Genomic DNA, 922,746 nt, shown 5'->3' on the forward strand with positions numbered 1-922,746 from the left:
TCCGTGCGTCCCGGCCAGCGGTCGACATCGTTGCCGAAGTTGTCGGCAATGCGGATTTTGAACGCCCGGAAGCCGTGCGTATCCTGCAGCCGCTTAAGCCGCTCGCCTTCTTCCTCCGGCTTGATGTTCCGGCTCATGCTCGAACCGTACACCGCCAGCTTGCGCGGCTTGCCGCCCAGCAGCTCGCAGACGCTCTTGCCTTCCCGCTTGCCGCGGAGATCCCACAGCGCCGTATCCACGCCTCCTACGGCGCGGCATATGTACGAGCCGGGGAATTTGTGCTCGCCGGTCACGATCCGCTCGGCCAGGCCGGCGATATCGTCCGAATCGGCGCCCAGCGCGTAAGGCGCGATCTGCCGGTGCAGCACTTGGGCCGACAGGTCCGAATGGTAGGACGCGACCTGCCCGTAGCCCTCCAAGCCGTCTTCCGTACGCACCCGAACGATGCCGACGGATGGTGTAGCAAAGGTTTCAATGCTGGTAATTTTAGCCAATGGATTGTTCCTCCTCGTGAATACCCCATTATTTTCCTTTATTTGCTGCGAAATCTTTCTCCGATTTAGCGAATTCCTGGAACGCTTTTTTCATTTCAGGCAAGTTTCGCAGCTCCTCCTGATAAGCCCGGAAATCGTTCATCGAAATTTTGCCGATGATGGCCTGCACCGTTTTCGTATCGTATTCGTCCTGATATTTCGGCCAAATATCGCTGAACGTATCGGAGAGAAGATAGCTGAACGGATTCAGCTTGCCTTTCTCCGTCCAATCCTTTACCATCGCTTCCGTTTCTTTGTTGAATTCAGGCGGAGCGTTAACATTTCGGATTTTGAAACCGCTGTCATAGGTCAGCACCCACGGATCATAGCTGGAAATAACCATTTCTTTGCTTCCCAGCTCGGTCATTTTCGGATAGCCGTCCACCATGTTGTAATGGACTCCTTCAATCCCGTATTCCCCGAATTTCAAAAATTCAGCCGTTGCGGTGGACTCGTAGAAATCGAGAATCCGTCTCACCTTTTCCTCCGGAACCTTGCTCGAAATAAACATCCCGGACGCAAAGTTGGAGCGCAGATTGATCGCGTAGCCCTTCGGTCCCTTCAATACGGCGGATCTGACTAAAGCGTTCGGATCCAGCTTGCGGTTCGTCTCGGTATACTGCCAATCCGCCCGGACGACGTACCCGATCGAAGCCGCTTTGCCCGAGCTGATCAAGTCAAGAGACTGCGGCTCCTTCATCGTGGAGAACTCCTTGGGCATCAGTCCATCCGCATACAGCCCGCGGAACCATTCGATCATGTCGGCATACTGCGGCGTGAGCACATCGCGGATCAGCCCGCCGTCTTTATCATGTGTCAGGTCATACACGCCGAAGGCGGGCATAAAGACGTCCTTGACGCCATTCAGCACGCTATGTGTAGTCAGCCCGATCGGATTCTGGCCGGTCGGATTGGCCTTGACGACCGCCTGCAAAGCCGATTTGTACTCGTCCAGCGTCGTCGGCATCGGGATCCCCAGCTTATCGAGCCAATCCTTACGCATCAAGAGGCTGGAATGCACCTGCGACCGCATCCGCGGCAGCGTGTAGATTTTTCCATTGACCCGATTGTAGTCGAAAACTCCGGTTTCCTTATTTTTTTTCAAATTCGGATACTTGCTGAAATCGCCCAGGAACGGGGTCAGATCCCAGAACATACCGTTCTCAATCGCTTTGTAAAAGGTAGGGACGTTATAGCCCACGCCCATGACAATTTCCGGGATATCGCCCGTCGCCAGCATCAGCTCCAGCTTCTGCTGATAATTCGCATTCGGGATCCATTGAATATCCAGATCCACATTCATTTTTTTCTTGAGTTCCGTCCAGAAGGTGTTGTTCATATCCGGCAGCTCATTGTACAGCGCCCAAGCCATCGTAAGCTTCAGCGGCTCATCTTTACCGGAAGACTGACTGCCGCCCGTGGCTGCCGGGGCCGTTCCCCCATCGGAACACGCTGCCAGCAGAGAAATGGACAAGCCTAGGGATACCAGAGCCGTCATACGCTTTTTCCATGTCACTCGCATCTTCTACTCCCTTCAATAATCAAGTTTGGCGGCACGCCCAATTTAACCGCTTACATTTGATGATAAAGTGGCTGCTCGCGGATAGAAACAGACATTTATTGTCCTGCCGGGCGGCAGTTAAAAAAAGTCCCTCGCTCCGGTCTGCTTGCCTGTTGGGAAAGCGGCCTGCATACGCCTTGCCCCAGACCTTCCATTTGACGGCGGAGTGCAAAAAATGTCCCTGCGGTAGCGAGTTATCGAGCCGATGGAAAAGAATATGTATATAGAATAAATACTTTCTTGCAAATTTTCCAGTTAAATCCATCCATTTCACAGCAGGCAGCAGGCGATACCCTCTCGGTGTTTCGGCAAATAACGGGAACGGACGAAAAAAGGAGCCCGGCATCCGAAAGGGATCGCAAACCGAATTTGCTCACGATCAGCTCGTAAGCTTCGTCCCAGCTGGCTTCGCGGAAGCCCTCCTTCGTCCCTTTGAGCGAGGCGTCGTCACGAATGAGCGGCCGCAGCAGGCGATCGTCATGGATCGTTTGCTGATAGGCGGTCACGCCTTTCGGGCACATTTTGCCCAGCGTGACAGGCCAATCGTAGCGCGGCTCGACACCGATAATTTTGTTGGTCGATTTATCTACCCGAAGGTTCATGCCGCACTGCATGCCGCAGTAGGAGCAATGGGTCGGCACGAGCTCTTCGTTCGGGTGCTGTTTATTGGCAATCACTTTGAAAAACTTATCCTTTGGTATTCTGGTTAGCCTCCTTCACGCGAATCTGGTGCGTCGCTATCCCGGTAAACCGGGACATTCTATATTTCCGCCGGCAAGGGAGGCATAGCTCCGCCAAATGATAGCCTTCTTCCGTTTTGAACTCGATTTCGTTCAGTTGAAGCACGTGAATGACATCGTTGGACTGCTCCACCGAGACGAAGCCGCTGCCGCATACCTTGCAGCATTTGGTCGCTTGCTCGGCGTAATGCTCCCGGTAATTTCGGGCGAACACGCTCATCGGCCGGAAAGGAATATGGGCCAGCTTGCCGAAAGGGATGTAAATCAAAGTAACGATGACGGACCATTGATGGATCAAGGTGATGACCGAATGACCGTATCCGTGAAGAACAATATTGCAGAACGTGAGCAGCAGGCCCGTTATGCTTACAAACAGAAGCATATACAACGGGAGAAAATCGTAGATTTGCGTTTGCTCCGCACGCGCCTGCATATTTTTCAATCTGCCGTACAGTGCCATGCATACGCCGCCGATTACCATAAAGGCCGTAATATTCAGCGCGTTGTAGAACAGAAATCCCAGCATGCCGTCCGCTTGAATCCGCATAATTCGATGCCGAAGCCGACGACGGTGTAATATCCGTTCTCTCCCATCGTGAAGTACATCCAGCCGAATACGAGCGGAAATGTAACGAAAGCCGATAGAATACAGCCCCAGCCGAGAAGGACGTGCTGCGTCCAGCGGTACCAGCCGCGGTTCCAAATAAACCGGTACGTGACCAGATGCTCCGCGGTCGTCTGCGGGGTACTTTTGCGAAACAGCAGCTTGATGCCTTTCTTCAGAATGATTTTGGTCGGCGGGCGCTCCCCCCAGGAGATGAAGCGGTAAAATAAGCCGCACACGAAGACGACCGTGCCTACTATGTATCCGTACAGAGCCATGTCAATGTGTGTAAAAAGCCTTGATCCGACTCCCATAAGAATGACCAACCCGCAAACCGTCAGAAAAACACATTTGGCAAATTTTGATGCGAACGCTCGATCCATATTTATCATTGCCCCTTCACATTTCAATCACTGTTGTTTAAACCATGAGCCGGCCCCTGTACTCTGTGAGGAATGTCACTATGTACTCATTTATTCGAAATCCGCTTCATAGCCCAAGAGCAGGCCCTGGATAATACATCAGCACTTACCATCTAAAGGTTAAACAACGACCCCCGTCCCTCACCTGCAAGGGAGGCTCATCTATCTATGACGGCGCTGCCGCCTAAAATTTCATCCACTACCGGGAATACGGTCTCTTCTTCCGCAGCCAGCTGATCGGTCAAGACGGAGCAAGCCACGCAGAGCAAGGATAACGCTTTGTTCAGCTTGGGTATGCCCGCCGCTTCGCAGCCGTCCGCATACGCGAGGAAAGAGCGGACGAAACGTTCCGTTTGCTTATGCTCCTCTTCCAGCACCCAGGCTGAGGTCCAGAAAGTAGGCTCCGCCCCCTGGCAAGCATAGCCGGCGAGAATCGGGAAAATCTCCGTTTCCTCCCGCTGCTCGTGTCTGTCAAGCTTCTCCATCAGCTGCTCCATCTGTCTTTTAATATCTTGAAGCCATTGTTTGGATTGCTCCGAACCCAGCATGGCCGCCATATGACTTGTCTGCTCCTGAATCAGGTCAAGCTCCCTTTTCAAAATGCCATGTTCGTCCTTCAGACGCTCTAATTGCTCCTGAAACCGAATCGTATGAGCCTCGCTAAACGAATCCTTAAGATCGCTTCTCATATGTGTTCCTCCTTCATCCTGCGGTTACCCTTATTGTATGACTTCCCTTGCCGCTCCCACTGTGAAAAGAATCACAATAAATGTTGCGGTTTGGTGACTTTCCTCACGCTTGCAGTATGCGGCAAATTGTGGTTACGATGCCTGCATGCAAAAAGCGGCCTTCCATGACCAATATCTTCGATTTTACCCAGGCAGGACTTGTTCATGAGAAAAAATATTCCAGATCGGTGAGCACTTTTTCCGTTAAAGGCAATATAAGCTGCTCTTCCATCGCGAAATGGTCATTCAAAATCAAGCAGGCCTGCAAGAGAGCGGAAGCCGCTTCAGTTAACTGCTTTTTAACGCCCAAAGGCGCCGTGTCGATCATCGTTTCGTGGAACGATTGAATAAAAGAGACGCCCAGCTGGTGGTCTTTTTCCAATACCCAGAAGGAGGGTCTTATGGTTGGAGCCTGCTGAATGTGAAAGTAGTTCAGCAGAAAAGGGAACAGCCGCTGTTCTTCCCATTCGGAATGCCGCTCCAGCTCCAGCTCGAATTGAGCCGTCTCATTCCTTAGCTTCTGGATCATCTGCAAGCTCTTTGCCACGTCATTTAATAACATGACTTCTTTGGCACTCGTTTCGAGAACCCGTAACCGATTCCGCAGCTGTTCATGCTCTTCCTTTAAACGGTCCGTCGCATAAGCAAGTTCAGCCATGTTTGAAGAAGCGAGGTCTATATGGCGGCCTGAGGCACTTACCTCCATCCGAATCCCCCCGATTTCATATCGTTATCTTGATGGTTCCAGTATAGTCCTGCTTTGGCATCGCTGCTGTGCGTTAAATCACATTAACCGCAATATGAGACATTTCTACTTTCCGCCGCTTCGGCGCCGTTTGGGCGCACCGCATTTCCGAATAACGATCCTCGCGCCTTCCCCAAGCCTCGGCAATGCAGGCTCTGACTTCGTCATCCCCGGCGCCTGCCCGCATGATACGAAGCAGATCGGTCTGCTCGGAGGCGAACAAACAGGTGTACAGCTGGCCTTCAGCGGAAAGGCGGGCCCGCGTACAGCTTCCGCAGAACGCTTGCGTGACGGACGAAATAAACCCGATCTCCTCGTCCGTCCCACGGTACCGGTAACGTGCCGCCACCTCGCCGTAATAATTCGCCTCGACCGGTTCCAGCGGCATCTCTTGATGAATGAGTTCTCTAATCCGCTTGCTTTCCATGACATGCTTTCTATTCCATCCGTTGCTATTGCCGGCATCCATAAACTCGATAAATCTTAAAATATGCCCCCGTTCCCGGAAGTACCTGGCCATCGGGAGGATATCCTGATCGTTAACGCCCTTCTGGACAACCATGTTCACCTTGACGGACAGCCCTTCCGCGGCGGCGGCATCGATGCCTTCCAATATTCGTTTTACCGGAAAGCCCCTGCCGTTCATCGCCCCGAATCGCCCCTCGTCCAGACTATCCAGGCTGACCGTGACGCGCTCCAGTCCTGCCGCCCTTAGCAAGCCGGCCTTCTGCTTCAAGAACGATCCATTGGTCGTTATGGCAATATCCTTCACGCCCTCTATACGACGGATCCGCCTAATAACTTCGCCGATGTCTTTGCGCATCAGCGGCTCTCCGCCCGTAATGCGCACTTTCTCCACGCCAAGCGAGACGAAGATCCGCGTCAACCGCTCCAGCTCGGAAAGAGTGAGCAGCTTCTGTTGAGGAAGAAAGCGAAAATCGGAGCCGAATATTTCTTCAGGCATGCAGTACCGGCATCTGAAATTGCAGCGGTCGGTAACGGATAGGCGCAAATCGCGAAGCGGCCGCTCAAGCCGGTCCGTCATGTGCGGAGCTTGCTCGCTGCGTTTCATCGTACATCTCCCTCTTCTCCGTATGTGGCCGTTTCATACTTGACGGCTCTTCGAGCAAATCTCCCGCTTCTGTTGATCATCGAACCGTATCCTTTCCTTTGTCGCTTCCTAGTTGAATCATAAAGGTTTATGCCGCGGACAGATGTGATATCGATCACTTACGGTAACGGATGGTTCGAATCTCTCGTCGAATGAGCATAAGGTGAATGTCGCCTAAACAAAAAGAAACCTCCTCTTGAATGACGGCGGCACCGCCAGTCATTTACCAAGAGAAGGTTTCTTTTTATCGATTTCAGCTTATACTATTTATCCAGCCGCCGCTTCACTTGAACAGCCGCTGTGATCTGCATGGAGCTATTCACAACGACAGCTCCGGACGGAGCATCGGCATACTCTGTCTCCCTTGTTCGATGATCGTACGAGCTCTGGCCACCGCGCCGGCGTTCGGCTCCTGACATGTATCCAATGGGTATTCCTTTCCCATCTGCTGCCATTTGTAGACGCCCATCCGGTGATAAGGCAGCAGCTCGATTTTGTCCACGTTAGCCAGCGTTCCTATAAATCTTCCGAGCTCCAATAAATCACTGGCCTCGTCCGTCCTGCCCGGTACAAGTACATGGCGGATCCAGGCCGGCTTTCGGAGGTCGCTCAAGTAACGCGCAAACCGTTTTATACGATCGTTCGGCTGCGACGTAAGCGCAATGTGCTTCTCGGTATGGATCTGCTTCAAATCGAGCAGCACCAGATCCGTCACCTCCAGAAGCTCCCGCGCATGGTCCGGCTCGCAGAAGCCGTTCGTATCCAGCACCGTGTGCAGTCCCCAGCGCCGCTTGCACTCGGCAAACAGCCGGGCCAGGAAGGCAGCATGTAAGGTCGGCTCCCCGCCCGTCACCGTAATCCCTCCACCCGAACGGCGGTAATACTCTAAATATGGCTCAATTTCAGCTAAAATTTCTTCTATATCCATTTGCCTGCCGGCGTTCATGTCCCATGAATCCGGATTATGGCAGTATTGACACTGAAGCGCGCAGCCCTGCATGAAAAGGACAAAGCGGATGCCCGGACCGTCTACGGTGCCGAAGGTATCGAAGGAATGTATGCGTCCTTTCATCAGTCTTCGCTCCCTTACCCAGTTTCTACATCGTGCCGTGGAAGGTACGATGGATGACATCAAGCTGCTGCTCGCGCGTCAGCTTGATAAAGTTGACCGCATAGCCCGATACGCGAATGGTCAGCTGCGGATACAGCTCCGGATGCTCCATCGCGTCCAGCAGCTGCGCACGGTCGAACACATTGATGTTCAGATGATGCCCGTTATTGGCCATGTAGCCGTCGAGCAGCGAGACCAGGTTCGCGATGCGGGTGTCTTCCTCGCGGCCAAGCGCTTTCGGCACGATAGAGAACGTGTTGGATATTCCGTCCAGGCAATGCTCATAAGGAAGCTTGGATACGGAAGCGAGCGAAGCCAGGGCTCCTTTCCGGTCGCGTCCGTGCATCGGGTTCGCGCCGGGCGCAAACGGTTCTCCTGCTTTGCGGCCGTCCGGCGTGCTGCCCGTTTTTTTGCCGTACACCACATTCGATGTAATCGTCAATACGGACATCGTCGGCACGGAGCCTCGGTAAGTCTTATGCTTGCGGATCTTGTTCATGAACGATTCCGTCAATTGGACGGCGATTTGGTCTACGCGTTCGTCGTTGTTGCCGTATTGCGGGTAATCGCCTTCGATTTCAAAATCAACGGCGATGCCTTTGTCATTGCGGATCGGGCGCACCTTCGCATATTTGATTGCGCTGAGCGAATCGGCGACGACGGATAGCCCTGCGATTCCGGTTGCCATCGTACGCACAATTTCGCGGTCGTGCAGCGCCATTTCCAGCCGCTCGTAGCAGTATTTATCGTGCATATAATGAATGACGTTCAGCGTGTTGACGTAGAGCTTCGCGAGCCATTCCAGCACGGTATCGAACTTCTCCATGACTTCCTCGTAGTCCAGCGCTTCGGCGGTCAATGGCGCAAGCTCCGGTTCCGACTTGGATGCCCAGCTTCTCATCCATACCGCCGTTGATCGCGTAGAGCAGCGCTTTCGCCAAATTGGCGCGTGCGCCGAAGAACTGCATCTGCTTGCCGATCCGCATGGCGGATACGCAGCATGCGATGCCGTAATCGTCCCCATAGTATGGACGCATGAGATCGTCATTTTCGTATTGGATCGAGCTCGTCTCTGCCGAGACTTTGGCGCAATAGGCTTTGAAGCCGCTAGGCAGCTGCGTGAACCATAAAACCGTCAGGTTCGGCTCGGGCGCCGGGCCCAGATTATATAAGGTATGAAGGAAGCGGAACGAATTTTTGGTTACGCGCGCCCGGCCATCCAGCCCCATGCCGCCGATCGATTCCGTCACCCACGTAGGGTCGCCGCTGAACAGCTCGTTATAATCGGGCGTACGCAGAAATTTGACAATACGCAGCTTCATCACAAAATGATCGATTAACTCCTGCGCCGCTTCTTCCGTTAATTTGCCCTCATGCAAATCCCGCTCGATATAAATATCGAGAAAGGTCGATACCCGGCCAAGGCTCATCGCCGCTCCATTCTGCTCCTTGATGGCAGCCAGGTAAGCAAAGTATACCCACTGCACGGCTTCCGCGGCATTCGCAGCGGGCTCCGAAATGTCGTAGCCATAAGCTTGAGCCATCTGTTTCAGCTCATGCAGGCTGCGTATCTGTTCGGAGATTTCTTCGCGCAGCCGGATCACATCCTCGGTAATCGAATCGACCTCCAGTTGATTCAGATCGTCCCGCTTCTCAGCGATCAGACGATCGACGCCATAGAGAGCGACACGGCGGTAGTCGCCGATAATGCGCCCGCGTCCGTACGCATCCGGCAGCCCTGTAATGATCGCGGCTTTCCGCGCGGTTCGCATCTCCAAGGTGTAGGCGTCGAATACGCCTTGGTTATGCGTTTTGCGAATATCTGTAAACAGCCGTATCATTTCCTCCGGGAGCTGGAATCCGTAGGCCTCGCAGGCATCCATCACCATGCGAATGCCCCCGAAAGGCTGAACGGAGCGCTTCAGCGGCGCATCGGTCTGCAGGCCCACAATTTTTTCCTTCTCCTTGGCAATATACCCCGGCGCATGAGAAGTAATCGTAGAGATGGTATGGACATCGATATCGAGCACACCGCCGTTTTCTCTCTCCTTGGCGGCAAGAATTCTGAGCATCTGCCACAATTGTATCGTCGCTTCCGTCGGTCCGTGCCAGAAAAGCGTCATCGCCTTCATAGACCGTCATATTATTATCAATAAAATCTTTTACATCGATGCTCTTATTCCACTTGCCTTGAAGAAATCCTCTCCAGCTGCCTCTTAGCACATCCGCTTCTTGTATCGCCATGACGGTACCTCCCCAGTTAGCTTTTTTTCAAAGCCGATCATAAAAATCCTTTCGGTAAACCTGCTGCTTTGGTGCAATGGATCTGTTTTTAGATTAAGCTTAATCAAGCACCCTAACTATGATAAATCTCACAGCATGGGACGATTTCCCTTGAACTATTTGTGAACAAATTCACAATATTATTTAGGGATGCTTCCCGATACATAACGAACGGACTTTTCGCATCGGATCGCGTCCGATAATCCAGCATTGGGCTGGTTTAGCCGGAGAAAGAGCTCTTGTGAGCTTTATCATATCGGCCCGCAGATAACATAGGTATACTAAAATAAACCAAATCAAGCATTTGAAGCATGGGGTGACTGCAGAATGAATCCAACGCCTGATACCATCGAAAACCGCGTCCGGAATACCGAGTGTTTCTCCGGCGAAAATTTATTTAGGCTCCAGCAGATGATGTATGACCTCCCCTTGGAGAGCGGCTCCCATTTATTTTGGGAAGGCGAGCTCGCCGATAAGTTGTATTACGTAAAAAGCGGACGTATTCAACTGACGAAATCGTCCGAAGCAGGCAGACAATTTATATTGTACATGCATCAAGAAGGCGATATGTTCGGCCAGATCGACCCTTTTCACCAATCGCGCCACAGCTTCGACGCCGAGGTCATTGAGGATAGTGTGATCGGGGTTCTTCTTCAAAGCGATTTGGAAGGATTGCTCTGGCAAAACGGCGGCTTAGCCGTTGAGTTCATGAGATGGATGGGGCTTGTTCACCGGATGACCCAGACGAAGTTCCGTGACTTGATGATGTTCGGCAAGCACGGGGCGTTATGTTCATTGCTCATCCGCCTGGCCAATACGTATGGCGTTAAACAAGAGGAGCAGGTATGGATCTCCAAACTGCATACGAATACCGAGCTCGCCGATATGATCGGCGCAACCAGAGAGAGTGTAAACCGCATGCTCAGCGAGTTTCGTAAAGCGAACGCCATTCGTATCGAACAAGGGCACATTCTTATCCAAGACCTCTCCTACCTTCAGGACATCTGCCATTGCGAGGGCTGTCCGAAAGACGTTTGCCGGATGTAAAAAACCGGCATCTGCCGAATTCGTCGTATCGGCCCTAAGCGAAATGTAATCGGCTTCCTGCAGCGCCAGCGCAGGCGCATCGCAGTGCTGAGTTGCGGTGCTGCGCGGCGGTCAGCCGCCGCTTACGCAATCATGCTTTTCAGCCGTAACGATCGGCCCGCATGTAGTCGGATCCAAAAAAAGAACGCCCCCATGTAAATAAGAGGCCACTGAAAAACTAGCGGAGAGTACGGATCGTTCTGTAGAAGCGAAAGCGTTCGCCTTTGTCCCTGGATTTCAACCGCTACAAGCGGAAGATAATTAAAGAAATCCAGGGACAACAGCGATCGGAAGAATGTTCCGTACTCGTAGCGATGACTTTTTCAGTGGCCTCTGCAAATAACGGGGCGTTCTTGTCGTACTTATATCAAAGGGCGCCAACGACCGGATGGGGAACATACGGCTCTTCCAGGAAAGCCACCTCTTCGGGCGATAACGTAACGGAAAGAGCGGCCGCTGCATCCTCGAGATGCGCTAGCTTCGTAGCGCCGATAATCGGCGCGGATACCGGCTCCTTCTGCAGCAGCCAGGCAAGTGCGATTTGGGAGCGGAGGACGCCGTGCTTCTCTGCGAGTGCGGCAACGCGCTCTACAATCAGCCGATCTGTAGGCGCAGTCGCATCGTATTTCGATTTCTGGGTTTGATCGGTTTCGGAACGATGCGTCGTTTCCGCCACATCGCGCGTCAATCTCCCAGAAGCGAGCGGGCTGTAGGGAATGACGCCGATTTTTTCAGCCTTGCAAAGCGGCAGCATCTCCCTCTCCTCTTCGCGATAGATGAGATTTAAATGATTCTGCATCGATACAAACCGGGTCCATCCATTCGTCTCAGCCACATGCAATGCCTTTAAAAACTGCCATGCGTACATGGCTGAAGCACCGATGTACCGTGCCTTCCCCGCCTTCACCACATCATGCAGAGCCTCCATCGTTTCTTCAATAGGCGTATTGTAATCCCAGCGGTGGATTTGATAAAGGTCTACGTAATCCGTTCCCAATCGTTTAAGACTTTTATCGATCTCGCTCATGATGGCCTTCCGGGAAAGACCGGCTCCGTTGGGACCTTGATGCATGCGAAAATGAACCTTGGTCGCGAGCACAATTTCGTCACGGTTAGCATAATCCTTTAAAGCTCTCCCCACAATTTCCTCGCTTGTTCCGTCTGAATACACATTCGCGGTGTCAAAAAAATTGATGCCAAGCTCGAGCGCCTTCTTAATAATCGAACGGCTGCGTTCTTCGTCAATTACCCACGGATGAATCCAGCGCTCCGCCACTCCAAACCCCATGCAGCCAAGACAAAGCCGCGAAACATCCAGGCCGGTATTTCCAAGCTTCACATAGTCCATTGAATTGTTCCTCGCTTTCGGTTATCCATTTTTGCTTCACCATTTCGGCTTAAACAGCCCATGCCTTGTTCACATTCACATCCTTATTATGCACCCATTGGAAAAGAGGGCGTTATCCCATTTGTGCTAAATGATTGCCTGATCCTCTCACTCATGCCCGCTTATCGATCTGAGGTGAGGAATGGTTCGCTTTATGCGGCGGTTACGTATTGTTTTTGCCTGCTGCCTTTCGGCTGCCGATAATCGTGAATATCCCAGCAGCTGTCAGCAAGCATCCCAGTATAAACGACGGAATAAAATAAGCCAGCGCCTCCGTGTCCTCCCAGTGCAACGTAAAACCGCCGCTGCACCCGTTCGGGTCATGCCGCAGGCAAAAAGCATTGAGCCAAATCCACAGGCCCGCCGTGATAATATCAGCACACCGATCCATGTGAGAATGAATCCAAAAATTCTCAATGAAAGCTCCCCCTTCATAAATAATGATATAAAATAAGCTGTAAACGAGATCGAGAATGCCGTGGCCGTCATGTTCAGCCCGCCCGCCTAGCCGCCGCCGCGCAGCGCTTCGCAGGCGAAAATTGTCCCCATTTACTATGCTCTTGCCGCCTCCCCTAAGCTTATGTCACTCAAAACCCTAATATCAGCCCCATCGGTATCGCAATGGAGCACCGGGCGGCCGCTGTTGCAGTCCAGGAGCCGTAACTCAGCAGCCGCGGTTTCGTAACACGCCGTAGGCTTGGGGCATTGCATCCGGTTCATCATCCAGGCCTGCATACAAAAAAAGCAAGCCGGCTCCACACAAGAGCCGGCTTGCTGCATCGATCCGGAGCTAGCGGGTTACTCCCGCTCCGGCGTCGCTTCTTTATGGTGTTGGCTCGCCGCCATTGGCGTTCAGTGTCTCGCCGACGACGTAGCTCGACTCGGGGCTCGCGAGGAAGACGTACGCAGGCGCCATCTCCGCAGGCTGGCCGGGACGGCCGATCGGCGTCTGCATGCCGAACTCCTTCAGCTTCGACTGCGGCTGGCCTCCGCTGATTTGCAGCGGCGTCCATACCGGGCCGGGAGCGACGGCATTCACGCGAATCCCTTTAGGCGCGACCTGCTGCGCGAGCGCCTTGGTGAACGCGTTAATCGAGCTTTTGGTTGTCGCGTAGTCGAGCAGAATCGGGGATGGACTATACGCCTGGATAGAGCTCGTATTGATGATGGAGCTGCCTGGAGGCATATGCTTGATCGCCGCCTTGCAGAGCCAGAATAACGAGTATACATTCGTCTTGAAGGTGGCGTCGAACTGCTCTGTCGTCAGGTCGGCGATATTCTCCACGAACTGCTGCATCCCCGCGACGTTGGCCAGAATATCCAGTCCTCCCAGCTGATCCACGGCGGTTTGGATAAGCGCTTCGCAATACTGCTCGTCCTTCACGTCGCCGGGAAAAGCCACCGCCTTGCGCCCGGCCGCTCCGATCTGCTCGACAACCTCCTTGGCGTCCGGCTCCTCTTCCGGCAGATAGGAGAGGGCCGACATCCGCTCCCTCCCTGGCAAAGGCAATAGCCACAGCGCGGCCGATGCCGCTGTCGGCTCCGGTAACGATCGCTTTCCGGCCGTTCAGACGGCCGGTTCCGCGGTAGCTTTGCTCCCCGGCATCAGGCTTCGGCGTCATTTCCTTCTGCAGTCCCGGCGGGTCCTGCTTCTGCTGAAATTCCGGTCCGGCTTTCGTGTACATCTTCGTCGGATCCTGCATCGTGTATTGGTCGCTCATCTTGTGTCCTCCTTCGGTATAATCCAGGATGATTGGCTTGCATAGGTCAGTAACCATGAAGCTCCATAATAAATTACCCAAATTTCCGCATTTTACCTAGGAAGCTTCTTCTTTTTTCCTGCCAAATCAAAAAGCCCCGTTCGGTAACTTCCGAAACGAGGCTGCTGCAAAGATATCTATCAGCACAATGGATAGCTTGCCGTCGTTATTCCAAAGCTCATGCTGCTTGATGGAAAATGCATAAACGTAAGGTGAGTGAGTTCGAATGCTCAGGCCCGCTGTCCTAAGTCTCCATCGGATGAACGGATGATTTCCACCTTAGGCGGATGGATGTAGTCCTGATATTTATTCGCAACTCCGCCGGCCTGAGTATCTCCTTCATGAAAGTATACTCGGTATTGATACCTTACCGTCTCCTTCGGCTTGATTAATTTGCCGCCGCTAAAATAAAAATTGTTCGCGGCCAGCAAGCCGTAGTTACGGATATGCCAATAGCTCGGAAACTGTTCATTGTCCGGGTGATCAAACGCCGCGATTCCGAGTGTATGTCCTCCCACTTCACCGAAGTAATCGCACCATTCCGCGCGTTTGCCCCAGCACTCGGCTTCGCTGACGGAGCCGTACGAATTCACCATCGTTCCGCCGTTGTCCACTTTCATCGATTCCGCAACACGGATCCCCAGCGGCCCGGCTTCTTTGGTTGCGCCGAATTCGACCTGACCGTAGTTGGCCGTAAACATAACGTCCAGATCGATCATGCGTCCGCCTGCCGGCGTATTGTATAAAGTGATGGTGCGGACCTCGTCAATCTGCGGCTTCTTATTAAAGCTCGTCCATACATTGTGCGAGGTAATGACACCGCATACCGGACCGTCGGCCACTTCGGTAAATCGCTGATGAAGCTGTCTGCCGTACCGTTCGGCAGGCTCGTTCCACATATCAATCCCATTCACATCGCCGATCGCCAGCCACAGCGAACGGTGGTGCGGATGCTCTTTTGTTTCGAAATCGAGCCGGGTGTAGCTGTCGCCATAGGGCCCGATCATAGGCCCGAGGTACGGCTTGGCTATCGTGGAATCATAGACGTAGGAGGTAAAATAGCTCCCTCCGACCCGCACATCGATTTTCTTCGATTCCTCGTGAATAAATTGCACGCCAGCAGCGGCCGGCGCAGGCTCGCTTGCTCCGGCTTCAAGCCTGTAGGTGCGGCTTTCACCCTTTGCCAGCTGCTTCACTATGAAATGAAGATAATAAACATCCCCGTCTTTCCTTGCCTGTACCGCGACAGCACCGCCCTGATCGTCCGTCATGACGAAGGAGTCTGAAGAAATATTGTGCAGCAAAGCATCGTTGGAATCCAGCTGAACGGCAGCAGGACAATACTGACGGTCATGGTTGCCCGCGTGGACCTTCAATTGAAAGGATATCGGCATGCTGATCTTCACCTTCTTTTACAGAATAGACGCCCTTAAGGCTCTTACATAATCCAACGATTGCTTGCTGTTGGCGGAAAAGTTATCAAACCGGCATTCTGCCGAAACCCTTCCCTCATATCCCGACGTATGAAGCGCTTGAAAAAATGCGCGGAAATCCATTCCGTTCTCTGCTGGCAGCCCGGGAAAAACTCTGTCTCGGTCCGCAATGTGAACATGCGCCAGCAGCCCGGATGCCGTCGTGTCCGATAGCACACTTAAGCCTTCCTGCTCCTCAAGCATATGATAGGAATCGGCTAACACGGTAATATAGGGCAGGTCCAGCTCCTTCGCAAGCTCCAGAGCTTCCCTGACCGAGTTAATCATGTTGCTTTCCTTCCGGTTTAACGGCTCGATGGCCACCGTTATTTCATACTGCGCCGCATACTTGCTGCAGATGTGCAAAAAATCCGAGATTTGCTTCATGGCTTCATCCTTAGCAAATCCTTCAGGGAACGAACGGGCGCCGCCGCTCCCGAAGATGATCGTCTCTCCGCCGATCGCTTTCACCCTGGTGAAGGCCAGCTGCAAGTAATCTTCAATCCCGGCCCTATTGACCTCCTGGACCGGTCAGCTTGACCGCCGGAGGAATAAAGCTGTTCAATACAGGAACCTCGGTACCGGATGCCCGGATCATTTCCACCCAGCGGGGAAAGTCATTCTCCGACACACCCGTTAAAGTTCCAACCGTCAGCTCTGCGAAATCGTAGCCATGCTCGGAAATAAGCTTCAAGTTCTCCTTCAACTGGAGGAACGGGTCGCCTTTGACGGCGTTATTATCACTTGCCTGAGGTACGAAGGAAGCCCCCGGCAAGCAGCATCCGAATTTCACCATCTCTGCTAGCCCCTTTTCTGTGCTGCCGTTTTTACCAGCGGAAGAAACACTTCCTGGCCCAGCCGCGCAGATTCGTAAATGGCAAGAATAATTTCAACGGCGGCATAGCCTTCTTTTCCCTGGATCATAGGCGGGCGATTCTGTTGTACGGCAAAAATCATATCCTGTATTTGTCCGGCATGACCGATTGTCGAAATGGCCGCAGGATCCGCTCCGCCGCTGCTCTTCTCCTGCTTGCCGAATTCGCTCAGCACCTGCGCTTCTTCCGTTCTGTCCGGGTCATCCGCAAGCTTGAACGCTTCGATATTGGAATTATTGGCGTATACGGTTCCGTCAGTGCCATGTACCTGCAAAAGAATCTCCAGGCCCGGGTAGGCGCAGGTTGTGCCTATGAAGGTGCCGATGGCCCCGCTCTCGAATTGAATGACGGCTACAGCCGTATCTTCCGTCTCAATGTCGTGATTATAGGCTCCCGCTTTCGCAAATACACTCTTCACAGGTCCCATCATCCACTGCATCAAATCGATGGTATGCACCGATTGGTTCATGACGGCCCCTCCGCCATCCATTGCCCACGTGCCTCTCCAGCCTCCGTTTCTTGCATAATATTCGTCGGTGCGGTACCATTTCACATGAAAATTGGCCGTAATCAAGCTCCCCAATCGGCCGCTATCGATCGTTTCCTTAATTTTTTTGTTGCCGGGGCTCAACCGGTTCTGGAACACGCAGCCTATATATTTACCCGCCTTATCGGCTGCAGCCAGAATGTCATCGATTTTGTCCAATTGAATTTCAAGAGGCTTTTCCACCAGCACATGCTTGCCCGCTTCCAACGCCTTAATGGCATCGTCACGATGCCTGCCGCTTGGCGTGCATACACTGACCACATCGATATCCGGCCGCATTAATAGCAGCTCATAGCTTGTATACCGGTTCTCCGGCGCAATGTTAAACTCATCGCCTACACGATTGAGAACGCTTTCGTCTACATCGCAAATAGCAACGAGCCCGCAGCCTTTCGCATTCAATGCGCCCCTTACATGAGACTTGCCAACACCCAAACCGACAACCGCATAGCCCACTTCTTGATTTGACATTTGCTTCGCCATCCTCTCGATTCATGGTTTTATATTGGAAAGATTGGAACTACATAAGGGAGATGCATTTACAGCAATTCACGGTATTTACCGGGAGTCGTCCCTTCGAGCTTTTTGAATACCCGAATAAACCCGATATCATTGGCATAACCGATTTTATTGGCAATTTGCGCGAAGGTCAGCTTCTTATCCTCCATCAGCTTCTTGGCCTCATCAATACGCACTCTTGTCAAATAATCGGTTAAGTTCATGCCCATCTGCTTCTTGAACAGCGTGGACAAATACTGAGGCGTCAATTGAAAATGCTCGGCAATCGTAGTCAAGCTAAGCATGTCGTCGGCGTAATGCTGCTCGATATAATGCGCGATCCGTTCGGACAGCTGCCGGCTGTGGCTGCTGCGGCTGGCGCTCAAATATTGGCACAGAGCGAGAAACCAATCGCGGGTTGTGACCTTCATCTCCTCCACGGTCGTGCAGACGGACAGCTCCTTCAGCGGGTCGAAGCCGTCGCCGAATACTTCCCGATACGAGGGATCCATAGGGGTAATGATCTTCCATAAAGTGCTGACCATATTCGTAAACAGCGTTCTTCCCAATTCGGGCGAGATCCGCTGCTGACTGAAATGCGTATGAAACAGGTGGCCGATCAGCTTATCGACATTGTCCACATCGCCGCTTTTCGTGAAGTTCATCAGCTGGATTTCCGTTTCAATCGGAAAGTAGTAATGATAATCCGCATCTGCGATATCCCTGTAATGTATGACGGCATCGTGGCCTCTATACATTTTGTAATCCAGCGCACCGAGCGCTTCCAAATAAGATTCGCCGATCCGGTCCATCCCTTCATGCACGTTCCCGATGGCAAGCGTCATATAAATTTTGAACCGTTCTTCGATCACTTGCTTGAGGCGCCGCGCGATACCGTCCAGCTCCTCTTCTGAATCTGCCTGCCGTTCCTTGGAGAAATTGACCAGCAGCGCCACATAGCTCTGATTCAGCTCTACGGAGTACCCCCAAGCCCGCTCACGAATCAGCTCCGTACCGATATTGGAAATAATAAATCGGATCAAGGTTCACTGCCGCTCGGATTGGTCCGTGCTAAACCGGCTGACATCGGCTATGTCGATCAAAATCACCGCAAAATAATCGGAGATGAGGCGGATATCCATGAATTGCAGCGATTCTTCGGTCAATCGGGAGCTGTCCACATGCCCGCGTATGAATCGTGCCAGGAAGCTCGCCTGGATGACCGGGGTCTGGCGGGACAACAGCGTCCGAAGCTCCCTTTCTTCGCGCATGGTCATTCGGATCGTTTCCCGAATAAATTCGTACTCATTGGCCGGCTGCCCCGATTTCACCGGCTTTTCCATCTGAAGCGCACGTACGACGTTGCGCAGCGGCGTATAATTGCGGTGCACCCAAAAGCTGATTGCAGCTGCGCCGCAGGCGAGGCAGATCAGAAGCAGAATGAACATCCAATTTCTCACGGCATGAACCCGCTCCATATAGACATGCTCGGGCATGACAAGCATATACTTCCAGCCATTTTGATCCGAGGCGGTGGTAGTGAGCATCATTTCCGTGCCGTGATCCTCGTACTCGTAAGGAACGCCGCTCGTCAGCGCCTTATCCCGGATTTGATCCCAAGGGACCGGCTGGTTTTCTTTTCCGGCGATGAGACGGTCTTGGCGGTCCAGGATAAAGATAGAGCTTTGATAAGTGGATTCGATCTTGGACAGCATGCTGCGAATTTGATTCATATCGAGCAAAATAACCAGCGCTCCGCGGATGTCGGTCAATTCTCCGAGCGGAAGCGTCTGGACGTAGGTGATAGTATCCTGCGTACCTGTGGGCGTCTCATAAGTAACCTCACTATAATCCTTATAGCGGGGACCGCCTAACAGTCCGCTCCGCCATGAATCGAAGCTGATCCCTACCGGGCGGTATAAACTGTGATACAGCATATCCGAGGTTGTCTTGGCCTTTGGCATTAAGACGGTATCATTGCTGTTAAAAAGCACGTAGTAATTTTCTATGATACCGCTTTCATTTTGATATCGCGATAATTGCTCCGACACAAATTCCACGAATTTGTAAGCATTGCCGCTATCCGTGGTCTCGGCGTTGTTCATCAGCCATTGCAGCTGCGGATTTAAACCGACCTGCTGAGAGATCTGCTCGACCTCCTTCAGCTTGCCATCCATTAACTGGCGGAGCTGGTCCAGCATCGCAAGGTTTGCCCTGTTCGCGTTATCCCTCATAATCGTGTCGGTTTTCGTGTACAGGATCGAAGCTAGTACAAGAGGAAGCAGGAAAACGGCCAGATAGGATAATAAGAGAGTGATAAAAGCACTTCCACGCGATATGCCTTTCATCCGCACTATATTCCATCCTCCCATTTCACGCTTTTAGATATATATTCCTTAAATCCCGCCATTTTCCTGCTTCCTGCATTTATTCTTTCAACGCTCCGATCATGACCCCTTTGACGAAATATTTTTGCAGGAAAGGATACAGTATCAGGATAAGGACCGTTGCAACCATAATCGTTGCATATTTAATCGCTTCGCCGATAGGCATTTTATCCACACCGGCGGCAGCCGTCGTCATATTATCCGTGCTGTTCGTAATGAGAATTTCCCGCAAAATGAGCTGCAGCGGATATAACTCGCGGTCGCGCAGGTAGATCATGGCATTGAACCACGCATTCCAATGGGCTACAGAGTAGAAAAGAACCATAACGGCCATGACGGGGATCGATAAAGGAAGAATGATCCGCCATAGAATGGTTCGATTCGCTTGCGCCGTCTATTTTGGCCGACTCCTCAAGGCTTGCGGGTATCGCTTGAAACGAGGTCCGCATAATAATCAGATTCCACGTATTGATGGCTCCGGGAATAATCATGGCCCATGGCGTATCGACAAGGCCCAGGTTGCTCACCAGCAGATAAGTAGGGATAAGCCCTCCCTGGAAAAACATCGTAACGACGATCATAAACATAATTGCGTTCTTAAAAAACACGTTTCTCCGTGAAAGAAAATACGCGCCAAGCGAAGTCATAATCAGGTTAAAGGTCGTACCGACAATCACATAAAATATCGTATTGCCATAACCGCTCAGAATGCTGGGATTGTCAAATACCGCCTTGTAAGCATCCAGGCTAAAGCCGTACGGCTTCCACAACAAACCGCGGTGCTGCGCCAGCAAGCCCGGGTCGCTCAAGGACGAGAAGGCAACGAATAGAAACGGATAAACGGTGACTAGGCATAGCACGGTCATCATGACCACATTCAATAGATCAAACGCTCTTTCGCTGAGAGCCGGCTTGTTCATCATGCTGTTCCCTCCCCTGCTACCATAGTTTGGTTTCGCTTACCCGTTTGCTTATGCTGTTCGAGAGGATCAGCAGGGCGAAAGCAATGACGGCGTTAAATAATCCTACCGCTGCCGTGTAGCTGAAATCGGCTTCGAGAATCCCTTTGCGGTATACGAAAGTAGAGATGACATCCGCCGTATCGTAGGTCAGCGGGTTGTACATCAGGAGGATTTTCTCGCTGCCGACGGATAACATCGAGCCCATTTTCAAAATCAGCAATATAATAATGGTGGGCATAATCCCCGGTACGGTAATGTGAATCATTTGTTTCCATCGGCCTGCGCCGTCAACCTTCGCTGCTTCATACAACGTGGGATCGATATTCGACAGCGCCGCCAAATAAATGATGGAACCCCAGCCGACCTGCTGCCAAATGCCGGAGGAAACATAAATAAATCGAAACCATTCCGGCTCGGACAAGTAAGACTTGGACGCAACGCCTATCGACGACAGCAATTGATTCGCAAGCCCGTCTCTCGCCAAAAAATCGACCATCATCCCGACAACGACAACGATCGAAATAAAATGCGGCAAATAAGTAATGGTCTGAACGACCCTCTTGAACATCTGCCGTCGCAGTTCATTCAATAATAACGCAAGAACAATCGGCGCAGGGAAGCCGAAAATAAGCTCGTAGCCGTTGAGAAGCAGCGTGTTGCGGATCAATCTCCAGAAATAATAGCTGCTGAAAAAATCCGTAAAATGGCGGAAGCCGACCCATGGGCTGTTCAAGATGCCGTCGCCCGGACTATAATCTTTGAACGCGATTTGCAGCCCGTACATCGGCCCGTAATCGAATATCAGATAATATGCTATGACCGGAAAAACCATCAAATATAACAGTTTGTTGCGCCTCAAGTCGCTGCCTATCGTTGCCCGCAGGCTCTGCGTCGAACGGCTTGACTTCGCTGCTCTTCCTGCGGCGGTTTTGATCGTATCCATACGGTGCCCTCCTTCGCTCTGAACAAGAAAGGGAGATGAACGGCTCATCTCCCTGACAAGCGGAGCTCCCTAATCTCCTGATTATCGTTTATTGTATCTTTCCAAAGCAGCCTGCTGAATTTTGACCGCTTCCTGGATTCCCATGCCCTCTATCGTTTTCACGTATTTGTCGTAGTTGTCCAAAGGCTCCGCCCCCATAATGAACTTGTTGAACATCTCATCCTTGTACGTGTTTACATCGTTCATGATCGAGGCGAACTTGCTGCTCTCTTCCGAAGTCGGCGTGACGAGCGGCATCTTCCTTTCACTGGTCGGCTCACCCCAGATTTTGATCGAATCCTTCTGTTCGGGAAGGGAGGCATACTGCTCCATATACCGCTTGTCTTGCACGAAAGGACCGTTATTGTTGGAGCGGACATGACGTCCCATCTCCTGGGCCATGGAGGAGTTCTTCGGATTCGCGATCTCTTCCGTAAAGGTCGGATAGCCGTTGACCATATTGTAGGAAACGCCCTCCACCCCGAAATTAGCCAGCATTTGGCCCTCCGCGCTGTAAGCGTAATCGAGCCATTTCGCCGTACCGATCGGGTCGGCATTCGAGGTCGATATCGCAGCGGCCACTCCTCCGGAGTTGGTGAAGGTCTTTGCGCTCCAGAGCTTTTTATCTCCCTTGTTTACGACGGGGAACGGAGCGGCCGCAAGCTTAAAGCCGGGAATTTTGTCTTTAACGAGCGCCGTATAATTGCCGATCCCCGAGCCCGTGCTCATCGTGGCGGCGAACAGCTGATTCCCCGTTACCTTCGCGTCCTTCAGCTTGTTGTCGGTAACGGCGAAATCGGGATCCAGCAGCCCTTCCTTGTACCATTGGTTCATCAGAGTCAGGAACGCTTTGTACTCCGGCTGAATCGGCCCGTAGCTCACCTTGCCGTCAATCTGGTAAAAGTCATAGTTGACGCCGAACGAGCCCAGGAACGGGACCGCTCCGCCCATGTCGTCCTTCTTAATCATCAGCGGAATTTCATCCGCTTTGCCGTTGCCGTTAAGGTCGCTTTTCTTAATGGCCGAAAGGGTGTCATGCCATTCGTCGAGCGTTTCCGGCATTTTCAAATTCAGCTTATCCAGCCAGTCTTTACGCAGCGCAATCCCGTTGCTGATCAGCAAATAATCGTCGCCGCGCAGAAACGGAAAGCCGTAAATGCTGCCTTCATCCGTCATCACTTGCTTTTTCCAATCCGGATGTTCATCAAAAACCTTCTTCAAATTCGGAGCGTACTTATCAATAATGTCGTTCAGCTTTATAATTTTTTTATCCTTGATCGCTTTCTCCGGGCCGCCGGGATAGCTTGCCCAGCCATATTCGATAACATCGGGGAGTTTTTTCCCGGTCAGCATGAGGTTGAACTGATCCTTCTCCTGTCCGATCGGAGGATGCTGGAATTGTACCGTGACTCCGGTTCGTTTCTCCATTTCCTTATAAAACGTCATTTCTCCGTAGCTCTTTAAGTTGGCAGCCACGTTGCTGGCCAAGGCCACCCAATACGTAAGCGTTTGCAATTTGGGCTGCTCCCCGGCGGTCTGATTTTCTGCCGATGGACTCCCTGTTGTTGAACCGCTGCACCCTGCAGCAAGCGAGAGGGATACCAGCGAGGCGGTTGCTGTGACCGCCCATTTCTTTCGGCTGACATTGTTCATATGTCTGTAACCTCCTTCATTTTAATAGAAGTGACGAATTGGAAATAACCGGCTCCGGGCCGTGATGCAGAGTGGAGCGCCGGCGATGTAAGCTCTTTCTTTATTCTTGCAAAAACCTCGCGCTGTGGAAACCATCAAATTCAACAAGGATAGCTCAGGTTTAATATTCGGGATAATCCGTTTTTAAGATGGATTATCCGATATTAAGTTAGCCTATGAATAGCGATCATTTCTAGGAAAAAGGGAAAACGGCAGGCAGGAAATGATGAGGTATACCACGTATACTTTATTCATGAGGGAGGGATGACCGCAACATCTATTTGTATTTCTAATTTGAAAGAAGGACGGTGGAACATAATGCTGCACCCCGATGCTTATTTGGAAGCGCTTTACGATGAACTTCAACAAACACGCACCCCCGTTAACGAAACCCGGGAGCAGCAGCGGGAGCGGCTCTTGGCCCGGCTTAAGCAGGTGCTGGGTCCGTTTCGGCTGCCGCAAGGAGACGAAGCGCGGTTGGATCCGGTCGTGCTGGAGAGAGTCGAGCTGGAGGAAGCTTACCGCGAACGGGTCGTATTTACTACGCTGGATGGGCTGAGAATGCCCGCTTACGCTATGATCCCCAAGTCGCTCGCTCCGGGCGAGAAGCGGCCAGCCGCACTGCTGTGGCACGGACACAGCCCGAGCGGAAGCAAGGCGATGGTCGGCTTGAACATGGACGGCAGCCCGAAGCACGGTACCGGCAAGCTGTCGGATAATCTGGCTTTGGAATTGGCGCGCCGCGGACTGGTCGTCCTTGCCCCGGACGAGGCGGGCATTGCGGACCGCATGCTGGAGAGAGACGTGCAGCTGCAGGATCCGGACCTCAAAAACTCCTGCTATAACCTGTCGGTATCCCTCTTGATGGCAGGCAAGACTACGGCCGGTCTGCGTGCCTATGAGGCCATCCGAGCGGCCGATTACCTGGCATCCCGGGAAGAAGTGGATGCAGCGCGGATCGGCAATATCGGGTACTCGGGGGGCGGCACCGTGGCTTCCTTATCCGCCGCGTTAGACGACAGGATTCAAGCGTCTGTGGTCGGCTGTTATCCGAACACTTACCGAGGAAGCATCCTTCATGTCCGCCACTGCCTGTGCAACTATATGCCGGGCATTCTGCAGCATGCGGAGATGCCGGACCTGCTCGGCCTCATCGCTCCCCGTCCTCTCTTTATCGAGACGGGAGAGAACGATATGATTTTTCCGATCGCTACGGCCAAGGACGCGATACGGCAGCTAAGCGGACTTTACGAGGAGATCGGTCACGCCGATCGCTTCGGTGTCCATATTCATGCAGGGAAGCATGAGACCAGCGGCGAGAAGTCGCTCGACTGGCTGGCGGAAACCCTTCACGCGCTGCCGGCCGGGAGCTGACCGATCAACCCTGCCGTCCCCATGCAGCGGATGAAACAGAGCAAGGCTGGCTGTAAGCTGACACGGTAACCAAATCAAACAGCGGCGGACCGTGACTTGAATAATAAAGTCATAGTCCGCCGCTTATCTCAATTATGCACCAGCGCCGCCCGTAATGTCGTAATACCATGCTCCAGGTGCGTTGTATTCTTCATAGCGCAGCTCAATCGTCCTGCCCGCTTCCTATCGTTCCGAGCTCGAAGAGAACGAGAAGCTGCCGATTTGTGCAGGATCAACAAATGCCTCGAATACTTCATTAGCAGGAACCCCCCTAATTTCACTCGGAATAAAGGAGTTTGTCTGTGTATTTTACCATTTTTATGGAAGCTTATTTCCGGCTGCTCTGTAGATTTCATACCATTCCATCCGGCTAAGCGATACCTCGCTTGCCTTGGCCATTTCAGCTACCCGCTGGGCGTTCGTGCTTCCAAGCACGGGCTGCATCCCAGCCGGATGTCTTAGCACCCAGGCAATGGCAATGGCCGCATTGGTGACCGATTTTTCTTCTGCCATTCGGTTTAACACCGCATTGAGCTCAGGGTACAGCTCTTTATTCAGGAAGGTGCCGGCAAAAAATCCGTATTGCAGCGACGACCAGGTTTGAATGGTAATCTCCTTTAATCTGCAGTATTCCAAAATGCTGCCGTCGCGGTTAATGGAAGCCTCGTTTGCCATATTCACATTCAGACCGAAATCGATCATTCCGGTCGCAGCCGGACCGAATTGCAGCTGATTTACAGCCAATTTCTGATTCAATGTCTGACTCAGCAGCTCGATTTGCATAGGGTTCTGGTTGCTTACCCCGAAATGCCTCACTTTCCCTGAGCCTTGCAGCGTATCAAAAGCGGAGGCGACCTCCTCCGGCTCCACCAATGTGTCGGGACGGTGCAGCAGCAGCAAATCCAAATAGTCGGTATTTAATCGCGATAAGATGCCGTCGACCGAAGATAGAATATGCTCCTTGGAAAAGTCGAAGAAGCCTTTGCGAATTCCGCACTTGGATTGAATAAACATGTGCTCCCGTACGGAGGGACGCATATCTACGGCTTTTGCGAAAACTTCCTCCGATTTCCCGCCGCCATAAATATCGGCATGATCAAACAGGTTAATCCCTGCATCCATCGCCGTTCCTATTAAATGGGATACTTCCTTCTCCTCCATCTCGGCAATGCGCATGCATCCAAGCGAAATGACGGATGTTTTCAAACTGCTTGTTCCAAGCTCCATTTGTCTCATTATGATTGGCTCCTCGTTTGTTTATATATATGAAATATATTGTCAAAGAAAAACTGGCTTCGTAAGCTTGGATACCCCACCTGCGTTTATGCTCATTCTTCACTCCAACCGGGTTTTCCAACAGCCTGACAATATCACACACTCTGCGTGGTATGCCTGCTCCGATACTGCTGCGGGGTTTCGCCGGTATACTTTTTAAAAGAATAACTAAAATATTGCGAATTCTCGTAGCCCAGCTGCTCTGCAATTTCAAGCACCTTCATTTTTGTGCTTGTCAGCATTTTTTTGGCCAAATTCATCTTTTTCTCAATGATATACTCATTGATCGTCATCTCGGTCTCCCGCTTGAATACAGCACAGATATAGCTTGGCGACATGTATACTTCATTCGCGATATCCGCGAGCGAGATATTCTCCATATAGCTCTCGTTCACATAATTTTTAATTCGTTCGATTAAATTAGAATGCTTTTTGTTATACTTGGCGCCGTAGTATTCAGCGATACCTAACAGTACACCGCTGGAATGCGTCTTTATTTCTCTAATAGTCTCTACGCTCATAACCGACTGCATCGAAGCCGTATAGCTGGCAACCACCTCCGTGACTTCCCCCTCGGTTTCGCAAAATTCGCGGTACGACTCGATGATCAATTCCAGGAAAAGTCCGCGTATATAGTGCTGGGACAGCTGTTTGGCCTGAATCAGCAGTGCGCAGTATTCCTCCAGCTTCTGATGGACACGACTCCTGTTCCCCAGCTTGATTTCAGCAAGCAATGACTTTTTCAGATGATGGAGCTTCGCATTTCCTCTCATATCGCCGGTCTTATCCATCGAATTGGAGCTGACAATATCGTTGATATGAATAATCGAGTTATTGCCTGTATAAAACTTATAGCTCCTGGCGCTGCACGCGCTGCTGTAAGAAAGATGGGCGGATTTCAGACTTGCGCAATGACCGACGCCCATAGAAAGCGTAATGCTGTCAAAATCGTGCAGCAGCTGCTCGATACTCTCGAAGAGCTGCGTCATTTTGTCTTCTTTGCAGTACTCCCCGCAAAATATTATCACAAACTCGTTATCCCTTGTCGTAAAACAGATCCCCGCTTGATAATTGTTCAATAGTTGCTCAATTAAATTTTTAATGGAGAAATTATAAAATTGGATGCGGTCGATCCCCTGGCTCTTCACCCGGCTTTCATAATCGTCGATTTCCGCCACGACGACGATAATATCTTGAACCGCCTTCAGGGGCAGCTTGAAATAATCCAGTTTCTCTTGAAGCTCATTGTCATGAAGCGCCCCCTCGGAGACGAGATGATTCAGAAATTTATCCCGTACCAGAGACATATTGTCTGCCAGCTGCTGCTCAAGCCGCTTCACCACTTGTTCCCGCTGGAACTCCATTTCGATGGCGTCTCTTACCTTTTTCAGCACGGCGATAACCTCTTTGAGCTGAATCGGCTTCAGAATATAGCCTGCAGCTTGCACATTTAGAGCGATTCGGGCGTAATTAAAATCCTGCACCCCGCTAATCAGGATCGTTTTCGTTGGGATCTGATGCTCCATCAGCTGAATAGCAACCTCAAGCCCGTTATAAAAAGGCATTTTAATGTCCGTCACCAAAATATCCGGCTTGACATTCACACATAGATCAAGAGCTTCCTTGCCGTTCTCTGCAAGCCCGATTACCTCCATGCCGAGCTCATGCCAAGGAATGTTCTGATACAAAATCTCTTTGACCAGGTAATCATCGTCGGCTAAGACTACTGTTAACATGATTCCCCTCCATAGTTTGCAGGAATTGTAATTCGTACCGTCATCCCATCGGACTCATTACGAAGGTAGTGAAGTCCATATTCTTCACCGAATGTGCTTTGAAGCCGCCGGTGAACGTTCCTAATGGCAAATGACTTTTCTTCATTATCGTTTAATAGCAGCAATCGGTTCAACTCATATACATCCGCGCCGGTACCGTTATCTGTAATGGACAAAACGAGACGGTCCGCCTCCTGCGTTGCCGTTATCCGTATTTCCAGTTCTCCCTCCTTGTGGGCAAACCCGTGAATAATTGAGTTTTCTACAAGAGGCTGAATGACCAGCTTGACAATTCTTGTTTTTCGCAGCTCACGCACAATAGCGATGGAGTACCGCAATCTTGGTCCGAACCGTATGGATTGAATGTCCAAATAGCTTTGGGTATGCGTAATCTCCTCTTCCAGAGAAATCATATTGCGCCCCTTGCTAAGCGAATACCGGTAAAAATTAGCCAGTGAATTAATCATCTCGCTGATCTCCGGCGTATTATGCTTGATCGCGAACAAGTTGATGGAATCCAATGTGTTGTATAAAAAATGCGGATTAATTTGGGCTTGCAGCGTCCGAAGCTGCGCATCCTTGGCAAGCAATTCCGCCTTTTGTTTATTTAAATCGCTTACATAAAGCTTATCGATCAAATCCTTAATCTGACGGATCATCCGCTTGTACTGCTGGATCAAATAGCCGAACTCGTCTTTTTTGTTATAACGGATATCGATATCGAAGTTATTGCCTCTGACGGTCCGCATGGAAGCAACCAGCTTCGTAATCGGACTCGAGATATTGCGCGAAAGCAAGAAAGCGGCCAAAAGAGCCGTTGACATGCAGCTTAGAAGAACAAAACCGACGATCCGAGTCAAACGGTTCTGGTCCGAATTGATCTCATTCAAGTGCGTCATATTTACGATTTTCCAATCGATATTATCCAAATTTTCATAGGACATAATGACGGGTTCTCCATTCAGGCTGACTTGTTGAAATTTATCTGCATGGGGTGTCAGCGATCGGATCAGCTCTTCTTCCTCGCCAGTCATGGCATCGCTGCTCATAATCACCTGATTGTTATGATCCAGAATGCAGATGCGGCTTCCTTCCGATGGCTTGAACGTCGACAGCATGCTGTTAATACCTGACTTCTCCAGCTCAACAGTGAGCAGTGCAACATAGTCGTACTTGTCCGCCTTCCTCAAGCTGAACAGACGTTTAGCGATGATCACCGGGCCATTGCCGGACGGAGCGTCGATAATCATATTTTTATCGCCCATCGTCTGGTACCACGGCTCGTTCTCAATCGCCGAAACCTCCTGCACCTTATTGGAAATGTCATATTTCTTATACTCGGGCCTGTCAATTAAATAAATGGTCGGTACGATGGATGAATTGGGAGATGCGTAATAATTGGATAAATAATAGCTGTCGAGCGCACGGTCGAGCTTAATGATTTGCGTCACGTTGTCCGCCATGTTATTCGTAGGACTCTCGCTTAACACTTCCTGCACCATGGGGTTTAATGAAATCAAGGTCATTAATTCATCAATAAATTCAAGCCTTTCCTGCACAATCAGACGGGCTGAGTTCAAATTTTTCTCAACTAGCTCATTCATCTTCTTATTAATGATTTCGGTGGAGCCGATATATACGGCTGCAGTAATAAGAACAGATGGAATCAGTATGGAAGCGAGGAAATAGATGACAAGCCGGGTTCGTATGCTCATATGCATCATTCCTATCATTATGGAGCTCCTTTCTTTAAGGATTTCCAGCAGCTTCAGTATATCAACGGAAAATGACCGGTGACAAGGCCATTCGTCAACTGCATAAAATATCGTACTTTTTTCCGCATTTTTTTGTATTTTCGCAGGAAATATTAATTGCTATGATGTTGTAAGCGCTTCTACAACAAAAAGGGAGGAATCGTTTTGAAAAGTATGCATCGCCAAACCATGATTCGGGTCGGTTCAGCTTGCCTTGGTTTAACACTTGTGATGGGGATCTTGTCAGGTTGTACAGGTAGTTCGGAAGGTAACTCGGCAAAGGAATCGGGTAACGGTTCGAATGGGTCCAACACCAAAATGGAAACAATCCGCGTATGGACGAACGACGGCGCATATAAGCCGATCATGGATCCTATTATTGAGGAGTATAACAAAGGCGAAGGGTTAAAGGATGGCATCCGCATCGAATACAAAGTATTTGGAAGCGACTACAACGATGTGTTAAAGGTGGCCTTAGCGGCCGGCCAGGCTCCGGAGCTTTATAAATTTGTAGGTACGGTGAAGGAGCCTTTCATCAGCTCCGGCTGGATGCTTCCTATCGACGATCTGCCGGGCGGACCTGATTTTCTGAAAACGTACAAGGATATTCTGATCAATGGCTATACGACATTCGGCGGAAAATCGTACAGCGTTCCTTACAAGGTATTGTCTACCAAGTTTATGTACAACAAGGATCTGCTGAAAAAATCCGGATTCAATACACCGCCGGCAACCTGGGACGAGGTTGTGTCCTACGCGAAGAAAATTACAAATGACAACAAAGGAAGCGCTTATGGCTATGGCGTCCACTTAAAGGATTCGGCCTCTTCCGGCAAATGGTATTTTGCCTCGCAGTTCGCGAGCTCAGTCGGCCATATGGGCTACGATTTCACCAAAGGCAAATTCGCATTCTCTGATTTCACGCCGAATATCCAAAAAATTCTCCAAATGAAGGCGGACGGCAGCATCTTCCCCGGCGGAGAAGGCATGGACAATGACGCTCTGATGGCGCAGTTCGCTGCGGGCAGAATCGCAATGCTTCCCGGGGTCAATTGGGATGTTTCCGCCCTCGATAAGTTCTGGAAAGAGATTGGGACCCACTTCGAGCTTGGCGTCGTAGATACCCCCGTCATTGATCCAGCCAAGAAGTATAAAAACTACGCGCAAATTGCCGACGCGCTGTGCATAGGGCCAAGCGCTAAGAACATGCCGGAAAAAGCGATGAAAGTGTATGAGCTGTTCCATAGCGATAAAGTGCTGAAAGACATTCAAAATAATGAAGTCGATTTCATCGCACGGCAAGATATTCAAGCGCAGGCTCCTGCCAGCTTCAAGAAGGCGGGAACCGCCGAATTCGGAGATACGTCCAATTCCTACCTTGCGCTCACGCCGCCGGATGGAGGCATTACCGTAGAAGGACAGCCTTATCAGAATACGATCGTCAACTTGATTGCGGGACCTGCCAATGCGGATGTCGCTGCCGTTCTTGCCGATCTGGATAAGCGTTATAACAGCGCATTGGATAAAGCCGTTAACGGCGGCATGGATATGAGTCTGTATGTGAACAAAAACTGGGATACGCGGTCTAAATAACATCTAGGTGCGGAGGATCCTCCATCCTCCCCCTCCCATAACGTTTTATACAGAAAGGAGGCACACGCCAGCATGCGCAGTTCACCCGAAAACACCGTTAAACAATCCAGCATTTACCGGCAAGATACCGTACAATCCTATCTCATGCTAGCCCCAATGCTGATTGGCTTCGCCTTGTTCACCATCTACCCTATGGTTTGGCTCATCCGATGGTCCTGGTTTAATTATGATGGCATTTCGCCTCCGAGCTTTGCCGGCTTCGACAACTACGTCCGGGCCTTTACAAGAGACAGCCATTACTGGGATTCCTTAGTCAATACCTTTATCATCGTTATTGCTAAATTTGTTCTTGAAATCCCGCTTGCGCTTTTTTTAGCGGTTGTCTTGAACAGCGGAAAGAAAATCAATTCCTTCTTTCGTACCGTTTTCTTCTCTCCAACCATTGTCAGTACTGCGATTGTAGGGATTGTCTTCTTCTTAATGTTTGAACCTTTCCTGGGCTCGGTCAACCAGCTGCTCAAAGCTTTTCATCTTACAGAAACCAATATCAATTGGTTCGGGAACAAATGGCTGGCGGATCTTGTCATTGTCATCGCGAGTGTATGGAAAGGCTTTGGCGTAAACATGATCTTTTTCATAATGGGGCTGCAAAATATACCGCAGGAAATATATGAGTGCGCTGATATCGACGGCGTGAACAAATGGACGCGGTTTACGAAAATTACGCTCCCTTTGCTGGCTCCGACAGGGAAAGTCATTATGATGCTCTTTATTGTGAACAGCATCAAGATGTCCGACCTGGTGCTGGTTCTGACGAACGGTCAGCCCGGCGGTTCAACCGAGGTCGTCATGTCCTATACGTTCAAATATTTCTTCTCCTACGGGGCTGCCGATTCGATTAGCCAATACGGATATTCGTCCGCCCTCGCCGTGATCACAGCTATTATTTTAACGGTTGTCGTAGGTCTGTATATGAGACTGACCCGCAATGTGGGCAATTATTATTAAGGGACGGAGGAGCGAAACGAATGAAAAATAAACCATGGCTGACATCCGTTCCTTTATACCTTGTGCTCGTGCTGATCGCCGTCCTGGTGATTTTCCCGATATTTTATGTGGTGGTCAGCTCTTTAAAAAACACGGCAAGTATTTTAACGTCTACTTCGTTCTTCCCGCAGCAGGCTACATTGAAAAATTATGAAAAGGCCTGGAACCTGTCGAACTTCAAGGTTTATACATGGAACAGTATTTACATGTGCACGGTCATTGTTATCGGAACCATCGTCACTTCAATCACATCGGGCTATGTATTTTCTCGAGGGAGATTTAAAGGGAGAAAGCCGCTGCTTGCCCTGATTACGTTCTCCATGTTCATCTCTGCGGGCAGCTTGTATTTATATCCTCAGCTGAATATGGCCAAAGCCCTTCATCTCAACCAATCGTTATGGGGCGTTATTATCATCTATATTTTTGGGATCAATGTCACCAACTTATATTTAGCCAAAGGCTTTATCGATGGCATTCCCCGAGAAATCGACGAAGCGGCCCGAGTCGACGGCTGCAGCTTTTTCCGAATCTTTTATAACATCATCTTTCCGCTGACGAAGCCTCTGATTGCCACCGTCGGGCTGCTTGCCTTCATGAATTCATGGAACGATTATTTGCTTCCTATGGTCTTTACATTAGGCAATCCGGATAAGCAGCCCCTCGTTGTAGGTATCGTCTCGATGAAAAGCTCCGGAGAATCCGTAACCTCCTGGGATCTGATGATGGCCGGTACGGTTATGGCCGTTATTCCGATGCTTGTGGTGTTCATTACCTTGAACAAATATTTTGTCGCCGGTCTTACCAGCGGAGCCGTCAAAGGATAACTTCAATTGTTATGTGAAAACATTACAATAATCATTCAAAAAAAGATGGGAGAGAGTTACAATGCAGGAAAAATTGTTGACAGGCGTACTGCCTGCACTCGTTACACCTATGGATCAAAAGGGAAATATTAAAACGGAATTGGCCCAGCCCTTGGTTGACATGTATGTTAAGCAGCAAGCGGATGGCTTGTATATGCTCGGCTGTAACCGGAGAAGGCGCGCATTTAAATGTGGCCAAAAGAAAGCAATGGGCGGAAGCCGTCTTAGCTGCCGCCAAAGGAAAGCTGCCGATTTTCGTCCATGTGGGCTACAATGAGAACCTGGATGATTCGGTTGAGCTGGCTGCCCATGCAGCGGAGCATGGCGCGTATGCGGTAGCCTCCGTCGGTATTTCCGAGCAGGCTTCCTTGGAAGAAAACGTCGCTTACTTTAAGCGCATTTCCGCTGCCGCACCGAACATCCCGTTCTATATTTATTGGGTGGCCATGGGCAAAACGTTAACCGGGGGGAAATCCGTTGATCCGGCTGCGCTGCTCGAAGCCATGAAAAAAGTGCCTACCTTCCGGGGCATCAAGTTCACCGACAATAACTTTTACATCCTGGAAAGATTCAAGAAAATCCGTCCTGACCTGAATATTCTCACAGGCGCAGATGAATTGGCGATCTGCTCGCAGCTGATGGGCGCGGATGGAAATATCGGAGCTCTGCAGGCCATCACCTGCTATCACCATAAAGTGATGATGGAGAAAATGAACGAGGGCAAGTACGACGAGGCGCGCGACCTTCAGCGTCGTGCGAACGACGTAACGGAAGCTTACACTCCCGCTGCCATCGGAAACCTTCCTGGCATTAAGCTGATTCTGGAGCAAGTCTTTAACATCCCGGTAGGTTACTGCTCTCCGGACGGCCCTTTTGCCGGCGTCTACCATACGGCGAGTACAGCGTCTGAGCTTGTAGAAGTCTTTAATAGAAATATATTGGTCAAATAAGGTCAAATCGGGCTGAGCGCACGATAATCGTCGCAAGGCTAGAGCAGGTACAGGTTTGAGACTCATAAGCAAGAAGAGCACCGGCACCGGTGCTCTTCTTGTTTGTTGCGTGAAGCATCTTATGTTCATCGCTTACGAAGGTCTTCCCTATTCCTCCTTTATTTTCGGCATAGAGCCGTCCCAGACAATTTCCACTTGCGACAAATACCATGTTTTCCCATTGTCATTATTGCCTTGATAAAACAAATACATGCGGTCGTCCTCGTCTGTAAACAGGTAAGGATGTCCCGACTCGCTTGAATTCCAGCTTCCCGCAGTGACCGTTCGGCAGGAACGGCTCGGTGAACAGCCGCTGCCAGCGCATTCCGTCGTCGCTCACCGCGCAGCCGATTTGCTGCGGCCAGTTGTTGTAGGCGCCGGCGTAGAACATATACAGCCTGCCGTCACGCTTGCAGGTGGCAGCCGCCTCGATGCACTGCCCCTCCCAGGGCAGCTCCGGCTGCAGAATCGTGCCGCCGCCCGCTTGCGTCCAGGCGTCCCGGCCGAAGCCGGAGCCGAGCGGCGCCGTGGCGACGCCCTGCATCTGGATTTCGCCCTGCGGATCGCGAGTGGCGAAGTAAAGAAACAGCTTGCCGTCATGAACGATGACGTCCGCATCAATCGCCCGCCCGTTGTTCCAGTCTCCGGCCGGAGAGAAAACCGGATTGCTGGCGTTGCGGCGAAACTCGGTGCCGTCAGCGGAAACGGCATGGCAGATCGCATCCTTCTGAACCGTTGCCGTACGTTTGATAGAAGAGATGGATGTGCCCGTCCAATACGATGGCGCCGGGCGCGCATAAGCCGTTGGACTCGTAGTCCGCCTGCGGCGTCAGCTCTCCCATGCGCGTCCACTCCGTCAAATCCGAGCTGACGGCAATACCGATCGCCCAGCCGTCTTTCTCACGTCCATCCCCGTAAGGAGGGATGGAATAGTACATCCAATACCGGCCATCGAATTTGACGACGGCCGGGTCTTTCGCATACGGCCTTCCTCGGCTCGTATCTGCAAAATACATCATGGGCCTAGCCTCCGGTTTCTCTCGTTATTTTTTGGCAAATTTCATCATATCGGCCGCCAGGAACGCTTTATCCTTCTGCTCGGCATACCATTTGCCGTAAAAGTCCTCCAGCTGCTTGCCGCCTTGATCGTCCCACATTTTGCGGGCGTCCTTCATCGCCTGATCGACCGTATATTTGTCGCCGGAAACGATCGCCTTGTTATAAATATCGGAAATCTGAGCGGTATTGGTTGCGATCGTTTGAAGATTCGCCGGCAGCGACGGGAAATGCTCGGTGTGCGTAATGCGGCCGTATTTCACATCGGAAGCAAGATTGGCCTCGTTGTTCTGCTTGATAATTTCGATGAAATCCTTCTCCAGAGGAACATCCGGATTGAGCTGAGCTTCGACCTGCGCACAATCGCCCATTTCAATTTGCTGCAGCAGCAGCTGGAAGTCGACGTTCCAGGCGATCTCCGTTTTATATTTCTCCGGATCCTTCTGAACCGGGCAGCCTTGAGGGCCGACGGTGTAATGCACATTCTCGAACCCGTAGCGAAATGATTTGGCGGCCTCGTCGGACGACATAAAGTCCACGTATTTCATAGCTGCGGCCGGTTCTTTCGCCGATGCATTGATGACCGTAGTCATCTGCACCGGGTTGTTAACGCCGGCGGCAAAGCGTCCGTACGGGCTTTCCGGCAGCTTGATCGCGATGACCTCGGCGCCGGGAACATTTTTCTTGAGCGGCTCATAATACGTTTTAAAGTTGACGGTGTCGACCGTCCTGCCGACGAAGATGCCGGTTTTGCCGCTCACCCAGTCCTGGATCGACTTCTGGCCGTTCTTATCGGCGAGGAAATCTTTATCCGTCAGCCCGCTGTCATAAATTTGCTTTTTGAAGGCGAGAGCCGCTTGAGCACGGTCCCAATCTTTGATCATTTTGCCGCCCTCTTCGATCCAGCCGAAATTTTGGAACATCGTGTCGACCGTAGCTCCGGTTTCGGAGCTCAAGGCGATCCCGTAGGTATCCTTCTTCCCGTTGCCGTCCGGGTCCTGCTCGGCGAACGCCTTGGCGACCTGCAGCAGCTCTTCGGTCGTTTGCGGTACCTTCAAATTCAGCTTTTTCAGCCAATCGTTGCGGATAAACAGCGCTTGGAAGCCGACGAGCCGCTGCACCCGGCCGAACTCATACATTTTGCCGTCCGGCTTGGTCGCCGCTTTTTTCAGCTCCGGATATTTTTGCAGCAGCTTCTTGTATACGGTGCTGTACTTCTCGATCAAATCGTCGACAGGCATAATTTGCTTGCTGGCATACAGCTGGTTGCGGAAAGGCGAATCAAACTCATGAATGACGTCCGGCGCCGAGCCGGAGGCGAACAGCACATTGAGCTTCTGTATGGATTCGCCCCGGGGAATCGGCACGAATTTCACGTCGACCGAACCTTTCTCGTTTACATATTGCGTCCAGTTGTTTTTCTCTACGGTGCCGACCTGCTGAGGGACGGTCCCCGGTCGTATAAGGACACTGAAATTTGTCCGCGCTTTGCGCCGCCTTCCCCCGAGCTTGCCCCTGGAGCCGGATCGGCGCTTTCCTTTGTGCAGGCGGCCAGCAGTGCAGACAATGCCGCTATACAAACCATACTGCCGTATACCATCCGTTTGTTAATTCGTTTTCTCATGGATACAACCCTCCTGAATTCATCTAATGATTTCTCTTTCCATAGTGAATAATCCTTGTCGACCCGTACCGTGCTTATGCCGCTCGCTGCGGGCTTCACCTCCTTCGAGGGCCGGCCTTCTTCCTTCACGTTCAAGCCCAGCCTCAGCCTTTAATCGCGCCCAGCATGATCCCCTTAACAAAATGCTTTTGCACGAACGGGTAAACAACGAGCATGGGCAGCACCATCGTGATGATGCCGGACGCTTTAATTGCCTCGGGTGTCAGCACAATCTGGTCGGAGGAGCTGCTTTGGTTCAATTCGGCGAGCAGCGATTGACTCTGCACCATTTGCTGGATAAGCACGGCCATGTTGTATTTGCTCGTGTCGTTGATGTAGATGAGCACATTGAAGAACGAGTTCCAGTAGCCCACTCCATAAAACAAGCTGAGCGCTGCGATGACCGGAACGGACAACGGCAGGACGATGGTCGCCAAATACCGCCATTCGCCGCAGCCGTCCATCTGCGCCGCTTCGTCCAGCTCGGCCGGAATATGCTTAAAGAACGTCATCATGACCAGCATGTTGTAAGCGCTGACCAGCCCGGTAAACCAGACGGCGCCGTATGTATTGATGAGCCCCAGCGCTTTCACGACCAAATAAGTCGGAATGAGACCGCCTCCGAACATCATGGTGAAGACGATCAGCAGCGTGAAGAAACGGGCTCCGATAAAATAGTTCCGCGACAACGGATAAGCCGCCGCGATCGTGAAAAGCATGCTGAGCGCCGTTCCGACCCCGGTCAGCACGATGCTGTTCCAGAACGCCTCCTTGATATTGGTGCCGACGAATAAAGCTCTGTAAGAATCGAGCGACCAGCCGACCGGCCATAAGGATACGATGCCGGAAGCTACGGCTTGCGAATCGCTGAGCGAGATGGAGATCAAATAGATCAGGGGCAGCAAGCAGCTGAGCGCCGCTGCAGTTAATAGTACGTAATTGAAGGCGTAAAACAGTTTTTCGCCCCAGGTGTCCTTCATGCCGAAATCCCTCCTACCATAAACCTTTATCAAATTTGCCCGCGATCCCGTTGACGCTTACGACCAGGATGAGCCCGACAAGCGACTCGAATAATCCCAGAGCCGTCGACAGGCTGAACTGCGCCCCCATAAGCCCCACCTTGTACATGTAGGTGCTGATAACCTCGGACACCCGGGTGACGGTAGAGTTTTGCAGCATGTAAACCTGATCGAAGCCGACCTCCATCACCCGTCCCATCGATAAAATAAACAGGATGACGATGGTAGAGCTGATACCCGGCAGGGTAATATGGCGAATTTGCTGCCATTTGCCCGCCCCGTCCAGCTTTGCGGCTTCGTACAAGGAAGGATCGATGCCCGTTAAGGCCGCCAAATAAATGATCGCGCTAAAGCCGACCTCCTTCCAAATGCCTGCGCCGACGAAGACGGTCATCCAGGAACCCTCTACATATAAGAAAGGGAAGGTGTCTCCGCTTACTTTCTGCAGCACATGATTGACGATTCCGGACTCTTGCGAGAATACGGTCAGAACAATGCCCCCGACGATAACCCACGAGAAAAAATGGGGTAAATAAACAAGCGTTTGCACCGTCTTTCTAAACCACATGCGCCTGGCTTCGTTTAGCAGAAGGGCAAGGGCAATCGGAAACGGGAAGCCGACGAATACATTGAGCAAGCTAAGCGTCAACGTATTCTTAATAATGAGAAGCGTCTGCGGATTGCCGAAAATCGCTCGGAAATGCTTCAGTCCTACCCACGGACTGCGCGCAATCCCATCCATAAAATTGTAATCCTTAAATGCGATGACGAGTCCGAGCATGGGGGCGTATTTGAATAGGAGGAAAAACGCCAGCACCGGAAGGAACATTGTATATAACGGAATGTTCCGCTTCCATATCTTCTTGGTCAGCATCATCAGGCTCACCTCACTGTTGTTCAAATTTGGGCATAGCTGAACTATAAAATGCCGGGTGAGCTTCCGGCAATATACATGTTTCCGGTATAAACGGAAAGTACACGCAGCGTCAAAATCCCCCCACCAAGCAGGATTTTGCCTCGAAATCTACTCAGATATGCAGCGGGAGCTTCGCACATCAATCCTACAGGGTAAAATAACCCCACAAAGTGGGGCTTGTGCTTCGAAGCGGACTCAGGTACTTAGCGGGGACCCCGAAAACATATAAATTCCTTCATGTAAAAAAAGCCCGCCCCTGCGGCCGGGCTTGGACAAACCAAGCTCCGGCACGGAGGGGCGGGCTTATAGGAGAGGCATAAACGATTTTCGCCGATAGACGATTTCGGCACAGGAAGGGGAAACGGCCTAGCAGGGCAGCGTTTCAGCTCAGGAACTCCGGTCAGACCGGCAGGTTATCCCGAGTCCGAGTTCAAGTTCGGAACCGAGTCCGAGCCCTGGTTCGAATCTTTCCGGAATTCGCCGGGCGTCTGGCCCACGATTCTTTTGAACGTACGGATGAAGGAAATGGCGTTGCCGTAGCCGACTTGCTCCGCGATATCCTGGACCGAACCGGTCGAACGGGTCAGCAGCAGCTTCGCTTGATTGATGCGCACATCGGTCAAGTAATCGACGAATTTCTCTCCGAACGTTTCCTTAAACAGCTTGCTCACATAACGCGGGCTGAGCCCGAACTCGTCGCTCAGATGCTGCAGGCTCAGCTCCTGATTGGCATGATGGACGGTAATGTATTCCTTGATCTTCACGATCAGCGCATAATTCGACTGCTCGTCGCGATTTCTCGCTATGGCCGCGTCCAGCCGCTCGAACAGCGAGGTCATCGTGCGCTCGATTTCAGCTATCGTATCCATCTGTTCGACGCAGGCGTCCATCTCGCTTACGGTATCGTCCAGATCGAGTCCGGGCGATGCTTCCCTCAGCCTCTGCAGTTCCTTGCGGAAATGGAACAAATGGTAGCCGAGAATGTTCTGGACCTGTTCCCTGGAGATCGGGTTTTCCTTGAACCTGGCAAACATCTCGGCAAGCGGAGAACGCCAGTCCTGGCCCAGCTTAAACTGCTGCGTCATCGTCTTGGTCAGCTGCATAAACGGGTAAATGTCCTCCCTCGGAACCTTTTGAATGTCCCAATAACCGATGATGCGGTTGGAGCCAAGCGAGCTTTTATAATTAAGCGCTTCCTGCGCCTTATCGAAAGAAGCGGTCAGCTCCGACGGGCGATCCACCTCGGGGCCGATCCCGGCCGATAACGTGAAGTGCAAATGCTCCTCCACCCATACCCTCAACGTCTCGAAGAGACCGTACAGCGTATCCTTGGACGAAAGCTCGGGCTCCTTCATCAGGCAGATGGAGATAAGCTGGTTCGCCTCTCTCCATTCACTCCATACGTAGACCGGCGCCTCCGCCGATATTTCGCCGATGACGTTGTTCAAGGCGTACTTGAACAGCTGCTGGTCGCGGTGCGAGTACCGCTTCGTAAATTCCGCGTATTTATCCAATTCGACGACGATGACGGTCAGGCTTATATAATCGGAAGGCAGCTCCAGTTTAGCCGTCTCGGCTCTCCAGTAGTCCTCCGGAACCTCCCGCCCGCCTTCCAGAAGCTCCCGGAAAAACAGCTTGCGCCGGTATATCAAATCTTCCTTATGCTGCTTCTCATAATCGTTGGACTGCTCGATCAGCTTGTCCAGCGCGGACATGATGAACGTATATTCCCCGGGGCCTTTACGGCCGGCCGTTTTTTTGGAGAGGGGAAGCGCGAAGGCGTCGATCTTCTCAATAATCGATTGCACCGGCTTGTAGTTGCGGTGCGTGACGTAGGTCAGCCAGCCGATGCCGACAACAATCGTCAGCAGACCGATAATCGTCCATATATCGGAGAAAACGGACAGAATCTGCAGCGAGGCGGTATCCTTAAGTCCGGTAACCGTCACCCACCCGGTATAAGCCGATTGCTCCTTATGTACGGTCCCGGCCGACAACTCGGCGGCCGTCTGGCTTCCAAACGGTCGGTTATCCGCATCCAGCAGCTGTACGCCGCTTAATTGGGTATTCGTCGCCTCTTCGATCATGCTCAGAATGTTGCTGGTGCGCACATTCGCTACCACGATGCCTTGATCTTTCAGGCTGAGCGGCACTTGCTGGGCAATGGTGACCACACTCGTCGCATTCATATCCTGAAATTCCTTATAAGCTCTCGGCGCCGTCCAGCGGTAAGGAGAAGGCTGGCTCATCACCTGGTCAATAAACGGGCGGTCCAGAAACTGGTTCTTTTGCATGACCGTATTCTTCGTAATGACTTCGCCGGTAGTCCGGTTGTATACGTATACATCGTTTAAAAAAGGAAACATATTCGACATATCGCCCAGCTGCTTCGAAATTTGATAGGCGAGGAACGGCTCGATTTCGTGCTTGGCTTCATAAAACAGCTTAATCTTCTCATCGGTCAGCAGCTGGTTCAAGATGACGTATTCGGTCAGCTGCAGCGAGGAGTCGATATTCCGGCTGACATGCTCCGCAAGCGTCACGTTGGCTCGGTCGATCTGCTCCCGGGACTCGCTGCTGATCTTCACATAGAAGATGACAATGAGAATGGAGATGATGACGAAAAAAATCGGGGTATAAGATAATAAGGTACGGTAAAACAACGTGTTCTTCATGCGTTTGCCTCCAAAGGGAGAGGGGAACGATTATCCATTCATAACAGACTCCTTGTGATGAGTTCATTTTACTCAGGTATGTGCAGCTTTTATCAATTTTACCACAAACCGCTTATTAAGGAGTCTGATTGTTTCTTAAACCGCGCATCCTTTTTTGATAGCTGACCCATACACCGGATCCAGCCGTTAACCCCGTTTGTCAAACGAACAACGATCAGGCCCTTCCCCTTACCGCGAAAAATTAGCCGATGGACTACGGAGCAGCCCGCTTCGGCAGGAAGCGACAGGTAGAAACGTTGTCGTAATGGCAAAAGCAAAGACGACCCGAACCGGGCCGTCTTTTTCCAGTATAGCTTATCGTTGTTACGGTTTATTTCGTGAGAAAAGCCTCCCTGAATTATGCCGAGTGACGGGACGGGCTGGCGGAGGTTTTGGTGTATGTACCCGTCTCTGCCGCCCGCCTCAGGATTAGGCCAGCAGCTTGATAAATACCCCGCCGACCACGGAGCGGTTAATAAAGCCGGTAAGCCGCCCGTCAATCGTATAATACCAGTCCGTAAACGGAACGCGACTGCGAGTTTCGTGCAGAAACCGCCATAGCGGCTCGATCAGCGCTTCGAAATCCTCCGGCCGCTCGGAGAGTGTCGCCGCCCAAACAAGCCAATCCGCTTTGGTATACGTCTGGCGGTTGTCTAGCGGCACGCCGTACTTGTTCTGTATGTTCAGGTAATGCCGGATCTCGCGGGCCCGGATCGCCGGGTCGAACAGATTCAAGCCGAGCAGCGTATCCCATACCAGGTTGTACTTCAAGCTCCATGAATCCGGGGTATCGAACGCCAGGCGGTAATATTCGCCGTTGTTTGCCGTCCGTTCCCAGCGGTCCGCCATTTGCTTAGCCCCAGCCAGGCAGCGCTCGGCGGCCGCCTCATCCCCTCTCATTCGGGCAAGCAGGCCGTAGCAGCCGATGCCGATAATCGCCTTGATGGACAGGTTCGCGTTATGCGCCAGATGCCCGCCGAAATCGTCGGTACACAGCTGGTTGCCGGGATCCATGCCGTAGTCCGTCAAATAGGCAGACCATTTGGTTAAGAGCTCCCAATGATCGTCAGCGAACCCGGCATGGCCGTCCGCCTTGCATACGGCAGCGGTCATGATCAGCATGTTGCCGCATTCCTCGATCGGCATCTGCCGCTCCATGTCCATTCCGTAAGCCTGACCGTTAGCGAGCGGATAGCGTCCGACATCGTGCGGTGCGAAATCATACGGCCATGCGTCCGATGCGGCGTACCGGAACACCGGGCGCAGCATCCCTTTGACCAGCTCGGGGTTGTATTTCAGAAACAGCGGGATGGACGGATAGCTGACGTCGACCGTTCCCATGCAGCCGTTGCTGAAATTCTCCTTCGAGAAAAAAAGCACTTGTCCCTGTTCGTCCGCGACAAGCTTATGTGCGGCGATCGCCTGCCGGTAGGCAAGCGCGCAAATATCGGCGTACTTCTCGCCGCCGGCCGCTGCCGCCTCGCGGATCATCTGCGAGTCAAACCGATCGCAGCGGGCCAGAAGGTCGTCCGCCTCGGCGATCGCAGCCGTCAGCATAGCCTCAAATGTGAGTCCATTCCGCTTCCAATAACCGGGGAGCGGCTTATGGAAATACTCTACGGAAAGAATATCGTCGTAAGCGATAATGACCCTGCGCTCTACGGCCGAGCCGGCCACTGCACCAAAACGGATGCGCGACGCAAGCACCGGCTTGCGGTGGACTAAATCGGTTGGCAGGCTATCATCATCGCTCTCCGGGAAGCTTCCGTCAGCTGCATAGCGTTCGCGTGCCGTATGATCGGCTATCGCCGCGTCCTGTTGGTCCCCGCCAGGCAAAACAAGGCAGGCGTAGCCCCAATCAATGCGGAGGTCATCGCCCGAGCGGTTCAGCAGCTTCTGCGTCGTCGTCCCGATGCGCAGAAGAGGACTGCCGTCAGATAGCTGTGACCTATAGGCGGCCACCTCTTGAATCGGCGAATCGACAGCCAGCTCCCCGCCGATATCGTAGTACAACTCTAACTGATGGGCTGCGCCGTCCATGGCTTCCGCCCGGAAATGAACGTACGAAGCCGGACGGCTCAGCACGTCAAGGTCGTCCAGAAGCAGCGGCGTCGTAAACCGGATCGTTAGGCGCACGCCTCCGGCCTCGAACGTATAGATCGTGGAGAGCGGAGTCACATTCAGGCTTGTTTGCGTCATTGCTGCCGCCTGTACTCGATTGGCGTCACTGTAACGCGTTTTGCCGCCCATAAACCGGTAGGCCTCCCCGTCAATGCGGGCAATGCCGATCATGCTGTGAAGCTTGCCGGTCCAATGCACCGTTTCCGCATCGGTCAGCCGGTCGGCGGCGGACCAAATGTTAAAGTAAGGGTCAACGGTAATCAGCGGTACCGAAGGCGGTCTGAGAGCTTGTGAACTCATTGGGACTCATCTCATTTCCTCATAAATTTGTCAATCGATCATAACAACCGGGCATCGCTGGAGCTTCTCCATTTATACGCCTGCAGCCAGCAGCCTTTCCTGGAGGCGTGCCTCCGCGTCGACAGCCAGCAGTTGCTTCGTATGGTACTCCAAACGCCTTGCAACCGGCCCCCGCCATGGCGATGGTGCTTCAAATGCCAAACGTCCGTAGTTTCCGCCCGCCATAGCAGCAGAGCATGCAGCAGCTCGTCGCGGATTTGGGAGCAGCCCTCTTCGTTAAACAAATCGTGCTGCTCCAGCGGATCGGCGGCTCTGTCAAACAAGCGGCCGCTGCCTTCATCGAAATAATATTCCAGCTTCCAGCGGTCGGTAGCAACAGCCGCCGAGCGGTACAGCGTACCGACGGCGCAGCGCCTCGGGGACGGCTTCCCTTCCGCAAGCGGCGTATAGAGGTCGAAGCCTTGTACTGCGTCGCAGGCGGTGCCGGCCGCACCCAGAATCGTCGCCGTAATGTCGGTTCACACGGCGTAATCGCGCCGCTCGTTCTCAGGAAGCGTTCCCGGCTGGCGCAGGATCAGCGGTACCCGCCACGAAGCGTCATGGTAGTTGTGCTTGTTATTGAAGCCATGATCGAAATATTCCTGGCCATGATCCGAGCTGAAAATGACCAATGTGTTCTCACGCAAGCCTGCGCGGTCGATATAATCAAGCAGTCTTCCGATCTGATGGTCGCAGTAAGCGGCAAGTCCGTAGTAACGCCGTCTCAGCTTTTCAATGTCCTGTTCCCCGTACCGGGCCACCCCGCAATGAGAGTCGAAGTAGCGCGCTTGACCGGGTCCCAAATGTGCCCGCTCCCGGTCATCCAGCGGACCGATAAGCCTGCGCATAGGCTCCGGATACGTCTCCTCTTCGCCGGCAGAGTAGTTTAATGGCGGCAGTTCGACCTCGTCATACAATGACGCCCACGCCCCGGGAGGATCGATGGGATCATGAGGGCTGACTAAAGAGCAATAGGCGAAAAAAGGCCGATCCTCCGCAGCCGCAGCTTTTCCGATTTCCTCGATCGCCGTATTCACAAGAAAACCGTCGAGGAAATGCTCCTCGGGAATAACCGGATCGGTCCGGGCAATTCCGAACTGCTCCAAATAAACGGCGTAGCTGTCCTGCGCGTCCGCTCCCTTTTCCACCGCCGTATAGACGACGTCGAACGATTCGGGCACAGGCCCGAAATGGGTTTTGCCCACCATGATGTTAAAGTACCCTTGCTCCTTCAGGAAGTCGGGAAAGACAGGCAGACCCGGGCCCCGGTCGATGCCGTTTTCGATGCACCCGTGGATGTGCGTGTGCATGCCTGTAAGCAGAGAGGTCCGTGCCGGCGAGCAGACCGGAGAAGCCGTATGCGCCTGCGTAAACAAGACCCCCTCCCGGGCAAGCCGGTCCAGATTGGGAGACAAGGCAAATTCGCTGCCCATGCAGCGGAGCGTATCGCAGCGTTGGGTATCGGTCGTAATTAAGACGATATTCGGTTTTCGATTCATGCTTCATCCCCCCGTCACATTCAGGAAAATGGCCATGGCGATCAGACGGAAGGAGAAGGATCGGGTATCCGCCCGTCTGATATGCAATGGATTCACGGCCATTTCGCTTCCGTCAAGCCAGCACCTTAGGCATGAAATGCTTGATGGCCTGCCCCCTCAGCCGGGCCAGCTCGGCCGCAAGCTCAGGACGTTCCAGGGCATTATCGTATTCGTCCGGATCGACGCTCAAATCGAACATCTCGGCATATTCCTGCCCCGCCTTGTTCGTATACACATACTTGTAGGTACCATCGCTCACAGCGATGAACCCCTCGCCTTCGGCGAACGTATACGTAAAACCGCCATCCTCCATGCACGAGCGAAAATCGCGCCCATCCGTCTGCTGCTCGGGCAGCCCCGCAGCGGCGAGGCACGTCGCCATCACGCCGGTCAGCATGACGCGGGCATCGGTGGCTTGCGGCGCCGGATGATCCGGGAATTGAACGAGCAGCGGCACGTTCAGCACGTCCTGGTAAGCGCAGTCATGCTTGCCCCACACGCCGTGATTGCCGAGCATCTCGCCATGGTCGGCCGTGAAGATGACGAGCAGATTATCGCCCAGCTTGCTCCGCGCCGCCTCGATTACCCGGCCGACATAGTCGTCGATTTGCGAAATATTCGCATAATAGCTGCGGCGCAGCTGCTGCCAATATTCCTCTGTGTAATTTTTGCTGGCCCTGCCGGGCGCTGAATTAGAGCCATCGATATTGCCCGGCCCATGCCAGCTGCGGTGATGAATGCGCGAAGGATCGTCGAACTCGCCTGCCTTCATCTTTCTTGGCTTGTCTTTCGTCATATCGACCCGGCTCAAATATGCCTCCGGCGAGTCGAACGGATAATGGGTCCGCTGAACGATACCCATGCAAATAAAGGCGCATCGTCTTCGTACTGCTCGATATATTGCTCGGCTTTGCGGCCTACCCAGCTGTCCGGATGCCATTCGGCCGGCCCCGGAAAATCGAACACCTTCCGTTTGCCGGCAACATCCCACGTATCTCTCCGGTAAGCTTCCAAATAACCGGCCTGATCGAGCTCCTTGGCGTAATCGTCATAGAACCAGACGGACACCTGCTTGTCATCCTGCAGATCGAGATGATCCATGCCGAGCGTCATATAGTACGCTTTGAATTCATCATAAGGAAGCGTCCGGTCCGCACGGGTTTCGCTATAAGGAACCGGAGCGAAGTGGCACTTGCCGAACATCGCCGATTTGTAACCGTGTTTGCCGAGCACGCTGAACAGGTTCGGAATTTCCGCATTCAGCTCGCATTTGCGGAAGTTGCTGTAGGCTCCGCTGCGATGCGGGTATTTTCCGGTCAGGATTGCGCAGCGGGACGGTAAGCACCATGGACTCGCCGTGTAGGCTTGGTCAAAACGAACCCCCTGCTCCGCAAGCTTATCGATATTGGGCGTAGCTACCGCTTGGTTGCCGTAGCAGGACAAAGCATCCTTGCGCAGTTCATCGGTTGTGATAAAAAGTATATGCGGCTTCTTGCTCAAAATTGTATCCCTCCAGATCCGAGTAAGTTGCACGTACTAATCTAACATGGGGGCTGCCCGCTGGCGATTGGTCATTTCGATTTCGATATGTCAATTCGCTTACCGCCGACAAGAGCTTGCAGCCGCGGCTCCACGGGTACGGAAAAGGGCAGGCGCTCCTCCCATGGTCAAGTCTAAGTCCGTCATGCTGCCCAGTGATTGATTGCCGAAGCCCGATCAGCGCAAGCCCCTGGCTAAAGCAGCTCTCTACTCGCCGAGCGGACAACGATCCGGTCGACGACCCAACGCCCGTTGTACCAGGTGCACGGATGAAACTCGTCTTGCAGCTCGGCCATTTTCGCGTTTAACATGCCGCGGTATTTCTCGAGCCGTTCGCCGTAGGCCGGATCGGCCGCTGCATTGTTCAGCTGGTACGGGTCGCTGCGATGGTCGAATAAAAATTCCTTGCCGTCAATCATCCGGGCATAAGTAAACTGTTTATCCCTCAGCGCGCGCCATTCATCCCCATCCTCCCACTGATATGTATGGCCCATGCCCTGCAGGAAGGCCGCTTCAGGCTCCAGCCCGGATTCGCCAAGAATGCTCGGCTTGACCGACTGTCCCTCCACCGACGCCGGGATCGGCAGCTGCAGCAAATCGAGCAGTGTCGGCATAATATCAGGCGTGTTCAGGCAGACATCCGTTTGCGACGCTTCAGCGATCCGCGACGGCCATCTCATAAGAAACGGAACCCGGGCCGCTTCGTCGTAAAATATCTTTTTGGCGATGCGCCCCTGGGCTCCCCACATTTCCCCGTGATCCGAGGTGAAGACGACGATTGTGTCCTCCGATAACCCGAGCCGGTTCAGCGCCGTCATCAGCCTGCCGAAGTTGGCGTCGAGATTGGCTACCATGGAATAATACACCTGCTTGAAAGCATTCCGGTTTGGAATCCAGTTGTCCTTGACCCACTCCTTGCTGAATCGCGCATTCCAGAATAGATCCGCCGATGCTTCCCCGGTAAAGTTCGGGGGATCGTCGAACTGGACGTCACGGAACATGTCCGCAAATTCATCCGGCGCATTATCCCATGTCCATGGATCGTGCGGGGTACCGTAAGACAAGAACATGGCAAACGGCTTCTCCCGGTCCACGTTTTCCAAATAGTGAACCGCCATGTCGGTTTGCGCATCCGGCTCGTAGCCCTGGATGTCGTGACGGACGAAGTCATCCTGGAAGTAGAACCCTTTTTTATACAGATGATTGAATCCGTACGTCGACCAAAAACCGTCGAATCCCAGCCGATAAGGGCCGGGCGGTACGTAATGATTGGTCATATCGCTGTGGTCTGTGCTGTGATTATACAGATGCCATTTGCCGATGTAGCCGGTTTGATATCCGCCGCCGGTAAGAACGTGGCCGATCGCATCCGGGTCCGGCATATTGCGGATTTCGTTAATGACCATCCCCGTGCTGGACGGATATTTCCCGCTGAACAGACTGGCCCGGTATGGGGCGCATACCGGATATACCGATACCGCGTTCTTGAAATCCATCGATTGCGAGGCGAAACGGTCGATGTTGGGCGTATGCGCTTTAGCATCTCCTGCATACCCGAGCACGTCGGCCCTTAGCTGATCGGCAAAAACATACACTAGATTCGGCTGCTTCATAGTTCATCACGCTCCTGAATGAATGATCCCCCGGCTCCATGAGCGGGACCGGGGGGCGGCGATTAATTACTCTTCGACTTGTCGAACTCGGCTTGATACATGGTTTCGAGCTCGTTCAGCCCGATTTTCTCCAGCTGCTTCGTATATTCATCCCATTTGTCGAAGGACATGGTACCCAGTATGAACTTCGCTTTCGTCTCTTTGACGTAAGTCTCCAGATCGCTGATGATCTGGTTCGCGCCGGTCCTGCTTCTCGAGCGGCAGCATGGGCGCGAGATTAGCCGTTTTCGGCAGAAACGCCTTCACTTTATCCACATAAGACGCCATCGGCGTCCCTTCCATCGTCGGCCTGAGCTGCTTCTCCGCGAAGTAGCCGGCCGGCTGATCGCCTGGGAAATACGTCCATTTGGAGCCCAATTCACGTTCCAGGCCGTTAGGCGCGTTCAAGAGCTCCTGCTTGTAGGAGAAGCTGCCGTCCGGTTTCTGCTCATACGTTTCCCCAAGCTTACCGAGGTATACGAGGGTTGCGCCCTCGTCGCCGTACAGATAATCCGCCCAGCGAACGCTGGCTTCGATGTTTTTATTCGCCTTCGTTATGATAAACGCAGGCGCTGTCGCGCGCGGGTTCAAGAACGACCACAGCTGATCGCCGTTAGGCCCCTTGATCGGCTCGATCGCATCGAATTGTCCGGCGTATTTACCGGCATTCCGCGGCTGATACAGCGGGGTAAAGCCGATTCGATTGTCCGCCAGCTTACCGAAATACACTTGATCGGTCTGCGTAAATATTTCCGGGTCGATCAGCTTCTGATCGTTCAGCGTCTTCAGAAATTGCAGCGTTTGCTTGTAACGCGGGTCGTCCAGCCAGATGTTGACTTTGCCGTTGTCAAAATTGGCGCCAAACAGCTGTCCCTGAGCGTACTGGTAATCGAGACCGAACATGGTCCCTACCGCATGTGTGAGGAAATCTAGATTATGCGCGCTGAACGGTATTTCATCGGCTTTGCCGTTGCCGTTCGGGTCTTTGTCACGGAATGCAGTAAGCACCTGGAGCAGCTCGTCAGACGTCTTGGGTGCGGGCATGCCGACCTTTTTCAGCCATTCCGTATTCATCAGCGGGTACCGGCCGACGTTGGAAGGCAGGTAATCCTTAATGTTGGGCAGGTAATAAATATGTCCGTCCGGCGCGGTAACCCTTTGGCGGATATCCGGGTACTTCTCCATCAGTGCCTTAAAGTTCGGCGCGTACTTGTCGATATACGGGTCCAGCGCGACGATCAGCCCCTGGCTGGCGTACTTCTGTATATTGGCCGTGCCCAAATCGTTCTTAAGAAGAATATCCGGCAGATCGCTGGTGGAGAACATCAGATTGATCCGTTCTTTTGCCGCATTATTGGCCGAGCTGGGCGTATCGAACTCCAGGTGGATGTTCGTTTTGTTTTCCATTTCTTTAAAAAGGTACATATCGGCATAGTTGCCGAGCTGGGCATCCTGCCGGGAGAACGCTTTCAAGGTAATCTTGTCTTTGACGATCGGATATCCGGTCGGCGCCACATTGCTGTTCTCCGGTGCCGCGGCATCCGGTGCGCTCTCCTGATTGCTGCAGCCGGCGGCCTGCAGCATCAATGTCGCCGATAGTGCCAGCACTGCCGGTTTTGTCCAATTTTTCATGTTGAACCCCTCCATAAATATGTTTATAAGAAAAGCGGCTGATCAGAACTTTTCAGCTAAGATCGGGCGATCCGAAGGACCGCCGGTATCCGCCTAGCCTTTGACGGCGCCGATCATCACTCCCTTGACGAAAAAACGCTGGATGAACGGATACATGATAAGCATGGGCAGGCTGGCGAGGATGATGCTCGCATATTTGATCGATTCCGCCTGCAGCATGCGCTCCGTGGCGTTCGGATCGGTGCCGGTCATATCCTGTGCGGAGGATTGAATGATGATTTCGCGAAGGATCAGCGGCAGCGTTTGAAGCTTTTTGTCCGATAAGTAAATCATAGCGTTAAAGTAAGAGTTCCAATGCTCGACACTATAAAACAGAAACATAACCGCGAGGATCGGCTTGGACAGCGGCAGTACGACGCTGAGGAGGATACGGGTATTCGAAGCCCCGTCCATATACGACGCCTCGTATAACTCTGTAGGAATGCTGTTTTGAAAAAAAGTCCGCATAACGATCAGGTTGTATGTGTTGATCGCTGTCGGCAGGACCAATGCCCAAACCGAGTTATCCAGATGAAGCGATTTCACGACAAGATACTGCGGTATAAGGCCGCCGGAGAAAAACATCGTAAACAAGGCGACCATCATCATTGCATTGCGTCCCTTCAGATCGGTCCGTGACAGCGGGTACGCCGCCAAGACTGTCATTACGAGATTGATCGATACGCCAACCACTGTATAGAACAGAGAATTCCGGTAGCCGGTCCATATCCGCTCATTTTCCAATACACTGGAATATCCTTCCCAGTTAAAGCCTTGCGGCCAAAGATGGATTTCGCCGTTCATCACCTTGATCGGGTCACTGAAAGATGCGATGATGCTGTACCAAAGCGGGTACGCGACTATAACGGTAACAAGGCAGAGCGCGCAAACGATAAATAAGTTAAACACTTTATCCGAACGGGTTTCAAACCGGTTTAGAGCCGACATGCCGTTCACCTCCTACCATAAGCTCGACGAACTGACGCGACGCGCCAAATAGTTCGCTAAGAGCAGGATGATAAAATTGCAGACCGAGTTGAACAAGCCGACGGCTGCGGCGAAGCTGAAGGAGCTTTCCATCAGGCCGACCCGGTACACATAAGTCGAAATGACGTCCGAGGCCGCCATATTCGCACTGTTCTGCATGAGCAAAATTTTCTCGAAGCCGACATTGAGCAGCTGCCCTGCCCGTAAGATCAACAGAACGATAATAGTTGGCATGATACCGGGAAGCGACACGTTTAGCAGCCGTTTGAAACGGGAGGCTCCGTCCATTGCGGCCGCCTCATACAGATCCGGGCTGATGCCTGCGAGCGCCGCCATATAAATGATAGCGTTCCAGCCCATATGCTCCCACACGTTGCTCAGCACAAACAATGTTTTGAAATACCCCGGCTCAATCATGAAATTGATCGGATCGTGTCCGAACAAGCCGATAATGCTGTTGATAACGCCTCCTCGCACGGAAGTGAATGTAATCATGATGCCGACCACGACCACAACGGACAGAAAATGCGGCAAATACGTCGCGTTCTGGACAAGCCGCTTGAACGCGGCATTTTTGACCTCGTGCAGCATAAGCGCCAATACGATCGGAGCGAAAAAGCCGACAGCCAGCGTATACAGGCTGATTCCCAGCGTATTGCCGATGACGCGCCAGAAGTTATAGTAATGGAAGAAACGTTCGAAGTGATCGAAGCCGAGCCATGGGCTGCCGCTGATGCCCTTCACGGGAAGGAAGGTTTTGAAAGCGATCTGCACCCCGTACATAGGTACGTAATGAAAAATAATATAGTACGCCAGCGGGAGCAGAAACATCAGATACAATTCGTAGTTCTTGGTGTAGGTGATCCATTTCTTACGGTTATGACGGGCTGGTCGCGCTGCGGCCTGTATGCCCGCAGCATTCGGTTCGGATAGCATTTTTTCGGGTAGCATGTTTGCAATCGCCCTCGCTTTGTTGGGATAGTAGGTTAGGTGAGATCATCCTATCATGAAGCGGGGCGGCGCAAAATATGTAGCTTCGGTTCCGCTTTGTCATGCGGGTCCGATGCCTGACCGTCAAGCAAACTGCATAGCCGGCAAAGGATCCGCCGGACGATATGTGCAAACGCTTTACAATTGTCATTGTAAAAGTAACGGCCTGCAGCCCCAGGCTGCAGACCGTTTATCAAGCTTCTCCGGTCGGGCGGGCCGGCAGCTTTCCGTACAATTTGCGGTACTGCCCCGGCGTGATGCCTTCGATGGATTTGAACTTGCGGACAAAGTTCGGCAGGTCGATATAGCCGCAGCGCTGTACGATATCTTTGATCGCCTCCTCGGTTTCGATAAGCCGCCTTTTAATCTCTTTCATCCGCAGATCAGTCACGTAATCGCCGAACGTCGTGCCGACATGCTCGCGGAACAGCTTACCGATATGGGAGACCGATACGCCGCATCCATCCGCCACCATGTCCAGATTAAGCGAAGGATTGTCGAAGGACTCGTTCACCAGACCGATCATCCGCCCGATGAGCGCATCGTGTCTTGTCTCCTTCATCCGTTCAACCATGCCGCACACAGCATCAATTAAGGCAGTCAGCTTGCTTTCCAGCTCGCCCAGCGTCTGAAAAGCCATTAAATCCTCCAGCTCCCGGGAGTAGCGGTCTTTGTCCAGCGCCTTCACCGCCTTAATGAACGAATTGACGACGTCAAAGCAAACATACCGCAGCATGAGCAGAGACGAGCCTCTGCTTGAGAGTGCCTTCATGATCAAATGCAGATTTTCCATCGCGACCGTGCGGTCGCCCTGCCGGATACTTTGAACGAGCCGAAGCTGCTCATCGATCGGGTACCAGTACTCATGATTGGCCTCCCTCTTCAGTTCGGCGAACAGCCTGTACCCTTCCTCCCCGGTGATAATGGATTGCTCCAGGCAGGCCGAGGCCTCCACATAGGAACGATTGATCTGCAGCGGGTCGGCAACCGGAGAACCGATCGCAACAATGGGAGCCATACCCAGATGCTCGTGCAAAATCTCCGTCAAAAACGAGCCCCGGGAACGCAGCACCGTTTCCGCCGTCTCCTCTTCGTTCGTATTGACGATCACAGCCAGCCATTGCTCCTCTGCCGGCTCGACGCAGTACATCCAGTAGTTATCCAGGGTGTCCTGGCTGAGCAGCTCCAACACCTCGCTTTTTAAATGGGCATTGAAGCCCCCGGGGTCGCGCAGCGTGATAACGGCTACATAAAAGGCCGGGAAAGCAAAGCGCTGCTCCACGCTTTCAAGCCAATAAGAGAGCTCGTCGGGCGTCGACAGCTTGCCGCCGAGCAGCTTTTGCATGAGCTGCTCCGTCATCACTTCGCGCTGCTGCAGCACCCGCTCCTGCAAGCGCTTACTAGATTCGATAGCGTATTGAGCGACATGTCCGATCATCTCCAGACCCGTTTGCCGCCTTGGATCAGGTGCCTCTCCTTCCGCATCCGCCGCCGTAATCGGCAGATCACGCTGCAAATGCTCGGCGAGCCGCCGAATCGGCCGATAATTGTAGGCTGCCAGCAAAAAACCGCTGCCGGCGGCGATAACGACAACGACCGTCAGAACCAGATAAAGCAGGTTGCGGAGCTTAAACACCCGGGAGAAGAATTGGGTGCTGGGGCCCGCCTCGACATAGCTCCACCCCGACGTGTCCGAACGAATAAGCACGATGGAATACGTCGTGCCGCTGCTCTCCGCGGAGTAGACGCCGGTTTTTTTGAAGCTGCGAATCATCCCCTGCAGATCGTTTATAGCTGCCGCTTCTGTGGTGAACCCGGCAACCTGCTCGCCCTTTTCGTTGAGAACAAGGGTTTCGCCCTTCAGATTGGTCGAAGTTTCCTGCAGCATGGCCGACAGCACCGATTCCTTCACGACGAACAATACGGTGCCCTTGGACGTATTGCCGCTCGTCAGAATCGGATACAAGAAGCCGAGCATCTCAGGCCCCGTCGAGCCGTCCTTGAGCCCTACGCTAAATTTGAGAACCTGCTCGCGGTCCGTTTCATCCAACGCTTTGCGCAGCCTTGCTGCGTCTTCGGGAGGCAGGGCGTAGAAATACTGTTCGAAGCTGTTGAAGGAATACATGCCGGCTGAGGAGTAGATGTAGTTATGGTCGCGGTAAGCCAAAAACACCTCGTCTACAAGCGAGTTGTTCGCCTTGTACTTCGAGAGCTGCCTCACGGCGTCAATCCGCGCATACCCCTCCGTCGCCAAGTTCGTCGGCGAAATGCTGGAATCGTCGGCAATGCGGGCCGCCATCTGCTGCATTTCCTTAAGGCGCTGATCGATCATTGTCTTGATCAGGTTCAGCTTGCCGAGATTCGCCTGCTCGACTTCCTCCTGCAGGCTGACCGCCGCACTGCCGTACATCTGCCAGCTAAGCAGCAGGATAGGTACCGCGCAAAGCAATAAAAACGAAATCCAATACCTGTAAAACAGCTTATCCCGACTCCAGCGAACAGAAAAAGCTTTCATGCGAGATCCCCCTGTCGTCCCGATGGTAAGTGCCAAGAAAGCCCACCGTTGTCACGATGGGCACCTGCTTTCAATTCTATATGTTTACAGCAGGTTGTACAATTATTTCTTGGCCAGCCGATCCTCTACCAGCTTCGTCATGAACAAGCTGCTGTCCCTCAATTCTTGCACCAGCTTACGCCGCATATCGGCCAGCGGCCCGGCGTAAGCCGGATCTTCCGCCACATTGGTCATTTCATGCGGATCGGCAGCTTTATCGTACAGCTCATCCGGGCCATGGTAGTGAAATGTGTAGCGAAACGTCTTGCTGCGGAGCGATAAATGGACGTCCCCGTCCTCCTTACGGAACTGCTCCGGGGGCATATCATCGCCCGATCCGTTCATGCCGCCGCGAAGCCGGAACGTTTCCGAGAGCACCGCCTCACGTTCCGAGGAGGCGTCGCAAGGCTGGCGCAGCAGACCTGCGAACGACTTGGCGTCCTGCGGCATGGGCATCGGCGTGTCTGTGCATTCGGCCAGCGTCGGCAGCAGGTCGTGCAGCATGACGAAGCCGTCGCTGCGCTCCCCGCTCGTTCCCGCATGCGCCATGATCAGAGGTACGCGCAGCGCCTCGTCATAATGCAAGTACAGCCCCTTCTCGATGAGCCGGTGTGCGCCCATCATATCGCCATGATCCGAAGTAAATACAACTATCGTATCCTCATACTCGCCCTGCTCCTTCAAATATTGCACGATCCGGCCCAGCTGATCGTCGATCAAGGAGCAGAAGCCGAGATAATGCGCAATGAAACGCCGCCATTCCGCCTCCGGCAGCCCTTCCATCTGCTTGTAATAATGCAGGTTGCGAAGCTCCTCCGGCTTTCCGTCCAATGTGCCGTGGAAATTCGGCGGCAGCTCCACCGAATCGGGGTCCACCAGCTTATCGTACGGCTCGGGCACGATCAAAGGAAAATGGGGCGCATTGTAGGAAACGACCGCAAAAAACGGCTGATCGTCCGGCCTTCGCTCCAACGCTTCAAGAAACTTCCCGGTTTGCCACGTTTCCAGATAATGCTCGAGACGAATCTCCGAGGTACCGCATGGCGCTTTCCCCCGCACTTTCATTTGGGCCATATCCCGCTCCGTCAAGTTCTCCATCATGCCCTCTACGAGCGGATAGCCTTGAGCGATGGCATATTCCCGGTACTCGGTAATATACCGGCCGCGGTCTTGACCCTTGACGACGGCGGGAATGGCCACGGCATCGTTCACCCCATATCGTTCCGGCGTCGTACCCGGCACGTGCCATTTGCCGCAATATACGGTATGATATCCGGCATCGCGGAAAGGCCGGATGAGTCCCTGATCGCGCAGCTCCTCGCGGATATGCCGCCAATTTCCGGTAACGTGATGGTTATGCGGAAGCAGCCCGGTCCATAGAGTCGATCGCGCCGGGCAGCAGAGAGGATAAGCAGTGTAGCAATGGTCGAAGGCGACGCCGTCCTGTGCCAGCAGGTCGGCATGAGACGTGCGCAAGGTTTTGTTGCCGTAGAGACTCAGCGTGTTCCAGGTTTGCTCGTCGCTCATGACGATCACGATATTTTTTCGTTTCATTAGATCTTATCCCCTTTCCGTTAGTTAAGCAGGCTGCGCATGAACGTTTCTGCAAGCGCCCGCTGCAGCACAAACCGCTTCGCAGCCAGCTCCGGGTTATGAAGGACATTGCCGAATTCCTCCGGATCTTCCGCCAAATCGATCAGCTCCGTGAAGGTTTCGTCCGGCTTGTCTACCTGGATATACTTGACGACGCCGTCGCTGATCGCTGCGAAGCCTTCTCCCTCGCAGAAAACATACGGGCGCCCGCCGTTACGGTGCAACTCCAGTAAATCGGAGCTGTCCGCAGCCGGGATCGGAAGCCCGGCGGCCTGCAGGCAAGTTGCCATAATATCTGTCAGCATGACCTTGGCCTCCGACCGGCCCGGTGCGGCTTCGCCCGGGGATTTGACCAACAGCGGCACGTTCCAGACATCTTCGTAGGCGCAGTTGTTTTTGCCCCAGATGCCATGGTGGCCAAGCATTTCCCCGTGATCTGCGGTAAACAGGATCAGCGTATTGTCTCCAAACCGCGCTCGAACCGCTTCCAGAATGCGGCCGATTTGCTCGTCAATCAGCACGATGTTAGCGTAATAGCTGACGGTCAGCCGCTCCCAGTACTCGTCCGTATAGTTTTTGCACGCCCTATCCGGGGCTGCACCGGCTCCGTCAATGCGTCCCGGCCCATGGTAGCTGCTATGGTGAATCCGGCTCGGATCGTCCAGCTCCCCTGGCTTCAGCCGGCGCGAAGGAAGCTTCGTCTTATCTACCGCAGCGTTGTAATCGGCCGGCGCATCGAACGGATAGTGCGGACCGCTGAACGAAATCCATGTAAACAGCGGTTCTTCCCGGTCGTACGCGGCGATATATTGTTCCGCCTTCCGTCCGACCCAGCAGTCCGGATGCCATTCCTTCGGCAGTGGATAAGGATATACCTTCATCTTCGATTTATCCCAGGCTGCGGCCCGGTAAGCTTCGAGCATGCCCTGCGCGTCCAGCTCCTTGCTGAAATCGTCATAATACCAGGCCGATACGAGCTTGCCGTCCTGCAGCGTAAGATCGTCAATGCCAAGACTGCGATAATATTGCTTATGCTCCTCGTAGGGGAGCGTACAATCCGGCCGGGTTTCGCCATACTTGACCGGGATAAAATGACATTTCCCGAACACCGAGGTCCGATAACCGCCTTCCTTCAACTCGCCGAACAAATTCGGCACCTTGCCGGTCCAAGCGGCACTCTCGGAAATTGCTGTAAGCCCCGTTATTGTGCGGCAGCTTGCCGGTTACGATGGCGCATCGCGAAGGAAGACACCACGGGCTCGCCGTATAAGCGCATTCAAATTTCATCGACTCCGCAGCAAGGCGGTCGAGATTCGGTGTGGAGATGGCCTCATTGCCGTAACAGCTAAGCGCATCCTTGCGCAATTCATCTGCGGTGATAAGCACGATATGAGGTCTCTCGGATGGAAGAGTCATTTTCAGTCACCCTTTCTTTTGACGAAAACGTACCATGCACCGAAAGCTTTGCCTATATGTCATACCTCTAATGGTTTGTGATTCGGGCGGGACCCAATGTGTAAAATCGCTTCGGAATTGTCATACCCTCATTTTTTGCTGTATGACGCCTGAACCCGATCTCATTCATGAGAATATCGGCTTCCTTGAGATCGTATACAAGCGGTTTCTCAACCAGCAGCGGGAACCCTGCCCGAATGATCTGCAGCGTCGGCTCAAAATGCTCTTGGTTCGGCAGACACAAGCTGACCAGTTCCGGCTGCTCCCGGTCCAGCATCCGAGCGATATCGGTGTAAGCGTTGGCGCCGAATTCGGCGGCCCGTTTCTTCGTTTTCTCCACGCTGCGTCCCACGATAGCGCATAAGTCGACATCCTCGCGGGATTGGAAAACTCTCGCATGCTGCCTTCCCCAGCCCCCCGCCCCGATCAGGGCCACCTTCAGCCGTTTGTGATTGTTCATGGTTCGAATCTCTCCTTTCATGCAGTTCGTCAAAGTAGATGGATCGCATTGCTACCAATCCGCGAGACGCTCCGGAAGAGGATCTGCCGTGAAGGCCATCCGGTCCGAGAGCAGCTCGAGCAGAGCCGCTTTCACCTCTATGCAGTTCGCTTGATCGTACAGATTGTGATGCTCCTGCGGGTCCGCCTGCAGGTCGTAGAGCTCTCCTTCCTTCGTCGAATGCACCCGAACCAGCTTATATCTGCCGTCAAAAACCATGGTCGCTTGAGGAGGCTGGTCGGGATGCCATGGCTGGGCGTTGTAATACTCGCAGTAAACGCTTTCGCGATGCGCATTCGGAGAACGCTCGCCGGAAAGCAGCGGCCATAGCGATTTACCTTGAATCCCCGGATACAGCGGGAGACCTGCCGCTTCAAGCAACGTGGGAGCGAGGTCGACAAGCTCGACAAGCGCCTCGCTTCGTATCCCCGAAGCGATCATCCCCGACCAGGCGACGATCAGGGGAACCTTGACCAGCTCCTGATAAAAGTACGGACCCTTCCAATAAATCCCGTGGTCTCCAAGCATTTCGCCATGATCGGACATAAAGATAATAAGTGTATTATGGATTTCGCCCGACGCTTCCAGCTCCTCCAGCAGCCGCCCGACCTGGATATCCAAATGCTCGAGCATCGCCCACTGCGACGCCCGGGCGGCCCGATGCTCAAGCTCCGTCATCTCGGAAAAATTAAACGCTCCGTTGAAATTGTATGCCTTCCGGCTGTCCATCTGCTGATAAAGCGGCTTGCCGGCAAGCTCGCCTTCCGCATAGTTCGGCAAAGGAATTTCGTCACCGAGCTTCATGTACTTATCCATCAAGTCCCTCGGAGGATCGAACGGATGATGCGGGTCAAAAAAGTTGACGGACATAAACCACGAATTTCCAAACTTCCGGTTGGAACGGATAAACTGCAGCGCTTTGTCTGTGCACCATGTCCCTTGCCTATCCTCCGAATCGTTGCCGTAGAATGTCTGCCTAATCTCGTCCATCGGCTCGCGTTTCAACGAGACTCCTCGGCCGTCCAGCCATTGTAAGTACTCGTCCAGCGCCCAGGAATGCCCGCCGGTAGCATGCGACCAATAAAAAGCGTGATAGCCGTCGTCGATCCGCTCCTCCACTCCCTTGCATACGTCCGGGTGGCAGGGCGCCAGATGCAGCTTCCCCGCCAGCCCGCAAAGATAACCGTGCTCCGCAAATAGTTTGCTGATCAGTTTTTCGTCGGCAGGCATTTTCTGCCCGTTCTGCCGGCAGCGGGTTGTTCTGGCATACCTTCCCGTCATGAAGCTGGCTCGGCTCGGCGTGCAAACCGGGCTCTGACAATAGGCCTGTTCGAATAACACACCCCAAGCCGCAAGCTTGTCGATGTTCGGCGTACTCACCATGGAGTTGCCGTAGCAGCCCAGCGTATCGGTGCGCTGCTGGTCCGTGCATATCCATAATACATTAGGTTTTTTTTCGGACATTCGGACTCATCCCTCCTCAACGAATGCTTGAGCCTCTCTCGGCTTCAGCCGGAGCACATTCCAGGACACGGGCGCAAGCGTTGCGGTGAATTGATTATTCTTCACTTCATAGGTGTTTTGAATCCGCGGGACGATGTTGTCCGAATGCCCCGGCGAATTGCAGGCATGGGCCTCCCCGTGCGACAGCGCCACATGCTCGCAAAACTCCAATGATACAAATCCTCTAAGCTCGTAGCTGAGCTCCAATTCAAGGGACGCGCTTCGGTTCACAGTGAAGATCGTAACCTCCCCCGTATCCGTATCGTGAACGGCTACTGCATCGGCTAACGGCGCACCGGCGAAATCCTTGGTCGAAATTTCCGGAACGTGCAGCTGCACGGGTACCGCCGTTCCCCTCCCATACATCGAAGCGTGCAAATAAGGATAATACACCGTCTGCTTCCAGGCTTCCGCGCCCGGTATTGTCATAATCGGACCAAATACGTTGACGAGCTGAGCCAAACAGCCAATCTTGATCCGATCGCTCCGCTTTATCAAGGAGATTAGCATATTGCCGAATACAACCGCATCGGCCATCGAATATTCGCCTTCGCAGAGTGCAGGACCGATGATCCATGGCTCCGCATTGTTCGTCTTCCAGGTTGAGGGAACCACATTCCATTCGTCAAAGGACAGCATTATCGTCTTCCCGGAGCGTTTCTTCGCCCGGATAAAATCGCACGCCGCTACAATCGAATCGATGTACCGGTTCATGCTGATGCCCTTGACCAGGAAATTATCCAGGTCGTTCTCCGCATTGTCGATATACATATGCACCGATAAATAATCGACTTCGTCGTAGCATAGATCAAGTACGGTCGCATCCCATTCCGGAAAGGTAGGGAGCTTCAGGCTGGAGCTGCCGCAGGCTACCAGCTGCACCGAGGGATCAATCCGCTTCAACACCTTGGCGGTTTCTCGCGCGAGCGTGCCGTATTCTTCAGCGGACTTGTTGCAAATCTGCCACGGGCCGTCCATCTCATTCCCCAGGCACCAAACCTTATACGCATACGGCTCCTGCCGGCCGTGGCTTCTTCTCAGCTCGCTGAGTGCCGTTCCGCCTGCCACGTTACAATATTCCATTAGCTGGGCCGCAGCTTCCACTCCCCGGGTTCCGAGGTTGACGGCCATCATCACCTCGCTGCCTATACGGTCCGCCCAATCGGTGAACTCGTGCAGACCGACCTCGTTCGTCTCGATGCTCTTCCATGCGGCGTCCATGCGGACAGGCCGCTCCGCCTTAGGGCCTACGCTGTCCTCCCAGCGGAAGCCCGATACGAAATTCCCTCCAGGGTACCGGATGACCGGTACGTTCAAATCCTTCACAAGCGCTGCTACGTCCGTGCGGAAGCCGTTTTCATCGGCCTGCGCATGCTGAGGATCGTAAATCCCGCCGTAGACACACCGGCCCATATGCTCGATAAAGCCTCCATAAAGGCGCGGGTCGATCTCAGATATCGCATAGTCCCGGTCAATAATCGCTTTTCCTTTTTTAGCTGTCATGAAAGCCTCCGGTTATTTTTTTATCAGTGTGTTCAGGGCTTCCTGATACATGCCCTCCAGCTTCTCGATCCCCATCTTCTTCAGCGTATCCGTATATTTTCCCCAGTCGCTTATCGGCACGTCACCCAAAATAAACTTGGCCTGCATTTCCTTAATGTAAGTGTCCATATCGGTGCGGATTGCAGTGATTTGCTCATGCTTTTCTTTCGCCAGCAAAGGCATAGGGTGATAGTTTTTAGGCAAATAATTTTTGACCGTTTCAAAATCTTCAGGTCTGGAGGTTCCTTCCATCATAGGCCGTACATGCTTCTCCGTGTAGTATCCCAGCTCGAAGCCGCCGGGCCAGATGGTTCGTGCACCGAGTTCAACGACCAGCCCCTTGGAGCTGTTCATGATCTCCGGCTTATATTTAAACTTGCCGTCCGCGGATTGGGAATAGGTATCGCCCTCTTGGCCTCCCATGTACATTAACATGGCGCCTTCGTCGCTGTAGAAGTAATCGAACATTCGCATCGTAGCTTCCGGATGCTTGTTGGCTTTGGTAATCACCGCTTTGGCCCCTCCGAAGTTAACGTCCTGCCTCATATTCCACAGCTGATCGCCGTCAGGGCCCTTGAGCGGTACGATGCCTTTATAATCATTGGCAAATTTCCCCGCATTCTGGGACGATAGCAGCGGCGTGAAGCCGACGCGATTGCTTGCAAGCTTGCCTAAATACAGCTGATCCGTTTGCGTGAAAATCTCTTTATCGATCAATCCGTCCGCATAAAGCTTGTGTGCGTATTCCAGCAGCTGCTTGTATTTGTCATCCGTCACCCAGAGGTGCACTTTATTGCTCTCATCTACGTTGGCGTAATAATCCAGATTCCGGTTCAGCCCGAACATCCCTTCCAAGCCGCGCATGGCCCAATCCATATTGTGCGCAGTATACGGAATTTCGTCCGGTTTGCCGTTGCCGTTTAAATCTTTCTCTTTAAACGCTTCCAGCACCTGGTACAGCTCGTCACTCGTTTGCGGCACCTTCATCCCCGCCTTGTTCAGCCATGCCATGTTCAGCATGGGGAAGCGCGGCACTCCGAATACCCCGTCGTCAATAATGCGCGGAAGCGTATAAATATGGCCGTCCGGCGAAGTAATCGCCGACTTGACTTCCGGCCTTTTACCGAGAACTGCCTTTAAATTGGGCGCATAGTTATCGATTAATTGTTCCAATGGAATGAGAATGCCTTGTGAGCCGTATTTGGTCAAATCCTGGGGAGAAATGACTCCTTTGATGAAGAAATCGGGCAAATCTCCGCTTGCGATGGCAAGGTTGACCTTTTCCGTAGCATCCTGGGGAGCCGGTGTCACCCAGTCTACGTGGATGTTCGTTTTTTCCTCCAGCTGCTTCCACAGAGCCATCTGTGCGTAGTCTCCGAGCTGCGCATCCTTGCGGGCGAAGCCCTTTAAAGTAATTTTATCTTTCACTACCGGGAACCCCGCCGGGTTCACTCCATCTTTTTGCGCCTGCTCAGGTCCCTGGTTCGGCTGGCTTTGGCATCCGAGAATTGCAATGGGCAGCACCGCCGTAACCGCAGCCGTCGCGGCAAGCTTTCGTAATCGTTTCATTCAACAGACCTCCTCAAATTCTCTCTTTTGACAGACTGGATTTATCCTTTAACAGAACCGGCCAAGGCTCCTGTAACAAAATATTTTTGCAAAAAAGGGTAGAAAATGAGCATCGGCAGGCTCGCCACCACAATGATGGCGTATTTGATTCCTTCCGCTTGAAACAACCGATCCGCATAGCCTTCATCCAGCGTGGCGAAATCGTCGACTTTGGAAGAGATGAGAATATCCCTCAGTACGAGCTGCAGCGGATACAGCTGTTTGTCGTTTAAATAAATGAGCGCTTGAAAAAAATCGTTCCAATGATACACCGAATAATAAAGCGCAATGACGGCCATAATCGGCTTGCACACCGGAATGACGACGCTCCATAAATATCTCGTGTTGCTGCATCCGTCCATGAAGGCCGCTTCCTGCAGCTCTTTGGGCAGCGTGCTGATGAAATAGGTTCGCATAACGATCAAATTAAACGTATTGACGGCATGCGGAAGCACCATAGCCCAAACCGTATTGACCAAGCCCAGGTTCTTCACAATGAGATACGTAGGAATTAACCCGCCTTGAAAATACATCAGAAAGATCAGCAAGCCGAGAATAAGCCTGCCCCCCTTCAGGTCACTGCGAGATAACGGGTACGCGGCCAGCGTCGTCAGGATCATATTGATCGCCGTGCCAAGGACTGTGTATAGGAGCGTATTCCCGTACCCGCGCCATACATCCTTGTTTTCCAGCACCTTGCTGTAGGATTGCAGTGTCCATTCCTGCGGCCAAAACAAAATTTTTCCCTGCGCCACGAGGGTCGGACTGCTAAACGAGCTGCTGAGTACATTCAAGAGAGGGAGCAGCACGCATACCACCACACAAGCAATGACGAAATATAAGGCCGCCCGAAACCAGAAATCTTCATCCGTTAGTTTGCTTCTCACCACCAGGCCCACTTCCTCCTACCATAAGCTGTTGTTCGTCAATCGTTTAATGATTTGGTTCGCCGTTACGAGCAGGGTGACATTAATCAGAGTATTAAAGAGTCCTACGGCGGTAGACAGACTGTAGTTGCCCTGCAAAATCCCCGTGCGATACACGTAAGTCGAGATGACGTCGCTGGACTCCATATTCAGCGAATTTTGCAGCAGCAAAATTTTCTGAAATCCGACGTCGAGCAGGCTGCCGATCTGCAGCACAAACAAGATCAGGATCGTCGTCAAAATACCCGGGATCGACACATGCAGCATTTGCTTCAGCTTGCTCGCGCCATCCATAGTTGCCGCTTCATACAGCTCGGGATTAATGCCGGCAAGTGCGGCAATATAGATAATTGCGGTCCAGCCGGTATGCTGCCATACGTGCGAAATGACGTAAATCGATTTGAAATAGGCCGATTCCGTCAATAAATTGGCCGGTTCCAATCCGAACCATCCTCTCACAGCATTGATAAAGCCGTCCGGCGAGGTGAAGATCGTGATCATCCCCGCCACAACGATGACGGACACAAAGTGAGGGAAATACGTAATATTTTGCACGAACTTTTTGAGCTTCAGCCATTTGACCTCGTTAAGCTGCAGTGCCAACAGGATGGGCATGGGAAAACCAACCGCCAAGGCGTACAGGCTGATCCCTATCGTATTGGACAATAGCCTTTCAAAATAGTACGAAGAGAAAAACCGCTGAAATTGATCGAATCCAACCCATGGGCTGTCCCAGAAGCCGAGCGATGCCGAAAAATCCTTGAACGCAATTTGTAAACCGTATAACGGCTGTACGTGAAAAACAAAATAGTAGGCCAGAACGGGAACGAGCATGAGATAAAGATCTGCATTTCCCCAATTCCATTTGCGCGGTCTATGGCGCTGCCTTACCGATTGCTGTTCCATGGTTTCATTCATTAACCATTCACCTCCTCTGTGCGTGTGGTCAGGTCTCCAAAATGGAAATCTGATTTTCACTATGCAGCACATGGCGGCAAACGTAAATATGCGAGTATATCCCGGAATGCAAGCGCTTACTATGCAAGCTAAGCTGCACATGGCATGCTTGTCATAAACATTGGGGCAGATATGCCCTTGCTCTCCCGCCTCCTGCAAAAGGATAAGTCAAAACGGAGCCCTTCCCGCGGGCTCCGTTCTGACTTACATGCTCATTAAATTATTTTCAGTGTCGTATTAGCTCCAAGCTTCCTCTTCCGAGACTTTGCGCTGGCCTGCCGGACGTACGGGAGCCGGATCAATTACCGGCACCGCTTCCCCGGCTTCCGCCATCCTTCGCTGCAGCCTTTGCTGCATAATATCGGCTACCGCATGATGCGATTCCAAGCCGATTAAATTGTTCAGCTCGTAAGGATCCGACTGCAGATCGTATAAGTGGGTCTCTACATAACGCATCGAACCGGCGGATGTGAAGGCATCCTGCTCCGGTGCCGACACGACATACTTCCATCGTTTCGTCCGGACCGCACGTCCCACCTCAGACTCGCTGATCTGCACAAATACTTCCTCCGGCCATTCCACCGACCGGCCTGTAAGCAGAGGCATCAGCGATCTGCCTTGCATCGTCGGCGGCACTTGAATCCCCGCTGCATCAAGCAGCGTCGGCGGTATATCGATCAAGCTGACTTGCTCCTGAAGCTGGCGTCCTCCCATAAATCCCGGGCCGGTGAAAGCCGTAGGCACTCGAATGGAAGCATCGTGTCCCGAGCGCTTATATTCCCCGTTCCGGGTTTTGAAATGGCAGCCGTGATCTGAAGTAAACAGCACGATTGTGTTGTCATCGAGCTCAAGCGATTTCAATGCGTCCAGCATGCGCCCCAGAGCCTCGTCCAGCCGCTTCACCATTCCGTAGTAACCGGCAATATGCTGATAGGTAGAGCCTCCGAGTGCCGCTAAATCCGGCGGAATCCAGGCGCCGGTGTACTTTTCCCGATAGCCGTCAGGGGCCGGATAGTCGTCCAGATGGTTCTGATGATGCGGCTCCAGGAAGGAAACGAACAAATAGAACGGATCCTCCTGATGATTGTCAATGAAGCGTATCGCGGCATCCGTCATGGCATCCACCCGGTATCCCGGAAGCTTCACGGCTTGGTTATCGTTGTCATACAGCACCGTGCGATACGAGTCGGAGCTGAATTCCAATACATCGGCGGCGAGCCAGTAATCGTAGCCCCCGCGCTTAGGCTCGGATACAGGCTCCTCCTCGGCCAAATGCCACTTGCCGATATAGCCTGTCCGGTATCCCTCGCTTTTGAAGTAATGCGCCAGTGTCTGCGTCCCTTCCGGCAGCGGGATTCCGTTGACGAAGCATCCGGTCGTCGTCGCGTACATCCCGGTTTGCAGGCAGGAACGGGCAGGCCCGCAGACGGGCTGGCACGTAAAGGAATGCGTCACGTGCGTCCCCTTTAACGCCATTCGGTCGAAATTGGACATCAGGCCGAGCGGGTTGCCGTGCAGTCCCGAGGTATCCCAGCGCTGCTGATCGGTAAAAAACACAATTACGTTGGGACGACGCTGTTTTGCTGGTTTTGCCATCATACTCTAACCTCCAAATGATTATTCTTTCACGCCGCCTGCCGTCAATCCCTCTACCATATACCGCTGAAGGAACATGAACGCGATCAAGAGCGGAAGCGTGGCCGCAGCAGCGGCCGCCGTAGCTCCCGACCAATTGGCTGCATATTCGCCCAGGTAGGTGAGGGACAAGCCGGGACTCAGCGTTCTTTTCCCGATATCGCTTACAAGCGTGAGGCCGAACAGGAAATCATCCCATGCGATCAGGAACGTGTAGATGCCGATCGCCATAATGCCCGGCTTCGATAAAGGCACGATAATCATGAACAATGTTTTGAATCGGGAGGCTCCATCGATCTCGGCCGCCTCCTCCAGCTCCTTGGAGATGCCGTTAAAGAATGTGCGCATCAGCATAATACTGAAAGGAAGCGACGTGGAGGTCGAAGCCAAAATAAGCACGTACAGCGTATTCAACAGATGGAGCGCTTGATATTGGGAATACAGCCCAATGACCAGCGTCACCGTCGGAAACATCTGTGCCGATAGAAAAAGCAGCGTGAGCAGGTTGCTGCCCTTAAACTGGAACCGGGATAAGGCGTATCCTGCAAAAATGGAAACGATAATGCACAGGATCGTCGCCCCCGACGCCACCAGCAGCGTATTTTTATAAAACGTCAAGAACACCGCTGACTTTAAAATTTCAGTGTAGCTCGCAAGCGTAGCATGCAGCGGAAACCATTTCGGCGGCAGCTGCATGAGCTCGCTGTTGTTATGCAAAGAAGTGACCAGAATCCAGTACACCGGAAACAGCAGAAAGAGTAGCACGACCCCCAAAATGACATACAGAAAGCCGTTGTTCTGCCTGTACGCTTTCTTATTTTCGGCACGCATCGTTTTTATGAGCCGCACCCTATTCACAGCACTCACCTCAAGTCCCCCCCTAGTTGTCTTCCCGGTTCATCACACGGGTGAAGATGACGGAAAAGCCGAACAGCAGTACGAGCCAAATCACACCGATCGCCGAGCCCTTGCCCATCTCATATTTTGAAAATGCCGTAACATAGGTCAATATCGCCAATGAGGTTGTGGACCCCGCAGGCCCGCCGTTCGTTAGCGTATAAAACAGAGTAAACATCTGGAAATTGTTAACGATCATAATGAGTGTGACGCTCGCGATGACCGGCTTTACCAAAGGAAGAGTCACCCCGGTGAACAGCCTCCAGCCGCTCGCCCCGTCGATTTTGGCGGCCTCGTACAAGCTTACCGAAATATTTTGCAAGCCGGCCAAAATCATAACCGCAACCAGGGGGCATTGCCGGAAAACGGCAACAACTATAATCGAGGGCATCGCAAATCCGATGCTTTGCAGCCAGTTGATATTACTGGATATAATCCCCATGTGAAGCAGCGTATAGTTCAGCACGCCGTAATCGGTCTGGTAAATCCATAGAAAGATAAGCGCAGTCACAATCGTCGGAATTGCCCAGGGAATCATCACAATACTGCGAAAAAACGCACGGAACCGGATATTCTGGTTGAGCACCAATGCCAATACCATCCCGATGACCAGGTCGATGCCTACGGTAAACACTACGTAAACAAGCGTGACCTTGAGAGAGTGGTAAAACTCCTGTGATGCCAGCAAAGAGGTATAATTCGCAAAGTTATTCCAGCTACGGTCCGGAGACAGCAGCGAGTAGTTCGTAAAGCTCATTAAAATCGATTTCACGAGCGGGCTCAATATCGTCAAGCCCAGCAGCAATATCGCCGGAAGCAGTAAAACCGAAGCAAACAGCGCGTTTTTGCGTTGTCGAGACAATCTCAGCTGCATGTTCTCACCTCATTCATCTAAGCCTGATAGCCTACCGGACGGGACCGATTGCTTCGTATCCCGCCCCCGGTACGGACTTATTTTTTATAGAGCTCCTTGATTTTAGGCATAACCATGGAAATCGCTTCATCCGCGCTTTTGCCGCCTTCGGTCACAAGCACGATCATATCCGTCGACACCTGCATCGCGTTATCGAATTTCGGATTCGCCGCCGGCAGCGGCGACGCGGTTTTCATTTGCTCGTTGAATACCTTGGCGTACTCGTCCTCGTTCATTTCCGGCAGTGTGGAAACCGACTTGCGCGAAGACATAACGCCATTCAGCTTATGGTAGATCGCCATCGCGTCTTTCGAAACCAAATACTTGATGAACTCCGCCGCTTCCGCTTTATGCTTTCCTGCCGACGTCAGTACGAGCTGGTGTTCAGTAAATACCGTTTCGCTTTTCCCGGATTTGCCTGTCGGAACCGTGGTCACGCCCCACTCTTTATCGAACGCTTCCCCTTTACCGCTCATGGTCCTGAAATTCGTTCGGCCGAAGTCACCGTCCACGACCATACCGAGCGCATTGTTTGCGAACATCGGGCGCAAATCCTTCATCATCGCCCCTTTGGGCGATACTTTATTGTTGATCATATCTTTGACATAGTTCAGCGAATCTTTAAGCGCCGTCCCCTGGTCGTAAACGATAGTCCCGCTGTCATCCACAAACTTGCCGCCGTAGGAGTAATTGATGCGAAGCAGCATATTTCCGGTATAGGACTCGGAAGCGCCGTTCTCGCCGATACCATAGATCGGATTGCCCTTGTCGTCCTTACCGAGCGCAGCGATTTTCTTGGCCATATCGATCATCTCGTCCCACGTCTTCGGAGGCTTCTCGGGATCGAGGCCCGCTTTCTTGAACAGCGTTTTGTTCCAGAACAGGGCGCTCGGATGCGGCGCCCAAGGCATCGCCATCACTTTCCCGTTAAAAGTAACGCCTTTCTTGCTGCCGTCCACGATATCTCCGATTACATCCGTCCCAAGTGCGGTTTCCAGCGGATCCGCGATATTCGCGCCGACAAACGCCGGCGTAAAGTTCTGGTTCGACATGGCCACATCAGGCGGATTGCCGCCTGCCGAGCTGACCAGCACCTGATCTTTAAACTGTGCGAACGGAATGCCAATCGACTTGATTTTGATGTTCGGATGACTTTTCTCAAAATCGGCGATCAGTTGATTGTACGCTTCCTTCGTACCGTCTTCCACAGATATCCAGTTGGCAAAAGTGATCTCCACCGGCTTGGCTGCGCTGCCTCCGGCGCCGGACGTCTTGCCCGCATCCGTTCCCGCTCCGCAGGCTGCCGTTGTGAGAGCAAGACTGATGCATGCGGCTCCCATTCCGATCGATTTCCAATGATTCATAACTGTTCCCCACCTTTTTTCTTTTAGGCTGCGGTATGCTGCGATACCGTTATGTTTATTATAAAAAGGCTAGAGCATCCGTTTTGGTCAAATGTTCGGGTCATTTGGTCTTATTTTCGTATGTTCGGGCCAATTGCTGCTTATATTCCATCGGCGTCATGCCGGTCGTTTTCTTGAAAACCTTCGTAAAGTAACTGCCGTCCGGATACCCGACCTTCTCGGCGAGCATCCCCATCCTCGTTTCACCCGCCAGAATCAGCTCCTGCGCCTCGCGGATACGGACTTTCGTCAAATACTCGTTAAAGCTGACCCTCATTTCCTTCTTGAACAGCTCGCTTAAGTACGTTTTATTCAAATGAACGAAGTCCGCCGCATGCTGCAAAGAGATGTCCTCGGCATACGATGTCTCGACAAACTCACATACTTTGCGGATGGGATCGCTGTACGGACGGCTAAGCTGCTCCGCCTCTTCCAGATCGCGGGTCATCCTTGCAATCAGCCATTCCTTTACCTGCCAAAAGGTCGAATGCTCGGTAATTTCCTCATGAGGCACATTCCTCTCCTGGGGTGCCGCCGCTTCATGAGACGGCTTGAAGGAACGAAGCAGCCGCTGAACCTGGTACACGGTCTCCAGGCAAAACGATTTCAGCTCCGCCTCCGGCATTTTGCCCTGGCCCATCTGCTCGAGGAACTGCTCCAGACGCTCCAGCGCCTGGCGATATTGGCGCCGGTTGAGCAGCTTGGACATCGCCTCCAGCTCCGTCTGCGCCTCATGGGAGGAATGGCTATGGACAAGCGTCCTGCCGTCCTGAGCCCATGCAATCGTTCGCGTGCTGTAAAATCGCTTATGACTCAAGGCCTCGGCCGCCTCCTCGTACATCCGCCCCAGCAAAGTGATGCCGGCGCCGGGCAGACTGATGCCTATGGACACCGGCAGTCCCAAGTAGTCCTGCAGATGGACCGCAATCCGGTGCGCATATAAATGCACGGACTCCCTGAACGACCTGTCTCCCGATAGCGGCGTATTGCACACCGCCGTGTACCATCCATGCTCGCTGACAAAGCAGCAGCCGTTGCCCGTCTCGGTCAGCAGCGTTTCGTCCACGATATTCACCACGGCGGAATCGAGCAGCTCGCGGTCGTGAATTTTTACCGGCTGCTCCTCCGCAGGGTCATCATCCGGCCGGATAATCATGAGCACGACAGACTTGTTTTGCAGCGGGATGTGAAATGTGCTCATCTTGACGTCGAACTCTTGTACAGCCATCGGCTTCCCCCGGATCAGCTCATTGAAATACATCGAGCGAAGCGCATATTGGTTGACCGTCAAGGTGGTTTTCAGCATATACACCTCTTCCGCCCGGTTCCGCTCCTGCTCAAGCTCCGTCATTACCTTGCCAATGACCTCGCGCAGCGCTTCTACCGTAACCTCGGCCTTTAAAATATAATCCCGCGCCCCGGCCTTGATCGCCTCCGACGCGTAATGAAACTCGCTGTAGGAGCTCAAAATAAGGGTGCGCACCGCCGGGTGCTCTTCCTTCAGCCGGCGGATCAGCTCGATGCCGTCCATGACGGGCATCTTGATGTCGGTGATAACGAGATCGACCCGCTTCTCGCCGCATACCTGCAGCGCCTCTTGTCCGTTCCCGCAGGAACCGGCAATATGAAGGGGCAGCCCCGTTTGACGAATCAAAATATCGAACCAGCGGCGAATTTGCGCTTCATCGTCCACAATCAGTACATTCATTTCCGTTTCAGCTCCTCTATTCGGATAAACACAGGCCATGTGAGATCGATCGCCGTTCCTCCCTCAAGCAAGCTATGGACCTCAATTCCGTAGCTGTCGCCGAAATGCAGCCGCATACGGTGCTGTACATTGCGGAGCCCCATGCCGCCTGCGGAGGAAAGCATCTGCTCGGTAAGCGTCTTTGCTCCGTCCGGTCCTTCGGCCAGTGCGATGCCGACCCCATCGTCACGGATGCGGAAACGCACATTATCGCCCTCCATCCAGCCTTTGACGATAATGCGTCCGGGGCCATTCTTGGGCTCGATGCCGTGGAAAATCGCATTTTCAACAATCGGCTGCAGCAGCAGCTTTAGCGTACCGTACGGTTCGATCCGTTCTTCAATGTCAAACTCGACAAACAGCTCTCCGTACTGCCGTGCCATTTGGATATGCACATAATTGCGCAAGTTATCCAATTCCTCGGCAATAGGGATGTATTCGCTTTCAGCCGATAACGTTTTCCGCAGCAGCTTAACCAAGGCAACAATGACCGAGTCTACCTTTGCAGGCGTATCTGTCAGAAGCAGCGAACGAATGGACGCGAGTGTGTTATACAGGAAGTGAGTATTGATTTGCGACTGCAAATTTTGCAGCTCGGTTCTGCGCTTAAGCTGCTGCTCTTCAATGACCTTGTCGCGGAGCTCTTCAATCCTGGCAACCATACGGTTGAATTTTTGCGCGAGCTCGCCGACCTCGTCGCTTCCCCGAATCGTGGACCGTTCGCTTAGATCGCCCATTTCCACCTTTTTCATACTTACATACAGTCTGCGAATCGGAATGGAAAACCGGCTTGCGATAACATAGGATACGATGATGGACAATCCGAGTACAAAAGAGAAAACGATCAACGTATACCATTCCGCCTGATCAATGTTCTGCAGCAGCGAATCCAAGGGTGTGTAACAGACAATGGTTCAGCCGGTGCTCTCCACCTTGTGATACGTAACCAGCATGGGCCGTCCGTCGATCTGTTCTTTAAAATGCCCCGTATTATCGGTAAATTGGTGATAATACGGCTCTTGGCCGAGCTTCTGACCGAGCGTGCCTTTATCGCGCGCGGAGATGATGACCCCGTCCTTGTCGAACAGCAGCATGCGCTCTTCCTTCTGTGCGGCCTCCGCATATTGGTTATACAGAAAGCTTTCCCCGACGTTAATCATAAGCAGTCCGACCGCCTTATCCGCCTCGAAATCCTTGAGCAGCCGAACGACCGATACGTAATGATCCTCATTAATCGTCGGGATGAGCCGCTTCGATGGGTTGGAAACCCATAAGGTTCCCCCGTTCAGCTGCGCCGCTTGCGGGTACCACGGCTCCGCCTTGATGGAATCGATGCCGATTTTATTGCCGCCGTAAAACGTATGCAGCTCGGTGCCGTTGAAGCCGAAAATCGAGGTATAATATTCCAGCCATGTGTAGGCATAGCGGTAAGTTACGATCAGCTTGGTCAAAAACTGGCTCTTAGCCCGCTCCTGATAGGCTTGATTTTCCGGCGGCGCGAGCAGCAATGACCGCAGGTCGTCATTGGAAAAGTAAATATTGGAAATCGCTGTCAAATCTGATGCCATAATTTCCAGTTTCTGCGAAATCAGTCCGAGCGATTTCAGCTTGGCGGCACCGGCCTGCTCCTCAATCGTCCGCTTGGTGATCGCAAGGGACGTATACCCGAACACGCCCAACGGAAATACAATCAGGCACAGGAAGGCAAGGAGCATTTTTTGCTGAACGCTGCTTTTTTTAATAAATAGCTTGCTTACTATCGACATGTGTTGTCCCCCTCTCCCTCTATCTTATCAGAAACGATTCGAAAAGCATGCAGAAAACCATGCAGCCCTTCACAAGAAAAACAGCCGATTTCGTCGTACCGAAAACGGCTGGTCTTCCTATTTCTTATGAAGCTTACGGTATTCACCCGGAGTCATTCCTTCCAGTTGCTTGAATGCTCTGGTAAAGCTGGATACATCCCAATAGCCGACCTCGCCGACCAATTCCTTAATGCTTCGTTCCGTTGCCACCAGCGCCTTCTTAAATGCCGCAAACCGCAGCGCCTTTAAGAAATCTGAGAACGATTCCCCTGTTTCCTGCTTAAACAGCTTGCTTAAGTAGGAGGGGGTCATCCCAAAGTGCCGTGCGGCATAATCCAAGGACATATCGGGAGACGGATACCGCTCTTGGATCCATTCAACAATAGGGGCGAATAAGGTTTCGTCCTTCTTATTCTTCTCCTCTAACGCAGATTCGCACAGCTTTCGTGCAAGATGCAGAAGATGAGTCTCCAGCTGTTCGGCTGAGTGAAACTTAAGCAGCGCTCTGATTTCTTCCTGGAAACTGTCCGGCCGAAGCTTATTGACGATTTTGATGACCATATTGATGATATCGTAGTAGATATAGCGAACCATTTCCAGAGAATGATCCCTCGAGGCGATCTTGGTGAACATAAGGCGAATCGATTCCTCGGCCAGCATGATATCCCCCTGCAGCAAGGATTGGGACAGCCGCACCTGCTCCTCAAGCGGATACCAGAACCGTTCCTGCGCTTGGGTAAAATATTCATCGAAGAAAATGGCTCGGGTTTCCCCCTGATGCGGAAAATATTGAAGAACGCCCTTGGCTTCAATGTATGAACGATGAAGATCTTGCAGTCTTAAGCATACGCCACCGATCCCTGTTACCGGTTCCACTTGAAGCTGCGCTCTCGCCCTTTCGTTCATCATTTCCAATTGCACGGCCAGCTTCCGTCTACTGTCCGCCTCATTCCGCAGATTCACAATGAAGGCTATTGCGTCCTCATGATGCAGCTCCACGCCATAGCCGCTGCCCCCTTCAAATTGCAGCGAGCGGTACATGACTGCTAAGGCCGATCTGGCTTCCGCCTTTAGCTCCGTGCCGCTGCGGAATTGAATATAAGCTGCCATAAACCTTCCGCCGCTGCCAAGGAAGCCCTCCACTTCGTTCAGCTCAGGCTGATCCAGGGATTTCCCCTCAAGCAGATGCGATAGCCACACCTCTCGAATGACCTCACCCTGCTCGTGAATCTTGCTGTTAAGCAGCTGATTATTTTCCAGCGTTCTTTCCATCGTGCTCTGCAGCTTGCGTACCGGCGCATAATTCCGGGCTGTCAAATAAACACCGATAAGTACGGCGCCGGCGGCAAAAGCAAAGAGGAGCCACAGCATGAACCGCTGCATATTACGGACATTCTGAAACAGCCGATTGTTCGGCAAGATAGTAATGAGGCTCCAATTCGTCTTTTCGGATTTGGCAAGCAAGTACGAATAAGAGGTACCCTCGTAATCAAACGCATGAATACCCGGTTCTTTATTGGCATGAATTAATTCTATCAACCGCTGCTCCGAGATATGGATGCTGCGATTATCTACCGCAAGAAACTTACCCGCCTGATCCAAAATAAACGTGCCGCTGTCCGACATGCCGCTCACGCTCTGAACGATATCCGTTAAGGCGGAGGCGCGGATCGCAAAAGCCAGAACTCCCGCGGGCGCGGAGGAATAAAGCGGAATCGGGATGAACATGCCGACCGTATTGCCGCCAGCCAAAGCACCTGCCTCATCGCCTGAAGCTATACTTTCAATAGTCAAAAAGTACAGCTTGTTCCAGCCATACTCAGTATACATATACTGCTTGAATGAATCGCTGGAGAAGCTGCCTGAAGAAGTATACAGCATGTCGATATTTCGGTAAAACAAAAATATTTCGCTGATGAGCGGATTCACATCCTTGTATTTCTTAAGGAGCGCTGCCGTTTCTACCGGCCTGTAGCCTTTATCAATCGAGTAGGGAGCCAGCTTGGTATCACTGGAAATTTGCTGGGCCGTCTGCAAGAGGGCCGATACGCTCGTATCCAGGTTCATCTTGGCTTGATCCAGCTTATTCAAATGAAATCCGGTGATTTCGGCCTGCAGATTTGTAACCGCATTCAAATATAGAATGACGCCAAGGATGACGACAGGAATCGGACCCGGCCAATACATATGAAAATAAATATTTATAAAATAACCTTTTGTTCGGCATAAGCCCCTCCGCTAGTCATAGATAACTAAAAAGCATCAAGCGTACCCGCGTCTTCACTGCGATCAACTTATTTCCACGGAAGCATTCCAGCTCTATTGGGACTACGCGGGGCGCTTACCCTACAGTTCAAGTTATAATACCATTGCAGATAGGATGATGACCATATGTTATTAACGTACAGACTATGTTATTTACTCCAGTGAATTAAAGCAACATCATGAATCATGCCGTTTTTTCGCCGCGTTGGAAAAGTTACGTACGTATGCACAATATTTAACTCATGCAAAAGCCCGGATAATACCTCCGCTCGTTCCCTTTCCGTTACCTGCCCGTTCTCTTTGACTCGTAGCGGTCCTGCGAACGGCCTGCCGACAGACTGTATTAGGAACACGTGACGCCGTGCGGTTTCGTTCATTTTCAGCAAGCTTGCTTTCATATCGCGGATACGATAAAAAGCGTTGGCTCCAAATACGATATCCGCCTTGAGTTCGGGAGCTTCCTCCCACTTCGTAATGATCGCTTCAGGAAGCGGTCTGTCTCCGACAGGCCAGCTGCCGCATAGCTCCTTATACATCGCCTGCGACGGTTCAATAAGGGTAATCTCATGGACATAGGGGGCAAGCAATTGCGTGAAGCCGCCTGTTCCGGGCCCTATTTCCAGCAGATGATCCCCCGGTGAGAGCATCCCGTAGACGGTATTCATTAAAGCTTGGGTGTACGGGGCTAACGGATTCCGCTCATCATAAGCAGGCGCGTTCAGGACCCAGAACTTCTCTTCCTCTGCATCCAGGCCTACGCGGACATCTTCCGCAGCCGCTTGCTCCCAGGCTTGAATCCAATATTCAGAAGGCGTAAGTGCAGAGGTCGCTGCTTTGATTTGACATTCGTTTTCTCTCCTTATATTCATGGTTTCATGATGGATGAAAAGGCTTTAAAAGCCTGCGTCAACTGTTGTGTATAGGGATGCTCCGGCTGCTCCCATACAGCCTCGCTATTCCCCTGTTCTACCAAGCAGCCCTTGTGCATAACCGCTATTCGATGAGAAGTATGGCGTACGAGGTCCAAATCATGGGAGATGAATAAGTAAGCCATCCGATATTGTTTCTGAATGTGCTGGAGCAGTTCAATGACTTGCGCTTGTACGGAAACATCCAGCATGGAAGTGGGCTCATCAAGAATGAGCAGCTTGGGCTCTAAAGTCAGAGATCTGGCAATAACGACCCGCTGAATCTGTCCCCCGCTGATCTGATGGGGATACCTGTACAGAAGGTCGCGGTGAAGCCCGACAAGCTCCAAAAGCTCCAATATTTTGGCTTCGCCGGCTCCTCTGTCCATCAAACGGTGCAATGTTATCGGCTCCATCAGGCTTCGAAGAATGGTTTGCCGTGGATTGAATGCGGAGTCCGGATGCTGAAATAAAATTTGCATTTGCCTGCGGAGCGGCTGCATCTGTTTCATCGTAAAATTGGAAATATCGTGGCCGTTAAACACAATATGGCCCCCTGGATCTGCCGGAAGAAGCTTCAGCAGGAGGCGGGATAAGGTCGATTTGCCGCAGCCGCTCTCCCCTATTAAGCCTAATGTCTCCCCTGGCGCTATCTCCAATGAAATATTGTGAACCGCCCGAAGGCTTCGTTTATGCAGCCAGCCGCTGCTAAAGGTTTTGCTCAGGCCGGCGACCCGGATCATAAAGAAAACACCTCACTTTGCTGCCTTCCGCCGCTTTCGGACTGCTGCAGTTGCTCTGTATGGATGCCGAAGGCATAGCTGCAGCATACAGCTCCGGCATCCTTAAGCCGCATTCGGGCCGGCTGTGTCTGCACCGGCTGTAAAATGAGCAGCCGCTGCCCGGTTCCGTCCAGCTCGCGCTTGAACCCGGGATGGGCACCATCCCCCGGGCAGGCATCGATGCAAGAAGCCCTTGGGTATACGGGTGTCTGGGGTTTCGAAAAATGTCTGCGGCATGCCCCTGCTCCACGATCTGGCCTGCATACATGACACCGACCACATCGCACAGCGATTCCGCTACATGCAGATCGTGCGTGATGACCAGCATCCCCGCGCCTGTCTGGTACGCGACCCTGCGCATCATTTCTACCGTCTGGTACCTGACCATCGCGTCCAAGCCTTTGGTGGGTTCATCGGCAATAATTAGCGACGGATGGCCGCACATGCCAATGGCGGCAAGAACCCGCTGCTTCATCCCGCCGCTAAGCTGAAAAGGATAGCTTCCCAGCTTGTGCTCCGGTTCAGGCATATGCAATTGGCTAAGCAGCCGCTGGGCCTCTTTATTCCATTGCTTGCCGCTGCTCGTTCTGCGGTGTCGCGCGATAGCCTCTTTCAACTGATACCCTATTGTCAGCACAGGATTAAGAGAGGCTGCCGGATTTTGCGGGATCAGAGCAATTTCGCTTCCTCTCCATTTACGTATGCTTTTCCGGTCGAGCTTTAACAAATCTTGTCCTTTGAACACGATAGATCCGGTGACTTCGGCCGTATCGGGAAGAAGACCGGGAATCGAAAGGCCAAGAACCGATTTACCGCTGCCCGTTTCACCGATCAGACCCCAGATTTCTCCTTGATGCAGATCAAGAGAAACCCCATTTACTGCATGAACCATCCCTTCTCGGATACGAAAAGAAGCCTTCACCTGACGTATTTGAAGAAGCGGAGCCACATACTCACTTCCTTCCCGTATTAAAGCAGCGATTTCTCTTGAGTCGATTTAGTATCCAGCCTGTCTCTCAGGTAATCGCCTATCCAGTTAATACACAATGAAACGATGGCAATACAAAGCCCGGGAGCCAGCATAAGATGGGCATAGCTTCGGAAGTACGGCCTGGCATCATTCACCATCACTCCCCAATCGGCCTCCGGCGGTTGAAGCCCAAGTCCCAGAAAGCTCAGCGAAGCGATGGATAAAATAACTCGTCCGATCCGGATCGTAAATAATACGATTAATGGTCCTATCATATTAGGAAGGATGTGACGGAGAATCATATAACAAGGCCCGGCTCCAAGGGCGCGGATGCCTTCAACATAAGGTTCTTCGCGGAGCTTCATTACTTCACCGCGAACGACACGCGAGAATTCCGGCCATGAAGTGACGATAAGGGCGATGAACAAGCTCTTCATCCCGGGCCCCAGCGTACCGGCAATGGCAAGCATGAACGCCAAGCCCGGCAAGCCTTGAAAAATGCTGACGATCCCTTGGATGAGATCATCGATCCAGCCTCCCCAATAGCCTCCTATTGTCCCGATAATCAGACCGAGCCCCATCGTAACGGCCGTTACCGCAATGGCGAGAACGATGGAGACTCTTCCGCCATAAAGAAGCCGGCTGAACACATCTCTTCCCAGCGTATCCGTCCCCAGAATATGGGCTGGCGAGAGCGGAGCGAGACGCTCCGACATCTGAACCTGATTGAGGTCATACGGCGCGATCCAAGGTGCCAGGAAGCTGCATAATAATACGAACAGAAGCACGAGACATGCGAACCCGGCAGCCCCCTTCATCAGCGTTTCATTGGCGGGGCCCCCATTCAAGCCGCGTTTCAGCTTCAGCTTCATTGAAGCTTCCCTCCCAGCCTCAATTGCGGGTGTATCACAAGATAGGAGAAATCAACCAATACATTGAAGGCGACATAGACAAGTCCCGTAAATACGACATAGCCCTGTATCACAGGGTAATCTCTGCGAAAGATCCCATCCATAGCGAATCTTCCTATTCCCGGTATGGCAAAAATCACTTCCACAATGACCGAACCGCCCAGAATGGCTCCAAAGTATGAACCAATGACGGTAATGAGCGGAATCATCGCGTTACGCAATGCATGAATGAGTAATATGCGTATGTCGCGCAGTCCTTTGGCTTTGGCGGTTACTATATAAGCCTGATTCCATACCTCAAGCAGAGCCGCGCGTGTTAAGCGCATCAGCACCGCACTCGTTCCTGCTGCCAATACGATGGCGGGCATGATGAGGTGCTTTATCGTTCCATAACCGCTGGTCGGCAGCCAGTGAAGCTTTTCGGAGAATACCGTGATCATCAGAATAGCCAGCCAGAACCCGGGGATGGAAACCAACGATAATGCTGCAATTCTAGCTGTATGATCCACGGCCGTATTTTTCATTAGAGCCATCAGCATGCCCAGTGGAATCCCTGTCCCAACGGCAATGATTAGAGCCATGCCCGACACGCTTAACGTGACGGGCAGCCGGCGAAGGAGTTCTCCGCTCACGGATTCTTTCGTCATGTAGGATGTTCCCAGATCCCCGTGACAGGCTCTCCACAGCCAATGAATATATTGGACCGCCATCGGATCGTTCAGTCCAAGCTCCGCTCGCTTGGCATCGATCTCGGACTGCGTCGGCTCGTTGACCCCATTCAAGGTTAAAGCTTCGACCGCAGGATCTCCGGGCGAAGCTGCACTTAAAGCAAAAGCTATTAAAGAAATACCCATCATGACCGGAATGGCTGCCGCTATCCGTCTCAAGAAGTACATCATCTTAAGAGGCCCACTTGAGCTCGGGAAGCGTCGTTCCGTAAATCGTCGCTTTATAGCCTGTAATTTTCTTGTTGTAAGCAATCAAGCTGGCATCGTTAAAGAGGGGAATCGTCGGTAGATCGGATGCGGCAATCGTCTGAAGCTCGTTATAGATGTTTTTCCGCTCGTCCATACTCAAGGTGGTTTTCACTTGATTGAGCAGCTGGTCCACTCTGTCATTCTTGTATCCAAGGCTGTAGCTCTTATTGCTGGAGCCCGTGCTGGATAAATAGTTGGTGAACAGCGTATACGGATCTCCGTTCGGCAATCCTTGTGTGGCGAGAGCCAAGTCATAATCCCCTTTGGACTGCGCTTCCTTGAATGCCGCCCCGTCCAGAATCCGGATATTGACGTCCAGCTGCAAATCCTTCAATACGGACTGGAACAGCTCCGCTTGCGCTTTATAAGGATAGCGGTCCAAGCCATAGGTCGGAACGATCAGATCGATGCTTTTTCTTTGACTGCCAAGGACTTCAACAGCTAATTTCTTCGCTTCCTCCGGGCGGTAGTCCGGCTTCATATCTTTATAGAAAGGCGAGGTGTTATTCAAGAAATTCACCGTGGCCGTTGGATAACCCAGGTAAAGCTCCTTCACTAACTGCTGACGGTCGATCATCATGCTAACGGCTTGACGCATATTGGGGTTATCGAAAGGCGCTTTTTTCCCATTAGGGTGCAGGTAGTGAGAGATCGTCGATTTGGTCGCCGATATTTCGAATTGCGAATCCTTCAGCAGCTCCTTCGCTAAGGTCGGCGGGATCGCGCCCAAGTCCATCACCCCCATAATTTCGCCGGACTTCAGCGCAGCAAGCCTGGTATCGGGATCTGGAATCACGCGAACGCGAATCCGCTTGGCAGCCGCTTTCTCCCCGTAATATCCGTCAAAGGCTTCCAGCAGGGCATATTGATCCTTCTGATGCTCGACCAGCTTGAAAGGGCCCGTCCCTTGCGGGAGTCCGTTGAAATCTCCCTTTTCATTGAAATTTTTGGGACTATAGATCGGGCTGGAGAAATTCACCATCGAATACAGCAAGGTCGGCTGCGGATTTTCAAAGACGAGCTTGAAGGACATGTCGTCGATTTTGACGACGTCTTTTAATCCTGGATAGGAGCTTTTGATATCTAACGTATAGAACGGTGAACTCTTGGGGCTGACCTGCTTGTACCGGTTAAAGTTAGCGATCACCGCATCGGCATTCAGCTTCTCGCCATCATGAAATTTGACATTCTCCCGCAGCTGAAAGGTTCACTCTTTGCCATCCTGCGACATGGTCCAAGACTTGGCCAGCTTGGGAGCAGGCTGTCCGTCCTCGGACGCTGTAATTAAAGGCTCCCACACATAAAGAATGGTGCTCGTATAATAAGCATCCTGAGGTCCTGGAGCCAGGTCGCGCGGAGCGGCCAGAACCACTTCTTCCGGGTGCGCGCTGCCGGATGCAGGTGATGAATTAGCTTGTGGCTGCGCAGCCGGACTGCATCCCACTATCGCAAGGAGTAAACACAGGGCAAGCAAGACAAGCTGAAGCGTGATTTTGTTGCGTGTAAATGAATGAAGCATGACTAAGATTCCTTCTCTCTTTCTGAAGTAAAATGCAAAAAAGACATCTTTACCCAGAAGTGAAGAAAGGTAAAGATGCCCCGATTGTTGAGAAACAAACGACAAGCCGTCCTTAACACTTCCCTATCTTCCGTAGGTAAAAGCAGTGCTGACAGAACAGGCAGGTCTCCTGGCTCTGGATTCTTCATCTTCAGCAGCCTTCCCGGTTCGATCCTAAGACCAGTGGCATCGTTGCTGAGACTCTTCCATTACAGTGGCGGGACCACGTCGGCATTGCACCGAACTTCCCTTTTAAGCTTTAGCTGCCGCTAAAGCACCTTGTTCCCACAATATGCAATTATGAATTTCGGTTGAAATCTATCTGATCATATATTAAAATTCCGTTTTGGGCAAGCGCTGGCGCTGGCGCCAGCGTCAATCGCCGAACAGAAAATCATCATCCGTCAACGTTTCCACATTCACCGTCCGAATATAGCCGTTGCCTTTCTTGGAGAAGAAATCGTGCTGCTTCGTGCGGGTATTGATCCCGTTGAGGACAATCGGATTAATCTCTTCGTCCGGGAATAACGGCTCCAGCCCCAGATTCATCATTGCCTTATTCGCGTTGTAACGCAAGAAGGCCTTCACTTCGTCCGTCAAGCCCACAGCGGAATACAATGCCTCGGTGTACTGCTCCTCATTGCTATGCAAATAACGCAGAAGGCCTTGCAGCGTCTCATAAGCGGCCTGCTGCTCGTCCTCATCCATCTGGGCATAAAGCTCCTGAGCCAGCATGCCTACGTACAAGCCGTGAATGCTTTCATCGCGGAGAATCAGATTGATAATCTCTCCGCTGCTCGTCATTTTGCCTTGCCCGGCCAAGTAGAGCGGATAAAAGAAGCCGCTGTAGAACAAGTAGCTTTCCAGCAGCACGGAAGCGGCCATCGCCAGATACAAATCTTTGCGCGAAGTGATGCCGTTATAATATTGGGAGATCGTCTCCGCCTTCGTCTGCAGGAAACGGTTGTTCTCAATCCATTGGAAGATGGCGTCGATCTCTTCTGTCGAAGCTAAGGTCGTAAAAATACTGCTGTACGATTTGGCATGGATTTGCTCCATCATCCCCATAAAACCGAGAACGGCTTTGCGCTGCAGCCCGTCAACCAATTCAAGAATTTTCGGCATGCCGACGCCGCCCTGCACGGTATCCAGCAAAGTCAGCCCGCCGAGCACCTTCATGTACAGCTCCCGCTCCGCTTCGGTTAAGGTCAGCCAGGACATTTTGTCGTCGGACAGCGGGATTTCCTCATCCGTCCAAAACTGCATAATATTTTGCTTCCAGAATGTATCTGTAAACTCGTCATCGGGACGGTTCCAGTTCACTGCTTTCCAGACACTCATTGCTGTCACTCCTCTCCAGCTTTCTTATACGGAACAACTGATGCACTCTTCGACGGAAAGATGGTTCGTCCGGGTGTAATAAAGAGACTTCAGTCCTTTCTTGGCTGCGTAAATATAATATCTTGCGAGCTGTCTCGTCGTCACATCGCTATTAACGTGCAGGACTGTGGATATGCCTTGGTTCACATGCACTTGAATGGCTGCGATCAAATCCAGCACCTTGAATTGATCCATCTGATAAGCCGATTTATAGTAAAAATAGTTATCCTTGCTCAAATACGGCATCGGATAATAGGTGGTCGAGTTGGCGTAAGTCCGCGTTTCGATCTGCTCCACGATCGGCATGACGCTGGAGGTGGCATTCTGGATATAGGAAATGCTCTGCGTCGGCGCTATGGCGAGCCGGTAGGCATGATATAATCCGTGCTTCTGCACGGCAAGCTTCAATTGCGCCCAATCTTCCGGCGAAGGAACCGCCATCTCCTTGAACAGCTGCTGTACTTTACTTGTCACCGGTCTATAATCCGTTGCTAAATAGCGGTCGAAATAAGCTCCGCTGGCATATTCGGAATGCTCGAAGCCGGCAAACGTCACGCCGCGTTCTTTGGCGATTTCCATGCTTTTCTCCAGGGAGTAGAAGTTCATCATCATGAAAAAGGCACCGGCGAAATCTCTGGCTTCTTCGCTTTCGTACGCGATTTTGTTTTTGGCCAAATAGCCGTGAAGGTTCATGGCGCCAAGTCCGACCGAATGCATCTCCCGGTTCGCTTTGGCGACGCCGGGGGCGTTGGAGATGTGCGTCATATCGCTGACCGCGGTCAGCGCGACAATTCCTTCTTGAACGGATTCCTTCAATTTGCTGCGCTCCATCACATTGACGATATTTAAGGAGGCAAGATTGCAGCTAATGTCGCGCCGGATCGAATCCGGCTGGCCATAATCCGCTATTTCCGAAGTTTCCTGCAGCTGGAATATTTCCGTGCACAGATTGGACATTTTGATCGTACCGAGCTGTTTGAGCGGATGCGCACGATTGGCATTGCTTTTATTCATAATGTACGGATAGCCGGATTCCAGCTGGATCATGGATATTTTAATCATCATATCCCGCGCGCTCATCACGGCTTTCTTACGCACACGATCGTCCTCCAGCAGCGTGTCATACATCTCATCGAGATTCATATCGTCCAAATGCATGCCATAGGCCTTATACACGGAATAAGGGGCAAATACATGCAGCGGTTTATTCTGTTCCGCCAGCTGGTAAAACTTATCGGGAATGATCAAGCCGATCGATAAAGTTTTGAGCCGCGTTTTCTCGTCGGCATTGATTTTCTTGCTGTCCAGCAGCTCCAGGATATCCCAGCCGAAAATATTATAATACGCCGCGCCCGACCCTCTGCGCTGGCCCATCTGATCGGCATAGGAGAACGCATCCTCCATCAATTTGAGCACCGGCATAATGCCTTTCGCCGCACCTTCCACATTCTTGATGGATTCGCCGCGACCGCGTAATTTGGACAAATTCACCGCTACGCCTCCGCCGATTTTGGAAAGCTGCATGCAAGTAGCGAGAACATAGTTAATGGAGTTGAGCGAATCGTCCATTTCGAGCAGAAAGCACGAAACCATCTCACCGCGCCGGCTCTTACCCGCATTCAGGAAGGTCGGCGTCGCCGGCTGTACGCGCTGCTCCATCATAGCCGCAGTCAGCATCCTTGCAGTTTGGATATCTCCGGCAGCGAGGTGCAGGGCAACAATCGCGACCCTGTCCGCATAATGCTCCAAATATAACGCACGGTCATTGCTCTTCATCGCGTAGTCCGTATAAAACTTGGATGCGGCCATATACGATGGAAATTCAAAGCCATAACCATGAGCAATCGTATAAATTTCTTCAACCTCATCTTGCGAATAATGCCGGTATACATCCTCGTAATAATCATGATCGATCATATAGCGTACTTTCGCAGTCGTGTCCGCAAAATGGACGCTCTTGCTATGTACTTCTTTCATAAACGCCTGTACGGCTTCCTTGTCTTTATCCAATTGAAAGAAACCTTCCGGATCTCTCTGCAGCAGCAAATTATTCAATTCAATATGCAGCAACTCCGCACACCTCCTGTTTAAACCTCTCCACATCCTGCTTCGTACCTGAAAGCTCGAACTTGCTGAGTACCGGAACCTTGTATAATTTCGCAATCAGATCGGCGCTGCGGGCAAAGCCCTCGCCCCAATTGCGGTTGCCGCTGGCCGAAACGCCTATTAAATTTCGGTGATTCTTCTGAAGAAAGGATAGGACTTTTGCCGGCACCTGCCCGAAGCCCGTTGTATACGTAATTAAGACGAACGGCTCATCCACCGTCATCTTGTCCTCAATTTGAATCATTCGCATATTCAGCTTCTCCACAAAACGGCGTACATTTCCCGTCTTGGAATCATAAGCGATCAACATGCAGCCTCTTCCCCTTCCTTAGCCTCCGAAGCTGATTCCGATTACTTTCCGGGAAGCTCCGGTTATACGCAGCAATGGGCTGCGCACCGTTTCCTCCAATAATAGAAAAGCGCGTTCGGCGATAGAAGGGCCGAATGCGCTAAAATGAGCATGGAACATACACACACATTAAAAGTCATCACGGACACCTTCCTGTTCTCCGCAGGCCGTGTCAATGAACAGGCAGGTCTCCTGGCTTGAGAATCATCATGATCGATCCGCCTTCCCAGCTTGTTCGACTCACCAAGCCAGTGGCATATTAGATCGGTCTTCCTCTCTGACAGTGGCGGAACCGCGCCGGCTTCTCACCGGTCTTCCCTATTAAGCTCCTTCATTCTTCACAATGAAAAAGCACCCGTTCAAACAATATATAGTTGATATTAAATAACTTATATCAATATATGGTGTTTGTCAATGGACAGTTCGATCTTATTTTACTGGGACCTGCCTGGGGAGGATATCTTTTTCATAGGGGGAATGAGGCTAAGAGAGGGTGTTTCTTGATCCAATCCGACGCAATCAAATAGACGTTGTCTTTCATTAATGGGCTAAATGCAGGGTCATTAATAAATTCAATCTGCTCTGGAATCGTATCCAGCAGCATAACCTCGCTGGTTTCATACCCGCCGGGCAGGTCTCTAAGAACACTTACCTTTGAGATATAAATGTTTTTGACAAATACAAGCTGCTCCTGTTCAAAAATTAAATATTGTCCAATCCATTCAATCGAATCGAGTTCACCGCCGGTCTCTTCATACATCTCCCTGATCACGGTTTGGATAACAGCTTCGCCTTCCTTCCTGCTGCCTCCAGGCAATTCCCAGCCGCGGCACTGATGCTTAACAAGAACCAGCTTCCCTTGGTAGAAGGCAAAAATCAGCACACAATTCGCCTCTTCAATCAGACAATTCTTCGTCAGTATTATATTTTGATTGGGCAAGGCGCCGGGAAACTCATAAATCATACATATCACCAACTTGCTTTTGGGTTATAAACAAAGACCCGGCGTCATGCGTTATGCACCGGGTCTTTGTTAATTAATATTGCAGGCTCGGGTAAAGCGGGAATTGCGCAGATAAATCTTTAACCATGCCTCGTACCTTTTCATGAACGGCTTCATTCGACGGGTTCTTGAGTGTCCATGCAATCATTTGGGCAATGGATTTCATGGCCCCCTCATCCATGCCCCTGGAGGTCACAGCAGCAGTCCCGACTCGAATACCGCTCGTTACCATTGGTTTGGCAGGATCGAAAGGAATCGCGTTCTTATTGGCCGTAATACCGACCTCGTCCAACAAATGCTCCGCTTCTTTACCGCTAATATGGAGGCTGCGAAGATCGATTAGCATCAAGTGGTTGTCCGTTCCGCCAGAGACAAGATCGATTCCTTCTGCCAGGAGCGATTCCGACAAAGCTGCCGCATTTTTCACAACCTGCTGAGCATATTTTTTGAAATCAGGCTGGAGCGCTTCGCCAAATGAAACGGCTTTTGCTGCAATCACATGCATTAGCGGCCCCCCCTGTGTTCCAGGGAACACCGCTTTATCGACGGCCGCAGCCCATGGCTTACGGCACAGAATCATGCCGCCGCGAGGGCCGCGCAGCGTTTTATGTGTCGTTGTGGTAACAAAATGCGCATGCGGCACCGGGCTTGGATGCTGGCCTGCCGCTACAAGTCCGGCAATATGCGCCATATCAACAAAGAACAGCGCTCCCACATCGTTGGCAATAGACGCCAAGGATTCAAAATCGATAGTGCGCGGATAGGCACTCGCACCGGCAACGATCATACGAGGTTTGTGCTTGAAAGCTAACTTGCGAACCTCATCGTAATCAAGCCGCGCGTCATTCTCCCTAACGCCGTAAGAAACAAAGTTATATAAAATTCCGGAAGCATTCACGGGACTCCCGTGAGTCAAGTGACCGCCATGTGCAAGACTCATGCCAAGCACGGTATCCCCCGCCTTCAACGCGGCCAAATATACAGCCATGTTGGCTTGCGCGCCGGAATGGGGTTGAACGTTCACATGCTCGGCGCCAAACAGTAATTTAGCGCGGTCACGGGCAATATCTTCCACGATATCGACGTATTCGCAGCCCCCGTAGTATCTTTTCCCCGGGTAGCCTTCTGCGTACTTATTCGTCAACACGGTCCCCGTCGCTTGCAGCACAGCTTCACTTACAAAGTTTTCCGAGGCAATCAATTCAATCTTGCCACGCTGGCGGCTTAATTCCAGATTCATAGCCTCAACGATTCCAGGGTCTTGTTTACGTAACTGCTCCATTGTCCCATCCTCCATTATGCCGGCCGATGCCCTGCTTCTTATTTGGATAGCAAATGCTCATATTTGACACGAGCCGCCTTGGTCGCCTCAACCATATTGCGCAGGGCAGCAACCGTTTCTTCGAGACCACGGGTTTTCAGCCCGCAATCCGGATTAATCCAGAACAGCTTAGGATCCAACACCCGCAAAGCGCGTTCTATCATTCCCGTCATTTCCTCTACGCTCGGAATTCGCGGACTATGAATATCGTAAACACCTAACCCGATTCCCAGCTTGTAGGTATTCAGCTCAAAGCTATGGATTAATTCACCGTGGCTGCGCGATGTCTCAATGGAAATGACGTCCGCATCCATCGCTTCTATGGAATCTATCATGTCATGGAATTCGCAGTAGCACATATGCGTATGGATCTGCGTTGTTTTTTGAACGGTGCAAGTGGCGATGCGGAAAGCTTTGACTGCCCATGCAAGGTAACCCGCCTGCTCCTCTTCCTTGAGCGGCAATCCTTCGCGAACCGCCGGTTCATCCACCTGAATCATACCAATACCCGCCTTTTCCAAGGCTTCAACTTCCTGTCGTAGGGCGTAGGCCAATTGATAAGCAATCTGCTCGCGCGGGATATCTTCACGGACAAACGACCAGTTCATGATCGTTATCGGTCCGGTCAGCATGCCTTTCACGGGACGGTTCGTGCGGGATTGGGCATACTTCGTTTCTTCTACCGTCATTTCACCTATAAACGCTACATCGCCATAAATCACCGGCGGCTTAACGCAGCGGGAACCGTAAGACTGCACCCAGCCGTTTTGTGTAAACGCAAACCCTGCAAGCTTCTCGCCAAAAAACTCCACCATGTCGGTTCTTTCAAATTCCCCATGTACAAGGACGTCTATGCCGATTTCCTCTTGAATCTGAATCCAGGTATCGATTTGCTCACGAATAAAATCAGCATACTGCTTGTCGTTCCATTCCCCTTTACGCCACAATTGACGTGCTTTACGCACTTCTGCGGACTGCGGAAAGCTGCCGATGGTGGTCGTCGGAAATAGCGGCAATTGCCATTTTTCCTGTTGAGCTGCATAGCGTTCAGCAAATGGAGCCGAACGCGCCGGATTGTGAGCGCCAATCGCACTTACGGCATCCTGAATCTCTCGGCGGTTGCGCTCTGCCGATTGCTGCAGCGCAGCGATAGCCTGATCATAGGTTCCCAGTTCGTCATGGATTGCCGCGTCCGTTGAAGCAAACGCTCTGGACAAAAGCGCAAGCTCGCTTAACTTCTCATCTGCAAAAGCAAGTGCGCCCTTCAATTCGGAGGAGAGCTTCGTTTCACGTTCTGTAGTTACCGGAACATGAAGTAAGCTGCAGGACGTCTGTACAATCAGACGATCAGCCGGCACTGCCTCAGCCAGCTCTTGTAACAACTCCAGCTTTCCGGCTAACGATGCTTTCCAAATACCGCGGCCGTCAATAACTCCGGCTCCCAAAACCTTGTCCTGCGGGAAACCTAAGGCTTGAATCGACTGCAGGTTGCCGGTATAGCCGTGAACGAAATCAAGTCCTATTCCTTTGACAGGCAGCTTAACAATTTCACTATAGTTCTCTACCGATTCAAAATAGGTTTGCAGCATGAGATTCAGGCCCGGTACCGCAGCGGCAAATGTCTCATAAATCCGATGCAGCCGCTCCAAGTCAGGCTGAGATAGCTTGGTTACGAGAATCGGTTCATCCACCTGTACCCATTGAACCCCTTCTTCAGCAAGCTCCTGAAGAATTTGCACATAAAGCGGCAGCAGCTTTTCCAGCCAAGCATCCGTTTCCGATGCAGCGTATCCTTTGGACAGTTTCAAGAAGGTCAGCGGCCCAACGATAACCGGCTTTCCTTCAATACCCAGCTTCTCTTTGGCTTCACGATAAGCTTCGAGAGGCTTATTCTCCGTAAGTACCGGCGAGGCCTCGGATAGTTCCGGAACGATATAATGATAGTTCGTATTGAACCATTTGGTCATTTCGCTAGCCGCGGCATTCTTAGTTCCGCGAGCTACTCCGTAATAGACGGATAAAGGAACGGCTCCGCCCGTATACGAGAAACGGTCTGGGATAATACCAAACATAGCTGCTGTATCCAGTATGTGATCGTAATAGCTGAAGTCATTGACTGGAATGAGATCAATGCCTTTCTCCTGCTGCTTACGCAAATGATTCAAACGAATGTCCTGCAGCTGGCTGCGAAAATCGCGCTCCTCCAGCTTACCTGCCCAGAAGGCTTCAAGAGCTTTCTTCCACTCCCTGTCAGCCCCAATACGCGGATATCCCAATACACTGCTCTTTACCATGATCAAAACCCCTCTGCCATTTGTTATACAGAAATGTATCACAGGTTGGTTGGTATAGAGTAATTGGATTAAATTATATCTACTTATAGCCGCAGGCTATACCCCTTGAGTATGAAGCAATTACTTGTTTTATAGCCTCGATACAAGCGGCGTCTAGCTTGAATCAGCACGCGAGATGCTATGGGCTCCCGATGCTTGCTTACTGGGTGTGCTGGCTTTGGATAATGCAGGACAGTTTAGCAAAAAAGGGTGCCCCCAGCCATATTCATGGCTTATGGAGCACCCGCTTTTCATTTATTCAATCACATCCGTTGCAGGCAATGCAATATAGACGCCATCCATTTGATTTTTCAAAAGCCCTTTAAACAAAGGTTTCCATTTACTTCATAGCTAAAGCTAATTTCAACAGCTCGTCTATGGTAAGTACAAAGCTGTCCATACTTATGAAAGTGTCCTCTTCAATCCACCACAGACTTTTTCTCCTGATTGCTCGAGATTACTACCACAATTAGTCGAAAAGGGGATCAGATATATCTTTTTAGCTTTGAAGCATCAATGTAATATATTATTCTTTATCGCCATCCTGGCGGTAATGCCAGCCTTTGTGAATTTCAATCCTCTTAGCTACAGCAGTAGACGTACGGCCAAAATATTCTGCTTTCTCCATAGCTATGCGTTCTAATTCCGCACGTGTTTTGATCGGACCGGCGATTTCGGCGATCTCCGCTTTATGGCCCAAGGTCCACTTTTTACCGTGATTTATAGGTCTTTTTCCCATTTTCAGTTCCCCCATTAGTTTATTCTATTCATCTATGTCGTTGTAGCTCATGGTAACACAACCTCATTTTCGAGCAATCGCTGCTTTTTTAAAGAGCCTCTTTAACTAAATGCCAATTTTCAGCAAAATGTGTGAAGTTGTAGTTTAGGTTATCGCGATCATCAATCCATTGGCCCTTAATGAGGTTTAAGTAAAAATGTACTTTTCCACTGCTATCAACATTCTTCTTTGCAGCCCATTGCTTAATCTGCTCTCTTGGGACAATTATTGTGTGAAATTCACCCTCAAAATCCTCGATCACAAAGAATGTCAGTGGGTTTTGCGAAAGAGTTTCTTTATCCACATTTATCCAACCTGACGGATAGCCGTCCTGTATTCTATGGGATTTGGATGTCCTGATTAGTGTGCCTATTGTGTTGGTACCATCAGAAATAGTGAGCTTTGTTCCGGCAGCTCTGCTTCCGTTGGTAAAGACAAGATTAGGGAACTCCATACTAATTTTATTTTTGATATATTCCCTAGCTACAGTTACAGAAAGCTTTTCACCTTCAGATCCTGCTTGTTGTTGGTTTTCAATTTGACTTTTCAATTGATCGACCTCCGCTTTTAGTGCATCGATTTTAGCATCGAATTCAGCTGACAACTTACCAATCCACTTTACTACCTTTAACTCAAGATCATCAGACATGGAAAGTTTCTCCTTTCGCGTGATTCTAAGGTCATATTACACCAGAACATCCATTTTGTCAATTTATCTATAAAAATCTAAAAAATATTTTTTAATTTTCTAAAACCGAAATGATAAATATTATTACCTATATTACATATGTCTACTCTGTTTTCATTTCGATAATATGTACTAATCCTCCACTTTTTCGGTTACATCTTCACAAAATAAAGGTTTATATAGGATGTTTGCGGAAATATTTTTTTCAAAAATATTTTTTGGTTTTTTTCTTGAAATATATAGCAGCAACAATAAGTAATGTTAAGTTAACGAAAAAGAAACGGTTTTGGTTCGAATGTCCAAAATCCGAGTTCGCACATCGTTTTTGGAAACAAAAATAGCTTCTCCAGTGTTATCAAAGCAGTAAGCGATGGGAATGGATGTATCACTGCCCCTGAATGAACCATCGGCATGACTTGTACCTATAATCATCGTTTTATACGAAACGGCAATCTTGCGGGCCTCATTCAACCATTCGTCAAACTGCTCCTCACTGAACATTCCTACACCGATTGGATGGACAATGAAGTCAATTGCATTAGTATCTTCATTCTTCACCCCTTGTTTGACCAATTCGTCACATAGTATGTGACCTACCTTTAACCCCTCGATGGACTTAAAAGTCGTCTTGCTGTACTTAACCCTGTCCAAAACAATTTCACCGTTTCGGTTAATGATGATGGCTCTATCCTTTGGACGGTCGTTCAGTCTTCTATGTCCGCCAATTAATATTTGGTTATAATCCCTTGCTAATTGACAGGCATATTCCACATTTTCATTTAGATAACCTTCTGGAAAAACGACTCCATCCGCATACGGATGATTTCTCATTTCCCTCTCAAGTTGAGCGAGCTTCCTCTCAAGCTTTGGTTGGATAATTAGAAGCTTCATAGAATCCCCCAATCGTTCATTCGAACCCATATTTTAGAAATAATTCCACACGTCCTTCGAAACTTCCTTTTATCATTTCAATTTTCTACCGCTAATGCAACAACGCTGCAGGTTTAGAGCGCGGCTGCTTGACGGCGGCTCTCGCGATCAGAATGCTCTGACGCTGTCCCCCGGAAATCGTTGAGTTGCCCTCCGATATGACCTGTATGCCCATAACGCATCTCTCGGATGTCCTGGTCCAAACTAGCCATAGCTCCGGCCTCCTAGGCAGCCGCAAGACAACGCTTACTCGATTAAAGGGGATGAGTGCTTAAAATATTTCTAAAGTTCGCCCCGGTTCAAATTAGGCTAAAACAAAATAACCGCTCTCAAGGGAACGGTTATTTCAACTGATTTTAAGTCTATCGTATATCGCTGCGACTGAATACGGGAAATGCAGGGTTACTCCCAAAGCCGCAGCTTAATTAATTCTCCTGTTGACTTAGAAAATTGTGCGGTGAATCTGTAATCTTTCATATAATAATCCTTACCTGCTTTTACCGTCGGAGCTACCGTAATTATGTCGTTATACGTTGTATAGTTAAATCGGGTTTTATCTTCCTCAAATTTAGATTTAAAGTCAGTGTAACCCGGATTCCCTAATTTCTCTATAATCGCTGTCTTAGTTTTTGTATAAAATGACTCTCGCTCGGTTTCAGACAGCCCTGCACCTCCGATCTTTCCAATCATCCCTCCATCATCTTGCCGGTAAAATGTGGTCTCAATAACTGAATCCACAGGACTTGTAGAAATAAACTGTACTTTACGTTCACGAATTTTCATTTCCAAATGAGTATTTTTTTCTTTCTCTAGATACCCTACCCGCATAACTACTGAAGAATCGAGCGTGTCGTTATCTGTTTGCCCCCGTTCTTTTCGTACCGATAAGATCTCTTTGAGTCCGATATCCCTTAATAAACCGGAAATTTCAGCAGCTTCAGAATCTGTAAAGCCGGCATCCATGACAATTTTCTCCATCGTTTGTTTAACCACGGGAGCAGGTTCCGGCGTTTGTTGAGCTAGTGAAGGAGCTGGCTGAACTGCGGGAGTATTAGCAGGTACAGATTTCTCCCCGCATGCTGTAATACATAGAAATACGGTTATCATACAGATTAGCAATGTTGTCTTTTTCAAAAAGTCAGCCACCCTTCATATGTGTCGAAGAAATATTTATGCAAAAGCGTCAGCACATCGCCCAAAGCAAAAAAATGAAACGGCCTCTGTCCGCAAAAATCTGAACAAAGGCCGATTAACCTTAAATGCTTTTAACGAATCGATGGGCAGATAATAAAGCGATGGTTGTAAAAAATTATCGAATTCCACTTACCCCAGCGCTCAATAAGGTTCTCTTGACCTCTTCCTTGACATCGTCCGAGATAGTTTTCACAGATCTGACCAGCTCATAAGAAGCACGACAAGCGTTCCATGCCTTTGGCTGATTAGGTATTTTCATCGATCTAATAAAATGAATATACTCCCGAGCCCCACTATCATTAAGATTTGCACCCAACTTTTTCACTGCTTCTTGAATTTTTGCAGGCTTAATAACTTGATGATAAATCTTAAATCCAGCTAGAATGACAACGAAACCCATCCATACAATCCACCAAATTGGTAAGTGATGCATTTTAAAACCCTCCGTCATATCAATTATGTATTTTATTTATTTAATCCTTAATCTGAATAGACCTAAAGACCTATAACTAATTTATCATAATAAGTAGTAAAATTCTGTGAAATTTTTAACAAAATTAGAAAACGAATTACGAGGAAAATTTTAGAATTAAAACATTTACATATGCCGCCCCTAGTGATACTATTTGTATCAAAAGTAAAGAGATCTTATAGGAGACAAGTAATGTTATGATTATGAATGCTTCGTTATCTTTATTGACTTCTTTTATATTTAGTTTATTACTTACTCCCATTGCTAAGAGAGCGGCATTAAGATTCATGATACTAGATGTATCAGACTCAAGGCTAAAAACACATAAAAATAGTACGCCTTACCTAGGCGGTTTATCCATTTTTGCTTCTGTGTTAATTGCAACCGCTTTAATTATTTTGCTTTTTAAAGTTATGATTCCTTTTGCATTATACGGCCTTCTGATATCTTGTTGGATTATCATTGTGACCGGTCTCATTGATGATACTTTAAATCTCACTCCTCTAACTAAAGTGTCATTTGAAGTTGTAGCCGCAATGTTGGCATGGTTTACCGGAACCGGGATCACCTTAACCGGGGTGGAACAGGTTGATTTTATGTTAACGATTCTATGGATCGTAGGTCTCTCCAATGCGTTTAATCTAATTGATATTATGGATGGTTTGGCCTCCGGTGTGGCCGCTGTTTCTTCCATTTTCTTATCCTTTTTATGTTTTGAACTGGGGGAAATCATATACGGTCTGCTGCTCTTATCCATAGCAGGGGCATGCTTGGGATTCTTGAAATTCAATTTTAATCCTGCGCAAATTTTCATGGGGGATACTGGAAGTTTATTTTTAGGTTTCTTAATCGCCTGTTCAACCACACGCATCTTCAACTACAAAGAGTCTGGTCTGGAGTTCCTGCCCATTATTACACTCGGAATACCCATTTTCGAAACTATTTTCATATCATTATTGCGTATGAAGTCCGGAGTTCTCCCATGGAAAGGGACGAAGTGACCATTTTGCCTTACGATTAGTTAGAATGGGTTTATCGGTAAAGCGAATTGTAATATTAACCTATTTATTTGGTGTATTTCTAGGGTCTGCCGCGTTACTTTTCTTTTATTTGAGCCTTCCCCTGATGTACTGCTTCTTGGCCATTACCTTCATTTTAATTGTAATTGGATGTGTATTAAGTCAAGTTAAGATCAGCGACTCGCAGCATTCTTAATGGAGGCATTATGGCCAAAATTGTATTTATCGTTCCCTATTCCAAATACTATGTCAATTTTAGCTGGGACCTGCTTAATAGCTTAAGTAATGAAGGAAATGAAATAATAGCTTTAGCACCGGATGAGTCCTTTCAACAAGAGCTCGCAGCAATTGGAGTGAGATTAGTAAAAATTCCGCTCAATAACACCGGGTTAAACGTTTTTTATGATATTTACAGTCTGCATCACTTGGTTAAAATACTTAAGAGCATAAACCCGCACATTGTCATTTGCTATTCAATAAAACCGATTCTTTATGGTTCAATAGCTTCGAGGTTCGCAAAAGTAAAAACATTATTCTCATTTGTCACAGGAATCGGTTATGTTTTTATCGGCAATACATTGCTGCAAAAAACGCTTTTAATTATTGTAAAAAAGCTATACAAATTTTCATTGAAATATAATAATAAGGTGTTTTTTGAAAACCCTGATGATCTATCCTTATTCAGATCTCTTCATTTAATCGGAGAAAGCAATGAAGCGTTAATTGTTAACGGTTCCGGCGTTAATATACAAAAATTTTCTTACTCTCCTCGAAAAATAAATCCAGTTTCCTTCCTTGTAGTTTCACGGATCATATTGGATAAGGGGATCATTGAATTTATAGAAGCAGCCAAAATGGTAAAACGAAAATACCCCCATATTAAATTTAAAATTCTCGGACCTTATGTTAGAAGTCCTGGTTCAATAAAAAAAGAAATCATAAATGATGCGGTCAATCAAGGGATCATAGAGTATTTGGGGGAAACAACGGATGTACGTCCATTTTTAGCCGAATCAAGCGTCTTTGTTTTACCCTCTTATCGTGAAGGAACGCCTAAATCTGCATTGGAAGCAATGGCAATTGGATTACCTATCATCACAACGGACTGCCCTGGATGCCGGGAAACGGTTGAAAATAATGTCAATGGCTTCTTGGTTCCGCCTAAAAACGCCAGTGCGCTTGCTTTGGCCATGGAGAAGTTTATAACTGATTCAAGTATTATTCGTAGTATGGGAGAAAAGAGCAGGGAAATCGCAGTTAGAAAATATGATGTAGAAAAAGTAAACCAATTTATAAAAAAAAGTATAGGTTTAGAATAGGCCGGTGGCAAGGATGACTATTCAAGTTATTGGAGCAGGAGTTACAGGTTTGTCATTTGCAAAAGCTTACGGTGAAGAAGTAAATATATTTGAAGCATGTGAGAATAGCGGCGGAAAGGCATCATCCTACAAGGTCGAGACGAACGTCGGAACCTTTGGGTTTGATATAGGCGGTCATTGGTTCCACTATAAAAGTACGCCTGCCGTTTTAGACATGTTAGAAGGCCTTGAGCTGCAAGATCATACACGTAAGGCGTATGTGTATTTGCATGGGCACTTCTTTGAATTCCCGATTCAGCAAAGCTACATTAGGCACCCGGATAAAAGACTTGTCAGTCATATAAAACAGGAGCTTCGTAAGATCAATATGGCTCCTAAGTACAATAACTATGATGAAATGCTGCTGCAATCCTATGGTTTGACTTTATATAAGCTATTTTTTAAGGATTATAATTCAAAGATGTATGGTATGAAAGATTTGTCGGAGATCGCTGTTGGAAGATTTGAAACCATCCGCAATGTTCGAACACATACGAATACTACGGGGTATAACGGCGATTTTTTATATCCGAAGGGAAATATAGGGGCGAATGGCATCCCCTTATTTTTAGCTAATAAATTAAACATTAACTACAAACAAAAGGTCAAGTCTATTAACCTTCAAAAAAAGACCATGATCATTAATGATGATTTAATCTCATGGGATACCATTGTTTCGACGATTCCATTAAATTCATTAATCAGCATCATTGCCGATGTGGATACGAATATTTTAAACATATCGAAAAAATTAAAAACCAGCAGAGGCATGATCTTAAACCTGGGTGTAAAAAGGACTCACTTGCAGCAAGATAGGAGCTGGATTTATTTTCCCGACCCTAGTCTCCATTTCTATCGAGTAGGCTTTTACAGCAATGTTGAATCTTCTTTGGCTCCCGCAGGTTATTGTTCTATGTATGTTGAGTGTTCCCCCCTATTTTTTAGTAATAAAGAAGAAGCGCTTGCCGTTGTGCCTAAAGTAATACATGAATTAATTGAGCTGGGGTTTATCCGCAATACGGATGAGATCGTGACAAGTAAAACCATTTATCTTGATCACAATTATTGTCTTCCCGACGCTTCAACCACTGAAATAATTCATAACTATTTAGAGAACGCTGGGATCTATAGTATTGGAAGATATGGCAGTTGGCACTGGTCGAGCCAGCATGAGGATATGCAGCAAGCATGGGAATTAGCAAAGAAATTAACTTTAAGAACGAGATCCAAACAAACCCCGCAGCTCCTTGTCACCTAGATCTTCATGGCTTTTCTTTTTTTATTGCTTTGTAAAGATACCAGCCACCCCAACCTCCTACAAATACTATTAGTAGTTTAAAAATGTTGCGTTCAGGTTTACCCTCTTGCAGCCAGTCGACATTAAAAATATAGGCTATACCTAAGACAACTCCGATAGTTAACAGCCCGAAAATCAACCTAATAAAATAGTCTTTCACACGGATCATCCCTTTCTTTGCTTTAGATTCAATCACCAAATTAGACCGTGAAAATAAAGTTAAGGACTGGGTACTAACGTTAAGCTAAGGGCAGATAATACAACAGTAATCTATAATTTCTATATAAGGTATTATATAGGAAATGAGGCATAGAAATGAAAATGTATCATTTGTGTAATTATACGGTTTGGTGGAACCTGCAACAACTAAAAAAGCCCGTTGCATCAAGGAACGGGCTTTCAGCGGTTATGTCCAAACTTAACGCGAACGCAAGCGCGTTATTCGAAGCCTTTCGCGATCGTTTCCAAGTAATCCTCGATAGGGACAGATTTCCGTAGAGCAAGCAGACTCTTGCCGGCCTCCCCAACGACCGTCCGGAATTGATAGCTCGCTCCCGTCGCCTGAGCCGCGATGGCGTCCACGATGATTTGCGGATCGTCCAGCGCTCCGCTTTCGGCGGATCCGGCCATCATGGCGGTGACCCTATCCATCAAGCCGTCGTACGCCGTGATGTTATCGTCCTTGCTCCAGCGGATGTTGTTCTGAAAATTATTGCCCTTCGAACCGCCCTGCTCGATAAGCCGCAGCTCGATATTGAGCGGCTTCAGCTCGTAATAGAGCCCTTCCGTCAAGCCTTCCAACGCAAATTTGGACATGTTGTACATCGAACCGAGCGGAACGGCCGTCGTGAAGCCCATGAAAGAGCTGATATTGATGAACATGCCCCCGCCCATTGCCCGGAAATGCGGCAAAAATTTGCGTATGACATTGATCGGCCCGCGGACATTCACCGCGAACTGCCAGTCGATCGTCTCTTCCTGCGCCAGCTCCAGCGCTCCGTAAACGCCCATACCTGCATTGTTGACGACGACATCGATCTTACCGAACGCCGCGATAGCATCGTCGATGGCGGCATTCACTTCCGCCAAATTAGTGACGTCCAGTTTGAACAGCTTGATATTGTCGTATGCAGTGAGTTCCGTTTTCTTCTCTGGGGTGCGCATCGTTGCGGCGACGTTCCAGCCGAGCTTTGCGAAGTGAATAGCCGTGAGCTTGCCAAGTCCCGTACTGGTGCCTGTAATGAAAATCGTCTTTGCCGTTGTCATGTTTAATTATTCCTCCGATACAAATGTTTTATTTCGCTTTAAATTGAACGTTCATTCTAAGGCGTCGATAATGTACTGAGGGTATTGCGTTATACAGTAATAAAACCTTTGAGCTTATATTTCCAAGTCGAGAGAAAATATATCGAACGTTCGATCTATACTTGGCAAAAAGAAGGAGGCTGAACTTATCCGTTCCAACCTTTTTCTTTGCTCACCGCGTTCCAACAAGCTAGGATCGCTTGCTCTGCTACCTCGTCGGACAATTCCAGCATGTTCTGCTGATGGCTCTTCAGCAGATAGACGATGGAGCCATAATGCATTTGTACCATCATGTGCGGATCGAGCGGGACGAACAGTCCTTCTTCGACCGCCTGACGATAAAGCTCTTCCATTGGAGCGCACCAGCCTCCCCTATAGGCTTCCAGCTTGGACTGCTCGTGAATATAAGGCGAGAACGAGTACTGCTCGATGAACCGAAAACCTTTCGGGTACAGCTTGCCCAGCTCAATCAGGCTGCGCCATGACCCGCGGAACCGCTCCTGTACGGAAGAAGCTTCGTTCATGCCCTTCGTGACAAAGTCCCCGTTGAACAGTACAATGGCTTTGTATAGTTCGTTGATGATGTCTTCCTTGCTGCTGAAGTAGTGATAGATGTTCCCCGTTGAAACACCGGAATCCTTCGCGATCAGCGACATCGACGTCGCCTGCAGTTCGCGGTCGATGATCAAGTGCAGCGTGGTCTCCATGACGGCCTTCTGTACTTTGTTGTAGCGCTCGAACATAAGTGTGCGTCAGCCTCCTTTCCAAACTAGATCGAACGATCGTTCTAATCATACTGCAATGAGCCGCCTCTGTCAACATTTCCCTCGACGAGACGTTTCCCGAGCTGTCCGGCCGCAGTGATTCCGGACCAGCCGGTCCCAGCGCCGGACTTGGTAAGTGTTAGCGATAAGCGTGATCGATCATCTGGAAGGTTAATGCCCTTGCATACAAGTTCAAGTTGTAAGAATGGCTACTATAGATAAAAATGGGCCTACGGGAACATTTACCGATAAAGATAGTATTATTCCCTGGCAGTTAAACTCTATTCCTTCACATAGGAAGAGACATCCTTCGATTATAAATGGCCAGTACTTAACCTGTTTCCGAAGGGTCTAATCTAGCCTCTATTCAGCTGTTCCCTCCAGGTCGTCATTTCTGAATCAGGTTCGAGACCCAGTTCTTTGTTCAGCTTTCGTCTATACTCTTCATAGTGTTTAATGGCGGCGTAACGGTCATTCAGGCTAATGTACAGCTCCATCAACCGTTTTTAATAAGCGAAAAAATACGGGTTAGGGAATACTCCCCCAACCCGATATGACCTTATGGATGAGGAACACATACTCCAGTTGATTAAGCCCTCCCTTTCTAGCTAAATTCGTGACGGCGGGGCATTGAGAACCATAGTTCGTCGAGCCATGCCAGCTGCTGTTCGGTCAAGGCATTTATGTCGGCGGCTTGGAGGCTCGCGTCCAATTGCTCTGGACGACTGGCTCCAATAATGGCAGAGGTGATGCCCGGCTGCTGCAAGACCCATCTTACTGCTGTCGTCACCGGATTCAGGTTGTGCTCTTCACACCAGGCCCGGTATCGCTCAACTGCGTCGAACGTTGCTTCTTTCCAGTATCTCTCTTGGTAAAAGATCCCCGCATTATTGCCGAGTCCAAAGCGTGTCCCTTCTTCAATAGGGGTGGTTTTTCCATAGCGTCCCGACAACATGCCGCCCGCCAACGGGTTGTAGCTAATAATACCAATTCCCTCATCAAGTACCATGGGAACCAAATCTTCCTCTATCATCCGAAACAAAAGGTTGTACCGCGGCTGTACACTTACGATCCGGGCGTAGTTCTTCCGCTCCGCAATGCCGTTTGCCTTTGCTACCTGCCAGGCACGCCAATTCGAGATTCCAATGTAACGGACTTTGCCATGCTGGACGAGATCATCAAATGCGCGAAGTGTTTCATCCAAAGGCGTGTCCGGATCGAATTGATGCGCTTGGTAGAGGTCGAGATAGTCCGTCTTTAAGCGGCGCAAGCTGTCTTCGACCGCTGTGAAAATATGTTTCCGGCTCAATCCTCTTTCGTTAGCGACCTTGCCCCATCGCACCGAAACATTTTGTCGCGAGCACTAATTTGTCTCTTTTACCCTGCAGCCATTCCCCGATGATTGACTCGGTTGCACCCGCAACGACATGCGATCCCCTTCCAATCGGATATACATTTGCCGAGTCAATAAAATTGATGCCGGCTTCATAAGATTTGTCCAAAATTTCGAAGGAAGCCTTTTTGTCCGCTTGATTGCCAAAAGTCATTGTTCCTAAGCATAAACTGGTAACCTTTAATCCCGTTTTTCCGAGCGAGCGAATATTCATCAGATCACCTCTCTTGATGGATATATTTCAAACGATATCATCCTTTCGCTAATTATTTTTCGGATGCGAACACTTCTTTTCCAATCATAATGGCTGACATGGCCTTCGGCCACCCCGCATAGAAAGCAAGATGGGTCATCGCTTCAATCAGTTCTTTTTCAGTCAGGCCATTTTGTATTGCCAAATTCAAATGGTTTTTCAACTGCTGTGTATTTCCGCCGCTGATTAAGCTCGCTACAGTAATCAAGCTGCGATCACGTGGAGAAAGCTCCGATCGCTTCCATACATCTCCAAACAAAACTTCGTCGGTTAATTCCACTAACTTAGGTGCAAAATCTCCAATCGCTTTCTGAGCAATGGTAAGTTCTTTTGAATCAGACACGTTATATTCGCTTCCTTTCATTCTTATCATATAAAATATTCCAAAAATTTTCCTGGAAAATCTAAGCTCATCCCTATTATGCTACAATTTAAAAAGAATCGTTATCCCATTCGTCTCGAATGGTTGCCTATTTCTCTCGTCCCCCCTTACGCAATAAATGTATGCTACATTATAATGAAAATCATCCCGAGTAAAGGCACTAGGAGGAGAATATGATAAGACAAATAAATAACCAACAGAATGAAATCGCAGAAGTGATTGAACGGCATGCGGTTCAAGACGGCGTTTACGAGTCCGCGATTCCCTCTTTATTTATAATTCGCGCCTCACAAGTAACTCAACCCGTCTACAGAATCTACAAGCCATGCTTCTGTTTCATCGCTCAAGGTTATAAAGACATATTGCTGGCACAAGAACGGTATGAGTATGGACCCGCAGACTATCTGATTTCGTCCATGAACTTGCCGGTCATTGGTCACGTCATAAAAGCTTCTCCTGATGAGCCATATTTGAGTTTGAAGCTGGAGTTTACACAGAATCAAATATTAGAGGTGCTGAATGAAGGGAATATACAGATTGTTCCCCAAGAAAGTACAAAGCGGGCGATGTTTGTCGGCGAGATAGAGTTATCCATGTTGGATGCGATCGTGAGATTGGCTCGTTTACTGGACAAACCGAATGACATTCCGTTTCTGGCTCCTTTCTATACGAAAGAAATTTTGTATAGACTTCTTCAAGGGCAGTACGGGATTACGTTGGCACAAATCGCGATGGAAGGTAGCAGCACCTACCGAATCCGGGAGGCTATCGATCAAATTATCAATAATGTCGATAAGCCTTTGCGAATCGATGAGCTTGCGGAAACAGCAAATATGGGGACTTCTACGTTTCACAGACACTTCAAAGAGGTAACTGCAATGAGCCCTCTGCAGTTTCAAAAACAACTTCGTTTACAGGAAGCCCGGCGCCTATTAATGTTTGAATTAACAGATGCTGCCGACGTGGCTTTCCGCGTAGGCTATGAAAGTGCATCCCAATTCAGCCGTGAATATTCTCGTATGTTTGGTTATCCGCCAAGAGAAGATATAAAACGCTTAAGGGAGAGTTACGACCAAAGAGTTCAATCTTGAGTCAAGCAGAACAGGGAGCAGCAGCCTTTAGGCTGATCGCTCCCTGTTTAACGTTACATTATTTGATTATTTCGTTAAAATAAGTGGAAGCGAGAGGTTTAGGCAATCATTCGAGAAGAATGGGATAACTATCGCTTCGTCATCAAGTCCATAATAAAGAACAGGATTGAATTGACTTGCACATAATTATAAAAATGGAGGATTTTATATGCAGAAAGTAATTTTGAACAATGGTGTTGAGATGCCGGTACTCGGTTTTGGAGTTTTTCAAATTCCAGATGCTAAGGAATGTGAACAAAGTGTTTATGACGCTATTATGGCAGGCTATCGTTTGATTGATACCGCGGCCTCTTATCTAAATGAAGAAGCAGTTGGCAGAGCGATCAAACGGAGTGGCGTGGCTAGAGATGAATTATTTATCACTACAAAACTTTGGGTCCAGGATACAGGGTATGAACGCTCAAAGAAAGCATTTGAAAAGTCTTTGAAAAGATTGCAATTAGATTATTTGGATTTGTATTTAATTCATCAGCCATTCGGTGATGTACATGGATCTTGGCGAGCTATGGAGGAATTGTATCGTGAAGGAAAGGCCCGTGCAATAGGCGTTAGTAACTTTCATGAAGATCGCCTGATCGATTTGATTATTCATAATGAAGTAGTCCCAACAGTAAATCAGGTTGAAACACACCCTTTTCATCAGCAAATAGAGAGTGCAAAATTCATGAAAGAGAATCATGTTCAGATTGAGTCCTGGGCTCCTTTTGCCGAAGGAAAAAATAACTTGTTCCAAAATGAAATCTTATTATCTATAGCGGAAAAGTATAATAAATCCGTTGCTCAGGTGGTTTTGCGTTGGCTGACACAAAGGGAAGTTGTTGTGATTCCAAAGTCGGTTCGTAAAGAAAGAATTATTGAAAACTTCAGCATTTTTGATTTTGAATTAAGACAAGAAGATATGGATTTAATTAGTTCGTTAGATACGAAACAGAGCCTATTCTTCTCACATCGCGACCCTGAAATGGTAAAATGGATCGGTAACCGTAAACTTGATATTTAATCATACCTATAAAATAATAGGCCATGCTCATGAAGATGGCAGACTAAGAAAACAGCGAAAAAAACTATACAAAATGCGACACCGTCTGGAAAATCGAGATCGGGTGTCGCATTTTTTTGCCTACTGCCAGGATTTACCGAAAAGCCTTAAGTTCTTCAGTGGCGACCGATTTCTCGTGGGCTTGGCCGGTTTATATCAGAATAATTCTAATTAGTACTCCCCTCAAGGAGCGAGTTTGTTCAGTAATACGGTTCCATCATTAAAAATACGACTACTCCAGTAAAACTGACATATAGCCAAACAGGCATGGTCCATCGAGCAATGCGCCGATGCTTTTGAATTTGATTCGTCCATCCCCAAACAAGGGTGAATAGGGCTAGCGGTACGATGATTGCGGCAAGAATGCTGTGCGAAATTAAAATAAAGAAATAAATGGGTCTGATCATACCTTGGCCGCCAAATGTCGCTGTTTCTGAGGACATGTAATGAAATGTTAAATAAGAAACCAGAAATAATAACGTCGAGGTAAAGGAAGCAAGAATGAACCCTTTGTGCACCCCAATGTTTTTTCTCAAAATTGCAATTAAGCTCGATATCAAAAATATAAACGTAAAGCTATTTAAAACTCCATTTATTCTCGGGAAGATGGCTAAATCAAATTTGATACTTCCTTTGTATCCTATCGGTGAAAAAAACAAAAGAAGTATAACAAAATTTACAATCAAGGACGTTACAATTATAGGAATCGTATAATTTTTATTATTGGCTGGTTGATCATTTGAGTTCATTTGATCCAAACGCTCCTCTGATCGGCGATTTCTTCGATGTTGAATCCTCTATACATATTTCTTAATGCTGCTGTTTTTATTTCTAAGAAGGGGCTGTACGCCATGTGGGATATTCTCGGTAACAAATTGCTTTAAAATCTGATATCCAAGCTCTCTCGGCAGAGTCGCATCCTCGATCACGAGCGATCTAAGATACTCGTGAAGGGAAGCCGGATGCAGCGACTTGAGCAAGTAACCTTGCGCCCCGCTTTTCAAAGCTTCAAAAAAATACTCAACGTCAGCGCTTTCCGCCTGCAATACGACTACCATTTGGGGATTCATCTTTTTCATTTCTTGGATGGTCTGTGTACCCTTCATATCGTGTAATTCACCCGCAACAAGCGCAACCTCCGGCTTTAATGAACCGGCGAGTGATATTGCATTCCTTCCGCAGTCCGTCTCTGCTACGACCTCAAACAGCGGATCCAGCTCCAGCAGATACTTGATCCGCTCTCGATGCTCTTGCGATGGTTCTGCAAGCAACACTCTGTTGATATGGCTCACCGCTGCACAACCCCTTTATGGAACCTTAAACCCTATGCCTGTTCCTATTATCGCATTTTATGTGTTTAGTCGAATGGCCCGAAGTGGCTATTTTGCTCGAAAAGTATGACCATTCAGTGGCGAAATGCTTAGTCCCCCATTTCGCCGATGAGTTGTAACTCAATTTGCTTCATCTTATAAAAATAGCCGTTTTGCTCCATCAGCTCTGAATACGATCCCGATTCGATCACCCTTCCTTGCTCCACGACTACAATTTTGTCCATTCCTTCCAAGCCATTAAGCCGATGACAGATTAGCAGAAGCGTATCTCCGGCAGCCTGTTCGTATAGGTGTGTCAAAACACGCTGCTCTGTCACATAGTCCAGCGAAGACGTCGGCTCATCCAGCAGCCACAGCTTTCCATTGCGAAGCATGGCCCGCGCCAGGGCCAAGCGCTGCTTTTCGCCATCCGATAAATTTTCTCCCTTCTCGTACACGGGGTCCGTTAATGAAGCGGTCGGCAATTGCACTTTAGCGAGGATATCCAACAGGTCGCCGTCAGAATGGTTCTCATCATCCATTAGCAGGTTATCCCGGATCGTTCCCCGGAAAAAATGGCTTTGCTGCAGCACGACATTAGCCGTTTTCCAAATGCTCGTCTCCTCCAGCTCTTGTACCGATATGCCGTTCAGCCGCAAATCACCGTCCGTCTGCGTACGCAGCTTGAGCAACAGCTCAATCAGCGTGGACTTTCCTGAACCGCTTGGTCCGACAATCGCCGTTTTGGATCCCGGTGGAATTTGCAGCGAAAAGTTTTTCAACGCCGGCCTCCACTCCCCTTCATAGTGAAAGGAAACGCCGGATAGCTCAATAGAAATGGCATGGTCGGTATTCAACATACGACTTGGCTGCACCGGCTGGACGACAGGAGTTAAACCTGCTTCCGTCAGCCGCTTGGCTGCATGTTCGCTATCTTGCTTATATGCTGGCAGCGTGGCCATAGCCGCCGCTTCTTCAAATACAGTTAATGAAGCCATGACAAGCATAGCCAGATATACGCCAGCTAGCGTTCCATCCGATATCAGATACGCACCAAGTGCCAACACCCCCCAGGAAATCAGATAGGTGACAAAGGCATGCATCGATTGTCCGCGCAGCAACTGTCCGGCCGCTCGCTGCTGCTCGGCTGCCAATGCAGCGGAAGCTTGGCGAAGCTGCTGTTCCCGCTGTGCAAGCTGCCCATAAACTTTAAGATCCCGGAAACCATACAACACCTCTGTTAGTTCCGTAGACAGCAGCGCCCGCTGATTGCGAACATGCCCATTGATTTTCCGATATCCCAGCAATACGATTCCCGGCACGGCCCATACGGTCCCCAGCATACCGAGCAGCATCAAGCATGCCATCCAGAAAGAAAAGGAGGCGGTAGCCAGCATTGTCGTCAAGAACACCATAACAACAATGATCGGCGGATACGCGACACGTAAAAAATAGTGCTGCAAGCTCTCTACATCCCCAACGATTCGCGCAAGCAGATCCCCGCTTCGTTTATTACTTAAAATGCCCGGCGTTAAAGGAATAAGCTTGGCAAAAAAGGATGTTCGCAATCGGCTAAGCATAGAGAACGTCGCTCTATGCGAATATAATCGCTCGCCATACCGACTCATCGCTCGAATCAAACCAAGCAGCTTGACCAAGGAAGTAAGTACAATCAGCGTATAAAGCGGAGGTCCAAACACCGTTTGCGAAATTAGATATCCGCTCGCAGAAAAGAGGATCACACCGGCAATACCGGCGATAAATCCGCCTAAAATCGAAAGAATAATATCCTTGCGCTCCCGAAGCATAGCTTGGAACAAAATAGCCAGCTCGTTCATCCCGGCACCCCTTTGCGTTGGGCATCGACCATCTCTGCATACGCAGGCAGGCGTTTCATTAGCTCGTCGTGATGTCCCGAGTCCACTAGGACGCCATGGTTCGATAAACAAAATGTTGTCCGCATGTCGAATGGTATACAATCGGTGAGCCACCGTAATCATCGTCGCCGATTTTGCCAAGGCTGCAATCGAATGCTGCAGGATGCGCTCGGTGTGAAGATCGAGCCCAACGGTCGGCTCATCGAACAAAATAATAGAGGGTCGCTTCAAAAAAGCCCGCGCTACGGCAAGCCGTTGCTTTTCCCCGCCGGATAATCCTCTGCCGCCTTCACCGACAGGGGTATCCAATCCCCGTTCCAGTTGGGATACAACCTTGGAAAGACCCGCATCCGCATCCGCAGCCGCCGCCTCAATCTCAGCCCTGGAGACTTTCCGCCCGGCACCGATCGCGATATTATCGGCGAAGGTACCTGCAAAAATGTAAGGATGCTGCGTAATGTAGCTAATATGTTCAAACCATATCGTCTCATTCTGCTGAGTAAGCGGGCTTCCATTCACCAAAATGGTCCCCGACGCCGGTTTTAGTAATCCCGCTATAAGATGGAGCAAGGTGGTTTTGCCGGAGCCGCTATGACCGACAAGGGCAATATGATCTCCTGGTTCGAATGGTGATCGAACCTGTATTCAGCTCAAATGAGTCAGGTGCATACTGAAACCGGACACTGTCCAGTTCAATGGCGGGCGGCATTGGAACCAGCTTCTTCGGAAATGTCCGGAGCCCTGTCGGCTGATCTTTCAGATCGTTTCTATCGTTCGTGTCCGCGAGCATGGTTTCAACCTTGCGAATCGCCCCCATACTGGTTCGCCCATTGTGAAAAGCTGTTCCCGAATTCTTTAGCAAGCTGTAAAATTCGGGCACGAGCAACAAAACAAAAAAGGCTGTGTGAAACGACATCGATTTGAAGACAAGCAGTTGAATAGCCAGTTCGAGAGCAACAATCCCGATGCTCAGCATCACAATCGATTCCAGCATGAGGGTATTCGTAAACGCAATCTTCAAAATATCCATTGTGGCATCGCGGTATTTTAAGCTGCTGCGTTCGATTTCTTGCTGCTGCCGGCGGGCCCGTCCGAATATTTTTAACGTAACGAGCCCTTGAAGGGAATCCAGAAATATACCGGCAAACTCGGCCAACTGCGCATACTTTTCTTCTGATTTATTTTTCGTTTTCATCCCCACCAAAATCATAAAAATCGGGATAAACGGAGCCGTAACCAGCATGATGATCCCTGAATTGGCATGTTGGGTAAACGTAACGACCACAATCAGCACGGGGATCATGACTGTTTCCACCATACGCGGCATGTATTGACTGAAATAACTATCCGTCTCATCCACGGCTTCCAGCGCCATACTGACCTTTTCCCCCGTTTGCCCGCGAAGAGAGGACGGCATGGAAGCATGCGTAAAATGCTGAAGCACGGCTGCTCGCATATTTTCTTTGGCGGCTGCTGCCATTTGCAAACCAACAGCCCCGTTCCCATATGACAACAATGTACGTATCGCCATCACGGCCAGCAGGATGCCGAGCAGTAGGGCAACCGATGAAAAAGATGCTTTCTCCACAAAGATCCGCTGGACGGCTTCAGCCAGCAATGCGGCCTGACTTACAATAGCGGCGCCTAGTGCGAGCGAGATAAAAGTCAGGTAAATGAGACGTTTGCGTTGGGCGGTCATCTGTGTAGCGATTAAGCTTCTTTTCCCCTTCATCAAACTCAACTCCTTTACGGTAATAGCCTGCGAGTAATCCGCCTACTTTTTCCCTTTCACGTAATCTGCATCGAATAAGAACAGCTTGAAAACCAAAATAAGGGAAGGAATCAACAGACACATGCCCCCGATAAATACGACAACCAGCGCGAAGCCCATTGAGGGTGAGGTGACACTGCTCTGAATCGTAATGTAGGGATCAAGAATATAGGGATACTGCCCAATTCCGTAAGCGAAAAAGGCACAGAAAAATTGCAGCATGATGCAAACAAATGCGAGCCCATAGCGGCGGCCACGGTATAACAGCCACATCGCAATCATGAAAAAGGCAATAGAAAGTGCAAGCAGCCACCATAAATCCATCATATTTTGATAATGCCGCTCATTGTGCTGCCCCAAATAAATAAAGGCCGTCAGGGCGATAATAATCGCCGGTGTGCTCCAGAACAGCGCATAGGTCCGCATAAGCTTTAACGCAGCTTGATCCTCTGCCCGTGAAGCGTAAAATGCCAGAAAACAAGCGCTAATAAACAAGACAGACACAATCGCCAATCCAACGATGCTCCACGACAACGGGTTGGTAAATAAAGCCCAGTAATCCAGAGAAACCGTCTGAGCCTGCTTCAAGATAAAGCCGCCTTCAGACAGGGCCAGCGCCATGGACAACGAAGCCGGGATCAGCAAACCGGATGCGCCGTACAAAAACAGATAGACGATATTATTTTTGGAACCATAGTTTTCAAATGCATAGAACGAACCTCGAATAGCAAGCAGCACGATTGCAATACTCCCCGGAACAAGCAGCGCCGAGCCATAGTAATAGGCCGTATCTGGAAAAAATCCGATCATGCCGATGTAGAAAAAGACGAAAAATACATTTGTGATCTCCCATACGGGCGACAAATAACGAGAAATCAGACGATTAATGAGGTGATCCTGCTTGGTCAGGCGGGCATAAAAGGCAAAGAACCCGGCTCCAAAGTCAATGGAGGCTATAATAAGATACCCGTACAAAAACAGCCAAAGTACCGAAATCCCAATCAAATCGTAGCTCATCAGGCATGCGCTCCCTTCCCTGTCCTCTTATCGTCCGCATGCTGCGCCCACTTCTCCAGCTCAGTTTCTGCCGGATTATTGTTGAATAAGCGCCGAAGAACAAGAACACTACCCACGCCTAATACGATGTAAAGAAGAAGGAAGAGGAAAAATAGAATTCTCACGCTTGACGATGTCGTCGCCGCTTCTTCTACACGCATATATCCTCGTAAAATCCACGGCTGCCGCCCCAGTTCAGCGTAAAACCAACCCAGCTCGACTCCCAAAAATGCGAGCGGTGCAGCTAAAGCAATAATGCGGAGCAGCCATTTGTTGTGCTCATTGCGTTTTTTCCAGAATGTAAACAGGAAATACAGAACGGATATGCCCAGCAATGCAAACCCGATGCCGGCCATCAAGTCAAACAAGTAATGTACAACGAGCGGAGGTTGTTCGTCCGGAGGAAATTCATTCAGACCTGTTACTTTCGCATTGAAGTCTCCAAAAGCCAGGAAGCTGAGCATCTTCGGCAGGTGAAGTGCGCCTGTAATTTTATGCTCGGCATTAAGCCATCCTAATACAATCAAATCCGCACCGCTCTCGGTCTCAAAATGCCATTCCCCCGCAGCCAGTTTTTCCGGTTGGTGTTCGGCCAAAAATTTGGCAGACACATCGCCAGCAAACGTGTTTAGCGCACCGAACAACAGGACAACCGTCATCATAAGCTTCAGTGCTTTTTTGTGATATCCCGTAACTCCCTTTCTAAGCATCGTAAAGGCTGCTATGCCTGCCAGCAGAGCGGCTCCTGTGAGATAGGCCGAGCTTAGTACATGGAATACCTTCGAGAACGTCGCCGTATTCAGCATCGCTTGCACCGGGTTAACGGCTGTAAATTGTCCGCCTTGCATGGTAAATCCTCCGGGTTGATTCATAAAACCATTTACCGTCGTGATAAAAACAGCGGACATGCCTGCCCCTGCGACAATGGGGATCGTGAGCAGCCAATGAATGTATGGGTTCTTGAACCGTTCCCACGTATACAGATAGATGCCTAGAAAGATAGCTTCAAAAAAGAATGCAAACACCTCCATGAATAACGGAAGCGCAATAACGTTCCCCGCCAGCTTCATAAAATTCGGCCACACCAGTGCCAGCTGCAGTGAGATTGCCGTGCCTGTTACGACACCGACGGCGACGGATATAACAAATCCCCGCGCCCACCTCTGAGCCATCAGTGTGTAGTGAGAATCTTGCTTGCGGATACCGATGAGCTCAGCAATCGCGATCATGAGAGGGGTACCGACACCAATCGTCGCGAATATCATATGGAACCCTAGTGTCATTCCTGTCACCAGCTTGCTCCATAGTACCGTATCAATTCCCATTCCTTACTGCCTCCCCTCCAAAGCCATTTGTAATCAGGTTCGATTTTATCCCTGTCCTTTACTCAGTTCAATCGCGGTCACAGCTTCTCCCTTAATCGTTCAAGAATGGAACAATTCTTTCTAACAGTTCAATGAAAAATGCACAAAAAGCCCGATCGGGCTATTGAATCGGGCTTGCTTATCGTGATAACTTTATCTGTTTCTTTGTTCTTGATTCCAATTATTTTGTTAAGTCCGTATCTTTAACATCCATCATGTAACTTCTGACCAGCCTCTCCACGTACTTCATATATCGTTGAATGGGGTCGGCGCTGCCAGTCAATCTGCTTGCCATAATGGCTCCCTCCAGCGAGTCAGTCAGAAATGATGCCAATTCAATAGCGTCTGTGTCCGGACGAATCTCCGCATTTCGAATCCCCTGATCTATGATTGACCCCACGAATTGAACCATAGCCTGATAAGCTTCATGAGCTTTCTGCTGAAGCTCAGGGAACGAACCATCACTCTCTACCGCCATATTCAACAGTGGACATCCCCCAGGAATCGGAGGGTTGTTCACAGCATCCTGATAAACTGCAGAAACTTTCATGAGCTTATCAAGCACATTCGTTCCTTCTTGCTCCGCCTGAACAAAACATTCAAGCAATATCCCTTTTGCCCGCTCAAAAGCAGCAAGTACAATCATTTCTTTGTTTTCAAATCGTCGATAGATCGCACCCTTAGGTAGTGCAGCTGCCTGCATAATATCCTGAATTGATGTTTGTGCAATGCCTCTTGTATTAAATAAGAGCATAGCCTCGTTTATAATTTTTTCTCGTACATCGTCTGGCTTATTCATGTTTCTCTCCTCATCATGTAAGCTCATCAGGGTTGTTTTATTTATATTGTCACAAAATTCACAAAGCTGTCTATTTGCAAATAAGCCGTCCTAAAGTATACTGAATCTCACCGAACTGGACGGTTAGGTCCGTAAATCCTATGCCTATTAAAGCGCGTTACCCTGCAAGTTAACTTCTATGCCCAATAAAAATGCCGAATCATACTACGCTAATTCTAACTTAAGAGAAGGTGGAAGGCTATGCCGTTCTTTAAAGCGGTGCCAACGGAGAGGAATTGTCAGCAGGCCGCTTGAGAGCTCGGACAGCAGGTGACAGCATTTGTTCGAAAGCCGAGCGACTTGGCACAACACCCACGGCTGAATATTGTCATTAGCCGCATCTTGGAAGATGACGAATACCTAAGGGAGGTGGTTGCCTCAAATAATGGAGGCAGCCATGTCGCGTCTTATTTCTGCCATGAAGGCAGATAGCGTACAACGGCTTGTAATGCCACTAAGCGATGGCGCTGACCACACACCAAATATACGAATTTGGGGATTCGTTTAATCGAAAAAACACTATCGGCGGGAACCGCACCGGCTGGGAGCCGTACAGAGCGGGCCGGAGAAAGCTGCGCGGATTGTGAAGACAACTTTCGCTCTAAACAACATGTAAAGGAGTTGCGCCATGACGATTAATCACAGTTTTTTGTTCTCGCTTCATTGCTGGTTTTCCTCTTCACTGTTCACATTCGCCGGTTTCCGTTTTGCCCGGCTGCGCAGTGAACGTGATTCTCGCCGATTGATAGGTAACGCGCATCGGGCTGATGAACGCTAAAAGTGCTTTCCGCCTCCTGATTACCGTTGCTGCAGCCTTCGTCTTCTGGACGCTCTTGAATCGTTTCGCCCTGGATCCTGATGCGTCGGTTTTTTTGAGCCACAAGACCAAGCTCACCCGTCCGATGAACTTACCAGTCTGGCTAACTATGCTGAACGTTCACGTCATCTTCGCCTGCATCGCAATCGCTGCGGGCGCCATAAACTTTGCTAGTGCCAAGCCCCGTAAGTATCGGAAGACGCATCGTATTCTCGGCTACGTCTATGTCGCCGCCGTACTGGCCGTATGCATCACATCAGGCTATATGGCTCCTTTTGCAACCGGAGGCAAGGTCGTGAGTGTAGCCTTCAATTTGCTTAATATCATTTGGATATTTATCACAGTGAACGCATACTTGCATATTCGACAAGGACGGGTTAAAGACCACATCCGCTGGATGATCCGCAGCTACACGTTCTGCTTTACCAATCAGACGATACATTCGCTTATGTTTCTCTTCATCAATGCGATGGGAATGAGCTATGAGGCCGGATACACGGCGAGTGTTATGGGAACGATCGTACTTCTTTTCTTGGCGGCGGAATGGATCATTCGGAGACGAAAGGCTGGCGGGAGTACGGTGTCGTTTTGAGGATAATACCAGCGCAGCTGAAACAGACCGCAAAGTAGAATGAAATATTTGGAATCCACTTCATAAAAGCCTACCCGGTTGAAATGAAAATGAAGGCCATTGAAATGAGGGTAGCGGGTGTACCCGTGAAAGTAATTATGGAGCAGCTCAACATACGAAATAAAACTCAGATCGAGACGTGGATGAGGTGGTATCGCGCTGGAGAAAGCCATCGACTTGAACAGCCAGCCGGTAAACAATATAGCTACGGAAAGGGTCCCGAGCATGCCTCAGAACTCGAAAAATTGAAAGCCGAGATTCGGTTTCTGAAACAACAGCTGGACGTGCTAAAAAAGTACAAGGAACTGAAAAGGAGGTGGTATCACCAGAGGTCGTCATCCCATGGATGGAGTCCATTCAAGGAGAAGTAGGCGTGTCTCAAGCTTGTGCATGGTTAGGGGTTGGCTCGTTCAACGTACTATCGTTGAGGGCTACAATACCGCGTCAAGGTAAAGAAACGCAATGCAACGGGACAGCCTGCTCATCTCGCCGAACATCTGCTGAAACGTCAATTTCAAGCTGATGAACCGATGCAAAAACTAGTCACAGATATTACTCATTTGCCATTTGGCGGGAAAACATTGTACCTGTCGAGCATTTTAGACTTGTTTAATGGAGAGATCGTGGCTTACAGTATAGCTGACAAGCAAGATACATCGTTTGTTCTGTACGCTACACCAGCTCCCAGATCAACCTGGTATGATGCTGCACAGTGACCAGGGCAGCGTATACACGTCTCAGGCATACCGGGATGCTGTAAAAGGAAAAGGCATTAACATGAACATGTCCCGCAAGGGAACGCCCGCTGATAATACCCCCATCGAATCGTTTCATTCCACACTAAAGTCTGAAACGTTCTATCTCGAACAGTTTGTACAACGACGGCAATCTTTGAACAAACTGTTCGAGACTACATTACCTACTATAACTCAACTCGCATTCAAACGAAACTAAATAACCAGTCGCCGGTTGATTTCCGACGACTGGCTGCTTAAACTTGCAAGGTGTTTTGATTCCTGTCTCACAAACAGGGGGCAGTCCCCTCCACTCTGAAATTTTATTAAATCGAAAGAGCCGCGAAAGTACGCGGCTCCCGTGAACATCATATAATTGAGAGGCATTCATACCAACCCGGAGACAATAGCATACCGGATCGCCTGGGCCCTGTCCTTAAAGTCCAGCTTTTCATAAATTGCGCTGACATGATTTCGTACCGTACCTTCAGCTAAATGAAGGTGGCGTGCTATTTCACGATTATCTTCACCTAGCCCGATATGCTGCAAGACCTCAATCTCCCGCTGCGTTAACCGTGAGAGTGCATCGCCGGACACCGTCAAATCCGCCTTACGACGGCGCGTTACCTCATCGACAAGCTTGGTCGTTACCTGTGGCGAAATCAGCGTCCCTCCGGATTGAACCCGCAGGATAGCATTGGTCAATTCTTCAGGCTCGATATCCTTGAGAAGATACCCTACTGCACCGAACTGAAGCGCCTCAAACACATATTCGTCATCATCGAACGTTGTGAGCACGACAATTTGTACCTGATTGCCTTCTTCCCTGAGCTTTTTGATGCATTCCACGCCGTTCATAATGGGCATTCGAATATCCATCAAAACGAGATTGGGACTGCAGGAACGGATCATATCAAGCGCTTCCAATCCATTGTTGGCAAGTCCAATTACCTTAGCGTTCGGAATCCGCAGCTCGATAACTGTCTTCAAATTTTCCCTGAACAACCGTTGATCATCCACGATCACTAAGCGAAGTGATTCCATCGTCTTCCTCCTCCTGATTAAGCGGAAGCCATACCCGCAATGTAAAACCGAAGCCTGATTTAGAGGAAATCGTAACCTTCCCTCCTAAAGAGGCGATCCTCTCATGGATACCCACCAGCCCGAACCCACCGCTCATCACATCCGAGCCTTGGCCGTTATCGCGGACGGTTAATTCGATTCCGTCAATCTCATAATAAAAGGTAACCAATATTTCCGTGGCACGGCCGTGCCGAAACGCATTCGTCAGTCCCTCCTGAACGACTCGGTAAAAGGCGTCCTCCATATTTTTGCCTGGAAATTGAGGCACCTGACCAAAATTCGTAATTACTTTAATCCCTGTGGCTTTACTGAATACCTCTATCAAATTTTTAACGCTACCGAGTCCGCTGACCCCATCATCCTCGCTTGGTCTCATTCCACGCAGAACCCGCCTAATGTCCCCAAGTCCGCCGCGAACCAGACTACGGGCATGGACAATAAAATCCGGTACGTCCTTGTTGTCTACCAGCAGCTGCTCACGGTAAGCGTCAAGCAGGGAGAGCAGATTCGTTAGCGTATAGGCTACGGTATCATGGATTTCTCGCGCAATCCGTGTCCGTTCTTCTGTCAGCGTTACCTGCTTTATATCCGCGGCCAGATTCTGCAGATTAATGTTGGTCTCCGCAATGAATTGACTGGAGTAGTTCAGCTGCTCCAATATCTTCATGCTTTGCGCATGCAAACGGCGCTCCCGTGCTAGAAAAAAACCGGCATATCCGGCAACCGCATACATTACATACGTTACAAGCAGGGATCCCACATCCACCAAATGAGAAGCAGTAAACCATAACGAGACTTGCATCTTAGATAATAGTAATGTATAACCGCAGTTTGCAAGAAACGTATAAATGGCAATCCACAAAGGGAGAAACAGAAAGGATTCATACAGCATCCAAGCTTGCAGCACGCCCATAATCTGAGGGTCGGAAGCCGTAGGGACAGCAAGAATAGAGTTCATTATTATCCGGAACATCATGATTCCAATGCGTGTTCTGCTATGCCTGACCATCGGCAGACAAGCGGATAAAACCGCCGACAGGATCATAAAAGTTGCAAAGGGATAGGACCACGTCAGTGGAAAGCTTTGCCACAGCTGCTTCTGCCAATAAACAAGCAGCACGCCGGCATGGATGAAAGTGCTTACTAAAATAAAAAATACGCTGTTTTTATTATCACTCATCGTTCATTCACCTGGGTGCTTGTATTTATCCGTTCATTATACTTGTGAAACTTCAATAGCTCAACCCAATAGATAAAGAAAACAGGCTGGCTGCATAGCCTCTTCCGGGCATAACAGCCAGCCTTCTTCCTTACAACCAAGCATTCAAGCCTTCCCAGCGAACCGTCCAGGAGCCATCCTTAGGAAAGCCGGGAGCTGCTTGATCGTCCCCTCCCTGCCAACCGCACGCCATCATAGCTACTGCTGCTAACAGCCCGCCATTTCCAGGCAAATAAGCGGTTAAATATGCCTGCTGGTAGTTGTGCCCGTTGCGCAGATACGAGTTTTTTGCCGTGTCCATAAGCAGCGCGTCAACAGCTATGTTTCCTTCACCCAGTCTCGCTGCGGTCATTGCCGTCATAGGAAAATCCCAGCCCCAGGACGTTGGCCACTGCCATTCTTTCAAGACCTTATAAAGCGTATTTTTCATTATCTCCAGACGAACCGATTTACCTGGAAGTATGCCTAGTGCTCCAAGCATGGACGGATGATCCGTATTCGACCTGGTGTAAGTGTCTGGCGCATTCTCATGGGCCAGATACACACCGTCCGCTTGCGGTAAATCGGAAAGATGCTCGCAAATGTGGCTCCACTTTGCTTCGGGAGGCAGACCGAGCCGCTCTCTCCAAGCTTGTGCAAGCTCAAGTCCGTGTCTCCAGTATTCAAGCTCGAAGGTTGGATTCCAAGCAGCTTCCGCCTTATGCTCCTCCTGCGCCGGAATTACAGGCGGTCCCAGTACATAACGGCTCCGTTCAGGCTCCCATACGGTGAAGGAAGCCATAAATTCGGCCGTCATCATTACCACCTCGCGGAAATAAGCCAAGGTTGTCTCATCAGGCTCAGCCAGGTAGCACAACTCCGCATAGACGATCGGATGCGGCTGCTGCCAAATAAGCAGCGGACCGATAGAAGACGGACTGTCATAGCCCTGTGGACCGACCATTTTAGGCCAGCGCGCTCCTTCATAGCCCTGTGACCGCGCAAGCTCAATGGCTGCAGGCAGCGTTTTCACATACCAATCCAAGCTTTTTCTTAGCAGTTGGGTCCTGCCCCACAGCGCAAAATGAACTGCATGCCACCAGTGCATTTCCAGGTGAAACTTGCCGAACCAGGTACTGTGCAGCAGGCCCGTCTCCTGCGGCGGCAGTGAGCCTGCGCAGTGGATTGCCGTCAGAAACTGCGAGAGCACAATTCTCCTTTCCAGCTCCATGGCTCTAGGGTCCTTGCTTGCCGCTAATTCTACGGCCCCTCCCTCCGTCCAAAAGCGTTCCCAATGATCCTTACTCCATTTCTCGGTCTCCTCATACCCCGACAACGGCCCTATCTTTTCAGTCGCGCTAAATCCAAGCGTAAATTCGAGCGATGCCGTCGTTCCGCTCGGGCGCAAGCAGTAACGGTGCGTCTCAGTCTGGCTTAGCTCACCATCGGACCAAGCGGCTTTTACACTGTACCGATCGTGGTCCATCGTTCTTCTAAAAACGCCGCTGCTCAAGGAATCTTGTAAGAATTCGGTTTGATGCAGCTCACCCGAAGACCAACTCAAGCCCGTGCTCTCTTGCCAGTTTCTCGAGACCGGATGAGGCGATGGAAACGCTATCGTTACTTCAAGACGGCCCAGCGTAAGCAGAGGCGATTCAATGCGTACACTGAGCTGATCCGCGTGCGGATGGCAGCATGTGTGCACCGTTATGGAAACGCCATCCACCCGGAAACGGCTGATCAATAAGCCGCTCCATAAGTCCAGCGTTTGCTCGATATCATGAAGCTCTTCCAGCTTCACCTGCTTATCGTCCGCTGTAAGCAGCCGAAGTCCGATTTGACCCAATTGGATCCGGTGCGGATTTTGTCTCAGCCAATGAAACGCTTCTTCCTGACCTGTATCATCTACAGCATAGCCAACCTGGCGTCCATAGGTATCGTAATCGGTTAACCGAATATCCTGCGGACGATAGCGGGCTGGATCTCCCGAGCTGTGCCAGCCCCACTGCGATTGCGTGCCAAGCGGTACTTTATAGTGCTCTGAAAAACTTTGCAGTCCGGTAACGTCTGCGGTAAACGCGAACTCCCCGTTGCCTACCGACAACGGAGATACCGGTTCAGGCTTCCCGGACGACGGGATTGTGCCTGCCCACAAGAGCACGACGATCCAACGGATTCTTCTTCATGTCACAACCTCCGGTTTTCATTAAACGCCTGCTATGAAAGGGCGCCTTCCAATCCATGCAATTGCTTCGCGATATCCGTCTCCAAAGATTCCAGTAAATCCTCATCAAGCATCCAGTACAGATAGAACGGATAGAAGGTATCCGTCATTCTATCCGCAAGTTCCTTACGGAATACGGATAGTTCATCCAAGGAGGCACGGGCAGCTTGGATATCTGTCTTCCCTCTGTCTGCCAGTGCTTTCTTCGTCAAGAAGGAGGTACGCACGGCGTGATAGAAGGTTTTTACGAAATATTGATAAAGATCGAGTGTCAGGTCCAATTCATCCATGAAGTACTGGGGAATGCCGAGCGTCTCCGGTGCAAGAATAGCACGCAGCTGCGCAGCTTCATCCACTGCAGCCTGCTTCTCCGCGATAATGGCTTGAATGCTTTCATCCGTCAGGGCAATTCTATCGGAAGCTCCAGGCTCCCATTGTTCCCTGCTGTGATAAGATGTTACAACATAGAAGAAATCCTGCAGGGTCGGTGAAATCTTGCTGCTGTATTGAAAAACATGGCCGCGCGTATACAGCGTTTTTTCAATAACGGACCATGAGGCCTTCATAAATTCCTTCAGCTTCCCGGCCGCTTCGGATGATTCGGGGATTACCGCCGGTCTAGCTATCGATTCAGGGCGCATCGAGGTTTGCAGTCCGCCACGGGACCAGGCCGCGTAGATGGAGTCCAATTCCAGATCCGGATCGTTTGCCAGCATAGCGCCGCCATACAGATTCAGCATGTTCAAGCTATTAAACGTACTCGATTCATTCATTAGCTCCCAGTCCGTTCGGAACCAAACGCCGGTTACGCCTTTTTCCCGGCAATAGCGGATTCTTGATTGCAGATCCTCCACTAAACTGCATGGGAAGACACCTAACCCGCAGTACTGCCCCCATACATCGAATTCCACCCATTGGCGCAAGCCGCCGGTATCGCCGATCTTGACATTATGAGGGAACGTCGGCCAGAAATCGTGAGGAACATTTTTCAGAGCTACGATAATCTCCTTCGATACCGAAGCCGCTGCGCCCACAACGGTGCTCTGCTCGTCAACCGTATACGTGAAGTCTCGTACAACCAAGTCCTTCTTTTTCTCGGAGAGAGGCTTATGCATCGCTTGCAGCAACTGTTTATACCAATCTGCGTTATCGGTTCGTTGGCAGCGTTCGCACCCACAAGGATTCGTAGAAATAGACACCTTGCTCTCCCTCGTGGCCGGGCTCATAATAATGCCTGTAAGATCGGGGAACTCGGTCAGCAGCTCACGGATTTTAATTTCCAAAAATTCAAACCAAAACGGATCAGTCGGACAAACTTTGCCTTCGGCCGTTCGAAGATGTGTGAACAGCTCCAGCAGCTCCTCCGGATACCAAATCTCTTTGACTTCCAAGTAAAAGCCGATTCCCAGGTTCTTCGCTTTCCGGATGACCTCACGCAAATAAAGGCGGCTGGAGACAATCGTCGACCGGCGCAGCGGCCAACGCTTGTACATCATCTCCTGGGTAAAAAAAGCCTTGGGAAACACCAGTTTATCGATAATATCATTTTGATGAAAAATTAGTGCATTAAGGCCGTTCTGCGCCATAAATTCCAGAGCCCGTTCCACGGCTGCGGTGCTCCACATTCTCGAATTATGAATCTCAAGTCCTCTTAATTGAAACCATTCCATAACTAACTACCCCTATCGATTTATTATCCCTTCACACCGTGAACGGCAATACCCTCAACAAAATAACGCTGCAATAAGAAAAAAATAACTAGAATAGGCAGGATGGATACGAGAGACATAGCCATGATCGGGCCGGCCGTCACAGAATCGCTATCCCGGAAGAAGGCGAGTGCCAGTTGCAGCGTATAGTGCTCTTTGCTTTGCAGAAACAATAAAGGGTATAAAAGATCGTTCCAGCCCCACATAAATTGAAAAATCAAATTCGTAACCAGAGCAGGCTGAACAAGCGGCATGATGATTTGAGTAAAAATCCGATATTCCGAGCAGCCGTCAATCCGTGCCGCTTCCATCAGTTCGTCAGGTACGGTTCTTACATACTGCGTCATCAAGAACGTGCCGAACGTAGCACCAAGCCCCGGTAGAATAACAGCAGTATAGGTATCAATCAGTCCGAACAAGTTCATCATCGAATACAACGGGATCATCCGGATCTGGTCCGGGATCATCATTGCAGAAAGAACAAGCAGAAACAGGAAGCCTTTTCCTTTAAAATGGTACTTGCCGAATGCGTAACCTGCCATGGCATTGATGACGACCGTCAGCAGTACACGGGTTGCAGTAACAAAAGAGGAGTTGACAAAATAGTCGAAAAATCCTCCCTTGACCCATCCGTCAATAAAGTTTTGAAAGGTGACATTGTCAGGAATCAGCTTTGGCGTCGCCGTATAAATCTCGCTCTGCTCCTTTAATGACATAGATACCATCCATGCAATCGGAAACAACATTAGGAGTGCGCCCGCTAACAATAATAAAAATACAGCATATCCGGAATAAGTGGATAGCGAAAACGTTTTTTTTCGGATCATGTTTCTTTCTCTCAGTTCGGTGCTCACTTCAGCCACCTCCCGTCACTCCTTTTCACAGAACAATTTATTCATCGCTTTTCAAAAACTTTTGCTGTAGTATGGTGATCGCCAAAATGATTAAAAAAAGAATGACCGATAGGGCGGCTGCGTAGCCTGGTGAAAATTCCTCAAAGCCTTTGATGAAAATATATAATACGAGTACGAAGGAAGCTCTCCCCGGTCCGCCTCCGGTCATGACATAAATTTGTTCAAATACCCGAAACGATGCGGTTACCGACAAAATCACAACCAGCGACGTAATCGGCTTTAGTTGAGGAACGGTTATATAAATGAACTGCTGCCATTTGTTGGCACCATCTATTTTTGCGGCTTCATAATAAGTACCGGAAATCCCTTGCAGTCCGGCAAGGTAAATCATCATGTAATATCCAACTCCGGCCCATATACCGACAAGCGCGAGGCATGGGATCGTCAAGTCCGGATCCAGAATCCAACGAAGCGGCGGCAAGCCGAAGCCGGCGAGAAAATTGTTAAGTATTCCGTAGTTCCCGCTAAAGATCCATCGCCAGATCAAGCCTATGACAGACCACGAAAGTAAATACGGGATCAAATAGGCGGCACGTATTGTATTCTTCAAAGGCATTGAGCGGTTTAAGCCTACGGCTATTACCAAGCTTAATATAATCGTTGGAGGTACAAGCAGCAGCGTGTAATATAGCGTATTTTTCAATGATGTCCAAAAGGATGGGTCATTAGCTACGTTGATATAATTATCAAAGCCGATGAAGGTTGTCGTTTCGAAGGAACCATCAGTGAAGCTTAAGATAAAATTGGCAGCAAGCGGGTAAATGGCGAACAGTAACACAAGTAAAATGTTCGGTAAAACAAATACATAGGGTGCCATACGATTTAATCTTGAATTCATGCAGGACCCCTCCTTCCGGAAAGCTTCTATTTATATAGGGATGGGAAAGCCTTTCGGACCTTCCCGACCCTAAAGACCTTATTTACTTTACTTCTTTTTTAATAATTTCAGCCATCTTATCCGCCGTTTGTTTAGGTGATTGCTGACCGATCACAGCGGATTGCAACTCGCGAAGCAGTTGGTCCTTCGTTTTACCATAGAAATCCTTAAGATATTGGTCTGTCAGCGTTGCATCCAAATATTGACCTTGCTTCGTGAAAATCGGCACCAAATCGGTACGGGCAAACTTGACATCCTTCGCATCGCTGCGAGGAGGGAAGCTGGCTGTGGAATTAGTAAAGATCGAAATAATGGCCGGGCTAACCGAGAAGTCAATGAACTTGGCAGCTCCCTCTACGTTGTTCCCTTTGAAGGCAATAACGTCGTTACCGCCGATAATTGTTGTGTTTCTTACCTTTTGGGGCATGAAGGTTACCGAATATTCGAAGCCCTTCACCTGCTGCTCCAGCGCAGAAATATTCCAAGTGCCTGAGCTGAGCCACATGCCTATTTGACCGGAAACGAAAAGACGAAGCGGGTCGTCGGTACCTTCAATGATCCCCGGTGCTGCAATACCGTCTTTATGAAGCTTGACCGTCCAGTCGATAGCGTCTATGCTGGCCTGGTTGTTGATCGCAGGCTGATTTTTATCGTCAAGCAATGCCCCTCCGCTTTGAAACAAGAACGGCATCCAGCCGTCAAAGCTCGGTTTCTCGAACATCAACCCATAACGTACAGCTTTCTTTTCTTGAAGCAGCTTTGCATTGGCTACGAGCTGGTCCCACGTCCATGGCGCATCGTTGACCCCTGGTGCTTTAATCCCCGCTTTGTCAAACGCTGTTTTATTATAAATAACAGCTCTGATGGAATCGGCAATCGGGGCCCCGACAATCGTATTGTTCGGACGGTCTACGGCTGTACGTGTTTCGTTAAACGTTTTGAAGAAGTCCTTCGGGAGATACGGCGTTAAATCCGCAAGAACACCTGATGCTGCATAGCTGGGAACAATCGCGGTCGGTGCGAACACGACGTCGGGATAGTTTTTAGCCGATACTCGGGTTTGCAGAACCTGATAAAATTGGCTGAGCGGCACTCCCTGCGCATTAACCTCCAGTCCGGGATTTTGCTCCTTATATTTACTAATAATCGTTTCTATGCCTGCTTTGTTATCGTCGTTTGCATATTGATATAAGATAGATAACGGTTTCAGCTTTTGCGATGCGTTTTCCTTCGATTTGCTTTCATTCGCTGCCCCCTGCTGAGCAGCTTTGCCAGAGCTACAGCCTGCAAAAACAGAAGCAGAAAGAGCTAGTGCACACACTAAACCAAGACCTCGACTCCATTTCTTCATCATGACCCACATCCTTTTTTTAATGTATCCTCACTTCCTGTATCCATCATACTTCGTAGCCGGAAATCGTCATACTGAACCCGCACCTATCTTTTGTCATGAAAATGTAATCGTTATCCATGACATTTGTCATGGGTGACCATGACGAAGCGTCAGATTGCCAGCTATAAGAACTGCGTTCATCCTCATTGAAAGCCGTCAGCAGAGTCATGTTATCCGGCAGCGCCCAAGCCCTTCCGCAGGAAAAAAAATAAGCTGATGCGGCTCATCAGCGTTTATGAATCCTTAATTCGGCTGTTTCTTTATTTGCCAGTACGGCCAATCTAGCTCTAAATCAGTTTGACTTTGATCATGCATCATATCTATTACATCACTCTCCAAATGCGGGTATGAATAGGATCGGACTAAAGAGCAAGGCCACGCTGAGACCAATACGCTTTTGTGCCGATCCTTTTTTCACAACCCAGATGATACCTGCCTTGGCTTCCTGATTCGTCATATCCGATGTCTCCATCCTCTATGATTCTAAAATGGCAAGTCTAGCGCGTAACCAGTGAGTATGGAGAGCAAGAAATCATGGTTCCGAGGGATTGTCAGGGCGAGTTTGAACCGCTCGTTGTTAAGAAGCATCAGTCGAACGTAACGGGTATCGAAGATCAATTTATTGCCTTGTACACCAAGGAAGTCAGCACGAAGGACATCCAGGATCATCTCGAAAATGTGTTCGGGATCGAAGTCTTACCATGCTCAGTTTCAACGTAACGAATAGGATCGTTCCAATCATCAAAGAATGGCAAAACCGCAATACGTAACTCGACCTGCTATGTCTCTTACAAACTTTTTCTCCACTCGGGGAGAAGTCTTTTAAACGAGTAAAGCTATACGATAAGAGAGCCCTTTCGGACTCTCTTGCTTCTTCAATCCAGCGAAACCCATCTTTTCTCTTTATTACTTGTTAAAATCGCTTCTACTAGCATCATGATTCTGTGTCCATCGTCTAGCGTTGCAAATGTGCTGGAATAGCTCCGATTCGAAATTTTCATATAGAAATCATAAAATAAATTTTTCAACCCATCAGGCCATCCCTCTTGATGTCCGCCCGGATAATGTGCTAAAGATGCAGATTCCGGCAGAAGCAAATCGGGATCCTTCGACAGTTCTCCGTTTGCTTCTCCCCGTTTCCCGATCCAAAGGCGATTGGGCTGCTCCTGATCCCACGCTAACGACGATTGGTCCGTGGCGATTTCGAAATGCAGTCGGTTCTTTCTTCCCGCAGCTACCTGCGATACCGTGAATACGCCTTGTGCCCCATCCTGAAAGTGAATTAATACGCTTCCGTAATCTTCGGTTGTAACCGGGACGTTCTCTCGCTCCGCATCTTCATTACTTATGAAAGTTGCAGTCTGCATCTTAGGCTTCTTTCGGACAGGATGAACCGTCTTCAAATCGGCAAAAACGCTTACGATTTTCTTACCGAGCACATACTGCACTGTGTCGCACCAATGGGAGCCGATGTCTGCCATCGCACGGGATGGACCGTTCTTCTCTGGATCCAGTCTCCAGCTATAATCGGTTTCATACAGCAGCCAATCCTGCAAATAGCCTCCGTAGACCAGATTGATTCTTCCCTGCTTGCCTTCTCGAAGCATTTCCTTTATTTGAGACACCATCGGATAATGCCTGTAGTTGAAGCAAACTCCGCTGATCACATCCGACTGCTTAGCCAATTCAGCCAGCTCTGCCGACTCACGGCTGTCAATGGCGAGCGGCTTCTCCGACAATAAATGCTTGCCCGACAAAAGCACCTTGCGGTTGATGTCGAAATGCAGAGAGTTAGGCGTACAATTATGAACCGCCTGGATGTTCGGATCTTGCAGAAGGTCCTCAACCGTATCGTAAGCCGTCGGGATATTCATTTTCGCAGCAAATTGCTTGCTTTTGTCCGGGGAGCTTGCGCAGATTCCCCTGACCTCGACGAACGGAATGCGTCTTAGAGCTTCCATGTGCGCAAGCGCAGAGAACCCAGTTCCGGCTATGGCCACTTTGATCATTTCCATTATCATGCACCTACTATGGATTTAATATGCTCAATCGATTGCATAGTATAAGCGTCGAGCAAATCGCCCGACTCGTTCTGCCGCGCAGTCAAATAAGGATTTGAAACCGGCGGCATAAATTCCATCGTAATCGCCCCTTGGTAACCGATCTCCTTGAGCGTGCGAAATACGTCGGCAAAATCTGTTTGGCCGAGCCCCGCCGCTTCCCGCGTATTGTCGGCGATATGAACGTGGGCCAAATAAGGGGCAATGTCGCGAAGAGCGGCACTGTGGCTGCGCTCCTCTATGTTCATATGAAACAAATCGGCCATGATTCGCACACGGCCGTTCCCAACTTCTTCGGCAAGCTTTTTAGCGAGAGTCAATTTGTTAACCAAGTACGTCTCAAACCTGTTTAAAGCCTCAATCGCCAGATCAATGCCTTTTGTTTCAGCGTACGCTCCCGCTTCCTTCAAGCTGGCTACCGCCAGCTCCCACTCCTCCCCGGAAGTCGTATCGGCGCAGCTTTTCCCTACGGGGGTAGGAACGACAATAACGACAGAAGCGCCTAGCTGCTCCGCCATATCGACGCAATCCCTCACATATTGGACGGCGTTACACCGTACTTCTTGATTCGGGCTGGCAAGGTCGCGCTCCTCTGTATAAATGCCACAGATCGAGGTACATGCCAGCTCGTACTTGTTTAACAGCAATTGAACGGAAGCCAAATCCATTTGATATGGCTCGCCCGCCAATTCCACACCATCGTAACCGAACCTTTTAAGCCGTTGCAGGCTCTTTTCCAGTTCTTCATTCCCATAGATCCATTGAGTCGCACTATATTTATACATTCCGTTCTCCTCCTACTATAAAGTAATGTTTTCTCCTGGTTTCTCACGAATTCTCAATATTTCAACTTTGACAGCTTGAGCGATAATAGTGGAGAATGCGGCCTGTGCAACTGATTGAAGTCAGAGCGTAGGCGGGAATAGAGCTTAGGATATCAGATTCCAAAACTGTGGATTATTCGGTATGATCGCACAGTTGGATATCCACATTCACCCTCGAGGTTTACCCTCCCATGTCACGCTGGGTCTATGCCCTCACATTCCTTCGTTCTACCTCTCAAGGGGTGGATGCCGATTCTTGCTCCTTTACGGGGTCGTTGCCCTTATGGAATATTGTTCGTCGGCTTCTCCGGTGCTTCCGTTGTCATAGTTGTTCACTTGTGAATAATGCGAGATTCCAGGTATTTGCTTTCTTGCTCTAAGCAGCCTCTTGCTGTATCTGGTAGCTCCTAACGGGACCCATAACGTCAATTGCGTTGTACTCTCTTTGCTTTGTCCCCAGCGTGTGCAGAACTCGAATGAGTTTGCCACACAAGGCGATGAGGGACTGCTTTTTCTTGAGTGGATTTTGGCTTCGCGTTGTATAGTGCTTGTGAAGCGACTTAAAAGCCTCATTCTTAGCCACCATTGGCATCACCGCGCGGTACAAGAGCGCTCGCAGGCGTGATCGTCCTCGCTTGCTAATTCCCGTCTTGCCCTTGCGTTTACCCGAGCTGTTCTCTTTGAGGTTTAGCCCGGCGAGTCGAATAATTTGTTGACCGTGATCGTAGTTGTTTAGATCCCCAACCTCAGCTAGAAATCCAGCCACGGTAATCGCTCCAACTCCCGGTACGGTCAGCATTTGTATTACTCCAGGAATGTTCTCCAGGATCCGCATGACTTGCCCCATAATGGATTCCAGTTGATCGTTAAACAGGTCGAACTGCCCGAGCAGCGTATGAAGTTCCATTCGAGCCGCGACGGCGCCTTCTACCAGTCCGATAGACGCAACAGCGACAGCGTATAGCTTTTCTGCACGCTTGATCCCCACGCCACGCTTCACGTCCGTCTTCCAGTGAGCCAGGACGTCTCTGGCCCCCTTGGCGACGATGTCTGCCGGCAACGGAAATGCCCTCATCGTCATGAGCGAAGCTTTGCCGTCCCAATCCTTAAAGACACCGATGTACTCCGGAAAAAACCTGTCAAACCAGTTGCCGATGCGACCTTTCACTTGCGTCAAGCTGGCCGACACCTTCTCCCGCAGGTTCATCAGGATTCGTAAATCTGCGTATTCTTTTGTAGGCAATTTCGGCTCCGAGTACTTCCCGTTCCGAATGAGATCCGCAATGACTTTGGCATCTTTATAGTCGCTTTTCGTCTGCGAGTTGTCCTCAAGTTCTTTCGTCTTGCTGACATGATGCGGATTGACGACAACGACCTGAATGCCTTGTTCCTGCAGAAATGCTGCGAGCGGGAACCAATAGTGTCCGGTTGGCTCAATTCCAAACACAATATCAGTCTTGCCATGTGTTTGTCCGAGCTCCTTCATCCACGTCGCCAGTTTTGTCAACCCTCCCTGATCGTTGTGGAACACGCAATCCTTGCCCAGTTCAATTCCACGAAAATCTACTGCACGCGCTACATGAATCTTCTTGGCAATGTCCGCACCGACAACCAGCGTCGAATCGGTAATTCGTGTAATCCGTTGATTCTGTTTCTGTTTTAGCTTATGCTTCATAGTAGGTGCCTCTTTTCGTATGTGGGTTTTGTTCTTTTGGTCGAGAACAACGATTCCCAGTATACAAGAGGCGCTTTTTTCGTTCAAAGCTCAAATTACTTCATTACAGGAATGGCTCCTTCTTAACCTTTAACCGCACCCATCGTAAGTCCGCGGACCATCTTGCGCTGCAAAGCAATCGTGAACACTGCGATCGGAATAATGATCATCGTTCCCGCCGCTGCAATTTGTCCCCACAGTACGCTGACTGGAGTCGCATACTCGTTAAGCCCCACAGGCGCTGTTCGGACGTGCGGCCCGGACAAAATGTTGGCGAACAAAAACTCGTTCCAGGCAAAAATAAACGAAAGCAGTCCGGCGGATACAAGCCCCGGCCCGACGATAGGTAAAATTACACGGAAGAACGCGCTAAAGCGATTGCAGCCGTCGACCAGCGCAGATTCCTCGATCTCCCCTGGCACATCCTTAAAGAAGCCGTACAGCAGCCAAGTCGCCAACGGAAGATTCATAAAGGAATACATCAGAACCAATGCCGTATAAGTGTCCAGCATATTTAGCTTCGAGAAGACGATATAAATCGGCAAAATCGAAACAATCGGCGGAACGATCCGCAGCGTCAAGATCCATGTCAGCACATTTTTAGCACCTGCCAGCTTATATCTGGCAAACGGGTACGCGATGCCGCTCCCTAGAATGACCGCGATCACCGTAGACAATACAGACACATACAAGCTATTGAACAAATATTTCAGGAAGTTTTTTTCCAGCAGAACGGTTTTGTAATTGTCCCACGTAACGGCAAATGTCCATTTCGGGACGCTTGTGAACGCATCCGTCTGGTTTTTCAAAGAAGTTACAATCATCCAAAAGATTGGAAATACAAAGACGAGCATCGAGATGATGATGATGGCGTAGAGCAAGAGAAGCGTCGCTTTGTTGTCGGAGTTCCTCATGATTTCCCCTCCATCTCGAAAACATCCATTTTTTTCATCATGTAAGTAAGCAGGCTGACTACAACAATCAGCATGATGACGCAAATCGCGGCGCCGTAACCGAAATCTAGAAACTTGAAGCCTTTATCGTAAACAATCCAGCTTAGTGTCGAAGTCACGTTAATAGGTCCGCCTTTAGTCATCATGTAGATGGTGTCATAAATGCGAAACGAGTCGATCGTTCTCAGCAGAACAGCAATTGAGATAATGCGGGAAAGCTGCGGAATCGTAACATAACGGAATGCCTGCCATGCGGTGGCTCCGTCTATATTGGCCGCCTCATACGGCTCGTCAGGAATACCCTTCAATCCGGCGAGCAATATAATCATCATAAACGGGGTCCATTGCCATATATCGGTTACAATCAAAGCAGGCAAAGCCATATGAGGATCGGACAGCCAAGCGGTTCTCGACAACCCAAGCATTTCCGCAAAATAATTGAGCACTCCGTACTGATCGTTCATCATAAAGCGGAACATTAAGCCGACTACGGTCGGCGCCATTGCGATCGGCAGCAGAATCAGTGATTGAAACCACTTCTGCCCTAGGCTAATCCGGTTGACGATGACGGCTAATGCCAGTCCGATCAGGAATTCCAGGACGACCGTGCTGGCGACGAAGATCGCTGTCACCTTGAGAGCGTTCCAGAAATTATGGTCTTGAAACAAATTGATGTAGTTCTTGAATCCGACTAAGGGATTGTTGATGCCCACGGGACTGTACTTCTGGAAGCTAATCTTCACCAGAAACAGAAACGGATAAATCGAAAACAGGGCAAGCAGCAATATCCCCGGCACCATAACCAGGTATGGCCCGCTTCTATTCAGCTTCAGATTATTCATGTTCAACTCTCCCGTTTAAAAATGGAAGGGGGGAGCCCCCCTCCCTCAACACTTTTTTATTTCAACATTTTGTTAACCGCCTCGTCCGCTTTCTTGAGCGCTTCTTCTACCGTAATCTGCTTCAGCTGGGCTGCGCTTAAATATTCGGAAACGGTGCTCTCCCATTTCTCTTCTTGCGGAAAGAACGGACGGGCTTTTGCCGTTTTCATCGCTCCTTGCAATGCGGTATAGCGGCGGAACTTCTTCACGTCAGTGCCTTCGATTTTCATATCGATCAGGGACGGATCGGCATACGATTCCGTGCGTACCGGGTCGCCGGCGCCCATCTTCGCTTGAGTTACGTCGTTTTGTTTATTTTCGAGCCATGCCATAAACTTGAAGGCCTCTTCCGGATGCTTGGACGTCTTCGGAATAACATCCGCCCAGCCGGCCAGGTGCGGCACGGATTGCTTCATTTCCGGCACCTGCACGAAGTCCCACTTCCCTACGGTTTTGGACTTCTTCGGATCATCCACTTCGAATGCCGACCAGGACCAGTGAATGGCCATCGCCAGTTTTCCTTGTGCCGCATCGGATGCTACCTCTGCGAAGGTATAATCGTTCACTCCCGGAGGCGAGTATTTCAGTAAGTCCACCCATGTTTTCGTAGCCTCCACAGCTTCAGGCGTAGACAAGGAGGAGGTCATCTTGTCCCAATTGATGACGTCAGCGCCGTTGGAATACATGAACGTGAGCCATGTATGCACGTTACCGAAGCCTTTGCTGCCTTGCGCCGCCCAGCCGTACAGCTTCTGGCCGTTTACGGTTTTGCCGTTGAAGAATTGCGCGGCTTCTTGAAACTGTTTCATGGTCTTAGGCGGTGCCAGGTCGTAGCCGAATTGGGCTTTGAATTCCTTCTTCATCGTCTCATCGTTGAACAAGTCCGAACGATACCAGAGCACATGAGGGTGAATCGTTTGCGGCAATCCGTAGATCGTGCCGCCATTGCCGAAGGAGCCGTTTTTGCCGTTCCATTGGGTCAGCGCAAGCGCTCTCGGCAAATATTTGGATGTATCCATATTATTTTTCTTGATGAAGTCGTCCAGTGGATACAAGCTTTCCGTAGAAGCGAACTCAGGAATCCAGTTATAATCGACGTTGAACAAATCGTAGTTCGCTTGTCCGGCAATGGATAACGCTAATTTCTGATAAATGACGTCTCGTCCGACAAGCTCGACATTCACTTTAACGCCTGTCTCTTTCTCGTATTGCTTGGCGAGCTCCTGAGTCGCTTCACCCCATGTCGCTCCCAGCATAACGGCGTTTAAAGTGACTTGCTCGCCGCTTTTGCCCGCATCGGCATTTGGTAAATTTGCAGCATTTTTATCGGCGGAATTCGTGGAGCAAGCACTAAGAAGAAGTGCGGTGCCGAGTATGGTAAGAAGCGGTTTCTTTGTCCATTTCATTGGAATGGAACCCCCTACGGTTAGTTTTAGTTGTCCGTGCAGTCTACCATAATTTTGATGATATCTTTGTTATGAATCGCTTCTTGCAGGCCGTCAACAATATTGGTCAGTGGAATCGTTTTGCTGATAATTTCGGTCGGCTTGAAGCGTTTGCTGGAAATCAATTGAATCGCTCTCACCCATGTATCGTAAGTGCCCGCATAGGAACCGACGATCGTCAGCTCTTTGCTGTAAATTTCGAACGGCTTCACTTCCATCGTCGCATGAGCCGGAGCGGCTCCGTACGTAACGAGCGTGCCGCCTCTTCTTACCATTTGGAACGCCTGCTGGTAGGTCGGTATCGCGCCCACCGCTTCAATCACATAGTCGGCGCCTCTTCCTTCGGTCAGGTCGCGCACCGCTTGAACAGGATCCTGCGCCGAAGCATCGATGACATAGTCCACGCCGAGACTGCGCGCCTTCTCGATCCGCGCCGCATTCATTTCGCTCATGATGACGGTGCTTGCGCCGTTCATTTTGGCGAGCTGCGCATGAACCAGACCCATCGGACCTGCACCAATAATCGCTACTGTACTGCCCATCGTAATATTGGCTCGCTCCTGGCCGCGAATGACACAGGCGAGCGGTTCGATATAGGCGGCCTCTTCCCAGGTCATATCCGCCGGGAGCTTGTAAATATTGGATTCAGGCACCTTCACATATTGCGCGAACGCCCCGTTGATATGAACGCCGATTTGCGTGATCTGTTCGCAAAACAGCTTTTGTCCCATTCTACAGTAGAAGCATTTGCCGCAGCTGATATTGATATCCGCCGTTACCTTGTCGCCAATCCCGACAGTTGTGACAGCAGAGCCGATTTGGACGACTTCCCCGGAAAATTCGTGTCCTTGAATGAGCGGAGTCGGCACCGGGAAATGTCCACGGTAAATGTGCGGATCCGTACCGCAGATGCCGCATCGCTGCACGGCAATGAGAACTTCATGCTCGGAAATGTCTGGAACGGCTACTTCTTCGATTCTCATATCTTCAGGCTTGTGCAGTACTGCTGCAAACATTGTATTCATCTGTGATTTCCTCCTTAAGCAATCGAAGCGAATAGCGCTTTCAGGTAATCGATCGATTCCTTCGTATATTCGTCGTAATACTCTTCGCAGCGCACGCCGCTGAATGGATCAGCAAACGGAGGCAGCAGTTCCATTGAGATGTAGCCTTCATATTGAATATCAACCAGCACTTGGGCGATCGACTTGAAATCGATATGCCCTTTGCCCGGCGCCGCGCGATTACTGTCGGCAAAATGCACGTAATACAGCTTGCTTCCGACGCTGCGGAACGCTTCGACGATATCGATTTCCTCAATGTTCATATGATAGGTATCGCCCATGACACCGACGTTCGGCAAATTGATTTCGTTAACAAGCTCAAACGATTGTTCTACCCGGTTGATCAAATATGTCTCATAGCGGTTCCACGGCTCGACTGTAAGCCGAATGCCATGGGCTCCTGCGTACAGACCGGCTTCCTTGATCCCTTCCGCCGCCCATCGCAGCTCGGTATCCCGATCCGCCTCTGCGTGGATTTTCATATTCGCGGTCGGCGTGACGGAGATGCCTTTAGCACCGATCGTTTTGGCAAAGTCAACACATTGCTTGAGGTATCGAACCGCATTTCGCCGAACCTCAGGCTTACTGGAAACCAAATCGCGCTCAGTCGTATAAATCGCGCAGATGGAGGACGCTTCCAACTGATGTTGCTCGAGCAGGCTGCGGATGTACTGTGCGTCCATCGTTTCCGGCTCCCCTACAAACTCCGCGGCATCGTACCCGAATCCGGCGATTCTTTTGATCCCCTGCTTGATATGCTCACCGGCGTAAACCAGCGTATTGTAAGAAAATTTGATGTCGTTACTCATAGCATGAAGACCTCCTCTTTTTTGATGACTTGCTGTTCATGCTTCAATCATACAGACAGAACGTTTTCTATTAAACATGGTGAAATTAATGTTTCACCATGGTTTTTTAGTGAATGCTTCGTCAAAAAAGAGAAGAGACTGTCTTAAAAGTAGGAATCAAGAATCGAGAGAGACGCCAAATTCGCAAGTGCAGTACATTCTTAAAGCAATAAAGGAGCTAGACAACCTGTATCTGTCTCGCTCTTTTATTTTTGGCGTCTACCGACGCTTTCTTCAGCAGATTATGAGCGAACGGAAGCTACCCGACCTCCAGGCTAACTTTGGATAGGCCCCGAAGCAGGAATCGTTTGAGTCCTCAGTTGTTCTTGATGTTCCAAATACAGGCACCGGTTCGATCATACGTCAAACGGCTAGCGCGTAACCGTCTTCGCTGCGGAGTTTTTCACGCGCTTGATTTTTAAGACGCAAGTAGTTCATACTCACTTTCACTTCACGATTGCCTTGTGTTTTTGTGCATTGTGGTTTTAACAGGCAGCCTTCACAACTTGAACTCCGGTAATGACGGTACTCGATTTCTTATCTACTTTCTGTTGTTTCCTTGCTTGCTCTCAGGAAATGAGGGTTTGTCCCGCCGCACACGTCCACGCATCTGCTTCGGCATCATACATCCAGTTGTCGATCTCGCTCATATCTGCGTGCCATGCTTTGCTTTTTTCCCGGTGATAAGTGCTGTACTTGACGATGGCCTTGATTTTATTTTCTTCTAACCTTTTCGAGGTGGGGAATGAGGCAGCGTGCATCTGTAGGCCGCTGATGAACATTGTAGCCAAGGATGAATTGATTTTCAGTACCCATTTGCACATTGTAACCCGGCTTGAGCTGGCCGTTTCGCATGTGGTCTTCCTTCATACGCATAAATGTAGCATCTTTGTCGGTTTTACTGTAACTGTTCCTATTTCCTAAAATATCTTCCTGTGATTCGTATTTTTGAAGACGAGGGAGCAGATCTTTTCGGAGGGTACGCGCGGCTTTCTTCAACGGCTTATCTTTCGGTTTTTCCTGCAGTCTTTCTAGTTTCTTGACCGCAAGCTCCAACTTTTCACTGGTGATCTCTGAGGCCCCGCCTAGCTTTGAAGGTCCTGACCATCGTGTGCCAGGTCTTCTTGTTTTTCAGGTTCTTTAATAGTGGCAAACAGCGCTTGTACCTTTTCCTGAAGTTTGGTCTTATGCTTCTGGGTGGCCTTTCCCCAGACAAACGTATACCGGCTGGCATTGCCTTCAATCTTGGTTCCGTTAACAAAGTAGTGTCCAAGCTGTACAGAGCTCTTGTCGGCGAGCCATTGAAGAACCGCGGTAAATACAGTCTCCAGGACCGCTTTCATACGTTCGGAACAAAACCGATTCAGGGTACGGAAGTCTGGACGCTACCTGCCGGCGATCCACATAAATATGATGTTCTCACGAACCGCTTTGGCGATCTGACGGGAGGAGTAAATTCGCTGGGTGTAGGCATAGCGTAATGCGCATGCTGACAAACTTGAATTTTTCCATGCTGTCATCCTAATACTCGAAAGATCTCTTTTCCAGCCACTCTTTCACACTTCTCGCAACAGGTTTCGAGGCTTCTTCCAGCTTCGCATTTGTACTATACGGCAATTTCATGCGAAACCAAGAATCAAAATTTCTAGACAGACCTTTAATGTCACCATTGCGAAATAGTTCCCAATCCCCTTAGGTATGGATTTCATGGACTTCTTAATCAATACTTTAACATTCACGGTCTGATTCCGACTGGTAATCTCTTTCAATACTTCGGTTTTCGCACTTCTTGGCTCCACGATTTCAATCCGAACACTTGCATATCTTTACGCTTGTTGCTTTTCTCCCACGGTTCCGGGTTTCGCACGATTCCCTCGCCTTTGGGTCAAGGCTGACCGATGACACTGTGTCGGGTCACTTGCCATTGCGGCTTTTTGCAAGCTTTCTAGCTACTATACCTTCTCTGACCGCTCACTATCCATAAACTTGACTTATCCTCGCGGACTAGATTGGGGTTTACCATATCTTTCACGGGAACGCTGAGCCCTCCTTGGGTCACGTCATCGACCTTTCCTCAAAGCCAGCCCTCCTAAATTCCGAGACCAACCGTGGTATTGGACTTTCCCACTTTTAGCAGGGTGTCCGGTCTCATAAGCCACCATGGGCACACCATTGACATGCCGCCTGTTCCGGGTTTTGCCTTCCAATCCTCCGCACCATTCCTAACGAACAGGGCCCGATTGGTCAGCTATGCACTTCCGCCACCCTTGCGGGGTGCTAGAGACTTTCACTTTTAAGTCGATGCGCTGTCAAGCGCACGAAAGAAAAACCGCTCATGAAAGAACGGTTGACTGTATAGGATGCCGCACCACAACCCGAAACCCGGAGCCCGGGGCGGATTCGATCTTGATCCCGTAGTCCTTGCCGAAATGCAGCTGCAAGCGCTTATGAACATTGCTTAACCCGATGCCGTGAGAGTCGTCGTTATCCAGGATCTGATCCACATCCGTCGCGGCAATCTCCTGCAGGCCGAGGCCGTTATCCTCCACTATAAAAATCAGATCGTTATCCTTACGCTTGACCGTTATCCGGATTTTCCCTTTGCCTTCCGGCAATTTGCTGACCCCATGTTTGACGGCATTTTCAACCAATGGCTGCAGCATAAGCTTGATGACCTTTAGCTTCATGATTTCGGGCCCGACTTGAACAAAAATCTGAAAAGGTCGGTTGCTTCTGAGCAATTCAATGTCCAAATAATTGCGGGCGTGCGCGACCTCCCTTTCGACGGTCGTCCATTCATCCCCGTTGTTCAAGCTGAAACGAAGCAAATTCGCCAGCTTGGTTACCATCGTCGAAATCGTCGTCTCCTTGACCTTCTCCGCCCTCCATTTGATCGCATCCAGCGTATTGTAGAAAAAATGCGGATTGATTTGGTGATTCAACGTTTGAAGCTCCAGCTGCCTCTTCTCCGACTCCATCTCTTTCGTTGTACTGAGCAAGTCCGCCATCCCGGATATCATTTGGTTATAGCCGCGGATTAACTGTCCGACTTCATCCTCTCTTTGTTTCGCCAAGCGAAATGGATAAAGAAGGCCAATTCTCACCGAGGACATATGCTGAACGATATGTTTAATCGGATTCGTAAAGCTTCGTAAAATCAAAGTCAAAAAACCAGCGATAAGGAGCAGACTTCCTGCCACGATCCATACCGTAAACTTCTTGATTTCATCGATGCTTCCGAATAAATCTTTTTGCGGAACGGCCGCAATCAACTTCCAGCCCGCCTCACTAAGCTGTATTTCGGCTTTATACCAGTCCTTCTGGGGAATGTAGATCTCATTGTAAAAGCTTGCCGTCGGATGAGAAATAATATGATTCTGATCATCCGTAAGCAGAAACATATAGTTTTGGAAGGAAGATGGCGAAGCCAGCACTTCACGGATCAGCGAATCGGGAATTTGCAGAGCTAATATGCCTAGCGGTTTGAGGTTATTCGCAAAGATCGCTCTGACGTAAATAAAAATGGGCTTATTTAAATTATCGTCCCAGATATGGACCCAAATCCCGTTGCGATGCAACTGATAGGCCCGACCGAAAATTTCGGAGTCTGGCCCTATTTTACTTAATTTGATGAGGTTTCGATAGTTCGGATATTGATCGAAATTTCTAGGGAACACATACATTTCGTAAGAACCCCTGAGTTGGATAACCACATCTACCATCTGGTTAATAAACTGAATCTCCTGCTCATACGTTTTCGGAGGTTCTTGACCTAACAGATTTTGCAGCTCACGGGAAGCGATGATTTTATCCGCTTCGTTCTCCACGTTTTTCATAAAAAAATTAACCTGCCGTGCGTTGAGCTGAAGATTGTCCTGCAGCAGCTGGGACGTAACGGAAGCAAGCTGAGTACCGGATTTATTATAGGAAAGAAGTCCGAGCAGACCAACTGGGATAAATACGGAAAGCGACATCAGAACAAAAATCTTATTAAACAAGTTATTCTTGATGGGAAACAGTTTGAATTTCATTTGCCGTACCGATACTCCTTTGGCGTTTGTCCCGTTCTTTTTTTGAATAGATTGCCGAAATGCTGCAAATCATGATAGCCGACGGATTCGACGATCTCGTATATTTTCATACTGGTCTCCCTTAATAACGTTTTTGTTTTTTCCATTCTTCTTTCCGTCAGGTGGTCCAAATACGTTTGTCCGGTTTCCTTCTTGATCAATTGACTGAGCCAAACGGGATGCAAAGATAGTTCGTCAGCAATTCCTTGAAGTGTCAAATCTTCCATGTAACGCGCTTCAATCATTTGCAGCGCTCTTTCCACGAATGCGTTGGATTTGGACGGAGACAAGTCATTACTGAGCTCAATCAGATATCGGGTGAGAACCTGCTCGCTTTCCTCCAGTGTTTTGCATTCGTCAAGGACATCCCATACCTTCATAGGGATTTCCTCCAATTCCTTCGACGTCGCTTCGCTCAAATTTAATTGTACCTGCGAAATAAAATTCAGAATGCTGCGAACCACGCCTCCTTTACTTACCGAATCTTCAGAGAGCATCGCGTAGCGAAGGAAGGTGTGCACACCCTTTTGGATTTTTTCTTCATCTCTTTCTAACACCAGAGCGGACATAAAGGATGGAAATGCGGTGTCATTGGAAATATGAAGGTTATGTTTTCCTTGATAGAAGTATTCAGGGCTTTCTGAAAGAGAGCTTAATCGGAATGCTTTTAACGCCTCGTCATAAGCCGCGTGAATGTCTTCAAAGGCCGTTTTTCTGGAGCTTATCCCCACTGCTAACTCTAATTTCTGATATCGCTTTAATGCACCTGCAATATTGCGGGAGAACTCGGAAATGTCCTCTTCTCCGGTCAGTATGACCCATCTATTCTGCGGATCTTTGAACAAGCAGGACGAGGGATATGACGTTAGCAGTTCATGGACGACATTGCCGATCGCGAAAGTTTGCAGTGAAAACCTGCTTCCGATCGGTTTCCCTTCAGGATATCCTTTTATATCCATTACAAGCAACGAAAAACTGCTATTGGCTAACCACTCGATCCCCCATAATTTCAGTCGTTGATATAAATGCTCTTCCAATGGAGTGCTCCTCAAACAAAAATCAGTTAGATACTCATCGCGCATAGAGCGGTTTCCGATTTCAGCAAACGTCTTCTGAGCATTCGCTTCATTCTTGCTGAGGCTGCTTTCCCGGATCGAGATAAGCACTTTTTGAATTTTTTCAATAAATTCCTCGGTGCTGAACGGCTTTAATAAATAGTCGGCAGCTCCGACTCGGATGCTTCTTCTGGCATACTCGAAATCATTGTATCCGCTGATCACAATGATTTTGGGGTTATAATCAGGTCCTGTGACCTGCTCGACCAAATCCAAGCCTGTGCCGTCGGGAAGCATGATATCGGTTACAATAAGCTCCGGACGCTCATCTTGGATGAGCTGAAGGGCTTGTCCGGCACAATTAGAAATGAGCAATGCAAATTCCATCTCGATAGTTCTAATCGCATTAGACATACCTGTCAGCGATTCGGGTTCGTCTTCTATAAGAATTAATTTCATGAATTCACCTCAAGGAAACAAGTTTATCTAATACATTTCATAATACCATGATTGGAACGGATAAAATCAATACTTTATGCTCTATTGTATTCAAACGTACCTTTCAAACCAGAAATATTGTCTTCAACAAGTTCTAGCTCGTACCCTAGAGCAAGCTGCTTATCGTAATCTTTCCTTACCGTTTCAACTTAACAAAACTCCTGATGCGGCTTCATCAGCTCCTTTCTGCCTGCCTCCGGGCCGAAGCGGCCAGCGACTGCTTCCCGCTCCCGCTCATCCATATGTCGAGATTACGGTAAATTTTCGATTTCTCGATCTTCAGCTGGACTTTATCTATGGGATCGTCGGCCTCGCTGCCAAGGATATCGATCAATGTGGTCTCATTGCCCTCCATATCCGTTCCGATCGGATCATGGAGCGAAACATCCTTGCGGGTTTTCTTTGGCGAACGCAGGTGCATAAGGATTTCATTCTCGATACACCTAGCGGCAGCTTTGATCTTGTCGGTTGACAAGAACTTGAGTCGCAGGTGGCTGCATTAAGGTTAATGCTCTAGAATCCTTTCGACTCTCGAGGTATCTTTTTGACCAGACCTTGCATTCAGTTGTGAAATACACTTTTCTTTGTTTAGAGCCTTTCCCGTGCACAATTGCGGAGCAGTTCTCCCAGTTGATATCTTCAACATCCAACCTGTGCACCTCACCTACGCGACAACCAGTGCAATATAAGAACTCCAGGAGTGCGTGCTCACTTGTGGAATCATAGGTTATCTTGAGATTAATCACATCTTCCGTATGCTATGGCCCAAACTGCTTGGCTTTAACCGTTTCGATTGCTTTGCAAAATATCCTTTTAGCAAGTCGAATGTTACTTTTCCGATATTTAGGTTGCCAATCTCGCGAGTCAGCACCTTAAGCTAAAGGGAATATGCCTTTAAAGTATGTGAACTAAAACCCAGAATGCGTTTATCGGCCTCATACAATGTCCAAAGATTAGTCATTTTCATAAAACAAAACCCCTCCCACAGGCTAATTACTATTAGCTTCACTATGTTTGGGAGGGGTAAAACCACATTTGGAAATAATTTGTTGCGCTAGGGTTACCCGATAGCTGAACAGGCAGCCTCCAAATTCTTAATAACTATAAAGTCATAAAGCACATTTTCTATGCAAATAGAGTCAATATTTTAAAGCGAAATATTACTAAAAGGTAGGAGCAGGTGGTTCGTCTATTTTCATACGGAGTAAACTATAAGGCTTCTGCCGCAGGTCATTTCCATAATGAAATCTTGCCTGCCGATGTAATTGGTTCACGATGAAATATAAGTATTGATCTGGACCAATAGAAAAAGTATCCGGCCATAAAATCCTCGGATCATGTGCGATGGTTTCCATTATTCCATTCGGCAATATCTTTCGAATACTATTGTTTTCATAGTCTCCAGCGTAAACGTTTCCTTTTGCATCGGTGATCATTCCATCTGAAGCACCTTTTTCTCCCCAATACTTCACGTAATACTGTAAATTTATATCCGGTATCGTTCGGTCTCTCAGGGCTTCCGTTGAAATCGAGTACAGATGACGACTGGAGAGAGGACAATAATACAACATCTTGCCGTCAGGGGAAATCGCTATACCATCGGATGCCAATCTAAAGGGTGAAGTAGATCCGTCTTGGTTTCGATTCATCAGGATTTTACCTTCAACTTTCGGTAAGAAAAAGCGATCGGGTGAAGTTGAATTTGCCCCGTTTAACCGTCTCCAGGCATAACCGGTTTCTAAATCAACGACAATAATGGCTCCTGGTCATCGGGAAGACGAATCCGTTATATAAGCATAACCTGCTTTACCAACACGAAAATCAAATCGGACATCATTCAGATAAGTGGTTGGCAGGACAACATCCTCCGTAAATGTATATACACTTCTTATGGTATTTGAATTTAAATCTACAGCAACTAACTTCGCCCCCCCTTTGATGGGTTCCGAGAAATTAGGAGCTCCTGTATCCAGTACCCAAAGCGTACCATTTCCATCAGCAACGACACTTTGGACACTAATGAAGGACGTTGTGATATTCGATGGGCTTACCACATTAGCGTCTAAACTAGGATAAGGGTGTAATGTATCGTGAACGATTTCAGCCACCGTAAATTTAACGTCGTCTCCCCATTTCGGAAAGCAAATGAAAATACGCCCGGTTTCAGAAACAGTAACGCCTGTAGGCATGGCTCCGTAAAATAAAAAAAACGCCTCAAACTTACCAAAATACTTTTCACTCGGTAACATCACTTGTATAAAATCCTCCTCAACAGGTTCGAACTGCTATCACCTATTTATATGACTGAATGTGGTTCAATTGCCTGGATAATATAAAATTATTTTACGGGAACCCCGCAAGTTCGTATCTATGACGGACAACGAGTAAACGGTGTTGTATTTTTTGCCTAAGTATCACCGCCCACGAAAGTATGAATAAAAAGCGTGTCAGGCTGTGGTATGGACGGTAGAAATGCTGCTCGTTCACTTTGATTTGGCGGCCTACCCGTTGCGTGAATTTCCCAAAGCTTCACATTTGAATATCACGTTCAAATTGGTCTGGACGCCTGTTGCGAACAGTCTTTATTATATCTACAGACCTCGTTCGAATAAGTTGACGAAGTGTTTTTACTTTGCCGCCTGGAATTGACGGGTTGCTGGCCGTAAATATCGACTTGGTGGATTATGTACATTTTCACTGGAGTTTGATGGCGATCGTGTTATCGATTATATTCCTATCCGTACACGGCCTAGCGAGCTGGCTCTTTAGAAACCGCAAAGTTTTCAGGAAGGAGGCGAGCGATGAGTTTGCTGCTGCAATACAGCATTATCGTTTCAGTGTGGATCCTTTCATTGTTATTGATTCTCATTATCCCGCGGCAAAAACGTCGATTGGCGATGGTCGCTTTTTTGTTCAAACAGTATATTACGTGTATTTTCGGTCATGCCGTGGTCGAACTCCAACTTCTCGCCTATCCCGTAAGGGAGCTTGCCGACGTTAGCCGGACGAGCTTCACCTACGAATATATGGCCTATCCGATGACATGCGCGGTGTTTAACGCGTATTACCCGAGCCATAGGAGTGGCTGGATTCAATTCGGCTATTACGTGTTATTCACCACTGTACAGACGATAGTTGAGGTGCTGCTTGTACAATATACCGATCTGATTCGGTATGTTCGTTGGAACTGGCTATGCCCCGAAGAAGTCACCCAACTTACGCTGGCCGCGCTCCTGTTGCCGCCGCGCGTGGCGCTGAAGAACGTCGGCATTTTAACGACCAACCCGTATAATAGGAAGCAATGAGGGAGGCCCTTTAGAGGGCTCCCTTTCGCTTATCATGACTTGCTGCGCTAGTCCGCCAAATCAAGCGCGTTCGCCGAGAATCTCTGCCACTACCAAAACTACCGTTTTATTGTTGGTCCGGCAGACGTAATGCGTTTGCCGAAGTTTGGGCTTGGTCTAAAAATTCCTCTGCTTGGGTCAAATGCTGCCGGGCCGTCTCCAAAGCTTGTGAATTTGTTGCTGCATTAGATTCACTTATCGAGCTTATCGCCTGATTTAAAGCCGTTTGCGCCTCAGAAACCGCGTTAGATGCATGCTGCTCCAAAGTATTGCCGCTCGAGTGAAGTGTACCTTCTGCCGGTTTTCTTGCATTTTCGGTGGCTAGATCAATTTTATTTTCATTGGGCAAGATGAGTCCTCCTTCCTTAGAGCAATGATCAATAGCTTAAACAGAAATAAGTATGCGGTTGAGATTTTGTTTATATTCTTACGACTGCATGGGAATTTTGGACCCCCAGATTTCGGCAATCCATTTTGGTATAGTATCCAATACGTAGGAAAGTCTAACTTTGAAAGAAAGGAGTGATAATTACTCAATGAATACGCCAACGCTAGCACCGCACGAATCGATGGAACTGCATGAAGCGTTAAACTTCAAAACACTCTGCCTCGCTAAGTCAAAACTTATGCAAGGCTTGGTCTTTGACCAGGAGCTGAAAGCGTTAATGCAGAAGGACGTCATTCTATCCACGCAACAGATCGCCGAGCTTCAGGCCATCTACGCAAGAGCTCCATTCCAAGCGCCTGTTCCGAATAGCCCGACACCTATCACACATTAAAGGGGAGCGCCAATGAACACCGATTATTTAGACCCGATTAATTCGTTAAATATGCCGGAGATGGCAGATATGACATTTGCAATGGACTTCCTTATTCGTGCCAAGGAGGCTGTGCGAAATTTGTCCATCGCCCTGACGGAAACGGCTTCTCCCGATGTAAGAGCGCTGCTGCGCAATCATCTTATGCAGGGGATTGCACTGCACCAAGAAATCACGGAGCTTATGATTCGCAAAAAATGGTTCCATCCTTATGAGCTGAACGAACAGTACCAACTCGACCAGCTTTCAGCGAAAAATACGGTGATGATCGGGCAGATGAATTTGTTCCCGGATGATACGTCGCGTAAAGGGATGTTTGATCGGACCCCAGATGAACATATTGGAGGACATAAAGCATGAAGGCAGTAACGTATCAAGGGATTAAAAATGTCGTGGTCAAAGAGGTGCCGGATCCAAAGATTGAGAAACCGGACGATATGATCGTAAAGATCACCAGTACCGCCATTTGTGGTTCTGACCTTCACCTTATTCATGGGATGATCCCTAACCTTCAGGAGAATTATGTCATCGGGCATGAGCCGATGGGGATCGTAGAAGAAGTAGGCCCCGGCGTGACAAATGTAAAGAAAGGCGACCGTGTGATCATCCCGTTCAACATCGCATGCGGAGAATGCTTTTTTTGCAAAAATCAACTGGAAAGCCAATGCGACAATTCAAACGAACATGGGGATATGGGCGCATATTTCGGCTACACCGGAACGACCGGTGGTTACCCTGGCGGGCAAGCCGAGTATTTACGAGTTCCGTTTGCTAATTTCACCCACTTCAAGATTCCTGAAAACTGCGAGCAACCGGACGAAAAGCTAAGCTTGATCGCCGATGCCATGACGACGGCATTCTGGAGCGTAGATAACGCTGGCGTCAAAAATGGAGATACGGTCATCGTGCTCGGCTGCGGTCCGGTCGGACTTCTGGCCCAGAAATTCTGCTGGCTGAAGGGAGCAAAGCGAGTCATTGCCGTTGACTATGTCGATTACCGCTTACAGCATGCGAAGCGAACGAACAATGTGGAAATCGTAAACTTCGAACAGGATAAGAACATTGGCAACAATCTCAAGGAAATGACCAAAGGCGGCGCCGATGTCGTGATTGATGCGGTAGGAATGGACGGCAAGATGAGCGATCTCGAATTTCTAGCCAGCGGTTTGAAACTGCAAGGCGGCACGATGAGCGCATTTATCATTGCATCTCAGGCTGTCCGCAAAGGCGGCACCATCCAAGTCACTGGGGTATACGGCGGACGCTATAACGGATTCCCGCTCGGCGACATCATGCAGCGCAACGTGAATATCCGATCCGGACAAGCTCCGGTCATTCATTATATGCCGTATATGTACGAATTGGTTACGTCGGGGAAAGTAGACCCTGGAGACATTGTTACTCACGTCATCCCGCTCAGCGAGGCCACGCGCGGCTATGAAGTGTTCGATACGAAAACGGACAATTGCATCAAAGTCATCTTAAAGCCATGAATATGGGTAAATACAGGGGAGGATATTTCAATGAATTCCAATTACGCTTTGCATGAGGTGCTGGAGGTTCATGAAATGGCTGCGTTCAAGACCGTTTGCATGACCAAATCCAGAACCATGCAAGCTCTGGTAACCAACCCGGAGCTCAAGCAAATTTTGCAGCAAGACGTGCAATTATCACAGCAGCAGCTTCAGGAGCTCGGTGGAGTGCTGTCTAAAGTGACCCTAACCTAAAGGAGATAGAAACATGAACACCCTAATAGAACACTTGACAGGGCTTCATACGCTAACCGACGACGTGATCGCAATGGATTTTTTGATGAACGCCAAGAGCGGAGTCAGAAACTATGCCATGGCCGTAACCGAATGTGCTACCCCCGAAATCAAGCAAATTTTGATGAAACAGCTCGACGAAGCTATAGACTCGCATGAAAAGATAACAAACTACATGATGCAGATGGGTTTATACCATCCCCACCATATTCCGGAGCAAATTCAGCTCGATCTGAAAAATATTCAGACCGCTATGAACATTCCGTCCTGACACCGTATTCGTTCCGACAAAAGCTCAAAACCACCATGCATTTGATTCTATAGCCGATATCACTCATCAGTTTCACCACCGGTCTCAAGTTCACTGTAAATCAACTTATACACAAATCAAAAGGGAGCACCGAAATTATTCCCCTCGGGCTCCCTCTAGATGCAATCCATCAAAGTCAAAAGAAACGTTCATTAGCGTGCAAAATTTTAATATCGGGCTTTTTCTACGCTCATCAGCGCAAGATCGGCCACATCAATACATTCTCCTTTTTCATAAAGCTCACTCCTACTATAAAGTAATGTTTTCTCCTGGTTTCTCACGAATTCTCAATATTTCAACTTTGACAGCTTGAGCGATAATAGTGGAGAATGCGGCCTGTGCAACTGATTGAAGTCAGAGCGTAGGCGGGAATAGAGCTTAGGATATCAGATTCCAAAACTGTGGATTATTCGGTATGATCGCACAGTTGGATATCCACATTCACCCTCGAGGTTTACCCTCCCATGTCACGCTGGGTCTATGCCCTCACATTCCTTCGTTCTACCTCTCAAGGGGTGGATGCCGATTCTTGCTCCTTTACGGGGTCGTTGCCCTTATGGAATATTGTTCGTCGGCTTCTCCGGTGCTTCCGTTGTCATAGTTGTTCACTTGTGAATAATGCGAGATTCCAGGTATTTGCTTTCTTGCTCTAAGCAGCCTCTTGCTGTATCTGGTAGCTCCTAACGGGACCCATAACGTCAATTGCGTTGTACTCTCTTTGCTTTGTCCCCAGCGTGTGCAGAACTCGAATGAGTTTGCCACACAAGGCGATGAGGGACTGCTTTTTCTTGAGTGGATTTTGGCTTCGCGTTGTATAGTGCTTGTGAAGCGACTTAAAAGCCTCATTCTTAGCCACCATTGGCATCACCGCGCGGTACAAGAGCGCTCGCAGGCGTGATCGTCCTCGCTTGCTAATTCCCGTCTTGCCCTTGCGTTTACCCGAGCTGTTCTCTTTGAGGTTTAGCCCGGCGAGTCGAATAATTTGTTGACCGTGATCGTAGTTGTTTAGATCCCCAACCTCAGCTAGAAATCCAGCCACGGTAATCGCTCCAACTCCCGGTACGGTCAGCATTTGTATTACTCCAGGAATGTTCTCCAGGATCCGCATGACTTGCCCCATAATGGATTCCAGTTGATCGTTAAACAGGTCGAACTGCCCGAGCAGCGTATGAAGTTCCATTCGAGCCGCGACGGCGCCTTCTACCAGTCCGATAGACGCAACAGCGACAGCGTATAGCTTTTCTGCACGCTTGATCCCCACGCCACGCTTCACGTCCGTCTTCCAGTGAGCCAGGACGTCTCTGGCCCCCTTGGCGACGATGTCTGCCGGCAACGGAAATGCCCTCATCGTCATGAGCGAAGCTTTGCCGTCCCAATCCTTAAAGACACCGATGTACTCCGGAAAAAACCTGTCAAACCAGTTGCCGATGCGACCTTTCACTTGCGTCAAGCTGGCCGACACCTTCTCCCGCAGGTTCATCAGGATTCGTAAATCTGCGTATTCTTTTGTAGGCAATTTCGGCTCCGAGTACTTCCCGTTCCGAATGAGATCCGCAATGACTTTGGCATCTTTATAGTCGCTTTTCGTCTGCGAGTTGTCCTCAAGTTCTTTCGTCTTGCTGACATGATGCGGATTGACGACAACGACCTGAATGCCTTGTTCCTGCAGAAATGCTGCGAGCGGGAACCAATAGTGTCCGGTTGGCTCAATTCCAAACACAATATCAGTCTTGCCATGTGTTTGTCCGAGCTCCTTCATCCACGTCGCCAGTTTTGTCAACCCTCCCTGATCGTTGTGGAACACGCAATCCTTGCCCAGTTCAATTCCACGAAAATCTACTGCACGCGCTACATGAATCTTCTTGGCAATGTCCGCACCGACAACCAGCGTCGAATCGGTAATTCGTGTAATCCGTTGATTCTGTTTCTGTTTTAGCTTATGCTTCATAGTAGGTGCCTCTTTTCGTATGTGGGTTTTGTTCTTTTGGTCGAGAACAACGATTCCCAGTATACAAGAGGCGCTTTTTTCGTTCAAAGCTCAAATTACTTCATTACAGGAATGGCTCCTTAATCCGTGGAATTCTCTCTTTTCGTTGTCTGTTTATGAAAGGAATAAAGAAAGACTGCTCAAAGAACAGTCTCATCTTTTCCATATATTCTCTCGCAATCTTTCTCCGTAATTTCCTTTACCATCTTCCACTTGCCTTTACATCTATCATAATCCGTCCGCACTTTATCCATAACGCTAATCCGCGTTCCGTCCGGCGCATCCTTAGGCGCGTCCTCCAACCTAGTATACCAGTTCGGCTCCAGCTTGAATATTGCCGTTTCTCTCCACCAAGTCCAAACCCTCTGCCATCGTTCATATGTGTGTACGTCCATGATTAGATGAACCTCCTCTTTGGCTAGTCATTAGCATTAATAATAATCCTCAACGTAGAAACGGCTTGTTTCCGTCCAAATGTGCCCGGGCTCCACGACAACCATGCCCTTACTTTCATCGGGAAGGCTGACATTAGGGGCATTGACCAAATTGATTTGGGGTTCGGGGCAGAAGAATCCGCCTGCTGCCTTATTGTTCCATATCATCCACTGCTTATATCGGGTCCCCACATCATAGATCAAGCGTACCTTCTCAAGCGTGTCAATTAGCTCGACAAAGTTTTTTCCTTTTTGCGGCAAGGCCGTATAGTGATTGTCCATCGGCCTCCAAAAGGGAGAGACGGAACCGTGCTTCATCGACAGCTCCCCCTCTTCCAGCGGTTGCTTACGACCGGTTGGCAGCATCCGCTCGTCCAACTCCCACCTCTCACCGATGGTAATTTTACAAAGACAATCCTCGATAGTGGAATTCGGTGAAAAGGGCGCATTGAGGGCAGTATGAAATGCCAGCATACAAGGCATAGGCTCATCCCCGCAGTTCTCAATCTCCACCTTCTGGGAGAGTCCATGGACCGAAAGCGTATATTTTATTCTGAATTTGAAGGTATGCGGGAAATAAGTAAACACCTCATGCGTTTCATTCACATCTTGATGCAAAACAATAAAGCATTCTTTTTCATTTTCACCGTATTCTAGTACATCCCAAGCCCTATTATAAAAGAATCCGTGGATATGATTGCCCGTCTTTTCTTCATTAATAGGGAAAAAATAGTTCCTGCCGTTAAAAGAAAACCTGCCGTCCTCGAAACGGTTAGGTGGGAACAGTACAGGAATACCGTGATTTCTCGGCATTGCCTTAAACGCTTCCATGTCTTCTAAGGACGGCTCCCGCAAAAACTTGTAATCGTTACGTCGATCGCGGAAAGCAATGAGATTGGCTCCAATTCCAGGCAGTACGGCAGCTTGGTACCGGTCAGTTTCCAACCAAAATGCCTTTTCGTCATTAAATAAACCTGAATATGCTACCGCCATCCTAACACTCCTTTTGTCAATAGAAGATGCTAACTTTATCCGGTGAACAAGTTTGCCGCGCTGCCGCTTAACCGCTTTATGGAGTCCGAGGATTGTCCTTCAACAACGAGTACAAAGGCCCTGTCCTATCCACCGGATTAATCAGTGTTTCCATACTACCTGTGTTACATCTATTTCTGCTTGGCCTTTTCGATCGCGTCAAGCTCTTCCTGGAAATCCTTACGGTACTTGTCAATTACCGGCTTCACTGCATCCTGCCATGGTTTGAGATCCTTCACTTCCGTCACCGTTACGCCGGCGTCCCTTATCTTCGCTTCGGCATCCTTTTCAAACTTATCAAATAATTCTCTTTCCGTCTTTACTGAATCCAGTGCCGCCTGTTTTACGATTTTACGATCAGACTCAGGCAGCTTATCCCATGTCATTTTACTAATTAACAGCACTTCAGGAACGCGTTGATGTTGATCCATAATAAGATTCTTCGCTTGCTGCTGGTGATTCGAAGTCACGAGGTTCGAAAAGCTATTTTCCGCTGCATCCACAACACCGGTCTGCAAAGCACTGAATACTTCTCCCAGCGGCATAGGTGTTGCATTGGCTCCCAACGCGTTCATCAAATCCACATTCACTTTATTTTGAATAACGCGAGCCTTCTGCCCCTTTAAATCGGCTATGCTCGTCAGCGGCTTGCGGGAATAGAAGTTACGTGCGCCCGCATTGTAATAAGCCAAGCCTTTCATTCTCGATGACTCCAGACTGTCCAGTATCTTTGTACCGGCAGCGCTTTCAAGAAAACGCCATTGGTGCTCCTCTGATTCAAAAATATACGGCAAGCTGAAGACTTCAAACTTTTTGCTAAAACCGCCCAATGCCCCCGATCCGGTTCGGACAAAATCAATTGCTCCTAGCTGAGCCTGTTCGATTGTTGCCTTTTCTTCACCCAATTGGGAGTTAGGGAATACTTCGACTTTAATCCGTCCATTCGTACGCTCATTGATCAGCTCCGCGAACTTTTTATCTGCAGCTACTATCGGATGATCCGAAGCAAGCGTATCCGCCAAGCGAAACGTAAACTTCGGTCCGTTCCCCTTGTTTCCCTTGAGCCGCAGTAACTTGCGATCCGGACGCTTCTTTATTAGAGGCGCATCCTGTTAAAGCTAATCCAGTAATAAGAATGCTTGCCAGAATCGTGTTAGTAATACGTGTCCCTTTTTTCAAATGAACCACTCCTTATTCGAATTTTGTAATTTCGTATCCGTTTTAACAGCTTACTTAGCAAACAAATTCGGAAGCCACATGACAAGACCCGGAACATAAGTAAGAACCATCAAGATAACGCACATGGCATAAAAGAAAGGCATCATGGCTTTCGTGCCTTGATCAATCGTAATATTGCCTAAGGAGCAGCCGACAAAAATGACCGTACCTACCGGAGGCGTCAGTAGTCCGATGCCGGTGTTCAGCATCATAATAATGCCAAAATGAACGGGATCCATCCCGAGCGATGTAACTACAGGAAGGAGGATCGGCGTCATAATCAAAATCAAAGGAGCCATATCCATTGGTGCGCCGAGAAGAAGTAATAGTACGTTAATAATTAGTAAAATAATAATGGGGTTATCCGAGATGCCCAGCATCCAATCCGTCATCATTCCCGGGACTTGAAGATAAGCGAGTACCCAACCGAACGATGCGGATGCAGCTATAAGAAACAGGACCATCGCTACAGTACGGAACGTTCTTTGCAAAATCAGCCAAATTCGTGAAAGCGGGATATCTCTGTACACAAAGAATGTTAATATAAAGGCGTACAGGCAAGCGATCGCTCCAGATTCGGTAGCTGTGAACCATCCCGTAAAAATCCCGCCAAGAATAATGACGGCAGCCATCATGGAGAGCACTCCGTCCCTGATGATCCCAGGAATCTCTTTTCTAAGTACAGGCTCGCCTTTCTGGTATCCACGCTTCACCGCTATGACATAGCTTGTTATCATTAGAGTGACACACAGCAGAATCCCCGGTACAATCCCAGCTAAAAACAAACTGGAGATCGAAATCCCTCCACCCGCGGCAAGGGAATACAGCACCAGATTGTGGCTGGGCGGAACGACAACCCCCTGGATAGATGAGGACACAGTAACTCCAACCGCATAGTCGGTGTCGTAGCCTTTTTTCTTCATCATAGGAATCATCACGGAGCCAATCGAAGACACATCCGCTACGGCTGAGCCGGAGATGTTGCCGAAGAACATGCAAGCTACGCTATTCACCATGGCCAACCCGCCGCGAACGCTGCCAACGAGGAGCTGTGCCAGATTTACCATGCGAAGCGCCATTTTTCCCTGACCCATAATCTGTCCGGCAAGAATAAAGAATGGGATGGTAAGCAGGGTGAAGGAATTCATACCTTGGACCATCGTTTGACCGATCGCGGCAAGCGGTATTTTCAAATACAACAATGTAATAATTGATGAGCCTGCAAGTGTTAATGAAATCGGAAACCGCAGCAAAACAAGCAGTACAAAGCTGACGCATAAAATAATAATTGCTGTCGTTGTATCCATATTAGTGGACCCTTCCCCTTCCCCTTCATCCAGGCCTTGATGCCGTTTGGTTTCTATGCCCAGAAATTGAAGAAGCGAGTAAACGCTCGTCATCAACCCGGTAACCGGCATAATCACGTACGTAATGCTGTTCGGTAGCCCTGTTGCTGCGAGCTCTGACTCATTCATCATTTTGGTGAAATCCCAACCGTAATAAATCAAGTAAAGCCCAAACAAAAAGATACTTGCATAAATCACTTTATCCAGCACCCGATTGAACGGCGAAGGAAACAGGTTGGTAAACGAATCCATTCCCATGTGCAGCTTTTCCCTGAATCCGATGGCAATCCCCATAAACGAAAACCAAATCAGCAATAATAAGGTAATTTCCTCCGACCAAAAAAACACAAAGTTAAACAATTTCCTGGTTATAACCTGAACGGTGACGATGATAATCATAGAGAGTAAGGCAAGTAAGGAAAAGGCTTCCAAAGCACTATCGATAGCAAGCAATACCCGGGCTAATCTTTTCATGCTGTCCACTCCTTAGGTTGATCATTTTGATTGCTTTAAGCCAAAGCATATATAGATTGCGCTTACATTTTTAAAAAAGAAGAAACAATTTAAGTAATAGCCCTGGTGGAATTCCCTACTTTCAATAATGGAAGCACAGACGTAAGTTTTGTATGTGTTTCTTCTCCATTGATCATTTTCATTAGCGTCTTGGCTATCGTCTCCCCCATCTCATACAGCGGCAGTTCCATAGTAGTTAACCGTGGATTCACCAATCGGGATATTGGAATACCGTCAAAGCCGATTACGGATATATCCTTTGGTACCTCAAGACCCATTTCCGTACACGATTGAATAATTTTGGCGGCTGTCATGTCATTGTAAGCCAGGATTGCGGTTGCATTTTGTTTTAGCAGCATCTCTGTATTTTCGTAGATTGTATCGTTTTGATGATTTACATGAACAATTAAGCTTTCGTCTAAGGGCACTCCGTTATCGGAAAGTGCTTTTTTATAACCAATCAACCTTTTCACACTGCTGTCCGCATGGAACGGTCCGACTATGATGCCGATATTTCTATGCCCCAAATCAAGCAAATATTTGGCTGCTGTATATTCACCTGTTTCTGCATCCACTAAAATACTATAAACCTTTTCCATTTCCGCGATTTCACGATTTAACAATACCACTGGACGCTTGCTCGGAATGAGTTTACGTAAGTTAACTTCGTCAAGCCGGGGACTGCACAAAATGATGCCGTCAACATTATAATTATGAGCTAATTGAATGCAGGAAACCTCTCGGGATATATCCTCATCGGTGGAAAATAAAAGGAGATTGATGCTTGTCGCCCGAACGGTCCGTTCAATCCCGCGTACAATTTCGGAAAAAAAAGGATTCGTGATATCAGGAATCAGTAGTGCTATAGTGTTTGTTTTTCGGGTTACCATACTGCGCGCCTGCATACTAGGCTGAAAATCAAGTTCTTCTATAATGCGGAGAACCCGTTTTCTTGTGGCCTCGTTTACGTCCCCTTTATTATTTAGTACTCTCGAAATCGTTTGGCGGGAAACCCCCGCTTTTTCAGCTACATCGTTTATAGTGATCTTGCGATCCATTTGTATATCACCCCTAGTGAGATGTGAACGTTCACGGTTAATTTATAATTAAAATATCACCTTTTTATTATTGATGTCAAACATTTATTAATAAAAATGCGGGATATAAGCGTTTTCAAAAAAGAGGTTGACATTTTATTTGTCCTTGTCATATATTATTTCCGTGAACGTTCACGGTGAATTTCACATTGCATAAACTAACCTAATCATACTAACTGGAGGAATGACAAATGGCATTGGAAGTACTCTCAACTGAATTTCAAAGACGCGTGGAACGGACGAGATCAAAGATGAAAGCAGCAGGATTAGATGCTCTTTTTATTTATAGCGACGAGTATCATCCTGGTTACTCGATGTACTATACAAATCATAGAACCATCAACTGTATCGAAGAATCCGCACACGCTCTATTTATTCCAGTGGAAGGTGAGATTCATGCTTTCATGGGGAATTTAAACCGCTTTGCAGCCAAACGCTTCTCCTGGGTAAAGAGTGCACACAATATTTATGAAATGAGAACGGAATTACCGAAGCTTGTGGAAGCGCTGGGTTATCCTGTTAAAAAGATCGGTGTCGTCGGGGAAGAATTATTTCCGATTTCACTGTATCGGGAAATGGAAAAAGGCTTTGAGGGAATCACCCTTGTGGAATCATCCGACATCGTCATCAAAGAACGATTATACAAAAGCAAAAATGAATTGGACCTTATCCGGGCAGCCGGTAAATTAGCGGACGATAGTATACTGGCTGCTTTGGAGCAGACTGAAGTCGGCAAAACAGAGATCGAGCTTTCTGCTATTGGTGAATATATTACGCGCTCACGGGGCGGTGACATTGGCTCGGCCTACCTTGTTGTTTCCGGTCAGCATACGGATCTTCCTACCTGGCGACCCATGGAGCGCAAGATTGAACGTGGTGATTACGTTTGGTTTGACTTCAACCCTTCCGTACTTGGCTATTGTGCCGATACCGGGATGACTATCGCTATGGACGGGGCCAGCCAGGAGCAAATCAGAATCATGGATTATGCCTATGAGACCAATCAGCGGATGGTCAATTTTATTAAACCCGGCATGAAGGGCAGTGAGCTCTTTAAAGAAACGTTGAGACTTACCGAGGAAGCTAATTTATCCAAATACTTCATTCCTTATACAAAAGGCATGCGTGCCATCGGCCACGGTGTAGGATTAGAGGTTGTGGAATATCCTGATTTAGGCCCATCCAGTGAATTTATGTTTGAGCCGGGCATGGTATTTGGAATTAAGTTTGATTTGCATGGATTCCCTTTCGGAGGAGTTCGGGTAGAGCCAACCGTCATTATTACGGAAAATGGTGCAGAACCCGTAAACGATCTCATAGGTCTTCGTAAAAGCTATGAAAAGGGCCGTAGCTAGGATAGTTGGAAATGAACCTTTGCCGGGCATCATACCGGGATTAAATGCTGCAACCGGTTTCAAAGCAGTCAGCCAGAATTGCTGAACTTGCGCAGCGAGGCGTTTTAACCGTTTGGACAACGGAGAAGAAATCTACTTCATCAGCACGCCTTCGGCTGGTCTCTGGACCGCACAGGACAAATTAAATCAGTAATGTTAAAAGAGCATTTCCCCCGGGGAGTGCTCTTTTGATACAATAAATGCTGCATCGCAGTATAAAAAGCCCACAACCTGAAAATAAGGAGTGGGTATTTGAGAAATCCAAGCGTTGCCTGCCAGAGGAAGACTCCATTCAGACGTTTAACTTATAAGACAATCTTTTAAAAGCTTTATAGGGCAGTTTGACAATAAACCATACTAATTTCAAAAGCAGCACAACCGGTGTAAACAAAAATGAAAGTTCCATACACAGAATATAGGCCATCATATGTTTCACCATCCAAAATAAAGAAATTTTAATACTCTTCCATTCAGATGAAAATTACACTTTTATCTTTTTTGATAATATTTATCGACTAGATTGACTCTTATTAGTAATTCGACATCGTCCAGTAATTCTTCAGTAGGCCGATCCGCAGCAATCGTATGATTCTCATCAAATAATATCGCTCTGCTTGAAATTTCTTTCACCAATTCAATATTATGAGTGGATGTAATAATGGTTTTCCCGGCTTTATTCAATTGCACAAGGAATTCAACAAGCCATCTCTGTGTCCTAGGATCAAGACCATTCATCGGCTCATCTAACACAAGAACATCCGGATTCAAAGAAAGAACACAAGCCAGTGCAACCTTTCTTTTCTCCCCGCCGCTTAAATGATAAGGGGATCTGTGTTTAAAGCTCTGTATGCCTAACAGGTCAAGACAGTCATTGACTCTTGTTTCAACTTCACTTTCACTCATCCCCATTTGTCTTGGTTCAAATGCAATCTCATCGAAAATGTCCGCACAGAATAGCTGGGTTTCTGAGTTTTGAAATACAAAGCCTATTTTTTGATGGAACAGCTTTGAGAATTTAGCATCTTGAAGCTTTTTATGCGTTATCTCTTCATTGTCAAATTTGTAAACCCCACGATCAGGTGAAATAATGCCATTCAATAATTTTAACAGGGTGGATTTACCGCTTCCATTGGGGCCCATTAATACGATAGCTTCTCCCCTTGAAATCGATAAACTAATATTATTAAGGGCGCTTGCGTTTGCGTATGAATAGGACACTTCGTTAATCTCAATCATATTAAACCCTTCCTAAATACACGAATATAAGTAATATGCCGATGTTCACGATAATAAATATAAAGTCAGCCCATGTAAACTTTAATTTATTATAAATTTGATAATCCCCTGTGAACCCTCTGCAACGCATCGCCGAATGCATTTCCTCGGACATTTCTTTGGATTTAAGAAACATCGTGCCTGCAATTCCAGAAAGCGAAGCATATTTATTTGTATTTCTTCCAACAGATCTCAGCTTTAGGGAATACAGCATATTTATCGCGATATCACCGAGCAGCACGATATATTTTAATGTGATGTCTAAAGCAAAAATAAAAATATCCGGTACATAAAATCTCTTTAAAGCACTTGTTATAGAATTCCACCTTGTGGAGTGAGAAAGTATATTCACGGCCATGACAGAAGCAAAAACCTTAGTGGGTATCATAATACTGCTGTATGTGTTCCCCATAAATGCAGATGGTAAGAGGATAATAAATGAAAAAATCGCCATAAGAACACTTACTTTAAGTATTTTTAAAATTTCTTTAGCCTGCATCATGCTTAGAATAAGAAACAAGTACACATTCATAATAACTACAAATGTGAAGCTCCTCGAAAGCGAGAGCAGTATTAAAAGCATGAATGTACATGCAACTTTACAGAAGGCATTGACATGAAATTTATCTTGATTATACCCGCTTTGATTTCTAATCCTCGAAAGAACGCTCAGAAAGGCATGAATAGTTTTGTTTGTAAAAGTATCCGTATCTGATTGAGGAACATAATTCTCACTTTTTAACAGCCACTCCGGCATGATTTCTCATTCCCTCTATTTTTTCAATTCACGTCCACGTAGCAGAATAGATCGGCTAAGGATTCAACCAGGAATAGATAGTATCATACAGACGAAGCCATACTCCTGGAGAATCCCCAATTACGCCGACGACCCGAATGCTGTTCAAAGGGGATTAACCTGCGATATTCCCATCCCTATTTTTCTTCATGCTCCCAATTATTTTAAACAAAATAGTAAAAATAGCAACCCCAGCTACGGCTGATAATATATATCCTGCAAAATCAGGCAATCCCTTTACGGCATAATCTGGCATCATAGCTTCAAAGCTGAATCCATTCTTCATTCCATCCGGCACAAAACCTAAAGCATTACCATTAGATACAACATCTTGAATTTCATCTGCTCCCCATTCCCCCCATGCAGTTCCGGTGGCTAGGAGGCCTAACGGGGTTAGACATATTAATGCTACGATTAAGCCGTAGATGGCATTGATTTTTTGCTTCGTTCCTTCATAGATTGTTCCTGGCGATACCTTTTTGATAAATGAATAAATAACAACTGTAAATACGGCTTCTACTACACCGGCAACTAAGACATGCGGAATAGTCATTGCCGGTATGGATACGGAAAGCGGATATGGGCTGTATAACGGTTGGCCTGCTGCATCGGTAAAGAGTAGAGGCTGGATGCCAAATTCTATACTTGCAACAAATGCGGCGATGTTAATGCCTATGTATGAGCCTAAAATGATACCGACATACTCGCCTTTCTCAGATCTAACTCTGTCTTTAATAAATTTGTAGATAAAATATCCGAGGAAAGGCAAAATAAACGCCATATTAAAGGCATTTGCTCCAAAGGCCAGTATACCGCCATCTCCAAAAAGCACAGCTTGTATGAGTAAAGCTACTGATACTGAAATGCATGCCGAGAAGGGGCCCAGAAGTATTGCAATCAAAGTTCCTCCCACTGCATGCCCGGTTGTGCCGCCTGGAAGAGGTACATTGAACATCATCATGAGAAAAGAAAATGCAGCTCCGATCCCAAGTAACGGCATTTTCTCCATGGTTATTTCTTGTTTCACTTTCTTTACCGCAACGGACCATATTGGAACCATAGCAGCTCCCAGAACCGCACAAGTCGATGGGCTCAAGTAATTATCCGGTATGTGCATTTTTAAATATCCCTCCAATGGTTAAAGTAACGCACTCTTAAACAATCCTCTATTTTAACGAATTTTGGAGATATCATCTATAATAATTCCCCCTCCTATAAAATTGAAGTCGCCGGAAACTTGCAGAGCACGAATTAACTAAATCGTAACACCCATTAAAAAAGTTGTAAATATTTTATTTTTCATCTAATCATACTTTTTGCTTAAAAAAACCTTGAGCTGCAAACCTGCTTTCCTGTTTCAGCCTGCTTCTGTTTGCTTCAACTCCCCTATACTTTTTAAATATCCCAATTCAGGGATACACATAAATCTATTTTTCCAAGCATTGACATATAACCAAGTCTCGTATATGATTTACTCGTGTTCAATTTAACCGTAATTATTACGATTTATTTTATTTGTAAGTAATTCAACATTTTAATTAAATCGAGGTTACGAAGATGAAAAGGGAAATCGAATTTGTAAAATTCAATCCCACACAAAATATGACCATTCTTGTGAGAACCAGCCATCCGTTGGAAGAACAGCCATTCATCGCAGCAAGAATGATGTCCTACGATCATGTACACGCCGAGCAGGTGGGATTTATTGAAAGACCGCGCAGACTGCAATCCGCTGCGCATCTTCAAATGGCCGGAGGCGAATTTTGTGGTAATGCTTGCATGTCTCTTGCAGCCTACCTCGCCTCAGAAAGAGGGATGATACCAAACGAAACGACTGAATTCGTACTGGAAACGTCAGGGATTGATCATTTTATTGTATGCCAAGTCAAAAAAGTTAAAGAAGGCTATCTTTGTCAAATAACCATGCCTGTCCCCCAAAAAATTGAACAAAAAATTGTCGATTATGAAGGCGAAGAATTGAAATTTGTTGTCGTAAAGTATCCTGGTTTCTTTCATCTAGTGGTTGAAGTCGAAGATATCAGTACGGCGATGAAAAAGAAGGCCCAAGGATTAGCTAAGCTTCTCGGAGCTACATTGGAAGCGAACATAATTGGCATTTTGCTGTTCAAATCCGACTCGAATGAATTGGCTCCATTGATCTATGTTCCCCCATTGGAGAGCATGGTCTGGGAAAGAGGCTGCGGCTCGGGCACAGCCTCCTTGGGAGCCTATCTTGCTTGGAAAAATAATGGAGATATCTCCGTTGCGATCGCCCAGCCGGGCGGAACGATTCACGTTACGGCCACCTTCGGGGACAATATGGTGACACATCTTAGTATTGAAGGCTCCGTTGGCATTGTCGCCGATGGCAGGGCTTTTATTGAATTAGAGTCTGAATGGGGGAAATGAATTGGATTTAGAACAGTTCCATAAATATTTAGTTGATTATCGAGATAAATTTGTGATATTGACTGATCAGTACGACGGGACAATGAAACATGGTTCGGAACTAGAGAAGGTAATCGACGCATACTCTGCTTTCATTCTGGACGAGGGTTTCCAGGAGGCTTGGACTCATCTGGAGGAATATGCATCTGACCCTATTCTCCAATTAGCAGAGGAGTTAAGGAAATCATCTGCACTTTGTGTCTCCATCATGGAAAAATATCGGGCACTGAGGCTGCTGAATGAGGAGATGGATCGAAGTGAATATTTTCGCAATATTGAAACATGCATCGAGCAGGAGTTTGGAAGCTTTCAAGTCACTGCCGATTCCAAAGTTATTTTAGTCGGTTCCGGCTCATTCCCTATGACACCATTGTACATTGCAAAGCAAACAGGTGCAGAAGTGATTGGAATTGATATTGATATGGAGGCAATCGAACTAGGCAAAAAGGTGATAGAAAGCTTAGGAAACGGATTAAATATCCGACTGGAAGGGATACCGGCAGAGCAGCTTGAAGCTGTAAAGGGAGCCACGCACATTATCTTTAGCTCCACTGTCTCTGTAAAGTACGATTTGTTGGACCGGTTGCATCCGTTAACAAACAGGCATGTTGTTGTGGCGATGAGATACGGCAACCATTTAAAATCCTTGTTTAATTACCCTATGGAACAGGTTGACGAAACAAAGTGGCGGCTGGTTGAAACGGTTCTGCGCCCCGATCAAGTATTCGATATTGCATTGTATCAAAAAGCTTGATGGTATGGTTACTCAGATAAGGAGGTTTACATGCTCGATTTTCAACGCATTTTGATTGCCGGAACAGGCCCCGCTTCCATTCAGATGGCGGTAATGCTCAAAAATCGTATGAATTGCCGAATAGGAATCGTCGGAAGACCCTCAGGGAGATCCATTCCTTTCTTTAGTGCACTTAAACAAAATGACCGGCAGATTCAAGTGTACATTCAAAATGAAAAGCATCACCCATTTCAGGGCGAATGCCGCCTGGATCAAACTTTTCATGGATATGATACTGTTTCAGGAGAATGGGATACTGTTATTTTAGCGGTTACAGCGGATGCCTACATAGCAGCACTTAGTCAGTTGAAAGATGAAGTTTTGCAACATATCAGATGCGTGGTGCTGCTCTCTCCTACATTCGGTTCCAGCACTATCATTCATCATTTTATGAATGATAGGCAGATCCATGCAGAAATAATCAGCTTTTCAACCTACTTGGGCGATACGCGCTGGGAGAACGGTCCATCTAATCGTGTTATTACGACAGGAGTGAAAAAGAAGGTTTTTATTGGCTCGGCGCTTCCCACATCCCCTAATGTCGAAGTCCTACGTGAAATCTATATGCAGTCGGGCATCCTTCTGGAAGTCATGAATTCACCGCTCGAAGCTGAAACCCGGAATATATCCTTGTATGTGCATCCGGCATTGTTTATGAATGACTTTTCATTAAACGTCATATTTGGTGAAGCTACTACCCAAAAGTATGTGTACAAACTGTTTCCCGAAGGTCCGATTACGCAACACTTAATCCAGAACATGCTTGCCGCTTGGAAGGAAATCTCGGCGATTACGGAGAAGCTGGGTTTGAATAGTGTGAATCTGCTGAAATTTATGACCCATGACAACTATCCTGTAAGGCCGGAAAGCTTGTCAAGCCGCGATATTGATTGCTTCGTTCAATTGGAGGCGGTTCATCAGGAATATCTACTTTATGTCCGATATGCTTCCTTATTAATCGATCCTTTCTCGGAGCCCGATCAGAATGGTAAGTACTTTGACTTTTCTGCTGTTCCCATCCGGCCAATCTTTATCAATAAGGAAGGTTGCTGGGACATTCCTCGAATGCCAAAAGAAGATTATTATCGGATTAAAATCATTCAAGGAATTGCCAGACATCTTGATTTAGATTGTCCGACGATCGACCAATTCATCGCAACCTACGAGCGCTACCTCAAGGTAGCTGCACTAAAGCTTACTGGCGAGTGTTTATCCGAGGCTTTCACCATTCAAAGCTTTGCAGAAGATATAGAGCGAATATGCAAGGAAATCAGAATAATCTAGGCTTAAAAATAAGAACATTATTTCCCTGGAGGATCCTATATGAGACAAAGATTCGTTAATCTGCTATCTGTATTAATGCTTACCACTCTACTGCTTGCAGGGTGCGGCGAAAATAAACCGGAAAGCGCGAAAGAAGCGGTTACTAACCCGGGAACACCAAGTAAAAACACGGAACTCATTTATGCAACATCCAAAGATATCAATGATATGAATCCTCATCTATATGTTGGTTCTACATCAGCACAAGGAATGGTATTTGAGTCATTAGTGGAAAACACGAAAGACGGAATTAAGCCATCGCTTGCCGAATCGTGGGAAATCTCCTCGGATGGTAAAATATATACTTTTCATCTAAGAAAAGGCGTAACTTTTCATGATGGTGCACCATTTAATGCAGAAGCGGTCAAACAAAACATCAATGCAGTCCAAGGTAATCTTAGTAAGCATTCCTGGATTAAACTGTCGACTAAAATCGTCAGCGTGAATGTAGTTGATGAATATAGCGTTCAAATTATCCTGTCCGAAGCCTATTACCCGACTTTACTGGAATTGGCCATGACGAGACCCTATGCATTTTTGTCTCCCAAGGATTTCAATAACGGGGGAACCAAAGATGGTGTAAGTGGATATCACGGAACCGGTCCCTATAAACTGACGGAGCATAAAACGGACCAATTTGCCGTGTTCGAATCCAACGAAAACTATTGGGGTGGAGCACCCAAGGTAAAAAAGATTACGGCGAAGGTACTCACCTCCGGTGAAACAACGTTCTTAGCGCTGCAAAAAGGTGAAGTTAATTTTATTTTCACGGATGATCGAGGCGCTGACAGTATCGATGTGCAAGCCATGAAGCAATTAGCGGATAAAGGCAATTACCAAATTGTCCGAAGCGAGCCGATGAATACAATGATGATCGTTGCCAATAGCAGCAAATCGAGCAGCCCTATCCACGAAACGGCTGTACGGGAAGCGATCTGGTACTCGATTGACCGGGATACGATCAGCAAGCAAATTTTTAATAGCACGGTGACGCCTGCCAATGCCCTATTTTCCTCTAATGTTAACTACGCCGATGTCGAGTTGACAAAACGGGGATATGACCTGGAAACGGCGAAAAGGGTTCTGGAAAAAGCAGGCTGGAATTTAGAAAAGGGCAGCGAGTTCAGAACAAAAGCCGGCAGTAAGCTAACCGTAAAGCTATTCTACGATGCCAGTTCGCCCTCGCAAAAGACGCAGGCCGAATTTATTCAAAGCACATTGAAGACGATTGGAATCGGACTGGAGCTGGCAGGCGAAGAATCGACGTCGATTGCCAAAAGAAGATCGACGGGAGATTACGATCTGCTATTTAACCAAACCTGGGGGCTCGCTTATGATCCGCAAAGCACGATAGCCGCCTTCACAGCCGAATCTTCTTATTTTTACACAACTAAAGGCATCGCGAATGCTGCGGAGCTTTATAAAAAAATTGATGCTGTCACGGTGTCCACAGATGAAAAAACACGGAAGTCACTGTATGCAGATATTTTGAAAACGGTTCATGATGAAGCGGTTTTTATTCCAATTACAAATGGTACCGTCACTATTGTGGCGCCAAAAAATCTGAAAGGCATCTCATTTAAACAAACACAATATGAGCTTCCGTTTGAGCAAATGTACTTTGAATAGTAAAAGGGGATCACTCCCCTTTTATTTATTTGGAAATGAGAGGTTGTTGCCATGGGCCGTTATATTCTCAATCGTATATTGATATCGATTCCTTTACTTGTGGCTATTTCATTTATTACATTTATCTTAAATAACTTGTCTCCCCTTGATCCGGCCGAAGTCGTCTTGCATGCACAAGGCGTGCCTAATATCACGGAGGCACTCATTGCCGAGACAAAAGCAGCGCTTGGGATGGATCGGCCATTGTTCGTGCGCTATCTGAATTGGCTCATTTCCTGCTTGCACTTCGATTTTGGAAACTCATACGTAATGGGAAAACCGGTATGGTCCCTCCTGGCTCCGGCCTTCCTCAATACATTAAAGTTGACGCTCCTGTCTGTTGCAGCCATTATCGTGTTATCGACTGCGCTCGGTATTGTATGTGCATTAAAAGAAGGGAAGGCAGCGGATAAATCTGTACGGGGCATCGCCTTTTTCCTCACCTCTATGCCTCCCTACTGGCTTGCAGCGCTTATGGTTTGGTACTTTTCCGTAAAGCTGGACTTGCTTCCGACAAGCGGTATGGACAACTATCAAAGCTACATATTACCGGTTACCGTGATCACGGTCAGTTATGCTGGAATCTACTTCAGAATCATCAGAAGTTCCATGTTAAGCAATTTGAATGAGGACTATGTTCTATACGGCAGAGCATCCGGTTTACCGGAACGCAAAATTACGATGCATATCTTGCGAAACTCCCTGCAGGTAGCTATTTCCGTATTCGGCATGGCGACTCCTATTATTTTAGGAAGCACCGTTGTCGTGGAGAACCTCTTTGCCTGGCCCGGATTGGGAACGCTCAGCATAAAATCGATCTTAAGCCGGGATTTCCCGATGATCCAAGCCTATGTCCTGGTACTTGCTGCTGCCTTTGTTTTGTTTAATACGGTTTCCGACATTATAAATGCCGCCTTGAATCCCAGATTAAGGAGGGAGCTATAAATGAAGCTGCTAGGACAACTGTACAGAGACAGGTTGGCCGCCCTAAGTCTATTTTTCATCGCGTCTATCCTAATAGTAGGTATACTGGCTCCCTTATTTGCGCCGCATGATCCAGAAGAAGTTCATATGGAGCTTCGTTATGCGGCCTCTTCTTCGGAATACTGGTTAGGAAACGATCAGTTAGGCCGATGCATTCTTTCCCGTATTATTTACGGCATCCGTCCAAGCGTCCTTTGGGTTTTGGCCGCGTTAACCTTATCCGTGGGAATCGGGACAGTGATCGGTTTTATTTCAGGTTATTTTAAAGGAAAAACAGATGCTGTCCTGATGAGAATTTGCGATATCATGCTTTCCTTTCCGGGCTACGTTATGACCTTGGCCGTGATCGGCATATTGGGCGTTGGTCTTGAACATATTTTGCTCGCATTTGCCTTAATAAAGTGGGCTTGGTTCGCCCGCATCATTAGAACATCTGTTATGCAATATGCGGACGCAGATTATGTTAAGTTTTCAAAAACGCTCGGTGTTCGCAGCATCACTATTATGCTCAAGCATCTTATACCTGTATCGCTTCCGGACATCGCTGTCATTTCAAGCAGTTCCTTCGGCTCCATGATTTTGCAAATCTCAGGCTTCTCCTTCCTCGGGTTGGGCATTCAAGCGCCAAAGGCAGAATGGGGCATGATGCTGAATGAAGCAAGAGCCGTCATGTTCTCAAAACCGGAACTGATGCTGGCACCCGGTATTGCGATCGTCCTCGTCGTATCGGCCATCAATTTTTTAGCCGACGCGCTCCAAATTGCTCTAGATCCGAAACTGATGACCTCCCGGCAAAAGCAAGAACAGAGCTCTGCCTGGACTGTGAAGCTTCAAGGGAAAGAGGTGGCCTGATCATCATGAACGTCCTTACTGTTTCTAATTTAAAAGTATGGGATAACCGCACCGGTAAAGTAATGATTCCCAATAGTTCATTTCAAGTTAAGCAAGGAAGCTGTTTGGCTATTGTTGGTGAAAGCGGAAGCGGAAAGTCGCTGACCTGCAGATCGATTATGCGATTACATAATGAAGGTGTCCGCCAATCCGGTGACATTGTGCTTAGCCAGGTAAACCTGACGAAGCTTTCAGAAAAAGAGATGCGTAAAAAAAGAGGAAAGCAGCTCTGCATGATTGTACAAAATGGCATGCGTGCCTTCGATCCTTCTTGTGCAGTCGGGGCCCACTTAAAAGAAACACTTTCCTGGCACTTCGGCTGGAGCCGGGATGAGATCACGGCCCGCATGAAGAAGGCCATGGATAGTGTGATGTTAAAAGATCCTATCGCCATCATGAACAGTTTTCCATACCAATTATCCGGCGGCATGCTTCAGAGGGTAATGATTGCATTGGCCCTCGTTCTGGAGCCTGATATCGTAATTGCCGATGAACCTACGACGGCACTCGATACGATTTCACAGTTCGAGGTCGTGGAGCAATTTATTCAATTACGGGCACAAACAGGCTGTTCGATGATCTTTGTTTCTCATGATCTGGGTATTGTTAAACGAATCGCGGATGACGTGCTGGTTATGAAAGACGGAAATATCGTGGAGCACGGGAGAACGCACGACATCTTCTCCGCAGCCCGGCATGAATATACCCGTTATCTGGTGTCTTCAAAGCTGAAGCTGAACCAACATTTCAATAAGATCATGGGAGGTGATAGTCTTGTTCACCATTGAGCGTGTTGGCAAGTCTTACCGCAAGGGTGGGCTATTTTCTAGGGAACGACAGCAGATACTCTCTAATATCAGTTTCGATTGGCAGCAAGGCGAGTGCCTCGGCATTATTGGGGAGAGCGGCAGCGGCAAATCGACTTTGGGACGATTGCTGCTTGGAATTGAGAAACCGGATCACGGCAGCATCTTATGGGAAGGAAAGCGAATTGATAATCGTACTACACGATTAGGAAATCTAAGTGCAGTATTTCAAGATTATACCTCCTCCATCAATCCATTTTATACGGTTGAGCAAGCTCTGTTGGAGCCTCTAAATCTGCAAAAAAAGAACCGACATGAACATCATAGTAAAATAGACCGACTATTGGCTCAAGTCGGTTTGGACTCCTCCTACCGCCAAAAGTACCCTCATGAGTTATCCGGAGGAGAAGCGCAGCGGGTGTGCATTGCAAGAGCCGTAGCGACGGAGCCGCGATGCTTGTTACTGGATGAAGCGATCAGTTCCCTGGATGGATCCGTTCAGCTCCAGATTCTTGAATTACTGAAAGATTTGAGAACGATGTACAACATGGGTTATATCTTCATCACTCACGATATTCAGGCTGCGGCTTATCTTTGTGAGAGGGTCATAATTATAAGAAGTGGACAAATCGAAGAAATTATTCGTATTGAACACCTGAAGGATGTACAGTCACCCTACTCCAAGAAGCTGCTGCAGATGATTATTACTTAACCAACCTTTGTAGTAAAAAAAGTTAAAGATAACGGAGGAAGGAGCAAAGATATTGAAAGGAGCATTGTCTTTACCGTTTCTAAGGTTATATGGTTTGACGCTTTTATATTTTAGCGCCAATGCTATCTTGAATGTTATCATTCCTTTAAAGGGCGCATCCCTTGGGGCTACTAATACAACGATTGGTATCATCATGGGAGCCTATTTGTTTACAACAATGCTCTTTCGTCCGTGGGCAGGCCTTCTAATTCAAAGGTATGGACCTATTCCCATCCTGCGAGCGCTTCTAGCTGTTAACGGACTGGCACTTCTGATCTATACATTTACAGGGCTGGAAGGCTACTTTGTCGCCCGTATTCTGCAGGGTGTGTGCACCGCCTTTTTCTCCATGGCCTTACAGCTCGGTATTATTGACGCTTTACCAGATAAGGACCGATCACAGGGCATTTCGATGTACTCTCTTTGCGCTTCCATACCGGGGATCATAGGCCCCCTGCTTGCTTTGGGGATGTGGCAGTCAGGTGATATGTCCCTGTTTACTGCGGTGATGATCACGATCGCTGTTCTTACGGGTCTTGTTGGCTACAGTGCAAAAATGGACGAAAGTACAAGTAAACCTGCTAATGACCGAGTCAATCAGGGTGCAGCGATGCTGCAATCTTTTGGCCAGCTGATAAAGAACCCGCATTTGTTTAAATGCAGCATGCTGATGCTGACAGCATCCCTTGTATTCGGAGCGGTAACTACCTTTATCCCCCTCTATGCGCCACAAATTCAATACAGCAATGCAGCGGTTTACCTCATGCTTCAAGCAGGCACTGTAGTCATAGCACGTTTTGTCCTAAGAAAGAGAATTCCTTCGGATGGAAAGTGGCATTCTCCTTTTGTCATGATGTTAATGATTCTTCTCGTTATATCAGCCCAATCTGTAAGCTTTTCAATGACGGGCGGAGCCGTTTTTTTCTATGCCGGCGCGGTTCTGATGGGTATCACGCAAGCACTTCTCTATCCAACGCTAACCACCTATTTGACTTTTGTTCTGCCGCAGGAAAGTCGAAATGTGCTGGTTGGTTTGTTTATTGCCATGGCAGACTTGGGGGTGTCCCTTGGCGGTATCATCATGGGGCCGATTGCGGATCTTTCCTCTTATTCGTTCATGTATACCATTTGTGCTCTCTTAGGTGCGCTAATGCTCTTTGCTGCTTATGGTAGACGCTAAATTAGATAGGATCGAAAGAATATATTAAACAAATAGCCGGCCTTTGAAGTCGGTTGTTTGCTTTGTTCAAGGCCACTTTCAATGAAAAATAATCGCTAATGCTGAATACGAGCCATTAGCGATTGCCTGTTTGAATTTATTCAATATACTTCAACTAATTACTTAACAGCATCAACATTTTGAATTTTATTTTTAAAGGAAGAAATAATTTCAATCAGCACTACCAAAATTAAGGAAATACCAAAAAGCGGCATAATACAACCTAATATTGCCATGAAAATGATGAACCCAATGGATAGTTTGCTTGATAAATTCGGCGGAGCAGACAGAAAATTTTTCCTTTTACGAATTAGCCAAGTTCTAAAACCCCAAAAAATAACGAGTAAGAATAAAAGACATACAGTCAGATTTAATACTTTATTGAGCCAACCGAATAAATGACCTTCATGCAAAGGAATTCCCCACGTATACAATTTCCCTAGAATTCCATAATCCTCGAAACCAACTTTTGAAGTCAATTTACCGCTGTAGGGATCGAAATAAGTTGTTACTTCATCATATGGGCTAACATCTAGACCTGTCACTCCTGAATTACTTCCTTTAGAAACAATAAATACACTATGTTCATCTTTAGGGTAAATGATGGAGTATGGTTTCGTAATATTGGCCTGCTTAACTTCACTCATCAACTGCATGAGGGTAATCATCCCATTTTGCTCGGACATATTATCCATATGAGCCATTCCGTTATGTTCGGCATGAGTTTCTCCGCTTGATACAGGTAGTTCATTTTTGCGAGTAGCCCAAGGAATTTCATTCATTTCCGAAGTAGGCGGATTTTGCTTTAATAATGGAATTCCGATGGAAGGATGCTTTTGGGCTGTAGAGTAAATAATATCGCCCATGAAGGCTGACCAAGGCAACCCGGTAAAAATAAGGATGATCAATGGAATGGTAACGATTGTACCTGTTAGCGCGTGCCAACGAAGATTTTTTTGCCGTTTGGTTGGATTTGGCTCCTTCTTCAACGCCCTTCCTTTGAATGTCATGTAAATTCCGGAAAGCAGCAGGAAAATCGCCCAGCATGCAGCCAATTCTACAAGGTAATTGACAACGGTTCCCCCAACAAAAAGTGAACTATGAACCTCTCTCATTACATTGGAAAACGTATATTTGGGATTCTGACTCCCGACGATTTGATAATTGGAGTCTAAAAATACATATTTCTGATCGCCGGATGTATTCGTCATTGTTAAACGCATATTATACGGATCATCCAAAACAATAACTTTTGAAACGGAATAATCTTGAAAGGTCTGCTTCGCTTTCTCAATGCCTTGATCTATCGTTAATTGTTCTGTTTGGTTGCTCTTGTTAAAAAATTCATTTTTGTATAAAGTATTTTCTACATTTGTATAAAACAAATACCCGATACCGCTTAAAGTTAATGTAATAAGAAGCGGTGTAATAAATAATGCAGCATAAAAATGCCATCGCCAAAAACGGTTGTAATAATTCTTTTCCATCATTTAATTCCTCTCATTTTTCTTTCTACCCTTTATTTATTATAGCGATATGCTTTCTCGTTACAATGACTCAATGGGGCTATATTGTACCGTAAGAGATCGAACCTAATTGCTTATTTTCAAAATCATCCCCGCATAAATGCACCTCCATATAGCAGCATAAACCTCCTCATTCGATTGTTATTTTGGATTCAGTTTAGATTACACAAGCTTCTATTTGTAGCCAGTAAAGCAATGTGATTCGCGAAAAAAATGACTGCCCACTTGCAGGCAGCCAACTCTCTCTATTCCCATTTTTTAAAACGCTTCCACTTTCATACGATCATAAAGCTTTCATTATGGAGTAAATTCTGCTTTGCTTGACTCGGCAATATGAAGCTGCTGATTCTGCCGTTCAGTTCGATGTTCCGATGCCAAGGCTTGATACACACTGCCAACTACCACCAGCATGATCACATCCATGAATACTAGCATTATCAAAGGATGTTCTTGCGTAATCATCACTCCCAGCATTGCTCCCATCATACCGCTCATGACGCCGGACAACATGCCATCGAGCACAGCCAACCAGCTATGGGATAGACCTGCAAGCACACCTGCTGCAACACCAATTGTTATACCTAATACTGTAGCGTAGAATAAGGATTGCAGCCAAATTCCGAGGAGGGTTCCACCTATTAATCCCGTAAACATCGCTATAGCCATGGACACCATCATTGCCGTCATTTTGCTAATTCTAGACGAACTTGCGCGAAGCTGGATAATCAAAGCACCTGCCGCAATGATCATTGTTAGTGCAGATACGGCACTGATACTGATGAATCCCGGAGCGATCTCCGCGCTCACGACACTCTCAGATCCATGACTGTGCTCGTGCTCCTCTGCCAAAGCTGACGGTCCCATTACCCAAATACTAATAGCAACAATCAACATACACAATGAAAACTTGATTTGATCCCATTTCATTTACTCAAACACCTCCAATGAAGTTTGACCTGGGTTTAATGCTATTCTCTTTATCATAGTCGCTTACGAACAAAATAGTCTGACTCGATCGAGCCATTTCACTGAATAATACAACATTTTTTTAAAAAGTAAAGAGGTGATTTCTCCAACAGGAGAAGCCACTTTTTTTAGTCGTGTTCGATTCAAAATCAACGCTTGAATATCGCCTAAGCTCCTTTTACTATAATCGTTCCATAATACATGTACATTCCGCAATGATATTCGTAAGTTCCGGATTTCAAATTCTCCAGGGTAACAAGATTATTCTCTTTATTTATAGGAATATCAATTCCGAATCTTTGGATATCATGTTTTTTATACAAGTAAAGACAGTTGATTTTTTAAAGTTAATTTTCGCTGGAACACCGGGAGCAAGCTCTATATGATCCGGTACGAACCCGTCGGCAGTCATATGAATCGTTGCCACCTGATAGCCTGCGGCTTGTTCAGCGATTAGAGGATCAACAGCATCGGGTTGATTCTGAATACAGAAAGCTATTGCACATAGAAAAAATACACTCAATCCGCCATTCCACCCTATTCACATTATCTAGTTTAATTTTAGCTCTATTATAGGTTTTTTCAACTTAATCAAAAATGACTCTTAGGAGTTAATTTGGTGTCTATTTATGAAAAATATTTGATCATCGTCTACCCTATACTACTTATGACATTACGTAAAACATGCTATAAAGCATTGCTCTATAACTCTAAAGGGCTATATACAAGCCTTTAGTTAAAATGCTAGTATAATTTCGATATTTAAGGAGGGATAAAGTATGTATAAATGGATAATGTCTATTTTAATTGGCTTGGCATGTATTCTCGGTTTATCTGTACTATTCATGCAATCGGGTGAGCGACAAAATCAAACGAAGCAGGAGGCTTCCGCTCCTGCGCTTCCGGACACGCCACTGAACATTCAAGCTGCAGAAGCCAGTTATAAACAATCATGCATTACATGTCATGGCAATGATCTGGCAGGTAAAATCGGACCTAATCTTCAAAAGGTGGGCAGTAAACTATCCGATCAACAGATTTACAAGGTACTGCAAAATGGACGCGGAGGCATGCCTTCCTTTAAAAATAGTTTGAAGGACGACGAAATTGTTAACTTGGCCAAATGGCTTGCGGAGAAAAAATGAAGCGTCATTGGTTTAAGATAGCGGTCAGTCTCCTATTCCTGGTTATGTTTATAAATGTTTATCGTTGGATATCTCAGGATAATCCTGTGATCCCAACGATTAAACAAGCGCCTGATTTTACACTGAAAGACATCAATAATAAACCGTTTCAATTCAGTCGCTCCAATGGAACGATTCGCCTCGTCGAATTTCTATTTACGAGTTGCCCCGATATTTGTCCTACCACAACCTACAACATGGTAAAAATACAGAATCAGCTGAAGCAGCACAATTTATGGGGAAACCAAGTTCAGTTCCTCTCCATTACCTTTGATCCAGAGACAGATACTCCGGAAGTATTTAAAGCCTACGGGGATCGAATGGGGATGGATTATAGCGGGTGGACTTTATTAACAGGAACAGAGAAAGAGACGGCTGACGTTGCCAAGAGCTTCGGAGTAATGGTTCAAAAGCTACCCGATGGCACATTCATACATAACGTGACTTCTCTTATGCTTGTCGATCAAACCGGCAATATCCGCAAGATTTTCAAAATGGGCGAAGACATGAATAACGACAAAATTATAAAAATGATCCGGCAAATAGCCGGATCTTGAGAATTAAGTCTCATTTCTAAGCAGGGGAAGCTTGACTTCCTCTGCTTCTTTTTCACTACGATACCATTGAAAAAAAATATATCCCAGCATGCTGCCATAGGATAGCTCTTGAATAATTTTCATGACCACCCCTCCCAATTGCTGATCATTTAAAGGTGTTAGCCAATCAACAGTGAAGGGTAATACTTCTACCCTTTCATAGTAAAACGGCAAGCATAGCAAATGGGTGCTGTTTGAATAAGTGGTATACAATAACTCGTTGGCAAATATGATTAGGGCACAAGCAGGAGTAAGAAGAAAACCGTTAAGGAATATGTAGCCCATCTTTCGCAAAGGAGTCAGAGCATAACGACAATAAGGGCTAAACACAGGCCACCAAAGACCAAATGCACTTATTAGCAGGAGAAGGTGAAGGGCATTGTGAAGCGCATAATTGGACATAGCTGCATCAAATATAAACGGAATATGGTAAAAGGAGAACGCCCCGTTAAAAAGAAAAATAGCAATCAGCGGATGTCCGATAACGGAAAATATACCATTAAGGATAGTGTTATTTCTTACGAATTTGAACCATTCAACAGGTATTCCCCTATAAATCAGCGGCGGGATAACAAGGTACAAAACAGACTGCTGAAACATATGTAGGCTAAACCAAAAATGTCCCATCAGATTTATGGGGCCGCCCAAAACCAGATAAAATAAAAATAAACCGAGCAAAAAATATCTCTTTTCCCATCGAGTAATGCTGTTGGTTCTGTAGTTCAAATAAAATACGGCGACGAAAACCATGCAAATAAAAAGCTCGGGACTGAAAACGCTCCTGAATCCATACACCTGAATCATTGTCCAAATATCCATAAGTAAACTTGCTCCCCCTTTATTCCATATTTTTCGTCTTCATATCATATACATCTCGGTCAAGTTTCAAAATGACTCATTAGAGTTATTTTTAGTCAAAAAGAGGTCACGGATCGTTCATCATTATGACATGATAATAACCCTATAGTGGCATGTGCTTTCCCTCATAACAGATTACAATCAAGTCTAAAGGGGGTTGCGGTATGGCAAAATTTCATGTTCTGCTCGCAGATGAGAAAGATCGTATCCAAAGACTTCAACAATTGTTTTTAGATACGGGGACGAGTAATGTAGATACAGCGGAAGACGGTGAATCAGCATTAAGTAAAGCGTTGGCGTTAGAATATGATATCGTTTTGCTTGGCTGGACAATTCCCTTTTTACCTGCAATTGAGGTATGTCAGCTACTGAAATGCATGAAAACGACACCTGTCATTTTATTGAACGATGACGGGAATGAAAGTGATCGTTTGAGAGGTTTTGAAGCAGGAGCGGATGATTATATCCTCCGACCGTTCAACCCTCAGGAACTGTTATATCGTGTCCAAGCCATCCTTAAAAGAACGAAGCGGGAGTCTACACCGGATTATTCTATACAAAAAGGAACCATCATTTTATCGCCACTTTACATCGATCATCCAGCCCGCCGTATTACAGTCCACAACGAAGAATTGAGCTTAACGCCTAAAGAATATGAATTACTTAGGTTTTTCGCGATAAATTTTGGAAAGACTTTGACAAGAGACTACATATTACGCGAAGTGTGGGGAAAAGAATTTGAGTATGATTCACTGAACCATTGATTCCCATGTCAAAAAACTGCGTGACAAAATTGGTGCCATCACTCCCGCTTTTTCGCATTCGCTTAAAACCATCCGGGGCATTGGTTATATGTTTGATCCAACGGTCAAATCTTAGGCTACCTCTGCTCAAGCTCCTTATTTCGTTTGGTTGGAAATTCGAATCCACCCTTTCTCATAAGCGTATCGGGTTAATTGGACGCGATTATCTAAATGAAGCTTTTGGAGAATATTTTTTAAATGATTTTTTACTGTATGCTCGGATATGCACAGTTCTAAAGAGATGACCTTATTAGACTTTCCTCGTGCCACATATTTCAATATTTCAGTTTCCCGTGAGGTCAACGGAGATTTTTCTTGAATTGGAGTCGTAACCGATGAGAATTCCTTCAACAAACGTACAGCTAGCTCTCTTGACATAGGGGCTTCATCAAACGCAACCGCCCGCAAATACTCATGCCATGAAGCAGGATGCAAATTTTTGAGTAAATAGCCTTGAGCCCCTCGCTTAATCGCTTCAAACAAATGGGTTATATCGTCAGACACGGTTACCACTATAATTTTCACATAAGGAAACCGGTCTTTAATTTGTTTGGTAGCTTCTAAACCATCCATCTCCGGCATGGAAATATCCATTAGTATAATATCAGGCATGGCTAACTCAACAAATTGCACAGCTTCTCGGCCATTCACCGCTTCGCCTACAATTTCAAAGCTATCATCTGCTTGAATAATATCCCTCATGGCTGCTCGGGCAAATGAATGGTCATCGGCCAATAAAATTCGTATCGGATTCATGAAGACAATCCCCTTTCCAAATCTCCAGTATGGTTCGTGTTTTGCGCCGTTCGATGTTTACATGCCACTCTAAATTTCTGGCGCGCTCCTGAATAATTATAATTCCCAAGCCGCTGCTGCTTTGGGATTCAGATGGTTCTGACTGGAAGCCGTCGCCATCGTCCTCAATTGCACAATACCACCCATTCTTGCCGTGATTGGAACTCCTTAGCCATATTTGAGATGCATTCGCATGCTTGTAAACATTCAAAAGTGCTTCACGAATCGTTGAATACAATTCAACCTTTTCTTTAAGCGTTAGTTTCTGCTCTTCCAAATTCCAATTCGTTTTCACAGGAATTTCGGTGTTTCTGCTGAAATCTTCAATTAAGTGATTTAACGATGACTGCCAAGGTGCTGTTTCAGGGCTTACAGGATACCTTAAATTCGCTATCGCCTGCCGGACATATTCATTAACCTCCTGTACTGTTTTGCGCAAGCTAGGATACACTTCAGTTATAGAAGCAGCATTGCGGCCCGCAGAAACGGATCCCGAAGCAAGCTTATCTACCTGTACCGACAATAAAAACAACGATTGAGCAATCCCATCATGCAGCTCTTTCGCTAATTTTTCTCTTTCCTCAAGCACTGCTTTAGCCGCCTTTTCTTGTTGAAGCTCATCTTGCAGTTGCTCCATCAAAGCAAATAATTTACGTAGCAATGTCATGGTAACAAAGTAAACAATAAGGGGAGCAAGCCAATTCCCCAATTCCATGGATATATAGGGAAGCAGGAAAGCATGACGAATATATTCCCATAGTCCGATCGTAAGAGTCGGGATGATTAATATCAGGCCTTTAAGGTTCTTGTACATCAAGTTGCTTTCTCCTTTATAAGAAAAATCGGTTATAGACAAACAACCGTACCTAGGGTACGGCGTTTCGACAGCCTATGATGAAGCTCCTGGCTGCACACTTTTCAATAAAGCTTTAATTTGCTCCGTACTCGTTAACTCACCAGAAACAACCTGCTTTACTTGTCCCTCAGAGGTTACAACAAATGTTGCAGGAAGCCCCGTTACTCGATAAGCCTCTGCCGCCTCACCAGCAGGATCGGTCATTATAGGAAATGGGAGCTGGAGCTTTTGATCAAACTCTATTATTGTCCCTTTGGATTCCCCTACATTGACGGCCAAAATTTCGACTCCGTTACCCCCGGTTTCATATGCTTCTTTGAGTCGTGGCATTTCACTCACACACGGTCCGCACCAAGAGCCCCAAAAATTAAGAATCACGCCTTTTCCCTTATAATCCGAAAGCTTAGCAGATACCCCATCCAGTGTCGTTACTTGTATATCAGGAGCTAAAGAACCAATATGGATAGAGGATTGTGGTTTATTAAAGCCTGCAGCTATGAGAGTATATAGTAAAACTGCTACCATAAGTATGCAAATAATCCAGATTATCGTTCTTTTCCATAAGATAATATTATTCATCGAATTCCCCTCCATTCGGTTGACTGTAGGATGGAAACCCGAATAAACGATGAAAAGCGCTCTGCAGACCATGACTTTCATAAGATTGACGAAAATCGCTTATCGTACCTTCCTCCATCACACGGCCTTCCTTCAGGAAGATGACATGATCTGCTACAGCCTCTGCAATTTCAAGCTGATGTGTTGAAAATATAATTGTATGTCCAGCCAGCTTGGCCGAAGCGACAAGAGCAATAAAGGATTCCAGCCAATATGGATCTAGCCCGTTCGTGGGCTCATCCATGATGAGTAACGGGGGCTTGGTTAATAATGCCTGAGCAAACAGCAATCGCTGACGCATTCCCTTGGAGAAGGAAGAGACCGATTTCATTCTTACCTCATAGAGTCCGACCATGTATAGAATTTCCTGTAACCTGTCCTTGGATACTTTGCGCAGCGATCCCCAGAAGGCTAGCGTTTCTTCAGCTGACAAGCCTTGTCCAAACCTGTAATCATCCGGCATATAGCCGATTTGTTCTGCATAACCTTTCCGATCTTGCTTCCAACTGACTCCATTCACCTCTATGCTGCCGCTTGACGGCTGCAGAATGCCGGCAATCATACGAAGGATCGTGCTCTTACCCGCACCGTTTCCACCGCAAAGCGCAAGAGCTTGTCCATGACTTAAGTTGAAATTAACCGAGTGGATAATTTGCTGCTTCTGTATTCTTTTGGTTACTTGCTTTAATGATAGTACAGACTTATCCACGGGAACGCCCCCTCTCCCATACCCAAAATGCGCAGCCCATAGCGACTCCTACCCAGAGCAGGCAGAATGCGGCAAAGCCCCAGCTTCCCGCCGGCCCCTGGATCCAACGAATCCATTCATAGTACTCCGGACCGAGTGCAGCGCCTCCCCCAAGCTTCACAACGACGTAACAACGAACCAGCTCTGCAGGATTCAGCACTGTCAATACAGCGAGAAGCGGCTTGATCCATATATAGGGCATTAGATTTAGGAGCGCAATGAGTAGCGTTGGCCAGCCGATAATGGCAAAAAACCAAATCCCCACTCCGAATGTAAGTGCCTGCCAGCGATTACGTGCCCAAGTACCGATACAGAGAGCAATGGCAAGGAACAAAATGATAAGTCCGCCCGAAAACATAATGAACAAACCAAAGGTTTTGAAATCCAAACCGTTACCGATAATCGCTCCTAAGATTCCGGTAGCTCCATATCCAAATGCAACGATAGTCAGCAGTACAAACGCTAAACCAGCATATTTCCCAATCAAAAATGAAATTGTCCGAAGCGGATAGGTGGATAGCAGCTGCCAGCTCCCTTCCTCCTTCTCCGCTGTTAAAGAGAACGAGCCAATCAACAAAGTCATTAGAGGAAGAAGATATAATATGAAATTTAGCATTGTTGATGAGGCGCTTGAATAGCCTTCTACAACATTTTGCGTATTAATCAAAAGTAAAGATAAACTGAAAACGGTAAACAGGCTCATGAATGAATATGCCCATGGATTTCGAAAACCAAGCTTAACTTCTCTAAGCGCAATATGAAGCCAGTTCATTGTCCGTGCATTCCTTTTTGTCCATCCATATGCATACTGCTATCCGATTCGGTATGTGCTTGGCTATTATGGTCCTGTCCCCCCATGTCCATTGTCCCTTTTGCTCGTTCCCAAGTATGGTTCTTCAAATCTTCCGGTCCCATCAGTTTTCCCTTTTTCTGCTCATCGATGAATTTCTGAGCTGATGGTTTATCTTTAAAGGAATAAATACCGTAAGCCATTGGCGTTTTAAAAGTCGCATCATAAACAAAGGACGCAGTATTATAAGAGATCCATTCCTTTGTGTTATAATCTCTTACAAACTCGGCTCCTACTGTCTCGATTCCATTTTTGCTAATCCATTCATTCATGCAGCCGAGATCATCGAACTTAAAGTTTTTCCCCTCCTTGGTTGTCAGTTGGACCGCAAATGCATCATCCTTCACCTGCATATTGCATATGGCACATTTGTCCGTAGCTTCATTGATTGGAATAGCCGTATATTTATCCTTGCCGCAGCCAGATAGTACAATAAATATCCCAACTATAGAAATGAATAACCAAATCGATTTCTTCATCTTCGTTTTACCCCCAAATAACTAATAATTGTAATTGAGCATATGAAAAGAACCAACCCAGGTATCCATGCTTTGGACTTCCCGGTATTCTTGTTTTTTTCTAACTGTCCGCTTACTGGTTCCATCAAAGGAGCTTTATCGGTTGTCCATTCTTCCTTTCCAACGGAATACATGCTCTCTAGAAACTGCATCCCCGGAGATTGAAAAAATAGCTGGAAGGCAGGCGCAGCCGATGTTAATTGTTGAAAAAAAGGGTTCATAGCATAAGTAATATTGCTCAAGCCGTTTCCATCCGCATCAAGTCCATGAAACTCATCCCAATAGTTGTGCTCAAAGCGATTATCGGTACTCTCATTTGCTTCAGCAGGTATGACATTCCCTATAAAATCATTATTCATAAAATGATTTAGATTCGATTCGAGAAACTGGATTCCTACAAAATTTTGAAGCACTTCATTCTGCTCGAATACATTTTCATGAGATTGTTCTATATAAAGACCGACCCGATTCCCTTCAACTTTATTGTTCAAAATGCGTGAAGTCTGAACATCAAATAAGAGTAAGCCTTGTGAATTAACATTCTCACTTTGCTTGACAAACTTATTACTTGTAACCTCAGCATCACGAACCCCCATGACCATCGCACCGGTCACATTGAATTCTCCGATATTTTCCCGAACAATAGTTTCATTTGTGTACATACAATGTATGCCATATCGTGAATGGTCCACTTTATTGTTTTTAACAACGTTACGGTTACTGCTTTCCAAATAAATCCCATCGTTCATCTGGGAGATCGTATTGTGATGGATTTGATTGTCATGTGAATTGAAAAGATCAATTCCGTTACGCTTATCCGATAGCTTAAGCAGCTTATTCGTCTCGGGAGGAGGTATCCACTGAATAACCGTATTGAATATTTCATGCTGTCCTCCATCCCTTAGCACGATGCCATAGGATTGCGTGTCGATGGTCAGGTCATACAACTCGGCATTATATCCGTTTACCTGGATAGCAGAGTGATCTCCAGTCATGGGCTGCGTTATTTTCAAGTAAGCGATGCTGACTCGATCTGATTTAACTTGAATTACAGGCTGTTGATCTCCACTGCCTATAATTTCAACCGAACCCTTTCCTTCAATCAGAATAGGTTTACTTATAGTGATGGGACCGCTGTAAATCCCTGCCGGTAAGATCAGCTTGCCTCCTTCGTTCGTACGGTCAATCAGTGATTGAAGCTTAGTGTTCGAAATTGCTTGAGCAGCTATTGCATGATGAGGATGCCATCCACCAAAGAGGAGGACATAGAGCAAGCCAATCGTTGGCAATAAGCAATACCGTAACTTGCCGCTCATGATACTTGAAGTTCTTTCTTTTTCGTAATGTGCAGATCACCTTGATACACATGAATGTAGATCGAATAAGCACCTGGATGATTAAATATTTTTTCTACCGAATATTGTCCATTTCCAATCGAGTTTGCATTCTTCGTATCCGGAAGTATGCTATTATCCGACTTACGAATATCGATCTGTACGTTTGGTTCTTCTTCATTGGCTAGCCCTGAGAGCGTCGCAATCAGCTTTACCGTTTGTCCTGTCTGTACCGCTGTCGGCTCGGAAGTCAGTTCAATCTTTACTTTGGCTGGATCCTGACCTTCAGGCTTAGGAGAACATCCAATTAAAAGTGTAAACACGAGCCAGCAAAATACGAGTATTAGGGTTGTCTTTCTCATGCTGCAGCTCCTTTCTAAAGATTCTTCAATACTAATTTTACGCAATATGCCAACAATTCCTATCACCCATTCGGGCTATTACAGTTAACATCCTGTTAAGATATTGAGGAAAACCTTTAAAATTATTAATTAATTTCCAAAATCTACAATAATTATCCATATTTAACATTTTATTGATAACCAATCTCAATTACAGATAACAATACAGATTCATTCCCACAGAGGCTCCATGTCAAGCCGCGGCAGCACAGTTGCTAGATTCATTTAGGAGTTTACACAAACAACTTGACAGACTCTCCAAAAGCGAATTGACAAACAACTCCGAGGCTTTTCTTCTCTATAAGCTCATAATAAACTAGTAATAAAGTACACCATTCGCCTAGTCCTACCACACTTTCTAGACTTTTTTCATATTCCCATTCTTCTCTGTGCTTAAACAAAATTCTTTTTGAAATCAATATAAAGCGACAAATCATATTCCATTTTCTACAAACACTTAGTCAGGTCAATTTGGCGATTACATTTACAATTAAAACCATAAGAAAAAACAGAAAGTTTTAAAAAAAGCCCGTTCCAACAGGGAACGAGCTTACGACATTTATGGTTAAACTCAACGACAAATTATGTTCAAATCTACGACAAATTTAATTACAACTCACACAACAAGAGGTGTGATGTTGCATAATTAATTAGAAAACGGAGCTCGCAAACCCGCGGCGCTCCGTTATTGTTGTTTCAGAATTTGTTAGAATTTGAAGTGAGCCGCGGCGAAATAAATGATTTGTTACAGAATTCGTTAGAAAAAAAATCTTACGCCCTCTACAATGTATGCATAATTATACACATCAAATATTCGTTCTGGAATGGTTTTAGTTGCGTTATCCCATTTCGCATTTGCGCCTAATGTTTCAAAATTTTTCTTTCAGGAAACCATGGTAGTACTATTAATGATCTCAGGATATTGATCAGAAGATAAGTATTGATCGTTCCATTACTTTAAGCATACAGAAAAGCATTTTGATAATATGAATTCAAAGCGAAATTCGAATTATATTTATGGTAATCTTTTAATTAAGTCGGTTAGACTTTCAAAACCTTCACTTTTAATATGTTCTAGCATTTGAGAAGAATATACATTCTCATAACCTTTCTTTTCGATAGAGTAAATAAAAGACTCCATTCCTCTTATCCTATTCTTTTCTATAGAATCATCAATAGTTGGTACCATACCTTGTTCCAATAATTTCTTATACAATCTCATTGTATCATGATACAAGTCGTTGATTTTCTTTCGTCCCACTGAAACCCTTCTATAGTTAAAGTCTTCTTTTACTATACTAACCCCAGTTATTCTGACATGATTAGAAACATTTAAATCAATAACTTTAGTTTTCTTTAAATTCAATTTTAGCTTATATTTTTTTAATAAATCTGAAACAACTTTAATGATTTCCACAACTTCTTCTTGTATTTGATTATTATATTTAAATGAAATCGTTAGATCGTCTGCATAACGGGTATATATTAAATTCGTCAAATTTCTTTTTTTTAAAATTCCATACAACAGATTATCAAACCCTTTAAGGTATATATTTGCTAGTGTAGGAGAAGTTATTAACCCTAATGGAATTCCTTTCTTATCAATGCTACATAAATGTATCATTTTGGTTAATTCTAATTTAGAAAATTGCGGATTCTCAGTCGACTCATTTAATTCAAAATATAAAGTATCTAATAATATTTTATGGTTCACGCTATTAAAGAAATCTTGGATATCCAGTTTAATAAATATGTCATTATACATATGCGCCTTAGCATTTTTGAATATTGAAGATTTTTTTTTATATGCTTTTGTAAATTTTGAAGTAAATACTCTTTCTTCTAAAAATTCTTTTATTCTTAAATGCCTAAGCTTGATTGAATCTTCTTGATACGTTACTATTTTCCGTATTTTTCTCTTTTTTCTAATAAACTTAACTTGATACCAGGAATCTTTATTCAAAATCTAACACCTCCGACAGAATGCCTGAGGCATTTTTAACTATTAAATTCGAATAATTTGCTGAGATCGCTTCCATTTCAGTTGTAATAACTATTTTTTTTTCATTTATCTTAATTAAACCTATCCCAAATATTATATATACAAAATAGTCTATTGTCTTAGACAAGGTAACTTCATGTCCAGAAAGAATTATATCGTATTTCTCAAATTCAAGAGAAGGATTATCAGCCCTAATAGATTTCACAATATAATCATTAAAATATTCCTTTAAAATTGCACTTACTTTAAATAGAATTTTTCTTCTTATAACTACAGAATCGGTTATAGAATCTATATCATCCCTTTTGGTTCTCATTTCACTTTTAACAGATTTAACTGTAAATAAACTCATGAGGTACGCTATAAGATTGTTCGTCTCCATAACTATATTTAAATTATTTTCAAGCAGACTATAATAATTTTTTTTCGTATAATTAGTTCTACGCGATAATTTAACTCGTAACTCAGTCTCGAATTTCAATTGTTCTCTCAATGATTTGTCCAACGACTCTCCGATTTCATTTCCAACAAAATAGGTATGATATTTTCTGAAGTTTTCAGAAATATCATAATTGTATACACCTGGGTAATATCTTAAAATTTCTATATTGAAATCCTTAAAATAATCATTGTTGTATGATAATTTTAAAAATCCCGAGATAACATCTTCTTCGATCGAGTAAAGATCTGGTGCCAAGATAACCATTTTATTGGTTATATTAGTATTTCCTGAAAACAGGCCAATTTCTGCAGCAGTTGAAAAGCTCTCATGGAACACCATAACTTTATCACTCATAATGCTAGTTAATACCTCAATTATTTTCAAGCTTTTAAAATCAATGTCATTATAATTAAGTTTTTCAGTATCATTACTAAATAGAAATTTATCTTCAAGGATTACACATTTAAAATTCGGACTCAAATCTTCAATATACTTTCTTAAAACTACTCTTTTGTCTTTTCTGCCGTCTTTTTCCTTGCCATCAAAGACAAAAAAACTGCCACATAAAAAAATAATCCTTAATGGATTATTTACATTAGTATTTAAATTAAAATGTATATGATCAAAAGTCTTATTCATTTAACAAGCTTCCTCCAAAAAAATGAGCCCTACTAAAAACAGTTCTTGAAATTTATTGAAAATGCTATTAATTTTTATAATGTTCCGAGCTGTAGCAAAGATTGCGGAAGCGAGCGGTTGTTAGAAAAATTAATTGCATTCCCGCAGAACATCGAACGCAAGTTCTGAACGTTTTTACATTTTGTTATTGCCTTAACCTTAGCTGCTAAGGTTGCTAAATGTTATTTTAGCTTTCTAGGGCTCATTGATAATAATTATAGCATAACTTTCTGTTACTTAATACTCAATCGCATCAAAAATTCGATCGATCTTTTTCGCAATATACTTATTAAAATACACATCATAAATGTTAGCTGATGTATTATATTTTTCTTTTTCTAAAATTCCGGAATAACTTTGATCTCTGTAGAAACTGGAAAGAATTATAAACTTCTTTAGTTGTCTTGACCTTCTGATTATTGATTCCTTTTCTTGTACAATTCGTTCCTTATCAACTATTAGACTTATTAGAATTAATAAATCATAATAACTTATCTCAAAGTCTGCATGTGAGATAAAATGATTTTCTTTTAACTCCTTTGTATCGAGATAAGGAAAAACTAATGGAACTTCAAATTTTTCATTTACTATTTCAATATATATTTTGTTTTCAAACTCTTCTTTCTCGCATTGTTTAAGCCAGTTCAATATTATTTGAAATACTTTTTCAGGAGCTTTTGACAAAATGTCAATTATATTTGCATCAGTTAAATATAATTTTCGGTGAAATTTATCTTCAAACAGAATTCTAGTCTTATTATTTTGTTTTAAGAATTTGATATACACATCCCTTGTTACTGAATCCAGTTTTAATTCAGGGTAGTACATAAAATGTTTATTTTCTTTATTTATTTTTAAATTACTGTATAATTCATCTATCCATTCTAACCATGTCATTTCTTAAGTCACCTATTCCTTCAAGATATTTATAATGCTATGAAGAAATGTATATGTCAAAGATTTATCTATTCATCAACCTATTTTATACTACCTCTAACTCTAAATAAAGCGTTCTAATATTTAACTCCTCAAATTTCTTGTCAATAACGTCTCTTCCATATTTATTCTCAACTTCATGAGTAACAAGAAACACTAGCTCTTTCTTGGATCTTGTCAAAGCTACATATAAGTAATTAAGTGTTTTATTCTGTTCTTTTTTTATCTGAAAGAGATATTCTGTTAAGTCAGTTGTAAGTATAAATAAACATTTTCCCCCTTCTAATCCTTTAATGCTATCAATTGAGTTCACAAGTATTCCTTTGTTTAGATGAGCTTCACGATGTATCTTTAGTTGCTCCCCCAATTTCACCATATCTTGACGAGTCAATTCAATTGATAATGATTTTTGCAGCTTTGAAAAAATCGCACTGTTATTTTCTTGGTTTAAATCTTTCAAAACATTCCTGTTTAGCCCCCTAGAGAACTTGGACACTAAGAGTGTGTATGGTTTACACTATTAGTGATAGGGGCTGATGAAATGACAAGAAATAAACATTCAAAAGAATTTAAGAAGCAGGTTGTCAAAGAAGCAATAGAAACCGGGAATAAATCCGCGGTGGCGCGCCGCTATGAGATTGCGGTCAATATGCTTCACCGTTGGGTGAAAGAATTCGAAGAAGGCAAGTACGGTGAGACATCACATGATGCCGTTACAGGATTGGAATCGAAAGTGCTGGCTCAGGAAAACGATCAATTAAAGAAGTTGCTTGGTGAACAAGCCCTAGAGATTGCGATCCTTCGTGGCTTAATAAAAAAGAAAAACCCTCATTTGCTGACAAAGTTGAAGTAGCGGACAGCTACATTAACCAGGGATATGCCGTAACGCTTGTGCTGCGTTTGGTCCAAATTCCGAGATCCAGCTACTACTACCATAAGTTCAGTAAAGTAGTGGAGAAAACAGTAAGTGAGGGGCGCCAAGCACCCGGATATTCCATTCAGCAAGACGGCACCAAAGTGGCGGATGCTCAGATTCAGGAATGGTTAATGGAACTGGTAGCTGGGGACGGCTATACGTATGGCTATCGGAAACTAACCGTGGCGCTACGCCGGGAATACGGCCTTGTGATTAACAAAAAGAAAGTCTACCGATTATGCAAAGTGCTGGACATTCTGCGCCCACAGCGAAAAATTCACTCTAAATACCCGAGGAAACTTGCTCGAAACCGGATCATTACGGCCTCTAATCAACTTTTTGAGACCGATATTAAATATGGCTACATTGTAGGTGAGGATCGCTTCTTTTTTATTCAATCCTGCTTAGACGTCTACGACCGCTCAGTGGTCGCTTTCCACATTGGCTTACGTTGTGAAGCTACCGATGTGGTACGGACCCTGCAAACGGCCCTATTTAAACGTCAGTTGTTTGAGGCAGAATTAAAGCCTGTCATTCGTTCCGACAATGGACCTCAATTTGTCTCACATGTTTTTGAAGCAGCTTGTAAAGGCTTTGAAATAGAACATGAACGGATTCCACCGAGAACGCCGAACATGAATGCACACATTGAGTCTTTCCACCGGTTGCTGCAGGACGACTGTTTAGCTCGATATGATTTTGAGTCCTACAGCGAAGCCTATGAAGCAGTCACCGAGTTCATTCGATTCTACAATGAGCGGCGAATCCATTCCAGCATCCGGGATATGTCGCCAGACCAATTCTATGAGCAGAACCTGATTAAACCGATCCCAATTAAAGAAGTTCGTGTATAACTTAAGAAACTAAGCCTGGATGAGTAAGGGTGAGCTTGTGTCCAAACTCAAGGGGTTAATCCGATTCTATGATGATTGAGAAATACAATTAAACCCGGCCTGCGATGCTGGCCGGGTTAGAAATGATGTTTTTTTAAATTATTCAACTAACTATTACTTTCGTACCAGTGTCTAATATTGGCGCCATTTTAGTAAAAGGACTTTCCTCTATAATATCTGTCTCTAATGGTCTGGGAATAAATAAATTTCCTGAAGACGTATGAACGTAAAAACCCGAATCTACTTAGTAATTCAAGTTATCTAAAATCTATCAACTTCCTCCCATTAGAACTTTCCCTTATTTTAATTTTGTATGGATCGAGTATCACCCTATGTAAATGATCGCTGTTAAACGTAGGTGTTCTTTCGTATTTTTTCACCATGTCACTTGTAAATAAATTAGTCAGTGTTCCTAAAGGTTTAATTAATAAGATCGCATCGCCAAATAATCGGACCATCCTTCCATACGAAAACAAACCGGTTACAAATTCAATTTTTAGATTTTCTTTTTTACAATACTCAACAATATTGACCATCTTGCGATTGAACTCCAACAAAGTTTTAATATTCTCAGCAATATGAATTTCAAATGTGTTATCAAACCGCTTATAACCTGCAATTTCGTATTCTTTTCTCACTTTTTTTTGATAACAAAGGATGTAGTAGAAGTACCAAGCATAATAGATTAGTAATAAATAAATAGGAACTTGCACTAGGGAAAACCCGAAGGACCTCAAAGACAGAATAAACAAAAGTATTAACATTAAGGTACGAATTATAACAGTAGTAAATCTGACCCCAAGAAGCAGTAGTATTATAGATTTAGTTATTCGCATTTTCAACTCCTTCGTATTCTTTTTTCAACAATCCTACTATCCATTTATTTGCTATTACTCTTTAATATCTTAATTAATATAGCACATTTTTTTAACACAAAATAAATATATTAGAATTCAAATAGTTACCACAAAAATCCAATCTGATTGAAATTTGATTATTTCTGTACAGTAGTGCCATTTGGTAACAAGTTAGAGCCGCCCTCTTGGAGAGAAAAGCTATCAAAATTGTGTAAGCAAGTCTTCACACTCTTGCAATCCCCAGCAATCCTTGCTGGGACGACGAATCTATTGAAGTAAAAATGCCTTTTAATTGTAATGATAGAAAAGTAGCTGCCGCGGTGGTAAACTGTTCCCCGGGGGCAATGAACGTTCCTCGTTTACTCAATGCCCTTACAATTAATAAGTGCCTCTATATAATCCTAAGTAAATCCTTATACGTTCACCTTACAAGAAGTGTTCCATCATTTCACGAGAGCGATAATCCCGAATTTTTTACAAAGTACTGATTTCAACATTCAGACATTCGTCTATCTTCAATTTTATTATTTAACTATCGTTATCGGTTAGTTCAATGGCTCAGTGCTTTTTTTTTGAGCAATTAACCAATCTTTATTTTGATAGTTATGACTTAATCTCACGATCCCCTTGCTTCTTCTAAGGTATTGAAGTCAGAATCCCCAATGACTTCCAATACAAATCTCAAGAATATAAATAACCTGTTACCTACCTTAGACAATGGTATCAACCGAAAAATCACATCCAGATCAATTCCTTTTCTAATTAAACTCATAACTTCTCACTGCTTGTATCAACTGTTGTTTATTAAAATATATCCTTTCAAGTCCAATTTTTTGTGGTTTTATATATGATTCGATATCTGTTTCAAATAAGAACCGGTAATATTCCTTCAAAGTTTTATTTGTTGTTTTAATAAAATATCTTTGTGCATGATAAAATTCTATTAATTTAGTTTCACCGTTGAAATCTTTACTTTTATTATTAATTAGCTCAAATAGATTAACTACAAAACTTTTCAGAATAAAGATCCTATGACCTTTTCTAACTGAATGGTCTTGCGCTATTTTTATCATTGTTGTTTTTGAAGTTTCTAGTTTTAATGCAGCTTCTCTCACTGTAATAAACCCTTGTTTTCTTGCTGTTTCTTCTTCGAACTGGTTTCTATTACTTTTTAGGGATAAATCTCTTTGTTTTTTATAGTTCTCTAAAGAGGATTTATCGATTAATATTAAGTTTTTAGATGGTCTTAAAACAATTCTGCCTTCTATTAAACCTTCAGTAATTAGGGTTGAAAAATTAATCGACTTGGTCCCCATGAGTTTAATAGCCTGATATGCACTAATATACTTTTTGCGTAAGTTTACATCTAAAATTTTTTGACCACTTCCACCATCCCAAAAATTTTGTAAATAATTTCTATACTCATTTGTAATAAAACTAAATTCATCAATTTTAGATAATTTAATAAGCTCAAAATGAAAACGTCCAAAATCCTTTTTTAATCCTGTCAGCAATTGAGAGGCTTTGGGAATCATTTTGAATTCATTTAAAAAATCATAAAATGATTGTGGCCAATTGATAAAAATACCGAATGCTTCGTTCACAATTTTATCATTAAAATGAACATCGCTTGTTTGAGTAAATGAAATTCTTCTCTGATAAAAACCCTGTGAAATTTTTATTGATAGGAATATTATTAGGTATATTATTAAATCGATTCTTAACTTCCCAAAACCTTCTGATAATGTAGAATTTATTCGAGATACACTTACAGATTGTTCAATTTTTGTTGAAATTAGTTGTCCTAAATTAGAAGTATTACACCCTATGATCAAATTACTGGATATCATAGTCCCACACTTACAGAATCCACTTAAAATGTCCTGATTAGTTAAATGTCTATTACAATTAACGCATCTACACATCAATAAGCAATTATGAATATGACATCGTGTGTAAATATTAATATCCCATATTTTCCTATAATAGATTCTCTCTTTTATACATAACGGACAAAACTGTCTTTTTATATTTCTAATTGCAAATTGATCAATTGTGTTTTGGATCAATGAATTTGAATTCTTTATATTCAAAGACAAGTTATCAAATACAAATTGATCTATTCCTGTAATTTCAAAGAGAATTGATATATCTATTTTTTCATTTCCAAGTTGAAATCCCTGTGTACGTATTTTATTAACATCCACCCCGAGCAACTCATATATCCAAGCTACTTCATAATTATTTACATTAGCCAATCGATAAATATAGCTAACTAAACTTTCATCATCATAAACTTTTGGAACAAATAGCAATTTCTTTCTATTCATAACTTCCTCAGCTCCATTACTTTTACGATCATAATAAAAAAGGCAAACGATCAATGTTGTCGTTTGCCGTTCTGTATTATTATTCATTTTTTTGTATAAACATATACTTCTAAGGAATTCTGCAACAAATCGTCTAAGGAATTATGGAACAATTCTAAAGAATTATGGAATTTCACAGAGGCCCCTAAGGAGCCTCTCTCATCCCTTTAACTGCACCTGCTGTAGCCGCAGCTGCTGCAGTTCTTGCAGCCCTCGCTGTTAATCAGCGAGGCCGAGCCGCACGAAGGGCACAGGCTCAGCGACGTGGCCGCTTGACGGTTCACGGCGTACTGCGCCGTCGCAGGCTCCGCCACGATCTCCTGCGTCGCCGTGACGTAGGCGTCCGCATCGTCGTTGAACTCGCCGTGCATCTCCAGCGCCTTGGCGACCGCATCGGCGATCGATTCGACGCGGTTGGCGCCGAAGCCGATCGCGCCGGAGCCGCCGATCCCTTTCAGATGCTTGGTCAGCAGCTGAACTTTGTTGCCGTGATCGCCGTAGCGCAGGAACAAGGAGCAGACGCGGCCGAGCGCCTCGGACATCGCAAACACGTCGGAGCCCGCTTTGCCCACGTTGAGGAACACTTCGCTCGGCGAGCCGTTCATATCGTTGATTGTGATATAGGCCATGCCGAACGGCGTATTGAATTTATAAGTCGCACCGCGCAATATTTGCGGGCGGCGCTTGTACTCCTTGTCGACGACCGGCTCCGCACTTGCCGAAGTCAAAGCGCTGACCAAGCTGCCGCTGCCGCTGCTAATGTTCGCCGGACTTGAAGTCTCCGGCTTAACCGCTGCTTTCGGACTTGGGCTGTCCTTCACCGCTTCCGGTTCAGCTTCCGCCTTCAACACTTCCTGAGCCGCCTTCTTCTCTTCCGGCTTCTCTTCTTTCTTCTCGGTAGAAAGCACCTGCACATCGCGGCTTCCGTCCCGGTAAATCGTCACGCCCTTGCAGCCCAGATCGAAGGCCAGCTCATACAAGCGCTTCGTCTCGTCTACCGTAAAATCGGACGGACAGTTCGCCGTCTTGGAAATCGAGCTGTCGACCCACTTCTGGATCGCAGCCTGAGCGCGGATGTGGCCCTCCGCCGACAAATCCATCGCTGTGACGAAATAATCCGGCAGCTCCTGATCCGGATGCGCATCCTTCCACTCCTGAGCGATCGGCACATACTGCTTGTCGAAGCCCAGGCGGCTTTGACGATAATATTCAAAGGCGAAGTAAGGCTCGATCCCCGTCGAGGTACCGACCATCGTTCCTGTGCTGCCCGTAGGCGCCTGGGTGATGACGGTCACGTTGCGCATGCCTTTTTTCTGAATAGCGGATCCAACCTCAGGATACACGCCGGTCATATTTTTCATAAACCCGCTTTGCAGGAACGGCTCCGCCTCGAACTGCGTGAAGCTGCCTTTTTCTTCCGCAATATCTGCCGAAGCCAGGTAGGCTTCCTTCGCCATAAAGCCGTACAGCTGATCGAGGAACAGCAGCGATTCCGGGCTGCCGTAACGGATGCCGAGCTTGATCATCAGCTCCGCCAAACCCATCGTGCCCAAGCCTACGCGGCGCTCGCTCTGCTGGTTCAGCCGGTTCTCTTCGAAATGATACGGCGTTTTGTCGATAACGTTATCCAGGAAACGCGTGGAGTAACGAACCACCTTGCCGAGTTCGTCCCAAGCCACATCTTCCTTCTTCGCATCGTAAAATTGCGACAGATTGATCGCCGACAAATTGCAGACGCCCCAAGCCGGCAGTCCCTGCTCTCCGCAAGGATTCGTACAAATAATCGGATTAAAATACCAGCTGTTGGACATCTGATTATAATATTCCATGAAGACAACGCCGGGCTCGGCGGATTTCCAGGCCGATTCGATAATCGTATGCCATACGTCACGAGCCTTCACGGTGCGCTGGACGATGACCTTTTTGCCGAGCTGCTTCCATTTATCGAGATTGCCGTCCCATACCTGATCGTACTCCGGATCGTTCGTATCGGGGAAGACGAGCTCCCAGTCCAGATCCTCCTTGACCGCCTTCATAAACCCGTTGCTTACGCAAACCGACAGGTTGGCGTTCGTGATCTGCCCCATCGTCTGCTTCACTGTAATAAAGTCCACCACATCAGGATGCCAATCGTTCATCATCAGCATCAGCGCCCCGCGGCGGCTGCCTCCCTGCTCGATCAGACCGGTTGCATAGCTGAATAGGCCTCCCCAGGAAACCGCACCGCTGGAGGAGCCGTTCACGCCTTTGACGATCGAGCGGCGCGGACGAAGGGAGGACAGGTTAATGCCTACGCCGCCGCCCCGGGCCATAATCTCCGTCATTTCCGTCAACGTGCTCATGATGCCTCCGCGGCTGTCATGAGGAGAAGGAATAACGTAGCAGTTGAATAAGGTCAGCTCGTCGCTCGCATCCGCCCCGGCGGCAATACGTCCCCCGGGTACCAGCTTCCAATCCTCTAAAATATATTTGAATTTATGTGTCCATTCTTCTCTTTTCTCAGGGGTCGCTTCAACAGAGGCCATGGCCTTCGCCAGACGCTCCCACAGCTGTTCAGGCGTCTTCTCCACCGTCAGTGTCAGCTTCTCGACACTCGATTCCACCAGATCCCCGCTGCGCAGCTGGACCTTGACGATGTCTCCTTCACGAGAGATAACCTCGCCGACTTCCTTGGCCGGGAATTTGGGATCGTCTTTCGTTAATACCAAGACGGTGTCCCCAACTTTCGTCTGGCTTGTATCTGCATTCTTTAGCGCGTAGCGATCGAGAAAAATTTTCTCGCTGAGTCCGCTCAATTTGTTCCCTTGTACGGTCTTCAATCCGGACAACCTCCCTAAATAAGCTGCACCATACATCACTATATATAGTGTGTGATGACTATTATACATTACAATATATTGTGTTTCTAATAGGCGGATAGCGAATTTTGGTAAATAGGACGAGGTACCGTGCCGAATGCTCCTATTTACTCGAATAAGCTCTCTTTTTCGTGCGCCCGAAGCGGTTTTATTTTCGACAAAAACTCCTTTTATTTTAGGTCTTGCTTCGCCCATTTCGCTTCTTAAGGCCTATAGCCAACAAGCTCCCGTCTGTGTCAATATAGCTCGGGGTTGTACAACATTCCTGGTATACCATATACTTATATGTAGGTGAAAGGCGGGAGCGGCGAGCCCGCAAGCAACTGTACTTTGATGTGCAGACCTGTTTTTGACCCGCCTCCCTCCAGTTCCGAAACGCGCGCCTGGGATTCACGGCCGCGCCTTCCCGGTTCAAGCCGGGCTCCGCCTGAATACTTCAGCTAAGCTTGGCTCACTTGCATTACTTAACCGTTTTTCAAACCTATTAAATCAGCCGACGGGAGCGATCTGCGCATGACGAATGAAATTCTTTTTTTACAGCTGGGCCTGGTCCGCGAAAGAACCCTGCAGCAGCTTGAACTGACTACGGAGGAAACAGCCGATATTATGCCGGCGGGATACAACAATACGCTGCGCTGGCATCTCGGTCATATCGCAACGGTTCAGGAAAGCTTGTGCTTCAAGCTGGCCGGCGAGCCGTTCAAGCTTCCGGAAACGTACCCGGGCCTGTTCGCGAACGGCACCAAGCCGGCGGACTGGACTCTGCAGCCTCCAACGCTCGAAGAGCTGAAATCCATCTTGACCGAGCAGCCGCTTCGCATCAAGCAGAAGCTGTACAGCCGGACCGCAGACAAGCTTGTTCAGCCTTTCAAAGGGATGGATACGGTAGGCGCCGTGATCGCCTTCAGCCTGTATCATGAAGGCGTGCATACCGGCTATATGATGAGTATGCGCAAAACGATTGCGGCGCTTTGACACGGCCCTCCGACCTCTGATAACCTAAGGCTTATCAAGCTATGTTATCATCCGGGGCTGCCTGCGTTCCGCCGTTCGGAACCATCCGCACGCCTTGCTTAGGAGGCTTCAGCATGTACCTGTATCAGAATGAATTTTTACCTAAAGAGCAAGTTCGCATTTCGCCTGAGGACCGCGGCTATTACTTCGGCGACGGCGTCTATGAAGTGTTCCGCGTTTACAACGGCCGTATTTTTGAAGCGGAGGGGCATTACCGCCGACTGGAAAAGAGCGCCCGCGATACCCGGATCGCTCTGCCTTATCCGATCCCGCAGCTGAATGAGCGGCTCGTCGAGCTGATCCGTCTGAACGAATTGGACGAGGGGATTGTGTATATGCAGATGACCCGCGGGGAAGCGCCCCGCTCGCATCCGTTTCCTCAAGCCGAGCCCGTTCTGATGGCTTACTGCTCGCCTCTGACCAGACCGCTGCAGACGATGGAGAAGGGCATCCGTGCCATCACCATGGACGATATCCGCTGGCTGCGCTGCGACTTGAAGACATTGAATCTGCTTCCCAATGTAATGGCCAAGCAGCATGCTATCGATCAAGGGGCCGATGACGTCATCCTGCACCGCAGCGGCGTCGTGACCGAATGCAGCGCCTCGAACTTCATGATCGTCAAGGACGGCGTTGTCCGCACCCATCCCGCGAACCATCTCATTCTGCACGGCATTACGCGAGACGTCGTGATCCGCCTTGCCGGCCAGCTGTCCATCGCGCTTCAGGAAGAGCCGTTCACACTCGAAGACTTACATACCGCCGATGAAGCGTTTCTTACCAGCACCACCCAGGAGGTCATGCCGGTCATCAGCGTCAATGGGGAGCCTGTAAGCAGCGGGCAGCCGGGCCTGTGACTCGGAAGCTTCAGCAAGCGTTTCAGCAGCTTACTTCTTAGATTTCTTAGCACCTCATCTCCAAAAAAAAGAAACCTCCGGGGGCAGCCTAAGCTACCTCCGAAGGTTCCAGCTTTCGTTCGCATATTTTTCTTCCATGAGCTGCATCACAAGCGAATGCTCGTAATCCGTCAGACCGCCTTCCACCAGCTCTACGTTCAGCCCCTCCGCCATGCCGCTGCGAAAAGCCTGCTCTGCTTCCTCGATCTGCACCGTCGGTCTCTCCAGCTGCCGGCACAGGTCGTTAATGGCTACCGCCTTATGGATAAATTGCTGCTTCAGACGCTCCTGAATGCGCTCGTTTTTGAATTTGAGCACACGGAACAGCTGATCCGTATCCATATCGAGCAGGATTGAGCCGTGCTGCAGCACGACCTGTTTTTGCCGCGTCTGCGCGCTCCCTGCGATTTTGCGCCCTTCCACCACCAGCTCGTACCACGAGGGGGAATCGAAACAGGCCGCCGAGCCCATCGAGGCGTATTTGGTCTTGTCCTCATCGCTTTCGAGCTGAACCATCTGCGCGTTAAGCCCCAGCTTGCGGAAGCCCAGCAGCAGCCCTTCGCTCAGCACGCGGTACGCTTCGGTTACGCTTCTCGGAATGCCAGGGTAATTCTCCGAGACGATCAGACTGTACGTCAGCTCCTTATCGTGAAGGACGGCGCGTCCGCCTGTAGGTCTGCGCACGAAGCCGAGCCCTTCCGCCTTCAGCTGCTCGAAATCGATTTCTTCCATCGCCTTCTGAAAATACCCGATCGACAAGGTTGCAGGCGACCATCCGTAAAACCGTACGGTCGGCGGAGATTTCCCCTCGCTGTGCGCAATAAGAATCGCTTCATCTGCAGCCATATTGTATGCGGGGTCATGCGCCCCCGAGGATATAAAACGCCATTTCTCTTTCATGCTGTCTGCTTCCCCGCCTTTCACTTCTTCACGGCAAGCCGTTTGCCTTCTGTCAGCTCCGGCAGCTGGAATTCCCGCGTCGGCCGCTCCACGGCGTCCGGCGCAACGATTGCCAGCATCCCGTCCTCTCCCAGCACCACAAATCCGTCTTCCGACGCAGCTGCGGCTGCCGGCCGGTGCTCCCACGTCAAATGCGCCTGCTTGCGCGTTTTCAAATCGAGCAGCGCGAGAGGCTTTTCTATGTCGGCCGCTTTGTCCGAGACGTCGAACCGTGTTATAAGCATTTTACCCCTCAATGCCTTCATAGTAAAGAAATACGGCTTCGTGTTGGACACGAAGCTGCTCGTCAGCTCGTAGGGAACCTGCTGCGGGTTAAAGCGGTATATTTTGTTCGACCATTCGCTCTTGACGCGCTGCGAGGTGCCGATATACGTATCTCCGTTCGAATCGAGCGCAACTTGATCCAGCGGATACCTGCGGGCATGCTGGATCATTTGGACCCATTCCCCTGTTTGCAGATCCGCTTTATACAGATTGGAGCTCGTTTCCGCATTATTGGACGTAACGAAATAAACGTCCTTGCCGCTGCCGGTTACATCCTCTACGCCCCCGGGCACCATCCATTCCTTCACCCATCTGTGCTCCTTAAGCTGATAAATGCCGACCTTCGTCATGTCGCCGCCCTTTTGCGCGATTTTATCCGCACCGGACACGAACAGAAGATCGCCAGAGACATAGCTGAGCTTGGGCGACATTTGCGGCACAGCATACTGCACAAAGCCGGAGGACTGCTTATCCCGCACATAAAATCCATGGAACGCCTTCGGATCGCTACTATTATAAACAGTGATAACCGTATAGTCGGGAGTATAGCTGATTGCGCTGACCGGCTCCGCCGTTTGAAGAATGCGTGTTCCTTGCCCGTTCTTACTATTAATGCTGAATACCTGGTACGTATCCGCTGCCAGCAAATCTCCCGTCTCGTCTATCGCTGTCACCGCATCTTCATCGATCGGCGTCAAACGCGGGGGCTCCGGCGGCTGCAGCCACAAATAAAGGACAGCTCCCAGGCATGCGATAGCTAACAGCGCCGCGCCCCATTTTTTCACAGCCATCCTTCCCCTCCGCCCTAATTACTACTCATGATAATGGATTCCCTCAGGTTATGAAAGAGTTTCTTTTCGTCCATACTAAAAATTACAACACTCATCCGATATGCCAATAAGCTACCCTAAAGGATGGCAGTAAAGGAGCGGCATACCATGCAACCAACGGACAAAAAAGAACACGTGCGCCCCTTCAACGAGGATGTTCAGCTGCATTTTGACCGCGAATGGTTCGAGAATTTGCACCAGCGAGCCCAGCGGGGCGGCCCTTGGGATGATTCGGACCCTGTACCAGCTGGCATATGAAGCCGAGCAGGCCAGCCTCATTTCGGACTTCGACGAGCTCCAATCTTTGATGCATATTCAGAACTTGACTCCGATGCCTCATCAGATTGAAACGGCGAAGAAGGTATTGACCGAAATGCGGGGCAGAGCCATTCTCGCCGACGAGGTCGGGCTTGGGAAAACAATTGAAGCCGGGCTTATTCTCAAAGAATATATCATTCGGGGCCTCATCAAAAAGGTACTCATCCTGGTGCCCGCCTCCCTCGTGCTTCAATGGGTGCGCGAGCTTAATCAAAAGTTCGGCATTCCCGCCGTCGCGCAAAAAAAAGAATACATGTGGGCGCAGTGCGATATTATCGTCGCCTCGATGGACACCGCCAAGCGGGATCCGCACCGGGATATTGTGCTCGGCATGGAATACGATATGCTCATCGTGGACGAGGCCCATAAGCTCAAAAATAAAAAAACGACCAATTATCAATTCATTAACGAGCTCCGCAAAAAATATTGTCTGCTGCTCACCGCCACCCCGGTGCAGAACGATCTGAAGGAGCTGTATAACCTGATTACACTGCTGAAGCCGGGACAATTGGGCGGTCAAGGAAGCTTTCAAGCCAATTTCGTAGCGGATAAGCGCATACCGAAAAATGAAGAACAGCTGCAGCAGGAGCTGTCCAAGGTAATGATCCGCAACCGGCGCAGCGACGGCAACGTCAATTTCACCAAGCGCATCGTGCGCAATATCCCTCTCACTCTGTCGCCTGAAGAGCAAGCGCTTTACGATGGCGTGACGAATTTCGTCAAGGGACGCTTCGAGGAAGCCGGCGGCGATATCAGCAGCGTGCTGTCGCTTGTTACGCTTCAGCGGGAGGTATGCAGCAGCCGGGATGCCGTCTTCATCACGCTGGTCAATATGTTCAAGAAAACGGCCGAGGACTCTCCGGTTCGCCCGAAAATCTGGGAGCTGGTTGAGCTGATCCGGAGCATTAAGGCCAATACGAAGGCGGAGAAAGTAATGGAGATCGTCCAGGATGTTCAGGATAAGGTGATTATCTTTACCGAATACCGGGCCTCTCAGGAATATTTACTGCAGTATTTGAAGGATCACAAAATTACCGCTGTCCCCTATCGCGGAGGGATGAACCGCGGCAAAAAGGACTGGATGATGGATCTGTTCCGCAACCGAGCGCAGGTGCTTGTCGCAACGGAAGCCGGCGGCGAGGGCATCAACCTGCAGTTCTGCCACCATATGATCAACTTCGACCTGCCGTGGAACCCGATGCGCGTAGAGCAGCGGATCGGCCGCGTCCACCGTTTGGGCCAGCAGGATGATGTGAAGATTTATAATTTATCGACACGCGGAACGATCGAGGAATATATTTTGTCGCTGCTGCATGAAAAAATCAATATGTTCGAGCTTGTCATCGGAGAGCTGGATACGATCCTGGAGCGGTTTGAGAAGACAAATTCGCTGGAAACCCATCTGGCCAAAATGATCCTCTCCTCCGGCAGCGAGGAAGAAATCCGACGGCAGATGGACGAGCTCGGACGCTCGTTCTCGACCATTCGCACGGAAGTGGAACGCGATTCGCAGCAGGAAGCCGCTTATACGGCGAACTTATTGAATTCGATAGGACAGCCCATCGCGGGTGAAGCGGAGGCGACACCATGAAGACAGCCCAAATTCAGGACTTCGTCATGCGTTATTTGGAAGCGGAGCAGTGCGAAATATTGGAAAAGCATCCGGATTACGTCACGGTCAAGCTGTCCCCCTCCGCCGACAGGGAGCTGACCTTCCGCCCCTATTATTGGAGCTTCGTCGAACGCACCGGCGTCCAGCCGGAGACGATGACGTGCACCTTCGTCTTTAATCCTGAGGCGGCTAAAGCACCGCAGGCCGTCCAGCCGGGTCCGGCCGTGCAGCCTGGCCCTGCCGCTTCACCGGTCCAGGCTCCGGCGAAGCCGGCTGCAGCTGCTTCCGCTTCGCCTGGAGGCAGCGCTCCCGCACCTGCCGGCGCGCCCCCTGCGGCTCCAGGAGCGCCGGGGGCGCCTCAGCCTCCCCAGGACAGCATCCTGGGGCGGTATTTCGGCTTCGTGCCGACACAGGTCACGGCACGCGTGCCGAAGGACGAAGTCACCTTCGGCAGCCGGCGGCTGGAGCAAATCTTCGGCGCGGTGCGCAATAAGGGCCGCTTCGTTCATTTGTTCGAGGAAGTGAAGGTCGAGCCGCGCAGCAAAACATTCGCGACGCAAGCCTGCGAAAGCTGGCTGCAGGTCAATTTCAAGGTCGAGCTGGCCTGCGATATGAAGCGCAGCGAAATTCATTCGCTCGGCATTCACCTTGGCACCGGGCAAATCGTCGAACGGTTTCAGGACTTGCTCAAGGGCCGCAATTTGACCCCTGTCCTTCCCGCTCATGTCTACATGGTGCCGGATAAATTTACGCTTCCGCGCGCCGTTATCTATTTGGAGCAGTATATGGAGCAAAAGCTCGGTTCCTACGATCATTCCTGGGCCAAGGAAGCCAGACTGCGCCTTGAGGATGAGCTGGACCGCATCAAAGGCTATTACGAGCCTTTGATCCAGGCTGCTGAGCCGGAGCAGAAGGCGGAGATCGAGAACCAGTACAGCAACCGGCGGCAGGAGATCGATTGGCAGTACCGCCCCCGCATCCAAATATCCGTCATCAATTGCGGGCTGTTCCATCTGCTGACGGGAAATCCGGGCATGAACTGACGGGTTCCGCTAAATGCCTCCAAAAATAGAAGCTGGAATTTTTTTCAAGGCTTACAGGTTCTAACAAACTTTTCAATGCATATTTTGTACAATAAGGGCATAGCAACACCAAGCCCGATTTCCCAAAGCAAGCAGGTGATTGAATGAAAAAATCGGTGTTATGGCTCTCTGCGCTTCTTCTCTGGACAAGCCTGCTGATTGCAAGCCCATTATCCACAGAGGCAGTCCAGGAGCACCCGTCCGAGCCTTTATCGGTTCTTAAGCTCAAGCCCGATCCCGTAGACCGGACGAAAACAATGAACACGCCTACTTTTGCAGATGCCGTCAACCAATGGATTAAAAGCATTGCCAAGGAAAAAGGCTATGAAGCCTGGGGCTCCGCCACCTGGACCAGCGCTCCCCTCGGTCCTGGAACGCACGGCTGGATCGTGCTGCTGCAGTCCGGCGGCCGCGAGGTCGGCTACCTGGTCATCCATGCCGCTGACCCGAATCTTCCGAATGCCTATCAATTGTCCGAATACGGCAGCGGCAGCTCTCCGTTATTCAGCTTGAACACCCTGTACCGCAGTCTGGTACAGCTGGAACTTATCGATTCTTCCTATGAAGCCGAACGCTGGTATGCCGACCCGCTGCATGCGGTTTGGATCGTTACCGCAGGCGAACGCACACATTTTCTCGATGCATCGACCGGCGAAGTGCTACCGCTGACCTCCAGGGACCAGCTCCCCGAAGCAAGCCAGCCAGGCGGCGCCGAATTCATAAACTCTGCCTTCGCTTCACCCGAGCATACCATTACCGCAAATCGGCAGCTCGACGGATTCGATCCGTATGACGACATGTCCTGGCTGCAGAAGACTCCGCTGACGCCAACGGCCTTTACCGGCCTGCAGGCACTGCTGGACGCCGCTTCACCGGCGAAGCTCACCTTCATCGCCGAGCTGTATGGAGGGCAGGTCAATATGCCTTTTGCCGTAACGGGTTACCAGCAGTGGTCGCAATGACGAGGTGTATATGCAGCTGGAACGCGAAGGACGCCGCGCCATTCCCGCCCGCTATGCGGCTGCCGCAGGCCGTCTGTTCCCCTAGTAGCGGGGAAACGCAGCAGTTACCGCCGGGCTTTGCTTTACCGGCAAATCCGGTTAACGATGCCGTACGTATTAACGGCACATTCCTTTAGGTTATTCTCCTCCTCACATATAGAAAAGCTTCCCATCCCGTGTCCGCACAGGGGAGAAGCTTTTCATTTTTTTTGCGCAGACTCTGCAGCCACATGGAGATAGCCAGCGGCACCATCCCGAACCACCGGTACTGCCAGTGTTCCCGGACCTTCCCGTTGGCTCGCTTTCACCTGCCTTCGTACTTCCTTGGGCGTTTCCATATATTTAACGAACTGCTCCGTCATATATTTGATCAATTCATCACCTTTAGCCAATAAACCGACACCCCCATGCCTCCATTCTTACCATTTGGAACGGGGGTCAAACGTGTTTAAGCTATAAGATTCTCATTCGATTCTCAATTAAATCCTTAAGCGCCTTCCTGTTGTCCTCCACATAATTTGCACATGAACACAGTGCTCTCGGATAAGTGAAGGCAAGCTTCGAAGCCTCCTCCGGTTACTCGTGGAGTCTATCCTTCCAAGCGGCAAACCACGCAAAAAAACACCCGCTCCATACGTGCGATGGAGGGGTGCCGGTTTGATTCAGTTACATTTTCTCCGGAGCTTCCAGTCCGATCAGCGCCAGACCGTTCTTCAACGTAATCTGGAAGCACTTAACGACGGACAGTCTGGCTTGCCGGACCGCGAGGTCGTCTACCAGAATCGGGCATTCGTGGTAGAAGTAATTGAAGCTTTGAGCCATGTCAACCAGATGGCGGCTGATGATCGAAGGCTCCAGCTTGTGCATCGCCTGTTCTACCCGCTCCTTGAACAGATACAACTGCTTCAGCAACCCTTGGGTAGGCGCGTCCTGCAGCTGGTTCAAGTCCAGCGTATCCGGCGCCGCGTCGAACTCGATCGACTCGCTGCCGTTTGCTCTGCGCAGCAGGCTGCAGGCGCGGGCATGGGAATATTGAACGTAGGGGCCCGTTTCCCCTTCAAAGTTCAGCGCATCGTCCCAGGAGAAGACGATATCCTTGATCCGGTTGTTGCTCAAATCGTTGAAAATAATCGCGCCGACGCCGACCTGGCGGGCAACCTCGTCTTTATTTTCAAGATTCGGATTTTTCTCGGCGATAATTTCGTGAATTTTGGCGATGGACTGCGTCAGCAGCTCCTCCAGACGCACGACGTTGCCTTTACGCGTCGAAAGCTTGGCCCCTTCAAGGCTGACCTTACCGAAAGGCACATGGACCAATTGATCCGCCCAGTCATAGCCCATCAGCTCAATAACTTTGAACCATTGTTTAAAGTGAAGGCTTTGCCCCGCATCGGTCACATAAACGCACTTGTCGAAATCGTACGTGTTCTTGCGGTAGATAGCGGCCGTCACATCACGGGTATGATAGAGCGTGCCCCCATCCTTCTTGATCATCAGCGCCGGCGGCATGTTATATTCGTCAAGACGAACGAGCAGTGCTCCGCCGTCTTCCTCCAGCAGCTTCTTCTGCTTCAGCTCGTCGACGACAGCGGCCATTTTATCGTTATAAAAGCTTTCGCCGGCATAGGAATCGAAATGAACGCCGAGCAGGTCGTAAATCTTCTGGAATTCCTTCAAGCTGATCTCAACGAACCATTTCCACAGCGTGGTCGCTTCTTCGTCCCCCTGCTCCAGCTTGACAAACCAGGCGCGGGCTTCATCCTCGAGCTCCGGCTTCACATCCGCTTCATCGTGAAACTTCACGTACAGGCGCTGTAGCTCATCGATGCCTTCCGCTTCCACGGCCGCCTTCTCGCCCCACAGCTTGTAAGCGACAATCAGCTTGCCGAACTGGGTTCCCCAGTCGCCCAGGTGATTGACTCCAACGGAGTTGTAGCCTAGAAATTCATAAATCTTGTAAATCGCATTTCCGATCATCGTCGTCCGCAGGTGGCCGATATGAAACGCCTTCGCGATATTAGGCGAAGAGAAATCGAGCACAATATTGCGTCCTTGGCCGATATTTTGCGAGCCGTAGCGGTCCTTGCGCTCCAGCACCTCTCCGATGACGCCGGATGCAAAATACACCGGATCCAAATAAACGTTGAAATAGCCGGATACCGCTTCCACTCTTTGAACCGCCGGATGTCCGCTCCACTGCTTCTGCAGCTCCTCGGCAATCGCTTGAGGGGCTTTGCGCAGCTGTTTGCTCAGCTTGAAGCACGGCAGGGACAGATCCCCCATCTGCGGGTTGGGCGGATACTCGATCAGCTCAGCGATGCCTTCCTCCGTAATGCCCTCCAGTTGTCCCGCTAATTGGGACGCGAGCATGCTTTTATAATTCATCTTCCATAACCCCTTTCCAAATTCAACACCGATACCGTTATCGTTCTCTCTATGCAATAAAGCACCCCAGTCGGGGTGCCGCCAGATTTGAATCCAAGGTTGCCATCATTTGCATAAGTAACATTATATCGGGCAACAAAAATGGAGTCAAGGCTGGAATCCTTCTCCCGGGCCGGCAAATGGCTGGAGTTGTAACGGGTTTGTTACCCCTCGGTACAGGAGTGTTGCTATAATGGTAAGGATGATGTCCAATCGGCAGGTAAACCGGCCCGGCAGCCGGTCAAGTCATAGTTTGAAAGCAGGGATTCCCATCATGTACAGCAAGCTGCATTTACCTATTATAGGGTGCCTCGCTCTGCTGCTGCTTTGCAGCGGCTGCAGCTTCAGCAAGGACCCGCAGTCTTATATGCGCACCCCCAGGCTGCCCGAGAACCAGGCCAGCCTCGTGCAGATGATCCAGCAGGCTTTGCCTGCTGGCGCCTCCTTAATTCGTCCCCAGGTATCGCGGGACCTGGGTTCTATTTATATGAAGGACCTGGATGGCGACGGGATGCCGGAAGCTGTCGCCTTCTACCAAACCTCGGACAAGGAGGCCCGGATTCACGGCATGCTGTGGCAGCGAAGCGGAGACGTATGGAATCAGGCCAGCGACTTTCAGGGGGAAGGCTACGAGCTGGCGACGCTGCTGTTCGAGGATGTCACCGGCGACGGCAAGCTGGACATTATTGCCGGCTATTCCAGCGGTGCCCGGCTGAACAAAGGCCTGGTCATCTACCGGTATGACCGGCCAAAGCTGGAATCCGTTTATGAAGCCCCGTACGCTGAAATGGCCATCGACGATTTGAACCAGGACGGCGTTAAAGATATCACGCTCGTATCGCTGGACCGCGGTACCGCCTCGCAGGCCGTGACCCTGCAGTTCGATAAAACGTTCAAGCCCCTGGGCTCTGTGCCTCTGGATCCGAGCATTAACGGATACGAATCGCTGCAAGCCGGGTGGATCGCCGAAGGCAAAAGGGGCCTTATCCTCGACTATGCGGTCGGTGCTCACTCCTCTTCGACGCAGGTGCTGCTCTTTCAGCAAGGGGAGCTGGCAAAGGCGTTGTCCGACAGGAACATCCCGTTCAAGCCGCGGTCGGCCTTCTCCGGCGACTTGAACCACGACGGCATCATGGAGATCGGCATCGATTACGTACCTAAGGGCTCGGAGGATGAGCCGCATGTCAGCATGCCGTACATTACCGCCTATTATCGCTGGAACGGCACGGACGGACTAGACCCTCACCCGTTATACGAACGGTACATCGATTACGGAAACAGCTTTTATTTCGACATTCCGGCGGAATGGAAGGATCAGTTCAAGGTGGAACGGTTTACGGAGGACAGCCAGCCCGGGCTGCGGTTTATCTCCCAGACGACGGGACAGACCTTGATCGAATGGAAAAATGCACCCGCCCCTTCCGAACCAGGCGAGGCTCTGCCTGAAGATTGGAAGGAAATGGGCCGGACCGCCAAAACAGTAACCCTCGTTCACATTACGGCGGATAACCATGTCTCTGCCGGATGGTTTCACCCGATGTCAGAGCTTGAGAAACAGGAGGAACCTCATGAGCAAAGTACTCATATTGGAGGATGAAGAGTCCATCCGGAGCTTTATTGTTATCAATCTTAAGCGGGAAGGGTTTCAGGTCATTGAGGCGGCCACCGGCGAGGAAGCGCTTGAACGCTTTCGGGAGCATCCGGATGTAGCGGTCGCTCTGCTCGACGTCATGGTGCCCCGCGCCGGACGGATTCGAGGTCTGCCGTCTCATTCGGGAGCAGAGCGAGCGGACCGGCATCATTTTTCTGACCGCCAAGGTGCAGGAGAAGGATAAAATATTCGGCTTATCGCTGGGCGCCGACGATTACATCAGCAAGCCGTTCAGCCCCGGAGAGCTGATGGCTCGCGTCCATTCCCTGCTGCGCCGCGTCCAGCTTCAAATGCCTTCACGCGAGCCCGGACAAGGCTCCCGATGCCGCTCCGGACCGTTCGAGCTGCACCCGGGACTGCGCACCTTTACGAAGCACGGCCAGTCGGTCGATGTGACGCCGACGGAGCTGGCTCTGCTTCAATTATTTCTGAATCATCGAAACATGCCGCTGAGCCGCGACAAGCTGCTGGATGAAGTGTGGGGCGTAGATTATGTCGGCGATCCCAAAATTGTCGATGTCAACATCCGCCGGCTCCGCCAGAAAATCGAGGAGGATCCTTCCAAACCCGCCTACCTTGAAACGGTATGGGGCTACGGCTACAAATGGAAGGATCAAGAGATATGAAGCATCGCAGAAAAGGCATTCGAAGGCTCGTTGTCTCCCACTACGTGCTCGTCGTCCTGCTTACCTTGATATTGGTAGAGAGCGCCTTTATTTATGCGGTCAGAGTCTATTACTACAACAGCATTTCAAGCCATCTCAGCAACCATGCCGAAGTGTCCGCGTCGTTTTATAACAAATTTCATACGAATTTGAATGTGCTTCAGCTGGAAAGCCAGCTGCCCGATATCGTGGAATCGTTCGCGCACGGCAATGCGGAGCTGCAGGTGCTGAACCTGGAGGGGACGATACTGACCAGCACAAGCGGCTTTGCCGTCCGGGAGCAGGTTCATACCAAGGATGTAAAATTTGCCGCGCAGGGGGAAACCGGACGCTGGATCGGCAGAAACCCAGGCACCGGAGAGCCGGTTATGGCCGTCTCGACCCCGCTTCAATGGAACGGGCAAATCATAGCCGTGCTGCGGTATACCACTTCGCTGGAGGAAGTCGGACCGGGTGATCCGCACGCTGTCCGGCATCGCTCTGCTGATCGGCTTAATCATTCTGGCGACCGTCTCGTTGATCAGTCTGGCGCTGGCCAATTCGATTGTAAAGCCTATCAACCAGATCACGGCGGCTTCCGCGCTGATGGCTAAGGGAAGATTCGACACCCGTGTGGACGAAAGCTTCCGCTACGAGCTCGGCGAATTGGCCCAGACCTTGAACTTTATGGCCCAGGAAATCGTCAAGAGCGACCGGCTCAAAAGCGATTTTATCTCCTCCATCTCCCACGAGCTGCGCACCCCTCTCACCAGCATTAAAGGCTGGAGCGAGACGATCATGCATGGCAATATGGAGGACACCGAGGAAACTGTGCTTGGCTTGCGGGTCATTTCCAAGGAAACGGACCGGCTGGTCGGTCTGGTGGAGGAGCTGCTCGATTTCTCCCGCCTGGAGCAAAAGCAGCTGGCGCTGGAGCTTGCTCCCGTGCATCTCCCTCAGCTGCTGAATGAGGTGGTGCTGCAGCTGGCCTCCAAAGCCCGCGGCAAGCAGATTTCCTTCCGCCTGGACAACCGCGCCGGAGCAGCGGTCTGTTCGCTGCCTGGCGACGAAAACCGGCTCAAGCAGGTATTCCTGAACATCGCCGACAACGCCATCAAATTTGCCGGCAGGGAAACCCGGATACAGATTGTAATTGACGAGGAGCCCGGCGCTTGTCTCGTGACCGTGACGGATCAAGGAACCGGGCATTCCCGACGAGCATATCAAACGGGTGACGGAGCGGTTTTATCAAGTCAATCCCGAGGGAGAAGGCACAGGACTCGGACTCGCCATTTGCCGCGAGCTCATAGAGCTGCACGGCGGATCGCTTGTCATTGACAGCACGCCGGACGCAGGCACATCGGTCACCGTCCGTCTCCCTCTTCCCGCTGCAGCACCTTCGGAGCTTGCCGCTCCGGACAAAGCTTAATCTGCGCAGCATTGGCCGGCTTCGCCCCATTCCATGCATGGAAGCACGAAAAAAAAGCATCTCCCGCCTGCCGTCGGAGTCAAAACCTCATCCGATGGTGAGCGGGAAATGCTTGCTTTTATAAAGATTTCGAAGAAATCGCGGCAGTCGATTCCGGCTTCGCTACAGCATCTTTTGCATCATGATGACATCCAGCAGCCGGTCGAATTTCGTCCCGACTTCCTTCATAACGCCGACATGGGCAAATCCATATTTCTCATGCATGTAGATGCTGCTGGCATTGCCCTCCGTAATGCGGGACAATACGGTATGCAGTCCGGCCGCCTTGCCCGTCTCCAGCACCGCCGTCATCAGCTGCTGCCCGATACCCTGTCCGCGGTGGCTGCTGTGGATATACAAGGACAGCTCTGCCGTGCGCTCATAGGCCAGACGGTCTGAGTAAGGATTCAGCGACGCCCAGCCTACTACCGCGCCATCCAGTTCCGCGACGAGAATCGGATGCCGTTCGCCATGCGCATCGAACCATGCTTCCTGCTGCTCCAGGGTCCTTGGGACCGTATCGAAAGTGGCTACCGTGTTCAGCACCGCTTCATTGTAAATTTCTACGATTGCAGCTACATCCTGCTTCGCTGCCCTTCTGACGTTCATACGGCTTCCTTCCCTTTCCTCGCTATAGCCGAACCTAGATCCGGCAGTCAGCAGTCAAATAAAAAACCACCTGGTATCAGAGATATCAAGTGGTTAATTGCTATGCGGTCAAGAGGACTCGAACCTCCACGGGGGGTTAGCCCACACGGACCTGAACCGTGCGCGTCTGCCAATTCCGCCATGACCGCTTGTGGCTGTCTGCTTCATTTCTGAAGGGGACAAGTAGTATAATAGCATTATCCCTGCATCTATGTCAAACATTTTTTGAATGATTGGTGCAACAATTTGAACAATCGGATCGTATAGTTTATTATAGGGCTGTACCATACTATACTTAAAGGAGGATTTACCATGCGTAAACTCGGCTTCATACTCGCAATCGTAACAGCGCTGACGGTGATCATGGCGGGCTGTAATTCCAGTAAAAGCGGCAGCAATTTGCCTGACAAGCCTCCTCAAGCAGCAACGATCACCAAAGCGGAATATGACCAGATTGCAGATAATTCTACTTATGAGGAAGCCATCAAAATTATTGGCGGCGAAGGCAAAATCATTTCGGAATCCGGCACGAAAGGCAATCCTGATTATTCGGTCACTTACCAGTTCCCTGCCGAAGGAAAAGATAACGGCAACGCCAAGCTGACTTTCCGTAACAATAAACTGATTTCCAAATCAGAATCCAACCTGTAAGGATCCTATATAAGGATCCTTTTTCTATGCGCCGCTAGAAGCAGCGGTAAATAAGCCACCCGATGAAGCACCAAAATGGAAGCGCAATCAAGACACCGTACAACGTTCCTTTCAATGCAGATCCTTCATGCGACATCGTGAACGTCCCCCTTCACAGGCCCGTTTTTGCGGTAGAGTTCAATCTATGCGAATCGGCTCGTACATATGCCTCCGGCTTCTGTCTATCATCATCTTCAGGATAGATCATATACATAGACAAGACAATCTTTTCCTGCTCTTGCTCATCATACCGGAACGGGATCCGTAGGGAGGAGAACCAATGGTACTTTTTCAACTCGCCATGGGAATCATTGCGGCCCTGCTGCTTTGGGGGTTTATTAAATTTACGTTCAAGCTCATGCTGTGGGTGATAGGCATTACTCTGCTGATCAGCTTCCTCATTCCCGGCGCATTCTTATTTCTAAGCGGCCTGCTGTTCATTCTGATCGGGATGCTTGCAACGCTGGGACTGCTGTATGTTATCGGCGCTTTCAAAGGCTAGCCTGCGCCAGCCTCTACCCTTCACGATAGGCCCGAAGCGCATTAACAGCCCACAGCTCTGCAGCCTCTGCATTCGGCTGAATGGGTACATCGAACAAGTGTGTCGCTTGATCATCCTTCTTGGAGCCGTTGCTTCGCACAACCTCGCCCGTATACCTTCCCTGCTCGTCCGCCGCCTGTAATTTCAGGTAGTAATAATCATCCAGCGGAACGAGCGTTTCCGGATGTCTGCTATTTTCCTGTTTCATGGCTGTCCGCCTGCCTTTCCTGCTGTCATCACTTCTTCCTCATCGTTTCCTATTCTTAACCCGAATACTCCTAGCAAGAATCGGCATTATGCCGAAGCATTGCCCCTGCTTTTTCAGGAGAATCTAAAGGTGGAGGTGATTCAACATGACAGGCAGAAACAGCAAACCGAAAAATACGGGACCCGCAGGAAAGCCTTCCCGGCTGGATCAGTTCGAAGACAAGCTGGCAGACAGCGAGCTTCAGCCCAAAGTGAAAAACGCTTGCGACACAGAGGAATAAAGAGTCTCAGAGATCAGCAGAACCGCAGCCGGTATTCCTCAGGGAGACCGGCTTTTTGCCGTATAACCTGACGGTGACGGGCAAGAGATGCAGCTGCAAAAAGACAAGCCCGCGCCGGGAATACGGCGATGAGGTTATGCTGTTCAGCGAATCCGGGATTGCCAACGAAGATACGCCTTGGTCGAAGCTACTACGGACGCGTACACCGTACGCCCGATCCGATAGCCCAGCTCGGTCGAAGTGCCCGCATAACGGAACGCCGGGCCTCTCTGAGTGGCTGCAATAAGTACCGCATCGGTGGTCGTCCCCGTAGCTGACGCGTCCGGTACGGTCCCCAAGGTTATCCCCAGATCCTGCAGCGCGGCCGCTTTGGCCTCGGTCGCGGTGATGACTGCGTTCACCATCGCAGCATCTGTTAGCTCCCCGTCCACCAGCACGATGATGTTAATCGTTCCCGGATACAGCTGGTCCTGTCGCAGCTCCCGTCCGGCCCTCGCCTTATTGCTCAAGCCGACGGTTGCCCAGGCGCAGACCGTGAGCCCGAAATCGGACCCGTGCTCGCTGAAGCCGAAGTCCTGCACTCTCGCCGCCGTAAGCATCGCTGCCGTATGTCCGGCGGGAATGCCCTTTTCTTTCATAAATTCATGCATTTCGGTCAGCGGATCCTCGCACATATAAGACTTATCCACTTGGCGGTTCATCAGTATCCGGTGCGTGGAGAGCCCGCCGCCCCACATGGAAGAATTCAATGTTCGCAAGCAGCGCTCGCTTGTAATCTGATAATAGCTGTTCTGCGCCGCCTCCACCAGCTGGAATGAAACGCCGGGGATAGAGCAGCCTTCAGGCAGAGACGGGTTCATAAAGCCGTCTGAGCCTAGCCTTCTACCCAATCGTCGGGACGCGGCTCGGCGAAAGGCTGATAGCGGTAGCCTCGGTTCAGCTTTACAATTCTCCGGTTCTGCTTCCGGATCATCACCGTCGCATCATCCCAGGCGACAACGATGCCTTTGACATCATTTTTAGGATCGGCGTCCCGCACCACCCTTAGCAGCGTCCCGTCCACACGGTACCGGTCGAGCTGTTCCTCGTTAATCATTCGGTTGCCCTCCTTGACTAGCTTTAATTAAGTATAGAATACACGATATTCGGGTTACAATAAACTGACGGACTTTTGAACCCAAAGTACTTTATGGAAAGGAAACATTATGGACAAAAAGACCTACTACATAGCCGTAGCCTCCGGCGAAATCCTAGAGCCCAAGGATATGACCGGCAATTTCGAGTTCGAAATACTGGCAAGCGAAGAAGAGATCGATCAGCTTCAAGAAATGTTCGAGGACTCCGCGGAGGCTCAGGACGATACGGCCGCCCGAGCAATGATCCCTGTGCGCGACTACCACCTCGACAAGGAAAACGATGCGGCCGATTATTATTTGACCGAAATTTACCGTAAGCTGCATGAGCTGGGAACGCCTGAGACCAAATCTCATATCGAGAGCATGAATGTGCTGTAAGCAGGACAAAAAAACCTATTCGCCGCTGGCCGGAGAATAGGTTTTTTAAGCTTAAGCCCTGACAAACGCAGGGTCAGCATCCAAGTAAAAAGGAATAAGTGCTGCGGACAAGCTGTTTAGCCGACATGCTCCTTGGTATCGTTGGTTTCAAACCAGTAGTCCAGGACCTTGCTCGACATAACCCGCTTCTGAATATACTCTACCTGTGCCGTAGAAAACTGCGGCTGCCACTCCACCTCGAGCTCCTCGCACAGCTTGACGATAGTCAGCAGCTCTGACCATGCCACGTATCTCTTGTACCAGAAAAACTGAGGATGTTCAATCATATAGGGATACAGGTCGTCAAACTCTGTATGCTTACAATCGAGGGCACGTTCAAAATGAATTTTAGCTTCGCTCAACTTGGTCTTGAAAAAATCGGCCGGAATCTCATTCCCCATAGCAATGCCTCCTCTGTTCTGCATGAATCCATTATAAAGGAAAAACAGATGAGAGAAAAGCTTTTATCCTCTTGAAAATGTTTCATGAGAAGCGCCGGTTACTCGAACTCGATCTGTCCGCCCTTCAGGGAAGCGATTTTGGCTAAAGACTCGATACGTACTCCCGATTCGCGAATCGTCCGTCCGCCCGCTTGAAACGATTTCTCTACCGCAATGCCCACACCGATCAGCTCCGCTCCCGAGCGGCGGATAATGCGGATCAGCCCGCGGGCTGCGTCCCCGTTCGCGATAAAATCGTCGATAAGCAGAATGCGGTCGTTTCCGTCCAGGCATTCCTTGGAAACCATAATGTCCGTTACAAAGCCTTTCGTAAAAGAAGGCACCCGCTCCGAATACATTTCGGTATGCTCCGTATTGAGCGTCTTCTTCCTGCGCGCAAACACCATCGGCACGTTCAGCTCCTGCGCAGTGGCAAAAGCGATTGGAATCCCGGAGGATTCGATCGTCAATACCTTCGTGACGTTCTGCTCGCGGAACAGCCGCGCGAATTCTTTGCCCATCGCGGTCGTAAGAACCGGATCCACCGCATGATTCAATATGGCATCCAATTTAATAATATCGTCGGAGATCACCACGCCGACTTCACGAATTTTTTGTTTTAACAATTCCATCTATAAAAACCTCCATCCGAAAACCTTTTCCGTTAACTTATCATAAGGAGAATCCGCGTTTCAAGTCCTGCATAAATAATCTTTTCAAAAATAAGTGCAACTTTTTGTTTGGAAAGAACGTCATTAATATATAGGACTAAAAAATAGCCGCTGCGGCGGTGAAAAGCGTACTTTGAAAATTAAGACTGCTTATTTTCATGAAATTTGCCTTCTTTTGGACAAATATGCTCTTTGATGATTCGAAATGAGCAGAGTATGATTAATAAGGTTATGACGACTTTACATGAAAGGAAGTTATAGGATGATCCGCAACCCATTCAGCCCCGTTTATTGGTCCGTTCCTTTCATCCTCATTATGCTGATTACAGGCTGTAAACATACGCCCGACGCCTTGAAAACTCCAGCGCCCGATGAAACGCCCGCTTCTGCCGTCGGCACGGCGCCTTCGCAGCCGGCAGACTCCACGCCTAAAGCGCCTTCGGTGGATGCCGCTGCCGCAGATCATACGCAGACGCCCGTTAACCCGAACGACAAGGTTTCCCTTGCCAGCGCGGAAACATCCGCCAAGGATGCCGATTCGGAGGCTGCTTCCAAGCCTGCGTCGGGCAAGCCTAAGATCGATATTCAGGATCCGTTCAATGAGGCCAAGCCGACGCTTCTAGGTCTGAACCTGAAGTCCGCACCGGAAACGGCAACGGCGAAATACGGCAAGCCGAAGGAAGAGTTTCAAATGGAAGAGGACACCGATCCCGTTACGGTCTACGACTATACGGATTTCCTGATCGGATATAACAGCCAAAACGAGCTGCAGTTTATTGATATCCGCAGCGCGGACATCAATCCGGGATTGAACGGCTTAAGGCTGGGACAAACGGCGAGCGATGCGTTCAAAGCGCTCGGCAAGCCCGATTCGAACACCAGCTACGTGCTTACGTACAAAACATCCGGCGCTACCTTGAAGCTCGATGTGGATCCGAAGACGGAGAAGATCAATTCCATCAAATTGTTCGCCGATTAAAGCCGGCGAGCACGACAAAAAAGCCTAGTGGACTCCGGTCCGCCAGGCTTATTTTCATGACATCGTTTTATTGCTGATGCTGCCGCCGTGCCAGGAGCCGCTTGCGGTATTTCCAATAAACCAAACCCGCAACAACCAGTACCCCGGCCAAGATGAGGGCGCTGACCCCCATATAATGATGAACGACATACATAATTTTCGGAGCGTTCACCCCGATTAAATGACCCAGAGTCAAAAAAGAAGTGCACCAGATCAGCGCTCCGGTCCCCGCATAGAGCAAATACCTCCACAGCGCTACGCCGCTGACCCCTGCCAGATAGCAGGTAAAGTGACGTACCCCCGGCACATAATAACCGAATGCGACGGTCCACAGCCCGTACTTCTTAAACCAGCCTTCCGCAAGCTCCAGACGCTGCGGAGTCAGCTTGACCCATTTGCCGAAACGGTAAAGAAACGGTTTCCCTACGGTCTTGCCGAGGTAATAGCTGACCAGCATGCCCGACATTGTTCCAAGGTAGCTGACCAAGAGCGATTTGCAAAATGAAAGCGGCTCTTCCATTGGAGGTTAAAGATCCGACCGTCGTCATCAAAATTTCATCCGGTACCGGCAAGCCGACAATCCCCACAGCCAACAAACCAAACAGGGCGATGTATCCGTAATGTTCAATCAGCAATAAAATATCATCCAGCACACAGACACGCTCCAGCTTAAAATAATTGCGATAATAATTGAGTCATGAAAAGATTAAGGGCCATTCCTATTCTAACAGATACGACAGGTTTTCCCAAGTTCGTGTCATGTGCCGGCCGACTTGTTCATACCTTGTACTATGTAGGTGGAACAAGCCTCACGAAAGGTGGCCCTGGATTAAATGAGAAAGCTGAGCCATATTATGCAGGTCTGCTTCACTTATGTCGGAACCGTCGTAGGAGCCGGATTCGCGACCGGCCAGGAAATATTACAGTTTTTTACCCGATACGGATGGATGGCTACATTGACCATCGGCTTGGCCAGCCTGCTCTTCGTCTGGCTAGGCATCAAGCTGATGCTGCTGGCCCGAGAGGTACAGGCAGAATCCTACGAGGATTTGAATAAGGTGCTGTTCGGGGACCGAATCGGCAAGTGGATCAGCCTGTTCACGCTGGTCACGTTATTCGGCGTGACAACCGTCATGCTGGCCGGCGCCGGTTCCGTCTTTGAGGAACAGTTTCATTTGCCTTACCAGTTAGGTCTGGCCGTAACTCTGGCGCTCGCGTATGCCGTACTCCACAAGGGGATGAAAGCCATCGTCGCCGTCAACTCCATTGTCGTCCCTATGATGCTGTGCTTCAGCGCCATGGTTGTCTTTTATTCCCAAAGCCTGCCCGGCGCAGGAAACTGGCTCAGCCTGACGACGGATTATGCCGTGGAACGGATTTGGTTCTCGCCTCTGCTGTATGCAGCCTTCAATCTCACCATGGCGCAAGGGGTCCTGGTTCCCCTAGGCGCGCAAGTGCAGGGCCAGCCCGTTCTGATCTGGGGCGGTATCCTTGGCGGCATCGTCATCGGCCTGATGCTGCTCGGCGGCCATTTTGCCTTGTCGGCTCAAATGCCGGGCATTTCGCAGTTCGAAATTCCGATGGCCCGTCTGATCCAGAAGGTCGGCCCGCTGGTTCAGCTGCTCTTTATCTGCGTCATTTACGGTGAAATCTTTACCACCTTTATTGCCGATGTGTATGGGCTCTCGCTTCAGATCGGGCAGAGAACCCGGCTGCCCCGCCCCTGGATTCTGCTGCTGATTCTGGCGTTAAGCTATCTCATCAGCCAGTTGGGCTTCAAGGCGCTGCTTTCTACGCTCTATCCGTTATTCGGCTTGATCAGCCTCGCCTGGATGACGATGCTCATCTGCCGCAGAAACGGCGCGGCCGGAACGAACTAGCGATAAGACCGCAGCCAGCCGCATTACCATGAACAGCATGGCCAACACCGTAAAGACGAAGCCGCACAGCAAATATCCGTAATGGTAGAGCGGATAGCTGGCGCTGTCTCTGATGACGGCAATGACATCCGTAAACAGAAACAAGCTGCCTACCGCGAATACGCCGATCAACGCATAATCGAAATAAGTCCACTGCAGCAGCATCGAAGCGGCGGCAGGCAGCGGCGGGCTTTTGTCTTCACCTGCATCCGAAAGCTCCCCGTTCTCCGTCTCCTCACCTGCCCGCTCCTGCTCCGGTTTGCTGTTCGAGCGCTGCTGCTGAATGACCATCCATACCAGCATCACGGCAGAGGCAGTGACGATAAGCCCGGCAATCCCGGCCAGCAGAGCTAAAGTTAATTTCATATGCCGACCCCCTGATTCTTTCATTCTATAATGCTTTTAGGGCTGAAGCGATAATTGATAGACAAGCCATAACGACAGGCCGAATGCCGCAACGGGAAAAGCAACCAGCAGCGGCTTCAGCACGCGCCCCGTCGGTCCCCGGGCTTCACGCCAGAGCCACTGCTCATTCCAGCGGAACGCCGCGGATTTCCGGAGGATGGTCTCTTTATCTCCGTCCGGCTCCGGCTCTTCCAGAGGAAGCTTTTCGGCTTTCTGCGATATTTTACCGCGCTTCCATCCGACCTTGTAGGTGATTTCGCGCTCTGTTTTTTGCTTCGAGTCCATCATTGCGCCCCCGTTCGTTATACTATATACTATAGTATTTATATACACTAAAAAAAGCAATGAATTTTGTACAGCTGCAAGGAGCAGATCATCATGTGGTTTATTTTTGCCGCCGCCTCGGCCGTTTGCTTCGGTTTGAGAGGCATCTTGTACCAATCGGACCTCCCAGCGGCCGATTGACCGGAATCTGCTGCTATTGGGGGTTTATCTGTGCGGCGCGGTCGTTGCGCTCGCGGTCAACGCGTTCACGGGGCAGGCATGGTCGGCGGGAGCCTGGATCGGAGTGAACATGGGCTTGTTCTCTTTCATTTCAAACGCTTCCATGTACCGCGGCTTTGCCGTAGGCAGAGCCTCCCTCGTAGCCATGTTTACGGGGCTCCCTCCGGTCATTGTCGTCCTGCTGGCTTATCTCCTGTGGAACGAAAAGCTGAATATGTGGCAATCGCTTTCATTTCTTGTCATTATATCGGGCTTGCTGCTGATCCGTTATTCCAGCGATATTTCCTGGCGGAATCTGAAGGGCGCGGGCTGGGGCGCGCTCGCGATGCTGGGCTTCGGCATCACCGACCTCTCCTCCAAGCAGGCTGCGCGTCTCGGAGCCGAGACGCTGCCGACTTTGACCTTGATGTACGTGACCGGCACACTGCTGTTCGGAGCCGCCTGGTACATAAGCCAGCGCCGGCAGCAGGCGGTGCGTTCCCTCGTCGCCGCAGCGTCGGAAACGGACGCAAGCGGCTCTGCGGGAGCGGCCGGAGCTCCCGCCCCTTGGAAGGCGGGCCGCACGCTGCTCTGGGGCATGGCGGTCGGCTTGACTAACATCAGCGGCATGATGCTCGTTATGCCAGCCTTCAAGCTCGGCGTCACCGGTCTCGTCTCGGTCGTCATTGCCATGAACGTCGTCCTCGTGCTGCTTTACGCGCGCTTCGTGCTGAAGGAGCGCTTCAGCCGGATGGAAGCATGCGGCTTAGCCTGCGCTTTCATCGGCATTCTGATCCTCCGCTTGGCAGGCTGACAAGTGTCGCGCTCAGCGCTGAGTAAGGTCACCGGTCACTCGCCGCCGGCTAATTCGTTACTCAGCATTTGATAGTTGTGCCACCCTCGGTCTAGGCACGTCACACTACACTGATAGATACGTCACGGTCCGTGCTGACACGTCAATCAGTGCCGTCCCGTCACGCTCCGCGTCAGCTGGCGGGCACTCCGGCTCCGTGCGCGCCGAAGCATCCGTCTTGTGCCGGGCAAGCCAGTCTTCAAACGCAAACAAATCGGCGGTCCCGCTGCTTGACAAGCATAGAGGTCCGTCGATTTGTTTGCGTAACGGTAATCATAAGTGCCTTTATTACGATTCCTTGCGGTAGGTGCGGTATACGCTTTTCAGCTGCTGAACGACTCTGGACATCGAGTACGACTTCTGCGCTTTATCCCAGGCGACGCGCCCGAGATTGTAGCGGTAGGTCGGATCGCTGATCACTTTCTCCAATGCGGAGGTCAGCGCCGGCACGTCCTCCACGGGAACGAGCAGCCCGTTGTTGCCATGGGAGATCTGCTCGGGGATCCCCCCTACATCCGTTCCGATCAAAGCCAAGCCGCAGAGAGCCGCTTCGGCAAATACCGAGCCGAACGCCTCCGCCCGGGAAGGAAGCACGAATACATCGAAGAATGGCATGAAATCTTCCGGGTGCAGCATATAACCGTAAAATATAATTTCTTCATAAATATTGAGCTCGATAGCCATCTGCTCCAGCTCGGTGCGGATCGGGCCGTCGCCGATCAGGTGCAGTACAAAAGAGTAGCCGCGTTTTTTCAGCTCGGAGCAGGCATAGAGCAGCGTATCCAGCCCTTTCGCCGGCACGAGACGGCAGACCGTGATGAGCTGGGTAATTTTGTTCTCGTGCGAGACGGGACGGAATCTTTTCTCATCGAAGCCGTTCGGAATGACGCCGATTTTTTCCGGCTCCTGCACGTACTCGGATAAATACTGCTTGAATGCGTTGGAGACCGTCAGCATTTGATCCACCCGCTCTTCGAGCTCCCGGTAAATCGAGGTCAAGAACAGGTGCTCCGGTCCGTTCGCTTCAATTTTGCCGTTCAGGATCAATTCCCGCTCATAGCTGGAGTGCACCGTCATCAGCACCGGCGTATCCGGATACAGCTGCTTCATAACCAATGCGGCGATCGGATGATGGGCATGGATCAAATCATATTGTTTATGCAGACGCAGCTTGGTCCACCATACATAGTCCTTATATGTTTGTATGTATTTATCAACGACCGGATGGCCGGCGTATTCCTCCCAATCGAAGGTAGAGAACTCGACCGGCTCCGTTCCTTTGCTGCGCACCCGCTTCGGCAACGAAAACAGCTCCATTTCCCAGCCGCGTTTATTAAACCGTTCCAGCATAAAGGGAACCATGGACGATACGCCTCCCGGCTGCTCCGGGGGGAAAAACAATGCTTGTAAGATATTCATGATAGCCCTCCGTATGTCTTGCGTGATTATAAAGAACTGCCTGATTACAACCACTCATATTTACATGGTAACAGTATTAAGGAAGCACTACAAGGGTGTCCGGCAAAAGAAAAATAAGACAGGATCGGACATTTTTCTCCCCAAAACGAATACGGGCTTGCTATAATAAACTTATCTTTTAGCAAAATATGGAGGCAATCTCGATTGATGAATGCTTTGACTTTGTCGGATTTGTGGCTCGGTACGCTCGGAGCCGTCATTTCTTATACGGTGATCCTGACGATCTTGTTTTTGACCCTGATTACCGCCTTTCGATTGCTCGTCAGCCGCCGCAAAATCGCTTATTTCTCGATCATGATCTCCTTGCTGATCCTGATCATTCAGTACTTTCAGCTCGTTTCGTTCCAGCTTACCCAAGAGCAGAGCAGCGCCGCCCATTTTACCGCCCTTCTGCTGAAGGTCCTGTCCTTTGTATTCGTCAATGTCGGAGTGTACCAGCTGTACAATGCCACCAAGCTAAAAGACAGCCTCGTTATTCTGATGTTTATGATTATTACCGCCCTTGTATCCCTTACTTATTGGTATATGCCGGATTGGATTCAGGGAAGTGCGGATCAGGTTCGGCTGATGCAGCCGCTCGGCATGGAGCTGTATTTATTTCTTCTGATCTTCGTGAGCTTTCTGCTTGTCAATCCGCGAATTGGGCAGAATGGCAAGTATCAGCTGATGCTGACCTTTTATTTTTGCTCGCACATGCTGCACATGGCCAATCTGTACTTGTTCAATGACCGGCAGCCGATCATCACCAAGTTCGAGCAGTGGATTCCGACGGCCTTTCACGTCGTGCTGTTTCTGTTCATATTCGAGAGAGTTATCGAAATCATGCAGGCGATTTATAATTCGTCCATTACAGACGCATTGACCAAGCTGTATAATAGAAAATATTTTTATAACCGCGTCAATCAGCATGTCGCCCAGCAAATTGCGGTTACGGTCATATTCAGCGATATCGACAATTTCAAAAAGCTTAATGATACCAAAGGCCATCATATGGGGGATCTCGTCTTAAAGCAGGTCGCGCAGATCGTCAAGGAAGAATGCGAAAGCGTAGGCATTTGCGGCCGTTACGGCGGCGAGGAAATGGTTATTCTCGTGACGGACACCGAGGTGGATGCCAGCGAGCTTGCGGAACGAATTCGCGCCCGCGTCGAATCGGAGACGATCGTCACCGTCAGCATGGGGTACAGCTACTACCGTAAAAATATAACGGCGGACGAGCTGATCAAGCAGGCCGATGAGGCTATGTACAAAGCCAAAACGAGCGGCAAAAACAAAGTCGTCGCCTATGCCTGACCAAGCGCAGCACACTTACATAAGTCAAAAGAAATGAGGAATATGGAAATGAAACAACCTAATATCGTCGTCATCGGCAGCTTGAATATGGATTTGGTCGTCACGTCGGACCGCATGCCCCGGGTCGGGGAAACGATTGAAGGGTCCGATATTCATTATATCCCTGGAGGCAAGGGGGCCAACCAGGCCATCGGCTGCTCACGTCTCGGCGCCAATGTCACAATGATCGGCTCGGTAGGCAAGGATGCTTTCGGAGAGCAGATTATCCGGCAGATGAACAATAACGGCATCGTTACGGACCGGATCGCTCAGCTGAACGGCGTCCCTACGGGCACCGCCACAATCCTGCATACCGCCGAGGACAACTGTATCGTGATTGTGCCGGGAGCGAACGGCAGAACGACAGCGGAGCTCGTGGCCGCCAACGAGGAAATGATCCGCCAAGCGGATGTACTGCTGCTTCAGCTTGAGGTTCCGCTCTCCACCGTACTGGAAGCTCTCCGCATCGCCCGTGCGCACGGGATCCGCACAGTGCTGAATCCTGCGCCGGCCAAGCCTCTATCCGATGAGCTGCTGGGGCTGGTCGACATTCTCACCCCGAATGAAACGGAATTCGAGGCGCTGAGCGGCCAAGCTTATTCGACCGACGAGGAGCTGACGGCGGGCATGAAGGACTGGGAAGCCCGGTTCCGGCAGACGCTGATCATAACGCGGGGAGACAAAGGCAGCTCCTACCTCAATAACGGAGAGCTGCGCACGATCGCCGCACCAACCGTGCGGGTGGTCGACACTACAGGCGCAGGTGACTGCTTCAATGCCGCGTTATGCTGCAGCCTGGCTGCCGGCCAATCGATGGATGAGGCCGTACGGTTCGCCATCCATGCCGCATCGCTGTCCGTTACGAAATTCGGAGCTCAAGATGGCATGCCCACACTGGCTGAGGTGAACGAGAAGCTTACTCAATATTAAATAAGGCATCTACCGGCTGGTCCAGCAGATCGCTCAATTTTTTGGCGGTTGCGGGACCAACGGTTTTTACGGAACGTTCCAGAAGACTGATATAGGAGGAGCTGAGTCCCGATCGTTTAGCCAGTTCTCTTTGGGATAGCCCCTTCACAATTCTCGCTCTGGTGAATGCAGCCGAATTACTTCTGATCTTCATGTGATACCCTCCCCTTTCGATTCCCGATAATTCCCATTATAGCAGAAAATTCACTATAGTAATATATTAATTTTACTTTTGTATACAAAAAGAAACATAGAGTACTCTAGCTCTTCATGCGTTGAAAAGCCAAATGTTTACTGTTAATATAAACTTATTAACTATTGTTTACTTTTGAATACATAATCAGAGGTCGTCATGAACTTTTATGAGCAGCTGCGCGATATGCGCAAACTGAAAGGCTTCACCATTCGAGAGCTGTCGGACCGCTCCGGCGTATCCGCAGCCTATATCTCCCAGCTGGAGAACGGGAACCGCAGCGTCCCTTCGCCGGACGTATTGATGAAATTGTCCGAGGGCTTGAATACTCCTTACCCCGAGCTGATGCGGCTCGCCGGTTATTTGGAGACGTCCTCCGATACGTCTGCCGCCCCCTCCGCTTACAAGGCCCCGGTGAATTTGCGCCGTTTTCTTCGGGAGAACGCTCTGATCTTCGACGGAATTGAGCTGACGGAGCAGGACAAGGAATGGATTGAGCGGATGCTCACAGCCTTGTTCTGGAAGCAGAAGCAGTCGCAGGAAGAGCTCTAATCTCTCCTCCGCCCGAGAACAACGCAAGGCAATGCACCAGTCAACGCCTCTTAGCGTCTGCAAAATGTAACACAAGCGGGCGAGGCTTGCTTCCGCCGGTTTTTGTGAGCGTGCCCCGGGTCTCAGCCTCTGCCAGCCATAAGCTTGCTCCGATTCCTTTCTTGAACAGCACCGCACACAAAAAGCCCGTTAGGTCACTTCCCTTCCCAAGGGAGGAGCCTAACGGGCTTGTCTTTTTATTTATAAGCGATCGGGTCCTTGCTTCCCGCCTCCGCAAAGCCTTTGAGCCGCAGACGGCAGCTGTCGCAGACGCCGCAGGCTTCCTCCTGCCCGTTATAGCAGGAGGTCGTCAAATGATAAGGCACATCCAACTTCATGCCTTGACGGATGATTTCCGCCTTGGTTCACTCGCTGAGCGGCGTCTCGATCCGGATCGGACGGCCCTCTACTCCAACGCGCGTCGCAAGCGCCATGACTTCCTCCACCTTGCGGATGAATTCGGGACGGCAGTCCGGATAGCCGCTGTAATCCAGCGCGTTAACGCCGATATAAATCGCCTCCGCCTCGGTTACCTCGGCATAGGATGTAGCAATCGAAAGAAACAGCAGGTTTCGGCCTGGCACATAAGTGATCGGCACTTCCGACTCCTTCTCTGCTGCCGCGTCGCCCCGCTCCTCCCTCGGCTTGGTCATATCCGGCACGTCCAACGATTCGTCCGTCAAAGCGCTGCCGCCGAATTCCTTCAGAAAATCGAGTTTAATGACCTTATGACGGTCCGCAACCCCATAATGCCGAGCTACCTGGCGGGCGTTCTCCAGCTCGATCTTATGCCGCTGCCCGTAATCGAATGTAATCGGGTACAGCTCGTACCCGGCCTCCTGGGCTATTCCCATACAGGTTGTGCTGTCCAGGCCGCCGCTCAAAATAATAACCGCTTTTTTGCGCGAACTTGTCGTCATTGCCGCTTCCACACCTTTTCGTTTTCATCTCTTTATGACTTTAACGCCGGGGCTTACGCATCCCGGCGTCCTGTTATACCCCGCGTGCCGCAGGGTCCCAAATGATTTTGTGAAGCTGCATATTCAGCTTCACCTGTGACAAGCCATGCTCGAGCATCAGCTCGACCAGACGATGCGGCGGCATCGTTTCCCATACCGGGCTGAACAGCGGCAGCGCCTTCGTCGGCACCTGCTCGAGCAGCCGCCTGGCTTCGTTAAAGTCATCCAGGCTGCCGATGACGAATTTCAGCTCGTCCTGCTCGCGCAACTTGGCAAAGTTGCCAAGCAGCATTTTATCCGACTCGCCGGAATCCGGCAGCTTATAGTCCATCACGTACCGCACCTTCGGCGAGTGAATCCGCTCCATAAACGGCGATAAATCGATGGCGCCGTTCGTTTCGATATGAATGTCCGCCAATCGTTCGATGCCCAGCAGGGCTTCGATCAGCGCGGCGGATTTTTCTCCGTACAGCAGCGGCTCTCCGCCTGTCAAGCAAAGATGCGTCGAACGGTATCCGCGCACCTGCTCGACGATTTCATCGATCGTCATGACGAACTCCGCTTCTTCCGGCGGATAGCTGTACTTGGTATCGCACCAGGTACAGCGGAGGTTGCAGCCGAATAAACGGACAAAAACCGTTGGGAAGCCAGCCCGCGTCCCTTCGCCTTCGACCGTTTCAAAAATTTCAACCATCGGCAGTTTGATAGCGGTCAACGGGAAGCATCTCCCATCATAGCAGCGGTAACCGCCGCAAAGCTTGTCGGCGTCTCCCACAGCCGCAATTCCTCCAGCCGGACACCGGGAGAAAGACCCTCTTCTTTCAATGCGCTGTCGAGCTGCTCGTACATCCACACGATCATGTTCTCCGCAGTCGTATTCATAGGCGGCAGCACCTCGTTCAAATAGCGGTGATCGAGCCGGTCCATGATCCGTTCTTTGGCGATGCGCTTGATATCCGCAAAATCGATCACGATCCCGCGGTGGTCCACCTTGCCCCGCATCATGACCTGGAGCTTGTACGTATGCCCGTGCAGGCTTTTGCATTTTCCTTCATAGCAGTGAAGGTGATGCGCGCTGTCAAATGTAAACTCCTTGGAAACAAGGACTTCTTTATCGTGATATTTCAGCTGTTCTTCCTGGATATCGGTACCCAGCTTCTGTACTTTGACAGGGATTTCGTATTCCATCGTTGTTCATCCTCTCCCCCACAAAAAAACAACCTTTATTATAGCATGGGGGTCTTGCATCCTACAACATGGAGAGTCCGTTCCCGCCGCTGACAATAAAATGCAAAACGCTCCCGGACCGCCCAGCGAGGACGGACAGGCGCCATCCTTGCAGCGGTCTTCGGGAGCGTTCACGGCTAGTGAAGCGTATCGTTTTCAAACATCAGCTCTTCAAAGGGTTGATTGCGGAACAGCATCGTTACATTAAAGGATTCGAATTCCTTCTCTTTATCCAGCTCATCCATCAGAAGGGACGAAATGTATTCGCGGTCGTCGGAGCTGCCCGGTTCGCGGAAATCGATAAAGCCGGTCAGCTGTCGCTCGCTGATATCGACGGTAGCCGTACCGATTGGCAGCCCGCCGTAAGAGGTTTGATAAATTTCATAGGTCAGCATGTCGCCGTCGTCTCTGGCTAAGCTGACTGCATAATCGTCACGATTAAAGGAAGGTTCTTCGTCGGATTCGAACAGCAGGCTGTTCTCGTCGTCCAGCAGCTCTTCATGCATCAGTTCAATCGTTTCGATAATGTCCTGGTTCCATTCCATATGAAGGACGAACGAATCGACTTCATCCTCATCAAAATCGCTGACAATCAAGTCGGCAACGGCCTCCAGCTCTTCTTCCTCCGGCTCCAGCAGCCAGTGAATCGTACCGCTGACTTCCCCTTCCTCCAGAAACAGCTCCGCTTCGGCTAACAGCTCCATCTCTTCATCATAGATGTGATACTCCAATGTATTGCGAGACTCGGCAACGATGACGAGGTGATGTGTGCGCTCGGCATCATCCGTTTCACGGAAAGATTCCTCCGGTTCGGAATCGTAAGCCAGCGGCTCTAATGAATCGTAATTCGGGCCGTCATGCCAACGATACTGCCCATGCTCCGCAAGACCGGCATCTTCCAGCCTGTCGTCATCCAGCTCATCCGCCTCGAAATCGAAATCTTCCTCCACATCCGTATAGGACGAATCCCATGTATCGGTCGCAATGATATGATCGTATTCGCCATAGGTGACCACGACATCGCACGTTTGTATCCTCATGGCGTCCATCAGGGACTGGACGTAGAGCTGCAGCTCACCGGCCACCTGCTGCTTCGCGTGAGGAGGTAAGGTAGTTTGCTCCAATTGGATGGCCCCGGAAATGCGGTCTGTCTCACGGTATACCAAGCTCATGGTGCCAATAAACCGATTGTTCCACATAATATCGTTCACTTCGCCGCCTGTCGTCTTCATATCCGGTCTAATCACAATCTCCGTCATTATCTCGCCTCCATTGGTTCCTTCATGGCTGGTGTACCTATAAAAACCACCCTACCTAGCGTGTCCTAAAAAGCCCAAAATATATGCGCAGGGATAGGAGTCCATACGCCAAGACGGATTTCTCATATGATAAGAGTAAACCGATGAGAAAATATCACATCCAGCATTGGGTTCCTGCCGAAGCGTACCATTCAACCGAACGCTTGCCTCTTGCTCCATCGGTAAACTAACAGATATGGGAGGAATCAGCATGTCAGCAGTTGGAGGTTTGTACACAAGCACTGGTGTTATCCTGGTATTGTTCATCCTTTTGGTTATCGTAACTCGCGCAGGCTGGCTGTAAGCCTGCCGACGCTCTGAATGAAACGGCACCGCTAGCCTGGGGAAGTCCAGCCTTCCCTTCGGCGGATGCGCTGCCCTACGTTGAAAAATAAATAACAGTCGCACGCTTAAATCCGAGCGGCGTCCGGCATCCTCCGGGGCGAACCGGCTAACCGGCATCGGCCCCGAGATGCAGCAAGCCGCATACCGTCCATCGTTTCCGCTGCTAGCGGAAAAGCGGCGATATTCTTTGATCAAATCCAGGATAAGTACGCGCTGCTTGGCCCTGTGCAAAGCAGCGCGTGCTTACCTCTGTGCCATGGCAATATAATCATAATTGCGGCTCTAATGACAAAAGACCGGTGTCGTCGGACACCGGTCTTTCTATGTGAAAACAGCCGTACGGCTCAATGCTGCGGTGTATGCAGGCCGTATTTAGCGAAAGCGGCCGCGACACCGTCTTCATTATTGGAAGACGTTACCGCATCGGCGGCGCGCTTCACCGCCTCCGGAGCATTGTCCATCGCTATGCCGAGTCCGGCATACTGCAGCATCTCCACATCGTTATAATAATTGCCGATAGCCATAATCCGCTCTCTTGGAACCTGCCACTGCTCCGCAAGCTGCTGTACAGCCTTCCCCTTGGAAGCTGCGGTGCTCATCACGTCGATAAACGAATCGCCGCTCCGCAGGGCATGCAGCCCTTCCGGCTGCAGCCTTGCAAAATCCTGCTCCGCTTTGTCCATTTCCTCCGGCGTCCCGAATAAAGTGAACTTGACGATAGACTGCCCCAAACGAAGCACATCGGGAATCGTATGCGGCATAAGCATGAATTTGCCGTACATGGCAGCGGCGGTCGCGCCGATAGCCTCGGCAAACATCTCATAAGCCGTGCAAACGTCGAAATGGATGCCGCGCTCCCTGCAGTAGCTGATAAGACCGCTAACCTGCTGCGGCTCGAAGCCGTATTCATGAAGCACCCGTCCTCCCGGGACTTGAACCGTGGCCGCTCCATTATGCGTAATCAGCACGCCATCCAGCCCCAGCTCCTCCAAAACGGGAATCGCATTCGCCGGCCCTCTGCCCGTACAGAGCACGATCTTCGCCCCCTGTGCATGCGCATCCCGAACGGCCCGCTTGGTAGCCTCCGTCAATTCGTGATCGTCGTTCAACAGCGTTCCGTCCACATCCAGCGCAATCATTGAATAATCCATAGCTACAGCTCCTCTTGACCTTGCTCCGCGCCTGCTTTCGGATCAGCGGGTTCCCCCGCATGCGCCTGTTGCAGCTGAAGCAATTCCGCTCCGGTCAGCTCACGGTATTCGCCAGGCGACAAATATTCATCCAGGAGAAGAGGCCCCATGGACATTCTTTTCAAGAACACAACCCGCTTGCCGACCGCCTGAAACATGCGTTTCACCTGATGAAACTTCCCTTCCATAATCGTCAGCTCGATTTTGGACAGGCTTCCGTTCGCCTCGCCCGTCTGCAGAATCGTCAGGCTCGCCGGCATCGTCACATAGCCGTCGTCCAGCTCAACGCCAGCCGCGAAGGCTTTTGCGTCCGCATCGGTAACGACGCCCTCCACCTCGGCAAAATAGGTTTTGGGAACGTGCTTGCGCGGAGAAAGCAAATTATGCGTCAGCTTGCCGTCATTGGTCAGCAGAAGCAGCCCTTCCGTATCTTTATCCAGTCTGCCGACAGGAAAAGGCTCGAAGCGGGCGTACTGCTCCTCCAGCAGATCGATTACGGTGCGGTCTCGCGTGTCTTCCGTCGCCGATATAACCCCCTGGGGCTTGTTCAGCATTAAGTATATAAACTCTCGGTAATCGAACGTCCTGTCCGTTTACCGTAACCCGGTTCAGCTCAGGGTTCACCTGGACTCCGCTGTCCTTGACCGGACGGTCGTTCAGACGGACGGCGCCCTTTTTCACCAGCTGTTTAATTTCACTGCGGGTGCCGTAGCCCGTATGCGCCAGCAGCTTGTCCAGACGCAGCGTCGATTTCATTCAAGTCAGCCTCCATCCCGCAGGATATTTATTCATTAGCATGCCTCAAGCCGTGAGTGGATTGTGAGTCCATACAGCTTGAGGCTCGTTATAGGAGCGGCCTTATTCGCCTGCTAAGCCGCTGCAGCTCTTCTCCTCTATATATGCGTCCGGCAAACGATTGCCGATCATCTGTATTCCAAAGGCTCGGCATGTGTGCTCTAGCTGATGGGGAACAAATACATTTTACCGCCATCCGGCTGATCTTGATACCGCGAGATCCAATGGGCATTGATCCATAGGAAAGCCTGATTGTCCCAATTATATTTCTTATAGTTCAACGCTGCAACCACGAGGTCCGGCCGGGTAAAGGAGCTGATAAATACCTTTTTGCTCGAATCGTCGGCATACAGGATTGTGTCCTCCTCCGGATAGCGGACCACCTGCTTCGTGTTCCAGCGGCACATGAAATAGGTCTGATCCGCATAATTCACAAACACCTGCTCCTCGCCGGAAACAAGAACCGGATCCAGAGTAACCTGACCGAATAAAACATCGTTTCGATCCCAGCTGTCGGGAGCCGTCAACCGGTTCAGCGGCGTCATCGCCCCGGTGTTCATATCGCCGAGAAGCCAGCCCGACGTTTGCTTCACCATCCGGCCGTCCTTATTCGCCGCCAGCGTGTACTTATGAAGCAGCACCGTTTTCTTTGCAGAGCTGTAGCCCCCAAATTCCAGCCTTTCCTTTGCCCTCTCGGGCAAACTGAAGCGGCTGAGCGCATGGCCCTGAAGATCCAGCAGCTGCACGCCGTAGGACAGCAGCAGATGGTTGTCCGGCCCGCTCCCGTTCAATAGGTTCGAAGGGCTGCGGTCATAAGTGAAATTATAATATGCGACACCGCCCGAAGAATCGATGCCCGCATCAATCAGTCCCGGCTCATTGGCAAAGGGCTGCCGCTTGACGTCCGCCTGCATATCCAGCCACCAAGTGTCAGGCTGAAACGGCTGGGCAGTGTACAATGCAATGCCGGTTTCTGTGCTGATTTCAACCTGTGCTTCTGTTCCGCGCTCGCCTGCTCCGGCCAGCAGCGGCTTCTTGGAGCCGTCGGCCAGATTATATATGAGAGTTCCGTTTAGACGGTCCCGGGTCAGCAAATGCTTTTGGTCAGGGGCCAGCACCGCCTCATACATTACGGGAGACGCCTCAGCAATAGGTGAAGAAAGCCCGGGGGCATACCGGAACAGCTCCAGAACCAGCGTCGCCTTCTGTTCCGTCATATCCCAGCGTTGAAGGCTGTATACCCACTCCGGATCGGTCTGGCTGACTGTCGCGTAGAGGAAAACGTCGTTGGAAAGAAACCCGCATAGCAGCGTAGAGGCTGCGGCAGTCTCCGCCTGTTCCCCGTACGCGTAGCTGATCGGCGCCTGCGTCATTTGCTGGGTGTCGGGCTCAACGGTCATCAGATCGAGCTGACTCCAGCGGTGCGAAGCCTCCTTCGCCGTTCTTTGCACGAAATAAAGGACACGCTGCCGGTCGGGCGTTACATAGGAATGTAAAACATGGCCTTGATCCAGTACGGCCTGCAGCGTTTTGGCCGTCTTCGGCTTTTGCTTCGCCTTCAGCACCTGCACCGGCCCGAAGTCGTGCATCGGCAGCTGAGGATGCTGAGCCTCGAATCGCTCAAGGACATGGAAGCTTTCCGCCGCCGTACCGGATAATGCAGCGTCCTGCAGGCTTGCATGGAACGGGTCTGCTTGCGTCCGCAGACTCCCGCTGCCGGATACCGCCGTAAAAAGAATGCCGAAGATCCCGCACAGCACCAATATGCCCAGCAGCAGCCAAAAATAAGGAAGAATCGCTCTACAGCCCCGTTTTGCCATGTCCATTCTCCTCGTATTGCAAGCTACCAGATGTATTCCCTGTCCCCTTCGGAAAATCCTTCTTCCGCTTAGAGGAGAGCAACGGATAACAATCCAACGTCACCTAAACGGGCTCCTAAAATGGATCTGCATGCCCGATGAGCCATGATCGTATAAGCGGATTTGCCGCTGCTGGCGGAAATCGGCCCGACCGTCACAACCCTTCAAAGCGCACGCGCTGCAGGAGTCAGCGAGCCGACTATATTCCGGGTTTTCGCCGATAAAACGGAGGTATTGGCCGCGTACCTGGAAGAGGCAACCAAGCAGGAGCATACTGCGATGGAATTGGAGGCAATCGAACTGGAAGCTGGATTGGAACAACGCGTCATGGACTTGATTGAGGTCATCCGGCTTCAAGGGGAGCGGACTGGAGCGGTAGTGAACGCCATTCAAATGGCCGCGCCGGCAAAGCCGCGGGATCGGCTGGCATTATCCGATGAAGACATCCGCCAATTGAATGAACAGCGGACCCATTCGTACACGATTATTCGGAGCGCTGTCTGCAGAGTGCCGGCACCGGACGAACCGCGTTTACGTAAGCCGGTATCCGATATTGCAGTCATGATACTCGCCGTCGACATGCCGCTTGGCCGATCCGGCGGCCGGGACGCCGGGCAGGCAAGTATCACTACAGAACAGCTCGCGGATCTCATCCTGCATGGAATCGTGAATTGATCCTGCGTGCGGTGCCTTGAATTATGTAGGGACATCGTTTGCATCAGTTTTCCCTAACGTCCTCCCGTTGTCAGCCGCAATTAATGCTCGCCTCCAGGCACAGGAGGATCCCGGCGAAGCTCCTCCACCCGCTCCTCCAGCTGCGGATCGAGAATCGCAATATCCAGGTCGTAGAATGCAAAAGGCTGCTCGACCGCTCTTTCCAGCCGCTCCAGATACCGCTTGCTGTCGTCTACCAGGCGCCCCAAATCGATGCCTGTGCCCTGCTGCTCTCTTCGAGGCTCCAGCTTCTGCACCGCCGCGGTAAACAGCTTGACCGCTCCGCTGAGATTGCCGTTGCGGTAATGATAAAGGCCTACCGCAACCTGCAGCAGGCCTTGATATAAAGGAGCTCTGCCTTCTTCCAGCCACAGCTCCTCCATCACCTCATGACATTCGAAATAATCCCGTTCCACATTAAAATAATAGACGAATTCCACATACAATCTGTCATAAGCGTTTGACGCTTCCTCACGCATGTCCGTCCACCTCGATTCGCGGGCTGCTTGGCCGCGTATCGGCCAGCGGCACACCCGCTGAATGTCCCGGCGCCGCCGGGGCTTGACTAATTGCCGCTGCCCTTTTTGGCCCGGGCTATCGCTTCTTCGATCTCGTTCGACAGCTCCTTCAAGTACCAGACGTCATCGCTTTCCCAATGCTCGTTAAAGCGAAGCTGGAATTGCGCCGCCTCGCGTACCCGGTGGTAAAAGTAAAGCTCCTGAATGCCGTTCAGCACCCGCGTAACGATATTGGACTTATCCTCAAACAGCTGCTGCGACGCCATAATATCGTCACGGATGCTGCTCATTTCCTGATCCAGAATATAGGCGGCTTCCGCCGCTTTGCTCAGCCGCTTGATTACGTCCTCCGGAAGGCTTTCCCGGTACTTGTAGTTCAGCGAATGCTCGATCGTCGCCCAGAAGTTCATGGCGAGCGTCCGGATTTGAACCTCCGCCAGAACCCGCTTCATCCCGAGCGCCGTCTGCACCGGATATTCCAGAATCATATGGTAGCTGCGGTAGCCGCTCGGCTTTTTGTTGCGGATATAATCCTTTTCATACAGCAAAGTCATATCCTCGCGCGCGCGAATCAGCTCCGCCAGCCGTTCGATATCCTCCACGAACTGGCACATGATGCGGATGCCGGCAATATCCTCAATGCCTGTCTCCAGCTGGTCCATGGGAACGTTCAGACGCTTCGCTTTCTCCAAAATACTGGAGGTCTTCTTGACCCGCCCCGTAACAAACTCAATCGGGGAATATTCCTCGCGGCTCTTCAGCTCCCCGCGCAGCGTTTTAAACTTGACCTTCAGCTCTTCGACGGCCTGCTCATATGGCATTAGAAATTTTTTCCAGTCACGTCCATCCATCCGTATTCCTCCATTTTCCTTACTGCTATCTATGGTCAGCTCCAACCGCTTCCGAAATGCGGGAAAAGCCGTCCTTGCGAAGCAGCTCCCTCAAGCCTTCATTCAAGCGGCGGACGAGACCCGGCCCTTCATAAATCAATGCGGTGTACACCTCGACAAGGCTGGCCCCCGCGCGTATTTTGTCATATGCATCCCGGGCGGTAAAAATGCCTCCCGATCCGATGATCGGCAGCTTGCCCTCCGTAGCGCTGTATATCGTATGAATCAGCTTCGTCGATCTTTCCGTTAAAGGCCTGCCGCTCAAGCCGCCTGTCTCGCCTTTGTGCTTATGGGTCAAGCCCGCCCGGGAAATGGTCGTATTCGAAGCAATAATACCGGATACGCCGCTTTCCACAATCGTACGGACCATATACTCAATCTCGTCGCCCTCCAAATCGGGAGCGATTTTGACGAGCACCGGCTTCGGCGCGCCGCCGGCCTTCTGGTGCTGCAGCTTCATCTCATCCTGAACGGCGGCAAGCAGCCTCGACAAATCGTCGCCATGCTGCAAATTGCGCAGATCCGGCGTGTTCGGGGAGCTGATATTGACGACAAAAAAATCGCCGTATCCGTACAGCCCGCGGATGCAAGCCCGGTAATCCTCTTCGGCCTGCTCATTGGGCGTTACTTTATTTTTACCGATGTTGACGGCGACCGGAATCGTCCTTCTCCCGGCCTGCTTCAAATGCTCGGCCATCGTTTCAATCCCTACATTGTTGAAGCCCATCCGGTTAATGAGGGCATGATCCTCCGGCAAGCGGAACAATCGGGGCAGCTCATTGCCCGCCTGAGGCTTGGGCGTAACCGTCCCGACCTCCATAAAGCCGAAGCCGATGCTGGAAAACCCGGGAACCGCCTTCGCATTTTTGTCCAAACCTGCGGCCAGTCCGATCGGATTGGCGAACCGGACCCCCCAAAGGGACGTTTCCAGCTCCGCATACGCCGGCACCGAGTAAAGCCCCCGCAGCAGGGCTCTTCCACCCGGCAGGTTTGCGACAGTGTGAAGCCCGTCGATGGTCAAATGATGCGCCTTTTCCGGGTCCATCCGGAACAGCACCGGTTTTGCTATGTTCTTGTAAAGCATTGCATGTCTCTCCCCTAACCGTTCTGTAAGTTGCTCTCCTTGAACAGTTTATCGTTTTATGCGCTAAAAATAAAGGGGACAGGCCGTGCAAAATCATGTTCTTGCCCGGGTACATTATGTTAGAATATGCTTAAAACCATCAAAAAGGCAGGGCGGATTCCCATGCAAAGAAAAAAACCAACTTATCTGCAGCAGCGCAAGCCGCAAGAATCAGTCAACAAAAAGCTCATTATCTGGATCGGCTCGGTATTCGTTCTATTGATTATCGTCATGGCGGTTCTGCTGATTTTTAACAAGTAAGCGTTTCAGCCCCTTGCTGCCGCGCTAAGCCATAAAACTGCCGGCTCCCAGGCTGTGCTCCGTTCTCGGGCCAGCTCCCTGCAGCCCGCAAAGCAAAAAGAAGCCCTATCCGCACAGCGCGGTGATTATGGCTTCTTTGTTTTGCGGGCCTTTACTTTACTTTACTTTACCGGGCCGGGCTTTCTCCGGTTTATATCGAGCGAAGCGCCGACGATTCTATTCTCGCAGGAAGCGTGGATTAAGGCGCTCCCGCGTTAATCGAGCCATTTGTACACTTTGCCGGGATTCGTTTCTTCGCTGAACATCGGCAGATGAAAAACCGGCGTCCCCCGCTTCACATCGGAGGGCAGCTGCCCTTGGCCGATCGTCACAGGCGTTCCCATCGGCGCCATATCGAACAGCTCCTCCAGATCCTCCTGCAGCATCCGGACGCAGCCAAGCGACTGATCCTTGCCGATACTCGACGGCTTGTTCGTCCCATGGATCGCATACTCCGTGTCGGACAGCGTCATGCCCCGGCTGCCGAATTCCCCGTAGGACTTGCCGTTCGGATTGCGCACCTTCTCCGTAATCGCGAACGTGCCCTCCGGCGTACGCCCCGCCCCGAGCCCTACCGGATAATTGCGGACGATGAACGATCCGCTGACAACCGCAAGCCGGTGGCTGCTCTTATCGACGATGATTCGCAGCGGCTCGGTCAACGGCTTCATCAGGCCGCTCGCAGCAGGCCCTTGGCTGGTCATGCCGCTTCCCGCGGCATCCGCCGCAGCGAGAGGCTGCGGCCCCTCCCCCGGAACGGGGGACCCGGGGACAGCGGCGGGCATTTCCTTCAGCCACTGCTCCTTCTGCTGCTCGAACAGCTGCTCCATATACGGCGTGACGCCGGGAAGCGTATTCAGCGGATACGGCTGATTCAGCTCCTGCAGGCTGGCAGGCGCCCTGCCTTGCTTACGCACATAAGCTGCAACCGCCGACCGCGCCACGAGCTCCTGCTCGCGCTGCTCGGCCCAGGAGCGGTAAATCGCCTGCGGCTTCGAAGGCTCGGTCGGCTGACAGGCGCAGCTCTCCGCATCGTGGTAGATGATCCGCTGCTGCGAGGCATCCTCCTTGCCTTCGACGGACAGCAGAATATCGGGCGGCTGCGGCCAGGAAATCCAGCGGCCGTCCTCCGTCTTCTTGCCGGATGCCAGGATGGCGTAGCTGTTCAGCCGCTCTTGCAGCAGCATTTGCTGCAGCGCCGCGCCGACGTTCTCCTTGCTCCTGGCGCCTGCGACGTAGTATACCTTCGTCTGCTGCACCTGCTCCGGCGTGACCCCCTGCGGCAGAGGGGACACGGCCTGCTCCCGCTGCTGCAGCGCGTCGTTCACCGACCAGGGCAGGAGCAGCACGCCGGCAGCCACCAGCAGGGCCGCGGCAGCCCCGCGCAGCCGGGAGCGGAAGCGCTGCCTCCGCCTGCTCCGTTCCCACTGGCGCAGCGATTGCTCGGACTCGGGAGAGAAGGTCATCGTCCGCTCCTCGAAAGCTTCGTAAATTTCCCCTGCCTGCTTATAGCAATAAAGCGCTTTCCCGCGCTTTCCTTGCGCATCGTACTCTCGTCCTAACAAATACCATGCCATCTTGTTACCGGGATGCTGGCGGACATACTCCTTCAGATACATCGGATTGTCCAGCAAATGCTGCTGAAACAGCTGCTGCAGCTGCTCTTCATGCTCCTTCGGCTTCATTCCAGCCCCCCTCCTCACGGCAGCATTTCTCAAACAGGTCTTTTTACGTATATCGGTTCCCTTCGTCCATTTTTAAAGAAAAAACACCTCCGTCCGCGTTTTCCTCGAACAAAGGTGTCTTGAATAGCCTATTCTTCAGCAGGCATATCAGCCAGCGGGTTATTCTCATAGCCGGCCAAATAATGGCGTTCCTTCATTACTTTCTCGAAAGCTTCCACTACGTGCGGATCGAAATGCGTTCCCTTGCAGCGGATCAGCTCTTCGACTCCCTCGCGGTAGCTTCTTCCCTTGGCATAAGGCCGGTCGGTCGTCATCGCGTCAAAAGCGTCGGCAACAGCCACAATCCTTGCAAGATAAGGAATCTGTTCTCCCCTCAAGCCCTCGGGATACCCGGTTCCGTCCATTTTTTCATGATGGTACTTTGCCACTTCGGTCGCCTGCAGCATCCGGTGCTCCGGCTCCATCTTCGATAAAATTCTGGCGCCGATCGTCGTGTGGGATATCATGACCTGAAATTCCTCGCCGTTCAAGCTGTCCGTCTTCAGCAGAACCCGGTCGGGAACGCCGATTTTGCCGATATCGTGCATCAAAGCGACTTCATAAAAGAGCTTCGCTTCCTCCGCATCCATTCCCAGCTCTCTTGCAATCCATAAGGAATACAGCGCCACTCTGGAAGAGTGCCCTGCCGTATAAGGATCGCGGGAATCCAAAGCCAATACGAGCGAACGGATGACGCTCATGGAAAACAGCTGCTCCTTGGCGGCGACGCTGTCCTTCAACCCTTCAGCCGACTGCAGTTTAAACGTTAGCTCCAGGTTCCGCCTCTCCAATTCATCGATTCTGTTTTGCAGATGCAGTAAGTCGGACACCTTGTTCGCCCCCACCATTTACGGATTTATGTCCTTTATCATAATCGAAAAGGCCCATGATGTGAAGGGATGGGACGCTCTTCGCATCATGAGCCCGGAGCCAGTTTCAGCCTATTCGCCGAGCTTCGTCAAGGGCCGTAAAACAACGGCTCTTGCTGTCTCCTCCCACTGAACATCCAAACCGGTTTCCTCGGCAAAAAATCGGACCGGGACGTACGTATTTCCGTCCTTGATGTAAGGTGCCGTATCCGTTGCTTTCACTGTTCCCGGCTGTCCTTTCACCTGCTTCTCGATCCCGGTTTGGCCGATGTGCAGCACGACCGTGACATCCCCCTTCGTCAGCTGAACGCTCCGGTCCTCTTCCTTGTATTCGACCTTGTAGCCGAGCGCTTCGGTGACCGCTCTAACCGGCACCATGGTGCGTCCGTTTACGATCTCGGGCTGCACCTCAAAGGAGATCGGCGTGGAGCCGAGCACGACTTTGACTTCATCGTTTTGCGGCAAGCCGGTCGGAAGCTGATACGGGGTGAGCCTGCGCACTTTATTGTTAAAAGCATCGGCAGCATAAATGCTGCCGTCCGCCGCTGCCGCCACATCCATCGGCTTCTGGAATTGAGCCGTCCGCTCCGTTCCGTCGGCTTCGCCTGTCCGCTGCCGAGGATCCCCAGCCAGGGTTGTCACCTCACCGTCCAGCAAGTAACGGATGGAATGGTTCATACTGTCTGCAATCACCAGCCCGCCCTCCGGCGTCAGCGCTATTCCCTGAGGGAAGTTAAAGCGGGCAGCCCCGGCCTTCCCGTCGGCGTAGGCCCCTTGAGCATACAGGCTGGCCGGTTCATAGGCGGCGCCTGCCGCAGCGCTGCCACCCGCAACGGTCATAACCTGCCCTTTGCCAAAATCCATATAACGAATCCGCTGGTTGCCGGAGTCGCTAATGTAAAGGTTGCCCTGGTCGTCCAGCGCCAGGCCTGAGGGCTCGTTGAATTTAGCCTCCGCAATGCTGCCGTCCCGGAAATCGCCGGAAGGTACCACCTGCCCCGGTGTAACCTCGACGAGCCGGGAGGAGGGAGCCGTCAATGTCGTCGTGCGTCCATCGGGGCTGATGCGGCGGATGACGTGATTTAACGTGTCCGCTACATATACGGTGCCGTCGGAAGCCACCGCTACATCCTGCGGATGATCAAAGGCCGCCTCCAAGCCTTGTCCGTCTTTAAGTCCGATTTGCCCGCTTCCGGCAATCGTCGTCACCCTACCGGAGGCATCCACCTTGCGGATGGCATGATTGCCCGCATCCGCTACATATATGCTGCCGCCACGGTCCGAGGCAAGGCCCATCGGCTCCTGAAAAACCGACAGGTCGGCCGTGCCGTCCAACCGCGCGCCGAGCGGACTCCCTTTGCCGTCCTTCCAGGCGATCAAGCCGGCATAGGTACTCACGCTATCCCCCGCGATACGGCGGAGCAGATGATTCTTGGTATCCGCCACAAGAAGAATGCCATCCAGCTGCACCAGCAGTCCGGACGGGCTGCGGAAGGTGGCGTACAGGCGGGCTGCGCTGCCGCTTCCGTCATCCCCCAGTCCGGCATAGGTGGAAACATCCATCATGATCCGTCCGGTATCCGTCCTGAGACTGTCGTTGGACAAGGACGGCGCGTCGGCCCAAGCCGGGGCACCGCCAATCAACAGGCATGCCGCCATTGCGGCCGCAGCGAGCCTTTGTGCTGTTATTTTCATTGGTTTCTCCTTTGATTACGTATTACGGTATTAGTTCACAGGAATAACAATCGGAGCTTCTGACGGGCTCATCTCCCGCACGACATTCCCTGCTTTGTCCACCACTTTATAGGATACCAGCTTGACGTTCAGCTGGTTGGCGTTCGTTCCGTTCCATACCAGCGGAATCGAGACAAGCTGCTGCTCTCCGTGCACCTCCAGCGGACTGGGGCTGCCGGCTGCTCCGGAGTACAGCATAGCCGCATAGATCAGCTCCGAGTCCGCACTGCCGCTCGTCTGCTTCAGCAATTCCACGCTTTGAGGCTGCGCGCCGAAAACCGTGTTCAGATCCTTCGAAACATGCCCGTCTCCTTGATAGCTGAGACGGTTGTCATACACCAGGTGCACCTCCACACCGTAAAAGGCCTGCGAGCCCGTCAAATTTTTCATAGACAGCGTTGCGGTCAGCGACTGATTATTTCTAGTCGCAGAAGTCAGAGTAATCCCCGATGACCTGTCCACCGTAATGGCCGGAATGGCGACCGCCGTGCTTTGTACGCCGCCCAGCTCGGACGTCGCCGTCAGCTTATCATAGACGGCGATTCCGCCCGCTGCCCCCAAAGAGCTGAGCGGAATCCGCACCTCCTGCTCGCCGTTCCCGTTCGCTTGGGCGATGAGCGTTCCGTTATTCCATATCTTGATCAAGGCGGCGGCCGGCGCCTTGAGAACAACCGCCGGCTCGGACGTCGTTACTGCCGCCGTCGGGCTGATAAGGACTGGCGGTTCCGTCACGGCCGGCGGCGTAACCGTTCCGCCTCCGTTGGAGCCGGAGCTCTTGTGACCGCTGCCGCCGCCGGTTGTTACCGTCGTTGCCGAGGCCGACGCTCCCTTGGCCTCGTTCGCCTTCCGGGCCGCTTCAAACCGCTTTTGTTCCTCCGGGCTAAGCCCGGAAACAAACTGCTCCATGAGCTTCTGGTTCTGCTCCGTCCATGCCTGCTTGTTGGCTTCCTCCAGCTGGCTGCGCTCATGCTCCAGCCTCTGCAGCAGATCTCCAAGCTTCTCTTTATTGATCTGGATCTGCTCCTGCTCCTTCACATAGCGAAGCTGCTCCTGTGCCGCCTGCTCCTTGAGCTTTTCGACTTCAGGGTCCGATGCCGGACACCTTGTCCAGAGACGGCACGTTGTTCAAATCAATTTTTTTGAGCTGATCTTCGATTCTGGAATTGGCTTCATCAATGACTTGGCGCTCGATCTTTTTCCGGTCAACCGCCTCTTTAGCCAGATTCGGGATAAAGCGGTCGAAATTATCGGCTGCTTTATCAAGATCCGCTTGATCTTTAAATTTAAGGATCGACGGCTCGTCCGGCTTTTGAAGCCCTTTATTCAGGTCATCCAGCAATTTTTGCCTGATCTGCTCGTTTTCCCGCTGCGTTTCCAGCGTGTTTCTGATCATCGCTTCAATGACGCTGGGCGAAGCCGTGCTGACGATGTGGCCAATGTCCACCGTACCCACCTGCAGCCGCAAATCCGAGCCTGTCGAGCGGGTGTCCGCCGTAAACTGCTGCGCCGGATATACCAGGACGGAATGCTGCATTTGCCCGGCATCTCCCGATCCTCCATCCGGTCCGGGGGTGGTCGTCGTCGCTCTGACAACGCCTGATCCGACAGCCAGCGTCGTTTCTCCGGTCGTTCTATCCACACTCGTAAACAACAGGGTGCCCCTCACCCCCATGACGGCCGTCGGCGTTTCCACTTCAAACTCATCCTCAGAGCTGACCAGGCTCTTGACTTTCATCCAGGCCGATCCGGCCCATAATTTGAGCTTGGAAATCTTGCCGTTCCCTTGCTCGGCCAAGTCCGATATGTATACATCCGCGTTTTCCCCAACCGTAATCTCGTCGTCATCGTTCGCCAGACTCAACACCACAGAAGAAGAAGCTCCCGTAGAAATTAAATCCCCTTGATTCAAGCTCATCTCTTCATACACGGTATAAGAGCGCGAGCCGCCCGATCTCTGCACGCTGACGTCCCCGTTCACTTCAACGACAATCGCAGCCCGGGCGGATTGGGCCCATGCCGGTTTTATGGACATCATGAACGAGAGTACAGCAAACACAGCGCACAGTGCGTAAATCACCGAAGCGTTTCTTATTCCGCTGAACATCCTTCTCCTGCTTACTTCTATCCTAATCACATGAAAGCTCCTCTCCAACCTTCGTTACAAGACTTTCATACGCATCTATCTCTCTATTAATTTTAAATTGGGAGACAACGGTTGGCAATGCAAAACTTGACAGCCTCCGCCCGCAAAAACCGCCCGTCTTCTTTCCCTCAAAATCTTTCCCGCAAATCTTTATGACCGCTTCTTGTCCCGGCTTGCAGGCGCCTGGATCCATCCCTTCACTTCAAACAGCTTCAACGGGATGCTTTTTCCTTTCATCAGCTTCTCGCCTACCGGGTTGTATTCAAAATATTCCTTTGTCAGCTCATAGGTGGACTCGGAAACGAGAATCTGGTTAGCGCTTGTATTGGATTCGATCCGCGCCGCGGTGTTCACATTGTCCCCGATCGCCGTATAATCGACGCGAAGATAGGAACCGATATTGCCGACAACGACATCCCCGGTATTGATGCCGATTCCGACGCTGATGGTCACCCCGTACTTGTCCAGCACCTCCTCGCGCACCTTCTCCATCCCTTTCTGAATTTCATAGGCGGTCCTGACGGCGTAGTAGGGATGGTCCGGCACATCGAGCGGCGCATTGTACAGAATCATCGCGGCGTCGCCGATGAATTTATCGATCGTTCCGTGGTTGTGCAAAGCTTTTTCCGTAATCAAATCAAACATCATATTGAGAAAATCGACGACCTCCTCCGGCTTCAGCTTCTCGGATAAAGGCGTGAAGCCTCTGACATCAAGGAAAAGCACCGTCAAATTTTTGCTGATGCCGCCCAGCTTGATTTCAGAATCGCTGCTTGCGATTTCTTTTACGAGATCCGGGGAAATATAGCGCCCGAACTGCTTGGTGATATAATTTTTCTGTTTCGTTTCGAAATACGTTTTCATCGCAATATTGCCCAAATACGATACCAGTCCGCTCGCCACCGCTCCTACCGTTTCAATATAAATATCGCTGTAGGCAAAAGTAATATATTGAAGGACGAGCAGCGCAGCCGAGCCTGCGAATACGGCAATAATGCCTGCGATCGCCTTCAGGCGCCAGGTGAGGAAGCCGAATAATAAGATCATGAAGGCAGCCAATACCAGCGTTGCTATATTACCGATCGGGGAAATCAGCTTCTGATTCAAGATTTGATTCAATATATTCGCATGGGCGTAGACCAGATGCATATGCCGTTCGACGGGTGTAGTGCCTTCATCGGAGCCGGGGGCCGTATAGCCGATCAGGATAATACGGTCTTTGAACGTCTGAGGAGGGATGTCGCCTTTCAGCACACGGGCGAAGGAAACCGTCTCGAACTGGTATTCGAGCGCATCCCATTTGATGAGCATTTCCGATTTGGGACGATTTTGCCGCAGCGGGATGCGCTCGAATTTCGACACGTCAGCTCCCGCCAGCTGCGCCATGGCAAGGCCAAGAGAAGGGAAGACGCCTTCAGGCGAATTGATCTGCAGCCAGTTCGAGCGGATCACCCCATCCGTATCATAGGCGGCGTTAATATGCGCCCTCTGCACGAAGGGCCGGAACAGCGGCAGCGGCTGCTCCATCTCTCTGGCCATCATCCACTCGCCCTCCCGCACCTTGGTCGAGCGGTCGAACTCCCCCTCCAGCTTCGCATGCGAGGGCAGCACGATGTTATTATGCTTGGCCAGCTCCTGCGCCAGCAAAGCATCGCTGTCGGGATTGGCACCATTGGTATACAGTTCGATATCGAAGCCGATGACGTTCGCCCCGGCCTGCTCCAAAATTTGAATGAGCTGCGAATAGACTTTGCGGTCCCACGGATATGGGCCTACCGACTTAATCGAGTCGGAGTCAATCCCGACGACCACAATATTTTCATTAGGGGCGCCGCTCATCGATTGCTTCAAATTAAAATCATACATCCGGTCCGATAAAACCTTCCATACACCGAACACGAGGAACAGGAAGCAGATGAGAACGATAATGGCATTGCCGATCGTGATAACGGCAGACTTGCTTAACGCTTTTTTCATGAGTGTCCCCCCACCTAAGTTTCGTTAATTATATTAACATAATTTTCCGAAGGGAGAGTTAAAATTTCAGTCAAAATTCGATATTTTCCTATGAAAAAAAGCCCTCTTTCCCGGGACTTTCGACCTGGAAAAGAAGGCTTTTTATCGCATAAGTGCTTAGTTGAAAGGAGCGTCCGCCACTTTGATGGAGTCCGTAGGGCATCCATCTTGCGCATCCTGCAAATCATCGTACAGATCTTCAGGAATTTCGGTTGCGCCTTTGTTGCCGTCGCCGTCGAAAATAACTTCAGCCAAGCCCTCATCGTCGTAATCGTAAATGTCTGGAGCCGTTGCACCACAAGCTCCACATGCAATACAGGTATCTTTATCTACCCAAGTGTATTTAGCCATCTCTACATTCCTCCTAATTTGTAACCTCATCCTAAAATATAATATAAAACAAACCAAAGTTCAAATGGAAAGTCTATAACGTTCCTGAATCATAGATGCAATAGAAGAGATATCATCGGGATCAAAGCTGGGGATTCCCCTGCTTACAGCATATTCCCTCAACGCCTGCGGAGTGACTGCCGCAATAGGCTTTTCAGGCAGCTGATCCAGCAAGGAAGCCTGCTCCGGACTGCGGAACAGGGCGATTTTATCGTGAGGCCCCTGCTTGAAGCCCTCTATCAGAACCAGGTCCAGCTCAGCTAGCGGCAGCGCAGCAATGACCGTCTCCAGATCTTCAAAAGTCTGCTTCCGGTAGAGCCGGTAAGCATCGGGAGAGACCACTACGGTCGCCTGTGCCCCCGCTTCAATAAACAGCGTGGAATCCGCGCCCGCCGCTTCCTTATAGTGTCCATGACCGTCATGTTTGATTACCGCGGTCCTTACGCCTAATGCTGTAAAATAACGGACCAGCTTTGTGACCAGCGTTGTTTTGCCGCTGTTCGAAAAGCCTGCCAATCCTACAATCGCCGCCATCCTAATCCTCCTCCAGCCGCCGTTCCTTCATATGATCCATTTGCAGCGACGTCCCTCTTTCCTTATGGTTGCGGATCAGCGAGGACGGATCGTCCCCCAGCATTCCCGCCGTCAAGACGGCATGCTCGCCGAATTTATCCCGCAGCGCATCCAGCGCGCGATTCAGCTTCTCCCTGCCCGGCTGCTTCTGATAATCGAACAGATCGAGCTGAACGGCCGTCTCCTGCTTATCGGACAAATTCTGAAGCGTGATGCCGAGCAGACGGATCGGCATGCCTTCCTTCCAGTGATCGTCGAACAGCTTGCAGGCCATATGGTAAATATCGTCCATGTTTTCCGTCGGCACGTTCAGCTTGGCCGCCCTCGTAATCGTCTTCATATCCGGATCCCGGATCGTAATCTGCACCGTATGCGCCATCAGCTTCTGCCTGCGCAGGCGTCTGCCCACCTGGTCGGCCAAATTCAGGAAGACGCGAAAAATATCGGCCCGTTCCGTCAAATTGGCGGGCAGCGTGGTCGTATGCCCTATCGATTTGCTCTGCTCCTGCTCCGGATCGACGGGACTGTCGTCCTCCCCGTTAGCCGACCGCTTCAGCACGGCCCCCATGATCCCGAACTGCTCCTGCAGCAGCGTATCGCTGGCCTTCGCCAGCTGCCCGAGCGTATGAATGTTGAGCCGTTTCAGCTTTTCGGCCGTCTTATTCCCGATCCCGTATAGATAGGCGCAGGGCTTATCCCATAGAAGGCGTTGCACATCCCGCTTGCGCAGGACGGAAATCCCGTTCGGCTTCTTCATATCCGACGCCATTTTGGCAAGAAGCTTGTTCGGCGCTACTCCTATCGAGCAGGGAAGCTGCAGCTCGGTCCGGATCCGCTGCTGAATCTGCCCGGCGATGTCGAGCGGCGTCCCGAACTGCTTGGAGCCCGTAATATCCACATAGCACTCGTCAATAGACATAGCCTGAACCAGCGGGGAATAGCTGTAGGCAATTTTCATAAATCTGCGCGAAAACTGCCTGTACAAATCAAAGTCCGGCTTGATCAGCAGCAGATCCGGACAAAGCTTCATTGCCTGGCTGACGAGCATCCCGGTTTTGATGCCCAGAGCCCGGGCCGGGTAAGAGCAGGTGACAATAATGCCTTTGCGCAGCTCCACGCTTCCGGCTACCGCTGTCGGTTTGCCTTTATAGATTTCAGGTTCGACCGCTTCATGAACGGAGCAGTAGAACGCATTCATATCAATATGAAGGATGACCCTTCCCTTAACCGGATAGGCCTCTTGAATATGATTATTCATCCTGTCCAAGCCCCGCTTTCACCTTGCGGCTCCCAGCAGCATTCGTTTTGTTCGCAGCTGCTCACACTATGTCCAGCATACAATTCCTTCGCGAACAGGGTCAAGCTGTCCGCCTGTCGAATTTGTTAAAATCGTATCTTTATGCGGAAACATTGTGATATAATATTTAATTATATTTTACGCAAGCTTGTATGAAGTAGGAGGACTATCCATGGCGACAAACGTGAAAATATTCGATACTACCCTTCGGGACGGTACCCAAGGCGAAGGCATCAGCTTATCCGTAGAAGACAAGATGAAAATTGCCCGCAAGCTGGATTCCCTCGGCGTTCATTATATTGAAGGCGGCTGGCCGGGAAGCAATAATAAAGATATTGAATTTTTCACTCGGGTGCCTGAGCTTCAGCTGAAGCATGCCAAGGTAACGGCCTTCGGAAGCACACGCCGCAAAGATTCTCTGGCCGAGAACGATGTGAACCTGAACCGGATTCTGGAGGTCGGCGTCCCTGTCGCTACTATCTTCGGAAAGTCATGGGATTTCCACGTCCATCAAGCAATCCAGACGACATTGGAAGAAAATTTGGCCATGATTTACGACTCGGTCCGTTATTTGAAAAGCAAAGGCCTTGAAGTCATTTATGACGCCGAGCATTTCTTCGACGGCTATAAGAACAACGCCGAATATGCGCTGCAGACCATCCGCAAAGCCGAAGAAGCCGGCGCAGACTGGATCGTGCTGTGCGATACGAACGGAGGCTCCCTGCCGCACGAGGTGACGCAAATCGTCACAGTCGTGAAGCAGACCGTCTCGACGCCGATCGGCATCCATGCGCACAACGACTGTGAGCTTGGCGTGGCGAACAGCCTCGCGGCTGTCGCAGCAGGAGCGACACAGGTGCAGGGAACGATTAACGGCTACGGCGAGCGCTGCGGCAATGCGAACCTGTGCTCGATCATTCCAAATCTGCAGCTGAAAATGAACTACAGCTGTATCAGCGCGGAGCAGCTGCAAAGCTTGGCAAGCGTGGCCCGCTACGTCAGCGAAATTGCCAACATGCATATGCCGATGAACCAGCCTTACGTCGGTTCGGCTGCTTTCGCACACAAAGGCGGCATTCACGTATCCGCCATTCTGCGCAACTCCAGTACCTACGAGCACATTACGCCGGAGCTGGTCGGCAACAAACAGCGCGTCCTCGTATCCGAATTGGCCGGACAAAGCAACCTGGTCTTCAAAGCGCAGGAGCTTGGGCTTGATTTCAATAACGATAACCAGCAAACGAAGCAGCTGATTGAGCAAATCAAGGAAATGGAGCATCAAGGCTATCAATTCGAAGGAGCCGACGCTTCCTTGGAGCTGCTGATCCGCGATGCTTACGGCAAGCTGGAGGAAGCCTTCACTGTCGATTCGTTCAAAATTTTGATGTTCAAAAACGAGAATCAGCCGGTCGTTACGGAAGCGATCGTGAAGCTCAACATTAAAGGCGAAACCGTGTATAACGCGGCGGAAGGAAACGGTCCGGTCAACGCGCTGGATAACGCGCTTCGCAAATGCCTGCAGCGGCATTACCCGGCTCTGCAGAGCATTCACCTCAGCGATTACAAGGTTCGCGTATTGGATGAGAAAGACACCACCGCGGCTAAAGTACGCGTATTGATCGAATCCAGCGATTTCAAAAATGTATGGAGCACCGTCGGCGTCTCCGACAACGTCATCGAAGCGAGCTGGGATGCCCTCGTGGACAGCATCCGCTATGCGCTCCTCGGCAGCAAGCCAAACGCCGAGCATCATGTAGACGAGCAGCGGGAACGCGTCGGTCTTGTAAATCATTAATTCAGGGAAAAAGAGCACCGTTTGCCTTTGGCGCCGGTGCTCTTTTTATACGATTTTTTAGCCTTCGATCAGCATCTGGATCCACTTTTCCAATTGATCGGGAGGCAGCACATGAATGACATCCCGCAGTACGCCCTGCTTATCGATCAGGAAGCTTGTCGGCACGAACAAGATGCGGTACATCTCGGCTGTTTTCCCCTGCTCGTCCAACAGCACAGGGAACGGCAGCGCATATTGCTTTGTGAAGCTTTTCACTTCCTTCAAGCTGTCCCCCTTGGTCACATTGACGGCATATAGATCGAATTGATCCTTGTGCCGCTCGTAAACCTCCTTCAAGCCAGGCGCTTCCTCATGGCAGGGGCCGCACCAGGAAGCCCAGAAATTAACCATCAGCGGCTTGTCTCTAAGCCCGCCGACCTGATACGTTCGGCCGTCTAGGCCTTTCAGCGTAAATCCGGGCACCGGCTTATTTCTCGCCATTTCTGTATGCTGGTCCACACCGGCAGCCGCAGCAGCTGCGGAGACCTTCGAGCTGTCCTCTATCGAAGCGCTTTGATACAGCGCCAAGCCCGCGAGGAGTAGAGCGATCAGCATGACAGGCGCATTGCGTCTCATCTTCATTCCCCTTTCCATTCCATGAATCCGTTTCGTATCTTCTCAGTGTATCCAACTCTTCATTTTTTTAACTCCTTATGCCGGTGCGCGGGATGGAATAGATTGAGAGCATGATCCTCTTCCCTCAGGGGCACATTAGGGATACAACAACTTGCGTCCAGAGGAGAATTTTAACGATGGAAAAGACCCGAACAAGGAAGCTGAACATCACTTTTGAAAGTGATCTGGACTCCGCTCCTGCGCGTAAACAAAAAACAAAGCCGGCAGACAAGCAGTCCGGCGGCTCGAAAGGAAAATTATCGGAGTTCATCGCATTGGCTTCGGTGCCGCTGGTGCTTGTCCTGGGAAACTCCATGCTTGTTCCGATTCTGCCCGACATGCAGGAAAAGCTCGGCATCAGCAAATTTCAAATCTCTTTAGTCATTACGTTATTCTCCGTTACGGCCGGACTGATCATTCCTGTTTCGGGGTATTTGTCAGACCGCTTCTCCCGTAAAGCCATCATTATACCTTCCTTAATCATTTACGGCGCCGCCGGCGTGCTGGCAGGCTTCGGGGCCATTTGGAACTCATACACCGTCATCATTATTGCAAGAGCAATCCAAGGACTGGGCGCAGCTGGAACGGCCCCTATTGCGATGGCATTGGCCGGAGATTTATACTCAGGAGCTACCGAAAGTAAAGCGTTAGGCTTGACCGAGGCTTCCAACGGCACAGGCAAAGTGGTCAGTCCTATTCTCGGCTCCCTGCTTGCCTTATTGGTCTGGTACGCCGCGTTTTTTGCCTTTCCCGTGTTTTGCCTGCTGGCCCTGTTGGCCGTGATGTTCATGCTGAAGGAGCCTGAGAAAAAACAGCCGGCGCCCAAGCTGAAGCCGTATCTGAAATCCATCGGCACTATTTTGAAGGAAAAAGGCCGCTGGCTCATTACTTCTTTTTTTGCCGGGTCGCTGGCTTTATTTATTTTGTTCGGCGTCTTATTTTATTTATCCGATATACTGGAAGAGCCTCCTTATAGCATCGAAGGCGTTAAGAAGGGCCTCGTCTTAGCTATCCCGCTGCTCGGACAAGTCATTACGGCCTATACGACCGGGGCGTTAATCAAGAAGAACGGTACCGTGATGCGATGGCTGATGAATATCGGTCTCGCGTTGATGACTGTAGCTCTTGGGATCTGTATCGGTATTCTCGGAAAAAACCTCTACTTACTAATCGGATTACTTACTTTAAGCAGTATCGGAACCGGCTTGCTGCTGCCCTGCCTCAATACTATGATCACTGGGGCGGTCGAGAAACAGCAAAGAGGGATGATTACTTCCATTTATAACAGTCTGAGATTTCTTGGCGTTGCGTTCGGTTCCTCCCTTGTTCAGCTGGATGATGGATATCTCTCACGCTACAGTTTTCATTACGGTTACGGCGCTTTCTTTCATCACATTGGGCTTGGTATTCTTTCTTATTAAGCCGAAGGGGAAAGTCGGCTGACGGGAAAACTGCGGATGCAGCCGGGCGAACGCCATTATATAATAGAAGAAACAAATTCCGCTTAAGGAAGATGATGTATGATAATTGCACGGGCAGTCATCTCACTAGACTGTCTAAATCGGATGGAGAGCTACGGATTGCTTCACCATCCTAATGAAGCATGCGGATTGCTGCTCGGCAGCACTTCGGTCTTAAACCAAGGAAACGGACAAGCCGAACTCCAAATTGAGCAGTTTATCGGGATTCCTAACATAGCGTCAAATCCGCGGCGTCAGTTTATGATGGATCCCGCCGCTGTCCTTACTCACGTAATGGCAGAACAAAGCGGCGCCAGCCATATTGCAGGCATCATGCATACCCATCCGCTTGCCCCGGCCATCCCTTCGCAGGAGGATTTGGGCACCGCCTGGCTGCACACTCCAAGCCACTGGATCTTGTCGCTTCGCCGAAAGGATATCCCCGAGTGGGGAATCTTTCAGTATAGGATTGACGCGGCGGCCGGGAAGCCTTATTATGAGCCGGTTCCGCTTCAAATCAACGGACAGGCGAATAGACGCGCCAAAAAATAAAGCTTCAGACGGGCCGCAGCCTGCTGAAGCTTTTTATTGATGATGATGGCTCAAATGGGCGTATAGATCGCCCAGCGTATGAATATCCCGCGATTGGATTTCCGGCATGAATCGGCTCCACAGCTGAGCCGTCATCCGTGCATCCTCCAGCGCATGGTGACGCAGCGTTACATCAACCCCGTACACATCGAGCAGGGTATCCAGGTCGTAGCTTTTCAAGCGCGGATTCAGCCACTTCCCTATCATCATCGTATCCAGCATCCGGTGGGACAAATTAATCTTCGACGTTTTCCACAACGCAGAGTTCAGAAAATGCTTATCGTGCCCGGTGCCATGGGCGACAAGCACCTTTTGCTGGACAAATTCCAAAAACTCGCGCAAGCCGTTCAGCAGCTCGGGAGCATTCGCCGCCATCTCGTTCGTAATTCCTGTCAGCTCCACCACCGTGTCGGGAATGGCCCGCTTAGGATTGACAATGCTGTAAAAGGTTTCGTTTTCTTTGACTGCCGCTCCCTCAACCGCTATCGCGCCGAAGGAAATGATTTCGTCCCCATTATACGGCGAAAAACCGGTGGTTTCCAAATCGAAAACCACCAGTTCCACCGTCGCTAAGGGGATATCGTATAATGAGTTTTTCCGCTGCTCCTTCATGATCGATCGAATGAAAGCCATCTGCTGGGCGCTTTGCACATCGAACATCGAAGTTATGGCAGGAGTCAGGCCACCCATTTTGTACAGATGCCACATTCTACCCGCAGGTCTCATGTCTTTCATCGGATAACCACCTAACCTTTTTCCATCTCTTTGTGAACGCTTTTCTTCACAAACTTTTGCAAATCGTTGCCGATCCTGAGAGCCAGCTTCAGTTCGCTCGTGCGTTCTTTAGTTAATCTGTCGGCCGTCAGCTTGCCCCGCGTCGTGTAATAACCGTCCTCCAGCTGAAATGGGGTGAGCGAACGCAGCTTCAATGCAATCGATAAAGCCTCAAGCCAGTCCTGGGCAATCTCTTCTTCCACCCGGTTTTCTTCCATTAAACGCAGGATTCGCCCCTCCGTAGAGGTTTCCCGGATGCCCGCTTCCACGCTTAACAGACGAACGCCGTTCACGATGGGAATATAGGCGCCGTACTTAATGTCAACTCCGCCCGCATCTTCCCCATAGCGCTCCTTGATCAGCTGCCCGAATACGCCAAGCGATATTTTATGATGAAGTGTATTATGGAGCAGATGCTCCAATACGGCGGGATGCCGTCTGCAGTATTCATACATTTCATCCGTCAGCCGGGAGACTAGCGCAGGCTCGCCGTAGAGCAGACGCATATCTGCGAAAATGAGAAAATATCGCATATGCTCCCAATGCGGGTCATGCAGCCAGCCGTACATCATTTCTCTGTATTCACTCCAGCTCTTGCGCCATTTATCGTTCGTACAGATCACTTCGCCCGTGCATGGCGGATAGCCGAGCTTTAGCAGATACTCGCTGATCCTGTCTCCCAACGTCTTAAAATAGGCTTCTGACTGTCTGGCGAGCTCCGGGTTCTCCGGATCGTCATAAATCAAGCCGTTATCCTGATCGCTCCACAGCGTTTGTTCCTTCCTTCCGCCGCTCCCGAATAATACGAAAGCATAGGCCGCCGGAGGCACGGCTCCTGTCTCTTGGAGCAGCGAGCGCTCGGCCATTTGAACCGCTTGGGCGATCATCAGATCATGTGCTTGATTCAATTGACGGTTCCAATCAAGAGAATGGGAAAGAAGGAGACGCCGTTCGAACTCCTCGTGCAGATGATCCCGAAATGCCCTCAGCTGATCCACATCCGCAGCCTTGGATATTTCATCCTGAATCACTTCCATCGAGAAACTATCCATACGGGTTCTCCTTCAATCTGTTATTATGGTGTCAATTCTTGAAGCTCAGGGATTTTATACGGTTTGAGTGGTCGCCGAACCGCCTTGAGCTTTTTTCATTTGCTCCGGATATCCGTAAGTGCCATGCTCGGAAAGTGTCCAGACCCACGATTTCTTCTTCTTCTGTAACGCGGAGACCGATCGTAATTTTGATCAGACCCAGAATGATGAAGGAAAGAACAAGTACGAAGATGAAAGCTCCGAATACGCCCAGCGCTTGCACACCCAATTGCTCCAAGCCGCCGCCGTACAGCAAGCCTGCTTTACCAACACCTACGGTTTCAGCCAACTCCGGTTTAGCGAAAATCCCTGTAGACAATGTGCCCCAAATGCCTGCGATACCGTGTACGGAGAAAGCGTAGATCGGATCGTCGATACCTGCTTTTTCAAACCATTGAGCAGTGAAGAAGGTAATAATACCGGCAAGTGCGCCGATGATAATGGCATCGCGCGGCGATACGAAGGCGCAAGCGGCCGTGATGGCAACCAATGCGGCAAGAACGCCGTTCAGCATGCTAGGAATATCCGCTTTACCGAAGTACATCCAAGAAACTACCATAGCAGCAACCGCACCTGCCGCAGCGGCAAGATTTGTTGTCAAAGCTACATAACCGAAGAAACCGTCGCCTGTTGCGCTAAGCGTAGAACCTGCATTGAAACCGAACCAGCCGATCCAGAGAATAATAACGCCGAGTACCGACAAAACTTGGTTGTGACCTGGGATCAAATTAGGCGTTTTATCTTTATTGTATTTCCCGATACGCGGTTTCAGCAAGATTGTCGCTACCAATGCCGCCGTTGCGCCTTGCAAGTGAACTACCGTGGAACCCGCGAAGTCCTGCATACCCAATTGGCCCAGCCAGCCGCCGCCCCATACCCAGTGAGCAACGACAGGATAAATCAGAACCGTGAACAGAATACCGAAGATGAAGTAAACCGGAAGCTTACCGCGTTCTGCGAAGCCGCCCCATGCAATCGCCAGGGATACGCCTGCAAAAGCCAATTGGAACAAGAACAAGATACCGATTGGAATCGGAGATTCCGCAAAAAGGCTGATCGAGCCTTTAATTTGCTCTTGCGTACCGTCCAGGAAGAAGCCGCCTTCTCCAACAAAGCTGTTGCCGTCGCCGAACGCTAAGCCGAAACCGATCGCCCAGAAAGCAATGGCGCAAATACCGAACGTAAGAATCGTTTTACCTGCAACGTGACCCGCATTTTTCATTCTAGTAGATCCCGCTTCCAGAAGCGCAAAGCCCGCTTGCATGAAAATAACCAGGATGGCTGCAAGCATAACCCAGACCGAATCAATCGCGCCGGCGAGCTGGGCGGGTGTTTTGTCATCTGCCGCGAACGCCATGGTTGGTAGTAAAGACATGAAACCTGTGGATAGGAGCATTTTCTTAAGCATTGCTGACCACTTCCTTCTTAATGTTAATTTATATAACATGTTTTGAAAATCTTAATGTCATTATATACAGCTTTTTGGTATTTGACAATAGGATTTTCATCAAATAATCGTAAAAAACGAAAAATAACCTTACATTAAATGTGCATAATTCGGTTTTAACCACAATAAAATAGCATTTTGCAGGAAATGCCGTGACGATTTCTTACAAATACGCCCAAAATGATTGTGTTTTTATAGATATCCAGCCCCTGCTCACGTCAGGTTCTCCGACACATCATTTCCTATATATAGGGAACGGAAGAAGAAATCCACAGGCCGTTTGCCATTAAAAGCATAACGTTTGACTGTATGGTTTGATTTCAGTTATCATAAATACTATCGTACGATTTGCGATCATATCATTAGTAGGAAAATGCAGCCCAACGAAGCAGAGTGTTATTTTAAAATTATCTTACATATAAGGGGTGATACCATGGGGATATGAAACTATACAAAATCGGCGAGCTCGCACGCGTCTCGAACGTTAGCCCCAGAACTATCGACTATTACACCAAATTGGGTCTGATCGAGCCTGAAACCCGTTCGGATACGAATTATCGTTTATACAGCGATGAAACCTTAACCCGACTGAAACGTATTGAAACAATGAAGAGGGAGAAATATACCTTAGAGGAAATCAAGGCGAGCTTAAGGCAGTGGAAAAAAGTAGGTCAAGATGAGATTGTGACAGATAAGCTGACATCTTTGCAGATCCATTTGCAGCAGCTGCAAAAGGAAGCCCAGGAGATTCTGCCTTTTCTTGACAAGCTTAAACCGACTCAAATGAAGAATTTCAACAAACTGCTGACTCCGCATACCGCAGCTTGTATCGAAGCCTTGCTGTTACTACTGGGTAAAAGTCCCTTATCCTAATATAAACGGAGGTCTGCTGCCATGTTTTTTCACCCGATGGATTTTTTGATCATCATTGCTTTTGCGCTTTCCTTGTGGGCCCAATTCCGAGTAAAAGGGACGTTTAACAAATGGTCCGAGGTCCGCACCTATTCCGGTATGACAGGCTATGAGGCGGCACGGCGGATGCTGGATGCCAACGGACTGTACGACGTTCCGATCGAGCCGGTTCCAGGCCGTCTGACGGACCACTACGATCCGATTTCCCGTGTTGTAAGGCTGTCCGAGCCGGTTTATTATGAAAACTCCATTTCCGCCATTTCCGTCGCCTGCCACGAGGTAGGTCACGCGATCCAGCATAAAGTGCATTATCCGATGCTGACCCTGCGTCACAAAATGTTTCCGGCGGTGAATTTCGCCTCCGGCGTGGCGCCGCTGCTGATTCTGGCAGGCTTGATTTTTCAACAGTTTAATTTCCTGCTCGGGTTCGGAATTATCTTCTTCTCGGCTGCGGTAGCCTTCCAGCTCGTCACTTTGCCGGTGGAGTTCAACGCCAGCAACCGGGCAAGGGATTTGATGGTCGCTGAAGGATTTATTACGAACGATGAAGAACGCGGCGTCGCCAAGGTGCTGAATGCCGCAGCTCTGACTTATGTCGCAGCAGCCTTAATCTCCCTGCTGGAGCTGTTGAAGTATATTATGATCTTTACGAACCGCAACGACGATTAACCTAAAAAAAAGAAAGCTGAGGCGCTGCCCCGGCTTTCTTTTTTTTATTTCGTCCGATCAAAAAACTCCATCAAAAAACCATAAAACACCTCAGCCACCAGCGGCAGCTTCTCGCCCTTACGCTGAATCAGCCCGATGCTGCGGGTCACCAGCGGCTCAATAACCCGGACCTTCGCCGGCTGAAGCTGGCTGATCTCGGTCAGCGCCATTTCCGGCAGCAGACTGACTCCTACGCCCGCGGCGACCAGTCCCCGGATGGTATCCGTCTCTTCGCCTTCAAAGCCGATCCGCGGCACAAACCCCGCCTTGGCACAGGCCTCCAACACGATATTGCGAAGCGAATATTCTTCGCTGAACATGACAAATGACTCGTCCTTCAATTGCTCCAACCGAATCGAGCCGCAATCCGAAAGCGTGTGCCCTTCCGGCACAATCGCATACAATTCCTCTTGCAACAGCAGTTCTCCGATGACATGCTCATGACGCTCGGGAAAAGGCGAAATAAACGCCAAATCCAGCTCCCCGTTCACGACATCGCGGATCAAGCTGTTATAGGTCCCTTGACGCAGCCGGAACTTAACGTTCGGGTGCTTTTGGCGGAAGCCCGCAACGACCGTCGGCAGCAAATAAATGCCCAGACTGTGCGGAAAGCCGATGCGAATCTCTCCCACCTCCGGATCGAGAAATTCCCGAACCTCCATAACCGCTCTTTCCAGCTCGCTCAAGATGCTTTCCGCCCGGCCCAAAAACAGCTTGCCAACCGGTGTCAGCTGCAAATTTCGTCCTTTCTGCACAAACAAAGGAACGCCCAGCTCCTCTTCCAACTGATGAATTTGCCTGCTCACCGCGGACTGAGCCACATGAAGCTCCTCCGCCGCCTGCGTCACATGCTGCTTGCGGGCTACTTTCACAAAATATTGAAGCTGTCTTAGTTCCACTGACTTACTCCTTTTCGATTGGACAAGTTCCTTTTAAAAAGTTTATAATAAATCTTGGTGAAATACCAATTATACTTTTAGGAAAATAAGGAGGCCCATGTACATGGCACAAGAACGTACAGGTGTTGCAACGTTGAAAGGCAACCCGATTACTTTGGTTGGACCTGAACTGAAAGTCGGCGACAAAGCTCCGGACTTTAAAGTGAACAAAAACTTGACAGAGCAAGCTTCTCTGGCTGATTACGCAGGTAAAATCAAATTGATCAGCGTAGTTCCTTCTCTGGATACAGGCGTATGTGATGCTCAAACCCGTCGTTTTAACGAAGAAGCGGCAAAGCTTGGCGATAACGTGGTTGTCCTGACAATCAGCGTGGACCTGCCTTTCGCACAATCCCGCTGGTGCGGCGCTGCCGGCATCGATAAAGTCGTAACGCTTTCTGACTATAAAGACCGCAACTTCGGTCAATCCTACGGCGTGCTGATCAAAGAAATTCAACTGCTGATGAGATCCATCTTCGTGATCGACGCTAACGACACGATTCAATATGTCGAGTACCTTGGCGAAATGACCGAGCATCCGAACTATGAGAACGCGGTTGCTGCCGTACAAAAATTAATCTAAGTACATAGAAAAACATCGGGAGAAGCCGCAAGGCCATCCCGATGTTTTTTATGTTCTACTCTTGTATTTTATGAGCCGCCAGCCGTTTATCCAATTGCTTATAAATCTCCAAAATCGTACGGTAATTGGAACCGAGATCTCCGAGAGACCCTCTGGAAGCGGAATAAATGTCGATGGCCGTTTTCACCGGGTTAATTCCGAACAATGTCAATGTAATGTCTTGCGTACGGCCGGTCATCGTTCTCCGTTCCACCACGATTTCCCCGACGTTCCTAACCTCATGAAGAAGCTTGTAGCCGTTCATTTTTTTAAACATGTTGGTGACTTCATCCCAAACCTGATCCATAGAAAGTTTATAGTATCGGGTCTTTAAAGCCGGATCCTTCGCTTTCTCCCCAGTGGTCTCATGGCTGCGAATAAGGCCGATTAAGGTTCGCTTGAACAAAGCCTTCCCTCCTCATAGAAGTACAATACAAAATCCGGTAAACACTATGTTCAATCATAACATTGTTTGGGCCGCAGAGAAAGTGTTATTTCACATTTTTGACAAGTTTGTTATCGCTTTATAAAAAAATATTACAAAGGGATGACAATAAGCTCTCTCATCATACGATTCACTATACCTGAGTCCACAACTCCCGCCTCCGGCGTTAAAGCATCCGCTGCTCCTGCGGCCACGGCGCGCTTCAGCGTTTCCTCAACCGAATCCCCCCGGGCAAGACTTACGGCCAGTCCCGCCACGAAGGAATCCCCGCAGCCCACCGTATTCACCGCCTGCAGGCTCGGAGCCGCTACTCTGAAGAGCTTGCCCTCATGCCCGGCAATACAGCCCTCAGCCCCCAAAGAAACGACTACATAAGCAATGCCTAGAGCGTTCAGCCTGTCCATTACCGGCCCCAGCTCCCTCACATCCGTTAGTGGCTTACCAAGCAGCGCGGCAATTTCATGCTCATTAGGTTTGATGAGATCCGGGATACCGGCCAGTCCATGGATCAGCGCTTCGCCGCTGGCATCGAGTATCGTCAGACAGCCCGCCCGCTTCGCGATCTCAATCAACTCTCGATAAATCGATACAGGCACCCCTTCGGGCACACTGCCGGAAAAGACAACAATCTGCGACCGGGCCGCACATTGATGTATTTTTTGCCGCAATGCCGTAAGATCCGACTTGCCAATGACAGGACCGGGTTCAATAAGCTCTGTCGTTTGCCCTGTGGTCTGGTCAAGGACCGTCAGGCACAGCCTCGATTCTCCGCCCTGCTCAACGAAAGCAAAGTCATGCGCGATCCCCTGCCGCTCCAGCATCTGCTCGATGCTTCTGCCATTCATGCCCGCTGTAAAGCCTGTCGCCAAAGCTTCACCGCCAAGCTGCCCGATAACTCTGGCCGCATTGATTCCTTTTCCGCCAGGCAGAACATAAGGCTTTCCGGTCCGCGTAGCCTCCCCAAGCGGGAAACGGGAAACCGTATAGGTTTTATCTATCGCCGCATTCAGCGTAACTGTCGTTATCAATGCCTTGATCCTCCTTTGTCTTGCCCTGCCCTATTATACACCTAAGCCCGATAAAGGTTTCGAAAATTTGCTTTCATGCTTCGGCAGGATTTTTCGAACCGGCTCCGAATATATTATAGCATGCATTTGTTTATTCACTAAACAAAGTTATAATATTCTATTATGAGGTGGAATCATGACGTATTATCTTGGAATTGATTTAGGCACATCGGCTGTTAAATGTATACTGGTGGATGACCAGGGAGCGGTAAAATCAAGCCACAGCGTGGAATATCCGCTGCTGCAGCCGCAGCCGGGCTGGGCCGAGCAGCACCCGGAGGATTGGTGGCGCGGTACCGCTGAATGCATTCAGGCACTGCTGGCCAAATCCGGAGTTCAGGGCAGCGAGGTAGCCGGCATAGGCCTATCCGGCCAAATGCACGGCTCCGTCTTTCTCGACCGCGAGCTGCAGGTCGTCCGTCCCGCTCTGCTATGGTGCGACCAGCGGACGGCAGCCGAGTGCGAGTGGATCGAGGAGGCCGTAGGCGGCCAAGAAGCGCTTGGCCGGCTGACCGGCAATAAAGCGCTTACCGGCTTTACCGCGCCGAAGGCCGTCTGGCTCCGCAACAACGAGCCGGAGAACTATGCCCGGACAGCGCATCTGATGCTGCCCAAGGACTATGTGCGCCTGCAGCTGACCGGCGCCTTCGGCATGGATATGGCAGACGCAAGCGGCACACTGCTGCTGGATGTGGAGAACCGCAGATGGTCGTCCGAGGTGATGGAGCGTCTTGACCTGCCTATGGCATGGCTTCCTCCGCTCTTCGAGAGCAACGAGATTGCCGGCCATCTGCTGCCGGAAGCTGCGGCAGCTACCGGATTGGCGGCGGGCACGCCGGTAGTCGCCGGCGGCGGCGACCAGGCTTGCGGAGCGGTCGGCGTCGGCGTCGTCCGCCAAGGCATCGCCTCAGTGGCGCTCGGCACCTCTGGTGTCGTATTCGTACACGACGACACGTATCAGGTTGATCCGGAGTGCCGCCTTCACTCCTTCTGCCATGGCGTGCCGGGCAAATGGCACCGGATGGGCGTCATGCTGGCCGCCGGGGGCTCCTTTCAATGGTGGCGCAACCATTTCGCTTACGAAGAGCTCCAGCAGGCGCAGGCGGAAGGCCGCGACGTCTACGAGTTTCTGACGGCTTTAGCCGAAACCGCTCCTCTCGGCAGCGAAGGGCTGCTGTTCATTCCTTATTTAACCGGCGAACGGACGCCTCACCCGGATCCCAAAGCCCGCGGAGGCTTCATCGGCTTAAACCTCCGTCATACGAAGGCTCACCTGACCCGCGCCGTACTGGAAGGAATCACCTTCGGCCTACGCGACTCCATGGAGCTGATTCAAGCTTCCGGCATTGAAATCAAAGAACTGCGGGTCAACGGCGGCGGTGCGCGCAGCTTGTTCTGGCGCCAAATGATCGCCGATATTTTCGGCTATCCGGTAGTCACGGTCAATTCGACGGACGGTTGCTGCGTACGGAGCGGCTGTGATGGCCGCATCGGGAGTCCTCGGCACAGACATCAGCGAGCTGTGCGAGCGCTGGATTCAGGTTGTGGACCGTGTGGAGCCTAACGCGGAGAACCAAAGCCGCTATCAACAATACTATGAGGTGTATAAGACCTTGTATCCTACACTAAAAACGACTATGCACCGTTTGAGCGACCTTGTCTAATCCGTTTCTTTTTTCCTGAGCTGCCGTCGGCAGCTGCAGGAAAAGGCCTGACTCCTAAGTAAATGAAGAAAAGCCTGCCAGGTCTCCCCGGCAGGCTTTTTTACTAATAAATAATATGCTTAAAATTGACTCAGCTTCGCGCCTTCCCAATCCGCAAGGAATCTTTCAATCCCTGCATCCGTTAACGGGTGCTTCGTCATTTGCTGAATGACTTTATAAGGTACTGTTGCAATATCAGAACCCGCCAGTGCCGCTTCGATAACGTGCGCGGAATGACGTACGCTGGCAGCGATAATTTCCGAGGAAATATTATGTACTTTGAACATCTGGCTGATCTCTTTAATCAGGTTTATGCCCACTTGATTAATATCATCCAAACGGCCGATAAACGGCGATACGTAGGTTGCGCCTGCACGTGCGGCCAACAAGGCTTGAGGCGAGCTGAAAATCAGCGTAACATTCGTTTTAATGCCCAGCTCCGTAAAAGCTTTCGTCGCCTTCAGACCGTCCTCTGTCATAGGGACTTTAACGACGATACCATCTCCAAGCTCGGCCAGCTTGCGACCTTGCTCAATCATTTCTTTCGATTCTAGGCTGATAACTTCCGCACTGATCGGAATGTTACCGACAATGGATACGATTTCTTTGACCGTTTCAAAGAAATCTCTGCCTTCTTTTGCAATAAGAGAAGGGTTCGTCGTGACCCCTGCAATAACTCCCAGATCATGTGCTTTACGGATCTCTTCTACATTCGCTGTGTCGATAAACAGTTTCAAGCTTGTCACCCTTCCTTTTCTATGCTTCCGTTCATTCCAACGGAATAAGCCTTAGAAATAACAAGATCAAGCCTTACAAGAGTATGTAGTTCGACAGGGCCCGTCCCGGTACCTAAAGCACAGAGCCAGTAATGACGGAAAATTAACACAAAAAAACCCGCATATGCCGTCCGATTTAGCGTTTCAAACCCGCTCTCGCAGGTGGGTGTCCGCAGAACCGCGTTTGAAGTCCCTTTTCGAGGGCAGGTCAGCAGCGGATTCGATATAGGTCTCCCTAGAAACAGTCATTGGTTCAAAACAACTTAAAACCGAAACGTACATCGCAGGATTTTGTTGTATTCTTATTATAAGAGTTTCTTAAGCGAAAGTAAACCTCGGCCTTAAACTACTTGTTTCCAAGGAAATTACGCCTTGTGATGTTTAGTATCCCCATCCCGGTCGGATTGATCCATCTCTGTCCGTCCATTGGATTCACGGCTTGTCCCGTCTTCCAAAGCCTTTAGCTCCGGCTCCGCAGCGTCAGAGAACTCCTCCGCTTCTTCGCCTTCTTCCTTGGCCCGTGCAGCCTCCGCTTCCTTCTCCGCCAGCTCCTGCTGTTTCATCTGCAGACGCCCGAAAATATGATTGAAATGCCAGAAGGAAATGATGGCGATCAGACTGCCCATGAAAAATGGAATCAGAAACGTGAACTTCGTGAGGCTGATGTAAATCACAATCCCGTTGCACGCGATCATCGAAATAGAACGGATCGGATGCCCGATAGATATCAATAACGCATTTTTAATAATTTGAAACAGCTTCATATGAAGATGCGACATAATGGAGAAAAAGTGGAAAAACGAAACCGAAACGAGCACTGTAAGCGTCAACACTAGGAAACGCAGAACGCCGAACGAGCTGGTCTGGCTTCCGTAAAATCGAAAGTTCGTGTATAGAATAGCCGCAATCAGCACATAAATCAAACCGCCGAGCACACTTTGCTTAAAGTTTTCCTTGTATCCCCGGAAAAAGGTTTTGAATAACGGTGCGTCTTCTTCGCCCGTCATCCATTTGCGCGCTACCGCAAACATAGCCGCCGTAGACGGAAAAATCGTAAAGGGGGAGACGATGGCAACGATAATCATTGCGGACAGCAGCTGGTCCACCGTTTCGGTCTGCAGCGTCAGTAATCCCAACAAGAAGAAGGGTATCGCACAAATCACCCATAACACATTGATTACGGATAGCCGCATAATCCATTCTGAGATGCGGTAAAAGCCTCCCATAATGCCTCTAAATTCCAAAAAAGACACCCTCCTCGACAAATTACGTAGTTCGTATTGATGCTTAATGTATATTATAGCCTATTTTGCGGGATCTAGGTAGCTGTCTATGCGTAATTCGCCCTTAGGCATATAGTATATTAACCACCCGGCCATGACAACTTCAAAGGAGGTCAGCAATATGTCCCAAACTGCTCTCTGGACGACAACCGGTACGATTCTGGTTCTATATATTCTTTTGGTCATTATCCTTCAGGCAGGATTCTTCTAATATTACCGTTAAAAAAGAAAAGGTGAAGCCTTGCGGGCTTCACCTTTTTGTATTCAAACCAATGCTTAGTTCTTAACCATTTCCTCGTTGGAACGGGAAGAAGTCGAACGGTTGAATCCACGGTCGCGCGGATAGTCGCGGCCTTCCGAACGTCCGCCGCCGCGGCTGTCACGGGAAGAGTAATCTCTGCTGCCGCCGCCGTCTCTGCGCGGAGGGCGGGAAGAGGAGCCGTTGCGGTCGCGATCGTACGATCTTCCGCCATCGCGGCGAGCGCCGCTAGCTGTTCCGTATGGACCCGATGGTCTGCGGCCGGAGCTGCGCACATCGTTTCTTCTTTTCTTAGCGCGAAGCGGCTCTTCCGGAGTCAATTCAACACTGACTTCTTTTTTGTCGCCTGTCAGCAGCTTCAAAGCCGATGCCAGCAAATGTACGGAATCGTGCTGCTCCAGCAATTGAATCGCCAAGCCTTTGAATTCGTTATGCTCATCCTTGCCCAATACTTCAAGAATGCGCTCAGCCGTTACTTTTTGCTTGCCCTCGATGGCTTCCGCCAAGCTAGGGATCGGCTTTCTTGTAATTTTGTGGCGAGTGATCTTCTCAATGAAGTACAGGTGGTCGATTTCTCTAGGCGTTACGAATGTGTAAGCCGCTCCTTCTTTCCCTGCACGGCCTGTACGGCCGATACGGTGAACGTAGCTCTCCGGATCTTGCGGGAGGTCGAAGTTAATAACGTGCGTTACACCGGATACGTCCAAGCCGCGAGCTGCAACGTCCGTCGCTACCAGCACGTCGATGCTGCCGTCACGGAACTTGCGCATAACGTTATCGCGCTGATTTTGGGACAAGTCGCCATGCAGGCCTTCCGCAGTGTAGCCGCGTTTTTGCAGACCTTCAGCCAGCTCGTCAACCCGGCGCTTCGTGCGACCGAAAATGATCGCCAATTCCGGAGATTCCATATCGATCAAGCGGCACAGCGCTTCGAATTTTTGTCTTTCCTGCAGTTCGATGTAAGATTGGTCGATCAACGGTGCGCTTACTTGCTTAGGAATAACGGATACGTGCTCCGGATTGCGCAAAAATTGATGCGCCAATTTTTGAATATTGGCAGGCATAGTAGCGGAGAACAGCATGGTTTGACGATCTTCAGGCACCAGACGAAGGATCGATTGAATATCCTCCATAAAGCCCATGTCCAGCATTTCGTCCGCTTCATCCAAAATAACGGTCTGTACATCGTCCAGCTTGATTGTTTTGCGGTTAATATGGTCAAGCAAGCGTCCAGGCGTACCGATAATAATTTGCGGTCTTTTCTTCAGGGCGCGAATCTGCTTCACGATGTCTTGACCGCCGTAGATCGGCAGCGAACGAATGCCCTTAAATCTGCCCAGCTTCTCGATTTCTTCCGCTACTTGGATCGCCAGCTCCCGTGTCGGGCACATGATCAAAGCCACAATTTTTTCTTCTCTTACATCGATTTTGTTAACCAATGGGATCCCGAAAGCCGCAGTTTTCCCCGTTCCGGTTTGGGCTTGCCCAATCAGGTCACGATTCTCCATTGCAATTGGCATTGCTTTTTCTTGAATCGGTGTCGACTCTTCAAAGCCCATCTCCGTGATGGCACGAAGTACCTTGGGCTCTAATCCGAACTCGCTGAAATTTTTCAAATGATTTCAATCTCCTTTTATATAGGGTTCTTATTTGTTTATACCCTTAAGTGCGACTCCTATATCCTTATATTGTATCTCAAAATGCATCCGAAGCATTCGTATTTAAATACGCAAGGCCGTACTTAAGAATATCTTTAGTATTATACCACAACTCGAATTGATATTCCAGGGGATTCAGAATGAAACCTTCACTTCCGCTTTGGCGTATATAATTGATATAATAATTAAAGGAATTACCCTGACAAAAAGGGTATTTTATTTAAAGGAGCGTTTGCCCATGTCGATTTGGAAGCGAGTGGGTTCGATCATTAAAAGCCAGAAACAAGAACCTCCGGCCCAAATATCGAATCCGATGGAAGACACCCAAGTTGGAGATATTATTAACATGGATCTCGAGGAATACGTGGTATCGGGGAAACTCGTATATTTTGACCGCGGCTTCCCGCCTCACCGGTTCGTCTATTACTTACAGAACGGTTCACAAATATCGTGTCTCCTCATTGAAAAAGGCCGTACCTACGAATGCTTCAACTGCACTTTCGTGGAAGGCTCGCTGGACAGTCCGGACGATGTGCCGACTGAGCTGGATGTGAACGGCGAAGTGACCTATAACCTGGAGCAGCAGCGCAGCGATATGGTACGGGCCGAAGGAAACACCGACTTCCGTGCGAACGACGAAGTTATGATGTGGCGTTACTTCGGTTCGGAAGGACGATACTTCTTCCTGCAGTGGCAGGACGGCAAGTTCGTCGCAATGGAAGGCACCAAAACGCCTGCCGGACAAATCAAATTTATGAAAGGCAGCCGCTGAGCCAGGAACTGACGGATGATCATCCGTATGGAGGTGACCAACAATGACAAAAAGGGCGATGCAGTGGCTATCGGTCCTCCTGGTCTTCACTCTGCTTGTGGGCTGCGGAAATGCAAGCAATTATATTAAAGATAATTATTCCCTGGTCGATGTTCAGGGGCAAGGCAAATCAACAGCCAAAATTTATTCCGTAGCAGGCAAAGACGTCCCTGCCGTGGCCAAGGAGCTTGCGGCCAACGAAAAGCCTCAGGAAGTAAGCAAAGAATCCGAAGACCAGATGTTTCTCGTGTATGAGGATAAAATCATTAATGTACAGAAAGATCCGAATAATGCCGGCAATACGCTAGTCGAGCTGGACTCGGTCGAATACGCCAAGCAAAATTACGATTCTTCCTTCCTGCAGGGCTACATTGCCGCCTCCCTGCTGCAATCGTTGTTCGGAGGGGGATGGCTCAGCGGCAATCGCGGTACGGGATACGATTATCGGGGCTACACTTCGACGAAGCGGTATGACGATTACGGCAAATATCAATCCTCCGCCCCTTCGGGCGGAACGGCGACCAAGCCTTCGACGCCGGCACCGACGACGACGGATCGAAAGGGCAGCTTCGGCACCAGCCCTTCGACCTCATCTGGAAGCAAAAGCTCCAGCGGAATCGACCGGAAAAATGACGGGCCCACCCCAACCTACAAAACGCCGTCCAAAAGCTCCGGCAGCACCTCCAAGCCGAGTACAACGAAGCGTTCGGGGTCATTCAAACGAAAATAAGTTACTTGCGATCAAAGCTTCGTCCCGGTCAGCCGGGGCGGAGCTTTTTTCCTTGTTACTTTTTCTGGCATTTCACTTATTGCAGAGCTTTCTTGGGGCTTTTTCCAGGAGCATGTTTGGAATCGATCTTCGTGCATCATAATACATAATATGCATCACGATCAGCCTATTCAACAGGAGGCGGTGGTTCCATCGTGCTTCGTCAATGGATTTTGCCGGCGTGTACGGTTGTTCTGGGCGCTGCGCTCGTAGCGGCCAGCTTCAATCTGTTCCTTATTCCCAGACAAATCCTCAGCGGCGGACTGTCGGGAATTTCCATGATTATCGGGTATTTCACAGGCTGGAATATCGCGTTCCTGTATTTGCTCAGCAACCTCCCTGTCATCATCTGGGGACTGCTTCAAATCGGACGGAAATTCATCCTGCTAAGTGTTATATCCGTCATTTTCACTTCCTGGTTTATGCACCTGATTCCCGAGTCCGCGGCGGCGCAGAACGATATTTTGGCGGCGGTCACGGGAGGCGTCCTGATCGGCGTAGGCACAGGCATCTCGCTTCGTGCCGGAGGGTCGACGGGAGGCTTTGATATCATCGGCTCCATCGTAACCCAGAAGCGCGACTTTCCGCTCGGCACCTCGCTGTTTATTTTGAACGGACTGGTCATTCTCGCCTTGGGCTATTATAAAAATAATTGGGATTTGGCGTTAAACTCCATGCTATCCATTTATATCACCAGCAAGGTGGTCGATATGATCTATACGAAGCATTTGAAGGTAACGGTCTTTATCGTAACCCGCCACAAGGATTCGCTGGTTCAGCGGCTGATGAAAGTGCACCGCGGCGTGACTGTCGTCAATATCGAAGGGGCATATACCAAGCAGCAGCAGCATATGCTTATGACGGTGACGACGCGATATGAGCTTATAGAGCTGCGGAATATGATTCGCGCGGCGGATCCGCAGGCCTTTGTCAATATTGTGGAAACCATTGGTATTATGGGACGATTCAGGCGCGGCTAGCCCGTAACAATGAGCAATTAATCCATTCATTTCTTTTCTGCGTATGGTATAATGAAAGGTGTAATTTCATTCAACGCCTCAATGCTTTACCTGTACGATTCACGAAAGTCTAGCCTGATCTTCTCCAACAGATGATAAGAAAGGGTGAATGCTTGTGGAAACAGTAAAGTTATCGACGATTGTAATGAGATTGACTCCCGAGTTGTATCCTTTTCTTAAGCGATCGGAGCTCGATTTTGAGATTGTACTTCGTAACGGGCTTGAAGCTTTGGAAACCGAAGACGCGATGGAAATTATTCAATACAGCATTTCCGAACATCAAAAGGACGCCTTGCTTCATTAAAAGGCGTCTTTATTTACACAGAATAGAATTGATATGTTCTCGGGGCCCCGCAAAGTACCTGAGTCTGCTTCGAAGCATAAGCTCCACTTTGTGGGGTTTTCTTAAGCGGGTCCTTGAATTTGTTAACGATTAGTAACAATTTAACGTTAATTTTTTTCTTAATACATGGTATGATACATATGTTAACCAAAATCGGAGGTGTATTACATGGGAGCTCTATCTCCATGGCATATTATACTAATTGCGCTCGTAGCTTTATTACTCTTCGGAACCTAACAAATTACCTGAGCTAGGACGCGGTTTTGGTAAAATGTTCCGTGAATTTAAAGATGCAACGACCGGAGGCGGTTCTTCTTCCTCCAACGACGAAGCCGTACCGGCGCCAAAGAAGGAATTGAATTCTTCCGTTACTGAAGCAGCTTCGCACGATAGCTCGAGCGTAAGCCAGCCTAAATAATAAATTGAAGCCATCTCACTCAAATCTGAGTGGAGATGGTTTTTTTTATGGATTCCATGCCATACTCTCCTTACACGGATATTCAACAAAATGCGTCAAAATCCTCTATGAACCCCTCCGCGCTTTGTTTATAATTAGTCATACATTGGCTTCAAGGAGAGATGCGCAATCATGGAACTTTTACTCGCTTCCCTACTGATGGTTATGGGACAAGTCGGTGCCGATCAGCCGAATGTCAGCTTCGATCAGCTTGTGCAGGCATCGCACGATGCCAAGAATGCGGCGGTGCAGCCGGCCGGTACGGCCTCCGGAAGCCCCGGAAGCGGATCCCAGGCCGCTGTAGACAAGCATGATCCGCAGCAGGACGCTCCCAAAGTCAAGGGAGTATACATGACGGCTCACAGCGCCGGCGGCGCCCGGTTGAACACTTTAATGAAATTGATGGATGACACGGAGCTTAACGCGGTAGTTGTCGATGTGAAGGATGATTGGGGGTACATTACCTATCCGACAGGCAATCCTGAGCTTGAAGCTATGGACACGACGCAAAAAATTATTCCGGACATGCCCAAGCTGATGTCGACGCTGCAGGAGCACCAGGTGTACCCGATCGCCCGTATCGTCGTCTTCAAGGATACGGTATTGGCGCAAAAGCACCCTGAGCTGTCCTTCATCAATCCGGACGGAACGCTGTGGAATAACGGCAAAGCGACGCCGGACAGCTTCGTCAATCCGTATAAGAAGGAAGTATGGGACTACAACATCAAGGTAGCCAAGGAAGCCGCGAAAGCCGGGTTCAAGGAAATTCAATTCGACTATGTGCGATTTCCCGAAGGCTTCGAAAAACGGGCGGACAGCCTTCAATATGACAAGGATGAGCGGACGCGTATCCAGGCGGTAACCGAGTTTGTCCACTATGCTCGGGAGCAGTTGGAGCCGCTTGGCGTCCGGGTGTCGGTCGATATTTTCGGCTATGCCGCATCCGTTCCCGCCGCGGAAGGCATCGGACAAGATTTCGAGAAAATTTCGGAGAATGTCCACGTGATCTGTCCCATGATCTATCCCAGCCATTACAGTACAGGCTGGTTCGGCGCCAAGGTTCCGGATGCAGCGCCTTATGTGACGATCAACGGAGCCGCGAAGGATACATTGAAGAAGCTTGAACCCATCGGGCAGAGCAAGCCCGTCATTCGCCCGTGGCTGCAGGATTTTACCGCTTCCTGGGTGCAGGGTTATATCAAATACGGCAAGCATGAGGTCGAGGAGCAGATTCGCGCTCTGAAGGATAACGGCGTCGACGAGTTTTTGCTCTGGAATGCTGTAAACACCTACACCCCCGATGTCAATTACGAGCCTTGAACCGGCTTTCCGCTGCTGCTGTTCCCCGCTGTATCCAGCAAGCAAAAAAGACCTTTCCCAGTAATAAATTGGAAAGGTCTTTTTTTGCTGCCATTGATTGTCAATAAATCCTAGAGATACGTCGTCCGGTCGGGAAGACGCCAATCGATCTCTTCCTCTCCGTGCCGGTTCAGGAATTCGTTCGCTTTCGAGTAGGGCTTGCTCCCGAAAAATCCCCTGTGCGCGGATAACGGACTCGGATGAGCGGAGCGCAATATTTCGTGCCGCTTATTCGTTATCAGCTGGGCTTTCTGCTGCGCATGGCTTCCCCACAGGATGAACACAATCGGTTCCTCCCGGTCATTCAATAGCCGGATCACTTGATCCGTAAACTGCTCCCACCCCATCCCCTTATGGGAATTGGGCATCCCTTCGCGAACCGTCAGGACGGTGTTCAAGAGGAGCACTCCCTGCTCGGCCCAATGCACCAGATATCCGTGATTGGGAATATCGATGCCCAGATCGCTGCGAAGCTCCTTGAACATATTTTGCAGGGATGGCGGGGCCGGCACGCCCGGCTTAACGGAAAAGCTTAAACCGTGCGCCTGCCCTGCCCCATGATAAGGGTCCTGGCCCAGGATGACGATTTTCGTATTGGCATAGGAAGTCAAATGCAGCGCATTAAAAATATCGTGCATATCCGGATAAATAGTATGATGACTGTACTCCTGCTTCAAAAATTGCCGGAGCTCCTTATAATAAGGCTTCTCGAATTCAGCCTCCAGAAGCCCCGCCCAATCGTTCGATAAAATGGCCATAAACCGATTCACTCCAAAGCTTGTATTTCCTAATTCTGCAGCTGTTTCTGCTTGCGGAAGGATTGAACCATCTGAGCGAAATAAAGGACCGTTCTTTGAACCCGCTCCTTCGTCTTAGCGTCCGCAGGTTCTCCTTCCGCTGTAAAGCTCCGCTGCTCCCCGCCGATCGAGATCCATTCCGGGCAGTTGATGCCGTGCACGTTGCGCACGATGGTCTGCAGCTGCTGCAGCGAGCTCACGCCTACGGCGCCTCCCGCCGAGCTGACCGACAGCACCACTTTACCGTCGAATTGCTCAAAGCCGACATGGTCCAGCGCATTCTTCAGTACGCCGCTTGGCGCTCCGTGATATTCCGGCGTAACAAGCACGATCCCGTCAGCTTCGTTCAGGCTCTTCTTAAACGCGTTCAAGTTCTCGTCATGGTGCTCCGCATCCGGGCTGTAAAACGGAAGCGGGGACGCATTCAGATCAATTAAGGTAACCTGGCTGTCTTTCGCTTCCAGCACCTTCTTTAAATATTGGGATAGTTGCGTACTCGTAGCCTGTTTGCGGTTACTTCCCGATACGATGGTTATTTTCATAAAGTTCGCTCCTTTGACTGCATATTTTAGATACATATTAGTATATAATGTCTCTTAAGTCAACGAAAGGAAGTCAATATTTTACACTTTGGGCGCAATCACGTAGCCTGCCCCTTTGACGGCCCGCTTCTTGTCAAGAATACTGGCTCCAATGACCTCCGGGGTGGGAGTAAAATGACGGACCAAATGCTCCTCCAGGTAATCAAAGGCTTGCGCATCCTGCTCCGCCATCAAGATGACATGTATCGTCCGGCTTCTTAATTCGACCTCAAGCTTATACATATACATCCGGCTATCCCCTCCTCTGCTGCCTTGCCGAATTGATCACACCTCTCTATCGTAACAGAACAGCCGCACGCTTGCATGTCTTTTCTCATATTGACTACAATGGACATAGCGAACATGCGAAATGCGAAAGGAGCGACAACTATGCTTTCTATCGGGCAGCAGGCGCCCGTCTTTGAAGCAATGAGCACGCAGGGAGCCGTCCAATTGCAGGATTACCTCGGAAGCCGGCCTATCGTGCTGATCTTTTATCCGAAGGATGAAACGCCCATCTGCACCAAGCAGCTTTGCAGCGTAAGAGATTCCAAGGCTTTGTACGCCGCACGGGACGCGGTTGTGCTGGGCATTAACCCGGGCACGCTGGAGGAACACCGGCGCTTTGCGGAGAAGCACAGCTACGATTTCCCGCTCGTTTCGGACACGGATGATCGGATCCGCCAATTGTACGATGTCGGTAAAATGTTTCTGCTGGGACAGCAGCGCATCGTCTATGTCATCGGACGTGACGGGCGCATTGCCTATGCCAGAAAAGGCAACCGGCCGACGCCTGAAATTATCTCTGCGCTCGAAGGAACCGGATAATCAGACAAGTCCGCCCGCGGGACTCGGCTAACCGCTGTGTCGCGCAGTGCCGCAGCGCCCGCTTGGGATTCGAACGCGTCAAATGCAAAAAAACATGCAGCCCGCCCTTTTCGAGGAATGGAGCTGCATGTTTTTTATAAGTGATTTATTGAGAAAGACGCTTGGCCAGCTCGTACAGCTCCAGGTTGAAATCTTTCTTGGAGTGAACGACTTTATCGATATCCGTTACCGTCAGCTCACCTTTAATAATGCCGCACGCTTTGCCCGAATCGCCTTCAATCAGCTTGCGGACGGCAAAATCGCCGAGGTTGCTCGCCAGGATGCGGTCATTGTGCGTCGGCGCTCCGCCGCGCTGAATATGCCCGAGTACCGTAACGCGCGGTTCGATGCCGTTGCGCTTCGTAATTTCATTCGCGATGTCCTCGCCCTTGCCGACGCCTTCGGCGACCAATACGATACTGTGACGCTTGCCCTGCTCGAAGTTGCCCGCCATCCGCTGCGCCACTTCATCCAGATCGTAAGGCACTTCCGGCACGAGGATCGTTTCCGCGCCGCTTGCCAGGCCCGCGTACAGCGCAATGTCGCCGCAGTGGCGGCCCATTACTTCTACGACCGACGAACGCTCGTGGGAGCTCATCGTATCGCGCAGCTTGTTGATCGCATCGACAACAATACTAACCGCTGTGTCGAAGCCGATCGTCAGATCCGTGAACGGGATGTCGTTGTCGATCGTTCCCGGCAGTCCCATCGTCTTGATTCCAAGCTTGCTCAGCTTGTTCGCCCCTTGGTAGGAGCCGTCTCCGCCGATGACAACCAGGCCGTCGATGCCGCGCTTGCGCAGGTTTTCCGCGCCCAGCTGCTGGCCTTCCGCAGTCATAAACTCCTTACATCGAGCCGTCTGCAGAATCGTGCCTCCGCGCTGAATAATGTCGCCCACGCTGCGAAGGTGCCATCTGACGGATATCGTCATTGATCAGACCGGCATAGCCGCGCTGTACTGCAAATACTTCCAATCCGTGAAACAAACCGCTGCGCACGACTGCGCGTACGGCCGCGTTCATTCCTTGCGAATCTCCGCCGCTTGTGAGTACGGCTATCTTTTTAACTGACATGTATGGCTTCCTCCTCAAAATGATACTGCATCTACGAAGTTTTACGAACCCACATACTGTTGACAAGGAAAAACAGCCGCATCAGCGGACTTCCCTTCATCAGTTCCCTCGATACCTGCTTCACCTGTTTTTGCCTGCTTACTTTAGGATCGGACAAATAGAGCGCAAGCAAACCTTCGATGATCATCCGGTGAAACTCCGGCACTTCCAGATGCTCTGCTCTCTCCCTCGCCTCCACGACAATCATGGCTATCCTGTCGATCGTCTGGTCCGATTCCGTCGTAATAGCTGCAAAAGTTCAGATCGCCGCCGATCTCATCTTCCTCTTGATCAATCAAGTAATCAAGCAATATATGCAAACCGCAAATATACGGAAAATAAGCTTCATGAATCGCCTTCACGGTACCCGGCTTCAGCTCCGGGTCCGCAGCCGCCAAGAAAAACATAAACACCCCTAAGGTCGAGCCCGTAGCCGCGGCAAACTCATTCCAGCTTATGGCAGGGAACCGGGGTTCGTGCAATTTCCACCAGCTCTGCAGCGCTTCCTCCCTCAGGTCATGGCGAATATGCTTGTACACCTGCAGATCGCAGTAAAGGCCTACAAGCTCACGGACCTGCCGCCACCTGCGCATAGGAGGGCAGCAGCTTTAAGCTGGCCTGGCACGTCTTGACAAGCTCGTTCAAATAACCGCCGTCTTCCTTCTCCGGCCGGAAAGCATAATAATCGTGCAGCGGCTCGGCAGGATCGACGGCATCCAGCATCGACTGGTGCAGCCGGCGAAAATCGTCCGGGTCCATCGACGTGCTCCGGTCGCATAAATTGTCCAGGTAATCGCTGATCGTCTGGAACGCAACAATAAGCGGAATAAGGATATGCCGCATCTCTAAATTGGCTATGGCGTACACGGCGCCGCCCTGACAGTGAAACTGCTTGCTGGTCATGCTGGCAATCGCCTGTCTTTGCAGCTCCGGGTCCGGCATCCGGTCCGCCCGGCTGCGCCAAACGCGAAGCTGCTCCCGAACCTCCGGGATCACATACCGGTACACGCGCAGCATAAGCTGCACCGGGGTACGGGGTACAAGCGCCTTTTGCCTTGCGTCAAAGCTCAAACGAGTCCCCCCGGTCTGCTGAAAAGCAAATTGCAGGAGCAGCTTCAACTCCGTCCACTGCAGCTCTAACAACAGTACTTCCGCCTCCGGGTCCTGGGCAACCGTCACTTGATGGCTGACCATATCCGCGAACAGGGCGGAATCCCATGCCGAGGATGCCGACAGCTGCTCAAGCTTCGACTTCAGCGCCTCGCTGCCGATCCGTTCCATGCCGCCTTCTGTCAAGCGGGCCTTAGCCTGCTGGAGCAGCGGCTGATGGATGGGGTGAACGCCGGCTTGGCGAAACCAATATTTGGCGTTGCTGTAGTCGCCCTCCATCCGGTGCATGATCCCGTGCAGGTAGCTGCCGGTCGGAGTATGAATCTCCTGGGACAGCTCGTGGGACAAGTCCAGACTATCGTTCCATAAATGAAAAGCCGATTTCACGGCGGCCGCATAAGTTTGTCCTGCAGCGTCCGAGCCGTCCAGCGACAGCTTCGAAATCCGAATATCCATCAAATCGTCCCATTCCTCCGTAGGATAGAGGGAAGGGCGATGCTCCGCCATCATTCGGCATAACCGGGGTACAGCTTCCGTCCATGACACTACGCATTCACCTTCGCTTCCTGTGAAACTCATAACGTATATTATATTACAAATATTCGGCAAATCCCACTCAAAATATTAATGGTGAGCCGCGGAAGACGTAATATCCTGATTGACCCTGAACCACAGATGCAGTTCATTGATGGTGCCCGCCAATTCGGCTATTTCGCTGTTCAGCTGGCAGGACAGCTTGAAGTTCTCCTCGACGTTCAGCTGCGCCTGTTTCTTGATAATGATCTGTTCCAGCTTCTTCACCTGGTCCGGGATCGTGCCGCGGATTTCCTCCCATCGAAGCAAAATCTCCGAGCGGTCGGCTTCCGAATACTGATCCCATTCCAATTCGAGCTGCGGCAGCGGAATGCCGAGACGGTCATCTATTACAAAAGTCCAAGTCATGGTCATAAGCCACCTTTCTTTGAGAAAACAGAAAAACATTTCCAAACGGTGCGGTTGAAAAATTCCTTTAAAGATTAATGTACCATGAATAAGCATCTCCTGCCCAGTAGCTGCGCTTAAAAATTACGGTTCACGCCCGCATATTCTGTGCTATACTAGAGCGATGATTTTGATATAAACCAACTGCTAGGAGACCTGCCGATGAATAGCCACCAAGAGACGAGAGTGACATTTCGGCAATTGCTTGCCTTTTTCATACCGCTCGGTCTCTCTGCAAGCTTAGTTACCATTTCACACGTGATTATCAACAGCACGCTGGCCCGTTCGGCCAATCCCGAAGTGATTATCGCCAGCTACGCGCTTCCGCTCAGCATTCTTGGGATTACGGAGAGACCTGCCGTCCTCATGCGGCAAACCTGCTCCGCCCTCGTTCGCGACCGCATTTCCTTCCGCGCCATGACCGTTATCAGCTGGTACATCTTCGCCAGCATCATGCTCCTGGGTGTCTTAATCTGCTACTCTCCCATCGGCAGATGGGTTTTTTTGCATTTTTTCGGCGTTGAGGAAGCTTTGATCCAACCGATGGTCGATGTCTACAGAATCCTGATGTTTGTCAGCTTCTTCTCAGGACTGAGATGCCTGTACCATGGAATTATTATATTCAATATGCGAACAAAATGGTTAACGGTCGGCATGCTGGTCCGGCTTGCAGCCATGTACCTGCTCTCGCTTTATTTTATTCACACGAATCAGGTGAACAGCGGGCAGGTCGGCGCCATCATCTTCTTGTCGGGCATGATTATCGAGGCCGGAGTCAGCTATTGGGAAGGACGTTCCCTTCTGAAGGAAATTCCCGAGAAGAAGCCGGACCATCCGATCGAGCGTCCGCGGCAAATTTTTCAATTTTACAGGCCGCTTCTATTCTCTTCGGTCATTGCGGTAATTATCGGTCCGGCGGTCAACGCTTTCCTCGGCAAAACCATGGATTTTCAGCTGTCCGTCGCTTCGTTCGCCATTGCCGCCAGCCTGACGCAGCTTGTACAAAGCTTCTTTTCCTATATTCATCAGATCGTCCTGAACTTTTACCGCAAGGATTCGGAATCCGTCATCCGGTTTACCTTCATTCTTGCTTTTATTCCGGGCTGTTTGATCGCCCTTATGTCCTATACCTCGCTGGGTCCCTGGTTCATGCAGAACGTTATGGGCGTAAACGAGCGGCTGATGCTGGCAAGCCTCGACACGCTGCGGGTGTTTATGATTACGACGCTCGTGTTCCCATGGCTTGATTTCGGCAACGGCATGATCATGCTGAGAGGCGAGACGAAGGTTATGGTCTGGTCGCAGGCCGCCAACGTGTCGGTGACGCTCCTTTCTCTCGTTCTGTGCGTGTGGCTGAGCCCCGGCTGGAACGGGATGATCGGCGCGCTGGCGCAATCGCTGGGGGTTGCGGCGGAAGCTGCCGTTGTCTGGCTCGTCCTCCGGGAGATTGGCAGAGCGGCAGGCAATCAGCCGGTTCGCATGACTTTCAAATCTTAGAAACGAGGGATTCAGGTGGACAGCGCTCAAGAGCTCCCGAAACCGAGAGATACGGTGCTTCGGGGGTTTTCCTTTTCATTCTATATGACCATGGCGGTCATTACGTCTTATTTCCCGCTTTATTTTCAAGCGCGCGGTTATTCTACAATTCAGATCGGACTGCTGTATTCGATCGGTCCGATGCTCGGCATCTTCTCGAATTTGTTCTGGGGATTCATCAGCGACAGAGCCCGTACCGTCAAGAAAATATTGATCTGCATTTTGTCCGGTCAGCTGCTGATGGCGGCTATCGTTTCGCAGACCTCCCAATTCAGCCTGCTGATGGTATTCATGGCGTTATTCTTTTTCTTTCAGACGCCGATGTCGTCTCTAAACGACAGCTTGACCCTGCTGACCATCCGCGGCACGAAAAAAAGCTACGCCTCCTTTCGCGTCTGGGGCTCCATCGGCTTTGCAGCGGCCTCGATCGTCTTCGGCATGCTGCTGAAAAAACAGGGAGCCGATATGACCGTGGATCTATGCCTGGGAACCATCAGCCTGACGCTGCTGCTTTCCCTGTTCCTGAGAGATGCCCAGAGCGCCAACCGTAAAAAAATCGAATTTTCGGGCATCGTCCAAATTATCGGCTCAAGGACGTTTCTGTTGTTTCTGTTGACGGTCGTCACCGTTTCGGTCGCGCACCGGTTCAACGACGGCTTCCTGGCCTTGTTTCTCCAGAAGCTGGGAGCGGACCAAACGGTCGTCGGCTGGTCGTGGATGGTATCTGCGCTGAGTGAGATCCCGATGTTCTTTCTGCTCAGCAAATACGGGCACCGCTATAAGGAGCTACCGCTGCTCGTCGTATGCTCGCTGCTGTATGTCGTCCGTTTCACGCTCATGAGTCTGGTCGACAATCCGCTGTGGGTCATTGCCATTCAGGCTCTGCACAGTGTCACCTTCGGTATTTTCATGTTCACGGTCATCCGCTACATTCAGAGAGTCGTGCCTGATGAATACCGCTCGACGGGGCAAGCAATTTATGCGGTAACCTGGTCAGGAGTCGCGGGCTTATTGAGCGGAACGTTAGGCGGATGGCTGTTCCATTCGGGAGGCCCCCATCTGATGTATACGGTAGGAGCCCTGCTCTCCTTCCTCGCTGCCATCGGATTTCTGCTGCTGCACGCCTTCGCAAAGGATGCCTGAGCAGCCCAATCGACTGACTGCGGTTGTCTTCGACACGTAAAACCGCTATAATAAACAGCAGCTTTTAGTACCAAGTCTTAATCATTTTTTATTGAAATAGCTTGAAGGGACGAGAACATCCATGCAATTTGAACAATTCAAATCCATCTTATTGGATCGCAGAAGCATCCGTAAATTTACCGAGCAAGAAGTCGCCATTGAGGATATAAAAGAACTGATTGACTGCGCCCGCTACGCTCCGAGCGATACGAACTCGCAAACGTGGGAGTTTATCGCCGTCGTCAATCGCGAGAAAATCAAAGACATCGAGCAGATGACCTGGGATCAGCTTCACAAAAGAGCCGCCGAGGCGGAGCAGCGCGGCCTGTCCAAGGAAGCGCGCCTGCTGGTCAAATCGTTCGGCCCGTACGCCACGGCTTTCTCCAACGCGCCGGTCCTGCTGATTTGTCTGGCAACGCCGTACAATTCCAAATTCCGCGAACGGATCTTCGACCCGGTTGAGCTGGTAGACGACTCCGTATGGGCCGAGGAAGGCATCAAGAGCAGCTGCCTTGCCGCGCAAAACCTGATGCTCGCCGCGCACGCCCGCGGACTGGCGACCTGCCCGATGACAGGGCCGGTGCTGCTGGCGGCCGACCAGCTGCGTGAATATTTGGCGATTCCTGTGGAAAGCCAAATCAATATGGTCATTTCACTCGGTTATCCGGCCGAGCGTCCGGGACGGCTGCCGCGCAAGGAAGTCGACGACATCCTGCGGATCGTCAACTAACGGCTTGCGCTTGCTCTTCTGCGCGCTCGCAGCTATAGCCGCCCCGCAAAAAAAAGGATGTACAAGGAAACCGTCGGTTCCCCTGTACTATCCTTTTGAATTGTTAGGCAAGCCCCTGCAAAAAAAGCAGTTCCCGAAAATTCATTTCCGAGAACTGCTTTCTCTTTAAGAAGCTATGCACTAATATATAAGAAAACTTTTACGATGAAGTAGGATCTCCATTCGTGATAGCTGGAACAAGCTGAATTCGAAGAAAACCCCATCGAAGTTTTTAGATCTTATAGCTTAATGACGTTAGCTGCTTGAGGACCACGGTTACCTTGAGTGATTTCAAACTCAACGGCTTGGCCTTCTTCAAGAGTTTTGAAGCCTTCGCCTTGGATTGCGGAGAAGTGAACGAATACGTCGTCGCCGCCGTCAACGGAGATGAAACCGTAACCTTTTTCTGCGTTAAACCATTTTACTGTACCTTTCAATGAAAACAACCTCCTAGAAGTATCGCCATCTAAGGGCGAATATAAATATTATAGCATCACATTTTTTATAAATCAACCTTCAAAATGCCTGAAACCGCCCGTTACCGTTCATTTTCTGAGGCATAAAAGCTCCGTCGATCCGGGAATAAAAGGAAGCTTCGACTCCATGATCCCGGCCGAAATTCCTTCCTTGCGCAAGCTTTCGATCAGCTCGTCCAGCTGCGGATATCGGACCCATTGAAGGGACAGCAGCGGATAAATTCGGACCTGGCCCCCCGGCCTGCACACCCGTACCAGCTCCCGCACCGCCTTCGAATGGAACTCGGGACCGAACTGCTCCCCGTACAGAAACAAGAAATGGCTGCACAGCACAAGGGAAAACGTGTTATCGGCAAAGGGAAGCTCCGGCAGCTTGGCGGAAATATATTTCAGCGCCCCTTCTGAATCCTTCCTGTGCCCGGCAAACGCATGCAGCGACGCTTCGCGAAGCGACCTGTGCCTCTCCACGCTGCCGTAATCGGACCAGTCGAATACCTCCTCAATGGCGGCCAGCTTGGAGGTGGAGACTTCGATCTCCTGCTCTCCGTGCCGGACAACGGCATAGGCATCCATCGCGTACAGCGGATCGGCCGCATAAGCGTCGAACCCTCTCAGGCAGGCTTCCGCCACAAAGGAAGAAGCGCCCGCGGCAGCATCCAGAATCGGCCCTGCATTCAAGTCTTCCTGCTCCAGCGCGAACATGCGCTCATACTCCGCAAATGACCGGCAGGTCATGGCAACGCCGGTTTGCGCATACATTTTGTGGCTCATCTTCATCTCTCCTCAGCTCGTCTCATCTTCACTCTTCTTAGGCTAAATCCGGCTTCGCCTATGCGAAGCTTAGAGGGAATTTTAGCACACCTTACAAATGCTGGCAATCGTTTTTCCTGAAGGACGCCGGTTCCTGCCTTGCTGCCACTTGATTTCCGCCCCGCCTTGCGGTATGATTCAGCCGATATCACTGTTAAAGAAATGGAGAACAAACCGATGATTAAACAGCACCTTATTTATAAGCGCGATAAATGGAATATGCTTACGGTTGAGGAGAACGGGAAGACGTTGATTCTGCGCGAGATTTCCGACCAGTGGGGCGAGGAATGCCATACCTTCCTAAGCCGTCCGGCTATGATGCATTGGGCGGAAAACCGCTTCCGCAAGGAAGACTTCGCCGGCAACGAAGAAGAGTACGACGCGATCATGGCGGCATTTAAAGAAGTGTAACTTTTTTCCGCGCGTGAAGGCTTGACTTCAAGCCTGTCCTCCTTTTATAATGAATTCAATTACATAAGATGTCCTCCAAAGGGGAGTAGCTGTCACAGTAAAGTCGTCAGTTCGGGCGCAAGCCCCGGCTTTATTGGCAACGAAACGTTGTTAGCAAGACCTTTGCCTATACGGTAGAGGTCTTTTGTGTTTTAAAGAGACCTGTACCGCAGCGGTAGAGGTCTTTTTTATGTAAAAAACATAAAAGGAGCGGATGAAACATGGAGTGGTTAAACGCGGCATTTTTTACTGCACTGCTCAGCATCATTCTTATCGACCTCGTACTTGCCGGTGACAATGCGATCGTGATCGGACTTGCGGCCCGGAACCTGCCGAAGGAGCATCAGAAGAAAGCGATTATTTGGGGAACGGTAGGCGCTATCGTCATTCGTGCGGTTGCAACGCTGGTTGTCGTCTGGCTGCTGAAGCTGCCGGCCCTGCTGCTGATCGGAGGCGTCATCCTCGTCTGGATCGCCTACAAGCTGCTGGTGGACAAAAAGGACCATGAAATCCAGGCTAAAAACAAGCTGTGGCCCGCCATTCAAACCATTATTGTCGCCGACGCGGTCATGGGCTTCGATAATGTGATGGCCGTTGCAGGCGTATCGCATGGAAGTTTCCTGCTCGTCGTTCTCGGACTGCTGATCAGCGTGCCTATCGTGGTCGCGGGCAGCACGCTGTTCATTAAATGGATGGATAAATTTCCGTGGATCATGTATGCGGGCGCAGCCGTTCTGGCCTTTACCGCAGGCAAGATGCTGACGGAGGACCCGCTGGTGCACGGCTGGTTCGAAGCCAATCCCGTCGTCAAATGGGCTTTGATCGTGATGGTTATCGCCGGAGTGCTGGTAGGCGGCTTGTGGAAAAAGCTGTTCGGCTTCAACGTCTCGGTCAACAATAACGGGCATCTGACGATTCCGAGGGAGCTGGTGGAGGAAGCGGATATCCACCCCGACGACAGCTTTAAGGCAAGCCAGGATGAGCAGGGACGGCTGATTTTGGTAAAATCCAACGGGTGACTTCGGCGCCTGTTCTGTTTCAAACCATTGTTTCGTACAATGGATCAAGGGGAAGGGCACGAGAGCTTTCGCGCCCTTCCTTTTTTTACATATCAGAATGTATTTATAACTTTTCGGGGTCCCCGCCGCCTCGAAGCATAATCCCCACTTTATGGGGTTATTTTACGGCTGTAAAGGAATTCCGCATTGCGGCGACGAACTGTAACATACTAAATCCGCTTTTCCGTACTGACGCAAAGCAACCGATGAGGTGAAAGTTTGCTATGAGCAACAGCGCTACCATGTTAACGTTTATTATCGTTTCTTTCTGCTTCGCTCTCGTGCTTATTATGAAGAAGGATACGCTCCCGTCCCATGTGAAACGGCCTCTGGCCATCCTCGCGCTGGTCATGGTCGTCTTCTCGTTTACGCTGATTGTCTACAGCTTCTTCAGCCTGCACAAGAGCTGAGTCCGACCGGCGCCTGCGGCGGGACGCTCTACCGTCTTCCCTCCTCCCGCCCGTTTTACATCGACACGTATTTTTTTTATAATTAAGCTACATTCCGGCCATACTAGGAAAAAAATTGCAGGGAGCGTGAGCGCTATGCGTTTTTTTCCCCTGGTCATGACGGGTGTGCTGCTCACCGGGACCATGTTGTCTGCCCCCGTGACAGCCGAACGCGCAACCAAACCATCCAAAATATCAAGGAGGGCTCCCATGAATCAAGTACTTACACGCAAAGACGTTCCGGAAGAACAGCGCTGGAAGCTGGAAGACCTGTTCCCGAATCAACAAGCCTGGGATCAAGAGTATCAGGCCGTGAAAGAAGAGATGAAGAAGGCAGCCTCATTCCATGGCAAACTGAAAGAGCCTGCAGCCATCAAGCAGTGCTTTGAGCTCGAAGACAAAATTTCCTTACATACCGAAAGATTGTACGTCTACGCTAATATGAAGCACCACGAGGATACAGCGGAACCTACATACCAGGCATTGTCCGATAAAGCCAAACGATTAAGCGTAGAAACCGGAGAGGCCTTATCCTTTATTTCACCGGAAATTTTGAGCTTGTCCGACGATGAGCTGAAGAAGCTGATTGCCGACCCTGAGCTCAGCTTCTACAAAAGAACGCTCGAAGAAATGGTTCGCGAGAAGCAGCACGTGCTGTCCAAAAACGAGGAAGCACTGCTGGCGCAGGTCGGCAACCTGTCCCAAGCCCCTGGAACCATCTACAGCATGCTGAACAATGCGGATTTGAAATTCCCTAAAGTGAAAAACGAACAAGGCGAGGAAGTCGAGCTGACGCACGGCCGCTACATTCAATTCCTCGAAAGCCGCAACCGCGAGGTGCGCAAAGAGGCGTTCCAAGCGATGTATGCGACGTACGGCAAAAATAAAAATACGATCGGCGCGACGCTGGCGGCCAATATTACCAAAAATATTTTTTATTCCAAGGTCCGCAAATACCCTTCTACGCTGGAAATGTCGCTCTACGGCGACAACATCGACAAAGAGGTGTACACGAACCTGATCGATGCCATCCACCAGTCGCTGCCGCTGATGCACCGCTATATGACGCTGCGCAAAAAGCTGCTCAAAGTGGATGAACTGCACATGTACGACCTGTTCGCCCCGCTGGTGGACGAATACAAGATGGATATCACTTACGATCAGGCCAAACAGACGGTCAAAGAAAGCTTGAAGCCGCTCGGCCAAAATTATTTGAACATTCTGCAGGAAGGGTTCGACGACCGCTGGATCGACGTTTATGAGAATGAAGGCAAGCGCAACGGAGCCTACAGCTGGGGCGCGTTCGGCACCCATCCTTACGTGCTGCTGAACCATAAGGACAACCTGAACAGCATGTTTACGCTGACGCATGAAATGGGTCATGCCATTCATTCGTACTTGTCCGATGCGAATCAGCCTTACCGTTATGCGCAGTATACGATTTTTCTTGCGGAAGTGGCCTCCACGCTGAATGAAGCGCTGCTGATGGATTATATGCTCAAGAAATCGACCGATCCGAAAGAAAAGATGTACCTGCTTACTTATTACATGGACCAATTCCGGACAACGGTATTCCGTCAGACGATGTTCGCCGAATTCGAGAAGATCACCCATGAGAAAGCGGAGCAAGGGGAATCTTTGACACCGCAGGAGTTCAGCAAGATTTATTATGATCTGAACAAGCTGTACTACGGCGACGACATGGTCGTAGATCAGGACATCGAGATGGAATGGGCGCGTATCCCCCACTTCTACAACAGCTTCTATGTGTACAAATATGCGACGGGCTTCTCGGCGGCAACCAGCTTTGCCAAACAGATTCTTGAAGAAGGCCAGCCGGCCGTCGATCGTTATTTAGGCTTCCTGAAAAGCGGAGGCAGCGATTACTCCATCAATATTCTGAAAAAAGCCGGCGTCGATATGTCTTCACCGGAACCGATCAAGCAGGCTATGGACGTATTCAAAGGCTTGCTGGAGCAAATGGAGCAGTTGGCTAAGTAATCCTTACTCACTACAAGGCTGCAGCATGCAGAGTCATGTTCGCAGCCTTCTCTTCATTTTCGCCGGAAAGGACAAACTACTATGAAAGCACAATGGACTTTTATATTTATCCTCATCTTTGCTCTGGTCACGGCTATTTTTGCCGTCATCAACGTCGAGCCCGTGCAAGTGCACCTGCTGTTTACCGAGACGACCATTCCTCTGATTCTGGTTATTCTCAGCTCGACCCTGCTCGGAGGCTTGATCGTCGGTTTAATCGGAATCAGCAAACAGTTTAAATTAAAGCGTACGATAAAACAGCTGGAGAAGCAGTTGAACGAGCTGAAGACGGGACAAGCGCAGCCGCCTGCTGCAGCCACCGCCGACGTTCCGGCGACACTTCCTGTCGAATCGGAAGAGAAGGATAACAACCCTATCGGCTAGACGTTATCTAAAGAAAATTTAGTAACCAATTTCCCTCTTTACTCATTGAACAATGCCCGGACATTCATTAATATGTTATTTATAATGTGAACTAATATAGCATATAGTAGGAAGGATCCTCCCTATGATAGATCCCTTAACACAGCTTGATTCTTTGCAGCTCGGATTTCTGGCTTTTCAACGCTCGGATTCGGGTATGGCGGTTTTATCCAAGCAACACATGATTTTGGCCGCGAACGTCGCTTTCCATCGATTGTTAGGCTACGCTGACCAACAGCTGCATGGTGTGTACTTAGATACTTTACTGCATCCAAGAATTCATACGCTGGGCAAAGACCGTTGGGAGACTTTACGGGAATTCCATTTCCTTCATCATGATGGGCATCATGTCGAGGCGCAGGTTACGATGACACCGCTGGATCCGTCCAATACGGCAAGCGGCTCCTTCCTGCTGCAGATCACCAAAACGATCGTGTACCGCCCTGCTCCTCCGCTATCTGCTGAAATATCAGCCGTTTCGAATCCATCGCTGGAAGAAATACTGGATGGCATTCCGGACGGCTTTGTATGCTTGGACTCGTTCGGGCGATTTACTTATATTAATAAGGCCGCTGAAAGAATGATACTGGCCAGCCGCGAAGCTCTGCTCGGAACCTACATCTGGAACAGCTTCCCCGAAGCGATCGGGTCGCCATTGTACGATCATTATTTATCATGCACTGCCACACAGCTTCCGGACAAGCTGGAGACGTACTGCGCCTCGAACAACCGCTGGCTGGAAATCCATGCCTATCCGAATGAACATACCTACTGCGCTCTCCTGAAAGATATCACGCTAAGCAAGGATAATGAGAGAGAGAAATCGCTGCAGGAAAGTGAAAAAATGTACCGGATGATCGCCGAGAATTCGACGGACATGATCGCGCGCATTTCCCTGGACGGGGTCTTCCTTTACATCTCGCCCGCTTCCCGGACGCTGCTCGGATATGAGCCGGAGGAACTGATCGGACGGCGTGTATATGAATACTTCCATCCGGAGGAATTCCAGGTTCGATTTATATCAGGAAAAACTGCAGTTGAGCGATTTGAATCTGAATCTTTCCGCTTACCGTTTCCGCAAAAAGGACGGAGCTTACGTCTGGTTCGAATCGACCGCCCGCTATATTCTGAACGAGCAGGGACATCATAGCGAAATCATCTCTATTTCAAGAGATATTTCCGCACGCAAGCATGTCGAGAAGCAGCTGCTCGAAGCTAACGAGCTGCTGCAAAAAATGTCCACGGTCGATGCGCTGACAGGCGTCGCGAACCGGCGGGGCTTCGATGAATGCTTCCATCGCGAATGGAAGCAGGGCATCCGGAACGCCAATCCCCTGTCCATGATTCTCGTGGATATCGATTATTTTAAACGCTTCAACGATTCGTACGGGCATGCGGAGGGCGATATTTGCCTTAAGCAGGTCGCCGCCGCCCTCAGCCAGGCTGCCGAACGCCCCAACGATTTCATCGCCCGGTACGGCGGCGAGGAATTCGTGCTGCTGCTTCCCGAAACGGATGCGAAGGGGGCTATTAAGGTGGCCGAGAAGCTTCGTATCGCCGTCGAAAAGCTCGGAATCGTTCATACCAGGTCCGACACGTCCTATGTAACGATCAGCCTGGGGACCCGCAACGATGATTCCCTGTCGGGATGCCGATGCGGCAGAGCTGTTTATCCGCGCGGATAAAGCCTTATATCAAGCCAAGCAGGACGGAAGGAATTTGGCCCGAAGATATCAATGTGAAGCTTAATCTGCAATCCGCAGCCCTGCGAAAGGGACTGCGGTTTTTTTTGCCCAATCCCCGTAAAAATTGGAACAAAAAGGTACACGCCTGCGTTTGAGATTACGAAAGGATGTACCGGCCGAATCTTAGCCAAGCCCGGCTCGTTTATTTTCATTTCAGTTGGAGGGAAGCACATGAATAAAATGTGGTCACTAAGTTGTCTGCTGGCATGCACGGTCTTTACTTCCGGGGCCTCACTGCCTTCGGCTGCAGAGCCGGACAGCGCCGATCCCGGCATTAAGCTGCAGTTGAACGGTCAAGCCGTTTCATTCAGCTGCATGCCGCGCCTGATCGATAGCACGCTCATGGTCCCGCTCAGAGACTTGTCGGAGGCTCTCGGCGTACAGGTGGAGTGGGACGAGGCAACCCAAAGCGCTACGGCGACAAAAGCGGACCGCTCGATCCGGATAACGGCAGGAACCGTTCAAGCCGAACGCCGAAACCAGCCGGTCCAGCTCGATACCGCTCCTCGCATGGAGGCCGGCAAATTGTATGTACCGGTCCGCTTCTTCAGCGAGTCGTTTGATTTCAACGTATTCTGGGACGGGCCGGCCCGATCGGTCTCTATTGCGGATGCCTCCACGGCTCTTCCAGCCGTGGGATCGGCAGAGCGTCTCCAGCAGCTGCTGGAGGAATCCGCTGCGCAGGGCTACGATACTACAGGCATAGCCGCCCTCCCCGCTGCCGTTGAGGATAGCTCCGCTATCGTTAAACGTTCTCCGGCGGCAGCGTTAAAGGAAGACGCTTCAGCGAGCGCCGCCTCCTCAGCCGCTTCAGCCGCCCCGGAGTCCAAGCCCTCCTTTTCGGGAACCAACATTCAGGTAAAGGGCGTAGACGAAGCGGATATTATCAAAACCGACGGCTCGCTGATTTATCAAGTCAACCGCAACCGGGTTCTCATTACGGCGGCCTATCCCGCCGATCAAATGAAGGTGCTGCAAACATTGAGCTTCGAGGACAAAAACTTCCGCGCCCAGGAGCTGTACGTGGACGAACATCGGCTCATTGTCATCGGCAGCACCTCCTACCCGCTGGAGGACAACAAGCCGGTCCCTGACGGCGAAGAACTGTCTGTTCCGGCCGTACAAGCAGCGGATGGAACATCAGCATCGGCAATGAAAATAAGGCTGATCCCTTCCCGTCCGCAGCGTACAACCACAAAGGCGATCATCTATGAGCCGGAGAGCAGCAGCGGCGCCTTCAGCAAAACTCGCGAGGCCGAGCTGGAAGGGTGCCTATGTCTCCTCCCGCAAAGTGGACGGCTCCCTGTATTTCGTCACCAATAAAGGATTGGCTTACTCCCCCGCGCTGCGCCTGAATCAAAGCCGGCCGGCCGCCGGGACGGATACGCTGTCTTCCCTGTCCAAGCAGCTCCCCGTCTATAAAGATTCAGCCGCCGGGAACGACTTTATCCCTGTAGGCTACGACAGCATCCGGTATTTTCCGGATTCGTTGAAGTCCACCTACTTAATGATCGGCGGCCTCAACCTGGATCAGCCAGGACAGAGCATGACGGTGCAGAGCTATCTCGGCTCCGGGAGCGAGGTCTATGCTTCCCGGAAGCATCTGTACGTAGTATCGCCGGAATACGCCGCTGCTTCCGTACAGCCCCTGGACACATCGGCGCCGCAGAGACGCATCGCCTCTTTCCGCGAGGAGAACAGCGCCATTTACAAATTCGGGCTGGACGAAGGGGCGATCCGCTATATCGGCCGGGGATCCGTGCCCGGGCATGCGGTCAATTCATTCGCCATGGATGAGAGCAACGGTTATTTCCGCATCGCTACCACCCGGCGTCAATGGAACGAGGGCGGCGGCATGAGCATGAGCAGCCAAATGTACGTACTGGATGAATCGCTTCAAACAGCCGGTAAAATCGAGAATATCGCCCCGGGCGAACAAATTTATTCCGTTCGTTATACGGGAGACCGCGCTTATATGGTCACCTTCCGAACCGTCGATCCGTTATTCGTCATTGATCTTAAGGAGCCTCAGGCTCCGAAAATCGTCGGCAAGCTGAAAATACCGGGCTACAGCAATTATCTGCATCCATATGACGAGAATCATATTATCGGCTTCGGCAAGGACACGGTTGAAATATCCAACGAATCCAGTTCCGGCGCTGCGCCGGACAATAGCTTTAATTCCTCAAGCGTATTTTACCAAGGCATGAAAATGGCTCTGTTCGACATCAGCGATGTGGAGCATCCGAAAGAGCTGTTCGTTGAGCGTATCGGCGACCGCGGAACCGAATCCGAGCTGCTGAACAATCATAAAGCGCTGCTCTTTTCAAAGGATCAGGGGCTGCTCGCTTTCCCGGTGACTGTCAGGGAAAACGCTGCGAACGGCAGCGCCGCCGCAGGAACGAAGCAGGTACAGGCCTCGCAGTATGGAAGCTTCACCTTCCAGGGCGCCTATGTTTATAAGCTTGACCTGACGGAAGGCTTTAAGCTGCAGGGAAAAATCACTCATTTGACCTCGGAGGACTATGACAAGTCCGGCGAGCTCGGCTCGGCGCCCCAGCGAAGCATTCACCGCGTTCTGTCTATCGGCGATACGCTTTACACCGCCTCGGAGCAAATGCTGAAGGCGACGGAGCTCCGTTCTTTTCAAGAGGTCGGAGCCGTGACCCTTCCCTAGCGCTCTTCCTTCCTACGGATCAAAAGGCTGAAGCCGTGCGCTTTCCTAACGCTTCCGGAAGCTCGTTTCAGCAGAAAAAAGGAAACCCCCGCCTCCTTTTATGGAGACGGGGGTTTCTGCGCGGGTTGCAAGCGCCGGACAGGCGCTGCAGCGCAATCGCGGCTGTTCCCGCGCTCCCGGCCTCAAACCCGGCAGCGGTACGATTGGCTGAGACGCGTGACCGGGGTCCGAACCGGCCGGCTAACGCCTTGCGATGCTCGTGACCAGCCGTGAGGCAGACAGCATGCGGGGCAGAGGCCGATAAGCCGATGGAGCCGACCGAGAGCCCAGCGCAACCCTGACGGCGGCAGCGCGTACTTAAGAGCCCTCGCTTTCCTGCCGCCTGCCCGGAAGCAACGGCTTATCCAACCAGCAGCGCATATAAAGCGGCGCTGACGGCTCCGCCGAACAATGAGCTGAGCATGTTCACCGTGTCATTGTTCATGAACGCCAGTCCTCGGGTACGGACAGCCGCCGCATCGCAATGGCGGCTCTTCTCGAGCTCCCGGCCGCAAACCGGACAGCGGTACATGACTTGAAGCACGGCTCCAAGCCAGGAATCCGCTAAAGAGCCGAGCAGCCCACCGAGGCCGCCCAGCAGCAGCAAAATGCCTAAAGCGGCGGCTCCCCCACCGCCGGGAACGCTTGCTGCGGCTGCCTCCGGCAGCAGGCTGCCGCCGCTGAGCGCCCAGCCCGAGGCTCCGATGAGCAGCCCTCCGGCTGCGGATGCGGCCAGCCCGAGGCGGGTGACGCCGCCCGACGTGCCGGCGGGCACCCGCCGGCCGCTGACGATCGAGCGGGGCTGGGATCTGCTCAGCCCGCCGATTTCCGTCGCCCACGTATCGGCATTCACCGTGGCCATAACGCCGATAAACCCGGCCCACCACAGCGGGTGCGGCCAGAAGACATGCCCGAGGCACATGATAACGCCGAGGCCTCCGTTAGCTATGACTTGCCCGGCATCGCGGCGTCCCGTTTTGGCATAATTCGCTTCTACCGCCGCCTTCTGCCGGTGCTTCCATTTGGACAGCAGGGTCGAAGTGATAAAGAACACCAGCAGCGTGCCGAACCAGGCAAGGCTTCCCGTTGCATACAGCAGTGTTCCCACGACGAAGGCCGCAGCGAAGCCGGAGCCGGATAACGATCTTTTCTTATAGGCCGCGCCCGCCACGATCAGGCTGCAGAGCGCGCCAATGAACCAGTCCAGCATAGGCTTCTCCTCAAACAAATGATTTACAGACTATAGACATTATAATATGATTTGCGTAGATGGAAAAATGAACCGGGCTTTGAGGAGGCTATTTCTATGTCGGACGGCGAAATACTCGGAACTGCAAGAACGGCAAAAGAACCCGAGCCGCATGAAATGCTCCGCATTATTTTTGACTATGCCGCCAAAATCGCCAATGAGCGCCGCCTGAACCATTTACTAATGCTGATGGCCGATATGGGACGCGAGATGGTTGTGGCTGACCGCTGCACCGTATGGCTGGCAGACTGGCCCCGCAGCGAGCTGTACTCCGCCGCAGCCCATGGCGTTCCTCTGCTGCGAATGCCTATGCAGGCGGGACTCGCCGGCCATTGCGTGACGACGGGGAAGGCGATTTTTATAGATGACGCTTATCGGAACGAGGAGTTCAAAGAAGTACTGGAGAACGGCGCGATCGCCATGGACCGGAAAACCGGATACCGCACCAAATCCCTGATGGTCATTCCTTTTCGCAACAATGACGGGGAAATTACAGGCGTCTATCAAGCGATCAACAAATTGACCGACGAAGAGCATTTTTCGAAAAAAGATATGGATTACTTGACGCTCGCCGCTTCCTACGCCGGAAAAGCGCTGGAGTCCGCCCTGCTGTCCCATGAAATCGAGGAAACGCAGAAGGAGCTTATTTTTACAATCGGGAAAATCGGCGAAAGCCGTTCCAAGGAAACCGGCAACCATGTGAAGCGCGTAGCGGAATATTCTTATATTCTCGCTTTGGGCCTCGGGCTGCCGCAGAAGGAAGCGGAGCTGCTGAAGATCGCTTCTCCTATGCACGATATCGGCAAGGTGGCCATTCCCGATGAAGTGCTCAACAAGCCGGGCAAGCTGAACGAGGCCGAATTCGATTTGATGAAAACCCATGCGGCTATCGGCTACGGCCTCTTGAACAAATCGAACCGTGAAATATTGAAAGCGGCCGCAATCGTCGCCCATCAGCATCATGAGAGATGGAACGGCCAGGGGTATCCGCAAGGGCTGAAGGGCGAAGACATTCACATCTTCGGGCGCATCACAGCTCTAGCGGACGTTTTCGATGCGCTAGGCAGCGACAGAGTGTACAAGAAAGCGTGGCCGCTCGAGCCGATCATCGCGCTAATCCGGGAGGAACGGGGCCGTCACTTTGACCCTCAGATTGTGGACGTATTTTTAAGTGAGCTCCCGAAGCTGCTGGAAATCCGGAAGCAGTACTCCGACGATGTGCTGTAAGTACGCAATTGGCATGAAAAGCAAACGGAGCACCCGCCATACGGCAGGGTGCTCCTTGCGTATTAATCCTGGATGCTCACGGTGAAAGCGCCGAAGCTTTCTTCTCCCCACAACAGCTCGAGCCGGTCGCCGGTTTGAACGGCAGCTACGCCGGCCGGCGTTCCGGTATAGATGATATCTCCTGCGCCCAGGCCGTAATGCTCCGCTATGTAGTCTATGATCACCTGCAGATTGAAAATCATATCGTTGATATTGCCCCGCTGTACTTCCTCACCGTTCTTGCGGAGCGCAAACTCGGTTTGCTTCGCCGCATTAAAGCCCGGAAACGGACGAAATTCCGAGCAGGGAGCCGAATTCAGAAAGCCTTTGGCCGGCAGCCAAGGCTGCCCCTTTTTCTTAATGACGGACTGCACGTCGCGCAGCGTGAAATCGATGCCGAGAGCCATTTGGTCAACCAGCTGGTCAACGGTTTTACCGGGAGCGTAATCGTCGCCCAGATGAAGAACGAGCTCCGCTTCGTAATGAATTTCCCCTTTGCCCCCAGGCAGCGCGATCGTCTGATCCTGCAGCGCAACGAATGCGTGCGTCGGCTTGATGAAAATCATCGGCTCCTCCGGAATATCGTTACCGAGCTCGGCTGCATGCAGCCCGTAGTTGCGTCCTACACAATAAATGTTGCGAATCGATGCCATCAGCCAACATCCTCCCTCTCGTCTCCCCATAAAATCCTAACGGGTTATGCCCCAAATTATAAGCCATAGGCCTGTAAATCTCAATCTTTATATTTCATGTATTGCAATCGGAAACCGCTAGGTGAAACACCGTTCATCCGCTTAAATGACTTGCTGAAATGGTATTCCTCCAAGTATCCGCATACTTTGGCGATCTCCTTGATGGTCAGGCTGGAATACATCAAATAATGCCGCGCATGCTCATTGCGGATATGGCTGTGGTAATGCTTCGGGCTCATCCCTACAGCTTGACGGAACCTTTTGCGCAAATAGGAAACGGAAATGCCGAACTGCTCCGCCAGCTCGTGAATCGTAAAATCGGAATCGTAGGAGGTCTCCAAATACTGCTTCACCCGCTCCAGCGCCAAAGCCAGACCCGCCGATTCCGCCCCGGCGCCCGTCTCCGTTCCCGATGGTACGTGCAGCTTGTGCAGCAGCGTCAGCAGCTTGGCCTGCGTCAGCAAAGCTCCGCCTTGGACGCCGGGAACCCAGCTGCGGTACATGTCGCGAAACAGCAGTCCGAGCTCCTTGCTTTGATCCGGGCTGAAAGCCCTCAGAAAAGGCAGCTCCAGCTGGGTTACTGGAGCGACAGCCGTCCAGCCCTCATCATATCCGACCTCCGCGCAGTCAAACAAAATCATCGTCATTTGCAGCGGGTACTGCTCGTCCGAGCACATGTCCATTTGCAGGCCAGGTCTCATATACGCCAGCATTCCCCCTTGTACCGGATGTCCCTGGTCGGTATAAAAGGTGCCTTTGCCTTCATGAATCCAGTAAAAGGTGTGCTCACCGGTATTGTTCCGTTTATCCCTCCAGCCGGGGGCCGTCCGCTTGTCCAGCACCCAGCGTATGTGCAGATGAAGCCTGTTGATATCGTACATGTTCACCATGCCTTTCTTCGCGGCCGTGTACAATCACTATACGCCCATAGAAGCGTTTTATACAAGCTTCAAGCTTCTTTTCTCCATTCTCGCCGCCCGGCATCAGTGATAAAATTTGCATAGATTCTAAGGAAATACCTAACAATGAACAGCTTATTGCAGGAGGAATAACATATGATCAGAACTTTTGCCGAGCATCGAATTCGCCAAACCCGGGAGCTTGGCGGCCAATGGGATTTTATTACCGATCCGGGTAATATCGGCGGACAGGAGCAGTGGTACAAGCAGTTTCCCGTCCCCCAAACGAACGTCTTCGTTCCCGCTTGCTGGAACAATGAATTCGGCTTATACGACTATGAAGGGGTCGCCTGGTACCGGACAACGTTCGAGCTTGCGCAGCCGGAGCATTTGCGGCTTATTTTCCATGCAGTGCTGGGACATGCGGATGTGTATTTGGACGGAACGCATCTCGGCTACCATTACGGCGGCTACTCGCCTTTTGAATTTATCGTATCCCGGGCGGCGGCAGGCACGCATGAGCTGATTGTGCGTACCGACAGCACCTTGACCCGGCAGACGATCCCGATCGACCTCGTCGATTGGTTTCATTACGGCGGCATCATGCGTCCGGTGGAGCTCCAGTATCTCCCGGACATCTTCATCGACAAGCTCCGGGTCGACTACACGTTAAACGACGCGCGGAGTCATGCGGACGTTAACGTCACCGTCCGGCTGCGCTCGCTCGGCGATGCGGATCGCAGCGTGCCGCTGAATCTGCAGGCGGACGGGCAGGTCTTCCACCAGGAGACGCTGACCGTTCCTGCGGGACAGACGGTGACGGCGGAGGTGCGCCAGACATGGACGGACGTCCGCCTATGGCAGCCTGGGCAAGCAGAGCTGTACCTGATCGGCGCCGTCACAGACACAGATGACCGATACGACCGGATCGGCTTCCGGCATATCGAAGTGAAGGAGCGCCGCATCTGCATAAACGGCGAGCCGCTTTATTTGCAGGGGGTGAACCGTCACGAGGAGCATCCGGAGTGGGGATTTGCTTTTCCACCGAAGCTGATGAAGAAGGATCTGGACCTGATCAAGGAGCTTGGGTGCAACACGGTCCGCGGGCCCACTACCCGCAAAGCCCTTATTGGATCGATCTGCTGGATGAGCACGGCATCGTGTACTGGAGCGAAATCCCCATGTGGGGCGCCCATATGCCGAAGGAAGTCACCACCGACGCCCTCTTCCGCCAGCGGGCGATGCAGATGATCGATGAAATGATCGAACGCGACATCCATCATCCGAGCATCGTCTTCTGGTCGGTTCATAATGAAATCGATACGACCTGCCAGGAAGCATTGGATCTGACGCTCCCAATGGTTGAGCTGGTACGCGGCAAGGACAGCTCGCGATTGGTGACCTATGCCACCATGCATCCTTTAAAAGACGTGCTGCTGCCGTTGTTCGACGTCATCGGCATCAACAAATACCACGGCTGGTACGAGGGCAAAGTAGAAGGCTTCCAGGAGATGCTGAAGCAGTTTCACGCCTATGCGGAATCCGTCGGAGCCGGCGACAAGCCGATTCTCATGACCGAATTCGGCGCAGCGGGCATTTACGGGGATACCGGCTGGGAGCCGCGCTTATTCAGCGAGGATTACCAGGCGCATGTCCTGACGGAAGCGCTGCGAATCTTCCGCAGCGATCCGAAAATCGGAGGCACGTACATTTGGCAGTTCGCCGATGTGCGCGCCGATCTGCAAAGCCAGCGGAACAGCTTCCGCGACCGGGCAAGAAGCTTTAACAACAAAGGCCTGCTTAACGAGTACCGCAAGCCGAAACAGGCTTACCGCGTCGTGCGGGACATTTATAAATCGGGCGCGCCTGAGAAAGGGTAAGCAATAAACGATAAATGGTAACCAATAAACCATAAACGTTAAACGGGTTCAAGATGGCCTCTGGGAAGCTGAAAGGGACAGCCATAAGCGTTCTCCTCCTTTAAGAAAGGAGAGACGCCTCCGGCTGTCCCTTTTGATTTTATGGAAAAGAAAGGCTGTGCTTGCTGCCTCTCCCTCTTAAGGCTCGGTCTTTTTCTTCGTCTGAGTCGTTGACGTGGATTTGGCAGACGACGAGGATGCGCTTCCTTCCTTCTTCGTCCCCGAAGCCGGCGTGCTCTTGGTGGCCGCTCCATTAGTCGAGGCGCCGCTCTTGGCACCGCCTTCGGAGGTAACTCCGCTCGTCTTCTTGGTCTCTGCCGCCTTCTTCACCACAGGAGGGGCAGGCGCTTTCGCCTTCTCCTCCTGAATCACTTTGCCGTCCGTGTCCACACGGGCATTGATCGAAATGCGCCCCATCTTATCGAACAGCTTCGCGCCATCCTCTTCCGTCATTTTTACCGGCTGCGCCCACTTGGTCAAGATCGGAACCATCTGCAGATCGCATGTCCGCTCTTTCGTGCATTCCGCATTGAGAATCATGCTGTCCCATGTATTGGCGTCTTCGTTCGTTGTAAAAATAAAATTGCCCAAGCTGTAGGCTATCCATTTGCCCTTATACTGCTCGAAGCCTTGAACGACGTGCGGATGGCTGGCAACGACCAGGTCCGCTCCCTGATCGATATATTGATGGGCCAGCTCGGTTTGTTCCTTGACCGGGCTGTCTTGTCTTTCCACTCCCCAGTGGGCGAAGACGACGACAAGGTCGGCTTGCTCCCGCGCTTCGGCAATCGCTTTTAACGCCTGATCGGGCACGTAGGTTCCCGCAACGCCAGGCTTATTCACCGTGGCAAACCAGGACGTATCGGGAACGACGCGGCTGAAGCCGAAAAAAGCGATCTTCACGCCGTTATGCTCCATAATCACCGGCTTGAAGGCCTCCTCGAAATTGCGTCCCATCCCAACCCGCTTCAGCCCCGCATTATCCAAGCTGTCCAGCGTATCCAAAAGTCCGGTTTCCCCGTAATCCATAATATGGTTGTTCGCCCCGGTGACCAGATCAATGCCGGCCGCTTGAAGAGCGGGCAGAGCTTCGGGAGAAGAGCGGTACACGTAATCCTTGGATTGCGCTTTCCCCTGTGCCGTCAGCGGCGTCTCCAGGTTCGCCATCGTAATATCCGCCTTCTTCAAATCGTCCGCTACGTATTGATACGGGTATTCCCATCCGTTCTTCTTCAGCAAATCCTCCACCTTGCTGGCGAACATAATGTCGCCGATGAAAGAAAGCTTCACCGTTCCCGCTTTGCCGCCGCCCACGGACGGTGCAGGCAGCTGAGGTCCCTGGATTGCCGCCTCGCTCGGCGTTCCTCCGGTATCCTTCGTTTCCGCTGTATGTACATCTGCCGCCGGCGGGACCGCTGGTTGCGAGACTGTGCCGGCTGGCGGGCTGGCCGCTTGCTGCGATACCGTGCCCGCTTGCTGCTCCTCGGCCTGTTGAGGCGCGTCCTGACGGGACAGCCAATTCATCAAATAAGAGAAGGAAGCAATCGTCAGCAGGCTGAGCACACCTATAGTTATCCAAGTATTTCGCTTGTTCCGGTTGACTTTGACCTTCTGATGCCTTTTTGATCGGGATTCTATGATGACCTACTCCTTTACCTGATTTGATCCAATTTGATGTCCTGACCTGCAGATTTCCTGGCAAAACAACCCTATTTTCGACTCTATTATATCAAAAGTTGTCGGACAGGTCATGAATCAATAGTGGCAAAAATAAAGGTTGCCAAACCCATCCAGTTTTTGATATGATTCTCCTCGTCTCTCATTTTACTCTACGCTACATCCTCTCAAAGCTGCCGCTTAACAACAGCTTCACTCTTATGTTACTCACCACATTTCAGCCGGATTGAACCGCACCGCTGCCGTTACCAGCAGGTGCCGATGCGCTGCAGGAAACAATGCAGCAGTTTTGCATGCCGCCAGCCGCAGGAACCGCCACCAGCAGGATATCAGAACCACCCTATCGAATAAAATGGCCGCTACCGTACGGCTAAGCAGCGTAAACGCCAAGCATCAAACACCTGGCAGGACCGGACAACAGGCTCTGCTCGTTTTGTCGACCCTGCAGACGATAACTCCCTGTACGATCCTTCAGGCAGCTTTTTCACACCGATCTTCACCCGTACGTAAAGCGTCACACTCCGTCTCGCAGCTCTCTTCGCTGAATGACTGGCACCGGAGCATGGCGCCGCTTTGCTTGTCCTCGCCAGTACCCGCTGGCATAGAAAATTACAGGAGGTATCCATGCTGTTTCCCGTATTAATTAAAAAAGCGTATCAACGCAACATGCAATACCGGGCTTCGCACATTATCAATACAGCCGCGAGCGCAGCCTTCGGTCTTATTTACGTGTCGATTTGGAAAGGGATCGGCCAGCCGGCCGGCGGAGACGGCTACACGCTGGATAATGTCATCCACTACGTCGCTTTCAATCAGGTGTGCCTTTGGATCACCCTATTCATCACCAACGGCCTCGGCATCGAGCGCTCGGTACGTACCGGGCAAATCTCGCTCGACCTGATGCGCCCCGTCCATTTGTTTTATCACCTGATGTGCCGGGAGTGGGGACAGATCGGATACCAGCTTCTCTACAAATCTTTGCCTATTTATATCCTTTATATTATAACGCTTCATCTGCCGGTCCCTACGAGCGCCGTCACCTGGCTCGGGACTGCCGCAGCGCTTACGATGGCGGCGTATATGAACATTTGCATCAATTATTTGATCGGCGTGACCGCTCTGTGGACGACGGAATCGAATTGGCTGTTCTGGGTTCATAACGCCATATCTACCGTTTTGTCCGGCTTTCTCATTCCGGTGGATTGGCTGCCCGGCTGGCTCCAAACCGTCAGCAGGCTTTCGTTCTATCCCTATATGCAGTATTTCCCTTCCAAAATTTATCTGGGGCTCACGCAGGCCTCAGCCGTATTATCCGTCTCGCTGCTGTGGTGCATTCTGCTCACCGCGCTCTGTCTTGCCGCTACGTCCGTCGTAAGAAAAAAACTGGAGGTGCAGGGCGGATGAATACGATCCGGATGTACGCGCTGCTGGTCAAAGCCAGCGTCCGCAGCCGAATGCAGTACAAGTTCAATTTCTGGCTGTCCACCCTGCTCGCCGCGATCGTGAACCTCATGGATTTCCTGCTGATTTCCATTATTTTGTGGAAGTTCGGCAGCCTGAAGGGCTGGTCGCTTTATGAAATCGGTTACTTGTACGCGACAATCATGCTGTCCAAAGCCATATACCGGAGCTTCGCCAGCGATGTGCACCATCTGGAAAAATATCTGGTTTCGGGCGATCTCGACCAGCTGCTCGTCCGTCCCGTTCCCCTGCTGCTTGCGCTCATGTCGCAAAATTTCCGCATCATGTTCGGCGAATACATTCAAGGAGGGATCGTCCTGACGCTCAGTATGCAAGCGATGCTGCGGTCGGGACAGATCGACTGGTGGGCGATTCCGCAGACGATAGCCGTTATCGCGCTGGGCTCGGTCATTCTGTTCGCCATCGGGCTCGGCACCGCCACCTTCGGCTTCTGGATCACCCGGGTCAGCGATTTGCAGAACCTGACCGAGGATGCGGCGCGCACCGCCGTCCAGTATCCGCTGAGCCTTTATCCCGGATGGCTGCGCGGTATTCTGCTGACCCTGATTCCCGTTGGCATCGCCAACTACCTCCCTGCCCTTTATGTGCTGCGGGACGGCTTCGGCTGGTGGCTGCTGCCGGCTGTCGCATTGTTCGCGGCATGCTTCCTGGGTCTGATGCTGTTGTTCTGGAGGCTCGGAATGAGCCGGTATCAGAGCACAGGCAGCTAAAGGCACAGACAGTTTAGGGCACGGACAGTGAACGGCACAGTCGCGCGGGCTCGACAGGATCGACCGAATCGACTCGAAGCACATCTTTCAAGAAAAATGACAGCCATGCAGGCGGACGGCACAGCTGCAGCTCTTCCGGCTCATGCCCGCACGCCTGCATTCGGCAAAGGAGCGCAGCCATATGATAGAAGTTAACCAGCTTTCCAAAAGCTTTCGTATTCCGCAGGCCGGTATAGGGCGGTGGGACAAAATTCAAGCCTTCCTGACGGGCAGGCATCACGAAAAACAAGCCGGTCCGCGACATCAGCTTCCGCGTAGACCGCGGTGAATTCGTCGGCTATATCGGCCCGAACGGGGCCGGCAAATCGACAACGATCAAAATGCTGACAGGAATTCTTCATCCCTCCGCGGGACAAGTGCTGATCGACGGTGTCAGCCCTCATCAGGCGAGGCGTCAGGTCGTCCGCAAGCTGGGCGTCGTTTTCGGACAGCGGAGCCAGCTGTGGTGGGATTTGCCCGTGCAGGACTCCTTCGATATTCTCGCCGCCATGTACAATATCGATCCGCAGCAGCACAAGCGGACGCTGACCGGGCTCAGCGACCTGCTGCAGCTGGATGAGTTCATCCGGACGCCGGTCCGGAAGCTGTCGCTGGGCCAGCGGATGAGAGCCGACCTGGCGGCGGCTATGCTGCATAACCCGGACATTTTGTTTCTCGACGAGCCGACGATCGGACTGGACATTGTTGCCAAGAAGGCGATCCGCGGCCTGCTGAAATCGTTGAACCGCGATCTGGGCAAAACCGTGTTGCTCACCACGCACGACATGGACGATATCGAGCAGCTGTGCGAGCGCGTCATGGTGATCAATCACGGGCAGCTGGCTTATGACGGAACGATCGACGTCCTGCGGGAGCGGATCGGGCTGCCGACGCGGATGAAGATCAGCTTTGCCGGCGAGGTGCATATCCCGGCCGAGTGGCGGGGCGGCTTTGATATCGTAGAGCGCGGCAGCTCCTCGATGACCGTCCGCTGCAACCGCAAAACCATTCAAGCGATGGAGGTGCTGCGTCAAGTCGAGCAGTGGGGCGCAATTGACGACGTCCATATGGAGGAACCCGACTTCGAAGAGATCATTCATCGTATTTATTAAGCGGAAGGAGAATTCCGAGCTCGGTACGGTGATTTTTTCATGGACCTTCTGGTTGCACGTGTGTCCCTTTGCGTTAAAAAACTTTATAATAGAATAAAAGCAATGAGCCGATCGGCCTAAAGCTAATTCGACGGGCTTAACCAAAGGAGTGATGGACAATGGCAAAAGTGGCAATCCTATCCGATATCCACGGGAATTTGCCCGCCCTGGAAGCGGTGATTAAAGACATCCGCAAGCGCCGGATCCAAAAGGTTATTTGCTTGGGCGATCTGGTAGGAAAAGGGCCTCAGCCCGCCGAGGTGGTGGACCGCATCCGGGAATGGTGCGAGGTAACGGTTCAAGGGAATTGGGATTTGGGCATCAACGATCCCCAGGATAAAGAAACCGGACAATGGCAGCAGGCCCGGCTCGGCGAGGAACGGCTGCAGTTTTTAAAAGAGCTGCCCTTCTCTCTCGACCTCCATCTGAGCGGCCGCTGGCTGCGTCTGTTTCACGCCTCCGCCAAAAGCGTGTACCATAGGGTTCCCCGCAAAGCCCCGAAGAAAGAAAGGCTCGGCCTGTTCCAGCACACGGACATGACCGGCTATCCTTCCGGTGAAGGGGAAGGGCGGCAGCCTGATATCGTCGGCTACGGAGACATTCATCTTCCGTTTGTTCAGACCCTCAAAACCAAGGAAGGCAAAGGGCTCCTGCTGTTCAATGCAGGAAGCGTCGGAGCGCCGTATGACGGGATTCCCCACGCCTCCTACGCGATTGTCGAAGGAAAGCCCGACGGCGGGGCAGGTGAGCCGTTTGCCATCCAGCTCGTGCGGGTTCCTTATGACGTCGAGCAGGTAATAGCGGTCGCCGAGCAGGTCGGGCTGCCGAATCTGGAACGTTTCCGCTACGAAATACGGACCGGTCTTGAGCAATAAACACCGCCGGACAGGCAGGAAAGGAGGAGGATGGTTTGGCAAGATGGCAAATTAATTTGACCGTGCTTTGGCTGGGGCAGTTTCTGGTCATGGGCGGCATGACGATGATCATTCCGTTTTTACCCTTGTACATACAGGAGATGGGCGTGACCGATACGCACCAGGTCGCCATGTGGTCCAGCGTTATTTTTGCAGGCAATTTCGTGACTTCCTTCCTGTTTCAGCCCTTGTGGGGCAGCTTGGCGGACCGCTACGGCAGGAAAGTCATGCTGCTGCGCTCGGGCTTCGGCATGGCGCTCGTCATGACGCTGATGGGCTTTGCCAGCGACCCGCTGCATCTGCTGCTGCTGCGCGTCCTAAACGGCATCATCTCCGGCTTTATGCCGGCCGCCGTAGCGCTGATGTCCACCAATACGCCAAGGGAAAAAATCGGCTTCGCCATGGGCACCCTCCAATCGGGAGGCGTGGCCGGCTCGATTCTCGGACCGTTTATCGGCGGGCTGCTCGCCGAGTGGATCGGTTTCCGCTCGATCTTTTACATTACCGGAGCCCTGCTGTTCTGCGCTTCTCTGCTCGCAACGTTTCTCGTCAAAGAGAAATTCGATGCGGCGGCGGCTCAGAACAAGCCGAAGGTATCTACCCTGGACAGCTTCCGGGAGCTGAAAAAAACGAAGGAGCTGCCGAGTCTGTACGCGGTCACGTTCGTCATCCAGTTCTCGATGCTCAGCTCGATGGCGCTCATCCCTCTCTTCGTGCAGGATTTGCACGGCAAAGGGGAAATGCTCGCGTTTTTTGCCGGACTGGTCGGCTCGGTCACCGGCTTCTCGAATATGATCGCCTCGCCGATTCTCGGCAAATTAAGCGACCGGATCGGCCCGGTGAAAATTCTTGCCGTCTGTCTCCTGGGGGCTGCCGTTTCGTTCATTCCGCAGGCGCTCGTCACCAACATATGGCAGCTGCTCGCCGCGCGCTTCATGCTTGGTATCTTTATGGGCGGCATGCTGCCCAGCGTACAAATGCTGATCCGCACCTATACGCCCAATGGCATGGAAAGCCGATCCTACAGCTTCAACACGAGCGCGCTGGCGCTGGGCAACATGATGGGTCCCGTCATCGGCGGCACGCTGTCCAGCTGGATCGGTATCCGCGGGCTGTTCCTGATGGCCGCCGTGCTGCTGTTCGCCAACATGCTCTGGGTGCGCAAGTCGCTGCTGCACCGCAGCGGGCGCCCGGAGGGCCGCCCTGCCGGATAGACCGGCGATAACGGTGCCGAAGACGCTATCGCAAAAAAACAACCACCATTCCTGTGCTCCCAGAAATCGGCGTATCGGCCGTCGGGTCACAGAATCGGTGGTTGTGCTTTTTATATCCGGAAGCTTCGCCCGAGCCCGCCTGCCTAACGGATACGGGCAATCGCCAAGCCGTCATAAGCAGGCAGAATAACGCCCTCCAGCCGGGGATCGCTTGTCATCAGCTCATTGAACAGGCGCATTTTGACGACACGGTTGCCTTGCGCGCCCGGGTCCATAATATCGCCGTGCAGCAGTGTATTGTCTCCTACGATAACCGCGCCGGGGTTCCCCAGCCGAATCGCCCATTCGAGGTAATTCGGGTAATTGCCCTTGTCCGCATCGATGAAGAACAGGTCGAACTTACAGCCCTCGTTCTCCAGCTGCTTCAAGCTGTCCAGCGCCTCGCCTACCCGGTATTCGACCTTCTCTCCCAGACCGGCCTCCCGCAGGTTATCGAGCGCGACATCGGCATAATCCTGCTTCAGCTCCAGCGAAACGAGCATTCCTTCTTCGCCGAGGCCGCGTGCCAGACAGATGCCGCTGTAGCCGCCGAGCGCTCCGATTTCCAGCACGCGTTTCGCCCCGGTCATTTTCGTCAGCAGCGTCAGCAGCTTGCCGTAGCCCGCCGCGACCGAAATGTCGGGCATGCCTTTCGCACGAATGACTTCCTTCACTTTCTCCAACTGGGCATCCCGCTCCAATAAGGACTCTACATATTCCTCCGCCGATGGCTGCGTCATTGCCATTCCTCCCGAATCATTTGTATAAACCGAAGGTTTATCCTATACTAGACTATTGTATGGCTTTTCCAAAAAGACTTCAACATAACGCTTGCAAACGTTAGTTTGAAATATGGAGTGAAACTTGATGCAGGAAATTGAATTAATCGCCACTTGTCCTATGGGATTGGAGGCTGTTGTAGCCCGGGAGGTGCGGGAGCTCGGCTATGACCGGGTTACCGTCGAAAACGGACGCGTGCTGTTCATCGGCGACGAAATGGCCATCTGCCGCGCCAATCTGTGGCTGCGCACCGCGGAGCGCGTGCTCGTCAAAATGGGGCAGTTCGAAGCGCTCACCTTCGACGAGCTGTTCGAAGGAACCAAGGCGCTGCCTTGGCCGGACTGGATTCCCGAGGACGCGGAGTTTCCCGTGGAGGGCCGCTCCCATAAATCCCAGCTGTCCAGTGTGCCGGCCTGCCAGGGGATCGTAAAGAAAGCGATCGTCGAGAGCATGAAGCTGCGCTACGGCACCGAATGGTTCCGGGAAACGGGCGCGCGCTACGTTATTGAGGTTGCGATGCTGAACGACATCGCAACCTTGACGCTCGATACGACGGGCGTCGGGCTGCACAAGCGGGGATACCGGAAGCTGGCAACGGAAGCCCCGCTTCGCGAGACGATGGCGGCAGCGATGGTGCTGCTGAGCCGCTGGCGGGCGGAACGCCCGCTGTACGACCCGTTCTGCGGGTCGGGTACGATTCCGATCGAGGCCGCGATGATCGGCTGGAACCTGGCGCCGGGCCTGCGGCGCACCTTCGCCGCCGAGGCGTGGCCGGTCGTGCCGGAGCGCCTCTGGAGCGAGGCGCGGGATGAGGCCTTCGATCTCGTGCGGGATGACGTGCCGCTCGAGATCACCGGCTCCGACATCGACAGCGAGGCTATCGATGTCGCGCTGGCCGCCGCCAAGGCGGCCGGGCTGGCGAAGGAGCTGCGCCTGCAGGTGCTGCCGGTGGCCAAGGCCCGGCCGCGCGGCGATTACGGCGTCGTGATCACCAACCCACCGTACGGCGAACGGCTCGGCGATCACGAGGAAGCCGAGCGTGTGCTGCGCCAGCTGGGCAGCATTACGGCGCAGCTGCCGAACTGGTCGACGTTCATCTTAAGCCCCAGCCGCCAGCTGGAGCACTATATGGGACGCAAGGCCGATAAGAAGCGGAAGCTGTTCAACGGCCGGATCGAGTGCAATCTGTTTCAGTACCTCGGACCGCTGCCGCCCCGTCCGCCGCGGGAACCGCAAAGCTGATCCGCTGGCTGCCGATGCCCAAACTTTCATGGCGCGGAGCCGGACAAATGAAGTAAGCTGAGCCCAAAGGGCAGAACCGGCGGAGCTATGCCGGGCAAGACGCCTCCAAAACCACGATTAAAGTGGGGATGGAGGCGTCTATTTTTATAAATAATAGGCAGGTTATTTCTTGTCCACTTTACTTCCGTTCTTAAATTCGCCTTCGAATTCCAGCTTGCCGTCCGTATCATAGAGCTTGCCCCGGCCCTGAGGCTGTCCGTCCACAAGCTCTCCCTCATAACGCGTGCCCCAGCCGAAATACAGCTTGCCGGTTCCGTTGAACGTCTGGTTCACCTCTACGGGCGCACCCATGCTGTCGGTAAATTCTCCTTCGTCGGTCAAGCTTCCATATTCGAACGTGCCTTTGTAGACGATGCCGTCGGGATAATACAAGGTACCTTGCCCGTTGTAGTATCCGTCTTGAAAATCCCCTTCATAAAGCAGGCGGCCCGTCTTCGTAAATTCCTTCCCTTTCCCATTCCAGTTGCCGTATTCGAACGCTCCCGCATAATCCGGCTGCCCGTTATCGAAGAAAGATTTGCCCTGACCGTTCGGATAGCCGTCCTGGAATTGTCCGTCATACCATACTTGACCGTCGGCAGAAAATAACTGACCGAAGCCGCTCGCTTTTCCTTCATGGTACGTTCCACGGTGCTCCAGCTTGCCGTCCAGGCCGTAGGTCTCGCCCTGTCCTTCTATAATTCCGTCTTTGAATTCGCCCTGATATACCGACCCGTCGGCCTGTCGATACACCCCTTTGCCCTGCTGTACCCCGTTCGTTACCGGCTTGCCTTCGCGATCGGCGAATACGCCTTTGGCCTTATCGGCATAATCGCCGTCCTTAAACGTCCCCGTATACGTATCTCCGTTGGCAAAGATCAGCTTGCCCTGCCCGTCATAACGGGATTGGCTAAAGCCTCCTTCATAGACGATCCTGCCGTCCGAATAGACCGTTCCGCGGCCTTCGCGCATCCCTTGGAGCAATCCGCCTTCATAGGTCAGCTTCCCTTCCCAGTCGTACGTTTTCCCTTCGCCGCTTCGTTTGCCGTCTACGTATTCCCCATCGAATTGAAGCTTGCCTTCGAAATTGTACTCCTTGCCGTAGCCGTTCCGCTCATCGTTCGCATAGGCACCTTCAAATACAAGCGTTCCTTCATCGTTATACATCTTGATTTCGCCATCCAGCTTCCCGTTGGCAAAGTTCCCCTTGATCCGGCTCTTGCCTTCGAGATAATAAGTTCCCTTGCCGTTCGGCTGTCCGGATCGGACTTCTCCCTCATACCATTGACCATTGGAAAAGAACCGTACGCCGCTCCCGTTCTCAGCCGGATGAAGGACTTGGCCGCCGCGGTCCTTAAAGACGCCCCGATCGAATTCATTGTTCACGAAGCTCCCCGTATAAGTGGAGCCGTTGGAGAAATACATCGTCCCTTCAGCGAAATCGTTGTGCTTGAAGGTTCCCTCAAACCATAAATACGAGGAATCCAAATAATATTTGCCCTCGACCATCTCGTCATCCTTCACTGTGCCTTCGAACCGCTCGCCGTTGGCATAGCGGACCTCTCCCCTGCCGGAGCTGACCCCTTGTACAAATTCGCCGGTATAAGAACCGCCTTCGGCATAATATACGGTGCCGTGGCCCTGAAGGGCATTATCCGCCACTTCGCCGGCGTAAAACAACCGTCCCTCGGCGTCGTACAGCTTGCCAGGCCCGTTCGGCTTGCCGTTCTTCACGCTGCCGGACCATTTGCTCCCGTCCGCCCAATAGATTTTGCCGAAGCCTTCCAGTACGTTATGGGAGAACTGACCTGCTTGCAGGAGCCTGCCCTGCAGATCGTACAGCTTGCCGCGGCCTTCCTTGCTGCCGTTTTTCCAGCCGCCTTCATATTCCACATCTCCGTTCAGGTTATAAGAAGTGCCCTGTCCGTCATATTTGCCGTTGCGGAAGCTCCCCGCGTAAAGCAAGCTTCCCGACGCATCGTAAGCTTTCCCGATCCCGTCCGTCACAGGCGTCACCAGGTAAACGGCGAGCTTCTCCTTGTTCCAGTACACCTGCTTCTGTGAAGCCTCGCCTACAAAACGAAGCGGCACGAAGGTTGTCCCTTCCCTTAAGCTCGGAGCTGCGCTCAGCTGTACTGGGGTTCCGTTGACCAGAGCCTCGTTTGCTCCAATCGAAAGAACGATTTCCAAGCCTTCCTTCTTCCCTGTCACCTGCTGCTTCTGTTCATCCCAGGCAATCTGAAGCCCAAGCTTCTCAAAAACAGGCCGGAAAGGCACGAGCACCGTTCCCTCCTCATTCAGCGGAGGCTGCTCGAAGCGGATTCTCTCATCGTCGACAGAGACCGTAATCGGCAGCTCAAAGCCCGGCAGCTTGTCGGTATCATAGCTGATCTCGACTCCCCTTCCCTGCAGCTCTCTAAGGACATCGGCCGCAGCCGGTGTCAGCGGGTTGCCTTCCAAATAAACCTCGCGAAGCCGGGGAAGAGCGGTTAAAGCCGTTAAATCGGAGATTTGATTATTTTTTAAATAGAGCGTCTTCAAGCCTGTCATGGAACGAAGCGCCCCGATCTCCGTCAACCCTGTCTGGTTGAGAAACAAATGCTCCAGCCCGGTCAGCTTGGATAAGCCTCCCAGCTCCTGAAGCGGATTGGAGGACAAGTCGAGCACTTTCAGCTTCTCCATTCCTTCTATCCCGGACAAATCCGTGATGCCTGCCTGCGAAATAAACAGCTGCTCCAGCCCGGTCAGCTGCCATAAGCCCTTCGGGTCATGAACCGGATTTCCGTCGAGAAATAACATATGCAGCCTCGGCAGTTCGCTCAGCGTCCGGATATCTTCGATCCGGTTGCCGGTCAGGTCGAGCGCTGTAAGCTTCTTCAGCCCGCTGAGAGGATATACATCCGTGATTTGATTGTTTCGCAGGATCAGCTTGCTCAATGCCGAGGCATACTGCAAACCGGTCAATTCGCCGATGCCGTTCTTGCCCTTGGTTCCGATCCAAACCAGGGTGCTCATCCGCTCCAGATCCTCGGGAGTCAGCTCGCCCGCCGGCTTCTTCAATTGCTTTCGAATCGCTGTCTCCAGCTGGGTATCGGGCACTAACTGCAAGCTCTCCGCCTGCACGGAAGCAGGGATCACGGCGCTTATCGGAGCGGCAAGCAGCGCGGAAAGAATAATTGCTTGTAAAGCGAGGGAAGGTCGTTGTCGTTTGTCCATATAGGTCTCCTGTTCTATGTACGTAGGCATAACCTCTGGTAATTCTATGGATTCCACAAAATTCCTTCATTTGTGTAAAATTTTCACAAAAAAGGCAGTAAAGACGGCAGCAAGAAAAAAACATGCTGCCGCAGCCCCTACGCGGGAACTGCAGCCGCATGCTTTTTCAATGAATGGCCTTGCTTCCTACCCGATCCGCCCGAGGAACTAGGCCAAGCGCTTAACCTCAGAGCGGCAGCTTAAATAATCGTACAAGCTTAGAAACAGATCGTTCTCCATCTCGCTGCGCAGCGAAAACTTCACTTCCCCGCGCCAATAAAAGGTGATCAAATGGCTTCGCTTTCCCATCACCATTTCCACATCCCAGCAAGGTGCCCTTTAAATCGAACACTTCCTTGTTTACGAACATTTTAGGTCCGTCGCTGGACAAATAAACGCCCAGCATATCTTTGCCGATCACCGCATAAAACCCTTCCCTTGTCATCACGCTCTTCTCCTCATTCCCCAAATCACCGTTCCTCCTCTCCCGTAAAAAAAGAATAGGACTCCCTTTGCCCAGGCAGGAGTCCGCAAGCATCTATAACGCATCACCAATTCCTTCGGCAGCTGGCTGGCGGGACGCTTCAAGCATCCTTCGCCCCTGTAGCTTTGCGTCACAAGCTTTCGCTTGCTTTGCCATTTATCGGGCAGTTGAAGTAAATTTGTACTACAAATTACGACAACTTTAGCATATAAGATAGTCCCTGGCGAATACATATATCTTTGTACCTATTTTTATTCGTTTTCCACGCCCCAAAGCCCTATTTTAAGATAAAGCTGCTAATTTCTCCAATTAATTCAGGCTCCCGGCAGCAGAAGTCCGGTCCAGGAACAAACCTCGGCGCCCCTTTCCAACGGCTCAGCATCAGCCCCGGCCAAAGGCCTACAAAGATGGCTGCGGCGAGCCGGCCCCGCCCTCCCGCTATGCAGTGACCGGCACGAGCATCCGGGCTCGCGCGCGTCAGCGCCTCTTAGCTCCGTTTGACCGGGACCTCACTTATGTGCTCCAAAAAAGAACGTCCGGCTTTTCAGCCGAACGTCTTATTTCTTTACATATTTCCGCGCTTTCTCAATCGCTTCGTCTTCTGTCGCTCCTGTAACATACCGTCCATTAATATAAATGAATGCAAACCGCGAGCAAGGTCCGCAATATGACTTGCAGCCTACCTTAATCTCGGCCTCGGGCGCCAGCTTCTGAAGCTTCGGCAGCGCAGTTTTCATCTTCATATGCTTGCATTTATCGCAGACGCGAATATCGTTCGCCATGACTTACAATTCCTTTCCTGCCACATCAGCTCTCCATTGAAACGGAAGCTGCCTTACTTACCTACGGGCGGTACGGCATGGAGGACGGCCGCCCGCATAGAGCGCAGGCCAGTCCCGCCTTCCGTCCATCGAAGCATACGGCCTAGTGGTCGCCGTGGTTCCCTTTGCTTGGATTCGTCACTGCAAAGCCTTCTTCAGGAGTGAAGAAGTAGTCGATCCGCACGCCGTCCAGCAGAGGCTCGTCCTTTTGCAAAATAACGTCGATGTTCTTGTCCGTCGAAACAACTTCGTCCTTGTCGGTAGGAGTATCAAGGCTCATACCGTAATGGGCGTGATCGCCATGGCTGTGCGTAACGTATACGCGAAGCTTTAATTCTTTATTCTCTTCTTTTTCTAGTTCAGCAAGCAGCATTTTTGCCGCGTTGCGAGAAATTTTGCAATTCATCAGTATAACATCTCCCACTTGTGGTTTTCTCCTTATTGTAAAGAATCAACCGCGGGAAAGCAACCCGTTGACGGACTCCCATGTCAAATCGGCTGCGGCCAAATTCTCCTGATAAGAGACCGCCTCCGTATCTTTCAGCAAATGTCCCGTCAGAATGCACACCGCCGTTTCCTCCGCATCGACAATTCCTCTGTCTGCCAGCTGTTTCAGCCCTGCTAAGGAAGCCGCCGAAGCCGGCTCGCAGCCGATGCCGCTCCGGTCGATAAGCGCCTTCGCTTCCATGATCTCCGCATCGGAAACCGCGGCGGTGACGCCATTCAGCCCGCCGATGACGGAGCGCAGCGCTTTTTTCCAGCTGGGCGGATTGCCGATATTCAAAGCGAAAGCCACAGTGTGCGGATTCGCTTCGGGCGTCAGGACGCTTCGGCCTCCCGCCACCATCCGGTGAAACGGGCTCGCGCCTTCGGCCTGGACAATTGCAACCCGCGGCAGCTTGTCGATGAAGCCGAGCTGCTTCAACTCAAGCAGCCCTTTGCCTAAGGCCGCAGCGTTGCTTAAAGCACCGCCCGGCAGGACGATCCAATCCGGCAGCTGCCAGCCGAGCTGGTGGGCGATTTCGTAAACGATGCTTTTTTGCCCTTCGATCCGGAATGGATTGATGGAATTGCAGACGTAGAGCCCCAGCCGCTCGCTGTACCGCTCGCTAAAGCGGATGCCGTCGTCATAGGTGCCGTCGAACCGGATCAGCTCGGCGCCGTATGCCGCCGTCTGGCGAACCTTGTTCGGCGAAATATGACGGCCGGGCAGGAAAACGTGCGAAGAGCAGCCACCAATGGCCGCATACATGGCAAGCGAGGCGGAGGTATTGCCCGTGGAGGTGCAGGTAAACCGCTTATAGCCGAGCGAGCGCCCGTGGGATACCGCCACTGTCATCCCGTTGTCTTTGAAGGAACCGCTCGGGTTCTCGCTCTGTGCCTTCAGCAGCAGCTTCCGTACGCCTGCCAGACGGGCAAGCGATTCGGAAGGGTACAGCCCCGTGTTGCCTTCATATTTTGTCGTAATCCAGCGCGCTTCCAGGTCGGGGAAAATCAGCTCCTTGTAACGCCATACGCCTCCGGCATAAGGCGTCATCCGCTCCGACAAGCGCTCGTCCCAGACTCTCTTGAGCTGTTCGCTGTCGATGCCGCTCCACTCCCTGACCACATCCAGCAATCCGCCGCATTCGCATAAAAAGGGGCTGCGGACCGCTCCGCCGGCCATTGCGCCGGGCATTCCGTACATTGATAATGAAAACTCATCCTCTTCACTCCTAAGGTTATAATCGGGTTATCGCTTCGTCCGCGCCTTGCGCGCCGCGTTCCTGCCTCTTACAATAAGAGAAAACATTATATAAATCTAATATATGTTTTTTGGCAAATCATCAATAAAACTGATGATTTAAACAAGCGAACAAGGAGCCGATTTCTCCGATGAATTTACACGCGTTAAAGCTGTTTTACGAGACGATTGCCTGCGGCGGCGTGACCAAAGCCGCCGACAAGCTTCACTTGAGCCAGCCCGCGGTCACCGCCCAAATCCGCAATCTGGAGCAGGAGCTCGGGCTGCCTCTGCTGGCTCCGAAAGGCAGAGGCGTTCAGATGACCTCCGCAGGGGAGCTGCTGTACAAGCATGCCTCGCGGTTATTTTCGCTGGAACGGAGCATGCTGAGGGAAATGGCGGAATACAGGGACGGTCTGCAGGGAACGCTCCATCTATGCGCAACGTACCTGCCGGCCAATTACATGCTTCCGGCATGGATGACCGCCTACCGGCAGGCGAACCAGGGAATCCGCATAAGCCTGACCACGGCAAACTCCAAAGCCGCTTACCGGCAGCTGCTCCATTACGAAGCGGACCTGGCGTTTATCGGGGGCAGCAGAGAGGAGCCCGAAGGGGTGGTGCGCGAGGAGCTGCTGGAGGACGAGCTCTGGTTTGTCGTGCCGGCCGGACACCGGCTCGCAGATACGCAGGTGACGCTCGAGGAGATAGTCCGGGAGCCGTTTATTTTGCGCGAGGAGGGGAGCTCCACCCGGGAGAAGCTGCTCGCCTTGTGCAGGCTGCATAATCTCGGCGCTCCTGCGCCCGGCCTCCAGTTCAACGGTCTAAGCGAAACCATCCGCGCCGTCTCGGCCGGATATGGCGCAAGCTTCCTTTCCGCGCTGGAGGTGCGCGAGGCCGTCCTTGAAGGAAAAGCGGCGCGGGTTTACATAAGCGACGCTCAGCTGACCAATCCGATCGCCGTCTGTATGCGGGCGGACGAGGAGCTTTCTCCTGCAGCCGGCTCCTTTCTGACATGGGTAAGGGAAAAAATAGAACAATTATAAGTTATTAACCATTGGACAATAATGAAACTTTTCTCTATTATGTTTTAATGGAGATAAGGAGTGTGCACACATTGGCATCTAATAACAAACAGCAGTCCCAGGGTCAGCTGCGCAGAGGCCTGAATGCCAGGCATATGACAATGATCGCATTGGGCGGGTCCATCGGAACCGGCCTGTTTCTGGCGAGCGGCGGCGCCGTACATACGGCAGGTCCGGGCGGTGCGCTTTTGGCCTACTTTACGATTGGCATCATGGTTTATTTTCTCGTTACCAGCCTTGGAGAAATGGCGGCTTATTTACCGGTCTCCGGTACGTTCAGCACCTATGCGTCCAAGTTCATCGATCCTTCCATAGGTTTCGCGCTCGGCTGGAACTACTGGTACAACTGGGCGATTACCATCGCCGCGGAGCTGTCAGCCGCCACCTTGATCATGAAATTCTGGTTTCCCGACAGCTCCTCGCTGCTATGGAGCGCCCTGTTCCTGATTCTGATGGTCGGTCTGAACCTGCTTTCCGTCAAAGCGTACGGGGAATCGGAGTTCTGGTTTGCGCTGATTAAAGTCGTAACCGTCATCATTTTTATCATCATCGGTCTGATGATGATCCTGGGCATTTTCCGGTCGGCAGGACCGGTCGGCTTCACGAACTTTACGGCCGGCGACGCTCCGTTCCCGGGCGGCATTCTGGCGACGCTCAGCGTCTTTATGGCGGCAGGCTTCTCGTTTCAGGGAACCGAGCTTGTCGGCGTAGCCGCAGGCGAGAGCGACAACCCGCGCGAGAATGTGCCCGGTTCATCCGCAGCGTATTTTGGCGGATCGTGCTTTTCTATATGCTGGCCATTCTTATTATCGGTCTGCTGGTCCCCTACACAAGCGACAACCTGGCGAGCGACAGCGTAGCTATGAGTCCTTTTACGATGGTGTTCGAAAAGGCCGGCTTAAGCATCGCCGCATCGGTGATGAATGCGGTTATCCTCACCTCCGTGCTGTCAGCGGGCAATTCCGGCATGTACGCCTCCACGCGGATGCTGTGGGCGCTGGCCAAGGAAGGCAAAGCCCCGCGGTTTTTGACGAAGCTGAACCGCTCCGGCGTGCCGGTATACGCGTTGATCGTTACGGGCGCGCTCGGTATGTTTGCTTTTATGTCCTCCTCCTTCGGGGACGGCGTCGTATATACCTGGCTGCTGAACGCCTCCGGCATGTCCGGCTTCATCGCATGGGTCGGGATCGCTGCAAGCCATTACCGGTTCAGAAAGGCGTTTATCGCCCAGGGGCATAAGCTCGAGGAGCTGCCTTACCGCGCCAAATGGTTCCCATTCGGGCCTTGGCTCGCCGGTATTCTCTGCGTGATCGTCATCATCGGCCAATGTATGGGCGCCTTCAAGGACGGACACGTGGATTGGGCGTATTTATTCGCCTCCTACATCGGTATTCCGATGTTTCTTATCTTTTGGCTCGGATATAAATGGAAGCATAAAACGAAGGTGCTGCGTCTGGAGGAATGCCGGTTCGACGATCCGGTCAAGCTGGATGCTGCATTCAGAGACGCCTGATTCACTTTAAACAAAATAAAGTAAGGAAGATGCCACCACACAAGCAGGGCAGCTAAGAAAGCCGGCCAAAGTGCGGTATCCTTCTGCAGAGCAGATGCGCAGGCGTTCGACTTTGTCCATCGGATAGATTCCAACCGTTTTGAGCGGAGAGATCCGTAAGACAAAGTACGGACGTTTGCCATGCAAACGGGCATTGGATGCCCAGCAGACTCGGCAGAACGATCCGTACCCGCAGCGGCGGCTTTTTCGAGCGGTCCCGCCTTGGGCAGGCGTCTTCCTTATTTTTTATACAGAGAGGTTCCGGCCCCGGCCTTGATATTTTATCCGCAGTTCTTTACTATGGAAAGTAGTGAATTGTTTGTTCACTAAGGTCCCTATCTATATTTAGTTACCCGCAAGTAAGAAGCTATGTGGAGAGGATGAGGAATGAATGTCTATGCCTGAAAGCGGAACCACCGGCAAACTAATCGCCAAGCCCAGCAACTACGTGCCTAAACAGCCTACCCACATTGAATGCTCGATTGAGAGGACCCTGGATGCGATCGGGGGCAAATGGCACTTCCTCGTGCTGCGCGAGCTATTCGGGGGTACCAAGCGGTTCGGCGAACTGCAGAAGAAAATCAAAGCGATCAGCCCGAAGTCATTGACCGAAACCTTGCGCCACCTGGAAGAGCAAGGCGTCCTGGAGCGCACCGCTTATCCCACCGTGCCCGTCACCGTAGAATACACCTTAACGCCTAAAGGGCAGGATCTTCACCAGATATTGAAGGAAATGAAGCTCTGGTTCGCCAAATGGTCCTAGCCTGCTTCCGCCTATCCCTGTAGCTGACGAGGTGCGTACCTGAATGATAGCGTTTTATCAAAAGTATTGGAGAACGGTATTCGACATCGTGCTCCTGCTGCTCACAGTGTATTTGTTTATGCTGCTGTTCAGCTATTTGTACCGGATCGCAACACCGATTTTCCTGGCATTTGTCGTTTATTTGATTATTGAGCCGTTCGCCCGATTTTTACATAGAAAAGGGATGGGCAAAAGTATAGCCACCACCATTTCGACCGTGCTCTTCGTCCTGGTGCTGCTCGGGGTTCTTACGGGCGTCGGCGCTATTTTTACAAGCCAAATCTTGAATCTGATCGACAAGCTTCCAGGCTACACGGCCGTGCTGCAGCGGGAAATACTGCTCAAGGCGGATTTCCTGCACAACCGTCTGGACGCGCTGCCCGATGACGTCGTACAGAAAATATCCGATTATTCTGCGCAGCTCACAGCCAAAGTAACGGCGCTCGCCGGACAGTTTCTGACGGGTACCTTTACGATGCTGACGAATCTCTCAAGCTTTGTCGTCAACTTCGTGATTGCGATCATTCTTGCTTATTTTCTCAGCATCGAGATCGAGTCCTGGAAGCGTGTGGCCAAAGAACATACGCCGAAGACGTTCAAAGCCGCATTTTATTTTCTGAAGGACAATGTGCTCAAGGGCATCGTCGGCTACCTGAAATCCCAGATGAAGCTGATCAGCCTGACCTTTATCGTCATCTTCATCGCGCTGCTTGCCTTGAATGTAAAAAATGCGTTCTCCATCGCTCTGCTGTCGGCCATCTTCGATGTGCTGCCGTTGCTCGGCGTTTCGACCTTGTTTATCCCCTGGATCATTTATTTGTTCGTGGTCGGGCAGACGCTGCTCGCTACCTGGCTGTCCGTTCTGCTGGTCATCGTCATTCTCGTGCGGCAAATCATGGAGCCCAAAATTACCGGAGATTCGCTTGGCGTCTCCGCCTTCACCATGCTTTCGTTCATGATGATCTCGCTGTCCGTGTTCGGCGTTGCCGGGCTGATCCTGTCGCCGGTGCTGATCATTACTATCAAAGCGTTGTACGAGCAGGGCTACCTGCAGAAATGGATTCGCTGGCCGGAAGGCGAATAACTGCTTCAGCTTAAATGACGTGCAGGAACATTTGCAGGCTAACAGGAATATCTTGCTACGCTGACGCTTTAATCAGCCTAAACTTTCCTCTACGGCAAAAAAGGCCGTTTCCAAAAAAATGGAAACGGTCACTTTCGAGCTTTACGGCGGCGGCCGCAGCGCACTTAAATTCCAGAATCGCGCTGCAGCTGTTCGGCCGTTTGACAGCCAGCCAGTTCGTCAGCTGCGGCGCTGTGCGGCCGCCGGTCGTGCCCGAGCCGGGCCGAGCCCTGCTCTTGGCTCCGCAGCTGTGTCAGTCTATTTTATCAAATATTTGCGTTCGGCCCGGTCGGTAAACCAATGCATCAAGAATAGCGTTACCGCCATATCGTCAAAAGGCAGCCCCGGCAGCGCATCGGGCATAATCCAGTAGACGACGGCCGGGACGGCGAACAGCAGCTTCTCCCGCAAAGGAACCCGCGGCGAAGCCAGCAAAGGTCCGATACGCCGGAATACCTGTACCCAGCCCCGAAGCGACAGCCATCGTTTCCACATGTGCCTCTCCTCCTCTGACGGCTTATTGGCAGCCTGCTCGCAGGCTTCCTTCAAGTATACCGTCCGGGACATGGAAAGCCAAATGGAAGCAGACGTCGACAGATGGGGAGCGGCTCTTCCTGGCAGGAGCATCGCCATCAGTCTGCTCTAAACGATCAACCCCTCGATGAGAATGCCGATCACATCGTCGTAGATCGAGCGGAACTGCGACACCGGCAGCGGATTCGTCCCGATCCCCGCTTCGACCGTAAAGCCCGGACGGCGGTACTGCTGGATGAACCAGTCCTTATAGCCCGCATCGCTTTCCGGCAGCCGGACCGCCCGGTACCGGCTTACTTTGGCGAACCGCTCGGCGATCTGTTCAGACTCGGGCGGCTCCAAATCCCGGTAATTCCAGTAGATTTCCTGGCCTTGCGTATGGAACGCTATGACGAGCCGGAAATCATGGGACTGCGTGAAATCCGCCATGGCCCGCGCCTCCGGCTCGCTCAGCGGCGCTTCGCCGGTATAATCGCGGGGACCCGGCCCTGAGACCTCCCTTCGATCCCGCTCCAGCTCCCAATTCGCCGGAAATTGATCGTTCAGATCCACGCCGCGGATGTTGGCCTTCCAGCCTGAGAAATCTCTCGAGCCGTGGTTCCATTCGAGCAGCTGCGCATAGTAAGGGTTCCATGGCATCGCCCCTCCCTGCACGAGCTCTACGCCGTCCGGATTGACCATCGGCACAATCCAGAGCGACGCCGATTCATAAAGCGCCTTCATATCCCTGCCACGCAGCTGTCCGTCTCCCGTAAACGCATCGGCGTAGTCCTCAAGGAATTTCATCAGCAGCAATGTCGTGATCCATTCATTCGCATGAAACGAACCGTTGTAATGAACCTGCTTGGCCCCCGTACCGATACGGATGACCGGAATTGCCTGGCCGAGCACGCTGTCGCCGATAGAATCAATTTGAAGGAACGGATACCTTTGCCCGAGCAGCCGGATATCCTCCATCATCTCGATATATCCGTATCCGCTGCTTGTATCGACAATGTCCGGCCCCTGGCTCAGCGGCAGTACAATCGTCTGCCCGATCATCAGCCGGTTCGGATCGATCCCGGGATTGGCCGAAAGCAAATCGGTTAAGGCTACGCGAAACCGGTGGGCAATATCGTAAAAGGTGTCCCCCCTCTGGATGATATACTTCGGTGTTTCCACCAGAGGAAGCTGGATCACCTGTCCCGGGTAAATATAGCTCTGGGTTCTTAACTGCGGGTTCACGCTAAAAATAGATTCCAGATTGATATGATAACGGCGGGCGATCCGAAACAGCGTGTCGCCCTTCTGTACAACGTAGGAATAAACCATCCTGCTTCCATCCTCCCTTCATGCAGCCTAGGACGTTTAAGTTTAATTGTATGCGGCGCCGCATGAAAAAAGACGATTCCCGGACCTTACCGGGAATCGTCTCCTGACGATATACTCATATAATATGGGGAACCTGCCAGACGACCGGCGTCACGCGAATTTGCTCATTAAGCCAGGCCTGTGCGATTTTTTTGAACATCCGCGGGTCGCCGCTGCAAAAAAACTGGTGTACCGGCATAGGATTGGATGTCGCCAGCATACCTTTATGATATAGAATCGTACTGATTTCCCGGGCCGTCTCATCAGCCGAGCTGATTAAGGTGACATCGGGTCCCATCACATCGGCAATAGTGTCCGACAGAAAAGGGTAATGGGTGCAGCCTAGAATCAGGCAGTCCATCGGAAACCTCTTTAGGTTCGTCAAGCGAGCTTTCCACAACGTTCTGTGTCTGCTCCGACCGGAATAGACCTTTTTCCACAAGCGGTACGAACAGCGGACAGGGCTTGCTGACGACCTGAATCTGAGGAGATATTTGGCGAAGCGCATATTCATAGGCGCCGCTCTTGATCGTTCCATCCGTACCGATGACGCCGACTTTCCCGCTTCGCGTCGTTTTGATAGCTGCACGGGCTCCCGGATGAATCACCCCGACGACGGGAATCGATAAGCGCGCGCGAATTTCGTCCAATGCGACAGCCGTTGCGGTATTGCAGGCGATAACTATCATTTTCGGTTGAAATTGCAGCAAATAATCTACGATTTGGTGGGTGAATTGAATCACTTCATGAGGTGCTCTGGGTTCGTATGGAGTGCGTGCCGTGTCGCCGAAATAGATAATTTTTTCTTGCGGGAGCTGGCGCATCACTTCTTTGGCCACGGTAAGACCGCCTACTCCTGAATCCAATATGGCTATCGCTTGCTGCACAAGATCTCGCTTCCTTTGTCTGTAAATTCATAATACGCGGCGTGCCTCTAATAGAATATGAATCGGGGGGCCGAAAGGTACCGCATGAACTATGTATGACTGCATCAATTTATCATACCAGAAGCCATGTCCCGTTTCCATCATATCAGCCTATTATTAGCATTTCGTCAGCGTAGCAAGGCTGTCCCGTCATAGCAAAGGACAAGCCCCGCTCTGATGCCGCCCCCGTGATTCCTGGTCTCTGAAACCGGAGGAAGGCGGCGCCATCGGTTTATGAATTGTTGTTCGAAGCGGGGAAGGACGGCATAACAGGCAATCAACAGAAGAGGAAACCGGGGAATTCGTTGTGCGGTAAAACGCTCAGGCGCTTAGGCTCCGGTCATTTGCCGCCGGCCATACTGTAACCGTGCGTCAGCGCATATTTGTTCAGACGGTTGTCATCCGAAATTTTGGGACAGGTATAGCAGTGCCCCTCTTTTTTACCGGGCAGGCAGTAATACAGACAGCAGTCGGAGCGTACCAGCACCGGATCCGATTCCTCCCACGGATTGTCAACGGCGCGAAAATCCCGCGTAAGCGGATTGGCTTCCTTGCCCGGGAACCGGCTTCCTCCGGCACAGCCGTACAATTCGTTAAAATCATCCTCTACCCGCAGGCGTTCCTCACTGGATATACCCCCGCTTTGCAGCCAGTGCTTTTTCCAGTAGGCGATGGAATACGAAAGTGTTCCCCACAAGGTATGCTCCCGGATTCCTGTGATTTGGGCCAGCCTGTGCAGCATGGGAACGGCCTGCTCCGCAAACAGATGATCGAAGAATCTCGCTCTTCTCTCCCGGTCGTCCCGAATGCCGCGCAGGAAAGCCGGCTCTTCCGCATTCTTTACCAGAAACTTCAGGGCCGGTTCCTTCCATACCATGGTTATGTTGTCCCTGGACAAATCGACCGCGTCGCGCTGCCGAATAAAGCCGTGTAACGCCCCGGCTATCGGAAGGCCGTACCGCTTCAAAAACAAAGAACCGGTCACCTGCAGAGCGGGCGATTGAATGGATTCGGCGAAGCGGCTCAGAACGGAAAGCAGCTTAGCGTCATCCTCCAGGTCACTTCATTGCCAATACCTGGCCTTCAGCTTCCTCCAGGTTCGTAAATCGAATATGATAAGCTTCCGCCCATGTGCGGGAGTTGTTCGTATGCATCAATCATCGGCTCCTTCCATACAAGATGAGAGCTGTATTCTTCTTCAATTGATAATGATAATCAGTCTCCTAAAGATTGTCAATGAACGGAATTGACTTGATTGACCGATCTTTAACGAGACAGCCCTGCCAAAAGTAAAAGCCCTTTCCGCAGCAAGTACGGAAAAGGGCTTTGTGCATTGCCTTCGGCCACTGGCGGCCTCCCGCCTCACGGCCGGTATTACACGAACTTCGGCAGCCAGTCGCCGTGAGCTTCAATCAAGTCATCGCAGAGCGAGACAATGTCATCAATCGACAGCTCGGCGGAGGTATGAGGATCCAGCAGCGCCGCGTGATAGATGTGTTCTTTTTTGCCGGTTATCGCGGCTTCCAGCGTCAGCAGCTGGGTGTTGATGTTGGTTCAGGTTCAACGCTGCCAGCTGCGGCGGCAGATCGCCTACATAGGTCGGCGTCACTCCGCTGGAATCTACCAGGCACGGTACCTCGACGCAGGCTTCCTTCGGCAGGTTCGTGATCAATCCCGTATTCATCACGTTGCCGCCGATTTTGTACGGACGGTTCGTCTCCATCGCTTCGAACATATAGGAAGCATATTCCTTCGACCGGGTATGCTCCAGGTTCTTGTCGTTGACGAGCTCCTCGCGCATCGTCTTCCATCTCTCAATTTGACGGATGCAGCGGCGCGGATACTCGTCCAGAGGAATATTGAACCGGTCGATCAGCTCCGGATAATTTTTCTTAATAAAGTACGGATGATATTCGGCGTTATGCTCCGACGACTCGGTCACATAGTATCCGAAGCGGAACATCAGCTCGAAACGGACCATGTCCGTATGCTTCTCCTTCTGCAGCTCGCGCGCGCGGCGTTTGATTTCGGGATACAGGTCCACGCCGTCCTTCGTTGCCTCCAGCAGCCAAGCCATATGGTTGATGCCGGCGATTTTGGTTTGCACGCCTTCCGTTTCCATGCCAAGCGCTTTGAACAGATGCGGCATGCACGCCTGAACGCTGTGGCACAGGCCGACCGTTCTCACGCCTCCGTACGTATTCATCGCGTTGGTCAGCACCGCCATCGGATTCGTATAATTCAGGAACCAGGCGTCCGGACACACCTCTTGAATGTCTTTGGCGAAATCCAGCATGACGGGAATCGTTCGCAGGTTGCGGAAAATACCGCCGATCCCCAGCGTATCGGCGATCGTTTGACGCAGGCCGTACTTTTTGGGAATTTCAAAATCGGTAATCGTGCAGGGATCATACCCGCCGACCTGAATCGCGTTAACTACGTATTTGGCGCCGGTCAGCGCTTCCTTGCGGTTCGAATACGCTTTCACAACACAGCGGCTGCCGAGCGAGCTTTTCAAATTGTTCAGCATATTCTCGGAGTCTTTCAGACGGACGGGATCGATATCGAACAAAGCGAGCTCAAAATCCTGCAGCGCCGGCGTCATCATGCAATCGCCCAGCACATTTTTGGCAAACACGGTGGAACCTGCTCCTAGAAACGTAATTTTGGACATGGAATAAGGCCTCCCAGCTTCGAATAGGTATGCGTTGCTTCTTAGCTAGACTATACTCCTGCGCAAGCCGGAAGCATATGGATACAACCCACTTTTACATGGACGATTGTAGTGAAAGTGTTCGGCTCTCCGTCTTGCGGCTCTATCCGCATGCGGATATAATCATTTTATATCGTTAATTTATATCATCGTTCTGCCATGATTCAGCGGCGGCCCGCAAAGCTTGCTTAATGACATATGTAGTCTGTTATCCATGTAAATTGCCAATTGCATTCTAACGTTATCACTTTGGAGGTATCCGCGTGACCGCCAATCAGCCTTTTCATTCCGTCGCATTCAATCCGCACCCCGGCAAAGGCGAGCTTTCCGTGCTGTTCAGCGGCCAGGAGCAGACGAAGCCTCTTCACGGCGTCGGCCCGCAGGTGCTCGATTATCATCTCGTTCATTATGTGGTTTCCGGCCGCGGCACCTTCCGCTGCATGGGCAAAGAATATCAGCTGACGCAGGGCAGCAGCTTTTTTATTTTCCCCGGAGAGCTGGTCAGCTACAGCTCGGATGATTCCGAGCCATGGAGCTACCGCTGGATGGGCTTCAAGGGTCCCAAGGCCGACGAAAGTCTGAACGTGCTCGGCATCTCCCAGCACCGGCCTGTCGCCGTCACCCGCAATCACCGGAAAATGAGAGCGTTGTTTCACCAGCTCGAGCGCACGCTCCAGCTGCGGCAGACACAATGCGACATGGAGGCTCAAGGGTATTTGCGTCTTATTCTGGCGCAGTATGCGCAGGATTTGGTCGAGAATACGGCGCCCCACGGCGAAACGTCCGGCATCCAGCAGCAGGTGGAGCAGGCGATCCGCTGGCTGACGTTTCAGTATCATCAGCAGATCTCCATCGAGCAGATGGCGCAAAGCCTCGGCTATCACCGCACTCATTTATCCAAAATGTTCAAGCAGCATACCGGCATGTCGCCGATGAATTTTCTGCTGAAGATTCGCATGGAGCGGGCCAGGCTGCTGCTGCGCGAGCCGCTTACTATCGAGCAGGTCGCTTCCTCCGTCGGGTTCACCGACCCGTTATATTTCTCCAAGCAGTTCCGCAAATGGTTCGGCCGTTCCCCCTCGGAATACCGTCAGGATCAAACCGTCAATCCTTATGACTGCAATCAATAAAAGGGGCTCAGCGCCCCTTCCCCGCTCCGCGCTCGATTCATTACTGCGATACGTTCTCACGCCCCTGCAGCAATACGGCAGATTTAAGTCCAGCGGAAAAAAGCCGCCTGCATCCGTTAAGTAAATACCGCTTACCTCTTATTCGGCCTGCGGTCCGCTCCCGTCCGGAATCAGGAAGAACACGGTGGTTCCCACGTCCGGCTTGCTGATTACGGATAAGCCTTGGCCGTACCTTTGTGTCAGCCGCCGGTTCGTGTTGGCCACACACCGATCCCGCCTCGGCCCCTCATGGTTGGCTGCAGCAGCAGCTCCACCTGTTCCTGACTCATACCTATGCCGTCATCCTTGACTTCAACGAGCGCAGCTCCGTCCAGACGGGCAACCCGGATGTGCACCGTCCCTCCCTTGCTGCGGCTCAGAAGGCCGTGCTTGACGGCATTTTCAACCAATGGCTGGATGGTTAACGGCGGGAGCTGCAGGTCGATACCGTCCTCAACATCCCATACGACGGATAGCCTGTCTCTGAATCGTTCTTTCTCGATAAATAAATAAGCTTCGGTCAGCTCCAGCGCAGTGTCACAAGAACCATAAAGAACAAGATCATAAAGGTCAGATATTGTAGGGTGGTCTTATTGAATATTCGCATCATAAACTGAAAAGTTCGACATTTACAGTGAAGATTCCTCTCTATAGAAAGCCTGGCTGACGTCAAAATAATATTAAATCCAACAAAAATCGACGACTTTGCGAGTATCCCAGCGGGTGTTGCGGCGCTGGGCGGCGGTCGGTCGACGATATGCCTCACTCGGGCTTCCCTGCATGTTCCCATGCTTGCAAGGAAGCGGCGCTGGCTCCTGGAAGCGCCGCTCGCTCCTGGAAAATACAGCAAGCGCGGGCCTTCCTTTACGGATAGCCTGCGCTTGTATATTTTCAAGCTTATGCTTCTAGCCTGCCTACGGCTTCTTCCTAGACGGAGAAGCTGTATTCTACTTCCGCTCCGCCAGGCTTCAGCAAATCTTCCCACTTCGCACGCGGCACCAGATCGACCACCGCTTTGATCCCGATGCGGCTGAAATCGAGCGCTGGCACCTGACTGAGCGTCAGCCGGTCGGTCATGACTTGTTCCAGCACACCGGGAAACAGCTCCTCCATCTGCTCCAGCCGATACAGCCCGGTCTCGAAGTTTTTGCGGGAGGCGTTGACGGAGCCGAGTACGCATTTATTTTCCAGCACGATCTCCTGATTAATCACATCGCTCTCGATCTTCAGCGTCCTGCTGCCCGGCGTGACGCCAAGCAGTGCGAGCACGCCGCCCGGCCCGAGCGCCGTCATCGCTTCGAAAGCAAGCGGGCTGAAGCCCGTGCATTCGTAGATCAGATCGGCGCGCCTGCCCGTCTGCTTCAGGAAGCCGCTGAGCGTATTCCCGCCTCCGCCAGCTCCCGCCTCCGAACCGGCCGCACCGCCGGAGGGAGCGTCCACCGCTTCGCGGTATTCCGCCCCGCAGGCGCGGACCAGCTCCGCCGAGAGGCTGTCGGCAGGCGACTTCGACCAGACGACGGTGTCCAGGTCGAGACACCGGGAGGTCAGCGCCGCGAGCAGGCCGAGCGGTCCAGGAGCCGAGCACCACGACCGTCTTCGGCTGCCAGATGAGCCGCTGCTGCACGCGCTGAACCTGCTCCCACACCTTCTCGACAATACTCTGCGGCTCGGCCAGCACGCCGTAAGCAAGGCTGGTATGCGGCACCTTGACCAAATATCGCGCCTGTTCCACGTAATATTCCGACAGGTACCCGTGCCGCCCTTTAATGCCCCGCTCGACGTAATTTCCCGTTTCGCAGAAATCCGAGTGCCCGTTTCGGCAGTTTACGCACTCCGGATCCTTGCACGGCCTGCGTACGAGCGCGCAGACGAGATCGCCCGGTGCAAGCCCGCTGTCCGGGCCTGCTTCCTCGACGACCCCGAGCGATTCGTGACCGATCGTCAATCCGGTTTCCCCTTCCGGGGGAACGCCGTATTTCTCGGTCATCAGCTCGCCGGTCCGTCCCGTCCAGGCCGACGCAGAGCACGCGGACCAGCACGTCGTCCGGCAGCCGGACCTGCGGCTTGTCCACCTCGATCAGCTCGAGGCCCTTCCCGCCGCCGACTGCTGCCTCCGGCTGAGCGGTCTCTTTCTTTTTCTTCGGCTGCTTATTCGAAATCGTCCGCAAGCTGCCGTCCTTTTTAATTTCGAGTGGAGCATGCTTGCGCTCATATTCTTCCTGCTGCTTTAGAGCAGCCTGTCTCTCGCGTCCCTTCTCCTCCGCATCCTTCGTTTGCAAGCCGGTCAGCCGAATCGTTTTCATTGCGGCGCCCCCGTCGTTAGCAGCAGTTTTTTATCGCTGACATCCTCCTGCCCGCCGGCCTTGTTGCGAAGCTGCTTCAGCTTCGACACATATTCCTGCACGACTTTGACGAATGAAGCGTGGGACCAGGTCAAGGGCGATACCGACAACGGCGCGCCGGTAAAAGGCTCCACCTGCTCGGCCAGAATACCGCTTGGCAGCGCGTGGCGCATCGTCCAGCGGATCAGCTCCAAAGCCTCGCCCAGCTCCGCTTCGCTCTGGGCCTTCGCAATAGTCCACTCCGCATGCCATAGGGTGCAGATAAACCAGGGATTGCCCGGCACCCTTCCGACATCCTTTGTGACCTGGTGGTAATAATCGTCCGTATAGCGGGCGATGCCGCCCACATCCGTATTTACCCACAGCTGCTCGCGGATTGCTCTCATCGTCGAGACGATACGCGGATCGTCCGGCTCGAACAAGCCGAAATCGAATAAGGCATACAAGCTGGCATCCAGAGTGGAATCGGCTTCGTACGTGTTTTTGCCGCGGCTCCAGTAAAGGGAACGGACAAAGCGCTTCTCCCGCGCCAAATACATGTACTGCTCCACAGCCTGCTTCACCTTGGCCGCTTCGCCGCGGTAATAAACCATTCTCGCTTTATCCCGGAAATGCTCCGCAAAATTCGCCGCGGCCAGCAGCCCCCCGTATACGCTGGCTACCGTAAACGCATGAACGCCGTACCGTTCCTCCCATAAATCGTAGGACGGCAGCGGCAGCCCGCTGGCATCTTTATACGTTGCCAAGAACGAGGCGGCAGGGATGACGAAGTGATCGTAATCGTCCCTCGCCCGATCCAGCGTTCCGGCCAGCTGATGATGGTGCCACATCGTATACAGCACCAAGGCCGTCTCATCCTCTTGAATCGGAAGCTGCTTCTCGCCTGCGGTATTAATCCACGGATGCCAGCTGAACCCTGGAGAGCCGTCCGGATTATATTTATGCTGCAGATAACCGTCCTCCGTCAATGCCTGCTTGCAGAACTGGTAAAACCGCTGCGTCAGCTCCTTATACCCGGACCTGTCCAGCGCATGGGCAATCAGCGCGCCGTCCCTCGGCCACATGTAGGAATACGTGTCCTTGGCGAATTTCATGATATCGGAGTCATTGGCCGCAATGATTGCTCCGCGGTTATCCATATGGGCTCTTATGACGAGCAGGCTTCTTTTGTAAAAGGACGCCATATCGTTATCCAGCAGGCTCAGCTCATGCCGGTCTCTGGCCAGCCATTCCAGCCAGTAGTTATAGGTTCGCTGCAGAAGCCCTTGCGGAGAAATCTCCCGTACCTGCGCCTCCAGCTTCCGAATCTCCTGAAGGCTCTTGGCAAAGCAGATCCAGAACCACGAATCGAGCGTTCCCTTCGCCGGTACACGGATCTCCAGCTCGACGGTGCCGTCAACGGAGCCTTGGGCAATCGGATTGCGCCCGAGCTTCCCGTCCTCGGCGTCCCGCCACGTGCCCTCCAAGCCGTTCATTTCCTTCTGGCCGATCGCATAGCTGGAGCAGGCTGCCGCCTGCTGTCCCCCGGCCTGGCAGGACAGGGACATGTAACGATGCCCCTTGTAAAATACAAGGGACCGAAGATCCGGATCGTAGTAGATCGTATCTCCCACTCCATTGCCGTACAGATGCAGATCCAGGTGAAAATAGAGCTTGACGGTTCTCTCCCGGTCGGTCGTATTCTCGATCGTTACTTTGCGCACGAACACATTTTCCTTCGCATCGACGCCATCGCGCAGCTGCAGCTTCAAGCCCAGCCGTTCGTGAATCCCTTCGACATGCGTAATCATAGAATCGTTCAGGTAAGAGGCCTTCTTGTTCAGCTCCGGATTGTCAATCCAGAAGAAGCCCTCCTCCGTCCATACGCCGAAATGGGATAAATCGTTCGCCGCCTGGTTCTCCTGCCCGACATAAGGATAATACAAATCCCGGATATTATATTGCGCGTCGAAGTTAACCAATACATTGCCATTGCCCAGCGGTAAATCCCGTGCCAATATGCATTCCTCCTTTTGTCGCTCTTCCTAATTTCCCCTCAGACGCCCGCGCTTTATGCGTGGTGCCAGTGCAGGGTTTAGTGCGGGGCACGGGCCCGCAGATGTTTTTGGCGGTCATTTCCGTTTTTTGGCGCAAAAAAAGCACGCGCTTCACAAGCCGCATGCTTCTTATAGGGCCGCAATTATTTTTGCTTCCGCCCGTGTTTGACCAAAGTCATTCGCCGCGAATGCCGCAGCCAGGAATAATACGCTTTCAGATCTCTTAATTGAATATCCTCGGATATTTTTCCGAGAAAGGTCACGATAATCATCTTATGTAACGGATTGCCTGCAATATCCATTTCATCCTTCAGCTCTACGAATTCGGCGACCATCACCAAATCCTCGTCAATCAAATACACATCTTTTTCCTGCTCATAGTATGGCTTAATCCGTTGGTCCTTTAACGTATCCCACAAAAAAGAGCAGATCGGCTCGATGCCGCCTGTTCCGGTCTCCACCCGCTCCGCCCATCTGGATAAGGCATGGCTGGTGATGACGATATCAGCAATTTTATAACCGTTAAACTCCACATAAAAGGGTTCATACGTGCTCCAACGGTTCATTACTTTGTCTCTCATCCACACGGTCCCCCCTCAAAATGCGGTAAATCTCTCCCTCTATTCAATGTAGTATTTATACTACATCCCGTCAAGGCATTGTTTATATTTTTCAACTAAATTTTAGGTTAGCAACAAGTAAATCCCAATTAAAAGTATATTTTTTGTGTCCCTATTTATTTTCGCTCCTTCGTCCTATACAATAGTTTCAGAAAGGGGTGATTCACTGTGGGACAACCTATCCCCGAATTCGGTAAATTTCTCGAAAGCCTGCGCGGATCAATGTCGTTAAGAGAGGCGGCCAAGAAAAGCGGCTTGTCGCATGCGTATATTCGTGATTTGGAATTGGAGAGAAACCGGTCTACCAATGAAAAAATAACTCCGTCACCGGATACGCTGCAAAAATTATCTATAGCATACGGCTACTCGTATACCGATTTAATGGTGAAAGCGGGACATTTAATGGCTCACGAGCTTACCGCCGCCGCCTCGGAAACTTTATCCATCGACTTAAACGCCGTTCATTTCATTCAAATCGGGATGAAAGAAATCGTATACTGCAGCGGAGAGCTTAAAGCGAAGGAAAATATAGATTCCTTGCGGGATTTCAGCCGGTTTCTGGATGTTTTGGACGAGCATGACTATAAAAAGATCGATACCGATCTTTATGTCAATTTTCAGCATATCCGCAAGTATGATGAACGAGGAGGCAGGCTTTATTTCGACTCCAAGGGCACTGGGCCTTTCGTGATCATGTCCGCCATTCGCCAGCGAAAATACCACGATCTGATCCTCCGCACGATTTCCAACAATAATCAGACCTGCTTACAATATTTCTTCGGAGCCGCAGGAAGCGGCAAAACGTCCATCGCACCGACCGAATAAACGGATAAGCTTTGACAGGAATGACGGATAGAAAGGTTCACATGACACATCTTAGAGATCTTTTGACTTATTTTATTATGTGGTCTTCCATCACGGTATTTTGCTACACTTTATTTCGCTTTCGATTGCAGGCATACCGGCCGCAGCTGTTCTTCACCATGATCATTTTAACGCATACAGGCTACGTTGTTCCCCTGCTCGGATTGGAATCGCTCAGGCCGCTCATTTATACGGTCATCATGCTTTGCTGCACGATTTTATTTTTTAGGCTGCATTGGCTTCATGCGGCTGTTATGGTCATGGCTACATACGCCGTCTGTACTTTTTCCGTGTCCGCCATTAAGATGCTGCTGGCCGGCTGGAACTACGATGCCTACTTGCAGCTGGTCGGACCTTTATCCTCGCGGAACCGGGTGATTTTTGCCGTGTATATGTATCTGCTGACATGGTTCACCTACCAGTACCGCCTTGGGTTTACCTTTATTCCTTCCTATCCGGCCGCGTCTTCCCGGGTCCCGTACCTCTATGGATGAAAATAACGATAGGGCTTGGAACGGGATCGATTGCCGTCCGCATCCTCTCATTTTTTGCGTGGAAGGATTTGGTTCCTTTCGATTTCGTCGTCGTCTCTCTGCTGTGTATCGTTCTCTTCTATTTATTTTATAAAAAAGAAACCTCAGAATAGCTGGAGGCCACTGAAAAAGGCATCGCTCCGAGTATGGAACATTCTTCCGATCGCTGTTGTCCCTGGATTTCTTGGATTATATACCGCTTGTAGCGGTTGAAATCCAAGGACAAAGGCGAACGCTTTCGCTTCTACAGAACGATTCCGCACGCTCCGCCAGTTTTTCAGTCGCCTCAGAATAGCTGCTGTCAGCTTTTATCTGATAGAAAAAAGAAGGAAAAAGTCTCGTACTGAAACTTTTTCCTTCTTTTTTCGTCAATAACAATAGTTATGCAAATTATTGTAAATTGAAGGGAATTTATTCATGTCAGCCAATTTATCGAGCAATCCGAAGGCGCGTACTGCCGCTGTCCCCAAGAAGACTCGCTCCCCTCGCCCAAAGAAACGTACCTCTGCGCTTCTCACTCTATTTTTCTATACTATTTTCGCTCTATTTTTTATGGGGATGTTTACGAGTCTTTGGTTTTTCCTGACGGAGTCCGGAACGAATATCCGCTATATGATGGCGGATACGCTGATCACGACACAGCATCGGCATTGGGCCAAATATTTGATCGGAGAGGATGAGCTGCAAAAGCGGGTCGACCGCTACTGGAAGCAGTTCGATGCGTATACCGCGGTTCAGGATCAGCACCTAGTGCAGGTCGGCAAGCCGCAGGAGACGGCCGTGAAGGCGCCGGAGAAAAAGCCGCTCATCGAAATTGAACCGATCGAAGGCAGCAATTTCAAAGGAAAGCTGCTCATCGTCAACGACCCCAAATCGCTTCGAATCGCGGTGCCGGGCACGGCGGGCAAAGGCGAGAAGGTGTCGTCCATGGTCAAGCGGCTGGGCGCGGCTGCCGGCGTGAATGCAGGCGGCTTTGTCGATCCGGAATGGATGGGCAACGGCTTCCAGCCGACCGGGATCGTCATGTCAGGCGGGAAAATTTTTTATAACGACGGCGGGATGAATACGCCGAATCACATCGTCGGCATCGACAAGGACGGACGGCTGATCGCCGGTAAATACAAGCCCTCCGAGCTGCTGCAGATGGGCGTTCAGGAGGCGGTCACCTTCGCCCCCCGCTTCATCGTGAATGGTGTCGGGCAAATCAAGAACCAGGCGGACGGCTGGGGCATCGCTCCCCGCACATGCATCGCCCAGAAGGAGGACGGCACCATCATGTTCGCCATTATCGACGGCAGACAGCCGGGGTACAGCATCGGCGCTACGCTGTTCGACATTCAGAAGGTGTTTCTCGAGCATGGCGCAGTCACCGCGGCCAATCTGGACGGCGGCTCCTCCACCGTGCTTGTCCATAACAACGAAATTATTAACCGCCCCTCCAGCGAGTACGGCGAACGGTATTTGCCGACCGCCTGGCTCGTGTTCGAGCATCCTGAAACGGCAAACATCCGCAACATCTGGGAAGGTCTGGATCCGAGCAAGATCGATCCGTCCAAATGGTAAGCGGATCGAGGCTGCAATATGCATTCATTCAACGTGTTCCCCTAAGCGGGCGGCCGGTACGCCGCGCGAGGGGAACACGTTTTTTTCTGAAGGCGCCCGAAGCCCCGCAATCAGCAAAACAGGCCGCACCCGTAGGCACAGCCTGTTGTCACTATATCGGTTATTGATTGTTTTCTTCCTCATGGGTTGCGGCCACCGGCGCTTCCTCGGCCAAAGTCCCGCCGTCACGGCCGTTCTTCCAGGAACGGGCCGTTTCTTTTGCCTTGTCTACCCACTCGCTTGTATTCTTGCTGATGATTTGTGCCGTGTGCTGCGTTTTTTCGCTGATCGATCCCGCCAGCTGCTTCGATTTATCGGCGACCGTTCCCGCAACCTGCGTCGTTTTGTCCGTTACATTATGCACGCCCTCAGCGATATCCGCTCTCAGCTCACGGCCGGATTTCGGAGCGAACAGCAGCGCCGTCACCGCTCCAAGCACCGTACCTACTACCGCACCGATCAATAAATCTTTTCCTTTTTTCTCTACCGTCATCCTTTTCATCTCCCTCATGATTGTTCATCCGTTTGCGCCGCTGCTTTGGCGAGCCGGTGAGCCTGCCACCTTTGCCATAGATGCATGCCTGTCGAAGTCAGCTCAATCAAGTCCCTGACCGTATCCTTCTGGCCGCCCAGCGAGTCCTTGGCCTCCAATACGGTTTCCGTTAGCGTCCTTGATACCTGCTGCACCGACTGGGATAGACGGCTTGCCGCCGCCCCGGTCTGATCCATCGCGTCCACGAAGCCGTCGGCTGCCTTCAGCTTACGCTGAACATCCTCCAGCACCTGGGAGGATTGGCGGATCAGCTGAACCGATGCTTCCGTCGTCCGCGCCAGCTCCAGCTCGATCCGCGCCAGCGACTGCTGCGCCTGCTGCATGGCGCTGCGGCTCTCCTTGACGGCCGCAACGAGAAAACAGACCAGTACGATAAATGCGGCACAAGCCATGCCGATACTGATTTGCATGATCATATGCTGTCGCCTCCCTGCAAAAGCAACCGCCCTAGACGAATGCCTATGGAATAGTACAGTATAAGTAGGCGGCAGGGATTTTGACACAACTTTTTTGAAAAAAAGAACGAAGCGGCATACCGCACATTCCAATTCCTTTACGGTTTCAACTGCGGCGGGGAGAAAAACAGCTTGGCGGAGTATCGGAATTATAGCGTGAAGCGGCGATATCCTTACGTTACCCCGTTTCAATCTTGCCCAAACAATGGCATAATAGATTGCATACTGGGACAAGATGGAGGAACGAGATGAATCGGGAACAAGGCTTACAGCTCATTGAACAGACGCGTATTATTGCAATTGTGCGGGGTGTTGAAAAACAGCATATCGAGCGCGTCGCCCATGCGCTGCTGGAAGGCGGCGTTCGCGTAATGGAAATTACGCTGAATACGGACGGCGCTCCGGCGATGATCGCCGCGCTGCAGCAAAAGCTCGGAGATCAGATGTACATTGGAGCCGGAACCGTACTGGATCTGGAGGACGCGAAGAAGGCGCTTGACGCCGGAGCTTCCTATATCGTCACACCGAATATGGAGGAAGACGTCATCCGCTATGCGGCGGAACGCGGCATCCCTATTTATCCGGGCGCGATGACGCCGACGGAAATCGTCAAAGCCTGGAAAGCAGGCGCGACAGCCGTCAAAATTTTCCCTGGAGCGAGTCTCGGCCTTGGATATCTCAAAGAGCTGCAAGGTCCGCTGAACCATATCCCTATGGTGGCCGTGGGCGGAGTGAACGAGGAGAATATCGCGCAGTTTCTGCAGGCCGGCTGCTATGCGGTAGGCATCGGGGGCTCCCTCGTCAACCTGAAGGAAATTGCCGCAGGCAATTACGGCTGGATCCGGGATAAGGCGCAGCGGCTGATCGCCAATGCGAAGATCGGCTGACAGCATTTCATAGCATAAAGCGAAGCGGGCGCAGGCCCGCTTTTTTGCTGCGCGCCCGTGTTTCTTCGAGAAGCTGCCGCCTGGTACTAGAGAAAGTTAGTACTTATGAAAGAACTGGATTTTCATTACAATCATCTCAACATCCACTGAAACTATTTGGAAGCGAGATGATGAATCGTGAATGACACTCTTCGTAAATCGTGGATCTACCTGCTGGGCGCGCTGTTTATCGTAAGCTCGTTTATTTATTTGCTGAAATATACGATGAACCAGGGCTGGATTACGGACGAGGTGAAGATCGGTCTCGGTCTTGCCCTGGGTGCGGGTTGTATGATCGGAGGACTGAAATGGCTTCCGAAGCTGCAGCTCGCAGGTGAAATTACAACCGGCATAGGCGTCGCGCTTCTGTATACTACGTTCTCCTTTGCGGGAATATACTATGCCCTCTGGGAGCCGATGATCGTGTTCCTGTGCATGCTCGCACTGACCGCAGGTCTCAGCGTAACGGCTTCGCGGCTCCGCCTGCGGCTGCTGATGAATATCAGCCTGCTGGGCGGCCTTCTCTCTCCATGGATGCTGCGGCCGGAAACCGATCAGGTGTTTACGCTGTTCCTTTATTTGCTCGTGCTGAACGCGGCCTTCTTCGCGATCAGCTTAAAGCATCAATCTAACCGAGCTGCGGCTGGTCTCCTTTATCGGAACCTGGTTTCTGTATGCGGTATACTATATCCGCTTCGACCCTGAGCTCGGCCGGCTGTGGAGCCTGCCCTTCCGCTATGCGCTGGCCGCCTACGGCTTCTATGTCATCGCTTTTCTTATCTCATCTTGGAAAAACAACGTTAAATTCGACGGCTTGAATTTATATCTGGGCATCGTCAATGCCATCTTATTCGGGCTGTGGTCGATCGTCATCCTGAATGGCGTCGTATCATACGCCTATCCGTTAATGCTGATGGGGGTGCTGTACACTGCACTCGCTCTGCTCGTACAACGGATGACCGGAGCCTGCAGCGGCCCCGTGCTGACCAAGCTGGCCGGCGGCCTGCTGCTGATCCTGATCGCTTCCGGACAATTCGGCCAGCATCTTGCCGTAAAGCCGATGATTAACGTCTATTTCTGGCTGGCCGTCTCCTGCGGCCTGTTAGCTGCAGGGGCCCTGAAAGCACTGAACGGTCTAAAAGCGGCAGCCGTCGGCATCTGGCTGATTGTCGTATGCTACTGGTTCACCGTCACCTGGGATACGCCATGGGGAACCTGGTTCGGCGTGTTCATTCCGTTCCTGAACTGGGCCGCTCTCGCCTGGGAGCTGCTGGCGGCTATGGGGTTCTACTTCTCCCTGCGCATCTCGTTTCCCGCGCTTCGGCACGACGGAAACCGGCTTATAGCATACGCCTGCTCGATTCTGAGCCATCTGATTGTCGGCGGCCTATTGACCGTGCAGGTAAGGAATATGATCACAGAATACCGGCTGTCGGGCTGGATGGATCTGCAGCTGACGCTTTCCGTCTCTTGGGGCATCTATGCGCTGCTGCTGTTCTTATGGGGGGCGCGCAGCCGCCAATCGGTCTTCCGCGTCTTCGGCTCCGTCGTATTGATCGGGGTGGCTGCCAAGACACTGCTGCTGGATCTCTCCGGCAGCGAAACGATCTATAAGGTGCTGGTGCTGTTCCTGCTCGGCGTGATCACCTTTGCGATCGCTTATATCAACGGGAAATGGAAGCATGTGAGGGAACCGGGGAATGCTGCGGAAGACGGCAGCGCCGAGCAGCCGGCCGGTCCTGTCGGCTCCTCCCAAGAGGAACCTTCCGGTTCCCATTCGTCCGAGGATGTCCGTTGAGCGGCGGGCATGGATGGAAGACACACCTGCTTGGCCTGCCGCGGCACACACGCCTTGGTCTGCAAGAGCAGGAAACAGCCCCCGCTGTGGCTGTCTGTGCAGCTCCCGGCAGCGGTTCCACCGCATTGCACCGCATCGCACCTCGCCCCCGTCTCACCGCAGGCCCCGAAAGGCAAAAAAACCATCTTCCGGCAGCCGCTCTGCAGGAAGATGGTATATGAATGAATAGGTTCATTTCTCTTGAATCAAGTAAGAGCACTTAATGCCGCCCTTCACGAGGCATTCCGTCCGTTTGACGTCCGCGTCCAACAGTCTCTCGAACATCAGCAGCTCGCATTGGCAAGCGTGATTATACTGATTGGCTACCTGGGAAATAGGACAATTATGCTCATTAATGACAAACTGACCTTCCTCCGTTGCCGACCAGTCCACCATGTAGCCGTTCGCATTCTGGATCTCGGCAAGGGACTGCACGCGTTCGGACAAAGGCTTTCCCTTAATCTGCTCCTCATAGCGGCCGATTAACTTGTCCTTGCGGCGTTCGAAAAGCCGGTGCACCTTCTCTTCTCCCGCTTCATCCATCAGCTCGCCCAACAGATCCAGCGTCAAATAATGGTACTTCTTCGGAAAAAGCTCATCGGCTTCCTCCGTCAGCGAGTACAGGTTCGTCGGCCGGCCCATGGCTTGCCGAACCAGCTTCGACTCGATCAGACCGTCACGCTCCAGCGTGTTCAAGTGTCTCCGCACTGCCATCTCCGTAATACCTAGCTGTTTGGCCATATCGCTGACGGTTAAAGGGCCTTTCGTCTTCAGCATGGTCAATATGACTTTACGCGTCGAAACATCCTGCTCCTGGTTCATCCGGTCTCACCGCCTTTCTCATCTAAAGACTTTACTGTCATTGTATACGAAAAGACGGCATAAGTAAATTAGTATACTAAAATGTATCAAAAAGCCTAAACGAGGAAAATCAAGCCTCCGTGCCCTCGACCCGCATTGCAGCTCAGCGCTTGCGTATAGGCCGGCGGCCGGATCCTCGCGGTATCGTCCTATACCATTTCACGCCGGATAAACGCAGGCACAGCCTCTGCAAAAGCGCTCAATGCCTCGGACAGCCGCAAAACAAGCGGCTGCAAGCCTTCCCTTGCAAACGAGGCATATTCCTGCGTCAGCGGCCTGCGCAATTGAACAAGCTCGCGAAGCACCGAAGCGATCGAAGAATCAAAGACGCCCTCACCGTGCAGAATCTCGATAATATCCTCATAGCTGCTGGCGTCCCGCATCATAAAAGCGTCGATCAGCAGGCTGCCGACATCGGTCACCGTCTCGATTGCCAAGTGCAGCGTGCGCTCCTGCGCAAAATGCAGCAGCAGGCGCTCCGATTCCGGACAAGCGTCCCATTTGTCTGCAAGAAGGCTGCAGACTGCCTGCAGCTCCGGAATAAATTGCAGCCGCAGATCAATTTGCTCTTGATTCACATAATACATTGCGTGTTAACCCCGTTTCCTTTTTCTCCGTTTGGCCCACCAAATGATAGCGGGAAAGCAGACGATAACCAGTACGATCAGCAGGAGAGCCTGCATTAAATATTCATAGCTCATAGTTTAGAACGACTCCTTCGAGGCAGCCTGCCGCTCGCGCCAGTAAGCCCAATGGTTGGTAGCGTCCGTGTCCCGCGCCGAGCCCGAGCTCATGACGAATCGCCAGCGTGATAAATTTCTTCGCCGTATGCACCGCAGCCAGCAGGTCCTCTCCTTTGGCCAGCTCGGCGGTAATGACTGCCGAGAAGGTGCAGCCGGTCCCGTGCGTATGCCGCGTTTCATACCGCCGTCCTGTCAGCAAATGAAAGTCCGTACCGTCGAACAGCACATCGGTCGGATCGTCCTGGCTGTGTCCGCCCTTCACGACCGCCGCTTTAGCGCCGAATTGCTCCACCAGCCGTACGGCCGCTTCCTTCATCTGATCTAATGTACCGATTTCCATTCCGGTAATGACCTCGGCTTCCGGAATATTCGGCGTCACGACCGCTGCCAGCGGCAGCAGCTGCGTCCGCAGCGCCTGCTGCGCGCTCTCGGCCAGCAGGCTGGCACCGCCTTTGGCGATCATAACCGGATCGACAACGAGCTTGTCCAACTTATGCTTGCGGCCTGTTCCGCCACCAGCTCAATGACCGCAGGCTGGGACAGCATGCCGGTTTTCGCCGCATCCACTCCGATATCCCCGATCACCGCCTCCAGCTGCTTCTCAATGCCCTCGAGCGGAATATCGTAAATCCCGTGAACCCCTAATGTATTTTGCGCCGTTACCGCCGTAATCGCGGACATGCCGTAAACCTCAAGCATCTGGAAAGTTTTGAGATCGGCCTGAATCCCGGCGCCCCCGCCGCTGTCGGAGCCGGCAATCGTCAGAGCTTTAAATACCCGTTCCATCCTTGTATTCCCCTTTCGTATCTTTGTCCTGGCGACCGAAGCCTTTTTTCTTCATCCATTTAGTTTATCGGTCTCATTCGACAGCGTCAAGCTGACCCCGGGCGGAATCATTTGCGTTTCTTGATATTTTTATGACATCTGGGGCAAACGCTTTACGCTCCTAAGGAAGCTACGTTATGATGAATGAAAAAGAAGGGAATGCCGGAACATGAGCAGCAGCAGAAAGCACGAACTGCATGTCATTACGACCGGTAAGCAGGAGCTTTCCGAGCTTGCCGGGATACTCACGCATTGTCCGACCGGACTGATCGACGTACTGCACCTTCGGGAGAAGCAGCGCGGCGCCCGCGAGCTGGCGCAGTGGTATGCGACGCTTGCACCGCTGCTTCCCGAGAGCGCGATCTATATCAACGACCGGGTCGACGCGGCCCTTGCCGCCGGCGCTCCCGGCGTGCAGCTCGGCTATACGAGCCTGGACGCCAGGCAGAGCCGCCGTCTGCTGCCGGCAGGCGTCCGCATCGGCTGCTCCGTACACTCGCTGGAGGAGGCGGAGCAGGCCGCGGAAGCCGGCGCGGACTACGTGCTGTACGGCCATATTTTCGCGTCGGGCTCGAAGCCCGGCCTGGAGCCGCGGGGCCTGGAAGCGCTGGCGGCGATCGTCGAGGCTTGCCCGCTGCCCGTCATCGCCATCGGCGGAATGGAGCCGGAACGGATGGAGTCCGTGCTCGCCACCGGCTGTGCCGGGGCAGCCGTCCTGTCCTCGATTCTGCTTCACCCCCGGCCGGCAGAACAAATCGTCCGGTTTCGCGAAGCGCTAGACCGGACGCATCACATACCTAGGAGACGATTTCAATGAAGCGCACGACCGATTCAGCTATTATCATCGGAGGGGGCATTATCGGCAGCTCCATTGCTTTGGAGCTGCAGCGGGCAGGTGTCCGCTGCACCGTCATCGATAAAGGCGCCCTGCTGCAGGAGGCTTCTACGGCCGCAGCCGGGATGCTCGGAGCCCAAGTCGAAATCCATCGCCCGGGTCCGTTCTACGAGCTGTGCCGCTACAGCCAGCGCATGTATAAGGAATGAACCGAGGAGCTGGAGCAGTCCGGCGGCTTATCGGCGCAATATATAGAAGAAGGGATCCTTCGGGTCGCCTATAACGAAGAGGACGAACAGGAGCTTCGCAGCCGGCTGTCCTGGATTCAGGATGCGGAATGGATCGATGAACAGACGCTGAAGCGGATGGAGCCGGGGATTGGACGTGCGGAACGCGGCGGGCTTTATTTTGCCAAGGACCATCAAATTCATCCGGTTCATACCGCCGCCGCTCTTAGAGCGGCACTGCACCGGGAGGGCTGCGTTATTAAGGAATGGACCCCGTGTTCGGACTTGTGGAAAGAAACGGAACCATTTGCGGGGTGAAGACATCGGAAGGGGAATTGCTCGGCGATCATGTGATCCTTGCCGCGGGTGCGTGGAGCTCGGCGCTGTCGGAGCCCTACGGTCTAGCGCTGCCGATGTTCCCTGTGAAGGGGCAGTGTATTTCCGTTCAGCTGCCGTCGCCGATTATTCGGCATACCGTGTTTACGAAGGGCTGCTACATCGTGCCGAAGCTGGACGGAAGTCTGCTGATCGGCGCCTCGCAGGAGGAAGCCGGCTTCGATAAAAGAACGCACGTCTCGGTCATCGGCTCACTGCATGCAAGAGCCGCCGAGCTGCTGCCCGAGCTAGCCGAAGCGGAGTTCCTCCGCACCTGGGCCGGACTGCGGCCCGGCTCGCGCGACGAGCTGCCGTACATGGGCGTCTCCGAGCGGATGCCCGGCGTCATCTTTGCGACCGGCCATTACCGCAACGGCATTCTGCTGGCGCCCGTTACCGGAAGACTGGTCAAGCAGCAGGTGCTTGGGGAAGCCTTCGCGGTAGATCTATCCGCGTTCGCGCCGGACCGCGTGCTAAATCCCGCAGCGGCCCGCTAATTATTTAAACCTGGCAAGCAGCGCCCATTTCCGCTCAAACCGCCGCTTATATTTGGGAAGTCCGCGATACAGCTCTACCGTCTCCCGGTAGGCGTTGCGGGCTTCTTCCTTTTGCCCCAGCTGTTCGTATAAGCGGCCCATCCGGTAATAGGCTTCGCACGAGGAGGATTGGATCGAAGCGAATTCTCTCAAATAACCTATAGCCTTCGACGCATCCCGGCCCGCCCACGCTTCCGCAAGCCGCAGATAAGGCTCGCCGTACTTGACGCGAGGATTCATATCCAGCGCTTCGAGCAGCAGCCTTTCGCCCTCCTCCCAAGCTCCCAGCTTCAGCTGGCAGATACCGAGCTCAGCCCGGACTTCGGCCGAATCGTCCATCACGGATGCGACCTGTCTTAGCAGCTCGCCTGCTTCCTCAAACTGCTTGCGCTCCATCAAAATTCTCGCCGCCTCGAGCTTGGCCGAGGTTTGATGCGGACTCAGCCGCAGCTCCTGACGGAGCCTGGACAAGCGTCTAGACCTCTTCAACGGCTTGAGCACACTCGGCGTCAGCCCGATAAAGCGCCTCTCCAATACATAAAAGACGACAAGCAGCACGATCAAGGCCACGATCGGGCTTCCGGTTATCCACGTCAGCGCGAAAAATAACAACAGCTTACTCATGATTTCGGACTCCTCTCCTGCACAAATTCGTTCCCAAGATTCCATTTTACCATAGAATGACTGGCAGGTTCTGGATAAATTCTCTGCTGCATCCGCATCCTATAAGGTATAAGATAAGAGATACTACGCAGCGCAGACGAAAACTTCTCAAGACGCTCTCAATTTAATTGTGAACAATTTACGTACAGGCAGGACTTCAACCAAAAGACGCCGAAGTTTAAAAGATTATGGATTGAAAGAAACACACTAGGGGGATTTACATCAAATGAATGCAGCACAAGCCGAGAAGTGGCGCAAGACAAGAACCATGGGGAAAGGCAAATACGTCATGCTGTTCGGCGTGCTTTCCTGGGGGATATCACTGGCCGCTTTGTTCACCGCAATCGAATGGCTCACCCAGCAAACGTTTACACCGTACTGGGTTTATATCCGGCTGGGCGTCATGGCTGTGGTCGGCTTTTTTGTCGCCAACTTCCGCTGGGAAAGCCGGGAGCAGAAGCTGCGCCAGCTCGAGCAGCCGCAAGCACCCAAAAAGCGCTAGCATCGTGTAAGGCCGCTGAAAAAACGCGCAAAGCGTGCGGCGCTTTCGCTTTGGATAAGCGTAAGCGTTTGCCTAGGTCTGAAGGTTGTGCCCGCAAAACATGGAACTGCAATCAAGCGGGATTCCGGAGCTCTGGCTGCGCGGCTGCGAAACCAAACGAAACGGGATTCGCGAGGAGCTATGCCTTTGCTCCAAAGAAAGATACGTTTTCGCTAGCTTTAGCTTTTTTCAGCGGCTCCTTCATGTTACCTGTTCGATGCAGATGCCAAGAGGGAGCGCTTGGCTGCCCAAACATCTTTTTCAATCGCCCCCGGCCGGTCATGCCCTATACTCTGGTTCACAGATTTACCGGATCGTTGTCTGCCGATTTCCCCTCCGCAGGACCTTCATGCTCAGCCCCCCTTTAATTCGCAGCGTAATCAGCGGCTCCGGTTCGACCTTCTGCACACCTTCCCTTTGCAGCTTATACTTCTGACCGACGACCGCCAGGATAATAGCGGTTTCCATCAGCGCAAAATTATTTCCGATGCAGACTCTCGGACCTCCGCCGAAAGGAAAGTAAGCGTAAGGAGGAATCGTTTTTAGAAACGTGTCCTCAAACCGGCCCGGATGGAACCGTTCCGGCTCTTCATAATATTTCTTGCTGCGGTGCATCGCATATTGGCTCATAAACAACGTATCGCCCGCTGCAATCTCCTGTCCCCCGATAACGACGGGCTCAAGCGCCTGTCTGCCGATCATCCAGGCTGCAGGATACAGCCGCATGGATTCCTGAATCAGCTGCCGGGTATAGACAAGCTTCGGTATATCCTCGAAGGTCGGCAGACGGCCGCCCAGCACCTCGTCCAGCTCCGCCCAGAACATCTGCTCCGCCTCTTCATGCTCCGACAGCAGGTACCAGGTCCATGCAAGCGTATTGGCCGTCGTCTCATGACCCGCAATATAAATCGTAATGAGCTGATCCCGTATTTCTTTATCCGTCATGTGAGACCCGTCTTCATCCGCCGCTCCAAGCAGCATCGACAAAAGATCCGCATGATGCCCGTCCGGCTCCCGCCGTCGATTCGCAATCATGGCATAGATGATCTGGTCCAGATAAGCGAGCGATTCCTGCGCGGACGCCTCCTTTGACGCGGCAAGAAAGGATGGCAGGCGGAACAAAGCTTTCGCCTGGCGGATATTATTCCGGCTGTTCTGCTCGATAATCCGTCCTATGCGCTCCACATCCTCCGTTACCGTGTGGCCGAACATCGTCTGATTGATAATGTCCAATGCCAGCTCGGTCATATCATGATGCACGTCCCTCACCTGACCGTCCTTCCACGAATCCAGCATCCGTTCGGTATGCGAAGCCATCGTCTCGGCAAAGGACGCAATGTGCTTTGCATGGAATTGAGGCTGCATAAGCCGGCGAAGACGCATGTGCGTTTCTCCCTCGCTGGTCAGCAGCCCTTGTCCGAGAAACTTCCCGGCGATTTGCAGCGCCTTGCCTTTCCTGAAGCTGGAGGGATTCTGAACCAGCACTTCTTTGACCAAGTCCGGATGATTCAGAACATAGACCCGGCGTCCCCCCTGCTCGCCGATCAGAACCATATCACCCAGCTCGTGAACCTTGGTCAGAAATTTCAGCGGGCTGTTTTTAAACCTGAGCAGGTGGAGGGCCCTCCAGCCCGGAAGCGATGCGGTAGTATACATACGGATGCTTCATCCCCTTTACATTCTTTGACGATTCGCCGAAAGCGGCTCGTTTCCAAGCGGCGTCCGTGCTTCGTCTACGCCGGCTTTATTCGGTCAGCTTAGGTTGACTGAAAAAAATGGATTGTATACACCGTTGTTTTCAGTTTATTTTTTTATTTGTTAGTCACTTGACAATTGTAAGTGATTGATTTAATATACTTACATAAAGTAAGTTATTGTTTTTTTCTGTGCTGTTAAACTTTTATTTTTCATTCATTTTGAGGAGGAATTTATTGTATGTCTACTGTTCTTTTTGTTAAGGCCAATGGCCGTCCTGCCGATCAAGCTGCAAGCGTAAAGCTGTATGACGCATTCTTGAAATCGTATAAGGAATCCCATGCTGCGGATACGATCGTTGAGCTGGATTTGTTCGCTGAAGAGCTTCCTTATTATGATGTAGATACATTGAACGGCTTGTTCAAGCTTGGCAAAGGCTTCGAACTGACTTCCGTCGAGCAGCAAAAAGCCGACAACGTCAACAAATACTTGGATCAGTTCCTGGCTGCCGATAAAGTGGTTTTCGCATTCCCATTGTGGAACTTCACCGTACCGGCTCAACTGCTGACTTACCTGTTCTACATCCTTCAAGCCGGCAAAACGTTCTCCTACACCGCGGAAGGCCCTAAAGGCCTGCAAGCCGGTAAAAAAGTCGCATTGCTGAACGCTAGAGGCGGCGTCTATTCCGAAGGTGCCTGCCGCTGCGATCGAAATGTCCCTGAACTATGTGAAGACAATCATGGGCTTCATCGGCGTTCAAGATATTACGACAGTTGTTGTAGAAGGCCACAACCAATTCCCTGACAAAGCGGAATCGATCATTCAAGAAGGCTTGGCTCAAGCCGCTGCTGCTGCAGCATCGTTCTAATCGATCCAATCCTGCCGACTCCTCGCCCCTTATGGGCGGGGAGTCTTTTATTATGTTTAAGGCCGTTCAGGCTGTTTATGCCGCGGGCAGGGGCATTGCCCTCCTCCCTTACCAGGTATTCATGCGGCCCTAGAGCTGCTGACCGGCGCACCGCCCAAAAAGCCCGCCGTCTCCAAAAGGAAACGGCAGGCTTTTCTGACTTATATGCAATTCAATGAATCGGCCTCCCCGCCTATGCGCAGACTATGGAAGCTTTGTGCCGTTCATCGCTTTCTTCTTCATGACAAATAAAGTGAAGAGCAGCAGGATTTCAATATTGACAAACGCGATGCCGAACCCGAACAAGCCGAACATGCGCGAAAACCCTTCAAACAAATCGGCCCACCACATGCCCGCCGCCAAAAAAATAGCGAAATCCACAATCAAAGAAACAAGAAAGGATAGCAGCAGCTTGTGGGACTTCAGCATAAGACCTACACCCAACACATTCGAAATCACGAAAGCGGCCCCCATGATAGACCAATAAATAAAATCGTAAGACAACGTGCTCACTCCTGCATGAATGAATTGGAACCTACTACAGGTCACCTTCATAGATTAACAAATGCGGGTGGCTAACACAACCAATCCTGCACATTGTTTCAAAACTGTCAAACTATCTTCCGGCATGCGGATCGTATATAATGAAGTTAAATTCATTTTATTGGGAGGTGCCCTGTATGGCACATAGCAAAGCCAAGAAGCATCGCATGAAGATGGACCGCGAAGGAAAATGGAACCCGGAGCTTAATCGGCTGAATTGGAACGGACTCTTACCGGTTGAGCGGAGAACACCTACCTGGAACCGAGCAAAAGCAAAAAATGGAGCGCAAGCACAAAAACAAATGGAACCGCAGCCTGCATAACGCAAGCGACGGTTCTTTTTATTTTGGCTTCGCTGGATGTTTCCGCCAGGCCGCCAACGGCTGATTGCTGAATAAACGGCAGTTCACTCTGCCATCCTATAGAGGCATTAAGCAAGCAAGCCGCTATTATTTATTCATCATAAGGAGGCCAAACATCATGTCGAAATCCAAGAACCGAAGAGAAAATGCCGATAAAATCCGCAAACAAACACCGCATCCGCATGGACACATCGCTTCGCTGAAGCAGCTCTCCGATCAATAGGATACGGAGCATTCTGCAAGCGGCGAGCCTCAATAACCTTAAATCCCAGCCTTCCTAAAATTAAATGGATTTACACTGTGCGCCTGCTCGTCCGCTCTAACATCTTCCCGCCGCTTATCACATAAAGATGAGATAAGAGCGCGAAGAAAGGGATGAGTGAATGGCACAAGTGTGGGCTGAGCTTCTTCTCTGGACAATTGCTTTAGCGGGTATCGTCGGAGGGTTTTGCGCCTGTCTTCATCAGTTCGTATCGAACGATACGACTGAGTTCGATCTCGAATTCGTCTGGAACAACCGGTTTTCCCGCAAGGATCTTGAGCTTCCCGAATAAATCACCGCCTTCCTTCTCTGCAGAGCTCTGTTTGCTGTAATGATGCCCAAAGCCCCCGAACAGCTTCTCAGCTGCCGGGGGCTTCTTCATGGCTATCCAACGATTAAGCGTTACATTGACGCCTTAAAAACTCAAGCGAGGCCGGCAGCTCCCGTTCCTTGTCGCGGAGCGTGCATTCGGCTGAAATTCTGCCATTATAGCCTGCCGCTTTCAGCTGGGCCATAAAGGACTCATACGGGTATTGCCCGGTTCCCGGCGCCAGCCTGCCGGTATCGGCCACGTGGATATGCGCCAGCCAGTCCCTGTTCTCCGTTATCGTTTCCAACGGCTCCTGCTCTTCATCCATATGATAAAAATCAGCCAATACCCGGATCGGTTCCCGGTTGATGGCACGGGCGAAATAAACGCCTTCCGCTACACTGTTTATAATGTTCGACTCTTTGCGGTTCAGCGGCTCAATGGCGATCCGAACCCCGGTGCCCGAGCATGCATCCGCCATTTTGTCCAACAGCTCCAGCAGCTGCTCCTCGGCGCGCTCTCTTGCCCAGCCGTCAGGAACATTACGGGATCTGCCGCTGCCGAAGACAATAATGGAGGAACCGATACGCGCCACCGTTTCCACTGCCTTGGACACATAGCTGTGCACGCGGTCCGGTTGGACATCCGGTCCGACCAGCCTCAAATCCCCCGGGAACAGAACGTTCCATGCCTCAACGGGAAGCGGACTGTCCAGGTAACGCTGCAGCGATTTTTTGAAAGCGTCTTCACTTTCTTGCATAAAAGGAGCTAACATACACTCAATATAATCGTATCCTATCGTTTTCAATTCCTCGGCATGGTCAATCCCCATGCACCAGCCCAATGACGTCATCTGAATGCCTCCCCAAGTCAACGTTACTCCTATTTTACTGCAAAATCGGGATCGATACCGGACGTTTCTTGCCAACTTCACGCCATTTTCCACATTTCTTGTATGTAATTTTTGGTGCCTGGAGCAGCCGCATGAAAAAAAGCCGCTTCCCGATAAACGGGAGCGGCGGGCTATAGCCTGCATGCATCACGCCGGATCTCTCCATTGCGGCAGACCGGTCAAACGGCGAATTTCCAGCTCGTACAGAGGCTCGCTCAGCAAATATCCCTGGATGTACTCGCAGCCCCAGCTCTGCAAATAGCGCAGCTGCTCCGGAGTTTCCACCCCTTCCGCCACAACCTGAATCCCCATCTTGTGAACCAGATGAATAATCGATTCCGTCAGTGCGGCCTGCAAAGGCTCTGTCGTAATGTCTTGAATAAAAGAACGGTCAATCTTCAACGTCTCGACAGGAAGCCGGCGCAAGTAGCTTAGAGACGAATAGCCTGTCCCAAAATCGTCAAGGGCGATCCGCACCCCGTGATTCCGCAGCCGTTCCAGCGCCCGGACCGCTTCATCAAAGGAGGCCACCAGAATGGATTCGGTAATCTCCAATTCCAGATCCTGCGGCGACAGCTGTGTCTCCTCGAGGATGCCGATAACCATATCGACAAAATCAGGGCGGGCCAGCTGAACGGATGAGACATTGACCGAAATGATGGCATGGCGGAAATAATGCCTTTGGATCGCTTTGATCCGTTCGCAGGCGGTTCGAATAACCCATTCGCCGATCGGTACGATGGCCCCCGTTTCTTCCGCGATTGGAATGAACTCGGCCGGAGAAATCGTTCCCAGCTCGGGGTGAACCCAGCGGATCAGCGCTTCGAAGCCGCGGACGGCATGAGGTTCGGCCCGGCACTGCGGCTGAAACTGCAAAATAAACTCGTTATGTATAAGCGCCTTGCGCAGCGCATCCTCCAGCCTGCTCCGTCTGAGCATCGATTCGCGTATATCCGCGTTATAGAAGCAGCATTGATTTTTGCCGGACTGCTTGGCCTTATAAATCGCGGTGCCGGCATTGCGCATCAGCTCTTCGGCATTGCCGCCGTCTCCCGGATAAACCGCAACGCCCATCGACGTGCGCGTATGTATAGGCTCCCCGCGAATAAAGAGCGGGTATTGGAATTGATCCTGAACCGTCTCAATACACCGCAATAGAGGCTGAATCTGATCGAGCTCTTCCAAAAGAATCGCATATTCGTCCTCGCCCATTTTGGCTACGGTATAAGGCGCGGGGAACAGCTGCCTCAGCTGATTGCCGACAGCCTTGAGAAGCTCATCCCCAAACGGATAGCCTCGCGTATCGTTGATCACCTTGAAGTTGTCCAGATCGATGAGAACCAGCGCAACCATCGGCCCAGAGCCGCTCGCGATCGCTTGCTGCAGCTTCTCGAGCAGCAGCTTCCGGTTCGGAAGCTCCGTAAGCGTGTCGAAGTAGGACAGCTGTAAAATGTGCTGTTCCGACTTGCGGATGCTCGTAATGTCATAGCAGGTGCCGATGACCGATTTGATCTGCTCTTCCGCTCCGATAACGGGCGAAAGCGTTGTCACATACATACGGGGGATTCCCTCGCTGTTGACAATCTCCTTCTCGGCGCTGACCGGCAAGCGGGTATGAAGCAGCTGAGCCAGCATCTGCTGCCACTCCGCGAGCTCGCTGCGGAAAGGAAGCAGCTCATCGAGTGATTTTTCCTGCAGCTCGGAGGTACCAAGCCCTGTAACCTCGCTAAATTTCCGGTTGGCCGACAGCAGCTTGCCCTGCACGTCGCAGTGAAAAATCAAATCCTGGGAATGCTCGACCAGCGTGCGGTACTGATTCTCCCGTTCCCGCAGCTCCTCCTCAATGTATCCCTTGGAGCGCTGGGACAGCAGACCGATTCGTATCATAAACGTAAACAATATGTATATTATGGCGGAAGGGATCGCAGCGTAAGCTGTAGTATGCCAGTCGGCTGTATCCGACAGCTTGATGCTCTCCCAGCCCCATGCCTCAACGGACAACAGCAGCCCGAAACAGGCAAACCCTAGGGGAGAGACGGCGGTCTTCCTGCCTGCATAGTACATGAGCATGCCCAGGCACGCCGCCGTGATCGTGCTGCCGTATCCTGACGCCAAAGAATGCCCGCCCTCCAGCCATCCTCCCGCGAGACTCATTCCAAGCGAGAGCAGCGCTGCAGCAGGTCCGTTTAAAACGCCTGCAATACCTACTGCCAGCTCTTTGCCGCTGACGGCTTCGCCTATCGGAAAACGCGCCAGCACCAGCGCCGACAGGCCGTACAGCAGGCCTGTGACCAGGCCTGCTTCCCAATTCCTAAGCTTACTGACTCTGGGAAACGACCAATGAATAACAAAAGCAGTTGAGAGCAATAATGAAGCATTGATTAATATATCATTCCACAATCGGACATTGTATGACAGCATGCGGCACGCCTCCGCTTTCTTCCGGTTATCTTTCTTTGATGCTCAGCAGCACGGCTTCCTCTTCTTCATAAAAGGATTGGAGCAGCAGCGAATACAGTTTTCTTGTCGAATGAATTTCCAGTTTACGCATCATATTATCCAAATGATTCTTCACTGTTTTGACAGAAATATCGCAGTGCTCCGCCAGTTCCTTATTCGAGTAGCCGTATACTAAAAGCAAGCCTGCCATTTCTCTTTCACGCGGTGTCAGCTGATTGCGTGCGGCAAAGCTTTCCAGCACGCGTGCAACCGATTTTAAATTTCCCTCATCCACTGTATTCGTTCTTTCAATAATCACGTTTGAAACCTCCAGGAAAAGTCGCGTTTTATGTCGATATCGCCCGTACCTTTTCCTATTATGAGGGAAAGTTGTAAAAAAAGTTTATGAATGATTGTTAATATTAACTAACATTTTCTAATTTTTTCCGTAACGAAGAAGCTATATATTTAAAAACTTATATCCGACTCCCCATACCGTTCTAATGTATTTGGGCTGCTTGGAGTCTTCACCCATCTTTTTGCGGAGATTCCCGATGTGCACATCAATAGCCCTGTCGTTGACGAACGAATCGAACCCGCGAACCGCGTTAATCAGCTCCTCCCGGCTGTATACTTTACCCGGATTAGCCAAAAACAGCTTCATAATTTCAAATTCGGAAAAGGTCGTCTCCACGTAGGCGCCGTTTACAAATAACGATCTTTTATCGTAATTCAAAAAAATGGGGCTCGGCATGCGGCTTTCGTGAGCCGCTTCGCCCTGCTCAAGGCGGGGCCGCTGCTGATTGTACCGGGTTCGCCGAATCATCGCCGCGACCTTGGCGGAAAGCTCGCGCATGCTAAACGGCTTGCACATATAGTCGTCGGCACCGGCATTCAAAGCGTTGACGCGGTCCATCACTTCCGTTTTCATCGATACGACAAGAACCGGTACCGTCGAAATTTTGCGCAGCTCCCCGCACAGCTGAATACCGCTGATATCCGGAAGCACAATATCAAGCAGAATAATGTCCGGGCGCTGCCGCTCCATGTAAGCCATGGCCGCCCCACCGTTCTCCGCCCGCTCCACACTGTAGCCCTCCTCGGACAAATACATGCACAGCATGTCTCCTATTAAAGAATCGTCTTCGATAATAAATACTTTGTACATCAAAGCCCACCTTTTGCAGAGGTATTCACTATTCTTGTCCGCTTGCATCGGCTCCGGCCGGTCCCAGTGAAAGCAGAATCCGTTCCATCTCCTGCCGGATCCCGGACAGCTCCTGCTCCCAGTTTCCGGCGCTCTTCTCATGGAGCTGAGCTTCCATCCGGCCGGCTGCCTGGAATAAACGATCTGCCGCCAAATTTGCCGCCACCCCTCTTAAAGTGTGCAGCTTACGCTCTGCGCGCTCCCACGCCTCCTGCCGGATAAGCTCCGAAAGCTCCATAATAAAATGGGCATAATCCTTCCGGAATTTATCTAAAAGGTGAAGGGCAATCGGCAGGTTGCCCTTCAATTGCTCCAACAGCCGCCTGCCGTCAATCCCATACAGCTTGGGAAGCGCGGTTTCCGCATCCGGGTAAACCGCAGCGTCCGCGCGCTGCCCGCGAGGGAGCAGCGCGGCCAGCTCCTTCATGTCTACGGGCTTGTTCAGCACCGCGTTCATTCCCGCCGCAAAGCACGCCTCCCGTTCCTCCGGAAGCACGTTCGCGGTCAAAGCTACGATAGGCACCTTGTTGAACCGCGGATCGGCACGAATGAGCCGCGCCGCCTCGTAACCGTCCATCTCCGGCATCTGGATATCCATAAGAATCAGCTCCCACCCGCCGGGGCGATGCTCCAGCAGCTCGAGCAGGCGCAGTCCGTCAGGGACTGCCGTCACGCTGTAGCCTTCGCTTCGAAGCATCTCTACAGCCACCTGCCGGTTCATTTCATTGTCTTCCGCCAGTACAATGCTGCCTCCGGCCTCCCGGTTCTCTGCCGGCGGCGGCGAAAGAACGGCTTCCGGTTCCGGCGAAAGCGGCTGTCTTTTTTCCAATGCCGCACAAACTAATTGATAGAGGGCCAGCCGGTACAACGGCTTGACCAGAATCCAGTCGGGCCGCTGCTCCGGCGGCATGCTCCATATCTCTTCTCTGCCGTAGGCAGTCGTCACAGCTATCGCGATCGTGCCTGCCCGCGAGAGCAGCTCATGAAACTCAAGCCAGGTTTCAATCCCGTACATATCTTCCGCTTCCATATCGAGGAGAGCCAGATGATAATGGCGCGCAGCGGGGTACTGCAAAAGTATGCGCGCTTCCTCCCACGAGCCCGCCATGGTCACATGAAGCGAAAAGCTTTCCAGTATCGCGCCGATCCGGCTGCGGATCATTCCGTTCGGCACAACGAGCAGTACATTGACGGGAGGTTCGATCACCGTCGTACAGCTCGGGTACGCATGCTCGGAATCGGGAGCTGCGGCCTCCGGCGGCGGCATACTTCCGCCGTTTGCCGCGTCTGCCGGCTCGAACGGAAGGCGGAATGCAAAGCGGCTTCCGGCGCCCGCTTGACTCTGCACTTCCAGCGTGCCGCCCATCAGCTCGATAAGATTTTTTGAAATGACCAGCCCGAGACCGGTGCCCCCGTATTTGCGGCTGGTTGATTCGTCGGCCTGCCTGAACGGCTCGAAAAGCCGGTTAAGCTGCGCGGGCTCTATTCCGATTCCCGTATCCTCCACGGCAAACTCTATCCATACCTCGTCCGCCTGCTGCCGAATCCATGCCAGCTTGACTACAATCGTTCCCTCTTTCGTAAACTTCAGGGCGTTGCCGCACAGGTTCAGCATTACCTGTTCCAGCCGGGCCGGGCCCCGATCACGGCTTCCGGCAGCTCCTCCGGCGTATCTATAAATACTTCCACCGCTTCCTTGCCCAAAAGCACGCTCATCATATCGCTAATATGACGCACCGTATCGTTCAGGCTGAACCGTGTCCGCTCCAGCTCCAGCTTCCCTGCTTCCACCTTGGAGAAATCCAGAATATCGTTCACGATACGCAGCAGCATCTGAGAGGAAGAAATAATTTTGTTCGCGTATTCCCTTTGCCCTCCATTCACACCGGCACGCAGCAGCAGCTGGGAAAATCCGATGACGCCGTTCAACGGCGTGCGGATTTCATGGCTCATTCTGGCGAGGAACCGGCTCTTCGCTTCATTCGCCCGGTCCGCGGCCCGCTTCGCTTCCACAAGCTCCCTCTGCGTGCGCTTCTGCTCAAGAATGTCGCGGGCAATGACAGAATAATAAACCTTCCCCTGCTTGTCCTTATGAGCCACCAGAATGGTGGACATCGGAATCTGCTCTCCTCTGCGGGTGCGGACGACCGTTTCGTGCTCCCAGTAACCCTTTTTGGACACATGCTCCAGCCCTGCAACGAATTGAGCGAGCTCGAAGCTGTCGAAATACTGCTTCGTATTCCGGGTATCCTCTCTCAGCTCATCGATACCCAAGAGTTCCATCCCTGCGGGATTCATATAAAAAATACGGCCTCTGTCATCTACGGAAGCGATTAAATCCTTCGCCGCATCCAGGATGCTGAGCAGCCGGTTGCGCGTTTCTTCAGCCTGCTTATAATCGCTGATATCGCGGGCAATGCCGACAAAGCCCGTCACAAGGCCGTTCGAATCGCGCATGGGGCTAATGCTCAAACTGACGGGAAAACGCGCTCCGTTCTTATGGATGAAGGTTCGATTGATCATCCTCCGGATTAGGCCGAAGCGGCTTTGTCATAAAAACCGATATATCCGGCGGCACGCGTTCGCCAAGCTCGATCGATAGACGCTCGGCCCGTTTGAACAGCTCCTGCTCGTCGTGCCATAAGAACAACGTTTTTTTATAAAGAACCTCTTCCGCCGCATAGCCGAGAATCTTCTCCGCCGTCCGGTTGAAGTATGTGACCTTGTAGCCGGGATCGACGACAATAACCGCATAATCATTCTGATTAAGGATGGCATTCAGACGCTCGATCATCGGACTCAGCCTGCCGACCATATCATCGACGGATTGTGCCAAAGCCCCGATTTCATCTTGGGATGGGGAATCTGCAGCCTCCACCCTTAGGCTGCCGCCCGCCGCACGTTCCGTTATGTTTAGAATTCGACGCAATCGCTTTAACATATAATTCATAATAACGAGCATGATAACGGCGAGCGCGGCTCCGGTCAGCGTCATCGTGAGAATTGTCTTCCAGAGCAGCCTCCGAAGCGGCTCCCCGAGCGCCTTTTCGGGAAGATCCGCAGCCAGATACCAGTCGGTGCCAGGCACCTCGGAATACGCGATGAAGTGCGTTTGCCCCTCGAGCTTCGTCTCGGCCAGCCCGGATGAATGCTCCGGATAATCGGACGCAATGCTTTGATAAGGGGAGCGGGCATCTCCGATATTCAAATAGGTCTTGTCCTTGCGGTCGGGAGGGTTAGGGTACAAAATATTTCCATCCTCCTGAAACAGGACGAAGCTATCGTCGTCCGGGGCGCTTTTTTCCCCGGCAAACCGTTCAACCGCCTGCTCCGCTAACACGTATGCGTGCAGTATTTCATGGATTTGAAAACCGTCGTCATAAACCGGTACCTGAATGGCAATGACCGGCTGCTGCTGAGCGAATGCGACGGTAAAAGGATTCGAAGCGACGTCGGAGCCACTCCCGTTACCGGCAAAGGAAGGATCCGCCGCAATACCGAAATCCGCTCCGTTCACCTGTAGAAGCCTGCCGTCCAGGTCGCTTAGGCCGAACGAAACATAATGGCCCCCGGTCCGCACAAGCTCCTGCTTCAAATAATCGAGCCTGGCTTCATCGCTGCCGAAACGGATCATTTCCGTACGGCTCAGCAGGCTGAGCTCCGCAAGCCGTTCGCTCAACCAGGCGGATAGCGCCTGCGACTGCTTCTGCATCATAAGCTGCGCATGAGCCTGCCGTGACTGAAGAACCGGAGTCTTGGCCGTCTGATAGCTGCTCACCCCCGCCAAGGATAGTGCCAAGCTTGCCGCCGCAACAAATAACATCATGATTTTTACGCGCAGAGACCCCTTCATTGACCCCCTCCATCTTTTGATCAGGACAACGGATGGACTGAACAGCCATTTCTTGTCAATCCTATTATACGCCTAGTACGACCGTAATCCCACATTTTGACGCAAAATTCGACATATTTCCCTTAAATCCTCCTGGGTCTATCGGCTTATCCCTTAGGACGCCATAGGTTTGATGGCGTTTCCATGCTATAATATGTAGGGTTATCTTGCCATTTACTAGTCTCAGGAGGAGAAGCTATGAGCACAACAACCGCACCCAAAGCCTATGAAGCCGATTATCAAGGGGAGCAAGCCGTCTATCTGCAGGCGGACCGGTATGAAGCGATCGTTCTGCCTGCTATCGGAGCGAATTTGATCGCTTTCCGCGACAACGTTCGCCAATTCCGTTTTTTGCATGAGCCTGCCCCGGAAGAAATGCAGTCGTTCAAAGAAAAGCCTATCATTCACGGCATTCCTTTCCTGTTTCCGCCTAACCGGTATGAAGACGGCCATTTTCCATGGAACGGCAAAGTATATCAATTTCCGGTCAATGAGCCCAGCACAGGAAATCATCTGCATGGCTTTTTACATAACATTCCATGGACTGTCGAGCAATTCGGAGCGGATGAGCGGGACAGCTTCGTCACGCTGGTTCAGAAAGTGCAGCCGGGCCATCCGGTGCATGCCTTCCTTCCGCACTCCTTCACGGTCAAGCTTCGTTACACGCTGAATGAATACGGACTGCACCAGCAGCTGTTCATCCGCAACGACGGAGAGGATACTATGCCCTGCCTGCTCGCATTCCATACGTCAATTAACGCTCCCTTCGCTGCCAACAGTACGGCGGGCGACTACACGTTTAAAATGACGATCGGCAATCGTTGGGCGCTGAACGAGCGGATGCTGCCGACAGGCGAATTCCAGCCGTTGACAGCGGACGAGCAATTGATGAAACAAGGCGGCCTGTCCCCGTTCTTCGAGCCTATGGACAATCATTACACATCCGAGCCGCAAAACGGCCGCAACCGGATGGAGCTGACCGACAACCGCAATGAGGTAACCCTCGTATACGATGTCGGTACCTCCTACAAGCAGTGGATGATTTGGAATAACAACGCGACGGAAGGCTTCTTCTGCCCCGAGCCGCAGGTCAGTCTGGTGAACGCGCCAATGTCCAAGCTTCCGGCGGATGAGATCGGTCTGTTCTCTCTCGAGCCCGGCGAGATTTGGGAAGAAACGAGCCGCCTGTATACCGTAACCAAACGGAATGCCTGATTGTATCGTTACCGGCAGCCTGCTATAAGCGGCAGAGCTTGGAGGATTAAGAGGGCCATATCTGGGGATTGGCGATATAAGCAGGCTTCCTGCCTGCCAGCGCGTCCAGCACCTGACGGGCGACGGTTGTAGCCATCACGTAGTTGGACTCCGTTGTCGTCCCTCCGACATGCGGCGTGACGATAACATGGGGCAGCCGCAGCAGCTCCAGCTCCGCAGGCGGCGGCTCCGGGTCGAAGACATCCAGGGCGGCGCCCGCAATCCGCTTGGACTTTAAAGCTGCGATCAAGTCGTCCTGGACCAATACTCCGCCGCGGGCGGTGTTGATCAGAAAAGCGCTCGGCTTCATCCGCTCCAATTGCGGCCTGCCGATGCTTCCGCGCGTCGCTGCATTCAGCGGAATATGTATGGATACGAAATCCGATGACGACAGCAATCGATCCAGGTCGGTCGTCATCTCGACCTCCAGTTCTTTGGCCGCCTGGCCGTGCTTAGCCTCATCATAGCTGCGCACCCAGGCGGCCACTTTCATGTCCAGACCGAAGCGAAGCCGCTTGGCCACCTCCCTCGCTATACTGCCGAACCCGATCAGCCCCGCCTGCTTTCCTTTTACTTCTATCGAAGGAATCAGCATGCGGGAATTATAGTTTCCCCTGCTCATTTCGCTGTGAAAAGGAATCAGCGATTTGCTTAAAGCGAGGAGCAGCGCAACCGTATGCTCCGCCGTCGATACGCTGTTGACCGCCGGGGCGTGCAGCACCGGAATCCGTTTGAGCGTAGCGTAACCGACATCGATATTATCCAGCCCCACACCCGCTCCTGAAACCACCTTCAGCTTCGGAGCCGCATCCAGAACGGCTCGTGTCATCCGGGCGGGAGCGCGAAGAACGATCGCCTCTACGTCCTTCACCAGCCCGCATAAACGTGCCTCGTCCGTTTCCTGCGTCACCACCACCTCCGCTCCCTGCCGCAAAATCGCTTCTCCGGCCTCATGGTACATGGATAAAATTTGTAAAATTTTTGGCTTCCCCATACTGCAAACCTCCTTGCTCTTTTCGAATTGGAAGACTTTGTGTCATGAAATCTATCAAAACTAGTGATAGAATAAGAGGGCAAAAAAATAAGCCAGGCCGAAGCTTCCCAAGGAAGCGTGGGGGAACCATCCTACCATGGGGTGAAGTCACGTATTAGTGACCGGGTGCTTGCTCTTTGACCCGAATCCGTCAGCTAACCTCGCAGGCCGAAAAAAGGAGAGGATCGTTTTGAATCGTTTACAAAAATTCGTTATTACAGGTGCACTCGTGCTCGCTCCCGTACTCAGCGTAGGTGCGGCGTCCGCTGCTCCAGCTGTTGTTACTATAAATAGTGACAATGTCAATGCGATTGCGCAGAAATATGGCGTAGATCTTTCGACTCTGCTGAAAGGCAGCTTGAATCTGTCCAATGCCAATGTTTATTGGGGAGCAACCGTACTGAAGTATCCGTTCCAAGGCAGCACCGGCTACAACAACGGCAAGCCTGCAAGCGGAAAAGGACAAGCTTCCACGGCACCGGGTCATACGAACAGCGGAACGCCATCCGGCAATACAGCTGGCGGCAGCTCCAGCTCCAACCAGGGAACGCCTGCGGGCAGCACAAGCGGCAATGGTTCGAACAGCGGAAATACGCAAAATAATGCAGGAACAGGAACAACAAGCAGCGACTCCGCTTCCTATGCAAGGCAAGTGGTGGATCTGGTAAATCAAGAGCGTACAAAAGCAGGTCTTAAACCGCTGACAAGCGACAGCTCTTTGACGAATGTCGCGCTGGTGAAGGCCAAAGACATGTATACGAACAATTATTTTGACCATACATCCCCGACCTACGGTTCTCCGTTCGACATGATGAAATCGTTCGGTATTTCTTACACCTATGCCGGCGAAAATATCGCGAAAGGCCAGCGTAACCCGCAAGAGGTTATGACAGCCTGGATGAACAGCCAAGGTCATCGTGAAAATATTTTGAGCCCGAATTATACTAAAATCGGCGTTGCTTACTACAACGGCGAATGGGTTCAAGAATTTATCGCAAATTAAGCGGATATCCCTGCTTTGCAAAAATCGATGTATTCAAGAAGAGGCTGACCCCGTACTGCGCGGGTCGGCCTCTTTGCTGCGTTTATAGGTATAGTTTATGATAGGAGGCACACACTATGCGTGTTACTCCGCCTATTTTATTTTACGAGCCAAGCGGCTGCTCTTTTCCTTTCTTCATGACGTAAGCCCCGAGCGCCCACAGCAGATGGTCTACCTCGGAAAATCTGACGCCTTCCGGCGAAACCTTATGCCCGATCAGGGAATAGCGGATGTTATCCGTCAATTCTTTGTTCTGGCTGCCGATCCGATCCGTGTAAAAGCGAATGTCCGCTTCCGGAATCATCTGATCTACGTCGTACCAATAGGCGAACAGGCGCTTGATATGCCGGTCAGGCTTGAAGCCGTTCCACCCTAAATTGCGGAAAAATTCCGATGCCAGCGGATAGCCCATGCCATGCAGCTTCAGCTTCTCCGGTTTCTCTTTATCGAAGCCCTTCATATGGGACCACCCTCTCCAGCGGCTTGAGGGATTCGACATGAAGCCGGACACGCAAATCATCATCTGCTCCTCCGTAAGCGGCTCATCGTCCATCCGGTCAAACGCTTCGACGGTCTGCAGAATGACCTTCTCGTAATAGTCAGGCTCTGCGGAGAGGACGCCGACCCAATTGGCTACAGCGCGGCAGTCCGTAGAACAAGAGGTGCCCGGAAAATAGGGCCGCAGCGCTTGAAGCAGCGCCTCCTCCCCTAACCGCTCTGCAGCCGCCGGATCATAGCCCGACAGCAGCTCACGAAGACCCTTTTCCTTAGCGACAAAGGTAGACCAGTCACGGGAATTGCTCCCGATCGATTTGACCGCTGCCTCGAAAATTTCCGTATTCGTTACCTGCCGCCGGATCGGCTTTCCCTTCTGCTTCAAGGCTTCAAGCAGCAGCCGGTGGAACTGCTCTACATTATCGGCAGGCTCGGTGATGCCGTAGCTTTTGCGCAGCCGTCCTTCCGCATGGGTATAAATCAACTGCTTCATAACATCCTGGTTCAATTTCATTCCGCGCTTCCTTCCTCCGTCAGACGGGCTGCGCTGCCTTCGCTTGCCGCAATCAGATCCGTCCCTTTCAAAAAAATCTGCAGCCCTCTGCGTCCGGCGCTGATACTGACCGGATCAATGGGAAGGATCGATTCGTCGATATACAAAGGATACTTCTTCTTCACGCCTAACGGAGATACCCCACCCCGTATATAACCGGTAATCGTCAGTATATCTTTGACCGGAACCATCTCGACCTTCTTGTTGCCGCTTACGGCGGCGAGCGCCTTTAAATTCAGCTCCAGATGCCCGGGAATACAGGCCATCACGATACCTGTTTTATCTCCGCGCAGCACCAGCGTCTTGTACATATGCTCCTGGGCAATGCCCACATGGCTCGATACCGTAGCGGTATCGAGATGCTCCTCGTCCCACTCGTATTCGTGCAAGGTATACGAAATCCGCAGCTTGTCCAATAATCTGCAGGCGTTTGTTTTCGATGCCATAACCGGTTTCCTCTTCGTTTCGTTATTGTTCTGCTTTCATGTGCATTATGACATGACTTGAAAGCAAAAGGCAACCGGTGAACAGCGGCTTTTCAGCCATCGCACCCAAAATGCAGAGAGGACGTCCTTATCGGACGTCCGCAGGCTGTCGAGAAAGCCTGAATATGTGTGATACTCCGGTAGGGTATCTTCCTACAGCCGCTGTTGAAATCCGTGAATTGGATTAGATTTGAAGGTATTTTCACGAATTTCAAAGGCGGACGTAAACTCTTCCGGAAGATACCCCACCTGCGTTAGTACGCATGGTTCACTTAATGCGGCTTTCTCGACAGCCTGAGGAGGACGTCCTTATCGGACGTCCGCTTCATTTTATAAGGCTCCTGTCCTAAGACAGCAGCTTGTCCTTCGTTTCTTTGCCGTAGGCCAGAATGAACACGGCGGCCAGCGCCAGCATGATCATGCTGAAAAACATCGTCGACGGCAAGCCCATGCCTCCCCATACCGCGGCGAACAGCAGCGGCGAGAAAGAGGACGTTACTCTCGTAACCGCCGTCGCCCAGCCAAAGCCGGTAACCCGCAGCAGCGTCGGATAGCTTTCCGGTATATAAACATATAAAATGGCCAAGGCGATCGATTCGAACATATCGTAGACGCCAAGCAGCACGAAGCTAGATGTTGGCGCATCGAGAGCGAAAGCAAAGGCATAGAGCGCTATGCCCATAAGAATAAAGCTGAGGGCGACCGACCATTTGCGTCCGACCTTGTCCACCAAGTAAATACTGAACAGCACACCGATAAGACCGACCAGAGTAATGTAAGAAGTAAACAAGAACGCAGCTGTCGTCTTATAGCCGCTTGCGATTAAAATTTTGGGCAGCCACAAAATCACTCCGTAGTAGACAAACAATACGCTGGCATACGCATACCAGATCATAAAGGTCGTCCGCGGGTTGTACTTCCATACCTTGATCAAGGAAGCGAAGACGCCTTTCAAAACTCCGTTTTTCTCTTGCTCCGTCTCATTGCCGCCGGAGAACAGCTCGCTGGCGTCAATCGCCCGGCCGTGCACCTCCTGCAAAATCCGGTTCGCCTCCTCCACCCTGCCTTTACGGTACAAATACAGCGGCGACTCCGGTACCTTCAGCCGGATCAGGAAAATGAGCAGCACCGGCACCCCGGCCGCAATAAAGATAAGACGAAAGTCATGATACGTGCTGAGCCAAGCCGATACGAAGCCGACGGCCGTCGCCCCTCCGACCCAGAATACGCCAAGCAGGGTCATCAGCTTCCCCCGCCATTTGGGGGGCATGAATTCCGACAGCATAGCCATATCGACAGGCAGGCATCCGCCCAAGCCGATCCCCGCTATAATGCGGAACACGAACAGCAGCGGTACGTTAGGGGCCGCAGCGCACAGCAGCGAAAATACGGAGTACAGCAGCACCGTGCCCATGAACGCCTTTTTCCTGCCGATCAGATCTCCCAGGCTTCCGAACAAAAATCCGCCGACGGCCATCCCGAGAAAGCCTGCTGTGGCAAACCAGGCCAAAGCGTCCTTTTCCAGGTGCCACTGTTCGGAAATGAGCGGGATTACATACGATGAAAGCAGAATATCGAACGCATCGAAAAAATACCCCAGCGCCCCTACGATATAAATCCAGATATGCTTCTTATTCAGCGGAATATCCGGCATGGAAGCTAACGCCGTATTTCCTTGTTCCCTTGCGGGTGATGTTACCGTCTGGCTCATGTCTGAAAACTCCCTTCGTCTCGATTGCTCCTTCTCTCTTTGTGTCTTGCTTTCTTCTCTCTCTTCTCGTATGCCTGCTTCTTGCTCTCTCTTCTCTTGCTTCCTATGAAGTCGAATCCAGCGCAGCGCATACCGCTTAATAGGGTCAAGTGTAAGGATGGCTCACATTAAAGTCAATGTCCGTTAATTGTCTTTATATAAAAAGCGTTTTCATTTTATTCCCATCGAAAAAATCATCTTTCCCAAGACAAGCTGATGTCAGCTTATCTATTTAAAGACAATTAATAGTCCTGTCTTTTTATATTTTTCCGCTATACAATGAACCCATCGCACGGATACCATATCGAAGGGAGAAATACAAAATGAAAACGCTGGAACAATTGGAGGCCCGGCTGGCCGAGCCTTCGGAAGCCTTGGTTCAAGATATCGCTGCACTGGACGGAGACATTCTGCTGCTTGGCATCGGAGGCAAGATGGGGCCGAGCATGGGACGCCTCGCCGTTAACGCCGTCCGGCAGGCCGGTGTAAACAAGCAGGTGTTCGGAGCATCCCGTTTCTCCGACACCGCTCTGCTGGATGAGCTGCAAGCCGCAGGCGTAAAGACGATCCAGGCGGATCTATTGAACGATACGGAGCTTCAAGCTCTTCCCGAGGTTAAAAACGTCATCTTCCTTGCCGGCAACAAATTCGGAACGACCGGTAACGAGCATTTTACATGGGCTATGAACTCTTATCTTCCCGGCCGTGTGGCGGAGAAGTTTAAACAGTCCCGAATCGTTGTATTCTCAACCGGAAATGTGTACCCTCTGACCCCGGTCAGCCATGGAGGCGCAACCGAGCAAACACCGACCGGGGCGAATGGAGAATACGGTCAATCGTGTCTCGGCCGCGAGCGTATATTTGAACATTTCTCCCATAAATACGGTACGCCGGTTACGATTTTCCGCCTCAACTATGCAATCGATCTGAGGTATGGCGTGCTCGTTGAAATTGCGAAATCCGTCATGGAAGGCCGGCCTATCGACTTGGCGATGGGGCATGCCAACTGCATATGGCAGGGAGATGCCAACGAGTGGGCCCTCCGTTCCCTCCGTGCGGCAAGCAGCCCGCCGACCGTTCTTAATATTTCGGGCCCCGAAACGATATCGCTTCGCTGGGCGGCCTTGGAGTTTGGCCGGAAATTCGGCAAAGAGCCGGTACTCACGGGCGAAGAAGCCTCTACCGCCCTGCTCAGCAACTGCTCCAAAGCGCATCAATTATTCGGATATCCCAGAGTACCTTTAGGCCAGATGATGGATTGGATCGCCTATTGGATGAATGCCGGCGGACGGCTGTTAAATAAACCGACCCACTTCCAGGAACGGGAGGGCAAATTTTAATGAGCACAATGCCGCAGCTGTCACCGGAGTTAACCAAGGCGCTGCATGAAGGGCTGGCCATTCCCGCCCATCCGCTTGCGCTTAACGAGAACCGTCAGCTGGATGAACGTTATCAGCGGGCGCTTACGCGCTATTATATAGCCGCAGGAGCAGGCGGCATCGCCGTCGGCGTGCATTCGACCCAGTTCGAGATCCGGCTTCCGGAAATCGGACTTTTCGAGAAGGTGCTCCGCATCGCTGCCGAGGAGGCCGAGCGCCATAAGCCGGACCGTCCTTTCCTGAAGGTCGCGGGCATTTGCGAACCTACCGCTCAAGCGGTGGCGGAAGCGCAAACGGCCGCCGGACTCGGCTACGACGCCGGGCTGCTCAGCATGGGCGGTCTGAAGGGATGGTCGGAGGAGGAGTTATTAAAACGTACGGAAGCGGTAGCACGCATTATTCCCGTGTTCGGCTTCTATCTCCAGCCTTCTGTCGGAGGAACGATCCTGAGCTACGATTTCTGGCGGAGGTTCGCCGATATTCCGGGCGTCGTCGCGATCAAGATGGCTCCCTTCAACCGCTACCAGACCATCGACGTCGTCCGTGCGGTATGCAGCTCTGACAGACGAAATGACATCGCGCTGTATACGGGCAATGACGACAATATCGTCAACGATCTGCTTACCGTATACCGGTTTCCCGTGAACGGGGAGCTGGTGGAAAAACGTATCGTCGGTGGGCTGCTCGGCCATTGGGCGGTATGGACCCGCAAAGCCGTCGAGCTGCTGGAAGAGATCAAACGCGTGCGAAACCAAAGCGGGCTGGACGCGGAATGGCTGACGCGGAATATTGAAATCACGGACAGCAACGCTGCCTTCTTCGATCCGGCGCATCATTTTGAAGGCTGCATCCCCGGTATCCACGAGGTGCTAAGACGTCAGGGGCTGCTGCCCGGGCGCTGGTGCCTCAACCCGCAGGAGGAGCTGTCCGAAGGGCAAATGGAGGAAATCGACCGGGTGTACCGGGATTATCCGCATTTGAACGATGACGCGTTCGTCTCGGCTCACCTGTCCGAATGGCTGAACGGCTAGGAGGCGATTCGGAGGATGGGGCGCTTTAAGGATGTATTCTCGATTATCGGCCCGGCCATGATCGGCCCCTCCAGCTCGCACACCGCAGGAGCCGCTCGTCTCGGGCTCGTTGCCCGGCAGCTTCTCGGCTGCCGGCCGGAGCGTGCGGTTGTTACGTTTTACGGCTCCTTCGCCGAGACCTATCTGGGACACGGTACGGATTTGGCTATTGCCGGGGGTCTGCTGGGGTATGACACTGACGATTCGCGTATCCCCCGCGCCATCCGGGATGCAGCCGCCGCCGGCATGCATATCGGCTTCGAAAGAGGCAGAGGGCCGGCACCGCACCCCAACACCGCCCGCATCCGTGCGACTGCAGCCAACCGTACAGTTGAGCTGCTCGGCATGTCGATTGGCGGCGGCAATATCGAGATTGCCGAGGTGGACGGGTTTCAGGTCCGTTTCACGGCGCTGGCGAGCACGCTGGTTGTCTGGCATGCCGACCGGCAGGGCCTGATCGCGGACTTGACGGGGCTGCTGCATGCGGGAAGCGTGAATATCGCTTCCATGGAGACAGGCCGCAAAGGACGCGGCGGTAAAGCGATGACGGTTATTGAGAGCGACGATCCGGTAGAGCGCTCTCTGCGCTCCCGAATGGTCTCTCTGCCGGGGGTGGAAGCCCTAAGAATAGTAAGTCTAGCGATGAAGAAGAACGGAGCGTGAGCCTGTTGAGATTCGATACGTTAGAGCAATTGGCACAGCAGTGCGATAGCGAAGGCGTCAGCATCTCCCGGATGATGCTTGCAGAGCAGTGCGCCGAATCCGGCCGGACGCCGGAGCAGGAGTTCAACCAAATGGCCGAATATTACCAGATCATGAAAACAGCCGTCAGTGAAGGTCTCCGCAAAGACCATCCGTCCCGCAGCGGGCTGACCGGCCGGGATGCCCGCCAGGTGCACGCCTACCTGCAGTCCGGCTCTGCGCTGCTAGGCGAGCCTGCCGCTATGGCTATGGCGTACGCGCTCGCCGTATCCGAGGTCAACGCTTCGATGGGACGCATCGTCGCTACGCCTACCGCCGGCTCGTGCGGCATCATTCCGGGCGCCTTCGTCAGCGCCCAGAACCGCTTCGGCTGGACGGACGAACAGATGACGTTCGGCCTGTTCTGCGCGGGGGCGATCGGTTATGTGATCGCCAATCACTCCTTCGTCTCCGGGGCCGAAGGCGGCTGCCAGGCCGAGGTCGGCTCCGCCATCGCTATGACGGCGGGGGCGCTCGTCGAGCTGCGGGGCGGCACCCCGTCCCAGGCCGTTCATGCGGTCGGCCTTGCGCTCAAAAACACGCTCGGCCTGATCTGCGACCCGGTCGGGGGCCTCGTCGAAATCCCCTGCATTGTCCGCAACGGCTTCGGCGCGGTCAATGCTCTGGCGGCGGCCGACATGGCGCTTGCCGGGGTGCGAAGCGCCATCCCGTCGGACGAAGTCGTGCAGACGATGCGGGACGTCGGCAGCGCCATGCCGGAGAAGTTCCGCGAAACCGCTCAAGGCGGTCTCGCGGCTACGCCGACCGGACGCGCGATCAAGGAGGCGCTTTACCGAAAATCAACGGCCAAGGATAAGGATAACGATAAGGACAGGGAGTTGCCTTATGAATAAACAACAGCTTCATCAGCTCCTGCAGCGCAGCCACGCACGGAAAGAAGAATGGATCGCCTTTCGCCGCGACCTGCAACAATATCCGGAGCTCAGCCATCAGGAAAGCCGGACCGCAGACAAAGTGGCGTCTGCGCTGCGGCGGCTCGGCCTGAAGCCTCAGACGCAGGTCGGCGGCCATGGAGTCGTGGCCGAGCTTAAGGGCAGCCGTCCGGGCCCGGTCATCGCGCTGCGGGCGGATATGGACGCGCTTCCTGTCGCGGAAGAAACCGGACTTCCGTTCGCTTCCCGGCGCCACGGAATTATGCACGCCTGCGGGCATGACGCGCATACGGCCATCCTGCTTGGCGCAGCCCAGCTGCTGGCGGAAGTCCGGGAGTCGTTCCCCGGGAGCGTCCGGTTTATTTTCCAAGGCGCGGAGGAAACGAACGCGGGCGCCAAAGCGATGATCCGCGACGGCGTGCTGGAGGGCGTAAACGAGATTTACGGCCTGCATAATCTGCCTACGCTGCCGGTCGGCCGGATCGCTACGGGCAGCGGCGCCTTCATGGGCTCCGTAGACCGCATTGAAATCACCTTCGAGGGCAAAGGCGGCCACGGGGCGATTCCCGACCGGTGTCAGGACCCGATTGTCGCCGCCTCCGCTGTAGTGATGGGGCTGCAAACCGCCGTCAGCCGCGAAATCTCGCCCTTTGAGCCTGCCGTCATCACGATCGGGAGCTTCCAGGCCGGGGAAGCCAACAATGTCATTCCGCAGTATGCCCGGCTGATCGGCACCGTGCGGACGTTCTCCCCGGCGCTGCAGCAGACGATGAAGGCTCGAATTGAAAGGCTTGCCGGGCAAATCGGTTCCGCGTACCGCTGCAATGTTCAATTGAGCTATATCGAGCAGGTTTCCGTACTTGTCAACGATCCCCGTTCTGTTTATTATGTAGAGCAGACGGCCGATATGCTGCTCGGCCGGGAGCAGCGTACGACGGCGGAGCCTACGCTTGCGGGAGAAGACTTTTCGGTCTACTTGGAGCACGTGCCCGGCTGCTTCTTCTGGCTCGGGTCAGGCTCGGCCGCCGGGTGTGAGCAAGCCTACGGTCTGCATCATCCCCGATTTACGATCGAGGAAGACTGTATCCCTCTCGGGTTCGCCCTGCTTGCTTCCGTTGCCGCGCTTAGAGCCGCGGAAATTTCGTTTTGATAGGGGAAGCTGGTTCCATGGAGAACGATTCGAAACAATCAAATGGTCAAGGAATTTCGATTGGCGTGATCGGACCGGAGGAAGCCGTCCGGGATTTGTTACATACGCTGCAGCGGTTTCCTTCCTTTCAGCCGGCTGCGCGGACTTACCGGAGCGAGGAAGAGGCGCCGGCCCTTGCGCTCGAGCTGATGGATCAGGTCGAGGTGCTCCTGTTTACCGGACCGATTCCCTACAGGATTGCGGCAGACAGGCTCCAGTTCTCCATTCCGGTTCATTTTGTCCCTCTGACGGGGACCGGCTTGTACCGGGCGCTGTTCCTGCTCGAAAAACGCCACGGCCTCAAGACGCTGTCCGTAGATACGATGACCAAGAAACAAGTCGACCGCATCTTCAAAGAGCTGAGCGAAATGAACGTGGAGGTCGTGTACTATAAAGGGCTTCACCCTTATTCCAAAGAAGAGCTGGTCCGGTTCCACGTGCGCCAGTATCAAAGCGGCGCCTGTCAGGCCGTGTTGACGGCAGTCAAATCCGTATCCGAGGAGCTTACACGCCTTGGTATCCCTAATCAGTGGGTCGTTCCGACGGAGCAGGACATGATCGTTTCGCTGGAGCGCGCGCTGCTGTCCACGGAAACCCGGCGCGGCAACGAATCGCAAATCGTGGTCGGAATGGTTCATCTGGACGGCGCCGGCGATATGATCAACCGGCGTTTTACCGAGCATGACCTTCAGAAGCTGAAGCTGGAAGTCCATAAAATGCTGCTGGCTTACGTGGAATCGCTCGATGCCCACCTCACCCATCTGGGAGGAGATGAATATCTCTTCATCACGACGAGGGGGAGCTTCGAGCGGGTGACCGGAGGTTACAAGTACATCTCGCTCGCGGGAGAAGCGGAGAAAATGCTCGGCATTACCTTCAGCATCGGCATCGGCTTTGGCCGTTCCGCCGGCGAAGCCGGCACCCATGCGCGGCTGGCCCTCCGCCAGGCGAAGGAAGCCGGAGGCAATCACTGCTTTATCGTACGCGACGGACCGCGGCCTCATCGGTTCGCTGGAGATGTCGCAGCCGCTCGAATACGACGCTTCGCTTGTTCCTCCCGAGCTTATCCAAAAAATGGAGGCGAGCGGAATGACGCTCCCTTACTTGGGGAAGATCGTCGCCCAGGTGGCCCGCAAGCGGAAGCTGGAGTATACGGCGCAGGAGCTGTCCCTCCTACTGGGAGTGACCGTCCGAAGCACGCACCGTTTTCTGCTGCAGTGGCTCGATGCCGGCCTCGTGGAGATCGTCGGAGAGGAAAAAGGGAAGGCCAAGGGCCGTCCCAAGCAAATTTACCGCCTGTCCTTCATCCATGACAACGATATTCCGTGGAACCGCTGAAGGCGGTTTGAGAACCGGATCGACAGCGAGCTGGCTAAGACTGCCACAAACCGCCAGTGTCTGCGTCTGCGACGCAGCACAAACAAGCCCGGGAGCCAAAGACCCGGGCTTGTTTTTTACGGCATCTGCCGCCCTATAATACTAAATCATACCAGGCCGAACCGGAACAGGCTCAAGCTCCTCCTCATCCCATACGCGGTTCCCATAAAGCGGCGGGCAGCTCCCGCAGCGGCGGTACGGACGCCGATTCGAGCAGCTCTTTCACCAGCGCTTTGTCGAACAGCTTCGGACTCAGCCAGCGGTCGATTTGCTCCGCATCCAGAATTACCGGCACATGCTCCTCCGCGTTCAGCGACTCGTTCCATACCTTGCGGGTCAGAATCGTGCATGTCCGCAGCTCCTCGTCGAAGGAACCGTTCCATTCGTCGAACACGGCGGCCATCCCGAAAGCCGGGCGTCCCGGCACAACGAACCGCCGGACCTCCTCCCGCTTCTTGCCGAGCACCGTCACTTGATCGAAGCTGCTGGCAGGCACAATGCAGCGCTGCCGCTTCAGCAGATGATCGAACGCTCTTCGCTCGAAGGCGGTGCCGATGTCGGCCCGATTGGCTCCCTGCGCCCAGAACGGCATCAAGCCCCAGCGAAACGCATCCAGCGTCCGTTCCTCCCCCTGCATGCGAATGACCGCAATCGATTCATTCGGGACAAGACTCCGTTGATTGGCATAATAAAATAAGACGCGGGAAATGCCGAAGGCATCGCTTAATTCGGATACGTCGGTATGTAAGGTCAGTCGGTTGCACATGCTGCTTAACTCCTCTGCTCTGTTTGAGCAGTAGTATTGGCAAAATGTGCAATTTGTATGCCACCGCGGTTACAGCGGCAGCATCGATCTTTTCTCCGCCTGCGATCTGCAATCGCCGCATACGCCGACAACCTGCCCTTGCTCGGAAGCGTAGAAGGTGAGCTTGGCCGCCTTTTTTTTGCAGAAGGAGCAGGGCTGCGAAGCGGCTTTCCCCGCCCTCGCCCGCACATCGGACAGCTTGACCACCTTGCTGTCGTACTTCGGCTTCCGCTTAGCGGCTCGGTACAGCATGATACTGAGCGCAAGCACAACAACGACCGTAATTACCCAAAGCATCCTGCCGCCTCCTTTACGCTAAATGTATGAAGCTGTAATTACCGGTCACTCGCCAGGTGCGGCTATTATCGTATAATCAATCTCCAAAAAGTCCGTCACGTCCCGCTTCCACACTTCCTCCACATATTGAACATGAACCGGGTGGCTGTTATACGCCTCGTAATCCGCTTGACTCGCAAATTCCATGTAAAAGCCGTATTCGTACGGATTTTTGCCGCTTTGCTGCTTCAGCACTTGAAAACGGAGCACGTTCGGCACCTCTGTCAAGGTTGCTGCGCTGCTGGTCAGAAAAGCTTGCGCTTCCTCGGATTGAGCTGGAAAACGCAATTTAAAAAATACAGTGTGTGCAATATTCGGATTCATTCCTGCCTCCTGCCCCTTCTCTTTCAATTTTTGGTTGGTACCCGTCATTCCCTCCGCCGGCGCTTCGGCCAGCCTCAGCAGTTCTTCGACCTCGTCATACTGCAGGACATTGGCCAGGGAACGGATCACGTCGGCAGACGGCTGGAACCTGCCATTTTCAATGGCGTTCATAATCGAATAGCTGACTCCCGCCTTCTCGCCAAGCTTCCGTAACGTGATGTCCTGCCGCTGCCTAAGCTGCTTCAGCTTACTGCCCAAGTTCATTCTCTCGGCTCCTTGCTTGGTAGTTTCATTCTCTTTAACTCATTTCTACATGCCTGTCCCAAATTCCTTTGTACACCGGCCAAAAGAGCAAAGGGACGTCCTTCGCCCTTCTAACCTGTGTCTGTTTGCTTAAACGTTATTACCCCCGCTGACGCACCCGGCCTTCAGGTGCCGATGCACGGCGCTCCGTCCCGTCTTCCGCCTCGGATACCCATAGCATCCCCATGGAAATAGCAAACATAAGCACGACAAGGGCGATGCTGGCTGCAATATAGCCGTGCATTTCCAGATAAAGCACCGCCGGGATACAAAGCATCAGAACCCCGTACAAGATAAAGCCCGTTTTTCCGGCCGCTTTCGCTTTCTTCGTCATAAGCCAAGACCTCCCGCTAAAGCAGTAAAGTTCCTCACTATATGTATTCGAAAAAACAAGCTTTCATACGGCATTCTAGTATAAACCCGTACAATCCGGTCATCCTGATTAGTAAGGAGGTGATATCCATGGCAAAAGATGTAATGTGCGAAGTGAATTCCTGTAATTACTGGGGAGCTGGTAACAAATGTACGGCTTCCTCCATCTATGTGGTGAACAACCGCAGTCAACAAGCAGCGAATTCCGCTGAAACGGACTGTAAAACGTTCGAGCCGAAAGTGTAACATCAAAACAAAGAAACAAGGGCGGCCAAAGGGCCGCCCTTGTTTCTTTTTAAGCCTCTGCCGAACGCGGCGCCTTCGCACTTAAAGGCCGGTCCGCATCCTGCTGACGCGAGAGGCTGAACAGCATGAGCCAGATAAGCAGGAAGCCGGCAATTTGCGCAGCCGTCACCCCTTGCTGGAAGACGAGCCAGTTGACCAGCACCCCGATCGCCGGGAAGAACAGCTCCGCCAGTGTAGCGTAGGAAGCCTTCGTGCCCGACAAGCCGCGGTAATAAAGGAGCAGGCTGATCAAGCCGGGTAAAAACGCCTGCAGCACCAGGTTGCCGGAAACCGCAAGCCAATCGGACGTTTGAACCGGAAGCTGCCAAGCATCTCCGCCCATCCAAGCGGTAAACACCAAGAGCGGCAGCGCCAGCGTAAAGCGCAGCGCCGTGACGGATTCGAACGGCATCTTATCCAGCAGCAGCCGCCCCATCACCGTGGAACCGCCCCACAAGGCCGCGGCTCCAATCGACAGCAGCCCGCCCAGAGCGGCAACGTCGGATATTTGCTGGAACGGCATGGATACGCCGAAGGTCAGAAGATATGTGCCTGCGAGAGCCATAATAACGAAGAAGGAAAACCGCGCGGGCAGCCGCTCCTTCAATATCCAGCGGGCCATAAGAATCGCAAACAGCGGCTGAAGCTTTTGCAGCAGCAGCACCCCGTTAAGATTGCCGTGGGCAAAAGCGGAAGTGAACATAATGGTCGCAATCGCCGAGCCGCCCCATGAAATGAACAGCAGCGCCCCGATATGACGAAGGCCCAACCCCCGTATCTGCTTGCGCTGCAGCCACAGAACCGGAATGGAATATAAGAGCAGCAGCACATGCTCCAGCAAAACGATTTGAGATGAACTAAAAAACTTCAACAGCAATATCCGAAACAGGGGGTCTACGCCCCATAGCGCCGCGCCCAGCGCAACCAGCCAAACTCCGTTTCGGTTCGAGACCGGATTGCCGCTTTTCATTACCTTATCCGGCTGCAGTACATTGTTGCCCATCATCCATAACCTCCCAAGGATTCGCATCCGCTGCCTGAGAAAAGGCCGCGGAACGGTTCATCTTGTTGAATAGGAAGCTTCGAAAGAAGACAGCCCCGTTATCTGAAGTTAAGATAACGGGGCATGCTTAAACAGGCTTGGAATCCGGAACGTTTGTTTGCAAATTCAAATAAACGTACGCCAGACTATCACGCTTGTTATGACCTTCTCCCATCCGGACTGTACCGTCGGCCTTGGAATCTCACCAAATCAGTCGCATACCTGCATAAAGCAGATAGCGAGTCGCGGGCTTAAGGTCACGAACGACCCTTCACCGCCGGTCGGGAATTTCACCCTGCCCCGAAGATCCGTATTCAATTATTTTGCATTTTATCACACGCTTCAACAAATGACAAGATACTAACTAAAAATTAGCGGCTTGACTCAAAAATTTCACGACATTATTTCACCAAATTCGATATAATATTCGCTATACTATGTTTAAAGAGGCTTAGAAAGAAGATGATAACGTGCATTACAAACCGATGGCTATCCTGCTGCTCGCAGCTGCGCTGGCCGGCTGCGGACAAAAGCCGATGCCCCTGGCTTCCGCCGCAGCAGCCGCAGCTCCCGCGGATAGCAACACTCCTGTTCCTGCAGCCGGTCGGACCGGCACAAGGCTCAGGAGAAAAAGAACCGGCGCATGCCGACACACAAGCCGTGCCAACAACGCAAGCCGCGCAAGCGGTGCATGCAAGCGCCGAATACAATCTCAAGCAGCACGTAACTTACTCCGGTCCGCGTTCCCAGAAGAAAGTGGCGCTCACCTTCGATGACGGTCCGGATACGAAGTACACGGAGCAGATCCTCGACATCTTGAAAAAGTCGAATGTGGTCGCTACCTTTTTCGTTACCGGGGAACACGCGGCAGCCCATCCGGAAGTAATGAAGCATATCGTTGCCGGAGGTCATGAAATAGGCAATCATTCCTGGGATCATACCAATCTGACAACGCTCAGCGAAGCGCAGATGGCTGAGCAAATCGAGAAAACCGATCAGACCATCCAGCGGTTCACAGGGCAGCTTCCGACACTTGTACGGCCGCCGTACGGCGCCCTGTCCAAGGAAGTCGCCGACTACGCGGAGCAATCGCATCGCATTGTTTGCTGGTTCCGTCGACACGAGGGACTGGGAGGGCATCTCCGTCGAACGGATTCTGGACAATGTGAAGAAGGAAGTCAAGCCGGGCTCTATCATACTGCAGCATTCCGCGGGAGGGAAGAAAGGCAATCTATCCAACACGGTAACGGCGCTCCCGCAGGTGATCCGTTATCTCAAAGAACACGGATATGAGCTTACCACCGTAACCGACCTGATCCAGCAGGGATAGAGGCAGCGGTGAAGCCGGTGATCGAAAACAGCTCACAGTTCTATCCCCCATGGCATTCCGCATAGATGCAGCATACAAAAGGAGCAGCGCCGGCACGGCGTCTGCTCCTTGTTTGCATGCGAATATAGAATGAAGTCTGCCTGCTAGCTTGCGACTTGGATAAAAAAACCGAACAGGCCTTCCAGCTCCGAAATCGTAATCCCAAGCGATTCCGCCTGCTGCTCGAAGCTGAGCTGAGGCTGCTCTTCGATTAACACGAGCAGCTCGGCAATTTTATCGAGCTTGTTCTTCTCCTCGGTCGGATTGACGACACGGTAAACATTGCCCGGACCGAGCTTTTCAATTATGCCAAGCTGCATTAATTTATCCAGCCAGCGGGCCATATCATCGGAGGCCACGTCCAGGAAATTAGCCATCACCTTGGGAGGCAGCGTACATCGATCCTCTTCGATCGTTTTCAATCTGATCAGTTTTATAAGCCGTTGATAGTTTTCGATTCGATTCAGGGTAACCCGCACGATGTCCGAAGTAAACATGACATGCCTTTCCTTTCTTCTGCCGTAATGGAACAACTTCTCCACCCATCATACCATGCCACCCGGCCCATCCGTCAACGAGCGGGCGAAGCCGGTTGTGACGGTACAGCCGTACTCCCGGGGAATTTGCCATGGAAGGACATCTGTCCAAGCACTTTGCTGAAATCGGCATATTTTATCTTAGGACTTAAGTCAAAGCGTCCTAAACCAAAACTCGAGAGGAGATTTACAAACATGAGCGGAATCGTAGGCGGAGCAGGCTGCGGCTGTGGTTATGGATTTGGCGGCTTTACATCGACAGGTGTGATTTTGGTTCTCTTCATCCTGTTGGTTATCGTCAGCCGCGCTTGGATCTAAGCTTTGGAGAAAAACCGGCCCCTCCTAAGGAGCGGCCGGTTGGTATCCTCTTCGGTTACCGGTCTCCGGTACCAACGCAGGACCTGATTTGAGCCTACGGAGCGCACACCCGTCCTCCGTCGGGCATTACATAGGCTAAGCTAACGCTGTATCTGCTGTTCGGTGCGCATCCTGCATATATAAACGAAAGCGGGAGGCACATTGAACGGAACGTATGCGATACTCACTTCGTCAAACTGCTCTATCAGCAATTTTTTCATTTGAAGAGAATACTGGAACGTCACGAACACCCCCTCCTCCCGCAGCGCTCCTTTGATCTGATCGATCAGGCTCATGCGAATCTCAGGCGCAAAATTGGCAAAGGGCAAGCCCGAGACGATTGTATCGGCTCTTCCCCAGCCTGTCTGCCGCAGTTCCCGGCCCAGCTCCAGCGCATCCGCCGCAAACCGTATCCCGCTCCCCTGCAATCGTTCAGCCAGCCGTTCTCTCAGCTCCTCCTCCTGCTCGAAAACGAGGAACTCGCAATCCGGCCGCCTCAATTCATCTATCGCCCGTGTGAATACGCCGGTGCCGGCCCCGAGCTCTATGACTACATGCGCCTGCTCCCATCGGATTCGCTTCAGCATACTGCGGGTCAAGCTGGACGAGCTTGGCAGAATGCTGCCCATTTTTCGCGGATCGCGCATAAACTTCTGGAAAAACAGCCACGATTCCGATAGCAGGGAACCTGCTCTAAACTTTAACATCCTTTCCTTCACTCCCTGTTTCCTTGACTATCTGTAGATTAGCCGAAACAGTTTAGGAATTAGGGAGGGAACTCCTAAAGGTTTTCTTAAGAGAACATGAAATCAACTGCACAGCATTTCTTGAATCAAAAAAAATCCCGGTTTATTTGACGAGGCCATTGGAGGCCGCAAATAAACCCGGGGTTCGGGCGGAATCTTTAAGCTGAGACCCAGACGTTCGCCTGGGGCCCCGGATTTCAACCTCCTGCAATGGGTGAAAAGAAAGAAACCCGGGGACGACGCTGCGCTATCAATCCTCTTCCAAAGCAAACGCATGAATTGTACAATTGCTTGTATTGCACTGCCCGCCCTGCTCCAGATCGAAAATCCAGCGGTGGCGCGGACACATGATCGTCTTGCCGGCGACCCAGCCCTGCGACAAATCGCCGCCTTCATGCGGACAAAACCGGTTGATGGCATAGCGCGTGCCGCCCGCCTCAATAACAATGCGCTCCTGATTCGTCTCCAGCGCAAGAAGCTTTTCGCAGAACCAGGTCATATCCTCCGCCTCCATCGTCAGGAAGCCATGGATCAAGGTAGAGAAAATGTCCGGCTCCCGGTTAAATCGCATGCGGAAAGACAGCATGAAATCCTCCCATGTCAAGGTGCCGTCGAAGATCCGCTCGATTTCCCAGGAATCCGTCGTGATGGAATAATAATTTGTATCCGAAATATCTCCAACCCGCTCGATCGTTTTCGCCGGAAAATCAATTTTCAGCATTTGATCCGGAGCATTGCGAAAGCGGAAATATAAAGGTACGGTGACCCGCTGATGCAGAGTCATATGATCCAGCTTGCTCTGGAACGCGTGCTTAAGCTTCACGAGCGTGTCTTCGACCTGGACGTGGGCGTATCTTTTGCGGCGCGCTTCAAACAGACCGGCATACAATGCCGCGTACTCCTGAACGTACGACTCCAGATTGGTTTCATCCACAACCTGCCCGGAACGGTGAAGCCATTGCCCGGAAGGTACGTCCAGGATATCGCCCGGCATAAGGTTCGGCACCTCTACCTGCAGCTTTTTCAATCTTTTCTTCAGAAAAGCCATTACCTGAGGGGTGTGCGGGAAAATATTGTTTTTTTCAAAGTTCAGATGAATCAGTCCGGGATCGAGGAAGCAGGCGGGTCCCGCCGACGGTAAGTAGAACTGAGGGCGAACCGCTTCCAGCGAGCGGGCTACGGCTTCGAACTTGCTTCTGACCTTGGCCTTGGAAATTTTCTCATATTTGCTCTTCGGATAATCATAGCAGGTCGGATGCCAGATCGCTCCCGAGAACTGTGCTGCATATACTTGAATCGGTCCTTCCTGCTCGACAATGGCCGGAAGCCGTTCCATCAGCTTGCAGTCGTTCAGGTTCAAAAAAGCATGCTCTGCGGTCTTGACCAGAATGGCGGAATCCCTGTTAATCTCCGTATCGATCATATACAGCTTGATGATTCCGTCCGCAAAGGGCAGTCCTTCCCCGTCCGCCAGACTGACCAGCTGCTTGCACTCGTAATGCCCCAAAATTTCGCGCAGCTCTTCCCGTCTGAACTTGGCGACGACGACTGTAAAATCGCGATTTTCAAGACTCTGAAGAAATTTCAGGTCAAAATCGGTCCTTGTGCTCGTGACTGATATACAGATAGCGCTCTTTATGTGTGGTCCGCAGCTTCTCCTGCACGTAGGCGCCGAGGTGATGATTCCGCGGAAACTGGAACCAGGCCCCGTCGAATGCGCCCGTCGGTGAAAGCCACGGATCCATAATAATGATAGCGTTCGTTGTTTCTACACAAAACCCGGCATGCCCCAAAAATGTGATTTCCATGTCCTCCACCTTTTCCACAAAAGTCAGCAGCCCGTCCACGGCCATAAGAGGCTGCGAAAGAGCTAGCGCCTGACTCGTTTCTTATAGATTTTGGTCCGGGCCACAACGCGGACATTACCGGACAACAGCTTTTTATCCTCAATCTTCCATGTATGGTTTTTACGATTGGAGCGGCGGATCGCCACATAATTGTATCTGTCGCCGGAGTAAATTTTATAGCCCGCCTTACGGCACCTGCGCAAAAAGTTCGAGTCCGAGCCGGATTTCAGCTTGGTCGCGAAACGGACGCTTCTTGAAGATGCGTTTGCGGAAAAATAAGGTTGCCCCCGCTACATGGTGGGTAAACCGGTTCTCCCGGTGAAGGTTCATCTTCAGAAGGATGTGTTTGCTTCGCATATACAAATAAAACGTTTTTTTGCCGACAACATGGGCCTTGGTTTGACGCAGCGTTTTCATCGAACGGCTAATATAACGCGGCGCGTAGTAATCGTCATCGTCAAATTTAGCAATAACGCCATATTTGGCTTTGCCGATCGCATAGTTCAAGCAAGATCCCAGATTCAAACGCTCCGGTCTTCTAAATACCCGGATATTGTGTTCCCCTTGCACTGCCTCCCGGTATTTCTTCAGACTCATGTCATCCCGGTTCAGCACAATAATTAATTCTTTTTTCTTCCAGGTCTGATCCCGATAATTGCTCAAAATCTTATCGAAATATTGAGGTCGGTTCGTACAAGTAATGACAGATACGCCTCGAATCACGTTCTCACCTCTTTTTCACATGTATGAGCAATGTATGAGTACGATGGCCTGATGGTGTGGGCGGATGGAAGGATCGACGGCGCAAAAGGGAAGGTAGGACGGGCTGGAGCGGTGGAAAGAAATTGTTTATTTTTTGTCAATTTCCGACTCTTTGTGACAAATCTTACAGAAAATATTAATAGGACATGCTATGCTTATTCCATCATGAATAATCATAAGGGATGAGAGAGCACATGCCGCGTAAAATTCTTCGCAGTCAATCCGAGCTGTATCCGTTCGTCGTAGAGGTTAACAAAACAAGAGTCAGTACACGAGAAGGAAAAGGCGTTATCACGAACAAATGCAATGAATGGATTTACGTAAAGCTCGACAAAAACAGCCAAACTATTAAAACGAGCATCTACTTCGTCGAGCTGCTGGAAATTGCATGAAGCCGGTATAGTCCTTCTGCCCCAAAAAATAAGCTCCTCAAGGTGATCCTTGAAGGAGCTTTTCGTTTAAACCGAAGTTAACTGCAGCTCGCAGCCAGCAGCAGGTCGCGGTCAGGCCTTACAGCCCCCGGCAAAATCTGACGCGGCTCAGCCGGCGAGGCTAACTCCGCTTTCAGAACACCTTCTGAGCTTATCAGGCTGTCGCCGGTCAGCGGGTATAATAAGCGGTCAAAGAGGAGGCCAGCTCGCCGAGGCGCCCGCGCAGAGACGGCGGAGCCAGCACTTGTACTCCGGCCCCCTGGCTCAAAACCGCGGACAGCGCACTTTCCTCCCGTTCAAAGCTCATCTGCGCCTCTATCCAATCCTCTGCTGCTTCGATTCCGCCTTCCGTGAGAGGCTGCGACGCTATGACCGCCCCGTTCATAGCAGTCATGGCATCCAAGGCTTCCGGCGTCGATCTCAGTGTGACCCGGTACTGAAACTGCCTGCTCTCATACGACTGCAGCCACTCCAGCCAATACGCCTCCAGATCGAATCCTTCCCTGCGCTCAAACGTTCTGTTTATGAGCTGAAAAGACTCGAGCCGGAACAGACGGAACGCTCCCATCTTCTCTCCTGCAGCTAGCCCGGCAACAAACCACATTCCCGCTTTCATTACGAGACCGTAAGGCTCCAGCTCGAGCTCGTGCCTTTGCTGAAATCGGTCGTTGTACACCATGACAGCGCATCTCTGCTCCCAGACGGCTTGCTGTACCTCTTTCATAAATTTGACCTGCTCCTGCCGCTGGCGCCAGCTTCCCATATCGAGAAATACCCGGTTGCGGATCCACTCCGCATCGTCCCGCAGCGGGTCTTCCAAGGAATGAAACAGCTTGAGCCAGGCTGATTTCATCGATTGACCGATGCCGAGCGACTTGAACGGCTCCTCGTTCATTTGCAGGAACAGCGCGTGAATTTCGGGGGTAGTCAATCCGTCTACCTTGGTGCGGTAAGCTGCGGGGAGCGTGAAGCCTCCGCCCAAACCCGAATCCGCCTGAATCGGCACCCCGGACGAGCAAAGCGCATCAATGTCCCGGTAAATCGTACGCTCGGAGACCTCTAGCAGCTGGGAGAGCTCTTTAGCCGTCATGCGCCGGTTCTGCAGATGCAGCAGAATAGCAATCAGCCTGTCGGCTCTCATCCGATTCCCTTCTTTCCGTTTTTATTTATATTTTATTATCATTCACTGACAGTAGATGTCAAGGACTCTATGCTAAGCTGGTTGCAAAAGAGATACAACGGCCCTTACCCCTAAAGATGGACAAGATCAATATTCACAGCTAGCGAGGATGCAAAAACTATGATAATGCCTAATTTCACCCGTTGGATGGGCTCCCATCGAGATGTCCGCCTGCTGCAAACGGTCACCCTGCTGCGCAGTGTCGGGCAGGGGATCGCCCTTGTCGATATGAGCCTGCTGCTCAGGGAGCTCGGCTGGAGTGGCGGCGCCATCGGTGCGCTGCTGGCGGCAGCCGGGATCGTCAAGACGGCTGCGACGCTGCTTGCCGGCGAGCTGAACGCCCTGCTTGGAGCCAAGCGGTTTCTTCTGCTCCTCGAACTGATCACAGCCTTCGCCGCGCTTGCCGTATCGCTGACTACCCATACCGTCGCCCTGGATATCGCTATTGTCAGCGCCGGGCTCGGCAGCGGTCATTCGGGCTCAGGCGGCCCGGCTTCGCCTATTGAGCGGGCTTGGCTCGCCGCTTACGCGCGCTACGATTCCAGCCGCCTGTTCCATGCGAATGCGCTGCTCGGCTATCTCGGCATGGGTATCGGCTGCCTGCTGGGCTGCCTGCCTTCCTGGTACGGCAGCTTGCTGGCCGGGCCGGATGCTTACCGGCCGGCCTTCGCGCTCATTGCGCTAAGCGCCGCAGGCGGGGCCGCGCTTCTCCTGCGGATCAGCGGCGGCAAGCGCAAGCCGAAGCCGAAGCCCGCGGAAGCGCCGGAGGCGGCCGCAGCTGTACAGCGGGCAGCGGTTACGGAGCAAGGTGCGGCGATAGAGCGAAGCGCTGCGGCTGGGCGAGGTGCAGCTGAGGTGCGAGGTGCGGCGACCATGGCAGAGCGAGGTGCGGCTGCGGAGCAAAGTGCGGTGGCGGAGCGGACTGCAGCTGCGAAGCCAAGTGCAGAGGCAGAACGAAACGCCGCCGTCTCGGGAGGGCGGAGCGGGCGTGCAGGCGAAGGCATGAAGCTGCTTCTGCTGGCGCTAAGCCTTGCCGCCGGTCCTCGGCATAGCCTTCGTGCTCAGGCGGCTGGGCCTGCGGGAAGCGGCTCTCTACGTTCCTATCGCCGTCTTTCTCGCGATCCTTGCCGTCACGGCATGGAGAAGGCTCCGGACCGGCCAAAGCACGGAGACAAAGGAGCAGCGCCTGGAAGAGCTGCGGCATTTTGCCTATATGCTCGGCACGGTGACCGCAGCTCTCTCCTGCACGATGACCTCCTATTGGTTCTCGGTCCGGTTCGGCGCTTCGCCCGGAGCGATCGGCGCCGTAATGGGGCTGTCGTACATCGCCGCCGGATGGCTGTCGTTCAGAATCGGCGCCGGGGCAGACAAGGATGGAGCGCTGCGTTCCGTCACCTTTATGCAGCTGCTCTCCATCGTTTTGCTGCTGGCTATGCCGTGGACCACGTCTTTCGCGCTTGCCGCCGTCCTGGAGATCGGCTGCACCGCGTGCAGTCTCGGCACCCGCGGCAATCGAACCGCGCTCCTGATGGAGGACAAGAACCGGGGCCGGGGCAAACGTTCCTTGTTCTCCAAAATAAACTATTTGCTTATTAGAACAGGGGCCGTACTGTGGCCGGGAGCCTTCGGCGGCCTGATCGAGGCGGGTCACTTCGCTTCCCCGTTCCTGATTACCGCCGCGCTGCAATCGGCTGCCGCCTGGCTCTACGCGCGGGTCCATCGCGCTCCTAAGGACATAAGCGGCGGACACGGTGCCCGGTGACGAAGCACTCACCCTTCCTCGCGAAAAAAGCGCTGCCGTAATTCCAAGGGCAGACCCGCTTCGCGAGCAAGCCCCTCAAAAGTAAATGCGAGCCGCTGCGCCGATTCCTTTTCCGCGGCTGCGGTCATCCCTCGAATTCGCTGCCCCTTATTTTATAAACAACAAAAAAACGAGCGCCGATCAGCGCTCGTTTCAGCTGCATCCGGAGCAGAGCCCGGAGCAGGCGAAGCTTATACCATGATTTTGCAAATATCGTTGGTGAATTCAACCGGATCCTGAATCGGCAGGCCTTCGATCAACAAAGCTTGATTATACAGCAGCGCCGTATACAGATTCAGCTTTTCCTTGTCTTTCTCGAACGCGCTCTCGAGCGACTGGAACACCTCATGATGCACGTTGATTTCCAGCACCTTGTCCGCCTTCACGTTCGGGTTGTTCGGCATCGCGTTCAAAATTTTCTCCATCTCGATCGTGACGTCCCCTTCGGTCGTCAAGCACACCGGATGCGATCTTAACCGCTTGGACGCTCTGACTTGAGTCACTTTGCCCGATAACAGATTTTTCATATAATCGAACAGCTCTTGATGGTTCTTCTGATCCGCTTCCGCCTTATCCTCATTTTCGTCCGCTTCAATCCCCAGGTCGCCGCTGGATACGGATTTGAATTCCTTCTCCTTGTAGTTCATCAGCATCTTGATCGCGAATTCATCGATATCGTCGGTGAAGTACAGCAGCTCGTAGCCTTTATCGGTCACCAGCTCGGTTTGCGGCAGCTTGTCGATCCGCTCGATCGATTCGCCGGATGCGTAGTAAATATATTTTTGATCCTCCGGCATTCTGGACACGTACTCATCCAAAGTGACGAGCTTTTTCTCCTTGGAGGAATAGAACATCAACAGGTCCTGCAGCATCGCCTTATGGCTGCCGTAGTCGCTGTACACGCCGAATTTCAATTGGCGCCCGAACGACTGGTAAAACTTCTCGTACTTCTCTCTCTCATCCTTCAGCAGGCTGAGCAGCTGGCTTTTGATTTTGCTCTCGATATTCTTCGCAATCAGCTTCAGCTGGCGGTCATGCTGCAGCATTTCCCTGGAAATGTTCAGCGACAGGCTTTCGGAATCGACCATCCCTTTCACGAAGCTGAAATAATCGGGGAGCAGGTCGGAGCATTTATTCATAATGAGCACGCCGTTGGCGTACAGCTCCAGCCCTTTTTCAAATTCCTTCGAATAATAATCGAACGGCACGCTCTCCGGAATGTACAGGATGGCCTGGTACACCACCGCTCCGTCCGCGCTCACATGGATATGCTTCAACGGCTTGTCGAAGCCGTAATGCTTCTCATTATAAAACTTCTCGTAATCCTCGGCCGTCAGCTCGCTCTTGTTCTTTCTCCAGATCGGAACCATGCTGTTGACGACCTGCTCTTCCTTGTAATCCTCGAACTCGTCGTCGCTGCCTTCCTTCGGTCTTCTTCCGGAAATATCCATCTTGATCGGATAACGGATGAAATCGGAATACTTCTTAATAATCGCTCTAAGGCGGTATTCTTCAAGAAACTCATCATAGCTCTCTTCTTCGGTGTTGTCTTTAATCTTCAAGATAATATCCGTACCTACCGAATCCTTCTGATAAGGCTCAATCGTATATCCGTCCGCGCCGGTCGATTCCCATTTATACGCGCTGTCTCCTTCCAATGCTTTACTGATTACGGTCACGACATCCGCTACCATAAAAGCGGAATAGAAGCCGACCCCGAATTGGCCGATAATGTTATGGCCGTTCTTCGCTTCATTCTCCTTCTTGAATGCGAGGGATCCGCTTTTGGCGATAACACCGAGATGATTCTCAAGGTTCTCCTTGGTCATCCCGATCCCGGTATCGCGAATCGTCAGCGTTCTGTTCTCCTTATCGGGCACCACCTGAATATAGTAGCTGTCCTTGTCAAAAACCAAATTAGCGTCCGTCAATGCCTTATAATAAATTTTGTCGATGGCATCGCTTGCATTGGAAATGAGCTCTCTTAGAAAAATCTCCTTCTGTGTGTAAATGGAATTGATCATCATTTCCAAAAGCCGCTTGGATTCCGCTTGAAACTGCTTTTTTTCCATTCCAAAATTCTCCTCTCGAATCAGTCAGCTCTGTTAGCACTCCCTATCTTCGAGTGCCATTCTCTTTTTTTATATCACTGCTCATTTTTAATGTCAATACGAGCCGGCAGGCAAAAAAACTGCGGACCTCCTCAGAGACCGCTGAAAAAGGCATTGCTGCAAGGGAGGCCACTGAAAAAGTCATTGCTACGAGTACGGAATAGTCTTCCGATCGCTGTTGTCCCTGTATTTCTCTGATTATATTCCTCTTGTAGCGGTTGAAATCCAGGGACAATGGCGAACGCTTTGCGTTTCTGCAGAACGATCCCGTACTCTCCGCTCTTTTTTCAGTGGTTCCTCGGCATCCGCAGTTTTTTGCCGGCGAATCGGAAGAGATTTTTACAAAATCACCGATCCTTCAGGACAGGATCAGCTTTCCGCCGTCACAACGGCCTCATGAGACGTATCCAGCAGTGCGGCATTGATCCCGTTCAAGAACGCCATAGCGCTCGCTTTGATGATGTCCGTATCCATCGCCCGGCCGGAGTATGTTTTGCCTTGATACTCGATCCGGATATTCACCCGCCCGATCGCTTCCTTTCCCCGGGACAAGCTGTTGATTTTGTAATCCTTCAGCTGAACCTCCAGCCCCGCCAGCGCTTTGATGGCGCTGTACAAGGCATCGATCGGACCGTCGCCGACCGCGCTGTCCGTGAAGGTCACTCCGCCCTTCTTCAGCCGGACCGTCGCCGTCGGGCACAGATCGCCTGTAACGACCTGGAACGATTCCAGCTCATACAAGCGGCTGTCGCTAGTATCTATCGTCCGGTGTTGGGTCACCAGGTAGAATACGTCGTGATCGTATACTTCCTTCTTGGCGTCGGCCAGCGTTAAAAATTTTGCGAACAGCTGCTCAAAGTCTTCGGCATCCTCTACAGCGAAGCCCATTTTCTCGACTGCGTTCTTGAATGCGTGGCGGCCCGAGCGGGCGGTCAGAATCAGCTCCATGCTTTCGGCGCCGACTTCTTCCGGGGACATAATTTCATATACCCGCTTATCCTTCAGCAGCCCATCCTGGTGAATGCCGGAGGAATGCGCAAAGGCGTTCTCGCCTGTAATAGCCTTGTTCACCTGCACATCCAGCCCTGTCAGGTGCGTAAGCAGCCTGGACGTTCTGAGCAGTTCCTTCGCATGGATGCCCGTATGGCAGCCGTAATAGTTCTCCCGCACCTTAAGCCCCATGACCACTTCTTCCAGCGAAGTATTGCCGGCCCGTTCGCCCAAGCCGTTGATGGTGCACTCGACTTTGTCGGCGCCGTTCTTGATTGCGCTAAGCGTATTGGCCGTGGCAAGCCCCAGGTCGTTATGACAGTGAACGCTGAGAATGACGTCCGGGTTCACATTTTTCAGCCGCTCGTTAATTTTGCGGATCAATTCGCCGAACTCCTCCGGCACGGCATAACCGACCGTATCCGGCACATTAATGATCGTCGCCCCCGCTTTCACGACCGCTTCGATCGTCTGCCACAAATATTCAAAGTCGGAGCGGGAAGCATCCTCCGTCGAATACTGCACATGCGGCAGCAAGGTTTTGGCATATTTGACCGCATCGACCCCCATCTGCATCACCGCGTCCTTCGAGCGGTTAAACTTCTTCTCGACATGGATGTTCGAGGTGCCCAGCACGATATGGATGAACGGGTTTTGCGCGAGCCTGATGCTTTCATAGACCGCATCGATATCGTTCTTCACTGCCCTGGCAAGCGCGGTAATCGATATAGTGTCGCCGACGGTTCTTGCTATTTCCTGTACGGATTGAAAATCCCCTGCCGAAGATGCGGGAAAGCCCGCTTCAATAATATCCGCATTCAGCCGTTTGAGCTGCTGCGCGAATTCGATTTTTTGATGTACGTTCAATTTGGCGCCCGGCACTTGCTCTCCGTCACGCAAAGTCGTGTCCAATACGATAATTTTACGGCTCATATTATATCCTCCTCGAATGGTTGGGTTCGAATAACGTAACATTTATGTCAAGCGGGGTTGATTAAACCCGGTCTTTAATCAACAAAAAAACCCCGTCTCTATTGTATAGAGACGAGGTTAACCCGCGGTACCACTCTAATTCATTTCATACGAAATGAGCTCATTCGATGGCCATCACCATCTATCCCTGTAACGGTGGAATTCCGGCGTACCCTACATTGTCAGGCAGCTGTTCATAGACGAGTTCGAAATGAATGACGCTGCCGCTTCGCACCAACCAGCGGCTCTCTGAAAGCTCGTATCACTTCTACTATTTCTAATCGAAACATTTGATTATCGAATTAATTATTAGTTATTCTATGGCATCCGAATGCCGTTGTCAACCCGAACGGAGGAAATCTTTGCTGCAATTCCAAATTTTAATAAGGAAAGTTTCGGGAGGTGCTATTTTATTTTAAATATAGCGACAGCATGCTGGAGATCCTCGGCTAATTGAGCTAAAGACTGGGCTGTGGATGCGGTTTCCTCACTGCTCGCAGCAGCTTCTTCCGTAACTGCCGAGATGCTTTCAACTGAAATTAATACTGTTGAAGCCTGTGCCGCTTGTTCTTCGCTGGCAGCGGCAATCTCGGATACCTTTTGGCCGGCCTCGTTAACCATAACGGAAATTTGCCGGAAGGATTCTCCCGTTTGTTTGGATAACGCTGAACTGTCTTGAACTGCCGCAACACTGTGCCGTGTATTTTCCTGCATGCCTTTAATAATCATTGTGATTTGTTTGGTTGCTTCTCCGCTTCTCTCGGCAAGCTTACGAACCTCGTCAGCTACGACTGCAAAACCGCGTCCCTGTTCCCCCGCACGCGCAGCTTCGATGGCTGCGTTGAGAGCCAGTAGGTTGGTTTGATCGGCTATATCTTCAATCACTTCAATAATTTCCCCTACTTTCTGGGAGTCACTTTCCAGTCGAGACATTTGAGCACTAACTGTGTTCATACTCTCCATAGAGGATTGAATAATTTCTCTGCCTTCATTGGCAACCTCCATCGTATTACTGGAAAGTTCAGAAGCCTGCTCCGTACTCTGCGCCACAGAATGAATAACGGATGATAATTCTCTAAACAACTCGTTAATAGTTTGAGCGGCGTCGGCTTGGCTTGTACTGCCGCTTGCAATTTCCTGCGTGCTCGCGGATATTTGCTCCGCGGCCGCGGCTACGCTTTGGGATGAAGATAATATATTTCCAATCGTATTGCGCAAATTGTCAATCATATGGTTAATGGAAGCAACCAACTGACCGACTTCATCCTTTGTCTTGATATCAAGCTCCTCTCTAAGGTCGCCATCCGCCACCTTGCTGACCAGGTTTACGACACGATGAAGAGGTCTGGAAATCATCTGTGAAATGATGTACCCGAATCCAATGCTTAATATGACCGCACCGACAATAACGGCAATAGTTATTGTTTTCGAGCTTGAATAGATTGAATTACTATCCTTGCTTGCCTTGGCAGCATCCGTAAGATTGGCAGCAACGACGTTATTCAATACGTCACGTACTGCATTTCCTTGAGTGCTTAAATCACCAGAGATCAGTCCCAGGAGCTCTTCGTTCCGATTAGCTAAGCCAAGCTCAATTGCTTTTTCGTAAACCTTGAGGTAGGCTTTCCAAGTCGAATCAAACGGTTGAAGCGCTTCCTTGTCGATATCCGTCAATTCACTTGATCTATACTTTGCTATAGCTGCTTCGATAGACGCTTTCGTTTTCTGGTAGCTATCCGCGATGTTCTTTTTCTCAGTAGGAGAATCGGTAATATACAAATCCCGGATGGATACCCTCATTCGCGTATAGCTTACCTGTGCATTCAAAACATCGTTGATCGGCACAGCAATCCCTGAATACATATATTCCACTCTGGAGTTCATCTTACTCAGGTTGCTTAGCCCGTAACTCCCGACAACCCCCATCATAACCGCTATAATCATAAAAGCCCAAATTAACTTTGTCTTTGTTTTCAAATTCAAATACCAACTCATGAAATGACCCACCTCTTAATTCTCATTATTTTGTGTCATGCACAGGTATCCAATGCAATCAAATCCAGCTCCGAGCCTGCAGAAAACGACATTAATACTTCTAGAAAGGGTACTTTCTTGCCGGCATCAGCAGCAGTATGGACCGTCGAAACAGCCTCTTCTCTATTCATGAAGCAGCACTTGATCCAATTTCAAAATACCTACGAGCTCTGTTCCGGAAATGCCTATGCCGACAAAATAGTCCCCGCTAATGACGCCTAGATGATCCGGCGGAGGTTGAATATCTGTGAACATCGCGACCTTGATTACCCGATCGACAATAATTCCAACAGATTCCTCCCTGTGATTCACCACAACAATTCGTGTGGATTTCGTTATATGCTCTTCGTCGAAGGAAAGCAGGCTACGCAAGCTTATGATGGGGACGATTCTTCCCCTCAGATTTATGATCCCGCGAACATAGGGTCTGGAAGCAGGAATCTCTGTAATCTCTTGATATTTGATTATCTCCTGAATCTCTGAAATCAAAATGGCATAATTCTCATTTCCGATGCCAAACTCAATATATTGTTCCTGATTTGTCATGTGTGCAGGCGCCGTCCTTTGAATTGTTTTATCCCTTACTTCCCGTTTTAACCCTCCTCCGATACTGAATTTACAAACAGCGGATGTCTTTAAGTATGAATCAACAAAAATATGTATAAAAATATCAAATTTTATCGAATTTTGTATTTTACATAGTCATATAGTACTATATTCGATATCGTTAAACAATAAAAATATTACTTATGGCTCATTAAATTTCTCTAATGTTTCCATCCGCTACCAAAAAACATAAAAAGAAAACCGCTAAACCCAGCCGCGCAGTAATTTACATGCCGGGGGTTTGCGGTTACTATCAGTAAGAAAGTATAGCCTTGGTTGAGGCCACTGAAGAACTTAAGATTTTGATATACAGGAAAAAGGTGCAGCCTCTTCAAAAAAACTTGTGAGGATACTACACCTTTTCTCATTGGGACTTTTTCAGCGGCCTCCCGTCGTTGGCAGGCTCCTTTTACGACTTAGCTTGATTTGCCGTAACGACAATATTTGGAGACAAAATTTCCTTACGGCTCACGGTTTCCGGTCACCTCGCGGACAAACTTCTCCAGGGGGATCCCATTCGTGATGTTCTTGTTGCATACGCTGCTGTCCACACACAAATAATTGCCGATCGCCTTATAGTATTCCGGCGAAGCGTTGGCCGGCCTCCATTTGGTTACTGCGGAAAATAAAGCGACCTCTTCATGCCGGTTGCACACGAAGCATACGCCTTTATTCGTCGGAGTCTGTCTTCCTTCAATACCGACCCATTGACCGTCCAGATGATAAACGATAAACAATTTATTCGTCGCGATGTCCGCCCAGCCGAGATAAGTGAGATACCGGGTATCGACAGCCGATAAATCCGGCGCTTTCAGCTTCTTGACCTTAGGGAACAGCTTGGCAAGCTGCTTTGCGGTCAATGGCGGAAGAGGCTCCAAATAAGGCTCCAGCGCATTCAGATAATCCCGGAATTGTTCCGGCGTGCGCAGCGAAGAGAGCTGCCAGCAGCTGCTTCTCCTGCTCTCCGGCATCCGGAAACGCATCTAAAATCGCGGTTTGAGCGCTGTATCTTACCGACTCTACTACCTTCGGATCGGAAACGGTCTGGCATGCTCGCTGCAGCAGACCCGCCTGCTTTTTAATTAAATTATATTGATGGTTTCTAATGAACGTTTTCATCATTGCTTTCAGCCCCTTATTTTTTATTTCAAAAAATAGGTGCAAAGCCTGTCATTAGAAACGATATTTATATTATTGGGCGACCTGTTATCAGTAACCGTCCGCCCATGCAAAGTATCGCCCTAAGCCTAGGCTTTGCATGAGCTGCTTCTTGTTCCGGCAAATTGATTTGCCATTTCGATCAGCCTCCATTCACCTGCTATTATAAATGACTGGAAGCGTGCGCTGCAATTCCAAATTCTTTTAAAATAAAATCCCCGGAGCCGATGAAGCGAATCCAAATCGAATACGAAGGAATGCTGCAAAAAGCGAGAAGGCCTGCAACCGGCGCTTCCGGGCTTTTTTGTCCGGTAAGAACAATCGCATATTACAAGTATTGACAATTTTATTGATAATGATTATCATTATCGTAATATGCTTTTTTTATAGCGTCACGAACTAATGAAAAAAGGAGTGTACTTACAGTTGAACAATCATTTGAAGCGATCGGCGGCCGTCTGGCTCTCCCTGGCCTTATTTCTCTCCTCTCTTCTCTCCGTCTTTCATTTCGGCGCCGGAACGGCCGAAGCCGCCGCGCAAGCATCGGATGAGCTGGCCGACGGGCAATATACGATCGGTTTTACCATTTACAAGAACAATACGGATGAACAATCGGTCATGTATGATTACGTCGACAGAAACAGCGGTAAATTAACGGTGTCCGGCGGCAAAAAGTACGTCTCGTTTCTGATGAAACAGAGCGCGGAGACCAAATCGTTCAAGACGATGGTGGGCGGCGTTCTGACCGAATCGGAAACGGTGAGTACGGACGCTGCAGCCAACACCCGTGTCGTCCGCTTTGAAGTAAGCGATTTGAAAGCCCGCTTGGACGGCTGGGTGAAGGTCTATTGGCAGCTGCCCGAGCCCATCGGTTTATACGACCATGAGTACGATGTGGATCTGGGATTCGGTACGCCGGTGCTGGTAAAGGCGGCTCCGGCGCAGACGCCACCGAGCTCCCCTGCCGTGCCGGCTGACGATCCGGTCACAACGCCGTCTACCACACCTGCTGATGATTCTCACCAATCACCGCCTTCCGGCACCTCCCCTTCCGGTGAGACTCCTGTCAGCAGCTTTACGGATTTGCAGAATCATTGGGCCCAAGCCGACATTGGACGGGCTGTAGGACTAGGCATCGTGAACGGCTACGAGGATGGAGGCTTTCACCCGAATGCGGCGATCAACCGCGCCGAATTTACAATCCTGCTCAGCAGAGCGCTGAAGCTGGGAGAAAGCCAGACCCCGCTTCAATTCTCGGATGAAGGCAGCATCCCATCCTGGGTGAAGCCGTATCTTGCACCCGTTGTGCAGGCGGGTATCATTAACGGCTACGAGGACGGCTCGTTCCAGTCCGACCGTCAAATCAGCCGCGCCGAGCTGGCGGTTATCATCGCACGCGCCCTAAAGCTGGAGGCGGATGCAAGCGCGCAAATAAGCTTCGCGGATGCGAACCTTATTCCGCAATGGGCGCAGGCGGAGGTTGCCGCAGCCCAGAAGCAGGGCATCATCAGCGGGCGGGATAATAACACATTCGCACCGAATGACAGTGCAACACGCGCCGAAGCGGTCACCCTGATCCTGGCGCTTCAGAATAAACTGCAGAAGTAAGCAATACCAAAAAACGAAGGCAGCTTCAGCGCTCCCTTCGTTTTTTAGTTATATGTATGCCATGCATAACTTGCGGTTCGCTAGCAGCCATTTTCAGCTTTTCACCAGGGCTTTTCTGTCCGCCGCTTCCGGTTGTTTTTCCAGCCAGCCATGCTTTACCATAATTTTAAAGCACAGAGCCCCGGCCTCCATTGCATGGCTGAATACAATTTTGTAATTGACAATGATATCCGATCTTAAGCTGGAGCCTAAGGCCGCGCCATAATAAGAAAGTGCCGCATTGACTAAAAAAGCCGCGTGAAACATCATTAATTTATCCGAAAAGGGACTTACCTTCGCATCGGTGATGTCCGAATCCCATCGCTCAGGTATCGGCAAATCATCCTTCTCCAGTATGGCGGCAAAGCTGTCAGCGTCTTCCCCCGCTAATTTTACATTTTTCAGCATAAATTTACACACGTCGTCCAATCCCGCTACCTGACTGAAAGCCAGGCTTAATGACCTGATAAATCCCGTTTTCTTGGTTTCCGCAGCGGTTAAATTTTTTTGCTTCGTTTGATCCATAATTTGAGATAGCAAGGCTATTATTTCCGCACTCGAGGTGCCGGAGTTTACTTTTTCCTTGATCAATTGAGTAAAAAGATGCGATACATCTAAAGCAGCGTGCTCCGCTTGCTTATTTTCCCCGACCATTGAACTAAAAAAGTATTTAAGTCGGAATCGATTGTTCCTGCGTTATTCTTCTCCTCAATCAGCTCAGTCAAAATCTCGGATACGAGCCGCTGGTTTATCTTGATTTGGCTTTCTAACTGGCCAATAAGCTCGGCTAATTCCGAACCCGTCGGGCTCATCGTTGCCGTATCCATAGGCTACAACCTCCTATTTGTTTGGAATCCGTTGCATTTCGTCTGCGTTTACGTTTGTTATATTGTTAATCTAGTTTGTATTTGTTATGTAGTAAAAAAACGGCATTTCTGCCGTTTTTTTCGCCAACGATTTACGAACATTATTTTCCTACAAAAAAACCTTTAAACACTCTGAATTTCCTGTGTTTAAAGGCCTTTTTCCTTAGGAGTCTGAAATGTCGTTTAGAACGTGCCAAGCCTTAGTTCAAAAAAATACTGCACAGCCGGATGCTTTAGCTTGATTTTTTCCGACATATTTAAAATCCGCTTTTTCCCGACCCGCCTGTCCATCAATGCCAAAATATTCAATAACATATCCTTGCTTTCGATGCTTTCCTCAATAGGCGAGGATAAAAATTTAGCAGCTGCAGCCATAAAATCGGATTTACTGAGTGAAGATTGTGCTGCCAAAAGCTCCTTTGCCAATTCGGATATTTCTCTGCTTCGCGCAATAACGATTAAACGATCTTCCGGAATCTTATCCCCCATATTCATTCTTACAGCCTTTATTTGTTCAGGGCTGATCGGAATATCGATACCCGGGTCGTTTTTTATTTCCTGCTCCGATTGATACCATTTGATTAAGGTCGTCGCATCGCTCATATTCAATATATTTTTTTTATCAACCATGATATAACAAATCCCTGCTTTATCGGGCAAATAACGATAGCCGGTTGCACGGTATTCCACTTTCCCTTGTAACGCTGGACTGAGAAAGCTCTCCAATTGCTGCTTCAATTTGCTCCAGGACATGATATTCTCCTAAGTTTTAATTTTAAGCAAATATTAAATAATAAACATTACGGGTAAGATAGTTTGTAAGGCGATAAACTGGGGTCATAATTTACAGAGGCGTTATTCGCTTATTCTTCACTTACAATACTAGAGCATTTAGAATAAATCAAACGAGTCTTTGCCGTCCGCGCGGGGCGAACATCATTCGTATCAAGAAAAAGCCTGCAAGTCATGAGTCGGGTACAGTACCGAACTCATGACTTGCAGGCTTCATTAATGTCTAACTTTTTGAGTCACTTCACAAGAGTGGCCGGTTATTTATTAAACCTGTCCACTTGAAAGAGAGCATAGCAGCTTTAGGGACAACATCTTTACTTTATCTAGATAGCTTTGCATTAATAAAGTTAATTTCATCTTTTATATCTGAACCGAACCAATCCAAGACTTTATTACGGGCATTCACTTTAATGTCAGCATCAATGTACATGGCTACCGTTAATAGTGCTCCAATAAGTACCCCAAGGTCATCTCCGAAACCTATTCCTGGTGTTATATCTGGGATAATATCCAAAGGACTAATAAAGTAGCCAAGAGCACCAATTATCACTGCTTTTGCTTTAATAGGAACCTTTGGGCTTTGAAGAGCGAAATATAGGAGTAAAGCGGCATAGACAACTTTGCTTCCGGCTTTTTTTGCGAATTTTTTTAATTTTAACCAGAAAGAATCATCTGAGTAGTCCTTTACATATTTAGAGTTGTCTTGCATATAAGTCACCTCAGTTATTTAATATGATCAATAAATATAGTACATTAGAACTACTATTCAGTCAATTATTTCCTAGTTTTCTATATTTTCATCAGTAATACGAGCGATGTCTGGAAATTTGCGATGGCCCCCATTCTGCAAAATGAACGTAAAAAAGATATTCTGCTAATAATCGTTCAATACATCTCGTATATCGATCGGATAGTGGATATCCTTCAGAATACTGATTAGCAATTCATGATACGAAAAAAAATGTTTCTCAATTAGTTGAGCCATTTGCACGGAGATTTTACTATAACTTACTAGGAACCTCATAATTTCAACGAGTATTAATTGAGCTAGATTGTTATTCACTTCTAATGCAACTACCATTAGAATGTATATGGCATCTGTTTGTAGTCCTAAATTTTGTGTTCCTCTAAAAACCCCAGCGATCCGTAATGATATTTGATTCCAATCTTCTTCAGAACACCCCTCAAGTCTAGAAATATTCTCTCTAGCTATATTCATAAAAGGGATCATTACCTTTTCATTTTTAATGCATTCTTTCAGAACTTCTAAAGGAATTGAGATAAGAGGTCGAATAAATCTCTCAAAAACTTCATTAGATGCCTCAATTCGAACTGCGGTCATACAATCTAAAACATGAGCAACATCGACGAAAAAATCCTGGAATCCATATATACTTAAACTGAGGAATGAATGACTCTCTTTAGCCAAGGAACTGTTAATATCATCCATTAATTCGCTAACTGTCTGATATCGTTTGGAACGCTCTTCTTCCATAGCCTTCGCAATAATAAGATGATGGTTAATTATTGTTTTAAATCGTGGACTTGGGGGCTCTCCAGCAAATAAATAGTATAATAAGGTACCAAGTGAATAAATATCTGAAAGATGGTCAGCATTCTTCAAACTTTTCATTTGCTCTGGAGCTGCAAACCCCCATCTTCCATATCCACCAACTGAAAGGCTGGTTGATGCAGAGAGTGATCGGTGATCTTTCGCCAGTCCAAAATCAGCAACCTTTGCAAGTACAGTCCCATCTTCATTTTTGAAAAGTAAAATATTGTGAGGAGCTAAATCCCGATGATTGATTTCACAGTCATGAAGGTAAGCTACGCCACTTAAAATATCTTTAAATATACTTATCCTCACTTCATTTGATACACCAGGGTTTAACTCTAACCACTTTTCCAATGAGTTTTCAGCCAAGGGCATTGTGAATAAAATCCGTTCCTGCTCAAGCTCCACATTATATATATCTATTATATTAGGATGAATTATCTTATCTTTCAAAATTCTTACTTCCTTTTTAAAACGCTGTAAGTAATCCTCGCCTTCTTTCCCATACTCACTTAAAAAATATGACTTTTCAAAAAGAACCTTGCACGCCACTTCTTTTTTTAAAACTGGATCAAAAACTCTATAGACTTCTGCAAAAGCCCCCTCACCAATCTTTTCTAAAGCGATTAAATTATAGTTATGAACCGCCTCGTTTTGCTCTTTTGAAATCCACAAACGATGCGTTATTCTAGTAGCATCTGGACAAAACAAAATATGATAACCCTGCAAGAGTTCCTTTATTTGTTCTTCGGTCGGTTTTGAAAAGAGTTCCTCACCAGCATTTAAATAATTTAACACCTGCAAAGCAAATAACATTATCTTACCCCCATCGGACTTGGGGTTCAAAGCATGAAAATCATCTGTAAGTTCATGGGCAAGCACAGGCAGAAAAACATCATTGCTTAACGGCAAGCAACAAAACATTTTGTTGATAAGCCCCAGCAAATGCCAAAGGAGATCCGGATTTTTTTTATACATTATATGGATAGATGGTGCATTATTATACTCTTTTATAAATGAAATAAACTTGTAAAAAGAACCGTCCGAACTAGGTTGTTGCATGAAGTATTGAAAAAACTGTTCTTTCTCTTCTTCTCTCTCTTCTTGAATCTTTCGTTTAGTTCTAAGTGGTTGTTGGGCATAAGCTTCTAGTAGAGAATGTAAGTCTACTTCAAATCCGGCATCCAGAATTGCCTGTTCAAAATCGGTTGCTTTCACCGTCACTTTATTATTTTCAATTCTAATCTTACGGCCCATCAACCCGCGTAAGGTATCGATTTCTATCTGCATAGGATTAGATATTTCTACTTTTCCAAATGAACCGTAGCTACGAAACTTTTCTTCAAATAAATAAAGGAGCCGATCAAATCCGGGCTGACTCCGAAGTCGCTGCAACAAGACCGTGAGATTGTTTTTCGACATAGTATTCCTCCAAAAAATGGCCGCTTGGAAGCTCGTGTTTATCTGCCCCATCCCAATAATATCGACCTAGCGCTAATGTCTTTTCATTCACTCTACGCAGGATTTCTATAATTGAGAGTTCCTTAACTGTTTCATATGTTCCCCAAAGGATCTGGGAATTCATCAAATAATCGAAATCAAACTGTGAGATAAGTCCAAAAATATTTTCAATATTTTCATGATCGATCCCCGCGAATGCTTCGTCGAGAGAAAACAAGCGGGGGGCATCGGATCTGGCATGTTTATACTTTGCAGCGGCTGCGGCAAACAATGGGCTGTACATGGAAATGCCTTTTTCGCCGCCACTCATAGTCTCGAAAACTTTAAGGGTAAATTCTTCGAAATCCGCTTGTCTATCTTTTTGATAATACAATACAAACCTATACCATTTTCGATAATCTAGCAGTTCTTTCATTTTGGTAGTTAATGAGAACCGTGTGTCCTCTTTCGTCATAAATCGTGCTTGCTCAACTTTAGCTTTAAAATGCTCCGCTATCCGTTCTAGATCACGATTATTCAGCCATTGAGTTTCCTTAGAAAGAAGTTCAACTAGCTTGTCCGTCGACAGCTCCCCCTGTTCTTTGGCAGGAAGCGGTTTCCATTTGAGTTGCATCCGAACGGTAGTATCAATACTCGAAAGGAATTGATTGGCCTCCTTCTCCCATTTTCTCGCCTTTTCTATCAAATCGCGAATGCTGGAACCAATATCATCAATTAGTACTTTCTCGTAAAGTTCCCGTTCTTTTTCTTGAATGGCGAGCGCCGTTTCATCGCGAGTGGCTTGCAATTCGCCAAGTAATTGAACAGGCTTTATCTCGATATAACTGGGTACGAACGTTACAAAAAGCCGATCAGTAAAGTGACGAAGCATTTCCCAATCTCGACCTTCACCTACGCTTCTAATTTTTAACGTGTACCTGGTCTGCTTCATATCTTGATCTACTAATTCACGCTCACTGTCATAGATTGCTCGATTCAGCGCCTCTTGTATATCACTCGCCTTTAATGCCGCGTACTCCGATTCCAAATGTTGAGCCGCGACACGCGCAGTCCAATGAGCATCGGTAAAAGTAAAGCTTTTCTCCTCTTGGAATAAAGACTCCCATCCCTGCTTGAGTTCTTCTAGTTCCAGAATAGCTGAGCGCTGGTTTTCGTTTTTTTTCTCTAGTTCAGAAATAGCCGACCGGAGATCGGCTCGACGTTCAATTCCTTGATCCCTAGCTGTTTCAGTTTCTTTTTTCTTCGAAACTACTTCATCAATTTGCACCAATATATTTTGTTCGTCATCTTCTTTTGTGATCAGCTCCAAAACAGTCTTTAACTTGACTTCTTGGGTATTCTGTTCCCGAGTTACATCTACCTTTTGCTCTTGAATAGTTTCTAGTTCATTCTCTAGATCATCGATCCTAATTGAAGCATCTTGCACTTTTTCTGATAATCTCTTTCTCTGCAGCAAACGATGGAAAAAGTTACTGAGTTGTGTACTATATGCCCCTAGGTTGTCAAGAACAGTCTGATAGGCTTCCGACGTTCTTTCAATGCGATGATATGGTGCAGATTTGTACAAAAATTCATTGATGATCGGTAAATTTTTTTGTTTCAAGGTTTGCAAGTTGGCTTCTTGTTGCTCCACCTGAGCATTGGCCATTTTTTCTTCCGTATCCAAAATTCTGCGCTGTTTTTCCACCTTTTTCATAGGCTCGAGAGAAGGAAAATTCAAAAAGTCCGCTTTCAAGAGCCGTTGCTGATTCTCAAAAAACGATATGCGATCCTCGGCCTCATCAACTCGATTTTGCGCAAACTGGATATCTGCTTGCAAGCTCAGAAGACGTTTTTCTCTTATGGCTTCTCTTGCAGCTTTTCCGATTAACTGATCTTCTTGAACTGGCGCACTCCCGTGAATAAAACCACTTTGAAACTCTCCAGAATGCAAAAGATAGGATTCATCGGACTTGGAAATGGATATTCCTTGAAGTAATCGCTCTATTCGAGATTGTGATAAAAATTCAGTGGGTATTGCTACCAAATACTCTGTTAGATTTTGAGTTTTAATTGGCTGGGTACGAACGATTGGAAGCATTTCGGAAACGTGATCTTCATCTTCTTCTGTAACCACAAGAGAAGTAAGAAGACCTGATCTTGAAATGGCTGCTTCAATGTTTTTTCGAGTCTGCTCATCTACCTCGAAACGAAAATCAACAACTTCATAAAAACTCGCAAACATGATACCTTGCTCCCGAAGAGCGTAACGACTAGCCTGTTCATCGTTAGAGTATATAGGCTCTATTTCAGACTGATTTTTAAGCTCCTCGATTTGTTTTCTCCAAATGGCTTGCTGACCTTTCTCGTGTGTTATAGTATACTTATGCCCCTCAATTTCTCGAACAATCGGTTCTTCTTGCATTTGCTTCTGCTCGCTACACCAGGACTCTACTTCGCGCGAAGCCTCCTCAATCTCCTCATAAAAAAATGATTCAAAAAAACCAACCAATTGTTGTTTGGGCTTTTCTTCAAGCACAAAGACTTGAGTGTGGGTTTGCCATGATTCTAAATCTTCGTTCAACTTTTCACGAGTATGTTTAGCGTTTACTTGAAGTTCTTCCCCTTTCTTTTTAACGGTCTCCAACTGCTCTCCGCATCCTTTTCACGTAGTCGACAAACTTCAACATCCTGAACTAGTTTTCGAATCAAGGAAAGAGCTTTTTGATGAGCTTGTAATTCTTCTTCCCAATTTTTTCGATAAAGATCCAATTCTTCTTCTCTTCCTTCTTCCAGATCCGCTAGCAATTGATCATGAGCCGTAAAAAACGTTTGTTTAGCGATTTCCGCTAACTCTTCACCAATTTCGATTATGTATTCCTCTGCTTTTTCTTTGGCGTAGGCATCTTGTTTTTGATCGTGAATTACTGATTCAAGTTTTAGACGTTTAGAATCCCAAAACTCTGTAAGTGATTTAAATGCTTTTTGGGATTTTTCAATTTCTTCTTCGTACTGGGCTTTTTGCTTTCGAAGGCTGAACACCTTGTGCCCCCTGAGATGGTTCTCCTTCACCTCTAGCGCTAGTTTTTCCGTTTCAAGTCGTGCCAGCAGCTCCGCTAGTTCTGCAATCTCAGTTTCGTGTTGTTTTAATAGTTTCTGATCACTTTCTAGCGCTTTTATCGAACGACGAAGCTGGTTTTCGATCTCAACATTTTTTTGGGCTATTTCATACAGACGATGTTCGTTATAGCTCTGATATGCTGCCTGTAGAGCCTTTAGGTATTGAAGTGAATTGTCCAGTTTTTCAAGTTTCCCTTGATGATCATCAATCGCACTAATAGTCTTAATCATAGGCATCAAATCATCATCAGTGAGTTCAGGCAACGAGTCTGACAACAGATTGGATACATCATTTGGCTTAGTGTCTCGGGAAAGTTTGGGGCTTCGAAGCTGAATTAAAATATGAATAAGCTCTTTAAACGTTTTAACAGAATCAAACCCGAATAAGTACTCATTTACCATTTCGCTATAACGAGCTGAACTTGTGGTAAATTCCCCGCCACGTCCAATTTTTTCATCTAATTGCTTTTTGGTAAGCGGGAATTTTTGGATCTCGCCGCGGACATTTTCTTCGTCGTATAAAAAGAATTCGTGTCCAATTCGCCTACCGTCATTAATCATAAAATACCAATAATCCATAGAACGCTCATTACGCCTGCCCTGCATACCAATCCCAAACGTCAAATACGAATCGCCTTTTTTATATTCAAAAAACAGATATCCCGTTGCTTCTTCCTTTTGAGAAATATTTTTTTCACCTAGTAACAAATCAACCATTAAGCGGCTTTTTCCACCAAACGGGTCTAGGCGAACTGGACTTTTATCTCCATCAAGTAAGATCGGAACCGCCATAGTTGTCGTTACGGATTTTCCACTACCGTTTGCCCCACGAACAAACAATTTCCCATTAGCAAACTCAAATACGGAGTCGGTGTGATACCAAAAATTAAAAAGCCCTAAACGATTAGGTTGGTACCGCTGGGCGCTCATTGGGTTTCCTCCTTCGGATACTCGCCTGTAATTCTCCCCGCAAGATCAAAGCAATACAATTGGTTTTCCCCAATTGGTTTGATAATTGAAAATTGCCCAAGTGCCTCAACCACCATTTTCCATACTGCTTCTGAGGATTTAGTTTGCGTAAACTCTTTGTTCCATCCATAATGAAACTTTTCTTTGATAGTAAGAAAAATCTGAAATGCTTCGCGCTCATACATCCGAATTCGGCCATATAAGTCAGGAACAATTTCTCCGCTCCGCACCCGGTCAAATACCTCCGTTGCCCACTGAATGGCTGCATTAATCGTTTGATTGTTCCAAGCATTTGGATAATACTGACCATATTGATATTCACTATGAATAATTGCACTCGTGGACTTATACTTCTCAACATGCATAGAATCGAACCGACTTTCAACTTCTGCTTGCCATGATTCAAACTCACAGTTTAAAGCTTCACGATCCGCAGGTGTAAGTTCCTCATGACGAAGAGCTGATTCTAAAAACCAGGTTCTCATGACCCGTTGCTTTGGAGTTGTTGTCTCTTCAATCTCTTTTTGTACCACATGTTCAAAATCATCAATGGTTTGGAGTTTTGAAAGATCGCTAAAATACAGAGTCAAGACACGACGAAACATGGAAGTGGTTTGGAGCAACACTTCATGATCAATTTGATCACGAAAATTTTCAATCTGCTGATCGATTTCTTCGATTATATGGTAATCTCTACAAAATTTAAGCGCCCCCACAAATGCTTTACGCGTGCTTCTGTCCTCCCAGCTAATGTTCCCTACTTCCTCTGGCGCGTAGCTGAGCATTGCTTCGCATGCATCTTGGAGAAGAAACTGCTGATCCTCTCCTTTATCCTCAAAGTAAGCAAGTAAACAAGCGAAAAACATATAACTTTGCTTCCTTTCAAAGGATAAAATCCCCATCGAAGGCCGAGCTATAAATGGAATTTTTTCGAGTTTTGCAAATGTCCCCTCTACAATCAGATGATATCGAAAATTGTTGCGAAAGTAGGCTTCCAAATCACTTTCTTGTTTCTTGATGGCATAAAACACTTCAGGATTATCCTCCTGGCGAACCCAGTAGCAATCAAATAATACTCGGACACAATCCTGAAAAGACATGGTATCTTTCATCATCAGTTAACTCCTTCAACTCGCTCAATCTCAAGATCCTTCATTGTTAGCGTGCCATCCGTAAAACGAACTTGAATCCACCGATCTGAACGTTTTGTTAATCGGAATTTGATACCATTATCCGTACGTGCAATCTTTTTACTAGAAGCACTTGCTTGTCCTATTAACTCAAGTAAGATATTTCGAATAATGGGGTGAAGAACAGGCAACTCTTCAAATACGATTCTACCATCAACGGTAAGCTCATCGAAGTACCGGCGGATAATCATTTGATGCTCTTGATGTTGTTTTAAGAGCTCATACTCTTTAAGTGGATTTTCATCAAGCGCATGTTTAATTTTCCCCGCCCTTCGTCCAGGCACATTTTTGAATATAGTAACTTCATGTGGGTCGTACTCCCAAATTGTATCGTGGTGATCATCTGATCGCTTTGGCATTGCAAAAAAATGAAACGTTTGTTGTACACCAAATACATATGCTGATAGACGATGACATTCTTCAATTGTTTCTGCTCTTGCCAATAGTCGAGCGATCTGTAGACAATCGTTTTTACGACTTTTGAAATGGTTGTAACGATCAGTTATCTGTTCGGCAATTTTAACTACGCGAACGATCGTATTCTTAGCCTGATCAATCAAAAAACGAACGCCCGGTTTTTTTCCATTAATTTCTACAAACCAACCTTTTAGACCTTGCCATTCAGATAGACGCGCGGATCGTGATTCTTCGACGTTAAAGTCACCAGATATATCTGCCGCTTCTTCCTTTGTTACGATGTGATCCACAATTCGTTGAATATTTTCATCTGAAATCTCATGAAAATATTGCCGAACCTTCTCTTGCTTGTCCATGATTACGAGAACAAAATTGCGAAGCATTTGAACGAACTTCTCTTTATAAGCCAAAAACGAAGCTGTTCGCATCATGTCTTCATTAAAAGAAGCGCGGCTAATTTGGGCAAAGAAATTTGAAGATTCAGTTTGCAATGATTTAAACCGATCCATGAGTTCCTTCCAAACGATCCGCAAGTCGTAAGGTTGCCCTTCTTTCCACTTTTTTAACTTGTCGAGCTCTTCCATCATACGATCAGGAATATGCCGTTCAAACTCGATGCCACGAATAGAACGAAGACTATTTTGAAGTCCCTCAATCATACGTTCCAATTCGATCGTTATGTCCGTGATACTATAGAGTGAACGCCGGTTTTTCAACTCTTCGATACGCTTAGCCTTAGAGGTATCTTGATGACCGAGCACATTACCCCATTTTTCTAGGCTTTTTAGTGCATCATCAAGCTCCTTTTCCGTGAGGTCTATAAACCGCCCTTCAAATTCAGGCCGCTGCTTCAGATCCGTTAAGATCTCTGAGATGGTGTACATACTCCCTTGAAACTCCAATGCGGTTTTTTGGAACAAAACCCGACAAATAGGTCGGTAGATGCCCGCTTTATCTTCTGACAAATATTTCGTTTCTTTGATTTGATCAAAGGGAGAAAACATTCTTCTATCCTTTCTTCGACTATTACTGTCGTATTAGGTTTATTTATGGTTCCGATTCATAAAACAGTTTCCAGAAAGACTCTATCTTTCTTCTTTTTCGACGTTTTCCTATTTATTCCTCCCGATAATCTAACTTTAGACTAGACACTATAGCAACTAGGCTATACTATGGCCTGTCTCCGACACTTTGTGCACGAAACTGATTAGTCCATCAAATGCCTTTCTAAACGTCTCTAATACAAGTGGATTACCGTTACGTCTGCTTATATGGTAAGCCACAATTTCACCGTTCCAAAGATCCTTTACGACGGATAAGTAAATCCGATCGTCAAATACACGATATTGCGTAACATCGGTAACCCGCTTTGATTTGGGCCTTCGGCCGTGATTCTCAGCTACTCTTCCATCCGATACAGCTGCTTCATAGCTTGTTCGATAGGCATATTTTCGATGGATGATTGCCTGGATTCCTAGCTCGCGCATGAGACGCAGAACCTTCTTATGATTCACGACATGGCCATATTGACGATACATGCGACGATACCCCACCGTCTCCTGCTTACGCCCAAATATGCACGCGGTGCCGCCGCTGTAACCCTCCCGATTCAAGATGTGTAACCACTTTTTTAAGACGTCCACCTCTAACTGCAGCCGCCGAAGTTCACGCTCCTGTTCTGTCTCAATCCTAGAAGGATTCCCTCGCTTATCCTTAAATCCAGCAATCCCGCATTCCCGATACGTCCTCATCCACTTTTTCACACGGTCCTTATCTTGAATGTCCAAATGTTCCGAAATCTTTCGGTAACTCCATCCATCTTCTACATGAAGCCGAATGGCTTCCACTTTTAATCATTTTGGATAATGCTTAAACTTTTGTCCTTTTATCGCCATAAAAATGCACCCATTAGAATTCATCGGATTAACCAAGGGGTTTTTCCAATGTCTATTCTAAGGGGTGCACTTCATAATTGGTTCCGAGGACTTTTTTTATGGAGCCTAGGGGGATGTATGAATCCCGATTGAATTTGCTCACGATGCTTTTTCGACGATGACGACCTTAGCGGTAGATTCAGACGCCGTGCTCCTCCGCTCCGCTACGTCCGCGCGGGCGAACCCCGGGGTTGGGCCCCTGCCCAGACATAAAAAAATCCCCGGAACCTAGTTGGTTCCGAGGACTTTTTTTATGGAGCCTAGGGGGATGTATGAATCCCGATTGAATTTGCTCACGATGCTTTTTCGACGATGACGACCTTAGCGGTAGATTCAGACGCCGTGCTCCTCCGCTCCGCTCCGTCCGCGCGGGCGAACCTCGGGGTTCGGCCCCTGCCCAGGCATAAAAAAATCCCCGGAACCCTAATTGGTTCCGAGGACTTTTTTTATGGAGCCTAGGGGGATCGAACCCCTGACCTCATCGCTGCCAGCGATGCGCTCTCCCAGCTGAGCTAAGGCCCCGTGTGGCGACAAAAAGAAATATACCACATGAACGAAAACCTTGTCAACAGGTTTGTCCTATTTTCTGCAGTTATTTGTCTCCAACCCCATGCTTCGATAAAATTTCCGTCAGTTCTTTCATGAACATGTTAATATCCTTGAATTGACGGTACACGGAAGCGAATCGAATATACGCCACTTCGTCGACCGGATACAGCTGTCCCATCACAATCTCGCCGATCTCGCGGCTATCCACCTCCGCCGATGCGGTGTTGCGGATCTCCTTCTCCACCTGGGAGACGATCATATCCAGCTGCTCTACGGAAACGGGACGTTTCTCGCAAGCGCGGATCAGCCCTCTCAGCATTTTTTCGCGGCTGAACTCCTCGCGGCTGCCATCTTTTTTGATGACGATCAGAGGCGTCTCCTCCACCATTTCAAACGTGGTGAAGCGTTTGGTGCACCTCTCGCATTCTCTGCGGCGGCGTATCGATTTATTCTCGTTAGCGGAGCGTGAATCCAGCACCTTCGTTCCCGCATAGTCACAGTAAGGACATTTCATTAAGGCTTCCCTCCTTTTCTTTTCGTTTCATGTTGCTTTCATTTTTATTTTCAGCCCCATAACAAACTGCCCTCGGATTTGCCAGTGAATCCCTGTAATGAACTTCAGCAAAAAGCACATAATAGGATTACCAACCGACAAGGAGGTGAACAGACATGGGTGCAGGACAATCCAGAAGCAGCAACACATTGGTTGTGCCACAAGCGAACCAAGCTTTGGATCAGTTGAAATACGAGGTAGCTCAAGAATTGGGAATCGCAATTCCACAAGACGGTTACTACGGTAACATGGCTACTCGTGACACTGGTGCAATCGGTGGACACATCACTCGCCGCCTGGTACAAATCGCTGAGCAAACACTTGCTGGCGGTAACCGCTAATTAAGCGACACACACAGAGGAAAAGAAGAAGAAGTATTGGACAACGGGCTCTTAAAGGAGCTTGTCCAATGCTTCTTTCTTTTTCCGGGTACAATCACGAAGCGATACCCCATTCTTTTGAATAGAGCTTGTGATACTTATTATAATAATACAAAACGCGCTGAATGTAATGCCTTGTTTCACCGTACGGGATACTGTCCGCATTAAGCAGCGTGCCGTCCCACTCCTCCGACTGCAGCCACCGGATAACTTTGCCCTGACCGGCGTTGTATCCGGCGATAACCGCTACCTGGTTTCCCTTAAACTGCTTGTGAAGGTAGCTTAGGTACCAGGTCCCCAGCTGAATGCTGACCGAAGGATTGTCCAGATTGTTTTTCCATTCCGGCGAGAACTTCCCCGCCTCCACGATCCAATCGGACGTTTCAGGCATCAGCTGCATTAAACCGAAGGCGCCTTTTTTGGATGAAATATTCGTTTTATAATTGGATTCGACTCGAATAATTGCGGCGATAAGCAGCGGATCAACTTCATATTTCTCCGCATTGGAGCGGATCTCTTCCTCGTACTTGATCGGATACAGCAGCTTTCCGACTTTATCGCTGCTGATGAACAGAAGGACGACGAAGGTAATGAACAGCAGAGCGAATACACGCTTTTTACGCCAAAAGCCGAAGCTCATAGCAGCCTCCTTTCCTTGAGGAAAGTTTTCACTTGACCTTCTGTCTGCTCCAAGGTGCCTTGATTATCGATGACAATATCCGCGAGTGCTTTCTTGCGCTCAATATCCATCTGGGCCCGAAGCCTCTGCTCGGCCTGCTCTCTGGTCAGTCCGTCCCGCTGCATCAGCCTGTCCAGCTGAAGCTCGCGTGGAATATATACGACCATGACCGCTTCAAACAAGGACTGCAGCTCGGATTCATATAATAAAGGAACATCCACCACGACCAGCTTGTCCGGATGCAGCCGCTGCAGCTCCGCCATCCGTTCGCGCATTGCAGCACGAATCGGCGGATGGGTAATACGCTGCAGCTCTTGAAGCGCATCCGGGCTGGCGAATACGATCTCTCCAAGCTTTTTGCGGTGGAGGGAACCGTCCGGCAGCAGCAGCTCCGCCCCCCAGCGCTCTACAATTTGCGCCAGAGCGGGCATCCCGGGCTCTACAACCTCCCGCGCAATGCGGTCGGCATCAACCAGCATCGCCCCGCGCCGCACCAACATCTCCGAAACCGTGCTTTTGCCACAGGCGATGCCTCCGGTCAAACCGATATTCATAGCCAATTCTCCTAGTATTAATAATAATGACAGCTCACAATAGTTTCATAATACCCATAATAATCAGAACGAAACCAGGGAACATCGATAATCGGCGAATCCACGACAATTCCGAGTACATAAAGCCTATCCGCAAGCCGCTGGCCAAAAACGTGCCGCTGGCCAAGGCAATGACCGTCGACGTCAGCCACGGGGTAAAGCCGATCAGCGCGGCGCCAATCCCGGCGCCAAAAGCGTCCAAAGACAGGGCGACGCCCAGTAAAAGCGCCTCATACGGCGAAATGTTGCCCGAACGGTTCGATATCCGCGATCGATGGGGTTCTCAGGATTTGAATCACCAGCCCCAGACGTTTCAGCTCGATGTACACAATTTCTTTCGTCCGGTGAACCGGCGGCATCGCGCTTTCTTCCCGAACCGTCAAATCCTTGCTATCCTGCGGATCTTTCCCGGCCGGCACTTCTTCGGACTTCTCCTCTTTCTTCTCGCTGACTACCTGGTAGACCGCCCAGATGCCGATGCCGATCAGAATAACTCCGCCGATCGCTTTGGCAAAGACCGGATCGACAAATTGGCTGATCCAGACCCCGATCTGCATCGCCATATAAATGATGCATCCGGAGCATAATGAGATAATGCCTATCGAGATGAGCGGCATCCGGATTTTGCGCAAGCCATACATGACTCCGACGCCAAAACCGTCTAAGCTTACCGCTAAAGCCAACACCAACAAGGAGACAACAGGCAGCATGAGTAAAGACCTCCCGACCGTTTTACCCTACTATATGGCGAAATTGGGCGGAGGGTGCACATCTGGCAGCGTACCACTTGCCGAAAGCTAGGCTTTTCTAATTCGTTTGCGTTTTAACGGCTGGCATTGGGGGCAAAAATGCGTGCCGCGTCCCCCGAGCACCGTCTTCTCAATAGCGTAACCGCACTCGGAGCAGGGCTCCCCTTTACGGCCATACGTTTTGAGCTGATGCTGGAAGAGACCGATTTCCCCCTGCCCGTTCACGTAAGATTTGATGGACGAGCCTCCGGCGGCGACAGCGTCGTTCAGCGTGCTGACGATAGCTTCGTGAAGAGCCGCCAGCTCTTGCGCCGACAGCGTATTAGCCTCCCGCTCCGGATGGATCTTGGCCAGAAATAAGGACTCATCCACATAAATATTCCCGATGCCGACGATATATTCCTGATTGAGCAGCAGCGGTTTGATTTTGGTCGTTCGGTGGGCAATCTTGTCCTTGAAAGCCTTCAGGGTGAAGCTCTCCTCAAGCGGCTCGAGTCCAAGCTTCTTGAGCGGCTTCTCCTCCAGCTCGCGTCCCTTGGGAAATAAATGCATCGTGCCGAACTGGCGCACATCCTTGTAGCGCAGCTCGGTGCCGTCCGTAAAATGAAACACGACATGCGTATGAAGCTCCAGCGGATCTTCCTGCTTGTACAGGCCGTAGCGGCCTTCCATCCGCAAATGCGAGACCAGCGCGAAATCGTCTAAAAGAAAGCGGAGAAACTTCCCTCTCCGCTCTATGGATTGAATCGTCTGCCCCTCCAGCAGAAGGCAGAATTCCCCGATCTCCTCGGGAAGCTGAATAATGCGGGGCAGATGAACGCTGACGCGTTCGATGCTCTTCCCTACAACCAGCTGGTTTAAGGTTCGCCGAATCGTTTCGACCTCCGGCAGCTCCGGCATGATGCTTCACCTCTGAGAAGTTGATAGTGGCTATATATTGTGCGGTACGCTCTGCTTCTTACTTGGCTTCGTACCAGTTGCTTCCCGTATCAACATCCGCCTTCAGCGGGACGTCGAGCTTCAGCGCGTTCTCCATGACTTCGGGAACCAGCGTCTTCATCACGCCAATTTCCTCCTCCGGCACCTCGAACACCAGTTCGTCATGCACCTGCAGCAGCATCCGGCTGCGCAGCTGTTCGCGCTTCAGTCGCTCGTCCATCTGAACCATGGCGAGCTTGATAATATCCGCCGCGGTTCCCTGAATCGGCGTATTCATTGCAGTCCGCTCGGCGAACGAGCGCAGATTGAAATTCGACGCCTTGATCTCCGGCAAATAGCGGCGGCGCTGCAGCAGCGTCGTCACGTAGCCGTCCTGGCGAGCTTTTTGGACGATATCGTCCATATATTTGCGAACCCCTTGGAACACGGCAAAATACTGCTCGATAAACGCCGCCGCGTCCTTGCGGGTAATATTCAAGTTTTGCGATAAGCCGTAATCGCTGATGCCGTATACGATCCCGAAGTTAACGGCTTTGGCCTGCCGCCGCATGTTCGAGTCCACCTCGGACTCCGCAACGCCGAATACGTCCATCGCGGTCTTGGTGTGAATATCCATATTGTGGCGGAACGCTTCCATCAGCCGCTCATCCTGGGAAATATGCGCCAGCACGCGAAGCTCGATCTGCGAATAGTCCGCGGTCAGAATCGACCAGCCCGGCTCGGAGGGCACGAACACCTTGCGGATTTTGCGGCCTTCCTCGAGACGGATCGGAATGTTCTGCAGGTTCGGATATTGGCTGCTCAGCCGGCCGGTCGCCGCGATCGTCTGCCGGTAATACGTATGCACCTTGCCGGTATCCTCGCGGACCTCCTTCAGCAGTCCCTCTACATAAGTAGACTGCAGCTTGGCCAGCGTCCGGTAATGAAGAATATGCCCGATCACCGGATGATGCGGCTCCAGCCTCTCCAGCACTTCGGCGTCGGTGGAATAACCGGTTTTCGTCTTCTTGACGGGCGGCAGCTGCAGCTTCTCGAACAAAATTTCCCCAAGCTGCTTCGGCGAATTGAGGTTAAACTCCGTCCCCGCGGCATCATAAATGTCGCTGACGATCCGGTCGATCTCGCTGCCCAGCTCCGCGCCGTATTGTCTCAGCGCGTCGGTATCGACCTGGATTCCCTTCTCCTCCATCGAGGCCAGAACACCGGCCAGCGGAAGCTCCAGCTCATAGAACAGCTGCTGCATTTCGCTGCTTTCCAGATCGCGCTGCATCGGCTCGATCAGGCCCTGGATGGCCGCGGCCTTGCGGCATAAATGCTCGCTCAGCGCCTCCGTCTCGGGCAGCCTGAATTTGGCTCCCTTGCCGAATACGTCCTCGTCCGGCTTCAGCGCAGGAAGACCGTACTTGGCCGCCAGGCCGCTTAACCATAGGGCCGACTCGGTCGGATCGAGCAAATAGCCTGCAAGCAGCGCATCGAACGAGACGCCGCGCAGCTGAATGCCCGCCCAGGCCAAAGCCACCTCAGCCCGGTGCTGGTCATAGACGGCGACCGATTTGTCGGCCGATTCGAGCCAAGCCTTCAGCTGGCGGGCCTCTTCTCCGTTCTCCTGAACCAGCGCAAACGGCACATAAAAGGATTGGCTCTTCCGCCTGAAGGGCAAGGCCGACAATCTCTCCATGGTGAGGGTTGTCCCCAATCACCTCGATATGAAGGGCGGTCACCTGCGGCAGCGCGTCGATCAGCTGCTTCATGCTGCTGCCGTCGACGGTCATCGAACGGATTTCCTCCTGTGCAGGAACATTCTCCGAACCCGCTTCGCCGCCGCCGAAATCCATTTTCTCCAGCAGCGATTTGAATTCCAGCTTGCGGAACATCGAGCTCAAGGCTTGTCCGTCGTAGCCGTTGTAAACGAGGTCGCTCCACTGCTTCTCAAGCGGCATCTCGCGGAAAATCGTCGCCAGCTCCTTGCTCATCCGGGCATCATCCGCGTGCTGCTCGATCTTCTCCTTCATCTTGCCCTTCAGCTTGTCCGTGTTGGACAGCACGCCTTCCACCGTTTCATACTCGTGGAGCAGCTTCAGCGCCGTTTTCTCGCCTACGCCCGGGATGCCCGGGATATTATCGCTCGCATCGCCCATAAGTCCCTTCAGATCGATGATCTGCTTCGGAACGAGCCCGTATTTCTCCTGGATCAGAGCAGGATCGTGAAGCTCCACCTCGGTGATGCCTTTGCGTGTAATGGCAATCTTCACCTTATCGGATGCCAGCTGAAGCATATCCTTGTCCCCGGATACAACGATGACTTCCAAATCTCCGGATTCATCCGCCAGACGCGTCAGCGTTCCGATAATATCGTCCGCTTCATAGCCTTCCTGCTCATACTGGGCGATGCCGAACGAAGCGATCAGCTCCTTCAGCACCGGAAATTGCTCCGAGAGCTCCGGCGGCGTTTTGCTTCTTCCGCCTTTATATTCTGCGTACTGCGTATGTCGAAACGTCACTTTCCCTGCATCGAATGCGATCAGAAAATGCGTTGGCTTTTGTTCCTCCAACAGCTTAAGGAGCATTGTCGTAAAACCATACAAGGCATTCGTGTGCAAGCCGCTCGAGTTGCTTAACAATGGCAGTGCAAAAAATGCGCGGTAAGCAATGCTGTTGCCGTCGATCAAAATTAATTTGGACATAACTGCACCTCATTTTCCCTAACTATCTCCATGATAGCATAGGACAATGAAAGAAAAAAAGCTTACCCCCACTTTCCTAATGCTAGGGGTGACGATACCTGCTGACGCATAGGTATAAGTATAGGGAATAAGGGAAGGCGATACGTTCGCATGAACGGAGGAAGAGGTTGGATCATGAACAATACTTACCGGACTCAAGGAAAAAAAGCGATTTGCTTCGACGTCAATCAAACCTTAATTCATCAAGGCATTCATTTTGAGCATGCGTTTCGTTTGGTTTGGGAGGATTATACGGCCCGCTGGATTCAGGAGGATCTCCCCCAGGCGGATCAATTATGGAGTAAATATCAGCATTATTGGCAGCAGCATAAAAAAATCAAGCTGGCGCGCATGCAGCTCGACGAGCTGCAGCAGCAGTGTCTGCAGGAAGCGCTCCAGGAGTTAAGCGTGCCGGTGCATCAGCAGTTTGCCAAAGAGTTTTTTCAGCTTGTGCGCAGGCATAGGCTGGCCGCCAAGTCACTCGCTCCAGGCGTCGAAGAAACGCTCCGCGCGCTGGCCCCCCGCTACAAGCTCGCCATCATCAGCAATTCCCCCCGCAGCGAGGTGATCCACCTGCTGGAAAGGTTCGGGCTGCAGAGCTACTTTCCAGAGGAGCGGATCTTTACGGCCCACCACCCCGGGGAGAAAAAGCCCGGTATGCAGCTGTTCAAGACCGCAATCCGGACGCTTGCGCTGATGCCGCGGCATATTCTTATGGTCGGCAACTCGTGGAAGCACGACGTCTGCGGAGCAACCAAGGCCGGGCTCGACGCCGTCTGGATCCAGAGCGGCAGCACCTCCAGGAAAATTTCGCAGCAAAAGCTCGGGAAGCGGAATGTGTACTGCATTCAGCATATGGATCAGCTGCAGGAGCTGCTGTAAGCTGTACAGCTTGTTTTCGCCGCCCCGGCGGCTGGACGTAAAGCCAAGAAGCCGTACGCACCCTATCGTGCATCGGCTTCTTCTTCCATTAAAGGCGGTCCCAGGCGGCTTACGGAGTAAGCGCTTCTTGCGAAGGCTTTGGACCGCTTCTTCAGTCTGGCCGCCGCCTGCGAAATATCCTCCAGCGTAATGGGCACGCCCGGCTCGCATACGATAAGGGATAACGAAATCGTTACGCCGCTGTTCTCCACCCGGTTCCCCGACCGGTCCTCAACATAGGCCCAATCCTCCGCCTCATAGAACAAGCCGACGCTTTGATCGAATCTGCGGATCAGCTCCCGGCACAGCTTCTCCGGCTCCTCCGATGCCGTGATGGCAATAAAATCGTCCCCGCCGATATGCCCGACGAAATCCAGCGGATTGCCGCAGAGCACCAACGACTGCTGAATCGTATCGGCCGTATATTGGATGAGCTGATCGCCCTTTTGAAATCCGTACCTGTCGTTAAACCACTTGAAGTAGTCCAAATCCGCGTACAGCACGGAAAATGTTTTATTCTCCATCAGCCGCTTGTGCAGCTCCTTATGAATCTGCGTATTGCCGGGCAGCCCGGTTAAGGGGCTGGCTACCTTGGCGTACTCCATCCGGGCATTGGTAATGCATTCCAGGATGGAGCGGATGGTCGAGGCGCCGCTAAGCCGCCCATTCCTCGTAATGATGACAAGATCATACAAATTTTGAATCTCTCTCGAGGTCGCCAGCTGGGAGACGCTCTCCACCGGGGTCTGCTCTTCGACGATGAGCGGCGCGGAATCCATGATCTGATCAATCGTACGGTTCCAGAACAGCGAGAAGCCGTACTGCCCGGCCAGCTGCTGAAACAACCGCTCGCGCATCATCAGTCCGACAGGCATCTGCTGGTTGACGATGACGACGCCGGGCGCATTTTCGTGCTTTTTAAAATAATTCGCGACCTCCGATATGAGCGCCTTGCTCTCGAACACGCCCACCGGCACCGCCAAATCCCCGATCGTCCATACGCCTCCGGCCGATTCATTCAGGATACACTGCCGCACAATGAGCTGCATCAGCTCCGGGTTCACCGTGCTTCGCTCCTTTGCAGGCTTGCCGAGCAGATACCCCTGCCCGTAATGGACGCCAAGCCGGGTTAGAAGCTGCAGCTCATCCTGCTGCTCAATCCCCTCGGCAATGATCTGGATCTGCAGCTTCCTTGCAAAAGCGACGAAGGTTTCTAATATGTACTCCTTCGTTTTGTGAAGATGGATATCTTTAATTAACGAGCGGTCACCTTGATGAAATCCGGATGAAGCTCGGCAATAGCCTGTAAGGACGAATAGCCCGCTCCGGCGTCGTCGATGGCAATTCGGTATCCCTGCTTGCGGTAATGCTCCAGAATGCGCTGCGCGGCCCCGAAGTCTTCAATGGAGCTGCGCTCGGTAATTTCGAAAACGATCCGCTTCGGCTCCATTCCGACAGCCTGAAGCACCTCAAGGGTTCTTCCGCTCGTAAAGCCCGCATCCTGCAAAATCGCCGCGGAAATATTAATAAACAGCAGCTCGGACGAGCGCACGGCCGCCATGGAGCCGCGGATCGCCGTTTCCCGCGCCAGCTTCTCGAGCGGGTAAAGCACGCCCTGCTCCTCCGCAAGCTTGAACAGCTGCAGAGGAGAGTGCAGCCGCGTGCCCTTCGGCCCTCTCGTTAACGCTTCGTAGCCCAGCACGGTTCCATTGCGCAAGGAAACGATGGGCTGGTACAAGGAATGAACCGATTTCTGATGCAGCAGGCGCTGCAGCTCGGTTCGAAGAGACGCGCCGTCATCCGGCATCGCTGCCGGCCCGTTTCCGTTTGATTTCATTTCATGATCCGCTGCCATGTACATCCCTACTTAGCCGTAGATTGCGATATGCGTATACTATAGCACAGGACAATAAACCCAGTGTAAAAAGTCCTATGACTCGCATATTAATTTTTTGTAAATATAAAAAGGTCATTGACAGACCGTCGGTCGGTATGTAAAATAAAAACCATCAGCAGACCGCCGGTCGGTATGTTGCAAGTCTATTCAGTTGGAGGAGCCTGCCGCTTATGACGAATTCCGAACTCAGCACCAATCCCAGCTTCCTGCTGCTTTTATCCACCGCCGAGCAGCTTATTGAAGAAAAAGGCTGCCGCAGCACGACACTGCAGGAGATCATTAACCGCACAGGCCTTTCCAAGGGAGCCATTTACCATTATGTTTCGAGCAAGGATGAGCTCTTCGGGCTGATCCTGCAGTCCAAGATGGAGCTGATGAATACCAAATTTTACGAAGCCGTCCAACAGGTGACGAGCGAGAACCGCTCTTCGCTTCCGTTCCAGGTCATTGCCGAAGGGCTGGCCGAGAACAGCCAGGAGAACAGCGTCTTCAATGCGATTTTCGTTTATTTGATCAGCCAGAAGGATAATCCGACGATTGCCGCAATTTTAGCCAAACAGCAGCAGTTCATCTACGATACGGTGCTCCAATGGATCCGTATCGGCCAGCAGGCACAGGTCATCCCCGCCTCGGCGGATGCAGCCAAGATGGCGTCCATGTATATTGTGTTTTCCTACGGGCTTCGCGTACAGCAGCAGATCGGCCCGACTTCCTCAACGATCACGACGAAGGATATTTTCCAGATGCTTCTCCGCCCCCAATCCAAGTAAGCTGAACCGGCGAAGCTGTCCTATACAACGCCTGATTCAAAACCATATCCATAGGCAAAGGTGGTATTTCCTATGATTCATCAGCCCTTGTATCAACTAGGCTTCACCAATCTGGACCGCGAAGTGCAGATGATTCCGCTCAGCATAACCGGTACCGTTCCCGAGTGGCTCACCGGTACGCTGTTCCGCAACGGGCCTGCAAAGTTTACAACGAAGCAGGGCTGGCATACGCACTGGTTCGACGGACTCGCGATGCTGCACAAGTTCACCTTCCGGCAATCCCGTGTCTTTTACTCGAACAAATATCTCCACACGAATGCATACCGCCGTGCGATGGAGACCGGAGAGCTGGCGGCAGGCTTCGGCTCCGCACGCGGCAAAAAAACGGAACAGGGAAACAACGCCAACGTGAATCTGTCCGCCATCGACGGTCATTACGTCGCCATGACGGAAACGCCGAACGTGATCGAATTCGATCCGCATACGCTGGATACGGTAGGCGTCTACAGCTTTGACAATGCTTTTCCGGGGCAGTTCACCACAGCGCATCCGCATCTGGATTTCCGAACAAAACGTCATCTCAATTTCACCATTGAGTTCGGCCCGAGCAGTTATTATCATTTCTATTCGATCGCGCCGAATTCCAGCCGCAAGGAAAGGATCGGATCCATCCAGGTATCGGAGCCCTCCTATATTCACAGCTTTGCCGTGACAGAGCATTATATAGTGTTGGCGGAGTTTCCTTTCCTCGTCCACCCTGGCGAACTGATGAGCAGCGGCAAGTCCTTTATCGAAAATTTCAAATGGAAGCCGGAGCAGGGCACCCGTTTCCATGTCCTTCGGAAATCCGACGGTGCGCGGATTCGTACCTTTGAATCGGAAGCTTTCTTCTCCTTCCATCATGTCAATGCTTACGAGCACGGGCAGGATATCGTGCTGGATATTTGCGCCACCCGCACGGCGGGAATTGTCGGCAGTCTGCAGGTGGAATCGCTCACCGCCGCCTCGGAAGCCGATGCCCTTGAGAACGCCAGAGATCATTTTACCGAGCTTCGCAGATACGTTCTTCCGCTGCAAAGCCCCGCTTCCTTCGTCACCGCGGCAGCTTTATCCGAGGAAACGATGGATCTGCCTACGGTCAACTACGGCAGCAACGGCAGCCGGCCGTACCGGTACGCCTACGGCATCAGCACCAACCGCTCGGCCATCGAGATCTTCTCGAACCAGCTGGTTAAAGCCGACGTACAGACGGGAATATCCCAATCATGGTATGAGCAAGGCTGTTACCCCGGGGAACCGATCTTCGTCGAGAAGCCGAATGCCTGTACAGAGGATGACGGCGTCGTCTTGTCCGTTGTGCTGAACGGAAAGCAGGGACATTCCTTCCTGCTGGTGCTTGATGCGCAAAGCTTTAAGGAGATGGGCAGAATTCAGGTGCCTCATCATATCCCTTTCGGGTTCCACGGCCTGTTTACGGAAGAGCTGTTTATTCGGGAAGCTTAAGCCGGGCCAAAGGTAAAGGCAGGATGCAGGGGAGACCGGATTTATATATAGGAAGGACTTGGGAGGATTATATGAATAAAACGGTGCGTGGCATTATCCTTACTTTGATTATCAACGGGGCCATTCCTTATTTGGTTTATGTGCTGCTGGAGCCTCATATGTCAAGCTTCGCGGCTCTATCGATCGCAACGGTCGTGCCGCTGCTCGATAATTTGATACATTTATTCCGCTATAGAAAGCTGGATGTGTTCGCAGGTATGATGCTCTTTACATTCGTGCTCGGCATCCTTCTCATCCTGATGGGCGGCGGCGAGAAGCTGCTGCTGATCCGGGAGTCGTTCATTACCGCGGCGGTGGGCCTGTTGTTCCTCGTCTCCCTGCTGTTTCGCCGCCCGCTTATTTATTATTTGGCGCTGCGCTTTACCGTAGCGGATGAAGCCGCCGCTCAAGCTGAATTCGCAGGCAAATGGGAACTGCCCCGCTTCCGCTTCGCCATCCGTTTCATCACGCTGATTTGGGCTGTTATGCTTCTAGCGGAAGCCGCCGTCCGCACCGTGCTGGTCTATAAATTGACAACCGCCCAATTTCTTGCGGTATCGCATATCGTTTTCTACGGCTTTATCGGAGCCGCGATCTTATGCGACCTACCTGTTCCGCCGCCGTTCCATGCGTCATTTGGCCAAATAAATAATACCCTGTATAGAGACAGAACCCCCGCTTCCAGTCCGTGGAGGCGGGGGTTTTATTTACCGAAAGCTTCAAAGCCCGGGGCTTACTTCTCTCCGGTATATTCATTCCAGAACGTTACGTCCTCGATCGGAAGACGAACCGTAGCGTGCGCCTGCTGTGCCGCTTTGCCTACGGCAATCAGCATAACCGATTTATAGCGGTCCGGAATGCCAAAGGTTTCCTGGAACGCTTGTTTATTGTAGCCGCCCATCGCCACCGTATCGTAGCCTCTTGCTTTGGCGGCCAGCATCAGCTGCATGGAAGCCAGCCCGCAGTCCACCATCAGGGAACTGACGACTTCGGCCGAAGCATCGGCATAATGACGGCGAATATTGGCTGTGAGGGTTTCTTTAGCCTGTTCGGTCATATAGCCGGCCTCTACCGCCGCGCCGTAGATTTGATCCACCTTGGAATCAGCCTGCGTATCAGCCAGCACAGCAATTACCGCTGAAGCTTGAACGACCTGCTCCTGATTGAAGGCGATTGGCAGCAAAACTTGCTTCAATGACGGCTCATCGATGACGAAAAAACGCCAAGGCTGAATGTTCGCGCCCGAAGGAGCCAAGGTCGCTTCCGTCAACAGCTCCGTTAATTCTTCTCTTGAAATCTTAAACGAGGGATCGTATTTCCGTACGGAATGCCGGTCCCGAATGACGTCAGCAAACACTGCTTCCTGATGAACTAATTTAGACATATGAATCCATCCTCCCGAATAATCGAATCTATTCTTCTCTACTGTACTGCAATTAAATCAAGCACAGTTTGAAACGAAATGAAATTGCAGCGAATTCGAATTAACTGCAACTGATCTAAGCACATTATATAAGCAATAGTTGATTAATGCAACTATGAAAATGCCGGGTGAGTAAAGCCATCGTCTTCCCGCATGATGCTATGTTGAAATAGACGGCAGAAGCGGTATCTCCCCCGCCTCTGCCTGTCTCGGTTTATGGCTGGCGGCTTCCCGCTGCCGGGCTGCATGTGCCGTCCGTGCAGGCGGAATCGTCGCTATCTGAAACCGATTCGCTCAGCAGCGTCAGCTTCGGATGCTCCTCTTCCCACGCTTGCTGCAGCGCCTGAGCCAATACCTCCGGCGGCTGCGCCCCGGAAACGCCGTATTTGCGGTTCAGCACGAAGAACGGCACGCCGCGAATGCCAAGCTCCGCCGCCTCCTGCTCGTCTGCGCGGACCTCATCCTTGTACGCATCGCCTGCCAGCATATCCGCTGCTTCCTTGGGATCGAGTCCGGCTTCACCCGCCAATGCCGATAAGACGGCATGGTCTCCGATATGCTTGGAGTCTGTGAAATAGGCTTGCAAGAGCCGCTCGGTCATTTGTTCCAATTTCCCGCTGCCGGACGCATACTTCGCAAGACGGTGCGCGTCGAACGTATTGGTCGGAACCGCCGTATCAAAACGGTATTCGAGACCGACGTCAGCCGCCTGTTTCGTCATATCCGCATTCATCGCTTGAGCCCGTTCCCGGCTCATGCCGTATTTCGAGGCGAGCAAACCATGCACATCGTAATCAAAATCCTTCGGAGCATTCGGGTCAGCTCGAAGCTCCGGTAAATAACCTCCACCTCATCCCGATGAGCAAACTGCTTCAATGCCTCTTCGAATCTCCGCTTGCCGATATAACAGAAAGGACATATAAAATCAGACCATATTTCAACTTTCATTTTGCTGCACCTCCATTCGATGTAATCATTATAGTTACAACAAAACCGTAAGTCAACCCGGTCATTTTCGCCCCTTTGTTCCTTCCATTCTAACCAAATCCTGGATAGTAAAGCTGCGCAAATAATTCGCTGTCTGCTGTTCGGCCGCATAAATAATTTCTTCCAGCGCCTTGTCCAGCTCTGCCGATGCGCTGCATTCTTCCGCATGCGGCAGCTGACAGTCGTTTTTTACCGCTTGAAATATATCAGCCAGCGTAATTTGATCCGCAGGCAATTTCAATCCATATCCCCCGTCCCGGCCTTCCTTCGTTTCCACAATGCCGGCCTGCGCCAAAGAAGCCAGCACCCTCCGCAGGAAGGTTGCGTGGGAGTTCACCTTACAAGCGATTGCAGCGCTTGATAAGAACCCTCTGTCCTTCGCAAGCCGAACCAGGATGTGCGTAGCGACCCTGAATCTGGGCGGTCCGATTTGCTGCATTCGATTCACGTTCATTGCCGATCCCTCCATACCTAAAGTGTAACGCATTCCTTAACCTTTAGGCAATGTCAGGAGATACCGGAAGTGAGGCAATAAAGTAAACTTTTGTATCGAAGAGAACCTTAAAATACAGGAATAAACCCATACGTTAGTGCGCGGGGAGGGAAGGGGTATGGGGTTTCAGCCGTTGTTGAAGCTGTGTTCCCTTAGATGAGATCAAGCGGCAGGAACACGGCTTCAAAGACGGCACGTAAACTTCCCCCCACCCATACCCCTTCCCTCAATAGTTTCGTTTGCTGACTGTCAACTTCGGATTGCCTTCCGCTTATAGATTCAGAAAGCCCTGAGGCACAAGGCCCAGGGCTCTCTTTGTTATATGTTTAAATCTTTGCGCTTGCCCGTCACCATATAGATGACGCCTTCACCGATATTGGTACAGTGATCCCCGACCCGCTCCAGATAATGAGCGACGAACATGAGCTGGGACAGCTGGCGGTTGCGGGCAAAATCCTGGTTCATCAGGCCAAGGATTTCATTGCGCAGAGCGCTGTACATTTTATCCACTTGATCGTCCCGCTCCGCAAGCGCCGCGGCTCTGTGGATGTCGCGCTTCGTGTAAGCGATCAGACTCTCATGAAGCATCTCTCTAACGAGCGCAGCCATCTTCGGAATGTCCTGCAGCGGCTTGATCAGGGCTTCGCCTGACAGACGAAGCGTAATCTTGGCGATATCCACGGCGTGGTCGCTGATCCGCTCCAGGTCCGTCGCAATTTTCAAAGCGGTCCCGATGATGCGCAGGTCGCTGGCCATCGGCTGCTGCAGCGCAATCAGCCGCATGCAGCGCTCTTCAATTTCAAGCATCATCTCGTCAATCGTATCGTCCTGATCTACGGTTTGGCGAGCCAATTTCTCGTCAGATGCGGCGAGCGATTCGACAGCCTGCGAGATGGATTCCTCTACCAGCCCGCCCATTCGCAGCAGGGCGCCTTGAAGCTCTTCTACGCTTTGGTGAAAATTAAATCTTGTATCCATGCTTCTCCTCCTTCTTCTAGAGTTAACCGAATCGGCCGGTAATGTAATCCTCTGTTCTTTGATCTGTCGGTGCGGTAAAAATTTTGTCCGTTTGATCCGATTCGATCAGTTCGCCGTTTAAGAAAAAGGAGGTATAATCGGAAATCCGTGCGGCCTGCTGCATGTTATGCGTCACAATGATAATCGTATATTTCTCCTTCAGCGTCTGCGTCAGCTCCTCCACCTTCAGGGTGGAAATCGGGTCCAGTGCGGACGTCGGCTCATCCATCAGCAGCACATCGGGCTCAACGGCAAGCAGGCGTGCGATGCACAAGCGCTGCTGCTGACCTCCCGACAAGCCGAGAGCCGACTTGTGAAGGCGGTCCTTCACTTCATCCCACAGAGCGGCTTGAACGAGACTCTTCTCCACGATTTCGTCGAGCACCGCTTTTTTCTTCGTCCCGTGAATTCTCGGTCCGTACGCGATATTGTCATAGATGCTCATCGGAAAAGGGTTCGGCCGCTGGAACACCATCCCGACCTTTTTGCGCAGCGAGACGACATCCATCTCCTGCCCGTATATGTTGTGCCCGTCTACATATATATTTCCGTTAATCCGCACACTGTCGATCAGATCGTTCATCCGGTTCAACGTGCGCAGAAAAGTGGATTTCCCGCAGCCCGACGGTCCGATTAACGCCACGATCGAATGATCTTTTATTTCGAGCCCGATGCTGTGCAGGGCCTGATTTTCCCCGTAAAACAAGTTCAGCTTTTCGACTTTAATTTTATTTTTCTGGGTCACGGTTTATTTCCCCCCGGATAGTCTTTTTTGTAGGATGCGGCTAGGAATCCCAATAGCGAGATTGAAGATCAATACGACGATGAGCAGCAGCGCGGCGCTGCCTTTTGCAATTTGCTTGGCGTCAGGCACAATCGCCTCGGACTGCACATACCACAAATGGACGGCCAGCGTTTCCCCCATCGTGAGCGGATTCCAATCCGGGAAAAAGCGGGATACGGACAAGCCTGCCGTATAAATCAGAATCGCCGATTCGCCCAATGCCCGGCCGGCCACAAGCGTAATGCCCGTAATGAGGCTGGGCAGCGCGGCAGGCAGCAGCACCTTGCGGATCGCCTGCCAGCGGGTCGAGCCCAGCGCCAGCGAAGCCTCCCAATACGATTCGGGCACCGAACGGAGCGACTCCTCCGTGACCCGGACCAGAACCGGCAAATTCAATAGAGCCAGCGTAGCCGAACCGCCGATAATGGAAAATTTTAAGCCCATTAAATTCACGAACAACAAGAAACCGAACAAGCCGAAAACAATCGAAGGAACCGAAGACAAAGCTTCGACGGAGATCCGGATAAAATCCGTAAACCGGTTCTGCTTGGCATAAATCGTCAGGTAGACGCCGGCCCCGATGCCGATGGGCAGAGAGAACAGCAGCGACAGGAACAAGATATAAAACGAGTTGAACAGCATCGGTCCGACGCCGCCGCCTGCCATAATTTCCTGCGGTTTGCCGGTGATGAATTTCCAGGACAGCTGCGGCAGCCCGTCTCCCAGAATGCGAATGAGAAACCAGGCCAGCAGCAGCATAATTACGATGCCGGTTGCCCAAAAATAGATCGTAGCCATCCGGTCGGTCGATTTGCTCGTCATTTCACTTCACTCCTCTTGGCAACATAACGGATAATGACAATCAGGAACAAAGAGATCAGGAGCAGCACGAGCGCCATCATATACAAAGCATTGTTCCAAGTTGTTCCGTAGTTCGTATTTCCCATATCTTTCACAATGGCTGTCGTTAATACCGTTGTGGAATCAAGCAGCGATTCCGGCATTTGCGGCGAGTTGCCGATGACCATGAATACGGCCATCGTTTCCCCAATGGCTCTGCCCATGCCAAGAATCGTACCGGTGATAATCCCGGGGCGCGCGGCGGGGATCAGCACTCTCCAGATGGTCTGCCATCTTGTCGCCCCGAGAGCCAGAGAAGCTTCTTCCAGACGGCTCGGCAGAGCGCGGATCGCATCCTCGGATATACTAAGTATCGTAGGCAGGATCATGATAGCCAGTATAATGGCTGCAGGCAGGATGCCGTACCCGATGCCGCCGGTCATTTTGGCCAAGGCCGGAACGATCACCGTCAGGCCGATCAGGCCGTATACGACGGAGGGAATGCCCACGAATAGGTCGGTAGCCGGGCGCATAATTTCGCGCATCCAGCTCGGCGCGATTTTAGCCATAAAGACGGCGCCCGACAAGGCCAGCGGCACGGCCAGAACGACCGACAGCAGCGTCAGCAGCAGCGTGCTGTACAAAAAGGCGAAAATCCCGAATTCGCCCTGGGACGGCGTCCAATCCGCGGAAAAAAAGAACCGCAGCGGCGACACATCCGCAAACGTTTTGACCCCCTGCATCCCGACAAAGACAATGATGGAAAAAATAATACCCGATACGAGAATGGCGCTGCCGACAAAGATCCACCTCATAATTTGGTCGTAACGATTTTGTTTTTGCGTCCATTGACTTAATTTCTTTTCCGATTTCGTTTTTTCAGTCAGCTTCTCAGCGATAGAACTCACAACCTTTGCCCCCCAGCTCAATTAAAATACATGAGTACGGTAAGTACCGCCGTATGTTTTTTATATTGGATATGCCCTGCTTCTTTATCATCATAGAGGACAAATGTAAAAGCCGTACAAATGATTTGTTAAGACAATGTAAAAATTAATATTCCGCCAATATTCGCAGCCCGCCGTCCGCAAAATAACCCCACAAAGTGGCGCCATGCTTCGAAGCGGATTCAGGTACTTTGCGGGGCCCCAAAAAAAGGGACACAGCCCACTTGGGCCGCATCCCTTTTATAAAAAACGATTCGTTATTTTTTCAACAAATCGGCTGGAAGGAACTTCAATTCCTCTACCTTTTTGCCTTGGAAATCCGAGCTGGTGATGTAATCGATAAACGCTTTGACAGCGTCCTTCGCTTCACCTTTCGTATACATATGCTCTACGCCATACAACGGGTATTTGCCGCCTTTAATCGCATCCTTGCTGAATGCTACCCCATCAAATTTCAAAGCTTTCAGAGTATCGTTGATGTAAGGGGTATCTACGTAACCGATGGAGCCGGAAGTCGCACCTACTGTGGTAGCAACGGCACCGCTGGATTCTTGCGTTACGCCGTCTTTTGTAAATTCTTTGCCGTCCAGAACGATTTGCTTCACAAGCGCTTTGGAGCCGGAGCTGTCCGGACGGTGAACGACAACGATTTTTGCGTCCTTGCCGCCGACATCTTTCCAGTTCGTGATTTTACCCATGAAAATATCAGCCGCTTGCGCTTTAGTAATGTTATCGATTGCTACATCTTTGTTTACGATCAAAGCAAACGGAGCAATCGCCGCAACATGGTCAACCAGACCTTTGTCTTTATATTCAGGGCCGGCTTCGATGTCGGAGTTACCGATGTCGGAAGTGCCGTCCGCTACGTTCTTCAAGCCTGTGCCGGAGCCGCCTGCCGTAACGTTAACCGTTACCTTCGGGTTTTTCTCCATAAATTCCGTTGCCGCTTGCTTCACCAATGGAAGCAGTGCGCTCGAGCCGGAAGCCGTAACCGTTCCGCTCAGCTCTTTAGCCGGTTCCGGTTTATTATCCGTTGTGGTTGCCGACGAACCCGCAGCCGGTGTTTTCGTATCCGGAGCCGCCGTCTTACTTCCGCAGGCAGCCAGAACCCCCATCATTAATATCGCGATCAGTGCAAAGCTAAAACCTCTTTTTGTGAAAAGCTTCAACATCCTGCATGTCCTCCCTTTAATCCTTTGTTTTTGTTTACAAGGACATCTTAGCAACCGAATGTAAAGCGACAACCCTCGAAACGTTAACGGAATGTTAAAAATAATAGGCGCTCATATTTTACATAATCTTTACAAAATGAGGCTTTTGTCTTAATATTCCAGACCTATACTAGCCCCTAGATACATATAATGGAGCATTTTGTGATGGAGGGATACTATGAATCGATGGAAGCAGAAGCTAGCCTCAAGGATGTCATCAACGCTGAAAACCAAGCTATTACTCGGATTTTCCGTCATGCTGATTCTGTTCTTGGGCGTCGCGGGGTACAATTTACAACAGATTAATAATATGAAGGCTCAACTGCAGCAGCAGAATGAAAAAGTCGATTTAAAACTGATGGCCCTGGAATTGAAGGAAATGGTGCAGGAGCTGAATATTATCGCTTCGGGCTTGGAAATATCCAAAAAAACCGAGTATATTCCTAAATATAATGAAAAGCGGAAAATATTCGACGACATGATTAAAAGGATCGGCGATACGGCGACCACCCCCGAACAGGTCAAATGGCGCAGCCAGCTGATCTCCCTGACGGTCGATTATACGAACACATTCGATGTCGCCGCCAAGCTGATTCAGGAAAACCAGCTGTCCAAGACCGATCTGGACCGTAATATGGAATACTTATATAATGAATCGCAAAAATATATGGGCGAGATTTTCACCAATGTGGACCAATTTTATATCGCCTACTCTCAAGATGCCGAGGTTGCGGTAGCGGCCACCCAAACGATGCTGCATCAAACCGTGCTCGTCATGGTGGCGGCTTCCGTGCTGGTCCTGATTTCAAGCGCGGTCATAGCCTATCTCCTGGTGCGGTCGTTTATCCGTCCGATTCAGCAGCTTCAGCAGGCCGTCCGCCGCATCGCCTCGGGGGATTTGCGCAGCCGGATCGACAGCAGCGCGCAGGATGAGCTCGGAGCCCTCAGCCGGGACTTTGATCATATGACCTCGCAGGTGCGGGCGATGCTGTGGAATACCCGGACCATTGCCGCCGCGCTGGCGGAGCATTCTCATGCGTTTCACAGCTTCTCCGGCTCGACGGCAGCCGCCAACGCGGACATCGTTCGGGCCATTCATGAGATCTCCGCCGGAGCCGATCAGCAGGCAATGCATTCGGAGCAGAGCGCGTCGATCATGACGGAGTTAGAGCACGAGCTGGAAATCGTCTCCGCCTTTACTCAGACCATGCAGACGAAAAGCCAGGAAGCCGCATCCAACACCCGCACCGGCTCCGCTTCGATGGAAGCGTTGAAGGAAGCGTCCTCGCTGTCCCGGCAGGTACTGGACAAAGTATATGAAGCGATGGAAACCTTATCGGCCAGCACCGGCCAAATTCATAAGATCGTCAATACGATCACCGATATTTCCCAGCAGACGAATGTGCTGGCATTGAATGCGGCCATCGAAGCCGCCAGAGCCGGCGTGCATGGACGCGGATTTTCGGTGATTGCCGAGGAAGTCCGGCAGCTTTCCCTGCAGACGAACCAGTCGTCCCATTCCATTTCGGCTATCATCCGCTCGCTTCAGCAGCAGACGAAGGTATTGGAAAGCAGCTTGGGCGAAGCCAGGGCCTCATTCAGCCAGCAGGAGGGCAAAATGGACGATAGCCTCGAATCATTCCGGCATATCCGGGAATCGATGGACGAGCTGTCCTCGCATATCGAACAGATTAATGTCCAGATCGCTTCCGCCAAGGATAGAAACAACCTCCTCGTGGAATCGGTCCAATTCGTAGCCTCGATTGCTCAAGAAACCGCAGCAGGCGTCGAAGAAGTGAATTCCACCTCGATCCAGCAGGATGTCGCCATTCGACAAATCGCTTCGCAGGCGGATGATATTCTGGGCTGGTCCCAGCAGCTGTTCCGGGAAATGAACCGGTTCCAGATCGTAGAACCGGCGGCGGCGGAACAAAACGACGAGCAAGGAGCCCCGCCGCTTGAACGCGAGCCGGAACCGGAGCCAGATCACAGCCTTGCCGCAGACCCCTCCAAACCATCCGAAGCATCTCTGTCTGAGGCGGAGTCATCCAGGCTATCACAGCCTGAGGAGAAGACAGAGACAGCGGCCAATACCGTTCAGCCAGGTCTTGGCTCGAAACGGACGCCGCAGACCGCTGCAAGCGAAGAAGCTGCCGCTGCCGCGGAGCAGCAGCAGAAGCAGGCTGATGCGTCCCTTCCCGCTGAGCAAGAAGACCAAAAGGATGCGGACAAAAAAACCGGAAAGGAAGACAAGCTGCAGCCCGTATGAGAAAAAAGCCGTGAAGACCAACCTTTCTGCAGGCTGGTCTTCACGGCTTTTGCTTATTTACTTTGCGGCGCGGCCCGCAATACATGCCTGCCAGCATTCCGGACAGGAGCCGCTGGATCGGATCGGTATCCTTGCTGAGCGCAATTTTATCGTAAAATCCATTGATCCACCGCGTAGGCTATTCCATCCTCATGCAAGCTGCGCGTAACGTAACGCGCCTTGGACTTCAGCTCATCGGCCGCATTCCCCATGGCAATGCCGAGACCGGCTGCCTCCATCATTTCCATATCGTTGATGCCGTCTCCGAAAGCAGCCGTCTCTTCGATCGGGATGCCCAGATGGTTCAGCAGCCTACGCAGCCCGACCGCTTTGTTCATGCCGCTCGGATTCAAGTCTACGGCCCAATCGCGCCAGCGGTGAACATATAACGGCTCGTGCTCGCCGGACGTATAAGCGCTCTCTTCCTGCTCCGAGCAGAATAGGATGCACTGGTAAATATCTGGTACCTTCTCCAGCGAAGGAAGAAGCAACGGCTCCATAAAGCCGATTTCTTTTTGCGCCTGCAAAAACCAAGGGGCGTTCTCCTGATTGGTATACATCAGCTCCGATCCGTACAGCAATGCCGTATGCCCGGCCCGATCCGCTTCCCTCAGCCAGCGCTTGACCGTCTCCGGATCGAAGGCGCTGCCGAAAACCGTCGTGCCCCGGTGCCCGATATGGCTTCCATTGCATGTAATCGCCCAATCGATTCCAAGCTCCTTGTATAAGGAAGCCATTTCATATTCGCTGCGTCCCGTGCATAAAGCCAGCTGAACTCCATTCTCCTTCAGCTTGTGCAAAGCCTGCTTGGTCGACGCCGGCAAGTAGTCCCGGTCTCTTAACGTACCGTCCACATCAAAAGCGGCCAGTTTAATCATGTTCCCCACTCCATCCTGTGCAATCTTTTGTCCTAACGTTTATTTTATGAATGCTCTCAAAACCGCCGTTGCTGCTTGTCAGCATTCACCATACCATGGTTAGTAAGCGTTCGACAAGGGGGGAGCAGGGTGACACGGTCTCAAGTAAAAACCTACAAGTACCGCGCGGGGAAGAACACTTTTATTATTATTAACATCTTCCAGTCCGCAACGGCCGCAGCAGCCAACGGAAACGTCATAGCCAGCAATGCGGCCAACGTACAAATATGGAGAAAACCGCGGCAGCGTTAATATTTCGTGCGTTTGCTTTCTGTTCAAATGAGACTGATGAAGGAGGTGAGTCTAATGAACTCTCAACGGCGGAACAGTAAGAAATGGAGCGGCAAAAAGACCAAAGTCAACGTTAAGCAGGGAGCCCGCGCCAACATCGGCCAAGGAGGCAACTCGATAGCGATTAACGCCTCCGAGGTCGGCGTCGTCCGAATTCGTCCATAGCTCTCGCATAAATAAGGGAGTAAGAGCAGTGCCGCTCAACAGGGCCTGCTCCTTTTTCTTTGGGCTACAGGTATAAACGCACGGCATGGGAAGGAAGCCGGACGACCGGTTCTCGCGATATGTATATGCTTAAGCATCCAGGAACCGCATAATCACCCGGCAATGGGAAAATACTAATTTTGGCTACTAAAACTGAATACGGAGAGTGTCTGCAAATGAATCTGTTTGAATTATTTAAAGATACCGTGAAACCGTTTATCGATGGGGACAAGCCGCCGCTGCACGTCGGTGAGGTCATGAATTTATGGTTTTACTTGACAGGGACCGAACAAACATTACGAGGGGACCAAATGTCCTTTAATATAGTTCAAGATCCGGAGCTCAAGGACAAGCTGGAGGATATTATTAATAATATTCATACCCCTATGATCCTTGAACTCAAAGAATTTCTGAGAAAGGAAGGCGTCCCTCTTCCGGATATCACCCCGGAGAAGCCGATTGGAGATTACAGGACGATTCCCGAGGGAGCCAGATTGAGCGATGAAGAAATTGCAAATATGCTCGCTTATAACCTGGTCGTAGGGATTATGTCCGCCGCCCGCGGTATAACCGAATCGGTTCGGGCGGATGTCGGTATGATGTTCTCCAAATATCAAATGATGAAAGTCGCCTATTCATTGACCTTCAAGGACCTGATGGTTAAACGCAACTGGATTCGGATACCGCCTTATTATTACCCTCCCAATAAATAACGAAAAAGCTCTAAGACCTTCCGGGTCTTGGAGCTTAATCAGTTATCCAGCTTTCGCTTCCGCTTGCCTCGCTTCGTCAAGAATATCCCGTACTCGTAGGAGGCCACTGAAAAAGGCATCGCTCCGAGTACGGAACATTCTTCCGATCGCTGTTGTCCCTGGATTTCTTTGATTATATACCGCTTGTAGCGGTTGAAATCCAAGGACAAAGGCGAACGCTTTCGCTTCTACAGAACGATTCCGCACGCTCCGCTAGTTTTTCAGTGGCCTCTACTCGTAGCGATGACTTTTTTCAGCGGCCTTACGATTATGGAGCCTTCATCCAATCTCCAGCGATTATGCCGGAGGAGCCGCCGCAGCGATCTCCTCTTCCTTCGAACGGGTCAGCAGCGCCCCGCCGATCAGAAACGCGCCGCTGACGTAAAATACGGAAACCAGCCCTACCGATGAGCCCAGCAGACCGAAAAAGAGCGGCGCAATCAGCTGCGACAAACGATTGGAGGCGAGACGCAGCCCCAGCACTTCGCCGGTCCGGGATTTAGGCGAAGCATTGTAGGTTGTCGTCATGGATAAAGGCTGGCTGCAGCCTAAGCCCAGGCCCATGACCGCGCTGATCAGGCATAGCAGGTACACCTTCCCTGCAAAAGGAACCAGCAGAAAAGCCAAACCTGCCGTAAGAATAGAACCGAGCAGAATTTGATTGCGGCCAAACCTTGCAGTCAACCGCGATAAAAAGAAGCGAACCGCAACCATCGTCACGCTCTGAATCGTAATGATCCATCCGATGGCTGTTGCGGATATGTTCATCTGCACCGCAAGTAAAGGAAAGTACGACACAAAGGTGTCCCTGGAGTACAAGACGAGAGCGCTGGAAACCAATGCCCGGCGGAGCACCGGAATTTTGAGCAGCGTGAACGAACTCCCCTGTCCTTCCGCAGCTTCCTGCTTCGGACGGATAATGACGGGGATCCAGGCGCAGAAAGCGAGCGGCAGCACACCTGCACAAACAGAAACCAGAAACACGGCCGAGAACGAGAAGTGGTCCGTCAGGTAACCTCCCGCAACCGGCCCAAGCACGCCTCCCAATGCGACCGTCATCGAGAACATGCTGAAATAGTGGTCCCGGTTCTCTTTCGTCGCGGCATTGCCGAGCACATTTTGCAGGGAAACCTGAATAAATACTTGAGCAGTGCCTACGATCACCTGCGAGGCGAATAAGGCCCACATCGCAGGAAAGCAGAACGGAAGCGCCAAGCCGAGCATCGCCCCGACAATACCTCCCGCTATAGGGATGCGGTCTCCCAAATGGTCGGCGACCTTCCCCGCATGGATGGCCAGGATGAGGGGGAAGAAAGCATACGCAGCGGTCAGCATGCCGATCTCCCATGTGTTTGCCCCCAAACTGGAAGCGTAGAGCGTCATCATGGGACGGGTCATGTTCAGCATAATCTGAAAACCTAACGCGATGGAATTGACATTTCGTAAAATCATCGGTGTTCACCTCGTGCAACCAAAGTATCGAACAGGCAAGCTGTGAACTTATTGTAAAGGAACTTTAGATATAGATAAAATAGTTATATTTAATATCCAGCCATAGGAAAAGCCAATGTTAAAATAAAAAAATATCCGCCCGTTTCCGGAAGGCTTCCGAAAACGGGCGGAGCATGTATACTTATTCTGAAGAAACACAGCCATCGTGCGCCCTTGTCACCGGATTTCCGCCGCTCCAAGCGGGGAATGAACCATTTCGAGTACGTCAGAGCTTTTACATTAAGCTGTAAACATCCAGCTTCTCGACAAAACGGACGAAAGCTTTGACCATATTCAAGTGAAGCGATTCCTCATGATAAAACATCCACGTGCTGCGGGAAATCGGATTTCCCGACGCATCGGTTAAATCCAAGGTGTACAGCTCCTGGGCATCCTCGATGACCAGTCTTGGCAGTATAGCGAAGCCGAGCCCGTTCATCACCATCTTTTTGCAGGTCTCGCCGCGGTCAACGACCATGCCGATGTGCGGAGGTTCTACGTAGTTCTCCGCCCACCAGCTGTCGATCAGCGCCTTGAACAGCGGATCCGTCTGATAGTCGATTCTCGGCAGAGAAGGCAGCTCGTCCAATGCGACCGGCCGGCTCGAAGCAACGCATACCGGCTCGTCGAACAGCAGCTGCTTGCTGCCGCCCCATTCATAGCTGCCGCGCACAAAGCCGATATGGACATCATGATTATAAATCATGCTGTACACATCCTTGCTCCAGCCGGTCATCACTTTGAATTCGACGTCCGGGTATTCGCTGCGGAACCGTTTCAGCAGCCCCGGGAGCTTATTCGTCGTAAAATAATTGGAGACTCCGAGCCTCAGCGTACCAGCGACCTTGTTGTTCATATTCGAAACATGCTCGTGGATCTGCCTCAGCTTGACCAGCACTTCGTCGGCGCATTTCGCCAAATATTCTCCCTCCGGGGTGAACTGAACCCCTCTTCGGCCCCTCTGCACAATCTTGACCCCGTACTCCTTCTCAATCTGCTGCAGACGCGTAGTCAGCGTAGGCTGTGAAATATATAGCGCTTGAGCGGTTTTGGTTATATTTTGCTGCTCGAACAGCAGCTTCAGTATGAGCCAGTCCCGGTCTTCCATCCATCCTTCTCCTTCGGCCGTTCCTTACGCTTGCGGCAGCTGCAGCTTCATCCAGAGCGTTTTATTCCGGTACTCCTCTTCCGCTCCAAGCTCCCTGCCGAACCAGGCCGGAGCCGAGAACTGCCGGGCGGCTTCCTCATCGGGAAACTCGACTTCAACGACCGTCAGCTCGATTTGCCGGTACTCGTCGATTTCAAAGGTAAACGGTCCGGATTGCACGGTCGTACGAATTTTTTCCAGAGGTACAAAGCGCGTATTTTGCAGCAGCTGCTCGTAAACCGGCTCTGTAATCGCATATTCAATCTCTTCTCTGACCATCCCGTGCCCGGACTTGAACGTATGTGTATATTCCGCCGCTCCGTCATGGTTCACCAGCTTGCGGATGCGGATCTCCTGATCGGAGGAATAAGCCAAATAAGTCTGGTATATCATGATCCGGCTGATGATGCTGATTGCCTGATCCTCCAGCTCCCGCTGCGGGAATGCCGGCAGCAAAAATTTCCTTTCGATTTCTTTACCCATGGCTGGTTCTCCTCTCGTTATAGCCTCGTTCCATTTTACAACAAGACGGCTTTATTTGGTAACGGTCCTGCAGGCAGGCCGCCGAGTTCCCCGGCAGACTGCGAACAGAGCAGACGGGCTATTCTTTTCATCCGCTCCCAAGTGTATTATGATGAATAGAGCGTCGAAATACGCCGCAGCGACACACTTACTGGGCAGAAAGCGGTCAAGCTGCCCTATCATAAGGAGATACCCGCGATGAATGTTCAGAATCACTCTGCTTCAAACACGCCAGGGGCGGCCGTTTCCCGCACCGGGCGTGTCCTTATTATGACCTCGGTGCAAGCCGAGCAGGAAGCGGTGCTGCGCGGCCTGCGCGGAGACGGCCGCTTCGATGTCGTCGTTGCCGGCGTAGGCCCGGCGGCATCGGCGGCCCGCACGGCGGCGGCGCTGGCCGCAGCCGACTACGGCCTTGTGCTGAGCGCCGGTATCGCCGGCGGCTTCAAGGGCCGCGCCGAGCTCGGCTCCCTTGTCGTCGCCAGCGAGATCGTGGCCGCCGACCTGGGCGCGCAAACGCCGGACGGCTTCCTCAGCCTGGACGAGCTCGGCTTCGGCTCGGCCCGCGCCGCGGTGGACGCCGCGCTCGCAGAGCGGCTCGCGGCCGCGCTGCGAGCCGCCGGGCTGTCCGCCCAGGCCGGCCCCGTGCTGACGGTCAGCACGGTCACCGGCACGGCGGAGCGCGCCGCCGAGCTCGCAGCCCGGGTGCCCGGCGCGGCGGCCGAAGGCATGGAAGGCTTCGGCGTAGCCACGGCCGCCCAGCAATGCGGCATTCCCGCCCTCGAGCTTCGGGCGGTGTCCAATCCCGTCGGCCCGCGCGACCGCGGCGCATGGCGGATCGCCGACGCTCTCGCCGCCTTGGAAGCGGCTAGTTCCCTATTACCGGAGGTGCTGTAAATGAATATTGCTTTTTCCCCTTGCCCTAACGATACGTTCGTGTTTCACGCCTGGGTGCACGGGCTGATTCCCGGTGCGCCAGAGCTGAATGTGACGTATGCCGATATCGACATTACGAACACGCTCGCGGCCAACGGCGAAGGCCCGGAAGTTCTTAAAATCTCCTATGCCGCCCTGCCTTGGGTACTAAAGGATTACGCCCTGCTTCCGTGCGGCGGCGCCTTAGGCAGAGGCTGCGGCCCGCTCGTGCTGACCAAGGACGGTGGCTCCGATCCTGCGGCATTGAGCGGCAAGCGCGTCGCGGTGCCGAGCGAGCGTTCCACCGCCTACCTGCTGTTCCGGCTGTGGGCTGCACAGAACGTTCCGGGCGGCGTAGGCGAAATCGTGGTCATGCCGTTCCACGAAATTATGCCTGCGGTCCGCGACGATAAGATCGATGCAGGTCTTGTAATCCATGAAGCCCGCTTTACGTATCCGACTTACGGGCTCAGCCTGATGACCGACCTCGGCAGCTGGTGGGAATCCGATACGGGTCTTCCCATTCCGCTCGGAGCCATCATTGCCCGCCGCTCCATGGATGTGAAGTCGCTGGCTCAATGGACACGCGCTTCCGTCGAGTATGCGTGGGCGCATCCGGAAGCTTCCAAAGCTTACGTACTGGAGCATTCCCAGGAGCTTGCTCCCGAAGTAACCCAAGCGCATATCGATTTGTATGTGAACAAGTTCACCGCCGATCTGGGGGAAGACGGCTATGCCGCCATTACCTCGCTGCTGCACCGGGCTGCACAGGAAGGCCTTGTGCCGGAGTTCGATTTGGCGCTGCTGCGCGGATAAGAAAATATCCGGCCCTTTCCCGGCCGGACAACACAAAAAGCCGTATTGCACCCATCGTGCAACCGGCTTTTTTGCCGTTCCGGGCAAAGCCCCACAGGCTTTGCTCATCGGAAGGGGAATTTAGAATCTTCTTTTTCCAACGATAAAGGTCTTTCTGAATTTCTTGACGGCCACCGGAATTTCCCGGAGGTGCCCGCTCCATAGCGCTTTTACACAGCGGACAGCTCGGCGAAGCTTCCGTTACATACTCGTCCTTAATCCAAGCATTACAATCGGCAGCTGTACACTTCCATATGTGTACTTCCTTGCTTCCTTCTGTCTGTACATCTGTAGTTGTTGTCAATGACATGATACTCCGTTCCTCCTGCGCTTATATCGTAGATTACATATTATCATACAAAGAGTACTTACAATGCAAGTCTTTTTGAAGGAATCATGAATTTAATGCCCCGTTGACGATGATTCTTCTTCATTGGTCAGCCTGCAAATCTGCAGCAGCTTAAAGAACAGGCTCAGTACAATCGTCACGATCGTCGCCAGCGCCATGCCTTTGAGCTCGAAATGCCCCCATTTAAATGTAGCTCCGCTAAGCCCGATAACCAGGACCACGGTAGTCAGGACCAGGTTAATCGGCTTCGAATAATCCACCTTCGTCTCCACCAGCATCCGGATACCGGAGGTCGCGATAACGCCGAACAGCAGCAAAGACACCCCGCCCATGACAGGCGTCGGAATCGTCTGAATCAAAGCCGACAGCTTTCCGACGAAGGAAAGCACGACGGCCAGTACCGCCGCTCCGCCGATCACCCATACGGAGTAAACGCGGCTCAACGCCAGAACGCCGATATTTTCTCCGTATGTCGTATTCGGCGTAGATCCGACCAGCGACGAAATCATCGTCGATACGCCGTTACCCATCAGCGACCGGCTTAATCCAGGGTCTTTGCTCAAATCTTTGCCGACGATGTTGCCGGTTACAATCAAGTGCCCGATATGCTCGGCGATAACGACAAGTGCGGCGGGAGCAATAATCAGGATGCTTGCGGCGTCGAAGGTCGGGCTGTAAAAGGTCGGAAGCTTGAACCATGGAGCAGCCCCCACCACTTCGCCGACATGAACCAGGCCGAGCACTGCAGCCAGAACGTAACCTACCACAATCGCAACCAGAATAGGAATGACCTTCAGCAAACCGCGAAATACGACGGAACCTATTAATCCGACCAGCAGCGTAATCACCGATACCGTGACGGTCGTACTGTCCGGCGACCAATCAGCCGGAGCGCCTGCCGGAGCAATAAAGCCGGCCATATTCGCCGCCGTAGGCACCAGCTCCAGCCCGATGACCGACACAATGGCTCCCATCGCCGCAGGCGGGAAGACCACGTCGATCCAGCGGGTTCCCGCTACCTTGATAACCATCGCGACCAGCGAGAAGATCAAGCCGACGATCAGGAAGCCGCCAAGCGCAGCATTGTAACCCTGGGAGCCCAGCACAACGAACACCGGAGACAGGAAAGCGAAGCTCGAGCCCAGAAACGCCGGAATTTTCCCCTTGGTCATCAGTATGTACAGCAGCGTGCCAATCCCGTTCATCAGCAGGATCGTGGACGGATCGACATGAAACAGGATCGGCACCAGCACGTTGGAACCGAACATTGCGAACAGATGCTGAAGACTAAGCGGAATGCTTTGCCCCAACGGGGGCCTTTCATGAACCTGGATGATGCGAGACACAATGAAACCTCCCTATATGTTACTTTCCGAACGATATCTTACCATACTTTACGGAAAGAGAGGAATTTATTTTACAAATTTCTCTGTCGAATTGCGGTTCTTCCGCAGCAAGGGGGATCGAATGCTGTCAAACAGCGCCGAAACGGTTGTCCTTGGGATACACGCTGTGCCTCCATAGAAAAAAAAAGCCGTCTCTTCGCAGCTTAGCCAGCTGCTGAAAGAAACGGCTTTCTCTTATGAAAGATTAATAGATCGGACGCTGGCGGTCCTGCAAATCGCCCCGCTTTTGCAAATAGCGGAAGAAGGCGGTTGCGGCCTGCGCCTTGGTCACTTCCTGGCTCGGATTAAAGCTTCCATCCGTAAGCGACATAATGTCCAGTCCTACGACGATGGCGGCTTCCCCCACATGCTTGATGCTGGCTTTGTCTGCGAAGCTGGAATTAAAGATACCGTCGTACTTGGTCAGGCTGCTGAAGCCCAGCGCTTTGACAATCAGCTGCGCCATATCTTCGCGCGTCATCTTCGCTTCCGGCTGGAACTCGGTTCCCGGATCGAGCAATCCGCGGTCTACGGCATTTTCCACATAAGCGAAGTAAGCCGAACCTGCGCTCACATCGGAGAAGGAAGCTTTCCGTTCGGCTCCGTAATGGATGCCTCCGCTGCCTCCGTTCATGGCAATAACGAGCATTTTAATCATTTCGCCGCGGGTAATGGACTGATCCGGATTGACCTTCCCGTCCTTCACATCCAAGGCTTCATAATCCAGCATCAATTGAAGCTCATTTTGCGCCCAATGGCCCTCAATATCGTCCACTTTTACCTTTTCCAGCGAAATGATTTCGCCGGTGCTCGCATTCTTCCAATCACCGGTTTGCGCATCCAGCATGACAGGCTCGCGGGTATATTTAGGAAGCAGCGAGTAGACGAGCTGCGCTACCGCAGGCTGATTGCTTGCGCTGCCTGCCGCGCTTGGCGGAATTTCTCCGGCAGCCACCATCAGCTTATATTTGGCATCGAGCAGAATCGGATTGCCGGGCTGATAGCGCGTTGCGTAATTTAACTGGATATCGTATTGCGAGAGCAGCTTTTCCTTCGCTTGATCCAGCTCCAGCACCGCAGGCTTCTGCTTCGGATAGTCGATCGTGCTGATGGAGTTATAGAAGCTTACAATCGCTCCCGTTTCGCGGTCGATACTTACATTAACTCCCTCGTATCCTGCGTTAACCCCGTCGATGACACGTTTGAAATGAATGTCCCAGTTGCGCATTTGCTTCAGCTGATCCGGCTGAATGTCCTTCTCCGCAATCATATCCGGCACAAGCTCGCTCGTATAAGCGGGAAGCTGCTGCTTCACGAACTCAATGGCTTTGGATTTCGCTTCCTCCTGCGATACTTTTGCGTTTACCGCTTGGGATCCCGCTCTGTCGTAAGGGATGCTCACATTGTAATTCTGAATCTCGCCGGTCTTGCTGTTAACGGTGGCCCAAATGGAATTGTCCACACGTTTGAAGGCTGCGCTGTCTTCATCCTTTTCCGTATCGGGCAGGCTCCAACGCAGATTCCAGCTGGAATTGATCTCACCGTTGTCCTGGTTCGTATACTCATTATACGAAGCCTCTTCCAGCTTGGCGCTGCTGGCTACGCCGAAGGCGGAGGTTACTTTTTGAATCGCCTGATCCTTGGTTAAATTCTGGCTGGAAGAAGCTTTCTCTCCCAGCGGCTGCGCGGTGATAGGCTCGCTTGATGCGGCCGGCGCAACCGGCTGCTGGGTCGGGCTCCACGGTTTTCCGTCAGCCGCGTTCAACTGGAAGGAATCCATCGTATAGGTAATGACCGGCGTTTTCTTATCCTTGGCTTGGTAAGGGATCTGATAGGTCAAGGATACATTGGATTGTTCATGAAACGCTTTGGCCGCTTCCTCCAGGCCGATCGGCTTCACATTGCTCTCGAAGGTAACCGAATCGTCCCAATTATAGTTATAGCCTACGACTTGGCCTTCTCCGTTCACGGTAACGTTAACGCCGTTCTCCGGATAAGGAACTCCGTTAACCGACCGGTCATAGCGGATATTGTACTGATAATTCCCGTCCAGCGGGGTACGGAACGATTTCTCGTCGCGATCGTTATACAGCAGCTGCTCCTTGTCGTTCAGATCCATTTTCAAAATCCACGCAGCCGCAATCTCTTTGGCCTGCTTGTAATCCGCTTTCGGCGGGTAGCTCGGCTTATGCGACGGGTCGTTGTCATACATCGAATAACCGGTCAGCTTCCCGTCCAGCCCGTTGACTGTCAAATTGAGGTTGCCGTAGTATTGATCCTTCACCCGTTTCACATAGTTCAGGTTCCAGCTTGGAATGCTCTTGCCGTTCTGATTCATGTATGAGTTCAAATAAACCGATTCCAGCGTATAGCCGTCCGGAATTTGTATGTATTTCTTGGCTGCCGCGATAGCCTGATCCTTCGTGATTTGAGGGTCTGTCTGTGAAGCGCTGTTGTTGCCCGGGATCGGCGGTACGACCACTTTGCTGACCGGAGCCATTGGTGCCGCTTCATCGGCCCATACCGGGGAGAGCTTGTAAGCAGAAGCGCCGATGCGATAGCTACCGTTCCTGCCGCTTTTACGAGTTTCAAAACGAATTCCTCCTCTATATTGTTCCAAATGCGTTGCTATCCCATAGACGAGGCACATCGGCAAAAGGTTGCGGAACAATTGCCATTTATAACAAAAAATAAAAAAGAGCCTGCTCTCAGAAACCGCATACGTCGGTTCCGCAGAACAAGCTTCTGCTCTTTTTATTTAAAAGGGTACGTCCAGAACTGCTCCTTGCCAAGCCTTCCCCTCAGCTCAGGGTCGTCGAACGATTTATTATCCAGGAAAACCATTAACTGAAACTGGGATCGGTGAGCTTGAAACGAGGCTACCTTGGACTCGAGAAAATCCGTCACATCGTTCGTCACATCCGGTTGTCCCAAAATGTCCCTGCACCCTTTGGAAAAGGCGGCGCAGTGAACCTTCGGACGCTGCCCCTCGGGCATCTCTCCTACGGCGCGAATGACGGCCGCACCTGTTGCATCGTGGTCCGGATGGACGCTGTAGCCCGGATAAAACGTCAGGATGAGCGAGGGATTCAGCTCCGCAATCAGCCCGGCCAGCTTCCCGCCCAGCAGCTCCGGATCCTCGAATTCAATCGTTTTATCCAGCAGTCCCAGCATGCGAAGGTCCTGGACGCCGATGGCGCGGGCAGATGCCAGCAGCTCCTCCTTGCGGATGTCCGCCAGCGTGACCCGGTTGGCAAACAGCGGATTGCCCATGTTCCTTCCCATCTCGCCTAATGTCAGACAGGCGTAGGTGACCGGCGTCCCCCGGCTGATATAGGCTGCCAGCGTACCGGCCAGATAGGTTTCATCATCCGGATGCGGCAGCACGACAAGCACATGTCGTTCCTTTTCCATCTTGACAATCTCCTTTTTTCCGATAGCATGATTGCGCACTCTGCATTTATTCTTCAAGGGTCTCCTTCCGGGCAGCGGCCTAAAAAGGCTCCCGGCCCAGCTGCAAAGAAACGACCAGCTTCCCGTCTTTATCGTGTCCGGCAAGAATAAGCCTTCCGCGTGCCGCCTCGCCCGGATCCCAATGCGTCAAGCCTTCCGCATAAACCCAGCCTTGTCCGATTTTCAAACCGACGCGGTAGGGCCCCCCGCCTGCAATCGACCCGAGAGTATAACGGATCTCACCATTGCGGATGAACGTACCTGCCGTTATCTTCGAACTGTCGAGATGGGAGGCATAGGCTCCCGTCGTCATTTCGAGATGCAGGTACAGATCCTGTTCCTTGAGCGCGTCAATCGCCTGCTGCACACCTGTAGCATCAATGAGCTGCATCTTACATTCCTCCGTCCGAGTCGCTCTACTCTGCTTCTACGGCCGGCAAACCGGCCTCGCAGCAGTTTCATTATACTCCTCCCGAGGAAGAAAATATATCCGATTCCGCTGCTTAATCTCACGCTGCCAAGGCCAATCCGCCTGCTTGTTACATGGCCAGCGCCATTGCTTCTTCCTGCTTCGCAGCCGTTCTTTGCAGTCTCTGACAAGCCTCGCAGACACCGGAAATCTCCATGTAAACCTGCTCCGCGCGAAAGCCGGGAATGGCGGAATGGGCCATAGGCAGACTGCCCTCGTAATCCGAGACGCTTCCGCAATGAAGACAGTGCAGATGATGGTGCGGAAGCACATGAATATCGTATCGAGCCACAGGATTATGCCCGATGTACAATGCCTTCAGCAGATCGAAGCTTTGAAGCAGATGCAGATTTTTATACACCGTCGGACGGCTGACCACCCTCGGATGCTCCGCATAGATGGCATCGAACAAGGCTTCGGCGGACGGATGGGACAAACTTTTCTCATAGAGAAAGGTTAAAATGAGCTGCCGCTGATGGGTCATCCGGATGCCCTCCGCGGCCAGCTTGTCATAAGCCTGGCGGTACGTAATTTTCATCATGCGTTCCTCCTGTCAATTTATATATAATGAATAAATGCGACGGGCCTGAAAACATAGCTGCAGCTGCTGCCCTGTCACCACTTATTATATTTAGACTTGATCTAAATTTATGTTCTAAGTGTACCACTCCTTCCGTTCGTCTTCATGAATATTAGATGAAGTTTTCATAAAATCTTATGGTCCGTATGTCAATCCATCGGACAAATCAAAACCGGACGCCCCTTAAGAGACAGGGACGTCCGGCTTCATTCTTTCGCTCAAATTCAGTTGTTATCGAAATAAACGGCTTTGCCCGTTTTGGAGGACTCATAGATCGCCTCAAGAATTTCCGACACGACGCAAGCCTGTTCCGGCGTCACCACCGGCTCCTTGTCCTGCTCGACAGCCTCCAGCCACAGCCGCGCTTCCAGATCGGCAGGGGATTCCTTAGAGCCGTCATAGAAATCTACGCCCTTGGCATCCAGCTGAATCTGGTTGGTGAACAGCCGGCTGTGCTTCTCGCCGTTAATCCGCAGTCCGTCCTGCATGTCTGCGCCGCCCTCGGTGCCGCACAGCGTCGTCTTCGCTTCGCCGGTTTGCAGCATGTTGATGGCCCAGCTCGATTCCAGTACGATTGTTGCGCCGTTCTCCATCGTAATCATCCCGAACGCGGAATCCTCGACCGTGAATTTCTCAGGGTCCCAGGAGCCCCAAGCGTTCGCCGCGTTGGCTTTGCCCGACAGCTTGTGGAACGCCGTACCAAGTACAGCCTTAGGCTTGTAATTGTCCATCATCCAGAGCGTCAAATCCAGCGCATGGGTGCCGATATCGATCAGCGAACCGCCGCCCTGCTTCTCTTCATCGAGGAATACGCCCCAGGTCGGAACGGCGCGGCGGCGGATTGCATGCGCCTTAGCGTAATAAACTTCGCCAAGATCGCCTTCGGCGCAGATCGTTTTCAAATATTGGCTGTCCGGACGGAACCGGTTCTGATAGCCGATAGTCAGCTTTTTGCCCGTACGCTTGGCGGCTTCCACCATACGGCGCGCATCGGCGGCCGTCTTCGCCATCGGCTTCTCGCACATGACATGCTTGTCCGCTTCCAATGCGGCGATGGAAATATCCGCGTGGGAGTCGTTCGGCGTGCAGACATGCACTATATCGATGGAGCTGTCGCTCAACAGCTCCTTGTAGTCCTCATATACTTTGGCATCCGGAGCCCCGAATTTGTCGGCAGCCTCCCGGGCGCGTTCGGGTACGATATCGCAGAAAGCGACCATCTCCGCATTCGCTTGATTTTTCAATGCAGGCATATGCTTTCCGTTCGCAATTCCTCCGCAGCCGATAATTCCGATTCTAAACTTTCTCGACATGTACTAATGTCCTCCTTTGGTCTGTTGAACGAATTGCTGGGTTACAGCATCACTCCCCCATAGTATAGACAACTTGCAGCGAAAAAGATATTTTGAATCTGGCGCACCTTGTATGCGATTTTGGCATTATGATCCGTAACTACCGCAACCTAAGGCTTGTAGAACCCGACCAGCAAATGCCCGTTGTACACCTGCAGAGAATTGAGCCAGAATCCGGTCTGGGAAGCCAGAACGAAGATTTCGTCGATCGTAAAATATTTGCATTCCGCATCGACAAACGGATCGCCCGGCTTGTAATATGGCACCTCCAAAATATCCGTCCACGCATTACGGTGGGTAAAGGCCCTTGCCCACGGCGTGGACAGCAGCAGCACTCCGCCGGAGGCCAGACTGGCGTGAAGCTTCCGGAAAACGGGGATCGGATTGTAATTCATATGCTCCAGTACCTCCGTGAACAGGACGATATCGAACGTTTCCTCCCACGGGATCGGATCCGATTCGATATTGCAGCGGGCCCAGGCAATTCCATAGTCCTTCTCCAGCTGCGTAGACCAATACGCATCGGTCATATCCAGCCCGTACCCTCGGGCGCCCGACAGCGCGCTGTACAGCAGCAGCGTTCCATAAGCCGTGCCGACATCCAGCACTTTCTTCCCTGCCGTCTGAAGCGCCGTGTCCAACGCGTTAAGCAAAGGATACCAGTAGGTCGCTTCGGCATCCTTATAAGCCTCCAAATAGTAGCTCCGTTCCTTCTGCTGATGATATTGTGCCAGCACTTGCTGGGCGCAGCTTAATCTTTCCGCTTGAGGCAGCGCCTTAAACCGGACCGTATCCATAGCACTCTCTCCATTTCATGTGAACCAGAATGAATCCTAATGTATATGCGAGGCGCCGCCGATTCATGCTTCTTGAGCCACCGTGCAACCGTACAGCCTTGCTAACGTGCAACTACAAAAAAAGCGCCCGGAAGCCGGTAAGCTTCACAAGCGCTTGTATGTCTGTACTATAAACGAACCCGGTCAGGCTTTCTTCGCCGGCGCGGAAGCGACCAGCTTATAACCGACGCCGCGGATCGACTCAATCTGCACGCTCTGCTGATTCATCTCCAGCTTCTTGCGCAGGGAGCTTACGTGAACGTCCACCGTCCGCTGTCCGCCGATGTAGTCGAAGCCCCAGACGATATTCATCAGATCGTCCCGCGTTACCACCACGCCGGGACGCTGAACCAAGTAGAGCAGCACCTCGAATTCCTTCGGTCTCAGCGAGATCGACTCCCCGTTCAGCATGACCTCATACTTTTCGGGATAAATAAACAGGTCGCCGGCCGAGATGACTTTCTCCCCGTTCCCGTTCTTCTCCTGCAGCTGCTCCTCCGACATCGTTCTGCGCAGCACCGCTGATACCCGCGCCAGCAGCTCCGCTACGCCGAAGGGCTTCGTAATATAGTCGTCAGCCCCGTATTTCAAGCCTTGAACGACCTCTTCCTCGGCATTGCGGGCCGTCAGAATGATGACCGGCGTTTTATTGCCTTTCTGCCGCAGCTTGGACAAGATTTCAAATCCGTTGAGCCCCGGAAGCATAATATCCAATATGATAAGATCGAACGACTGCTGAAGCGCCGTTTGAAGCCCTTCGCTGCCATGGTCGACAACCTTCGTTTCGTACCCTTCCTGCGATAAGTTATACGATAGCAATCTGGCTAGCGTAGGCTCGTCTTCAATAACCAAAATTTGTTGTGCCATGGGAATCCCCCGATTTCACTGTACTTCTATAAACAATTTGTAAACCGTTAAGCCAAGCTTAACATAGCATGAAAAGGAAGGCAATTGATGTTTGCCGTACCAAGGCATCAGTGGAGGATCGGCAGTTCGATAATAAACTTGCTGCCCACGCCTACTTCGCTTTCCACCCGGATCGTTCCTTTATGCAGCTCGACCAAATGCTTCACAATAGATAACCCCAAGCCGGTTCCGCCGGAGCTTCGCGAACGCGCTTTATCCACCCGGTAGAAGCGCTCGAAAATACGCGGCAGATCCTTCTTCGGAATACCGATTCCGGTATCGGATATGGTCATCCGTATGCGCTCGTCCTCCGCGCTCTGTCCCTCGCCGGGCAGGGATTCCACCTTGATCTTCACTTTGCCGCCCTCAGGCGTGTAGTTAATGCCGTTCGACAAAAGGTTGATGAGGATTTGCCGCAGCCGGCCCTCGTCCGCTTCCATATACAGATTCTCATCCACCTGCATTTCCAGCTCGATCGATTTCTTCCTCGCCTCCGCATTCGTCACATGAAGACAATTGCTGACGAACGAATGCAGCGCAATTGGCGAAAACTGCAGCGGAATGCGTTTGGATTCGATTTTGGACAGCTCCAGGATGTCGCCGATCAGCCGGTTCAGCCGCTCGCTTTCGTCAAAAATAATTTGCAGAAACGACTTGGCCGTGTCCTTGTCGTTCAGCGCTCCGGCCAGCAAAGTTTCAGCGAAGCCTTTCACTGCGGCAATCGGCGTCTTCAATTCGTGCGATACGTTCGCGACGAATTCGCTGCGCATCCGCTCCAGCCGGCGTACCGCCGTGATGTCATGCAGCACGATCAAAATGCCCGCCCACTCATCTTCCGCATGGGAAATCGGACTTACATTAATTTCCAATATACGTTCCGAAGGATAGTAGAAAATCATCTCGTCGCGAATATGCTCGCGCAAGTCGATGCATTCCTGAATCAGCTGCGTGAATTCGAACTGCTGCTTCGCTTCATCGAATTTTTTGCCGAGCAGCTCCTGAGCCGAGAAGCCCAGAATATCTTCCCCCGAGCGGTTCAGCAGCACGATTTTCCCGTCCCGGTCGACCATCATGACGCCGCTGATCATATTTTCCATCACGCTCTTGAGCCGGCTCTCATCCTCGAGAATGCGGTTCATCTGCAGCTGCAGGCTGTCCGCCATCCGGTTGATCGCCTGCCCGAGCTGGCCGATCTCGTCCTTCTTGCGCACATGCACGCGCGCTTTATAGTTCATATTCGTAATCTGCTGCGCGACCCGGGTGATCATCTCGATCGGCCGGGTAATCCCGTAAGCGACCCGGTAGCTGATCAGGCCCGCAATCAGGAATACCGTCAGGAGCCCCAGCAGCACGCCGTACCATACCTGACGAATAGAGGCTTCAACCTCCTCCAGGCTCATGGCAAGCCTCACATACCCTTGGATAGGACCAGCTGCCGCCCGCTTTCACCGGTACGACAACATACAGCATATTGCGCTGTACCGTGGTGCTGTACCGTATATCCGATCCGACCGCCCCCGTTTCTCTGGCCTCGACCACTTCCTTGCGCATCAGATGGTTTTCCATCGTTTCCACATCATGATCCGAGTCGCCCAGCACCTTACCGTCCCCGCGAATATAGGTGACGCGGGCATCGGCAGATGCCTTCAAGCGATTTGCCAGCCCGGTAAAATATTGAATCTGCTCCGCTTCCGTCCCGTCCTGCTTCCAGTCCAGCGTAACGAGAATCACCTTCAGTTCCCGCTGCATGTTGGCTTGCAATGCGTCCATGTGCGAGTCCTTCAGCATTTTCACCATAAACAGGCCCGCAGCCAAAACCGCCGCCCCGATCAGCACAATAAATATTAACGTCAGTCTTGCCCGAAATTTCTGCATCCGCAAACGTTCCTTCCCCGAAAAGATAGGTGATTCGAAGCCTGTCCGGCATCAAATAGCCGTAACCTCAATATCTTAGCGTTTCATTCTGGGGAATGCGAGTTAATTTTTTGTAAAGGCGTGTATGTTCTAGTTTCTTCAACGCATAGTGATTTAATGTGGCGAAGGGCTGCTGGATCAGGATCGACAGCACGACCGGCACCGCCGTTAAAGGCTCGAAATACGCCAGCGCAAGCACCAGCCCAAGTGAAATATTTCGCATGCCGGATGAGAAGGAAACGGCTACTATCAGCTCCTTCTCCTTCAGCAGGAACATGGAGGCGAACCCGATCAGGTAGCAAAAGACGACCATCACGACCACGAGCGGGATAACGACCAGCATATCGTTCTTCATTTGCATGACATAAGGCTGAATCGCAGCCGCATTGATCGCAACAACGGTAATCATCGCAATCTTGGACGTAGGCGCGCAGAACGGAGCCGACCAGCTTTTGAACGTCCCCTTGGATAGCTCATTCACCATCACGCCGAGTATCGTCGGCACCACAATAATTTTGATCAAATCGAGCATGACTTTCACATGATCGAATTCGATATCGGCGCCGAAGAACAGGGAAACCTCAACCGGAATGACAAACGGGCTTAATGCCGAATCCAATACGACCATGGATAGAGCCAAGGGAACGCTGCCCTTAGACAGGCCGATCCAGATGATCGAAGAGACTCCGAGCGGAATGACGGTAAACAGCACAAAGCCGACAACATACGGTGATTGGGTTCCAAAAAAGCGGTCCCGAGCGCATAAGCCGCGACCGGAGCGATCACGTGGGCCGCCGCGAATATGATCAGCATCGGCAGCGGCATGCGGAAGGCTTGGCGGATTTGCGCCCAGCTGCAGCCGGTCGCCATCACAAACGTCAAATAGGCGAAAAGAAAGGGTACCCACGGTACCCCTCCTTTTAAGCCGCCCGAGAACAGAAACCCAAGTATCAAACATACCGGGACAAAGAGCGACAAGTATTTTTCGATCACGGCGTTCAGCCGGATTCCGAATGAGCTCATCTTAAGCGAAGACCGTTTCTTTGAACTCGGACAGCTTTTCGAGCGAGCTTTTGTCCACTTCGGCATGCAGGCTGTTTCCGTGCGAGTCCATCGTCACAATCGCTGCGAAGCCTTCCGTCTGCAGATGCCACATCGCTTCCGGCGTACCGAATTCCAGGAAGTCCACACCGTTTACTTTCTTGAAGCACTGCGCATAATACTGCGCCGCTCCCCCGATCGCGTTCAAATATACGGCCCCGTGCTCTTGCAGCGCGGCCAATGTTTTGGCGCCCATACCGCCCTTGCCGATGACGGCGCGAATACCGAACTTCTTGATGATCGTGCCTTGGTAAGGCTCCTCGCGGCTGCTCGTTGTAGGTCCTGCGGCTTTTACGTGCCATTCGCCGGACTCATCCTTCGCCATGACCGGTCCGCAGTGATAAATCGCCGCTCCGTTCAGGTCGATAGGAGAATCGTCGTCCATTAAATATTTGTGCAGCGCATCGCGGCCGGTATACATTGGGCCGTTGATGATCACGACGTCGCCTACGCGCAGCTGGCGGATTTGCTCCTCCGAGATCGGCGTCTGCAGAACAACCTCGCGGCGTTCAGCCTGCTCAGAGCCAGCTGTCTCCGCTTCCTGCTTCATGGAGACCGTGTCTCCCTGCGGATAAACCCATTCCTGGATTTCGCCGCTGTTCGCATCGAGAATGACGCCCTGTCTGCGGAACGCCCAGCAGTTATACGCCACGGATACGAAGAAGCTGGCTGGCAGACGGTTGGCGACGCCCACTTTACAGCCAAGCAGCGACACCTGTCCGCCGAAGCCCATCGTACCGATGCCCAGCATGTTAGCGTGCTCCATCACGTAGTCTTCCAGCTTGCGGAGCTCCTCGTTCGGATTGACGTCATCTGCGTGACGGAACAGCTGATGCTTAGCCAGCTCGTAACCGCTTGTGCGGTCGCCGCCGATGCCTACGCCGATGAAGCCGGCACTACAGCCTTGACCCTGCGCCTGGTATACCGCATGCATAATGCACTTGCGGATGCCGTCCAGATCGCGTCCCGCCTTGCCTAGACCTTCGAGCTCCGTCGGCAGGCTGTATTGAATATTTTTGTTCTCACAGCCGCCGCCCTTTAAGATCAGCTTCACTTCGATATCGTCGCGTTCCCATTGCTCGAAGTGGATGACAGGTGTTCCCGGCCCAGGTTGTCTCCGGTGTTGGAGCCGGTCAAGGAATCGACCGAATTGGAGCGCAGCTTGCTGTTTTTTGTAGCCAAAGCGACAGCCTCGCGAATTTGCCGCTTCATCACGATCTGGTTGGCGCCTACAGGACAGTGAATGATGAAGGTCGGCATCCCCGTATCTTGACAGATTGGCGATACATTGCATTCCGCCATATCGATATTGTTGGCAATGGTAGACAAAGAAATGGCTGAACGGGTACCGGCATCCTCACGCTCTTGGGCGGATTGAATGGCGCGGCGCACGTCAGCCGGCAGATTCGTCGACGTTTCGACGATCAGTTTATAAACACTATCTTGAAAATGCTGCATGGATAAAAATCTCCCTTCCGAAATGGCCTGCTCGATATATTTAGTATAAAAAGCACATATGTATATAATAGCATATTCGACAACGTCTAAACACCAGGAAATACGGCATATACCCGTCGATGGCGGCCCTTCCCCGGGGCCAATTGGAAGCTTCGCAAAATATGTCTCTGCCTCTCATCCGGACAGAAGGAATTTATATAGAATAATAGAATATTAGTGCAAACCGTGAAATATGGATTATCCAAAGGAGCCCGTGATCCTCATGAACAAGCTCACCTTTAAAGCCGCCATGCTGAGTCTTCTTGGCTTTGGTCTCCTGCTTCCCTCTCTCAATGCAGCGAAATCCAATGTACTTTATAAAGACCAGGTCGCTGTGATCATGTACCACCATATCGATGACGATGCCCAAAGCGGAGGAACGATCACCACCCGGCTGTTTCACGATCAGCTGGCGCTTCTCAAGAAGAAAGGCTACCAATTCATTACGCTCCGCCAGTTCAAGCATTATATGGAGGGCGCCTCCGTTCCGAATAATGCCGTCCTGGTCACCTTCGACGACGGCTATGAAAGCTTTTATGATAACGCTTACCCCTTGTTAAAAAGCATGCGTATTCCCGCTGTCAATTTCGTTATTACGAATGACCTGGAAAATCCGCTCGCCAGCTATATTCCGTCCATGTCGCAGGACGAGATTATCGAAATGACGAACGATACAAATTTTATCGATGCCCAGTGCCATTCGGACAATTTTCATTATAAGCTTGCCGACGGCAGCGCCGCGCTGGTCGGACGCATGGCGAACGGCGGAAGAAAGGAAAGCGACGAGGAATACAAGCAGCGCGTCATCAGCGACACGCAGAAGTGCGTGTCCAAGCTGGCGGAGCTGTACCCCGAGCCGATTGATGCCTACGCTTATCCCTACGGCATTTATGATAAGCCTTCGATCGATTATGTCCGCCAGGGCGGGATGAATTATGCGTTCACGGTGCTGCCGGAAATGGCAACCCGCAATCTGGATCCGATGCAGCTGCCGCGGATCAACGCAGGCAACAGCGCGATTACGCCGGATGGGCTGGAGCGTTCCATCCTCCGGCGGGTCGTGGCGCTAAGCCCTCCGGCGGCGGAGGTTCCTTTGCTGGAAACCGTAAGCCAGCTGGGCGGCAAAGCAAGCCTGTCCGGCGGCGGTCAGGTGCAGCTCCAGTACCAGGATATCCACTGAACCGGCAGCATCGGCAGCCCGAAGCTGACCGCAGGAACCGCAGGCAAAACGCTGACGCTGCAAAAGCCCCTCTACCTGAAAAACAACAAGCTCTATATCGGGCTCAAAGATTTGGAGACTGCCATCGGTTCGCAAATCGTGTATAATCCTAATGTGCAAAGCTTTTCCGTACAGCAGACACCTACGGTGAAGAAGTAAACAGATAGAATGGGATGAGAACGATGGATAGTCATTTTTTCGCTTATATGTACCGACTGCGCTATATCGAGCGCTGGAGTCTGATGCGCAACACCGTCAAGGAAAACGTCGCGGAGCATTCGTTTCACGTAGCCATCCTGACACACGTGCTGTGCACCATTGCTAATGAGGTATACGGCCGCCAGGTGCCTACCGACCGGATCGTCAGCATGGCGCTGTTCCATGACGCCACCGAAGTGTTTACGGGCGATATTCCTACTCCGGTCAAGCATCACAATCCGAAAATATTATCAAACTTCCGCGAAATTGAACAATTGGCCGCCGAACGGCTTCTGGATATGGTTCCCGCCAAGCTGCATGCGGTTTATGAGCCGCTGATCGATACGAAGAAGGCGTCCTATGAGCCGGAGCTGAAAAAATACGTCAAGGCGGCCGACCTGCTCGACGCCTACTTGAAGTGCGTAACGGAGCTGTCCGCCGGAAACAAAGAGTTCGGCAGCGCCAAAAAGCAGATCGAGCAGGCGATACAGGAATTGAATATGCCGGAGATGGCCTATTTCCTCGAGCATCTGGCGCCCAGCCTGGAGAAGACGCTGGATGAATTATCGGAGGAATAAGAAGAAGCTCGGAGGCGGAAGCCTTCGGGCTTTTTTTATCTGCTGAGTGCTGAGGAGCTGAGAACAAAGGGGGCTGTGCCGGGCTGCGGAAAAAGGAGCTTCTCCGGCCGCTGTTGAAATCGTGAAATGGGAATGCCTCTATAGGATATTTCACGATTTCCAAGGCCAACACTCCGTGCCTCCGAAGCCCTTTTTCCCTCCGCCATATTTCCCCTTTAGGCAGGTGCAGCCGGCAAAGCAAAAAGCTCAAGGGCTGCAAGGCCCTTGAGCTTTTTGAAGGTAAGACTAGTAGAAGTTGTAAACGTAAGCATCACTTTCGTTCGCTTGAACCCCCCAATTAGAAGCGGAACATCATCAGGGTAAGAATCAGGAAGAACAAGATGCCGGAAATGACGCTGACGGACTTGATTTTACCGGCATGAGCGCCGATCGTTCCGCCGTTAGGGTCAGCCAAAGCTTTGCGCATTGCGCTGCCCAGCACCCCGGTCAAAGCGCCAAGCGCCAGGAACAGCACGACCGCGATAATCATCCAGGCGACGGACAGACCGGCCTTGCCGACCAAGTAGCCGCCTGTCAGCAGCGAAATGATCAGAGCCATCTGGCCTACGCGGTTGGCTGCGAACAGCACGCTCAGAAAACCGAATTGGCCTTGTCCCGGCAGCACCTGAATCCGCTGCGCCAAAAACGGGAACATCAGGTAGACACCCATTAGAGCAGCCGCTAATACATGCAGATATAAAAATAATTGATTCATGTGAAATGCCCCCATTTTTCGACTTCAGTTATATTCAGTATACCTGAAAAAAACGGGCCTATGCAAATGCTGGAAGCGAATTTTAACCGGAATGCGCCGTATCTGCCGCGTGTCTGTTCACATGACCGCCTTTTTTCAAGGCTCTGGCATCCCGCCATTTCGCCAGGATCACGAACAGGCACGGCACCACAATCAGCGTCAGCAGCGTGGAATAAATCAGGCCGGAAATAATGGTGATCCCCATCGGCCTCCACAGGTTTCCGCCCATTACGGTCATTGGCAGCAGACCGCCGATAGCGGTAGCCATCGTAAGCAGAATCGGGCGCAGCCGGGCTTTGCCCGCCTCGGTTACCGCTTCGTACAGCGGCAAACCTTTCTCCCTCGCCTGCTCGATAAATTCGATCAGAATGATCCCGTTGCGCACGACAATTCCCGCTAAGCTGACAAGGCCCATCAGCGCCATAAAGCCGATCGGCGAGCCGGTCAGGAATAGACCGATGACGGCGCCTCCCGCGGCCAAATATACGGTAGACAGTATAAGCAGCGGGATAGAGAGCGAATAAAACTGCATGACCATAATGATATAAATCAAGAGCACCACAATGATAGACAGCTTGCCGATCGAGACGAACGCATCGTTGCGTTCCTCGTTCTCTCCCCCGTATTCGATGGTAAACCCGGACGGCAGCGAATATTGGGCGAGCTGCGCCTTCAAATCCTTCACAATCTCATCGGGCAGCCGGTCCTGGGCGAAGCTGCGGATCGTAATTGTCCGTGTTTGATTCAAATGGTGAATCGATTTGATCATCATGCCGGGCGTTATCGTTCCGAGCTCCCGGACGCTTACTGTCCCTCCGCTTTGCTTGGGGACATTCATTTTATTCATCCTTTCAACAGGATCCGCAGTCTGCTCCTTGGCATACAGCGTGACATCCAGGGAGTCCTCGCCTTTTTGCAGCGTCGTCACTTCCAGTCCTTCCGTTGCAATGCGCAGCGTCTGCGACAAGTCCTTCTCATTGACGTTGAACAGATTCAGCTTGGCCGGGTCCGGCTTCACCTCGTAGGTCTTCATCTCCGTCCCTACATCGTCCGTTACGCTGATCGCTCCGGGAATGCCTGACAACACATTCTGAATATCGCTCGATACCTGCCGAAGCTGCGTCAAGTCGCTGCCGCTGATTCTTAGCGCGATCGGCGCACCGACCGGCGGTCCTGCTCCAGCTCTCTCGGCGTAATTTCAACGTCATCGGGGAACATCGCCTTCAACTGCTCACGCCAAGCCGTAATGACTTCCTTCGTATGAATGACGTTCAGATCGATTTTGACAAACAGCTGTCCGACCTCGATCCCCGACTGATCCGATTCCGAGTAATAGAAGCGCGGCGTCGACCTTCCCGAATAGGCGGACACGAAGACGACGCCCTTCTGCTGCTGCATCCACTCTGCGGCCTTCGCCATGGTGTACTCCGTTTCGGCGAATACCCGCCCGGTTGGAAGCTTGAAATCGATCAGCATTTCATCCTTCTCGGCAGGGGGGAAATACTGCACCCCAAGCAGGGGCAGCAGCCCGAAGCTGCTTGTGCCGATCAGCAGAGCGATAATGCCTGTCAGCAGCGGCCTTTTTAAAACACGCTGGATTTGCTTGCCGTAAAACAAGCTGAGCCGCTGAATCGGCCGGCCCAATAAGCCGGGCGTCTCTTCGCGCACGGCGCCCTGCTTAGGCTGCTGCGGGCTGCTCTCCTGACTGCCGTCCACAGTCACGCCTTCGCTGAACCGTACGTCGGCTCTCCGCAGCGCCCGCTCACCCACCCACCGACGAAAAATCGGGATGATCGTGAGCGACATGGCCATCGACGTGCCGAGCGTTAAAGTAATGACGACCGGTAGCGGACGTATAAAGCTTCCGATGTTGCCTTTTAGAAAATACAGCGGTAAAAAGGCCGCTGCCGTAGCAATCGTAGCCGTCAGGATGGAGATGGCCACATCGCGGCTACCTTCGAGCGCGGCGACCGCAGGCGAATCCCCCAGCTGCAGCCGGCGCTGGATATTGTCGTTGACAACAATCGCATCGTCCACCAGAATCCCCAGTACGATAACGATGGCTACCACCGTAATTTGATTCAGGTCAATCCCCATCATTTCGACCGGAATAAAGCCGATCGTAATGGAAATCGGAATGGCCAGCGCAACAATCCATGAGGTGCCGAACGTCAAGCCCATTGAGCAGACGACGATGACAGCCGCAATCCCGATCAGCAGCTCGCGTCCAAGCTCCTTGAACAGATGATCCAGACTTTCCTTTTGCGTGAAAAGAGAGGACAGCTCTACGTTCGAAGGCAGCTGTCGCTTAAGCTCCGATACCTTCTGATCGATTCGTTCCTGCAGCGCCGGAATATCGGTACCTTTCGCCGCATTGATGACCAGATCGAGCGTCGGCTTGCCGTTGTGCAGGACGCTGACCTCCTTCTTCTTCGGCCGCAACTGCACGTCCGCCACGTCCTTCACCTTCAGCGAAAGGCCGTTCGGCAGACCGAGGATATCGGTATTGGCGACCTCCTCCGCCGTCGTCCATTCCTTGTTCAGATTCACATAGAAGCTCTGTGTGGTTTTGTTTACCGTGCCGAGCGGAACCCGGTCATGACGGTACTGGAGCGCTTGTGCAACTGCGGTTCAAGGCAGCTTGAACGTATCAAGCTTTGCCGTGTCCAGCTTGACGGCCACCTCTTGATCCGGCAGGCCGACGATATCTACGTTGCTGACGCCGGTGAGCGTGCTCAGCTGCTTTTTCCAAATGTCCAGGGTGGGCCTTAACGGCTCCAGCTCTTCAGGGGTGTTGACCGTAAAATGAAGGATCTGTTCGGCTATTTTCCCGAGGTCGTCGTTGACCTCCGGTTGATCCGCCTCATCCGGCAGCTCGCTTTGGGCCGCCTGCACCTTTTGCCGGAGCGTATCCCATGCCCGCTTAATATCCGTATCCGGCTTGACCTCTACGTTGATGATCGAGACGTTGGCCATGGAGGTGGAGGTGAGCTTCGATATGTCGCTCATTTCCTTGATCTTCTCCTCCAACGGCTGCGTAACGAACTGCTCCACCTTCTCGGGCGACGCCCCGGGATACACCGTCTTGACCATCGCGACCGTCAGATCGATCTCCGGGTTCTCGCGCTGCTTTAGAGTAAAAATATTTACGATCCCCATAATAATAGCCATCAAAAAAAACAGCAGCGTCACCTTCCGGTATTGAATCAGCTTCGCAATCATCTGCCGTTCACTCCCGGTAAGCCCGCCTTGCAATCCGGCGTCATGCCAACGATCGTCTGGGCAACCTTATCGATATGCTCAGCCCCGCAGCCCCTTACGACAAACCATTGATAGGCGACAAGCTCCACCATACCGATTTTCGAATAGGCCATAATCTCAAGCTGCTCCTCCGAGCAGCCGTTCGCTTCCTCGGAATCCTTCAAGCAGTCCTTGATGATGTGCATCATCTCATCGTAAAATGCTTCCGAAATATCTTTAAGCTCCCGGCACGCCATGCCATTGCGGTAAATAATGCGAAGAATCGTAATGTTATGATAGTACACGGTCAGGCAGCTGTGGATCATCTGGTAATAAACCGCATCGTCGTCATCCTGTCCGATCGATTCCCGTTTCAAAGCGCCCGATATTTCATCCAGGCACGACTTGACGATGCTTCGGAACAAGTCCTCTTTGCTCTGAAAATATAAATAAAACGTCCCCTGAGCTACCCCCGCTTCCCGAACAATATCCGACACCTTGGTCTGATGATAGCCCTGCTCCTCGAACAGCTTGAGCGCCGCTTCAACGATCCCGTCTCTCTTGTCTTCTCCCAAGTCGGTACCCCCTATATTCGCCAAAAATTCATGACTGACTCGTCAGTCATTTTTGATTTTAACAGCTTTATCCAGTCTCTGCAAGATGGAATGGAAAAGAATCAGAGCTCCCTTCCTATCCATAAATGCCGACTGCGGTTCGACCGGCCGTCTCGCCAGCACCGCAGCATGCACCTAGGATTCGCTCGCTCGTGCTAAGCTTCACGCCGCGCTAAAAGCATTCCCTCCCGTGATCCCCGAAAGCACACCTTCTTAACACCAAATAAAAACAGCCCGCCTCGCATAATGCGAAGACGGGCCGTCTACTGGAAGATGGCTCTGCTGTTACAGAGTCACCACTTTAATTACGTTGCGGACGGAATCGGCGGACTTGTCCAAGGCAGCCTTTTCTTCAGGAAGCAGCTCCAGCTCGAAGATTTTCTCGATGCCTTCGCCTCCGAGCAGGGTTGGCACACCCATGAACAGGTTGTCATAGCCGTACTCGCCTTCAAGCAGTGCGATGGCAGGAATGATACGCTTCTTATCCTTGATGATTGCTTCCGTCATTTGAACCAGGGAGGCTGCAGGCGCATAGTATGCGCTGCCGTTACCGAGCAGGTTTACGATCTCGCCGCCGCCCGTGCGGGTACGCTGTACGATCGCTTCGATGCGTTCGGCCGGAATCAGCTTCTCGATAGGAATACCGCCTACGTTGGAGTAGCGAACCAGCGGAACCATGTCGTCGCCATGACCGCCCAGCACAAAGCCGCGCACGTCTTCAACCGACACGTTCAGCTCCTGAGCGATAAAGGTGCAGTAACGAGCCGTATCCAATACGCCGGATTGACCGATGACGCGGTTTTTCGGGAAGCCCAATGTTTCGTAGGCTGCGTAAGTCATCGCATCTACCGGATTGCTCAGGATGATGACGATGGAATCCGGGCAATATTTTTTTACGTTCTCGCAAACGGATTTTACGATGCCTGCATTGGTATTAACAAGGTCGTCACGGCTCATGCCGGGTTTACGAGCGATACCTGCAGTGATGATCACGATATCGGAGCCAGCCGCGTCCTCGTAGTTCGCCGTACCTACGATGTTGCTGTCGAAGCCTTGAACAGGGGACGCTTCCATCATGTCCAATGCTTTCCCCTTTGTAGGGTTTTCCAAAGGCGCGATATCTAGAAGCACAACGTCGCCCAATTCTTTTTGCGCCAGCATCAGCGCAGTAGTAGCGCCTGTGAAGCCGGCGCCAACAACGGTAATCTTTTTACGTTTGATTCCCATGAGAATTGCCTCCTGAAAGATAGATTGTAGGTTTGCGTTGTTGCCAACCGTACTAGACCGACCGTAAGAGTATGCACGCCTACGCCCTAATTCACACTTATCATGCGCAAAAAACAATTGCTCTTTCCCTCATCCGAGTTAGAAAAGAGCAGTGGCCTATATCGTGCTCAGAGCCCCTCTTTGAAACAAATACCGCAAAAGATACGCTGAATATAAAAGTTTGTCGGAGGCACGCTTAGCCACAGCTCAAGCCTCCTCCGACAAACACGTTCATTTCCTATCGCCGAACCGAAGCCCGGCTCCACTCTTCATCTCTAGCGTCGAATCAGGCCAGACTCCGCTCTCCATGTAAGCGTATCGGAGGCCGCTTGGCGTTAGCTTAAGCTCCTCCGACATCCGTGCTCACTCCTCTTACGTCGAACCAAGTCCGCCTCCCCCTCTGTCTCGACAAACTTTCGTCGTCCAGGGGCCGTAACCCCTGGGGCCTCCTTGGTAAAGGAGGATTTAGGAGGATCGCACTGGATTATTACATATTAGCGATGATTTGGTTAGCGAACTCGGAGCATTTCACTTCTTTAGCGCCTTCCATCAAGCGTGCGAAGTCATAAGTAACCGTTTTGTTGTTGATCGATGTTTCCATACCTTTGTAGATCAGCTCAGCCGCTTCCAGCCAGCCCAGGTGCTCAAGCATCATAACGCCGGACAAAATAACGGAACCAGGGTTAACTACATCCAAACCAGCGTATTTCGGAGCTGTACCATGAGTAGCTTCGAAGATCGCGTGGCCGGTTACATAGTTGATGTTGGCGCCAGGTGCGATACCGATACCGCCTACTTGTGCAGCTAAAGCGTCGGACAAGTAGTCGCCGTTCAAGTTCAATGTTGCGATAACGTCGAAATCCGTAGGACGAGTCAATACTTGCTGCAAAGCGATGTCGGCGATAGCATCTTTAACGATGACTTTACCGGCAGCTTCCGCTTCTTTTTGAGCTTGGTTAGCAGCGTCCGTACCTTGCTCGGCTTTGATTTTGTCGTATTGTGCCCAAGTGAAAGTTTTGTCGCCGAACTCTTGCTCAGCCAGCTCGTAACCCCAGTTTTTGAAGGCACCCTCAGTAAATTTCATGATGTTACCTTTATGTACCAAGGTAACGCTTTTGCGTCCGTGTGCGATAGCGTACTCGATAGCGGAACGGATCAAGCGTTTGGAACCTTCGGAGGATACAGGCTTAATACCGATACCGGAAGTTTCAGGGAAACGGATTTTCTTAACGCCCATCTCGTTTTGCAAGAACTCCAGCACTTTTTTCACTTCAGCGGAACCGGCTTCCCACTCGATACCTGCATAGATATCTTCTGTATTTTCACGGAAAATAACCATGTCTACCAGCTCAGGACGTTTTACAGGAGACGGAACGCCGTTGAAGTAACGAACAGGACGGGAGCAAACATACAGATCCAGCTCTTGACGAAGTGCCACGTTCAGGGAACGGATGCCGCCGCCGACAGGCGTTGTCAAAGCTGCCCTTTAATCGCTACGATATATTCGCGGATAGCTGTCAAAGTGTCAGCAGGCAGCCAGTTATTGAATTTATTGAAAGCTTTCTCGCCGGCGAATACTTCGTACCATGCGATTTTTTTCTCGCCTTTATATGCTTTCTCAACAGCTGCGTCCAATACGCGTTTCGAAGCTGCCCAGATATCAGGACCTGTTCCGTCACCTTCGATGAAAGGGATGATCGGGTTGTTAGGAACGTTCAATTTACCGTCAACGATAGTAATTTTTTCGCCCTCTGTTGGAGCTGAATAGTTTTCGAATTGTGCCATGATCTTTAACTGCCTCCTTAAAATGGGTAATAAAACAAGTATACACACAAAATTGAACGGGAGCTGCAGCGCTTGTCCCGACATCCATTATCGCAGGAACAAGCCGCTGTAACAACCCGTTGGCCGTAAAAGCTTTTTTATCGAAATCGATTAACGATTTTCAATCGGAATATATTTTTGGTTAGAAAGGCCGGTATACTCCGCACGAGGACGGATCAGGCGGTTGTTTTCATACTGCTCAAGAATGTGAGCGGTCCAACCGGAAGTACGGCTGATTGCAAAAATCGGCGTAAACAAGTCGCGCGGAATCTCCAGGGACGTGTACACGGAAGCGGAATAGAAGTCTACATTCGGCTTCAAGCCTTTTTGTCCGGTCACGAGCTCTTCGATTTTGATGGACATGTTGTACCAGTTCATGTTGCCGGTAATTTTGCCCAGCTCATGAGACATTTTTTGCAGGTGCTTCGCGCGCGGATCGCCGTTTTTGTAAACGCGGTGGCCGAAGCCCATAATTTTTTCTTTGTTTTCGAGCTTGCCGTTGATGTAGCTCTCTGCGTTCTCGAAGGAACCGATCTCTTCAAGCATAGCCATAACCGCTTCGTTCGCACCGCCGTGAAGAGGACCCTTCAAAGCGCCGATCGCGGAAGTTACGCCGGAATAAATATCGGACAAGGTAGCCACAGTAACGCGGGCTGCAAAAGTGGAAGCGTTCAGCTCATGGTCCGCATGCAGCACCAAAGCTTTATCCAAAGCTTCGATGGCGACTTTATCCGGCTCTTTGCCTGTCAGCATGAACAGGAAGTTTTGTGCCACGGAAGTCGCGTCGCTTTTTGGAGCGATCGGCTCTTTGCCTTCGCGAATGCGGGCAAATGCGGCGATAATTGTAGGAAGCTGCGCTTGAAGCTTGATCGCTTTACGCAGGTTGGCTTCCGGCGTCATGTCGTTAGCTTCTTGGTCGTACAAGGCCAGACTGGACACGGCGGAGCGAAGCGCTGCCATCGAGTTTGTATCTTTAGGATACAATTTGATTTGATCGATCACCTGGGAAGGGATCGGCGCATATTGATTCAAATCTGCAATAAGTTGAGCCAGTTCGGAACGAGTTGGCAATTTGCCGTACCAAAGCAAATAAGCGACTTCTTCAAATGTCGCATTTTCAGCCAAATCATCGATGTTAATCCCGCGATAAGTAAGTACTCCGTCGATAATCGAGCTGATCGAGGACGTTGTAGCAACAATACCTTCTAAACCTTTAGTAGCTGTCAAAACAATCTCTCCTTTGCTTTCAAGTAAGTCCTATCCATAACTATATCATACAACGTGGATCCCAAGAAAATCCCGGTCCAAGCACGGCATGCAAAAGTAAAACAACAGCATACTTCAGCCAGAGAAATACCGAATTCCCATTACCGAGCCAACACTCGTCATTGTCGGCGAAAAACGCTTCTTTTCAGAACGAATCAAGACAATAAAAAATTATTATTCAACCCATGCGTTCGCCTCTAGTTCTACTATAAATGATTTAACAACTAAAGTGAACTAATTAAGACATAAAACTTCATTATCAGTACAATAAACATCTGCTATATGCGCCCGTCCCCATAATGAAACACAACGACGCACAATGGCTCGAAAAGTGGCGGCAATAAAGATTGTTTGTTATGTATTGTAAAATTATTCTTGAAAGTTTTGCGTCCCTTTCAATCGGTGGTAAAATATAATGAATGTACCAACCGGCCAAATTATTGAAGCAACTGGAGGAATAACATGCCTACCAACCGCAGAATCGGCATCATTGATATCGGATCCAACTCCATTCGACTCGTAATCTACGAGTTTCTCCCGACGCAGGCTTACCGCGTGATCGGGGAATTCAAGCAATCCGCCCGGTTAAGCCAGCTTATCGGCGAAGATAACGAGCTTCCGGCGAATGCCATCCTTTCCCTTATAGATACCATGAAGCATTTCAAGCAAATCTGCGATGCTTATAGCGTCACGGAACTTCGCGCCGCGGCAACAGCCGCTGTCCGCAATGCGTCCAATTCCGCGCAGATCATCGATTCGCTCCGGCGCGAGAGCGGTCTGGAGGTTGAACTGCTGTCCGGAGACGACGAGGCCCGGATCGGCTTTCTCGGCATGATCCATGCGCTCGACATTCCGGACGGCATGCTGGTGGACATCGGCGGCGGCAGCACTGAGGTGACCTTTTTCCGGGAACCGGCAGCTTGTCCGCAGCGTCTCCTTCCCGTTCGGAGCCGTCAATACGACGCGGAGATTTTCGTCCGACGGCAATTTTACGCCAGAGCAGATCCACGCCATCCGTGACATGGTGCTGCAGGCTGTCGACCAGGAGCCCTGGATTAAAGAGCATCCCGGCATTCCCTTGATCGGCTTGGGCGGAACCATTCGCTCCTTAAGCAAAATCAGCCAAAAGAAAAAGAAATATTCGCATCCTGTGACCCATAATTATCCGATGTCGGCAGACGAGATGGAAGAGTTGGCATCCACGCTTCCCGCCATGCCGGCGTCAAAGCGCAAGAAGGTGGATGGTTTGTCCAAGGACCGGTACGATATCATCGTTCCCGGCCTTATCATTCTGCACACGCTGTTCACCGCTGCAGGAGCAAGCCACTATGTCATCAGCGGCGCCGGGCTTCGCGACGGATTGTTTCACGAATCGTTCCTGTCAGAACCCGGCGAAAGCTCCTCCGGAGAAAGCCCGCTTGAACGCAGCGTATCCAATCTGCTCGGGCTTCATTCAACGGCGCCGCGCAAGCATCTGGAGCAGGTGGCCGCGCATGCCCTTCAGCTGTATGACAGCCTGCCGGGCACTTCCGGCCTCGACGCCAAAATTCGCAGACTGCTCCGCGCTGCCGCCCTGCTGTACCGGATCGGCGTCAGCCTGAACTACTATCAATTCGCGAAGCATTCGTTCACGCTGATCGCCCAAGCGCGTCTGGACGGACTGACGCACAGGGAGACCTTGCTCGTAGCGGCCATCGCGTCCTTCAAGACGAGAAGCCGGGCTCATCTGACGTATGTTCAGTACAAGGATATTTTACTGGAGTCCGATGAGGAGCTTATCGTCCGTCTGGGCACGCTTCTTCAGCTGGCCATCGCGCTCGACAGCTCGGAAACCCAGTCGATTGCCTCGATGCAGGCCCGTGTCAACGAAGAGGGCGATGAGCTGCAGCTATCGCTGCAAGCAAAAAGCGACCCCGCGGTGGAATACCGCGAGATCGCCGGTCTGATCAAAGATTTCAAAAAAGTATGGAATTTGAAGCTTACTCTTCTTGAAAATGAAGTACCGGGTGCTTTTTCTTCCAAGCATTGATCCGCATCGCCTCGAACTGGCTCCGCAGAGGCTTCCCTTCGCCCGGTACCCGTTCGTACATGCCGTTGGGCTGCAGCTCGCGCGCTTTGACATTATCGTGCAGGCTCAGCTCCAGAATACGGATCAGCGTCCGCTGCAGGTGCTTATCGAACACCGGACACATCAGCTCAATACGGCGGGTCAAATTTCTCGTCATCCAATCGGCGCTGGAGATATACACCTCCGGCTCTTCGCCGTTCTCGAAATACCAGATTCGCGAGTGCTCCAGAAAACGGTCTACGATACTGAGCACCCGGATATTTTCGCTTAAGCCCGGTACGCCCGGACGCAGACAGCAGACGCCTCGGATGATCAAATCAATCTGGACGCCCGCCTTGGAAGCCTCGTACAGCTCGTCAACCACATCCTGATTGGACAGCGAGTTCATCTTGGCGATAATGTGCGCCCGTTTGCCTTCCAAAGCATGCCGGGTTTCACGGCGTATTTTCTCAAACAGCTTATCCTTCAAGTCCGTCGGCGCTACGCCGAACGCTTTCCAATTATGCGGCGCCGAGTAGCCGGTCACCTCATTAAACAAGGCGGAAGCATCCTCGCCGATGATCGGATGGGAAGTAAACAGCCCGATATCCGTATACAGCTTTGCCGTGTTGTCGTTATAGTTACCGGTACCGACATGGACGTAGCGCCGGAGCCCGTCCTCCTCCTGACGAACGACAAGCGTAATCTTGGCATGCGTCTTCAAGCCCACGAGCCCATATACGACATGGCAGCCCGATTGCTCCAGCGTGCGGGCCCAGGCAATGTTGCGCTCCTCGTCAAACCTTGCCTTCAGCTCCACCACGACCGTGACCTGCTTGCCGGACTCCGCTGCTCGGGCCAGTGCCTGAATCAAAGGCGAATGGCCGCTCACGCGGTACAGCGTCATTTTGATCGCAAGCACCTGCGGGTCGTCCGCCGCTTCGTTAACAAAATCGGTCATCGCATCGAACGATTCGTATGGATGATAGACGAGCACGTCCTGGTACCTGAGCACGGTGAACAGCTGTTCCGTGTCTTCCAGCTCCGCCGGATAAACCGGATCAATCGGCTCATAGCGCAGATGCTCGTAGCCCTTCAAGGCCCCTGACAGCTTCATCAGGTAAGTCAAATCCAGCGAACCGTCAATCTCCATCGTGTTATCCGTTGTCTCGAATTCATCCTGCAGCTGATTCAGCGCGTAAGGATGGATGCCTTTTTGCACCTCCAGACGGACGGGAACGCCCCAGCGGCGGCGCCTGAGCTCCTTCTCGATCTCTTCGAGCAGATCCTCGGCTCCCTCTTCATTCAAGGTCAGGTCCGCATTGCGCGTTAACCGGAAGGCATGGACCGAGAGCGGCGTATAACCCGAGAAGAGGGTATGAATATGCTGCTCGATCAAATCTTCCATCAGCACGAATTCATGCTTTTTGCTGTTCGTCCGGGCGGGAACCTCAATGAAACGGGATAAATTCGAAGGCACCTGGACGATGGCAAAATAAGGCTCATCCTCGGGATCGTCACCTTCCTTCAGCAGCACCACGGCCAAATAAAGCGCCTGCGTGTGTACGAGAGGAAAGGGACGGCTCTGATCGACCGCCATCGGTGTTAAGACGGGAAAAATAATATCGTGAAAATAGGCGTCCATCGCTTTGCGCTGGGTACTATTCAAATCTTCATAATCCGTAAACAAAATGCCTTCCTTGGCCAGCTGGCGGCAGACGTCTCTGCACGTCTTGTACTGCTCCGTGACCATTTTGGCGGTTCTTCGCATAATGCGCTTAAACAAACCGGCCGGCGTGTAGCCGGTAAAATCTTTTTTCGTATAGCCTGCCTTCATCTGATCCTTAATGCCCGCCACGCGGACGCTCATAAACTCATCCAAATTGGACGAGACGATCGAAAGGAACTTCATTCTTTCCAGCAAAGGCGTTTCCGGATCCTGAGCCTCCTCCAATACGCGCCAGTTGAACTCGATCCAGCTTAAATCCCGGTTTAAATAATTCGATGAGGCTTCTTTTTCTCTGTGCGTCATCTCTTTCATATTGTCATGCGACCTCCATAGAGTTTCGGCTATCTCCATCTCTCACAGCCCGATTCCCTCATTCTACTAAGTTCATGGTAGTTCGACAATGTCATCAGAGAATGCGATTTATGTAAATTGTTTGTAAATGCCCAACGTTGGGTATATTCCCATCCAAATTATTTGACCGGGCTTGCAGCTTTACTCCGCCTTTACAGCCTTTTGCAGCAGCTCGTACAAGTCGGGCGCCGCTTTATCGATACGTGCAGGCTTCCATTCTCTGTTCAGCCATACATGCCGCGTGCCTCCGCTGACCAGAAGCTCATCGCCGCGCACGATCTCCGATGCAAATTGAAGCCGTAAATTAGTATACTCTTCAATCCTCGTTCGTATGGCTATGCTGTCATCATATTTGGCCGGAATTCTGAATTTGATATCGGCTTCAATGACCGGGAGCAGCAGCCCTTTGGCTTCGATGGATTGATACGGCATTCCCAGAGAGCGAATCAGCTCCGTACGGCCGATTTCAAACCAGTTCAAATAATTCGCATGGTAGACGACCCCCATCTGATCGGTCTCCTGATAACGGAACCGAAGCGGATGCTCAAACCATGGAGATGGACACATATGCTGTTCCTCCCAATATCCGATAGGTAAATGTGGTGAAAAAAAGAGTGAAACCGAGGTGTAAACTTCGACTTCACTCTGTTGGAGGCGAGTATGGAAGGAATTCCAGACTCGCCGCGGGTATGATTAAAGAACGCGTGCGCGGCCGGAGTAGATGACGCCCACCTCAGGATAAATCGAAACTTCCTCGTTATCCTGAATCAGTTCAAGCGCGCGCTCTACGCCTACGATGACCGGTTTGCTCAGGCTGATGCCCACGACAGCCGCATGAGACGTAATACCGCCGGTTTCCGTAATGATCGCAGCCGCTTTCTCGATAGCCGGCATGTACTCCTTGTCCGTCGTTCCTGTAACGAGGATACAGCCTTCCACCGCTTTGGCGTTGGCTTCTTCAGCCGTACGGGCCGTAACCACCTTGCCTGTCGCGATTTGCGTACCGATGCCTTGACCTTTGGCGATCATTTCGCCGATTTGGTGCACTTTGATCAGGTTCGTGGTTCCGGAGCGTCCAACCGGTACGCCGGCCGTAATAACTACGGTGTCGCCCAGGCTGACCAGACCCGATTTTACGCTGCTGTCTACTGCATGCTGGAACAGCTCGTCCGTTGTTTCGCACTGCTCGCCTTTCACCGGAATGACGCCCCATACCAGCGACAGACGGCGAAGCACCTGCTCATTCGGCGTTACGGCGATGATCGGCGATTTCGGACGGTATTTGGATACCATACGAGCCGTATATCCGCTTTCCGTAGCCGTCAGAATGGCGCGCGCGTCCAAATCCAATGCCGAGCTGGCTACCGCTTGGCTGATCGCTTCGGTTACCGTTTTTTGCTGCGCATTGCTTTGACGGATAAAAATTTCACGGTGCTCCAAAGCCGTTTCCGCACGCTCGGCAATACGAGCCATCGTGGTAACGGATTCGAGCGGGTATTTCCCTGCAGCCGTTTCACCGGACAGCATGACCGCATCGGTGCCGTCGAAGATGGCGTTCGCCACGTCGCTTGCTTCCGCACGCGTCGGACGCGGGTTGCGCTGCATGGAATCCAGCATCATCGTTGCCGTAATAACCGGCTTGCCGGCTTGGTTACACTTTTTGATCATCGCTTTTTGCACGATAGGCACGTCTTCGGCCGGAATTTCAACCCCAAGGTCACCGCGGGCTACCATCAAGCCGTCGGATACTTCCAAAATTTCGTCCAGGTTGTCTACGCCTTCCTGGTTCTCGATCTTGGAAATGATTTGGATATGCTGAGCATTGTGGCGCTCCAGAATTTCGCGGATTTCAATAACGTCGCTCGCCTTACGCACAAAGGACGCAGCGATGAAGTCCACTCCCTGCTCGATACCGAAAATAATATCGTTCGCATCCTTCTCCGTAATGCCCGGCAGGTTGATTTTCACGCCAGGGACGTTAACGCCTTTCTTGCCGCCGAGCAAACCGCCGTTCACGATACGGCATTTGATCTCGGTATTCGTCAAGTCAACGACTTCCAAACCGATCAAACCGTCATCGATCAAAATCGTGGAGCCGACCTTCACGTCTTTTGGCAAATCCTTGTACGTGATATGAACGCGCTCCGCATCGCCCAATACTTCTTCCGTCGTCAAAATGATGAAGTTGTCTTGAACCAGCTCGACCTTCTGGTCGTCCTTCAGTCTGCCTGTACGGATCTCCGGCCCTTTGGTATCCAGCAAGATCGCCACGTTGTTTACGCCAAGCTCTTGGCTTGCCTGACGCACGTTCTTGATGCGGTTGCCGTGCTCCTCGAAGTCGCCGTGGGAAAAGTTCAATCGGGCTACGTTCATCCCGGATTGAATAAGCTTTTTGAACATTTCCAGCGACTCGCTCACCGGGCCGATGGTACAAACAATTTTCGTTTTACGCATGATTGTGATTACCCTCCTGAATTGTAAACCTTCCAATTTGTCTAAACTTGTTGTAGCGGTCCTCTATCAGTTCTTTCTCTGACAAAGTCGACAGTTCCTGCAAATGCTTTGTTAACATTTGTTTAATAGCCTCGGCCTGGGTCTGAACGTCCCTGTGCGCACCTCCGCGCGGCTCCGGAATGATTTCATCCACAACGCCGAGCGCCTTGATGTGCTCCGAGGTTATTTTCATCGCTTCCGCCGCTTCTTTCGAGCGTGTAGCGTCTTTATATAGTATCGATGAAGCCGCCTCCGGCGAGCTTACCGAGTATATCGAATTTTCCAGCATGAACACGCGGTTGCCGACACCCAGCGCCAAAGCGCCGCCGCTGCCGCCTTCCCCGATGACGACACATAGAATCGGCACGCCAAAAGAAGCCATCTCCATCAAATTTCTGGCGATCGCTTCCCCTTGTCCGCGCTCTTCAGCCGCGCCTCCGGGATATGCGCCGGGCGTATCGATGAAAGTAATGATCGGGCGCTTGAACTTGTTCGCCTGCTTCATCAGACGCAATCCTTTGCGGAATCCGTCCGGGTGCGGCATGCCGAAATGGCGGGCGATATTGTCCTTCGTGTCCTTGCCTTTCTGATGTCCGACGACGGTAACCGGCACGCCGTTCAAACGGGCAAGTCCGCCAATGATCGCGAGGTCGTCGCCATACAGCCGATCTCCGTGAAGCTCCATGAAATCGGTAAAAATAAGCTGTATGTAATCCGACGTCGTGGGACGCTGCGGATGACGGGCCAGCTGCATTTTCTCCGCCGTCGACATATTGCTGTACAGCTCGGCGGCCAGCTGTTCGTGACGCTGCTCCAGACGGGCAATCTCGTCCGAAAAATCCATCTGCTTGTCGGCCCCGAATCTACGGAGCTCTTCAATCTTGTTCTTCAGCTCAAGAAGCGGCTGCTCAAAGGGCAATTCACCGGCCATGTGCCAAATCCCCCTTTACAACGTGTAAATCCAGCAAACGGGTCAAGGTGCTCTTCATTTCTTTACGCTGCACCACCATATCGACCTGTCCATGCTGGAGGTTGAACTCTGCGGTTTGGAACGTATCCGGCAGCTTCTGACGGATCGTCTGCTCGATAACGCGGCGTCCTGTGAAGCCGAAGGCCGCTCCCGGCTCGGCGATAATATAATCGCCCAGCATCGCATAGCTTGCGGTCACGCCTCCGAAGGTCGGATCGGTAATGACCGAAATGAACAATCCGCCCTGCTCGTTCAATTGAGCCAGCGCTGCGCTGGTCTTGGCCATCTGCATCAAGCTCAAAATACTCTCCTGCATCCGGGCGCCGCCCGAGGTGGAGAATATAATCAAAGGATAATTTTTTTGAATCGCGTACTCTACGGCCAGCGTTACCTTCTCGCCGACTACGGAGCCGAGCGAGCCGCCCATAAAGTCGAAGCTCATGACAGCAACGACAACAGGAAAGCCCCCAATGGTACCTTCCCCTGTAATTACAGCGTCATTCATGCCAGTCGCTTCCACGGCTTTGCGGTATTTGCCCACATAATCCGGGAATTCAAGCGGATCCTCCGACATCATCTCGCTGTCATATTCAAAAAAGCGGCCTTCATCCATCATCATTTGAATACGTTCCACCGCACTCAATTTAAAATGGTAGCCGCAAGCGGTACACACTTTTAAATTTTTGTCCAGCTCTTTCGTGAATTGGATGGTTCCGCATTTAGGACATTTGTTCATCAAGCCTTCGGGAATTTCTCTCCTCGGCTTCTCTTCAGGCAATATTTCTCCGCCGTCGCCTCCACGATTCACCGTTCGTTCCGTGGTCGGTACGGTTGCATATTTTCTCTTCTTCTGAAATAAATCTTTGAATTGCACGGCTACACCTCACTTGCGGTTGATGTTCAAAACTGTGGTCCATCCAGGATCTAAGACCTATGCAAAATGGAGTTCAACACATCTTGAACCTCTTCCAGTTCACCTTCCGGGACTACGATCTCAAACTGATTTTTTGTCATGTTAATGGCCCGCACTTGGACAAGAAAGCCCTCTTCCGTCAGTTTCTGCTGGATTCTTTCTGCAATTTTCGCTGTTGGAGCTATATAAATAACGGTCCACATGAAAAAAGTCCTCCCGAACATAATGCACTAATGATATCATATCTGCTGTTTTTCCCGCAAGGATAAACGGTTTCATCCCCAGGGGAACCGCGAAGCCGGTACCCGAGGGATATGGACGCCTCCGCGGCCGAGCGGGGCCGATGAAACAATCACCGCGCCCGGTACGGAGCCTTCCTCCGATTACAGCCATCCCCTGTTTTTCTTGATGTGATCCGCTTTTGACGGTTGAAAACCAGGTGACGAAGACGTACGCTTGCGCTCGTACGGGATGCTTCCGCATCTGCAAGTTTGTTTCTCGGCGGCTTCCAGCTTACGGCGGATTGGTAATAATTCGCACAAGCCGCAAGCCGGAGGACGTGTCCATTTTTCAGCTTGGCGGACGCAGCAGGGTTTCAGGAAAGGATGTTTTTCCTGGATATTCAAACATTACAGGAAGCCGGGACTGCTGCGGAAAGGAAACGGCTGCTTGAAAGCTTCGGCATCATTAATCTTCTGTGGGGCTATCCGGTTCCGCATCCGCTTGATCGGACGCCTCGGACGGAGGCTGAGCGGCCAAACCTCGGTTCAATTGCTCCAAGCTGTCCAATTCATCCTGATGCCTATGGGCGATGCGCGCCGAGGCGGCCGCAGCCAGACCCGCAACCAGGTCATCCAGGAACACATGGATTCCCGTCTTATGGTCATTCAATTCACGGATGATGCCCATCTTTTCCTTGTCCAGATAACCAAAGCTCGTCAATCCTATCATGCCGTATACATGAACGATGCCGAGAGCCAGCGTCTCATCGACCCCGTACAGCGACTCATCCCGCTCCATGATGGCTTGCAGCGGCTCGGGCAGCAGCTTCTTCTCCGCCAGCTCATCCAGAGCGATGCCGGTGTAAAGCGTATATTGAACCTCGCGTTTCTTCAAAACGGTAAGCACGCTATCTATGCAGTCCTGCTTTTGCAATTGATTGTTGTACGGAAGCTGCAGCTTCCAGACGATATCGGCAATTCGGTCGACGGTGACACCTCGTTTTTCCAAGCATTCCACTATGTGTTGATGGGACATCAAATAACGCCTCCTCCATACCAGATAGTCACCAAGTGAATACCGTCCCGTTCGTGCCATGGTCGAGGGACGTCTCCGGGTAACTAAATGTATGCGGAGGAGGCGTTAATTATTTCACTTTTACGGTTTCTTTACCAAGCAGCTCCTCCATCATCCGGAACAGCTCGGGAGAAGGCTTAACCTGGTACTGCTCGCTGAGCCGCAGCGTTTTTTGACTCTTCTCGTAGTAAAGAATCACATCCAGCGGGCCTTCATGCTCCAGTAGCAGCTCCTTGAGCTTCGCCAGCACGTGCGGCTGCTCGTGGCTCGCGGATATCTTCACGTAGACGCGCTGCGTACGGGCGGCCGAAGCGGCCGGACGCGGCTTCGCCGGTGCGGCCTGCACAGCAGGAGCCTCCTCGCGCGGCTGCGCGGCAGGGCGGCTTGCCGTACCCGCCCCCGGCGGAGCGTTCGCCGGGCGGCCGGACGGCGGGCCGCTGCCAGGCGTCTGCGCGGGTGCGCCGGTCTTAGCGGCCGCTTGCGGCACCGGGCGGGCATCCGCGCGGTCCTTAGCGGCCGCAGCCGGCTGCGCCGGGGCCGGCGCGGGCCTTGGGCCGCGTCCGCCGGGCGATGCCGCCGCGGAGGCCGGGCGGCGGGCCGCCTTCGCCTTCAGCTGCGGGTCGTTCAGCGCGAGCAGCTGATCGGCCAGCAGCTTGACGTCTTCATCGCCCTGCTGCAGCTTGGCGCGGACCAGCACGGGGCTGCCCTTCTGAACGAGCGGGGCGTACTGCTTCCATGCTTCGGGGAACAAGACGACCTCGACCTTCGCCACGCGGTTCGTCCAGCTCCATGAACGCCATCGGCTGCCCCTTCTTCGTGACGATCGTCTTGCTGGAGAGAACCATCCCTGCGACGATCACCTCGCTGTGGTCCGGCAGCTCCTGAAGATAATGCAGCGGGTCGGTGTCCAGCTCGCGCAGCACCTCCTCGTAATCGTCCAGCGGGCTGCCCGAAATATACAGCCCCAGCAGCTCCCGCTCCAGCTCCAGCTGCTGAGTCATCGTGTAGGGACGGATATCGGGATACTCCACCTCCCAATTGACCTCCTCGACGAAGCCGAACAGATGCAGCTGCAGATCGTCTCTTTCCTTGCGCCATTTGACGGCGGCGTTGATCGTCTCCTCGAGCATTCCCAGCTGCTGGGCGCGGTGGCCGGGAAGCGAATCCATCGCCCCGCCCTGGATCAGCGACTCCAGCACCCGCTTGTTGCACACGCGGAGATCTACCCGCCGGCACAAATCCATCAGACTCTCATAAGGGCCGCCGTCCGAGCGGCGCTCCTGCATGATCGAGTCGATGGCATGCGTGCCGACGTTCTTGATCGCGGCGAGGCCGAAGCGGATCGCGCCTGACCGGCCCTGCGCAGCGGCGGGGCGGACCTTGCCGCCCGGAGCGCCGGCCTCTGCCGGAGCCGCATGATCCGACTCAGCGCCTGCGGCTGCAGCCTCCAGCGCCGGGCTGCCTTCAGATCCCGCCACCGGCGTAAATACGACGCCGCTCTCGTTGACGTCGGGCGGCAGCACGGCGATGCCCATACGGCGGCATTCGTCCACGTACTCGGCCACCTTGTGGTGGCTGCCCATGACCGCCGTCAGCATCGACGCCATGAACTGCACCGGGTAGTGTGCCTTCAAATAGGCGGTCTGGAACGCCAGCACGCCGTAGGCCGTCGCATGCGCCCGCGGAAAGCCGTAATCGGCAAAGCGTACGATCATATCGTACACTTTGTTCGCCTCGGCTTCGGTGAAGCCCTGCGACACGCTGCCCTTCACAAAGTGGGCGCGCTCTTCGTCGAGCACCTCGCGCTTCTTCTTGCTGACCGCGCGCCGTAATAGGTCGGCTTCACCCAGGCTGAAGCCCGCCATCCGCGAAGCGATCTGCATGATCTGCTCCTGATACACGATAATCCCGTACGTGTCCTTGAGAATCGGCTCCAGCGTCGGATGCGGGTATTCCACTTGAATCTCGCCGTGCTTGCCCTGGATATACCGAGGAATAAACTCCATCGGTCCCGGACGGTACAAGGCGACGACCGAGATAATATCTTCAAATTCGGAGGGGCGCAGATCCTTCAGCACCCGCCGGACACCAGGCGACTCAAGCTGAAAGATTCCGGTCGTATCGCCCCGGCTGAGCAGCTCGTAGGTTGCCGGATCGTTCATCGGCAGCTGCTGGAAGTCGATCTCGCGCCCGGTCTGCTCCTTGATCCATTGAAGCGTCCGCTCTATGATGGACAGTGTCCTCAATCCGAGAAAGTCCATCTTCAGCAGTCCGATGGACTCCAGATGCTCCATCGAATACTGCGTCAAAGCCGTCTGCTCGTTGCCCTCCTGCAGCGGAACATACTGCGTCAGCGGCTCGCGCGAAATGACGACGCCTGCCGCATGCGTCGAAGCGTGGCGGGGCATCCCCTCCACCTTCATCGCCATCTCCAGCAGCTGAGCCGTTTTGGGCTGCCTCGCCGCCAGCGCCTTCAGATCGGGATTCGCCTCCACCGCCTCCGAGAGCGTCACGCCGAGCTGGTGCGGAATCATTTTGGCGGCGCTGGTCACTTCATTGTAAGGAACGTTCAGCGCGCGTCCGACGTCACGGACGGCCGCCTTCGCCGCCATCGTTCCGAACGTGATGATCTGCGCTACGCGGTCATGCCCGTATTTGTGCACGACATAGTCGATGACTTCATCACGGCGGATATCGCTGAAGTCGATATCGATATCGGGCATGGAGATCCGCTCCGGGTTCAAAAACCGCTCAAACAGCAAATGATAGCGGATCGGATCGACATTGGTGATGCGAAGCACGTAAGCGACCAGACTGCCGGCCGAGGAACCCCGGCCCGGTCCCGTAACTATGCCCTTCTCATGAGCGAAACGGATGAAGTCCCACACGATCAGAAAATAATCCGAGAACCCCATCCGTTCGATGACGGACAGCTCGTAATTCAGCCGTTCCTCCATCGACCGGCGCCGGTCGGGGTCAAGCCATTCCGGCGACTCGCCGTACCGCGCCTCCAGGCCGTTTCGGCACAGCTCGGCAAGATACTGCCCTGCTGTCATCCCTTGCGGAATCGGCTCGAACTGAGGCAGGATGGAGCGGCCGAATTCGAGCTCCAAGCGGCACCGCTCCGCGATGATCCGCGTATTTTCGACAGCCTGCGGGGCATGGGCGAACAAACGGCCCATCTCTTCGGGGCTTTTTAAATACAGCTGGCTCGAAGAAAACTTCAGCCGGTCGGGATCGTCGACGGTCTTGCCCGTTCCGATACACAGCAGAATATCCTGCACCGCAGCGTCCGGCTCCCGGATATAGTGGACATCGTTCGTCGCCACGAGGGGAATGCCGGTCTCCCGATGCAGCTTCAGCAGATCCTGCATTACTTTCTTCTGCTCCAGGAGCCCGTGATCCTGAAGCTCCAGGAAGAAGTCGTCGCCGAAGATCGTGCGGTAGCGCTCCGCCGCAAGTCTCGCTTCCTCGTATCGGCCGTGCAGCAGATGCTGCGCCACCTCGCCGCCAAGGCAGGAGCTTGTGCAGATAAGGCCTTCCGAATACTGGGCCAAATGGGCCGGATCGATTCGCGGCTTGTAGTGGTAGCCCTCCAGGTGGCCGATCGAGCACAGCTTCATCAGATTGCGGTAGCCCGTCTCGTTCTTGGCGAGCAGGATCAGATGGTAGATCGGCTGCTCCTGCCTCGGTCCTTATCCCGAATCGAGCCCGCCGTATAATAAACCTCGCAGCCGATAATCGGCTGGATGCCTTGCCGCTTGCACGCTTTATAAAAAGGTATCGCACCGTACATGACGCCGTGATCGGTCAGCGCCAGAGCCTTCATGCCGAGCCGTGCCGCTTGCTCCACCAGATCGTCAATGCGCGCTGCGCCGTCCAGCAGGCTGTATTCACTGTGCACATGCAGATGGACAAAGTCGCTCATCTGCGCCGCCTCCCTTGCTTGCCCGGCTCTCTAACGCAATATCGTTCACGGGCATAGGAACCGGATTAAAAGCGTGCCTGTCCGGCCTGCCCCGTCTCATTTGCGTCAGCCGGGATAATTATTAAATATTTTATCATAATGCGAACACTTGTACCATAGATTAGACAAGTAGGGGTTACTCCCGGCGGGCGCTTCGTTTCAGCCCGCGGGAAACCGGAAGATTTGCGGGAAGGATGGGATGAAGGTGGCCGGCTTTTTGATCAAATGTGTATTGGATTTTTTCATCGCGTTCGGAGTGGTGCTTGGAGGTACGCTGCTTGGAGGCGTGGCGGCCGTATTGATGCTGGAGCCCCCCACCACCCGGATGCTTCTGGTTGCCGAGCAGATTAAAATCTGGGCGATTGTCGCTGCCATCGGCGGTACGATCGACCCGATCAAAGTTATTGAGAGCAACCTCGTAGAAGGCTATATCTCTCCTGCGATCAAACAAATCATGTTCATCGTGTTCGCATTTATCGGCGCTCAAATGGGTACGACGCTTATCCACTGGATATGCAGAGGGGGCAGCAGCAGTTGAGAGTTCCTTCCTTCGACCATTTTGCGGATATGGCCAAAGCGACGGGGCTGCTGATTGCGGGGGCGGTTATCGGAAGCGCCGTCTTTATGAGTATTTTTCACCATAATTTGAACGCCGCTCTCATTGAGAACCGGGAGCTCCAGGCGGAGAATGAAAAGCTGATTCAAGACAATACCAATTACAAAAAGAATAGAAACCAGCTGAGCACCATCAACAAAATTGAAGTGATCGTGGAATCCGCCGACCTGGATCAGCTGGATAAAGTAACCGAGCAGGAAATCGAACGGCGCGTGCGCAGCGACCTGAAGGTGATCGTCGGCATGAAGGTATCGACCTTCGCCGAATCGCCTCATGTGTATCAGCAGCTGCTCGCCCAAAAAACGTACCACGCGATTCTGGACAAGGATTACCTCGTCAATATGAAGACGATGATGCTGATTCAAAACGAATTGAAGGTGTGGGTCATAGCCAAAGATTACAAGCGGCCCGTCATGTGATGCCGGTACGGCAGCCAACGGCCCCGCCTTCTGTTGCAGCCGAATCCGCCGCGACAAGGAGGAAGCTGAAACCGAGCGGAGAGTGCGAAAACGTTCTTCTGTAAAAGCGCAAGCGTTCGGAGACAGCAGCGATCGTAAGAAGGGTGCGCACTTGCAGCGATGCCTTTTTTCAGCGGTCTCCGTGACGAGCCGGGGATTTTTTAGGGCAGCCTGAACTGCTCGTCAAAGCAGAGCAGTTCAGAGCGAGTCGGAGCAGACCTCAGGCTTCCGTTCCGTCAGCCTGCATGGGCATTGCTAACGCATCGGAAGCCTGTGGGGGCGTTGCATTTCTTTGCCAATATCGTTACATTAGTAAAAGTTACGATACTATTGATGTAAGGAAGTGTACAACGCCCATGGAAATTGTTCGCACTCTGTTGTCGGCCCTGATTTTCATTACTCTGATCGTCTCCGTCTCCTACAGCTTCCGCTCCAGACGAGCGCAGGAGCCTAAGCTGCGCGGCCTGTTTACGGCGAGAATGAATATCGCGATGGGGCTGATGCTTGTCATTATCGCCATCACGCAGCTGTTCTTTTTTAACGATTCCAACATCCGCCGCGTCTTCGGAACGATCTGCGTTCTGCTCGGGCTGTTTAATCTGTTTGCGGGCATCCGCAACCACAATCTGTTTAACCGGATGCCCTGATCGAACGGATTCCCGTTAAACCTGATCGATAAATTGCGCGGTCAGCATCGATTTCGCCACAAGCGTCTGGGCATGGTGGATCTCTACCTCGATTTTGCCGAATTTCCGGCTCATCTCAATAAATTTAGGCCGGATTTCGATCTCGCTGTCGATCTGCACCGGTTTGACGAAATAGGACGACATGTTATCCATAACGAGGTCGCCCTTTTTTACGTCCTGCACGACATGGTAAGCCGCCTGCGTCATCAGGATCGTCAGCACCCCTTCCGACACGGTGCCCAGCTGATTCGTCATCTGCGGGGTCGCTTTGCCGCGAAACAGCGGCTGCCCCTCCTTGTTCCGTTCCTCGGCGAAGCCGGACCAGATCAGATTCTCGAACGTCTCCCCGTTCTGCGGCTGCCGCTGGCTGTGCTGCATCGCCTTCAGCACGTCCTTGCGGCTGATTACGGCCATCAGCTTCCGGTTCGCGTCGATCACGGGCAGTAAGTCTATCCCCTCCCACACCATCAAATGCGCGGCCGACGCCACGGAGGTGTTCGGCGCAGCCGTCAACGGGTTTCGCGTCATAAACTTGTCGATCGTCTGCTCCGGCGAGGCCCCGACCAGATCGTGCGAGGTAATCATCCCGATGACCCGGTTCCACTCATCGACGACCGGGAACCGCGCGTGTCCCGTTTCCTCATGCAATTGCTGCCAGTCCTTCAGCGTATGATGCCCTCTTAACGCATGCACCTGCATTTGCGCCGGAACGATATCTTCGACGAGCAATATTTTTTTCTTGATCAGCCGGTCGTAGATCGCCCGGTTAATCATCGAGGCAACGGTGAACGTATCGTAGCTGCTCGAAATGATCGGCAGCTCCAGCTGGTCCGCCAGCTGCTTGACCTCCTCGCTCGTGCCGAACCCCCCTGTGATCAGCACGCCGGCGCCCTGCTCCAAAGCGCAAATATGCGCCTTGCTGCGGTTGCCCACAATCAGAAGGCTGCCTGCATCGATATAGCGCATCATGGCGTCCTGCTGCATCGCGCCGATGACGAACTTGTTCAGAGTCTTATGCAGTCCGCCCTGTCCGCCCAGCACCTCGCCGTCCACCATGTTGACCACTTCCGCGAACGTCAGCTTGTCGATGTTGTCGCGCAGCTTTTTCTCTACGCGCACGGTGCCTACCCGTTCCTTCGTGCTGACCAGCCCCAGATTGTCCGCTTCTTTAATCGCCCGGTAGGCGGTCCCTTCGCTGACATCCAGCTTCTCCGCTATTTTACGGACCGAAATTTTCGTTCCGGTTTTCAGGCTCTCGATATATTTTAAAATTTGCTCGTGCTTGGTTGCGGCCTCTTGAATCGATTCCTCCATGGAAGCCTCGATAGAATCCGGAACCGGGTGCTCATTTGATTCCATTCTGTTATACCTCCCCCTTACTATCTGTATTACTCTGTACCCATGATTATATACAGCCTGGCATAGAAAAAAAGGCCCCTTCTTCTGCAGGAAGAAGGAACCCGGTACGGCTGCCGTTCGCCAACGGAGGCGCCGCATCTTTTTGGCAAACAGGGGCTGTCGAAGAAGCACATGAACCAAATGTGGGCGATCGCATAGACTGTAGCATAAACAAATCAATTTGGAGGTGCCGCTCCCATGTATAATCAGCCCGAACCCGCTCCGCTGCAAACTATTTATCAAATGGATCCGAGCCTGACCGAGGCTATGCACAGCATGAAAGACCACGTCCAGCAAGTGTGCTCCCAATATGTGAACCGTCCCGTACAAATTCAAACGACCCACGGACAGCTGTTCGAGGGATACATTGTACACATTGACGCCATGCATTTATATTTGCAGACGATGCCCGGCCATGTCGGTCATGTCCGCGGATTTTTCAACCCTTTCCTGGCTCAAAACGCTTATAACAATGTCGTTCTTCCTCTCGTCTTATACGAGCTGCTGGTTATTTCTTTGTTGTAACGCCGCTTTCCGTTTCCCCGCAAAGCAAGAGCCGTGTCCTTCAGACTGCCTGGAGGATACGGCTTTTTTGGTGCGGCTTCCAAGGAGGAGCCGTCTGCTACTTTTTGAACTGCAGCATTTTCCCTTTGCCCTGAACCGTCTTTTCAAACTGCCATCTTCTCATCCGCCTTACTTTGGCTATCTGTTTCTTCGCTTCCTCTTCTACCCCTAGCAGCTCATGCAAATGGGCCGCAATGATCACCAGCGCAAAGAAGATCCAGCCGACGCCGAACAGAGTCGCCAGCTTTGATTCTCCAAGAATGTTCAGGCGGGGAACGGCATAAAACATCATGCCCAGCGTCAGTCCCATATAAATGATCGGCTTCATTTCCTTCATCTTGCTCCCAGCTCCTTTCGATAACGTTCCGGCGCATTGCCGACTTGTACAATACAGTCTATGAGCTTGGCCGCCAAAATAGCACCCGAACCTGGATTCGCCGCATACCTAACGAGCAATACCGGCCGGCGGCTCCGGCAAGCAATTAGGCTGCGGATTGGCTCATTCGCTTAGAGACAAGCGGCCTGCCGCCGCATATTGTAATCGCAGAATGGAGACTGCTCACAAGGAGGACGATCGCATCATGGTGAAAAAGAAAGCAGCGCCGATGACGAAAACGCTGCATCGCGCTCTCGCCGGCCAAGCCGGGCAGCGAAAGAGCCGGACGCTCATTCCCGTCATTGTCCAGTTTGAAGGACCGGATCACCGCAAGCATGCCGCCCGTCTGAAGCAAACGATCCGCGGACACCGTTACCGTGAGAAGGGACATCTTTGGCTGTTAAAAAGCTGGTCCGCTCACGTTTCCCCCTCCTGCCTGAAACGGATCTGTTCCTGCCGCGGCGTAAAGAAGGTGTATCTGGACCAGCAAAAACAAAACGCTGCTGAACATAGCCGCACCCTCCGTCGGCGCTGCCGCCGCCCGCAAGCGGGGCGTCACCGGCAAAGGCATCGGGATCGCGATTGTCGACACCGGCATCGCCGCCCATCCCGATGTGACGAAGCCGGTTAACCGGATCGCGGGATTCAAAGATTTCGTCAACGGACGGTCCAAGCCGTACGACGATAACGGGCACGGCACTCATGTCGCGGGAGACGCCGCCGGCAGCGGCTACGCCAGCAGAGGAACCTACCGCGGCGTCGCCCCTCAAGCGAAGCTGGTCGGGGTGAAGGTGCTCGACCGCAACGGCAGCGGCTACGACTCGACCATCATCCGCGGCATCCAATGGTGCATCACTAACCGTAAACGTTACGGTATACGGGTGATGAGCCTTTCGCTCGGCAAGCGGGCGACCGAGCGCTGGAGCAGCGATCCGCTGTGCCGCGCGGTCGACAAAGCCGTCCGCGCCGGCCTCATCGTCACCGTCGCCGCCGGCAACGAGGGGCCCGAGCCGGGGACGATCTCGTCGCCTGGCATTACGCCTTCGGCGATCACCGTCGGAGCCTCCGACGACCGGCGCACCATTCGCCAGTCCGACGACCGGATCGCCGGCTTTTCATCGCGCCGGTCCCGGCTTAGGCGGCGTCAAGAAGCCCGACCTCCTCGCCCCCGGCGTCGGCATCGTCTCGCTGCGCGCTTCCGGCTCGCTGCTGGACCGTACGACGCCGCGCGGCCGCCTCGGCAAAAGCTACATTCGGCTGTCGGGCACCAGCATGGCTGCGCCGTTGATCGCAGGAGCCGCTGCGCTGCTGCTGCAAAAGCGGCCCGGGCTGAGCCCCGCCCGGGTGAAGCAGGAGCTGAAGGCCCGGGCGTTCCCGCTTCGGTTCGCGAAAACCGCCGCAGGCGCAGGAGAGCTGAACGTCCGCCCAGCTGCCGCGAGGGCAGCGCGCAGACAACCTCCCGCGCAAGCAAAAGCAAAGCAGGAGCGGCGCCGCCCTCGATAAACGGGCGGAGCGTACGGAAATAAAGCCCTATTCTCCGGACAAGTGTCCTTCGAACAGGGCTTCTGTTTTAGAGCCGGCGGCTTCAGCTAAGCCGCCCCTTTGGGCGCGGTCCGTTTACGGGACGAGCGCATTTTTTTGATGAACCCGTTATACACAGACAGAACGAGCAGCGGAACGACCAGACTCAGCAGGAAGGCGGTCAAATTGTACGAGTGGTAATCGAGCATCCGTCCGCTGTCATGAGCGGCATGCGTCCGCCAGTAGGTAAGCACGGCCGGGTGCATCAGATACACGCCGAATGACATCGTGCCCAGCGCGAGCAGCGGCTTGCCCCAGGCAGGCCACCGCTGAAGCAGCTGTCTGCCGAGCCAAATAAAGCTCATGCCTGCGAACATCGGGTACATGTTGAAGATCAGCATATACCAGATGCCGTCCAGCACCGTATGCTTCCATTCCTCAAGCAGGAACAAGCCCATATAGCTGAGCCCGAGCAGCGCGCTTAAAGGGAGCACCCACCGGATATGCTTGCCGATCCAGGCTAAGAACGCCTCGTAGTTCATACCGAGATAGCCGCCCAGCGTAAACAAGCTGAAATAGGTGACGCACAGGGAAGGCACATGCCCGAGCGGCTCCACCCAGCGGTTATAGCAGTAAAAGGCCGCCTGAATGACAATGCCTATCGAAATCAGGTTTCTGGCAAACCAGGGCCAGCTGCGACACAGCGCGACCAGCAGAGGAAATAACAAGTAAAATTGAACGATAATGACCATAAAATACAAATGGTACGAGGCGTCCGCCCAAGGCAGCAGGTCGGCAAATTGCGGCAAATCAAAATGCAGGTGGGCACGGTCGAAGATCCATTGATTATATAAATAGTAGAACAAAGACCAGACCAAGTAAGGAAACAGCACCTGCTTGACCCGTTTTACATAGAACGTTACCGCCTGCTTCCCGCTCCAGTCGTCGTGGTAGCGGTAAAACAGCACAAGCCCGCTTATGAAAATAAATACGGGTACGGCAAAATTGCTCAGCTTGTTGACAGCCAGGTACAGCGCCTGCGACCCGCTGCCCACCGGAAGCTCCACGGTAGCCTCCGAGGTGCCGTGGATCATCAGCACCGCCAAAATAGCGAGGGCCCTAACGATTTCGAGCTCAAGTAATTTCGTTTTTCTCTTAGCCAAATGCAGTCCAATCCTTCCATTTCGACCCGGTACGGTCCTTTATCATGGATATATCGTTATGTAAGGTATCCTTCAGCATTGTACCACAGGAAAAGGTACAGGATTCAACAAAATGCACAAAAACTTAATTTGATGCAAAATAACTTACATTCACTTAATTTATATTGCATTTTTTGCATGATTGGCATTATAATTTGCCTAGAGCTGCTGGAATGGAAACCGGTGCGGAGTAAAGCTTGCTTCACTTCCCATCCGAATAATCCGCCGTTTCCGCCGGAGAAGGAGGTCATGCCGTGTATCAAGAAGAAAGACTGCTGGGCATCATGGAATACTTGGCCCATCACCCGCGCATCCGTATCGAAACGATCTGCGAGCTGTTCGATGTGTCCCGGGATACCGCACGGCGGGATATGATCAAGCTGGAGGAGCAGGGCAGTATTCTGCGGACACGCGGAGGCGCGATTCTCCCGACGATTTCCGCCCCAATCGCCAATTACGGCGAACGGCTGCGCGATGAAGCGACGACTGCGGCGAAGAAAGCTATCGGCCGCTGCGCCGCCTCCCTGCTGCATGACGGCGACTATATGCTGCTCAACGCCTCTACCACCGTGCTCAGCTTTGCCGAAAGCATCCATACGCAAGGGCATGTCGTCGTGACCAATTCCATTGACATCGCCGGCGTGCTGGCGCAAAAGGAGCGAACCAGCGTCCACCTGCTGGGGGGTCTGCTGCATCCCGAGCACCGGCATATTTATGGTGCAAGAGCGCTTGAAATGCTCGGAGATTACCATGTTCATAAGCTGTTCCTCGGCACCTGCGGCATTACGCAGGACGGCTTGATGAACCCCTATGAGGAAGAAGGCTTTATCGTCAAGGAAATGCTCCGGCGTGCGGACCAAATCATTGTGCTCGCGGATCATACCAAGTTCGGCAAACGGCAGTTCCACCGCATCGCGGGCCTGGACCGCATTGATATTCTGATCACCGACCAGGAGCCGGATGAGGCTTTGAAGGAAGCGCTCCACGCCAATGAAGTCGACATCAGGATAGCTAAAGGAGACATGAACCTATGATTAAACTTATTGTAAGCGATCTGGACGGCACCCTTATGCAAAAAGGGCATCATATCCGCGAAGAGACCGGGCTGCGCTGAAGGAAGCGTTGCAACCGCGGGCTGATCGTCTGCTTCGCCTCCGGCCGGATGTACCCCGAAATCCGCCACGTCATGAACGAGATCGGGCTGACGGTTCATTCCGTTTCGCAGAACGGCGCGTACGTCCATACGCTGGACGGCAAGCTGATTCAAAACGATACGTTTGCGACCGAGCTGATCAAGGAGCTGGCCGTTGCCGCTGCGGAGCTTCCCTTCATTACCGTCATGTGCAACTCGGACAATTATATTATTACAGATGAACGGCACCGCCATATCGAGCACAATCTGCTCGCCCCGCTGCAGGTTCATCCTCAGGCCGTAGAAGCTCTGGGAACGGAGCTGCTGTGCGGGAAAATTACTTATTTGGGCGAGGTCGACGGGCTGCTGCAGCTGAAACAGACGCTGACAGAGACCTACGGCGATCAAATCGACGCCTATATTTCCGATGTGGACTGCCTTGACGTCATGCCGAGCCATGTCTCCAAAGGGGTCGGACTGCGCGCGCTGCAGAGCCACCTCGGCATTTCGCCGGAGGAAACGATCTGTATCGGCGATTCGTTCAACGATGTTTCCATGTTCGCTACAACGCCGCACAGCTTTGCCATGTCCGGCGCTCATCCCGAAGTGAAAGCCAGAGCCAGCCGCGAAACGCGCAGTGTGGCGGAAGCTGTGGCATGGGCGCTCGGCACGCAGGGAGCCCCGCATGAATAGGCTTGTCTGGATCGCCTGCTGCTTTTACCTGCTGATCGGATTTACCTCGGTCATCTCGGCCGCCCTGCTCCCGGAGCTGCTGATGCATTACGGCCGAAGCTACGGTGACGGCGGCAATCTCGTCTTTGCCCAATTTACCGGGTTTCTGCTCGGCGTCTTGACGCAGCCCTGGTGGTCCCGCCGGTTCGGACGCAGCCGGATGCTGTCCTTCACGCTGCTGTTTATTTGCATCGGCTACCTCGTGATCGGCTTCCTGCCGTCATGGCCTGTCGTCATGATCAGCCTGGGGCTTGTCGGTTTAGGTTCCGGCATGATCGAATCTACCGTAGGCGCACTCATCATCGATACGATTGTAGAAAAAACGGCCGTCGCGATGAGCCGGCTGGAGGTCTTTTTCGGTGTGGGAGCCTTGGCGATGCCGATGCTGATCAGCCTCCTGATCGTCATGGATGCCTGGCGCATCACTTTTTATGCCGTCTGTCTGCTCGCCATGATCTTGATGCTGGTGTGGAGAAGCTTCTGTGCCGGTCACAGCGAATGGATTGACCGCAAGCCGTTGCTTGAGACAAGCGCAGCGGCGGCCTCCGGCTCGTCTCGGCGAACCGGAAGCAAGGCCCGTCTGGCCGTCTTGACCGTCTGCATTGCCGTTTTCATTACTTACGTCGGTCTGGAAATGAGCATCGTCAGCTTCCTCCCTTCCATTATGGTGGAGACCATGAAGGTCGACGCCGCCGCAGGCTCCTTGAGCGTCAGCTTTTTTTGGGGAACGATGGTACTAGGACGCCTGTTCTGCGGTGTGCTGGCGGAACGGTACGGCTACACCCGTTATCTGCTCTGGTGCTCTCTCGGTACGGCAGCGGTCTTGATCGGGTTTGTGCTGATGAAGCAGCTTGCGGGAGCGTTCGTCATGATTATGCTGCTGGGACTGCTCATGTCCGGGTTGTTCTCCATTGCTCTTGTATTCAGCAATACGCTGTTCCCTGGTCAAACGGAGCAGACGACCAGCAAGCTCATTGCGGCCAGCGGCATTGGCGGAGCCGTCTTTTCCTGGCTTACCGGCCGCTTGATGGAGCAGGCGTCGGTGACGTTCACGCTCTGGTTTCTCGTCACGATCGCCGTCGTTATGGTCGCTGCCATCCTCCTGATGTCCCGGCTGAAGCCCCGTGCGAACCGCAAGCCGCAGGAAAGCTCATTCGCCTGACCCAGGGTGACCGCACATTTACGACAAAAGAACGGCCTGCAGGGCTGCGGCAGAAATTGCCGCAAGCCCGCAGGCCTATTTTAGTGCAACCCCCCGCATCCGTTGTCGGAGAGCTTATCTGCGCTATTTGCCGAACTTCACCGTCCGGTGCAGGCGTCCCAGCGCCAGATCGGCCAGCAGCGCGAGCAGCGCCGCCGGAATGGCTCCCGCATACAAACGTGCCGGATTATCCATATTAATCCCGGCATAAATTTCCCTGCCGAGCCCGCTGCCTCCGACCAGCGGAGCAATGGTAGCGACACCGATGGCGATCACCGCCGCCACCCGGATGCCTGTCAAAATAAACGGCAGCGCCAAAGGCAGCTGAACGTTGATCAAAATTTGCATCGGGCTCATCCCTACGCCTCTGCCCGCTTCCAGCAATGTCGGACTGACCTGGGTCAAGCCGACATAGGTGTTGCGGATTACCGGCAGCAGCGAATACAGAAAAAGTCCGATGACAACGGTCGTCGAGCCCAGACCGAATACGATCATCAGCAGCACAAGAAGCGCCAGGCTAGGGAACACCTGTATAATGTTCGCCACGGTAAGAATCACCTTCCCCAGCGTCCGGTGGCGGGAAGCGGCAATTCCCAAAGGAACCCCCGCCGCTAACGCCAACGCCAAGCCCAGCAGCACCATCACAATATGCTGGTATGTTAACACGAGCAAATCCGCCCAATTCTCGCCTATATAACGAATAAACAGCTCCACGCCGCTTTCCCTCCTTACTTCAGCAAACCGATCTTCCGCAAATATTCCTCCGCAACCTTCTTCTCATTGCGCTTGTTGACATCCACCTCATAGTTCAATGCGATCATCGTTTCCGCATCGATTTTACCGACAAGCAGCCCGATGATCTCGTTCAGCTCCGGATGCTCGCTCAGCACCTGCTTGCCGATGACCGGCGAAGCGTCATAAGGGGGAAAGAAATGCTGGTCGTCCTCCAAGGTGACCAGACCGTATTCCTTCAATCGCGCATCCGTCGAATAGGCGAGGACGATGTCCATCTTTTGGCTCGCCACGGCATTATAAACGAGCGCAACCTCCATCGGGTACGTCTTGCCGAAGGTAATGCCGTACGTTTTCTGAAAGGCGGGATAGCCGTCCCCTTCCCTTTCCAGCCAGGAGGTATCCACGCCCAGACGCATGGATGCGGCTTTGGGCCGGACATCCGAAATTTTTTGCAGATGCTCCTGCTCCGCCAGCTCCTTGCGCACCGTAAAAGCGTACGTATTCTCAAAGCCGTAAGGATCAAACCACTTCAGTCCGTAGTATTGATCGAACCCGGCCTGCGCCTGCTTCAGCACCTGCCCCCGGTCTTTCGTCATTTCAAACGGGAAGTAATTGTCGAAAATAATTCCCGTGTACAAGGTGCCCATCTGGATATCGTTATTTTTGATGGCATCCAGCACGACCGAGCTTGTAGCCAAATCCGGCATCACCTCGACCTTCAGATCCGTCCGGTCTTCAATCAGAAGACGGTACATTTGAGCCAAAATTTTAGGCTCGGAGAAGGTTTGCGTTCCGATCCGGATCGTATTGCCCTGACCGCAGCCGGATAATAAAGCGGCCATAGCAAATGCAGCCAGAGCCAGCATGAAATATTTCACCTGATGTCTCATCGAATGCCTCCCTGTCAGCCTGCCGTCTCGGTACCGGCCGCCGGCGCGCTTTTCGTCCGGACCGTCACCCATTTCTCCGCCAGCCCCAAGACGAAATCCGCCAGCAGTGCCAAAAGCACGGCCAGCAAAGCCCCGGTCACAATCAGCTCTTTCTTGTTGACGCCCATGCCCGAAAAAATAAGCTGGCCCAAGCCCCCCGCTCCGATCAGCGTCGCCAAGGTAGCCCAGCTGATGATGTAAACCGTCGTGACGCGCAGCCCGGACATGATATAAGGAAAAGCCAGCGGAAGCTGAATCTGGAGCAGCCGCTGGGCGGTGCTGTACCCCATCCCGCGCGCAGCTTCAATCACGTTCGGGTCGACGGCCTGGAAGCCCGCAAACGTATTGCGCATGATCGGCATCAGCGAATACAGAAACAAAGCAAAGATCGCCGGCGTGCGGCCAATGCCAAGCACCGGGATCAGAATCGCCAGCAGCGCCAGGCTCGGCACGGTCTGCAAAATATTAGCTATGGTAAATACAAGCCCGTTCAGCCAGCCCTTCCGGTTTCCCGCCAGCAGCATACCGACCGGAATCGCGATGACGGCGCCAAACAGGACGGCAATAAGGCAAATGACGATGTGCTCCCGGAGCGCCGTCCAAATATCCGCCTGCCGGTCGGATAAGAAAGCTGCATAGTTAGCAAGCCATGCGCTCATACGCGGTCGCTCCCTTCCTGCAAGTCATGCCCATCCTCCGGGCTTGGGGAAAGAAGCGCTTCTTCCCCGAGCTTCGCCGACTCGGCTTCGAGCTCTTCAATGCTCATGTCGTCCGGATTGTACACATCGGCCAAATGGCCGAACCAGGCTTCCCTTGGTCACCAAACCGACGAACTGGCCGCCGCGCACAACCGGAATATAAGGCAGCCCGTGCTCGTTCATCAGAGCGACGGCCAGCGCGACGGAGGAGCCCGATTCAACGACATAGTCGAACGGCTGCATAACGTCGGACAGCTTCACATTCTCGTCGCGGTACCGGTTCAATACCCGGAAGATCGAAGCATGACCGAGCAGCTCTTTCCCCCGGCCGACGATAATCAAGGAATCGACCCGGTGTCTCTCCATAAATTGAACCGCCTCCGCCATGCCGCGTCCCGGTGAAGCGGTCACAGGATGCTGCGACATCACCTCATCGACGGTGAGCGTGAGATCCGGGTCAAACGTATCGGAAGCGAGCCTTTTTTTGCCGATAAAGCTCTTCACGAACTCGTTCGCGGGATGACGCAATATTTGCTCGGGCGTCCCCTTCTGCACGATCTCGCCGTCCTTCATCAGAACAATCGTGTCCGCAATCTTGATCGCCTCATCCATATCATGCGTCACAAAGACGATCGTTTTCTTCAATTCCTGCTGCAGGCGGACCAGCTCATCCTGAAGCTGCTCCCTGCTGATCGGATCCAGGGCGCTGAACGGCTCATCGAGCAAAATAATGTCCGGCTCGGCCGCCAGCGCCCGGATGACGCCGATCCGCTGCTGCTGTCCTCCGCTCAGCTCGGAAGGATAGCGGTTCCGGTACGTCTGCGGATCCAGGTTGACCAGCTGCAGAAGCTCATCGACCTTGCGTTCCATTTTCTCCTTGTCCCAGTTCAGCAGCTTCGGCACGACGATCACGTTTTTGGCTATCGTCATATGAGGAAACAAGCCTACATTTTGGATGACGTAGCCAATTTTGCGCCGCAGCTCAACCGGATCTATCTTGGAAATATCCTGATCGCGGATATAAATTTTCCCTTTGCTCGGATTATTCAACCGGTTAATATGCTTCATCAATGTCGATTTGCCGCAGCCGCTCGGACCGATTAGTACCGTCAATTCTCCATCGACAAATTCGACATTAATCGACTTCAGCGCGACGAAGCCGTCCTCATAGGTTTTATTCACATTTTCAAAGCGAATCATGCTGTCAACCCCTCTTTTACCTGTTGTCTTAATCATACAAACCGTTCGGTCCGCACTGCATTAGCTCCGGCCGCCCAGATTCATCCGTTTCTCAGCCTCTTCGTCCAGAAGCCGCCCCGGAACGTTCTAGGCTCGTAAGAGATCACGAAAGCTTTGGGCGCCATATCCTGAATCAGCTTCAACAGATGCTTCTCCTGGCTCCGCTTGGTCAAGACCTCCATCATCAGCCGAGGGCCGTCTTTGCCCTCCGCCATCCAGCTCGTTACGCCGAAGCCCTGCTCCCGCAAGAGACGGGGCAGTGTCTGCGATTCGTAATCCACTACAATCTGCAGGGTGCTGTAGCCGAGCGCCAGCCACTCCTCTATTTTGATGCCAAGCCACACCCCCGTTCCCCATCCAAGGCAGTAGGCCGCCAGATTCAGCGGCTTATCGATATTGTTCAAAACAATATTCAGTCCCATCAAATACACGAATACTTCAAACATGCTGATAAACGATGCCAAGAAGCGCCTTGATTTCATCACGAGAATGATGCGTATGGTGAACAGGGAGACGTAAACAATGTTCATAACAATGATGACGATGATAGTTTCTAGAGCGTTCATTCGGTATTCGTCCTCCCTCTGTTGGAAATGGAACGATATTTTTCCTACTTACCCAGTATCCCCGCTAGAGAAACAGCCTATCCCAACAGCCCTTCTCTCCGCCTTGCAAAGCCTCCGGCAGCCGCCGCAGCCCCCGGCAGCCAAGGCGAACTTTCGACAGTTTCTTTTCACCAAGGGCAAAACGCCCTCATATGATGGAGTAGTTCACTTGATTAACCATGCAAGTCGGCGCTGGGAAGGAGTTACAAGCGTGAAAAGAACGAAGGTCAAGATTCAAATTCAGAATGCCGGCCCCTTCTCGGACGATAGGGTCATCATGCTAAGTGACGTATTGGTAAAAAAATGGAGACTTCCCACCCAATCGACACTGCAGCTGCGCTTCGGTTCAGCCAAGCATGAAGTCAAGATCGTTCCTACTACCCAAGCAGGCATCCTTCGGATCAACGACTCCATAGCAGCAAAATGTGGGCTGACTCACGGCGACGTGTTGTGCATTCATTTCAAGGCCGCAACCCGCACGCTTCATATAGGACCGTTAATCGGCGTATTGATTAGCCGCGTCTACCCTGGGGCCGTGGAGAAGCCCTTTGGAGCGATTACCGCCTTTTGCCGGGAGCTCCATGATGCCTGCAAAATTTATGGGGCCTCAGTTTTTTTCTTTACTCCCGAGGAGTGTCATTCAGGGGAGACGGTGCAGGGCTGGCATTATACGGGTAAATGGGTGAAGCGCTCGTTTCCGGTGCCCAATATTCTGTACAACCGGTTTACGTCCCGAAAGCTGGAAAACCGCGCCAATGTCCAGCAGTTTATTAAGCATGCCAAGACACAGCATCAGGCCGTGCTGTTCAATGAGAAATATTTGAACAAAACGGAAGTATTCGACGCGCTGCGCAAGGAGCAGGGTCTCCACATTTATTTGCCCGAATCGTATTTGCTGCGCAACTATCAAATGCTGAAGTCCATGTGCACCAAATATTCCACCGTATTCCTAAAGCCGATTACCGGCAGTCTCGGCAAAGGCATCATCCGCATCAAGCGTCAGCCCGACAACAGCTACGTCTGCCATTTCACCAATCTCAGCGGGGCACGCAAGCAAACGTATGACAACCTTGCTGCGATGTTTTCCAGCTTATCCGGCAAAGTCAAGCAGCAGCGCCACCAAATCCAGCAGGGGCTGAATCTGATTTCCATCGGCGGACGTCCGGTTGATTTCCGGGCGCTCGTCCAGCGAAACGAGCTGGGGCAGTGGGGCATTACGTCTATCGTAGCCCGGATTGCCGGAAATCATCACTTCGTATCCAATTTGGCTCGTGGCGGAAGCCTGTCTTCCTTGAAGGATGCGCTTGCACGTTCAAACTATCCTTCAAGCGCTGATGGAAATGCGAAGCTGCGCAAAGCCTCGCTGGCCATCGCCAAAGGCATTGAGACCCAAATTCCCGGCCATTTCGCCGAGCTGGGTATCGACTTGGCACTGGATACCCAGGGAAGAGTCTGGCTGCTTGAAGTGAACTCCAAGCCATCCAAGGATGACAACACCCCTTTAGCCGGCAATGAAAGCAAAATCCGTCCTTCCGTCAAGCAGCTGGTGCAATATTCCCGTTTTGCAGCCAAATTTTGAATAAAGGCTGAGGTGAAGCTCATGATGACACCATCGTCCCAATACGTATTGGGCATCATGACCACGCAAACCGAAGGCGATCCCCCTTTTCTGAACCGCGGCTTTTACCGCCGCTTATGCATCGCCGGCAGCAGGATCGGGCTGCAGGTGTTCGTATTTACGATCGAAGGCATCGATTGGCTGCAGCACACCATTCAAGGCTTCGCCTACGACGCGTCGGGGCGCCAATGGATGCTCCGGCAATTCCGGATACCTGACATCGTCTATGACCGGTGCTTTTTTACAACCCGAAGACAATATGCGGCATACCGGATTGCAGTCCGTAAGCTGCAAGAGTACCGTCCTGCCCTTTTTTTGGGCTGTGGCCTACGGGGCAAATGGGAAGTTCAGCATATGCTGGAACAAGACAGCCGGCTTCAGGCATACCTGCCGCCAACCGAAGTGATGCGAAGCGTCCGTTCGGTCGCGGATTGGCTGAAGACGCGCGGTGAAGTGCTGCTGAAGCCGCAGTCCGGCTCGCAGGGCCGGGGGGTGCTGCACGTCCGGCGCGCTCCCCGGACGGCCGGCGAGGGCGCGCGCGAACGCATGGAAAGCGCCGGGCCGGCGTTTTCCGTGCGCGGGCGCGATGCGCGCAACCGCCGCGTCGAGTGCGGCTTTGCCGACGCGCCGTCGCTTCTGCGCTGGCTGCGCCGCTTCACGGCGCAGCGCAACTACCTGCTGCAGCAATATTTGCAGCTGCAGGGGCCCCATGGCGACGCGTACGACGTGCGCGCGCTTGTTCAAAAAGACGGCACCGGTCAATGGCAGGTGACCGGTATGGCCGTACGGCGGGGTCAGAACGGGAGTCTGACCTCGAATCTTCACGGCGGCGGGAGCGTCGAGCCCGCCGAAGCTTTTCTGGCAGGCCTGTACGGCCCGGCCAGAGCAAGTCAGCTGGTAAGCGAGCTGCAGCAGCTTTCCAAGCTGATTCCAGAAATTCTGGAAACCTTTCACGGGCGGCTAGCCGAACTCGGTATTGACTTCGGCGTCGATACGCACGGGCGAATATGGATTCTGGAGGCCAACTCCAAGCCAGGCCGCTCCATCTTTACTTATCTTCATGACGATCAGGCGCGGTATGCCGCTCTGGTCAATCCCATCCGTTACGCACGCCACCTTCTGCGGCGCTCCCCTTTCAAGGAAGGGATCCGGTAACGGCGGGAGACCGTATTTGCCACACCAGCTGTTCCGAGCGAGCTTTGCTTAGGGAAAGCGAAATCACTTGTTTGTAAGAGTAAAGGGTGATCCGCTGGGGCCTGAACGAAGCTTAGACCATGCTTACGAAGTTGGGCATTGCTCCCGCGATGCCCTTAGGAGGAAACCCATGAGTTTGACAACTTGCACGATTCATGTGACCCAGAGGCAGGAAAAAGCAATCTACTTGACTAGTGAATTGGCGAGAACCCTCAAGCTGGCGAAGACGAAATCCTTGATTCTGCACGTAGGCAGCAAAAGTACCTCGGCAGGCTTCAAAACGTTAAAAAAAACAGGGCATCATCTGTATTTGCCGCTGTCTCTCATCGCTCAGCTGCGCATCCCTCATCTGGGATCGACGCTGATCCTCTCCCATAACGGGAAGGATATCCGGCTGGGGCCGCTGATCGGGATCTTAACGGGCATTACCGGCAGCAGCACAGCCCCCTTCGGTTCTCGCACCGAGTTTATCCGCCAGTTCATGCGCGTGGGCTACGACAGGTCGTTCTATTTCGCCTTTTCCCCGCGCGACGTCAACTGGTCCAGGAAACCGTTACAGGCACGTTCCCCAAAAGGGAGGGCGGCTGGTTCCGCAAAACCGTTCCGCTGCCGGATGTCGTCTACAACCGGCTGCCGAGCCGCAAGGCCGAGAAGCTGGCTTCGATGAACGCCTTTAAGCAGCGCTTCGTCAAACGCGGCATTCCTTTGTTCAACTGGGCTTTCTTTGAGAAATGGGATATCTATAACCTGCTCGAGGGCACCGAAGCCTTCAAGCATGTGCCGGAGTCTCATCTCAATCCATCTTCCGCCCAGATTAAGGAGATGCTCGACAAGCACAAATTTATTTACTTGAAGCCGACAGGCGGCAGCCTGGGCATCGGCATCTACCGTCTGACCTATAATCCCAAACGGGGGTATTATGTCCGCTTCCGGCGGGGAGGCAAAAACGTGCTCCTGCGCTTCAGCAAGTTCGAGCCGCTGATGTCTCTGCTCAACCGCAGCAGCGGAAGGCTCAATCATTATGTCGCCCAGCAGGGCATCCGGCTGATCGAGCTGGACAATTGTCCGATCGACTTCCGTTTTCATCTGACCAAAAATATGAATAACCAATGGGTGGTCGCCGGAATCGGAGCCAAGAAAGCGGGAAAAGGCAGCGTCACCACGCATGTGCGTACAGGCGGACAGCTGATGACCCCCGACCATGTGCTGAAGCAAATGTTCGGCAGCCGGGCCGACCAGGTGCTCGCATCGGCCAAAGAAACCGCGATCAAGCTGGCCGAAGCGATTGAGCGCAAGGACCAGCACACGCTGGGCGAGCTTGGCTTCGATATCGGGATTGACCAGAACGAACGCATCTGGATGTTCGAAGCCAACTCCAAGCCGGGGCGCTCGATTTTCAAGCATCCGGCGCTTAAAGGAGAAGGCAAGGCCGCGCTGCAATATATTTATGACTACTGCCTGTACCTGAGCCGATTTCGCCCAAGGAGGGAATCCTGAGTGGAACTTCTCCTACGCCAAAACCAGCAGCGGCGCCCTACCATGGCCATTCTCACTTATTCCGATGAAAAAAGGCTTTTTCGAGGAAATCAAGAAAATTTTATCGATTTGATCCGAACCGGCGAGGAAAAAGGGGTGCAGGTCTATGTTATGACCACCTCCAATTTCAAGCTGACCGGCAAGAGCGCAGTGGGCTTTACCTACAACTTCCAGACAAAATCATGGAAGAAAGAGCTGCTGCCTCTTCCCCACGTCATCTATAACCGGATTCCTTACCGCAAATTCGAGCTGCTTCCCGAGGTTCAGCAGATCATGCAAACCTGCATGAAGCACGCTCACATTCAATTTTTTAATCCGGCGTTTTTTAATAAATGGACACTGTTCGAATGGTTGAACAAATCGAAGGAAACGCAGGAGTATATCCCTACGACCCAGCGGCTCACGACCAGCGAAGAGCTGGAGAAGCTGCTGCAGAAGCATCCGAGTCTGTATTTGAAGCCGATTCGCGGAAAAGCCGGCAAAGGCATTATGAAAGTAAGCCGGCTGACGGATAAATCCAAATCCCGCACGTTCCAGCTCAGTGTGCAGGACAAAACCAAAAGCCACATCTCCCGCTACAGCAATGTTGTTCAGCTGTGGACCCAAATCCGCGACATGATCGGCTCCAAGGATTACATTATGCAGCAGGGTATCACGCTCTCCAATTACAAGCAGAGGCCCTTCGATCTGCGCGTGCTTGTGCAAAAGAACAGCCAGGGCGAGTGGAGCATCGCCGGAGTCGGAGCCCGGCTCGCGGGGAAAATGAGCATTACGACCCATGTTCCCCGCGGCGGCTCGATCGACGATCCCGCCAAGCTGCTCGGCGCCGGGTTCGGTACGCTTGGAACCAAAAAAATATTGCGGCGCATCAAGAGCGCGGCGCTCGTGATCGCCAGGCAGATTGAGAAATCAAGCGGAGATACGCTGGGTGAAATGTCGATGGATTTGGGCGTGGACGGAAGCGGCCATATCTGGTTTTTCGAAGCCAATTCGAAGCCGATGAAGTTCGACGAGCCGCATATCCGCAAGAAATCGCTTGAAAACCTGATTCATTACTGCATTCATTTATCCAAGATCAATGTCAAAAAAAAGAAAGCCTCGGAGCTTGGCAAGAAAAAGACGGCGAAGTCCGCACCTCAAAAAGCAAGCAGGTGATCCGATGTGAATCCCCCTTATCAATTAGGTGTCTTAGCCATGTATCTGGAAGAAAGAAAGCTTGAAGAGCTTTCTTTCTTCCGCAAGCTGTCCGTTCACGGTAAAAAAATGGGGATCGAAGTGCTTGTCTTTACGCCGGATGATATTAACGAATCCAAGCAGAAGATCCAAGCACTGTATTACAATACGTCCTCAGGCAAATGGCAGCGCAAATGGGCGCCGTTTCCTGAATGGGTCTATGACCGCTGCCGGTACCACGGAATTGAGAATTACCGTAAAATTACCAAATTCCGTTCCCAGTACAATAAGAAGCTGAAGTATTTGAGCCATCCGCTGACCAATAAATGGGCGATGCATCAAATTTTATCCGAGAACGAGGATATCGCCTCCCATCTGCCCGCCACCGTCCGTTACAGCGGCAGCAAAGAGCTGATTCAATTCTTAAAGAAGCATCACCGCATCTATTTAAAGCCCCGCAGCGGAACGGGGGGCAGAGGCATCATCCGGCTGCAGATCACGAACGGTTCCGGTTATCTGATGCAGGGCCGGGATCAGAACCGGCATATCATTCCTCCCCAGCGGGTATACGAAATGCAAATCCCGGCGAAGCTCAGCGGCTGGAAGCTGAACGACCGCTACATCGTCCAGCAGGGCATCCCGCTTTCGCTGAAGGACGGGCGGGTTCATGATTTCCGTATGCTTGTGCAGAAGAACGGGAAGGGCGAATGGGATATTACCGGCTGTGCGGGCCGCGTCGGTCCCCGTTATTCCGTCACCTCGAACCTCCATGGCGGAGGCACAGCCGTTCCGATGGAGACGCTGCTGCTTCTCCGGTTTGAAGACCTAACCAAGGTCGAAGAGATTAAGGAAGAAGCTTATAAGCTCGGGATGAATGTAGCTCAATTCGTTGAGGAAAAATTCGGAGACCAGGTCGAGATGGGCATCGATCTGGCTGTCGATCCGAAAGGAAAGGTATGGCTATTGGAGGTCAATCCGAAGCCGTCGCGTGAAGTATTTCATAAAATCGGCGAAGCGGAAACTTACCGGAAAGCCATTACCCGGCCTCTGGAATATGCCGTATGGCTCATGAAACGGAAAAAGAGCAGGAGAGAAAAGTCCTGACCCCGGCATGCCGGGAAGGACTTTCCAGCCTGATAAAGAAAAAAGGCATACCAAGCGGCTTGTCCGCCTGTATATGCCTTTTTCTTATGGCCAAAGCTTCCGTTCCACATGGGATGCGGCCAACCAAGAGGCTTGATCGGCCTGAAAGCCGCCTCTTACCGCAGCATCCTGCTTTGCGGCGCCGGAAGCGAAGCAGGGCTGATCTTACGGTTCGATTAATGTCAGCAAATCGGAAAATTTCGAGATGACGGCATGCGCGCCTTCCAGCTCGCCTTCCTTGCGGAAGCCGGCATAGTCGCAGCCGATGACGGTCAATCCGTTCTCAAGGCCCGCTTCCACATCCGAGGGCCGGTCGCCGACCATCCAGGCTGTGTTGACCCCATAAGTCTCCATCAGCCGGCGAACCAGATCCACCTTGGATCTTGTCTGGAATTCGCCTGCGCTGTATAAGCCTTCGAACTGCGGAGCCAGCTCCTTCTGTTCGATGACCCCTTTAACATAAGCCTCCAGTCCGTTGCTCGCGACAAACAGCCGGATCCCCTGTCTGCGAAGCTCCGCCAATGTTGCCGCAACCTCTTCATACATTTGGCCTTCGCCCCCGCGCAGCCTGTCGATCTGGTACTGCAGCAGCAGCTCGTCCGCTCTGCGGTGCACTTGAATATCGGCATCCGGCATCACCCGCTGCCAGATCTGCTCCAGCAGCATCCCGAGACTGCCCAAAATCAGGCTCTCATCCGGCGTTTCTCCCGTGTAGGTGCCCTCCGCTTTCAGCGTGTCGAACATGGCATGATAAGCAGGAAGCAGCAGCGTTTCCGTCTGAAACAGCGTGCCGTCCAGATCAAAGATCATAGCCTCCGGCTTTTTAAAAGTAGACAATACCTTTCCCTCCCCTTAGAACCTGTCAGCTTCTATACAAACACGATTCATATAGAATGTCAAACCCCGGGAAAAGGACGGCTACAGCACCGTGCCCATCGGCACGCGGAAGCCGTAAACCAGAGCTACGACGATAAGGATGGACAATCCGTAAGCCAGCAGAGGGTTTCGCTGATGGAGCAGCAGCATCGGAAACATCATGCAATCAAACAACGTCGACCACAGCCAGCTCCAGCCGTGATCGTAAATAATTCTCCCTGTTTCCGAGAGTACCCATTCCACCGCCGAATAAATGATCACCCACCAAACAAGATAAACGATCTGCTTGCCCCACCCCGTCTTCGGGTACCCGTGAAAGAAAAGCAGTACGGTGGCCGGAAAAATAATGAAGGTGTATATAAGCTCGGTATGCGCAGGATAAATCGGGGTGTCGGGAACAAAATACCATACCATATAATCATTCGAAAAAAACAAATGCAGCAGGTTGCCGGCAATCATAAACAAAATCGTGGAGTGACAGACCAAAAAATGCTTCCATGCCCTCGAGGCAGCCAAAAAGAACATGGATATCACGGCGATGCTGATATGAATCTAAATCCCTTCTCTCTTTACCCCGTATAGGTTAAGCCTTATCTCTTTTTCGTTATTATATACATTTTTTGTAAATCCTTGCACAATAAAACCCTTAAAGCACACCTCTTGTAAAGGTCTGCTTCAAGGGTCCTCTCTAGTGTCTCGCTTTCGCGTTCAATTAAAACACCTTTTTGGCGTCTCTCTCCGTCTTCAATATTTCTACCGCCTCGCGGAACCGCAAGGAGTGCACGATCTCTCTCTCCCTTAAAAACTTCAAGCCATCCTGCAAATCCACGTCATCCGTCATATCAATTAACCATTGGTAAGTTGCTCTTGCCTTCTCCTCCGCAGCGATATCCTCATACAAATCGGCGATCGGGTCACCTTTCGCCTGAATATAGGCTGCCGTCCACGGCACTCCTGACGCATTATTATAAAATAAAGCTTTATCGTGAGCGGCATAATGATCGCCGAGCCCGGCCGCCTTCAGCTGCTCCACCGTCGCATCCTTCGTCAGCTTATACACCATAGTCGCGATCATTTCCAGGTGGGCGAATTCCTCCGTGCCAATATCGGTCAAAAGTCCGATGACTTTATCCGGTATTGTGTAACGCTGATTCAAATAGCGCAGCGCGGCGGCCAGCTCTCCGTCAGCGCCTCCGTACTGCTCCAGCAAAAACTTTGCCATTTGAGGGTCGCATTTGCTTACGCGAACCGGATACTGCAGCTTTTTCTCATAAATCCACATGCCTTTGATCTCCCCTCCCTTGAATGCTGGTTCTTATACAGCTATACCTGCCAAGGCCAAGGGGTTTCCACCCACTGCCATGGATGTCGGGAAAAGCTTTGCCCGAAGCTTTTTAGAGGACCGAATTCCACCTCGAACTGGTGGGCAAGCTGCATCCGCTGCTGCGCGCAATGATTGTATTGCTGCAGCGCCTGGCTATCCAGCGGATGGGTGTCCAGATACAGCGTCAGCTCCACTAACACAAAATCAACTGCCTGCAGCTCATGCAGCATCGTGTAAAAATGCTCAGGCATCGGTTTCTGCTGGGACAATGCGGTTCACTCCTTTCTGTCGCTTAGCAGTTCGGCTGATAGGGACTGTACAGGGCCGGCCATAAGGCCCTAATCTCAACGCTTCATGCGGGGAGAATTGGGGCAGATTCATCGGCTGGAACGGAATAAACAGATTAGGCGGTGTATAGTAGAACTTTTCGCAGATCGGCGGACATGGGTCGTGCGGACTGACATAAGGAAACCATACTCTAACTTGATTCACCATGGATGCCTTCTTTCCTAAGGAATGTGTTGCCGTTCACCCTATGTATATCAGGCTCCTCTCGTCCATTATGCTTAGGAATCGCGGGGATCGCCAAGAAAATACAACAAAAAGACGGCTCCCGCGAACGATCGCAATGGGAAGCCGTCTGTCTTTTAATCGAGCTTAATATTGATCTTAAGCATACCTACGCGCCGCAGCGCCTGATAAATGATAATGAGTACCGGGCCGAAAATCAAACCGATCACGCCGATCAGCTTAAATCCGATATACATGCTGACCAGAGCGGCCAGCGCATTGATTCCGACCGCATCCCCGATAATTTTGGGCTCGATCAGCTTGCGGAATATCATAATAAACAGGAGTAAAACCAAAAGTCCGATGCCCAAGTGCATATTTCCGGCCAGCATACTGTAGATCGCCCACGGGACCAGCACCGCGCTGGTGCCCAGAATCGGCAATATATCAACAATGACGATCAAAAGCGCGATGGCCAGCGGATAATCGACGCGGAGAAACAGCAGGCCGATTAAAGTTACAATATAGGTGAGCAGACTGATCAGGAACTGGGCGAACAGGAAGCCGAGAACTGCACGGCGCAGATCATTCAGCACGCTGATGACTTTAGACTGCGACTTGATCTCGAACAATTGCAGGAACGACCGGAGCAAATTCGGCAGACTGATCGAGATTAAATAGAGGCCGATAATGAAAACGACGAAGAAGATCAATAAGTTCGGTATAGTTTTGGCCACATTCAGGAAATAAGAGGAAATGGCCGTCAAGATGCCTTTCAAATTCTCGGTTACCGTGTTAATTCCAGTCTCCACGACCCCTTGAAGCTGTTCTGCTATCCCTTGGGGAAGAGTGCTGTAAAACAGTCGTGTCTTTTCTGTCGTATCATCGAAAAAGAGCTTTGCATCGTTTAAATAATCCGGAGCGTTCTTCCAAAATTGAATCGTCTCCGATACCATCTTGAAGCCAACGAGTGAAAAAAATCCCAGTAACGCCCCTGTGAACAAGGTGCAAATGACCAAAGCGGCGAGCAAACGGTTCATTCTCCCGTACTTTACAAGCCATTGCACCAGCGGCTCCAGGAAAATCGCTATCAGCATTGCCAGCAGAAACGGAAACCCGATAGTAAACAGTCCGTACAACAGCAGGACGCCGATAGCGCAGAAAAGAATGATTCTTAACGACATGTTCCGGCAGCTCTCCCTCTTACTTCATCTCTTGCTCCTGTTCCTTCCCCTCCGTTTGTCCGACCATCGGCGCAACCGGCTCCTTGCGTGTAATCAATACTCTCATAATCCGCAGCTTGCGCGCTTCCAGAATTTCAAAAACAAAGCTGCCGTATTCGAGCCTTTTCCCTTTGGTGACGGATCCTTCCAGCTTGGTAAACAGCCAGCCGCCGATGGAGTCCACCTCGTCGTCCTCGATGCCAAGCGACAGCAGGTCATCCAAATCCTCCAGCAGCACTCTGCCGTCTACGGAGTAGGAGTCTCCTTTCTTCTCTACGCTCGGGCGCTCGTTCTCATCGAACTCGTCGTGAATTTCTCCGACGATTTCCTCCAATATATCTTCGGTCGTCAGCATCCCTGCAGTGCCTCCGTACTCGTCAACCACAATGACCAGCTGCGAAGCCTTACGCTGCATCAGCTTCAGCACATGGCTGATTTCCATCGATTCCGGCACCATCAGCACAGGACGGACAAACGATCTCAGATCGTGCTCCTCATCCGGATCTGCCGTCAGCAGGTCCGTTATATGCACAAACCCGATAATATTGTCCTTATCTTCGTGCGCAACCGGATAGCGCGTATGCTTCGATTTGTAAACCACCTTCAGGTTTTCGGCAAAGGAATGCTCGGTGAAAAGACAGTCCATATCCGTCCGCGGCAGCATGATCTCCCGGGCTACCCGGTCCGAAAATTCGAATATGTTATCGAACAACGCCATCTCGTCCTTATCGATATGGCCGCTGCGTGCACTCTGATCCATCAGAATGCGGATTTCTTCCTCGGTATGCGCCGCCTCATGCTCTGTGGCAGGCTCGACGCCGACCAGCCGAAGCAGACGGTTCGCAGTACCGTTCAAGAGCGCAATGACGGGAAAAAATACCTTATAAAATACTAGCAGAGGCCCGGAGAGCCAGAGCGAGGTGCCTTCCGATTTTTGAATCGCCAGCGATTTAGGCGCCAACTCCCCCAAGACGATATGCATGAACGTAATGATCACAAAGCCAATGAAGACCGACAGCGCGGAGCTGTACCATGCGTTCGTCAGATGAAGCTTTGCAAACAGCGGGTCGATAATTAAATGGGAGATAGCCGGTTCTCCCACCCAACCCAAGCCAAGCGAAGCCAGTGTAATTCCGAGCTGTGTGGCGGACAAGTAAGCATCCAGCTTCTTGGTTACGGCCAGCGCGTATTTTGCTCTTCCGACGCCCTCGTTGTTTAACTGCTGCAAACGGGACTGCCGGACTTTGACCAGGGCAAACTCGGCTGCCACAAAAAAACCGTTCAAGAATACCAGAAGCACAACCATAAACAAGTTCAGTGATATAAGTCCCCAATCAAAGCTCGTACTGTGTGGTTCCAATGACCTCAAACTCCTTTTCTATTTAAAAATCTCCAGGATGTAAGCCGAAATCAGACTACCGCTTTCCTCGCGGTAAAATCGACTTCTTTGTAATACGTATCAGCGACCAAAAGGTTTGGTCCGCAGCAATTTGCCGCCGGACAATGACAGTTGACGGAGGCATTCAGCGGGTGGGCTCCCCACCGTGCGAACACTTGCTCCAGGGAATCGTTGTGAATGCTGCCGAGAGCGGGAACATCGGAAAAGTCCGTTACATAGACGTCGCCGGTAAACAGATTCACGTTCAGCCGGTTGCGGCCGTCCGGGTCGTTGCGAACCGTAACGTTCGGCTCCTCGCGCAATCTCCGGATCAGGCGGCGGTCTTCCTCATGAGGACTGCATGCATAATAAGGAAGCGTTCCGAACAGCATCCAGATCTCGCGGCTGCGCTCATCCAGAAGCTTGTGAATCGAAGTGCGGAATTGCTCCAGTGAGAGCACCGGCAGGTTCGATGCGAACGAGCTCGGATACATCGGGTGCACCTCATGGCGGACACAGCCCATTTCTACAATTAGTCTATGGATTTCGGCCAGCTTTTCATGCGTTCGGTAATTAATCATCGACTCGGCCGAGATGAACATCCCGCCGCGGCTTAAGGCCATCGTATTGTCAATCATGCGCTCATACAGCTTGGCCGCCGTATCCAGCTTCACATTCCTTCCTGCACGGGCAAAGCCGACCTGATGGAAATCATCGGCCTTCAAATAATTGAAGGAAATATGCATGACATCCAAATAGGGAGCCAGCATTTCATACCGGCCGATATCCAGCGTCAAATTCGAATTGATCTGCGAGCGGACGCCGCGCGATCTTGCATATTTTAAGAGGGGAACGATATAATCCCTCACCGTTGCTTCATGGTAGCTGGGCTCTCCGCCCGTAATGCTGATCGTCTCCAGGTGCTCGACTTCGTCCAGCTTGCGCAGCACGGTGTCCAGCGGAATGCGCGGACCTTCCGTCATCGTCAGCGTCTCACCAACCGCGCAGTGCTCACAGCGCATATTGCACAAGTTCGTAACCGTGAACTCGACGCTGGTCAGCATGTGCCTGCCATGCCTTTGCAGCGAACGGATCGGGTCCCACGGATCGTTGTGCGGGGTAATGGGAAGTAATACGGGACTCAGCTTATCTATCATGTTGAGATTCACACCTGACTCTATAAATTATTTTTACCACCTATTGTATCGTATGACGCATCAAAATGAAACTAAACCACCGATAAGGGTTTTATGCAAATTCAAATAACCCCACAAAGTGGGGCTTATGCTTCGAAGCGGACTCAGGTGCTTTACGGGGCCCCCGAAAACATATAAATTCTATCATGTGACAAAAAGCCCGGGAGTTCCGGGCTTAATTGGCTCGCATATTCATCTGGCCGTCATCTGACGATTCATTCACATCGACGATCATGAGGGAAAGCTTCTGGGACAAATCCACCTCGACCGGCGCTTTCAGCTCCTCGCCCTGTTCGTTATATAAGAGACGAACGATCGGCCTCTGCGGGAACAGATGGTTCAAGCCGACAACCGTACCGGCTTCGCCCGTATTTAAGGTGACGGAGACGCCGAGCGGATAGATCGCCACTTTATCCCGGAACAGCTCGATCTTCTCTTTCTCATACAGCGTTTCCGTACCGGTATACAGAACCTCCATCGCCTGGTGGGGCAGCATCGCCTTCCGGTAAACCCTATGGGTGGTCATCGCATCGTAGGAGTCGACCAGCCCGATCCACCGGGCATAATCGTGAATGTCTTTGCCGTTCAGCCCCCGGGGATAACCGCTGCCGTCCATTCTCTCATGATGCTGGAAAGCACAGTGAGCGACAATGAGCGAGATGTTCGCTTCATCCTTCAGCAGCTGAAAGCCGTATTCCGTATGCTTTTTCATCAATGTGAATTCCTCTTGAGTCAAGGCGCCTTTTTTCCGCAGCAGCTCAATTGGAATTTGCGTTTTACCTATATCGTGAAGCATCGCTCCGAGACTGATCGTAGCCAGCTCTTCCCGGCTGTAGCCGTGAGCCATGCCGAGCATCGTCGTATAGATGCAGACATTCAAGGAATGCTGAAACAGATAGTCATCCATGACGCTAATGTTCGTCAGCATGATCATTGCATCCTTATGGGCACTGAGATCGTCAATGATCAGATCGATCAGCTTTCTGAAGTTTTGCCCCAGCTGGGCGTAAATATTGGCCTGGCGCTTCAAGGAATGATCCATCAGCTTGCGAAACGAAGTCCGGATCTCCGAGATCGCCTTTAATCTTGTTCCGTCACTGATCATATCCGGAATGGTCACGTCCTGGGTGCGCGGGTCATCTATGTATACAAAATCAATACCGCGTTTGGCAAGCCGTTGAATCAGCAGTTGCGTTAATTCGACACGTTCTCCGAGAAGGGTAAGCCCCTGTTCGTCATATATTTTTTTCCCAAGCCTCATCCCGGGACGGACGCATGCTTAGCGGCAGTAAACGCATTATCAACCACATCTTCTTTCTGCAGAAGTTGAGAGAATTCCTAATGCCTAATGTAAAGGATAATATTCAAAAGAGCAATAAGTTTTACAAAATTCGACATTAATTTTAAAAACTTGTCACAAAAATAAGTCCTGTGCCGTTGTTGCAGAAAATGGTAAAAGAAGGAATAATACACATCCGCAGCCTCACTTGTGGGATAATCCTCTAGGAGCTAAAATAGAATAGTTCGTACAAAAAAAGTAGGAGGGCTTTATGTTAAGTTATTGGGTTTCAATTATTATGGGGATTGTAGAAGGGCTTACCGAATTTTTACCGGTGTCTTCAACGGGGCATATGATTTTGGCTCAGGCGCTGCTCGGGATTCCGGAGGACGATGCGGTGATGAAAACCTTCGAGGTCGTCATTCAGCTCGGAGCGATCCTGGCCGTAGTCGTGATCTATTGGAACCGGATCCTGCTGCTCTTCGGATTGAAAAAGGATACTTCCCGGGTCGGCAAGCGCAAGCTGAACTTAATTCATATTATCATCGGCATCCTGCCGGCGGGTATCGTCGGGCTGCTTTTTAACCATTGGATCGAAGAAAAGCTGTTTTCTCCGAAAACCGTTCTGCTGAGCCTTGTGGTTGGGGGCGTGATGTTTATTATCGCCGAGAAAACGACAAAAAGGCCCACAGCGGAGAACTTGGACGAGATTACATACCGTCAGGCGTTCTATATCGGGCTGTATCAGATTCTGGCTGTCGTGTGGCCCGGCTTTTCCCGCTCCGGCGCGACGATTGCCGGGGGGATGCTGTCCGGTGTCAGCCGCGGAGCCGCGGCGGATTTCACCTTCATCCTGGCCATTCCGCTCATGTTCGCCGCGTCCGCGCTGTCTTTGCTGAAAGCCTACAAGCTGCTGACGCCCGATATGCTCGGATTTTTTGTAGTCGGCTTTATCGTCTCGTTCATCGTAGCCCTGCTGGCGGTCGTCACCTTCATCAAGCTGGTATCGCGGATTCCGCTGACGTATTTTGCTTACTACCGGTTTGTGCTGGCAATCTTGTTCGCAATTTACATTTTCATGTCCTAAGGCAAAGCCGCAGAGCAATGGCGCGCCAATCCTGAGAACGCGTTGCGACGCTTCGCAGCGGACGGTCGACCCCCAATCGCGCTTGGGCGCATGGGGCCGTCTTCGGCCTCCATTAACAAAACGAAAACCGTTAAGAGAAGAGCTCCTTCTCCTAACGGTTTTTTTGCAATGAAATGAATGTGAAGTCTGTCCGTTGGCCTTATGCGTGCGGCACCGGAATCCAGCGGCGATTGCCGCTCATAAGAATCGCCTCCGGATCGTTCAATGCCCGGCGGATCAAATCTCTTATAAATTCAGGCAGAAAATACTCCTTGTGACGGCTCTGCGATAAGGACAGGTAGCCGGTTCCGAAGGTAAACATATCGATGCTGCCCACCTTATACTCCCGCTCCGGCCGGAGCGGTTCGCAGCCTCCCAGCCGAACCTGCCTTATTTTGCCGTAGGCCGGCCCGTCCGGGTCGTATTCGACCGTCATTCCGTCCACGTTCAGCATCCCCAGCACCTTGCCTCTGAACCCGAAGCCATAAATCCGCTTCTCGGTAAACTCGGGCAGCAGCGACTCCTCCAGCGCTTGGAGGATCTGCTGACCGCTAAGCAGCATGAGGCTCGGATTGATCGGCGACGGACAAATGTCCAGCAGCCTCCCCAGCGTCACCCTGCCCGGCTCCAGCCCTTCCAGAAACTGCCCGGCATTGACCAGGCCGATGTCCGCACCCGTGAACTGCCGCAGCGCTTGCGCAAGCAGATTCCCGAGCGGAGCTTCCTGGTAGGAGTCGGCCGCCATCGCCTGTTCGAGCCAAGCCGCTTCGCGGTCCAGCACCTGTCCGGCTTCCAGCCGGTGCTTCGCAATCCGCTCCTCCAGACGCTGTCCCAGCAGGCTTGCTGAAGACGGTGAGGGCTCCTGCCTCTCCTGCTGCTCAGCATCGTCCCGTTTCAGCTCCCTTACATACCCCTCCATTTGCATCGGCTTCCGGGTAACCGGCTCCAGACCGATATCGACAACGCCGATATATTGTCCGAACTTGCCCGCTCCGCACAGCATCGCGCTTCCGATGCGAAGCGGCTGCTCCAGCAGATGGTGCGTGTGTCCTCCGAGAATCAGATCGATGCCCTGAATATCTGAAGCCATGCGCTCGTCCTGCTTTAAACCTAAATGCGAGAGGACGACAATGAGGTCCACCTTCGGACGCAGCTGACCGACGAGCTCGGCCACTACCGGTAAAGGATCTTCAATAGTCCAGCCCAGCAGACTGTAAAAGTCCGGGTAGCAGGCGGTGACCCCGATCATGCCGATCTCAATGCCGCCTTTGTTGACGATACAATAAGGAGCGCCCCACGAGGGATAATCCCCTGTCGCGGTGTCTTTCAGGTTGCTGCACAGCACCTTCATGCTGGAATGAACGCTGCCGTAAAGCTCATTCAGCGCTTCCGCCGGAAACGTCAGCCCCTCATTATTGCCGATCGTAATGGCATCGTAGCCTGTTGCCGTCATTATATCCAGATTCGCTCGGCCCTCGCTGCCCTCCGTTATGGGACTGACGCGGTCCAAATGGTCGCCGATATCGAGCGTCAGCGTCGGCGCATCGCCCATGGCGAGCCGAAGCTCTTCAAACGCCTCGGCAATAAGAGGCATTTGTTCAAAATGGCTATGAATATCATTTGAATGAAGGATTCGCAGCCGAAGCGGCGATAGACTCATACCGGCCGCCCTCCTTCTCTGTCAACTTGATTTGATGTCCGCAGGCGGACCGTTATTTTTTCAGCTTCAGCTCATCCAGAGTAACGACGTTCTTGAAGCCATAGGTTGCCTCATCCGGAGAACTGCCGTAATCAAACCGGATCTTGACCACGCTCTTGACATTCAAGCATTCGCTGCTCCCGTCAGGAACATACAGGCGAATCGGAAACCCCTTCTTCAGCGGCTGTCCGTCCTGCTCGTACAGAAATACCGCCTGATCCAGCTGATCCCAAGGGATGACCGCTTGAAATTCGTCAACAGCCTCCACCGTCATGCGCTTCGGTTCCGCCGTCTGTTCCGTCTGCCGTTTCGAACGCCAGGCGCGATACCATGCCTTAAGCTCGAAAGCCCGGCCCAAAACACCCGGAACACGCTCTTCTATCGCAATTACCGAAGGCGCCATATCCGCTAGGGCGGCAACCGTCAGCACCTCATGTCCAGCCAGTTCATCAAAAATCTCTATATTCATCTTCAGGCCTCCCCTCGTATGCGGCACAGCGGACCGCTGCCCCTGTCTTCCATCTCCCAATTATACCACTCCCCCATAAAAATATGGTATGCTGTGAGAAAAAACGTCTTAACTTGGTGGAGTGAACAAACTAATGAAGCTACATATTTATATGTTTGCCGGATTGGCCGAGCAAGTGGGCAGCGCCTCGATTGAAGTCGAATGGGGTACCGCTTCGCCGCTGACCGCCGGTTCCTTAAAAAGCAAGCTCGCGGAGCTCTATCCCGCAGCCGCCGCTCATCTGAGCCAGGCTTTCGTGGCGGTTAATCAGAGCTATGCGGCAGACGATCAAGTGATTGCCGCCGGAGACGAAATCGCCGTCATTCCGCCGGTTTCGGGCGGGCAAACGCCGCTGGTGGAAATCACCCATGACCCTATTTCCATCGAAGCCGTAACCGAAAAGGTGCTGCATCCCGACCATGGCGCCACCCTGACCTTCACAGGCACTACCCGGGAGTGGACCACGGCAAGCGGACGGTCACTGCTTGAATACGAGGCCTATGAGCCTATGGCTGTTAAGACGATGGAGCAAATCAGTCAAGATATCCACAGCCGGTGGCAGGGAGCATTGTGTGCCATTACCCACCGTCTCGGAAAAGTCGATGCGGGTCAAACAAGCGTCGTCATTGCCGTATCCGCCCCTCACCGCGATGCCGCATACGAAGCCAGCCGCTATGCGATTGAACGTCTCAAGCAGATCGTCCCGATATGGAAAAAGGAAGTCTGGGAAGACGGCTCCGAATGGAAAGGGCATCAGCAGGGCCCTTGGAACCCGCTCGCAGAATCAAAATAGCCGAAGGCGCCTAGCGAGTTTGCCGCGCAGCCGGATTTGTTCAACTAGAGAGAACATGGAATGGAGTGAGCTTATGCCTACTGAACATCATATCCCGACTAGCGGGCCTTCTGCCGATCTGGAGCGCTATTCCCGCCAGCTGCTGTTTCAGCCGATCGGGGAACAGGGACAGCGCCGGCTGATCGAGGCCCGTGTCGCCATCGTCGGCATGGGGGCGCTCGGGACGGTGCTTGCGAACCATATGGTTCGCGCCGGCGTCGGCTTCGTCCGCTTGATCGACCGGGATTTTGTGGAGACCAGCAATTTGCAGCGCCAAATGCTGTATGACGAATCGGACGCGGCCGGATCCGAGCCTAAGGCCATCGCCGCAGCCAAACGGCTGCAGCAAGCCAATTCTCAGGTGACATTGGAACCGGTTGTGACCGACCTTAATTCCTCCAACGCGGAGGAGCTGCTGTCGGACGTACAGCTTATTTTGGACGGCACCGATAACTTTGCCGTGCGCTTTTTGATCAATGACGTCAGCCAGAAGCACGGCGTTCCTTGGATTTATGGCGGGGCTGTCAGCTCACGCGGCGTATCCATGACCATCGTGCCCGGCGAAACGCCGTGCTTGCGCTGCATATTCGGCCAAGCCCCTGCGCAGGGAACGACCGAAACATGCGATACAGCCGGCGTTATCGGGCCGATCATTCATACGGTCGCTTCCCATCAGGCAACAGAGGCGTTCAAGCTGCTTACGGGTGCTGCCGCTCAGCTGAACCGCAAAATCGGTCCATTGGGATTTGTGGTACAACCAGCACGCGGCCGTCGACGTAAGCAAAGCGCGCAAAGCCGACTGTCCCTGCTGCGCCGAGGGACGTTACGAATATTTGGAGCAGGATCTTCAGGAGGATACCATACAGACGCTCTGCGGACGCAACTCCGTGCAAATTCAGCCCGTCCGCCCGGCGAGCTTCGTGCTTTCGGAATGGGCCGAAAGATGGAAGCCGCTCGGTGCCGTCGAGTTGAATCCTTTCCTGCTTCGATTCAAGCCAAGCGATGCGATTACCATGATTTTATTCCCCGACGGCAGGCTGATGGTGCAGGGAACCGACGATCCCGTTACTGCCAAAAGCTTATACAGCAGGTACATAGGCATGTAGGTTGTCGACAATTTTTTCAAAATCCTATTGCCAATAATTCTCATTCTTGGTACGATTGAAGAATATTTAATTAATTTTTAAATTGATCTATGCCGAGGTGACATTGGCTTGAGAATACCCATTGAAGATTTACAAATCGGGGACCGTACGGGTGCGGACGTGTTTAATTGGAACGGGCTTCTCGTCGTATCTGCCCATACCGTATTGAATGCGGAGGATATCGAGAAGCTTCAGCGCCATAACATTGATTATATCGATGTCATGATTCGCTTTGACGGACAAGCGGCGCCGGCAGTAACGGCTCCGGCGTCCGCTCGTGCGCTCGCTCAAACCGCAGCTTATCAAGAAGCGGTTGGCGGAATCAAGCAGCTGTTTCAAGATATCGAGTTGCAAGGCTCCATCCAAGATGAGCAGGTGGAGCAATGCTTTTCGCCGCTGGCCCGGCAGATGGAACAGGAGAACGATGTCGTAGCCCTGCTGCTGACGCTGAACAATAAGGACGATTACACCTATCAGCACAGCGTTCAGGTGGGCATGATTTCTTATTACATTGCCAAATGGCTCGGACAATCCGAGGATGAAGCATTGTTGGCCGGCAAAGCCGGGTATTTACACGATATCGGCAAAAGCCGTATTGATAAAGCTATTCTTCAAAAACCTTCGAAGCTGACGGATGAAGAGTATGGCCTGATCAAGCAGCACCCCCGTTTCGGGTATGAAATGATCGAATCGTCCGGGTTAAATAAAGCGCTTGCATTTGCAGCGCTCCAGCATCATGAACGGCTGGACGGTACGGGCTATCCGAGCGGGCTGAAGGGCCATGAAATGCATCCGGTAGCCAAGATTGTAGCTGTCGCCGATATATACAGCGCTATGATCTCCCAACGGGTATATCAAAAAAAGCAGGGACTGCTCCAGGTGCTAAAAGAATTGCACCGCATGAGCTTCGGGCAGCTGGACCCTCAAATTACGCAGGTGTTTATCCGCAATATGCTCCCTAATTTTATCGGCAAAAAGGCTCTGTTATCCTCCGGTGAAATCGGTACCATTATTATGACCCATCCGACCGACTTCTTTCGTCCTCTTGTACAAGCCGGGGAAGACTTTATTAATTTAGCCGAAACGCCCGGTTTAGATATTGACGAAGTTTATGTTTAATAATAAAGCCTTAATAAGCGCCCTTATCCGGGCGCTTATTTTTAATGCAGCTCTATTTATTCAGGGAAGATATCTTCGCGCCTTTACAAAACGGCTCTTCCACAGAGGCTTGTCGATATCGGTTATTTGCACGCCGTTATCCGGCAAAGCATGGATGACCTTATGATTTCCCAAATAAATGGCCACATGCCCAATTTCTTTTTCATTCGTAAAGCGGCCCGGTACGGTAAAAAAAAGCAAATCTCCTTTGCGGAGCTGCTGTTCCGATACGGGCGTCCCCTGATCCGCCTGCTGCCTTGCCGTTCTCCCCAACTGGATGCCATGGCGTTCGAACAAATATTTCGTGAATGACGAGCAGTCAAATGTGCCGGATTCAGAGTAAGGCTCTGCTCCGAATTCATAGCTGACCCCCAAATATCGCTTCGCTTTTTGAATCAGACTGTCCCTTGCCTCATCCTGCTGCTGCAGGCTTTTGGCTCGGTAAGCGAGCGCCTTCGGCTTTGCGATCGCTCCTTCTCTTCCGCCTTCCGGTAATACGGAACTTACCGGATCATCCGCAAATTCCGCAGCTGTACCGGAATCCGCAGCCGCGGCTATCGGCTTCACGGGAATGAAGCGGACCGTTTGCTCATCCTCAACATCGAAACGGATATCGTCCTGGAATAAGCTCCCTAGCGAAGTAACCGGGATAAAAGCCTGCGAATCGGACAAAATCGGAGACTGCGGAATGTTCATCGCGCTCCCCCCTTTGACCGCAGTCGTAGAACCGATATGCAGCTCGTAGGAGGCATCCTCATCTCCTAACAGGATTGACCCTTTCGGGGCGTCCCACCGCATCCTGAAGCCAAGTACACGGCTTACATCGTTCGCCGATACATAGGGAATCGCTTCGATTGTCCGAATCGGTACCGTACCCTCCATATTTTTCATATGCAAGGCGGAGCCGGGCACAGGAATGGCTTTTGAATCTTCGGCTTTTGGCTGAACTGTATTGGTACATGCGCCAAGTATTCCGATCACTGCGGCTGTGATGAACAGGCCTGCCCTTTTTTTCCGTAAGGCTTTATTTTTCTTCATCGCGCTTTCCGTCCTTTCCATAGCTCTCAAAGATAGCATGGGATATCCGGGCGGAGGCTATTCACAAAAAAGAATCCCCAACAGAACCATCATGTGCTAACGGGAAGGTTAGTATTGCGCTTCCTCCAGGTAAGATAACAATTCCTTGTGCAATCGAAGTAACGCTTCGACATCGGCCTCCCCCATTTTCCCCAAGGCAGATACCATCGCTCTATAGGAATAAGCATTTTCCATCGATGTTCTCGATACTTCCTCGCCTTGGGGCGTTAGCTTCAGATTGATTTCCCTCCGGTCTTCTTGGGCAATAGTACGCTCTACTAAGCCTAGATTGACAAGCCCGTCTACACTGACACTGACGGTGCTTTTGGAGGAAAGCAACCTCTCGGTGATACTCTTCAGGGTCAAGCCTGGGGACGAATAGAGCGTATTTATGATTGATAATTGTTGTAGGGTAATGCCTAAACTTTCTGCATTATGCTGGGTGAGCTTGGTAGTGGTCTTGTTTATCGCCCAGAATGATTGCAAAACCTCCATTGCCTTTTTAACTTTTTCGTCCTTATAGTCCATTTGTTATCCCCTCCGTCATTTCGTTCAAAACAGAATTGTTCAATTTAAAACTAATTTCACGCGAAAGATGTCCGGGTTTCAAGGAAAAAGGGGGCCGCCCTTCTCGTCGTTTTTATGGGCTAGAGGGCTAGAAACTTGTTTACTTCCCTTTTGACGAGAACAGTATACAGTGATATTTTATCGTGGCATAATAATTCTAAAATACAAATGGAAAATGAGGTGATCCCTGTGTCCAACGTTACATTCCATGAAGTGGCTGACTACTTCATCAGTTTATCAAACGAGACCGGGAATTTGATTTCCAACCTCAAGCTGCAAAAACTGGTCTACTACACACAAGCTTGGCATTTGGGGATATATGGTGAAGCATTGTTCCAGGCTGACTTTGAAGCTTGGGTACATGGTCCGGTAATCCCCGAGCTTTATCGAGAATATCGCCAGTTCGGTTGGAAGCCAATTATTCGTGAAGATCTTGGTGAAGACTATATCCGGCAATTTCGCGCGAAGCTTACTTCCAATGAATTGGAAGTTCTTGACGATGTAACAGACGAATACTTCGGTATGACGGCTTTTGCACTCGAAGAGCAGACGCACAAAGAAGATCCTTGGCTTATTACAAGACGTGGACTCCCCGACGACGCTCCTTGTGATAGAGTAATCAATAATCAACATATGATCGATTATTACAGTCAATTCGTCACACATAGCCAAGAAATTTAGGAAACCACCACACGACGAACCAAAACCATCTGGTATTGGCAGTAACAAAGGCGGCCAAAACGACGGGGATCTAATAAAGTTTTCGTTTAAATACCTTAATTTAACCCATAACAAATTTCACTATAGCGACCGTGAAGCGATTTACTTCATGAAATTAATCGAAAGGATGCAAAACCTCTCCACTGTTAAAGCTCTTGAGGCAAAAACCTCATTAAGCAAGTCGCTTAGGTTCCATGGTACTGACTGGAGCGATACTACTGAAGAAAGCTTTGGACTCCCAAACGAAGAGCAGCTTGTTGATAAACCGTGGCAATTTGAAATATCTGCAAATGAACATGGACGCGTTCATGGTTTTTTCATTGGCAACGTCTTTAATGTAGTTTGGTTCGATCCGAGGCATTTATTGTATTCGTAACAGCCCCTATGGGCTGTTTTTATTTTCCGTAGAATAAACGGCTGATTCGACTCAATCCTGTGGAAATTAGAAGAAAAGTTAATCAACTGATACGTATTTGGATATAACAGAAAAACGAAGAAGACGAACTGAATAAGTTCGTCTCCTTCAAAAAAGAAATAAAGTCGAATCGGAATCGGCACAAAATCGGCACGATGCAGATTCTATATAATCTAAACCCCAGTGCAACACGCATTGTACCGGTTTTTTAGCGTTTAGCCGATACTTCCTTCCATCTCGACTACTAGTGGACGAAAATAATGTAAGGGGGTGCATATATAATAGAAGAAACACAAAAAACACGGTATTATTTTCGTTCTTTTGCTTCTCTTTCGTCAATATCGGTATCATGAGTGGTATCACAAACAGGGAAATGCCAATTTACACCATTTGGATAATCATGGTATTATTTCATTGTCCGGAAGCACCGGCACAAAAGCCCCTTGAGGAAGCACCTCAGGGGCTTTGAATTTTAATTTTCGCTTCCTCGAGTATTGCTTTGTGTTCACTCATGCTTTTGACAGCTATGTCAATTATACCTTGCTTGCAAGCGTCGCAGAGCATTGTGTCATCTTCTAATGTGATGTGACCACCTCCAGGAATTGTTACATATCGATATTTATAAATATCATCACCACCTGACCCACATTCACTGCAATTTAATTTCCAATGTGACAGTAGCGGCGGAGGTGCAGTTGTTTTTACTTCCTCGTAGTTGCTTGGGCTCTCTACTTTCATGATATCCATAAACGGCACTTTCGTCGTGACACCGTGCCGCTGAATGTGCACCTTACCGGTCCGCGAGTCCATGTCGGCGATCCGGCCGCGGGCCTGTTCCTCCCAGCCCCAAACGGTCAGCAAAACTTCAGCGTCCTCCTGCTTTGCCTCAGCCAGTTGGTTACCCAACTCCTCCAGTACGAATTCGTCTCGCGTTGGGCGCTTTGTTGCATACTTCTTTCCGGGTTTCGGGATCCCAATAGTTCCAGCCATAATCAATGTTCCTCCTTAAAATAAAAGTCGTCCAGCTGCACACTGAGAACATTTTCAAACTCGATCAAATCCCAATCGTAATTGTGCTCAATCTTGATCAAGCGCTGCCGAGGATCCAGCCCTGTTACAATGCCGCGGAGCTGACGGTTCTCGAATTCGCCATACACGATGATCGTTACCTCAAGTGTATTGGCTTTTGAGGCACTCAGCCGGCCGAACATCTCCTGCAGCTCCTCTTCCGTTAGCTCCGGCCGGTCCCGCTTCAGCGATTCCCGAGCCTGCCTGATTGCAGCCTCCTTGTGCTGCGGGATGATCATTCGTGATGATTCCCACATGATGTTAGCGCCTGGCGTGAGCTTGTTTGGCTTCATGACGCCCTCCCTGCTGTCGGCTGCGCGGCGAGAATATTCTCCAGCTTGAATATCCGCGGCGCATTGCGCTGGAGACAGCGTGCTCTAATGATGCCGTTTGACACTGAATTGACCTCGATCTGCCGCTGCGTGATCCGGCCATCGCTGCCCAGGTAGATGATCTCAATGGTTTTTCCGATGTATTTCTGCATGTTGTTCGCCTCCAAACACAGAACGTGTGTTCTTATTATATGCGAACAATAGTTCGTTATTCAAGTATTGGTCCATTAAATTTTAAATGTAAATTATGCATATTCTAAATACAGCAGAAAAATATAAATCTTTACACATTTCTCAAGAACACCCATATATAGATTATCTTCCGCATTAAACACTGGATATAGATTTTAATATTTATAAATAAAAAAGCTTTACCCAAGTGCTAGGTAAAGTTTTTTAAACTTCTCATAAATATCATTATTTATTTATAAGCGTCTTCCCCATCTCCAAGATGATGGTGGAAGCGCCGTAATTAGCCAACCAGAATTCTAACCAGTTCAACCATAATACTCAGAATAAAACACAAACACCCAAGCACAACAACGACAAGAGGAACACTTCTCCGTGACTTACTTCTTCTACGTTTGTTATTTTGGGTCAAGCAGATCACACCCCAGTCATTATTTAATGGCTGGTTGATCTAATCACGATAACTCTTCTACATTATATTTTACTTAGTTATGATTTTCAAGATCACCACATAACAACGAGGTAACACGCATAATAACACGCATTTACTTATTGACACGCGTAATAACGCGTGTTATAATAGAGATAAGAAAGGAGGGAACGCGGTTGGGGAAACAGAGAAAAGTTCGCGAGGTGCTTCAAGCTTTGAAGAAAGCCGGATTCATTGAATCTCCTAATCATGGGAATGGAACAAGTCACAGACGCTACATACACAAAGACGACCCGAAGCGCTTTGCCGACATAAGCTACCACACTGGCGGCGAAGTCATACCGAAGGGCACGCTGAGAAGCATCGAACGCACATCCGGGGTTGAGTTCTAACCCCGGCCTTTCCCAATAACCGCGTTACCCTTACTGATAAGGAGGCCAACACCATGTCATTGCAATCGCACTATATCTACCCTGTCGTAACGGAGCGAGCTGAAGACGGCGGACTTGGATTGTATTTTCCGGACTTTGAAGGAACGGCTATTTTGGCGCCGGATGTTACCGCGGCAATCAAACAGGCCAGAGAGGTGCTGGTCGTTCGATTGCTGGAGCTGGAGGCGCAGGGTATTGCCGTCCCTCCTCCGTCCGCACCGGATCAGATCGAGCTGCTGGACCCGAGCGATCGGATTATATTTGTAGAAGTCTATATGCCGCCGTATCGGGATGAAGCAGCGCACAAATCGGTCACGAAGAATTGCACGCTGCCGAAGTGGCTAAGGGATGCCGGTGACCAGGCAGGGCTGAATTATTCGTTGATCCTGCAGAATGGGTTGAAGGATGCACTTGGAATTAAGCGGGATGTGTAAATGAAAAAAGCCCTCTTTCTAAAAGGACGGAGGGCTTTCGTATTGTTTTCGAATGGATTGTTATAGAGAGGGACTCTTACTTTAAAATGCGAAACAAACCTCCTCGTTTCCAAAAGAAATATAAATTTATTGAATAAAAGTAACTTTAAATGTATACTATAGGTAGCGGAATATAAAGGGGCTTTCGGCAATCAATTAATTTTGGTTAGGCGTCAGCCTCTTTTTTCGTTCTTAAAAAATCGTATGCCAGCAGTAATTTCCTCATAGCTGTTGAAAAAGACGCCACTCCAGTACATTTTAACTCCTCAAGTTTCTTTTTGATAAATCCATCCAGCTCCTCAAAGTTCAGATTTTCGGCATTATATGTAATTACATCGAGCATTTTATCTGATTTGTATCTTTCGCTTAGAATCTCATCTAAACTACTCTTCTTAATCCTATTGGATGCTACTATTGATTCAGTTATTGATTTATATGTTCTATAACGCGTAATTCTTTGTCTAATCTTTTCTTTCTCAGTAGAATTAAGATTAGTTTTATCTAAGTCCACATCTCTAACATATTTTAGGAACGGTAACCTTGAATTTATGTTCTGGTTTGCCACAAATCTTAGGGCGATATCTGTATGAATCTCGTCTTTATTGAACACATAATCATATGTGTACGACATCAAATCGGGCATTCTAAAAATATATGCAGTATCCCCAAGTGCGACGACAATATTTTCATTTCCGAGTCTTGTTTCAATATCATCTAGATCTTCTGGTGCAACAAGTAAAGTATTTAGACTTCCCCTTTTTCCTCTATCGACAATAAGCCTTTTCATTACATGTTGGTATCTCCTAACCTCAGCAGGTGTGATACCTTGATTAATTCCCATCAAAGAATCGTAAATAACATGGAAATTGTCCGTCTTAAGAACAGTGTATTCACAATCTAATTCTCTGTCGTAATAATTGACTTCCTCGACATCCTTCTTTCCAGCTACCCTATCAATGATAATAATTCTAGACCCCATTCTTTTAATCTCAGTTGGTGTTAGCGACGAAGAAAAATCACGAATAATCTTCCTTATATTCATATCAGTTAAGGAATAACCAATAAATATTATTGGTGAATTAATTAATAGAGAAATAATTCGCGCACTAATAAGTATAGAATTTTTTTCAAATTTTGCGTAATCCTCAGCACTTATCACAATTGATTCTGGATCTTCTACACTACCGTGTAATTTAAATAGCTCTGCCCATCCAAAGGTCTGTTCAAAAAATCCCCTTTGCCCAATAAATTTCTTAATACCATTTTCGCTCAATTCATTAAAAGAATCCTCAATAAAGGTGTCATAATTCGTTGTTAACAATACTTGAGCCTTATTAATAAATCGCTGGAACGCTTGATACTCTTCTAACATATCCGGCTTGATTGAATATTTCGAAAATTCATTAGCTAGTGCCTTCTTAAATGGGGATATCTTTGAACGGTATGCATCCCTTTGCGAAAAGTTTTCTACTTGTATTTCCTCTCTGAAATATTTTTCATTAAAAGAATTTCCGATCTCTGATCCAGCCTTAATATTTGTATAGTAATTAATTTCATTTTCAGATGTTTCAGGCATTTCAGCGACAACGGTAATCCTAAGATTATTTAAATACGCATAAAAATCCTTGTCTGGGTGTACCATCTTCCAAAACTTTTCTAGAAGTTCTTCCCATCCGGGAAAATTTTCAAGGTATCTCCTTGATATGCCAGAGCCAATAAAAATTATTGGATATTCGTTTTTTTGTCTAAGTACTTCTAATACAGACATATGACACCCCTTTCCGTAAGGGAATTAATTAATGATAATGCACCCATTCCCGTTTACAACATATTTTACACGCTAAATCTCTTTCTAACAATGAAAACCCACCATTTATTACAAGAGTCTTCGCCCCATCTATATAACTTCCGACAGGGCAATTAGTGCGTCCATAACTCCAAAAATATAAACTAATTTCCGGTCAGGCCTGACGCCTTTCGAAGTTCATTTGCCAGCCAATGCAGATACTCTTTTTCGTCCTCATTATCAGTTACTTGCCATGCTGGTCCGATCCACGTATTAATGATCGTCTGAGCGACTCCTGCATCAAGTGTCGTATGCTTTTCAATCGCCATTCCTATCATCCACCCTCCCGCATCACCGTTGGACTCGTCTCGGTCAATCCCGATCCCGTTAACGGTGATGTCATTATCGTATTGGTAAATATTCAGAGCATCCATTTTGGCTCCGCGGGACCAAGCATAGGTCTGCCAAATCTTGCGGACAACCCCGCGGTCGTACATCGCCTTGCAAATCTCGTACTCGCCGTACACAGCCGCCTCATAACCCTTGATCTCTGTGTCAAACGCCCGCATATAAGCCTCTACGGCGTCGTAATGAGAGACATTGACGTCCGTGTCTACCGCAGCATAGATTACGGTACCCGCAGGCTGCCCGACCTCCTGGGCGTACTGGAGAGCGAGCCTGCCGTCCTCCGCTCCCCGCGCCGCACCAGCCAGAGCATTCGTAGCACCGCGCTCAAACACCGACACGATCCACATGCCCGCGTCCGTGATGGCTTGAGCCTCAGCTGCCGTCAGGCGCTTCCGCGACCCCGGAGGAGCGAGATATCGGCAGACAAAGGTAAATCCATCTGCTGCAAACTCCCGGGCCTTAGCCGCGGTGAGCGGCGTCGCACAATCAAACCCCTTTGCCATCGTCGTCACTCTCCTTTGCCTGTTTGGTCGCCTTCAGAAACTCGTAACCATACACAGCCACGGCGCCAGCCAGAATACCCTGTAAGATTGCTTCAGGCGTCACCCCGAGCATGGATACCGTGAAGGCGACCGCAACGGCCGTCACCACGAAAATAATGCTCCAATTCGGAACCCGTGGTGTTTGCTTAAGCACATAGCCGATCACCCAGCAGGCAGCCAGCACGATCAATAATTTTGGATCCAAGAGTTGAATAATAGCGTTCCATTCCATATGAACATCATCCCTTCACAAATAGTTGGTAAACGATTAATAAAATAGTCCCGCCGATCACGTATTTCAAGAATGTCAGCCATTCTTTTTGGCTCGCCTTCCGTTCATCCACGGAGTTCGTCTGGGCCTGCTGCAGCAAAGAAAAAAGCTTCATCTCTAGGGTGTCAAACCGAGTCATGATCTGATTAAATTGGAGCTCCATCACCTTGGTGGACTTCTCAATCTCCCGGATCGACTCCTCATGCCTTTTTTGGGTTTCTTCTAAAATTAGAAACCGCTGCTGGTACCCCAATGTCTCATGCGATAGCCGCAGCAGCTCGCCGCTCAAGCCTTGGAGCTGCCTCTCTACGTCCTCAAGTCGGTTGAGCGCTTCGCCACTTATCAACTCCGTCATTCCGCTCTCCCATCTGCCCCCTATGCGGGCATAAAAATAACCCCGATCGGCTCGGGGCTGCTATATCAAACCTAATGAAATTGTAATAACGCCAGAAGCCACCGGGGTCTTATGCTGCTGAGCATCGATCACATATGCCTCGTGAACGTACTCTCCCGCCGGGAAATTCTCCGTATCTCCCTGGGACAGTGTAACGGTGAACTTACCCGCTGCTGCATCGGTTATCTCGATTCCGGATTCGGTCTCCTTTTTCAAATACCACTCACCAGCCTGCGAATTCTTGTAGGACTGGTTAATCGAAGTGGTTGATTTTTTCATGGCCCACTTGATCGTAACCCCCGTGAGATCGAGGACCTTGCCGCTATCGGTTGCTACAAAGTTCAGATATTTGGACTCGCTGGCTTCCATTTCGAAATTCTGGTTCTTTTTCATTGCCGCAATATCACCTCTCAACTCGATCCTCAATTCACGGGAAGCAAGCAGCCCGATCCGCAGCGACCGCTCAGCCAGCAGCGCAACCCTGGAGACAATCAATTTTTGCTCGTCATAAATGGCCTGCAGCGTCGGCCACTCGTTTGCCCCGACCCTGAAAACGGCAAGCCGCACAGGTATCACAGCCGTACCGGATCTAAAGATTGTCTGCCGGGTGGCGGCCGAGACCGTACCGGCGCGGTAGATACTCTGTCTTGTTGGCAGCAGGATCGCACCTGCAGCGTAAACGGATTGCCTCGTTGGATGCTGATCAGCCCCCTGCCGGGATATCACCTGCTCTGTCGGATATGCAGCTGCCCCGCCCGAATAAATGGTCTGTCTCGTTGCATACGAAATAGCCCCGGCAATCCCGCCCTGCGCAATGACCTGCAGCGTGGCGTAAGATACGGAGCCAATGGCATAGATAACCTGTTTGGTGCCCGCATTAAGGCTCCCGGGCTTGTAGATCCTCTGGCCTGTGGCATAGCTTACCGCCCCTGTCCGGGTGACGATCTGCTTCGTGGCGACGGCGACGCTTCCGGATTGACAGATGATTTGCCTGGTAGCATAGCTGACGGAGCCAGGCGTACCAACAGGTCCATCTTGTACCCAAGTGCCGCCAACGAGTTTTGCATGACGACCATTGCCGCTTTGGTCCTGGACTGTGCCGGTTGACAAGTCGTAATGAGCAAACAGCGTCGTACCGCTGTACAGCTTGATGCTGTAAATATCACACCGCATAGGATAATTAGCCCAAAAACCATATCCTCTACCGGCATTAAAATAATAAAAATCAGCAGCCGTATTGAGCGTAATATCTAGGGTTGTCCTTTGCCCCATAAGGTTACCAGCGTTAATAACAGCAGCATTAACCGATAATGTTGTAGCCCCGGCAGCCGCCCTTACATTAGCGGCGGTATCCCCGTAAATACATTGCTGCTTTGCAGAGTCGGTATACAGCACAACATCCAGTACGATCCTGTTATACGTTCCCGTCCCGGTGTTTGTGGCGGCTGTGGTTATATAATCGTCCACGCCGTCCAATCGTAGGTAACCCATTGCCTACCCCCTTACGTAAGTCTCGGCAATAACGCAGGGCCGCGGGTCCGGTTCATCGTGCGTGCATTCATGCCAGTCGATTGATTCTCCATACTGGTTCACAAACGCCTTCAGTTCATCAAATAGGCTATCCTTTTCAATTAATGTATTTACCCACACCTCAAAGAAAAAAAGTTCAGTCTGAGAGGTAATGAGCCGCCATAACGAGTAATTGTTCAGCAATTCAATGACCTCAGAGCCATCCGACAGCATCAAATTTCCGCGGATTGAATACTTCATGATTTCCTTAGACCGCGAACTCGGTGTAGTTCACCGTCAACTTGATATCTGATTTGTTTTGTACCGATTGACCTGCAGGTACCGTGACTTTAAGCCATAACGGAACTCCAACATTTGCCGAAGTGATATTAGCCATACTCAGAGCAGCGCTGGCCGCACCATAACTCCCAGCAGATCCGGAGGCATCAGGGGCCAATTGAAACCATGTGCTTTCGTCTCCACCGGATGCGTCCGTTGGATCAATGCTGATCCCTTGATATGTCTTTGTGGCGTCATCGTTAAAAAGCCATACCTTGACTTCTTGCGCTGATCCGGTCGTTGGATGCTGCGTGGTAATGGGATTTGCGTCAGAGACGATATCGGTCAATCCGCTATTTTTGGAAATTTTCAGTGCCAAAGTGTGATCACCAACCTATCTATATAATGTGTAAGGGCTGCCCCGGAAAGACCGGGGCTCAGCCGTTATTCAATCGGCAGCGGTTTGCCGTTCTCGTCTAACCCGAGTGCGAGTAAGTCGGCACGAACATCATCACGAATGCTCGCGGGCACTTGATCAAAAGTCCGACGGCCAGCAATAATAAGCGCTACGGTCACAGTCACCATACAGTAATCACCTCCCCTCCAGAAAAACAAAGAGAGCAGCCACAACAAAAAACGCAGCATATCATTCACCCGCTGGGGGTTGATTTGCCGCGTTCAATGCCTGCTTCACATCATTTTTCAATTGATCCGGTACTTCATCTAAGGTTCTCCTACCGGCTTGTATAAGCTGAACAGATAGGGCCACCATCCGCGCATCTAATGTGCTCAAGACTATTCACCTCCAGCAGCTATTTGCAAGTCAAGAACCGTTAAATATACATCAAACAAAGCATCCATGGTATCGAGGTTAGCGAGTTTTGTCGCAGCCAGCTCGTCTTCCAAACGGGCAATTTTTTGCTCCTGTAATTCCGGTACTGGCTGGTTTTTAATCGCATCCAGCTCTTCCTGACTCAGACCCTCGACCCAAAAAACGGCTTGCTCCAGCATCGGCTGCTCGCCCCGATCTTCTTCTGGAGTGCTTAACCAGGCGGCCATCTCTGCATTGTAGGCTTCCAGCGCTTCCTGATATGCCTCCCACGCCGCAAAGTCAAAATGCGGCTTATACATCCCCGGCAGGGCCCGGTACAGCCACCGTGTAGCCGGTAATCTCCGGTTCGGGCAGCTCTGCTTCTTCGTTCTCTGTCTCTGCCTCTGTGCCAGGCTCCGGCTGCTCGTAGATCGGAAAGACGCCAGTCACGGCGTCGTCTACCGGCCCCACGTCAATCATGTAGCCTTCTAGGTTAACGATAATTGCCTCTTTCATTGCGGGCCTCCTTTACTTTTCTGCTGAGAATCTTGTGGCTATCGAGAAAAACGTATTCGAACCGGCATTTGCTACGAAACCGCCCGCAGGGTAGATATTCGCGGAACCGAAAATATCTGACATACCATTGTAGGAGTAAGCTGGTACGTCCGTTTGTATCCCTGGCCTGTATCCTGGTAAAAACATAAATACAATAGCGTTCATGGTTCCGTTTTTAACTGCCCCGCGGGTTTCTACAGTGCCATCCGTTAATCTCCGGTACTGCGGTTCCCGTCCGGGCACAGCTACCCAGCCATTAAGCAGCGTCGGGGTTATCCATTGTGGCTGCTCCTTCCCGGCCTTCTGCGATTCAAGCACACTGACGCGGGATAAAATGTTAGCTTGATTATGGGACAATATATCCACTGTCGTTTTAAGATTGGCGCTGTACTCGCCGTCGATGGTTTGTACAGTTCCGGTTAGCAGGTATTGGTCTAGCGCTAGGTAGGTGATAGTGTAGGCGGCTGCGGGGTCGTAATTTGTTGGAGCAGTAAATCCCTGCTGCGTATTTGCTCCGATCCCATTGTTGAAAGTCCATACTTTATCTTCCGTAGCATTACGATAAACGGCCATAATACGCGCAGTACGGTATTTGAAAGCAGAAGCGCCCAGATTCTTATTGTTGATGTAATAAAGGTTATCAGAAGTATAATAAAACGGATTTGCCTTTTCCCGCACGACCATGCCCGCGCCTACCTCCAGCTGATTAAGCCCCTCATGCAGTGTAATACCGCCTTCTACGGGGATTACCTCTGTTGTAGGAGCGGCAAGCTGGTGAATGAATTTGTACGGCGTCCATTTTGGGTAATCCGGTGCCGTGGGTTTGTTTGTGGGTAGCGTGGTGGTAATCTCCGCTTGCGGTGTACCAAACCGATCAATACGCGCCCAAGCTTTTGTGCCCGATGTGTATGGTGTATTTCCAGCAGGGTCACACATGTGCCAGCCCCAGAAATACGCCTGCATTTCAGCTTGCGTGGGAGTGTAACCGTCGGCCCAGCCGCTGTCCGCATTAGGTACGCCAATGTAAACGATATTAGCCGAAGCATCAGACCATGTACCATCTGATACGCCCACAGCAAATTGAAGAATTTTACCATCATACTTCGCAACTAAGTTGTTGGCTATAACCATGTTGGTAATATTAGTTGCTGCCAAGATTTTGAATCCTGTATAACTGCCTGCTACAGTCCATGTGTACGTGCCATCTAACTCAAGCTCCTTAAACCTGGAGTTTTTAAAGTACTGGCCGTCGCGGTATGTGATTTCGTCGTACACGCTACGGTCGATGTTCGAATGCAGCTTTGTCGGGAATACCAGGTAATCGTCTGCGCGCGGTTTGCACGGTAGCGCCGTGCTCCCCAGGTTTAGCATCACTTTGTCGAAAGTAAAGGTACCAACGGTTGCGTTGTTTGTGGTAAACACCCGTAACGATACCGCATTAGCTGGTGCTGTGACTGTTAAGGGATTAGTAGTTACAAACCCCGTACTCGAAACGGAACTGCCATCGGCTAACTGAAAATCAATCCCGATAAGCGTACCGCTTGAAAACGTGCCAGAATAGGTATACTGCTGTCCCGGAACTGCCGGGATTTTAGTATAGTTTACTTTCTGGACTGCCGAAGTGGTTACGATTGAATAAGTATATGGACCAGTTATCTCAGCAGCTGTGACGTCCAAGCTTTCCCACTCATAAAACGGTGGTATGAGATTCTCTCCATACCTAATGATATACGGCGTATTGATCGGCTTTACGTCATCGACGTATGGGTACTTGGCTGCGACTTGTGCCGGGGTCATGCTGTCCAGGGCGGAATACTCTACAGTTGGAACTTCAAAAGCCCGAACAGAATCAACATAAGCATAGGTGCCTACCGCACCCCCTACGTCAATTTCGATAACATGCGAAGTTGCTGTAGCTGTGAATTTAATGAACGCAGGAGTGAATTTTGTAGAGTCTGTAATATCGGGAGTTTGTGCGGACCCTTGAATCCTGCCCCACACCTTAGTTGCATTACCATTTTTAAAATCAAATACAACAATATAGGTCTTTCCAATAGTAGTAGCTAAAGTACGCGTAATAGCTCCATAGGTCCCGGAAGATACAATTATTTTTAGCCCTTGCTTACCAGTGGTAAAGTTAGTCGTATCAAATTCAGTAGAGGCTTGAAACTGCGAAAACCCCGTAGGAGCTGATTCAAAGTTGGACCTCCCCAGCAGGTTTACCAGCGTCCTGCCTTTGATACTCTTGACGTTGTACGGTGCCACGCGGGGCGACGTGATGACCTGCTGCCCGCTGACCAGGCTTACCGGCGTTTTGTCCGGAGATGCCACGACCTGCGCACCCAGCTGATCGTCGATCTTGTCCCAGTTGTCGTTCATCATGGTCTGAATATCGAAAGTATCATTCCCGTCGGTGAGCGGGTCTTTCTTGTAGAGCTGTAAGTTATCAGTATTGCTTGCCATCCGTTTTCTCCTCTCCTATACCGGAATGAACGGAGCGAAGTCCGTTAATCGAGACTGCTGCAGGTCCGTGATCGACATACCCTGCACTTGGTTTACCAACAAGTATTTGTATTGATACGCCACAACCAAGTGTGCCGGCTTTATGCTTTCGATCGCCTTTTTCAGGTCGTCCAGATTGGGTGGAGCGCCAAGCGTGTCCACGAACCGCACCGTAAACCGATATAATGCCGGCTGCTCAGTGACCTCGATTGCTCCGCGGTCATACGCCTCCGCCACATTTTTCATCATCTCGATCGTCACGGTACCGGCCCACGGATCCGTGAGCGGATAACCGAGCGCCGCTGATCATCTGGCTGCCCGGCTGCAGGGACGATGCCAAATTCAGCTTCCCACCGCTCCAGCCCCCATGTCGCCGTAGCTACAAAGTACTGGTCAAATGCAGCGGAGACTTGAGTCTTCAGTGCATCCAGCTCCGTGCCCTCATCTTGCATCATGACCCGGGTCTCATAGATCGTAGAATAAAGATCGGGCAGCCGCTCCAGCATGGCCTGACCTGTAGGCGATGAAATCGGGAATTCACTCATCTAGCGTCACCGTCCCTTTTACCGCTACAAAGCCGATTGGTACGGTAACGTTCCCCGTTCCCCCATTCACGATCAGGCCGGAATAGTCCTGGACACCGGGAACATCCAACAGCATCGCGCCGATCCGGACATATTTGACGCCGGGATCTGCACCAAAAGCGATGCTTTTCAAATAATCCGTTAAAGCCGTTTCGAAGTCCTCCTGCACCTGAGCCAGCGTGCGGCTGCCGCTGAGCACGACTGTAGCCTCCACGTCAATATCAATGCCAGCCGCTGCCGCTACAGTCACGTCCGCACCAATCGGCGCTTGGCCTTCACCTGTGCCGGATACCGGTGCAATATATTCCTGCACCTCGGAGACCAGCAAGGACGATGCTGGCAGCTTATTGGCATCCAATATAACGACCTTGACCGTGCCGGGACCATCCCATAGCGGCAATACTTGCACACCCCCTACGCCGGCCACCTCCAGCGCCCAGTTGCGGTAATCCGCCTTGTTCCCGCTGGTGGACGGTGCCTGCACGACATCTGCATACCGCTTCTTCAGCTCGGCGTCTGTCTCCTGGTCAGTACCAGGCACCAGAATATCAGCCAGTTCAGCTCTCACCAGCCCGTTGATATAATCAATTGGCAGCAGCGGTCGAAAATAGGCGTTACCTGCTGCGCCTGCCGTCTCGCACTCAAGGACGTAGTTCCCGATGGATAGCCGCTCTACAACGACGTAATTCAGCGCCTCTACCCCGAACCGGCTGCCGATCGGCACGTCAATCAAGGCGTTACTGCTGCCGTAAAATAGCCCTTTCCGCTGCGCTTTGGTCGCCGTCTTCCGAAAGATGCCATAATCTGCTACCTTTAAATCCAAATATGTGCCGGTAGAGGTGCTGGCAAAACCGAGCCGCAGAACGGAGTCCAGTTGAGCATACAAGCCGGCTAATTCCCAAGCAGCCGGTGCCAGGGCATCATAGATAACACTGCCCTCCCGCTTGTCTACGTCGGACGGCACCCGGTCAAGCATGCGCTGGAGGATGGAGCTAAAGGTTTGTGACTCGTACAATGCCTACACCTCCTTCGTCATTTCGATATTGCCGTACTGTGAAATCACCGTAAACGTCGCGAGTGCTTCGTCGCCGGCAACCGAGATCTGAATGTCCTGGACGTCCTTGATTCGATCGTCCTGCAGCAGCGCGGCGCGGATCCGGCGCCCAAGCTCCGTCTCCACATACGCAGAGCTGCTACCAGGCAACGCTGAGAGCTCGCTGCCGTGATTGCCGCTGTAGATAAGAAATTCAAACCGCTCGGTCTGCAAAATCTTCATAACGGCCTGCTTCACCGCTTCCATCCCGTCAGTCATTCCGACAATTCGGTTGCTGACAGGATCGATGCGGTAGGTTTTGCTGGGCTGCTGCACGGTCTGGACATTTCGATTTATGCCTCCCTGTGGAATCACGGCCCCACCATCCGATCCAAAATAATAAATTGTTGCCCGCCCTGGACCCGAATTAAGAGAACAATATCTCCGACCTCTAAACCGCGGCGAATAGTGATCGTCGTGAGCGACTCCCCTGTGACTCCGTCTGCTGTCGAGTGGCTATGCTTTAAGTCCAGCTCAAGCAGCGTAAGAGATTCCGGGACAAGTAAAAAATCCTCTGTCAGAGTAAAACGCTGCTCAACGTTTACTTCCAGAGGATTTGTATTTGTTACAGTCCCGGGTAAAATAGCCACCGGGTTCGTGGCATCGTAAGCGCCTACGCCTGCTTGCTTTATTAAATCAAGAAGCCTCACTTCGCCACCTCCACCTTCGCATCGCCGATCCGCATGTCAAACAAATCGAGTGTCATCGTGTGATCGTTCCCCTCGAATTTATGCGTACAATCGTTTACCATAAAGCGTTGGTTCATCCCTATTTCCTCAAGATTTATGGAAAGGTACCTGCCGGCGCGGACCCGAATATCTCCGATCGCTTCAACCTGGAAGCTCCGGGATATCCTATTCTTGAGATTCATCAAATTTTTAAGCGCTTGGTTGATTTGGGCTTCATTCATATTTTCATCAACGGTTTGAAACAACATCAGGAGGCCCCACTTGGCAATATTGTCCGTGTCCTTTTCGACGTATAGTTGCCGTACTCCCGACTTTTTATTGTCTTTTGCAAGCACCACCACATTGTAGGAATCCTCTATGGAGACCTTGTGCTTATAATCAAACATGAGACTGATGTCCCCCAAGGACAAATCCAGCACGAGCTGCTCCGCATCCTGCAGCGCGAGCTCCCCAAAATTATCGTAAAATATATACTGCTTCCCTGTCTCAACCAGCGTAGCCTGTAGCACCTTGCAAATGATGTCCATCACCTTGATGCCGTCCTCCGATATCTTCGGTATCTTATAACCGGTATCGGCCAATTCGCCCGTCTTCAGCTGGTACTTGTCGGCGAACTGCTGTATAACCTGGGTCGCTGTGATGTTGGATTTCAGCATGTAATCGTTCACCATCAGGTAACGGAGCTGATCGTAGGCTGTGATTTTTACTTCCTCGTCCCGTCCTCTCTCGATGGTAAAGAGATATCCATAGAACATATCCTCATCATCATACCGGACTCGGATAACATCTCCCACGTTGTATTTGAATTCTGTTGCTTCATAGAGGCCGCCACGAATCATCGTAATTTCAAAGGATGAAGCCTTGCCTACACGGCTTGTCTTGTAGGTGGCTTCAGAGACAATGCCCGAAATATCCCACAAGTACCCATCCCGGTTGTCAATTTGGATCTCAAGCATGCGATTCTCCTCAATTCTGCGGAATCTTAAGAACCGTACCAGCCGGGAGACCGAGGTAGAACTTGTCCTCAGGAATATTATTGAGTTTCTGGATCTCTCTTGCCCTGCCGTCGTTACCCAATAGGCGTTTGGCCACTTCCATTAGCGATTCTCCGTCGCGCCGAAGCGTATATGTCTCAGGACGGACTCTCTCATCCGGCCGATCTGGAGGCTGCTGTACAAGTACAGTCTCTCCGTTCTCCTGCGTAACGACCGTTACACGACGGGCTGAGTAGAAAACGTACTCCTTAAGCTTCAGCGTGTATTCAATGTCGCCAGGCGAACCGGCAACTTCCTTCCATTCGAATGATTCGATGGAGGCGGGGAAATTAAGATCCGAAAATTTATATTTGCCTGCTGCAAAAGCTAAAGCCTTATAGCTCCCTGCAAATATAAAGCGAATGGGATGCTTACTTTCCATCCACTTTCTTATTAAATTGATATAATGCATCGGAACAAATAAGGAAACGTTGCTGTTCACAAAGGGATAATACTGACTGGGAAAGATACTACTGAAGGTGACTTCTTTCAGCTTCGGGCTCTGAATCACGTTGACTTCGCCGGCGCGAGTTTCATCCGTTCCTCCCCCTTTACCAACGATATTATATGTCTTTCCCTGCCCTTGTTCCTTAACCTCAATCGATTCTGGATTTACCGGGATCTGAAAACTCTCAGCCTGATTATTCCAACTTAAATAAATCCCATACTCCTGCTCTTCTGCCATTCTGTTACCAACCTCCTTAGGGCTGTTTTTATGCATAGAAAAAGCCCCGATATTTAGGGGCTCTCATCGCTATTTCAAAATACCAGCTTTTTGCAAGTCAGCAATGTTAAAGAAAATACCATGGTCGAATTTTTTTAATCTAACACCATTCGATGTAATCTCCTCAGCATTAGTTTCATCTCTAAAGCCATGCGGCAAAGGGAATCTATAGAATATCTCTTGCTTCATGGTTCCGGGAGCTGTTCTTATTACATAATCGTCGTTATCGTAGCCAACATCGCCATATACATCCACCAAAAAACCGGCATCTATCCAACCCTCAGCAAAAGTAGGAGGTAATTCATCTCCTCTTATTTGAGCGATGACAAAACCCGCACTATCCTGATCGGTAAAACGCCCTTTATAATGGTCGTCTTTGTCGTAGGCATAGAACACGGTCTCACCATTCTCTTGAACCAGCCCTTTCTGCACAATGACCTGAGTATCAGGTTTTAATGTGGCGCCGCTTGGCGTGCCACCAGTAACTTGGCCAGCCGCCTCTGGGCTTAGGTCGTGCATGTATTTTAATTCATCACCCTGCCCGATGCCAAGCGTTGTTCCTCCGGCGGCCGTTACGATCTCTACGCGCTTTGCTTCATCGTTCCATTTGTAATTGACCCCGGTAATATCCCCGAGCTTTGCGAGCGGTACGTAGGTGCTGCCTTCGTAGTTCAGGATCGGAGCAGCTGCATCCTTATACTCCTTGCCGTTGACGACAAGGGGATAGGAAACCTCTGTCAGGATATATTGCTTGATCGAATCTGCAAAAGCTGTGACGCTCATGGTTAGGGCGCTGCCGATCAAAATGCCGGTAATAAGCTTTTTCATGCCTGGTATAACCTCCTGTAAGATAATACCTTTATTCTATCAGGAGGTTATACCATTTTCCAGACTTTTACTGTCAATACATCCCCTGCGCGGAGTTCGCGACTTCCTTCACCATCGCATCTTCAATCTGCCGGATGATCTCATCAACGCTCGTGGGATGGTTAATATCGCCGGTTGTTACCTGTACCGTAGGCGTCAGCGTCACAAAATTCTGGATGTTCTTCATCTCGGCTAGCTCGCGCATGACCTTCAGGTCTTCGCTGGAGATATCAACCTTATCCTTGATTTTACCAATTTCATTGACCTTATCGATGGTAGACCAGGCATCGCCCTTTTCTTTCAGACCATCCATAGCGTTGCTCATGGTCGCGAACAATCCGGTGCCATATTCCATACCGCTGTTAAAAGCTGCTCCCATACTTTTTTCCTGCATTTTATACTTCGAGAAATCCACTACATTTTTATCTGTTGTCGGTTTCTCCAGCTGATCCATCATATTTTTAAGCGAATCACTCACTGTATGGACATTATTCTCGTCCAACAGTTTTGCAGGCTCGATCTTGAAGCCGGGTATTTTATTTATCGCATCAATCATCCAGTTGAAGCCTTGGATCGCAAGGTTAATGCCTTCTAGCATTGTCTTGGAAAACGAGCTGGAGAAATCTTCAGCCCCTCGAACCATGTTGTACAGGTGCCCTAAAAAATCTTTGGAAAGATCATAAAAGAGTTTTTGCACGGCATAAACCGGATCGATAAACACATTAACAAAGAACTCCGCAAAGCTAAGGATGACATTCCATAAGTACGCAACCTTGTTCCATAAAAATGCAAATAGCATGCCGAATAAGCCTGCCACTACACCGACAATTGTTTGCGTAGATACGCCAAGCTTATTCAGCGCCGTAATGACAAGGGCAATGGCAGCAATGACAGCCAGGATCGGCCACGCTACAGCTACCCATGTGACGATCATCTGTGCGGCAAGTACGCCGAGTACAATGCCAACGCCCAACAAGATGTTTTTTACCAGGCCCATATGATTACTCACTAGCCCTACAAACCATGCTACACCGTCCGCAGCAAGCCGTATGCTGGCCGTGAAGCCGTTCATAAACCCTTCGCCTTGCTTTGAGTTCATAAGGCTCATAAGGGACTGGGTAAGCTTTTGCAGCGGTCCGATTGGTTCCGTTAATCGTCGCGACCCACTCCGCCGCTTTATTCTTTCCAATAGTCATGGCCTGCCCAAACGTAACCGGCATTTTGGCAAACAGCTGATTAATATAAGCATCCTGCTTTGCAAACGCTGCGACAATCTTAGCTGATGTCAGCTCCCCATCAGCCCCCATTTGCTTCAGCGATCCCCTTGCTACGCCCAAACCGTCCGCCAGCACCTTCATCAGCATCGGGGCCGTTTCACTTAAGGACCGCAGTTCATCCCCCTGCAGCACGCCGCTGGACAGGGCTTGGGACATTTGCAGGATCGCGCTCTTGCTTTCCTCTGCATTCGCGCCGCCTGTCACCAGCAACTTGTTAAACCGTGACGTAAAGTCCAGCACATCCTGATTGCTTTTAAATACTCCCTGCGTGGAAGATCCCAGCTGCGCAACCATCTTTGCAGTTTCCGCATAGGCCTGGCGCGTGTTATTTGCCACAGCCATGACTTTCTGCTGCAGCTCGAGCTGGGTTTGTGTGCCATCATTCATCAGAGACAATCGCGCATTGGCCCCGGCGATCTCGTCGCCCCAGTTCATAAACTCAATGGCCTTATGGACCGCTTCGATAGATAAATAGGTGGCCACCACCCCCTTAAGCGTCTCAGCCAGTCCGCCAGCTTCAGCATGCGTAGCCTGCATATTTCGCGTAACCTGGCCTTGCTGCGTCGCCATCTGCTGCTGTTTGGACAAGATGGATACCATCTGCTGATTTAGATGGATGATTTGCTGCAGCGACCCCTGTATCGCCTGACCTATATTTCCCGCTGGCGATGAGTGGGCGGGCTGCATATTGCTCCCCGGTAAATTCGGGCTAAGCGGATTTTGCAGAGTTTGATGGAGATGATTTGCGTTGGTGATGGCCTGATGGAGCCCGTTGTTAAATCTATTTAGCACATTGGAGAATGAGTCGAAAATCTGTAAGCTCGTGCCTACTGTTGCAGCCATAGTATCTCCTTCCCGGGCCCGAGGCCGCTAAAAAGCAGGCCCACTAATCCTTTTTCTTAGCTGCCTCTGCCTCTTTTTTAGCTGCAACGCCGATAGACGCGAACACAAAAGCCCTCTCCCTGATCGGCAAGGAAAGGATTTCATTCGGCAGCTTCCGCAGTCGATGCAGCGCATAGTGAAGGAGGACTGCAAGGGGATCGGGCTCACATCGACCTCCCTCCCCGTCCCATCCTCCTTCAATTAGTTTTTTGCTTCTTCCACCAGCTCATTAATGTCATTATCAAAGCCATTGATTTCTTGCACCTTCAGCAGTAGGTTGGCATACTCGCCGGCAAGAAGCATTCTGCGGATAAGCACTTCTGCTCCGCGTACACCGTACGAGTTTTGCAGCTCCCCGTCCTTCAAGTTCGGGAACACGACACTGGCGGCGGCGAGCCTTGCTAAGTATTCCGTCTGGTCCGTCTCTGTGACATGTTGCCCACCACGGCCCTTGACCCGCTTCGTTGCCGCCTTCCGAAGAGCGTCGTTTTGATCCTCGGAAATTGCTTGCAACTTCCATGGAATAGGATTCCCTTGCTCATCTTTAAATCTCTCGGATACGATAACGTCCTCTGTGGTTTCCATTGCAACGTTTTGTGCAAAAAATGCGCTAAGCGTACTCATTGTTTAATTACCTCCTTGGTTTGTTGGGGCCTTTAGCGCTGTGAATTTATCCTGTAAATCCCAATCATCAAAAGTAAAAGTGACTTCCTCTTCCAGGGCTTCCGAGTCAACATCAAACGCTGCGATCGTCAGTTCGTCGATGTTAACGTTTTTCACTACCGTCGTTTGCTTACCGATCGAGGACGACGGATCCATATTTGACACCTGGATATCAAAGTAAGTATCGATCCCATTTTTGGTGTAATCCAGCATGATTTCGCGGAATTTAGATGTAACTGAGTAAATAGTCATGCTGCCCGTGCCGGTAAAGCCATTGGCTTTATTTTGAGTTCCCCGCTTGCCCAACGTGCGCATCTCTTTCTTATTCTTCTTGAGTTTCGCCTCAAATTTCTTAGCGTAGAACATTTCTTCAACTTCCCCGTTGATGGTTGCGTAGGCTGTTGCTTCTTGACCGCTGATCGTGTCCTTTGCCTGAAGGAACATATGCTACATCACCTTCACTTTCGTATAAATCTTTTCGACCGCATCCACCGGTTGAACATTCAGTTCCACATAGACGCTATCCGAATCATCCCCCTGCGTGATGACCACATCTGTCTGCGAGTCAAAGTTCTGCAGGGCGCCAATGGACTGCAGTGTATCCAGGTACTTGATATATTGATTTTTAAGCAGGTTACGGCCATCCGGATTATTATCAATCTTCCCGACGTAGAATGATTCGAAAATATTCTTAAGGTCGTTGTTGATCGCATCCAGCACACGAATTACCCTGTTTTTGGAGAACATTTTGGCCTTTTCCGGCGTGAAGGCCGTCAGCGTGTTAAGATCTACCTCCACCAGGGCTCGGCCCTGGTTCTGGGTAAATAGAAGCTCGCCTGCGAGAAGGGCAGTCTCAATCTGGCTATTAGTATAACGGGGATTTGCATCAATCGCATCATCATAGGCCGTATAGGTCAGAGACTCATTCACCTGCGCCGCAGCCTCTGCGCCGGCCACCCAAGCCGTAGCGGATACAGAATCTAGCGTGGTGCCATCCGAGAGGATAACGCCGTTTTTGACACTGATCACACCCTCATAGTTCGCAGATGGGTAATTCTCTACGACCAGCTGAATTTTCTGCCCCTCGACATCCCGCAGGCGTTTTGTAAAGGCGACATAGAGGGATTTCAGCGTGCTGTCGTTACTCGGCAGCGCCACTGTTTGAAAATCAAAAACTTCGATAGCAGCTAGGTAATCCGTATGGTCGCTATTGGTTACCGTGCCATCTGCCCCGCCCGTTAATGCCGCTCCGGCCGTGGCTGTGAGTGATCCTGAACCGCTGAAATCGACCCAATCATTGGATACCAAACCTGCTATATTAGCTACCGTTTGGGTATCCATCTCAGCAGCACCTAGAAGTGTTTTGACATCAAACTTGGTGTTGTCGTCAATGTTGGCCTGGATCACGACCTTCAGGTCATTCCCTCGGACGCCGCCGTATTTGGCTGTCGCCGTTAAGCTGCCGACCGTTGCCGTTGCCTTCGTCCCGACATTCAGCCGGTACAAGAGCAGTGTTTTGGCGCGCTTGAGCGCTTCGCGGATCAGGAGTAACGCCGGATCGGTGATATCATATCCCAGCAGCGTTTTTACGTTATCGCCCGCATTGATGGTCAGTACCTGCTTCGCCGGCGCCCACGGCAGCTTGAGCGCCATTGTCGCAATGCCCCGTTCGCCTAGCGAACCGAGCGTCGCTGCACTCGCAAAATTGAAATATACCCCAGGTCTGACCTTATTTTGAGTTGTCCATGTGCCTCCGGCCATTTATTGGACCACCTTCCGTGCAAAATTTTCTACGATGCCTGTTACCTGATCGATTGTATAGCTCTCGTCAGCCTTAAGCAGCGCACTTAATACGTCCTTCTGCTGCACCGTAAAGATCTTTGATTCCAAAAACTGCTGCTTGGAATATGTCGGAGCAATAGGCTCGTCAGTTTTATCTTTTACGCTCATTTAAGGTAGCCCTCCTGTTCAAGTTGCTGCATTTTCGGTACCTGGTCGGCAGTTTTCATCAGGTGAACCGTGAAGCCGACAAAGAAATGCAGCACGTCGTCAATCACTTCATACCGATGATCCAGACCGCGACAGAGCTGGCCGTCTACTTCAACGTATACCATAGCCTCGTACAACCGCTCCGCTATTGCCCGGCAATCTTCTTTTTTTGTCAGACTTTTAGGATCCGGAAAGAAGTGAACATTAAAAAGTAACGATCGAATATAACGCCGATTGACACCTCTGGTCTGCCCACTGTTGACTTGAAGAACAAAAAAAGCAGGCTCGGTAAAGCCCTGCTTAATCTGCTCGTCGTATAATGGCAGTTCCGGATCGATCTCCGAGAGTCTAGCCAGAATGCCGTTTTTAATTTGATCTTCGATCAATCTACCACCCCAGCATTCGTTTCAAGAACTGATCCAGCTTTCGTTCAAGTATGCCGGACAATTCCCTCTCAAGCTCATCTACCGATTTCGTCAGCATGAATCTGCCTTCGACCCAACCCTTGTGATTACGGGTCCGGTGACCATACTCAACGTACATTGCATATTCCACCGGATTGATGACTTCGATTTGCACCGTATTCCCGACTCGAGTAATTTGTCCGATTGTCCAGCCCTTGCGAAGGTCGCCGGTATCAACAGGTGTTCTAGCGATGACTTTCGCAAGTAAGCGGGCTGCAAGTTCGTTCAAGCATTCTTCAACAAAACCGGGAAACCGCCGCTCTGTTTCGGCGAGCGCTTGTTGCAACTCCTTCAGCTCATCGAATTCAAACCTACCGATACTGCTCATGCCCGTCCCGTATCCTTAAGCATGATCTCTTGATGCGTTGGGTAGCGGAACGGTTTGCCTGCCTGCTCCCCTTCAAACGTCATTCCATCCTGCACGACCACAATCCGGCTGCCCGCCGCCTTGATCGTTATGTCTGGACTGATAAACAGTTTGGCATCATAATCAATCGTGTTATCCGTGGCCGTCCTTTGCGCCGCTCGGAGGGAGGTCTGCGACAAAGCGCAGGGCTGATCTTCCAGCACCGTCACGGCCTGCTGCCGTGTAGCCTTGGTAACCGGGTCTTTGACCTGCCGATACTCCGTCACCGTGCAGCGACCGTCATATGTCATCTCAATCGCAGCGCGCTCCGCTGCTACGTTGCCAAATGGCATCGCTACCACCCCATCCGGCGATACGCATTGAGCTGAGCCGCATAATTTCGTACAAAGGAGGCTCCTGCGCCAGCCGAAACAACGGGCTTGGAAGAGCCGAAATTCGTCTGCACGTCGCCGCGCTTCACGCTCACGACCGCCGGCGCGGTCTGCTCAAATTCGGTCGAATACTTCGATCGGTAATAGTCCTCCGCGATCTGCAGCACCACATTATCCAAGGCTTCGGGAATCTCGGTAATCCGGCAATACGTCAGAACAGATTGGATGACGGTTTCAAGCACAAAGCTCAGCCGTTCATCCTTCTCCGTGGTATCCTGCGGGATTCCCAGCAGCGACTTCAATTTGATGAGGTATTCAGCGAACGTCATCGGCTTCCGCCTCCCTACTCCCCGATAGGCCTGATTGCCTTTGCTTCCAGCAGCTCGGCATAAACATCTTCTGGCAGATCTACTCGCTGGCCGGCTTCGTATAACTCCCGATTATGCTTGCAGTTCGTCAAGAATACCGCGGGGATCTTCTCTTCTTGAGTTGCAGGTGGAGCATCCGGCAGTTGCGTTGCTCCTTGATTTGCTTTCGGTGCTGTCTCATCTGCTTTTGCCATTGTCATTTTCCCCTTTCAGAAGTTAAATAGGAGAGGCCTAAGCCCCTCCTTACGCTACCTTTGCAATAAAAATGGTGTCCATTGTCTCGAACGACGGCAGGACAATCTCGGAAACAATCGTCTCGACGTTGACCGGATGCGGCTCCTTGATCGTCGTAATGGCCACGCCAGTATTTACAATGGATACCTCAGCCGAGGTTGCACCGGCCATCAGGTCGGCCTCCTCCGGCGTGGTACCGTACCAGGTATTGCCCAGGTTTCCATCCGGGATGAGTGTGAAGTAATCATCAGGGAAAAATTGATACGTTGTACCATCCTGCAGGGCATAAATCTTGTTATAGACGGCGACCGTGATACCGAGCTTGTTCTGCAGATAAGCACGAAGCAATGCATCGGTCATGATGATGTTTTGTCCACCCAAAGGGTTCATGTCCAGCCTAATAGCCGGATGATCCATCAGATAGCCCCATGTCTTTTCCGTGCAAATCGCACGTGCCAGCATCGCACCGGTATCGCCGTTAATGGTTTTCTTCCAACGCTGAATGTCCTGGATCGGCGTACTCCCTGGATCACTCCACTTGGCCGTGCCGGAGAGCGTTTCCTTGTGGCTGCCGGCAAAACCATAATTGTAATTGTAATCCTGCCGGTTCGCCGTGATACGGATCTGCCCGCTGGAGAGCAGCTGCATAATCATCCGCTCCGGGATAACCTGAGCACCCGCAACGAGTGCCGCCCGATCATCGTAAATTTGCGTAACCAGCGGCATAATGTACTGGTCGTTGCTGTTATCCTGCAGCCGAAGCAGCTCTTGGCGATCTTTCTCGCCAATCCTCATTCCTTCGCGGAAGAACGGCATTTCCGTTTCGATTTTCGTGAAGCCGATGCGGTCCCGCAGCGTCGCTTTGGCATCGAATGCCGAAGGCTGCAGCGAGACAGGCAAACCACGGGCGCCCTTGATCCACGCTAGATCAAGGCCAAGTTTCTTTTTCGGTGGAAACAGCGTAGCCCCTAGGTAGGGAATGTCGTTGCTTGGGTTATTGGTGACGTAAGCTGCAAGCGATTTGGCTGTTACATAATCAAAAATGGTTGGCATTGGTTTTCAGTCCCCTTTCTTATTTCAAAAATGTGATCTGCTTCAGCGCAGCGATTTCTTCGGTCGTCGGCGCCGTCGGAAGCTTGCTCACATCGATAAAACCATGGATAAGCAAAGCGCCGGAAGCCGGCCCATAGGTCACGTCCACGTCGTAGAAGAGCACCCCCTCGGCGTTAGAAACACCCGTAGTGGTCACTGCTTTCTTCGCCAGCTTGGTGATATCGCCCAAAATGCCGTTGCCGATGATCGTCCCGGCTGGAACAATTTTGCGGCCGTCTGCGTTGGCCGCAATGCCGGTGTCATCTACCGTGACCGCCAGGTCGACATAATGGTCCGGGAATTTCAGAATTTCCTTGCGATTACCGTAGGTCGTGGTTACAAATTTACTCATGCTCTATCAGCCTCCAAAATAAGATTTTTGTGCATCCGACGTGGCGCTGTTCGACTTGGCGAAGTCAGCGACTCGCTTACCAAAGTCTGCAGCCGTGCTATTCCCGCCTGCGCCACCGGATCCGCCGGCACCGCCGCTTTCCGCAGGATTCGTCCCCTTGAATTGGAACTGCCCGCCGCCTTTATCTTCCGGCACAAATAAAAAAGCCTTGCTGGTTTGCAGGGCTTTGATCTGGTCGTCCAATCCGGCTTTGACGCTGCCGTTGTCATCCAACTCGATCTTTGTTTTATCCAACAGCCCCGCAACGATGTCCGGGTCGTGGACCTTGCCAGCCAGCGCAAGCTTTACGGCCGTCCCGAGGCGCAACTCCTTTGCGTCAGCCTCGTACTTCTCCTTCGCGACCTTATTCTCGCCCTGAAGCGTTTCGATCTGCTTCTTCAGCGCTTCATTATCGCCGGCAGACTTCTTCAGTTCTTCGAGCTGTCCGGACGCCTTATCACGATCCGTCTCCGCTTGCTTCTTCGCGGCGTTAACCTCATCGAAGCGCGCCTTCGGAATAAAGCTTTTTAATTCCTCGGCGGACGCTGCGGCAGCTTTCTCGGCTTGCTCCTCCGCGAGACCCAATGCGATAAACTGTTCCTTTGTCATCTTTCTCATCCTTTCATCTTCGCTTTTTACCCGGTCGCGTCCGGTGATGTCCTCTTATTTAGCACCGCAGGAAACGGCGAAGAGGCCCCAGCAGTCTCAGCCGGAGCCCAATGAAAAAACACCCTCGCGTCTGCGGGAGTGCTCTTATTTAAAAATTTGTTGAAATAATACTTCGATTTCTTTGATGCTCTGTTCTAAACGTTGTAGATCAGCCGCTGTTCCCGATTCAGCAAAACTGCGCCTGAACCTCTCTTTATATCGTTCGATTAAGATGGTGAAGTTTTTGTTGTCCTCTTCGTAAGCATCAGGGTTCCCGGTGTATTTCTGCTTTAGAAGCAATACCTTGATTAGTCTTTCTTCAGATATTTGCTTTTTCTCAGCAACGAACCCATCAAGGCCTCCCTGCCAGGGAAATGAATCAAGCTGAAGATTGGATTTCCAAATGACTTCGCTTAGTTCGTTGATAAATTCATTGAACTTTTCGGGTGTCAGTCTTTCCTTGTAAGACTTATATGTCCCTTCTAATTGCAAGCGATTTTTTTCTTTGCTAATAGGGGGCACCTTAGTCATTCCTTTCATAAAGCAATCCTTTAATCAGTTCCACAAGCTTAAGCATAACCAGATGCTTTAAATCGTAGCCTGCTATTGCATCTTCTATCGTTAAATTTCTCTCCGCGGCTTCCTCAGCTCCAGACAGGAGGGACATTACATCTTCCAAGTCGACGGAAAGATCTTCATCTTTGGTGAGCCGATATACATATGCAGAATCCACTATTCGAAGTTCCCTCAATCCATTTCGGAAGAAGAAAAGAACATCATCAGGACTAAACGACCCTCCGGGTTCTCCGTCATAATCGGGATGATTATGCGTAATCGCAGCATCCTTGAGTTTAGCAACGCCGATAGCCTCGGGGTTTACTGCGGATCTACTACCCTTAACATGATAAACCTCTCCGTCTCGTGTGATAGCTACAGCGTGTTCATCTGTAGCCTTCCTGATTTCTTTCTCCGCTTCGGTTAGGAAATTCTTGGCAGCCGGCTGATCATAGGGGTCAATGTCTCCCAATTTGCGTGGCCTGTCCGGTTCTAAATCATTAAGCGGCAAATCCTTAGGGAGCAGCAATTTCGGTGCCGTTTTTCCAGTTTCATCATACCATTTTTCAGGCTCTGGTGCATAGCCACCGCCCACCCCATTTGTCACTCCGTTACCTGATGACAACTGAGGAGGCTTCTTAGCATCAACCGGCGCGTGCTCTTTGGCCCACTGTTCGTATGTCATGTCACCAGGGACATTATACGTCTTGCCATCGTCACCACGCGCAGCGCGCTCCTTGATATTGTCCTCGTAATAAGGGATATCGACTGTGCGACAACGGCCATGAAACGGTGCGCAGTTCACTCCCGGCTGCGCCTCGGCGAGCGGGAAAATCGTCTTATCCATCGTCCTGCAGGTTTTCGAGGTTCGCTTATCCAACGTCGCGATATTTTGATATTTCTCCACGCCCAGTTCGTCGTAGGCGGCCCGGCGGGAGGCTCCCGAGAAATAAGCTGATTCAGTGAGAACCAGATTCTCGGCCCGTGACCTAGAAACCCCCATACGCTCGGAAAGCTGCGTAATCATCTTGTCAGAGGAATCGCCGCGGATCAGCCCTTGTACGAGTGTCGTGTTGAGCTCCGACACCAGTTTCGTCCGGTCTGCCCAGATCCTGCTGCTGAAATTGCTGCCGTCCGGTGCCCAGGGTTTTACGAGCAGATTTTCAAGCTGGCGGGTATCCAGTTTGGCGAAAGAAGAACCGAGCCCTGCGCCCTTTTGTAGCTCGAAGATGCTGCGGTAATAGTTGTCCTTGTAAATACCGCCCAGAACGGCTGAGGTTCCCTGCTGGCGCTTCGCTGTCAGGACCTCGACGTGTTGTCTCATCTGCGTCTGCAACGCCTCCAGACGGCTGATATGGACTTTGGCGCTGGCATTCTCCAGCTCCTTCATCCATCGTTGATCCACGGCGTTCTCACGGCCGGCCTTGATGTACTCGTCAACGGTTCACCGGAATTCCTTCAGTTCGTTTTTCTGCAGCAGCTTGCGGGCTTCCGCCATGCTGACCCCGTTGTTTTTGGCCAGACGTGCATACCAGGTATCGACGTCCTTCTGAATCTTCGCTATAGCCTTTTCGTATTCCTCGTTTGTCCGCTGAACGAAAGCCTCACCTTTCTGGAGTTGCGCCTCATTCAGCGTTTCCATCCGCTGCGCCCAATACTCCTCCGATTTCATTCGTCGTCAGCTCCGTCATCAGGACTTTCGGTCGTAAAACCGATGGCCGCCGTGCTATTGGATGAAGGCTCGCTGACAGCTCTAATCAGATCAGCTAAGGCCCCAATATCGGCAGCAGCTGGCTCAGAGGCTGAGTGCCGCTCACACAGCTTGCAAATCAGTTCATTAACCTTCTGTACCGCTGCCGTCGAGAGCATTAGGATCACCTCCGCCCATTCCGCCATACTGTTGCATTTCGGCTAAAGCATCCTCTTTTTGCTTCTTGATACGATCAAGCTCCGCTTGCACGTCGGTAACGTATGGGTGCTGCGCCACCAACGTCTCGTCTGACAGGATGCCGACGCTATTCTTGATGTCTCCGATGACGGAAGATTCATCAACCGGCATATCGCGGTTGAAGATGAACGTCACCTTCTCTCCGCTGTAATCCGCTCCAGTCGTATTAAACAAATGCGTATCGATAAACCAGCGCAGCTGCTCAAGGCTGGCTTGAAACTCCGTCTCGATCGTGCTGGCGTCGAGATCCAGATCGCCGTATAAAAAGCGTAACGCCACACCGGAAGGAGCACTGCCAAAGTTTGTAGCCTGTGTATCAACGCCTCGGCCAAACTCGTAGATGTCTTTACGATTCTGCTCCTGGTGAGCCTTATACGCTTCGGTACTCATATCCAGCCCGATCGTATCGACGCCACCGTCGGCTTCAACGAAGGCAGTGCGGTACGTGGCGATGTTCTTCCGGAATTCGCCGGCGTTGGTGCCGCCATAGTTTTTGACGACATAGATACTGTCCGGCAAATCCTCCAGGTTATTACTGTTGTCCGACTTCCGCTTATCGTAGTCATCGACCAGCGACTTGATGATCTCAACGAGCGGCTGCTCCTCCTCGTTATACTTCCAGGCAATAAACGGGATCCGTTCCCAGTTCATCGGCTGCTCCTGCTCGGCGGCCACTACCGAGAAGTGCGCCTCCTCCGCTCCAGCCTCCACATCCGGCGCAAGACCGGTCCCGTTGACGATATAACGTCGCACGCCGTGGGTATCCCACCACTCGATCTTTCGGACCGTTGTCCTGCGCATCCCTTCATAGGCGACGACCTCATAATCCCGAATCAAGGCGTCCAGGATGGTGTGCGCATCGTCTCGCCAAAGCGGAATGATTTCTTCGGACCGCATTTTTTTAAAGCTAAGAGCGCCCGCCTCGTCATAATAAACGTGCAGCCAGGCTATCCCCTTGTTAACGGCCTCCTTGCAGATCGACTGCAGCCGACGGAGCATGTCCTCGTTAAAGATAGCGTTCAGCGCTGCTTGGTAAGCGTCAGGCTGAGCTTGGATGCTCATAGGCTTACCGAGCAGATATCCGACCTTCTGATCGACCAATTTACGAACAAAGCCGTTCGCCAGCTTGTTATTGGACAGATTTCCAACGAGCTCCTTCGCACCGCTGGAGCCGATCGCCGTCCGCTTCCGCTCCAGAATGTCCGTCTTGTTGCGGTAATACCGATCGCCGATAAACATCCATACTCTCTTCTCTGAGGCTCGCCAATCGCCGATTTCCAGCTGGATGATCTGCTCGATCGTCGCAGCCGATTGGGCGCCGTCCTTGAGAATACGCTCGATATCTTGCATCTCGCCGTTGATCGTAAAAAACATCTATATCCCTCCTTTCTATCCGGCGTCAGGGAAGTACACGCCTCCCCTGCGCTTCACGACACTCCGCACAAAATAACGATCTCCATCCATCTGATGGTCGTTTTCTTTTACCGGCTTATCTTCGCCACGCTGTGCAGCCTTCTCGTCCCAAACGTAGGAACTGAATTCCCGGAACGTCTCATTGCAGCAATCGTTATACTTGATTAAGCCTTCAGTGAGTGCTGAGGCTACGTCCCGAATACCGTCGACCACATCGTTATCCGCTTTGATAACGCGCAGCACGCCGCGTTTTTTGACAGCGGCAATAAAAGAAGCTGCTGAAGGGTCAATAATAACACCCTTGATCAGCAGCTTCCCTACAAACTCAATGAGATCGTCACAATACTCCTCATCCGTCTTTTGGCGGCTTTTGGCTCGGCCGTCGTAATGATATTCCTTAATTTTGTACCAGACGCCCTTGCTTTGCCCCCATAGCCCGAATGTCGTTGGATTCTGCGTTCCGTAGTCGCAGCTGACATAATACTGCACATACGGCCTGTCCTCCGTCTTAACGACGTGCTTGTCCATATCGAACATGTCGTAGATTACACCCTCAGCCATTACCCAAAGTCCAAGGATGTATCGCCTATAGAAGATTCCAGTGTACATCCGGCGGTAGCGCTCTTTCACCTTTTCTGAGATCGACAAATTATCGTCCATCGTAAAATGGAGATGCAAGGCATTTTTCTCGGCAAGTCGATCGAGCCACTCTAGCTTGAACCAGTGATACGGCCCCGCAGGGTTGCAGTTAAACCAAAACTTGGCGCCCTCTACACTGCAGCGTGCTGTCGCCTGGTTAACGAAGGACTGCGGCATCAAAGCGACCTCATCGAAAAACATGCCTGCGAGTGTGATCCCTTGAATCAGATCCTGGCTGCGCTCATCTTTCCCGCCGAACAAGAAAAAGTAATTGCTCGATCTGCCCCGGCTGACCGTCAGCATGTTTGCGGTTAGATCATCGTGAACCCGGTACCCCCGGCTTTTCAGCATACGTTTTAGCGGGCCGATAACATTCCGCCGCAGCGCGCCGATCGTCTTGCCTGCCATGCCGAATTGCTCGCCGTTAAATGTCTCAGTAGCCCAGACAATATAGCTGAACGACATGGCCACTGTCTTGCCGGCACGAACGGATCCATCGCAAATAACCGCATCCTTATCGTGATGAGGGCATTCGGGCATCCACCAGGTGAGAACCTTTAATTGCTTCTTCGAGAACGGCGACCAGCGGAACGTAGGCGGTTTAAGTTTCGGTCTCGCCATCTTCGTTGTCTTCTTCCTGCTCTTCTATTTCCCGTTCGGTTACGCCACAACTTGGGCAAAAGGATTCATCACAGCAAGGGCATTTTACTAAAAAGGTGCTGCAAGTTTTGCAATCGTACATCTTCCTTTCACCTCCGCGTTGCCCAGACATCTGTACAAAATGTGGATTTTATACAATACTAAAGCTGTTTCAGCCTTATTCAGTGCATAATCATGTAAAAATGATGCCTATATCGAATATTTATACGATTTTAGGGCGATTATTTCATGAAATCCTCTCATCAAGAGGTATTGCATATTATTCATCGTCCCAAACCTCAGCAGATTTCCCTTTCAAAGCATCGATAAAGCCGTCATCCTCGGTCTCGCCTTCTGTATTGTCAGGAGTCTTTAGCCTATCGATCTCGAGCTTCTGCTTATCCTTCTCGTCAAGTATGCGCAGCGTTTGCCGCTGAGCTCGCTGGAGCTTCTCAAATGCGTTCACGACGTTCAGCAGCTTCGAGTCATTTAGAGAGTCAACCACTTCAGTCACAATTTCTTCTCTAAACTCGCCAGGGCCGTAGCCAGTTCGCAGCTTTTCGACGATCGTGTGAAACTCATTCGGGCTGTTCAACGATTTCTCAACCACTGAGAGCAGTTTGTCTGATATTCGAAAATGCTTGGCCGTCACCTTAGCGATATCGTCGCTTATGATGTCCGCAGCTTTTTCAGACGTTTTTTGTATGACAGCTGTATGATGCTGTTTTCGCTTATCCGTCCAGATATGCCGCCCCGCATATTCCTTGATGGTTTGAAAGGGGATGTTGTGCTTTTTGGATAGACTCTCAAGCGTACAAGGTTTTTTGCGAATATCGGTGACATACTCGGTCTCTATAGCCGCCCATGATATATTGTTTGTTGTACAACTTTCATCCGATTGTTGTACAACATTCCACTTATCGCGCTGTTTCCATACTGCAATGACCTTCTCATCTTCACCCAGAAACTCGGCAATCCGACGATTGGTAATGTCTCCTTGATGCTCAAGCCAAATTTGATAAGCTTTATCCCGGTTGGGATTCCGTGCTCTTGCCACTACATATCACCCACCTCCGCTGTAAAAATGAAAAAAGCACCTCGATGGGTGCTTTTTTGGCTCTATCGAATTCCGAAAACCATAATTTACATTTCTGCTGATGATATCATAATAGCACGGTTTGATTCGACAATGTTCGACATAAATACGACATCAATGCGACTTGTTTACGACAGATTAATATATTCCTTGATTGCCTTGGGTTTCCACCGCTCGAAGGTTCGCCGGACAATCCCTAAGGCGTTTGCTGTTTCACCGGCATTTAGGCCGTCGATATATCTTAAACGCAGCAGCTTTGCGTATTCAGGCTTATACTGCTCTAAGGCTCCCAGCTTTGTATCTATCTTGTTGAGATCGCTTTGTAAATCCTGAAACTCCGCGACTCGATTCAGCACTGCATCGATATCATTTCGCGAATCGTACCCGCGCGCTGCAAACACCCGCTTAATCTTTTCGCGCAGCTCATTCAGCAAAAGCTCGTCCTCATCATCGGCGGACTGACAATCGCTAATTTCAAAAAGCTGAGATCGAATGCCAGCTGGGTATTTCGCGAGGTATGCATGTGCCAAATTTTCCAAGCGCTGCTCTCGCTCGCTCAGATACATGTAGCTCGGAAGCCCTCTCAACTTTCGATGTAATTCCTGTAAATGGTCGTCTTCGTTTAACCTTGACACGGTGAGCCCCGCACCTACATCGTACGTGCTTAATACCTGCAAACGGGCCAGCTTTTGACGATACTCGTTCAGCTGATTAATTGCTTGTTGCTCGTTCATAGCGCCCTCCCCCTGATTTACTTATTTTGGAATTAATCGCCTATGATACGGAACTGTTGATCTGGTACCTTTTTGGTCTTGTTCACTTGCACCCATTGCTTATCGGATTCAAAGCCTTGAGGCGTTTCCTCTTCAATCTCGATGATATGCCCTTTTTCATTGCGTCTTACATACAAAACTTCTTGTTTCCACTCTGCCATGTTATGCCTCCGCTTATTTTTGTTTTCTGATTTTCTCTCCACTACCCAGACCTGCATTGATAATTGCAAAATTAAGCTGCGTCTTAGTCATGCCTATTTGCTTTGCTAAACCCCTGCGGTCCAATTCGCTATGATTTTTATAAAAGTCTAATTGTCCCGGAGTGAAATGAGTATTCATCAGCTCCTCAAGGGATTCGTCTGCCTGCCGCCCCTCCGTCTCAAGCCCTAAGGCGCTTCTTCGCTTAACGACCTCATACGGCTTATCCAAAATGGTATAACGATAGTTTTTCTTATGTCCTGTGCGCTGAATAAGGCCGAATTGGACCAATCTTCTGAGCGTGAGATACGCGGCTTCTCGGGTGATGCCAATCGCTTGAGCGGCCTGTTTGACGTCTTTACCCGCCCTCATCGCCTCAATCAAGTTAGCCTCATTGGAGAGTAATTGCTCCACTTTTTTCACGGAAAACCTCCAGTTTCATTATTTTCAAAAGACTTCCATTTTGTTAATATAAATGCGAGGTGATTTTGTTTGTTTAGATCCGGATTTGTTCTTACCACCAGCGAGCATATTACGGCCGCCATTCACAATAAAAGCTACGTCACTGTTTGGCAGAATGGCAGTATTCTAGACTACGGCGGCCGCATTGAAGCCCAAACCGAGCATTCTGTAACGATTAACGGTGACCGGTTTCTGAAAGAAACATGTGAATTCCGAATACGCTAGAAATAGGGACTCCCTTCGGTGGTCTTCAAGCTCTTTTGTCTTCTCCACCGAGGATAATGACACGATCTCCCGCTTTTTTTCCCGCCATATAAAAGCCTGCAACCTCAAGGGGTCCGCTTTTAAGGTAGATCATGGTTGATCCATATCTGGATATCTCTCCCGCCATATCCGCAAGCATTCGAGGCTCTATTTTTACCGGTCTGTAGCCGCTGCCCTTAACCATGACGACGATATTAAGCAATGTAATGCCCTCCCACCCTATTTAGCAGCTTTCGTTTTCCGTTTAAATTTAATAGGCGATCGTTCTTTTAAGGGGATCAAGAACACTTCTCCGATGGGCCGTCCGGAATCATCGTAAATGATCTCCCAAGGAATCTCGTTGAAATACGGATCAATTTTCCTTAGCGCCATCGTTCTTTATCCCCTTTCGAGCTTCGTAGACCTCTTCCAGCCATTCAACCAGTGTCATCATTTGCTTAATAGCGAGACGGTTGTCTTGATATTTTCGACACAGCCCGCCAGTCGATTCCGTCACCCACGCCCAAAAGTCTGGGCTTTCCATCCCGTGCTTCATAGCCGCTTGGTTGGCCTGGCCGATCCAGTCCAGCACGTCCGCGAAAAATGCCTTATAATCCATCGGCTACAGCTCCTCGATCTTGACGTAGATGCCCGGCCTCGCTGCCCAGAACTTCTCAATGATCTCGCTAGCCACAATGGCGTCATCCTTCCAGTAGCCAAGATCGGTCATAATGTCGAACGGCAGCTTATTCAGATTGTGCGTGTCAGGAACTGTCGTTTTCCACTCTCCGTCGTAATGCTTGCTCCCTTCAGGAATCGGGAACAGCCATTTCACGATCACCCGCAGTGAACCTGTATACTTCTTCGCAGGCACATGCCGCCCGAGGTGCGCTGTCAGCTTCGCCCGCGCGGCCTTGAGGTCGGCTGGCTCGTAGAATATCGGTTTACCGCTCGTGCAGGACACCTGCTTCTCCTGATGCGTGGCGGTCGGCGGTTTCATCGGCATAAAGAATTCCGTCATCACAAATCACTCTCTTTGACGAACACGCCGTTTACCATCTCCCCGCATCGGTGCATCGCCAGAATCGTGAGCACCACGTATATATCACCAATGGAATCTTTGACCTGATCAGGTTTGCCCTTTGCCATCCCTTCACAAAGCTCACCGAACTCTTCTCCAAGTTTCAGAATCTGTTTATTCGGATCTGCTGTATGTAGCTCTCTAACAGTTGCCCACTTCTGGATATTGCGTGTCAATTGTCCCATGTCGTCACCTTCCATTTTTTAACTTTTGTCGGCGGGGTTTTGCGTCATAAATATAGGGGAGGGGGACGGGGATTTTTATACCCCGTCCCTTATCCTTATATATTTATATATAAGGTTCCCCGCCGCATTGTGGCGGGCACTATGACGTACCGAATCCCGCAAGAAATCCGCAACATTGCGGGCACCATAGTTTTCTAATCCCCGCAATGTTGCGGCGACTATGAATTTATGTTTTCCCCGCAACATTGCGGGGATTTATTGCGGGGATTTTAATGGTCATCGTCTTCTTTTTTTACCACTACACCACCGTTATTCTTGTCGATCATATATCCGAATTTCACAACCCAATCCCGGATTGTCCGTTCGGCAATCGTTTTTCCGGTAGAAGAAAACCATTCAGACAAATCTTTTAATGTTGGGGGATCACCCATATTACAATTGTTCACCGCGTCCGCGAATTCCTCGGCTTTGCTTCTGCGCTGCTCCTTCGCATTGTCCTTCCGCTTGCCGACAGCCTTCTGCCAAGCCGGCTTGTCCCCTTCGGGATCGATATCCTTCAGGCTGCCGACACTGTCCACCTTGTGAATCGGATATTGGAACCACATGTTGACTGGCTCAAATTTCGGGTATTCCCGCAGCGTGCCCTCTACGCGCCAGGCGGACCGGATACGAACGCTTCTGACGGCCTGCTGGATGGTTTCCTGTACAGCAGCCATCTGGCCTGGAATCGCCCGCTTAGCGTGATCCTCCATTGCCTTAGCGCTGAGCTGGTCATCCTGAGATATCCAGTTCACTACATATTCAGGGTTGAAATTATCAAAGAACTTCTGATACACGGCACATATGGCCTTGTTTTCTTCTTGTTTCAGCAGCTCTTCCGTTATATCCAACTCCACGAGGTCGATCAGGGCATCCGGGTCCCGGGCGAATACGCCGCTTCCACTGGCCCGGTCCATCGACTTCTTGCCGCCCTGGGCCCCCTTGGAATGGTGATGGCAGTAAATAACGCCGGCGCCGAGCTCCGTAGCAATTTTGTCAAACTGGTTCGTAAAATGAGCCATCTGATCAGCGCTGTTCTCGTCTCCGGTGAGGACCTTATAAATCGGGTCGATGATGACGGCAATATAGCCTTTCTTAGCAGCACGCCGGATCAGCTTAGGAGCCAGCTTGTCCATAGGCACCGACTTCCCCCGCAGGTTCCAGATGTCAATATTGGATATATGATGAGGCTGCAGCCCGAGCGCTGTATAGACGTCCCGGAAGCGATGCAAGCAGCTGGCCCGGTCAAGCTCAAGATTGACATACAGCACCTTTCCCTGTGTGCATTGCCATGCCAACCACTTAACTCCCTCAGCTATGGCGATACTGAGCTCGATGAGTGCGAAGCTCTTGCCGGCCTTAGACGGCCCGGCCATCAGCATTTTGTGCCCCTGCCGTAACACGCCGTGGATCAATGGCGGCGCCAGCTTCGGCATATTGTCCCAAAAGTCCGTCAGGCTCTCCGGATCCGGCAGGTCGTCGTTAATGCCCTCGATCCACTCGTGCCAGTCGGCCCAGCCCGTTTTGCCGATATGCGTATCGATGATAAATTGCTTTTTCCCGTTCCGTTCAATACCCGGCATACGTGACAGCCTGGACGGGTTACGGTTCTGATTATCGATGTTGAGTCCGTTCTTTTTGCAGACGTTGTACAGATAATCAACGCGTTTACGATACTCGTCATAATTGGCCGCCTCGACCTTAACGATGGCATGCAGGCTCTTCCCGCCAGAGTAAACCAGGACGGCAATCGGCAGCTCCAACTCACGCATAATCGCATTTTGCTTCTCAATGTCCATCGTGTCGGATTCCACCAAGGCGTACCTGAATTCGGTGACGTTCTCGTTTTTGACGCCTTTGCCGTCGAGCGGGTTAAATCGTATCCAGGCCCCTGCTGCCGGGTCATAATCTCCCAGCACAGAACCGATATCACCATTGCTTTGGTTCAGTCTTTGGATCAGCTCGCCGGCCGTCCGATCCCAGGCGCCTTTCGTAGGCAGATACTTGCCATCATCGTTTTGCCATGTGTCCGTGACGTAGCCGACGTTCTCGGACGCCTCAAACAGCGTCTCCAAATAGGTAGTAATCTGCTGGACCGGATTCCAGACGGCCGGCTCGTGGATCTCTTTGCCTTCGATCCAGTTTTTATCGACGACGACATATTCCCCGGCAGCAGCTATCTCGTCTTCCCAGCCTAGTTCTCGGCTCCTCACGATCGGCAGAACGCGGCATCCAACCGTTATCTTTGGCCATTTGCGTAATCGTAGCGCCCGTTACGGGTATGCCGGAGCCCTCAAACGTGGTCCATTTTTTGAAGCATTCGCCGGGATGGTACCGCCCGCTGTCCCGCCGGCTCCACTCGTCCCAGTCAGCAGCCGTATAGCCTTCGTATTTGAGCGCCATGCCTACATTGACCCATTCCTGATAAGTTAGGTAGACAGGATCGACGTAAGCCAGCAAAGCAATAAGGTCGAGTTTATTTTCCATTAGTCCTCCCTGATTTGATAGGATTGCAAATTATAGTAATAATTTGGTATTCTAGTTCTACGCCCATTTCGGCGCTACAACCCATTTAGGAGGAGCTGGTGAGCCAACTTCTACCGAAAGGGCGTGATGAGAATGAACTTTAAGTCAAAAGACTACGAGTTCAGCATCGCACCAAGGGTCTTGATTGCAATAATTGTAATTATTGCTAGCATCCTTGGCTTCAGCGATGCGGCCCTTCCTTAATGGAAGGGTTTTCTTATGTCATTTCCAGTAATGTTCATTTCCTTCCGAAAATCATCCAACCTTTATACAGATCAGGGGACGAGGTGAATATTATATTGAAGAAAATATTTGTCAGCTGCTTTGCCGTCGCTGTTGCTTTTGCACTGCTCTCTATAACAGCAAAGTTTCTTTTCCCATCACATTAACTGCATTGCCAATTGATGTTCCGCCTGGTATGGCAGGTCGACACACAATTCCGGCAGGTTCGATCGGACAAGCGCCTCTGCAAATGGCGGCGGTACCGAGTTTCCGCAGCGCGCCACCTGCGCCGTCTTTGGGTATGGCTTTCCAGTGTTATCGCGGTCAATGATGTATTCCGGCGGGAATCCCTGAGCTGCGAATAGTTCATGGGGCTCCAGCATCCGCATGCCGATATCAACAATCTGATATTCTGTTCCCTCTATGGTTACTAGCCCGAAACGGTCCTTGGTTGTCACAGTATGCAGTGGCTCCTCCATGTATTGCCCAATGCTGGAACCGTAATAGGCCATCAAGAACGCTCTGACCTCTCCGAAGTGAAGTCCTCCGGCCGTAATCGTCTGCAGCGGTTCTTCAACCGGCTGCCCGATATTGTCGCCCTTCATCTTGATCAGGTGGCTGGAGACCAAAGCCGACTTTCCGCCGCCGCCGGCGGTGACCGTTCCGATGGGTTCATCCATCGTACTCCCCACCGATTCCCCGAAATGCCTTGCGATGTGAGCCGTGACGAGCGAGTTATGATCCGTGGTTGTGACGGTCGACAACGGCTGTTCCGGTGATGTACCTGGCCCCGTATAATTGCCGCCGTAGTGCTTGGCGATGAAGGCAGATACCAGTCCGTAACGATTTGATGTGTCCAGCGTCATGAGCGGTTTATCCATTGTCTGTCCCCGTACCCGGTCGGCTGTCTCCGTATGGTATTGCGAAATAAACGGAGTAATCAGCATGTGTTCGGCCTTCGTGGTGATCGTGGTCAGCGGCTTTTCAATCTCGTATTGCAGCCGATCACCGCCGAATCCCGTCTGTCCGAACCGTACGATATATGGACGGGGATTTTCAATCACAAACCGCTGAATACCCCGGGCTATCCTCCGCATCGTATTCTCGGCCAGCGGCTTCTTCCGCTCGAAGATCGAAGGACACGGAATCGACCAGTCAATGATTTCTGCTGCAGTACGCCATGGCTTTAGCAGCTTCTTCTTGACCTGGATACTGTTCGGATCGCCATGCGTCGGCTGCGGCCACTTGATCGGCTGTCCATCGCATCGGGCGACAAGGAAGAACCTTTTGCGGATCGTAGGCGCGCCGTAATCGCATGCTCGGAGCTCTCGCCATTCAACCTCGTATCCGATCCGCCGCAACGCGTTGACGAAACTCCGGAACGTCCGGCCCTTCTGCTTTGGATCAGGCTGTCCGTCTTTGATTGGTCCCCATGTTTGGAACTCCTCGACGTTCTCCAGCATGATCACCCGGGGCCGAACCGTCGCTGCCCACCGGACCGCGACCCATGCGAGACCGCGGATTTCCTTTTCCACGGGCTTTCCGCCCTTGGCTTTGGAGAAATGTTTGCAATCCGGGCTGAACCAGGCGAGAGCAACTGGTTGCCCACCGGTAGCCTCCAAAGGCGGAACATCCCAAACAGATTCACAGTAATGCTTGGTGTCTGGGTGATTCGTCTTATGCATAGCGATGGCAGCCGGATCGTGATTGATTGCGATATCCACGCTTCGTCCTATGGCCAGTTCAATGCCAGTACTGGCGCCGCCGCCCCCAGCAAAATTATCAACGATGATTTCCCTTAGCAGTTGCTTCATTTCATCACCTCATGTATTTCCGTATTCAGACTGTTCGCGCAATCTCGTCTTACCGTTCAAAGTCAACCGATAGTGCCCGCGGTTAGATCGTTCAGCGTAACCAAGAGCTACAAGCGACTTGCATATGGGAGACATCTTCGAGCTTCCACGTTCTATATTCCATGTCGTCCCTTTTTCCGGAAATACTTCTCCAGCCAAATGAGTCGGACTTTTGAAAGTATGGTCAGACAGCGCATGCAACGTTTTAATGTGATTATCACCTAATTTATCCAATTGGATTACCTCATTTCTCTCAATATTCAGTCGGTGTTCATAAGCTGTTGTTGATTTTTCGCAGCTCGGCATAGTTTCCGTTCTCGTCATTTTCGGAGTCATAATAAAAGTTATGTCCTAGACGGACGCGGCGGACGCGGGATAATGCCCAATCGCGCGAATCATGTTTCCTGCCGATCATGAATGTCGCCGCCCATGGCGTTGCGTTTGGACTGCAATAAAAGTACAACGGCCACCATCTTCCGAAACATGTAAATGGGAGTCGGAAACAAATGAACCCATACTTTTTCGTGCGAATTGTGACTCCCCAATGCATGGCATTCCTTCCGAAGATCGTTACTCGCTTGCCTATATTCCAATGACTTGAAAACCATTTATCCAGTAGTTTTTCAAACACTCATAACCCTCCCAAGTCCTTTAATATTCAACCTGTCCATCAGTATTTGCTAACAGAGAAACTTGCAATTACTTCTCCAGCTGCGTTCGCCTTGCCACGAAGATGCTGTTTAGAAAGTGATGTTCGCTTATAGTCCCGATAAAGAACCGGCCATTTATCTTTGTTTTCGTTTTGAACATATGACCATATTTTGTATTTAGCAGCATGTTCTTCGGGATTGTCCCCGTCATAACCCCATGAGTAGAAATCCTCATCAATTTGTTTTTCAAGGTCATCTGTGTCATCAGAAACAAAAAATGAGTCTCGATCTTCGTAGTACATCAAAAACACTGCTTCGTGAATGTCTTCAGGTAGATTGCTTTTTAAGTGTCTGACTGCCTCTGTCACGGATTCAAAACATTTTATCGACATATTTACCCTCCTCATGTCCTTCCGTATTCATTGTGTTTCTTGCTCGGCTTTCCAGCGATAAATCGATCGCATCATACGTTGTAGATCCTGCTCTGTGATCTTGAACTCGATCACGACGCCGAAATCCTGAGCGACGCACTCAATTGCTCCCTCATCGTTCGGAACTACCGAAAACATGTAAGTGCCCAATCATGTACACCGCCCTATTCATTTAGTTGCAAGACGTCTTTTATTGCAATCACGACAAAGAACAATCTTTTTATCAAGTAAAACGGGTATTGAACTTTTGAGGTGAAAAAAGTGGGGTTAGTCACTAAATTTCACTCATTCTCAAAAAATGTCTGAAAGTGTGGTTAATATTCGTACTGCGTATTAATCTTCTTCCTCGGATTCTTCTTCAAGCTCTTCTTCCAACTCATCCTCAAGATCTTCATCAGTGTGTCCTTCGCTCATTCTGCTTTGAATAATACTTTCAATCTCCCATAATCTTGATTGACCTTCGCTATCAAGTTCATTACGTTCCGAAGCAATAAGACAGTCTTTGTACTCTAACAGCAATCCTAAGTTTGACATTTTATACAGATCTTCTTTTTCCACTTTTATCTCTCTCCTTATGTCGTTTTATGTGTCTTTTCTTCACCTTGAAAGTTCAAGAAAGTTTTGCATTGTCACGAAAGCAATTAGTGAAAGTATCACCCTCAAATTTCAATATCCCTTTATTCATTAAATTACTTCCCGAACTGGCCCGTTTCACGACGTTCTTTTAAAAGCTCGTGAAAGTGTATGCTGCATAACCATTTTCCCAAATACTTGATATGAGTTTTCATACCGCACTTTTCACAAAATCTCTCACCGTTCATCCGCGGGTTCCCCTATTCATTTTGTTACATGCGGAATCTCAATCAAGTACTCGACTTCACGAAAATTATCATCATGTTCAATAATCTTCACGAACGGAATAAGCTGGTCAACGTTACAAGATGCAATGAAATGTCTTATGTGTTCATCCCTCGTTTTTCCCGGTAGCCTCCGAATAAAATTGGCCTGTCTCCTTGAGTAACTCATTGTTCCAGTTTTCAACTGTACACCGCCTATCGGCTATTTTCCCCACGATATTCTTTTGGATTGATGCCTTCCGGTACCCGCCAGCCATTGGCTGCGATCCGGTCTATCAGCTTCTTAGCCGTTTCAAATGACCACGACCCCACATGCTCAAACCCTTTACCTTCGAGAAGACGAATCTGCTTCGGCGTGGTCAATCCTTCCGTCCGGCGTTTATCAAGACGCTCCAGCAATTTCGATGCTTTACCGGCATTGTCAACTTGGTCAGGCATGATACCCATTTTTTCGAGCGTCTTGATTTGCTGATCGCTTGGCGGCGCCATCTCCCATCCGAAGGCCGGGACGTAACTGGACAGGCCCTCCGCTTGGATACTCATTTCAAACTGCAGCGGATCAACCAGTGCGCGCTTCCGTCGTTTCATCTCCTCAAGCTGCTTAGCAAGCGCTTCCTCGCGCTGCGAGATTACATCTTCAGCAGCCTGCTTCTCTACTGTCTCCAAATCCAGCGGGATGCCGGCCTCTTCGATCTGCTTAGTCATGGCCTGGGCAATTTCTTCATTCTCCGCAATGAGATGCGCCGGATGACAAAGTTCATGGCGTTCCGTATGCCACAAGAAATCGAGCAGCAATAAATCCGTTTTTCCAGGATGCAGCCGGGTACCGCGCCCGACCATCTGGCTGTATAAGCTGCGGACCTTGGTAGGCCGCAGAACGACGACGCAGTCGACACTCGGGCAGTCCCAGCCCTCCGTCAGCAACATGGAGTTACACAGAACGTTGTATTTGTCCTTGTCGAAGTCTTCCAATATCTCTGCCCGATCCTGCGAATCACCGTTGACTTCCGCCGCCCGGAACCCCATAGAATTCAGAATATTCGTGAATTTCTGGCTAGTTTTCACCAATGGCAGGAAGACGACGATCTTCCTATCCTTGGCTACTTTCCACATTTCTGCAGCAATCGATTCCAGATAAGGGTCAAGCGCTGTACTTAGGTCACTGCTCTTGAAGTCGCCACCTTGCTGACCTACCGAGGATAGATCCAGTTTCAGGGGAATGGTCATCGCCTTGATCGGACTCAGATAGCCCTCTTTGATCGCTTTAGGCAGCGTGTATTCGTAGGCCAGACTTTCGAAATATGATCCAAGGTTGCGCATGTCTCCGCGGTCGGCGTGGCCGTCACGCCCAAAACGTTGGCGTTATCGAAATATTGCAGCACGCGCTGATAGCTGTCAGAAATGCAATGATGAGCCTCATCAACGATGATCGTATCGAAGAAGTCTTTTTTAAATTGCTGCAGTCGTTTATCGCGCATCATTGTCTGAACGCTGCCTACGACTACCCGGAACCAGCTGCCTATCGATGTCTGTTCCGCCTTCTCTGTCGCGCATCCCAAGCCGGTCGATTTGGCCAGTTTGTCAGCAGCTTGGTCCAGCAGCTCACCGCGGTGGGCCAGGACGAGCACACGCTCGCCCAGCCTTACACGGTCTTCGATGACCTTTGAAAATACAATTGTCTTGCCGCAGCCTGTAGGAAGCACCAGGAGCGTCTTTTTTACGCCACTTCTCCAATCGTTCTGAATGGAGTTCCGAGCCGCTTGTTGGTATGGTCTAAGTTCCATGGTGCCCTCCTAATTTTTATCTGACACTTCCCGAAGCGCCTTCACTGCGAACGTGCTCATGAGGCAAAAAGTAGGTGATCCCAATTTCTCACCTTTCAAAATCGGTCGATAGCATACCCTTTCTCGTCCAACCCTATCAAAAGCGATTTTCTCCACAGTTCGGAGTCGTCCGCTATCCATCATGTATGTCTTGCCGGGTTGAATCTGTTCTAGCATTAAGTGGTTTTTCTTTTTCATTTGGCATCTCCTCACAGTTACTATCTAAAACTGACCAGGGACGAATCCGCCGGTTTGCTGTTGACTTCCACCTGGGAATGGAGCTTGGTATTGATTCTGCTGGTTATTGTATTGAGGCTGCTGCTGTTGGTGTACTACTGGAGTATCATCAGCGGCATAGAATGTCTTGACCTCATTGTTCGTTCGCTCAACCCCATCTTTCCCAGTGAACTTGTTGATTACCAATTTCAGACGTCCACGAGCTCCCACAACCGCGTTCCAATTCATGCGAAGAGGCTCGCCCTTCTTCTTCTGTCCGATTCCGGCGAAGAAATTGGACAGAAAACCTTCTGTCTTCGTGTGGAGCAACAGGTTATGGAAGATGACGACGTCTCCATGATCTGGTGAATGCACGGTCAGCTCCAGCTTGGCCTGATTGCATGCTGGCATTTTGTCACTGCCTGTAAAGCGACCACGTTCGAATTTCGTAACCGTGAAGTTATAATCCCCAGCCGGGACGACGGAAAACTCTCCACCTTCTTTTTGAATCTCATCGTCCCAGCCCAATTCGCGTTCATTATTTTGACTCATCTATAAGTCCTCCTAAAGTTGTAATTTAATTATCGAACCAGAATACGATTCTTGCGCTTTCAAGATCGTTGCCGGCGAGTTCTTTCATCTTGGGAACCGACCAAGAGTAGAAGGAACCGACAATTTCAGAATAAGGAAGGGCCCATTTCACAAGGGTGTAGAACGAATCGTTCTCCTCCCATGGGTATTTCTCTTTCAGGATGCGGTTCATTTCCGTATTAGACACGTGTCTCACCCTGCCGCCGCCGACACCACCGCTCCAGCTTTCTGGTCTCCCCCTTTCCATAAAAACTTGGTATTGATTCTCGGATACCCAGCCCTCTTGTACGACAGTCTGAGACCAATCAAATTCGGTCAGCTCCTTGGCGGTGAGCCATGTATGGCTATGCCCATCGCAGCCCCATTCCTCAGATATACTCTTTATTTCAGACGAAACATCGTTAGGCATACATTTTGGTTCGCTTATTGGGGTAATTTCATATTGGTTACGAACTCCGGCAAGTAGTGCAAACAGCAGGTAATGGCGGCCATCATAAATGAATCCAGAAGTTCCATTCTTTTCTTCTTCGAGTAGACGCTCCCAATAATCAGCCTTTTCTCCGCGCGCCTTAATGTCTGCAATCGTATTCTCCAAATATTTGATTTCTGGCTCATTGATGCCGATAATCTGAGTCCACTTTCCATCGACTCTCTTTTCTACGTGCAAATGAATATCGCAACCCATTCGAATGCCCTCCTTTTATTAAAACGGAAGATTCTTCTTGAATTCTTGAATCATGCCAAATACTTGCGGCCATGCTCCAACCAAAACCCCATCGATAAATCCGGCATCATAGTTGGTAATCGGAGTATCCATTGGATAATAACCTTTTTGGCTCACTACGATTTGAATATCAGTTTCTGACACCTGATGTTCGGACCATCAGATCCCGGAGCGACCGCGGGATATTCGGGTTCAAATCATGACCGCTTGCCGGCGACGTGTTGGCCTGTTGCTGCGACAGCGGCGTCGGCTCTGGCTGTTGTTGCTCAGCAGGCGGCAGTGTGATCGGATTAGACTGTACTGTCGGTTGGGAAGCAACTGCTGGGCCTGTATTTGTAGCATTGAAGATATGGGCAATGCGGGCATAGTCCAACGGAAACTCATCAGGCAGCCCTTGGCGGTTTTTGGCATCCCACGCTGGGTGATGCGTTGCGTAGATCGTCCGTACGCCGCCTTGCGCTTTATTCTTTTTGCCTTCCTTATCCGTGGCTACCGAAAACGTCTTATAATTAATGAAGAGAACAATGTCAGCCCATTCCTTGACGAGCGGCGCAGTCCTCGAACCGGTCTTTTGCCCAAGCTTGAGTTGATAACGGTCGTATGCCCCCATTTCGTCAGGTTGTTCGAATTTGATGATCTGCGCGTGGGCAGTAAGGATAACATGGATGCCGGAATCTACGACATCGCTCAAAAAGTTCAGGAATCTTCCGATCTCATCAGCTACATAAACGTACCCTTTGCCATATCCGAAATCCTCTACACCGTTTTTGTTATGTGTCGAGCATACAAAGCTCACGCACAACATTTCTGCCCAGTCTATCGTGTCAATGACGAGCGAACCGTACCTGTTCCCTTGCTGCTTCACCCATTCGACTTGTTGCCGGAGCATTTCCCAGCTAGTCGGCCTCAGCAGCCGCTCAACGTCCATTTCCGTTGTAGAGCCCTCCGTATCGATGAAGATCGGACGCGGGAACTGGGCGGCCAACGATGATTTACCAATACCCTCGGGGCCGTAAAGCACGACCTTCTTTGCCTTTTGAACCTTTCCGCTGATGACTTCCATGATTAAAATTCACCTGCTTTCAAAATATTCCGTTTATTGTTTGCTTGCGTAATAGAATCAACCCATCGACAATTCCAAGGAGCATATGGACCGTTCACATCGATTCTATCAATAGTACATTTTCCGCGGGGAGCATCAGCATCATATCCAGCTGATAAAGCCCATTCGCGAAAGGCAGCGTAGTCACTCTTCCATTCATCGCAAACGTGAATTCCTCGACCGCCGTAATCAGGATACCTATTGTGTGTGGGATAATAGCACCTATCTATCATCCCGCGCCAAACTCGATATAAGCGTTCTTTTCTAGTACCGCCATGCGTACGGTGCACTATGCTGTTTACTTCCGCCACTCGTTCTCGCTGAAAACATCCGCAGGATTGAGAAACTCCGGAGCGAAGGCTACTTCCCATAACCTCTCGTGTTTCACCACAATCACATAAGCATTCCCAATGAACACATGGCTTCGTGCCGTTTCCGACATAATCCGATTTTTTGATCACAGTCCAACGACCAAATCGTTTGTCTACTAGGTCGATAAACGTGCCCATTTTAAAACTCGCCTGCCTTCCAAGTTGGACCTGCATCGATCTCACCTGGTTTTTGCTGAAACTCAATTTCTTCTTGACCAACAACATAACCGTCTTGAATGAGAATACTACACTCTTCCCCGGTGCTGACGCGCGTTGCAATGGCCTGCAGCCCTTCCTGTTCCAGCCACTGCCCAAATTCATTCAGCGACTTCAGATCCATTTGCTCCAGCTTATCCAAGAGGATAAATCCACAATCAGGCTTGAGCTTACGCACAATAGCTGTGGATACTTTGAGCTGATCCGAACCGCTCATGTTATCCCAATGCTGCCCGTTGTAAACCAGTTCACCGTCCGCTACGGACAGACCCGGCAGAGGCAAGTTAGCAGTTGTCAAAAGTTCAGTTTTTTGCTGGCGGACCGCATTGATGTCGCCAGATAGCTTGTCATACTCCACTCTGTATTCGCTCGCGTCAGTCTCGGCTTTGTCCTTGTCGAGATTAGCACGTACTTTACGGTTGATCTCATCGATCTGTTGGATGTTGGCCTCGAGCTCTGTCGTCGACTCGTCAAGCAAATCGATAGCGTCCTTTTGAGCGATTGCTAAATCTTGTTGCAGTTCAGTGTATTTGGATTGGGCCGCATTTAGCATCGCCGTTAATCGGTTGACCTCTCGCCCTTGCACTTCAAACTCTTGCTGTATTTGCTGGGCCCGCTGCCTTTTGCGTTGGTTCTCTCCATTCCGAGCCAGGATCTCCTGCTGTTGACGAATCAGCTCCGACGCCGAGATTGGTTCCTTCGGTGCGTCTGGAAAGTACGGTTGCTCTTTCGCAAATTTTGACTTCTGGTCAGCAATCTGTCCAATGGCATGGCGCCGGTTGTAAATCTCCAGTTCCTTGACTTCCAACTCATGCAACTGGTTACCAACGCCGATAATACGCAGCAGAATATTAGCCTTTTCCTTGCTGGTGGCATTCATGAATTTTGGCAGGTCAATAGCCAGTTCTTCCACGAAGCTATCCAGTAGTTGCTGACCGCCCTTCTGGCCGTTCGGATCGATAACCTTAAGGTCGCTGTTCTTCCCCTTCCGCTCGACAACCAGACCGTTTGAGAGCACAATGTGAAGATAAGGCGGCACGACCGACCCTTCCCGTTCAGCTTGTGAAGGACGGTATTTGTTACCGCCCAGCCCCCAGGCAATGGCATCCAATACGCTGGTCTTGCCTTGATTGTTGTTACCGCCTACAATTGTTAAGCCCGCACTGGTCGGCTCAATCTTCACGGCCTTGACGCGTTTTACGTTTTCGATTTCCAACTTATTGATTTTGATCATGGCTACCTCCGAGACTTCGTTTTTTTATTAAGACTACTACTGACGATAGATTCAATGGATTCAGCCATTGTGAATATGATTTGACAGTCCTCTGTTTTTAACTTGCACCACGTTCGTGCAATTCCCCATGTATCGATGATTTCCGCCGTTTCGCCTGATTTAAGTTTGACTTCGTCGCCTTTGAATAAAATCATGACGGGATCCTTTTTACGAACTATAGATAATTTTTTAACAAAGCCCGCAGCAGCTCGTTTTCCCGTTCGAGTCGTTCTACAATTTGCTTAACGATGTTGAGTTCATCTCGAAGTGGTTGCGATCTCGTCTCTGAGACAAGAGCAGGTTCCGAAGAATGGGTTATTAATGGAGCTGCCGCAACCTCTTTTGCTGCTGGCTTCTTCGTGCCTTCCGATTTCTTGTGTTGAACGACTTTTCGCATGCCGGTGACGTCCCACTCTTTCTTGAGACGAGTAAGTGTCGGTTCACCAATTTTGAACATTAACCTAATCTCCGGATCGCTTTTGTTCTGGCTCTTCAATTCCAGGTATTCATCCTTGGTAATTTTGGCCGCACTCATGTTATCAACCTCCATATAGTGCTGTAATTTCTCGGCGATTTTAGCTTGAATGCGAGATATCTGAACCTGAGATAACCTTAAGGATTTACCAATATCCTTTTGAGTAACTCCAGCTAACCGTAATTGGACAAGCTGCTGTTCTCGCTCTGTTAAGGATTCAAGAAAATCCTGCGTTACAATTTTAGATATATCGTCGGTGTGGGTAATGGTGTCCCGGATGGTCATCTTATCATCGTCCTGACCAGGTAATGGTTGATCGAGAGATCTGATCTTTAATTTAAGATAGCGAAGAGCCTCCTCAACCTTTTTCTCAGTGCAGGACAAGATTTTTGCAATTTCAGAAGGTGACTCATCGATCAACTTCTGTCGGGATATTTCCCCAGCCAGTACATAAAGACTGCGAGGTACGGACATAACTTGTTCACGATCCCGTAGGTGCTTTTGAATTTCCCACTGAATCATGGATGTAGCAATTGTTGTGAACTTGAACCCCTTACTCTCGTCGAATTTTTTGTAGGCTTTCAGAAGCCCGGCCATGCCTTCGCTAACTAAATCATCATATTGAAGCGAAGGCGACAGGGCCCACCTGAAGCGTTTAGCCACATAATGAACAAGCCTGGAGTATGAACGTATAATCTCGTCAGCAGTGCCTAAGGGATGAGCTGATTCCAGATGAATCACTCCTTTAATACTTGCTCAATTTCATGCCATTGTGGTACGATTGGTACAACTATATTTTTCATATGCAATTCTGGATGGCCGCTGCTACCAACAGTGGTCATCTTTGCGTTTTGAGTGATATGCGCCGCAGCAATCTCCTGGTCAAGCTCATTGATCTGATCCTTAAGCCACCAGCTCCACGTACCATCATCTTCAAAATTGCGGTTCATCTTGCGGTAAATCGAGATTAACAATTCCCCGTGAAATCGTGCTGCTTTGAAGTTATAACCCATGTATATCACCTGCATTTCAATCGAAGTTTTTTTTCGGATTAATACCGTTGTCCAACTGCGCCGTTTCACACCAGAGCGTTCTGTTCGATCCCTTCCTTGATTTCACGGGATAAATTAAACATATTGCCGATCACCTTGGCACACGCTCTATTTGCATCACCAGCCAAGGCGACTTCGGCATAAATCATTTGCATTTCATTGACATCTTTCATTTGAGCCAATAGCAGCTTATTGCAAATGTTTGCTTCCATTGGGGCTAATCTCCTTTCCGTTAATCGAATCAATCAGGGCGTCAACTCCCTTGTGGATCTTCTCCAGCCGCTCAAGGTCGCCGTTGACGTAAGCACTTTGGGCCTCTTTCTCCAGCTCAGTAAGAGCAACCGCAAAGCGAGAACAACTAATTGTTTCAGTCGTGCACGCCGATTCATTTCCAGTTTCATTCCCTCACCTCCTTTCAGCGCATTGTCGCCGTTAAATCGTCAAGCTGTTTGCAGATATCATGCTGCCATTCCGTGTCGTCCGTGGTGTAGGCGATGAACGATAGAGCTTTAAGTTCGTCGATCCGCCAGGCTAACGCCAGGTTAGCAAGTAGACAATCGTATAAATCCCTTTGCTCAAACTGTGAAAGCTCGTTAAGGCCGCCGAGCTTTTTAGCTTTAAGTGTTAGCTCTGCAAGGCGCCGGTGCACCGGATGAATGCCGACCATTAGCCTTCACCTCTTTTCACCCAAGTAGGGGTATTTCTCGTTAAAAAAAGAAATTGGTATTTTGCCCCTCTCAACCCAATAGCCTTTACCCTTAAGCTCTTCGTTCATTGCTTGAATCCGCAGCTGTGCCGTACGGATTGATCCGCAACCGAGTATTTGTTGCACATCCTTGGCGTCATAAAAATGTTTCATACAGCGATCCCCTCTGGATCAATCTTGTTTTGAATCGCCATTTCTTTCACGATCGCGAAATAAATTTCTGCGAGCCGACCATCATCGAAAATAACATCTAGCTTACTAACTTTGTCGATTTTCGATTTCGTTACACCTTCCAATGCCATCTTTTTACGTTTGTTGGTCTGTCGAATCGCAAGATTACATTCTGCTCTGCTTTCCAAACGTTGGTAACTGTCGGCTCGAACATCTTGGTAGGAACTTCCACCACCAAGAGATTGAGCGACTTTATTAAGTAGTGCTGTAACCTTTTTGCGTCCATCCACAGCATTTAATGAAAGGATTTCAGCCGTTTCATCCAGTTTCTTTTCGACAGTTGCCAACCGTTTTGATTGTTCTGCCTGTTCGCGCTCGATATTGACCAAGTGGGAGATTGATGCTTGCAAAATTTCAAGTTGCGTTCTAGGAGGTTTGGAAAATTCTCGCTCCATTTCTTCGAACCGAGTAACATAAGCTGCCGTAAACAAAACGCCTTTTTCTCCGGTCATCTTGTTCGCAACCATGTCGCATCCTTTGCGGGTTAAAAGAAATAATCTGTAGGGCTTACCAGTCCCAGCTTCATATGACCCTTCAATAAAGAATTGATCAGAACGCAGATTTGCGTTTTGATCTAAAATCGACTTATACCCGTCAATGTCCCGCAAAAGATCGGCATGACGCTTTTCGGTCATTTCAGCCACATCACGACTATCAACAAGCAGTTGACCATTTTGATTGACAATTTTTAATTGGGTCATTTTGAAACCTCGTCCCCTTTTCGTTGCAGTCGGCCGTTCCTACTCTGAAACGACTTCCACAAAAAAGAATTTTTCAAAATTACTATCAAATGCCCCCAGTACCCCCGCTATAAACTGAACACCCGGCGCATTATGTCTATCATCATCCGGTGGCAATTTTGCCCTCCAAACTTGAGACGGAGAAACACCTATCCGTTTCGCGAGCGCGGCATCAGTCGGGATGTCTCTATCAATTTGCGCTTTCATTAACTCTTTGACCTTCAAGCGAATAACTCTCTTCATTTTCATCACCTCTCCTTCCATTCGCTGGCGCATAATAATTATGCGCCCTCGCATATTCACACTATACAACTAAAAATACGTGTGCGCAATATACTCAAAAAAATAATTGCGCGCGCGCAATTATTACAGTATAATAATTTCATTGATAACAAGAGGTGATTAAAGTGTCTGGTAAGAATTTTGGTGAATTTCTAAAGGAAGTTCGTAAAAGATATGGGTATAAGACTCAAAAACAGCTTGCGGATTCATCGGGGATCTCTCAAACCACTCTTTCAAGAATAGAAGCTGGGATTCAACGTCCGCAACCAGAAACTCTTAGAATATTAGCTGAGCACCTCAGACCTTACACGTATGGCGAGTTAATGGAAGAAGCAGGTTACTTTGAAGGATTGCCTTCTGAGGATAAAGAGTTCGTAATGGATTTATTTAGTGAAAGTGAAACTTATGAACTAGACAGAAACATTAGTATAATTATCGATAAAATGACAACTAATAACAGCTTCGACGCGGTTACACTTACTTTTCTTAAAACTGAATTAACTCCGTTGTTTGAATCAGAAGGTTGGGATGATATTGAATTTGATCCAGCACATATTAAACAGTTAATCATAGAATTGGATTCAAACATTGAGTATAAAAAATTAATTCACAATGCCCTACTTCGCGCCATGAATCTTCTACAAAATCACAAAGGAAAGAAAGATATTCTTTCTGAAACTAAAGCTCCCTACTACGCCATCAATAAAAAAGATGAGCGCGACATTGCCCGCGATCTGGAGCGTTTGATGAATGGTCTCGACGGCAAACACGCGATTGGGTTTTACGGCGAAGATATGGAATTAGACGAAGAAGAGAGAGAATTGCTTAAAGCTTCTATGGAACAGACTATGCGTCTTGCCAAGCAACTTGCTAAGAAGAAATTCACTCCGAAAAAATACCGCAAGGAATAATAGCGGAGGGGCAACCTATGCGTATAAAACGAGTCGTTGAATTGCTTGTGCGAAAGTACGGAACCCGCGATCCAATCAAAATAGCGTCGCTGATGGGCATTAAAATAGAATACCGGAATTTGAAGGGTATTTGGGGGTATTTCCAAATGTATTTGCGAATTCCGGTTATTCATATTGCGTATAACTTGCCCGAAAATTTAATTCTTTTTGTTATCGCGCATGAACTTGCTCATCGCATCTTACATCCTGGTATCAACGTGCCTTTTCTCCGGGCAAATACGCTCCAGTCCGTTGATAAGATTGAGCGGCAAGCGAATCAATTTGCTGTTGAGCTTCTTATCCCGGACAAGCTCATCACCGAAGGAGCTTCGATTTATGACGCCGCGTCAGTTTGCGGTGTGCCAGAAGAAGTGGCTCATCTTAAAAGCGAAGTTGTTCATAAGTGTATTTAAAATCTTTGCGTTTTCCAGCCGCAAGGTTGTTTACATATACCCAAAAAAAGAACATATGTTCTAAATTCGGAGGTGGAGCTATGCCCGTCTACAAAGACGAGGAACGAAAAACGTGGTATTTCAGAGTCCGTTACAAAGACATTTACGGGCGTAACCAGCAGAAATTAAAGCGTGGATTTAAGAAACAGTCTGAGGCAAAACTTGCAGAGGCGGATTTTTTGGCCGGAATTAAAAACAATTATTCCGATAACGTAACAATTGACGAGGTGTTTGCACACAACCTGAAGCACAAGAAGCTGAAGGACAAAACCATAAGGAGAAGGACCAACGAATATAACCTGCATATTAAGCCGAGATTCGGCCATCTAAAGGTTAAAGATGTTAACACCCACCATGTTATGGAATTTAAGAGTGATTTGGAAAACAATTTTAAATCACTAAATAGTGCCCGCACTGTGTACAGCAATTTCAAAATACTTGTGAACCACGCCGTTAAGTTTTTTGGGCTTAAAGTCGACCCGAGTCTTGCCGTAGGACCAATCGCGCGTGTTAGGCCAAGCATCAATTTCATCAAGAAAGACGACTTTGAGAAACGAGTGGGCGGGCTATCTGCCGCGGTTGGGAATAAATATGCTGAGCTAACAAGGCTATTGTTCTACACCGGTCTGCGAGTAGGAGAAGGTTTTGGACTAACTTGGATAGATATAGATCTGGTGCAGATGCAGCTCCACGTTAACAAAACGATCGATGGTTTAACACGCAAGCCTGGGAGCACGAAAACCGCGGGGAGCGTGGGCTACGTCCCGTTTCCGTCGTTTATAAGAAACATGCTGGCAAATATAAAAAAAGAATCCGCAGAGTTTATCTACGGATTCAATGAAGGAATGTATGTGTTCGGCGGTGGATCGCCGTACCACTACTCGCATTATTACAAATGGTTCAAACGTGTATTTCCTGAATTGCGCATCCATGACCTACGGCACAGCTATGCAGCGCACTTAATCAATAGCGGTGTAGACATCTATCTTGTTAAAGAGTTGATGCGACACGATGATATCAAACAAACCGCAAACACTTATGGCCATCTGTACACCGAAAGGAAGCACGAAGCCATGAGCGTATTTGACTAACTGGTATCATTTCGGTATCACAGCGTCATATAACACAGTAAAGCCCTTGATTTTACTGGTACTTAGATTAACCGATAGATCCTTCCATCTCGAATTTGATCAAGCGGTTCATTTCTACCGCGTATTCCATCGGCAGCTCTTTCGTGAACGGCTCGATAAAGCCCATTACGATCATTTGCGTCGCTTCGGCTTCGGACAAGCCGCGGCTCATCAAGTAGAACAATTGGTCCTCGGATACTTTGGATACCGTAGCCTCATGCTCCAGCGTAATGTTATCGTTCATGATTTCGTTGTATGGAATCGTATCCGAAGTAGATTCTTTATCCATAATCAGCGTATCGCACTTGATGTTGGCTTTGGAGCCTTGGGAGTTACGTCCAAAGGAAGCCAGACCGCGGTAAGTCACCTTGCCGCCGTGCTTGCTGATCGACTTGGAAACGATCGTGGAAGTCGTGTCCGGAGCCAAGTGAGTCATTTTGGCACCTGCATCCTGATGCTGGCCGCGGCCCGCTACAGCGATGGAAAGCACCATCCCTTTCGCTCCTTGGCCTTTCAGAACGACTGCCGGATATTTCATCGTCAGCTTGGAGCCGATGTTACCGTCAACCCATTCCATCGTTGCATTTTCTTCTGCAACCGCACGCTTGGTAACCAGGTTGTAAATGTTCGGCGCCCAGTTTTGAATCGTCGTATAACGGGCACGGGAGTTCTTTTTGCAGATGATCTCTACGACAGCGCTATGCAGCGAATTCGTGCTGTAGATCGGTGCCGTACATCCTTCTACATAGTGAACGAAGCTGTCTTCGTCGGTAATGATAAGCGTACGCTCGAACTGACCCATATTTTCCGAGTTGATCCGGAAGTAAGCTTGAAGAGGAATGTCCACCTTCACGCCTTTTGGAACATAGATAAAGCTGCCGCCGGACCAAACTGCGCTGTTCAACGCCGCAAATTTGTTATCCGTCGGAGGAATGACCGTCCCGAAATGCTCCTTGAAAATTTCAGGGAACTCTCTCAAAGCCGTATCGGTATCGGTGAAAATAACGCCTTGATCCTCAAGATCCTTCTGCATGCTGTGATATACGACCTCAGACTCGTATTGCGCGGAAACGCCGGCCAAAAACTTTTGTTCCGCTTCAGGAATACCAAGCTTGTCGAACGTTTCTTTAATTTCCGTAGGAACCTCTTCCCATGTCTTCCCTTGCTTCTCAGACGGCTTGACATAGTACTGGATATCGTTGAAATCCAGATCGTCCAGGTTACCGCCCCAGCGCGGCATAGGCATTTTCTCGAACTGCTCTAACGATTTCAAACGGAAATCAAGCATCCATTGCGGCTCGTTCTTCATACTGGAAATCTCGGCTACGATTTCACGGGTCAATCCCTTGCCGGATTGGAACACGGCTTTGTGCTCATCGCGAAAGCCATATTTATAATCTTCCATTTCGGGCATTTTCTTTGCCATGAGAGTCACCTTCCTTATCGTTTATCTTATTGCGATTTTGTCTTTTCGATACCTTTGCGAAGCGCATTCCATGCCAAGGTGGCGCACTTGATTCTTGCCGGAAATTTGTTGACGCCGGACAAAGCTTCGATATCTTCATATTCGAATTCCACCGGCTCGCCCTTCATCAATCCGGAAAACTTGTCTGCCATCTCCAGCGCTTCTTCCAATGTCTTGCCTTTAACGGCATCCGTCATCATGGAAGCGGAAGAAAGGCTGATCGAGCAGCCTTCCCCGGTAAACTTGGCAGCTTTTACTTTGCCGTCCTCCACTTGCATCTGGAGCTGAATTTTATCTCCGCAAGTAGGATTGTTCAAATCGATCGTAACCGCTTCTCCTTCAAAGGTGCCGCGGTTACGGGGAGTTTTATAATGATCCATAATGACTCTGCGGTATAAATCATCCAATTGCATGACCGAAGTACTCCTTTGTTTTAAGTAGTGAGGCTACCAGGCGGTCAATATCTTCTTCCGTATTATACAAATAAAAGCTTGCGCGCGCCGTAGACGACACCTGAAGCCACCGCATCAGCGGCTGGCAGCAGTGATGTCCGGCCCGGATGGCAATGCCGTCCGCGTCGAGCACCGTCGCTACGTCGTGCGGGTGGACGTCGCCCAGATTGAACGTAACCAGACCGGCACGGTTATTCAGCGGGCCGTAAATGGTCAGGTCGTCAATCTGCTGCATACGCTCGATAGCATACGACGTCAGCTGCTTCTCATGGCGGTCGATATTCTCAAGACCGATGCTCTCGAGAAAATCGATCGCCGCGCCGAGGCCTACCGCTCCGGCGATAATCGGCGTTCCGCCTTCGAACTTCCAAGGCAGATCCTTCCATGTGGATTCGTACAAATCCACATGGTCGATCATTTCGCCGCCGAACTCGATCGGCTCCATGCTTTCCAGCAGGGCCTTCTTGCCGTACAGGGCGCCGATCCCGGTAGGAGCGCACATCTTATGCCCTGACAAAGCATAGAAATCACAATCGAGGTCTTGTACGTCGACCTTCAAGTGCGGCGTGCTCTGAGCGCCGTCTACAACCATCTTGGCCCCATGGCGATGGGCGATAGCTGCAATCTCCTTCACAGGATTTACAACACCGAGCACATTCGATACATAGGTTACGGAAACAATCTTCGTTCTGTCCGTAACGGTTTGCTCCACATCCTCCAGACGGATGGAGCCGTCGGGCTGAAGCGGAATATATTTTAAGACAGCGCCGGTCGCTTTGGCCGCCTGCTGCCAAGGTATGAGATTGCTGTGATGCTCCATCGGAGTGATGACGATCTCGTCACCCTCCCGGCACACCGTGCGGGCATAACCGGTCGCTACCATGTTCAAGCCGGTAGTTGTACCGCGGGTGAAAATAATTTCTTCCGTCGATTTCGCGTTGATGAATCTGGCAACCTTCTCGCGGGCGCCCTCGTAAGCGTCCGTAGCCCGTGATCCCAGCGTATGGACGCCGCGATGCACATTCGAGTTATCCCGCTCGTAATAATGCTTGACCGCCTCAATGACGGATACCGGCTTCTGCGAAGTCGCCGCAGAGTCCAAGTAAACGAGGGGATGACCGTTGACTTCCTGATTCAGGATGGGAAACAGTTCGCGAATCTCTGACGTCTTCATTGTCCGAGCTTCCTTTCTACGAAGCCTTGCAGCTGCTTCTGTACCTTCTCCATCGGAATTTCCGATACGACAGGGGCCAGGAAGCCGTAGATGACCAGACGCTGCGCTTCTTCACGTGTAATCCCGCGGGACATCAAGTAATGGATCTGCTCCGGATTCACTTGGCCTACGCTCGCCGCGTGGCCTGCTTTAACGTCATCCTCGTCGATCAGAAGAATCGGATTGGCGTCGCCGCGGGCTTTAGGACTCAGCATAAGCACTTTCTCGGTTTGCTGGCCGTTCGTACCTGTGGCACCCTTCTCAATCTTCGTTACGCCGTTGATGATAGCCGTTGCCGCATCGCGCATTACCGCGCGGGTAATCATGTCGCTGCTGGAGCTTTTGCCGAAGTGAACCGCACGCGTTGTGACGTTCAGCTTCTGCTCGCCCGTGCCTACGCAGATGATTTTGGCATCGGAGTTGGAGCCGTTGCCTTTCAGCAGCGTCGTCGTATCCGACATGACGTTGCCGTAGTTCATCTCGCCGATAACCCAGTTGATCGTGGCGTCGTTCTCAACCACCGCGCGGCGGTAAGTCAGATCGGTAACCGATTCGTTCAGGTTATGAACGGAAGCGAAGTTCACGGTTGCGCCCGCTTTGACAATTACCTCTACAACGCCGTTTTGAATCAGCTGGTCCAGTTGGCCTTCCGATACGAAGTTATCCACGTACGTAACGGAAGCGTGCTGCTCGGCTACGATCAGCACGTGCGGGGAGAATACCGCTTGCGGGTCGTCCGTCAGGAACAACGCCTGCACCGGCAGCTCCACTTGGACGTTTTTCGGTACATAAATGAACACGCCGCCGCTCCACATGGCTGTATGCAGCGCAGTCAGCAAATTCTCATCCTTGCCGACAACACTCGCAAAATAGCTTTTCACCAAATCCGAGTGGTGGATTATCGCATCTTCCAAGCTTGTAAAGATAACGCCCTGCCGGCTCAGCTCTTCGGATACGCTGTGATACACGATACTCGAGTTTTTCTGCACGAGCACGTTAGCAGGCTGTCCTTGGCCGTCGGTTTGCAGCAGCGCTTTCGCGCCTTCCGGCAGCTCCTCAAGACCTGCGATCTTGGCTTCTGATTTATAAGTTCCGTAGGAATTCAGATTCCAGCGGTCGATTCTTGTTTTCTCAAGCTTAGGCAATTCCAACGATCCGGCCAGTTCCAGCGCCTCGGCGCGAAGTTTGGTCATCCATTCAGGTTCTTGTCTCGACTGCGACAGCTCCACGATGGCTTGACGATCGATGGGAAGAATGGTTTGTGTACTCATGTAATCTTCCTCCTATTCGGTAGTCGCGGGTTATTAGTATTTAGGTGCTGTCGTGTTCATAGGAACCTTGAATTCTTCTTCTTCCTGGCCTACCGTTTCATCCACGATACCCAGCTCTTCTTTAATCCAGTCGTAGCCTTCGTTCTCCAGACGCTCAGCCAGTTCAGGACCGCCGGATTTCACGATGCGGCCTTGCATCATAACATGGACGAAATCTGGCTTGATGTAGTTCAGCAAACGCTGGTAGTGAGTAATGATAAGGAAGCCGCGGTCTTCGGAGCGCATTGCATTGACGCCTGTCGCTACGATCCGGAGCGCATCGATGTCAAGACCGGAGTCAATCTCATCAAGAATCACGACGCTAGGCTCGAGCATCATCATTTGCAAAATTTCGTTACGCTTCTTCTCACCGCCGGAGAAGCCTTCGTTCAAATAACGGTGCATGAACTCAGGGTTCATTTCCAGCTCTTTCATTTTCGCTTCCATCTGACGGATGAATTTGATCAGCGAAATTTCGTTGCCTTCTCCGCGGCGGGCATTGATCGCGCTGCGCAGGAAGTCGGCGTTCGTTACGCCGGCGATCTCGCTCGGATACTGCATCGCAAGGAACAGCCCGGCTCTTGCTCTCTCATCTACCGCCATTTCAAGTACGTCTTCGCCGTTCAGCGTAATGGAGCCTTCGGTAACTTCATATTTCGGGTGGCCCATCACGGTAGAAGCCAGCGTACTTTTACCTGTTCCGTTAGGACCCATAACAGCGTGAACTTCTCCGCCCTTGATCTTGATGCTCAAGCCCTTCAAAATCTCTTTGCCTTCGACAGTTGCCTTAAGCCCGTCTATAATAAATTCCGGTGCATTCGCCATAGTTAATTTCCTCCAATGTAATAAACTCTTTAGATATTCTAATTCTTATTTAATAATCATTCTAAACTGATTATCAATGAGAATCAATGTTAATATATTATAACCTACGGTCTCTAATCAATAAAGCCCTATTCGGCTATTTCTATACTTTTTTATATAATAAGTATTGACTTTACCCCGTCAGCTTAAACCCAGCTTTGCATGAACCTGTCCGATCCGTTCGCGAAATTGCTCTTCATCCAGCACCGGCCTGCGCTCCGCCCGATCCAGGGCTTCGTTATCCAGCTGTATCCACGACTTGCACCCGAGATACGATGGGAGAATAGGCAGCCTGACCGCTTCCGTCAGCTCGTACACTCTGAGAAGCATCAGGTGCAGGGGCTTGGTTCTTTTCCACTTCAGTCTTTCTTCGGCAAAGGTGTCCGTCCAAATATGTAAGTCCCCCAGCTTGTTCAGCTGCTCTTGATCTTCGATGAGGATATCCTCGACAAGCTCCGCATAGCATCGAATCGTAACTTCCGTATCCTCAAGGCTCCAGCCTTCCAGCGTTTGATCCAGCTGCTGCTGGTATGCCGGCTTAATCCACAGCTTCTTCTGATGCTCATAGGTCGGAAACAAGTAAAAGCTCTCGCTTTCGATCTGAAAATCGCGCGTTTCTTCCCGTATGCCTCCCTTGCGCATCATCAAGATTTGCTGTCCGTTCCTCAGCGCTTCCACCGCTACCGCCCACTCTTTTAACGCAACAGGTTGATTGGCCACTTCTCAATCTTCCTTTCTTGATATCGTTCGTCCCCATAACAATTAATTATAAAATTTTTGGAAGATAGAATGCAACTGTTGGCAGGGATATTTCCGTTACAAAAATCCGAACCTATAGCTGCACCACAACATCTGCGGAGGAGGACACGAACAATGCGTGAAGGACTGATTCCAACGGTTCTAGGTACGGCTGTCGCTGCGTCAGGTGTAGCCATGCGCGGCAAGTTTCCTATGGCGGCAGCTGCCGTAGCAGGCTTTGGTCTCGCCCATGTAGTATTGGGAGCGATCGATTTGGTGGAGCACAGAAACCGCGGCAGATCGTTTTAAAGGAAAGGAACAGCCAAAAGGGAAGGCATCGGTATGCCCTCCCTTTTTGGTTATGATCTATTTATTGCCCTTTTACATACAGCTGGTCTGAATGGATCCGCTCATATTGCTGCTGATTGACTTTCATCGGGTTGGAGCTTAATGCCGTCGGGGTTTCTTCCGATTGTGCGCCCAGCATAAGAACAATACATAATGCCGCTGCGGCAAACAGTAACTTCGCTATCATTCTCACTTAAAGAAAACCTCCCTTTGTCCTTCTCCTCCTTTCTATTGTAAAGCTCTGCGTCAGGGGCATATTATCGGCAGATGAAGTTTTTGTAAAAGGGGTGTCGATAAACGGAAGGAAGGAAAGGCAGCCCAGGCCCCTTCGGCCGCCAACTCTCTCTTTGCCCACCGCATACAATTTGCTATACTATGGAATGATAGTTTATCGGAAAAGGGAGGATATTCATAGTTATGTCTACTTATCATGCTTTGAGCGAAGCTGAAGCAATTGAATATGCACGCAATATTCCTGATTTGTTCACCCCCGGCAGCGAGCTTCACAGCCGTGAAATCGGAGACGGCAATCTGAATCTTGTATTCCATATTACCGAGCCTTCGACGGGTAAAAGCCTTATTCTGAAGCAAGCGCTGCCTTATGCAAAGGTCGTAGGCGAATCGTGGCCGCTGACGCTCGACCGCGCCCGCATCGAAAGCGAAGCGTTGATGATCCAGGAATCGCTGTGCCCGGAGCTCGTGCCCCACGTCTACGTGTATGATAAAGAGCTCGCCCTTACGGCGATGCAGGATTTAAGCGATCATGTCATCATGCGCAGAGGCTTGATCGAAGGCAACCGTTATCCTCTGTTTGCCGGGCATATCGGCACATTCCTGGCCAGAACGCTGTTCTTCACTTCCGATCTCGGAATGAACCAGCAGGAGAAGAAGCTGCGCGTGAAGCAGTTCATTAACCCGGAGCTGTGCAAAATTACCGAGGAGCTCATCTTCGACGACCCTTACCGCGACGCGGAAACAAACGATATTCCTCCCGCCATCCGCGATGCGGTGGAAGCGTTGTGGAGCGATAACGAGCTGAAGCTCGAAGCGGCGATTTTGCGCAGCGGCTTTTTGACCAAAGCCCAGTCATTGCTGCACGGCGATCTGCATACCGGCAGTATCTTCATCAAGCCGGATTCGACGAAGGTGATCGATCCCGAATTCGCCTACTACGGACCTATGGGCTTCGATATCGGCGCCGTTTTTGCCAACCTGCTGCTGAATTATGCCGCACAGGAAGGCTGGAGCAAGGATGATGCTTCCCGCCAAGATTTCCGCAATTATTTGCTCGGCACCGTTCAGGAAGTATGGGAAACGTTTGAGCGCGAGTTCCGGACGCTTTGGGACGAGCATGGCACGGACCGGATGTTCAAGACGCCGGGCTACCAGGACTGGTACATGCAGGAAGTGCTGCGCGATACGTTCGGCTATACCGGCAGCAAAATGGTCCGCCGCGTATTCGGCCTCGCCCAGGTCGCCGACATCAACAAGCTGGAGGATGCCGCCGCAAAGGAACGCGCCCAGCGGATCGCCCTGCAAATCGGCACCAGCCTGATTAAACATAATCGGAAAGCAGCGTCCATTCACGAGCTGCTCGATATCGCTCAAAAAACGGTCCGTTAACCGGACATTGGCCGGAAGGCTGATCCTTTAATTTAATATAAAAGCCTGCCGGATAGGAATCGGGAAGCACAGGCCGGATTGCGGCCCTGCTTTCCCTAGAAAAGGAGCCTACTAACCATGAATACATTAGACAAATCAACGGAAACCGCCGACTGGCTGCAGTCGGTGCGATGGAATTCCGCGGAGCAGCAGCTGGACCTGCTGGATCAGCGCCTGCTGCCCGATGAGATTGTATACCTGCCGCTCGTTACCTCCGAGCAAGTCTGGAATGCGATCAAGCAGCTGGCCGTACGCGGAGCGCCGGCGATCGGCATTTCGGCGGCGTTCGGGGTTTACCTCGGCGTACGCTCTGTCAGCGGCAGCCGGGAACAGCTGCTTGAAGCGGCCGTCAAGCAGTGCGACTATTTGGCGACGTCGCGCCCGACGGCGGTGAATCTGTTCTGGGCGCTGGACCGGATGAAGCAGCGCGCAGAGCAGCTCGCTTCCGAAGGCGGAGAGCCGGAAGCTATGAAGCAGGCGCTGCTGGACGAAGCGAAGCTGATCCAGAGCGAGGATGAGGAGACGTGCCGCCTGATCGGCGAGCACGCCTTGTCCTTGTTCGAGGACGGCATGGGCGTCCTTACGCACTGCAACGCCGGCGGCCTGGCCACGGCGCGCTACGGCACGGCGCTGGCGCCGATGTACCTGGCGCAGGAGCGCGGCATCCAGCTGAAGGTGTTTGCCGACGAGACGCGTCCGGTGCTGCAGGGTGCGCGCCTGACGGCGTTCGAGCTGCAGCAGGCCGGCGTCGACGTGACGCTGATCTGCGACAATATGGCCGGCGCTGTCATGAACAAAGGCTGGGTGCAGGCGGTTATCGTCGGCACCGACCGGGTGGCTGCCAACGGCGACGTCGCCAACAAGATCGGCACGTACAGCGTGGCCGTGCTGGCGAAGGCCCACGGCATTCCTTTTTACGTGGCCTGCCCGATCTCCACGATCGACATGAATACGCCGACCGGCGCGGACATTCCGATCGAGGAGCGCCATGAAGACGAGATCACGCAGGGCTTCGGCAAGCGTACGGCGCCTCAGGGCATCAAGGTGTACAACCCTGCCTTCGATGTAACGCCGAATGAGTACGTTACGGCGATCATTACGGAGAAGGGCATCGTCCGCGCTCCGTTCGCAGAAAACCTAAAAAAATTATTCGAGCAAGCCTGACGAACCGAATCTTATATAAACGAACAACGACCGCGTCGCCCCTTACGGAGCACGCGGTCGTATTTTTTTCAGCGGAAGCGAGCTTAAAGCTCGAATGCTCCGCCGCCCAGCCGGCGAATGACGGCATTTCCCTGGATATCCCCCGTTACGTTGCGGGTGTCGAAGATCATTTTGGCATGATCGGCCATCAGCTGCAGCGGCATTTGCCGGTGATCGGTATGAAGCACGACACACTCTGCTGCAGACAGCGCCTCTTCCGTCAGCTCCACGCTATGCAGCCTATGCCCGTTCTCCAGGCTCAGCTCAGGGATATAAGGGTCGTGGTAGCTCACGTCCACTCCTTCCTCGATCAGCAGCTGCAGCAGCTCGATTGCCGTTGATTCCCGAACGTCATTCGTATCCTTCTTATAAGTGACGCCGTACACAAGGATCGGAACCCCTTGCAGCGAGTGTTTGTTCGGCATACTCCATTTCAGGCAGCGCACGACGTACTGCGGCATCTCCAGGTTAATCCGGTGCGCAAGGCCGATCATCCGGCTCTCCGTCCCCCGCTCCTGCGCCTTCCACTGCAGATACAGCGGATCGACAGGAATACAGTGTCCTCCGATACCCGGACCGGGATAAAAAGCGCTGAACCCGAACGGCTTCGTACTGGCTGCTGCGATGACCTCCCATACATCGATTTGCAGACGATCGCAAATTTGCGCGAATTCGTTAATGAAAGAGATGTTAATCAAGCGGTAGCTGTTCTCCAAAATTTTGGCCGCTTCCGCCGCATCAGTGGATGACGTCGGCACAACCTTTTCGAACACCTGGCTGTACAGCTCCTGCACGCGGTCCCGGCATTCGGGCGTTACTCCGCTGATCACCTTCGGAATCTGCTCCACCTTGTACTGCTTGTTGCCCGGGTCGATCCGTTCGGGCGAATAGCCGATGTACAGGTCCTTACCGGCGGTGAAACCGTATTTCTCCAATAATGGCAGCATGACCTCCTTGGTCGTTCCGGGATAGGTCGAGCTTTCCAAAATAATCGTTTGACCCGGCTGCAGATGAGGCCCGAGCATGCTGCATGTTTCCAGCAGATAGCTTAGATCGGGCGTATGCTCTCGCGTCAGCGGGGTAGGCACACATATAATGATAGAGTCTACTGTCTCTATTTCGGCAAAGCTATTACTGGCTATGAATCTATGGGACGAAACAACAGACTGCATTTCCGCATCACTTACATGGGGAAGCGGACTTTTCCCTTTGTTTAACAGCTCGTTTTTTCCTGCATTGACATCTATCCCTGTGACCTGAAAGCCTTTATTAACAAAGGCAATCGCCAGCGGCAGACCTACATATCCCAACCCCACCACGGCGACGGAACGAAGGTGGTGATTCAATTGGTCTCCTATCCTATTACTCATCAGTATCCCTGCCTTTACAAGATGATTTACTTGATTAATATATTAGAGATTCCGATGATGAGGCACGTCTCATGTCCTATCTTTCTAAGAACTTTTCATTATTCCTATATTTGTCTTGGGAGGGTAGATGCCGTTCCTGCTCATCTGTCCCCGTCATAATGTGATAGGAGTATTGATGTCAGGGAAGGGACTGATTGACGATGCCGAAGCAGGGCGTCTCCGTTGTAACCTGTACAAACCGTCCGCGATTTTTCAAACGGCTGTTGAATAATTACAAACGGCAGGGCTGGAAGAAAAAAGAGCTGATCATTGTCTTGAACCGCGATGATATGAAGCTGAAAACCTACCGCGAAAAAACGGAAGACTATGAAAGCATCTCCGTTTATAAAGTGCCTGAGCATAAAAATTTGGGCTCCTGTCTCAATTACGGCATACGCAAAGCCAAATACGGGATCATCGCCAAATTCGACGATGACGACTATTACGCGCCAAGCTATCTCAAAGGAATGATCCGGGCCATGAAGCGTTCGGGCGCTTCCATCGTAGGCAAGCGCACGTTCTACATGTATTTGGAAGGCAGAAAGCTGCTTCTGCTGATGCGGCCCAAGCGGCAAAACCGGATGGTCCGCCATGTCGCCGGGGCCACCTTGTTCTTTAAGAAAAAGGTGGCCAAGAAGGGCCCCTTCTCCACCCGGCTGAAGTCAGGTTCCGACGTGCGGTTCCTGAGAAAAAGCAGGGCTCACGGCTTTCATATTTATTCCGGGGATAAATACAATTTCGTTGCGATCCGGCGAAAAAGTAAAAAGAATCATACGTGGAAGATCAAGGACAGCAAGCTGCTGAAGGGCAACGCCAAAATCATTGCCGAAACGGAGCATTACCGGAAGCGTGTAAAAAAGAAGTATTCCAAAAAAAGCTAAGCAGGAGCTATAAAAACGAATCTAGATCGCGCCTGAGCGATAAAGATTCGTTTTTTTCGTTTAAAATGGAAGAAAAACGCAGGATTTAAAGGTCATTGGGCGGTAATTCATCATTTTTTCACACTTATTCATGGTCTATTAAGCTTAATTTCACACTTAATTCACAAACCGTTGATAAAGTAAAAAAACAGCAAGCACGAAGTTGAAATGTCGGAAAGGAGAAGCATGAATGGTATTGCAGCGCAGCAAAAAATGGATAGCTGTCATTATTGGGCTGGCTTTGGTCGGCGGCGGTTCCTATTATTATTACACGCATAACGCGAAGAAGCCGGCAGCCACAGCCCAGGAAAATGTCGTGACAATTAAAAAAGGTGCTATCACCTCTTCCGTATCGGGGACTTCTCAGTTCGAGGCGCGGGATATTCAGAATATTATCGCCCCGGTGGACGGCACGATTAAGACGATGAATTTAACGAGGAACCAAGAGGTGAAGAAAGGGGATGTATTGTTCGAAATCTCCGACCTGAGCCTGGAGGCGAATCTTCAGGATGCTCAGGTGACCTTGACGCAGCAGCAAAAGGATTTGGCCGATCTGCAGGAGCAGCAAAACAACATGAAGGTGTATGCTCCGATCAGCGGTACGCTGACGCTGTCCTCCAACCTCGACACCGGTTCCAGCATTAGTAAAAACGGGCGTATCGGCACGATCTCCGATCTTTCCTCCATGACGACCAAGCTGCCGTTCCTGCTGGAAGACGCGGTTCAATTGAAAAAAGGCGATACGATCGACCTGACGGTCGACGGGTTTAACCTGACGAAAACCGCAACGGTCGTTTCCGTCAGTCAGCAGCCTAAAGGCGACGCCAGCGGAGCCAAGCTGCTCGACGTGGAAATCAACGTGAAGAACGACGGCTCGCTGAACGCAGGCATGAATGTGAAGGGCAGCGTGACGCTCGGAGGCAGAACCGCCCAATCCACAGGCAAAGGCGTGCTCGACTTCAATAAAGTCGAAACGGTATTGTCCGCCGCCAGCGGGACGATCGATGAAGTTAACATTAAATCCGGCAACTTCATTAATAAAGGCGAGCTGATCGTTTCGATCACGAACGATACGCTTCAGAACGATATTCTGAACAAGCAGGCCTCCATTGAAAAACAAAAAATTACGATTAACGACTACCAGGATAAGCTGAAGCAGTTAACGATAACCGCTCCGTTCGACGGCGTGTTCTCGACAGACTTTGCCAACAAGAAGACCAATGTGCTTGCAAGCTACCCTGCAGGCTCCAAGATCGAGGCCCAAACCCAGCTTGGCGCCGTAGCCAGCCTGGATTATATGCAGCTTCCCGTGCAAGTCGACGAGCTGGATCTGACCAACGTCAAAGTCGGGATGAAAGCAACGGTCAAGGTCGATTCGATCTCGAACAAAACGTACGAGGGCGAAGTAAACCAGGTTTCCACCGTCGGTACGACAACGAACGGCGTTACTTTCTTCGACGTCGGGATTTCGGTTAAAAACGACGGCCAATTGCGCAACGGCATGACCGCAACCGCCGAAATTATTATTCAAGACAAAAAGGACATCGTGCTTCTTCCTCTTGAGGCGCTTCAGCAGCAGCAGGGCAAGCGCTACGTTACTCTGGTGAAGCCGGACGGCACGAAGGAAGAGAAGCATGAGATCAAAATCGGCATACGCAACAAGACTTATGTCGAGGTTACGGATGGCTTGAAGGAAGGCGATAAAATCCTGATTGCCGCAAGCAAAAAAGAAGCTACTTCTCAAGACGAAATCAACCGGATTCGCCAACAGTTCCAAAACGGCGGCTTCCAGGGCGGTGGCGGCGGTTTTGGCGGAGGCGGCGGCAGCTTCGGCGGCGGTGGCGGCGCTACCCGTCGAAATTAGGATCCCTCGCAGAAAGGAGGATTGGCAGCAATGAATGCCATCATCGATTTACAAAACATCGTGAAGGAATATCAGCGAGGCACAGAAAAGCTTCGTATTTTAAACGAAATTTCGCTGTCTGTTACAACCGGGGACTTTGTCGCGATCGTCGGACCGAGCGGTTCGGGTAAATCTACCCTTATGAATACCATCGGGTTGCTGGACATTCCCACCTCCGGTTCTTATCTTCTGGATGGCGTCGCAACCGAAAAAATGAGCGATAACCAATTAGCCGAATTTCGCAATTTAAAAATCGGATTTATATTTCAGCAGTTTAACCTGCTCCCTAAGCTTAATGCCATTGAGAACGTAGAGCTGCCAATGATCTATGCAGGCTACAGCAAGAAGGTCCGGCGGGAAAAAGCGCAGGAAATGCTCGAGCTGCTGGGCATGGGCACACGGGGACATCACAAGCCAAGCGAGCTTTCGGGCGGTCAGCAGCAGCGTGTAGCTATTGCCAGAGCACTGTCCATCTCTCCTTCCTTGCTGCTTGCCGATGAACCGACCGGGGCTCTGGATTCCAAGACAGGTAATGAAGTATTGGAGCTTATGATCAAATTGAACGACCAGGGAAACACCATTGTCCTGATTACCCATGACAATCATATCGCCGAGAATGCCCGCCGGGTGATTTCCATCCGGGACGGTCAAATTTTCAAGGATGAGCGCTTGCGTCCTCTGCCTTCGGAATCGGCTCAGGTTCCGGCTTCGGCTTCATCTCCGGTAGAGGTGATGTCATGAAATTGTTTGAATTGATTTACATGGCTATGCGGACCGTCGTCAATAATCCGATGCGGACGCTGCTTACCATGCTGGGTGTCATCATTGGCGTCAGCTCGGTGGTTACCCTGGTAGCCATCGGGCAGGGCACATCGGCTGCGATCGAGAAGCAGTATGAAGCCCTCGGAACGAACTTGATCGTCGTGAACCTGATGGGGAACGGACGGGCCACCCAGTTGGATTATAACGACCTGATGCAGCTGGAGCTGCTTCCAGAAATCCAGACGATTTCGCCGACCATTGTGAAAAGCGGCTCCAATATCAAATATGACCGGACCCAAGAGAAATACACGGTCGTCGGCACGAATCAGAACTATTTAACGCTCATGAAGGGTGAAATCGGGTCGGGCCGGTTTATTTCCGAAGCCGACCTGGAATTCCGCAATCAGATCGTCGTGCTCGGTTCGAATGTCGCCAAAAAGTATTTCGGGAATCTGGACCCGGTTGGGGAAGACGTCAATATTGACGGCGTCGTCTTTACCGTAGCCGGTGTCTTGAAGGAAAAAGGCTCCAATATCAGCGGGGGCGTGTCCCTGGATGATACCGCCTTTGTCCCGCTTATCACTGCACAAAGAGCGTTCAAGCTGGGAAGCATTCGGACCACCTATCTGGAGGCTCCTACGAAAGAGCAGCTTACCATGGCGCAAAACACCATTACGCAGTACCTGACGTATAAATTCAAAAGCTCGGACGGCTTCCAGATTCAAAATCAGGATGAGCTGATGAAAGCGCGTGTCGCCGCCTCCAGCTCGTTAAATAACCAGTTGATCAGCGTAGCCTGCATCTCCCTTCTGGTCGGCGGTATCGGGATCATGAATATCATGCTGGTTACCGTCAGCGAGAGAACCCGGGAGATCGGTATCCGCAAATCCATCGGTGCCAAACGCCGCAATATTCTGATGCAGTTTCTGATCGAAGCGACGGTCATCAGCGGACTGGGCGGGGTTATCGGCTTGCTGCTGGGCAGCGGCCTCGCATTGGCTTGGCCTCTCATTAACCCGGAGCAGCAGACGGTGCTTTCCTTCGACGTAGGGCTGTACTCCTTCTTATTCTCGGTCGGCGTCGGCATGATCTTCGGTTTGTATCCGGCCAACAAGGCTTCCAAGCTGCGTCCGATCGATGCACTGCGTACCGACTAAACTAGCGCAATAGATCACGATTTATGGGAGGAGATTATTTTGAAACACCATTCAAGCAAGCAGCCGTTTCGGGCCAAAAGAACCGCCTGGCTTTGTACGATTGCCGTTTGCACCGCTTTAATAGCTAACGCACCGCTGGCTTCCGCAGGGAAGCCCGGCGTATTTATTGCCAACGATACTTATTTTACATTAGAGAATGCGTCCTTCCTCTCCGGCTCGGATTCGTCCGCTCTGCAATTCTCGTTGAAAATGCACAACGGAAGCGGCGGTTCGATCGATTTCAACGGCTATGGCGTGCAGATCGTCGACGAGCAAGGCAACAGCTTCCCTGCCAAGCTGACCAGTCAGCAAAACGCCCGCGTCAATGCCGGGCAGGAGCAGCAGTTCAGCTTCGTTTCGCAGATGGGGGTCAACGTGAACCCTCAAAGCCTGAAGGTTCACCTGTTCTCCTGGGATTCCAGCGCACCGTCCTTTATGCGCGGCATCGGTGACCTGGAGGTGGCCCCCGCTGTGTCTAACGGCGGACTCAATCCGGCTCAAGCCATGCTGATCTCGATGAAGGATATCGATTCTTCCTATTCTCCTGAAGCGATGGCGGCGATGCGCATCGGCAACAGCTACCCGGTAACGGAGAACGGTACCCAATACTTATATACGGATCTCTATGTAAGAAACGCAGGCTCCTCGAACTTCCAGCTGCCTTCCGGACTGCAGTTCCGGATCAAGGGAGCCGACGGCTTGACTTACAGCTCGTCGATCGTCAACACCTCGCAGGAGGTGCTGCTGCCGAACAAGCTGAATAAAATTAAAATTCGTACGACGGTGCCCGAGGGCCTGAATGCGGAAAGCACCCGCCTGGAAGCTTTCTATACGGATGCTTCTATAGATCACGTATTGGGCAGCATTCCGCTGGCCGGTATGGTAAACGCAATTACCATCGGAACAGAGCAGCCCTACTCGCTGTATGGAACGGATAACGGACTCAAGATTAAAGCCGAGCAGGCCACGGCCGTTAAGCAGGCCGAAGGCATGATGCTTCAAACTACCGTTACCCTTCGCAATGACGGGACCGGCGTGGTGGCTCTGCCGGAGCTGACAGGATTGTTCCAATTGGGCAAAGAAAGCTTGACCGCTGCAGTGCAGGATAAATCGACCGACAGCAGCTTCTTGACGCCGAATCAATCCGCGACCTTCCATTATGCGGTGTCCATCCCTGACGGCGTCGATCCCGGAACGGTGAAGCTGGCTCTATTCGAAGCCGTGAACAGCTCCTCCAACAGCTCGAGCAATTCTTCAAACAATGCCTCGAGCAATTCGAACAGTTCCAGTAATTCGAATAACAACAGCAATTCAAACAGCAGCAGCAGTTCGAGCTCAAGCAATTCAAACAACTCGAACAGCTCCGGGTCTAGCTCCTCGGCAAGCGGCAGCACAAGCTCGGGAACGAGCGGCCAATCGTCTTCAAGCTCGTCCGGTTCTTCCAGCTCCACCAAGAACGGTACGTCCGTAAGCTCCAACAGTCTGCCGGTGCTGTTGATCGACCTGACGGGGACGCAGCAGTCCAGCAGCTCCGCCGTTCAGGCAAGACCTTACCAGCTTGGCGATAAGCTGATCCTGGCGCCGAACGGACTGATCGACAAAAATCTGAGCATCTCGCTTGTCGAGCTTCACATGCACGAGAATGAGGATTTCGGTTATAAAACGGCCATCGGTAAATATAAAATTACGAATACAGGCTCCAGCACTCTCACCATACCGGATATCGGAACTGAACTGGTCAACGACAGCGGCATGGCCTTCACCGGAGTGAAACAGGCTTCCTCCATGACAACCATTATGCCGAACACCAGCTATGTGGTCAGCTATTCTTACCAGGTTCCGACCGAAACGCAAAATTGGCAGAACCTTGCACTGAACATTATCGATCCGAAAACCGCAGCGCCGAACAAGCTGTCGATCGGCACCTTCCAGGTAGCGGTTCAAAGCGAAGCCATTGACAATGTCATCAGCTTCTATCCGTTCCAGGTCACATTTAACTCTTATGCGATTCAAACCTTGTACAGCTCCGGCTACCAGTACCAGCTGAGCCTCGATTTGACTATCGATCATACGGATAATGTCATCGTGGATCAAAACTTCTCCAAAATGGAGTTCGAGCTGGTCGACGGACTGGGCCGTACGATAGGCACCCAATCGAAGACATTTACGGGAACCGATAAGCTCATTACCGGCAACCAAAAAATCGTATTCAGCGACATTAAGACAGAGCAGTTTGACAACAACATGGTGATTAATGTGTATGAAACCATTGATACGCCATCGGGCACTACCAAACGGCTCGTGAAGCAGTTAAAAGAATAGGCTGCACAAGACATGCAAAAACCACCTCGCCTCAAGCGCGCTGCTACCGATTAGCAGCTCCTGAGGAGGTGGTTTTTATTTTTTGGTGCTCAGCACCCGACTTGTCCATCTCGTTGGACTTTACATAATCTTTGGAATCTTTCTCCATACTAATCATCAATAAGTAGTTCTGCTTGTCCTAGAAAGGAAAGGAGTCCTCTCCATATGAATCTCCATATTCCGAAGCAGCTGGCTCGATCCCAACCCGCCGGATGGTCTCTTATCTTCATAGGTACTTTATTGCTGACCTGGTTCACCGCGCAATCGGCGCATGCCCAATCGTATCGAGCCGCTGCGGGGCTGGCTGAATATGCAGCTGCTGATGCCGCTAGCCTGGTCACACTGCAAACGAACCGCGAAGACATCACCGGCGACGGGGTGCCCGATACGATTCGGATCGTCGGTCGCCCGTCGGAGACCAATCGCGGCAGCTATAACAAGCTGAGCTTGGAAATTCAGGATGGAGGCGAGCGGAAACAGACCTGCTTTTATATCGGCTCTGGCTACGCCCCGTTACTTAGATTAGTGGATTGGAACGGAGATCAGGTAAAGGATCTGTATCTGACCGTGTTCGATCCTTTTGACCGCCACCTCCCCGTCTATTCCATCTATACCAGGACGGATGCGGACGGCGGAGGTTCCCGGCTCACGCAACTGCCGCTTCCGCAGCCTTTGTCCGTTTCCGGCAGGCTGAAAGATAACTACAAGGTACAGGTTCGGCTCCGCAATACGAATCAGACCTTTCTGCTGGATAGGCGCGAACGCAGCGCAGCCTACGAACAGGCAGGCTATTACCAGAACGGCAGGCTGATTCGCCCCAAGCTTCTGGAGACCGCCGCGGAGTACAATGAGCTGCTCCCTGCCGATATCGATAAAGACGGCATCAGCGAGCTGAGAGGCCTGCAGCGCATCAGCGGCATCGGTACCGATGATGTGATAGCCTATGCAGCCTCCGTCTGGAAGTGGCGTTACGGACAATGGACGCTGATGCGGACAGAGCTGCTTTCTCAGGAACAGCTATAATATATGATCATCGAAAAATGAAACAGCCTCCGTCCTTTGGAAATCAGGACGGAGGCCATTGTTTTGTTATATCCGGTTCTTACCAGGAAGGGAAGCAGCGTCAGCTGGAAGAGCTTGCTGAAGAGAACCTCTTTTTCACAAGCGCTATACCAGCATCAGCTGCTTAAACTGCTGTGTTACAATATAATAGCGCAGCTTATTTAAATCGTCTTGGCTGATATAGTGAAGCTCGGCGCCGTATCGTATCGTTTTCTCCAGAATATGGCCGTAGCGCACAATCAGCTTCGGATAAATGCATTCCTCGTCACAGATAATCATGCTGTTGTAGACATGATGCATTTTGATGGAGAAATCGTTGATCTCAAACCCGATCCCTACACGGCTTACATCGGTAACCCGGACGGCTGTCGTTTTGAAATCGTCGTTGATGGTAGCAAACGTATTCAGCTTAAAGCTTTGGAAGGAGGACTGTTCTTCGCCGAACAGCTCCTCGTACACTTTCTTGGGCCGCGCTTTTATATGAAATACCTCCGCATTCGCAGGAGCCAGAATAACTTTCGCCGGGGACACATGAAGCACCCTCATGGAGAGACGTCGTTTAAAATCGAAGCAAATGGCGTAGTCCCCTGCGGCAAACGCCTCTGTCCCCTTCATCGTAATTTCCATAAGCTCCTCGTTATCATAACCAACCATACCTTCATAAACCTTTCCATTATGCAGTACCTGTATGTCTTTCATAACGGTCACCTCCTGACAACTTCCTTCTTCCTTATATTTCTACTATAAGAGATAAGCATTTAAAAAGTTTAAGGCAAATATTAGTAGATTATTAGATTTCATGACTGATTTTGTCGAATTGTGAAGATACTCCCGGAGCTGTTCATCTATTATTCATAATCCTGTGATACAATATTTTCAAATATTTCATTTGGGGTGCAGCATGACCAGGTACCTTGTATTTCCGAATTGTGATCACGTTTATCGCCATCGTTATTTTAAGCGGTATCGTGTCTTTTTTTCTGTCCGGCCAATTATTCAAGAGAGAAGCAACGGCGCAAATGCTCGACGACCTGCTTCAAACCGGTCAAACCATGATTCAACTGCTCAAGGAGCCTGACCTCAAGAAACCGGAGCTTTATTTGATCCGCATGGCGAACCAGCAAAATTTGGCGGTGACCGTCTATGACGAAATAGGCGGGGCAAGAAAATACGATACGCTTTCCCGCGATCGTATCCGGCCTATTCCCGACGCTACCGTCAAAGATGTGCTGTCGGGTGAGATTTATTACTCCGCCAACCGGCTGATGCCGGTTTCGCCGGAAGCGGCTTTTATCGGCCTGCCCTTTGAGCGCGACGGCCAGCGGTATGCTCTGTTCATCCAGCCCAACTTTGAGATTCGCAATAAGCAGCTGCTCCTGCTTCCGCTCGCCGTATTGTCTATCATTATCGGAATCGGCAGCATTATGACCTTCCTGCTCTCGCGATTTATCGTTCACCCTATCACCAAGCTCGCTGAGGCGACCAACGAAATGTCCAAGGGGAACTTTGATGTGCTCGTCCCGATCCGGCGGAGCGACGAGCTCGGCCAGCTGGCCCAAAGCTTCAATCATATGGCGGGAGAGCTCAGGCAGCTTGAACAGATGCGGCAGGACTTCATCTCCAACGTCTCGCATGAAATCCAATCTCCGCTCACCTCCATCCGCGGCTTCTCCGAAGCGCTGAAGGAGCCCGCAATCGAGCTGCAGGACCGTCTTCATTACGTGGACATCATTGAAACGGAAAGCGAACGGCTGTCCCGCATGGTTGATAATCTGCTCCGGCTCACTACCTTGGAATCCGGGCAGCAGCCTTACCCGAAGGAGCTGTTCGATCTCGACGAAGAATTGCGCAAGGTGGTCATCGTGAACCATTTGCTGCTTATGCAAAAAAGAATCGAGTACGATCTCTCGCTGCCCAAAATCAAACTGCTCGGAAATAAAGACCAGCTGTTTCAAATATGGACGAATCTCATACATAACAGCATCAAGTACACGCCTCAGGGCGGGTCCATCCGCATTCAGATCCAAAAGGACGGCGAGTATGTCCAGATCCGCTTTTCCGATTCGGGCATCGGGATTCCTCTCCAGGATCAGCCGCATATTTTTGAACGGTTCTATAAGGTCGATAAGTCGCGGGACCGTTCTGTCGGCGGCAACGGCTTGGGGCTCGCGATCGTCAAAAGGATCGTGGATATCCACCAAGGCAAGATTGAGCTCGAGAGCCAACCGGGAAAGGGAACGAGTATCACCATCTTATTACCCTGCTTTGCTCCATAAGAAAAGAGCTTTTCCATAGCTAAAATAACCCCACAAAGTGGCGCTAGTGCTTCGAAGCCGACTCAGGTACTTTGCGGGGCCCCGAAAACATATAAAACATGTCCAAAAAAGAGCTCCCTCTCAACAAATGAGAAGGAGCTCTTCTTTGGGTCAGGCTTGCGGCTGCGCCGCAGCCCGTTATTTTACAGTAAGCTGCAAGGAAGTGGTCTTCCCGGCGAATTTCACCGAGATGGTCGCTTTCCCCTTGCCGTAGGTTGTGATAATTCCGTCTTTCACGTCCGCCACTTTCGTATTGGAGCTTTTCCATACACCGCTGACCGTCACATCGCCGTCGGTTCCATCCTTGTACGTTGCAATGGCTTGAACCTGCTTGGTTTCGCCGACGGAAAGCGCGACATTGCGCTCATTCAGCTTAAAATATTTCAGCTCGTCCACGGTAACCGGAACGGAGATTGATTTGCCTCCGAACTTGGCCGTAAGCTTCGATTTGCCGGAGCCTACTGCCGTGATATTCCCGGCATCCACATCAACAATGTTGTAATTAGCCGTTGACCAGTCGGCTGACGCCGTTACATCTTGTTCCGAATTGTCGGAGAAGACGGCTGTCAATACCAGCGTATCCGTACCGCCGGATTTCAAGGAAAGCGACTTTTTGTTCACGACCAGCTTCTTCGCGACATCGACCTCTACCGGAACGGTAACGGTTTTACCGCCGTACTTGGCCGTAATCGTTGCTTTACCGCTGCCGTAGGCCGTCACCAGACCGTCGACGACATCGGCCACTTTATCGGAGCTGGTAGACCATTCGGCCTTCAGCGTAACGTCATCCACGCCGCGCTCCGAATCCGTCGCCGTCAGCTGCAGCTGCGCATCGGTTCCGCTCGCCATAATCAGCTGTTTCTGGCTCATCGCCAGCCGGCTGGCCTGCTGAACTTCGACATTGATCGTTTCCGTTTGCCCGCCGTATTTCACCGTAATTACCGCTTTACCGCTGCCTGTCGCTTTAATCAGGCCTTCGTTCACCTTCGCGATTTTATCCGAGGAAGTGGACCATTCCGCTTCGCTGGATACGTCTTTACGCGTTCCGTCCTTGAAGGAGGATTCAACCTTCACCTGCTTGGTCTCGCCTTCTTCGCTGAACAGCACCTTGCTGTCGCTCAAGGTCAGCGAGGAGACAACACCCACCGTGACCTTCACCGTCACGGACCGGTCGCCGAAGCTGGCGGTAATCGTCGTTTCGCCTTTATCGATGGTATGAACGTTCCCCTTGGATACATCCGCAACGGTAGCCAGCTTGCTTGTCCATACCGCTTTATCCGTCACGTCCACCTTGGTTCCATCGGCAAACGTGCTTGTCAGCTTCAGCTGCTCATAAACGCCCGGCTGCAGATTAATCTGCTCGCCATCTTTTAAATCCGCTTGCTGCCTGCTTACGGTCAGCGTCGAAGCCTGGTCGACGTCCACCGTGATTTTGGCGGTTTTGCCCCCCAGTACGGCCGACAAAACAGCATGTCCTACGGCATATGCCGTCACTTTGCCTTTTTGCACAGTAGCCACATCCTCATTGTCGGAAGGACCATACCGCTTTATCCGTAACATCGGCACTCTGCCCGTCGGCATAGGCTGCCGTCAGCTTCAGCTGCTCCTGCGAGGAAGAGCGCATCGATAACGATGTCGGGTCGAGCGTTAACTTTCTCGGCGTCGCCACATCGACATTTACCGTCGTTGTTTTACCGCCGTATTTGGCCGTAATGACCGCTTGTCCCAGCTTGATGCCGGTAATCAGACCCTTTGCATCCACCTGCGCGATATCTTCGTTATCCGACGACCATTCCGCTTTATCCGTTATATCTTCAGGCGTTGTGCTGTCCGGGAACGTGGAGGTTAAATGCACCTGCTTCGTTCCGTTCTCCTGAACGTAAATATCGGTTTGGTCCAGCTGCAGCAGCTGCGGTATTTCGACGCGCACCGTAGCCGTTACGGTTTTATCCCCGTATTTGGCCGTGACGGTCGTTTGTCCGCTGTTGATCGCCGTCAGCTTCCCTTTGCTTACATAGACGACGGAAGTATCGTCAGCGGTCCATTCCGCCTGATCCGTGACGACCGCTATAGAGCCGTCGGACATCGTCGCCGTAGCGATCAATTCGCCGGATTGGCCGGCGCGAAGCGATACATTCGCGGTGTTCAGCGTAAGCCCTCGGGCTACATCCACATCAACCACGAGCTTCGCGGTGTTGGAGCCGAAGCTCGCAACAATCGTCGCTTCACCGGTCGAGAATGCGCTAATCTTGCCTTTGGACGCGATCGCGATGTTTTCTTGATCCGAGGACCAGTTGAGCCCGTTCGGTCACATCCTCCGTCGTGCCGTCGGCATAGGTCGCCGTTAATTTGACCTGGGCCGTGCCGCCGGATTTCAATTGCACGCTGGTCGTATCCAGCTCCAGCTTGCGGGCCACATCCACATCGACCGTCACGGAAGTCGTTTTGCCCCCGTAGGAGCCCGTTACCGTCACCCGGCCGCTCGTGTAGGCCGTTACCGTTCCTTTATTCACCCCCGCAATCTCTTCGTTATCGGATGCCCACTCCGCTTTATCGGATACATCCTCCGAGGTGCCGTCCGCATAGGATGCGGTTAAAGTAATCTTCTTGTTCTCATTAACTTTCATGTATAATTCCGTTGGGTCAACCTCAAGCCGTTTCGGGATGTCCACATCGACCACGATCGATACGGACTTGCTTCCGTACCGTGCGGTCAGAGTCGCTTCACCGGTCCCGTAAGCCGTAATCAAGCCTTTAAAAGCATCCGCGACATCTTCCTGATTCGAAGACCATTCCGCGCGGTCGGAAATATCCTCATAATCCCCATTCTCGAACAGCGCCATCAGCTTCACCTGATGCTTGTCGCCGACCTTCATCGTTAGATCGCTCTGCTCGGTCTCAAGACGTCTGAGCGCGTCTACGCTGACGGGCACCGTCACGACCTGGCTGCCGAATTTGGCTGTAACGGTCGCCGTTCCGGCTGCAATCCCCGTCACCTGCCCAAGCGTTACCGTAGCTACGGAGTCATCGCTCGTCGACCATTCCGCTTTGCTCGTTACATTCTCGGTCGTACTGTCCGAATAGGTAGCCATCAGAGTAATCTGCTCGTCCGCGCCTACCCGAAGCGAAATATTCGTTTTATTTTTGGTCAGACTCGTTGCTTTCTTCTGCACATTAACATTAACAATCACCGTTTTGCCGGAGTAGGACGCCGTAATGACTGTACTGCCTTCCTTTTTCGCCGTAATGGCTCCTGCATACACCGAGGCAATCGTGGCATCTCCGGAATTCCAGTCCGTTTTCACAGTGACCGACGACGTGGTTCCGCTCTCATACACGGCAGTAGCCGTAAGCGAATACGTATCTCCTATTTCCATCGACACTTCATTCTTCGACAAAACCAGCTTGGAAATGACATCCTCTGCATACACAGAACCCATTCCGGTCAAGGGAAGACAAAGCACGAGCATCCATAGGAGGGCAAACCTGTAAAGCCTGCTAGACCGCTTCAAAACCATGCTCCTCTCGCAATTGATATGTATGTATTACTGGAAAAAAATATCAAATGAATATGAACGGAAGATGAACGGAAGATGAACAACTCGACAAAAACAGACAAAAACCCCTTCGTTTCAATTTGTCCCAGACGGGTAAGTAATACTGCGGTAGCAATTGCTTGACCTACTATTCACACTCAGGAGGTAATGGCTATGAATAACCATCAAAAAATTATCGGCGTATTTCAAACTGAGGGGGAAGCGATCCAAGCGGTGGATGCACTGAAAAAACAAGGCTATCGTTCGGACGAAATTTCTATTGTAGCGAAAAATAAAGATGATGTGGCCGCCATTGAAAAGGAAACCGGCACCAAGGCTCCGGAAGGGCTCGCGGCAGGCGCCGCTACGGGCGGTATTCTGGGAGGAACGGCAGGTCTTCTGGCCGGGCTCGGTCTGCTGGCCATTCCCGGCATCGGTCCGATTCTGGCAGCGGGCCCGATTGCGGCTACTTTAACGGGGCTGGCCGTAGGGGCCGGAGCCGGCGGTATTGTGGGCGGTCTGGTCGGTCTCGGCATTCCCGAGGACGAGGCCAACCGCTATAACGACTACGTGAATAACGGGCACATTCTCGTCATGGTGGACGCCCAGGCGGACAAGACCCGGAACGACACGGTGTATGACGCTTTCCGGACCTACAATTCGCTGAATGCGAATACGTACAATTCCGATTACGAAGCCGGTATTGGAACCGGCAGGACGATTCGATAAAAGGACAAGCGTGGCAAAAAGCCCTTCGGATGAGATATCCGAAGGGCTTTTGAACATACCAGAATTTATAATTTCGGGGTCCCCGCGAAGTACTTGAGTCCGCCTCGAAGCATATGACCCACTTTGTGGGGTTATTTTATGTGCCGGCTGTGCCGTCAGTGCTCCATATGATCTTCCGGCTGGGCCGCTTTAACCGTCAGCCCGCCGTCTACCATCAGCAGATGGCCGTTCACCTGCATCGCTTCCTCGGACGCCAGGAATACGACTGCGTCTCCGATTTGGCGAGCCGTACCGAGACGCTTCATCGGATTCGCTTCGACTTCTTTGGCGCGAATCGACGGATCGGCCAGGAAATCCGTGCACATATCGGTATCGACCGTGCTCGGTCCCACCGCATTGATGTTGATGTTATAGCGTCCGAGCTCGATCGCCATGCCTTTAGTCAGCATATGCGCTGCCGCCTTGGACGATTGATAGTGAGGAATGACCGGACTGGTCACCATAAGGCTCGCGGTGGACAGGACGTTAATGATTTTGCCGTAGCGCTTCTGAATCATCGATTTGGCCGCCAGCTGGGAAGTCAGGAAAATCGACTTCACATTCGTGTTATACGTGCGGTCCCACGTTTCCTCCGACACCTTCATAAAAGGCTCGAACGGAGCTATGCCCGCATTGTTCACCAATATTTCCACGTCTCCCAGCTGCTCTTGAACCTGCTGGAACATCGCTTCCACCTGTTCTTTGCTGCCGACGTCCGCTTGAACGACGATAGCCTTGCGGCCCATCGCTTCGATCTGCTCCTTCACCTTCTCGGCTAACGGGCGCGAGCGCTCCGACGTATAGTTCACGGCGACATGAGCGCCCTCCTCCGCAAGGCGGAGCGCAATCGCTTCCCCTATGCCGCGGCTGGCCCCGGTAACCAGGGCCACTCTATTGGATAATCTGGACATGTTGATCCTCCCCTGCTTCCGCTTCTACAAGCTGGGACCGATACGGTTAATGCTGAATTCCGTATGTCCCAAAATTTCCGCCTTGGTCAGCTTGCCATTGGCGACTTCCTGAATTTCCCGCCATACCCGCTCGCCGGCGTCTTCCAGGCTGAGCGTTCCTTCGAGCATATCGCTCACATCGATATCCATGTTATCGTTCATGCGCTCGAACATCCGCTTGTTGCCCGTAATCTTGATAACCGGCACTACGGCGGAGCCGGTAGGCGTACCCCGGCCGGTGGTGAAGCATACCAAATGCGCGCCGCCGGCCGCCATGCCCGAGACGCATTCGATATCATTGCCCGGCGAGTCCATGAAATACAAGCCATGCTTCGGCAGCCGCTCCGCATATTCGACGATGCCCTGAATCGGCGCATTGCCGCACTTGCTGATGCAGCCGAGCGATTTCTCTTCAATCGTCGTCAGGCCGCCGGCGATATTGCCCGGGCTCGGATTGCCTCCGCGCATATCCGCTCCCATCCGCTCGACCTCTTTCTCGAAGCGGTCGACGATATGGTAAAGCTGATCCGCCGTCTCCTGCGTCGCACACCGGGATGCCAGCACATGCTCCGCTCCGATAATCTCCGTCGTCTCCCCGATGACGACGCCGCCGCCCTGCTGAATCAGCTTATCGGCCGCAGCCCCGAGCGCCGGATTCGATGCCAGGCCGGAGGTCGCATCCGAGCCGCCGCATTTCACGCCGATGATCAGCTCGCTCAAAGGAATCGGCTCCGGCTTCATCGCATCCAGCTCCGCCCGCATTTTACGGGCGATCTCTACGCCATGCTGGATCGCCTTGACCGAGCCGCCGACCGATTGAATGTCGAACACCTCGACCAGCTTCCCCGTCGGGCGGATCGCATCGGCCAGGGCGTGCGGATCGACGACCTCGCAGCCCAGGCTGATGATGATTACGCCGCCAACGTTCGGGTTGCGCCCGGTTCCCGCCAGTACCTCGAACGTCCGGTCCTTATCCGCTCCGATCTGGCTGCATCCGTGCTGATGCGGAATGGCGACCGTCTCCGGCACCATCTGAGAAATACGGTTGACCACCTGATTGGAGCAAATAACCGTAGGAATAATGAGCAAATGATTGCGGATGCCCACGGTACCGTCCGATCTTCTATAACCCATCATATGACTCATGCTAATCTCCTCCTCAGCTCTTCACGGCCTGATCGCCGCGCCCGCGGATACCTTCCACATTGTGTACATGCACATGCTGTCCCGCACGAATATCCGCCGTTGTACGGCCGATGATTTCACCGTACTTGCGAATGTCCGTTCCTTGAGCCACATCCTGAATCGCTACTTTATGTCCGAAAGGAATCGCATCGAGCAGCTCCAGCTCGCGCACCTGATCCTGTACGCGGTAACTTATTTTCTGACCCGGCTGCAGATCCTTGATCGCCGTAGCGACATGATCGCGCGCATCCATAACCAGCGCATCCGCGCCGGCTTCGATTTGATGTCCTGCCATCGTCGGAATCCTCCTATACCCGCTCCGCCACCATCCGGTTGGTCAAGGAGCCCAGCTTCTCGATTTCGATCGTCACGATATCGCCGTCCTTCAGATAAACCTGTTGCTCTTCAGGCAGGCCCAGCACAACGCCTTCCGGCGTGCCTGTCAGGATAATATCGCCCGGAACCAGAGTCATATGCTGTGAAATGTAGCTTACGATTTCGTCGCAGTGGAAAATCATATCCGAGGTGTTCGAATTTTGGCGCACTTCGCCGTTTACGATGCAGCGGACAGCCAGATCGTTCGGATTGCCGACTTCGTCCGCCGTAACAAGGTAAGGTCCGAGCGGGCTGAATCCGTCGCAGCTTTTGCCGAGCAGCCACTGCTGGGTGCGCATTTGCAGATCGCGGGCCGACAGGTCGTTTACATTGCAGTACCCGAATACATGGTCCAGCGCGTCGGCTTTCTCTACGTATTTCGCTTCTTTGCCAATAACAATGACTAGCTCCGCCTCATAATCGACCTTGCTCGTTACCTTCACCGGAAGCGGCACGTCGGAGCCATGGCCTGTCAGCGTATTATTGAACTTATTGAACAGAATCGGATACTGCGGTATGGCGGCATTCGTTTCTTCCGCATGCTTGCGGTAGTTCAAGCCGACGCAAATGATTTTATTCGGACGCGTCACGCACGGAGCCAGAGTCAAATCCGATTCCTGCAAAAGATAGCCTGCGGCTTTGCCTTCCGCTGCAGCCAAAGCCTGGTCCACGTAAGCCTGCAGAGCTGCAACCGCTGCGCCGCCGCCGTTAATGACTTCATGAACGTCCGCAGGAACAGCCGCGCCTGCAGCTGGAACCGCTTGCAGCGCCGCTGCAATGTGGATGACCCCTTGTTCGGTTTTAACGCCTAATTGTTCCTGACCGTTAGAAAGAAATGTTAGAAGTTTCATAAGTGCATACCTCCAATAAAATTAGTAGGAATAGTTGGATAAACGGTGGATTGTGACTCATACCATTTAATACCAATAGAATACGGTTCTTTCATACTGCCGTCCGCGCCATAACCAAGCGGAGTCTGAGCGTGGCTCAGCACCGGCGCTTCCTGAAATGATGTATGCCCCCGCTTCCGCTTCCGCGCGCAGCGGCCGTATGCCAGCACACACAGGCTATGCGTCTTTGCCGAAAACAACGCCGCCGTCGATATACAGCGGAGAGCCCATCATAAATTTCGATTCGTCGGATGCCAGGAACAATGCCGCTTTCGCCACATCCTCCGGTCTGCCCAGATCGCCGCTCAGCTGACGCTTCTTCAATGAAAGGATAGCGGCCTCCGGATCGTCGTACGAGGTGCGCAGGTAATTTTCCACAAAAGGCGTCATGATCGTGCCCGGAAGCAGCGCATTAACCCGGATGCCGTAAGGGGCATAGTCCACCTGCATCGATTTCGTCAGCGACAGCACCGCGCCTTTGGTTGCCGAATAGGAAGCCCGGCGGCCCAAGCCGATTTCCGCGATGCAGGAGGACATATTAATGATCGAGCCCTCCCGGCGCTCCATCATATGCGGAAGCACATATTTGCTCGGCAGGAACACGCCGCGGATATTTACTTTAATGACGCGGTCCCAGTCGTCCGGGTCCACCTCGTGAATCGCACCGACGCCGCTGATGCCCGCATTGTTGAACAGCACATCAATGCGCCCGTGGGCCGCAATGATTTGATCGACCATCCCTTTGACCGAATCGGGATCGGTCACATCCGCCTGAATGAATTGGGCTTGGCCCCCCGCCTGTTGAATCTCGCCGACGGTTTCCTCGCCCTTCTCCACGGACAGATCGTTCACGATCACTGTAGCGCCTTCCCCAGCGAATAATAGAGCCGTAGCTTTGCCGATACCCGAGCCCGAGCCGGTGATCAATATGATCTTGTTAGAAAGTCTCATTGTGCAGAACTCCCTTCCTCCACCCATAGTTTATAGGCCCGCCTGTACCGCATCCTGCGATAATCTGGCGGCTAATGCACAAATTTCCCGCTGCGCGAGCTCCCGCTTCTGCTCCCACTCATGCTGGAACATCGAGCAGCTGATCGCCGCTACCGTCCGGCCCTGCGCATCACGTACCGGTGCCGCCACGCAGCAGAAGCCCATGACGGCTTCCTGAAGATCGAAGGCGTACCCCTGCTTGCGCGCGATAGCCAGCTGTTCCTTCAGCTCGCTGCGAGTTCGGATCGTGTGCGGCGTCGTCTCGGGAAGCAGCGCTTCCTCCGGATACAGCGCATCAAGCTCCGTCTCGTCCAGCGCCGCAAGCATCGCCTTCCCAAGCGCCGTTACGTGAGCAGGCAGCTTCATGCCCGGCTCGGAAGCCAGGCGGACAGGCGCCGGCATCTCTTCCTTGGCCAGATACAAAACCTCGGTACGGTCCAGCTTGGCAAGCTGAATCGTTTCTTGAATCGTATGCTTCGTAACCCCCGCTTCCTTACGGAACCGGTCGATTAAGCTAAACTGCTTGAAAAAAGCGTTTCCAACCAGCCCAAGCCTCGCCCCCAGGGAATACGTGCTCTCCGGCTCGCGGATTACCCACTCCAGCGCCTCCATCGTGGTAAGCAGCGAAAACATGGAGCTCTTGTTAATGCCCAGCTGCTTCGACAGATCGATCAGCTTCAGCTTGGACGGCTGCTCTGCGATCAGCTGCAGCACATCGTTGGCTTTCTCCAAAGCCGGCACCCAATATTTCTTTTCCATGGCATCTCCCTATCCAGCTCTCTGTAAACGCAGATGGTTTATTATAATAAACCACGGTTTACTATAATCTATATTTTCATCCTATCACCGAGGTTAGGGGATGTCAACGGGTTTTCAGCCAATCTTTTCTTGTATGACCAAATACTTTCGGCATCGTTTGGAAACTCTATTTTTATCCATCTCTTGAGGGTGATATGCGATGTTCAAATTTCTGTACGGAAAAGGCCCGCGCTTTTTTCAAACCAAAGAGCCCTCTTCAAAGCAGACCCCATCTTCCGGCGAAGCCGCTCTACCGCTCAGCCCCAAGCTTGATGATATTCTCGATCAAGTAAAGTCGCGGATGGGCGAAAGCAGCGACATCATTATTAGAGAGATCCGTGTCGGCCGCACCCGGCAGCTCCGGATGGGGCTGTTGTTTACGGACGGCTTGGCCGATACGAAATCGGTCCAGCTGTTCGTAATGGGTTCCCTGATGGGCGACGATCATACGGAAGCCATGGAACGGCTGATCTCTTCTCCTGAACAGCTGATGCCCCATTTGAAAGAATGGGTGCTCCCCGTGGGCGAAATCGAGGATATCTGCGATATGGAAGCGCTGCTGACGGCCCTTCTGTCCGGGCAGGTTATTCTCGTCGTTGACGGCTATTCGCAGGGCTTCGCCATCGATATGCGCGAATGGAAGGACCGGGGAGTCAACGAGCCGACGGGGCAGTCCGTCATACGGGGACCGCAGGAAGGCTTCACCGAAGCGCTGCGCACCAATACTGCGCTGATCCGCAGGAAGATTAAAGATCCGCAGCTTTGGCTGCAGAGCAAAATTATCGGCAGGCGGACCAAGACGGAAGTAGCCGTTATGTACATTAAAGACATTGCGCCTGCTCAGGTCATTGCAGAGGTCAACCAGCGGCTGGACCGGATTGACATCGACGGCATTCTGGAAAGCAGCTACATCGAAGAGATGATCGAGGACAAAACGTTCACCCCGTTCCCTACGGTGTATAACTCCGAGCGCCCGGACGTGATTGCAGCCGGACTGCTCGAAGGCCGCGTCGCCATCTTGGTTGACGGAACCCCGTTCGTGCTGATGGTGCCGGGCTTGTTCATTCACTTTTACCAATCGGCCGAGGACTATTACCAGCGAGCGGACATCAGCACCCTGCTGCGCATTCTCCGCCTGCTCGGCTTGTTTATTGCACTGCTCGGCCCGTCGCTTTACATCGCCATCACGACCTTCCACCAGGAAATGCTGCCGACACAGCTGCTGCTCAGCCTCGCTGCGCAGCGGGAGGGTCCCGTTTCCCGCATTTATCGAAGCGCTGATGATGGAGGTGGCGTTTGAAATTTTGAGGGAAGCCGGCATCCGCATGCCGAAATCGGTCGGACAGGCAATATCCATCGTCGGCACGCTGGTCATCGGTCAGGCGGCCGTAGACGCGGGCATCGTATCGGCGGCTATGGTTATCGTCGTGGCCATCACGGCCATCTCGAGCTTTATCGTCCCGGCATTCAGCTTATCGATTTCCATCCGGATTCTGCGGTTCGGCCTGATGGGGCTTGCCGCCTCGTTCGGCTTGTTCGGGATTACGGTAGGCATGATCGCGCTTATCCTGCATATGTGCAGCCTGCGTTCGTTCGGCATCCCTTATATGAGCCCCTTCGCTCCGTTCATCTGGTCGGATCAGAAGGACTCTATTTTCCGCTTCCCGCGCTGGGGTCTTCTGTCACGGCCGCATCTGAATAACGGAATTCCTTATACCAAGGATACGCGCAGAAAAAAGAAGTAACTCCATCCCCACACAGATTGCTCAAGGCAGGTGCCCGGAAATGATTTCTTCATGGATACGGATGTTCATGCTGGCCGGCTTACTCCTTAGTCTAACGGGGTGCTGGAACCGCAGAGAGATGAATGAGCTTGCCATCACCGTCGGGATGGGCATCGATAAAGCCGAGCACGGCTACCGCGTATCCGTCCAGATCGTCGATCCCGGAGAAGTGGCGTCCAAAAAAGGAGGCAGCGCCCGCTCCACGGTCACGGTGTTTCAAGCCGTCGGTAACAGTATATTTGAAGCGCTGCGAAAAATTACCGAGGAAAGTCCGAGGAAGCTGTACCATGCGCACCTTCGTATTTTCGTGCTGGGCGAGTCGCTGTCCCGCAGCGGCATTGCCGAAGCGCTGGACTTTATATCGAGAGATCACGAGCTGCGCACCGATTTTTTTATCGTCGTCTCCAAAGGCTCGGAGGCTCAGGATATATTGAAGGTTCTGACCCCCTTGGCGGACGTCCCTGCGGAGAAAATGTACAGCTCGCTTGAAACGGCGCAAAAAGCTTGGGCTCCGGCCACGACCACGACGCTGGACAATTTGATTACGGATTTAACCAGTGAAGGCAAAGAGCCGGTGCTGACTTCAATCAAAGTCACCGGAAACAAGGAAACGGGGGCCGCCCAGGAAAACGTCACGACGCTGGACCCGTCGGCGCGGCTGTATTACTCCGGACTTGCTCTTTTCAAAAAAGACAAGCTGATCGGCTGGTTTAACGAGGTCGAAAGCAAGGGATACAATTATGTCGTGGATAAGGTGGAGAACTCCGTAGGCAGCATCCCCTGTCCGGACGGCGGGAAATTGACGATTGAGGTCATTCGCTCCAAAACCGAGGTCAAAGGACAGGTGATTGACGGCAATCCTGTCGCCGAAGTCTACATCCGCAATGAAGATAACATCGGCGAGGTGCACTGTCACATCGACTTGACCGATACGCAGCAGCTTGCCGCCCTGGAAAAGCTTGCGGAGAAACAGGTCAAGGAACTTGCGGAGAACAGCATACGGGTTGTTCAACAAAAATACCGTGCCGATGTTTTCGGATTCGGTGAAGTGATTCACCGTTCCAATCCGAAGGAATGGGAACGGCTGAAGCAGAACTGGGACGAGCATTTCGCCAATATGCGGATTGTAGTGAAGAGCGATGTCAAAATAAGGCGCCTCGGCACGATCGGCAACTCGTTCATCGAGGAGATAAAGGAGAAATAAAGGAATGTGGGTCGTTATCGGAATATTCATTGCCGCGTCAGGCATCATTGCGATAGATGTGCCGTATTTACGCAGTCAGGGGCTGCGAAAGGAGCTGTGGGTCTTCTCTTTCCTGCTGCTCATCGGCGTGGGGCTTAATCTCGCGCTGTTCGTACTGCATTGGGCAATTCCCAATCCGCTGGATCTCATTATCTTCGTGTATAAGCCCGTAAGCCGTCTGGTGTTCGGACTACTCACCTAAAGACAAGGAGCGTGAATGAAGACTCATGATCAATCAGGAGCCTATTAGTCTAAGACAGCTGACGGTCCTTACGGCTCTTTGCGTCATCGGGGACTCCATTCTCGTTTTGCCTGCCTTTCCTGCGGAGATCGCCCGTCAGGATGCCTGGATTTCCGGCCTGCTCGGAGCCGCGGCGGGGATTCCTCTCCTGTTCGTTTTCTATGCCTTGGCGCGGCTTTATCCGGATCAATCCTTATTCGGGTTTCTTCCGCAGCTGGCCGGCAAATGGCTGGGTACGGGCATCTCTATCCTCTATATGTTTTATTTTTTCCAAATGACCGCCGTTCTGGCAAGGGAAGTCGGCGATTTTTTAACAACCCAGATCATTCCCGAAACCCCCATTCAATCGATACTTCTGATGTACCTTGCTATTGTGATCTATGGGACCCGGCTCGGAATGCACACCTTGACGCGGACGGCGGAGCTGCTCTTTTTTGCATTCGGCTTTCTGTTCCTCATCTTGACGGTATTTATTTCTCCTCAGATCGAGCTGCAGAATGTGCAGCCCGTTTGGGAAAAAGGAATCAAGCCGGTTATGGCAGGCGCCATCACCTCGGCCAGCTTTCCCTATTTGGAAATCGGCTCAATTTTCCTGCTGCTTCCTTATGTCAAGCGGACCAAGGGAACGGGGCGCAGTATTTTATGGGGGGCCTTGATCGGCGGCTTCGTTATCAATATTCTTCTTGTCCTGTCGATCCTCGTACTGAACCATACGATTACAAGCGCTCAAATGTATCCTACCTACTCTTTGGCCAAAAAAATTAATGTGGCCCATTTCCTGACCCGGCTGGAAGCCATGCTTGCCGTTATGTGGTTCATTACGATTTTTATTAAAACCTGCGTCAACTTCCACGCCTTGTGCCTCGGCTTCCAGCAGGTGCTGCGTCTGAACCGTTACGATCGGATAACGCTGCCTCTGGGCATGATCATACTGGTCTTCTCTATAGCCAGCGCACCCAATATCACGTACTACAATGAGGTACTCGGCAGCTATTGGCCTTTCTTTGACTTCACCTTCAGCGCCGCCCTGCCGCTGCTTCTCTGCCTTGCCGGTTTCGTGCGAAAAAAAGCCGCTCGAAAAGCCGGAACCCCTCATCCGAAATTATCCCGTTAGGAGGCGCTTAAGTTGCTCGTAAAAGAATCGATCGGGGTCCGGCAGCTCGCCGTCCTGGTTACTATCATGACCATCGGCGACTCGCTTCTCGTCCTGCCTTCCATTACGGCCGTCTACGCCAGGCAGGATGCCTGGATTTCGAGCCTTCTGGGCCTTCTGATAGGCTTGCCGGCCGTCTATCTGCTCGCCTGGATCCATCATCAGTATCCGAAATTAACGCTGTACCAGTATTCCGACCGTCTGCTGGGCAAAGCGGCCGGCACGGGTCTGACCCTGCTGTACCTGATGTATTTTTTCTTCAATGCGGCGGTGCTGGTCAGAGAAATCGGCGATTTCACCGTAACCCACTTTATGCGGAACACCCCGATTCAAGCGGTTCACATATTATATATCAGCATCATCGTGATGGGCGTGCGGCTGGGTCTGGAGGCGCTTGCGCGGACAGGAGAAATCTTTTTTCCGTGGTTCTGGATCTTGTTTCTGATTCTGGTCATATGTATCGCGCCCCAGATCGATCCCCGGAAACTGCAGCCGGTATTCGAGCATGGGCTCAAGCCTGTTCTGCAAGGAAGCCTTGCGGCTACCGCCTATCCGTATCTGGAGATCAGCTCGCTGCTGGCCATCCTGCCTTTCGTCAAACAAGAGAACGGCTTTCGAAGCAGTCTGTTATGGGGAGCACTGCTCGGCGGAACTGCGGTTAGCATATTCATTACGCTGTCCATTTTTGTCCTGGGCATGTATATGACCAAATCCGTGATGTACCCGGGGTACTTGCTGGCGCAAAAAATAAGCATCGGCCACTTTCTAGAACGGATCGAAGCCTCGCTGGCTATTATGTGGATCATTACGACCTATTTCAAAGTTACGCTCAATTACTTTGCTCTGCTGCTGGGATTGTCGCATCTATTAAAGCTTCAGGAATACAAAATGCTGGCACTGCCGATGGCGATGATCCTGCTCGTATTTTCCATCTTCACCGTCCCCAACATCACTTACTACATCCAATTGGACGAATATTGGCCTTTTGCGGATTTTACGTTCAGTGTCCTGTTTCCGTTGCTTCTGCTGGGCGTTCATGCCCTTCGGACGGGAAAGCGCAGCAAGGCATAACCATCCTTTCATCATGTCAAAAAAACCCTCTTCCTCCGGCTGCTTGCGGCAGCCGAAGAAAAAGGGCCATTGTTTTGTCAGTTACTTAATAATGACGGCATAAACTTTGCCGGGTCCGTGAATACCGATGGTCAAATCGTTCTCGATATCCGCGCTGCGGCTCGGGCCGGTAATCAGATTAAGCGAGGAAGCATAATCTGTGGCGTCGGCTTTGCCTGCCGTGATGCGTTCGAACGCCTCGCCCATCCGCGTCACCAGCTGGTCGGCGCGGAATACCGCAAACAGGATGTCGGTCAAGAGACTGACCGAACGGCCGCGCTCCGGCGAGCACTGCAGCACGAGCGTACTCGTGTTGGCCACCGCGTAGTCCGGCCAGACGATGCCAAGCTGGCAGCGCTCTGTGCGGCGCAGCAGCTCGCTGCGCTTCGCCCAGTTGGAGCCTTCCGCGGCCGGTTCCGCCGCAGGCGTATCGGACTCAACCGGCAGCCACGGCACGACGCCGATACCCGCTTCGTTCAGCGCTTCGTCCAGGCCAAGCGCCTTCAATCCTTCATGCTCCCAGCGCGAAACTTGGGTTACATTCAGTTCCTTGGCTACCTCTTGCAGCCAGGCGCCGATCTTTTCCTTCGCTTCGGCTTCCTCCACGACAAGCACTTTCCCGGTCAAGCCCTGCCAAACCTCGCTGAACAGCTCGATCTTCTCTTCGGTCGAGCGCTGAACGTCCTTGTAAAATTGCGGCGCGCCGCGGAACGGGTGCTCCGGCGCCTGAGCCCCCGGACCCTTGCGTCCGAGACGGGAAGAAATATTCGCGATAAACGCCTCGCGACCGTAAATTTGTCCTGCTGTCATCTTAGCGCTCATGCTTCTCACCCCCGCCTGTTGTAACGCCCGATGCCGGCGCTTTCGCCGCCGCAGGCGACTGCTTCAGCTCCCGCTGCAGCGCCTCCCAGCGGTCGCGGAACGACTGCTTCGGCTTCATCGGGAAGAAGCGCGACTGCGTCCAGCCGGACATCGGTCCCGGCCCTTTCTTGATGAAGCCTTTGCTGATAAAAGGCTTCTGCAAATAATAGGCGGACTTCGTCGCCATCTTGTACAGCTTTACGTTCCCGAACGCCGTCTGGAACGATTTGAATGCGATCCGCTCGGCCAGCGGGGTCAAGCCCATCTTGACCTTGCGGGCGCGGAGCTGCACGAGCATATCGTGCAGCGGGATCTTGACCGGGCATGCCTCATAGCATGCCCCGCACAGGCTGGACGCGTAGGCCAGCTGGCCCGCTTCCTTCATGTCCTGCTGCAGCAGCGGCGTGAGCACGGCCCCGATCGGGCCGCTGTATACGCTGCCGTACGTGTGGCCGCCCACGTGACGGTACACGGGGCATACGTTCAGACAGGCTGCACAGCGGATGCAGTGCAGCACCTCCTGGAACACCGGATCGCCGAGCTGCTCGGAGCGTCCGTTGTCCAGGACGATCAGGTGAAGCTCCTCCTGGTCCGTCGAGCTCGCCCTCGCGGCGCCGGTCCGGTAATCATCGACGTATACGTCGTCAGCTTCTGGCCCGTAGCGCTGCGCGCCAGCAGGTTCAAGACGACTTCCAGGTCGTCGTAGGTCGGCACGAGCCGCTCCATCCCCATAATGACGACATGCGATTTCGGGATCGTGCTGACCATGCGGCCGTTTCCTTCATTCGATACGAGCGTGATCGCCCCCGATTCGGCGACGCCGAAATTACAGCCGGTCAAACCGATATCGGCCTCCAGGAAGTAATTGCGCAGCTTCTGCTTCGCATACTGGGCAAGCACTTTCGTTTCCGGAGGGAACGACTGGCCGGATTCTTCATTGAACAAATTTGCGATCTGCTGTTTGTTCTTATGGATAGCCGGAATAATCAAATGCGACGGCGTTTCTTTGGCCAGCTGCAAAATATATTCGCCCAAATCCGTCTCAATAGCTTCAATGCCGTGCTCCTCAAGGTGATGGTTCAAATGGATTTCCTCGGACACCATCGACTTGCCTTTGGCAACCAGCTTCGCCTTCCGTTCCTCCGCCAGCTTCATGAACACCTGAACCGCTTCATCGGCGGTTTTGCAGAAATAAACATGCCCCCCGCCTTCGCCACATTGTCCGTAAACTGCGTCAGGTAGTAATCCAGGTTATCGATAACGTGCTTGCGGATCTGACTTCCGCGTTCGCGCCATTCTTCCCAGTTTCCGAAATCGTCGGTCGCCGCGCGTTTGCCGCTCTTCAGCTTATCGGTTGTGAACGCAACCGCTTTGCGGAGAAAATCGTCGGCCAGCGCTTCCTCGGTACGCTTCTTTAACCCGGTGCCTATCAACTGCTTCTCATCGACCAGACTCACTGCGCTTCACTCCTTCCTCCAGCAGCTGCGCCAAATGCATGACGCGAATCGGCTTGTTGTCTTTATTCAAACGGCCCCCGATATTCATCAGGCAGCCCATATCCGTTCCGAGCAGCACCTCGGCTCCCGTCGAGCAGACATGTCCCGCTTTTTCGCAGACCATCGCCTCCGACATGTCGGCCATCTTCACGGCGAACGTTCCGCCGAAGCCGCAGCAGTCTTCTTTTTTCGGAAGATCGATCAGTTCAAGCCCTTTCACATTGGACAGCAGCTGTCCCGGCTCTTCCTTCACACCCAGCAGTCTTGTCGCATGGCAGGAAGGATGGTAAGTTGCTTTCAGGTTATATTCGGCACCCAAATCCTTCATCCCCAGCACGTTGACGAGAAATTGGGAGAATTCATACGTTTTCTCGACGAGCTCCTCCGCCTTGCGCTTCCATTCCGGCTCATCGGCAAAAAGCTGAGGATAATAGTGGTGAACCATCCCTGTACAGGACCCTGATGGTGATACGACATAATCGCTGTTCTCGAACGCGCGGATCATGACGCGGGCTACCTCTCTGGTTTCATCCTGGTATCCGCTGTTAAAGGCAGGCTGTCCGCAGCACGTTTGCAGTTCCGGAAAATCAACCTCGCAGCCGTAACGGTGCAGCAGTCTGGCAACGCTTTCTCCGACCTCCGGGTAGAGCTGGTCAGCCAAACAGGTAATAAATAACGAGACACGCATTTGGATTCCCTCTTCCTTAAGCATATAAGTATCATATAGTTATCAGGTTATCAGATAAGTTGGATTTTGGGAAGTATTTTTTCTGCGTATGCCTCTTTCTCCGCACACTGCCGCCTATACATGAAAAGATCCCTGCCGGTTTCATAACCATGCAGGGATCTCAAGTTTCGTAAGTATTCTTCACTTGCCTTCAATGTACTCCATTCATATACCCAATACGCACAGCAGATTGACAACATGCCTAATCTTATTGCTTGACTGGTTAATACGCTGGACTGACTTCACTTCGCGCTTTGAATTCTGTTGAGTTCCCGCATGCCCAGCAGTCCATGCTTTCATTGAGCATGCATCGCTAACCTACTTCATGGGTCTATCCCCTTTCCTTTCAAATCATGTATAGGACTTTCAGTCTCAGGGGGTTCAGTTTGGTTAGGAACGCTTCCAGCATCTGACGGATCAGAACACGAGCGCACCTTCAAACCCTGGACCGAAACTTGTAAACGATTTTGAAAAGTGAGGCTAGGTTAGTGCGTTGTTATTTCAATTTTAATATATTATTTGAGTTTTGTAAATATTCTGTTAATTATTAAATATTTTTAAGAAAAAAAACCGGCATATCCGCTCGGCGGACTTGTTCGGTCAATCAATGTCTCTGTTTCCCACAGAAAAAAAAGATCTCCGGCTGACCGCAGCGGCGCGGCAAAGCTGGAGATCTCTGTTCTGTTCTGTTCGGCAAACCGAGTTACTTCTTCAAATATTTCAACAGCACCTGCTCAACATGAAACAAATGCCGGCGCATCGCTTCCTGAGCGGCAGCCGGATCCCGGTCGCGAATGGCTTCATAAATCGCTTTATGCTCCACCCATAGCTGCTTCGAGACGGTTTCGCTCGAATACATCTGAATTCTCCGCGTTTCGCGGATCGCCGTCTGCATTTGAGTGGAGATGGAATCGATCATCCGCGCCATAATCGAATTATGCGTCGCTTGGGCCAGCGTGAGATGAAACAGAACGTCGGACCGCTCCCCCTCTTCCTCATTGCCCAGGAAATGTTCCATGTTGCGAATAATCTCTTCAAACCGGGTCAAATCCTCGTCCGTACGCTTTTCCGCCGCCAGAGCGGCATTGGAGATTTCAAGCGCTTTGCGCGCTTCGATCAGCTCGATAACCGTCTCGCGGCTCATCAGGAGCGATTCGAAAGCGGGAAGATCGACATCCTCGGACTCGATGCTCCGGACATAGCTTCCCTCACCTTGATGAATCTCCACGAGTCCCATAGCCTTCAAGGCGCTGAGCGCTTCCCGGACCGTAGAGCGCCCCACCTGGAATTTCTCGGAAAGCTCCTTCGTGGATGGCAGCTTATGGCCGGGGCTTAAAGCGCCGCTCACAATCTGTTCCTTTATTTGATCGGCGATAACCTCATAAATTTTACGCGAAGATACTTTTTGAATTTCCATACCGCCTGCCCCCTTGATGATGTATTCCTATTATAGCCCCGCTTCCAAAAGAATCCAACTATAAGCTCCGGAACCCGCGCTTTGTTAAACGGAGATGTGCCGGCACCGTATGCAGCCTCCATCTAGATATACCTCTGCGCGGATTGCCGGAATACGCCCGGCGTCACACCAACGGTTTTGCGAAACAGGCGGATGAAATAGTTATAATCCCCGAAGCCGACCTGCGCGGCCACTTCCTGAACGGGCAGCCCGCTGTGCGTCAGCAGCCGCTTCGCTTCCTCCATCCGCAGCGCATGATGGTACTGAAGCGGACTCATACCGGTATGCTTGCGCAGGCAGCGGGCCGCATAATCGATATCGAAGTGAAGCTCCTCCGCCATCCGGTCCTGCCCGGAGCGGCTCGGTGACTCTGGCCTGCACGTAGGCCTTCACCTGCTCGGACACCGCATAGGACGCGAGGAATGAATTTCCGCGCGCAAGCCTGCCTGCAGCTGCGAAAGCAGCCGCCCCAGCGCCACCTGCAGGTCTACCGCATGCTCCAGCGTCAAGCTGTCCCGCAGGCGGAGCATATCCGCAAGAACCGGAAGCAGAGGTGCCAGATCCGCCTTGCCGTACTTCGGCAGAAACAAGCTTTGCTCCGCAGGGCTCAAATCGTTATCCGTCCCTTGTCGTACGCGGGTGAACGCATGGAATCTGCTTGCGGGCGAGCTTGCCTGCAGGCTTCGGGTGCTTGAAATGCACCCAATAAATCTCCGTCGGCTCTTCGCAGGCCGAATGGCCGCAGTGCGTAAGGCCCGGCTCCAGCAGCAGCAGCTCTCCTGCCTTCACCTCAAAAGGAATGTCCACTTCCGTCATGAATAAGGTCCCGGTGCGGACCATGATTAAATCGTACACCTCGAAATTGCGTTCAAAATGCCGCATGCCCGGCCGCCATACGGAATGGCCCACGGTGAGCAGCTGCGGCAAGGGGGGAATCGTCAGTTGAATGACGTCCATCGGTTCTCCTCCCGGCCTCGGCTAATTCGAGCTTGAGCTTGGGCCTTGTCTCCGATCCGCGGAGTACCAAGCCGGTTTGCGCAAGCGCTGCCAGTACAGCTTTGATCGCAAAGCTTCAATTCCATAGCTTTGACTGCATAGCTTTGACTGCATAGCTTTGACTGCATAGCTTTGACTGCATAGCTTTGACTGCATAGCCTGACTCCACAGCTCAAGTGTAGTCAAATTACACCCAAAACACAAACCCATTTGGTCTGAAATGTGCTATCAAAGGTCGTACTTCTCCCTATTCCGGCAAAGCCAAAGCTCTTATAGTTAAGTATGTAACCGCTTTAATATCCTTCTCGGCTGATCCGTGCTTATTCCGGTTTTAATTTCAATTTCCAATAAAGGAGCGTGCCGTCCGCATGCGTTTTCGCCAAGTCCATTTAGATTTCCACACCTCGGAAGCGATTCCGAACATCGGAAAACAATTCTCGAAGGAGCAGTTCCAAGCCATGCTCACCAGGGGGCATGTCGACTCCATCACCATCTTCTCCAAATGTCATCATGGATGGGCTTATCATCCGACGGAAGCCAACGAAACGCACCCCGGGCTGGAATTCGATTTGCTCGGCGCTATGATCGAAGCCGCTCATGAGATCGGCGTCAAAACGCCGGTCTATATTTCCGCAGGGCTTGATGAAAAGCTGACGCGCCGCCATCCCGAATGGCTGATCCGCGATATCAACGACAATACCAACTGGGTGGACGGTTTTATGAAGCCGGGCTATCATCAGTTTTGTTTGAATTCCCCTTATTTGGACATCCTGATCCGGCAGGTTGAAGAGGTGGTACGGAACTATGACGCAGACGGTATTTTTCTCGACATTGTCGGCGTACGCCAATGCTACTGCCATAACTGCGTCGCCGCTCTGCGGGCCGAAGGCAAAGATCCGCGGGATAAAGATGCGGTTATCGCGCTGGGAGAGCAGACCTATCGGCGTTACGCTCAAAGGGTTCGCGAAGCCATCGATGCGATCAAGCCCGGTCTTCCGGTCTTTCATAACGGGGGACATATCCGCCGGGGCCGCCGCGATTTGGCGGCAATGAACTCCCACCTGGAGCTTGAATCGCTTCCGACCGGCGGCTGGGGCTACGACCACTTCCCGCTCTCTGCGCGCTATGCCCAGGGACTTGGGATGCCGTTTCTCGGCATGACGGGGAAATTCCACACGACATGGGGGGAGTTCGGCGGGTACAAGCACCCGAATGCGCTGCGCTATGAAACCGCGCTCAGCATCGCCAACGGAGCCTGCTGCTCGATCGGGGACCAGCTCCATCCCGAAGGGATGATCGACCCCGCCACGTATGAGCTGATCGGAGCCGCCTATCGTGAAGTAGAGGACAAGGAAGCCTGGTGCGCGGATACCCGAAGCGTAGCCGATGTCGCGCTGCTGTCTGTCGAAGCCGCCGCCAGCGGCAAGGAGGAAAACCGCGCGGACAGAACCGGCACCTCCGACGCAGGTGCGGCTCGCATGCTGCTCGAAGGCAAAATTTTGTTCGATGTCGTCGACCTCGAAAGCGAGCTGTCCGGCTACAAGGTGGTCATCCTGCCCGACCAGATCACGGTAAACCCGCAGCTGCAGGCCAAGCTGGAAGCTTACACGGCACAGGGCGGCAAGCTGCTCGCCACCGGCCTGTCCGGCCTGAATGAGGCCGGGGATGGCTTTGCGCTGGATCTCGGCGCCGTATGGGAAGGCGCCGCCCCTTATAAGCCGGATTATTTCCGGCCGTATTTTGAACTCGCCACCCTGCCCCATGCGGCTTTCATCTTTTATTCCGACGGCCAGCAGGTTCGCTTGAGCGCTTCGGGAACGGCGCTCGGACACCGCGAGCATCCGTATTTTAACCGCGACGTCTTCACCTTCTGCTCGCATCAGCATACGCCGAGCGCGCTGCAGGATAACGGCCCCGGCATGGTGGAAAGCCCGAACGGCATTTATTTTGCCTGGAACGTATTCGAGGATTACGCGGTCAAAGGCAGCCTTGCCCTAAAGGAATGCGTGCTTTACGCGCTGAACCGTCTGCTTCCGGAACCGAACGCTGAGCACGACCTTGCCGGCGCAAGGCATAGTCACGCTGATGGAGCAGCCGGGAGAGCGGCGGTACGTCAACCATCTGCTGTATGCGACGCCGGTCAAACGCGGCAGCGGCGTGGAAGTAATCGAGGACCTGCTTCCTCTTTACGATATCGGCGTTACGCTGAAGCTTGCCCAGCCGGTCAAACGGGTGTATCTTGCGCCGCAAATGACCGAGCTGCCATTCGAGGAGATTGCGGGAGGCATCCGTTATACGGTGCCGAAGCTGGAATGCCACCAGATGGTCGCTATCGTCGTGTAATGCCGAATACCGATCCGCCTGCCGGCCAGGTTCGTCTTCATGGCCTTGGCCTTAACAACAAAGCTGCTGCTGCTGGTTTGAGACCGATTCAATTCAGCTCCATTGCAGGTGCCAATACTTATTGAAATAACAAAAAAGCCTGGGCTTCAGGCTTTGAGCTTGTCGAGAAACCCTGAACTTGTGTGATACTCCGGTGGGGTATCCTCCTCCAGCCGCTGTTGAAACCCGTGAATTGGATTAAATTTAAAGGTATTTTCACGGATTTCAAAGGCGGACGTAAACTAAGCGTTTTTCGTAGAAAAACGGGCTTCGTAAGCTTGGATACCCCACCTGCGTCTGTGCTCCTTTTTCACTTAAAGGCGGGTTTCTCGACTGCCTGAAAGCCTGGGCTTCAGGCTTTTTTGGTTTCGTGCAAAAGCACGGCATCCCGGGATCCCGACCTAAGTCGCCGTCTCCATCAGCTGTTTAACGAGACGCTTCGGGGCTGCAAGACAGTAGCCCTCAACCAGCAGCTCTTCGACTTCCTTCCAGTCCACATCGTCGGTTGAGCGCAGAGACACCCATCCATGCTGACCGATATACGGGGTTCTTACATAGCGGTCCTGCTGCAGCAAAATATCTTGTGTTTCCAGCGAAGCCTTAATGGATAACGAAGTGACCGCGTCATGCTCGCCGAGCATCGTAAAAGGCTTGTCCTTCACCCGAAACGATGAGTGTCCGAAGCCGTCTACCTTTTCAGCGACCTCAGGCAGCTTCATACAGATGCGCCTAACCCTCTCCAGCAGTGCCTTACCGCTTTCCGAAACGATTTGCTTGTGCTCCATACTGCCCCTCCCAGTAAAGATCGATTTGTTATGGTACGCTTCCTTTTCTTGTCTATTATAACCTAAGCGTCGGATGCAGCGAGAGAAAAGAAATCGAATCGAAAGCATCAAGAACCGAATTGAACTGAATATTCACGAAAATAAAACGCCTCCACCCCCGCTTAATTCGCGGTTTTGGAGACGTCCTCCACATCATTGGGTGACCGGCTTCAACGGCGGTACCCCTTTCTTTTGGGACCGCTTTTCCCATTAAGGCATTAGAGCCTAGCAGCAGCGGGATACTTTACCGCCCTTTGCATTATATCTGGCATCCTGCGCTTCGCGGAAAAATTGATCTCTCGATTGAATCGGCTCGTCCGGATGATGCTCCCGCATGTGCTCGACATACCTTTCATAGTTCGGCACGCCGACCAGCAGATCAAGAAACTGGTTCCGGTATTTGATCACCTCGCGTACGGCATCAAACATATTTCGGCACCTCCCTGCCGTCTCCTCCGTTCCGAGGAATGTAAGGGGATTCGACCAGCTTGGTGGGCTTGTTGCTCAATACATTGAACCATACGCGAACCGATGATATGAGGATCGCAATAACTATAATCATGAACAGTGCGCACAAAGCCGCATCGATATAATCGCTTGTAATAATTTGCTGCATCTGCGCCGCATTTTTGGCGGGAGCGATCAGCTTGCCGCTGTTCATCGCCTCTTTGAATTGTGCGGCATGCGTCAGGAAGCCGATTTTGGCAAGCGGATGGAACAGCTTCTGCCAGCCTGCGGTCATCGTTACAATCAACAGCCACGCCGTTGGGAGCAGAGTGACCCAGGCATACGCCTTCTTGCCCATCTTCAGCAGGATCGTGGAACCGAGCAGCAGCGCCATGCCTGCAAGCATTTGGTTCGCGATACCGAACAAGGCCCAGAGGGAGTTAATGCCGCCCAACGGATCGATGACGCCTTGATACAAGAAGTAACCCCAGCCTGCCACACAGAGCGCCGTTGCTATCACGTTCCCGATGGTCGACTCCGTGTTTCCGAGCGGCTTGATCACCGAGCCCAGAATTTCCTGAATCATAAACCGTCCGACACGGGTTCCCGCATCGATCGTCGTCAGAATAAACAAGGCTTCAAACAAAATTGCAAAATGATACCAGAAAGACATTAACGCTTTGCCGCCGATCACATTCGATAAAATATGGGCCATACCGATCGCGAAGGTCGGCGCGCCGCCCGTACGGGACAAAATCGTCGTTTCCCCTACGTCCTTGGCCATTGCCGTCAAATCGTTCGGTGTAATGGTGAAGCCCCAGGAAGTGATTGCCGCCGCTGCGCTCGCCGCATCGGTGCCGATAGCCGCCGCAGGGCTGTTAATGGCAAAGTATGTGCCTGGCGTAATAACGCATGCTGCGATCAGCGCCATAATCGCTACGAACGATTCCATCAGCATAGCGCCGTAGCCGATCGGACGGGCGTGAGATTCACGCTCCAGCATTTTGGGTGTGGTGCCGGAGGAGACAAGCGCATGGAAGCCGGATACCGCACCGCAGGCAATTGTAATGAACAAGAACGGGAACAGGTTGCCCGCAAACACAGGACCGGTGCCGTCGAGAAATTTCGTTGTAGCAGGCATTGCCAGATCCGGCATAACAACAAGGATGCCTAAAGCTAAACCGATAATCGTGCCGAGCTTCAGGAAGGTGCTGAGATAGTCGCGCGGCGCCAGCAGCAGCCATACCGGCAGGGCGGAAGCAATAAAGCCGTAAGCAATCATCATTAACGCAATTGTTTCGCCGCTGAAGGTGAATAAGCCGGATAAAGCCGGACTTTCAGCAACATACTTGCCTGCAGCCAGAGAAGCCATTAGCAAAATAATGCCGATGACCGACGCTTCGCCGACACGGCCCGGACGCAGGTACCGCATGTAAAAGCCCATCAGGATCGCAATCGGAATCGTCGCGGCAATCGTAAACATGCCCCATGGGCTGCCGATCAGAGCCTTCACAACAACAAGCGCCAGGACCGCAAGCAGGATAACCATAATCCCCAGGATGCCGACCATAGCTACTGCGCCGGTTACCGGCCCAGCTCATCCTTGATCATCTCGCCAAGCGATTTGCCGTTGCGTCTTGTCGATGCGAACAGGATGACGAAATCCTGTACGGCCCCGCCGAGAATGACGCCGATCACGATCCACAGCGTGCCCGGCAAATACCCCATCTGTGCCGCCAGCACCGGCCCGACCAAAGCTGCCCGGCTCCTGCGATCGCCGCAAAATGGTGGCCGAACAGCACCCATTTGTTGGTCGGCACGTAGTCTTTGCCGTCATTCTTCAGCTCCGCCGGCGTCTGCCGGTTATCGTCGAGGCCGAACACCTTGTTCGCCAGAAACTTGCTGTAGAAGCGGTACGCCACTGCGTAGAAAGCGACAGCGGCTACCACCAGCCAGATGGCATTGATCGTTTCCCCGCGGTTCAAAGCTATCGTCGCGAAAGCGAACGCCCCGAGCAAGGAAATGATTCCCCACAATATAATCGATTTGATAGATTTAATCATCGCTTTTCCCCCACCATTCAGCAAAATCGTTATTGTTAGCGTTTACAAACACAGTATAAGGGTATATCCGTGGAATTGAAATCGCTTTAACTCATCATGTTGAAAAGGCAGGGCAAGATGTTAAATCTCAAGCCTCAAACGCAGCTCTTTGACATAATTTCGGCTGACCGGGATCATGCTCTGCTGCGCATCGCTCATTTTCACATTATAAGCTCCGTTCACCCAAGACTTCAGCTCGATAATGGCCTCCATCTGAATCAAGTAGCTTTTATGGCAGCGGAACAGCCCGTACGGCTCCAGCCTCTGCTCCAGGTCCTGCAGCGTGTAAGCGACCTCGTAGGCTTGCTCCCGGGTATGAACCAGGACATGCTTGCCTTCTTTACTGATGTATATAATATCCTTCGGGGAAATATACTTGATGCCGCCCTCGATTTCCAAAGCGAGCTTGACGCAGGGATTCTGCTGGGACTTCGCGGTTTCGTTGTCCGCGCTTCCGGCCGGCCGAGCCGGCTCCGTGCCTGCCCGGCGCAGCTCGCGGAAAACGCCGAGCACATCGTTATCGTCATACGGCTTCAAAATATAATGAAACGCCCGCAGCTTGAAGGCATCCACTGCATACTGATCGTAGGCGGTCGAGAACACGACCTTCACCTGCGGACTCAGCTCATGAATAATTTCCGCTACCTGAAGTCCGTTCAGGTCCGGCATTTCCATATCCAGAAAAAGGAGGTCGGGATCGTGCTCCTTTACTTTTTTGATTGCGTCCATGCCGCCGGTCGCCTGGATCACCTGCGTGACCTCAGGAATCTGTTCTATTAAATAAGCCAGCTCCTCTCTTGCAGGAGCCTCGTCATCCGCGATAACAACCGTCCATTCCATCGCTCGTTTCACCTCACCCAAAAACTGATTTTCGTTCCTTCATTCGGACGGCTCTCCACCTGCAGCGCTTTATCTCCCCCATAATGATAGCGGAGCCGTTGTTCAATATTGCTGAGCGCTAAGCCTGCATGCTCATCCTGCTCCCGGACGGCAGCCGCGGCGTGCTGCATGCCTACTCCGTTGTCTTCTACCGTAACCTTGACCCGGCCGCCGTTCCCGCCGCTGTCTTCCATTTCCCTTCGCACCTCTACCCGTATCCTCCCCGTGCGGTCGGCTCCAATGGACTTCAGTCCATGGACAAGCGCGTTTTCGACCAGCGGCTGAATCGTAAACGGCGGGATCATCCGGTCGAGCGCGCGCTCATCGATTTCGGTAACGACTTGAAGCCGTTCCCCGAGCCTCGCTTGGGACAAGCTCAAATAAGCGGTCACCATCTCCAGCTCGTCCCGGATGGGGATCAGCGTTCTGCTGCTGTGATTCATATTATTGCGCATCCATTTGGATAAATGCGTTACCAGCTGCCTGGCATCCTCCGGCTTCGTACGGATAAACGATTTGACCGTGTTTAATACATTGAATAAGAAATGGGGACTCATCTGCGCTTGCAGCGACCGGATTTCGGCATCCGCCAGCAGCTGGGCCTACTTCTCCGCCTCGACGAAAGCGTACTGCTGGGATAGCAGCTGAGCCAGCGACTTCAGCATTCTCCGGCGAGATGGAATATCGTCCTGCTCCCGCTCGTAAAACAGCCGAAACTGCCCGATCTGCTTCTTGTTCTGCGTCTCGATCGGAAGATCGAACGCATACCTGGTCTTCCGCCCCTCCATCACTTCCTCTGTGCCGTTGCGGTAGAAAAAGGCGCCGACCGCCTTCGTTTCGGCAAGCAGCGTTTCGGCGATGGCTTGTACCGCCCGATCAAACTCCAGCTTCCATAGCGGCAGCGTCAGATCGACGATATGGAGCGCCCGATTCGCATGCTCGTTGCCGATCCGGTCCTCCTCCGTTTCAATCGTGTTGTACAGCACGAAAAACAACGCGACCCCAATGCTGTTGGACAGCACCTGCGGCCCGCTGATCAAGGCGACAAGAGAAACCGCCTCCTCCCATGGCCGGGCCAAGGACAGAATCAGCACCATCTGCAGGGCTTCAGCCGCAAACCCGACGAGAAAGGCGAGCTTGACCGAAGACATGTTGCGGAACCGTTTCTTCAACGCATTGCGGCACAAGCCTGCCAGCAAGCCTTGGAGGATTGGGGCCACCATGCAGGCGACAGCGACGAAGCCGCCTAGCGTATAGCGGTGAATTCCCGCCGCGAGCCCGACGATCAGTCCGCTTTTTGCCCCTCCGAGCAGCCCGGCTATGACGACGCCGACCGTTCTGGAGTTGGCTATCGCTGCGGTCGGCGATACTTCGCCGATCCACGGCGCAGGCTTATAATCAAAATTCGATACCGCCACGCCCGAATACGTTCCGAGGATCGAATAAAAGCTGAAAAACAAAAGAAACCGCCAATGGTTCGTCTGATCCCCCTGGTAGCTCATGTAGCTGCGCATCCATTTGCTGCGGGAAAACACGAAGGCGGTCGCTATAAGAAAACCTACCCTTTCGAGCATGTCCACCATAAGAGGAAGCATCCTTATCCCCCGTTCTTTCTTGTTCATCCACCCTAAGCTCTAGGGTGATGGTAACCGAAATGACAGGGCAAGTAAAGCTGCAACCAAAAACAGCAGCTTCGGTCGATTCGAACCGAGCTGCCTCTTGTCATATCTGGCTCCGGCCAAGCCGGGTTCGTATTTATCTCATCAGCAGAACGGCGTCCTTGCCCTTCATTCCGGGCACGATTCCCCTGGCTTCCGCCTCGAATGTGACGGACTCCAGCGGCGCTTCCAGCAGCTCCTCGATCGTTCTTACCCCCGTAGCCCGTGCGGCAATAATGTGCCGGTCCTTGAGCTTTTCATTCAACAAACCCACATCCAAAGCCCCGCACATGATATACCCTATGTCGGTCGTAACGACCAGCAGGGTAGTTTTGGGAAGCTTCACCTCAATGGCCAAGGCCGTATAGCCGTCGAGGGAAACGGGCTCCATGCGCATCATCGCCTGCATCTCCTTTTGTCATTGGCATATAGTTCACTATATGTTCATGTGTCCCCAGGCGTGAGTTGAGACGTTGAAAGATAGGCTCTGCCTTGGAAAAGCCGGAGCGGCCGCCATAGTTTACTGTATTATCTCGTCTGATTTATAATGGCTCCATGCCTTATTTGCGTCTTTTAAATACACAAATAACTTCCTTGGATGAACCTTGATGCTGGCTGGTGTCAAAACAAGAAATCAGCTCCCATCCGTCAGAACCCATTGCGTTAAGTTCCGCATCGAATTCGTCTACATCCAGCTTTCCTCCAGTAAAGAAGCCCTTTGTGAAAAACTTAAGGGTTCTATATTCCCACTGTTCCATAGTTTATTTCATCCTTTCTATCCTCATCATCAAACTCAGGCCAAAGCTTAACCATCTAAAGTGATTTTACCATAATATTGTAAATTCATGTTGATAACAGAATGAAAAAGCCCCCTGCGCAATATCGGCAAGGAGCACCTGCTTCAATCGTATATCGGTCGGGTAATGATTAATGGCAGTCTAGACATCGATGCCATCGACAAAATCGTTCAAATCATCATAACGGATTTGGTCCGTAACCTCTTCCCGGAAGCCCAGCCGCTCATGGGGAGCCGTATCTTCATAAACCGTCTCGGGGTTCCCGTCCGTTTCAACTTTTATCTCATCATTTGGCATAGTGTATCCCTCCTTAAGTTCTAGAGGATAGGTTTGCCGATAGGGTGCCTGTTCATCCATGTTCATCCATGGTAGTTACTTCCGGAAAGCTTAACGTATATTCCGTTCCTTCTCCCAAAACGCTGTGGATATCAATTTTACCGTTCATTTTGCGGATGATGCCGAACGATACCATCGTACCGAGTCCGGTTCCTTTTTCCTTCGTCGAATAATAAGGCGTGCCGAGCCGTTGAATCTGTTCCTCCGTCATGCCGACGCCCGTATCCTTGATCCGAAGGATCACCCTTCTCTTCTCCCGCTCCGCCTTGATCTCCAAATGTCCGCCGTCCTGCATCGCTTCGATGGCATTTTTACCGATATTGATTACCGCTTGACGGAATTTTTGCCGGTCTCCGGTAATGAATAGCGCCTGCTCCGCCGATACGCCGGCAATATGAATATGATTGTAATTCCCATAGGTGAGCAGCACATTCGTCAAGTAGCTTATTTCGTCATTCACATTGATATTCTCGATCACTTCCGGGTCCGGCTTCGCGAGCGACAAATAATCGCTGATAATGGACTGTGCCCGGTCCAGCTCCTCCAAGCTTACCCTTTGATAAAAATATTTTTTCTCCTCCTGGATATTCGCCTCGCCGATTAATTGCAGGAAGCCTCTGACCGTCGTAAGCGGATTGCGGATTTCATGGGCTACCGAAGCGGCCATCTCGCTGACAATCCTCATCTTCTCGCTTTGGATAACCTCTTCCTGCATACGGAAGTATTGCATGAGGAATTCGATGAGCACGACGCACAGTGCGGCAATGACCGCCTGCAGCACGTAGGTGCCGATAGTCGTGACCGGATTGCTCCATAGCAGTTCAATTTGACCGGTCATCGTCAGGTAGGACATAAATGTAACCAATTTGATGAGCGTACATAACAGAACGGAAAACAGCATTTTGTGAGCCCATTTAAAGGAAGCGTACTTCTTAAGCACCAGGATCATCACGAGCAGGCTGGGCAGAATCGAAACGGCATACAGCATCATATTGGGGTTACCCATGACATAACGCCATAAGAGCAGGGTGATATACAGGCCGATAGAAACATACGCGCCCCCGTAAAGGGACCCGATGGTGATGGGGATGGAACGGAAATCGTAGATAAGCCCGTTTAGATTAACGGGGACCGACATAGTCATGATGAGTGCGAAGGAAAATAAAATATATAATAACAAACGGTATACGATACGATTGCTTTTCGTCCTGTAAATATAAGGATAAAATACGAGGGGGGAGAACAAAATGAAAATATTCAAAATAAAATCCTTCAAATAACCTATCATAGGTGCCCCCGGCTATATCTTTTTTTTGAAACGGCTTTCAAAACAGATGCAGTCCAAATATAATTCGACAAATGTGATCGTGTTCCTTCCTGAAAAGTTCCTCTTAAGGGAATATTTCATCCCCCCGGCTTTATTTTGGGAAAAGCTGGTACTTCATGGAAGACAGGAAGCATGCGGCGCCAATTTTTACAATATTTGCACCCTATGGCTACTTTTAAGCATCAAAAAATGATATAGTTACCTGTAGATTTAGCCTTAAGGAGGAAGCGTCCATGGCTGCAGATCCCAAGCTGGTCCGCAAACGAAGTTATATATTCAACCTAGACATTCTTATTGAGGATGAGACCAATGGCCGTGCTCTGGAAAAGCTGCTTCATCTGTTAAATGATAACGATATCACCGATTACCGGATTCAGAGCGGCATTGAATTAGGCGGACAGTTACAACAAGCTATACAAGAGGCTTCACACTCCACACCGCTTCAGGATCTGCCTGCTGGAAAAAGAACGGCCAAGCCTTCGGCTCCAGCGGCCTCTTCTCCGGCCCCTTCTTCCTCGAATGGGGATGACCACCGGGCAATCTGGACCCAGTTCCAACAGTTCAGGCAAAGTAATACTTTGGTTCGGCTGACCATCGTGAAGGCAATGGGCGTGAAGCTCAGCGTTCCCTGCCGCATTCTGAACACCGATCCGGAGAACGGTAATGTGAGTGTTTATCATGTGGATGAGAAGCAGGTCTACTTGTTCAATATTAATGAGATCGATGATTTCTCGATCAGCTAGAAGGAAAGCCCGTGCCCCCGGCACACAAGCTGCTGCAAAAAGAGATCCGATTCGGGAGCACGCTCCCCGCCGGATCTCTTTTTGGTCATGAAGGGAAACGCCCGTCCGCAGCGGCCGCCTGCTGCTGCCTGAGAAGCAGCTCTTCGGCCTGCGGCGCCGATAAAGGCGGGCTGAACCAATAGCCTTGAATTTCATTACAGTGATTCGTGTGCAGAAAACCGAGCTGTTCCGCGGTCTCTACCCCTTCGGCAATCACCTTCAAATTCATATGCCGCGTCATGGAAATGATGGAAGCCACAATAGCCGCATCATTGGGATCGGTCATAATGTCACGCACAAACGACTGATCGATCTTGAGCTTGTCGATCGGGAATTTTTTCAAATATGATAAGGAGCTGTAGCCCGTTCCGAAATCGTCGATACTGATCTTCACGCCAAGCGACTTCAGCTCCAGCAGCAGGAGAATCGCATGCTCCACGTCCATCGTGCTGCTCTCCGTAATTTCAAGCTCAAGGTACGACGGATGCAAGCCTGTTTCCCGAAGAACCTCCTCCACCATATCCCGCAAATTGTGCTGCAAAAACTGGCGGGTGGACAGGTTTACCGATACCGGTACATACACGAGCCCCTGGTCATGCCACAGCTTGTTTTGGCGGCAGGCTTCCTTCAGCACCCATTCACCGATAGGCACGATCAATCCGCTTTCCTCCGAGAACGGAATGAATTCCAGCGGCGAGATCATGCCCCGCACCGGATGCTTCCAGCGGATCAGCGCTTCGAACCCGACGATCGCTCCCGACTCAATGTCCATTTGCGGCTGATAATGCAGCATAAGCTGCTTCTGCTGAATCGCCGTCCTCAGCTCGCCCTCAAGAGTCAGCTTTTGGATGGAAACGGATTTCATCTCCGAATTAAAGACTTGATAATTATTTTTCCCCTTTTCTTTAGCCCGCGTCAGGGCGATATCCGCGCTTTTGGTCAGCGCATCCGCATCTTCTTCCCCATCCTCGCCCACATTCAGCGCCACTCCGATGCTGGCCGTCACATGCAGCTGATACTGTTCAAGAAGGAACGGCTCCTCAAGCACATGAAATATCGCCCCTGCCAGCTCATGCACCTGCTCGATGCGGGTTAAGCCGTTAAACAGCACTGCGAATTCATCGCCCTCGGTGCGAGCCACAAAATCGCTCTCGGATACACACCGGGTAAGCCGCTCCGCCATCTGCAGCAGCAGCATGTCTCCATAATCATGGCCGAAGCAGTCGTTCACCACTTTAAACCGGTCGACATCCAAGTAAAATACAGCGACATAATGCTCATGCTTCTTGGCCAGCGCCAACGCTTCTTCCAGCTGAAGCATGAACAGCCTGCGGTTCGGCAAGCCGGTCATATCATCGTAAAATGCCATATGGCGGATCTGCTCTTCCGTCCGTTTGGCTGCAGTAATATCCTGCCCGAACATAATGATCCCGGTTAACTCGCCGTCTTCCCGTATCGGCACCGCCGTCGCGTCCAGGTCCACCCGGTAGCCTTCCCTGTGCTGCGCTCCAAGCTTCAACGAAATAGGCAGCCCCGTGCGAAGCTGCTCGAACAACTGCTCCACTTTGCCCAAGCTTTCCCCCAGCATGAACGACGCAAAGGAGGACTGCTCCATTTGTCTCTTAGAAAAGCCAAGAACCCGTTCCGTCATCCCGTTCGCTTTCATGATGTCCCCTGCCGTATTCAGCAGACAGACCATATTGGGATTATGCTCGAACAGCGATTCGAACATTTGCTCATTTTCCTTGAAGCTTCCGGCCGCCTGCTCGCCGATCGGTCCGTTCGCTTTGAAGCTGCCTCTATCCCGGCCCCGGCCGTATACGAGTACCGCAGCAAAGAGGACGGTTAGCGAGAAAATCGCCCATACCCAACCATTATGAAGCCACCAGCATAAGACGACAAAAATCAACAAATACCCTGTTAGGCAGAGGGTCCAAGCTTTGCTGTCCATAAAGGCTTTGGTATCGGTCTTTTTTCTCATCACGGCCTCCCTCTTTGCGGAATTATCCGAAAAAGAAATATACTATCCTTTCTACACAAAGGCACAAATTTCCTGCCTGATTGTATAAAAAAAACGACAGATCTCTCATTTTTGACAAAAAAAGCCCGGCTTTCAAGCAGCCGGACTTTCATTTCTAGGACTTTTTGACTACAAAAGCAGCGACAGCGAGAGAATACCAGCCGAATAAAAAAGCAATCCCGCCGAACGGCGTAATCGCTCCAAGCATTTTAATGCCCGAAAGGCTCAGGATATATAAGCTGCCGGAAAACAAAACGATGCCGATCAGCATGAACCAGCCTGCTCTGACAAGGTGCTTGCTCCCTGGCAAATAAGCCGCCGCAAGCCCAATGGCAATCAGGCCGAGCGAGTGCATCATCTGGTATTGAACGCCCGTCTGATAATTGGCCAGCATGTCTGCCGCAAGTCTGCCCTTCAGCAGATGAGCGCCGAAGGCTCCAAGCGCAACTGACAGGAACGCGCAGATGGCGCCTATTCCTACAAAACGCGAATTCATATCTTCTCCTCCATCCTCTACCTATTTTCTCCATCATAATGGATTTGCGTCCAGAAAACCAACGCTTCCCGCCGCACGTCAAAAACCGGCTCGGCGTTCAGTACGCCGGCCGGTTACGAAACGAACAATTAAAATATTTGACCTACATCATGCTGTCCGATAATCAGAGTAACCGGCTCCAGAAATACGCGGGTGGCAGGCGGCGATACCATTAAATCCGTCTCGATATCGACGATGCGTCTTCGCTGCTGCTTGCCTTCCCGGCGGTCATATACGACATCGAACTGCTGCAGACCCAGCTCATAGGTAATAACCGAAGAACCGACAGCCAGTGTAGGCAGCTCGTGACTGCCGTGCTCGAACAAAACTTCCGACATAATTTCATCGTTCATGTCCACAATTTTCACGGATTGCAGGATTGAATATTTCATCAATACGCCCCCTCAAGGTTTATGCACTTATCTATCGTTCTCATTCGACGCAATCCGTCATAATTCCTGCTAATCCGTTAAAATTGGATCCCTCTTCCATTCTACCGCGGCAATTCCCGGGATAAAAAGAAGTCTGCCGGGCCTTAGGGCCTGACAGACTTTAGCAGTTTAGAAGAAACGGCAGCAGCATGAAGCTTCTAACCGCCGTATGCTGCAGCCAAGGCGGAATCAGGCCGGGACAAGCACATAATTCTGTCCGGCCTCCGCGTGAAAAATATGGACACCGCCCTGGCGCTGTATCGGACAGAACGCGCCGGTGCGCTCATTCGTAACGGTCAGCTCCAGGCCTGCGGCAATTTTACATATGCCGTCATGCGCCGCCTTAAGGACGGCCCGGGTCAGCCGGCCGCCGCTCCACTCGAGATCCGCCTCGAAGCCTCCGCGGGCGCGAAGTCCGCTCACCTGCCCGTCCGCCCATGCTCCGGGCAGCGCCGGGAGCAGCGAGAGCTCCCCGCCATGAGATTGCAGAAGCATCTCAGCCATACCGGCAGCACCGCCGAAGTTGCCGTCGATCTGGAAAGGCGGATGCGCATCCAGCAGGTTCGGGTAGGTTGACTTCATTAAGAGCTGCTTCACATGCTCGTAGGCCGTATCCCCTTCGCCCAGCCTGGCCCAGAAGTTAATGATCCAGGCCCGGCTCCAGCCGGTATGGCCTCCCCCGTTGGACAGACGGCGCTCCAACGTCCGCTTGGCCGCCAGAGCCAGCTCCGGCGTATGCCGGGCGTGGATCATTTCGCCCGGATGCAGCGCAAACAGCTGGGATATATGGCGATGGCCCGGATCAAATTCGTCATAATCCTCAAGCCACTCCATAATTTGACCGTGCCGTCCGATGGAAGGCTGCGGGATGCGTGCCAGAGCATGCTCAAGCTGCCGGCGAAACGGCCCCTCCTGCTCCAGCTGCCGGGAAGCCTCGATGCAGGCCGTAAACAGGGTATGCGCAATCTGCATATCCATTGCCGGTCCCATGCACAAATTGCCCGGCGTGCCGTCCGGCAAAATAAATTTATTTTCAGGAGAAATTGAAGGGCCGGTCAATAAGCGCCCCTGCCCATCCTCGACCATGTACTCCAGCAGAAACTGCGCCGCTTCCTTCATCACCGGATAGGCGCGTTCCTTAAGAAACGTCCGGTCCAGGCCAAAACGGTAATGCTCCCACAGGTGAAGAGACAGCCAAGCCGCACCCATCGGCCAGATGGAAGCGGACACCGGGATTCCCTCCACATGCGTGTCTCCCCACAGGTTGGTGTTATGGTGAGCTGCGAAACCCCCGCAGCCGTAGACCTCGCGAGCTGTAACGCGGCCGTTCGGCAGCATGCGTTCGATCAGATCGAACAGCGGCTCATGGCATTCCGCCAGATTGCACAGCTCCGCAGGCCAGTAATTCATCTGTGTGTTGATATTAATGGTATACTTGGACTCCCATGGAGGCGTGTAGCTGTCATTCCATATGCCCTGCAAATTGGCAGCCAAGCTCCCCGGGCGGGAGCAGGACAGCAGCAGGTAGCGTCCATAATCGAAATACAGCACGGCCAGCCCCGTATCCTCGGCGCCTTCCTGCATTCGCTTGAGCCGTTCATCCGTCGGCAGCCGTTCCGGGTCTGCCAAAGCTTCAACGGCCGCAGCCGCCCCGGACCTTCCGGAAGCATCAAGGGCTTCCGTCAGCGCTCCGACCGGTACGGCGGACGTTCCGGCAATCGTTGCGGTTACAGCTCCGCCGGATGTGCCGAGCCGCAGTTTCACCCGGCTAAACCTGCCGGAATAATCCGCGATATGGTCCCGCTTCAGCTGCTCGTAATCCTTCTTGAACGCAAGCTCCAGCTGCCGGAGGCAGGCCGCTTCCGGATCCTCGCAGCGAAATGTTGTATTGGCAGCCAGCAGCAGCGTCACCGCGTCGGCTCCCTCCACGGATAGAAAGTCTCCGACCGTCTTCAGGCTGCCTCCGCTTACGGCCGCTCTTAATCCCGCACGGAATTCGACGCCTTCTTTACCGCACTCCCCGTGCAGCATAATCGTATCTGTGCCCAGGCAGCGGGTTCCCGCATCAAAGGGCCGTCTCATAAAATGAACCCCGAAGGTCAAGCCGCCCGGCTTGTCCGTTGTCAAACGAACCGCCATCACGCCGTCTACGGCGGTGCTGAAATATTCCCGCTCATATTGGAAGCCATCCATGCGATAGCGGACGGAGGCCACGGCTGTCTCCAAATCCAGCTCCCGGCGGTAATCGGCAGCAGGATGCTCATGCTGCATGAAATAAAAAAGCAAATCCCCCAAGGGCTGATACGGATGCAAATATTTCGGACCGGACATCAAGCCCATCCGGGCCAAATGCTCCGCCTCCCGCTGCTTGCCTTCGAATAAAAGGCGGCGGATTTCCGGAACATATTGCAGCGCATCCTGGTTGTTGGCCTTTTTCGGGCCGCCGTACCAGACGGAATCTTCATTTAACTGTATTTTCTCTTGAGCAGCCGTGCCGAAAATCATCCCGCCCAGCCTGCCGTTCCCGATGGGGAGCGCTTCCTGCCAACGCTCGGCCGGCTGCTGATACCATAATACCCTGCGGAGAGACGAAAGCGCCGCTGCCTTATCCTTATTCGTGCCGATCATTTCTCATTTCCCCTTCCCGCTGCAGCCTGTTCACTCCAGCTCAATTGATTATTGTAGGGGAACCCGGGATGAAACTACATACAGAAAATTCATCAATGTTTGGAGTATACTAAGATAATCGGCCTTCCCCGGACATATTGACATCCATTTTCGTTATAACTACACTGAATACAACAAGAAGGGGAAGATATCATAGATATTTCTCCAGTCGATATTTACTAGGCTGTGGAGGTTGCCGGCGAGCAGGAGCTGTTCCGCTTTCGCGACAATCCGAGCCCGGGACGCCCAATCGGGGCCATCATCGAATTCGCGTTCGGCTCTCCTATTGCAGGCTCAATCCGCTATGGAACAAGTATTGGCCAATGTATCGCTCAAGCAGCTTGTCCATGATGTGAATGAGACAATCAGCTCGTCCCGGAGCTAATTATTCATAAGGAAGGCTTGAATGATGCATGAGTAAACTTTCAATTAACAACCTGGGCTCGGCCGAGCAGCCTGCCGCACCGTCGCGCAGAGCTTGGATGGCTGTCGTGCTCGGTTCTCTGGCCGCCTTCGGCCCTTTATCCATCGACATGTATTTGCCGGCGCTGCCGGAGCTGACGAAGGACTTGAACACCAGCACCTCTCTGGCGCAGCTCAGCCTGACCGCCTGCCTGCTCGGTCTTTCGCTGGGGCAGCTTTACGCAGGACCGCTCAGCGATGTGAAGGGACGACGCAAGCCGCTGCTTATCGGGCTTCTGGTCTACGCAGCCGCATCGGTACTCTGCGCCCTCGGCCCCTCGATCTGGATCTTCGTGCTGCTGCGGTTCATCCAGGGACTGGCCGGATCGGCCGGGATCGTCATCTCCCGCGCAGTCGTAAGGGATATGTATTCCGGCACGGAGCTGACGAAGTTTTTCTCCCTGCTCATGCTGGTCAACGGCATTGCCCCTATTCTGGCGCCGATAGCCGGCGGACAGCTGATGGAGCTGACGTCGTGGCGCGGCGTGTTCGTTGTTCTCAGCGTGATCGGCGTCATTATGCTCGCTGCCGTATTGTTCGGATTACCTGAAACGCTGCCGCCTGACCGCCGCTCGCAGGGGGGCCTTGGTCATACGCTCGCTACCTTCGGCAGGCTGATCCGCGACCGCACCTTCGTCGGCTATGCCCTATCCCAGGGCCTTGTGATCGCTGCGATGTTCGCCTATATTTCCGGCTCGCCGTTCGTCATTCAGAATATTTTCGGCGCTTCGCCGCAAATGTTCAGCCTGATCTTCGCCATGAACGGCCTCGGCATTATTATCGCCAGCCAAGTGACGGGCAGGCTTGCCGGCCGCTTCGGCGAAACGAAGCTGCTCGCCGCCGGGCTTATGATCGCCGCCGTCAGCGGACTGCTGCTTCTGATCATGATCGCTGCCGGCGCCGGATTGGCGGGAGTGCTCCCGCCCCTGTTCTTCGTCGTCGCAAGCGTCGGGATCGTCAGCACGACCAGCTTTTCGCTGGCGATGCAGAATCAGGCGCAGGCGGCAGGCAGCGCCTCCGCGCTGCTCGGCGTGCTTTCCTTCGTCTTCGGCGGCGTCGTCGCTCCGCTGGTAGGCCTCGGCGGCAGCGGAACCGCCATGCCGATGGGCGTTGTGATAGCTGCGGCGGAGCTCGGAGCGGTCGGATGCTACCTCCTGCTGGTACGCCGCCGCCCGGCTGCGGAGCGGAGCTCCCTTGAGTAAACTTAAACTTTCCTATATGGGTAAAAAAACAGAGTACTGCCGGCAAGCCAATGCCGACAGCACTCTGTTTTTTATCATCGTATCGTTAATTAATAAGCGCCCCGAATATGCGCATGCACTTCCTGCTCATAGAAGGCCCGCAGCCGCTCCTGCTCCTCTGGTGTAAAGGACGGAGTCTCGAGTACGCCGAGGTTGTCCTCAACCTGCGCGACGTTCTTAAAGCCTGGGATCACGCAGGTGATATGAGGGTTATCCAGAAGCCAGCGCAGCGCGGCGCGCGTCATATTGCCGCGGCCTTCTCCGATCCAGGCCAGCTCGCGGCTCAAGGCAACGCCTTTTTCGAACGGAAGTCCCGCGAAGGTCTCCCCTACGTTGAAGCTCTCGCCGTTCCGGTTGAAATTCCGGTGATCCCCCGGCTCGAATACCGCCTGCTCGGAGAATTTGCCGGTTAACAGGCCGCTGGCTAGCGGAAGCCGCACCAGGATACCGACGCCTTTTTCGTGTGCTTGAGGGAACAGCTCGTTGCCCGGCTTTTGTCTGAAAATATTGTATATCACCTGGAGAGCGCGGACGCCCGGATACTCCAGGCACAGCAGACCTTCCTCCACCGTTTCGACGCTGACGCCGTACTCGCGGATTTTGCCTTCCTGCTTCAGCTTGTCCAGCACGCCGAATACGGAGCCGTCCCGCAAAATTTCGATAGGAGGGCAGTGAATTTGGTACAGATCAATCCGTTCCCGGTTCAGCTTCTTCAAGCTTTGCTCGCAATAAGCGCGCACCGATGCCTCCGAATACGTTGCGGCGTCATGAATGTCGCCGGCGCGGCAAAATTTCGTCGCTATATGAATGAAATCTTCCTTGCCCTTGGTTGCCTTGGCTAACAGCTCCTCGCTGTGTCCGCTGCCGTAAACGTCAGCCGTATCAAAAAAGTTGACGCCGGCCTCCATCGCACGGGATAAGGCGCGCAGCGATTCCTCATCGTTCACTTGTCCCCAGGAGCCTCCGATGGCCCATGTGCCGAAGCTGACCTCGCTGACTTTAAGCTCCGACGATCCTAACTGGCGATACTGCATGCACAAGTTCCTCCTTAAAAGTTAAGCGTTCTCCAATTTACTATTTTTGTTCCCTTCCCATTATAACCGGGAGGCCCGCTTTCCAAAATAACGCAAAAAAAGTTGAGTTACTTTAGAAAAGGTAACCGGCCTGCCGCACCTCCCAAAGCGAGGTGTGGCAGGCCGGCGAAGCTTAAGGCTACCAGTTTATATTTTGCAATTGGCCGACAAATTGGCGATGCGCGGATACGAGCTGATCCTCGAGGAGATCCTTCGACTCGTCCACGGTATGCCCGTCCCGTTCATACCATTCCAACAGCATAGCCAGTCCTGCGGACAAGCTGATCTCCGCCTGGAAGCCGGGGAGATCCCGCTTCAGCTTGGCATTGTCGAACAAGCCGGCATAGCTCTTCTCATAAAATAAATGTCCGAATAAGGCCGGATTGGCTTCCTTCAGCATATCCGAGCTGAAATGCACCAATTGGGGCTCCACGCCGAGCAGCTTGCCAAACTCTAGGTATAGGCCCTGCCATATGCGCAGTTCTTCGCTTGTCGCGTGATAGCTTTGCCCGAACATCCGCTCATTGCCGACAGCTCCGACGAAAGCCTTGGCTACATCGGGAGCGAAGGAAAAGCTCCAAGGCACCGTACCGTCACCGAACACCACGAGCGGCTTGCCGCTGCGGATGCGGTGAACGACGTTGAAGTTTTGGCGCAGCACGCCGAGATTGGCGCAGCCAATCCCAAAAGTAAGCGACGGGCGGATGATCGTAACCGGCATGACGCCCTTCTCGATGACCCGGCCCAAATACCGCTCCATATCCGCCTTGTGGAAAGCGTAAGGGAAATCCGGGCTGTCGTACAGCTCCTCGGCATCCTCCTGGATGGGGCTTGTCCGGAACGGGCGCTTGTAAGCCGCCGTGCTCGAGCAGACCACCAGCTGCCCCGCGCCGGTCACTTAAACGTTTCGATCATAAACTGGGCGTCCGAAGCGTCGAACGAGAGCATGTCGATAACCGCGTCGAACCGCCGTTCTGCCATTAACGCCTGAAACTGCTCCCGGTTCGACTTATCTCCAACAATACATTCGATATCGGAGGGAAACAAATGATTTTTACTGCCCCGATTGAATACAGCTACCTCATGCTGCTCTGTAAGCGCTTGCTGCACGATGGCTCTGCTGATCACACCGGTACCACCAAGAACCAATACCTTCATGGGAACACAACCTTTGTTTTTTGACCTTATTTTACCACAACTGCGCCCTCGGCCGCAGCATTTGCGGTTATTCGCTAAACATCCCTCACCTTTGCTCCCGCGATCTTCCGGCCCGCAGCTAAAAAAAGAGAAGCCTGATCTCTCAGGCTTCCCAGGCTGTCGAGAAAGCCACTCGAAATGAACCATGAGTAGCAACGAAGGTGGGGTATCTTCCGGAAGAGTTTACGTCCGCCTTTGAAATCCGTGAAAATACCTTTAAATTTAATCCAATTCACGGGTTTCAACAGCGGCTGGAGGAGGATACCCCACCGGAGTATCACATAAATTCAGGGTTTCTCGTCAAGCTCAGAAGCCTGATCTCTCAGGCTTCCCCCGTCAAACTTACAAAGACATGTGATAGATGGCGACCGTATCCGCACGGTTCAATTTTTTGAAGAAGCCGTACTCCCCGTAAATCATCGCTTTATCGGCCATTTCTTCGATGGTGGAATCGTCGATGTTATAATCCTTCAAGCGGCTCGGAGCGCCGATGGAGGTCCAGAACGAGCGAAGCGCCTCAATTCCTTCCTCCGCCACCTGGCGGTCGGATTTGTTGTCCGTGCTCACGCCGAATACGTTAACGGCAAATTGCTTGAACCGTTCCACGCCCGCATCCAGATTATACTTCATCCAGTTCGGGAACAGGATGGCCAGGCCGCCGCCGTGCGGAATATCGTGAACAGCGGAAACCGCATGCTCCAGGTTATGGGTGGCCCAGTCGCCGCGAATCCCCATGCTGAGCACCCCGTTTAATGCCATCGTGCCGGAGTAAAGGATGGTTGAGCGATGCTCAAAACTGTGCAAATCGCTCAGAAGCTTCGGTGCCGTATCGATAACCGTTCTGAGAATCGTTTCGCAGAAGCCGTCCTGCACCGGTGTGTTCGGAACGTGATGGAAGTAGGATTCCAGCACATGGGACATGATATCGACCATGCCGTATACCGTCTGGTCGGCCGGTAAAGAGAGCGTGTGCTCGGGATCGAGAATCGAGAATTTAGGGAACGAAAACGGACTGCCCCAGCCCAGCTTTTCCTTCGTCTCCCAATTGGTAATAACGGAGCCCGCATTCATCTCGGAGCCGGTTGCGGCGATCGTCAGCACCGTGCCCAAAGGCAGCGCTCCGGCCGCCGCCGCTTTACGGGTAATAATCTCCCATACGTCGCCTTCGTATTTAGCGCCTACGGCGATCGCTTTGGAGCAGTCGATGACGCTTCCGCCGCCTACGGCGAGAATCAGATCGATTTGTTCGCTGCGGCACAGCTCCACGCCTTTGTGTACGGTAGACAGCCGCGGGTTCGGCTCTACGCCGCTTAATTCGGTAATTTGAGCCCCGATGCTTCTCAAAATACCCGTAACTTTGTCATACAGCCCGTTGCGCTTGATGCTGCCCCCGCCATAGACTAGCAACACGTTTTTGCCGTACTTCTCCACCTCAGCAGCCAATTGCTCCAATTGGCCTTTGCCGAATATCAGCTTGGTCGGGTTCTGGAAAGTAAATGAATTCATAAGGAACGGAACCTCCTGAAATAGTTATTATCTTTTTCGTTATTCGTTGGTCAGCCGATAGTAAGCTTCCCAATTTCAGCCTGCGTTAACCGGCAAGACTGGAACCATTTTGGTCCGTCAATCGGGCTTCGCTTCATAAACCTGGACGGGCCGAACCGTTATACGACGGGAAACCAGCCCTCTCTATTGATAACCGCATGCCACAGCGGATCAGTCAGTACAAGGCGTTCCTGAGCGTCCCGGCTTATGGTAACTGCAATGTCGCTCTCGCGGCCTTCTTCAATTTTTTGCACCCAGTCCGGCTCCATAATGAGTTCCCTGCCAAGAGCAATAAATTCAATCCCCGTATCGAGAGCTTTGCTTGCCTCCTGCGCCGTATGAATGGATCCAACCCCAATCACTGGCGCCCTGCCGGCAACCCTCTCGTGAATAAGCTCAATGCGCGGTTTATTCTGCAGTTCTCCGCTTCTTGGAAGAGACCAGAAATCCATCAGCGAGACATGGAGGTAATCCAGTTCTTTGCGCGAAAGTGCCTCTACCAGCTCCAGGGTATCCGGCATAGTAATGCCCGGGTTGTGCGCCTCCTCCGGGGAGAAGCGGTAGCCGATCAGAAACGGCTGCTTGGCATAGGCCGACACGACCCGCTTCACTTCATCGACTACGGCCAGAGGAAAGCTCATCCGTTTCGCTGTGCTGCCGCCCCATTGATCGCTGCGCGTATTCGAATGCGGTGAGAGAAACTGCTGAATCAAATAGCCGTTGGCTCCATGAATCTCTACCCCGTCAAAGCCGGCTTCAATCGCCCGTCTGGCCGCTTCCCCGAAATCTTTAATGATCGATACGATTTCATCATGCGAAAGCTCGCGCGGAACAACGGAAGACTTGTTCGGACTTGGAACCGTGCTGACACCGACGACCTCTCCGTTCGGAATCAGCTCCGGAGGACACTCTCTGCCGCCGTGAAAAATTTGTAAAACGGCCTTGGAGCCTTTATTCTTGATAGCTTCTGCCAGCCGGCGCAGGCTCGGGATCATTTCATCGCGGTCGGCGCTTACTTGTCCGTCGAAGCCTTTACCATGCGGAGAAATATACGCCACGGCGGTAATAACCATTCCTATTTTGCCCGAACGGCGCTCATAATAGCGAATTTCCGCATCCGATACCGATCCGTCCGGATTCGAGTGACCAGTTCGTCATCGGAGCCATCACGACCCGGTTGTTCACGGCTACCCCGCTGCGAAAAGCGTAGGATTCAAAAAGATTGGCATAGCTTGCGTTCATTTCTATTCCTCCAATATGATTAATTAATAAGTTTGTTATTCCCGTAAAAACTGTAACTATTTCAATAACTGTAATTGATATGATAACAGATAAGCTTTAATTATTCAAATGCTGTAGTATACAACTATGCGAACATAGCAAAAGAACGGCCTTTTTCGGGAAAAGACCGTTCTTGCTATCCAAACCGGCCGGCATCTTCACTAAGCGGGCGCCGTTTGGGACTCCTCATGTTTACTTACAGCCTTCCAACCGCAGTCCTCCCGCCGAGTCAAACAACTCCGTATCTGCGGGCCGCGCTCTTGTACAGCCATTCCTCCGCAACCTGCAGCGCCACTGTTTCATCGAGCCATCCCTTCTCGATCTGCTCGTATAAAAATTCGGCGAGCAGACGCTTGACGAGCAGTATTTTGCCGTAGCTCCATTCGATGCATCTCGCATCGGAAGCGATGAGCGAGCACTGCGCCGCGGGCAGTGCCTCTAAGCGGTACTGCATGCTGCTGCGATACGTGCTGGCACGGAAATTAAACCACCAGAGTCCGCCTAACTGCACATTCGGAAAATTCCACGCCGCCTGCACGGTATCCAAATTATTGATCTCCGAAGCGACGACAAGCTCGAACACGTTCTTATACTGATCGAACAAGCCGGACAGCTTTACGATACGATACGGATCGTTCACAGGCACAGCCGTGCCGCACCAAGAACGCTCGACGCCCAGGAACAGCTGGACGAACAGCCCGCTGCGCTGCGCCGCACTGCAAATCGTATGCAGCAGCGTCATCAGAATCTCATCCTTCGGCGACTCTTTCCGAATGCAATAAACGGCGTTGGCCTGCGTGCCGAAGCCCGGAAGCGTTGTCATCATGCCCGGGCATCCTCTCTCCTTATAGCTGACCAGCAGCTGGTCGATAGACTCCCGGACGGCTGCCAGCGCATGCTCCGGATATTCGGCCTCATGCACCATTTGCACCCATTCGTGCAATCTTCCGTCGATCCGGGGAATCAGGACCGCTTTATGATCCATGCCCTGAAAATCGGCATGCTCGACTACATTCACGACGAATCTGCGGATGTGCAGCTTGTCGGCCACCTGCTGCGCCCACCCGCTCTGTTCGGCAGAAGCCCTCACCGCGGCATCCGCTGCGCGGACCGAATCCGCATCCGTCAGCTCGATTTGATAAAGCTGGCGGAAAATTTGGGTCACTACCCAATTCATCAGCGTATTGCGGGTAGCCCGGTAGGATGACAGGAACGCCTCAATCCGCTCCGCCTCCGGCAGTTGATCCGCATCCGCCGGATATCCGGCAGCCTGCATTTCGCGATGGAGCCAGAAATAATGGGCGATATCCCAAAAGCTGCCGGCCGCCAGCCGGTCCCCGATTAAATGCGTGTGCGTATCCAGCACATCCAATCCCATGATCTGTTCCATAAATTGTTCCCGATTCTGCATCTTCCCGTCCCTCTCTTTCGCTTTGAAAGGATTATGAGCATCCATAAATATCCACCCCATCGTACACGCTCTGTCCCTGCGCAGCAATAGCATAACTTACGCTGCCTTGTGTTTTTTTATATTGCGGCGTCGTCCTCCGTGAAAAAAAAGCCAACCCCACTCGAATGGAATTGGCTGCAATCCTTATTTATACTGCATTTCAGGCTGTGGGCCCGTGTACAAGGACTGTGGACGGAAAATCCGGTTGATGCTCGCCTGCTCCAGCAAATGCGAGGTCCGATCCGACCACGCGCGCCGCGGTAAAAGTCGGCGTAAACAGCTCGGACGGCAGCCGGATCGCGCGCATAATCGATGCGGCGAAAAACTCCACGTTTGTATACAAACGGCGGCCTGGCTTATATTCCTCCAGCAGTCGAATGGCCGTCTCCTCAACATGGATGGCCAGATCGAACCAAGGATCCTGCCCGGTCAATCCTGAGGTGACCAGCCGCAGCGCTTCCGCTCTCGGGTCGCGGGTTTTGTATACGCGGTGGCCGAAGCCCATCAAGCGCTCGCCGTTTTCCAGCTTCGCCCTAAGCCAAGTCTCCGCATTCGCTTTCGTGCCGATCTCCTCAAGCATCGCCGTCACTTCCGACGGAGCCCCGCCGTGCAGCGGCCCTTTCATCGCTCCGATGGCCCCTGAAACGGCCGAAGCCATATCCGACTGCGTCGACAGCACGACGCGGCCCGCAAACGTTGAAGCGTTCATGCCGTGTTCCATGCCAAGCACCAGGTAGGCATTCAGCGCCAGGCTGTGCGCTTCTTCCGGACGCTTCCCGCTCAGCATGTATAAATAATTGGCCGCATGGCCCAACTCAGGATCCGGCTGCACGAAATTAAGCCCCTGCTGCTGGCGGTAGCGGTAGGCGATGATCGTCGGCAGCTTCGCCGTCAATGAAATCGCCTGCTCCGGCGTCGGCGGCCACTCATAGCCGATGGCAGCCGTAACCGTCTGCAGCACGGACATTAACGGCAGCTGCAAAGGCAGCACATCGATCAGCCGGCGCAGCTGCTCCGGCAGCTCTCTCTCCCCGGCCAGCCGCTGTTGAAGCGAAGCAAGCTCCTCCGCTTGAGGCAAGCTGCCGTACCAGAGCAGGCGACATACTTCTTCGAAGCTGCGGGAAACGGCCAGATCCTTGGCCCAATGTCCCCGATACACCAACAAACCGTTCTCGCCGTCCACGAGACCGATATCCGTTTCTGCTGCAATGATCCCTTCCAAACCCGTTACCTTTGCCATACTCCACACTCCTCAATCAAATTGGAAGCCGTTGTGCTTTATAAGCTTAGCATAGCGCATCTTTTCTATATTGTAAATTTATCATTTTATATATGGTATATAAATTTATTTTATCGATTTAGCCCAAGCAAATTTTATACAGCCGAAAAGCATGCCAGGCAGAAGGAAATATAGCCGGCCGAAGCTGCTTTTTTGCTTTTCATTTTCCTTGTACAAAGCCGGGTCGCCCCTTTTTTAACAATAAAAAAACCTGCACAGCCGAAACGCCGCGCAGGTTGTCCGATATTTTTCCACTAAATAACTAAAAGGATTATTCCTTGCCGATCTTCGTGCTGGTCCATGCTTCATAGCATTTGGCAATCGCACTCATATCCTCTGCGCCCCAGCCGCTGTTGCAGGCGATTTGGAAAATCTGCTGCACCGATGCCTGCATCGGCACCGGAACCTGAAGCGACTCGGCAAGACGGCCCGCCAGCTTCAAATCCTTGAACATCAGCTGCGTCATGAATTGAGCGGAGAAATCGCGTCCCAAAATTTTCGGTCCCTTCATTTCGGCCATCCCGCTGCGCCCGCCGCCTCCGGCCAGCACCTCAAGGAACAGCTCCGGGTCGCCTCCGGACCTCTGCACCATCATCAGACTTTCCGCCAAAGAGGCCAGGTTTGCCGCAACCAGCATATTGTTAGCCAGCTTCGCATTGGCTCCGGCGCCGCTTTCGCCCATGTATACCGCTTTTTTGCCCATCGCGTCAAACAGCGGAACGCAGGCCTCATAGGCTTCGCGCTTCCCGCCGACAATGAACGTGAGCACGCCCTCGATCGCCTGCGGCTCGCTGCCGGTTACCGGCGCATCCAGCATATCTACGCCAAGAGACGCCAATTGCTTCGCCAAGCTCTGGCTCGTTACCGGATAGATCGTGCTGCAGTCGACGACAATGCGCGGTCTTGGACCGGATGTCTCCCGGCATACCGAAAGGATGCCCTCTTCGCCCAAATAGACGCTTTCCACTGCCGTATCATCCGTCAGCATCGTGAACACGATGTCCGCTTTGCGCGCGGCTTCGGCCGGCGAGGAAGCGAGCTGAACGGAAGCCAGCCCCTCGAACTCGCGGGCTCTCTCAGGGTTCCGGTTATAAACCACCAAAGAATAGCCTGCTTTATGAAGATTTAATGCCATAGGTTTGCCCATAGTACCCAGTCCGATAAATGCGATGTTCGTCATAAGTCCAACCTCCCGATGTGTGTGGAATCTTCATTACTCCGAAATACGGCAATACGGTGATGCAATAATACGATCATACAATACTACAGCAATACAACAATACGTTAATAGCATACAATCTTATGAACAAATGGTCTACTGCAATCCGGTAATACAAATATATATCCGTACCGTCCGTTGCAAATAGGGAACTCCGAGTCTATGAACATTCGGTCTGCAGCAATACGGTAATACGAGCGTATGTCCATACAGTCTAGTGCAAATAGGAACTCCGAGTCTGTGAAAATTCGGTCTGCAGCAATACGATAATACGAGCGTATGTCCATACCGTATGCAGCAATACGAACATACGGCCATCTGGCCATATTCCGCTGAGACAGCATGCACCGCCTCTTTGCAAGCGATGCCCGGATACTCGCGCGCCGAATTTATTTCAATACAATCCGGGTTCGGCTGTAGCCCTCCTTGGTCTTATCGACCTCCAGCGCGGCAGGGAATGCCTGTTTCAGCTCCTGCACGTGGGAAATGACGCCGATCATCCGTCCGGCACGCTGCAAATCGATTAAAGTAACGATCGCTTTGTTCAATGAATCCTCATCCAGCGAGCCGAAGCCTTCGTCGATGAACATCATTTCGATCGAGACGCCGCCTTGGTGCGCTTGAATGACATCCGTCATTCCGAGGGCGAGGCAGAGCGACGCATTGAACTTCTCACCGCCGGAAAGCGACTTGACGTCCCGGTTCTGCCCTGTATAGGCATCATAGACGTCCAGCCCCAAACCGCTCTGTTTGCCCCGCGATTCCAGCCGGTCACTCCGCTGAAGCATGAATTGTCCGTTAGACAATTCACGCAGCCGGGCATTGGCTGCCTGCAGGATCTGCTCCAAAAACTCTATCAGAATATACCGCTCGAAGGAAATTTTGGATGCATTATCTCCTTTAAGCATCTGGTAAATGTCCATCACCTGCTCCAAACGGCCCTCCAGCTCCCGGACCTGCTGCTGCGCCGACGCTATAGCCGTCTGCAGCCGGTACGCTTCCTTCCGCAGGCTTTCCGCGGCTTGGAGGCGTGAAGCAGCCTGCTCCAGCTCCTGCTTGAGCCGGTCCATGCGGGCCTGGAGCTCATCCAGACCGGGCGGCTCCTTGCCGGACAGCTCCGCCTCCAGCGCGAGCAGCTGCTGCGCAAGCGCTGCGTATGAGGTATTGAACGCATCGATCCGCTCCCGCAAGCGGATCCGCTCCGGCTCGGCAAGCTTGCTTGTTCCGTAATCCTCCGAAGAGGAGAAGCCGGCCTTCTCCAGCTCCAGCCGGAAACGTTCCCCGGCTTCCTGCGCCGCAGCGGCGGACTCCGCCAGCTGCTTGCCGAGCTCGGCAGCGCTGGCCTTCTCCTCGGCCCACCGCGTCTGCAGCCGCTGCCGCTGCTCCTGCGCTCCCTTCCAGGCTGCATTCAGCCGCTGGACCAGAGCCTGCTGCTCCTTCAGCCGCTGCTCCAGCACGTTCGGCTGCCGCAGCGCTTCGGGGATGCGCTCAAACTCCTGCTCCAGCAGCGACTGCTTCGCGCTGCGGTCCACTGCCAGCTGCTGCAGCCGGCGCAGAAGCTGCTCCTTCTCCGACAGCAGCCGGTCCAGGCTGCCGTCCAGCTGCTCCATGTCTTCCTTCAGCTGACGCAGCGCATTTCCCTGCTCCGTCAGCTTCGCGATGTCCGCAGCCGCCTGCTTGCCTTCGCGCTCCGCCGCGGCCAGCTGCCCGTGCAAATCCTCCGGCACGATGCCGTACTCGGCGATACCGTCCGCGCTTCCATCCCAGCCGGCGCGCGCAGCGGCCGCCTGGGCTTTGGCCGTGCTCAGCTCGTCCTGCACGCGGCGAAGCGCATCCTTCGCCTGCTGCAGCGCCTCGCGGGAAGGCACGTCCCCATCCGCCGCAGCCTTGCTCGGATGCGCCTCGCTGCCGCAGACCGGGCATGGCTTCCCGTCGTGCAGATGCGCGGCCAGCAAGCTTGCCTGGCCTCCGATCCACAGCGCTTCCAGCCGGTCATGCTCCCGGCTTGCCTCCAGCGCAAGCCGCTCCCGCTCCGCCGCAAAGCGCTGCACTTCGGCGAGCTGCTGCTCAATCGCCGCCAGCTCCTTGAGCAGCTTGTACTTGCCGCGAAGCCGGTCGCGGAGCATCAGCTTCTCCGGCAGGGCGGCCGTCTCGGCCTCGATCGCCTTGATCCGCTCGGCGCCGCGCTGCTTCGCCTGCCGCGCTTCGGCCAGCTTCGCCTCCAGCGCTTCCAGCCTGGAGGCTGCGCCCTGCTCGTCGGCGAGCAGCCGCTTCACCTCGAGGCGTCTTGCCTCGAGCGTCTGCACGGCCGGCGCCAGCTCCGCGAGCCGCTCCAGCTCGCGCTCCGCCTCGCGGCGCTCGGTCTCGCGCGCTTCCTCGGCGCGATACCGCTCCTCGGCCTGCGCGACCGCACGCCCGGCCGCTTCCACTCCGCGCAGCTTCGTCTCGTGCTGCGCGCGCTTCGCTTCGGCGTCACGGGCGCTGCGCGCCGCCTGCTCCTCGTACGGCTCCAGCCGCGCTGCGCGCTCCGCCAGCGCCAGCCGCCGTTCGAGCTCGGCCACAGCCGGCTTCTGCGCCTCGAGCTCGGCCTGCCGGCTGCGCTTGTCGGCCAGCTCGGCGAAGCGGCCGCTCAGCGCGGCGGCCTCCCGCAGCGCCTGCTCCTCCTGCTCGAGCCGCTGCGCAAGCGCCGCTTTATCCGCCGAAGCATCCGCCGACAGCTGCCCGTAGTGAATCAGCTCCACCGCCAGCCCCTCCAGCACCTGAGCGGCGCTGAAATGCTCCTGCGAAAGCGTAGTCGACAGCAAGCTGTCTTCCCTGGCTGGAATCGTTTCCTGCACCTGTTTCAGGTAGACGTCCTGCAGCAGCAGAGCATCCTTCAGCGCGTCCTTTCCTTCCCGGTTCTTCTGCTGGAAGCGCTCCTCCAGCTTATAGTATAGATCGGTCCGGAAAATGCGGCGCAATATTTCCTCCTTATTTTCCGTATCCGACGTCAGCAGCTTGCGGAATTCGCCCTGAGGCAGCATGACGATTTGGCTGAACTGTTCCTTGGTCAGTCCGATAATCGCTTCCACCCGGCTGTTAACATCCGACACCATAAAACGGTCCACACACGGCACGTCCTGCCCGGAGGTCGTCTCGTACAGCTCGATCTTTCCTCCCGTTTCGCTCTTGTTGGAGCCTTTGCGGTGGGCCATCTGGCGCAGGATGCGATAGGTGCGCTTGCCTACGGCAAACGAAAACTCGACCGACGTATGTATGTCCTCCTCGGCAAAATGGCTCCGCAGCATCCGCGGCTCGGCACGGTCTTCTCCGCTGGCAAACCCGTACAGAGCAAAACAAATCGCGTCGAAGATCGAAGTCTTGCCGGCTCCGGTATTTCCCGAAATAACGAACAGCCTCCGGCTCCTCCAGCAGGCTGAAATTGACCTCTTCCATATCCCTGTAAGGTCCGAATGCCGTCATGCGCAAATGAATAGGCCTCATACGGCACCTCCTTCCTCGCGCAGCAGCTCCGCGTACGTTTCGGCGAACAGCTTCTTTTTCTCCTCGCTGAGCGGCGCTCCCTTGACTTCCTTATAAAAAGCTTCGAACAGCGATACCGGATCCGCTTCCCTGCGGCCGGTTCCTCCCGCGGCCTCCGCAGTCCCCTCGCCTTCGGCAAAGCGTGCCGGACGCCGCTCCACATGCAGCGCGTTCGGATACACGGCTCGCACCTTTTCCATCGGGAACAGCACCGGGTTGTCGTCCAGCAGCGTCACAAACACGTAATCCTCACTGATCTCATGGCGTTCTATCTCTTCCATCGCCGCAGCAATCCTGCGCATATCTCTGCGCGGCTTCAGCGGGCGTTTCTCAACCTGCACCGCGCCTGTCCCGTCCATCTCGACGATGAAAAAGCCTTTGTTATGGCTTTCCTCGGAGACCGAATATTTCAACGGTGACCCCGCATAGCGGATCGTTTCCTGCATCACGAAGTGCGCCTGATGAAGGTGGCCCAGCGCCGTATAATGAAACGGCTTGAAATGATCTGCCCGCACATACTCGGCACCGCCGATAGCGAGCGGCCGCTCCGAGTCGCTGGTGTTTTCCTTGGGCTCGCCCATTGGCGTGACGAAAGCATGACCGACGAACACATGCCTTGCCGACGAATCCATAGCCGGCTCCAGCCGGGAAATAATGGCTTTCATTGCATCATCATGGGAACGGATGGCGTCGTCGCCGAACGTATAGCGGACCTGTGCCGGATCGGCATACGGAATCAGATGAAAATGCACCTCGCCGAAAGCATCCTTCAGCACGACAGGCTTCGGCTCCGCCCTTAGCTGCCCTACCAGGTGCAGCCCGCGCGCTTCCATAATTCTGGTAGCAAAATCCAGCCGGTCCGGACTATCGTGGTTTCCTGAAATTGCCAAGAGCGGCGTGTTCAGATCAATGACGATCCGTTCGAACAGCTCATCCAGCAGCTCGACCGCTTCCGTCGGCGGCACCGCCCGATCATATAAATCCCCTGCGATCACAACGGCATCCGGACGCTCGCTTTCGACCGTCTCCACCAGCTGCTGCAGCACATGCCGCTGGTCCATCCGTCATGTATACGCCCTGCACCAGCTTTCCGAGGTGCCAATCGGCCGTATGTATAAATTTCATAGGATATAACCTTCCTTCCAAAACAAACTCCACACGTACTCTTATTTATCTAATTCGTGACGCTGCTTGTAAAATCCTCCGCGTGGAGGAGATTACCATCGGCATCGGCTGAGCCTATCCTCTCACGAAAAAAGCCCGCCGGAGCCATGAAAGCTCCGGCAGACTTTGCAGCGGGTCAAACTTAACTTAAAATTCGATGGGGATTACGGCTCCACCGCCGTTTTCGTTCCCCATTTTATTTCGTAAATTGAAGCTTGGCGAGCATCCGGTTTAAAATCACCGCGCTCTGAGCTCGCGTAGCCGTTGCTGTCGGATCGAATAAGTCCGATCCCACACCATCGACGATTTGCATGCCGGCCATGCCCAGGATGGATTCCTTCGCCCAAGCCTCCATTTTCTGCTCGTCGGCAAAGGCTGTCTTTTGGCTGGTGCCGCTGTCATAAAAGCCGGCAAACTGCATGGCGCGGTAAATCATGACCGCCATTTCCTGGCGGGAAATCAGCTGATCCGGACGGAACGACTGGTCGTCATATCCGCCGACGATCCCGGCTTCCGCCGCAGCGTATACCTGGCCCTCAAACCAATCCCCGGTATGCACATCGGTAAACGAATGCATGGATGCAACGTCTGCCTTCAGCCCCAGCGCCCTGGCAAGCAAGGCGGCAAATTCTGCGCGGGTGACCGCTTGATCCGGACGGAATTCATCCTGGGATACGCCTTGGACAATCATTCTATTCCCCATCGACTCGATATCCGCTTGGGCCCAATGATGCAGCGCGTCGCGGAAGGAAACGCTGTTTGCGAGCAGCAAATACGTGCTGTTCGTACGGCTGTAGATCGTAACTTCATTTCCCGCCGCCTTGAACGGAACGGGCTGGTATACAGCGTTGCCTTGACTGTCGGTTTCTACGCGGACGGCAGCCATATGCAAGCCGTTCGGCGTGCCCGTGCCCGCTCCCGCTTCAGCTTTTACAATTCGAGGCACATATTGGGTAAAGGAGACCAGCTCCACGCTTTTCCCATCTGCCGAATTCACCTTTAAAGTGAATTCGGCGGCGCCCAGCACCTGCCGGCCGGACGCCTCGGCCTGCTCGGCTGCAGCCTTATCCTTTGAAATGAATACTTCTACGCTAACTTGCTCCGCCGGTACTCCAAGTGCAGAGGCAAGCTCTTGCAGTTGGAGCTGCTGCACAGGCAGCTCATAGCTGCCAAACGGCGTATCTACGCTGATCGTATGAAGGCCGGAGGCGGAAGCCAACTTTTGCAAAGCGCTGTTGGTGAGCGTAACGACAGCCGCTTCAGCGGTCGTTCCCTGCCCCGGCTCCACAACCAGCTTGATCCGGCCGCTATCGTTATTTTGCAGCGCGTCGGTGAGGGTCTGCCCGTCTGCCTCAGCTTGGGCGACCGATTGTCCGTCCACGTTCGCTATCGTCGTCTTAAGGGACACGCCAGCCTGACTCGTTGAGGCGCTCCCTGCTTCGATTGGCTCAGAAAGCGCAGACGCAGAGGAACCGCTACCGCCGGCGCTTGAATTATTGCCGCTTCCATGGGAGCGCGATCCGCTGCGGATCACTCCGATTTGATACGCCTTCTTGATGCCGCTCTCTGCCGTTACCTCAATGGTTATCGCGTTGTTCCCCACGTTCAAGCTTTGTCCGTACACGGCTCCGCTTACGCTGGCCGTCCCGTTAATTTTCAGCGAAGCAGCGGGATCTGCCGCTGTCGGCGTGACGTCGATACTGCTCACCGCGCTAGGCACGCTGACCGAGTAGCTTGTAATCCCAGCGTTAAATGCTGGAGTTAACGTGCCTGCGCTGACCGTCAGGCCACTCAAATCCGCATTGTTCGATTGCACTCCCGCGGCACGGTTGACGAGAAGGGTATACGTAGAAGGCGCCGCATAGACCGCCGAGGTCACGGGAATCACCTGAATCGTCACCGTATTTTCCCCAACGGCTAACGGGCTCAACGTATAGACGGAGCCGCTTACCGTAGCGGTTCCATTCACTTCAATCGCTGCGTCGGATGCAGCAGACGTTATATCTATGCTTGTCACCGCATGCGCTACGTTCACGGAGTAAGACGTTACATCAGGATCGAAGCTGATCGCTCCTTCGCTTACAGCCAGATTGGAGAGAACGGCAGCAGGCCATACCTCCTGGATTTGAAGCTGATCTGCTTTCAAATAATTATTGCCGTTATGGTTCACATTGTTGTTCAGCACCTGAATACCGCTGCCCGCTTGAATATTGATGCCGCCCGTATTTCCGGCGACCGTATTCCCGCTAATTTCTATAGCGCTCGGGTCTCCAGCCATATATTTGCCCCATGGGTTGGACGGATCATCGACCTTCGTATCTCCGTTATCATGGCCCAGATAGATGCCCCAGAAGCCCGTTCCGCTGTTATTCTCGATGATATTGTCTTTCATAAGGACGCCAATGGCATTTAAAATCTTGATTCCCGTGGCATTCGTGAATGTCGTATTCTTAATCGTATTGCGTTCCACGACCGTCGCCGGCTCGGGAACAGTAACCGTATCGCCCGGCGTTCCCATCGTTATGTTAATTCCGTCGCGCGTGTTGATAAGCGTGTTGTCGTGAATATAATTTCCCGGCCCCGTCGGGCCGTGATTGCTCGGTGCCGTTCCGCCCGTATTGCCAAGGCCGAGGCCGCCGCCCTGCACATTGGAAATCTCATTGTCATACACTTCGTTCAAATACTCGAACTCCCCGTGCAGATCGATGGAATCCAGCGCGGTGTTGTTAAACGTATTGCCGCGCACGACGTTGTTATGCGCATAATTTTGAATTAACGCCCCATGGCGCACGCGAACCTCGCCTGCATTCGGGCTGCCGAAGTAGTTGTTCTCGATCAAATTCCAACGCGGATCGTTCTCATAGCCGAGCATATTTTGCTTCGCGATCCCCTGGATTACTACGCCGTAACCGGCTCCGCTCGGCCCCATGTCCGTCGTGTTGCGGAATGTGCTGTTGCGCACAACGATATCATGGCTGCCGTCAATTCTTACTCCCATGCGGTAATATTTCTCTACCGTCACGTGGTCGATGGTTACATTGTAAGAGGTTGAATTATTCCCGCCGCTCTGAACTGTAATTCCGTTCTCTGGACCTCCCGCATATGGATTGTTTACCGTCGTGGACGTCGGGTATCTTGTGCCGCCGCCGTCATCCCAGACCGAGGTAATCGTCAGATCGGAAATTTGAATATGATTCTGGTTCGGCACTTTCAATACGGCGCTGTTCTTCACGCCATCCAGCGTGGTCTTCAGCACGGTGCCGTCCTGGCTTTGTCCTCGAAGGTTCACATTGGACTTCAACGTAAGGTTGGTCAAGCCGTCAAGCGTGGAATCCAAGAGGTAGGTGCCGTTAGGCAGATACACCTCGTCCCCCGGCTGAGCCGCCTGCAAAGCTGCGCGAATCGCTGCCGCCGCATCCGTCTGCCCTGCAGAATCGGCATTGTAGGGTGCAGCCGTCACATCTATGGTACGGCCTGTCACCGCATGCGGCGTATGAACGGCATGCACCGTTCCATCGGCGTTCGTAAGTCCGGGCTTTGTAAAATCGACCGCTCCCGGCGGACGTCCCGGAGGAATATTAGGAACAATAGCTACAGGCGTATCTCCTGTCGGGTAAGGAGGATACACTTTTACCTCGGTAAAGCTTGTAAAGGCGTTCGTCGTATTGCCATGACCTGTAATGCGCACATAGCGCGCTGCTTGCGGAGTAAAGCGGAAAGGCTGCATATCCAGCATCGTTACGCTGTATCCTGAAAATACCCGGTCCCATGCCGTACCGTCCGCGGAGAGGTCAATATCCAGGCTGGTCGCCCTTCCATCTCCGTTATAAAAGGCTACGCCTACATAACCGATGTTCAAAACCGAGCCCAGATCGTACTGGATCCAGGGATCGTTGGAGGAAGACCACCGTGTGTATAAATTGTCATCCGCCGTATTGGCCGCTACATTGCCGTCATCCCCGCTGGCGGTGACGCTATCGGGCTCAAGCGGATAAGCGTCCGGCGGAGACAGCAGGGTCGTTTTGGATAAAGACAAGCTGCCGCTGTCTGTCTTATTCCCGCCTGCATCAACCGCTTCAACCTTGAGCTGGTAAGTCTCGCCGGAAGTTAACCCGGTCAGCTTGTAATTATTGAACGGAGGCAGGCTCGTCCCCGACGAATCATTGCCCGGACTGGCGGCCGCAGGCACCGAAGCGATCAGACTGCCATTGTTATAAACGTTATACGACTTCACATAGGTATCCGCATCCCGGGCAGCCGGCCAAGCCAAAAGAATGAAATCGCTGCCAAGATTTGCTGCCTTAAGCTGATCTCCCGCATCCCAGAAAGGCGCGCTATTATCGGTCACCGCGGTCTGGACAATGAGTTGGGGCATGTTGGCGGCCGCGGATTCCTTGGAGTACAGGTTTACGCTGATGCTTTTCTTACTTTTGTCTCCGACCACAAAGGTGATGACATTGCTGCCTGCCGCCAAAAATCTTTTTACATAATCGGTCACATCGATTTGATATTTGGCCGGCGAGCTTGCATTCGGCGTCGTTACCGTAAACGAAGGCGAGGTTGCATTGTCGTCGTTCAGACAGCTTACCCCCGAGCCCGTCAACGACAAATTGTTCGCTGCCGCTAGGTTCCATGTTAGGGTGCTCTCGCTCCAATCCGCTGAGGAGCCGGCCGTCGTGCCTGCGGCACAGACGCTTAGCGGCGTGTTCGTCCCGCTGGAATTCATTTTTGCCGCCAAGGACAAGACGAACTGATATTGGGCATAGTCCGGGGCACTGACCAGATCCGGATCTACACTGAACTTGTACAGCACATCCATTTCCTTGGAGCCGCTGGACGATACGCTGTACAGGCCGGTGGAAGAACCGGTGGCTGCATTTAAATTTTTGTCGGCATTCGAGCTGTCGATCGCCGCATCGGCCGCCGCATTAGCTACCGAAATCGGAGTCGTCACTACCGCCGCAGAACCGGGCGGCGCAACGGCAAACCACTGCGCCAATAATAAAAAACAAACGATACCGCACCATCTTGACTTTACATTACGAAACAACATATTTCGCCTCCCTGTTCGTTACAAGCCATCTTTTTATGTATCCGCTTTCAATTGATTTCGTACCATTGTCCCGCTCAGATCCATCTCCTTTCCGAAATTGAAAATATTTCCTTTCCCTCTTTCCTTTGTACCATGAAAACGAAATCGGAATTTGTCCAAATTTTAGGCGCGGTTGTTGATTTTTTAGATCTGCCGGTAACTTTTCATCAGAAATAGGCACCTGTTCCCTCACATATCCCCCTGCAGCTTGAATATATTTAGTAACAAGCACTTTTTTTCTACCGGCAGCCTTGGTTTAACAAGAAATTACTGCAGCCAGGAGCCATGCCAGCTTGTTCATTGCTTCCCATCCCCATGTAACAATCTGCACCGATCAAGCGAGCCCGACCGGACCATGCTTACGATGCAGTCGCGAGTTTGTGTACGCGATTACCCAAGTACAACTTTCAGGAGGTGTCACCGGATGACTGAACCTTTATTTACCGTATCCAGAGAAGATTGGTCCTTGCATCGCAAAGGCTATCAAGACCAGACCCGCCACCAGGAGAAAGTACGTGAAGCGATTAAGCAGAACCTGCCTGATTTGGTGACGGATGAAAGCATCATTATGTCCGACGGCAAGCAGATCATTAAGGTGCCTATTAAGAGCCTTGATGAATACCGTCTCCGCTATAACTACAACAAGAGCAAGCATGTAGGGCAAGGGGACGGGGACAGTCAGGTCGGAGATGTGCTGGGAGTCGATCCTACTCCATCCTCCGGCGCAGGCAAGGGCGAGGGGGCCGGCGATCAGCCGGGAGACGATTATTACGATGCGGAAGTTCAGATGGAGGAGCTGCAGACGATGCTCTTCGAAGAGCTGGAGCTGCCGAACCTGCAGCAGAAGGAGAAAGAAAATATTACGACCAAAGAAACAATTTTCAACGATATCCGAAAAAAAGGAATCATGTCCAATATCGACAAGAAGCGGACGATTCTCGAAAACCTCAAGCGCAACGCAACCTCCGGCATTCCGGGCATTCACGGGATTAACCCGGATGATCTGCGGTTCAAGACGTGGGAGGAGATCATTACTCCGCAGTCCAACGCGCTCATTATCGCAATGATGGATACGTCCGGTTCGATGGGTTCCTTTGAAAAATATATCGCGCGCAGCTTTTTCTTCTGGATGACCCGCTTTCTGCGCACCAAGTATGAGCATGTCGAGATTGTCTTTATCGCACACCATACCGAGGCCAAGGAAGTGACCGAGGAAGAATTTTTCACCAAAGGCGAAAGCGGCGGTACGATCTGCTCTTCCGCTTACCAGCTTGCCGTCGACCTGATCGACCGGCGCTACTCTCCGTCCCGCTATAACATTTATCCGTTCCATTTCTCCGACGGCGACAACCTGACCTCCGATAACGAACGGTGCGTCAAGCTTATCGGCGAGCTGATCAAACGCTCCAATCTGTTCGGCTACGGGGAAGTGAATCAATACAACCGCAGCAGCACGCTCATGTCCGCCTACCGCAATCTGCACGATCCGAAGTTCGTCCACTATGTCATCCGCGAGAAAGGCGAGGTCTACAAGGCGCTTCGCACCTTTTTCCCTAAATCTGCGGAAGGGAGAATCGCCCGATGAGAGCCGACGAAATCAAGGATCTGGAATACGCTATCGCCGAAATTACCGAAGTGGCTGACGGGTTCGGTCTGGACTACTATCCGATGCGCTACGAGATCTGCCCGGCCGATATCATTTATACGTTCGGCGCCTACGGGATGCCGACCCGGTTCAGCCATTGGAGCTTCGGCAAAACCTTTCACAAGATGAAGATGCAGTACGATTTCGGGTTAAGCAAAATTTACGAGCTGGTCATCAACTCTGATCCCTGCTACGCCTTCTTGCTGGACGGCAACTCGCTCATCCAGAACAAGCTGATCGTCGCGCACGTGCTGGCGCACTGCGACTTCTTCAAGAATAACGTGCGCTTCTCCAAGACCAACCGCAACATGGTCGAGAGCATGTCCGCTACGGCCGAGCGCATCCGTCAATACGAAATCCTGTACGGCACCGAGGAAGTCGAAAAATTCATCGATGCGGTGCTGGCCATTCAGGAGCATGTCGATCCGACAATCGTGAAGCCTTATGAAGGCGGAAGGTTCGGCAAGGATAAAGAAGCCTCGGCGAAACAGGCTTCCCCCGAGCGCAAGCTGGGCTATGAGGATTTATGGGACCTGGATACCCTGGGGCGTGCCAAAAACGACCAGAAGCAGGAACCGACCAAATTCCCGCCCAAGCCGGAAAAGGATCTGGTCCTGTTCATCGAAGAGCATGCGCCTTACATGACCGAATGGCAGCGCGACATTATGACGATGCTGCGGGACGAGATGCTGTACTTCTGGCCGCAGCTGGAGACCAAGATCATGAACGAAGGCTGGGCATCCTACTGGCATCAGCGCATCCTGCGCGAGCTGGATCTGACCGAGACCGAAACGGTCGAATACGCGAAGCTGAACTCGTCGGTCGTCGTGCCCTCGCGTCACAGCCTCAATCCGTATTATCTCGGCTTGAAAATTTTCGAGGACATCGAGAAGCGCTGGGATAACCCGACGCCGGAGGAGCGCGAACGCCACGGCCGCAAGGGCGGCGAAGGACGGCAAAAAATATTCGACGTACGCGAATACGATTCGGATTTATCCTTTATCCGCAACTACATGACGAAGAAGCTGTGCGATGAGCTGGATTTGTATGTATTTGAGAAAAAGGGGCCCGAATGGAAAATTACGGATAAAACGTGGATGAACATCCGTGATACGCTCGTCTATTCCCGCGTCAACGGCGGCTTCCCTTACATTGTCGTGGAAAACGGCAACTATGAGAAGAACGGCGAGCTGTACTTGAAGCATGCTTACGAGGGCGTGGAGCTGGATTTGAAATATGTGGAGCGAGCCATTCCCTATATTCACTACTTATGGGGACGCACCGTCCATCTGGAAACGGTCGTCGAGTCCAAGCCCGTCTTGTTCACCTACGACGGGAAGAAGCATAACCGGAAGTTTCTGTAACCCGATTCCGCCGCGGCAGCCTTAATTGTGAGGATGCCGCGGCTTATTTTATCGTCACAGGCAGCTCAATGCTGAATGTAAACACCCCGGAAACATGGGTAAGCGCAATGCTCCCTCCGTGGAGCTCGATAATATTTTTAGCAATGGAAAGACCGAGCCCGGAGCCCGCTTGAACCGTCTGTCCGCTCCTGGATTCGTCCGCCATATAGAAGCGGTCAAACAGATGCCGCTCCTGCTCCTCGCTGATGGGCCTTCCCTTATTCTGCAGCGTAATGATCAGACGCGATCCGCTGCTTTGTAAAGAAACGGCGATCTGCCCGGGCTTCACCGAAAACTTCAGCGCGTTCATCAACAAATTATCCATCGCCCGGGCGAATTTCTCGATATCGATGCAGGCTTCGACATGTTCATGGGGCAGTTCCTGGTGAAGGTCAAGCTCATGCTCCTGGGCAATCGGCTTGAATTCGAACAGCAGCTGTTCCAGCAGCTCCTTCATATTTATCGTTTGCATGGATAGCTTCGGATTGCCGGACGTCAGGCGGGTATATTCGAACAAATCGTCGATGAGCTTTTTTAACTGAACCGCTTTGTTGTGCGTGTTTTGAATAAAGCGGTCCTGCTCCGCCTGGCTGTGGTACGACTTGTTCTGCAGCAGATCCAAATACCCGATGATGCTCGTCAGCGGAGTCCGCAGATCGTGGGAGATGCCTGTGATCAGCTCCATTTTGGACTGCTCGATTTCGCGTTCCTTCTGAATCTTCCGGTCCAGCTGCTTCGCCATCTCATTGATGTTCCTCGCTACTGTACCTAACTCGTCTTCCTGCAGCACCGGTACCCGGTAATTCAGATTTCCTTCGGCAATCCGAATAAGTCCGTCTGAAATAATAAGCAAATAGTTGACCGTAAGACGGGTAAACAAATAAAAAGAGATAAAAAACGCGAAGGTGAACGCAAACAAAGGGATATAAAACAGCTGGTATCCGTGCTCCAGCCGGTTCGTCACATTGGCCGCAAGGATCGTTACCACAAGGGCAATAATCAAGCTGAAGCCCAGGTACCAGAACATCCTCAAGCGGATGCTTTTTTGACCGGTGACGGTTTGCATAAGCTTATTTTTCAATTTTATACCCTACTCCCCACACGGTCTTAATATAGCGCGGCTCCCTCGGGCTGTCCCCCATTTTCTCCCGCAGGTTTCGAATATGCACCATTACCGTATTGTCCGAGTAGCCGGACGGTTCGTTCCATACCCGCTCATAAATTTTGTCCGCGCTGAATACCTGCCCCGGATGAGAAGCCAGCAGCTCCAGAATCGAGAACTCAAGCGGTGTAAGCGAAATTTCCTTGTCCTTTAAAAAGACCGTATGCCGGTCCTTGTTGATCGTTAGATCCTGAACCATCAGCTCGGCGGCAGCATCAGCCGATTTCATGCCATAGCTCTGCCTGCGGAATTGCGCCTTGACCCGGGCCAGCAGCTCCAACGGGTTGAACGGCTTCGTCACGTAATCGTCGGCGCCCGTCGAAAGCCCAGTAATTTTATCGATATCCTCTTCTTTTGCGGACAGCATAATAATGGGAATATCGGAGCTCTCGCGGATTTTCAAGCACGTCTTGATCCCGTCCAGCCGGGGCATCATGACATCCAGAATCAGCAGCTGTACCGGATGGGCTTTCAACAGCTCCAGAGCCTGGATGCCATCCTCCGCTTCCAGCACCTGATAGCCTTCGTTTCGCAAATAAATATGAATGACATCCCGAATCTCGGAATCGTCATCCACAACCAATACCGTTTGCATACGATCTGCTCCTTTTTAACAAAAAATTCATGCTCATTAGTGTCCGATAAACGGCCATCGTTCATGCATGAAATGAGCGTTCCTCCTATTGTATATAAAATTTGTGAACCATTCAGCGGCATAAATCTAAAGGTTTTCTTAAGTATAAGCTTGGCAGCGAGCTGCTTTTCTCCATCCGAGCTTATAAAATAACCCCACAAAGTGAGGCTTACGCTTCGAAGCGGATTCGGGTACTTTGCGGGGACCCCGAAAAAATCAAAAAAACGCCTTGCGGCGTTCCTTGAATATCTTATTTACGGCCTTGAGCCAGGCTCAGCCTTTCACAGCTCCTGCCGTAATTCCTTGTATAATGTAGCGCTGCATAAATAAGAAGAACAGCATGATCGGCACAACAGCCATCGTCAGCGCGGCCATCGCCAGGTGCCACTCGTTCGTGTACTGCCCGAAATAAACGGAAGAAGCGAGCGGAATCGTCTGATTCTTCTTCGAGCTGAGCATAATCAGCGGCAGCAGGAAATCGTTCCAGATCCACAGCGAATGCAGAATCGCAATCGTCGTCGTAATCGGCTTAAGCAGCGGCAGCAAAATCCGGAAATAGACGCCGAACGTCCCGCTACCATCGATATGGGCCGCTTCCTCCAGCTCGCGCGGAATCGACTTGATGAATCCGTGGTACAGGAACAGCGCAAGCGGAATGCCGAAGCCCCAATACATAAGGATAATACCGTACAGCGTATTGATCAGGTGCAGCTCCTTGGCCACCTTCACAAGCGGAATCATCATCGTTTGAAACGGAATGACGAGCGAGGACAGGATAGCTAGAAAAATAATCTGGCTGACCGGCCCCGGTCTGCGCACCAGCTGATAGGCGGCTGCCGAGCTGATCAGCAGAATGCCGCCGACCGACACGGCCGTAACGATCAGGGAGTTCATAAAAACGCCGAGGAAGCGGATCTGCTTCCAGACGACGACAAAGTTCTGAAACTGGAACACATGCGGCAGGGCAACGGTAGAAGTAACGACCTCGTTATACGTCTTGAAGCCGTTGACGAACGTCATATACAGCGGAAAGAAAACCAGGAGAGCCAGAACAATCATCAGCAGCTCCAAAATAAATTTGCCCGGCGAATACCGATCCCGTATCACATCTCCACCTCCCTGCGTTTCATAACGGCAACCTGAATGAGCGTAATAGCGGCAAGCACCAGGAAAAACACGACCGCCTTCGCGGATGCATACGTAAACAGATTTTTCGTAAAGGCATCCAGATAAATATGATAGGCCAGCGACTCCGTCGTGCCGAACGGACCGCCCTTAGTCAAGGCGAAGTTCAGATCGAAGCCTTTGAACCCGTTTGAAATTGCGAGGAACAGGTTAATCGTCATCGCCGGACGAATCAGCGGAAGCACGACATGCCGGAATCGGGTGAGGCGGCCCGCCCCGTCCATTTCGGCTGCCTCCAGCATATCCTTAGGCACGCCCTGCAGCGCAGCCAGGTAAATGACCATGAAATAACCGGCGGAATGCCAGATCGTCACGATGACAAGCGACCAGAACGCGTAGTCCGGCAGGCTGAGCCAGTTTTTTTGCAGCAGCTCGATGCCGGCCGCTTTACCTACTTCACTGAACAAACGGGTAATGATGAACTGCCATATAAAACCGATAATGACCGGACCGATAACATAAGGCAGAAAAAAGATTGTGCGAAGAAAATTTCGGGTTTTAAGCGCAAGATTCAATACCAAAGCCAGCGCCAGCCCTGTGATATTAAGCAGAATCGTGGTGGCTGCCACATATTTAACTGTAAATGCGAACGATTTCATAAATCCGGTGTCGCCGATCATCTTGGTGTAATTGCTCCAGCCCGCCCAGCGGATATCACTGCTGATACCGTTCCAATCCTGAAATGAGAACACTATGGCTCGCATAAAGGGAACTAGAATCACCATCGTGAAAAAAATCACCGCTGGCGCTACGAAAGCCGCATAGGTCAACAGCTGCCGGGTTTTCATCGTCGTCATGGCTTCCTCCTTCTCTGTCCTGAAAACAGACGGTGCACGGCCCCCGAGTGTGAACGGAAGCCATGCACCAGGTCGTCTTTCCAGGATCAGGTTATTTTTTTACGCGTTCGTTCCAAATTTTTTGCACTTCCGCAAGCGCCTGCTCCTTGTTCAGCTGTCCGCCGACGTATGCCTGCAGCGGCTTCGCAAACTCCTGGTTCGAGCCGGACGGCCACAGCGTGTGCGCCCAAGGCACCGTTTGGTTCTTCTCTACGTAGGAGCTCAGGTCCGCAGCCAGCGGTCCGAGGTCCGGCGTCGTTTTCAAGTCGGTGAAAGCCGGAATGAGCTTGAAGGAATCGACCAAATATTTTTGCCCGTTCTCGTGGATCCAGTTCAGGAACTTTTTGCTTTCTTCCAGGTTTTTGGAATTTTTATTAAGGACATAGTAGCCCGGAACCCCTACCGGCAGCTTCGTGTCGGCTGCGGTATCGTTCAGCGGAATCGCGAACATGCCCATTTTGATATTCGGGTTGATTTTCATAATCGAATCGATCGTCCACACGCCCTGCTGCATCATAGCCGTCTTGCCGGAGGAGAAATCGGATACCTGGTTGTCATAGCTGACCCCGACCGACTCGGCTCCTTTGCCATATTTGACCGTCATGTCGAGGACGTCGAAGAAGCCGTTCATATTGGCGACATCCGTGACTTTCTTCTCGCCTTTATTAATTTTGTCGATCATGCCGACCGGATCTTTCTCGTAAGCGTATGGAAGGTTGAACAAATGCTGGCCCAATACCCACCATTCTTTATAAGCTTCGGAGTAGGACGGAACGCCGACCGTCTTGAGCTTTTCGTTCACCTGCTTGAGCTCAGTCAAGGTTGTAGGCACTTTATCAATGCCGGCCTTGGCGAACAAGTCTTTATTGTAAATAAATCCGTAGCCTTCGAAAGCGACCGGGAAGCCCAGCTTTTTGCCGTTGACCGTCATGCCCTGTACCGCGGAAGGCGATACTTTGGACATCCATGGCTCGTTCGACAGATCGGCCAGCTTATCCGACCAATCGCTGATGTCGGTGAATGCCTTGGTCATAAATACGTCTGGGGCATCTCCCGAAGCAAATCGCGTTTTCAGCAGCGTCTCGTAATCGCTCGTTACCTGCGCCTCAATCACGACGTTCGGATGCGATGCCATATAATCAGCAGCCATAGCTTTGACCTTGTCGGTGATCTCCACTTTAAACTGCATCAGCTTAATCGTCGTCTTCTCTCCGCCGGCAGCCGCCTTGCCGCTCCCTGCATCCGGCTTCGCCTCGTCTCCTCCAGCACAGCCGACCACTCCGCTCATCAGCAGTGCAGTCACGGTAAACATGGATAACCATTTTTTCATCTCTGCGGTTCCCCCTTCAATGTTCTTGCTCGTTTCGTCCTTAGTTTACTAGGATAACCGAGTGAAGGGCAGATAATATTTTCGCCCAAAAAAGGAATCTATGAATGTCGCTGCTGCTTGCGGTATTGAAGCGGAGACAAGCCGGTCTGCTTTTTGAACACCTTGCCAAAATAGTTCTCATCGGCATAACCGAGCGCCTCGGCCATGTCCAGCACGGACATATCGGTATGGATCAGCAGCGATTTCGCCTTCTCCATCCGCAGCTCCGTCAGGTAGGTCATCACCGTCGTGTTGTACAGCTCCTTGAATTTCTTCGCGATATACTGCGGGCTGAAGTGGAACCGCTCGGACAGCACGGACAAGGACAGATCGTCTTGAAAATGACGGTGCATGTAATCTCGGATCGCCTGAATGCCCCGCGAGCTGAAGCCTTCGCCGCCCGTCTCCTCGATCAGTCTCCACCACTGCTGAATCATCAGCTTCTCCCATTCGTCCAAATCGCTGATCCAGACCGGGAGAAAAATATCCGCGGCGATCCGTTCGTCGCGGATCAGACGGCTCGCCTGCTCGAGCAGCAGGTTCGCTTCCATCGTGCAGGCCTGCAGCTCCTTGACGCTGAGCGTCCCCCGCTCCCGCAGCTGGCCCGTAAACGAGCGGATGATCTTCGCCGCATACGCCCGGTTCCTCGTTCTTGAGCGCCGTCTGCAGCAGCAGCTGACGGTCGGTCAGCCGCGGCGAAGGCTTGCCTGCATCGGCCTTGGACTCCGCGCCGCCTCCGAGCACGTCGCATCTCCACAGCGCGGCGCGCGCGGCGCCGATCGCCTGGGGCAGCGACTCCGCGGAAATCTCCGCGCCCGAATAGCCGAGCAGTACCCGCAGCCCCAGCGTCTTCCGCCACGCTTCGGCCAGCCGGTCCATATACCTCCGGTAATCTCCGGAGGAATGAGCGCTGCCTGCCGAGGTGAGCAGCAGCCACTGGTAATCATCGAGACGGCACAGGTAATGCGTGCCGTAAGGCTTCAAGGTCTCGTGGGCAATATTGTTCACCGCGAAGACGAACAGCTCCCCATCGCCGAAGAACCGTTTCTCCACGAGTCCCATCCGGTTGCAGGGCAGCACCAGCGCTGCGCCGAGCCGGTCCGTCGGCAGTCCGACTTTATACAGCAGCCCGCGGATGCCCTCGTGGAAGGCGATGTCTCCCTTGAAAAAGACGGACAGCTTCTGCTCGTCCAACAGCGCATCGGCCCGGCGAACGCGGTCCCCCTTGTCCCTCTCCGTCTGCTGGCTGTTCTCCCGCTCCCTGCATACGGCGACGGCGCGGGAGAGCGCTTGCTCCAGATCGCTTTTGCGGAACGGCTTCAGCAAATAATCGACGCCGCCCGCCTGGATGGCCGCACGGGTATACGGAAAGCTGTCGTAGCCGCTCACCACGATCACCTGCGTCTCCCATCCTTCCTCGCGAAGCAGGCGCAGCAGCTCGGTGCCGTCCATGCCCGGCATGCTCATATCGCAGAACAATATCGCAGGCCGGTGCTGGCGGATCAGCTCCATGGCCTGCCGGCCATCCTCCGCCATCAGGCGTTCGGTCACGCCGAACCGCTCCCAATCGACGGACAGCTCGATGCCTTCCCTTACATGCTCCTCGTCGTCAGCTATCAATACTTTCATCAGGCGGCAGCCTCCTTGTCGTTTCAATCGTGAGTGGAATGCGAAGCGTAATGACCGTCGCTTCGTAAGGTGTGCTCTGCAGGTCCCAATCGAAGTCCGGCTCATACTGCAAGCGAAGCCGCTGCAGCACATTGATCAGGCCGATCCCCCGTTCCTGCCCGGTATGCAGCTGGCTCGCGGCATATTCCCGGCGAATGCGTCCAATCGTCTCCGCATCCATTCCTTTGCCATTATCCATTACCCGGATGCACAGCTGCTCGGACGTCCGCTCCACGGCAATATGCAGCGTCTCGGAGCCTTTGCCCTTCTCCATGCCGTGAACGATACTGTTCTCGACCAGCGGCTGCAGGATCATCTTCGGCACCTGAACCTGCAGGGCGTCCGAAGGGCAGGTCAGCGTGTAGGACAGCTTATTTTTAAACCTGCCGGTTTGCAGGGACAAATAATGCTCGATATGCTGAATTTCTTTTTGCAGCGGCACGGTTTCGGTTTCGAAATCCATGCTGTAGCGCAGAATCGCGCCCAGCTCGGCAATTTTATCGCTGATTTCCTCCGAGCCGTGGCGAAGCGCCAGCGTCCCGATCGACTGCAGCGTGTTGTACAAAAAATGCGGATTGATTTGAGCTTGAAGCATTTTCAGGCGGGCGGTGGACAGCTCAAGCCGGTTGCGGTACTCCCGGTTCATCAGATCGTCCAGGTTTCCGACCATCGTGTGAAACCGGTGCTCCAGTACGCCTAGCTCGTCTATGCGCCCTTTGACCGGCTTCACCTCGAAGTTGCCGGTTTCCACCTGCGCAATAGTGCGAAGCAGCCGTTTGACCGGGGAGGTCGTCACATACGACAGAATGGAAGCGAGCACCAGCACGAAGGCTACGGCAATAAACTGGATAATCAGGGAGCGGTTCAAGGTGCGGTTCGCCGATTCATTCACCGCGGTGGCCGGAATGAACTTGACCAGCGTCAGCGGAAGCTCCATATACTGGTCCCTTACATAAATGAGCACGCCGCTGCGTCCGTTCCATTTGCCGTTAACCGAGCCGCGGTTCCCCTCCATCGAAATATTCAAGGCCCTCTCGTCTCCGGCCGGGCCCGCGGTCTCTTTCCCGCCGGTGGCATGCAGCAGCTGCATATCCTGCCGGATGTACAGGAACATCGTCTCGCCCTCGGAGGGCTCGGACACGGATAATGGCCGCATCAGTCGCTTGATTTCATCCATCCCCACATAGAGCGAGAGCATGCCCAGCACGGAACTGCTGGGATAATCGACCAGCGGCCGATGAAAGACAAGCACGCGGTCCTTTCCGATAGATGCGACCTCGTAGGCGTTTTCCCGCTCCCAGCCCTCTTCTTCCTGCTTAGGAATCGTCACGGTTGTCGGAGGAATGCTGATGCTGAGCTGACCGAGATCCGTTTTCGAATACGTCTGGCCCGTCATCGAGCTGACATACCGGACGGCGCGGAACTCCGGGCGGTTATTGTATATCCCCGATACCTTGTCGGTAATAAACAGCAGCTGGGCCGGGGGAGTCTCCTGCGATCTTAAGTAGCGCATTAACGTCTGATCGTGATAGAAGGACACGGATATATGATTCAGCTCATCCAAATATCGTTTGATATTGTCCATCCCGCCGTCCATCGTATTCTGATTCAGCTCGATCAGCTGACGCTCGACGGAGCGCGATGTCGTTTTGTAGGATATCATAATGGACAGGGACAGCGGAATGACGGCGGAGATAAGCATCCCGACCAGCAGCTTGGCGAACAAGCTTTTTTTAAGCCACAATGTAAACGCTCCCTTTAGGTTAAATTGGAATAAAGTTTATTCTCTCCTGACAGCTGTCGTCAATTCGAACATGCTAACACGAGAATAAACGGCTTTGCCGGCGATGTAAAGAATGTAAAGAATCCAGCGCTCCCCGGCTCCGGCACTTCCTGTTCGTAAAGAAAAAAAGCCCGTCCCTCATTCGTTCAGGGAACTGAGCTGCCCCGCCGGCAGACGGATCGTCTCGCTGTTAACCGATCGTTTTTATAAAAATTTCCAGTTCATTGGCCACCGCATACAAGCTGGCCCGGTTCTCGAATTCATGCCTCGTTTCCGGCAGCGGCAGCAGCTTATGATATTCCCGGATCGTTCTGAGACTCTCGTACATGGCATCCTTCGATTCGCTGCCGTTGATCAGATGCCGGCTCAGCTCTTCCATAAAGTCGCCGATGCGTATCCCCTGCTCCATCCTGACCGAGATTCGCGAAACGTACGGCAGCATTCGCTCCATAATTTCCAGCTGCTGCCGCTTGATTTCCATCCTATGATAAAAGAAATTTTCTTTATTGTTCAGCCACTGGTTCTCCATATCCATCATAACGAGCGGCCTGGCCTTCTTCAGCACGTCGGAGAGCATCAGCAGCTCCTTGCCGTCCCACAGCGTATAGCCTTCTTTCAAATAAGCGGCCATCTCGTGCAAAATAGCGCACAGCAGACGATTGGCCTCGTCCTTATACCGGGTCAGCTCCTTATCGATGCTCGGCATATACCAATTGATCAGCAGCGCGACCCCCAAACCAATGATCACGACCTGCAGCTCGTTCAAGAAAAAAGCAAGGTCCATCTTCCGGTGCATGTAAACATGCATCACGATGACCGAGCTGCTGGCAATCCCTTCATGAATGCGCAGCCGGACGCACAGAGGAATAAACAAGATCAGCAGAACGAGAAACGACAGCGGCGTATAGCCGATGAGCGCAAATAAAACGCTGGAGAAGCCGATGCTGAGCAGGCAGGCGATAAAGCGGCTGAGTACGGCATGGGCGGACTGCTTCCGTGACTTTTGAATGCACAGGAGCGTAAGAATTCCCGCAGCGGTGAAGTTGGTAAGCTGGAGCGTCTCCGCGATAAAAATAGAGACGCAGACCCCGATGGCTGTTTTTATCGTCCGAAAGCCTATTTTCATGTTGTTCACCCTCAGGATATTTGTTTTGGGTCTATTCTACATTGCTTTCACCAGATATGTAAATATAGTTCACATAAAATCAATATCATTCGCTTGATCAGCGCTTTTATTTGTACCGGTTTCGTACTAAAGCCAAACTTGTACGAACGCCTTGGATCTTTCCGGCTCCCTGCCACCTATGGGCATCCTGACCCAAAAAAAACCCGCCGTTCCTTCCTTGCAGAAGAAAGCGCGGACTTTCGATACAAGTACATCGGTAAAGGTCAAGCTTCCTTTCCAGTGCGCCTGCTCCTTATCTGCGTGGCAGATAGAAGGTCATCCTGCCGCTCGAAACACATCGGTATTAGCAGAAATTCTCGAAGAATACAGTTCAAAAGCATCTGCAGCAATCATCAGATGATCGCCTTGTTTAATTCTTGCTTTTTTCAACAGCCTCACCTCTTCTAATAGAATACAATCTGCTATTCGAAAGGTTCATAGATTGCTCAGGCATTGAATCGGCAGCGTATAAAAAAGGCACTTTGTATATAGTCCTACGGACTTGCAAAAAAAATACCGCAGCACCGGTAAAGGTCTGCGGCCTATCTGTGTCCGATCGCTTTGATCGCGAACATCTCAATCCCTTGCTCTACCATGCCCATCCAGTATTCGGCCGCCTCTTTGTCTGCGCAGTGCAGCTCCTTCAGCATCAGGGCAATCCGGTCGATTCGGGCGGATGTCCAATCGTCCACGTCGTCTTCTTCGTCTGCCTCCATGGGCAGCTCATGCTGCAATCTGCTTAACAATTCCAGCTGGATGGTCTGGGTTTTTCCCGTTTCCAGATTGCTTAAGTATACGGGCGAAACGCCCAATTCCTTTGCAAAATCGTTCAGTGCGATGCCTTTCTGCTGCCGGATTTGGCGCAGCTGCTGGCCGAATGAGCTCATGCCTCTTCCCCCTTGGCTTCCTCTTACCGTATTACCGTACAAGCCGGATTTTATCAGTATGGGTTTGTTTTCCTTTGGCTAATCATGGACATACAAGACTTTTAAAATCTTGGGGGAACCTATACGCTAAAGCCTCTTAAAATCCTGGGAAAACCTACGTTAAAGACTTTTAAAATCTTGGGAACCCATACGTTAGTGTGTTGGGAGGGAAGGAGGATGGGGCTGCAGCCGTTGTTGAAGTCGTGTTCCATTTGAATAGATTTAGAGGTGGGAACACGACTTCAAAGACGGCCCGTAAACTTTCCGCCCCATCCCCCTTCCCTCTTCTGATCTCCATTGTGCGGTCACTTCTACTTTCTTCAGTTCATTACTTTACTTCCATTTTGGCCCGCTTTCACTTTCTTTGGGTTATCCCTAGCCTGGCCGACCATTGCTTAAAAAAGACCCTTGGCTACGTCGTCATTGGATGACAAAGCCAAGGGTCTTTCTAAAGGGCAGCTTCGCGCTTTCATTGCCGCTTAGGGCTCCTGCAGTTGTTTCATCAGCGGATACAGTTTCAAGTACCGTTTGAATTTCGCTTCATACGCCTCCCGAAGCTCGGCCTGGGGCACGCAGCGCGTCCCGCTGTCCGGCAGCAAATGACGATGCTTGAAATCCTCATAAGACTCGGCCCAGCCCAGCTGGACGAAAGCGCAGGCCGCGGCGCCGAGCGCGGGCAGGTACTGCGCCGTCTGCGGGACGCGCAAAGGGCTGGCCAGAATATCGGAGATAATCTGGCACCACAGCCCGCTTTGGCTGCCGCCGCCGATCAGCGCGGCTTCGGTCAGCGGCGTGTCCGGCAGCAGGTAATCTTTTACCTGCCGGAGCGCAAAAGCGACGCCCTCGAGCACGGAGGCGCACAGCTCCGCCTTCGTCGTGTCGGCGCGCATGCCGACGAACGCCCCGAAGGCGTCCGGGTCCTGCACCGGGCAGCGCTCGCCGTGCAGGTACGGCAGGAACAGGACCGGGCTTCGCCCCGCTCCGCCCCGGCCGCCAGCCGCTCGAACGCCGCGTAGCGTTCGGACTCGGCTTCCGGCTCCGCGCCCGCTTGCGGAGCCAGCGTCTGCACGGCCCACTGGTGCACATTGCCCGCATTGAGCAGCGGGGCAATGGCGATGAACAGCCCGTCAGCCGGATGCGCAAGATGAAAGACGCCGCCCTCCCGGTAAGCGTGGCGGGGCGTTGAAACCGCCAGCCAGCCGGTTGTGCCGAGGTAGGAGTACACATCCGCCTCCTTCGTCACGCCTGCGCCGAGCGTGGTCGCTCCCGCATCGCCGACACCGGCGACCACAGGCGTTCCCTCGAGCCAGCCGGTCTGCTGCGCAGCTTCGCGCGTCACCGTTCCGGCGAGCGCATGAGAGGCTGTTATGCGGGGAAGCAGGCCCGCCTCAAGACCGACGGCGCTCAGCCATTCGCCGGCCCACTCCCGACGGCTTACATGAAACAAGCCGCTTGTTGAAGCGGTCGTCGGGTCGGTCACAGACTGTCCCGTCAATTTCCGGACGATGTAATCCTTCGAGCCGAACAGCACTCCCGCCGTCCCGGCATATGTGTCCGGCTCCCGTTCCTTCAGCCACAGCAGCTTCGCGAACGGAAACGTCCCGTCAAAATGGTTTCCGGTCACTTCCCGCATCGTATCCACTCCGATGACGGCCGCAATCCGTTCCGCCTCCTGCTGCGCTCTGGCGTCGGAGTACAGGATCGCCGGGCGCAGCGGCTCTCCCGCCGCGTCGATAGCCAACAGATCCTGCATTTGTCCGCTCATCGAGATGCAGACAATTTGCTCCGGGCGGATGCCCGCGCGGGTCCATTGGGAAGCGATGTGCAGCACCGCCTCCCACCATTCCGACGGATGCTGCTCTACCCGGCCGCCCTCCTGCCTTGTCGTCAGCGGAAAAGACGCCTCATGATGCATCTGCGCCTCCCGGTCGACCAGCACGCCTTTGGCCGCCGTCGTTCCTATATCGATCGATGCCACATAGTCCATTGTATGGTCACAGTCCTTCCTGCACAGCTACCAAGCCGGGAATCAGCGCGTCCCTTTGCCCATTCGCTGAATAATGACAGCCGCTATGACAATGATGCCTGTAATGACATCCTGTAAAAAAGACGGCACCTCCAATATCGTCAAGCCGTTCGCCAAAATCCCGATAATAGCGGCGCCTACGAACGTTCCCCAAATGTTCGGAATCCCTTCCTTAAAGGCCGTCATGCCAAGAAAAGCCGCCGCATAGGCGGGCAGGAACAGGCCGTTCCCTCCGGTCGGATGGGCGGAGCCGAGACGCGAGGACATCAGAATGCCCGTCAGGGCGGCGAGCAGCCCGGCAATTGCAAACGCCGCATTTTTGTTCCCCAATACGTTCACCCCGGCCACACGGGACGCCTGCTCATTGCCGCCAATGGCGTAAAGCCTGCGGCCGAAGGCGGTATTGGACATCACGTACCAGAACAAGACCGTAATCAGAAGCATGATGACGGAAAGCAGCGGAATACCGGCCCACTCGGTCTGTCCCAGGTAACGGAACGAATCGGGAATATTTTCGAAGACGGTCGCGCCCCCGGTCATCCAGAATGTAATCCCCCCGAGAACGGTTCCCATCGCCATTGTCGTTATGAAGGAAAGCACGCGGAATTTCGTAACGATCCAGCCGTTAATAAAGCCGATGACGGTACATACAATAAGCGGAGCCGCCAATACGGCTGCATAAGGATACCCGGCTACGGCCATTTTGGCTGCCATGACTCCGCCCAGGCTGGCGACCGCTCCGATCGAAAGATCGAATTCCCCGACCGCCATCACGATGGTAGCTCCTATGGCAATCATGACTAGAAACGAAATCTGCCGCGTAATATTGATAAAGTTGTCTACGGAAGCGAATGAATCCGGACTTAACACGCAAAAGCCGATCACAATCAAAACCGCGGCAATTAACGTTCCATTCGTTCTCAGCATGGATATTGCTTGTGTGTTCATGAAAAATCGGCTTCCTCCTTGTTCATACCTTTAATGAAGCTGGTTGTAGCATAAGCTCAGCACCTGCTCGGCGCTTATGTCCGCGTTCGGCAGCTCGGCTACCGTCCGCCCTTCCCGCATCACGACGATCCGGTCGGCGATGTCAAGCACCTCCTGCAGGTCGGAGGAGACGAATACGACGCCGCAGCCCTGCTCGGCCTGCCGCCTGAGCAGCCGGTGAATTTCCTCCCTCGTCATAACGTCTACCGCCTGGGTAGGCTCGTCGCACAGAAATACCTTCGGCTGGGATAACAGCGCCTTGGCGAAAACAACCTTCTGCTGGTTGCCCCCGCTCAGCTGCTGCACCGGCTGCTCGGTGCCTGTCGCTTTGACCTGCAGCTCTTCCATTTTCGCCGCAACCGCGGACTTTTCGGCGCCATGGCGGACGCTCAGGCTGCTAGCGAAACGGGACAGCACCGGCAGCGTCATATTCTCGCGAATCGTCATGCCGGAGATTAGGGCATGCGCCCGCCGGTCAGTCGGGAATCAGCACCATCCCGCTGCGCAGCGACCGGGAAGGCTTGGACGACGGCATCCGCTGTCCCTCGATTGTCACTTGTCCTCCCGCGCACTCGCGGGTGCCATAGATGGCTTCCAGCAGCTCGGCTCCGCCCCGCCCCCGCCAATCCGAACACGCCTACGATTTCCTGGCCGTACACGGCCAGGTCGGCGTGCTTCACGATGCCGTCCGCCGTCTTCATCCCTTCGGCGCGGAGCAGGACCGGGCCTCTGGACGCTCCCGCCCGGCTCCGCAGGGCACGTGCTTCGCCGTCCCGTTCATTGTGACCGCTCATCAGGCGAATCAGCGCTTCCCGGGTTAGACCGGATGCCGCCACCGTATCGACCTTCATCCCGTTGCGGAGCACCGTAATCCGATCGCTCAGCTTAAATATTTCTTCCATCCGGTGCGATACGTACAACACCGACTTGCCTTCAGCGCGAAGCTTGCCGATCCAGGAAAACAGCAGCTCGGTTTCCCGGTTCCGTCAGCGATGCCGTAGGCTCGTCCAGGATGACAAGCCTGCAGTTTTGCATCATCGCCCGCATCATTTCAAGCAGTGTCCGCTCCGGCGGCGTCATCTCCGAGGCCGTCCGGCTCAGATCCAGGTCGATACCCAGCTCCTGCTTCAGCTGATCTCCCCGGCGGCGCATATCCGCCCATTTCACGCGCATACCGCCCCAACGGGACGGGTAGGCCTCGCCGAGAAAAAGATTCTCGTAGCCGGTAAACGACGGGATCAGCTGACGCTCCTGATGCACCACATGGATACCGGCCTGCTTCGCTTCCTTCGGGGATGCAAACCGGACGCCGCGCCCTTCCCAGACCAGCTGTCCTCCCGTATGACCGGTAAACGCCCGTAATGATTTTGATCAGCGTGGACTTCCCCGCTCCGTTCTCGCCGACTAAGGCATGCACCTCACCCGGCTGAATATCCAGATGAACATCTGCGAGCGCATCCTGCGTCCCGAACCGTTTTGAAATGCCCTGAATGCTTAGAAGCGCCATGTGCTTACCCCCTGCCAGGGCAGAAAAAAGGCATGGGATTCCCCATAGCCTTCATTCTTGCCTCGATATCGAAATTATTTTCCCGCGTTCTCTTTCGTAATCAGAGAAGCCGGCGCGTACATTTCCGTCTGCTCCACCTGCTGCCCGCCAAATACGCGGTCCATTTGCTTCGCTACGATTTCGGCCATGCCGGAGAAGTTTTGCTTCACCGTCGCTACGAGCGGGGAGCCTTTCTTGATCATGTCCACCGCCTGGCTGTTGCCGTCGATACCGGTAACGATGATGTTCTTGCGCCCTGCCGCCTCAATGGCCTGCGCCGCGCCGATCGCCGGCTCGTCCCAGCCTGCCCATACGGCGGTAATCGCGTTTTCATCCTTGTTCGCCAGCAGAATGCTCTCGGTCTGCTTACGCGCGCTCTCAATCGGCCCCGGAACCTGTACCTGCTGCTCCGTAATCACCTTCACGCCCGTATTTTGCTTCAGCAGCGTGTCCAGCGTTTCCGAACGCTTCAGCACGCCTGGATGCGCCCGGTACGTCAGCACGACAATGTTGCCCTTGCTGCCGATCGTCTTGAACAAATAGTCCGAGATCAGCTTGGACATCTCGGCATTGTCGCTGGTCGCGTTCATAGCCATACCGTCAATATAACCGGAATCGCAGCCGAATACCGGGATGTTTTTGGACTTGGCTTTGGCGATTTGCGTCTTCACCTGATTCGGATCGGTGCTCACCAGCACGATCGCATCGGTCTTGGAAGCGATAACGTCTTCCATCCGGCTGGCCAGCTGGCCTACATCGCCCTTGGTATCGACAACGTTGGCTTTCCAGCCGCGGTACGCCGCAAGCTTCTTCAGATTCTCCACCATTTCATTCGTGGTGACGGAGGATAGAAACGGGGTCAGAATGGATACCGATTTCTCTTTTTCCCCGAATCCGCCGCGCCTCCCTGCGCCGGGCTTTTGCCGCAGCCTGTAGCGCTGAACAGCAGCACCAGCGCTGTGATCAAGACAAACACTTTTTTCACTTTCATTTCCTCCCTTTTCATTTGCAAAAAAGCAAAAACCTATATAGCAACCGGCTGCTTGCCGCAGTGACCGGGTATGCCTGAGGACAGCGCTCGAAACATGTCAAAATTTATACGATTATATAGGGTTTCGGGCAAACATGCAACCAAGTAACGCGTTTGTGCAGTAAAATACGGTGGCATACGGTGAAATACAGTAAAATACGGACCCATGAGCCGGCTTGCAGGTATAAAACGGTTATTGTCGAAAAAGATAATTAAATCTGCTCTCTCTACTATAATGAACGGGGACCAAGAAATAAAGGAGGAATTTAACATGAGCGCCGAATGGAACGAGCTTCAGACACAGCTGCCGGTGTGGCTTGAAGCCAGCAGACAACGCGCCGCATCCGGGAAGGTGGCGGCCTATATTCCCGAACTCGCCAATGCGCCGGCCGATGCGCTCGGCATGACGATCTGCGACGGGCATCAGCAGGCTCTTACCGCGGGTGACTGCGGTCTGCAGTTTACGCTGCAGAGCATTTCCAAGGTGTTTACGCTGCTGCTCGCTTTAATGGATCAGGGAGAGGAAGGCGTATTCGCCAAGGTGGGCATGGAGCCGACAGGGGACAACTTCAATTCCATGCTGAAGCTGGAGCTGGTCGATCCGGGCATTCCGTTCAACCCGCTAATCAACGCGGGCGCTATAGCGGTCTCTTCCTTGATCCACGGGGCGACGCCTGCGGAGAAAATAAACCGGATCGCCGCCTTTTTTCAAGAGCTGGCCGGAGATGCCGCGTTAAAGATCAATGAAGCGGTCTACCTTTCGGAAACGAAAACGGCGCACCGCAACCGGTCACTCGCCTATTTTCTCAAAGCGAACGGCGTGCTGGAGGATGTCGATGTCGAGGAAGTGCTGGAGGTTTACTTCAAGCACTGCTCGATTGAAGTAAACTGCATGCATCTGGCCCGCATGGCGCTGGTACTCGCCTTCGACGGGGCCGATCCGGTGAGCGGGCGGCAGCTTGTCCCGCGCCGTTACGTCCAGATCGCCAAAACGTTCATGATTACGTGCGGCATGTACAATGAATCGGGCGCCTTCGCGATCCGAGCCGGACTGCCTGCCAAAAGCGGCGTTTCCGGCGGCATTCTCGCCCTTGTGCCGGGCAAATACGGTATCGGCGTCATCGGACCCGCACTGAACAGCAAAGGAAACAGCACGGCAGGCGTCCATTTGCTCGAAACCGTCTCCAACGCATTCGACTGGAGCTTGTTCTAAGCAGCGATAAGACCGTGTCCGCGTTTGTGTCGCGGTGTGGGGTCCGAACCGGTCGCCGCTAAGCACTGCAGCGCATGCGACTGGGATTCGTGCGCAGGTGCTATGCAAACGCCGCAAAGAGCCCTCCCTTCGAAAGCTTGCAGGGAGGGCTTTTGCCTTTTTGGACTGCAGAAACAAGTAACACTGGAAGTGGGAAGCTTTCTTATCCTCCCCTGTCCCTTGTTTTCCTTATTATCTGACCTCTTTTCCTTATGAGATGATGGGAATAATAGGTATAAATATGTAGGCATCCTCCAAATCATCCAAAATAAACAGCGAAATACGGCTATCCCCTACCCTAACATGCCATAAAATATAACATTAGAGCAGAAGAACCCAACTCTTATCGAAGCGTGCAATCAAGCATTTTATTGACCATAGGTTAATTATACATGAAGGTTCATGCCAGCACGAATTTGTAGCCGACGCCATGCACGTTAATGATATACTGCGGATTGGACGGATCCAACTCGATTTTTTTGCGCAAATTGCTGACATGCACAATAATGGTGCGCGTGTCGTTAAAGCTTTCCTGCCCCCATATTTCACGAAAAAGCTCCTCATGGCTGAACGTCTGGCCCGGCCGGCTGACCAGAAACTTCAGCAGATCGAACTCCTTCTTCGACAGCGTCACTTCGATCTGATTCACCTTCACGGTGCGGCTGAGCACATCGATCTGAAGCGGCCCGAATCTTAGCACGGATGGATGCTCCTGCGGAGCGCCGGTTAAGTAAGGCCTTCTCAGGTTCGCTTTTACCCGGGCAACCAGCTCATTGGGACTGAACGGTTTGGTCATATAATCATCGCCGCCAAGTCCCAAGGCAGTGATTTTGTCCTGCTCCTCTTTCTTGCAGCTAAGAAACAGAATCGGCGCCGAGGTAAACTCCCGCACCTCCTTGCACACTTCGAACCCGTCCTTCCCGGGCAGCAGCACATCCAGAATGATCAAGTCCGGCCGGATCGACTGCACCATCGCAACGGCAAGATCCCCCCGCTCCGCGACGGCGACTTCAAAGGAATGCCGAATAAGGTACATTTGAATGACATTTCTTATTTCCAGATCATCCTCTATAATCAAAATCGTTTGTTTTGTCATGATTCTTCACACCACCAGAGTACATAATCATCCATCAATAATTCAAGAATAGCCAACGGGTTATTTAGGGTCAAGCCGTTTGTCCTGCTGCCAAGGCAGGGTGAAGCAAAACACTGTCCCCGCTTGAAGCTCCGAGCGTTCCACCCAAATCCGCCCGCCGTGCGATTCAATAATTTCCTTCGAAATCGATAATCCGAGGCCTTTCCCTCCTGCGCTTACGTTTCTTGGGCTGCTGCTCGTGTAAAACCGGTCAAATATATTGGGAAGATCGTCGGCATGAATGCCTGCTCCCGTATCGGATACACGGCAAAGCATAGTCTCCGCACCGCTGTCTGTCATTTCTACGATGATGCTGCCTCCGGGCGGAGTAAACTTGATCGCATTATAGATCAGATTCGAAAACGCCTGATGCATTCGCTCCAAGTCCACGCACACCTCCGGATAAGGCGCTCCCTTCGGTCCGTTCGCGGAAAGCCGCAGCTCATAGGTCAGCGCGGCATTGCTTGCGTCAAGCTCATAGCGGGCATGCAGCTGATGAATCAGCTTGTCGGCAGCCATCCGCCGGCTCTTGAATTCCACCTGTCTCGCTTCCAGCTGGGATAAGTGAAACAGGTCGTCGATCAGACGCCCCATGCCGAGCACCTTGTCATGAATAAGCCGAATATACTGCCTGCGCTTGTCGTCGTTTTCGATCATTCCATCCAGGATGGCCTCCAGATAGCATTGAATCGTGGTAAGCGGGGTGCCCAGATCATGAGAAATATTGCTGAGCAGGCGGCTGCGGGAACGCTCCAAGCGGGACAGCTCTTTATTTTTCTTCAAAAGTGTGTCATGCGCCCACTTCAAGTCGGCGGTACCCGCTTTGATCTTGGCCTGAAGGCCTCCGTTCAGCTCCGCCAAAGCCGCCGATAAATTTTCCACATTGGCGAACGCACGGGACAGCTTGGTGGACAGTACGAGCGATTGGCAGACGATAAATACCAGCAATCCGATTCCGGAAGCGCGCCCTGTCGTCTGGGCCCATCCATTGGTATATAAAATATCGTTAAACAGCAGCAGCGCGTAAAAGAAGCTGGCCGACAGCAGGATCAGGCTGCCTTCTTGCTTTTGGCGGCAGGCCGTATACAGCACATACAGCATGTAGAGCATGCCTGCGACAGCGATCACGTGAAAACCAAGCAAGTAACGGGTATAGATGAGCGCCGGGGTGCAAAGAGTGAGTAGCGTATAAGCGCCGCACAGAATGGAAAACCATCGAAGAATTACATGGTGGCATGCCTGGTGGTACAGCTTCCCGATAAACAGCATGTACAAGCATAAAACACCATAGGCTGAGAGGTATTCAAGCTTCATTTCAAGCTCCCACGGAAACCCCGGAAAAAGCTTGACAACAGCAATATCCCCGATAAAAAGGGTGCGAAAGGCTGTCAGCAGACAGTACAGGCCAAAATAGAGGGCCGAGCTGTCCTGGCGGCGGATCGTAAACAATCCCAGATGATACAGCCCCATGATGGTCAAACTGCCGAATAGCAGCAGATCGAAGCCTAGACTGAATTCGTCCCGCAGCTGCATTTGCCCGAAATCCCCAAGCTCAATCGGATGCCTCACTCCGCCCATGCTGTGATGAAAGTTGGACACTTGAAGAACGAGATCCAATTGCCGGGTATCCAGCGAAAATGGAACCGTCTTCATTTCGTTCTTGGGAACGGATGCTTCGGCCGTAGCTCCAGGCTCACCGGCCCGAGCGGCTTCTTTCCCGTTAATCCACAGCCTGTAGGCAGTCGAAATCGTCGGAATCCGCAAGGCATAAAGATAGTTCGCTTGCGGGAGCAGCACCTGCAAACGATAAGTGCCGTAGCCGGTCCCCGAATGGAACCCGGTTGTGCCCGCTTCGGCTTCATAACGGTTCCAGGCGGCAGGTACTTTTATATAAGTCACAGGCTGACCGGCCTTTAAATCTTCGGGTGCAAGCAGCATGTGCTCATAAAAGGCCCATTCGCCGTTCAACTCGGTCCGCCCCTGGCGCTCGAAGCTCCAGCCGCTTAGATCGAGCCGTCCCTCCGAGCTTATTCCAACGCCGGCAGGCACTGGCATAAGCCCGGGCCGATTCGCCCAGAACACCGTTAAGAGGCCGGCAGCCAGCAGAAAGATAATAAGCGCCCTTCCCAGGACAAGCCGGTTTCGTATGAGTATCACTGCCCTGGACCACCCCTTCCGCCGGTTGCAACAGGAGCCGGACTCTAGGTCTCGACTACCGTCTACTTCCACAATAGGAGATTTCTTTTTCTTTGTCTATATCAAAATTCGCGCTTTTTCGACTTTCTTGGCCCAAAAAAGAAGGACAATCCTGGGAAAGACTGCCCTCTTCTAACTTATTCATTCATCCTGCATTCGCCGACTGCCCGGACGGCTAAGCCCTTACCAGCAGAGGCGCCAGCTCCAACGCATCCAGCGGCTTGCTGAACAGGTAGCCCTGCGCTTCCGTACACTTCTGGCTGCGCAAAAACTGCAGCTGCTCCTCGTTTTCCACGCCTTCGGCGATCACCGCGACCTTCAAGTTGCGGGCCATGGAAATAATCGTTGCAATAATTTCCGCGTCATCCTTATCGTTCATTACCTCGGACACGAACGATTTATCAATTTTAAGCGCATCGATAGGGAACTTCTTCAAGTAGCTTAGCGAGGAATAACCGGTGCCGAAATCGTCAATCGAGATTTTGATCCCGAGATTTTTAAGGTCCTGCAGCTTGGCGATCACGTAGCTCTCATTGAACATTGCAACGCTTTCGGTAATTTCCAGATCCAGGTAATAAGGCGGCAGCCCCGTATCCAACAGCACCTGCTGGATTACGTCTACCAGATTGCTCTGCTGAAACTGCCGGGCCGACAAATTGACCGCTATCCGCATAGGAGAAAGCCCTGCGTCAAGCCAGGCTTTATTCTGCGTGCATGCCCGCCGCAGCACCCACTCGCCGATCGGAATGATCATGCCGTTCTCCTCCGCAAGCGGAATAAAATCAGCCGGGGAAACAATGCCGAGCTCCGGATGCCGCCAGCGCAGCAGCGCCTCGATCCCGGTAATCTCTCCTGTAGTCAAATCGACCTGCGGCTGATAGTGAACCGTCAGCTCCTCCCGGTCCGAACGCCTTGCGCAGCCCTTTTTCCAACCGCAGGCGCTTGGCGATCCGTTCGTTCATATCGCTCGTATAAAACCGGTAATGGTTGCGTCCCATCTCTTTAGCCTGATACATCGCCGTATCGGCATGCTTCACCAGCGTTTCCTCGTCCGCCGCATCGCCCGGATACAGACTGATGCCGATGCTTGGCGTAACAAAAAATTCGTTGCCTTCCAGCACGAACGGCTTGGACAGCTCATCCAGCAGCAGCTGTGCAATTCTCACCGCTTCATCCCGCGAAGCGTTGCCGAGCATTAGCGCAAACTCGTCCCCTTCAATTCTTGAAACCGTGTCTCCGAACCGGATATGCTGCTGCAGTCTGCGGGAAACGGCCCGCAGCAAATCATCGCCGGTGGAATGACCGAACATGTCGTTAACGATTTTGAAACGGTCCAAGTCCAAAAATAAAATGGCGGCGGACTGCTGCAGCTGTTTGGACTGCTCTAAAGCGGCACGACAACGCTCTTTGAACAAGATTCGATTCGGCAGCCCTGTCAAGAAATCATGGTTGGCGTAGAAATCAATCTGCTGATTTTTATGATCGATTTCCTCATCAAACTGATCGAGCATACTGCGCATGGAACGCTGCAAATATTCAACAAAGCCGTAGCCAAGCAGCAGAGCCGCAAACAGCAGCAGCAGCCCGATCATCAGCTGCGGCTTGGGCGAACTGCCCCATGAAGGGTTGAACACATAAAGAAGGGCATTGTTTAGAATCAAAAGCAGCGCAACAGCCAGCATAAACAGAATATAAATCTTATTCTTTATTGACATGGCATTGATACCTTTGCCGAAATTAAACTGCCTGTGATCGCGAGAGGCATCTTCAACCTCCTTATTTTCATTCGACAGGAAACAAGATAAACCGAGTCCATTCGATAATATTGGAATAATTCGCCACCCCCTGCATAAATCCTGCTTGCGGGGATAAAAGAAAAAGCGGGAAGATGAGCAACCATGCCTCAGCTTCCCGCTTCGATCCTTATGGCCGGCTTTCGAAGGAAAGCGCCGTATCCATGTAACCATCCTGCCTGTCAAGCAGCACCAGATCGCTTTTCCCGTTACCGTCCAGGTCGGAGATCCACAGCTTGGAATTCTTCTTGCCCCACGGGCCGAAGGTGGACAGCATCCGGTACTGCCCGTTCCCTGCTCCCAAATAAACCGTGGAGGATTCGGTTTCAGGATTCCAGCGAAGCGCGTCTTCCTTCCCGTCTCCATTGAAATCCGCCAATCGGAGCTCGCCGTCCTGCGAAGGAAGATTCAGCTCCACCTTCCCTACCTTCCACTGCAGCCCCGCTTTATCGGGGCTAAGCTCAACCCCGCTTACCTCTCCCGGCCTCGAGAAGAACAAGGCCGTGCTGCCATCGGAATGCAGCCGCTGCTGCAGCTCGGATTTCCACTCATTCTTGAACTTGTACGGCTTCATGGGCTTCAGCACATTCCCGCTCAGATACAATCCGTACAAGTGCAGACGGCTCGCGGAAAGTCCCGCAATGACGACATCCCCGCCCGGCTGCGGTATGATCTGCAGGCTGGTCCAGCTGCGCGGTTCCGTCTTCCAGCTGTTGAGCAGGATAAACCGGTGGCCGTCGGAAGCATACCGCTCCAGCCGTCCCGTCGGATGAGCAATCCACAGGCTGCCTTTGACGTAGCCGCTTTGACCCAGCGCCGCCGCCGCACCGCTCGTATAGGCCGCTTGCGCCCATACCTCGCGATTGCCCTGCGGGTCGTTACGAAGACCGGTGAAGTTGCCGGCGGATACGGACAGGTTTCCGTTCGTCAAATCCCATGTGACCATGTCCATCTGTCCGTCTCCGGTCACATCGCCGAGGAGCATTTTTTCCTGCTGTCCGGAAGCGTTCAGCTTAATGCTGTTCGCCGGCGTGAAAGGAATATAGTCTTGAATCGAGTAGAAATCGTAGTGCTTTTCTCTTAATCCGTTAATCAGCTTTTGCAGCATGCTCTTGGCTTGGGAAGGATACCGGTATTCCGGCATACCGTCGCGGTACACGGGCTCTCCCTGCTCATCGGTAACCGGCTGCAAATATTTGAATTCAAGGAATGGATGATAATAAAAGGACGGGATATTGTTGGATTTGCCAACCCGGTCGACGATCACTTTCTCGTCTTTATTATAAGGAATATAGTCAAAGGGCGTCGGAACATAGGCCGCTCCCAGGCTCGCCTCGCCGTAAAGGGTATTGCGGTCGCTGCGGAACTGCGCCGCCGGCGTATTGCGGTTGGTTTGAATATCGGCTTGATAATTCAATCCGAAGAAGCAGCGAAACAGCGCATCCTGCTCCGGTGTCGAACGATAGTGCGGCGACTCCCAGAACTGCGGCTTGAGTCCCGCATGCTCCAGGATAGCCAGCCCCTGCTTCAGCCTCGGCTCGGCAAAGGCGGCCGACACCGTCCGGTCGTCGCCCGGCTCGTCGAATTCATTGCCGATGCCAGATTCATGATGCCCGTTGTCCAGCCGGACCGAGCCGACCTGGTGGGTGTAGCCGTGCATCCCCAGTACCGCGCCGTCCTTCACCGCCTGCTTCAACAGCTTCTGGTAAGCGGCGACGTAAGGATTGTCCGCCTGATCGAGCGAGACATCGTAATGCGTGCCGTCCGCCGGAAAATCAAGCCAGCGCGGAATGACTGCGAGGTGATATTTTACATGCTGGTCCCTCAAATACTCCATTACAGCCCTCAGCTTCCCCAGCTGTTCGATGGAGCCGTACTGGCCTCCGGGACCGATATCTTCAAGCCGCATCAAAACAAACTTGGGCGCGGTGCCTTCCCCCTCTACCGTAATAATGCGGTACGCCGTAAACATTAAACAAATCATAAGTCCGATAATCGAATAACGAAACCATTTACTCTGGACTAGGGTGATCATCATCGTCCGTCTGCTCCCTCCATGCTGTACGAACACTATGTAAAAACGCTTACAAAGAGGTCGTCTATGATGATTGTAGCAGATTTTCAGTTCCCCGAATATGACATTTTTTAAAATGTCAAGTCCTGCAAAAACGGATCAGGATTGATATTCCTTTCCCTCCTTAAAATGGAATAAAAGCTTGTAGGACAGCCTTTTGCGGGTACCGCTTCTTCACAAAAAAGCTCCGGCTATCCGCTGGAAAGCGAATACCGGAGTCTGTCCTGAATTTCAGGTAACGGCCCAGGCTTAATAGTAATAGGGCACGTAAGGAGGGTAAGCGTAGGGATAAGGATAATAAGGTCCGTAAGGCGGGTACAGGTACGGCGCGGCAAGCCATGGAAGCAACCCGGCGCCGCCGTAAAACTGGTGGCCGTAGCCATGGCCGAAACCGCCGTGACCGAACCCGTGGCCAAAGCCGCCGTGACCGAACCCGTGGCCGAAATGGCCTCCCGAGAATGGAGGTCTCAGCTCCTCCAAGCCTTCCAAACCTTCCAGCCCCTCCAAATCCGCATGAAATTCATTCGACACAAGGCATCGCTCCCTTTGATCCGTTAAGGTGTGGCACATCTCTCTAAAATATATGTGCATCCGCCTAAGGGGTGATTGCCCGGGAGGAAAATGGGCTGATACCCATCTCCCCGCCGGGAACCGCCGGGAGCTTGTTTCTTGAGCCTTTTGGACCGTTTCCCGGACAAAAACGACAAAGGCCATCGACCGATGGCCCCTCATAGGAGCTTTGCGTTTTTAATTCATCCGCATCTTTGCAGTTCTCTCCGTCACAAACGGGCTGGACAATAGCAAGCGGATGTCCGTTATCTGTTAAGCAGACTGCCGACGTAACGCAGCAGCTCGTTAGCCGAGGCGGTGGTGTAGCCGTGTTCTTCGACCAGACGCTTGATGACCTCGTTGATCCGTTTCAGCTGCGTTTCGTCCGGCGTCTTCGTAGAGGTTGTGATTTTGACGATATCCTTCAAATCGGCGAACAGCTTTTTCTCGATCGCCTCGCGGAGCCGTTCATGGCTGCTGTAATTGAAGCGGTGGCCTTTACGGGAGTACGAGGACATCCGGATTAGAATTTCCTCCCGGAACGCTTTCTTCGCATTTTCCGAAATGCCGATCTGCTCTTCGATCGAGCGCATCAGACGCTCATCCGGATCCATTTCCTCTCCTGTGAGCGGATCCTTGATTTTGCCCCAGTTGCAATAAGCCTCGATATTGTCGAGGTAGTTATTAAACAGCGTTTTCGCCGACTCCTCGAACGAATAAACGAACGCTTTTTGCACTTCCTTCTTCGCCAGCTCGTCGTACTCTTTGCGCGCTATGGAAATAAAGTTCAGATAACGCTCCCGTTCCTCTTTCGTAATGGACGGATGCTGATCCAGCCCATCCTTGAGCGCCCGCAAAACGTCGAGAGCATTGATAAATTCGAGACCTTGACGGATGAGCGCACTGGAAATCCGGTTGATGACATACCGCGGGTCGATGCCCGACATGCCTTCATCCAAATACTCGTTTTGCATTTCCTTCAAGTCGGCCTCTTTGTAGCCCTCGACCTCTTCCCCGTCATACATTCTCATTTTCTTCACCAGGTCCATACCCTGCTTCTTCGACTCCTTAAGTCTTGTCAGGATGGAGAAAATAGCCGCCGCCCGCAGCGAATGCGGTGCAATATGCACGTGCGACATATCGCTCTGCTTGATCAGCTTATAGTAAATTTTCTCTTCCTCCGACACTTTCAGGTTGTACGGAATCGGCATGACAATCATCCGGGACTGGAGCGCTTCGTTCTTTTTATTGGCAATAAACGATTTATACTCCGATTCGTTCGTATGCGCAATAATCAGTTCATCCGCGGAAATCAGAGCGAACCTTCCCGCTTTGAAATTGCCTTCCTGCGTGAGCGAGAGCAAATTCCAGAGGAATTTCTCGTCGCACTTCAGCATCTCCTGGAATTCCATCAAGCCGCGGTTCGCTTTATTCAGCTCCCCGTCGAAGCGGTAGGCGCGCGGATCGGATTCCGAGCCGTACTCCGTAATGGTGGAAAAGTCGATGCTTCCGGTTAAATCGGCAATGTCCTGCGACTTAGGGTCGGATGGGCTGAAGGTACCGATCCCTGAGCGATTATCCTCGGAAATAAGCACCCGCTCGACCTGTACGTCCTCGATGCGGCCGTTGTATTCGGTACGCAGCCTCATTTGGCAGGAGGGACACAGGTTTCCTTCGATTTTAACACCCAGCTCTTGCTCGACCTCGGCACGAAGCTCCTGAGGAATCAAGTGCAGCGGCTCCTCATGCATAGGGCAGCCTTTGATTGCATACACCGCACCTTCATCCGTACGGGAGAACTGCTCGAGACCGCGCTTCAACAGCGTCACGATGGTCGATTTACCGCCGCTGACAGGTCCCATCAGAAGGAGAATCCGCTTCCGTACATCGAGCCGTCTTGCTGCCGAATGAAAGTACTCTTCGACCAGCTTTTCAATGGCGATATCGAGACCGAAAATTTCCTTCTCGAAGAAATGGTACCTGCGTTTTCCATTGTCCTCACTGATACCGTGCGATGCAATCATTTGGTAGACCCTCGAGTGCGCCGTCATTGCAAGGTGCGGGTTTTTGGCAACCAAGCTAATATAATCGGCAAAGGTTCCGGTCCAAGCAAGTCGCTCGGTTTCTGTGCGGTAATTCGTAATCTTCTTGAATATTTCCATGAGTCAACCTCCTCCGTACGGTGCTTTTGCGGTAGCAACAAAGAATAAAGCGGTGTTTTAAAAAGGTCCTGGTTCCGAATCAGAGAGGCCGGTTGAATCCAAGCTTCTCCTTCGCGCTGCGCGGGAAACGCCGATCCGTGCTGCCGGTTCTCCGGTGGAGAACCTCTCTTAACGAAGCCTTTACTTCAAACGTTCCCAAACCTGCATTCTGTGCTGCCTGGGCCCTCGCGCTTTCCGCGGGAAAATTATGTAGTAAACAGGTTCAGGACTCGTAAGTCGAGCCGCGTTTCCCGTTTGTTCGCTTCGTTTCCTTGGCGGAACTTTTTAAACAACCTCATAATCGAAGTGTATTAATACCTATGCAGACAATGAGGATAAGTTGCCCGAAATTTTAAGCAAAAACAAAAAACAACGGCAGAGCCTGCGGTCCGGTTATGCCGAGGTACAAGCCGTACAAAGGATTTGTCCTCCTGCCGGAGGACAGCCTTCGTCAGATCATACCTCAGCGGAGTCCCGGGATAAGGACTCGCTGAACCGTCCGCTGCTTTCTGCCGTTGTCTGAAATCAGAATGGATGTATTACTGCAGCCATTGGCCCAGCCGCAATATCGTATACCGGTTGCGCACATACATCGCGTAGCGCAAGCTGTCCTGCAGGAGCCCGGGCTCAATGCCAAGCTCCGCCACCTGCGCAGGCCCGCCTACGCGCTCCAGCAGCCCCGCCAGCTCAGCCGGCGCAGGGACACTGGCGCACACGCTGCGCACATCGTCCCACCGCTCGGCGATGCGCTGCGCAAGCGCCTGCTGCTCCGCAGCGTAGGCCTCGGCGGCCGTCTGTCCTTCGGCGATGCCGTTCTCGGCCAGCACCTGCCCGGCGATGCCGCCGTAGCCTGCGGCAATGTCCGCCCGCGCCCGTTCCAGCGTAGGCGCATCGCCGCTTGCCTGGCGCGCTGCGATGGCTGACGCCGCTTGCTCCGGCGACAAGGCAGCGGCGGCGGCGAACCGCTCCGCCATCAGCACGGCGGCGGCACCGACCTTGGCGCCGTGCAGCAGGGCCCGGCGGCGCTGCTGCAAAAAACGCATCTCCCAATAATGGGAGAGATGATGCTCGGCGCCGGAGGCCGGCCGGGAGTTGCCCACGAGCAGCATGGAGATGCCGGACAGCGTCAGGCCCTCCATCAGCTTGCGCATCCCGAGCTCGGTGCCTGCGGCGATCTCGTCGACGTAGTCGACGCACAAGGCGAGGCCTTGGCGGGTCATCTCCGCGGCCAGCTCGCAGTACGCTTCGCCGAACAGCACCTGCCCGAGCTGCCAGTCGGCAAGCGAGGTGTATTTGCCCAGCATGTCGCCAAAGCCGGCGGCGATCATCGCGCGCGGCGACTTGGAGAGCAGCTTCAGATCGGCGAAGATGGCTTCCGGCGCGCAGGCCGGGATCGTCTGCTTGAAGCCGCCGATGATCAGCGGCGCGCCGACCGACGAGAAGCCGTCCACCGACGGCGCCGTCGGCACGGAGAGAAAGACGCGATTCATTTTGTGCGCGACAAAACGGACCGCGTCATGAATCGTGCCCGAGCCGACGGCCACGATAGCCTGCGCCGTGGGCGTAACGTGCAGCATCAGCTGCACAAGAATGCGCTCGTCGGCGGCCAGCTCTCCGTGCTCATCGTCGGTGAGCACGCACAGGCGCGCCTGCAGCCCGGCGGCCGCTTCGCAGTACCGGAGCAGCTCGGCTCCGGCCGCTTCCAGCGTGCGCTGATCGGCAACGAGCAGGAGCTCGGTGTAGCCTTGCTCCAGCGCATAGGCCGGCAGCGCCTGCAGCGCGCCGTTGTCAATCACGACCTTCCGGATCGGAGCTTCGTGCTCCGATCCGCAGCCGCACGTAAAGCTTCGACCCAGCCATGGATCGATTTGACCAGCTTGATGGTTCATTTGAATGTTCATCCTCCTTTGATCTTCCCTGTTCCTATTCCTTCATACTAACAAAACTATGATATAATTACATTATTTACTCTCATTTTCAAAGGAGACGCGCGCCCATGGCCATCAAAACCGAAACCGAGCTGTATGCGCCCGTCAAAAGCTATTTTGAACAGCTGGGGTATCACGTCCGGGGAGAAGTCAATCATTGCGATCTTGTCGCCATCCGCGGTGAAGAACCGCCCGTTATTATAGAATTGAAGAAATCGTTCTCCATCCCGCTGCTGCTGCAGGGCATCGACCGGCTCCGCATGTCCAGGCAGGTGTACGTCGCCTTCGAGCTGCCGAACAAGGGCCGCGCGCCGCATGGAGCCAGCTGGCCGGAGCTGCGCAAGCTGTGCCAGATGCTCGGGCTCGGCATGATTACCGTGCAATTCTTCAAACGAAAAAAGCCCGCCGTCCTCATCGAATGCCACCCGGCCGCTCTGGAAATGACGCCGCCCGTATCGCTGGTTCCGTCCGAAATTGTATCCGTTGCAGCATCCGGGGAACCCGCCCGGCCCGCGCCAAGCCGCCTGCCAAGACATAACAAGCGCGCTGCCGAACGGATGGTGCGGGAGTTTAAGGAACGGCGCGCCGATTATAATGTCGGGGGCAGCACCCGCCGAAAGCTCGTCACTTCCTATCGCGAGAAAGCATTGCATCTCGCCTACCTGCTCCAGACGCAGGGCCCGATGAGCCCGCGTCAGCTGAAGGCGCTCACAGGCAATGCCAACGCGGCGGGGCTGCTGCAAAAAAACTTTTACCGTTGGTTCCAGCGGGTGGAAAGGGGCATTTACCGCATAAGCCCGCTTGGAGAAGAGGCGCTTGGAACGTTCGCTCATGTCGTCGCACAGCTGCCCCCTGCTTCGGATTTTCCGCTGTCGTCAAATTCCTCTACGTTGTCATAATCTTATCTAGCGCCGGATATGCATAGAGTAATAGATTTCCAAGCAAAGGAGTCTGTGCCATGCATCCTTTCACGGTCGCCGCAAAATCTCTGAACACTCTCCTCCCCGATACTCTCAGGAGCTTTACCTTCCTCTACGGTCTGATCGTCCTGCTGCTCTGGGCAAGCCCCCTCTTCCTCTCTCCCTTGCTGCATCCGATTCCTCCTCCGGTTACGGCACTTTCGCTGCCGCAGGAAGCCGGGCAGGAGGCGCAGGTCGAAGCAGAGGCCGAGCCGGAGATCGAAGCGAAGCTTGAGGCGGAGCCGGGCACAGAGCCCGTACTCGTGCCGGAAGCGGGAAAACCGAATGAAGCCATCCTTCCTGCTGCTATCCATGCCTTGACGGTGCATGTTGATGGAATGGCTCCGATCGAGACTGATTTAGCGGCAGTTGCCGTACACACTTCCACCCCTGCTCCCTACAGCTCTTCTCCGGATGTCGCTCAAGCTTCTACCGCGGCCGCAAATGCCGCTGCCGGGCCGCCAAGCCACGCCGGCCCTTTGCAGGAAAACGGCCTCACGGAAAAACCGTTCCCGCGGGTGCGCATTCCGGTTTTGAATTATCACAGTATTACGGTGGATCCAGGCAATCCGGCAACGATTACACCGGATAAATTTTTCCGCCAGATGACCTACTTAAAAGAGAATGGGTATACCCCGTTACGGCTCGAACAGTTCACCGAGCGGCTGGAAGGCAAACAGCCCCTCCTGGGCAAGCCTGTGCTCCTGACATTCGACGACGGATATGCGGACAATTACGAGCATGCGCTGCCGGTCCTGAAGGAGCTCGATTTCCACGCAACCTTATTCGTTTCGCCCGGAACGGTGGAGGACGGATACTTTTTGAATTGGGATCAAATAAAAGAGATGCATCAAGCGGGCTGGGATATCCAGCCTCACGGTATGACGCATCCCCATCTGCCCCTATTGAATGGAAAGGAGCAGACGTATCAGATTGCCGAGGCACGCCGGCAGATTGAGGAGCAGCTGGGCACAGCCGCCGACATTTTCTGATATCCGTATGGGGAATGGAATACAGCCACCCTGAAGGCGCTTCAGGAACACAGGTTCCGTTACGCGTTTACTATCGAACAGGGTTGGACGACTCCGGAGCAGGAGGCTCTGAAGCTGACCCGGATATTTGTGAATGGAGAGGAGTCGTTGGAACAGTGGATATCCAAATTAGAAGAATGATTATTCAATCCGAAACCTCCGTCTTTCTTGCCAAAAAACGCTGGACGCCCATCGCCATCTATTTTGTACTCGTTATTTAACTGTCACAAGACCCGGATCGGGAATATCGGACCTATTCGTACTGGAGGGAGCCTCCTTCCGCTTTTGCCTCAGCAGTTCCTTATGAATCCAGATCGCCGCTTGCGAGCCTTCTCCCATAGCAATCGTCACCTGCTCGGAATGGACGCCAACATCTCCGGCCGCCCATATGCCCGGAACATTCGTCTGTTTGCTTCTCGGATCGGTGACGATATGCTTGTTCTCCAACCGTTCCATACCCAACTGATCCGCCAAGCTTGAGTTGACCTGATTGCCGCCGAAGGCAATAAAGCCCCGTTCCGCCGTCAGCATCCGCCCATCCGCCAGTTTAACCCCCTGCAGCTTTCCGCTCGGAGCATCCGATACGATCTCGGCAATGGCTTCAGGCAGGTAAGCAATGCCTGCCTCCTTCAGCTCATCGTGCATGTTCCCGGTTAACGGGGCGCTGTCCGCTTCATGATTAATATAGGTCAGCTTGTTCGTCCAATAGCTTAATGTTATGGCCATCGCAGCCCCGACATCACCGGAGCCGAGCACGACGGTCTCGCGGCCGCTCACCTCATAGCCGTCGCAGTCCGGACACACATAAACGGTTTCCCCAAGGCAGCATTCAAGTCCGGCAAGCGGCGGGAAACGGTCCATGATACCTGTAGCCAGCAGTAAAGTCGCCGCCTGCAGAGCTCTCTGTCCGGAATCGAGCTGCAAGGTGAAGCCGTCCTGCGTCCGCGCGGCACCGGTCACTTCCGCTTCCGCGAATTGTACGCCAAGCCGTTCGGCCTGCAGTCTGCCGAGTCTGCGCAGCTCGGGGCCCGAGACCCCGTCCGGCCATCCGAGCACGTTGTGGTAGCTGCGGCACAGGGTCGATCGGCCGCGTCCTTTATCGATGACCAGCGTCCTGTGCTTGTACCTCCCCAGCTGAATGGCCCCTTGCAGCCCGGCAATGCCTCCGCCAATAACAATGCAGTCGTATAGGTCAGCTGACATGCTGCATCACCCCTTTTTTCCCCTTAGCATCTCCTTATTACATCCCTCTATCCGTATCTCATACCCAAGTCCTAGCCAGAATGCTAATATTTATGGACTATTCGTCTTACGTTTCACTTTTCAAGAGCCCTTAAAACAATTTTATTTACCATAAGCGAACAGGAATGATATATTAGAACCATTATTCCCATTTTATACTAAAAGGAGCTTGACCATGTCCCGTCCCTTTTCGAAGCTGATTGCTGCAATACTTCTTGCCGTCAGCTTGTCCCTCGGTGCCGTTCCCGTTAGCGCCGCGGCACTCGACGACTCCGCATCAAGCTATACGGATGTCGCCAAAGATCATTATGCCAGTAAAGAAATTGCCCGCTTATCCCAAAGAGGGATCATTCAAGGTTTTTCGGACGGCTCCTTCAAACCCGATGAAGACATAACACGAGGGATTGCGGCGCTCTGGCTGAGCCGTGCTTTGAAGTTAGGCTATCCGGCCTCCCTGGATGGATTTACGGATGTACCCGCAGCGAGTGAATATGCAGTCGCCGTCAATGCCCTGGCCGAAAAAAATATTATTCAGGGGGATGGGGGACGATTTTCTCCCGATGCCTCTTTAACCCGCGAGCAAATGGCCAGTCTGCTTGTGCGCGCTTTTCAATTGAAGGATAACGGCATGAATGTATGGTTTAAAGACGAGTCGGATATGTCCGACAGCCATTATAAAGATATTATCCGGCTTAAACAGTACTCTTTGACCGACCAGCTCGAATTTATGCCCAAAAGCAAGGTGACCCGGGCACAGCTCGCCCTTTTCTTATACCGGGCCATCATGATTAACGAACCTGAGCGAGGGCAGCTCTCTGTCGAGGACTTTTTGCGGGGCTCCGAGCTTGGGGGCTATCAAGTGTCGCCTGACGGCAAGTACACCGCACTGCTGATGCAGCACGACCACCATCCCCAGCTGTATGTCTATAAGAATGGCGATGAGAAGAAGGACGCCGTTCGGGTTACCTCCCTTAAAGAAAGGGACATTCTAAGCTTTGCCTGGTTCGATAATGAGACGATTATTTATACTTCCACTATGGACGGGGATGAAAATAACCATATTCATTCCGTACATGCCGATGGCTCGGCGGATAAAGATTTAACACCGTTTGACAACGTCAAGGCCGTCATTATGGAGAACCTCTCCTATATTCCAGGCCATGAGAATGATATTCTTATGGAAATGAATCATAAGTCGCCTCAAGTTTTTGATGTATATGAGTTAAATATTCAAACAGGGGCGTTCACACTTATTGCAGGTAACCCCGGTAATATTACAGATTGGATGACGGATCTTTACGGGGATGTCAAGCTGGCGGTTTCCGTAGAAGGCACCGACACCAAAATTCTGTACCGCAGTTCGACGTCGCTTTCCTTCGATACCGTGTTGACCGTCCCTTTCGGTGATGCCTTCTATCCTATTATGTTCTCTTTCGATAATTCCGAGCTATTCGCATTCTCCAATATCGGCCGGGACAAGCTGGCTCTGGTCAAGTTCAACCTGAACACCAAGCAGATTGGAGAAACGATCTATGAGAATCCGGATGCCGACGTTACGGATATCGTCGTATCATACCGTAAACGTGCCATCTTGGCCGCAGCGTATGAAACGGACAAAACCTATTATCATTACTTTGATAAAGAATTCGAACAATTGAATCGCGAGATTGCGGAAAAGCTGCCCGGCCTTTCTTTCAAAATTGTCGGAAATCCTTTGCCGGATGACAAAGTGACGATCCGCACTTACGGTGACACTTCCCCCGGCGCCTATTACTTCTATTCGCGGAAAACGAAGCAGCTGGAAAAATACGCCGAATTGAAGCCATGGATTGATCCGGCTCAAATGTCGGAGATGAAGCCGATCTCTTACCCATCGCGAGACGGACAATTTACTATTCACGGTTACTTGACGCTTCCGAAGCAGGGAGGCACTTAGAACCTGCCTGTCGTTGTCATTCCGCACGGCGGACCTACCGCTAGAGATTCCTGGGGCTACGATCCCGAGGTACAGCTCCTTGCTAATCGCGGTTATGCTGTACTGCAAGTCAACTTCCGCGGATCGACCGGGTACGGCAAGCAATTTTTAAATGCCGCCAACAAACAGTGGGGGCAAGCCATGCAAAACGATATTACCGATGGCGTTCAATGGCTGATTCGTCAAGGAATCGCCAATCCCAAACGAATTGCCATCTACGGCGCCTCGTACGGAGGCTATGCCGCATTGGCAGGTCTCACCTACACACCTGAATTGTACGCCGCAGGCGTAGATTATATGGGACCTTCCAGTTTATTTACGATGCTGGATTCCATTCCCTCTTACTGGGAGCCTAACCGTCAAATCATGTATGAACAAATCGGAGATCCCGTGAAAGACAAGGCTATGCTGGAAGCCTACTCTCCTCTATTGAATGTCGACCGGATTCAGGCCCCGATCTTCTTTGCCCAAGGGATGAACGACCCGCGAGTAAAAAAGAAGGAATCCGATCAGATCGTAATGGCCCTGCGACAACGGGGAGTGGATTCCCAATATATGATCAAAGAGAATGAAGGCCACGGCTTCCGAAGCTTCGATAATAATGTTGATTTTTATAATGCGCTGCTCAAATTCCTTGAAATCCACCTGAATAAGTAGCTCCGGCTTCTCCCCTTACAGACAAAAAGGTCTTCGTATACAAACGTACACGAAGACCTTTTGTTGTTAAAAGAATTATTTAGCAGCTCCTACGCCATGCCCGGCGTTCGTCTGCACAGACTTGCGGTCCTCCGGGCTGCGCTCCAGCAGCCAGGCGAGGATAAATTGGAAAACAGCGGCTCCTAGCAGCACCCAAGGCAGCGATTCGCTTCCGATATATTGATACGTCAAGATCAGCAGCAATATGGAAAGGACCCGTCCCCAATTTAAAAAGGTTTCCCGCATAACGACCGATTCCACCCGCAGCTGACCTTTCAGCGGCAGCGTTCCGATTAAACGGAAGTAAAAGGATGTCACCGTGTTGCCCTGCAGCGGCGAGCAGATCGAATAAATGACCATAAACGCCACGACAGTGAACAGGGACATGTTCCATACTAGAAATAAAGTGCCGGCGATATAACCGATCGTCGAGATAACCAGAAACAGCCGCGCCCGCTCCTCACGGCCGTAACGTGAAATGAACAGGCCTGTGAGAATGCTCAGGCTGGCATACAGCACGCCCAGATAGCCGACCAGGTCTTCCCGCCCGACGATTTGAAACAGCAGGATGCTCGGCAGAAACAGCATAATTCCCTGGAGAATCCCCATCGCGCTGAAACCGAACAGCGATTTGACCCACCGTTTATTTTTGTTCATCAACAAGCCTACGAACTTCAAATAATACGCTTTATGATGAGAATGCTTTGATTTAATTTTGAAGCTGCCCAACGTTGCCAGCAAGAACATGAAGAACGCAATGGCAAACACTATAGTGTAGCCCCTCAGCCCTTCATTATGCGAAATGATAAACCCGGCCAGGGCTGGCCCGATCAAGCCGGCTAACGTGAACACGATCATATTGATCGCCAGGTACCGGATACGGTTGCTTTCCGTCGAGACGTCATACATTAGCGTCAAATATCCTGCCCAATAAAAAGCGCTCGTAATCCCGGCAAACAGCCCGAACAACACATAATAATCGACCACCCGCTCCTGAGCAAACACGACCGCCAAATAAAACAGAGCGATAAAAGCGATCCCGAACCGGTATGTCACCATCCTGTCTTTCCGTTTGATGATGAGTCCGCCCAGCGCATACGCAAATGGGGCAGCCCCATAGTTAAAAATGTTATACATCCCATTGATCCATAAGCTGTGTGTTAGCCGCCATAAATAAAGGGAAAGAAACACCCCGGACATCGATGCCCCGAATTGAAAACAGAAATGAATGAATTGCGAGACGATGGCATCCTTCGACAGTCGTTTCTCCTCCGGTATCGCCAGCCTTCTTGCTTCTTTCCAATCCATCCATTTGTTCCGCCAATGCTGTAACCGCATACCTTGTCCCCTTTTTCCCTGCGCTCGAAAAAAAAAAAATAGCCTTCTCGGGATGATATCGCTTAAATTCTTCCCTATTGTAGCAAGGAAGACGTTTTCTGTTAAGCCAAAAAAAGCCTCAGCACAGAGGCTGAGGCCATAGGTTCGATCGATTTGCTAATGCATGGTCGTTATTTCTTCGCTTTTAGGTTGTCCCACGATTTTTGGAAGTCATCAAACATCTGATCCTTTGTTTTCTTGCCCGCAATATAGGCTTGGATCGTAGCGCCGAATTCCTGTGTTGCGCCCTCCGGATATTTAGGCCAGTTCCAGCTCAGTACTTTGCCGTCCGTACTGTACTTCTGAACCTCCGCACCGGTTTGTCCCAGATCTTCAGCGTTCGCTGTAATATTGGAGAAGGCAGGGATGAACTTAAATTCTTTGGTCATGTAGTTTTTCCCTGTATCGGATGTAACGAGCCAGTTCAGAAACTCCTTCGCTTCCGCTTTTACCTTGGAATCCTTGTTGACAACCCAGTAGTTCGGCACGCCGACAAAAATTTTATCGTTCGCCGCCGCGTCCTCATTGATCGGCATCGGCATCACGCCTACTTTGATGTTCGGGTTGGTTTTCATAATCTGAACTTCCGTCCAGTTCCCCTGCTGCATCATAGCGGCTTTACCCGTTGCGAAATTCGTAACCTGCGTATTGTAATCCGTAGTGAGCGGATTCGGCTGGCTGTATTTCAAAGTGACGTCAAGCATATTGGCCCAATCGTTCAACACCGCATTGCCCTTAAACTTCTCGGTGCCGTCGTACAATCCCGTGATAAATTTGTCCGGATCCGGCTGACGGGCAATCCCGACGTTCAGATTGTGGATACCGAGGATCCACCATTCCTGATAACCGTTAGAGAACGGCGTAATGCCTGCGGCTTGCAGCTTTTTCGCCGTATCCTCAAGCTGGGACAGCGTTTTAGGAACCTCTTTGATGCCGGCTTTGTCGAACAATTCCTTGTTATACAAAAAGCCGTAGCCTTCAATACTCATCGGCTGGCCGTACACCTTGCCGTCTTTTGTAATCGGCGTTTTGGCTACAGGCAAAATATCTTTGACCCACCCCTGGTTCGGTGAGATCCTCCAGATGCTCCATCCAGGTGTTCATTTCATTAAAGCCGCCGTTGTTAAAAATGTCCGGCTGGTCGCCGGAAGCGAATTTCGTCTTCAGCGCCGCACCGTAGTCTGCGCCCCCGCCCACCGTTTCAATTTGAAGCTTAACGTTGGGATGCGTTTTTTCGTATTCATCCTTCAAGCGGGTTAAGGCTTCGTTAATTTCGACTTTAAACTGGAATATTTTGAGCGTGACCTGTTGTCCGGTTCCACCTGTGGTTCCACCCGCCCCTTGATTATTCGTTTCTTTTTTGGCACAGCCTGCTGCAATGCCAGCCAGCAGTACAGCGCTTAAAGAAAGGGCCATGACTTTCCGAATTCCTTTTTTCATGAAAATAACCTCCCTCATTCGTTCATGCTTTAGTTATTGTGTCTCTATGCTCCATTATAAATTCAACGAATATTAGCAGACACCGAGGATATTGAACAAATGGGTGGAACAAATTGACTAAGGAGGGAGGATGAGCGTTGAAGTCCAGGATGTGGCGAGAGGGTGGTGAGGCTGTAGGCAGGGATGCTCAAGGTGCTCAGGGCGGGGGCTGTAGGCGAAGGGCTGCGGAAAAGGAAGTGTGTCTCCGGCCGCTGTTGTCCTCGGGAAAAATGAATGTATGGGTGCTGCGGAATTTTCCCGAGGACAAAGGCGGACGCTTCCGCTCCTCCGACACACTTCCTTTTCCTTCGCCAGCCTTGCTTGGAGCGGAGCGGCCTTCAGCGCTCATTTAGAAAACTAAAAAAATGGGGAGCCCGGCACCGCTCCCCGAAATTTACTAATAGCGAAGGAGAGCCGAGTCCTGGCTCCCCTTCGCTATTTGGGATACGTGTGTTCCTCTAATGTTCATTCCATTTTCACGATTTCAACAGCGACCGGAGACGCTTACCTTCCCTGCAGCTCCGGGCTGCGGGAACTACTGCCTCCCCGACTCAGCACACAACAAAGGGGAGCTTCAACTCCGCTCCCCATTTCTTGCTACTTAAATTATATGTGTGTTCAACAAGCCATTGCGGAGGGGAAGGGAAGCGGCGGAGGAACGAAGTACTCGCCTTTGAAATCGTGAAAAATCCTCTAAATTGTTCATTCCATTTTCACGATTTCAACAGCGACCGGAGACGCTTCCCTTCACCGAAGCACCGGGCTGCGAGAACTTGTCTCCGCAATCGGCAATCCTGGCTTGTTGAACACATCACCCCTTCACCGATCCCGCAGTAATCCCCTCAATAATATGGCGCTGCATAATAAGGAAGAAAACAATGATCGGCGTTACGCCAAGCAGCAATGCGGCCAAGGCCAAATCCCACTGCTTCGTATACTGCCCGAAGAACGAGTTCGTAGCGAGCGGAATCGTCTTCAGCTCGGGGCTTTGCAGAACAAGAAACGGAAGCAGGAAATCGTTCCAGATCCAAAGGCAGTTCAGCAAAATAACCGTAACCGCAATCGGTTGAAGCAGCGGCAGCACAATACGGAAAAAGGTTCCGTACGCCGAGGTGCCGTCCACCCGGGCCGACTCTTCGATTTCCATCGGAATCGATTTGATAAACCCGTGAAACAAAAAGATCGACATCGGTCCGCCAAAACCGAGATAGCATACCACAAGGCCCCAAATGCTGTTGAACAATCCCAGCGACTTGGCTACCTTAACCAGCGGAATCATGATCGATTGGAACGGAATAACCATGGCAGCAACAAACAGCGCGAATAACAAATTATTTAACCGGGTCGGCTTGCGGACGATACGATAAGCCGCCATGGCGCTAATCAGCGCGATACCCAGATTACTGATTACTGTAACTAGAATCGAGTTTTTGAGCACGGTCGGGAACTTCATAATGTTCCAGGCCCGGCTGAAGTTGTTCCACTGCAAAGCTGTCGGCAGGCTGGTCGGATCCGTCAGCAGCTCGGCGAACGTTTTCAGCGAGTTCACGATGACGAAATAGAACGGTACCAGAAACAACAGGCCAACAAGGATGGCGATGATCTCAAGACCGAAGGTCTTGCCGGAATACGGCTGCTGTGTGTCCATTAGGCTTCAACCTCCTTGCTCTTGGTCAGCTTCACCTGAAGGCTTGTAATAATTGCTACGACAACAAAGAAAATTAATGCTTTGGCGGTACCAAGCCCAAACCGGTTGTTTTGGAACGCCTCCGTATAAATGTTCAGCGCCACCGATTCCGTCGATTTGAACGGTCCGCCCTTGGTCAGGGACAAGTTCAGATCGAACATTTTAAACGAGTTGGAGATCGCCAGGAATAAGCAGACGGTAACGGCCGGCATGATCAGTGGAGCCGTAACGGTTCTGAGCAGCTGCCAAGAGTTCGCACCGTCAATTCGCGCCGCTTCCAGCACATCCTTGGGAACATTCATCAAGGCAGCGATATAAATGACCATGAAATAACCTGCGGACTGCCACGTAAATACGATAACGAGCGCCCAGAACGAGGTCGACTCATCGCCGAGCCAAGGCAGGTTAAACAAAGGAATATGCGTCAGCTGTCCGATCGCCGGGAAGCCTTTTACGAAAATAAACTGCCAAATGAAGCCGAGCAGCAGGCCGCCGATGACGTTCGGCAGGAAAAAGACGGTCCGCAGCGAATTGCGAAGCTTCAATGGCCGTGTCAGCATAAGGGCGATCAGAAATGCAACCAGATTCGAGAAAATAACCGCACAGATGGAGAAGCGGAACGTGAACCAGAAAGCTTTCATAAAATCTTCATCGTGCAGCAGAATCTGCTTGAAGTTGTCCAAACCGTTAAAAGACACCTGATCGGAGACCCCGTTCCAGCTTGTAAATGAATAGTACATGCCGAGAATAAACGGAATGATCATAATAACAGCAAAGCATATAAAGGCGGGACCGACGAACACCAGCTGCTCGACCCATTCTGCGGAATTTCTACGTTTCATCAAGATTCCTCCTCCAAACCTTTCAATCAGCCGAATTTTCAACTATAGTACTGAGTATAAAATGTTTTGTTAAGAACCAACACCGAGGATCATGAACCCTTTGGTGTAAAATATTGACCTGCCGCGCGGGGCTCGACCGATCGCCGCACAGCGCCGCGGTCACCATTCAAACCCAAGGGAGGTGCGCCTCATGACACGAAGCAGCCTGCGCTTCAAGCTGATCGTCCTGCTGCTTATCGCTACCATCGCTCCCATCACGGCCTCAATCTGGGTAACGAACGCCTACACGAAACAAACCGTCAGAGAAAACGCACTGCGTGAGAACAGCAACCTGCTCTACCAGGGAAAGCAAAACCTGATTAATTACATGAACTCTTTAAACGAAACGTCCTTGATTATGTATAAGGATGCTTCTTTCATTGGGCTGACTACCTCCGGCTTCGACAGCTATTCGACCGAGGCGGAAATTTTCCGTATCCTTCAGCTGATCTCCAGGCAAAAGGACGTTTTTCAAGTTTACATGCATATCAACGAACGGGCACAGGGCAGCTTGAATTCGTTCCTTATGATCCAGGAATTTCTCAAGCGCGGCATTCAAGCCAACGATGAAGCGTTGAAGCATATTGTCGAGATGCCGAGCGACTCCTACGAAGCCGTCATGGAGCCCACCCATATGAGCGACGACTACGGGCTGACCCAGTTTCCATACTATGCCCAACGGACGGTCATGACTATGCATCGGATCATTTACCGGATCCCGTCCAAAACGCCGCTAGGCATTTTATCCATTGACGTGAAGCTCGACACATTGAATCAGCTGCTGAAGCAGTTAGGGAACGAAGGGGAAGATCTCTATTTAATTGATGATAAAGGTACGCTTCTTCTCTCGACCGACCAGGATGCGGCTGCAGGTGCGCCTTTACAAAAAGCCTGGATCCCGTCCGTGTTGGGAAGCAGCGAGGAGCGCGGCAGCCTGGAGGCCGAGAAAGGGATCGAGATTTATGAAAAGCTGACCACGCCTTATTTATCCTGGTATCTGGTCAAGCAAATTCCTTACGAGCATTTGTACCAAGGAGCCCGGGATTTAACCAGAATTCACATGGTCATTATCGGGATTCTGCTGGTTGTCGTTACCGTGCTTACCCTGCTGATTTCCGTTCGTTTCACGCGCCCGATCAAGCAATTGCTCGGCTATATTCATCAGATCCAGTCCGGGCGTCTCGATGTGGACATCCAGGTCGACACCAATGATGAAATCGGCATTCTCGCCCGCCGTTTCCGCATGATGATGCAGACGATCAATGATCTAATCAAACAGGAATACAAGCTGAACCTGGCTAACAAAACGAACCAGCTCAAAGCGCTCCAAGCGCAAATTCATCCGCATTTTCTGTACAATTCGCTGCAGTCCATCGGGACGCTCGCCCTTCAGCACGGAGCCCCGAAGGTGTACCACCTGCTGTCCGCCTTGGCCAAGATGATGCGCTACAGTATGAACACGAATGAGACCGAAGTCAGCTTGAAGCAGGAGCTCGACCATGTGAAAGCTTATATGCAGCTGCAGCTGCAGCGTTTTGAGAATGAATTGGAGGTAGAGTATGATATAGAGGATGACACGTTAAGCTTGATCATTCCGAAAATGCTTCTGCAGCCGCTTGCCGAAAATTATTTCAAGCACGGCTTCGACCCCCGCCAGCCGCATAATCTGCTGAGGTTCAGGAGCCGCCGCTCGGAGGACGGAGCTTTTATTAGTCTGATCGTTGAGGATAACGGGAAAGGTATGCCCGAGCCCGAACTCATTTTACTGCGGGAACAGCTCGACAAAGAAACGGCTGCTATGAAAACGACCGAGGAAGCCCACAGCATCGGTCTATACAATGTCAAAAGCCGGCTAAGGCTTTACTATAATGAGGATGCGGATATGCAATTGGAATCAGCACAGCCTCACGGCATCCGAATTACACTGCGGATTCCGCTTTATCGTCCGGAGGAGGAAACTAATCATGAAAGCCATCATCGTGGATGATGAGAAACACGTCCGCGAAGCGATCAAGCTGCTTGTGCCATGGAACGAGTTCCAGATAGAAGAAGTGCTGGAGGCTCAGGACGGCCAGGAAGCGATTCAATCTATTATGGAGCACCAGCCGCAAATTATTTTTACAGATATGATGATGCCTTTAATGGGCGGCATGGAGCTGCTCGAATGGCTGCAGCATAATTACCCGACAGGCAAAACCATCGTGATCAGCGGTTTTGACGATTTTCAGCTGGTACGTCATACCGTTCAGCATGGCGGGGTCGACTATATTTTAAAACCGATCGACGCGGAGCAGCTGCACGCTGCCGTGACGAAAGCGGTGGATTGCTGGAACCGGGAGGAGACCGAACGGCACGGTCAAAGACAGCGAAACATCGAAATGAATCAGATTCGTCCGGTATACTGGGACAAGCTGTTCTCGAATTTAATTAACGAGCCTTCAGGCTACGAAGCCGCAGCGGCCCCGCTGGCTGGCGAATTCGGCATCGGGCCGGACCTGCGCGAATGCCGGCTGGCAGTCGCCAATATTCATACGCTTAGCGCTAAGGTGCGGGATAAGTTCAAGACCGACCAGGATCTGTTATTCTTCTCCATCACGAATATATGCAATGAGATTTTGCGCGGGTCCAGGCAGGGGGTCGCCTTCCGCTATTGGAACAGCGACCACGAGATCGTGCTGCTGCTCTACGGCGCAGCCATACCGCCTCTCAAGCTGATGGAGTCCGTTCAAGCGGGAATCGAAACCGCGCTCCGCAGCAGCATCGACATCGGCATCAGCCAGCCGGTGCCTTTTCCGGCCGGCCTCACGGAGGCTTACCATCAAGCCCGGCTGGCACTGAGGCGCCGCAATCTGCTTGTATCCGGCAAGGCCGTCCATCCGTATCAGGAAAAGTCGGCGTCCAATCCGCTGCTGCTGTCGTTCAGCGACTTCGCCGAGCAGATCCGGCTGGCCGTGCGCAGCGGCAGCACGGAGCAAATCGAGCGCTCGGTTCATCTATGGATCGAAGCGGTGAACCGGCTGGAGAGCATTACGCAGGAGCAGCTGGAGCACTGGCGCGATGAGTACCGCTTGCTGCGCAGCCGCTGGTTATTGGAATGGTTCGGCGAGCAGGCCGAAATGAACGCGAAGCCGGAGCAGGCCTCTTTTCCGCTGCCGCTGGATGCGTCCGGAGCCTTATCGGTTGCGCTATGGGAACAACAATTGAGCGCGGAGCTCTCCGAGCTGTCGCAGTTAATGCTGAAGCGCCAGCATCAGGATAATAACGTCATTTTCGAGATTGCAAAGTATATTCAAAACCATTATCATCAGGATATTACGCTTCAAGAGATTGCCAGTCATTTCTATTTGAGCCGTGAATATATTTCCCGTAAATTCAAGCAGGAATTTAAAGTCAATTTATCAGACTATATTAGCGGCATTCGCGCGGAAAAGGCAAAGCTGCTTCTGTTAAATCCGCATTTACGCATTGCGCAGGTGGCCGAAATGGTCGGCTACGACGATGAAAAATATTTCAGCAAAGTGTTCAAAAAGATTGTCGGCTTCTCTCCCAATGAATACAGGAAGGTGAATCAACCATGAATACGCCCATTGAACCTGCCGCTACTCAAGCGCAGCCCATGGTGCGGACAGGCAAGCCGGTTAACAAAGCCAAACGGAGAACCTATGTCATTCTGCTGATGAGCTGGATCCTGCTCATAGCGGCCGGCGTGTTCGGAGCCAAGCTGTACACCGATTATTTGCGCCAGCAGATCGCCGCGCAGATTGCGGCACAGACCGAACAGCAGCTGCAAGCCGTACAGGAAGATTACCAGAAGCAAATCGCGCAGCTAAAAGACAGCGTCAGCGGCGACCTTACGAAGATGCAGGGGAAAATCGATTCGTTGAACGAGCTGCTCGCTTTTACGAAGGACAGCGCCAACAGCAAGACGGATAACAGCAACCAGCTGTACACTCAGCTTGCCGAAGTGAAGAAACAGCTCGATGACTTGAAGAAAAACCTTGATGTGCTGCAATAAGGGAAGTGAAAGCTATGAATCCTGTTCAACTGATTAACCGGACTTTGTTACTGGCATCCGCTCCATTTCTTGGTATCTTGTTGTATTTGCTTTGTACGCACCTGACCGTACCGCTGCCGGACTTTCACCGGTTTGCCGATACGCAGTTCTCGATTCAAAGCGAGCTTGCGGCCTCCAGCCAAAAGCTGGACAAGGCCGCCGCCGATGCGACGCAGACCCGCACCACCATCGAGCGGTTCTATCAATTGTACGAGCAGAGCGCGAAGGACGTCGTCGCCATGGTTCAGACGGCCAGCTCCGCATCTGCCAAGCCGCAGACCATTTTTGACAACCGGATCAGCGCAAAGCTCGGAGCGAACGTGGCCCGGCAGACGAACAGCGCGAATATCGATCTGAAGCTGTATTATTTGACGGAGCCCAACTATAAGGGCTACGCCTTGAAGGTGAACTTGAAAGCCGACTCCGCGATGAAAATGGTGCTGGGCAAGGACAAGGTCGGCAGCAGCGAGACGACGCTTGATGCCGTCCGCCGCTACGGTGCCGTAGCCGGTGTCAATGCAGGCGGCTTCGCCGACGACAACCGGACCGGCAAGCGCTATCCGCTCAGCACGACGGTGCTGAACGGCAAGTACGTCTACGGCTTCGAGCCGACCTTCGAAGACTTGGCTTTTATCGGTCTCAGCACAGACGGCAAGCTGATCGGCGGCAGATTCTCGAAGCAGGAGGATCTGGATAAGCTGAAGCCTAACTTCGGAGCTACCTTCGTGCCGGTCACTGCTGCAAAACGGCAAAAAGCAGGCCATTCCGGCGCAATGGCAAAATTCGCCCGCCCGGGCGCCGCGAACGGTGATTGGCAACTTTAAGAACGATCAGCTGCTCTTTTTGGTGACCGACGGGTATGACGAACGCGGCAATTCCGGAGCTACTTTAGCCGAGCTTCAGGACAAGCTGGTCGCCCTCGGCGTGAAGGACGCCTACAATTTGGACGGAGGCGGTTCATCCAGCCTGATCTTCGACGGGCAAATCATTAACCGTCCTTCCGATGGAAAATTACGTTCTTTACCCACGAATTTCTTATTTTTTAAATAAATGTTCACATTTGTTCACATGTTTATAAGTTTTCTTTTCGGAAATGGTTGGTTATAATATAGGGCAGGGGGTGCAGTCAATGTCAGCAACTTTTTGGATCGTAAACCTGGTGTTCTTAATGTTTATCGTAGCTATGCTTACTGCAGCTTACAATGATGACAAAACTAAGGGTCTTTAAGGTGGTCTCTAAGAGAGGTAACCATCCCTTCTACCGACAAAGATAAAAAGCATCACGTCCCTTCCCTCCGGAAGTGTGCCGTGATGCTTTCTTAGTTTCCGTACGTTAGCCCCGTTCCTTCAATCCGCTCATTTCCTGCAAGCATTCCGCACAAATATGCCGTTCCTTAAATTCGCTGACCTGCTCCATGGAGCTGCAAAATACGCACCTCGGGCGGTATCTTTCCAAAATAATGTGGTCCCCGCTGACCAATATTTCAACCGGATCGCCTTCGTTCATCTGGTATCGTTTACGCAACGATTTAGGAAGAACGATGCGCCCCAACTGATCCACTTTTCTAACTACACCTGCCGGCTTCATTATTAATTCACCTCACTTTCTTTCCAAAAAAAAGAACAGTATGAGCAAACTGACTCTTTCCAGCTTGTCTCTATACTATTCGTGACATATGTGAAAATTCCTGCCATACCTCTATGATTTTGTTAAGGGAAACCGATTATTTCAATCCCGGAAACCCCGTTTGCCTGAGGGCTTCGTACAGCATAATTGCCGCCGAATTCGACAGATTCAAGGAGCGTACCGCATCGGTCATCGGCATCCGCAGCAGTGTGTCCGGGTGCTCCGCCAAAATTTCCGGGGCCAGCCCTTTCGTTTCTTTGCCGAAGACGAGAAAATCGCCGTCCTGAAACGTAAAATCAGTGTAAACTTTAGATGCCTTCGTCGTCGCTAAAAAAAAACGTCCGTCCGGGTACTTGTCCTTGACCTCCTGGAACGAATCATGGTACTCGATATTGACCGCATGCCAATAATCGAGCCCCGCACGCTTCAAAGTCCGGTCATCCGTCAGAAATCCGAGCGGCCGTACCAGATGCAGCCATGTGCCGGTCGCGGCACAGGTCCTTGCGATGTTCCCCGTATTGGCAGGAATTTCAGGTTCAACTAACACAATGTGAAAAGCCATTCGTCTGCTCACCTCATAAATTTAACATTCGTTTTACCTTATCTTAATATGCGGATGATAGACCGCTGCCATAATAGAATTATCAAGCTGCAATTACAAAGGAGATTCGAAGGATGAAGAAGAAAATTCTTGTCGTAGACGACGAACCTTCCATTTCGATGCTTATAGAATTTAACCTGAAGCTGGTCGGCTTCGAGGTTCAATGCGTATACGATGGCGAAGCCGTCTTCCAGGCTATCCAGCACTATCGCCCGGATCTGATCGTACTCGATCTCATGCTGCCGAAGATGGACGGCATCCAGGTCTGCAGTAAGCTTCGTACCCAGAATAACCTCGTGCCCATCATTATGCTGACCGCCATGCAGGATCTGTCCGATAAAATCGCCGGTCTCGACAACGGTGCCGACGACTATATGACCAAGCCCTTTAGCCCCCAGGAGCTGATTTCCCGCATCCAAGCGATACTTCGCCGGGTTCAGGCGCTGCCTTCCACGACGGAGAATGCGCCGATCGTTGTCGGCGGCATCACCATACAGCCCGACCAGCGGGAAGTGAAGCTGAAAGATCAGCCGATCGAGCTGACTCCCAAAGAATTCGATCTGTTATTGTTCCTGTGCAAGCACCGGGGCAAGGTGCTGAGCCGCCAGCAGCTGCTGCATGGCGTGTGGGATTATCACTTTCTCGGAGACACCCGTATCGTCGATGTGCATATCAGCCACCTGCGCGACAAAATCGAAGGCAACGCGAGAAATCCTGAGTATATCGTGACGATTCGCAATGTCGGCTACAAATTAACCGAGCCTGTTATGAAGGAATCGTTCGCTTAACGTTACGCTTACTCCGTCTATCCGATAAAGGACGGGTGCCCGCTGAAATAAGCCGGCGCCCGTCTTTTTTCTTTCCGTTCATGAAAAAACAGCCCTGCCTTCAGTTGAGGCCGCTGAAAAAATACATCGCTGCGCGTACGGATCGTTCCTCCGATCGCTGTTGCCCCCGAATTTCTTTGAATTCCCCCCGCTTGGCGCGGTTGAAATCCGGGGACAAAGGCGAACGTTTGCACTTCTACAGAACGATCCGCACTCTCGCTAGTTTTTCAGCGGCCGCCTTCAGTTCAGGGCTGCCTTACTACATTTATTAGCCGTTGCGTTTTTGGAAATCAACCATAAAATCAGCCAGTGCTTTGCAAGCCTCGTAAGGAACGGCATTATACGCCGATGCCCGGATGCCGCCGACGCTGCGGTGACCTGCCAGCCCAACGAAGTTGTGCTGCTCGGACTCCTTCACGAATTTCTTCTCCAGCTCCTCGCTTGGCAAGCGGAACGTAATGTTCATGATGGAACGGCTGTCCGCATCAATGTTGCCGCTGTAGTAACCGCCGCTTGTGTCGATTACATCATAGACCAGCTTGCTTTTCTCAATGTTCTGCTTCTCGATCGCTGCTACGCCGCCGTTGTTCTTCAGCCATTTCAGCATCAGGTTCACCATGTAAATCGAATGCACCGGAGGCGTGTTATACAATGAGCTGTTCTTAGCGTGCGTGGAGTAACGAAGCATCACCGGAATATGCTTAGGCTCCTCGGTCAGCAGGTCGTCGCGGATCACCGCTACGGTAACACCGGAAGGGCACGAGATTTTTTTGCGCGCCCGCATAGATCATAGCGTACTTGCTGACATCCATAGGACGGCTCAAAATACCGCTCGTCATATCGCCGATCAAAGGAATATCGCCGGTCTCCGGAATATAGGAGAATTGGGAGCCTTCGATCGTATTATTCGTCGTCATATGCACATAAGCAGAGTTCGGATCGATGCGCAGATCCTCTTGCTTAGGCAGGCTTCTCCATTTGCCTTCTTTATTGGATGCCGCAATAACCGCTTCGCCGACAACCTTGCCTTCCTCATAAGCTTTCTCGGAAAAGCTGCCGGTAATGATATAGCTGCCGACCTTACCCGGCTTCAAAAAATTCAAGGGAATCGTGGCAAATTGCGTACTCGCTCCGCCGCCCATAAACAGTACTTTATATCCGGACTGCAGTCCCAACAGCTCAAGAAGCAGCTGCTGCGTCTCTGCGTTAATCGCTTCATATTCTTTGCTGCGATGGGAAATCTCCATTAAAGACATACCGATGCCGTTATAGTCAACGAATTGCTCTTGAGCTTGTTGAAGTACTTCCAATGGAAGCGCGGCAGGTCCGGGGTTAAAATTGTACGCTCGTTTTGTCATGGTTTCACACCTTCACCTTTGTTATGATATGGCTATGATAGCAAAGTTTGTCCCTATCCATCAAGTAGTTATGCTCATTCTTCACAGCATTGATACATATTTAGCGATGGAGTAGACAACCTATATTGGGTAAAAGGTTCTATGGAGAAAAGGAGCGGCAAATACGTATGACAATGGAGCGACTTTTCGTAGCGCTTCCGCTCGGAATAGAACAGCGAAGGCTGCTTGAGCGGCAGCAGCAGACTCTGCAGGAACAGGTCCCTTTTCAGAAATGGACCCATCCTGACGACCTTCATCTTACTTTGAAATTTCTGGGAGATACGCCGGCTGATACGGCTCACCGGATTCCCAGCTTATTGGAGCCTATATCGAACAATCACGCTGCCTTCCAATTGACCTTACACGGACTGGGCTTCTTCGGCAAGCCTAACGAGCCAAGTATTTTATGGGCGGGCGTACAGGGCGATTTCGCGAGTCTAAGAGCCCTTCAACAAGATGTCGAATCCGCGATGGAGACGATCGGCTTCGTGCGTGAGCAGCGAGAGTACAATCCTCATATTACATTAGCGCGGCGTTACCGGGGCGCGTCCGCTTTTACAGCCGGCACGCTGGCTCCTCATATTGTGATCGACAACGCCGAGGAGGGCCTATGGAGGGTCGATTCCCTCGTACTCTACCGTACCCATCTTGGGCGCAGACCGTCCTACGAGCCTGCGGCCGCCTTCCCGTTAAAGTGAGGCCGGCTCCCCTATTTCTTCTATTATAAAAGAACTCTGCTTCCACCATAAAATAACTCCGCTTCGCCCCACCGCAGCAAAAAAAAGAACCCCGAATGAATCGAGGCCACTGAAAAAGTCATCGCTACGAGTACGGAACATTCTTCCGATCGCTGTTGTCCCTGGATTTCTTTGATTATCTTCCGCTTGTAGCGGTTGAAATCCAAGGACAAAGGCGAACGCTTTCGCTTATACAGAACGATTCCGTGCTCTCCGCTAGTTTTTCAGTGACCTCGAATGAATCGGAGTTCTTTTTCCGTAAAACAGATATATAAGTTCGGTAAACCGAAGATCTTACAGATCGAAGTACAGGGAGTACTCGTGCGGGTGAATACGGATCGAAACTGCTTTAGCTTCGCCGCGTTTCAGACCGATGTAGTTATCGATGAAATCTTTAGTAAATACGCCGCCTTCAGTCAAGAACTCATAGTCAGCTTCCAAAGCGTTAAGAGCTTCATCCAACGTACCAGGCACGCTGCGGATTTCGCCTTTTTCAGCATCGGACAGGTCGTAGATGTTTTTATCCAACGGACCGTAGCCCAAAGCGCGAGGATCGATTTTTTTCTTGATGCCGTCCAAACCAGCCATCAGCATAGCTGCGAAAGCCAGGTAAGGGTTAGCTGTGGAGTCCGGAGTACGGAACTCGATACGGCAGCCTTTAGGTGTAACGGCAGCAACCGGAATACGAACAGCTGCAGAACGGTTACCTTTGGAGAACACCAGGTTAACTGGAGCTTCGTAGCCAGGAACCAGACGCTTAAAGGAGTTCGTGGACGGATTAGTCAAAGCGATCAAAGCAGGCGCATGGTACAAGATACCGCCGATGTAGTGCAATGCCAGCTCGCTCAGGTTAGCATAGCCGCCTTTTTCGAAGAACAACGGTTTGTCGCCATCGAAAATGGATTGGTGAACGTGCATACCGCTGCCGTTGTCACCGAACAATGGTTTAGGCATGAACGTTGCTACTTTACCGTATTGTCTAGCTGTGTTTTGAACGATATATTTGTATTTCATCAAGTTATCAGCTGTTTTAGTCAATGTATCGAAACGGAAGTTAATTTCACCTTGACCTGCAGTTGCCACTTCGTGGTGATGACGCTCGATGCGAAGGCCCGCTTCTTGAAGCAGACGGCACATTTCGCTGCGGATGTCTTGTTGTGTATCTGTAGCGACCTACAGGCACATAACCGCCTTTGTGACCAACTTTAAAGCCCAGGTTTCCGCCTTCTTCTTTACGGTTGGAGTTCCAGTGAGCTTCTTCGGAATCTACAAAATAGGAAGATTCGTTTTGACCGCTTTGGAAACGTACTTCGTCAAAAATGAAAAACTCGGATTCAGGAGCAAAGAATGCCGTTGTACCTACACCGGCAGATTGAAGGTACTCTTCTGCTTTGTGCGCGATACTACGAGGGTCGCGATCATAACGCTCGCCTTCAGGAGTATGGATGTTACAGATAACGATCAGTGTAGGGTGAGCAGTGAAAGGGTCAACGTACACGGACTCCGTGTCTGGAATCATAACCATATCGGATTCTTCAATACCTTTAAAGCCAGGGATAGAGGAACCGTCGAAAGCAACCCCATTTTCAAAAGTCGCTTCGTCTACTTCAACAGCCGGCAAGGAAATGTGGTGAGCTCTACCGGAAAGATCTACAAACCGAAAATCAACCCATTCGATGCCTTTTTCTTTGATGATGTTTAACACGTTTTGAACTGACATTGAATCCCTAACCTCCTAATTTCCGAACATTTTTCATTGTTTGTTCGTACATTGTTCAAGTTTTTTATTAATCATGGTCATATTATAAAACTTTTGCTTTAACATCGTCAATACTTATGTAAGGTATTTTTTACGGAAGTGTTAGGTATGCTCACACACTTTACGTCTTTCGTTCACATATTCGACAAAAATAGACTTGGTTCTCCGAAAGCCGGAAAACCAAGTCTTCTTTTTCGCTTAAAGCATGTTAAGTTATACCGTTACAAAAGACTTTTCCGTATCAAATCTTTTGCCGCAAAGCGGCGCCAGCTTCTCTAAATCGACCATCAGCTTGGCAAACTGTTCAGGGAATAACGATTGAACGCCGTCGCCGGTCATCGAATTATCCGGATCTGTATGCATCTCTACAATCAGGCCGTTTGCCCCTGCCGCAACGGATGCCTTGCTCATAGGCTCTACCAGCTCGCGGCGCCCCGTGCCGTGGCTCGGGTCGGAGATGACAGGCAGATGGCTGAGCGTTTGAAGCGCCGGAATCGCGGAAAGGTCGAGCGTATTTCTCGTGTACTGCTCGAATGTTCGGATTCCGCGCTCACACAGCATAACGTTCGGATTTCCGCCAGCCAAGATATACTCCGCTGCGTTGAGGAATTCGTCGTAAGTGGAGCTAAACCCTCTCTTCAGCAGAACAGGTGTCTTGATGGTGCCCAATTTGCGCAGCAAATCGAAATTTTGCATGTTGCGTGTGCCGACTTGAAGTATATCTGCATATTCTGCACATACATCAACATATTCCGGTGTCATAACCTCGGTAATCGTCAGCAGACCGTGCTTTTTGCCTGCCTCCGCCATCATAACGAGGCCCTCGACGCCAACCCCTTGGAAGCTGTATGGGCCGGTTCTCGGCTTAAATGCGCCGCCGCGGAGCACCTGCGCACCGGAGGCCTTTACCAAGCGGGCAATTTCATCGATCTGTTCAGGCGATTCGACCGCGCAAGGACCGCCCATAATAACCAGCTGATCGCCGCCGATCTCCACGTCTTTAATTTTAATAACGGTATCGTCAGGATGAAAATCGCGGCTCGCCAGCTTATACGATTTCGAAATCTTCACGACCTGTTCCACACCGGACAGCTGCCGCAGCTGTTCGGCCAGCTTCGGATCCGCATTGCCGATAATGCCGATGACGGTCCGGTTCACACCTCTGGAGACATGAGCCTGAACCTCGTGTTTTTCAATGTGGCGGACAATTTCTCCGATACGCTCTTCAGGTACTTTATTCGAAATAATAACGATCATGATGGCAGCACTCCTTCATCGATTTATGTAGTACAAGTATTTTCACGCTTCGACGCTTATACGCTTTTAAGCTTTTAATCACTAAAGTAAATATACAACGAGAAGAAGCTTCTCGTCAATACCAAGAAACAAATACCATCCTCAGCTGGTCGATTCCGATCTAATCAGAAGCTGCGCTTTTCTTTTTTTTCGCTTTTCTTTACGCTTGGCATCATAAAATTCCAATCCCCATTTAATAGGGAAATAAGCAAGTAAGCCGAGTACAATCCCGACAATCACTCCGCCGACAAACAGCTTCAAGTTAGAGCGGATGAACATATCCAGCCAATCCGGCATATTGGCGTAGCTTAAAAGCTTGCGCGTACCGTGAGGCAGCACCATCGCCCCTACCTTCAGATGCACGTACGTTAAGGGCAGGTAAATAATTTTTCCGAACACAAACCCGATCAATGCGGCGGCCATGCTTCCACGAAACAGATAGATGAATGGAAAAATAAGAAAGAAGGCCAGCCCCGCAGTTGGAAGCGTGAACATCTCTACAGCCAGACCGATAGAGAATCCCATCGCCACCATGCTTGGGCCTCCCTTGGCCCGTGTCAGCAGCAGATACTTATATTTAAACCAACGTTTGATATTTCGGACGTGAAAAGGCTTCTTAGTCTTAACCCGGTTATTCTGCTGCATATTCCTTCATCCCCAACGTTCGTTATTCGCTTACGGCGCCTGACTTTTGCTTGGCTACTGGGATCAGCCGATCCAAGTTTACCGTGCGTTTGATCTCCCAAGTGGACGGCTGCTGCAAATCAAACTGCTCCAAATAATTTATGACTTCTTTCGTAATCGGTGTCGGCGTGGACGCCCCGGATGTGACCGCTACCCTGCGTACCGGCTCCAGCCATTCGCGTTTCAGCTCTGTAATATCCGCAATCCGGTATGCCTTGACGCCTGCGATCTCCTCGGACACCTGGGCCAGACGGTTGGAGTTATTGCTCCTCGGATCCCCTACCACGAGAACCAGGTCCGCATCCTTCGCCTGCTCGGCGACCGCTTCCTGCCGAACCTGCGTAGCCAAACAAATTTCATTATGAATTTCTGCACGGGGGAATTTCTCCAGCAGCTTGCTCATAATATGTTTGATATCCCATTGGCTCATCGTCGTCTGGTTCGTAATAATAATCTTCGACGCCCCCAGCTCCAATGCATCGATTTCTTCCGGCTTCTCAATCAGATGCACTCTGTCCGGAGCCACGCCTACAGCTCCCTCGGGCTCAGGATGTCCCTTCTTGCCGATATAGATGACATGATATCCGTCAGCGGTCTTCTCCCGAATCAAATCATGTGTTTTCGTTACATCAGGACACGTCGCATCGACGACAGTCAGTCCTTTCTCTCTGGCACGCCGCCGCACCTCCGGGGAAACCCCGTGAGCGGTTAATATCACAGTGCCCGACTCAATGGAATCCAAAATATCCAACCGGTTGGGACCGTCCAGAGTAATAACTCCCTCTTTATCAAAATAATCCGTTACATGGGAATTATGCACGATCATTCCTAAAATATGCACAGGTCTCGGCAGATCCAAATTTTTGGCAGTCTGCATGGCAAGCGCCATGGCATCTACAACCCCGTAACAGTACCCCCGGGGCGAGATTTTGATTACGTCCATCCTCCGCACCTACCTGATTTTGTTAGTGGTCAATTAAAAACATACTTCCTTAGTTCATTATACCTGATTCAAGGGTTGGAGGGAATGCCCTGACTCGAAAGTTGTCGGAAGTCCAATCAAGGGCAGCCACACGACAAACATACTGCCCTCACCCTTGCGGGTCGTCACCTCAATAGACCCTTGATGCTCGTCGATAATCCATTTGGCGATGGACAGGCCAAGGCCGGTTCCCGAGGTTTTGCCTCTGGATACGTCGGCACGGTAAAACCGGTCGAAAATATGCGGCACCTCTTCCTTATCCATTCCAAGGCCCGTATCCTGTATGCGCAGCCCGACCTGATCGGCTGTACGGACGGCATCCAGCTTGACAAAGCCTTCTTCCGTATACTTGAACGCATTTTCTATAAAAATAAATATCAGCTGCTGCAAGTAATCCTTATTGCCCAGCACATAAGCTTCTTCAAGAGCCGACAAATCTCCGGCAATCCATTCCGCCCGGCGCGGAAGCAGCTGCGCTCTGCGTATAACCTGCTCTACGAGCGGCTGCAGCAGCACGGCGTCTTTTTCCATCTGGAAGCCCGCATCGGCTCTCGCCAGCGCCAGCAGATCGTTCACCAGACGCGTCATCCGCTCCGCTTCACCGGCAATATCCTGCATCGCCTCGAGCGACATCTCCAGTTGATCGCGATCCTGATCGGACGAAACGGCCGCCGTTTTGCGCCACATTTTCTCCAGCAGATCCACATTGCCGCGTATCGTCGTCAGCGGGGTGCGCAGCTCGTGCGAGGCGTCCGAAACGAAGCGGCGCTGCCTGCGGTACGAATCCTCCAAATCGGTATAGGCGTTCTGCAGCCGCCCGAGCATGCCGTTGATCGTGCTGGTCAAGCGGCCGATCTCATCCTGAGGCCCGTCGTAATTAATCCGGTTCCCCAGGTCAGTCCCCTTCTCGATCTGGCTTGCCGCATCGATAACTTTATCGATCGGCCTCAGCGCTTTGCGGGCAAGGAACCAGCCGAAGGAAGCGGCCAGCAGCACCAGCAGCAGGGACGTTACCGTCAGAATAAGACGGAGCAGCGCAAATACTTTTTCATACGACTCGATAATGACGGCCGCCTGAAAAACGCCAGCCAGCCGGGTTGTCCCGTTCTGGCTTAAATAAATCGGACGGTTATAGATCAGGATTTCAAAGGAATCGATCGTGGAGCGGTCGATGAAATAGTCGACCCTCGCCAGCCGCTGCTTCTCGCTGTCGGAGATTTCAGGCAGGTATAAATTCAAGTCCTTCAAGTTATTGGAACGGTTCTGACTCCCGTTATCGAAGCTTGTCAGCTGGTAATACGTTCCTGTATTGTTCAGCAAATCCCGCCCCTGAAGCACAAAATCAAAGCTGATGTCTCCCCCGAGCGTAGGCGTAATTCTCGGCTGGATGCGGGTGTAGGCCGTGTCGGCCCTTTCCTTCAAATCTGTCTCCACGCTGTCATAATAATAGAAGTGAAGCAGGTAATACAGTCCGATCCCGAATAGCAGCAGGGTGAGTGATAAAATGCCCGTATACCATAATGTCAGACGCAGACGAATGGACATATCAGCCCTCTCCTCTCAGTACATAACCGGCACCGCGAACGGTTTGAATGATCCGTTTGTGCCCGTGACCCTCCGTTTTTTGACGTAATAGCGCAATATATACTTCCAATACATTGGATTCGCCGCTGTAATCATAGCCCCAGATTTTTTCCATAATGACATCCCGCGAAAGAACCCGCTTCGGATTCTGCATAAATAAATGAAGCAGCTCGAATTCCTTGGTCGTCAGCTCAATCAGCTGTCCGCCGCGGAATACCTCCCGCGTATCCAGATCCATGAACACGTCCTGATACTGCAGCCGGTTCGTCGCAAGCTCGGCTTTCTCGGCCGTTTTCCGGCGAAGCAGCACACGGATCCGCGCCAAAAGCTCCTCCAGCGCAAAGGGCTTGACCAAATAATCGTCGGCGCCGCTGTCCAGCCCCTTCACGCGGTCGGCGATTTCGTCCTTGGCCGTCAGCATCAGCACGGGAATCGTCGTTCCGCCTTCCCGGATGCGCCGGACCACTTCCCAGCCGTCCAGCTGCGGCATCATCACATCCAAAATAATTGCATCCGGCTCATGCTCCAGAATCTGCTTCAATCCGTCCATTCCATGGTTGGCCGTAAAAACAATATAGCCTTCAAATGCCAGCGACCTGCGCAGCATCGAGGTGATTTTTTCGTCATCGTCGATTACAAGAATTTTTTCTCTCATTCGGCAGCACCGTCCTTCCAGTTCATTGTATCAAAAAACACCGCGATGCAAAAAGAAGCAGAGCTTCACGAAATACGTGTTCCGCTCTACTTCTTTCCTAACCTTTTTCTATACTCGCCTTGTTTTATTGTTGGCTCTCTGTTGCGTTCTTATCGCCGATGGTCACGGTAATGGTCTCTTTCTTGCCGTCGCGCAGCACAGTCAGATTCGCTTTATCGTTGACCTTCAGCGTTTTTACTTTATCCACAAGCTCCTGCGAATTGTTTACCTTCGCGCCGTTCACTTCCGTGATGACGTCATAAGGTCTCAAGCCCGCTTTGAAACCTGGGCTTTTGCGCTCCACTTCAGAGACGATGGCGCCGTTAGTATTCTCCAGCTTCAGCTCGGACACCCATTCTTTATCGATATCGGAGAGCTTGACTCCAATGTACGGAGCCGGCTCTTTCGGTATTTTCACATTGTTCTTCAAGTTGTCGAGAACACTGGAAATCGTGCTTGTCGGGATAGCGAATCCGATCCCCTGGGCCTGAGAGCTGACAGCCGTATTAATCCCGATGACTTCCCCGCTCAAGTTCAGGAGCGGCTCGCCGGAGTTGCCCGGATTAATCGAAGCGTCGGTCTGCAGCAAATGCTTGTATTCGCGCGTACCTTGACTGTCCGGAATCGAGATCGGACGTTCTTTGGCGCTCAATACGCCGACGGTTACCGTATGGTCGAAGCCGTAAGGGTTCCCGATAGCCACAACCCAGTCCCCTACGTTCACATCGTCCGCTTTGCCCAGAGGCAGCGAAGAGAACTCTTTGTCGCCGTCAATTTTCAACGCGGCCAAATCGAGATCATAGCTGTTGCCAAGCAGCGTCGCCTTGAACGGCTTGTCGTAGCCCTGCACCGTAACCCAAATTTCCTCAGCGCCGTCAATGACGTGCTCGTTCGTCAAAATATAGCCGGACTTTTCGAAAATAAATCCGGTTCCCATGCCTCCCGGCTGAAGCTGATCGCTTTGATTGTTTTTCTGTCTCTGCGATCCCCCGTCATTGCCGAAAAATTGACGGAAAAACGGATCGTCGAACAAAGAACTGCCGGAGCTGGCCTTGGCCTTCACCTTGGTCTCGATCTTGACAATAGCGGGACCGGATTGCTCTGCAATCTGCGCGATATTGTTAGGTCTGCCCAAATCCAGCGAAGACGGCTTGACCGTACCGTTGTTGGAGCTTGCCGCAGTTTGTCCCGCTCCGCTCGCCGCGGCGCTGCTCAATACGCCTTTGCTGCCGGTAAACAAGTTCATTTTATCCGAGGTGAACATCAAACCGCCCACTACCACAGCGCCTGCCAGGAAAGAGATTAGGATACTTTTAAAGGAGGATCCTTTCTTGGGACGGTCATACTGCCACGCTCCCATCGGATCCTGCATCGGCTTCTCCGATCCGTTGAAGGTAAAGGAACGGACTGCTTTCGGCGGGGTTACCTCTACGTGCTGCGTCTGTCCTTCGCTCGTGCTTGCGGTCGTTCCGGCCGCCGTTTCGTCCTGCCCTGCAGTCGATTTGTAAGGCCCGTAAGAATAATAGTAAGAAGGCCGTTCCTGCTGTTCGCTTCCGGTATCTTCATCGCTCGTTTGGCGCTCCCGATCCCGGGATGCATTATGGTCATCACCGTCCATCCGGCGAAAATAGTCTCTTTTGTTATCGTCCATTTCTATGACCTCCGTTCCGTCTATAAACCCCTGTTCTTTTTCGCTATTTCATATCCTTGACTATATATTGCCTTCGTAACCTTAAAGAAACCTTAAAAATAAATAAAAGACAGGTAAAATGAGAGGCACATCCCCCCATACCCCCCTTGTACTCCAAGGGGGGCCCCGGGCGCTGGCGCCCCTCAGACCCAGCAAGGTCGGCGGATGGAGCTGCGGAGGCGGCTTCGAATAGGCGGCGGGTTGGGGGATCGCTTTCGTCTTTGCAAAGGATAGGATTGCCCGAGCAATCCTATCCTTTGCAAAGACACGCTTTCATGCGTGCGGTAACGGCGTGGAGCGTGGAGTCTCGTTTTGTTGAATGGGAGCGCGGCTGTTCAGCCGGTTTGCTGTCGCAAAGCCGGCCGAACCCGCTTTACGTCGATGCAGGACAGAGCAGGGCGGGGCGGTTAGCGTGCGTGATAGGAAAGAGGGCTTGGCGAAGCCAAAGCCCTCTTTCCTATCACGCGGACTTAACCGCGAGGGCAGGCATGGAAGCGTGTCAGGGCACAATCACTTTACCCAAGTAAAGTGATTGTGCCCTGACAGACGCGTTCCCCGCACCAAACCTCACATCGAACCTCCAAAGGCCGCTGTCTCCACCAATTTTGCGGGTCCAGGGACGCGAGTGCCCTGGGGCCCCCCTTGAGTTCAAGGGGGGATGGGGGGATTCAATCGCCAGAGCAAGGCGGTTAGCGTGCGTGATAGGAAGGAGGGCTTGGCGAAGCCAAAGCTCTCTTTCCTATCACGCGGACTTAACCGCGAGGGCAGGCATGGAAGCGTGTCAGGGTACGATCACTTTACCCAAGTAAAGTGATCGTACCCTGACAGACGCGTTCCCCGCACCAAACCTCACATCGTACCACCCAAATCAGCTGTCTCCACCAAATTTGCGGGGTCCAGGGACGCGAGTGCCCTGGGGCCCCCCTTGAGTTCAAGGGGGGGATGGGGGGATTCATTCTCACTTCATCGAGTGTTCTACTTCAGTCAACAGCCTCTTCGCCTGTTGAACCCATTTATCTTCCACCGCCGCATCCTTGTCAACCGGCTCCTGGAACTGATTGACAAGAGCACCGAGCGTATTGACCTGGGCTTCGCGATCCAAGCCTTCATTATATAGATGCTTGAGCACGAACGGTTCGCCCAAGCGGATAATCGCATCCGTTGCCTCGGTATCCCCATCCAGGGCGCCATGAGTCACCTGAAACGGAATGCGGAGCCACACCTTATGCGCCTCATCCAGGTACCGGTCGAAGTAGCCATGGTCGTAATCCCAGTTGCCGCCGAGTGCAAATTCAAAACGATGCAAAGCTTCTCTAACCTGATCAAAGGCCTCCTCGCGGTTCACCAAGCCGGATTGTAAAGGGATCATTCGCTTATTCCTCCATAAGTGCAATTTTACTAATTAGAATGAGCGATTTTGGACAAGATTATGCTTGATAAGAGAATTGGCGAACAAGAGCGACTTATGTCATTTATTCTTACGTAATCCGTTGACATAATTACCATAGGAACCGTATAATGATGGTCGGAGTTTCTCTATAATGTACGTAAAAAGGAGATGAGGGTATGGATTTATCCACTTTAGCCGGTGGATTAGATACCATCTGGGTCGTGCTTACCGCCGCCATGATTTTGCTGATGGAAGGCGGCTTCGCCCTGCTGGAAGCAGGCTTTGTTCGGCAGAAGAACGCCGTCAGCATCATCATGAAAGTATTCGTGGACATCACCTTCGGCGCAATGGTGTTTTACTTTTTTGGGTTCGCTTTCATGTACGGGAAGGATGTGTCCGGACTCATCGGAACGACCGGCTTTATGATGGGAGGAGACTTGACACATATCAAGCTGTCGATCTCTCACGACACGTATTGGCTCTTTCAATGCGCATTCGTCATTGCCGTCATTTCCATTGTTTCAGGGGCCGTGGCCGAAAGAATCAACTTTCGCGCTTACATTCTTTACACGATTGCGATGACCGGCCTCATCTATCCTATTGCGGGCCATTGGGTATGGAGCGTAGGCGGCTGGATCGGCAGCCTCGGTATGATCGACTTCGCCGGCTCCGCGGTCATTCACGCCTTAGGCGGTTTCTCTGCACTGGCTGCCGCCCTGTTCATAGCAACCGCGTATCGGTAAATTTTCCGAGAACGGAACCTCGAATATCGTCCCTCCCTCCAATCTGCCTCTGGCATCCGTAGGCGCATTCATCCTTTGGTTCGGCTGGTTCGGCTTCAACTCCGGAAGCACCTTGAGCGCGACGAACAGCTCGATCGGCCATATCGCCGTAACGACTATGCTGTCCGCCGCAGCCGGCGGAGCTTCGTGCATCCTCTTCACCATGTTTCGTTACCGGAAAGCGGATCCTCCGATGGTCATTAACGGCTCGCTGGCAGGCCTTGTCGGCATAACGGCCGGATGCGCGTTCGTCAGCGATGGCGTAGCCATTCTGATCGGGGTAATCTGTGGCATTGTGATGGTCGTGGCGACCGAGTACCTTGAGTCCAAAAAGATCGACGATCCTGTAGGAGCCTTCGCCGTTCACGGCGTAAGCGGAAGTATCGGCACGCTGGCTTTGGGCTTGTTCGCCAAGCCGGAGCTGACCGAAGGGGTCGGTCGAGGCTACAGCGGCCTGTTCTACGGCGGCGGCTGGCAGCTGCTTGGGATACAAGCGTTGGGCTTGGTTATTGTCTCCGTGTGGGGCTTCGTATTGACGTGGGGAGCTTTGAAACTCATTAACCGGTTCATACCGGTTCGCGTCAGCAGAGACGAAGAGCTGGTCGGACTGGACGTAGGGATCCATGGAGTCCCCGCCTACAGCCAGGACCACGAATTCATCGATATCGACGCCCTTCGAAGAGAAAGCAAGTAAGAACATCCGAATAAACGCCTCCTGAACCTCCCGCCGGACGGGATGCTCAAGAGGCGTTTATTCATAAAACGAAAAGCCGGATTCCTTTGAGGGAAGCCGGCTTTCTGTATAGGCAGCTCGATAAAGAGCAATATTAGGCCATTTCCTTTTCCAGCTCGTCGCTGACGTCAACCCAATCCGCCGGATTGGAACTGCGAATCGTTTTGGCATGCTCAATCTCAGCCCGAAGCGCTCGAATCTGCTCCATTGGCTTTTTCACGTAATGAATATATTCCACGGCAAGATGGTGATCCGGCTTTTTCCCCGTGAACATGCGGCGCAAAGCTGACATAGACTGGTAGCTTCGCTCTTCCATTAACCGTTTTTTCTCATAACGCTCGATCACTTGCTCAATCTCGGCAATCTGCTCTTCCTTGCGAGCTATATAGGCATCTAAAAAAGGATAAACTTCAGCCGCTTTTCGTTTACTCACCGGAATCGAACTCCCTGTTAATAAAGCATTCAGCATGGAACATCACCTGTCTCTTAATGTTAACATTCATCACAGTAATTTTATTTTACACTAAAATCGCTGCTTTGAAAACAACTATTTTGAGATGCGAAGATTCCTGCCATCTTCTCCAGGGGGTGGAATCATTTAAAGCGGTACCACTGATTTAAGCCAGCTTCTCAACCAGCTGCTTGCCAAAATTAAAGCATTCCTGCTTCTCGTCATTCGAAGGATTCAGTTCAACCTTCAGGCCCTCCAGTACAACTTCGGCGCCCAGTTCCTTCAGCTTCTCTATAATCGTATCTACAGCTGCTCCATAGGAAGAATAGCTCGAATCGCAAGAACCGAATACAGCCGCCTTTTTACCGGTCAAATCAAGGCCGTCCATTTCATCGTAGAAATCCAGAAACTCATCCGGCAGATCCCCGTCTCCCCAAGTGTAGGCTCCCAGCAGGATGCCGTCATATTCAGTCAATTCCGAGCCGCTGGCGTCCAATGCCGACTTGAACTCAGGCTCAATGCCTGCATCTCGAACTCCATCCCGAATTGCCTCCGCCATTTCTTCGGTATTGCCGGTCATGCTTGCAAAAACGATTAACACTTTGGACATCCCAAACACTCCTCGTCATTTATGTACCTTAAACAAATGATAATGATAATCGTTATCATTTGTTTTTGTCAATAGGAAAAACTGAAAGGAGCCGCTTTCTTCAGAAATGACCAAAAAAAGAAGCCATACTCGCGGATTCGCAAGCTCGGCTTCTTGGATTTACAGCTTATTTACTTCTTAATTACTACTTAATTACTACTTTGCGTTGTTATTTGCGCCTTGGTTAGGATTGTTTTGTCCAGTTTGCTGTACATTGGTCGCCAGCACTTCTTCGGAAAACTCAGTATCATTTTGTTGAGGTTTTTTATTCTTGTTTTTCGCCATGGTTAATCACCTCCCCTTTACTTTCATAGTATGGGTTAGATGATCGGCCTTTATGTTGGCAATTTTAGGACTTACATACTCGTTTAGAACAAAATCTCATTCTCAAGCTGGTTCCACATCATCTTCGTGATCTTTCCTTCGCCTTTTTTCACAACAAGCACATTCACCGTCTTTTTGCCCCACTCCCGGTAAACCTGATCCTTTGTTTCAAAGTACAGGTCAATCCGTTTGCCTTTAATGGCGCTCCCCGTATCCGCTACAATGCCGTAGCCATATCCGGGAATGTACAGCACGGTTCCGATCGGAAAGACGGCAGGATCGGCGGCTATCGTCGAAAATGAATTTTTATCCCGCTGCACCTTCATTCCCGAGAACGTCACGCCATATTCAGGGTGACCCGGGTCACTTTCCGGTCGATTCCTTGCCTGCATAATACCCGGTGGCAACAACCTCTACCACGGCGTATTTGGACATGTCCTTGTTCAGGTTGGGTACGATCGTATATTCTTTTTGTTTTTTGTTTTCTGTGCTGACGGGTTTGACGGCGGCCACTGCCTGTGTCGTTTGGCCTTGCAGTCCCGCTGCCGGAGCCTTTTGCGTCCATGCAGGACCGGATACCGTCTGATTGTGATCGTTTAAGCTCGTTTGACCGTTTTGCGCCAAGGACTGTTGTTTTTGTTCTAAAGCCAGGAATACAGACAATAGAATGACAACAAGACAAACCCATTTGGCATGTGCTACGGTTTTAGGTAACATGGTTTAGTTAAACCTCCCCTTATTAGAAGAGGCTGTCCATATTTGCAAAGGATTATACATCCGGCCGCTTAACCTGAACCGCAGCTGAATATCCCCAGAAAGTGGGGTCTATGCTTCGAAGCGAACTCAGGTACTTTGCGGGGAGCCCCCAAATACAATAAAAAAAAGCGGAAGAATCCATTGAGGATTCTTCCGCCCGCCTGTAACCCAAGTGCTATATTAGTCGATTTGTTTCGTTTGAATAACCTCGTTGATCATCGCAATGGCGCTGTCCAAGCCTTGTACGCCGAGATCGACACCGCCGCGCTTACGGACGGAGACGCTGGCATTGTTCATTTCATTCTCACCGACGACGAGCATGTAAGGAATTTTCTCCAGCTGCGCTTCCCGGATTTTGTAGCCGAGCTTCTCGTTACGCAGGTCGGATTCGACGCGGATGCCTGCATACTGCAGCTTCTCCGCCACTTCTTTGGCATAGCCTTCGAAAGCCGTCGATACCGGAATTACCTTCGCCTGAACCGGGCATAACCAGGTTGGCAGAGAGCCTGCGAAATTCTCCAGCAGGAACGCAGTCATACGCTCCATGGTAGAGATGATGCCGCGGTGGATAACGACAGGACGGTGCTTTTGCCCGTCTTCGCCGACGTATTCCAGCTGGAAGCGCTCAGGCAGCAGGAAGTCCAGCTGAGCTGTAGAGAGCGTCTCTTCCTTCTTCAGCGCGGTCTTGATCTGAACGTCCAGCTTCGGACCGTAGAAGGCCGCTTCGCCTTCCGCCTCGAAGAATGGCAGGCCCAGCTCCTCTACCACTTCACGAAGCATGCGTTGGGACATTTCCCACATTGCATCGTCCGGGAAATATTTCTCCGTATCCTTCGGATCGCGGTAAGACAGACGGAAACGGTATTCCTTGATGCCGAAATCCTCGTAAACCTGGCGAATGAGGTTAATGACGCGGGCAAACTCTTCTTTGATTTGATCCGGACGGCAGAAAATATGCGCATCGTTCAGCGTCATCGCGCGTACGCGGTGCAGCCCCGTCAAAGCTCCGGACATTTCATAACGGTGCATGGTTCCAAGCTCGGCTACCCGGACAGGAAGGTCGCGGTAGCTGCGCATTTCGCTCTTATACACCATCATATGATGCGGACAGTTCATTGGACGAAGCACCAGCTCTTCGTTGTCCATAATCATTTTCGGGAACATGTCCTCTTGATAGTGCTCCCAGTGACCGGAAGTCTTATACAGCTCCACATTCGCGAGCACAGGCGTATAGACGTGATCGTAGCCCAGTCTTTCCTCCAGATCGACGATATATCTCTCCATTGTACGGCGGACCTTCGCTCCGTTAGGCAGCCACAGCGGCAGGCCTTGTCCCACCTCACGCGAGAAGGTGAAGTATTGAAGCTCTTTGCCAAGCTTGCGGTGATCGCGTTTTTTCGCTTCCTCCAGCAGATGAAGATGCTCGTCCAAATCCGCTTTCTTAGGGAACGCCGTCCCGTAAATGCGCTGCAGCATTTTATTCTTGGCATCTCCGCGCCAGTAAGCTCCGGCTACGCTCAATAGCTTGAATGCTTTAATCCGGCCGGTAGAAGGCAAATGCGGGCCGCGGCACAGGTCAAAAAATTCGCCTTGATCGTAGATCGAAAGCTCGGCATCCTCAGGCAGATCGCGAATAAGCTCCAGCTTCAGCGGGTCTTCAAGCTCCGTGAAAATACGGATCGCTTCTTCTCTGCTGACGACACGGCGGCGGATCGGCAAATTTTCCTGCGTGATGCGCTCCATTTCCTTCTCAATCTTCGTCAGGTTCCTCCGGCGTAATCGGCGTTTCCAAATCGATATCGTAATAGAATCCGTCCTCGATGACAGGACCGATCCCTAGCTTAACGGCTTTCTCGCCATAAATCCGCTTGATGGCTTGAGCCATAAGATGTGCCGTACTATGACGGTACACTTCAAGGCCCGCTTCGCTGTCCAGCGTGACAATCTCCAAGCCCGCATCATTTGAAATCTGCGTATTCAGATCAACCGTCTTGCCGTTGATTTTACCTACTACCGCATTTTTCTTGAGCCCGGAGCTGATGGAGCCGGCCACTTCTTCTATAGTGACTCCCTGCTCGTACTCTCTTACCGCTCCATCCGGAAACGTTACTTTTACTGCCATGTCTTTCAGCCTCCAATATCCTTATTGTGACAACAAAAAAAGCGCATCATCCCAAAAAGGGACGAGTGCGCTTGGTCTCGTGGTTCCACCCTAGTTCGATTCGCTTAAGAAACGAATCCTCAACGGCATCCGTTAACGGGAATGACCCGGAAATATATACTTGCAGCCGCCTGGCAGTCCGCGTTCCATATTTCAGCTACAAAGGGGTAAATTATTGTCGTTTCAACTGAAGGAGCTTGCAGCCGGGACTCCTCTCTCTGAGCAGTACTTCAATAATTGTTGTCTTTGATTTCAGCATTATCCTTTATTATAATCAGATGCGGCAGACCGGTCAAGGGTTTGGCATAACCTGCAATATTTACAAAGCTGCACCCTGTTTTCAAAGATTTGCGTAATCGTCTGGATAACCTGTACTTCCGGATCCCGGGTGTGAATATATATCTGCTGCGGAGAAACAGAGATGAGCGTGCTGACAATTACATCCTCAAAATTAATGTCCCGCTCCAGCATTTCCACCGTCAGGGTTGCATCGTTTCCGCTTGTATCAATGGGCTCCATCCGGTCATTCAGCAGCACGAACTCGTTGCCGCCTTTATGTATCAGGTGAGCGAGAGGGATTTTGGCTTCTTGGATATAGACAAAATATTTCAGCAGCGATATGAACTCCTGATACTGCTGATCCATCAGAAACTCATCAATCGCGTATTCGGCCAGCTCGTGCAGCTCTTCCCTGTAAGCCCTCAGCCTAAACCGCATGAATCCATCCAGATTCAATTCCGTATTTTCCTGTAAATAAGCATAAGCCGCTTCCGCAATTTTATATTTACGGCGCAGTGCCGTCTGTTCCATCGCTTCTTCCGCCGATTCCATCTGAATCATATGCCGGCAGTAATTCAGAATGGAACGCACATCGCTTTCTTCCTTGTAATCGAACTCCTTGGCAACCAAGGCGCGAATCAGTTGTTCTTCCTCTTCGTTCACAATCCAATCGGCCAGTGCGTCGGCGACCTTTTTATAGAGCGCGTCCGCCCGATTGTCCAACTGAAAGCGGGGCAGCACGCCATTCACTTCAATGACAGAGCAAGTGTCGGAGCTGTGCGACTCCACCGTGATTTGCTCTTTATCCACACTTTCGACCGCTTCCCGTACCGCTTGCCCGAGCCGTCCAACCGACTCGCCCGGCGATTTCATTAGGGTCAAAGCAATCAGCTTCATCCTATTCACTCCTTCCTTCCCTAACTTCTTTTTTAAGTATATGGCCGCCGCGAGGCATATATACAAACAACAATTTCCCATGGTATAGTTAACAAGGTATAATCGACTTATATCCTTCGCAAGATCATGATAGAAGCGAATCCGGCGCAGTACATACTTACTTCGGCACGGATCATCGTCAAGGCTAGCGTGCAGAGATGAAGAGATTGAAATGCAGCTCATATATGGAGTGACAATTGAATGGGGTTTGACTTATTGCAATTAGTGAATTTGCCTCGTTGGAACCGGAAGTTGCTGTTGGGATACTGGAGCATCATTCTTTTTTCCATTATTACCACGTCCGTCTATAACCTTGTCGTCCTTCTCCGCCACGACAATCAATTCGCGCCGTTATTCACCTTAAATACCCTCTGGATGTGCCTGGCCATGTTATGTATCGAGGCCCTGCATTACTGGATGAACCGTTCCAACGATTACATTATCATTATTGGCGGAGCCGTCATCTCGTATGGCATGGTCAACTCCTTCCCGAATGTAACCGCCTTGCTGACCATCTTGTACGTTCCCATACTGATCTCCATTTTCTATTTTCAGATACGCAAGGTCATTTTTTCGTATATTATCAGCTTAGCCTGCTTGTATTCTCTATTCTTTTTTAACCTTTGTTATCACTCCAAGTATACGGTTTACGATCTGATTGCGATGACGCTGGTATTAACGATCGGCGGTGCCGCCGCGCTCGCTATCATGAGCCGGGGCTCAGAGCTGATGGGTCATCTCCGTTCGTCCATCGCTTCCGGGCAGGACCTGCTGATCAAGAACATTATTATGGACAAGCTGGCCAAAACCGATGCGCTTACCGAGCTCTACAACCATATGGCCTTTCATGAATATTTGGACAAGCTGATTGAGCAGGGGGAAAAATACAATTTATCGTTTCAGCTTGCGCTGCTCGATATCGATCACTTCAAGAAGGTCAATGATACGTACGGCCACCGGGCCGGAGATGTGGTATTGAAAGCCGTCGCACAAACCATTAAGGATATGGTTTCTCTGAATGATTTTCCGGCGCGCTACGGCGGCGAAGAATTTGCTATCATTTTCACAGATATGGAGCTCGAGAAAGCACTGTACAATCTGGAGAATATCCGCAAACGCATTGAGGAGCAGCACCATGAGGAGCTTAAGGGACAGGCGGTAACGATCAGTATCGGGGTACACGATTATAAAAAAGGCTGCACGAAGGAATGCTTGTTTTCCGGCGCCGACCTGGCTCTCTATGAGGCCAAAAGAAACGGCCGCAACCGGACCGTCGTCCATCATACAACAAAAAAGCAATAAGCCCCCGTGGAGATCACAGGGGCTGTTTCTTTTTGCAGCGGATGTTTAGTTTTGCATAATAAAATCTTTCTCGACTCTCTCGTCCAGATCGTCGAACATACGAAGAATTTCGTAGCGCGTGTTGCGCTGCGCCGGGATTTTGCCTGCCTCGCGGATCAGCTGCAGCGTCGAGCCGATATTGACCTTATGCGTCGTTCCTGCTGCCGAGACGACATTCTCTTCAATCATAGTGCTGCCGAAATCGTTGCAGCCGTAATGAAGCGATTTTTTGCCGACCTCCGGCCCCATCGTCACCCACGAGGATTGGAAATTCGGAATATTGTCGAGCATGATGCGGCTGATCGCCACATTTTTCAGGTACTCGTCCTGGACCGAGCTTCTCAGCCTTCAGGTTCGTGTTGTCCGGCTGGAACGTCCAGGAAATAAAAGCAAGGAAGCCAGGCGACTTATAGCCGTTCGCAATGCACTCGTCTTGAGCCTCGCGTACGCGCAGCAAATGAAGGGCACGCTCCTCCATCGATTCGCCGAAGCCGATAACCATGGTGGCGGTGGTCGACATGCCTATGCGGTGCGCCGTCTGCATGACGTCCATCCAATCGCGCCACGAGCCTTTCTTCCGGCTGATCTTCCTCCGCGTACGGTCGTCCAGAATTTCACCGCCGCCGCCCGGCAGCGAGTCCAGTCCTGCGGCATGAAGCTCACGAACCACTTCCTCCAGGGAAAGTCCGTTCGATACTTCCTTCATCTTCAGAATCTCAGCCGGAGAGAAGGAATGCATCGTAATATTGAAACGCTTCTTGATTTCGCGGAGCAGGTCCGTGTAATACGTGAAAGGCAGGTTGGGGTTCGTGCCGCCCTGCATCAAAATTTCCGTTCCGTTCACGTCGAGCGTTTCCTGGATTTTCTGGAAAATCGTCTCGTCCGGCAGCACATAGCCCTCGCTGGAGCCAGGCGCACGGTAAAATGCACAGAACCGACAGTAAACATCACAAATGTTCGTATAGTTAATATTACGTCCGACCACAAACGTAGTGATCGGTTCCGGATGGAACCTGAGCATGATCTGATTGGCGACATGCCCCATCTTTTCTATTTCATCGGATTCATATAATCGAATGCAATCCTCTACGCTAATCCGGTTGCCGGCCAAAGCACGGTCCAAAATGCCGTCGATGGAACTCATATAGAACACTCCTTTGTGCTTCTTTTCACAATCTATTTAGTACACGAAAAAACTCATAAAATCATCGTACCACAAACGCCCGACTTCGTCATTAAAAAAGAGGCTGTTCAAGAAGTTGTGAAATATTGGTCCTGCCCCATACACTCCTTTTTCGCTCCTCACAGCATAGAGAAAGAGCCGCTGGGCGGCATCTGCCTCCTCATCGGCTCCGATATGACTTCATTGGAAATTCGTGCTCTGCGTCGTGCACGCCCGTCAGCTTCAGCCTTGCAGCGCCTGCTCCAGGTCCTCGAGCAAGTCGTCGATATTCTCAAGCCCGACGGAATAACGGATCAGTCCGTCCGTAATGCCCCGCTCCAGCCTGACCTCTCTAGGCATCGCGGCATGAGACATCATAGCAGGATACGATAAAATACTTTCGACCGCTCCGAGGCTCACGGCAACAAGCGGAATCTGCACCTTGGCGAGCACCTGCTTGGCCCGTTCTTCGGAGCCGACATCGAAAGAAACGACCGCTCCGTACCCGAGCGACTGCTTCTCATGAATGTCACGCCCCGGGTGGGACTCCAGGCCGGGATAGTAGACGCGTCCTACGGCAGGATGCGCAGCAAGCCACGACGCCAGACGTTTGGCGCTGATTTCATGCGCTTCCATACGGTTCTGGAGCGTCTTCATTCCGCGCATCAGCAGCCAGGAATCGGAGACGCCGAGAATGGTGCCGAGTCCGTTCTGCACTGCCTTCATCTGCTGCCCGATGCGATCGTTGGCGACTACGGCCAAGCCTGCCGTCACGTCGCTGTGGCCGCCCAAAAATTTGGTGGCGCTGTGCAGCACAATATCTACACCCAACTCGATCGGACGCTGGTGATAAGGAGTCATGAACGTGTTATCGACCATCGTGAGCAGGTCATGCTCTTTGGCCCAAGCCGTTACGGCTCCAATATCGGTTATTCTCAGTGTCGGGTTCGACGGCGTTTCCATATAAACAACCTTCGTATTCGGCTTCAATGCAGCCTTTACCTTGTCCAAATCAGTCATGTCGACAAACGTGGTTTCCACGTTCATTCGAGTCATGATCGTGCTGAGCAAGCGATAAGTGCCACCGTAAACGTCTTCGGTACAAATGACGTGGTCGCCTGCCGACAGCAGCATGAAGGCCGCCGAAATGGCCGCCATGCCGGAAGCGAAGGCAAAGCCGCGGGTGCCGCCTTCGAGCAGCGCGATATAATCTTCCAGCGCTTGACGGGTCGGATTGCCCGAACGGGTATAATCATACGGCTGATTCGCATCGACGTCCGCTTGATGGAACGTCGATGCCTGGTAAATCGGCGTACTGGAGGCGCCGGTAGCCGGATCGATTTCTTTGCCGAAATGAATCAATTTCGTTGCGAATTGTCTGGATGCGTGAGTGCGGGTAGGTCCGGCCATCGTTATCTAGACCCCCTCAATCTCTGCCTGCGCCAGCGCGATAGCCCGGGACAGATCGGCAATCAGGTCTTCGATGTGCTCGATGCCGACGGAGAACCGCAGCAGACGGTCGTCGACGCCGATCTGGCGGCGGATTTCTTCCGGAATATCCGCATGTGTCTGTACCGCCGGATATGTCATCAGAGACTCCACGCCGCCCAAGCTTTCCGCGAAGGCAATGAGCTCAATATGGCGGAGAATCGGCTCGATCAAGCGGGCATCGTTCACTTTAAATGAGAAAATACCGGTGTTGCCGGACGATTGCCTGCTTTGAACATCATAATTCGGGTGGCTTTCCAGCCCCGGGTAGTAGACGGACTCCACCTGCGGGTGCGTTTGAAGGAAGCTTGCCATACGGGTCGCATTGTATTGATGGCGCTCCATCCGGATCGCCAGCGTCTTCATGCCGCGCATCAACAGCCAGCTGTCCTGCGGGTTCAATACCGCGCCGATGGAGTTATGTAAAAACGCCATCTGCTCGGATAATTCCTTGCCTTTGGTTACAATCAGGCCGGCCAGCACGTCGTTGTGACCGCCCAAATATTTGGTAGCGCTGTGAATGACCACATCGGCGCCCAGCTCAATCGGACGCTGGAAGAACGGTGTCAGCAGCGTGTTATCAACGATGGACAAGATGTTTTTCTTCTTGGCCCAGGCACAAACCTTTTCCAGGTCCGTGATCATCATCAGCGGGTTCGTCGGCGTTTCGATCACAACCGCTTTCGTGTTCGGCCGGTAGTGCGATTCAAGAGCATCCAGATCATTCGTGTCCACATAAGTGGCCGTTACGCCGAAACGGGACATGATTTTTTCAAGTAGTCGGTAAGTGCCGCCGTACAAGTCCAGGGAAACGATCAGATGATCGCCTTGGCTGAACAGAGCGAAGATCGTTTGCAGCGCCGCCATTCCCGAGCTGCAGGCAAAGCCGGCATCACCCGATTCCAGCTGAGCGATGGCGTCCTCGAGCACTTTTCTCGTCGGGCTCTTGGTGCGGGCGTAATCGAAGCCCGTGCTTTGCCCGAGCTTAGGATGCCGGAACGCCGTCGCTTGGTAGATCGGGAAGCTGACCGCACCTGTTACAGGCTCCTGTATCGATCCGATCTGAGCCAACCGGCTCTCAATTTTCAAATCATTCCTGGACTGCTCACTCATATGGAATACTCCTCCTTGTGCAAATCGTACGGGGTCTCTTGGTATACATAATAGTTCAACCAGTTGGAGAACAGCAGGTTGGCATGGGCGCGCCACGAGACAAGCGGTTCTTTGGTAGGGTCGTCGTTCGGATAATAATTTTTGGGAACGGCAATATCCAGCCCTTTGTTGACGTCGCGGTCATACTCGTATTTCAGTGTACACGCATCATATTCGGAATGGCCCGTAACAAAAATATGTTTGCCGTCCTTGGTGCCGACGATGTAAACGCCCGCCTCCGGCGATTCGGACAAAATCTCCAGCTCGGCAATGTTCTCGATATCCTCCCGCCGTACTTCCGTGTGCCGCGATTGGGGCACGAAGAACATTTCGTCAAAGCCGCGAAGCAGCTTCACATTGTGCTTCGTTATCATATGGGGAAACACGCCGAACACCTTTTGATCAAGCGAATATTTCGGCACGCCGAAATGGTGGTACAGGCCGGCTTGAGCCGCCCAGCAAATATGCAGCGTGGAGGTCACGTTGCGGTTGCTCCAGTCCATAATCTGTTTCAATTCATCCCAGTAATACACGTCTTCGAAATCAAGCTGCTCCACAGGAGCACCTGTAATGATCATGCCGTCGAATCTTTCGTTCCTTACATCGTCGAACGTCTTATAAAATTGCTCCAGATGCTCCGGAGACGTATTTTTGGAGGTATGAGTTTTCGGATGCAGCAGGACGAACTCTACCTGTACAGGAGTGTTGCCGATCAAACGCAAAATCTGCGTCTCCGTCGTCTCTTTCGTCGGCATCAGGTTCAATATGGCTATGCGAAGCGGACGAATATCCTGGTGATAGGCTTCCGTTTCGGACATGACGAATATGTTCTCGTTCGTTAAAATCTCTTTGGCGGGCAAATGATCGGGAATTTTAATAGGCATCGGACAGTCACTCCTTTTGTGTAGGTCGTAATTTTCCCGCAAAAAGGCACTAAAAAAGGCCTTTCGCGCGCACACGAGAAAGGCCTTGTCATTTAAACAAATGTCCTCTCTCATCTCTCAGAAGCTTAACGCCTCCGCAAGATTTAGCACCGTGCATTCCTTATCTCCCGCGAGTAACGCGTTAGACAAAGGTTTGTCGGTTGCCGGGTATCATCGGGCTAGTCCCTCCACCTGCTCTTGATAAGAGTTTGAATCTTAATATTCGGTTTGGATGTTACTTAGTAATAATGTATACGAAAACCGGAAAGCCGTCAAGCAATTATGCTCGGCCAATTTTTGTTTTTGGGGCATGATATGGGTAAATAAGCTGTGCAGCGTGTCCATTCCGCGGCTCCAATCATTTTAAAGAAAATAGGCACTTGCCCCTTGCTTAAGTGGAAATTGAGGGGTTATACTAGACAAGTGATTTCGACAACACTTGCAAAGGGGTGCAGCAAACGAATGGACGGAGACCCGAGGAGTAGCATCTACGTTCAACTACAACCGAATATTCGTTTGGAATACCGACGTCTGATCGCCGGCGATTCGAATGCACCGGACCTTGCTTTTACCCATTTATTTTATTCCTGATCCGAGAAGGCCGGTCGGATCCCATGGGGGCCCCGTGCTTTTCCGTTATTTATTCTTATAGGGTGCCGTCCTGCAGCGAACCGCGACGCTTCTTTCTGTCTGTATTCCTCACGATCCAAACATGTGAAGGGGTGGAGCAGATGAAAGCACGCTTGGTACAGGACGGCATTTTCACATTAGTAGAGGATATTACGCAAACCATGGACCCACCGGCGCACGGTTTTTACTGGATCGATGCCGATGTGGAGGATTTGGTCATCTTACAGCCCTTATTCCATCTTCATGAACTGGCCGTGGAGGACTGCTTAACCGAAGAGGAACAGCGTCCGAAAATTGAGCTTTACGATACGAATTATTTTATTGTGGTGAACAGCATCCGGTTTGACGATGAAGAGATCTTTCTGAGAGCGCTGAACATATTTCTCGGCAGACATTACATCATTACCGTAACAAGGCAAAAAATTAACGAGCTCCGTGCTCTGAAGCCTATTCTGTGGGAAGAGGAGGTTACGACCTCCGACCGGTTTCTTTACCACTTGATCGACTTGGTCGTCGATAATTATACGAACGTCGGGGATCGGATCGAAGCCAAAATCGAGAAGCTGGAAGAGGACATTCTGATGCACACGAAGAAAACGCATCTGAATGAAATCATCGGGCTGCGAAGCGAAATTTTATGGCTCAAAAAAGTACTCGTCCCGCAAAAGGAAGTTATTGCTACGCTGCATAAGAAAGAGCTTCGGCTGATCAGCGAGCAGCTGAAAAAATATTTCGGCGACATTTATGAAAATGCCGTCAAAATTTCGGAAACCTTCGATACATTCCGCGATTTGATGGGGAACTTACGAGAAGCCTATCAATCGAGCGTCGCCAACCGGGCGAACGAAATCATGCGCGTATTTACGGCACTGACTACCATCTTCATGCCGCTGACGTTCATTACCGGCATTTACGGAATGAACTTCGAGAATATCCCCGGTATGCACTGGGAATACGGTGATATTACCGTCCTGCTGTTTATGGTCGTTGTCGGATTATCGATGTTTTTCCTGTTCCGGAAGAAGGATTGGCTATGAACGAACCCTCTATAATAAACAAAGGCCCTGTGATTCGTCTCCATGACGATGAAACAGGGCCTTTGTGCTGCTGACTAAGCTTACTTGAGCCTGAAGCTTGAGCTTGCTTGGGACAGGCCGCCTTGGGTGGAAAATCCAGCCCGTTGCCAGCAATGCCGCAGCGCGTAACTGGAATTTCTGCCGACGGGGCCTGCCTGATTCAAGGCTTGGCCATTTCGGGTAATGAATCTAAATTGATACAGTGGGGTGATAGCCATGTTTCGGAAAATTGTAGTGGCCTACGACGGCTCGGAAACGGCCAAGCATGCATTGGACGAAGCGATCGGCATCAAGCGGATCTTCGAGGATTCCATCCTCGAGGTTATCCATGTCTATCAAATCGCCGCAGCCGTGCTCGGAGACGCGCTCGTGACAAATCCGGCTATAGTGCAGAACGAGCTGTATGAAGCGGCGGAAGCCATTACGGAAGAAGCCAGGCAGGCCATCGTCCGGTACCCGATGGCTACGGCTCGTCTGCTCGAGGGAGGTCCGCCGGCCCGTGTTATTCTGGATTATGCGGAAGCTAACGGGTTCGAGCTGCTTATCGTCGGCAGCCGCGGCTTAGGTACCTTCAAGGAGCTGCTGCTCGGCAGCGTCAGCAATGAAATCGTCCAGCATGCCAAAATCCCGGTGCTGGTGGTTAAGTAACAGGAAACCGGATCGGCAGCAAAATGTGCCGGTCCGGTTCTTTTTTGACGACTACACTGCCCATCGGCAGGCCGCTTCCTTAACCCGCCTCAGGCCTTCTTGCTCCTTGAACGCGGCGGAATTTCATTCTCAGCAGCCGGAGCCATTCATAAATCCGGTCTTTTTCCAGAGCGTCCATCTCTCCCTGGTTACTGTACAGCGTCTGCAGGATCGGCTTCAAATACCGGGCCCCCTGCAGCTCGAAGGCAGCCCAGGCGATTTCCTGTTCTTCGGCGGGGATTTCCTTCAGCATCGACTCGATGTACGGCTCCAGGTCATAGCCCTCACGGTCCAGCTCCTCAATCGAAAGCATAACTTCCCTGCGCTGAAGCTGCGTCTGTTCCCGCACGGCTTCCAAGCTATCTCCGCGCGAGATGGCTTCCAGCAGTCTGCGCTTCAGCTCCTGCTTGCTCCGCTCCGCCTGACGCTTACGGTCTTTCTCATGCTGCAGCCAAGCATTGAACTGCACCGGATTAACCTCGCTCTCCACCCATTCCAACGGAAACGGCCGGAGCTGAGGATACTTGCTCGTCAACGCCAGCAGCTCCTCGCCGTACTGCGCTGCTTTATTGCTGCCCAGTCCGGGCAGCTGCCTGAGCTCCTCCAGCGTCTGCGGCAGGAACGTGCTGATCATCCGCAGCAGCCGGTTCGTTGCCACCAGAAAAGGCGCACGCCCTTCTTTATTCGCCTGCTTGAGTCTCCATTGACGTAATTCCTCGTACAAGGTCTCGTCCGCATGGAATTCACTGTAATACTGGATCATTTGGACATAGGCGGACCGGCTGTCCAAGGCTGCCACCTCCGGCAGCATGACAACATCGAGCACCGGCTTGAAGCCATCGCTCTGTTTGGTCAGCAGCTGCTCCCGAAATACGTTCAGCATTTCTTCCCAGCCGGGACCTTCGAACCAGTCCTCATGATGCAGCTCTCCGTCCTCTTTCGTTTCCTGCCAGGCGACAAACCATCTTCCCTTGCTTTCACCTATGGATACCTGCGCGCTTCGAACCCGATCTTCCCCCACCTTCTTCTCCAAACTGTTCAGAAACAACATATTCATGCCAGCATCCCTCCTTGGCGGATTATTCAACCCAACGCCAAAAAACACCTCCCCTACACTAGGTAAGAGAGGTGCTTCCTCCATCGGATTGAAATTATTTCCATTTTACCATACGGACAAGCGATGTTCAACCTTTTTAGCCTATAAAGCTGCATTTGCTGTTATCGCAAGCATTCGATCGGAATGCCTTAGCGGATAAACGAATCCGTCCGGGGAATCCTATTCATGATCTGCTAGCCGTTCATTTCATTGCTTTGGAAAGGAGGTTCAGCTCATGTGTCCGAACGACAATCAGGAAGGATTTATCGAAGAGGATCGGCATAAGTACACCGATGTGAAAAGTGTCGAATCGCAGAGAAACGATCTCATTGCAGAGGAATTTCCCGAGGGGCCTTACGGGGCCAGCAAAATGACCGAATCGCTCGGCAAAAGCACGCCATGGCGTGAGTCCCAACGGCCGCAAAACCGTTTCGCTTACGAAAACCGTGAACTCCATGAAGGACTATACCGCGATTATCCCGGAGAAGACGACAAGTTCGTGAACCGGGATGAGTGAACGACGACAAACACCCCTACAAAGTGGGGCTTAGGCTTCGAAGCGGACTCAGGTACTTTACGGGGACCCCGAAAAGTTATAAATTCTGATATGTCCAAAAAAAACGGCAGGAGGAGCATCACTGTTCCTCACTGCCGTTCTCTATCCTTGAATCATTACACTTTCATGACGCCGCCGGTGCTTGCGTTTGTAACCAGCTTGGAATAACGAGCCAGGTAGCCTGACGTTACTTTTGGCTCGAAGCCTTTCCAGTTCGCTCTGCGTTTCTCGAATTCCTCGTCAGAGATCTCCAGGTTGATCGTACGGTTCTCCAAGTCCAGCTCGATAATGTCGCCGTCTTCAACGAAAGCGATCGGGCCGCCTTCAGCCGCTTCCGGAGAGATATGGCCGATGGAAATACCGCGGGATGCGCCGGAGAAACGTCCGTCGGTGATCAGACCGACTTTGGCGCCGAGACCCATACCTACGATTTGCGAGGTTGGAGCCAGCATTTCCGGCATACCCGGTCCGCCCTTAGCGACCTTCATAGCGGATAACAACGACATGGCCTTCTTTAACATGGCCGTTAGCGATTCCGTACAGCGCATCTTCCTGGGAATCGAAGCAGATGGCCGAACCTTTATGGTAGCCGCCTACGGATTTATCAACCGCGCCTACTTTAATGATAGAGCCTCTTGGCGCCAGGTTACCGAACAATACGGCCAAGCCGCCGCGCTCGGAATGAGGGTTGTCCAGCGGATGGATAACATCCTTGTCCAAAATTTCGCAGCCCGCTACGTTCTCGCGAAGCGTTTTGCCTGTTACGGTGATGCAGTCGCCGTTCAATGCGTCCGGTTTTTTGAGCAGCTCGTTAATGATCGCGCTCACGCCGCCGGCATTGTGCACATCCTCGATATGGTAATCGGAGGCAGGAGCGATTTTGGCCAGATGCGGCACGCGGTTGGCCACTTCGTTGATCCGTTCGATCGGGTACTCGAAGCCGGCTTCGTGCGCCAGAGCCAATGTGTGAAGAACGGTATTCGTGGAACCGCCCATCGCCATATCCAATGCGAAAGCATTGTCGATGGCTTCCATGGTTACGATATCGCGAGGCTTGATGTCCAGCTTGATCAATTCCATCAATTGCTTGGCGGAGCGTTTAACGAATTCCTTACGTTCCGGAGAAACCGCCAGAATCGTACCGTTACCAGGAAGCGCAAGACCTAAGCCTTCCGCCAGGCAGTTCATCGAGTTGGCTGTGAACATACCTGAACAGGAACCGCAAGTCGGGCAGCCGTATTGCTCAAGCTCGAGCAGGCTTTTCTCATCGATTTTACCAACCTGATAAGCGCCTACGCCTTCGAATACGGAAGTCAGGGAAATCGCGCGGCCGTCGCTTGTTCTGCCGGCTTTCATCGGTCCGCCGCTGACGAACATCGTCGGAATGTTGACGCGAAGCGCGCCCATCATCATGCCCGGCGTAATTTTATCGCAGTTCGGGATACATACCATACCGTCAAACCAGTGAGCGGAAACAACCGTCTCCAAGGAATCGGCAATAATCTCACGGCTTGGCAGCGAATAGCGCATACCGATGTGACCCATTGCAATACCGTCGTCTACGCCGATCGTATTGAACTCGAAAGGAACGCCGCCGGCTTCGCGGATCGCTTCTTTAACAATTTTACCGAATTCCTGCAAGTGAACATGACCGGGAACGATATCAATATAAGAGTTGCATACCGCAATAAACGGTTTGTCGAAATCTTCTTCCTTCACGCCGGCTGCACGCAGCAAGCTGCGGTGGGGAGCACGGTCGAAACCTTTTTTAATCATGTCACTTCTCATTTTTGGCTTAGACATAGGACTGGAAGGCCTCCCTGTAGGATGTATTTAGATATCATCATTTATCGTGGTTCTATCATTCTATAAATTCTATCATGTTTGTCGACAAATGAAAATGTTCTGACACGAAATATTGATGGAAGTCTTTTGCCGGGCTGCATATATTAATGTATAATCAGGTTACGACAGATGCAATTATAGAACGGAGTGTGAAACGGATGTCCGAATTTGACTATTTATACGACTCTACCGAGGAAACGACGACCCGCTTTGTCTGTTTGGTGGGCGAATCGATGCGCCGTTTCGATCTGGCCATTACGAATACAAACCGCTTTTACGGTAAAAAGATGGTAACCGACCTGCAGAGCGGCCGCACGGCCGTAATCGGCCCCGACGATTTGCAGGAGGAAGGCTATATCGAGCACGTATACAAATTGACCGAAGAGGAAGCGGTCGAACTGACCCACTTTTTGGAGCAGATCGTGGGAGCCATTCATTTCACCGATATTTAATTCGGTGCAGCGATGCCCCGCTCCCCGGCGGCAGCAAGAAGAAGACCGGTTCAGCCGACAAAGGCCGACACGGTCTTTTTTTCATGTGAACCCTATTCGTTCGGCCGCGTGTTCTTAACGCTTGACCAAGTCCTCGCGGACCGGTGTAAACGTATCCAACAAAATGCTCGGCTCCAGCGCCAGTGCGCCGTGCTTCGCCCCGCTAGGGATGTAAATGGTTTCCCCTTGTCCGATAACGCGTTTCTCGCCGTCGATCGTAAATTCGAGCTTTCCTTTGATACAGTATGAAAGCTGTTCATGCAGGTGGCTGTGCACATAGCCTTCCGCGTTGGCTTCAAAATGAACTTCCATCATCATAATGGTTTCGCCCGGTTCGAAAATTTTGCGTTTGACGCCCGGCTCCGCATTTTCCCATACACCAATGTTGCTCATATTCCATCCTCCCGAATCGTTCAGAATAGTTGCTGCCTCTTCCACTTTCAGAATAAAGAAATCCATCATCTATTATACTTGAATTTCATTCGCAATAGATTGTCTTTTTTTTAGAGTGTATTGTAAAAAAACGCTACCGGTAGTCCTTGAGGCCACTGAAGAACTTACGTTTTTTCGGTGAGTCCAGGCGTTAGGCGAAAAAAATGCGGCACCTGTTCCGATTTTCTCGGAGGGTACCGCATTTTTCATAGGGCTTTACGCTATTTTTTAGTCAGCCAGTTTCAATATCCGCTTTAAGTTTACTGCGAATATGGCCATAGCTCCTTGTATCTGCATGCCTAACAGACCCGAGGACGTGGCTACGTCGTACCCGTGCCGGTGCTTAAGTTCGCTGTTTTTGGCCTCGATCTTGTACCGTTCTTTCGCCTTCTCTTTGAAATACTCCGTTTCCTGGAATGCCATCTGCTCGGCGTGCTCCCCGGATTTAATGCTCACCGAGTACGTTTTACTTTTAGAGCCCTCCTTGTAGCATCCTTCTTTGAAGGGGCATCGTTTGCATAGCTCCACATCGAAATAGTAAGTGTCCTTTTGGTTTTTGCTGATTCCCTTTTTTCCTGTCCGCGCTTTCCGAATCGCCATATGGCCTGCCTTGCATACATACATGCCTGCATCTTTATTGAATTCGAATTCATCTTCCTTTTTGCGCATACCCTGGGTGATTTGTGGGTTAAGCCGGGAGACGAGTTCAATCTGATTTTCCTTGCTGTATGCGATGTTTTCTTTTTCCGAATAGGCCATATCGCCAATTACCGTCTTTACATCCATGCCCGCAGCCTTGCTTTTCTCGATGAGCGATTGCAACTGCTTGCCATCGTTCTTCTCTCCGGTCGTTACAATTGCCGCCGTAATGATTCGTTCCTCACTCATGGCAATATGCGTCTTATAGCCAAAAAACGAGGAATCTGCACTCTTGTGGCCGACGCGCGCATCCTGATCTTGCGAGATGCGCAGTTGTTCTATGTCATCCTCGACGGTCTCTTTTAGCAGATTCAACGGTTCTGTAATCTTAGGCAGTTGGGCGATACCAAGCCCGGTTTCGGTAACCTCGATGAGCTTCTGGCAATAGTCGATCTCGGCCTCGAGCGTATCCACGGCGTTCTTGGCAGGTAGCTTCCCCTTCAGCGATTCGTCGATAGAGTAGATGGCTTTTCGCAATTTGCGGGAACGGTCCTGTAAAATCTCCCTCGGTGATTTCTGGTTATAACGGGCTTTTGTATGCGTCGCGTCCACGATGATGGAGGTGCTCGTTAAAATCCCTTGCGCAGTAGCTAGTTCAACTGTCTTGCCGATGAGCAGATCCAGCAGATCCATGTTTTTTAACCGCAACTTGCGGAACTTCGTAAGGGAGCTCGGGTCGATGACGGCTTCTTCCGGAGCCATCTGAAGGAAGTATTTAAAAGACATATCGTACCGGGAGCGCTCGACCAGATCCACGTCCGACACCTCGAAAATAGCTTTCAGAAGCAGATATTTAAACATCCGCAACGGATCGATGGCGTTACGGCCGTTGTCCAAACAGTAGTTAGCTTTCAATTCGTCGTAGACGAAGGAGAAGTCAACCAGCTCATTTATCTGGCGTAGCATGTTGTCTTTCGGCACGATGAGGTCATATAGCGCTGTGTATGGGCTTAATGCAAAAGAAAGTTGAGGCTGGAACATGGTCTTCACCCTTCCGACGTATTACTTTAAAGTATACAAGAAAAAAGGCACAGCGCCCTCAAAATATTGAGAGTCTGTACCTTTTCATTAACGGACTTTTTCAGTGGCCTCGTAGTCCTTCGGGCTGATACCGACATACTTTTTAAATACCTTCGAGAAATAGGTGCGCTCCATATACCCCAGACGGAAGGCGATCATTTCGATACTCTCCTGCTTCTCCTTGAGCAGCGAGCAGGCAAGCTTCATCTTGAAGCTGTGAACATAGTCGGTAAAATTCATCCCGGTCTCCTGCTTGAAATAACGGGAGAAGTAGCTCGAGTTCAGGTTTAAATGGTTAGCCATATCGATAAGGGTAATATTATCCGACAGCCGGTCGGTTATATATTTCTCGATTTGGCGCAGCTTGGGGCTTTTGATCATCCGGTTCGCCTGCCCTGCCTGAATCAGATCCTGAAGCTTCATGCGAAGAACTTCGATCACCTCATCGAGCCTTGTACACTTCTTCAAGCAGCTGTGGAACACGTCATCGCCCGGATGGTTTCCTTCGAGCTCCAGCACGCGAATCCATTGAGAGCATTTGGAGAGGAGCTCCTCGGGGTCGGGCTGATACTGCATCGCCTTCGCCTGCAGCTCATCCAGTGCCTGAAATACCGACGCCTCGTCCCGTTCTTTAAACGCAGCCGCAATCCGTTCCCACTCGGAGCTTACGATCCCGTGCACCTCCTGCGGCCACATCCTCGTTTCGAAGGCAGGCAGCATGCCGAACCGGTCGGACGAGTAAAACGCCTGCTTGTTCCATCTCATTAATTTGCCGTACTGCTTCTTCGTCTGCTCTCCCCCTTTGAACGGAGGCGAATAAACTATCGAGACATCGATTTTCAGAAATTCGCGGATCTTGCTCTTCAGCGAAGCCAAATACCGGTCGAACAGCAGCACCGTATCCCGGTGCAAATCCGGCTGAAAATTCGCCACGCACAGAAATCTCGATTCCGAATCCGTCAGCGTCGTGACGGTAAGCCCATCGCAGACCAGCTCGCCGGCGATATTGGAAATGCCGTAGAGCATGAGAAAGGAGTCCGAGTACCGGTACTTCCGGGGGAAAGAAGCATAATTCAAGCAGCCCATCGCCAGCATAAAATGGGAATGACGCCACTCGATGCCGAGCCTGCGGGCGCTCTCCATAATTTCCTCCGGGTTATTCGAGCCGAGCAGCTGTTTGGAAAATTGCCGCTTCCAGATTTCCTTGTTTTTCAGCATATCTTTCCTGTAAGCCAGCTCATCCTTCTGTTCGAGCTCCCCATGCAGCTCCTGAAGCGATTTATTGACGCTCTTCTCCAGCTGTTCGGCTGTCAATTCGTCTTTGATCAAATAATCGTCCGCTGCGAGCTATACCGCCTTGCGGGCATAATGAAATTCCTCATGGCAGGTGAGGAAAATAATCCGAACCCCCGGTTTAAGCTTTTGCAGCTCGGCGGAGAGCTCCAGACCGTCCATTTGCGGCATGCCGATATCCGTAATAACCAGGTCCGGGCTTGTCTCCTGAAACCGCTGGAGGGCCCTTTTGCCGGATTGGGCGGTGCAGACGATTTCGGCATTCAGTCCGTCCCAAGATATTAATTTGGACAAGTATTTCAGCATGGGAACATCGTCGTCCACCAGCATGACCTTGAACATGCGCTAACCTCCTAAGCGTACTTGTGCCGCTCCGCCGGGTATTCGTACCGTAACGGTCAATCCCCCGTCCTTGTTGTTCTGCAAGCTCAAGCCCGCTGCCGGCCCGTACGTCAGCCGCAGCCGGTCAAGCACATTGCGAAGACCGATTCGCGGATAGGGGCTTGTGCTGCCGCTCTCTCCCTGCATCCAGGCATTGAGAGCCGCAATTTTCTCTTCTTCAAGTCCGGCGCCGTTGTTGAATACCCGGATTTCAATCCATTCACCGGATCTGCAGGCTTCAATACCAAGTCTCGGAAGCAGCAGCTCCTCGGAAAAACCGTGGACGAAGGCGTTCTCGACCAGCGGCTGCAGCAGCAGCTTGGGCAGCTCCATTTCGAGCAGCTCCTCCTCGACCTGTACCTTGAAATCAAGCTCGATTTCATTGCGCATCTGCATAATTTCCACGTAATGGGCCAGCAGCCTGCACTCGCTCTGCAGTGTCGAAGGCTCGTTGATTTTCATATAGGCTCGAAGCAGACTCATCAGCGAGTCGATTTGACGGCTGTGGACGGGATCGTCCGCCAGGCTTAAGTTGCATTTAATCGAATTGAGCGTATTGAGCAGAAAATGCGGGCGAATTTGTGAAAATAAAGCCTGCAGCTCCATCATTCTCATCTGCTCTTGCTCTTGCTCGATATTATGAATGAGCATATTTATTTGCTCCAGCATTTCGTTCAGCGTTCTTCCCAGCTCGGCAATCTCATCGCCGCCCTCCGACGGAAAACGGACGTTCCGGTTGCCTTCCCCAATCTGCTTCACGCCCCGCTGCAGCAGCCGGATCGGCCGGTGCAGCCGCTTGCCAAGTATGATGGACACGAGCCAGAACATGATAAAGCAGGGGAAGACGATCAGCAAGGACCAATAAAAAGTCCGGGAAATCTGCCCCGTTACCGCTGACGCCGGCGTCTCAAAAACAAGGGTCCAGTTCGCCTTCGGGATATGCATCACATTCCGGATGCGGGCCTGGCTGTCGTCAGCGGGCAGCAGATTGAGGCTTCCTTCCCCGGTAATTAGCGTACCCTCCTGGTCGAACAGCGCATATTGTCCGGACTGAAGCTGCTGAAAAAACTTATGGAAGTACGCTTCCGGAATACCGATGAACAAGGTGCCGAGGTAGACATAATCGGACGGGTCGCGAATGACCCTGGACATAAAATAAATCCGGTCGTCCGGCGGTCCCGAAGTGCCCAGCCATTGAATCACATTCGGTTGAGCCGGGTCCACCAGCGGCTTCACGGAGTTGTATTAGCTGACAATTTGCTCAGGACTGATGATGACAGAGTCCGAGGCCTGGATAATAAACCCGCTGTTATTGGCGATAAACATCTGTATGTCGTTGTTCATCGTTTTGGCGGAGACCAGGCTGAAAAAATCGCGGATCTGCATATAGTTGTCGGCGTCCTTCGAGGTTTCGATCCGTTCTACATCCTTGAAGGTGCGAAGGCGGGAGCGGACATTCAGATCCTGAACGAAAAAGTTGGAAGCAAACGTAAGATCGTCGATCATTTTCGTCAAGTCCTTCGTCATTAAGGCCAGCACGGATTCGTTGCTAAGCTTGATCTTCCCCGTGACATTGTCCTTGATGAGTGAGTAGCTGTACAGCGATACCGCCAAGGTAGGCAGCAGGATTAACAGAAGAAACGATAGCTGGATACGCCAATAAAATGAAAAGCGAAAAAGCTGCCGCATAGGCTTATCTTCCTTTGACGCCTTGTCCCGAAGAGGGAATGGCGTTCTTTTGTATAATGAAGAGACACATAGATGGACAGGACGCAAACTTCCATCCTGCCCATACCTATTGAATTACTTCGTATTTTGTTTAATGATTTTATCCCCTTCGGTCATCATCCACTTTTGAACCTCTTCTATCGGCGCCCCGTCAAGCAGGAACTTGCTCATGCCGTCTTCCATCACCTTTTTCAGCTGGCTTCCGTACGACACGGCGATATCGGAGGATACCGAGGTCTTTACCTTCTTATCATACAATGTGGTCGTGACGGATGGAAGATCAATCAGGTTTTTATTGGCGCCGTACAGCTTCTCTACAAGCGCCGTCGCATCCGCTTTTTTCCAGCCGGAGGTTTCTACGCGCGCCTCCTGCTCCGTCGTCATATAGCGGATGAACTTGTATGCCTCATCCTTATGCTTGGAGCTTTGCGCAATAGCTGCGTATTGTCCGCCAATGTTGGTCAAGCCCGGGTCGGAATCCTTGGACGGGCGCGGCAGCGGCGCAGCGATGGTTTTGAACTCATGCGGATATTTCTTCGTGTCGCCGATGTTAGCGAGCATAAACGATCCCGTGATCATCATAGCCGCTTTGCCGCTCAAATACTCGCTGACATAGCTCAGCTTCCCGCCGATCACATCGGACAAAGGCTTCGCCGATTTGTCGTCCTTTTCCATCGCTTTACGCATTTCGAAAAACTGCTTGAATGAAGGATCGTCGAACTGCGGCTTCAGCTCCGCTGTCAAGTAAGGGTTCTTCTTATCGGTGTAAGCGATCATATTCGTATATTCGCCCCAAGTGTGGAAGTAGGTTCCGTACTGCTTGCCCACTCCATCCCCTTTGGTCAGCTTCTTCGCATAATCGCGGAAATCGTCCCAGGTCCAGCCGAACGTCGGTGCCGGAAGATTAGCCGCTTTGAGCGCGTCTTCATTGAACAGCACCAGCCAGTTGGACGAATTGCTCATGGCCGCATACGTTTTCCCTTTGTACCGGGGATTGATGTAATACTCGTCATCCGGATTGATATTATCCTTTTTGTAGAAATCATCCAACGGCGCCAGTACGCCTTGAGCCGACCGGGCGATCGTTTCTTCGACACTCGGGAATAACACGACATCCACCTGCTCACCGGAAGACATGGTTACATCCAGCTTTTTTAGCGTTTCCAGCGAGTTCCCCGGAACCAGTGTAACCGATTCCACTTTCACGTTCGGGTTCTTTGCCTGATAGTTCTCGATCAGCTTCTTCGTGGCTGCCGCCGAGACCTCGCTGTCCCAGTTATAGTATTTGAGCGTAACCGGCTCGGTCCCTTGGAGCCCTCGGAAGAGGTATTGTCGGCCGCTGAATTTTGAGCTCCGCATGCGCTCAGTACGGTTGAGGTTAACAAAATGCCGCTTAATACGATACTCATTTTTTTCATATCGATTCCCCCAATGACATGTTTGGTATAAATTACGGTTTCATTATACATGGGTCCGCTGCAGATAGCTGTGCACGATTTTGAGTTGTTTGTGCACAATGTCTACCTGCCATCTCCCCCGTTATCCCTTCACACCGCCAAGGGCTATGCCTTTGATAACCTGCTTCTGCAGCACGATAAAAATAATCAGCAGCGGGATGATCGCAGCCAGCGAAGCCATCATCAGCACCGCATAGTTGTCCGCGTAATCGTTGCGGAACAGCTGTACACCGAGCGGAATCGTATACAAATTTTGCTTGATCAGAAAAATAAGCGGACCCTGGTAATCGTTCCAGCTCCAGATGAACTTGATGATACCGACCGTCGCAAGAATCGGTTTGCATAAGGGCAACATGATTTTCCAGTAAATTGTAAAATGTCCCGCTCCGTCAATCTTGGCCGCTTCAATAAATTCGTTGTGGATGCCCATCATGAATTGACGCAGCAGGAAAGTGAAGTAGATCGAGAACATCCCCATCAGGATCAAGCCCGCGTGCGTATTGTACAGGTGCAGCCATTTCAGCAGCAAATATCTTGGCACCAGCGTCGCTTCCTGCGGAATAATCATGAACGACAGCAGCAGGGCAAACATAAAGCTGCGTCCCTTGTATTGCAGCTTGGTCAACGAATAGGCCGCCATGGAAGAGAAAATCAAGGTGGCTACCATCATAATGAACGCCAGCTTGACGGAATTCCAATAAAATAAGGAGAACGGCACCTTGGCCAGCCGTACGGCCTTAAAATTCTCGATAATGTTCCATTCCGGCGGAATCCATTGAATCGGATAGGTCATGACATCCTTCTCCAATTTCGAAGCTGCGGATATCATCCATAGAAGCGGAATCAGGAACAAAACCGATACGGCTCCCATAATGACCGTCGTCACCAGCTTGCCGTACTGTATTCGTGTCGAATTCAATCTCTTTCCATCCTTTCTGTCGCAAAGTCAGCTCATCGAAGACTTGTTCCGAAGCTTCCATGTCAATAAAGTCAATAGGCCGACGATCAGGAACAGCACCCAGGAAATGGCGGATGCGTAGCCCATCCGGAAGTTTTGGAACCCTTCCTCGTAGATACGGTAAACCAGCACGGTAGATGAATTGTTCGGTCCTTCCCGCTGTCAGGAAGGCTATCAGGTCGAATACCTTGAACGAAGACATCAGCGTGGTGATGAACAGAAACGACGTGGTCGGTCCCAGCAGCGGCAGCGTAATTTTGAAAAATTGCTGAACGGAAGTTACTCCGTCGATGCTCGCCGCTTCATACAGCTCGTCGGGTATGTTGGACAAGCCGGCGATAAATATTATCATCTGATAGCCAAGCGCCGCCCAGATGGCGATAATAATAATCGCGTACAGCGAATAATGCGTATCTGCAAGCCATTTTGGCGGATCGGAGATGCCCAGGCTGATCAGAAATTGATTGATCGGCCCCTGCGAGGGATGGAACAAAGCGCTCCATACGGCTCCAAGGGCGATAATCGATGAAATGTACGGGATGAAGAAGGCAACCTTAAAATAGCTCTGCCCGTAGACCGCGAATGGATCAGCACCGATAAAATAAGCGCGAGAAAAATCCCGACCGGCACGACGAGCAGCGTATAAATAAAATTGTTTTTTAGCGACATATAAAATTTGTCGTCATGAAACAGCGCAGCGAAGTTGTCCAAGCCTACGAACTGAATGGTGGACAAACCCCCGACCAGGTTCCATTCGCAGAAGCTCAGGTATAAAGAGAAAACGATCGGGAATACGCTGAGTCCGATCATCCCGATGAGCTCCGGCGCCAGAAACAGCCAGCCGAACAGCGCCTCCTTGCGGCTGTTGTTCCAATACCTCCGCTTCCCCGAAAAAGAACTCGCCCTGACGGCGTTCACTTCATTCTTTGCCAAGGTGATTCACCTCATTCTTGTTAGTTCCGTTCATAGAACTACTATAAAGGCAATTCATCCAAGTGTCCGGTTACGATTTTTACTCATTTGTGCACTATATTTACGTTGCTCCACAACAACAGATTCTTGTCACCCTCCATCGCCGCAGCCCTTCGGACGAACAACGTGAACAACGCATAAAAACCCCCGGAGAGCCTCTAAGGCCATCCTGGGGGTCAAGTTCCTCATACTATTATAAGAGATCAGCCGGGAAGCGAATCCGAGACCGTACGCGCCGGTTCGGCTCGATACGTCTGTCCTTCGCCCTGCTGCTCCAGCTCAAAGGCTTCCGTTCCTTTGCGGGAGAACCAGGGAATGACCAGCGCATTCACCAGCGCAAACCCGATTAATCCGATAAATGCAGGCCCCCTCAATTCGTCTACGAATAAAGTGAGCACCAGCAATGTAATACGGGAGATATTGAGCATCCATTCCCGCCACAGAAAGATTCTTGCCTGCTCTATCGCCGAATGCTTGCTGATGATTCTAAACTGCCTCGTATTCCAGATCGTGCCGAAGTAGAACATGCCGACCGTCGTTAAAATGTTCGAGGCAACCAGCAAAGGCGCTTTGGGCAGCAGCGGCAGCAGGAAGCCTGCGGAGACGAACAGCATGCCGAGCATTAACCAGACGCCCTCCCGCGTCTTCAAGCGCCGATACAGCACCATAGCTATAATCGTCGAAGTAGCGTACATCACATTGAGCAGGGCGATCACCAGCTTATCCTCGGAAACGGAGAACGTAAAGATCAGCGCAAACAACCCTTGGAACTGCAAAAAAATGCCCGCAGACAAGCAGGACGGCACCATCCACTTCAACGAGCTGGTCGAGAAGACCTGCTGGAAGCGCATCCGGCGGAACAACGGTTCCTTGATCTCCGCCAGCGTGATCGGAGGAATGAAGAATGAAACGATCAGCAAAACGCTTACAAAGAGAAACATCAGCAGAAAGGAGCCGGAAAAACCGATCCATTTGATAATAAAAGCAAACGCAATCGGGTTCACAATCGAAACCAGCTGGCCGATAATGCTCGCGATAGAGAAATAGCCCTCGAAATCTTTGCCTTTTCCGAATACGCACAGCGTAATATTTTGCGCCGACGCATAGAAGCCCCACATGACGCCGATCGGCATGCCGATACACGCAATCCACAGCAGCCGGTCATCCAGCTCCAGGAAGGAAAGCAGCACGAAGGTGATGCCTCCGCAAATCGCCGTAGTTCGGATCAGCACCCGGGTCGTGAAGCGCGACAAGAGCCTGCAGCCGACGGCGAAAGCCATGCTCCAGGTGATGAACATAATTAAATTGAACCAGGTAACGTCAAAAATGCTTCGTTCCTTTTCCCAGATGTACAAATTCACAAAAATACCAATGTAGTTGAAAATGATCGTGGACGAAGCATTCATCAAAAGCAGTCGTTTAATTTGAGGGGTTACCTGCACTGTCATTCATCCGCCCTTGTTGTTATGGAATAAGGCTATCTTATTCCCGTTTCGCGGGACCGTCAATATAAATTTATGCGGCTTCCGAATCTCCGGAAAAAGGCATCGGCGCCCGGTATCGCCCCCCCTGAACAGCTGCCCTGGCGTCTTCATCCCCCCTCATTATATTCAAATTTTCGTACCCCATTCTGTGACAGACGGAGCCTTTCCGGCTCCGCCCCGAAGCGCGTCCGCAACAGGCCCTGCCAGGTCACATGCCGGTTCGGTCCCTAAGCAGCACATAGAGAAAATAAGGCGCTCCGATCAGCGCTGTAATGAGGCCTGCCGGAATTTCCAGCGGAGGAACGATAATACGTCCCGCCAAGTCGGCAAGGGTTACCAGCAGAGAGCCGAGCAGTGCCGCTATGGGAAGCGAGTGGCGCGTATCCGGACCGACCGTCTCTCTCCGGCTGCAATGCCTAATGTTTCAGCCTCTTCGACCGCACGCGGTATGCGCATCCTCGCCTTCGTTGTGTGCCGAAGATCAGTTATGGTACGATGAAATAAAGACAAGTTTCGAAGCTCAGGTTTTTATTAAGGCAGATCGGGGAGATTCTAAATGGGAAATACCGATAAATTTGAAATGATTGCAAGCCTGTATGACACTCCTGAAAGAGTGCACATTGCAGCGGTATCCTCAGATGCCATCCGCGAATATTTAGTTGATGCCAGAAGTAAGAACGCGATCGATTTTGGCTGTGGAACCGGGCTTGTCGGAATGAACTTGCTAAACGATGTTCATTCCATGCTTTTTCTGGATACGTCCCAGAATATGATTCATCAAATAAAGCAAAAAATTTCCGATCCTCATATTTCGAATGCAGATACCTTGTGCTTTGATTTGGAAAAGGATAGTCTAACGGATGTTCACGCAGACTATATTTTTATGGCCCAGGTCCTGCTTCATATTCCGGATGTGGAATTGGTTTTATCCAGGTTATTGGACGTGCTAAATGAAGGCGGACATATACTGATCGTAGATTTTGATAAAAATGAAAGCATAGTTTCAGATCTCGTTCATAACGGATTTCATCAAGCGGAGCTAACCGGCATGATGACCAAAATAGGATATAGGAATATTCAATCCAGAACCTTTTATACAGGAAGCAAGCTATTTATGGGTCAGGATGCATCAATGTTTGTTCTTGATGCTCAAAAGTAAATTTCTAAGCTGGATTGCCGCCCCGTATTCGATGGTTCGAAGGCTCGCAGACGCACGGTGACCAATGGAGAAGTTCATGACGGCAAGCTTATCGAACAAGGCCTGTCCGCGCTTTGCGCTGAATATTTTTGATAAAGACGCTTCCAGCCACGCTTATCAGCGGCTTAGGAGGCGTTTTGCGCATTATTTGTGACAGATCGGTTCAAATTTTCTCATCTAAACTCGTTCGAAAGACATAAAAGTGCCAAAGGATTTTGACAGATTGATGATGGTTTCCGAAAATACGACACGAATAGGGGTACTTTGTGATAGGATAACAAGCGAGGATAAGGATTATAAGGAGGCGTAAAGCTTCATGAGCACATTAAAAGGAAACCCAATGGAAGCGGGCTACAACCTTCAGCCCGTTTCGTTCTCTAAAATACTGATGGATACGATTAAGATCGGTATTATTAAATCGAACTTAATCGCCATGTTTGCAGGGCTTTGTATGGCGTTATACATCACGGATACGACGTTCTTCAGCAGAATTGGCGATATCGCGCTTGCCTTTATCGGGGCAACGCTGGTGATCGGCTCCGCAGGAGCGTTTAACAATCTGTATGATCGGGACATCGATATCATTATGGAAAGAACGAGAAGCCGTCCGACGGTTACAGGCCATATTAATACGGCCCAAGGGCTGTTCATCGGCTGTGTCATGTCGGTTGCAGGACTTGTGCTGCTGTATACCGCTTCGCCGATGGCGGCATTGTTCGGCTTTCTCGGCTTGTTCCTGTACGTCGTGCCGTACACGATGTGAACCAAGCGGAAGACCGTCTACAATACGGAGGTCGGCAGTCTTTCGGGAGCGACACCGCCGCTGATCGGATGGGCCGTCATTACAAACGATTTGACGCAGCCCGGCATCGCCGCACTGTTTATTTTGATGGTTTTATGGCAGATGCCCCACTTTTACGGGATTGCCGTCCGCCGTTACGATGAGTATAAAGCGGCCAAGGTTGCGATGCTGCCTGTTGTGAAAGGAATGCGGCGGACTTATATACAGACGAACATTTATCTCGTCGCGCTGTTTATGGCAAGCGGCCTGTTCTGGTCTTTCAGTCCGTTTATTGCAGTCACGGCAGCCGTACTTAGTCTGGCCTGGATCCTGCTCAGCCTGATCGGCTACCGCCGTATGGAGGAGAGGGCCTGGGCGAAGTCCATGTTTATTTTCTCGCTCAACCATATCACCATTCTGCTCCTGATTATCGTCGGTTATTCGCTATTGAAGCCTTTGTTTTAAGACCTGCTGCTTTCATAACAATCCCCCTGCGACCGCCTCTCAATAGACGTCATAGGAAGTCGTAGGGGGAGAATGATTTGGCGGAACCAGCCGATATCAGATACTTTTTCGCGAGTCCGCCAAATCCCAACACATCCAGCCTTTTAATTGCCCCTCGGCGCTCCGTATCATATCCCGCATAATTTGATCTTCCCTTATTCATTAAGACATCCGATAATAGAGAGAGTGCACCTTTGGCGCAAGGCAGCATTCTACAGACTCCGCAGACCGAAGCCCGACAACCTTTATAATGAATAATAATGAAAGATACGGTGAACTAATGACAGCAAAAAATTTGTTATTGATAGATGGATTTAACTTACTCAGCAGAGCCCATTTTGCAACCTCATATAACAGAACGAATGAGCAGTTGAAGAACAGCAAAGGCATTTATGTGAATGCCTTAAGAGTATTTTACCAAAAAATATTTAATCTCATAAAGCAGCACCAAATAACTCATTTGTCCATAGTCTGGGACGTTAAAAGGGAAGAAACGACCAGAAGACAGAAATACGACTTTTACAAAGCCACACGGTTTGAACTCCCTGAGCCATTAATCCATCAATATATGACATGCAAAGAAGCTTCAGAGGCCTTTGGCATTCATCAGATTTCATTATCCCCTTATGAGGCAGATGACTTGATGGGCGCCATTTCGAAAAAATGGTCAAGCGGAGCTTGTTACATATACAGTAACGACCGCGATTTATTTCAATTATTGAGCGACACGACTTCACAAATTATTGCAAGCAAACAAGGGGAATATATTTACTCCAAACAGAACTTTCAATTGGATTATGGAATCCATCCTGAGCAATGGGTGGATGTGAAGGCATTGCTTGGCGATAACAGCGATAATATCCCGGGATGTCCGGGCATCGGTGAAAAATCCGCTCTGCCGCTAATCCAACATTATGGATCGCTGGAACGGATTTATGAGAATATCGAACAATTAGATCCTAGTCTCAGCAGGTATAAAAAGAAGCTTGCACTGGGCAAGGAGACTGCGCTCATAAGCAAGGAATTATCTCAAATCATCTGTGACATTGAAGAACTGCACGAGCTTCCGCTCGATGATCTAAAGCTCGGAATTCGGATGGAAACATTAGCTGAATGGCTGGAACAGCTGGAATTGAAGGTTAAAATCGAACCATTCGGCGCCTGAGGATAGCTGAGGCCACCCAATGGAATAAAACCAGGCGCCGGTTGAATACCGGCGCCTGCTCGCGTCTTAAGAACTTGTTCCCCTATCTGTACAATTGATTTTACGAATGGATGACATAGTAAGGCTGGCCGGACAAATCCGCAGCAAATCCCGGAGCCAGCCACCGGCCCCGCCCTCGTAGCCGATTTCGAAAAAGTACTGGATCGAATACGGAGAAGCGGTGTACTCCTGCGGAATGACGGCGGTATAGGTGCCGCCGGCCTGAACCATGTCCGCCTGGCGGTACAGCTCCGATTGGTTGACATGGCGGTAATGCAGTCTCACCTGAAGCGGAGCGGCGCTGTCCGCAAAGCTGATTTCGACAGGGGCCTCTGCCCCCTTCACCAAGCCGCGCGGTGAGTGTAGGATATTCCCATTTCTCCCACTTCTCCAAAATATTCAAAAAAATGGTCGGCGCCACGCCCCAGGAATTCCGGAAGCAATATCATCATACTTCCGGTTACTCTATGGCGGAGGAAGGGGTTTAGCGCCCCTCTATAGAAGAAAACCGGCCGACGCATCGGAATCGATACAGTCTGCCGGTTTTTTGTGCACAAGAGTGCCCGCTTATTTATATTGGCGGATAAATTGGATCGCCTTGGCAATGTCCGCCTCCGGCTGCTCCCCGACTTCCCGCTCGATGGTGAGGTAGCCGCTATAACCGATATCGGCCAATGCCTGGAAATAACGGTCAAACTCGACATGCCCTTCGCCCAGCGCCAGCTCCCGGTAGCTCGGGCCGGTAGCTGCCGCTTCGGCGATCCGTTCGTGGCTCATCGGCTCGTAACCGAGCGCTCCGTATACCTCGCGCGGATCGACTACCCGCAGACGCACGCCATCCTTCACATGCGTATGAACGATGTAGTCCTTAAGCGTGTACACGCCTTGGACCGGATCGTCGCCGGTCACCATGACCATATTCGCCGGGTCAAAGTTGACCGATACGCCGTCCGTACTGAGCGAATCGAGAAACGCTTTCAGATGAGCGGCCGTCTCCGGACCCGTCTCTACAGCGAAGTACGCGCCCATGCTCTTCGCGTATACGCCTAGCTCCTCGCACGCCTGCTGCATCGTTTCGTACACCGGGCCGTTCGTCTCATCCGGCACCAGTCCGATATGCGTCGTCACGACGCCGGGCCCCAGCTCGACCGCCAGATCGAGAATCCGCTTGGACTTCTCGATCTTCTCCGCATTGACAAGCTTATCCTGGAACCCGTGCCCGCCCAAATCGCCGCACAGCGCAGAAATTTGCAGCCCGAGCGATGCGATATATTCCTTCAATTCGCGTCGGGCCGCCGGGGATAAATTCGCCGGGTCCGATCTCTCCCTGAACCGCGTAGATTTGAACGCCGTCCGCCCCCAGCTCCTTCGCTTTCTTCAACCCGTCACGAAGGTTCAGGCGAAGACTATCTACCATAATTCCGATCGGATTCGTTAACTTCATTGCGTTCCCTCCTTGTCCTCTTAAACTTCTTCCCACAGCCTTTTTACATTGTCAAAGCCAAGCTTCGTACCGGTCCGGCATTCCTCCAAGCCCTCGAACTCGAGGGAAATGAAGCCGTCATAGCCGGAAGCTTTAATAAAACGAAGCACTTCCCTTATATCGATATCGCCATGCCCGGCAATGGCCCCGCGCAAATAATTGCCGTTGGCGGTCTTGAACCAGCCTGCGCCCGGGTTCTGATACGACGGTCTGCGGTAAAAATCTTTGATATGAACCATGGAGGCATAAGGCAAATTGTTTGTCACCGCTGCGACGGGGTCTTCATCGACACACAGGAAGTTACCGGTATCCAGCGTCGTACGGAAATTCGGACGGTCCACCGCGTGAAGAAGCATTTGTACCCGGTCGCTGGCTTGAATAAAATAGCCGTGATTCTCGACGCTCGTCACGATATTATGCTTGGCCGCATAGTCCGCAATCGTACGGCATGCCGCCGCTAACCGGTCCAGCTGCCTGCTGTAGTGGCTTATCGACGTGTCCTCGCTTCTGGCGACGTCGTGCCGCATCCGTTTCACGCCGAGCTGTGCGGCGGTATCGACCTCCCGGAGCACCCGGTCGATCTCCTGCCGGTAAGCTTCCTCCGAATCGGTCACGAAGTTCGCGCCGATCGCGTAGTTCGAAATCGCAATGCCCCGGCCCGCCGCCTTCTCGCGGACGGCCTCCGTCAGCTCGGGATGTCCTGTCAGCTCGAAGCCGAGCGGGACGATCTCCACATGCTCGCCGCCCTGGTCGGCGATCCAGTCGATTACGCCGAGGATGTCCATTTCCCCCGACATGAGCGCGCCGTATAAACTGTAAGAGCTAATGCCCAGTTTCATCTTGTACTCCCTCTTTTCCGATCCGGCTTATTCTTAACATTCGCTTCAATAACATGCGGCCCGGCTGCGGGCTTCATGAGCCGTTGAAAACCACAGCGATCAGAGGACGTATCCTTCCTCTGATCGCGGAGTGCGGCCTCTTCCTCTTCGGTAGTCTTCGTTCCAACCCCGCGCTACAACCGGATCTCTTGTCCTTTAGCGGCCGACTCATAGATGCCGCACAGCATTTTCATCATGTTCAGCCCATCCTCGACCGGACTTATCGGCTGATCTCCCGACTGGCAGCAGGAAACGAAATGGTTAATTTCGTTGCAGAAAGCGTTCGGCACGTTAATCGACTTGGAATCCGTCTGCGGAGCGACGTTCAGAATCGTATCGTGCGCCTCCGTAACGAACACCACCTCCGGCTCCAGCTCGGCGCCGCCTTTGTCGCCATACAGCTTCACCGTAATTTCATCCTTCTTCGCATGAAGCGTGAAGCTGACGTCCACCAGCAGGGAAGCTCCGTTCTCGAACCGGATCAGCGCATTGGCCATATCCTCGACCGTATTGAACCCTGCATCGTAATCGGCCGCTTTATAAAAAGATAAATTTTGCACGTTGGCGCGGTTGCCCAGCTTGTGGTACACGTTGCCGCTGACCGAAACCGGCTTCGGCCGGCCCATCATATACCAGCACAGGTCTATCACATGGACGCCGATATCGATCAACGGTCCGCCCCCGGAGCGCTCCGTATCCGCGAACCAGCCGCCCGGATTGCCAAGCCTGCGGATGCAGGAGGCTTTGGCATAATACACTTCCCCTAGCTCGCCCTTATCGATGAAACGCTTGACCAGCTGCGCGTTGGCATCGTAACGGCGCACGAACCCGACCTGCAGCAGCTTGCCGGACGCCTTCACGGCCTCTTCAATCCGGTGCGCCTCCTCTACCGTACGGCACAGCGGCTTCTCGACCAGCACATGCTTGCCGGCGCGCAGCGCAGCTATGCTGATTTCCGCATGCGTATTGTTCCAGGTGCAGATGCTGACCGCCTCGATCTCCGGATTGGCGAGCAGCTCCGTATAATCGGTATAAACCTGACCGATACCATACTGACGGGCTTTCTCGTTCGCCCGCTGCTCGTTGAGGTCGCAGATGGCAATCAGCTCTACATCCTTTTGTTTCTCATAAGCCTGCAAATGCATATCGGAAATCGAACCTGCCCCAATAACTCCAATTTTCACCTTATGTACGCTCACGACAGTCAAAAGCCTCCCCAAGTTCTTAGTGATATTGCCCAAAGCATGACTCGCATTATACAATCAGAATAACATGACGGCTTCAGGGGGTAGAATGCCTATTATGACCACTTACATGGACTATACGATCAGTTCCGAACCGATCCGGATCATCGACCGCACTACCGATAAAAGCAAGCTGAACGTCAAATCGCTGTCCCTCGTTTCCGTAGGCCATCTGCCTAACCGGACGCTATACCGGGACCACGCCCGCTTCAATCATTACGCTGTCGTTTATATTTCCGGAGGCTCTGGGACGTACCGTGTCCATGACGGTGAAACGCAGCATGTCGGCAAAGGCTGCTTTTTCCTCTTTTTCCCTGGAGCATCCTTCGATTACGGTCCTGCGCCGGGCGAAACATGGGACGAATTCTACTTCACTCTCGAAGGCTCCCGCATTCAGGAGTGGCTCTCGACCTGGCTGACCGAGCCGGACCGGGTACGGCAGGCGGGAGCGGATGACGCTTACCACAGCAAAATGGAGCGCATCTTCATGCTGATGGAAAGCGGCATTCCCGGCAACCTGGACCGTGCCGCGCTGCTGCTGGAATCGCTGCTGTACGAATGGATGCTGAACAGTCAGCCGGGCTCGCGGACGAACGCCGCCGATCCGACCGTCAAATTAATGGACGATCTGCTGGCCTCCATCCATCAGCCGTTCGAGGCGGAGCGCGTCTGCGAGCGGCACCACATTTCCCTCTCCACGCTGCGCCGGATGGTTCATAAATCGACAGGCTATTCTCTTCATGAATATGTGCACCGGCTCAAAATATCCGAGGCCAAGAATATGCTGCTCAATACGCATCAATCCGTCAAAGATACGGCCCTCTCGCTCGGCTTTAAAGACGTGTTTTATTTCTCCCGCCTGTTCAAGAAATATGTGGGCGTATCGCCCCAGCATTTCCGCAACAACGTCTACTGATTCCAGCCTGGCGCTTCTATCATGGCGCGGGGCACTTGGCCGCCGGACGGCAAACAGCCCCTTTCTCCCAAACTTAGGTCTGCGAAAAAGGGGCTGCTGCGTTTCCGCCGCCAGCGCTCATGTCTGTGCCGCGCCCTATACAGGCGCTGCTCTCAGGAGCCCTGCGCGCGGTGCTGGACGCGGAACTGCATCGGGGTCGTGCCGAAATTTTTCTTAAACACATAATGCAAATAGTTCGCGCTGGAAAAGCCGTTGCGAAAGGCGATCTGGTCGATCGTCTCGCTGCCCATGCTCAGCTCGCTGCATACGTGCACAAGCCGCTCCTTCTCGATGTATTCGCTGAAGGTGGAGCCGGTCAGCTCGCGGAAAATTCGCTGCAGCTGCCGGGGGCTGATCTGCACCCGCTCGGCTACCACTTCCAATGTCAGCGGCTCCATGAAGTTGTCTTTAATGAACTGGACGGCCAGCTTGTATCTGTACTGCTTCATATCCCGCGAGGGCAGGTCAGGCTTGGGCCCTGCAGCGTAAGCCCGGGTGGTGCGCAGCAAAATCTGGATGATCGACTGCTTGATCACCGTGAACAGGCCCGGCTGGTTCTCATCCCAGGCGCGGTAAGCCGTCAGGAAGCATTCCATCGCCCGGTATTTGTCCATGACCGGCTTGACCGGCAGCGTCCGCAGCTGCTGTACGCACGCCTCCGCTTCGGCGACCTCCCATTGACTTCCCCAGTCCGCTGGAGCATCGAGGTGCATCGTCCGTTCTCCTGTCCCGTCCAGCTTAACGATATCAATATGCAGGCACAGCTCATCCATCGCTTCGCCGGCATCCGCTTCCTGGTAATGAAGCACGCCGGGTCCGGTCAAATAAAGCATGCCCTCCTGCAGCGCATAAGGCTGTTCGCCCAGGATCACTTTGCCTTTGCCTCGCGGGATGAAGTGAAATTCATACTCCGAATGCTTGTGAAACGACACCGATCTTCCCGGAGCAAAGCTGGTATGGTGGAAGCGCAGCATGCGAATGCCATAGTTCCCCCAGCGAAACTCCACATCCAGCCGATCCAATGCCTGCGGCTGCTCCATCATCAGTTCGAACGGATACGGCTTTAGATTCAAACGAGCAGATGAATTGAGACTGTCCATTCCACCCTACCTCCATGGCCTAGCGGGAAGAAGACCCGTCTCTCCTTAACCTGTAATGGACAAGGGAGGAACCGGTCTTCTCGCTGATTCGTTTGTGTTCAATTGATCGGCGCATCGGCGCTCAGCTTGCAGCATGCCGCTGCAGCTTCATTTACGGCCTCAGATCGCTTAATTGAAAGGCCGCGCCTGAGCGGGCGGAAGCGTTGGAAGCTTCCATCAAGCGGGTTAAATCGAGCGCAAGCGCAATGTTTTCTTCCGCAAACGTGCCTTCTTCGATATGGCTTACCCATTGATCGAAGGCGGAAGGACGTTCGGACGGCAGCTCGGAGCGAACCTGCCAAGCCTTGGCCGATTCCTCGCCCAGCTTGGAGCTGCGCACCAGCAGCTGATTGTCGTGCGTCGAGTACAGCAGGCTGCCTTCCGTCCCGTGAACCTCAATCACGAACGGAGAGAAACGGTTGACGAAGCCGGCTTCCACAACAGCCAAAGCGCCGTTCGCATACCGCAGAACAGACACGGCGTTATCTTCCACTTCTTTGCCAGTGACATAGCCGTAATTCGCTGTAACACTCTCCGGCAGACCCAGGAATAACCGGGCCAAGTACATCGGATGGCAGCCGAGGTCAATCATCGCCCCTCCGCCGCACTGCTCCGCGTTATAAAAGTGAGACGGCAGCCAGCCTTCCGGCCCGCGCTCCGAAGGCACAGCACCGTTATGGGAGAGACGGGTGCGGACGAGCGTAAGCTCTCCAAGCAGCCCCTGCTGCACAATATCCTGCACGGCGAGCGTGTAATCCGCATTCAAGCGCGGAAGCGACACTGTCAGCTTCACGCCGGCTTCTTTCACCGCCGCCAATATTTCGTTGCATTCCTTTAACGTCGTTGCGACTACTTTTTCCGTGAAAATATGTTTGCCCGCCTTGGCTGCGGCTACTATAACGTCACGGTGCATATTCGTAGGCGTATCCACAATAACGCCATCGATCTCCGGCAGCGCGAGCAGCTCGTTCAAGTCCTCATAAAAACGGGCGCCCCGCTCCTCCGCTTCCTTGCGGCCTCTCTCCGGTATTTCATCCCAGACGGCAACGATTTCCGTTCCCGGATGCTCCGTCGCTTGACGGGCATAATCTTTGGCATGGACATGCCAGAAGCTTAGCATGGCTACTTTTATCATGAATGAGCTACCTCCGCTTTCTTAATCGAAGTAAACGGCTTTTCCCGTTTTGGCCGATTCGTAGATGGCTTCCAAAATTTCCGATACAACGCACGCCTGCTCCGGTGTAACGATAGGCTGCTTGTCATTCAAGACGGCATCGATCCAGAGACGGATCTCGGTATCCTGCATGCTCTCCTGCTTCCCGTCGTAGAAATCTACGCCTTTGGCGTCCAGAGCAATCTGGTTCGTGTACAATTTGCTGTGCTTCTCACCGTTCAAACGAAGACCGTTCTCCATGTCCGCGCCGCCTTCGGTTCCGCTCAGCGTACATTTCGCTTCCTTCACATCAAGCGTATTCAGCGCCCAGCTGGACTCAAGTACAATCGTCGCGCCGTTCTTCATGGTGATCATCCCGAACGCGGAATCCTCTACCGTGAACTTGCTCGGATCCCAAGAGCCCCAAGCATTGGCAGCGTTTTCTTTTTGCGACAGCTTATGAAACGTCGTTCCGAGAACCGCCTTCGGCTCGTAGTTGTTCATAATCCACAGCGTCAAGTCCAAAGCGTGCGTACCGATATCGATCAGCGAACCTCCCCCTGCTTCTCTTCATCCAGGAATACGCCCCAGGTCGGTACCGCACGGCGGCGGATCGCATGAGCTTTGGCATAATAAACCTCGCCCAGATCGCCCTCTTCAACCACTTTCTTCAAATACAAGCTGTCCGGACGGAAACGGTTGTTGTAGCCGATCGTCAGCTTCTTGCCGGTTCGCTTCGCCGCTTCGACCATCCGGCGCGCATCTGCAGCCGTCTTCGCCATAGGCTTCTCGCACATAACATGCTTGCCCGATTCCAGGGCGGCGATAGAGATATTGGCGTGCGAATCGTTAGGCGTGCACACATGAACCACATCGATGGAGGTGTCCTTCAACAGCTCGGTATAATCCTCATAAACGTGCGCCCCTGCGACACCGTACTTCTCTGCAGCCGTCTGCGCCTTCTCCACTACAATATCACAAAATGCGACAAGTTCCACATTATCCAGTTTCGATAGGGCTGGTAAATGCTTGCCGTTAGCAATACCTCCGCAGCCGATTATTGCAACTTTGAGCTTGATGGACATGAATTCATTCCTCCTACAATTATATGACTTGAGTTCATATTAGCATGTTTCCCTAATGGGTGAAATTGCAAATTAGCGACAAACCGAAGTGTGAAATGATGACATCATTTCAGAGTGCAGAGTGCTCCGTCATCTGTCCAGTACGACCTTTGGTCAAGGCGCTTTTAGACAAACAACCAGGCTTCCATCGCGCGTTACCCCATGTATGAATGCGGTGCTTCGGATCTCTGCAGGTCGATCCCACACGGCATAGATCAGCCTTCATTTCAAGTAAAAAAGGCAGAGCCTCTCCCTTATACTGAAGAAATCCTGCCTCCTACGGCGACATGAACATTTTTATGAGAAAACTTTCAAGCTGCCTGGATCCCTGCGGCCTCCATCGTTCGTTTGCAGCAAACCGAACCGAAACGTATTCGAGCAGGATACATCTTCTTACAAAAAGCTATTTTCCGCCCTGCGCCTGCAAAAATCCGGCAATACGCCTCACCGCTTCGCGCAGCTTCGCTTCCTCCTGCACCAAAGCGATCCGAACATAGCCTTCGCCCTCTTGTCCGAACGCATCGCCCGGAATGACCACCACACCGGTCTGGTACAGGATTTCCCGGGAAATTTGTCGAGAAGTCCAGCCCTCCGGAATGCGGGCCCATATAAACATGGTCGCCTTCGGTTTCGGTATGCTCCAGCCTGCCGCGGCCAAGCCTTCGATAACGATGTCTCTGCGCCGTTCATACAGCCCGGCTACCGACTCGCCGCGCTCCATGTCCTCTTCCATGGCTTCAATCCCCGCCTCTTGAACCGCCGTAAAGACGCCGTAATCAATATTCGACTTGAGCACCCGCAGCGATTGGACGGCATCCGGCTGTCCGACCATGAACGCGATCCGGCAGCCTGCCATATTAAAGCTTTTGGATAAAGAATGGAATTCAACCGCCACTTCCTTGGCGCCTTCGATTTCCAGAATACTCATGGGACGGAAGCCGTCGAACGCCATTTCCGAATAAGCCAGGTCGTGAACGACCAGCAGATCATACTGCTTAGCGAATGCGACAAGCTCCTCGAAAAACACCCTTGGCGCGACCGCAGATAACGGATTGCTCGGATAGTTCAACAGGATGAACTTCGCTTTGCGGGCAATTTCCTCCGGGATCTCTTCAAGCTTCGGTAAAAACCCGTTAGACTCCTTCAACGGCAGAAAATACGGCTCGACTCCGGCGAGCACCAAGCTCGCGGCATAAATCGGATAGCCCGGGTCCGGCACCATGGCGATGTCGCCCGGATCGGTAATGGCCATAGCCAGATGCGACAGCCCGTCCTGAGAGCCCATTAAAGTCACGATCTCGTTTTCCGGATTCAGCTCCACCCCAAAGCGGTGCTTATACCAGCGGGCCACCGTCTCGCGAAAAGCGGGACTTCCCTCCGAGGTCGGATAGCCGTATACTTCCGGCTTACGGACCGCTCTCTCCATCGCCTGCATCACCCTTGCGGAAGGCGGGCGGTCCGGACTGCCGATACCCAGATCGATAACCTCCTTGCCTGAGCGGCGAACCTCCTCCTTCCAGCCGGCCATTTCAGAAAAAATAGCGGATCCCATCAGGGATAACCGCCTGGATTGATGTTTGGACATAGTCAAAGCAACCTTCTTTACTTGGTTTTATCGAAATAGGTGTGCTTCCAATTCACGATTTAAATGTTTCCGACTTTGTGCACGACTGCCATCATCGCGAACAGAAAAGCCGCCAGCCCAAAATAAGCTATGCCGAACTTCCAGCGGGCCGCTGCGGGCACGTCGTAATACTTGTCGTTCTCAAACGGCTCGTAATCCACCTGGCAGTGGATCATCAGGTGCAATTCGTCGTCCTTCATGATCCGCTCCAGCCGGGTCACATGCGCCCGCTGAATCAGGCCCTGCTGCATTAACGGCAGGGTGCCTTGAAAGTCCAGTCCTTCCCAGATAACCCGGACAAACTGCTGTCCCTCCAAATCGGAATAGGTGACATAAGACAATTCCCGCTTATGCTCTTCGCCGGGAATAATGTAGCCCTGCTGAATGAGCGGCTCCGCTGGAATCAGGAAGCTGGCGGCAACCATCCGCTGCTCGCCGTGCTTACGCTGACGGACGAACTTTTTATATAAGTCGTAAGCGAACATCGCCCATACGATCAGAAGAATCAGACTGAAATAATAAATAATCAGCACGAGTCCCCCGATAAGCCCGACCAGCCAGAGCCAGCGGGATACGGCCGTAACGATCCGGCCTCCGTCAAGCGGATGAATCGGCAGCAGGTTGAACAGGTTCAGCAAAAATCCCGTCAGCGCCAGGCTGTACAGCAGCGGACTGTTCAAATAATAAGCAAGTCCGAACGCAGCCAGCGCGCCTACCGTCCCCAGAACCGGTCCGCCGATGCCAATATACGCCTCGGTTACCGCATCCCGTGGATTGCGTTTCATGTTGATCAACGCGCCCACGAAAGGAATGAACATCGGTGCCGATACGGGCATCCCTTTCTGCTTCGCTGCAATGACATGGCCGAGCTCATGAATCAGAATCAGCAGCACAAACCCGATGGAGAAGCTCCACGGAAAAATAATCGCATAAGCTCCGATCGAAATGAGCATGGATAAAAACAAGCCGCCGAACTTGCTGAATTTCAATAAAGTCAACAGCCACTTGCCCTTTGCCAGCAAAAACGCGGCTAACGCGCCGAAATACCATAAAGGGTTTTGCTTTGGTTTCTTTGGCTGCAACGGCTCTCACGCTCCTTCGCTTTGGCTCGCCGCCTTGGCGTTACCTTCACCAAACCGGCGGCCTATTTGCCCCAGGCCTCCTGGAACATCTCTTCCTTATAGCCTACCGTTACTTTGCTGCCGTCCGTCACGACGGGGCGCTTAATCAAGCGGCCGTTCGAGGCCAGCAGATCGATTTTCTCCTCATCGCTCATGCCGGGCAGCTTATCTTTCAGCTTCTGCTCCTTGTACACTTCCCCCGAGGTATTAAACCACTTCTTGATGTCCAGGCCGCTCTGCTCAATCATTTGCTTCAATTGCTCGCGGCTTGGCGGATTGTCAAAAATATGGACGGACTCCACCTCCCGGCCTTTTTCCTTTAACGATTTCAATGCATTGCGGCAGGTGCCGCATTGAGGATATTGGTAGACCGTTATGCTCATTGTCGCTTGCTCCTTCGTTATCGATTTCTAACTTTAAATTTTGGGCGAAAGCCCCAGGAAAGTCAAGCCAGGGACCTGAATCAAGGAGCGGCGGACAGCCGGCATAAAACCGGAAATAAACACTACGGCTATAACGATACTACGACCCCCCCCCCCCACAAAGTGGGGCTCATGCTTCGAAGCGGACTCAGGTACTTTGCGGGGACCCCGAAAATGTATTACGCGGATACGTGAAAAAAGATTCCGCGGTTTCCGCAGAATCTTTCCTTCTAGCCGATCGTCTCCAGCAGCTCCAGGCTCGCCCGGATATCGTCGGGCAGCGGCGCCTCGAACTCGATCCACTGCTTGGTGCCCGGATGCGTAAATCCGAGCGTACAGGCGTGCAGCGCATGCCGCTCCATCCCGTAGGACGGGCTGCCGTCCTCTGCTGCCACGGGCTCACGCACGGCTTGAATGCCTCTATCGTGTGCGTGCGCAGCAGACTCCAGCTCCTGCAGCGGCTCCACCAATGGATCTGCCGCGGCCGGCTTCAGCTTATACAGCTTGTCGCCAACCAGAGGATGGCCAAGGTGCAGCATATGAACGCGGATCTGGTGCGTTCGTCCCGTTTCAAGCCACAGCCGGACCAGCGTGGCGTCGCGGTAACGCCGCTCCACCTTGTAGTGTGTCACGGCCGGATATCCCGTCTCCGTCACAATCCGGATATGCGGCTCCTCGGGATCGCGGTCGATCGGACCGGTAACCGTTCCTTCCTCATCCCGCATGACGCCGTGGACCAGGGCGACGTATTCCTTTTTTACCCGGTGAGCCTGCATTTGCTCGGATACCTGCTGGTGCACGTACGGATTTTTGGCGATCGCCAGCGTGCCGGACGTCTCCTGATCCAGCCGGTGGATGGGGCGGAACCGGTAGCTTTTGCCCTGCTGCTGCCAATAGTGGACGACCCCGTTAGCCAGCGTATTCACATAATGGCCGTGAGTCGGATGGACGATCATACCTGCGGCCTTGTTCACCACCAGCAGGTGCTCATCCTCGTAAAGAATCGCAAGCGGCAGCTCCTGCGGCAAAATATCGTCCGATTCCTCCTGGAGCATGCGCACCTCGATGCGGTCCCCGCATGCACACGGACGCTGATATATTGACGCTCCCCGTTCACGGTAATTCCCTGCTCCGTCAGCTTCAAGCGGGACAGCAGCTTGCGCGACAGGTGCATCCGGTTTTGCAAAATCGTTTTTAGAATAAAGCCGTCTTCTTCGGCAGGCACTTCATAGATGATCGGTTCGTAGTAGGCTGTCATTTGCGGCGGAACACCTTCGCACTGCGCGTATACTCGACATCGTTCACATCGCAGCGGGCATTGGCCAGCCTTGCAATCGTGAAGAACAAATCGGAAAGACGGTTCAAATAACGGCGCACCTCTTCGTTGATTTCCTGCGTTCTGGCCAATGTCACCACTCTCCGCTCCGCCCGGCGGCAGACCGTTCTGCATACATGAAGCGCGGAAGAACCTTGCGAGCCTCCCGGCAGAATGAATCTTTGAATATCCGGCGTTTCGGCATCGTACTTGTCGATCCAGGCTTCCAGACGGTTCACCATCGCTGCAGTAACCTTGTACGGCCGCAGCTCTTTATTGAGCAGCGCCAGATCCGAGCCGCAGTCGAACAGCTCGTGCTGTACTTCCAGCAGATCCGCGAGCAGATCGGCAAACTTCGCTTCATCCAAAAAGCCCATCGCCTGGCCGACAAAGCAGTTCAACTCGTCGACTGTACCGTAAGCTTCGACCCGTACGTCGTCCTTGTCGACCCGTCCGCCGATCACGCCCGTTTGCCCGGCATCGCCGGTTCTTGTGTAAATTCTCATAACCATCGCCTCCCTTAAACCATGGCTTCCGCCACTATGCTTTATTGTCTATCATCTCATAGAGACGCTTCATATCCAAATGATTTCGCACATGCTCGGCCAGCCGGTCGAACGCCTCTTCTCTTCTGGCCTGAAACCGGAGTCCGGCCTCGAGCTCGATCGGCTCCCATCCCTTGGCGAGGCGGATCGCGTTCAGCCAGTCTCTGCGCAAATCGTCATTGTGCAGAATGCCGTGGATGTAGGTTCCCCAGCATCTTCCGTTGGCCGATACGACGCCGTCGGGATGCAGCGTTTCCTCGCTGCCTTCCTCCCGAATGGAGAACGGGTGGTCAACCGCCGCCAGAAACCGCGTCCGGCCCATATGAATCTCATAGCCCTGAATCACCTGAGACGGCTCATGTAAGGAGCCTCGGCCCCTATTCAGCCTGCTGATACCCGCCGCCCTTACGGTCCGCTTCTCTGCCGCAAACACCGTTTCCGTCGGAAACAGCCCTAATCCTTCCGTTTCCGCACGGTCCGACTCCAGCAGCTCAGGTTCAGCAGGCGCTCGCCCATCATCTGGTATCCCGCGCAGATTCCTACCAGCCAGCCGTCCTGCCGCGCAAACCCGGTCAGCGCCCGGTCGAGCCCGGTCTCCCGCAGAAACAGCAGATCATCGACCGTATTCTTGCTTCCCGGCAGGATGACGGCATCCGGTCGTCCCAGCTCCTCGGCCGACTGGACGAAACGCACCTGCACATCCTGCTCATAGACGAGCGGATCGATATCGGTAAAATTGGACAGCCGCGGCAGCCGGACGACCGCGATGTCGAGTGTCCGGCCGCTGCGCGCTTCTCCGCCGCCGTCACTGTCGCCCGAGCCGCCAGCCGCACTCTCGCGCAGCCGGCCGCTTCCCGTCGCCAGCTTCCGGTTCAGCGAAGCGGAGTCCTCATCCTCAAGCTCCACATTCGGCAGAAACGGAATAACCCCAAGCACCGGCTTGCCTGTGCGCTGTTCAAGCCATTCCAGCCCCGGCTTCAGCAGGCTCACATCGCCGCGGAACTTATTAATAATGAAGCCTTTCACCCGGCCCCGTTCTTCAGGCGTGAAGATATCCATCGTGCCGACCAGGGATGCAAAAACCCCACCGCGGTCGATATCGGCCACCAGCACGACCGGGGCTTCCGCCCATCCGGCCAGCCGCATATTTACGATATCTTTTTCTTTGAGGTTGACCTCGGCAGGACTGCCGGCTCCCTCGATGACGATCACGTCATAAGCTTCACGCAGCCTTTGCAGCGATGCCTTGACGATGAGCTCCGCTTCGCCCAAATAATTCTCCCTGTACGCCCGCGCGTCATAATCGCGCAGCGGCTTGCCGTGCACCACCACCTGGGAGACCATATCCTTCTTCGGCTTAAGCAGGATCGGGTTCATATCCGTCGTCGCCGCAATGCGGCAGGCATCCGCCTGCATTCCCTGCGCCCTGCCGATTTCCTTCCCGTCCGGCGTGACATACGAGTTGAGCGACATGTTTTGCGATTTGAACGGCGCCACCCGTAACCCGTCCTGCAGTAAAATACGGCATAATGCCGCGGTAATGAGGCTCTTGCCGGCATCCGAGGACGTTCCTTGAACCATCAAGGTGGCGGCAGGTGCAGATTGTTTATGCTGCGAATCCATCGCCTCTCTTCGCCCCGCAAGCACCGCTGCCGGGGATTCCTCTGCCTCCCCCTCCGAATCGGCTTCCGGCTGTACTGCAGAAGATCGTGCCGTCGGCTGCCGGCTCTCTTCGTTTATTTCTGCTATAAAGCCGGAATCCTGGTCCAAAGGCACCTTGTTGATTCCTCCCATAGGAGTAGGATCTTGGCTTAGGTGCACCCCATTGATTCCTGCCGTAGGAGCAGGCTCTTGACCCAAACGTGGCCCGTTGATTCCTGCCGTAGCAACAGTCTCCTGGCCCAGGTGCGTCCCGTTCTCCAGCAGTTGACGAATCGAGTCCTGCAGCGCAGCCAGCAGCCGTTCGTTCTGCTCCCGCAGCCGGATCGCTACGCGGACATAGCTGTCGTCCAGCCCGGGAAACAGGGACGCATCGCGGATCAGTATGCCTCTGCGTCCCATTTCCGCCTGCAGCGGCTTCACCTGAAGCCCCAGACCGCGGAGGGAGAACAGCACGTAGTTCGTATCGCTCGGCGTCACGGCTAGCCCAAGCGCGCTCAGCCGCTCCAGCATCCAAGGCCGCTCCGCAGCCAGCCAGGCATGTGTGCGCGCCGCGTAAGCCGCATCGTCGAGAACAGCCGCTCCGACCTGCTGCGCCAGCGTATTGACGCTCCACTGTACCTGCAGCCTCTGCATTTGCCGGATGCGGTCGGGATGTGCGGCGATAAAGCCGAGCCGAAGTCCCGGAATCGCGTAAAATTTCGTCATCGACCGGATCACCATCAGGTTCGGCTTCACAGCCGCTTCGCGGATCAGCGACCGGTTCTCCTCATCCGGGCAAAAATCCATAAACGCTTCGTCCAGTATGACCGGCTTCGCGCCAAGACCTGCCGCGAGAAGGTCCCGGACATCCGAAGGCATCAGACGCCCTGTCGGATTGTTCGGCGTGCCGAGAAACAAGAGATCAGAGGCAGCAGCAGCCCGCTCTACTTCCTTCGCCTCCAGCAGGAACCCGTTCTCTTCCTTCAGCGGCAGCTCATGAACATGTCCGCCGGTTTTTTCTACCGCTTCCTCATACTCGGAAAATGACGGTCTGGCTAGCGCCGTCTTCTCCGGCTTCAGTACCCTGACGGCTAAATCGATAAGCTCCGCCGCCCCGTTGCCGACAAGAATCGATTCCATCGGTATCCGGTAATGCTCTGCCAGCTTGGCCCTTAGTCCGCGCACGGCCGGATCCGGATACGCCGCCAGCGCCTTCCATTGCTCCCGTAAAATATGACCGACGACATCCGGAAGAGCCAGAAGGGGTTCATGTTCGAGCTAAAATCGAGAAAGGCATCGGCGCTTCGGCCGAATGTTTCCGCTGCGGTCCGCAAATCGCCGCCATGTCCATATTTCTCAAGCATGCCGTTATCTCTCCTCCCCACCTGAAACTTTCTTATGTATACAACCGCGAACGCTTCACAACGCTCCGGTTCCGTTTCTCCTGTATCGCATCGCTTTGCCCGAATACAGCGAGCGCTGCTCTTCCTGTTTAGCCCCAGTGCTCCTTGCCTTGCTCTGTCTTGCGCTTCCTAACCTAACGGTAAACCAACCCAAGCCGTCGTCATAATACCGTATAGATAATAAGCAGCAGCGCCGTCTCGGCGATTTCATTCAACGCACCGTAGGTGTCCCCGGTCAAGCCGCCCAGCTTGCGGTGAAAATAAGCGCTTAAGCACCATCCAACCAGTAAAGCGCCTCCTGCCGAAGCTCCGATGAGCCCCAGCCCGTGAAGAGACAGCAGAGATACGCCCGAGCCTGAAATCAAAAGCGCAGACAGCAGCAGCCCCAGCACCGTATGGATAAATAAATGCCTCCAGCCCAGCCCGCGGAAAAAAGCCCCAAGGCCTTGGCCTTCCCCTGAAGCCCCCTGTCTCGCATATGGCCATCGCGCAATGGCCACGACCATAAACCAGCGGCTCCACAGCGTCGCCAAGGGCAGCAGCCAGACGCTCTCCCCGGAAAGCGGGAGCCATTGCTGAAGCAGCGTCCATTTGATGAGCAGCAGCAGCACACAGGCCACAACCCCCATCGCGCCGACGCGGCTGTCCTTCATAATCTCCAGCATTTGCTCTCGGGAACGGTGACTGAGTATGCCGTCTGCGGTATCCATCAGCCCGTCCAAATGAAGGGCGCCGGTCATGGCCACCCACAGCAGGAGCATCAGAGCTGCTGCAGCAGCAGGCGGCAGAAAGCTTTGCAGCAGCAAGCCGCCCAAGCTAAGCAGAAGACCCAATACCGCTCCCACAAGCGGATAAAACACGACACTGCGGCGAAACATCGCATGGTCGTACTGCAGCGTAACCGGCACCGGCAGCCGGGTGAGAAACTGGAAGGCCGCCGCGCAGGCCGCCAATCCTTTTACCATAAAGTCCAGCAAATTGCGCATGCCAATCCTCCTGCAACGATAAAACTAACCGTATACAACAGCCGAACCGTACTCCGAATATCCTCCCGACGGCGTTCACGCAGCGGCCACCCCATCCGCGCCCGCTCGCTTGTGCATCCATGATACACGTTGACGCCACCCAGCTCGATTCCGAGCGCTCCCGCTACCGCCGCTTCGGGAATGCCGCTGTTCGGACTCGGATGCAGTCTTGCAAAGCGCAGCACCGATCTCAGCGTCCGGCTTGCAGAGCTGCCCGGCTGCAGAGCCGCTGCACCGATCAGCAGCAGGCCCGTCAGGCGGGCCGGCACCCAGTTCATCACATCGTCCCAGCGGGCCGAGGCCCAGCCGAAGTACAGGTACTTGTCATTTTTGTAGCCGACCATCGAGTCCAGCGTATTCGCAGCCCGGTACAGCATCGCCAGCGGGGCCGCACCCAGCAGCGCATAAAACAGCGGAGAAATGACGGCATCCACCGTATTCTCCGCCACCGTTTCCACGGTAGCCCGCGTAATCTCGGACTCGTCCAGGCCGGAGGTCGTTCTGCCGACGATGTAGCCGACGTAAGTACGCGCCTGTTCCAAATCGCCCTGCTCGAGCGGCCGCACGACTCGGACCGCCGCATCCTTCAGCCCTTTAATAGCAAGCGTTGTGGAAATAAACCAGGTATTGACCGCATAACCGAGCCAGGGATGAATACACTGTGCCACCCAGAGCAGCAGCCACATCATTCCCATCGATAAGGCCAGTGTCGCTGTGGTCAAAACGATTCCCCGCATACGATCTGCAGCCGGGGTTCCCGGCTGACCCGATTTGCCGCGCAGGAAAGATTCGAACCAGCCGATCCACTGCCCGATCCGAATGACCGGATGCGTCGGCCAACGCGGGTCTCCGATACATAAATCTATTATAATAGCAGCTAGCAGCATCCATGCGATTTCATTCCATGAATAGAACAGCAACGTAAATCCCACCTATCTCAAGCGTCAATCCCCGAGCCCGGCTCCTTGACCGCTCCACCGGAATTGAAGGCTTTTCAGCTCCAGCGGAATGCCGGAAGTAACCAGGAAAACCTGCTCGGCCTCGCAGGCCAACCGCTGGTTCATCCATCCGGAGACATCGCGGAACTGGCGGCCGAGCTTATACTCTGGCACCAGTCCGTATCCCACTTCGTTGGTGACCAGCAGTAAATGGCGCCCTGAATCCGTATACTGCCTGCAGGCGGCCGTCAATTCTTCGATTTTGTCCATCAGCCGTTTTTCCACATCCGCTTCCTGCTCCCAGCGCAGCAGCCAATTCGTCAGCCATAGCGTCAAACAATCGACCAGCACGACAGCATCGCTGTCTGTCATGGAAGCTCCGATGCTTTCCAATACCTGCATCTCGGTCTGAAAGTTTCCGCTCGGCTCCGAGGAGGGCTGTTCGGCCGTTATAGCCGCCGTTTCCCGGGATTCCGGCGCATCGGCGAACGGCCTGTACCCCAAAGCGATAAAACCTGCGCCAGCTCAAAGGGCTCCTCTACCGTACTCCAGCGAAAAGATCTATCTTCACGGTGACGGCGGTGAAGGCCGATTCGCTCCCGCATCTCGTCATCATAGGCTTGCGCCGTCGCAATATATGCCCCTTGGGACCCAAGCCGAGCGGCATAACGCTCCGCAAAGGAGCTCTTGCCGCTTCTGGCGCCGCCAGTAATGAGTATTAGCACTTTCATGCCTCCTTTCTTCTTTTTCTATTTTTCTAAATGGAAGATTTCCAACGAGCCACATATAAAATATTCCAATTCAACGCTGCTTCCATGACCATGACCCGAAACCGTAAGCGGCAGCGTTTCTTCCCGTTCGTTCGGAATGAAAACTTCTTGCGATTGTCATATTCACATTTTATGAAAGTGAACCATTCTGAGACGCTAAAATGGAAAGCGCCTGCCGCAAGCCGCTGCAGACGCTCCTTTCCTGCTCGAAGCGCTATGTACTTTCTTTGTTTACATGATCGTGATGTGCCGCAGACATGCCTGGGTGTCTTTATGTTCATACCTGCTATGCTGCATCCGCGCCTAGGCATCCTTTATATTCTATCTGCCTTACTACATATGCACCTAGGCGCTCTCTATGCTCATACCTATCTGCTCCATCTGCATATAGACGCTCTCTATGCACATGCGTGCCTAGACATTCGCTATGTTCTACCTATCTTGCCGCATCCGGCCAGGCACTCTCAATGTCATTCCTGCCATGATGCATCCGTGCCTAAGCATCCAATGCCTTGCTGATGCCGGCATTCGCAAATGTGGCCATCTCCCGCATAATTTTTACCGCCGCTTCGATGAGCGGAAAAGCGAGCACGGCGCCTGTCCCTTCCCCAAGCCGCATATCCATGCGCAGCATCGGGGAGATACCGACCGCCTCAAGCAGCAGGGCATGCCCCTGCTCCTGCGACAGGTGCGAGGCGATCATGTAGGATGCGCTGTGCGGAGCAATCCGGCTCGCCAGCAGCGCTGCCGCGGAGGAAATGAACCCGTCGATGACGACGGGGCAGCGGTTCAGCGCGGCGCCGAGAATGACGCCCGTCAAGCCGGCGATTTCCAGCCCGCCTACCTTCGCCAGCACATCGAGGGGCCGGCCCGCATCGGGACGGTTCCGCTCAATGGCGCGCTCAATGACCGCCTGCTTATGCCGCAGACGGTCATCGTCGATTCCCGTCCCGCGTCCGACGGTAATGCCGACCTCCGTCCCCGTCAGTACGGCGAGAATAGCCGAGCTTGGCGTCGTATTGCCTATCCCCATTTCCCCTGTGGCAAAAAGCGAATAGCCTTGATCTACAAGCTCTTGAACGACCTGTACGCCGACCAGAATGGCATCAACCGCCTCATGCTCGGTCATGGCGGGCTCAACGGCCATGTTGCGCGTTCCTTTGCGTATCTTGCGCGAAACCAGCTGCGGATGCTCCAAATCGGCATTGACGCCGATATCCACGCATACGACTTCCGCTCCCGTATGGCGCGCCAATACGTTTACCGCAGCTCCGCCGTTCAAGAAATTCAGCACCATCTGCGGTGTCACTTCCGCAGGAAAAGCGCTGACTCCCTCCTCGCAAACGCCGTGATCCCCGGCCATCACGATGACTGCTTTTTTGCCCGGCTCCGGTATCGTCTTACCGCTCATGCCGGCCAGCTGGCGGGCTACCTCTTCAAGCTTCCCGAGGCTTCCCGGCGGCTTGGTCAACGAATCCAGATGACGGCCTGCCGCCTCTGCTGCTCCTTGATCAAGCGGTTGAATCTCCGATACGATTTGCTCCAACGATTTCATCCTTACTTATCCCCTCTCCTGCCATGACGCAAGCCTTATCCATAAAAACGATACATGAAAAATATCATATCCAATCGAAACATTTCAGAGCTTACTCCGTCAGCGGACGCTTCGCCTGAAGCAGCAGCTGCGGAACCCCGGAAACCGGGTGCTCCAGCACAATGGGCATTGTCCCGTATACCCGCTCCAGCAGATCGGCCCGGATCACTTCATCCGGAGTTCCGGTCCCTTCCACGGCTCCGCCGTTAAGCAGCAGCAGACGCCCGCAATACTGCGCCGCCAAATTCAAATCATGCAGCACCGCGATGACCGTCAGCCCCGATTCCTGCTGCCACTGCCGGATCCATTCCATCATCTGCACCTGGTATCCGATATCCAGATACGTCGTCGGCTCGTCAAGCAGCAGAACGCTGGGCTCCTGCGCCATCACCTTGCCCAGGGCAACCCGCTGCCGTTCCCCTCCGCTGAGCAGGCTGACGCTCCGGTGCTGCAGCTCCTCGAGCTGAAGCCGCTCGACAATCCCGTCGATCAGCGCCTCCGTACGGCTCCGTCCCTCGTCCCCAAGCCAATTCTGAAACGGAAAGCGGCCCATCTCGATCACCTCGCGAACGGTGAAATCGAGCGGAGGCAGCGCATCCTGCTGGAGCACCGCCATCCAGCGCGCGAGCGGCTTGCGAGGGTACCGGTGGGCCGGCTTGCCCTCCAGCAGCACAACGCCCTTCGTCGGCTTCATTACGCCCGACAGCAGCTTCAGCAGCGTCGACTTGCCGCTGCCGTTCGGGCCGATAATGCCGAAGCACTCGCCTGCGGCCACGGAGAAACTGACCCCGTTCAACACCGGACCTGTCGAGTAGACCAGGCTTAAGCTGTCCGCATGAATCAATGCCTGTTCCAACGGCTGCCTTCCTCCTTTCTCCCGCTTCGCGGAACCACCCGGTTGAGATCTGGGACACCCTTGCATATTTGCCGGTTCCCGGGCCTCCACCCTCCGCCATGCGGCACTTTAACCGGCCGTTTTCTTCTGCCGTCTTAATAAGTAGGCAAAGAACGGCGCCCCGAGCAGCGCCGTGACGACCCCGAGCGGAATCTCCATCGGGCTCAGCACGGTACGCGCCAGCGTATCGGCCCACAGTACGTACAGCGCCCCTCCAAGCAAAGAAAGAGGCAGCAGCAGCCGGTAATCCGCTCCTATCATCAAACGCAGCAAGTGAGGCACGATAAGCCCTACAAAGGCGACGACACCTGACACGGACACCGCAGCAGCCGTCACCAGCGTTGCGGCTATCAGCACGACCAGCTTTGTCCTCTCCACGTGTACACCCAGATGTGCCGCCTGCCGCTCGCCCAAAGCGAACAAGTTCATCGAGCGGCCATAGCCGAGCAGAATCAGCGCCCCGACAGCCAAATACGGCAGCATCACGCCGGAATACGCCCAGCCCCGGAGCGCTAAACTGCCCATCAGCCAGAAGACGATCTCATTGACGACCTGCTTCGACATAGCCACCATCAGAGACACGAAGGAGCCGAGGAAAGCCTGCATCACGACACCGGATAAAATCACCGTTTCCCGCTGCAGCTTGCCGTCCGAACGGGCCAGCGCGATGACAATGACCAGCGAGATACCGCCCGTCACAAAAGCCACTACAGGCACCGACCAAGAGCCGAGCAATGCGAACTGCAGCCCGGTCAGAATCAAAAAGGACGCCCCCACCGCGGCTCCAGACGAAACGCCGAGCGTATAAGGGCTCGCCAGCGGGTTGCGCAGCACCCCCTGGAAGGCGGCTCCGGCGATGCCGAGCGAAGCGCCGACACAGATTGCAAGCACGACGCGCGGCAGCCGCACGCGCCATATAATTTGATCCGCCGATGCCTGCCAATCCGGTGTCACATACCCGTGAATCCATGGCACATGATGGGCCAGAATTCCCCATACCTGCAGCAGGGGCAGCCGTACCGTACCGATCGATAAACTGAACGAAGCCGACAGCAGCAGGAGAAGGCAGCCGGCTCCGCCCCATAAACAGAGCTTCCGTCTCATCTACTTCACCAGCTCGGGATAGATTCCTTTAGCGACCTCCAGTAAGCCCTGTGTAATCCGCCGGTCCCGGACGGCTGATCAAATTTTGATCCAGCCCGACCAGCCGGTTGTTTTTAATCGCATCGATGCCCGCCCAGCTGCTGCGCTCCCTAATGATTTGATCCATCGTTTTTTTGGATTTCTCATCAATTAAATTATTCGGGTATAAAATGACTTGGGGATTGTCGGCAATGATTTGCTCCTCATTCATTTGGGCAAAGCCCTTCACATTGGAAGCGACATTGATCCCTCCGGAGAGCGTGATCAGCTCGTCCATAAACTCTCCCTTGCCGACCGTCCAGCCCGGCGAAAATTCAATCAGCACCCGCTTTTTCTGCTCCGGCTTCAAATCCTTCACGGCATCGGTCACCTTCTGCAGGTCGGCCTTCATGCCGGCAACGAGCTTCTCCGCCTGCTCCTGCTTGTCGAACAGCTGCCCGAAGATCAGGATGTTGTTCATTACATCCTCCACCGTCTTCGGATCTACCTTGAACACATTCACCTGAAGGCTGCGCAGCTTATCCACTACCGGCACAGGCAGCGACACGCCGGACAGCACGACGTCCGCATTCGCGGCAATCAACGCTTCCTCGTTCGGCTTGACGATGCTCCCCATCTTCGGCTTGCCTGCCGCCTCCGCAGGATAATCGTCGTAATCGGAGACGCCGACAACTTTGTCTCCCAGCCCTAGAGCAAACAGCGTTTCCGTCTCGCTCGGCGATACCGAAACGATGCGCGCCGGAGCTTTAGCGAACGTGAACTCTTGTCCCGTCGCATCCTTGACTTTAAAAGGATACACTGTCGCCTTGGCTCCGGCGGACGCCCCCGTCCCCGCTTGCCCACCTGTATTGGCGCCTGCGCCCGCTTTAGGGGGATCGGCCAAATCGCCCGCTCCCGGCGTTTTCGGCTTCTCGCCGCAGCCTGCAAGACTCCATGCCAGCGTCAGCCCCAGAAGCGCCGCAGCCCCTTTACGCAGCCACCGCTTCCCTGTTGTTTCCCGTGTTGCCTTCATTATTCCGCACTCCTATCGATCATGGTTTGCCAAACAAAAAAACCTTCGTTCCTTTTCGGCGAAAAGAAACCAAGGGCATAACGACCTCCAATGGCCGTCCTGCCTGAACAGACAGAGCAACCATTGGCTCGCGACGCTCCTTTTTCCTCGAAAGGGGACAGTCTTCGTTCGTACAGGCAGGTCTCCTGACTTATGGGGAGCTGCAGACTTCCTCGCCTTCCCGCTGAAGTAAGAGCAGTGGCTTCCTGAGGGTCATCCCCAATAACAGTGGCGGGACCGTGCCGGATTCGTACCGGCTTCCCTTTTAACTTGAATCGCATCTCGTATGCGAATAAGCACCTGTTCGATGTATGAAATGAGACAAGCCGCCCGAGCGGCTCAGTCTATTTTTGCGCGATCACTTTGATCACTTGCATGACTTTATCCTGATTCTTCGCGTTTGCCGGAACGAAGGCGACCAGGTCCTTGCCGTTCAGCTTCAATTCCGTAAACCATTTGGTCTGCTCCAGCGGAATGCCGTACAAATGCTTTTCCGTCTTTCCGTCCACCGGAAGCTCCAGCACGCCTGATGGGAAGTCCTCCTGCTTCGCAATGTTGTCGAGGCTGACGTATCCTCCCTGCTTGCCTATCACATTGAACTGCTCCGCCGGAACGATGATAATCCCGTTATCTCCTGCAGCTATTTCCACAATCAGCTTTTCCATAGAGAACACAGGTACGGTCAATACGCTCACCGTCGGCGCCTGCCCTACCTTCGCTTGGAGCGCGGCCTGCAGCTTATCTCCTACTTCGTTAGGTACCCCGTTCTGCCCCATCATAAAAATAGGCACGTCCGCTTTCGGGTCATTCCCGCAGCCGGCCAGCGCCAGCATCAACAGCATGAAGATCAGCAGCCATTTCCCTCTCATAGTCCCTCTCCTATCTGATGAAAAACACTATACTATCAGCCACCATCATATCATAAGTGAGAGCGCTCTTTCAAAAAAAAGAAGAACCGCATTAACGGTTCCTCTTGTTACGGTTCATATATTCATTGATCTTCAAGTCAAGCATCATGCTGATCTCCACAACTTCAGAAGAGGTTAAGCTTTTGTCTATCTGGACCCGCTTTTCTAATTCCATTCGCAATTGATAAATCTCTTCTTCTAAAGATAAGGCAGAAGATGATTGCTTCTTTTTCCCAAAAATCCACTTGGCCTGTTGATCCTTCTCGCGAACCCAACCCATATTCAAATACTGCCGAAGCTGATATTCCGGAAAAGCCATTTGTCATCCCTCCTTAACCACGTATCTTTAGACAAGATCGTTTCATAGAAATAAAAATTCATGAAATATTTCTTTACTATAAAGATACCAGCTTTTTCCGAGGTTGCAAATGACTACTTTTGTCGAATTTACAGTTTTTGTATAAATTTACCGATCCGTTCGATCGCCTCGATCAATTGAGTGACGGAAGTCGCGTAGGAACAGCGTACAAAGCCTTCTCCACCCAGCCCGAACACGTTGCCCGGCACTGCCGCAACCTTCGCTTCATACAGCAGCCGTTGAGCAAATTCCTCCGAGGTGAGCCCTGTGGAAGCAATCGAAGGAAACGCATAAAATGCGCCTTGAGGCTCGTGGCAGGTTAAGCCGATTTCACGGAAGCCCTGAACGACCAGCCGCCGACGTTGGTTGTATGACTCGACCATGTGGTCCTTTTCTTCCAGTCCGTTCTTCAAAGCTTCCAGTGCCGCAACCTGTCCCATGGCCGGAGCGCACATCACAGTGTACTGGTGAATCTTGAGCATAGCGGAGATCAGGTCACGATGACCGCAGGCATAACCCATGCGCCAGCCGGTCATAGCGAATGCTTTGGAAAAACCGCTGACCAGAATCGTCCGATCCTTCATGCCCGGCAGCGAGGCGAAGCTCACGTGCTTCTGCTCATAAGTCAGCTCCGCATAAATTTCGTCGGAAATGACGATAAGATCGTGCTCTTCGACGATCTTCGCAATCGGCAGCCAGTCTTCATAGGTCATAATGCCGCCGGTCGGGTTGCTCGGATAGCACAGAATCAGGATTTTGGACTTCGGCGTCAAGCTTGCCTTTAACGATTCCGGCGTCAGCTTGAAGTTGTCCTTCGCGAACGTTTCGATCCCTACGGGAATGCCGCCGCCGATCTTCGTAATAGGCGAGTAGGAGATATAGCAAGGCTCCGGTATCAAGATTTCATCGCCGGGCACGATGAGCGCGCGCAGCGCCAAATCGATCGCTTCGCTGCCGCCGACGGTTACTAATATTTCATCGGAGGGCTCATACGGGACGTGAAACGAGTCATACAAGTACTCGCCAATCGCTTCTCTCAATTCCGGCAAACCGGCATTCGGCGTATACTTCGTGTTGCCGCGCTCGAGCGAGTACACACAAGCTTCGCGCACATGCCATGGCGTGCTGAAATCGGGTTCGCCTACGCCCAGCGAAATAATATCCTTGCTGCCGCTGACAAGGTCAAAAAATTTGCGGATTCCGGATGGCGGAATCTCCCGGACCAGCGGGGCCAGATAGTCGGACATCGACTTGTTTGTTGGACTTTGCTTTTCGGTCTGATTCATCATGAACTCATCGTCCTTCACGGCGAGATTAGCATACGGCGGTCATCTTCATGATCTTCGAAGGTGATGCCGTCCTGCTTATATTTTTTCAAAATAAAATTGGTTTTGGTCGATAACACGCGGTCAAGCGGCGACAATTTGTTCGAGACGAACGATGCCACTTCCTTCAGCGTCTTCCCTTCGATCTCAACGAGCAGGTCATACGCGCCGGACATCAGGTAAACGGACTTTACTTCCGGATATAAGTAAATGCGCTCCGCAATCGCGTCGAATCCGCGGCCGCGCTCTGGTGTAATCTGAACTTCGATTAAGGCGGTTACCTTCTCATCGTCTACCTTGGCCCAATTGACGACCGTCGCGTATTTCACGATGACGTGCGCGTCTTCAAGATCCTTGATCGCTTCGGCAACCTCTGCCTCGGAGGCGCCGAGCATCGTCGCGATTAACGCTGGCGATCTTCTCGCGTCTTCCTTCAGCAGGTCGATAATGCGCAATTTGAACTGTTCCATTGTCGGTTGATCCTCCTAAGAGTTTGCTTAAGCAAACTTTCTTTATAACATTTGCCGGGTTTGCGCAGCAAACTTTCCCGTTAGCATGAGCATGAATGAAGCATAAGCTTAAGTGTGCGCTCATACTCGGGAAATAATTAAATTATTACTCCATATTACACCCAACAACTGACTTTTTGCAAAGCAAAATTGCAGGAGCTTGGGCTCGCATAACAAAAGCCCGGGGAATGCTCTCCCCAGGCTCTACGCTCGCATTTTATTTAAACGTTTATCTATACCAAACGAATTATATACGATGAACGGACAAGAGCTTTCGCATGTAATCCTCGATTTCTCTTCCCCGGTACGGATCCAACACCTTAATATCGCAGCCGCCCGCCGCTTCGTCACCGGAGGCTACCCGTCCGAGACCGACAAGCTTGCCTTGATCGTACGCCGCAATCACATAAGGACTGCTGCAGTAGACTTCATACTGAAGCGCCGCATCCGTTCCCCGCCCCTCCTTCATGCAAGAAAGCATTTGTTCAAACGCGTCTTGAGTCGGAGCCACATTGTCCAGTGCGATTTTCATCCCTTAGATCACCTTCCATTAGTTATCTTCTTGATATTTATAATTATACACATATATGAATAAATATTCAACACCATTTTAAATGAGCTTGTCCCCTTCACAATAAATTCAAGTAAAACAAAAAAAGCCCTCCCTATAGGGAAGGACCACTGAAAATCACCGCCGCGAGCAGGAATCCTTTTTCGTTCATGAACGATTCCGTGCCCTACCCGTTTTCAGCGGCCTCCGATACTATAGAGAGGCGCTTTTTTTCAATACAACGATTGTATGACAAGGCTGTTGACCAGGTTCATCAGCCGCCGAAAATCCCCATGCTCAAATAACGTTCGCCCGTATCCGGGGCGATGCAGAGCACCCGCTTGCCTTTGCCCAGCTTTTTGGCTACCTGCAGCGCGGTTCGATACGGACGCCCCGGACGAAGGCCTGACCAGAATGCCTTCGCGGCTGGCCAGCTCCTGCGTCGTGCGCAGCGCGTCCTCGTCCGTCACCTGGACGATTTCGTCATACACGCCGGTATTAAGAATCGCCGGCACAAAGCCCGGGCTGGTGCCTACCAGCTTATGCGGGCCCGGCTTCCCGCCGGAAAGCACCGGGGAGCCCTGCGGCTCCACCACATAAATCCGGATGCCGGGGATTTTGTCGCGAAGCACCTCGCCCGTCCCCGTAATCGTTCCGCCAGTCCCGGAAGTAGCTACGAACGCATCGAGCCTGCCATCCATTTGCTCAACGATCTCAAGCGCTGTTGTCACACGGTGAATGTCCGGATTCGCCTTGTTCTCAAACTGCTGCGGAATAAAGCTGCCCGGTATTTGCTCCCTCAGCTCCAATGCCTTCTTGATTGCCCCGGGCATCCGCTGCGCCGCAGGCGTCAGCACGACATCGGCGCCGTACGCTTTTAAAATATTGATGCGTTCCTTCGTCATATTATCCGGCATCACCAGGATCGCTTTGTAGCCTTTGGCGGCGGCGTTCATAGCCAGTCCGATGCCCGTATTGCCGCTCGTCGGCTCAATAATAGTCGCCCCAGGCTTCAGGATACCGTCCTGTTCCGCCTGGGCGATCAAATTAAATGCCGCACGGTCCTTCACGCTGCCGCTCGGGTTGAAATATTCCAGCTTAACGTATACTTCCGCATCGTTTTCCCGGGTCATTCTTCTGATTCTAACCGCCGGCGTATCGCCGATCAGCTCCGTGACGCTGTCCACCATGAGTCTGCTTTTGTTCGTCATCCTTGTCGCGCTCCTTCCAAGCCTTTCCTGCCGGTCGTTATCTAACGTCCTTAATTGTAGCGGCAGAGACATTTTTGTCAAGGCTTGGCCGCCTTTACCGCCTGCTTCTTCAATGCATCCCGGCTCATGAAAAACCACGAAACAAGCGGCGAGCAGCCGATCCCGAAAAGCAGCCAATTCATGACCGCCGGGGCGGTGGAATTCGAAGCGACAATGATAAACACCGCTGTGCCGAGAATCCGGCCGATATTTAACATCAGCTCTCGAAGCACGATGTATTCTTCCCTCTGCTTGACGCTGTCCGGATTTTTGCCGATCAGATCAAATACAGAGGACGTCATCGGAATCGAATACAGCGGAAAAAAGAGCCCTGCCCCTATGCCGAAAATAAGCAGCGTCGTAAAATTGACTTTCCAGAAAAAAGGGACGAGAATCAATACGATCATGAGAGCTCCGAAGAACATAGCCCCGCGGCGGTTTTTATTTTTGAGCAGACGCCCTGCGATCAAAAAACTGACGAAAGATACAGCCGAGCTGATCAAAGAAAAATTGCCCAGCTTCATCTCGCTCCCGGTATGTACGTAGACCAGCAGGGCGATCATGAAGCCGAATACCCCTTCGCGAATGCCTTGCGCAACGAGAGCTAGAGAGACGGTTCGCCATGCGGTGCTCTTTTGCCTCAGACACCGGATGGTCAGAAACCATTCATAATGCCCCTCCGCCTTCCTTTTTTTCAGAAAAAAGCTGAACACCACCCCGATCACAAAAACGATCAGCGAAATGGTGAAAATAAGGCGGTACCCGTTTGTTTGCTTCATATGGACGATCAGGAAGCCCGAAATCCATGGCGCAATCATGCCCGCGCCCGCTCCGAGAAGCCCGGCCCAGCCGTTAAACCGGTCGCGGTTATCCGGATCGGTCACTTCAAAGTAAACCACATTGAATGCAAGCCAAAACAATCCCGCCGACATGCCCTGAATCACACCGAGCAGAATGAAGAAATCGGCTGCCCGCTCCCCAGCCCAAAGCACGGTTAAATAAAATAAGGCCGATACGGCGACGCCTGCCCTCAGGCAGTTCATCTTGTTGTGCTCTTTCACCCATTTGCCCGCCATCCAGAACGTGACTGCCATCGTCAAATGATGGATCAGTGTAAACCAGCCGATCAGGGTAAAATCTTGTCTGGCCTTCCACAAATAAACGTTAACAAACGTACCGGACAGCGCATTCGCCGCGGCGACCAAACCGTGCACCGTCAGCAGCAGACGGGTTTGCGCTTCAAGCGGGGCTTTGCTCTTACGCGACGGCGTCTGCTTCCCGCTGCCCTTGTAGCGCCATGCCGTGCGCTCATTTGCACTGCGAATCCATTTGTGCGGAAAATGCTTAGTTCCTGAATGCATAAGCTCACCTGAATTGTTGGATTAGGGTGTTTCGTCTTGTTAACCTTCCCCCTAAGCCAAAAATCATGAGCGTATACAAAAAAAGGAATACTCACGCTTTCATGAGCATTCCTTGTTCTGCGCTTGCCTTTATTGGCCGCCATGCTGCTTGAGCAGCTCGATCAGACCCGAGCGGTCCTGTTCCGACAGCACCTGCTCAACCTTGTAGCAGGACGGACAAACGTATACTTTCACAGCATAATCCGTTTTCAACAAAGGCTTCTTCAGCGGCTTGGGAGCGTTAGGTTCAAAGCCCGGCAGCGCTTTCTGATGACCGGCAAGCAGCATTAAGCTCTGGCAGGCGGAGCATTCCGGCGCTTCCTCCTGTGTATCCAGAACACGCTGTACGCCTTCCTCATAATCGTCCATGACGTCGAAATCTTCGTCTTCCTCGTAATCTTCCTCATAGTCGTCCAGCTCTTCGTACGTCACTTCTTCGCCGGTCGGTCTTACTTGCAATTGTATGCTGCGGTATTGTCCAAGCTCGTTAAAGCAATGAGGACAAGTGTCCTCCGGACCGATCTCCGGGTCCCATACGATCTCGGTCTGACACCATGGACACAGCTGGTCATGCTCATGCGGCATCCTACATTCCTCCGATTCTTTAGCTAGCCAATCATTAGCTGGTATCGCTCTATGCATGCTGAATAAAATAATAAATGCCTATGCCGAAAAATACAAGCGCAAGCGCAAACAAGGTACCCCACAAATACTTCATTTCACTGCCTCCTGAATCAGATCCCAGCCTGTAAAAATCAGGTTACGCTGGCCCCGATAACATACGAAATCGAAATGGAGATCATCATGGAAAGCAGCCCGACCGCCTTATTATCCTTTTGAATCTCCTCGTCAATTTTAAAATAAGGCGTCAAAAATTCAAAGATAAAATAGGCGACGAGCAGCAAAATAAATCCGTATCCCGCCCAGATTAACGAATGCAGCAATGAATCGTTATTCAAAATCGCAAAACGGAACAAATTGCAAATCCCGAAAATTTTGCCTCCGGTCGCCATGGCAACCGAAATGTTGCCGTTCTTGATCTCCTCCCAGTCCTTGTACTTGGTCACCACTTCAAATACGGCGAGAAACACAATCAAGGCTACTATCGCTACGGAAAAAAACGCCAGCGTCTCAATATACGGATTAGCTAACAATACATCCACCTCTTCATTCAACGTTCATAACCTCACCCTCATGAAGATCTTATCAAATCATGGGATTGTGCGACAACGGGGGAAGAGACTGCGGCTATCGCTGCAGTCTCTACCGGTTATTCGATGCCTATGCGGTTTTAGGATTGCTTTTTCGCTTGAAGCTTCGCACGAAGTGCGGCCAGCTCGTCGTCCACGCCGTCATTTTTCCCTAATTGATCCAGCTCATCATCGAGGCTGCGGTTCTTGGAACGCAGTTCGTTGCTCGCTTCGGCTTCCGCTTCCATCTGAAGCACTTTCTCGGACATGCGGTCGAAGCCTTTCGCTGCGTTGTCGGTTCCAAAGCCGGACATCGCTTGGTTGATCTGCTTCTGCGCCTTCGCCGCCTCGGCACGGGCGATCAGCAGATCCTTCTTGTTCTTCATCTTCGTAAACTCGTCCTTCATTTCGGACAATTGGCTGCGAAGACGGTCCGCGTTTACTTTCGCATTGTCATACTGCTTCTTCAGCTCGTCATAACGGGCTTGATGCTCTTTCTTATCCTGCAGCGCGCGGCGGGCCAAATCCTCGTTCCCCTGCTCCAGAGCTTTCAAAGCCTGCTCTTCGCGCTTCGTAACCATTTCCTCGGATTCTTCGTACTGCTGCTTGAATTTCTTCTCGACAGCGATCTGTTTTGCGACCGCTACTTCCGCCTCGCTGATATCCGCTTCCATGTCACGCAGGAACTGGTTCAGCATTTTTACCGGGTCTTCCGCTTTGTCGAGCAAATCGTTGATCGAAGCCGCCGTCAGGTCACGCAATCTTTTAAAAATTCCCATAAATGAATTCCTCCCATGAATGTCGGTATTTGTATTATTAAGCATTACTTTCGAAAGTTGATGTTCCATCGATGTTCACACTTATACATACGAAACAGCCATAAAGGTAGTTTCAGCGAGCGCCAAAATATTTTTTTGGATTATTTCAATTCGACGACAGTTACCCCTGAGCTGCCCTCGTTATAGTTGCCGATGCGATAGCTCTTCACATGCTTGTGCTTGCGCAAAAATTCCTGAATGCCCGCGCGCAGAACGCCGGTGCCTTTACCATGTATGATATACACTTGACCAAGATTTGCCAAGTAGGATTCATCGAGAAAACGGTCCACTTCGATAATGGATTCCTCGATATTGGACCCGCGAAGATCCAGCTCCATCCGCACATTCTCGTCGCGCGTCCGCTTTACGCTGGCTGCGGTCTGCTGAGGCTTCTTCACAGCCGCTGCCGCGGCCTTCACCAGCTCCAGGTCGGCCAGCTGCACCTTCATCTTCATAATGCCGAGCTGTACCGTGGCTTCGGTATCGCTGATAATGTCCACGATGTGGCCTTTTTGGCGGAGATTGGTGACCAGCACCTCGTCGCCTGCCTCCAGTTTATCCGGCTTGTTCTTGGCCGACTTCGCCGGCGTCTTCTTCGAACGCAGCTCGGGCACCGCCTGGTCGAGCCTGCGCTTGGCGTCGCTCAGCTGGTGATCCTTCACGCCGAGCGCTTCCTCGCGCCGGATGCGGCGCAGCTCGGCGATGATCTCGTCCGCTTCGCGCCGCGCCTTCGCGACGGCTTCCTGCGCTTCGAGCTCCGCCCGCTCGAACAGCTTCTCGCGCTGCTCCGCAAAGCGCTGCTGCTCCGCTTCGAGCTTCGCGCGCAGCGTTTCGACCTCGCGGCGCTGCCGCTCGGCGGTGTGGCGCTCGGCCTCCGCGGTCAGCCGGTTTTCCTCCAGCGTCGCGATCATCGACTCGACGCGCTGGTCTTCCTCGCCGACCTGGCCGCGGGCGTGGTCGATAATCGACTTCGCCAGGCCCAGCCGCTCGGCGATCGCGAACGCGTTGCTTCGGCCCGGCACGCCGACCAAAAGGCGGTAGGTCGGGCTCAGCGTAGCGATGTCGAACTCCATGCTGGCGTTAATAATGCCCTGCCGGTCAAACGCATACGCCTTCAGCTCGCTGTAATGCGTCGTAGCGATGATCCGGCAGCCCATGCGGTGAATGTATTCAAGCAGGGCTATAGCCAGAGCGGCACCTTCCGCCGGGTCCGTCCCGGCGCCAAGCTCATCGAGCAGCACCAAGCTTTTGGGCGTCATCTCTCTCAATATGCGGATAATATTCGTCATATGACTGGAAAACGTACTCAGGCTTTGTTCAATGCTTTGTTCATCGCCGATATCGGCATAAATCGCGTCAAATACGCACAGCTGGCTTCCTTCCTCCGCAGGCACGAACAGCCCTGACATCGCCATCAGCGAAAGGAGGCCGATGGTTTTAAGCGAAACCGTCTTCCCGCCCGTATTCGGGCCCGTAACAATAATAGTCGTATATTTGTTTCCGATTTCCAAATCCAAGGGAACAACCTTGTCGGGAGGAATCAGCGGATGCCGTCCGCGCTTGATTTTGATAAAGCCGCGGTCGTTTAATATCGGCAGCGTCGCTTTCATTTCATGGGCCAGACCCGCTCTGGCAAATACAAAATCAAGCTCTCCGAGCGCGTCCACATTGACCAGGAGCTCCTCGGTCACTTCCGCAACCAGAGCGGTGAGCATGCGAAGAATTTTTTCCACTTCCGCTTCTTCCTTCAGCTTCAGCTCCCGGACGCGGTTGTTCAGTTGAACGACGACCTCGGGCTCGATAAAAAGCGTCGCCCCGGACGCCGACTGGTCATGGATTATACCGCCGAAATTGCTCCGATATTCCTGCTTTACCGGCAGCACGTAGCGGTCATTTCGAATCGTGACGAGATTATCCTGCAGCATCTTTTGAATGGACGGCGTTCTGACCATCTGCTCCAGACGGTCGCGCGCCCGTGTCTCGCTGCCTCTCAGCTCCTGGCGTATCTTGGCGAGCTCCGGGCTTGCCGAATCGACCACCTGGGCATTCTCGTCAATGCACTGTTTGATCTTATCCTCGGTCGGCTTCAGCTCGGTCATCTGCTCCGCCAGCACTATGAGCGAAGGAGTAGCATATTCTTCCTGAAGGTCGCTCAGAAATCTTTTCAGGCGGCGTCCTCCGTAAATCGTATTCGCCACGTCATACAGCTCCGTCGGATTGAGCATGCCTCCGATCCGCGCGCGGTGAATGGATGCCGTAATATCGCGTATGCCGCCAAACGGCGCGCTGCCCTTCAGCCGATTGACATTGACTGCCTCGTCGGTTGCCTTGAGCCTGCGCTTGACCTCTTCAAAATCGCCGATCGGCTGCAGCGCCTCCACGCGGCTTTTGCCCAGCCCCGTTTCCGCGTGCTGCGCACACTTATATAAGATGGATGCATAATCCAGCGTCTTCAATATTTTGTCGTTCAATTGCTTTTCCTACCTTTCCTTTCCGTCACAGACCTATTCATTATATTATAGCTCAGACCTAAAGCATTAGCTAATTTTCAATTACAAACGATTCTTTCATATTTCCGGATTCCGGATACATATTGCTTACGCTTCTGGTTATAATACCATGTGCATCAATACAAACAGGGCTCGCGTCCACACCATTTTCACAAGCCTTTCGTCGAACATACTCAAAATTCCGTCTTTCTCAAAAGGAGGTATCAGCCGATGCATTTGCTTGGCCATCTTGTCAGGTTTATCGTGTCTGCTTTGGTGCTGATGGTTGTGAGTTGGATCGTTCCGGCTTTTGAAGTGGGCGGTTTCTGGAGCGCATTTTTCCTCGCTCTGGTTATTGCTATTGCCGCTTGGGTAATAGAGGGTATATTCGGCAAACGAATTACCCCCTTTGGCCGCGGTATCGTCGGATTTATCGTGAGCGCGGTCATTATCTGGCTGGCCCAGTTCATTGTCAGCGGTGTGACGACGAGCTTTATTGGTGCAATTTTGGCAGCACTGGTTATTGGGATCATCGACTTGTTCATCCCTGTGAAAACACCGTTTGAACAAGGAATCAGCGGTCGCGAGAAGGGCAAATAAGCCTTTCTCCGCACGGCTGCGAGAAGCCCGGATCCGGATGCTACCGAAAGAAAAATCAGTCTGCGGGGCACCGTACGACTGATTTTTCCTATATTTTTGCTTTTTGACGGCAGTGCAGACAGGGGATGCGGCATTTCACATTCCCGCCCCGGTTTTGTCACGGCTTCGTCACCGTATTTGCCCGTCAGTTCCTGTATGATAGGGTTGAAGTCAAACATCAATTATTGGAAAATTGGAGGGTTCTCAGATGAAAAAGCTTATCGTATTAGTGTTTGCCATTACACTTGTCTTTGCCCTATCCGCTTGCGGACAAAAAGAAACGGCGCAGCCGCCCGCAACCAACAACGGAGGAACGACAGGCGGTACTACAGGCGGAACAACCAGTGGAACAGGTGGCGCGGCTGCAGGAGGAGCTCAAAATATCAAGCTCACCGCTACCAACTGGCAGTTCGACCAGCCTGAGTACCGAGTAAAGCAGGGCCAGGACGTTACCGTAACGCTTGAAAACAAGGAAGGTCTGCACGGCGCTCAAATCAAAGACTTCAACGTTAACCTGAACGGTCAAACCTTATCGAAAACGTTCAAAGCCGATAAAGCGGGCACCTACGATATTATCTGCTCCGTACCTTGCGGACAAGGTCATTTGAACATGAAGTCCAAGCTGATCGTCGAATAATCTATACAAATTGCATACGAATGAAAAACGACCAAAGCTGTGAAAAGCCTTGGTCGTTTTTGTGTTTCCAAATGATGGAAGATCCAGTGTGCAGCAGTCCTACAGCTGAGTTAAAATGATAGGACCTTCGCTTGTAATGGCAATCGTATGCTCATACTGAGCGGACAAGCTGCCATCCAATGTGCGTGCTGTCCAACCGTCGCTGTCCAGCTTGGAGCGGTAGCCCCCGATATTCAGCATCGGTTCGATCGTAATGACCATTCCCTCTTTGAGTCTTCGTCCTTTACCCGGAGGGCCGTAATGCGGCACTTGGGGCTCCTCGTGCATTTCCTGGCCGATGCCGTGGCCGATAAATTCACGGACCACCGATAGTCCTTCCGCCTCGGCATACACTTGGATCGCATGCGAAATATCGCCGATCCGATTGCCGGCGACCGCCTGTTCGATCCCCTTAAACAAGGATGCTTTCGTCACCTGCAGCAAATGCTCCGCCTCCGGCGAAATCTTCCCTACCGCATACGGACCAGGCGGAATCGGCAAGCCATCCGTTTAAATTGACCACCATGTCGATAGTCACGATGTCCCCTTCATTAAACGGATTATTGTTCGGAAAGCCGTGGCAGATGACATCGTTCACGGATGCGCATGTAGCAAAGGGATAGCCATGAAACCCCTTTTGCTCCGGCGTCGCTCCATGCTTGGCCAAGTATTCTTCCACGAATTTATCGATTTCCAAGCCGGTGATCCCGGGCCGAATCATGTTCGCTATTTCCTGATGACAAGCAGCAAGAAGCTTCCCCGCTTCGTGCATAAGCTGAATTTCTTCCATCGTCTTAATGGTTATCATGGACGCGTTGCCCCCTCTAGATGAAAAAACACGAGCGCCTCCAAAGAGGCAATCGTGCAATTTTATCATTCATTATTAACTTGACTATATCGAATTGTATAGGAGGTTGTCAAACCTGAAGGCAAAGCGCATATCCGGTTTACACGGATTTCCTTTGATCCCAAAGCTCATGCAGCTTATCCGAAACCGCAGGAACGGCGTTCAATAAATAAGGAGCGGCCCGGGAGTTTTTTAGCAGCTGTTGTACCGAATCGTTAGGTAGTACGGTCATGACCTGTACGGCTACAACAATCAAAACTAATGCTTCCGCCAGCCCCAGAAAAGCGCCGCTCCATTGGTTGATCAGCTTAATGCCGGGAGTCAAGGCGATCCAATTCAAAATACGCCCGACAATGCTCAAAGCCAGCTTTACGCCGAACAGCAGCAGAGCGAAGGCAATAGCATTATACATATATGTATCCAGGTGCAGCCCTTTGACCAGATATTCGTACTTTTGATATGAAGCATAGGAGGGCAAAGAGAGCGCCTGGGCAATCCATGGCGCCGCATCTTTGTAAAAGGCGAACGCCACCATGTAGGCGACGATCAAACCCGCAACCGAGACAAGCTGACTGACCAGCCCGCGGTAAAACCCCATAACGGTACCGGCCAACAGAATGACCGCGGCAGTCCAATCCAATCCGTTCATTCCCACGTCTATTCCTTCTCCACCAGTTCGATCCATTCGTTATACTCGATTTGAAGCTTCTCGTATTCCGATTTCAGCTCGCTGAGTTCGGCGAATACATGCTGTGCCCGGTCCTGGTGGTCGTGATATTCCTGCTGCAGCGCGCGCTGCCGGCGCCCTTGCTCCTCGTACTGCTCCTGAAGCTCGTTATACAGCTCGATCTGAAGCTGGAGTTCCTCCTGCTGAGAAGCGAACTGCTTGCGAAGCTGTTCGTGCTGGCCGGACAGCTCTTCGTTTAATCCCTGCCAATGAGCGCACTGCCGTTCCAGCTCCGTCAGCTTGCCTAGCTGTTCTTGCTGCTGTGCGGCAAGCCGCTCATTATGCTCCAGCATTTCTTTATACCGCTGCTCCGAATCGGCTATCTGCCCGGCCGTTTGCTGCAGCCTTTCCTCCACCGCAGCAGCTGCCTCGGCTTGGCCTTGCAGTTGCTCCTGCAGTGCGCCGCACTGCGATTGAAGGCGGCTTATCTCTTCGCTGGAAGCGGCTTCCTTCTCGTTCAGCCGATCCCGAAGCTCATTATATTGATCTTCCAGCTCTTTATAAATTTCTTCTTGAAGCTGAATTTCCTCGCGCTGCATCCCCTGCGTTCGGCGAAGCTCCTCGGCCTGCGTTGTCAGCTCGTCACAGCGGCGCTGCCACTGGCTTGCGCTTTCCTGAAGCTGAAGCTGGTATGCCTGCTGTTCGCGGAACTGGGAAAGCAAGCCCCGCTGCTCCTCTTGGAGGACGCTCAGCTGCACCTTCTGCTCGTCCAGCTGCTTCTCTCGCTGAGCCAGCTGTTCCTCCAGCTCTCTAACGCGCTCGTCCCGAGCTTGTACCGCTTCCCTGCTGCTCGTCTCCAGAGCCGAGAGCTGCTGCTGAACGCCACCATGCTGCTGCTCCAGCTCGGCATACAGCTCCAGCTGGAGCTGCATTTCTTCAAGCTGGCTGTCGAGCAGCGACTGCACTTTCTCGTACTGCTGCCGAAGCTCGGTCATTTCATTCGCAGCTGCGCTCTGCTCCAGCTCGTACTGCTCGACCTGCGCTGCGAGCGCACGGCTGTGCTCCTCATGCTGGTTCAGCTGCTCGCTCAGTTGAGCCTGGTACTCCAGCTGTTCATTGAACTGCTGCTCCAGCGCCGTGACATAGCGAGCGGACTCCCGCTGCTGCCTCTGCAGCTCACGATTCGATTCCAGCTGCGCTTCATAAGTCTGCTGCTGAAGCCGGATTTGCTCCTGCATCTGATCGATTTGCAGCTGGAGCTGCCCTGTCTTCTCCAGCAGTTCCTGCTCCTGCAGCTTGCCGAGCTCCGCAAGCTCGGACGCGGCAAGCTCTTGGGCAGCCAGACGCTCCGTTAGCTCAGCTCTGGCCTGCTCCAGCTCCAAGCGGGCCTGCTGCTCGCTGCGGTATGCGTCTTCCGCCTGTTCGCGCTCCGCCTGGACCGCTTTCAGCTGCTCCGCTTGCAGCTGAAGCTCGGCTTCCTGGAGCTTGCCGAACGCCTCCAGCTCTGCTGCGGCACGCTCTTGCTCCGCCAGCCGCGCTGTCAGCTCCTCGGCTTGGCGCTCGCTCTCAGCCAAGCGGCTCGTCAGCGCGCTTTCGCTCTGCTCTCGCTCCGCCAGCCGCGCTGTCAGCTCTTCGGCTTGGCGCTCGCTATCGGCCAAGCGGCTCGTCAGCTGGCTTTCGCTCTGCTCCCGCTCCGCCAGCCGCGCCGTCAGCTCCTCGGCTTGGCGCTCGCTCTGGGCCAAGCGGCTCGTCAGCGCGCTTTCACTCTGCTCCCGCTCTGCCAGCCGCGCCGTCAGCTCCTCGGCTTGGCGCTCGCTATCGGCCAAGCGGCTCGTCAGCGCGCTTTCGCTCTGCTCCCGCTCCGCCAGCCGCGCCGTCAGCTCCTCGGCTTGGCGCTCACACTCGGTCAACAGGCTCACAAGGTCCATTTCGCTCTGCTCCCGCTCGACCAGCTTGGCCGTCAGCTCCAGCGCCGTGTGCTGCTCTGATTTGCGGGCTTCCTGTTCGCTTTGGCAGACCGTCTGAAGGCGATCGATCTCTGCTGCCGCAGCCTTTAACCGTTCCGTCTGGGCCGCCAGCTCTTCCTCCTGCAGCTTGACCAGCTCCTCCAGCTCCGCTGCGGACCGTTCTTGTTCCGTTAACCGAACAGCCAGATCGGCAGCAGCCCGTTCCTGAAGCTCTAAAGCTTCTCTCTCGCTCTGCAAAGCGGCTTCCAAACGCTCTTTCTCCGCCAATACGGATTGAAGCCGTTCAGATTGGACGGTAATTTCTTTTTCCTGAAGCTTCGCCAGCTCCTCCAGCTCCTGCGAGGCCCGCTGCTGTTCAGCCAGGCGTCGTTCCAGCTCTATCCGTTCGCCCTCCTGCTCCGCCTGCCGCTGCGACAAGTCTGCTGCAGCCAGCTCCTGCTCACGCAGTCGGGCCGTAAGTTCTGCTACGGACTGTTCTTGGTCCGCAAGCCGCTCTGCGAGCTCTGAGGCAAGATGCTCGCGCTCTGCCAAACGGCTCGTCAGCTCGTGCTCGCTCTGCTCCCGCTCCGTAAGACGGGCTGTCAGCTCGGCGGCCGCTTGCCGCTGCGTCTCCAGCGCTTCCCGCTCATTCCGGTAAGCCGCTTCCAGACGCTCCCGTTCCGCTAGGGCAGCCTGCAGCTGCTCCGCTTGGGCAGCAATTTCCTCATCCTGCAGCTTGCCGAGCTCCTCCAGCTCCGCCGCGTTACGCTCCTGCTCGGACAGCTTTCGCGATAAAACCGCCTGCTCGCTTTCCCGCGCCGCCAACTGCCCGCGCAGTTCGGCTGCCATCTGTTCATGCTCAGCCAAACGAAGACCAAGCTCTTCTACAGCTAGCTCGCGTTCCGTCAAGCGATCCGACAGCTCCTGCTGACTTCGCTCTCGCTCCGCCAAAAGGCCGGTCAGCTCACGCTCACTTTGCTCCCGATCCGCCAATTGGCCCGACAGCGCATGAACGCGCTGATCCCGTTCCTTTAATTGGCCTTCCAGCTCGTTCACGGCCTGTTCCCGCTCAGCCAAGCGCTGCTCAAGCTCGGAGGCCGCTTGCTCGCGCTCAGCTAACCATTCGGTGAGCTGTACCGCCTCTTGCTCCCGTTCCGCCAGCTGAACGGTCAGCTCTTCAGCCTTCCGCTCCTGCGCCTTCAGCGCCTCCCGCTCGCTAACGTAAGCCTTATCCAACCGCTCCTGCTCCGCCTGGGCGGCTTTCAGCTGCCCGGTCAGAGCGGCAAGCTCCGCGTCTTGCAGCTTACTCAGCTCCGCAAGCTCCGCCGCATTCCGCTCCTGTTCCTCGAGACGCCGTGCCAGCTCATCGCGCTCCTGCTCCTGCGCAGCCAGCCGCCGCTGCAGTTCACTGCCCGCCTGCTTCTGCTCGGACAGCTGCGCTGCAAGCTCCGCAGCCGCTTGTTCCCGTTCCGCAAGACGATCGGCAAGCTCCGCTGCGTTTCGTTCGCGCTCCAACAATCGTTCAGCAAGCTCGGACAAGCTTTGCTCCCGCTCTGCAAGACGGCTCGTCAACTCGGCGGACGTCTGCTCCTGTACGGCTAAACGGCTCGCCAGCTCCGCAAACGCAGCTTCCTTCTCGGCTAAACGGCCTGCCAGCTCCTTCGTCTCGTGCTCCTGATCCGCCAGCCGCTTGGCAAGTCCTGCTGCCGTCCGCTGCTGCACCTCCACCGCTTCACGCTCGTTTCGGTACGCCGCTTCCAGACGCTCCCGCTCCGCATTCGCCGTCTGAAGCTGAGCCGTCAGCGAAGCCATTTCCTCTTCCTGCAGCTTGCCGAGCTCTTCCAGCTCGGAGGCCGTATTCTGCAGCTCCAGCAGCCGGGCGGACAGCTCCTCGCTCTCCCCCTCCTGCTCGGCAAGGCGGCTCGTCAGCTCGGCGGCTGTCTGCTCCTGGGCAGCCAAACGGTCCGCCAGCTCCGACGCCGCAGCCTCCTTCTCGGCCAGCCGGGCCGCCAACGCCTTCGCGCTGCGCTCCTGCTCAGCCAGCTTGCCGGCCAGCTCGGTCGCCGTCCGCTGCTGCACCTCCAGCGCTTCCCGCTCGCTCCGGAACGCCGCATCCAGGCGGTCACGCTCCTCCTGCGCAGCCTTGAGCTGTTCTGCCTGGGCCGCGATTTCCGCGTCCTGCAGCTTGCTCAGCTCCGTAAGCTCCTCGGCCGCCAGCTCCTGCTCAGCCAAACGGCTCGCCAGCTCCGACGCTTCCCTTTCCTGATCCGCAAGCCGGCCCCGCAGCTCGGCAGCTGCTCCTTGCTGCTCCTTCAAGCGGCTCGCCAGGTCAACAGCCGCGCCCTCCTGCTCGGCTAAGCGGCCTGCCAATTCCGCAGCGGCGGTTTCCTTCTCCGCCAGGCGTTCGGCCAAATCGGCGGCGGCAGCTTCCTTCTCCGCCAAACGCTGCGCCAGCTCGGACGCCGCGCTCTCCTTGTCGGCCAGACGGCCGGCGAGCTCTTCCGCATACAGCTGCTGCGCCGCCAGGGCGTCCCGCTCGGTGCGGATATCCGACTCCAGGGTCTCGCACTGCTGCTCCAGCTGCAGAATCGCCTTCTGGAGCTTGGCTGACTCCGCCAGCGCCTGCGCCCGCTGCTCCTCCAGCTCCTGACCCGACGCTTCCAGCTCGAGCGCGCGCATCTGCTCAAGCTCCAGCTCCTGCATCAGCCTGAGGTGCTGCTCCTTGAGCTGCGTCAGCTCTTCCTTCGACTTCTCCAGCTGCTTCTGCTTTTCCAGCGATTCATCGAGATCGTCCTGCATTTTAAAATAATCGTCTGCCATCTGTACGGCGGCAAGCACCGCAATTTTCGGCGTATCCAAACGCGGGGAACCCGCGGCAATTCTGTGCATCTGGTCGTTTACTTGCGCCACGACACGTTTCATGTAGGTAGCGCTGGTTCTCGCAACCAATTTATATTGATTGCCGAATATGTCGACCGTCATCCGGATTTTATCTTCATTGTTCACAAGCCTGCGCTCCTTTCGGTCTCGGATAAACGGCCCCCTGCGCCGGGCAGGTTTAAGCTCGTTTCTCCCTTGCATCCAAGTACAAAAATTGCTGATGAACCGCTAAATATCAACAAAAAAAAGAAATTCCCTCGTATCCATAATAATTCGATACGGGGAATCTCTTTTCCTTCTGTAACCTAGAGCTTTTTAGGATAAAACTGCCGATTTTGGGCTATTTTCTGAGCTCTGCGCCAAACGTTTCCGACAATGCGGAAACGACCTTCGCATGCAGCTCGCTAACCTCTTCATCCGTGAGCGTTCTTTCCGCCGTCCGGTAGACCAAAGCAAGGGCTACGCTCTTTTTGTCGGCGTCCACACGGTCTCCCGTATAGATGTCAAACACCTGGATAGTTTCCAGCAGGCTGCCCGCGATTTCACGCACCTTCGACATCAGCGCGCCTACCTGCACCTCACGGTTCACCACAACGGCGATATCCCGTCCGATGGACGGATAACGCGGCAGCGGCTGATACGTAATCTTGGTGTCGGCATGATCTGCCAGCACGCTGAACTCAAGCTCGAGCACATACGTATCGTCCAGATCCTTCTGCTGCTGCAGCGACGGATGAAGCTGGCCCATCGTACCGATGATTTTGCGGCCTTCGGCCGTCTCCAGCGTAATATGCGCGGTACGTCCCGGATGGAAGCCTTCCGGCTGCGCCGCCTCGTAGCCGATGCCTTGGATACCCAAGTAGCTTACCAGGTTTTCCAGCACGCCTTTGAGATCGTAAAAGTCGACGGCACCCGATTTGCCGGTCCAATGCGTATCGTGACGCTTGCCCGTCAGCAAAGCGGACAGCAGCAGACGTTCCTCCGGCAGACGGGTAAGAGAAGCCTCGTCTGTCACGAATACCTTGCCGATTTCAAATACGGCCACATTGTCGGTGTTACGGTTGCGGTTATACACAGCAACGTCGATCAGGTGCGGAATGAGACTTGTGCGCAGCGTGCTGCGCTCTTCGCTCATCGGCATCGACAGCGTAATCGGCTTGGCTTCCTTATAAGCGCCCGGGAATTCGCGGATCTGCTCCGGATGGGTGAAGGAATAGGTGATAGCCTCATGCAGACCGCTACCTGTAAGCAGATTGCGGGCCAAGCGGCGAACCGCCTGCTCTTCGGTCAATGCTCCCGGCGTCGTCACCCCGGACATTAACGTTGTAGGAATATTGTCATAGCCGTACAAACGAGCGACTTCTTCAATCAGATCGACAGCCTTCGTAATATCTCCGCGGCGGCTCGGCACATGAACCGTGAACGTTTCGCCGGACGTATCGATCGTGAAATTCAAACGATCAAAAATTTCTTTTACCTGTTCCGCCGTCAAGTCCGTGCCCAGGTAATTGTTAATCCGGCTGACCGTAAGGGTGATTTGCACCGGCTGATGCTGCTGCGACGCCTTTTCCACGATTCCGATAGCCACCCGGCCTCCGGCATATTGGGCGATCAGCGAGGCCGCCCGGTTCAGCGCAGGCAGCACTGCCTCCGGATTCACTTCCTTCTCAAAGCGCAGCGACGCTTCCGAACGCAGTCCGAGCTGACGTGATGCCTTCCGCACGGTACCGCCGTCGAATTTAGCCGATTCCAGCAAAATGGAAGTCGTCGCATCCGTCACTTCGGAGTTTTCCCCGCCCATAACGCCAGCAAGCGCAACCGGCTTCTCGCCGTCGGTAATCAGCAGCATATGAGGCTCCAGCGTACGCTCCACACCGTCCAGCGTGACAAGCCTTTCGCCCTGCTTCGCCATCCGCACATCAATATGACCGTTCGCCAGCTTCTCGGCGTCAAACGCATGCAGAGGCTGTCCGTATTCGAGCATTACATAATTCGTAATGTCTACGATATTGTTGATCGGGCGAATGCCTGCCGCCATCAGACGGTTTTGCATCCATAGAGGAGACGTGCCGATCTTCACATTCTCAATGTAGCGTGCCGCATAGTGCGAGCACTGCTCCGTTGCCGTGATGTCGACGGAAATTTTGCTTGAGGCCTGTACCGCGCCGTTCAGTCCCTGCTCCGCATCCGGCAGCTTCACTTCACGCCCGAGAATGGCGCCGATTTCGTAGGCTGCGCCCAGCATACTCAGGCAGTCCGAGCGGTTCGGCGTCAAATCCAGATCGAGCACCTCATCGTTGATCGCGAGCACATCCAGAATGCTGGCGCCGATTTCGGCATCCTCCGGAAGAACCAGAATGCCTTCCTGAATTTCCTTCGGCAGCAGCTTGTCGTTCAGGCCGAGCTCCTTGGCCGAGCAGATCATCCCTTGGGATTCCACGCCGCGCAGCTTGGCGCGCTTGATCGCAAGACCGTCCGGCAGCTTGGCGCCAACGATGGCGACGGGCACCTTTTGGCCTGCAGCCACATTTTTCGCTCCGCAGACGATCTGAAGCTCCTCGTCCTGGCCTACGTCTACCTTACAGACGCTCAGCTTATCCGCATCCGGGTGCTTCTCGCGGGATTTGACAAAACCCACGAACACCTGGCTTACACCTTTATTCCGATTTTCCACGATATCTACTTCAATGCCGCTTCGCGTCAGCTTCTCCGCCAGCTCCGCAGCCGTATATCCAGTTACGTCCACATATTGGGACAGCCATTGATAAGATACTTTCATGTAAGTTCACGCTCCTCTCTCAATCACAAATGGGCAAACTGCTTCAGGAACCGCAGGTCGTTCGTATAGAAATGACGAATGTCTTCGATGTCGTATTTGAGCATCGCTACGCGCTCCACGCCAAGACCGAACGCAAAGCCGCTGTATTCCTCAGGATCGTATCCGCCTTTTTCCAATACGTTCGGATGCACCATACCCGCTCCGAGAATTTCCAGCCAGCCCGTTTGCTTGCACACCCGGCAGCCGGAGCCCCCGCACATCGCGCAAGTCACGTCAACCTCGACGCTAGGCTCGGTAAAAGGGAAGAAGCTCGGACGCAGGCGAATTTGCGTATGCTGTCCGAACAGCTCGCGCACGAACTGCAGCAGCGTGCCTTTCAGGTCGCTCATCCGGATGTTCCGGTCGATGACAAGCCCTTCAATCTGCGTAAACATGTGAGAGTGCGTCGCATCGTCGTCGTCGCGGCGGTATACTTTGCCCGGGCAAATAATTTTGACAGGCACGTCGCCTTTCATTTTCTCCATGGTGCGAACCTGTACCGGGGAAGTCTGCGTACGCATCAGAATCTCCTCGGTAATGTAAAAGGAATCCTGCATATCGCGCGCCGGATGGTTTTTCGGCAGGTTCAACGCCTCGAAGTTATAGTAATCCTGCTCGACCTCGGCACCTTCCGCCACGGTGTAGCCCATCCCGATAAAAATATCCTCGATCTGCTGAATGACCTTGGTCAGCGGATGGGTCGCGCCGTGCGCCGACGGACGGCCCGACAGGGTAACGTCGATCGTTTCCGCGCTCAGACGGGCTTCCGTTTCCGCCTTCAAGTATTCTTCCTGCTTGCTTTCAATTACCGCCTCGATCGCAGCGCGCACGTCGTTGGCTACCTGACCGATAACCGGACGCTCCTCTGCGCTCAATGCGCCCATGCCTCTCAAAATTTCCGTGAGCGGCCCTTTTTTGCCCAAATACTTGATTCTCATGTCCGCCAGCTGCTGCTGGTTCGAAACCTGGGCCAGCTCCTGCAAAGCTTCCGCTTTTAGTGCTTCCAGCCGTTCTTTCATCGGTTACATCCTCCTTTTGGTCTATACGGAACACTTGAGTCTTGAAAAATTCTTGAGAACCCCCGGCGGCTCGCCAAACGTCTGCTCCGAAATTTCCTGTACAACAAAAAAAGGCCTTCCCGTCCCGGTAAGGGACGAAAAAGCCGTGGTACCACCCTTGTTAGAGAAGAACTCCCGCACTCCCGGTCTTGCCGGCAGCATGGAGAAGCCTGACTTCTCACTTCATTGAACATAACGGTTCGAACGCGAACGTTCATGGCCGGTGCCTCCTACTTGCCGGCGGCTCAAGCCCCGGTTTCAAAGGTCTGCTCGGGAGCGAACTTCGGCAGCCTGATTCTATTAGAACCGCTCTCAATCTCCGGCGGCTCCTCCCTGTAATGAGGCACTGCTTACTTGTCTCCGTCAACGCATTTGTGTTGTATGAAACTTTACAATATTATATGCAAATTATACCGCAGATGCAAGTGGCGGGCGCGCGGTTCCTCAGGCAGCGGTACACACTGCCTCTATAGGTCTTCGGATTTATGCGCATAGGTATCCGGTTTCTTGCCTGCTCATCGGGGCGAAAAAAATGACTGCGATATGAACAGTCCGCAAAGACAAAAATTAAGGATGTTGAATTTTGTCGATTAATTTATTATGATTTTCCAGGCGATTATTTGAATATGGACGCCGAAAACAAGCATATTTCCAGTATTTATTATTGCATGACGCCGATTTCATGTCCGTGATCGGCCTTATTTACTGTCAATTTCTGCGCAACAAGTGATACGTATTGTCCGTAGATATCATGAAGCTGTTTTTCTATAATTAAAGTGATAAGATTCTATTTCAACATTTTCCGACATTCACGGAGGGTTTACATTGTGAATATTCTTTCCAACTTTGGGCTCAGAGTCAAAGAGCTCCGATTAAAGTCCGGCATGTCCCAGGAAGTGCTGGCCATCCGGTCCGGCCTGGACCGTTCCTACATAGGAGGCGTCGAGCGCGGGGAGCGGAACGTTTCGCTGCAAAATATCCAGAAAATAACGAATGCGCTGGATGTCGATACGAGCTACTTTTTCGACGACGAACGCTTCGCGCTGCATTCCGCTTATTTGAAGAGCGAATACAATAAGGCGCTCACCGAGCGTTTCGCCTACCATATCGACTTCGACCATCAGGTGATCGCCTGGCAGGTGAAGGGCGTGCTAAACGTACAGGACGTCAATAAGATAAGCTTCGATCTGAAGCTTGCCTGCACTTATTTGACGAAGGGGCATATCAAGCTGCTGATCGACAACCGCGGCATGATGGCCAACGGACAGCCTTTCGTGTTTACCCCTGAGGTCAATGAGAAGAACGAGGAGCTGCAGCGGTGGATGTTCCCCCACTGTCAAAAGGTTGTGGTGCTGTGCAACTCCAAGCTGATGAAGAACCAGCTGGACCGTCTAGCTGCACGAAGCGGCATCGGCGCAATCTCCCTCCACCTGTTCGGGAAAGCATCCGACCCCATCGTTCAGGAAGCGTACCGCTTTCTCGATATTCCTCATAACCAGCTCATCACGGTGTAAGAGCACCTCATCTTCTGTCCGAACCCTGCAAACACGAAGAACATTCACAGAACGCCGACATCATGTATAATGGGAATATAATTGCATTTGTACATACCCTTATACCCATGAGATGGAAGGTGTGCTCAAGATGAAGATTGTGATTGCCCCCGATTCTTATAAAGGAAGCGTTTCTGCAGCCGATGCGGCGGACGCCATCGAGAAAGGTATTCGGCGTTACCTCCCGCAGGCGGAAATCGTGAAGGTTCCGGTGGCCGACGGCGGCGAAGGCACGTTGGACAGCTTGATTGCGGCTGCCGGAGGGGAGCGCGTTCCCTTCACGGTTCAGCGAACGGCTCGGCCGTGCCGTCCAGGCACAATACGGTCTTCTCCACCAAGGAGATGAAGCTGTTGCTGTCATTGAAATGGCAAGCGCCTCCGGTTTAACGCTGATTTCGTCCGAGGAACGCGATCCTCTGAAAGCGTCTACGTATGGAACCGGCGAATTAATCAAAAAGGCGCTGGATGACGGCTGCAGACGATTTCTGCTTGCCCTCGGTGGAAGCGCAACCAACGACGGCGGTGCCGGCATGCTGCAGGCACTCGGGCTGAAGCTGCTGGATGCCGAGGGAACCCCGCTCGCCGACGGCATCGGCGGAGGCGAGCTTCACCGCATTGCGTCGATCGACGACAGCGGCTGGGATTCGCGCGTTGCCGAAGCGAGCTTTCTGATCGCTACCGACGTTCAGAATCCTTTCGTCGGGCCAAGCGGCGCATCGCATGTGTTCGGACCGCAGAAGGGCGCTTCGCCCGATCAGGTTGAGCAGCTGGACCGCAATCTGCACGCATGGGCCGACCGGATTGAGGCCCACACCCGCATCCGCCTGCACGATAAACCGGGGGCCGGGGCGGCCGGCGGCATCGGCGGCGCTTTCCTGGCTTTCTTCCCTACCTCGATCCGCCGCGGCATCGACGTCGTGATCGAGTATGCCAAGCTTGCCGAGCGGCTGCAGGGAGCGGATCTGGTTATTACCGGCGAAGGCCAGATCGACTTCCAGACCGCTTCGGGGAAAACGCCGATGGGCGTAGCTCAAGAAGCCCAGAAGCTGGGCATCCCCGCCTTCGCCTTGGCCGGCTCCGTCGGTAAAGGCATCGAAGCGCTGTACGAAGTCGGCATTCAAAGCGTCCGCAGCATCGTCAACGGACCGATGACGCTTCAAGAAGCGATGGAGCGCGCTCCGGAGCTGCTGGAGCAGGCTGCCGAGCAGCTGGTGCGGACGTTCGTAGTTCCGCGCGATTCCGCTATCCATGGCTAATCATTGATGCCATGCGGCAATGAGCGAGGGTTGTGCCGTTTTAAGCGGCACTCCCAGCGCTCTTTTTTAACATGATAGTTTTCGAGGTCCCCGCAAAGTACCTGAGTCCGCCTCGAAGCATAAGCTCCACTTTGCGGGGTTATTTTATGCGTCCGGGTATTCCAGCATCAGTTGAAGGACCGCTGCAGCTCCGCTCGGATTCTTATAGCTGTGGACAGAATCGCCCCGAAACCGGACGGAATCATAAGCTTCCAGCTCGTAGAGCTGGGAGCCTATTTCGATTTGCACCGAACCGGATAAGACCGTTGCGGTTTCTACGACTCCTCCAGGGTGAAACTCCTGTGTGTAGCTGCTGTTCGGCTGCAAGAACGCGCGATACAGCTCCGCCCCGCGCCGGGCCCCTCCGGGGAACATCGGTTCAATTCTCCAAGGCCCCTCCGTAAAATGAGGCCCTGTGCCGGGCCTGGATACAAGCACCCCCTGCTCCGGCAAAAACAAGGCCGATAAAGGGATATCCAATCCATCCGCTATCCGCCACATCACCGCCAAGCTCGGGTTCGTCTCCCCCCGCTCGATTTTGCCCAGTGTCAGCTTGCTTACTCCCGTCTTATCTGCAAGCTCATCCAGACTCCACTTTTTTTCCTTGCGTTTTTGTCTAAGCAGGGAGCCTATCCGTTCCACCATCGCCTGTATTTCCACAGGATTCGTTTCTTTGGTCTCGTCCATCCCAAACACCCCATAAAAATATTAAAGTTTACTTTTACATAAAATAAGTATATCATAGTTAGCTATCGAAACAAAACAAGCATCAGTTTAAGCTGAAAAGGAGAAATAGCTATGCGTGTAAGCCAAACGCCGCCGCTGGCAGCTGCCCCCATTCGGACCGGCAGAGTCCTGCTGGCTATCGGCATCATTCTTATTGCTTCCAATCTGCGGGCCGCCATTACGTCGGTCGGTCCTTTAACGGGCATGATCCGTGCGGACACCGGCTTATCTAATGTAGCGACAAGCTTGTTAACGGCGCTCCCCCTGATCGCCTTCGCTCTGCTGTCTCCCCTCGCCTCCGGCTTCGCGAGACGGTTCGGGTCGGAGGCCGTGCTGGGGCTGAGTCTGGTTCTGCTGGCAGGGGGTATCCTGCTCCGCTCGGTTCCTTCTTCCCTTCTGATGTTTGCAGGGACGGCCCTGCTCGGTGCCGCCATTGCCATCGGCAATGTGCTTTTGCCGGGAGTGGTGAAGCGTTATTTTCCAGATAAGGTCGGTCTGATGACCGGACTTTACACCACGTCCATGAGCGTATGGGCGGCCATCGCCTCGGGGCTCAGCGTGCCCGCTGCGGAAAAGCTCGGGCTTGGCTGGCGCGGCTCGATCGGCTGCTGGGCTGTGCTGGCCATCGCAGGCCTCGCTGCCTGGCTGCCTCAGCTGCGCTCTAAAGCTCCCCGGCCGGATGCCGGGCTTCATGCGCTCTCGGCGCTGCATAGCAGCGGAACAGCCCCTAGCACAAGCGGACGACCGCAAACTGCGCCGAAGCCCGTCAACATTTGGCGCTCCAGGCTGGCGTGGCAGGTATGCTTCTTTATGGGGTTTCAGTCGCTTGGTTTTTATGTCACGATAGCATGGCTTCCCGATATGCTGAGCGTCCGTGGCTTGAGTCCGACCTCCGCGGGCTGGATGCTGTCCATCATGCAGTTCGTCAGCCTGCCGGCTTCCTTTATCGTTCCGGTTCTTGCAGGCAGGTTCGCCCATCAGCGGGGACTCGTTGCCGTCATTACCGTAATCTATGTTGCAGGATATGCGGGCCTGCTGTGGGGCGGGGCGATGCCCGCCGTCTTGTGGATCGTTTTGATCGGGATTGCCCAAGGCGCGTCGATCAGTCTTGCGCTTGCCTTCTTCGGACTGCGGACCTCCCATGCGGGACAAGCCGCGCAGCTATCCGGGATGGCGCAGTCTCTCGGCTATCTTCTCGCCGCTGTAGGACCTGTTATGATCGGCTATGTACATGATATCACTCACGCATGCAACCGTTCCTCTGCTGATCCTTATGGGGACCACAATTCTTCTGGGCCTATCCGGCCTTGGCGCCGGGCGAAGCATCCAAATCGGTTCCGGTGAAGCCGATGCCGAAGCTGAAGCTACAGCATAAGCAAGCCAAAGCCTAAGCAGGGCATCAGACTAGGTCTCAGCCGAAACATAATCCTAAGTCGCAGTTCCTGAAGCGCAGAACGGCCCACCGCCTTTTCATCAAGTATAAAAAAGGCATCGGGTTGACAAGCTACAAGGGAAGATGGTTGAAAAATCAGCGAAGCCTGTGTGCTGAATCCTCTGCAGAAGCGCAAGCATCCGCGCCTTTGCCCTCGGTTTTCAAACGGGATAAGCGGTGAAATCCGGTACAAGCAGGGATCGGACGCAAGATTCTCACCCGGCTCCGCATCCACAGCGATGACTTTTTCATCTGTCTTCGAGAAGGCGCACCGTCTATTATTTAAAGGAGCTGTTGAATATGAAAAACAATGGTAACCGAGAAGTCCTGCATCCGGCAGAAGAATCGAATGTGATTGTCGACCGCAAAGCTCCCGGTTCCAACCGATATGCTGAGCGAATTCGTCGAGGAAACGATAGAAAACATTCAGCATTTATTCGATCATGAAGACCAGCATGAAACGAAAAACAATAAAAAGGAGTAGACGCCCCGTCTGCTCCGCGTACAGCAAATCCCCGTCTTCGGTAAATGAAGACGGGGATTTTTCAAGTTGGGCTATGTGATAAAATCGATAAATGAAGGTTCTCTCAGCATCCCACTCCGCAGCACGCCCCTATGCTTTACCCGGGCTTTCAACTGCGGTGTTATATAGATATAATCCGTTTCCTCCCGAGCTGCGGAGGACAACTGCAGCCGTGCTGCAAATTCTTTTTTGTGCAGCGGGGTTATCCCCTGCTCCACCAGTCCCGCAGCCTTCCGCTCGCCGTTCTCCCCGGCCTCTATAAGCCACCCGAGACTGTCCTTCCGGTAACCGGCAATATACACGTCGGCGTATTGAGGACGAATGATTTTCAGCCAGTCATGCGAACGTCTGGAGACATAAATTCCTCCCTTTCGTTTGGCGACGATCCCTTCCATTGAAGAATCCTCTATCGATCGGAACAATTCTTCTCCATTCCCCTCGGTTTGAGGTACCAGCTTAAAAAAATCATTTTCCTGAAGCACCGATTCCAGAATCGCTCTGCGTCTGATCAGAGGCAGGCTGCGCAGATCTCGTCCTTTGAGAAAAAGAATGTCCCACACATAGTAGCGGACAGGTCTGTGCAGGGCAAATGCGCGGATTTTGTCCTTCTTTTTCAACTGAAGGCGATCCATCACCAGCTCGTAATCCGTACGTCCGCTCTCAGGATCGGTACAGCATACTTCCCCATCCAATACAAGGTCGCCTACAACCGGCACCTGATGCAGCTCGGGATACTGCCGTGTACAGTCTTTGTGATCACGCGTGAACAGCCGTGTTTCCAATCCGTTTCTGGATAAAATGAGCCGATGTCCATCCATCTTCGGTTCAAAAATGTAAGCCGGATCGGAGAACGGCTTGTCCTTGGCATCCAAAAGCATTGGAGAGATAAACATAAGCATCACCAATTTAAATTGTAACACGAGCGGAAGGATGAATAATTAGGGAAAACATGGGGGAAAGTAAACTTACATTTTATAGAATGAATGGAGGAATTGAACATGGCAAGAGGACAATCCAGAAGCAGCAATCAATTGGTGGTACAGCAGGCGGCATCCGCTTTGGAGCAGCTGAAGTACGAGGTGGCGCAGGAGCTCGGTATTCAAATTCCGCAGGACGGCTACTACGGTTATATGGCCACACGCGACACGGGGGCTATCGGCGGCCACATGGTCCGCAAACTCGTACAAATTGCAGAGCAGCAAATTGCAGGCGGCAGCCGGTTGTTATAATCGGCCCGACCGGGCATTGGACAACCCGCCGGTTTAATAGCCTGCGGGTTGTTTGCTTTTTATAGATCGCGACGCTCCACGCTTTATAAGAAGCGGACTCCCCACACCTCCTGCAGCGCCGAGCGAAACAAATCATCCAGCTGCCGGTTCAGGTTCCCCACGGTCTGCGTCATCTGCGCAGCCGTCCGTTCAAAGAAACCGATCCGCTCCTCCGAATAATCATGAAGAAGGTGGATGCCGGTTTCGTCATCAAGCTCTTCCCCAAGCTTTTTCCTGACGACACACTCGTCTATCACGCTTCTCAGCTCGCTGTCCGCCGGAACCAGTTTCTCCATAAGCTCGTCAAACGGCATAGGCGGTATCTCGTTAAATTTCTCGATCCAGCCGCAAGCTAGAACCGGCCGCAGCACGTAAAAATATTTTTTGGCCTTCATCCGTTCTCCCTGCAAATACGCCTTGAGGTTGCGTTTAGCCATGTTCAAGTAATGGTACATACACGATTTCGGCAAGAAGGCGAGCGGAGCCATGCTTCGTATTTGAGCTGCGACAGCGTAAGGCTCCCAATACGAGATCGGGGAATGAAGCCACTCCAGCAGCGTCGGGTTCGATTTTCTGAGCAGCTGCAGCGCTTTTTTCAAATCCCAGCCGCTGATATCCAGCTTATCGCTGATCGGACGCTCTATCACATTCGGCTGATCCAAGATGGTTACGTACCCGTCTAACGGACGAAGATACAAGAAGCGGACGTCATAATCGCTCTCTTCCGATGAAAGCCCCCACGCCCGGCTGCCGGATTCACAGGCATAAAGAATGCGGACGTTCTCTTCCTGTTCGATCTTTCTTAATTGCTCCATAATTTGCCGGCCAATCTCTTCTGTCACAACGCTTCCTCCCTGCTCTGTCCCACCGATATAGAAATGTCCATGCCAATAGTAAAATTGTCTATTCCAAGACGGATTTTTTTATGTAAAATTGATGATAATGATTCTCATTTTCGTTTGTAATTCGCAGGACGGCTTACATACGGTTGCTTTGAAATAAAATGGTTAACGGCTTTGCGTAGCGGGCCGGAACTAATTTTATATATAAAAAAGAAGGTCAGGTGTGGTTAGAATGAAGAAAAGCTTTCCCCTCATGTTGCTCATTATTTGCATAGCGCTCGTAGCAGCCGCTTGCGGTACAACCAGTCCCGCTGCGGACTCGAAGAACAGCGCGGCTCCGGCCACTTCCAACGGAGGAACGCCGCAGGCGCAGCCTTCTGAAGAGCTTACTTTCAAGCATCAACTAGGCGAAACGAAAATTAAGAAAAACCCGAAAAAAGTCGTCGTTTTCGATTTCGGCGCATTGGATTCCCTGGATAAGCTGGGCGTCGATGTTGCGGGTGTCGTACAAAGTAATCTTCCCGATTATTTAGCTAAATACAAAGACAGCAAATATCAAAGCATCGGTACGCTGAAAGAGCCGGATTTCGAGAAAATCAATGCGATCAAGCCGGATCTGATTCTGATTTCCGGAAGACAGCAAACCTTTTACGGAGAACTGAGCAAAATTGCGCCAACGATCTTCATCGGCGTGGACAATAAAAACTTCCTGGAATCATTCAAAAGCAATATGAAAATGCTCGGCCAAATCTTCGGTAAAGAATCGGCTGTCGATGCAGAGCTGGCCAAAATCGATCAAACGATCAAAGACGTGAAAGCTCAAGTAGCCGCTAACGGCAAAAACGCTCTTGTTATTCTAGCAGATGACGGCACTATCGGCGCTTTCGGACCAGGCTCCCGTTTCGGCCTTGTTCACGATGTACTGGGCATTCCAGCCGTAGATAAGAATCTGGATACCGCAACACACGGACAAAGCATTTCCTTCGAATTTATCGCGCAAAAAAATCCGGACTATCTGTTTGTCATCGACCGCGCCACAGCTGTTGGCAAAGGCGATAAAGTAGGGGCTAAAGCACTGGTAGAGAACGAGCTGGTTAAACAAACCAAAGCGTTCCAAGATAAACACATCGTTTACTTGGATCAAAGCGTTTGGTACCTCTCCGGCGGCGGCCTTGAATCTGTAGCAGCCATGGTCGGCGAAATTGCCAAAGGATATAAATAAGGAGAATTACACGGTCCGTCCTTCCGAATCGCGAGAAACGGCAGGGCGGGCTTCATTATTTAAGAGGTTTTGGTTGATTTTTGCATATAACTGTGCAATAATTTAAAAGCAGTAAGCACCTGCGGGTGTAGTTCAATGGCAGAACTCCAGCTTCCCAAGCTGGTGGCGTGGGTTCGATTCCCATCACCCGCTTACTATGAAAACCCTTGAGAAATCAAGGGTTTTTCTTTATTTTCGACCAAAGGAAGACGATATTATGCTTATGGGACAGATGACAGGGGCAGAAAGTGTCCTCCAAGTGATATACTCATATGATTGAAACGCATGGACCATTAAAGTTGACCAGCATTATCCGGCATAATACAATAGATTTCATCCTGCCGAAATTATGGAAATAATCAATGAAGGAGCAACTAAATGAAAATCGCTTCTCTTCCCCAAGCCAAGTTGAATATCTCAGTCCAAAGAAACGGGCAGCCTTATATATCAGGCAATGAAAAAATTCATTTAGTGAAAAACTTGAAGAAGCTGCCCAAAAAAATAATGACACCGCCGCCGGATCGCTCGAATCAGGTGTTAATGCGCTAATCCGGCTTGGGATTTCTTCACGGGCTGAAGGAATGGATTCAAAAGGAGAATGGAGGAGTGTCCTCTTTCAATTTGGACGCGCAGCTCAATGAACTTCGAAAGAAGCCCTCCATCCGATAAGGAAGAGGGCGGTTAGATTTACCAGCTGCGCCCGATTTCAAGAAAGCTCCAGATTAAATACTTCCTGAGATTTTACTCTCGTATATCCGATCCTCTCATAAAATTGGTGGGCTTCCTTTCTATGGCCGCTGGAACGCACCCGGACAAACGGGTAGTTTTGTTCTCTAGCCCATGCTTCGCATTCTCTCATCAGCTGCTCACCGATTCTCTTGCGTCTGTGCAGGCTGCTGACCACCAGGCCGCCGATTTCCGCAAATGACGGGCTTTCCAGCAAATGTCTGCCGTGTACATGCACCCAGGCCGCAACGTCGCCTTCAATCTCCATTACAAAGACAGCGTTATCCTCGCGGTTCATAAGATTCAGCAGGCGTTCTTTCATCTGCTCCTCCGAGACAGGATAGCCCAGCTCGTTGGACAAGCTTGCTATATGCGCAGCGTCGGATGCTCTTGCGGTACGGATTTGCATGAACACTTCTCCCTTCACAAAATTGACAGATTTCCATGCCCTCCATTATACCATTTATCCCCATAATTAGGACTCATGGATTCATTTACGACGGCCCTGCATCCCGCTCCGCCGCTTGCTTGATATACAAATTTCGCTTCGTCAGCAGCTGGCGCATATACCGTTCCAGGAACAGCACGTTGGCCAAGCTGCCAAGCACCCCCAAAGGAGCGTCATAATCGAACGTATCGATCATACGGGTTCCCTCAGCTCCGCTCACAAACCGATGCTCATGGCGAAACCGTTGGAACGCCCCGCGGACCATCTCATCGACAAAATAATGCGGCCGCTCCATCTCGGTGATCCGGGCCGTCAGCTTCTGCTTCACGCCAAAATGAATCGCTTCCCATGTAACGCTCTCGCCCAGCTCGATAAATCCGCTCATCACGCCGCCAACCGCTCTCTCCTTCGTCTGCGAAGTCGACTCGGTATGAATATCGATGCTGCGGGCCAAGTCAAAGCAGCGTTCGATCGGCGCTTGAATGAGCAGCTCAATTCTAATGACAGGCACGCCAAGCCCCCCTTCCCGAAACGGTTTCGTCTCTTCTGTTTATCATCATAAACGAAGCCGCGCACAATAAAAAGCACACGGCTTCGGCGGGTCATCCCGGCACGAACCATGTGCTGTATTTTTTACTTATCTAAGCTGCCGATATGATTGAAAGGAAAATAACGGAACATCACTTTGCCCACCAGCTTGTCTTTGGCAACAAACGGCGTCGTCGGCCACAAATGAGAGTCCTCACTGTCGTTGCGGTTATCCCCGAGGAAAAAATAATGGTTCGCCGGGACCGTCACCGGACCGTACGTATAATTCATTTTCTGGCTAAGGTACGGCTCGTCCACCTTCTGTCCGTTGCGGATCAAGACACCGTCCTTCACCTCAATCGTATCTCCAGGCAGGCCGATCAGCCGCTTCACGAACCGTTCGTTCTCATGCCCTTCGAGCGGAGGATAAAATACAACGACATCACCGAAGTTGAAATCGGTCAGGTCGACCATTTTCTCGACTAAAATTTTATCGTCCAGTTGAATTGTAGGCAGCATCGATCCGGTAGGAACTGTCATGCCCTGCGCTACATACGTGTTAAAAGTAAAGCTGACTATCGCTGCGATTGCCAAGGTGGGAACCCATTCCTTGATCCACCGTTTCACCTGTTGCATCTCTTCAACTCCCTTTTCTTTTTTGCTCTGCCTTTCACTTTACACGATTCGGGAGCACGAAAGATTAAAGGAGCATAAATTTTGAGCGGCGTTATTTGGCAGGAGCGGCAGGCGATTTATTTTCCACGTATACGTATTCTTTGAAATGGTGGTCTCCAATGTTCCCTTCCACTTCCACCTGTTTCGTGTCCTTCCAGTTTTTAATCTGGGCGCTGGACGTTAAAGCTACAGAAGAACCGGATACCATATCGGATGCAATCCCGATAGGAATTACTTCCGGATCCTGATCGTTACGAATAATGCTTACCGTTGCGTCGGCCAGCTTTTCATTTCCCAGATAAGTCACTGTCGGGTATTCCTTCAATGTGCTTCCGCTGGCTTTATACTCCAGCTTCACCTTCCAATGATCCGAGTGGCCCTCCAGTACGGCCGGACGGGTTCCGATGTCGTCGGCGCCATTTTTGGTGCAGGCCGTGAAAGCCGTTAATGCGACCAGCGGAATAAGAACTGCAAATCCAAGCTTCTTTTTCAACATGAATGATCGTCTCCCCTTTACCTTGCCTTCATTATAATTTGGATATGCTGGCAACATTTTATTCCAAAATGGCGTTCGGAATCAAGTTTCTTTGACTTTGCCGCAGGCTCGTCGGTACAATAAGAATGGACAGCATCCAATATCATCCAATATCAGGGAGGGAAAGCAAAATGAAATACCGCAGATTGGGAAGCACGAATCTCAAGGTCTCGGTCATCGGGGTCGGCACATGGCAGTTCGGCGGCGAGTGGGGAAAAGCTTTTACGCAAGAAGAGGCTGACGCCATTCTGGATCAAGCTCACGCCTCCGGCATCAACCTGATCGATACGGCCGAGTGCTACGGCGACCATACCTCTGAAGCCTTGATCGGCGATTACGTGTCGCGCCGGCGCCGGGAGGATTGGGTGATCGCCACGAAATTCGGCCATCATTTTCACGGTCATCAGGAGCGGACGCAGCACTGGTCTCCGCAGGAAGTACTTCAGCAGCTGGACGCATCCTTGAAGGCGCTGCAAACGGATTATATCGACCTTTATCAATTCCATTCCGGCTCCGACGAAGCATTCGATCAGGACGAGCTGTGGACCTTATTGGATAAACAGGTGCAAGCAGGCAAAATCCGCCACCTCGGCACCTCGATCGGCAGCAACGATAATCTCCACCAGACAGCGGCTTCGCATAAGGTAGGCTCACAGGCCATCCAGGTGGTCTATAACCGCTTGGACCGCAAGCCCGAGGAACGCGTCTTCCCTTCCTGCGAGGAGCAGGATCTGGGCGTTCTGGCGCGCGTGCCGCTTGCCAGCGGCTACTTAAGCGGCAAATACAAGCCGGGGGCGGTATTCGGCGACAACGACGTGCGGCAGCGCCATGACCGGGAGCAGACCGCAGCCAAGCTCGAGGAGGTCCAGCGCATCCGCGAGAACGAGGTGCCGCAGGGCGTGGATATGGCCACCTGGTCGCTGGCCTGGTGTTTGAAGCATCCCGCGGTAACAGCCGTCATTCCGGGCTGCAAGAGCCCCGAGCAGGTCATATCCAACGCCGCGGCAGCGGAATATGTATCCGATTTGCATAAGCAGAGCTGGAAGGATTAATCTATCCATCCCTGCTGTTATGCGGATCTGCGGGCTGTAGGAGCGAATCTGGACTCGTATTTGGATGAGCAAGATAATCCATGTTTTTGCACAGAACCGTCCATGTCTTTCCATCCTTCAACGCGATATGCTAGTCGGTGAACTCAAACTACGGAGCGCAATGCTCCCGCTGCCAAGAAAGAAGGCTTGAGACCGATGAAGCTGACAACCCGTATCTACCTGGATGCCGCCCTGCAGAATATGAAGAGCGTCACGTTCTTCACCTTCTTGCAGGTGCTTATTGCGCGTCTGGGCGCAAGCAATTTTGAAATCGCCTTATCTAACTCACTCCCGCCTCTGTTCTGCGCGCTGTCGCTGGCTTTTATTACCAGACAGCTCCCGCTGACCAGAGGTGTTTTTCTTACAAGCGGATATATCCGGCAGTTCGCCTTCCTCTGCATGGCGTTCTCCGTGCTGCTTCCCCATCCGATTCCTTACCTGCTGTTCTTCTGGTTCGATCAATGCGATAGCGGTGATGGTTACCGGGGCGCAGCAGCCGGCCATTATGCGCAAATGGGTTGCCGCCAACGAGTTCCCGCGTATCTTCAGCAATAATAAAATTATCGGCATCCTCATCGTCACGTTCGGCAGCTTCGGCATCGGATACTTTCTGGACGCCTTCGATTGGATGTTCCCGAAAAACTACGTGATCTCCATGCTTATCGGCTGCTTCGCCACCTTCGCCGGGATGTCGCTGATTGCCGAGCTCGCTCCCAAAGAGAAGACTCCCATCAAGCTGACCTGGGTCCGGCCGCTGCAGGAATGCGACCGCCGCACGTGGTGGATGGGCCTGAACAATGTCGGCATCGCGATGGTGACGCCGCTGTTCGTCATTTATCATGTCAACGTGCTGAAGCTGAGCAACTCCCAGATTGCCTATTTCGTGGTCATAGCGGGGATCGTCTCCACCGTGCTTCTTCCGGTGGCCCGTAAATGCATGGAACGGTACGGCATGATAAAAGTATACGGCGTCGCCGTGATCGGTATGGCGCTGGCCGTGCTGCCCTACGGCTTTATCCATTCGTTCTGGCTGCTGTTCATCGCACAGGGATGGGTCGGCGTATGCCTGTCCGTGCATGAAGTTGCCTCACAGACGATCATGATGAAGGAGGCGGCGAAGCACCGCAAGGAGATGGCCTATTTCTCCGACTTCCAGCTCGTTATGAATGCGGGCAACGGCCTCGGCGCCTTGGCGACCGGCATCCTGGTCTCCGTGCTTCCGATCTGGGGATGCTTTATCGTCATCGGTATATCCCGGCTGTGCTTCTACTTCAGCTACCGCGCTTCGGAGGAAGGAGACCCCGTACAGGCCGCCTCCCTGCAGTCCAACCGCGGCCAAGCCAATTCTGCCAAAAGCTAGAGCGAGAGCGGGACCGGCTCTCACGCCGGCAGCCCTTCGGCTGAAATTCGTATGTTCCCACAGCTTCCCGGCTGTCATTCCTATATTAATAGTAAAAAGCCGCCAAACCCGCAGCGTTCCGGATCGATAGTCCGAATGCGCGCCGGGTTGGCGGCTTTATTTTTTCCTTCATATATAAAATTTAAAACAGCCGGATCTGCTTATCGTAAACCGTCTCATCATCATTGCTGTCCATAACCCGGATCTCGACATTCCAATAGCCGGGATAGGGCAGATAGGCGCCGCGCGCGGTGTACATATACATTTTCAGATCGCCGTAGGCTTCCTCGGGAATGCCGCTCTTATCCTCAGTCCAGACGAGAGGCACCTCCAGCGGCGCAATATCCTTCGTCTTGGCGTCCTGGAGCTTCATGACGATCTGCTTCGGCTTTCCGAGCGTCTCAGGCAGCCAGACCTTCACGGTAAAATTGTTTACCCCCGGCACATTCGGCGTAATTTGGGCGGTCATATGAATCTTCTCGCCCATCACATGCCAGTTCAAAGGTTCGTTCGCCGGCAGCGGCGTCAAATAAGTGAACACGCCGACAATCGCGGTAATCAGGAGCGCCAGCACGGCATCCGTCCGCAGTAACACCTTGGCTTGCTGCAGCTTGCGTCTGCGGTACAGGAGACGGATAGACGCACCGGTCAGCACAACGAGCAGCACGAGGGCGCTTTTGACAAGCAGCAGCTGCCCCCACTGCGTATCCACAATGTATGCCGGATTCGGCAGGAAGATCAGGACCAGAGCACACCGGAAACAACCAGCAGCACGATAGAGAACAGCGCCGCTGACGAGAATTTGGGCAGGAAGGCCATCCCTTCCTCTTGATTCTTGCGCCACAGCAGCAGCAGCATGAACAGACCGCCTACCCACAGCGCCGCAGCCGCCAAATGAATCCAATCCAGCACAATCGTCTGGGCGGCAGGCTCGAAGACCGAAGCATGACCGTTAAGCCCCTTCGTGAGCCAGATGCAGAGCAGCCACAGCAGGTCGAGCCACAGGCTCCGGTAGAGCACGACGAAGCTGAGCAGCGATAACAGCAGAGAGGCTATCCAAATATAGCCTGCCCCCGTACTCGTAAAAATCGCCGTCAGCGCATCCGCCCCGCCGTCGCCGATCAATGCATACACATGCGTAAACATAAAGAAAATAAATACGATGAGGTAGACTCGCTGCAGTTGAGCGCCCCAATTCGATAAATAGGAGGCCGTGCCCGCCTCCATCCGGTTGCCGCTCAGCCGCATCCATAATACCCAGCCGGTAAAGGCCAGCATGACTATGTAATACAGTATGCGGGAGATGAACTGCACCGCATCCTCGAAGCTTAAGCCTGTGCTGAGCCCGTGGGCATGAAGATGCTCCATTTCCCCCGGCGTCCCGGACGGGAGCTGGCTCAAAGGCTGCCCTACCGCAAACAAGTAGGTCCCGTCAACTGGATGCCCGTCTGCGGAAATAATATGATAGGTTACGAGATAATTGCCCGAGTCCAGCTTGGGGAGATCCAGCAGTACGGCTGTATGATCTCCGTTCATCCTTGCCTTGTCACTCGTGACGGGCTTCTTGTTCATATCCAATACCTTGATGTAAAAGGCGCCGTCCTCCAGCCGTTCATTGAACGTTAGAACGACCTGCTCCGGCGCTTGGCCGAGCTCCGCGTTGGCCGCGGGAACGGCCTCCAGCAAGCTTGCGTGCGCCGAAGCACGCAGAGGCATGCCCGCAATAAACAGCACAGCGAAGCAAACGGCCAGCGTAAAACGAAGCCAGCGCAGCGCATGCTCCGGCCCCTGTCCGATTCTAGTCATACAGCCCATTGTCAATAAATCCTCCTAACAGCCTCGTGGAATCAGCATGATCCGGACGAAACCGCTCAACCTTCCTCGTTCAGCCGTTTCCTTCCTGCAAACCCGTCATAAAGCCCATGGTAATGCTCTACGCGCTCTTCTCCCTGACGCCAGCACAGCAGCACTTCTTCACCGTTGAGCAGGGCAGGAAAGTCGATGAGTCCCGTATCCAGATCCTTAAGCTGTACGCCCTTAAGCTCAAAGCTTAGTAGTATTGTATTGCCCTCCACCTGCAAAAAGTCCATTTCGCACTCCAGTGTGAAATAGGGATCTCCCTCCTCAGAGACGATGCCGTATTCCCGGTGATACGCTTTCAGCTGCCGCAGCTGCTCGTATTTCTCCGCAAATTCCCTCTTGATGGACTGCAGCTTCTCCAATTCCGCCTTCACCAGAGGCAGCATGGCATTCGCTTCATCCAGGGTAAAATAGGTACGCTTCATCGTGGCTAACCTCCTTAAATCGGATGTTGATCGCGAACTATTTTTTATGAATTAATAACGAAAAGTAAGCTTCTCTTAATGTAGCATACTCCGGCAGGACAAACCAAATTTTTCACGGGACTGTCATACTTTCAACGGCAGGTTTATATCTTCACAAATCGGTCAATGAATGAGAAGTAATGATTGCGGGTACATATTCATAGATTGAAGAAAAACAGGAGGCCGCTCACAGAATGCAAAATACAAGGAACCATGCCTGGAGAAGTCCTTATATCATCTTCTCTCTGCTGTTATGGGCTAAAATGGCACTGCTTCGCTTCTACTTGTTCCACGAAGTGGATTGGAAAGGGTGGCTGCTCGATTTGGCGAGCGTGCTTGTCTTGACAAGCGTCTTTGAGCTGATTGTTCCGCGCAAAGGAAAAAAAACCGCCTACTGGTGTTTAAATTTGCTGCTCTCTATCATCTTTCTGGCGGCGACGCTTTACTTCGAGCATTTCGGCTCCGTCGTCACGTATACGGCCATTGCGGAGATCAAGCAGCTGATCCATATTTCATCCAGCGTGAAGGCGGCGCTTCATTTAGAGGATTTCTTATTTTTCGTTGACATGCTTATCGCCGTCATTATGCTGCTTATCCCGGGCCCCCGCCAAATTCGGCTTATGCAGGAAAGGTCTGTCCGCAGGTATGCGGTCCTGATTGTGCTCGTCATCGGTGCCGGCGCATCCGCTTATTTCATCCGGTACGACAAAGGCATTACCAACGAGCTCGTCCGGGCAGAGCAGCTTGGCCTGCTCAATTATGAAGTGTCTGTTGCCATTAACGGCATGAATGCTGAAAGCGAATCCAAATTTACGAGCATCGAACAGGCGGTTCTGGCCGTCAGCCGGGTGCAATCCCGGTTCAATTACGGCATTCAGCCGAGCGAAAGCGGCAAGCCGGCTTACTTCGGCTCCCAACAGGGCCGCAACGTCATCGTGCTGCAGCTGGAGGCTTTTCAGAACTTTCCGATTCATATGAAGTATAACGGCCAGGAATTGACGCCTGTATTGAATCAGCTGGCTTCGCAGAGCTTTTACTTTCCGCATGTGTTTCAGCAGGTAGGCCAAGGCAACACCTCCGACGCCGAGTTTATGTCGAACACCTCGATTTATCCGACCGGCACCATTCCTATGTCTACCGGCTACGGGGATCGTATCCTGCCCAGTATGCCCAGGCTGCTGGAGGAGCTCGGTTATGAAACGAATACGTTTCATGTCAACGAGGTTCACTTCTGGGACCGGAACAAGCTGTATCCAGCTATCGGATTTACACGCTACTATGACAAGCCCAATTATATCGACGATCATTTCAATTCGTTCGGCGCCTCGGACGAAGAACTGTTCCGTGTCGGTGTAGAAAAGCTGACCGAGCTGAAAAATCAGAATAAACCGTTCTATGCGCAGTTTATTACCGTATCCAGCCACTACCCTTTCAAAATTCCGGACGACCGGCGCAAGATGACCATTCCGGCCACCATCGAAGGCAAACAGCTGGGCGACTATCTGCTGTCGATCAACTATACGGATTACGCGGTCGGCACGCTGATCGAGAAGCTGAAAGCCGCAGGGCTGTGGGACAATACCGTGCTTATCGCTTACGGAGACCATTTCGGCTTGCAGCCGCAGGACAACGATACCAAGATGCTCAGTCAGGAGCTTGGCATTACGTACCACGAGTACGTGACGCGCTTCAACATCCCGCTCATCATCCATATTCCGGGTCAAACCGAAGGCCAGGTAATCGAACGGGCGGGCGGACAGCTGGATATTATGCCGACACTGGCCAACCTGCTGGGCATCTCGCTCGACGACAAAAACTTCGTTCATTTCGGGCAGGACCTGCTGAACATTCAAAAAAATACGTTCGGCATGCGGTACTATCTGCCAACCGGCTCGTTCTTTAACGACGATATTCTGTTCGTGCCCGGCAAAGGCTTCGATGACGGCACCGCCGTGTCGATCAAAACGCTTCAGCCTATAACAGATCTTACCCCGTACCGGAAAGATTATAACTATATCATGAGGCTGATAGGCATGTCGGATGAATATGTAAAATTACTTCCAAAACGCGAATAGGGGGCCTTCGGGCTCCTTTTTTTCTATCACTTGAAGTAGGACTATCCACCTATTTTTTCCACTCGTTTCCTTGAATCGAATCTCTTTTTTGCTTCTCGAAAACTTCGAAAAACCCCTGTTTACCGAGCCTTTCCCCCGTTTTCTACCGTTTTCTCTACTCTATCACGATGCGCTTGTCGAAAATTATTTAGATTGACACACACCATATCTTGAGGTAAATTCAATTTACGGCTTTAAAGACAACTAGATATTGTGGAAATAAGAACCATGCATGACAAAAATCGCCGCAATGCGCGCTACATAAGGGCCGCTCGACCGCAGCTTCCCTTCATTTGGCATGGAGACATACACAGCCTATTAAATCGCTTCTTCGCGTCTTCAGTTCAATAACGAATACAGCATATGGCATGACCGTCTCCTCGGGGCACGGACCTCATGCCTTTTATTTGCCCTGTCGTTTTTCTTATCATGATGCCAGAGCGTTCACTTGCTAGAGTCCCATTCTGGCTCAACAAAGGAGTAGTTGTAGATGATCATCGTAAAAAGAGACGGAACCCAGGAAGAGTTAGTTTTCTCCAAAATGAAAAAAGTGATCGACTTCGCCTGTGAGGCTTATCCGGAGTGTGACCCGCTGGAGCTGGAAACCGCGCTGCTGCCGCTGTTCCGCAACGGGATTTCGACGAAGGAAATCCAACGTCTTCTTATTCAAGTCGCTGTAGAAAAAACAAGCGTAGAGCAGCCAAGCTGGCAGTATGTAGCGGCTAAGCTGCTTGCCTATGATTTATATAAAGAAGCCCGGCTGAACCGCAAATACGGTCATTTCGGGTACGGCGACCTCTACTCCCTCGTTACTTATTTGACGGATATGGGACTCTACGGGAGTTACATATTGGAGCATTACACGAAGGAAGAAATCAACGAGCTCGGCACGTATATCAAGCCGGAGCGCGACTATTTGCTGAACTATATCGGACTCAAAACGCTAGCCGACCGTTACCTGATCCGCGGCCTGGACAAAGAAGTGCTCGAGCTGCCGCAGGAGCTGTTCATGGGTGTGGCCATGCACCTGGCAATGAAGGAGACGGACAAGCTGAAATGGGCCAAGCAGTTCTATGACGTGCTCAGCAGCCTGGAAATGACCGTTGCTACCCCGACGCTCGCGAATGCGCGCAAGCCGCTGCATCAGTTGTCCAGCTGCTTTATCGATACCGTTCCCGACAACCTGTGGGGCATTTACAACGTCGACCAGAGCTTCGCTCAGGTTTCCAAGCACGGCGGCGGCATGGGGATCTATGTCGGCAAAGTGCGCAGCCGCGGCTCCAACATTCGCGGATACAAAAATGTCGCCGGCGGCGTCGTGCCATGGATCAAAAACTACAACAATACAGCTATCGCGGTAGACCAGCTGGGCGTGCGCTCCGGCGCCGTAGCCGTTTACCTCGACGTATGGCATAAAGATATATTCGACTTTCTGAACCTGAAAACGAACAACGGGGACGACCGGATGAAAGCCCACGATATTTTCCCTGGCGTGTGCATCCCCGACTTGTTCATGAAAACCGTCAAAGAGCGCGGCACCTGGTACCTGCTCGATCCTCATGAAGTGCGCAAAGCCAAAGGCTATTCGATCGAGGACAGCTGGGGTGAAGAGTGGGAACGCCGCTACTGGGAGTGCGTCAACGACGACAAAATCTCCAAAGAAGAGATTCCTGCGATCGATATCATGAAACGGATCATGACTTCGTCGTTCGAAACCGGTACGCCGTTCCTGTTCTTCCGCGATACGGTCAACCGCGCGAATCCGAACAAGCATGCGGGCATGGTCTACTGCTCCAACCTGTGCACCGAGATTTGCCAGAACATGAGCCCGACCGAGCTGATCCAGACACAGCATGAGGACGGCATTATTACGAATCAAGTGAAGAGCGGCGACTTCGTCGTGTGCAACCTGTCGTCCTTGAACCTCGGCCGCGTATATACCAAAGAAGACATCGAGCGTGTCGTCACTACGCAAATGCGGATGATGGACAACGTCATCGACCTGAACTACTATCCGATTCCGCAAGCGGAAATTACGAATAAAAAATACCGCGCTGTCGGCCTGGGCTCCAGCGGCTATCATCAAATGCTCGCCCAGCTGAAAATTCAATGGGAGTCGGACGATCATGTCGCCAAAGCCGACGAGGTCTATGAATGGATGAACTATTACGCGGTTAAAGCTTCGATGGAGATCGCGAAGGAAAAAGGCGCCTTCCGCATGTTCGAAGACAGCGAATGGCAAACCGGCGCTTACTTCGATTCCCGCGGCTATAACAGCCCAGAATGGCTTGAGCTGAAGCAGCAGGTTGCCAAGCATGGCGTGCGCAACGGCTGGATGTTCGCTATCGCTCCTACGGCTTCGACTTCTTTGATTGCCGGCTCTACCGCGGGCATTGACCCGATCTTCAACAAATTCTTCGTCGAAGAGAAGAAAAACGCGGTCATCCCGCAAACGGCTCCTAACCTGAATGCAGAAACGATGTGGTTCTATAAGGAAGCTCACCGGATCGATCAGCTGTGGAGCATCAAGGCTGCAGGCGCCCGTCAGCGCCATATCGATCAGGCGCAGTCGTTCAACCTGTACATTACGCCTGAGCTGTCCGCGAAGGAATTCCTTGAGCTGTACGTGGCCGCTTGGGAGAACGGCTTGAAAACCGTTTACTACGTCCGAAACAAAAGCCTTGAAGTTGAGGATTGCGTAAGCTGCTCGGCCTAATGGGTATAATAGGAGTCAGTATGACAACTTGATGGAAGTCTGGTGGAAATGGATTCATGGCAGGGAATTGCAGAAAAGAGACTGGTACTCCACCGCTGCCCGCCCCCACAAAGTGACGAGAAGCTTCGATGCGAATTCCGATTACTTTGCGGGGAACCCTGATCTTGAAGTTGTCATCTTGCGGTAACAACTTCATTTCAAAGGCGGCTGTAAACTTTTACCGTACCAGCCCCTTTCCCTCTACCACATAGTACTCCAGTCGTCGTCAAACCGACTCCTGGTGGGTTAGTAGATTCGGTGTACCGGGGAAGCCGTACAACTTAGCAGCAGCGTAGCGATCTGCCTGCCTTTGACCTGGCTCTTCGTTCTTAGCCCTTAACCACGCGGCGTGAGACTCGCCGCGGTCGGCAGCAGCGTAGCGATCTGCCTCGCCTTTGACCTTGGCTTTTCGTTCTTAGCCCCTAACCCACGCGGCGTGAGACTCGCCGCGGTCGGCAGCAGCGTAGCGATCTGCCTCGCCTTTGACCTTGGCTTTTCGTTCTTAGCCCTTAACCCACGCGGCGTGAGACTCGCCGCGGTCGGCAGTAGCGTAGCGATCTGCCTCGCCTTTGACCTTGGCTTTTCGCTCTGCCCACTTGCACCACCCCAAAACGTGAAGCGTGTAAGCAGATGTACTTTGCCCCCGGCAAGGTACATCTGCGCACATAAGCGGGCCCAAGCACTACCGCACCACCCAACGAGCCAACGTATCACCTACGACCAGCACATTTGCACAACCGTGAAGCGTGTGAGCCTAAGCGCGGCTAGAATAGCCGCCGCTTAGGCTCACAGACGCGTTCCGAACCATCACATTGAACTCTCCCGTCCGGGGGGTCCAGGGGGCAAAGCCCCTTGGGTGCTCCTTGGGGGATTTAGGGGGTAGCCAACCTTGGATCAACTCAACAAAAAGAAACTGTTTAACGAACACGGAGACCGGGACTGGGGCAAACGCCGGATGATCGGCGGCAACACGACCAACCTGATCGAGCTCAATAACGTGAAATACGACTGGGCCACCAAAATGTACCGCACCATGATGAACAACTTCTGGATTCCTGAAGAAATCCCTCTGGCGCAGGACGCCAAGGATTACAAGTTTTTGTCTCCGGAAGAACGTCAAAGCTATGATAAAATTATCAGCTTCCTGATTTTCCTGGATTCGCTGCAGACGGCGAACCTGCCTAACATCAACGAATATATTACAGCGCCGGAAGTCAACCTGTGCTTGACCGTGCAGACCTTCCAGGAAGCCGTACATAGCCAGAGCTATTCCTATATCCTCGACAGCGTCGTATCGGCCGAGGCGAGGGACGATATTTACAACCAATGGCGCGAAGACAAGCATCTGCTGCGCCGCAACCGGTTCATTACCGACTTATATGAAAATTTCATCGAGGATCCATCCACCAGAAACCTGATGAAAACGATCATGGCCAACTACATCCTGGAAGGCCTTTACTTTTACAGCGGGTTCAGCTTCTTCTATGCGCTCGGACGCCAAGGCAAGATGCTCGGTACGGTTTCCGAAATCAAGTACATTCAGCGTGACGAGCTGACCCATTTGGCCTTATTCCAAAATATTTTCCGGGAAATCCGCAAAGAAAATCCTGAAGTATTCACGGACGAATTCGTCGAGGAGCTTCGGCAAATGATGAATACGGCTGTCCACCACGAAATCGAGTGGGGCCAATACATTACGAATAACAATATCAGCGGCCTCAGCAATGTGATCATCGATCAGTACATTAAGTACTTGTCCAATGAGCGCCTGAGAAACCTCGGGCTGGAAATTTTATTCCCTGAGGTGGTTGAGCACCCGATGAAATGGGTTGAAAGCTTCAGCAACATGAACAGCATGAAAACCGACTTCTTCGAGCAAAAGGTAACCAACTACAGCAAGTCCTCCAGCTTGAACTGGGACGACCTGTAAAAAGCCTATATAAAACAAAAGAGCAGCTCCCTTGAGCTGCACTCCAAATGGTAGACAAACATCTAACAAAGGAGTGCAATTCACAGCGGAATTGCTCTTTTCTCGTATATCAGCCTTTATGCCGATCCTTAATACAAATCCGGTTCTTTGATGCCTCGTTTAGCCTGCTTCGACGCTAAAACCGCCCTCATGACAGCTGCTGCAGCACCCAGAATTACGACCGATACCGTGACGAAAATCCAGATGCGCCCCTGCGAACCACTGCAGCCAATAAAGCCACAGACCAAGCCCGGTCAATGTAATCAACAACGTTGGGACCGTCAGCAGCACACCGATTTTAAAATAGGTGCCCCAGCCGATATATACCTGCTTCCGCGCAAGCACATGCAGCCACAAGAGGGTAGCCAGCGACCCGATGGGGGTCATTTTGGCCCAAATCGGAACCGATCACATTGGCATAAATAAGCGCTTCGCGAACCGCGCCTTCGGTGTGCGTGCCGTGAATTGCCAGAGCATCGATCATCACCGTAGGTAAATTGTTCATGACCGAAGACAGGATGGCAGCTAGAAATCCCATGCCCAGCGCCGCCGCAAAAATGCCTCTATCCGCAAAAGCCTGAATGATGCCGCCCAGGGCGTCGGTGAGTCCAGCATTTTTCAAGCCATACACGACCACATACATCCCGATGGAAAAAATGACGATAGTCCAAGGCGCTTCCTTCAGAAGCTTCCGGGTTTGAATCACCGGACTTCGGCGGGCCGCCAGCAGCAGGATAACCGTAGCGAGTCCGGCAAAGAAAGAAACCGGTATGCCCAAATATTCGCTGATAAAATAAGCGACCAGCAGAGCGCTCAAAATCACCCAGGACCATTTGAACAGCCGTATGTCTTTAATCGCCTCGGCCGGCTGCTTCAGCTGCTGTACCGGATAGCCGAGCGGGATTTCCTTTTTGAAATAAAGATACAGCACGAGCAGGCTGGCACCGATCGAAAAAACGGTCGGAACGAGCATCCGCCCGGCATATTGCGCAAATCCGACTCCGAAATAGTCTGCGGAAACAATGTTCACCAGATTGCTGATAATCAGCGGCAGCGAGGCTGTGTCCGCAATAAAACCGCTGGCCATAATAAAAGGCAGCACTTTTTTATCTTCGAATCGCAGCGCCCTTACCATCGAAAGCACAATCGGAGTCATAATCAGCGCGGCTCCGTCGTTGGCAAACAAAGCGGATACAACCGCGCCCAGCAGAATGACATACACAAACATGCGCATGCCGTTCCCGCGCGCTAACCGCGCCATATGCAGCGCAGCCCATTCAAACAGACCGATTTCATCCAGGATTAAAGAAATAAGGATGATGCCTACAAATGTCAGCGTCGCATTCCACACAATGCCCGTTACGGTGCCTACATCGGCAAAGCTGACGACTCCGAAGCTTAGCGCCAGCAAGGCTCCGGCTGCTGCGGACCATCCGATATTCAAGCCTTTGGGCTGCCAAATGACGAAGGTTAAGGTAAGTAGAAATAAAATGATAGCGGCGATTGCCATAACTGCACGTTCCTTATTCCATAATTCAATAACTAAATAGACCGTCTCCGCCGGTTAGTTTAAAACAGGCCAAAGCCGATAAGCATTTGCCGCTTGGATGCAGTTTATGCTATGGTAAATCTTGGACTATGGTTAACCGAAGGAGGCTTACGATGAGCTACACCTTACCCGAATCGTTCATCCAAACTATCCATGGCGTTCACTCCGAGCGTGCGGAGCTTTGGCTGCAGGGCTTCGAACGGCTGCTTGCCTACTGTGAGGACAAATGGTCCTGTCAGATCCAGCTGCCGCCCCCTTATCCGCTCTCTTATAATTTCGTAGCTCCGGTGCGCATGAACAACGGTCAGGAGGCCGTATTGAAGCTGGCCGTACCGTCCAAGGACGCCTTATACGAAATCGCTGCACTGCAGCTGTATCAAGGCCAGGGCGCGGCGCAGCTGCTGGACGCCGAGCCCGAACGTGGCATCCTGCTGATCGAGAAGCTTCATCCCGGGAAGACGCTGAAATCCGTTCCAGATGAGGAACAAGCCACTCTGCTCGCCATCGAAGTGATGCGCAGCATCAGAAGGCCCGCTCCTGACCCTGCAGCCTTTCCTTCAGTGGCGCAGTGGTTCCAAGGCTACGACAAGCTGCGCCGGCATTTCCAAGGCGGGACGGGGCCCCTGCCCGAGCCTGTCGTTCAAAAAGCGGAGACGCTGTACCGGCAACTTCAGCAGAGCGCTGCCCCCCTGGAATTTCTGCACGGGGATCTGCATCATGAAAATATTTTATCATCGACCCGCGAGCCTTGGCTGGCTATCGACCCCAAGGGCGTACTGGGCGAAGCCGAATATGGCGTCGTTCCCTTCCTGATGAACCATCATCCCGAGCACGATCCGGCGCCCGTCCTGGACCGCAGAGTCCGGTTATTTGCACAGAAGCTCGGTCTCGACCGGCGCAGAATGCTTGCCTGGGCATACTGTCATGCCGTCTTGTCCGCTTGGTGGTGCGTCGAAGACCAGGTCGGCGGCGTGGAGAATAACCTTCGCACTGCGGAGCTGTTTGACGCCTTGCTGGAAGCATAACATAAGCAGCCTGCCGTACCTGACACGGTACAACAGGCTGCCGCCCGCACTAGGTCAGCTCCAGCAGCTGCTTGACTTTAACCTCCAGCTCAACCATCGAAAAAGGCTTATGCATATAAGCGTTGACGCCCAGCTCCAGTATTTTGGGCACATCCTCTTCCCGGCTGCGTCCGGAGAGCAGTAGAATTTGCAGCCCTTCCGGCTTGGCTTCCTGCGCAGCCAATTGTTCCAGCAGCTCAATCCCGTCCATTCTCGGCATGACGCCATCCAGAATGCAGAGATCGAATGAGGGCTGGCGGGCGATTTTATCCTTGGCCTCGATCCCGTCCGCCGCCTCTACGAAATCAATCGGCAAATGCTGAAGCTTGGACATGAGAATCGAACGTAAAATACGATCGTCATCCGCTATCAGCACCCGCTTGCGCCGCGATTCGAGCTTGTGCCCTTCCTGCGCGGCCATCGTCATCCCTTCCTCGTATTGGAGCACCCGGTCTCTGCCGCTCTGCTTCGCCGTGTACATGGCGCCGTCGGCGAACTTCATCCACTCTTCACAATCCAGCCCCTCCGACCATTCGCAGACACCGGCGGAAAACGTGATATAATAAGACTTTCCTTCATATTGAGCCACCGGTTCCCTATGCGCCTGCTGCAAAATCCATTCGATTGCCGTCCGAGCGTCTTCAGCCGGGACTCCCGGAAGAACGACGACAAATTCTTCGCCGCCAAGCCTGGCGAGCAAATCGGTCGCACGCAAATGCTTTTGCAGCAAATGGGCCAGTCCCTGCAGCACAACATCCCCAACATGATGCCCATGTTTATCGTTGATGCTTTTAAACCGGTCAATATCTATAAACACCATCGAAATCGGAGCAGGATACCTTGCCACCCGTCTAAGCTCTACCTGGATCTGCTGATCGAAGAAGCGCCGGTTGTATACTCCCGTTAACGGATCGCGGAATGCCATCTGCTCGAAATTTTTGGTCCGTTTCAGCAGACTGTATATTCTTGCGCTCAGCTCCTCGTATTCAAACGGCTTCGTCACATAATCGTCCGCACCCAAATAAAAACAGCGTATTTTATCGTGAAGGTCATCCCTGCCCGACAACACAACAAGCGGTACCCATTTGAGTGTCGGGTCGTCTTTGACATATTCGAACAACTCGTAGCCGGAGTGCGGATGCATCATTAAATCCAATGTAATCAATTCGTAGCTGTGCTCGCGCAGCAGCCTCTGCGCTCCTTCCACGTCCGCGGTTTCATCCACTTCGTATCCTTCAAGCCGAAGCCGCCTGACCAGATAGGATCTCAGCACTTCATCATCATCAATCACCAGCAGGCGGCTGCTTGCAGGCAAACCAACCGTCCGCCCCCGATGCTCCTGCTCTTCATCCAGCTCCATCTCCTGCGCATAGATATCCAGCTCCATGGAAAGCTGCTGAACCAGCACCTTTCCATTCAGCACGCACGCGTGGTATCGCTGCAGCTTGCAGTCGTCCGGCTCCGCCAAAATGTCATGCTCATGGGCCCATTCCCATTGATGCACGAGCTTCTCGGCGATCGTACCGATCCGGAGAAATCCGAACATAGGGGCACTGCCTTTTATCGTATGTACTATCCGGTAAATCCGGCCCGCGGCTTCCCCGACAGCCTCTATCACATTCAGCCCGAAGAGATCATACAGCTCGCGCAGCTGCTTGCGCAGCTCCTCTACGTAACGTTTACGGCCTTCCTTCATTAACCTGGCTTCTCTATTCAATCGTTCATTCTCTGATGAATGACCCAACAACACTCTCACTTCCAGTCGCGTCAAATAATCGAATTACTGCGAGTCCGCAATCAACTGCTCCACCGTATCCACCAGCTGCAGAGGACTGAAGGGCTTTACAATGTAAGCCGTCACCCCTGCCGCTTTGGCTCGCTCCCTGTCTTTCTCCAGCGCCTTGGCGGTCAGCAGAATAACCGGCGCCTGCTGATTCGGATTCGGGTGACTGCGCAGCCATTCGCATACTTCCACGCCGGTAAGCTCCGGCATCATATAATCCAGAATGATCAGGTCGTATCGGTCGGCCTGAACGAACTGCAGCGCCGCTCTGCCATCCTCCGCCTCCGTAATGTCGTATCCTTCTATATCCAGCGTCTCCGTTAACAAAAACCGGAGCGTCGATTCGTCATCAGCCAATAATATGCGGGAATTCGGCATCTCTTGGTGTCTCCTTCTGTCTATAAATATATGGCTTTATTATAGCATTCTTTTAAATAACCGGAGAAAAAACAATCATTTATATTACTTAAGAACTATGATAGAATAAACATAAAGACTTCTTTATATAATTTTTACATAAAATGAAACCTGAGAACTATTGAAAAAATCATTACAGGATGTGACATTAAGCATGGAAAATTTCGATATATTATTCAAAAGGGTGTCGAAGTATGTTGTTTTCGGTCAGCCGGTGGCTTCCGGGTCTGTTGTGAACCAACGCCTTTCCGATCCCCGTATCCCTATGTCCGCCTGTTATATGACACTCAAGGTACAGAATGAAGGCGAGCATTATTACCATGAGGTGTGGCTGAAAAAAGAAGGCCTGTTCGCTATTACCGAGGCTTGGTATAAAGATTCTTCCGTGTCCCGGAAACTGCTCCACGACAATGTCGGCTTTGCCCAGCTCAAGGAGCTGTTCGGCGAAGAAGAGAGCGGATCGGTGATTGTACGGATGACCGAGATTATCAAAAAATCCGAACGTGACGAATGGCAGCGGCAAATACCAAGAAGAGCTTAAGGGAGCACCACTCCGCTTAAGCTCTTTTGCTGTTCCTGTGCCTGCGCCAGCTGCCGCCCGGAATTGGAGGACATCCCCGGGAATCGTTCCATACATACCCCCATCCCTCCCGTGCAGTCTCTGCATCGCGCAGGAGTACTCTTTCGTAATCGTTGCATGCGCCCGGCCCGTAATACTCTTCCAGCATATCCATTGCGGCAAGCCCCTCCTCCGTTACATGGAGCCATTCTCCATAAACCCGGCCGCCGTTCACATTCGGCACAAGCCCCGGATAGGGCCCGCAATCGTAAAGTGTACCGCGGACGCTGCCCGGTTCGATCCTGGCCGCGTAGGAGGCGGCAACAGGATGGTTGTCCTCCCCGGCGAGCAGAGTACCGTAAACGAAAACCCACACCATCCATGCTCCCTCCTTTCATGGTCTTGCATGACCACTTTTATCATATCAAAAGCGAAAAGCATGGCACAGGGGCCTTTTTCCTGCGCCGTTACCAAAATAGCGTTACCGGCATAAGATGCAGTACACGCTTCCTACCTACACTACATGCGGTTTGGAAAGGAGTATTCTGATGCTGAGCGCTCAAGATGCCAATAAGATTATTGCCTTTTTAGCTGCAGCCTACAGCTGTACTAACTCCAAAGATGCCAAGGAAGAATTTCACCGGCTAGCTAATGAGCTCCGCAAAGCTTCCGGCCAGCCGGAGGAATAAGCTTTCCTTCAGATGCGACAAAAACGCCGCTTCGCTAACAGTAGCCGGCGTTTTTGTTATGCCCGGTTATTCACCGAGACACCCGGATCCTCATATAGTATGGGGAGTTTTTTATAATTTTTTAAAACACATATTGCCGATAATCTTAGTAGGAATTATAATAGGCATATAGCTTGCAGAGCATACAAATGCATGGGGTGGAATTATGGACTGGACAATTGCTTTTATGGGCCTTCTTGTCGGCCTGCTTGTTGGATTAACCGGAGTCGGAGGGGCGGCGCTGTTGACGCCGATCCTGGTATTTGTAGGTATTCAACCGACGGTCGCTGTCGCAACCGATTTATTTTACAACTCAATTACGAAGCTGTTCGGAAGCATTCAGCATTACCGTCAGAAGACGATTCAGTTCAAGCTCGTGCTGTATTTAGCCCTCGGCAGTGTGCCCAGCGCCATTGTTGCCATCTTGCTGCTCGAGCTGTATCCGCCGCTGCACAGCATTCAGGAAACCATCATTAAACATACACTTGGCATCATTCTAATCATCGTAGCTCTTCTCAGCATTGCCAAACAATGGTTCGGCCGCCTGGAAGGCAGCCGATTGCAAAATAAACCTTTGGAAGAAAAGCGCTGGCTCACGATCGGCATCGGGGTTGTACTGGGTTTTATCGTCGGGATGACATCCATCGGCTCCGGTTCCCTGTTTGCGATTGCCATGATGTTCTTCTTCCGGATGACCGCCGCGGAATTGGTCGGAACCGATATTGCGCATGCCTTCCTGCTCGTCTCTGCGGCAGGCATCATGCATGCCGGCTTCGGTAATATCGATTACGGCCTTGCCTTCAACCTGCTGATGGGTTCCGTGCCCGGCGTCCTTCTGGGAAGCGGCCTGTCGGCCAAACTTCCCGCCAAGCCGCTCAGAACCATCATGGCCGCGATTATACTGATCAGCGGACTGAAGCTGATTTAGCCCGCGGAACCGCCGTCTGCCAATGCCGGCAGACGGCAAATAAAAAAAGCCTTACGGCTTTTTTTTCATATGCATCTATTTAGGAACCCCATCCGCAGCCACGGCCCCAGCTAATGCTGTGCGGCCACGACTACGCGGGTTTTGACGATAATTTTGCGTATGCTGTCCTCGGACAGATGATACTTTTGAATCAACTCCGATACGGTCAAGCCGTTCTCATAGAGCTTGAATATTTCGTGGTTACGCCGCTGGATCGTTTGGCGGGTGCCGTTGTTCTCTCCCCAGCCTGCGCGAGTCTGTTCTTTCTTCGGGATATAGATAATCTCTCCCTGAATATAATCCTGCAGCTGCTTCAGCAGGCTAGGGGGAAGAATATCCTTTCCGTTTTTGTACCCCATCGATGAAATCCTCCTTCCGTGCTTTCGTTGCAAGCGACGTCGCGAAAGGAATAAGCATTTTCATCTTTACACCTCCTGATCTGGTTAAGCGATAAACGTCCATTGACGTTTTCCAAACCATGCGACCTGCCGGTTGGCTTATGCCAGCATCGGCTTTGGAAGCAGGGTTGTTTTTTAGCTCCAGCCCGAAAGGAATCGGCCCGTGTGGCGGATCCGCTCCGTACAGAGCCTCCTGATTCGGGTATTGGTCAAAAAACAAAAAAACACGATCAGCCGTATCGTGCCTGGGTGTCCGTATATGTCATGGTTTCATGTCAATGACGTCAGGTGACGGTGATGGAGAAAATGCTTATTCAATTCAGCCAAAACCCTTTTCTAATGATTGTGCCTTCAAACATCGAACGCCACTCCCTTCGTCATATTTTCATGATTCCGTTACTTCCCAAATTATACCTTATCTGCAGGTGCCGTGTCTATCGTTCTCTTGGAATATAAGGGAGGCCCTCAGGCCCCCCTGCGGGTTATGGAGTGTCCCTGCCTAAGCAGAGACCACCTCAGCATGTGTAATCATTTGTTCAGATCACTCCTTTCCTTGAGTGTTAGCTGGCCTGCTACACTACTATTAACGCATATTCGCAAGCTTGTTCTCAAGTGAAAGAATGGTTATAACCAATCTATCCCGCCGCCTATCCGGCTGTCAGCAGCCTGTGCGGACCGGTTTATTGGCAGCGCATCCAAGAAAGCCTTTGCATAGAAAGTTAGAGTTAGAAACCCTGCTTCTTCAGCCAGGCTGCGCACACCGAGGTCCATGCGCTGACGCCCGGATGCTCGGCCGCCAGCCCTAGCCCGTGGCGTCCGCTCTCAAACACATGCAGCTCGAAAGGAACCTTATTGCGGCTGAGCGCCGAAGCGAACAACAAGCTGTTCTCCACCGGAACGGAGGCATCGTCCGCCGTATGCCACAGGAACGTCGGAGGCGTCTGCTCCGTCACCTGACGCTCGCTCGACATCCGCTCGATCAGGCTGATGTCCGCATCCTCGCCCAGCAGATTGGCTTGCGAGCCTTTGTGCGCATCAGGACCGAAGCTGATCACAGGGTAGCACAGCACGAGCAGGTCGGGCCGGCTGCTTTCGCGTTCAATCAGATCCTCGGCGTCCGGACGGCCCGAGTCGTAATGCACACCCGCGGACGAAGCCAGGTGGCCGCCTGCCGAAAAGCCGAGAATACCGACACGGGAAGGATCGACGTTCCATTCCTGCGCTCGGCTGCGAACGGTCCGTATCGCCCGCTGCGCATCCATTAACGGGTTGGGGTGCCGGTACGGCGCGACCCGGTAGTGAACGACGAATGCCGAGATCCCGAGCGTATTGAGCCATTGCGCTACAGGAGCGCCTTCATGATCCGCCCGCCGGGCGTAACCTCCTCCAGGGCATACGATGACCGCAGGCGCAGGATCCCCGCCTTGTACAAGATAAGGAACCAAGGTCGGCCGGTCATCCGCCGTCTCCCCAAGCGCATTCGGTGTTCCGTCTGGCCATAGCAATAAACTCATTTGATTATTCCTCCCCGCAAGCATTGGATTATAAAAAATGATGCATACGCATTGATCATACTACAGCCTGTACGAACGGTGTATCCTTTTTTTACAAGAACAGGAAGGATGGATTGCCCTATAGGCTCAGGCCCTGACGTGCGTCGGGCTGCCTGTCTAAAATTGCCGCCTGCGATAGGGGACCGTGCACAATTCAACCGGCCTTCTCTAGATAATAGCTCCGGCTTCCTATATAATCTGAGGAAAAGAAAACGTAGCAAGGAGGCCTCTATTTTGAAACTGCTCCAGGAAACGGTACTGCGCGAGGGCATCGTATTAAGCGACCAGGTATTGAAAGTAGACGCTTTTCTCAACCATCAGATCGATCCCGGCCTCATGCTTGCCATCGGCAAACAATTTGCCGAGCTGTTCGCTGCCGAGAAGATCACCAAAGTATTGACCATCGAATCCTCCGGCATTGCCCCGGGGATCATGACGGCGATGCAGCTGGAAGTTCCTCTGTTATTCGCCCGCAAGCATAAATCATTGACTCTTACGAGCGATATTTATACGGAAACCGTCTATTCCTTTACCAAGCAGGTAAGCAACGAAATTACGATTTCCAAAAAGTTTCTTCAGCCTTCCGACAGCGTTCTGATCATCGACGATTTTCTCGCTCACGGAGAAGCCGCCTTCGGACTGGCCCGCATTGTAGAACAAGCCGGCGCCCGTGTGGCAGGCATCGGCATTGTTATTGAAAAGTCGTTCCAGAGCGGACGGCAAAAGCTGGACGATGCAGGCTACCGGGTCGAATCGCTCGTCAGGGTCGCTTCGTTAAGCGGCGGCCGGGTGGCCTTCGTGGAACAGGGCGCCGAGCTCGCCTAAATGGATACAGACAGGCGGCGAGGCTGTCCCCAAAGTCACTTTCGGCTTTGCGGTTCCGATCGGGCTGAATAGCTGTCGAGCCAAAAGCAGCCTTCGGCTAAGTCCTCGTCGTCGCTCCTACATCTGAGCACAGAGAGGGAAGCGGATATGGGGGCTCCAACCTATTGAAATTCGTCTCATTTGAAAGAATGCCTAACTGGAACGACACGAATTTCGAAGGCGGGCGCTGCTGCTTTTCCCTTATCCAATCCCTCTTTTGTTCTACTCTGTGCTGCCTTCCATTTCTTCATGACCATACCGGTCCGGTCTTTAATCCCGCATTCCCTGCCGGTCAATTAAGCTTATAATAGCCCTGCTGAGGCAGACTTTCCGCTTACCAGCGGTTCTGTTGGACTGTCTCATTCCGTGCAGCCTCTTTTTTCCTGTCCGCTCCTGATCAGCCCTCCGCCATAATCCCCTTCAGCTTCGTCAGGAACAGCTCATTTTCTTCATCTGTACCGACGGTAACCCTGACATGACCCGGCAGCCCCCATCCGCCGCCGTAGCGGACGATGATGCCTTCGGCCATCAGCCGGTCATAAATACTTTTAGCATCCGGCCCTAATTCCACGAGAATAAAATTCGTCATACTTTCCGTATAGGACAATCCCAGTTCTTTAAAGCCCTTGTACAGCTGTTCGCGGCCTTCTGCGTTCAACTGCTGCGATTTACACACATGCTCGTCGTCGTTGACGGCTGCTGCCGCTGCCGTTTGAGCCAGCGCGTTCACGTTGAACGGCTCTTTTACCTTATAAATCGAGTTCGTCAGCTCCACCGAAGCGGCGCCGAAGCCAACGCGAATGCCCGCAAGCCCGTAAATTTTGGAAAACGTCTGAAGCACGATAATCGGGTAGCCTGCGCGGACAAATTCAAGTCCATCCGAATAATCTTCGGCAGAGGCGTAATGCTTGTAAGCCGCATCGAACAGAACCAATACCCGCTTCGGCAAAGCATCGAGCACGCGCTGCAGCTCATCTCTGCCGATATACGTTCCTGTCGGGTTGTTAGGAGAACAAAGGTAGACGATTTTGGTCTGGCCCGTTACCTCAGCCAGCAGCGCGTCCACATTATAGCTGAAGTCCTCGTTGAGCGGAACGCTGACCGTCTTCGCCCCCATCAGCGTAGCTCCAAATTCATATTCGCTGAAGGTAGGAGAAGGCACGACGATTTCATCCCCTGCCTCAAGGAATGTCTCCGATACCAGAGTAATCAGCTCATCTCCCCCGTTGGTGACGATCAGCTGCTCCGGCTGCAGGTCCAGCCGTTCGGCAATAACCTGATTCAACAGCTTGGCCCCCGCATCCGGATAGCGGTGAATTTCCGGCAGGAATGCCGCAATCGCCTCCACTGCTTTAGGGGAAGCCCCGAACGGATTTTCATTGGAGGCCAGCTTCACAACCTTCTCAATCCCCAGCTCCTGCTGCACTTCCCAGATGGGCTTGCCCGGCGAATAAGGCTTCATCTCATGCAGAACTTTACGGCCTTTCACTTCGAATTCATTCATCCGTATCCTCTCCTGACTTGAACATTATTTTAATGCAATAGTTAGATAATACATTAACGCATTAATTTAGTAAAGTATTTTTATAAAATACAGGGAGCCGCGTTCAGCGACTCCCCAGGCTGTCGAGAAAGCCTTACTAAGTGAACCATGAGTACCAACGCAGGTGGGGTATCTTCCGGAAGAGTTTACGTCCGCCTTTGAAATTCGTGAAAATACCTTCAAATCTAATCCATTTCATGGATTTCAACAGCGGCTGGAGGAGGATACCCCACCGGAGTATCACACAAATTCAGGGTTTCTCGACAAGCTCGGGAGCCGCGTTCAGCGACTCCCGTTTCTTTTGATTCCGAGATCCCGCTATTCCCAGATGACTTCCCAGTTGGCATTCAGCGACGCCTCGATGGTACCGCGCTCCATAATGTAGCTGGCCAGCAGCTCCGCCATATCCGTAGGTATGTCCCGGACCACAGGCTTACCTTGGAACATCGTGTAATTGCCGCCGCCGCCCGCCCGGTAGTTGTTCATCACGACGTCATACTCCGCATTCATATTCAGCGGCTTTCCTTCATATTCAAGCTGGACGACACGCTGGCCTTCCGGCAGGGCAATATTCAGCTTATACCGTATGCCTTCCCACATATCATAATTATAATGCTGCGGCTTAGGCTCGCTGAAGGCAGGATTTACAGTGACAGGGCCTCCCGTATAGGTGGCGAAATAGGAGGCGAACCGCTCCAGCGCATCTTTAATGTCCTGCCCGCTGATCCGGATTACCTGCAGTGTGTTCGGATAAATGTAATTCGACACAATATCCCTCATCGTAATATCCGGCGGAAAGCCAGGCGATATGTTGTCGAACAAAGCGGTATTGGAGATCCGGGCACCGGAAATGTCCATCTGCACTCTGTTGATAAACTCAATCAGCGGATGCTCCTTCAACCGGACCGCCATCGGATCGGTGATTCTCATATCCCCGAGCAGCTTGCCGATCGGCGTATCCAGCCAGGCCTGGGTTAGCTCCTCGTCCTTTTGCACCAGCTTCACGATGGACGGCACCGCCTCGAACCCTTCGGGAGACAGCAGCTCGGCTTTGCGGCTGACAATGACAAACCGGTCCTCACGGCGCTCAAGCTCGAGCTCCACTTTCCCCAGCTTCGTCCCTTGACTTCCGGGCTGTACAACCGTTACGCCGTTCACCTCTTGAGCGATCGTACGATGCTGGTGACCGGTCAACAGCACATCGATGCCCTCCACTTCCGTACATAACGCATAGCCTACATTTTCGCCCGTCAACGGCTCGGTCGGCTCTCCCGTATTCAGGTCGCGCTCAAAGCCCCCATGGTACGAAACGACCATCACATCCGGCTGCTCCTCCTCGCGTACCTTCGCCACCCATTTGCGGGCGGACTCCAGCACGTGCTCGAATCGCAGGCCTGCTATATGTTCAGGCTTCTCCCAGTGCGGAATGTAATGCGTCGTCAGCCCGAGGACCGCCACCTTGACCCCTTCAGGGGACTTAAACATCCGGTACGGCGTTCCGAAATAAGGCTCGCCTGTCGCCGCATCGACGATATTGGCGCACAGCCACGGGAAATGAGATTCCCGGACAGCCTTGTTAAGCAGCTCCAGTCCGTAATTGAACTCGTGATTTCCAAGCACCGCCGCATCGTATCCAGCTTCATTCAAGGAGCGGACCATCGGGTTCGGTGCTTCCGCATTCAGCTTCGCGTGATGATAAACGAGCGGCGTCCCTTGAATCAAATCTCCGTTATCCACGACAAGGACGAAGCTTCCGCGCCCTCGTTCCTGTTCGATCATCGCGGCAATTTTGGCAAATCCGGATGAAGTTGGCGCATTATTCGCATACTGTATAGGCAGCAGTGCTCCATGGATGTCGCTCGTTTCCAAAATAATAATCTTACATCTTTTGTTAATATCCATTAACTCGTCAGCTCCAATTTCAGACTCAGATTTTGCAGGCTTCATATTTGAACTTGTTACCACTATAGCAAAAATAGGCCGACACGATCAATGAAGGCTATTATTCGCCAAACGCTTTCAATTTCTTTCATATTTTCATAATTTATTTACTGTTGATTCGGGTATTCTATGCTATAGTAGATGATGGATGAGATACCATATTTAACAGGAGGTCAAAAACATGTTAAAAAAGTTTACAACCATCAGTCTTTCTCTTTTACTGACTGCGGGTATCGCTGCGGGCTGTGCGAAGAAGGCGGAGCCAACTCCGGCTGCACCGGCTCCAGAGGGCAACAAAACAGAAACTGCTGCAAAGGGGTATGTACCTAAAGAGCTCGTAGTCCAGTTCGTACCGTCCCAAAGCGCAGAAACGCTTGAAGCCAAAGCCAAGCCATTGGAAAAGCTGCTCGGCGACAAACTCGGTATTCCTGTAAAAGTTTCCATCTCCACAAACTACAACACCATCATCGAAGCGATGGCATCCAAGAAAGTAGATATCGGCTTCCTTCCTCCAACCGGCTATGTGCTGGCACATGACGAGAAGAAAGCGGCTGACCTGCTGCTTCAAGCTCAACGCTACGGCGTGAATGACGAAACCGGTCAAGAAGATAAATCGAAGCTGGTGGATTCTTATAAATCCATGGTTATCGTAAAGAAAGATTCTCCGATTAAATCCATTGCGGATTTGAAAGGCAAGAAAGTCGCTTGGCAGGACGTAACCTCTTCTGCAGGGTACATCTATCCAGGTCTGGAAATGAAGAAAAACGGCATTGACCCGGATAAAGACGTACAAGGGATCGTTGTTAAAGGCCATGACAAAGGCGTGCTTGCCGTACTTAACGGCGAGGTTGACGCAGCTGCCGTGTTCCAGGATGCACGTCTGAACGTAGTTAAAGACGTACCGGACGTTTTCTCCAAAACTCGCGTGCTGTTCTTCACTACACCGATTCCTAACGATACTATCAGCGTACGTCCTGACATGGATCCGGAATGGCGTAAAAAGATTGCCGATGCCTTTATTGCTATCGGTAAAGACCCTCAAGGTCAACAAATCATTTACGATGTATACTCCCACAGAGGCTACACCGAATCCGATGACAGCAAGTTCAACGTCGTTCGCGACGCCAATAAACAAATGGGCGCGAAATAATTTATTTGCAGCAGCAGACCGTTTTGGGCAATCCGCCCGAACGGTCTTTTTTTCTTGGGCGCACCAAAAGAAAACCCGACCGTCCCTGTACGGGAAGATCGGGTTTGTCGGGAAGCCTTGCAGCAGAAAGCGCTGCGCCGCCGGTTAAATAAGTCTTTTGCGGATATAACCTGAGATGATATCGATGATGGTAACCATAACGATAACACCGAGCAAAATAATGCCGACCCTTGACCAGCTGCGGGCATCTAACGCGAACAACAGCGGCGTTCCGATACCGCCGGCGCCGATAACCCCCAGAATGGCCGCCGAGCGGATATTGATTTCAAAGCGGTATAGCGCAAAGGAGAAGAAGTAAGGCAGCACCTGCGGAATGACGGCAAACCACAGCACCTGGAGCTTGTTCGCGCCGCAGGCCACAAGCGCTTCCCTCGGGCCGTAATCGAGGTTCTCTATCGATTCCGAATACAGCTTGCCGAGCATCCCGATGGAATGCACCCCCAAAGCCAGCGCACCGGCGTAAGACCCAGGCCCTACGGCTTTAATAAACACAATCGCCATAACCACCTCGGGAAACGTCCGGATCAGACTGAGGACAAATTTACCCGAGCCCGTTGCCCAGCGCGCCTTGCCTCTCGTGCTGGCCGCCCAGAAGGCGAACGGAATACAGAGAACGGCTGAGATAAAAGTACCGAGCACGGCAATAGCCGCTGTCTCGAGAAGACCACGGAGCAAATCCTCCCCTTCGGGCAGGTACACATAGCCCCAATCCGGATGAAACAATCCTCTCAATATCGCTCTGGATACTTGTCCGGCCGTATCCTTGATCCCAGTAAATTCCAGGCCGGAGAAGGCCCAAACCAATATAATCAACACAACAATACCAATGGACCAGGAACGAATGCGTTCCCCCGTATGTTTATTCATCGTATCTGTCTTCATAGCAGTTTCTCCCGTAATTTCGTACTGACATAATCAATCACAAGTACGACAACCAGCGTAATCAGAATAATCGTCGAAGCCTGATCGTAACGCAGGCGGTCTAGCGAACGCTGGAGAATCAGACCGATACCGCCGGCTCCGATGAAACCCAGAATCGTAGCGGCACGCACGTTCACCTCGAAGGTGTACAGAAAATAGGCGGCAAACTGCGCCGTGACCTGCGGGATGACGCCGAAATTGATCCACTGCAGCTTATTGGCTCCTACCGCTGTCATCGCTTCCAGAGGTCCGGGATCGATGGACTCGATGGACTCATAGGTCATTTTGGATATAAGCCCGAAGGAGAAAAACGCCAGTGCGATCGTACCCGCTAACGCACCGTACCCTACGATGGCGGCGAATACGCCCGCGAACATCAAGTCGGGAATAGTCCGCACCAGGTTCAACACGAATCGGGAGATGGCGCTCAGCACGGGAACCCGCGTCACGTTGCGTGCGGCGAGAAAGGAAAAAGGAATCGCGACGATCGCCCCGACCGTCGTCCCGACAATCGCCATCCGAATCGTTTCCAGCATCGGCTCGATAACCGTGCTGAAATAGCTCCAGTCCGGGGGATACATATCATAAAACAGCTTGCCCATCTCGGGAATGCCTTCAATGAGCTCGGGGATGGAAGCATCCGTTTCCATCGCGCTGCCCAGAATGAGCACCAGAATAAGAACGATCGACAAGGTCGTCTTTAGGGAAGACGGCTTCTCCAGCTTCTTGCGTTGTTCGGAAGCTGACATCAGGCGTCCACCCCCAGCAGCTCGTCCTTCTTAATCGCACGTCCGTAAATTTCGGAGAACCTCTCGTCCGTCGCTTCCTCTACCGGACCGTCGAAGACGACCTGCCCTGCGCGCAAACCGATGATTCTTGTCGCATATTCCCGAGCCAAGTCGATAAAGTGCAGGTTGACGATGGTGGTAATGCCAAGCTCCTGGTTGATCCGCCGCAGGTCGTCCATGACCTGACGGGTCGTCAACGGGTCGAGGGAAGCTACCGGCTCGTCCGCCAAAATAATTTTGGCCTCCTGCGCCAGGGCGCGGGCAATCGAAACCCGCTGCTGCTGACCGCCGGACAGCTCGTCGGCGCGGGCGTAAGCTTTTTCCCGGATGTTGACCCGATCCAGCGCTTTGAGACACAGCTCTACATCTTCCTTCGGGAACAAGCCAAGCAGCGTTCTCAGCGTCGAGTGGTACCCGACACGGCCGGAGAGCACGTTGCGCAGCACGGACACTCGCTTGACCAGATTGAAGCTCTGGAAGATCATGCCGATGTCGCGGCGCATCCGGCGAAGCTCGGCGCCTTTGGCGGCGGTGATCGACTTGCCGTCGATTTTAATATGACCATCGGTTATTTCGTGAAGCCGGTTAATCGACCGCAGCAGCGTCGACTTGCCTGCGCCCGACAAACCAACAATAACGATAAACTCGCCTGGTTGAATGGTCAAATTTATGTTGTTGAGACCCACGGTTCCATTGGGATAGACTTTGGAAACTTTTTCAAATTGAATCATAGGCTTACGGTTCCCCTTTAAGATAGATTGCCTGGCAAACGTAGTATTTCGACATAAATCTTCTTTTTCCTTTTTCGGCCCGGCATTGTTTAAAAAACCTTATTATTTTTAACTAAGATGCCTCAAAAATTTGTAAATCATCCCTAAGCTACGACCACCAGGGCACTGTCCATTGAATAATCAGGGTCGAAGGAACCAGCAGCAGCTGTGCCAGCCAGGTACCGAAAAACCGCGAAAACATGAGCAGCCCGTACATTTTGGTCAAAGAAGCCATGCTTTCCTGACCGCTCATCGCCCGGTCGGTCAGCAAGGCGATCTGCGGATCGACCAGCAGCGTCATCAGAATCGTCGCAATGCCGTTGATCAAGCCGGAGGACAGCGTCGCCGTCGTGCTGTATTCCGGCATCAGGAACGACGCGTTCAGCGCCGCGAGCACCCCTACTGTATAAATAGCCGTTACGACGGTATTGAGGAAAAGAAGCCGCTTCGGCACGCCACCGATACGCAGCCGGGAAATCATTTCCCAGGTTGGCGGCTTAAACTGCTTTCCGGCCACTTTAAGATTGCGAATCGTCACCGATTCGAGAAAAAGCCGGGGCAGCGATCCCGTCACTTCCAGGCGGGAGATCAGCTTGGCGGATAAGCGGACGGTGGTCGGAATGAGCAGAATCGCAAGCAAGGTGCCGAGCGAGGCCCCGGCGATAATAATGTGCAGCTGCGCCTCCAGCGAGATGCCGGGGTTGCGCTTGGCCTCGTCGATCATGCCTCCGATCATCGGCGCCTGCATCAGATTCGATGTGCGGGAAACCAGCACAATCATGCCGGTCAGCGATAAGGCGACAGCCAGCTTGCCCATCCGTACGCCCGCGAGCCGCACTCCGTAGGATAATGTTTCGACGGCATGAATCAAGAGCGTCAGCAAAGAAACCCAGATTACTTTATCCAGCATGGCCGGCACGTCCCCTTTGTGTCATTTTCATTTCAATTGTCTCTCTCCCGGTTACAAAAAAAGCCATGCGGCTTTCAGGGCTTTCCCCGTCTTCTCGCATGGCTGCATAGCTGCATGGTTCTACTGGTCTGCTGGTACTAATGCTACTGCTGTTATCCGGCCACGTCCCGCTTCGTAAATAACAGCCACGAGACCGCATACATCACGATCCAGTAAACCGCGAGCATAGTCACCGAAAACCCGAGCGTCATCCCTTTGACCAGGGGCTCGTCTCCCAGCAGGTACGGCGATAAATCCGTATTGGCAAACAGCGTATATTTAACCCAGTTGTATTTCAAGCCCGCCAGCATCAGGACGACGCCGTTCGCGGTAAACATCAGAAAGATCGAGAGGCCTATAGCCAATGAGCTGCTGCGGAAAACCGTCGAGATCATAAAAGCCAGAGTGACGAACATCAGCAGATCGACAAATTTGATGCCGTACGTCTGAACGATGCGGGGAAAGGAGCCTGCCTCGCCCGGGCTCCCGCCCAAGCCGAAGAAGATCAGCCCCACAAAGTACGAGACTACGAATAAAGCCGCCAGCGCCGTAATCAGAAACAGCAGCACCGAGACGTATTTCGCCGCCAATATTTTGGCCCGGGTCGCCGGGCGAATGAGCAGCAGCTTGATCGTGCCCCAGGTAAATTCCGAGGCGACGCTGTCCCCCGCCACAATGACGGAGAAGACGAATACAAGAAACGATAAGCCGGCCGTCATCGACATAAAAGGAAGCGCGCTGTTCATGCCCGATTCCATCACATATTTGAACAGCACCGCATATAAAATGACGGTCAACGCCAAGATGCCGAGCATGACCCAGGTCCGGGCCCGGTTGTAAATCTTCATTTGCTCATTCTGTACGAGCCTGACAAAGCTAGACAATTTGATTCCCCCTCGTCACTTCCAGGAACTGATCCTCCAGAGATTTGTTCTGCGTCCGGAGGCCGTAAACCCGGATGCCCGAAGCTACCAGCCGCGCATTCAGCTCGGCGATCTGCTCGCGGCCGCCGTGCAGTCTTACCGTCACGGTACCTGCAGTATCCTGTACAGCCGCTTCCGCCGGCGCGGCGGTTCCCTCCTGGGCAGCAGCATCGGGTCCGGGGCCGTCCTGGCGCGTGACCGCTCCTGCGCCCTGTGCGCCCGTCAGCCCGCTTGCGACCGCAAGGGCAGCTTCTACCCGGTCCGACCTCCAGCTGGACCTCCAGCACTTCCTGCGAAGCCTGCATCTCTTTGAAGGAACGCACATCCAGCAGCTTCCCGTTCTGGATGATAGCCACGCGGTCGCACATCAGCTCCATCTCCGAGAGCAAATGGCTCGATACAATGACCGCCAGTCCTTCCTGTACCGTCAGCTGCCGTAAATAATCCCTCAACTCGCGGATGCCCTCGGGTCCAGCCCGTTGGTCGGCTCGTCCAGAATCAGCACCGACGGACGGTGCAAAATGGCCTGCGCGACGCCCAGACGCTGACGCATGCCGAGCGAATAGGTTTTCACTTTGTCGTGGATGCGGTGCTCCAGCTTGACCAGCGCAATGACTTCCTGCAGCCGCTCTTCCGTAATGCCTGGAATCATCCTGGCAAAGTGCTGCAAATTTTGATACCCTGTCAAAAATTTATAAAATTCCGGATTTTCTACAATCGCTCCGATGTGCATCATCGCCTGCTCGAATTCGGATTTCACACTCAAGCCGTTGACGCGCACCTCGCCTTCCGTCATGGACATCAATCCCACGATCATTCGGATGGTGGTTGTTTTGCCTGCTCCGTTCGGTCCGAGAAAGCCGAAAACCTCACCGGGAAGCACGTCAAACGATAAATGATCGACAATCGTTTTGGAGCCGATGCGTTTGGTCACATTTTTCAGCTGCACTACTGACATTGTATTCATGATGCCTCCAACATAGAAAAAGGATAGGTAACTTTTCAGGAAAAGTATACCATATCCCTTCATGCAGACCAAACCGCCTCCGAATGCGGGCTTACGTTTCGCGAACGGCCTGCCGCTCCATCAGCTGCTTCAGCTTGGCTTCGGTCGTCGTGCCGGACACCGGCGTGTAGATGCTGCAGCGCAAATCGGCGCTGCCGTGCACCTGCAGCGAAGTGAGATGGAACAGCATCTTCCCCGCCTTCGCATGCCGGAACTCGATGAGCACCTCCGGCGAGGAACTGACCCGGCTCTGCTCCCACAAGGTCTGGAATTCGGGATGTACTCCCCGCATCGTTTCCAGAAACCGCTCGTACCACTCGTCCTCCACATACTGCCCGTAATAGGCGCGGAAAATCGCCAGAAAGCCGCTCGCGAAATGCTCCCAGTTGACTGCAAGCCGCTGGAATTCCTTGCGCGTAAACAGCAGACGGATCATATTCCGTTCCTCCGGCGGAAGCTGCTCGAAATCGAGAAACACGTGGGACGCCGCTTCGTTCCAGCCGACAATCTGACACCGCCGGTCCGAGATGATAGTCGGGCAATGCTTCAGCTCCTGCAAAATCTTCTGCAGCGAGGGGCTGATCTCCGGCTGTTCCTCCGGCGGCAGCCCGGAGGTCGGTCCCGCCTCCAGCGCCAGGGAATAGACGTATTTCCGCTCGTCGGCATTCAGCTGAAGCACGGTAGCGACTGCATCAAGCACGAAGGACGAGACTTTGATGTCCCGGCCCTGCTCCAGCCAGGTATACCAGGTCGGACTGACCCCAGCCAGCTGAGCGACCTCCTCGCGCCTTAAGCCCGGCGTTCTTCGCCGCGCGCCGCTCGTCAAGCCGGCCGACTCGGGCGATACTTTGGCCCGCTGCGCTTTTAAAAACTCGGATAACGCCTGTAATCTCGTTTGCCGATTCATTTCCTCATCCCGCCTTTGAGCCCCGCAAGGGGGTACCCCGGATACTATGATAAATTACAATCTTGTACTAGGATAAAAAGTGTGGAAAGATACACGTATGACTTAATTTAGTACCTGGTCATATTATCTAATAATGAACGGGAGGATGCAAGATGGAAAGAGTCGTGATTACTGGTATGGGAGTTATTTCCCCGCTTGGCAATGAGGTAAATACGTTCTGGGAGCGTTTAAAACGGGGCGAATCCGGCATACGCCTGATTGATACATTCGATACCGCCCGCTACAAAGCGAAAATCGCGGGCATGGTCCAGGATTTCGATGCGGAGGCCCGCTTCGGCCGCAAGGAGGCCCGGCGCATGGACCGGTTCTGCCAGTTCGCCCTGGCCGCCGCGGAGCAGGCCTGGACGGACGCCGGCCTGCAGGACGCAGCGATCGACCACGAGCGGCTCGGCGTCTATGTCGGCTCCGGCATCGGCGGCATCCAGACGCTGCTCGAGCAGGACGCGCAGCTGCGGCAGCGCGGACCGGAGCGCGTCAGCCCTACGCTCGTGCCGATGATGATCGCCAACATGGCCGCGGCCATGATCAGCATCCGGTACGGCGCGTTCGGGCCTGCGCTGGCGCCGGTGACCGCCTGCTCGATCGGCAACACCGCCATCGGCGAGGCGTTCCGGCTCATCCGCTACGGCGGCGCCGATGTCATCATCGCCGGAGGCAGCGAGGCGGCGGTGACCGAAATCTCGCTCGCGAGCTTCGGCAACGCGACGGCGGTCTCTACCCGCAGCGGCGATCCCGCCGGTGCCAGCCGCCCGTTCGACGCCGGGCGGGACGGGTTCGTGATGGCGGAGGGAGCGGGCATCGTCATCCTCGAGTCGCTTTCCCATGCGAGACGCAGAGGCGCCAGCATCCTGGCCGAAGTGACCGGATACGGAGCCAGCTCGGATGCGTACCATATGGTCGCGACACATCCCGAAGGCACCGGCGCCTACCTTGCAATGAAGGCGGCGCTGCGCGAAGCGGCTTTGCAGCCGGAACAGGTGGACGTGATCAGCGCCCACGCTACCAGCACGGAGATCGGCGACAAATCGGAAACGGCCGCCATCAAAAGATTGTTCGGCGAGGCCGCTTACCGTATCCCCGTCACGGCGAACAAGTCCATGACCGGCCATATGCTGGGTGCGGCAGGCGGTGCGGAAGCGATTGCCCTGGTTCAAAGCCTGCGCGAGGGAATCATCCCGCCCACCATCAATCAGGAGACGCCCGATCCGTCGTGCGATCTCGATTATGTGCCAAATCAGGCTAGAGAAGCCAAGCTCAGCATCGGGATGTCCAATTCATTCGGCTTCGGCGGCCACAATGCCGTAATTGTGCTTCAGGCTTGGAACGACAAAGAAAATGCGGGATGAGCACGTCATCCCGCATTTTTTTCTTATGAAACAGTTAGGCTCTCATAATATTGAGCCAAGGCCACGATCATGCTGCCCATCCGTTCTTCTTCGGGCGCTACGACCCTTTTCACGCCTTCATCGCGCAGCGCTTCTGCCGTGACCTTACCTACGGCTACAGCGGTCACTTTGCTGCCGAACGCTTCGAGAAGCGGCTCCACCAGACCCAGCCTGCGGGCATAAGCCATCATAAGCCGGACCTGGGGCGTGCTCGTAAACGTAACGGCATCCACCTCGCCGTTCCTGATTTCCGACAGAAGCCGGTCCATCGTATCCAAATCCGGCGGGATATGCTCATAGGGCAAAATTTCGTAGTAATCCGCCTGCTGTTCCTTCAGCCATTGCACAAGGCGCGGCGCATGATCACCATACAGCTGCAGCGCGACCCGCTGCCCTTTCATACTACAGGACTGCATTTCGCGCAAAATGCCCACGGTAGTGCCGTCGTCCGATTTGATTTTCGCTTCCAGACCAAGCGTTTTTAAATATTTGAAGGTTTTATAGCCTCTTGCCGCAAGGTTGGAGTTTCTCAGGCATTCCACGAAAGCTTCGCCTGCTCCCATCTCCACCGCTGTCTGATATAAAATATCCGTACCGACGGAAGTGGTGAGAATGACCCAGTCGGCCCCAGTCGCCAGCAGCTTGCTGATTTCGGCTTGAACCAGCTCCTTTTCGACGGCAACGGTTCCCTGAGCGGGGCGAAGGAGCGGAATGCCGCCCAGCTTCTCCACGATAACGCTTAATTCAGCCGCCTTTCGCGGACCGGTCAGTGCAATTCGCTTCCCTTCCAATCGTCTCATCCCGTGTCTCCTCCACTATCTAATGTTATTTTATCTAACATTTATATATGTATTTGTACTATAGCTTATAACTTCGTATTTTTCAATCAAAAACTGCTTATAACATCCTTAAATCAGGTTTATTTTTTTACCAGTAGCGAACAAAAATCTCCTTTTTCAATTTTATAGTTCGTCATTTCCCTCGATTTCAATTATTTCCTCTGCTCAAAATCGCCTTTTTATGTTTACTATACCTATTTTATGTTATATATTATTACATATCTTCCCTGGTTTAATGGAGGCCGCATCAGGCGGCCACAGTGACTTTCTAGCACGCGAGGAGGATTGCGCATGAACCATTCCCTCACAATCAACAGCATACGGGCCGTATTCCTTTTGGCAGCTGCCGCTTTCATCGTTTGGCTGGCCTTTGTCGACCTTAAGTTACTCGGTATCAGCGCGCTGTTGTTCTCCATTGCCGTCCGCTTCTCCATTCTGCTTCAGTATGTATTCAGGATACAAAAAAACTCGGACACGTGATTTCTGTGTCCGAGTTTTTTAATGCTGCCGGCGGTTGGCCGAAAATCTCGCTTGAGCCCAAGCGTCCAGCTTTTTCACCTGCTTCTTGCTTAAGAAGCCGATCACAAGCAAAAGCAGGATGATCAGTGTGAAAAGATCGAGCTCCCTAAATTGAATAAAGTTCAGCAGGCCGAGCAAAACCTGCGGAATCACGCCCGTGATAGCAAAAAGCACCGCTCCCGCTTTAAACCAAAAACTCGACTGCATGCCGTACCGGGCATACAGCATAAAGAAAGTCGATGCCCAAGCAGCCACTTCCAGCATAATTAACAAGATCCATTTATGATTCACAATAAATTCCATGTCGTTTCCGGCTCCTTTGCGCGGTAAGCTTTTTATGATACGGAAGAAGCACTAGTCCAATCCATAGTTAACTAACGTTAATTAGGATTATACTAAATTACCGGCTGCTGCACAATGATCTTTCCTGAACTTTCCTTTCCTTGCAATGCAAAAAAATCATTACCCTATCACCGGATTAGAAAAGGATCCTCACGTGTCTCCCCTTCTCGCTGCTGACTCCGCAGGCCCGGCGATATATGTAATGATTTTGCTTTCAGCGGCTAAATTTCAAAATAACGCATGAATGCATTAGTGGATATCCCGTTTCTTAAAGCGTCCCCCTTTGACATCATGAATATTCCCAACTGCGAGAAAGGCTGTAGGATCGAGCTCTTCGACGATCGTTTTGAGCTTGGCTTCTTCCAAGCGCGTAATGACGCAAAAGATCACCTTCTTCTCTCCTCCCGTAAAGCCCCCTTCTCCATTTAAATAGGTGACACCGCGCCCTAAACGGCTAAGAATCGCCTCCCCGACGTCTTTGTAGCTTTCGCTGATAATCCAAACCGATTTGGATTCATCGAAGCCTTCAATAGTAATATCTATCATTTTAAAAGCGATATAGTAAGCAATTAACGAATACATGGCGTGATCCCATCCGAACACGAAGCCGGCGCTTCCAAGGATGAACAGGTTGAGGAACATGACGATCTCCCCGACGGAGAACGGCGATTTTTTGTTTACGAGAATGGCTACGATTTCGGTTCCGTCCAGCGACCCCCCTGTCCGAATGACCATCCCGACACCGACGCCGAGAATAATGCCCCCGAATACAGCAGCCAGCAAAGGATCGATTGTGATGGGGGGAACGGGATGAAGCATGGTCGTGCCGATAGACATGAGGATGACGCTGAATAGAGTAGATAGTGCGAAGGTTTTACCGATTTGCTTATAACCGAGGAAAAAGAAGGGCAAATTCAAGAAGAACAAGAAAATACCAAGCGGCCAATTCGACAAGTGGGACAAAATAATCGAGATCCCCACGACGCCGCCGTCAATAATGTTATTGGGCACGAGAAATATTTCAAGCCCGATGGACACAAAGCTGGAACCCAACAGTAAAAACAAAGCCCTCCTCAGCAGCTTCGTCCGTGTTGCCCTGGAGTGCTGAGGTGTAGGCGGTTCAAGTGCATTTTGTTCGATGTTCACTGTCATGGCCATCTCTCCCCTCGTTAATCATATGGATAAAATCAAATTCCGAAGCGATTTCCCAAATAATCATGTCCGTTGCGGACAGCTGGCCGCGGATAAATTCACACGATTGCTCCAAACCGCTCATTTCCAGCTGACGGATCAATCCTTGCTTACGGATGAGAAGCCTTTCCAAATAATGCTCAACCTTGGATTTCCGATACGTTTCCGGCATGTATACGTTATTCCCCCTTTTTCACTATAAATATATTCCTTACTTCCTATTGTATTCATTTGTATACAAATAATCAAAGTTTATCGGAATAAATGTTTCTTCAGCCGGAGGGCACACTAAGGATACTCACCGGAAAGGAGCTGTGCATCATGAAAAAAATGTTCATTCTTTCGCTCTGTATAGCCCTGCTCCTGGCTATTACCGGGTGCGGTGAATCCAAGGAGCAAAAGGCCAAGGCCCAAAGTCAAAAACAGACGGAAGCCAGTGACGATCACACCATCGATACTGCTTTACAGCAGCAAATGAAAATGTATAAGCAGCTAAAGCAGAGTGAATATGACGAAGCGGACAAAGTGCGCCAGGCGGAGAAAAAGCAGTTGAAGAAGCTGAGACAGGATCGGGTCAAAGTACTGGAGAAGCTGCTGAAAGAGGAACAGGATATCGACAGCGGCAAGCAGCTGATCCGAATCCAGAAGCAGACGGAAAAAGCGACGGATCAGGAAGAGGCGCCTTCCTCGCCCGAGCAGCAAAAGTCTGAGGAAAAGAATGAGCAAAAAGAGAAAAAACAGAATGAAAAAGAAAGTGGAAGCAGGACCGATAAGGAGAAAGAAATGGGCGGACAAAATCAAAGCTGATCGTATGCAGCAGTATTCCGAATCGTTTGGAACACTGCTTCTTTTCCATTGCCCGGTCCCGCCTAACTGGAAAACCGCCTCTGTTTCCGTTAGTCTAGAATAAGGACTTTATATGGAAGGAACGAGAAAGGGGCGATAAAGCTTGCAGCCATTATTGGAGGTACAACAGGTTACCGGCGGCTACAGCCGTCAGCATCCTGTGCTGCATGACATCACTTTTCATGTTCAGGCAGGAGAAATGGTCGGCTTGATCGGCTTGAACGGAGCCGGAAAAAGCACGACAATCAAGCATATTCTAGGACTTATGCTTCCGCACAAGGGCGAAATTGCTCTGAAGGGGCGGACCGCATCCGATACAGCAACCGATTATCGGCAAACGTTTGCTTACGTACCGGAGAGCCCTATTCTCTACGAGGAGCTTACCGTGATGGAGCATCTCGAAATGGCGGCCAGAGCCTACGGTCTGAATTCATCCGAATTCACCGCAAGAATCGAGCCGCTGCTCCTTCGCTTTCAAATGGACAAGCTGACGAGCCGCCTGGCTTCCCATCTATCTAAGGGCATGGGCAAAAAGTCATGATTATGTGCGCCTTCCTCGTACAGCCTGAGCTTTATATCATTGATGAGCCATTTCTCGGGCTTGACCCGCTCAGCATGCGCTCCCTGCTCGAATTAATGGTCGAGGCCAAACAGCAGGGCGCGGCCATTCTGATCAGCTCGCACATTCTGGCAACGATCGAGCGCTACTGCGACCGGTTCCTCGTTATGCATCAAGGCAGGCTGATCGTAACAGGAACCGTCGGCGATCTGCAGGCTGCGGCTGGCCTGCCGGCCTCCAGCCCGCTGGACGATGTATTCTGCGATCTGGTGACCAAAGGCGGGGCTCGTTAATGGACAAAGAGGCGCTTTACGAGCAAAGGCAAGCCGGATTTCTCAAGGAAATCCGCCCCTACCTGCACTATGCGCTGCAGGGCATGACGATGACTGCTGTCATTACTTTTTTCGCTCTTTCTATCGGCTACAAGTACTTCCTGCAATGGGTTACGCCGGATTTCCCCTGGAAGCCGCTGGCCGCGCTCGTCTTGCTTCCTTTTCTTGCCGGCGGGCGCATCCGTACCTATCTTCAGGAGGCGGATCTTATTTTTCTTCTGCCCCTTGAGAAGAGCATGGAGAGATATATACAGACGGCGCAGCGCAAAGCGCTCATTGTCCAGGGAGCGGGTGTCGCAGCCGCCTGGCTGCTTGTCTGGCCCGTTTATGCGAAGCTGACAGGGGCAGCGGCGTGGACCTTTTTTCTGCTGCTGGTTATCTGGCTGTTATTTAAAGCCGTGCTGCTATACGGCAGATGGACGGAGCTTCAGCTCCAGGAAGAGCGCACCCGCTTGGCTTGGACTTTGCTGCGGTGGGCTTGGGGATACTGCGCAGCCTACGCCCTGCTTGCTTTCGGCCTGGGAACCGGCCTTCTGCTGCTTGCCGCCGGATCCATCGTCTATGTGGCTGCTCTCCGACGGCCTCGCCGATATACGATATATTGGCTGCGCTTAATTGAGCTCGAGCAGCGTCACAGGGCAAGCCTGTACAGGGTGCTCAACTGGTTCGTGGACGTTCCGCCGCTGCGCGTCAAGGCAAGGAATGTTCGTGGCATTACGGCGATCAGCCAAAGACTGCCCTTTCAGCGCTCTTACAGCTACCACTATTTATATTCCTTGGTCTTTTTCCGTTCCGAGCTGTTTGGCATCGCCTTAAGGCTCTTGATCATCGGCAGCCTGCTGATCGCTTCCGTATCGAACGAATGGGCCAAATTAGGAGCCTATCTGGTTTTTGCGCCGGTAGGCGCGCTCCAGCTTGCCGATTTGAAACGGTACTATCCCGAGCTTGTCTGGCACCGGATTTACCCTCTGCCTCATGAGTTGAAGAAACGGGCGGTCAGCACCGTTCGCTTTCTGGTTCATGCCGTTTTGCTAATCGTATGGGCCGTACCATTGATCTGGACATTGAGCCTTCATACGCTCTGGGGCGCGATGCTTGCGGTTGGGGCTACCGCCGTTTCTTTCCTGTATCATCGCAAGAAATAAGACAAATGCCGGCAAAGGGCTGTCGCTAATCGGGCTCTTATCGTATAATGAACTTGCAAAATGCATGTCATTATACAAGGATACAGAAAGGATCGGCCTATGCGACCCACTCCTGCGATAACAAGAGCTTACCGGCCCCAAAGAAGATACAGACTGAACAAGATAGCATGGACACTCGGATCTCTCATTGCAGCCCTCGCGCTGATTTGCGTACTGGTTTCCGTATATGTCGGCTGGAAGCTGACCCATCCCGAGCACAAGCCGCTCACGGAAGATCCGTCCCGCTATGGGGCCGCCTTCGAACCCGTTCAATTCACCAGCCGGAACGGGGATGTCCCCCTGAAGGGCTGGTTCCTGCCGAGCGAAGCCGCGCCGGCCAAGCTTAACGTGATTATCGCTCACGGGTATCGAGAGAACCGGGAGTATACGCCCGGGGATACGTTAAAGCTGGCCAAGGTCTTTGTCGAGCAAGGCTACAATGTGCTGATGTTCGACTTCCGCAACTCCGGTGAATCCGGTGGCAGCCTGACCTCGGTCGGCTACCTGGAGAAGTTCGATCTGCTCGGGGCCATTGACTGGATGCAGGGCCATCATCCCGGAAAAATCGCCGTCCACGGCTTTTCCATGGGAGCCACCACCGCTTTGCTCGCCGCAGCAGAAGAGCCGGCGGTTGCAGGCGTCGTGGCGGACAGCCCTTTTAACCACCTGACGCATTATCTCGAGGATAATTTACCCGTCTGGTCACATCTGCCGAGCTTCCCGTTCACACCGCTCATTCTCGGAATATTGCCGCGTCTGACCGGCATTCAAACCGATGCCGTCGACGCGCTGAGCGCCGTGGATCGGATTTATCCGCGGCCCGTTCTGTTTATCCACAGCACGGACGATCACTCCATTCCTTATGAGAACAGCGAATCGCTGTGGGAGAAGCATCCGGACCGATTCGAATTCTGGAAAACGTCCGGCGCCGACCATGCAAGGTCGCACAAGGTGTACCCGCAGCCTTACGAAGACAAAGTCATCGGCTTCTACAATCAGCTCGCCGGGGGCGAATAACCGCGCAGGAGACAAGCTGTTTTACCGCGCAGCGAAAAAAACCTTCCGATCGGTTCTATCGCGATTCGGAAGGTTTCTTGTATTTGTGAGCGACACGCAGGTCAGCCTTTTTGTGTATCTTCCTGATGATCTATCCCGCCTTTTTTGCGCAGCTGCATAATAATTCTGCCTTCACCGTCCTGCTCGAAGGTCAGCTGATCGGACAGCCGCTTGGCCATCAGCAGCCCTTTTCCCCGCTCCTCCTGGAGCAGATCGTCGAAGCTGATCCTCGGAATCTCCGCCGTGAGCCGGCCATCCCGCAGCGCGCCCTGGGCGGAGATGGTAATAACAATGTCCTCCCCGTTCAGCTCCATTCGGATGAACATTCCGGGCATCCGTGCTTCGATCCGATGGTCCGAGCCGGCAGTCTCCTGCTGCCGCAGCACTGCTTCTACGGCATTCGTTACCAGCTCGTGAGCCGCAAAACAGAGCTTCCTGTACTGGGAAATACCGGAATATTTAAAAAAGCTCTCCATCATTTCATCCGACAGATCAATCAATTTCTGACTTGGCGCACCCTCGACCGTCATCACAATCATGTTAGGTCTCACTCCTTGGAGTTATCGTTCAGCCCAGTGCGATCGCGCTGCTCCCATCTGGACACAGAGCTCCTCTCTATACTATATGACAAGCCGGCTGTCTTGGTCTCCATGAATGGAGGAGAAAATCCGCACAAAATCACTTTGGCCAAGCGTGCGGACAAGCTGCTCCTGCTGCTATGAACCGAACAATGAAAAGCCCGGCGCATCCCGCCGGACTTATCAATCGTTTCTTTCGTATAGTACGGGAAATCCGAATCGGACGTTTCCCTTTTATTCGTAGATCACGCGTTGGCCGGTGCGTGACGATTCGTAAATGTCCATGACCAGACGGAACGCCTTGTAGCCCTCCGGTCCGATCCAGCCAGAACGGCTTTTGCTCCAGCAGATGCACATAGAAATCGCGAATCTGATGCTCGTGGCTCATGCCCCAATACGATTTGGCTCCGAGCGTGTTTTCGGACCGGCTCCGTCAAAATCGTCGTTTCCCCGTCCCGCTCCAAGTACAGCGTATCGCCGCGCAGAACGAGCGTCGCTTTCTCGAACACGATCTCCACTTCCACAGGAGAGTTTCTCAAGTAAGCGTTCGTCGCATAGAAAATAGCCGTTGCGCCGTTCTTGAACTGAATATGCGCGTGAGCGGTGTCCTCCACCTCAATGACGCCTTCCAGCGAGTCGGTCGAGATCGAGCCTTTGATGCTGGCAATCTCTCCGCCCAGCCATTGAATCAGGTCCACGGTGTGGATCGCCTGATTGATCAGTACGCCCCCGCCCTCGGTTGCCCAGTTGCCTTTCCATGGAGTTTCATAGTAAGCCGCGCTGCGGTGCCACGTAACCAGCCCCTTCATGCAGACCAGCTTGCCGTACTCTCCGCTGTCCACCGCCTGCTTCATGCGGATCGAAGACGCATTGTAGCGGTTTTGAAAAATAACGCCCAATTGCACTTCCGGGTGCTCTTTCGCCGCCTGCAGCATGGTTTGAGCCGCAGCCTTGTTCTCGGCCATAGGCTTCTCCGTCAATACGTGCTTGCCTGCATTCAGCCCGTCTACCGCCATCGGCGCATGCTGATAATGGCCAGTGCACAAGTGCACCACCTGAATATCGTCACGCTTCAGCATTTCGTGGTAATCCGTGTAGTAATCGCAGCCGTATTCAGCCGCAACCTTCTGCGCCAAGCTCTCATTCACGTCTACAACCGCTTTCAATTCAGCTAATTCCAATTTGGCTAGCGCGGTCAAATGCACTCCGGAGATGGAGCCGCAGCCGATAACTGCTGTTCCTAAAGTTTTCACGGTTTCACCTGATTTCATAGAGTTTAGGCGCGTTCTATGTCAGAAGAAGCATTCTGGAAGCTCCTTTAAAATGAACACGCTATCCATTCAAGTTTATAATGAGCTATAATAAAAACAAATTCCTTGCATCAATTGCCGTATTTATTGCTTTTTTTGACTTTTTTACGAAAGGAAGGCCGAGCGGTGCATATAGCCCATGAAATCGCTGGCGTCCAGTATATCCACAAACGGACGGAGCAGCCTTACAAAATGGATTTCCATCTGCATGACAGGTACGAGGTATATTTCTTCATTTCAGGGGACGTCCATTATTTAATCGAAAAAAAAGTATATCCTCTCGCCTACGGCGACCTGCTTCTGATGAACAGCCGCGAGCTGCACAAGCCGACCTATCGGTCCCATACGCCTTACGAAAACATCGTGATCCACTTCGATCCTCAAGCCGTAGAGCGTTATGCCGCTCCTTACGGCTATAATCTGCTGAAGTGCTTCCATGACCGCCCGCAGGGCGAGCATAATAAAATTCAGCTGCTTCCTCAGCAGCTTGAGGAGCTGCTGGCCTTGTATGCCAAGATGGACGGGCTGTTCAGCCGGCCCGGGGACGGCTCCGAGCTGCTCCTGATGACTTATTTTATCGAGCTGCTCGTCCTTCTCAACCGTGCCTTCACGCAGAACCTGTCCCCGCTCCCCTCCTCCGTCGTGCCGGAGAAGCTCGCTCCCGTGCTGGATTTCATCGACCATCACTTGGACCATAATCTGACGCTTGAGGCGCTGGAGCAGCAATTTTTTATGAACCGTTATTACTTGAGCCGCTTGTTCCGGCAGAGCATCGGCAGCACCATTCACGAGTATATTTTGCTCAAACGGATCGCTTATGCCAAAAAACTGCTGCACGACGGTCATAATGTAACCGATGCGTGCCAGCAGTCAGGCTTTAACGATTATTCGAATTTTATCCGTATGTTCAAACGGATTGTCGGCGTCCCCCCCGGGCAATACCGGAAGCAGAGGTAGCATTGCCGGGCGCGCCGGAGATCCGCTGATCGAGCCGCTTGCGGATATGATCGAGCCGGACAGGCTTGCTCATAAACTCATCGAAGCCGGCTGACAAGCAGTCCTTCTCGATGCTCTCCAGGACGCTGGCCGTCGTGGCAATAAGCAGAGGGCGTTCTTGGTCCGACCAGCGGCTGACGATGCTATGTACCGTCTTTAATCCGTCCATTTGGGGCATGTAAATATCCATCAGAAGCACATCGAACCGTTCCCGTTCCAACGCTTCGATAACCTGAAGACCGTTTTCCACCACTTGAGCCTTATGCCCCATCCGCTGCATCATATAGAGCAGCAGCTTCTGGTTGAGCGTCTCGTCTTCGGCGATCAGTACGCGCAGCGACTTGCCGGGCTGCACGGCGGCAGCGGCCGTGTTGGAAGGCTCCAGGGCGGCGGCCAGCTCCTGCTGTACAGGTACCGCCAAATGCTCTTCGCAGCGCTTCAACGTAACTGTGAAAATGAATATCGCGCCGCTCTCCTCCCCGGATTCCACCCGAATGCTGCCGCCCATCAGCTCCACGAGCGTCTTGGAGATCGCAAGTCCAAGCCCCGTACCGCCGTATTTGCGGTTCATGGACGCATCCGCCTGCGTGAAGGGCTGGAACAGCTGACAGACCTTATCCTCCGGAATGCCGATGCCGGTATCCTTCACGGCAAATTCGATCCGGAAGGCTTCGTTCGTCTCGCCTACGCAGCTGACGATAATATAAACTCCACCCCGTTCCGTGAATTTGACCGCATTGCCGACCAGATTCAGCAGCACCTGCTGCAGCCGGGTCATATCCCCGCGAACCAAGCCTTCCAGCCGCGGATCGATGACATAGAGCATCTCCAGCTGCTTCTCCCTCACCTTGGCGGTGAACATATCCATGATCTGCTCAAGACATACCTGCAGCAGAAACGGTTCATCCTCCAGCTCCATCCGGCCGGATTCCAGCTTGGAGAAATCGAGCACATCGTTTACGATCGTGCTCAGTGTAATGCCGCTCTGCATCACGATATCCGCCAGCTCCCGCTGCTCGTCAGTCAGCCCCGAATCGAGCAAAATATCCATCATGCCTATAACGCCGTTCAGCGGCGTCCGGATTTCATGACTCATGAACGACATAAACCGGGTCTTTACCTTGGAAGCTTCCTCGGCCACTTCCTTGGCCTGGATCAGGGCTTGCTCCGCCCTTTTCCGCTCCGTAATGTCCCGCACCGTACAGACGAACAGATGGGAACCCTCCATCGAGGCACCCAGCTGGATTTCCGCTGGAAAGGAGGTTTGATCCTTCCGGCGGGTCGTGGCTTCGAGCACTTTGCCAAGCTGGCACTTCTCCGGCCTGCGGCCATCGGCAAAGCTCGGCAGCAGGAGAGAGATCGGCTTGCCCTGCAGCTCCTGCGGCGTATAGCCGAACATCATCTCTACCGCCGGATTGGCTTTCAGAATAGTGCCCCGCGTAGAGAATACAAGCATCGTATCGATGGAGGTTTCCATAACGGCGCGCGCTTGCGCTTCGGCCTTCTTCAGCTCCTGCGAGGAGCGCTGCAGCTCCAGATTCGCTTCCTCAAGCCGCTTCGTCTGCTGCTTCAGCGCCTTTTGAGCATCATACAGGCTGACGAAGCCCCTGATTTTGGAACGTAAAATCTGGGGCACGAACGGCTTCACCATATAATCGATGGCGCCGGCGGAATAGCCCGCATCGTAATGCGTTGTTTCCTTGCTCGTCGCCGTAATAAAAATAACCGGAATATCCTTTGTTTTGTCATGTGATTTAATGTGACGGGCCGTCTCAAAGCCGTCCATGCCCGGCATCTGCACATCCAGCAAAATGACCGCAAACTCGTCGCGCAGCAAGCACCTCAGCGCTTCATGGCCGGAATAAGCCCGCACCAAACGATAAGGCTCATCGGCCAAAACCGCTTCGATCGCGAGCAAATTTTCAGGATGATCGTCAACCAATAAGATATTGATTGGATAGTCTCGATTCATCACTCCCAGGTCCCCTCGCTTTATCTCATCTTCCGGTACAGCTTTTCATTGGCGTCTATCGCCTCGTAGCATGCATCATGTTCGCTGAAGCGGATCGATTCCCGATCCCCCAAGGCCAGTACGCCAAACATGCCCAGGCTTTCATAAAACAATTGATGCACCCGGTTCTGCAGGCTTCTATCGAAGTAAATCATGACATTACGGCAAAAAATAACGTTAAATTCATTAAAGGATTGATCGGTTACCAGATTGTGCCGGGCAAACACGATATTCTTCATCAAGGACGGATGAAAAATGACGGCGTCGTAATTCGCAGTATAATAATCGGAAAACGACCGCAATCCTCCGGCTTGAATGTAATTTTGCGTATACTGCTGCATCTTGTTCAAGGGGAATATCCCCGCCTGAGCCCGGCGCAGCACCTCTTCATCAATGTCGGTCGCATAGATGCGCGACTTCTCATACAGGCCTTCCTCCTGCAGGATGATCGCCATGGAGATCACTTCTTCCCCTGTCGAGCAGCCTGCGTGCCAGATCCGGATATGCGGATACGTATGAAGGAACGGCACCACCTTTTCCCGGAACGAGCGGAAAAAGAGCGGTCCCTGAACATTTCCGTCACGTTCACTACCATATAGCGGAGCAGCTTCTGCACCTGCTCCGGATGATGCAGCACCTGCTCGATCATCGCGGAAATCGTTTTGCAGCGGAGGGCACGCATACCGTGCCCAATCCTCCGCTTTATCGAATCGTATGCATAATTGCGAAAATCATACCCGTATCTGCGAAAAATCGCCTCCAATAAGAGCTCAACTTCGATCCGTTCCCGTTCGGCCGTTTCCTTGACCGCGGAGACTTCTCTTCCGGCATCGACGTCTTTATTTCCAGTAATCGTGAACCCTCCTTTATTTATACAACCACACCTTCAGCAGCGAAAGCAGTCTCTCCGGATCGATCGGCTTGCTGATGTAATCCGAAGCCCCCGCGTCAATACACTTTTGACGATCCTCTTTCATCGCCTTGGCCGTTAGGGCAATGATCGGCAGCTTGGCGAATTGAGGCATCGCCCGAATAGCCTCCATGGCCTGATAGCCGTCCATTTCCGGCATCATAATATCCATCAGGACCAGATCAAAGTCCGGCTGCTTCTCCAGCAGCTCCAGCGCCTCACGGCCGTTCTCAGCGAAGCTGACCTGAAGGCTGTAGCCTTCCAGCACGTTGGACAAGGCGAAGACGTTGCGAATATCGTCTTCGACGAGCAGAATCCGTTTGCCTTCGAAAGCCGCCACGTTGCTGTGCAGCTTCTTCAGCAGATTGCGCCGTTCCTCCGGCAAATTGGCCTCTACGCGATGCAGGAACAGGGCCGTCTCGTCGTACAGTCTTTCCTGTGATCTGACATTCTTGATAATGATGCTCTTGGCATATTTCTTCAGCTCGATTTCTTCTTTCATATCCAGCTCTTTGCCTGTATAAATAATGATCGGCAGCCGCACCAGCGTACGGTTCTTACGGATGCGGTCGAGCAGGTCGAAGCCTGACATATCGTTCAGCCCCAGGTCCATCACCATGCAGTCATAATGATCCTCCTGCAGCGCAGCCAGCGCTTCCTCCCCGGTGGATACGGCGGTAATCGCCACATCGTCATGAGCAATCAGCTCTACCAGGCTGTCACGCAGGGCGATATCGTCCTCGACAATCAACAGCCGCTTCAAATCGCGGTTCATGAACGTCTCGATACGCGCAAACGCATTTTCGATCTTTTCGCGGCTGGCCGGTTTTTTCAAATAGGCCATAGCCCCCATCGTCAGCATTTCCTGCTGCTCCTCGACGACCGAGATGATGTGGATCGGAATGTGCCTTGTCTCCGGATGCTGCTTCAGCCGCTCCAGAATAGACCAGCCGTCCAGCACCGGAAGCTGAATATCCAGCAGCACTGCATCCGGCTTATACGCATGGGCGAGCGCAAGCCCTACGTCGCCGCGCAGCGCGACAAGCCCCTTGAAGCCGCGCGAGCGGGCCATATCCAGCATCAGCGTCGCAAAATGGATGTCGTCCTCGATAACCAGCAGCACGCGGTCGCCGTCGCTCAGCCGCTCCCGGTCATCCTCCACGCCGTCCGCCGCCAGCAGGCTCGGATCCGACAGTTCAATGCTCGGCGCCAAAACTTGCTCGTTTATGGCAGCTGAAGAGACAGCCGATTCGGATTTCCCCTTGATCTCGGCAACGCCCGCTTCTTCCATTGCGGCTCGGTAAGCCATATCGAGCGTCTCGGGAATGTACAGCGTAAACGTGCTTCCGCGCCCTTCGCGGCTTTCGATCTCGATTCCGCCTCCGATCAGGCGCGAAAGCTCCCGGCTGATCGTCAGTCCTAGTCCTGTGCCGCCATATTTGCGGCTGGTCGTTCCGTCGGCCTGCTGGAACGCCTCGAATATAATATCGACCTTATCCTTCGGTATCCCGATACCGGTATCCTTCACCTCGAAGCCGATAAAGCCTTTTTGGCCTTTCGCTGCGGCGGAAGTCTCGTCCAAACGGAAGATTCGTACGGAAACCTGCCCTTGGTTCGTAAATTTGAATGCATTGGACAGCAGATTTTTTAGAATCTGCTGCAGCCTGTGTCCGTCGGTTACGACACATTCAGGCACATTAGGCTCAAGCTCAAGCTCGAAGCGGATTCCTTTTTTGACGGCAACCTCCTGGAAGCTTCGATACAGATTCTCCCTCACGTCATTCAGCAGCACCGGCTCAATCTCAATTTTCATTTTGCCCGCTTCCACCTTGGACAGATCAAGAATTTCATCAATCAAGCGAAGCAGATCGTTTCCGGAGGAATGTATCGTTCTGGCAAACTCCACCTGCTTCTCATCCAGGTTGCCCTGTTTATTCTCTGTCAGCAGCTGGGATAAAATAAGCAGACTGTTCAGCGGCGTTCTCAGCTCATGCGACATATTGGCTAAAAACTCCGACTTGTACTTCGACATCGTCGTCAGCTTTGCAGCCTGCTTCTGCAGCGCATCCCTCTGTTCCTCCATCTGCCGGTTGATTTCCTCGACTTGACGCATCTGCGCTTCCAGCAGCATGGAGCGCTGTGACAGCTCCTCGTTGCTCTGCTCCAACTCCTCCTGCTGACGCTGCAACCGGCCCTCCGATTTGCGCAGCAGATCGTTGGAGGCCTTCAGCTCGTCCTGCTGCGACACCAGCTCCTCGGACTGCGCCTGCAGCTCCTCGGCCTGCTGCTGCAGCTCCTCCGTCTGCGCCTGCAGCTCCATCGCCTGAGACTGCGTCTCGACCAGCAGCCGATCGACTTCCATCCGGCTCAGCACCCGGTTCAGCGAGATGCCGAACGTCGTTTGAAGCTGCTTCATCAGCTGCTGCTGCGTTTCCGAGAACGTCCCGAGCGAAGCCAGCTCGATGACCGCCTCCGTCCGGCCCTCGAAAGCAATCGGACAGATCAGCACGCTGCAAGGCTCCGTCTCTCCAAGTCCGGAACCGATCTTGATATAATCGGCCGGTGCCGGGTTCAATACGACCAGCTGCTGATCGACAGCGCTTTGACCGGCCAAGCCTTCGCCAAGACGAAGCCTTGGAGCTCCCGCATCATCGCCGTCAGCGGCATAGGAAGCCGCGCGGACCAGAACTTGTCCTTTCCCTTGCCCTTCCGATAAATAAAAGATACCGTAGCTTGCGTTCATCAATACGGCAATTTTCCTTATAAAGGATTCCGCCAGCTCGTTTACATCGGTAAACCCTTGGTTGAAGTTGGCCATTTCGGCAAGATTCATTTGAAGCCACGTCTGCTTCTCCTGGCTTTCCAGCAGCATGTTGGCCGATTCCGCCAAATCCTTAATTTCGTCATTGGAATCGACCGTAATCCGGGTTGCCGTCACTTCGCCGGAAGCGGCGATTTCCGTAATAGCCCGGCTGACCTGCTTAACTGTCTTAACGATCGACCGCGAAATAATGTAGGCCACCACGATGGACACGATAAGAATGATAATCATAAGCGTATACAGCTGATACTTCAGCGTAGCATTGCTCTCGTTCAGGTCCGCCACTCGTTTGGCGGTCAGCCCCTTTTCGGTATTGCGGAAATTATCGAATTGAATCCGCAGTTGATCCGTTTGGCGCTTCCCCGCATCCGATTTGAAAAAGGCGGATAAACCCGCGCTGTCCTCATTGCGCTTCATGGTAATAACGGCTTCCCCGGCAGTATCTACCCATTGCTGGAAGCTGCCCTTGATCATCTCAAGGTTGCGTGTCTGAGTCCCGTTATCGGCAATCAGTTCATAAAGCTTATTGTAATCCGACTCCCAGTTCTGCGTTGCGGTATAATACGGTTCCAAGTAATTCTGGTCTCCCGTAATAACATAGCCTCTCATCCCTGTTTCCATATCGACAAGATACTTCTCGATTTGATACGAAAGGTTGTGAACGACCATATCATGGTTCGTAATAAAATCAATTTCCTTCTGCAGCGAGGCAATTCGGCTGTTTAGCGTAAATACGGATACGCCAAGGCAGAGTACAATTAAAAAATAGCCCAATGCAATTTTGGACCGTATATCGAATCTCCATTGTTTGAACATAGACACACTTCCCCCTATATGGATATACCCGTTAAAAAATGGTTTGAAACACGAAAACAAATTTTATTATACAAAACTTTTGGGCCGGAGGGTGTAGTTTTGGGAAAAAGAACCAACATGTATTGACATCCTGCCTGTATATCAGGTATGATTCTTCAGGTTTGTATCTTTTGCAGATGAATGGACAAGAGGATGTGAACGGGGTTTGAATTTAAAAACATGGACGATTTGCTTCTATTTACTGCTTATTTATTGGATTGCACAACATATACCTAGCGTCAAAATGCTGTTCTACCCGACGCTCGGCGCTTTCTCCTACTTATTCATCAGCCGCACCTTCGCTTTCAAAGATTTCTGCAGGCTGATCGCCGGCGCCTCGGCAGCTTCGCTCATCAGTTCGGCGCTGTTCTTGTCCGACACCGGATTTATTTCGTTTTTTGCAGCTGTGCTCAGTACGATCATCCTGATTCAAAAATTCCGTCTCAATGCGCCGCCTATTCTCGCGATTGCCTTGGTTCCCTTCTTTACGCATCCCGGCAACCTGTGGGGGCTGCCGCTTGCCGTGCTGGTTTCTCTGAGCGGGCTGCTGCTTACGCTGGTCCGTCGCCGAGGCGTCCAAGGTGTGGCTCGAGCGGTTGAAAGCACGTGCAGCCGCAAGTCGGGGCGGCGTAATAGCCGAATCGCGCAGCAAAGAGATCAATATGTAACCGGCTTCACCCTGTTATACGAAACGCCCGTCCGGAGGCCTCCTCCCGAGCGGGCGTTTTTTGACATCCCGGTAAAGCCGGGCAAAATCCAGGATTCGAACTTAGACGCGATTCCCAACACGGGCGGGAAAAAGGAGGCTGCTGAAAAATGAGCGGAGAGTTCGGAATCGTTCTGTAGAAGCGCAAACGTTCGGAAGAATGATCCGTACTCGCAGCAATGATATTTGTAGCGGCAGAGGCGAGAGCTTCGCTCAGCTCCGAAGCTTTTTGCGGATAGAAGCTACGGTTAACAACAGAACCGGCAGAACCAAGCCGAAGGTCATGGCGAATGGCGTCCATATTTGAGAGGCAAATTCTCTAAAATAGACGATATTGGGGTACACGATCAAGGACAGCACAATCAGAAGCACGCCCATCGGCAGCGTTAAGATTCTGTAGCTTCGCAGCCTGCACAGCTGGGCTAGTCCAAGCGCGGACGCATAAAAGCACACAATGAGTTTAAAATAGATGGTCAGGAACCAGGTGATGCCCATAAATACCTCGATCCTTTGGATAAATTCGCCGAAATGGATTTTTTTGGCCAGCGTGTAGCTGGGAAACGCATGTCTTGCCGTAAAATCGGAGCCAAGCACAAGCACGCACAACGCCGTGATCATAATGAGCACGACACCGGCGAACAATGCTCCGATAAATAAGGCTTTACCGGCCTTTTCGATCTTGCTGACATAAGGGTACAGCATAAGAAAGACAACCAGCTCCAAATAAGGGATCCCGAGAATGGATAAGCTTCCCTTGAGTACCGGTTTGATGCCTTCCTCCAGAATCGGCAGCATTTTATAGTATTGAATTTGCGGTGAAATGCAGACTACGAGAAGGAATAGCAGCATCAGAATCCACGGAAAAAAAATTTCCGCCGTGCGCATAAAAACCTCAAGTCCAAGACGTGTACCCAAGATAACAATCACCAGAAAAATAATATGAACCGCCTGGATTGGCGTCTCCGGCAGCGTAATACTCGTAATGAAGTCACCGATATTTCGCAGCACAAGCGAAGACAGAAGAAAAAAATATCCAATATATAGCAGAGCGACGCCCTTCCCTAACCACTTGCCGAGCACGGTCTCGCTGTATTCGACCAGCGTCTGATTCGGAAAACGCCTGCCTAAAGCATCAAATAAAAAGATCAGCAGCAAACCGGCAAACGTACCGACCGCCGCGGCAATCCAGCCGTCCTGCTTGGCTGATGCGGTCAGTCCGGAGGGAACGATCAGAATCGCGCTCCCTAGACTGAACAGCATGGCCATGACCTTTAATTGTCGCGTATGAATTTTCCCATTCTCCAGCAAGACACTCACATACTTTCTACCGTTACCCCAGCATTCTGGAAATCGAATCAGCCAACGGTTTATAAATTGTAATAATCATGTTTATAGGATTCGGAAGACGGACATTGCTCGAGTGAAGAATTGCGAGTATGAATCCGGCTGCCATCAGTACGGCGAATACGCCAAGCTCTCTCCACTGCTTGCTCTTCCACAATCCCGGAACCTCAAACAGGATAATCAGCGCAGTAACCAACAAGGTAACGACAATCCACACCGATCCTTCATTCCTCCTTCATTTCATCCAGGAACGATTCGACGACGCTCCCTGTTCGCCGGATATTCATTTCAACCGTCACTTGTACTGGAAGCTCTACAAACTGCTCCTCCCATTGGTCCTCCACCTGCTTCCAGAACCTGGGCTCTGCGCGATGAATCGCATCGCCGAAGCCAAAAATATCCGATTTATACTTCTTCGCTTTCTTTACAGCCGACAGGATCGTCGCCTTAATCTGTTCTTCGGCCTCCTTCTCCAGCAGCTGAATCGACTCCTTGCGGGAGAGATCCAGGGTACATTCCGCTTCGCCCACATTCCCCTCCACTTTAATGCGAACACTCACTTCGGGCTTCCCGTTGACGACATTCCCTTTGAGTTTTTTGCTGGTGCGAATCAGCTCAAGGCCCAATTCTCCCCCTTGGGGACAAGCTACGTTGACTATCGTGCTCTTGATATTCCCGACGATATAGTTGTAGCCTTTGCTCTCGTTCTGATTGAGCCAGCCGACGAGACGGTCCCTGTTGAAGACTCCTAGACCGTTATATTCTATATTCACTGGCGGATGCACCGAGTTCAGGTTGGAATGAGACTGGCCGGTCTGAGGATCGCCTATAACCTCCGCCATGGTTAAAACTGGGTCCTTTCCTTTGCTGACCAAATCATAAATCAGCTGGTGCAGATCCACCGTCGTAGCGCCTCCCCAAGCCTTCTCCGCCGACTCCAGCGAGGAGAACATTTTATGGGAAGGAATTTTCTCTAACGGGGTCAATATTTTCAGAACATCCGCCGCCTTTGCGTTCTTAGCGACGACGATATAGAAATCGGTTCTCATTTCATGATCTCTGGATAAGGCATCAAGTACCTTAGCAATCCCTTCCTTGGCCAGAGTCTCCCCAAGAACCAGCATTTGAATATGGGAGGAATAAATTTTGCGCGGCGTGATTGTCGTCAGCTGACGGACAGATTCGAAAATGGTGTCCCCGCCTGCCAGCTGCTGGGTGACGACAGGCATCCTTTGAGTTCCGCCCCCTTTATTCGTAGCCACTTCGTCCCCGTTGATGAGCTGTACCGAAACCTCATAATGGTCACCCACCTTATCAATTCCGAAGGCCGAAGCAATGGACATCTCGTTCAACTCTCTCCGGTTCCAGCAGCCCGTCAAGCATAGCAGCACAGTCAGCAGCGCCAGGCTCCGGCTTGTTCTTCTCAGCATGGTACACCATCGTCCCTCTCCTGGTGTCATTTTCCTCTTTGCGGGTTGTTCTTCTCATGGCTCTGCTGCCTGTCCATATTGCTCTGATTAATCAGCCGCGGGCGCGTCTTCTGCATCCAAAGCGGCAGCCGGAACAGATTATCCTTCTGATCCTCGGCAATGAAAGGCGCGAAAGGCGCAAGATACGGAATTCCGAAGGAGCGCAGACTGCATAAATGAAGCACAATCGCAATCAAACCGACCATAATCCCGACCAAGCCGAACGAAGCGGCCAGCATCATCAGGAAAAAACGGATAATACGGATAGTAATTCCCATATTAAACGAGGGAATCACGAAATTGGCTATCGCCGTGATAGATACGATAATAACCATCGCCGGCCCTACAAGCCCCGCCTCGACGGCCGCCTGACCGATGACGAGCGCTCCGACGATCGAAACCGCCTGACCGATCGCTCTGGGCATGCGGATACCGGCCTCCCGCAAAATTTCAAAAGTAATTTCCATCAGCATCGCTTCAACAAAGGCGGGAAAAGGAATCCCTTCCCGTTGAGCGGCAATGCTGACCAGGAGCGAAGTAGGAATCATCTCTTGGTGAAATGTGGTTGCAGCAATATAGGCTGAAGGCGCGAGCAGCGCAATCATCAAACAGATGTAGCGCAAAATCCGCAGCAGCGAGCTGATATCCCAGCGCTGATAATAATCCTCCGCCGTTTGAATAAAATGGGTGAACAGCGCGGGTGCCAGCAGCACGAACGGCGTTCCATCCACCAGAATAGCTACGCGGCCCTCCAGCAGTCCCGCCGCAATAACGTCCGGTCGCTCGGTGTTATAGATCGTCGGAAACGGAGAAAACGTACTGTCCTGAATCATTTCTTCGATATAGGCGCTTTCCAGAATCGCGTCGATGCGAATGCGCTGCAGCCGCTGCCGCACTTCGTCCACCAGCTTTTCGTTCACGATGCCGCGGATGTACATCACCGCCACATCCGTCTGGGTCACGGTGCCGATCTGCATCGTTTCCATCCAAAGATCCGGACTTTTGATTTTTCGCCGGATCAAGGTCGTATTGGTTCGCAGCGTCTCGGAGAACCCTTCGCGGGACCCGCGGATAACCGTCTGCGTCGAAGGCTCGGTAACTCCCCGCTCTTCCAGTTTTTCGTGCTGGCCGCCAGCGCGCGGGCCGTGCCGTCGACCATGATGACGGTGTCGCCCGACAGAATCGCATGATACAGCGCTTCCCAATCTTCTATCGTTCTTAAATCTCCGCTGCGGAGTGTGGACTCCCTCAACGCAGCAAGCGGGTCCGATTGTTCTTGAAGTCTGCGAAAAAAAGAATCGTTTTCTTTTATATCAAACAATAAAGCTTCCAAAATCTCCGTAACGTCCGCCATGCCCTCCAAATAAACGACAACGACGGAGACGGCCCCTTCTTTGAGCTGAATCGGGAAGCTGCGAAATACAATGTCAGAGCTGTTTCCCGTGCGGGATTTAATCTGATTGACGGTTTCCTGCACATGGGTTGGAAGCAGCTGTTTAGGCCTTGTCTCTTCCCCGGTGCTTTCCGTGGAGGCGCTCTGAAGGAGCCTGTGCAGCAGCTTCATAAAAAAGCTCACCTTCATCCACCTCACTCCGCATTTTTTTACCATTGTATCCATTTGACCCTCTGTCAATACAAAAAAGCCCATGTTTTCTGCGCTGGCAGAAGAACATGGACTTGCGTTTTGGCGATGGATGCGGATGAGGAGAGCCAGCCCCAAGAGGTGATTTTACGGCTGCATCTGCCGGAGGCTTCCGCCTTCCTTTACCCACATTCGGATCGAGAGCAGCAGCATGACGACGCTGATAATGACGCAGCCCAGAATCAAGGTATGCAGATGGCTGGTCGTGATCTGGGTGCTGAATACTGTCCCGAGCAGGCTCGAGGATAGAATCGTGCCCATAAACCGTGAAGTCATGAACAAGCCGGAGGCAATCCCGGTCTCCGACCGCTCCACATAAGAATAGAGCGCCGTCTGAAGCCCGAGATTCTGGAAGCCGTTGCTGATCCCGAGCACCGACAAGCAGGTGAAAATCCAGCCGGGCGCCGAGGTATCCGTCAGCGTCAGCAGCAGCGACGTTCCCGCCACCGTAAACAGCGTCCCGACCAATAACGGGGTGCGGGAGCCGGAACGGTCGATCCAGCGTCCGACGATCGGTGTAATGAGCACGCCGAAGCCGGAAATCGACAGCATGATCAGTCCTACCTCTTGCCCGTTATAATGCCTGACCTGCTGCAGATAAGAAGGAATGCCGAACATAATCGAATAAAATACGATGTTGACCAAAATAAACTGGATATACACAAAGCATACGTTGACGTTTCTCCGCAGGAAGAGCACATCGATAAACGGCTGCTTCCGTCTGGCCTCATACAGATAAAATCCTACGCTCAGAACAAGGCTGAGCAGCAGCAGAAGCCAGTTCACCCCCGATTTGAACGACAGAAAGAAGAAGAGCCAGCTGAAGATCAGCACGGTAAAAAAAACGATGCCGAGCCCGTCCAGCGCACCGGCGGCCGAGCCTTTGCGCGGGGCGTCCTTGGGCATCATCTTAAGGGCAAGCACAAACGACGCCAGAATGAACGGAAAATTAATCAGAAAGATAGACTGCCAATCGCTGTATTGAATCAGGAAGCCCCCGAGGGACGGGCCGAACGCGGCCGAGGTCGAAGAAAATACGGACATGACGCTGAGCGCGCGGGCCTGATTCGTCGTAATGACCGAGCGGATGATGCCCATTCCCGACGGAAACAGTGCCGAGCTGCCTATGGCTTGAATGACGCGGAAGGCCATCAGCCATCCGAAGCCCGGAGACAGCGGCGCCAGCATGGAGGATACGGTAATGAGTGCAAGGCCGAGCATAAAAATCTTTTTGCGTCCGAACAGGGCCCCGAGCTTGCCCATAACGGGCTGCGCAACGGCGCTGGCCACATAATAAGTGGCAATGAGCCAGGAAATGGAGGCATAGGTGACCTGAAATTCATCCTGCAGCCGCGAGAAGGCGACGGAAATCATCGTCGTATTGAGCGGGTTAAGCAGCGTGCCCAAGGCTACGGCGGCTATGAGCCAGAAATGGCTTTTGTGCGGTTGAGCGGTAGTTGTCACGGTATCCTCCTATATGAAAATTTTCTAAAGAGAAAAGACTTCCGTTCTATTCCCAATAAGGGGCGCAGAAAGGAAGTCGCTTTGATAAAGTAAGTTAATTTCACTCTAGCACGGGGGTGGGGACTTGTCAATTTCTGTTTAATTGCATCGCCGCCTGCGCCCTGCGGGTAAAAAAAAGGTACTACACCAACTTAGTACTCTGCAACCGCTGCGATTTCCAGTACAATACAATTAACAAATCATCAGTACCTGGTCATAAGGCCAGTCTGCAAAAGAGGAGTCGATTGCTGTGCACCTGCTCATTGCGTTCTTGAAAATCTTGTTCCGCTGGCTGTTCAAGCTGAGACTGAGCGGTCTCGAGAAGCTGGATTTATCGGAGAAAACGATTCTGATGCCTAATCACGTATCACTGATGGACGCGGTGCTGCTCGCTCTATATTTGCCGAGAGAAGCCACCTTCGTCGTCAATACCCGGATCGCCGAGCGGTTCAAGCTGCCGCTTAGGCTGTGCAATTATATTACCGTCGATCCCCTGAATCCCTATTCCGTCCGTACCATGGTCCGTACGGTGCACAGCGGAACACCGCTGGTGCTGTTTCCGGAAGGCCGCATCACGACGACGGGCGGACTGATGAAAATCTATACCGGCATCGCCTACATTGCCCTGCGGACCGGCGCCCGGCTGGTGCCTATCGCAATCAATGGAGCTGAACGCTCGAAGTTTTCTTATATCGGAAGCAAAATAAGAACGGTCTGGTTCCCCGCCGTTTCCATTGAAATCGGCGAGGCGTTCCAGGTCTCGCCCGATCCGCAGCTGCCGATGAAACGGCAGAAGGAGCTGGCCGCGGACCGTATTCTCCAGGCGATGCAGGAGCATCTGCTGCACAGCCGGCTGAAGCGGCAGATCAACCTGTTCGACGAGCTGCGGCTGCAGGCTTCCCTGCACGGATACGGCTGCGTCATCTGCGAGTGACCTGACGCAGCGCTTCACGTACCGCAAGCTGATCCTCGCAGCGCATTTGTTCGCCCGCAAGCTGGCGCCCGAGCTGAAGAAGCAGGACGCCGTCGGATTGCTTCTGCCCAACTCCGCCGCGCATGTCATCGCCTTGTTCGCCTTGTTCCGGCTGGGCAAAGCGCCGGCGATGCTGAACTTCTCCGCAGGACAGCAGAACCTGCTGGACGCGTGTGAAACCGCGCGTCTGCGGACGGTGCTAACGTCGCGGGAGTTTGTCGCGAAAGCGAAGCTGCAGGACGTCGCGGAAGCGCTCGGGCAGCAGGTACGCATCGTGTACCTGGAGGACGTCCGGGCTTCCGTCAGCCGCGGCGACCAGCTCGCCGCCTTGTGGGAGACGGTGAAGAATACACCGGCCGACCGCGGAGCGCGCGACGTGCTGCTCTTCACCTCCGGCAGCGAGAGCAAGCCGAAGGGCGTCGTGCTCGGCCACGAGCAGCTGTTCGCGAACATCCATCAAGCCAAGACCGTGTTCGACTTCACCTCCGCCGATAAGCTGTTCAACGCGCTGCCGATGTTCCACAGCTTCGGGCTGACCGCCGGAACGCTGCTGCCCTTGCTGACCGGCGTCCCGGTGGTGCTCTATCCGAGCCCGCTGCACTACCGCGTCATTCCCGAGGTCGTCTACGACCGGAATGCGACCATATTGTTCGGGACCTCCACGTTTCTGGCCGGGTACGGCAGAGCCGCACACCCGTATGATTTTCACTCGCTGCGCTATGTCGTCACCGGCGCGGAGAAGCTGAAGGACGAGGTCGCCGAGCTGTGGAGCCGGAAGTTCGGCATCCGCATTCTGGAAGGCTACGGAACGACCGAGGCGTCGCCGATCGTATCGATCAACGCGCCGCTTGCCTACAAGCAAGGCACGGTTGGGCGTCCGCTGCCCGGCATCGAATGCCGGCTGGAGCCCGTCCCCGGCATTGCCGCCGGCGGCAGCCTGCACATTAAAGGCCCCAATCTGATGAAGGGCTATCTGATTCATGGCCGCGGCTTCGTGCCGTGCCCGGAATGGTACGATTGCGGAGATGTGGTGGAGCAGGATGAGCAGGGCTTTCTTACCGTCAAGTCGCGGCTGAAGCGGTTTGCCAAAATCGGCGGCGAGATGATCTCGCTGCAGCTTGTTGAAGAAATCGCCGCCGCCTGCTTCGGCCATGCGGGCTTAGCGGCCGTCAGCGTCGCAGACGGCCGCAAGGGAGAGCGGATCGTGCTGTACGTGACGCAGCCCGCCGCTGCCGCCGCGAGTCTGACGGAACTCAAATCGTTCCTCAGCGGCAAAGGCTATTCTCCGCTGCTCGCGCCGTCGCGGATCGAAGCGATCGAGAAGCTGCCGCTGCTTGGCAGCGGCAAGACGGATTACGTCGCGTTGAAACAGCTGGCGGAAGCTCCGCTGAGCGCGAACGTCTAACGAAACGAATGACTGGAAGGGACGATGCAGGATGAAACTAAGCGCCTTGAACGCTTTATATATCACCCAATTTTTATCCGCTTTCGCCGACAATATGTCGTTGTTTGTCATATCGAGCCTGCTAACGCGCAACGGCTTCTCCCCAGAGTCGCTGGCGCTGGTCACCATGGCCTTCTTCCTTCCTTATATTCTGCTGGCCCCGTTCGTAGGGCCAGTCGCCGATAAGCTGCCGAAATCAACCGTACTGGTCATCGGCAATCTCATTAAACTGCTTGGCATCGGAGCGCTCCTGTTCATAGATGCCGCCAGCATCGCTATGCTGATGCTGTGCTACTTTACCGTAGGCGTCGGAGCGGTCGTCTATTCCCCGGCCAAGTACGGCATTCTGCCCGAGCTGACAGGCAGCCCGGAGCAATTATTTCAGGCAAATGCGAGAATCGAAGCGTACACGATTCTAGCCATCCTGACCGGGATCGGCGGGGGCGGCGCGCTCGTCTCGGTGAGCTCCACCGTGCAGGCCGTCCTCCTGTGTGCGGGGATGTACGCTTTATCCCTGGGAATGACTTTCTTCATTCCCCGCATGCCGGGCAATCCGTCCATCCGCTACACCCGGGAAGCCGTGCAGTTTTTCACAAGCTTCGCCCTGCTAATGAACGGGCCTAAAACGCGATTCTCCTTAATCGGAACGGGCGCTTTCTGGATGAGCTCAGCTGTGCTGAGAACGGCGGTGCTGGCCTGGATTCCGCTGGCGCTCGGCTTCAGCCCGGACGATTTCAGCGTTTCACTCATTCTGGCTACCACTTCCATCGGTATTGTCATCGGAGCCTTCCTGGCGCCGAAGCTCATTCAGCTGAGCCGTTTTCACAAAGCGATTCTGTACGGCTTCGGCATGCTGATCCTGATCTTCATCTTTCCTTGGGTGCATCAAACGGCCATTGCGATTGCACTGCTTCTGGCAGTCGGCTGCATGGGAGGCATCTTCATCGTCCCGATGAATACCGTGCTTCAGGAGGAAGGACTGACGCTCGTGGGCTCCGGCAAAACGATCGCCGTACAAAATTTTGTAGAAAACAGCTTGATGCTGATCGGCTCCGGTCTCTACTATTTCGTCGTAGATCAGGGGCTGTCCATCTCGATGGCCATCGTCGTTCAAGGACTGATTATGCTGCTGATCCTCGGATTCCTTCAGCTCAGCGGGCGTCCGAAGAACACGGAAATGACTTATTAGCGGTGTCCTATTCCTACGGCACGGCTGCAGAACTTGGCCCACAGCGCAGCGTGAGATCAAGCAGCGGTACCGCTCGCGAACGCTTGGCGGTGTCCTTGTCGTAACCCGCACATCCATGCCTGGGGAAGAGCTCGGATAGGGAGCTGCAACCAAACCGGGCCGTGACTTCAACAATTTACAAAGGCCTGACCCGCACAAGACCGATAAAGCTCGTGTCTCGTACGGGTCAGGCCTTGTTTATTGCTGCAAAGAGAGAGACATGGCGCCGAGCTGCCCTTTCACCGCCTCCATCGCTTCCGGCAGGCTCGCTGCTTGGATGATAACCGGATCGGTGCTGTACTGCCGGGTGGCATGATCGTACCGCGGATCATAATAATGCTCCAGCAGCAGCTTCACCGCTTCGGCGAAACGGTCCTCCAGCAGATGCGTCTCAATTTCCTTCGCAATCGGCGTATGAATCCGCTTATGGATGTGCCGGAATGCCTGGAGGCAGGCCTCCTTGTGCTCCCACGGCTTGTAATCCTCCAGGATATGCTTGACCCGCTCCTCTATCGGAAGATCGATAAAAAGCTGTACGCCGGCTTCCTTGACGTCCATGATAAAGTCCGGTATGACCGCTTTACCGATCCGTTTGCTCTCGCCCTCCAGAAGGACATAAGGCGCATCGCCTATCCGGATTAGCTCCTCCAGGAGCAGCGACTCGAACGTTTTCTGGTTGTGCGCTCTCAGACCGATGCCTCCGAAAATCGATCCCCGGTGTCCGGCCAGCGCTTCCAGATCGAGCACAGGATAGCCCTGCTCCTTAAGCGAGTGCAGGATCAGCGTTTTACCCGTCCCGGTCAAGCCGTTAATGACATAGCCCTGGGAGTGGAGCTTGAAATGCTCCAGCGTATGAACCACCCAGCGGCGGTATTCACGGATGCCTCCGCTCAGCCGATGCACCCGGATACCCATCAGCGACAGCAGTGTCGCCGTTGTTTTGCTTCGCATCCCGCCGCGCCAGCAGAACACGGCTTTGGGCCCTTCAATCTGCTGGAACGTCTTGATAAAAGCAGGCAGCTTGGCCGAAATCAGCTCCAAGCCTCTTTCTTTGGCTGCCTGAACACTGACCTGCTTGTAAATCGTCCCGATTTCCGCGCGTTCCTCATCGTCAAAAAAAGGAATGTTCCTGCTGCCCGGAATCGTGAAATCCGTATATTCGGACGGAGATCTGACATCAATCAGCGTCACCTTGCCACGGTTGCGAAGCTCCAGCAGTTCCTCTACGTTGATATCTTGAAACAATGCGATTCGCTCCCTTTTAAATAACCGTGATGTGACCCGGATGCTCCGAAACGGCCTCTCCGATAAGGGCTGCCTCCACTCCCGCTTCACGCAATTCGCCCAGCAGTTTCTCCGCCTGATCTCCGGCGACGGAAATGAGCAGACCGCCGGAAGTAACCGCATCGCAGAGGATCCATTGATCGATCTGATCCATCGTCTCAGGGAAGGTGACGGAGCCCTGCAGGTGTGCAAAATTATTTTTGGTTCCGCCCGGGACGAAGCCTTCCTCCGCCAGCTCCCGGACACGCGGCAGGATCGGCACCTCGCTGCTGAACAGGCGCAGTCCGACCTGGCTGCCCTTGGCCATCTCGGAGCCGTGCCCCAGCAGCCCGAAGCCTGTCACGTCCGTGCACGCGTGCACCTCATACGCCGACATCAATTGCGCCGGCGTTTTGTTCAGCGCGGCCATGACCGCGGTCACCCGATCTACCTCGGCCTCGTTCAGCTTGTCCTTCTTGATCGAGGTGGTCAGGATGCCCACTCCGATCGGTTTGGTTAGAATAAGCTTGTCGCCCGGCTTCGAGCCGGCATTGGTCCGCACCTGATCCGGGTGAATGAGCCCCGTGACCGCCAGTCCGAACTTGGGCTCATTGTCGTCGATCGAATGGCCGCCGACTAGCGTAATGCCCGCTTCCTTCAGCTTGTCGCCCGCGCCCCGCAATATGTCCGCCAGCACCTGCTTGTCCAGCGTTTTGATCGGAAAGGCAACAATGTTCAAAGCCGTCAGCGGCGTCCCTCCCATCGCATAAATATCGCTGATTGCATTGGCGGCGGCAATTTGCCCGAAAGCGTACGGGTCGTCCACAATCGGAGTAAAAAAATCGACGGTTTGCACGAGTGCCAGCTCGTCGTTCAGCTTGTATACTCCAGCATCGTCGCTGGTATCGATTCCGACCAGAAGATTCGGGTTCGGCACGGCTGCCGGAAGACTGCGGATTACCTGGCTGAGGTCCGCAGGCCCGATTTTGCAGCCGCAGCCTCCTTTGGTGGAGTAAGAGGTCAATTTAATTTTTTCGGCGGATGCCATTTGGAATCATTTCCTTTCTATTATATAAATTTCATTATTTCCTTTTGTAGAGAAACAATATCATTATAATACTGAAGCGATAAGAATGGAATTTTTAGCTTGTATTACGCGGACGGTTTACAGCTTTCTCTACGGCCGGCTCGTGTTATAATGGAATCTGTCTCTAATCGTGCAAGCTTTGAAATCCATTATCGTCCTTTGGAGGAATGTATGTCTCAATACAATGCCGCATCGAATCAAGAACCGGTTCACAGCAAAGCAAGGCTGGTGCTTTATGCCGCTATTTTTCTGATCGTCGCCATTGCCGGCTTAACCTATGTCAAATGGGTTCCTTACTACCATAAGGCATTCGACGCAGCCGCCAAGCATTCCATAGGCGCTTCCATCGTTTCCGGCACGAATCCCTTTGCGCCCGGCCCTTCATGGAACAGCGCCTGGGAATATGCCAAAGCTTACTATACGTCCGTCTGGAAAGCCGCCGTCCTCGGGATCGTGCTCGGCTCGCTGGTGCAGGTGCTGATTCCCTCCGCCTGGCTGCTGCGCGTTCTGGGCAATAGCAATTTTAAAAGCACCGCTCTGGCGGGAGTCGCTTCCCTCCCCGGCATGATGTGTACCTGCTGCGCGGCTCCGCTGGCGGTAGGCTTACGCAAAAGGAACGTATCGGTCGGCGCCAGCCTCGCCTTCTGGCTGGGCAATCCGACGCTGAACCCGGCGACGCTCATTTTCATGACCTTCGTGCTGTCATGGAAATTTACGCTGCTTCGCCTCGTATTCGGATTGATCTTGACCTTCGGGGTCAGCTATTTCGCGAACCGCTTCGCCGATCGGACGATGCCGCCGGCACAAATCGGACCGGCTCGTCGAGGAGCAAAGCAAATTACCCTCCGGTTCCCTGCTGAGCCGCTGGCTGCAAAGCGCCTGGAGCATGATCCTTCACATCGTTCCGGCTTATGTGATTGCCGTGCTGCTGCTGGGCGCCGCCAGAGCCTGGCTGTTCCCGGCGATCGGCGAAGCCGGTGCGGGCGGCCTGCTGGCCATTCTCGGCTTTGCCGTCGCAGGAACCTTGTTCGTCATTCCGACGGCCGGGGAAATTCCGATCGTTCAAACGATGATGTCCTTCGGACTCGGTACCGGCCCCGCTTCCGCGCTGCTGCTGACGCTTCCCGCAGTCAGCCTCCCGTCGCTGCTGATGATCTCGAAGTCGTTCCCCAGACGGGTGCTGTTCTTCGTCGGCTTCGCGGTCATCCTGCTCGGGATCGCTTGCGGCCTTGCCGGTATGCTGCTGCTGTAAAAAGCACCGCACGGCAGCCGAGGCCGTTGAAAAAGTCATTGCTGCGAGTACGGAATATTCTTCCGATCGCTGTTGTCCCTGTATTTCTCTGATTATATTCCGCTTATAGCGGTTGAAATCCAGGGACAAAGGCGAACGCTTACGCTTCTACAGAACATTTCCGTACCCCCCGTAAGTTTTTCAGTGACCTCCGGCAGCCTCGCCATAGCATCGCCCGAATGTAAGCCTGACCTGCTTCTCCTGTTTTAGAGGAGGCGCAGGTCTTTTTTTGCCTGTCCGCTGTGCTTAAGCCTGAAATACGGCCGCCGCCCCGAATGAGTATGGTAGCATGCAGCAAATCAAAGGGGAGTGAACGATGGTGGATAACGAAATCGAATTGGCCGTCGAAAAAATCGAGCAGTTGAATTACCGCAACCAGAAGGCCAGTACCAGGATATGAAAACAAGGTAGCAGATCCTTTGATTACTGCACAGCATAGGGCAGGCAGAGGCCCGGGAAACTTTTTTCATTATCGGATGCGGCTATGAGCCTTCCCGCTCATTTTGCTGTTCTTGCTAGTCCAAAGTCCCTATTTTTACCAAAGTTTATCATTCCTTACACCTCGTTCATGATAAACTTGGGGTGTCATTTTATACTTTCTCAATAGATGGAGGAATCAGATGAGGAAACCACTGAATTGGAAAGCAGCACTGATCCGGACGGCACTTGCTCTTGCTCTCGCCTTTCCTGTACAAGCCTCCCTTACCGGCGGACCTCCGGCAGCCTTGGCCGAAGGCCCAAGCGATCCCGCCCCTTTCATCAATCCCAGGATAGTCAACGAGCATGCCGGTAAAAAGATTTTGTTCGACAACACGCACGGGCAGACGGCCGGCGCGGCGGACTGGGTGATCGACGGCGGTTTTTCCGACTTCGGCAATGCCTTGGCCGACGACGGCTACTATGTGAAAGAGCTGCGCAAAGCGGCGCCCATCACGCTGGACGACTTGCAGGGCTATGATGTGTTCGTCATCGGAGAAGCGAACATTCCTTACAAGACGTCCGAGCAGACAGCCATGCAGCAGTATGTTCAGAACGGCGGCAGCATTTTTTTCATCGCCGACCATTATAATGCCGACCGCAACAAAAACCGCTGGGACGCTTCCGAGGTGATGAACGGCTACCGCAGAGGCGCGTGGGAAGATCCAGCCAAAGGCATGAGCGCTGAGGAACGCAATTCCGCCGCCATGCAGGGGGTTGCCAGCTCCGACTGGCTGAATGAGAACTTCGGAGTCCGATTCCGCTATAACGCGCTCGGGGATATCATCACGGACCGGGTCGTTGCGCCTGAACAAGCGCTGGGCATTACTAGCGGCGTATCCACGGTAGCTATGCATGCCGGGGCGACCCTGGAAATTCTGGATCCGACGCGCGCCAAGGGCATCGTCTATCTGCCTCAGACGAATGAAGCCTGGGCTAATGCGGTCGATCAAGGCGTCTATAACGGCGGAGGTACAGCCGAAGGACCTTATGTGGCCATTTCCAAATCCGGGCTCGGTAAAGCTGCATTTATCGGCGATTCCTCCCCTGTGGAAGATGCCACTCCTAAATATGTGCGGGAAGAAAACGGCCAGAAGAAGACGACTTATGACGGCTTCAAGGAACAGAATGACGGAAGGCTGCTCGTGAATCTCATCAACTGGCTGAGCACCGAAGAAAGCTACACCAAGCTGAGCGACGTCAGCGGTCTGCAGCTTGACCAGCCGACAGCGCTGCTGCCGTTCGAAGCGCCTGAAGCTTCCACCGAGCCGCAAGCCGAGCCTTGGGCCGCTCCGGAAGCAGGCTACAAATGGTGGGATGCCTCCACCTTCAAAGCCGGCTCCTACGGCGGGCCTGCCGCAGCGGCCTCCGCAGCGTACAGCTTCGTCCATCAGCCGCAGCTGCCGAACGCGCAAAATTTTCAGATTCGCGTCGCAGCGGATCATCTGCCGCCTTACAGCACGGTGTCCGGCTTCAGCGCAGGCATCTATCTGGCCGGCGGCACCCAGGTAGCGCAGGTGCAGAATGCCGACGGAACCTGGCCCACAGCTTATGGCTACAGCTCCGCGTTCAGCTTGACGGCTGACGGTCTGGGCCATGCGTACAAGGATCTTGATATACGGATCAAGCCGGGTACGAGCGGTGCAGCCAGCCTGCGTCTAAGACAGAACGGCAGCAACCTTATAACCGAAGCCGTGACTCTCGCCAATGTGCCTGCGGAGCCGCTGCCTGAGGACAAGCCGCCGGTACCGGATAAAATCTCCGTCGCCGAAGCGCGGACGAAAGCCGACAACACCTTGGTAACAGTCGAAGGCGTCGTGACCACCGAGCCGGGCGCGTTCGGCGGACAAGCCTTCTACTTGCAGGATGCGACTGGCGGCATCTATGTGTTCCAAAGCGAAAGCGGCTTCCATCAAGGAGACACGGTTTCCGTGTCGGCTCCGCTCGCTCATTACAATACCGAGCTGGAGCTCGCTTCCCCGGTTGCCATCGCCAAAACAGGCACCTTGGAGCTGCCTGCGGTGAAATCTGCCGCTGCCGTCAGTGAAGAGAATCAGGGCCAGTTGCTCGAATTGGCGAATGTGACCATCCGCAATGTAATCAGCGCGACGCCTGCAGGCTCCTTCGAATTTGACGCGGTTGCGGGCACCGCCGTCAACCATGTCCGGGTCGACGGCCGAACGGGACTAACCCTCGACACCTTCCCCTATCAGGAAGGTCAAGTCGTTACGGTGCGGGGAGCCGGGGCGATCTTCAAAGGCGTGTATCAGCTGAAGCCTCGCGGATTAGCCGACTTCTCCGGCGATACGACAGCCCCGGTGACCGCTGCGTCCTTATCCGGCGCACCTAACGATGCCGGATGGTACCGCGAGGATGTGACCGTCACCTTATCGGCCGAAGATACAGGAACAGGGGTCGCTTCCACCTGGGTCCAAACGAACGGCGGAGCCTGGACCGCGTATACCGCGCCCCTTACTCTCGGTTCGGAAGGAACAACCGGCCTGCAATTTTATTCCATCGATGCCTCCGGCAATGAGGAACCGGCGCAATCGTTAACGGTGCGTCTGGACAAAACAGCGCCGGCGGTCACCTTGACCGAATCCGGCCAAGCCGTGCACAGCGTAACTGACGATGCAGCGTTGCAGTTTGAGCTGCAGGCATCCGACGCGTTATCCGGCATCGTCTCGCAAAAGCTTCTGCTGGACGGTAAGGAGATTGCTTCCGGTCAAACCATACAAGCCAAGGATATCGGACTGGGCACCCATACGGTGCAGGCTCACGCCGAGGATGCGGCAGGCAATGCCGCAGACCGAAGCGTCAGCTTTGAAGTCGCGTTCAGCACCAGCTTCACCGCAGTTCACAGCTTGATTGCGCAGCTCGACAGCAGCGGCCAGTTTAAAAACAACGGCGAGGCCCATTCGCTGGACGCCAAGCTGTCTACGGCGGAGAAGCAGCATGAGAAAGGCCATACCGATCAGGCGGTCAAGCATTTGAACGACCTGCAGGATGCCATCAATAAGGATGAGGCCAAAGGGAAAATGACGGCAGCCGCCAGACAGCAGCTATTGCAGCACGTCAATTATTTGCTTGACGCGCTGTAAAAGTAAATTGTCCCAATAAGAGACACAAGCGGCAGCCATGATCCGGGAAACCGAGCAGGATAGGATAGGATCCCCTCCAAGCAGACAAGTGCAAAAGAAAGCGCACGACGGTCTGCTTGGAGGGGATTTTTTTGATGGCGAATTGCACAGGAACCGTTGATCGCATGAAGCGGGATGCTGCAGCTCCTTTGCCAGGGAACAAGACAATGCAGCTTGATCCAAATGGCTGATTTCTCTGACGGTCTAAAATATTTACTATTGACTTAAACCATGGTTTAAGTCGTATGCTATTCCTGTCGGCATTGAAAGATCAATTTGGAGGCCTCCAGATGAAGTATTGTTCCATAAGCGAAGCGTCAGCCAAGTTCCATATTCCGGAATCCACATTACGTTATTACGAAAAAAAAGGACTTCTGCCGCTAATCGAGCGTGACGAAGCCGGGAGGCGGTTATTTTCGGAAAACCAAATGGCGCTCCTGGAAACCGTCATTTGTTTAAAAAACACGCACATGCCCATAAGCGAGATCAAGCAGTATATTGACTGGATCGTAGAGGGGGAAAGCACAACCCGGCTCCGCCTTGACATGATGCAGAATCACAAGCAAGCTGTGCTGGCCGAAATTTCCCTGATGACCGAATCCTTAAAAGGAATCGATTTCAAAATTACACGCTATACAACCGCGCTCGGGAAAGAAATAAAGAAGGATAAGCCATAATAAATCTGTTCTTACTGAGAATCAACAAAACCATGGACAAGAGGAGAATGATCATGAAGCTTGCAGGAAATACAATCCTTATTACAGGCGGAAACGCCGGGATAGGTCTGGCTTTTGCGGAGCGCTTTATTCAAGCTGGAAATAAAGTTATCGTTTGCGGACGACGGGAGGAGGCGCTTCAAAATGCGAAACAAAAGTTCCCGAGCCTGATTACTCGTGTAAGCAATTTGGACAGCGAATCCGAGCGGACAGCCTTGTTCGACTGGGTAACGGCCAACTATCCCGAGGTGAATGTATTAGTGAACAATGCCGGGATTCAACAGCGGTTTAATGTGTTAAAAGCCGATGCGAAAAACAATTGGAGTTATTTCAATCAAGAAATCACAACCAACATAGAAGCGCCTTTCCATCTTGCTATGCTGTTCGCTCCTTTTTTTGCGGCAAAAGAAGCGGCGGCTATCATCAACGTGACCTCGGGGCTAGCCTTTACACCTTTCGCGATTGCTCCGATTTATTCCGCAACCAAAGCGGCGCTTCATTCCTTTACCGTGAGTTTAAGACACCAGCTTTCCGCTACCTCTGTTGAAGTCATTGAAGTTGCGCCGCCGGCGGTCAATACCGATTTGGGCGGAGCGGGACTGCATACGCAGGGAGAGCCGTTGGACGCGTTCGCGGACGGTATTTTCAAAGGACTGGAAGAGGGAAAACAGGAAATCGGATACGGCTCTTCTGTGAATCGCCTGCGCATGTCACGCGATGAAGTCGATGCGCATGCTGAAAATATGTACAATGCTATGAAAAACGCAATTGAATAATCGATAAAGTAACAGGAATGTTGTTTTGGAGCCGGTTTGATATTAAAAAGAAAACTCGCCGCAATGGCGAGTTTTTTGTGCTCCTTTGGACATCGGTAGTCACGGCAAGTTCTTGCGCTGCAGCCGAAAATGCGCAGCGCTCCGGCTTGGCCGCGTTCTGAAGCCCTCCTCACAGAGGCAGCTTCAGCGTGTCTCCGGCCGCAAGCGAGTGGAGGTTCACAGCCCCCTCGCTTCTCAGCTTTTCCACCAGCGCATCCGTCCGGCGCTTCCCCGCATGCACGAGCAGCGTATGTCCGCTTTGCACAAGGCCCAGCATCCGCCTGACGTCAGGCAGGCCCTGATGCACCTTGTACCGGACGAAGTGCACGCGGCGCTTCCCTTGCTTCGGGACAGACTCTGTTCCCTGCTCCAGCTGGAGAGAGGTGTCCCGTTTCCGGGCTTGGGGCTCCGCCTGGCTGCGGGGCTGCTCCCGGTTCGGTTCCTGGCACCGCTCCGGGTGCGGCTCTTGATTCGGCACTTGGCTCAGCTCCAGGCTTTCCTCCCGGTTCGGCTGCCGCTCCTCTTTTCCAGCTCCTGCTCCGCCTGCAAAAGCCGCTCCCCGAAGCTTCCCCGGGCCAAATGCCCGGTCAAAATAACGGCGTAACGGCCCTGCTCCCGCAGCAGTTCGTAATAACGGCGGCACTTTGCCGACTGCATCATACCGTCGTTCGTGAAAATGATACCGGCCGGCGCCGACGCTATCGCAGCCTGACGTTCCGTCTCGCCGGCTGCAGCCTGGATATGCGGGCTGGCCATGAACCGTTCGAGCCTTGCCGCGGCGCCCTCTTTCAGCCACTCCTGCTGCGCGAGCAGCTCCCCGAGCGCGGTCATCAGCTCCCGCTCCACAAGCAGCGGCGTTCCGGGGAACGTTTCCTGCGCCCATACCATCAGCTCCTGCCCTCTCCCGTAGGTCGGCACCGGCAGCAGCACCCAGGCATTCTCCAGCAGCGTCTCCCGGATTTGCCGTTCCAGCCGGTCCAGCAGCGCCTCCTGCTCTTCCTCGTCCGTTCCGTAAGCGGCCTCGACAATGGATAAGCACGGCTTGGTCCCGGATCGCGCCGATGGCTTGGACGGCCGCAGCACCGGCAGCAGCGGCACCATCGCGGCGGGAGCATCGGCTTCCAGCAAGCCGGATTCCGCGGTATAGTCGCCGGAATAGAAGACCCGCTCGCCCTCCACGTCGAACAGGAACCAGACCGAGCCGGCCAGATGGCCGCTGCGGCCCCAAGCAACGCTCAGGCCGGGAGACAGCTCCAGCCATTCCCCCGGCCGCACCGCGTCATCGATGTAGGCGAAGGAAATCGCATCGATATCTTTATCTTCATAAGGAAGCTCCGCCTGCTGACCGGCGGCATACTGCTTCCATGCCGCGAAGTAAGCCGGCAGCTGCCGCTTCGTCGCGCGTGTCGTCCATACTTTGCCGGCATACCCCATCCGGTATAATAAAGGCAGTGCCATTGAATGATCTTCATGGGCATGCGACAGAAAAACCGCATCCAGCTGCCGCACAATGCTTTCCTCACACAGGGGATAGATTCCCCCCTGTTCTTTTTTTCCCCCGCAGTCCAGTAAAATACGGGTTTGGCGATGTTCAATCAGATAGCAAGAGCGGCCATGCTCGCCGGCGCCGCCCCACACAGTTGCTTGCATACGTTCACACTCCACCTGTCATAACTTAGCATATGCTTCAGGCAGGCCGCATTTAAGGCCCGCCAATGGTTCTCTTCTCCAGCAGCTTGTTCAATCCGAGCAGCAGAATTGTCGTCAGTCCGACTGAGACCACCGCCATCGACATCCCAAGCGATACTTTGCCCTGCTCGAACTGGGCGAAAATATACGTCGCGCTCGTTTCCATCGAAGGAGGCAGGATCATCAGCGAAGCTACCAGCTCTCGGACCGAGATCGTAAAGGTCATCATCCAGCCGGCCAGCATGCCCGGGAGGATCAGCGGCAGCAGAATGCGCCGGAAGATATAGAACCCGCTGCCGCCGAATACTTTGCCCGCTTGAAACAGCGAAGCGTCCAGCTGCGCGAAATTCGCTTTGACATATTGAACCGTGTAAGGCAGGAAGAAGACCACATAGGTCAGCACCACCATGCCGTACGTGTTATAGAGCCGGACCGGCATCCAGGGCGCGTTCCAGAGCAGAATCAGTCCGACCACCATGACGATCCCCGGCACGGTATTGGGCAGCAGGCTGAACAAATCCGTCAGCCGCTCCGAACGGGTGCGGGAACGATGAATCATCAGCGCGAAGAAGGTGCCCAGGACGACCGAAATCGTCGCCGCCGTCAAGGAAAGGCTCAAGCTGTTCAGCAGCGCCTCCATGCTTCTGGAGCCCCAGGCCAGCAGCTCGATATAATATTGGAACGTAAAATTGCCCCAGGCAAGGCCTACGCCGCGAAGCTTGAGCAGCGAGGCGGTAATAATGGAGAAATACGGAATGACGACAGACAGTCCCAGCAGCGCCGCCACATACAGCCACGCCAGCGCCCGCTGCCATGCGGTCAAGCGGAGCACGGTAACTCGCACCCCCTTCCCTCCGATCATCGCGTACGTATACCGCCGGCTGATCACCGTCTGTACATACCAGATCAAAAGGCAGGTGCCGAGCAGCAGCGAAGCCAAGGAGGTCGCCTGCCCGAAATCGATCGGCCAGCTGGAAATATATTTGTGAATCTCGGAGGTAAGCACGTAAAAACCGATTTTCCGCCCGAACGTGGCGGGAGTTCCGAACTCCGCTATCGTTTTGACGAAAATGAGCAGCGCTCCCATCGCATAACTGGACAATAACAACGGCATCACAATACGCCTGAACGTATACAGGAAAGTTCCCCCGTGAACGCTCGCCGCTTCCTCCTTGCTCCCCGCGATCTGAACGAGCGCGTTGCGCAGGATCAAATACAGGAAAGGAAACAAATGAAAGCTCATAATGGCGGTCATCCCGAACAAGCTGAAAAAGCCCTGGGTCCAAGCCGCCGAAGCGGGAATCAGCTGCTCCATGTACCCGTTGGTCTGCATGAACAGAATCCATCCCATCGAGCCGATGTAGGGCGGCGTCATGAAAGGAATCAGCAGCACAACGTCCAGCCACGTATGCCGCTTCAAGTCGGTGCGCGATAAAATCCACGCCAGCGGCAGCGCCAATACGGTCGTTCCCGCCACGACGGCGAGCCCCAGCCCGATCGAATTCAGGAACACTTCGCCCAGGCTGCTGCTCATCAGCGTGCGCAGCGGAGCGAGCCAATCCCAGCCCGTTTCGGTCTGCACGCTTGTCAGCAGAATTAAAACAAGAGGGATGACCACCAGCACCGCCAAAATTAACAAGGCAAGCGTCATCCCAAGCTTTTTCACTGAAATCAAGGTTGTTGTCTGCATGATTGTCACATCTCTATCTGTTTAAAGGTGAATGCATCGCTTATTTAAACAGCTGGCTGAACTTCTTCGTCACCGCATCGCCATTGGCGTCCATCCAGGCCCAGTCCACTTTCATCTGCGGAATTTGATCTACACCCGGACGATCCTTCGCCGGAACATCCTTCCGGCCCGGCAGCAGGTACGTGTCGGCAACCATCTTCTGCACTTCGTCGGACAGCAAGTAGTCGATGTACGCCTTGGCGGCATCGGCATTTTTCGTCGTCTTGATAATCGCCGCCGGACGCGGGCTGATAACCGTGCCGCTTGCCGGATAGATCATATCGACCGGCTCGCCCTTCGCTTTGGCCTGGTACGTCATGTAGTCGACGCCTGCCGCCACGATGCTTTTGGCTCCGGTGATGATCGGATCCAGTGCCTCCTGATTGGCGCCCGCCATGGCCATGCCGTTCTTTTTATACTGCTCCAGCAGCTCCCAGCCTGCGTCCCCTTTACCGCTCAAGTAGCCTGTTACAAAATCAAGCGCAGAGCCGGACAACGCAGGGTCGGGAATGTTCACCTTGCCCTTCCATTCTTCCTTGGTCAGGTCGGCCCATTCCTTCGGCGGATTCGGTACCAGCTTCGTGTTGAAGCCGATGCCAAGCGCCGAGGCGCTGTAGCCGAAGAAGCTGCCGTCCTTGTCGGACCATTCGGGAATCAGCTTGTCCGCATTCTTCGCTTCCTTGTATTCCATCGTCAAGCCGCTCCGCTTCAAGCCTTGAGCGGACGGCAGCGATGCAAGCACCACGACGTCGACTACGGGATTCGCCTTCTCCGCTTCCATCCGGGATAAAATTTTGCCTGTCGTGCCCTGGAACATTTCGATTTTCACACCGGTTTTGGCTTCATAGCCTTTTTGAATCGCTACCGCCAAATCGTTGGGACCCGCGCTGTAGACGACCAGCTTGCCGCTTAGCTTCTTGTCTTCCTTGGTGTTCTCGGCCTTAACCTCTTTCACCGGCTGCTCCGCCTTCGGAGCAGCGCCGTTCGCCGCTGAGCTTGCCGTCTTGTCGGCCGGACCCGCCGTACCGCATCCTGCAGCCCCGAAACCTACCATCGCCGTTAACAATAATAAAGCCCCCTGCTTCAATCCTTTAATCTTCATTGATTTGCCGCCTCCCTGAGTGTCGTAATTTCGTGAATATCCTCTCTCGCTACGTAAATCTCAAGCTCCCGCCCAATAGGCATACGCTCCCGGTGATACGCTGTCCACGTGCCCAGACTGCCCATATCCAGCTGAATTTCATAACGGTCCCCCAAATAGCTGATGCTGCGAACGGAGCCTCTGTAAGCATCCGTTCCCGGTCCGTGCGCCCAGCGGATCTGCTCGGGACGAATCACAAGCCTTTCCTTGTCCCGGTCCAGCCAATTGGACTTGCCGATAAACCGGGCGACGAACGGGTGGGACGGACGGTGGTAGATGTCCTCCGGACGTCCTGCCTGGATGACGCGTCCCGCCTGCATGACGATAATTTCATCCGACATGGACATCGCTTCCAGCTGGTCATGCGTAACATACAGCGCGGTCAGCCCGATGCCCCGCACCAGGCTCGTCAGCTCCATCCGCAGCTCGTCGCGCAGCATCGCATCCAGCGCGCTGAGCGGCTCGTCAAACAGCACGAGCTGCGGCTTGGTCACAACGGCTCTGGCAAAAGCGACCCGCTGCTGCTGACCGCCCGACAGCTGGTGAGGATACCGCTGCTCCATTCCCTCCAGCCGGACCATCTCCACCGCTTCCTGGACAGCGGTTTTCAGCTCCTTGGAGCGGCCCGCCGCTCGCAGACCGAACGCAATGTTCTCGAATACGGTCATATGCGGCCACAGAGCGAAATCCTGGAACACCATGCCGAAGCCTCTGCGGCGGGGAGCCTTCTCCAGCCTTTGGGCGCTGGAGAAGATGACCTCTTCCCCGAGCCGGATATCGCCCCGGTCGGGGGTTTCGAGACCGGCGATCATCCGCAGCAGCGTCGTTTTGCCGCATCCCGACGGGCCGAGCAGCGTCGTAAAGCTTCCCTTGCGGATGGTCAGGTCCGTCGGATGCAGCGCTTGCGTGGACCCGAATTTTTTTTCCAAACCTCGAATGACTAAATCCATTTGGCGTCCCTTCCTATCTGTCATGCTAGTTTCAGTTTAGAAGGGAACCTTCATCGAAGTGTTATCGTCACGTAAATGTTTTGTTAATTTTATCAATGATATCTATTCATCTTTATAGATTTTATCTATAATGACCAAAGACGGAAGACGGCGGCTTACACATTTCTTTGGAGCGCTAAGGCCGCTCCAAGCCGCAGCGGCAACAGGAACCTAACGGTTGAACCAAGCGATCCGCTGCGGCATGAACCGCCCGAACCGCCCGACATCTAATCCATGGCAAGGAGCTGCCCCTGATGAATCTGCTGAAGCTGCAAATCGTAGAACTGCTGGAAAAGCATAAGAAAATAACGTTAGTCGCCGAAGCGCTGAACCTCAAGCAGCCCACCGTCTCCTTTCACATGAAAACCTTGGAGCAGGAGCTCGGCGTCCAGCTGTTCGAGTCGCGTGCCGGGCGGGTATTGTTAACCGAGGCCGGCCGGTCGCTGTATCACTACTCCGTCAAAATCAATTCGCTGGCCCAGGAAGCTGAGCGGGTTGTAAAGGAGTACGACCATCTGGGCCGAGGCTCCTTGAAGCTTGGAGCGAGCTATGTGCCGGGCACTTATATTTTGCCGCGGATGCTGAGCAGCTTTGCCAAGAGCTACCCGCGTATCCACCTGTCCATGGTGGTCAAAACCGCACCGGTCATCAGGGAGATGCTGCTGAACCACGAGATCGATATCGGGATTATGTCCTGCGAGCCGTTCCAGCTGCCCCCGCTGGCGGGCGAAACCTTTTGCGAGGACGAGCTTGTGCTTATCTGCTCCCCCCAGCACAAGCTGGCGCGCTCGCCGCAGCTGTTCCCTGACCAGCTCGAAGAGGTGCCGTTCGTCCTGCACAGCCAGGAATCCAGCACCCGGCAAATGACAATGAAATGGGCTCAGAGCAACCGGATTGAGCTGAACGGGCAGCTCGAGCTCGATTCGCTGGAGGCGATCAAGCAGACCGTGCTGCTGGGAGAGAGCGTATCGTTCGTATCCCGTCTGGCGGTCGCCTCCGAGGTCGAGCGCGGCGAGCTGACGTTCCGCCCGATTCCGCAAAACCCGTTCAAGCGGTACGTGTACTACGCACATAATTTGGACCGAAGAGCCTCCGCCGTTATGGACAGCTTCATTGAGCATTTGCTGCAATCCGCATCGTCTGAGCTCTGAGTTCAGTCGGAACACCCGGCACTGGGGGACTTTTTATGCCTGGGCGCCATTCGAAGTGAAGTATTTACAACACCTTCATATGCAGTTGACATTGCCATAACCTTTTATCCGATAAAGCCGGTCTTTCGTCAAAGCTGTAACTTTTCCCTGATTGAAACGTGTATAGAGTGAGGGGGGGAGAGATGAAACGGCATTCGCTTGACAGCATGTATCAAATGTATGTAAACGACGTGTACCGGTATCTGCTCTCCCTCTGCCGGGATCGCCATACTGCCGAGGATCTGGTGCAGGAAACGTTTTACCGGGCGTATTTGTACCTGGAGCACTGCAAGGACGACAAGATCAAGCCTTGGCTGTTCCGCGTCGCCTACAACGCCTTCATCGATTCCTACCGGAAGGAGAAGCGCAGCGTGCCGGCGCAGCCGGAATTTTTTCACGGGCTTGCGGACGGTCGGACGCCGGAGCAGCAGTGGCTGCAGCAGGAGCTGTGGGAGAGTATCGGGACCGCGATCGCCGGTCTTCCGGCCAATCAGCAGCAGGCGATCCTGCTGTATGATTTTCACGGCTTCACTTATCAGGAAGCCGCCGGCATTATGGGAGTACGGCTGTCCCATTTCAAAATACTGCTGTTCCGCGCAAGACAATGCGTCAGAGAGCGGAAGGAAAGGACGGAGCGGGAATGAGCGAGGAATTCAAGCGCCGGCTGCAGGCGTATGTGGAAGGCAGGCTGCACGGCAGCGACAAGGAGCAAATGGAGCAGGAGCTGGCCAAATTGGAGGCTTATCAGGCCTATCTTGAAGAACAGTTGGAGATGACGCAGCAGGTCGAAGCCGCCGACGGTGAAAGCCCTCGCGAAGCTCCTGCATGGGCGAACGCCGCCGGTCATGCAGGTACTTCGGCATGGCCGCCGCAGAAGGAAGCCGCCCTGCTGCGCAGAGGCAAATGGAAGGCGCGGCTGCATACCGCGCTCACGGCTATAGGCATCGTGATCGGGGCGACGCTGCTTAGCGCCATCCTTACGAGCCTCTATTACGGCACCGGAGGCCGCGCCGGAGCCTACCAGGATGCGGTCGCTTCGGCTATCGCGGTGACCCGCCCCAACCTGGCGGTCAGCGGATCCAGCAGCTCGGGCGCTTTTTTTACGATGGACTACCGGGGGCAGTTGACCAAAACGATCGGAGCGTCGCAGACGACCGTCGGCGACATGCAGCTAAAATTTCTGCTAGGCTATCCCGGCGTGGAGCAGACGGCATGGCGGGGCGATACGAACAGCGGCAATGGTTTCTACGTCTTCCAGCTGCCCGGCTCGGCTCCGTCTATGGACAGCAGCCAAGCTTGGAAAACGCTCGACAAGCTGCCCGAGGGAACCGTCGCGGAAGCTTTCATCTCGCTGGACCGTCTGGTTTCCACCGATGAGCTGCTGCAGCGCTTCAAGGATAAAAATTTGCAGCCCCTGTGGCTTGCCGCGTTTACCGGCGAACAAGCCGGCGGGAATGACTTGGGCATCGTAGCGCACCCGACCGGCTTTCCCGCGATGCCCCTATGGCATCGTGCGGATATGAAGGTAGTGAGCCATACCGAGGAAAAAAAAGGCTGGCTAGGCACCGTCGTGACCGAAAGCTCCTCCTCGCCCGGCGTTCAAGCGTATGGCGACGGGGCGGTTCGCGACCGTAATTTTCTGGATACGCTGCATGTGCTGCAAGCTTATCCATCGGTCGCCAAGCGCCTTGCCCCGTGGCTCGCTCTCGACGCGAGCGCCAGCTATCTCGAAGCGAACGGCGTTCAGCTGTACGGCGTTGTCGTAACCGGGCCGGCGAAGGAGCTGCTGAAGCTGAAGGCAGAGCCTTGGGTAGCAAGCCTCAGAATTGGCGATGTCCGGTTGTGGAGCTGGTTCGACCTTCACTCATAGGCGAGGATCGAATGCTTGCTGATCAGCGTCCCGTGATCGTTCCCTTGGCAAATATCTTTCATCGAGCCGGGACGGTCGAAATTAAACACATGGATAGGCAGACTATAGTCCCGCGCTAGAATAAACGCGCTTTGATCCATCACCTTCAGCTGATTGGCAATGACGTCGTCATAGTGCAGCGACTTGTATTTACGGGCGGCCGGGTCGAGCTTCGGGTCGGCTGTCAGGACGCCGTCCACGCCCTGCTTCGCTACGAGCAGCGCCTCGCAGTTCACTTCAATCGCCCGCTGGACGGAGGGATAATCGGTTGTCACATAAGGCTGCCCGTTGCCCCCGGCAAACAGAACGATATATCCCTTCTCCAGATGGTGCATGGCCCGCAGTCGGATATAGGGCTCGGCTACCGAGGTTGTCGGGATCGCCGACATGACCCGGACTTCCCTCGCCGTTTTGGCTTTCAAGACTCCTCTGAGCATCAGGCTGTTAATGACAGTCGCAAGCGTGCCGATATTGTCCGCTTCCGCCCGTTCGATTCCCCACTCCTCCGCCATATTGCCGCGGAAGATGTTTCCGCCGCCAATGACAATCGAAACCTCCACTCCCATTTCCACGACCGATAAAATTTCGTTCGCAATATGGTTCAGCCTCTCGGGTTCAAAACCGAATTCGCTGCTGCCGGCAACGGCTCCGCCGCTCAGCTTGACTAGAATTCTACGATATCTGCTCAAGGAAGCACCTCCACAAGATTCAGGGTTCGCCATCGTTCTGCGCGAGTGTTTGAAGTATTGAAGCATATGGAACGCCGGCTCGATGTATTCATGGACACGGATAAAAATAAAACACTAAAGCAGCATCGGCTTTAGTGTTTCGAAAAAGAGGCGGAACGATGAAATAACGTGCGGCCGGCCAAGGTGCCGTAGGCATATTCATCGTCCCGCCTCCTCTTGATATTTATATAAATTTTACCCGCTGCGGCGCTGGAATGCAATGCCCTGAACCAGTGAGGCCGTTCCTGCTTAAAAAATAGTTGTGCGGATTCGCCTCTCGCCGGACTGGCTTGAAATGCCCGGTTAAGCAGACGGCTTCGAGCCGGGCTCGATGCTGAACTTGACACCGGTCATTTCCTCGCTGAGCACCCATAACCTCTCGGCGAGCTCCGGATCGATCGCCCAGGGCAGTACGCCCGGCCCCGGCGGGGCATCCGCCGGCACAGCCGGCGCAATATCGGCATCCTCGCAGTATACGCCTCCCCTGCCGTTCAGCTGCTCGCTGGCGGCACACCATACGCTGGCAGCCGCCCCCTGCTCGACGGTTTTGAATTCGCGGGACTTCTCGAAGGCGACCCGCCGTCCCTGCTCGTCCAGGGCGCCCAGGGCCCGCATCTCGTCGTCCGACAAATGACGGGATAGGTCTGTTACTATAGTGCCGGGATGCACTGAGAAGGCCCGTACGCCATGCGTGTATCCGCGCCGGTTCGAATGCTACGGTGAACAGCGCATTTGCCGACTTGGATTGGCCGTAGGCCTTCCACTTCTCGTACGCCGTGCGCTCGAAGTTCGGATCGTCCCACTGGATGCCGCTGAAGCGGAGGGCCCGTGAAGAAACCGCTACAACCCGCGCGTCCCCGGACTGCTTCAAGGCAGGCCAAAGCTGTGCCGTCAGCTGGAAATGTCCCAGATGATTGGTGGCGAACTGCGATTCATATCCTCTGGCATCGCGGCTAAGCGGAACGGCCATGATGCCCGCGCTTAGAATAAGCATGTCCAGCGACCTGCCTGAAGCCAGAAACTTCTTCGCAAACGCTTCGATGGAAGCCGGGTCCATCAAGTCCATCGTCTCCAGCTCCACGCGGGGCATACCGTCGAGGGAGGCGCGGGCTTTTTCCGGCGTACGGGCGGGCACGATCACGGACGCGCCCGCCTGTGCCAGAATCCGGACCGTCTCCAGGCCAAGGCCGGAATAGCCTCCCGTGACGATGGCGGTCTTACCGCTGAGATCGCGTCCGCCAAGCGCCTCCGCTGCGGTTGTTTCTTTGCCGAAGCCTGAAGGAATCGGCGCCTGCGGGGTTATTTTATATTGAGCATCTGTCTGCATCGAAATTCTCCTCTCACGTTTAACGTTTCGTCATGCCCTGAAAATTGTCCAATTTATAGTTGATGATGTTTAAGGTTTCATTCATTTCCGCCAGTTGTGCCTGAAGATGCTTTTTATGCTCGTGCAGCACGGAATAGCAGGCCTCGTAATTTTGCTCTATCGAATAAGCGATGTAGCGCTCAATCTCTTTCAATGGCATGTGCGTCCGCTTGAGATGCGTGACAAAGGTAAACCGGTCCAGGTCGCTGCTCGTATACTCGCGCTGCCCGTTCTTCTTTCGTCCGGGCGACGGCAGCAGCCCTATTTTCTCATAATAACGTATCGTATCGTAGCTGAGTCCCGTCCTGCTGGAGATGTCAGCGATCGAAAATGTAGGCTCCATTTCTTGTCCTCCTCCATGGAATATCGAGTCGTATGGGCCGCGTCCGACTCTTCTGCATCTTACAAGCTGGAGTATACTCCATGTCAAGCAGGCGTTCGTCTGGCAGTTATTAGGATGGCCTGGGTGCGGAGGCTTAAACCCATACGTTGTGCATAGGGAGGGGACCTGGATATGGGATTACAACCTCTGTTGAAATTCGTGTCATTTGAATAAGGCCAAGCGGTGCTGACACGAATTTCAAAGGCGGACGCTGACGCTTTTCCACCCCATATCCATCCCCTCTTCTGTTCTGCTTTTGTGCTGTCTTCTACCGTTCCGCTGCGCGGAATTTCGCTAATCCCTGTAATATTAAAAAAAGCTTTCGATCCTTGTCGGATCGAAAGCTTAGGCTGTCGAGAAACCCGCCTTTAAGTGAAAAAGGAGCACAGACGCAGGGAGGCCACTGAAAAAGTCATTGCTACGAGTACGGAATATTCTTCCGATCGCTGTTGTCCCTGTATTTCTCTGATTATATTCCGCTTGTAGCGGTTGAAATCCAGGGACAAAGGCGAACGCTTACGCTTCTACAGAACATTTCCGTACCCTCCGTAAGTTTTTCAGTGGCCTCGACGCAGGTGGGGTATCTTCCGGAAGAGTTTACGTCCGCCTTTGAAATCGGTGAAAATCCCTTTAAATTTAATCCAATTCACGGGTTTCAACAGCGGCTGGAGGAGGATACCCCACCGGAGTTTCACACAAAGTCAGGATTGCTCGACAAGCAGCTTTCGATCCTTGTCGGATCGAAAGCTTGCCGGCTACCAGAAACGCTCCGTCCGGCCCTTCAACCGGCTGAGCCCCTCGACGAAGAAATAATCTCCGTAGATGAGCGGCACATCGACGTTCTTGCCTTCCGGATAATGACTCGTGCCATGCAGCACAAGGCCTTCCTCCTGATCGTCATCCCAGGCACCGTAATTGGTGTACAGGGAGTGCAGAATAGCCTCGCCCGCCTTGCGGTAGCTCGCGGATTCCAGCGGATCGACCTGATCGGCGATTAGAAGCATCCCGCAGGCGGCGCAAGCTCCCGCCGACGTATCGCGGTATTTGGTGATTTCCTCCGGCAGGCGGAAATCCCAATGCGGCACATGATCCTCCGGCAGCTGCGAGATGAAAAAGTGCGCTACCCGCTTCGCCGCCTGCAAATACCGTTCGTCGCCGGTGTACTGGTAGCTCAGCGCCATGCCGTAAATTGCCCAGGATGCGCCGCGCGACCAAGCGGATTCCGGCGCGAAGCCCTGTCCGCCCCACGCTTCCACCCGTTCGCCGGTCTGCGCATCGAAGCGGACAATATGATAGACCGAGCCGTCCGGCCGGATGAAATGCTTCAGAACCGTATCCGCATGTTCAATCGCCAAATGCTTAAAGCGCGGATCGCCGGTCTGCTCGGAAGCCCAGTATAGAATCGGCAAATTCATCAGGCAGTCGATGATCGCGATGCCCGAATTGTCCTCGCCTTCCCGCCAAGGATTCCATGCCCTAATAAAGTTCCCCTTTACGTTAAAGCGTGCAGCCAGCAAATTTGCAGCCAGCAGCGCGCGGCGTTTCGCATCCTCGGCTCCAAGCAATTTGTAGCGCGCCACGCTGGTTAAGGTCCACATGAACCCGATATCGTGGTCCAGCTTGTAATAATCGGCCACGACCTGATCCAGCTGCTGCTCGCACTGCTCCGCAATCGCTTTAAGCTGCTCGTCCCCGGTTTCCCGGTACAGCAGCCACAGGAGCCCCGGCCAAAAACCGGCCGTCCACCAATAAGCCGGCTCCAGCACGTACGATCCGTTCACACTGGCGTGCGGAAAGCTCGCCCCGATTCTGCGGCTGGTCCGGTTCACCTTCTTGACCGTCTGCTCCCATGCTTCGTCTACCCATGCGTTCGTCTCCAATGAACTCATTCCTGTCTTCCCCCTCATCCTGATTCAAACTTTTTTCCGCCAAGTCCCTTGCCGATTCCAGCTTGCTTCCCGGCAGTCTCCAGCCTCTATGCAAAATAAAAGCTCAGCTGCGTTTTCAAGCGTTTCTCCGGCTGCAGCACCTTGAAGTCGATCGCGTAGACATCCTGCCGTACGCCGAAATGATCGTAAAATTCCAGCTTCTGCACGTGCGGCTGCAGCTGCTTGTGATCGTATTGGATCACCAGACTGTGATCCCGGCCCGGGATAATCAGCTGCTCGCCCGATACATCCGGCTCCAGCATGGTAATGAACCGCTCGATCAGACTTTCCGGCGTTTCGGTGAATGCATAGGTGTCCTCAAGCACCAGCACCGGCTGCTCTTTCTTGCTCCAGTGGAACGTGCGGGTCAGCTGCTTCAAGGTCTTCTGCCCGTAAGCTGCCGCGAGCTCCAGCTGCAGCCGCTCTGTCTCCTTATTCAAAGGGACATACGCGGATTGGGCGCGGTACTCTTCGCCCTCCTGCTGGAATTTCCCGTTAATGATCGGAACGGAGTGGCCCTGGGAGCCGTTGCACAAATATTCGTACCGCCCGGCCCCGAAATACTCCTGCGTATACATCCCGCTGCCCAGATCGGCGAGGAATGTTTCGCCCTGGGCGTGAACAATAAAATGCCCTACGTCGTTATGATTATGCGGCTCCGCATTATGACCGCCCTTGGCGGCAAAGCAATAGGTGCCCGAAGCATTCACATGTCTGGAGACCAGCCACTGGGCATCCTCGAGGTAGTAAGAGGCCTCGCCCCAAGGCTGCGCCGCTGCCGCCTTCTCCGGCCGAAACCATAAGATATTGCGCAGCGCCGTTGCCCAGCGGTGGCAATGATCCTCCGTATATGCGGTCCGCAGAGAAGCATCGGGAATGAAGACGTCCGGATAAATCCGGTTCAAATAATGGGTCAGCCCCATATGAATGCGCGTATCCGGCAAGGAGTCCGAGAAATTGACCACCGACGTCCCGCTCATAAAGCATTTTTGCTGAAATAAAGCGATGCGGTGCACCTTCTCGTCGGAAAATAAATGGATCGCCCCGCCGGTCCGCTTCTTCAGCAGGTCGGCGAAAAAGACGAAAAAGCCAAACCCGTAATACCAGTACCCGTACCCCTCTGTCGTGGCTCCGTCCTCCTTGAAGCCCTGGAGGTAGCATTCCATCGTCCCGAGCACCCGCTCCAGAATGACGGCCAGATCCTCCTCGTCCGTCATCAAGTGCAGCGCCGCGGCCCCAATCGAGCCGGAGCATACCGCGGCCCAATTATGAGTGGCCGTCTCCCAATGGAACGGGCCCTGGTGCAGGTAGGGCCAGAACAGCCGGCGGTATACCTCGTGCCGTATCCGGTTGCGCAGCAATAGAGGCAGCCGGTTCCCGGTCAGCCTCAAAATTTCGCTCAGCGCAAATCCGGTTTCCGCCGCGAACAGATCGATGACCGAAGCGTTCCCCTTCAGGTCCGCGGACGGATCGTTCAACGCATAGGCGGCTTCCGTGACCGTTTCCGGCGTTGTGCCGACATGAGCCGGCAAGCACCATGTATATTCGCTGCAGATATTCCAAATTGTCTCCTGCAGCGCCTCCTGCAATTCTTCGCGCTCCGGCTCCAGCAGGGACAGGATTGCGAACGTATTCAATCTTTTGCGTCTCTCAAAATATGGCCTCTCGTATTCCAGCCGCGTCCCCTGCTCCGTAAACAACCGGAAGAGGGCATACGGCAGCTCGGGCATAGGCTGTTGAAGCAGCGCCTCTCCTTCCGCACGGATCTCATCCAGCAGCGGACGGTAAGCCGCGTCCTGTGCAATGCGGCTCCACTCTTGCGGCGAGCTGTCGGCAGGAAGGAAGAACGACGCGCTTTCTTCGGAATGATTTTTCAACAAGGATGCTATTTCTGTACGATTCATCTTGACCTCCGCAGCATGACGTAGTGGTTTCTCTACTGTTCATACTACTGATTTCCAGCATGCAAGCCGTACTATTATTTTGACTACTTCAGGATGTTTTTTGACCTCTATACTCCACAGGCGTAACGCCGACGGACGATTTAAATATTTTTATAAAATAGCTTTGATTATCATAGCCCAGCATTTCGCATATCTTGCCTACCGGATGGCTGGTCTGATCCAGCAGCTCCTTGGCCCGGTTCATCTTCATCCGGGTCACGTATTCAATGAACGTTTCCCCGGTTTCCTTCTTGAACAGACGGCTGAAATAGCTGCTGTTCAGGAACAGATGGTCCGCTACCTCCTCCAGGCTGATCCGTTTATCGAGATGCAGCGACACGTAATGGCACGCCTCCACCACCTCGGACCGCTTGCTCTGCTCCCATATCTCGCCCGCCAGCGTCATCACGGACTGAAAATGCTCAACCAGCCAATGCTCCAGCTCTACCAGCGAATCGATCTCCAAGATCTCCTTGTGCAAAATATCCACCGCATACGTGGAACGGAAATATTGCAGCGACTGCAGCTTCAGCTTGAGATCGAGCAGCAGCTTGAGCACCCAGTCCTTCACCTTCTCCGGAGGGAACGTATGTTCCTTCAAGAAGTCGATCCAGTGTTTGACGGTCGGCACGATCTGGTCCGTCTTTTTCTCGATCATCATTTCTCTGAACTCGGTGCTCGCCTGGTCGTACCACGAAAACAAATCCATATTGCCTTCCATATAGGCCCGCTGCTTAGTAATGGAGCCTTCCTCCACATAAAAGCGCTGGATACCTGCAGACAACAGCCCGTTCAGCGAGGCTTTAATTTCCTCCGGCTGATGGCATACCTCGCCTATGATGAACGACATTGATATTTTCAAATATTTGCGGACCGCCTGCTGGATTTCCCGCATCCGTTCTACAGCTTTGTCGTACGGATTGATTTTGAGCGTAGGCTGAAAAGGAAACAGGTAGAACGACTCCTTCGTCCCGTAGGCAAAATGAACGACCGGGGAGGCTTCCTGACCGATGATCTCGCTGATCACATTATAGATCGCAAAGCGCAGAATATCGTCCGACATGAACCGCTGCTTGGCGAGCCGGTACCTGTCGATGAAGCCCAGGATAGGGAGGCATGCTCTGCCCTCCAGCTCCAGATGGAACGCACTGGCCTCGCTCAGCCAATTGTGGCGGTCGAGAATCGGCTCCTGCATCGTTTTGCGTATGAATTTCTCTTTCATCAGCTCCTTGTTCCGGTCGACCATATGCTGGAGCTGATGCTGATGGGACTGCACGCGGTCCTCCTGGTCGAGGCTCTCCTTAAACTGCAGCAGCAGCTTCTCGAGATCGGCCGGGTTCAGCGTATCCTTCAGCACATAGTCCTGCACATTGAGTCTTAGTGCCTGCTGCGCGTAATGAAACTCGTTATGGCAGGACAGGATAGCCACCCGCAGATTCGGCTTCCGCTCCTTCAGCTGGCCGATCAGCTCCAATCCGTTCATCTTCGGCATGCCGATGTCGGTAATGAGAATATCCGGCATACTGCTTTCCGCCTGCTCCAGAGCGACGGCACCGTTCTCGTACGTTCCGGCAAGCTCCAATCCATAATGCTCCCATGGAATTGATGCCGACAAAAATTCCAGCACCGGATAATCGTCATCTACAAGCATCACCTTATACATGAGCGGGAACCACCTCCGTCTGGGGAATGACCATCGTGATCCGGGTCCCTTCGCCCGGTTTGCTGTCGATCTGCATATCGAATGCTTCCCCGTAAGTCATCCGCATCCGCTCATACACATTCGACAGCCCTATGCTTGAAAAGCCTTTGCGCGATTCCATCTGCTGCCTCCGTTCGTCTCGCGATGCCAGGCTGGCCCGCAGCTGCTGCAGCGTGTCGCCCGGTATGCCTGTCCCATTGTCTTCTACTGCAATCCACAGCTTCGATTCATCCATCCAAGCTTCCAGCCTGATCGTTCCGGCAGATTGATTGAGACCGTGAATCAAAGCATTTTCAATTAAAGGCTGAAGGAAAAAGCGAGGCACCTTCACGAGGAAGGCATCCGACGACACATCCACCTCCAGCTGTACCTTGTCCTTCTGGCGCATATTCATCAGCTGCGTATAATCCATGACCATTTCCACTTCTTCGTGCAGGGAAATCGTCCCTTTATCCTGGTTGATCGTCATGCGCAGCAGCTTGGACAGCGAGCCGATCATTTCCGCGCTTTCCCGGTCTCCCCGGAACATGACCTTCATCCGAATCGAATTCAGCACGTTGAACAAGAAGTGGGGGTTGATCTGCGCCTGCAGCATATCCAGCTCCGCCTGGCGCTTGCGCGCCTGTGTCATCGATACTTCGGCAATCATCTCTTTGATCCGGTCCAGCATCTGGTCGAACAAATAACCGAGACGGCCGATCTCGTCCTCGCCCCGGATATGGGTGCGCGTCTCCAGATCGCCCCGCTGCACCGTCAGCGCCACCTTGCCTAACCGAACAAGCGGCTTCGTGAAGGTGCTGAGCAGATAAAGCAGCAGCAGGAGAAAGATAATAAACGAGACGACTTGAAAGACGAAGACTTTGTTGAAAATACTGCTGATTTTAAAAATCGCCTTCTTATAAGGCGTCAAGGAGACGACCTTCCAGCCTGTTAAAGTCATCGGCTTCTGGGTAATCAAATAGTCCTCATGGTCGACCTGCACGATATCGGACGAAATGGGAAGCGAATCACTGCTTATGTCCGCGTACGGGAATGAGCTTCCGATTTTGGCCGAATCATTGCTTGAAATGATCCTGTTGTTCGCATCCAGAATCATAAACTCCTGATTATCGGCAAGCCGCTCGAAGTTCTGGTTCACTTGATTTTCCATAATGGTAACCATGATATAACCGTATATGGCAGACCCTTCGCCCCGGAGCGTACGCACGACCGACATCTGATACGGATTGTTGGTCTTCTCTGACCGGAACATGGTCGGCGTGGTGCCTACCCAATACGATTGAAATCCGTACAATTTACTCAGCTGCCCGAACCAGGGCTCCTTCGTCAGGTTGAGGGGATTATATTCATCAATTTCATAATTCGCATAATAAGACCCGTTCGTTAACAGAATGGTAACGTAAACCTTTTCGCCGGCCATGGTAATATTATCGATTTGCTTAATGATTTTATTCTTGTCGGCAAACCGGTCGTACTCTGCGGTCGGCCCCGTATACTGCTTGCCGGAAACGTCCGCCTTAAAGATAGAATCCAGCTCGGGATCCATATGAATGGTGTTAGCGACATTCAACATGTACTTGAATGAATTCGTCACATAATTATTAACCAGCAGCAGCGATTCCTGCGAATTGGAGATCGCCTGTTCTTTGACCGCATCCTGCGTCAAATAATTGTAAACTGCAAGCGTAATGCAGGCTGGAATCAAAATACAGGTAATCGAAGCCATCATCAATTTAAAACGAAACGACCGTGAAAACAGCCATCTGCGAAATGAGGTTTGCAGCGCAACCGCCTCCTAACATGGAAATTCCTCAAGAAGTACGCCGGAAGCAGGCATGAGCAGGATCAACCCCGCATCTTTCGCCGAAGACTGCCGAATGGAACTATCGAAGCATGATAACCTTCTCCAGACGCAAAAGAGAGGGGTAGGCTTGAACCTTCCCCCTCATACTTCTGTTGTAGCTCTATTATAGCTTATTTTTTGTTGGCAGCGATAATTTGATTCACACGATCCTGCGAAGCCTTCACTGTCGCATCGATATCTTGTTTACCCAGAATCAGCTTCTCGAACTCTTCATTTACCGCTTTGTACACTTCAGCCTGGTAGGAAACCGGAGGCACGATAGCGGATGCCTTGGAGTTGGAAAGGACACGGTTCAACGCTTCTTTGTCCACTTTCTCAGGGTTTTTCGTACCGCTCAAGATGGTATCGGTAATTTTAGCGAATTCTTCAGGTTTTACCTTGCTCCAAGATGGAGTGTTTTTACCTTGAACAATGGCACCGTCTGTGGTCAACCAACGAATGAATTTATAAGCCTCGTCTTTGTGCTTGGAGTTAGCTGCAATGGAAATGTACTCTGTTGCAACCGTAGCATAACCGCCTGGGTCAGCCGCATTGTTTTTCGGAACTGGAGCAACCGATACGTTGAAGTTCAAAGGCACTTGATCCGTACCGCCAAGCTCGGAGTTCATCCAGCTGCCTGTCACGATCATAGCGGCTTTTTGGTTAAAGAATTGCGTACGGTAGTTCAGCTTTTGGGAAAGCATATCTGCATAAGGAACCGCAGATTTATCATCCTTCTCCATTTTCACACGAAGCTCAAGCGATTTTTTGAACAGCGGGCTGTCCATGTTGGAAGATCCGTCCGCTTTGATGAACTCGGTGTTGTCCGGTTGGTTGGACATAGCCAGCTTCACGTAATCCAGCCAGCCGCCGTTTTGCGGGCCGTGGAAATACGTACCGTAAACTTTGTTCGCTCCGTCGCCTTTGGTCAGCTTCTTCGCATAATCCATGAACTCGTCCCATGTCCAGTCCGTAGGTACTTTCAGACCCGCCGCATCCAGCATGTCTTTGTTCAAGAGAACGTACCAAGGGTTGTATTTACCAGGAAGAGCGTAGTATTTACCGTTAATTTTGGTATCTACACGATACTCTTCGTTTTCTTTGTAGCCGTCTTTAGCGATGTAGTCGTCCATCGGAGCGACCATGCCGAGGGATACGCGCTGCGCATAGCTGGCTGGGTCACTGAACATCAGAACGTCCATCGCTTCGCCGGAAGCAGCGGCAAGGTCAAGCTTTTTCAAAGCTTCCTGCGTATCGCCTTTCTCACTCAGGCCGATCAGATTCACTTTGATGCCCGGATTTTTTTCTTCATAGGCAGCAATCGTCTTTTTCCAGTTATACGCGCTTTCCGTACCGAATGTATAGAAGCGAAGCTCGGTTGTGCCGCCTGCCGCCGCACCGCCTTCAGCGCCTTTTTGATCGGTTCCGCTGCCTGTTCCTGCTCCGCCGCAACCTGCCAGCAAACCTGCAACCACTACGCCGCTTAAAACGCCGGCACCCAGTTTCTTTTTGTTCATGGTCTAAAAACCCTCCTCGTATAGATACCTCTTGTGAAAACTTGTGAAAAACGCTTACATTAAAATTGTATCAATTGATACCATTGGAGCCATGCTCTTAAATTGACTTCTTTTATCATTTTTTTGACTTTCTGAGCTTATCCCTTTACGCCGCCTGTTGCAATTCCTTCGATAACGCTCTTCTGACCGATAATGAAGATAATCAACAAAGGCAGGATTGCAGATACGGCCGCAGCCATAATCAGCGAGTAGAACTCACCGCTCAACGATGTAAACTTCTGCATCGCGAGCTGAATTGTAAACAGCTTATCCGTACGAAGGAAGATCAGCGGGTTCTGATAATCGTTCCAGGTCCAGATGAAGCGAAGGATACCGTAAGTCGCAATGGACGGACGAGCCAGCGGCAAAATGATCGACCAGAAAATACGGAAGTGGCCGGCGCCGTCGATTTTGGCGGATTCGATAAAGTCATTATGAATGCCCATGAAAAACTGACGAAGCATAAACGTACCCAAGACACTGAAGCTGCCGATAAGAATCAGGCCGATATGATTGTCGAACAATCCGATATAACGGTACAAAATAAACTGTGGAACCAGCGTCGCTTGTCCCGGTACCATATAGGTTGTCAGTACGATCAGGAACAGCCATTTGCTTGCGGCAAATTGAATTTTGGAGAAGCCGTAAGCCGCCATGCTCGAAACAATAACCGAGATCGCCGTCGTGACGAGAGTAATTTTAATGGAGTTCCAATAGTAGAGATAGAACGGATACTGTCCCATCCATACTTCCTTGTAGTTGGCAATGGCGTTCCAATGCTTTGGAATCCATTCAATCGGGAAATTAAATACATCCGATTCGATCTTGAAGGATGCGGACAGCATCCAGAAAAACGGTGCCAGAAACAAAATACTAACTGCAAACAAGACAATGGTCAAAATTGTTTTCCTTATATTCAGCGGTTCCCGCGGTTCCTTGTTCATGTTATTCTCCCCTCATTTCCATAGGTGGTGTTATGTTGAACTAATTAATAGTTGACCCATTTCTTCTGTCCGAGCCATTGCAGCGCCGTAATCAACAGCACGACCAGGAACAGCACCGTCGCCATGGAAGAAGCGTAGCCGAGCTTCAAATTCGTGAACGCCGTATCATACATGTACCAAACGAGCATGCTCGTCGATCCTACAGGTCCGCCTTGCGTCAATACCGCAATCAAGTCGAACACCTTGAAAGTCGAGATAAAACCGGTAATCATTAAAAAGAATGTCGTCGGAGACAGCATCGGCAGTGTAATATTCTTGAACTTGATCCAGCCGTTCGCGCCGTCAATGTCCGCTGCTTCATACAAGTCCTTCGGAATGGACTGCAGTGCGGCAATATATACAATCAGGTTGAAACCAATGGAAATCCATACGGAGATCATCATAACGGACAGAAGCGCATAGTCCGGATCGGCAATCCACTTCGGCGGATTCGCGATCCCTATCGACATAAGGAATTGGTTAACCGGTCCTGCCGATGGATGGAACAGCACCTGCCATACGATCGCAACAGCCACAACACTGGAAATGTACGGCATGAAGTAAGCGACTTTAAAGAAGCCTTTAAAATAAACATGCTTATCGATCAATATCGCCAGTACGATAGAAACGATCAAATACACAGGCACGGTAAGCAGGAAAATCGCGTTATTTAACAATGATTTCAGAAACTGCGGGTCATGAAACAGCTTCTGGTAATTTTCCAGGCCGCCCCATTTGAATCCGTTGAAGCCCATAATAAAGTTCCAATCGGAAAAGCTCAGAATGAACGTAGCTATAATAGGAATCAATACAAAAATTGTGACCCCGATCAGCATAGGGCTTACGAACATGAACCCGGCTAATGTTTCATGACGCTGCAGACGGCTTTTACGCGGCTTCGCTGCCTTTTTTTCAACCGAAACAGCTGTAGAGTTGGAATTCATGGTGTCACTCACCTCGACTTCGTTATTATTGATTTCATTATAAGGAATGGAGGGGGTTATTTTTTAACGCTATTTTGATCACATTATCAACAATTTTGACTTTTCCGTAGCTTTCGTACTTAGCATTCCTCAAAATCTCCCAAAAAACACGCTTGGCGGAGGGGGAAAATAAGTCGAATCAAGATGCATGTTGTCGAATCATGGCGAATGATCGATTAAAAATCGGATGCAGACCCATGCTTTCGTACGTTGGGTAGGAAAGGGGCAGGGGGTTCCAGCCGTTGTTGAAGGTGTTCCATTGATTAGATCCAAAGGCGGGAACACGGCTTCAAAGACGGCCCGTAAACTTTCCACCCCCTGCCCCTTCCCTCCTCTGATCTGCCTTTTTTCTGTCTTTCCACTTTACTTTCTCAATTCAAGTTCAAATTTATTGTCAGCCCCCAAGCAGCTGGAGACCCAAAAAGCTGGAGACGCAAAAATCCCCCTGCCGGCCATATGGCTGGATAGGGGGATGGGACGACGGGCAGCCGTTAAGGCTGCTGTGAGGCCGGCTTGCCGCCGCTGCGTCTTCCGGAGGAAGACATATAGAAGAAGTAACAGATCAGATAGGCCACCAGAATGAGGGCCGAGTAACGGTACATGACGGCATAGCTGGTGGCCTGGGCCACCATGCCTAACAGCATGCCCCCGCCCCCGATGCCCAGATCGAATGCGGAATAAAAGGTCGCGTTGGCCGCTCCCCGCCGGTTCGGCGCCGCCCGGCCGATCACCCAGGCCTGAATCGATGGCTGGATCGCGCCGAAGCCGATGCCGTATAGAATCGCGGCAGCGATAAGGCTCCATGTCGAATTGGCATAGGAGATCAGAATCAGACCCGCGATGGAGAACAGCGCGCCTGGAAACAGCACCCAGACATGGCCTTTGCGGTCGAACAGCTTGCCCGCGATCGGACGGATAACGAAGACGCTGGCGGCGTTAAACAGAAAAAACCAGCCGATGTTCGCAATGCCCGCTTCTTTACCGAACAAGGTAATGAAGCTGACCAGTCCTCCGTAGGTTCCCCCGAGCAGAAGCGCGAGGAACGATGGGAACAACGCCGATCGGTTCAGCAATTCTGGACCAGAAGGACACGCTGGCGGCCGGGGCGGTTCCCTTGTCACGGGAAGGCATCTTGATAAACTGCATTCCGATCAGCGCAACAAGCGTGCTGATCAGCGTAGCTGCAAACAGCGCCGTAAAACCGAATTCGTTCAGCAGCCACAGCCCTGCAAAAGGACCCGCGGCCATCGCCAGCGTCGAGCCCAGGCCGAAATAGCCCATGCCTTCGCCGCGCCGCGAGGCCGGAATAACGTCGGAGGCCATCACGCCGAACGTCGTGGTGGCGATGCCCCATCCGATGCCGTGAACGAATCGGATCATCAGCACAAGAAAGACGTTGGCGGCAATCAGATAGCCGCCCATAGCCAGCAGACAGATCAGAATGCCGACCGCGAGAATCAGCTTTCTCCCCCACTTATCGAGCGAGGCGCCGGCAAAGGGCCGGATCAAGACGGCCGACAGCGTGAGCAGGCCTATGACAAGACCGACCTGCGTACTGCTGCCGCCATGCTCGGATACGAACAGCGGAACCGTAGGCAGCAGCATCTGAAAGCCGAGAAATACGAAAAAGTTCGAAAGCGATAACAAAATAAACGGTTGAGTCCACAACGGCTCCTGCAGGGCCGCCGATTTCGTCGCATCGGTCATAGCAAGCTCCTCCAGCCAGTTGGCTTAAGTAAATTAAAAATTACGTGTTATAGCACATATCGGACGGCACGCGCCTTCGCACCGCTTATTGCCGCGGTGTACACGTGCAAATGGACTGCCGGGCCATCCGTCAAGTCTCTCCCGCAGGCTGTACGTTGTCGCACATACGACGAAGCAGTGTCTTCAACAGCTCCTGCTCCTCCATAGATATGCCTTGAACCTCCTGCTCTATGACTTGCTCGGCAACGGGCACAATGTCCTTCTGGAGGTCTCTTCCCTTATCCGTTACCTCCAGACGCAGCGCGCGCCGGTCGCCGGGATCAAGAGAACGCCGGAGCAGCTCCTTCTTCTCCAGCTTATCGACGATCCGCGAAAGGTTCGTATGGTCATTGTTCACCTTCGCCGACAGCTCCTTAAGCGTGATGCCGTCCTTGCTCCACAACGCATTTAGAATGCCCCACTGCTCCAGGGTAATATCGAAGGGCTCTAGGCTTTTCTGAAAATTTCGGGATAAAATCAGACTGGTCTGGTGAATGATTCGGCCCAAAGCCTCCTCATAGACGTGCCGGGTATCCATGCTCTGGCATCCTTCCATCGTACAATCGCTCACATTTATGTGCTATAGCACATGAATATAAGTTTATCTTAAGCGGCTGCCGTCACCTTGTCAATGCTTCCTTGCGGACAATCATTGGTTAAGCCGGCTTCCGCGAATACTAATTCCTCCCAATGAAAATAATACCTTGAGTAAATTTGGTACAGGAGATGAAGAACAAATGAATTCAAAAACGGACAGCACCGGAACCTCCGTAAATGATGCAGGAGGTCCTTCCGATCAACGCTTTGCCGAAGGCGAGACCGAAATGACATTAACGAACCGGCAAGGTCATCCCATTCAGGATAACCAAAATATCCGGACCGTAGGCAGCCGCGGCCCCTCGACGCTCGAGAATTATCATTATATAGAAAAGATTTCGCATTTCGACCGGGAACGCATCCCCGAGCGGGTCGTTCATGCGCGCGGCGCAGGAGCCCACGGCTACTTCGAAGCCTATGGGAAGGTCGGCGGCGAGCCCGTCTCCAAATACACCCGCGCCAAGCTGTTCCAGCAGGCCGGCAAGCAGACGCCGGTCTTCGTCCGCTTCTCCACCGTCGTTCACGGCGGCCACTCGCCGGAAACGCTGAGGGCCCGCGCGGCTTCGCGGTGAAATTTTATACCGAGGACGGCAACTGGGATTTGGTCGGCAACAATCTCAAAATATTTTTCATCCGCGATCCGTTGAAATTCCCTGATATGGTCCGATTCGTTTAGGCCCGATCCGGTCAACAATCTGCAAAACCCGGAGCGCATGTTCGATTTTCTGTCCAATTCGCCGGAAGCAACCCATATGGTAACCTTCCTTTTCTCCCCTTGGGGAATTCCGGCCAGCTACCGGGAAATGCAGGGCTCGGGGGTGAACACCTATAAGTGGGTAAATGAAGAAGGACAGGCAGTTCTCGTGAAATACCATTGGGAGCCGATCAAGCAGAAGATCCGGAACCTGACCCAGAAGGAAGCCGACGAAATCCAGGGGAAAAATTACAGCCATGCCACACAGGATTTATATGAAGCGATAGAACGCGGCGACTATCCCGAATGGGAGCTCTGTGTTCAGATTCTGAGCGATGACGAGCACCCCGAGCTCGACTTTGACCCGCTGGATCCGACCAAGCTGTGGGATCATAAGCGGTTTCCTTTTTTGCCTGTCGGTAAAATGGTGCTGAACAAAAATCCGGAAAACTATTTCGCCGAGGTGGAGCAGGCGGCCTTCGGCACAGGCGTGCTGGTGGACGGGCTCGACTTCTCCGACGACAAGCTGCTGCAGGGGCGTACCTTCTCCTACTCGGACACCCAGCGCTACCGTGTCGGCACGAACTACCTGCAGCTTCCGATCAATGCGCCCAAAAAGCATGTCGCCACCAACCAGCGCGACGGGCAGATGACTTACTTCGTCGACCGCGCGCCGGGGCAAAGCCCGCATGTGAATTACGAGCCGTCTTCGTTAGGCGGCTTGCAGGAAGCCGGCCCTACCGGCAAGGAGCATGAGCCGGCTTACAACGCGAAGCTCGTCCGGCAGAAGCTCGAGCGGGCCAACGACTTCGGGCAGGCCGGCGATACGTACCGCAGCTTCGAGGATTGGGAGCGCGATGAGCTGGTCGCCAATCTCGCCGCTAACCTGCATATATGCCGGCCCGTCATTCAGGAAAAAATGATCGGCTACTTCACCCAAGCCGATCCCGACTACGGCCGTCGGGTTGCCGAGGAGCTTGCCCGGCTGAAACGGCAGGCGGATTCGCATCCGACCGGAACGCCCGAGGCCCGCGAGGGAGCCGATACAGCCGGGAAGCTGGGCAGACCGACGGACGGCTATTAAACAAAGGACGCGCTTAGTCACGCTATGCGACGGACAAGCATCTGAAGCCGACTCTTCTCCCAGCAGGGGAGGAGAGTTTTTTCAAGTGGAAGCAGGAAGCTGATGCCATGCGGTCGAGCTTCTTTATTTTTTCGTGAAGAAGAAACAAATTTTATTATGGATATAATAGATCTATAATGGTATAATACATGATATACTCCAATGGATGATTATGAAAGGAGTCGTTGACCATCCAATTTTCCAAGAGCACGGGGTATGCGCTGCACGCATTAATTCATCTGGCCCGCTCCGAACGCGGCCATCACGTAGGTATTAAAGAGTTGTCCGCTATGCTCGGGGTTTCGGAGAGCTACTTGTCCAAGATCATGTCCAAGCTGCGGCAGGACGGCCTTGTCAATGCCGTGACAGGCGCCAGCGGCGGCTACGAGCTTGCGAAGCCTGCCGATCAAATCACGTTTCTTGAAGTCATTCAAGTCGTAGAGGGCCGGCAGCATCTGTATGAATGCTTCAATATGAATGAAGAACGTCATCAGTTATTTTTCGAAGCGGAGCCGTCGGAGCCCGAAGCGGATGATTTTCCGGCCGGCAAAGAATGTCTGGTTAAGAAGGTCATGCTCGGCGCGGAGCGGCAGATGAATCAATATTTACAGCAGCATACGATCCAGTGGGTACTGGACTCGGCTTCCTTTGACTGCAGCCATGCGTGAAGCAAGAAGGATACTCTTCTTGCGGCACTATTATAGACATTAAAGATCTAGGAGGATGATAATAATGAACACAGAAACGAAGATGGATGTCGCGATTATCGGCGGCGGACCTGCCGGCTTGAACGCAGCTCTAGTACTGGGCAGAGCCAGAAAAAGCGTTCTGGTCATTGACGAAGGCCGTCCGCGCAACCGCGTTACAAGGGAGTCCCACGGCTTCCTTACCCGGGACGGCATCAGCCCCGGCGAGTTTCGGCGAATCGCGATGGAGCAGATTAGCGCCTATCCCTCCGTCCGCTTCGTAGCGGACACAGCCGTCCGCGTCGACGGTGCCGACGGCGATTTTACGATTACGACCGCGCAGGGAGCGGTCTTTCGGAGCAAAAAGCTCCTTTTTGCATCGGGAATGAAGGATCTTCCGCTCAATATTCCCGGCTTGGCGGAGGTGTATGGAAAAAGCGCCTTCGTCTGCCCGTATTGCGATGGCTGGGAATTGAGGGATCAGCCGCTCGTGCTGATCACCAAGGGCGCAAGAGCGCTTCACTTGGCCAAGATGCTGGCCGGCTGGACGAACCGGTATACCGTCTGCACCGACGGGCCGGACGAATTGACGGAGGAGCAGCGCGAGGAGCTGAACCGCCATCGCGTGCCTCTGCTCGACTCGCCGATTCAGCGGATCGAATCGGCCGGCGGTATGGTGGAACGGGTTGTCCTCCAGGACGGGACCTCGGTTCCGTGCAAAGGCATTTTCTTCGCGCCGAAGCTCGCCGCCGGCTCCGACCTGCCGCAAACGTTAGGCTGCCGCGTCACGGGAGCTGGAACGGTAGTCGTCGATGCCTTCTGCAAAACGAGCGTACCGGGCGTCTACAGCGCCGGCGATGCGGCAAGCGAGCTGTATCAAGCCATTACAGCCGCTTCTTTGGGCGCCTTGGCCGGAGTAGGCATAAATAATGAACTGCTGGAGGAAGCTTGGAATATATAAACCGCGAAGAAGAAAGCGCTGGGGATACGAGGCCGTTGAAAAATTTGCGGAGAGTACTGAATCGTCCTGTAGCTTGGATACCCCGCCTGCGTTTGGACTCATGGTGCAATGCCGCTTCAGCATCGTCGGACATGCTATGAAGCGGCATTTTCCATCTGACCGCTCAAGCCGGCAAAAATCCGTGCTTGCATATGTGATACCATTCGGCGAGGTCCTCCCCTTCCAGCGCGCCGAGCTTCTGCAATATATCCCTCGCAAATTCGACGGCCGCACTTCCGTTCGCCGTAATGACATTCCCGTCGCTGACAGACTGCGCTTCCACATAGTTTGCGTCTCCCGTATAGCCTGGAGCATGCTGCTTCAATAGAGAGAGCGTATTCCCCGTATGCCTGCAATGCTCAAGAAAGCCGTACTTCCCTAGAAAGGAGGTGGCATCGCAGATGGCCGCGACAGGAATATCCCGCTGAAAGCAGCTTTCGATAAGGGTCCGAAACGGTTCGTGACGGGGTTCGGCCCACCCGGTTCCGCCAGGAAGAATAAGCATAGCGACCTGTTCCAGCTCATCGAATCCGTTCAAGTCATCATGCGGAAGCACCTGAAGGCCGCCCATCGAGGTTTTCGGGTTTTTGTCGATGCCGATCGTTCGAACCCGTAGCCCTCTTCCGGGCTTATTCAGCTCGGCGCTGACATAGCTTGCTTCCCAATCGGCGAAGCCTTCGGTTAACGCAATTAATATGATGGATTTCATTCTATCTCTCTCCTCTGCTGCATGATATCTGCAATATAAAACAACAACACTGACAGCAGCCTGTCAGTGTTGTTACAGAAGATTCTTTAATAGGAGGGAGCAGAGCGGTTCTCGATGAGCCGCTGAAAAAGTCATTGCCTCCGAACGCGCTCCTCCTTCCGGTCATTCTGTGTCCGAATGTAACCGCGCCGGAGGCTTCGGCTCCCCAAGCCTTTTACCTTTCCACTGGGCCGAGAGCCCTTTGCTCGCTCAGCTGCTCGTTCAATTGGCCCACACGGTTTTTCGTCAAATTATAAACCCACAGCAGCGAAACTAACGCAAGCAGCGAGCCCGCGGCAGGCACCAAGGTAATGATGCTTTTGATCCCATGGGCGACGGCATCCGACTGAGCGGGCAAGCCGGAATTATATCCGACCGAGATGAGGGCGAACCCGCCCAATCCGCCCGCAGCCGCTTGACCGATTTTGCGTACAAGGGAGTACACGGAATAGACGGTGCCTTCTTCCCTGCGCCCGGTTAGCCGCTCCTGATAATCGATGCAGTCCGATACCATAGCCCAGATGAGTATGTTCAGGAAGGCCAGACCGAAGCCTGCTGCACAGTTCAGCGCCATATACACATAAGGGCTGGTGATCGGAAGTAGAAACATCAGCGCGTTGGACGCAAAAGCGATGATCAAACCGATGACGGCCGTTTCCTTTTTCCCGAGACGTTTGACCAAGGGAGAAAGAATCGGCATCGCGATAAAGCTTGAGCCGAGGCCGATCAATCCTGACACAGCGATCAAATTCGGCGCTTTGAAATAATCCTTGAACAAGTACGGCGTGATCGCATTGACGGTCATGAAAGAAACGAGAAAACCGAAGGAAGCCAGCATCAGGCCAAGCAGCGGCCTGTTTTTTAGAAGCCCGCGCACCGTTTGCAGAAACCGGCCTTTCTTTTTCGTAACAGGTACGGTCTTCACCCTTTCGGTAGTAAGCCGGTAAGCGCCATAATAAAACACGTTGGCCAGCACCGCGCAAATGACGGCCACCGTCAGGAAGCCTGCGCTCAGCGGCGTCTTCCCGGTCCGAAGATGATCAGCGGCGCTGCCACCAGAATGAATACGTTTGCAAGCAACGCCCCCAAGGTCCGGAAGGTGGATAATGAAGTTCTCTCCACCGGGTCCGAGGTCATAACGGAGGCCAACGAGCCGTAAGGAATATTAATGGTAGAGTACGCCAAGCCCCATAAAATATAGCCTGCGCTTGCCACGGCGACCTTCCATGCCCCATCGGCAGGAATCCAGGTAAAGGTAAGCACGCCGAATATCGTAACAGGCAGCGCGCTGAATAAAAGATACGGCCTGAACTTGCCTTTCGCACCTGCCGGGCGCGAATCGATATAGGTGCCCCAGGCCACATCGAACAGCGCATCCAATATGCGGGCGACCATCAGGATCACCCCCGCCGTTGCGGCGGAGATGCCATAAATATCGGTGTAAAACAACATCAAATAGCCGCTGATCAGGGCAAAAAACAGATCGTTGCCCAGATCGCCGAACATATAGCCGATTTTATCCTTGATGCCGAATTTCGTAGGGATCAGGGCTTCAGACGAACGGGTTTGAGCGGCCAGACTCATGACTTATACCCGAAATCAGGGATGGCGAGCCATCTTTTGCGCAGCTCATGCGCCGCGTATTTCGGCTTGCGGTCCCGTGTGAAAATCCCCTTTTTGTTCCCCTGTACCCGGATAATGCCCTGGCTTGTGTTAAAATCGGCAAAGTTCCACACCTGCTCGCCCACAAAGCTCGCGCATTCATCGAACATCTCATGATTGGCGCGCAAATACTCCACTTGAAATTCCTCCGTGAACATCACTGGGTCTACATCGTGCAGTCCGGCAATCGTATCGGCGCCATACTCGGTCATCATGATCGGCTTGCCCGGGCACCGCTCCAGCCAGCCGTTCAGCTCGCTGCGGAGCTTAGCCTTCGCTACGTCCCAGTCTCCCCCGTCCACATACCAGCCGTAGTACCGGTTAAGCGCAAGCACATCGACCAGCTCGGCTACCTTGCAGGTTTCCGGGGTGCTCATCAAATGGGTCACGATCGTGACAGGCCGGGATTGCGGGTCGCACTGCTTCGCCCATTGAACCAGCGGCTCGAAATATTCATACGCGCCTTCTTCCTCGGAAGCCGGTTCGTTCGCGATAGACCACATCACTACGCAGGGGTGGTTCTTGTCCCGTGCGATCAATTCCTGAATGACATCGCGGTGATGCTCCTGCGTGCCCAGCTCCTTCCACGTATTCCGCTTGGCGCCGCCGCCGAACATCGTAGCCATAAAGTTCAGATGCAGCCCGACAGCGGGCACTTCATCGATCACGACCAGTCCTTCCCGGTCGGCCAGCCGCATCAGCTCTTCGGAATACGGATAATGCGCCGTACGAAACGAATTGGCTCCGATCCATTTCATCAGCCGGAAATCCATAACGTTGACCGCTTCGTCCAGCCCCCGGCCATGGATGGCCGAATCCTCATGCTTGCCGAAGCCCTTGAAATAAAAAGGTTTGTCGTTGATCAGAAATTTCCCGTCCCTGACCTCCACCTTCCTTATGCCAAAGGGCTGCTCATAGGTATCGATCACCGCCCCGTCTTGAATTAAATCCACCTTCAACGAATACAGATATGCCTTCAGCGGCTCCCACAACACAGCGTTCGCCAGGCGTACCGTCCCCTCGCGGCCCTCCGCTTCCGCAATCGCTTCTCCGTCCTGATCCAGCACCGCAACCTTTACCTGCGCCTCGCCGGCATGCTCAATTTCGTAATGAACGAGTCTCACCGTTTCCTCCAGCTCGGTGACCACCGTGACATCTTGAATGTACGTGAGGGGAGTCGTATAAATTTTGATCGGCCGATGGAGACCTGCATAATTGAAAAAATCAAAATTCGGCTGGTTGCGAATCACTTTGCCCAAGCCCGGAACGTCCCGTTCGCTGTAATGGCCTACAGGCAGCGTCGTTTCATCTACAATATTGTTCACCGCAACGGTCAGACGGTTTTTCCCTTTCACCAGCAGCTCGTTAATTTCCATTTCAAAAGGGGTGAAGCCTCCTTTATGCTCCCTCGCAAGTCTGCCGTTCACAAAAACCTTGGCCGTATGCGTCGCCGACCCGAACCGGAGCATCATACGCTCCGAGCGGAGCAGCGCCGGAACCGTAAATTCCCTTTCATACCATACCCAGCCTACATGATTGCGGATCTCCGCCGTAACGCCCGTATCCTGATAAGAGGAAGGGACAGCCATCGGCATCGTACCGGTCAGTCCCGTCTCCTGCCACCGTTCTTCAAAGCCCGTGCCCGGTTACAGCTTAAAATTCCAGATGCCGTTCAGATCTATCAATGCCCTGGTATCGGTTACAATAGGATATAACATAGGTTCAGCACTCCTTTTTCATTCACAGCTTGAAAGTGGTTACATAACCGATTATACTGAGACGGCAGTGAATGAAGAAGGACTACAATTGCATATTAAGGACTATGTAAACATGACCAAACAAAGGAGTAATTGCGAATGACGCTTCCCCTGCAGGCTGCCGCGGCAAGCATGAGCCTTTTTCATATCATGGATATCAATACGGCGCTGCTGGACAAGCAGGGCTCCATACTCCTGCTTCACGAGCGGGACCGGCTGCCCGATGCGATGCTTGAGCTGCAGCGGCAGGATTACCGCAGTATCAGTATAAAAACATGGGAAAACCCGGATACATGCTGCTTATATACCAATCAGCGGGGGCTTTCGTATGCTTCCTCCTTGTTTCGGACAGGCGGAAGCGCGGATATGCTGGTCGTCGTGGGACCTTTCCTGAAGCAGGTGCCGGCCCCAGCCGTCATGGACGAGACGCTTCCTGCCCCGCAAGACCGCTCCATGGACTGGCAGCAGTTTTACCGCAGCCTGAAGCTGATCAGCGGCTCCAAAATTCAGAGCATCGCCAATATTCTGGAGCAAGCCGGCTCCCTCCGGCAGGCGCCGCTTCTCTATCTGGAAGCCGAGCGCACCGGTTCAGCCGCGAGAGGGGCCAGCGTCTCGTCTCAGCCGGACGACGAAGCTTCCGAGCTGATCGAGCTGAGATACCGGCTGGAGAATGAGCTGATGCACGCGATAGAACAGGGAAGCCGTGACAAGATCAAGGAGATGGGCGGCTATGCCAAAAACCTGTACGATTTCTCCGAACGGTTTCCGAACCAGCCGATCCGCGCATTAAGAAATATGCTGATCGTCCTGAATACTTTACTTCGGATCGCAGCCGGACGGGGCGGCGTGCATCCTTTCTACCTCCACCACCTTTCGGAGAAATTCTCCAAGCAGATCGAGCGGTCGGAGAGCATCGAAGCCCTCACAGCATTGACGGAATCGATGTACGACGAATACTGTGAGCTGGCTCGCCGCCTGCTCGTATCCGGCACCTCGCCCTTGGTGCGGCGGGCGGCCCACTACTTGACCGTGCATATGAGCAAACCATTGCATTTGCAGACGCTAGCCGAGCATTGTCTCGTCCACCCTGCCCATGTCTCCCGGCAGTTCAAGAAGGAGACCGGTATGACGCTGACCGACTTTTTGAATAAGCAGCGGATTGAGGAGGCCAAGCACCTGTTAAAACAAGAGCGCGGCTCCATCGACTGGATTGCCGGGATCGTAGGCTTCGAGGATGCGGGCTATTTCACCCGCGTCTTCAAGAAGCTGACGGGAGTGACGCCGACTCAATACAGAGCGAATGAGGGATAAAAGCAAAAAACAGGGAGACACGCTAACCTTCGTGTCTCCCTGTTTCTATCCGTTAAACCTTGCGCACGAAGTCGATGATCGCAGCGGCCAAAGCCTGCGGCTCTCCATCATGCTCATATGGCCGACGCCGTCCAGCTTGCGCTGCACCGCCGCCTCTCCGCTGGCGGCAAAGGCCCGCTCCGGCGGCACGATTTTGTCGTGCTCTCCCGCCACGAGCAGCACCGGCAGCTTCGTCTGCCGCAGCACGTCATTGCGGTCCGGGCGCGTCCGCATGCCCTCAAGCGACGCTTTCGCTCCGTCCGGGCTTGTCGCAAGCCCGATGCGCTTCGCTTCCTGCACCGCCTCCGGCATCGACTCCAGATGAGCCGGCGCGAACAGCTTCGGAATCAAGCCGTCGATGAACGCCGGCAAGCCCTGCTCCTGAATGGTCTGGATGCCCTTCAGCCGGCCTTCCTTCGCTTCCTCGCTGTCCGGCGTTCCGGTTGAATGGATCAGCCCGAACGCTTTCAGCAGCTCCGGCTGCTTCTCCGCGAGAGCCAGCGTTATGTATCCGCCCAGCGAATGCCCGAGCAGAATCGGCTTGCCCATGTCCAGCTTGCCGAACAGCTGCACGATGTCCGCGGCGAATGCTTCCATCGGGTATGGCCCTTCGGGCGCGGTGGACTCTCCATGCCCGCGCAGATCCGGGGCGATCACGCGGATATCGTCCGGCAGCAGCGGCAGCAGCTTGTCCCAATAGGCGGAGCTCCCGCAGAAGCCGTGAAGCAGCACGACGGCTTGTCCTTTGCCTTGTTCTTTATAAGCTAATTCTACCCCTTCCAGGGCGGCCTTCTGATTTGGCATAAATTTGACAGCTCCTTTGCATGAAAATCAGGTTATAGGTGTACTTACCCTATTATTGTACCCCAGCCATCATCTTTACCAAAAAACAGGCATTCCCTGTAACAGAGAATGCCTGCGTTGTATTTGAGGCCGCCGAAAATCTAATCGCTGCGCGCCACGGGACATTTTTACGATCGCTGTTTTCCCCCGAATTTCTTTGAATTCCCCCGCTTCCCGCGGTTGAAATCCAGGGACAAAGGCGAACGCATGCGTTTCTACAGAACAATTCCGCCCACTCCGCTCGTTATTGCAGGCTGCCTCTATTGCATCGGGAAGCCCGTCGATCCGCCGGATGCCCCAGTACCAGCGCCAGACTCCTGCTGTACAACGGGCTTATAGCCGGAAGCTACGTACGTTACCGCTTTTGCCGGAGTGATGACCTGCGGGTAGAAGCTTCCCGGCTTCGGCTCTGTGACCGTGTACGAGATCACGGCCGTGCCGTCCTCCTGGAAGCGAATGCCGGTGACGGCGAACCCGTAGCCGGGACTTGGCATTTGGCGCGTCAGCGTCACTTTGTTCACCTCGTCGTTCACTTTCTCTACCGTGACCTGCACATCCTGCTGCTCCGCCGGCGGCTGCGTATCGCCGTTCCCGTGCGTTTTCACGAACTGTATCGCGTTACTGAGCCAGACCGCCGCTTCGCCGCGGCTCATTTCCCGTTTCGGATACGCCATCCGGGATTCATCGAGCTTGGCGATATTATGCAGATAAATACGCTGCAAGCTGCTCATATACTGCTTGTCGACCTGATCCTCGTCGGCAAACTGGATGAACATTTGAATGACCGGGAACATTCCCTTCGTGTCTATCGCATGAATGAGCAGATCGGCATACTGCTCGCGCGTTACGGCCGCATTCGGGTTAACATTTTGCGGAATAGGCAGCCCGTTGATTTTGGCAATAATAAAAGCTTCCGCATACCATACGTCATTAGGGACGGTCGTAAAGTAATCGGAAGCTTCCGGTTTCTTGATAAAACGGATCGGATCGATCGTTAATCCCAGCCCTTTGACGATCATACTGATGCTTTGGGCGTAGCTGATGCTGCCCCGCGGAACAAAATGCTGGCTGTCAATCCCGCTTACAATCCCCTGCTCCTTCAAAGCCATGATCGGCGCCTGCTCGTTAGCGTCCAAATCCGTAAAAGCCAGAGCGGTGCCTGCGGACATCGTGCAGACGACAGCTGTCGTCGTTAGCCAAGCGGCTATTTTTTTCATCATCTTCATCCACCTTCCATTAAAAGTGATTTGAGGTGCTGCCGATTTGGTGTTATTGACGCAGCGCTTCCATAAAATGTTTCAGCTTTCTCCAAAAAAAGAAGCTTATTTCAAAAGAATCCTTTTCCGGCAGGCAGCCTCCTGCGTAAATTTTCGTTGTGCTTCCGCTGCCGAAAAGGGTAAAATAAGAGCGAGTATTGTAAGCGTTATCAGACAACCCCCTCTACAGGTAATCTACCCAAAAGGAGGACATTCGCATGATTCTTCGCAGCAGGCCCATTTATAATCGAAGCATCGTCCTGACCTGGCTCTTTTCCTATATGACTATCCTTCTTCTGCCTGTCATGATCAGTGTGATTGTATATATTCAATCCAGCCAGACGCTGGAGAGCGAAATCAATCAAGCGAACAGCTCCCTGCTGAAGCAGGTACGCGAGATTATGGACAATTACTCCCAGGCTGTCGAGCGCCTGAACTTTGAGCTGACCTGGAACGTACAGGTGCAGGAGCTGCTCAACTCCAATAAGTACACCTCCTCCCCGAATGAATATATTTATGACTTGTACCGGCTGTGCCAGGATTTCAAATTATATAAATCCACTTATTCGACCGTGGATCTGTTTTATATGAACATGACAGCCAGCGACACCATCGTTCTTCCCGGCACGATACGCAGCTCGGACTTTGCGTACAAGACGCTGCATGCCGATCCGTCCTTTCCGTTCAGCACCTGGAGCTCCATCGTAAACCGTAAAAACTTTAAAGGCTTCCTGCCGATGGTCCGGATCGACGACGAGGGCAAGGTCAGAAAAACCGCCGCTTACATCAGCACCTTCCCTACGGACAAACCGGAGGCATTGGCGACTAATGTCATTATGATCGACCAGTCGCGCATTCTAGGCGCCATTCAGAACGTCGAGCTGTTCAATAAAGGGCATGTCCTGATTCTTAACCGGGATAACGAAGTGTTAATCTCCAATTCGAGCGAAGCCGTGCCTTCCAATTTTCCGTTTGAAAAGCTGACGTCCGATGCGAATTTTTTCTTTTATATGAAAGACGGGACCAAATACGAGGTTCAATCTATCCAATCCGAGCAAACCGGTCTGAAATACGTCTCTATGATCCCGAGCAGCCTGTATTGGAAAAAGGCCGAGCATATCCGGAATTTGACGTATTTGAGCATTCTGATCAGCCTGCTCGGCGGCGGTATGCTGACTTATTTCTTTTTGCGCAAAAATTACAACCCGGTCCGCAGGCTGGTTCAAACCTTTTCCGGTAAAGCCAATTTAAGCTACGGCAAAGGAAAGAACGAATTTCAATTTATCGAGCAGGCCATCGGCACCACACTGAACGAGATGGATAAAATTATGGACCGGATGCGAAGCCAGCAGCAGATCCTTCGGCTCAATTTTATATCCAGATTGATGAAAGGCCGCATCGACAGCCAGATACCGGTCGACGAATCGCTGACCACCTTCAACATGAAGCTGACCTCCGACGATTTTGCCGTCATCATGCTGTATGTGGAAGCGAGCGCCCCGTTTCATGAGCGATATGCCGGCATGGAGCCTAACGACAAGCAGCGGATTCTGCAGTTCATCGTCAGCAACGTCGTGGAGGAGCTCGCGGCGCAGCATAACCGGGGCTATGTTACCGAGGTCGATCAAACGCTGGCGTGCCTGATCAATTTCCGGCAGACGGACGCCGCGGAGCGCAAGGAGGATCTGCGGCGGATTGCGAAGGAAGCGCAGGCTTTTCTGGCGGCGCACTATCATATTCATCTCACGTTATCGATCAGCTCCGTTCATAGCGGCATTTACGGCATTCCCAAAGCGTATATGGAAGCGATGGATGCGATGGATGCGATGGAATATAAGCTGGTGATGGGCAGCAAGGAGATTTTGTCCTATGAAGAGCTGCATAAGCACGAGGCGCAGGAGGCCGAGTATTACTATCCGCTGCAGGAAGAGCAGCAATTGATCAATTATGTTAAAATCGGCGATTTTCAGCGTTCGAAGGAGAAGCTGGACGAAATCATCGGCCGGAATCTGAACCGCCCGGCGGTATCCGTCGCCATCGCCAAGTGCCTGATGCTGGATCTGGTCAGCACCCTGATGAAAACCATCAGCGAAATCGGCGACGGGCAGGAAAGCTTCCTGTTCCAGAATCCGAAACGGATCGAACAGCTCGTCTCGTGCCGGACGATCCACGAGATGCAGGAGCAGATGACCGCGCTGCTGCGCAAGGTGTGCGAGTATACGAGCGGCAAGCGGCTTCAGAATATTCAGGAGTCGAGGCAGCAGACGCTGCAGGATCTGGTCGACCGGGTAACGGAGTTTATTCATGAGAAGTACAACGATTCGAATTTGAACATTTCGATGATCGGGAATCATTTTGAAATGAAGCCGACGTATTTATCCAAGCTGTTCAAGGACTGTACCGGCGAGGGGCTGCTCGATTCCATCAACAAAATCCGTATTGAAAAAGCAAAGCAGTCCATTCGGGAGCGCAATAAAAGCATCACCGAGATTTCCGGCTGCGTCGGCTTCAACGACGTCAACGCCTTCATTCGCACCTTCAAAAAATATGAGGGCATCACGCCCGGCAAATATAAGGAAATGCTTGAGGAATAGCTGCGGATCACGCAGCTTTTTTTCACTCTTTTTCCTTATTTTGGAGCTTTTGCAGATCCATTTGGAGCTTTTGCAGATGGATTCGAGGAATTGTAGATGCTATTGGCGATATTCAAGATTCCCACAATGTAAGCGTTAACATAGAATAAGAGGCATGAGGACACCTCATAGAACACCCGGCAGAACCGGATATATCAGGAGGTCTTATAACTATGAAAAGAGGAAAAAAGAAACTTGTCCCTGTCCTGCTTGCAACGACAATGATGGGCAGCCTGGCCGTTGCGTGTACATCCAAAGCGCCGGATGCGGCTCCTGACAACAAGACTCCCGACACATCGAATACACCGGCTGCAGCGACAACGTATCCAATGAAGAGCGACAAAACATTAACTTATTGGGGAGAACTGGCGGGCAACCTTACAGGGGTCACCTCCTCCCACGCAGAAACGCCTTTCTTTCAGGAATGGCAAAAAAGAACCGGCGTCAGCATGAAGTTCACCGCGCCGCCGACAGGCCAAGCGAAGCAAACGCTGAACGTCCTGCTGGCGTCGGGCGATCTTCCGGACATGATCGAATTCAACTTCAAGGACGATTTCCCGGGCGGAACCGGAGAAGGCTATCAAGGACGGCTATATTTTGAAGCTGAACGATGTCATCGACAAGTATGCTCCGAACCTGAAGAAGTATTTGAAAGAGCATCCGGACGTCGACAAAATGGTCAAAACCGATAACGGCAGCTATTACGCCTTCCCGTTCATCCGCGGCGACCAGTCCCTGATGGTCTACCAAGGTCCGATTATCCGCAAGGACTGGCTGGATGAGCTCGGTTTGCCTGTGCCGACGACCATCGACGAATGGACGGCAACGCTGAAAGCCTTTAAAGAGAAGAAAGGCGCCACCGCCCCATTCACCGCCAACAGCCTGCCGCGCGTATTGAATGACTTCAACAACGGTCCGTTCATGGGCGCATACGGCGTAACACGGGACTTCTACCTGGACGGCAACAACATTAAATTCGGTCCTGCCGAGAAAGGCTACAAGGACTTCCTGGCTCTGTTCCGCAGCTGGTATGCCGATGGTCTGCTGGATAAAAACATCGCAACCGTCGATACGAAGGCTTGGGATTCCAACATTGCCTCCGGAGCTACCGGTGCAACGGTCGGTAACGCGGGGGGCGGGATCGGTAAATGGCAGCCTCTGGTTGAAGCGAAAGATCCGAAAGCTTCTCTGGTCGCCACACCATACCCTGTAGTGAAAAAAGGCGATACGGCCTTCTTCGGTCAAATGGATCAGCCATTCTCTCCAGGCGGCATGGTAGCGATTACCGCCACTTCGAAAAATGTGGAGCTTGCAGCCCGGATGCTGGACTACGGCTATTCCGAGGAAGGACATATGTACTTCAACTTCGGACAGGAAGGCGTCAGCTACAAAATGGAGAACGGCTATCCGAAGTATACCGATCTGCTGATGAAAAATCCGGATAAATTGGCGCCGGCTCAGGCGATGTCCAAATATATCCGCGCTAACTACAATGGTCCGTTCGTTCAAGATAAACGGTACCTGGAGCAATACCTGGCCCTGCAAACGCAGCGCGACGCCGTCGGCATCTGGCAAAAAACGGACGTGGCGAAGCACAAGCTGCCGCCGATTACACCGACGCCGGAAGAAAGCTCGGAATTTGCTAAAATCATGACCGATATCAACACGCTTGTGGACGAAATGACGCTCAAAATCATTCTCGGCACCGAACCTCTGGACAGCTTCGAAAAATATCAGGACAAAATGAAGCAGCTGAAGCTGAACCGTGCGCTTGAAATTCAAAAAGCCGCTCTGGACCGCTACAACAAACGCTAAGCCTAGCTCTGACAGGGGGGGCCCTGCCCTCCCTTTTTTCAACCATCAGTAACGCTTCAGTCCACGGAAGGAGGGGAATGAGATGGCCAAAACGATGCCGCTGCTGCAATCGCAAACCGCCGCACAAGCCAAGAAGAACACGTTCATGTACCGGTTCAAACGGGACTTTCTGCTGAATAAATATTTGTACATCATGATGATTCCCGTCATAGTTTATTACGCCATTTTTCATTACGGCCCTATGTTCGGAGCGATCATCGCCTTCAAGGATTACGCACCGATGAAAGGAATTTGGGGCAGTGATTGGGTAGGCCTCAAAAACTTCTCCGACTTCTTCAGTACGTATTATTTTTGGAGAATTTTGAAAAACACCGTCATCATCAGCTTGTACACGCTCTGCTTTGAGTTTCCGATGCCGATTATATTGGCGCTCTTGATTAACGAGGTCAAAAACCAGGTATTCAAGCGCTTCGTACAGACCGTAACTTACATGCCTTACTTTATTTCGCTTGTCGTTATCTGCGGCATGATCAAAGACTTCACGAACAGCGACGGCATTATCAATACGTTTCTCACTTACTTCGGAGGCGATGGGAAAGCGCTCTTGCAGAAGCCCGAGCTGTTCCGATCCATTTATGTTATTTCTGAAATTTGGCAAAAAATCGGCTGGGAGTCGATTATCTATATTGCGGCGTTAATGAGCATCGACCAGGAGCAGTATGAAGCCGCACGGATCGACGGGGCGAGCCGCTGGAAGCAAATTCTTTATATCACCCTTCCAGGCATTCTGCCTACGATCATGATTATGTTTATCCTGCGGATGGGGAACATGCTGAACGTCGGCTTTGAGAAAATTATTCTTTTGTACAATCCGGTTACGTACGATACCGCCGATGTCATTTCGTCGTTCGTTTACCGTAAAGGTCTGCTTGAGCTGAGCTGGAGCTACAGTACGGCTGTCGGCATATTCAACTCCGTCATCAACCTGCTGCTGCTCATTACAGCCAACCGGATCAGCCGGAAAATGAACGAAAACAGCCTGTGGTAGACCGGGGCGGGGCCGGACCGGCTCGCGCCAATAGGGAACCCATGCTTTCGAAATCAGTTTTTGCTCATGCAAAAACGTTTAGGAGGGAGATCTCGAATGAAAAAAGGCACGCTTGTGAGTGAAAAGGTATTCGACCTTTTCGTCCATCTGATTCTGCTTGCCCTTGTGGTCGTCACGCTGTATCCGATGCTGTACGTTGCCTTTGCCTCCGTCAGCGACGCAACGGCTTTGGTCAGCCATAAAGGGATCATCTGGAAGCCGCTCGGCTTCAGCCTGGCATCCTATGAGAGCGTATTTAAAAATCCCAGCATTATGATCGGCTACAGCAATACGCTGTTCATCCTCTTTTTCGGCGTAACCATCAACCTGTTCTTGACCGCGCTAGGCGCTTACGTGCTGTCGCGAAAAAACGTGATGTGGAACAATGTTTTCATCGCAATCATCGTCTTTACGATGGTATTCCAAGGGGGGTTAATTCCGCTCTACCTCGTCGTAAAAGGCGTCGGTCTGGTCGATTCGCTGTGGGCCACCATCATTCCGTTCGCTATCAATACGTTCAACCTGATTATTATGCGTACTGCCTTCCAGGCCGTGCCCGACAGCTTGGAGGAATCCGCCAAAATCGACGGAGCCAACCATTTCACCATCCTGTTCCGGATCGTACTGCCGCTGTCCATGCCGGTTATCGCGGTTATGATCCTTTACTACGCGGTAGAGAAATGGAACGGCTGGTTCTGGGCTTCCGTCTTCTTGAAAAACCGGGCCTGTTCCCGCTGCAGCTCATTCTGCGTGAAATTCTGATCGCGAACTCGACGGACAGCATGTCTGCGGGAGCCAGCGCCGGCGACCAGTTCCAGATCGGCGAGACGATCAAGTATGCGACGATCATGGTCGCTTCGGTACCGATTCTGATCCTCTACCCGTTCGTACAGAAGTATTTCGTCAAAGGCGTCATGATCGGCGCTTTAAAAGGATAGCACACAGCACGCTGGCAGACAGCCCTTCGGCGCTGCTCGTGAGGCAGCCTGAGCCGCTCGCCTAACCAAAAGCAAACAAAAACCCTGGCCACTGGCCAGGGTGAGCTTGTCGAGAAACCCTAAATTTGTGTGATACTCCGGTAGGATATCCTCCTCCAGCCGCTGTTGAATTCCGTGAATTGGATTAGATTTGAAGGTATTTTCACGGATTTCAAAGGCGGACGTAAACTAAGCGTTTTTCGTAGAAAAACGGGCTTCGTAAGCTTGGATACCCCACTTCCGTTTATACGCATGGTTCACTTCGTATGGCTTTCTCGACAGCCTGACCCTGGCCACTTGGCCAGGTTTTTTACTGTTACGGGAGACCCGCGCATTCGCGTGAAGGGTCTCTAAGAAGCAAGCTTTAGGCGGAATCGTTCTATAGCAGCGAGCGCAAGCGTGCCTTCACCCCCGGACCTCGACCGCTAAACGCGGAATCAAGTCCGGGAACGACAGCCGCGAGCTTGCACGGCAAACTCGCGGCGGAAGCTGAGGCTCGGAAGAATGATCCGCACCCGCAGCGATGACTTTTACAGTAGCCCTGCTTATCTGGAGGCTTGCAGGCCTTAATCGTCGATTAGGTACTCTTCGAAGTCACCGCATCAGCGTTCGGCTACGTCGCCAGCTTGTCCGGGATAGCCTGTCTTACCGCGCTGTTAAAGGCGGAACGGTTGTCCCACAGAAACGAGACGAGGCTCAGGCGGTCTTCGAAAAAGTATTCAGCTTCATCCATATAATTCTCACCGAGACCGTGTATGCTGAACCGGTCGCCGGTATAATACATCAAAGTCCATTGCCCTCCCCTTTTGCGGTCCGGGAAAATAAAATACAGCTTTTTGCCTTGAGCGTCCCATTCCGCAATGGAAGAGAAGTTGTCCAAAATCGTATCAATGTCGGTTTTCTTTCGGATTTGCATAACTCATCACCTTTCTATATTAACTTATACTTACTTACCCGCATTTAAGCCCCCTGCTTTTGAACAAGCGTATTTGATTCCGAAGCCCCATCGGCCTCATAAACATGTACGACTTCGCGACTGCAATCTACATAAGGAGGATAAACCTGCTGCAATTCGTTGACGGTAACCTTCTTCTCAACAGTTGGGGCTGCCTCTTTCGCTACCGCATGCACATACCGGTAGTTTTTACGCAGCACGTCGATAAAGAGAGCCAGCATGATGCCAATCATAAGCGCTGCCACTGCATAGATTCCGAACGTTTCAAGCATCTTCATCAGCCCTCCTATGAATCTCTTTCTATTAGGTTATCAAGGTACTAGTAAAAATACGCTCGAATGCTGTTGTCATTCTATGACTTTTATTGTAGATAAGAGAAAGTCAATGACCCTGGCCAGCCGAAGGGATGCGTTAAACCTTAGCAGATTGGCCGCCGCCATGCGACGGCAGGATGCGATCTTAAGGTCTTGCGGGAGGAGGACGCCACAGCAATCCGCGATCCGTGAGTCAGCACGCGGTTGTGCGCAAGGACACAAAAACCGCCGGGACTGGCGGCTCCCGGCGGCTAAGACATGCCTTTCCTTTTATTTGGTTTCCGAGGTCAGCTTTAAATTCTCTGCCGTCGCTGCTACCTTCGAGGCCGCATCTCCGATCTCCTCAATGATCTGGATCAATGAAGCCATTTCTTTCTCGACCTGCTGCGCTCCTTCGATATTTTCGCGCATCGAGTTCATGATGCCCTCGAAGATCGAACCGGTCCGTGAAGCCTCCTGCTGTCCCTTGCCGACGCTGGACTGCACCTCCCGGATCGAGGCTCCGACCGTTTCCGTATATTCGTTCGATTTCGCGACCAGCTCGATGATTTGAATGACCGTCTGCTTCGTCGTCTCGGACAGCTTCTGTACTTCGTTGGCTACGATACCGAAGCCTTTGCCGTGCTCACCGGCCCGGGCCGCTTCAATCGAAGCGTTCAAGGAGAGAAGCTTCGTTTGATTGGCAATCTCTTCGACAACGCCGACGATGCCTTTGATCTGGTTGGAAAATTCGTGCAGCTGGACGACCGCCTGCGACATTTGGCCTGTGCTGCCATGAATCGCGGCGATCCGCTCCGCCAGCTGCTGCATATGTTCCTGCCCGGTCTTGGCCAGGTTCTGCGTCCCCTTCGATTCATCGATGCTCTTCAGAAAAGAGCGGTTCACCTCCGTGCTGCTCGCAACCATCTCTTGAATCGAAGCATTCGTCCGCTCGGTCAGCTGCGCCAGCTCATAGCTGACCCGCTGCAGCTCCTGGCGGTACTTCTCATGCTGCAGCTCCTGCTGAAGCAGATTTCCCTTCTCGTAGGCATCGAGCACGAGCTGCTGCTCCAGGTTCAACAGCTTCAGCACAACCTGGCTGATGCGCAGCTTCTCCTCTCTGTCCGGAACCTCCTGCTGGATCAAATTCATCAAGTTATTTTGCAAACTTTGAAATGCGCCCATATACCATTTCGGCTCCAGGCCGATGCGCTGGTGCACCGAAGCGATTTGCAGTCTCTTTTGGATAAATGCGTCGTCCAATTGCCCGCTGAACAGCTCCAGCAAATGGACGGACAAGGTTTTTTTCAGCCGCTCCACCTTGCTGTGGTCTTCAATAATGCGGACAAGGTGCGGTACGCTCAATATTTTGCTGTAGAAGCTTTCCACAATTGCATCGATGTGCTTTTGAATGATGGGCTGAACGGCCCTCATGACGCCCAGGTCTTCCGCCGTAAGCCCGATCATGCCAAGCTGGAGCTCCAGCTCGGAGCCCTTCGCCACCTGTAATTTCACTCCGGATGTGTCCAATTGCGAGAGCAGCAGCTCACGGGAGGAGGTATCCGACGGATGTTTACGAAACCAATTGCTTAAAGGTGTTTTGCTCATTTGGAGTCCCCTATTCAAAAATATGGATATTTGCATTCAATCTTACAATTCATGCCGCACTTTGTCAGCTATTTTTTTGGCGTATAGTTATTACAAATCTATTAACTTTATCGGCAGAAGAATCGGCAAAAAATAGGGTTTTTATTTATTTTCCGGAGGGCCTGTGCTAAAATAAATTCTTGGAGTATCGACCTTTATCGAAATATGTCGAAAATACTCGGAATTCTTTGAAAATATCATTGACCGCTTCCATTCCATAGTGGTAAACTAAGATTACCAAGTAATCTTATTGGAATTATATATTCGCGCAATTTGGGGGAGGAAACACAATGAAAAGAACGAAACGCAGCATCCCGCTCTTGCTGGTGCTTATTTTTGCAATAGCTTTGGCGGCATGCGGTGCGAAACCGGCGGCACAACCGCAGGACGGCGCCAAACCGGCTGATAACGCGGCGGCGTCAGCGAATCCGTTAGCCAACAAGAAAATCGCCCTGATTATGCAAATCAATCTGGGCACGTTCTCCGCGCAATACATAGACGGCGTGAAGGAACAAGTAGAGAAGCTGGGCGGCAAAGTTACCGTGTTTACAGCGGAAGGCGATTTGGCCAAAATGTCCTCCAACTTGGACGCAGCCGTTAACCAGAAGTTCGACGGCATCCTGATTGACCACGGAACAACTGAAGCGCTGGAAGCAGGGGTAAAAAGAGCGCTCGAGAAAAAGATTCCTGTCATCGCTTTCGACGCGGACATCAAGGTTCCGGGCGTCAGCGTGCTGGAGCAGGGCGATCAGACGATGGCCGAGCAAACCTTGGACCGCATGAGCAAGGATATCGGCGGCAAAGGCAACATCGTGAAGATCTGGGTAGCCGGCTTCGCGCCGATGGAACGCAGACAGATCGCATACAAAGCATTTATGGATAAAAACCCGGATATTAAAGAAGTAGCCGCTTTCGGCGCCGCTTCCCAGAACACGGCGTTGGATACGCAGGCTCAAATGGAAGCTATCCTCAAGAAGTACCCGAACAAAGGCGATATTACCGCCGTATGGGCTTCCTGGGATGAATTCGCCAAAGGCGCATCCCGCGCGATTCAGCAAGCGGGCCGTACCGAAATCAAAGTATACGGTATCGATATGAGCGACGAGGATTTGCAGATGATTCAAGACACGAAGAGCCCTTGGATCGCTTCCGCAGCCGTAGATCCTAAAGACATCGGCCGCATCCAGGTGCGTTATTTGTACCAAAAGCTGCACGGCGATCAAACGCCGGAGAAGATCGTGCTGGATCCGGTATTCGTCTCCAGAGACCAACTGCCTTCCACTCCAATCTCGACAGCACAGCTTAGCGATCATGTAAAAGGCTGGGGCAAAAGCGAGCAAGGTTATACCGACTGGTTGAAGCAAGCCGAGAAACCGGCGGCTAAGTAATCGTCCATTTCGTATTGTCCATTATCCCATCGGGTTGCCCGATGGGATTTTCCATTGAAAAAGGAGGGTGATTTCCACATGTCTTTATCCGCCGCCAACCTGCAAATGAGCGGAATATCGAAATCGTTTCCCGGCGTGAAGGCTCTTCGCCAAGTGGACTTTGAGGTCCGCGGAGGCGAGATTCACGCCTTGCTCGGCGCCAACGGAGCCGGCAAGAGCACCTTGATCAAGGTGCTTTCCGGCGCTTATCTGCCCGATGAGGGTACGATCACGGTCGACGGCGCCTCCCTCTCCTTCTCGGGCCCGTCCGATGCAATCCGCTGCGGCATTCAGTGCGTGTACCAGGAGGTCGATACAGCCCTGGTTCCGCAGTTGTCCGTTGCCGAGAACATTATGCTCGACAGCCTCTCCCGCGGCGGCGCCGGCTGGGTAAACTGGGGGCGCGTCAATAAAGAGTCCGAGCGCATTCTTCGCGAAATCGGCTTATCTCTTGATGTGCGCCGGCAAGCGTCCGAGCTGAGCATCTCGCAGAAGCAGCTCGTGCTGATTGCCCGGGCTCTGGCCCAGCGGGCCAAATTCATCATCTTCGATGAGCCTACGGCCCCGCTCAGCAGCGAGGAAGCCGACCAGCTGTTCCGCATCATGGACCGGCTGAAGGCCGACGGTGTCGGCTGTATCTTCATCTCCCACCGCTTGAACGAGGTATTCCGCATCAGCGACCGGATTACCGTCATGCGGGACGGCCAGCGCATCACCACCGTGCCTGCGGCGGAGACCGACGCGCAGCAGGTCATCGAGCAGATGCTCGGACGCACCTTCGAGGAGGAATTCCCGAAGGTGCAGGTCGATATCGGCGAGCCGCTGCTGGAGGCGACCGGCCTGACGCACGGCACCAAGGTGCGCGGCGTCGATCTGACCGTCCGCCGCGGCGAAATCGTCGGCGTGGTCGGCCTCGTCGGCGCGGGCAAGACGGAGCTCTCCCGCGTGCTGTTCGGCGCCGATCCGCTCGACGGGGGCGAGATCCGCATGCAGGGCCGCAAGCTGAGCCTGGCAAGCCCGACGGACGCCGTCCGCGAGGGCATCGCGCTCATACCGGAGGAGCGGCGCAAGCAGGGAATTCTGGTGGAGCAGACGGTGAAGCACAATCTGTCCCTTCCGCTGCTGAAGGCTTTCAGCCGTCTCGGCTTCGTCAGCGGCGGCAAGGAAGCCGCGAACGCGCAGTCCATGATCGGACAGCTCGGAATCCAGCCTCCTAATATGGAGCAGACCGTGAAATATTTAAGCGGCGGCAATCAGCAGAAGGTTGCCGTTGGAAAATGGCTTCCGACCGAAGCTCAAGTGTACTTGTTCGACGAACCGACCAAGGGCGTGGACATCGGGGCCAAGAGCGATATTTTCCGCCTGATCGGCAGGCTGGCTCAAGAGGGCAAAGGGATTGTGTACTTGTCCTGCGAGCTGGCCGAAATCATTGGGATTGCCGATCGGATTCTCGTCATGAGCTATGGCAGGATCGTCAAGGAGCTGCGCCGCGAGGAAGCGACGCAGGAGCAAATTTTGTATTACGCCAGTGCAGGGGAGGCCTAGATTCCAGTGAAAGACAAGCTGCTCGATTATTCATACAAGTATGGCGCTTTGGTACTCATTGCCGCGGTCATTGCGGTATTTTCGCTCGTGAATGAAAATTTCTTGACGTATGACAATATGGCCGACATTTTGCGTTCCATCTCGATTGTGACGTTCGTAGCGATCGGCGTTACGTTCTCCCAGATCGTAGACGGCTTCGACCTTTCGGTCGGCTCGACCGTTTCCTTAACGACCGTAGTCGTTGCGACGATGATGGTCTGGTACCAGCTGCCGCTGATTCTCGTGCTTACCGTACCGATTCTCATCGGGATCATTATCGGATTGCTGAACTCTTTCCTGATCGTTAAAGTCCGCATTCCCGATCTGCTGGCCACGCTGGCCGTCATGTACATCATCGGCGGCGTGCACAAGACCTACACCAAGGGCTTCTCCATCTATAACAATATGCAGATGCAGGATGGAACCAAGGCCCCGGGCAAATTCACCGACTCGTTCCTCTGGATCGGACAAGGCAAGCTGTTCGGTCTTCCGGTGCCGGTGCTGCTCATGATCATCGCCGTCGTGCTCGTTCACATCTTCCTGACCTATACCCGCTGGGGCCGTCAGCTGTATGTGACCGGCGGTAACAAAGAAGCTGCGCGCCTCTCCGGTATTTCCGTCAACCGGGTCCAGCACTTTCGCCTATGTGCTGGCAGGCATTTTCGCCGCGGTGGGAGGCATCCTGTTCGCCGCCCGCGTAGGCTCGGGCCAGATTGACGCCGGAGCTCCGATTCTGATGGAATCCGTCGCTTCCGTATTTGTCGGCTTCTCCGTCTTCGGCGCCGGCAAGCCTAACGTCATCGGCACCTTCTTCGGCGCCGTGTTAATCGGCGTTCTGCTGAACGGTCTGACGATGCTGAACCTCCCTTACTATGCTTTTGATATTGTCAAAGGCGCCGTGCTTGTACTGGCGCTGGCCATCACCTTTATTCACTTGACCCGCAGGCGCACTTAGACGTAAATATATAGTTTTCTCGACAGTCATCTGCCCGATTTCACAGAAATCGGGTTTTTTCTTTATTTTCTTTTATTTTTGTTTGCAATTTTCCGATATAAAGTTCATGATAGTAGAGTTGTCATATTTTTGAAAGTTAGGAGATTTATTGATCATGGACTTGGCACAGCAGGTGGAGATCGTCAGAGCAAAACTCGTCGAGCTGGTAGCAGTGAAAAACAACTTTTGCGACCATGAAGTCATCGCCTTGAGTCAAGAACTCGATGTGCTGCTCTTGCTCCTGCAATTTCATTCCAAAGAAAAAATAGGACCCCCCATTCCACGACAAAATAAGCTGATATTTTGCCCGTATATTCGAACCGCGCAGCCCTGTACAAGCACCGCCGCCGCACGGTTCTTTTTTATGGCTGTGCACGGAAAACCTTTCTGGCATTGGGGCATGATAATAAAATGATGTCAACAGTATTGATGACGCAACGTGCTTTTCCTTTGATTGCTCAAAAGCTTGTCCTGCCTTAGGATGGAACTATAAGAACTTTGTCGAATTTTATTTGCAAAGGTCAGTTCAAATTAAAGGAGGATATCCTAACATGAATACATCGGCAGCGCAGCAAAAATCATCCGGTGGCGCTCGGGTAGCCGTTCAACGCTTCGGCCGTTTTCTGAGCGGTATGGTGATGCCGAATATCGGGGCTTTTATCGCCTGGGGGCTGATTACGGCTCTGTTCATTCCGACGGGCTGGATCCCGAACGAATATTTGGCAAAGCTGGTCGACCCGACGATTACTTACCTTCTTCCGCTCCTCATTGGATATACCGGCGGACAGATGGTTCACGGATCCCGCGGTGCGGTAATAGGTTCCATCGCCACCATGGGGGTTGTTATCGGTGCGGACATCCCGATGTTCCTCGGAGCTATGATTGTCGGCCCTGGGGCAGCCTGGGTGCTCAAGCAGTTTGACAGATCCATCGAAGGCAAAATCCGTTCCGGCTTTGAAATGCTGGTCAACAACTTCTCGTCAGGTATTATCGGAGGAGCACTGGCTCTGATCGCCTACACCGGCGTAGGTCCTGTCGTTCAAATTATTAGCAAGGCGCTGGCTGCGGGCGTACAGTTCCTGATCAACGCGGGACTGCTGCCTTTGGCAAATATTTTGATCGAGCCGGCCAAGGTGCTTTTCCTGAATAACGCGATTAACCATGGCGTCTTGAGCCCTATCGCATTGGATCAAGCCTCCAAAACAGGCCAATCGATTATCTTTATGCTGGAGTCCAATCCTGGACCCGGTCTGGGCATTCTGCTGGCTTACTGGCTCGTGGGACGCGGTTCGGCGAAGCAGTCCGCGCCGGGCGCAGCGATCATCCATTTCCTTGGCGGTATTCATGAGATTTACTTCCCGTACATTCTGATGAACCCGCGTCTGATTCTTGCAGCGATTGCCGGCGGCGTTACAGGTACCTTTACCTTCTCGCTCTTCCATGCCGGACTGGTGGCGACGCCGTCTCCAGGCAGTATCTTCGCTTACATCGCCATGGCGCCTAAAGGCGGCCTTCTCGCAGTCTTCACCGGCGTAATTACGGCGACGATCGTTTCCTTCCTTGTCGCGGCGCTGTTGTTGAAAACAAGCCGCAAAGGCCAGGAAGAAGATCTGGAGCAAGCGGCTGAGCAGATGAAGCAGATGAAAAACGCCGGCAAAGCGGTTGAGGGCAATCAGCCTGCAGCCGCAGCAGCTACAGGAGCCGCAGCAGCAACAGAGGGAAAAGCAGCATCTGACATTCACAAAATCGTTTTCTCCTGCGATGCGGGTATGGGTTCCAGCGCGATGGGCGCTTCCATACTCCGAAAGAAAATGAAAGAAGCACAAGTCAACGTGACCGTCATCAATACGGCCATCAGCGAAATTCCGAAGGATGCGGATTTGGTCATTACGCACAAATCGCTCACAGACCGAGCCAAAGCACAGGCGCCGGGCGCAGAGCATGTCTCCATCGACAATTTCCTGAAAAGCCCTGCATATGACGAGCTCGTCCAAAGATTGAGCAGCAACGACTGACCGCTGTTCTGTCCGTCAAATATTGTTCAGAGCGTAACGCTGGCATCCAAGCCGGCGTTATCTCCATTTTGCTTATAAGGAAGATGTCCTTTATGCATGTGTCCAACAGACAGCGTCACATTCTGGAGCTGCTGCTGAACCGAAACGAGGAAATGACTGCCGGCGAGATTGCCCGGGAAATTCAAGTAAGCTCAAGAACCGTCCATAGGGAGCTTCCGGGGCTGGAGCCTTTTGTAGTGCCTTACGGCGTGTCGCTTCATAAAAAATCCGGCTTCGGCATTCAGCTGCAGGGCGAGCCGCAGCAGCTGGAGGCGCTTCGGCGAAGTCTATCCATCCCGAATGTGATGCCGGCCGATTATTCGACGGACGAACGCAAGGTATTGATTACGTGCCAGCTGCTGGCTTCAGACGAACCGACGAAGCTGTTCGCACTGGCACATGATTTGCGTGTGGCGGTTCCGACCGTGACGGCCGATCTGGATCAAGTCGAGGAATGGATCGGAAAATACGGCCTGACGCTGGTCCGGCGAAGAGGCTTCGGCGTTCAGCTCGAAGGGACGGAGCAGGCCAAGAGAAAGACGATTTATCGGATGGCGAAAAACCATCTCGACGATTCGGCCATTTTCGGGCATGCGGCAGATCTCCCTCCCCCTTCCGCCGTCACTAGCAAGCTGCTCGGCATGGTCGGGAAAGAAAACCTGATGAAGGTGGAGCAGGCATTGTGGGGACTCGAGGAGCAAGGACTGAGCGAGCTGTCGGAGTCGGCCTATACAGAGCTGCTGCTCAGACTGTCCATCGCGGTCACCCGTATCCGGTACGGGCACGAAATCGCTGCGGAACCGAGCGGCTGTCCGGCGGTCCCGCCGGATGAGCCGGGTCCTGCAGCCGCTGCGAAGTATGCCGATCCCCTTCTGCTGCATGTTTGCAAGGCGCTGGAGCTGTCCGTGTCGGCCGCAGAAGCAGCCTACCTTACGGAGCTCCTTCGCGGCGGGAAAGACGCGCCTGGGAGCGGCCTGCTGCCGCAGGACGATCTAGGCCTGATGGAGGCCGTCCGGCGGCTGATCCAGGCCATGGAGGAGCTGACGGGCGTTCCGCTTCATGAAGACCGCTCGCTGAGAGACGGACTGCTTAACCATATCGAGCCCGTGCTTGAACGCATCCGGGAGGGCGTGAGCATCCGGAATCCGCTGCTGTCTCAGATTCAAAAAAACTATGAGCTCCTGTTTCGCTGGGTAAGGCAGGCCGTCGATGAAACCTTCAGACACCTGGCTATCCCCGACGAGGAAATCGGTTTTCTCGTTATGCATTTCGGTGCGGCGCTGGAGCGGCTGAAGCAGCTGTCCCGCAGCGTTCGAGCCATTATCGTATGCACCAGCGGCATCGGCTCATCCAAGCTGCTCGCCGTCCGTCTCGGCAAGGAAATGCCGCAGATCGAAATTATCGAGCATGTCAGCTGGTACGAGGCCTCACGGATTCCGAAGGAAGCCTACGATCTTATTATTTCTACCGTGGACCTTCCGTTGGAGGCAGGTCCAGTATATCAAGCTTAGCCCTCTTCTGACCAAGGAAGAGATCGACCGGCTGCGGCAATATGTCCAGAACATGACACTAGACCGGTCAAGCAAGCTGCGGCCTGAGCCTCCGCTAGAGGCGCAGGCCTGGCAGCGTCTCCTGCAGCTGAAGGCGTACATGGACGAAATCGTCTCCCTGATCGGCCAGTTCCAGGTATTCGAGCTTCCGGCGGTGCAGGCTTCCGGCAAGGACAGCGCAACGGTACTACGGCTAACCCTGCAGCGGATATGCGAAACCATAAACATAGAGGGAACCATTTCCCAAACCGAACAAGTCGTACAGAAGCTGCTGGAGAGGGAAAAGCATGGAACGCAGGTTATTCCGGACACTCGGCTCGCCTTATTTCATACGCGAAGCGAAGCGATCCGCAAGCCGATGCTGTCCACCTTTCGCCTAAGCGAGCCTTTAATTCTGGACCCGGAGGAACCCGCCGGCGTGACTCAGATTGTGCTCATGCTCGGGCCGCTGGAGCTCTCCAAGGAAAGCCTGGAGGTCACTTAGCGAGATCAGCGCTTTACTGCTGCTCCCGGAGCTGATTTTGACGCTGGAGCAGGGCAGCACCCATGACATTCAACAATTTTTATCCAAAGAGCTGTTAGCTTTCTATATCAATCAAATGGAAACGGGGAGAATAAACTGATGAGTATTTTATCCATTGACAAAGTAAAATTGAATGCCTCTGCCAAAGACAAATTCGAAGCGATCCGTATCGCCGGACAATTGCTAGTGGATGCCGGCCATGCGACTCAAGGCTACGTCGATAAAATGATCGAAAGAGAACAAACGCTGTCGACCTACATGGGCGCAGGCTTGGCTATCCCCCACGGTACCCAGGATTCCAAGGAGCTGATCCGCTCCACAGGGCTGTCGATCGTGCAGTTCCCGCAGGGCGTTGATTTTGGCGACGGCGAGCTCGCTTATCTGGTCATCGGCATTGCCGCGGTTGGGGACGATCACCTGGACATTCTGACAAACGTCGCGATGATCTGCTCGGATGATGAGAATATGGAGCGCATTCTGAAAGCATCGAACGCGGAGGAAATGATAGCGATCTTCGAAAGCGGGTTGGAAGCATGAAGGCGGTCCGATTTCGGAGCAGGAAATATCGGCAGAGGCTTCATCGGCCTTCTGCTCTCTCAAGCGGGCTATGAGGTCTGCTTTGTCGACGTGAATGAATCGCTGGTCTCGCTGCTGCAGCAAAGAGGCTCCTACAAAGTATCGCTGGCTCACGAGGCGCAGGATTCGGTCACTGTGCAGGGCGTAACGGCGATCAACGGCACGGATCTGGAGCAGGTCGCGGAAGCCGTCGCGGAAGCCGACCTGGTGACTACCGCGGTAGGCGTTAATATCCTGAAGCATATTGCCGGAGGCATCGCCCAGGGCATCGAGCGGCGCCTCTCCCGTTCCTCCCTTCCGCTGCATGTCATTGCTTGCGAGAATGCCATTGGCGGCAGCACGCAGCTGAAGGAGCATGTCTTCACCCATCTGAGCGATGAAGCGCGCCGCGCGGCGGAAGGCCGCATCGCTTTCCCGGATGCCGCAGTTGACCGGATCGTGCCGATCCAGCATCACGAGGACCCGCTTGAGGTAACGGTAGAGCCATTCTATGAATGGGTCGTTGAACGTTCAAGCATGCTGCCGGGCGCCCAGGAAATCGCCGGGGTACACTACGTGGACGAATTGACCCCTTACATCGAACGGAAGCTGTTCACGGTCAATACCGGTCACTGCACCGCCGCTTACCTTGGTTTTTTGCGCGGCTATGCGACCATTCAGGAAGCGATGGCCGACGCGGAGCTGGCCGGTCAGGTTCAGCGTGTGCTGGAGGAAACCGGCGCGCTGCTCGTCAACAAATATCATTTCGATGCCGTGGAGCACTCCCGGTATATTCATAAAATATTGGACCGGTTCCGCAACCCGTTCCTGACCGATGAGGTCGTCAGAGTAGGACGCTCGCCGATCCGCAAGCTGTCCCCGAACGACCGTCTGACCCGTCCGGTGCTGCAGTCGTATGACGCCGGGTTAAAGACGCAATATCTTGAGCTGGCTATGGCCGCGGCACTGCTCTTCGATTATCCGGAAGGACCCGGAAGCCGCAGAGCTGCAGTCCGCCATTCGGACGGCCGGGGTGGAGCAGGCGCTCACGCAGTATACCGGCATTAAGGCCGGTCATCCGGTTCATGCACTTATTCTGCAGCATTATGCGAAACTGAAGCAAGAGGTTCTATCCTCATGAAAGAGGTGCTTTCTACCATGTCCCAACGTCTAAACGGCATTGCCGCGTCGCCCGGCATCGCCATTGCCCAAGCCTATGTTCTGAAAACGAAAACGTATCACCCCGTGCGCGGCACGGTAAACGATATCCAGGCGGAAACCGAGCGGTTCAGGAATACCGTAGCTCATGCCAAGCAGGAGCTGCAAACGATCCGGGACATGACGGAGGTCAAGCTGGGCGCGCAGAAGGCCGAGATCTTCGAGGCGCATTTGATGCTGCTGGAGGATCCCGATTTTATCGATGTCATCCTCGAAAAAATAGAGCAGGAGCGGCTGAACGCCGAATTCTCCCTGCACGAAGTGTCTCAAGGCTTTATCGAAATGCTGCTGTCGATGGACAACGAGCTGCTGCGTGAACGCGCAGCGGACGTCCGCGACGTGACAGGCCGGATGATGAGCCGGCTGTACGGGGATGCTTACAGCACGATTTCGGACATCGCCGAGGAGTCCATCCTCATCGCCGAAGATTTGACTCCCTCGGATACCGCGCAGCTGGATTTGAATATCGTCCGCGGCTTTGTGACCGAAATCGGCAGCCGCACGTCCCATTCGGCTATCATGGCCCGGTCGCTGGGCCTTCCGGCTATCGTCGGCGCAGGCGCGGCCGCTGGCCGTATCGCCTCAGGCGTCACGGTCATTCTCGATGCTTCCGAAGGCTGCGTCATCGTGGACCCTGACGCGGAGGAGCTGGAGGCTTACCGCAGCAAGAAGGCGCAGTATGACCTGCGCCAGCAGGAGCTGGCCAAGCTGAAGGACCAGCCGACGATCTCCCAGGACGGCCATCAGGTCGAGCTGGCAGCGAACATCGGCAGCGTCGAGGACCTGCAGAAGGTGCTGAGCAACGGAGCGGAAGGCATCGGCCTGTTCCGGACCGAGTTCCTTTATATGGGAAGAAGCTCCTTCCCGACGGAGGAGGAGCAGTTCAGCGTTTATAAGCATGTGCTGGAGAAAATGGAAGGTAAGCCTGTCGTCATCCGCACGCTCGATATCGGCGGCGATAAGGAGCTCTCTTACATGAAGCTTCCGCAAGAGAGCAACCCGTTCCTTGGGCTGCGCGCTCTTCGCCTGTGCCTGGACCGTCAGGATCTGTTCCGTACGCAGCTGCGCGCGCTGCTTCGCGCGAGCCAGTACGGGCAGCTGAAGATCATGTTCCCGATGATTGCCGTCCTGAGCGAGCTGCTGGAAGCCAAGCGTTTGCTTCAAGAGGAGAAGGATAAGCTTCTTCAGGAAGGCGCAGCCGTTGCCGGGCGGATTGAAGTCGGCATGATGATCGAGGTTCCCGCCGCGGCGCTGGCGGCCGATCAGTTCGCACAGGAGGTCGACTTTTTCAGTATCGGCACGAACGATCTGATCCAGTATACAATGGCGGCCGACCGGATGAACGAAACCGTCGCCTACTTGTACCAGCCCTGCCATCCGGCCATTCTGCGCTTGATTCAGATGGTGATCCGGGCTGCGGAGGCCGAGGGCAAATGGGTCGGCATGTGCGGCGAAATGGCCGGAGACGAAACCGCCATCCCGCTCCTGCTCGGTCTCGGACTGCATGAGTTCAGCATGAGCGCAAGCTCCATCCTGCCGGCACGCGCCCTCATTCACGGCTTGTCCCGTACAGAATGGGCTGAGCGAATCCCGCAGGTGCTGGCCATGAGAAGCCAGCAGGAAATTACCGATTACGTACACAAGTTCACAAGGAGTGAAGCATAATATGTTATCCCAAACGTTTACCGTATTGAACCCGTCGGGCTTTCACGCCCGCCCTACCAAAATGTTCGTGCAAGCCGCTTCCGCATTCCCATGTAAAATCAACGTCATTAAAAACGATAAAAAAGTGAACGGCAAAAGCTCCCTCAGCATGCTGACGCTGGGTATTGCCGCCAATGATGAAGTAACCCTCGAGACGGATGGGGAACAGGAAGAACAGGCGCTGAAGGAACTGGGTCAGCTGCTGGTTAAGATTTACGAGGAATAGACGAACGAAAGATCTGAATATTGTATAACAGACGCCTTCATCCCCCCTTGTATAGCGGAGTTGGAGGCGTTTTGCACATGTTGTGGGAATGCTCAATCGGTGCCGTCCATTGGGGAGAAGGCCTCTTTTTTACATAAAACGACGCAATCTCCGGTACCTTAAGACTACAGCAATTCGTGCCAAACAATGATACAAATTGTATAAATTTTATATAAAGGGGATTGATTATACGAAAAAACCGTGCGATAATACATTAAAAGATACATTTTGTATCAGAATTCCTTCAGGAGGGGTTAGTGATGAGTGTGGTCAATCCGATCAATATTGAGGAATTGGACGCGGACTGGGTCCATCTGATTATGATGGCGCGGGAGATGGGGATCAGCCTCGATGAGGTTAAAGCGTTTCTGAAAACAATGACTCCCGCCGTTCGATTGGAATTTGAAACCACCTGACCTACTCGTCGGCAGAGCGGTTCTTTGTTCTCCACTTATTGAATTCCAGAAATTCACGGAACTGCTGCTTATCCACTCCTGAGCTCATCGCTTCCTTAATGATCTCGTACCATTCCTGGTCGAGCTCAGGGTCTCTTTTCACAGAATCGTCCTGATCGATCAGGCTCTCGATAGGCACCTTCAATACGCCCGCGATCTTCTCAATAAAATGGATGGAAGGATTTTTTTGAATATCCCTCTCCAGATTGCTTATATACGATTTCGCTACGCCGGCGCGTTCGGCCAGCTCCGTCAACGAAATTCCTTTTTCTTTCCTTAGCTGCTGCACACGTTTACCGATCATCCGAACCGTCCTTTTACATAAGCTTTAAGTTCCGTTTCTTTTCATTAGTATAGCAGAGTTCCTACAGACGAACAATTGCACAGGATGAGAAAAAGCCCCTCACAGGGGCTTGAGCTTGTCGAGAAACCCTGAGCTTGTGTGATACTCCGGTGGGGTATCTTCCTCCAGCCGCTGTTGAAATCCGTGAATTAGATGAAAATTAGCGGTATTTTCCCGGATTTCAAAGGCGGACGTAAACTCTTCCGGAAGATACCCCACCTACGTTGTTACGCATGGTTCACTTCGTGCGGCTTTCTCGACAGCCTGAAGCCCCGCATAGGGGCTTTTTGTGATGTCATGAAACGGATGGATTACCTTCTTCTCCACAGCACGGTCCCTGTCAGTATGATCAACGCGGCCGCCGAATCCAACACGATGTCCCGGACTGAGGGCGATCTGCCGGGAACGAAGGTTTGATGCCATTCGTCCAGCACGGCCAGCAGAACTGTGCACAGCCAGGCATACCAAAGCTTGGGCTGCCTGAACACTTTATAGAGCAGAAGCGCCAGCAGGCCGAAGATCATCACATGCGCGGCTTTGCGGGCAATCGCATTCGCCATGTAGGATTGGTCTTCGTTCAGGCCTGTCAAGCGCTGAATGATCAGCTTCGTATGCTCCCCGGTAAACATCTGAAAAGCGCTGAGCATGAATAATGCGCTTAAGCCGGCAGCCAGCAAAAGGAGCCAGAACCACAGCTTCGTCTGTTTATTTAACTTTGTCATTGTGCCATTTCATAAACTCAACGACAATTTTATATTCGTGGATGCGTTCCTTGTCGATGCCCGAGTTTTTCAAATACGCGATAAAATCGATCCATTCCTTATCCAGCTGCGGCTTCGGATCCTCCGCTGCAATTTTGAGCAGGCTTTTAATATCGACGTTCAGGACGGCAGCGATTTTTTCCATGACATGAATCGAAGGATTCTGCTTTAAATTTCGCTCGATGTTGCTTAAATAAGATTTGGATACACCTGTCCTCTCCGAAAGCTCGGATAGCGTAAAGCCTCTTTGTTTTCGGATCGTGGAAATATTGTTACCGATCATTATTTTCATCACTCCGCAATATTCCATTAAATGTAGTTTCCTGCCCGGTTACGTATCACACTCCTGAACCTCGTCATTCGCATCATTTCCCCCCGCATGCCGGGTGAGAACCTGCCGCTCCGCATCCCTTTCATGCCTGATTCCCATACGGATACTTCTTCGTTTGAAATTTTTGAAAGCGCTTTACATTAGCGGGACTTCCGCCCTAATCTCCCCCTTCAAGCTCCTATCACTGAATACATGGATCAGACGATTCATAAAGTTTAACGAAGAGGTGATGAGATCATGAACTCCCTTTGGATGGAGCTGTCCAAAAAAGCCAAGCGCGCCTACCACCAAATGCTGCACGCCTACCATTCGATCCTGTATCAAGATTGCCGGGACCAGGAAATGAAGCATCTCATCCTGAAGAAAATGCAATATCACAAGCAAAAATTGTAATTGTCCGAATGCCGCAGCTTCGCTGTATGTTCAACGGCATAGGATTGCTCGGCCTCGAGGCCGGCTCTCCCTTTAGCCATGACGCTTTTCCGGTTCAGCAGAACTGCCGGATACAGCCGATAACCCGCATCTGCTCCTCTTCTGTCATTTGCGACCCGGAGGGCAGGCACAATCCGGTCCGGAACAGCCGCTCGGAAATACTGCCTTCGCTGCCGCCGCTGTGAGGATAATAGGTAGCCGCTGCAAAAAGAGGCTGCATATGCAGCGGCTTCCAGACCGGACGAGCCTCGATGCTCTGCTCGGCCAGCGATTCCAGCAGCGTCTGCGGGGATACGCCCGCCTCCGCCGCATCTACCGTCAGCGCCGTAAGCCAGCGGTTCGGCACGGCGTCCCTTCCAGCTCGGGCATGAACCGGATGCCCGGCAGTCCGCCCAGCTCCCGCCGATACCGGTCGAAGATCGCCCTGCGGGCTTCGACCCGCTCCTCCAGCACCTCGAGCTGCGCCCGTCCGATGCCTGCCAGCACATTGCTCAGCCGGTAATTGTAGCCCGTCCGGCTGTGCTCATAATGCGGGGCCTGATCCCGCGCCTGCGTCGCGAAGAAACGCGCCTGCCGCAGCGCCTCCGTATCATCGGACACCAGCATGCCTCCGCCGGAGGTGGTGATGATTTTGTTGCCGTTAAAGGAATAAATGCCGAACCGTCCCATCGTTCCGCTCGCCCTTCCCTTATACGTGGAGCCGAGCGACTCGGCCGCATCCTCAATGACCGGTACGCCGTAACGGCTGCACAGGTCAAGGATCTCGTCCATCTTCGCGCTTTGCCCGTACAGGTGGACGACGATGACCGCCTTGGGCAGGCGGCCCTCCCTGTCCGCATCCTGTAAAGCGCGCTCCAGCGCCTGGGGCGACAAGTTCCAAGTCTCCGGCTCGGAGTCGATGAAGACCGGCTCCGCTCCCATGTAGACGATCGGATTCGCGCTCGCGACGAACGTAAGACTGGAGCAGAACACCGTGTCGCCCCGCCGTACGTCAATAAGCCGCAAGGCCAAATGAATCGCAGCCGTCCCCGAGCTTAATGCAGCCGCGCCGTTCACGCCGACATGCGCCGCCAGCTCCCGCTCGAACGCATCGACATGCGGTCCGAGCGGAGCGATCCAATTCGTAGCAAATGCTTCCTGTATATACGACTGCTCCTTTCCGCTCATATGCGGGGGAGATAAATAAATTTTTGTCTGCTCAGCTGCCATGTGCCGCTCTCACTTCCTTTTCCACGAATACTATTGTTGCCGGAACGCCTACCGCCGTACAGTGTGCCGGAACGGATCGAATGACGGCTGCTCCCGCGCCAATGACGGCCCATTCGCCGATACTGATGCCGGGCATTACGACGGCGCCCGCACCGATCAAGACTCCTTCGCCTGCGTAGACCGAACCGGTGAGCGCCGCCCGCGGGGCGGCATGCACATAATCGCCCAGCTGATTGTCATGCTCAACTATCGAGCCCGTATTGATGATAGAATGACATCCCACCTTCGCATCCGCTTGAACCGCCGCATGCGCCATCACCACCGTTCCCGGACCGATGCTCGCGCTGCGGCTGACGACGGCCGTCGGATGAACCAGGGTAAGATAACGCTCTGACGGTAAGCCGAGACGTTCCACGATCGATTTGCGGATACCGTTGCTGCCTACCGCTGCGACGAACTTCAGATCCGGGTAACGCTCGATCAGCTGCGGGACCAGCTTTCAGAGGCCCCCGACATACCCCGCCGGTCAGCGCCATCCGTTCATATTTATCATCCAGAAGGGCGACAACCTTGCAGCCGGGCAGCTCGTGTATGAGATCGCGGATTACTTTGCTGTGGCCGCCGTCTCCGATCAGGGCAACTTCAACCTTCATTGCGCACCCACCCCATCCTTCCGTCAAAATTTGGAGCCCGAAAACCGTTCCATCGTGACATGATTGGCATGGCTGATGCCTTCCGACTTCAGCACCTTCCTGAATGTCATCGCCAAAATTTTCAAATCGAGCAGAAAGCTGCGGTTGTCGACATACCAGAGATCGAGCTTGAATTTCTCATCCCACGAAATTTCATTCCTTCCGTTGATCTGCGCCCAGCCGGTGATGCCCGGCCTTACCTGGTGACGTCTCGCCTGCTCGGCCGTGTACAAAGGCAAATATTCCATCAATAGAGGTCTCGGGCCAACCAGGCTCAAGTCCCCCTTGAGGACGTTCAGCAGCTGCAGCAGCTCATCGAGGCTGTATTTTCTCAAAAATCGGCCGAAGGCCGTCAGCCGGACGGAGTCGGGAAGCAGGTTGCCCTCCCGGTCGACCGCATCCGTCATCGTGCGGAATTTGTACAGCTCGAACGGCTTCCCGTTCAGCCCGGGCCGCAGCTGCCTGAAGACAACCGGCGAGCCCAGCTTATACTTTACGAGCAGGGCAACGACAACAATGACGACTGAGAGAGACAGCAGAAGGATCGCAGCTGCCGCGAAGTCAAACAAACGCTTCATTCCCCGTCATTCCCTCCTAACGCTGAAAGGATCTGCCGCTTAATCTCCTCGATTAATTCCTTGGCTCCTATCGTGTCGGAGGCTTGACCCTTCTGGTAAGCATTCCACATAATTTCTTTCATATCTTGCTGCGTCAGCCGGGATATGTTCATGATGCGGCAACCTTCCTTTACTTTCATGGTTTTCATTTATATGCATGATTTTCATTTAAGAGCATAAAAAAATCCCGCCGTCTTCTCCCGAAGCTGTAAGGATGCTATTTCACCGCGATTTCAATTTCCTGCTGGTAGCCGTTCGGATTGGAGGACTGCCACCGCCAGCCGTCGATACACATGTCTTCGATCCCTTTCTCCGCTGCCCAGCCCAATTCCCGCTTCGCCTTGGACACGTCCGCATAGCAGACCGCAATATCGCCGGCTCTTCGGGCGGCAAACTTGTACGGAACCGACCTGCCGGTCACCCTCTCGAAAGCGGCAACGAGCTCCAGCACGCTGTGTCCGCGTCCGGTTCCCAGGTTATAAGCGTCCACGCCGCTCTCCGCCATAACTTTATCCAGCGCTTTCAAATGCCCTTTCGCCAAGTCGACGGCATGAATGTAGTCCCTCACCCCGGTGCCGTCCATCGTCGGATAATCGCTGCCGAACACTTGGAGCTCCTTCAGCCGTCCGACGGCCACCTGCGTAATGTACGGCATCAGATTGCTCGGAATCCCGTTCGGATCCTCCCCGATCCGGCCGCTTTCGTGCGATCCGATCGGGTTGAAGTAGCGCAGAATCGCAATGCTCCATAACGGGTCGGATGTATGTAAATCGCGCAGTATTTCCTCGATCATCAGCTTGGTGCGTCCGTACGGATTCGTCGCCTGCAGCGGTGCGTCCTCCGGGATGGGCACTTGACCGGAAGTGCCGTACACCGTAGCGGAGGAGCTGAACACCATCCGCTTGACTCCATATTTTTGCATCACCTTGCACAAATTCAACGTCCCTGTAATATTGTTGTGATAATACCAGAGCGGCAGATGGACGGACTCGCCAACCGCCTTCAAGCCTGCGAAATGGATAACGGCTTCGATATGATTATAGAGGAACACTTTATCGAGCTCTTCCTGATCCAGCAGGTCCACCTCGTAAAATTTGAAAGCTCTTCCCGTTATCTCTCTCACGCGTCTAAGCGATTCCACCCTGCTGTTGTGCAGGTTATCTACAACGACAATATCGTAGCCCGCATTCAGCAGCTCCACGCAGGTGTGACTTCCGATATATCCCGATCCTCCCGTGACCAGTACGGCCATTGGCTGTCGCCTCCCCTTATCCGTTTTTCAATACTTTGCGCATGAAAGAAATGCCTTTGGGTCCGATGATCCGGCTGATGCGGCGCTTGAAATAGCCTCGGATCCTGACGCTGAGCGGCAGCCAGGATTGAACGAAGTGATGGATCGTATAGCTGTCCTCCGTCCGGTAATCGGCCGCATTAATGTAATCGTAGGGACTGAAGTACGTCCGCGGATAAAAGACCACGCCGTTGCGAAGCATCTGATGCTGTCCATTCAGAACCAGACCCCAGCGGCTGCACACCTGTGTGATGATCTTCGTGTTCGTCGTCATATCGAAGGTGCCGTCCGGCTGGACGAAGCTTTTGCCGGCATAATAATCCATCAGCTCCTTGATCCAGCCGTGTCCTTTGACCGCGCCCATCGTTCCCGACTGCAAATAGACGTCATCCTCAAAGCCGGAGAACGCCTCATGCGTCAGGAACCGGTCCAGCGATTGGACAACCTCCACATCGGTATCCATATAGATGCCGCCGTAGTGGTACAAGGCGTACAATCTGACGTAGTCGCTGACGAACGCATATTTCCTGGCTTCATAGGCTTGCTTGACGTAAGGAACCGAATCGAGCTGAAACACGTCCTCGTTCCATTCCATCAGCTTGTAATCCGGCAAATGCTTTCTCCAGCTTTGAATGCACATTTGTATTTTTCTGGATTTCGGTCCCCGGCCGAACCAGCAAAAATGAATGATCTTCGGGATTTTTTCCGGGCTTGTCACGCCTTCATCCTCCTTTTCCGTCTTCATTTCCATGGTTTAGAATTTAAAAAAATCACTATCGTACCAAATATTCAGGCTGACGACATTTTCATAAAAGTAATAGATGAAGTAAAAAACCAGGATGGCGTAATAGATGATTTTGCGTTCCCGCTGCACAAACAACTGGACGATCCAGGACATCAGCAGCGGACAATACAATCCGAAATAGAAAGTAAACCGGGCAAAAATCCAGTTTTGCGTAGAAACGATCATAAACACAAAAGCGATCAGCGCCATATTGACGACATAATCGCTCTGCGGAAAAATTTGTCTCAGCTTCTCTCGGCCTAGATAAGCAAAGATAACGGGAACTCCCCATACCGCAACGCGGATAATGTTAGTCCCGCCCTCGGAGAAGTTTTTATAATCGCTGTACTGGCTGTTCTCCAGCACGGAGAATAAAGCCGACGAGAACTGGTTAAAGCCGATGACGATCAGGACGGCACCGCCGAGCAATAGCACGGTCGTCCACGACCAAGCCTTTCGTCTGACGATAAAATAAATCGGAATCAGAATTAGCGCGCTTTGATGAAACTGGGCTGCGAGCAGAACAACCAAAATGTATTTTTTCCAGTTTCCGTTAAAGATGTATTTCGTCGCTGCAAACGCAATGGCTGCCGCCAGGAACTGGCGGATGCCGTTCATCGACATCAGAAACATGCCGCTCGTAATATAAACGTACAGGCTCAGCTCCAGCAGCTTGGAGTATTTATATAAAGTGATGAATACCAGAACATTGGTTAGCAGGGCGACGACGAATACGAGAAGCTGCGGGTCGTGCGATATCGTCTGCAGCAGCATTTGAAACAGGTTGAACCCAATGTCTTTCTGACCCACGATGTTGTCGATGCTATAAGCCGTCTGAGCGTAGGAGAACATGTAAAAATAGGTGTCCCCGATATTTTTGCGGAGCCCCGATACGAGTACCAGGCTGGACAGGGCGATATAGGCAAAAAACGCGTTCGGCTTTGCCTCCGCCAGCCCCTGACGCTCCCTTCCAAGCCAGCGGGAGCATAAAGAACATAGATACACAATGCAAATATTCATATAAAAGATTGCCAATGGGCCCATTCCCTTCTAACGGTACCGCCGGATTGTCTAGCCTGGGCTTCTCGCGACCGACGCCTTGCTGGTGGTTCGGATATAGCAGTAGAGCAGCACGCCCAATGGCACAGCCAGCAGCGTTGCGCCTTTGCACGGGGACTCAAGAAGGAACTTATAGTTCCGGATCATCAGATTCCCTGAAACGTAATGCATGGACTCTCTTACTTTGTCCTTGAAGGTCGGCGCGAACGTCATCGCCACTTTCCGGAAAAATAAAAACCCTCTCGGGTTCTTCTTATACTGCTTGATCATGTTCAGGCTGGACCCGTCGGCCAAATATTCGACGTGGCAGAGCACCTCATTCATAATCAGCAGCGGATGCTGCTGGTCGATCAATATGTATTTGTAGCTGAGCGGGCAATATTTCTCCCCCGGATAAATGGGGTAAGGAGGGGTTCGACGCGTCAGCTCGGAGCGGTACACCAGTTTCTTGTCGCCTTTAATCTTATGCACCGCGTACAGCCCGGACAGCGTGGAAGCCTTCAGCTGCTCCGGCAGCCGGGTGCCGATGATGTCTCCGTTCGGCGCTGCATCCAGGGCCACGATGCCGGCATACCGGTCGCTGCCGTGCCGCTTCCAGAACGTCACGATCTTCTCCACCGCA

General features: G+C 52.0%; 809 protein-coding genes, 3 tRNA genes, 1 other RNA gene, 96 pseudogenes, 7 riboswitches and 1 other annotated feature (2 of these 917 cut by a window edge). Of the genes and pseudogenes, 276 read left to right on the top strand and 633 right to left on the bottom strand.

The genetic code is table 11. From position 1 onward, the window contains the following. The 9 genes and pseudogenes from ACHHV8_RS22815 to pflB all read right to left on the bottom strand — a co-directional run. Positions 1-494, bottom strand: partial view of a mandelate racemase/muconate lactonizing enzyme family protein gene (locus ACHHV8_RS22815; RefSeq protein ID WP_395161752.1) — the 5' end (the start) only. The gene continues 601 nt to the left of window position 1, outside the view; 494 of the gene's 1,095 nt are visible here — the first part of the coding sequence; its start codon is at positions 492-494; its stop codon lies beyond the left edge, outside the window. A 28-nt stretch (positions 495-522) separates the two neighbouring features. Beyond that, positions 523-2,055 (bottom strand): extracellular solute-binding protein, encoded by a 1,533-nt coding sequence (locus ACHHV8_RS22820; protein ID WP_395161753.1) that lies wholly within the window; start codon positions 2,053-2,055, stop codon positions 523-525. A 404-nt stretch (positions 2,056-2,459) separates the two neighbouring features. Then, positions 2,460-2,795: pseudogene (locus ACHHV8_RS22825) on the bottom strand (nitrite reductase); the annotation flags it as partial. After that, positions 2,782-3,821 (bottom strand): annotated as a pseudogene (locus ACHHV8_RS22830) (hypothetical protein). The pseudogenes ACHHV8_RS22830 and ACHHV8_RS22825, both read right to left, overlap by 14 nt. A 197-nt stretch (positions 3,822-4,018) precedes the next feature. Beyond that, complete coding sequence (locus ACHHV8_RS22835; protein WP_395161754.1) at positions 4,019-4,549, bottom strand: hemerythrin domain-containing protein; 531 nt, start codon at positions 4,547-4,549, stop codon at positions 4,019-4,021. A gap of 202 nt (positions 4,550-4,751) precedes the next feature. Further along, the gene (locus tag ACHHV8_RS22840; RefSeq protein ID WP_395161755.1) at positions 4,752-5,294 is read right to left on the bottom strand and encodes a hemerythrin domain-containing protein; all 543 of its coding nucleotides are present in this window, start codon (positions 5,292-5,294) and stop codon (positions 4,752-4,754) included. Positions 5,295-5,367: 73 nt separating this feature from the next. Beyond that, a complete protein-coding gene (gene moaA / locus ACHHV8_RS22845; protein WP_395161756.1) occupies positions 5,368-6,405 on the bottom strand; it encodes a GTP 3',8-cyclase MoaA in 1,038 nt (345 codons plus the stop codon). A 358-nt stretch (positions 6,406-6,763) separates the two neighbouring features. Beyond that, entirely contained in the window at positions 6,764-7,516 is a 753-nt protein-coding gene (gene pflA / locus ACHHV8_RS22850; protein ID WP_395161757.1) for a pyruvate formate-lyase-activating protein, read from the bottom strand. A gap of 25 nt (positions 7,517-7,541) precedes the next feature. Further along, positions 7,542-9,799 (bottom strand): annotated as a pseudogene (gene pflB / locus ACHHV8_RS22855) (formate C-acetyltransferase). 366 nt (positions 9,800-10,165) lie between these two features. Here pflB and ACHHV8_RS22860 point away from each other — a divergent pair. Then, positions 10,166-10,885: a Crp/Fnr family transcriptional regulator gene (locus tag ACHHV8_RS22860; RefSeq protein ID WP_395161758.1), complete on the top strand. Its 720-nt coding sequence runs from the start codon at positions 10,166-10,168 to the stop codon at positions 10,883-10,885. A 406-nt stretch (positions 10,886-11,291) separates the two neighbouring features. On the opposite strand, the gene ACHHV8_RS22865 is transcribed toward ACHHV8_RS22860, so the two are convergent. The 12 genes and pseudogenes from ACHHV8_RS22865 to ACHHV8_RS22920 all read right to left on the bottom strand — a co-directional run bounded on the left by ACHHV8_RS22865 (position 11,292) and on the right by ACHHV8_RS22920 (position 23,447). Next, a complete protein-coding gene (locus ACHHV8_RS22865; protein WP_395161759.1) occupies positions 11,292-12,272 on the bottom strand; it encodes an aldo/keto reductase in 981 nt (326 codons plus the stop codon). Positions 12,273-12,474: 202 nt separating this feature from the next. Further along, positions 12,475-12,702, bottom strand: coding sequence for a hypothetical protein (locus ACHHV8_RS22870; protein WP_395161760.1), 228 nt, complete (start codon positions 12,700-12,702; stop codon positions 12,475-12,477). Positions 12,703-13,134: 432 nt separating this feature from the next. After that, positions 13,135-14,014: pseudogene (locus tag ACHHV8_RS22875) on the bottom strand (SDR family oxidoreductase). A 287-nt stretch (positions 14,015-14,301) separates the two neighbouring features. Continuing rightward, positions 14,302-15,465, bottom strand: a complete 1,164-nt coding sequence (locus tag ACHHV8_RS22880; RefSeq protein ID WP_395161761.1) for a DUF6807 domain-containing protein — start codon at positions 15,463-15,465, stop codon at positions 14,302-14,304. Between the two features lie 18 nt (positions 15,466-15,483). Then, positions 15,484-16,047, bottom strand: a complete 564-nt coding sequence (locus tag ACHHV8_RS22885) for a sugar phosphate isomerase/epimerase family protein (RefSeq protein ID WP_395163597.1) — start codon at positions 16,045-16,047, stop codon at positions 15,484-15,486. Positions 16,048-16,054: 7 nt separating this feature from the next. After that, positions 16,055-16,339, bottom strand: coding sequence for a hypothetical protein (locus tag ACHHV8_RS22890; protein WP_395161762.1), 285 nt, complete (start codon positions 16,337-16,339; stop codon positions 16,055-16,057). A gap of 5 nt (positions 16,340-16,344) precedes the next feature. Then, positions 16,345-17,436 carry a Gfo/Idh/MocA family protein gene (locus ACHHV8_RS22895; protein WP_395161763.1) on the bottom strand — a complete coding sequence of 364 codons (1,092 nt, stop codon included), beginning with the start codon at positions 17,434-17,436 and terminating at the stop codon, positions 16,345-16,347. 68 nt (positions 17,437-17,504) lie between these two features. Next, positions 17,505-18,506 (bottom strand): helix-turn-helix domain-containing protein, encoded by a 1,002-nt coding sequence (locus tag ACHHV8_RS22900; RefSeq protein WP_395161764.1) that lies wholly within the window; start codon positions 18,504-18,506, stop codon positions 17,505-17,507. A 3-nt stretch (positions 18,507-18,509) separates the two neighbouring features. After that, on the bottom strand, positions 18,510-19,817 hold the full coding sequence (locus ACHHV8_RS22905; RefSeq protein ID WP_395161765.1) for a cache domain-containing protein: 1,308 nt from the start codon (positions 19,815-19,817) through the stop codon (positions 18,510-18,512). Between the two features lie 73 nt (positions 19,818-19,890). Next, positions 19,891-20,773: pseudogene (locus ACHHV8_RS22910) on the bottom strand (carbohydrate ABC transporter permease). Positions 20,774-20,789: 16 nt separating this feature from the next. Next, a complete protein-coding gene (locus ACHHV8_RS22915; RefSeq protein ID WP_395161766.1) occupies positions 20,790-21,755 on the bottom strand; it encodes an ABC transporter permease in 966 nt (321 codons plus the stop codon). A gap of 81 nt (positions 21,756-21,836) precedes the next feature. Continuing rightward, complete coding sequence (locus ACHHV8_RS22920; protein WP_395161767.1) at positions 21,837-23,447, bottom strand: type 2 periplasmic-binding domain-containing protein; 1,611 nt, start codon at positions 23,445-23,447, stop codon at positions 21,837-21,839. A 303-nt stretch (positions 23,448-23,750) separates the two neighbouring features. Here ACHHV8_RS22920 and ACHHV8_RS22925 point away from each other — a divergent pair, with 303 nt between their 5' ends. Continuing rightward, a complete protein-coding gene (locus ACHHV8_RS22925) occupies positions 23,751-24,860 on the top strand; it encodes a dienelactone hydrolase family protein (protein WP_395161768.1) in 1,110 nt (369 codons plus the stop codon). Between the two features lie 357 nt (positions 24,861-25,217). Here ACHHV8_RS22925 and ACHHV8_RS22930 read toward each other — a convergent pair whose 3' ends face one another. From ACHHV8_RS22930 to ACHHV8_RS22940, 3 genes are all read right to left on the bottom strand, one after another. Continuing rightward, positions 25,218-26,135: an aldo/keto reductase gene (locus ACHHV8_RS22930; RefSeq protein WP_395161769.1), complete on the bottom strand. Its 918-nt coding sequence runs from the start codon at positions 26,133-26,135 to the stop codon at positions 25,218-25,220. 134 nt (positions 26,136-26,269) lie between these two features. After that, positions 26,270-27,910 carry a response regulator transcription factor gene (locus tag ACHHV8_RS22935; RefSeq protein ID WP_395161770.1) on the bottom strand — a complete coding sequence of 547 codons (1,641 nt, stop codon included), beginning with the start codon at positions 27,908-27,910 and terminating at the stop codon, positions 26,270-26,272. Next, positions 27,904-29,664 carry a sensor histidine kinase gene (locus ACHHV8_RS22940; RefSeq protein ID WP_395161771.1) on the bottom strand — a complete coding sequence of 587 codons (1,761 nt, stop codon included), beginning with the start codon at positions 29,662-29,664 and terminating at the stop codon, positions 27,904-27,906. Before ACHHV8_RS22940 ends, ACHHV8_RS22935 begins: the two co-directional genes overlap by 7 nt. A 213-nt stretch (positions 29,665-29,877) precedes the next feature. On the opposite strand from ACHHV8_RS22940, the gene ACHHV8_RS22945 reads away from it, so the two are divergent. The 5 genes and pseudogenes from ACHHV8_RS22945 to ACHHV8_RS22965 all read left to right on the top strand — a co-directional run bounded on the left by ACHHV8_RS22945 (position 29,878) and on the right by ACHHV8_RS22965 (position 34,156). Further along, complete coding sequence (locus tag ACHHV8_RS22945; RefSeq protein WP_395163598.1) at positions 29,878-31,296, top strand: ABC transporter substrate-binding protein; 1,419 nt, start codon at positions 29,878-29,880, stop codon at positions 31,294-31,296. A gap of 72 nt (positions 31,297-31,368) precedes the next feature. Next, complete coding sequence (locus ACHHV8_RS22950; protein WP_395161772.1) at positions 31,369-32,304, top strand: carbohydrate ABC transporter permease; 936 nt, start codon at positions 31,369-31,371, stop codon at positions 32,302-32,304. Positions 32,305-32,324: 20 nt separating this feature from the next. Further along, positions 32,325-33,167, top strand: coding sequence for a carbohydrate ABC transporter permease (locus ACHHV8_RS22955; RefSeq protein ID WP_395161773.1), 843 nt, complete (start codon positions 32,325-32,327; stop codon positions 33,165-33,167). 61 nt (positions 33,168-33,228) lie between these two features. After that, a pseudogene (locus tag ACHHV8_RS22960) lies at positions 33,229-33,345 on the top strand (hypothetical protein); the annotation flags it as partial. A gap of 4 nt (positions 33,346-33,349) precedes the next feature. Further along, entirely contained in the window at positions 33,350-34,156 is an 807-nt protein-coding gene (locus ACHHV8_RS22965) for a dihydrodipicolinate synthase family protein (RefSeq protein WP_395161774.1), read from the top strand. Positions 34,157-34,382: 226 nt separating this feature from the next. On the opposite strand, the gene ACHHV8_RS22970 is transcribed toward ACHHV8_RS22965, so the two are convergent. The 51 genes and pseudogenes from ACHHV8_RS22970 to ACHHV8_RS23220 all read right to left on the bottom strand — a co-directional run bounded on the left by ACHHV8_RS22970 (position 34,383) and on the right by ACHHV8_RS23220 (position 94,323). Then, positions 34,383-34,955, bottom strand: coding sequence for a family 43 glycosylhydrolase (locus ACHHV8_RS22970; RefSeq protein WP_395163599.1), 573 nt, complete (start codon positions 34,953-34,955; stop codon positions 34,383-34,385). Continuing rightward, positions 34,891-35,214 carry a hypothetical protein gene (locus ACHHV8_RS22975; protein ID WP_395161775.1) on the bottom strand — a complete coding sequence of 108 codons (324 nt, stop codon included), beginning with the start codon at positions 35,212-35,214 and terminating at the stop codon, positions 34,891-34,893. The genes ACHHV8_RS22970 and ACHHV8_RS22975 overlap by 65 nt, the downstream gene beginning before the upstream one ends. A gap of 24 nt (positions 35,215-35,238) precedes the next feature. Then, positions 35,239-36,627 (bottom strand): extracellular solute-binding protein, encoded by a 1,389-nt coding sequence (locus tag ACHHV8_RS22980; protein ID WP_395161776.1) that lies wholly within the window; start codon positions 36,625-36,627, stop codon positions 35,239-35,241. A 47-nt stretch (positions 36,628-36,674) separates the two neighbouring features. Beyond that, positions 36,675-36,875, bottom strand: a complete 201-nt coding sequence (locus tag ACHHV8_RS22985) for a hypothetical protein (protein ID WP_395161777.1) — start codon at positions 36,873-36,875, stop codon at positions 36,675-36,677. A gap of 143 nt (positions 36,876-37,018) precedes the next feature. Next, positions 37,019-37,894, bottom strand: a complete 876-nt coding sequence (locus ACHHV8_RS22990; protein WP_395161778.1) for a carbohydrate ABC transporter permease — start codon at positions 37,892-37,894, stop codon at positions 37,019-37,021. Between the two features lie 13 nt (positions 37,895-37,907). After that, entirely contained in the window at positions 37,908-38,807 is a 900-nt protein-coding gene (locus tag ACHHV8_RS22995) for an ABC transporter permease (RefSeq protein ID WP_395163600.1), read from the bottom strand. 455 nt (positions 38,808-39,262) lie between these two features. Next, positions 39,263-41,524, bottom strand: coding sequence for a helix-turn-helix domain-containing protein (locus ACHHV8_RS23000; RefSeq protein WP_395161779.1), 2,262 nt, complete (start codon positions 41,522-41,524; stop codon positions 39,263-39,265). 468 nt (positions 41,525-41,992) lie between these two features. Beyond that, positions 41,993-43,984, bottom strand: coding sequence for a glutaminase domain-containing protein (locus ACHHV8_RS23005; protein WP_395161780.1), 1,992 nt, complete (start codon positions 43,982-43,984; stop codon positions 41,993-41,995). Between the two features lie 38 nt (positions 43,985-44,022). Continuing rightward, positions 44,023-44,307, bottom strand: coding sequence for a hypothetical protein (locus ACHHV8_RS23010; RefSeq protein WP_395161781.1), 285 nt, complete (start codon positions 44,305-44,307; stop codon positions 44,023-44,025). A gap of 195 nt (positions 44,308-44,502) precedes the next feature. After that, positions 44,503-45,522, bottom strand: a complete 1,020-nt coding sequence (locus tag ACHHV8_RS23015; protein ID WP_395161782.1) for a sulfatase family protein — start codon at positions 45,520-45,522, stop codon at positions 44,503-44,505. Positions 45,523-45,634: 112 nt separating this feature from the next. After that, positions 45,635-47,094 (bottom strand): annotated as a pseudogene (locus ACHHV8_RS23020) (sulfatase family protein). Positions 47,095-47,294: 200 nt separating this feature from the next. After that, positions 47,295-48,713, bottom strand: a complete 1,419-nt coding sequence (locus ACHHV8_RS23025) for a sulfatase family protein (protein ID WP_395161783.1) — start codon at positions 48,711-48,713, stop codon at positions 47,295-47,297. A 147-nt stretch (positions 48,714-48,860) separates the two neighbouring features. After that, a complete protein-coding gene (locus ACHHV8_RS23030; RefSeq protein ID WP_395161784.1) occupies positions 48,861-50,384 on the bottom strand; it encodes a type 2 periplasmic-binding domain-containing protein in 1,524 nt (507 codons plus the stop codon). Positions 50,385-50,477: 93 nt separating this feature from the next. Further along, positions 50,478-51,371: a carbohydrate ABC transporter permease gene (locus ACHHV8_RS23035; protein ID WP_395161785.1), complete on the bottom strand. Its 894-nt coding sequence runs from the start codon at positions 51,369-51,371 to the stop codon at positions 50,478-50,480. Between the two features lie 12 nt (positions 51,372-51,383). Further along, entirely contained in the window at positions 51,384-52,361 is a 978-nt protein-coding gene (locus ACHHV8_RS23040) for an ABC transporter permease (RefSeq protein ID WP_395161786.1), read from the bottom strand. A gap of 232 nt (positions 52,362-52,593) precedes the next feature. Further along, on the bottom strand, positions 52,594-54,915 hold the full coding sequence (locus tag ACHHV8_RS23045; protein WP_395161787.1) for a helix-turn-helix domain-containing protein: 2,322 nt from the start codon (positions 54,913-54,915) through the stop codon (positions 52,594-52,596). 102 nt (positions 54,916-55,017) lie between these two features. Beyond that, on the bottom strand, positions 55,018-56,508 hold the full coding sequence (locus tag ACHHV8_RS23050) for a sulfatase-like hydrolase/transferase (RefSeq protein WP_395161788.1): 1,491 nt from the start codon (positions 56,506-56,508) through the stop codon (positions 55,018-55,020). Positions 56,509-56,528: 20 nt separating this feature from the next. Further along, positions 56,529-57,704, bottom strand: coding sequence for a sulfatase-like hydrolase/transferase (locus ACHHV8_RS23055; protein WP_395161789.1), 1,176 nt, complete (start codon positions 57,702-57,704; stop codon positions 56,529-56,531). A gap of 34 nt (positions 57,705-57,738) precedes the next feature. After that, positions 57,739-57,963 (bottom strand): annotated as a pseudogene (locus tag ACHHV8_RS23060) (sulfatase-like hydrolase/transferase); the annotation flags it as partial. Positions 57,964-58,030: 67 nt separating this feature from the next. Then, positions 58,031-58,462 (bottom strand): Gfo/Idh/MocA family protein, encoded by a 432-nt coding sequence (locus ACHHV8_RS23065; protein ID WP_395161790.1) that lies wholly within the window; start codon positions 58,460-58,462, stop codon positions 58,031-58,033. 51 nt (positions 58,463-58,513) lie between these two features. Next, a complete protein-coding gene (locus ACHHV8_RS23070) occupies positions 58,514-59,965 on the bottom strand; it encodes a sulfatase family protein (protein WP_395161791.1) in 1,452 nt (483 codons plus the stop codon). Positions 59,966-59,971: 6 nt separating this feature from the next. Continuing rightward, positions 59,972-61,507 carry an arabinosylfuranosidase ArfA gene (gene arfA, locus ACHHV8_RS23075; protein WP_395161792.1) on the bottom strand — a complete coding sequence of 512 codons (1,536 nt, stop codon included), beginning with the start codon at positions 61,505-61,507 and terminating at the stop codon, positions 59,972-59,974. Positions 61,508-61,519: 12 nt separating this feature from the next. Next, positions 61,520-63,115, bottom strand: a complete 1,596-nt coding sequence (locus ACHHV8_RS23080) for an extracellular solute-binding protein (protein WP_395161793.1) — start codon at positions 63,113-63,115, stop codon at positions 61,520-61,522. A gap of 41 nt (positions 63,116-63,156) precedes the next feature. Beyond that, positions 63,157-64,044 (bottom strand): carbohydrate ABC transporter permease, encoded by an 888-nt coding sequence (locus ACHHV8_RS23085; protein WP_395161794.1) that lies wholly within the window; start codon positions 64,042-64,044, stop codon positions 63,157-63,159. A gap of 15 nt (positions 64,045-64,059) precedes the next feature. Next, positions 64,060-64,998, bottom strand: coding sequence for an ABC transporter permease (locus ACHHV8_RS23090; protein ID WP_395161795.1), 939 nt, complete (start codon positions 64,996-64,998; stop codon positions 64,060-64,062). A 276-nt stretch (positions 64,999-65,274) separates the two neighbouring features. Then, positions 65,275-66,636, bottom strand: coding sequence for a sulfatase family protein (locus ACHHV8_RS23095; RefSeq protein ID WP_395161796.1), 1,362 nt, complete (start codon positions 66,634-66,636; stop codon positions 65,275-65,277). A gap of 18 nt (positions 66,637-66,654) precedes the next feature. Beyond that, positions 66,655-67,539: a carbohydrate ABC transporter permease gene (locus ACHHV8_RS23100; RefSeq protein ID WP_395161797.1), complete on the bottom strand. Its 885-nt coding sequence runs from the start codon at positions 67,537-67,539 to the stop codon at positions 66,655-66,657. A gap of 13 nt (positions 67,540-67,552) precedes the next feature. Further along, positions 67,553-68,443 (bottom strand): carbohydrate ABC transporter permease, encoded by an 891-nt coding sequence (locus tag ACHHV8_RS23105; protein WP_395161798.1) that lies wholly within the window; start codon positions 68,441-68,443, stop codon positions 67,553-67,555. Between the two features lie 77 nt (positions 68,444-68,520). After that, entirely contained in the window at positions 68,521-69,846 is a 1,326-nt protein-coding gene (locus ACHHV8_RS23110; RefSeq protein WP_395161799.1) for an ABC transporter substrate-binding protein, read from the bottom strand. Positions 69,847-69,946: 100 nt separating this feature from the next. Beyond that, positions 69,947-71,593 (bottom strand): response regulator, encoded by a 1,647-nt coding sequence (locus ACHHV8_RS23115; RefSeq protein ID WP_395161800.1) that lies wholly within the window; start codon positions 71,591-71,593, stop codon positions 69,947-69,949. Next, a complete protein-coding gene (locus ACHHV8_RS23120; protein ID WP_395161801.1) occupies positions 71,590-72,480 on the bottom strand; it encodes a sensor histidine kinase in 891 nt (296 codons plus the stop codon). Before ACHHV8_RS23120 ends, ACHHV8_RS23115 begins: the two co-directional genes overlap by 4 nt. 66 nt (positions 72,481-72,546) lie before the next feature. Continuing rightward, positions 72,547-73,398 carry a cache domain-containing protein gene (locus ACHHV8_RS23125; protein ID WP_395161802.1) on the bottom strand — a complete coding sequence of 284 codons (852 nt, stop codon included), beginning with the start codon at positions 73,396-73,398 and terminating at the stop codon, positions 72,547-72,549. Between the two features lie 117 nt (positions 73,399-73,515). After that, positions 73,516-75,624 carry a helix-turn-helix domain-containing protein gene (locus ACHHV8_RS23130; RefSeq protein WP_395161803.1) on the bottom strand — a complete coding sequence of 703 codons (2,109 nt, stop codon included), beginning with the start codon at positions 75,622-75,624 and terminating at the stop codon, positions 73,516-73,518. 227 nt (positions 75,625-75,851) lie between these two features. After that, positions 75,852-76,571, bottom strand: a complete 720-nt coding sequence (locus tag ACHHV8_RS23135) for a hypothetical protein (protein ID WP_395161804.1) — start codon at positions 76,569-76,571, stop codon at positions 75,852-75,854. Further along, positions 76,568-77,353 (bottom strand): ABC transporter ATP-binding protein, encoded by a 786-nt coding sequence (locus tag ACHHV8_RS23140; protein WP_395161805.1) that lies wholly within the window; start codon positions 77,351-77,353, stop codon positions 76,568-76,570. The genes ACHHV8_RS23135 and ACHHV8_RS23140 overlap by 4 nt, the downstream gene beginning before the upstream one ends. Beyond that, a complete protein-coding gene (locus tag ACHHV8_RS23145; protein WP_395161806.1) occupies positions 77,319-78,341 on the bottom strand; it encodes an ABC transporter ATP-binding protein in 1,023 nt (340 codons plus the stop codon). Before ACHHV8_RS23145 ends, ACHHV8_RS23140 begins: the two co-directional genes overlap by 35 nt. Positions 78,342-78,361: 20 nt before the next feature. Continuing rightward, complete coding sequence (locus ACHHV8_RS23150; RefSeq protein WP_395161807.1) at positions 78,362-79,234, bottom strand: ABC transporter permease; 873 nt, start codon at positions 79,232-79,234, stop codon at positions 78,362-78,364. Continuing rightward, the gene (nikB, locus tag ACHHV8_RS23155) at positions 79,231-80,172 is read right to left on the bottom strand and encodes a nickel ABC transporter permease (RefSeq protein ID WP_395161808.1); all 942 of its coding nucleotides are present in this window, start codon (positions 80,170-80,172) and stop codon (positions 79,231-79,233) included. Before nikB ends, ACHHV8_RS23150 begins: the two co-directional genes overlap by 4 nt. Position 80,173: 1 nt before the next feature. Next, complete coding sequence (locus ACHHV8_RS23160) at positions 80,174-81,448, bottom strand: ABC transporter substrate-binding protein (RefSeq protein ID WP_395163601.1); 1,275 nt, start codon at positions 81,446-81,448, stop codon at positions 80,174-80,176. 9 nt (positions 81,449-81,457) lie between these two features. Continuing rightward, entirely contained in the window at positions 81,458-81,769 is a 312-nt protein-coding gene (locus ACHHV8_RS23165; RefSeq protein ID WP_395161809.1) for a hypothetical protein, read from the bottom strand. A 142-nt stretch (positions 81,770-81,911) separates the two neighbouring features. Further along, a riboswitch (cobalamin riboswitch) is annotated at positions 81,912-82,106 on the bottom strand. A 77-nt stretch (positions 82,107-82,183) separates the two neighbouring features. Next, on the bottom strand, positions 82,184-83,149 hold the full coding sequence (nrdF, locus tag ACHHV8_RS23170; RefSeq protein WP_395161810.1) for a class 1b ribonucleoside-diphosphate reductase subunit beta: 966 nt from the start codon (positions 83,147-83,149) through the stop codon (positions 82,184-82,186). Between the two features lie 24 nt (positions 83,150-83,173). Beyond that, complete coding sequence (nrdE, locus tag ACHHV8_RS23175; protein WP_395161811.1) at positions 83,174-85,258, bottom strand: class 1b ribonucleoside-diphosphate reductase subunit alpha; 2,085 nt, start codon at positions 85,256-85,258, stop codon at positions 83,174-83,176. Beyond that, entirely contained in the window at positions 85,245-85,604 is a 360-nt protein-coding gene (gene nrdI, locus ACHHV8_RS23180; RefSeq protein ID WP_395161812.1) for a class Ib ribonucleoside-diphosphate reductase assembly flavoprotein NrdI, read from the bottom strand. Before nrdI ends, nrdE begins: the two co-directional genes overlap by 14 nt. A gap of 204 nt (positions 85,605-85,808) precedes the next feature. After that, positions 85,809-86,017: riboswitch (cobalamin riboswitch) on the bottom strand. Positions 86,018-86,109: 92 nt separating this feature from the next. After that, entirely contained in the window at positions 86,110-86,607 is a 498-nt protein-coding gene (locus tag ACHHV8_RS23185) for an NUDIX domain-containing protein (RefSeq protein WP_395161813.1), read from the bottom strand. Positions 86,608-86,680: 73 nt separating this feature from the next. Beyond that, positions 86,681-87,928: a serine hydroxymethyltransferase gene (gene glyA / locus ACHHV8_RS23190; RefSeq protein ID WP_395161814.1), complete on the bottom strand. Its 1,248-nt coding sequence runs from the start codon at positions 87,926-87,928 to the stop codon at positions 86,681-86,683. Positions 87,929-87,966: 38 nt separating this feature from the next. Then, positions 87,967-90,261: a 5-methyltetrahydropteroyltriglutamate--homocysteine S-methyltransferase gene (gene metE, locus ACHHV8_RS23195; RefSeq protein WP_395161815.1), complete on the bottom strand. Its 2,295-nt coding sequence runs from the start codon at positions 90,259-90,261 to the stop codon at positions 87,967-87,969. A 565-nt stretch (positions 90,262-90,826) separates the two neighbouring features. Further along, on the bottom strand, positions 90,827-91,039 hold the full coding sequence (locus ACHHV8_RS23200; RefSeq protein ID WP_395161816.1) for a hypothetical protein: 213 nt from the start codon (positions 91,037-91,039) through the stop codon (positions 90,827-90,829). A gap of 88 nt (positions 91,040-91,127) precedes the next feature. Beyond that, positions 91,128-91,727 (bottom strand): hypothetical protein, encoded by a 600-nt coding sequence (locus ACHHV8_RS23205; protein WP_395161817.1) that lies wholly within the window; start codon positions 91,725-91,727, stop codon positions 91,128-91,130. A 300-nt stretch (positions 91,728-92,027) separates the two neighbouring features. After that, positions 92,028-92,657 carry a hypothetical protein gene (locus ACHHV8_RS23210; RefSeq protein ID WP_395161818.1) on the bottom strand — a complete coding sequence of 210 codons (630 nt, stop codon included), beginning with the start codon at positions 92,655-92,657 and terminating at the stop codon, positions 92,028-92,030. Between the two features lie 441 nt (positions 92,658-93,098). After that, positions 93,099-93,830 (bottom strand): hypothetical protein, encoded by a 732-nt coding sequence (locus tag ACHHV8_RS23215; RefSeq protein WP_395161819.1) that lies wholly within the window; start codon positions 93,828-93,830, stop codon positions 93,099-93,101. Between the two features lie 175 nt (positions 93,831-94,005). After that, on the bottom strand, positions 94,006-94,323 hold the full coding sequence (locus ACHHV8_RS23220) for a hypothetical protein (protein WP_395161820.1): 318 nt from the start codon (positions 94,321-94,323) through the stop codon (positions 94,006-94,008). Between the two features lie 236 nt (positions 94,324-94,559). Between ACHHV8_RS23220 and ACHHV8_RS23225 the strand changes: the two genes are divergently transcribed. The 3 genes from ACHHV8_RS23225 to ACHHV8_RS23235 all read left to right on the top strand — a co-directional run bounded on the left by ACHHV8_RS23225 (position 94,560) and on the right by ACHHV8_RS23235 (position 97,997). Beyond that, the gene (locus ACHHV8_RS23225; RefSeq protein ID WP_395161821.1) at positions 94,560-95,363 is read left to right on the top strand and encodes a glycosyltransferase family 4 protein; all 804 of its coding nucleotides are present in this window, start codon (positions 94,560-94,562) and stop codon (positions 95,361-95,363) included. A gap of 224 nt (positions 95,364-95,587) precedes the next feature. Further along, positions 95,588-96,700: a glycosyltransferase family 4 protein gene (locus ACHHV8_RS23230; protein WP_395161822.1), complete on the top strand. Its 1,113-nt coding sequence runs from the start codon at positions 95,588-95,590 to the stop codon at positions 96,698-96,700. A gap of 13 nt (positions 96,701-96,713) precedes the next feature. Then, positions 96,714-97,997, top strand: coding sequence for a protoporphyrinogen/coproporphyrinogen oxidase (locus ACHHV8_RS23235; RefSeq protein WP_395161823.1), 1,284 nt, complete (start codon positions 96,714-96,716; stop codon positions 97,995-97,997). A 4-nt stretch (positions 97,998-98,001) separates the two neighbouring features. Here the strand turns inward: ACHHV8_RS23235 and ACHHV8_RS23240 are convergent, their stop codons facing one another. From ACHHV8_RS23240 to ACHHV8_RS23270, 7 genes are all read right to left on the bottom strand, one after another. Continuing rightward, positions 98,002-98,196, bottom strand: coding sequence for a hypothetical protein (locus tag ACHHV8_RS23240; protein WP_395161824.1), 195 nt, complete (start codon positions 98,194-98,196; stop codon positions 98,002-98,004). Positions 98,197-98,474: 278 nt separating this feature from the next. Continuing rightward, entirely contained in the window at positions 98,475-99,302 is an 828-nt protein-coding gene (locus ACHHV8_RS23245; RefSeq protein ID WP_395161825.1) for an SDR family NAD(P)-dependent oxidoreductase, read from the bottom strand. Positions 99,303-99,487: 185 nt separating this feature from the next. Beyond that, a complete protein-coding gene (locus ACHHV8_RS23250) occupies positions 99,488-100,084 on the bottom strand; it encodes a TetR/AcrR family transcriptional regulator (RefSeq protein ID WP_395161826.1) in 597 nt (198 codons plus the stop codon). A gap of 377 nt (positions 100,085-100,461) precedes the next feature. Continuing rightward, on the bottom strand, positions 100,462-100,602 hold the full coding sequence (locus tag ACHHV8_RS23255; RefSeq protein WP_395161827.1) for a bacterial transcriptional activator domain-containing protein: 141 nt from the start codon (positions 100,600-100,602) through the stop codon (positions 100,462-100,464). 107 nt (positions 100,603-100,709) lie between these two features. Continuing rightward, on the bottom strand, positions 100,710-101,414 hold the full coding sequence (locus ACHHV8_RS23260; RefSeq protein WP_395161828.1) for an aldo/keto reductase: 705 nt from the start codon (positions 101,412-101,414) through the stop codon (positions 100,710-100,712). 10 nt (positions 101,415-101,424) lie between these two features. Further along, positions 101,425-101,712, bottom strand: a complete 288-nt coding sequence (locus ACHHV8_RS23265; protein ID WP_395161829.1) for an aldo/keto reductase — start codon at positions 101,710-101,712, stop codon at positions 101,425-101,427. A gap of 52 nt (positions 101,713-101,764) precedes the next feature. Next, entirely contained in the window at positions 101,765-102,094 is a 330-nt protein-coding gene (locus ACHHV8_RS23270; RefSeq protein ID WP_395161830.1) for a carboxymuconolactone decarboxylase family protein, read from the bottom strand. Positions 102,095-102,306: 212 nt separating this feature from the next. Between ACHHV8_RS23270 and ACHHV8_RS23275 the strand changes: the two genes are divergently transcribed. Both ACHHV8_RS23275 and ACHHV8_RS23280 read left to right on the top strand, forming a co-directional pair. Then, positions 102,307-103,224, top strand: a complete 918-nt coding sequence (locus tag ACHHV8_RS23275) for an AraC family transcriptional regulator (protein ID WP_395161831.1) — start codon at positions 102,307-102,309, stop codon at positions 103,222-103,224. Between the two features lie 208 nt (positions 103,225-103,432). Further along, positions 103,433-104,284, top strand: a complete 852-nt coding sequence (locus tag ACHHV8_RS23280) for an aldo/keto reductase (RefSeq protein ID WP_395161832.1) — start codon at positions 103,433-103,435, stop codon at positions 104,282-104,284. A 239-nt stretch (positions 104,285-104,523) separates the two neighbouring features. On the opposite strand, the gene ACHHV8_RS23285 is transcribed toward ACHHV8_RS23280, so the two are convergent. The 7 genes and pseudogenes from ACHHV8_RS23285 to ACHHV8_RS23315 form a co-directional block, all read right to left on the bottom strand. Beyond that, positions 104,524-105,072 carry a DUF420 domain-containing protein gene (locus ACHHV8_RS23285; protein ID WP_395161833.1) on the bottom strand — a complete coding sequence of 183 codons (549 nt, stop codon included), beginning with the start codon at positions 105,070-105,072 and terminating at the stop codon, positions 104,524-104,526. A 48-nt stretch (positions 105,073-105,120) separates the two neighbouring features. Next, positions 105,121-105,615 carry a response regulator gene (locus ACHHV8_RS23290; RefSeq protein ID WP_395161834.1) on the bottom strand — a complete coding sequence of 165 codons (495 nt, stop codon included), beginning with the start codon at positions 105,613-105,615 and terminating at the stop codon, positions 105,121-105,123. 128 nt (positions 105,616-105,743) lie between these two features. After that, positions 105,744-107,471, bottom strand: coding sequence for a thiol reductant ABC exporter subunit CydC (gene cydC, locus ACHHV8_RS23295; protein ID WP_395161835.1), 1,728 nt, complete (start codon positions 107,469-107,471; stop codon positions 105,744-105,746). Then, a pseudogene (gene cydD / locus ACHHV8_RS23300) lies at positions 107,468-109,242 on the bottom strand (thiol reductant ABC exporter subunit CydD). Before cydD ends, cydC begins: the two are co-directional and overlap by 4 nt. Positions 109,243-109,284: 42 nt before the next feature. Continuing rightward, positions 109,285-110,298, bottom strand: a complete 1,014-nt coding sequence (locus ACHHV8_RS23305) for a cytochrome d ubiquinol oxidase subunit II (RefSeq protein ID WP_395161836.1) — start codon at positions 110,296-110,298, stop codon at positions 109,285-109,287. After that, a complete protein-coding gene (locus ACHHV8_RS23310) occupies positions 110,298-111,662 on the bottom strand; it encodes a cytochrome ubiquinol oxidase subunit I (protein ID WP_395161837.1) in 1,365 nt (454 codons plus the stop codon). Before ACHHV8_RS23310 ends, ACHHV8_RS23305 begins: the two co-directional genes overlap by 1 nt. A 220-nt stretch (positions 111,663-111,882) precedes the next feature. Beyond that, a complete protein-coding gene (locus tag ACHHV8_RS23315) occupies positions 111,883-112,500 on the bottom strand; it encodes a TetR/AcrR family transcriptional regulator (RefSeq protein WP_395161838.1) in 618 nt (205 codons plus the stop codon). An 806-nt stretch (positions 112,501-113,306) separates the two neighbouring features. Between ACHHV8_RS23315 and ACHHV8_RS23320 the strand changes: the two genes are divergently transcribed. From ACHHV8_RS23320 to ACHHV8_RS23330, 3 genes and pseudogenes are all read left to right on the top strand, one after another. Further along, positions 113,307-113,948 (top strand): DUF2306 domain-containing protein, encoded by a 642-nt coding sequence (locus ACHHV8_RS23320; RefSeq protein ID WP_395161839.1) that lies wholly within the window; start codon positions 113,307-113,309, stop codon positions 113,946-113,948. Positions 113,949-114,031: 83 nt separating this feature from the next. Then, a pseudogene (locus ACHHV8_RS23325) lies at positions 114,032-114,287 on the top strand (transposase); the annotation flags it as partial. Positions 114,288-114,421: 134 nt separating this feature from the next. Further along, positions 114,422-114,982: pseudogene (locus ACHHV8_RS23330) on the top strand (IS3 family transposase); the annotation flags it as partial. Positions 114,983-115,108: 126 nt separating this feature from the next. On the opposite strand, the gene ACHHV8_RS23335 reads toward ACHHV8_RS23330, so the two are convergent. The 8 genes from ACHHV8_RS23335 to ACHHV8_RS23370 all read right to left on the bottom strand — a co-directional run bounded on the left by ACHHV8_RS23335 (position 115,109) and on the right by ACHHV8_RS23370 (position 124,576). Then, positions 115,109-115,765: a response regulator gene (locus tag ACHHV8_RS23335; protein WP_395161840.1), complete on the bottom strand. Its 657-nt coding sequence runs from the start codon at positions 115,763-115,765 to the stop codon at positions 115,109-115,111. After that, entirely contained in the window at positions 115,734-116,984 is a 1,251-nt protein-coding gene (locus tag ACHHV8_RS23340) for a sensor histidine kinase (RefSeq protein WP_395161841.1), read from the bottom strand. Before ACHHV8_RS23340 ends, ACHHV8_RS23335 begins: the two co-directional genes overlap by 32 nt. 130 nt (positions 116,985-117,114) lie before the next feature. After that, positions 117,115-119,157 carry a glycoside hydrolase family 65 gene (locus tag ACHHV8_RS23345; RefSeq protein WP_395161842.1) on the bottom strand — a complete coding sequence of 681 codons (2,043 nt, stop codon included), beginning with the start codon at positions 119,155-119,157 and terminating at the stop codon, positions 117,115-117,117. Between the two features lie 62 nt (positions 119,158-119,219). Continuing rightward, positions 119,220-120,896, bottom strand: coding sequence for a hypothetical protein (locus ACHHV8_RS23350; RefSeq protein ID WP_395161843.1), 1,677 nt, complete (start codon positions 120,894-120,896; stop codon positions 119,220-119,222). Between the two features lie 23 nt (positions 120,897-120,919). After that, entirely contained in the window at positions 120,920-121,651 is a 732-nt protein-coding gene (locus ACHHV8_RS23355; RefSeq protein ID WP_395161844.1) for a carbohydrate ABC transporter permease, read from the bottom strand. 175 nt (positions 121,652-121,826) lie between these two features. Next, positions 121,827-122,687 carry a carbohydrate ABC transporter permease gene (locus ACHHV8_RS23360; RefSeq protein ID WP_395161845.1) on the bottom strand — a complete coding sequence of 287 codons (861 nt, stop codon included), beginning with the start codon at positions 122,685-122,687 and terminating at the stop codon, positions 121,827-121,829. An 82-nt stretch (positions 122,688-122,769) separates the two neighbouring features. After that, the gene (locus tag ACHHV8_RS23365) at positions 122,770-124,080 is read right to left on the bottom strand and encodes an ABC transporter substrate-binding protein (RefSeq protein WP_395161846.1); all 1,311 of its coding nucleotides are present in this window, start codon (positions 124,078-124,080) and stop codon (positions 122,770-122,772) included. A gap of 367 nt (positions 124,081-124,447) precedes the next feature. Continuing rightward, positions 124,448-124,576, bottom strand: coding sequence for a hypothetical protein (locus ACHHV8_RS23370; protein ID WP_395161847.1), 129 nt, complete (start codon positions 124,574-124,576; stop codon positions 124,448-124,450). A 47-nt stretch (positions 124,577-124,623) separates the two neighbouring features. On the opposite strand from ACHHV8_RS23370, the pseudogene ACHHV8_RS23375 reads away from it, so the two are divergent. Then, positions 124,624-124,880, top strand: a pseudogene (locus ACHHV8_RS23375) (transposase); the annotation flags it as partial. A gap of 114 nt (positions 124,881-124,994) precedes the next feature. Here the strand turns inward: ACHHV8_RS23375 and ACHHV8_RS23380 are convergent. The 14 genes and pseudogenes from ACHHV8_RS23380 to ACHHV8_RS23460 form a co-directional block, all read right to left on the bottom strand. Next, positions 124,995-126,134: a Gfo/Idh/MocA family protein gene (locus ACHHV8_RS23380; protein ID WP_395161848.1), complete on the bottom strand. Its 1,140-nt coding sequence runs from the start codon at positions 126,132-126,134 to the stop codon at positions 124,995-124,997. Between the two features lie 2 nt (positions 126,135-126,136). After that, the gene (locus ACHHV8_RS23385; RefSeq protein WP_395161849.1) at positions 126,137-126,964 is read right to left on the bottom strand and encodes a TIM barrel protein; all 828 of its coding nucleotides are present in this window, start codon (positions 126,962-126,964) and stop codon (positions 126,137-126,139) included. Positions 126,965-127,379: 415 nt separating this feature from the next. After that, positions 127,380-128,678: an IS110 family RNA-guided transposase gene (locus tag ACHHV8_RS23390; protein WP_395158340.1), complete on the bottom strand. Its 1,299-nt coding sequence runs from the start codon at positions 128,676-128,678 to the stop codon at positions 127,380-127,382. A gap of 122 nt (positions 128,679-128,800) precedes the next feature. Further along, positions 128,801-129,631 (bottom strand): carbohydrate ABC transporter permease, encoded by an 831-nt coding sequence (locus tag ACHHV8_RS23395; RefSeq protein ID WP_395161850.1) that lies wholly within the window; start codon positions 129,629-129,631, stop codon positions 128,801-128,803. Further along, complete coding sequence (locus tag ACHHV8_RS23400; RefSeq protein WP_395161851.1) at positions 129,628-130,512, bottom strand: carbohydrate ABC transporter permease; 885 nt, start codon at positions 130,510-130,512, stop codon at positions 129,628-129,630. The genes ACHHV8_RS23395 and ACHHV8_RS23400 overlap by 4 nt, the downstream gene beginning before the upstream one ends. A gap of 56 nt (positions 130,513-130,568) precedes the next feature. Continuing rightward, positions 130,569-131,957, bottom strand: coding sequence for an ABC transporter substrate-binding protein (locus tag ACHHV8_RS23405; protein ID WP_395161852.1), 1,389 nt, complete (start codon positions 131,955-131,957; stop codon positions 130,569-130,571). 26 nt (positions 131,958-131,983) lie between these two features. Continuing rightward, positions 131,984-133,021: a zinc-dependent alcohol dehydrogenase family protein gene (locus tag ACHHV8_RS23410; RefSeq protein WP_395161853.1), complete on the bottom strand. Its 1,038-nt coding sequence runs from the start codon at positions 133,019-133,021 to the stop codon at positions 131,984-131,986. Positions 133,022-133,035: 14 nt separating this feature from the next. Next, positions 133,036-133,869, bottom strand: a complete 834-nt coding sequence (locus ACHHV8_RS23415) for a TIM barrel protein (RefSeq protein WP_395161854.1) — start codon at positions 133,867-133,869, stop codon at positions 133,036-133,038. Positions 133,870-134,086: 217 nt separating this feature from the next. Next, a pseudogene (locus ACHHV8_RS36825) lies at positions 134,087-135,383 on the bottom strand (transposase); the annotation flags it as partial. A gap of 858 nt (positions 135,384-136,241) precedes the next feature. Next, on the bottom strand, positions 136,242-137,939 hold the full coding sequence (locus ACHHV8_RS23440) for a sensor histidine kinase (RefSeq protein WP_395161858.1): 1,698 nt from the start codon (positions 137,937-137,939) through the stop codon (positions 136,242-136,244). Continuing rightward, on the bottom strand, positions 137,936-139,492 hold the full coding sequence (locus ACHHV8_RS23445) for a response regulator (RefSeq protein WP_395161859.1): 1,557 nt from the start codon (positions 139,490-139,492) through the stop codon (positions 137,936-137,938). Before ACHHV8_RS23445 ends, ACHHV8_RS23440 begins: the two co-directional genes overlap by 4 nt. A gap of 218 nt (positions 139,493-139,710) precedes the next feature. Beyond that, a pseudogene (locus ACHHV8_RS23450) lies at positions 139,711-139,982 on the bottom strand (RNA polymerase subunit sigma-70); the annotation flags it as partial. Continuing rightward, positions 139,975-140,277 (bottom strand): tyrosine-type recombinase/integrase, encoded by a 303-nt coding sequence (locus ACHHV8_RS23455; protein WP_395161860.1) that lies wholly within the window; start codon positions 140,275-140,277, stop codon positions 139,975-139,977. The gene ACHHV8_RS23455 and the pseudogene ACHHV8_RS23450, both read right to left, overlap by 8 nt. Before the next feature lie 417 nt (positions 140,278-140,694). Then, positions 140,695-141,789, bottom strand: a pseudogene (locus ACHHV8_RS23460) (L-dopachrome tautomerase-related protein). Positions 141,790-142,003: 214 nt separating this feature from the next. Here ACHHV8_RS23460 and ACHHV8_RS23465 point away from each other — a divergent pair. Further along, a complete protein-coding gene (locus ACHHV8_RS23465) occupies positions 142,004-142,180 on the top strand; it encodes a CBO0543 family protein (protein ID WP_395163603.1) in 177 nt (58 codons plus the stop codon). A gap of 152 nt (positions 142,181-142,332) precedes the next feature. After that, on the top strand, positions 142,333-142,836 hold the full coding sequence (locus ACHHV8_RS23470; RefSeq protein ID WP_395161861.1) for a CBO0543 family protein: 504 nt from the start codon (positions 142,333-142,335) through the stop codon (positions 142,834-142,836). Between the two features lie 106 nt (positions 142,837-142,942). Here ACHHV8_RS23470 and ACHHV8_RS23475 read toward each other — a convergent pair whose 3' ends face one another. After that, on the bottom strand, positions 142,943-143,224 hold the full coding sequence (locus ACHHV8_RS23475) for a hypothetical protein (RefSeq protein ID WP_395161862.1): 282 nt from the start codon (positions 143,222-143,224) through the stop codon (positions 142,943-142,945). 187 nt (positions 143,225-143,411) lie between these two features. On the opposite strand from ACHHV8_RS23475, the gene ACHHV8_RS23480 reads away from it, so the two are divergent. From ACHHV8_RS23480 to ACHHV8_RS23500, 5 genes are read left to right on the top strand one after another with little or no spacing between them, the layout of a single operon-like run. Then, positions 143,412-143,654 (top strand): spore gernimation protein GerQ, encoded by a 243-nt coding sequence (locus tag ACHHV8_RS23480; protein ID WP_127462735.1) that lies wholly within the window; start codon positions 143,412-143,414, stop codon positions 143,652-143,654. Between the two features lie 12 nt (positions 143,655-143,666). Next, positions 143,667-144,053, top strand: coding sequence for a spore coat protein (locus ACHHV8_RS23485; protein WP_395161863.1), 387 nt, complete (start codon positions 143,667-143,669; stop codon positions 144,051-144,053). Further along, positions 144,050-145,186 (top strand): zinc-dependent alcohol dehydrogenase, encoded by a 1,137-nt coding sequence (locus ACHHV8_RS23490; RefSeq protein ID WP_395161864.1) that lies wholly within the window; start codon positions 144,050-144,052, stop codon positions 145,184-145,186. Before ACHHV8_RS23485 ends, ACHHV8_RS23490 begins: the two co-directional genes overlap by 4 nt. Before the next feature lie 30 nt (positions 145,187-145,216). After that, a complete protein-coding gene (locus tag ACHHV8_RS23495) occupies positions 145,217-145,420 on the top strand; it encodes a hypothetical protein (protein WP_395161865.1) in 204 nt (67 codons plus the stop codon). A 13-nt stretch (positions 145,421-145,433) separates the two neighbouring features. Then, positions 145,434-145,730, top strand: a complete 297-nt coding sequence (locus tag ACHHV8_RS23500; protein ID WP_395161866.1) for a spore coat protein — start codon at positions 145,434-145,436, stop codon at positions 145,728-145,730. A gap of 688 nt (positions 145,731-146,418) precedes the next feature. Here ACHHV8_RS23500 and ACHHV8_RS23505 read toward each other — a convergent pair. From ACHHV8_RS23505 to ACHHV8_RS23530, 6 genes are all read right to left on the bottom strand, one after another. Continuing rightward, on the bottom strand, positions 146,419-147,717 hold the full coding sequence (locus ACHHV8_RS23505; RefSeq protein ID WP_395158340.1) for an IS110 family RNA-guided transposase: 1,299 nt from the start codon (positions 147,715-147,717) through the stop codon (positions 146,419-146,421). A gap of 179 nt (positions 147,718-147,896) precedes the next feature. Next, positions 147,897-148,151: a hypothetical protein gene (locus ACHHV8_RS23510; protein ID WP_395161867.1), complete on the bottom strand. Its 255-nt coding sequence runs from the start codon at positions 148,149-148,151 to the stop codon at positions 147,897-147,899. A gap of 36 nt (positions 148,152-148,187) precedes the next feature. After that, positions 148,188-149,183 (bottom strand): aldose 1-epimerase, encoded by a 996-nt coding sequence (locus ACHHV8_RS23515; RefSeq protein ID WP_395161868.1) that lies wholly within the window; start codon positions 149,181-149,183, stop codon positions 148,188-148,190. Between the two features lie 170 nt (positions 149,184-149,353). Then, on the bottom strand, positions 149,354-150,244 hold the full coding sequence (locus ACHHV8_RS23520; RefSeq protein ID WP_395161869.1) for a TRAP transporter substrate-binding protein: 891 nt from the start codon (positions 150,242-150,244) through the stop codon (positions 149,354-149,356). 207 nt (positions 150,245-150,451) lie between these two features. Then, complete coding sequence (locus tag ACHHV8_RS23525; RefSeq protein ID WP_395161870.1) at positions 150,452-152,260, bottom strand: TRAP transporter large permease; 1,809 nt, start codon at positions 152,258-152,260, stop codon at positions 150,452-150,454. A gap of 89 nt (positions 152,261-152,349) precedes the next feature. Further along, on the bottom strand, positions 152,350-153,357 hold the full coding sequence (locus tag ACHHV8_RS23530; protein WP_395161871.1) for a LacI family DNA-binding transcriptional regulator: 1,008 nt from the start codon (positions 153,355-153,357) through the stop codon (positions 152,350-152,352). A gap of 230 nt (positions 153,358-153,587) precedes the next feature. Between ACHHV8_RS23530 and ACHHV8_RS23535 the strand changes: the two genes are divergently transcribed. Next, the gene (locus ACHHV8_RS23535) at positions 153,588-154,751 is read left to right on the top strand and encodes a M24 family metallopeptidase (protein ID WP_395161872.1); all 1,164 of its coding nucleotides are present in this window, start codon (positions 153,588-153,590) and stop codon (positions 154,749-154,751) included. Positions 154,752-155,279: 528 nt separating this feature from the next. Here the strand turns inward: ACHHV8_RS23535 and ACHHV8_RS23540 are convergent. From ACHHV8_RS23540 to cbiM, 3 genes are all read right to left on the bottom strand, one after another. After that, positions 155,280-156,026: an energy-coupling factor ABC transporter ATP-binding protein gene (locus tag ACHHV8_RS23540; RefSeq protein ID WP_395161873.1), complete on the bottom strand. Its 747-nt coding sequence runs from the start codon at positions 156,024-156,026 to the stop codon at positions 155,280-155,282. A 1-nt stretch (position 156,027) separates the two neighbouring features. Continuing rightward, the gene (locus tag ACHHV8_RS23545; protein WP_395161874.1) at positions 156,028-156,822 is read right to left on the bottom strand and encodes an energy-coupling factor transporter transmembrane component T; all 795 of its coding nucleotides are present in this window, start codon (positions 156,820-156,822) and stop codon (positions 156,028-156,030) included. Positions 156,823-156,976: 154 nt separating this feature from the next. Further along, complete coding sequence (gene cbiM / locus ACHHV8_RS23550) at positions 156,977-157,978, bottom strand: cobalt transporter CbiM (RefSeq protein ID WP_395161875.1); 1,002 nt, start codon at positions 157,976-157,978, stop codon at positions 156,977-156,979. Between the two features lie 440 nt (positions 157,979-158,418). Here cbiM and ACHHV8_RS23555 point away from each other — a divergent pair, with 440 nt between their 5' ends. Genes ACHHV8_RS23555 through cntE form a run of 9 tightly spaced genes read left to right on the top strand, consistent with a single transcriptional unit; the run spans position 158,419 to position 167,705 of the window. After that, entirely contained in the window at positions 158,419-159,270 is an 852-nt protein-coding gene (locus ACHHV8_RS23555) for a histidine racemase CntK family protein (protein ID WP_395161876.1), read from the top strand. 1 nt (position 159,271) lies between these two features. After that, positions 159,272-160,063, top strand: a complete 792-nt coding sequence (locus tag ACHHV8_RS23560) for an SAM-dependent methyltransferase (RefSeq protein WP_395161877.1) — start codon at positions 159,272-159,274, stop codon at positions 160,061-160,063. Positions 160,064-160,093: 30 nt separating this feature from the next. After that, positions 160,094-161,386, top strand: a complete 1,293-nt coding sequence (locus ACHHV8_RS23565; protein WP_395161878.1) for an opine metallophore biosynthesis dehydrogenase — start codon at positions 160,094-160,096, stop codon at positions 161,384-161,386. A 39-nt stretch (positions 161,387-161,425) separates the two neighbouring features. Beyond that, complete coding sequence (gene cntA / locus ACHHV8_RS23570) at positions 161,426-163,054, top strand: staphylopine-dependent metal ABC transporter substrate-binding lipoprotein (RefSeq protein WP_395161879.1); 1,629 nt, start codon at positions 161,426-161,428, stop codon at positions 163,052-163,054. A 51-nt stretch (positions 163,055-163,105) separates the two neighbouring features. Then, positions 163,106-164,038, top strand: a complete 933-nt coding sequence (gene opp1B / locus ACHHV8_RS23575) for a nickel/cobalt ABC transporter permease (RefSeq protein WP_395161880.1) — start codon at positions 163,106-163,108, stop codon at positions 164,036-164,038. Beyond that, positions 164,039-164,929, top strand: coding sequence for a staphylopine uptake ABC transporter permease subunit CntC (gene cntC, locus ACHHV8_RS23580; RefSeq protein WP_395161881.1), 891 nt, complete (start codon positions 164,039-164,041; stop codon positions 164,927-164,929). Between the two features lie 5 nt (positions 164,930-164,934). Then, entirely contained in the window at positions 164,935-165,756 is an 822-nt protein-coding gene (gene cntD, locus ACHHV8_RS23585; RefSeq protein WP_395161882.1) for a staphylopine uptake ABC transporter ATP-binding protein CntD, read from the top strand. Further along, a complete protein-coding gene (locus ACHHV8_RS23590) occupies positions 165,743-166,486 on the top strand; it encodes an ABC transporter ATP-binding protein (RefSeq protein ID WP_395161883.1) in 744 nt (247 codons plus the stop codon). Before cntD ends, ACHHV8_RS23590 begins: the two co-directional genes overlap by 14 nt. Positions 166,487-166,538: 52 nt before the next feature. Next, positions 166,539-167,705: a staphylopine family metallophore export MFS transporter CntE gene (cntE, locus tag ACHHV8_RS23595; RefSeq protein ID WP_395161884.1), complete on the top strand. Its 1,167-nt coding sequence runs from the start codon at positions 166,539-166,541 to the stop codon at positions 167,703-167,705. Positions 167,706-167,863: 158 nt separating this feature from the next. Here the strand turns inward: cntE and ACHHV8_RS23600 are convergent, their stop codons facing one another. The 3 genes from ACHHV8_RS23600 to ACHHV8_RS23610 all read right to left on the bottom strand — a co-directional run bounded on the left by ACHHV8_RS23600 (position 167,864) and on the right by ACHHV8_RS23610 (position 170,759). Beyond that, positions 167,864-169,231: a PepSY-associated TM helix domain-containing protein gene (locus ACHHV8_RS23600; RefSeq protein ID WP_395163604.1), complete on the bottom strand. Its 1,368-nt coding sequence runs from the start codon at positions 169,229-169,231 to the stop codon at positions 167,864-167,866. A gap of 336 nt (positions 169,232-169,567) precedes the next feature. Continuing rightward, positions 169,568-170,197 (bottom strand): hypothetical protein, encoded by a 630-nt coding sequence (locus ACHHV8_RS23605; RefSeq protein WP_395161885.1) that lies wholly within the window; start codon positions 170,195-170,197, stop codon positions 169,568-169,570. A gap of 313 nt (positions 170,198-170,510) precedes the next feature. Further along, positions 170,511-170,759, bottom strand: a complete 249-nt coding sequence (locus tag ACHHV8_RS23610; protein WP_395161886.1) for a cupredoxin domain-containing protein — start codon at positions 170,757-170,759, stop codon at positions 170,511-170,513. Between the two features lie 256 nt (positions 170,760-171,015). On the opposite strand from ACHHV8_RS23610, the gene ACHHV8_RS23615 reads away from it, so the two are divergent. Further along, positions 171,016-171,381, top strand: a complete 366-nt coding sequence (locus tag ACHHV8_RS23615) for a c-type cytochrome (RefSeq protein WP_395161887.1) — start codon at positions 171,016-171,018, stop codon at positions 171,379-171,381. After that, positions 171,378-171,977 carry an SCO family protein gene (locus ACHHV8_RS23620; RefSeq protein ID WP_395161888.1) on the top strand — a complete coding sequence of 200 codons (600 nt, stop codon included), beginning with the start codon at positions 171,378-171,380 and terminating at the stop codon, positions 171,975-171,977. Before ACHHV8_RS23615 ends, ACHHV8_RS23620 begins: the two co-directional genes overlap by 4 nt. Before the next feature lie 3 nt (positions 171,978-171,980). On the opposite strand, the gene ACHHV8_RS23625 is transcribed toward ACHHV8_RS23620, so the two are convergent. After that, on the bottom strand, positions 171,981-172,835 hold the full coding sequence (locus ACHHV8_RS23625; RefSeq protein ID WP_395161889.1) for a cytochrome c oxidase assembly protein: 855 nt from the start codon (positions 172,833-172,835) through the stop codon (positions 171,981-171,983). A 203-nt stretch (positions 172,836-173,038) separates the two neighbouring features. Here ACHHV8_RS23625 and ACHHV8_RS23630 point away from each other — a divergent pair, with 203 nt between their 5' ends. Together ACHHV8_RS23630 and ACHHV8_RS23635 are read left to right on the top strand one after the other, a co-directional pair. After that, positions 173,039-173,638, top strand: coding sequence for a response regulator transcription factor (locus ACHHV8_RS23630; protein ID WP_395161890.1), 600 nt, complete (start codon positions 173,039-173,041; stop codon positions 173,636-173,638). A 37-nt stretch (positions 173,639-173,675) separates the two neighbouring features. Next, complete coding sequence (locus ACHHV8_RS23635) at positions 173,676-173,753, top strand: hypothetical protein (protein WP_395163605.1); 78 nt, start codon at positions 173,676-173,678, stop codon at positions 173,751-173,753. A 20-nt stretch (positions 173,754-173,773) separates the two neighbouring features. On the opposite strand, the gene ACHHV8_RS23640 is transcribed toward ACHHV8_RS23635, so the two are convergent. The 12 genes from ACHHV8_RS23640 to ACHHV8_RS23695 all read right to left on the bottom strand — a co-directional run bounded on the left by ACHHV8_RS23640 (position 173,774) and on the right by ACHHV8_RS23695 (position 184,315). Continuing rightward, positions 173,774-174,433 (bottom strand): response regulator, encoded by a 660-nt coding sequence (locus tag ACHHV8_RS23640; RefSeq protein WP_395161891.1) that lies wholly within the window; start codon positions 174,431-174,433, stop codon positions 173,774-173,776. Next, positions 174,402-175,286, bottom strand: coding sequence for a sensor histidine kinase (locus ACHHV8_RS23645; protein WP_395163606.1), 885 nt, complete (start codon positions 175,284-175,286; stop codon positions 174,402-174,404). Before ACHHV8_RS23645 ends, ACHHV8_RS23640 begins: the two co-directional genes overlap by 32 nt. Positions 175,287-175,361: 75 nt before the next feature. Further along, on the bottom strand, positions 175,362-175,907 hold the full coding sequence (locus ACHHV8_RS23650; protein ID WP_395161892.1) for a redoxin domain-containing protein: 546 nt from the start codon (positions 175,905-175,907) through the stop codon (positions 175,362-175,364). After that, positions 175,900-176,655: an ABC transporter ATP-binding protein gene (locus tag ACHHV8_RS23655; protein WP_395161893.1), complete on the bottom strand. Its 756-nt coding sequence runs from the start codon at positions 176,653-176,655 to the stop codon at positions 175,900-175,902. Before ACHHV8_RS23655 ends, ACHHV8_RS23650 begins: the two co-directional genes overlap by 8 nt. After that, on the bottom strand, positions 176,648-177,466 hold the full coding sequence (locus tag ACHHV8_RS23660) for an ABC transporter permease (RefSeq protein WP_395161894.1): 819 nt from the start codon (positions 177,464-177,466) through the stop codon (positions 176,648-176,650). Before ACHHV8_RS23660 ends, ACHHV8_RS23655 begins: the two co-directional genes overlap by 8 nt. Then, positions 177,463-178,023 (bottom strand): nitrous oxide reductase accessory protein NosL, encoded by a 561-nt coding sequence (locus tag ACHHV8_RS23665; protein WP_395161895.1) that lies wholly within the window; start codon positions 178,021-178,023, stop codon positions 177,463-177,465. The genes ACHHV8_RS23660 and ACHHV8_RS23665 overlap by 4 nt, the downstream gene beginning before the upstream one ends. Next, positions 178,020-179,378: a right-handed parallel beta-helix repeat-containing protein gene (locus ACHHV8_RS23670; protein ID WP_395161896.1), complete on the bottom strand. Its 1,359-nt coding sequence runs from the start codon at positions 179,376-179,378 to the stop codon at positions 178,020-178,022. Before ACHHV8_RS23670 ends, ACHHV8_RS23665 begins: the two co-directional genes overlap by 4 nt. Beyond that, the gene (locus ACHHV8_RS23675; RefSeq protein WP_395161897.1) at positions 179,375-179,758 is read right to left on the bottom strand and encodes a hypothetical protein; all 384 of its coding nucleotides are present in this window, start codon (positions 179,756-179,758) and stop codon (positions 179,375-179,377) included. The genes ACHHV8_RS23670 and ACHHV8_RS23675 overlap by 4 nt, the downstream gene beginning before the upstream one ends. A gap of 1,054 nt (positions 179,759-180,812) precedes the next feature. Next, the gene (locus ACHHV8_RS23680) at positions 180,813-181,760 is read right to left on the bottom strand and encodes a reverse transcriptase domain-containing protein (RefSeq protein ID WP_395161898.1); all 948 of its coding nucleotides are present in this window, start codon (positions 181,758-181,760) and stop codon (positions 180,813-180,815) included. Further along, complete coding sequence (locus ACHHV8_RS23685) at positions 181,753-182,880, bottom strand: hypothetical protein (protein WP_395161899.1); 1,128 nt, start codon at positions 182,878-182,880, stop codon at positions 181,753-181,755. The genes ACHHV8_RS23680 and ACHHV8_RS23685 overlap by 8 nt, the downstream gene beginning before the upstream one ends. A gap of 276 nt (positions 182,881-183,156) precedes the next feature. Next, positions 183,157-183,816, bottom strand: coding sequence for a hypothetical protein (locus tag ACHHV8_RS23690; protein WP_395161900.1), 660 nt, complete (start codon positions 183,814-183,816; stop codon positions 183,157-183,159). A gap of 85 nt (positions 183,817-183,901) precedes the next feature. After that, entirely contained in the window at positions 183,902-184,315 is a 414-nt protein-coding gene (locus tag ACHHV8_RS23695; protein WP_395161901.1) for a P-loop NTPase family protein, read from the bottom strand. Between the two features lie 81 nt (positions 184,316-184,396). On the opposite strand from ACHHV8_RS23695, the gene ACHHV8_RS23700 reads away from it, so the two are divergent. Beyond that, a protein-coding gene (locus ACHHV8_RS23700; RefSeq protein ID WP_395156174.1) for an IS3 family transposase occupies positions 184,397-185,625 on the top strand; the annotation gives its coding sequence in 2 pieces (ribosomal slippage) (positions 184,397-184,685 and positions 184,685-185,625; 1,230 coding nt in all). Between the two features lie 296 nt (positions 185,626-185,921). Here the strand turns inward: ACHHV8_RS23700 and ACHHV8_RS23705 are convergent. From ACHHV8_RS23705 to ACHHV8_RS23715, 3 genes are all read right to left on the bottom strand, one after another. Further along, positions 185,922-186,200 carry a hypothetical protein gene (locus ACHHV8_RS23705; protein WP_395161902.1) on the bottom strand — a complete coding sequence of 93 codons (279 nt, stop codon included), beginning with the start codon at positions 186,198-186,200 and terminating at the stop codon, positions 185,922-185,924. A gap of 1,079 nt (positions 186,201-187,279) precedes the next feature. Further along, positions 187,280-188,851 (bottom strand): TniQ family protein, encoded by a 1,572-nt coding sequence (locus ACHHV8_RS23710; RefSeq protein WP_395161903.1) that lies wholly within the window; start codon positions 188,849-188,851, stop codon positions 187,280-187,282. Positions 188,852-189,057: 206 nt separating this feature from the next. Next, positions 189,058-191,709 (bottom strand): adenosylcobalamin-dependent ribonucleoside-diphosphate reductase, encoded by a 2,652-nt coding sequence (locus tag ACHHV8_RS23715; RefSeq protein WP_395161904.1) that lies wholly within the window; start codon positions 191,707-191,709, stop codon positions 189,058-189,060. Positions 191,710-192,261: 552 nt separating this feature from the next. On the opposite strand from ACHHV8_RS23715, the gene ACHHV8_RS23720 reads away from it, so the two are divergent. Further along, complete coding sequence (locus ACHHV8_RS23720) at positions 192,262-192,723, top strand: DinB family protein (protein ID WP_395161905.1); 462 nt, start codon at positions 192,262-192,264, stop codon at positions 192,721-192,723. Between the two features lie 113 nt (positions 192,724-192,836). Further along, positions 192,837-193,660 (top strand): annotated as a pseudogene (gene dat, locus ACHHV8_RS23725) (D-amino-acid transaminase). 52 nt (positions 193,661-193,712) lie between these two features. Here the strand turns inward: dat and ACHHV8_RS23730 are convergent. Both ACHHV8_RS23730 and ACHHV8_RS23735 read right to left on the bottom strand, forming a co-directional pair. Next, positions 193,713-194,558, bottom strand: a complete 846-nt coding sequence (locus tag ACHHV8_RS23730) for a lipoate--protein ligase family protein (protein ID WP_395161906.1) — start codon at positions 194,556-194,558, stop codon at positions 193,713-193,715. Between the two features lie 20 nt (positions 194,559-194,578). Then, complete coding sequence (locus tag ACHHV8_RS23735) at positions 194,579-195,673, bottom strand: hypothetical protein (RefSeq protein WP_395161907.1); 1,095 nt, start codon at positions 195,671-195,673, stop codon at positions 194,579-194,581. Positions 195,674-195,820: 147 nt separating this feature from the next. Between ACHHV8_RS23735 and ACHHV8_RS23740 the strand changes: the two are divergent. The 3 genes and pseudogenes from ACHHV8_RS23740 to ACHHV8_RS23750 all read left to right on the top strand — a co-directional run bounded on the left by ACHHV8_RS23740 (position 195,821) and on the right by ACHHV8_RS23750 (position 199,686). Further along, positions 195,821-197,621, top strand: a pseudogene (locus ACHHV8_RS23740) (DEAD/DEAH box helicase). Beyond that, on the top strand, positions 197,618-198,685 hold the full coding sequence (locus ACHHV8_RS23745; RefSeq protein WP_395161908.1) for a YqhG family protein: 1,068 nt from the start codon (positions 197,618-197,620) through the stop codon (positions 198,683-198,685). The pseudogene ACHHV8_RS23740 and the gene ACHHV8_RS23745 overlap by 4 nt, the downstream one beginning before the upstream one ends. A 143-nt stretch (positions 198,686-198,828) precedes the next feature. Then, complete coding sequence (locus tag ACHHV8_RS23750; protein WP_395161909.1) at positions 198,829-199,686, top strand: hypothetical protein; 858 nt, start codon at positions 198,829-198,831, stop codon at positions 199,684-199,686. Between the two features lie 172 nt (positions 199,687-199,858). Here ACHHV8_RS23750 and ACHHV8_RS23755 read toward each other — a convergent pair. From ACHHV8_RS23755 to argS, 3 genes and pseudogenes are all read right to left on the bottom strand, one after another. Beyond that, a pseudogene (locus ACHHV8_RS23755) lies at positions 199,859-199,984 on the bottom strand (hypothetical protein); the annotation flags it as partial. Continuing rightward, complete coding sequence (locus ACHHV8_RS23760) at positions 199,926-200,087, bottom strand: YqzE family protein (protein ID WP_395163607.1); 162 nt, start codon at positions 200,085-200,087, stop codon at positions 199,926-199,928. The gene ACHHV8_RS23760 and the pseudogene ACHHV8_RS23755, both read right to left, overlap by 59 nt. A gap of 304 nt (positions 200,088-200,391) precedes the next feature. Then, a complete protein-coding gene (argS, locus tag ACHHV8_RS23765; RefSeq protein ID WP_395161910.1) occupies positions 200,392-202,110 on the bottom strand; it encodes an arginine--tRNA ligase in 1,719 nt (572 codons plus the stop codon). A 232-nt stretch (positions 202,111-202,342) separates the two neighbouring features. Between argS and ACHHV8_RS23770 the strand changes: the two genes are divergently transcribed. From ACHHV8_RS23770 to ACHHV8_RS23790, 5 genes and pseudogenes are all read left to right on the top strand, one after another. Further along, a complete protein-coding gene (locus tag ACHHV8_RS23770) occupies positions 202,343-203,746 on the top strand; it encodes an FG-GAP repeat domain-containing protein (protein ID WP_395161911.1) in 1,404 nt (467 codons plus the stop codon). Next, positions 203,718-204,426: pseudogene (locus ACHHV8_RS23775) on the top strand (response regulator transcription factor). The gene ACHHV8_RS23770 and the pseudogene ACHHV8_RS23775 overlap by 29 nt, the downstream one beginning before the upstream one ends. Next, entirely contained in the window at positions 204,423-205,058 is a 636-nt protein-coding gene (locus ACHHV8_RS23780; RefSeq protein WP_395161912.1) for a hypothetical protein, read from the top strand. Before ACHHV8_RS23775 ends, ACHHV8_RS23780 begins: the two are co-directional and overlap by 4 nt. Then, positions 205,051-205,584: pseudogene (locus ACHHV8_RS23785) on the top strand (HAMP domain-containing sensor histidine kinase); the annotation flags it as partial. The gene ACHHV8_RS23780 and the pseudogene ACHHV8_RS23785, both read left to right, overlap by 8 nt. 91 nt (positions 205,585-205,675) lie before the next feature. Continuing rightward, positions 205,676-205,873: an ATP-binding protein gene (locus ACHHV8_RS23790; RefSeq protein WP_395161913.1), complete on the top strand. Its 198-nt coding sequence runs from the start codon at positions 205,676-205,678 to the stop codon at positions 205,871-205,873. Between the two features lie 162 nt (positions 205,874-206,035). On the opposite strand, the gene ACHHV8_RS23795 is transcribed toward ACHHV8_RS23790, so the two are convergent. After that, positions 206,036-206,521 carry a GNAT family N-acetyltransferase gene (locus ACHHV8_RS23795; RefSeq protein WP_395161914.1) on the bottom strand — a complete coding sequence of 162 codons (486 nt, stop codon included), beginning with the start codon at positions 206,519-206,521 and terminating at the stop codon, positions 206,036-206,038. A 103-nt stretch (positions 206,522-206,624) separates the two neighbouring features. Beyond that, positions 206,625-206,709: transfer RNA gene (locus ACHHV8_RS23800), tRNA-Leu, on the bottom strand. Between the two features lie 163 nt (positions 206,710-206,872). Between ACHHV8_RS23800 and ACHHV8_RS23805 the strand changes: the two genes are divergently transcribed. Together ACHHV8_RS23805 and ACHHV8_RS23810 are read left to right on the top strand one after the other, a co-directional pair. Beyond that, a complete protein-coding gene (locus ACHHV8_RS23805) occupies positions 206,873-207,211 on the top strand; it encodes a hypothetical protein (RefSeq protein WP_395161915.1) in 339 nt (112 codons plus the stop codon). 319 nt (positions 207,212-207,530) lie between these two features. Next, positions 207,531-207,752, top strand: a complete 222-nt coding sequence (locus ACHHV8_RS23810) for a hypothetical protein (RefSeq protein WP_395161916.1) — start codon at positions 207,531-207,533, stop codon at positions 207,750-207,752. Between the two features lie 13 nt (positions 207,753-207,765). Here ACHHV8_RS23810 and ACHHV8_RS23815 read toward each other — a convergent pair whose 3' ends face one another. Next, complete coding sequence (locus ACHHV8_RS23815) at positions 207,766-207,999, bottom strand: hypothetical protein (protein WP_395161917.1); 234 nt, start codon at positions 207,997-207,999, stop codon at positions 207,766-207,768. 145 nt (positions 208,000-208,144) lie between these two features. Here ACHHV8_RS23815 and ACHHV8_RS23820 point away from each other — a divergent pair, with 145 nt between their 5' ends. Beyond that, a complete protein-coding gene (locus ACHHV8_RS23820) occupies positions 208,145-208,279 on the top strand; it encodes a hypothetical protein (RefSeq protein ID WP_395161918.1) in 135 nt (44 codons plus the stop codon). 143 nt (positions 208,280-208,422) lie between these two features. On the opposite strand, the gene ACHHV8_RS23825 is transcribed toward ACHHV8_RS23820, so the two are convergent. Both ACHHV8_RS23825 and ACHHV8_RS23830 read right to left on the bottom strand, forming a co-directional pair. Next, entirely contained in the window at positions 208,423-209,139 is a 717-nt protein-coding gene (locus ACHHV8_RS23825; protein ID WP_395161919.1) for an adenosylcobinamide amidohydrolase, read from the bottom strand. A 14-nt stretch (positions 209,140-209,153) separates the two neighbouring features. After that, entirely contained in the window at positions 209,154-209,375 is a 222-nt protein-coding gene (locus ACHHV8_RS23830) for a hypothetical protein (protein ID WP_395161920.1), read from the bottom strand. Positions 209,376-209,484: 109 nt separating this feature from the next. Between ACHHV8_RS23830 and ACHHV8_RS23835 the strand changes: the two genes are divergently transcribed. Beyond that, the gene (locus ACHHV8_RS23835; RefSeq protein WP_395161921.1) at positions 209,485-209,793 is read left to right on the top strand and encodes a hypothetical protein; all 309 of its coding nucleotides are present in this window, start codon (positions 209,485-209,487) and stop codon (positions 209,791-209,793) included. 116 nt (positions 209,794-209,909) lie between these two features. On the opposite strand, the gene ACHHV8_RS23840 is transcribed toward ACHHV8_RS23835, so the two are convergent. After that, complete coding sequence (locus tag ACHHV8_RS23840; protein WP_395161922.1) at positions 209,910-210,233, bottom strand: hypothetical protein; 324 nt, start codon at positions 210,231-210,233, stop codon at positions 209,910-209,912. Between the two features lie 98 nt (positions 210,234-210,331). After that, on the bottom strand, positions 210,332-210,904 hold the full coding sequence (locus tag ACHHV8_RS23845) for a xanthine phosphoribosyltransferase (protein ID WP_395161923.1): 573 nt from the start codon (positions 210,902-210,904) through the stop codon (positions 210,332-210,334). A 301-nt stretch (positions 210,905-211,205) separates the two neighbouring features. Here ACHHV8_RS23845 and ACHHV8_RS23850 point away from each other — a divergent pair, with 301 nt between their 5' ends. After that, on the top strand, positions 211,206-211,922 hold the full coding sequence (locus ACHHV8_RS23850) for a DUF4309 domain-containing protein (RefSeq protein WP_395161924.1): 717 nt from the start codon (positions 211,206-211,208) through the stop codon (positions 211,920-211,922). A 67-nt stretch (positions 211,923-211,989) separates the two neighbouring features. On the opposite strand, the gene ACHHV8_RS23855 is transcribed toward ACHHV8_RS23850, so the two are convergent. After that, positions 211,990-212,481, bottom strand: coding sequence for a DedA family protein (locus ACHHV8_RS23855; protein ID WP_395161925.1), 492 nt, complete (start codon positions 212,479-212,481; stop codon positions 211,990-211,992). Positions 212,482-212,794: 313 nt separating this feature from the next. Between ACHHV8_RS23855 and ACHHV8_RS23860 the strand changes: the two genes are divergently transcribed. Beyond that, positions 212,795-213,841, top strand: a complete 1,047-nt coding sequence (locus ACHHV8_RS23860) for a YkvI family membrane protein (RefSeq protein WP_395161926.1) — start codon at positions 212,795-212,797, stop codon at positions 213,839-213,841. Here the strand turns inward: ACHHV8_RS23860 and ACHHV8_RS23865 are convergent. After that, positions 213,767-214,246 carry a hypothetical protein gene (locus ACHHV8_RS23865; protein ID WP_395161927.1) on the bottom strand — a complete coding sequence of 160 codons (480 nt, stop codon included), beginning with the start codon at positions 214,244-214,246 and terminating at the stop codon, positions 213,767-213,769. The two genes, ACHHV8_RS23860 and ACHHV8_RS23865, sit on opposite strands and share 75 nt — an antisense overlap. Before the next feature lie 36 nt (positions 214,247-214,282). Continuing rightward, entirely contained in the window at positions 214,283-214,573 is a 291-nt protein-coding gene (locus tag ACHHV8_RS23870; protein WP_395161928.1) for a hypothetical protein, read from the bottom strand. Between the two features lie 193 nt (positions 214,574-214,766). On the opposite strand from ACHHV8_RS23870, the gene ACHHV8_RS23875 reads away from it, so the two are divergent. Beyond that, positions 214,767-215,582 (top strand): EamA family transporter, encoded by an 816-nt coding sequence (locus tag ACHHV8_RS23875; protein ID WP_395161929.1) that lies wholly within the window; start codon positions 214,767-214,769, stop codon positions 215,580-215,582. Positions 215,583-215,909: 327 nt separating this feature from the next. Here ACHHV8_RS23875 and ACHHV8_RS23880 read toward each other — a convergent pair whose 3' ends face one another. Then, positions 215,910-217,040: a glycosyltransferase family 4 protein gene (locus tag ACHHV8_RS23880; protein ID WP_395161930.1), complete on the bottom strand. Its 1,131-nt coding sequence runs from the start codon at positions 217,038-217,040 to the stop codon at positions 215,910-215,912. 207 nt (positions 217,041-217,247) lie between these two features. On the opposite strand from ACHHV8_RS23880, the gene ACHHV8_RS23885 reads away from it, so the two are divergent. Next, complete coding sequence (locus ACHHV8_RS23885; protein ID WP_395163608.1) at positions 217,248-218,393, top strand: GGDEF domain-containing protein; 1,146 nt, start codon at positions 217,248-217,250, stop codon at positions 218,391-218,393. A 48-nt stretch (positions 218,394-218,441) separates the two neighbouring features. Continuing rightward, positions 218,442-219,362 (top strand): ribokinase, encoded by a 921-nt coding sequence (gene rbsK / locus ACHHV8_RS23890; RefSeq protein ID WP_395161931.1) that lies wholly within the window; start codon positions 218,442-218,444, stop codon positions 219,360-219,362. Here the strand turns inward: rbsK and ACHHV8_RS23895 are convergent. Then, a complete protein-coding gene (locus tag ACHHV8_RS23895) occupies positions 219,349-219,555 on the bottom strand; it encodes a helix-turn-helix domain-containing protein (protein ID WP_395161932.1) in 207 nt (68 codons plus the stop codon). The two genes, rbsK and ACHHV8_RS23895, sit on opposite strands and share 14 nt — an antisense overlap. Before the next feature lie 198 nt (positions 219,556-219,753). Here ACHHV8_RS23895 and ACHHV8_RS23900 point away from each other — a divergent pair, with 198 nt between their 5' ends. After that, a complete protein-coding gene (locus tag ACHHV8_RS23900; RefSeq protein WP_395161933.1) occupies positions 219,754-220,146 on the top strand; it encodes a helix-turn-helix domain-containing protein in 393 nt (130 codons plus the stop codon). A 236-nt stretch (positions 220,147-220,382) separates the two neighbouring features. On the opposite strand, the pseudogene queC reads toward ACHHV8_RS23900, so the two are convergent. From queC to ACHHV8_RS23935, 7 genes and pseudogenes are all read right to left on the bottom strand, one after another. Next, positions 220,383-221,105: pseudogene (gene queC / locus ACHHV8_RS23905) on the bottom strand (7-cyano-7-deazaguanine synthase QueC). Between the two features lie 73 nt (positions 221,106-221,178). Further along, positions 221,179-221,838, bottom strand: coding sequence for a 7-carboxy-7-deazaguanine synthase QueE (locus ACHHV8_RS23910; protein ID WP_395163609.1), 660 nt, complete (start codon positions 221,836-221,838; stop codon positions 221,179-221,181). 17 nt (positions 221,839-221,855) lie between these two features. Next, positions 221,856-222,332 carry a 6-carboxytetrahydropterin synthase QueD gene (queD, locus tag ACHHV8_RS23915; RefSeq protein WP_395161934.1) on the bottom strand — a complete coding sequence of 159 codons (477 nt, stop codon included), beginning with the start codon at positions 222,330-222,332 and terminating at the stop codon, positions 221,856-221,858. Between the two features lie 176 nt (positions 222,333-222,508). After that, the gene (locus tag ACHHV8_RS23920) at positions 222,509-223,630 is read right to left on the bottom strand and encodes a hypothetical protein (RefSeq protein WP_395161935.1); all 1,122 of its coding nucleotides are present in this window, start codon (positions 223,628-223,630) and stop codon (positions 222,509-222,511) included. A 728-nt stretch (positions 223,631-224,358) separates the two neighbouring features. Then, the gene (locus ACHHV8_RS23925; protein ID WP_395161936.1) at positions 224,359-225,165 is read right to left on the bottom strand and encodes a Cof-type HAD-IIB family hydrolase; all 807 of its coding nucleotides are present in this window, start codon (positions 225,163-225,165) and stop codon (positions 224,359-224,361) included. A gap of 2 nt (positions 225,166-225,167) precedes the next feature. Further along, positions 225,168-225,960, bottom strand: a pseudogene (locus ACHHV8_RS23930) (pseudouridine synthase). A gap of 200 nt (positions 225,961-226,160) precedes the next feature. Continuing rightward, the gene (locus tag ACHHV8_RS23935; protein WP_395161937.1) at positions 226,161-227,819 is read right to left on the bottom strand and encodes a hypothetical protein; all 1,659 of its coding nucleotides are present in this window, start codon (positions 227,817-227,819) and stop codon (positions 226,161-226,163) included. Between the two features lie 162 nt (positions 227,820-227,981). Here ACHHV8_RS23935 and ACHHV8_RS23940 point away from each other — a divergent pair, with 162 nt between their 5' ends. Further along, entirely contained in the window at positions 227,982-228,533 is a 552-nt protein-coding gene (locus tag ACHHV8_RS23940) for a hypothetical protein (protein WP_395161938.1), read from the top strand. 80 nt (positions 228,534-228,613) lie between these two features. Here the strand turns inward: ACHHV8_RS23940 and ACHHV8_RS23945 are convergent, their stop codons facing one another. The 3 genes from ACHHV8_RS23945 to ACHHV8_RS23955 form a co-directional block, all read right to left on the bottom strand. Beyond that, positions 228,614-229,051 carry a DUF309 domain-containing protein gene (locus ACHHV8_RS23945; RefSeq protein ID WP_395161939.1) on the bottom strand — a complete coding sequence of 146 codons (438 nt, stop codon included), beginning with the start codon at positions 229,049-229,051 and terminating at the stop codon, positions 228,614-228,616. A gap of 86 nt (positions 229,052-229,137) precedes the next feature. Beyond that, the gene (gene yjbM / locus ACHHV8_RS23950; RefSeq protein ID WP_395161940.1) at positions 229,138-229,941 is read right to left on the bottom strand and encodes a GTP diphosphokinase; all 804 of its coding nucleotides are present in this window, start codon (positions 229,939-229,941) and stop codon (positions 229,138-229,140) included. Between the two features lie 25 nt (positions 229,942-229,966). Then, the gene (locus ACHHV8_RS23955; RefSeq protein WP_395161941.1) at positions 229,967-231,064 is read right to left on the bottom strand and encodes a quinone-dependent dihydroorotate dehydrogenase; all 1,098 of its coding nucleotides are present in this window, start codon (positions 231,062-231,064) and stop codon (positions 229,967-229,969) included. 162 nt (positions 231,065-231,226) lie between these two features. Between ACHHV8_RS23955 and ACHHV8_RS23960 the strand changes: the two genes are divergently transcribed. After that, the gene (locus ACHHV8_RS23960; RefSeq protein WP_395161942.1) at positions 231,227-231,364 is read left to right on the top strand and encodes a hypothetical protein; all 138 of its coding nucleotides are present in this window, start codon (positions 231,227-231,229) and stop codon (positions 231,362-231,364) included. A gap of 254 nt (positions 231,365-231,618) precedes the next feature. Here ACHHV8_RS23960 and ACHHV8_RS23965 read toward each other — a convergent pair whose 3' ends face one another. From ACHHV8_RS23965 to ACHHV8_RS24005, 9 genes are all read right to left on the bottom strand, one after another. After that, the gene (locus tag ACHHV8_RS23965; protein ID WP_395161943.1) at positions 231,619-233,088 is read right to left on the bottom strand and encodes a L,D-transpeptidase family protein; all 1,470 of its coding nucleotides are present in this window, start codon (positions 233,086-233,088) and stop codon (positions 231,619-231,621) included. A gap of 128 nt (positions 233,089-233,216) precedes the next feature. After that, positions 233,217-233,957 carry an HD-GYP domain-containing protein gene (locus ACHHV8_RS23970; protein WP_395161944.1) on the bottom strand — a complete coding sequence of 247 codons (741 nt, stop codon included), beginning with the start codon at positions 233,955-233,957 and terminating at the stop codon, positions 233,217-233,219. A gap of 111 nt (positions 233,958-234,068) precedes the next feature. Next, positions 234,069-235,691, bottom strand: coding sequence for a stalk domain-containing protein (locus tag ACHHV8_RS23975; RefSeq protein ID WP_395161945.1), 1,623 nt, complete (start codon positions 235,689-235,691; stop codon positions 234,069-234,071). 30 nt (positions 235,692-235,721) lie between these two features. Then, positions 235,722-236,765, bottom strand: coding sequence for a hypothetical protein (locus tag ACHHV8_RS23980; RefSeq protein ID WP_395161946.1), 1,044 nt, complete (start codon positions 236,763-236,765; stop codon positions 235,722-235,724). A 46-nt stretch (positions 236,766-236,811) separates the two neighbouring features. Next, the gene (locus ACHHV8_RS23985) at positions 236,812-237,834 is read right to left on the bottom strand and encodes a FecR family protein (RefSeq protein WP_395161947.1); all 1,023 of its coding nucleotides are present in this window, start codon (positions 237,832-237,834) and stop codon (positions 236,812-236,814) included. A 189-nt stretch (positions 237,835-238,023) separates the two neighbouring features. Next, positions 238,024-239,850, bottom strand: a complete 1,827-nt coding sequence (locus tag ACHHV8_RS23990) for a CHASE2 domain-containing protein (RefSeq protein WP_395161948.1) — start codon at positions 239,848-239,850, stop codon at positions 238,024-238,026. 156 nt (positions 239,851-240,006) lie between these two features. Then, positions 240,007-240,240 carry a ferredoxin gene (locus tag ACHHV8_RS23995; protein WP_395161949.1) on the bottom strand — a complete coding sequence of 78 codons (234 nt, stop codon included), beginning with the start codon at positions 240,238-240,240 and terminating at the stop codon, positions 240,007-240,009. A gap of 60 nt (positions 240,241-240,300) precedes the next feature. Beyond that, positions 240,301-240,813: a molybdopterin-guanine dinucleotide biosynthesis protein B gene (gene mobB / locus ACHHV8_RS24000; protein ID WP_395161950.1), complete on the bottom strand. Its 513-nt coding sequence runs from the start codon at positions 240,811-240,813 to the stop codon at positions 240,301-240,303. A gap of 1 nt (position 240,814) precedes the next feature. After that, positions 240,815-242,110 carry a DNA polymerase IV gene (locus ACHHV8_RS24005; RefSeq protein ID WP_395161951.1) on the bottom strand — a complete coding sequence of 432 codons (1,296 nt, stop codon included), beginning with the start codon at positions 242,108-242,110 and terminating at the stop codon, positions 240,815-240,817. Between the two features lie 211 nt (positions 242,111-242,321). On the opposite strand from ACHHV8_RS24005, the gene cimA reads away from it, so the two are divergent. Beyond that, a complete protein-coding gene (gene cimA / locus ACHHV8_RS24010) occupies positions 242,322-243,944 on the top strand; it encodes a citramalate synthase (RefSeq protein ID WP_395161952.1) in 1,623 nt (540 codons plus the stop codon). A gap of 57 nt (positions 243,945-244,001) precedes the next feature. Here cimA and ACHHV8_RS24015 read toward each other — a convergent pair whose 3' ends face one another. Further along, positions 244,002-244,559, bottom strand: coding sequence for a TlpA family protein disulfide reductase (locus ACHHV8_RS24015; RefSeq protein WP_395161953.1), 558 nt, complete (start codon positions 244,557-244,559; stop codon positions 244,002-244,004). A gap of 176 nt (positions 244,560-244,735) precedes the next feature. Here ACHHV8_RS24015 and ACHHV8_RS24020 point away from each other — a divergent pair. Next, a pseudogene (locus ACHHV8_RS24020) lies at positions 244,736-246,041 on the top strand (MFS transporter). Between the two features lie 77 nt (positions 246,042-246,118). Then, entirely contained in the window at positions 246,119-246,610 is a 492-nt protein-coding gene (locus tag ACHHV8_RS24025; RefSeq protein WP_395161954.1) for a M67 family metallopeptidase, read from the top strand. Positions 246,611-246,643: 33 nt separating this feature from the next. On the opposite strand, the gene ACHHV8_RS24030 is transcribed toward ACHHV8_RS24025, so the two are convergent. The 3 genes and pseudogenes from ACHHV8_RS24030 to ACHHV8_RS24040 all read right to left on the bottom strand — a co-directional run bounded on the left by ACHHV8_RS24030 (position 246,644) and on the right by ACHHV8_RS24040 (position 249,922). Beyond that, positions 246,644-247,384: an exonuclease domain-containing protein gene (locus ACHHV8_RS24030; protein WP_395161955.1), complete on the bottom strand. Its 741-nt coding sequence runs from the start codon at positions 247,382-247,384 to the stop codon at positions 246,644-246,646. A gap of 11 nt (positions 247,385-247,395) precedes the next feature. After that, positions 247,396-248,475 carry a DUF294 nucleotidyltransferase-like domain-containing protein gene (locus ACHHV8_RS24035; RefSeq protein ID WP_395161956.1) on the bottom strand — a complete coding sequence of 360 codons (1,080 nt, stop codon included), beginning with the start codon at positions 248,473-248,475 and terminating at the stop codon, positions 247,396-247,398. Positions 248,476-248,529: 54 nt separating this feature from the next. Beyond that, positions 248,530-249,922 (bottom strand): annotated as a pseudogene (locus ACHHV8_RS24040) (ammonium transporter). A gap of 480 nt (positions 249,923-250,402) precedes the next feature. Here ACHHV8_RS24040 and ACHHV8_RS24045 point away from each other — a divergent pair. Both ACHHV8_RS24045 and ACHHV8_RS24050 read left to right on the top strand, forming a co-directional pair. Continuing rightward, complete coding sequence (locus tag ACHHV8_RS24045; RefSeq protein ID WP_395161957.1) at positions 250,403-250,834, top strand: helix-turn-helix domain-containing protein; 432 nt, start codon at positions 250,403-250,405, stop codon at positions 250,832-250,834. A 21-nt stretch (positions 250,835-250,855) separates the two neighbouring features. Then, positions 250,856-251,542: a zinc metallopeptidase gene (locus tag ACHHV8_RS24050; protein WP_395161958.1), complete on the top strand. Its 687-nt coding sequence runs from the start codon at positions 250,856-250,858 to the stop codon at positions 251,540-251,542. Between the two features lie 44 nt (positions 251,543-251,586). Here ACHHV8_RS24050 and gltC read toward each other — a convergent pair whose 3' ends face one another. Beyond that, positions 251,587-252,480 (bottom strand): glutamate biosynthesis transcriptional regulator GltC, encoded by an 894-nt coding sequence (gene gltC, locus ACHHV8_RS24055; RefSeq protein ID WP_395161959.1) that lies wholly within the window; start codon positions 252,478-252,480, stop codon positions 251,587-251,589. 103 nt (positions 252,481-252,583) lie between these two features. Between gltC and tpx the strand changes: the two genes are divergently transcribed. Further along, entirely contained in the window at positions 252,584-253,102 is a 519-nt protein-coding gene (gene tpx / locus ACHHV8_RS24060; protein WP_395161960.1) for a thiol peroxidase, read from the top strand. Between the two features lie 55 nt (positions 253,103-253,157). Here tpx and ACHHV8_RS24065 read toward each other — a convergent pair whose 3' ends face one another. Both ACHHV8_RS24065 and ACHHV8_RS24070 read right to left on the bottom strand, forming a co-directional pair. Continuing rightward, on the bottom strand, positions 253,158-253,547 hold the full coding sequence (locus ACHHV8_RS24065) for a DUF1499 domain-containing protein (protein ID WP_395161961.1): 390 nt from the start codon (positions 253,545-253,547) through the stop codon (positions 253,158-253,160). A gap of 131 nt (positions 253,548-253,678) precedes the next feature. After that, positions 253,679-254,614 (bottom strand): 1-phosphofructokinase family hexose kinase, encoded by a 936-nt coding sequence (locus ACHHV8_RS24070; RefSeq protein WP_395161962.1) that lies wholly within the window; start codon positions 254,612-254,614, stop codon positions 253,679-253,681. A 175-nt stretch (positions 254,615-254,789) separates the two neighbouring features. Here ACHHV8_RS24070 and xylB point away from each other — a divergent pair, with 175 nt between their 5' ends. Then, a complete protein-coding gene (gene xylB, locus ACHHV8_RS24075) occupies positions 254,790-256,217 on the top strand; it encodes a xylulokinase (protein WP_395161963.1) in 1,428 nt (475 codons plus the stop codon). Between the two features lie 219 nt (positions 256,218-256,436). Here xylB and fsa read toward each other — a convergent pair whose 3' ends face one another. The 3 genes from fsa to ACHHV8_RS24090 all read right to left on the bottom strand — a co-directional run bounded on the left by fsa (position 256,437) and on the right by ACHHV8_RS24090 (position 258,376). Further along, entirely contained in the window at positions 256,437-257,093 is a 657-nt protein-coding gene (fsa, locus tag ACHHV8_RS24080; RefSeq protein ID WP_395161964.1) for a fructose-6-phosphate aldolase, read from the bottom strand. 150 nt (positions 257,094-257,243) lie between these two features. Beyond that, positions 257,244-257,425: non-coding RNA, 6S RNA (gene ssrS / locus ACHHV8_RS24085), on the bottom strand. Between the two features lie 72 nt (positions 257,426-257,497). Then, complete coding sequence (locus ACHHV8_RS24090; RefSeq protein ID WP_395161965.1) at positions 257,498-258,376, bottom strand: YesL family protein; 879 nt, start codon at positions 258,374-258,376, stop codon at positions 257,498-257,500. A 160-nt stretch (positions 258,377-258,536) separates the two neighbouring features. Here ACHHV8_RS24090 and ACHHV8_RS24095 point away from each other — a divergent pair, with 160 nt between their 5' ends. After that, entirely contained in the window at positions 258,537-258,626 is a 90-nt protein-coding gene (locus ACHHV8_RS24095; protein ID WP_395161966.1) for a YjcZ family sporulation protein, read from the top strand. Between the two features lie 65 nt (positions 258,627-258,691). Here ACHHV8_RS24095 and cshA read toward each other — a convergent pair whose 3' ends face one another. Continuing rightward, positions 258,692-260,290: a degradosome RNA helicase CshA gene (gene cshA, locus ACHHV8_RS24100; protein WP_395161967.1), complete on the bottom strand. Its 1,599-nt coding sequence runs from the start codon at positions 260,288-260,290 to the stop codon at positions 258,692-258,694. Positions 260,291-260,570: 280 nt separating this feature from the next. Between cshA and ACHHV8_RS24105 the strand changes: the two genes are divergently transcribed. The 7 genes and pseudogenes from ACHHV8_RS24105 (at position 260,571) to ACHHV8_RS24135 (ending at position 265,051) form a co-directional block, all read left to right on the top strand. After that, positions 260,571-261,104 carry a DUF4178 domain-containing protein gene (locus tag ACHHV8_RS24105; protein WP_395161968.1) on the top strand — a complete coding sequence of 178 codons (534 nt, stop codon included), beginning with the start codon at positions 260,571-260,573 and terminating at the stop codon, positions 261,102-261,104. A gap of 43 nt (positions 261,105-261,147) precedes the next feature. Further along, positions 261,148-261,873 (top strand): DUF4247 domain-containing protein, encoded by a 726-nt coding sequence (locus tag ACHHV8_RS24110; protein WP_395161969.1) that lies wholly within the window; start codon positions 261,148-261,150, stop codon positions 261,871-261,873. A gap of 191 nt (positions 261,874-262,064) precedes the next feature. Then, on the top strand, positions 262,065-262,892 hold the full coding sequence (locus ACHHV8_RS24115) for a YitT family protein (protein WP_395163610.1): 828 nt from the start codon (positions 262,065-262,067) through the stop codon (positions 262,890-262,892). 148 nt (positions 262,893-263,040) lie between these two features. After that, the gene (locus ACHHV8_RS24120) at positions 263,041-263,235 is read left to right on the top strand and encodes a hypothetical protein (protein ID WP_395161970.1); all 195 of its coding nucleotides are present in this window, start codon (positions 263,041-263,043) and stop codon (positions 263,233-263,235) included. A 207-nt stretch (positions 263,236-263,442) separates the two neighbouring features. Then, the gene (locus tag ACHHV8_RS24125; RefSeq protein WP_395163611.1) at positions 263,443-263,511 is read left to right on the top strand and encodes a twin-arginine translocase TatA/TatE family subunit; all 69 of its coding nucleotides are present in this window, start codon (positions 263,443-263,445) and stop codon (positions 263,509-263,511) included. A 25-nt stretch (positions 263,512-263,536) separates the two neighbouring features. Continuing rightward, positions 263,537-263,692, top strand: a pseudogene (locus ACHHV8_RS24130) (hypothetical protein); the annotation flags it as partial. A 171-nt stretch (positions 263,693-263,863) separates the two neighbouring features. Beyond that, a complete protein-coding gene (locus ACHHV8_RS24135) occupies positions 263,864-265,051 on the top strand; it encodes a putative glycoside hydrolase (protein ID WP_395161971.1) in 1,188 nt (395 codons plus the stop codon). Between the two features lie 110 nt (positions 265,052-265,161). Here the strand turns inward: ACHHV8_RS24135 and ACHHV8_RS24140 are convergent, their stop codons facing one another. The 3 genes from ACHHV8_RS24140 to ACHHV8_RS24150 all read right to left on the bottom strand — a co-directional run bounded on the left by ACHHV8_RS24140 (position 265,162) and on the right by ACHHV8_RS24150 (position 266,717). Beyond that, a complete protein-coding gene (locus ACHHV8_RS24140) occupies positions 265,162-265,848 on the bottom strand; it encodes a uracil-DNA glycosylase (RefSeq protein ID WP_395161972.1) in 687 nt (228 codons plus the stop codon). Between the two features lie 29 nt (positions 265,849-265,877). Continuing rightward, complete coding sequence (locus ACHHV8_RS24145) at positions 265,878-266,429, bottom strand: NADPH-dependent FMN reductase (RefSeq protein ID WP_395161973.1); 552 nt, start codon at positions 266,427-266,429, stop codon at positions 265,878-265,880. An 81-nt stretch (positions 266,430-266,510) separates the two neighbouring features. Then, positions 266,511-266,717, bottom strand: a complete 207-nt coding sequence (locus tag ACHHV8_RS24150; protein ID WP_395161974.1) for a DUF3906 family protein — start codon at positions 266,715-266,717, stop codon at positions 266,511-266,513. 141 nt (positions 266,718-266,858) lie between these two features. Between ACHHV8_RS24150 and ACHHV8_RS24155 the strand changes: the two genes are divergently transcribed. Then, entirely contained in the window at positions 266,859-267,296 is a 438-nt protein-coding gene (locus ACHHV8_RS24155; RefSeq protein WP_395161975.1) for a peroxiredoxin, read from the top strand. Positions 267,297-267,441: 145 nt separating this feature from the next. Here ACHHV8_RS24155 and pfkA read toward each other — a convergent pair. From pfkA to ACHHV8_RS24170, 3 genes and pseudogenes are all read right to left on the bottom strand, one after another. Next, positions 267,442-268,408 (bottom strand): annotated as a pseudogene (pfkA, locus tag ACHHV8_RS24160) (6-phosphofructokinase). A gap of 31 nt (positions 268,409-268,439) precedes the next feature. Further along, positions 268,440-269,464: pseudogene (locus ACHHV8_RS24165) on the bottom strand (tetraprenyl-beta-curcumene synthase family protein). Positions 269,465-270,181: 717 nt separating this feature from the next. Further along, complete coding sequence (locus tag ACHHV8_RS24170) at positions 270,182-270,499, bottom strand: hypothetical protein (protein WP_395161976.1); 318 nt, start codon at positions 270,497-270,499, stop codon at positions 270,182-270,184. Positions 270,500-270,700: 201 nt separating this feature from the next. Here ACHHV8_RS24170 and ACHHV8_RS24175 point away from each other — a divergent pair, with 201 nt between their 5' ends. From ACHHV8_RS24175 to ACHHV8_RS24185, 3 genes are all read left to right on the top strand, one after another. Next, positions 270,701-272,035, top strand: a complete 1,335-nt coding sequence (locus tag ACHHV8_RS24175) for a polysaccharide biosynthesis protein (protein WP_395161977.1) — start codon at positions 270,701-270,703, stop codon at positions 272,033-272,035. A gap of 15 nt (positions 272,036-272,050) precedes the next feature. Next, positions 272,051-273,217: an MFS transporter gene (locus ACHHV8_RS24180; protein ID WP_395161978.1), complete on the top strand. Its 1,167-nt coding sequence runs from the start codon at positions 272,051-272,053 to the stop codon at positions 273,215-273,217. 121 nt (positions 273,218-273,338) lie between these two features. Then, a complete protein-coding gene (locus tag ACHHV8_RS24185) occupies positions 273,339-273,986 on the top strand; it encodes a nitroreductase family protein (RefSeq protein WP_395161979.1) in 648 nt (215 codons plus the stop codon). 278 nt (positions 273,987-274,264) lie between these two features. Here the strand turns inward: ACHHV8_RS24185 and ACHHV8_RS24190 are convergent, their stop codons facing one another. Together ACHHV8_RS24190 and ACHHV8_RS24195 are read right to left on the bottom strand one after the other, a co-directional pair. Next, complete coding sequence (locus ACHHV8_RS24190) at positions 274,265-274,462, bottom strand: cold shock domain-containing protein (protein ID WP_395161980.1); 198 nt, start codon at positions 274,460-274,462, stop codon at positions 274,265-274,267. 108 nt (positions 274,463-274,570) lie between these two features. Then, positions 274,571-275,272, bottom strand: coding sequence for a methyltransferase domain-containing protein (locus tag ACHHV8_RS24195; protein ID WP_395161981.1), 702 nt, complete (start codon positions 275,270-275,272; stop codon positions 274,571-274,573). Positions 275,273-275,488: 216 nt separating this feature from the next. Here ACHHV8_RS24195 and ACHHV8_RS24200 point away from each other — a divergent pair, with 216 nt between their 5' ends. The 9 genes from ACHHV8_RS24200 to ACHHV8_RS24240 all read left to right on the top strand — a co-directional run bounded on the left by ACHHV8_RS24200 (position 275,489) and on the right by ACHHV8_RS24240 (position 284,153). Further along, entirely contained in the window at positions 275,489-275,722 is a 234-nt protein-coding gene (locus ACHHV8_RS24200) for a hypothetical protein (protein ID WP_395161982.1), read from the top strand. A 260-nt stretch (positions 275,723-275,982) separates the two neighbouring features. Continuing rightward, positions 275,983-276,780, top strand: coding sequence for a TerC family protein (locus ACHHV8_RS24205; protein WP_395161983.1), 798 nt, complete (start codon positions 275,983-275,985; stop codon positions 276,778-276,780). Between the two features lie 263 nt (positions 276,781-277,043). Next, entirely contained in the window at positions 277,044-277,229 is a 186-nt protein-coding gene (locus tag ACHHV8_RS24210; protein ID WP_395161984.1) for a hypothetical protein, read from the top strand. A 249-nt stretch (positions 277,230-277,478) separates the two neighbouring features. Beyond that, positions 277,479-279,269, top strand: coding sequence for an oligoendopeptidase F (gene pepF, locus ACHHV8_RS24215; protein WP_395161985.1), 1,791 nt, complete (start codon positions 277,479-277,481; stop codon positions 279,267-279,269). 81 nt (positions 279,270-279,350) lie between these two features. Next, the gene (locus ACHHV8_RS24220; RefSeq protein ID WP_395161986.1) at positions 279,351-279,692 is read left to right on the top strand and encodes a LapA family protein; all 342 of its coding nucleotides are present in this window, start codon (positions 279,351-279,353) and stop codon (positions 279,690-279,692) included. 124 nt (positions 279,693-279,816) lie between these two features. Further along, positions 279,817-280,881 carry a PAS domain-containing protein gene (locus tag ACHHV8_RS24225; protein WP_395161987.1) on the top strand — a complete coding sequence of 355 codons (1,065 nt, stop codon included), beginning with the start codon at positions 279,817-279,819 and terminating at the stop codon, positions 280,879-280,881. Then, positions 280,769-281,416, top strand: a complete 648-nt coding sequence (locus ACHHV8_RS24230; RefSeq protein ID WP_395161988.1) for a sensor domain-containing diguanylate cyclase — start codon at positions 280,769-280,771, stop codon at positions 281,414-281,416. Before ACHHV8_RS24225 ends, ACHHV8_RS24230 begins: the two co-directional genes overlap by 113 nt. A gap of 231 nt (positions 281,417-281,647) precedes the next feature. Next, the gene (locus tag ACHHV8_RS24235; protein WP_395161989.1) at positions 281,648-282,799 is read left to right on the top strand and encodes a stalk domain-containing protein; all 1,152 of its coding nucleotides are present in this window, start codon (positions 281,648-281,650) and stop codon (positions 282,797-282,799) included. Continuing rightward, complete coding sequence (locus tag ACHHV8_RS24240) at positions 282,687-284,153, top strand: beta-propeller domain-containing protein (protein ID WP_395161990.1); 1,467 nt, start codon at positions 282,687-282,689, stop codon at positions 284,151-284,153. Before ACHHV8_RS24235 ends, ACHHV8_RS24240 begins: the two co-directional genes overlap by 113 nt. Before the next feature lie 400 nt (positions 284,154-284,553). On the opposite strand, the gene ACHHV8_RS24245 is transcribed toward ACHHV8_RS24240, so the two are convergent. Next, positions 284,554-285,402, bottom strand: a complete 849-nt coding sequence (locus tag ACHHV8_RS24245) for a DUF92 domain-containing protein (RefSeq protein ID WP_395161991.1) — start codon at positions 285,400-285,402, stop codon at positions 284,554-284,556. 96 nt (positions 285,403-285,498) lie between these two features. On the opposite strand from ACHHV8_RS24245, the gene ACHHV8_RS24250 reads away from it, so the two are divergent. Further along, on the top strand, positions 285,499-286,668 hold the full coding sequence (locus ACHHV8_RS24250) for an HD domain-containing phosphohydrolase (protein ID WP_395161992.1): 1,170 nt from the start codon (positions 285,499-285,501) through the stop codon (positions 286,666-286,668). 62 nt (positions 286,669-286,730) lie between these two features. Here ACHHV8_RS24250 and ACHHV8_RS24255 read toward each other — a convergent pair whose 3' ends face one another. Together ACHHV8_RS24255 and ACHHV8_RS24260 are read right to left on the bottom strand one after the other, a co-directional pair. Beyond that, on the bottom strand, positions 286,731-287,360 hold the full coding sequence (locus ACHHV8_RS24255) for a fumarylacetoacetate hydrolase family protein (RefSeq protein WP_395161993.1): 630 nt from the start codon (positions 287,358-287,360) through the stop codon (positions 286,731-286,733). A gap of 80 nt (positions 287,361-287,440) precedes the next feature. Then, complete coding sequence (locus tag ACHHV8_RS24260) at positions 287,441-288,313, bottom strand: AraC family transcriptional regulator (protein WP_395161994.1); 873 nt, start codon at positions 288,311-288,313, stop codon at positions 287,441-287,443. Positions 288,314-288,454: 141 nt separating this feature from the next. On the opposite strand from ACHHV8_RS24260, the gene ACHHV8_RS24265 reads away from it, so the two are divergent. After that, on the top strand, positions 288,455-289,549 hold the full coding sequence (locus tag ACHHV8_RS24265) for a glycoside hydrolase family 2 protein (RefSeq protein WP_395161995.1): 1,095 nt from the start codon (positions 288,455-288,457) through the stop codon (positions 289,547-289,549). Beyond that, positions 289,459-290,178, top strand: coding sequence for a glycoside hydrolase family 2 TIM barrel-domain containing protein (locus ACHHV8_RS24270; RefSeq protein WP_395161996.1), 720 nt, complete (start codon positions 289,459-289,461; stop codon positions 290,176-290,178). The genes ACHHV8_RS24265 and ACHHV8_RS24270 overlap by 91 nt, the downstream gene beginning before the upstream one ends. A 177-nt stretch (positions 290,179-290,355) precedes the next feature. On the opposite strand, the gene ACHHV8_RS24275 is transcribed toward ACHHV8_RS24270, so the two are convergent. Further along, on the bottom strand, positions 290,356-291,780 hold the full coding sequence (locus tag ACHHV8_RS24275) for a CapA family protein (RefSeq protein ID WP_395161997.1): 1,425 nt from the start codon (positions 291,778-291,780) through the stop codon (positions 290,356-290,358). Positions 291,781-292,101: 321 nt separating this feature from the next. After that, positions 292,102-292,284 (bottom strand): hypothetical protein, encoded by a 183-nt coding sequence (locus ACHHV8_RS24280; protein WP_395161998.1) that lies wholly within the window; start codon positions 292,282-292,284, stop codon positions 292,102-292,104. 234 nt (positions 292,285-292,518) lie between these two features. Here ACHHV8_RS24280 and ACHHV8_RS24285 point away from each other — a divergent pair, with 234 nt between their 5' ends. The 5 genes and pseudogenes from ACHHV8_RS24285 (at position 292,519) to ACHHV8_RS24305 (ending at position 297,404) form a co-directional block, all read left to right on the top strand. After that, the gene (locus ACHHV8_RS24285) at positions 292,519-293,298 is read left to right on the top strand and encodes an ABC transporter permease (RefSeq protein ID WP_395161999.1); all 780 of its coding nucleotides are present in this window, start codon (positions 292,519-292,521) and stop codon (positions 293,296-293,298) included. Beyond that, positions 293,295-294,086, top strand: a complete 792-nt coding sequence (locus ACHHV8_RS24290) for an ABC transporter permease (protein ID WP_395162000.1) — start codon at positions 293,295-293,297, stop codon at positions 294,084-294,086. Before ACHHV8_RS24285 ends, ACHHV8_RS24290 begins: the two co-directional genes overlap by 4 nt. A gap of 181 nt (positions 294,087-294,267) precedes the next feature. After that, positions 294,268-295,237: pseudogene (locus tag ACHHV8_RS24295) on the top strand (ABC transporter ATP-binding protein). Positions 295,238-295,395: 158 nt separating this feature from the next. Then, a complete protein-coding gene (locus tag ACHHV8_RS24300; RefSeq protein WP_395162001.1) occupies positions 295,396-296,151 on the top strand; it encodes a metallophosphoesterase family protein in 756 nt (251 codons plus the stop codon). 35 nt (positions 296,152-296,186) lie between these two features. Continuing rightward, positions 296,187-297,404 carry an MFS transporter gene (locus tag ACHHV8_RS24305; protein ID WP_395162002.1) on the top strand — a complete coding sequence of 406 codons (1,218 nt, stop codon included), beginning with the start codon at positions 296,187-296,189 and terminating at the stop codon, positions 297,402-297,404. A gap of 143 nt (positions 297,405-297,547) precedes the next feature. Here ACHHV8_RS24305 and ACHHV8_RS24310 read toward each other — a convergent pair whose 3' ends face one another. Then, positions 297,548-298,183 (bottom strand): O-methyltransferase, encoded by a 636-nt coding sequence (locus ACHHV8_RS24310; RefSeq protein ID WP_395162003.1) that lies wholly within the window; start codon positions 298,181-298,183, stop codon positions 297,548-297,550. Positions 298,184-298,310: 127 nt separating this feature from the next. On the opposite strand from ACHHV8_RS24310, the gene ACHHV8_RS24315 reads away from it, so the two are divergent. Continuing rightward, a complete protein-coding gene (locus tag ACHHV8_RS24315; RefSeq protein ID WP_395162004.1) occupies positions 298,311-299,465 on the top strand; it encodes a THUMP domain-containing class I SAM-dependent RNA methyltransferase in 1,155 nt (384 codons plus the stop codon). 162 nt (positions 299,466-299,627) lie between these two features. Here the strand turns inward: ACHHV8_RS24315 and ACHHV8_RS24320 are convergent, their stop codons facing one another. From ACHHV8_RS24320 to thrC, 5 genes are all read right to left on the bottom strand, one after another. Continuing rightward, positions 299,628-302,720, bottom strand: a complete 3,093-nt coding sequence (locus ACHHV8_RS24320; protein WP_395162005.1) for a leucine-rich repeat domain-containing protein — start codon at positions 302,718-302,720, stop codon at positions 299,628-299,630. A gap of 226 nt (positions 302,721-302,946) precedes the next feature. Continuing rightward, positions 302,947-303,228 (bottom strand): hypothetical protein, encoded by a 282-nt coding sequence (locus ACHHV8_RS24325; protein WP_395162006.1) that lies wholly within the window; start codon positions 303,226-303,228, stop codon positions 302,947-302,949. A gap of 90 nt (positions 303,229-303,318) precedes the next feature. Then, positions 303,319-303,407, bottom strand: a riboswitch (cyclic di-GMP riboswitch). 393 nt (positions 303,408-303,800) lie between these two features. Beyond that, positions 303,801-304,025 carry a YuzB family protein gene (locus tag ACHHV8_RS24330; RefSeq protein ID WP_395162007.1) on the bottom strand — a complete coding sequence of 75 codons (225 nt, stop codon included), beginning with the start codon at positions 304,023-304,025 and terminating at the stop codon, positions 303,801-303,803. A gap of 142 nt (positions 304,026-304,167) precedes the next feature. Then, a complete protein-coding gene (locus ACHHV8_RS24335) occupies positions 304,168-304,470 on the bottom strand; it encodes an iron-sulfur cluster assembly accessory protein (RefSeq protein WP_395162008.1) in 303 nt (100 codons plus the stop codon). 45 nt (positions 304,471-304,515) lie between these two features. Continuing rightward, positions 304,516-305,751, bottom strand: a complete 1,236-nt coding sequence (gene thrC / locus ACHHV8_RS24340) for a threonine synthase (RefSeq protein ID WP_395162009.1) — start codon at positions 305,749-305,751, stop codon at positions 304,516-304,518. A 188-nt stretch (positions 305,752-305,939) separates the two neighbouring features. Between thrC and ACHHV8_RS24345 the strand changes: the two genes are divergently transcribed. From ACHHV8_RS24345 to ytvI (ACHHV8_RS24360), 4 genes and pseudogenes are all read left to right on the top strand, one after another. After that, positions 305,940-306,833: a LysR substrate-binding domain-containing protein gene (locus ACHHV8_RS24345; RefSeq protein ID WP_395162010.1), complete on the top strand. Its 894-nt coding sequence runs from the start codon at positions 305,940-305,942 to the stop codon at positions 306,831-306,833. Between the two features lie 140 nt (positions 306,834-306,973). After that, positions 306,974-308,385 (top strand): annotated as a pseudogene (locus ACHHV8_RS24350) (amino acid permease). A 436-nt stretch (positions 308,386-308,821) separates the two neighbouring features. Next, entirely contained in the window at positions 308,822-309,187 is a 366-nt protein-coding gene (locus ACHHV8_RS24355) for a winged helix-turn-helix transcriptional regulator (protein WP_395163612.1), read from the top strand. A gap of 43 nt (positions 309,188-309,230) precedes the next feature. Then, a complete protein-coding gene (ytvI, locus tag ACHHV8_RS24360; RefSeq protein ID WP_395162011.1) occupies positions 309,231-310,310 on the top strand; it encodes a sporulation integral membrane protein YtvI in 1,080 nt (359 codons plus the stop codon). Positions 310,311-310,607: 297 nt separating this feature from the next. Here ytvI (ACHHV8_RS24360) and ACHHV8_RS24365 read toward each other — a convergent pair whose 3' ends face one another. From ACHHV8_RS24365 to melA, 5 genes and pseudogenes are all read right to left on the bottom strand, one after another. Then, positions 310,608-310,844: a hypothetical protein gene (locus tag ACHHV8_RS24365; protein ID WP_395162012.1), complete on the bottom strand. Its 237-nt coding sequence runs from the start codon at positions 310,842-310,844 to the stop codon at positions 310,608-310,610. A gap of 147 nt (positions 310,845-310,991) precedes the next feature. After that, positions 310,992-312,194, bottom strand: a complete 1,203-nt coding sequence (locus tag ACHHV8_RS24370) for a M14 family zinc carboxypeptidase (protein ID WP_395162013.1) — start codon at positions 312,192-312,194, stop codon at positions 310,992-310,994. 115 nt (positions 312,195-312,309) lie between these two features. Further along, positions 312,310-313,120, bottom strand: a pseudogene (racE, locus tag ACHHV8_RS24375) (glutamate racemase). Between the two features lie 379 nt (positions 313,121-313,499). Beyond that, positions 313,500-314,132: an IucA/IucC family C-terminal-domain containing protein gene (locus ACHHV8_RS24380; RefSeq protein WP_395162014.1), complete on the bottom strand. Its 633-nt coding sequence runs from the start codon at positions 314,130-314,132 to the stop codon at positions 313,500-313,502. Between the two features lie 401 nt (positions 314,133-314,533). Then, a pseudogene (gene melA / locus ACHHV8_RS24385) lies at positions 314,534-315,833 on the bottom strand (alpha-galactosidase). Between the two features lie 302 nt (positions 315,834-316,135). Between melA and ACHHV8_RS24390 the strand changes: the two are divergent. Further along, positions 316,136-317,002 carry an AraC family transcriptional regulator gene (locus ACHHV8_RS24390; protein ID WP_395162015.1) on the top strand — a complete coding sequence of 289 codons (867 nt, stop codon included), beginning with the start codon at positions 316,136-316,138 and terminating at the stop codon, positions 317,000-317,002. A 138-nt stretch (positions 317,003-317,140) separates the two neighbouring features. Here the strand turns inward: ACHHV8_RS24390 and ACHHV8_RS24395 are convergent, their stop codons facing one another. The 6 genes and pseudogenes from ACHHV8_RS24395 to ACHHV8_RS24420 all read right to left on the bottom strand — a co-directional run bounded on the left by ACHHV8_RS24395 (position 317,141) and on the right by ACHHV8_RS24420 (position 322,000). Next, positions 317,141-317,266: a hypothetical protein gene (locus ACHHV8_RS24395; RefSeq protein ID WP_395162016.1), complete on the bottom strand. Its 126-nt coding sequence runs from the start codon at positions 317,264-317,266 to the stop codon at positions 317,141-317,143. After that, positions 317,242-317,451 carry a sensor histidine kinase gene (locus tag ACHHV8_RS24400; RefSeq protein ID WP_395162017.1) on the bottom strand — a complete coding sequence of 70 codons (210 nt, stop codon included), beginning with the start codon at positions 317,449-317,451 and terminating at the stop codon, positions 317,242-317,244. Before ACHHV8_RS24400 ends, ACHHV8_RS24395 begins: the two co-directional genes overlap by 25 nt. A 517-nt stretch (positions 317,452-317,968) precedes the next feature. Then, positions 317,969-318,730 carry an MDR/zinc-dependent alcohol dehydrogenase-like family protein gene (locus ACHHV8_RS24405; protein ID WP_395162018.1) on the bottom strand — a complete coding sequence of 254 codons (762 nt, stop codon included), beginning with the start codon at positions 318,728-318,730 and terminating at the stop codon, positions 317,969-317,971. 70 nt (positions 318,731-318,800) lie between these two features. Beyond that, a pseudogene (locus ACHHV8_RS24410) lies at positions 318,801-319,028 on the bottom strand (alcohol dehydrogenase catalytic domain-containing protein); the annotation flags it as partial. 312 nt (positions 319,029-319,340) lie between these two features. After that, on the bottom strand, positions 319,341-321,380 hold the full coding sequence (locus tag ACHHV8_RS24415) for a glycoside hydrolase family 15 protein (RefSeq protein WP_395162019.1): 2,040 nt from the start codon (positions 321,378-321,380) through the stop codon (positions 319,341-319,343). Positions 321,381-321,562: 182 nt separating this feature from the next. Then, complete coding sequence (locus tag ACHHV8_RS24420) at positions 321,563-322,000, bottom strand: hypothetical protein (RefSeq protein WP_395162020.1); 438 nt, start codon at positions 321,998-322,000, stop codon at positions 321,563-321,565. A gap of 207 nt (positions 322,001-322,207) precedes the next feature. Here ACHHV8_RS24420 and ACHHV8_RS24425 point away from each other — a divergent pair, with 207 nt between their 5' ends. The 3 genes from ACHHV8_RS24425 to ACHHV8_RS24435 all read left to right on the top strand — a co-directional run bounded on the left by ACHHV8_RS24425 (position 322,208) and on the right by ACHHV8_RS24435 (position 324,999). Next, positions 322,208-322,864, top strand: coding sequence for a helix-turn-helix domain-containing protein (locus tag ACHHV8_RS24425; protein WP_395162021.1), 657 nt, complete (start codon positions 322,208-322,210; stop codon positions 322,862-322,864). 41 nt (positions 322,865-322,905) lie between these two features. Further along, positions 322,906-323,397, top strand: a complete 492-nt coding sequence (locus ACHHV8_RS24430; RefSeq protein ID WP_395162022.1) for a hypothetical protein — start codon at positions 322,906-322,908, stop codon at positions 323,395-323,397. A 456-nt stretch (positions 323,398-323,853) separates the two neighbouring features. Next, a complete protein-coding gene (locus ACHHV8_RS24435; RefSeq protein ID WP_395162023.1) occupies positions 323,854-324,999 on the top strand; it encodes a phosphodiester glycosidase family protein in 1,146 nt (381 codons plus the stop codon). A gap of 160 nt (positions 325,000-325,159) precedes the next feature. On the opposite strand, the gene ACHHV8_RS24440 is transcribed toward ACHHV8_RS24435, so the two are convergent. Beyond that, entirely contained in the window at positions 325,160-325,531 is a 372-nt protein-coding gene (locus ACHHV8_RS24440; RefSeq protein ID WP_395162024.1) for a YtxH domain-containing protein, read from the bottom strand. Between the two features lie 14 nt (positions 325,532-325,545). After that, complete coding sequence (locus tag ACHHV8_RS24445; protein ID WP_395162025.1) at positions 325,546-326,007, bottom strand: DUF948 domain-containing protein; 462 nt, start codon at positions 326,005-326,007, stop codon at positions 325,546-325,548. Positions 326,008-326,294: 287 nt separating this feature from the next. Here ACHHV8_RS24445 and ACHHV8_RS24450 point away from each other — a divergent pair, with 287 nt between their 5' ends. From ACHHV8_RS24450 to ACHHV8_RS24460, 3 genes are all read left to right on the top strand, one after another. Continuing rightward, positions 326,295-326,933: a bifunctional 4-hydroxy-2-oxoglutarate aldolase/2-dehydro-3-deoxy-phosphogluconate aldolase gene (locus ACHHV8_RS24450; RefSeq protein ID WP_395162026.1), complete on the top strand. Its 639-nt coding sequence runs from the start codon at positions 326,295-326,297 to the stop codon at positions 326,931-326,933. Between the two features lie 177 nt (positions 326,934-327,110). After that, complete coding sequence (locus ACHHV8_RS24455) at positions 327,111-327,677, top strand: DUF2339 domain-containing protein (RefSeq protein WP_395162027.1); 567 nt, start codon at positions 327,111-327,113, stop codon at positions 327,675-327,677. A gap of 37 nt (positions 327,678-327,714) precedes the next feature. Continuing rightward, positions 327,715-328,770, top strand: a complete 1,056-nt coding sequence (locus ACHHV8_RS24460; protein ID WP_395163613.1) for a DUF2339 domain-containing protein — start codon at positions 327,715-327,717, stop codon at positions 328,768-328,770. 231 nt (positions 328,771-329,001) lie between these two features. Here ACHHV8_RS24460 and ACHHV8_RS24465 read toward each other — a convergent pair whose 3' ends face one another. From ACHHV8_RS24465 to thiD, 3 genes and pseudogenes are all read right to left on the bottom strand, one after another. Then, positions 329,002-329,631, bottom strand: coding sequence for a helix-turn-helix transcriptional regulator (locus tag ACHHV8_RS24465; protein ID WP_395162028.1), 630 nt, complete (start codon positions 329,629-329,631; stop codon positions 329,002-329,004). A 188-nt stretch (positions 329,632-329,819) separates the two neighbouring features. Beyond that, entirely contained in the window at positions 329,820-330,257 is a 438-nt protein-coding gene (locus tag ACHHV8_RS24470) for a DUF86 domain-containing protein (protein ID WP_395162029.1), read from the bottom strand. Positions 330,258-330,374: 117 nt separating this feature from the next. Then, positions 330,375-331,199: pseudogene (thiD, locus tag ACHHV8_RS24475) on the bottom strand (bifunctional hydroxymethylpyrimidine kinase/phosphomethylpyrimidine kinase). Between the two features lie 208 nt (positions 331,200-331,407). Between thiD and ACHHV8_RS24480 the strand changes: the two are divergent. Both ACHHV8_RS24480 and thiO read left to right on the top strand, forming a co-directional pair. Then, complete coding sequence (locus tag ACHHV8_RS24480; RefSeq protein WP_395162030.1) at positions 331,408-332,055, top strand: thiamine phosphate synthase; 648 nt, start codon at positions 331,408-331,410, stop codon at positions 332,053-332,055. Further along, positions 332,052-333,172 (top strand): annotated as a pseudogene (thiO, locus tag ACHHV8_RS24485) (glycine oxidase ThiO). Before ACHHV8_RS24480 ends, thiO begins: the two are co-directional and overlap by 4 nt. Here thiO and ACHHV8_RS24490 read toward each other — a convergent pair. After that, positions 333,173-333,835, bottom strand: coding sequence for a tetratricopeptide repeat protein (locus ACHHV8_RS24490; RefSeq protein ID WP_395162031.1), 663 nt, complete (start codon positions 333,833-333,835; stop codon positions 333,173-333,175). 265 nt (positions 333,836-334,100) lie between these two features. Between ACHHV8_RS24490 and ACHHV8_RS24495 the strand changes: the two genes are divergently transcribed. Next, on the top strand, positions 334,101-334,376 hold the full coding sequence (locus ACHHV8_RS24495; protein ID WP_395162032.1) for a hypothetical protein: 276 nt from the start codon (positions 334,101-334,103) through the stop codon (positions 334,374-334,376). Between the two features lie 345 nt (positions 334,377-334,721). Here the strand turns inward: ACHHV8_RS24495 and ACHHV8_RS24500 are convergent, their stop codons facing one another. Continuing rightward, a complete protein-coding gene (locus tag ACHHV8_RS24500; RefSeq protein ID WP_395162033.1) occupies positions 334,722-336,071 on the bottom strand; it encodes a cytochrome P450 in 1,350 nt (449 codons plus the stop codon). A gap of 279 nt (positions 336,072-336,350) precedes the next feature. On the opposite strand from ACHHV8_RS24500, the pseudogene ACHHV8_RS24505 reads away from it, so the two are divergent. Continuing rightward, positions 336,351-336,978 (top strand): annotated as a pseudogene (locus ACHHV8_RS24505) (FMN-dependent NADH-azoreductase). A 243-nt stretch (positions 336,979-337,221) separates the two neighbouring features. On the opposite strand, the gene ACHHV8_RS24510 reads toward ACHHV8_RS24505, so the two are convergent. Further along, positions 337,222-337,521, bottom strand: coding sequence for a hypothetical protein (locus tag ACHHV8_RS24510; RefSeq protein WP_395162034.1), 300 nt, complete (start codon positions 337,519-337,521; stop codon positions 337,222-337,224). A gap of 176 nt (positions 337,522-337,697) precedes the next feature. Here ACHHV8_RS24510 and ACHHV8_RS24515 point away from each other — a divergent pair, with 176 nt between their 5' ends. The 3 genes from ACHHV8_RS24515 (at position 337,698) to ACHHV8_RS24525 (ending at position 338,476) form a co-directional block, all read left to right on the top strand. After that, a complete protein-coding gene (locus tag ACHHV8_RS24515; RefSeq protein WP_395162035.1) occupies positions 337,698-337,883 on the top strand; it encodes a hypothetical protein in 186 nt (61 codons plus the stop codon). Positions 337,884-338,040: 157 nt separating this feature from the next. Then, positions 338,041-338,145: a DUF6254 family protein gene (locus ACHHV8_RS24520; protein ID WP_395162036.1), complete on the top strand. Its 105-nt coding sequence runs from the start codon at positions 338,041-338,043 to the stop codon at positions 338,143-338,145. A 160-nt stretch (positions 338,146-338,305) separates the two neighbouring features. Then, on the top strand, positions 338,306-338,476 hold the full coding sequence (locus ACHHV8_RS24525; RefSeq protein ID WP_395162037.1) for a hypothetical protein: 171 nt from the start codon (positions 338,306-338,308) through the stop codon (positions 338,474-338,476). Between the two features lie 103 nt (positions 338,477-338,579). Here the strand turns inward: ACHHV8_RS24525 and ACHHV8_RS24530 are convergent, their stop codons facing one another. The 7 genes from ACHHV8_RS24530 to ACHHV8_RS24560 form a co-directional block, all read right to left on the bottom strand. Continuing rightward, on the bottom strand, positions 338,580-339,347 hold the full coding sequence (locus ACHHV8_RS24530) for a sugar phosphate isomerase/epimerase family protein (protein ID WP_395162038.1): 768 nt from the start codon (positions 339,345-339,347) through the stop codon (positions 338,580-338,582). Positions 339,348-339,533: 186 nt separating this feature from the next. Continuing rightward, a complete protein-coding gene (locus ACHHV8_RS24535) occupies positions 339,534-341,807 on the bottom strand; it encodes a putative bifunctional diguanylate cyclase/phosphodiesterase (RefSeq protein ID WP_395162039.1) in 2,274 nt (757 codons plus the stop codon). Between the two features lie 25 nt (positions 341,808-341,832). Then, positions 341,833-342,144, bottom strand: a complete 312-nt coding sequence (locus ACHHV8_RS24540; RefSeq protein ID WP_395162040.1) for a helix-turn-helix domain-containing protein — start codon at positions 342,142-342,144, stop codon at positions 341,833-341,835. 141 nt (positions 342,145-342,285) lie between these two features. Further along, positions 342,286-342,993 (bottom strand): response regulator transcription factor, encoded by a 708-nt coding sequence (locus tag ACHHV8_RS24545; RefSeq protein ID WP_395162041.1) that lies wholly within the window; start codon positions 342,991-342,993, stop codon positions 342,286-342,288. A gap of 28 nt (positions 342,994-343,021) precedes the next feature. Continuing rightward, complete coding sequence (locus ACHHV8_RS24550; protein WP_395162042.1) at positions 343,022-344,647, bottom strand: hybrid sensor histidine kinase/response regulator; 1,626 nt, start codon at positions 344,645-344,647, stop codon at positions 343,022-343,024. Continuing rightward, complete coding sequence (locus ACHHV8_RS24555) at positions 344,647-345,555, bottom strand: PAS domain S-box protein (RefSeq protein WP_395162043.1); 909 nt, start codon at positions 345,553-345,555, stop codon at positions 344,647-344,649. The genes ACHHV8_RS24550 and ACHHV8_RS24555 overlap by 1 nt, the downstream gene beginning before the upstream one ends. Beyond that, positions 345,530-346,885: a cache domain-containing protein gene (locus tag ACHHV8_RS24560; protein WP_395162044.1), complete on the bottom strand. Its 1,356-nt coding sequence runs from the start codon at positions 346,883-346,885 to the stop codon at positions 345,530-345,532. Before ACHHV8_RS24560 ends, ACHHV8_RS24555 begins: the two co-directional genes overlap by 26 nt. Before the next feature lie 237 nt (positions 346,886-347,122). Between ACHHV8_RS24560 and ACHHV8_RS24565 the strand changes: the two genes are divergently transcribed. Continuing rightward, complete coding sequence (locus tag ACHHV8_RS24565; RefSeq protein WP_395162045.1) at positions 347,123-348,139, top strand: aldose 1-epimerase; 1,017 nt, start codon at positions 347,123-347,125, stop codon at positions 348,137-348,139. 46 nt (positions 348,140-348,185) lie between these two features. On the opposite strand, the gene ACHHV8_RS24570 is transcribed toward ACHHV8_RS24565, so the two are convergent. Then, on the bottom strand, positions 348,186-349,172 hold the full coding sequence (locus ACHHV8_RS24570) for a hydroxyacid dehydrogenase (protein ID WP_395162046.1): 987 nt from the start codon (positions 349,170-349,172) through the stop codon (positions 348,186-348,188). Between the two features lie 85 nt (positions 349,173-349,257). Next, positions 349,258-349,396, top strand: a riboswitch (cyclic di-AMP (ydaO/yuaA leader). 5 nt (positions 349,397-349,401) lie between these two features. Here ACHHV8_RS24570 and ACHHV8_RS24575 point away from each other — a divergent pair. Then, positions 349,402-350,214: a CAP domain-containing protein gene (locus ACHHV8_RS24575; RefSeq protein WP_395162047.1), complete on the top strand. Its 813-nt coding sequence runs from the start codon at positions 349,402-349,404 to the stop codon at positions 350,212-350,214. A 142-nt stretch (positions 350,215-350,356) separates the two neighbouring features. Here the strand turns inward: ACHHV8_RS24575 and ACHHV8_RS24580 are convergent, their stop codons facing one another. From ACHHV8_RS24580 to ACHHV8_RS24590, 3 genes are all read right to left on the bottom strand, one after another. Beyond that, on the bottom strand, positions 350,357-351,262 hold the full coding sequence (locus ACHHV8_RS24580) for a hypothetical protein (RefSeq protein WP_395162048.1): 906 nt from the start codon (positions 351,260-351,262) through the stop codon (positions 350,357-350,359). Next, positions 351,259-351,747: a Cys-tRNA(Pro) deacylase gene (gene ybaK, locus ACHHV8_RS24585; protein ID WP_395162049.1), complete on the bottom strand. Its 489-nt coding sequence runs from the start codon at positions 351,745-351,747 to the stop codon at positions 351,259-351,261. The genes ACHHV8_RS24580 and ybaK overlap by 4 nt, the downstream gene beginning before the upstream one ends. 385 nt (positions 351,748-352,132) lie before the next feature. Continuing rightward, positions 352,133-353,497 carry an MFS transporter gene (locus ACHHV8_RS24590; RefSeq protein ID WP_395162050.1) on the bottom strand — a complete coding sequence of 455 codons (1,365 nt, stop codon included), beginning with the start codon at positions 353,495-353,497 and terminating at the stop codon, positions 352,133-352,135. A gap of 362 nt (positions 353,498-353,859) precedes the next feature. On the opposite strand from ACHHV8_RS24590, the gene ACHHV8_RS24595 reads away from it, so the two are divergent. The 6 genes from ACHHV8_RS24595 to ACHHV8_RS24620 are packed head-to-tail and all read left to right on the top strand — an operon-like array spanning position 353,860 to position 360,121. Continuing rightward, positions 353,860-354,876 carry an NAD-dependent epimerase/dehydratase family protein gene (locus tag ACHHV8_RS24595; RefSeq protein ID WP_395162051.1) on the top strand — a complete coding sequence of 339 codons (1,017 nt, stop codon included), beginning with the start codon at positions 353,860-353,862 and terminating at the stop codon, positions 354,874-354,876. Beyond that, entirely contained in the window at positions 354,876-355,946 is a 1,071-nt protein-coding gene (locus ACHHV8_RS24600) for a dihydrodipicolinate synthase family protein (RefSeq protein WP_395162052.1), read from the top strand. Before ACHHV8_RS24595 ends, ACHHV8_RS24600 begins: the two co-directional genes overlap by 1 nt. Positions 355,947-355,961: 15 nt before the next feature. Further along, a complete protein-coding gene (gene sdaAB / locus ACHHV8_RS24605) occupies positions 355,962-356,648 on the top strand; it encodes an L-serine ammonia-lyase, iron-sulfur-dependent subunit beta (RefSeq protein ID WP_395162053.1) in 687 nt (228 codons plus the stop codon). Between the two features lie 5 nt (positions 356,649-356,653). After that, entirely contained in the window at positions 356,654-357,580 is a 927-nt protein-coding gene (sdaAA, locus tag ACHHV8_RS24610; protein ID WP_395163614.1) for an L-serine ammonia-lyase, iron-sulfur-dependent, subunit alpha, read from the top strand. After that, on the top strand, positions 357,573-358,769 hold the full coding sequence (locus tag ACHHV8_RS24615; RefSeq protein WP_395162054.1) for a M20 metallopeptidase family protein: 1,197 nt from the start codon (positions 357,573-357,575) through the stop codon (positions 358,767-358,769). Before sdaAA ends, ACHHV8_RS24615 begins: the two co-directional genes overlap by 8 nt. Positions 358,770-358,786: 17 nt before the next feature. Continuing rightward, positions 358,787-360,121 (top strand): GGDEF domain-containing protein, encoded by a 1,335-nt coding sequence (locus ACHHV8_RS24620; protein ID WP_395162055.1) that lies wholly within the window; start codon positions 358,787-358,789, stop codon positions 360,119-360,121. 209 nt (positions 360,122-360,330) lie between these two features. On the opposite strand, the gene ACHHV8_RS24625 is transcribed toward ACHHV8_RS24620, so the two are convergent. From ACHHV8_RS24625 to ACHHV8_RS24640, 4 genes are all read right to left on the bottom strand, one after another. Next, the gene (locus ACHHV8_RS24625; protein WP_395162056.1) at positions 360,331-360,951 is read right to left on the bottom strand and encodes an SOS response-associated peptidase; all 621 of its coding nucleotides are present in this window, start codon (positions 360,949-360,951) and stop codon (positions 360,331-360,333) included. A 69-nt stretch (positions 360,952-361,020) separates the two neighbouring features. Continuing rightward, the gene (locus ACHHV8_RS24630; RefSeq protein WP_395162057.1) at positions 361,021-361,287 is read right to left on the bottom strand and encodes a hypothetical protein; all 267 of its coding nucleotides are present in this window, start codon (positions 361,285-361,287) and stop codon (positions 361,021-361,023) included. A gap of 45 nt (positions 361,288-361,332) precedes the next feature. Next, positions 361,333-361,914 carry a Dabb family protein gene (locus ACHHV8_RS24635; RefSeq protein ID WP_395162058.1) on the bottom strand — a complete coding sequence of 194 codons (582 nt, stop codon included), beginning with the start codon at positions 361,912-361,914 and terminating at the stop codon, positions 361,333-361,335. A gap of 139 nt (positions 361,915-362,053) precedes the next feature. Further along, complete coding sequence (locus ACHHV8_RS24640) at positions 362,054-362,287, bottom strand: hypothetical protein (protein ID WP_395162059.1); 234 nt, start codon at positions 362,285-362,287, stop codon at positions 362,054-362,056. A gap of 128 nt (positions 362,288-362,415) precedes the next feature. Here ACHHV8_RS24640 and ACHHV8_RS24645 point away from each other — a divergent pair, with 128 nt between their 5' ends. Next, entirely contained in the window at positions 362,416-362,571 is a 156-nt protein-coding gene (locus ACHHV8_RS24645; protein WP_395162060.1) for a DUF1540 domain-containing protein, read from the top strand. Positions 362,572-362,620: 49 nt separating this feature from the next. On the opposite strand, the gene ACHHV8_RS24650 is transcribed toward ACHHV8_RS24645, so the two are convergent. Beyond that, complete coding sequence (locus tag ACHHV8_RS24650; RefSeq protein ID WP_395163615.1) at positions 362,621-363,613, bottom strand: DMT family transporter; 993 nt, start codon at positions 363,611-363,613, stop codon at positions 362,621-362,623. A gap of 198 nt (positions 363,614-363,811) precedes the next feature. Then, a riboswitch (FMN riboswitch) is annotated at positions 363,812-363,964 on the bottom strand. 150 nt (positions 363,965-364,114) lie between these two features. Between ACHHV8_RS24650 and ACHHV8_RS24655 the strand changes: the two genes are divergently transcribed. Next, positions 364,115-364,945 (top strand): polysaccharide deacetylase family protein, encoded by an 831-nt coding sequence (locus ACHHV8_RS24655; protein ID WP_395162061.1) that lies wholly within the window; start codon positions 364,115-364,117, stop codon positions 364,943-364,945. A 180-nt stretch (positions 364,946-365,125) separates the two neighbouring features. On the opposite strand, the gene ACHHV8_RS24660 is transcribed toward ACHHV8_RS24655, so the two are convergent. Beyond that, entirely contained in the window at positions 365,126-365,518 is a 393-nt protein-coding gene (locus ACHHV8_RS24660; protein ID WP_395162062.1) for a hypothetical protein, read from the bottom strand. A gap of 234 nt (positions 365,519-365,752) precedes the next feature. Between ACHHV8_RS24660 and ACHHV8_RS24665 the strand changes: the two genes are divergently transcribed. Then, positions 365,753-365,875: a YjcZ family sporulation protein gene (locus ACHHV8_RS24665; RefSeq protein WP_395162063.1), complete on the top strand. Its 123-nt coding sequence runs from the start codon at positions 365,753-365,755 to the stop codon at positions 365,873-365,875. Between the two features lie 140 nt (positions 365,876-366,015). Here ACHHV8_RS24665 and ACHHV8_RS24670 read toward each other — a convergent pair whose 3' ends face one another. The 4 genes from ACHHV8_RS24670 to ACHHV8_RS24685 all read right to left on the bottom strand — a co-directional run bounded on the left by ACHHV8_RS24670 (position 366,016) and on the right by ACHHV8_RS24685 (position 369,230). Continuing rightward, positions 366,016-366,621: a class I SAM-dependent methyltransferase gene (locus tag ACHHV8_RS24670; RefSeq protein WP_395162064.1), complete on the bottom strand. Its 606-nt coding sequence runs from the start codon at positions 366,619-366,621 to the stop codon at positions 366,016-366,018. A gap of 289 nt (positions 366,622-366,910) precedes the next feature. Beyond that, positions 366,911-368,167, bottom strand: a complete 1,257-nt coding sequence (locus tag ACHHV8_RS24675; RefSeq protein WP_395162065.1) for a Rieske (2Fe-2S) protein — start codon at positions 368,165-368,167, stop codon at positions 366,911-366,913. Between the two features lie 82 nt (positions 368,168-368,249). Then, entirely contained in the window at positions 368,250-368,468 is a 219-nt protein-coding gene (locus ACHHV8_RS24680) for an MBL fold metallo-hydrolase (RefSeq protein WP_395162066.1), read from the bottom strand. Positions 368,469-368,693: 225 nt separating this feature from the next. Beyond that, positions 368,694-369,230, bottom strand: coding sequence for a glycosyltransferase family 2 protein (locus ACHHV8_RS24685; RefSeq protein ID WP_395162067.1), 537 nt, complete (start codon positions 369,228-369,230; stop codon positions 368,694-368,696). 233 nt (positions 369,231-369,463) lie between these two features. Here ACHHV8_RS24685 and ACHHV8_RS24690 point away from each other — a divergent pair, with 233 nt between their 5' ends. Beyond that, positions 369,464-369,661, top strand: coding sequence for a hypothetical protein (locus tag ACHHV8_RS24690; RefSeq protein ID WP_395162068.1), 198 nt, complete (start codon positions 369,464-369,466; stop codon positions 369,659-369,661). A gap of 208 nt (positions 369,662-369,869) precedes the next feature. Here the strand turns inward: ACHHV8_RS24690 and ACHHV8_RS24695 are convergent, their stop codons facing one another. Continuing rightward, on the bottom strand, positions 369,870-370,841 hold the full coding sequence (locus ACHHV8_RS24695; RefSeq protein ID WP_395162069.1) for a helix-turn-helix transcriptional regulator: 972 nt from the start codon (positions 370,839-370,841) through the stop codon (positions 369,870-369,872). Between the two features lie 159 nt (positions 370,842-371,000). Between ACHHV8_RS24695 and ACHHV8_RS24700 the strand changes: the two genes are divergently transcribed. Then, positions 371,001-372,476: a hypothetical protein gene (locus ACHHV8_RS24700; protein WP_395162070.1), complete on the top strand. Its 1,476-nt coding sequence runs from the start codon at positions 371,001-371,003 to the stop codon at positions 372,474-372,476. Then, positions 372,445-372,642: a hypothetical protein gene (locus ACHHV8_RS24705; protein WP_395162071.1), complete on the top strand. Its 198-nt coding sequence runs from the start codon at positions 372,445-372,447 to the stop codon at positions 372,640-372,642. Before ACHHV8_RS24700 ends, ACHHV8_RS24705 begins: the two co-directional genes overlap by 32 nt. A 230-nt stretch (positions 372,643-372,872) precedes the next feature. Here the strand turns inward: ACHHV8_RS24705 and htpG are convergent, their stop codons facing one another. From htpG to ACHHV8_RS24730, 5 genes and pseudogenes are all read right to left on the bottom strand, one after another. After that, positions 372,873-374,753 carry a molecular chaperone HtpG gene (gene htpG, locus ACHHV8_RS24710; protein WP_395162072.1) on the bottom strand — a complete coding sequence of 627 codons (1,881 nt, stop codon included), beginning with the start codon at positions 374,751-374,753 and terminating at the stop codon, positions 372,873-372,875. A gap of 408 nt (positions 374,754-375,161) precedes the next feature. Continuing rightward, positions 375,162-376,715, bottom strand: a complete 1,554-nt coding sequence (locus ACHHV8_RS24715; protein WP_395162073.1) for a 2-isopropylmalate synthase — start codon at positions 376,713-376,715, stop codon at positions 375,162-375,164. A 104-nt stretch (positions 376,716-376,819) separates the two neighbouring features. Beyond that, positions 376,820-377,048, bottom strand: a binding site (T-box leader). Between the two features lie 111 nt (positions 377,049-377,159). Further along, positions 377,160-378,749 carry a methyl-accepting chemotaxis protein gene (locus ACHHV8_RS24720; protein WP_395162074.1) on the bottom strand — a complete coding sequence of 530 codons (1,590 nt, stop codon included), beginning with the start codon at positions 378,747-378,749 and terminating at the stop codon, positions 377,160-377,162. 162 nt (positions 378,750-378,911) lie between these two features. Then, a complete protein-coding gene (locus ACHHV8_RS24725; RefSeq protein ID WP_395162075.1) occupies positions 378,912-379,334 on the bottom strand; it encodes a chemotaxis protein CheW in 423 nt (140 codons plus the stop codon). Positions 379,335-379,855: 521 nt separating this feature from the next. Beyond that, a pseudogene (locus ACHHV8_RS24730) lies at positions 379,856-380,516 on the bottom strand (FusB/FusC family EF-G-binding protein). Between the two features lie 462 nt (positions 380,517-380,978). On the opposite strand from ACHHV8_RS24730, the gene ACHHV8_RS24735 reads away from it, so the two are divergent. Further along, positions 380,979-382,160 carry an S-layer homology domain-containing protein gene (locus ACHHV8_RS24735; protein WP_395162076.1) on the top strand — a complete coding sequence of 394 codons (1,182 nt, stop codon included), beginning with the start codon at positions 380,979-380,981 and terminating at the stop codon, positions 382,158-382,160. 93 nt (positions 382,161-382,253) lie between these two features. On the opposite strand, the gene ACHHV8_RS24740 is transcribed toward ACHHV8_RS24735, so the two are convergent. The 12 genes from ACHHV8_RS24740 to nrdR form a co-directional block, all read right to left on the bottom strand. Then, positions 382,254-382,739, bottom strand: coding sequence for a DUF3231 family protein (locus ACHHV8_RS24740; protein WP_395162077.1), 486 nt, complete (start codon positions 382,737-382,739; stop codon positions 382,254-382,256). A gap of 74 nt (positions 382,740-382,813) precedes the next feature. After that, entirely contained in the window at positions 382,814-383,026 is a 213-nt protein-coding gene (locus tag ACHHV8_RS24745) for a hypothetical protein (RefSeq protein ID WP_395162078.1), read from the bottom strand. A 222-nt stretch (positions 383,027-383,248) separates the two neighbouring features. After that, positions 383,249-383,818: an SF0329 family protein gene (locus tag ACHHV8_RS24750; RefSeq protein WP_395162079.1), complete on the bottom strand. Its 570-nt coding sequence runs from the start codon at positions 383,816-383,818 to the stop codon at positions 383,249-383,251. Positions 383,819-384,176: 358 nt separating this feature from the next. Further along, a complete protein-coding gene (locus ACHHV8_RS24755) occupies positions 384,177-384,566 on the bottom strand; it encodes a YkvA family protein (protein WP_395162080.1) in 390 nt (129 codons plus the stop codon). A gap of 165 nt (positions 384,567-384,731) precedes the next feature. Then, positions 384,732-386,834 (bottom strand): protein kinase domain-containing protein, encoded by a 2,103-nt coding sequence (locus tag ACHHV8_RS24760; RefSeq protein WP_395162081.1) that lies wholly within the window; start codon positions 386,832-386,834, stop codon positions 384,732-384,734. Beyond that, complete coding sequence (locus ACHHV8_RS24765; RefSeq protein ID WP_395162082.1) at positions 386,776-389,499, bottom strand: SbcC/MukB-like Walker B domain-containing protein; 2,724 nt, start codon at positions 389,497-389,499, stop codon at positions 386,776-386,778. The genes ACHHV8_RS24760 and ACHHV8_RS24765 overlap by 59 nt, the downstream gene beginning before the upstream one ends. Continuing rightward, positions 389,460-390,902, bottom strand: coding sequence for a hypothetical protein (locus ACHHV8_RS24770; protein ID WP_395162083.1), 1,443 nt, complete (start codon positions 390,900-390,902; stop codon positions 389,460-389,462). Before ACHHV8_RS24770 ends, ACHHV8_RS24765 begins: the two co-directional genes overlap by 40 nt. Then, entirely contained in the window at positions 390,899-392,056 is a 1,158-nt protein-coding gene (locus ACHHV8_RS24775; protein ID WP_395162084.1) for a DUF2398 family protein, read from the bottom strand. The genes ACHHV8_RS24770 and ACHHV8_RS24775 overlap by 4 nt, the downstream gene beginning before the upstream one ends. Further along, a complete protein-coding gene (locus tag ACHHV8_RS24780; RefSeq protein ID WP_395162085.1) occupies positions 392,056-393,552 on the bottom strand; it encodes a TIGR02677 family protein in 1,497 nt (498 codons plus the stop codon). Before ACHHV8_RS24780 ends, ACHHV8_RS24775 begins: the two co-directional genes overlap by 1 nt. Positions 393,553-393,708: 156 nt before the next feature. Beyond that, complete coding sequence (locus ACHHV8_RS24785) at positions 393,709-394,395, bottom strand: IS3 family transposase (protein ID WP_395162086.1); 687 nt, start codon at positions 394,393-394,395, stop codon at positions 393,709-393,711. A 536-nt stretch (positions 394,396-394,931) separates the two neighbouring features. Continuing rightward, a tRNA-Ala gene (locus tag ACHHV8_RS24790) sits at positions 394,932-395,004 on the bottom strand. Positions 395,005-395,074: 70 nt separating this feature from the next. Next, on the bottom strand, positions 395,075-395,545 hold the full coding sequence (gene nrdR, locus ACHHV8_RS24795) for a transcriptional regulator NrdR (RefSeq protein WP_395162087.1): 471 nt from the start codon (positions 395,543-395,545) through the stop codon (positions 395,075-395,077). 155 nt (positions 395,546-395,700) lie between these two features. Between nrdR and ACHHV8_RS24800 the strand changes: the two genes are divergently transcribed. Further along, a complete protein-coding gene (locus tag ACHHV8_RS24800; RefSeq protein ID WP_395162088.1) occupies positions 395,701-395,925 on the top strand; it encodes an alpha/beta-type small acid-soluble spore protein in 225 nt (74 codons plus the stop codon). 94 nt (positions 395,926-396,019) lie between these two features. Here ACHHV8_RS24800 and ACHHV8_RS24805 read toward each other — a convergent pair whose 3' ends face one another. The 5 genes and pseudogenes from ACHHV8_RS24805 to polA form a co-directional block, all read right to left on the bottom strand. Beyond that, positions 396,020-396,604 (bottom strand): lytic transglycosylase domain-containing protein, encoded by a 585-nt coding sequence (locus tag ACHHV8_RS24805; protein ID WP_395162089.1) that lies wholly within the window; start codon positions 396,602-396,604, stop codon positions 396,020-396,022. Next, on the bottom strand, positions 396,601-397,197 hold the full coding sequence (gene coaE, locus ACHHV8_RS24810) for a dephospho-CoA kinase (protein ID WP_395162090.1): 597 nt from the start codon (positions 397,195-397,197) through the stop codon (positions 396,601-396,603). Before coaE ends, ACHHV8_RS24805 begins: the two co-directional genes overlap by 4 nt. A 34-nt stretch (positions 397,198-397,231) precedes the next feature. After that, positions 397,232-397,946: pseudogene (gene ytaF / locus ACHHV8_RS24815) on the bottom strand (sporulation membrane protein YtaF). Positions 397,947-398,033: 87 nt separating this feature from the next. Further along, positions 398,034-398,885: a DNA-formamidopyrimidine glycosylase gene (gene mutM, locus ACHHV8_RS24820; protein ID WP_395162091.1), complete on the bottom strand. Its 852-nt coding sequence runs from the start codon at positions 398,883-398,885 to the stop codon at positions 398,034-398,036. Between the two features lie 58 nt (positions 398,886-398,943). Further along, a pseudogene (gene polA / locus ACHHV8_RS24825) lies at positions 398,944-401,608 on the bottom strand (DNA polymerase I). 174 nt (positions 401,609-401,782) lie between these two features. On the opposite strand from polA, the gene ACHHV8_RS24830 reads away from it, so the two are divergent. After that, a complete protein-coding gene (locus ACHHV8_RS24830; protein ID WP_395162092.1) occupies positions 401,783-402,529 on the top strand; it encodes an HAD family hydrolase in 747 nt (248 codons plus the stop codon). Positions 402,530-402,591: 62 nt separating this feature from the next. Here ACHHV8_RS24830 and ACHHV8_RS24835 read toward each other — a convergent pair whose 3' ends face one another. Both ACHHV8_RS24835 and ACHHV8_RS24840 read right to left on the bottom strand, forming a co-directional pair. Beyond that, positions 402,592-403,632: a GGDEF domain-containing protein gene (locus ACHHV8_RS24835; protein ID WP_395163616.1), complete on the bottom strand. Its 1,041-nt coding sequence runs from the start codon at positions 403,630-403,632 to the stop codon at positions 402,592-402,594. A 78-nt stretch (positions 403,633-403,710) separates the two neighbouring features. Next, positions 403,711-404,429, bottom strand: a pseudogene (locus ACHHV8_RS24840) (EAL domain-containing protein); the annotation flags it as partial. A gap of 206 nt (positions 404,430-404,635) precedes the next feature. Here ACHHV8_RS24840 and ACHHV8_RS24845 point away from each other — a divergent pair. From ACHHV8_RS24845 to ACHHV8_RS24855, 3 genes are all read left to right on the top strand, one after another. Beyond that, positions 404,636-405,235: a TetR/AcrR family transcriptional regulator gene (locus ACHHV8_RS24845; RefSeq protein ID WP_395162093.1), complete on the top strand. Its 600-nt coding sequence runs from the start codon at positions 404,636-404,638 to the stop codon at positions 405,233-405,235. Between the two features lie 72 nt (positions 405,236-405,307). Further along, the gene (locus ACHHV8_RS24850; RefSeq protein ID WP_395162094.1) at positions 405,308-406,738 is read left to right on the top strand and encodes a carotenoid oxygenase family protein; all 1,431 of its coding nucleotides are present in this window, start codon (positions 405,308-405,310) and stop codon (positions 406,736-406,738) included. A 71-nt stretch (positions 406,739-406,809) separates the two neighbouring features. Further along, positions 406,810-407,625 carry a VC0807 family protein gene (locus tag ACHHV8_RS24855; RefSeq protein ID WP_395162095.1) on the top strand — a complete coding sequence of 272 codons (816 nt, stop codon included), beginning with the start codon at positions 406,810-406,812 and terminating at the stop codon, positions 407,623-407,625. Here ACHHV8_RS24855 and ACHHV8_RS24860 read toward each other — a convergent pair. The 8 genes and pseudogenes from ACHHV8_RS24860 to ACHHV8_RS24895 all read right to left on the bottom strand — a co-directional run bounded on the left by ACHHV8_RS24860 (position 407,511) and on the right by ACHHV8_RS24895 (position 414,440). Next, positions 407,511-408,161 carry a nitroreductase family protein gene (locus ACHHV8_RS24860; RefSeq protein ID WP_395162096.1) on the bottom strand — a complete coding sequence of 217 codons (651 nt, stop codon included), beginning with the start codon at positions 408,159-408,161 and terminating at the stop codon, positions 407,511-407,513. The genes ACHHV8_RS24855 and ACHHV8_RS24860 overlap by 115 nt on opposite strands. Before the next feature lie 253 nt (positions 408,162-408,414). Next, positions 408,415-409,148, bottom strand: a pseudogene (locus ACHHV8_RS24865) (DsbA family oxidoreductase). A gap of 61 nt (positions 409,149-409,209) precedes the next feature. Next, positions 409,210-409,641 (bottom strand): RrF2 family transcriptional regulator, encoded by a 432-nt coding sequence (locus ACHHV8_RS24870; protein ID WP_395162097.1) that lies wholly within the window; start codon positions 409,639-409,641, stop codon positions 409,210-409,212. 357 nt (positions 409,642-409,998) lie between these two features. Further along, the gene (gene phoU, locus ACHHV8_RS24875; RefSeq protein WP_395162098.1) at positions 409,999-410,658 is read right to left on the bottom strand and encodes a phosphate signaling complex protein PhoU; all 660 of its coding nucleotides are present in this window, start codon (positions 410,656-410,658) and stop codon (positions 409,999-410,001) included. 22 nt (positions 410,659-410,680) lie between these two features. Then, the gene (gene pstB / locus ACHHV8_RS24880; RefSeq protein WP_395162099.1) at positions 410,681-411,442 is read right to left on the bottom strand and encodes a phosphate ABC transporter ATP-binding protein PstB; all 762 of its coding nucleotides are present in this window, start codon (positions 411,440-411,442) and stop codon (positions 410,681-410,683) included. 3 nt (positions 411,443-411,445) lie between these two features. Continuing rightward, positions 411,446-412,303, bottom strand: a complete 858-nt coding sequence (pstA, locus tag ACHHV8_RS24885) for a phosphate ABC transporter permease PstA (protein WP_395162100.1) — start codon at positions 412,301-412,303, stop codon at positions 411,446-411,448. After that, positions 412,300-413,136, bottom strand: a complete 837-nt coding sequence (gene pstC, locus ACHHV8_RS24890; RefSeq protein ID WP_395163617.1) for a phosphate ABC transporter permease subunit PstC — start codon at positions 413,134-413,136, stop codon at positions 412,300-412,302. Before pstC ends, pstA begins: the two co-directional genes overlap by 4 nt. Positions 413,137-413,525: 389 nt before the next feature. Beyond that, positions 413,526-414,440, bottom strand: a complete 915-nt coding sequence (locus ACHHV8_RS24895) for a phosphate ABC transporter substrate-binding protein (RefSeq protein WP_395162101.1) — start codon at positions 414,438-414,440, stop codon at positions 413,526-413,528. Between the two features lie 217 nt (positions 414,441-414,657). Between ACHHV8_RS24895 and ACHHV8_RS24900 the strand changes: the two genes are divergently transcribed. After that, a complete protein-coding gene (locus ACHHV8_RS24900; RefSeq protein ID WP_395162102.1) occupies positions 414,658-416,748 on the top strand; it encodes a methyl-accepting chemotaxis protein in 2,091 nt (696 codons plus the stop codon). Between the two features lie 146 nt (positions 416,749-416,894). On the opposite strand, the gene ACHHV8_RS24905 is transcribed toward ACHHV8_RS24900, so the two are convergent. Further along, a complete protein-coding gene (locus ACHHV8_RS24905) occupies positions 416,895-417,665 on the bottom strand; it encodes a Cof-type HAD-IIB family hydrolase (protein ID WP_395162103.1) in 771 nt (256 codons plus the stop codon). Positions 417,666-417,794: 129 nt separating this feature from the next. Between ACHHV8_RS24905 and ACHHV8_RS24910 the strand changes: the two genes are divergently transcribed. From ACHHV8_RS24910 to ACHHV8_RS24920, 3 genes are all read left to right on the top strand, one after another. Beyond that, positions 417,795-417,956 (top strand): hypothetical protein, encoded by a 162-nt coding sequence (locus tag ACHHV8_RS24910; RefSeq protein ID WP_395162104.1) that lies wholly within the window; start codon positions 417,795-417,797, stop codon positions 417,954-417,956. Between the two features lie 54 nt (positions 417,957-418,010). Continuing rightward, positions 418,011-418,160, top strand: coding sequence for a hypothetical protein (locus tag ACHHV8_RS24915; RefSeq protein ID WP_395162105.1), 150 nt, complete (start codon positions 418,011-418,013; stop codon positions 418,158-418,160). Positions 418,161-418,339: 179 nt separating this feature from the next. Continuing rightward, the gene (locus ACHHV8_RS24920; protein WP_395162106.1) at positions 418,340-418,912 is read left to right on the top strand and encodes a DUF3231 family protein; all 573 of its coding nucleotides are present in this window, start codon (positions 418,340-418,342) and stop codon (positions 418,910-418,912) included. A 336-nt stretch (positions 418,913-419,248) separates the two neighbouring features. On the opposite strand, the gene ACHHV8_RS24925 is transcribed toward ACHHV8_RS24920, so the two are convergent. From ACHHV8_RS24925 to ACHHV8_RS24935, 3 genes are all read right to left on the bottom strand, one after another. Next, positions 419,249-420,403, bottom strand: a complete 1,155-nt coding sequence (locus ACHHV8_RS24925; protein ID WP_395162107.1) for an MFS transporter — start codon at positions 420,401-420,403, stop codon at positions 419,249-419,251. A gap of 274 nt (positions 420,404-420,677) precedes the next feature. Next, a complete protein-coding gene (locus ACHHV8_RS24930) occupies positions 420,678-421,550 on the bottom strand; it encodes a LysR family transcriptional regulator (RefSeq protein ID WP_395162108.1) in 873 nt (290 codons plus the stop codon). Positions 421,551-421,574: 24 nt separating this feature from the next. Further along, a complete protein-coding gene (locus tag ACHHV8_RS24935) occupies positions 421,575-422,072 on the bottom strand; it encodes a CYTH domain-containing protein (RefSeq protein WP_395162109.1) in 498 nt (165 codons plus the stop codon). A gap of 237 nt (positions 422,073-422,309) precedes the next feature. Between ACHHV8_RS24935 and ACHHV8_RS24940 the strand changes: the two genes are divergently transcribed. Further along, positions 422,310-423,005 carry a futalosine hydrolase gene (locus tag ACHHV8_RS24940; RefSeq protein WP_395162110.1) on the top strand — a complete coding sequence of 232 codons (696 nt, stop codon included), beginning with the start codon at positions 422,310-422,312 and terminating at the stop codon, positions 423,003-423,005. After that, positions 423,006-423,839 (top strand): 1,4-dihydroxy-6-naphtoate synthase, encoded by an 834-nt coding sequence (locus ACHHV8_RS24945; protein WP_395162111.1) that lies wholly within the window; start codon positions 423,006-423,008, stop codon positions 423,837-423,839. It abuts the gene before it with no gap. On the opposite strand, the gene ACHHV8_RS24950 is transcribed toward ACHHV8_RS24945, so the two are convergent. The 12 genes and pseudogenes from ACHHV8_RS24950 to ACHHV8_RS25005 form a co-directional block, all read right to left on the bottom strand. After that, complete coding sequence (locus ACHHV8_RS24950) at positions 423,766-424,188, bottom strand: cold-inducible protein YdjO-related protein (RefSeq protein ID WP_395162112.1); 423 nt, start codon at positions 424,186-424,188, stop codon at positions 423,766-423,768. The genes ACHHV8_RS24945 and ACHHV8_RS24950 overlap by 74 nt on opposite strands. 92 nt (positions 424,189-424,280) lie before the next feature. Continuing rightward, positions 424,281-425,576 carry a uracil permease gene (uraA, locus tag ACHHV8_RS24955; RefSeq protein ID WP_395163618.1) on the bottom strand — a complete coding sequence of 432 codons (1,296 nt, stop codon included), beginning with the start codon at positions 425,574-425,576 and terminating at the stop codon, positions 424,281-424,283. A gap of 241 nt (positions 425,577-425,817) precedes the next feature. Then, a complete protein-coding gene (locus ACHHV8_RS24960; protein WP_395162113.1) occupies positions 425,818-428,232 on the bottom strand; it encodes a YcdB/YcdC domain-containing protein in 2,415 nt (804 codons plus the stop codon). A gap of 134 nt (positions 428,233-428,366) precedes the next feature. Further along, on the bottom strand, positions 428,367-429,026 hold the full coding sequence (gene bshB2 / locus ACHHV8_RS24965) for a bacillithiol biosynthesis deacetylase BshB2 (protein ID WP_395162114.1): 660 nt from the start codon (positions 429,024-429,026) through the stop codon (positions 428,367-428,369). A gap of 79 nt (positions 429,027-429,105) precedes the next feature. Further along, positions 429,106-429,456 carry a YojF family protein gene (locus ACHHV8_RS24970; RefSeq protein WP_395162115.1) on the bottom strand — a complete coding sequence of 117 codons (351 nt, stop codon included), beginning with the start codon at positions 429,454-429,456 and terminating at the stop codon, positions 429,106-429,108. A 148-nt stretch (positions 429,457-429,604) separates the two neighbouring features. Then, positions 429,605-430,075, bottom strand: coding sequence for a Fur family transcriptional regulator (locus ACHHV8_RS24975; protein WP_395162116.1), 471 nt, complete (start codon positions 430,073-430,075; stop codon positions 429,605-429,607). Between the two features lie 263 nt (positions 430,076-430,338). Further along, entirely contained in the window at positions 430,339-431,427 is a 1,089-nt protein-coding gene (locus ACHHV8_RS24980; protein ID WP_395162117.1) for a Gfo/Idh/MocA family protein, read from the bottom strand. A gap of 149 nt (positions 431,428-431,576) precedes the next feature. Then, a complete protein-coding gene (locus ACHHV8_RS24985) occupies positions 431,577-432,263 on the bottom strand; it encodes a class I SAM-dependent methyltransferase (protein WP_395162118.1) in 687 nt (228 codons plus the stop codon). Positions 432,264-432,446: 183 nt separating this feature from the next. Then, on the bottom strand, positions 432,447-433,169 hold the full coding sequence (locus ACHHV8_RS24990; protein WP_395162119.1) for a response regulator transcription factor: 723 nt from the start codon (positions 433,167-433,169) through the stop codon (positions 432,447-432,449). Between the two features lie 107 nt (positions 433,170-433,276). Then, positions 433,277-435,083: pseudogene (gene pnpS / locus ACHHV8_RS24995) on the bottom strand (two-component system histidine kinase PnpS). 67 nt (positions 435,084-435,150) lie between these two features. After that, positions 435,151-436,029: a bile acid:sodium symporter family protein gene (locus tag ACHHV8_RS25000; RefSeq protein WP_395162120.1), complete on the bottom strand. Its 879-nt coding sequence runs from the start codon at positions 436,027-436,029 to the stop codon at positions 435,151-435,153. Between the two features lie 117 nt (positions 436,030-436,146). Beyond that, positions 436,147-437,681, bottom strand: a pseudogene (locus ACHHV8_RS25005) (fumarate hydratase). Positions 437,682-437,943: 262 nt separating this feature from the next. On the opposite strand from ACHHV8_RS25005, the gene ACHHV8_RS25010 reads away from it, so the two are divergent. Beyond that, positions 437,944-438,900: a polysaccharide deacetylase family protein gene (locus ACHHV8_RS25010; RefSeq protein ID WP_395162121.1), complete on the top strand. Its 957-nt coding sequence runs from the start codon at positions 437,944-437,946 to the stop codon at positions 438,898-438,900. 221 nt (positions 438,901-439,121) lie between these two features. Then, positions 439,122-439,715: a 5'-deoxynucleotidase gene (yfbR, locus tag ACHHV8_RS25015; protein WP_395162122.1), complete on the top strand. Its 594-nt coding sequence runs from the start codon at positions 439,122-439,124 to the stop codon at positions 439,713-439,715. A gap of 337 nt (positions 439,716-440,052) precedes the next feature. Here yfbR and ACHHV8_RS25020 read toward each other — a convergent pair whose 3' ends face one another. The 7 genes and pseudogenes from ACHHV8_RS25020 to citZ all read right to left on the bottom strand — a co-directional run bounded on the left by ACHHV8_RS25020 (position 440,053) and on the right by citZ (position 448,679). After that, complete coding sequence (locus ACHHV8_RS25020) at positions 440,053-440,469, bottom strand: hypothetical protein (protein ID WP_395162123.1); 417 nt, start codon at positions 440,467-440,469, stop codon at positions 440,053-440,055. A gap of 82 nt (positions 440,470-440,551) precedes the next feature. Continuing rightward, entirely contained in the window at positions 440,552-441,634 is a 1,083-nt protein-coding gene (locus tag ACHHV8_RS25025) for an efflux RND transporter permease subunit (protein ID WP_395162124.1), read from the bottom strand. A gap of 17 nt (positions 441,635-441,651) precedes the next feature. Beyond that, a pseudogene (locus ACHHV8_RS25030) lies at positions 441,652-443,730 on the bottom strand (efflux RND transporter permease subunit). After that, the gene (locus tag ACHHV8_RS25035; protein ID WP_395162125.1) at positions 443,727-444,323 is read right to left on the bottom strand and encodes a TetR/AcrR family transcriptional regulator; all 597 of its coding nucleotides are present in this window, start codon (positions 444,321-444,323) and stop codon (positions 443,727-443,729) included. Before ACHHV8_RS25035 ends, ACHHV8_RS25030 begins: the two are co-directional and overlap by 4 nt. A 324-nt stretch (positions 444,324-444,647) precedes the next feature. Further along, complete coding sequence (gene mdh / locus ACHHV8_RS25040; RefSeq protein WP_395162126.1) at positions 444,648-445,589, bottom strand: malate dehydrogenase; 942 nt, start codon at positions 445,587-445,589, stop codon at positions 444,648-444,650. Between the two features lie 526 nt (positions 445,590-446,115). Beyond that, positions 446,116-447,413, bottom strand: a pseudogene (icd, locus tag ACHHV8_RS25045) (NADP-dependent isocitrate dehydrogenase). Between the two features lie 150 nt (positions 447,414-447,563). Then, entirely contained in the window at positions 447,564-448,679 is a 1,116-nt protein-coding gene (gene citZ / locus ACHHV8_RS25050) for a citrate synthase (RefSeq protein ID WP_395162127.1), read from the bottom strand. 501 nt (positions 448,680-449,180) lie between these two features. On the opposite strand from citZ, the gene ACHHV8_RS25055 reads away from it, so the two are divergent. Both ACHHV8_RS25055 and ACHHV8_RS25060 read left to right on the top strand, forming a co-directional pair. Then, positions 449,181-449,738, top strand: coding sequence for a Ppx/GppA phosphatase family protein (locus tag ACHHV8_RS25055; protein ID WP_395162128.1), 558 nt, complete (start codon positions 449,181-449,183; stop codon positions 449,736-449,738). Beyond that, a pseudogene (locus tag ACHHV8_RS25060) lies at positions 449,689-450,747 on the top strand (Ppx/GppA phosphatase family protein); the annotation flags it as partial. The gene ACHHV8_RS25055 and the pseudogene ACHHV8_RS25060, both read left to right, overlap by 50 nt. On the opposite strand, the gene ppk1 reads toward ACHHV8_RS25060, so the two are convergent. From ppk1 to ACHHV8_RS25105, 8 genes and pseudogenes are all read right to left on the bottom strand, one after another. Next, positions 450,698-452,806: a polyphosphate kinase 1 gene (gene ppk1, locus ACHHV8_RS25065; protein WP_395162129.1), complete on the bottom strand. Its 2,109-nt coding sequence runs from the start codon at positions 452,804-452,806 to the stop codon at positions 450,698-450,700. The pseudogene ACHHV8_RS25060 and the gene ppk1 overlap by 50 nt on opposite strands. A gap of 180 nt (positions 452,807-452,986) precedes the next feature. Continuing rightward, positions 452,987-453,412 carry an acyl-CoA thioesterase gene (locus ACHHV8_RS25070; RefSeq protein WP_395162130.1) on the bottom strand — a complete coding sequence of 142 codons (426 nt, stop codon included), beginning with the start codon at positions 453,410-453,412 and terminating at the stop codon, positions 452,987-452,989. 126 nt (positions 453,413-453,538) lie between these two features. Continuing rightward, positions 453,539-455,299 carry a pyruvate kinase gene (gene pyk / locus ACHHV8_RS25075; protein WP_395162131.1) on the bottom strand — a complete coding sequence of 587 codons (1,761 nt, stop codon included), beginning with the start codon at positions 455,297-455,299 and terminating at the stop codon, positions 453,539-453,541. Beyond that, positions 455,292-456,269, bottom strand: coding sequence for an acetyl-CoA carboxylase carboxyltransferase subunit alpha (locus ACHHV8_RS25080; protein ID WP_395162132.1), 978 nt, complete (start codon positions 456,267-456,269; stop codon positions 455,292-455,294). Before ACHHV8_RS25080 ends, pyk begins: the two co-directional genes overlap by 8 nt. Then, positions 456,259-457,182 carry an acetyl-CoA carboxylase, carboxyltransferase subunit beta gene (accD, locus tag ACHHV8_RS25085; protein ID WP_395162133.1) on the bottom strand — a complete coding sequence of 308 codons (924 nt, stop codon included), beginning with the start codon at positions 457,180-457,182 and terminating at the stop codon, positions 456,259-456,261. Before accD ends, ACHHV8_RS25080 begins: the two co-directional genes overlap by 11 nt. 50 nt (positions 457,183-457,232) lie before the next feature. After that, a complete protein-coding gene (locus tag ACHHV8_RS25090) occupies positions 457,233-457,424 on the bottom strand; it encodes a glutamate decarboxylase (RefSeq protein WP_395162134.1) in 192 nt (63 codons plus the stop codon). Between the two features lie 484 nt (positions 457,425-457,908). Beyond that, entirely contained in the window at positions 457,909-458,478 is a 570-nt protein-coding gene (locus ACHHV8_RS25095; RefSeq protein WP_395162135.1) for a phosphatidylglycerophosphatase A family protein, read from the bottom strand. Between the two features lie 109 nt (positions 458,479-458,587). Further along, positions 458,588-462,445 (bottom strand): annotated as a pseudogene (locus tag ACHHV8_RS25105) (DNA polymerase III subunit alpha). 244 nt (positions 462,446-462,689) lie between these two features. Here ACHHV8_RS25105 and ACHHV8_RS25115 point away from each other — a divergent pair. The 3 genes from ACHHV8_RS25115 to ACHHV8_RS25125 all read left to right on the top strand — a co-directional run bounded on the left by ACHHV8_RS25115 (position 462,690) and on the right by ACHHV8_RS25125 (position 464,205). After that, positions 462,690-463,022: a YtrH family sporulation protein gene (locus ACHHV8_RS25115; RefSeq protein ID WP_395162138.1), complete on the top strand. Its 333-nt coding sequence runs from the start codon at positions 462,690-462,692 to the stop codon at positions 463,020-463,022. Further along, positions 463,019-463,519, top strand: a complete 501-nt coding sequence (locus ACHHV8_RS25120; RefSeq protein WP_395162139.1) for a sporulation membrane protein YtrI — start codon at positions 463,019-463,021, stop codon at positions 463,517-463,519. The genes ACHHV8_RS25115 and ACHHV8_RS25120 overlap by 4 nt, the downstream gene beginning before the upstream one ends. Positions 463,520-463,914: 395 nt before the next feature. Beyond that, positions 463,915-464,205, top strand: a complete 291-nt coding sequence (locus ACHHV8_RS25125; RefSeq protein WP_395162140.1) for a YtpI family protein — start codon at positions 463,915-463,917, stop codon at positions 464,203-464,205. Between the two features lie 15 nt (positions 464,206-464,220). Here the strand turns inward: ACHHV8_RS25125 and ACHHV8_RS25130 are convergent, their stop codons facing one another. Continuing rightward, positions 464,221-465,558: a DRTGG domain-containing protein gene (locus tag ACHHV8_RS25130; RefSeq protein WP_395163620.1), complete on the bottom strand. Its 1,338-nt coding sequence runs from the start codon at positions 465,556-465,558 to the stop codon at positions 464,221-464,223. A 282-nt stretch (positions 465,559-465,840) separates the two neighbouring features. Here ACHHV8_RS25130 and ACHHV8_RS25135 point away from each other — a divergent pair, with 282 nt between their 5' ends. Further along, a complete protein-coding gene (locus tag ACHHV8_RS25135; protein WP_395162141.1) occupies positions 465,841-466,167 on the top strand; it encodes an acetyl-CoA acetyltransferase in 327 nt (108 codons plus the stop codon). A 97-nt stretch (positions 466,168-466,264) separates the two neighbouring features. On the opposite strand, the gene ACHHV8_RS25140 is transcribed toward ACHHV8_RS25135, so the two are convergent. Then, positions 466,265-466,543, bottom strand: a complete 279-nt coding sequence (locus ACHHV8_RS25140) for a hypothetical protein (RefSeq protein WP_395162142.1) — start codon at positions 466,541-466,543, stop codon at positions 466,265-466,267. Positions 466,544-466,787: 244 nt separating this feature from the next. On the opposite strand from ACHHV8_RS25140, the gene ACHHV8_RS25145 reads away from it, so the two are divergent. The 3 genes and pseudogenes from ACHHV8_RS25145 (at position 466,788) to ACHHV8_RS25155 (ending at position 468,085) form a co-directional block, all read left to right on the top strand. Continuing rightward, entirely contained in the window at positions 466,788-467,213 is a 426-nt protein-coding gene (locus ACHHV8_RS25145) for a hypothetical protein (RefSeq protein ID WP_395162143.1), read from the top strand. Further along, positions 467,197-467,631 (top strand): annotated as a pseudogene (locus ACHHV8_RS25150) (S8 family serine peptidase); the annotation flags it as partial. The gene ACHHV8_RS25145 and the pseudogene ACHHV8_RS25150, both read left to right, overlap by 17 nt. After that, on the top strand, positions 467,612-468,085 hold the full coding sequence (locus ACHHV8_RS25155) for a S8 family serine peptidase (protein ID WP_395163621.1): 474 nt from the start codon (positions 467,612-467,614) through the stop codon (positions 468,083-468,085). The pseudogene ACHHV8_RS25150 and the gene ACHHV8_RS25155, both read left to right, overlap by 20 nt. An 86-nt stretch (positions 468,086-468,171) precedes the next feature. Here the strand turns inward: ACHHV8_RS25155 and ACHHV8_RS25160 are convergent, their stop codons facing one another. After that, complete coding sequence (locus tag ACHHV8_RS25160; protein WP_395162144.1) at positions 468,172-469,266, bottom strand: acyltransferase; 1,095 nt, start codon at positions 469,264-469,266, stop codon at positions 468,172-468,174. Between the two features lie 293 nt (positions 469,267-469,559). Here ACHHV8_RS25160 and ACHHV8_RS25165 point away from each other — a divergent pair, with 293 nt between their 5' ends. From ACHHV8_RS25165 to ACHHV8_RS25175, 3 genes are all read left to right on the top strand, one after another. Next, positions 469,560-470,339, top strand: coding sequence for a DeoR/GlpR family DNA-binding transcription regulator (locus tag ACHHV8_RS25165; RefSeq protein ID WP_395162145.1), 780 nt, complete (start codon positions 469,560-469,562; stop codon positions 470,337-470,339). Positions 470,340-470,443: 104 nt separating this feature from the next. Continuing rightward, the gene (locus tag ACHHV8_RS25170; RefSeq protein ID WP_395163622.1) at positions 470,444-471,130 is read left to right on the top strand and encodes an HAD family hydrolase; all 687 of its coding nucleotides are present in this window, start codon (positions 470,444-470,446) and stop codon (positions 471,128-471,130) included. Continuing rightward, positions 471,123-472,331 (top strand): MFS transporter, encoded by a 1,209-nt coding sequence (locus ACHHV8_RS25175; protein WP_395162146.1) that lies wholly within the window; start codon positions 471,123-471,125, stop codon positions 472,329-472,331. Before ACHHV8_RS25170 ends, ACHHV8_RS25175 begins: the two co-directional genes overlap by 8 nt. A gap of 123 nt (positions 472,332-472,454) precedes the next feature. Here the strand turns inward: ACHHV8_RS25175 and ACHHV8_RS25180 are convergent, their stop codons facing one another. The 5 genes and pseudogenes from ACHHV8_RS25180 to ACHHV8_RS25200 form a co-directional block, all read right to left on the bottom strand. Continuing rightward, entirely contained in the window at positions 472,455-473,084 is a 630-nt protein-coding gene (locus ACHHV8_RS25180) for an ABC transporter permease (protein ID WP_395162147.1), read from the bottom strand. 14 nt (positions 473,085-473,098) lie between these two features. Further along, the gene (locus ACHHV8_RS25185; RefSeq protein ID WP_395162148.1) at positions 473,099-473,995 is read right to left on the bottom strand and encodes a glycine betaine ABC transporter substrate-binding protein; all 897 of its coding nucleotides are present in this window, start codon (positions 473,993-473,995) and stop codon (positions 473,099-473,101) included. 14 nt (positions 473,996-474,009) lie between these two features. After that, positions 474,010-474,693 carry an ABC transporter permease gene (locus ACHHV8_RS25190; RefSeq protein WP_395162149.1) on the bottom strand — a complete coding sequence of 228 codons (684 nt, stop codon included), beginning with the start codon at positions 474,691-474,693 and terminating at the stop codon, positions 474,010-474,012. A gap of 119 nt (positions 474,694-474,812) precedes the next feature. Further along, positions 474,813-475,932: pseudogene (locus tag ACHHV8_RS25195) on the bottom strand (ABC transporter ATP-binding protein); the annotation flags it as partial. A gap of 80 nt (positions 475,933-476,012) precedes the next feature. Continuing rightward, positions 476,013-476,537, bottom strand: coding sequence for a DUF2179 domain-containing protein (locus ACHHV8_RS25200; protein WP_395162150.1), 525 nt, complete (start codon positions 476,535-476,537; stop codon positions 476,013-476,015). 250 nt (positions 476,538-476,787) lie between these two features. Between ACHHV8_RS25200 and ACHHV8_RS25205 the strand changes: the two genes are divergently transcribed. The 5 genes and pseudogenes from ACHHV8_RS25205 (at position 476,788) to ACHHV8_RS25225 (ending at position 483,201) form a co-directional block, all read left to right on the top strand. Further along, positions 476,788-478,155 (top strand): YheC/YheD family endospore coat-associated protein, encoded by a 1,368-nt coding sequence (locus tag ACHHV8_RS25205; protein WP_395162151.1) that lies wholly within the window; start codon positions 476,788-476,790, stop codon positions 478,153-478,155. Between the two features lie 21 nt (positions 478,156-478,176). Beyond that, a complete protein-coding gene (locus ACHHV8_RS25210; RefSeq protein WP_395162152.1) occupies positions 478,177-479,349 on the top strand; it encodes a YheC/YheD family endospore coat-associated protein in 1,173 nt (390 codons plus the stop codon). Between the two features lie 169 nt (positions 479,350-479,518). Beyond that, positions 479,519-480,885: pseudogene (locus ACHHV8_RS25215) on the top strand (YheC/YheD family endospore coat-associated protein). A 42-nt stretch (positions 480,886-480,927) separates the two neighbouring features. Next, a complete protein-coding gene (locus ACHHV8_RS25220; protein ID WP_395163623.1) occupies positions 480,928-482,079 on the top strand; it encodes a YheC/YheD family endospore coat-associated protein in 1,152 nt (383 codons plus the stop codon). Between the two features lie 39 nt (positions 482,080-482,118). After that, positions 482,119-483,201: a YheC/YheD family endospore coat-associated protein gene (locus tag ACHHV8_RS25225; RefSeq protein WP_395162153.1), complete on the top strand. Its 1,083-nt coding sequence runs from the start codon at positions 482,119-482,121 to the stop codon at positions 483,199-483,201. A 204-nt stretch (positions 483,202-483,405) separates the two neighbouring features. On the opposite strand, the gene ACHHV8_RS25230 is transcribed toward ACHHV8_RS25225, so the two are convergent. The 9 genes and pseudogenes from ACHHV8_RS25230 to ACHHV8_RS25270 all read right to left on the bottom strand — a co-directional run bounded on the left by ACHHV8_RS25230 (position 483,406) and on the right by ACHHV8_RS25270 (position 491,008). Beyond that, positions 483,406-484,050, bottom strand: coding sequence for an HAD family hydrolase (locus tag ACHHV8_RS25230; protein WP_395163624.1), 645 nt, complete (start codon positions 484,048-484,050; stop codon positions 483,406-483,408). A 108-nt stretch (positions 484,051-484,158) separates the two neighbouring features. Beyond that, positions 484,159-484,602: a CBO0543 family protein gene (locus tag ACHHV8_RS25235; protein ID WP_395162154.1), complete on the bottom strand. Its 444-nt coding sequence runs from the start codon at positions 484,600-484,602 to the stop codon at positions 484,159-484,161. Positions 484,603-484,828: 226 nt separating this feature from the next. Then, on the bottom strand, positions 484,829-485,398 hold the full coding sequence (locus ACHHV8_RS25240; RefSeq protein WP_395162155.1) for a manganese catalase family protein: 570 nt from the start codon (positions 485,396-485,398) through the stop codon (positions 484,829-484,831). 41 nt (positions 485,399-485,439) lie between these two features. Further along, entirely contained in the window at positions 485,440-485,691 is a 252-nt protein-coding gene (locus ACHHV8_RS25245) for a spore coat protein CotJB (protein WP_395163625.1), read from the bottom strand. 41 nt (positions 485,692-485,732) lie between these two features. After that, positions 485,733-485,935 (bottom strand): annotated as a pseudogene (locus ACHHV8_RS25250) (spore coat associated protein CotJA). A gap of 152 nt (positions 485,936-486,087) precedes the next feature. Next, positions 486,088-487,134, bottom strand: a complete 1,047-nt coding sequence (ytvI, locus tag ACHHV8_RS25255; RefSeq protein WP_395162156.1) for a sporulation integral membrane protein YtvI — start codon at positions 487,132-487,134, stop codon at positions 486,088-486,090. Positions 487,135-487,153: 19 nt separating this feature from the next. Beyond that, positions 487,154-488,479, bottom strand: a complete 1,326-nt coding sequence (locus tag ACHHV8_RS25260; protein WP_395163626.1) for a hemolysin family protein — start codon at positions 488,477-488,479, stop codon at positions 487,154-487,156. Positions 488,480-488,583: 104 nt separating this feature from the next. Continuing rightward, positions 488,584-489,708 (bottom strand): radical SAM/CxCxxxxC motif protein YfkAB, encoded by a 1,125-nt coding sequence (gene yfkAB / locus ACHHV8_RS25265; protein ID WP_395162157.1) that lies wholly within the window; start codon positions 489,706-489,708, stop codon positions 488,584-488,586. Positions 489,709-489,922: 214 nt separating this feature from the next. Beyond that, positions 489,923-491,008, bottom strand: a complete 1,086-nt coding sequence (locus ACHHV8_RS25270; RefSeq protein WP_395162158.1) for an HD-GYP domain-containing protein — start codon at positions 491,006-491,008, stop codon at positions 489,923-489,925. A 289-nt stretch (positions 491,009-491,297) separates the two neighbouring features. Between ACHHV8_RS25270 and ACHHV8_RS25275 the strand changes: the two genes are divergently transcribed. Next, the gene (locus ACHHV8_RS25275) at positions 491,298-492,113 is read left to right on the top strand and encodes an undecaprenyl-diphosphate phosphatase (RefSeq protein WP_395162159.1); all 816 of its coding nucleotides are present in this window, start codon (positions 491,298-491,300) and stop codon (positions 492,111-492,113) included. 199 nt (positions 492,114-492,312) lie between these two features. Here the strand turns inward: ACHHV8_RS25275 and ACHHV8_RS25280 are convergent, their stop codons facing one another. Together ACHHV8_RS25280 and ACHHV8_RS25285 are read right to left on the bottom strand one after the other, a co-directional pair. Further along, positions 492,313-493,812, bottom strand: coding sequence for a bifunctional metallophosphatase/5'-nucleotidase (locus ACHHV8_RS25280; RefSeq protein ID WP_395162160.1), 1,500 nt, complete (start codon positions 493,810-493,812; stop codon positions 492,313-492,315). 52 nt (positions 493,813-493,864) lie between these two features. After that, positions 493,865-494,320: a molybdopterin-binding protein gene (locus ACHHV8_RS25285; protein ID WP_395162161.1), complete on the bottom strand. Its 456-nt coding sequence runs from the start codon at positions 494,318-494,320 to the stop codon at positions 493,865-493,867. Positions 494,321-494,453: 133 nt separating this feature from the next. On the opposite strand from ACHHV8_RS25285, the gene ACHHV8_RS25290 reads away from it, so the two are divergent. The 3 genes and pseudogenes from ACHHV8_RS25290 (at position 494,454) to ACHHV8_RS25300 (ending at position 497,455) form a co-directional block, all read left to right on the top strand. Then, entirely contained in the window at positions 494,454-495,152 is a 699-nt protein-coding gene (locus ACHHV8_RS25290; RefSeq protein ID WP_395162162.1) for a molybdenum cofactor biosynthesis protein, read from the top strand. A gap of 73 nt (positions 495,153-495,225) precedes the next feature. Beyond that, positions 495,226-496,297, top strand: a pseudogene (locus ACHHV8_RS25295) (ThiF family adenylyltransferase). A 108-nt stretch (positions 496,298-496,405) separates the two neighbouring features. Continuing rightward, complete coding sequence (locus ACHHV8_RS25300; RefSeq protein WP_395162163.1) at positions 496,406-497,455, top strand: HD-GYP domain-containing protein; 1,050 nt, start codon at positions 496,406-496,408, stop codon at positions 497,453-497,455. A 60-nt stretch (positions 497,456-497,515) separates the two neighbouring features. Here the strand turns inward: ACHHV8_RS25300 and ACHHV8_RS25305 are convergent, their stop codons facing one another. Further along, positions 497,516-498,532 (bottom strand): C40 family peptidase, encoded by a 1,017-nt coding sequence (locus tag ACHHV8_RS25305; protein ID WP_395162164.1) that lies wholly within the window; start codon positions 498,530-498,532, stop codon positions 497,516-497,518. 108 nt (positions 498,533-498,640) lie between these two features. Next, a complete protein-coding gene (locus tag ACHHV8_RS25310; protein WP_395162165.1) occupies positions 498,641-499,099 on the bottom strand; it encodes a MarR family winged helix-turn-helix transcriptional regulator in 459 nt (152 codons plus the stop codon). Between the two features lie 228 nt (positions 499,100-499,327). On the opposite strand from ACHHV8_RS25310, the gene ACHHV8_RS25315 reads away from it, so the two are divergent. Continuing rightward, positions 499,328-499,819 (top strand): Panacea domain-containing protein, encoded by a 492-nt coding sequence (locus ACHHV8_RS25315; RefSeq protein ID WP_395162166.1) that lies wholly within the window; start codon positions 499,328-499,330, stop codon positions 499,817-499,819. Positions 499,820-499,967: 148 nt separating this feature from the next. Then, on the top strand, positions 499,968-500,234 hold the full coding sequence (locus ACHHV8_RS25320) for a hypothetical protein (RefSeq protein ID WP_395162167.1): 267 nt from the start codon (positions 499,968-499,970) through the stop codon (positions 500,232-500,234). Between the two features lie 759 nt (positions 500,235-500,993). Here the strand turns inward: ACHHV8_RS25320 and ACHHV8_RS25325 are convergent. The 3 genes and pseudogenes from ACHHV8_RS25325 to ACHHV8_RS25335 all read right to left on the bottom strand — a co-directional run. Next, positions 500,994-501,263 (bottom strand): annotated as a pseudogene (locus ACHHV8_RS25325) (YolD-like family protein); the annotation flags it as partial. A gap of 2 nt (positions 501,264-501,265) precedes the next feature. Continuing rightward, positions 501,266-501,634: a YolD-like family protein gene (locus ACHHV8_RS25330; protein ID WP_395162168.1), complete on the bottom strand. Its 369-nt coding sequence runs from the start codon at positions 501,632-501,634 to the stop codon at positions 501,266-501,268. Next, the gene (locus ACHHV8_RS25335; protein WP_395162169.1) at positions 501,631-501,825 is read right to left on the bottom strand and encodes a hypothetical protein; all 195 of its coding nucleotides are present in this window, start codon (positions 501,823-501,825) and stop codon (positions 501,631-501,633) included. The genes ACHHV8_RS25330 and ACHHV8_RS25335 overlap by 4 nt, the downstream gene beginning before the upstream one ends. Before the next feature lie 643 nt (positions 501,826-502,468). Between ACHHV8_RS25335 and ACHHV8_RS25340 the strand changes: the two genes are divergently transcribed. Both ACHHV8_RS25340 and ACHHV8_RS25345 read left to right on the top strand, forming a co-directional pair. Beyond that, positions 502,469-502,684, top strand: a complete 216-nt coding sequence (locus tag ACHHV8_RS25340; RefSeq protein ID WP_395162170.1) for a type II toxin-antitoxin system HicA family toxin — start codon at positions 502,469-502,471, stop codon at positions 502,682-502,684. Positions 502,685-502,737: 53 nt separating this feature from the next. After that, positions 502,738-503,157 carry a type II toxin-antitoxin system HicB family antitoxin gene (locus ACHHV8_RS25345; protein ID WP_395162171.1) on the top strand — a complete coding sequence of 140 codons (420 nt, stop codon included), beginning with the start codon at positions 502,738-502,740 and terminating at the stop codon, positions 503,155-503,157. 205 nt (positions 503,158-503,362) lie between these two features. Here ACHHV8_RS25345 and ACHHV8_RS25350 read toward each other — a convergent pair whose 3' ends face one another. The 65 genes from ACHHV8_RS25350 to ACHHV8_RS25670 all read right to left on the bottom strand — a co-directional run bounded on the left by ACHHV8_RS25350 (position 503,363) and on the right by ACHHV8_RS25670 (position 551,563). Further along, positions 503,363-504,964 (bottom strand): SIR2 family protein, encoded by a 1,602-nt coding sequence (locus ACHHV8_RS25350; protein WP_395162172.1) that lies wholly within the window; start codon positions 504,962-504,964, stop codon positions 503,363-503,365. 182 nt (positions 504,965-505,146) lie between these two features. Next, entirely contained in the window at positions 505,147-505,893 is a 747-nt protein-coding gene (locus ACHHV8_RS25355) for a glycoside hydrolase domain-containing protein (protein ID WP_395162173.1), read from the bottom strand. After that, complete coding sequence (locus tag ACHHV8_RS25360; protein ID WP_395162174.1) at positions 505,877-506,164, bottom strand: phage holin family protein; 288 nt, start codon at positions 506,162-506,164, stop codon at positions 505,877-505,879. The genes ACHHV8_RS25355 and ACHHV8_RS25360 overlap by 17 nt, the downstream gene beginning before the upstream one ends. Before the next feature lie 7 nt (positions 506,165-506,171). Beyond that, positions 506,172-506,558 (bottom strand): hypothetical protein, encoded by a 387-nt coding sequence (locus ACHHV8_RS25365; protein ID WP_395162175.1) that lies wholly within the window; start codon positions 506,556-506,558, stop codon positions 506,172-506,174. A 60-nt stretch (positions 506,559-506,618) separates the two neighbouring features. Next, on the bottom strand, positions 506,619-508,088 hold the full coding sequence (locus tag ACHHV8_RS25370; RefSeq protein ID WP_395162176.1) for a hypothetical protein: 1,470 nt from the start codon (positions 508,086-508,088) through the stop codon (positions 506,619-506,621). A 286-nt stretch (positions 508,089-508,374) separates the two neighbouring features. Beyond that, positions 508,375-508,764, bottom strand: a complete 390-nt coding sequence (locus tag ACHHV8_RS25375; RefSeq protein ID WP_395162177.1) for a hypothetical protein — start codon at positions 508,762-508,764, stop codon at positions 508,375-508,377. A gap of 65 nt (positions 508,765-508,829) precedes the next feature. Further along, positions 508,830-508,970, bottom strand: coding sequence for a CD1375 family protein (locus ACHHV8_RS25380; RefSeq protein ID WP_395162178.1), 141 nt, complete (start codon positions 508,968-508,970; stop codon positions 508,830-508,832). Between the two features lie 61 nt (positions 508,971-509,031). Then, positions 509,032-509,178, bottom strand: a complete 147-nt coding sequence (locus ACHHV8_RS25385) for a CD1375 family protein (RefSeq protein ID WP_395162179.1) — start codon at positions 509,176-509,178, stop codon at positions 509,032-509,034. 2 nt (positions 509,179-509,180) lie between these two features. Then, positions 509,181-509,516 (bottom strand): hypothetical protein, encoded by a 336-nt coding sequence (locus ACHHV8_RS25390; protein ID WP_395162180.1) that lies wholly within the window; start codon positions 509,514-509,516, stop codon positions 509,181-509,183. Continuing rightward, positions 509,509-509,712 carry a hypothetical protein gene (locus ACHHV8_RS25395; protein WP_395162181.1) on the bottom strand — a complete coding sequence of 68 codons (204 nt, stop codon included), beginning with the start codon at positions 509,710-509,712 and terminating at the stop codon, positions 509,509-509,511. The genes ACHHV8_RS25390 and ACHHV8_RS25395 overlap by 8 nt, the downstream gene beginning before the upstream one ends. Before the next feature lie 12 nt (positions 509,713-509,724). Continuing rightward, entirely contained in the window at positions 509,725-512,214 is a 2,490-nt protein-coding gene (locus ACHHV8_RS25400) for a hypothetical protein (protein ID WP_395162182.1), read from the bottom strand. A gap of 15 nt (positions 512,215-512,229) precedes the next feature. Beyond that, positions 512,230-512,514: a putative phage tail protein gene (locus ACHHV8_RS25405; RefSeq protein WP_395162183.1), complete on the bottom strand. Its 285-nt coding sequence runs from the start codon at positions 512,512-512,514 to the stop codon at positions 512,230-512,232. Then, on the bottom strand, positions 512,511-512,798 hold the full coding sequence (locus ACHHV8_RS25410; protein ID WP_395162184.1) for a putative phage tail protein: 288 nt from the start codon (positions 512,796-512,798) through the stop codon (positions 512,511-512,513). Before ACHHV8_RS25410 ends, ACHHV8_RS25405 begins: the two co-directional genes overlap by 4 nt. Next, a complete protein-coding gene (locus ACHHV8_RS25415; protein ID WP_395162185.1) occupies positions 512,791-513,852 on the bottom strand; it encodes a baseplate J/gp47 family protein in 1,062 nt (353 codons plus the stop codon). The genes ACHHV8_RS25410 and ACHHV8_RS25415 overlap by 8 nt, the downstream gene beginning before the upstream one ends. A 3-nt stretch (positions 513,853-513,855) precedes the next feature. Then, the gene (locus tag ACHHV8_RS25420) at positions 513,856-514,245 is read right to left on the bottom strand and encodes a DUF2634 domain-containing protein (RefSeq protein ID WP_395162186.1); all 390 of its coding nucleotides are present in this window, start codon (positions 514,243-514,245) and stop codon (positions 513,856-513,858) included. Then, positions 514,242-514,580: a DUF2577 domain-containing protein gene (locus ACHHV8_RS25425; protein ID WP_395162187.1), complete on the bottom strand. Its 339-nt coding sequence runs from the start codon at positions 514,578-514,580 to the stop codon at positions 514,242-514,244. Before ACHHV8_RS25425 ends, ACHHV8_RS25420 begins: the two co-directional genes overlap by 4 nt. After that, a complete protein-coding gene (locus ACHHV8_RS25430) occupies positions 514,577-515,575 on the bottom strand; it encodes an XkdQ/YqbQ family protein (protein WP_395162188.1) in 999 nt (332 codons plus the stop codon). Before ACHHV8_RS25430 ends, ACHHV8_RS25425 begins: the two co-directional genes overlap by 4 nt. Before the next feature lie 10 nt (positions 515,576-515,585). Beyond that, positions 515,586-516,338, bottom strand: a complete 753-nt coding sequence (locus tag ACHHV8_RS25435; RefSeq protein ID WP_395162189.1) for a peptidoglycan-binding protein LysM — start codon at positions 516,336-516,338, stop codon at positions 515,586-515,588. A gap of 69 nt (positions 516,339-516,407) precedes the next feature. After that, positions 516,408-517,205: a stalk domain-containing protein gene (locus ACHHV8_RS25440; protein WP_395162190.1), complete on the bottom strand. Its 798-nt coding sequence runs from the start codon at positions 517,203-517,205 to the stop codon at positions 516,408-516,410. Between the two features lie 73 nt (positions 517,206-517,278). Next, positions 517,279-518,316: a hypothetical protein gene (locus tag ACHHV8_RS25445; RefSeq protein WP_395162191.1), complete on the bottom strand. Its 1,038-nt coding sequence runs from the start codon at positions 518,314-518,316 to the stop codon at positions 517,279-517,281. Continuing rightward, positions 518,246-519,364, bottom strand: a complete 1,119-nt coding sequence (locus tag ACHHV8_RS25450; RefSeq protein WP_395162192.1) for a tape measure protein — start codon at positions 519,362-519,364, stop codon at positions 518,246-518,248. Before ACHHV8_RS25450 ends, ACHHV8_RS25445 begins: the two co-directional genes overlap by 71 nt. A gap of 240 nt (positions 519,365-519,604) precedes the next feature. Next, positions 519,605-520,027 (bottom strand): phage tail assembly chaperone, encoded by a 423-nt coding sequence (locus tag ACHHV8_RS25455; RefSeq protein ID WP_395162193.1) that lies wholly within the window; start codon positions 520,025-520,027, stop codon positions 519,605-519,607. Between the two features lie 3 nt (positions 520,028-520,030). Then, positions 520,031-520,510, bottom strand: coding sequence for a phage tail tube protein (locus tag ACHHV8_RS25460; protein ID WP_395162194.1), 480 nt, complete (start codon positions 520,508-520,510; stop codon positions 520,031-520,033). Positions 520,511-520,513: 3 nt separating this feature from the next. Beyond that, positions 520,514-521,827: a phage tail sheath family protein gene (locus ACHHV8_RS25465; RefSeq protein ID WP_395162195.1), complete on the bottom strand. Its 1,314-nt coding sequence runs from the start codon at positions 521,825-521,827 to the stop codon at positions 520,514-520,516. Next, positions 521,828-522,016, bottom strand: a complete 189-nt coding sequence (locus ACHHV8_RS25470) for a hypothetical protein (protein WP_395162196.1) — start codon at positions 522,014-522,016, stop codon at positions 521,828-521,830. Then, on the bottom strand, positions 522,013-522,441 hold the full coding sequence (locus ACHHV8_RS25475; protein ID WP_395162197.1) for a phage tail terminator family protein: 429 nt from the start codon (positions 522,439-522,441) through the stop codon (positions 522,013-522,015). The genes ACHHV8_RS25470 and ACHHV8_RS25475 overlap by 4 nt, the downstream gene beginning before the upstream one ends. 1 nt (position 522,442) lies before the next feature. Continuing rightward, entirely contained in the window at positions 522,443-522,847 is a 405-nt protein-coding gene (locus tag ACHHV8_RS25480; RefSeq protein WP_395162198.1) for an HK97 gp10 family phage protein, read from the bottom strand. Then, a complete protein-coding gene (locus ACHHV8_RS25485; protein ID WP_395162199.1) occupies positions 522,844-523,218 on the bottom strand; it encodes a hypothetical protein in 375 nt (124 codons plus the stop codon). Before ACHHV8_RS25485 ends, ACHHV8_RS25480 begins: the two co-directional genes overlap by 4 nt. A 2-nt stretch (positions 523,219-523,220) precedes the next feature. Further along, the gene (locus tag ACHHV8_RS25490) at positions 523,221-523,586 is read right to left on the bottom strand and encodes a phage head-tail connector protein (protein ID WP_395162200.1); all 366 of its coding nucleotides are present in this window, start codon (positions 523,584-523,586) and stop codon (positions 523,221-523,223) included. Positions 523,587-523,600: 14 nt separating this feature from the next. After that, on the bottom strand, positions 523,601-523,819 hold the full coding sequence (locus ACHHV8_RS25495; protein ID WP_395162201.1) for a DUF7210 family protein: 219 nt from the start codon (positions 523,817-523,819) through the stop codon (positions 523,601-523,603). Positions 523,820-523,868: 49 nt separating this feature from the next. Continuing rightward, positions 523,869-524,912, bottom strand: coding sequence for a major capsid protein (locus ACHHV8_RS25500; RefSeq protein WP_395162202.1), 1,044 nt, complete (start codon positions 524,910-524,912; stop codon positions 523,869-523,871). A gap of 19 nt (positions 524,913-524,931) precedes the next feature. Next, positions 524,932-525,303 carry a hypothetical protein gene (locus ACHHV8_RS25505; RefSeq protein ID WP_395162203.1) on the bottom strand — a complete coding sequence of 124 codons (372 nt, stop codon included), beginning with the start codon at positions 525,301-525,303 and terminating at the stop codon, positions 524,932-524,934. Positions 525,304-525,309: 6 nt separating this feature from the next. Continuing rightward, positions 525,310-525,951, bottom strand: coding sequence for a phage scaffolding protein (locus ACHHV8_RS25510; RefSeq protein ID WP_395162204.1), 642 nt, complete (start codon positions 525,949-525,951; stop codon positions 525,310-525,312). A gap of 144 nt (positions 525,952-526,095) precedes the next feature. Continuing rightward, a complete protein-coding gene (locus ACHHV8_RS25515) occupies positions 526,096-526,530 on the bottom strand; it encodes a hypothetical protein (RefSeq protein WP_395162205.1) in 435 nt (144 codons plus the stop codon). Further along, positions 526,514-527,935 (bottom strand): minor capsid protein, encoded by a 1,422-nt coding sequence (locus ACHHV8_RS25520; RefSeq protein WP_395162206.1) that lies wholly within the window; start codon positions 527,933-527,935, stop codon positions 526,514-526,516. The genes ACHHV8_RS25515 and ACHHV8_RS25520 overlap by 17 nt, the downstream gene beginning before the upstream one ends. A gap of 54 nt (positions 527,936-527,989) precedes the next feature. Next, positions 527,990-528,217 (bottom strand): hypothetical protein, encoded by a 228-nt coding sequence (locus ACHHV8_RS25525; protein WP_395162207.1) that lies wholly within the window; start codon positions 528,215-528,217, stop codon positions 527,990-527,992. A gap of 165 nt (positions 528,218-528,382) precedes the next feature. Further along, on the bottom strand, positions 528,383-529,867 hold the full coding sequence (locus tag ACHHV8_RS25530) for a phage portal protein (RefSeq protein ID WP_395162208.1): 1,485 nt from the start codon (positions 529,865-529,867) through the stop codon (positions 528,383-528,385). Between the two features lie 15 nt (positions 529,868-529,882). After that, entirely contained in the window at positions 529,883-531,166 is a 1,284-nt protein-coding gene (locus tag ACHHV8_RS25535; protein WP_395162209.1) for a PBSX family phage terminase large subunit, read from the bottom strand. Positions 531,167-531,464: 298 nt separating this feature from the next. Continuing rightward, positions 531,465-532,241 (bottom strand): phage terminase small subunit-related protein, encoded by a 777-nt coding sequence (locus ACHHV8_RS25540; protein ID WP_395162210.1) that lies wholly within the window; start codon positions 532,239-532,241, stop codon positions 531,465-531,467. A 167-nt stretch (positions 532,242-532,408) separates the two neighbouring features. Beyond that, positions 532,409-533,014, bottom strand: a complete 606-nt coding sequence (locus tag ACHHV8_RS25545) for an ECF-type sigma factor (protein ID WP_395162211.1) — start codon at positions 533,012-533,014, stop codon at positions 532,409-532,411. A gap of 32 nt (positions 533,015-533,046) precedes the next feature. Then, positions 533,047-533,214, bottom strand: a complete 168-nt coding sequence (locus ACHHV8_RS25550) for a hypothetical protein (RefSeq protein ID WP_395162212.1) — start codon at positions 533,212-533,214, stop codon at positions 533,047-533,049. Positions 533,215-533,227: 13 nt separating this feature from the next. Continuing rightward, positions 533,228-533,674: a hypothetical protein gene (locus ACHHV8_RS25555; protein ID WP_395162213.1), complete on the bottom strand. Its 447-nt coding sequence runs from the start codon at positions 533,672-533,674 to the stop codon at positions 533,228-533,230. A 289-nt stretch (positions 533,675-533,963) separates the two neighbouring features. Beyond that, complete coding sequence (locus tag ACHHV8_RS25560; RefSeq protein WP_395162214.1) at positions 533,964-534,179, bottom strand: hypothetical protein; 216 nt, start codon at positions 534,177-534,179, stop codon at positions 533,964-533,966. Positions 534,180-534,329: 150 nt separating this feature from the next. Further along, a complete protein-coding gene (locus ACHHV8_RS25565; protein ID WP_395162215.1) occupies positions 534,330-534,575 on the bottom strand; it encodes a hypothetical protein in 246 nt (81 codons plus the stop codon). A gap of 3 nt (positions 534,576-534,578) precedes the next feature. Beyond that, entirely contained in the window at positions 534,579-534,977 is a 399-nt protein-coding gene (locus ACHHV8_RS25570; RefSeq protein WP_395163627.1) for a RusA family crossover junction endodeoxyribonuclease, read from the bottom strand. After that, positions 534,977-535,222 carry a MazG-like family protein gene (locus ACHHV8_RS25575; RefSeq protein WP_395162216.1) on the bottom strand — a complete coding sequence of 82 codons (246 nt, stop codon included), beginning with the start codon at positions 535,220-535,222 and terminating at the stop codon, positions 534,977-534,979. The genes ACHHV8_RS25570 and ACHHV8_RS25575 overlap by 1 nt, the downstream gene beginning before the upstream one ends. A 269-nt stretch (positions 535,223-535,491) precedes the next feature. Continuing rightward, entirely contained in the window at positions 535,492-537,474 is a 1,983-nt protein-coding gene (locus ACHHV8_RS25580) for an AAA family ATPase (RefSeq protein WP_395162217.1), read from the bottom strand. Then, positions 537,407-537,748 carry a PriCT-2 domain-containing protein gene (locus ACHHV8_RS25585; RefSeq protein ID WP_395162218.1) on the bottom strand — a complete coding sequence of 114 codons (342 nt, stop codon included), beginning with the start codon at positions 537,746-537,748 and terminating at the stop codon, positions 537,407-537,409. The genes ACHHV8_RS25580 and ACHHV8_RS25585 overlap by 68 nt, the downstream gene beginning before the upstream one ends. Positions 537,749-538,167: 419 nt before the next feature. Next, positions 538,168-539,823, bottom strand: a complete 1,656-nt coding sequence (locus tag ACHHV8_RS25590) for a DNA cytosine methyltransferase (protein WP_395162219.1) — start codon at positions 539,821-539,823, stop codon at positions 538,168-538,170. Between the two features lie 310 nt (positions 539,824-540,133). Beyond that, positions 540,134-540,277 (bottom strand): hypothetical protein, encoded by a 144-nt coding sequence (locus tag ACHHV8_RS25595; RefSeq protein WP_395162220.1) that lies wholly within the window; start codon positions 540,275-540,277, stop codon positions 540,134-540,136. A 255-nt stretch (positions 540,278-540,532) separates the two neighbouring features. After that, positions 540,533-540,904 carry a hypothetical protein gene (locus tag ACHHV8_RS25600; RefSeq protein WP_395162221.1) on the bottom strand — a complete coding sequence of 124 codons (372 nt, stop codon included), beginning with the start codon at positions 540,902-540,904 and terminating at the stop codon, positions 540,533-540,535. A 372-nt stretch (positions 540,905-541,276) separates the two neighbouring features. Beyond that, the gene (locus tag ACHHV8_RS25605) at positions 541,277-541,501 is read right to left on the bottom strand and encodes a hypothetical protein (protein WP_395162222.1); all 225 of its coding nucleotides are present in this window, start codon (positions 541,499-541,501) and stop codon (positions 541,277-541,279) included. Between the two features lie 494 nt (positions 541,502-541,995). After that, a complete protein-coding gene (locus tag ACHHV8_RS25610; RefSeq protein WP_395162223.1) occupies positions 541,996-543,120 on the bottom strand; it encodes a DEAD/DEAH box helicase in 1,125 nt (374 codons plus the stop codon). After that, a complete protein-coding gene (locus ACHHV8_RS25615) occupies positions 543,042-543,584 on the bottom strand; it encodes a DEAD/DEAH box helicase family protein (protein ID WP_395162224.1) in 543 nt (180 codons plus the stop codon). Before ACHHV8_RS25615 ends, ACHHV8_RS25610 begins: the two co-directional genes overlap by 79 nt. Before the next feature lie 261 nt (positions 543,585-543,845). Beyond that, the gene (locus ACHHV8_RS25620) at positions 543,846-544,391 is read right to left on the bottom strand and encodes a hypothetical protein (protein ID WP_395162225.1); all 546 of its coding nucleotides are present in this window, start codon (positions 544,389-544,391) and stop codon (positions 543,846-543,848) included. A gap of 25 nt (positions 544,392-544,416) precedes the next feature. Then, a complete protein-coding gene (locus tag ACHHV8_RS25625) occupies positions 544,417-545,115 on the bottom strand; it encodes a hypothetical protein (RefSeq protein ID WP_395162226.1) in 699 nt (232 codons plus the stop codon). Between the two features lie 169 nt (positions 545,116-545,284). Beyond that, positions 545,285-546,217: an ATP-binding protein gene (locus tag ACHHV8_RS25630; protein WP_395162227.1), complete on the bottom strand. Its 933-nt coding sequence runs from the start codon at positions 546,215-546,217 to the stop codon at positions 545,285-545,287. Positions 546,218-546,766: 549 nt separating this feature from the next. Beyond that, a complete protein-coding gene (locus tag ACHHV8_RS25635) occupies positions 546,767-548,077 on the bottom strand; it encodes an AAA family ATPase (RefSeq protein ID WP_395162228.1) in 1,311 nt (436 codons plus the stop codon). Between the two features lie 214 nt (positions 548,078-548,291). Next, a complete protein-coding gene (locus ACHHV8_RS25640; RefSeq protein WP_395162229.1) occupies positions 548,292-549,332 on the bottom strand; it encodes a sigma-70 family RNA polymerase sigma factor in 1,041 nt (346 codons plus the stop codon). Next, positions 549,329-549,604, bottom strand: a complete 276-nt coding sequence (locus ACHHV8_RS25645; RefSeq protein ID WP_395162230.1) for a hypothetical protein — start codon at positions 549,602-549,604, stop codon at positions 549,329-549,331. Before ACHHV8_RS25645 ends, ACHHV8_RS25640 begins: the two co-directional genes overlap by 4 nt. Before the next feature lie 65 nt (positions 549,605-549,669). Next, positions 549,670-549,855 carry a hypothetical protein gene (locus ACHHV8_RS25650; protein WP_395162231.1) on the bottom strand — a complete coding sequence of 62 codons (186 nt, stop codon included), beginning with the start codon at positions 549,853-549,855 and terminating at the stop codon, positions 549,670-549,672. Between the two features lie 203 nt (positions 549,856-550,058). Next, entirely contained in the window at positions 550,059-550,310 is a 252-nt protein-coding gene (locus ACHHV8_RS25655; RefSeq protein ID WP_395162232.1) for a DUF7667 family protein, read from the bottom strand. 6 nt (positions 550,311-550,316) lie between these two features. Then, positions 550,317-550,502, bottom strand: a complete 186-nt coding sequence (locus ACHHV8_RS25660; protein WP_395162233.1) for a hypothetical protein — start codon at positions 550,500-550,502, stop codon at positions 550,317-550,319. Further along, positions 550,499-551,281 (bottom strand): Rha family transcriptional regulator, encoded by a 783-nt coding sequence (locus ACHHV8_RS25665; RefSeq protein ID WP_395162234.1) that lies wholly within the window; start codon positions 551,279-551,281, stop codon positions 550,499-550,501. The genes ACHHV8_RS25660 and ACHHV8_RS25665 overlap by 4 nt, the downstream gene beginning before the upstream one ends. 39 nt (positions 551,282-551,320) lie before the next feature. Continuing rightward, the gene (locus tag ACHHV8_RS25670; RefSeq protein WP_395162235.1) at positions 551,321-551,563 is read right to left on the bottom strand and encodes a hypothetical protein; all 243 of its coding nucleotides are present in this window, start codon (positions 551,561-551,563) and stop codon (positions 551,321-551,323) included. Positions 551,564-551,727: 164 nt separating this feature from the next. Between ACHHV8_RS25670 and ACHHV8_RS25675 the strand changes: the two genes are divergently transcribed. The 3 genes from ACHHV8_RS25675 (at position 551,728) to ACHHV8_RS25685 (ending at position 554,095) form a co-directional block, all read left to right on the top strand. After that, complete coding sequence (locus ACHHV8_RS25675; protein ID WP_395162236.1) at positions 551,728-552,513, top strand: helix-turn-helix domain-containing protein; 786 nt, start codon at positions 551,728-551,730, stop codon at positions 552,511-552,513. A 17-nt stretch (positions 552,514-552,530) separates the two neighbouring features. Next, positions 552,531-552,965: an ImmA/IrrE family metallo-endopeptidase gene (locus tag ACHHV8_RS25680; RefSeq protein ID WP_395162237.1), complete on the top strand. Its 435-nt coding sequence runs from the start codon at positions 552,531-552,533 to the stop codon at positions 552,963-552,965. Positions 552,966-553,045: 80 nt separating this feature from the next. Beyond that, on the top strand, positions 553,046-554,095 hold the full coding sequence (locus tag ACHHV8_RS25685) for a site-specific integrase (protein ID WP_395162238.1): 1,050 nt from the start codon (positions 553,046-553,048) through the stop codon (positions 554,093-554,095). Between the two features lie 67 nt (positions 554,096-554,162). Here the strand turns inward: ACHHV8_RS25685 and sufB are convergent, their stop codons facing one another. The 6 genes from sufB to ACHHV8_RS25715 form a co-directional block, all read right to left on the bottom strand. Beyond that, entirely contained in the window at positions 554,163-555,560 is a 1,398-nt protein-coding gene (gene sufB, locus ACHHV8_RS25690; RefSeq protein ID WP_395162239.1) for a Fe-S cluster assembly protein SufB, read from the bottom strand. 26 nt (positions 555,561-555,586) lie between these two features. Then, complete coding sequence (gene sufU / locus ACHHV8_RS25695; RefSeq protein WP_395162240.1) at positions 555,587-556,012, bottom strand: Fe-S cluster assembly sulfur transfer protein SufU; 426 nt, start codon at positions 556,010-556,012, stop codon at positions 555,587-555,589. Beyond that, positions 555,999-557,225 (bottom strand): cysteine desulfurase, encoded by a 1,227-nt coding sequence (locus ACHHV8_RS25700; protein ID WP_395162241.1) that lies wholly within the window; start codon positions 557,223-557,225, stop codon positions 555,999-556,001. The genes sufU and ACHHV8_RS25700 overlap by 14 nt, the downstream gene beginning before the upstream one ends. Further along, positions 557,222-558,535: a Fe-S cluster assembly protein SufD gene (gene sufD, locus ACHHV8_RS25705; RefSeq protein ID WP_395162242.1), complete on the bottom strand. Its 1,314-nt coding sequence runs from the start codon at positions 558,533-558,535 to the stop codon at positions 557,222-557,224. Before sufD ends, ACHHV8_RS25700 begins: the two co-directional genes overlap by 4 nt. Before the next feature lie 33 nt (positions 558,536-558,568). Further along, the gene (gene sufC / locus ACHHV8_RS25710) at positions 558,569-559,399 is read right to left on the bottom strand and encodes a Fe-S cluster assembly ATPase SufC (protein ID WP_395162243.1); all 831 of its coding nucleotides are present in this window, start codon (positions 559,397-559,399) and stop codon (positions 558,569-558,571) included. 180 nt (positions 559,400-559,579) lie between these two features. Continuing rightward, complete coding sequence (locus ACHHV8_RS25715) at positions 559,580-560,158, bottom strand: DUF1802 family protein (RefSeq protein WP_395162244.1); 579 nt, start codon at positions 560,156-560,158, stop codon at positions 559,580-559,582. 153 nt (positions 560,159-560,311) lie between these two features. Between ACHHV8_RS25715 and ACHHV8_RS25720 the strand changes: the two genes are divergently transcribed. Beyond that, a complete protein-coding gene (locus ACHHV8_RS25720) occupies positions 560,312-560,485 on the top strand; it encodes an asparagine synthase (RefSeq protein ID WP_395162245.1) in 174 nt (57 codons plus the stop codon). A 61-nt stretch (positions 560,486-560,546) separates the two neighbouring features. On the opposite strand, the gene ACHHV8_RS25725 is transcribed toward ACHHV8_RS25720, so the two are convergent. After that, the gene (locus ACHHV8_RS25725; protein WP_395162246.1) at positions 560,547-560,717 is read right to left on the bottom strand and encodes a hypothetical protein; all 171 of its coding nucleotides are present in this window, start codon (positions 560,715-560,717) and stop codon (positions 560,547-560,549) included. Between the two features lie 224 nt (positions 560,718-560,941). On the opposite strand from ACHHV8_RS25725, the gene mtnK reads away from it, so the two are divergent. Then, on the top strand, positions 560,942-562,147 hold the full coding sequence (gene mtnK / locus ACHHV8_RS25730; protein ID WP_395162247.1) for an S-methyl-5-thioribose kinase: 1,206 nt from the start codon (positions 560,942-560,944) through the stop codon (positions 562,145-562,147). A 117-nt stretch (positions 562,148-562,264) separates the two neighbouring features. After that, positions 562,265-563,350 (top strand): S-methyl-5-thioribose-1-phosphate isomerase, encoded by a 1,086-nt coding sequence (mtnA, locus tag ACHHV8_RS25735; protein WP_395162248.1) that lies wholly within the window; start codon positions 562,265-562,267, stop codon positions 563,348-563,350. 83 nt (positions 563,351-563,433) lie between these two features. Here mtnA and ACHHV8_RS25740 read toward each other — a convergent pair whose 3' ends face one another. After that, positions 563,434-564,759: a nucleotide sugar dehydrogenase gene (locus ACHHV8_RS25740; RefSeq protein WP_395162249.1), complete on the bottom strand. Its 1,326-nt coding sequence runs from the start codon at positions 564,757-564,759 to the stop codon at positions 563,434-563,436. Between the two features lie 200 nt (positions 564,760-564,959). On the opposite strand from ACHHV8_RS25740, the gene ACHHV8_RS25745 reads away from it, so the two are divergent. From ACHHV8_RS25745 to ACHHV8_RS25770, 6 genes are all read left to right on the top strand, one after another. Beyond that, on the top strand, positions 564,960-565,679 hold the full coding sequence (locus tag ACHHV8_RS25745; protein WP_395163628.1) for a glycosyltransferase family 2 protein: 720 nt from the start codon (positions 564,960-564,962) through the stop codon (positions 565,677-565,679). Positions 565,680-565,908: 229 nt separating this feature from the next. Then, positions 565,909-567,582, top strand: coding sequence for an efflux RND transporter periplasmic adaptor subunit (locus ACHHV8_RS25750; RefSeq protein ID WP_395162250.1), 1,674 nt, complete (start codon positions 565,909-565,911; stop codon positions 567,580-567,582). Positions 567,583-567,612: 30 nt separating this feature from the next. After that, on the top strand, positions 567,613-568,362 hold the full coding sequence (locus ACHHV8_RS25755; RefSeq protein ID WP_395162251.1) for an ABC transporter ATP-binding protein: 750 nt from the start codon (positions 567,613-567,615) through the stop codon (positions 568,360-568,362). After that, positions 568,359-569,540, top strand: a complete 1,182-nt coding sequence (locus ACHHV8_RS25760) for an ABC transporter permease (protein ID WP_395162252.1) — start codon at positions 568,359-568,361, stop codon at positions 569,538-569,540. The genes ACHHV8_RS25755 and ACHHV8_RS25760 overlap by 4 nt, the downstream gene beginning before the upstream one ends. Before the next feature lie 39 nt (positions 569,541-569,579). After that, on the top strand, positions 569,580-571,901 hold the full coding sequence (locus tag ACHHV8_RS25765) for a hypothetical protein (RefSeq protein ID WP_395162253.1): 2,322 nt from the start codon (positions 569,580-569,582) through the stop codon (positions 571,899-571,901). 204 nt (positions 571,902-572,105) lie between these two features. Further along, entirely contained in the window at positions 572,106-572,963 is an 858-nt protein-coding gene (locus ACHHV8_RS25770) for a hypothetical protein (RefSeq protein ID WP_395162254.1), read from the top strand. 144 nt (positions 572,964-573,107) lie between these two features. On the opposite strand, the gene ACHHV8_RS25775 is transcribed toward ACHHV8_RS25770, so the two are convergent. Further along, positions 573,108-573,701 carry a hypothetical protein gene (locus ACHHV8_RS25775; RefSeq protein ID WP_395162255.1) on the bottom strand — a complete coding sequence of 198 codons (594 nt, stop codon included), beginning with the start codon at positions 573,699-573,701 and terminating at the stop codon, positions 573,108-573,110. 215 nt (positions 573,702-573,916) lie between these two features. On the opposite strand from ACHHV8_RS25775, the gene ACHHV8_RS25780 reads away from it, so the two are divergent. Further along, positions 573,917-575,278, top strand: a complete 1,362-nt coding sequence (locus ACHHV8_RS25780) for a sensor histidine kinase (protein WP_395162256.1) — start codon at positions 573,917-573,919, stop codon at positions 575,276-575,278. A 177-nt stretch (positions 575,279-575,455) separates the two neighbouring features. On the opposite strand, the gene ACHHV8_RS25785 is transcribed toward ACHHV8_RS25780, so the two are convergent. From ACHHV8_RS25785 to ACHHV8_RS25795, 3 genes are all read right to left on the bottom strand, one after another. Further along, positions 575,456-576,826, bottom strand: coding sequence for an Ig-like domain-containing protein (locus ACHHV8_RS25785; protein ID WP_395162257.1), 1,371 nt, complete (start codon positions 576,824-576,826; stop codon positions 575,456-575,458). Between the two features lie 13 nt (positions 576,827-576,839). Beyond that, positions 576,840-577,490, bottom strand: a complete 651-nt coding sequence (locus ACHHV8_RS25790; protein WP_395162258.1) for an Ig-like domain-containing protein — start codon at positions 577,488-577,490, stop codon at positions 576,840-576,842. 70 nt (positions 577,491-577,560) lie between these two features. Continuing rightward, on the bottom strand, positions 577,561-578,829 hold the full coding sequence (locus ACHHV8_RS25795; protein WP_395162259.1) for an Ig-like domain-containing protein: 1,269 nt from the start codon (positions 578,827-578,829) through the stop codon (positions 577,561-577,563). Between the two features lie 198 nt (positions 578,830-579,027). Between ACHHV8_RS25795 and ACHHV8_RS25800 the strand changes: the two genes are divergently transcribed. Continuing rightward, positions 579,028-579,582 carry a general stress protein gene (locus ACHHV8_RS25800; protein WP_395162260.1) on the top strand — a complete coding sequence of 185 codons (555 nt, stop codon included), beginning with the start codon at positions 579,028-579,030 and terminating at the stop codon, positions 579,580-579,582. Between the two features lie 155 nt (positions 579,583-579,737). Here ACHHV8_RS25800 and ACHHV8_RS25805 read toward each other — a convergent pair whose 3' ends face one another. The 6 genes from ACHHV8_RS25805 to ACHHV8_RS25830 all read right to left on the bottom strand — a co-directional run bounded on the left by ACHHV8_RS25805 (position 579,738) and on the right by ACHHV8_RS25830 (position 584,770). Beyond that, on the bottom strand, positions 579,738-580,532 hold the full coding sequence (locus tag ACHHV8_RS25805) for an SDR family NAD(P)-dependent oxidoreductase (RefSeq protein ID WP_395162261.1): 795 nt from the start codon (positions 580,530-580,532) through the stop codon (positions 579,738-579,740). Between the two features lie 24 nt (positions 580,533-580,556). Beyond that, the gene (locus tag ACHHV8_RS25810) at positions 580,557-581,717 is read right to left on the bottom strand and encodes a UxaA family hydrolase (RefSeq protein ID WP_395162262.1); all 1,161 of its coding nucleotides are present in this window, start codon (positions 581,715-581,717) and stop codon (positions 580,557-580,559) included. A 13-nt stretch (positions 581,718-581,730) separates the two neighbouring features. After that, on the bottom strand, positions 581,731-582,051 hold the full coding sequence (locus ACHHV8_RS25815) for a UxaA family hydrolase (RefSeq protein WP_395162263.1): 321 nt from the start codon (positions 582,049-582,051) through the stop codon (positions 581,731-581,733). 13 nt (positions 582,052-582,064) lie between these two features. Then, on the bottom strand, positions 582,065-582,982 hold the full coding sequence (locus tag ACHHV8_RS25820; protein WP_395162264.1) for a fumarylacetoacetate hydrolase family protein: 918 nt from the start codon (positions 582,980-582,982) through the stop codon (positions 582,065-582,067). A gap of 216 nt (positions 582,983-583,198) precedes the next feature. Beyond that, on the bottom strand, positions 583,199-583,972 hold the full coding sequence (locus ACHHV8_RS25825) for an SDR family NAD(P)-dependent oxidoreductase (protein ID WP_395162265.1): 774 nt from the start codon (positions 583,970-583,972) through the stop codon (positions 583,199-583,201). 30 nt (positions 583,973-584,002) lie between these two features. Continuing rightward, on the bottom strand, positions 584,003-584,770 hold the full coding sequence (locus tag ACHHV8_RS25830; RefSeq protein WP_395162266.1) for an IclR family transcriptional regulator: 768 nt from the start codon (positions 584,768-584,770) through the stop codon (positions 584,003-584,005). A 199-nt stretch (positions 584,771-584,969) separates the two neighbouring features. Here ACHHV8_RS25830 and ACHHV8_RS25835 point away from each other — a divergent pair. From ACHHV8_RS25835 to ACHHV8_RS25855, 5 genes and pseudogenes are all read left to right on the top strand, one after another. After that, a pseudogene (locus ACHHV8_RS25835) lies at positions 584,970-586,554 on the top strand (spore germination protein). Between the two features lie 40 nt (positions 586,555-586,594). Then, entirely contained in the window at positions 586,595-587,797 is a 1,203-nt protein-coding gene (locus tag ACHHV8_RS25840; RefSeq protein WP_395162267.1) for a Ger(x)C family spore germination protein, read from the top strand. Positions 587,798-587,801: 4 nt separating this feature from the next. Continuing rightward, positions 587,802-588,038, top strand: coding sequence for a hypothetical protein (locus ACHHV8_RS25845; RefSeq protein WP_395162268.1), 237 nt, complete (start codon positions 587,802-587,804; stop codon positions 588,036-588,038). A 25-nt stretch (positions 588,039-588,063) separates the two neighbouring features. Beyond that, complete coding sequence (locus tag ACHHV8_RS25850; RefSeq protein ID WP_395162269.1) at positions 588,064-589,191, top strand: GerAB/ArcD/ProY family transporter; 1,128 nt, start codon at positions 588,064-588,066, stop codon at positions 589,189-589,191. 12 nt (positions 589,192-589,203) lie between these two features. Beyond that, complete coding sequence (locus ACHHV8_RS25855; protein WP_395162270.1) at positions 589,204-590,301, top strand: GerAB/ArcD/ProY family transporter; 1,098 nt, start codon at positions 589,204-589,206, stop codon at positions 590,299-590,301. A gap of 81 nt (positions 590,302-590,382) precedes the next feature. Here ACHHV8_RS25855 and ACHHV8_RS25860 read toward each other — a convergent pair whose 3' ends face one another. From ACHHV8_RS25860 to ACHHV8_RS25890, 7 genes and pseudogenes are all read right to left on the bottom strand, one after another. Further along, entirely contained in the window at positions 590,383-591,162 is a 780-nt protein-coding gene (locus ACHHV8_RS25860) for a LutC/YkgG family protein (RefSeq protein WP_395162271.1), read from the bottom strand. Next, positions 591,152-592,658: pseudogene (locus ACHHV8_RS25865) on the bottom strand (LutB/LldF family L-lactate oxidation iron-sulfur protein). The gene ACHHV8_RS25860 and the pseudogene ACHHV8_RS25865 overlap by 11 nt, the downstream one beginning before the upstream one ends. Then, positions 592,642-593,385, bottom strand: coding sequence for a (Fe-S)-binding protein (locus ACHHV8_RS25870; RefSeq protein WP_395162272.1), 744 nt, complete (start codon positions 593,383-593,385; stop codon positions 592,642-592,644). The pseudogene ACHHV8_RS25865 and the gene ACHHV8_RS25870 overlap by 17 nt, the downstream one beginning before the upstream one ends. Positions 593,386-594,127: 742 nt before the next feature. Further along, the gene (locus ACHHV8_RS25875) at positions 594,128-594,841 is read right to left on the bottom strand and encodes a FadR/GntR family transcriptional regulator (RefSeq protein ID WP_395162273.1); all 714 of its coding nucleotides are present in this window, start codon (positions 594,839-594,841) and stop codon (positions 594,128-594,130) included. 122 nt (positions 594,842-594,963) lie between these two features. Next, entirely contained in the window at positions 594,964-595,221 is a 258-nt protein-coding gene (locus tag ACHHV8_RS25880) for a helix-turn-helix transcriptional regulator (protein WP_395162274.1), read from the bottom strand. A 48-nt stretch (positions 595,222-595,269) separates the two neighbouring features. Next, entirely contained in the window at positions 595,270-595,491 is a 222-nt protein-coding gene (locus ACHHV8_RS25885) for a hypothetical protein (RefSeq protein ID WP_395162275.1), read from the bottom strand. 4 nt (positions 595,492-595,495) lie between these two features. After that, complete coding sequence (locus ACHHV8_RS25890; RefSeq protein ID WP_395162276.1) at positions 595,496-595,837, bottom strand: AraC family ligand binding domain-containing protein; 342 nt, start codon at positions 595,835-595,837, stop codon at positions 595,496-595,498. Between the two features lie 407 nt (positions 595,838-596,244). Between ACHHV8_RS25890 and ACHHV8_RS25895 the strand changes: the two are divergent. Beyond that, a pseudogene (locus ACHHV8_RS25895) lies at positions 596,245-598,219 on the top strand (beta-galactosidase trimerization domain-containing protein). Between the two features lie 440 nt (positions 598,220-598,659). Here ACHHV8_RS25895 and ACHHV8_RS25900 read toward each other — a convergent pair. From ACHHV8_RS25900 to ACHHV8_RS25945, 10 genes and pseudogenes are all read right to left on the bottom strand, one after another. Next, positions 598,660-599,043: an MmcQ/YjbR family DNA-binding protein gene (locus tag ACHHV8_RS25900; RefSeq protein WP_395162277.1), complete on the bottom strand. Its 384-nt coding sequence runs from the start codon at positions 599,041-599,043 to the stop codon at positions 598,660-598,662. Between the two features lie 264 nt (positions 599,044-599,307). Continuing rightward, positions 599,308-599,511 (bottom strand): YbdD/YjiX family protein, encoded by a 204-nt coding sequence (locus ACHHV8_RS25905; protein WP_395162278.1) that lies wholly within the window; start codon positions 599,509-599,511, stop codon positions 599,308-599,310. Then, positions 599,504-601,589 (bottom strand): annotated as a pseudogene (locus ACHHV8_RS25910) (carbon starvation CstA family protein). Before ACHHV8_RS25910 ends, ACHHV8_RS25905 begins: the two are co-directional and overlap by 8 nt. 123 nt (positions 601,590-601,712) lie before the next feature. Next, positions 601,713-602,471 (bottom strand): LytR/AlgR family response regulator transcription factor, encoded by a 759-nt coding sequence (locus ACHHV8_RS25915; RefSeq protein WP_395162279.1) that lies wholly within the window; start codon positions 602,469-602,471, stop codon positions 601,713-601,715. Between the two features lie 8 nt (positions 602,472-602,479). Further along, positions 602,480-603,106 (bottom strand): sensor histidine kinase, encoded by a 627-nt coding sequence (locus ACHHV8_RS25920; protein ID WP_395163629.1) that lies wholly within the window; start codon positions 603,104-603,106, stop codon positions 602,480-602,482. A 6-nt stretch (positions 603,107-603,112) separates the two neighbouring features. Further along, positions 603,113-604,093: a LytS/YhcK type 5TM receptor domain-containing protein gene (locus tag ACHHV8_RS25925; RefSeq protein ID WP_395162280.1), complete on the bottom strand. Its 981-nt coding sequence runs from the start codon at positions 604,091-604,093 to the stop codon at positions 603,113-603,115. Between the two features lie 172 nt (positions 604,094-604,265). Further along, positions 604,266-604,568, bottom strand: a complete 303-nt coding sequence (locus ACHHV8_RS25930) for a YunC family protein (RefSeq protein WP_395162281.1) — start codon at positions 604,566-604,568, stop codon at positions 604,266-604,268. A gap of 160 nt (positions 604,569-604,728) precedes the next feature. Further along, on the bottom strand, positions 604,729-604,926 hold the full coding sequence (locus ACHHV8_RS25935) for a DUF4177 domain-containing protein (protein ID WP_395162282.1): 198 nt from the start codon (positions 604,924-604,926) through the stop codon (positions 604,729-604,731). A gap of 180 nt (positions 604,927-605,106) precedes the next feature. Beyond that, positions 605,107-605,262, bottom strand: coding sequence for a hypothetical protein (locus tag ACHHV8_RS25940; protein WP_395162283.1), 156 nt, complete (start codon positions 605,260-605,262; stop codon positions 605,107-605,109). 52 nt (positions 605,263-605,314) lie between these two features. After that, positions 605,315-606,589 (bottom strand): ATP-binding protein, encoded by a 1,275-nt coding sequence (locus ACHHV8_RS25945; protein WP_395162284.1) that lies wholly within the window; start codon positions 606,587-606,589, stop codon positions 605,315-605,317. 272 nt (positions 606,590-606,861) lie between these two features. Between ACHHV8_RS25945 and ACHHV8_RS25950 the strand changes: the two genes are divergently transcribed. Then, the gene (locus ACHHV8_RS25950) at positions 606,862-607,371 is read left to right on the top strand and encodes a hypothetical protein (protein ID WP_395162285.1); all 510 of its coding nucleotides are present in this window, start codon (positions 606,862-606,864) and stop codon (positions 607,369-607,371) included. Positions 607,372-607,456: 85 nt separating this feature from the next. Here ACHHV8_RS25950 and ACHHV8_RS25955 read toward each other — a convergent pair whose 3' ends face one another. From ACHHV8_RS25955 to ACHHV8_RS25970, 4 genes are all read right to left on the bottom strand, one after another. Continuing rightward, a complete protein-coding gene (locus ACHHV8_RS25955; RefSeq protein ID WP_395162286.1) occupies positions 607,457-609,391 on the bottom strand; it encodes a putative bifunctional diguanylate cyclase/phosphodiesterase in 1,935 nt (644 codons plus the stop codon). A 154-nt stretch (positions 609,392-609,545) separates the two neighbouring features. After that, positions 609,546-609,926, bottom strand: coding sequence for a DUF423 domain-containing protein (locus ACHHV8_RS25960; protein ID WP_395162287.1), 381 nt, complete (start codon positions 609,924-609,926; stop codon positions 609,546-609,548). 128 nt (positions 609,927-610,054) lie between these two features. Then, positions 610,055-610,357, bottom strand: a complete 303-nt coding sequence (locus ACHHV8_RS25965; protein ID WP_395162288.1) for a hypothetical protein — start codon at positions 610,355-610,357, stop codon at positions 610,055-610,057. 228 nt (positions 610,358-610,585) lie between these two features. Next, a complete protein-coding gene (locus ACHHV8_RS25970; RefSeq protein ID WP_395162289.1) occupies positions 610,586-613,024 on the bottom strand; it encodes a glycoside hydrolase family 95 protein in 2,439 nt (812 codons plus the stop codon). 452 nt (positions 613,025-613,476) lie between these two features. On the opposite strand from ACHHV8_RS25970, the gene ACHHV8_RS25975 reads away from it, so the two are divergent. Continuing rightward, positions 613,477-614,727: a multidrug effflux MFS transporter gene (locus tag ACHHV8_RS25975; protein WP_395162290.1), complete on the top strand. Its 1,251-nt coding sequence runs from the start codon at positions 613,477-613,479 to the stop codon at positions 614,725-614,727. An 89-nt stretch (positions 614,728-614,816) separates the two neighbouring features. Here the strand turns inward: ACHHV8_RS25975 and ACHHV8_RS25980 are convergent, their stop codons facing one another. From ACHHV8_RS25980 to ACHHV8_RS26035, 11 genes and pseudogenes are all read right to left on the bottom strand, one after another. Further along, positions 614,817-615,800: an aldo/keto reductase gene (locus tag ACHHV8_RS25980; RefSeq protein WP_395162291.1), complete on the bottom strand. Its 984-nt coding sequence runs from the start codon at positions 615,798-615,800 to the stop codon at positions 614,817-614,819. Positions 615,801-615,978: 178 nt separating this feature from the next. After that, positions 615,979-616,737: an NAD-dependent epimerase/dehydratase family protein gene (locus ACHHV8_RS36830; RefSeq protein WP_483874888.1), complete on the bottom strand. Its 759-nt coding sequence runs from the start codon at positions 616,735-616,737 to the stop codon at positions 615,979-615,981. Beyond that, positions 616,734-616,997 carry an NAD-dependent epimerase/dehydratase family protein gene (locus ACHHV8_RS25995; protein WP_395162292.1) on the bottom strand — a complete coding sequence of 88 codons (264 nt, stop codon included), beginning with the start codon at positions 616,995-616,997 and terminating at the stop codon, positions 616,734-616,736. The genes ACHHV8_RS36830 and ACHHV8_RS25995 overlap by 4 nt, the downstream gene beginning before the upstream one ends. A 381-nt stretch (positions 616,998-617,378) precedes the next feature. Beyond that, positions 617,379-618,542 carry an iron-containing alcohol dehydrogenase gene (locus tag ACHHV8_RS26000; protein WP_395162293.1) on the bottom strand — a complete coding sequence of 388 codons (1,164 nt, stop codon included), beginning with the start codon at positions 618,540-618,542 and terminating at the stop codon, positions 617,379-617,381. A 158-nt stretch (positions 618,543-618,700) separates the two neighbouring features. Next, positions 618,701-619,823, bottom strand: a pseudogene (locus tag ACHHV8_RS26005) (NADH-dependent flavin oxidoreductase). A 268-nt stretch (positions 619,824-620,091) separates the two neighbouring features. Continuing rightward, positions 620,092-621,273, bottom strand: coding sequence for a glucuronate isomerase (locus ACHHV8_RS26010; RefSeq protein WP_395162294.1), 1,182 nt, complete (start codon positions 621,271-621,273; stop codon positions 620,092-620,094). A 183-nt stretch (positions 621,274-621,456) separates the two neighbouring features. Further along, positions 621,457-622,552: pseudogene (locus ACHHV8_RS26015) on the bottom strand (citrate/2-methylcitrate synthase). Positions 622,553-622,862: 310 nt separating this feature from the next. After that, positions 622,863-623,771: an NAD(P)-dependent oxidoreductase gene (locus ACHHV8_RS26020; protein ID WP_395162295.1), complete on the bottom strand. Its 909-nt coding sequence runs from the start codon at positions 623,769-623,771 to the stop codon at positions 622,863-622,865. A 428-nt stretch (positions 623,772-624,199) separates the two neighbouring features. Beyond that, a complete protein-coding gene (locus ACHHV8_RS26025) occupies positions 624,200-627,247 on the bottom strand; it encodes an AAA family ATPase (RefSeq protein ID WP_395163631.1) in 3,048 nt (1,015 codons plus the stop codon). A 42-nt stretch (positions 627,248-627,289) separates the two neighbouring features. Then, positions 627,290-628,457 (bottom strand): annotated as a pseudogene (locus ACHHV8_RS26030) (exonuclease SbcCD subunit D). A 235-nt stretch (positions 628,458-628,692) separates the two neighbouring features. Continuing rightward, positions 628,693-633,549 carry an S-layer homology domain-containing protein gene (locus tag ACHHV8_RS26035; protein WP_395162296.1) on the bottom strand — a complete coding sequence of 1,619 codons (4,857 nt, stop codon included), beginning with the start codon at positions 633,547-633,549 and terminating at the stop codon, positions 628,693-628,695. A gap of 463 nt (positions 633,550-634,012) precedes the next feature. Between ACHHV8_RS26035 and yhbH the strand changes: the two genes are divergently transcribed. Both yhbH and ACHHV8_RS26045 read left to right on the top strand, forming a co-directional pair. Continuing rightward, complete coding sequence (gene yhbH, locus ACHHV8_RS26040) at positions 634,013-635,173, top strand: sporulation protein YhbH (protein ID WP_395162297.1); 1,161 nt, start codon at positions 634,013-634,015, stop codon at positions 635,171-635,173. Continuing rightward, a complete protein-coding gene (locus tag ACHHV8_RS26045; RefSeq protein WP_395162298.1) occupies positions 635,170-636,597 on the top strand; it encodes a SpoVR family protein in 1,428 nt (475 codons plus the stop codon). The genes yhbH and ACHHV8_RS26045 overlap by 4 nt, the downstream gene beginning before the upstream one ends. A gap of 43 nt (positions 636,598-636,640) precedes the next feature. Here the strand turns inward: ACHHV8_RS26045 and ACHHV8_RS26050 are convergent, their stop codons facing one another. The 19 genes and pseudogenes from ACHHV8_RS26050 to ACHHV8_RS26140 form a co-directional block, all read right to left on the bottom strand. Then, entirely contained in the window at positions 636,641-637,717 is a 1,077-nt protein-coding gene (locus tag ACHHV8_RS26050) for a sensor histidine kinase (protein WP_395162299.1), read from the bottom strand. Next, positions 637,707-638,393, bottom strand: a complete 687-nt coding sequence (locus ACHHV8_RS26055) for a response regulator transcription factor (protein ID WP_395162300.1) — start codon at positions 638,391-638,393, stop codon at positions 637,707-637,709. Before ACHHV8_RS26055 ends, ACHHV8_RS26050 begins: the two co-directional genes overlap by 11 nt. A gap of 312 nt (positions 638,394-638,705) precedes the next feature. Then, the gene (locus tag ACHHV8_RS26060) at positions 638,706-639,539 is read right to left on the bottom strand and encodes a carbohydrate ABC transporter permease (RefSeq protein ID WP_395162301.1); all 834 of its coding nucleotides are present in this window, start codon (positions 639,537-639,539) and stop codon (positions 638,706-638,708) included. Beyond that, the gene (locus tag ACHHV8_RS26065; RefSeq protein ID WP_395162302.1) at positions 639,536-640,414 is read right to left on the bottom strand and encodes a carbohydrate ABC transporter permease; all 879 of its coding nucleotides are present in this window, start codon (positions 640,412-640,414) and stop codon (positions 639,536-639,538) included. The genes ACHHV8_RS26060 and ACHHV8_RS26065 overlap by 4 nt, the downstream gene beginning before the upstream one ends. A gap of 91 nt (positions 640,415-640,505) precedes the next feature. Further along, entirely contained in the window at positions 640,506-641,783 is a 1,278-nt protein-coding gene (locus tag ACHHV8_RS26070) for an ABC transporter substrate-binding protein (RefSeq protein WP_395162303.1), read from the bottom strand. Between the two features lie 98 nt (positions 641,784-641,881). Further along, positions 641,882-642,373: a helix-turn-helix transcriptional regulator gene (locus ACHHV8_RS26075; RefSeq protein WP_395163632.1), complete on the bottom strand. Its 492-nt coding sequence runs from the start codon at positions 642,371-642,373 to the stop codon at positions 641,882-641,884. Positions 642,374-643,166: 793 nt separating this feature from the next. After that, positions 643,167-643,451, bottom strand: a pseudogene (locus tag ACHHV8_RS26080) (response regulator); the annotation flags it as partial. Next, on the bottom strand, positions 643,432-645,234 hold the full coding sequence (locus ACHHV8_RS26085; RefSeq protein WP_395162304.1) for a sensor histidine kinase: 1,803 nt from the start codon (positions 645,232-645,234) through the stop codon (positions 643,432-643,434). The pseudogene ACHHV8_RS26080 and the gene ACHHV8_RS26085, both read right to left, overlap by 20 nt. A 229-nt stretch (positions 645,235-645,463) precedes the next feature. After that, a complete protein-coding gene (locus ACHHV8_RS26090; protein WP_395162305.1) occupies positions 645,464-646,399 on the bottom strand; it encodes an aromatic acid exporter family protein in 936 nt (311 codons plus the stop codon). Positions 646,400-646,980: 581 nt separating this feature from the next. Beyond that, positions 646,981-647,325, bottom strand: coding sequence for a helix-turn-helix domain-containing protein (locus ACHHV8_RS26095; RefSeq protein WP_395162306.1), 345 nt, complete (start codon positions 647,323-647,325; stop codon positions 646,981-646,983). 518 nt (positions 647,326-647,843) lie between these two features. Continuing rightward, complete coding sequence (locus tag ACHHV8_RS26100) at positions 647,844-648,290, bottom strand: FGGY-family carbohydrate kinase (RefSeq protein WP_395162307.1); 447 nt, start codon at positions 648,288-648,290, stop codon at positions 647,844-647,846. After that, the gene (locus ACHHV8_RS26105; protein WP_395162308.1) at positions 648,179-649,351 is read right to left on the bottom strand and encodes an FGGY family carbohydrate kinase; all 1,173 of its coding nucleotides are present in this window, start codon (positions 649,349-649,351) and stop codon (positions 648,179-648,181) included. The genes ACHHV8_RS26100 and ACHHV8_RS26105 overlap by 112 nt, the downstream gene beginning before the upstream one ends. 42 nt (positions 649,352-649,393) lie before the next feature. After that, positions 649,394-650,338, bottom strand: a complete 945-nt coding sequence (locus ACHHV8_RS26110; protein ID WP_395162309.1) for an ABC transporter permease — start codon at positions 650,336-650,338, stop codon at positions 649,394-649,396. 30 nt (positions 650,339-650,368) lie between these two features. Next, on the bottom strand, positions 650,369-650,824 hold the full coding sequence (locus ACHHV8_RS26115) for an ATP-binding cassette domain-containing protein (protein ID WP_395162310.1): 456 nt from the start codon (positions 650,822-650,824) through the stop codon (positions 650,369-650,371). Positions 650,825-650,832: 8 nt separating this feature from the next. Further along, positions 650,833-651,300, bottom strand: coding sequence for a sugar ABC transporter ATP-binding protein (locus ACHHV8_RS26120; protein WP_395162311.1), 468 nt, complete (start codon positions 651,298-651,300; stop codon positions 650,833-650,835). A 10-nt stretch (positions 651,301-651,310) separates the two neighbouring features. Next, positions 651,311-651,706, bottom strand: coding sequence for an ATP-binding cassette domain-containing protein (locus tag ACHHV8_RS26125; protein ID WP_395163633.1), 396 nt, complete (start codon positions 651,704-651,706; stop codon positions 651,311-651,313). A gap of 25 nt (positions 651,707-651,731) precedes the next feature. Then, positions 651,732-651,884: pseudogene (locus tag ACHHV8_RS26130) on the bottom strand (ATP-binding cassette domain-containing protein); the annotation flags it as partial. Positions 651,885-651,958: 74 nt separating this feature from the next. Next, positions 651,959-652,789 carry a sugar ABC transporter substrate-binding protein gene (locus ACHHV8_RS26135; protein ID WP_483874898.1) on the bottom strand — a complete coding sequence of 277 codons (831 nt, stop codon included), beginning with the start codon at positions 652,787-652,789 and terminating at the stop codon, positions 651,959-651,961. After that, complete coding sequence (locus ACHHV8_RS26140) at positions 652,783-652,908, bottom strand: hypothetical protein (RefSeq protein ID WP_395162313.1); 126 nt, start codon at positions 652,906-652,908, stop codon at positions 652,783-652,785. Before ACHHV8_RS26140 ends, ACHHV8_RS26135 begins: the two co-directional genes overlap by 7 nt. 316 nt (positions 652,909-653,224) lie before the next feature. Between ACHHV8_RS26140 and glsA the strand changes: the two genes are divergently transcribed. Further along, positions 653,225-654,166, top strand: a complete 942-nt coding sequence (gene glsA / locus ACHHV8_RS26145) for a glutaminase A (protein ID WP_395162314.1) — start codon at positions 653,225-653,227, stop codon at positions 654,164-654,166. Between the two features lie 439 nt (positions 654,167-654,605). On the opposite strand, the gene ACHHV8_RS26150 is transcribed toward glsA, so the two are convergent. From ACHHV8_RS26150 to ACHHV8_RS26185, 8 genes are all read right to left on the bottom strand, one after another. Further along, complete coding sequence (locus tag ACHHV8_RS26150; RefSeq protein ID WP_395162315.1) at positions 654,606-655,301, bottom strand: response regulator transcription factor; 696 nt, start codon at positions 655,299-655,301, stop codon at positions 654,606-654,608. Positions 655,302-655,361: 60 nt separating this feature from the next. After that, positions 655,362-657,497, bottom strand: coding sequence for an ATP-binding protein (locus ACHHV8_RS26155; RefSeq protein ID WP_395162316.1), 2,136 nt, complete (start codon positions 657,495-657,497; stop codon positions 655,362-655,364). A gap of 214 nt (positions 657,498-657,711) precedes the next feature. Then, the gene (locus tag ACHHV8_RS26160) at positions 657,712-658,398 is read right to left on the bottom strand and encodes a putative bifunctional diguanylate cyclase/phosphodiesterase (RefSeq protein ID WP_395162317.1); all 687 of its coding nucleotides are present in this window, start codon (positions 658,396-658,398) and stop codon (positions 657,712-657,714) included. After that, a complete protein-coding gene (locus ACHHV8_RS26165; protein ID WP_395162318.1) occupies positions 658,319-659,251 on the bottom strand; it encodes a diguanylate cyclase domain-containing protein in 933 nt (310 codons plus the stop codon). The genes ACHHV8_RS26160 and ACHHV8_RS26165 overlap by 80 nt, the downstream gene beginning before the upstream one ends. 208 nt (positions 659,252-659,459) lie before the next feature. After that, on the bottom strand, positions 659,460-661,367 hold the full coding sequence (locus tag ACHHV8_RS26170) for a DUF2334 domain-containing protein (RefSeq protein WP_395162319.1): 1,908 nt from the start codon (positions 661,365-661,367) through the stop codon (positions 659,460-659,462). Positions 661,368-661,652: 285 nt separating this feature from the next. Continuing rightward, on the bottom strand, positions 661,653-661,934 hold the full coding sequence (locus ACHHV8_RS26175) for a hypothetical protein (RefSeq protein ID WP_395162320.1): 282 nt from the start codon (positions 661,932-661,934) through the stop codon (positions 661,653-661,655). Between the two features lie 284 nt (positions 661,935-662,218). Further along, positions 662,219-664,114 carry a PrkA family serine protein kinase gene (locus ACHHV8_RS26180; RefSeq protein WP_395162321.1) on the bottom strand — a complete coding sequence of 632 codons (1,896 nt, stop codon included), beginning with the start codon at positions 664,112-664,114 and terminating at the stop codon, positions 662,219-662,221. A 578-nt stretch (positions 664,115-664,692) separates the two neighbouring features. Beyond that, positions 664,693-666,042 (bottom strand): sn-glycerol-1-phosphate dehydrogenase, encoded by a 1,350-nt coding sequence (locus ACHHV8_RS26185; protein ID WP_395162322.1) that lies wholly within the window; start codon positions 666,040-666,042, stop codon positions 664,693-664,695. A gap of 107 nt (positions 666,043-666,149) precedes the next feature. Here ACHHV8_RS26185 and ACHHV8_RS26190 point away from each other — a divergent pair, with 107 nt between their 5' ends. Together ACHHV8_RS26190 and ACHHV8_RS26195 are read left to right on the top strand one after the other, a co-directional pair. Further along, positions 666,150-666,980, top strand: a complete 831-nt coding sequence (locus tag ACHHV8_RS26190) for a DUF2161 domain-containing phosphodiesterase (protein WP_395162323.1) — start codon at positions 666,150-666,152, stop codon at positions 666,978-666,980. A 59-nt stretch (positions 666,981-667,039) separates the two neighbouring features. Beyond that, positions 667,040-668,032 carry a polysaccharide deacetylase family protein gene (locus ACHHV8_RS26195; protein ID WP_395162324.1) on the top strand — a complete coding sequence of 331 codons (993 nt, stop codon included), beginning with the start codon at positions 667,040-667,042 and terminating at the stop codon, positions 668,030-668,032. Positions 668,033-668,284: 252 nt separating this feature from the next. Here the strand turns inward: ACHHV8_RS26195 and ACHHV8_RS26200 are convergent, their stop codons facing one another. After that, positions 668,285-669,274, bottom strand: a complete 990-nt coding sequence (locus ACHHV8_RS26200; protein ID WP_395162325.1) for an NAD(P)/FAD-dependent oxidoreductase — start codon at positions 669,272-669,274, stop codon at positions 668,285-668,287. 214 nt (positions 669,275-669,488) lie between these two features. On the opposite strand from ACHHV8_RS26200, the gene ACHHV8_RS26205 reads away from it, so the two are divergent. Both ACHHV8_RS26205 and ACHHV8_RS26210 read left to right on the top strand, forming a co-directional pair. Then, positions 669,489-671,249 (top strand): S-layer homology domain-containing protein, encoded by a 1,761-nt coding sequence (locus ACHHV8_RS26205; protein ID WP_395162326.1) that lies wholly within the window; start codon positions 669,489-669,491, stop codon positions 671,247-671,249. Positions 671,250-671,252: 3 nt separating this feature from the next. Further along, entirely contained in the window at positions 671,253-671,945 is a 693-nt protein-coding gene (locus tag ACHHV8_RS26210) for an alpha/beta hydrolase family protein (RefSeq protein WP_395163634.1), read from the top strand. Between the two features lie 75 nt (positions 671,946-672,020). Here the strand turns inward: ACHHV8_RS26210 and ACHHV8_RS26215 are convergent, their stop codons facing one another. The 4 genes and pseudogenes from ACHHV8_RS26215 to ACHHV8_RS26230 form a co-directional block, all read right to left on the bottom strand. Then, positions 672,021-673,292 carry an MFS transporter gene (locus ACHHV8_RS26215; RefSeq protein WP_395162327.1) on the bottom strand — a complete coding sequence of 424 codons (1,272 nt, stop codon included), beginning with the start codon at positions 673,290-673,292 and terminating at the stop codon, positions 672,021-672,023. A gap of 200 nt (positions 673,293-673,492) precedes the next feature. Next, positions 673,493-674,801: pseudogene (locus ACHHV8_RS26220) on the bottom strand (ABC transporter substrate-binding protein). Positions 674,802-675,651: 850 nt separating this feature from the next. Then, entirely contained in the window at positions 675,652-676,488 is an 837-nt protein-coding gene (locus ACHHV8_RS26225; protein WP_395162328.1) for a carbohydrate ABC transporter permease, read from the bottom strand. After that, on the bottom strand, positions 676,488-677,369 hold the full coding sequence (locus ACHHV8_RS26230; protein WP_395162329.1) for a carbohydrate ABC transporter permease: 882 nt from the start codon (positions 677,367-677,369) through the stop codon (positions 676,488-676,490). Before ACHHV8_RS26230 ends, ACHHV8_RS26225 begins: the two co-directional genes overlap by 1 nt. Positions 677,370-677,559: 190 nt before the next feature. Between ACHHV8_RS26230 and ACHHV8_RS26235 the strand changes: the two genes are divergently transcribed. From ACHHV8_RS26235 to ACHHV8_RS26250, 4 genes and pseudogenes are all read left to right on the top strand, one after another. After that, a complete protein-coding gene (locus ACHHV8_RS26235) occupies positions 677,560-679,395 on the top strand; it encodes a cache domain-containing sensor histidine kinase (RefSeq protein WP_395162330.1) in 1,836 nt (611 codons plus the stop codon). Further along, entirely contained in the window at positions 679,373-680,986 is a 1,614-nt protein-coding gene (locus ACHHV8_RS26240) for a response regulator (protein WP_395162331.1), read from the top strand. Before ACHHV8_RS26235 ends, ACHHV8_RS26240 begins: the two co-directional genes overlap by 23 nt. Then, on the top strand, positions 680,983-681,423 hold the full coding sequence (locus tag ACHHV8_RS26245; protein WP_395162332.1) for a hypothetical protein: 441 nt from the start codon (positions 680,983-680,985) through the stop codon (positions 681,421-681,423). Before ACHHV8_RS26240 ends, ACHHV8_RS26245 begins: the two co-directional genes overlap by 4 nt. A 14-nt stretch (positions 681,424-681,437) precedes the next feature. Next, positions 681,438-682,512 (top strand): annotated as a pseudogene (locus tag ACHHV8_RS26250) (phosphodiester glycosidase family protein). A 283-nt stretch (positions 682,513-682,795) separates the two neighbouring features. On the opposite strand, the gene ACHHV8_RS26255 reads toward ACHHV8_RS26250, so the two are convergent. Beyond that, positions 682,796-683,050, bottom strand: a complete 255-nt coding sequence (locus ACHHV8_RS26255) for an AbrB/MazE/SpoVT family DNA-binding domain-containing protein (RefSeq protein WP_395162333.1) — start codon at positions 683,048-683,050, stop codon at positions 682,796-682,798. A gap of 136 nt (positions 683,051-683,186) precedes the next feature. Further along, complete coding sequence (trmL, locus tag ACHHV8_RS26260; protein WP_395162334.1) at positions 683,187-683,651, bottom strand: tRNA (uridine(34)/cytosine(34)/5-carboxymethylaminomethyluridine(34)-2'-O)-methyltransferase TrmL; 465 nt, start codon at positions 683,649-683,651, stop codon at positions 683,187-683,189. A gap of 113 nt (positions 683,652-683,764) precedes the next feature. Between trmL and ACHHV8_RS26265 the strand changes: the two genes are divergently transcribed. Then, positions 683,765-684,478, top strand: coding sequence for a response regulator transcription factor (locus tag ACHHV8_RS26265; protein ID WP_395162335.1), 714 nt, complete (start codon positions 683,765-683,767; stop codon positions 684,476-684,478). Positions 684,479-684,785: 307 nt separating this feature from the next. On the opposite strand, the pseudogene serC reads toward ACHHV8_RS26265, so the two are convergent. Next, positions 684,786-685,875: pseudogene (gene serC / locus ACHHV8_RS26270) on the bottom strand (3-phosphoserine/phosphohydroxythreonine transaminase). A 167-nt stretch (positions 685,876-686,042) separates the two neighbouring features. Between serC and thpR the strand changes: the two are divergent. Next, on the top strand, positions 686,043-686,612 hold the full coding sequence (gene thpR / locus ACHHV8_RS26275) for an RNA 2',3'-cyclic phosphodiesterase (RefSeq protein ID WP_395162336.1): 570 nt from the start codon (positions 686,043-686,045) through the stop codon (positions 686,610-686,612). A 333-nt stretch (positions 686,613-686,945) separates the two neighbouring features. On the opposite strand, the pseudogene glnA reads toward thpR, so the two are convergent. The 8 genes and pseudogenes from glnA to ACHHV8_RS26315 form a co-directional block, all read right to left on the bottom strand. Next, positions 686,946-688,371 (bottom strand): annotated as a pseudogene (gene glnA / locus ACHHV8_RS26280) (type I glutamate--ammonia ligase). Positions 688,372-688,623: 252 nt separating this feature from the next. Then, a complete protein-coding gene (gene aroF, locus ACHHV8_RS26285) occupies positions 688,624-689,667 on the bottom strand; it encodes a 3-deoxy-7-phosphoheptulonate synthase (protein ID WP_395162337.1) in 1,044 nt (347 codons plus the stop codon). A 141-nt stretch (positions 689,668-689,808) separates the two neighbouring features. Continuing rightward, the gene (locus tag ACHHV8_RS26290; protein WP_395162338.1) at positions 689,809-690,351 is read right to left on the bottom strand and encodes a DUF2062 domain-containing protein; all 543 of its coding nucleotides are present in this window, start codon (positions 690,349-690,351) and stop codon (positions 689,809-689,811) included. Between the two features lie 22 nt (positions 690,352-690,373). Next, a complete protein-coding gene (locus ACHHV8_RS26295; RefSeq protein WP_395162339.1) occupies positions 690,374-691,333 on the bottom strand; it encodes a 4-hydroxy-3-methylbut-2-enyl diphosphate reductase in 960 nt (319 codons plus the stop codon). Positions 691,334-691,390: 57 nt separating this feature from the next. Continuing rightward, entirely contained in the window at positions 691,391-692,917 is a 1,527-nt protein-coding gene (locus ACHHV8_RS26300) for a sensor histidine kinase (RefSeq protein ID WP_395162340.1), read from the bottom strand. Position 692,918: 1 nt separating this feature from the next. Beyond that, complete coding sequence (locus ACHHV8_RS26305) at positions 692,919-693,611, bottom strand: response regulator transcription factor (RefSeq protein ID WP_395162341.1); 693 nt, start codon at positions 693,609-693,611, stop codon at positions 692,919-692,921. A gap of 124 nt (positions 693,612-693,735) precedes the next feature. Further along, entirely contained in the window at positions 693,736-695,301 is a 1,566-nt protein-coding gene (locus tag ACHHV8_RS26310) for a S1C family serine protease (RefSeq protein ID WP_395162342.1), read from the bottom strand. A 997-nt stretch (positions 695,302-696,298) separates the two neighbouring features. Continuing rightward, complete coding sequence (locus ACHHV8_RS26315; protein WP_395162343.1) at positions 696,299-696,709, bottom strand: YugN family protein; 411 nt, start codon at positions 696,707-696,709, stop codon at positions 696,299-696,301. 197 nt (positions 696,710-696,906) lie between these two features. Between ACHHV8_RS26315 and ACHHV8_RS26320 the strand changes: the two are divergent. Beyond that, positions 696,907-698,206 (top strand): annotated as a pseudogene (locus tag ACHHV8_RS26320) (ammonium transporter). 133 nt (positions 698,207-698,339) lie between these two features. On the opposite strand, the gene ACHHV8_RS26325 reads toward ACHHV8_RS26320, so the two are convergent. The 6 genes and pseudogenes from ACHHV8_RS26325 to ytxC form a co-directional block, all read right to left on the bottom strand. Then, positions 698,340-698,678, bottom strand: coding sequence for a hypothetical protein (locus tag ACHHV8_RS26325; RefSeq protein ID WP_395162344.1), 339 nt, complete (start codon positions 698,676-698,678; stop codon positions 698,340-698,342). Positions 698,679-698,862: 184 nt separating this feature from the next. Further along, entirely contained in the window at positions 698,863-699,306 is a 444-nt protein-coding gene (locus tag ACHHV8_RS26330; RefSeq protein WP_395162345.1) for a flavodoxin, read from the bottom strand. Between the two features lie 195 nt (positions 699,307-699,501). Then, entirely contained in the window at positions 699,502-699,630 is a 129-nt protein-coding gene (locus ACHHV8_RS26335; protein WP_395162346.1) for a hypothetical protein, read from the bottom strand. 83 nt (positions 699,631-699,713) lie between these two features. Beyond that, positions 699,714-700,089, bottom strand: a pseudogene (locus ACHHV8_RS26340) (3D domain-containing protein); the annotation flags it as partial. A gap of 516 nt (positions 700,090-700,605) precedes the next feature. After that, positions 700,606-702,547, bottom strand: a pseudogene (gene thrS / locus ACHHV8_RS26345) (threonine--tRNA ligase). A gap of 297 nt (positions 702,548-702,844) precedes the next feature. Beyond that, positions 702,845-703,762 carry a sporulation protein YtxC gene (gene ytxC, locus ACHHV8_RS26350; RefSeq protein ID WP_395162347.1) on the bottom strand — a complete coding sequence of 306 codons (918 nt, stop codon included), beginning with the start codon at positions 703,760-703,762 and terminating at the stop codon, positions 702,845-702,847. 240 nt (positions 703,763-704,002) lie between these two features. On the opposite strand from ytxC, the gene ACHHV8_RS26355 reads away from it, so the two are divergent. After that, the gene (locus tag ACHHV8_RS26355) at positions 704,003-705,103 is read left to right on the top strand and encodes a GGDEF domain-containing protein (protein WP_395162348.1); all 1,101 of its coding nucleotides are present in this window, start codon (positions 704,003-704,005) and stop codon (positions 705,101-705,103) included. A gap of 45 nt (positions 705,104-705,148) precedes the next feature. On the opposite strand, the pseudogene mqnC reads toward ACHHV8_RS26355, so the two are convergent. From mqnC to metA, 4 genes and pseudogenes are all read right to left on the bottom strand, one after another. Further along, a pseudogene (mqnC, locus tag ACHHV8_RS26360) lies at positions 705,149-706,286 on the bottom strand (cyclic dehypoxanthinyl futalosine synthase). Between the two features lie 261 nt (positions 706,287-706,547). Further along, positions 706,548-707,714 (bottom strand): aminotransferase class V-fold PLP-dependent enzyme, encoded by a 1,167-nt coding sequence (locus ACHHV8_RS26365; RefSeq protein ID WP_395162349.1) that lies wholly within the window; start codon positions 707,712-707,714, stop codon positions 706,548-706,550. A 6-nt stretch (positions 707,715-707,720) separates the two neighbouring features. After that, a complete protein-coding gene (locus ACHHV8_RS26370) occupies positions 707,721-708,905 on the bottom strand; it encodes an aminotransferase class I/II-fold pyridoxal phosphate-dependent enzyme (protein ID WP_395162350.1) in 1,185 nt (394 codons plus the stop codon). Continuing rightward, positions 708,902-709,828 (bottom strand): homoserine O-acetyltransferase MetA, encoded by a 927-nt coding sequence (gene metA / locus ACHHV8_RS26375; RefSeq protein ID WP_395162351.1) that lies wholly within the window; start codon positions 709,826-709,828, stop codon positions 708,902-708,904. Before metA ends, ACHHV8_RS26370 begins: the two co-directional genes overlap by 4 nt. A gap of 107 nt (positions 709,829-709,935) precedes the next feature. Next, positions 709,936-710,075, bottom strand: a riboswitch (SAM riboswitch). 523 nt (positions 710,076-710,598) lie between these two features. On the opposite strand from metA, the gene corA reads away from it, so the two are divergent. Together corA and ACHHV8_RS26385 are read left to right on the top strand one after the other, a co-directional pair. Next, positions 710,599-711,534, top strand: coding sequence for a magnesium/cobalt transporter CorA (corA, locus tag ACHHV8_RS26380; protein ID WP_395162352.1), 936 nt, complete (start codon positions 710,599-710,601; stop codon positions 711,532-711,534). Positions 711,535-711,789: 255 nt separating this feature from the next. Then, a complete protein-coding gene (locus ACHHV8_RS26385; protein WP_395162353.1) occupies positions 711,790-712,221 on the top strand; it encodes a universal stress protein in 432 nt (143 codons plus the stop codon). A 79-nt stretch (positions 712,222-712,300) separates the two neighbouring features. On the opposite strand, the gene ACHHV8_RS26390 is transcribed toward ACHHV8_RS26385, so the two are convergent. Then, entirely contained in the window at positions 712,301-713,317 is a 1,017-nt protein-coding gene (locus tag ACHHV8_RS26390; RefSeq protein WP_395162354.1) for an HRDC domain-containing protein, read from the bottom strand. Between the two features lie 274 nt (positions 713,318-713,591). Here ACHHV8_RS26390 and ACHHV8_RS26395 point away from each other — a divergent pair, with 274 nt between their 5' ends. Beyond that, complete coding sequence (locus ACHHV8_RS26395; protein ID WP_395162355.1) at positions 713,592-713,873, top strand: hypothetical protein; 282 nt, start codon at positions 713,592-713,594, stop codon at positions 713,871-713,873. Between the two features lie 155 nt (positions 713,874-714,028). Here ACHHV8_RS26395 and ilvD read toward each other — a convergent pair. Further along, positions 714,029-715,715 (bottom strand): annotated as a pseudogene (gene ilvD / locus ACHHV8_RS26400) (dihydroxy-acid dehydratase). A gap of 200 nt (positions 715,716-715,915) precedes the next feature. Here ilvD and ACHHV8_RS26405 point away from each other — a divergent pair. Next, a complete protein-coding gene (locus ACHHV8_RS26405) occupies positions 715,916-716,209 on the top strand; it encodes a DUF3055 domain-containing protein (RefSeq protein ID WP_395162356.1) in 294 nt (97 codons plus the stop codon). Positions 716,210-716,323: 114 nt separating this feature from the next. Here ACHHV8_RS26405 and ACHHV8_RS26410 read toward each other — a convergent pair whose 3' ends face one another. From ACHHV8_RS26410 to ACHHV8_RS26460, 11 genes and pseudogenes are all read right to left on the bottom strand, one after another. Continuing rightward, positions 716,324-716,641, bottom strand: a complete 318-nt coding sequence (locus ACHHV8_RS26410; RefSeq protein ID WP_395162357.1) for a cupin domain-containing protein — start codon at positions 716,639-716,641, stop codon at positions 716,324-716,326. 267 nt (positions 716,642-716,908) lie between these two features. After that, the gene (locus ACHHV8_RS26415) at positions 716,909-718,360 is read right to left on the bottom strand and encodes an IS1182 family transposase (protein ID WP_395155790.1); all 1,452 of its coding nucleotides are present in this window, start codon (positions 718,358-718,360) and stop codon (positions 716,909-716,911) included. Between the two features lie 87 nt (positions 718,361-718,447). Beyond that, positions 718,448-719,728, bottom strand: coding sequence for a helix-turn-helix domain-containing protein (locus ACHHV8_RS26420; RefSeq protein WP_395162358.1), 1,281 nt, complete (start codon positions 719,726-719,728; stop codon positions 718,448-718,450). Positions 719,729-719,746: 18 nt separating this feature from the next. Then, positions 719,747-720,034 carry a response regulator gene (locus ACHHV8_RS26425; protein WP_395162359.1) on the bottom strand — a complete coding sequence of 96 codons (288 nt, stop codon included), beginning with the start codon at positions 720,032-720,034 and terminating at the stop codon, positions 719,747-719,749. 3 nt (positions 720,035-720,037) lie between these two features. Beyond that, on the bottom strand, positions 720,038-721,309 hold the full coding sequence (locus tag ACHHV8_RS26430; protein WP_395162360.1) for a sensor histidine kinase: 1,272 nt from the start codon (positions 721,307-721,309) through the stop codon (positions 720,038-720,040). Positions 721,310-721,318: 9 nt separating this feature from the next. Continuing rightward, positions 721,319-721,762, bottom strand: a complete 444-nt coding sequence (locus ACHHV8_RS26435) for a hypothetical protein (RefSeq protein ID WP_395162361.1) — start codon at positions 721,760-721,762, stop codon at positions 721,319-721,321. Between the two features lie 114 nt (positions 721,763-721,876). Then, the gene (locus ACHHV8_RS26440) at positions 721,877-723,160 is read right to left on the bottom strand and encodes an ABC transporter substrate-binding protein (protein WP_395162362.1); all 1,284 of its coding nucleotides are present in this window, start codon (positions 723,158-723,160) and stop codon (positions 721,877-721,879) included. 180 nt (positions 723,161-723,340) lie between these two features. After that, the gene (locus tag ACHHV8_RS26445) at positions 723,341-724,129 is read right to left on the bottom strand and encodes a carbohydrate ABC transporter permease (RefSeq protein WP_395163635.1); all 789 of its coding nucleotides are present in this window, start codon (positions 724,127-724,129) and stop codon (positions 723,341-723,343) included. 75 nt (positions 724,130-724,204) lie between these two features. Beyond that, positions 724,205-725,134: pseudogene (locus tag ACHHV8_RS26450) on the bottom strand (carbohydrate ABC transporter permease). Between the two features lie 257 nt (positions 725,135-725,391). Then, complete coding sequence (locus ACHHV8_RS26455) at positions 725,392-726,636, bottom strand: MFS transporter (RefSeq protein WP_395162363.1); 1,245 nt, start codon at positions 726,634-726,636, stop codon at positions 725,392-725,394. 244 nt (positions 726,637-726,880) lie between these two features. Further along, entirely contained in the window at positions 726,881-727,093 is a 213-nt protein-coding gene (locus tag ACHHV8_RS26460; protein WP_395163636.1) for an iron chelate uptake ABC transporter family permease subunit, read from the bottom strand. Positions 727,094-727,228: 135 nt separating this feature from the next. On the opposite strand from ACHHV8_RS26460, the gene ACHHV8_RS26465 reads away from it, so the two are divergent. From ACHHV8_RS26465 to ACHHV8_RS26475, 3 genes and pseudogenes are all read left to right on the top strand, one after another. Then, the gene (locus tag ACHHV8_RS26465) at positions 727,229-727,831 is read left to right on the top strand and encodes a class I SAM-dependent methyltransferase (protein WP_395162364.1); all 603 of its coding nucleotides are present in this window, start codon (positions 727,229-727,231) and stop codon (positions 727,829-727,831) included. A 355-nt stretch (positions 727,832-728,186) separates the two neighbouring features. Then, a pseudogene (cyoE, locus tag ACHHV8_RS26470) lies at positions 728,187-729,116 on the top strand (heme o synthase). Positions 729,117-729,435: 319 nt separating this feature from the next. Beyond that, complete coding sequence (locus ACHHV8_RS26475; protein WP_395162365.1) at positions 729,436-730,320, top strand: 5'-3' exonuclease; 885 nt, start codon at positions 729,436-729,438, stop codon at positions 730,318-730,320. A gap of 66 nt (positions 730,321-730,386) precedes the next feature. Here the strand turns inward: ACHHV8_RS26475 and ACHHV8_RS26480 are convergent, their stop codons facing one another. Continuing rightward, on the bottom strand, positions 730,387-730,704 hold the full coding sequence (locus ACHHV8_RS26480; RefSeq protein ID WP_395162366.1) for a hypothetical protein: 318 nt from the start codon (positions 730,702-730,704) through the stop codon (positions 730,387-730,389). 11 nt (positions 730,705-730,715) lie between these two features. On the opposite strand from ACHHV8_RS26480, the gene ACHHV8_RS26485 reads away from it, so the two are divergent. Next, positions 730,716-730,847, top strand: coding sequence for a helix-turn-helix domain-containing protein (locus ACHHV8_RS26485; RefSeq protein ID WP_395162367.1), 132 nt, complete (start codon positions 730,716-730,718; stop codon positions 730,845-730,847). Positions 730,848-730,926: 79 nt separating this feature from the next. On the opposite strand, the pseudogene ACHHV8_RS26490 reads toward ACHHV8_RS26485, so the two are convergent. From ACHHV8_RS26490 to ACHHV8_RS26500, 3 genes and pseudogenes are all read right to left on the bottom strand, one after another. Then, positions 730,927-731,803: pseudogene (locus ACHHV8_RS26490) on the bottom strand (sugar phosphate isomerase/epimerase family protein). 20 nt (positions 731,804-731,823) lie between these two features. Then, the gene (locus tag ACHHV8_RS26495) at positions 731,824-732,681 is read right to left on the bottom strand and encodes a sugar phosphate isomerase/epimerase family protein (protein WP_395162368.1); all 858 of its coding nucleotides are present in this window, start codon (positions 732,679-732,681) and stop codon (positions 731,824-731,826) included. A gap of 173 nt (positions 732,682-732,854) precedes the next feature. After that, the gene (locus tag ACHHV8_RS26500) at positions 732,855-733,865 is read right to left on the bottom strand and encodes a Gfo/Idh/MocA family protein (protein WP_395163637.1); all 1,011 of its coding nucleotides are present in this window, start codon (positions 733,863-733,865) and stop codon (positions 732,855-732,857) included. A gap of 157 nt (positions 733,866-734,022) precedes the next feature. Between ACHHV8_RS26500 and ACHHV8_RS26505 the strand changes: the two genes are divergently transcribed. Then, entirely contained in the window at positions 734,023-734,880 is an 858-nt protein-coding gene (locus ACHHV8_RS26505) for an AraC family transcriptional regulator (RefSeq protein WP_395162369.1), read from the top strand. A 152-nt stretch (positions 734,881-735,032) separates the two neighbouring features. On the opposite strand, the gene ACHHV8_RS26510 is transcribed toward ACHHV8_RS26505, so the two are convergent. The 30 genes and pseudogenes from ACHHV8_RS26510 to ACHHV8_RS26655 form a co-directional block, all read right to left on the bottom strand. After that, positions 735,033-736,019, bottom strand: a complete 987-nt coding sequence (locus ACHHV8_RS26510; protein WP_395162370.1) for an AraC family transcriptional regulator — start codon at positions 736,017-736,019, stop codon at positions 735,033-735,035. A gap of 151 nt (positions 736,020-736,170) precedes the next feature. Continuing rightward, entirely contained in the window at positions 736,171-737,193 is a 1,023-nt protein-coding gene (locus tag ACHHV8_RS26515) for a Gfo/Idh/MocA family protein (RefSeq protein WP_395162371.1), read from the bottom strand. 21 nt (positions 737,194-737,214) lie between these two features. After that, positions 737,215-738,296: pseudogene (locus tag ACHHV8_RS26520) on the bottom strand (Gfo/Idh/MocA family protein). 442 nt (positions 738,297-738,738) lie between these two features. After that, a complete protein-coding gene (locus tag ACHHV8_RS26525; RefSeq protein ID WP_395162372.1) occupies positions 738,739-739,920 on the bottom strand; it encodes an aminotransferase class I/II-fold pyridoxal phosphate-dependent enzyme in 1,182 nt (393 codons plus the stop codon). A 59-nt stretch (positions 739,921-739,979) separates the two neighbouring features. After that, on the bottom strand, positions 739,980-741,041 hold the full coding sequence (locus ACHHV8_RS26530; protein ID WP_395162373.1) for a site-2 protease family protein: 1,062 nt from the start codon (positions 741,039-741,041) through the stop codon (positions 739,980-739,982). Between the two features lie 62 nt (positions 741,042-741,103). Beyond that, the gene (locus tag ACHHV8_RS26535) at positions 741,104-741,463 is read right to left on the bottom strand and encodes an arsenate reductase family protein (protein WP_395162374.1); all 360 of its coding nucleotides are present in this window, start codon (positions 741,461-741,463) and stop codon (positions 741,104-741,106) included. A 269-nt stretch (positions 741,464-741,732) separates the two neighbouring features. Continuing rightward, a pseudogene (locus tag ACHHV8_RS26540) lies at positions 741,733-742,760 on the bottom strand (RluA family pseudouridine synthase). Continuing rightward, positions 742,757-743,323: a cob(I)yrinic acid a,c-diamide adenosyltransferase gene (locus ACHHV8_RS26545; protein ID WP_395162375.1), complete on the bottom strand. Its 567-nt coding sequence runs from the start codon at positions 743,321-743,323 to the stop codon at positions 742,757-742,759. The pseudogene ACHHV8_RS26540 and the gene ACHHV8_RS26545 overlap by 4 nt, the downstream one beginning before the upstream one ends. A 34-nt stretch (positions 743,324-743,357) precedes the next feature. Then, positions 743,358-744,985 (bottom strand): annotated as a pseudogene (locus ACHHV8_RS26550) (cobyric acid synthase). A 381-nt stretch (positions 744,986-745,366) separates the two neighbouring features. Then, positions 745,367-746,188: pseudogene (locus ACHHV8_RS26555) on the bottom strand (pyridoxal phosphate-dependent aminotransferase); the annotation flags it as partial. Then, positions 746,176-746,367, bottom strand: a complete 192-nt coding sequence (locus tag ACHHV8_RS26560) for a hypothetical protein (protein WP_395162376.1) — start codon at positions 746,365-746,367, stop codon at positions 746,176-746,178. The gene ACHHV8_RS26560 and the pseudogene ACHHV8_RS26555, both read right to left, overlap by 13 nt. A 200-nt stretch (positions 746,368-746,567) precedes the next feature. Next, positions 746,568-747,392 (bottom strand): adenosylcobinamide-GDP ribazoletransferase, encoded by an 825-nt coding sequence (cobS, locus tag ACHHV8_RS26565; RefSeq protein ID WP_395162377.1) that lies wholly within the window; start codon positions 747,390-747,392, stop codon positions 746,568-746,570. Continuing rightward, a complete protein-coding gene (gene cbiB / locus ACHHV8_RS26570) occupies positions 747,365-748,351 on the bottom strand; it encodes an adenosylcobinamide-phosphate synthase CbiB (RefSeq protein WP_395162378.1) in 987 nt (328 codons plus the stop codon). The genes cobS and cbiB overlap by 28 nt, the downstream gene beginning before the upstream one ends. Before the next feature lie 24 nt (positions 748,352-748,375). After that, positions 748,376-748,873, bottom strand: a complete 498-nt coding sequence (locus tag ACHHV8_RS26575; RefSeq protein WP_395162379.1) for a bifunctional adenosylcobinamide kinase/adenosylcobinamide-phosphate guanylyltransferase — start codon at positions 748,871-748,873, stop codon at positions 748,376-748,378. Continuing rightward, positions 748,819-749,100: a bifunctional adenosylcobinamide kinase/adenosylcobinamide-phosphate guanylyltransferase gene (locus tag ACHHV8_RS26580; RefSeq protein ID WP_395162380.1), complete on the bottom strand. Its 282-nt coding sequence runs from the start codon at positions 749,098-749,100 to the stop codon at positions 748,819-748,821. The genes ACHHV8_RS26575 and ACHHV8_RS26580 overlap by 55 nt, the downstream gene beginning before the upstream one ends. Positions 749,101-749,635: 535 nt before the next feature. Further along, positions 749,636-750,694: a nicotinate-nucleotide--dimethylbenzimidazole phosphoribosyltransferase gene (gene cobT, locus ACHHV8_RS26585; RefSeq protein WP_395162381.1), complete on the bottom strand. Its 1,059-nt coding sequence runs from the start codon at positions 750,692-750,694 to the stop codon at positions 749,636-749,638. Positions 750,695-750,785: 91 nt separating this feature from the next. After that, positions 750,786-751,577, bottom strand: coding sequence for an ABC transporter ATP-binding protein (locus tag ACHHV8_RS26590; protein WP_395163638.1), 792 nt, complete (start codon positions 751,575-751,577; stop codon positions 750,786-750,788). Positions 751,578-751,697: 120 nt separating this feature from the next. After that, positions 751,698-752,732, bottom strand: a complete 1,035-nt coding sequence (locus tag ACHHV8_RS26595; protein WP_395162382.1) for a FecCD family ABC transporter permease — start codon at positions 752,730-752,732, stop codon at positions 751,698-751,700. After that, positions 752,733-753,783: pseudogene (locus ACHHV8_RS26600) on the bottom strand (ABC transporter substrate-binding protein). 158 nt (positions 753,784-753,941) lie between these two features. Then, positions 753,942-754,141, bottom strand: a riboswitch (cobalamin riboswitch). 25 nt (positions 754,142-754,166) lie between these two features. Then, positions 754,167-754,691, bottom strand: coding sequence for a hypothetical protein (locus ACHHV8_RS26605; protein ID WP_395162383.1), 525 nt, complete (start codon positions 754,689-754,691; stop codon positions 754,167-754,169). A 91-nt stretch (positions 754,692-754,782) separates the two neighbouring features. Then, positions 754,783-755,049, bottom strand: coding sequence for an aspartyl-phosphate phosphatase Spo0E family protein (locus tag ACHHV8_RS26610; protein WP_395162384.1), 267 nt, complete (start codon positions 755,047-755,049; stop codon positions 754,783-754,785). Between the two features lie 128 nt (positions 755,050-755,177). Continuing rightward, positions 755,178-756,377 carry an aminotransferase class I/II-fold pyridoxal phosphate-dependent enzyme gene (locus ACHHV8_RS26615; protein WP_395162385.1) on the bottom strand — a complete coding sequence of 400 codons (1,200 nt, stop codon included), beginning with the start codon at positions 756,375-756,377 and terminating at the stop codon, positions 755,178-755,180. A gap of 14 nt (positions 756,378-756,391) precedes the next feature. Next, on the bottom strand, positions 756,392-756,883 hold the full coding sequence (locus ACHHV8_RS26620) for an Lrp/AsnC family transcriptional regulator (protein WP_395162386.1): 492 nt from the start codon (positions 756,881-756,883) through the stop codon (positions 756,392-756,394). 286 nt (positions 756,884-757,169) lie between these two features. Then, entirely contained in the window at positions 757,170-757,454 is a 285-nt protein-coding gene (locus ACHHV8_RS26625; protein WP_395162387.1) for a hypothetical protein, read from the bottom strand. Positions 757,455-757,746: 292 nt separating this feature from the next. Continuing rightward, positions 757,747-758,683: pseudogene (cysK, locus tag ACHHV8_RS26630) on the bottom strand (cysteine synthase A). A gap of 77 nt (positions 758,684-758,760) precedes the next feature. Then, complete coding sequence (locus ACHHV8_RS26635; protein WP_395162388.1) at positions 758,761-760,083, bottom strand: MFS transporter; 1,323 nt, start codon at positions 760,081-760,083, stop codon at positions 758,761-758,763. 129 nt (positions 760,084-760,212) lie between these two features. Continuing rightward, positions 760,213-760,707 (bottom strand): hypothetical protein, encoded by a 495-nt coding sequence (locus tag ACHHV8_RS26640; protein ID WP_395162389.1) that lies wholly within the window; start codon positions 760,705-760,707, stop codon positions 760,213-760,215. 170 nt (positions 760,708-760,877) lie between these two features. Then, entirely contained in the window at positions 760,878-761,297 is a 420-nt protein-coding gene (locus ACHHV8_RS26645; RefSeq protein ID WP_395162390.1) for a DUF350 domain-containing protein, read from the bottom strand. 116 nt (positions 761,298-761,413) lie between these two features. Continuing rightward, the gene (locus tag ACHHV8_RS26650; protein ID WP_395162391.1) at positions 761,414-762,091 is read right to left on the bottom strand and encodes a PspA/IM30 family protein; all 678 of its coding nucleotides are present in this window, start codon (positions 762,089-762,091) and stop codon (positions 761,414-761,416) included. 140 nt (positions 762,092-762,231) lie between these two features. Beyond that, positions 762,232-764,601 (bottom strand): endonuclease MutS2, encoded by a 2,370-nt coding sequence (locus ACHHV8_RS26655; RefSeq protein ID WP_395162392.1) that lies wholly within the window; start codon positions 764,599-764,601, stop codon positions 762,232-762,234. Positions 764,602-764,850: 249 nt separating this feature from the next. Here ACHHV8_RS26655 and ACHHV8_RS26660 point away from each other — a divergent pair, with 249 nt between their 5' ends. Beyond that, positions 764,851-765,219, top strand: a complete 369-nt coding sequence (locus tag ACHHV8_RS26660) for a phage holin family protein (protein ID WP_395162393.1) — start codon at positions 764,851-764,853, stop codon at positions 765,217-765,219. Positions 765,220-765,466: 247 nt separating this feature from the next. Beyond that, positions 765,467-765,895 carry a cytochrome C oxidase subunit II gene (locus tag ACHHV8_RS26665; RefSeq protein WP_395162394.1) on the top strand — a complete coding sequence of 143 codons (429 nt, stop codon included), beginning with the start codon at positions 765,467-765,469 and terminating at the stop codon, positions 765,893-765,895. A gap of 99 nt (positions 765,896-765,994) precedes the next feature. Here ACHHV8_RS26665 and map read toward each other — a convergent pair. The 5 genes and pseudogenes from map to pheS form a co-directional block, all read right to left on the bottom strand. Then, a pseudogene (map, locus tag ACHHV8_RS26670) lies at positions 765,995-766,742 on the bottom strand (type I methionyl aminopeptidase). Positions 766,743-766,881: 139 nt separating this feature from the next. Then, positions 766,882-767,430, bottom strand: a complete 549-nt coding sequence (locus ACHHV8_RS26675; protein ID WP_395163639.1) for a CvpA family protein — start codon at positions 767,428-767,430, stop codon at positions 766,882-766,884. A gap of 8 nt (positions 767,431-767,438) precedes the next feature. Further along, entirely contained in the window at positions 767,439-772,400 is a 4,962-nt protein-coding gene (locus tag ACHHV8_RS26680) for a hypothetical protein (protein ID WP_395162395.1), read from the bottom strand. 214 nt (positions 772,401-772,614) lie between these two features. After that, positions 772,615-775,053, bottom strand: coding sequence for a phenylalanine--tRNA ligase subunit beta (gene pheT, locus ACHHV8_RS26685; protein ID WP_395162396.1), 2,439 nt, complete (start codon positions 775,051-775,053; stop codon positions 772,615-772,617). 23 nt (positions 775,054-775,076) lie between these two features. Further along, on the bottom strand, positions 775,077-776,111 hold the full coding sequence (gene pheS, locus ACHHV8_RS26690; protein WP_395162397.1) for a phenylalanine--tRNA ligase subunit alpha: 1,035 nt from the start codon (positions 776,109-776,111) through the stop codon (positions 775,077-775,079). Positions 776,112-776,977: 866 nt separating this feature from the next. On the opposite strand from pheS, the gene ACHHV8_RS26695 reads away from it, so the two are divergent. Further along, positions 776,978-777,664 carry a helix-turn-helix domain-containing protein gene (locus tag ACHHV8_RS26695; protein WP_395162398.1) on the top strand — a complete coding sequence of 229 codons (687 nt, stop codon included), beginning with the start codon at positions 776,978-776,980 and terminating at the stop codon, positions 777,662-777,664. Between the two features lie 130 nt (positions 777,665-777,794). Beyond that, a pseudogene (locus ACHHV8_RS26700) lies at positions 777,795-778,959 on the top strand (glycerate kinase). A 144-nt stretch (positions 778,960-779,103) separates the two neighbouring features. On the opposite strand, the gene ACHHV8_RS26705 reads toward ACHHV8_RS26700, so the two are convergent. Beyond that, entirely contained in the window at positions 779,104-779,685 is a 582-nt protein-coding gene (locus ACHHV8_RS26705; RefSeq protein ID WP_395162399.1) for a helix-turn-helix domain-containing protein, read from the bottom strand. Between the two features lie 111 nt (positions 779,686-779,796). Here ACHHV8_RS26705 and ACHHV8_RS26710 point away from each other — a divergent pair, with 111 nt between their 5' ends. Beyond that, positions 779,797-781,068 carry a CynX/NimT family MFS transporter gene (locus ACHHV8_RS26710; protein ID WP_395162400.1) on the top strand — a complete coding sequence of 424 codons (1,272 nt, stop codon included), beginning with the start codon at positions 779,797-779,799 and terminating at the stop codon, positions 781,066-781,068. Between the two features lie 443 nt (positions 781,069-781,511). After that, entirely contained in the window at positions 781,512-781,640 is a 129-nt protein-coding gene (locus tag ACHHV8_RS26715) for a hypothetical protein (RefSeq protein ID WP_395162401.1), read from the top strand. Positions 781,641-781,711: 71 nt separating this feature from the next. On the opposite strand, the gene ACHHV8_RS26720 is transcribed toward ACHHV8_RS26715, so the two are convergent. After that, entirely contained in the window at positions 781,712-782,572 is an 861-nt protein-coding gene (locus ACHHV8_RS26720; RefSeq protein WP_395162402.1) for an ATP-dependent DNA ligase, read from the bottom strand. Positions 782,573-782,677: 105 nt separating this feature from the next. On the opposite strand from ACHHV8_RS26720, the gene ACHHV8_RS26725 reads away from it, so the two are divergent. Further along, complete coding sequence (locus ACHHV8_RS26725) at positions 782,678-782,908, top strand: alpha/beta-type small acid-soluble spore protein (protein WP_395162403.1); 231 nt, start codon at positions 782,678-782,680, stop codon at positions 782,906-782,908. Between the two features lie 83 nt (positions 782,909-782,991). Here ACHHV8_RS26725 and ACHHV8_RS26730 read toward each other — a convergent pair whose 3' ends face one another. Further along, positions 782,992-783,762 carry a nucleotidyltransferase domain-containing protein gene (locus tag ACHHV8_RS26730; protein WP_395163640.1) on the bottom strand — a complete coding sequence of 257 codons (771 nt, stop codon included), beginning with the start codon at positions 783,760-783,762 and terminating at the stop codon, positions 782,992-782,994. A 259-nt stretch (positions 783,763-784,021) separates the two neighbouring features. Here ACHHV8_RS26730 and ACHHV8_RS26735 point away from each other — a divergent pair, with 259 nt between their 5' ends. From ACHHV8_RS26735 to ACHHV8_RS26745, 3 genes are all read left to right on the top strand, one after another. After that, positions 784,022-785,011: a siderophore ABC transporter substrate-binding protein gene (locus ACHHV8_RS26735; protein WP_395162404.1), complete on the top strand. Its 990-nt coding sequence runs from the start codon at positions 784,022-784,024 to the stop codon at positions 785,009-785,011. Between the two features lie 121 nt (positions 785,012-785,132). Beyond that, a tRNA-Gly gene (locus ACHHV8_RS26740) sits at positions 785,133-785,203 on the top strand. 225 nt (positions 785,204-785,428) lie between these two features. Continuing rightward, the gene (locus tag ACHHV8_RS26745; RefSeq protein ID WP_395162405.1) at positions 785,429-785,599 is read left to right on the top strand and encodes a hypothetical protein; all 171 of its coding nucleotides are present in this window, start codon (positions 785,429-785,431) and stop codon (positions 785,597-785,599) included. A gap of 157 nt (positions 785,600-785,756) precedes the next feature. Here ACHHV8_RS26745 and ACHHV8_RS26750 read toward each other — a convergent pair whose 3' ends face one another. From ACHHV8_RS26750 to ACHHV8_RS26765, 4 genes are all read right to left on the bottom strand, one after another. After that, complete coding sequence (locus ACHHV8_RS26750) at positions 785,757-786,185, bottom strand: GNAT family N-acetyltransferase (protein ID WP_395162406.1); 429 nt, start codon at positions 786,183-786,185, stop codon at positions 785,757-785,759. Positions 786,186-786,270: 85 nt separating this feature from the next. Continuing rightward, complete coding sequence (locus tag ACHHV8_RS26755) at positions 786,271-786,735, bottom strand: SRPBCC family protein (protein WP_395162407.1); 465 nt, start codon at positions 786,733-786,735, stop codon at positions 786,271-786,273. 122 nt (positions 786,736-786,857) lie between these two features. Beyond that, positions 786,858-787,388 carry a signal peptidase I gene (gene lepB, locus ACHHV8_RS26760; RefSeq protein ID WP_395162408.1) on the bottom strand — a complete coding sequence of 177 codons (531 nt, stop codon included), beginning with the start codon at positions 787,386-787,388 and terminating at the stop codon, positions 786,858-786,860. Between the two features lie 91 nt (positions 787,389-787,479). Next, entirely contained in the window at positions 787,480-787,923 is a 444-nt protein-coding gene (locus tag ACHHV8_RS26765; protein ID WP_395162409.1) for a hypothetical protein, read from the bottom strand. Between the two features lie 170 nt (positions 787,924-788,093). Here ACHHV8_RS26765 and ACHHV8_RS26770 point away from each other — a divergent pair, with 170 nt between their 5' ends. From ACHHV8_RS26770 to ACHHV8_RS26780, 3 genes are all read left to right on the top strand, one after another. Further along, positions 788,094-789,014 (top strand): aldo/keto reductase, encoded by a 921-nt coding sequence (locus tag ACHHV8_RS26770; protein ID WP_395162410.1) that lies wholly within the window; start codon positions 788,094-788,096, stop codon positions 789,012-789,014. A 195-nt stretch (positions 789,015-789,209) separates the two neighbouring features. Next, positions 789,210-789,608, top strand: a complete 399-nt coding sequence (locus tag ACHHV8_RS26775) for a hypothetical protein (RefSeq protein WP_395162411.1) — start codon at positions 789,210-789,212, stop codon at positions 789,606-789,608. Beyond that, complete coding sequence (locus ACHHV8_RS26780) at positions 789,559-790,413, top strand: MFS transporter (RefSeq protein WP_395162412.1); 855 nt, start codon at positions 789,559-789,561, stop codon at positions 790,411-790,413. The genes ACHHV8_RS26775 and ACHHV8_RS26780 overlap by 50 nt, the downstream gene beginning before the upstream one ends. 181 nt (positions 790,414-790,594) lie before the next feature. On the opposite strand, the gene ACHHV8_RS26785 is transcribed toward ACHHV8_RS26780, so the two are convergent. From ACHHV8_RS26785 to ACHHV8_RS26795, 3 genes are read right to left on the bottom strand one after another with little or no spacing between them, the layout of a single operon-like run. Continuing rightward, a complete protein-coding gene (locus tag ACHHV8_RS26785; RefSeq protein ID WP_395162413.1) occupies positions 790,595-791,164 on the bottom strand; it encodes a hypothetical protein in 570 nt (189 codons plus the stop codon). Positions 791,165-791,190: 26 nt separating this feature from the next. Further along, positions 791,191-792,267 carry a copper resistance CopC/CopD family protein gene (locus ACHHV8_RS26790; RefSeq protein ID WP_395162414.1) on the bottom strand — a complete coding sequence of 359 codons (1,077 nt, stop codon included), beginning with the start codon at positions 792,265-792,267 and terminating at the stop codon, positions 791,191-791,193. A 56-nt stretch (positions 792,268-792,323) separates the two neighbouring features. Next, entirely contained in the window at positions 792,324-792,737 is a 414-nt protein-coding gene (locus tag ACHHV8_RS26795) for a DUF2203 domain-containing protein (protein WP_395162415.1), read from the bottom strand. Between the two features lie 233 nt (positions 792,738-792,970). On the opposite strand from ACHHV8_RS26795, the gene ACHHV8_RS26800 reads away from it, so the two are divergent. The 4 genes from ACHHV8_RS26800 (at position 792,971) to ACHHV8_RS26815 (ending at position 799,575) form a co-directional block, all read left to right on the top strand. Beyond that, positions 792,971-794,851, top strand: a complete 1,881-nt coding sequence (locus tag ACHHV8_RS26800) for an LTA synthase family protein (protein ID WP_395162416.1) — start codon at positions 792,971-792,973, stop codon at positions 794,849-794,851. Positions 794,852-795,380: 529 nt separating this feature from the next. Then, the gene (locus tag ACHHV8_RS26805) at positions 795,381-797,606 is read left to right on the top strand and encodes a ribonucleoside-diphosphate reductase subunit alpha (RefSeq protein ID WP_395162417.1); all 2,226 of its coding nucleotides are present in this window, start codon (positions 795,381-795,383) and stop codon (positions 797,604-797,606) included. A 28-nt stretch (positions 797,607-797,634) separates the two neighbouring features. Then, positions 797,635-797,793, top strand: a complete 159-nt coding sequence (locus ACHHV8_RS26810) for a hypothetical protein (RefSeq protein ID WP_395162418.1) — start codon at positions 797,635-797,637, stop codon at positions 797,791-797,793. Between the two features lie 741 nt (positions 797,794-798,534). Next, positions 798,535-799,575: a ribonucleotide-diphosphate reductase subunit beta gene (locus ACHHV8_RS26815; RefSeq protein ID WP_395162419.1), complete on the top strand. Its 1,041-nt coding sequence runs from the start codon at positions 798,535-798,537 to the stop codon at positions 799,573-799,575. 264 nt (positions 799,576-799,839) lie between these two features. Here ACHHV8_RS26815 and ACHHV8_RS26820 read toward each other — a convergent pair. Continuing rightward, positions 799,840-801,124, bottom strand: a pseudogene (locus tag ACHHV8_RS26820) (arsenic transporter); the annotation flags it as partial. 152 nt (positions 801,125-801,276) lie between these two features. Here ACHHV8_RS26820 and ACHHV8_RS26825 point away from each other — a divergent pair. Continuing rightward, a complete protein-coding gene (locus tag ACHHV8_RS26825) occupies positions 801,277-802,188 on the top strand; it encodes an aminoglycoside phosphotransferase family protein (RefSeq protein WP_395162420.1) in 912 nt (303 codons plus the stop codon). 49 nt (positions 802,189-802,237) lie between these two features. Here the strand turns inward: ACHHV8_RS26825 and ACHHV8_RS26830 are convergent, their stop codons facing one another. Next, on the bottom strand, positions 802,238-803,923 hold the full coding sequence (locus ACHHV8_RS26830; RefSeq protein WP_395162421.1) for a diguanylate cyclase: 1,686 nt from the start codon (positions 803,921-803,923) through the stop codon (positions 802,238-802,240). Positions 803,924-804,007: 84 nt separating this feature from the next. Continuing rightward, positions 804,008-804,388: a response regulator gene (locus ACHHV8_RS26835; RefSeq protein ID WP_395162422.1), complete on the bottom strand. Its 381-nt coding sequence runs from the start codon at positions 804,386-804,388 to the stop codon at positions 804,008-804,010. Positions 804,389-804,581: 193 nt separating this feature from the next. On the opposite strand from ACHHV8_RS26835, the gene ACHHV8_RS26840 reads away from it, so the two are divergent. After that, a complete protein-coding gene (locus ACHHV8_RS26840) occupies positions 804,582-804,968 on the top strand; it encodes a hypothetical protein (protein ID WP_395162423.1) in 387 nt (128 codons plus the stop codon). Positions 804,969-804,984: 16 nt separating this feature from the next. Here the strand turns inward: ACHHV8_RS26840 and ACHHV8_RS26845 are convergent, their stop codons facing one another. Then, on the bottom strand, positions 804,985-805,365 hold the full coding sequence (locus ACHHV8_RS26845; RefSeq protein WP_395162424.1) for a gamma-glutamylcyclotransferase family protein: 381 nt from the start codon (positions 805,363-805,365) through the stop codon (positions 804,985-804,987). 169 nt (positions 805,366-805,534) lie between these two features. On the opposite strand from ACHHV8_RS26845, the gene ACHHV8_RS26850 reads away from it, so the two are divergent. After that, the gene (locus ACHHV8_RS26850) at positions 805,535-805,675 is read left to right on the top strand and encodes an N-acetylmuramoyl-L-alanine amidase (RefSeq protein WP_395162425.1); all 141 of its coding nucleotides are present in this window, start codon (positions 805,535-805,537) and stop codon (positions 805,673-805,675) included. A 205-nt stretch (positions 805,676-805,880) separates the two neighbouring features. Beyond that, positions 805,881-806,642: a sulfite exporter TauE/SafE family protein gene (locus tag ACHHV8_RS26855; RefSeq protein WP_395162426.1), complete on the top strand. Its 762-nt coding sequence runs from the start codon at positions 805,881-805,883 to the stop codon at positions 806,640-806,642. Positions 806,643-806,752: 110 nt separating this feature from the next. Here the strand turns inward: ACHHV8_RS26855 and ACHHV8_RS26860 are convergent, their stop codons facing one another. Both ACHHV8_RS26860 and ACHHV8_RS26865 read right to left on the bottom strand, forming a co-directional pair. After that, complete coding sequence (locus tag ACHHV8_RS26860) at positions 806,753-807,040, bottom strand: CD3324 family protein (protein WP_395162427.1); 288 nt, start codon at positions 807,038-807,040, stop codon at positions 806,753-806,755. Between the two features lie 764 nt (positions 807,041-807,804). Continuing rightward, complete coding sequence (locus ACHHV8_RS26865) at positions 807,805-808,593, bottom strand: alpha/beta hydrolase (RefSeq protein ID WP_395162428.1); 789 nt, start codon at positions 808,591-808,593, stop codon at positions 807,805-807,807. Positions 808,594-808,866: 273 nt separating this feature from the next. Between ACHHV8_RS26865 and ACHHV8_RS26870 the strand changes: the two genes are divergently transcribed. After that, the gene (locus tag ACHHV8_RS26870) at positions 808,867-809,457 is read left to right on the top strand and encodes a xanthine phosphoribosyltransferase (protein ID WP_395162429.1); all 591 of its coding nucleotides are present in this window, start codon (positions 808,867-808,869) and stop codon (positions 809,455-809,457) included. Between the two features lie 436 nt (positions 809,458-809,893). On the opposite strand, the gene hisC is transcribed toward ACHHV8_RS26870, so the two are convergent. Together hisC and ACHHV8_RS26880 are read right to left on the bottom strand one after the other, a co-directional pair. Then, positions 809,894-811,000: a histidinol-phosphate transaminase gene (hisC, locus tag ACHHV8_RS26875; protein WP_395162430.1), complete on the bottom strand. Its 1,107-nt coding sequence runs from the start codon at positions 810,998-811,000 to the stop codon at positions 809,894-809,896. Positions 811,001-811,357: 357 nt separating this feature from the next. After that, on the bottom strand, positions 811,358-812,941 hold the full coding sequence (locus tag ACHHV8_RS26880) for a bifunctional metallophosphatase/5'-nucleotidase (protein ID WP_395162431.1): 1,584 nt from the start codon (positions 812,939-812,941) through the stop codon (positions 811,358-811,360). 220 nt (positions 812,942-813,161) lie between these two features. Here ACHHV8_RS26880 and ACHHV8_RS26885 point away from each other — a divergent pair, with 220 nt between their 5' ends. Next, the gene (locus tag ACHHV8_RS26885; protein ID WP_395162432.1) at positions 813,162-814,130 is read left to right on the top strand and encodes a phosphate/phosphite/phosphonate ABC transporter substrate-binding protein; all 969 of its coding nucleotides are present in this window, start codon (positions 813,162-813,164) and stop codon (positions 814,128-814,130) included. A gap of 144 nt (positions 814,131-814,274) precedes the next feature. Here ACHHV8_RS26885 and phnE (ACHHV8_RS26890) read toward each other — a convergent pair whose 3' ends face one another. The 7 genes and pseudogenes from phnE (ACHHV8_RS26890) to ACHHV8_RS26920 all read right to left on the bottom strand — a co-directional run bounded on the left by phnE (ACHHV8_RS26890) (position 814,275) and on the right by ACHHV8_RS26920 (position 820,454). Further along, entirely contained in the window at positions 814,275-815,072 is a 798-nt protein-coding gene (gene phnE, locus ACHHV8_RS26890) for a phosphonate ABC transporter, permease protein PhnE (protein ID WP_395162433.1), read from the bottom strand. Further along, a complete protein-coding gene (phnE, locus tag ACHHV8_RS26895) occupies positions 815,069-815,860 on the bottom strand; it encodes a phosphonate ABC transporter, permease protein PhnE (protein WP_395162434.1) in 792 nt (263 codons plus the stop codon). Before phnE (ACHHV8_RS26895) ends, phnE (ACHHV8_RS26890) begins: the two co-directional genes overlap by 4 nt. Then, positions 815,860-816,630 carry a phosphonate ABC transporter ATP-binding protein gene (gene phnC, locus ACHHV8_RS26900; protein ID WP_395162435.1) on the bottom strand — a complete coding sequence of 257 codons (771 nt, stop codon included), beginning with the start codon at positions 816,628-816,630 and terminating at the stop codon, positions 815,860-815,862. Before phnC ends, phnE (ACHHV8_RS26895) begins: the two co-directional genes overlap by 1 nt. Positions 816,631-816,778: 148 nt before the next feature. Continuing rightward, positions 816,779-817,579: a lipid II flippase Amj family protein gene (locus tag ACHHV8_RS26905; protein WP_395162436.1), complete on the bottom strand. Its 801-nt coding sequence runs from the start codon at positions 817,577-817,579 to the stop codon at positions 816,779-816,781. 152 nt (positions 817,580-817,731) lie between these two features. After that, the gene (locus tag ACHHV8_RS26910; protein ID WP_395162437.1) at positions 817,732-818,502 is read right to left on the bottom strand and encodes an ABC transporter permease; all 771 of its coding nucleotides are present in this window, start codon (positions 818,500-818,502) and stop codon (positions 817,732-817,734) included. After that, positions 818,495-819,508: pseudogene (locus ACHHV8_RS26915) on the bottom strand (ABC transporter ATP-binding protein). Before ACHHV8_RS26915 ends, ACHHV8_RS26910 begins: the two are co-directional and overlap by 8 nt. Before the next feature lie 91 nt (positions 819,509-819,599). After that, positions 819,600-820,454 carry a helix-turn-helix transcriptional regulator gene (locus tag ACHHV8_RS26920; protein ID WP_395162438.1) on the bottom strand — a complete coding sequence of 285 codons (855 nt, stop codon included), beginning with the start codon at positions 820,452-820,454 and terminating at the stop codon, positions 819,600-819,602. A gap of 152 nt (positions 820,455-820,606) precedes the next feature. On the opposite strand from ACHHV8_RS26920, the gene fabF reads away from it, so the two are divergent. Further along, a complete protein-coding gene (gene fabF, locus ACHHV8_RS26925; protein WP_395162439.1) occupies positions 820,607-821,860 on the top strand; it encodes a beta-ketoacyl-ACP synthase II in 1,254 nt (417 codons plus the stop codon). 23 nt (positions 821,861-821,883) lie between these two features. Here the strand turns inward: fabF and ACHHV8_RS26930 are convergent, their stop codons facing one another. Continuing rightward, entirely contained in the window at positions 821,884-822,699 is an 816-nt protein-coding gene (locus ACHHV8_RS26930; protein WP_395162440.1) for a uroporphyrinogen-III synthase, read from the bottom strand. A 330-nt stretch (positions 822,700-823,029) separates the two neighbouring features. On the opposite strand from ACHHV8_RS26930, the gene ACHHV8_RS26935 reads away from it, so the two are divergent. Further along, positions 823,030-823,218 carry a hypothetical protein gene (locus ACHHV8_RS26935; protein WP_395162441.1) on the top strand — a complete coding sequence of 63 codons (189 nt, stop codon included), beginning with the start codon at positions 823,030-823,032 and terminating at the stop codon, positions 823,216-823,218. A gap of 18 nt (positions 823,219-823,236) precedes the next feature. Here ACHHV8_RS26935 and ACHHV8_RS26940 read toward each other — a convergent pair whose 3' ends face one another. The 3 genes from ACHHV8_RS26940 to ACHHV8_RS26950 form a co-directional block, all read right to left on the bottom strand. Next, positions 823,237-823,560 (bottom strand): hypothetical protein, encoded by a 324-nt coding sequence (locus tag ACHHV8_RS26940; protein WP_395162442.1) that lies wholly within the window; start codon positions 823,558-823,560, stop codon positions 823,237-823,239. 288 nt (positions 823,561-823,848) lie between these two features. Next, positions 823,849-824,751 (bottom strand): YitT family protein, encoded by a 903-nt coding sequence (locus ACHHV8_RS26945; protein ID WP_395162443.1) that lies wholly within the window; start codon positions 824,749-824,751, stop codon positions 823,849-823,851. Then, positions 824,720-824,962, bottom strand: coding sequence for a hypothetical protein (locus tag ACHHV8_RS26950; RefSeq protein WP_395162444.1), 243 nt, complete (start codon positions 824,960-824,962; stop codon positions 824,720-824,722). Before ACHHV8_RS26950 ends, ACHHV8_RS26945 begins: the two co-directional genes overlap by 32 nt. A 149-nt stretch (positions 824,963-825,111) precedes the next feature. Between ACHHV8_RS26950 and ACHHV8_RS26955 the strand changes: the two genes are divergently transcribed. The 4 genes and pseudogenes from ACHHV8_RS26955 (at position 825,112) to ACHHV8_RS26970 (ending at position 828,728) form a co-directional block, all read left to right on the top strand. Beyond that, positions 825,112-825,597, top strand: a complete 486-nt coding sequence (locus ACHHV8_RS26955; protein WP_395162445.1) for a hypothetical protein — start codon at positions 825,112-825,114, stop codon at positions 825,595-825,597. A 142-nt stretch (positions 825,598-825,739) separates the two neighbouring features. Further along, positions 825,740-826,488: pseudogene (locus ACHHV8_RS26960) on the top strand (ABC transporter ATP-binding protein). Then, the gene (locus tag ACHHV8_RS26965; RefSeq protein ID WP_395162446.1) at positions 826,488-827,672 is read left to right on the top strand and encodes an ABC transporter permease; all 1,185 of its coding nucleotides are present in this window, start codon (positions 826,488-826,490) and stop codon (positions 827,670-827,672) included. Before ACHHV8_RS26960 ends, ACHHV8_RS26965 begins: the two are co-directional and overlap by 1 nt. 99 nt (positions 827,673-827,771) lie before the next feature. Then, the gene (locus ACHHV8_RS26970) at positions 827,772-828,728 is read left to right on the top strand and encodes an alpha/beta hydrolase (protein ID WP_395162447.1); all 957 of its coding nucleotides are present in this window, start codon (positions 827,772-827,774) and stop codon (positions 828,726-828,728) included. Between the two features lie 101 nt (positions 828,729-828,829). Here the strand turns inward: ACHHV8_RS26970 and ACHHV8_RS26975 are convergent, their stop codons facing one another. Beyond that, the gene (locus ACHHV8_RS26975; protein ID WP_395162448.1) at positions 828,830-829,306 is read right to left on the bottom strand and encodes an ATP-binding protein; all 477 of its coding nucleotides are present in this window, start codon (positions 829,304-829,306) and stop codon (positions 828,830-828,832) included. Positions 829,307-829,590: 284 nt separating this feature from the next. Further along, the gene (locus tag ACHHV8_RS26980; RefSeq protein WP_395162449.1) at positions 829,591-830,598 is read right to left on the bottom strand and encodes a Gfo/Idh/MocA family protein; all 1,008 of its coding nucleotides are present in this window, start codon (positions 830,596-830,598) and stop codon (positions 829,591-829,593) included. Positions 830,599-830,781: 183 nt separating this feature from the next. Between ACHHV8_RS26980 and ACHHV8_RS26985 the strand changes: the two genes are divergently transcribed. After that, a complete protein-coding gene (locus tag ACHHV8_RS26985) occupies positions 830,782-831,612 on the top strand; it encodes a helix-turn-helix domain-containing protein (RefSeq protein WP_395162450.1) in 831 nt (276 codons plus the stop codon). Here ACHHV8_RS26985 and ACHHV8_RS26990 read toward each other — a convergent pair. The 3 genes and pseudogenes from ACHHV8_RS26990 to ACHHV8_RS27000 form a co-directional block, all read right to left on the bottom strand. Continuing rightward, positions 831,563-833,623 (bottom strand): hybrid sensor histidine kinase/response regulator, encoded by a 2,061-nt coding sequence (locus ACHHV8_RS26990; RefSeq protein ID WP_395162451.1) that lies wholly within the window; start codon positions 833,621-833,623, stop codon positions 831,563-831,565. The two genes, ACHHV8_RS26985 and ACHHV8_RS26990, sit on opposite strands and share 50 nt — an antisense overlap. A gap of 20 nt (positions 833,624-833,643) precedes the next feature. After that, positions 833,644-834,515: pseudogene (locus ACHHV8_RS26995) on the bottom strand (CheR family methyltransferase). Between the two features lie 13 nt (positions 834,516-834,528). Then, positions 834,529-838,209 carry a response regulator gene (locus ACHHV8_RS27000; protein WP_395162452.1) on the bottom strand — a complete coding sequence of 1,227 codons (3,681 nt, stop codon included), beginning with the start codon at positions 838,207-838,209 and terminating at the stop codon, positions 834,529-834,531. 205 nt (positions 838,210-838,414) lie between these two features. Between ACHHV8_RS27000 and ACHHV8_RS27005 the strand changes: the two genes are divergently transcribed. After that, entirely contained in the window at positions 838,415-839,068 is a 654-nt protein-coding gene (locus ACHHV8_RS27005) for a hypothetical protein (protein ID WP_395162453.1), read from the top strand. A 99-nt stretch (positions 839,069-839,167) separates the two neighbouring features. On the opposite strand, the gene ACHHV8_RS27010 is transcribed toward ACHHV8_RS27005, so the two are convergent. The 5 genes and pseudogenes from ACHHV8_RS27010 to ACHHV8_RS27030 form a co-directional block, all read right to left on the bottom strand. After that, on the bottom strand, positions 839,168-840,271 hold the full coding sequence (locus tag ACHHV8_RS27010; protein ID WP_395162454.1) for a GerAB/ArcD/ProY family transporter: 1,104 nt from the start codon (positions 840,269-840,271) through the stop codon (positions 839,168-839,170). A 13-nt stretch (positions 840,272-840,284) separates the two neighbouring features. After that, positions 840,285-840,515, bottom strand: a complete 231-nt coding sequence (locus ACHHV8_RS27015) for a hypothetical protein (RefSeq protein WP_395162455.1) — start codon at positions 840,513-840,515, stop codon at positions 840,285-840,287. Positions 840,516-840,522: 7 nt separating this feature from the next. Continuing rightward, positions 840,523-841,728 (bottom strand): Ger(x)C family spore germination protein, encoded by a 1,206-nt coding sequence (locus tag ACHHV8_RS27020; RefSeq protein ID WP_395162456.1) that lies wholly within the window; start codon positions 841,726-841,728, stop codon positions 840,523-840,525. Between the two features lie 26 nt (positions 841,729-841,754). After that, positions 841,755-843,415, bottom strand: a pseudogene (locus ACHHV8_RS27025) (spore germination protein). A gap of 81 nt (positions 843,416-843,496) precedes the next feature. Then, positions 843,497-844,873 (bottom strand): MFS transporter, encoded by a 1,377-nt coding sequence (locus ACHHV8_RS27030; protein WP_395162457.1) that lies wholly within the window; start codon positions 844,871-844,873, stop codon positions 843,497-843,499. Between the two features lie 289 nt (positions 844,874-845,162). On the opposite strand from ACHHV8_RS27030, the pseudogene ACHHV8_RS27035 reads away from it, so the two are divergent. Next, positions 845,163-847,290: pseudogene (locus tag ACHHV8_RS27035) on the top strand (AMP-binding protein). Positions 847,291-847,321: 31 nt separating this feature from the next. Next, positions 847,322-848,518: a lysophospholipid transporter LplT gene (lplT, locus tag ACHHV8_RS27040; RefSeq protein ID WP_395162458.1), complete on the top strand. Its 1,197-nt coding sequence runs from the start codon at positions 847,322-847,324 to the stop codon at positions 848,516-848,518. Between the two features lie 237 nt (positions 848,519-848,755). On the opposite strand, the gene mnmH is transcribed toward lplT, so the two are convergent. Further along, the gene (gene mnmH, locus ACHHV8_RS27045) at positions 848,756-849,802 is read right to left on the bottom strand and encodes a tRNA 2-selenouridine(34) synthase MnmH (RefSeq protein ID WP_395162459.1); all 1,047 of its coding nucleotides are present in this window, start codon (positions 849,800-849,802) and stop codon (positions 848,756-848,758) included. 16 nt (positions 849,803-849,818) lie between these two features. After that, a complete protein-coding gene (selD, locus tag ACHHV8_RS27050) occupies positions 849,819-850,868 on the bottom strand; it encodes a selenide, water dikinase SelD (RefSeq protein ID WP_395162460.1) in 1,050 nt (349 codons plus the stop codon). A 210-nt stretch (positions 850,869-851,078) separates the two neighbouring features. Here selD and ACHHV8_RS27055 point away from each other — a divergent pair. From ACHHV8_RS27055 to ACHHV8_RS27070, 4 genes and pseudogenes are all read left to right on the top strand, one after another. Then, a pseudogene (locus tag ACHHV8_RS27055) lies at positions 851,079-852,159 on the top strand (permease). A 659-nt stretch (positions 852,160-852,818) separates the two neighbouring features. Beyond that, the gene (locus tag ACHHV8_RS27060; protein WP_395162461.1) at positions 852,819-855,776 is read left to right on the top strand and encodes an OmpL47-type beta-barrel domain-containing protein; all 2,958 of its coding nucleotides are present in this window, start codon (positions 852,819-852,821) and stop codon (positions 855,774-855,776) included. A gap of 329 nt (positions 855,777-856,105) precedes the next feature. Beyond that, positions 856,106-856,492, top strand: a complete 387-nt coding sequence (locus ACHHV8_RS27065) for a MerR family transcriptional regulator (protein WP_395162462.1) — start codon at positions 856,106-856,108, stop codon at positions 856,490-856,492. 53 nt (positions 856,493-856,545) lie between these two features. Next, positions 856,546-857,307, top strand: coding sequence for an SDR family oxidoreductase (locus ACHHV8_RS27070; RefSeq protein WP_395162463.1), 762 nt, complete (start codon positions 856,546-856,548; stop codon positions 857,305-857,307). Between the two features lie 169 nt (positions 857,308-857,476). Here ACHHV8_RS27070 and ACHHV8_RS27075 read toward each other — a convergent pair whose 3' ends face one another. From ACHHV8_RS27075 to ACHHV8_RS27095, 5 genes are read right to left on the bottom strand one after another with little or no spacing between them, the layout of a single operon-like run. Continuing rightward, entirely contained in the window at positions 857,477-857,824 is a 348-nt protein-coding gene (locus ACHHV8_RS27075; protein WP_395162464.1) for a hypothetical protein, read from the bottom strand. A gap of 5 nt (positions 857,825-857,829) precedes the next feature. Continuing rightward, entirely contained in the window at positions 857,830-858,996 is a 1,167-nt protein-coding gene (locus ACHHV8_RS27080) for an MBL fold metallo-hydrolase (RefSeq protein WP_395162465.1), read from the bottom strand. A 52-nt stretch (positions 858,997-859,048) separates the two neighbouring features. Next, positions 859,049-860,725, bottom strand: coding sequence for an ABC transporter permease (locus ACHHV8_RS27085; RefSeq protein ID WP_395162466.1), 1,677 nt, complete (start codon positions 860,723-860,725; stop codon positions 859,049-859,051). A 40-nt stretch (positions 860,726-860,765) separates the two neighbouring features. Further along, positions 860,766-861,866, bottom strand: coding sequence for an ABC transporter substrate-binding protein (locus ACHHV8_RS27090; RefSeq protein WP_395162467.1), 1,101 nt, complete (start codon positions 861,864-861,866; stop codon positions 860,766-860,768). Beyond that, positions 861,863-862,855: an ABC transporter ATP-binding protein gene (locus tag ACHHV8_RS27095; RefSeq protein ID WP_395162468.1), complete on the bottom strand. Its 993-nt coding sequence runs from the start codon at positions 862,853-862,855 to the stop codon at positions 861,863-861,865. The genes ACHHV8_RS27090 and ACHHV8_RS27095 overlap by 4 nt, the downstream gene beginning before the upstream one ends. 293 nt (positions 862,856-863,148) lie before the next feature. Between ACHHV8_RS27095 and ACHHV8_RS27100 the strand changes: the two genes are divergently transcribed. The 3 genes from ACHHV8_RS27100 to ACHHV8_RS27110 all read left to right on the top strand — a co-directional run bounded on the left by ACHHV8_RS27100 (position 863,149) and on the right by ACHHV8_RS27110 (position 865,954). Next, entirely contained in the window at positions 863,149-864,045 is an 897-nt protein-coding gene (locus tag ACHHV8_RS27100) for a LysR substrate-binding domain-containing protein (protein ID WP_395162469.1), read from the top strand. A gap of 182 nt (positions 864,046-864,227) precedes the next feature. Next, positions 864,228-864,728: a sigma-70 family RNA polymerase sigma factor gene (locus ACHHV8_RS27105; RefSeq protein ID WP_395162470.1), complete on the top strand. Its 501-nt coding sequence runs from the start codon at positions 864,228-864,230 to the stop codon at positions 864,726-864,728. Further along, positions 864,725-865,954: an anti sigma factor C-terminal domain-containing protein gene (locus tag ACHHV8_RS27110; protein WP_395162471.1), complete on the top strand. Its 1,230-nt coding sequence runs from the start codon at positions 864,725-864,727 to the stop codon at positions 865,952-865,954. The genes ACHHV8_RS27105 and ACHHV8_RS27110 overlap by 4 nt, the downstream gene beginning before the upstream one ends. On the opposite strand, the gene pyrH is transcribed toward ACHHV8_RS27110, so the two are convergent. The 12 genes and pseudogenes from pyrH to ACHHV8_RS27170 form a co-directional block, all read right to left on the bottom strand. Beyond that, complete coding sequence (gene pyrH, locus ACHHV8_RS27115; RefSeq protein WP_395162472.1) at positions 865,945-866,682, bottom strand: UMP kinase; 738 nt, start codon at positions 866,680-866,682, stop codon at positions 865,945-865,947. The two genes, ACHHV8_RS27110 and pyrH, sit on opposite strands and share 10 nt — an antisense overlap. 223 nt (positions 866,683-866,905) lie before the next feature. Then, positions 866,906-868,048: an SDR family NAD(P)-dependent oxidoreductase gene (locus ACHHV8_RS27120; RefSeq protein ID WP_395162473.1), complete on the bottom strand. Its 1,143-nt coding sequence runs from the start codon at positions 868,046-868,048 to the stop codon at positions 866,906-866,908. A 19-nt stretch (positions 868,049-868,067) separates the two neighbouring features. Next, positions 868,068-868,430: a MerR family transcriptional regulator gene (locus tag ACHHV8_RS27125; RefSeq protein WP_395162474.1), complete on the bottom strand. Its 363-nt coding sequence runs from the start codon at positions 868,428-868,430 to the stop codon at positions 868,068-868,070. 794 nt (positions 868,431-869,224) lie between these two features. Next, positions 869,225-870,358: a glycoside hydrolase family 88 protein gene (locus tag ACHHV8_RS27130; RefSeq protein ID WP_395162475.1), complete on the bottom strand. Its 1,134-nt coding sequence runs from the start codon at positions 870,356-870,358 to the stop codon at positions 869,225-869,227. An 86-nt stretch (positions 870,359-870,444) separates the two neighbouring features. Continuing rightward, positions 870,445-872,301, bottom strand: coding sequence for a hypothetical protein (locus tag ACHHV8_RS27135; protein ID WP_395162476.1), 1,857 nt, complete (start codon positions 872,299-872,301; stop codon positions 870,445-870,447). A gap of 88 nt (positions 872,302-872,389) precedes the next feature. Beyond that, on the bottom strand, positions 872,390-874,003 hold the full coding sequence (locus ACHHV8_RS27140; RefSeq protein WP_395162477.1) for a response regulator transcription factor: 1,614 nt from the start codon (positions 874,001-874,003) through the stop codon (positions 872,390-872,392). Then, positions 873,996-875,771, bottom strand: coding sequence for a cache domain-containing sensor histidine kinase (locus ACHHV8_RS27145; RefSeq protein WP_395162478.1), 1,776 nt, complete (start codon positions 875,769-875,771; stop codon positions 873,996-873,998). Before ACHHV8_RS27145 ends, ACHHV8_RS27140 begins: the two co-directional genes overlap by 8 nt. 245 nt (positions 875,772-876,016) lie before the next feature. Beyond that, a complete protein-coding gene (locus ACHHV8_RS27150; RefSeq protein ID WP_395162479.1) occupies positions 876,017-877,402 on the bottom strand; it encodes an ABC transporter substrate-binding protein in 1,386 nt (461 codons plus the stop codon). Positions 877,403-877,539: 137 nt separating this feature from the next. Continuing rightward, a complete protein-coding gene (locus ACHHV8_RS27155) occupies positions 877,540-878,385 on the bottom strand; it encodes a carbohydrate ABC transporter permease (protein ID WP_395162480.1) in 846 nt (281 codons plus the stop codon). A gap of 44 nt (positions 878,386-878,429) precedes the next feature. Continuing rightward, on the bottom strand, positions 878,430-879,368 hold the full coding sequence (locus tag ACHHV8_RS27160; protein WP_395162481.1) for a carbohydrate ABC transporter permease: 939 nt from the start codon (positions 879,366-879,368) through the stop codon (positions 878,430-878,432). Between the two features lie 530 nt (positions 879,369-879,898). Then, positions 879,899-881,114: pseudogene (locus tag ACHHV8_RS27165) on the bottom strand (MFS transporter). A gap of 130 nt (positions 881,115-881,244) precedes the next feature. Then, complete coding sequence (locus tag ACHHV8_RS27170; protein WP_395162482.1) at positions 881,245-881,691, bottom strand: MarR family winged helix-turn-helix transcriptional regulator; 447 nt, start codon at positions 881,689-881,691, stop codon at positions 881,245-881,247. A gap of 199 nt (positions 881,692-881,890) precedes the next feature. Between ACHHV8_RS27170 and ACHHV8_RS27175 the strand changes: the two are divergent. The 3 genes and pseudogenes from ACHHV8_RS27175 to ACHHV8_RS27185 all read left to right on the top strand — a co-directional run bounded on the left by ACHHV8_RS27175 (position 881,891) and on the right by ACHHV8_RS27185 (position 885,214). Beyond that, positions 881,891-883,528 (top strand): annotated as a pseudogene (locus ACHHV8_RS27175) (catalase). 230 nt (positions 883,529-883,758) lie between these two features. Further along, the gene (locus tag ACHHV8_RS27180) at positions 883,759-884,235 is read left to right on the top strand and encodes an RrF2 family transcriptional regulator (protein ID WP_395163641.1); all 477 of its coding nucleotides are present in this window, start codon (positions 883,759-883,761) and stop codon (positions 884,233-884,235) included. A 64-nt stretch (positions 884,236-884,299) separates the two neighbouring features. Beyond that, on the top strand, positions 884,300-885,214 hold the full coding sequence (locus ACHHV8_RS27185; protein WP_395162483.1) for an NAD(P)/FAD-dependent oxidoreductase: 915 nt from the start codon (positions 884,300-884,302) through the stop codon (positions 885,212-885,214). A 163-nt stretch (positions 885,215-885,377) separates the two neighbouring features. On the opposite strand, the gene ACHHV8_RS27190 is transcribed toward ACHHV8_RS27185, so the two are convergent. The 4 genes and pseudogenes from ACHHV8_RS27190 to uidA all read right to left on the bottom strand — a co-directional run bounded on the left by ACHHV8_RS27190 (position 885,378) and on the right by uidA (position 889,381). Next, on the bottom strand, positions 885,378-885,962 hold the full coding sequence (locus ACHHV8_RS27190) for a type 1 glutamine amidotransferase family protein (RefSeq protein WP_395162484.1): 585 nt from the start codon (positions 885,960-885,962) through the stop codon (positions 885,378-885,380). 214 nt (positions 885,963-886,176) lie between these two features. Beyond that, a complete protein-coding gene (locus ACHHV8_RS27195) occupies positions 886,177-887,109 on the bottom strand; it encodes an MFS transporter (protein ID WP_395163642.1) in 933 nt (310 codons plus the stop codon). Beyond that, a complete protein-coding gene (locus tag ACHHV8_RS27200; protein WP_395162485.1) occupies positions 887,013-887,585 on the bottom strand; it encodes an MFS transporter in 573 nt (190 codons plus the stop codon). The genes ACHHV8_RS27195 and ACHHV8_RS27200 overlap by 97 nt, the downstream gene beginning before the upstream one ends. Next, a pseudogene (gene uidA, locus ACHHV8_RS27205) lies at positions 887,582-889,381 on the bottom strand (beta-glucuronidase). The gene ACHHV8_RS27200 and the pseudogene uidA overlap by 4 nt, the downstream one beginning before the upstream one ends. A gap of 138 nt (positions 889,382-889,519) precedes the next feature. On the opposite strand from uidA, the gene ACHHV8_RS27210 reads away from it, so the two are divergent. After that, positions 889,520-890,731: a helix-turn-helix domain-containing protein gene (locus ACHHV8_RS27210; protein WP_395162486.1), complete on the top strand. Its 1,212-nt coding sequence runs from the start codon at positions 889,520-889,522 to the stop codon at positions 890,729-890,731. A gap of 45 nt (positions 890,732-890,776) precedes the next feature. Here the strand turns inward: ACHHV8_RS27210 and ACHHV8_RS27215 are convergent, their stop codons facing one another. Continuing rightward, complete coding sequence (locus ACHHV8_RS27215; protein ID WP_395162487.1) at positions 890,777-891,574, bottom strand: alpha/beta fold hydrolase; 798 nt, start codon at positions 891,572-891,574, stop codon at positions 890,777-890,779. Between the two features lie 299 nt (positions 891,575-891,873). After that, on the bottom strand, positions 891,874-892,833 hold the full coding sequence (locus ACHHV8_RS27220) for an S-layer homology domain-containing protein (RefSeq protein ID WP_395162488.1): 960 nt from the start codon (positions 892,831-892,833) through the stop codon (positions 891,874-891,876). A gap of 254 nt (positions 892,834-893,087) precedes the next feature. Here ACHHV8_RS27220 and ACHHV8_RS27225 point away from each other — a divergent pair, with 254 nt between their 5' ends. The 5 genes and pseudogenes from ACHHV8_RS27225 (at position 893,088) to ACHHV8_RS27245 (ending at position 899,342) form a co-directional block, all read left to right on the top strand. Next, positions 893,088-895,463 (top strand): helix-turn-helix domain-containing protein, encoded by a 2,376-nt coding sequence (locus ACHHV8_RS27225; protein WP_395162489.1) that lies wholly within the window; start codon positions 893,088-893,090, stop codon positions 895,461-895,463. 212 nt (positions 895,464-895,675) lie between these two features. Then, positions 895,676-896,194 carry a hypothetical protein gene (locus ACHHV8_RS27230; RefSeq protein ID WP_395162490.1) on the top strand — a complete coding sequence of 173 codons (519 nt, stop codon included), beginning with the start codon at positions 895,676-895,678 and terminating at the stop codon, positions 896,192-896,194. Beyond that, positions 896,100-897,317: a type 2 periplasmic-binding domain-containing protein gene (locus ACHHV8_RS27235; RefSeq protein ID WP_395162491.1), complete on the top strand. Its 1,218-nt coding sequence runs from the start codon at positions 896,100-896,102 to the stop codon at positions 897,315-897,317. The genes ACHHV8_RS27230 and ACHHV8_RS27235 overlap by 95 nt, the downstream gene beginning before the upstream one ends. 82 nt (positions 897,318-897,399) lie before the next feature. Then, positions 897,400-898,365, top strand: coding sequence for an ABC transporter permease (locus tag ACHHV8_RS27240; RefSeq protein WP_395162492.1), 966 nt, complete (start codon positions 897,400-897,402; stop codon positions 898,363-898,365). 96 nt (positions 898,366-898,461) lie between these two features. Continuing rightward, positions 898,462-899,342, top strand: a pseudogene (locus tag ACHHV8_RS27245) (carbohydrate ABC transporter permease). Between the two features lie 652 nt (positions 899,343-899,994). Here the strand turns inward: ACHHV8_RS27245 and ACHHV8_RS27250 are convergent. The 3 genes from ACHHV8_RS27250 to ACHHV8_RS27260 all read right to left on the bottom strand — a co-directional run bounded on the left by ACHHV8_RS27250 (position 899,995) and on the right by ACHHV8_RS27260 (position 902,237). Continuing rightward, positions 899,995-900,297, bottom strand: a complete 303-nt coding sequence (locus tag ACHHV8_RS27250; RefSeq protein ID WP_395162493.1) for a hypothetical protein — start codon at positions 900,295-900,297, stop codon at positions 899,995-899,997. Between the two features lie 44 nt (positions 900,298-900,341). Further along, positions 900,342-900,614, bottom strand: a complete 273-nt coding sequence (locus ACHHV8_RS27255) for a hypothetical protein (RefSeq protein ID WP_395162494.1) — start codon at positions 900,612-900,614, stop codon at positions 900,342-900,344. Between the two features lie 306 nt (positions 900,615-900,920). After that, on the bottom strand, positions 900,921-902,237 hold the full coding sequence (locus tag ACHHV8_RS27260; RefSeq protein WP_395162495.1) for a protoglobin domain-containing protein: 1,317 nt from the start codon (positions 902,235-902,237) through the stop codon (positions 900,921-900,923). A gap of 329 nt (positions 902,238-902,566) precedes the next feature. Here ACHHV8_RS27260 and ACHHV8_RS27265 point away from each other — a divergent pair, with 329 nt between their 5' ends. The 12 genes and pseudogenes from ACHHV8_RS27265 (at position 902,567) to ACHHV8_RS27320 (ending at position 914,566) form a co-directional block, all read left to right on the top strand. Continuing rightward, positions 902,567-903,664: a sugar ABC transporter substrate-binding protein gene (locus tag ACHHV8_RS27265; protein WP_395162496.1), complete on the top strand. Its 1,098-nt coding sequence runs from the start codon at positions 902,567-902,569 to the stop codon at positions 903,662-903,664. A 78-nt stretch (positions 903,665-903,742) separates the two neighbouring features. After that, positions 903,743-905,248 (top strand): sugar ABC transporter ATP-binding protein, encoded by a 1,506-nt coding sequence (locus ACHHV8_RS27270; protein ID WP_395162497.1) that lies wholly within the window; start codon positions 903,743-903,745, stop codon positions 905,246-905,248. A 6-nt stretch (positions 905,249-905,254) separates the two neighbouring features. Continuing rightward, positions 905,255-906,242 (top strand): annotated as a pseudogene (locus ACHHV8_RS27275) (ABC transporter permease). Between the two features lie 154 nt (positions 906,243-906,396). After that, positions 906,397-906,696 carry an aspartyl-phosphate phosphatase Spo0E family protein gene (locus tag ACHHV8_RS27280; protein ID WP_395162498.1) on the top strand — a complete coding sequence of 100 codons (300 nt, stop codon included), beginning with the start codon at positions 906,397-906,399 and terminating at the stop codon, positions 906,694-906,696. 136 nt (positions 906,697-906,832) lie between these two features. Continuing rightward, on the top strand, positions 906,833-908,296 hold the full coding sequence (locus ACHHV8_RS27285) for a PTS mannitol transporter subunit IIBC (RefSeq protein WP_395162499.1): 1,464 nt from the start codon (positions 906,833-906,835) through the stop codon (positions 908,294-908,296). 92 nt (positions 908,297-908,388) lie between these two features. Further along, positions 908,389-909,846: a BglG family transcription antiterminator gene (locus ACHHV8_RS27290; RefSeq protein WP_395162500.1), complete on the top strand. Its 1,458-nt coding sequence runs from the start codon at positions 908,389-908,391 to the stop codon at positions 909,844-909,846. Positions 909,847-909,898: 52 nt separating this feature from the next. Further along, positions 909,899-910,369: a PTS sugar transporter subunit IIA gene (locus ACHHV8_RS27295; protein ID WP_395162501.1), complete on the top strand. Its 471-nt coding sequence runs from the start codon at positions 909,899-909,901 to the stop codon at positions 910,367-910,369. Positions 910,370-910,507: 138 nt separating this feature from the next. Continuing rightward, positions 910,508-910,945, top strand: coding sequence for a PTS mannitol transporter subunit IIA (locus ACHHV8_RS27300; protein WP_395162502.1), 438 nt, complete (start codon positions 910,508-910,510; stop codon positions 910,943-910,945). A 27-nt stretch (positions 910,946-910,972) separates the two neighbouring features. Then, positions 910,973-912,104 (top strand): annotated as a pseudogene (locus tag ACHHV8_RS27305) (mannitol-1-phosphate 5-dehydrogenase). A 17-nt stretch (positions 912,105-912,121) separates the two neighbouring features. Beyond that, a complete protein-coding gene (gene ptsP / locus ACHHV8_RS27310) occupies positions 912,122-913,846 on the top strand; it encodes a phosphoenolpyruvate--protein phosphotransferase (protein ID WP_395163643.1) in 1,725 nt (574 codons plus the stop codon). Between the two features lies 1 nt (position 913,847). Then, positions 913,848-914,111: an HPr family phosphocarrier protein gene (locus tag ACHHV8_RS27315; protein ID WP_395162503.1), complete on the top strand. Its 264-nt coding sequence runs from the start codon at positions 913,848-913,850 to the stop codon at positions 914,109-914,111. Positions 914,112-914,410: 299 nt separating this feature from the next. Then, entirely contained in the window at positions 914,411-914,566 is a 156-nt protein-coding gene (locus ACHHV8_RS27320; RefSeq protein ID WP_395162504.1) for an anti-repressor SinI family protein, read from the top strand. Position 914,567: 1 nt separating this feature from the next. Here ACHHV8_RS27320 and ACHHV8_RS27325 read toward each other — a convergent pair whose 3' ends face one another. The 3 genes from ACHHV8_RS27325 to ACHHV8_RS27335 all read right to left on the bottom strand — a co-directional run bounded on the left by ACHHV8_RS27325 (position 914,568) and on the right by ACHHV8_RS27335 (position 915,992). Then, positions 914,568-914,909 carry a helix-turn-helix domain-containing protein gene (locus tag ACHHV8_RS27325; protein WP_395162505.1) on the bottom strand — a complete coding sequence of 114 codons (342 nt, stop codon included), beginning with the start codon at positions 914,907-914,909 and terminating at the stop codon, positions 914,568-914,570. Positions 914,910-915,259: 350 nt separating this feature from the next. Next, complete coding sequence (locus ACHHV8_RS27330) at positions 915,260-915,670, bottom strand: VanZ family protein (protein WP_395162506.1); 411 nt, start codon at positions 915,668-915,670, stop codon at positions 915,260-915,262. Further along, on the bottom strand, positions 915,654-915,992 hold the full coding sequence (locus ACHHV8_RS27335) for a helix-turn-helix domain-containing protein (protein ID WP_395162507.1): 339 nt from the start codon (positions 915,990-915,992) through the stop codon (positions 915,654-915,656). Before ACHHV8_RS27335 ends, ACHHV8_RS27330 begins: the two co-directional genes overlap by 17 nt. Positions 915,993-916,277: 285 nt before the next feature. On the opposite strand from ACHHV8_RS27335, the gene ACHHV8_RS27340 reads away from it, so the two are divergent. Continuing rightward, the gene (locus ACHHV8_RS27340; RefSeq protein WP_395162508.1) at positions 916,278-916,433 is read left to right on the top strand and encodes a hypothetical protein; all 156 of its coding nucleotides are present in this window, start codon (positions 916,278-916,280) and stop codon (positions 916,431-916,433) included. Between the two features lie 94 nt (positions 916,434-916,527). Here the strand turns inward: ACHHV8_RS27340 and ACHHV8_RS27345 are convergent. The 9 genes and pseudogenes from ACHHV8_RS27345 to ACHHV8_RS27385 all read right to left on the bottom strand — a co-directional run. Then, positions 916,528-917,681, bottom strand: a pseudogene (locus ACHHV8_RS27345) (DegT/DnrJ/EryC1/StrS family aminotransferase). Continuing rightward, on the bottom strand, positions 917,671-918,096 hold the full coding sequence (locus ACHHV8_RS27350; protein WP_395162509.1) for an acetyltransferase: 426 nt from the start codon (positions 918,094-918,096) through the stop codon (positions 917,671-917,673). Before ACHHV8_RS27350 ends, ACHHV8_RS27345 begins: the two are co-directional and overlap by 11 nt. A 169-nt stretch (positions 918,097-918,265) precedes the next feature. Continuing rightward, positions 918,266-918,334 (bottom strand): annotated as a pseudogene (locus ACHHV8_RS27355) (PglD-related sugar-binding protein); the annotation flags it as partial. A gap of 23 nt (positions 918,335-918,357) precedes the next feature. Continuing rightward, on the bottom strand, positions 918,358-918,951 hold the full coding sequence (locus ACHHV8_RS27360) for a sugar transferase (RefSeq protein ID WP_395162510.1): 594 nt from the start codon (positions 918,949-918,951) through the stop codon (positions 918,358-918,360). Continuing rightward, positions 918,948-919,103, bottom strand: coding sequence for a YwzD family small protein (locus ACHHV8_RS27365; RefSeq protein WP_395162511.1), 156 nt, complete (start codon positions 919,101-919,103; stop codon positions 918,948-918,950). The genes ACHHV8_RS27360 and ACHHV8_RS27365 overlap by 4 nt, the downstream gene beginning before the upstream one ends. Before the next feature lie 104 nt (positions 919,104-919,207). Continuing rightward, positions 919,208-920,242: a UDP-glucose 4-epimerase GalE gene (gene galE / locus ACHHV8_RS27370; RefSeq protein ID WP_395162512.1), complete on the bottom strand. Its 1,035-nt coding sequence runs from the start codon at positions 920,240-920,242 to the stop codon at positions 919,208-919,210. Positions 920,243-920,258: 16 nt separating this feature from the next. Beyond that, entirely contained in the window at positions 920,259-921,032 is a 774-nt protein-coding gene (locus ACHHV8_RS27375) for a glycosyltransferase family 32 protein (RefSeq protein ID WP_395162513.1), read from the bottom strand. Between the two features lie 3 nt (positions 921,033-921,035). Then, positions 921,036-922,100 carry an EpsG family protein gene (locus ACHHV8_RS27380; protein ID WP_395162514.1) on the bottom strand — a complete coding sequence of 355 codons (1,065 nt, stop codon included), beginning with the start codon at positions 922,098-922,100 and terminating at the stop codon, positions 921,036-921,038. 36 nt (positions 922,101-922,136) lie between these two features. Beyond that, on the bottom strand, positions 922,137-922,746 hold the 3' portion of the coding sequence (locus ACHHV8_RS27385; protein ID WP_395162515.1) for a glycosyltransferase family 2 protein. The gene runs 296 nt beyond the window's last position; only the last 610 of its 906 coding nucleotides appear in the window; its start codon lies beyond the right edge, outside the window; its stop codon occupies positions 922,137-922,139.

Source organism: Paenibacillus sp. TAB_01 (genome assembly GCF_043945595.1).
Taxonomy (GTDB): Bacteria; Bacillota; Bacilli; order Paenibacillales; family NBRC-103111; genus Paenibacillus_S.

Bases quoted from the DNA above. Each gene is read 5' to 3' on its own strand.
- ACHHV8_RS22820 (WP_395161753.1), bottom strand. From the start codon at position 2,055: ATGCGAGTGACATGGAAAAAGCGTATGACGGCTCTGGTATCCCTAGGC.
- ACHHV8_RS22835 (WP_395161754.1), bottom strand. From the start codon at position 4,549: ATGAGAAGCGATCTTAAGGATTCGTTTAGCGAGGCTCATACGATTCGG.
- ACHHV8_RS22840 (WP_395161755.1), bottom strand. From the start codon at position 5,294: ATGGAGGTAAGTGCCTCAGGCCGCCATATAGACCTCGCTTCTTCAAAC.
- moaA (WP_395161756.1), bottom strand. From the start codon at position 6,405: ATGAAACGCAGCGAGCAAGCTCCGCACATGACGGACCGGCTTGAGCGG.
- pflA (WP_395161757.1), bottom strand. From the start codon at position 7,516: ATGAAAGGACGCATACATTCCTTCGATACCTTCGGCACCGTAGACGGT.
- ACHHV8_RS22860 (WP_395161758.1), top strand. From the start codon at position 10,166: ATGAATCCAACGCCTGATACCATCGAAAACCGCGTCCGGAATACCGAG.
- ACHHV8_RS22865 (WP_395161759.1), bottom strand. From the start codon at position 12,272: ATGGACTATGTGAAGCTTGGAAATACCGGCCTGGATGTTTCGCGGCTT.
- ACHHV8_RS22870 (WP_395161760.1), bottom strand. From the start codon at position 12,702: ATGGATCGGTGTGCTGATATTATCACGGCGGGCCTGTGGATTTGGCTC.
- ACHHV8_RS22880 (WP_395161761.1), bottom strand. From the start codon at position 15,465: ATGCCGATATCCTTTCAATTGAAGGTCCACGCGGGCAACCATGACCGT.
- ACHHV8_RS22890 (WP_395161762.1), bottom strand. From the start codon at position 16,339: ATGGTGAAATTCGGATGCTGCTTGCCGGGGGCTTCCTTCGTACCTCAG.
- ACHHV8_RS22895 (WP_395161763.1), bottom strand. From the start codon at position 17,436: ATGTCAAATCAAGAAGTGGGCTATGCGGTTGTCGGTTTGGGTGTTGGC.
- ACHHV8_RS22915 (WP_395161766.1), bottom strand. From the start codon at position 21,755: ATGGATACGATCAAAACCGCCGCAGGAAGAGCAGCGAAGTCAAGCCGT.
- ACHHV8_RS22920 (WP_395161767.1), bottom strand. From the start codon at position 23,447: ATGAACAATGTCAGCCGAAAGAAATGGGCGGTCACAGCAACCGCCTCG.
- ACHHV8_RS22925 (WP_395161768.1), top strand. From the start codon at position 23,751: ATGACCGCAACATCTATTTGTATTTCTAATTTGAAAGAAGGACGGTGG.
- ACHHV8_RS22930 (WP_395161769.1), bottom strand. From the start codon at position 26,135: ATGAGACAAATGGAGCTTGGAACAAGCAGTTTGAAAACATCCGTCATT.
- ACHHV8_RS22935 (WP_395161770.1), bottom strand. From the start codon at position 27,910: ATGTTAACAGTAGTCTTAGCCGACGATGATTACCTGGTCAAAGAGATT.
- ACHHV8_RS22940 (WP_395161771.1), bottom strand. From the start codon at position 29,664: ATGAGCATACGAACCCGGCTTGTCATCTATTTCCTCGCTTCCATACTG.
- ACHHV8_RS22945 (WP_395163598.1), top strand. From the start codon at position 29,878: ATGCATCGCCAAACCATGATTCGGGTCGGTTCAGCTTGCCTTGGTTTA.
- ACHHV8_RS22950 (WP_395161772.1), top strand. From the start codon at position 31,369: ATGCGCAGTTCACCCGAAAACACCGTTAAACAATCCAGCATTTACCGG.
- ACHHV8_RS22955 (WP_395161773.1), top strand. From the start codon at position 32,325: ATGAAAAATAAACCATGGCTGACATCCGTTCCTTTATACCTTGTGCTC.
- ACHHV8_RS22965 (WP_395161774.1), top strand. From the start codon at position 33,350: ATGGCTTGTATATGCTCGGCTGTAACCGGAGAAGGCGCGCATTTAAAT.
- ACHHV8_RS22975 (WP_395161775.1), bottom strand. From the start codon at position 35,214: ATGATGTATTTTGCAGATACGAGCCGAGGAAGGCCGTATGCGAAAGAC.
- ACHHV8_RS22985 (WP_395161777.1), bottom strand. From the start codon at position 36,875: ATGAGAAAACGAATTAACAAACGGATGGTATACGGCAGTATGGTTTGT.
- ACHHV8_RS22990 (WP_395161778.1), bottom strand. From the start codon at position 37,894: ATGAAGGACACCTGGGGCGAAAAACTGTTTTACGCCTTCAATTACGTA.
- ACHHV8_RS22995 (WP_395163600.1), bottom strand. From the start codon at position 38,807: ATGCTGACCAAGAAGATATGGAAGCGGAACATTCCGTTATATACAATG.
- ACHHV8_RS23000 (WP_395161779.1), bottom strand. From the start codon at position 41,524: ATGAAGAACACGTTGTTTTACCGTACCTTATTATCTTATACCCCGATT.
- ACHHV8_RS23005 (WP_395161780.1), bottom strand. From the start codon at position 43,984: ATGAGTTCACAAGCTCTCAGACCGCCTTCGGTACCGCTGATTACCGTT.
- ACHHV8_RS23015 (WP_395161782.1), bottom strand. From the start codon at position 45,522: ATGAATCGAAAACCGAATATCGTCTTAATTACGACCGATACCCAACGC.
- ACHHV8_RS23025 (WP_395161783.1), bottom strand. From the start codon at position 48,713: ATGAAGCAGCCGAATCTAGTGTATGTTTTTGCCGATCAGCTAAGGGCC.
- ACHHV8_RS23030 (WP_395161784.1), bottom strand. From the start codon at position 50,384: ATGAAAAATTGGACAAAACCGGCAGTGCTGGCACTATCGGCGACATTG.
- ACHHV8_RS23035 (WP_395161785.1), bottom strand. From the start codon at position 51,371: ATGTCGGCTCTAAACCGGTTTGAAACCCGTTCGGATAAAGTGTTTAAC.
- ACHHV8_RS23040 (WP_395161786.1), bottom strand. From the start codon at position 52,361: ATGCTACCCGAAAAAATGCTATCCGAACCGAATGCTGCGGGCATACAG.
- ACHHV8_RS23045 (WP_395161787.1), bottom strand. From the start codon at position 54,915: ATGAAAGCTTTTTCTGTTCGCTGGAGTCGGGATAAGCTGTTTTACAGG.
- ACHHV8_RS23050 (WP_395161788.1), bottom strand. From the start codon at position 56,508: ATGAAACGAAAAAATATCGTGATCGTCATGAGCGACGAGCAAACCTGG.
- ACHHV8_RS23065 (WP_395161790.1), bottom strand. From the start codon at position 58,462: ATGAACAATCACAAACGGCTGAAGGTGGCCCTGATCGGGGCGGGGGGC.
- ACHHV8_RS23070 (WP_395161791.1), bottom strand. From the start codon at position 59,965: ATGTCCGAAAAAAAACCTAATGTATTATGGATATGCACGGACCAGCAG.
- arfA (WP_395161792.1), bottom strand. From the start codon at position 61,507: ATGACAGCTAAAAAAGGAAAAGCGATTATTGACCGGGACTATGCGATA.
- ACHHV8_RS23080 (WP_395161793.1), bottom strand. From the start codon at position 63,115: ATGAAACGATTACGAAAGCTTGCCGCGACGGCTGCGGTTACGGCGGTG.
- ACHHV8_RS23090 (WP_395161795.1), bottom strand. From the start codon at position 64,998: ATGAATGAAACCATGGAACAGCAATCGGTAAGGCAGCGCCATAGACCG.
- ACHHV8_RS23095 (WP_395161796.1), bottom strand. From the start codon at position 66,636: ATGATGGCAAAACCAGCAAAACAGCGTCGTCCCAACGTAATTGTGTTT.
- ACHHV8_RS23105 (WP_395161798.1), bottom strand. From the start codon at position 68,443: ATGCAGCTGAGATTGTCTCGACAACGCAAAAACGCGCTGTTTGCTTCG.
- ACHHV8_RS23110 (WP_395161799.1), bottom strand. From the start codon at position 69,846: ATGAATCATTGGAAATCGATCGGAATGGGAGCCGCATGCATCAGTCTT.
- ACHHV8_RS23115 (WP_395161800.1), bottom strand. From the start codon at position 71,593: ATGAATGTACTGATTGTGGACGATGAAGCGCAAATTCGCCGCTGGTTC.
- ACHHV8_RS23125 (WP_395161802.1), bottom strand. From the start codon at position 73,398: ATGTCGATAGTAAGCAAGCTATTTATTAAAAAAAGCAGCGTTCAGCAA.
- ACHHV8_RS23130 (WP_395161803.1), bottom strand. From the start codon at position 75,624: ATGTATTGGCCGGGTCCGATTCCTGTCGTCATCCTTGGCGTCATTCTA.
- ACHHV8_RS23135 (WP_395161804.1), bottom strand. From the start codon at position 76,571: ATGAATATAAGGAGAGAAAACGAATGTCAAATCAAAGCAGCGACCTCT.
- ACHHV8_RS23140 (WP_395161805.1), bottom strand. From the start codon at position 77,353: ATGATCCGGGTCGCCGGCCTGAGCAAAACCTTTAGCAGCGGCTGGCTG.
- ACHHV8_RS23150 (WP_395161807.1), bottom strand. From the start codon at position 79,234: ATGAAGCTGAAGCTGAAACGCGGCTTGAATGGGGGCCCCGCCAATGAA.
- nikB (WP_395161808.1), bottom strand. From the start codon at position 80,172: ATGATGTACTTCTTGAGACGGATAGCGGCAGCCATTCCGGTCATGATG.
- ACHHV8_RS23165 (WP_395161809.1), bottom strand. From the start codon at position 81,769: ATGCTTCATTCATTTACACGCAACAAAATCACGCTTCAGCTTGTCTTG.
- nrdF (WP_395161810.1), bottom strand. From the start codon at position 83,149: ATGAGTGTCTGGAAAGCAGTGAACTGGAACCGTCCCGATGACGAGTTT.
- nrdI (WP_395161812.1), bottom strand. From the start codon at position 85,604: ATGTTGATCGCTTATGATTCCAAGACGGGAAATGTACGCCGTTTTGTG.
- ACHHV8_RS23185 (WP_395161813.1), bottom strand. From the start codon at position 86,607: ATGATTTATGAGTTTCCCGGCGCCTTGCCCAATCAAAATATAATACTG.
- glyA (WP_395161814.1), bottom strand. From the start codon at position 87,928: ATGGAGCAGTTACGTAAACAAGACCCTGGAATCGTTGAGGCTATGAAT.
- metE (WP_395161815.1), bottom strand. From the start codon at position 90,261: ATGGTAAAGAGCAGTGTATTGGGATATCCGCGTATTGGGGCTGACAGG.
- ACHHV8_RS23200 (WP_395161816.1), bottom strand. From the start codon at position 91,039: ATGGGAAAAAGACCTATAAATCACGGTAAAAAGTGGACCTTGGGCCAT.
- ACHHV8_RS23205 (WP_395161817.1), bottom strand. From the start codon at position 91,727: ATGTCTGATGATCTTGAGTTAAAGGTAGTAAAGTGGATTGGTAAGTTG.
- ACHHV8_RS23210 (WP_395161818.1), bottom strand. From the start codon at position 92,657: ATGAAGCTTCTAATTATCCAACCAAAGCTTGAGAGGAAGCTCGCTCAA.
- ACHHV8_RS23220 (WP_395161820.1), bottom strand. From the start codon at position 94,323: ATGCATCACTTACCAATTTGGTGGATTGTATGGATGGGTTTCGTTGTC.
- ACHHV8_RS23225 (WP_395161821.1), top strand. From the start codon at position 94,560: ATGATTATGAATGCTTCGTTATCTTTATTGACTTCTTTTATATTTAGT.
- ACHHV8_RS23230 (WP_395161822.1), top strand. From the start codon at position 95,588: ATGGCCAAAATTGTATTTATCGTTCCCTATTCCAAATACTATGTCAAT.
- ACHHV8_RS23235 (WP_395161823.1), top strand. From the start codon at position 96,714: ATGACTATTCAAGTTATTGGAGCAGGAGTTACAGGTTTGTCATTTGCA.
- ACHHV8_RS23245 (WP_395161825.1), bottom strand. From the start codon at position 99,302: ATGACAACGGCAAAGACGATTTTCATTACAGGCACCAGTACGGGACTT.
- ACHHV8_RS23250 (WP_395161826.1), bottom strand. From the start codon at position 100,084: ATGTTCGAGCGCTACAACAAAGTACAGAAGGCCGTCATGGAGACCACG.
- ACHHV8_RS23255 (WP_395161827.1), bottom strand. From the start codon at position 100,602: ATGGAGCTGTACATTAGCCTGAATGACCGTTACGCCGCCATTAAACAC.
- ACHHV8_RS23265 (WP_395161829.1), bottom strand. From the start codon at position 101,712: ATGAATATTCGCTCGCTCGGAAAAACGGGATTAAAGGTTACCAGTTTA.
- ACHHV8_RS23275 (WP_395161831.1), top strand. From the start codon at position 102,307: ATGATAAGACAAATAAATAACCAACAGAATGAAATCGCAGAAGTGATT.
- ACHHV8_RS23280 (WP_395161832.1), top strand. From the start codon at position 103,433: ATGCAGAAAGTAATTTTGAACAATGGTGTTGAGATGCCGGTACTCGGT.
- ACHHV8_RS23285 (WP_395161833.1), bottom strand. From the start codon at position 105,072: ATGAACTCAAATGATCAACCAGCCAATAATAAAAATTATACGATTCCT.
- cydC (WP_395161835.1), bottom strand. From the start codon at position 107,471: ATGAACGAGCTGGCTATTTTGTTCCAAGCTATGCTTCGGGAGCGCAAG.
- ACHHV8_RS23305 (WP_395161836.1), bottom strand. From the start codon at position 110,298: ATGAGCTACGATTTGATTGGGATTTCGGTACTTTGGCTGTTTTTGTAC.
- ACHHV8_RS23310 (WP_395161837.1), bottom strand. From the start codon at position 111,662: ATGGGAATTGATACGGTACTATGGAGCAAGCTGGTGACAGGAATGACA.
- ACHHV8_RS23315 (WP_395161838.1), bottom strand. From the start codon at position 112,500: ATGAATAAGCCAGACGATGTACGAGAAAAAATTATAAACGAGGCTATG.
- ACHHV8_RS23320 (WP_395161839.1), top strand. From the start codon at position 113,307: ATGAACGCTAAAAGTGCTTTCCGCCTCCTGATTACCGTTGCTGCAGCC.
- ACHHV8_RS23335 (WP_395161840.1), bottom strand. From the start codon at position 115,765: ATGGAATCACTTCGCTTAGTGATCGTGGATGATCAACGGTTGTTCAGG.
- ACHHV8_RS23340 (WP_395161841.1), bottom strand. From the start codon at position 116,984: ATGAGTGATAATAAAAACAGCGTATTTTTTATTTTAGTAAGCACTTTC.
- ACHHV8_RS23350 (WP_395161843.1), bottom strand. From the start codon at position 120,896: ATGGAATGGTTTCAATTAAGAGGACTTGAGATTCATAATTCGAGAATG.
- ACHHV8_RS23355 (WP_395161844.1), bottom strand. From the start codon at position 121,651: ATGTCATTAAAGGAGCAGAGCGAGATTTATACGGCGACGCCAAAGCTG.
- ACHHV8_RS23360 (WP_395161845.1), bottom strand. From the start codon at position 122,687: ATGAATTCAAGATTAAATCGTATGGCACCCTATGTATTTGTTTTACCG.
- ACHHV8_RS23365 (WP_395161846.1), bottom strand. From the start codon at position 124,080: ATGATGAAGAAATGGAGTCGAGGTCTTGGTTTAGTGTGTGCACTAGCT.
- ACHHV8_RS23370 (WP_395161847.1), bottom strand. From the start codon at position 124,576: ATGACGAATCAGGAAGCCAAGGCAGGTATCATCTGGGTTGTGAAAAAA.
- ACHHV8_RS23380 (WP_395161848.1), bottom strand. From the start codon at position 126,134: ATGGAAATGATCAAAGTGGCCATAGCCGGAACTGGGTTCTCTGCGCTT.
- ACHHV8_RS23385 (WP_395161849.1), bottom strand. From the start codon at position 126,964: ATGTATAAATATAGTGCGACTCAATGGATCTATGGGAATGAAGAACTG.
- ACHHV8_RS23390 (WP_395158340.1), bottom strand. From the start codon at position 128,678: ATGAAGCATAAGCTAAAACAGAAACAGAATCAACGGATTACACGAATT.
- ACHHV8_RS23395 (WP_395161850.1), bottom strand. From the start codon at position 129,631: ATGAGGAACTCCGACAACAAAGCGACGCTTCTCTTGCTCTACGCCATC.
- ACHHV8_RS23400 (WP_395161851.1), bottom strand. From the start codon at position 130,512: ATGAATAATCTGAAGCTGAATAGAAGCGGGCCATACCTGGTTATGGTG.
- ACHHV8_RS23405 (WP_395161852.1), bottom strand. From the start codon at position 131,957: ATGAAATGGACAAAGAAACCGCTTCTTACCATACTCGGCACCGCACTT.
- ACHHV8_RS23410 (WP_395161853.1), bottom strand. From the start codon at position 133,021: ATGAATACAATGTTTGCAGCAGTACTGCACAAGCCTGAAGATATGAGA.
- ACHHV8_RS23415 (WP_395161854.1), bottom strand. From the start codon at position 133,869: ATGAGTAACGACATCAAATTTTCTTACAATACGCTGGTTTACGCCGGT.
- ACHHV8_RS23440 (WP_395161858.1), bottom strand. From the start codon at position 137,939: ATGAAATTCAAACTGTTTCCCATCAAGAATAACTTGTTTAATAAGATT.
- ACHHV8_RS23445 (WP_395161859.1), bottom strand. From the start codon at position 139,492: ATGAAATTAATTCTTATAGAAGACGAACCCGAATCGCTGACAGGTATG.
- ACHHV8_RS23465 (WP_395163603.1), top strand. From the start codon at position 142,004: ATGCTGCTCGTTCACTTTGATTTGGCGGCCTACCCGTTGCGTGAATTT.
- ACHHV8_RS23470 (WP_395161861.1), top strand. From the start codon at position 142,333: ATGAGTTTGCTGCTGCAATACAGCATTATCGTTTCAGTGTGGATCCTT.
- ACHHV8_RS23480 (WP_127462735.1), top strand. From the start codon at position 143,412: ATGAATACGCCAACGCTAGCACCGCACGAATCGATGGAACTGCATGAA.
- ACHHV8_RS23485 (WP_395161863.1), top strand. From the start codon at position 143,667: ATGAACACCGATTATTTAGACCCGATTAATTCGTTAAATATGCCGGAG.
- ACHHV8_RS23490 (WP_395161864.1), top strand. From the start codon at position 144,050: ATGAAGGCAGTAACGTATCAAGGGATTAAAAATGTCGTGGTCAAAGAG.
- ACHHV8_RS23495 (WP_395161865.1), top strand. From the start codon at position 145,217: ATGAATTCCAATTACGCTTTGCATGAGGTGCTGGAGGTTCATGAAATG.
- ACHHV8_RS23500 (WP_395161866.1), top strand. From the start codon at position 145,434: ATGAACACCCTAATAGAACACTTGACAGGGCTTCATACGCTAACCGAC.
- ACHHV8_RS23505 (WP_395158340.1), bottom strand. From the start codon at position 147,717: ATGAAGCATAAGCTAAAACAGAAACAGAATCAACGGATTACACGAATT.
- ACHHV8_RS23510 (WP_395161867.1), bottom strand. From the start codon at position 148,151: ATGGACGTACACACATATGAACGATGGCAGAGGGTTTGGACTTGGTGG.
- ACHHV8_RS23515 (WP_395161868.1), bottom strand. From the start codon at position 149,183: ATGGCGGTAGCATATTCAGGTTTATTTAATGACGAAAAGGCATTTTGG.
- ACHHV8_RS23525 (WP_395161870.1), bottom strand. From the start codon at position 152,260: ATGAAAAGATTAGCCCGGGTATTGCTTGCTATCGATAGTGCTTTGGAA.
- ACHHV8_RS23530 (WP_395161871.1), bottom strand. From the start codon at position 153,357: ATGGATCGCAAGATCACTATAAACGATGTAGCTGAAAAAGCGGGGGTT.
- ACHHV8_RS23535 (WP_395161872.1), top strand. From the start codon at position 153,588: ATGGCATTGGAAGTACTCTCAACTGAATTTCAAAGACGCGTGGAACGG.
- ACHHV8_RS23540 (WP_395161873.1), bottom strand. From the start codon at position 156,026: ATGATTGAGATTAACGAAGTGTCCTATTCATACGCAAACGCAAGCGCC.
- ACHHV8_RS23545 (WP_395161874.1), bottom strand. From the start codon at position 156,822: ATGCCGGAGTGGCTGTTAAAAAGTGAGAATTATGTTCCTCAATCAGAT.
- cbiM (WP_395161875.1), bottom strand. From the start codon at position 157,978: ATGCACATACCGGATAATTACTTGAGCCCATCGACTTGTGCGGTTCTG.
- ACHHV8_RS23555 (WP_395161876.1), top strand. From the start codon at position 158,419: ATGAAAAGGGAAATCGAATTTGTAAAATTCAATCCCACACAAAATATG.
- ACHHV8_RS23565 (WP_395161878.1), top strand. From the start codon at position 160,094: ATGCTCGATTTTCAACGCATTTTGATTGCCGGAACAGGCCCCGCTTCC.
- cntA (WP_395161879.1), top strand. From the start codon at position 161,426: ATGAGACAAAGATTCGTTAATCTGCTATCTGTATTAATGCTTACCACT.
- opp1B (WP_395161880.1), top strand. From the start codon at position 163,106: ATGGGCCGTTATATTCTCAATCGTATATTGATATCGATTCCTTTACTT.
- cntC (WP_395161881.1), top strand. From the start codon at position 164,039: ATGAAGCTGCTAGGACAACTGTACAGAGACAGGTTGGCCGCCCTAAGT.
- cntD (WP_395161882.1), top strand. From the start codon at position 164,935: ATGAACGTCCTTACTGTTTCTAATTTAAAAGTATGGGATAACCGCACC.
- ACHHV8_RS23600 (WP_395163604.1), bottom strand. From the start codon at position 169,231: ATGGAAAAGAATTATTACAACCGTTTTTGGCGATGGCATTTTTATGCT.
- ACHHV8_RS23605 (WP_395161885.1), bottom strand. From the start codon at position 170,197: ATGAAATGGGATCAAATCAAGTTTTCATTGTGTATGTTGATTGTTGCT.
- ACHHV8_RS23615 (WP_395161887.1), top strand. From the start codon at position 171,016: ATGTATAAATGGATAATGTCTATTTTAATTGGCTTGGCATGTATTCTC.
- ACHHV8_RS23620 (WP_395161888.1), top strand. From the start codon at position 171,378: ATGAAGCGTCATTGGTTTAAGATAGCGGTCAGTCTCCTATTCCTGGTT.
- ACHHV8_RS23625 (WP_395161889.1), bottom strand. From the start codon at position 172,835: ATGGATATTTGGACAATGATTCAGGTGTATGGATTCAGGAGCGTTTTC.
- ACHHV8_RS23630 (WP_395161890.1), top strand. From the start codon at position 173,039: ATGGCAAAATTTCATGTTCTGCTCGCAGATGAGAAAGATCGTATCCAA.
- ACHHV8_RS23640 (WP_395161891.1), bottom strand. From the start codon at position 174,433: ATGAATCCGATACGAATTTTATTGGCCGATGACCATTCATTTGCCCGA.
- ACHHV8_RS23645 (WP_395163606.1), bottom strand. From the start codon at position 175,286: ATGTACAAGAACCTTAAAGGCCTGATATTAATCATCCCGACTCTTACG.
- ACHHV8_RS23650 (WP_395161892.1), bottom strand. From the start codon at position 175,907: ATGAATAATATTATCTTATGGAAAAGAACGATAATCTGGATTATTTGC.
- ACHHV8_RS23660 (WP_395161894.1), bottom strand. From the start codon at position 177,466: ATGAACTGGCTTCATATTGCGCTTAGAGAAGTTAAGCTTGGTTTTCGA.
- ACHHV8_RS23665 (WP_395161895.1), bottom strand. From the start codon at position 178,023: ATGAAGAAATCGATTTGGTTATTCATTTCTATAGTTGGGATATTTATT.
- ACHHV8_RS23670 (WP_395161896.1), bottom strand. From the start codon at position 179,378: ATGAGCGGCAAGTTACGGTATTGCTTATTGCCAACGATTGGCTTGCTC.
- ACHHV8_RS23675 (WP_395161897.1), bottom strand. From the start codon at position 179,758: ATGAGAAAGACAACCCTAATACTCGTATTTTGCTGGCTCGTGTTTACA.
- ACHHV8_RS23685 (WP_395161899.1), bottom strand. From the start codon at position 182,880: ATGAATAAGACTTTTGATCATATACATTTTAATTTAAATACTAATGTA.
- ACHHV8_RS23690 (WP_395161900.1), bottom strand. From the start codon at position 183,816: ATGACATGGTTAGAATGGATAGATGAATTATACAGTAATTTAAAAATA.
- ACHHV8_RS23705 (WP_395161902.1), bottom strand. From the start codon at position 186,200: ATGGTCAATATTGTTGAGTATTGTAAAAAAGAAAATCTAAAAATTGAA.
- ACHHV8_RS23710 (WP_395161903.1), bottom strand. From the start codon at position 188,851: ATGAATAGAAAGAAATTGCTATTTGTTCCAAAAGTTTATGATGATGAA.
- ACHHV8_RS23720 (WP_395161905.1), top strand. From the start codon at position 192,262: ATGACGAATGAAATTCTTTTTTTACAGCTGGGCCTGGTCCGCGAAAGA.
- ACHHV8_RS23730 (WP_395161906.1), bottom strand. From the start codon at position 194,558: ATGAAAGAGAAATGGCGTTTTATATCCTCGGGGGCGCATGACCCCGCA.
- ACHHV8_RS23735 (WP_395161907.1), bottom strand. From the start codon at position 195,673: ATGGCTGTGAAAAAATGGGGCGCGGCGCTGTTAGCTATCGCATGCCTG.
- ACHHV8_RS23745 (WP_395161908.1), top strand. From the start codon at position 197,618: ATGAAGACAGCCCAAATTCAGGACTTCGTCATGCGTTATTTGGAAGCG.
- ACHHV8_RS23750 (WP_395161909.1), top strand. From the start codon at position 198,829: ATGAAAAAATCGGTGTTATGGCTCTCTGCGCTTCTTCTCTGGACAAGC.
- ACHHV8_RS23760 (WP_395163607.1), bottom strand. From the start codon at position 200,087: ATGACGGAGCAGTTCGTTAAATATATGGAAACGCCCAAGGAAGTACGA.
- argS (WP_395161910.1), bottom strand. From the start codon at position 202,110: ATGAATTATAAAAGCATGCTCGCGTCCCAATTAGCGGGACAACTGGAG.
- ACHHV8_RS23770 (WP_395161911.1), top strand. From the start codon at position 202,343: ATGGTAAGGATGATGTCCAATCGGCAGGTAAACCGGCCCGGCAGCCGG.
- ACHHV8_RS23780 (WP_395161912.1), top strand. From the start codon at position 204,423: ATGAAGCATCGCAGAAAAGGCATTCGAAGGCTCGTTGTCTCCCACTAC.
- ACHHV8_RS23795 (WP_395161914.1), bottom strand. From the start codon at position 206,521: ATGAACGTCAGAAGGGCAGCGAAGCAGGATGTAGCTGCAATCGTAGAA.
- ACHHV8_RS23805 (WP_395161915.1), top strand. From the start codon at position 206,873: ATGCGTAAACTCGGCTTCATACTCGCAATCGTAACAGCGCTGACGGTG.
- ACHHV8_RS23810 (WP_395161916.1), top strand. From the start codon at position 207,531: ATGGTACTTTTTCAACTCGCCATGGGAATCATTGCGGCCCTGCTGCTT.
- ACHHV8_RS23815 (WP_395161917.1), bottom strand. From the start codon at position 207,999: ATGAAACAGGAAAATAGCAGACATCCGGAAACGCTCGTTCCGCTGGAT.
- ACHHV8_RS23820 (WP_395161918.1), top strand. From the start codon at position 208,145: ATGACAGGCAGAAACAGCAAACCGAAAAATACGGGACCCGCAGGAAAG.
- ACHHV8_RS23825 (WP_395161919.1), bottom strand. From the start codon at position 209,139: ATGAACCCGTCTCTGCCTGAAGGCTGCTCTATCCCCGGCGTTTCATTC.
- ACHHV8_RS23830 (WP_395161920.1), bottom strand. From the start codon at position 209,375: ATGATTAACGAGGAACAGCTCGACCGGTACCGTGTGGACGGGACGCTG.
- ACHHV8_RS23835 (WP_395161921.1), top strand. From the start codon at position 209,485: ATGGACAAAAAGACCTACTACATAGCCGTAGCCTCCGGCGAAATCCTA.
- ACHHV8_RS23840 (WP_395161922.1), bottom strand. From the start codon at position 210,233: ATGGGGAATGAGATTCCGGCCGATTTTTTCAAGACCAAGTTGAGCGAA.
- ACHHV8_RS23845 (WP_395161923.1), bottom strand. From the start codon at position 210,904: ATGGAATTGTTAAAACAAAAAATTCGTGAAGTCGGCGTGGTGATCTCC.
- ACHHV8_RS23850 (WP_395161924.1), top strand. From the start codon at position 211,206: ATGATCCGCAACCCATTCAGCCCCGTTTATTGGTCCGTTCCTTTCATC.
- ACHHV8_RS23855 (WP_395161925.1), bottom strand. From the start codon at position 212,481: ATGGAAGAGCCGCTTTCATTTTGCAAATCGCTCTTGGTCAGCTACCTT.
- ACHHV8_RS23860 (WP_395161926.1), top strand. From the start codon at position 212,795: ATGAGAAAGCTGAGCCATATTATGCAGGTCTGCTTCACTTATGTCGGA.
- ACHHV8_RS23865 (WP_395161927.1), bottom strand. From the start codon at position 214,246: ATGAAATTAACTTTAGCTCTGCTGGCCGGGATTGCCGGGCTTATCGTC.
- ACHHV8_RS23870 (WP_395161928.1), bottom strand. From the start codon at position 214,573: ATGATGGACTCGAAGCAAAAAACAGAGCGCGAAATCACCTACAAGGTC.
- ACHHV8_RS23880 (WP_395161930.1), bottom strand. From the start codon at position 217,040: ATGAATATCTTACAAGCATTGTTTTTCCCCCCGGAGCAGCCGGGAGGC.
- ACHHV8_RS23885 (WP_395163608.1), top strand. From the start codon at position 217,248: ATGAATGCTTTGACTTTGTCGGATTTGTGGCTCGGTACGCTCGGAGCC.
- rbsK (WP_395161931.1), top strand. From the start codon at position 218,442: ATGAAACAACCTAATATCGTCGTCATCGGCAGCTTGAATATGGATTTG.
- ACHHV8_RS23895 (WP_395161932.1), bottom strand. From the start codon at position 219,555: ATGAAGATCAGAAGTAATTCGGCTGCATTCACCAGAGCGAGAATTGTG.
- ACHHV8_RS23900 (WP_395161933.1), top strand. From the start codon at position 219,754: ATGAACTTTTATGAGCAGCTGCGCGATATGCGCAAACTGAAAGGCTTC.
- ACHHV8_RS23910 (WP_395163609.1), bottom strand. From the start codon at position 221,838: ATGGTTGAAATTTTTGAAACGGTCGAAGGCGAAGGGACGCGGGCTGGC.
- queD (WP_395161934.1), bottom strand. From the start codon at position 222,332: ATGGAATACGAAATCCCTGTCAAAGTACAGAAGCTGGGTACCGATATC.
- ACHHV8_RS23920 (WP_395161935.1), bottom strand. From the start codon at position 223,630: ATGACGGAGATTGTGATTAGACCGGATATGAAGACGACAGGCGGCGAA.
- ACHHV8_RS23925 (WP_395161936.1), bottom strand. From the start codon at position 225,165: ATGGATTATTCAATGATTGCGCTGGATGTGGACGGAACGCTGTTGAAC.
- ACHHV8_RS23935 (WP_395161937.1), bottom strand. From the start codon at position 227,819: ATGGCAAAACGGGGCTGTAGAGCGATTCTTCCTTATTTTTGGCTGCTG.
- ACHHV8_RS23945 (WP_395161939.1), bottom strand. From the start codon at position 229,051: ATGCGTGAGGAAGCGTCAAACGCTTATGACAGATTGTATGTGGAATTC.
- yjbM (WP_395161940.1), bottom strand. From the start codon at position 229,941: ATGGATGGACGTGACTGGAAAAAATTTCTAATGCCATATGAGCAGGCC.
- ACHHV8_RS23955 (WP_395161941.1), bottom strand. From the start codon at position 231,064: ATGCTTTACAAGAACATAGCAAAACCGGTGCTGTTCCGGATGGACCCG.
- ACHHV8_RS23960 (WP_395161942.1), top strand. From the start codon at position 231,227: ATGCAAAGAAAAAAACCAACTTATCTGCAGCAGCGCAAGCCGCAAGAA.
- ACHHV8_RS23965 (WP_395161943.1), bottom strand. From the start codon at position 233,088: ATGAAGCCGAAGGAGCATGAAGAGCAGCTGCAGCAGCTGTTTCAGCAG.
- ACHHV8_RS23975 (WP_395161945.1), bottom strand. From the start codon at position 235,691: ATGAAAATAACAGCACAAAGGCTCGCTGCGGCCGCAATGGCGGCATGC.
- ACHHV8_RS23985 (WP_395161947.1), bottom strand. From the start codon at position 237,834: ATGTTCAGCGGAATAAGAAACGCTTCGGTGATTTACGCACTGTGCGCT.
- ACHHV8_RS23990 (WP_395161948.1), bottom strand. From the start codon at position 239,850: ATGAAAAAAGCGTTAAGCAAGTCTGCCGTTATCACGATCGGCAATGCC.
- ACHHV8_RS23995 (WP_395161949.1), bottom strand. From the start codon at position 240,240: ATGGCTAAATACACTTGGGTAGATAAAGATACCTGTATTGCATGTGGA.
- mobB (WP_395161950.1), bottom strand. From the start codon at position 240,813: ATGGCGGCGATTGTAGGATTGGCAGGCTTTTCGAACAGCGGCAAAACA.
- ACHHV8_RS24005 (WP_395161951.1), bottom strand. From the start codon at position 242,110: ATGAATAATCATATTCAAGAGGCCTATCCGGTTAAGGGAAGGGTCATC.
- cimA (WP_395161952.1), top strand. From the start codon at position 242,322: ATGGCGACAAACGTGAAAATATTCGATACTACCCTTCGGGACGGTACC.
- ACHHV8_RS24015 (WP_395161953.1), bottom strand. From the start codon at position 244,559: ATGAGACGCAATGCGCCTGTCATGCTGATCGCTCTACTCCTCGCGGGC.
- ACHHV8_RS24025 (WP_395161954.1), top strand. From the start codon at position 246,119: ATGATAATTGCACGGGCAGTCATCTCACTAGACTGTCTAAATCGGATG.
- ACHHV8_RS24030 (WP_395161955.1), bottom strand. From the start codon at position 247,384: ATGAAAGACATGAGACCTGCGGGTAGAATGTGGCATCTGTACAAAATG.
- ACHHV8_RS24035 (WP_395161956.1), bottom strand. From the start codon at position 248,475: ATGGATAGTTTCTCGATGGAAGTGATTCAGGATGAAATATCCAAGGCT.
- ACHHV8_RS24045 (WP_395161957.1), top strand. From the start codon at position 250,403: ATGAAACTATACAAAATCGGCGAGCTCGCACGCGTCTCGAACGTTAGC.
- ACHHV8_RS24050 (WP_395161958.1), top strand. From the start codon at position 250,856: ATGTTTTTTCACCCGATGGATTTTTTGATCATCATTGCTTTTGCGCTT.
- tpx (WP_395161960.1), top strand. From the start codon at position 252,584: ATGGCACAAGAACGTACAGGTGTTGCAACGTTGAAAGGCAACCCGATT.
- xylB (WP_395161963.1), top strand. From the start codon at position 254,790: ATGACGTATTATCTTGGAATTGATTTAGGCACATCGGCTGTTAAATGT.
- ACHHV8_RS24095 (WP_395161966.1), top strand. From the start codon at position 258,537: ATGTCCCAAACTGCTCTCTGGACGACAACCGGTACGATTCTGGTTCTA.
- ACHHV8_RS24105 (WP_395161968.1), top strand. From the start codon at position 260,571: ATGTCGATTTGGAAGCGAGTGGGTTCGATCATTAAAAGCCAGAAACAA.
- ACHHV8_RS24110 (WP_395161969.1), top strand. From the start codon at position 261,148: ATGACAAAAAGGGCGATGCAGTGGCTATCGGTCCTCCTGGTCTTCACT.
- ACHHV8_RS24120 (WP_395161970.1), top strand. From the start codon at position 263,041: ATGCTTGTGGAAACAGTAAAGTTATCGACGATTGTAATGAGATTGACT.
- ACHHV8_RS24135 (WP_395161971.1), top strand. From the start codon at position 263,864: ATGGAACTTTTACTCGCTTCCCTACTGATGGTTATGGGACAAGTCGGT.
- ACHHV8_RS24140 (WP_395161972.1), bottom strand. From the start codon at position 265,848: ATGGCCATTTTATCGAACGATTGGGCGGGGCTTCTGGAGGCTGAATTC.
- ACHHV8_RS24145 (WP_395161973.1), bottom strand. From the start codon at position 266,429: ATGAAAATAACCATCGTATCGGGAAGTAACCGCAAACAGGCTACGAGT.
- ACHHV8_RS24150 (WP_395161974.1), bottom strand. From the start codon at position 266,717: ATGTATATGTATAAGCTTGAGGTCGAATTAAGAAGCCGGACGATACAT.
- ACHHV8_RS24155 (WP_395161975.1), top strand. From the start codon at position 266,859: ATGCTTTCTATCGGGCAGCAGGCGCCCGTCTTTGAAGCAATGAGCACG.
- ACHHV8_RS24170 (WP_395161976.1), bottom strand. From the start codon at position 270,499: ATGACTTGGACTTTTGTAATAGATGACCGTCTCGGCATTCCGCTGCCG.
- ACHHV8_RS24175 (WP_395161977.1), top strand. From the start codon at position 270,701: ATGAATAGCCACCAAGAGACGAGAGTGACATTTCGGCAATTGCTTGCC.
- ACHHV8_RS24185 (WP_395161979.1), top strand. From the start codon at position 273,339: ATGCAATTTGAACAATTCAAATCCATCTTATTGGATCGCAGAAGCATC.
- ACHHV8_RS24195 (WP_395161981.1), bottom strand. From the start codon at position 275,272: ATGAGCCACAAAATGTATGCGCAAACCGGCGTTGCCATGACCTGCCGG.
- ACHHV8_RS24200 (WP_395161982.1), top strand. From the start codon at position 275,489: ATGATTAAACAGCACCTTATTTATAAGCGCGATAAATGGAATATGCTT.
- ACHHV8_RS24205 (WP_395161983.1), top strand. From the start codon at position 275,983: ATGGAGTGGTTAAACGCGGCATTTTTTACTGCACTGCTCAGCATCATT.
- ACHHV8_RS24210 (WP_395161984.1), top strand. From the start codon at position 277,044: ATGAGCAACAGCGCTACCATGTTAACGTTTATTATCGTTTCTTTCTGC.
- pepF (WP_395161985.1), top strand. From the start codon at position 277,479: ATGAATCAAGTACTTACACGCAAAGACGTTCCGGAAGAACAGCGCTGG.
- ACHHV8_RS24220 (WP_395161986.1), top strand. From the start codon at position 279,351: ATGAAAGCACAATGGACTTTTATATTTATCCTCATCTTTGCTCTGGTC.
- ACHHV8_RS24225 (WP_395161987.1), top strand. From the start codon at position 279,817: ATGATAGATCCCTTAACACAGCTTGATTCTTTGCAGCTCGGATTTCTG.
- ACHHV8_RS24235 (WP_395161989.1), top strand. From the start codon at position 281,648: ATGAATAAAATGTGGTCACTAAGTTGTCTGCTGGCATGCACGGTCTTT.
- ACHHV8_RS24240 (WP_395161990.1), top strand. From the start codon at position 282,687: ATGAGCCGGAGAGCAGCAGCGGCGCCTTCAGCAAAACTCGCGAGGCCG.
- ACHHV8_RS24245 (WP_395161991.1), bottom strand. From the start codon at position 285,402: ATGCTGGACTGGTTCATTGGCGCGCTCTGCAGCCTGATCGTGGCGGGC.
- ACHHV8_RS24250 (WP_395161992.1), top strand. From the start codon at position 285,499: ATGTCGGACGGCGAAATACTCGGAACTGCAAGAACGGCAAAAGAACCC.
- ACHHV8_RS24255 (WP_395161993.1), bottom strand. From the start codon at position 287,360: ATGGCATCGATTCGCAACATTTATTGTGTAGGACGCAACTACGGGCTG.
- ACHHV8_RS24265 (WP_395161995.1), top strand. From the start codon at position 288,455: ATGATCAGAACTTTTGCCGAGCATCGAATTCGCCAAACCCGGGAGCTT.
- ACHHV8_RS24285 (WP_395161999.1), top strand. From the start codon at position 292,519: ATGCTGTTTCCCGTATTAATTAAAAAAGCGTATCAACGCAACATGCAA.
- ACHHV8_RS24290 (WP_395162000.1), top strand. From the start codon at position 293,295: ATGAATACGATCCGGATGTACGCGCTGCTGGTCAAAGCCAGCGTCCGC.
- ACHHV8_RS24300 (WP_395162001.1), top strand. From the start codon at position 295,396: ATGGCAAAAGTGGCAATCCTATCCGATATCCACGGGAATTTGCCCGCC.
- ACHHV8_RS24310 (WP_395162003.1), bottom strand. From the start codon at position 298,183: ATGACGCAGCCATCGGCGGAGGAATATGTAGAGTCCTTATTGGAGCGG.
- ACHHV8_RS24315 (WP_395162004.1), top strand. From the start codon at position 298,311: ATGCAGGAAATTGAATTAATCGCCACTTGTCCTATGGGATTGGAGGCT.
- ACHHV8_RS24320 (WP_395162005.1), bottom strand. From the start codon at position 302,720: ATGGACAAACGACAACGACCTTCCCTCGCTTTACAAGCAATTATTCTT.
- ACHHV8_RS24330 (WP_395162007.1), bottom strand. From the start codon at position 304,025: ATGGCGAACGATATTCGCGTCTGCGATAAATGCAAGCATATGAAGATG.
- ACHHV8_RS24335 (WP_395162008.1), bottom strand. From the start codon at position 304,470: ATGAATTGCAAAATTTCTCGCAACGCGGCAAAAATGCTGCTTGCTGAA.
- thrC (WP_395162009.1), bottom strand. From the start codon at position 305,751: ATGTACGGAATGCCCGGCGCAATGGCCGGCGGAGCGGTCCGCAGCCCC.
- ACHHV8_RS24345 (WP_395162010.1), top strand. From the start codon at position 305,940: ATGAATTTACACGCGTTAAAGCTGTTTTACGAGACGATTGCCTGCGGC.
- ACHHV8_RS24355 (WP_395163612.1), top strand. From the start codon at position 308,822: ATGCCTGAAAGCGGAACCACCGGCAAACTAATCGCCAAGCCCAGCAAC.
- ytvI (WP_395162011.1), top strand. From the start codon at position 309,231: ATGATAGCGTTTTATCAAAAGTATTGGAGAACGGTATTCGACATCGTG.
- ACHHV8_RS24365 (WP_395162012.1), bottom strand. From the start codon at position 310,844: ATGTGGAAACGATGGCTGTCGCTTCGGGGCTGGGTACAGGTATTCCGG.
- ACHHV8_RS24370 (WP_395162013.1), bottom strand. From the start codon at position 312,194: ATGGTTTATTCCTACGTTGTACAGAAGGGCGACACGCTGTTTCGGATC.
- ACHHV8_RS24420 (WP_395162020.1), bottom strand. From the start codon at position 322,000: ATGAGAGACAAAGTAATGAACCGTTGGAGCACGTATGAACCCTTTTAT.
- ACHHV8_RS24430 (WP_395162022.1), top strand. From the start codon at position 322,906: ATGACACATCTTAGAGATCTTTTGACTTATTTTATTATGTGGTCTTCC.
- ACHHV8_RS24435 (WP_395162023.1), top strand. From the start codon at position 323,854: ATGTCAGCCAATTTATCGAGCAATCCGAAGGCGCGTACTGCCGCTGTC.
- ACHHV8_RS24440 (WP_395162024.1), bottom strand. From the start codon at position 325,531: ATGACGGTAGAGAAAAAAGGAAAAGATTTATTGATCGGTGCGGTAGTA.
- ACHHV8_RS24445 (WP_395162025.1), bottom strand. From the start codon at position 326,007: ATGATCATGCAAATCAGTATCGGCATGGCTTGTGCCGCATTTATCGTA.
- ACHHV8_RS24450 (WP_395162026.1), top strand. From the start codon at position 326,295: ATGAATCGGGAACAAGGCTTACAGCTCATTGAACAGACGCGTATTATT.
- ACHHV8_RS24465 (WP_395162028.1), bottom strand. From the start codon at position 329,631: ATGAACCAGGAGCAGGATGTTTCGACGCGTAAAGTCATATTGACCATG.
- ACHHV8_RS24470 (WP_395162029.1), bottom strand. From the start codon at position 330,257: ATGTATTATGTGAATCAAGAGCAAATTGATCTGCGGCTGCAATTTATT.
- ACHHV8_RS24480 (WP_395162030.1), top strand. From the start codon at position 331,408: ATGAGCAGCAGCAGAAAGCACGAACTGCATGTCATTACGACCGGTAAG.
- ACHHV8_RS24490 (WP_395162031.1), bottom strand. From the start codon at position 333,835: ATGAGTAAGCTGTTGTTATTTTTCGCGCTGACGTGGATAACCGGAAGC.
- ACHHV8_RS24495 (WP_395162032.1), top strand. From the start codon at position 334,101: ATGAATGCAGCACAAGCCGAGAAGTGGCGCAAGACAAGAACCATGGGG.
- ACHHV8_RS24500 (WP_395162033.1), bottom strand. From the start codon at position 336,071: ATGTATACTACCGCATCGCTTCCGGGCTGGAGGGCCCTCCACCTGCTC.
- ACHHV8_RS24515 (WP_395162035.1), top strand. From the start codon at position 337,698: ATGGCACATAGCAAAGCCAAGAAGCATCGCATGAAGATGGACCGCGAA.
- ACHHV8_RS24520 (WP_395162036.1), top strand. From the start codon at position 338,041: ATGTCGAAATCCAAGAACCGAAGAGAAAATGCCGATAAAATCCGCAAA.
- ACHHV8_RS24525 (WP_395162037.1), top strand. From the start codon at position 338,306: ATGGCACAAGTGTGGGCTGAGCTTCTTCTCTGGACAATTGCTTTAGCG.
- ACHHV8_RS24530 (WP_395162038.1), bottom strand. From the start codon at position 339,347: ATGACGTCATTGGGCTGGTGCATGGGGATTGACCATGCCGAGGAATTG.
- ACHHV8_RS24535 (WP_395162039.1), bottom strand. From the start codon at position 341,807: ATGCTGTCATACAATGTCCGATTGTGGAATGATATATTAATCAATGCT.
- ACHHV8_RS24545 (WP_395162041.1), bottom strand. From the start codon at position 342,993: ATGTACAAAGTATTTATTATCGAAGACGATTCTTTAATAGGAGACATG.
- ACHHV8_RS24550 (WP_395162042.1), bottom strand. From the start codon at position 344,647: ATGCTGAACCTGTGCGGCAACGCCCTGAAGTTTACGAAAGAGGGAACG.
- ACHHV8_RS24555 (WP_395162043.1), bottom strand. From the start codon at position 345,555: ATGATCAATCGAACCTTCATCCATAAGAACGGAGCGCGTTTTCCCGTC.
- ACHHV8_RS24560 (WP_395162044.1), bottom strand. From the start codon at position 346,885: ATGAAGGGGTCTCTGCGCGTAAAAATCATGATGTTATTTGTTGCGGCG.
- ACHHV8_RS24565 (WP_395162045.1), top strand. From the start codon at position 347,123: ATGAGCACAACAACCGCACCCAAAGCCTATGAAGCCGATTATCAAGGG.
- ACHHV8_RS24570 (WP_395162046.1), bottom strand. From the start codon at position 349,172: ATGGGGAAGCCAAAAATTTTACAAATTTTATCCATGTACCATGAGGCC.
- ACHHV8_RS24580 (WP_395162048.1), bottom strand. From the start codon at position 351,262: ATGAAATTGAACCAGGATGTTATGAAGCAGTTGATTTATACCCATGCG.
- ybaK (WP_395162049.1), bottom strand. From the start codon at position 351,747: ATGGCATCGAAAACAAACGCCTGCAGATTATTGGACAAGCTGCGGATT.
- ACHHV8_RS24590 (WP_395162050.1), bottom strand. From the start codon at position 353,497: ATGAGCCAGACGGTAACATCACCCGCAAGGGAACAAGGAAATACGGCG.
- ACHHV8_RS24595 (WP_395162051.1), top strand. From the start codon at position 353,860: ATGAAAACGCTGGAACAATTGGAGGCCCGGCTGGCCGAGCCTTCGGAA.
- ACHHV8_RS24600 (WP_395162052.1), top strand. From the start codon at position 354,876: ATGAGCACAATGCCGCAGCTGTCACCGGAGTTAACCAAGGCGCTGCAT.
- sdaAB (WP_395162053.1), top strand. From the start codon at position 355,962: ATGGGGCGCTTTAAGGATGTATTCTCGATTATCGGCCCGGCCATGATC.
- ACHHV8_RS24615 (WP_395162054.1), top strand. From the start codon at position 357,573: ATGAATAAACAACAGCTTCATCAGCTCCTGCAGCGCAGCCACGCACGG.
- ACHHV8_RS24620 (WP_395162055.1), top strand. From the start codon at position 358,787: ATGGAGAACGATTCGAAACAATCAAATGGTCAAGGAATTTCGATTGGC.
- ACHHV8_RS24625 (WP_395162056.1), bottom strand. From the start codon at position 360,951: ATGTGCAACCGACTGACCTTACATACCGACGTATCCGAATTAAGCGAT.
- ACHHV8_RS24630 (WP_395162057.1), bottom strand. From the start codon at position 361,287: ATGCTTTGGGTAATTACGGTCGTTGTTGTGCTTGCGCTCAGTATCATG.
- ACHHV8_RS24635 (WP_395162058.1), bottom strand. From the start codon at position 361,914: ATGAACTTGGGCAGTAAGCTGAAGCAGCTTAGGCAGCGGCAGGACATC.
- ACHHV8_RS24640 (WP_395162059.1), bottom strand. From the start codon at position 362,287: ATGACGAAGAAAGCGAAAGCGGCCGGAAAAACGGGCTTTATCTTGTAC.
- ACHHV8_RS24645 (WP_395162060.1), top strand. From the start codon at position 362,416: ATGGCAAAAGATGTAATGTGCGAAGTGAATTCCTGTAATTACTGGGGA.
- ACHHV8_RS24650 (WP_395163615.1), bottom strand. From the start codon at position 363,613: ATGGGCAACAATGTACTGCAGCCGGATAAGGTAATGAAAAGCGGCAAT.
- ACHHV8_RS24655 (WP_395162061.1), top strand. From the start codon at position 364,115: ATGATAACGTGCATTACAAACCGATGGCTATCCTGCTGCTCGCAGCTG.
- ACHHV8_RS24660 (WP_395162062.1), bottom strand. From the start codon at position 365,518: ATGTTTACTTCGGACATCGTGCGGGTTACCCTGAATCGAATCGAAAAC.
- ACHHV8_RS24665 (WP_395162063.1), top strand. From the start codon at position 365,753: ATGAGCGGAATCGTAGGCGGAGCAGGCTGCGGCTGTGGTTATGGATTT.
- ACHHV8_RS24670 (WP_395162064.1), bottom strand. From the start codon at position 366,621: ATGTTAAAGTTTAGAGCAGGTTCCCTGCTATCGGAATCGTGGCTGTTT.
- ACHHV8_RS24680 (WP_395162066.1), bottom strand. From the start codon at position 368,468: ATGGAAATCACATTTTTGGGGCATGCCGGGTTTTGTGTAGAAACAACG.
- ACHHV8_RS24690 (WP_395162068.1), top strand. From the start codon at position 369,464: ATGCCGCGTAAAATTCTTCGCAGTCAATCCGAGCTGTATCCGTTCGTC.
- ACHHV8_RS24695 (WP_395162069.1), bottom strand. From the start codon at position 370,841: ATGAGAGCCGACAGGCTGATTGCTATTCTGCTGCATCTGCAGAACCGG.
- ACHHV8_RS24700 (WP_395162070.1), top strand. From the start codon at position 371,001: ATGATAATGCCTAATTTCACCCGTTGGATGGGCTCCCATCGAGATGTC.
- htpG (WP_395162072.1), bottom strand. From the start codon at position 374,753: ATGGAAAAAAAGCAGTTTCAAGCGGAATCCAAGCGGCTTTTGGAAATG.
- ACHHV8_RS24715 (WP_395162073.1), bottom strand. From the start codon at position 376,715: ATGAGCCGTAAAATTATCGTATTGGACACGACTTTGCGTGACGGAGAG.
- ACHHV8_RS24720 (WP_395162074.1), bottom strand. From the start codon at position 378,749: ATGAGTTGGTATTTGAATTTGAAAACAAAGACAAAGTTAATTTGGGCT.
- ACHHV8_RS24725 (WP_395162075.1), bottom strand. From the start codon at position 379,334: ATGACAAATCAGGAACAATATATTGAGTTTGGCATCGGAAATGAGAAT.
- ACHHV8_RS24745 (WP_395162078.1), bottom strand. From the start codon at position 383,026: ATGGATACGGCAACGATGAGCCCGACGGGTTCGGAATTAGCCGAGCTT.
- ACHHV8_RS24750 (WP_395162079.1), bottom strand. From the start codon at position 383,818: ATGTCCTGGAGCAAATTGAAGCAGCAATTGGAGAGCTTTCTCAGTCCA.
- ACHHV8_RS24755 (WP_395162080.1), bottom strand. From the start codon at position 384,566: ATGCAAGACAACTCTAAATATGTAAAGGACTACTCAGATGATTCTTTC.
- ACHHV8_RS24760 (WP_395162081.1), bottom strand. From the start codon at position 386,834: ATGTCGAAAAACAATCTCACGGTCTTGTTGCAGCGACTTCGGAGTCAG.
- ACHHV8_RS24770 (WP_395162083.1), bottom strand. From the start codon at position 390,902: ATGAGCGCCCAGCGGTACCAACCTAATCGTTTAGGGCTTTTTAATTTT.
- ACHHV8_RS24775 (WP_395162084.1), bottom strand. From the start codon at position 392,056: ATGATGAAAGATACCATGTCTTTTCAGGATTGTGTCCGAGTATTATTT.
- ACHHV8_RS24780 (WP_395162085.1), bottom strand. From the start codon at position 393,552: ATGTTTTCTCCCTTTGATCAAATCAAAGAAACGAAATATTTGTCAGAA.
- nrdR (WP_395162087.1), bottom strand. From the start codon at position 395,545: ATGAAATGTCCTTACTGTGACTATGCGGGAACGAAGGTGCTGGATTCA.
- ACHHV8_RS24800 (WP_395162088.1), top strand. From the start codon at position 395,701: ATGGGTGCAGGACAATCCAGAAGCAGCAACACATTGGTTGTGCCACAA.
- ACHHV8_RS24805 (WP_395162089.1), bottom strand. From the start codon at position 396,604: ATGAGCTTCGGCTTTTGGCGTAAAAAGCGTGTATTCGCTCTGCTGTTC.
- coaE (WP_395162090.1), bottom strand. From the start codon at position 397,197: ATGAATATCGGTTTGACCGGAGGCATCGCCTGTGGCAAAAGCACGGTT.
- mutM (WP_395162091.1), bottom strand. From the start codon at position 398,885: ATGCCGGAGCTGCCGGAGGTCGAAACGATTCGGCGAACCTTAAACCAG.
- ACHHV8_RS24830 (WP_395162092.1), top strand. From the start codon at position 401,783: ATGAACAATACTTACCGGACTCAAGGAAAAAAAGCGATTTGCTTCGAC.
- ACHHV8_RS24845 (WP_395162093.1), top strand. From the start codon at position 404,636: ATGACGAATTCCGAACTCAGCACCAATCCCAGCTTCCTGCTGCTTTTA.
- ACHHV8_RS24850 (WP_395162094.1), top strand. From the start codon at position 405,308: ATGATTCATCAGCCCTTGTATCAACTAGGCTTCACCAATCTGGACCGC.
- ACHHV8_RS24855 (WP_395162095.1), top strand. From the start codon at position 406,810: ATGAATAAAACGGTGCGTGGCATTATCCTTACTTTGATTATCAACGGG.
- ACHHV8_RS24860 (WP_395162096.1), bottom strand. From the start codon at position 408,161: ATGTCTAAATTAGTTCATCAGGAAGCAGTGTTTGCTGACGTCATTCGG.
- ACHHV8_RS24870 (WP_395162097.1), bottom strand. From the start codon at position 409,641: ATGAACGTGAATCGAATGCAGCAAATCGGACCGCCCAGATTCAGGGTC.
- phoU (WP_395162098.1), bottom strand. From the start codon at position 410,658: ATGGATACAAGATTTAATTTTCACCAAAGCGTAGAAGAGCTTCAAGGC.
- pstA (WP_395162100.1), bottom strand. From the start codon at position 412,303: ATGACGAGCAAATCGACCGACCGGATGGCTACGATCTATTTTTGGGCA.
- pstC (WP_395163617.1), bottom strand. From the start codon at position 413,136: ATGAGGTGGATCTTTGTCGGCAGCGCCATTCTCGTATCGGGTATTATT.
- ACHHV8_RS24895 (WP_395162101.1), bottom strand. From the start codon at position 414,440: ATGTTGAAGCTTTTCACAAAAAGAGGTTTTAGCTTTGCACTGATCGCG.
- ACHHV8_RS24900 (WP_395162102.1), top strand. From the start codon at position 414,658: ATGAATCGATGGAAGCAGAAGCTAGCCTCAAGGATGTCATCAACGCTG.
- ACHHV8_RS24905 (WP_395162103.1), bottom strand. From the start codon at position 417,665: ATGATTAAACTGGCCGCTTTTGATGTGGACGGTACGTTAAGAGACCGG.
- ACHHV8_RS24915 (WP_395162105.1), top strand. From the start codon at position 418,011: ATGAACTCTCAACGGCGGAACAGTAAGAAATGGAGCGGCAAAAAGACC.
- ACHHV8_RS24925 (WP_395162107.1), bottom strand. From the start codon at position 420,403: ATGATTTTACGAAATGTCAATTCCATCGCGTTAGGTTTTCAGATTATG.
- ACHHV8_RS24930 (WP_395162108.1), bottom strand. From the start codon at position 421,550: ATGGAAGACCGGGACTGGCTCATACTGAAGCTGCTGTTCGAGCAGCAA.
- ACHHV8_RS24935 (WP_395162109.1), bottom strand. From the start codon at position 422,072: ATGGGTAAAGAAATCGAAAGGAAATTTTTGCTGCCGGCATTCCCGCAG.
- ACHHV8_RS24940 (WP_395162110.1), top strand. From the start codon at position 422,310: ATGAATGTTCAGAATCACTCTGCTTCAAACACGCCAGGGGCGGCCGTT.
- ACHHV8_RS24945 (WP_395162111.1), top strand. From the start codon at position 423,006: ATGAATATTGCTTTTTCCCCTTGCCCTAACGATACGTTCGTGTTTCAC.
- ACHHV8_RS24950 (WP_395162112.1), bottom strand. From the start codon at position 424,188: ATGTCATTGACAACAACTACAGATGTACAGACAGAAGGAAGCAAGGAA.
- bshB2 (WP_395162114.1), bottom strand. From the start codon at position 429,026: ATGGAAAAGGAACGACATGTGCTTGTCGTGCTGCCGCATCCGGATGAT.
- ACHHV8_RS24970 (WP_395162115.1), bottom strand. From the start codon at position 429,456: ATGCAGCTCATTGATGCTACAGGTGTGCAGCAGGCGATTGACGCGCTC.
- ACHHV8_RS24975 (WP_395162116.1), bottom strand. From the start codon at position 430,075: ATGATGAAAATTACGTACCGCCAGGCTTATGACAAGCTGGCCGCGGAG.
- ACHHV8_RS24980 (WP_395162117.1), bottom strand. From the start codon at position 431,427: ATGTCGAGAAAGTTTAGAATCGGAATTATCGGCTGCGGAGGAATTGCG.
- ACHHV8_RS24985 (WP_395162118.1), bottom strand. From the start codon at position 432,263: ATGGATACGGTCCGGTTTAAGGCGCTGCCTCAAGCGGAAAGATTAAGC.
- ACHHV8_RS24990 (WP_395162119.1), bottom strand. From the start codon at position 433,169: ATGGCACAACAAATTTTGGTTATTGAAGACGAGCCTACGCTAGCCAGA.
- ACHHV8_RS25010 (WP_395162121.1), top strand. From the start codon at position 437,944: ATGAACAAGCTCACCTTTAAAGCCGCCATGCTGAGTCTTCTTGGCTTT.
- yfbR (WP_395162122.1), top strand. From the start codon at position 439,122: ATGGATAGTCATTTTTTCGCTTATATGTACCGACTGCGCTATATCGAG.
- ACHHV8_RS25020 (WP_395162123.1), bottom strand. From the start codon at position 440,469: ATGAATCAATTATTTTTATATCTGCATGTATTAGCGGCTGCTCTAATG.
- mdh (WP_395162126.1), bottom strand. From the start codon at position 445,589: ATGGGAATCAAACGTAAAAAGATTACCGTTGTTGGCGCCGGCTTCACA.
- ACHHV8_RS25055 (WP_395162128.1), top strand. From the start codon at position 449,181: ATGCCTACCAACCGCAGAATCGGCATCATTGATATCGGATCCAACTCC.
- ppk1 (WP_395162129.1), bottom strand. From the start codon at position 452,806: ATGAAAGAGATGACGCACAGAGAAAAAGAAGCCTCATCGAATTATTTA.
- ACHHV8_RS25070 (WP_395162130.1), bottom strand. From the start codon at position 453,412: ATGTGTCCATCTCCATGGTTTGAGCATCCGCTTCGGTTCCGTTATCAG.
- pyk (WP_395162131.1), bottom strand. From the start codon at position 455,299: ATGCGTAAAACGAAAATTGTTTGTACCATCGGCCCGGTGAGCGAGTCG.
- ACHHV8_RS25080 (WP_395162132.1), bottom strand. From the start codon at position 456,269: ATGGCCGGTGAATTGCCCTTTGAGCAGCCGCTTCTTGAGCTGAAGAAC.
- ACHHV8_RS25090 (WP_395162134.1), bottom strand. From the start codon at position 457,424: ATGTGGACCGTTATTTATATAGCTCCAACAGCGAAAATTGCAGAAAGA.
- ACHHV8_RS25095 (WP_395162135.1), bottom strand. From the start codon at position 458,478: ATGTCCCATCAACACATAGTGGAATGCTTGGAAAAACGAGGTGTCACC.
- ACHHV8_RS25125 (WP_395162140.1), top strand. From the start codon at position 463,915: ATGGAAATTGTTCGCACTCTGTTGTCGGCCCTGATTTTCATTACTCTG.
- ACHHV8_RS25130 (WP_395163620.1), bottom strand. From the start codon at position 465,558: ATGGAGGAATCGATTCAAGAGGCCGCAACCAAGCACGAGCAAATTTTA.
- ACHHV8_RS25135 (WP_395162141.1), top strand. From the start codon at position 465,841: ATGTATAATCAGCCCGAACCCGCTCCGCTGCAAACTATTTATCAAATG.
- ACHHV8_RS25140 (WP_395162142.1), bottom strand. From the start codon at position 466,543: ATGAAGGAAATGAAGCCGATCATTTATATGGGACTGACGCTGGGCATG.
- ACHHV8_RS25145 (WP_395162143.1), top strand. From the start codon at position 466,788: ATGGTGAAAAAGAAAGCAGCGCCGATGACGAAAACGCTGCATCGCGCT.
- ACHHV8_RS25175 (WP_395162146.1), top strand. From the start codon at position 471,123: ATGAATAGGCTTGTCTGGATCGCCTGCTGCTTTTACCTGCTGATCGGA.
- ACHHV8_RS25185 (WP_395162148.1), bottom strand. From the start codon at position 473,995: ATGAGACATCAGGTGAAATATTTCATGCTGGCTCTGGCTGCATTTGCT.
- ACHHV8_RS25190 (WP_395162149.1), bottom strand. From the start codon at position 474,693: ATGAGCGCATGGCTTGCTAACTATGCAGCTTTCTTATCCGACCGGCAG.
- ACHHV8_RS25200 (WP_395162150.1), bottom strand. From the start codon at position 476,537: ATGAACGCTCTAGAAACTATCATCGTCATCATTGTTATGAACATTGTT.
- ACHHV8_RS25210 (WP_395162152.1), top strand. From the start codon at position 478,177: ATGATGACACCATCGTCCCAATACGTATTGGGCATCATGACCACGCAA.
- ACHHV8_RS25220 (WP_395163623.1), top strand. From the start codon at position 480,928: ATGGCCATTCTCACTTATTCCGATGAAAAAAGGCTTTTTCGAGGAAAT.
- ACHHV8_RS25225 (WP_395162153.1), top strand. From the start codon at position 482,119: ATGTATCTGGAAGAAAGAAAGCTTGAAGAGCTTTCTTTCTTCCGCAAG.
- ACHHV8_RS25230 (WP_395163624.1), bottom strand. From the start codon at position 484,050: ATGATCTTTGATCTGGACGGCACGCTGTTTCAGACGGAAACGCTGCTG.
- ACHHV8_RS25240 (WP_395162155.1), bottom strand. From the start codon at position 485,398: ATGTGGATTTATGAGAAAAAGCTGCAGTATCCGGTTCGCGTAAGCAAA.
- ACHHV8_RS25245 (WP_395163625.1), bottom strand. From the start codon at position 485,691: ATGCCTGAGCATTTTTACACGATGCTGCATGAGCTGCAGGCAGTTGAT.
- ytvI (WP_395162156.1), bottom strand. From the start codon at position 487,134: ATGTCGTTAAGAATCATTCTTTTCTGCGCTATCGGCGTCCTGCTGTTG.
- ACHHV8_RS25260 (WP_395163626.1), bottom strand. From the start codon at position 488,479: ATGGTTGTGCTTCTGGTATTCTTGAACGGTTTTTTTGTGGCAGCCGAG.
- yfkAB (WP_395162157.1), bottom strand. From the start codon at position 489,708: ATGATAGATAAGCTGAGTCCCGTATTACTTCCCATTACCCCGCACAAC.
- ACHHV8_RS25270 (WP_395162158.1), bottom strand. From the start codon at position 491,008: ATGAGGCTTGGGAAAAAAATATATGACGAACAGGGGCTTACCCTTCTC.
- ACHHV8_RS25275 (WP_395162159.1), top strand. From the start codon at position 491,298: ATGTTAAGTTATTGGGTTTCAATTATTATGGGGATTGTAGAAGGGCTT.
- ACHHV8_RS25280 (WP_395162160.1), bottom strand. From the start codon at position 493,812: ATGAGTCTATCGCCGCTTCGGCTGCGAATCCTTCATTCAAATGATATT.
- ACHHV8_RS25285 (WP_395162161.1), bottom strand. From the start codon at position 494,320: ATGAATATAGAGATTTTTGATGAACTGGCTGGACATGAGGTGCTGACG.
- ACHHV8_RS25290 (WP_395162162.1), top strand. From the start codon at position 494,454: ATGAAGCTACATATTTATATGTTTGCCGGATTGGCCGAGCAAGTGGGC.
- ACHHV8_RS25305 (WP_395162164.1), bottom strand. From the start codon at position 498,532: ATGAAGAAAAATAAAGCCTTACGGAAAAAAAGGGCAGGCCTGTTCATC.
- ACHHV8_RS25310 (WP_395162165.1), bottom strand. From the start codon at position 499,099: ATGGACTATAAGGACGAAAAAGTTAAAAAGGCAATGGAGGTTTTGCAA.
- ACHHV8_RS25320 (WP_395162167.1), top strand. From the start codon at position 499,968: ATGAAATTAATCGAAAGGATGCAAAACCTCTCCACTGTTAAAGCTCTT.
- ACHHV8_RS25330 (WP_395162168.1), bottom strand. From the start codon at position 501,634: ATGAAGCCAAACAAGCTCACGCCAGGCGCTAACATCATGTGGGAATCA.
- ACHHV8_RS25335 (WP_395162169.1), bottom strand. From the start codon at position 501,825: ATGCAGAAATACATCGGAAAAACCATTGAGATCATCTACCTGGGCAGC.
- ACHHV8_RS25345 (WP_395162171.1), top strand. From the start codon at position 502,738: ATGTCATTGCAATCGCACTATATCTACCCTGTCGTAACGGAGCGAGCT.
- ACHHV8_RS25350 (WP_395162172.1), bottom strand. From the start codon at position 504,964: ATGTCTGTATTAGAAGTACTTAGACAAAAAAACGAATATCCAATAATT.
- ACHHV8_RS25355 (WP_395162173.1), bottom strand. From the start codon at position 505,893: ATGGCAAAGGGGTTTGATTGTGCGACGCCGCTCACCGCGGCTAAGGCC.
- ACHHV8_RS25360 (WP_395162174.1), bottom strand. From the start codon at position 506,164: ATGGAATGGAACGCTATTATTCAACTCTTGGATCCAAAATTATTGATC.
- ACHHV8_RS25365 (WP_395162175.1), bottom strand. From the start codon at position 506,558: ATGACGGAGTTGATAAGTGGCGAAGCGCTCAACCGACTTGAGGACGTA.
- ACHHV8_RS25370 (WP_395162176.1), bottom strand. From the start codon at position 508,088: ATGGGTTACCTACGATTGGACGGCGTGGACGATTATATAACCACAGCC.
- ACHHV8_RS25380 (WP_395162178.1), bottom strand. From the start codon at position 508,970: ATGGTGACTGTGACCGTAGCGCTTATTATTGCTGGCCGTCGGACTTTT.
- ACHHV8_RS25390 (WP_395162180.1), bottom strand. From the start codon at position 509,516: ATGTATAAGCCGCATTTTGACTTTGCGGCGTGGGAGGCATATCAGGAA.
- ACHHV8_RS25395 (WP_395162181.1), bottom strand. From the start codon at position 509,712: ATGAAAGAGGCAATTATCGTTAACCTAGAAGGCTACATGATTGACGTG.
- ACHHV8_RS25400 (WP_395162182.1), bottom strand. From the start codon at position 512,214: ATGGCAAGCAATACTGATAACTTACAGCTCTACAAGAAAGACCCGCTC.
- ACHHV8_RS25410 (WP_395162184.1), bottom strand. From the start codon at position 512,798: ATGAGTGAATTCCCGATTTCATCGCCTACAGGTCAGGCCATGCTGGAG.
- ACHHV8_RS25430 (WP_395162188.1), bottom strand. From the start codon at position 515,575: ATGCTTGAGATCCAAATTGACAACCGGGATGGGTACTTGTGGGATATT.
- ACHHV8_RS25435 (WP_395162189.1), bottom strand. From the start codon at position 516,338: ATGGCAGAAGAGCAGGAGTATGGGATTTATTTAAGTTGGAATAATCAG.
- ACHHV8_RS25440 (WP_395162190.1), bottom strand. From the start codon at position 517,205: ATGAAAAAGCTTATTACCGGCATTTTGATCGGCAGCGCCCTAACCATG.
- ACHHV8_RS25445 (WP_395162191.1), bottom strand. From the start codon at position 518,316: ATGAACGGCTTCACGGCCAGCATACGGCTTGCTGCGGACGGTGTAGCA.
- ACHHV8_RS25450 (WP_395162192.1), bottom strand. From the start codon at position 519,364: ATGGCTGCAACAGTAGGCACGAGCTTACAGATTTTCGACTCATTCTCC.
- ACHHV8_RS25455 (WP_395162193.1), bottom strand. From the start codon at position 520,027: ATGAGTACGCTTAGCGCATTTTTTGCACAAAACGTTGCAATGGAAACC.
- ACHHV8_RS25460 (WP_395162194.1), bottom strand. From the start codon at position 520,510: ATGTTCCTTCAGGCAAAGGACACGATCAGCGGTCAAGAAGCAACAGCC.
- ACHHV8_RS25465 (WP_395162195.1), bottom strand. From the start codon at position 521,827: ATGGCCGGAGGCACATGGACAACTCAAAATAAGGTCAGACCTGGGGTA.
- ACHHV8_RS25470 (WP_395162196.1), bottom strand. From the start codon at position 522,016: ATGAGCGTAAAAGATAAAACTGACGAGCCTATTGCTCCGACATATTCC.
- ACHHV8_RS25480 (WP_395162198.1), bottom strand. From the start codon at position 522,847: ATGAGCAGTATCGGTAGGTTTGAATTCGATGAGCTGAAGGAGTTGCAA.
- ACHHV8_RS25485 (WP_395162199.1), bottom strand. From the start codon at position 523,218: ATGCCATTTGGCAACGTAGCAGCGGAGCGCGCTGCGATTGAGATGACA.
- ACHHV8_RS25490 (WP_395162200.1), bottom strand. From the start codon at position 523,586: ATGACGTTCGCTGAATACCTCATCAAATTGAAGTCGCTGCTGGGAATC.
- ACHHV8_RS25495 (WP_395162201.1), bottom strand. From the start codon at position 523,819: ATGGCAAAAGCAGATGAGACAGCACCGAAAGCAAATCAAGGAGCAACG.
- ACHHV8_RS25500 (WP_395162202.1), bottom strand. From the start codon at position 524,912: ATGCCAACCATTTTTGATTATGTAACAGCCAAATCGCTTGCAGCTTAC.
- ACHHV8_RS25505 (WP_395162203.1), bottom strand. From the start codon at position 525,303: ATGAGTAAATTTGTAACCACGACCTACGGTAATCGCAAGGAAATTCTG.
- ACHHV8_RS25510 (WP_395162204.1), bottom strand. From the start codon at position 525,951: ATGACAAAGGAACAGTTTATCGCATTGGGTCTCGCGGAGGAGCAAGCC.
- ACHHV8_RS25515 (WP_395162205.1), bottom strand. From the start codon at position 526,530: ATGAAAGGAATGACTAAGGTGCCCCCTATTAGCAAAGAAAAAAATCGC.
- ACHHV8_RS25520 (WP_395162206.1), bottom strand. From the start codon at position 527,935: ATGAAGGAGCTGGAGAATGCCAGCGCCAAAGTCCATATCAGCCGTCTG.
- ACHHV8_RS25525 (WP_395162207.1), bottom strand. From the start codon at position 528,217: ATGAAATCGGAGGAGTATTGGGCGCAGCGGATGGAAACGCTGAATGAG.
- ACHHV8_RS25530 (WP_395162208.1), bottom strand. From the start codon at position 529,867: ATGTTTTTTACGATCAACGGCGAGATGCAAGATATCGAGCGTATTCTC.
- ACHHV8_RS25535 (WP_395162209.1), bottom strand. From the start codon at position 531,166: ATGGCGAGACCGAAACTTAAACCGCCTACGTTCCGCTGGTCGCCGTTC.
- ACHHV8_RS25545 (WP_395162211.1), bottom strand. From the start codon at position 533,014: ATGAACGAGCAACAAGCAATTAATCAGCTGAACGAGTATCGTCAAAAG.
- ACHHV8_RS25550 (WP_395162212.1), bottom strand. From the start codon at position 533,214: ATGGCAGAGTGGAAACAAGAAGTTTTGTATGTAAGACGCAATGAAAAA.
- ACHHV8_RS25565 (WP_395162215.1), bottom strand. From the start codon at position 534,575: ATGGATTATAAGGCATTTTTCGCGGACGTGCTGGACTGGATCGGCCAG.
- ACHHV8_RS25570 (WP_395163627.1), bottom strand. From the start codon at position 534,977: ATGACGGAATTCTTTATGCCGATGAAACCGCCGACCGCCACGCATCAG.
- ACHHV8_RS25575 (WP_395162216.1), bottom strand. From the start codon at position 535,222: ATGGGACAATTGACACGCAATATCCAGAAGTGGGCAACTGTTAGAGAG.
- ACHHV8_RS25585 (WP_395162218.1), bottom strand. From the start codon at position 537,748: ATGGAAAATAAACTCGACCTTATTGCTTTGCTGGCTTACGTCGATCCT.
- ACHHV8_RS25590 (WP_395162219.1), bottom strand. From the start codon at position 539,823: ATGAAGCAACTGCTAAGGGAAATCATCGTTGATAATTTTGCTGGGGGC.
- ACHHV8_RS25595 (WP_395162220.1), bottom strand. From the start codon at position 540,277: ATGATCGGCAGGAAACATGATTCGCGCGATTGGGCATTATCCCGCGTC.
- ACHHV8_RS25600 (WP_395162221.1), bottom strand. From the start codon at position 540,904: ATGTCGATAAAATGTTTTGAATCCGTGACAGAGGCAGTCAGACACTTA.
- ACHHV8_RS25610 (WP_395162223.1), bottom strand. From the start codon at position 543,120: ATGCGCAACCTTGGATCATATTTCGAAAGTCTGGCCTACGAATACACG.
- ACHHV8_RS25615 (WP_395162224.1), bottom strand. From the start codon at position 543,584: ATGGAACTTAGACCATACCAACAAGCGGCTCGGAACTCCATTCAGAAC.
- ACHHV8_RS25620 (WP_395162225.1), bottom strand. From the start codon at position 544,391: ATGAGTCAAAATAATGAACGCGAATTGGGCTGGGACGATGAGATTCAA.
- ACHHV8_RS25625 (WP_395162226.1), bottom strand. From the start codon at position 545,115: ATGGGTTGCGATATTCATTTGCACGTAGAAAAGAGAGTCGATGGAAAG.
- ACHHV8_RS25630 (WP_395162227.1), bottom strand. From the start codon at position 546,217: ATGGAAGTCATCAGCGGAAAGGTTCAAAAGGCAAAGAAGGTCGTGCTT.
- ACHHV8_RS25635 (WP_395162228.1), bottom strand. From the start codon at position 548,077: ATGATCAAAATCAATAAGTTGGAAATCGAAAACGTAAAACGCGTCAAG.
- ACHHV8_RS25645 (WP_395162230.1), bottom strand. From the start codon at position 549,604: ATGGGTTATAACTTCAAAGCAGCACGATTTCACGGGGAATTGTTAATC.
- ACHHV8_RS25650 (WP_395162231.1), bottom strand. From the start codon at position 549,855: ATGGAAGCAAACATTTGCAATAAGCTGCTATTGGCTCAAATGAAAGAT.
- ACHHV8_RS25655 (WP_395162232.1), bottom strand. From the start codon at position 550,310: ATGGTCGGCATTCATCCGGTGCACCGGCGCCTTGCAGAGCTAACACTT.
- ACHHV8_RS25660 (WP_395162233.1), bottom strand. From the start codon at position 550,502: ATGAAACATTTTTATGACGCCAAGGATGTGCAACAAATACTCGGTTGC.
- ACHHV8_RS25665 (WP_395162234.1), bottom strand. From the start codon at position 551,281: ATGACCCAATTAAAAATTGTCAATCAAAATGGTCAACTGCTTGTTGAT.
- ACHHV8_RS25670 (WP_395162235.1), bottom strand. From the start codon at position 551,563: ATGAAGAGAGTTATTCGCTTGAAGGTCAAAGAGTTAATGAAAGCGCAA.
- ACHHV8_RS25680 (WP_395162237.1), top strand. From the start codon at position 552,531: ATGCGTATAAAACGAGTCGTTGAATTGCTTGTGCGAAAGTACGGAACC.
- ACHHV8_RS25685 (WP_395162238.1), top strand. From the start codon at position 553,046: ATGCCCGTCTACAAAGACGAGGAACGAAAAACGTGGTATTTCAGAGTC.
- sufB (WP_395162239.1), bottom strand. From the start codon at position 555,560: ATGGCAAAGAAAATGCCCGAAATGGAAGATTATAAATATGGCTTTCGC.
- sufU (WP_395162240.1), bottom strand. From the start codon at position 556,012: ATGCAATTGGATGATTTATACCGCAGAGTCATTATGGATCATTATAAA.
- ACHHV8_RS25700 (WP_395162241.1), bottom strand. From the start codon at position 557,225: ATGAAGACGTCAGAGATTCGCGAACTGTTTCCCATCCTGAATCAGGAA.
- sufD (WP_395162242.1), bottom strand. From the start codon at position 558,535: ATGAGTACACAAACCATTCTTCCCATCGATCGTCAAGCCATCGTGGAG.
- sufC (WP_395162243.1), bottom strand. From the start codon at position 559,399: ATGGCGAATGCACCGGAATTTATTATAGACGGGCTTAAGGCAACTGTC.
- ACHHV8_RS25720 (WP_395162245.1), top strand. From the start codon at position 560,312: ATGCGTGAAGGACTGATTCCAACGGTTCTAGGTACGGCTGTCGCTGCG.
- mtnK (WP_395162247.1), top strand. From the start codon at position 560,942: ATGTCTACTTATCATGCTTTGAGCGAAGCTGAAGCAATTGAATATGCA.
- mtnA (WP_395162248.1), top strand. From the start codon at position 562,265: ATGAATACATTAGACAAATCAACGGAAACCGCCGACTGGCTGCAGTCG.
- ACHHV8_RS25740 (WP_395162249.1), bottom strand. From the start codon at position 564,759: ATGAGTAATAGGATAGGAGACCAATTGAATCACCACCTTCGTTCCGTC.
- ACHHV8_RS25745 (WP_395163628.1), top strand. From the start codon at position 564,960: ATGCCGAAGCAGGGCGTCTCCGTTGTAACCTGTACAAACCGTCCGCGA.
- ACHHV8_RS25750 (WP_395162250.1), top strand. From the start codon at position 565,909: ATGGTATTGCAGCGCAGCAAAAAATGGATAGCTGTCATTATTGGGCTG.
- ACHHV8_RS25755 (WP_395162251.1), top strand. From the start codon at position 567,613: ATGAATGCCATCATCGATTTACAAAACATCGTGAAGGAATATCAGCGA.
- ACHHV8_RS25760 (WP_395162252.1), top strand. From the start codon at position 568,359: ATGAAATTGTTTGAATTGATTTACATGGCTATGCGGACCGTCGTCAAT.
- ACHHV8_RS25770 (WP_395162254.1), top strand. From the start codon at position 572,106: ATGAATCTCCATATTCCGAAGCAGCTGGCTCGATCCCAACCCGCCGGA.
- ACHHV8_RS25775 (WP_395162255.1), bottom strand. From the start codon at position 573,701: ATGAAAGACATACAGGTACTGCATAATGGAAAGGTTTATGAAGGTATG.
- ACHHV8_RS25800 (WP_395162260.1), top strand. From the start codon at position 579,028: ATGAATAACCATCAAAAAATTATCGGCGTATTTCAAACTGAGGGGGAA.
- ACHHV8_RS25805 (WP_395162261.1), bottom strand. From the start codon at position 580,532: ATGTCCAGATTATCCAATAGAGTGGCCCTGGTTACCGGGGCCAGCCGC.
- ACHHV8_RS25810 (WP_395162262.1), bottom strand. From the start codon at position 581,717: ATGAGTCATATGATGGGTTATAGAAGATCGGACGGTACCGTGGGCATC.
- ACHHV8_RS25815 (WP_395162263.1), bottom strand. From the start codon at position 582,051: ATGGCAGGACATCAAATCGAAGCCGGCGCGGATGCGCTGGTTATGGAT.
- ACHHV8_RS25820 (WP_395162264.1), bottom strand. From the start codon at position 582,982: ATGAAACTTCTAACATTTCTTTCTAACGGTCAGGAACAATTAGGCGTT.
- ACHHV8_RS25825 (WP_395162265.1), bottom strand. From the start codon at position 583,972: ATGAGACTTTCTAACAAGATCATATTGATCACCGGCTCGGGCTCGGGT.
- ACHHV8_RS25830 (WP_395162266.1), bottom strand. From the start codon at position 584,770: ATGGAAAAGAAATATTGGGTGCCGGCTTTGGAGAAAGCCAACGATGTG.
- ACHHV8_RS25840 (WP_395162267.1), top strand. From the start codon at position 586,595: ATGATTTCTTCATGGATACGGATGTTCATGCTGGCCGGCTTACTCCTT.
- ACHHV8_RS25845 (WP_395162268.1), top strand. From the start codon at position 587,802: ATGTGGGTCGTTATCGGAATATTCATTGCCGCGTCAGGCATCATTGCG.
- ACHHV8_RS25850 (WP_395162269.1), top strand. From the start codon at position 588,064: ATGATCAATCAGGAGCCTATTAGTCTAAGACAGCTGACGGTCCTTACG.
- ACHHV8_RS25860 (WP_395162271.1), bottom strand. From the start codon at position 591,162: ATGAGCGCTAAGATGACAGCAGGACAAATTTACGGTCGCGAGGCGTTT.
- ACHHV8_RS25870 (WP_395162272.1), bottom strand. From the start codon at position 593,385: ATGCGTGTCTCGTTATTTATTACCTGTTTGGCTGACCAGCTCTACCCG.
- ACHHV8_RS25875 (WP_395162273.1), bottom strand. From the start codon at position 594,841: ATGGAAATTCAAAAAGTATCTTCGCGTAAAATTTATGAGGTTATCGCC.
- ACHHV8_RS25880 (WP_395162274.1), bottom strand. From the start codon at position 595,221: ATGGCGGAGGAGCTTCACTTCGATATCGATTATGCGGCCCGCTGCCTG.
- ACHHV8_RS25890 (WP_395162276.1), bottom strand. From the start codon at position 595,837: ATGGACGTCATTCAACTGACGATTCCCCCCTTGCCGCAGCTGCTCACC.
- ACHHV8_RS25900 (WP_395162277.1), bottom strand. From the start codon at position 599,043: ATGGAGCACAAGCAAATCGTTTCGGAAAGCGGTAAGGCACTGCTGGAG.
- ACHHV8_RS25905 (WP_395162278.1), bottom strand. From the start codon at position 599,511: ATGTTTGATGCCGTACGCGAGGTGATCAAATACCGGAACCAGTTTCTT.
- ACHHV8_RS25915 (WP_395162279.1), bottom strand. From the start codon at position 602,471: ATGGAATGGACGGTTGTTATCGCGGATGACGAGGCTCCTGCAAGAGAG.
- ACHHV8_RS25925 (WP_395162280.1), bottom strand. From the start codon at position 604,093: ATGGTGGACATGCTCGAAAGGGTAGGTTTTCTTATAGCGACCGCCTTC.
- ACHHV8_RS25930 (WP_395162281.1), bottom strand. From the start codon at position 604,568: ATGATGCGCATGGAGCCCGTTTCCCTCGACGGCTATACGGCCTTGGCC.
- ACHHV8_RS25935 (WP_395162282.1), bottom strand. From the start codon at position 604,926: ATGGAACAGTGGGAATATAGAACCCTTAAGTTTTTCACAAAGGGCTTC.
- ACHHV8_RS25940 (WP_395162283.1), bottom strand. From the start codon at position 605,262: ATGCCAAATGATGAGATAAAAGTTGAAACGGACGGGAACCCCGAGACG.
- ACHHV8_RS25945 (WP_395162284.1), bottom strand. From the start codon at position 606,589: ATGATAGGTTATTTGAAGGATTTTATTTTGAATATTTTCATTTTGTTC.
- ACHHV8_RS25950 (WP_395162285.1), top strand. From the start codon at position 606,862: ATGGCTGCAGATCCCAAGCTGGTCCGCAAACGAAGTTATATATTCAAC.
- ACHHV8_RS25955 (WP_395162286.1), bottom strand. From the start codon at position 609,391: ATGAGAAAAAAGACCGATACCAAAGCCTTTATGGACAGCAAAGCTTGG.
- ACHHV8_RS25960 (WP_395162287.1), bottom strand. From the start codon at position 609,926: ATGAATTCGCGTTTTGTAGGAATAGGCGCCATCTGCGCGTTCCTGTCA.
- ACHHV8_RS25965 (WP_395162288.1), bottom strand. From the start codon at position 610,357: ATGAAATATTCAATCCTGCAATCCGTGAAAATTGTGGACATGAACGAT.
- ACHHV8_RS25970 (WP_395162289.1), bottom strand. From the start codon at position 613,024: ATGATCGGCACGAATAAGGATAAGGCAGCGGCGCTTTCGTCTCTCCGC.
- ACHHV8_RS25975 (WP_395162290.1), top strand. From the start codon at position 613,477: ATGAGTAAACTTTCAATTAACAACCTGGGCTCGGCCGAGCAGCCTGCC.
- ACHHV8_RS25980 (WP_395162291.1), bottom strand. From the start codon at position 615,800: ATGCAGTATCGCCAGTTAGGATCGTCGGAGCTTAAAGTCAGCGAGGTC.
- ACHHV8_RS25995 (WP_395162292.1), bottom strand. From the start codon at position 616,997: ATGAAGGTATTGGTTCTTGGTGGTACCGGTGTGATCAGCAGAGCCATC.
- ACHHV8_RS26000 (WP_395162293.1), bottom strand. From the start codon at position 618,542: ATGAATTCATTTACTTTCCAGAACCCGACCAAGCTGATATTCGGCAAA.
- ACHHV8_RS26010 (WP_395162294.1), bottom strand. From the start codon at position 621,273: ATGCAGAATCGGGAACAATTTATGGAACAGATCATGGGATTGGATGTG.
- ACHHV8_RS26020 (WP_395162295.1), bottom strand. From the start codon at position 623,771: ATGACGAACATCGCATTTATCGGACTGGGTACTATGGGCAAACCTATG.
- ACHHV8_RS26035 (WP_395162296.1), bottom strand. From the start codon at position 633,549: ATGTTGTTTCGTAATGTAAAGTCAAGATGGTGCGGTATCGTTTGTTTT.
- yhbH (WP_395162297.1), top strand. From the start codon at position 634,013: ATGACTGAACCTTTATTTACCGTATCCAGAGAAGATTGGTCCTTGCAT.
- ACHHV8_RS26045 (WP_395162298.1), top strand. From the start codon at position 635,170: ATGAGAGCCGACGAAATCAAGGATCTGGAATACGCTATCGCCGAAATT.
- ACHHV8_RS26055 (WP_395162300.1), bottom strand. From the start codon at position 638,393: ATGCAAACGGTATTGGTTGTGGATGACGATTCCGAGATTCGGGATGTC.
- ACHHV8_RS26065 (WP_395162302.1), bottom strand. From the start codon at position 640,414: ATGACGACGATGAAAACCCGGCAGCTGTTGACCTATGCGGCTTTCGTA.
- ACHHV8_RS26070 (WP_395162303.1), bottom strand. From the start codon at position 641,783: ATGAAAAAATGGTTATCCATGTTTACCGTGACTGCACTGCTGATGAGC.
- ACHHV8_RS26075 (WP_395163632.1), bottom strand. From the start codon at position 642,373: ATGGAAGCGAACCTGCTGCTCGAGCAGGCGAGCCGTCTGATCCGCGAC.
- ACHHV8_RS26090 (WP_395162305.1), bottom strand. From the start codon at position 646,399: ATGAAAATAGGCTTTCGGACGATAAAAACAGCCATCGGGGTCTGCGTC.
- ACHHV8_RS26095 (WP_395162306.1), bottom strand. From the start codon at position 647,325: ATGAGCTCATTCGGCCAGCAGCTGCGCCAAATCCGGCAGCAGAAAGGC.
- ACHHV8_RS26105 (WP_395162308.1), bottom strand. From the start codon at position 649,351: ATGGACTATGTGGCATCGATCGATATAGGAACGACGGCGGCCAAAGGC.
- ACHHV8_RS26110 (WP_395162309.1), bottom strand. From the start codon at position 650,338: ATGAACACACAAGCAATATCCATGCTGAGAACGAATGGAACGTTAATT.
- ACHHV8_RS26115 (WP_395162310.1), bottom strand. From the start codon at position 650,824: ATGACGATTCGCGAGAATATGACGCTGCCGGTGCTGTCCCGTTTCGCT.
- glsA (WP_395162314.1), top strand. From the start codon at position 653,225: ATGAGCGCCGAATGGAACGAGCTTCAGACACAGCTGCCGGTGTGGCTT.
- ACHHV8_RS26150 (WP_395162315.1), bottom strand. From the start codon at position 655,301: ATGACAAAACAAACGATTTTGATTATAGAGGATGATCTGGAAATAAGA.
- ACHHV8_RS26165 (WP_395162318.1), bottom strand. From the start codon at position 659,251: ATGTCAATAAAGAATAAGATTTATATTCTGTTTATGCTGGCTGTTGCG.
- ACHHV8_RS26170 (WP_395162319.1), bottom strand. From the start codon at position 661,367: ATGATGATCACCCTAGTCCAGAGTAAATGGTTTCGTTATTCGATTATC.
- ACHHV8_RS26180 (WP_395162321.1), bottom strand. From the start codon at position 664,114: ATGGAAATATTCAAGAAGATTACGAATTACCGCACAGAAACCGAGCGA.
- ACHHV8_RS26185 (WP_395162322.1), bottom strand. From the start codon at position 666,042: ATGAACCATCAAGCTGGTCAAATCGATCCATGGCTGGGTCGAAGCTTT.
- ACHHV8_RS26190 (WP_395162323.1), top strand. From the start codon at position 666,150: ATGGCCATCAAAACCGAAACCGAGCTGTATGCGCCCGTCAAAAGCTAT.
- ACHHV8_RS26195 (WP_395162324.1), top strand. From the start codon at position 667,040: ATGCATCCTTTCACGGTCGCCGCAAAATCTCTGAACACTCTCCTCCCC.
- ACHHV8_RS26200 (WP_395162325.1), bottom strand. From the start codon at position 669,274: ATGTCAGCTGACCTATACGACTGCATTGTTATTGGCGGAGGCATTGCC.
- ACHHV8_RS26205 (WP_395162326.1), top strand. From the start codon at position 669,489: ATGTCCCGTCCCTTTTCGAAGCTGATTGCTGCAATACTTCTTGCCGTC.
- ACHHV8_RS26215 (WP_395162327.1), bottom strand. From the start codon at position 673,292: ATGGATTGGAAAGAAGCAAGAAGGCTGGCGATACCGGAGGAGAAACGA.
- ACHHV8_RS26225 (WP_395162328.1), bottom strand. From the start codon at position 676,488: ATGGACACACAGCAGCCGTATTCCGGCAAGACCTTCGGTCTTGAGATC.
- ACHHV8_RS26230 (WP_395162329.1), bottom strand. From the start codon at position 677,369: ATGAAACGTAGAAATTCCGCAGAATGGGTCGAGCAGCTGGTGTTCGTC.
- ACHHV8_RS26235 (WP_395162330.1), top strand. From the start codon at position 677,560: ATGACACGAAGCAGCCTGCGCTTCAAGCTGATCGTCCTGCTGCTTATC.
- ACHHV8_RS26240 (WP_395162331.1), top strand. From the start codon at position 679,373: ATGAAAGCCATCATCGTGGATGATGAGAAACACGTCCGCGAAGCGATC.
- ACHHV8_RS26245 (WP_395162332.1), top strand. From the start codon at position 680,983: ATGAATACGCCCATTGAACCTGCCGCTACTCAAGCGCAGCCCATGGTG.
- ACHHV8_RS26255 (WP_395162333.1), bottom strand. From the start codon at position 683,050: ATGAAGCCGGCAGGTGTAGTTAGAAAAGTGGATCAGTTGGGGCGCATC.
- trmL (WP_395162334.1), bottom strand. From the start codon at position 683,651: ATGGCTTTTCACATTGTGTTAGTTGAACCTGAAATTCCTGCCAATACG.
- ACHHV8_RS26265 (WP_395162335.1), top strand. From the start codon at position 683,765: ATGAAGAAGAAAATTCTTGTCGTAGACGACGAACCTTCCATTTCGATG.
- thpR (WP_395162336.1), top strand. From the start codon at position 686,043: ATGACAATGGAGCGACTTTTCGTAGCGCTTCCGCTCGGAATAGAACAG.
- aroF (WP_395162337.1), bottom strand. From the start codon at position 689,667: ATGATCGTTATTATTTCGAATAAAGTACCTGAAGAGCGTATCGGAGAA.
- ACHHV8_RS26290 (WP_395162338.1), bottom strand. From the start codon at position 690,351: ATGCAGCAGAATAACCGGGTTAAGACTAAGAAGCCTTTTCACGTCCGA.
- ACHHV8_RS26295 (WP_395162339.1), bottom strand. From the start codon at position 691,333: ATGGACGTAATCAAAATCTCGCCCCGGGGGTACTGTTACGGGGTTGTA.
- ACHHV8_RS26300 (WP_395162340.1), bottom strand. From the start codon at position 692,917: ATGTCCATTCGTCTGCGTCTGACATTATGGTATACGGGCATTTTATCA.
- ACHHV8_RS26305 (WP_395162341.1), bottom strand. From the start codon at position 693,611: ATGAGAGAAAAAATTCTTGTAATCGACGATGACGAAAAAATCACCTCG.
- ACHHV8_RS26310 (WP_395162342.1), bottom strand. From the start codon at position 695,301: ATGGACGATAACAAAAGAGACTATTTTCGCCGGATGGACGGTGATGAC.
- ACHHV8_RS26315 (WP_395162343.1), bottom strand. From the start codon at position 696,709: ATGATCCCTTTACAATCCGGCTTGGTGAACCGCGAGGAGGCCTTTGAT.
- ACHHV8_RS26330 (WP_395162345.1), bottom strand. From the start codon at position 699,306: ATGTCCAAAGTGTTAATCGTTTTTGCAAGCATGACCGGCAATACCGAA.
- ACHHV8_RS26335 (WP_395162346.1), bottom strand. From the start codon at position 699,630: ATGGCGAAAAACAAGAATAAAAAACCTCAACAAAATGATACTGAGTTT.
- ytxC (WP_395162347.1), bottom strand. From the start codon at position 703,762: ATGAAGCTGATTGCTTTGACCCTAATGAAATCGCCGGGCGAGTCGGTT.
- ACHHV8_RS26355 (WP_395162348.1), top strand. From the start codon at position 704,003: ATGGGGTTTGACTTATTGCAATTAGTGAATTTGCCTCGTTGGAACCGG.
- ACHHV8_RS26365 (WP_395162349.1), bottom strand. From the start codon at position 707,714: ATGGCCGGACCTACCCGCACTCACGCATCCAGACAATTCGCAACGAAA.
- ACHHV8_RS26370 (WP_395162350.1), bottom strand. From the start codon at position 708,905: ATGAGTGAGCAGTCCAGGAATGATTTGAAAATTGAGAGCCGGTTGGCT.
- metA (WP_395162351.1), bottom strand. From the start codon at position 709,828: ATGCCTATTAAAATTCCCGATCATTTGCCCGCCAAAGAGATTTTAACG.
- corA (WP_395162352.1), top strand. From the start codon at position 710,599: ATGAAAGCACGCTTGGTACAGGACGGCATTTTCACATTAGTAGAGGAT.
- ACHHV8_RS26385 (WP_395162353.1), top strand. From the start codon at position 711,790: ATGTTTCGGAAAATTGTAGTGGCCTACGACGGCTCGGAAACGGCCAAG.
- ACHHV8_RS26390 (WP_395162354.1), bottom strand. From the start codon at position 713,317: ATGAATATGTTGTTTCTGAACAGTTTGGAGAAGAAGGTGGGGGAAGAT.
- ACHHV8_RS26395 (WP_395162355.1), top strand. From the start codon at position 713,592: ATGTGTCCGAACGACAATCAGGAAGGATTTATCGAAGAGGATCGGCAT.
- ACHHV8_RS26405 (WP_395162356.1), top strand. From the start codon at position 715,916: ATGTCCGAATTTGACTATTTATACGACTCTACCGAGGAAACGACGACC.
- ACHHV8_RS26410 (WP_395162357.1), bottom strand. From the start codon at position 716,641: ATGAGCAACATTGGTGTATGGGAAAATGCGGAGCCGGGCGTCAAACGC.
- ACHHV8_RS26415 (WP_395155790.1), bottom strand. From the start codon at position 718,360: ATGTTCCAGCCTCAACTTTCTTTTGCATTAAGCCCATACACAGCGCTA.
- ACHHV8_RS26425 (WP_395162359.1), bottom strand. From the start codon at position 720,034: ATGTTCAAGGTCATGCTGGTGGACGACGATGTTCCCATGCTGAAATAC.
- ACHHV8_RS26435 (WP_395162361.1), bottom strand. From the start codon at position 721,762: ATGCGGCAGCTTTTTCGCTTTTCATTTTATTGGCGTATCCAGCTATCG.
- ACHHV8_RS26440 (WP_395162362.1), bottom strand. From the start codon at position 723,160: ATGCGGAGCTCAAAATTCAGCGGCCGACAATACCTCTTCCGAGGGCTC.
- ACHHV8_RS26445 (WP_395163635.1), bottom strand. From the start codon at position 724,129: ATGGGAGCCGTATCGGTTTTGTTCCTGATTCCGCTTCTATGGATGATA.
- ACHHV8_RS26455 (WP_395162363.1), bottom strand. From the start codon at position 726,636: ATGACAGTGCAGGTAACCCCTCAAATTAAACGACTGCTTTTGATGAAT.
- ACHHV8_RS26465 (WP_395162364.1), top strand. From the start codon at position 727,229: ATGGGAAATACCGATAAATTTGAAATGATTGCAAGCCTGTATGACACT.
- ACHHV8_RS26475 (WP_395162365.1), top strand. From the start codon at position 729,436: ATGACAGCAAAAAATTTGTTATTGATAGATGGATTTAACTTACTCAGC.
- ACHHV8_RS26495 (WP_395162368.1), bottom strand. From the start codon at position 732,681: ATGAAACTGGGCATTAGCTCTTACAGTTTATACGGCGCGCTCATGTCG.
- ACHHV8_RS26500 (WP_395163637.1), bottom strand. From the start codon at position 733,865: ATGCATTTGCAGGCTTATGAGAAACAAAAGGATGTAGAGCTGATTGCC.
- ACHHV8_RS26505 (WP_395162369.1), top strand. From the start codon at position 734,023: ATGACCACTTACATGGACTATACGATCAGTTCCGAACCGATCCGGATC.
- ACHHV8_RS26510 (WP_395162370.1), bottom strand. From the start codon at position 736,019: ATGGACAGTCTCAATTCATCTGCTCGTTTGAATCTAAAGCCGTATCCG.
- ACHHV8_RS26515 (WP_395162371.1), bottom strand. From the start codon at position 737,193: ATGATAAAAGTAGCCATGCTAAGCTTCTGGCATGTCCATGCCAAAGAT.
- ACHHV8_RS26525 (WP_395162372.1), bottom strand. From the start codon at position 739,920: ATGTCCAAACATCAATCCAGGCGGTTATCCCTGATGGGATCCGCTATT.
- ACHHV8_RS26535 (WP_395162374.1), bottom strand. From the start codon at position 741,463: ATGAGCATAACGGTCTACCAATATCCTCAATGCGGCACCTGCCGCAAT.
- ACHHV8_RS26545 (WP_395162375.1), bottom strand. From the start codon at position 743,323: ATGAGAATTTACACAAGAACCGGCGATGCCGGGCAAACGGGCGTGATC.
- ACHHV8_RS26560 (WP_395162376.1), bottom strand. From the start codon at position 746,367: ATGCTTGAGAAATATGGACATGGCGGCGATTTGCGGACCGCAGCGGAA.
- cobS (WP_395162377.1), bottom strand. From the start codon at position 747,392: ATGCGCAATTTGCTGGACTTTATGGTAAAAGGATTGGCGGCCTGCGCG.
- ACHHV8_RS26580 (WP_395162380.1), bottom strand. From the start codon at position 749,100: ATGAAAGTGCTAATACTCATTACTGGCGGCGCCAGAAGCGGCAAGAGC.
- cobT (WP_395162381.1), bottom strand. From the start codon at position 750,694: ATGAAATCGTTGGAGCAAATCGTATCGGAGATTCAACCGCTTGATCAA.
- ACHHV8_RS26595 (WP_395162382.1), bottom strand. From the start codon at position 752,732: ATGAGACGGAAGCTCTGTTTATGGGGCGGAGCCGGCTGCCTTCTCCTG.
- ACHHV8_RS26605 (WP_395162383.1), bottom strand. From the start codon at position 754,691: ATGAGAGGGAAATGGCTGCTGATCTTCATGCTGTTGATGCTGGCGCTG.
- ACHHV8_RS26610 (WP_395162384.1), bottom strand. From the start codon at position 755,049: ATGGCTTTTCCGGAATATCAGCTTCGGCAGTATTTGAATATGGGTTGG.
- ACHHV8_RS26615 (WP_395162385.1), bottom strand. From the start codon at position 756,377: ATGATGAATCAGACCGAAAAGCAAAGTCCAACAAACAAGTCGATGTCC.
- ACHHV8_RS26620 (WP_395162386.1), bottom strand. From the start codon at position 756,883: ATGGAACAGTTCAAATTGCGCATTATCGACCTGCTGAAGGAAGACGCG.
- ACHHV8_RS26625 (WP_395162387.1), bottom strand. From the start codon at position 757,454: ATGAAAATCGCACTGGACAATGTGGCTCCGACTCAAGACGCGTTTGAA.
- ACHHV8_RS26635 (WP_395162388.1), bottom strand. From the start codon at position 760,083: ATGCATTCAGGAACTAAGCATTTTCCGCACAAATGGATTCGCAGTGCA.
- ACHHV8_RS26640 (WP_395162389.1), bottom strand. From the start codon at position 760,707: ATGCCGCATGAGCATGACCAGCTGTGTCCATGGTGTCAGACCGAGATC.
- ACHHV8_RS26650 (WP_395162391.1), bottom strand. From the start codon at position 762,091: ATGGGAATTTTTAAAAGATTGCGTGACCTGACGGCGGCTTCGATCAAC.
- ACHHV8_RS26660 (WP_395162393.1), top strand. From the start codon at position 764,851: ATGCATTTGCTTGGCCATCTTGTCAGGTTTATCGTGTCTGCTTTGGTG.
- ACHHV8_RS26665 (WP_395162394.1), top strand. From the start codon at position 765,467: ATGAAAAAGCTTATCGTATTAGTGTTTGCCATTACACTTGTCTTTGCC.
- ACHHV8_RS26675 (WP_395163639.1), bottom strand. From the start codon at position 767,430: ATGAACGGATTGGATTGGACTGCCGCGGTCATTCTGTTGGCCGGTACC.
- pheT (WP_395162396.1), bottom strand. From the start codon at position 775,053: ATGAAAGTATCTTATCAATGGCTGTCCCAATATGTGGACGTAACTGGA.
- pheS (WP_395162397.1), bottom strand. From the start codon at position 776,111: ATGAAAGAACGGCTGGAAGCACTAAAAGCGGAAGCTTTGCAGGAGCTG.
- ACHHV8_RS26705 (WP_395162399.1), bottom strand. From the start codon at position 779,685: ATGGACGAGACCAAAGAAACGAATCCTGTGGAAATACAGGCGATGGTG.
- ACHHV8_RS26710 (WP_395162400.1), top strand. From the start codon at position 779,797: ATGCGTGTAAGCCAAACGCCGCCGCTGGCAGCTGCCCCCATTCGGACC.
- ACHHV8_RS26720 (WP_395162402.1), bottom strand. From the start codon at position 782,572: ATGTTTATCTCTCCAATGCTTTTGGATGCCAAGGACAAGCCGTTCTCC.
- ACHHV8_RS26725 (WP_395162403.1), top strand. From the start codon at position 782,678: ATGGCAAGAGGACAATCCAGAAGCAGCAATCAATTGGTGGTACAGCAG.
- ACHHV8_RS26730 (WP_395163640.1), bottom strand. From the start codon at position 783,762: ATGGAGCAATTAAGAAAGATCGAACAGGAAGAGAACGTCCGCATTCTT.
- ACHHV8_RS26735 (WP_395162404.1), top strand. From the start codon at position 784,022: ATGAAGAAAAGCTTTCCCCTCATGTTGCTCATTATTTGCATAGCGCTC.
- ACHHV8_RS26745 (WP_395162405.1), top strand. From the start codon at position 785,429: ATGAAAATCGCTTCTCTTCCCCAAGCCAAGTTGAATATCTCAGTCCAA.
- ACHHV8_RS26750 (WP_395162406.1), bottom strand. From the start codon at position 786,185: ATGCAAATCCGTACCGCAAGAGCATCCGACGCTGCGCATATAGCAAGC.
- lepB (WP_395162408.1), bottom strand. From the start codon at position 787,388: ATGCAACAGGTGAAACGGTGGATCAAGGAATGGGTTCCCACCTTGGCA.
- ACHHV8_RS26765 (WP_395162409.1), bottom strand. From the start codon at position 787,923: ATGTTGAAAAAGAAGCTTGGATTTGCAGTTCTTATTCCGCTGGTCGCA.
- ACHHV8_RS26770 (WP_395162410.1), top strand. From the start codon at position 788,094: ATGAAATACCGCAGATTGGGAAGCACGAATCTCAAGGTCTCGGTCATC.
- ACHHV8_RS26775 (WP_395162411.1), top strand. From the start codon at position 789,210: ATGAAGCTGACAACCCGTATCTACCTGGATGCCGCCCTGCAGAATATG.
- ACHHV8_RS26780 (WP_395162412.1), top strand. From the start codon at position 789,559: ATGCGCAAATGGGTTGCCGCCAACGAGTTCCCGCGTATCTTCAGCAAT.
- ACHHV8_RS26790 (WP_395162414.1), bottom strand. From the start codon at position 792,267: ATGGGCTGTATGACTAGAATCGGACAGGGGCCGGAGCATGCGCTGCGC.
- ACHHV8_RS26795 (WP_395162415.1), bottom strand. From the start codon at position 792,737: ATGAAGCGTACCTATTTTACCCTGGATGAAGCGAATGCCATGCTGCCT.
- ACHHV8_RS26800 (WP_395162416.1), top strand. From the start codon at position 792,971: ATGCAAAATACAAGGAACCATGCCTGGAGAAGTCCTTATATCATCTTC.
- ACHHV8_RS26805 (WP_395162417.1), top strand. From the start codon at position 795,381: ATGATCATCGTAAAAAGAGACGGAACCCAGGAAGAGTTAGTTTTCTCC.
- ACHHV8_RS26825 (WP_395162420.1), top strand. From the start codon at position 801,277: ATGAGCTACACCTTACCCGAATCGTTCATCCAAACTATCCATGGCGTT.
- ACHHV8_RS26830 (WP_395162421.1), bottom strand. From the start codon at position 803,923: ATGAAGGAAGGCCGTAAACGTTACGTAGAGGAGCTGCGCAAGCAGCTG.
- ACHHV8_RS26835 (WP_395162422.1), bottom strand. From the start codon at position 804,388: ATGCCGAATTCCCGCATATTATTGGCTGATGACGAATCGACGCTCCGG.
- ACHHV8_RS26840 (WP_395162423.1), top strand. From the start codon at position 804,582: ATGGAAAATTTCGATATATTATTCAAAAGGGTGTCGAAGTATGTTGTT.
- ACHHV8_RS26845 (WP_395162424.1), bottom strand. From the start codon at position 805,365: ATGGTGTGGGTTTTCGTTTACGGTACTCTGCTCGCCGGGGAGGACAAC.
- ACHHV8_RS26850 (WP_395162425.1), top strand. From the start codon at position 805,535: ATGCTGAGCGCTCAAGATGCCAATAAGATTATTGCCTTTTTAGCTGCA.
- ACHHV8_RS26855 (WP_395162426.1), top strand. From the start codon at position 805,881: ATGGACTGGACAATTGCTTTTATGGGCCTTCTTGTCGGCCTGCTTGTT.
- ACHHV8_RS26860 (WP_395162427.1), bottom strand. From the start codon at position 807,040: ATGGGGTACAAAAACGGAAAGGATATTCTTCCCCCTAGCCTGCTGAAG.
- ACHHV8_RS26865 (WP_395162428.1), bottom strand. From the start codon at position 808,593: ATGAGTTTATTGCTATGGCCAGACGGAACACCGAATGCGCTTGGGGAG.
- hisC (WP_395162430.1), bottom strand. From the start codon at position 811,000: ATGAATGAATTCGAAGTGAAAGGCCGTAAAGTTCTGCATGAGATGAAG.
- ACHHV8_RS26880 (WP_395162431.1), bottom strand. From the start codon at position 812,941: ATGGATATTAACAAAAGATGTAAGATTATTATTTTGGAAACGAGCGAC.
- ACHHV8_RS26885 (WP_395162432.1), top strand. From the start codon at position 813,162: ATGTTAAAAAAGTTTACAACCATCAGTCTTTCTCTTTTACTGACTGCG.
- phnE (WP_395162433.1), bottom strand. From the start codon at position 815,072: ATGAAGACAGATACGATGAATAAACATACGGGGGAACGCATTCGTTCC.
- phnE (WP_395162434.1), bottom strand. From the start codon at position 815,860: ATGTCAGCTTCCGAACAACGCAAGAAGCTGGAGAAGCCGTCTTCCCTA.
- phnC (WP_395162435.1), bottom strand. From the start codon at position 816,630: ATGATTCAATTTGAAAAAGTTTCCAAAGTCTATCCCAATGGAACCGTG.
- ACHHV8_RS26905 (WP_395162436.1), bottom strand. From the start codon at position 817,579: ATGCTGGATAAAGTAATCTGGGTTTCTTTGCTGACGCTCTTGATTCAT.
- ACHHV8_RS26920 (WP_395162438.1), bottom strand. From the start codon at position 820,454: ATGAATCGGCAAACGAGATTACAGGCGTTATCCGAGTTTTTAAAAGCG.
- fabF (WP_395162439.1), top strand. From the start codon at position 820,607: ATGGAAAGAGTCGTGATTACTGGTATGGGAGTTATTTCCCCGCTTGGC.
- ACHHV8_RS26930 (WP_395162440.1), bottom strand. From the start codon at position 822,699: ATGAGACGATTGGAAGGGAAGCGAATTGCACTGACCGGTCCGCGAAAG.
- ACHHV8_RS26935 (WP_395162441.1), top strand. From the start codon at position 823,030: ATGAACCATTCCCTCACAATCAACAGCATACGGGCCGTATTCCTTTTG.
- ACHHV8_RS26940 (WP_395162442.1), bottom strand. From the start codon at position 823,560: ATGGAATTTATTGTGAATCATAAATGGATCTTGTTAATTATGCTGGAA.
- ACHHV8_RS26945 (WP_395162443.1), bottom strand. From the start codon at position 824,751: ATGACAGTGAACATCGAACAAAATGCACTTGAACCGCCTACACCTCAG.
- ACHHV8_RS26950 (WP_395162444.1), bottom strand. From the start codon at position 824,962: ATGCCGGAAACGTATCGGAAATCCAAGGTTGAGCATTATTTGGAAAGG.
- ACHHV8_RS26955 (WP_395162445.1), top strand. From the start codon at position 825,112: ATGAAAAAAATGTTCATTCTTTCGCTCTGTATAGCCCTGCTCCTGGCT.
- ACHHV8_RS26965 (WP_395162446.1), top strand. From the start codon at position 826,488: ATGGACAAAGAGGCGCTTTACGAGCAAAGGCAAGCCGGATTTCTCAAG.
- ACHHV8_RS26970 (WP_395162447.1), top strand. From the start codon at position 827,772: ATGCGACCCACTCCTGCGATAACAAGAGCTTACCGGCCCCAAAGAAGA.
- ACHHV8_RS26975 (WP_395162448.1), bottom strand. From the start codon at position 829,306: ATGATTGTGATGACGGTCGAGGGTGCGCCAAGTCAGAAATTGATTGAT.
- ACHHV8_RS26990 (WP_395162451.1), bottom strand. From the start codon at position 833,623: ATGAATCGAGACTATCCAATCAATATCTTATTGGTTGACGATCATCCT.
- ACHHV8_RS27000 (WP_395162452.1), bottom strand. From the start codon at position 838,209: ATGTTCAAACAATGGAGATTCGATATACGGTCCAAAATTGCATTGGGC.
- ACHHV8_RS27020 (WP_395162456.1), bottom strand. From the start codon at position 841,728: ATGCTGAGAAGAACAAGCCGGAGCCTGGCGCTGCTGACTGTGCTGCTA.
- lplT (WP_395162458.1), top strand. From the start codon at position 847,322: ATGAAACTAAGCGCCTTGAACGCTTTATATATCACCCAATTTTTATCC.
- selD (WP_395162460.1), bottom strand. From the start codon at position 850,868: ATGGCATCCGCCGAAAAAATTAAATTGACCTCTTACTCCACCAAAGGA.
- ACHHV8_RS27060 (WP_395162461.1), top strand. From the start codon at position 852,819: ATGAGGAAACCACTGAATTGGAAAGCAGCACTGATCCGGACGGCACTT.
- ACHHV8_RS27065 (WP_395162462.1), top strand. From the start codon at position 856,106: ATGAAGTATTGTTCCATAAGCGAAGCGTCAGCCAAGTTCCATATTCCG.
- ACHHV8_RS27070 (WP_395162463.1), top strand. From the start codon at position 856,546: ATGAAGCTTGCAGGAAATACAATCCTTATTACAGGCGGAAACGCCGGG.
- ACHHV8_RS27080 (WP_395162465.1), bottom strand. From the start codon at position 858,996: ATGCAAGCAACTGTGTGGGGCGGCGCCGGCGAGCATGGCCGCTCTTGC.
- ACHHV8_RS27085 (WP_395162466.1), bottom strand. From the start codon at position 860,725: ATGCAGACAACAACCTTGATTTCAGTGAAAAAGCTTGGGATGACGCTT.
- ACHHV8_RS27090 (WP_395162467.1), bottom strand. From the start codon at position 861,866: ATGAAGATTAAAGGATTGAAGCAGGGGGCTTTATTATTGTTAACGGCG.
- ACHHV8_RS27095 (WP_395162468.1), bottom strand. From the start codon at position 862,855: ATGGATTTAGTCATTCGAGGTTTGGAAAAAAAATTCGGGTCCACGCAA.
- ACHHV8_RS27100 (WP_395162469.1), top strand. From the start codon at position 863,149: ATGAATCTGCTGAAGCTGCAAATCGTAGAACTGCTGGAAAAGCATAAG.
- ACHHV8_RS27105 (WP_395162470.1), top strand. From the start codon at position 864,228: ATGAAACGGCATTCGCTTGACAGCATGTATCAAATGTATGTAAACGAC.
- ACHHV8_RS27110 (WP_395162471.1), top strand. From the start codon at position 864,725: ATGAGCGAGGAATTCAAGCGCCGGCTGCAGGCGTATGTGGAAGGCAGG.
- ACHHV8_RS27120 (WP_395162473.1), bottom strand. From the start codon at position 868,048: ATGCAGACAGATGCTCAATATAAAATAACCCCGCAGGCGCCGATTCCT.
- ACHHV8_RS27125 (WP_395162474.1), bottom strand. From the start codon at position 868,430: ATGGAGCCTACATTTTCGATCGCTGACATCTCCAGCAGGACGGGACTC.
- ACHHV8_RS27130 (WP_395162475.1), bottom strand. From the start codon at position 870,358: ATGAGTTCATTGGAGACGAACGCATGGGTAGACGAAGCATGGGAGCAG.
- ACHHV8_RS27135 (WP_395162476.1), bottom strand. From the start codon at position 872,301: ATGAATCGTACAGAAATAGCATCCTTGTTGAAAAATCATTCCGAAGAA.
- ACHHV8_RS27140 (WP_395162477.1), bottom strand. From the start codon at position 874,003: ATGTATAAGGTGATGCTTGTAGATGACGATTATCCGGTGCTGGAATTT.
- ACHHV8_RS27145 (WP_395162478.1), bottom strand. From the start codon at position 875,771: ATGATGGCTTCGATTACCTGTATTTTGATTCCAGCCTGCATTACGCTT.
- ACHHV8_RS27150 (WP_395162479.1), bottom strand. From the start codon at position 877,402: ATGAACAAAAAGAAACTGGGTGCCGGCGTTTTAAGCGGCGTAGTGGTT.
- ACHHV8_RS27155 (WP_395162480.1), bottom strand. From the start codon at position 878,385: ATGAACAAGGAACCGCGGGAACCGCTGAATATAAGGAAAACAATTTTG.
- ACHHV8_RS27160 (WP_395162481.1), bottom strand. From the start codon at position 879,368: ATGAATTCCAACTCTACAGCTGTTTCGGTTGAAAAAAAGGCAGCGAAG.
- ACHHV8_RS27170 (WP_395162482.1), bottom strand. From the start codon at position 881,691: ATGGATACCCGGCACGTCTATGAGGAGGCTTTGGGCCGAATCATTCAC.
- ACHHV8_RS27185 (WP_395162483.1), top strand. From the start codon at position 884,300: ATGAACACAGAAACGAAGATGGATGTCGCGATTATCGGCGGCGGACCT.
- ACHHV8_RS27190 (WP_395162484.1), bottom strand. From the start codon at position 885,962: ATGAAATCCATCATATTAATTGCGTTAACCGAAGGCTTCGCCGATTGG.
- ACHHV8_RS27200 (WP_395162485.1), bottom strand. From the start codon at position 887,585: ATGAGTCTGGCCGCTCAAACCCGTTCGTCTGAAGCCCTGATCCCTACG.
- ACHHV8_RS27210 (WP_395162486.1), top strand. From the start codon at position 889,520: ATGACGCTTCCCCTGCAGGCTGCCGCGGCAAGCATGAGCCTTTTTCAT.
- ACHHV8_RS27215 (WP_395162487.1), bottom strand. From the start codon at position 891,574: ATGCCAAATCAGAAGGCCGCCCTGGAAGGGGTAGAATTAGCTTATAAA.
- ACHHV8_RS27220 (WP_395162488.1), bottom strand. From the start codon at position 892,833: ATGATGAAAAAAATAGCCGCTTGGCTAACGACGACAGCTGTCGTCTGC.
- ACHHV8_RS27225 (WP_395162489.1), top strand. From the start codon at position 893,088: ATGATTCTTCGCAGCAGGCCCATTTATAATCGAAGCATCGTCCTGACC.
- ACHHV8_RS27230 (WP_395162490.1), top strand. From the start codon at position 895,676: ATGAAAAGAGGAAAAAAGAAACTTGTCCCTGTCCTGCTTGCAACGACA.
- ACHHV8_RS27240 (WP_395162492.1), top strand. From the start codon at position 897,400: ATGGCCAAAACGATGCCGCTGCTGCAATCGCAAACCGCCGCACAAGCC.
- ACHHV8_RS27250 (WP_395162493.1), bottom strand. From the start codon at position 900,297: ATGCAAATCCGAAAGAAAACCGACATTGATACGATTTTGGACAACTTC.
- ACHHV8_RS27255 (WP_395162494.1), bottom strand. From the start codon at position 900,614: ATGAAGATGCTTGAAACGTTCGGAATCTATGCAGTGGCAGCGCTTATG.
- ACHHV8_RS27260 (WP_395162495.1), bottom strand. From the start codon at position 902,237: ATGAGCAAAACACCTTTAAGCAATTGGTTTCGTAAACATCCGTCGGAT.
- ACHHV8_RS27265 (WP_395162496.1), top strand. From the start codon at position 902,567: ATGAAAAGAACGAAACGCAGCATCCCGCTCTTGCTGGTGCTTATTTTT.
- ACHHV8_RS27270 (WP_395162497.1), top strand. From the start codon at position 903,743: ATGTCTTTATCCGCCGCCAACCTGCAAATGAGCGGAATATCGAAATCG.
- ACHHV8_RS27280 (WP_395162498.1), top strand. From the start codon at position 906,397: ATGGACTTGGCACAGCAGGTGGAGATCGTCAGAGCAAAACTCGTCGAG.
- ACHHV8_RS27285 (WP_395162499.1), top strand. From the start codon at position 906,833: ATGAATACATCGGCAGCGCAGCAAAAATCATCCGGTGGCGCTCGGGTA.
- ACHHV8_RS27290 (WP_395162500.1), top strand. From the start codon at position 908,389: ATGCATGTGTCCAACAGACAGCGTCACATTCTGGAGCTGCTGCTGAAC.
- ACHHV8_RS27295 (WP_395162501.1), top strand. From the start codon at position 909,899: ATGACACTAGACCGGTCAAGCAAGCTGCGGCCTGAGCCTCCGCTAGAG.
- ACHHV8_RS27300 (WP_395162502.1), top strand. From the start codon at position 910,508: ATGAGTATTTTATCCATTGACAAAGTAAAATTGAATGCCTCTGCCAAA.
- ptsP (WP_395163643.1), top strand. From the start codon at position 912,122: ATGTCCCAACGTCTAAACGGCATTGCCGCGTCGCCCGGCATCGCCATT.
- ACHHV8_RS27315 (WP_395162503.1), top strand. From the start codon at position 913,848: ATGTTATCCCAAACGTTTACCGTATTGAACCCGTCGGGCTTTCACGCC.
- ACHHV8_RS27320 (WP_395162504.1), top strand. From the start codon at position 914,411: ATGAGTGTGGTCAATCCGATCAATATTGAGGAATTGGACGCGGACTGG.
- ACHHV8_RS27325 (WP_395162505.1), bottom strand. From the start codon at position 914,909: ATGATCGGTAAACGTGTGCAGCAGCTAAGGAAAGAAAAAGGAATTTCG.
- ACHHV8_RS27330 (WP_395162506.1), bottom strand. From the start codon at position 915,670: ATGACAAAGTTAAATAAACAGACGAAGCTGTGGTTCTGGCTCCTTTTG.
- ACHHV8_RS27335 (WP_395162507.1), bottom strand. From the start codon at position 915,992: ATGATCGGTAACAATATTTCCACGATCCGAAAACAAAGAGGCTTTACG.
- ACHHV8_RS27340 (WP_395162508.1), top strand. From the start codon at position 916,278: ATGAACTCCCTTTGGATGGAGCTGTCCAAAAAAGCCAAGCGCGCCTAC.
- ACHHV8_RS27360 (WP_395162510.1), bottom strand. From the start codon at position 918,951: ATGAAGCGTTTGTTTGACTTCGCGGCAGCTGCGATCCTTCTGCTGTCT.
- ACHHV8_RS27365 (WP_395162511.1), bottom strand. From the start codon at position 919,103: ATGAACATATCCCGGCTGACGCAGCAAGATATGAAAGAAATTATGTGG.
- galE (WP_395162512.1), bottom strand. From the start codon at position 920,242: ATGGCCGTACTGGTCACGGGAGGATCGGGATATATCGGAAGTCACACC.
- ACHHV8_RS27375 (WP_395162513.1), bottom strand. From the start codon at position 921,032: ATGGAAATGAAGACGGAAAAGGAGGATGAAGGCGTGACAAGCCCGGAA.